Origin of the sequence: Winogradskyella sp. Asnod2-B02-A, from assembly GCF_045063645.1 — a bacterium.
In the GTDB taxonomy this organism is placed as follows: domain Bacteria; phylum Bacteroidota; class Bacteroidia; order Flavobacteriales; family Flavobacteriaceae; genus Winogradskyella.
In genome coordinates this window covers 1-922,746 of record NZ_JBEFOG010000026.1, presented here as the reverse complement: position 1 = coordinate 922,746, position 922,746 = coordinate 1, and the positions used below count along the sequence as shown (strand labels likewise).

Here is a 922,746-nt window from a genome sequence, read left to right as displayed (position 1 = left end):
TTTTTTCAAATAACACAACCGTTTCAATATGTGCTGTGTGTGGAAATTGGTCTACCAAACTTAATTTTTTAATACTATAACCAGCTTCCATTAATTGCTCTGTATCTCTTGCTTGAGTTGCAGGATTACAAGATACATAAACCAAACGTTCTGCATTTAGGTTTATTATTTTTTTAAGAGTTTTTGGTGCAATACCAGCTCTTGCAGGATCTAAGATAATGGTTCTTATTTTATTGGTGTATTCTGGGTGTTCAGTTAAGAATTTACCAACATCAGCAGCATAAAATTTTAGACCTTCTATATTATTACGCTTTGCATTTTCTTTTGCATCTTCAATAGCAGCAGCAACGATATCTACTCCAACAATTTTAGTGTTTTCAGCTTTGTTTGCTATAATTTGTCCAATAGTACCTGTTCCACAGAATAAATCAAGAACCACAGTATTATCAACAGCTTCTTTGTTTTCAAGTGCATAATCAACTACTTTAGTGTATAGTTTTTCTGCACATTTTGGGTTGGTTTGAAAAAAGCTCTTCATGCTAATTTCAAAATTTAAACCTAATAATTCTTCTACTATTTTATCGTCACCATAAACAAGAGAGATACTTCCGGTTGTAGCAATGGTTCTATCTCCAATTTCATCATTTATTGTGTGCAATAATCCAGCAACGCGATCTCCAAATAATTCTACTAAATAATTTGCGAATTTATCTAAATCAAATTTTGGTAAATCTGGTGATGTTGTTACCAAATTAAACAATAGTTGATTTGTTTTATAAGATTTTCTTACCACAAAATATCTAAAGAATCCTTCTCTTTTTGGTGCGTGCCAAGGATCTAATCCAGTTTTAATACAATAGGCTCTAATGTCTTTAAGCTGATTTTCAAATTCAGCATCAAATAAACCAGAATCGTTATTTAAGTTATCTCCGCACCACCAAGTGCCACGTTTTTTAAATCCTAAAGTAAATTCATCTACATCAGTTTTTAATTCGTGATTATAACCAATGGCAGAAAAACCATATTCCATTTTATTTCTATAATGAAACGTATTTGGTGAGGTTACAAATTCATCAAATTTATCTTCAATATCAGTGACTTTACCGATACGTTTAAATAATTGAAGTGTACTTTCTTTTTTATATTGGTGTTGTTTTTCAATAGGTAGATTAATATAAGGTGCACCAGGAATACTTTGGTAAGGCATGTCAACTTCATTTTCCGATGATTTTAAAACTTCAAAAAGTTTACCTTCAGCATATTTTTTGCTGCACTTTTTAATCTGAGTTTTTACCAATTGACCAGGTAACGTATTAGGAACGAAAACAACAAATTCGCCATGTTCATTTCTTATGCGACCAATACCTTTACCACCAAAAGCATAATCTTCGATTAAAATTTCAATGATTTCACCGCGTTTTACAAATTTATTCCGTTCTCTTTTTGGCATTTCTTATAATAATTAAGCTGCAAAGATAGGTGCAATTTTGCGAATAGTAAAGTTGAAAAGGTTGCTATTATTTCTGAGTTTATCACAAATATAAAACGGCCTAGATTTCTCTAAGCCGCTTTATTTAATTAAGGGTAACTAAGTTTAGTTCTTGTTAAACTTTTCTAAGATTTTTCCCATTTGTTTTCCGGCAGCTTCACGTCCACCTAAACCAAATGATAATACAACTGTAAGGGCAACTGTACCTAGTGTAATACCGAAAGCAAGATTTACAATTTCATCTGCAATTCCCATAGAGCGTAAACCTATTGCTAAGAAAATAGCGATGATGCTAATTTTTACAATAGAGACAACAAAAGGATTGTTTTTACTATTTAAGGCTTTTGTAAATAGGTTAGAAATAATTAAGCCAATACCTATTATTACAATTCCGAATAAGATTTTACCAGCATAAGCTAAAACCGTGTCAATAATTTCGGTCAGTTGTGTGAATTCTAATTTCTCGAAAGCTGTAAGCATTCCAAATACTACGATAAGCGCATAAGCAATGTTAGATATTAGTTTGGCAACACTTTTAGTTCCAACATATTCAGTCATGTTCATTTTGGCCACTAAACCGTCTACATTAAGGCTTTGTAATAAGTCTTTCAAAAGTTGCGCTACAAAGCGTCCCACAAATACAAATATGATGATGATAATTGTTGCAACTAATATTCTTGGGATTGCTTCAAAAAATGAGCTCAACATTGATGTTGCAGGTTCTGATATCGCTTTCATGTCTAAAATATGAAACGCAGAAATCAATAAGGGAATAAATACGAATATGAAAACTATCTTTTTAAGAATTTTTACTACGTCAAGGTTTTCAGGAAGTTTAAGTTTAGGCGTAAATTTCTTAATGGTGTCACCAGATAATTCTACCAATTCTGATACAATTGTCGCTAGCATGTAGCCAATGTAAGCCACTAAACCTGCACCAATAATATTAGGAATGTAATTTGTAAATCCGTTAAGTAAGTTTTTAATAGGATCTAATACATCTGTTAAGCCTAGTTTTCCTAAAGCTAACATAAAAACAAATATCATCACTAAAAAGTAAAGTAGTTTACCAATGAAAGAAGATAGCTTGAGTTTTGAATTTTTTAGCTTGTCATCTATGCCTGTTTTTTTTATCAGTTTTGTGGTCATTCGTTTCACAAAGCCAGCAATAAACCAGCCAATAATTAGTATTAAAACGGCTGCAATTACACCAGATAAGCTCTCTCCAAATGATGCTGTTAAATTGTTAAATAATTCTGTTAAATAGTCCATGGTTAATTAAAGTTGAATAGTTAATGTTATACAATTGAGACACTTAATGTTTTTAAAAGACACAATAAAGAGAGAAAAGTCTTTAGAATTTTAGAATTAAAAATTGAGCTAACAAGTGCGTTTATAGCTGCTCATAAGGAATTTATTTTTTTTGAAAAAAAAATATAAATCTTGTGATTTGATGTTAAAAAATGAAAACTAATTTATAAATGAAGATTAATATTTAGTAATTTGCAGTTTCTTAGGGATGATTTCTTTCCCACGCTGAATTTTCGGATACTTCGAAAGGATAAAGGTAGATAAGGAATGGATATTTTATTCATTTATTAAATTATTTTTAAAATGGCTGTTTTAGACCAATTAACGTCGCAAGAAGCGATAGATTTAGAAAACAAGTATGGTGCACACAATTACCATCCACTACCTGTAGTATTGAGTAGAGGAGAAGGTGTTTTTGTTTGGGATGTAGAAGGTAAGAAGTATTACGATTTTCTTTCAGCATATTCTGCAGTAAACCAAGGACATTGTCATCCAAAAATTGTTGGAGCAATGACTGAGCAAGCAAAAACCTTAACGTTAACATCTAGAGCATTTTATAATGACATGTTAGGTAAGTTTGAAAAATATGCTACTGAGACCTTTCATTTCGATAAACTGCTACCAATGAATACAGGAGCAGAAGCTGTAGAAACGGCTTTGAAACTTTGTAGAAAATGGGCTTATGAGGTTAAAGGCATTGATGAAAATGAAGCTGAAATTGTAGTTTGTGAAAATAACTTTCACGGAAGAACAACAACTATAATTTCTTTTAGTAACGATCCTGTGGCTCGTAAAAACTTTGGGCCATATACTAATGGTTTCATAAAAATAGAATACGATAATTTAGAAGCTTTAGAGACTACTTTAAAAGTTAATCCTAATGTTGCAGGTTTCTTAGTAGAACCAATTCAAGGTGAAGCCGGAGTTTATGTGCCAAGCGAAGGTTATTTAGCCAAAGCAAAAGCTTTATGCAAAAAATATAATGTATTATTTATTGCAGACGAAGTACAAACTGGTATTGCAAGAACAGGTCGTTTATTGGCAACTTGCGGTAACTGTAGTTGTGCAGATAAGCATTGTTCTGGTACACCAGAAGTTAAAGCCGATATTTTAATTTTAGGTAAAGCCTTATCTGGAGGAGCCTATCCTGTGTCTGCGGTTTTAGCAAATAATGACATAATGGATGTTATAAAACCAGGAAACCACGGAAGTACATTTGGTGGAAATCCTGTTGCTGCTGCAATTGGTATGGCTGCATTAGAAGTTATAAAAGATGAAAAATTAGCAAATAATGCACAAGAATTAGGCGAATTATTTAGAGCAGAATTATCTAAATTCATTGAAACGAGTTCTATCGTTAATGGTGTAAGAGGTAAAGGCTTGTTAAATGCCATTTTAATTAACGATACAGAAGAAAGTGAAACCGCTTGGAATATTTGTATGAAGCTAAGAGATAATGGTTTATTAGCAAAACCAACGCATGGTAACATTATCCGTTTTGCACCACCTCTAGTAATGACTAAAGAACAGTTGTTAGATTGTGTGGGTATTATTACAAAAACTTTAAAAGAGTTTGAGAAGTAATATTTATTTCAATTTATATTATAAAAAAAAGCGATTTTCAATTAAGAAAATCGCTTTTTTATTGGTTTAGAAACACTACTGATTTTGTTGCATTTCTTCAATCATTTCCATGTATTGTGACATCATTTCTTCATACTGACCAGTAGAAAGTAGGTAAATATAAATACCTAAAATGATTACACTCAATACCAATGAAATTATCGCAATAATTTTGGCTGTTTTAACTTGGCTGAAATTGCTGTACAATTCAGGGTTTTCAGCATACGTTTTTTCGTCTTTGTTGGTTAAGAATAATGCAATACCAGATAGTATAACTCCTCCAATTCCACTAGTGCAACAGCAACCAATTAATGAGAGAATAGCGAGTACTAAACTAATAGTAGCATTAGGTAATTTTTGATTTTCCATAAAGTGTTATTTAAAATAAAGTTTAAGTAAAAAGCTGCCAATAATAATGGCAACGTTGGCTACTGCCAATATAGTAATAATTTTAGTGCCAGATTTATAGTTTTTAAAACTATTGATAATAATAAATCCAAAAAGTGCGATAATAGAATAGATGGCAGGATACATAATAAAGGCATCTACAAACTGACCTTTAAGGATTAACGCCACAGAACGCTGAAGCCCACAGCCCATACACTCAAAACCTAAATATTTTTTATTTAGGCAAGGCAGCATATAATCTTCTATTCCTTTTATAAGTATTAACATTACGCTAAATTAATAATTTGATAAATATTAAAGCAATTACAACAAATAATTTTTCTAAACCTTATTTTTGTATTTCGCATTAATTACTGAATTATGAATATTTCTAGAACTATAAATTTTATTTGCATCTTAGTAGGTGGCTTAATAGCCTTTTATGCTAATGCTGAACAAGAAAAAAACACCTATTTATTAATCGGAGGTATTTTATTATTGGTGTTTGGAGTGTATAGAACATCTAGAAATATACCAAGTAAGTTTGATAAAGAAGAAGAATCGTTTATTAAAACAGAAAAAGAAGATGAAGTTTAAGATAGGAGATGCTGTTGAAACCATAGACGATGATATTTCGGGAATTATTACAAAAATTTCAGAAAATACAATTACAGTAGAAGATAGTGATGGCTTCGATTTACAGTTTGACGCCAAAGAACTCATGATTTGTGCATCTGGTAATAGTTTTGCAAATGCAGTTTATGATACAGATATAGAAGCCGTAAAACGAGAAAAGGAAACTAAGAAAAGAAAAAACGTTACAACGGTTAAACCAAAAGAACGACATGCACCAAAGTTTGAAGTTGATCTACATATTCATCATTTAACAAAATCGTCTAGAGGGATGTCTAATTTTGATATGCTGAATTTGCAATTAGATACAGCGAGAGGACAATTAGAATTTGCGATGCGAAAACGTATTCCTAAAATTGTATTTATACATGGAGTAGGAGAAGGAGTGCTTAGACAAGAATTAGAAACTCTTTTTGGTCGTTATAATAATGTACAGTTTTATGATGCAGATTACAAAACTTATGGATTAGGTGCCACAGAGGTTAGGATTCTTCAAAATGTAGAACCTTAGTTGTATTAATCTGCAACAACTTGTGGGTCTAAGTCTTCTATCGTTGTTGTTAAGGTTCCAAAATTAATTTCAGTAGCTCTAAAGATGGTTAAATCAGTATCTTTAACTACAAAAGTCGTTTCTACGGTTCTTGTATACACTTTCTCAAAAGCATTGTAATCTTCAAAAGTATAGGCTGTATTTTCTGCATTATTTAGATAAAGCAGCACAAGAACTCCGTTGACAGCTACGCGATCATCGCCAGGACCATTTGCACCATTGGCATCTTCTAATCTGGTAGGAATGAAGTCACCATCGTCATCAGCATCTAAGTAATCTGGTATATCATCTCCGTTTGTTAAATCCGCATCTGTATTCATTGGGTTAGTTGTTGGGTCATCATCACCATCACTATTATCAATTTCATTTTCGGTTAATACATTGTCACCATCATCATCTATATCTAAATAATTTGGTATACCATCTCCATCAGTGTCTAAAGAGTCTCTATAAATACCATCTTCATCAGGTAGTCCGGCAACACCTTCAAATGCTGTAGGTACTCCATCATTATCATCATCTACATAGGTAGAGGTTACTTCAACAGTTCCAGAACCAGCTTCATAGTCTTCTTGTATGGTTAAATTAGAAGGAGCAACTACAGCACAAATATCGTCGGCACTTAATTCTCTATTGTAAGTTCTGTATATAAAACGAATAGTACTTTCGTCAATGGTTAATTCTTCAGGTGTGCCTACTGTTGTTGCGGATGTAAATAAAGCATCATTAGCAGTAGATTTTGGAAATATTAAAATAAGAGCTTCACTAGGATCTTCACGTGTGTCGTAAATAAGATGGTCATCTTCAAAATTATCACATCGCTCTAATTCTTCATCAAATACTAAGTCAACAGTTAAAATATCACCATCATCACAAGCGACTAAAAAGACCAAACAAAAAAGGATATAAAAACGACGTACCATAGATTCAATTTTAAGCAAAAATAAAGGATTTGTAAAATTATAACGCTCCATTAACTAAATAATTTTATTTACAATATTTTTGCGATATGAAATGGGAGTGTTTAACGTTTATCATTTAAAATAATGATGGAATGGCAGACCGTTTATGACGATTGAAAAACAATACATATAACACATGAAACAAGTTTATTTAGATAACGCAGCAACCACAGCAATACGGCCAGAAGTTATAGAGCGTATGACGCAAGTGTTGAGAGATAGCTACGGAAATGCATCTTCTACACACAGTTTTGGGCGTTCGTCTAAAGCGCTTTTAGAGCAATGTAGAAAAAACATAGCGTCTTATTTTAATGTGTCTGCTTCCGAAATTGTGTTTACGTCAGGAGGTACTGAGGCTGATAATCTAGCACTACGAAGTGCCGTTAGAGATTTAGGCGTTACGGTGATTATTACATCAAAAATAGAACATCATGCCGTTTTACATACTGCAGAACAGTTACAAAAAGAGTATAATATTGAAGTAAAGTATGTTGATTTAGATGATTGTGGTTTAATTGATTATTCGCATTTACAACACTTATTACAATCTAGTCATAAAGCTATAGCGAGTTTAATGCATATTAATAATGAGGTTGGTAATATTTTAGATATTGAGCGTGTTGCAACCCTCTGTAAATCTAATAATGCATTATTTCATACAGATACTGTGCAATCCATTGGTCATTATAAAATTGATTTAAAAACGACTCCAATAGACTTTTTAGCAGCAAGTGCTCATAAATTTCATGGACCTAAAGGAGTTGGTTTTTGCTTTATAAGAAAAGAATCAGGATTGAAACCCTTAATTTTTGGAGGAGAGCAAGAACGAGGTTACAGAGCAGGTACAGAATCCATACATAATATTGTTGGCTTAGACGAAGCTTTAAGAATAGCCTATGCTAATTTGGAAGATGATAAAAAATATGTATCAGAATTAAAAGATTACTTTATTCAACAAATAGAAGCTCATTTACCAAAGACAAGCTTTAATGGTGGTTGTTTAGATAGTATAAATAGCACGTACACATTGGTTAATGTCTGTTTACCAATAGCACCAGAAAAAGCTGGAATGTTGCAATTTCAACTCGATTTAAAAGGTATAGCTTGTTCTAAAGGTAGTGCTTGCCAAAGTGGTAGTAACCAACAATCGCATGTGCTGACAGAAATTTTAAATGATGAGAAATTGAAACAACCATCAGTCCGTTTCTCCTTCAGTATCTATAATACTAAAGAAGAATTGGATTATGTGGTTAATGTTTTAAAGGCATTTGTTAGTGCTTAACAAGTATCTTTTGAGACTTTAAATTGGTGCTAGATTTCGTTGCTACTTTTACAATGTAAGCACCATCACTTATAGATACCGTAGAAAGATTGTAATGATCTAGAACATTATCAATAGGTAAACTTAAGACACGTCTTCCAGAAACATCGTATAATTCTATGGTCTTAACATCTAAATTTGTTGGGTTAAGAACAGTAAGCTCTTGGTTGTTATTGTCTTGACGAATACTTAATGATGTTACATCAAATTCATTTATATCTAAAGTACCTTCAGGTGTGAATACAATTTCAAAACGGTTAGAATAATTTCCTGGCTCAATATTTAGTTCGTAGTCTAAATTTCTTAAATTAACATAAGTGTCATTCTCTAAATCGTGAATGTAGATACCTTGAGATTCATCAAAATTCTGAATATCAAAAATTCTAAAACGTAAAGGTTGTTGTTCCTCAATGTCTATTGAAATTGGAATAATTAATTCTTCAGCGAAAGGAAAAGCTTGACCATTATATATTTTTTCATCCAATGAGAAATAAGCATCTGATGGAGTAGGTTCAGAATGAATTAATTCTAACCCATAATCAAAACCAGCAGTTGCAGACTCATGAAAATTTAAAACCAATTGTCTTGTGTATTGTGCTTCATTAGCGGTAAAATCAACATTTATTCTAAAACGTTTAAAATCATCAGGTACAATGGAAAGACCATTGTCTTGGTATTGAACCCCTACGGTTTCAGTAGTGTTATCACCATTATCAGTACTGTTTCTAAAGAAATAACTGTTACCATCAGATTCTTTAGCAAATACACGATGTGCGTTTTTAGCATATACCGTTGCAGGAGTTGCAGGAGTACCAGTAACACCTTCAACCATAAAGCCTTGTCCAATTGGGATATATCTACCAGCTGATTTAGAACCATTAGTTGGTATAGCTAAAGGAAAGGTGTTGTCATCTTCGTCGTAGGTCATAAATTGTGCAGGAGTATCCGTAATTACAGTTCCTGCTGAATTAATGGTAAACGAATAATAACCTCCTCTATAATCTTGTAAAGTATGAGAGGGTACATTACCTTCTTGTTCCCAGAAAAGAAGTGTGCCTGTAATTGAAGCTTGGTTTTGTGGATCGTGAATAAACAACGCAGAATCCATAGCACTTGGGTAAGGATTACCAACTAAAGTATTTAAGCCGTTAGCCACATCATTAGTAATGGTGCCATTATTAGGTTTCCCTCTAAAATCATAGACTTGGCTACCTGTTAAACCAGTTCCGTTTCCTTTCATTGTAAAGCCAAGTCCTGGGCTAATATTTCCAGTAGCACCTACATAAACCCAATCAATATATTGATCAGCAGTTTGATACGTCCATAACCAACGATCAGAAATTGTTAAAGGTGATGCACTACCATCAAAGCCTGTGGTAAATGCAGCATCTGTACTAGATATTAATCCTGTAGCATCATCAATTAAATTTACACGTGCATTTTCATTTCCAGAAGCTGCTGAATTATTACCAATAGGTGAACACCAATAGTTATAAGACCATTGATTTACAGTACCTGTTTGATAAACGCTTAATTGGCCTGTGCCAGAATTTGTGCTTGTAGTAGTTGTAAAATCTTGAATTAACTGCGCTTCGTTTCTTAAATATATTTTACTGTCAGCGTCAGTTAAGTTAACTTCATTTGTAACATAAAGTGGTGCAACATCGGGAGCAGCAGTAAACCCATCTCCATCGACAAAAATATACGAGTTATTAGTGACGGTTAATTGAGCAAAAGCCATACTAGAGCATAGCAAAAGGCATGCTAAGAAAGAAAATTTCATGTTCTTAAATTTTAATGCTGAAGTTTAGTAGGGTAATCTAAAGCGAATTAGATAGTTACAAATCTAATGAATTATTATGTTATTAATGTACCGTACATCGAAAATTTAGGTTGTTACACTAAAAAAACTTGTAGAATTACTAAACTTTTGAATGATTTTATAATCTAGCAGATAATCTCACATTAAAAACGCGAGGTGTTAAATAGTTAGGAATTGCATATTGTCCTTTAGAGTAAACATCTCTCACCCAAGTATTAGTAATAGAGTTTTGATTGCCAAACATGTTATAGATTTCAAAACCTAAAGAGAGTTCTCTAAATGGTTTTTTCCATTTTGAAGTGTATTGTTTTTCAGGGTTTACTAATTGGTAAGAAATTCCTAAATCTGCACGTCTATAATCTCTTAAACGTAATTGATAAAGGTATTTATCTGCATAACTAGGCGAACCTCCAGGAACTCCTGTATTATAAACTAAATTTAAATACATTTTTAAGTCTGGCATATTTGGTACATAATCCTGAAACAAAGCACCAAACTTTAAACGTTGATCGGTTGGTCTTGCTATGTAGCCACGATCATCTATGTTTTCTTCGGTTTTTAAATACCCAAAACTAAACCAAGATTCTGTTCCTGGTACAAACTCTCCATTAAGTCTTAAATCTAAACCATAGGCATAGGCTTTTGCATTATTGTCTGCACTGTAGCGAATTCTAACATTCTCTAATGTGTATGGATTTACGTCAGTCATTCCCTTATAGTAGGCTTCTGTGACTAATTTAAATGGTCTATCCCAAATTTCGAAACTATACTCGTTACCCAAAACAATATGAAACGATTTTTGTGCCTTTACATTAGGTTGTACTGTACCTGAAGAATCTCTGAGTTCTCTATAAAACGGTGGTTGATAGTATAGACCAGCTGCAACTCTAAAAAGCATATCTTTTTCCCAATTTGGTTTAATGGCAAATTGCGCTCTCGGACTAATAACGGTTTGTGTTTTGCTATCTGAGATGCCATCTCCGCTAACAGCCCAACTATGAGTTCTCACACCTGCATTATAAAATACTTCATGTCCATCCCAATCAGTACGTTTACTATATTGTGCAAAAGCTTGAAATCTATTGATTTTTACAAAATTTAGTGCCTTTATGTTTTCAAAAGCCGTTAAAGGGCCAGTAAACTGATCGTAAGGTTGTGTGTTAGGTTCGCTAAAACGAGGAGGTCTAATTGAAAAACCTGCAGAATCAATAATTTCGTATTCTTCTAATCGGTCTCTAATATCTTCATGTGTATATTTTACAGACCACTCAATTGTGCTTTCATCATCAATTTTATAATCACCTCTATGTTCTGCATTTACAATAAACGCATCCAAATCGTTACGAGCATGTGTTAATTGCGACCCAATACCTTCACTAAATTCTACTTCACCTAAATTTTCATCTCCGATATTTGTATTCACTTCACCTAAACGGTATTGCGCTAATATGTCGAAGTATTCTTGCTCTGTAGTATGATAAGCAGAAGCAATTAATTTTAATGTTAAATCATCACTCGCAAAATAATTGGCTTTAAAAGCACCAAAATACGTTTGGTATTGGTCTTTTTCTTGCCCTTCATAAAAGACTAAAAGGGCTACAGGATCTTGAAGTGTACCAAAGTTAGTCTGTCTATTATTTGGTTGAAAGTTGTATTTGTTTGAGGAAATGTTTCCTAGGAAATTCAGATGAAATTTACTCGAAAAACGATAGGTTAGATACGTTTGTGCATCTGCAAATACAGGTTCTACATTACCTTCAGTCTCTAAACTATTTAATAATAAACTATTATCTCTGTATCTTACACCTGCAATACCAGAAAATTTTCCGTCTTTAGAAACGGTTTCGGCAGCAATACTACCTCCTAATAAACTAATATCTGCTCTAATACCAAAATCTACCGGATTTCTATAGGTAATATCTAAAACAGAAGATAACTTATCACCATATTTAGCTTGAAAACCTCCAGCAGAAAAATCTACATTTTGCACCATGTCTGTATTCACAAAACTCAAGCCTTCTTGATTTCCTGAACGCACAAGAAAAGGTCTATATACTTCAATTTCGTTGACGTACACTAGGTTTTCATCAAAATTTCCTCCTCTAACGGAATATTGTGTACTTAATTCGTTAGAAATATTTACTCCAGGTAATGTTTTTAAAATATTCTCAACTCCAGGTTGTGCGCCTTTTATGGTTCGTATCATTTGTGGAGAAATGGAGGTGACGCCTTCAACAGATTGTCTGGTGTTAGTATTGATGACAACAGTTGCAATTTGTTCTACATCAATCAGCATTACCGGATTATACTCTATTTCTTGTCCATTTTTAAGATTAAATTTCTGTTCTACGCGTTTGTGAGAAATGTGTGTAAATATGATGGTTACTTCTACACCAAAAGGAATTTTAAGCTCATAAAAACCATTGCTATTAGTTGCGGTTCCTTCTCCAGTGCTGGCTTTTATATTAATGCCTTCGATTGGAGTATTGCCTTCGTCTAAAATAACACCTCTTATTATAGCAGATTGTGAAAAGGATAATACACTAAAAAGTAAACTGAGTATGAGTATAAAATGTAAGCGCTTCAAATGATTTGTTTTTCTTAGTTGGTATATAATAAGATTGTGGCGTTCAATCGTATTTTACTATATGCTTATGTTAAAGACGTAATGTTTCTTTTTAGCTAGACGCGTTTATTAGCTTTATTCTAGAGTTAGAAGAAGTTTTAAGTCTGTAAATTCTATTTTCTAAAAAATGTTGCTTCAAATGTAGAACTATTTCCAACATTATCCGTTACAATTATTTTTAATTCGTTCTTAGTATCATTAACGATATTATCATTAAAATCGTGTGTTAAGGTATTTGTTTTATAATCATATTCCATTAGAATCCATTTGCCGTTAACAGTAGCTCTATATTTACTAATACCAGATAAATCATCTGTAATCTTAACTTTTAGATAGCGGTATTTACTGATCCATTTTTTATTTTGAAAATTGATTGGTGTAATTTTTGGAGGAACCGTATCTGTTGCTAAAGCATAAGTCCCTAAAGATTTACTTCGCGCACTTAAAATATTGCCTTTTCTAGTGGACGAAACATAGTAAGGTTTTTTGTAATTACCGTAAAATCTTGCAATAAAAAGTTGATCTTGATGGTCTTCTTTATAATGACTTAGGTCATAATTGATGTAAAAATTCTTTTGCATTGCAATTCTATCCTCACCTAAAAAAAGAGTGTCTGAGCTTACCTTAAAATCTATATATTCGTCATCATATAAGGTGTTTTTATAGAAATTCACTGTGATAAATCCTGAGGTTAATTTGGTTGCTTTATCACTGTAAACCAATGATTTGTTTGAAATGTCAAGATTATCTCGCACAATTGTTTCTAATTTACCCTCTACTGGTATCGTAACCCAAGATTCATTATCATGGTAATCACGTATTCTCATCTTATAAACCGAAGATGTGCTGTCTTCGACAATAACATAACCATTATCGTAAGTGTCTTTAAAAAGTGTTAAAGGATTGTTTTTTTCAATGAATAATTTCTGAATTTTAGATTTTTTACTTTTATAATAATCATAATCAACATAACGATTAATATGTTTAGCTTCCTCAAAACTAAAACGTTTAAAATCTACTTCAATACTTTTATTACCATTGAAAAAGGTTTGAATATTACTTACTCCATTATTATTAGGTGCTAAATCTAATTTATCATTAGATACAACTCCAAAACCGATAGTGCCATGAGCTTTAATCTTTTCAACTTCATAATCACCGTTTTTATTAGGAATTAGTCGTAACGGTACACGTTTATTTTTGCCATTTATTGTAGATTGATCGTCTTTTGGATAAGCAAATACAGCCGAAACATAAGGTGGTTTGGAATCTTTTACTTGCATACCAAAAAGCAATGGATTCATAGGACGTTCTTGGTTGTCTCTAATTTCGAAATGCAAATGTGGTCCGCCAGAACTGCCTGTATTTCCAGAATAAGCAATAACTTCGTTAGGTTCAACTAAAAGTTCTTCAACACCAGGAAACATCTCTACCTCAAAACTTTCTTTTTCATATTGGCACAGTTTAATATAATCTTCTAAACGTTTTGAGAATTTTTTAAGATGTCCATAAACTGTGGTGTAGCCATTAGGGTGTGTTATATAAACGGCTTTTCCATATCCAAAATGTGATACTTTAATTCTACTCACATAACCTTTAGAAGCAGAATATACTTTTAATCCTTGTTTTTGCTGCGTTTTAATATCTAGACCAGCATGGAAATGAGTAGATCGTAATTCACCAAAAGTACCAGCTAGCACTAAAGGTATATCTAGCGGATGCCTAAAATAATCTTGCGGATATTCAGATTGTGCATAAGTAGAGCAGGTAAGTAAAAGAAGGAGCAAAAATGGTTTCATACAATGGACTATTAAGCTAAAATATTAATTTGATTACGATTTTCAAATGTTAAAACCGTATTATTTTTCTTAATGGTATAGTTTATATCGATTTTGTAAAGATAATATTGCGGTAAACAGCAACTATTTTAAGGAAAGCTATTTATTCTGTTTATTTTTTTTATTCAACTTTTGGTATTAAAAGATAATAGAGAAGTTGCTTTTTTTTAGGCGAATAAGAAAAAATCTACAAGGTGGTTACAAAAATAATTGTAAAAGAATTGTGTTTTATCAATAGGTATGTTAACTTTGTTTTAATAGTATTGAATTGCTTTAATGAGTAAAATAGAAGACATTGTTGATGCGTTAGAGAATAAAATCAGTAAGATTTTACATAAGCAACAGGTTTTAAAACAAGCCAACGCTAAGCTCTCAGACCAATTAGAACAGCAGCAACAAAAGCTTTTGGAACAGCAAGAAGCAATTGCTGTTTGGGTAGAAAAATATGATACTCTTAAAATGGCAAATTCAATGCTTGGTAGTGACGAAAATAAACGAGAAACAAAGCTCAAAATAAATGCACTTATTAGAGATATTGACCATTGTATTGGGCAGCTCTCAGAATAAAGTTGTAAATTAGACATATATGTCAGAACAATTAAAAATTAAACTTTCTATTGCAAATAGAGTTTATCCGTTAACGATAAATCCGAGTCAGGAAGAAGGTTTACGAAAGGCCACAAAAAAAATTGAGGCTATGATTGGGCAATTTGAGCAGAATTACTCTGTAAGAGATAAGCAAGATGTTTTGGCCATGTGTGCCTTGCAATTTGCCGCTCAAGTAGAGCAAAAGTCAATAGAAAAAGAGTATGTAAATGAAGAGGTTCAAGAAAAGTTAGTCGCTTTAAATGAACTTTTAAATCAACATATCTAACTCGTACGTTCTTTAAAATATAAGGTTACTGCCTACATTAGTTACATTTTTTGATAAACTCAACGATCAATTCTTTAAAAAGGGTGAGTTTAAGTTGTAAAATCGTGCTGCCAGTGCTGAACTCGTTTCAGTATCTCGGGCAGATTTTTGATCAGCTTGTTAGCCCTAAACTTGTTTTAAGGAGTTTATACAAAACCGCTAGCTGATGTAGGCTTTTTTTTATACAATTTTTAGTGTTTATAGCATTAAGATTGCAATTTTCCGGTGTTAGGTTGGAAGTTTTAAATAATACCTAACGTAAATAAACTAAATAATAAACATGGACACTAACACAATTATATATATAGTTGGAGCCGTAGTATTAGGAGTAATACTAGGATATATTATAGCAAAATCTTTAGAAAAAGGTAAAGCTTCAAAAATAATTGCTGATGCAGAAAGCGAATCGCATTCTATTTTAAAACAGGCTAAATCAGATGGAGAATCTATTAAGAAAGATAAAATACTTCAAGCTAAAGAAAAATTTATTGAGTTAAAAGCAGAGCACGAAAAAGTGATTCTTTCTCGCGACAAAAAAATGGCTGAATCTGAAAAGCGTATTAGAGATAAAGAATCTCAAATCTCTAATGAGCTTAACAAGACTAAGAAATCTAATCAATCTTTAGAGGCTAAAATAAAGGATTACGATTTTAGAATGGAATTCTTAGATAAGAAGCAAGATGAAATAGAAAAAGCGCATAAAAGCCAAATAAAGCAATTGGAAGTTATCTCTGCATTATCTGCAGAAGAAGCTAAAGAGCAATTAGTAGAATCTCTTAAAGAAGAAGCTAAAACGGATGCTATGGCTTATATTCAAGATACTGTTGAGGAAGCTAAATTAACTGCACAGCAAGAAGCTAAGAAAATCATTATTAATACGATACAGCGAATAGGTACGGAAGAGGCTGTAGATAACTGTGTATCTGTATTTAATATAGAGTCAGACGATGTTAAAGGTAGAATTATTGGTAGAGAAGGTAGAAACATTAGAGCCATTGAAGCTGCTACAGGTGTTGAGATCATTGTAGATGATACACCAGAAGCTATTATTTTATCTTGTTTTGATTCAGTAAGACGTGAAATAGCACGTTTGTCTTTACATAAATTAGTTACGGATGGAAGAATTCATCCAGCGCGTATTGAAGAAATAGTAAAAAAGACAGAAAAACAGATTGAACAAGAAATTATAGAAGTAGGTAAGCGTACGGTTATCGATTTAGGAATTCATGGTTTACATCCTGAATTAATTAAAATGGTAGGTCGTATGAAATACCGTTCGTCTTACGGACAGAATTTACTGCAACACTCGCGTGAAGTAGCAAAACTTTGTGGTGTAATGGCAGCGGAATTAGGTTTAAATCCTAAGCTAGCGAAACGTGCAGGTTTATTGCATGATATTGGTAAAGTACCATCATCTGAGACAGATGTTGAAACTCCACACGCTATTTTGGGTATGCAATGGGCAGAAAAGCATGGTGAGAAACCAGAAGTTTGTAATGCCATTGGAGCACACCACGACGAGATTGAAATGACAACGTTGTTAGCGCCAATTATTCAGGTTTGTGATGCTATATCTGGAGCAAGACCAGGAGCAAGACGTCAAGTTTTAGATTCTTATATACAACGTTTAAAAGATTTAGAAGATGTAGCTTTTGGATTTACAGGTGTAAAGAAAGCTTATGCGATACAAGCAGGTAGAGAACTACGTGTTATTGTAGAAAGTGAAAAAGTAACAGACGACAGAGCAGCAAGTTTATCGTTTGAAATTTCTCAAAAAATTCAAACTGATATGACGTATCCTGGACAAGTTAAAGTAACAGTAATTAGAGAAACAAGAGCTGTTAATATTGCAAAATAAATTAGACTAACTCAATATATTAGAAAAAGGTTCTCAAGAAATTGAGAGCTTTTTTTTTGTTTCATACCTACATTGAATTCTTGAAGTGCATAATTGATTATAATTTAGTTTAAGCTGTTTTTTAGTTAAAACAAAAAAATGTTATTAATGAGTAATTTCAGGGCTTAATTCAGTTTTTTAAGATATTCACAGTCATTTTATGCATGTTGTCTTATCAATACAAGGGATTGTTGTAAATGCTTTATCTTCGCTATATAAATTATTAGGCCTAACCTTATAATTATGATGAGCATCATATTATTGATAATTTATTAATGAATCTATTTATCTATTTGGAATACAAAAAGAGTAAGTATTTCAAATAATAACAACGTAGAATTTAATACAATTATGAATAATATTGCAATAATAGGAGCAGGAACTACCGGAACTGCTGTCGCTCAACAATTATCACTAAACACAAATAATAATGTCTCTTTGTTTGTGCAAACCAAAACACAGAGTAATCATATAAATAAGGAAAATAGAAATAAAGAATATTTCCAAAATTTTAGATTAAATAAAGAAATTAATTCTGAACATAATTTTGAGTTATTAAAGAACTATGAAATTATAATCTTAACTATTCCAATCCGTCAATTTGACGATTATAAAAAAGTGTTTTCAGACATAATTGATAAAAATGCACTTATTATAAATATGTCTCGAGGCTTATTAAAGGACGGAATGACAATTCACGATTACTTTACATTTGAATTAAAATTCGAGAACTTTGTAAGTTTAAAAGGACCTTCAATTAATGTAGAAGTTATTAGAAATGCACCTACATTATTAACCTTAAGTTATAAGAATAGAAGTGATATAATTAAGGTAAAAGAAGTGTTTAAAGAGACTGTTTTTTATTTCGACTTTACAACAGATAATAATGGAGTAGAATATCTCTGTGCTTTAAATAATATCTATGCTGTTTATATGGGTAATATTGATGGTAAATTTAATTCGAGTAACACCACTTATTTTATTCTTACGCAGTGCTTTAAAGAAATTAAAATTTTATTAAAGTATCTTAAATGCGATACAAAAACGGCCAATTTAGGTTGTGGTATTGGTAATCTTTGCTTAAACTCATTATCTGATTTAAGTAGAAATAGAACATTAGGATTAATTGTAGAAAAAGGGTTTTATAATGCAGAAGATACTACAAACAATGTAGTATTAGAAGACATCAAAACGTTAAACCTTTTAAATAAAATAATAGAACCTAAGCTTAGAAAAAACTTGCCCATTTTAGATACTTTATTTGAGTTCTTTATTTTTAAAACCTCTAAAAAACTAAATGTAGATTTTTCATTATTGCTAAAAAATAAATTTAAAACAGTTTTAACCTATGGTACTTTTGACCTTTTACATTACGGTCATTTAGAAATTTTAAAGAGAGCAAAAGATTATGGTGATAAACTCATCGTTGGTCTTTCTACAGATGAGTTTAATGAAGTAAAAGGAAAAACATGTAAGTTTAATTTCAACAAAAGAAAACGATATTTAGAGTCTTTAGATTTTGTAGACTTAGTAATACCAGAAGATAATTGGGACCAAAAAGCGGAAGACGTTATTGAGCATAATATAGATTATTTTGTGATGGGTGATGATTGGAAAGACAAATTTAATTCTTTAGAGGAGCATTGTGAGGTGATATACTTGCCAAGAACTAAAGGAGTATCTACATCACAATTAAAACAATTATTGCATGGCTAATATTGAAGTTTTACATAATAAATTGTTGACGCTGTTAATAGAGATAGATACCATTTGCTCAAAGCATCATATAAAATATAGTTTATTTGCAGGCACTGTAATTGGTGCTATTCGTCATAAAGGATTTATACCATGGGATGATGATGCTGATATTGTTTTTGAAAGAAGTGAATACGATAAATTTCTAAAGGTTATACCAGCAAATTTTACAATTTCAAGTAATAATTTATGGGTAACACGGTTTGTGTCTAAGGATGATGAAAACATCTGTATAGATATTTTTGTTTTTGATAATATATCTAATTCTAAAGTATTGCAAAAGGCACAAGTGTTTGGTCTAAAGGCTATTCAAGGAACATTAAAAGGACAGGTAACAAAAGATAAAGGAATTTTTGGATTTGTTTTTACTAGCATTTTATACGTTATAGGACAATTATTTAGTAAAAATTTTAAATTGAAGATGTATTATAAATTAGCAACCTTATTTAAGAATAAGGATACGGATTATATGTTTTCTTCATTAGATAAATTTGTGTACATCGGAAAAATATTGCCTAAAACTATTCTAAACACTTATTCTAAAGTGAATTTTGAAGGCACTCCATTAATGATTTTGGATGGGTATGATTTTTACCTCAAAGAATTTTATGGTGATTATATGAAATTGCCACCAGTTGAAGACCAAAAACCTGAGCATGGTAATTTAAAATACGTTAGTGAATAGTATTCAATAATATTAGATTTTAGATTAGAGGCCAACATTTTAAATAGCTCAATCTTAATACAGAATCTGTGCACTGTGGATAACAGAACACAATATTTAGAGGTCTAAGATTAAAATCTAATCAACTCTGTTTTGTTTCTTAAAAGTCAGTGAAAATGCAGTACCTTCATTTAATTTGCTTTCCATAAGAATAACTCCTTGCAGTGCTTCTACTTGAGTTTTTGTAATATAGAGTCCAACTCCTCTAGAATCTTTTCTATCTGTACCGTGAAAGGTTTGATACATTTCAAAAATTTGATCTTTAAATTTATCCATGTCAATACCAATACCATTGTCTGATATTAGAATCTTCACAGTATCTTTTGTATGTATGGATTGAATAATTATTTGAGAATTCTTATTAGGGTCAGAGTATTTTATACTATTAGAAATTAAATTATAAAATATACTTTCTAAGTAAGAAGTATTAGTTAGTAATACTTCATCTTTTCTTAATGCATTATGGATTACAACACCTTTTTTCGAACTTTCTAATTTTAAGCTTTCTATCACTTTGTGACTGCAATCATATAGATTTACACGTTCGTTAAGTTGATGGTTATTAATTTTAGATTTAATACTAACAATATCATCTAAATCTACTATTGTAGAGCTTAACGATTTTGAAATAGATTTTAAGTGATTAATAAGTTCTTCTTTCTCATTCTCAGATTGTGCTTCATCATAAAACTCTAGGATATTTTTAAGATTTCCTATATGAGTTTTTAAATTGTGAGAAACAATATGCGTAAAACTGTATAGCCTTTTATTCTGATTTGTAATAATTTGAAGGTTTTTATTAAGCTGTCCTTCGTTCTTTTTTAAACTAGAGATGTCGGTGTGTGTACCAATAATGCGAGATGGTTTACCTTTGGCATCTTTTTCAATAATTTTTCCTTTATCTAATATCCATTTGTAACTACCATTTTTACATTTAATGCGATATTCGTTTTCATAAGTATCTATCTCGCCTTTTAGATGTGAATTAAAATTACTGTAGTATGTTTCCTTATCATCGGGATGCACTTTACTATCCCAAAATTCTGAGCTCGTTTTTAACTCGTCTTCTGCATAACCAATAATTTGCTTAGACTCTTTTGAGTAAAAAACTTTGTTTGTAGTAATATCCCAATCCCATAGACCAACATTAGAAATCTCTAATGCAATTTTGTGCTTTTGATCTTCAAAAGTTGGATTAGAAAGTCCATTTTTTTTGTAAGATTTTGACTTGTAGTTAATTAGGTTTAAGATAGGGAGTTTCATTAAATTGCAATTTGTTATAAGACACAAAAATAACGAGTTTGTCACATCTCGTATTATAATTATTCATCTATTTTCTTGGGTGAAATTTATTTAAAACATCACTTAAATGAGACCTATCTACATGCATATAAATTTCGGTAGTTGTTATGCTTTCATGGCCAAGCATCATTTGTATTGCTCTAAGGTCCGCTCCGTTTTCTAAAAGATGTGTGGCAAACGAATGTCTAAAGGTGTGCGGAGATACTGTTTTTTTTAATCCTGTTTTTTTTACCAGTTGTTTTATTATCGTAAATACCATCGCTCTGGTCAGCTTTTTTCCTTTAAAATTTAAAAAAAGCACATCTTTTGAGCTCGGTTGTATATCTATATGATTTCTAATACCAATCCAAATATTTATGTATTTCTGTGTAGAAGATCCAATGGGCACAAAACGTTGTTTGTCTCCTTTTCCTGTAACTTTAATAAAACCCTCTTCAAAAAATAAATCAGATACTTTTAATTCTATGAGTTCACTTACACGTAAACCGCAACTATAAAGAGTCTCTATAATAGCTCTATTGCGTTCACCAAGATTTACACCGTTATATTGGTAACTTAAATCTATAGCATTAATTAAGTTGTCTATATCTGTAATAGATAATGTATCTGGTAGTTTTCTGCCAATTTTGGGTGATTCAATTAAGTCTAAAGGATTTGTGGTTCTATAATTTTCAAAAATTAGATAATCAAAAAAATTGCGTAGCCCAGAAATTAAGCGTGCTTGAGATCTTGGATTTATAGATTTTGAAACCGAATATATAAAGTCTTTAACAATAGTATTATTTATAGAAATGGGAGATTCTATAATGCTATGTTCTTCAAGATATTGAATTAATTTTTTAATGTCATAACTATAATTTTCAATGGAGTTTTTAGACAAACCACGTTCTATTAAAAGGTAGTGATTATAATCCGTTATTGCTTGTTCCCATTTCATGGCTAAAAATAGCAATTAATTAAGTGATATAACACCACAAACAGGATGTAATTCACTGAGTGTTTTTATGGTATTGTTAATAACTATTAAGGTTAATGGTCTGTATAATATGTATTTGAACAAAAAAATATAAAAATTGTTAATAACTATTATTGAGGATTTTTCCTTTTGAAAATAAATTCTTAGATTGTGTCAATTAATCTTATAAACATAATCAATTATGAAAAAATTATTATTATTTGTTACAGTTGTAACTTGTGGATTTTCAAGTTTTTATGCTCAAGACATAAAGTTTGGAGTGAAAGCAGGTGTTAATGTTGCTACTCTTACTGGAGATGTAGATGATCTAACAACTAGATTTTCGCTTCATATAGGAGGTGTAGCCGAAATTCCTATAACAGACAAGCTTTCTTTTCAACCAGAATTATTGTACTCTTCTCAAGGAGCGGAGGTTGATGAAGGACTTGGTTTTGGAGGTGTAAGTTTTAACTCTAAATATAAATTAGATTATATTAATTTACCATTAATGGGAAAATATTATGTTATAGAAAATTTAGGTGTTGAGTTTGGTCCAATGATTGGTTTTTTAGTTTCTGCAAAATATGATTTAGATGGAGATTCTGGATTTGATGGTGAGTCTGATTCGGAAGATATAAAAGATCAATTTAAATCTATTGATTTTGGTTTAGCTGCTGGAGCGAGTTACAAGTTAGATTTTGGTTTAAACTTTGGAATACGTTATAACTTAGGACTTGCAGATATTAATGATATTGATGGTTCTGATAGTAAGTTGCATAATGGAGTACTACAAGTTTCTGTAGGGTATATGTTCTAGTAAAAATTTTATAATTTATATAAAACAGAGAAAGAGGCTATTAGCCTCTTTTTTGTGTTTAAAAACTAAAATCATCGATAAAACGCATTTAATTTTAACATTTTTTAGATTTATAGTACAACGCTAAAGTTTACATTTGCCGACCAATTTAAATAAAATATAAACTTAAAATTTAATCATTAATCAAGTAAAATTTAAAATTATGAAAAAATTATTATTTACAGCTGCAATTGCAGTATTAGGATTTGCAAATGTTAATGCACAAGAAGAAGCTACAACTAATGGACCAACTTCGAAGGGGAAAATTTTAATTGAAGCTAATACTGGTAATGCTGTTTTAGGTACTACTGGAATTTATTTTTCTTCAACTGATGGTGAGTCTACGTATAACATCGGATTAGATGGTGGTTATTTTATCATGGATGATTTAGCTTTAAAAGCTGGATTTGGTTATGGTGATGGTACTAGCGATTTCGATTCAAGTGTTATTTCTTACCGTATTGGTGCTAAGTATTATGTTAAAAGTATGATTCCTGTAACCGTAGATTTAACTGGTTCTTCTTACGAAGATGCAGATGAGAATCCATTATGGTTAGGTTTAGGTGCTGGTTATGCATGGTTTGTTACTGACAGTGTTTCTATCGAGCCAGGTTTAAGATATAACTTATCTTTAAACGAAGATTATACTGATGAAGGTGTATTACAATTTAACGTTGGTTTTGCATTACATTTCTAGTAGAATAAAATAATATTTATTAAAAACCGAAGCAGACGCTTCGGTTTTTTTTTGCTCCAGTTTTTTTAGAATTTTAAAAGATAATTCAAAATGATCCTAGTCATTAATCCAATAGTTTAATAGATATAGTTTTGTCTTAACGAATTTGGTATAAAGCCAAAACTTAAATATTAAAAATTATATATCATGAAAAAATTAATGTTAATGGCTGCACTTGCAGTTTTCGGATTCACAAATGTAAATGCTCAAGATGATGCTACTTCAGACGGACAAACATCTCAGGGCAAATGGTTAATTGAGGCAAACACGGGTAATGCTATGTTAGGAACTACTGGTCTTTATTTCTCATCGAGTGATGGTAGTTCTGAATACAATATCGGTTTAGATGGTGGTTATTTTATTATAGATGATCTCGCTATTAAGGCTGGTTTAGGATATGGTGGTTTTAGTCCAGATGAAGGTGATTCTACAAGTTCATTTTCTTACCGTTTAGGTGCAAAGTACTATTTTAATAGTATGATTCCTGTAACAGTAGATTTAACAGGTGCTTCTGGTGATGGAGCTGAGAATTATGCAGGTGAAACACCTTTATGGTTAGGCTTTGGTGCTGGTTATGCATGGTTTATTAGCGACAACGTTTCTATTGAACCAGGTTTAAGATATAATTTATCTTTAAACGAAGATTATACTGATGAAGGTGTATTACAATTTAACGTTGGTTTTGCATTACATTTTTAGTAAAATAAAATAAAATAATATTTATTAAAAACCGAAGCCAACGCTTCGGTTTTTTTAAGCATTAAATTGAAGACTTAACCTGATTTTTATCATAAATTATAAACTAGTTTAAGAATATTTTTAACATATATTTAGGTTAAAACTAAAGACTTAAAATATTTATTAACTCTAAAACTAAACATTATGAAAAAATTATTATTAATGACTGCTGTAGCAGTATTTGGATTTTTAAACGTAAATGCACAAGAAGTGAAATTTGGTGCAAAAGCAGGTGTTAACTTTGCCACGCTTGGCGGTGATGTTGAAGATGCTGATGGCATAACAACTTTTCATGTTGGTGCTGTAGCGGAGATTTCTATTTCGGAAAAATTTTCAATACAACCAGAATTATTGTATTCTGCTCAAGGTGCTGATAATGAGGATTCTTACTCTGAATTTGGTTACTCTGTAAGTGAAAAAACTAAATTCAAGTTAGACTACCTTAATATTCCTATTATGGCAAAGTATTACGTGGCTGAAGGTTTTAGTGTTGAAGCAGGACCTCAAATTGGGATTCTGTTATCTGCAAATGGTGAATATGAATATAAGGAATCTTATGAAGGAGAAACATTCTCAGATTCTGATGATGAGGATATCAAAGATAATTTTAAATCAATAGACTTTGGCTTTAACGTTGGTGTTGGTTATAAGATGGATAGTGGTTTAAACTTTTCTGCACGTTATAATTTAGGGATTGCAAATATTAATGATACTGATAATTCTGATGATTGGACTATAAATAATAGCGTTTTACAATTATCTGTAGGATATATGTTCTAAAATAATAACATTTTTAAATATTAAAACCGAAGCCAACGCTTCGGTTTTTTTATGCGTATTATTTAATATATTTACTATATGAAAAAACTTATCATTATAAATGGTCCAAATCTAAATTTGTTAGGCAAGCGCGAGCCTGAAGTTTATGGTCACCAAACTTTTACAGAATATTTAGACTTATTAAGAGCAAAGTTTCCAAAAGCAACTATAGAATATTATCAATCTAATATAGAAGGTGAGCTCATTGATAAAATTCAAGAAGTTGGTTTTTCTTTTGATGGTATAATTCTAAACGCAGCTGCTTACACACATACTTCTGTAGGTATTGGTGATGCCATAAAAGCGATACAAACACCAGTAGTAGAGGTTCATATTTCTAATACATTTTCAAGAGAAGAGTTTAGGCATCAATCTTATATTTCACCAAATGCAAAAGGTGTTATCCTTGGTTTTGGCTTGCAGAGTTATGATTTAGCGATTGAGAGCTTTTTATAGCACCTTAGGTTTACTTTACTTTATTGTAAAACCGTTTTTCAATGTGTTTATATGTAAATGAAGAGTAAGCACAAACTAAAATAATTAACAGTATTTCAGAGAGTAGAATATAGTTGTCATTGATACCAAATCCTTTTATTAATATCATATTGTATAATATGATCATAAGAGTGTGATTAAGGTAAATAGAATAAGACCATTGTCCTAGTTTTTGAAAAAGGTGCCGTTTTAGTAGCTCTGAAATTATTCCTTTCTCCAATGAGAACACTAAAATTAGCAATCCAAAAGCCATGTGAATAATAAAGAAATAGTTTTTAAAATAGCCTACATGGCATATGATATATATAACTATAATTAATATGAGTACTTCAAATAAATGACCTAAAATTTTAGAAGCTTTATTTAGTACATTGAGCAAAAGATGTCTTATTAAATAGATTATTATTCCGAAGTAGAAACCAATAAAACCTCTTATAAAACTATATTTATAATCTATGGTGATATTATAAGTATGGTCTTTTAGACTGAAAAACAGATAGCCTAAACATACAATAGACAAAGAAATAAGTAGAGTTAATCTTTTCTTTCTAAAACAAAGAAGGGACGTCAAAATAAATAAAAAGTATGTTATCATTTCAGCACTAATGGACCAACTTGGACCATTCCAATTAAAGCCATAAAACAAAGGTGTTGAATTAAGTAAAAAAAATTGTGGCCAAAATGAAGCCATGGTATTAGCTTCAAAAGGTACAGTAGAATAATTAATTTGATTAGATGTTACATATTTAATAATTTCTAAGATAAGTAATACTAATAAGGTATAAACATGAAGCGGAACTAGCCGTTTTATCCGTTTTAATATAAAAGGCTTGCTACTACTAAAGGTGCTTAATTTATCCTTGTAATTATGATAAATTACAAAACCGCTTAAAACAAAGAATAAGTCTACAAAAAAGCCAGAACCTCTTATAAATGCACTATTGGTTAATACAGACAATTGTGGAGTATGAAAAAGAAATACTAAAAGAGCAGCTAGTCCTCTAAAAGCATCTAAAGCATAAAATCTTTTTATTGTATTCAAAAAAAATGAAATGTGATGGGTTAATAGATGCGCCTAATTTAGTTAAAAGTAGATACAAAAAAGACGATTCAATGAGAATCGTCTTTTTTAAAATTTATATTTCTAAGCTTAATTATAAGTGAATCACTTCATCATAAGCAGCAGCAACAGCTTCCATCACGGCTTCACTCATTGTTGGGTGAGGATGCACTGTTTTTAATACTTCATGTCCTGTAGTTTCTAATTTACGTCCTAGAACAGCTTCGGCAATCATATCTGTAACACCTGCACCAATCATATGGCAGCCTAACCATTCACCATATTTGGCATCAAAAATTACTTTAACGAAACCTTCTTTGTTTCCACCAGCACTTGCTTTACCAGATGCAGAGAACGGAAATTTACCAATCTTAACGTCTAAGCCTTTTGCTTTTGCTTGCTCTTCTGTTAAACCAACAGAGGCAATTTCTGGTGTACAATACGTACAACCAGGTATATTTCCATAGTCTAAAGCTTCAACATGTTGTCCTGCAATTTTTTCTACACAAAGAATAGCTTCAGCAGAAGCAACGTGTGCTAAGGCTTGCCCAGGAGTAACATCTCCAATAGCATAATAACCTGGTATGTTTGTTTGGTAGAAATCATTTACTAAGATCTTATCTCTATCAACAGCAATACCAACATCTTCTAAACCTATATTTTCAATATTAGATTTAATACCTACAGCAGATAATAATATATCAGCTTCTAAAGTTTCTTCACCTTTTTTTGTTTTTACAGTCGCTTTAACTCCAGCTCCCGAAGTATCAACAGATGTCACTTCAGCAGAGGTCATTATTTTGATACCATTTTTCTTAAAGCTACGTTCTAATTGCTTAGAAACTTCATTGTCTTCAACAGGGACAATTTTATCTAAATATTCTACAATAGTCACTTCAGTTCCCATTGAGTTATAGAAATAAGCAAATTCAACACCAATAGCACCAGAACCAACCACAATCATTTTCTTAGGTTGTTTGTCTAAATTCATAGCTTGTCTGTAGCCAATTACTTTTTTACCATCTTGTGGTAAGTTTGGTAATTCACGTGAGCGTGCACCAGTAGCGATTATAATATGGTCAGCAGAATATTCTTTACCATCCACATCAATTTTCTTTCCGGTTTTTAATGTTCCAAAACCTTCAATAACATCTATTTTATTCTTTTTCATTAAGAATTTAACACCATTACTCATACCGTCTGCAACACCACGACTACGTTTTACAACAGCGTTAAAATCTTTGTCGTAATCAGTTACTTTTAACCCGTAATCGTCAGCATGTTTAAGGTATTCAAAAACCTGAGCAGATTTTAAAAGTGCTTTTGTAGGAATACAACCCCAATTTAGGCAAATGCCACCAAGACTTTCTTTTTCAATAACGGCTGTTTTAAAACCTAATTGTGAAGCGCGAATCGCAGCAACATAACCACCAGGACCACTTCCTAAAACTATAATATCGTATTTACTCATGAGTAAGTTTTTAAATTGAATTTTTGATTTTACAAAAATAACAAATTCCAAAAACAAAATACCAAAAACCAAAACGTTTAAATTGTATTGGGTATTTTCTTTGTTGATTTCTGTAAATTGAAATTGTTAGTTTTTAATTTAAAACTATAATTTGTCCGTAAAATGGGTTCTGCTTTTATCAGTTTCAAATTTAACTTTATTGAATGCTATAGATTGCCCTTTTGCAATAGATAAGGTCTCCCAATTTTTACCTTTAATTAGTTTACCCATTAACACCATCTGACCAACATGATAGGCGTAATGCATCATCTGCCTATTGATAGCTTCTGTTACTGTATGACCTTGATTTCTAATATAAATAATACTTTCTAATTCATTATTTTTTAAAGGTGTAATGGCAGCGAATAAACAATCCCAGCCTTTAGTCCATTGGGTTATTAATTCATCTTTAGAGTTGAAATTATCTATGAATTCTTCATCCCGTTTTCGCCATTTTTTTTCGCCATCTTCGGTTAAAAAATTGGTCCAGCGACTGAGCATATTACCAACAAGATGTTTCACAATTATAGCAACTGAATTAGAATCTTGAGCAAACTCTTTTTTTAATTCGTTAAAAGAAAGCTGGGCTATGGTTTTATCTCCAAGAGATTTGTAGTATTCAAATTGTTTAATAGAACTTATTAAATATGATGTATCCATAGGGCTTAATTTAGTCCTATAAAATTAGCGATACAATATCTTTTAAACTAAGATTTAGAATAATTAGATGTTATATCGCTATTAAGTATTTAGATTATTTTGAAAATTTAGTCTTCAGAAGCTACAAATATTAAGGCATCACCATTAATACAATGGCGTTTTCCAGTGGTTTCATTTGGGCCATCGTTAAAAACATGTCCTAAGTGACCTCCACAAGTTGCGCAATGCTCTTCGTCTCTGGTGTATCCAATTTTAGTATCTGTACCAAAAGCAACATTGCCTTTGATTTCTCTATCAAAACTAGGCCATCCAGATTTAGAATCATACTTGTGTTCACTTTTAAATAACGGAGTATTACATGCTGCACAATGATAAATGCCTTTTTTATAGTTTTTATTTAAAGGACTAGAAAATGGTCTTTCCGTGCCAGCTTCTCTTAATACATAGTATTGTTTCTCGTTAAGTTGCTCTTTCCACTCAGTTTCTGTTTTAGTAACAGTGAATGTTTCTTTTTCTTTGGCTTCTGATTTTTGAGCAGAACTATTACAGCTCAAAAACAAACCAATAATTGTAAGTAATGTTATCTTTTTCATATTTTAAAATTACAAAATTTCGTTTGTTTTATAGGTCGCATTAACGTTTCATTAATTACGTAATAGATGTAATATTTTTTTTAAGTTAACAATTCACATTTTATAGTTGGCTTTGTATATTTATTGTTAAATTTAACAGCATCAACAATTAAATAGTGTATGTCAATGAAAATTATGCATGTCAGTGCTGAATGTTATCCAATTGCCAAAGTAGGTGGTTTGGCTGATGTTGTAGGTGCTTTACCAAAGTATCAAAACGAAATAGGTGCTAACAGTTCTGTTATAATGCCTTTTTATAACAATAAGTTTACGCAAGCTCATGAGTTTACGTCTATTTATCAGGCCAATTTAAATTTGGGAAATGAAGAGTTCAGATTTAATATTTTAAAAGTTGATGATTCCTCCTTAGAATTCGACATTTACTTTGTACATGTTGGTGATTTGCTTTATACAGATTACGTCTATTCTAATAATGATACCAATCGATTTTTAGCATTTCAAATAGCTGCTTTAGATTGGATATTAACTTTAGAAGAAAAGCCTGATTATATTCATTGTCATGACCATCATACGGGTTTGATTCCTTTTATGACTCAAGAAAGTTATAAGTATGAGTCGTTAAATAAAATTCCTGTAATTACTACCATTCATAATGCCCAATATCAAGGTTGGATGAGTTACGATAACTTGTATAAGATACCTCGATTTAATATTGAAAAAGTAGGATTGATAATGTGGGATGGCATGATTAATCCATTAGCTGCAGCTATAAAGTGTGCTTGGAGAGTAACAACTGTATCACCAAGTTACATGGAAGAATTAAAATTTAGTGCCAACGGACTTGAGTCTTTACTATCTCATGAAAGTGCTAAAGCAATAGGAATCTTAAACGGTATAGATTCTGATGTTTGGAATCCGGATACAGATAAATACATTATAAAGAATTATAAAAAAGCTTCAGTAGAATCTGGAAAAAAAGCAAATAAGGAATGGTTGTGTTCTGAATTTAATTTGGATGAAACAAAGCCTCTGTTTGCATTTATAGGTCGCTTAGTTGGAGAAAAAGGAGCCGAACTTTTGCCTTATGCTATTGATTATGCTGTGCGCTCTAAAGACATATCTGTAATAGTTTTAGGGTCTGGTTCTAAGGAAACAGAGCGACAATTATTTGATTTAATTCCAAGGCACAGTGGTAATTATAATGCTTTTATTGGTTATGATGAAAAACTCTCTCATATCATTTATGCAGGAGCGGATTTTTTACTAATGCCATCTCGTGTTGAGCCTTGTGGTTTAAACCAAATGTATTCTTTAAGGTACGGAACTGTACCTGTTGTAAGACGTATTGGAGGATTAAAAGATACCGTTGTAGATATCGGTGATAATGGATTTGGCATTTGCCATAATGAAGTGTCAGTGCAAGATATTGTGGTTGCCATCAGTAGAGGCAAAGATTTTTATAATCATCAAAAGGAATTTAAAGCTAACAGAAAACATATAATGAGCATTGACCATTCTTGGAAGGTTTCTGCTAATGCATATATTGATTTATATAAATCAATCAACTAAACAAACTAAATAAATTACGCTAATCTAAACTAAATTTAAGCTATGATAAACGATAAAGTACTGTCAATTATTCTAGGAGGAGGCCAAGGGTCTCGGCTGTATCCCTTAACAGAAAAACGCTCTAAACCAGCAGTTCCTATTGCTGGTAAATACAGACTAGTGGATATACCAATCTCTAACTGTATAAATTCTGATATTAAACGTATGTATGTGTTAACTCAGTTTAATTCTGCATCCTTAAACAGACATATAAAAAACACCTATCATTTTAGTTTTTTCAGTTCGGCATTTGTAGATGTATTAGCAGCAGAACAAACGCCAGAGAGTAAATCTTGGTTTCAAGGAACTGCTGATGCTGTAAGACAAAGTATGCACCATATTAAAGCTCACGATTTTGAGTATGCTTTAATTTTATCTGGTGATCAATTATACCAAATGGATTTCAATGAAATGATTGAAGCACATAAAAATGCCAATGCAGAGATTTCTATTGCTACAATACCAGTAAATGAAAAAGATGCTACTTCTTTTGGTATTCTTAAGACAGATAAAGATAATGTGGTTACCTCATTTATTGAAAAGCCTAGTTCTGATTTATTGCCAGAATGGACTTCTGAAACAAGTGACGATATGAAAGCTCAAGGACGTAATCATTTGGCGTCTATGGGTATTTATATTTTTAATAGACAACTATTAATTGATTTAATGAACAATCCTGAAACCAATGATTTTGGTAAAGAGATTATTCCTCAATCTATAGATAAACATAAAACGTTAAGTTACCAATATGAAGGTTATTGGACAGATATTGGTAATATAGACTCATTTTTTGAAGCTAATCTTGGTTTTACAGATGATTTACCACATTTTAATTTATACGATTCTAAACAACGTACTTATACGAATGCTAGGATTTTACCAACTTCAAAAATCACAGGTACAGCTTTAGATAGAGCTGTAATTGCAGAAGGTTGTTTAATAAATGCGGCTAAAATTGAAAAATCTGTAATTGGTATTCGTTCTAGAATAGGAAAGGATTCTACAATAATTAATACCTACATGATGGGTAATGATGATTACGAAAGTTTAGACGATATTAATAGAAAACACACTGAAATACTTTTAGGTATTGGTGAAAGGTGCTACATTAAGAATACTATTATAGATAAAAATGTACGTATTGGAGATGATGTAAGAATCAATGGAGGTAGTCATTTAGCAGACACAGAAACAAATGAATATGTAATTAAAGACGGAATAGTGGTTATAAGGAAAGACGCTATAATTCCTAAGGGATTTGTACTATAATATATGGCAGAAGTAATAACACACAGTCGTTTTACAGATTTTGATATTAACCTTTTTAAATCTGGAAAACACTATCGTTTATACGAGAAATTTGGTTCACACATAACAACATTAGACGGAGTAGAAGGTGTATACTTTGCTGTTTGGGCACCTAGTGCAAAAATGGTATCTGTAATCGGAGACTTTAATTTTTGGAATGATGGTGAGCATAAATTAAATGTACGTTGGGATTCTAGCGGAATTTGGGAAGGATTCATTCCAGGTGCTGGTAAAGGAAGCAAGTATAAGTACAAGATTCTTAGTAGTAATAACGATATAGTCACCGAAAAAGCGGATCCTTATGCTAGGCGTGCAGAGCACAATCCTAACACAGCATCTATTGTTTGGGATGATAACTATAAGTGGAAGGATTCTAAATGGATGAAAAAGCGTAAAAAAAATAACGCTTTAGATGCCCCTTTTTCTGTTTATGAAGTTCACTTAGGATCTTGGAAAAAACAAATTGAAGAGAATCGTTTTTTGTCTTATGTAGAATTAGCTGACGATTTAGTTAACTACGTAAAAGACATGAACTTTACGCACGTGGAGTTAATGCCTGTAATGGAGTATCCTTATGATCCTTCTTGGGGTTATCAGATTACGGGTTATTTTGCTCCAACTTCCCGATTTGGTTATCCTGAAGAATTTAAATTATTGGTAGATAAACTACACCAAAATGATATAGGTATTATTCTAGATTGGGTGCCATCGCATTTTCCAGAAGATGCACATGGACTTGGTTTTTTTGATGGTTCTGCGCTTTATGAACATCCAGATAGAAGAAAAGGATATCACCAAGATTGGAAAAGTTTAATTTTTAATTATGGACGTAACGAAGTTAAATCTTTTCTTATTAGTAATGCGCTGTTTTGGTTAGACCAATATCACGCTGATGGTTTTAGAGTAGATGCAGTAGCGTCAATGCTATTTCTAGATTACAGTAGAGAAGATGGAGAATGGGAGCCAAACATGTTTGGTGGTCGAGAAAACTTAGAGGCCATGTCATTTTTAAGAGAAATGAATGAAGCTGTTTATTCAGCATTTCCAGATGTGCAAACTATAGCAGAAGAATCCACAGCGTTTCCTATGGTTTCTAAACCTGTATTTATGGGAGGTTTAGGGTTTGGTATGAAATGGATGATGGGTTGGATGCATGATACACTTCAGTATTTTAGTAAAGAAACAGTGTATAGAAAATTTCACCAAAATGATTTAACCTTTTCAATGACCTACGCGTTTACGGAGAATTTTATGTTGCCGTTAAGTCATGATGAGGTTGTTTATGGTAAAGGTTCTATGTTGAATAAAATGCCAGGTGACGAGTGGCAGCGTTTTGCCAATTTAAGATTACTATATAGTTATATGTTTACACATCCTGGAACTAATTTATTGTTTCAAGGAGCCGAATTTGGGCAAAGTAGTGAGTGGAATTTTAAAACCAGTCTCGATTGGCATTTATTACAATACGATCCTCATAAAGGTGTACAAGAATTAGTGAAAGACTTGAATACGCTTTATAAAAATGAGCCTGCTTTACATCAAAAACAGTTTGAAGCAGATGGTTTTGAATGGATTGATTATGGTGATTCTGAAAACTCTGTATTTACCTACATTAGAAAAGGTAAACATGAAAAAGACGACGTTATCATTGCATGTAATATGACACCTGTTCCTAAAGAAAATTACAGATTAGGTATGCCAAGAAAAGGGAAACTTAAAGAAATTTTTAATAGTGATTTAAAGAAATACTATGGAACTGGAGATTATGTCAATAAGCTAAAGACAACAAAATCTGAAGCTTGGCATTATAGAGACCAATCAATAGATGTTAATATTCCGCCTTTAGGCATGGTTGCTTTTAAATATGAAAAGCAAATTAAACCTAAGGCAAAACCTAAAAGTGTAACTAAGTCAAAAGTTAAAACAGTACAAAAAAGCAAGACTACTAAAAAGGATAAGTGAAAGACTAAATCTTAAAAGTAGAGTAGCTTAATATAAAATGGCCTCAAGTTTTTTTTAAATCCTTGAGGTCTTTTTGAAACTAACAGAGCTAGAGTCCTGATGCTTTTCGGATTCTAGAATTGTTAATTCTCGGTATTAAAAATCATAGTAACGTATGCCAACAACTTCGAAAGAACTTTTCTTAAAATATGGTATTCCTAGCCTTGCAATTCTAGTCATTGCGATACAGTTCTTTTTTATTAAAACACAACAGCTTAATCAATGGAAAGGTGGAGGTTATGGTATGTATACCAAAATTCATTTTTACTACAATCAAATTTATATTCCAGATATATCAGTGGATTCTTTAGCGGATAATAACAACGGTATTAAAAACGCATTCAGAATGCTTAAAATAATGCCTAATGACGCAAATTTTTATAAAGCAGCACAATTGGTATTAAAAGCAACAGATAAAGATAGTGTTCATTTACAATTATGGGAGCCTAGCGTAAATTCTAGTAATGGTACATATTCAAGAGTTTTGATTAATGAAATTCACTTAAAAAATCAAGATTTGTGAAATATTGGTCAGACATACAAAATACATTAAAAGATAATATTGCACTAGCCATTCATCTATTGCTTTTTTTTCTTAGCGTTTATATTTTTATAACAGCAGAAAAGTATGGTTTATGGAAAAGCCCAATTCTAGTATTGGTAATATTCTGTTGGTTCTTTTTACGTAATAAAACTAAGCATCCAATTATTTGGATAGCAGTATTTACACTGCTGGTTTTTGATCTTTACCCATTTTATTTTAGAGTAGCAAATCATCATTTTGTGCTCACTTTTATGGTGCTTTCAGTAATCCTTTACCTTTATCATAAACGAAGTCATATCCTTTTAAAAAACATTCAAATGCTATTGGTGGTTGTAGTAGCTGCATCAGCGATACAAAAACTAATATCTAATCAGTTTATGAGTGGTGAATTCTATTACTATATGTTGAATAGAGGTTTTGTTTTTAATGTTTTTCATCCACTGTTTTCTGAAAGTTTAGAGGTAGCAAAGAGCAATTCGGAACAGATTTTAGAGTTACAAGCTACGGATCCAAATACTAAAGGAAGTGTTGTGTTAACAAATATTTTTCCCAACCTAGGTCTTTTTAGTCTTGTTTTTGCATGGATTACTGTTGCTGTGGAATTTATAGTGGCAATAGCAATTTTATGGAAACCTAAAAGTAAATGGGTACATTTGCTTTTTATTATGATGATTTTGAGTATTCTATGTACCAGATTAGAAACCGGATTTATGGCATTATTAGCTATCTGCGGCTTATTTCTGTGTCGTAATGTTAAATTGAAATTAGTGTATACATTGATTGTTATAGTTTGTATGTCACTAATAATAACCAAAATAGGATTCCATTAATCCTAGTTATACGGTTCTGTTTTTACTTGATTTAATTATGAATATTGCTGAATTTTTGAAGAAAATTGGCAAAATCATAAAAATTCAATCCGAAAACGTTTTAGTTAGTAAGAATTCTTAATAACCATGACGAACCCTTTCAAATGTTCAATTTTTTCCGTTTTTTTGCTAGTAATTTTGCCAAAAAATTAACCTATGATTGTAAATACAGAATTAGAAAATAAAGGAAATTTATTTCCTTCAAATATAATAGACTTTAAAAAAGATGTTGATAAGCTTTACTTTACAGCAGCAAACGATGTTATTTTAGAGTTAACGGTTGTTAGAGATAGCTTACTACGTTTTAGATATACTACGGTTGGAAATTTTGATAATGATTTTTCTTATGCTATAACTAAATACGCAAGTATTGGTTATAATAAACTAGAGATTGAAGAGAAAAAAGAATATTTCGAAATAACAACTTCAAAATTACGTTGCGAAATTTCTAAAGATGATATGAGAGTATCTATCTACGACGCTAAAGACGGCACATTAATTAACCAAGATGAAGGCGGTTTTCATTGGGAAGAGAGTTATGAGCATGGTGGAAATATCGTAAAGATGAGCAAAGCCTCTAATGATGGAGAAAGTTACTATGGTCTTGGTGACAAACCAAATCATCTAAATTTAAAAGGGAAACGCTATAGTAACTGGGCAACAGACTCTTACGCTTATGGTAAAGATACGGATCCTTTATATAAAGCTATTCCGTTTTATACAGGTTTACATCATGGTAAAGCTTATGGTATTTTCTTTGATAATACGTTTATGTCATCATTCGATTTTGCTCAAGAACGTAGAAATGTAACAAGCTTTTGGGCACAAGGAGGTGAGATGAATTATTATTTCTTCTACGGTCCAAAAATGAATGATGTTGTAGAAAGTTATACAGATTTAACAGGAAAACCACACCATTTGCCACCACTTTGGGCATTAGGTTTTCACCAATGTAAATGGAGTTACTATCCAGAAAGTAAAGTAAAAGAGATAACATCAACTTTTAGAAAACTTCAAATTCCATGTGATGCTATTTATTTAGATATCGATTATATGGAAGGTTTCCGTTGTTTCACTTGGAACAAAGAATACTTTCCAGATCCAAAACGAATGGTTAAGGAATTATTGGATGATGGTTTTAAAACCGTTGCCATTATTGATCCAGGAATTAAAATAGATAAAGAGTATTCTGTTTTTAAAGAAGCCTTAGAGAAAGATTACTTCTGTAAACGTGCAGATGGTGATTATATGAAAGGAAAAGTATGGCCTGGAGAATGTTATTTTCCAGATTATACAAATCCTGAAGTTAGAGATTGGTGGTCTGGTTTGTTTCAAGAATTAATTGAAGATATTGGAGTAAAAGGTGTTTGGAATGACATGAATGAGCCTGCTGTTATGGAAGTGCCAAATAAAACATTCCCAGATGATGTACGTCATGATTATGACGGAAACCCTTGTAGTCATAGAAAAGCACATAATATTTATGGTATGCAGATGGCTAGAGCAACCTACCAAGGTTTAAAGAAATACTCATATCCAAAACGTCCATTTGTAATTACACGTTCAGCATATTCTGGTACGCAACGTTATACATCTACTTGGACAGGAGATAATGTAGCAACTTGGGAGCATTTATGGATTGCAAATATGCAAGCACAGCGTATGGCAATGTCTGGTTTCTCTTTTGCAGGTAGTGATATTGGAGGATTTGCAGAGCAACCACAAGGCGAATTATTTACACGTTGGATTCAGCTTGGTATTTTTCATCCGTTTTTTAGAGTACACTCTTCTGGTGATCATGGTGATCAAGAGCCTTGGGCTTTCGATGAAGATGTAACTGATATTGTGAGAAAATTTATCGAAATCCGTTACCAAATTTTACCATATTTATATACAGCCTTCTGGAATTACGTAGATCATGGAACACCATTATTAAAATCTTTGGTATTGTATGATCAAGATGATGTACAAACGCATTATAGGACTGACGAATTTATTTTTGGAGAACAAATTTTAGCTTGTCCAATCTTAGAACCAAATGCTAAAGGAAGACGTATGTATGTTCCAAAAGGTAAATGGTATAATTTCTGGACAAATGAAATTGTAAAAGGAGGTAAAGAAATGTGGGTTGATGCAGATATTGATAGTATGCCAATTTTTGTAAAAGAAGGAGCCATTATTCCTAAATATCCTATTCAACAATATGTTGGAGAAAAAGATATTACAGAAATCACTTTAGATGTCTATTACAAAGAAGGGAAAGAGGAAAGTGAGTTATTTAGTGATGCTAATGATGGTTTCGATTATACTAAAGGACGTTATAGTTTAAGAAATTTTTCACTTAGAGGAAAAGCAAACGAATTGATAATTAATCAATATAAAGAAGGAAAGTATATTACAACTTACGAAACTTTTAATATTCAATTTCATGGTTTGCCATTTGATATTGTTGAGGTGCAATTAGACAATGAGAAAATTGAACATAAAAGTTTAAAAGTAAACGATATAACATCTATAGTTGTAGATAAGAACTTCTCTGAATTGCATATTATTGGAGTAAAGTCATAATATTAGATAGATTAAATGTTTGAAGGTTATTAATTTTTGGTGACCAAATGACTAATTTTGTGTCAAATAGTTACCGAATGATTTTTTTGTATTTTAGTAATTAGAATAAAACAATTAGCTATGAAATTAAATAAAATAATATTAAGTCTTGTTATTGCTGCAGTGATGTTTTCATGTGCAACAAATCCTTTTACAGGTAAAAAGACTATGGCATTTGTAGGTAACGACCAGTTATTTCCATCTGCGTTTGCTCAGTATAACCAAGTATTATCTGAAAATAATGTGGTAACAGGAACATCAGATGCTGAAATGATTACGCGTGTTGGGCAACGTATTGCTGTTGCAGCAGAACGTTGGTTAACAGCAAATGGTCATCAAAGTTATTTAGAGGATTATAAGTGGGAATATAAATTAATAGAATCAGAACAAGTAAATGCTTGGTGTATGCCTGGTGGTAAAATTGCTTTTTATACAGGTATTTTACCAATTGCAGCTAACGAAACAGGTGTCGCTGCAATTATGGGACATGAAGTTGCACATGCTTTAGCAAATCACGGACAACAACGTATGAGTGCATCTTATATACAACAAGGATTAGCTGTTGCAGGTAATGTAGCATTAGCAAGTGATGAGCAAGCTTTAGGTATTTTTAATCAGTCTTATGGAGTGGTTTCAAATGTTGCAGGTATGCTTCCATTTAGTAGAAGCCATGAAACAGAGGCTGATAAAATAGGTATCTATTTAATGGCAATTGCAGGTTATAATCCAGATGAAGCATCTGTACTTTGGGAGCGAATGAAAGCCAACAGTGGAGGTGAATCTCCACCAGAATTTATGAGTACTCACCCTAGTAATGATTCTAGAATTGAAAATTTAAAAGCTTTAGCACCAAAAGCAAAAGCAGAAGCTAAGAAATTTGGTGTCACAAGCTTTAGATCTATAAATTAATATTGAATTAATAAATATTTGATTACTTTAGAAGCTGCTCAATTTGAGCAGCTTTTTTTGTGGTATTCAAAACCATAAGACCCTTTAATCAATGACTATTTATGAATCAACTAAAAAAAGGAAGTAAAAAACTTCTTAACGCCTGGGCATTTTACGATTGGGCAAATTCAGTGTATACTTTAACCATTGCATCGTCTATATTTCCTATATTTTATTCGGCATTATTTGTATCTCAAGTAGAAAAAACGGTTCCTGCTTTTGGAATGGTTTTTAAGAGTACAGCATTAATAACTTATGTTACTGCATTCACGTTTTTGGTAGTTGCTTTTACATCACCTATTCTTTCTGGTATCGCGGATTATGTTGGGAACAAAAAGAATTTTATGAAATTCTTTTGTTACGTTGGCAGTGCTGGTTGTATTGGGTTGTATTGGTTTAGTTTAGAAAGTATTCATTTAAGTCTTCTATTTTACTTTATGGGATTAATAGGGTATTGGGGAAGTTTAGTATTTTACAATTCTTACTTACCAGATATTGCTTATCCTGAGCAACAAGATAGTATTAGTGCTAAAGGTTTTAGTATGGGTTATTTTGGAAGTGTAATACTCCTAATAGTAAACCTAGCCATGGTAATGAAGCCCGAATTATTTGGTTTTGATATTAGTATTTCAAAAACACTAGCAGAAACGGGAACTGAAAGTGAAATTGCAACAGCTTTACAGGATGCAAAAAATAGTGCTTCGTTTGAGGCTATGAGAATTTCGTTTATTACTGTAGGTTTATGGTGGGCTTTGTTTAGTCAATATACTTTTTATATACTGCCTGCAGGTGTTTCTAAAGGGCACAAAGTAACTAAGGATGTTGTTTTTAATGGCTTAAGAGAATTAAAACAGGTGTGGATTCAACTAAAGGAAAACTTACGCTTAAAACGTTACTTAGTTGCCTTTTTTGTTTTTAGTATGGCAGTGCAAACCATTATGTTGGTCGCAGTTTATTTTGGTGAAGAAGAAATTGCTTGGGGAGATGCTGAAGCTAAAACTTTTGGACTTATTGTGAGTATATTAATTATACAATTGGTGGCTATTTTAGGTGCTTATTTAACATCTCTTGCGTCTTCAAAATACGGAAATATTAAAACACTTATTGTTATTAATTTCTTTTGGATGGCACTTTGTTTTTACGCTTACTTTATGAAAACGCCAGAGCAATTTTATCTTGCAGCAAGTTTTGTCGGTTTAGTAATGGGTGGAGTTCAATCTTTGGCAAGATCTACATATTCTAAATTTTTACCAGAAACAGAAGACACCACTTCGTATTTTAGTTTTTATGATGTTGCTGAAAAAATAGGTATTGTTATAGGAATGGTGATTTTTGCAACAATAGATCAATTAACAGGTAGTATGCGAAATGCTATTTTATTTTTAGTTGTCTTTTTTATTGCAGGAATTGTGCTTCTGTTTAGAGTGCCAAAAACTGAATTAAAGAAACTTGATTAATTCTTTTATTGTATTTACTCTCACTCTTTGCTCTAATATTTTAACTTTGCCAACAAGTAGATCGCCTTATCGATTCTAAATTTATTTAGGGTAGGAAAGTCCGAACACCATAGTGCAATCATAGTGGTTAACAGCCACCAGTCGTAAGGCTAGGAAAAGTGCAACAGAAAGTATGTACAGGTAATGCTGTAGTGAAACCAGGTAAACTCTATGTGGTGCAATGTCATGTATACTAACGTTAGAGCGTACACGCGCGATTGTTAGAGGGTAGGCAGCTAAAGTTTGCTGGTAACAGTAAACGTAGATAAATGATAAGGGCTCTTTTATTAGAGTACAGAATTCGGCTTATAGATTTGCTTAAACATAAAAAAACCATCTAGAAATAGATGGTTTTTGTGTTTATAAAAATTTGAATTTCAATATTTTATTCAGTTCTCTATTCGAAGAAACTAAACATATTACCACCATAACTTTTAGAATGTAAGTAATGTTCTAATTGACTTAAATCGGTGTGTTTAGAATGTTCTACAATGAGTATTCCTTCTTCCTCAAGTAATTCATTCTTAAAAACTAATTCTGGAATTTTAGAAAAAGCATCTAATTCAAAATTGTAAGGAGGATCTGCAAAAATAATACTATGCTTTTGTTTTGATTTTTCAAGAAACTTAAAAACATCACTTTTAATGGTACTGATATTCATTTCAAAGGCATCAGCTGTTTCATTAATAAATTTAATACAGCCAAAATTTTCATCTACAGCCGTAATATGTTCCGTCCCTCTTGAGGCAAACTCGTAACTAATATTACCTGTACCAGAAAATAAATCTAAAACAGAAATATCATCAAAATAATATTGATTATTTATGATGTTAAAAAGCGCTTCCTTCGCCATATCTGTAGTTGGTCTTACAGGAAGTTTTTTAGGAGCTGTAATTCGTCGGCCTTTATACAGTCCAGATATAATACGCATATTAAAAAGAATTTAATATTAAAAAATGTTGGTGAGAATAACGTCTATCTGTTTCTGCTGCTATTTTAAAATCGTAGGCTTTTTCTACAAACCTTACATGCCTGATATAAAGATAAAGCATAACAAATAGCTCATCGCCAATAACTATATTTCCACTTAGTTGTACAAAAGTAGTTTCTACATCGAGTTTTAGTTGTTCAAAAACAAATAATACGTAATAGATAAAATCTTCTTTGCTGTAAAACTCAAACACATTAAATAATTGTAACTTATTGTCTTTTGTAACTAATATTTCTAAAGTGTTTTTATTAACGTTTATATAAACAATGGGATTTTCTGAAGATTCAGGGTTATTTAAAATAGACTCAATAAGGATACTTGATGAGTGTTTGTACACAAATTCACCAAAGGTTTCAAAAATATAATTGTTAATATTTACGTACGGTACATAGACATTCACAGTTTTATTCACAGAGATTTTATCTTCTGTTATAAAATCGTTCTTAAGTATTTTTGAATTAAATTTTAAGTAATCAACCTTATGATTTGCATCGTAAAGTTGTTCAGGTACTAGTGTTGCTAATTCATTTTGATGAATTACTAAAACTTCACTAAAGTCTTCAGAAAATACTGTATTACTACTTAATTCTGCCTTTATATGATTGAGAATTTCTTCAGGATTCAACTTTTGCTCAAAAGCATTAGTCTTTAAAAACTCAATGGTTTTAGTAGTCCTGTTTAAAATACAAAAAGAAAGTCCATTCAAATTAATTTGAATGGACAATTCTTTAATATCGGTTTTATTCAAAATTATTCTTTTGTTGAAAGATCTTTACCCCAATTTCCACTGGTATTAACTTCTTCCATAGAACCTATTTTTACAGTTTCTCCTTTAACACCTGCTACAGAAAATGCTTGCTTTTCTTTCTCAATTAAATATTGTTCTTGGCCATCTAAAACAATAGCTTTATCTACACTAGCTTCAAACACAGCGAACTCATCTAACTTACCTGCTTTAAGTGTAAATTTAGCATCTGGTTTCCCAATACCAACATTCATCATTGTTTTGTAACGATCGCTACCTTTAAAAAGTGAATCTTTTACAGAGTAATAACTTAACGTATCTATTAAAGTAATAGTTTTCATTGTTTCTACTCCACCAAAAGCTTTTGTTTTTACCTCATCTAAAATTAAAGTATCACGTCTTTGTGTAATTGGCACTTTTCCTGTTTCAACAAATTTTATTAATTTATAAAAATTATCAGCATAATCTCCGTTTACATCTTTGTAAGCTAACTGAGAATCTCTTATGTCAATAAGGCGATCGATAACTACACGATAGCGTTTATCTTTAATTTGATTGAATTGTATCTCTTTGTAAACTGACATAAAAGTCATATAACCTAAGAAAATAATTAATCCCCAAAGTAAGATGTTGATTACTGGTTTTATTTTCTTTGGAACAAATTTATCGATAGCCCAAACAATTCCAATGGTTAATGCTATAATAACTACAATTGCTATAATTACTTTCATGTGTTTATTTATTAATTAAGGTCTATCGCAAATCTACAATTTTTTTTTGTTGGTTAAAACTATCTAAATTAAAAATATTAAAAATATCTAAGTTAATAATTTATACACCCTAAAAATAGAGAATATTGCTATCTTGCTAGATATTTATTTTATATATGATTTCTAATGCATCTGCATTCTATTCGCTCTTAAAATCTAAATTTCCATTTGCACCAACTTCTAAGCAGGATATGGTGTTAATGCAGTTATCTCAATTTATTTTTGATAACAATAAAAATTCAATTTACTTATTAAAAGGATATGCCGGAACGGGTAAAACGAGTATAATTGGTACAATTGTTTCAAATTTATGGCAAGCAAAAAAAAGTGCAATTTTATTAGCTCCTACAGGAAGGGCAGCGAAGGTTATTTCAAATTATTCTAAGAAAGAAGCATTTACTATTCATAAAAAAATATATTTCCCTAAAAAGGATAAAGGAGGAGGTGTAAATTTTGTAATGCAACCTAACAAACATCGCAACACTATTTTTATTGTAGATGAAGCATCTATGATACCAGATACACCTTCAGATACAAAGTCTTTTGATAGTAGTTCGCTTCTAGATGATTTAATGACTTATGTCTATTCTGGCCATGAGTGTAAGTTATTATTAATTGGAGATAAGGCGCAGTTACCACCTGTAAAATCTGATTTGAGTCCTGCTTTAGACGAAAACAAACTTAGTTTAAACTATAATAAAGATGTTATTGGTATTGAGTTAGATGAAGTTGTTAGGCAAGGGCAAGATTCTGGGATTCTTAGTAATGCGACAGAATTAAGGGCTGTTTTAGAATCTAATTTTTATGAAAGTTTTAAATTCGATTTAAATGGTTTTACAGATAGTGTTAGGTTAATTGATGGCTACGAAATTATGGATGCTATTAACGACGCTTATAGTGCAGATGGTTATGAGGAAACGGCTATTATAGTTAGAAGTAATAAACGCGCAAATGCATACAATCAGCAAATAAGACAACGTATTCTATTTAATGAAAGTGAATTGTCTGCTGGAGACTATTTAATGGTTGTTAAGAATAATTATTTTTGGTTAAAACCTAATACCGAAGCAGGTTTTATTGCTAATGGTGATATTATTGAAGTGTTAGAGATTTTTAGTATTAAAGAACTCTACGGTTTTAGATTTGCGGAGGTTAAGTTAAGAATGGTAGATTACCCTAATATGAAACCCTTTGAAACGGTATTACTTTTAGATACTATTGATGTAGAGAGTGCTTCATTGAGCTACGAAGAATCTAATCGCTTATATCAAGAAGTCTCTAAGGATTATGAAAATGAAACAAAATACAAACGTTTTTTAGGAGTAAAAAATAACAAGTTCTTTAATGCCTTACAAGTAAAGTTTTCTTACGCCATTACTTGCCATAAATCTCAAGGTGGACAATGGAATACCATATTTGTAGAGCAGCCTTATTTACCTAATGGTATGGATAGAGATTACATACGTTGGCTATATACAGCAATTACAAGAGCTAAGGAAAAGCTATATCTAATTGGTTTTAAAGATGAAATGTTTGTAGAGAAAGATTAAAACAATACTATAATGACAGAAACAATACTAAGTATTTTTTTAGGTGTAGGCCTTTCAGCATCTGTGGGTTTTAGAGTTTTTTTACCTTTATTTGCGCTAAGCTTAGCAGCATATTTTAATGTTTGGGAGCTTAATGAATCTTGGCTATGGATTGGTAGTACAACGGCGGTAATTACCCTTGGTATTGCAACAGTTGTAGAAATTGTGGCTTATTACATTCCGGTTATTGATAATGCATTAGATGCAATTGCTATTCCGCTAGCAACTATTGCAGGTACAGCAGTTATGGTGTCAACAGTTGCAGATTTAAGTCCTGTAATCACTTGGGCTCTAGCAATTATTGCAGGTGGAGGAACTGCAGCAGCAGTAAAAAGTTCTGCTAGTGCAACCAGATTAGGCTCAACGGTTTCAACAGCAGGTTTTGGTAATCCTATAGTTTCAACAATAGAAACAGGGACGTCTATAGTAATGTCTGTAATCTCTATATTTTTACCAATATTAGCTATTGTAGCCGTCTGTTTTATTTTTTACATAATCTATAAGCTTTATAAAAAATTACGACCGAATAAGTCAAAATCATCAAATACCAATTTGAAGACATAATGTCGTTTATAAATCTTATTTTTGAAACTACACAAGTACAAGTTACATAGATGAAAATTATTTCAATGATTCCGGCACGTTATAGTGCATCACGTTTTCCTGGTAAATTAATGCAAAATTTAGCCGGGAAATCTGTAATTCTAAGAACTTACGAAGCTACCGTTGCTACTAAATTATTTAGTGAAGTCTATGTGGTTACGGATAGTGATATCATTTTTAACGAAATTGTTAATAATGGTGGAAAAGCTATTATGAGCATAAAGGAACACGAGTCTGGTAGTGATAGAATTGCAGAAGCAGTTGCAAATGTAGATTGCGATATTGTAATAAATGTGCAAGGAGACGAGCCGTTTACAGAACGCGAAAGTTTAGCAAAAGTAATCGATGTTTTTAAAGATGATAAAGACAAAGAAATAGACTTAGCTTCTTTAATGGTGCAAATTGAAGATTGGGAAGAAATCAATAATCCCAATACTGTAAAGGTGATAGTAGATCAGCAGAATTTCGCTTTATATTTTTCTCGAAGTCCAATTCCGTTTCCAAGAGATAAAGAAGTCGGAGCACGTTATTTTAAACACAAAGGCATTTATGCTTTTAGAAAACAAGCCTTACTAGATTTTACCGTTTTACCAATGCAGTTTTTAGAGGCATCAGAAAAAATTGAATGTATTAGATATTTAGAATACGGTAAACGTATTAAAATGGTAGAAACTACAATACAAGGTGTAGAAATTGATACACCAGAAGATTTAGAAAGAGCGAAGAAATTGTGGAAATAGATTATACTAAAATAAAAGTAATTGGCTTCGATGCCGATGATACGCTTTGGGTAAATGAAACCTATTTTAGGGAAGCCGAAGAAGCAGCAGGTAGACTATTGTCTCTTTATGAAACTCCTAATAAAATTGATCAGGAGCTTTTTAAGATGGAGATTAAAAATTTACCGACATACGGTTATGGAGTAAAAGGTTTCATATTATCTATGATAGAGCTTGCTATAGAATTATCTAACGGAACAGTTGCTAATGATGTCATTGCTCAAATGTTAAAAATAGGTAAAGATATGATTAATAAGCCTATTGAGCTTTTAGATGGAGTAGAAGAGGTACTTAAAGAGTTGTCTAAAGATTATAGATTAATTGTGGCTACAAAAGGCGATTTGTTAGATCAAGAACGCAAATTAGAAAAATCGGGTTTGTTAAAATATTTTCATCATATCGAAGTATTAAGTGAAAAAGAAGCGTCTAATTATTCTAAATTATTAAAGCATTTGGATATTGAGCCTGAAGCTTTTTTAATGGTTGGTAATTCCTTAAAATCTGATATTTTACCTTTGGTGAAAATTGGAGCACAAGCTATACATGTACCTTTTCATACCACTTGGCAACATGAAAAAGTGACTAAAAAGGAAACGAATGGATCTCATTATAAGACCGTAAAAAGTTTAATGGAAATTACAGATTTAATTAGTTAAGATTTGAAAGTACTCAATAAAAACACATGGAATAGAAAGGCTCATTTTGAGTTTTTTGATACCTTTAAAGATCCTTATTTTGGTGTCACTTTTAAAGTAGATGTTACTAAAGCTTATGAGTTTTCAAGTACCAATAAAGTGTCTTTTTTTGTTAGTTATTTGCATGCAACAATGCAAGCTATAAACGAAATAGAAAATTTAAAATATAGAATAAACGAATCTAATGAAGTTGTTGAGTTTGATACTATTCATGCATCGCCAACAATCCTCAGACCTAATAAAACTTTTGGTTTTTCTTTTGTGAATTACAATGAAGATATATTTAAATTTCAGGCTAATTTTTTAAAAGAGAAAGAAAGAGTATTAAATACCAATGAATTGTTTCCTCCTGTAAATTCAATGGATTGTGTGCATTGTTCATCTTTGCCTTGGGTTAATTTTACAGGACATAAAGAACCGTTTAAAGGCGACAAAGATTCAGTACCTAAATTAGCTTTTAGTAAAATGGAAGATTTAGGATCAAAAAAAGAAATGCAAGTTGCTATTAGTGTCAATCATGCACTAGTAGACGGCTATCATATTGGTCTATTTAAAGAAAAATTACAATTTCATTTAAATAGTCAATAAATATAAACTAAGTTGTTATTTTTGTTAAAGATATAAAGTAAATGATATACAAAAATTATCCAATGGTGTCCAGAGTTGTTTTTGGACGTGGAAGTTTTAATCAACTTGATGAAATTCTCGCATCAAAACGCAAAGGGCGTAATGCACCATTTATATTTTATGTTGATGATGTCTTTAAAGGGAATCATTGGTTAACCTCTAGAATAGCTCTATCTTATAAGGATAAAATTATTTATGTACCAACAAAAGAGGAACCGAGAACAGATCAAATAGATCAGTTAGTCGAAGATATTATTTTAGAGTACAGTGAGCTTCCTTCTGGTATTATTGGTATTGGTGGAGGTATTGTAATGGATATTGCAAAAGCCGTTTCATTAATGCTTACTAATAAAGGAGAATCTAAGGATTATCAAGGTTGGGACTTAATAAAACATCCTGCAATTTATCACGTTGGCATACCAACAATTTCTGGTACTGGTGCAGAAGTTTCTAGAACCACAATTTTAACTGGTCCAATTCGAAAACTTGGTATTAATAGTGATTTCACTCCCTTTGACCAAGTGATATTAGATCCGGAATTGACTAAAGACGTTCCAAAGAAGCAATGGTTTTATACCGGAATGGATTGTTTTGTACATTGTGTAGAATCCTTAAATGGTACCTTTTTAAATGCATTTAGTCAAAGTTATGGGGAAAAAGCCTTTGAACTTTGCAAAGAAATATTTTTGGAAGATACATTGAGCAAAGAAGAAGCTCAAGACAAATTAATGATGGCATCGTGGCATGGTGGTATGAGTATTGCTTACTCGCAAGTTGGTGTAGCACATGCTATGAGTTATGGTTTAGGCTATCTTTTAGGTATTAAACATGGTGTTGGTAATTGTATTGTTTTTGATCATTTAGAAGAGTTTTATCCAGAAGGTGTAGCCATTTTTAAAGAGATGAAAGCCAAGCATAATATAGAATTACCTCAAGGTATTTGTGCAGATTTAGAACAAGATCAATTTGATAAAATGATTGATGTTGCTTTAAGCCTAGAACCATTATGGGAAAATGCAATTGGTAAGAATTGGAATACAATTATAACAAGACAAAAGCTTCTTGAACTTTACAAAAAGATGTAAGATGCGATGGTTAGCTAAATTTATTTATTTTAAGTTGTTGGGGTGGAAAGTAGTTGGTAATACTAACTTCTCTCAAGATACCGTAAAGAAGGCTGTAATTATCGCCTTTCCTCATACGAGTTGGCATGACTTTTATATTGGTGTTTTACTCAGAAAAGTTACTGGTGTTAAAACTAATTTTGTAGGTAAAAAAGAACTCTTTATTTGGCCGTTTGGCTATTATTTTAGAGCAATTGGAGGTAGATCTCTAGATAGAACTTCTGGGCAGAATAAGGTAGAAGCTATTTCAAAATTGTTTAATGAGTCAGAAGAATTTAGACTAACATTAGCGCCAGAAGGTACTCGGAAAAAAGTAGAAAAATGGAAAACAGGCTTCTACTATATTGCAAAAACAGCTAATGTTCCCATTATAATGTTTACTCTAGATTTTAAAAATAAACAGAATAAAATTTCAGAGCCGTTTTATCCTACAGATGATATGGAAGCTGATTTTAAATTCATGAAATCGTTTTATAAAGGTGTAGAAGGTAAAGTAAAGGAATACAGCTAGTTTTGGTTAGTTGTTTAATTTTTGGCACAAGAATTGAAGTATTTATAATGCAATGAAACATAAAGTAAACTCCAAGTCACTAAAAAGAAACATTGTCTCAAAAAGCCGTTTAATTAGTTAAACGGCTTTTTTTCTTTTATATAATTATCTAAAAGGTAATTCGTCTGACTTTGAAGCTTGTTTTTAAAGAATTTCATGCCACCAAAAAAAAGGCCTTTGATTCCCATGGCTTGTTTTGCCCATTGGTGTAAGTCAAATTCATCCGTGTGTTTTATAATTAAACCATCTTTAAATTCAAATTTTGCATCAATTTTATTGTGGACTTTTCTTCCGGTTTTACTAAAAGTATAATTAGCTTCCCAATGCGCGGATCCATTAGCTTCATTTGATTCAATATTCGAAAATTCTACGTTAAATCCTTTTCCTTTTTGAGAAGCACATAGCATTAACCACATAGCTTTTGCACGTTCGGCTTTTAAAATTCCAAAGGCAGGATCTTCAAAAACTACATCTTTATGATAGCATGAAGCCATGGTTGGTCCATCGCAATTCTTCAATGCTGTGTAAAATGTTTCTATTACTTCTTTCATATAATTTTAATTTTTAAAACCGCACTCGCTATAAATTCGTAAGTATAGTGTTATTAATCTTTATTTGGTTTAATATATCGAATTAGGAATTAATTGCGATGAAAGGGAAAAAGACCATCTTTAATTAGGTGGTTTTTTTATTTCCATTCCCATTCTATTTCATTTTTATATTCCAAATTTAGGTCAGAAAAATGGTTTTTAAATGCCTCTATATCTTTTATTGCGCGCTTCGGTATTATTAAGGATAACTCAGATTTTAATCTTAAGAAAAAATGTTCTTTTAATTCAATCAGCTTCTCAAATTCAGAATCTTTTATTTTAGTTTGAGTTCCAGAATCAGAGGATTCTATAACATGAGATGATTTATCAAAAATGAGTGTTACTTCTTTACCAATTCTATTTTTAAAATTTTCGTTTATATGGTTTTCAAAATGCTTCTTATATCTGCGTTTAGCATAGAACGGATAAAAAATATACCAGAGTATTGCGAAAGCAAAGAACAGTATATAGATTTCATTTTTCTTTGTAAACATTAGAAATAATCCTAACACCATATAAATGATAGGTACAACCCATCTTGTTTTGTTTCTATTTTTTTTATGCAATTTAGACTTTGCTGAAAAGTAAAGCTGATGTTCTAAAAAATCTGAAAAGTTTAATTGATATTCTAAAGTCATTTTTTATTTAAAGTCTTCCAATTAATAATAAGTAAATCAAAGCATATTAATGTGTGTAGCGTTTAATTTTATCTACAAGCCGTTGTATTTTAGAATACACAAAAGCATTAGTCTTCGCATAATGAAAAGAAATAAAGCAAACGACTGATAGAAAGATGATCGCTCCGATTATGGCTTGCCAAGGCACAAGCGTTTTGCCAATAAGTTGTGTTAAACCAAGACCTGTAAAACTACCGTAAATGATAATAAAATGAATCACATAAATGGAAAGCGTCTTTTGTCCTATTTTAAGTATTAATGGTTGTTTTAAGTAGTTTTCTGCTAAATAGAATAATGAGAATAAAACTAAGACATCTCCTAGCCTTGAAAATAAATAATTATAATAGGCAACTTCTTTAAAAATCGAAATATCTAACCAACTATATAGTTGCATTAATAACCAAGATGATTTAAAAATAAGTGTAATTCCGAATAGAAAAAAACAAGAAACAATAGCCATTTTGAATTTTGGACGTTCTACATAACGATAGAATAAGGTTGACATAAAAGCACCAAAGGCTACATAACCAAACCATGGTATAATATTAAAAATAGAACCATTCGCTTTACTAAAATAATTAGAAAACAGTATAGGTATGTTTGGTAATTCTAAATAGCGATATAGAGGTTCGGTTATAAAAACAATTACTCCAAGAGCTAAAGTAGTAATTGAAAAGAGTAAAGTTTTTTTGAAAGTAAGTTTATAAATTAATACAATAATAATAAGAGATAAGCCAATACACTGTAAAACATCTACAACTAAGAAATAAGAGTTAAATTCACCCATTAGCCATTGAAAAACAGGTGCTCTTAACAAGTAACCAATACCTATAAGCATTAAGCCTCGCCTAAATCCTTTTCGTATTCTTTGTTTTATGTCTCCATTTCGTTTAGCTCGTATGAGCAGGTATGAAAATATGAGTCCAGAAATAGTAAAAAATGTCGGAGCGGTAATACCTCTAAAATATTCCCAAATTTGAAATACAGTATTGTTTGCGTCTCTGTAAGATACTTCTAAAAGTGTGTCTATAAAATGGCCTTGCAACATCATTAAGATCGCAAATGCTCTCACAGCATCAATAAAATATAGACGATTAGGATTCAAGTTGAATTGGTTAATTGCTTTAAATTTTAGTCTAGAATTAAGGTTAAATATTGATTTTACAGCGCTGAGACTGTTTAATCATTTTTAGCGAAATACCCGTCATTTGAAACGGCAGAGTCACTTACGTTTATACTTGCGGTTTTAAACCAAACTTCAGCATAGTTACCATCTTCGTATTGTTTTTGAATATCTCCTCCATGTGTTTCTGCACCAGAGCACCAATTTTTATTTACTTCAGGCGATTTTCCATTCGTTTGATTGTAAGCACCAAGTTTAAAGAAAAGACCTTCGCCTGTATATGCATTTTCGCGCTCTATGCCATCTTGACCAATTGGTACAAATAAACGTTGCGTTTGCTCAGGTATGTCTGCAGTTGTAGTGTATTCTGATTGGATTAAGTTTTTTGTAAAGGTTTTAGTCTCGTGACCTTTGCTAGTAAATTTTAAATTCATAATACCATCCTTAACTTCAATTTCATAGCTAAACTCTTCACCTAATGCAATACCATCTTTTGGTTCTTCAGGATATGTGTTTTCTTCAGTGCCAACAACAGAAAAATCATTGCCCCAAACCGCAGAAGAATAATCCCATCTTCCAGAATTATCTTCACCTGCAGTGTTTATTTCATAATGCCAAAAAACAGAACCTTTGGTGTGGCCAGGGAATTTTTTGTAAAATATTTTTAGTGGTTCATTTTCATGGCCATCCGCACTATGAATCTGTCCTACAACCACGGCATAAGATGCTGCAACTCTAGCATCTCCAGTAGAAGATACATTCATCACTTTTAATGTGGCAGTCAATTTATCGTCAGCCGTTTTAGGATACCATTTTTTTGCTTGAGCCAATTCCGTTCTTGTGTTGTTAGACGTTCCATGTGTGTCTCCTGCGTTAGGCGCTTTATAAACAACCCAATCATTGTCTCCATCATTGGCTGTGTAAAAGAAATCTTTATTTTCAAAATTATTTGCAAAACCTGCATTTGAGCCATCTCCTAATATTAATTTCCAATGATCAAAAAATGGTGTTACGTCGCTAGCGTAAACAGTTTTTGTTGTTTCTACTTGTTTTGGTTCTTTAGCTTCATTTTTACAGCTATATAATGTTGTAAAAGTAAAAAGTATGAGAAACGTTAATAACGATAAGCTTTTTCTGTTGTTCATTTTTAGAGAGTTTTGTTGTCAAAATTAGTTTTGCTAATAGTTTTATTTAGTGATTTTTAAAAGAAGTTAAATGTCTATAATATGGGTTTTATTTTTCCAAATTTTTAAACATTGAGTGTGTATGCATGCTGATTAACGAAGTTAACTATTTTAAACTCATAATCAATAATTTAATATTTCAGTTATAAATTAATTGTAAACATTGCGCTATAAACTTAATCCATTTATTACATTTATAAACTATGGAATTTTTAAATCAACTACTCAGTGACTTTTCATCATTAGCTTGGGGTTTACCTTTGCTTATTTTATTAATTGGTGGAGGTATATATTTATTAATACGCTCGCATTTTTTACCATTTAGGTATTTAGGTCATGCCTTAAATGTGCTTAGAGGAAAGTATGACGATCCTAATGATCCTGGTGAAATTTCGCATTTTCAAGCGTTAACTACTGCATTGTCAGCTACGGTTGGCATGGGGAATATTGCAGGTGTTGCCGTTGCTATTTCTGTTGGAGGACCTGGTGCTGTTTTTTGGATGTGGGTAAGTGCTGTAGTTGGTATGTCTACAAAATTCTTTACTTCTACATTAGCAATTATGTATAGAGGTAAGGATAGTGCAGGCGAAATTCAAGGAGGTCCAATGTATTTTATTATGGAAGGTTTAGGGAAATCTTGGAAACCTTTAGCGGTCTTTTTTAGTTTGTGTGGACTTATTGGTGCGTTGCCTGTTTTCAATGTCAATCAGCTCACACAGGCATTAAATGATATTTTATTAATACCCAATGGTGTTGAAGTTGGGTTAAAATCTAATTTAATTATAGGTTTTATTTTAATCACTATTACAGCTTTAGTCATTTTAGGAGGTATTAAACGAATTGGCTCAGTGGCATCGCGATTAGTGCCAAGTATGGTGGCTTTGTATTTTGTTTTAGTTGTTATTATTCTTATCGCACATAATGATGTGCTGTTCTATTACTTAAAGCTCATTTTTACAGATGCCTTTGCTGCTAATTATTATCCTAAAGACGACACTTTTTTAGGAGGTGTTTTAGGTGCTCTTATTCTTCATGGTATTAAACGTGGAGCATTTTCTAATGAAGCAGGAATTGGCACTGCACCTATGGCTCATGGAGCGGCAAAAACTGATGAACCTATTAGAGAAGGTTTAGTGGCTATGTTGGGTCCTGCAATAGATACACTTATTGTTTGTACGCTTACAGCTTTAGCTATTTTAGTTACTGGTGTTTGGGAAACTACTTCAGATAATGGTGTTAGTCTTACGGCTTCTGCATTTGCAGATGTAATGCCTAATTATGGTAAGTATTTATTACTCATTTGTATTGCTGTTTTTAGTATGAGTTCTTTGTTTTCATATTCTTATTACGGAACAAAGTGTATGTCGTTTCTTTTTGGAGCTGATAAGAAGCATTACTATAATTACTTCTATATTTTAAGTATTCTTATTGGTGCAACGACTAGCTTAAGTATGATGATTAATCTTATTGATGGCGTGTTTGCTTTGATGGCAATTCCAACAATGGTGGCTACAATAATTCTTGCACCAAAAGTGATAAAAGAATTGAAGCGTTATATAGAACGCTTAAAACAAGAATAATTATAGATCTGAAGTATTGAGTTGTTTGCTAACAGAAGCTTTAAACTGTTGAGGAGTCATCATTTCCATCTTTTTAAATTGTCTATTGAAGTAACTTGTATTATTGAATCCAGATTGAAATGCAATTTCTGACATTCTCAGATTATGAGATGTTTTAATCAATTTTTTAGAAAACTTTATTTTTTCAGAATTAATATAATCAATAGGCGAGATACCTAATGTGTTTTTAAATTGCTTATGAAAGTGAGAAGAGCTCATGTAAGCTTTCTTAGCTAATTGATCTACTGTTATATCCTTATTTGTTAAATTCTCTTTAATAAACTTAATAACCGTACCAATTCTAGTATCAGTAAAAATATGGGTGTCATTTGTAATTAGAGATTTTGCTTTAGTTTGAAGTAATCTAACAATTAATTCTTGAATCATCAGATCTAGTAACATATCTTTAGATTTATTACTATTGGTGAAGGTGTACGTTAAGCGTTCTAATAAATGATTTACATCAACATTATTTATAAGATGTGATGTGGTTTTATCTAAATCCCAATTATTGTTTTCATTTTCTATGGCAACATGATGGTTAAATTTTTCAACAACTTCTAGGATTTTAAAAGCGTCAATTCCTAATGCTAAACACTGCGTTGGTTTATTTTTTGTAGCTATAGGGAAATCAATAATCATTTCCTTATTAGTTGGCATTACCACAGATTCTCCAGGAAAGAAATCAAAAGCATCAAAACCATCTAGGTGCATTATTTTCTTTCCGGTGAGCATACTCGCAATAATAGGAAAATCGAAAGTTAAAGATACTTTCTCAGCAATGGCGTGGGTTTCGTAAATATTAAGCTCAGCATATTCCGCATTGTAAGTGGTCCTATTCTCTACTAATGTAGTTAGTTTTCTATGGCTTTTATGTTGCGTTAATAAGTTGCTCATTCTCAATATTACAAAAAAATAGTCTTAAAATTTGTTAATAATAGATATGTTCAAAAATATAATCAATATGTTCAAGTTATTAAGGTTTTGATAAAATAACTTTATCAAAACTAAAGTATAAATAATATTTATGCTAAAAAAATGTATAATTAACAATAAAAGACATTAAGGTATGAGCTATTCTAAACCAGAATTTAAAGAGAGGTATTCCAACTTTATAAATGGAAAATTTGTGCCACCAGTAGGTGGAGATTATTTTGAAAACACATCTCCAATAGATGGAACTCTAATTGCAAAATATCCAAGATCGCAAAAAGAAGATGTAGAAAATGCGGTTGAAGCAGCAAATGCAGCAAAAGAAGCTTGGGGAAATACATCTGCAACTGAGCGCGCAACACTTTTAAATAAAGTAGCCGATGTTATAGAAGCAAATTTAGAAGAGTTTGCCATTGTAGAAACGTGTGATAATGGAAAACCAATTCGAGAAACGCTGAATGCAGATATTCCTTTAGCTGTAGATCATTGGCGCTATTTCGCAGCATGTATTAGAGCAGAAGAAGGTAGTGCAACTGAGTTAGATCAAAATACCTTATCCATGAATATTAAGGAGCCATTGGGTGTTATTGGTCAGATTATTCCATGGAACTTTCCGTTATTAATGTTGTCTTGGAAATTACCTCCAGCATTAGCAACGGGTAACTGTGTAGTGCTAAAGCCAGCAGAACAAACTCCATCGTCTGCAACTTTATTAATGGAGAAAATTGCAGATATTTTTCCTCCAGGTGTATTAAATATTGTTCATGGTTTTGGACCAGAAGCAGGAAAACCTTTAGCGTCTAGTCCTAAAGTGGACAAAGTAGCCTTTACAGGTGAAACAACCACAGGACAGTTAATTATGCAATATGCATCTAAAAATCTAAATCCGGTAACTATGGAATTAGGAGGGAAGTCTCCAAACATATTCTTTAATAGTGTAATGGATGAAGACGATGCGTTTTTAGATAAAGCCATTGAAGGAGCTGTTTTATTTGCATTTAATAAAGGGGAAGTGTGTACATGTCCTTCAAGAATCTTAGTTCAAGAAGATATTTATGATGCGTTTATGAAGCGCGTTATAGCAAGAACAAATGCTATTGTTCAAGATAATCCTTATGATGTAAATACAATGCTTGGTGCACAGGCTTCTAACGATCAATATGAAAAAATTCAATCTTATTTTAAAATAGGAAAAGAAGAAGGGGCAAAAGTATTAACAGGTGGAGAAGCTAATAAGTTAGATGGCGATTTGGCAAATGGATTCTACATTAAGCCTACCATTTTAGAAGGGCATAATAAAATGAGAGTTTTTCAAGAAGAAATTTTTGGTCCAGTAGTTTGTGTCACTAAATTTAAAGATGAAGCCGAAGCACTAGAAATCGCTAATGATACTATGTATGGTCTTGGTGCTGGTGTTTGGACGAGAGATGCACATCAATTATATCAAATACCAAGAGCTATAAAAGCAGGTCGTGTTTGGGTAAATTGTTACCATGCCTATCCTGCACATGCGCCATTTGGAGGTTATAAAAAATCTGGATTCGGTAGAGAAAATCATTTAATGATGATGGGACATTATAGACAAACTAAAAACATGTTAATTTCGTACGATAAGAACAAATTGGGCTTCTTTTAGAAGTTATTAATAGCAAGTAAAAGGTTGGATTAGTAAGTTTAATTCAACCTTTTTTAATATAATTATAATATGAAGCGAGTAGAAATTACAGAAGAGGCAGCAAAAATTGTTAAGCAACTAAAATTGAAACATGGTGAATTAATTTTTCATCAAAGTGGAGGTTGTTGTGATGGTTCTGCACCTATGATTTTTGAAAAAGGAGATATGTATCTAGATGAAAGTGATATTCTTTTAGGAGAAGTAGAAGGTGTGAATTTTTATATGAATCAAGATCAGTTTGAATATTGGAAGCATACACACTTAACTGTTGATGTCACTAAAGGTCGAGGAGCTAGTTTTTCTTTAGAAATACCATTGGGATTACGTTTTTTAATTCATTCCAGATTACTAACTGCTGAAGAGGCTGCTTTTTTTAATACTTAACATTCTAAGTGTATAACTGCACTTTTTGTGTTTTAATAATATTATCTCAAAAAACCATTTAAATTATTGGTTTTTGGGCTTTTTTTATATTAATATCTTATTTTTTTAACATTTGGGTTGTAATATAATTGCTAAATTGATATATTTATGCTAAATTAATATATATGAAAATTGATTTGTGTCCAAATTGTGGTTCAGACCATTATATTAAAAGTGGAATCGTTAACGATAGACAACGTTATAAGTGCAAGAAATGCAATTATTTTTTTTCTGTAAATAAAATAGGTAAGCGGATTGATGATTATTATGTTAACAAATCACTTCAGTTGTATTTAGAGGGTTTAACCTATCGTGAGATTGAACGTATATTGGGAGTTTCACATGTTAGTATTATGAATTGGGTAAAGAAATACAATATAAAGCGACCATACAATGCTAATTATCATCCAACTTATAAAATTTTAAATGCTTTAGAGTTGGGTAATTATTTCAGTAATGCAGATAATATTAAGGGTGCTGGAGTTGTAGTTACAGAGTTGGGTGATAAGTTTATGCTTATAAAATGGGAACGTTTTAAAGATTAGTATATCTATTTAACGGAAAGATATATTAGGTTTCTCTTAACAGATTGTTTTTAAGAATTTAGTAGTGCACATAAAACCAATTTATAACTAACTAATCTTTTAAACAATGAGAAAACAAACCCTTTTATTGTTAGGACTTTTTCTAATGTCCTATCAATTTATGAAAGCTCAAGGCTCTCCTGACTACACAGGAGGACTTAAGTTTAAATTCAACGAAGATGGCTCTAAATATCTTCGACTTATTTCTTGGGCGCAAGTTCAAGCTAATTACAATACAGATGAAACCTTTGACGGAAACGGGAATGAAAACAGTAAGTTAAATTTTAATTTGCGTCGAGCTCGTGTATTAATGTTTGCACAAATCAATAAAGATTTTTTAATTCTTACACATTTTGGATTAAACAGTTTAACAAGTACTACATTGAGTCCCACAGGTAAAGGTGATGGTTCCCAACTCTTCTTTCATGATGTTTGGGCCCAATACAATTTAGGTGAAAATCATACAGTAGGAGGTGGTTTACATTATTTTAATGGAATATCTAGGTTAAACAATCAGAGTACTTTGAATATGATGACATTAGATAATCATCGTCAATCATGGGCTACTATTGGTCTATCAGACCAATTTGCTCGTCACTTAGGTGTTTTTGCGAAAGGTAAATTTGGTAAACTACAATATCGTGTAGCTATTAATGATGCCTCTGCATCTTCTTTAGATTCTCGAACTGCTGTCGCTGGAGAAAGTGCTGTTTATAACGGTAGATCTACGTTGGGTTCAAAGGATTCAGGTAAAGCTTTTGCAGGTTATTTCGATTATCACTTTTTTGACCAAGAGTCTAACTTTTTACCTTATAAAGTAGGAACATATTTAGGCGAAAAAAAAATATTTAATGTTGGAGCAGGTTTCTTTTTGCATCCAAAAGGATCAGTAATAGATACTGGTACTGCTTTATCACCAAATCTTGAAGGAGAAGATGTTTCCATATTTGCTGTAGATGCTTTTTATGATGCTCCAATTGGTGATGATGGAGTAGGAGGTGCAATTACTGCTTACGCAGTTTTTCAATCAAATGATTACGGAAAGAACTACTTGTTTAGCGCCTATGGAACTGGAAGCATGGTTTATGGGCATGTTGGTTATGTATTTGCTAGAGATAAATCTAAAACAAGGTACCAGCCTTATGCAAGTTATGGTACGCATAGTTATGATGCTGTAGACGACAATAGAAATACGTTAGGTATTGGTGTTAATGCTTATATGAGTGGACACAATTCAAAACTAACTTTAGAATATAACAATCAAAATTTTGGTGATGTAGATATTAATACTATTTCGCTTCAGGCTATGATTTATCTATAAAAACTAACAACTATGAGTGAAAAACAAAAAAACGCAACAGCGTACTGGAAAGAAAATATAAAGTATTTGGCAATACTCTTATTTGTGTGGTTTGCCGTCTCTTTTGGATGTGGCATATTATTTAGAGAAGAATTAAACGAATTTAGACTTGGTGGTTTTAAACTAGGATTCTGGTTTGCCCAACAAGGCTCAATATATGTATTCGTAATTCTCATTTTCGTTTACGTAAGATTAATGAACAAACTAGATAAAAAATACGGTTACGACGAGTAATCCTTAACTAAATAAAACAAAAAATTATGAGTGTACAATTTTGGACATGGTTATTAGTAGGGATTACATTTGCCCTATATTTTGGAATAGCAATTTGGGCGCGAGCAGGCTCAACAAAAGAATTTTATGTTGCTGGAGGAGGCGTTTCTCCTTTGGCAAATGGTATGGCAACTGCAGCGGATTGGATGAGTGCAGCTTCTTTTATTAGTATGGCAGGTATTATTTCCTTTTCAGGATATGATGGCTCTGTTTATCTCATGGGTTGGACAGGAGGATACGTGCTTCTGGCATTACTTTTAGCTCCTTATTTACGTAAGTTTGGTAAGTTTACAGTACCAGATTTTATTGGAGATAGATATTATTCTAACACAGCAAGAACAGTAGCAGTAATTTGCGCATTAATTGTTTCTTTTACTTACGTTGCTGGTCAAATGCGTGGTGTAGGAATTGTTTTTTCTCAGTTTTTACAAGTACCAATATATTGGGGAGTTATTATCGGAATGGCAGTAGTGTTAACTTTTGCTCTTTTAGGAGGAATGAAGGGAATTACATATACGCAAGTAGCGCAATATTGTGTTTTGATCTTTGCTTTTATGGTGCCAGCATTTTTCATTTCTATGCAAATGACAGGTAACATTATTCCGCAATTAGGCATGGGAGGCTCCGTTGAAGGTGGAGAATTTTTACTCGATAAATTAGATAAATTACATACTCAACTTGGTTTTCATGAATATACAAGTGGAACCAAATCCACATGGGATGTTTTTGCAATTACTTTAGCGTTAATGACAGGAACCGCTGGATTACCTCACGTAATTGTACGTTTCTTTACAGTGCCTAAAGTAAAAGATGCACGTAAATCTGCAGGATACGCCTTATTGTTAATTGCAATTTTATATACAACAGCACCTGCAATAGCTGTGTTCTCTAGAACAAATTTAATTGAAACAGTAAGTAATAAAGAATATTCTGAAATTCCAGTGTGGTTTAAAAATTGGGAAAATACAGGCTTAATTGCTTGGTCTGATAAAAACGGTGATGGTAAAATTCAATATGTTGCAGGTAGTGCTTTAGATGGTAAAAAACCAATTTATACTGAGGCTAGAGGTTTAAACGGAGAACGTATGGTTTCTAATGCGAGTGCAGCACAGAACGAATTATATGTTGATAGAGATATTATGGTTTTAGCCAATCCAGAAATTGCAAATCTTCCAAATTGGGTGATTGCTTTAGTAGCAGCAGGTGGTTTAGCAGCAGCTTTATCTACAGCGGCAGGATTGCTTTTAGTAATATCAACATCAGTATCTCATGATTTGGTTAAAAAACAATTAAAACCAAATATTTCAGATAAGGATGAATTAAAAGTGGCTAGAATTTCAATTTTTGTAGCAATTTTAATTGCTGGTTATTTTGGTATTAATCCACCAGGATTTGTCGCCGCAGTCGTCGCCTTGGCCTTCGGTCTCGCAGCCGCCTCGTTCTTTCCTGCTATTATTTTAGGAATTTTCGATAAAAGGATGAACAGTCAAGGTGCAATTTCAGGAATGGTAGTTGGTATTGTATTAATGCTATTCTATATGATGAAATTTAAGTTAGACATGTTTGGTGGAGGTACAAGTGAAGATTGGTGGTTTGAAACATCACCAGAAGGCTTTGGTACTATTGCAATGTGTGTGAATATTGTTATTTCCTTAGTTGTTTCAAGGATGACACCAGCTCCACCACAAGACGTTCAAGATATGGTAGAAAGTATAAGAATACCTTCTGGAGCAGGTGAAGCTTCTAATCATTAGATGGTTGTTTTTATTTAAATAATTCGAACATCTTTTAATTTTATTAGTAAGTAAATCAGCATTGCGAATTTGTAGTGCTGATTTCTTATATTAGTAGATATTTTGTTGCAGTCTCCTTAGCGGAAATAAAAAAAATCAAATGAAAAAACGTCATGAACAAAAATTAGTAGTGCTGTCTCTGTCTTTGTTTTTAATTTTTAACATACCATTCATTCTTATTTTTAATTTTGAAGGTGCCATTTTTGGTATTCCGACGTTATATTTTTCAATATTCTCTATTTGGCTTTTATCAATCATTATTTCATATATCGTATTAAAACGCCATTATGAATAATTACGCATTAATCTTTATAATAATTATCTACTTAGCAGTGTTATTTTACATTGCTTTTCTTGCTGAAAAAAAACGTCAGAGTAAATGGGTTAATAATCCTTATGTCTATACTTTGTCTCTGGCTGTGTACTGTTCGGCTTGGACGTATTATGGTAGTGTTGGTATTGCAGCAAATTCAGGAATCAATTTTTTGCCAATTTATCTTGGACCAGCAATTGCCGCGCCATTATGGATTGTTGTGCTTAGGAAAATCATCAGGATTTCTAAGCAGCATAAAATTTCAACAATTGCAGATTTTATATCTCTGCGATACGGTAACAATAGACTTCTTGGAGCTTTAGTGACTATTGTATGTCTTTTTGGTACACTTCCTTATATTTCATTACAGTTAAAAGCAGTTTCAGAAACTTTTGAAATAATGTCTGACGACACCAGTTATATTTCCACAACAGTTATTGACGATTCTACATTTTACGTCGCTTTGTTACTGGCTATTTTTGCGACTTTTTTTGGTACACAAAATTCGGATGCTTCAGAGAAGCATAAAGGTATTATTGCTTCTGTCGCCTTTGAGTCTGTTTTAAAATTGGTGTTTTTCCTTATTATAGGAGGCTATGTTACGTTTTATTTATTTGATGGTACTACAGATATTTATAGTAAAATATCTATAACAGAAAACTACAACGAACTTACAGCTCTTGGCGGATTAGAAAATGGGTTTAATTGGTTTTTTATGATAGGTTTATCATTTATGGCTATTTTTTTATTGCCGAGGCAATTTCAGGTTTCTGTTTTAGAAAATAATAGGGAAAAACATTTAAAAAAGGCAATTTGGCTTTTTCCTCTGTATCTGCTATTATTTAATGTATTTGTTATTTTTATTGCTTGGGCAGGTAAGCTCACTTTTGGCAGCACACAAAATGCAGAGTATTATACGCTACTTCTGCCATTAGAGAATGGAAATTCGTTTTTAGCAACGCTTGTTTTTTTGGGTGGGTTTTCAGCTGTTATTTCTATGGTAATTGTGTCTACCTTAGCTTTGTCTACTATGGTGAGTAATAACTTAATTATTCCTTATGGTTTTCTAGATAAATTTATTAAAAATCAACCAGAGCGAAATTCTAAATACATTAAGAATATTCGTCGTATTTCTATATTTACAATTATAATTACAGCCTATTTCTTTTATGTATCTTTTTCAAAAGAACTATCGCTATATTCAATTGGGTTGATTTCTTTTGTTATTATATCACAGTTAGGACCTTCGTTTTTTATAGGTTTGTATTGGAACCGTGGTTCATCTAAAGCTGCAATTATAGGAATTATAGTTGGTTTCCTTATAGCAGTTTATACTTTGATATTGCCCTTTACTTTGCAGGCTTTTACAGGTACTGATGATTTTACACAATACGGGCTTTTTGGAATTTCAGCACTAAAACCTTACGCTTTATTTGGTATCGATTTTTTAAGTCCTCCGTCGCATGCATTTTTCTGGAGTATGACTTTTAATGTGTTTAGTTATTTAACATTTTCTTTGACGTCTAAAGGGAATTATAGGGAGCGGAATTACGCGGAAATGTTTGTAGATAGTCGCAATTTTACCACACTACAAGATAGTGCTTTAGTCTGGAAGGGTGAAGCATACGTTACAGATATCAAAAATGTATTGGTTAGGTTTCTTGGTGAAAAACGAGCTACTCGTGCTTTAAACATATTTTTTACTAAATATAAATTACCACAAGACACGCAATTGGCAGATGCGCGATTAATTAATTTTTCAGAAAAATTATTAACTGGTACAATTGGTTCCGCTTCAGCAAAAATATTGATAGCAAGTGTGGTGAAAGAGGAGCAAATTAGTTTAGTTGAAGTATTGAAGATTTTAGAGGAGTCTAAAGAGAATATAGTAAGTAATAAGGTATTGTTAGAGAAGTCGAATGAGTTAACCCAATTGTCATCAAAACTTAAAGACGCAAACAATGAGTTAATTTCTAAGGACAAGCAAAAAGATGAATTTTTAGATACAGTAGCGCATGAGTTAAAAACACCAATAACAGGGATAAGAGCAGCAACAGAACTGTTAATGGATGAAGATGATGATATGCCTAAGGAAATAAAGTCTCAATTTTTGAAAAATATCCTTCAAGATTCAGAGCGATTAGGACGATTGATTCATAATATTTTAGATTTTGAAAAATTAGAAACTGGTCGTTTACATTTAGATTTTCAATATCAAGATATTCAAAAAACAATAACCAAAGCTATTAGTAGTATTTCGCAAATTGCAGCAAAAAAAGAGATTCAGATTGTAAATAAAAATGTTCATGCATTTAAAACTAATTATGATGAAGATCGCATCCTTCAAGTATTAACTAATTTATTGTCTAATGCAATAAAGTTTTGTCCAGCTAAAACAGGCAAAATAGAAATAGATTATAAATTAGGTAACGAGTTGGTTGAAATCTCTGTAGCCGATAATGGTAAAGGGATTCCGGAAGAGGATCATAATTTTATTTTTGATAAATTCTATCAGTCAAAGGACCAAAATACAAGAAAGCCTCAAGGTAGTGGTTTAGGCTTGGCAATAACCAAACAAATTGTAGAAAAGCATAATGGGAAAATTTGGGCAAAAAAAGGTTTAAAAAATGGAGCAATACTTGTTTTTACGATACCTTTTAAGTAAATTGTAGTCGTAAAGTATGAGGAAGAAAATTTTAATTGTTGACGATGAGCCAAATATTGTAATGTCGTTAGAATACACTTTCAAAAAACAAGATTTTGAAGTGTTTATTGCAAGAGATGGGAGTGAAGCTTTAGAGATATTAAAACATCATATTCCTAATGTAATTTTATTAGATGTGATGATGCCTAACGTAGATGGTTATCAAACATTAGAATATATAAAAGAAACAGACAGTTTAAAAGATACCAAAGTGGTTTTTTTAACTGCAAAAAATAAAGCTTCAGATATTGAAAAGGGTTTAAAACTTGGAGCAGATAAATATTTAACCAAACCTTTTTCAGTAAAAAAAATAGTTGCAGAAATACTGGAGCTATTAAAATAAGAGTCTTCTTTAAGTCTTTTATTAAATTGGTTTTGTGTGCAAACAAACTAAGTTTAATTAAAGTTTAAAGACATGAAATTACGCATCAATCCATTAGCGTCAGATATTATAATTAGTATCTATGTTGTATCTACGCTGTTCTTGAGGTTTAAGTATGAGAATATTACCAACGTAAGTCCTATGCTATCTATAGTTATGGGTATTTGTTTTGTGGTAATAATTTGGGTGCTTATTAAGCTCAATATACTTAACCCTAATTGGTTTGGCTTACTTAATTCTAATAAAAAGTAAGTTATGAAATATCAAAAATTTTATCAGAAAAGCATTCAATATCCAGAAGAATTTTGGGGAGATCAAACGCGTCAATTAGATTGGTTTAAAATTCCAAAAACAATTCTCTCTAAAGATAAATATGATTATAATCAATGGTTTGAAGATGGAGAACTCAACCTAAGTTATTTGTGTATTGATAAACATATTAAAGATGGTTTTGGTGAGCAAAATGCAATTATTTACGATTCTCCAGTAACCAATACAAAAGAGCATATTAACTTTAATCAATTGCATCATGAAGTATCAAAATTGGCTGGAGGATTACAAAGTTTAGGACTAAAAAAAGGTGACACTTGTATCATTTACATGCCAATGATTCCTCAAGCATTATATGCTATGTTGGCTTGTGCTAGAATAGGTGTTATACATTCGGTTGTATTTGGTGGTTTTGCTCCACATGAGTTGGCTATCCGTATTGATGACTGTAAGCCCAAAGCTATTATTACGGCATCTAATGGAGTTGAAATAGAACGTATTATTCCGTATAAGCCATTTGTAGATGAAGCCATTATTAAAGCGAAAAATAAACCTGAACACGTTATTGTTTTTGATAGAAAATTAGGTGTAGAAATTCCAACGAAAAACTACGATGTGGATTATGAAACTTTGGTAGAGAAATCACCGTCTATTGAAGCTTTATCAATAGCGTCAACTCATCCTTCTTATATTTTATACACATCTGGTACTACAGGAACACCGAAAGGAATAATTAGAGATACAGGTGGCTATGCAACAGCATTAAAATTCTCAATGAAATATATTTATGGTGTAGATGAAGGAGATGTATTTTGGGCTGCAAGTGATGTCGGTTGGGTTGTAGGACATAGTTATATTGCCTACGGTCCTTTATTAAATAGAAATACCACTATTCTTTTTGAAGGCAAGCCAATAAGAACACCAGATGCTTCTACTTTTTGGCGCGTAATAAGTGAGCACAATGTAAAAGTGATGTTTACGGCACCAACTGCAATTAGAGCCATTAAAAAAGAGGATCCTACGGGTCATATGCTTAAGCGTTTTGATTTATCTTGTTTAAAATATCAATTTTTAGCAGGTGAACGTTGTGATGTGGCAACATTGACGTGGACAGAAGAAAAACTAAATGTTCCGGTTATAGATCATTGGTGGCAAACGGAGAGTGGTTGGCCAATGTTAGCAAATATGGTTGGTGTTGGTTTACAAGAAGTGAGACCAGGCTCTGCAGGTTTTCCTGTTTGTGGTTATGATATACAAATTTTAAACGAAGAAGGTGAGGAAGTAGAGGCAGGTGTAGAAGGTTATGTTACAGTAAAGTTGCCGCTGCCACCAGGAACTTTAAGTAATCTTTGGGGTGATCCTGATCGCTTTGAATTTGGGTATTTAAATCGTTTTCCAGGTTACTATTTCTCAGGAGATGGAGGCTATAAAGATGAAGATGGTTATGTGTTTATAACAGGTCGTGTAGATGATATTATAAACGTAGCAGGTCATAGACTTTCAACTGCAGAAATGGAAGAGATTGTTGCTTCTCATAAAGCTGTTGCTGAATGCGCTGTCTTTGGTGTTCACTGTGAAATAAAAGGACAAAAGCCTTTAGGTTTAGTTGTTTTAAAGTCTGGAGAATCTTTGGATAATCAATTAATTCAAAAGGAAATTATTCAAGATGTCCGTAAAGAAATCGGTGCAGTTGCGTCATTTAGGGATGTGCTTGTTGTAGATAGATTACCAAAAACGCGAAGTGGAAAAATTCTTCGTAAATTACTTCGAAATATAGCAGACGAACAACAATATAATATTCCTTCAACTATTGACGATTTAAAAATAATAGACGAAATAAAATCAGTTTATCAAGCCAATTTTATTGGAATTCATAAATAAAACTAAGTATTAATTAGATTAACGACATGTTAATAGTTTAGCATGTTTAAAATAATAAACAAAACATTATGAGTAATTATCACATAAAACATTTAGAAGAATACTATCAAGTTTACCGTAAATCCGTCAGAAATCCAGAGAATTTTTGGGAAGAAATTGCTGAAGAGCATTTTATGTGGCGTAAAAAGTGGGATAATGTATTGAGTTGGGATTTTAAAAAGCCAGAAATAAAATGGTTTGAAGGAGCAAAACTCAATATTACTGAAAATTGTATAGATAGGCATTTATATACAAGAGGTGATAAAACGGCTATTATTTTTGAACCCAATAGTCCAGATGAGCAAGCGCAACACATAACCTATAGAGAATTACATGAACGTGTATGCAAATTTGCGAATGTTTTAAAAGATAAGGGTGTAAATAAAGGTGATCGCGTTTGTATTTATTTACCAATGATTCCTGAATTGGCAATATCTCTATTGGCTTGCGCAAGAATTGGAGCCATACATTCTGTTGTTTTTGCAGGCTTTTCATCTACAGCTTTAGCCACAAGAATTAACGATAGTGATTGTAAAATGGTAATTACCTCTGATGGTTCTTATCGTGGTGCAAAAACTATAGATTTAAAAGGTATTGTAGATGAAGCTTTAGAAGAGTGTGAAGGTGTAGAAAATGTATTAGTGGTTAACCGAATCGATTCTGAAATTAATATGAAACAAGGTCGTGATCACTGGTTACAACCTTTATTAGATGAGGCTTATCACGATTGTGAACCAGAAATTATGGATGCGGAAGATCCTTTATTTATATTATATACTTCGGGTTCTACAGGGAAACCAAAAGGTATGGTGCATACAACAGGTGGTTATATGGTGTATTCTGCTTATACGTTTAAAAATGTTTTTCAATATACAGAAAAAGATGTGTATTGGTGTACGGCAGATATAGGTTGGATTACAGGTCATAGTTATATCGTTTACGGCCCATTATGTAATGGAGCAACTACTGTTATGTTTGAAGGTGTACCAAGCTATCCAGATTTTGGACGTTTTTGGGAAATTGTAGAAAAACATAAAGTCAATCAATTCTATACTGCGCCAACTGCTATTAGAGCATTAGCAAAAGAAGGTGTAGAGCATTTAGAAAAGCACGATTTATCATCTTTAAAAGTATTAGGAACCGTTGGTGAGCCTATAAATGAAGAAGCTTGGCACTGGTACGATGATAACGTAGGTAAAAGAAAATCACCAATTGTAGATACGTGGTGGCAAACAGAGACAGGAGGCATTATGATAACTCCAATTGCATTTGCTACTCCAACTAAGCCAACGTATGCAACACTTCCTTTTATAGGAATTCAACCAGCTTTAATGGATGAGCATGGCGCAGAAATTAAAGGCAATCAAGTTGATGGTCGCTTGTGTATAAAGTTTCCTTGGCCAAGTATGGCAAGAACCATTTGGGGAAATCATCAACGTTATAAGGATACTTATTTTTCGGCTTACGACGATAAGTATTTTACAGGAGATGGAGCATTAAGAGATGAGGTTGGTTATTACAGAATTACAGGTAGAGTAGATGATGTTATAATAGTATCTGGTCATAATCTCGGTACAGCACCAATTGAGGATGCAATTAATGAGCATCCTGCAGTTTCTGAAAGTGCAATCGTTGGTTTCCCTCACGATGTTAAAGGAAATGCATTATATGGTTATGTAACTTTAAAAGAAACAGGTGAATATAGAAATCATGATAATTTACGTAAAGAAATTAATCAAATAATTACAGAGCAGATTGGGCCAATCGCTAAGCTAGATAAAATTCAGTTTACAGACGCTTTACCTAAAACACGAAGTGGTAAAATTATGCGTCGTATTCTTAGAAAAATCGCATGTAATGAAACGGATCAATTGGGAGATACAAGTACGTTGTTAAATCCTGAAGTGGTTCAAAGTATTATTGATAATGTGAAGTAAAATTCAGGTTTCACTATTATTAAATCACGAAGAAATTCAATAAATAGTCTTTTGTTCAGTTTTGTATGGGCTTATTTTAAGCATGTGCGTTATAAATTAAAGATTACTGTTTGCTTTTCTCTTCGTGATTTTTTATGCTAATTAGCAAGATTTATCTCAGGTCTGTATAGTGGTAATCCGGTATTAAAGTTAAAAAAAGTAGTAACCTAGTAAAATTGACTAACCGTTTTCTGAAGTGTCTTTTTTAGCTTTAGCTAGTTCAACAATGGCTTTAAGGCGCGCTTTTCGTTCCTCAGATTTAGATTTTTGTTTATTCTTCTTCTGAGCAATTAATTTGCTGTGTTTTGCTTTGTTTGCTGTATTTTTTTCTTGTCCTTTTTTTGCCATTTTAAAATTAGTTATAAAGATGAGGTAAAACTAAGCATAATTTAATATAAACTTAATGGCATTGTTAGTTCTTCTGTTCTGCAATGCCATTTACTTTTTTATCTTCGCAATAAATTAAATTATTTATGCTAAGAGCAGTTTTATTTGATATGGATGGTGTCATTGTAGATACAGAACCATTACACAGAAAAGCCTATCATCAAATGTTTAAAGATGTGTCTATTAGCGTTGATGAAGAATTATATGAATCCTTTACAGGTCAATCCACTATAAATATTGCCAAACGTTTAGTTGATCATTTTACTTTAAATGAAACGCCTGAGTACTTAGTGAGCTTAAAGCGTAAGCATTATAAAATTTTCTTCGAAAATGGTGATTTGCAATTAATAGATGGCGTATTAGACAGAATTAAGGATTACCATGCTAACAATGTTACTTTGGTAGTAGCTTCTTCAGCATCAATGCCAGGAATTCATCAAATTTTTGAACGTTTTGATCTTAATCAATATTTCAGTGGTAAATTCAGTGGTGCAGATTTAGAGAAATCCAAACCGCATCCAGAAATCTTTTTAAAAGCCGCAGAATTTACTGGTTTTAAAAAATCAGAGTGTATGGTAATTGAAGATTCTACCAATGGTATAAAAGCAGCGCATTCAGCCGGAATTTTTTGCACAGGTTTTAAGAGTAAACATTCTTCTGGTCAAGATTATTCTTTAGCAAATAAGGTGGTTTCTAGTTTTGAAGAGATTAGTTATTCTAAAATAGTAAATATTATCTCGTAGTTATTTACTGTATTTTTCCTGAATTTTATTCACCACATCTGCAATTTTTGCGTCTTTTTGAGCGGAAATAATGCTAGTAGGTTGCGCTTGTCTAACATCACAGTCGCTAATTGCACAACGCTCACATGTAACACCAACTTGTGTTTTAGGAATGGATTCGCTCTCAGCAAATGCAATTTTACGTTTAAGTTGACTATTAATTTGGATTCCAATATTTACACTTCTATAGCTGTTAGCAACAAAAGGGTCTGCTGTTGCAGAAGAAAATACTAAGTAGTTTTTGCCTTCATTAGGATAATTAGAGACTTGTATATCAAATTCATGCGGTTTATTGCTTTTGCTTATTTCCTCGAGTACTTTTAAAGACACCCAGCGTCTGCAATAATGCTGATTCGTTTCATTGGCATGTGGAGATTGTTGTTTAGATAAGTGTAATTCTTTGTTTAGTTTAAAGTTGTTAGAATCTTTTTTATGAGAAAATCTTAAAAAGAATAAACTTTTAAGATTAAAATCCTTGGTTAGGATATTTGTTAATCTTTGATATATTGATTCTGGCGAAGCATTGTAATTACTAATAATGCGTTCAAAATCTTTAGGTTTAAATGACTTTTTAGAAAATAAAGCTTTCAAATCAGCAACTAAACTTGCTCTTGGTATAATTAAAGCACCTGCAAAATAAGACGCGTAAAAATTATTTAAGACTTGGTCAAAATTTTCGAATTTAATCCAAGAGAAGGTGTAAAGTCGCTCACTTATTTCTAAATAATTATAGGCAATTTCTTTAGCGTATATAAATGTTTTTTGGGCATCATCTATATGTCTGGCTAATAACAGTGTTTTCGTTTTAGGTACAAATACAGAACGTAAATTATCTAATTCTGTGTGCGAAGTAAGTTCTGTGGTGTTAATAGTATAACCGAATTCTTCAATCAAAATTTCTTCTAGCTCAACAGATTTTAATGGTTTAGATAAGTCTACATGGTAGGTTTTTGCAAATTTTAAAACCGCTTGTTCTAAATCATCAAAATAATTGTTATTCGCTTCTTGGTAAGACCTCACAGAAGCCAAGTAAAAACTCTCTTTACTAAAGTTGTAGTTTTTTGCAATTTCAATAATTGTACTAATAAATGCGGTCACTTTTGCTGGTGCATTAGAGATAATATCAATCATGGTACTTTCTTGAATCCCAAATAGCTCTAACGGAATCTCTTTAAGTAACTTAGATTGTAGTATTTCACCAATGGGAGCAAGATTTTTATCTAGCTTTAAAGACACCATTTCATCATATGGAATGTCTAAATGTTCAGAAAGTGCAGCAATTTTATCTGGCTTAGGATATTTTTTTCCTTTTTCAATTTCGTTTAAATATGATTTTGAAAGTCCAGATAATTTAGATAATCCAAAAAGCGAAAGCCCTTTGTCTGTGCGGATTTGCTTCAGTTTTAATCCAAATATTAGTTTAATATAATCTTGTTCCATAATAGCAAATATACTATAATTTGCGAACTTACATGAATAGCGAAAATAAATATTTAGCGAACGTTCGCTTGTTTTTTTGAAAAATTGGTTGTAACATTGCTTCATCAAATAAAACTATAGCATGGAAATCTCAGTAACAACACAACAAAAATTGAAATTTGCACCAGAGGTGACTAATTTCTATCCAAAACTTTTAACTGAAGACGCTCTAGAGTTTCTTACAGTATTGCAAGAAAAATTTAATGCTTCGCGTTTATCTTTATTAGAACGAAGAGAACAACAGCAACTTAATTTTGATAAAGGTGGCTTTCCATCTTTTCCTATTGAAACAAAATCTATAAGAGAATCTGATTGGACAGCAGCTGCAATTCCAGATGATTTACAAGACCGTCGTGTGGAGATTACTGGTCCTGTAGACCGTAAAATGGTAATCAATGCCTTAAATTCTGGAGCCAAAACATTTATGGCAGATTTTGAAGATAGCAATGCACCTAGTTGGAAAAACACTTTAGAAGGGCAACAAAACTTAATTGATGCTAATTTAAAAACCATAGAGTTAGTTGACGAAGCCAGAGGAAAGCATTATAAACTCAATGATGAAATCGCTGTCCTTATTGTAAGACCAAGAGGTTTGCACTTAAATGAGCGTCATATATTAGTAAATGGCGAAGAGATGTCTGGTAGTTTGTTTGATTTTGGTCTTTATGTATTTCATAATAGTGTTGCACTAATGGAAAGTGGTTCTGCACCGTATTTCTATCTGCCTAAATTAGAGCATTACCTTGAAGCACGCTGGTGGAATGACGTCTTTGAATTTGCTCAAAATTATTTACAAATTCCAAACGGGACTTTTAAAGCGACCTTATTAATAGAAACTATTACAGCAAGTTTTCAATTAGACGAATATATCTATGAGCTTAAAGACCATATTGTAGGTTTAAACTGTGGACGTTGGGATTACATTTTTTCATACATCAAAAAGTTTAGAAATCATAAAGGCTTCGTAGTACCAAACAGAGACCAAGTGACTATGGCAACACCGTTTATGGCAGCTTATTCTAATTTGGTAATTCAGCGTTGTCATAAAAGAGGTATTCATGCCATGGGAGGAATGGCTGCACAAATTCCTATTAAAAATAATCCTGAAGCCAATAAAGCTGCGCTCGAAAAAGTACGAGTAGATAAAGAACGTGAAGCCAAAAATGGACACGATGGTACTTGGGTGGCGCATCCTGCACTAGTTGAAGTAGCAATGAAAGAGTTTGATAAATATATGCCAACACCAAATCAAATTTTTAATAAGCGTGAAGATGTTGTTGTTACTGAAGCTGATTTGGTAGAAACTCCTCAAGGAACGATTACTGAAGCCGGAATAAGAAAAAATATCAATGTTGGTATTCTATATCTCGAAGCTTGGTTAAGAGGACATGGAGCAGTAGCACTTTACAATCTTATGGAAGATGCAGCTACAGCAGAAATTTCGCGAACACAAGTTTGGCAATGGTTAAAAAACGAAGTGATTTTAGAAGATGGTAGAGTTTTTAATAAAGCTTTATTTGATGAATTGTTTGATGATGAAGTCGAAAAAATAATAAGAGAAATAGGAGAAGGAAAAATAAAAGACACCAAATTTTCTGAAGCGATTGCACTTTTTAAGCGATTGGTAACTCAAGAAGAATTTGAAGAGTTTTTAACACTTTCTGCATATCAATTAATATAAAAAAAATGTCTCGTAACTACTGGAATAGATTACGAGACGCAATTATCAAAATTTGGAATAACCTTAATAATCAAAAACAAAATTATGAAAAATTTAGGACAAAGTAACTATCGTTCTGCATTAGAAACCGTAAGAAATCTTAAAGCAAAGTACGGACAAACATGGAATGCCATTAATCCTGAAAGTGCTGCCAGAATGGTGGCTCAAAACCAATTTAGAACTGGTTTAGACATTGCAAAATATACAGCTGCAATTATGAGAGAAGATATGGCTGCGTACGATGCCGATTCTTCAAATTACACACAGTCTTTAGGTTGCTGGCATGGTTTTGTGGCACAGCAAAAAATGATTGCAGTGAAGAAACACCACAAAACAACGAGTAAACGTTATTTATATCTTTCTGGTTGGATGGTAGCTGCTTTACGTTCAGAATTTGGACCATTGCCAGACCAGTCTATGCATGAGAAAACGGCTGTTTCTGGGCTAATTGAAGAAATTTATGATTTCTTACGTCAGGCAGATGCTATAGAACTAAATGATTTGTTTAGACGCTTAGAGAATGGAGAAGATGTACAAAATGAAATAGATAATTTTGAAACACATATCGTTCCAATCATTGCAGATATTGATGCTGGATTCGGAAATGAAGAAGCAACGTATTTATTGGCTAAAAAGATGATTCAGGCTGGCGCTTGTGCTATTCAAATTGAAAACCAAGTGTCTGATGCGAAGCAATGTGGACATCAAGATGGAAAAGTAACCGTTCCTCATGAAGATTTTGTAGCGAAGTTAAATGCTGTACGTTATGCATTTTTAGAATTAGGTGTAGAAGACGGAATTATTGTGGCAAGAACAGATTCTGAAGGTGCTGGTTTAACACAAAAGTTGCCTGTGAGTCAAGAACCTGGAGATTTAGCCTCTCAGTATTTAGCTTTTGTTGATGCTGAAGAAGTTGCTATTGAAGATGCCAAGCAAGATGAGGTATTGTTAAAGCGCGATGGTAAATTGGTACGTCCTATTAGATTAGCAAACGGTTTATATAAATTTAAAGAAGGCTCTAACATTGATAGGGTAGTTTTAGATTGTGTTACAAGCTTACAAAACGGAGCGGATTTATTGTGGATTGAAACGCCAACACCAAACGTGAAGCAAATTGCGCACATGGTAAATAGAATTAGAGAAGTGGTACCAAATGCTAAATTGGTGTATAATAATTCGCCATCATTTAACTGGACGTTGAATTTTCGTAATCAAGTATTCGATGAAATGCTTGCCGAAGGAGAAAACATGACGGCTTACGATAGAAATAATTTAATGGATGCGCAATATGACCATTCAGAATTATGCCATAGAGCTGACGAAAAAATAAGAACATTCCAAGTTGATGGTGCGAGAGATGCTGGTATTTTTCATCACTTAATTACATTACCAACATACCATACAACAGCATTACATATGAATGATTTAACCGAAGGTTATTTTGGGGAAGAAGGCATGTTAGCTTACGTAAAAGGTGTGCAAAGACAAGAAATTAGAAAAAGTGTGTCTTGTGTAAAACATCAAAGAATGGCTGGTTCTGATTTAGGTGATGACCACAAAACATTCTTTGCAGGCGAAAAAGCTTTAAAAGCTGGAGGCGAAAATAATACGTCTAATCAATTTGGCTCAGATTCAAAGACAACAAAAACGAATAAAAAATTAAGCGTCGCTTAAACGGTAAAATAAATCTGAATTATTTATTTTAAATTAGTTAGGTCAAGGCACATTCTTTATGGAGTGTGTCTTTTTTATAACAAACCAATTCTCTTATGAGAACGCAATAAACTTTTTAAGGTTAAATCATCATTTTTATTTAAAATGACAAGCAGTTTTAAAAATAGTATGGCTGTAATATAAGCATCACCAGAAGCTGTGTGTCTATCGTGAAGCGGAATATTAAATCGTTTAGATAATTCATCTAAACTAAAATGTTCTTTGACTGTATCTAATTTTGTTTTTTGAAATAGATGTCCTGTATCTAATACTTTATTTTTGAGCTTTGGAAGTTGTATTCGTTTTAAAGCATTATTAATCATAGCAATATCAAAAGCCGCATGATGTGCTACTAAAACTGCATCTTTTATATAATCTAAAAATTGAATGATGGCTTCCTCTTCTTCAAGTTTTGATAATTGTCCTGCTTTTAATAAACCATGAATTTTTACGGTTTCAGCATTAAAATGCTCTTGTATCACATAAGATTCTAATTGGTCAGCAATTTTGATTTTAAAATTTTCTATTCCAACGCAACCTATAGATAAAATGCGGTCTTCTTTGGTATGGAGTCCTGTGGTTTCAGTATCAAAAACGATAAACCGAATATCTTTTAATTCATGTTGCTGTGGTGTCTTAAAATGAGCGCTATAATTCTGCCAAAATTCAGGATACGTTTTTCGTTTAAACCAGCCCATATTACATTAATTGAGAAAGTTTAAATCGGGTTTGAATAAGCTCTTGCACTGATTTTACGGCTTTAAAACTTCGTTTTAATTTCAACCTATCTACTTTATTTAACAATTGCACATCAATGAATCTTCCGGAATCAGAATTGTGTAAACCTTGTTCTGTCCTAAACCACAAAAGGTCTTTGTAGGCTTCAATACAAAATAGGTAGATGTCTTTGTTTTGTGGTTCTAATTCTACTAGTTTTTTAAAGCGTTCTACAGTGTTATTTATTGACTTGATGTTATGCGATAAAATAAGTAATCGAGCAGCATCAACTAAAGGCATCATGGAACGTGCTTTAATATCAAATTGATTTTTATGCTCACCATTGTCTTCAACTAAAAACTGTCTAAAAAAGCTTAAAGGTGGTGGGTTTTGCAATGCGTTTCTTCCCAAGTAGGTTAAAAAGATATCATGGTTTTCTATACTTTTAAAAATGTTTTGAGATAGTTTTTCAATTAGTGTTTTATTACCATATACATGTTCAAAATCGAAGAAAATGGTACAAAGCATTAAATTATCTTGGTCTGGTAATGTTATCCATCGATTAAATTGAAGATTCCATTCTGAAACAGATAAACACCATTTAGGATTGCTTCCCATCATATTTGCAGGACATAATTCAAAACCTACAGTTTCTAAATCGTTATTAATCTGCTTTGCTAAGTTTAGAAAATAAGTTTTGGTCGTTTCTTGTTTATCTTCAGAAACATCTTCGTAGACTAAAGCATTATCTTGGTCTGTCATTAACAATTGCTCTTGTCTACCTTGACTTCCAATAGCTAACCAAGTAAATTCTGTTGGAGGTTTTGTGTCTTGTTGCTTAATCGCTGAGTCTATTATTTTTTGAGTAATAACATCGTTAATTGTTGAGATTAATTTGGCGGCAAACTCTATAGGTAAATCTTGTTCTAAATACCGTTTTAATAATTTTTCGGCTTTAGCTCTAATATGTTTTAATTGCTCTGCTGTTGCACTTCGTTTTATTTCTTTGACTAAAGATGAAGCGCTGTTTTCCCTTAAAACAATAATATCATGTTCAGATAAAATGCCTGTTAATTTAGAATTAGCTGTGCCATCTTCCGTAATACATAAATGGGTTATTTGATGTTTAAGCATGGCAATTTGCGCTTCTGCAACCGTTGTGTTTTCTGGATAGGTGATAACAGGCGATGACATTATTTTAGAAACAGATTCTGAAATTGAAAAGCGACCTGTCGCAATTTTTATACGTAAATCCTTATCTGTTATAATTCCGATAGGTTTAGCATCTTTTTCAATAACAATAGAACCAATACGTTTGTCTGTCATCGTTTGTGCTGCAGATTGAATGGTAGTCTCAATAGTGCAAGTAATTGGGTTTTTAGAATAATCTACAGATTGAAGGCTTGTAAACTCAGTTGATACTATAGTTGAAGCATCCGATTCTAATTGTTTCGTATTTGAAATAAAACTGGTCATTAAAAACCGACTAGCTTCAGAATTACTGGTAATGTATTCTTCTAACAACTCAGAAGAAATTGAATAGACAATACTTTCTTCAATAGCAATAGCATCTAAAATATAATTGTCTTTTCTAAGTAAAGCTCTAAGTCCAAAAATGTCACCTTCATCACATTGGTCAACAATAATTCCTTTATCAGTATATAATCCAATGGCGCCATTTTTAACAACATAGAAGTGATTCTCTATTGGTTGGTCAATTTTAAATAAAGCTTGGTCTTTTTCAAAATACCCAACTTCTACAGCTTCAGAAATAGAGAATAGCTGATTTCTGTCTAACATATTAAAAGGAGGAAAGTCTTTTAAAAAATCATATATCCTTTCTGCAATGGTGTTCATTCTAGCAAGTTAGTTAAAAAATGAATTATTAAATATCAATTTGATATTATATGTGCTAAAATGATATAGCTTCAAATTCAAACTCTTTAATTATTGTTTTTAGTACTTTACGTTAGTTAAAACAGGAAGAAAGCCTTAATTTGTAACAGATGATTATAAATAGCGTCCTACTTAAGTAACTAATTACAAAACACTATGAAATTTAAATCGGTAATATTCGCAATTCTAGCTTTTATTCAATTTGGTTTTGCTCAAGAGGCAGTGATTCCTGAGGAAATAAAAGAACATTTAAAAGCGAGAGTAGATGAAGGTTTTAATCCAAGTATTGCATTGGCTTATATTGAAGGGGAACAAGTTTCTTATTTCAATTATGGTAAAACCGAAGTTAAAACCGGAAAGGCTGTTAATGAATATACGGTTTATGAAATAGGTTCCATTTCTAAAGTGTTTACGACCATTTTATTGGCAGATGAGGTTTTAAAAGGTAACATGAAGTTAGATGACCCAATTTCAAACTATTTGCCTAAAGCGGTAACTGTACCTGAGTACAATGGAAAACAAATAACATTAAAGGATTTAGCAACGCATACATCTGGTTTACCAAGAATGCCAGATAATTTTAAACCAGCCGATTACAACAATCCTTTTGCTGATTACACAGTAGACTTACTTTACGATTTTTTAACTTCTTATAAATTGCTAAGAGGAATAGGAACGCAATATGAATATTCTAATTTAGGAATGGGCTTATTAGGGCATATTTTAGAATTACATACAGGTAAAACTTATGAAGATTTAATTAAAAATAGAATAACAGAACCATTAGGAATGACAATGACTGGTATAACTATTACCGATACAATGAATGCAAATTTAGCATTAGGACATAATGAGCAGTTAGAGGTCGTTAGTAATTGGGATATTAATACTCTAGCAGGAGCAGGTGCTATACGTTCTACAACTAATGATATGGTAAAGTTTATAAAAGCCAATATTACGACCAATGACACTTCGTTAAATAAAGCGATGAAGTTAAGTCATGAAATTGCTTTTACTGACGATAGTAAAAATTTTAATATAGGATTGGCTTGGCATTTTGGAAATAACAATACCATTACTTGGCATAATGGAGGAACAGGAGGTTATAGAGCTTTTACAGGATTCTTAAACGGTACAAATAGAGGTGTGGTAGTTTTAACTAATTCTGTATCGAGCGTAGATGGTGTTGGTATGAAATTATTAGATGCACCAGTCACTTTAGAGTTACCAAAGAAAGCTGAATTTCCTGATGTTATAGAAATTTCTAATGAGGCTTTAGATATCTATATAGGAAAATATCAATTGGCACCAGAGTTTATAATTACAATTACCAGAAAAGATAATCAACTTTTATTACAAGCGACTGGGCAACCACAATTTGAAATTTTTCCTTCTGCTGAAAATAAATTCTTTTTAAAAGTTGTTGAAGCCAGTATTACATTTAATAATGATGAAACAGGAAAGGTAGATAGTTTAACCTTGCATCAAGGTGGCCAGAACATGCCTGCTCTAAAAATTGAGTAATCTTTAGGTAGTGATTTTAACATTTATTTTGAGAATAATTTATCAATTATTCTATATCTTGTTGAAATTCAAACTAATCAAAATAAATCATGGGAATCGAAAACCGTAAAGTCATTAGGCTATTGTCTATTGCAATAGTAACGTGTGCTTTTATAGCTCCTCAAAATTTAGAGGCTCAACGTAAAAAGAAAAAGAAAAAAGACAACACTGAAGTGGCTGCGCCTAAGCCAAAATCGAAAGAGAAATCAATTAAAGATCTCACTAAATCTAGTAAAAAAATAGATGGACTATTTACAATGTACCGAGATACTATAAAAGGTACATTACAGATGGTAGTTAGTGAAGAGCAGATAGGTAAGGAGTATATTCATTTTAATCAAGTTTCAAACGGAGTTGTAGAAGCAGGTCGATTTAGAGGTGCTTATGGAGGCTCTCAGGTTTTTAAAGTGAAAAAATACTATGATAAAATTGAATTTGTCTCTCAGAATACATCTTTCTATTTTGATCCTAATAATGCCATTTCTAAATCTAAAGATGCTAATTTGAGTGAAGGTATTATGGCAACTGTGAAAATAGAAGCACACGATAAAAAGGAAGGTTTATATTTAATTAAAGCAGATGGTTTATTTTTGAAAGAAACATTTTCTCAAGTGAAGCCTCCACGTTTTCCTGGTGCTAGTCCAATGGCTTTTTCTCTAGGTAATTTAGATAAAACAAAAACTAAGATTAATAATATTAAAAACTATGAGGATAATACAAATCTAGAGGTAGAATATGTATACTCAAAACCGTCTGTATTAAATGGAGGTTCTCAAGCTGTAACAGATGCTAGAAATGTGAGTATTAAAGTATTTCATAGTTTAATTGCGATGCCAGAGAATGATTACGAGATTCTTTTGGATGATCCAAGAGTTGGTTATTTTACTACTCAGGTTAATGACCAAACGGCTACAAATTCGGCACCATATAAAGATTTAGTGCATCGTTGGAATTTAGTAAAGAAAGATCCTAATGCAGCAATTTCAGAACCTGTAAAGCCAATTACGTGGTGGATGGAAAATTCTACACCAGTAGAATGGAGAGAAACAATTACACGAGGGGTTTTAGAATGGAATAAAGCTTTTGAAAAAGCCGGATTTAAAAATGCTATGGTTGTGAAATTACAACCAGATGATGCTGATTGGGATGCAGGAGATATAAATTATAATGTGTTGCGTTGGACGTCTTCACCAAATCCACCATTTGGAGGTTATGGACCTAGTTTTGTGAACCCTAAAACAGGAGAAATTATTGGTGCAGATATTATGTTAGAGTACGTACATTTTACAAATAGAGTATTCTACGATCAATTATTTGATTTAGCAAAAGCTGATGTAGAATTTGATGCCACAGATTATTTACAAAAGAATAAGGTGTTATGTTCATTTGGCCATGTAATGCACGAGAATACTATGTTTGGCCAAGCTGTTGTTGAAGCAGCAAGCGGTTCTGAATTAGAAATGGCTCGTATGAAAAAAGAAGCTATGTTAGCTTTAATTATGCATGAGGTAGGACATACGCTTGGTCTTAATCATAACATGAAGGCGAGTCAGTTGTTTTCACCAGAACAATTAGCAGATAAAGATTTTATTGAAGGTAAATGTTTAACAGGTTCTGTAATGGATTATGCTGGGATTAATTTAACTAATAATAGAGCAGACCAAGGTCAGTATTATGACACTTCTGTTGGTCCTTATGATGTTTGGGCCATACAATTTGGTTATACACCATTTACATCAGAAGGAGAAAAAGTAGCTTTGCTTAATAGGAGTACAGAACCAGAATTAATATTTGGTAATGATGCAGATGACATGCGTTCTCCTGGAAAAGCTATTGACCCAAGAGTCATGGTAGGTGATTTATCTAACGACCAAATAGGTTATTCTATTGATAGAATTAAGTTAGTCGATAGTATGATGAATGAAGTGAAGTCTAAATTTTCTAAATCAGGACAATCTTATCAAGAGTTAAGACGAGCTTATTACTTATTAAGTGGTCAACGCGCTACTGCTGTTGGTGTTATTTCTAGATTTATTGGCGGTGTCTATGTAGATAGAGCTATGATAGGGCAAGACGGAGGTACGCAGCCTTATACTCCTGTGAGTTTAGAAGATCAAAAACGAGCTATGAATGCATTAAAAACATACGCATTTTCACCAGATGCTTTTAGTGCACCAAATGATCTTTATAATGATTTAGCAATGCAACGACGTGGTTATAATTTCTTTAGAGGTCCTGAAGATCCAAAAATACACCAGCAAGTTTTAACGTATCAGCAAAATGTACTAAGACATATATTACATCCTAATACTTTACAGAGAATTACAGATAGTGAGTTATATGGAAATAAATATACCTTGTCTACATATATGACTGATTTAAATGCAGCTATTTTTAAAGCGGACATTTATAGTAATGTAAATTCGTTTAGACAAAACTTACAAATTTCATATACTAATATGCTTATTGATATGCTTACAGGTAAGCAAAATGGTCGTTACACTAATAATGCAAAATCAATGGCATTATATAATTTGAAGCAAATTAGAAATATGGCAGCGGTAACAGGTAATGTGTCTAGCAAAGCTCATAAGCAACACTTGCGCACATTAATAGATAATGCACTTAAGGAAGTAAAATAAAACTGAGATTTAATGTTATAAAAAAAGCACAAATGGCAAAAATAAATGCGATTTGTGCTTTTTTGTATTAACTCAATTTTTTAACCTTCAAAATCCATATCATCTCCACCAGATCGATTATTGGATTTTTCACGTTTATTTAGTTGTTGGTTAAACCTGTAAGTGAATGAAACATTAACTTGTCGTTGTCTCCATTGAAATTCATTATAACGGCTATAGGTATCTGTTGTTGTAGTCGCTTTATATTTTCTAGAATTTAATAGGTCTCTAACATTTAAAGCTAATGTTGCTTTTTTGTTTAAAATCTCCTTACTAAAAGCTAAATCTATAGAGAAAATACCTTCTGCGTCTGTCTGAGCATCTTGTCTTGCTCCTCTATAAAATGCACTAGTTTGCCAATCTATAGCTAGAGGTAATGTCACTTTAGAGCTAAAGTTTGCAAACCAACTGGTATTTTTTGCTCCATAATCTTCATCATTAAATTCTCCTTCGGTCTCAAATTGAAAGAAATTAAAACTAGAATTTAATCTTAACCATTTTTCAGGACTGTACATTACACCAAGTTCTGCTCCAGTACGTTTGTTGGTAGAGAGGTTGATAGGTATGGTTCTAATAATTTCTATTCCATCTGTTGTGGATTGCCCTGTACTTTCTTGAATACGCTCAAATGAATCAGTTTCATGTTGATAATAAATAGAGGTAGTTAAGGTGAATTTATCCCAACGTTTTAAATAACCCAAATCAAATGTGCTAGAAAAAGCAGGATCTAAATTAGGATTACCTTGCCACACATTCGTTCTACTATTACGAGAAGGGAATGGATTAAGGTAACGACCTCTAGGACGATTAATTCTTCTATTAAATCCTAGTGTTATACTTTCTTCATTTCCTGTTTCTGAAGTGTTTAGATTGTAAATTAAGTTAACGGTAGGGAATAGGCCTAAATAATTTTTATCAAAATCGGTGTCTATAGGGAAATCGTAAATATCATTCAATTCTGCTTCAGTTAATTGAGAGTCTATAGTTCCTTTTAACTGAGTATGCTCTAACCTTAATCCTAGTAAAAATGAAAACTTTCCGAGTTTAGTTCCATATTGTGTATAAACTGCATTAACATTTTCGTCATAATCAAATATGTTAGATACATCTTCATTAACTAGTAATACTCCTGTATTTTCATCTTCTTGCTTTAAAAGGTAATCTGTTATATTATTTTCAAAACTACCACGATAACCAGCTTCAAAACGAGAATCCTCACCTAAAGGTAGTACATAATCTGCTTGAAATAAAAACTCTTTTTGTTTTTCGTTTGTAAATTCTTGTTCTATTTGAAAAGCTTCTGGGTCTTCGTTAGTTGTAAATAAATAGTCTTCATTTAAATAAGTGTAGGCATCTTCCTTGTCATTTTCAAATTGAAAGTCTACAGTTAACTTATGGTCACTATCGTCTCCAAATTGTTTGGCATAATTCAATGCAATTTGGTAGCTATTACTTTTTTCAGTTTCTTTTTCTCTTCTAAGGGTTTCTTCTTCAATAATATTAAAATTAAAACGCTCACTATTATTTAATGATACGTCTGCGTCAGTTCCGAAATTAAAAAAGACACTACCAGTAATAGAAGAAGATTCATTTAGAAAGTACTCCATTCCAAGATTCGTATTATAATTTCTTCTAATTCGATCTACATTTTGGTTTTCTATAATTCTTCTATATGTGGGTTCAATTATTTCGCCATTTTCAGCCGTAGTATCAAAATAATCTACATCTATGTATGTATTACGAGGTGCTTCAAAATAACGCCAGCCAAAATTAGAGAAAAGGTTATATTTTTCTTTACGATAATTCAAAGCCGCTGATACACCTAAATTATCAGGGTTTCCTGCTGTGAGTGATACAGAACCGTTAAAGCCTAATGTTTCTTTTTGTCTTAAAATAATGTTTAGAATTCCTGCAGTACCTTCAGCATCATATCTAGCGGAAGGTGATGTGATAACTTCTACGCGCTCAATAGCTTCTGCTGGTAATTGGCTCAACACGTTACTATCTCCAAAACCAGCCATGGCAGATGGTTTCCCGTTAATTAAGATACGTACATTTTCATTTCCTCTAAGACTTATGGCTCCTTCTACATCTACAGTTACGGAAGGAACATTGTTAAGAGCATCGCTTACAGTTCCTCCAGCTGTGGTTAAATCTTTACCAATGTTATAGACTTTTTTGTCTAGTTTTATTTCTACGGTAGTTCGTTCTGCAACCACCATAACTTCATTTAAAGTTGAAACATCTAAAGCGAGACTAATTGTCCCTAAATTAATGTTTTCTGAAATGGTCTGTTCTGGAAAGTTTTTGGTTTTGTATGAAATATATTCTACAGATACTATATAAGTTCCGGCAGGAACTTCTAGCTTAAATTTTCCTTTGGAATCTGTAATACCACCAGAAATTATTTTGTTGTCAGCTTTTGTTTTAACAACTACTGTAGCGTATTCTAAAGGAATACTAGTATCTTCTTCTATAACAGTTCCTTCAATTTTAACGTCTTTTTGAGCAAAGCCAAAGGTGAAAGTGAAAATTAATAAAAGTGTACTTAAGTAATGTAATTTCATGTCAAATGATTAAATGGTTGATGCTATTTAGACTCGCAAAAATACCTTTAGTTCATTTGAAATTGGTTAATCTTTTGTTAAAGACATCTGTTAAAAATTGTATAAAACTTAATCCATAGAGATTAATCTTTGTCTTTTTTCTTTTTTTTGTTTTTCCGCTTTTTCTTCTTCTTTTTCGCAACTTCTTTTTCGTCAAATTTACCTTTAATCATTTCTTTGATTTTGGTCATATCTGCTTCTGAAATAAGTTCTTCAAGGTCTTTAAAATGCGTATTTTCTAAATCTTCAATAGCTTTAACACGATCAAGATAATGTTCGAATTTAGTATTTAAAATAGCAATTTTAGCTTCGAAAAAGCTGTTTATATTTTGCTTAATAATGTGTTTTTGAAATTCATCTGCCTCAAGAGTAGTTAAGAAGTTGTCAATATATTCTTCCTTACGCTCTTCCATCTCACGTTCGCGCTTTGCAATTTCTTGTTCTGTAGGCTCTCTATTTGTTTGCGGAATACCATTCATGTTACCACGTTGCCTTTGTGCATGTAAATTGAAACCAAAGAGTATGGCGAAAACTATTATAACTAACTTTTTCATATGTATTAAGTCTATATAATTTCTAAGATTTTTTCTGTAGGCCTCCCAATTACGGCTTTATCTCCATTAATTACAATTGGTCGTTCTATAAGTTTAGGATGTTTTACCATAGCTTCGATTAGCTCTTGATCTGTAAGTGTTTTATTCTTGTAATCAGATTTCCAAATGGCTTCGTTTTTACGAACTAAATCTATAGGTTTTATACCTAATTTTGAAATAATGGATGTAAGGGTTTTTGAAGATAATTTATCCTCAAGGTATTTTATAATTTCAAATTCTTTTCCCGATTCTTCCAAGAGTGCTAATCCTAATCTCGATTTAGAACACCTTGGATTGTGGTATATTTTAATCATATCTTTTAATTTATTACAATTATAATGCCGAATCTTCTTTTTGTCCCATCATCATTAAATAGGCTTTTAAAAAGGGTTCTAGGTCTCCATCTAAAACGGCATCTACATTTCCTGTTTCATGAGCAGAACGTACATCTTTAATCAATTTATAAGGGTGTAATACGTAATTTCGAATCTGGCTTCCCCATTCAATTTTCATTTTTCCTGCTTCAATATCGTCTCGTTGTGCCATTTGTTTTTGTAACTCAATCTCGTATAATTGAGACTTTAGCATTTGCATGGCTCTTGTTCGGTTATCATGCTGAGATCGTGTTTCTGAGCACTGAATTTGTATACCAGATGGCTTATGTAATAACTGAACTTTGGTTTCAACTTTGTTTACATTCTGTCCTCCTGCACCACTAGATCTTGCGGTTGTAATTTCAATATCTGCCGGATTAATATCTATTTCAATAGTATCATCTACTAAAGGATAGACATAAACCGAAGCAAAACTGGTATGTCGTTTTGCATTACTATCAAAAGGAGAAATACGTACTAAGCGATGTACTCCGTTTTCACCTTTAAGCCAACCAAAAGCAAAATCTCCTTCAATTTCTAGTGTTACTGTTTTTATGCCTGCAACATCTCCCTCTTGCATGTTAAGCTCTCTAACTTTATAACCGCTTTTTTCAGCATACATTAGATACATACGCATAAGCATATTTGCCCAATCACAAGATTCTGTTCCGCCTGCACCAGCTGTAATTTGAAGTACAGCACTAAGGCTATCTCCTTCTTCAGAAAGCATATTTTTGAATTCTAATTTTTCAATCGCATTAACTGCGGTTTCAAAACGTGCTTCAACGTTTTCCATTGGAGCTTCGTCTTCTTTATAGAATTCATAAATAACTTCTAAATCTTCAAAAAGGGATTTGGCATTGTTATAATCGTTAACCCAACTTTTTTTCTCACGAATAGATTTCATTACTAACTCGGCAGCTTTGGAGTCATTCCAGAAATTAGGGTCAAAAGTTTGCTCTTCTTCGTTAGCGATTTCTATGAGCTTAGCATCTAAGTCAAAGATATTGTCTAAGTACGTCTAGACGGGAATTAAGATCTTTTATTTGATCTGATGTTATCATAAATTGTAGAATTTTGCACAAATATAAGGTGCGTTGTTAAAGTGCCATAATTTTGAATCGGTTTTTTAGAAATTCCGTAGTTTTATCTTCTTAAATACGCCACAGAAATGATTATAGATTTACGAAGCGATACAGTTACTAAGCCGTCAAAAGAAATGTTAGAAGCCATGATGTCTGCTGAGGTTGGAGACGATGTTTTTAGAGAAGACCCAACGGTTAATGCATTAGAAGAACGCTTAGCTAAAATGTTTGGTAAGGAAAAGGCATTGTTTTTTCCTTCTGGTAGTATGGCAAATCAAATCGCTATAAAATTGCATACCCATCCTGGTGAACAAGTAATCTGTGATAAATATGCACATATCTATAACTATGAAGTTGGTGGAGTCGCTTTTCATAGTGGTGCATCTTGTAAATTAATAGATGGAGATAGAGGGATGTTTACGGCAGCACAAGTTGAAGAAGCCATTAATCCTTCTGAATATTATTATAGCCAGTCTAGCTTAGTTGAAGTTGAAAATACAACCAATAAAGGAGGTGGAGCATGTTGGGATTTTAAAGAAATTGAAAATATAAAACAAGTCTGTAAAAGCAATAACTTAGGTTTTCACTTAGATGGAGCACGTCTTTGGAATGCTATGGTTGCTAAAAATGAATCTACATTACAATACGGAAATACGTTCGATACTATTTCGGTGTGTTTAAGTAAAGGTTTAGGGTGTCCTGTAGGTTCTGTTTTAATAGGTGATGAAGCTATTATGAAACAATCATTAAGTTTAAGAAAACTCTTTGGTGGTAATATGAGACAAGTTGGTTATTTGACTGCAGCTGGTTTGTTTGCTTTAGATCATAATATAGATCGTCTTGCTGACGACCATAAAAAAGCTAAAGAAATAGGCGAGGTGCTTTCAACGTTATCTAAAATTAAAAAAGTAGAACCTATTGAGACCAATATTGTCATTTTTGAATTGAATGATAACGTGGATGAAGCGGAATTTCTAAATAAATTAAAAGAAAAGAATATCCATATTATAGGAATGGGAAGCCATAAATTACGCATGGTCACGCATTTAGATTATACAAACCAAATGCATGACAAGCTTTTATCTGAATTGAAATCTATTTAAACATGTCCATGCCAGGAATACTTGGCATACCTTCTTTAGCAACAGCAGCAACTTCTGTTTCGTGCACGTTAGTTGCTTTTTCTATGGCTTTGTTTAATGTTAAAATAAGATAATCTTCTAACATGTCTTTGTCTTGAAGTAAATCGTCTGCTATGTCAATAGATTTAATAGTTCTATTCGCCGTAATGGTTACTTTTAGTTTATTATCATTACTAGTTTCATCAATTAAAACGGTGTGTAAACGTTCTTTTGTTGCTTCAACTTTCTTTTGAGCTTCTTTTATTTTGCCCATCATTCCCATCATATCTCCAAACATAATTGTGTCTTTTAAAATTATAAGGTGCAAAATTACTAAATTGCGACACTTTTTCGACTAAAATTTCCTTAAACAAATGCAAAAGAATTCAGAAATAAATCCACCAATTGCCAAAAAGATACCACATCAATTAGAAAAGCATGGAGACGTGCGTGTTGATAATTATTTTTGGATGAAAGACAGAGAGCATCCAGAGGTAATTGATTACCTCAATGCAGAAAATGATTATTGTGATGCTGAAATGGCACATACAAAAGACTTTCAGAAAGATTTATTTGAAGAAATGAAAGCCAGAATTAAGGAAGACGATTCATCAGTACCTTATAAATATAATGGCTATTGGTATATTACTAAATTCGAAAAAGGCAAAGATTATCCTATTTATACACGTAAAAAAGATAGTCTAGATAATCTTGAAGAATTGTTATTTGACTGTAATAAAATGGCTGAAGGTTACAGTTATTTTAAGTTGGCTGGTATTAGTATTAGTCCAGATAATAAATTGGTTTCTTATGGCATTGACACTACTGGTAGACGAAATTATAATATTCATGTAAAAGAAATAGAAACAGATAAAGTTACTGCTGACAGAATTGAAAGTACTACAGGTTCTTCGAGTTGGGCAAATGATAACAAAACGTTGTTCTATACTAAAAAGGATGAAGTTACCCTTAGAGCTTTTCAAATATATAAACATCGTTTAGGTGACCAATCTGAAGATGAACTTGTGTTTCAAGAAGGTGACGATACGTTTGGAGTTGCTGTTTATAAATCAAAATCTAGAAAATACTTAATCATTGCATGTTATAGCACATTAACAAATGAATATCATATTCTAGATGCAGATAATCCTGAAGGAAAATTTAAAGTGTTTCAGCCAAGAATTAGAGGTTTAGAATATAGTATTTCGCATTATGAGAATCACTTTTATATTTTAACAAATAAAGATAAGGCAACCAATTTTAAATTGATGAAGACTTTAGAAACAGATACTAAGGTTGAGAATTGGAAGGAAGTTATAGCACACAGAAAAGATGTGCTCATTGAAGGCATTGATATTTTTAAAGAATACTTAGTTATAAGTGAACGTAAAAATGGTTTAAATGAAATAAGAATTAAACGTTGGGATGGTAGCGAAGATTACTATTTGCCGTTTGATAATGAAACTTATACCGCATATACAGGAACCAATGTAGAATTTGATACTGAAATATTACGTTATGGATATAATTCAATGACAACGCCTTCATCTGTAATTGAATTTAATATGCGCACTAAAACCAAGACTGTATTGAAAGAGCAGGAAGTTTTAGATGAGAATTTTAATAAGGATAATTACATATCTGAGCGAATTTGGGCAACAGCAGATGATGGTGCAAAAATCCCAATGTCTGTTATCTATAAAAAAGGCATAAAAAAAGACGGAACAAATCCATTATTACAATATGCTTACGGAAGTTACGGGTCTACAGTAGATCCTTATTTCTCTACAATAAGGTTAAGTTTATTAGATCGTGGATTTATATATGTTATTACGCATATTCGTGGAGGGGAATATTTGGGACGTAATTGGTATGAACATGGAAAGTTGTTAAATAAGAAAAATACATTTTCAGATTTTATTGCTTGTTCAATTCATCTTATAAAAGAAAGATATACGTCTTCTAAGCATTTGTATGCTATGGGAGGAAGTGCTGGAGGTTTATTAATGGGAGCCATAGTGAATAAAGCACCTGAACTTTATAATGGTATTATTGCAGCTGTACCTTTTGTAGACGTCATTACAACAATGTTAGATGATTCTATTCCTTTAACTACTGGTGAATATGATGAATGGGGAAATCCTAATGATCTTTTGTATTATAATTATATAAAAACATATTCACCTTACGATAATGTTGAAGCCAAAGCTTATCCTAATATGTTAATCACCACTGGACTTCACGATTCTCAAGTACAATATTGGGAGCCTGCCAAATGGGTAGCTAAACTTAGAGACCTAAAAACAGATACTAATAAATTGTATTTAAAAACAAATATGGATGCAGGTCATGGTGGAGCTTCTGGACGTTTTGAAAGCTTAAAAGAAGATGCCGAAGAGTTTGCATTTTTGCTTGATTTAGAAGGAATATCTAACTAATAAAAAAAAATGTTACTTTTGTAAGGTTTTAGGTGTCTAATAATTTTAATAGGTTACTGAAAATTTTCATTTATGAAAGAAAATAAAAATGTATTTGATAATGTACTTCAACTTATAGGAAATACTCCACTTATCAAATTAAATAGAATGACAGCTCGCTTTGATGGTGATTTTTATGCTAAAGTAGAAGCGTTTAATCCAGGTCATTCTTCTAAAGACAGAATTGCATTACATATAATTGAAGAAGCTGAACGTCAAGGCATATTGACGCCTGGTGATACCATAATAGAAACTACTTCTGGTAACACAGGATTTAGTCTCGCTTTAGTAAGTATCATTAAAGGTTATGATTGTATTTTAGCTGTAAGTTCTAAATCTTCTGCTGATAAAATAGACATGTTAAAGTCAATGGGTGCAAAGGTTTATGTTTGTCCTGCACACGTTAAGGCAGACGATCCACGTTCTTATTATGAAGTTGCAAAACGTTTACACGAAGAAAATAAAGGATCTATTTACATCAATCAATATTTTAATCAGTTAAATATTGATGCACATTACAACTCTACTGGTCCAGAAATTTGGGATCAGACAGAAGGTGAAATTACACACTTAATTGCTTGTAGTGGTACAGGTGGAACTATTTCTGGAATCTCTAAATATTTAAAAGAGCAAAACCCAAACGTAAAAGTTATTGGTGTTGATGCTTATGGTTCTGTATTAAAGAAATATCATGAAACTCGTGAGTTTGATGATAAAGAAATTTATCCATACAGAATTGAAGGTTTAGGTAAAAACTTAATTCCTACTGCTACGGATTTTGATTTAATAGATAAGTTTGTAAAGGTTACAGATGAAGAAAGTGCACATACTGCAAGAGAAATTTCCAATACAGAAGGTCTTTTTGTGGGTTACACAAGTGGAGCAGCAATGCAAGCGATTAAGCAATTACAAGAAGAAGGTGAATTTAAACCAACTGATAAAATTGTAGTTATTTTTCCGGATCATGGATCGCGTTATATGAGCAAAGTTTATAACGATAAATGGATGGAAGATCAAGGATTTTTTGATAGTAAAAGCGAAGTGCAAGCTACAATAGAATATATAAAGTAAACTAAATTATTAATAATTAAAAATCTATCATGGGAAACTGTGATAGTTTTTTTATGCTTAGCTTTTTGTTTGCCGCTTTTTTTATAATAAAAAATAGGTAAGATGATATGAAAAACAAATATCAAAACTAAATATGTCTATAAAACATAAGTTAAGGATAAGAGGCAATAAATACATTACATAAATTTTTTTTTAATGTATTTTTATTTAATTCCATTTTGAAAAATATTTTCTAATTGTATCAATAAATTTTATGTAAGCAATTAATGTTTAAAACTTAGTTGATACTTAAATTAAATAAATTATGCATTCATAATATTATTAATTAATTTTGCGAGCACTAACAAGATTAAATTAACTAAATAATTATTGATTGATTACATGTTTTTTTTTACGTAATACAATTGATTAACAGCAAACTTAGCGCATGAAGGATTTATTTGAAAAGATTTATAGAGACAAAGGACCGCTTGGTAAATGGGCAGCGCAAGCAGAAGGGTATTTTGTATTCCCTAAACTTGAAGGTGAGATTTCTAATAGAATGAAGTTTCAAGGAAAAGATGTTATTACTTGGAGTATCAATGATTACTTGGGTTTAGCAAATCATCCAGAAGTAAGAAAAGTAGATGGTGAGGCAGGTGTAAAATATGGTTCAGCATATCCAATGGGTGCACGTATGATGTCTGGTCATACAGATTTACACGAACAATTACAAAATGAATTAGCCGCTTTTGTTAATAAAGAAGCAGCTTACCTTTTAAACTTTGGATATCAAGGTATGGTTTCTACCATTGATGCTTTGGTAGCAAAAGACGATATTATTGTATATGATGTAGACTCTCACGCTTGTATTATTGATGGTGTGCGTTTGCATATGGGTAAACGTTTTACTTATAAGCACAATGATATGGATAGCCTTGAAAAAAACCTTGAGCGTGCTACTAAAATGGCAGAGCAAACTGGTGGAGGAATCTTAGTGATTTCTGAAGGTGTCTTTGGAATGCGAGGAGAACAAGGTCGTTTAAAAGAAATTGTTGCACTTAAGAAAAAATTTAATTTTAGATTTTTTGTAGACGATGCACACGGATTTGGTACGCTAGGAGCAACTGGTGCAGGAACAGGTGAGGAGCAAGGTGTACAAGATGAAATAGATGTTTATTTTGCAACCTTTGCTAAATCTATGGCAAGTACAGGTGCATTTATTGCAGCCGATCAAGAAATTATTGACTACTTAAAATATAATTTACGTTCTCAGATGTTCGCTAAGTCCTTACAAATGCAACTTGTTGTTGGTGCATTAAAACGTTTGGATATGTTACGTACTATGCCAGAGCTTAAGAAAAATCTTTGGACAATAGTTGATGCTTTACAATCTGGTTTAAAAGATCGTGGTTTTGATATTGGTACAACTCAAAGTTGCGTGACTCCAGTGTATTTAAAAGGAAGTATTCCTGAGGCCATGGCTTTAGTAAGAGATTTACGTGAAAATTACGGAATCTTCTGTTCTATAGTTGTTTATCCTGTAATACCTAAAGGTTTAATATTGCTTAGAATGATTCCAACAGCAACACATACTTTAGATGATGTAAAAGAGACATTAGATGCTTTTGATGCTATTAGATCGCGTTTAGAAAACGGAACTTATAAAAGAATGTCTGCAGCTTTAATTGCCGCTATGGGTGAGTAATTATTGTCTTGTAATAAAATAAAAAACGGTCATCTTTAGTTGAGATGACCGTTTTTTTTGTCTTACTTTTTGATATATAAAATTTATAGATCTTTCACAAACGTTTTGCGTCTAGCGTAAATAATAGGATCAAAATGCTTCCATATTTTTTTAATGGCAAAATTATCTTCTAATTCTGGCGTTCGGTAGCACGTTTCGATACCTTTTTCTTTAAAGGTTTCATAATATTCGTTAAAGATCACGGCATGTACACCTTTGTTCTGATATTCAGGATGTATGCCAATTAAATAGAAAATAACTTCTTTACTATTTCGTTTAGCCTTTAAAATATGGGTGAATCCAAACGGAAATAACTTTCCATTTGCTTTTTGTAAAGCTTCAGCAAATCTTGGCATAACTATAGCAAAGCCAATAAGTCTATCATTGTTGTCAACTACAAATTTGATATATTCTGGATTGATAAAACCAATAAATTTCTTTTTAAAATATTCTTTTTGGATATCAGTAATTTCTACAAAAGAAGATAATGAGGCATAACTTTCATTAAACAAATCAAACATACGATCCACGTATGGCATTACCTCTTCGGTTTTAGAAAATTTTAAAGCTTTAAGATTATAACGTTTTTTTATAAGTTCTTGAGCTTTTTTAAAGAATATAGGTTTTACGTTTTCAAAAGGAAAGCTGCTTTCTGCATATTCTTTTTCAATTTTGTAGCCACGTTTTTTATAATGGTCAACATAATAAGAGTGATTATACCAAGTTATCATTGTAGCTAAATGATCGTATCCTTCTGTCATCACACCAACTTTATCTAAGTTAGAAAATCCAACAGGACCTTCTGCATAACTTAAGTTATGTGATCTTCCAATGTCTTCAATGGTATCAAAAAGGGCAGTACTGACAGCAATGTCATCAATAAAATCAAACCAACCAAAACGCATTTTTTTAATGCCTTTTTTGTCTACTTCTAACCAATTAACAATAGCTGCAATTCTTCCAACAATTTCTCCTTCTTTATAAGCTAAGAAAAACCGTGCTTCAGCATCCTTAAAAATAGGATTTTTATCCTTGTTAAATGTTTCTAATTCTTGTTTAATAATAGGTGGTACCCAATACTTGGAATCTTTGTATAATTTAAAAGGAAACTGAACAAATGCTTTTAAATCTTTTTTTGATGTGGCTTCTTTAATTGTAATCATATAGTTAAGCGAGCTCTAAATTAAAAGTCAAAATCATCTGCTTTTTTATCCTTGTTTTCATTCTTTTTCCTTTTGTCTTTTTTTGCTTGTTTTTTGCTTTTGCCTCCTGTGTCATTAGAAGTGCCATTATCAATCTTTTTGTCTTTGTGAAAATCTAATCTGTAAGATGCACCAAATGCAATATTGAAAACAGTTGGTGTATCTTTTGTGTTAAATGCAATATTAGCATCTAATTGAAAATCTTTAGTCCAAAGATAAGCACCTCCAAATCTAAAAATGTTATCAGCATAAAAATCACTATTAATACCTTGTGCTTCTCCAAATACTACCCATTGTGGAGTAAAGGAATGTGTTAAGGTCAGTATGTATGAGAAATCTGATTGGACAGTGCCAATTCTGTCTTTAATTAAATTCATTACAAATACCCAACCACCATTAAAATTGTTTTGTGTAGCGATCATTACCTTAGGACTAAAACCTGAAACATCAGTTGCTAAGTAAGGATTGTCTTTAGTATCGAAATTAGCGCCAACATATACCGCAACAGCTGGTATTAATGATTTCCAACTAAATCTTCTATTCGCATGGTAACTGTAAATATTGGGTTTTTCTTCTTCTGCATTTTTATAAGGGTCATAAACCAAATATTTAGCTCCTAATGTGAAATTTTTAAAATTAGAGCGTTTGCTTTCGTCAGCTATTAAACCGTTATAATCTGTTTTAGTATCATTCTGATAAATACCATCAAGAGATAATTCTAATTGCTCAAATAGCAAACCATATCTTAAGGCAAAATCAAGTCCAAATCCTGAAACTTCATAATTTCTTAGTGCGTGCTCTTCTTTAACGGTAAAAGCACCTGCTTCAAATTGTGCGACACCAGTACCAACGGAAAAGGCACTTTTTGAAACACCAGGACGATTAGAATTAATAACTTCTGTATATTGAGCGTAGGCAGAACTGAAGCTTAATGAAATGAGTAAAGCAAGCGTTGATTTGAGTATTCGCATTTTATATAGGTTTAATAAGGATTTAAAACCATCCAAGCTAATGAAGATTTGAGCCAAAGATAAATATTTTATACCATTTCTTATTTGAAATTTCAAAAGTGAAGCGATATTATGATTTTTTTAAGGAATTATAACGCATTATAATTGACTATAATTGTATTTTTGAATATTATAATCTTTATTATTTAAGAAGCTTAGTCCATGGGATTACTCAGAACTATTTTAATTATATTGCTTGTTTACTTCGGTTTTAAGATTTTATCACGTCTTTTTGCCCCTTTATTAGTGCGTTTTGTAGCGAAGAAGGCTGAGGAAAAATTTGGCCAACAATTTGGTGGCTTTCAAAACCCTAACCAACAAAGACAAGAACAAAAGCAAAAGGAAGGCGAAACAGTTATTGATAAAATGCCTAACGAAAATAAATCTTCTAACACCAAGGTAGGAGAATATATCGATTATGAAGAAATAGAATAGCTTTATTCCTTAATAATTTAAGCTGAATATGTTTCAGTAACAAGGAAACTCTTAGCGATGTTTCAAAAAAAATAACTACTTTTCAGCATCATTCAACTTAAAGCATTCTCATGTCATTTTCTATAAAACGTTTATTGCCACATGTCCTAATTTTAATTGGATTTGTAGTTGTTTCCTTAGCTTATTTTAGTCCTGTTTTACAAGGTGAAAAAATCAATCAAAGTGATATTATGCACTACATTGGTATGGCTCAGCAACAAAAAGAGTTTGCCAAAGCCACAGGTGAAGAAACTTATTGGACTAACAGTGCGTTTGGAGGAATGCCAACTTATCAGTTAGGTGCAAAATATCCTCACAATTACATTAAAAAACTAGATTTAGCTTTACGCTTTCTACCTAGACCTGCAGATTACTTATTCCTTTATTTTATAGGGTTTTATATTTTACTTCTCTCCTTAAAAGTAGATTTTAAGCTGGCTGCATTAGGTGCATTAGCCTTTGGTTTTTCTACGTATCTCATTATTATTTTAGGTGTTGGTCATAATTCTAAAGCACATGCTATTGCTTATATGCCTTTGGTGTTGGCAGGTATTGTGCTGACATTTAGAAAGAAATATATCCTTGGGTTTTTACTAACTACGATTGCGTTAGGATTGCAGATAGTAGCAAATCACCCACAGATGACGTATTATCTTCTTTTGTTAATATTGGTTTTAGGATTAGCTTATTTGATTGATGCATACAGAAAAAAAGTTTTGCCACATTTCTTTAAATCGGTTGGTTTATTAACCGTTGCAGCAATATTAGCTGTTGGTCTTAATGCAACAGGGATTATGGCAACGCAAGAGTATGTTAAAGAAAGTGCTCGTGGACAAAGTGATTTAACCATAAATCCAGATGGTTCACCAAAAGAGGTGACAAGTGGTTTAGATAGAGATTATATTACGGAATATAGTTATGGCATTTTAGAAACTTTTAATTTATATATCCCAAAGTTTATGGGAGGTGGTAACTACGAAGATGTTGGTAAAGATTCTGAAACTTATAAGGCTTATATTAACTTAGGCGCTTCACCAATTGAAGCGTTAGATGCAGCAAGAAATGCACCGATGTATTGGGGAGATCAACCTATTGTAGAAGCACCAGCTTATGTCGGAGCTGTTGTTATTTTTCTTTTTGTATTAGGTCTATTTTTGGTGAAAGGACGCTTAAAATGGTGGCTTGTTGGTGGTACTATTTTATCACTTTTATTGTCTTATGGAAAGAATTTTGGGTTTCTAACCGATTTTTTTATCGATTATGTCCCTTTTTATAACAAATTTAGAGCAGTCAGTTCAATACAAGTTATACTAGAATTGTGTATTCCGGTTTTAGGGATTTTTGCATTATCTCGTTTGTTTAATGATTTTCAAAAAGATGAAGAAAAACTAAAAGCATTGTTGTATTCTGTTGGCATTACGGCAGGTTTAGCTTTAATCTTTTTACTATTTAAATCAACATTATTTGATTTTGAAGGTTTAAGAGATGATCAATATATTAGTGCTTATGGGCAACCATTTATGGATGCTGTAATCGAAGATCGAAAATCTTTAATGACCACAGACACTTTAAGAACCTTAATATTAGTTTTACTTTCCGCAGGCACGATCTACTTATTTTTAAAGAAGAAATTATCAGAAAATTTAGTCGTTGTCGTTTTTGCAGTGTTAATCCTATTTGATTTGGTGACTGTAGATAAACAATACGTTAATAACGATAATTTTATTTCAGCTATTAAGGTTGATAAACCATACCAACCCAACCAAGCTGATAAAGAAATATTAAAGGATAAAGGGCATTTTAGAGTTATGGATATGTCTACAGATGGACAAAGAATGCCTGCAAAAGCTGCTTATTATCATAATTCTTTAATGGGTTATAGTGCAGCAAAACTAGGACGTGTTAATGAGTTATTAGAATTTCATGTGTATAAAAATAACATGAATGTCCTTAATATGCTTAACACCAAATACATTATTGCAGAAGAGCAAGGGCAAATTTTTCCATACACAAATACTGAGGCTAATGGCAATGCTTGGTTTGTTTCTAAACTAAAGGTTGTTGCCAATGCAAATGAAGAAATTATAGATTTAGATAGTTTGAATACTAAAACGACTGCTGTTTTAGAAAAATTGGTTCAGACTGAAAATAATTTAAAAACAACATATAAAGTCGATTCTATAGCTTCCATTGAGCTAAAGGAATTCAAGCCAAATTATTTAAAATACGAATCGAATAACACAAATGTAGGTTTAGCTGTATTCTCAGAAATCTATTACGCTCAAGGTTGGAATGCTTATATCGATGGTGTATTAACTCCACACTTTAGAGTAAACTATGTGCTCAGAGCATTAGAATTACCTAAAGGAAAGCACACTATAGAATTTAAATTTGAACCACAAGTTGTAAAAACAGGAAGTAATGTGGCTTTAGCAAGTTCGGCTATTTTTGGACTTTTGCTTTTGTTGGGCGTTTTCTATGAATTTAAGCGACGAAAAGCGAAAGCTTAGTTATGAGTTGTAAAACACTAATTATAACCTATTATTGGCCACCAGCTGGAGGTCCAGGCGTGCAACGTTGGTTAAAATTTGTGAAGTACTTACCTGAATTTGGTATTGAACCTATTGTTTATTGTCCTGATAACCCAAACTATCCCATTATTGACCAAAGTTTGGTCAATGAAATCCCTGATAATATCACCATTTTAAAGCAGCCCATTAATGAACCTTATGGTTTAGCGAGTTGGTTTTCTAAAGGGAGCTCTAAAAAAATTAGTTCTGGAGTTATACCTAAAGCTAAAAAACAGTCGCTAATTGAAAAAGCGATGCTTTACGTTAGAGGCAATTATTTTATTCCTGATGCACGTAAAAATTGGGTGCAGCCTTCAGTTTCTTTTTTATCAGATTATATTGAAAAACATAAAATTAAAACCATAATTACTACAGGTCCACCACATAGTTTACATCTTATAGGTTTGCAGTTAAAAGCAAAATTAGGTGTAAGATGGTTAGCAGATTTTAGAGATCCTTGGACAACGATTGGATATCATAAAGATTTAAAACTAACCGATTCTTCAAAAGCAAAACACATCGATTTAGAACAAAAGGTTTTAAATACTGCCGATGAAATTATAGTGACTAGTAATCATACGAAGAATGAATTTCAAACCAAAACCAAACAACCGATTATTGTAATTACAAATGGTTACGATGCACATTCAGTCAGAGTAGAAGGGAAGGATGAAAAATTCACCCTATCTCATATTGGTTCGTTGTTGTCTGAACGTAATCCTGTGGTTTTATGGGAAACGTTATCAGAATTAATTCAGGATGATAAAGCTTTCTCAGAAGCATTCAAATTACAACTTATAGGTGTGGTTAGTGATGATGTGATTGAGTCTATTCATCAAAACGGGTTAAATAATCACGTTGATGTAGTTGGTTATGTAAGTCATAATGAGGCTTTGAAATTTCAAATGCAATCGCAATTATTATTGTTAATTGAAATCGATTCCGAAGACACCAAGGCTATTATTCCGGGAAAAGTGTTTGAATATATTGTTTCTGAAACACCAATTTTGGCCATTGGACCTAAGGATGCTGATGTGGAGCAAATTATTAAATCCACTAATACAGGAACGTATTTTGATTATCAACAAAAGGCCGAATTAAAATTACAAATCTTAAACTATTTTGAAGCTTTTAAAAATAAGACTTTAACCGTAAATGCTATTGGTTTGCAACAATACAGCAGAAAAGTATTGACACAAAAATTAAGTGAAATTATCAAGCAGAGATAATTTTAAAGTTCGTTTTAGAATTTAATAGTTGTATTTTGTTCCACTATGGGAATCGTATTAAAACAGTCATTCAAAAACACATTAACCACGTACTTGGGTTTTGGTATAGGTGCTATTAATACATTGTTTCTTTACACTAATTTCTTAACAGATCAATATTATGGTTTAGTTGCTTTTTTACTTTCTGCAGCTAATATTATGATGCCTTTTATGGCATTTGGAGTACATAATGCAATTGTAAAATATTACTCTACTTTTAAGTCTAAAAATGGCATCAATAGTTTTTTAACGCTAATGTTATTTTTACCATTAGTGTTTATAATTCCTATCTCAATTATTGGTTATTTTGCTTACGATGCTATTGTAGGTTGGCTGTCAAACGAAAATCAAATTGCAGGAAATTACGTTTGGCACATTTTTATTTTGGCAATTTCTATGGCTTATTTCGAAATCTTTTTTGCATGGACAAAAGTGCAAATGCAAACTGTATTTGGAAATATAATGAAAGAGGTGTTTCAAAGAGTCTGTATTATGTTTTTGCTTTTAGCCGTTTATTTAGATTGGCTAACAGTAGACCAATTTATTGTAGCGCTTGTTGGAGTTTATGTTTTAAGAATGGTTATTATGAAATTGTATGCCTTTTCAGTAAGATTTCCTAAGTTAAATTTTCAGAAAACAGAAAATCAATTTTCAATATTACAATATTCTGGTTTAATGATAATTGCAGGTTCGGTTTCAATGTTGATTCTCGATATCGATAAATTTATGATTGGCTTAATTTTACCAGATATTGAACAAGTAGCTTATTATAGTGTTGCTATTTTTATAGCTACAGTAATTGCTGTTCCGCAACGCGCAATGCATCAAATTATGTTGCCACTAACGGCTAAATATCTTAATGATAAGGATACAGCTTCTTTAGAGAACTTATATAAACGCAGTTCATTGACACTTTTGGTGGTAAGTGGGTTTATATTTTTGCTTATTATATTAAATATCAATCAACTTTATGTTGTTCTTCCAGAGAAATTTACAGGAGGATTATTTGTAGTTTTAATTGTAAGTCTAGCGAAGCTTTATGATAATAGTTTAGGAAATAATAATGCCATTTTATTTAATAGTGATTATTATAAAATGGTCTTGTTTTTTGGAGTGTTTCTCGCTATAATGGCAATAGTACTGAATTATATTTTTATTCCTGTTTATGGTATTGAAGGGTCTGCATTTGCCACGTTTTTGGCTGTTTTTATTTATAATACTATCAAAATTATATTTGTAAAACGAAAGTTTAATATGTTACCTTTTACAGAAGGTACCGTAAAGATTGCTTTAACTTTATTAGTATTGTCTTTAGCTTTTTATTTTTGGGAATTCCCTTTTTATCCGATTATTAATATTGCATTAAAATCTGGATTAATTGGGATAGTTTATTTTGTTCTTATTTTTAAGCTGAATATTTCTGAAGATATCTCTGAACAAATAAAAAAGTATCTAAAAATTTAAATACTTAATAAAAAAGAAATTCCCGTAAGGTGCCTTAAGGCATACTTCATACGGGAACTCCTAACCAACCAAAAAAACTTTTTATCCTCTTGTTCGTCTTGATGAGCTAGATCTTGTAGAACTTTGGTTGCTTGTTCTACTTGTATTAGATCTCGCCTTTACAGACGATGATTTACTTTTACTTTTTATTGTACTTCCCTGTCTCGTATTTTGAGATCTTGTTGTATTGCTTGAGCGATTTGTTGTCGTTCTTGGCTTACTAATAGAAGTAGTTCTGTTATTTGACACAGTTTTGTTTGTTCTGGTCACATTATTATTTCTTGTTGTTCTAGTAGGAGTCGTAACTCTTGTGTTAGAACGTGTAGTCACAGCACTTTCGTTTCTTGTTGTTCTCGTTGGAACTGAAGCTCTTGTGTTAGAGCGCGTTGGTGTTGCTTCACTAGTAGATCCACTTCTTGAATTAGATCTCGTTGTGTTTGCACTACGTGTTGTTCTTGTAGAGTTACTTTCACTTAAACGTGTTGATCTTGTTGTTGCAATTCTTGTATTGTTACGTTGCACACGTGTTCTTATACTACGTTCTGTATTGTTTCTTGGTGTTTGAGCATAACTTCTATTTCTAGTAGAAGTACTTCTTCTTATAGCATAACCATTATCACGTCTTCCAATATTATAATGTCTTACATTATTAGTGTATGGTCTGTAATAAATATGTCTTACAGGTACATAATGTTGTCTATATGGATTAACATGAACTACACAAAAGTTAATATGTGGTGCTGCGTAAAACCTGTGCCATGGTCTGTAAACATAAGCTCTGTTGTAATTATTGATGAACCCATCATATCTCCAGAAAGCATTATTTCTGTAATAAACATTTAATCCACCAACTCTATTTATTCTTCCAAAACTATTATAGTTAATGAAGATATTTCCAATTTGGTTTACACGTCCGTAATAGTCGTAATAAATTGGTGTATTTTCAATTTGAATAATAGCACCAAAGCTATCATATTGTACATAAGGGTTGTAATCGTAACCAGAGTTAAAACTTAAACTGAATCCTGGTTTATCAATATTTACACTTACATCTGGACCATAATTTGGTAAGTAAAAGTCAAACTGACCATCTGCAAATACAGAAAACTCAATCCCTTCTTCGGTAAAGATGAAAGAATTACCATAACCTCTCACGTAGTTATTAATTGAAGCGTCTGCTTCTGATGTCGTTGTGTTGGTTGCGAATGCAGTGGTGCTTATAGCGACTAAAGCTGCAAATAAATATAGTATTCTTTTCATAATAATTGGGTTTTAAATTAAACTCACATAGTATAAATCAAACAGCGTGCCAAAAAATGTAAGTGATTGATTTTTAGTTGTGTTGATTGGTTTGTGGTTGTTGCGAATTGTAGTTAATAATAAAAACCCTGAAATGTTTGGGGAAACATTCAGGGATTTTAAAATCCATTAAAAGGTAATTAATGGATTGAAAACATTATTTATATTATTACTTAATTTTCTTTTGCTTTAAGGTTTTTCCATTTCTTCTATAATAATAGTAATCTTCATTATGGTCATCACCTTCCCAATCATTATAGTTATTTGTATCATCAAAATGATCTACAGAACATCCAGATATACCACAAATACCACAACTTTGATTATTATAGTTAACGAAACCCCTTGTGCCAATGACATCTCCATGTCTATTAGTTAGAATTCGTAAACCGCCAACTTGTACAAGCTGTCCATTTCTATAGCTCATATAAACTGATCCAACACGCTTTAATCGTCCTTGTCTATCGTAATTCATAAAGACATTACCAATTCGTCTTACACGTCCTTCACTATCATGTGTTACTAAAACACCTCTGTCTTTAGTATTATTTGTGTTTGGTGCACCGTAAGTTCTATTGGTGTTTCGTCTTGTTCTAGAGTTTGAACGTCTGTAATAATAATTATCAGTATCAGAAACTGTAGAATTTAATTCGGTATTAAAATCGAAACTACCATCGGCAAAGATTAAAAATTCTATACCGCGTTCTACAAACAAAATAGGTTGTGCATAATGATTTCGTGATTTGTTTAAATCTTCCCCATTTAAAACAGCATCTCCTGCTATTGTTGCTTTGGCAGATGTTAATCCTATTAACACCATTGCCATAAAAAGTACTTGTCTTTTCATAATTTATAGGTTTTTAGATTCGCCTTGTCACTAACTCGTTTAGGACTTTTAGGCTTACACTATTGGTTTAATAGTTTTCAATTAATGTGCCAAAAACTTAAAATGCTGATATAGTTAGTTTTATGTGTTGTTTTATTGCTTGGTTGTAATCATTTATTAATTACATTCATATTATTTTTAAGACATATGGTATAATTTTTATTACTTTTAAACCAGACTAACCATCAATAATGAAAGCCAACCAAACTAAATGTAAAAATTGTGAGCATCCTTATAACGAAGTGTTTCAATTTTGTCCGCATTGTGGACAAAAGGCAAACGATGAGTTAACCATAGGTGTTTTATTTTATAATACAATTAGTAATTACTTTTCGTTTGATGCACGTTTCTTTAAAAGCTTTATTCCATTACTATTTAGACCAGGTTATTTAGCTAAAGAGTTTATAAAAGGAAAACGTTTATTGTATCTACATCCTGCTCAAATGTATTTGTTTATCTCAGTGGTGTTCTTCTTTATTTTTTCGTTTAGTGTTAGAGAGCAAGTTGATGATCTAAATAATAACTTTCAAGAGATTTTTGATAAAGACAGTACTATTGTTTTAGACTCTATTCAAACCATAAAAAGAGACTCTATAAGACACATCAAAGATTCTATAGCTAGAAAAGAAATTGAAAGTGCACTTAGGAATAATAAATTTATTACTGGTATGAGTGATAAAGAAATTGATTCTATTGTTAAATTAGATAAGTTGCCTAAAAAGAATGTTATTTCTTTTGATTTTGATGAGTCAGAAGTTGATTCTTTACTTAGTATTAATGCTACCGATAAAGAAATTTACAAATCAATGGGATTAGAGGAAGATGATGGTTGGTTAATGCGAAAACTATATGCTCAGATGCTTAAATTTTACAAAGCTAAAGATGCAGGTAACATTATCAGTACGTTTTATGATACCGTGCCTATAGCCTTGTTTTTTGTACTGCCAATTTTCGCTTTAATTCTTAAACTATTCTATTACAAAAAAGGGCCATATGCATATCATTTGGTATTTAGTTTTTACTATTTTTCATTTGTTTTTACGGTTTTGACTATAATATTTGGAGTTAACTTAATTTATGAAATTTCAAATTGGATAGATTTCTTAATCGCATTATCCTGTTTCATATATCTATTTATAGCCATAAAACGCTTTTATAATCAAGGATGGTTTTTGAGTTTTATTAAAACTACTTTAACTACAATGGTATTCTTTCCTTTTGTATTTATTGCTGTTGTAAGTATCCTCGTATTTTCTTTTATGAATTACTAGGCATTTACTGAACCAGCATGCCAAATAGGTATATTTAAAAAGTTACTCAATATTTCGGCATCACTAATAATAGATTTTAAGTTGCCGTGATCTACCACATTTTTTCGGGATCCATCTTTAAGCACTAGGTTGAGTTCAAAACTTTTATAAGAACCTTTATCATTTTTTATATGTTCTCCGATGAGTTGAATTGCAATAATAGATTTTAAGGGGATTTGAGATTTTGATGCGCTCTTATTACTATCGTGTATTTTAAATTTATAAGCTTTATAATAATAGCCTATTTGTTTATCAAAAACACGTGGCATGTAAAACATATAATACATAAAACCACCTGCAGTTGCAAAAATTAACCCGAATATGAGTAAAAACCATTCCACTTCTGCAAAATTGAAATTATTCTTAAATAACGGATAAATACTAAAAAAGAGCACTCCTAATCCAATAGCTAAAAATATGAAACCAAAAATAGCAGCACCAATTGAAGGCTTATAAATTAATTTTGAACGCGATGCTTCAATAAGTACATTAGTTTTAAAACTGGCACCTCCACTACTTAAAGGAGACGTATCAACTTTATATTTTAAATTATCGAGGTTATAATTAAGCTTATTTTCTTTAGCCTCAATAACTTCGTTATGAAAACCATGAGGTAAGTCCATACTATAATTTTTCTTGAAGATATTTTCCTGTAACCGAATTTTTATTCTTTACAATAGCTTCAGGTGTACCAGAAGCCACTAGTTTTCCTCCGTGTTTTCCGCCTTCTGGACCTAAATCAATAATATAATCAGCACATTTTATTAAATCAATATTATGCTCAATAACGATGATAGAATGACCCTTGGCGATTAATGCCTGAAACGATTTTAATAGTTTCTTAATATCATGAAAATGAAGACCTGTTGTAGGTTCATCAAAAATGAAAAGTGCATTATCACTTTTACTTCCTTTTCCTAAAAATGTCGCCAACTTTATACGCTGTGCTTCACCACCAGAAAGGGTAGAAGAGGATTGGCCTAAAGTAACATAACCTAATCCAACATCTTGCAACGGTTGTAACTTGCCTTGTATTTTTGTTGCTTTATGTGTTGTAAAGAAATCGATAGCATCATCTATGGTTAGATTTAAAATATCATCGATAGATTTACCTTCAAACTTAACTTCTAGAACTTCTTTTTTGAAACGTTTTCCTCCACAAGTTTCACAGGTTAAATGCACATCTGCCATAAATTGCATTTCAATGGTAACTTCACCTTCTCCTTTACAAGTTTCACAACGTCCACCATCTACATTAAAACTAAAATGTTTAGCAGCATAATTTCTGATTTTACTTAACTTTTGAGATGCAAATAAGGCTCGTATATCATCGTAAGCTTTAATATAAGTTACAGGATTAGAACGTGATGAACGACCAATAGGATTCTGATCTACAAATTCTACATGCTGAATATTACTGTGGTTACCTTTAATTTCAGAAACCTGACCAATTTTATCACTGAAACCAGTTAATTTCTTTTGTATCGCAGGAAAAAGAATCTTTTTAACTAATGTACTTTTTCCACTCCCTGAAACTCCAGTGATAACAGTAAGCATTTCTAGCGGAAACGTCACATCTATATTTTGCAGGTTATTTTCTCTAGCACCAATAACTTCAACACTATACTTTGAAGTTCTTCGCTTTTTAGGGACTTCAATTTCTAGTTGTCCATTGAGGTATTTTGCAGTTAAACTATCAGATTTTAAAATGGCATTGAAATCACCAACGGCAACTACTTCACCTCCAAAAGTTCCTGCTTCTGGACCTATATCTATAATAGAATCAGCCGCTTTCATTATGTCTTCATCGTGTTCAACTACAATAACTGTGTTTCCTAAGTCACGTAGCGATTTTAAAACCTCAATTAAACGTTCGGTATCTTTGGGATGTAAGCCAATACTAGGTTCATCTAAAATATACATAGAACCAACAAGGCTACTACCTAAAGATGTTGCTAAATTAATACGTTGACTTTCACCTCCAGAAAGCGTGTTAGATTTTCGGTTAAGCGTTAAATAATTTAAACCAACATTAGATAAAAAACCTAGTCGTGTGTTGATTTCTGTTAAAAGACGTTTAGCGATTTTAGCATTACTCTCGCTTAACTTTAATTTTTCAAAAAACACGGTTAATTCATCTATTGGTAAATCAACTAAATCTGTAATGGTTGCCTTATTAATTTTTACATAACTGGCTTCTACACGCAAGCGTTTGCCATTACAAACGTTACATTTTGTTTTACCACGATACCGCGATAACATTACACGATTTTGAATTTTATATGCTTTAGATTCTAGCTCAGCAAAGAAATCATTTAAGCCTTCAAAGTATTTATTACCCTTCCAAATAATTGCTTTTTGAGCTTCACTTAATTGAAAATAAGGTTTGTGTATAGGAAAATCGAAATGATGTGAGTTATTTACTAATTGGTCTTTGTACCAACTCATGGTGTCTCCTTTCCAAGGAAAAATAGCGTTTTCATAAACTGATAATGCGGTATTAGGAATCACTAAATCATTATCAATACCTATGACATCACCATAACCTTCACATTTTGGGCATGCTCCATAAGGATTATTAAAGCTGAATAAATGGGCATTTGGTTCTAAAAAAGACATGCCATCTAATTCAAATTTATTGTTGAAAAGTGTTTGTTTTTGATCTGTAAGTGATTCTATAATACACGTGCCAACACCTTCGTAAAACGCAGTTCCAACGGCATCTGCTAATCGATTTAAAAAATCTTCATCATTTTTAAATACAATTCTATCAACAACTAAGAATAGATTTTTATCAGATTTAATATTTTGTTTTAAGGCGTCATCAATTCTAACAACGTCCTCTTTTATTTTGATACGAGCATAGCCTTGTTGTTGTAATGTTTGAAGCTTATTTTCAATAGTTCGTCCTTCTTCTAATATAATTGGAGCTAATAGTAATAATTTGGTGCCTTCTTCAAATTTTGAAATAAAATTAATCACATCAGTAACGGTGTGTTTTTTTACTTCTTCTCCAGAAATAGGCGAATAGGTTTGTCCAATTCTAGCAAATAATAATTTTAAATAATCGTAAATTTCTGTTGTAGTACCAACTGTAGAACGTGGATTTGTAGAATTTACTTTTTGCTCAATAGCAATAGCAGGTGCAATTCCTTTAATGTAATCTACTTTCGGTTTGTTTAAACGACCTAAAAATTGACGTGCGTAACTACTTAAGCTTTCTACATAACGTCTTTGACCTTCAGCGTATAAGGTATCGAAAGCTAAACTAGATTTACCAGAACCTGATAAACCAGTGATAACCACTAATTTATTTCTAGGAATAACCACATCGATATTTTTTAAATTGTGCAATTTGGCACCTTTTATAATGATGTTTTCCTTTGGGCTAACGTCTAAAACAGTAGTATTCATAGGTTTTTTCGATATATAGTTTGCAAAGATAGTGTATCTATTTCATCTATTAAAGCAACATTTTATCCGACAAAATGTTAAATTTTAGTATTATTTTTTGTTTATTCGGAATGATTGTTGTTATATTTGAAACATATTCATCTAAAAAAATAACTGCGTATAGCATAATATTACTTTAAAAAACAGCTTTTAACCCCAAACTTTAGTAGGTGACTACTAGGCTTTAAAGTAATTATTATGAAAAAAGAACTTATCCAAGACGCAGAGTTGGTCCGTAACTATATTAATGGAAACGAACAAGCCCTTTCGATATTAATAGAAAGGCATAAGCAAAAAATTTACAGTTTTATTTATTCTAAAGTATATGATAGAGATGTTACTGAAGACGTTTTTCAGGACACTTTTATTAAAGTGATTAAAACACTTAAACGAGGAAAATACAATGAAGAGGGTAAATTTTTACCTTGGGTAATGCGTATAGCTCATAATTTGGTAATAGATCATTTTAGAAAAAATAAGCGTATGCCTAAATTTCATAATACAGGTGAGTTTAGCATTTTTTCTGTGCTAAGTGATTCTACTTTAAATGCTGAAAAATTAATAATAAAAGACCAGGTTGAAAATGATGTTAGACGCATTATTGAGGAACTACCAGAAGATCAGAAACAAGTACTTTTGATGCGTATGTATCAAGATATGAGTTTTAAGGAAATCTCTGAGCGTACTGGCGTGAGTATTAATACTGCTTTAGGAAGAATGCGTTATGCACTTATAAATATGCGCAAGGTAATTGAACAAAATAATATTATTTTGACTAATTGATATAATAAAGTAAATTATATTACGTTTTTGCTATATATAAACTCTTAAATAATTAAAATGGCAAAAATTTACTCTAACGCTTCCCCAAGCAAAATGCAAAACCTAAACCCAAAAGATGAAACAATTAGTTTCCTTTTGAATTATTCAAAGGCTTTAAGTGTTATAAATTATAATAAATTGAAGTTTGAAGCACTTCTAAATTAATTTTAAGATTAATCCTGATGTGAAAGCATCAGGATTTTTTTTGAAATTATAAGGAATGGCTATTTAAATATTCATTTTGAAGAAGGTTTAAATAATCTAACACATTTTTTCGCTCTGTATATTTTGATTTTAAACAATTATTATTGTTTTCATCATAAACTGTTATTGCTAAAAACCAATGACCTACGCGTTTAACGTAACCTTGATCAAAAACAGGATCCAACTCATTTACGGCTAATGTTGCATCTACAGCAATACCTAGAAGGTTTAGTTTTTTGTCTGGTATTTCCGCTTCATAATAGGTTATAAAATAGGTTTTATTATCAATTGTTATTGGTACATTAAAACCAACATCTGTATCATTTAATTGAAACTTAGAATTTATATACTTATAAAATTGATTAGCATCTTTTGGGTCTTCAAAAATATAAGCTAATTCTTTAGGAAATTGCCGCTTAAATTTTTTTGCGACTTCAATTCTATATGTAAAATTTGTTGGAGCTTTTCTTAGCGAAATACATGATGTTATTATTAATAAGAATAATAAAACGAACAGCTTTTTCATTGGTTGGTGATTTTCTATAGTTCATCAATTATTATACCAACTAAGCTTTATTTTTTCTTTTTAAAATAATCATCTAAAACTGATTTTCTACCAATCGTTTTAGTAATTATATCTTTCTCTAAATCCCATCCACGCGCAGGTGAATATTGTCTACCGTACCAAATAATTTGAAGGTGAAGGTCATTCCAGAGTTCTTCAGGAAACAGGCGTTTAGCATCTTTTTCTGTTTGTACTACGTTTTTTCCATTGGTTAAATTCCAACGATACATTAAACGATGTATATGTGTATCTACAGGAAATGCAGGAATACCGAATGCTTGCGATAATACTACGGCTGCTGTTTTATGACCAACGGCTGGTAGTTCTTCTAAATCTTCATAGGTTTTTGGGACTTCTCCATTATGTTTATCAATTAATATTTGAGATAATCCATGGATGCCTTTGCTTTTCATAGGCGATAAGCCAACTGGTTTTATGATTTCTCTAATTTCTTCTACGCTCAACTTAATCATGTCATAAGGATTATCTGCACGTTCAAATAACAAAGGAGTGATTTGATTAACACGTACATCTGTACTTTGTGCAGACATTAAAACGGCAATTAATAAGGTATAAGGATCCTTATGGTCTAATGGAATTGGAATTTCAGGATATAATTTATATAATGTATTTATAACGAAATTAACTTTTTCTTGTTTTGTCATTTTGTATTTTTACGATTAGACATAATATACAAATTTACATAATATGACACACTTAAAAGTAGGAGATAAGGCGCCAGATTTTTCGGCATTAGATGAACAGGGTAATACAATTTCTTTGTCGGATTATAAAGGCAAGAAATTAGTTGTTTTCTTTTATCCAAAAGCAAGTACGCCAGGTTGTACTGCAGAGGCATGTAACCTAAATGATAATTATGATCGTTTTAAGGCACAAGGTTATGAGATTTTGGGTGTAAGTGCAGATAGTGCTAAAAGACAATCTAATTTTAAAACTAAATACGGGTTTCAGTATCCTTTATTAGCAGACGAAGATCATTCTGTTATTAAAGCTTTTGGAGTTTGGGGACCAAAGAAATTTATGGGAAAAGAATACGATGGTATACATAGAACCACTTTTGTTATTGATGAAAATGGCGTTTTAGAAGATGTAATTACAAAGGTGAAAACCAAAGCACATACAGATCAGATATTAACTGAATAAGTAATTAAGAGCATAAAAAAAAGCGACCAATTGGTCGCTTTTTTTTTATGCTCTATAATTTAATTTTTATGTATTACTTCTTCAGTTTCACACCCAAATAAACTTTTTTCCTTAATTAATTTAGCAACACCTTCTGGTAACATTGCTTCCCAACCATTTTCATTATTTACTATCATTTTAAGAACAGTTCTTGAGAATACCGTTAGATTAGAGGTGTCAAAATCTGTAATGTCAACAACCTTACCATTATATTTAAAGAATTTATAAAGCTCTTTCATGCGTGGATGAACCTTAAGATTTTCGCTAGTGGTTAAGCTGCCATCATCATTTTGCATTGGGTATAAATAAACACGTAAGTCTTTGTAAAATAATTTTCCAAAGGCTTCTAAAATGCCACCACTTAAATGGCGATAATATTTCTCGTCAAAAATATCTACGAGATTGTTAACTCCCATGGCTAATCCCATTCTTGCTTTAGAATATTGAGAAAAATACTCTACTAATTTATAATACTCTTGGAAGTTAGAAATCAATACCGTTTGCCCTAAAGAACATAAAAGTTTTGCACGATCCATAAAATCTTGCTCGTCAATTTTTCCTTCAGCTCTTAAATTAGATAGTGTGATTTCAAAAACAACCTGTGTTTTTTCTTTATCAACTTTATTTTCTTTAACAAACATTTCAAGAGATTTCTCTAGCATGTCCATATTTACCTTAGTAACAGGTCTAAAACTTCCTCTAAGAGTTAAGATATTCTTTTTGTATAACACTCTTGCAGGTAAAACATTATTACCGTCTGGTGCAAACATTACAGCGTCTGTCATTCCGTTTTTAACAAGCTGTAAGCTCATTAATCGGTTATCTACATCTTTAAAAACAGGACCAGAAAAGTTAATGGTATCAATTTCTAATTGGTCTTTATCTAAGTGATCATATAAATAACGTAATAATTTACGTGGCTGATTGTATTTGTAAAATGCACCATAAATTAAGTTAGTTCCTAATTTACCTAATGTTTCTTGTTGTAAACGTGCATCAGTTTCTTTAAAACGAATATGAAGTACAATATCATTATAATCCTCTCCAGGTCCTACTTGATATTTAATACCAACCCAACCATGGCCTTTGTACTTTTTTGCAAAATCTATGGTAGCAACAGTATTGGCATAAGAGAAAAAGATCTTATTAGGATGTTTATCTCTAGTTATGCGTTCTTCCATTAAATTGACTTCGTGGTTTAGCATTTTACGGAGCCTAGCTTCAGTAACATAACGTTTGTCGTCTTCAATACCATAAATAGCATCACTAAAGTCTTTATCGTAAGCAGACATAGCTTTAGCAATTGTGCCAGAAGCACCACCAGCTCTGAAGAATTGACGCACAGTTTCTTGTCCAGCACCAATTTCTGAAAAGGTACCGTAGATGTCGGCATTCAGATTAATACGCAAGGCTTTGTCTTTTAGAGACGGAATATTTTCAAAATCTGAATCGCCTGTGTACGTTATGTCCTTCATGGAATTTGGGTTTACATCGTTTTCGCAAAGGTACAGTTTTAGTGTTGCAAACAAAAAAATAAGTTTATTTTTGTTTTAAACAACGGTAGAATTGAAAATTACATTTTTAGGTACTGGCACATCACAAGGCATTCCAATTATAGGAAGTGATCACCCTGTTTGCTTAAGCGAAAACTCTAAAGACAAACGTTTAAGGGTTTCGGTTTTGGTAGAGTGGAACGATTATACATTTGTAGTGGATTGTGGTCCAGATTTTAGACAACAAATGCTGAGGGCTAATGTTTCAAAAATAGATGGTATTATTTTTACGCACGAGCATGCAGACCATACGATGGGATTAGACGATATTCGTCCTTTTTTCTTTAGACAAGGTGATATTCCATTGTTTGCACATCAACGTGTTTTTAAGTCACTAGAGAAACGTTTCGATTACATTTTTACAACAGGAAAGAAGTATCCAGGTGTTCCGAGTGTGACTAAAATTGAAGTAAAAAACGAACCTTTTTTAGTGGGTGATCTTAATGTTATTCCTATTGAAGGTTTACATTATAAACTTCAGGTTTTTGGATATCGTTTTCATAATTTTGCATACTTAACTGACATGAAAACGGTAGCTGATGAAGAGGTTGAAAAACTTCAAAATTTAGAAGTTTTGGTGGTTAATGCTTTACGTATTCAGCCGCATTTATCACATTTTAATTTAGAAGAAGCATTAGAGTTTATTAAAAAAGTAAATCCCAAACGTGCTTATTTAACTCATGTCAGTCATTTATTAGGTTTTCATGATGACATACAACAAATACTGCCAGAAAACGTTTTTTTAGCTTACGATAACTTACAAATTACTATTTAGATATGAAGAATAAAATTTTAATGTACTTATTCATTTTTTCTGTTTTACTGCTCATTTTTCAATATGTAAATTCAAAAAACATTCTTGATAAATATGAAGAAGACATTGTTAAAGTGAAATCTAAACTTTCTGAAAGTGAGAAGACCGTTAAGACGTTAGAAGAACAAAATTTTGAATTAAGTTATTTTAATATTGAAGGTAACGAAGATGCATTAACTTATTTTGAAGCGCAAGGTTATGATACGGAGCAATTGATACCTGCTATCGTAGAAGGGCTTTATAATATGAACGATTACGAAGGTGAAGATCATCCTATGGTACCTTATGTTTCTATGACGGATTCTAAATTGTTAATCAATAAAGTACGCGTGCTAAATCACAAATGGATTATTGCCAACTTTACAGATGGTGAATTTTGGGGTGAAATTTTTGTAACGTATTCTATTGATAAAAATAACGATCTTAAATATAAATTGGTAGAGTATTTAATGTATCCAAAAGTCAATTAAATATATTTATCTAACCAAGTCTTTAAATCATAAAAGTTCTGAGGCGCAACACCATGACCAACTGGATATTCAGAATACACATGATTAATATGTAAGGCTTCTAAAAATACAGGTGCTTTTCTAGCCCAATCGATAGGGATTACTTGGTCTACAGAACCATGAGAACAAAAGAGGTTTAAATGTGAAACAGCACTTTCGTCTATGGTCTCTGGTAAAATATCTTCGTTAATATAACCACTTAAAGCGATGATGTTTTTTACTTTTTCAGGATATGTTAAAGCCACAGCATAACTTAAAATAGTACCTTGACTAAAACCTAAAAGCGTTACATTTTTAGAATCTACAGCATACGTATTACAAGCATAATCAATAAATTCAGCAATTTTTTCTACCGATGCTTTAGCTTGTTCATTATCACTCCATTTACCTTTATCAGCATCAAAATTAATGGCATACCAAGCATTACCGTATGGTTGCATTGCGTAAGGTGCTCTTAATGAAATAATCATTAATTCTTCTGGTAATTCTGATGCAAAAGAAAATAAATCATTTTCGTCACTTCCGTAACCATGGCACATAATTAATAGTGGTGCATTTTCTTTTAGAGACGAAGGTCTTGTGATATAGTGTAGTTTTGACATATTTATTGACCAATTGATTTAAAAAGTTTTTGAAAAAAGTCACCAATTAAAGGGATTTTGTTCATTTTTCCTGTAATAGCTCCAAAAAGTCCATAAAAGAATAAAATTGAAAAGAAAATCCAAAAAGACATACTTGCCATCATACTATCTAAGCTACTTACTACATAAGCAATAATCATGTAGAGTATTCCTAAACCCAATCCTTGTCTTACATGAAAAGATGTAAAAGGATTACGTTTATCTTTATTGATGAAAAATGCTATTAAAGTACCAAATAAGGTTAAGTAAGCAACTAAGCTTAACGTTTTACCTTCTTCTATTGTGTTTTGATCCATTATTTTAAAACAATTTTATTGTTGGCAATGATCCCGTAAGTTTCACCTTTAAGTTGTGTGCCTAAAAACATGCTATTTTTAGAACGTGATGAAATATGAGTTGTGTTAAATTTGTAAGTTGTATCAGGATTAAATAGCGCTAAATCTGCTAATTCACCTTCTTTTATTGATGATTCATAAATTCCGAATCTAGATTTTCCTTGAGTTAAAAGACTTATTGTTTTCTTTGTGGTAAAGATATTTTGCAAAGCACCAAAAGCAGATTCTAAACCTATAGTGCCATATTTAGCAAAATCGAATTCTATCTTTTTGTCTTCAATATCAATAGGATTATGGTCTGTAGTCACCATATCAATAGTGCCATCTTTTAAGCCTTCTATTAAGGCATCACAATCTGTTTGTGTTCTTAATGGAGGAAGCACTTTATAATTGGTGTCAAATTCTTGTAAAACAGCATCCGTAAATACCAAATTATGAATAGCAACGCTACAAGTTATATTCAATTTCTTCGCTTTGGCAGCTCTAATTAATTCTACAGATTTTGCTGTTGAAATTGTCGGAATATGAAGTTTGCCTTCAGTGTATTCTAATAAAAATAAATCTCTAGCCACTTGTAATTCTTCTGCTAAAGCCGGATTTCCCTTCAGTCCTAATTTAGTACTATTAATATGTTCATTAACCACACCAAGACCAGAAATTTTAGATTCCTGAGGAAAAGAACAAACTAAACCATCAAAATTACTTGCGTATTGCAAAGCAATTTTCATTAAATTAGGATTGCAAATTGGTTTCTGATAATCGTAAAAAGCAACTGCGCCAGCATTAGTCATATCAAACAATTCCGCTAAATCTTCACTTTTACTTCCTTGTGTTAATGCACCAATAGGATAGAGACTCACTGCATTGCCACTAGCTTTAGATTTTACAAAGGTAATATCTGCATAGCTATCAATTACAGGATTAGAATTGGCATTAAGTACTACAGCAGTAAAACCAGAATTTGCAGCTGTTTTTAATCCATTACTAATAATTTCTCTTTCTTCATAACCTGGTTCACCAAAAGACACACTACTATCAAACCAACCTTGAGATACATGCAAGTTATCTCGTTTAATTTCTTTGTAATTATTAGAATTGGTAATCTGTTTAGAAATCTTGGAAATACGACCTTTTTCAATTAAAATATCAACCGTTTCATTGTGAAAATCACTTTTAGAATCAACGATGGTTGCAGATTTTATGAGTGCGTTCATTTAAGATATTTTAGAAGTAACATTTCTACTATTAAAAATGCTAATGCAAAAATAACAAACCATTTCCATAGCGCATTAACATTTGTGTTACTTTTTATGTTATTGATTGTTGTTGCTAAACTCGATTCAATATCCGTGTTTGTTAATGTGTTTAAATCGTAATAACTAAGATTGCTTTCTGTTCTATTGTAATTAAAACTTAGATTTTCGATTATAGTTTCTTTGTTTTTAACGTTCAATATTCCTGCTAAATTTGGGAAATCTTCGGTTTCTAAAACTACAGATTTACTATAGGTTTTTTGCAATGGTATTACAGAAGTGTCGTCAGAATCTAAAGTTAAAATATTATCCTGTCCAATAGAAGTTTGTATCGCAATAGCGTTAGGTTGACCAATGGTGTAATATAATTTGGACAATTTTAAGCTTTGTAATCCTAGATTATATAATACAGGAATTATTAATTGTGAGTTTTTAAAGTTTGAATTATCCGAGTTTAATGCCGAAGAAAAAGCATAAGTATTTGTGTTACCTACCAAGAATGGTGAGCCATCTTCATAAGATAAAACGTTGTTTGAATTTGAAGAAAAACGATACGATTTGTCAACCTTAGGATATTGAAAATTAGTGACTTTAGAGTAAAATGCATTCGCTAAGAGTGGATGATTGTAGTTAATACTTGTAATGCGTTTTTCGTTTGTATTTTGTTTTGTGAAAACACTAATATTTAAGTCTTTAAGTGTTTGATTATAAGAATTTAAGTCAATTTTATCTGAAGGAATGATTAGTAGCTTTCCACCATCATTTTTAAAAGCAATTAAAGCTGTTTTTAAGGCATTAGAAATGTTATCTAACTCATTAAGAATAATAAGATTTTGTTGAGGAATTAAATTAAAATTTAGTGCATTTAGTTTGAAGCTTTTAAAGTTAAATTCATCATCTGTGTAAATTCGGTTTAAGAAGGAATCATCGGCAGTTTCATTAATAGCTAAGACGTTAATTTTTGGTTTATTATTAATATTAAAATAGAACACATTATCATATTGCAAGCCTGCATCATCAATCATTAATTTTCCATTAATCACTTTATTGTTAGGAATGGTAAATATCGCTTCTGCTTCTTTGTTAATATCAACAGCACTTTTAGTAAGCAATACATCATCATTAAATAATGAAATGGTGACGTTGTCAATAGGTTTGGCCTCGTTAGATAATTTTACATTCAATTCTAAAGTTTCTGAGGTGGAATTAGAAACATAAATACTATCGATACTAATATTAGAAACTAAAGTAGATTTTGGTTGCACCAATTGAAGCTGAATAGTAGAATCAGCCTCAAAATTTAAAAGGTTTCCTTTTTGCTGAAAATCGGATACCAAAACCAAATTACGTGTGGCTGCACCTTGATTAGAAAATAACTGTTTCCCTTTGAGATATGTAGCATCATAATTAAGCTGCGTTGGTGAATGCGATAATTGTATTAAATCGTTTTTTAATGATTTAACTGTTGTGTTTCTAAAGGTTTTATCGTTAGTGAAAAGACTTATAGTTTCATCTTCAGGCAACGTATTTATAATATCTTGTATTGCTTCATTTAACAATGTGCCATTAGCGCCTTTGGCCTGCATGCTAAAGGAATTGTCTAAATAAATAACGGTTTCCTGCGATTCGTTAAAGTCTTCCGTGTTAGGAATAAAAGGTTGTGCAAATGCTATAATTATGCATGCTAACAATAGCATTCTTGTAAGTAACGTAATCCACTTTTTTAGCTGAGAACTTTTACGTGTTTGCAGTTTAACGGACTTTAAAAACTTAACGTTGGTAAACTGAACTTTCTGAAAACGACGTAGCTGAAATAAATGTATAAGAATAGGAATAACCAGCAAAAATAGTGCGTAAAGTAATTCTGGATTTTTAAACTGCATTCTTTATTTTTTACAGACCTGTTAGATTTTTAAAACCTGACAAGTCTTTATGCTTCAAATATAGAAAATGCAAAACGATAAAGAGATTTTGATTTTGAGAAATTTAACAGAAAAAGAAATAATCTATCATAGTCTGCATGTTTTGAGTTTCAAAATATCGTGTAATTTCTTCTTGGGCTTTTGTATTAGCAACAGTTACGATACTCTGAGGGTTTTTAAGTTCCGCTAAATAATCGAAATTAAATAGTTCTTGGTTGTAAATATGCTTTCCTATTTTCTTTGGGTTATCACAAATCCAATAAAACGGAATGTTCTGTTTTAAAAGTATTTTAGCTAGTGTTTTGCCTTTATGTCCTGCTCCCCAAATTGCTAATGGTCGCGATACATCATAATTCAATTCTAAAAAGTATTTCACTTTAAGATCTAAAAATGAATTTTCAGCATAATGCTCGTGTGTTCTAGAGGTTCTGGTGCTGTAATCTCGCCAATGAAGTAACACGTTATCGCATGGAATACAAGTGTATTCTGCTTTGTAAAATCGGAAAGCTAATTCGTAATCTTCAGGATAAATTTCAGAATTAAAACCGTTGCAAGCTTCAAAATCGTCTCTATGAAGCATCCAGCATGGCGAAGGGATCACACATTCTTTATAGATTTCCGAATAATTTTTTCCTTCAACAGTTAAAGAGTTTAACCAACTTTCATAACGTGCAAAGCCATCACTGAGTCCATCAGCTCTAAAATATTTTACTTGCCCTACGGCTAAATGTTTTTTGCCATATTTTTCAAGACTGTTAACCATGGTTTCAATACGGAGAGGTGTCATTAAATCATCACTATCCATTCGTGTTATATAGTCTCCTAAAGCATACTGATAGGCTGTTTTTAAAGCTTCTATAATGCCTGAGTGATTATTTTTGTAAACTTTAATTCTAGCATCAGTTTTAGCATGTTTTTCAACAATAGTGTTAGAATTGTCATCGGAATTATCATCAATAAAAATGGCTTCCCAATTAGAATAAGTTTGGTCTAAAATAGAATTAAGACACTCAGCAATAAATGCTTCGGTGTTTTTAAATGGGACTAAAATACTAACTAGAGGTTGCGACATATTGCGAATTTAACAAAACCTTTAGGTTTTTAATAGTAACACATTGTAGATTTGTGCGTCTTATTAAAAAATTAAAAAATTAAAAATTTAAACATGAAGAATTATTTAGCCATTCTTGGCTTAGGTATCGTTTTAGTAGGTTGTGGATCTGCAAAACAGAGCGTCGATGATTTAGCCGTTAGCAATCCTATTGTTACAGCTTTAGATTTAACAGCGGTTAATAATGATAGAGTTCCAGTTACCATTAATCCTGGTAGATTTACTACTGAAACTGCAACTTATAGATTGCCTAGAGTTGTTCAAGGAACCTATTCTGTTAGTGATTTCGGAAAGTATGTTGATGATTTTAAAGCCTTAGATTATGATGGTAACGAATTAACTTCAACTAAAGTAGATGTTAATACTTGGACTATTAAGGATGCTACCAAATTAGATAAAATTCAATATTACGTTAATGATACTTTTGATACCGAAACGAGTGGTGCAATAGGAGGAGAAGAGCCATTTTCGCCAGCAGGTACAAATATTGAAGCTGATAATTTTGTATTAAATCTTCATGGATTTATTGGTTATTTTGATTCTTTAAAGAATAGTCAATATGCAGTAGATGTTACTGCACCAGCTAATTTTGTTAGAACTTCTGCTTTAGAGGATAAAGGTGTAAAGTCTAGTGAAAATGGTACAGTATTAACGAGCAGTTATTTTGCGCAACGTTATTTTGATATTACGGATAACCCAATGATGTACGGGAAATTGGATGTTGAAGAATTTATGGTTGGTGATATTAAAATTGTTTTAAGTCTTTATTCTCCTACAGGTAAGCATACTGCAGCAAGTTTAAAGGAGACGGTTTATAAAATGATGGAAGCTCAAAAAAAATATTTAGGTGATGTAAATAGTACACCACGTTATGATATTTATGTGTATTTGTCTAGAGGTGATGAGGAGTCCCCAAAAGGTTTTGGTGCCTTAGAGCATCACACGTCTACAGTGGCTGTTTTTGGTGAAAATGAAAGCTTAGAAGATCTTAAAGCTTCAATGATAGATGTTGTTTCGCATGAGTTTTTTCATATTGTAACTCCATTATCTGTGCATTCTGAAGATATTCATTATTTTGATTACAACAAGCCAACATTCTCCAAGCATTTATGGATGTATGAAGGTGTAACGGAATATTTTGCTCAACATTTTCAGGTTCATGAAGGTTTAGTAGACGAAGCTACTTTTTATAATACTATGAAGTCTAAAATAGATATCTCAACGCGACGTCTAGACGATGCTATGAGTTTTACTATTATGAGTGAAAACGTTTTGAACGAACCATATGCTTCTCAATATTACAATGTATACATGAAAGGTGCATTGATGGGCATGTGTATTGATATTTTAATGCGAAAAGAAAGTGATGGGAATAGAAGTATGCTATCATTAATGAAAGAGTTATCTGCAAAATATGGAAAAGAAAAGCCTTTTGAAGATGATAAGTTGATTGCTGAAATTACGGCAATGACGTATCCAAGTGTTGGTGAGTTCTTAAAAACGCATGTAGAAGGTGATGTACCAATTAACTATAATGAGTTTTTTGCAATGGTTGGTTTAAAAATGGGAGAAACTCAAGTTGAAACTAATTACATATTTGCAGGTGGACAAAATGTTATTTTCGATGGTGACCAAGAGAAAGGAATTATTTTCTTTTCTCCAATGGCTGAAAAGAATTCTTTTTGGAAATCTCAAGGAGTTAAAGCTGGTGATGTAATAAAGAAAGTAAACGGAACAGATTTAACATTAGCTAATGCACAAGGTGTTATTGGTGGTATGTTTGCATGGGAAGAAGGACAAGAAATCACAATGGATTTAGAACGTGATGGAAAGCCAGTACTAATTAAAGCAACATTGACAAAAGCGTATGCAGCTGATGAAAGAATTGTTGAAGACGAAAATGCTACTGAAGCGCAGAAAGCACTGAGAGCAGCTTGGTTGAAAGGATAATTTATAGAGTATTATTAATAAAAAAGGCTTCCAATTTGGAAGCCTTTTTTATTTGCTAAAAAGTTTAAAACCCTTCAAAAACGCCTAAGCCAAATAAGGCAAAATCATATTTTACGGGATCTTTAGGGTCTAATTGGCGCAATGCTTTGTCTAATTCAGCTAAAGCTTTCCCGTCATTTTGTTTTCGTTTTAGTAAGCCGAGTTTTCTGGCTACGTTGCCAGAGTGTACATCTAAAGGACAACTAAGTTGAGCCGGAGAAATAGAGTTCCAAATGCCAAAATCAACACCATTATTATCATTTCTCACCATCCAACGTAAATACATATTAATGCGTTTAGCTGCCGAATTTTTTAGCGGATCACTTACATGTTTTTCTGTGCGTTCTAAATGTGGAAGTTCAAAAAAGACTTTCTTGAAGTTATGAATACTATGTTGAAGTGAATCGCTTTGAGCATATTTTGAAAATACAGACTCTAAGCCATTATGATTGGTATAAATGTTTTTTAAACTTTTAATGAATTGTATAAAATCGTTACCATTAAATGTACGATGCACAAAATGGCTCAATTTTTCTAAATCAGATTCTTGATGTTGCGAAATAAACTCAAATGGAGAGTGGTCTAATAATTCTACCATTTGGTTAGCATTTTTTATAATGCTTTTTCTATTTCCCCAGGCGATTGTAGCCGCTAAAAACGCTGCGATTTCAATATCTTCTTTTTTTGAGAATTGATGTGGAATCTGAATAGGGTCGCTATCAATAAATTTAGGATTATTGTAGAGAACTACCTTTTCATCGAGGAATTCTTTAAGTTCTGATTTTTTGAGCTTCAAGGAGGTGAGTAATTTTAAAATTAAAAATAAAGTAATTAATTTTATATACGTAAAACTACGTATTGTTTTTTTATGTTTGCTTAATTACTTTTGATGACATGTTAAGACTTCATGTTTTTTATTTTTTTTAGTCTTAAAGGTAATTATATGATTCTCTTATTACTATGTTAAATAAAAAATCGAAGTCTCGAATAGAGTGGGTAGACACAGCCAAAGCCATTGGAATGTTTTTAGTTTTTTACGGACATTTTGTGAAAAACCTATATTCTGAAACTAATGATATTGCTTTTCTGCAGCATAAGTATATTTATGCATTTCATATGCCTTTGTTTTTCTTTATCTCGGGATTTTATTTTAAACCGGTTACGAGTTTTAGTTTAAAATTTAAACAACTTTTTCTTAGACGTCTATTGCCCGTTTTTGCTTTTGCATTATTGTCATTGCCATTGTGGTTAATTTATAATTTTATTAGTTATGATAGTCTAAAGTTAGGAACTGTTGCAAAGCAACTATTGAGTTATGGTAGAGGTAATCCGCAATTAAATATTATTACTTGGTTTTTAGTGTGTTTGTTTGTGGCAGAGGTTATAATTGCTGCAATTACAACGATATTTAAAAAGCCATTTGCATTGTTTATTATCGGGTTTGTGTTTCTTGTGAGTGGCGTTATAATTAGTAATAGAGTAGAACAATTTGCGGCTTTAACAGGTATTGATAAAAATGTGTGGTTTATCCATACTGCAATTATTGCAATTGGTTTTTATCTTTTAGGCTATGTAATATATCCCTATATAAATAAGCTTGTGACTGCTGCTAAATGGGCATTTATACCATTAGTTTTCGTGGGTTTTGTAGGGCTGTTTTTTACTTATAATATTAATAATCCTTTTGAAGGATTTAATGTTAATATGATTTATGCTCAGTATGGTAGTTTATTATGGTTTATAATATCATCCTTTTTAGGAATACTTGGTATTATTAGTTTATCCATAATATTGAAATCTAATAAAGTATTTGACTTTATTGGAAAAAACACTCTTATATTAATTGGGCTAAATGGTATCTTCTATGCATTTATTAATAAATATTTAGGTAGTTTGTATCCAGATAATGGCATATGGTGGCAAATTACAGGTTATGCATTAGTGATTTCAATACTATCTTTATTGGTGTGCTATCCAATAATAAATGCGTTAAATAAGTATGTTCCACAATTATTTGGAAGACCAAGGCAAGATGGACCATTACTGCCAAATTTAGAAGCTATAAATTGGAGAGCATTTTTTAGAAAAAAGCTAAGGCAATAAATATCTAAATAGAAGCAATCTATTAACGGAGATTAAATATTACTTAATAGCAATCATACTAATCTCAACATTTACAAATTTTGGTAAATTAGCTACTTCAACAGTTTCTCTAGCAGGTGCAGTGGCTTCATCAAAATAATTACCGTAAACTTCGTTTATTTGTTTGAAGTTATTCATGTCACTAATAAATATGGATGATTTAATAACATTTTCAAACGTCATGTCAGCAGCTTCTAAAACGGCTTTCATGTTTTCCATAACTTGTTTCGTTTCAGTTTTAATATCTTCTAATACCAATTCCATTGTTTCAGGATGCAATGCTATTTGTCCAGAAGTGTAAAGTGTGTTTCCCACTAAAACAGCTTGATTGTATGGTCCTATTGGTGCTGGCGCTTTTGTTGTGTTTATGATTTTTTTCATCTTTTAGTTCCCATTAAAATAGGAATCATTTTTTAAGTTAAACGTCACACAAATTTAGTAATACAATTTCATTTCAACAAGTGCAATAATATGCTGTTGTTAACAATTGAAAAGGCTTGTTTGTATATATAAAAAAGGAAAAGCTATGGAGTTATTATACCTCGGGAATATTGTGTTTTTAGGCGAAAATTAGACACTTTAAGGTCATTTTAATTTCCAACTTGTTGATCTGGTCTTTTTTGTTTGTCGTATTTTAAATCCTTAAGAAGACTAGATTTAATACCAATAAAGAAATTCCAAGAGCTACGCTCACTAAAGGGAATCCATGAAAAGTTCATTTTCCAGCTTAATAAATCACGTTCAAATCGTAATTGTGTATACGTAAAACCTTGGTTTAAAAAGTCGTAACCAGAAGATGCACCAACGCTCCATCGTGGAGATAAATCTACATCTCCAGAAAACATTAATGAATGTGATGATATGGTGTTGTCCCTCCTTGTGTTTGTGTAATTAGCGGAATAAGCCAATCTTAAACTCCAAGGTATTTTGTAATTGTAGAACTCGTTATTTTCGTTTTTGCCATCCTTGTTTTTATCATTATCAGAAAGCCGTTGATCTGCGAAATCTTGAGATTTACCAAACAAATCATCTGTTCGGCCTCCAGAACGCCCAGATTCTTTTGAAGAAGCTTTATCAGAATCAGATTCGCTATCCTTACCAGAAAAGCTATCATTAGATAACGTGTAGCTCATATTTATATTAGCAGATGTTAATCTAAACAAGCTACCTCCATTATTAATGTTAAATGTGTTGATAACGCTATTATTGCTATCTAGAGCATAAGGATTTAGTGTCATCCCAAAATTAATACTCATTTTTTTATTTAAAATTTGAGTACCTCCACTAACACGAACAGGACTCCACTTTAATGAATCTGCAGCTATATCGTAGGCTGTTGAAAAATTTAGGTTGTTTAATATAAATATTTTTTCGGGTTCTGTTTTAGTAGAGTCTTTTGCTCTAATTTTTGCTTCAATATTATTACCTAAAGTAAAACCAACACTACTAGAAAAATTATTGCCAGGACTGCCGTAAAGTGAGTTTTGAAAGCGTGAATATTCTACTTGGTCACTGGTGGTTCCATCTGCATCAATAACATCATAAGTTTCGTAGTACTGATCAAAAGAAGGACTAATAGAGTAGCTAATAGAAGGTCGCATTACATGACGAATCGCTTTTATTTTTTTATCCTCACCTTTTTCTTCAAAATTATACATACCATAAACAGTAGTTCCAATACTTGCTCCTACATTATAAGTTAAATAACGATCAAAACCGTTTTGATCTAAAGTTACAGCTTCTTCTAATGTTTGGTCGTAATATTTCTTAATGGTTTTAAGTGTCCAAGTTTCTTCTAAATTAGCATTGGCACTTACACTAAAATGATCGAAAACCTTAAAATTAGTAGTAATAGGAATACTATGTTTCATGCCTGTTTGGGCATCATCAAACATTTCGCTTTTACCAAATATAGAATCTGTAGTACTAATAGAATATTCACCTCTGGTGGTTAGTTGGAAGTTAATATTCTCAATAATACCTTTTTTTGTACCTGTTTTAGGAGCAAATGGATAAACTCTACCCATTGACATTTGTAATGTAGGTAAGGTTAAATCAATATCTCCAGTGTTTGTGTTTTGTCTATGCGTTGCTGTTAAGCTTAAATTTACTTGTGGTTCTCCTGCAAATGTTTTGGAATAAGAGACAGAAGATGCTAAGGTGTTATTTAAAAAATTAGACTGATTCAGTTGGTTAATAGATTCCTGAAAATATGTGCTACTACCTAAGTTTACAGATGCTGAAAAACGCGAGTTTGGATTAGATTTGGTGTCTTGACTGTGCGACCATCTTATGTTATAAATTGTACTTTGGCTAAAATCAGGGAAGCCTCGTTCTTCATTTAGCAAGTTTTCATATCTAAAACTTACATTTCCTCTATATTTATAACGCATAGCATAGTTACTTTCTAAGCGTAAACCATAACTTCCATTAGTATAATAATCTCCTAATACAGCTAAGTCTAAATAATCACTAATTGCAAAATAATAACCACCATTTTGCAAATTGTAACCTTTGTTATTGTCTTCTCCAAAGGAAGGGAAAATAATACCTGAGGTTTGCTTTTTAGTCATAGGGAAAAACGCAAAAGGCAATGCAATTGGAGTTGGTACTCCATAAATCTCCATATAAGTTGGTCCAACAATAACTTTTTTGTCTGGCACCAATTTCATCTTGGTAGTTACAAACTGATATTCTGGATCTTCTTCACTTTCAGCGGTTGTAAATTTTCCGTTTTTCATAAAATAAACAGAATCATTCTCTTTTTTTGTAATTGGAGAATACACTTTAAATCCTTGTTGTTCTGTCCTAGAATTAAATACTAAAGCTTTTTTAGTTTCGGTATTAAATACAATAGAGTCTGGTTCAATGACATTTTCTCCTTGTGTAAAAACGGGTCGCTGAGAATATCCGGTAGAATCTTTTATTCGACCTGCGTAAACTAAGTTTTTGCTATAATCAATAACAATTATACCAGCCTTAATCTCCATGTCTTTATATAATACTTCGGCTTCATTATATAGATAAATCTTTTTCTTTTTTTGACTAAGGGATACATAATCTGAAGCTTTGTATTTTACAACATCAGTTAAAAAGCCTTCTTTTTTTGTGGAATCTTTTTTGGTAGAGTCAATGGCCTTAATGTTAACCAAGGGTTTAGCAATAGAATCCATTATAATCGTAGTAGAATCCTTTACCTGTTCAGCAGGTATGGAGCCGTTCTTTTTTGGTAATTCTTGTGCGAAGCTAAAAGTGTTGATAAACACTGTAAAACTCAAAGCAAAAAGTATGTGTAAGCTATTTGTACGCAATGCTTTTAAATGTATTTTTGTAAAAGTATGGCTCGGTTTTTGAATCGCCAAAAGTACAGCTATTTTTTTGTGATTAATTTATATATAATCATAAAGTTGAAAATATTAACTGTAACTATTGAAAATGAGTAATAAACCGAGTTTATAAACCGTTAATTTGAATATGCAAACGAACCAAAAACATATAATAGTATTATTAGTCCTTTTATTTATAACATCTTTAACATCTTACGCGACTTTGCATGCACAAGAAGAAAAGTTTGTTGTGGTTTTAGATGCTGGACATGGAGGACATGACTCTGGTAATGTAGGTAATGGGCACAGTGAAAAAAATATTGCGCTTAAAGTAACATTAGAAGTTGGTAAAGCTTTAGAGAAGAATGCTGATATTAAAGTTATTTATACCAGGAAAACCGATGTCTTTGTAGAATTACACGAACGTGCCAATATTGCCAATAAAGCAGATGCAGATTTATTTGTTTCTATTCACTGTAACGCACATAGTTCTCAGGCTAGTGGAACTGAAACTTTTGTTTTGGGAGAAAAAAATACAGCCCGTAATTTTGAAGTTGCAAAGCGTGAAAATGAAGTTATATTTAAAGAGGAAAACTATGAGGAGAATTATGCAGGCTTTGATCCTAGTTCGCCAGAATCTTCAATTGCTATAGGTATAGAGCAAGAAGTCTATGTTGAGCAGAGTATTGTTTTAGCTCGCAAGATAGAAGATAACTTTATCAGTAATGCTAAACGAAAGAGTAGAGGGTTAAAACAAGCAAGTTTATTGGTTATTCGTAATACTTACATGCCAAGTGTTTTAGTAGAAGTTGGCTTTTTAACCAACAAAAGTGAAGGCAGTTATCTTAATACAAAGGCAGGACAGTCAAAAATGGCAAGCGCTATTAAAACTGCTATTTTAGATTATAAAAAAGAACTCGATCTAAATGTAGGAAGTCATATTATGCTTGCTGAAACAAAAGAGGTAGTAGATGAAGAAGAAAGTGAACCAAGAATTATAGATGGTGTTACTTTTAAAGTTCAAATTGCGGCAAGTTCTAGAGAGTTAGAGGCTAAATCTTATAACTTTAAGGGACTTTCTGATATTTCACGCGAACATACAGGTAAGATTTATAAATATTATAGTGGAAATACTTCAGATTATAATAAGGTGATCCGACTTCAAGATCAAGCGAAGCAAAATGGTTATTCTGGAGCATTTATTGTCGCATTTAAAGGAGGTAAAAGAATTAGTATGACAGAGGCTTTGAAATCTGCTAAAGATTAAAATTATTATTAATATATTTATTCCTAATTTTGTTTTAAACCAAAGAAAAGCCCATTGAAAATCTCAAGAGAAATTAAAACAGCCATATTAGTCTTATCTGGTATCGCCCTTTTTATATTTTTATTTACTTATCTAAAAGGAGAAGATTTATTTACGAGTTCTAATAACTACTATACAAAGTTTGATTATAATGGTCTTACGATGTCGTCTCCTGTAACGATAAAAGGTAATAAAATAGGCAAAATAGAAGCTATTGATTATGATTTTGATTCAGGTAAAACAATAGTCGAATTTTCAGTAACTCCAAAATTAAAATTCTCTAAAAACAGTATGGTAAGATTATACCAAACTGGGTTAATGGGAGGTAGTGCCTTAGCTATAATTGATGCTGCAGATGGGAATACTGCGCAACCAGGTGATTTTATTTTATCTGAAGTAAAAGATGGTGTCATCAGTTCTTTAGGTGATGATTTTTCTGGTATAAGCAATGATTTAGGTACAACACTTAAATCGGCAGATACTTTAGTTAATAGTTTAAACAATTTGGTAATAGACGATTCTGATGAAGGATTGAAAAAAACCATAGCAGAATTAAATTCAACTTTAAAATCTTTCAAAAATGTAGCATTTTCAGCTAATGATCTCATTAGAAAGAATGATGAGAAAATTGCTTCTATGTTAGAGAACTTTGATAAAACAAGTTCAGAATTAGCTGTTTTAATTAAAAGTTTAAATGAAGCTAATTTGGCCAATACGGTTAAGAATTTAGATGAAATGATCTTAAAATTCAATCAATTAGCATCTGGTTTAGAATCTGGTGAAGGAACGATGGGGAAATTATTAAAAGACGATGCACTTTACGATAACTTAGAAAATGCAACTAAAGAATTAGAGTTATTACTTTTAGATATTAAATTACATCCTGCTAGATACAGACGTATTTTATCTAAAAAAGAGATTCCTTATGAGGAACCTACAGCAGCAGAATTAAATAATAATTAGACCCTTCCAAAATATGGAATATTTACCAAATATCATTTTTGCAGTTATTTTAATCGCAGGTATTGGCTATTTTGCTAGTAATGTAAAAAAGCTTATCCGTAACATTAAATTGGGTCACAAAGTTGATGCTAGTGACCATACTTCTGAGCGTTGGAAAAACGTAGTCAACATAGCTTTAGGGCAAAGTAAAATGGTAAAACGACCAGTTTCTGGTTTTCTACATGTTATTGTCTATGTTGGTTTTGTTATCATAAATATTGAAGTTGTAGAGATTATTATCGATGGCCTTTTTGGAACACACAGAATAGGTGCATCAATCTTACCAGAATCCGTTTATGGTTTTTTAATTGGATCATTTGAGATTTTAGCACTTTTAGTTTTAGTGTCTGTAATTATATTTTGGATGAGAAGAAACGTAATTAAAGTAAAACGTTTTTTAAGTTCTGAAATGAAAGGATGGCCAAAGAGTGATGGTAATATTATTCTTTATTTTGAAGTCGTATTAATGTGTTTGTTCTTGGTGATGAATGCAACAGATACAACATTTCAGATCATGGATTCAGGGAATATAATTTCTCAATTTATTGCACCATGGTTCGATGGTTTTTCAGCAGGAACATTACATACTATTGAAAGAGCTGCTTGGTGGATTCATATTGTAGGTATTCTTGTATTCTTAAATTATTTATACTTCTCAAAACATTTACATATTCTTTTAGCATTTCCAAATGTGTATTACGGCAGTGTAGAGCCAAAAGGAAAATTCAATAATCTAGAAGCAGTAACAGCAGAAGTAAGGTTAATGATGGATCCAGATGCAGATCCTTATGCTGCACCAGCTGAGACAGCAGAAGATGAAGTACCAGCAAAATTTGGAGCAAGTGATGTTATGGACTTAACACAAGTGCAACTTCTCAATGCATATACATGTACAGAATGTGGTCGTTGTACGTCTGCATGTCCTGCAAATCTTACTGGCAAAAAATTATCGCCTCGTAAGATTATGATGGATACGAGAGATCGTTTAGAAGAAGTAGGGAAAAATATAGATATTAATAAAGGCAAGTTTGTAGATGATGGCAAACAACTTTTAGGCGATTATATCACAAACGAAGAATTGTGGGCTTGTACCACTTGTAATGCTTGTGTAGAGGAATGTCCTGTGAGTATTAATCCTTTATCTATTATTATGGACATGCGTCGTTATTTAGTAATGGAGCAAAGTGCAGCACCAATGGAATTAAATAACATGATGACCAATATTGAAAACAATGGTGCTCCATGGCCTTATAACCAAATGGATCGTTTAAATTGGAAAGATGAATAGATATGAGTTATCTTTTAAAATTAAAACCACAATATAGACTTCAACTAGGAATCTTAATTTTGATTTTGTCACTGATTTCATTTTTTGTTATTTGGAATTATGAAACAGGATTTTTTGGTGGATTTATAGCTGGCGGATTGCTAGGTATTGGTTTAGGATTAATTGTAACTTATAAGAAACAATAATTAAAGAACATGAGCGAGCAACTAAAAGTGCCAACTATGGCAGAAATGATGGCAGAAGGCAAGCAACCAGAAATTTTATTTTGGGTAGGTTCTGCTGGTAGTTATGATGATAGAGCAAAGAAAATCACTAGGGCTTTTGTAAAGATTTTAAACAAAGCAAACGTAAATTTTGCAGTATTAGGAACTGAAGAAAGTAATACAGGTGATGTGGCTAAACGTGCAGGAAATGAATTCTTATTTCAAATGCAAGCTGTTATGAATATTGAAGTGCTCAATGCTTATGAAGTAAAGCGCATCGTAACTTGTGATCCTCATTCTTTTAACTGTCTAAAAAATGAATATCCTGGTCTTGGTGGTAATTACGATGTTATTCATCACACACAATTTATAGAAGAGTTAATAAGTTCTGGTCGTTTAACTTTAGATGGCAATACGTATAAAGGCAAGCGCATTACATTTCATGACCCATGTTATTTAGGTAGAGCAAATAGTGTTTATGAAGCACCTAGAGATGTGCTTAAAAAAACCAATGCAACTTTAATTGAAATGAAAAGACATAAAGGAACCGCTTTATGTTGTGGAGCAGGAGGTGCACAAATGTTTAAAGATGCCGAGCCAGGTGATAAGGAAATTAATGTCCTTAGAACCGAAGATGCTTTAGAAACACAACCTGAAATCATTGCAACAGGTTGTCCATACTGTAATACCATGATGACAGATGGTGTAAAATTTAAAGAAAAAGAAGCAGATATTAAAGTGATGGATATTGCGGAGTTAATTGCTGATGCATAATAGTATAAAGTAATGGGAAACAATATTGAAAAATTACCATTAAAAAAGAGGGTAATTGGTGGTATATTTAGTGGTTTGTTTTTTGCATCTTCTTTAGCTGTTTTTGATTATTTTGACAATCATTCTTTTTCACTTTTAAAATATTTATTTGGTGGTTTGTTTTTCGGATTCTTTATGAGTTTATCATTTAGACATAAAATCACAAAAAAGAAAGATTAATATAATTTACACTACAATGAACTTCACAAATCTTCAAATTGATATAGAAACCTTACCAAAAGTTGAAGATCTTGTTTTAAAACCCATTTCAAAATCATATTTTAAAATCATTATGCTAAATAAACTTGCTATCTATGCAGGTTTAATTGGGTTAGTATTTGGTTTAAAATACATCATAGAAAAAAAGGAAGAGGTTGAGCTTAATTTGTGGTACATGCTATCTGCTGTAGCTGTATTTTGTGTTTTTAATTTCATAGTAAGTTTATTGGCCTTTAAAAAACGAAAATATGCTATGCGTGAGCACGATGTGGTTTATGCTAAAGGTTTAATTGTACATTCTGTAACTACAGTTCCGATTTCTAGAATTCAACATGTTGAAGAATCTCGAAGTTGGTTAGCAAGATATTTCGGATTATCTACACTTAAAATTTTCACAGCAGGCGAAGCAGGAAGCGATTTAAGCATCAAAGGTTTACCACATCTTGAAGCCAAGCAGATTAAGGAAATAATTAGCAATAAGGTTAATGGAAACAACTGATTTCTCTCAACCTATAAGGCAGTCTGCTAAAGGGATAATTGTTATTTTTGCATTTAATACTTTTAATTTTTTTAAAAAGTTTTTTGTGCTTTTTATTGCTTTTGGAGTTTCAATAATGCGACGAAAAACGTTTGGTGGTATTACACCAACAATGATGTTGTTGGGCTTAGTCGCAGTTCTTATCATAATATTAATTATTGCGATTCTAAAATATCTCAACTTTAAGTTTTATCTCAATAAAGACGATTTTCATTTAGCCACAGGCATTATAAATAAGGATAATACCATTATTCCGAAGTCTAAAATTCAGAATGTATATATCAAACAAAATTTTCTGCAACAGTTAATCAATGTAGTATCTGTAAAGATAGAAACTGCTGGAGATAAAAAATCTGAAATTGAAATTAGTGCTTTAGATAAGCCAACCGCTTTATTATTAAAGAAGAAATTATTCACTAAAGCATTAATTGAAAACGAACAAGAAGCATATGTTGATGATACAGAAGTGTTTTTTAAAGTCACTCCAAAACGTTTATTATTAGAAGGTTTGTCTCAAAATCATTTTAAGAGTTTTTTGCTGATATTTAGTTTTGCCTTTGGACTTTATAATGAATTCAAAGATTTTTTAGAAGCATTAGAATTAGATAAGCATATTGATGATTTTGTAAAATTGGATGAACACACTGTGTTAAACTTAATAATTACCAATGTTATTATTGTTGTTATCGTTATTTTAATTTCCTTTTTGTTTTCTGTTGTAAAAACGTTTATTATCAATTTTAATTTAGAAGTTGTAGAACATCAAAAGACTATTGAAATCAATAAAGGACTAATTAATAAGGTATCCTTGAGTTTAACGCCAAGCCGTATTCAGAATTTGGTAATTACAACCAACCGTGTAAAACAATATTTTAACCTGCATAGTTTATCTGTTATGCAAGCGATGGTTAATGTAAAGCAACAAAAGAATTTTAAAATTGTTGCTTTAGAAAAAGAACAGCTTAATTATCTTATAAATAAACTTTTAATAACATATAAAGGTGAAGGTGAATCTGGAAAACCACGACCTTATTTTATGCGAATTTCTGCCTTAGAAATGCTTGTTTTTGGTATTGCTATTAACGGTTTGTCTGTGTTCTTTTTTGGTGTTGAGATGTTATGGATTAATACCGTTTTTATTCCTTTTGCAGTACTGTATGTTTATTTTGCTTTTAAAAAGGCGTATTATATAATTTCAGACGATTTTGTGACCATTGGGAGCGGAGTGATTGATACTACAACTAATATTTTAGAGATTAATAAAATTCAGGCGGTAAAAATAAAACAGACCATTTTTCAAAACCGAAGACGAATTGCATCTGTTATAATTTCTACAGCATCTAAATCTGTTACCATTCCTTATGTTTCAAAATCGGAAGCTTTAGCTATTTATAATTTCTTATTATTTAAGGTAGAATCTCAAGATAAAGATTGGATGTAAAATTGTACTTTTGTTCTTATAAAAAAGAGATAGTTATGTTAGTTGATTTTAACACTTTGCCAGAAGAATCTAGAGTCTGGATTTACCAATCTAATCGTTCGTTTTCAGACGAAGAACTAGAGCAATTAAAAACACAATTAGATACATTTATTGAGGCTTGGACTGCTCACGGAAAAGATTTAAAAGCGGGTTATAAGTTAGTGTATAAACGATTTATTGTGATAGCTATGGATCAAAGCTTAAATAACGCAACAGGTTGTTCTATAGATTCTTCAGTTAACTTTATACAACAATTAGAGCAGCAATATAATGTAGATCTAATGGATAAAATGAATGTATCTTATAAACAAGGTGAATTTATTGCTTATAAACCATTGGTTGATTTTAAAAAAATGGCACAGCAAAAAGCGGTTTCTAAAAACACCATTGTATTTAATAATCTAGTTACTAATATTGCCGAATTTAATGAAAATTGGGAAGTGCCAGCAAGCGAAAGTTGGCATAATAGATTTATTAAGTAACACTTTGTCTAAAAAACTTTCATATTTCATTTAGAATAGTCAGTTTTACAATTACAAACAATAAATTTCAAAACTGTGGCTACAGACATTTTCTTATTAAATATCTCAGGACAAGATAAACCTGGATTAACCTCAAGTTTAACAGGAGTATTAGCAGAATACGATGCTAAAGTTCTAGATATTGGTCAAGCTAATATTCATGATACCTTGTCTCTAGGTATTATGTTTGAAATTAAATCGGGTAAGAAATCAGCAGCAGTTCTCAAAGATTTATTGTTTAAAGCTTATGAACTTGGTATTACGGCTAAATTCTCAACAATTTCACTTCAAGATTATGAAGATTGGGTGAATTTGCAAGGAAAGAATCGTTATATCGTGACTATTTTAGGAGAAAAATTGACTGCAGAACAAATCTCGGAAGTCACTAAAATAATCTCGGCAAGAAACTTAAATATCGATTCTATAAAGCGATTAACTGGTAGAACATCATTAGTTAAAAAAGTAGAATATCCAAGAGCTTCAATTCAATTATCAATAAGAGGAGAAATAAAAGATAAGTCTGATTTTACTCAAAAAATATTGGATATATCTAAAGAATTAGATGTTGATATTGCTTTTCAAGAAGATAATATCTTTAGAAGAAATAGACGTTTAGTTTGTTTTGATATGGATTCAACATTAATTCAAACAGAAGTTATTGATGAGTTAGCAGAATTAGCAGGTGTTGGTGAGAAAGTAAAAGCGATTACAGAATCTGCAATGCAAGGTGAAATTGATTTTCAGGAGAGTTTTAAACAACGTATGAAACTTTTAGAAGGCTTAAGTGAATCTGTGTTACAAGAAGTTGCAGAACGATTGCCAATTACTAAAGGAGCAAAACGCTTAATCGATACGTTACATTATTACGGTTTTAAAACGGCTATTTTGTCTGGTGGTTTTACTTATTTTGGACATTATCTTCAGAAAAAATTAGATATTGATTTTGTTTATGCCAATCAATTAGAAATTAAAGATGGTGCTTTAACTGGTGGTTATCTTGGTGATATTGTAGATGGTAGTAAAAAAGCAGAATATTTGCAGTTACTAGCAGATAATATGGGGATTGATATTAGTCAAACCATTGCTGTTGGTGATGGAGCAAATGATTTACAGATGCTTAACTTAGCTGGTTTAGGTATTGCCTTTCACGCAAAGCCTAAAGTAAAAGACAATGCACAAAGTTCTATTTCTAGTATAGGATTAGATGGTGTATTGTATTTGTTGGGTTACCATGATCGCCAGATTGATTTGTTACAATAAACTGAAATAATAATTTGTTATTTGAGTTATAATTGTAATTGATTACAAGTTCATACGACTTTAAATAGTAAAATTTATGAAAATCAAATTCTTTATAATAGCATTTTTATTAGTTGCTTTACAAGCTTATTCGCAAAATTGGCAAACAGATTTTGAGACTTCTAAACAATTAGCCTCTGATGAAAATAAAATTATTGTTCTCGTTTTTCAGGGCTCAGATTGGTGTGCACCTTGCATTAAATTAGATAGAGAAATTTGGAGTACGCAAGAATTTAAAGATTTAGCAGAGGATAAATTTATAATGCTTCAAGCAGATTTTCCTAGGAGGAAAAACAATAAATTATCTACAGAGCAACAAGAACACAATAATCAATTAGCCGAAAAATATAATAAAAATGGTTATTTCCCATTTGTTGTAGTTTTAAATGCTGAAGGTAATCAACTAGGGAGTTTAGGCTACGAAAAAACAACACCTACTAAGTATTTTGAAAAAATAGTGTCTTTTGAAAATTAAACTTTTCATACTAAGTGTTTTTATCTGTGCCTTTGGTTTTAGCCAAGATGTGTACACAAAGACACTAAAACTAATGGGCAGTCGTTTTGAAATTTCTGTCGTTGCAAATGATTCGGTAGAAGGACAAAAATATATAGTGTCTGCAATAGGTGAGATTAAAAGAATAGAAAATCTCATTTCTTCGTGGGATTCTAATTCACAAACATCCGAAATAAATAGATCAGCAGGAGTTTCTGCGGTAAAAGTAGATTTAGAATTGTTTCAATTAATTGAGCGTGCATTAAAAATTTCAAAGTTAACCGATGGTGCTTTTGATATTAGTTATGCGTCAATGGATAAAATTTGGAAATTTGATGGTTCAATGACCACTATGCCTTCAAAAGAAGCAATTAAAAAATCTGTAGAGAAAGTAGGTTATGAAAACATTATTTTAGATGCAACAAACCAAACGGTCTTTTTAAAGTTAAAAGGCATGAAAATTGGCTTTGGTGCTATTGGTAAAGGTTATGCTGCAGATAAGGCGAAAGCATTACTTATTAATAATGGTGTTTCTGCTGGGATTATTAATGCGTCTGGGGATTTAAATACTTGGGGAACTCAGCCTAACGGAAAGGATTGGATGGTTGCTATTGTAAATCCACTTAACAAAGAAAAGGTGTTCTCTTGGATGCCAGTAAAGAATAGTGCTGTTGTAACTTCTGGTAATTATGAAAAATATATTAGATTTAATGATGTCTTATATACACATATTATTGATCCAAGAACAGGATATCCTGCCACAGGAATTTTAAGTGTTACTATTTTTACACAAAATGCAGAATTAGCAGATGCTTTAGCGACTTCAGTCTTTGTGATGGGAGAAGAAGCCGGTTTAAATTTTATAAATCAATTAAAGGGAGTGGAGTGCATTATCGTAAATAAAGACAATAAAATTGTATCTTCATCTCAAATAGAATTGCAAAACTAAGAGTAAATATGAAAAAAGTATTAATTATTGCATTGCTCACAGCATCACTTACCTCTTGTGTGGCTGTTAAGGAATACGAAAAAGTAAATTTAAGTGATCCAGATATGACTTTAGCTCAGAAAAAATTAGATCGCTTTGAAACAAGTTATCAGGTTTATCGTGAAGCAGCATCGGGAGCAAATGGTGGAAAGTCTGGTGGAGGATGTGGTTGTAATTAATGATTGAAGATTAATGAAAAATAGCATTGTTTTAATGTTTTTAGCTGTATTTGGTTTTTCAAATGCTCAGCAAGATTCTACAAAAGTTTATAAAAAAAGAGTATTAGAAACTACAGAAGTTGACTTTTTGAGTACATATTATGCTCAAGACGGAAAGAATGCATCTGTAACAGGAGGTATAGGTACAGAGGAATTAACAGATTTAACTGGTACAATTGTAGTAAGTATGCCTTTAAATGCAGATGATGTACTTACCATAGATGCTGGCTTTTCAGCCTATACTTCTGCGTCTTCTAGTAATGGAAATCCTTTTGATATTTCGGGTGCTTCTGGAGACGATGATGATGATGACGACGACGACGATGATAGAGATTCAGTGACAGATAAAATAGGAAGTCCTTGGGTAACATCCTCAGGAGCTTCGGCTTCAGATACTTGGGTTAATTTAGGAGTAGATTACTCACATAGTTCAGACGATAGAAATACAATTTGGAATGTAGATGCTTCATTTTCTAGAGAATACGATTATAGTTCTATTGGTTTTGGTGGTGGATTAACGAAATTGTTTAACGAAAAAAACACCACTTTAGGTGTGAGTGGAAAAGTCTATTTAGATACTTGGAATCCAATTTATCCAACAGAATTAAAGGCATATAGTGATGTTAACGGAGATTTAAGTGAAGGTTTTTTTGACGGAGTTTCAATAATAAATCAAGAAGGCAATGAGTCTACAGAATGGAGTCCAATTAATGGATTTCAATCTATAACCGATAAAGCAAGAAATTCGTATTCAGTATCCTTAAGCTTTTCGCAAATATTGAGTAAGAATGCGCAATTCTCTGTTTTTTTAGATCTTGTTAAGCAAGATGGTTGGTTAGGCAATCCATTACAACGTGTATACTTTGCTGATGTAGATAATTATTATATTGGTAATGCCAATAGTATTTCAAATTATACATCTTCAAGTAATAAGGATGTATTTCATTTAGCAGATGATATTGAACGACTGCCTTCTAGTAGATTTAAAGTGCCATTTGGTTTCAGATTAAATTATTATTTAAATGAGACTTTTGTGCTTAGAACGTATTATAGATTTTACTCAGATGATTGGGGAATTCAGTCGCACACATTTAATTTAGAAGTGCCTATAAAGATTTCTTCAAAATTTACATTGTATCCTTCGTATAGGTATTATAACCAAACAGAATCAGATTACTTTGCACCTTATGATTCGCATTTATCAACAGATGAATATTATACGTCAGACTATGATTTGTCTAAATTTAATGCAAGCCAATATGGTTTTGGTATTAGTTATACCGATATTTTTGCTAAAACTCATATTTGGAAATTTGGCTTAAAGACCATTGATTTTAAGTATAATAATTATCAACGTAATACAGGCTTAAGTGCTAATTACGTCGGTATTGGATTTAAATTTGTACAAGATTAACGGTTAAAACTTCTTTATAATTCTATCTTAAAGTCTTTTTACTTCCTTTGAAATATGCTAATTTGGCACAATATTCGTTATCATATAATGAACTTTAAAAGAAGGGATAATAATTTAGAATTATTTTTTCTTTTCAGGATATATAAAATATTGACATTTCTATAGTTACGGTTCTGTTTTATACTTAAATAATAAAGATAGAAAACAGGTTTTGTCAATGGCTTTAAAGTTCGTTAAATGAAATAACCATAAACGATAAAAGATTGCTAATGCGTTACCTTGCCCTTATTCTTATTTTTAGCTGTTTGCAGTTTAGTTTTGCTCAAGATTATGCTAAAAACCCACTTCAAACCCAAGATTCTATCCAACAGAAAAAATGGGTAGATGATCTATTTAATTCGCTTTCAATTGAAGAGCGAATTGGTCAACTTTTTATGGTTCAGGTATTTTCCGATAAAGGTAGAGTTCATGAAGCTGAAATAGCTAAACTTATTACAGAACAACATATTGGTGGTTTAATCTATTCTAATGGAGGACCAGTACGTCAAGCAAAATTAAATAACAGCTTGCAATCGGCTTCAAAGATTCCTTTATTAGTTGGGATGGATGCAGAATGGGGTTTAAGTATGCGATTAGATTCTACGTATGCTTTTCCTTGGAATATGACACTTGGTGCAATTTCAGATAACAATTTAGTAGAACAAACAGGAAGACAAATTGGTGAGCATTGTAAGCGATTAGGCGTACATTTTAATTTTGCTCCTGCTGTAGATATAAATACCAATCCTAAAAACCCAATAATTGGTAATCGTTCTTTTGGCGAAGACAGAGATAATGTTACGGATAAAGGATTAGCGTTTATGAAAGGCATGCAAAGTGCTGGTACTTTAGCAAATGCCAAGCATTTTCCAGGTCATGGTGATACAGAGGAAGATTCGCATTTAAAACTGCCAACTATAAATTTTAGTGCAAAACGTATAGATTCTATAGAGTTATATCCTTATAAAAAATTGATTAAAGAAGGTTTAGCAAGTGTAATGGTTGCACACTTAAACGTGCCGAGTTTAGAGAAGAGGAGAGGGTTTCCATCGTCATTGTCTAAGCATATTGTTACTGATATTTTAAAAAATCAATTAGGTTTTAATGGCTTAATATTCACAGATGCTTTAACCATGAAAGGTGCTGCGGATTATGTAGAAAAAGGAGTAGATGGTACAAGAACTAAAAGTATTGTGCAAGGTGGTGAAATTGATTTAATGGCTTTTTTAGCAGGAAATGATGTGATGTTAATGTCTGAAGATCCAGAAAAAGGTATTGCTAAATTTGTTGAAGCTTATAATAATGGCATCATCACTGAAGAAAGATTAGCACATTCGGTTAAGAAAATATTGATGGCCAAATATAAAGTGGGATTAAATAATTATTCGCCTATTGGAATCTATGACTTAGAAAAGGATTTAAATAGGCTTAAAGATGATTTACTTTACGAAGAGCTCATGGAAAATGCAATTACAGTGGTTAAAAACAGTAATTCATTATTGCCATTGCGCGATTTGCAGACTAAGAAAATTGCCTATGTTTCACTAGGAGATGATGAAGGTTCTGCTTTTTTACAAGAATTAAAAAAGTATGCAAAAGTTCATGAAATAAAGGCAGATAAGCTTGACGAAATAATAGAGAAGCTTCAAAATTATAATACGGTTGTAATTGGTTTTCATAAATCTAATGCAAATCCATGGAAAAGCTTCAAATTCTCTCAGAAGGAAATGGCTTGGTTGTATGAAATAGCAAGAACAAATACAGTTATATTAGATGTGTTTGCAAGGCCTTACGCATTAAATGATTTGCTTTCTATTGATAATATTGAAGGCATTGTAATGAGTTATCAGAATAGTGAAATCTCACAAGAAAAATCTGCACAACTTCTTTTTGGAGCAATTCCGGCAAAAGGAAAATTACCAGTGAGTACAGGCGAATACTTTCCGGTAGGTACAGGTGAAACTTATAATGCATTACTAAATTTAAGTTATGGCTTACCAGAACGTGTTGGTATGGATTCTAAATTATTGAGCAGAATAGATTCTATAGCAAACATTGCTGTAGATGGAAAAATGACACCTGGAATACAATTATTAGTGGCCAGAAAAGGTAAAGTGATTTACAATAAAAACTTTGGTTATCATACTTATGAAAAGAAAAACAAAGTAGATTTTAATGATGTTTACGATGTGGCTTCATTAACAAAAATCTTAGCAACACTACCTGTTTTAATGGAATTGGAAGAAAAAGGAGCAGTGTCACTCGATGATAAATTGAGTAAGTTAATGCCAGAGTATAAAAACACCAATAAGAAGAATGTCACCTTAAAGAAAATGTTGTCTCATTACGCACGTTTAAAACCTTGGGTTCCTTTTTATTATGCAACTTTAGATACAGTAACAAAAAAACCAGATCCTAAATATTATAGAGCTACTAGAACAAAAGGTTTTGATGTAGAAGTGACAAACACGCTGTTTATGCGAAATGATTATAAAGATTCAATTCAGAAAATCATTAGAGACAGTGAGTTGTTGTCTACTTTACGTTATCGCTATAGTGATTTGCCTTATTATATTCTTAAAAATTATCTCGAAGGGTTTTATGATAAACCTTTAAGTGAAATTACTGAAGATCGTTTTTATAAGCCTCTAGGAGCTAATTATACCACTTATAATCCACGTAATAAATTCAGTTTAAAAGATATTGTACCTACTGAGATAGACGATTATTACCGTTATAAAAAAGTACATGGTTATGTACATGATATGGGAGCAGCAATGCAAGGAGGAGTAGGAGGCCATGCAGGTGTTTTTAGTAACGCTAATGATGTGGCTAAAATTATGCAGATGTATTTGCAAAAAGGTTTTTATGGAGGAAAACGCTATCTAAAAAGTGAAACTATAGATAAATTTAATTACTGTTATTATTGCGAAAATGATAATAGAAGAGGTATAGGCTTTGATAAACCTCAATTAGGTGAAGCTGGTCCAACTTGTGGATGTCTTTCAATGACTAGTTTTGGACACTCAGGTTTTACAGGTACTTATGCTTGGGCAGATCCAGAAGAAGAAATTGTTTATGTCTTTTTAGCCAACAGAACCTATCCGCAAGCTGGTAAAAACTTATTACTACGAGAAAATATCAGAACTGAGATTCAGCGTTTAATTTATGAGGCTATTATAGACTAAGTGTTTATCATTTAAAGTTAAAAAGTCTTAAAGTTAAAGTCAAACTTATTCTAAAAAACTAACTTTAGAAATTGAAATAAGCAAGACTATTATTTAATAGCTAAGAAAGGAATTCTTGTACATTTCGACTATAGATTTATATTGAATTTTTATCACTTATTAGATTTTTAAATATTTAAAGCATTTACATGAAAATAGGAATAGTATGTTACCCAACATTTGGAGGTAGTGGTGTTGTTGCCACAGAATTAGGTTTAGAGCTTTCAAAACGTGGACACGAGATTCATTTTATAACCTATAGCCAGCCTGTACGTTTAGAATTGTTGAGTAGTAATGTGCATTTCCATGAGGTTCATGTTCCTGAATATCCTTTATTTCATTACCAACCTTATGAGCTAGCTTTATCAAGTAAACTTGTTGATATGGTGAAGTTATATGGAATAGAATTGTTGCATGTACATTACGCCATTCCTCACGCTTATGCAGCTTATATGGCGCAGCAAATGCTTAAAGATGAAGGTATTTCTATACCTATTGTAACTACCTTACATGGCACTGATATTACTTTAGTAGGAAGTCATCCGTTTTATAAACCAGCAGTAACCTTTAGTATTAATAAATCTGATGCTGTTACTTCTGTTTCTGAAAGTTTAAAAAAGGATACTTTGCGTTTGTTCGATATTAAAAAAGAGATTCATGTCGTTCCTAATTTTATAGATTTAGAGAAGCAAGAACATCACTTTACGGATTGTCAACGTGGAATGATGGCAGATGAGAATGAACGAATCATAACTCATATTAGTAATTTTAGGGAAGTGAAACGAATTCCAGATGTGATTAAAATTTTCTATAACATCCAAAAAGAATTACCAGCAAAATTAATGCTTGTAGGTGAAGGTCCCGAAAAAGAAGGTGCTGAACTATTAGTTGAAGAATTAGGAATTTCTGATCGTGTGGTGTTTTTAGGAAATAGTAATGAAATTGATAGAATATTATGTTTTAGTGATTTGTTTTTGTTACCGTCTAAAACTGAAAGTTTTGGTTTAGCTGCGCTAGAAGCTATGGCAAGTGGTGTTCCTGTTATTTCTACAAATACAGGAGGATTGGCCGAAGTAAATGAAGATGGTTTTTCTGGTTACTTAAGTGATGTTGGTGATATAAACGGCATGTCTGATAATGCTATAAAAATATTATCTAATCCAGATACTTTAAATCGTTTTAAGGCGAATGCTAAAACACAGTCTAAGAAATTCGACCTGCATAACATTGTACCTATGTACGAAAACATTTATGAGGAGACATTGAAGACGTTTTTGGTGCATTAGTTTAAAACATAAATTTTCTAACGTTTACCAATTACCAACCCATTTACCACATTTCACTAACTTCCTGTTTAATAAATGCCAATGCTGCATTACTAGGAGCTGGTTTTTCCATTAATTCTGTTAAAACAACTTCTCTAAGTTTATTGGCAGTGTCTGTACTCTCTTGCATTGTTGCTTTTCTAATCAATTGAATAGTTGCATTTTTCGCAGCTTGTGTTATAGACCAACATTGGTCGCTAACATAAATTTGTTGCGATAAGTTATGCTCAAACTCTTGCTCAATAGTTGCAATAAGTAAACCTTCATAATCTTCCTTATTTGAAGATGTAGGATTCACTCTCGTTAGTAATTTTGATGGAGCAATCCTTTCTAAAAAAAGTGCCATGCGTTCATAGGCTTGTAAGCGCAATGGAAATGTTTCTTTTTGTAAATCTTTCTGCAATAAAAAACGTCTTCTGCTATTTTCATTTTGTATGTGTTGCTGAAAGAAATAGTATGCAATTGCTCCAACGATAGCTGCAGGTGCAATGCTAAAAAGAAGTTCTATAATTTTATCAATATCCATTAAAAGCTGTTTTTTTGAGTTAAGATTATTTTGTTATTCGTTAAGAGGTTTAGATCTGTTAAAGTAAATTCAATCACCAATCTGTAAAGTTAATTTATTTTAAAGATTTTGAAAAATTTAAATATGAAATCAAAATATAAAAAAACAACAATTGTAATTGTTACAATAATATTTGTTATACTATTTCTAAGTCTTTTAGTAAACTTTTTTATAGAACGTAAAATTGGCACTTTTATTAATACGAAATTAGATTCTACCAAAATAGAATATACATCTATTGATGTTAACGTATGGACAGGAAATTTGGTCTTTACTTCTCCAACAGTATTTCTAGTAGGACAAACTACCAACAAAACGATTCTTAACGCTAAATTAAAGTCTATTGAAATCAATGATATTGGTTATTGGGATTTGCTATTTAATGATCAAATTACGGTAGAATCTGTTGTAGTAAATCAACTTGTAGCAAAATATGTGCACAATACAATAGTTAAGAAAGACCACTATAAAAGTGGTTTTTTAGATAAGATAGAACAAGTAATTAAAATCAAAGCATTAAAAATTAATAACGCAGATGTTTTAATAACAGATTACGTTACGGATTCTATTGTGTTAAGTATTCCAAAATTTAATTTTGATTTAAAAGATTTTCAAATCAATCCGAAAGCTTCAATAACTAATAAGAAATTCAAGTACTCAGATTTTAACTTAATTGCCCAAAACCTAAAGTGGTCAATTAATGAGTTCGAAGATTTGCTTGCAGAATCAATTGATATTACCAATAATAGCGCAACTTTTAAAGACTTCAAGCTAAAAACTAAATATAGTAAAGATCAATATTCAAAAATTTTAAAAACAGAGCGTGATCATTTTAAGCTAGACATAAAAGAAGTGAAAATCTCTGATATGGATTTTGGGTTTAACAGTGAAGGTAAATTCTATTTTAAGTCAAATCATGTCCGTTTTAATTTACCTAAAGCACAGATTTATAGAGATAAATTAGTCGCTGATGATTTGTCCTACAAACCATTGTATGGAGCAATGCTTAGAGATTTAAAATTTGAATTAAATTTAAAATTAATTGAAATATCACAAGGTAAAATATCCTATTTAGAAAAAGTGAAATTAGATAAGCCAGCTGGAAGGTTAGATTTTATAGATATTGATGCTACAATTACTAATTTAGGAAACACAAATGCTAATACAGATACATCTATTAAAGTAAATTCTACTTTTATGGAGAATTCGCCGTTAGAGGTAAACTGGAATTTTAAGGTAGCAGACACCACAGACCAATTTGTATTTAAAGGAGATTTAGGATGGTTTAAGGCAGCCCAAATGGATCAATTTACGCAACCCAATCTTAATGTGGATTTAAATGGCGAGTTAAAGCAGACCTATTTTACAATAAGTGGAAATCCTAGAATATCTCGTATAGACTTAAAAATAAAGTATGATGATTTTGAAATTTCAATTCTGAAAAAAGGGGAGATAGAAAAGAATAAATTGTTGTCAACCATAGTTAATCTTTTTGTTTCAGAAGATAGTGAAGAAGAAAAAAGGAATTTTAGATATGGGCAAGCAGACACCATTGAACGAGATACTACGAAATCTGTTTTTAATTTTATTTGGCTAAACCTAAAAGGTGGTTTACGCTCTTCTTTAATAGGAGATGGTAAGAAAGTAAATTGATTGAAATCAAACAATTGAAACATTGTTTAAAATTTATCGGCTTTCAGTTCGGAAAACCATAAGACTATCCGTAATTTTACAGCTTCAAAAAAAACTAGCTTGGAAAAGTATCTCAGTCAACTTAACGACGCTCAATTAGAACCCACTGTTCAGATTAACGGACCGATGATCATCATTGCTGGTGCAGGTTCTGGTAAGACGCGTGTACTTACGTATCGTATTGCTTATTTAATGAGTAAGGGTATTGATTCGTTTAATATTTTGGCTTTGACCTTTACAAATAAAGCTGCCAAAGAGATGAAAGGCAGAATCGCTGATATTGTTGGCGATGAAGCAAAAAATCTGTGGATGGGTACATTTCACTCGGTTTTTGCTAAAATTCTTCGTTTTGAAGGGCACCATCTTGGCTATCCAAGTAATTTTACAATTTACGATACTCAAGATTCTCAAAAATTAATGGGTTCCATTATTAGAGAAATGGGACTCGATAAAGATATCTATAAAACGAAACAGGTTTATAGCCGTATTTCATCATATAAAAATAGTCTTGTTACAGTAAAAGCGTATTTTAAAAATCCAGAACTTATGGAAGCTGATGCTATGGCTAGGCGACCAAAAATGGGAGAGATTTACAAAGAGTATGTAGATCGCTGTTTTAAAGCAGGAGCAATGGATTTTGATGATTTGTTGTTGAGAACGAATGAGTTATTAACTCGTTTTCCTAATGTATTAGCACAATATCAAGATAAATTTCGTTATATTTTGGTCGATGAGTATCAGGATACTAACCACTCGCAATATTTAATTGTACGTGCTTTAGCAGATCGTTTTCAGAATATATGTGTTGTAGGTGATGATGCGCAAAGTATTTATGCTTTCCGTGGTGCCAATATTAATAATATTCTGAATTTTCAAAAAGATTACGATGGTGTTAAAATGTTTCGATTAGAACAAAATTACCGTTCTACTAAAAATATTGTTGGTGCTGCAAACTCAGTTATTGAGCATAATAAAACTAAGATTGATAAAATAGTTTGGACTGCTAATGTTGAAGGAGAAAAAGTAATTGTGCATCGCGCAATGACTGATGCAGAAGAAGGACGTTATGTGGCAAGTACCATTTGGGAAACCAAAATGAATAATCAACTTCCACATAGTGAATTTGCTGTGTTGTATCGTACCAATGCGCAATCGAGAGCAATTGAAGATGCGTTGCGAAAACGAGATATTCCATACCGAATTTATGGTGGATTATCATTTTACCAACGAAAAGAGATAAAAGATGTTACAGCTTATTTACGTATCATTCTTAATTCTGCAGATGAAGAAGCACTAAAACGTGTAATTAATTATCCTGCTAGAGGTATTGGACAAACAACCATTGATAGATTGATGGTCGCAGCCAATGCAACCGGTAAAACAATTTATGATCTCATTAAAAATATTGATTCCATTTCTATAAATATTAATAGTGGAACAAAAAATAAATTAAGAGATTTTGTAACACTTATTGAAAGTTACAAAGTGATGAATCAGACAGCAAACGCATTTGATCTATCAGAACATGTCACCAAAACCAGTGGCTTAATTAGAGAATTAAGTAAGGATGGTACACCTGAAGGCATTACTAAGATTGATAATGTTCAGGAATTATTAAACGGTATAAAAGATTTTGTTGAAGGTCAGATGGAATTGGCAGATGCAGGAGATTCATTAGCCGAATTTTTGGAAGATGTGGCTTTGGCAACTGATTTAGATGGTGATAAAGGCGATCCTGATCATGTTGCTTTAATGAGTATTCACATGGCAAAAGGCTTAGAATTTGGACATGTGTTTATAGTTGGTATGGAAGAAGATTTATTTCCGAGTGCCATGAGTATGAATACGCGAAGCGAATTAGAAGAAGAACGACGTTTGTTTTATGTGGCTATCACTAGAGCAGAAAAACAAGCTTATTTAACTTACACATTATCCCGTTACCGTTGGGGAAAATTGATAGATGCTGAACCTAGTAGATTTATTGAAGAAATCGACGACGAGTTTGTAAATATAGTAACACCTTTAAAAGAACAACGCTTTAATCCAATGTTAGATAAATCTATATTTGGAGATATTGAACCAAATCGCATACGATTTGCAAAACCCAAAACTGCAAAAATGGCAAAGAAGAAAACAAAGACCAAACCTGAAAACTTTGAAATCAGCGCACCAAAAAAGATGGTACCTTTAAGTGAGGCTGAAAGTGACATTGATTCTTTTGATAAGAAATTAGAAGTTGGAAGTAAGGTAAACCACCAACGTTTTGGTAGGGGAGAGGTCCTTAAAATTGAAGGAGTTGGTGCAGACGCTAAAGCTGAAATTAAGTTTCAGAAAGGAGATGTAAAAAAGTTGTTATTACGCTTTGCTAAGCTTCAGATAATGAGGGAGTAGGTTTTATAAGTAGGTTTCAATAAACAACTGTAACTTTATAGTTGTATCTAATAAATTTAAACCACTCCAACCATGTCCTTCATAAGGATATAAAGTAAATTCATGTATTACATTTAATTCTTCAAGCTTATCTCGCAGTGCTGTGCCTTGTGTTGTAGGAATTAAAGGATCTAGAGCTCCATAAAATAAAATAGTTGGAGGAGCAGAAGCAGTTACGTTATAGTAAGGACTCACTTCTTCTAAATATGCTGTTGTTGGATCTATACCAAATGTATTTATAATCTCTTGAAAAAAAACATTATTTAAGTTATCTAAATATGCAGGATCTGTAAAATTAGTTGGTCCAACAACGCTACAAACCATTTTTGTTTGGTTATCTATGTCAAAAGCATAGCTCCATAACAGCGATAAGTGAGCACCAGCACTTACGCCAACAAACCCTATATCATCAGAGATTGTATAATTAATTTTATTGTCTTTTAAGAAATTAACAACGCTGGTAATATCATTAATTTGCATTGGGTAGGCTTGATTGTTTTCATTAGCTAAACGATAGTTAATATTAACCACAGCATAACTTGGCATTTGGTCTTTTAGAAACGTCTTGTATGGATTCATATCTGTTTTATCTCCAGATGTCCATCCGCCTCCATGAACTAAAATAATTGTTTTAGTTGCTGCGGTTCGGTTTGCAGGTAAGTACAAATCGAAAACCTGATCACTATTATCACCATAAGAAATGTTTAATGCTTCGTATGCTTCAAGCGGATTTAGAACTTCAGCTTCATTAGTATTAGAACTATCAGAAGAACATGAAATCAGTATTGAAACTGAAAATAACGAGATGAAGATTAATTTTAAATGTTTCATTTGATTGAAAATAGTATTTTTAAGAAGGAGCATTTTTTATAATTAATCATTGATTTAAATGATAAAATTTTAAACAGGCTCGTTTCATATTAAAAATTATAGTTACTTTGTATAACGTACTAGAAAGAGACTTATTATGGCCGAGTTTATTAAGATATATCCTGAAAACCCTAACCCTAAAGCCATTCAGAAAGTGGTTAAGGTACTAAAAAATGGTGGATTAATAATTTATCCAACCGATACTGTTTATGGTTTAGGCTGCGATATTACCAATATTAAAGCATTAGAACGCATTGCTCAAATTAAAGGTGTGAAACTAGAGAAATCTAATTTTTCATTTGTTTGTGAGGACTTAAGTAATTTAAGCGATTATGTAAAACAAATAGATACTACAACTTTCAAAATCTTAAAACGTGCCTTACCTGGACCTTATACTTTTATTTTACCAGGTTCTAAAAACCTGCCAAATCCGTTCAAAAAACGAAAAACAGTGGGTATAAGAGTCCCAGATAATTCTATTGCTTTAGCTTTAGTTGCTGCGCTAGGTAATCCTATCGTTTCTACTTCTATTAGAGACGAAGATGACGTTTTAGAATATACTACAGACCCTGAATTAATTCTTGAAAAATGGGATAATTTAGTGGATTTGGTTATCGATGGAGGCTATGGAGATAATGAAGCCTCTACGATTATTGATCTGTCTGAAGATGAACCAATAGTTGTTAGACAAGGAAAAGGAAGCTTGGAGATTTTTTAATCTTTCAATCTAACAGGTTTCTTTACACTATAGAATAAAACCAATCCAATAATTCCTGTGACTAAAAACCCTATAAAAAGAGGCAATACAGATGTTTTTATAAAACTACCAATATAATTTGCAATAGGTACTGCCATTATGGTAGAAATAAAGCCATTAAGTGCAGATCCGATACCTGCAATATGTCCCATAGGTTGCATGGCTAATGCTCTATAATTTCCAAATAAGAAAGCAACACTAGCAAATTGAAGCATTAAAAAGAGAATTAATATTTCTATTGGAGGATTTACACCAGACCAGAAAAGAATCACATAAGTTAAAGAAATAACCACAAAGGCCAATAAGGCAATATTTACTAAATTCCACATGCCAAACCGCATTACAATGGCACTATTTAAAAAAGTAGCCAAGCCAATTGTAACGGCTAAACTGGCAAAAATGTAGGGAAAATATGCTCCCAAATCATATTGAACTTGAAAAATTTGTTGAGATGTACTTAAATACACCATGAAGGAACCTGTCACCAATCCTGAAAGTAGTGTGTAAATGATTGCTGATTTTATTCTAAAGAAAGTTCTAGTACCAGTTTTAAAGATGGATAAATGAAACGTTTTTTGATAGCTTTCGTGTAGCGTTTCTGGTTGTCGTCTCCAAAACCAAAGTATTACTGCTGATCCAAACACTAAGTTGACCGTAAAAATAGATTGCCATCCAAAATGAATTAATAAAAACTGCCCTAACATTGGTGCAATAACTGGTACTAATATAAAGGTCATAGTCACTATGGATAATATCTTTGCCATATGATCTCCATTATATGAATCTCTTACAATTGCGATACTCATGGTTCTTGGTGATGATAACCCTACGCCTTGTAATACACGACCCAAAAGCATAACTTCAAAACTCCGTGTTGTGATGCAAATTATGGATGCAATTACAAAAACACCAAATCCGAAATAAACCATTGGTTTGCGACCAAAACTATCCGATAATGGTCCAAAAATTAATTGTCCAAATCCGAGTCCTAAAAATATAGCTGTAATAAGTTTTTGATTATCAGTTTCATTTACACTACCTAAGTAATCTCCAATTTTAGGTAATGCAGGTAACACCGCGTCGATAGAAAGCGCAACAATAGACATTAATGCTGCCATTAATATTACAAATTCTAATTGCGACCGTGTTTGGTTTTTCATGGCGCAAAAGTAAGAATTATTGTCTATTTTTGATGAGAAACAATAGCAATATAAGTTTAAAATATTATATAAATCCTTGGTATGCTTACAGAGACATTAATTAAATTATTTAGCAGAGATCTTAACAGTATTATAGATGAAATTAATTTATATAAAGATGAATCTTGTCTATGGAAAACAGAAGGATTAGTCACAAATTCAGCAGGAAATATAAGTCTACATATTATCTCTAATTTAAATCATTTTATTGGTGCTATTTTAGGAGAATCGGGTTATGTTAGAAACCGTGAATTGGAATTTTCGTTAAAAGATATTCCTAAGGCTGAATTAATTAAAGAGTTGAAAGAGACCATTGTAATTGTTGGAAATACCTTAACCAACTTGTCTGCTGAAGATTTACGAGCAAACTATAAACTTCAAGTTTTTAATGCACCAATGACCACTGAATACTTTTTAGTGCATTTGGCGTCGCATTTGGCCTATCACTTAGGTCAAATTAACTATCATAGACGATTTCTAGATTAAAATTAAATTTGAATTTATCCTATATCAGTTTAAGAAAATTGTAAGCGTATCTTTGCATAAACTTTTACTCTAAAATGCAACATCTAAAAGATACACCTAAACGCTCTAAAACAGATAAACCAAAAGTTACAATGAAATCGGCTTTTAAGACCATTATTTGGCCTAGACGAAAATTGGTATTTATTGGCTTAATTCTTATTGTTATACGCAGTTTGTCTGGCCTTATTTTACCATGGCAAAGTAAAGTACTCTTAGATGATGTGGTACCAAATAAAGATTTTGATGGACTTTATTCACTAATTGGTATTGTAATCGTTGCAATTTTAGTACAATCCATAACATCATTTTTATTAACCAGAATCTTAAGCGTACAAGCACAATATTTAATATCAGAATTACGAGCACAAGTACAAAAGAAAGTACTTTCATTACCAATTAGCTTTTTTGATAATACAAAATCAGGAGCATTAGTTTCTCGTATTATGAGTGATGTTGAAGGAGTAAGAAATTTAATAGGTACTGGTTTAGTTCAACTCGTTGGTGGTTCTTTTACAGCTATAGTCTCATTAGTTATTTTAATAAAATTAAATGCTTGGATGACCTTATTTGTCTTTGTGCCATTATCATTATTTGGAATTGTAGCATTAAAAGCATTCAAATATATACGACCAGTATTTAGAAATCGAGGAAAAATTAATGCAGAAGTTACAGGTAGATTAACAGAAACATTAGCAGGAGTGCGTGTTATTAAAGCATTTAATGCTGAAGATCAAGAAAACAAGACTTTTGAAATAGGAGTAGAGCGTCTATTTCAAAATGTAAAAAAGAGTTTAACTGCAACAGCTTTAATGACGAGTTCTTCAACCTTTTTAATTGGTGTAGCTACTACAGGAATAATGGGTATTGGTGGTTATTACATGATTGAAGGTAGCATGACAACTGGTGAGTTTTTATTCTTTACTTTAATTCTAGGGTTTATGATAGCGCCAATAGTTCAAATGAGTAACATTGGTAGTCAATTAACTGAGGCTTTAGCAGGCTTAGATCGTACTGAAGAGTTAATGAATCTTGCAACCGAAGATGAACAAGAAGATCGCACCATTACATTGGAAACCATTAAAGGAGATATTAAATTTGATAATGTCTCGTTCGCTTATGAAGAAGGAAAGCCAGTTTTACATAACATAGATTTTTATGCACCTTCTGGTTCTGTTACGGCATTGGTTGGGAGTTCAGGTTCTGGTAAATCTACTATTGCAGGATTATCAGCTACATTTTTAAATCCAGAATCGGGAGTAATAACTATAGATGGTGAAGATTTATCTAAGGTTGTATTGAGTAGTTTTAGGCAGAATTTAGGTGTGGTTTTACAAGATGAATTTTTATTTGAAGGTACAATTAGAGAGAATATATTGTTTCCAAGACCTAACGCAACTGAAGCACAATTGCTACACGCAGTAAATGCAGCTTACGTGAATGAATTTACAGATCGTTTTGATGATGGTTTAGAAACCTTAATAGGCGAGCGTGGAGTGAAATTGTCTGGTGGTCAACGTCAGCGAATCGCAATTGCAAGAGCTATTTTAGCAGATCCTAAGATTATCATCTTAGATGAAGCAACATCAAACTTAGATACCGAAAGCGAAGGCTTAATTCAGAAAAGTTTATCAGAATTAACCAATGATAGAACTACTATTGTCATTGCTCACCGTTTAAGTACTATTAAAAAAGCAGATCAGATTTTAGTGATAGAAAATGGTCGAATTGCAGAACGCGGAACACACAATGAGTTATTGGCAAAACAAGGACGTTATTACGACCTATATACGTTTCAAGCTAAAATTTAAATAGGAAGTACTTTTGATGATATTTTTTGAAATTTTGTCGGTTTTAAAAATCAATAGATTAGAATGTTTTTTATAAATATGACATATTTACAAAAACAGGATCAAATTTTAACACAGCTCTTGTTTCTCCAAGGTAAAAAACGCTTTTCGTTGAGGGTTTGTTTTGTGCATTCTAATTATATGTTGTGATTCTGTATTTTTCCATATACCTATAAAAGCTAGATTTTTTTTATTTTATATTTGAGGCTTATTAAAAGCTCATATAATGTCATGAAAATTATCAAGATTAGCTTAACATTTTTGTCCATATTGTTTTTCGTTTTTACATTACATGCAGTGGCCATTGAAAACAATCAAAGCCAAGAAAAAGTTTGGTATGTAGAGGTGGAAGGAAATGACGAGAGTAGTGTAGAGGTTAGATTAAATGATATACCTGTGTGCAGATTGTCTTTAGATCCCGAAGATGGTTCTGGCAGTTCTGTAACACGCGTTAAATATTATACGCAGCCAGGAACTAATACCTTATCAATTTATCCATTATCAAAAAAAGGTAAATCAACCATTCGTTTAGTAGTTTATACAAAAAATGAAGACACTCAAGAGTCAGTTAAAGATGTGCTTGCAGAGGTTGTAATAGACAATGATGATAGTGTCGTCCATAAACAAATAGAGTTGTCTTCTGATATAAAAGAATGGCCATGGCTTTCTACTGATACTATTACAGACGAAAATAGTAAAAAGGGAGCTATTAATTTTGTGAATGATTTCTATGAAATAATGGTGCAGAATAACGTAAAAGAAATGATTGTTGCTGCAGATCCTATACTAACCTATGATCTTATGTCAGACCCAAACATGAACAAACAAGAGTTAGTACAAGAATGGACAGAAAACATGGAAATGATGTTTAATGATGAAAATATCTATGATAACATTGAGACTATTTCAATTCAATTAATACCTATTGCCAACAACAAATTATTTGAAGTAAAACGAAAAGACGGTAGTCCGGTTTTTAGAACATCTTACGGAAGTGAATTTACTGTAGGTTTTAAGAATATTATTGGTCGTAAAAATGGTATTTGGAATTTTTACCATTAATATAATGTGTTTAATTACAGGTTTTTAAGTTGTGTTTGTTGATTGCGTTTTTTAGAATTCTGTTGTTTACAATTGTTACAGTGGAATATTTCCATGCTTACGACTAGGCTTTACAACATCCTTGTTCTCTAACATGCTAAATGCTTTTATTAATTTACGTCTTGTGTTTTGTGGTAATATAACTTCATCTACAAAACCGCGTTCTGCAGCACTATAAGGATTGGCGAATAAATTAGCGTATTCTGCTTCTTTCTCTTTCCACTTCGCTTCTTTGTCGTCAGCTTTAGAAATTTCACGTTTAAAAATGATTTCAGCAGCACCTTTGGCACCCATAACAGCAATTTCTGCATTTGGCCAAGCAAAATTCATGTCTGCACCGATGTGTTTAGAGTTCATAACATCGTATGCTCCACCATAAGCTTTTCTGGTAATAACCGTAATTCTAGGCACTGTAGCTTCACTAAAAGCGTAGAGCAGTTTAGCTCCGTTTACAATGATACCATTCCATTCTTGATCAGTTCCTGGTAAAAAACCAGGGACATCTTCTAATACTAAAAGCGGAATATTAAAGCAATCACAGAAACGCACAAAGCGTGCTGCTTTTTTAGAACTATTCACATCTAAAACTCCTGCTAAAAACATAGGCTGATTAGCAACAATACCAATACTTTTTCCACCTAATCTAGCAAAACCTACAATGATGTTTTCCGCATAGTCTTTATGGATTTCATAGAAGGAATCCTCATCAATAATACCTGTAATAATCTTATGCATATCATAAGGTTTATTAGGATTTTCAGGAACAATAGCTTCTAAAGATTCTCTAACTTCTTCTTTAAGCTCAAACGGAAAATCTACAGGTTTTTCCTTATTGCTTTGTGGTAAGTAGCTCAATAATTTTTTAATATCTTCTAAACACGCTACATCGTTAGTTGATGTTATATGAGCAACACCAGATTTTGAAGAATGTACGCTTGCACCACCTAATTCTTCACTCGTTACTTCTTCATTGGTCACAGTTTTTACCACGTTTGGTCCAGTAACAAACATATAACTCGTGTCTTGCACCATAAAAGTAAAGTCTGTCATTGCTGGAGAATACACAGCACCACCAGCACAAGGTCCCATAATGGCAGATATTTGGGGAATAACACCAGAAGACTGAACATTTTTGTAAAATATATCAGCATAACCACCTAAAGAACGCACGCCTTCTTGAATACGAGCTCCACCAGAATCGTTAAGACCAATTAATGGTGCTCCAACATTAACAGCCATATCCATGATTTTACAGATTTTTTCAGCATGAGTTTCAGAGAGTGAACCACCAAAAACGGTAAAATCTTGTGCAAAAACATAAATTAATCTACCATTTACAGTGCCATAACCTGTTACTACACCATCGCCATAAAACTGTTGGTCAGCCATACCAAAATCTTTAGTTCTATGAGTTACTAAAGCACCAATTTCTTCAAACGAACCTTCATCTAAAAGATACATTACACGTTCGCGAGCTGTTAATTTTTTCTTTTGATGTTGTTTATCTATTCGTGCTTGTCCACCTCCTAGTTTGGCTAGAGCTAGTTTGTCGTTTAAAATTTCTATCTTGTTGTTCATGCTTATTTTTTTTGATACAAAACTACTAAGGATGAGTTTCTTATGTGATTTTGGTAATGTTTTAATTCAAATAATTAGATTAGGTCTTATTCATTGTTTACTAGAGGTTAACAACGACTAATTAGGTACTCGTAAAATTTTCTGTTCTTTTAAAAAGTGCTTTAATGCAATTTTTGCTGCGATTTCCGACTCTAATAGATGTTGTTCTTTTAATAAACTAAATGAATAGTAGTTTTTTACAAAATGGGTATCAAAAACACCACTTCTAAAAGCATCATTTTCACAAACAAAACGACCAAAAGGTAATGTGCTTTGTACGCCTTCTATTTGGTAATTATTAATTGCGGTTATCATTAATGCAATGGCTTCTTCTCTGGTTTTTCCATAAGTAATCAGTTTAGATAGCATTGGATCGTAATAAATAGGAATATCCATGCCTTCTTCATAACCATTATCTACTCTTATATTTTCTCCTTCAGGAAGTTTATAAACTTCTAGGTTACCAACACTTGGTAAAAAGTCATTCATAGTATCTTCTGCATAAACACGAAGTTCTAGGGCATGACCCTTAATTTTTAAATCTTCTTGTTTAATATTTAATTTTTCACCTCTCGCCACTTTAATTTGAAGTTCTACTAAATCTACTCCAGAAATCCACTCGGTAACCGGATGCTCTACTTGAAGTCTAGTATTCATTTCTAAGAAATAGAAATTTAAGTTTTCATCTAAAAGGAATTCTACAGTTCCGGCACCAACATAATCACAAGAGCGTGCTACATTTATGGCAGCTTGTCCCATTTTTTCTCTTAATTCTGGTGTTAATACAGCAGAAGGTGCTTCTTCAATTATTTTTTGATGACGACGTTGTATGGAGCATTCGCGCTCAAAAAGATGAATGATATGACCATGGGTATCTGCCATGACTTGAATTTCTATATGTCTTGGTGAAGCCACATATTTTTCTATAAACACAGAGCCATCACCAAATGAAGACTTTGCTTCACTGATAGCTCTATTCATTTGCGATTCAAATTCCGCTTCGTTTTCTACAATACGCATCCCTTTTCCACCACCTCCAGCTGAGGCTTTAATAAGGATAGGGAATCCTATCGTTTTTGCGATTTTTTTTGCTTCAGGAATATCTGTAATAGCCTCATCTGTTCCAGGCACCATTGGGATATCATAATCCTTTATGGTTTCTTTAGCGGCTAATTTATTACCCATCAGTTTAATCGCTTTAGAACGTGGTCCGATAAAAATGATATCATTGTCTTCGCACAATTCTGCAAAATCGGCATTTTCACTTAGAAAACCATAACCAGGATGAATGGCATCAACATGAAGTAATTTTGAAACTTCTATAATTTTATCTCCTTTTAAATACGATTCGTTTGAAGGCGCTGGACCAATACAAACGGCTTGATCTGCATATTTTACGTGTGGAGCATTACGGTCTGCTTCAGAAAAAACAGCAACTGTTTTAATACCCATTTTCTTAGCCGTTTTCATGACTCTTATGGCAATTTCTCCTCTATTTGCTACTAATAATTTTTTCATCTTAAATGCCTGCGGAAGCAGGTATCTTTTTAATTTATACTTATTTATCTAAAGGTTCTCGATACTTTGTAATTAAATAGTGAGAACACTCGAACTGACGATTGGTTTATTCAAATTCAATTAAAAGTGAATTTTTATCGACTGTTTCTCTTTCATTCACCTGAATAGACTTAATAACACCATCTCGCGGAGAATGAATTACATTTTCCATTTTCATGGCCTCAAGAATTAATAATGTATCATCCTCTTTAACTTCATCTCCAACTTTTACAGTTATCTCTAAAATTAAACCTGGCATAGGTGCTTTTATATCATTGACTTGTCTTAAAGCACCAATTTCAAAACCTAAAGCTTCAATTTGTTGATCTAAAATGTCATTAATAGAAACGTCGTATGTATTGTTATTCACTTTAATAGAATACGTTTTCTTATTAAAGTCGGTTTGTAATATTTCAGCTTTTACTGAAGTATTGTCTTGAAGAATATGGTAGTGATTCGTTGATGTTTCAGCAACATCTAAGGTTTCCATGCTGTCTTTAGTCACTTCGAAAGTATGGGTAGCATTGACTTTTATTTTATACATAAAATTGAGTTTATTACATGATTAGCAGAGAAAAGCTAATTTAACTGCAAAATATGAAATAATTAGCTTTTATTTTCTGAATTCTCTAAAGATTTAAAGTTTGAGTTGTTTTGATGTATTTTGATGGCTTTTCTAGACAAGAATATACCAATGATTAATGAGATAAATGCTCCAATTGATATCCCAGGAATAAAGTTAATAAATAAAAAGAAATCATACGCTCCATGAAATATAGTTGCTAGCAATAAACCTGTTAGGTTAAGCACTAATCTATTATTCGAGAATTTTGCTTTTCCCATAAAATAACCCATTAAAACGCCAAACGTAGCATGCGCAGGAACAGCTGTAAAAGCTCTTATAAGCGCAGTTTCATAACCTCCATCTAAAACATACATAATGTTTTCAGTACAAGCAAATCCCATAGAAACCATAACGGCATAAATAATACCATCATAAGGTTCGTTAAATGCTTTTTTGGGTTGCGCATAGTATTTTACAATCACGTATTTGCTGAATTCTTCTGATAATGCGACAACGATAAACGCTTGTATAAATTGTTGACCAACGCTAAATTTATCTGTAATTGGAATTAATCTTCCTGTAAAAAAATATAAAACAAAGACTATAATTATACTAACAATAGCACCAAAAAAGAAACTTGCAATTAATAAACGATGTGGCTCTTTTTCGTGTTTGTCTTGCACATAAATATATAACAGAATGGCAAAGACAGGAGCGATGGCAAGTAGGAGTAAGTTCATAAATCAAAAATAATTAAAAAAGAGATAAGAGTTGTTTTCTGCTCTTAGTGTCTAAAAAAACATATACGATATTTGTTATAAAGTGACTTATTAAAACGGCAATAGCAGCACCAGTTACTTGCCAGATAGGGATGAGCAGGTAACATAAAATGACGTTAGCAATACAACCGATAATGAATCGGTATACATTTTTTTGCAACTCGTTTGTATTGATTAGGTGTTTTTCGTAAATCATTCCTATAAACACAAAAAGCGGAGCCCAACAGAAAATTAATAAAGGGGTTTTGGCTTCAGCAAAACTTTCTGTAAAATAGGTGTTTAAAATGGCATTTCCGAAGAGTGTGTATAATACACCAATGAGTATGGCTAAAGCGCACATAATTTTTAACAGTCTTCTTATTTTTTGTATATAAAGTGGCCTGTTATTTTGAAATGATTCTGCAAGAGAAGGGTAGAGTGCGTTGATGATAGAAAATCCGATATTCCAACTTAGCGCTATTACTAAAAACTGGACTGTAGCAAAGATTCCGTTTGCATGATCTCCTAGAAAATATTTTAAAAACAGCTCATCAATTGTGATATAAAACATAATTAAGCCGTTAGAGATTATTAAAGGAAACGACATTTTTAATAATGATTTTCCTAAAGGCCATGAAAAGGTCCATTGTTGAAATGAAAACTGCTTTTTGTACTTTAAAATGAGTGTGTAAATTAGGCCTTGAATAAAAAAATCGAGAACTATAAGTTTGGCAAAATAATAGACATCAAATTGATGTTTAACACCATAATATTGCAAAGACACAATAATAATTAAGCTTGTTATTTTACTTAAGAATATAATTTTTGTCCATTTTTTTGCTAGTAAATAATACTCAAAAACATCGGTAAGCTTAAAAAGATAACTGATGGTTATGATGTAATACAATACCTTTAAAGGACTACGTTCTGAAATATTAAAATAGATAACTATTCCTATTAAAATAATAAACCAGCTTATAAGACGAAGGTAAAAAGCAGTAGCCAATATTTGTTGGCTTCGTTTGGGATGAAATACAATTTCTCTAATACAGATGCTAGATAAACCTAAAAAAAATAAAGGAGTCAGCATGCCTAAAACAGATTCCACAAATTTGAGTTTTCCTATATCTACAGTGCCTAACAGACTAAAAATTTGTGGAACAATTAAGACACCTGTAATAAGTTGTATCAGTTTTTCTAAAGTAAACCATTTGGTTGCAATAAAATCTTTCTTACTAAAAACCGATATCATGTAGTATATTTAGGTGTTCAAAGATATAAAAACCAATTCCTTTTAGTCATTTCAAAGTTTATTATTACATTCGTTTTTCAATCCATTAGATGACTCCAGAGTTTCTTCGTCGCTATTATATTTTACGCATTATTTCAAACCCTAAAGTTTATGGTATTGAAAAAAATGGGTTTGTTCCTTTGGAAGATTTACAAAAGTCTTTAGATCAGTTACGTGCTGATAATATGGACGATCCACTTTACGATAAACTGAATCTGCATAGTCAAAAAACAATTAAGCGTGATTTAGATAAAATTAAATCCTATTACCAATCTATTATTTTACATAAGCGCAATTACGGGTATTATGTTGATAGTTATGAAATAAGTGAAGCGTTAAAAGAAATTTACGAAAAAACAGAACTTTATCTTTTGCATCACCATGCACATGTATGGAAAACTTATGTGACCACAGCACGCAGTTCGTTGAGTTCTCAAGTAGATCTGGTACCTCTAATCCATGCTATAGAGCAACATTTATTAATTAAAATAATCTATCATGGTTGGTACGATGATAGCTTTAATACTATTTCTGGTTTTTTTCAGCCTCTGCATATTAAGGAAATTAATAAAGCGTGGTATTTAATAGCTTATAATGAAGAATATGGATTCTATGCGTTTTGTTTAGATAATAGAATTAAGAGTATTTCTATTAGCAAACAGCAAGTTAAGGAACCTGTAAATTTTAGTCCAAAAGATTATTTTAAAAATGTTATAGGCATTTTAAAATCAGACATAAAAGCAGAATGGATTCAAATAAAAGTTGCCAATCATCATTTTAAGTATTTAGAAAATAACCCATTACATCACTCTCAACAAATTGTAACACGGCCTAAAGAATTAGACACGTATAAATTAGACTATAAAAATCCCAATATTTGGGGTGAAATCAAAGTGTATGTTGAACCTAATTATGAGTTTTTAATGGAAATCTTAAAGTACAACCTTTGGGTTAAAGTGGTTAGTCCATTGCATGTTAAAGCTTATGTAAAGCATCATCTGGAGTTCATTCTTGATTATTATGAATAGATTTCTTTTGTTACATTCTTCTTCTTCTTCTTCTTCTTCTTCTATTTTGAATCTGTATGATTTTTGATAACTTTTTTAGACTGTCTGAATAAGTTGATCTTGGAAATATTTTGAAACGGACACGTTTTGTCTACTTCAAAAATAGATTTGAGAATTATAAGAGTATTACTTCAAATTAACCAATGCATAGCAACTTATAGATGCAGTATTTGTGGTATTTATAAAACTTACACTTTTGGTTATTAATTAAATACGAGTACTGCTTATAAGTTTTATAAAATAATATTGAAGTTGTGCTTCATCATTGGGTGAAAATTTCTGTATAGAATTAGGATTTTAATTGATATGCATCACAAATAAATATCAAGGTCAAAACATGCCGAACAAGACCAAAAAGGAAGTAGGTAAAATTTTAAACTAATCAAATGAAAAAAGTATTATTAATTATGCTCACTGCTATTGCATTTACTTCTTGTAAATCAAGTAGCTTACATAGTGGAGGTTATCATCAATTAAATCAAACACAAATAGTCTTATCAAATAATAATTTTGAGGTGCTTGGTAGTTTTACAGGAACGGCAACTGAAAAAATATTAACAGGAAACATTACCAATAAAGAAGGTATAGTGTCTCAAGCTAAATCAAAAATGTTAGCAAATGCTAAAGATGCAGGTATTGTGTTACTAGGAAGTAGAGCTCTCGTTAATGTCTCAGTTGATATCACAGAAACTAAAAAGAGAATAACAGCAACTGTTACTGCTGAAATTATTGAATTTAAATAATAGAATAAAAGTACTGTGTTTTTAAGCTATTATGTTTTAAATAGGAAATGACTAAGTTGCTTAGTCCTATAACTAAAGATTAATTACCAATATTAATTTAGACATAAAGTATAAAGTAGAAGAAATTTTATCATGTAGATAAAACTATAAATTTTAAAACGAAAAAATCCCTTTAAAGTATATCAACAATTGTTTATTATAAATACGAAACAGACACATTTTGACTATTTCAGTTTTACTTTTGAACAAGCTAATAGTTAGGGGGATTTTCTATATGAAAATTTTAAGGCTAGGATTTATTTAATATTTACGTTTTGAAACCACAAAATAGGATATAGGGATCGCTATTTATTAATCAAACACTGATTGATGGTTTCAATCGTAACTTGCTGAAAAAAGCCCCAACCGGATAGGTTGGGGCTTTTATGTTATTGGATTTTTAATTATTACAGCTTCTGTAATTCTTTCTTTATGGCCTTATGTACTTTAAGATAATAATCATAATTACTGGCCACAAAATGCATATTAGTTTTACTGTTTTTTAATAGAGATTCAAAGTCATCAAGCGTTACTAATTTTAGTGCTTCAACTTCTGATTCTTGTTTCACTAATGTGTTTGAAGGCACTGTTAATTCTGCGATATAAACCTGATGAAATTCATTATCTTGAATCTTACCATCTGCATAACTCGTTTCATGAAGAAAAGTTCCGATTTGTTGAAGATTGTTAGGTGTTAATTTTAAACCAATTTCTTCTTTAGTTTCACGTAAAACGGCTTCAATAAACGTTTCACCAGCATCAATGTGTCCTGCAACGGAAACATCCCAAAGTAAGGGATAAATAATTTTTTTGTGAGAGCGTTGTTGTAAAAGAATTTCACCTTTAGATGTATACAACCATAAATGAATGGTGTTATGGTATAAACCTTTAGCATGTGCTTCAGATTTTAAAGCTGTTTTTCCAGTTGGTTTTCCTTGTTTTGTAACAATATCTAGTAATTCGTCCATAGTTGTAAGAAGACCTCAAAGATTTTGGAAATCTTTGAGGTCTTTAAAATTATTATTTTGCTAAATCTAGCTTAGCTAGTTATTTAAAATAACTAAACGTTTCTCCGTCTTCTATTTTAAGTAATGTTTCATAAATTAACTTAATCACATTTTCAACATCATCTCTATGTACCATTTCCACTGTGGTATGCATATAACGAAGAGGTAAAGAAATTAAGGCAGAAGCGACACCACCATTACTGTAAGCAAAAGCATCAGTATCAGTTCCTGTAGCTCTAGATAATGCAGCACGTTGAAAAGGTATTTTCTTTGCTTCAGCAGTTTCTGTAATTAAATCTCTTAATTTTTGTTGTACAGCTGGCGCATAAGCGATAACTGGACCTTTTCCGATTTCAGCATAACCTTGTGTTTTTTGCTCAATCATTGGCGTCGTTGTATCGTGGGTTACATCCGTAACAATAGCAACGTTTGGCTTAATGGTTTGTGTAATCATTTCAGCACCACGTAACCCTATTTCTTCTTGTACAGAATTGGTAATATAAAGTCCGAATGGTAATGTTTTCTTGTTTTCTTTCAATAAACGGGCTACTTCAGCAATCATAAAACCACCCATTCTGTTGTCTAAAGCACGACACACAAATTTGTCTTTATTTAGAATGTGAAATTCATCTGGATACGTAATAACACAACCCACATGAACTCCCATTTTTCCTACTTCCTCTTTATCTTTTGCTCCAATATCGATGCAAATATTATCTGGTTTTGGTGCTTGTTCTTTAGCTTTGCTTCTGGTATGAATTGCTGGCCAACCAAATACACCTTTAACAATGCCGTTTTTAGTATGGATATTCACAATTTTACTTGGAGCGATTTGGTGATCACTTCCACCATTTCTAACCACATATATTAAACCGTTATCCGAAATGTAGTTTACATACCAAGAAATTTCATCTGCATGGCCTTCAATAACAACTCTATAATTTGCTTTTGGGTTAATAACGGCAACTGCAGAACCATAAGTGTCTGTTATAAATTCATCTACGTAGGGTTTAAGGTAATCCATCCAGATTTTCTGACCTTCCCATTCATAACCAGTAGGAGAGGCATTATTTAAATATTTTTCGAGGAAATCTATTGATTTTTTATTGAGTATGCTTTTTGAAGCCATAATAAATGTTTTGAGTTTCTGTAAAAATAAAAGGATTTACTAAGCTTTTAATGCCTTTTGAATATTTTTTGTAACAAATTCATCTATTTTTACACTTATACATAAATAAACTTAGACTTCTAATTCAATACAATGAAACATCTATTCAAAAAATTTGATATGCAATCAAATAATTAATTAGGATGTTCCATGTAACCATAAAAAACAAATAAATATAAACTCATGAAACTAGTTATATCTAACCTTACCAAAACATATAAAAATGGTGTAAAAGCTATTGATAATCTTAACCTAGAAATCGGAACCGGAATGTTTGGGCTCCTAGGACCTAATGGTGCAGGTAAATCCTCTTTAATGCGAACTATTGCAACATTACAAAGTCCGGATTCTGGGTCTATAATGTTTGGTGATATTAATGTTTTGGAAGATAAAATGGCTTTAAGAAAAGTGTTGGGTTATTTACCACAGTCGTTTGGTGTGTATCCAAAAATGTCTGCAGAAGATTTGCTAGATTATTTTGCAACCTTAAAAGGCATTAGTTCTAAAACAGACCGACAGGCGATTGTAAAAGAGGTTTTAGATATTACCAACTTATACGATATGCGTAAGAAACATGTTGCTGGTTATTCTGGTGGTATGAAACAACGTTTTGGTATTGCACAGTTATTATTGAATAATCCAAAATTAATCATCGTAGATGAACCAACAGCAGGATTAGATCCGGCAGAACGTCATCGTTTTCTAAATGTTTTACGTGAAGTTGGTACCAATTGTACCGTAATATTTTCGACACATATTGTTGAAGATGTTAAGGAGCTTTGTAACGATATGGCGATTTTAAATGGTGGTCGTATTTTAAAACAAGCGACACCATCGCAAGCTAGAATAGAATTACAAGGCCGTATTTGGACTAAAATTATTGATAGAGACGATTTAGAAGCGCATGAAGCACAATACAATTTATTGTCTTCTAATTATAATGAAGATAACTCATTAAATATTAGAGTATTTAGTGATACACAACCAAGTGACGATTTCAAATCTGTTGAGCCACAGCTAGACGATGTGTACTTTATAGCACTAAAGCAAGACGAACCAGTAAGTGCGATTTAATTTTAAAGCTTAAAAAAAAGTACATCTATGTTTTCTACAATATTTTTTTACGAATTAAAGTACTGGTTAAAACGACCTGCGACTTATATTTATATGGCTATTTTCTTTATGTTGGCGTTATTTATGGCTGCAACAACAGCAGGAATATTTGATAGCATTACAGCCACAACAGGTTCTTCTCGTATTGTAAATTCTCCAATGGGAGTAAAGGGCTTATTTAATGGATTGGCTATTTTAATTTTCTTTTTATTTCCTTCTATTATTGGTGCATCCATAAATAGGGATTTTAAAAGTGAAATGCATTCTATTTTATATTCTTATCCGTTTACAAAAGCCAATTATTTATTTGCTAAGTTTTTTAGTGCCATTGTCGTTGTAACATTAATTGTAATGACTATTGGAGTCGGTATGTTTATCGGTTTTAGATTACCTGGCACCAATTCTGATTTGGTTGTTGCCTTTGATATTAAATCGTATTTTAATGCGTACTGGCTTTTTATTCTGCCTAATATTTTACTTTTTGGTGCCATTGTTTTTGCGGTAGTCACTTTTACACGAAATATTGCAGCAGGCTTTATAACGGTTATTTTATTATTGTTTGTTCAAGGCGTTACTGAGAGTTTGTTATCTGATCCAGATAGTCGCTATTTGGCAGGATTATTAGATCCTTTTGGCGAGTCTGCTTCTGCTTATTACACACGTTATTGGACGGTCTTTGAGCAAAACGAAATGCATATTCCTATTAAAGAATTAATTCTTTATAATCGTTTATTATGGTTAGGCGTTGCTAGTTTAGTATTTGGTTTAGTCTATAAGTTCTTTACATTCAGCCAAAATGCAATGTCCTTTTCTTTCTTCAAAAAAGCAAAAGGTGAACGCGCTATAAAACGGAATTTTGGTGGTATAACAAAAATTAATCTACCTAAGGTTACAAATGATTATTCTTTTATTCAGAACTTAAAAGCGACCTGGAAAATATCTAATGTAGAGTTTAAATACATTGTTAAAAGTTGGCCATTTATAAGTATTGTTTTAGTTGGACTTATTATTGTTTTAGTAGCTTTAGCAGATGTAGGAAACCCAACAGGTACTTCATCTTATCCTCGAACTTGGTTGATGCTACGTGGAGGAGGTGCGTTTGTGTTTGCTATTAATATCTGTACCTTTTTATATGCAGGTATGTTAGTCAATCGTAGTAAAATAGCAAATATCAATGGGCTAGAAGATGTAACTCCAATACCTAATTGGTCGTTGTTTTTATCAAAGTTTATTGCCATAGTTAAAATGCAATTACTATTGCTTACCGTAATAATGGTTGCAGGTATTTTGTTTCAATTGTATAAAGGCTATTTTGATATTGAAATAGGGCTTTATATCAAAGAGTTATTTGGATTAAAGTTGATTAATTATGTTATTTGGGCATTCTTGGCTTTAATGGTTCAAACACTCATCAGAAATCCATATTTAGGTTTATTTGTGCTCTTAGTAATTTCTATAGCTATTCCATTTTTAAGCTTTGCAGGAGTAGAAGAACCTATCTTTAAATATAATGAAGGACCAGGATTTGGATATAATGATATGAACGGTTATGGAGATTCGTTAGCGAGATATTTAACTTATAAATTCTATTGGGTACTTGGAGGTTTAGTATTAATGCTAATCGCTGCGTTATTTTGGGTTCGTGGTTTACCACATTCATTTAAAGAACGTTTAAAGATTGCCAAAGCGCGTTTTAAAACACCAATTGCCATTGTATTTGTTGTGCTTTTAGCTGGTTTTTTAACTATGGGTTACAGTATCTACCATGCTAAAAACATTAATAATGATCGTTATTCTTCAAAAGAGCGTGAAGAAATGAGCGTTAGTTGGGAGAAAAAGTATAAGAAGTATGAAGATTATGCGCAACCACGCATTGTTGCTGTAAAAGTAAATATGGATCTGTTTATTGACGATCGTAATTTTGAATCTGCTGGAGAATATACAATGATTAACAAAACAGAAACGGCTATAGATAGCGTGTTTTTAAATCATAATGACTATCCAAGTACATTCAAATTTAATCGCGAAAACACGCTGGTTTCAGAAGATACATTATACAATTTTGACATTTATAGGTTAAAAGAACCTATGATGCCAGGAGATACTATGACTTTAAAGTTCACAGTAAAAAATAAACCGAACACAATGTTAGTGTCTAATTCACCTGTGATTAAAAATGGAACGTTTATTAATAACTTTCAAATATTTCCTAATTTAGGATATAATGGAGGTGAGCTTACTGATGATAAAACACGAGAGAAATATGATTTACCACCAAACAAGTTAAAGCCTTATCCATCAGATTCAACAGCCTTAGGAAACACTTATATTGCTAAGGATAGTGATTGGATAGATTTTGAAGCTACAGTAAGTACTAGCGAAGATCAAATTGCTATTGCGCCAGGTTATCTTCAAAAAGAATGGGTAGAAGATGGAAGACGTTATTTTCATTATAAAATGGATAGTAAAATCTTGAATTTTTATGCCTTCAATTCAGCAAAGTACAAAGTAAAAAAGGATAAGTGGAAAGATGTTAACCTTGAGATTTATTATCATGAAGGTCATGAGTACAATTTAGAAAGTATGATGGATGGTATGAAAGCTTCTTTAGAGTATAACAGTGAAAACTTTAGTCCGTACCAACACAAACAATTACGAATTGTAGAATTTCCAAGTGGTGGATTTGCACAATCATTTCCTAACACCATACCGTTTTCTGGTGATGCCGGTTTTATTGCAGATGTAGAAGATAGCGAAGACGGAGAAGATGCAGGTTTAAATTACACTTATGCTATTACAGTGCATGAGGTTGCGCACCAATGGTGGGCACACCAAGTAATTGGAGCAGATGTGTTAGGCGCAACAATGTTGTCTGAAAGTTTATCGGAATACGTGGCTTTAAAGGTGCTTGAAAAAGAATTAGGCAAACCGCAAATGCGTAAATTTTTGAGAAAAGCTTTAGACGATTATTTATTGAGAAGAACGTTTGAACGTAAGCGCGAAAAACCATTAATGTATAACGATGGACAAGGCTATATTCGCTATCAAAAAGGATCTTTAGTGTTCTACGCACTTAGCGATTATATTGGCGAAGATGTGTTAAACGGAGCATTAAAGACTTATGTTGAAAAAGTACAATTTCAAGAACCTCCTTATACCACGTCTATTGATATGGTAAATCATATTAAAGCTGTGACACCAGATAGTTTACAATACGTGATTAAAGATATGTTTGAAACCATAACCTTATATGACAATAAAACTACAAATGTTACGTCTACGGAATTAGAGAATGGTACATACAAAGTAGATATTGAATTTGAAGTCAGTAAATACAGAAATAACGAAAAAGGAAAACAGATTTTTTCTGAACAAGGAAGAGACTCAATTTCTTATCTCCGAGAAGGAAAAAAGAAGCCTATTTTATCATTGCCACTTCAAGATTATATAGATATAGGAATTTTTACAGAACATGAGGTTGATGGAAAGATGAAAGAAAAGCAGCTTTACCTTAAGAAACATAAAATCACAGAGATTCATAATACAATTTCAATCATTGTAGATGAAAAACCGACAGAAGTTGGTGTAGATCCCTACAATAAATTAATTGATAGAATATCTGGAGACAATCGTCAAGAGATTGGTAACTTAAAAATTAGCATAGAGAATTAAGACTCATTTCAATGATTTTCGCTAATCCTAAAATTCATTGAAGATATGCAACGTTAAATGCTGATAACTTCAGCTTAGCTTAAAATAAAGACCTTTCAGATACGCTATATTTGAAAGGTCTTTTTATTTGGTGATTTTTTGAATAAGTTTCATAATATTAATAAGAATTTAGGGTTATAGACTTTAAATATTATTAATTTTGAAATTGCTAAGACGTAACATTTGGAACGGTTTTAGCATTAAAATAATACATGAAGTATATTACCTACATAGCGTTGTTTTTTTCAGTTGTGCTAAGTGCGCAAGAAGATCCTGTAAAACAAGATTCTACAGTAGTGCATTACATGTATATTGAAGGAGATTCTATACCTGTAACTTCTGTAGAATTAAATGAAGTTTTAGTATTACCCAATTTAAAGTTTGAAGACAGAGCAGCACGTATTCGGTATATTATTTTAAGACGAAAAACCTTAAAAGTGTATCCTTATGCTAAGTTAGCTGCAGAGCGTTTAGAAGCTTTACAAGAGCGATTAGACGAGTTAGAACGTAAGCGAGATAAAAAGCGTTACGCTAAAATTATTCAGAATTATATTGAAGAAGAGTTTTCTGCAGAACTTAAGAAACTCACAAAAACCGAAGGTCAGATTTTAGTGAAATTGATTCATAGACAAACCGGTAAAACCACCTTTGATCTTATTAAAGAATTGCGAAGTGGTTGGCGTGCCTTTTGGTTTAATAGTACAGCGAGTTTATTTGATATTTCGTTAAAGAAAGAGTTTAACCCTATTGATGAAGAAGAAGATTATTTAATTGAAGATATTCTGCAACGTGCTTTTCAGAATGAGCAATTAAAACGACAAGAACCTGCGTTTGATATTGATTTTTACGCTTGTGCTAATAAGTGGTCTAAACCCAAAACACCTTCAAAAACCAAAAATTAAAGATGCGCGTTCAAACCAAACTCGAAGAACAACTAAATGCTTGGACGCATGGCTTTGGTGCACTAATGGGAATCGCAGCTTTAGTTTTGCTTATTGTAAAAGTAGATAGCTTAACACCTTGGAGTTTATTTAGTGTTATTGTTTACGGACTTTCTATTATCATTCTTTTTTTAGCTTCAACATTTTACCATGCGGTAGAAGGGGAGAAGCGTAAACACTATTTCAGAATCGTAGATCATGTTAGTATCTACCTACTAATAGCAGGTACTTACACGCCTGTGTTATTAATACTTCTTGCGGATAGTTTGGGATGGACTTTGTTTTGGACTGTTTGGGGAATTGCCGCTTTTGGTGTTGTTTTAAAACTATTTTTTACAGGACGCTTCGAGATTTTTTCAACCCTTTTGTATTTGGTAATGGGTTGGCTCATTGTATTTGATTTTTCTAATGTCTCTGATGCTCTTGGACCCAACGGTATACTTTGGTTATTTGCAGGTGGCTTGTTTTATACGGTTGGTATTATTTTTTATGCCATTCAAAAAATACCATACAATCATGTCATTTGGCATTTGTTTGTTTTAGGTGGTGCTATATGTCACTTTTTTATGATATATCTTTATGTGCTATAGGAAAACGAATCCTTAATTTAAGGATTCAATTACAACGTCAATTTCGTTATGAACTCTGTTCAATTCCGTATTATAATTGTCTGTTTCATGAATAATTAAGTTTTTGAATAATGTAAAAGCCTCTAATCTTAGCTCTGAATATTTAAGTAGTTTTTTATTCTGATTTACAAGTTCTAATGGTAATCCTTCAATACTATTAGTTCTTTTAATAATCTCGATGTTCTCTTTCCATTTTGGGATGGCGATGTTATCAATCTCATTTAAAAGGGTTTCATTCTCTTCTGTATTTATGTGATCGTAAAACGCTAATGACGCCTCTTCGTTTTTTGTGAATTGCTCCATTTCGGCATCATAAGTATCATATACTTCGTCTGGAATTAAAAATATAGTAGCAAAAATGATTGCTACTAAAATAATTAATGAGATAACACCAATACCTGCAGCTCTCCAGCCAGAATAAAAAGGGTAATTATTTAGATCGTGGTTGTTTAGTATAGTACCATGAATTTTGTCGACTATCAAATAAATAATTCCAGTATATATGGCAGGAATAATCATATTTGGAATTTTACTCATGATGGATTCAGGAATCATATATAACGATCCAAAAACGATTAACGTTGCTATTATCGAAATAATTAATGCTGTTCTTCCTTTTTCGCCTTGATTTAAAGCTTTGTAATTTTCTTTAATTAAATATCCGGCTGCCAAAGGACCACCAATAAAAGTAGCTAGTCCTATTGATTTTTGTGAATAGAATTTTAAGTCTTTAGTCGTGTTATTTTGTTCAATCATTTCTGAGGTTTAAAGCTTTAAAAGTAACTTTTTTAAAATAATATTTTTTTCAAGATTATACTACAGTCTTGAATTGTACCCTGTATATAATACTAATCATTCCCATAAACAAGGTTTATAAAATCTGATTTGTCTAAAGTGCCAAAATAATCCTCAACAGACACATCTTTGAGCTTGTTACTAATTTCATTTTTATCATAAGGCACGCCAACAAGAAGATTCTCTAAATCAGCAACAGGTTGTCTTCCAAAGAAGTCTCCAAAGATTTTAAAGTCTGATATATGTCCTTTCTCAACAAAAATACGAAGGTCAATTTCCCCAATAGGAAAACGTTTATTACGTTGAATATTAAATTTAGGTGAGCGTCCATAATTCCAATCCCATTGGTCATATTTTTCGGCTTTTAATTGGTGTACAGCTTTCCATTCTGCTTCCGATAATGTATGCGTTTCAAATGGTTCGCTAGCTTCATACAGACCGGTGAGTAATTCCTTTTTAAAGTCTGCCATTGGGATAGCTGTCTTTAAAAAATCACTAATATTTGCCACACGACTTCTAACAGATTTATGACCTTTAGACTGTATTTTACTCATTTTAACCTGAAGTGCTTTTGCGACTTCACTCATGTCTGTATCAAACAATAACGTACCATGACTTATCATGCGTTTTCCTGTTGAAAATTGCGCTGTACCAGAGATTTTTTTCTCGTTTACTAAAATATCATTACGTCCTTTTAGTTCAGCAGAAACACCCATATCATTTAAGACTTTAATCACTGGTGCCGTAAATTTTTTAAAGTTGCTGATGCTTTTACCATCGTGATTGGTGATAAAACTAAAGTTTAAGTTCCCTAGGTCGTGATATACAGCTCCACCACCAGAAACTCGCCTTACTACGTGTATGTTATTATCGTCTATATATTCTTGGTTAATTTCTTCTAACGTGTTTTGATTGCGTCCAATAATAATAGAGGGCTCATTAATGTAAAACAACAAATAATCGGTAGAAGCATCAAAATGTCTTAAAGCATACTCTTCTAATGCTAAGTTTAATTTAGGATTGGTATTACCTTCATTATCTATAAAAATCATAAGCTCTGTTTCGTTTAAGAGCTAGCAAAGATAAAGAAATTGTGAATGAAGATTAAGCAAAATAGAATGCAACCTAAAACATAAATAGTAGATTATATATTATTGATTCTGTTCTAAAAAATCTAATATTTTTTTATTCACAGTTTCTGACTGGTCAATGGTTAAAAAATGTCCTGCATTTTGAATCACTTCTCCTTTGCCATTTGGTAACGTATTGGCAATTTCAACGGTTCGTTTTTCATTAATCATATCGTCATCACCAATTAAAACCAAAACAGGCATTTGTAAAGATTTTAATTCGGTTGTGGTAAAAGGTTTCATGCTAGACATAAATTTGTTTACAGAATCTTTTTCTGTTGCTATTTTATATTGCTCTAAATAAATATCACTAATATTAGCAGGATTGCTAGACAAGGTCTCTAAACTTTGCTTCATTTGTTTTTCTTTTGAAGACAGTAACGCTAATATATTTTTAAGTAAATCTGTGCTAGGTGTAATCCATGTAAACGTTTGAGCAGGACTTAATAAGACTAAGCTTTTTGTTTTTTTAGGATTTTTTAAGGCTAGGTGAACAGCCAACCAACCACCTCTAGAAGCACCAATTATATGATAGCTCTCTAATTTTAAAACAAATAAAACTTCGTTATACCATGCCGTAATTTTGTCAACACTTTCAATATCATTGTACAAATATGATTTTCCTGGTTCTAAAACAAAATCAATAGCAAACACACGATGCTTTTTAGTAAGTGCTTCAATATTTGGATACCACATGGTAGAACTGGCATTCATTCCGTGAAGCAAAATTAAAGGCTCTGCATTTTTAGGGCCACTTACAACAACATGGGCAATACCATTGGTGGTTGGAATATATAATTCTTCAAATGGAACATTCCATAACTTTAACGTTTCATCGTATGCTTTAAAATACGCCTTATTTGTGCCAACTGCATTTAGAATATATTCAGGTGTTTCTTTATACTTTTCATAGTCAGAAGAGCAACCAAAAAGTAAAACTGAAAATGTAAGCCATAAAAATAGTCTCATATATCGCGATAAAAATTTATGTAAATGTAACTATAAAGGCCATATATCTATATATGCATGGAAAGGATGTTTTTTGTATGAACTACTAAAGAGGTATAACTAGTATATAATTGTAAACTGAGTTGCCTTTATTATTTCAGTATAATTTAGTTGATATAATTAAATTTTTTACTTCCATCCTGAACTCCGATTTTTACACTATTACCTATAGGTATTTCTCTAGTTAGTCTTTGAATAAATCTTGAGCGTCCACCTTTTAGAGTCTCGTTTTCTAAAACAACTGTATTAAAATATAGAATATATTTTTTCGGTTACTGTGAGTAACTCGCATTTCTATTGAAGGTGAATTGGATAAAAATATTTTGTTACCACCCTTATCTAGAACAATTAGATTAGTTTGTCAATATTATTTGAAGAATATTTTATATTTCCTAAAAACAAAGGATTGTTTATTTCTACATCCTTTATATTGTAGTTAGCAAGTTTGTGATTGAGTTAGTTAGGTGGTTTGGTGACTTCTTTAGTAAATAAAAGACAGGTGTACTATTCCGCAGGAATATTCGCAAGTAGGCTCAATGAATCAATTAATTATACACGGTGTTGTATGTAGTGTTTTTATTCTACATAAGCTACATTTTCTCCAATTTTATACCTTAACCATTTCTTTTCCGAGTTAGGTTTTTGAGTTATTGTTCCTCCATTGAGATGAACTTTATAACCTCCAATTACATATATTTCTTGAGTTTTTTTATTCAGTACGATTTTGTCCGCATTCTCAAATTCAAACACACTGGTTTTCAGATTCGCATTTCCAATAAGAGTAATTGTTTCCTTCTCGAGATTTTGTTTTACCATTTCGTCACAAGAGTAAGTAAATTCATTTTCAGTCTTAACTTCATTTTGAGAATAGCAATTCATTCCAAATGCTAAAATCAGACTTGCAGTAATAAATAATTTCTTCATAAATTTTTTATTTTATTGTTCAAATTGTTTTTTTGAGTTCGTTGCTCACATTACATACAACGGTTTTGTATATGGTTTGTTGCGTGATTGAGGAACTAAGTTAGCAAATAAAAACCGAATAGAAAATCCGCGAGGGTTTTCGTAAGTAGGCTAGAACTAGCAATAAATTATATACGATGTTAGCTACAGTTTTTTCATTTCGTTATTTATTCCGTCAATAAATTTAGTCACATCATCGTTTTGAGACAGAATTAATCTTTCTTTATCTATTCCACGAGCCTTTAGTTCTCCAAATATTATTTTTTTTGCTTCAGCCTTGACTCTGACTCTTACTATCATATTTTTCCAAAAATCTTTTTTGTTCAAAGGTATATCTATGTCCGAGTTGCTTGACGCAAAAAGTCGACCGTGTTGTCTAAACAATCTAAATTGATAAGTTCTTTGGTCAATATCATCGATATAAGTTGGTACATTACAAACAAAAGATGAATCTAATTCATATGGATTGAAATTAGGGTAAAGTGATTTTTCGTAATCAGACGTTTCATTGAGGATAAAGTCGTGAGGTACAAGCAAACCCCAAAACTGACCATCTGAATTTTCGTGCTTATCCGAAGGCTCTGATAGAAAATAAGCAGAACTTAAGCTCGAAGTGGATAAATCAATTAAATTGGTTTTAACTCCTGCGTGTTGAGCTTGAAATAGTAAGTCCCAATCTTTTCCATAAGGTTCTTTACTATGTTTAAATAATTGATTTTCCCCATATTTTTCAGTTACCTTTTTCTTAAAAATTTCAGCTCCATTTTTTTCAATTTCACGAGCCTTACTTAAATCAATTTCTTTTGAGAATGGTGGTCTAAATATTCCAGGGAATATATCCCAGCCATAATTTTGTTCTCCTCTGTAATGTGGCATTACCGGAAAACCCTTTGCAATTAATTCCACATTTATTTTTATTAATTCATCGTGGAAGGTTTGAAAGTCAGCTAAATTATTTAATTCAGAACTTTCTAATGGTTTGAGATATTTCTTGTTTATATATTCCGAAATTTGATAATAGTTCATTGGTTGTGTATTATACTGATATAGGTTGACCTTTTTTTGTTAATATTATCACGTTCAAAAGATTTTTTTTAGCCGTTTAGAAGGCAAAAAAATAGTTTGAACTAGGTCTGTTCTTAAATCGTAAGCTCAGGTANGGATTAACAAACAAAGATTGAGTACTTAAAAGGCTCAAAAAAATGCCGAAAAATTGTTTTGGGACATCAAGAAACGTTTGTAGAGATGTCAACGACCTTTGTGCGTTTAGTTCTCCAAGAAAAAGATTTTCGAGCTAAAAGTTAACAGATTATAAACTAAAATTTGAGATTGCCTTTCAAATTGCAAAAATTGACCAAAAGTCGCTTGGCACGTATTGTTGCTAACGTGTTTGTGTATGATTAGTGGCGTGTTTCAGCTATTAATTTAGCAAATACAAACCGAATAGAAAATCCGCGAGGATTTTCGTAAGTAGGCGAGAACCAGCCATTAATTATAAACGTTGTTGTATGCTGTTGTTTCTATCCAAGAATTTGAATTATTTCTGCCAGTAATTTATCTAACTCAACCTTGAAATCAATTTGGGCTTTATTTGGGTGAACCTCTTTATTACGAATTATTTGGTGTATGTGATGGTCTGCAATGCTACGTAATATATCATTTAACTTATTGAAGATTGTTTTTATGCTTTTCCCACCATGTTGAGCTGCAACTTGATTAAACTTTTCATGTCCAAATATTGGTGGTACATGGTCAATTATAGCTCTTCCTAAAAGTGCTACGCTATAGTAGTTTTGAGCGCTATAATTTGAATTAATTTCCTCACATAATTTGATTAATTTGGATAAATCAAACTTATCGGATTTAATTGATTTCAGCTCTGTTATTCTTGAAATATCAATAAATTCATCTCCATTATTCAAAGGTGAATTGTCTTTTTTAACAATATCATTTGATTCAAGTTGCTCATCATCTTCATCAAGTTCTAATTCATCAACATAAGATTGCAACATTTTTTTCCATACTATTTTGACCTCCTCGACATTATAGCCACTGAACATATATTTTGGTCTTGACATAACTGATTTCAGTTGATGAATTCGAGTATTTGAATCAGAAAATATTTTATTCAGGAAATTATTTGCTTTAGCGAGCCAATCATGTGCATCAAAGTGACCTTCATCAATGTCGCTTATTAGCGTATTAATGATATTAATTTTCTTGTCTTTATTCATATGTGGTTTTTAATTGCATACAACGTGATTGTGTATGATTAGTTGCGTGATTTAAGGAACTAAGTTAGCAAATAAATCACAGATAGAATATTCCGCAGGAATGTTCGTAAGTAGGCTTAAAACAAGCAATTAATTATACACGGTGTTGGCAACAGTTTTTATTCTTTCCGTGTTAATTCTTTATTAATCATTCTCTTTTCGGCAAAACGTTCGCCTTTCCAAAAGAAACGTTTTCCAATTTTTCTCAAATGCTTTCTCCATTCAGAGTCCGTTGTTAATTGACCTTTTCTTTTATTAGACATTTTAATTCTCCTTTTTTATCTCGTTTGGGTCAAATCCGTACATAAATTTATTTAAATGTCCATTCGAACTTTCCAATTCCACAATATCCATTAATTCCTCAATATATGTGCAAACTCTTTCTCGGTCTTCAGTATCTAATTCTAGATAAATTTTCGCAAACCTAGAAAGTCCAATTTCGATTTTTTCTTGATATTTTTTATCAGTTGGTTTTTCCGATTCCGCAACAGTTTTAAAATCATTTCCGATTTGATTTATTTTTTTCGTAAAAACTGGTCGCATTTTTTCGTCCGCAATTCCAGGATAAAAATTTTCTTCTACGAATTTTGTCTTTGCGAGAAACTCTATAAACTTTTCATTCGCATTTTCAGGTGTTTTCATTTCGGTTACATTTTGTCCGCAAGCAGATAAAGTTAAAAACAGAACTAATATTTTGATGTATTTCGTCATTTCTCAAATTGTTGCCAACTGGTTATATCAAAACAAAAATAGTCGATAATCCCCTGAAATTTCGGGATAACAACAGTTTTTTGTTGCTATTAACTTTATTCTGAGACGGGAAACCCACGATCCTTCATTAAAGCTTCAATCTTAGCATCGCGTCCTCTAAATTTTCTGTATGCCTCAGCAGGATCCATTGCATTACGTGGCGCAAATAAATATTTCACTAATTTATCGGCAACTTCTTTGTCATAAAAACCGCCTTGGGCTTCTCTAAAGGCTTCAGATGCATCACTTGTTAATACATCTGCCCACATATAACCATAATAAGCTGTTGCATAACCTTCTCCAGAAAATACATGTCCAAATTGAGGCGTTCTGTGACGCATTGGTAATTCTTTTGGCATGCCTAATTCGTCAAGCGTTTCACGCTCAAATTTATCAATATCAATATCTGTTGGGTCTGCTAAGTGCAATTTCATGTCTATTAAAGCAGAGGCCAAATATTCTGTGGTTCCAAAACCTTGATTAAATGTAGAGGCCTTCTTTATTTTTTCAACTAAACTAGCTGGAATAGGCTCGCCCGTTTTATAATGTACTAAAAATTGGTTAATCACTTTATCTGTAGATAACCAACGTTCTAATAGTTGCGATTGAAATTCTGTATAATCTCTAACCCCTCCATTTAAAGTTGGATATTTTACATCTGCTGAAAAGAAGTGAAGTGCATGGCCAAACTCATGAAAAAACGTAGTGGCATCATCCCAAGAAATCAAAACAGCTTCTCCTGGAGCTGGTTTTACAAAGTTAGAGTTGTTAGAGGCTAAAACATTAGTTTTACCTTCAAAGGAATCTGAACTTCTATAAGTGGTTGCCCAAGCACCAGAACGCTTGCCTTGACGTGCATAAGGATCTAAATACCATAAACCAATATTTTTACCAGAATTTTTATCTGTGACTTCCCAAACTTTTACATCCTCATGAAATACTGGCACTGAGCCTTCTGCAACTGGTGTGAATTTATAATTAAACAATTCGCCAGCTGTAAAAAACATCGCTTCCGTTAGTTTATCTAATTGTAAATATTGTTTAACTTCATCACTATCTAAATCGTATTTTTTCTTACGAACTTTCTCAGCATAATATCTATAATCCCAAGGTTCAATGGTTATTTTGTCTCCAAGATCATTAGCAACCGTTTGCATATCGGCAACTTCTTCTTTTACTCTTGCAGTTGCAGCTGGCCAAACTGCCATCATTAAATCCATGGCATTTTCTGGTGTTTTTGCCATACGATCTTGCAATCTCCATTCGGCAAAATTCTTATAACCCATTAAACCAACACGTTCTTTACGTAACCTTAAAATTTCGGCTATAATTTCGTTGTTATCAAAGTTGTCCCCATTGTCTCCTCTAGAGTAGTAATTGGTCCAAACTTGTTTTCGTAATTCACGTTCGGTAGAGTAGGTAAGAAACGGATCTATTGATGAGCGTGTGTTGGTAATGGCATATTTTCCGTCTTCACCTTTATCTGTTGCTATTTTTGCTGCCGATTTTATAAAACCATCTGCCAAACCACCCAATTGGTCTTCGTTTAAATAGGTAATATAGTTTTCTTCATCGTGCAAAACATTATTTGCAAAATCGGTGTATAAGGTAGAAAGTTCTTTATTGATTTCGGCATAACGTTTTTTCTTTTCGGCATCTAGATTGGCACCATTCATTTCAAATTGCTTGTAGGTTAAATCTACCACACGTTGCGCTTGAGGTTCTAATGATGTCTTTTGAGAGGCATCGTAAACCGTTTTAATACGCTGAAATAATTTCTCATTTTGAGAAATTTGAGATCTAAAATCTGAAAGTTTTGGTGCTAACTCAGATTGTATGGCTCTAAACTCTGGAGTTGAGACATTGCTTCCCATTATGCCATAATAAGCAAATACACGCTTTAATGGTTTACCTGCACTTTCCATGGCAACAATGGTGTTTTCAAAAGTCGCTACTTCAGGATTATTTGCTATAGCTTCAATCTCTTCAAGGTTGAGCTTCATCGCTTCTTCTAAGGCAGATTTTATGTCATCTACAGACATTTTATCAAAAGCAGGTACACCTTCGTAAGGTCCTGTCCATTTTTGGATTAATACGTTATCACTCATTGCTGTTTGGGGTGTTTGTTTGGCTTCTTCTTTGCAGCTTGTTAGTAAAATAAGGCTACATATAAAAGTGGCTTTAATAGATTTAGATATCATGGATGTGAGTTTTTCGTATTTAAAATTGTTTGAATTGTATAAAGGAAACAAGATACTTAAAATAGACCTCAAGTTTCTTAAATAATTTATAATTCTTCAACATTGGTTGTTATGGATAGCATAATAAGGTAAATAGTTTTGATACTAATTTTATAGTCTGAAAATGCAGTAATAATTATGTGTTTTTATTTTAGATTTATAATCAATCTATTAACTCTACCTTTCTTATATACACATTTTGCAAAGGCCAATCTCCATCATCCGTTTTTACAGAATTAATTTTATCTACCACATCCATTCCTAATGTTACTTCACCGAAAACGGTATAATCTCCATCTAAATATTGTGCACCACCTTCTCGTTGAATAATAAAAAATTGAAAAGGAGAAGCTAGCTTATAAGCACTTTCAATTTCGCTACTTGGCATAGAAACAGCTCCACGTTTGTGGGTGTAACCTCTTTTGGTATCTGGTGGTAATAAGTACTTACCAATTTTTTGTCGCTTTTTAGCTAAGTTATAATCATCACTACTGCCTCCTTGAATCACAAAATCTTTTACAACTCTGTAAAACTGTGTGCCTTCAAAATAATTGCGCTTAGTAAGGTAAACAAAATTAGCTCTATGGAATTTTGTTTTATCATACAACTGAATTTCTATAATGCCAAAATCCGTTGTAATCCTTGCTTTATTTTCCTTGTTTTCTTTTTCGTACTCTAAAAAGAATTCCATAGCATTGTTATCCGTAAGTCTTGGATATTCTGGTTTTAAAGTTTTTTTAGGCTTGTTTTCAGGTTTAGAAATAGTAGAATCTTTTACTATAGTAGTATCAGTTTTTTTTGAAGTTTTCTTATCTTCACAATTCAGAAGTAGTAATCCTATTCCTATAACTATTGGAAACAATAATTGAAATCTCATAAATGCTATTTAGTACGTTTTTAGAATCAGTAGTAAAAATAAAACATCTTGAGCTTTCAGGCGAACACTCTCATGCTAAAATGTCTCCTCCATATCGGTTAGACTTGGCTGAAAAGATGAAAGCAAAGTCTAAATCTGCGAGACAAGCTGGTGTTATGGCTTTGTTTTATCCAAATACTAAACATGAAACCACTTTGGTTCTTATTCTTCGTAATACATATAAAGGAGTACATTCTGCTCAAGTTGGCTTTCCTGGAGGGAAATATGAAGATGATGACAATAACGACATAATGCAAACGGCTATAAGGGAAACCGAAGAAGAAATAGGTATTTTAAAAGAAGATTTTGAAGTTTTGAAAAGAATGTCGCCTATTTATATACCGCCAAGTAATTTTATGGTGCATCCTTTTGTAGGTATTTCACAAAAAAGTTTAATTTTTTCAAAACAAGATGAAGAAGTAGACGCTATCATAGAAGTAAAGTTAAATGATTTTTTATGCGACACCAATGTGTTAACTGCAAGAGTGCCAACCTCTTTTAATGTTGAAGTAGATGTACCAGCTTTTAAATTAAACGGTCATATTGTTTGGGGAGCAACAGCTATGATGCTTGGCGAAATAAAAGACTTGTTAAAACAGGTTTTATAATTTAACATATTGGTTACATTTGTAATTGATAAAAATTGAAAATTTACTATGGGATTATTTAAACGAAATCCTTTTGGACATATACTTTGGGTTAAAAAATGGCTCATTAGAATACTTGGTGTTGCTACACATAGACGCTTTAGAGGTTTTAATGATTTACAGATTGAAGGTTCAGATATTATAAAAAACCTACCAGATACCAACGTATTGTTTATCTCTAATCATCAAACTTATTTTGCAGATGTTATTGCCATGTTTCACGTATTTAATGCGAGTTTAAGTGGACGATTAGATAATATAAAAAATGTGGGTTATTTATGGAATCCTAAATTAAACATGTATTATGTTGCAGCAAAGGAAACCATGAAATCTGGTTTATTGCCAAAAATATTTGCTTATACAGGTTCAATTAGTATTGAACGTACTTGGCGTTCTGAAGGAAAAGATATTAATCGCCAAGTTAAGATGAGTGATATCACAATGATAAAAACAGCTTTAGATGATGGTTGGGTAGTAACATTTCCGCAAGGGACCACCACACCTTTTAAGCCCATTAGAAAAGGAACGGCTCATATTATAAAAAAGTACCAACCAATAGTAGTACCAATTGTTATTGATGGTTTTAGACGTTCGTTTGATAAAAAAGGACTTCGTATTAAAAAGAAAAATATTTTTCAATCTTTTGAAATTAAAGAACCTTTAGATATTGATTACGAGAATGAGTCTATTGCAGATATTGTTGAAAAGATAGAGTATGCTATTGAGCAACACCCTTCATTCTTAAAAGTGATTCCGCAAGATGTACTTGAAGAAAATGAACGTTTAAATAGAGAATTACGTGATATGTAATTTTCAATATTAGTTTTAAGTAATAAGCCAGCAATTATATTGCTGGCTTATTGTTTTGTATTATACTTCTAATTTCTTTAGTTCATTATAATTAGCGTTAAGACGTTTAATTAATATGCCATAAATTAATTTATAGAATAACCAGATTAAGGTTAAAAAAACGGCTGTGACTAAGGTTGTAATTAAAAGAATCATCGCTAATTGTGTTGATGAGGCAGTACTTAATTTTTCTGAAATTTCAGGATGCTCATTAATACTAAAGTAAAGCGAAATAGGAATGCTAATTAATGCAATTAATAAATTGTAAAGCACATAATATTTAATGATTTTTCTTGTTTTTAGAATACTTTCCATTAATTTTTTTGCATTATCCGTAACTGAAATGGATTTGTGCGCATTCCATAGTAGATAAATAAATAAAACAATAACTGCATAGCTTAGAATATTAAATCCTATATATATCCAACTATGACTCATTTCTTCTAAATGTGCTTTCATTTTGTCTGAAAGTACAAACGGTAGAAAATTGATACATATCCAAAAGACCAACTCTGCCAAACTAATGTAAAATAGTGTTTTAACAATAGTTGACGATTTTTTATGGCTCATCTTATAAATATCGCTATCCGAAAATGATTTATATTGGTCATTGGACTTATTCCAATCTTTCTTTAATAATTCTAATTCATCCATAATTTTACGGATTTAGTATGGTTTTTAATTTCTTTTTAACACGGTTCATTTTAACACGTGCATTAACTTCAGTGATGCCTAAAGTTTTACTAATTTCTCTGTAATCTTTGTCTTCTAAATACAAGAAAACTAACGCTTTTTCAATATCATTTAATTGATGTACGGCTTGGTATAAAAGCTTTAGCTGTTGCTCTTCCGTATCGTCATATTCTTCCGATTTAATTTTAAACTCAACCGAGTCAAATGCCTGCGTATCTATGCGTCTTTTCGATTTTCTGTATAACGTAATTGCAGTATTCAAACCTACCCTGTACATCCAAGTGCTAAATTTAGCATCACCTCTAAATTTCGGAAAAGCTTTCCATAATTGTATGGTGATTTCTTGAAACAGATCGTTATGTGCATCAACATTATTAGTGTATAAGCGACATACCTTATGCACAATATTTTGATGCTTTTGCAACTGTTCTACAAAACTATGTTCTAGTTCTTTGTTCAACTGATAAAATTGGTTAGTTACTTAATTAGTAGTAAGAGTTTCACTTTTGTTACAAATTTATTCAACTATTGTTTTAATGCATCGTTTTTACTGCTATAATTCGTATTTTTACACCTATATTTTCAAGTAGTATTTTATGAATATCCCACAATCTAACTTACCAAGAGTTGTCATTATAGGTGGTGGCTTTGCAGGTGTTAATATGGTCAAAGCTTTCGCTAATAGAAATGTTCAGGTGGTCTTAATTGACAAACGTAATTACCACACGTTTCAGCCTTTACTATATCAAGTATCTAGTGCTGGATTAGAACCAGATTCTATTGCTTACCCATTAAGAAAGATTATAAAAAAGCACAAGACGTCTTTTTTTCGTTTAGCACAAGTAGAGCAAATCCTACCAGAAAATAAGGAGATCATTACCTCAATTGGGCATTTATCTTACGATTATTTAATTATTGCTACCGGAACAAAAACAAACTACTTTGGTAATAAGGCTATTCAATCTAATAGTATGCCAATGAAAACAGTGCCACAAGCACTAGATATAAGAAGTCTTATTTTACAGAATTTTGAAAAGGCAGCCATTGCAGATACAGAAGAAGAGCGAGAAGCTTATCTTAATTTTGTTATCGTTGGAGCGGGACCAACAGGTGTGGAATTATCAGGTGCCATTGCAGAATTAAAAAACAATATTTTACCAAGAGATTATCGCGATTTAAATCCAAATGATATGCATATTCACTTATTAGAAGGTGCAGATCGAGTACTGCCACCTATGAGTGAGCATGCCTCAAAAAAAGCAGCGAACTTTTTAGAGAAATTAGGTGTAAAAGTGCATTGTAACACTTTTGTTAAGCATTATGATGGTACAACGGTAACCACTAATTCTGAATTAAAATTAGAATCTGAAACCCTAATTTGGGCAGCAGGTGTTACAGGTGCTCCAATTCAAGGTTTAAAAGCAGAAGCCTTAATACAAGGAGCCAACCGTTATAAGGTCAATGAGTTTAATCAAATAGAAGGACATACTAATATTTTTGCGGTTGGAGACATTGCGCTAATGGCATCAGAAGACTATCCAAAAGGACATCCACAAGTCGCTCAGCCTGCTATACAGCAAGGTAAATTATTAGGGAAGAATTTGTTAAGATTAATAGATAATAAACCCATGAAACCTTTTACATATAGAGATAAAGGGTCTATGGCAACAATAGGGAGAAATAAAGCCGTTGTAGATTTAAAACATTATAAGTTTGGTGGCTTTTTTGCATGGTTTATTTGGATGTTTGTGCACTTAATGTCTTTAGTTGGCTTTAGGAATCGTGTGATTGTGTTGTTCAATTGGACATACAATTATATTAATTTTGATAAAGCAGCACGTCTTATTATTAGACCTTTTAAGAAGTAACTGCGACATTTTCTGTTACCGGAATAATGATTGGTTCATTTATATAGGTGTTTTTATATTCAAAAAAATCAATTCGTCATTAAAATTAAACAGTTCAGGTAAATTGAATTTTTGTTGGCTTAAAAATGTTAGAAGTTTGTCTCATCAAAAAACGAACTTTTATTCATCAACCAAACCATGAAAAATCTCATTACAATTGTTATTATTTTAATTACTACCATTTCCTATACACAAAACAACGTTTCAGGTAAAGTAGTAGACCACAAAAATCAACCTATATTTGGTGCCAATGTATATTTAGATGGCACTTATGATGGTGCAACCACTAACGACGAAGGTAAATTCAATTTCACTACTGAAGAAAAAGGGACACAAACATTAGTTATTTCTTTTCTATCCTTTGAAACAAAAACCATCATTGACGATGTTTCAAAAATGAACAACCTTCTTATTAAATTAAGAGAAAATGTAGAATCATTAGATGCTGTAGTTATCAGTGCCGGAACTTTTGAAGCTAGTGATAATAGTAAAGTATCTGTTTTAAAACCCTTAGACGTTGTTACTACAGCGAGTGCTTTAGGCGATTTTGTTGGTGCACTACAAACCTTACCAGGAACTTCTAATGTTGCAGAAGATGGTCGTTTATTTGTTAGAGGAGGAAGCGCAGATGAAACCCAAATATTTATTGATGGTATAAGAGTGTTTACGCCATACACACCAACAGCTAACAATATGCCAACTCGTGGACGTTATTCTCCATTTTTATTTGATGGTATAACGTTTTCAACAGGAGGTTATTCTTCAGAATTTGGTCAAGCCTTATCGAGTGTATTACTTTTAAATACTATAGATGAACCAGATCAAGAAAAAACGGATATCGGTATAATGACGGTAGGTGCTGCGCTTGGAAATACTCAGAAATGGGAGAAATCTTCATTAAGTTTTAATGTATCATATATTAATTTGACTCCTTATTTAGAAGTTTTTGAAGATAGAAACGACTGGGAGAAACCATACCAAGGAGCACAAGGCGAAACTGTTTTTAGACAAAAACTAAATAATGGTATGTTGAAATTCTACGCTGCATTTGATACTTCTAAATTTGAATTAACTCAAGAAGATATCAACCTAGAAGATGGCTTAGATTATAAATTAAATAACAATAACTTTTATTTAAACACATCTTATAAAGGTAGTTTAGGTAATGGATGGAGTACACAAACAGGATTGAGTTATACGTTTGCAGATACGGATTTAGGCATACAAACTAGTGCTATTAATGATATTGAAAATTCAGCACATGTGAAGTTAAAATTAAGAAAACGTTTTAATAGCAGGTTTAAACTGAGTTTTGGAGCAGAACAATTTATCACTGATTTTAAAGAAAATTATAAAGATGAAACCATTGACGAAACCTATGGCTACACAAATAATATTACGGCAGCATTTGCTGAAGCAGATTTAATTTTTTCTAAAAAACTAGCTTTAAAAGTAGGAGTAAGAGCAGACTACAGTTCTATTTTTAGTACAACAGATATTGCTCCAAGAGCAGCAATAGCATACAAGAGTTCTAAGAATGGGCAATTTTCATTGGCTTATGGTAACTTTTTTCAAAATCCTAATAGCTCAGTTTTAAAGTTTAATCAAGATGTAAAAGCAGAACAAACTTCTCACTATATATTAAATTATCAGCATGTAAATAATGGTAAAATTTTTAGAGCAGAGGTCTATAGAAAGGATTACGATAACTTGGTGAAATTTGATTCACAGTTTGAAAGTTTTGATAGCGATTTTAATTCTTCAGGTGATGGTTATGCACAAGGTTTCGATATGTTTTGGAGAGATAATACAAGTATTAAAAATGTAGATTATTGGTTAAGCTATTCGTATTTGGATACGGAACGTGATTACAGAAATTTTGAAGCATCAGCACAACCAAGTTATGCAACTAACCATAATATATCTATAGTTGGTAAATATTGGATAGATCGTTGGAAAAGTCAATTAGGCGTATCGTATGGTTTTTCATCAGGCCGTCCATATACAGATCCAAATACAGATAAGTTTTTAAGTGAGCGTACTAAATCTTTTAACAGTTTAAGTGTTAATTGGGCTTATTTACTTAGTCCACAAAAAATACTTTATTTTTCTGTGAATAATGTTTTGGGGCTTAAAAACGTAAATGGTTATCAATATGCAGATACTCCAGATTTTAATGGTCAATTTAATAGACGTGCATTAACACCAGCAGCAGATCAGTTCTTTTTTGTAGGTTTCTTTTGGACAATTAGTGAAGATGGTAATGATAATCAGTTAGATAACTTATAGGTGTTAAAATATTGTCTATTAGGCAAACATGATTAATATCATAATTTTTTAGTGTGATGTTGAGTAACTTTATACTATAAAATTAAACGTCATGGAACTCAAAAAAAACCCAAAAGCCAATGTAGGTCGAAACAGCAGTTTATATTTTGCTGTTGGCTTAAACGTAATGTTACTCCTTACATATTTAGGATTAGAACATAAGACTTACGAAACAGAAGCGACAAAGATTGATATCTTAATGATAGATGATCTTATGGATGAAGACATACCAATCACAACAATAGATGTGATGCCACCTCCACCACCTCCACAAAAGCAAGTGGTAACTGAAGTGATTACAATTGTTGAAGATGTAGAAGATGTTGAAGAAAGTGTAATAGAAAGTACAGAGATTGGACAAGATGATATTATTGACGATCGTGAAGTTGGTGTAGAAGATGTAGAGGTTGTTGAGGTAGAAGAAGATATAGAAGTTCCTTTTGCAGTGATTGAAAAAGTACCTCGGTTTCCTGGATGTTCTGGTGATAATAATGAGTTAAAAGCATGTTTTGAAAGAAAAATTCAAGAGCATTTACAAAAAAACTTTAGATATCCAGATGCAGCAGCAGATTTAAGTATACAAGGAAGAGTATTTGTGTTTTTTCTAATCGATAAATATGGAAATGTATCTAAAGTAAAAAGTAGAGGTCCAGATCAACTTTTAGAAACCGAAGCAGAACGAATTATAAACCTGTTACCTAAAATGGAACCAGGTAGACAACGAGACAGAAATGTAGGTGTTCCTTATAGTATTCCAATTAACTTTAAGTTACAAACACAATAAGCCTAATTACTTTTAATCTTAATAACTATCTTACTGAAGATAACAGAATCCCTGAAAAGGGATTTTGTTGTTTTTACAGATAAGGATTTTTTAAATTATACCAATTACATAACTCTCCTTCAAATGTAAAATGGCCTAAATGTTGCATACCAATTTTTTTCAAAATAGTGTTAGATGCAATATGGTTAACATCTGCAGCCGCACCAATTTCATTTAGCTTTAAATCTTTAAAACCATAATTTAATGATGCTAAAGCGGCTTCCGTAGCATACCCTTTTCCCCAGAAATTTTCTTTTAGTCTGTAACCAACATCATAATATTTAAATTCTTTTCTAAGGTTTTCTTCATATTTAAGGCCAGCCCAGCCAATAAATGCTTGAGTTGATTTCTCAATAATAGCTAAACGTCCTAGACCATTAGTCTCATATTGTTCTAAAATATTTGCAACCATAGCTTCAGATTCTTCTATGGTTTTTATAGGCTTATTACCAAGATAAATATGAACATTAGGATTAGAATCTAATTCAAAGAAATCTTTTGTGTCAGCTACAGTAATTGGCCTTAGGATTAAACGTTTGGTTTCAATATTTTTAAAAGTCATAAAGATGTGTATTAGTGTTTTTGTAATTTTTTTAGACAAAAAATACAATAAATTTATTTAAGTAAATTTAAGTCTGTATCTTTTATCGCAGTATTATTTTTGAATTAAATATTAATGTAAGCTAAATAGATATTTAAATGAAACATCCACTTCTAAATTTTGATACACATCAGAATAATAACATGGATGTAACATGTGATCTTTTATAAACAATAAATAAAAATACATGAAACAGATTATAACATTCGGAGAGGTTTTGTTGCGTATTTCGCCAAGAGGCAATAAAACTTTTATGCAATCTAATAATGTTGAATTCTATTTTGGAGGCACAGAATTGAATGTTAGTATTTCAATTGCCAACTTTGGTGGGAGTGTAAAACATATTAGTGCCGTTTCTGAGGATTTTATTGGAGATACAGCCATTTCATATATCAGAAAATTTGGTGTTAGTACCAGTTCCATTGTACGTTCTAAAAGACCTTTAGGAGTGTATTTTTTAGAGGTAGGAGCTGTTATGAGACCAAGTAAAATTTCATATAACAGATCGCATTCTTCTTTTTCGCAAATTATACCTTCTATGGTAGATTGGGATAAGGCTTTAAGAAAAGGAAATTGGATGCATTGGACAGGTATAACACCTGCATTATCACAAGGAGCTTATGATACTTTAAAAGAGGGTTTAAAACTAGCTAGAGAAAAGGGAATAACTGTTTCTGCGGATCCAACATATAGAAGTGGTTTATGGACATATGGACAAGATGCAAAACCAGCTTTAATTGAATTATTACATTATTCTACCGTGTTTATTGGTGGTATTAATGAAATAAATGAAGTTCTAGGTACCAATTATAATTATTCTAATGAAGATTTTATAAAGGCGAGTCAACAACTTATGGAGACATTTCCAACAATTGAAAAAGTATTTGATAAAATAAGAACAGCTTTAAATGCCTCTTGGCATAAGATTAGAGCTAGAATGTGGAATGGTAGTGAATTTAGAGAAACTGAAGATTTAGATATTACACATATTGTAGATAGAATAGGAACTGGAGATGCGTTTGCAGCAGGCTTAATTCACGGTCTACAACATTATGGTGATTATAAAGCTATGCTATTTGCAAGTGCAGCGTGTGCTTTAAAACATACTTATGAAGGTGATGTTAATCACAGTAATGTTGATGATGTTGTTAAAATTATAGAAGGTAATATTTCTGGTCGTTTTATAAGATAAGGTTAAGAATTAGAGAATCATTTTTAAAAGAAAAGAACGCACTGTACTTTAATTTTTCTTCCATTTAATGCCGCAACCCATACTTGGTTTTTGGTTTGGATTTACAGTTTCTTTATGAATTAAAGCATCCATAGCAGCTCTTAAACCTTTTCCTGTAACAGGTTGATTGTTTCCTGGTCTTGAATCATCTAACTGCCCAGTGTAAACCAATTTTAATTGGTCATTAAACAAGAAAAAATCTGGTGTACAAGCCGCATCATAAGCTTTGGCTACATTTTGAGTTTGATCGTATAAATAAGGGAAAATATAATCATTATCAATAGCGTTTTGTTTCATTAAATCGGGTCCGTCTTGTGGATAATTTTCGATGTCATTACTAGAAATAGCAATACAATTAATACCTTTTGAAATGTAATCTTTTGCCAACTGAGATAGTTGTGCATTTACATGAATTACAAACGGACAATGATTGCAAATAAACATTACTAAAGTTGCTGTTGTGCCTTTAAGTTCTTGAAGTGATTTTTTTGTGTTATCAACAGTATCGATGAGGTTAAAATCTGGTGCTTTTGTGCCAAGTGCTAACATATTTGATTCTGTACGAGCCATTTTATTATAGTTTTTTATTAATTTTATTGAATGGATAAGATAATAACTTATGAAGACTTTACAAAGGTAGATTTACGTATTGGAACAATTATAGACGTAAAAGATTTTCCTAACGCACATCGTCCTGCATATCAACTTACTATAGACTTTGGTGATTTAGGGATTAAAAAATCTTCAGCCCAAATTACTACGCAATATCAAAAGGAAGATTTACTAAAGCGTCAAATTGTAGCTGTAGTTAATTTTCCTAAAAAACAAATTGCCAATTTTATGAGTGAGTGTTTAGTCGTTGGAGCAGTTAAAGCAGATGATGTTTACTTGTTACATCCAGAGACAAAGACAAAGAATGGAGTAGTGGTTTCTTAATGTAATTCTTGTAAATTATCCAAGCAATCAAATTCTGACCTCAATATTTACGTATTGCATTTAAACACTTTAAAAAAGAAAAGTCGTCTAAAAAATAATTTTCAGACGACTTATTAGTTATAGTTTATTTGAAGAAAATTCTAGATATCATCGAAACTGATATCAGTAAAACTTTCTGTAGTTGTTGTATCTTCTGGAGTTTTTGCTTCTTTCGCTACAAAATCATCTTCACGCTTAAAGTCTCTTTGGTGACGTTCGCTAATAACTTCTTGACCTTTTTCATTAATGATATAATCAGTCATTTCAGCTAATATCTCTTTAAATTCAGTAAAATCTTCTTTGTAAAGGTAGATTTTGTGCTTTTTATAATGGAATGAACCATCGTCATTAGTGAATTTTTTACTTTCCGTAACCGTTAAATAATAATCACCAGCTTTTGTAGCTCTAACATCAAAAAAATAAGTTCTTCTTCCAGCACGTAATACTTTAGAATATATTTCTTCTTTGTCCATCGTTTCATAATCACTCATAACTCAGTCTTTTTTTAATTTCAATCCAAAAATCTAAAAAAAAAGTAACCTAACCAACAAATTATTACATTTCTTTTTCTGAGAGTTGTTTGGTATATAATTCTCTGTAATAACCATCGGAATTGATAAGACTTTCATGATTACCGGTTTCTATAATTTTTCCGTCTTCTAAGACTATTATTTTATCTGCATTCTTAGCTGAAGATACTCGATGACTCACAATGATTGTTGTTTTATCTTTAGTGAGTTTTATAAGGTTTTTAAGAATCTTTTCTTCTGTTTCAGTATCTACAGCAGATAAACAATCATCAAATAATAAAATATTTGGTTTTTTAATAATAGCTCTGGCTATAGATACACGTTGCTTTTGTCCTCCAGATAGTGTAATGCCTCGTTCTCCCAAAATAGTGTCATAGCCTTTATTAAAACCAATAATGTTTTTATGCACAAGTGCATTCTTTGCAGCTTCTATAACTTCTTCATCTGTAGCATCTTCTTTACCAAATTTAATGTTATTCTTTATAGAATCGGAAAACAAAAAGGCATCTTGTGGTACATAACCAATACTTTCTCTAAGACTAAAAAGATTAAGGTCTGAAATTTCAGTATTATCAATTAAAATTGAACCTTTATCAATATCATACAGTCGGCCAATGAGATCTAAGATGGTAGATTTCCCTGAACCTGTTTTTCCTAAAATAGCTAAGGTTTGTCCAGATTTTAAAGTAAAACTAACATTATTTAAGGCTTCAATATTAGTGTCAGGATATACAAAAGAGACATTTTTAAATTCAATATCACCTTTAATTGGAGTCAATTCTTTTGCTGTATTTTTAATTTCTGGCTCAGTATTTAAAAATTCGTTGATGCGTTCTTGTGATGCTTCAGCTTGTTGTACCAATGAAGTGACCCAACCAACCGTTGCCACTGGCCAAGTAAGCATAGTTACATAGATTAAGAATTCTGCAATGGTGCCTATTTCTTCAATTTCGCCATTTATATAAAGATTTCCACCAATATAAGTTACTATAATTGTGCTAAGTCCAATTAATAAAATCATCATCGGAAAAAATAAGGCTTGCACCTTGGTGAGGTTTATTTGTTTCTGACGGTTTTCTGCAGATAGTTTTTCGAATTCTACATTTGTTCTTGGCTCAATACCATAAGATTTAATAACAGAAATACCACTAAAGGTTTCTTGAGAATAAGTAGAAAGTGTAGAGAGTGATTGTTGCACAATAGTACTCCGCTTATTTATTAATCGGCTTAATTTATAAATGGCAACCGATAAAATAGGCAATGGTAGTAATGTGTATAATGTTAATGTTGGCGATCTATCAATCATATAAATTAAAGCAACCGCAAATAATGTAATGGTATTTATGGTATACATTATTGCCGGACCAACATACATTCTTACCTTACCGACATCTTCACTTATGCGGTTCATTAAATCACCAGTTCTATTAGATTTATAAAAGTTTAAGGACAGTACTTGGTAATGTTTATAAATTTCATTTTTAAGATCAAATTCAACATGACGTGAGACATTGATAATGGTTTGTCGCATTAAAAACGTAAATATGCCAGCAATAACAGCTGCACCTATAAGGTATAAGATGTTAATAGTTAAGTCGCTTCTAAAAATAGCTTCAGAAATTTTACCATCTAAACGATTTGAGACAATATTAATTGAAGCTCCAACTAATCTAGGAGTAAATAATGCAAATATCTTAGCTATAATGGTAATAACAATACCAATTAGTAACCGATATCTATATTTGTAAAAGTATTTATTGAGGTGTTTTAGTGCTTTCATTTTGTATTTGGTAGGACAAAAGTATTACGATAATCGTATTTTATAGTTAATATTTTGCTAATGCTCTAATTATAATTTATTTTTGCATGCTGATTTTAAAATATCCTAAAGCACCCTAAAATTTAACTTACATGACTTCAGAAATTATAACATCAAAAGAGCTAAAAAAAATGGATCCAGTTTTTGGTCAACATTCTTTTGATGATCATGAGCAAATTGTTTTTTGCAATGACAAAGATACTGGTTTAAAAGCTATAATTGGTATTCATAACACAGTTTTAGGACCAGCTTTAGGTGGTACTAGAATGTGGAACTACGTTAACGAATGGGAAGCACTTAATGACGTATTACGTTTGTCTCGTGGAATGACTTTTAAATCTGCCATTACAGGGTTAAACCTTGGTGGTGGTAAAGCCGTTATCATTGGTGATGCTAAAACTCAAAAAACTCCAGAGTTAATGAGACGTTTTGGTGAGTTTGTACATTCTTTAAGTGGTCGTTATATCACGGCTGAAGATGTTGGAATGACTACAGAAGATATGGACACAGTAAGAGAAGTAACTCCATATGTTACTGGTATTTCTGAAAGTAAAGGTGGTGCAGGTAATCCTTCTCCAATTACGGCTTATGGTGTTTTTATGGGAATGAAAGCAGCAGCAAAGTTTCAATATGGTTCGGAAATATTAGAAGACAAAAATGTATTTGTTCAAGGTATAGGAAATGTTGGTGAAGCTTTAGTAGAACATTTAGTTAACGAAGGTGCTAATGTTACTATTGCAGATATTAGCCAAGATCGTTTAGAAGAAGTACGTTCTAAATATGGTGCAACTATTTATGGTGGTAACGATATTTATAGTGAAGCTATGGACATCTATGCTCCTTGTGCTTTGGGTGCAACAATTAACGATGATACAATCTATAAAATTAAAGCTAAGATTATTGCAGGTGCTGCAAACAATCAATTAGCAGAAGAGAGTAAACACGGTAAGATATTACAAGAACGTGGTATCGTTTATGCGCCAGATTTTTTAATTAATGCTGGTGGAATTATCAATGTTTATGCCGAATTAGAGAATTATGATAGACAAGAAATAATGCGTAAAACGGAGAACATTTACAATACAACACTCGAGATTTTAGACAATGCTAAAGTAAATAATCTTACAACTCATAATGCGGCATTAAATGTTGCTAGAGAACGTATTGAAACTAGAAAACGAGAAAATTTAAAATAGACTGAATTTAATTCTGAAATAAAAATTAAATAATAGTACTTTTGCAAGGTGAATCATAATAAGGTTCACCTTTTTTAATAACTAAAATTAAAGTGAGTTCTTACACATGCTAAACCGAAGACACATCAGAATAAAAGTTATGCAATCTATGTATGCTTTTAAAGGTACCGAAAGTGATGATTTAATAAAAGAACAAAAGTTTTTGCTTCACAGTTTAGATAGCATGTATGATTTATACTTAGCGCTGTTAGCTTTACTTACTGAAATACATAAGAAAAGTAAGGATCATAACCATAAACTTCAAAATAAATTGGTGAAATCTGAAGCTGATAAAAATTTAAGTTTAAAGTTTCAAGAAAATCAATTACTTCATATTATTAGTAGCAATACTATGTTGCAAGAGGCTATATCTAATAGAAAACTAAATTATTGGGATTTAGATTTTGAATATGTAGATATTATGTTTAAAGCTATTTTGAAAAGCGATTTATACACAGATTACACCAACGAGGTTGAAACTAACTTTAAAAAAGATAAGCAATTTATTATCGCAATTTTTACAGAAATCATTGCACCAAATAATAAGCTGTACGATTATTTTGAAGATAAAAAACTAACTTGGGTAGATGATATACCTGTAGTAAATACTGCCATCTTAAAAGTGTTACGTAAGTTAAAATTAACATCGCCAGAAACGGCTTTATTGCCAGACTTGTATAAAGATGAAGATGATAAGGAATTTGCTATAGAATTATTCAAAAAAACGTTTTTAAATAGTTCTAAGTTTGGAGAAGAGATAGGGAAGAAAACTACCAATTGGGACTCAGAACGTTTAGCTAGTTTAGATGGTGTATTGCTTAAAATGGCATTATGCGAATTTCAAAAGTTTCCGTCAATACCTTATAAGGTAACTATAAATGAATATCTAGAAGTAGCCAAAGAGTATTCTACACCAAAAAGTAGTCTTTTTATAAATGGTATTTTAGATAAAATAGTTAAAGAATATCAGGCAGAAAGTATTCATCTTAAAGCCGGAAGAGGATTAATGTAATAGGTTGGGGTTTTAATCACCTCTAATAATCTGTTAAACTATAAATTTTCTGAATTTTAATTAAATAGCTTTAAAAGTGATTATCAAGAAAGTTGTTTCTTACAAATAATTGTTAACAAAGGGCTAAAAATTTTAATTCGTAGAAATAATCATTAACTTCGGCAACTTAAACAAACTTTAACAAAAAAATAATAGTAATGAAAAAAGTAATTTTAGGACTTAGTGCATTATGTATGGTAGCTTTTACATCTTGTAAAGAAGATGCTGCTAGCAAAATTAAATCAGAAAATATCGCAGTTGCAGCAGAAAGAGATGCAAATGCAGGTGATTTTCCAATGGTAGCTTTTGATAAAACTGAGCACGATTTTGGAACTATTGAAAATGGAACTCCAGTAGAAACAGTTTTCAAATACACAAATACAGGTAACTCTATGTTGGTTGTAAGTAACATTAAGAGTACTTGTGGTTGTACAGTTCCTTCTAACTGGACAAAAGAAGTTGCTCCAGGTGAAACAGGAGAGTTTGCAGTTAAGTTTAACGGAAAAGGAAACGGTAACAAAGTAACTAAATCAGTTACAATGACTACTAACACTGAGAAAGGAACAGAAGTTGTTAAAATTTCTGCTTTTGTAGAGAAAGATCCAAATGCTCCAGTTAAAGCTGCTGCGCCAACTCAAAAAGCAGGTGCTGCGGCAGTTAATCCTTTATCTACTAATAATGGTGCTGCAAGAAAGTCTTCTACACAACCAGGACATGAAGGTCATAACCACGATTAATAATTTACTTATAACTACTAAATGAATTTAGAAACTGTTTTACCGTTTATTGGAATTTTTGCAGTGATGTATTTTTTTATACTTGCACCACAAATAAAACGTTCTAAACAAGAAAAGAAGTTTGCTGCTGAATTAAAGCGTGGAGATCGTGTTATTACCAAAAGTGGTATGCATGGTAAAGTTGTAGACCTTAACGATAAAGATCACAGTTGTGTGATTGAAACGTTAGCCGGAAAAATTAAATTTGACCGTTCTGCAATTTCTATGGAAATGAGCACAAAACTAAATGCACCAGCGACAAAAAAGTAAGCTAGTTGTATTTTATATAAAAAAAGACCATTCATTTATTTGAATGGTCTTTTTTTTTGATCTTATTTTTCTTCTAAAAAGTAAGCCCTGAAAAGGGCTCTCATAAATATAACTCAAAACGAGAACAGTATTTCTATCAAAATTAAAGATACTTATAAGAAGGATAGACAACTCTTCTTATAGGAATAAAACTCATTCCTAACTAACAGAAGCTAGGGTTTTATTGAAGCTGCTTCGTTTTGAGATTATAATTTATTTATAGATTAACGCGTTTTCCTTTAGGAAATTTCACAACATAAGAATGTTTAACATTTTCTGTGGCGTTTGGTTTTAGGTTTAATTTCCATGTCATTATGCCTTTATCTTCATTATAGATAGAATTGCCTGTATCTACATCGTCAATTTTAATGGTTTTATTCTGACTCTTCGGAATTCGGTCTAAAACGGTCAATTGAATATCTGCTTGTTTGTTGTTCTTAATTTCAATTTCAAAAGCCTTATGTATCACTTTGTTATTTCCTATAAAAGTAGTCTTTTTAAAATCGTTAAGTTGTGTGCGTTTAACAACAATATTCGGATCTACACCAAGTGAAACGGTTAAGCTATCTGTTGTTGCACTTGGGTTAATATTTGTTTTGCCAGAATAGCTACCTTCAAAATACACATTGGCTTCCGCAGGCAATAAATTGTATTGTTCCCAATTTCCAATTTTAGCTGTTATGAATACATTTTCATTTAAAACTGGAGCTGCAAAATAGTTGTAGGTTGCAGGCACACTAAATTTATCAATTTCTATAACCGTAATATCTCCATCTGAAGGAATACTGTATTTTTTAGTAAGTTTAAAGCTAGTGTTGGTGATGCCTTCTTCAATAATATTACCATTAGCAGTATAATTTTCTGGTTTAATATAAGGCTCATCGTCAAAATCTTCATCTATCATGTTTTGGATACTTTCGGCTTTTATGGAGCTTGTACTTGTTTTTTTTGTGCCATACCCAACAATAATAACTTCGTCTAATTGGTTATCGCTTTCCAATACCACATTCATAATACTAGAATGAATGGGTAAAACTTCAGATCTCATACCAACATAAGAATAATTAAGCATGTTACCCGTTGTCGTTTTTAAAGTATATCTACCATCAAAATCAGTCCGAACTCCATTGGTTGTCCCTTGTTCAATAACGCTAACTCCTGGTAAAGGCAAACCATCATCAGAACTTGTAATAACACCTGTTACAGTTTTTACTAATGGATTGTATTTGTAATTATAACTCTTAGTCGCGCGTTGCGATTGGTAATTACTATAAGGACTTATAAAGTTTAAATATTTTGGGTTTACTGTTGGTTTTTCGTTATTGGTGTTAGGGTCGCTTGTAGAAAGTACCAAATTAACATCTGTCCAATCACAACCAGAATTTTGAAACACATGTGCTTTATATTCTAAATTTATTGGACTATTTATTTTATCTGCTTTTAAATCATAAATAGGAAACCATCCTGCATTTTTAATATTGTACTTAATTTTTAATTGTAAAGATGTTATGTTATCACTGTTTAGTTTGAGTTTAATTTCTCCAGTTTTTATTTTTTCTTCAATATTAAATTCTGCTAATTGTTGCTTTATGTTAGCTTGTGTGATTTGGTGTTTTTCAATTTCAGAATTCGATTTATTAATTGCTACTTTTAAATCTGTTATTCTAGTTCTGTAATAAGTAGCAAAGGTTTTTAGTTTTTCTAAACTGACAACAGTAGTTTCATTACCTAAGTGTTTATTACTCTGTATGAGGCTTACTTCTTCGTTGTAGCCAGTAATTAAATCGTATTGATATTGAATTTTAGTATTGAGATGTTTAAGTTCATTTTGTAAAGCTAAAATGGAATCACTTTGCTTTTTCACAGACAAATAATTTATACCATAATTAATAGATAGAATGGAGGCGTCTTTTAATCCAGAAATTTGAATGCTACTTTCGTCAATCTGAGGTGATAAATCTTTAAATGTAATTTCCGATTTCCCTGAATTTAGCTTCACTAAAGATTCGCGGTTAATTTCTGCTCCATCTAAATATACAGTAACTGCTGTTATTTTACTAGGTTGTTGATAAGCATGTATTATTTGAGTTCCTGCTAATACGAGGAGTACTAAAATAACTTTAAAGGAATTTAGTTGGGTTTTCATAATGTCTATATTTGGTTATTACCCAAAAATATTATGGAGTAGCTATTCTATAAAGTACAAATGAGTAAAGTGAAACATTTGCTTAGTGAAGTGGGTATTTTGTTTAGTGTACTAGATGTTACAAAAGTGTAGTTAATGGATATAATTGACATATTTTACATAGTTATCAATTATATAAAGGCTTATAACGAGTTTTTTTTTAAATACAGGAAGACTATAATACCTTTATAGTAACAAAATTGTGCTATGATACAATTCTTTATATTCCCTCATTATAAATGAATTGAAATTACAATTTTTGTTTTTATATTAATATAAGTTTTAATAAGTTGTTAATTAATAAGGCCCTTTTCATTGGTTGTGAAAGGGCCTTTTTTTTTTTGATTATATCTTAACGTATTTTAATCAATAAATTTTGCTTTTAACTCAGGAGTAGGAATCATGCAAGATTCTTTTTTACCATACCATTTATATCTGTTTTTTGCGATATAATTATATACCCAATTTCTAATAACTTTAGGCACAATAAGAAATAGAGTTAAGATATTTGTAGGGAACCCCAATTGTTTAGCGATTAGTAATGCAGCTGTAGACTTATAAGTTAGGCTATCGTTTAGAGGATTATAAAGTAATATAGAGTCTGTTTCTTTTGTGTCTATATTGAATTTTTGAATTATTTTTTTTCCAATATCACTTTCTAATGGAGCAAATAAAAATTTTTCGTTTTTATCTCTTTTTATAACATACAATACACTGCTATTACAGAGATTGCAGACGCCATCGAATAGGATAAGTTGTTTGTTTTTTGGTACTTCAGATATCACAATACAAAGATAAGTCTTATACTTATAGCGTATTTAAAAATTGCGTTAAATCCTCTTTTTTGTTACTGTATTGTAGAAGATTGATTTTTTTAAAAGGAATTTAAATGCATTCCTTATCATAAATATAACCAGCAGTAACTTTAATTTAAACCATTTAGGGCTAATTATTTTTTCTTAACCTCAACCAATTCTAATTGATCTAAACTTACATTAGTTGTAAACATACCATAGTTAACTATTGCTTTATTTTTTTCAATAGTATCAATGCTTCCAATAGCTCTACCATCTTGCATTCTAACTCTGTCACCAATTTTTAATATTGGTTTAGGTTTTTCTACTGGTATGGCTTTCTTTTTAGCTTCTTTTTTCTTTTTGCGGATAATTTCAACTTTCTTTTCCGCCTCTTTTTTTACCTGAGTTTCTTTATGCTTTTCTGCACGTTTTTGTTTCGCAGAGACTTTTTTACGTTTAGAATTTTCTATTTGTACTAGTCGAAACAGCTCAGCCATTAACTCACGTTTCTTCTTATCTTCAAAATATTTTTCTGAAATATCATTGACTTTTTGACCTAAGTAAATTAAACGTTGATTGCTGTCGTATAATTCTTGAAAACTCTCCAGTTTTTTCTGAACCTTCGCATTAACTTCTTCAAGTTTATCTGCTTCCGATAATTTTTTCTTTTCGTTTTCTTTAAGCGATCGTTCTGTGCGCTCTAATTTACTTCGTTCTTTTTGAAGTTTAGCAATGGTAGCGTCAAAACGAACTTTGCCACGTTCAATCTTCTTTTTTGATTTGTTGATTAAACTATACGGAATGCCATTTTTTTGAGCCACTTCAAAGGTAAATGAGCTACCTGCTTGCCCAACGACCAATTTATACATTGGTTCTAAGGTACGCTCATTAAAAAGCATATTAGCATTTTCCATGTATGGTAATTCATTAGCTAATAGTTTTAAATTAGAATAATGCGTTGTAATTATCCCAAACGCTTCACGCTCATAAAAAACTTCTAAAAAGGTTTCCGCTAATGCACCTCCTAACTCTGGATCACTTCCAGTACCAAATTCATCTATTAAAAATAGTGTTTTGTTATTACACTTTCTTAAAAAATAATTCATCTGTTTTAGGCGATAACTATAAGTACTCAAGTGATTTTCAATGGATTGGTTATCACCAATATCACTCAAAATTCTATCGAATAAACATACGTAACTTCGCTCATGCACAGGGATCAGCATACCACTCTGTATCATTACCTGAAGTAGCCCTACCGTTTTTAACGTAATACTCTTTCCACCAGCATTTGGCCCAGAAATAACAATAATTCGGCTGTCTTTTTCTAAACCTATAGTCTGCGGAAATGTATGTTCACCTTTTTCTTTATTATTCAAAAATAACAACGGATGATAAGCATCTCGTAAATGCATACTCCGATCTTTTGAGAATTCTGGCAAAATGGCATTCATGCTTTGTGCATATTTTGCTTTAGCAGAAATGACATCTATATTGGTTAAAAATTCTTGATAATCTTTGAGCAGTGGCAAGAATTCGCGAACATAATTTGTAAGTTCTTTAAGGATTTTTATAACCTCTTCCTTTTCTTCGTATTCTAAATTATTGAGTTCTCTAGTGTGTTGAAGTGTGGTTTCTGGTTCAATATAAACAATACTTCCTGTTTTACTACCTCCCATAATCGCACCTCTTACTTTTCTGCGATACATCGCTTTTACAGCAAGCACACGCTTATTGTCTACCACAGATTCTCTAATATCATCTAGATAATCTAAATTGTAATAGGTATTTAATGCTGAAGAAAAACTACTATTAATTTTTCCTTTGAGTTGATTTATCGTTTTTCGTAAACTAGAAAGTAGAGGTGAGGCATTGTCTTTTATATCTCCAAAACGATCTACTACTGCATCTACTTGCTCAATAATAGATGTAGATACTGGTATGTGTTGACTAAATTGTTGAAGCTTTGGGTAATATTCTTTAAATTTTTCTAAGAATTTTAAAATAGCATTTACAGTCAATGAGATACTTACTAATTTCTGTAAGCTAGAAACTTCTAGATAGGTGTTTTCTATTTTAAGTAGTTTTAATTCTTTAGCAATCGTTTCAAAACCATGATTTGGTATTCGGTTATCATTTTCAAAAGAGGATAAATACTCATTAACGTAAAGAAGTTCGCGCATTAATTGTTCTTCCTCTTTAAAAGGGAGAATAGCCGAAACTGCTTCTTTACCTAAAGCAGTGAGTGCATGTTCGCGAATTTGATCTAAAACCGTAGAAAACTCAAGATCTTTTAAGGTTTTTTCATGAATATTTATCATGGAATACTGTGCATTTTTAGAATTGCAAATTTAGGACATTATGTAATATTATAAGTATGAAGTTACGGCTAATACGATTAAGGTAACAATAATTAATACTACAAACAGTGGCATTATAAATTTTAACCATTTACTAAAGTTAATTTTAGCAACAGCAAGTGAAGCTAAAATTAATCCTGTAGGGTTTACAAGATAGAAAAGGCCTAATCCGTATTGATATGTATTTACAACAACTTCTCTGCCTACACCAACCGTATCTGCCAAAGGAGCCATGATTGGCATGGTTAAAACAGCCATTCCTGAAGAACTTGGGATAAAGAATGATAATCCAGAATAAATGATGGTCATAACACCTGCAAAAACCCCTTTATTCATTCCTGTAGTAATATCGCTAGCATAATACAATAACGTATCGCTTATTAAACCGTCGGTCATTATAACTGTGACACCTCTTGCGATTCCGATAATGAGCGCAACACCTAATAGATCACCAGCTCCTTTTACAAAGGTGTCTATAAAATCTGTCTCACTGATTTGAATAATAAATCCGATAAGAATGGCGCTAATTAAGAAGACAGTTGTCATTTCTACAAACCACCAATCTAACATTGAAACACCTATAATCATGAGAATAAAACTACATGTAAAAACAAGCAAAGCCAGTTTTAATCTCCAATTAAAATTAATATGAGACGCATCTTTTAAAGTAAACAATTGAGCAATTTGTTCTCTTTGATTATAGATAAGAGATTTACTTGGGTCGTTTTTTACACGTTTAGCGTAGCGTAATATGTAGATTATGGTAATAGTTAAACACAATAAAAGCATAAAAATACGTCCGTATAAACCTGTTGTCCAGTTTATACCAGCGGCATCGCTAGCTATGATTGTAGAAAAAGGATTTATCGTAGAACACATGGTTCCGATTGCAGAACCAAGAAATATGCAAGCGACACCAACAAGAGCATCATATTTGGCAGCTAAAAATACAGGTATTAAAATAGGGAAGAAGGCAATGGTTTCTTCTGCAAAACCAAATGTTGTTCCTCCTAAAGCGACCAAAGTTGTAACAAATATAATGAGCAAAGATTCTCTCCCATTTAAAACAATAGCTAATTGAGCAATAGCAGCATCAAAAGCACCTGATTTATTTAACACACCTATTAAGCCACCAATAATTAATACAAGGAAAATAATATCTGAAGCTTCAATAATACCTTTGATTGGTGATTTTACAAAATCAAAAAAACTTTGTGGTTTAGCGTCTAGTTTATTGTATGTTCCAGGAATATTAATGGGTTTGTAAATATCGCCATTAGTAAATTTTTCTACAGGAATTTTAATATTTAAATTATCTAGAGAAGTTTGAGTTGCTGCTAAGCTTATTTCTTCATCTAGACTTAAACGTGTAAATTTGTCTGTTGCCGAGTTATAACTTAAAGTATCATATTTTCCTGCAGGAACAAACCACGTTAAAAGTGTGACTAAACCTGCAATTATAAATAATATGGTTTGTGCAGAAGGGAATTTTAAATTTTTCATTCTGAGTTATTTATTCGTGAATTTAAGTCTTAACAAGATATAATTTGTTTTAAAGTATGAATGTAAATATAAATCAAAGCTGGAAAACTTATCTTAATTCAGAATTTGAAAAGCCTTATTTTAAAGAATTAATGACTTTTGTAGAAGGTGAGTATAAGAATTTTCAATGTTTTCCTAAACAATCAGAAATCTTTAATGCTTTTAATCATTGCGCTTTTAATGATGTTAAGGTTGTAATTATAGGACAAGATCCTTATCATGATGTTGGCCAAGCAAATGGTTTGTGTTTTTCGGTTAATGATGGTATTAAACATCCTCCATCTTTAGTCAATATTTTTAAAGAAATAGAACAAGATTTAGGCATTCCGTATCCTACAAGCGGCAATTTAACGCCATGGGCAGACCAAGGCATTCTATTATTAAATGCAACTTTAACGGTTAGAGCGCATAACGCAGGTAGTCATCAAAAGCAAGGTTGGGAGCAATTTACAGATGCAGTAATTAAAACTTTAAGTACAGAAAAAAACAATATTGTTTTTTTACTTTGGGGAGGATTTGCTAAAAAGAAAAAAAAATTAATTGATACCACTAAACATATTGTTTTAGAAAGTGGACATCCTTCTCCATTAAGTGCTAATAGAGGTTATTGGTTTGGTAATAAGTGTTTTAGTAAAACTAACTTCCTGTTGGAGCAAGTTGGCGAGACTTCAATTGATTGGAGACTAGTTTAGGCGTTTTTTCTTTAGCGACTACTTCCGTTTTGTATTCAGGAGGCAATCTATTATCAAGTTTTTTAGAGGTTTTGTTGCAACTAAAAAATAATAACAAAAAATTTAAAGCAACTAAGAAAGATAAAATAAGAGTAATGGTTAAAATCATATTAGTCTCTTGTTAATTGTAGTATTATTGTTAACCAAATGTAATTAAATTTTTGAAATTCTGAAAGTTATCAAGATAATCAGTTTCATTCTAAATAATTAGGGCACAAAACAATTGTGTTTTTTCGATATATAATACTATTTACAGTGGATTTAGGAATGCGACTATAATTTATGAATTAATTTTGAGTATTCTACTTTTTTTGGAATAATATTTAAATCGTAAAGTTGGTCTTGTACCTTATTAATTGTTGTTTCGTCCATAACGCTTTGCGACCATTCTGTTAGTGATAACCATTCTTCGACATCTGTTAATTCTTGTTCGTAACGGTTGGCTATCGTTTTATCTATACTTGGTATGGATTTGAATTCGGCAGTGGTTTGATTAATAATCTCAAGAATTGTTTTCAGCGCTTCTTCATCATTAGCAATGAAATCCTCGCGTACGGCAATTACAAAACAAGGCCAAGGAGAAGGGCAATTATCAATACGTCTAAAAATGCCATCATCTACAATAGGTTTGGTAGTGAATTTTTCCCACATAAAATAGTCAGCTTTACCTTCTGTTAAGCCTCTAATTGCTCCATCTAAATTTTTTATAACTTCAAAATTGAGATCATTTTCAAGATCCCAATGGTGATTTTTTGCATTTATATAAGCCATAAGGTGAGAACCAGATCCATATCTACTGATAGCTGCTCTAGTACCTTTAATATCATCAACGGAATTAAATTTTGAATCTGCAGCCACATGAATTCCCCAAATTAATGGAGTTTCAACAAAAGTTTGTACAATTTTAGATGGATTACCATCAATTATGTCTTTAATAACACCTTCAGTTAATATCACAGCCATATCAATTTCTCCAGAGCGCAATGCTTTGTTCATTGCGCCTGTTCCTCCATGGTAATCGTGCCACCTTAGATTAATGTCTTCGGCTTTATATTCTCCATTTTTTAATGTTAAATACCATGCTAAATTAAAGTGTTCTGGTACGCCTCCTATATTTACTTTTTTCATAATATGACTAGATGTTTCAGAATCTATTATTCCTGAAAGCACAATTTTTTAAATATTCACAATACGCTCTAATGCATATTTAATTAGTTTTTCTACTGTTTTTTTAGGGTCTTTACTAAAATCTCCATTTGCTCTATTGGCAATAATAGCGTTTAATGAAAGAGCTTCATGACCTAATAATTTTGAAAGTCCATAAATTACAGAGGTTTCCATTTCAAAATTTGTAATTCTAAAGTCTTTATAATCAAAGTTATCTAACTTTGCATTTAAGTCAGGATCTTGCAATGGTAATCGTAATACTCTACCTTGTGGTCCATAAAATCCGCCAGCAGTACCTGTCATTCCTTTAAAGATTTTATCTCCTTCAAAATACTTTTCTAGAAATTTACTGTTTTCTATAATAATTGGTCTAGCCTTATTTTTGTCCCAATTGGTATGTTTAATAAATTCATCTTCAATTTCAGGATTACAAATACCATCAATTTGATAAAAATGTAACATACCATTGATGTCTAAGCCATGTGTGCTAATTAAAAAGGCATCAACAGGAATATCATTTTGTAAAGAACCAGAAGTCCCAATTCTAATAATATTTAAACTAGATAATTCTGATTTTGGTTTTCTAGTTTTTAAATCGATATTAACCAGAGCGTCTAATTCGTTTAAAACAATATCAATATTATCAGGACCAATTCCTGTAGATATAACGGTTAATCTTTTATCTTGATAATAACCAGTTTGTGTTTTAAATTCACGTTTTTGAGTACTAAATTCTATACTGTCAAAATGCTTGGTGATTTTCTCAACGCGATCTTGATCACCAACAAAAATGATGGTGTCAGATATGTTTTCGGGCTTTAAATTCAAATGATAAACACTACCATCAGGATTTAATATGAGTTCTGAATCTTTAATTGCCATGTGTAACGGTTTTAATAAGTTTGTTTTGTTCCTCGTTAAATTGATAATCTAAACGATTTACGCCTCCGTAAGTCATATTGTTATTGACTTCTTTAGCAAAATTATGTTGCTTTAATAAGGCTTCGTGTCCTTTTCTATTAAGCTCAATACCTTCTTCTGTTTTGTTGAAAAAGAAATCTAATTCTTTTATCTTACGTTTAAGTTGCATGTCTCCATAGCCATAATAACCTTGATAATTTAAACAATAACCTAACAGATGACCTTCAGATTTTACATCGTTTTGTTTTACAAGATTTAATATATGGGCTTCTAGTGTTCCTAAACCACTTAAGTTATGCGGAAAACGCTTTAAATGCGCTTTTAAACAACTGCTTAAATATTTAAAACTAGAATTTTGAACAATATAAGGTTTCAAAATATTGTGATCTTTTCCGCAATAAGTTCTCCATATGGCTATTACCATATCTAAATCTTCTTTAGTAAGAAGGATTTTATTATTGTAATGAGATTTTAGTTGTTCTGAACTCAGTTCACTTAATGCTTTAAGATTTTTTTCGCCTTTTATACGTCCACTACATATAAGATACAATGGTTTATTAATTTCCTTCTGATGGAGTAAATTTATAACTCCTATTAAATTAATATGACAAAACAAGTCATACTCAAACCACAAGTTGATTTCTGTATAATTGTCCGTATTATCAAGAATAGATAACTCTTTTTGAAGCTCTTTATGATCTACATCAATATCATAAGTTGTATTGAGAAAATCAGCTCTTAGCTTAAAAAATTCGTCAGAGTCTATTTTCGGAATTGTTGGTCCTTCACAAAGCATTTCTTGCCAAGTAAGTATGTCTTCAGTAAAATCTAACTCTCTTAAATAATCCGTAAGAGCATTACCATTAGTAATATGTAAACAATTTTTAGTCATAATATTTAACCTCCAACGCGTTTTACATTAAATCCTTTATCTTTTAGCATAGACATAATTTTATCGCGATAATCTCCTTGAATAATAATTTTATCATCCTTAAAGCTTCCACCAACACTAAGTTTAGTTTTTAATTCTTTAGCTAATTTTTTAAAATCTTCGGTTGCACCAGTATAACCTTCTAATATTGTTATTGGTTTTCCTTTTCGTTTTTCGTATTTACAAAGTATAGGGTCGTCTTGTAACCAAAGATTCTGCTTAGAATCTTTAGTGTTCTCTTCTGGATCTGGTGTATGGTCTGGGAATAGATTTTTTAATTGATCTTGTAAATCCATATGTTCATTTTACAGTCTCAGTTATAAGTCGCAGTCAAACATTTACGTTAAGTAACTGCGATTGTACACTGATTACTATTTCTTTATAAGTCCAAGTTCAATTAAACGTTCGTTTAAAAATTCACCAGCAGTAATATCCTCAAATTGTTTTGGGTTATCTTTATCAATACAGCTTTCTAAAACATCTAATTTCATTTCACTCACAGGATGCATAAAAAATGGCATAGAGTAGCGCGATGTTCCCCAAAGTTCTCTAGGCGGATTTATAACACGGTGAATTGTAGATTTTAGTTTGTTGTTAGAATGTCTTGATAACATATCTCCAACATTTATCATTAATTCGTCTGGTTCTGCAATAGCATCAATCCATTCTCCATCATTACGCTGTACTTGTAGTCCACGACCTTGCGCACCCATTAAAAGCGTAATTAAGTTAATATCTCCATGAGCAGCTGCTCTTACAGCATTTTTAGGTTCTTGGGTAATTGGAGGATAGTGAATTGGTCTTAAAATAGAGTTACCATTATGAATGTAATTATCAAAATATGTTTCTTCTAAGTCTAGGTAAAGTGCTAAAGCTCGTAAAACATATTTAGCTGTTTTTTCTAGCATTTGATAGGTTTGTTTTCCTACCTCATTAAACTGTGCTAATTCGTTTACAGTTACGTTTTCTGGGTATTCTTTACGTCTTTCTTCATCATCTTCAACGTATTGTCCAAAATGCCAAAATTCTTTTAAATCACCTTCTTTTTTTCCTTTAGCACTTTCTTTACCAAAAGACACATAACCACGTTGGCCACCAATACCAGGAACCTCATAGCTTTCCTTTACTTCTAAAGGTAGATTAAAAAAGTTCTTGACTTCACCATATAAATTATCGACTAGAGTATCATCTAAAAAATGGCCTTTTAATGCTACAAAACCTATGTCTTCATAAGCTTTTCCTATTTCGTCTATAAATTTTTGTTTACGTTTTGGATCTTCAGAAATGAAATCCTTTAAATCTACGCTAGGTATTCTATCCATTGGATTGTTGTTTAAATTTTTGTGAATATACAAAGTTAACAATAATAGTGTTAAAAATTAGGTCGAATTTATTGACAATTTGAAGTCTATAATGGTTTATTGTAGCAATTTTAATTACTTTTGATTCATTACAGAAACCACAATTTATGCCAACAATCACAAAAAGTAACATAGCCTACGACAAAAGAAATTTAAGTGATAAAGAGTTATTGAAGCTTTATTACAACATGTTAAAGCCAAGGTTGATAGAAGAGAAAATGCTTATTCTATTACGTCAGGGTAAAGTGTCTAAATGGTTTTCTGGAATAGGGCAAGAAGCTATTTCTGTAGGTGTTACTATGGCTTTAAAATCTAGTGAATACATACTGCCAATGCATAGAAATTTGGGAGTATTTACAACACGCGAGATTCCGTTACATCGTTTGTTTTGCCAATGGCAAGGTAAAATGAGTGGATTTACTAAAGGTAGAGATCGCTCATTTCACTTTGGAACGCAGGAGTATAATATTGTTGGTATGATATCTCATTTGGGACCACAACTTGGAGTAGCAGATGGTATAGCGCTTGCAAATTTATTAAAGAAGAATGGAAATGTTACTGCTGTTTTTTCTGGTGAAGGAGGAACCAGTGAAGGTGATTTTCATGAGGCTTTGAACGTGGCTTCGGTTTGGCAACTACCTGTGATTTTCTGTATTGAAAATAATGGTTACGGACTTTCTACACCAACAAGTGAGCAGTATCATTGTAAGCATATAGCAGATAGAGGAAAAGGTTATGGTATTGAGTCATTTATTTTAGATGGAAATAACATTATTGAAACCTATACCAAAGTTCAGAAACTAGCAGAAAGTATTAGAAAAAGACCACGTCCTATTTTAATAGAGTTTAAAACTTTTAGACGAAGAGGACACGAAGAAGCAAGTGGAACAAAATATGTACCTCAAGAATTAATGGACGAGTGGGAAGCTAAAGATCCTATTGAAAATTTTAAAAGTTATTTATTTAGTAAAAAAATTCTGAATGCATCAATAGATGAGGCTTATGTGGAAGAAATAAAGACAGAAATTGATGCTGCTTTAGATTCTGCTTATGGTGAACCAGAAATAGTACCAAGTAAAACAACCGAATTAAAAGACGTATACAAATCGTATAATTATGAGGAGTTTACGCATAGTAATAACACAAAAGAATTACGTTTCATAGATGCCATTTCTGAAGGGCTAAAGCAGTCCATGCAAAAGCATAAAGATTTAGTAATTATGGGACAGGATATTGCTGAATATGGTGGTGTTTTTAAAATTACAGATGGTTTTTTAGAAGTTTTTGGTAAAGATCGCGTTAGAAATACACCCATTTGTGAATCGGCAATTGTAGAAGCTGCCATGGGATTATCTATTTCTGGTATTAAATCAGTGGTAGAAATGCAGTTTGCAGATTTTGTTACCTCTGGTTTTAATCCTGTAGTCAACTATTTAGCAAAATCGCATTATAGATGGCAACAAGAAGCGGATGTTGTGGTTAGAATGCCTTGTGGAGGAGGTGTTGCGGCAGGTCCTTTTCATTCTCAAACTAATGAAGCTTGGTTTACAAAAACACCAGGTTTAAAAGTGGTGTATCCAGCATTTCCATATGATGCTAAAGGCTTGTTAGCTACAGCAATTAATGATCCAAATCCAGTACTATTTTTTGAGCATAAAGCTTTGTATAGAAGTATAAGGCAAGATGTACCAACTGATTATTATACTATTCCATTTGGTAAAGCCGCCTTTTTAAAAGAAGGGAATGCTGTGACTATAATTACTTATGGTGCAGGAGTGCATTGGGCTTTAGAAACCTTAGATAATAACACTGATATTTCAGCAGATTTAATAGATTTAAGAACGTTACAACCTTTAGATAAAGACGCTATTTTAGATTCAGTTAAAAAAACAGGACGAGCCATTATTCTTCAAGAAGATTCTCTCTTCGGTGGTATTGCTAGTGATCTTTCAGCGATGCTTATGGAAGAATGCTTTGAGTATTTAGACGCACCTGTAAAACGTGTGGCAAGTATGGAAACACCTATACCTTTTATTGGTCAGCTAGAAGAGCAATATATGGCTAAAGGAGCGTTTGAGGATGCTTTGAAGCAGGTATTAGCTTATTAAAGTTTGGTAGATGAAATCCTCTAATTTGTAGACACATTATTCTATTAAGTCTAATATATTTTTAATATTTCTTTTTCATTTGTTTATTTGATTAAGGCTTAGATACTAAAGCTCTGAAATTGTTTAAATTTTTAATTCACACTTTAATTAATTAATTGAGATTAGCGATTAGTTAAATATGTAGAAAATACTATTTAAATTAGTAATTTTAGCAACCCTTAAAAAATAACACATGAAATTGAAATTACTTTTTACGCTCTTATTTGCGTTTTCATTATCCTTTGCACAACAAATTCCTGAAGACATTAAACCTCCAAGTTGGAATCAAGATGATTTGACTGATTTGGTGCCGTTTAAACTACCATCTTTCGATTTAGAAAAATTAAAAGATGAGGATGAAATTAACGATCAAGATAAATCCATTCCATGGAGATTTGGACACGATATCTATGTTGATCATAACTTTAATGAAGTAGGTGAGTGGACGACCTTAGAAAATGGAGATCGTATTTGGAGAATGGCATATGCTTCTAAAGGTGCTTATTCCATAAACTTTTTATTCGATGTGTTTAAAATTCCCGTTGGTGCTAAACTTTATGTATATAATGCAGAAAAAACAGATTTATTAAGACCTTTTACACATTACAATAATAATATAGAAGAAGTTTTAGGAACATGGTTGGTAGAAGGTAATACGGCTTATATTGAATATTATCAGCCAGCAAATGTTGTTGGAGAGGCTAAAATTACTGTAGGCTCAGTTGTTCATGGTTATCGTACTACAAAATCTTATGAAAAAACTTTAGGAGAATCTGGGAATTGTAACCAAGATGTAGATTGTGATATTACGCCAGCTACAGATCCTTACGGTTTAGATGCTGTAAAAGATAATGTAAAAGGTTCTGCAGCGTTAGTTTTAAATGGTGGTACTGATTGGTGTTCAGGTACCTTAGTAAATAATACAAATAATGATGGTAAAGCTTATTTTATGACCGCTAATCATTGCGGTGGAGGTGAAGTCAATTGGGCATTTAGGTTTAATTGGAGAAGCCCTAACCCATCTTGTTCTACTACAGCAGCTAGTACAGATGGTTCATATAATCAAACCGTGAGTGGATCTGTTTTAAGAGCTAGTAGTGCGGAATCTGATATGGAATTAGTAGAAATTACAGATACTAGTTTTTTTACTAATAATTCTGATTTAGTTTGGGCTGGTTGGAACAAATCTACTACGCAAGTGCCTGTTGTAAATTTTGGAATTCACCATCCAAGTGGAGATATTCAAAAAGTATGTAGAGAAGACGATGGAGCTTACAGAGCAAATGTAAATTTTAATGGTAACGCTGATACAAAAATGTGGTACATTGATGAATGGGAACTTGGAGTTACTGAGCCAGGATCTTCTGGTTCTGGATTATTTAATGAAACAGGTCATTTAATTGGAATATTGTCTGGAGGACAAGCAGCATGTAATGGAACATCAAACAATGGATTGCAAGATTATTATGGTCGTTTTGATGTGGCATGGGATTTTGGAAGTTCTACTTCATCTCGATTGAAAGAATGGTTAGATCCTTCGGATTCTGGGGTTGATATTTTAGATCAGTATCCACCATTACAAACTTATGATAATGATGCAAGAGCAAGTGCAGGTACAGGTAATAGTGCTGAGATTTGTGGTGAAGATTTTATGCCTCAAGTAACTCTTATTAATTCAGGAGAATTACCTTTAACGTCAGCCGATATTTCATATTATATAGATGGTGAGTCTAGTACTTCTACTAATTGGATTGGTAATTTAGCGAACGGAGAAAGTGTGGTTGTGGCTACACCAACATATTCTAATTTAAGTTCTGGTAGTCATTCTTTTACTATTAATGTTGCTAACCCTAATGGTGTTACAGATGAGAATGTAGCAAACGATATTTTTGTTTTTAATTTTGAAGTGTCACCGTCTTACACCACTTCTACAATAACATTAAATCTTTTAACGGATAACTATCCTGAAGAAATTGGGTGGGAATTATTAAATAGTTCTGATATAATAGTAGATAGTGCAGCAGCAGGAACATATACTCAAGCTGCTACTGAATATGAGGCTATCATTACATTACCAAATATTAATGATTGTTATACATTTACAATCACTGACACTTATGGAGATGGTATATGTTGTAGTAATTTTACAGGTAATGGCTCTTATAGTTTAGAAGATGAAAATGGTAGTGTAATTAAAACTGGTGGTGAATATGATACTGAAGATACCGTTTTGTTTAGTGTAGAGCAGCCTTTAAGTGTTGTAGATTTTGGGTTAGAAAGTTTAATTAGTATATATCCAAATCCTACTAAGGATAATTTGACTATTGCATTAAATAATGTAAATGAAAATGTGGATTATGAGATTTTTAACACGTTAGGTCAAATAATGTCAAAAGGCAATTTAGCCGCTAATAGCACACATACTTTGCAAATGTCTTCATACCAAAGTGGTATCTATTTTGTAAAATTATCTACAAGTACACATACAATGACTGAGAAGCTTATTAAAAAATAAGTCAGAAGATTTTAAACTAAAAAAAGTCAGTTTCTTTATAGGAAACTGACTTTTTTTTAGACTATTTACTGAAGGTGAATAACTTCAATGTTGCACTCTAATTGTTTTTAAGTCATCATCTAAGCTATTAGATGTATTGACAATTTTAGATAAAACTCTCATAATTTTTTTTGATTGATTTGATTGATGATTTTTTTTTAGTAACGTTATGATCTATAGCGTCTTTTACTGTTCCAACTATAACTTTTAGTTTCTGTTGATGTACTAGTTAACTGATTGTTGTTTAAAGTTCTCATAATTGTGTTTTTTAAATGGTTATACCAATAAGACGATGAAACTTTTATTTTGTTACAGTACTATGTATAACATATTACTTATTTAACATATTTTAACAATTATTCATACCTTTATATTTATGATAACTAAACGATATTTAATTTTGTTTACTGTGTTAAGTCTGTATAATTGCAATACTAGAGTAGAACAAGATTGTGAGCCTAAGACTTTAAAAGTCATTGCTACGGCATATAATTCGTTAGCATATCAAACCAATTCTAACCCAAATATTACAGCTTTTGGAGATAGTTTATATTCGGGATTGAGATACGTAGCGGTTTCTCGCGATTTATTAGATTCTGGATTAGTACATAACACTAAAATAAAAATACATGGTTTTGATAGTTTATTTACAGTGAAAGATAAAATGCATAGTCGTTGGAGAAAGCGTATCGATATTTATATGGGTGACGATGTTAAAAAAGCAAAAAAATGGGGCAAAAAGAAAGTTAAGATTGAATACTGCCTTCAACCAAAAGATTCTTTATCTAATTAGTCCGTTTTACCATTATCTCTGAAACAATAAATGGAAACGCCTTTTTTACTTCATTTAATTCTTCTTTTGTTAAGGCTTGAGGTGTTTTATTAAATACTTGTTTCGCATAACGCATTCTTAAATTATAATAGGCTTGCGTAATTTCATCTTGTACAGAAATGAAGAAATCATATTTTGTCATGGCATCATGACTTAGAGAAATTACAGCTTTTTTTGGATGATCTGATAATTCTGAAGATTGTGCACCTTCACAATATGTACAAACATTATTGCCGTTATTGTCTATAAATGCCTCAACCAAAGTTTGTACTTCTGTGAGTTTAACAATGTCATTTTCAATCATAATTTGTTGTTGTGCATTCATTGAAATGCGTAATAAATTTCGTTCGGTAATATCTGCAATACAATCTTCTGTATCACAAATAGCAGGTAATTGTCTTAAAATTCCTTTGTCTGCAGAGATTGTGGTTGTTACTAAAAAGAAAATAAGTAACAAAAAAGCAATGTCTGCCATAGATCCTGCATTGACCGATGCAGCGTGTCTTCTAAATGATTTCATAATAATATATATTTAAATGTTAATGTTTTAACATTCACAATAACAATACCAATGTTTTTAAATCTTGTTAACAATTCATTCCATAAACCTTTACAATGTGCTATTTTTGCGAAATTAAACAAGCTCTAAATTTCAATTATGTCATCAGAATCTGAAACTATACAACAAAATGCAACCGAGAAAAGTCTCTATGATTACCAAATCAAAGACCTTAATCGCATTTTTGATGTGATGCGAGATGAGGCTGATGATTTTAACCTCTTATACCAATTACCAACAGGAGGAGGTAAAACAGTTATTTTTTCTGAAATAGTAAGACGCTATGTTGAGCAACACCGTAAAAAGGTAGTCATTCTTACACACAGAATTGAGCTTTGTAAACAAACATCTAATGTGTTATCTGGCTTTAACGTTAAGAATAAAGTGATTAATAGTAAAGTGAAAACACTTCCAGATCAAGATGATTTTCAGTGTTTTGTTGCTATGGTCGAAACGTTAAATAATCGATTATCTGATAATGATTTTGAGCTTAAAAATATTGGTTTAGTAATTATTGATGAAGCTCATTATAATTCTTTTAGAAAGTTATTTAAGTTTTTTGAAAACTGTTTTATTTTAGGAGTCACAGCAACACCATTGAGTAGTAATATTAAACTGCCAATGAAAGATAATTACAATAAGCTTATAGTTGGTGATGATATTTCTACTCTAATTAAAAATGGATTTCTTGCTCAGGCAGAAGTTTCAAATTATGATGTGGGCTTAACCTCTTTAAAAATTGGTATTAATGGAGATTATACTGTAAAATCTTCAGAAGCTTTATACACCAACTCTCTTATGCAATCTAAGTTGTTAATTGCATATGAGGAAATGTCAAAAGGCAAAAAAACACTTATTTTTAATAACGGAATTTACACCTCTAAAGAAGTCTATTATACCTTTAAAAAAGCAGGTTATAATGTTCAACATTTAGATAATACAGCAAGTAAGCAAGACCGAAAAGACATTTTAAAATGGTTTAAACACACACCAGATGCGGTGCTGTCTTCAGTAAGTATTTTAACTACAGGATTTGATGAGCCTTCTGTAGAATCTATCATTTTAAATAGAGCCACACGTTCTCTAACTTTATATTTTCAAATGATTGGTCGTGGTAGTCGAATTTATAAAGATCGAAAGTCATTTCAGGTTATAGATTTAGGTAATAATGAAGCAAGATTTGGACCTTGGGATCAACCCGTAGATTGGCAACATATTTTTAAGCATCCAGACTATTATTTGGAGAATATTGTAGATGATGAGCTGTTAGAACGAGATTTTACGTATACCATGCCAGATTCATTGAAAGGGAAATTCAAAAAATCTTTCAAATTAAATTTTGATGTAAAAGCAGAATATAAAGAGGTGATTAATGCTGGTAAAAAATCTTTTACAGTTATTGAACGTTCCATTGAACAACACTCTCAAATTTGTGTAGAGAATAGCGAAGATGTTTATGAAGCTAGAGAGTTAATTAAAGATCTTCAAGATGAAATAGCCTACAGAGTAAAACAATATTGTTATTGTATTATGAATAGTACTCAAAATTATAAAGATTGGCTTTTTGAAGAATATAACCGACGGTTAAGAATTAGCTTTAATGGTAAGTTTTAACTTTTTTTTGTAATGATTTCTATTTTTATACGTTTAATTTGAATTAGGAATAGTTTTTGTAACTTGAGTATTATCTAACTTATAATTAATTAAAGTGAAAACCATTAAATACATAGCTTTTATATTTTGCATTATTAGCAGCACTATGGTTTTTGCCCAAGTTAAGGATAAGGAGAATAAATCTATTCGTATTCCTGCGGTAGAATCTAAGAAAGAAAAAGATTCTATATTAATTAAAGCAAAAGTGGCTCCCATTTTAAAAAAGGAAGAAGAAAAGACAGGTGGTAAATCTAAAGAAGAGGAAAAATTTGTAATTAGAGAAACCGAAAAACCTTTTTCTATGACAGAAAATGACGGTTTAAAAAGTCCAGGTGAAATTTTTGAAAAACGTTGGAAGAAAGAAGCTGTAAAAGGTGGTTATTTAAGAACCATGTCTGATCAGTTTTTAGGCGAACATAATGTAGATACTAAATTTGTAAATATTGTTTGTAGAGATCACCAATATCCAGATGGTGATCGTGTTCAAATTTTACTGAATGGAGTTATAGTAAGAAATAGCTTAACACTGACTAATAGTTATAGAAGGGTAGAAGTGAACTTAATAGATGGTAGAAACACAATAGATATTTTAGCCTTAAATCAAGGAGAATCTGGTCCAAATACCGCAGAATTTGTGGTTTATGATGATAAAGGCAATGTCATTTCTTCTAAAGAGTGGAATCTTCTAACAGGTGTAAAAGCGATTATTGTTTTTAATAATGAAAAGACAGTAATAAAAGAAAAATCTATCGAAGAAGCTAAAGCAGAAACAGCTTCTAATAACTAATTTTTATATGTTTTAGCAATTTTTATACTTGTCGTGTAATGCCTTACCGTTTATTATTTGCGGTACAATTTTATCTAATCGTCTTAATTTTGTGTCTTCTCGTTTAGCATCTCCAATATAATCATTGTACTCGCGTTGTTTTGATATAGAAAGTGTCTTAAACATTTTTTTTAATTCGGCATTTTCATTTAGTGCCGCTTTCAACTCTGTTTCAATAATTAATGGTTTTGTTTTTCGTTGTGGCATTAAAACTCTTCCTAATCGTTGATTTTCTATGGCTTCTTTTACATAAGTTAAAACTGCTACTTCATTTATAGCATTTTTCGATTCAAAACGCATTTGTCGCATGGCTTTGGTTTTTTCTTCTTGAGCATTATAAAGTAAATGATGTTCATCTTTTAAAAAGACACCTTGATGAAACCAAATGCAAAAATGATGTTTAAAAGCTCCAATGCCTAAAACATTTTTTCCATTTAAACAATACGTTGGCATGCTCCATTTTATGGTTTCTTCTAGCGCTGTACTATTTATAATATTTCGTAGTAAACTAATTTCACTAGAGAAGTGTGAATTGATTTCTATGTATTCTTCAACTGAAGTGATTTTTTGCATTTAGAGAAGCATTTGGTTTAAGACTAAGTTAATAAAGGAAAATGAATAAGCAGAAAATATTTAAAACTAAAAGAGAATGTGTATAAAGTATTTGGTATAAACATACCAAGTATTAGCTAGGAATAAGCCTTACTTAAATAAAGCATTTTTAAAGGGTTTTGCTTTAAACCTTATATTATAACAACTATTTCAAAAATTATAAAGTTGTTAAAAATTACTTTCTTCTGCCATTTTTACAACACCAACAGTTAAGATTAAATTAGCGAATCTACGTTGTTCACCTGTTTGAATAATTAAAGTGGTAGAAGGTTCTCTAATTTTATCGTAGAATGCCCAACGTTCCATTTCTTCCCATGTTACTTCCCCTAACAAGTTTTTATATGCATCATGAATTTCTGCATTTGCTTCGGCAGGCTTTTCCATAACAATGGCTCCTTGAAAAGGGCAAACTTCTAAAAGACCTTCGAGCACAGTTAACGCATCTAAAAGTCCTGGACGAAAATTGAGGTGTACTGTTGTAGAGTTAGGACCTGTCATGGCACCAACAGGTAAATTACCATCTGCAATAACAACTTGTGCAAAATGACCAGAACGCGCAAGCGCTTCCATAATTGTTGGATGTATTACTGAAGTCTTTAGCATAAATTTGTGTTTTAAATAAAACACCAGACACTAAAAAGTGTCTAGTGCTTTAGGTTTAATAATTATTAGCATATCTATTGTATTCAATTTTATGCTAATTAAATAGAAACTACATATTATAAACACCACCATTGATGTCTAATGTGGCACCAGTAATAAAGCCATCGTATTCTGATGCTAAATATAATACTGCTCTTGCTACATCATCGGCATTACCTGCGCGTTGTATAGGAATGCCAGCCGTTGTTGCAGCTGCTGATTCTTTTGTAGTGTGTGTATTGTGAAAAGAAGTCCCAAGAATAAGACCAGGCGCCACAGCATTAACTCGTGTACCTTGAGGACCTAATTCTGAGGATAGAGCTCTAGTAAATGTTAAAATAGCTCCTTTACTTGTAGAATATGCTAAAGATCCTGGATGTCCACCTTTACGTCCTGCTAACGATGCCAAATTTACAATACTACTGCTATCATTTTTGCTTAAATAAGGAGCTGCTGCTCGCGTTAAAAACATCATAGATGTAAGATTGATGTCCATTACCTTATGCCAAAATTCAGCTTCCATTTCGCTCAACATTCTGCGTGCAACAAGAGAACCTGCATTATTTATTAAGATATCTAGACTACCAAATGCTTCTATAGTTTTTTCAACTAAGGCATTTGCATCTGCTTCTTTGGTTAAATCACCACTAATAGCAACTGCTTTTTGTCCTTTACTAATGGCATAGGCTGTTAATTCGTTTGCTGTATCAGCACTAGAAAAATAATGTATAGCAACATTGGCACCGCTATCAATAAAATGTTTGGTTATAGATTCTCCGATTCCTTGAGCTCCAGCAGTTATAAGAATGTTTTTTCCAGTTAATTTAGTGTTGTTTTTCATGTTGTTCTTTTATTAATAGAGTAGATAAAGTATCATCACTACACGTGGTTAGAGACAGAATAGTTTTGTTTTAACAAATATAATATAATAAGGCGCGTAATTAAATATTGTAGTCAATGTCTTAAGAAAAAAATAATGAACCTAAAACAAGTTATATCTTAAGTGTAGTCAACAATTATTTTATGGTGTTCGGAGTATCTTTTCCATTTTTCGGCCTTTAGATAATTCATCTACTAATTTATCTAAATATCGTACTTCCCGTGTTAATTTTGTGTCTATGTTTTCAATCCTATAGCCGCAAATGACTCCGGAAATAAAATGCGCATTTGGGTTTAATTTTGCTTTTTCAAAGAAAGTTTTAAAGGTGACTTTATCTTCAATAAGTTCTAGCAACTTGCTTTCATCAAAACCAGTTAACCATGTAATAACTTGGTGTAATTCTGATTTTGTTCTGCCTTTTTTTTCAATTTTTGAAATGTAATGAGGATATACTCCAGCAAATGTTAGTTTTGCTACACGCTCGTCGTGTTCTGGTGTTGTTGTACTCATAGCTTTTATTTTTACAATTGAGAATTAATGCTTTATAAATTTAAGCATAAAAAAATAAGCAATAAACTAAATCATTTTTAGCTTATTGCTTATTAAGATTGTAAACTGAGATAGGGTTTATTTCTTTAAAGCGGTTAATTCAGCAATTTTACAAATGACTTCTACTGCTTTTTGCATACTTTCTACAGGTACATATTCGTAACGACCATGAAAATTATGACCTCCAGCAAAAATATTAGGACACGGTAAACCCATATAAGAAAGTTGAGAACCATCTGTTCCTCCTCTAATAGCCTTAATTAATGGAGTTACACCAACAGCTTTCATGGCTTCTTCTGCAATATCTACAATATGCATTACAGGTTCTACCTTTTCTTTCATGTTGAAATATTGATCCTTTAACTCAAGCTTAAAAACTTCACTTTCGTATTTTGTGTTTAAATCCTCAACAATTTTTTGCATCAGCGCTTTTCGAGCTTCAAACTTGTCTTTGTCATGGTCTCTAATTATATATTGAAGTACAGTTTCATCTACTACACCTTCTATATTATGTAAATGGAAAAAACCTTCGTAGCCTTCAGTATGTTCTGGAGTTTCTAATCTTGGTAAAACATTAATAAACTCTGAAGCGTAATACATAGAATTTATCATTTTTCCTTTAGCATAACCAGGATGTACAATTTTTCCTTTTACGGTAATTTTTGCTCCTGCAGCATTAAAGTTTTCATATTCTAATTCTCCAACTTGGCTGCCATCCATAGTATAAGCCCAGTCTGCACCAAATTTTTCAACATCAAATTTATGTGCACCTCTACCAATTTCTTCATCAGGCGTAAAACCAATTCTTATTGTTCCATGTTTAATTTCAGGATGGTTAATAAGATATTCCATAGCAGTTACAATTTCTGTAATACCAGCTTTGTCGTCTGCGCCTAAAAGGGTAGTACCATCTGTTGTAATTAAAGTTTGCCCTTTGTACATTAATAAATCTTCAAAATAATCTGGAGATAAAATAATATTTTCACTTGCATTAAGTACAATGTCTTTGCCATCATAATCTTCTACAATTTGTGGTTTAACATTAGCACCTGTAAAATCTGGAGACGTATCAAAGTGAGAAACAAAACCAATAGTTGGCACTTTATGATCTACGTTACTTGGTAAAGTTGCCATAATGTAGGCATTCTCATCAATGGTAACATCACTTAAGCCAATTGCCTTTAATTCGTCAACTAATTTATTCGCTAAATCCCATTGCTTTTTTGTGCTGGGAGTGGTTTCAGAATTTGGGTCAGATTCCGTATCAATCGTTACATAGCCAATAAAGCGCTCAATAATATTTTGCATGAAATTGTGTTTAGTAAATTATTATAGTTTAAAGGTAATAACAGGCAATTTACTATGGTTAACAATATCTTCAGAAAGACTTCCGCCAAAGAAATGACTTAATCCTTTTCTTCCATGTGTAATCATAGCGACAGCGTTAGCTTTTTGCTTTATAGCATAACTTAAAACACCATCTTCTACACTGTGGTCTGCAATACGAGCAATGTTAATTTCAGTTTGTTTTAAACGTGATAATTCTAAAAACGTTTCAATTTTTTCATCAATCTCATCGGTACTTAAAAAGCCTAAGTTTGGAAGGTTGATATGCAATAAAGTCACTTTTTTACTTAATTTTTGTAAAGTTTCTAATGCATTTCTTACAGCAGGAATACTCTCTTCTGTAAAATCGGTGGCTAAAACTACATTTTCAAAGTCTACAGTATCTGGTTTAGATTTTACAACTAAAACAGGAGTTTCACTATATCTCACAACTTTTTCTGTGTTAGATCCTGTAAAAATACCATCATGTTCGCTATGGCCACGAGAACCAATAACAATAAGGTCTGCATCTACTTCTTTTGCCGCTTTAGATACTTCTTTTAATACTTTATGATGTTTAATTACTGGAGTTACATCAATACCTTCTAAATAAGGTTGATCTAAAAAGCTTTCAAACTTTTTATTAGCTACCATTAGCATAAATGCAGTTTCTTCACTTTTTTGAGAGCTAGATGTTGTATATATAGATTCAGACAACTCTAACATGTGCATTACAATTAATTCAGCATTGTGTAACTTAGCTAAATCTGCTGCAGTTTCTAGTGCATACTCAGAGTGTTGTGAAAAATCGACAGGAATTATAATTTTTTTCATAATAATTTGTTTTTGGTTAAGACTTCAAAGTTAATCAAATTACAAAGCATTAAAAATGATAATGGACAGTTTCTGATAAAATTAATACTTCCTTAATAGAGAAGAGATGTGTATTTTTGCATTGCTAAATCAGTACCATGTATAAAGCTATCATTAGACCAATTTTATTTCTCTTCGATCCAGAAAAAGTGCATTACTTCACCTTTTCTTTAATTCGGAATTTATCAGTTATACCAGGAGTTAAGAGTCTCTTTAAATCTCTTTATGTTATAAATGATAAAAGATTAGAACGAGAGTTGTTTGGATTAAAATTTAAAAACCCAGTTGGATTGGCTGCTGGATTCGATAAAAATGCGGTGTTATATAATGACTTAGCAAATTTTGGTTTTGGTTTTATTGAAATAGGAACAGTAACTCCTAAAGCACAAGAAGGTAACCCAAAACAACGTTTATTTAGGTTAAAATCAGATAAAGGCATCATAAACCGAATGGGTTTTAATAATGAAGGTTTAGAAGCTGCCATTGCACAACTTAAAAAGAATAAAGGCCAATTAATTATTGGTGGAAACATAGGTAAAAACACACAAACACTACCAGAAGATTATACAAAGGATTACCTAGAATGTTTTAATGCATTGCATCCTTACGTAGATTATTTTGTGCTGAATGTAAGTTGCCCAAATGTTGGTAGCCATGCTAAATTAAACGATAAGGATTATTTGTTAGAGCTGATATCTAGTGTACAAAAAGCGAATACAACATTTGAGAAACAAAAACCAATTCTACTAAAAATTGCACCAGACTTAAACGATGTGCAATTAGATGAAATTATAGAACTTATTGCTGAGACTAATCTCGATGGCGTTATTGCAAGTAACACATCTATTGATAGATCTGGTTTAAAAGCTAGCGAAGAACAACTTACTGAAATTGGTAATGGAGGTTTAAGCGGACAACCAATTAAGGAGAAATCGACCAAAGTGATTCAGTATTTAGCGGATAAGAGCAACAAAGCATTTCCAATCATTGGAGTGGGAGGTATTCATTCTGCAGAAGATGCTTTAGAGAAAATTGAAGCTGGCGCAGATTTAGTGCAAGTCTATACTGGTTTTATATATGAAGGACCTTCTCTTATAAAACAAATTAATAAAGCATTGTTGAAGTAAAATAACCTGCTTTTACGTAATTTGAAAACTCATATAAATTAATTTGAATTACGACCTTCTCATATCATTTGCATTAGCAACATCAGTTTTGGCCATTTCGCCAGGACCAGATAATATTTATGTTTTAGTACAAAGTATTAGCAATGGTAAATCTTATGGCTTAGCAACCGTTTGTGGATTAATTACGGGTTGCATTGTGCATACCACATTGCTAGCTTTTGGTGTTTCGGCAATTATAAGTGCTAATGAAAATTTATTCTTTGGTATTAAACTTTTAGGAGCTTTTTATCTTCTCTTTCTTGCATATAAAGTATATAAATCTGATGCTACTATTAGTTTAAATTCAGATGTTCTTCCTAAGAAAAGTTTGAAGCAATTATTTATTCAAGGTTTTTTTATGAATGTGCTCAACCCAAAAGTGATGATTTTCTTTTTGGCATTTTTTCCAGGATTTCTATTTAGTGACACCATGAGTACAATAAAACAGTTTTATATTTTAGGAGGTGTTTTTATGTTAGTGTCTTTTATTATTTTTTCTAGTATAGCATTACTTGCAGGAAATATTAAAACTTATACCTTAAATCATAAAAACTCTGGATTGGTTTTAAAATGGCTTCAGATTGTTGTTTTTATTGGGATTGCAATTTTCATATTACTTTAATGTTTTAAATCGAAAGACTAAACCGTATATTTGAACCAATGAACAAAGCCGTTAAAATAATAGAATGTCCAAGAGATGCTATGCAAGGCATTAAGGAATTTATACCTACAGAAAAGAAGGTACAATACATTCAATCTTTGCTTCGTGTTGGTTTTGATACTATTGATTTTGGTAGTTTTGTATCACCAAAAGCGATTCCGCAAATGGTAGACACTGCTGAAGTTTTAGCACAACTAGATTTAAGTAAAACAGAAAGTAAACTATTAGCTATTATTGCTAATACTAGAGGAGCCACTGATGCTTCTAAACATTCTGAAATTGATTATTTAGGTTTTCCGTTTTCAATTTCCGAAAACTTTCAAATGCGTAATACGCATAAAACCATAGCACAGTCTGTAATTACATTATCTGAAATATTAGAAATTGCAGATAAGAATAATAAAAAAGTAGTAGTCTATATTTCTATGGGATTTGGAAATCCTTATGGAGATCCATGGAATGTTGATATTGTTGGTGAGTGGACAGAGCGTTTGTCTAATATGGGAGTTGGCATTTTATCATTGAGTGATACTATTGGAAGTTCTGATCCGGAAAATATTGATTACTTATTTTCTAATTTAATTCCAGCATATTCAAATATCGAATTTGGAGCACATTTACATACCACACCAACTACATGGTTTGAGAAAATAGACGCTGCTTACTCTGCTGGTTGCCGACGTTTTGATGGAGCTATACAAGGTTTTGGTGGTTGCCCTATGGCGAAAGATGAGTTAACAGGTAATATGCCAACCGAAAAAATGTTATCTTATTTTACACAGAAAAAAGCACATAATCTTAATGCCATGTGTTTTGAGAGTTCTTATAATGAAGCGACTAAGATTTTTACTAAGTATCATTAGTAGTAGATTCAAAGTTGTAATTGTTTCTTTCCGAATTCAATATCAATAACTAAACATATTTAATAAGTAAAGCGTTCAAATCCTATTATTGAAGTTATCATTAACTGTTCGTGGTTTATTTAAAATTAATCTAAATAAACTTTGTGTAATTACTATTCTGTTTTAAATTTGCAGCTTAAAATGAAAAATAATTCATATCAAGTCTAAATAAGAATACTAATGAAGAAAATTACCCTTAGTCTTATCCTTTTAATTGCATCATTTACATACGCGCAAACTGTTCCAGATTCGTTGTCTACTAATCCACAAACGCAACAAAATGCCGCACAGCGTATTTTATCAGGAAATATAAATACAGGTGTTACAGTTGGTGGTTATGGAGAGATAACATATAATCAACCAGAAGCTGATAATGGTGAATTAGATGTACAACGTTTAGTATTACTTTTTGGTTATAAGTTTAACGACCGTGTGCAGTTTGTTACAGAAATTGAATTAGAGCATGTAGAAGAAATTTTTGTAGAGCAAGCTTTTGTGCAATATAGTTTAACTGATAATGTAAACCTTAGAGGTGGTTTAATGTTAGTGCCTATGGGAATTACTAATGAATACCACGAGCCAACAACTTTTAACGGAGTTGAAAGACCAAGCATAGACAAAAGTATAGTGCCAACCACTTGGAGAGAAATTGGTTTTGGTGTTGCAGGTCGTTTAGATGATGTATCATTGCGTTATCAAGCTTATGTTTTTAACGGCTTTAAATCTGTAAATGGTACTAAGGTTTTAGGAGGAGCAAATGGTTTGAGAAATGGAAGACAAAAAGGAATTCAATCTACAGTAGACTCACCAAATTTCGCAGGTAAATTAGATTATTATGGTTTACCAGGTTTACGATTGGGATTGTCTGGATATTTTGGAAGAACACAAGCCGAAGATGAAATTGAAGATATTGATGGTACTAGTGTTGGTATTTCTATGATTGGCTTAGATGCACGTTATGCTTACAAACGTTTTACGGCAAGAGGTCAATATATACATGCTAGTATTTCAGATACCGAAGATTATAATACACTTAATAGTGCTGATTTAGGTAGTGCATTACAAGGTTGGTATGTTGAAGGTGCATATAATTTATTACCACAAAGTAAATCACAACAATTATTTGCATTTGCACGTTATTCAGATTACGATACACATGCTTCTGTTGAAGGTGCGTTAGTAAAAAATGATGCTTACGACAGAGATGAATGGACATTTGGTTTAAGCTATAAAATTGCACCAGGAGCTGTTGTAAAAGCAGATTATCAATTTTTTAGTGATGCAACTGGTGATGATAGTCCTAACCAATTAAATATTGGCTTAGGAGTTTGGTTCTAATAAAAACAATTTAATACTATTGCAATATGAAATTAAGTAGCATTATCATTTTAGTAATATCTATTCTTGCTTTTGGGTTACCTAAAAACATTCAAAAGAAAGTAGATTCTGAAATAAAGAAAACGTATTCAGTAGAATCATATTCTTTCGATGCTAAAATAATAGAATCAAATGTTGCAAAAGAATTACCTTCAAAGTTTGGTGCTGATAATTTTTTCGAAATTAAAAAAGATACTAAATTTTTAGGTTATGCATACGTGTCTAAAGCACCAAGTAAAACAGATCAGTTTGATTATTTGGTGCTATTAGATCCTAATTTAATCATTGTTAAAACCAAAGTTTTAATTTATCGCGAAGATTACGGTGGAGAAATAGGAAGCAAACGTTGGTTAAAACAGTTTATTGGTAAAACTAAGGATGATGCGTTTAGATATGGTGATAATATCGATGCCATTTCTGGAGCAACTATTTCAGTAAGATCTATGACAAATGCTATGGATGACTTAATGCAATCCTTAAAAATATTAAGTGATAAAGATCTCATATAATGATAGTAAATGGCCTCATTGAAACATTTCCGAAGGAATTAAAGCTGCTTATTGCAGCTTTTGTCATTGTATTAAGTGTTGGTTTTTACACCGGACTTTTGTTTGTAGGTGAAACATCTTCAGCAAATCCTAATGGAATAGAAGAACAATACTTAGGAAACGAAGATGATGAAGAAGCTGATGTAATGAGGTTTAAAAAAAGTGAACAAGAAATGCTCACTTTAGTCCATGGACATATTTTATCTATGTCAATTATTTTCTTTCTAATGGGTTTAATTTTGGTGACAACAAGACTTAATTCTAAGTTAAAAACCTTCTTATTAGTAGAACCTTTTATTTCTGTAATTTTAACCTTTGGCGGACTTTTTCTTTTGTGGAAAGGCATGCTTTGGGTAAAGTATGTAGTTATGTTTTCTGGTTTATTAATGACATTGTCTTATACACTTGCTGTTTTTATAATTCTGAAACAATTAGTAAAATCACCAGCACATTATAAACAATTATAGAATTAATTATCAGGGTAATCATTTAGATTTTTACATGATAATATAAAAAAGCCTTCATTGAAAAATGAAGGCTTTTTTTATCTATTTTAAAAGTTTACTGTAATAAACTATATACAAATTCAGGATGACCACGTTCTCCTTCCGCATTTGTTAAGGCTAAGAATTTCAATTTGTAAAGATTACCATCTGTATCATTAATTATATAAAAGACGTTATCTTTAAGAGAAGGTAATGAACCTGGTCCACCACCATTTCTCCAACTGCTTCCTACACTTCTTTGATCATTAGAAAAATTAGACACAGCAACATTATTTATCGTGAAATTGTCATAAGATAGTTCCGTGTTTTCTTCAGTATCTATCATATAAACATCTACGTTAGCTAAGTTATTTGAAGCTACAAAATCTCCATAGAAATACGCACCGTAACTATCAGGTCCGGCGAAAACTTCATCGGTAAAGGTTGTAAAGTTTAAATCCCAACTTGAAGATGCTGGCTCAACGTTAACAATGCTCTCTGTATTAAAGCTAAAGAATGTAAAGTTATAATTGCTTTCTTTAGAGATTGTGATTTCTTCGTGTGTAGTGGCGTCCAAGTCGGCATATTGAATGGTGTAATCATTACCGTTTCTTAATACTCGGATTTTTTTCCAACCTCTTTCTTCACCTTTTAAATCAACAGAACCAGTTGCAGGTGTTTCGGTTCCTACTTCGCTACCAAGATTAATTAAATATACTTTATTCTCAGAATCAGTAATTGATATTTCACTAATGGCAGTACCACTAATGTTACCATCAAAAGCATCAACAAAAGCTAAATTTGCAGTATTAAAAATACCAACTTTAGCGATAGGTTGTAAGTCAATTACTTCTTGGGTTGTTGAATTTACAGCATCAATATCCGTTACTGATAATTCTGCAGCTGCCATTTCTATGGAACCGTTGATGGCTACTCTAAAGTCTGAACCAGAGTAAAACCCTAAGTCCCACGAATCGCGCTGAACACCTGTAGTTGTATTTGTACTTAAATCAATATATACTTGATTTTGTTGATTTGGACCTCCAACTTCAGGCGCAATAGCAGCACCTTCAATTATTATTGTAATAGGACCAGATACATCATCGTCGCTACTACAGTTTGAAAACGCTACTGCGAATAAACATAAGGCTAATTTTAAAAATTTATTTGTCATAATATTTAGTGTTTAAAAATTTAGGTTATATAATAATTTTAAATAAAAAGATCTTCCGTATCCAAGTAAGAGGGAACTGTTATCTACAGAATGTGTGCCACCATTATTCCCATTACTTACATTAACATTAGTGATGTCTAACAGGTTTCTTCCACCAAGTGTTACGTCTATTTTTTTGTCTAAAAACGACTTTCTAATAGAAGCATCTAACCAACTATAAGCATCAGTTTTTGATTTTGAAAATGTATAATTACCGTTGGTGTCTGACCCAGAGATGGTATAGTCTTCTAAAGCTCCATTATATTTTAATAAAAGCGTTACAGATGTTTTTAATGGTGCTACATAATACGAAGCACTTGTGTTTACTTGAAAGTTGTAAAGAAAATCATCATTACCATTAACTTCATTACTGTTAATTCTAGATATACCCTGTAGAGTTGCTCCTAAATTAAAGGATAAATTATCAGTCTTAAATGTGTTTTCTAAAGATAAACTCCATAGTTTAAACTTATCGATATTTATAAATTGATACTGTAATGGAGAAGTATTAATGATAGCGAGATCTATTCTATCAGAGACATCGACATAGGTTAATTTTAAATTATTAACCATTGAAAGTCCATTAAATGAATTTCTCTTTTTTAGATTAACAAAGGCTGAAAACCCATTTTCTGGTTTAAGGTTTTCATTACCTTGAACATCGTGGTTAGAATCTACAAAATAGTAATATAATTCTTCAAAATTTGGAACTCGGTAAGACGTGCCAATATTTGCTCTTAGTTCAAAACCATTATTCATTAAATAACGAGAACTTAATGAAGCCATTGCTTTTGATTTAAAAAGAGAATTGTATTCGTATCTAATTCCAGGTCTTAGAGAGAATTTATTAGTAAAATTAAATTCAGAGGAACCAAAAAAAGCCACGTTGGTTTGTGTATTTGTTTTGTCTTGTTGGGTAATATTTCCTGTAGCTTGTGTATCGAAACCTTCTATATTACGTGCTTCGTAACCTAATTGAAAGTTATAGAAATCATTTTGTACTAAATTACCAATAGTACCTTTAGAGAATAAGGCTTTACTAGATTGATATGTTTCGTCTGTTTCATTGCTACGGTCTTGGCTTAAAATAAAATAATTAAACTCATTTAAATCGCGCTCTTGTTGCTGATAAGAAAGCGCAAAGTTATAGTTAGCACCAGACTTTAAATTTCCATCAATATTCAAATTATTTACAAAACGATTTGTTGTGAAAATTCTATCCGTTGCAGAAGGATTACTCGTTTGATTTTCAGTGTCTATATTCGGTCTAACTGAAGCATCATAATAATTTAGTACTTCATTAAAATATTCAAACTTATAGAGTAGTCTAAAATTATTCCCTTTATAATTGACTAATGCATTAGTGTTTAGTTGTTGTTTAGGAAGCCATTCATAACCTCTTAAACCATCATTTTGATAATAATCTTCACCTTGACGATTATTAAAAAATCCGGCAAAATCATTTCTGTTAAATCCAATTCTTCCCATCCATTTCTCATTGATGTTATGAGCTACACTTATGGATTGTATGTGTCTTCCTTCATCAAACCAGGCATATTCATCGCTCACTGTTTCTTCTTGTAAATAGGCTTGTATGCGCCATTGGTTATCAATAGATTTTTTAGTGATAATGTTTATTACTCCCGAAACTGCGTTGGCACCATATTCAACTCCCATAGCGCCTTCAACGATTTCAATACGTTCTATATCATCGAGGTTTATTTGAGTTAAATCTATGTTGTTACCCAAACCATTATCACTCACTAAAGGGATATTATCTGTTAAAATATTGAAGTATTGTGAGTCTAATCCAAAGAAAGATATTGTAGAGCGTCCTGTTTGCGCATTTGGAATAATATTTAAGTTTAGGTTAAAATTTAATAAATCTGCAAGGTTATTAGCTGCTACTTGTTCTATCTGTTTTCTATTAATTACTATGACGTTATGAACAGATTTTTTAATGGATCTTGGATTGTATTGGCCAGTTATAACAACTTCATCTAAGGATTCAGTCTTAGTACTATCAACTGCTGTTTCGCTTTTTTGAGCAAAGGACCATGATAAGAAAAAAAGAAAAAAATAAATGACTTTTTTATTTTTATTTAGACTCATTCTATATAAATTTGTCGCAAATATATAATCTTATTTTAATTCATTCTAAATAAGAATAAGGTTTTTTAATTTTTTTTTCTAATCAAATAGCAAACATTTAAAAATGAAAAGAGTAGTGCCAATTTTAGTCATTGTATTAGCCTTTACTTTACACAGTAATGCACAAAATAAGAAGTCAAAAGACCAAGAAGCTATTAAAAAGATGTGTGGTTGCTTTGAAGTAACGTTCAATTTTAGTGAGACGTTTAACTATAGCAATGATTCACTTTATAGACCTTCAGAAACTAAAGTCGATAAAGGTTTAGAATACGCGGTTGCCATTGTAGATGAAGATGATAAAATTTCAATTCAACATTTATTGCAGGTAGGGAGACCAGATCAACCGATGATTGTGAAGCATTGGAGACAAGATTGGTTATTTGAAAATACTGATTTTTACATGTATAATGGAGATAACGAATGGCTTTTTGAAAACAAATCTAAAGAAGATGTAGAAGGACAATGGACACAAAAAGTATATCAAGTAGATGATAGTCCACGTTATGAAGGATCTGGAACTTGGATACACGTAGATGGAAAAAACTATTGGGAGAATACAACAACAGCACCATTACCACGACGAGAATATACAAAGCGTAGCGATTACAATGTAACGCTTAGAGGTAACCGTCAAGAGATTACAAAATATGGTTGGTTACACGACCAAGACAACGCTAAGATTATTAGAGAAGCAGGAAAAGAAGATGTGGTGTTAGCCAAAGAAAAAGGTTACAATACGTATGTAAAAGTAGAAGATAGCAGATGCCAAGCAACTATTGATTGGTGGAAAGCAAACCAAGATAAATGGGCTTTAGTAAGAAATAAATGGGATAAGGTTTACGGTAGAGATAAAGATTTATTGTTAGAAACTAAAGTAGATAATAAGCCGCTTTATAAATTTTTATTTGATGATGCCGTTGTAAAGCAAAAAGAGATTAATACTACCATTGAATCATTTGTAAAAAAGTAATATGCAAAATTTAAAATCATTTTTAGTTATTATTAGTGTTGCGTTGTCTTTACAAGGATTTGCGCAGCACAATGTATTCTTAAACCGTGAGTTTTGGAATACTAAACCAACGGTAAAAATTGTAGAAACTAAAATAAAAGAAGGCAATAATCCTGCAGAAGCCAATGGCAATAATTTTGATGGAGTAGTGTATGCAATATTGCAAGAAATTCCAATAGAAACCATAATCTATCTTATTTCTCAAAAAGGAAACGATGTCAATAAATTAACGCATGATGGCAGAACTTACGCGTTTTGGGCAGCTTATAAGGGTAATGATGAATTGGTGCAATACCTTTTAGAGAATGGTGCTAAAACAAATATAACAGATGATAAAGGGAATTCTATAATTAATTTTGCTGCAGGTTCTGGTCAGCAAAACACCAAAGTATATGATCTTGTTATTAAATACGGATTAGACTTACAGAAAGACCTAAATCCAGATGGCGCCAACGCTCTATTGTTAGCTGCTCCAAATGATCCAGATTTTAAACTGGTCACATACTTTCAGTCTAAAGGATTAGATATTAATAGTGTAGATAATCAGGGTAACGGAATCTTTAATTATGTGGCTAAAAAAGGACAAATAGAATCTTTAAATGCTTTACTAAAAAGAGGAATTAAAGGAACAGATGAGGTGTTTATATTTGCAGCAAATGGTGCAAGAGGTACAACAAATGGTATTGAAGTCTATAACTATTTAGAAAGTGTGGGTTTAAATCCTAATGTAACTAATGAAGAAGGAGTTTCACCACTTCATATTTTAGCAGCTAAAAGCAAAGATTTAGATGTAATTAAATTCTTACTAGATAAAGGTTTAAAAGTGAGTGCCAAAGATCTTAAAGGAAATAATGCGTTAATGTATGCGGCTTCAAACAATAGTATAGAAACTGTTAAGCTTTTGGCTGATAATTTAAAAAATTATGAGGAAACTAACAATAATGGCCAGTCAGCATTGACGCTCGCAGTGGGCGGAAATTCGTCAGATGTTGTAGAATTCTTCATCGATAAAGGTTCTAAAACTGATATAATAGATAATGAAGGGAACAATTTAGTTTATTATTTAATTGATTCTTATTCAACGAGACGTAAAGAAGCCTTTTCTCAAAAGATGGAATTACTTAAAACTAATAAAGTAGATCTCACTAAGCTTCAAAAAAATGGAAATACATGGTTTCATTTAGCGGTAGAAAAAAATAGTATTGATTTATTAAAATTAGCATTAGAGATGCATCAAGATATTAATACAAAAAACAGCGAAGGAAATACAGCATTGCATTTAGCAGCCTTAAAAGCGACAGACGATGCTATTCTTAAGTTTCTTATAGAACATGGAGCAAAGAAAGAATTGGTTACTGATTTTGAAGAATCTGCTTATGATTTAGCACAAGAAAATGAGTTGCTAAAAAAGAATAATATTTCAATTGAATTTTTAAAATAATATAATTTTGAATATGAAGAACATACGTACAATAGCATTATTATGTGTTGCAATTTTTAGTTTAGTATCATTTACTAATCCTGTGGAATCTACAAAGTACAAATGCATGATTCAAATGACTAATTATACAGGTGAAGGAGCCTATATTGTTGTTTCATTATTGAATCCAGAAGGCGACTACGTAGAAACCTTAAACGTTATTGGTGACGATGATGAATGGTACAATACAATAGAGTCTTGGTGGGATTTTTACGGCAAAAGACGTAACGATATTGATGCCATTACAGGAGCCACAGTGAGTGGAGGAGCGCGCACAATTAATGTCATTGAAATTGATAACAACATATTAGATAAAGGTTATAAGTTAAGATTTGAAACTGCTGTTGAAGATCAAGATTATTTTGAAAGTGATGTGGAATTTGAATTGACTTCAGAAACCATAAAATCTAAGGTTGAAGGCATAGGTTTTATCCGTTACATCCGTATGATGCCTCAATAAAACAGACACTATGACCATTTCCATATGGAGATACAGTCATTTAGTCTTGGCTGTTATGTCTTCTTTGTTCATTTTAATAGCATCTGTAACAGGTGCTATTTTGGCGATTGAACCTATTACAAATCAGTTGCAACCGTATGCTGTTTCTGGAGCAAACGCCACTTCTCTTGCCAAAACCTTAAGTGTTTTACAACAAGAGTATGATGAGGTCTTTACATTAGAACTTGATACTAATGATTTTGTAATTGCGTCAGTCATTACCAAAGAAGGAAAGAGTGAAACCATTTATATCAATCCCATTACAGGTGAAAAATTAGGTGATATTATTAAGAAAGCACCAATTTATGAATTTGCAACTAACCTTCATCGTTCGCTTTTCTTAAAAACAACAGGTCGTGTTTTAACTGGTGTGGTATCCTTTTTATTATTTCTGATTTCAATAACAGGAATTAAATTAATACTGAAGCGTCAAGGTGGTATCAAACGTTTCTTTTCTAAAGTGGTTAGGGAAAATTTTGATCAGTATTACCATGTCGATATTGGGCGATATATGTTGATTCCTATTGTAATTATTACACTTTCAGGTGTGTTTCTATCGCTTGAAAAATTTGATGCACTTCCAGATTCTAAAATCTCACACAACTATCCTGAGCAAGCTGAGGTTGAAAACAAATTAAACATTATAGATTTTCAAACATTCCAAAATATACCACTTGCAGATGTAAAGTATGTGGAATTTCCATTTTCTGATGATATTGAAGATTATTTCACCATTAAATTAATTGATAAAGAAATTCTAGTCAATCAATATACAGGAGATATTGTCAGTGATCAAAACACATCACTTGTAGCATTAGCTTCTAATTGGAGCTTAATTCTGCATACAGGTCAAGGGACTATTATATGGTCGGTAGTATTGTTGCTAGCGAGTTTAGCTATTTTATTTTTTATGTATTCTGGTTTTTCTATGACTTTAAAACGAAGAAAAGAAACAACAAAAATTAAGAACAAATTTAAAAAAGACAATGCTGAATATATCATATTAGTTGGTTCAGAAACAGGAAACACTTTCAATTCTGCCAAGCAATTTTATGAGGCTTTAGTGGTTTCAGGACATTCTGTTTTTATTGCGGCTTTAAATGAGTATTCAACATATAAAAAAGCCAAGTATTTAACAATATTTACATCTACTTATGGAGAAGGTGAAGCGCCAACAAGTGCTTCAAATTTTGAAAAGTTACTTCAAAAAGTGACGCAAAATCAAAACATTCAGTATTCTGTTATTGGTTTTGGGTCATTAATGTATGCGGATTATTGTAAATATGCCATAGAAGTAGATGAGTTATTGAAAAAGCAAGACCATTTTGTAGAACATCTTCCGCTTTTCAAAATTAATAACCAATCGTTTGAGGCTTATAAAACTTGGATTAAGCTATGGAATGATCTTACTAATCACGATTTAAAAATTAAATTTCAAAAACCTCAAATCAATTTAAAAAAAATAAATGAATTTAAAGTCATTAATAAAACGGAACCTAATTCGGATGATTCGTTTTTAGTCCAATTGCGATCACATAAAAAGATCAAATTTAAATCTGGTGATTTATTGTCGTTATACCCAGAAGCCGATTTTATTGAGCGCCAATATTCCATTGGTAAAATTGATAACGATATCATATTGAGCATTAAAAAGCACAAATTTGGCGTCTGCTCTAATTATTTTAACAACTTAAAAATCAACGAGATTGTAAAGGCAAAAATCACACGAAATTTAGATTTTCATTTTCCAACAGATGCAAAAGAAGTGGTGATGATAGCTAACGGAACAGGTATTGCACCGTTTTTGGGAATGATTAATGAGAACCATAATATAATTAAAACCCACTTATTTTGGGGAGGACGTACGCAAGATTCCTTAGGTATTTACGAGAATATTATAGATTCTGCATTTAGTAAGAAGACCTTGTCTTGTTTTCATGTTGCGTATTCACAAGAGCAGAAAACTAAAATTTACGTTCAAGATTTAATTACAGAACATCAAGAGTTGATAACTCGTGTTTTAAATTCTAATGGAGTCGTGATGATTTGTGGTTCTGTGGCCATGCAAAATCGCGTTTTGGAAATCTTAAATAAAATTACCACAGAACAACTTAACAAACCATTAAGTACGTTTAAAAATAACGAACAAATAAGAATGGATTGTTATTAATAAACAGAACATATGTGTCATAATATAAAAGTTTTATCAAAAGTTAGTCATGGTGAATTATCATTATGTAAAGAATGTCATATTTATCATTTGGAGTTTAACAATATTTATTTCGAATTTACGAAGCACCAATACCATCGCTTTAAAAATTATTTAATGGAGATAGAAGAAGATTATTGGGAGGAATTCTATGCAGATGCTAGAGTGAAACGAAAAATTCCTATTCCTTCTATTCAAGAGAATTTGGTTTTAATGTTTAATAAACAAGAAATTTTAGAACTTAAAGCGCTTTTTTGTAATAGAGGTTGTGTTTTTGAAAATTATATTTCATTAGAAGATTTAGACTATACTCTAATTCTTAACTAATAATATTTCAATTTTTGATATAATTTTGGAGCTAACTATACGAATATTTGTATTTAACAATAAATTAATCTTCAAAACCTCATATAAGACTTCTTGGTTGATATTAAATCCTTACCTTTGTGCGCAATTATATCTTAATTGCCATGACAGCACACGAAAATAAAATTGTTGGAGAAGGTCTTACTTACGATGACGTACTCTTAGTTCCAGCATTCTCTGAAGTTCTTCCTCGCGAAGTTAATATTCAAACAAAATTTACAAGAAACATTACCATTAACATTCCTGTGATTTCCGCAGCAATGGATACGGTTACCGAAAGTAAAATGGCGATTGCTATGGCCCAAGAAGGTGGCATTGGCGTGTTGCATAAAAACATGACGATTGAGCAGCAAGCAGATAAAGTGCGACGTGTAAAGCGTGCTGAAAGCGGTATGATTATCGATCCTGTGACGTTACCATTAACAGCTACTGTTTTTGATGCGAAGTCAAATATGGCAGAACACAGTATTGGTGGTATTCCAATTGTTGATGATAATGGAATTTTAAAAGGCATCGTTACCAATAGAGATTTACGTTTTGAGCACGAAAGCAAAAAGCCAATTATTGAGGTAATGACTAAAGAAAATTTAGTCACTGCAGCTGTTGGGACGTCTTTAAAAGATGCTGAAAAAATTCTTCAACAAAATAAAATTGAAAAATTATTAATCGTTGATGATAGTTATAAACTAAAAGGTCTTATTACGTTTAGAGATATCACTAAGGTGACACAAAAGCCAAATGCCAATAAAGATTCTTTCGGTCGTTTACGTGTAGCAGCGGCTATTGGAGTCACAGGAGATGCTGTAGAACGCGCTTCGGCTTTAGTAAAAGCTGGTGTTGATGCGGTGATTATAGATACTGCTCATGGTCATACTAAAGGTGTGGTTTTAGTTTTAAAAGAGATTAAAAAGAAATTTCCAAAATTAGAGGTCATTGTTGGTAACATCGCTACTGGTGAAGCCGCAAAATATTTAGTAGAAGCTGGAGCAGATGCGGTTAAAGTAGGTATTGGTCCAGGTTCAATTTGTACAACTAGAGTAGTAGCAGGAGTTGGTTTTCCTCAATTTTCTGCAGTATTAGAAGTTGCTGCGGCTATTAAAGGTACTGGAGTTCCGGTAATTGCAGATGGAGGTATTCGTTATACAGGTGATATTCCAAAAGCAATTGCAGCTGGAGCAGACACTGTAATGTTAGGATCTCTTTTAGCAGGTACAAAAGAAAGTCCTGGAGAAACCATAATCTATGAAGGAAGAAAATTTAAATCTTACCGTGGAATGGGTTCTGTAGAAGCTATGAAACAAGGTAGTAAAGATCGCTATTTTCAAGATGTTGAAGATGATATTAAAAAATTAGTGCCAGAAGGAATTGTAGGTCGTGTACCTTATAAAGGAGAATTAGAAGAAAGTATTCACCAATTTATTGGTGGTCTAAGAGCAGGTATGGGTTATTGTGGTGCTAAGAATATCGAGACTTTAAAAGAAACAGGACGTTTTGTGAAAATTACGAGTTCTGGTATTAACGAAAGTCACCCACATGATGTTACTATTACTAAGGAAGCACCAAATTATTCGAGATAAATTATTACTACTTAGGTAGAATATATATTACAAACAGCATCATTACGATGCTGTTTCTTTTTTTAATAAGAGTTATTCTAAAATAGTTTAAAACTTTATAATAGTTAGTTTTTAGAGTACAAAATGATATTTAAGTCAAAAGATAATAATTATTCGACTCTTTTTTAAAGGATAATAATGCACAGGTACCATTTTCCTAACTTCTTTTGTTTTTAAAAAATAACACTTATTGACGGTTAGTATCTACCATTTTATAAATCAGTTAGCGCGCTATTATGAAGCAGCATCCATCTCAGCTTTCACTCTATTTATAATAACCATAGCTTTATCTAATTCATCATTATGCACATAAAGTTCTTGAAATCCTTGATTCATTGATGCATAACCAGCTAAACGTTGCGATTCTCCTTCATCTTTAATAATAGGAATAATTCCAACATGTTCCAATTCTTCTTTAACTCGTGTAACTAATATAAAGTTACCGTAATAAACTTTTGTATATTCTGTAGTGCTCATAACTATATGTATTAATTGTCTTAGAAAAGTTACGAAATATTAACGATAAATCCTATTTATAAACAAAACAAAACAATATACTTAACCTATGCTTTTTTAATTACTCATAGTTTTTGGCTATTAAAACATAAGTTAAAAAGATTAAATCGTCTCACTGACAGCTCAATATTTAATAAATTTATAAAAAATAAAATCCTAAAAATATATAATAATGGAACACAGCAAAAACCCACACGGATCTGATGGAGCCGCTTTATCAGATGTTAATGATTCAAATATTGGTAAATGTCCATTTATGCATGGAGCTAATACAGCTTCAGATAAATCAGTTATGGACTGGTGGCCAAATGCATTAAATCTTGATATTTTACACCAACAGGATGTTAAAACAAACCCACTAGGTGAGCGTTTTGATTATAAAGAGGAATTAAAAAAGTTAGATGTAGCCGCTTTAAAAGCCGATTTGAATAAGTTAATGACCGATAGTCAAGAATGGTGGCCTGCGGATTGGGGGCATTATGGAGGTTTAATGATCCGTATGGCTTGGCATGCTGCTGGTTCTTATAGAATTGCTGATGGTAGAGGTGGAGGTGGTACCGGAAACCAACGTTTTGCACCATTAAATTCATGGCCAGATAACGTAAGCTTAGATAAAGCGAGACGTTTACTATGGCCTGTAAAGAAAAAATATGGTAGCAAAGTGAGTTGGGCAGATTTAATCATTTTAGCTGGTACTATTGCTTATGAAAGTATGGGCTTAAAAACTTTTGGTTTTGCTTTTGGACGTGAAGATATTTGGGGACCAGAAAAGGATACATATTGGGGAGCAGAAAAAGAATGGCTAGCACCAAGTGACGAACGTTATGATGATGTTGCCAATCCTGCAACCATGGAAAATCCATTGGCTGCCGTACAAATGGGATTAATTTACGTGAATCCAGAAGGAGTAAACGGTAAGCAAGATCCAATGAAAACAGCTGCTCAAGTACGCGAAACGTTTAAGCGTATGGCTATGAATGATGAAGAAACTGTGGCTTTAACTGCAGGTGGACATACTGTTGGGAAAACACACGGAAACGGAAATGCTGAAATCTTAGGTCCAGAACCAGAAGCTGCACCTGTAGAAGAACAAGGTTTAGGTTGGAGTAATCCTACCAAATCAGGCAAAGGACGTTATACAGTAACAAGTGGTTTAGAAGGTGCTTGGACAACACACCCTACAAAATGGGATAATGGTTTCTTTGAAATGTTATTTAATCATGAGTGGGAACCACGTCAAAGTCCGGCTGGAGCTTGGCAATGGGAACCTGTAAGTATTAAGGAAGAAGATATGCCAGTTGATGTTGAGGATTTAACAACAAAGCATAATCCTATGATGACTGATGCAGATATGGCGATGAAAGTTGATCCAATCTACAAAGAAATTTCATTAAAATTTATGAACGATTTTGATGGTTTCTCTGATGCTTTTGCAAGAGCTTGGTTTAAGTTAACACACCGTGACATGGGACCTAAAGACCGTTATTATGGACCAGATGCACCACAAGAAGAATTGATTTGGCAAGATCCAGTGCCACAAGGTACTAAAGATTATGATGTTGCTAGTGTAAAAGACAAGATAGCAAATTCAGGATTAAGCATCTCAGAACTAGTTGCTACAGCTTGGGATAGTGCCAGAACCTTTAGAGGATCTGATTATAGAGGAGGAGCCAACGGAGCACGTATTCGTTTAGCACCACAAAAAGATTGGCAAGGTAATGAGCCAGAACGTTTATCTAAAGTATTGTCTGTTTTAGAACCTATTGCTAAAGAATTTGGTGTAAGTATTGCAGATACCATTGTATTAGCTGGTAATGTAGGTATTGAAAAAGCCATTGAAAATGCAGGTTTAGATATTGAAGTACCATTTGCACCAGGACGTGGAGATGCTACTTTAGAGATGACAGATGTAGAATCGTTTGAGTACCTAGAACCTTTAGCAGATGGTTACCGTAACTGGTTGAAAAAAGATTATATCGTTAGTCCAGAAGAAATAATGCTAGATCGTACGCAATTAATGGGCTTAACAGCACCAGAAATGACGGCTTTAGTTGGTGGTATGCGTGTTATTGGTACTAACTATGCAGATACAGCACATGGTGTATTTACAGACCGAGTAGGAGCTTTAACAAATGACTTTTTTGTAAACTTAACGGATATGGCAAATACATGGAAACCATCTAATGGTATTTACAACATTTGCGATCGTAAAACAGGAGCTGTAAAATGGACAGCAACAAGAATAGATTTAGTATTTGGTTCTAACTCTATACTTAGAGCATATGCTGAGTTTTATGCACAAGATGATAATAAAGAAAAATTTGTTAGAGACTTTGTTGCTGCTTGGACTAAAGTAATGCAGTTAGATCGTTTTGATTTAAAATAATTAAATGAATTAAGAAGAAACATAAGGAGGAGTGGGATTAAAAACTCATTCCTCTTTCTTTTAAAAAAATAAAGAAGATGAAAGATATCGATGTGTTTTTCGAGGCCATTCGTTCTGGTGATAAAGACAGACTAGAAGCCTTAATAAATATAAATCCTAAATTAATAAGCGAAAAAGATGCTCGTGGATTTACTCCACTCATTTTAGCAACCTATTTTGATAATGAAGTGGCAACGCAATTACTTATAGATCATAATGCAGATATCAATGCCAAAGATGCTTCAGGTAATACGGCTTTAATTGGTGTAAGCTATAAAGGCAGTGTGGCCATTGCAACAACGTTATTAGAAAAAGGCGCAGATCTTAATGCCGTAAATAATAGTGGCATAACGGCATTAACGTTTGCTACGCAATACAATAAAATTGATATTGTAAAATTGCTTTTAGACTATAAAGCAGATACAAGCATTAAAGATAATAACGGTAAAACGGCTTTAGACTATGCAAAAGACAAGCAGTTTACTGAGCTTATTGCACTTTTAAGCTAGTAGAACACAATACTAAAATTAAGAACTGAGTTTAAAATTAGCTTGTTAAGGCTTTTTTTACACTCAGTTTTTTTAGGTTCAATTGGTTGTGTTTATTTCATTAATTCTATTTGAAATTTTGAGGCGTCAAATACCATTGTATCATAACTAATTAATTGCTTATTATCGCGAAAACCTTGACTTTCCGATTATTTCAAAATGGATACTTTTTGTTTAAAAATGATGATTATTTAATTCTTTAAGTGAATTGACTTAAAGCAGTTGTTTTTGAAAAACAAGAGATTGCATAAATATTTTAGATTTAAGTAAAAACTTAATGTGTAGTTTTAGTTACAATCTTATTTTACTATAAGGTCAATTATACTTTTATGAAAATTTATAATGGATTCTGCACTTTCAGTATGCTGTTCATATTTTAATGAGAATACAGTGTCAATGGTATAGTTGTCTTTGTTTTGCTTACCAACCGTTTTAATTTGAAAAGCGGTGTTTTCAATAAGGTTGTTTAATTTGAATCTACGCATTAAAATATCAATGTTTTGCTTCAATTTATGATCTGAAGCTGTAACCTTCCAATTACGTTTCTTAAACAGTACAAGTTTAGTAAAGTGGTCAATTGTATCTATTTTAAATTCAGGGCTATTGTCCTTACTTATGGATTGCATTTGGAATTTAGCTGTATCTGAATTTCCAAAATCATATATTATTGAAATGATGAAATTTTTATACACCATTTGCAACTTATATTTAGAAATGTGTACAAATGAACCTGCTTCTCCGGCAACCTTGAAATCCTTACTCTCAAAATCACCATTGTTTTTATTACAAATTCGTTTCAGCTCAATTTCGGGATCCATAGTAATACTTTAAATATTGTGTAATAGATACTATTTATTCTAAACAAATTATGCCGTCTTGTGCTATTTGTTGTCCATCATTTGTTGTCATCGTAGCTTTATAAGACATACATTTTCCTTCAATTTTGGTTTTTGATATCACAATACCATTATTTTCATTAATCCATTTAATATTTTCGTCTAATTCACCTTTAGAAGCGTCGTGGGTTAATCTGTAAGTACAATCATCAATCCATTCAATAATTGCATAAGTAGGCTCTCCATTACCAATTCCATTCTTCCATTCTATTTGATTATTGTTTTCTCTAATTACAACATATCGATTAATATTAAGATCTCTTTCTGTAGTTATTACACTTACACTGTCTTTTGACGTCATGGTATATTTCTGCATTTCGTCACTTGCTGGGATGTAAAACGTACCAATTTTAAAATCCTTACAAGTCAATTCCTGGGCACTCGTAGTAAGTCCGATTAATAATAAAGTAAAAAGTAAGAATGTCGTTTGTTTTATATGGTTCACAATGGTCTTGTTTTTTTTGTTGAGAGGTTAAACTCCTAATTTAGTAAATAAAAACCTATTTATTTAATGAAAGCGATGTTCTCAAAATTGTTTTCGCTATGTTGAAATTTTAGAGCTTTAAGTTTTACATCATATAAAAAACTGTGTGTCTTTTCATTGGTGCTAAATCTTTTGCCTATCCAAATGGGTTTGAGATTTAATTCGGATTCTACTTTTATATTATGTTCACAAAATGCGAAATAGATTTCTTGTAAACTAAAACTTATTAAACATTCCTCGATTCCAAAGTTTAACTTTCTGTAATCAGAGATATCACTTTCCGTATATATCCATTGTTCATTGGTATATAGATCACCAGTTTTATTATGCACCGCAATATTCCAATTGCCAGAGTTTTCTGCAATGACATTAGTTAATTCAGGATTGGTTGCGTTTTTTGTTATTTCTAAATGGTCTTGGCGGTTTGTTTTAGGAATTGAAGAACCAAATGTCTTTGCGTAATTCAATACTATAGGATGCGATTTAGAGATGGCATCAATACTATCCAATTTACAAAAAGGTAGTTTCCATTCGTTAAAAATGAACCGATGTAAGTCTTCTAAATTCTTTATCACCATGTTTCTTTAAATTATGTGTAATTGTTGGTCGCGTTTTACTGTATCATTCTAAACGCGTTTAAAACGCTATTTAGAGTTGCTCTCTTTCATATTGCCAATATTCAGCTTCGGTGTTAAATCCTAAGATATCTAAATCACATTCTAATTCCATATTGCAATCCTTTGCCATGGCGTTGTAATAGTTAACATCATCCGAAGTGGCTTTCCACATGAGCTTAAACTGACCTTCTTTTATTTCAAACCTAATGTCATTATTGTAAAGTTCACGAGGCCTCCAAATGCCGTAATGTGCTGCAGAATCTTTTTCTATGTTAATCTCGTAGCCTTTTTCAATAGTAATAATAGTGTTATTTAATTCTTCTAATGCCTTTAAATCGGTGTAGAAAAGCCTAAGTTCTAGCCAACATTCATCTACTTCAGGATGTAATGTTTCATTTAATGATTTCTCTAGTGCCTTATATTCACTTTCAGTGCGCTCTTCAGAATCAGCTGAGAGATAAATGTTTAATACAATATTGCCATGCTCATTTTTAAAATAGGTGAGCTTTTTTTTCTCAAACTTATCAAAATATACTAATCCGTCTTGTGTTCTAATTTTTAAGTAGTCGTTCATTTCTCATGTGTTGCAAAGTGCTTGGTTAAACACCTAATTTAGCAAATAAAAACCGAATTCATCCAAGCATAACCAACTAGCAATTCAAAAGCGTGCTATCTGCTATTTCCGTATGCCTACAGAACCCTTAGGCGATGGGTGAAGGGCATAGGTGAAATCTGGATGGATATTAGGCTCATCACGATGCGAAACAAACAAAATACTGGTCTCACTTTCTTTTGCGATTTTATTGATTAATGCAGAAATAAGCGCTGTACCTTCATCATTGACATTAATTAAGGGTTCATCTAAGATTAATAAAGGTGGATGCTTAATCATCGCTCTTGCTATTAATATTAAGCGTTGAGCAGCTGGTGATAATTTAAGAAAAGCGGTGTTTTTTTCTTGACTTAGATTTAAGACGTCCATCCACTGTGCTGCCGTATGTTTTTGTGCCGTAGATGGTGTTTGGTAAAGTCCAATACTATCAAAAAAGCCTGAAATAATCATTTGCTCTACGGTATAGTTTCGTTTAAATAATTCTAACATTGCAGGACTAATAAACCCAATCTTTTGTTTGATATCCCAAACACTCTCACCACTGCCTTTTTTATTACCAAAGAGATATATTTCTTGGCCATAACCCTTGCTATTGTTTCCATAAATCATAGAAAGCAATGTGGTTTTACCAGAGCCATTAGGACCTATTAAATGCCAGAATTCCTTTTTTTTGATGGTCCAGTTGATACCTTTTAGAATGGAACGGTCCTCATAGCTTACCTGTATATTCTTAAGTTCTACAAGCACTTCTGGAATATTAGAGTAGGTTGTGATTGCAGGCGGAATGTCTTTATTAAAAACAAACTCCCTTTTTTTAAAATGATAGTCTGCAATGGGTACCACAGCTTTAAGCTCCGCTTTTTCAAATGTAATGGCATGCGTCATTACAGGTAATACATCATCTTGTCTGTTAAAAATAAACACGATAGGCATGTCATTAGACAACGCTATTAATTGTTGTTTTAATGCAGACACAGACGATTTGTCTAAGGTTTCATAAGGATTATTTAAGACTATAAAATCTGGTTTTTGTTGCAGTAAATAAGCCAGTAATGCTTTCTTCTGCTCACCAGTAGATAATGTTCTAAGGCTTCTGTTTTTTCCTGATGTTAACTCAAAATTATCGTGTTTTTCTTCCTCTTGAATGTATTTTTCTAAAGTGGTATTTGAAAACAAAACCCCTTTTTTGCCTTCTAATCCTGGTAATTTATAGGAACCATTAAGTAAGTGCGATAACCAATGCTCTTGTGGTGAACGCGTTGTGTCTTCAATGGCATAATGCTGATGTGATGGTTTCATTGTTCTAGTTAGAAGTGTTTCAATATTTGAGTTGTTCCCAATCCTAATTTACGTGAATAGCTACTGTTCTTTAACGCTGTCTCAAAGGCACCAACGGTTGCGAGCAAATTATTGATGGTTTTCTCGATTTCATTTATGGCGTGTTGTTGTTTATTCAATGATTTTATTTTTTTGATCGTTAATGGTCACTAAAATTCTAGTATTCTACCTTTGACTTATTCTTTAATTTATTTTCTATGATAGGGTATAGGTTGTACGTTGGATAAATTTCTGTTGTAAAAGCCTTCCATGCCGTTCTCTCAATCGCCAAATTTACAGCAGATAATTTTGAAGCAGGAAGTTCTAACACCACCACTTGACCAAGTCCCATAACCACAAACCAATTGACTACAGAAGTCCCTTCTGGAGGGAGATTTTCATAAAAGCCTTGATCTGTTCTTATTTTTTCAATCTCATTTAAAGTCATACTTTGATCATGTTTAAGAACGACGGTTAATAACAACTTGTCATCCTCTTTTTCAGAACTGGGTTTTGCATCTAGCGTCACTTTTGACTTATTTTTCAATTTGTGTTCTATGATAGGATACAAATTGTAAGTTGCATACATTTCTGTTGTAAAAGCCTTCCATGCGGTTCTCTCAATGGCTAAATTTACAGCAGATAATTTTGAAGCAGGAAGTTCTAACACCACCACTTGACCAAGTCCCATAACCACAAACCAATTCACTACAGACACACTTTCTGGAGGGAGGTTTTCGTAAAAACCTTGATCCGTTCTTATCTTTTCAATCTCATTCAAAGTCATACTTTGATCATGTTTAAGAAAGATGGTTAGTAACAACTTGTCATTAGCATTTTCAGAACTCGATTTTTCATCAAGCGATTGTGAATAACCAGTGAATTGTAATAAGAATAATCCGAGTAATACTGCGTATTTCATATGTTATAACTTTTAGATGTATTGTGTTTTTTATTTTATTGTCAAATTTTAGATTTGATTCTGCTTAATGTTTCATGTGATATATTGATATAAGAGGCTACAATTATGTGATTTCAATGTATCTAGTTTTGTAAGTATTATTTTGGTTTTTATTATTCCACAGGCAAAACTAATGTTGTCTAAAATAAGATTATTTGACATAAGTCAATAAATCTATTTTTTAATACTATAAGTTTTATGCTTTGGTCTAATTTGAACTATGATGTATTGCAGGCTTGTTCACTGAACTTCGGTGATGCTTGTTTTAAGTATTAAATTTAGCAAATAAAAACCGAATAGAACATCTGTGTGGACATGCCTAAGTAGGCTAGAACTAGCAATAAATTATATACCGTGTTACACACTAGCTTTTTCTATTATTTCACTCATTACTTGTTTCGGTAGGTGCCAATTCAACTGTTTAAAAGGTGTCAAATTCAATTTCTCTGTTAATTCTCTAATCACAGAAGCATTAAAAACATCATAGTCATATTTAAGGTAGTCTATCTTTGAAATATTATAATTGATGATTCCTGTCATTTTTTTATCGTTATCAGTTGAGTAGAATTTCAACTCTCCAACATTATCAACAAGAAATTCTGCATCAGTCTTAATTTTTTCAAAATCTAATTGTGCGTAAAAATTTTCAAGGAACAATAAATGAATTTTATCTAGTTCAGTCGTTGAAAACCTTGGAATTATAACAGAATAGAAACTTTTAGAATTAACAAAAATCAAACATTTTTTTCTTGCAATATATAATACAGAAGCATTCCATTTGCCAAAAATATTTTCAACATTCAGAGTTCTATTTTCAATTCTTTTTTTTATTAAATTTTCTAGTTTTTTTGTTGTAAATATTTCTGTCATCAGCTTGTATGTAACATTGTTGTATGTGGTTTGCTTTGTCTGTTCGCTGCGCTTGGTTGTTGCGTGGTAAAGCACTTAATTTATTAAATAAATCAAAGATAGAATATTTCGCAGGAATGCTTGAAAGTAGGCGAGGACTAGCCATTAATTTTATACGGTGTTGACTACTACGGATTTTGGCTAACAACTATTTTCGATGGCAAGATATTTAGATTGCAGGAATAAAACGCATATTAAAAATCAAAAAAATAGTATTAATGAATCTGTAAAAACTTGCAAGACATATTTATATTTAAGATTTTGTCAATTCCATTATTTTTAGAAATGTTAGAACTAATCCTATAATTCCACTAATGTATGCAATAGCTTTGGTTGTGCCATAATCTTCTAATTTATTGTTAACTAGTTCTAAATCAGCTTTTAGTTTCCTCAATTCTAAATCCTCTTTGTAAATGGCTTTTTTTTCGACTTTTTTCAAATCATTATCTATCTTTGAAAATCCACCTTGCTCTAAAAATACTTTAGTAAATTCATTAGCAAATAAAATAGGTTCATTTTTTCCACGCCATCTGAAATTACAGACATTTGGGTTCGCCAATTCCATTTCACGAATTAAAGAAATAATTTCTATCGTAGTCAAATCTTTGAACAAATCTCTTTTAAATTTATTTTGTGTAAAAGTCTTATTAGTACCATGACTAGGCAACATATGCTTGAGTATTAAATCATATTTTTCTGCCTCCATAATTTTATGTGTTGCTTTAAGTAATTGAACTCGGAATAATGTTTACCAACGTATTTATCTATAGTTAGTTATGTGCTTTAAGCACTAAAGTTAGCAAATAAATCACAGATAGAAAGTCTGCGAGGACTTTCGTAAGTAGGCTATAACTAGCAATGAATTATACACATTGTTGTACAACATTATTTTTTTATTCCGATTTCAATATAATACCAAAAATGGTCTTTTTTAAATTCGAAAACTTCGAGTTCGTGTCCAGAGAAAACTGCTCTTAAAGCCTTTTCAGTTCCACCAGAACGAACCCTGTTTTCCGCTGAAATTTTATTTCCATTTTTATCAGTCAGCCAAATTGTTTGGTCGTCTTTTTGATAATATTCTTCAATTTGACTTTTATCGATAGTTTGAATTAGAAAATCATTTTTTCCTATTTTATTTTCAGAGAAAAAGCGAAGTTCCCAACTTGATTTTGGATTATATTTTTTGTTCAGTTTTTCAATCCATTCAGTTTTATAATTCTGTTGAGTTTCTTGAACTGCTTTTTTATCAGCGTACATTTTGACAAATAAGTCAATCGAGTTTTTTGTCAATCCAACAATTTTATTTTCTATGAATAGATTTTCTGTGTTGTTCAGGTGATAACTTATAGTAGAATCTAATTTAGTTCCAACAAGTCCATTTCCTCCAGCAGAACCTTTTGCATATAAATTAAGTTGCTTTGTATTCGGTTTGTTCCAAATTTTTACTTCATCTCCAATATTAATTTCAAATTCAGATTCTTTTCTTTCAAAACTAACAGTCTTTTTGAAAGGTGATTTTTTGTTATTTCCGAAAATGCTTGAGAGTATTCCCATAATGTTGTACAACGGTTAGTATATGAAAAGTAGCCGATTACGAAGCACGAAACTTTCAGTTAAGCACAAAGTCTGATAAGAGCCAAAGCCATTGAATTTATTGCTGTTTCGCCTATTTTTTATATACATTGTTAGGCATAGTTTTTACATTGAGAACAATTCGCCAAGTTCATTATCATCATCTATTTTAACCATATTTCGTAATTGATTTAATAAAGAATTACGATTTGAATTACGAAAGTTCAATTCGATGAATTCATTTACAACTATTTCTAAATTCTCATTTGAATATCTTAAATTGAAATCATCAATTACAGGTATCAAAAAAGTTTTAAGAAAAATTTGTGTATCCAATTCGTAAAGGAAATTTAACAAACTAGAACTTAGTTGAATTTGTTTACCCATTAATATCTTTTCATAAAATGCTACTTTTGTATTCAGAGAAAGTCTTGAAATAAAAAGTGATGCTAAATATTCTAGTAGTAATATATGTGGAAATGAGTAATAATCTACATTATGTATTAAAATATTAACCGTAATGGTTAAGTCATAAATAAGTTTTTCATTTTCAAATTCTATTCCTTGATTTCGTTTGATTAATTCTAATTCCGAAATTAAATTATCTTTGGTAAACATATATTTGGATGTTATCAGAGCTCTAAATGCCAAGATAATTGAAACATATTCTAACTCATCTTTATTTAGGCCAGAGAGCTTGTTTCTAACATAACCAAGTTTGCTTACTGAATCATGTTTCGAAAATAAAGTGTCAATTATATTTCTAAAAAATATAGACTTACTTTTTGGAATATTTAATTCGTTTTGGCCAATTATATAATTTATATAAATCGATAAAAATAAGGGCGTTGTTAGATATTGTTGGAAATTTGAATCTTCCCTAATCGAATCGTAAAACATGTCTTTTTTATGATTAGATAACTCTAATCTTTCGATATAAAGCGAAATATCATTTACATTTAATGGAGCTATTTCAACAATATGGAATTGTGAAAGACTTTCTATATTAGTTCCTGGTCGAGAAGTTATTACAAATTTATTTTTGTTGTATTTGTTAATAAACTTTTGAATTTGCTCAATGACATCCCTTCCTTGACTAAAATTAATTTCGTCAAAGCCATCAAATAAGAATATGAAATTACCGCTCTCGAAAAGCTCTTTAACTTCTTGATTGTAATTAAGACTTAGAGCATCACAAACAAAATCCTCAAAACTGTGTTTTTCAGATATGAAGTTTCTTAATTCTAAGTAGATAGGAATGCTGTTGCTATGCTCAATAGATTTTAAAAGAATGAATTTTAATAAGGTTGTTTTGCCGCTTCCAGCACTTCCTAATATAACAGTTTTACTATAATTTTCTATTAGCTCTAAGGGATTATTAATTCTTAGAAAATTATTTTCACTTTTTAATGTTAGAGGTAAATAATTAGAATAAAAATCAATAGGTTCGTTTCTAAACAGCAAGTTCTTTGTTAGACGGAATCGTTCATATAAATTTGCAAGATGTGACCCAATATCATTAGCTAATTTCTTTTTCTTGGAGGCATCCATAATACCAGAAAATGCTGATTCGATTAATTTATTTAATGTATAATCTATCATTGTTCTGAATTTTGAGAGTTATTATCATTACAGTCTAAGAATTCATCAGGAATATTTCTTGGAGCAAGAAAACTATCATCAGTTTTCTCAATTAATTCTCTCCAGTTTTTAATATTGTTTATATCGCATCTTTCAAATTTAGAACCTTTTATATTGGACGAATGAACATCAGCTCTCAGAAGAATACACTCAATAAATTTTGTTCTTGATAAATTGGAGACTCGAAAATTAACATCTTCAAACTGGCATTTAGAAAATTCTGAATCTATTATTTCAGCTAGTTCAAGATTAGAATTCATGAAATCTGAATTATTTATTTTAGTTTTATTTAATATAGCAGAATACAAATTTGAACTGTGTAGTTTAGCGTTATTTAATTCTGTATTTTCAAGATTTATCTGTAATGCTTTTGTACTGCTCAAATTGGTGTCATTCATTTTGCAGTTACTAAAATTGGCATTACTTAAATCTGCATTTTCTAAGTTTACTCCGTTTAAATTTGAACCACTCAAATTTAGATTAGATAAATTAGCGTTGTTCAAATCAGCATTAATAAGAGTACCGTCTTGAAGCCACCCTTTTTCTCGCAATTCCTTAACAGCTCTTGAACTTAATCCTTTTTCCTCACTCCCCAACTCTCTAATCAAACGAAGTTTTAAGCTTTTCTCTTCCTTAGATTCATATAGATAATTTATTAATAGTATGGTTATCGATATACTAATGAATTCTGCACTAAAATTCGCGTAAAAGTTTTTTATCAAAAATGAAAATGGCCAAGTGTCCGGATATTTATGAAAAAAAACAAGGGCTAACCCTAAGAACAAAAAGAGGTAACCTATTTTTTTTATTATGTCTGTTTTTTTTAACATTTATTAATTTGTTTGATGTTAATCTTAGTTTCTTTAAAATATGCCTAACGGTTTTGTATATGATACGTTGCGTGTATAAGCAACTAATTTAGCAAATAAAAACTGAATAGAATATTCCGCAGGAATATTCGTAAGTAGGCTAGAACTAGCAATGGATTATACGGTGTTGTAAGCAGTATTTTATTTCGCTAATGTAAATTTGTCTAACATATCAAAACCTACAGTCTGACAAAAATGTGCTAATTCAAAAAACTCTTGAAAACTTATTACTATTCTTTCTCTGTCATTAAAAAATTTTGTTTTTTTAATAGAAGTCATTTGTAAATTGTCTTCAACAAGGTCAATTATATCAAGTCGTTCAAGTTCTTTGGTTTCATTTTCATTTTTTATTTCAACGTTATAATACCACCAATTTAATTCGATTCCGTTTTCCACATTAAAATCATTTGGATGCACGATTCCATTTCTATGCACTAAACAATTCCGAGTTTTATTCAACGATAACATTTCCGATTTATATTTGAGAGGACTTTTTAAAGATTTCTCAATTTTGGTTATTAAGTCAGGAAAACTAAGTTTCGTTAATTTTTTGTCTCTTTCTAATATTAATTTTTTAAATTCCTCTATTGTCTGTTTTGGATTTTTTTTAATCTTTTCATTCAGATTTATGATATAACTGAAACTAAACATTAATTCGTTGAGTGCAGAAATTAAATCTTCAAAACCTTTCTTTAAAATCCAAATTTTAAAATTTTCTTGACTTTTTTCAAAGTCCATTTTCATAAGTGGCTGATGAGTGAAAATTGAATTTTCATCATCTCTCAATGATTCTGGTAATTCATCTGTTTTATCGAGAGAATTTATGCCAAAAAAAACAGCGTTTGTACATTCGCTTAATTTCTGATTTAGAGTAATTAAAGAGTCATTTCTGTTCAACTTTAATGTTGCTGTTAAATTCTCGTTCATCGGTTTGTGGATATTGCTTACAACTCGTTATATAATAACTTTTATCATTCATATCCCTAAATATAGCACGTTAATCCTAACATTTATAAATTAAAGAGATTTAGCAAAAATAATTGTTATTTGTAAGTAAATCAATACGTAGAACTACGTATGTTTTTCTAATACAACAGCGAAGCTACAACCTTCTAATTTAGATCCATTACGGTAAACCGTAGCCATAAACTATAAACATCAAAACCCTATAAAACGCAAAAACCACCTTGCTTTCGCCAAGTGGTTTTATATTCATATCATAACTATGAATTAAATCTACTGCGCTTTCCAGTCCGTTTTTAAGTAGGTCAGTGTCTCTTCTAAAGCTTGTTTTGATGGTTTAGGATTAAAGTTGAGTTCTTTTTTAGATTTACTAATATCATAATCTTGTTTAAGTCCATAAAACATATCTAAATAATGGCGTTGCAATAAGGGTTCTTTTCCTGTGAGTTTACTACTCAATTCCATGAGGCCTGCAACAGCATACAATAGGTATTTGGGGACTTTTTTAGGTGTTTTTAGTTTTAATTCTGGGTATAGCTTTGCCGCTATGTTTACACTGTCTTGTAAGGTGGTGTGTATTGGATTAGAGAGGATATAGCGTTCTTGGTCTTTGCCTTTTAGCATGGCTTGGTAAGCGCCAAAAGCCACGTCTTTTACATCGACCCAGTTTAAGGTGACGTTGGTGTCTACAGGGATTTCGCCTTTTAAAATTTGATAGACTAAGTTGTTGGAATAACTGAGTTTGTGAGCCTGGCAGCCAATCATTGCCGATGGTAAAATGAGAACGGTTCTGATGTTGTATGTTTCACCTAAGGTTAAAGCCAGTTTATCAGAATCGTTTTTAGAATTGTAATACCAGTTTCTTCGGTCTGTGTTATACCCATTATCTACGTTGGCCGGTAAGGTGTTAAAGTCTAAAGCGGCTACAGAACTGACATAGACGATGTTTGTAATGCCACATGCTTTGGCGCTATCGAACAGATTTTGCGTGCCTTTTAGGTTGTTGTCGTAAATCTCCTTTTTTGGATCTTTTGCCCACATGCTAAAGTTGGCGGCCACGGCATAGATGTGCGTAACGTCTTTACATGCTTTTCTTAGGGCTGCTTTGTCTAGAAGATCTGCTTGTACCACCTCACAATTTAAACCTTTAAACGGTGCGGTGTTATTTAAATCTCTAACGGTTGTTCTTACGTTTTGGTTTTTGGATAGCAACAAACGGATTAGATTGTTTGCTAAATGGCCATTGCCACCGGTTACTAAGGCTAAGTCTTTACTCATCACTATTGTTTTTTTGTTTGTGTAAAGGTCTGCCGTAATGCCGCGTTGCAAAATAACAAATGTTAGATAGTGATCTGTTTTCTAATTCGGCTTAAGGATTGCGGTTCCATACCTAAGAAGGAGGCGATATTGTCTACAGAGACGTTTAGGGCTAGGTTAGGCTGTTGTGTTATAAACTTTAGATAGCGTTCTTTTGCTGTTAATACTTGGAAATCTTTGACGCGTTCTATTTTGCAATTGAGGTGCTCGTTGGTGACTGTTTTTATAAAGTCGCTCCAAAAGGTGGATTGCGCTTGGATGAGCTCGAAATCTGGTTTAGAGATTTTAAGTAGTTTACAGTCGGTAATGGTTTCGTAATAGTCCGAAGCAGGAGTTTCACTCATAAAACTTTCTAGGGAGGTGAAGAAATCGTGCTCGGCGACTAAATGTTGCACTACAATTTTACCATCTACATTTTGATAGCCCTTTACAATGCCTTCACTTAGAAAATACACATAGCGTTCTGTTTTTCCGGCTTCTAAGAGTAGGGTGTTGGCTGGTACATTTTGGGAGGTGAAATAGGTTTCCACTAGACTGCTATCGGTTTGGGATATGTTACATCGTGATTGGATATAGTGGTGTAAGTTTTTCATGGGTGTGTTTTAAATAGGTATGATGCTGTTGCAGCTGTCATAGGGTAAGAATTCATATATCTGTTATACGAAGATAGTTGAAAATTTTACCATGTGAAACCTCGTTTAAAGCAAAAACCACCTTGCTTTCGCAACGTGGTTTTAAACTGTACTCATTTTTCTTTTTCTCTTATTTATCAATAGATCCTAAAACGCGTTTCATAAATCCGTTAACGGCTTCTTTTTTAGGTGTACCTTCTTTAATCATTTTATTCACTTCAATAGCACCATACATGTTAGAGATTAATTCTCCAATAACGTCTAGTTCTTCATCTTTAAGCGAAGGGACTTCTGTTAAGGCTTCTAAAGTTTCAATCGTTTCAATGATGTAATCTTCATCATTGTCTTCAATGAATTGCGTTAGGTGTTTTATTACAGGTAATTTCATTGCTAATGGTGTTTTGTGTTGTTAAAGGCAATTGGGTATTGTTTGAGGTTTCGACTTACGTTGTAAGCTATCTTCGCTCAACATATATTTTGTTCTCGTTAATGCTCAACCGGACACTCTATGGTTTGATTGTGCTATACTTAACAATGGTGTGTTATACGGCGTCGTCCACCAATTCTTTTAACACATCGAACTTATTCGTTTGTACCTGGCTTTTAAATTCACCGTTTTTGAAGGTTGCAAAGGTTGGTAAATTATCTACGGTTGCTAATTTTCTACTTTCAGGAAATTTTTCAGCATCAGCGATCACAAAGGTTGCCCCTTCATTTTCAGTTGATAATTTCTTGAATTTAGGTTTCATTATACGACAGTTTCCACACCATGTTGCTGAATACTGTACAATAACAGTACCGTTACCATTAATGATTTCTTGCAGATTATCTTGTTCTAATTCTTGTATCATAATTCTTGAATTTTATAAGTCATTGCGAGCATTATGAAGCCTTCTGCTTGTTATAATGAGATTGCCGCAATTTGCTCGCAATGACGTAAGGTTTTAGTGAGATGCTAAGTATTCAGCAGTCCCTTTAGCATTGGCTTGCATTGCTTCTTTTCCTTCTTCCCAGTTTGCAGGACAAACTTCACCTTTTTCTTGTACGTGCGTTAAGGCATCGATAATTCTCAAGTATTCGTTAACGTTTCTACCTAAAGGCATGTTGTTAACACTTTCGTGTTGGATGGTTCCTTCTTCGTCAATGATGTATGTTGCTCTGTAAGTTACATTATCACCTTCAACGGTTACTAAACCAGTTTCTTCATCAAATTGCTCATTAAAGGTATCTAAGATCCCTAAAGCTGAAGCTAAGTTACGGTTAGAATCTGCTAAAATTGGGTAAGTTACACCTTCAATGCCACCATTATCTTTAGATGTGCTTAACCAAGCAAAGTGTACTTCTGCAGTATCACAAGACGCACCAATTACAATAGTGTTTCTTTTTTTGAATTCACCTAAAGCCGCTTGAAACGCATGTAATTCTGTTGGACATACAAAAGTGAAATCTTTTGGGTACCAGAATAATACTACTTTTTTGTTATTGTTTTTCGCTTCTTCTAGAACGTTCACTTTAAAAGTGTCGCCCATATCGTTCATTGCGTTTACGTTTAAATCTGGAAATTGTCTTCCTACTAATGCCATGTGTATTATAGTTTTAAAATTGATTATTAATTTTCGACCACAAAGATACTTAGCATTACTTAATTTTTACGTTAAGCAAATTTTAATTTTTTATAAAGCGATAGATTTTTGCTATGATGAATTTTGTTTTTAATAAATAAAAACTATTTAGCTTTTAGCATCTTAATTTTAAGATTTAAAGCAGCAAATAATAAGGTAGTAAAAGGACTCAGCCAGTTAAAAATGGCATACCCAATGTATTCACCCACGCCAACTCCTAAAACACCACTTTGGTAAGCACCACAAGTGTTCCAAGGAATTAGTACAGAGGTTACCGTACCAGAATCTTCGAGTGTACGACTTAAGTTTTCTGGTGCTAAGCCTTTATCTTCATAGGCTTGTTTAAACATTTTTCCTGGGATAACAATCGCCAAATATTGATCTGAAGCCACCACATTAAGCCCTATACAACTTAACACTGTACTTGCAAACAATCCGAAAATAGATGTAGCTATAGATAATAAGGCTTTTGTAATTCGCGCTAGTGCTCCGATGCCATCCATGATGCCTCCAAAAATCATGGCACACATAATTAAGTAGATGGTCCAAAGCATGCCTTCCATACCACCTGCTGAAAAGAGATCATTTAATTTTTCGTTGTCAGTAACAATAGCCGTTTCTGTGAAAATTGAATTTATAATGGCCGTAAATTTAGAATCGGCTAACCCTTCTAAAATAGGAGCTTGAAAAACGAAAGCGAAAATAATCGCTAAAACAATCCCAGACGCTAAGGCTACTAAAGGTTTTGTTTTTAATAGTATTAATGCCACTACAGCAACAGGTACTAAAAACAACCATGGAGAGATATTAAAGGTGTTATCTATAGAAGTGAGAAGGTTACTCACATCAGCATTTCCTGTTGTATCTATATTAAAACTTATTATTCCGAATACAATTAAAGTAATGATAATTGTAGGCACCGTTGTAATGCTCATATATTTAATATGCGTAAATAAATCTGTACCAGCCATAGCAGGCGCTAAGTTGGTGGTATCACTTAATGGCGACATTTTATCACCAAAATAGGCTCCAGAAATAACGGCTCCGGCAATCATACCAGGATTAATGCCTAAGGCTGTACCAATACCCACTAAAGCAATACCAACGGTTGCAGAGGTGGTCCATGAACTCCCTGTGGCAATAGAAATTACAGCCGCAATGACTACGGAAGCTGGTAAGAATATTTCGGGACTTAAGACTTGTAAACCGTAATAGACCATGGCAGGAATCACTCCACTCACTAACCAAGAACCAGCTAAGGCACCTACTAAGAATAGAATCATAATAGGCACAAAAACACTTCTGAGGTTTTCCCAAATCTCTTTGAGCATGCTATTGACTTTTACTTTATTAAACAAGCCAACAACGGCAGCAATAGCACCACCTAATAGTAAAATAATTTGATTGGTGTAGCCTCCAAACCATTCTTGATCTTCAACAAAAAAAATGTTATAAGCTAACATTGCCATTAGAATAACAACAGGAATAAGTGCTTCAAAAAAACTAAGTTCTTTATTGTCTATAATTACTTGATCTTCTATTTTAATCTCACTTAGGTCGTCGTTTTCTTGCATTTTAGTCAGTTTAGTTCTGTAATGTTACGATTTTGTTAAGCCATTTGCAAATTGAATACGAATCATAGAATATGACACAAAAAAAACGGTTAAACCCTTATAGTAACATAAGCATCTAACCGTTAAATATTTAAGAGATTTTTTGCTTAAAGAATATCTAATTCTTTCATGCAAGATTTCATCATGTCATAAGTACGTTCAATATCTGCATCTAAACCAATAGAAAAACGAATTAAACCATCGCTTAAGCCCATCGCTTCTTGTTCGTCTTCAGGAATTTCAGAAGATGTAGAACTTCCTGGAGCACTAAATAAGGTTTTGTAAAAGCCTAAACTTACTGCTAAATACCCTAAGTTACGCTCTTGCATTAATTCCATTAAGGCATTGGCTTTATCTAACGAACCCACGTCTACTGTCATCATACCTCCATAGCCGTATTTCTCATTCATCATAGATTTAAAAAGGTCGTGAGATGGGTGAGAGGCTAGACCTGGATATACCGTTTTTAGACCGTCGTTTTCAATTTTTTCTGCTAAATAAGTGGCATTATAACTGTGTTGCATCATTCTAATGTGCAAGGTTCTCAGATTTTTTAATACAGAAGCCGAACGCATGCTGTCCATTGTAGAACCTAATAACATGGCAGCTCCACTGTTTACGTTTCTTAAGTCGTCTATTAATTCTTGTGTCCCACAAACCACACCACCAACAGTATCTGAAGATCCATTGATAAATTTGGTTAAACTATGTACCACAACATCTGCACCTAATTTTATTGGTGAAATAGATAATGGAGAAAAGGTGTTATCTACCACTAATTTAATGTTGTGCTTCTTTGCTAATTGTGCTAAACTTTTAATGTCAGCAACTTCTAATAAAGGGTTACTTACTGTTTCACAAAACAATACTTTTGTTTTTGGTGTAATGGCAGCTTCTACTGTATCTAGTTTAGTGATGTCTACAAACGTGGTGTTAATACCTAAACGTGGAGTAAAGTTTTTTAAGAAGGCATACGTTCCTCCATAAATAGTTCTGCTACTTACTACATGTTCGCCAGCATCACAAAGTTGTAATAATACAGGTGTAATGGCTCCCATACCAGAAGCTGTAACCGTAGCGGTTTCTGTACCTTCCATAGCCGCTAACGCTTCACCTAAATATAAGTTAGACGGAGAGGAGTGACGTGAGTATAAATAACAACCGTCTGCATTACCTTCAAAGGTATCGAACATGGTTTTTGCAGATAAGAAGGTATAGGTTGAAGAATCAGAGATGGATGGATTAACACCACCGAATTCACCAAAGTATTGTAAGTCTTGTATATTGTTTGCAGGTTTAAAAGCCATAATAGAATTGATTATTTTTTTGATTAGTTAATTCAAATTTCGATAATTTTAGATGATTAATCAATAGTTGTGTTTATATATAGAGTAATATTCTATGATTATTAATTTTAGTAGTTTTATTATCGTTACATTTGAATATTGTGCAATTATTTCAGAAAAAATAACCATTATGATTTTTGACGCCATAGACCGTAAATTACTTCACTTATTACAAACGGATAGTAAGCAAACTAACAAAGCCTTATCTCTTCAATTAAACTTATCGGTGACAGCGGTTTATGAACGTATTAGAAAACTAGAAAAAACGGGTATCGTAAAACAATATGTTGCACTAGTAGACAAGGAGAAGGTGCAAAAGGATTTTGTGGCGTTTTGCCATATCAAACTGGTACAGCATACGCAAGAGTATGTGGTAAAGTTTGAGCGTGAGGTAAAACAACTCAATGAGGTTTTAGAATGTTACCATCTTAGTGGTGACTATGATTATTTAGTTAAAGTTTTAGTAAAAGACATGAAGGCTTTTCGTGAATTTATGGTTGAAAAACTAACTAAAATAGACCATATTGGTAGTACACACAGTATGTTTATGATTAATGAAGTGAAGCATACTACGGTTATCTCGTTTAAATAATTTTTTTTTGTTTAGAATAAATTTTTAATTTTATAATATGAAGTATACTGAAATTAAAGATTTATATAAATTTATATTTCAATCTTACGACAAGCCGTTTTTAAGAGAACACATAGAGAAATTTATGGAGTTAGATGAATATCTACCTTATAGCTCAACATTTTTCTGTGTGACCAATACTCAAGATTTAACGTTTGAATTTGTAAGTAAAAATTATACCACCTGTTTAGGGCTTGATCCTAATGAGTTAAAGGTGCATGGTATGCGGTATTTTTGGCGCAGAATTCATCCAGATGATATTGATGCTTGGTTAGGAGCACTTAATAATTTAATGGAGTTTACCTTGAATGAAATTCCAAAGGATAAACGAAAAGATGCTAATTACACATGGAATTTTAGAATAAAAAATGGGGATGGTGTTTATGTGAATATTATTCAGAATACCACTCCGTTGGTTTTTGATTCGGAAAACAAACCTATAATTGGTTTAGCACATTACACGGTTTTAGATCCCAATATTAAAATGGATATTACAGCCTCTGCAAAACTGCTTAATTCTAAAAACGAATACGAAACCATCTATTTTAATAACTTTTCTCAAAAATTATTACATGATGGTATTAGCAATAGAGAGCGCGATGTCATCAGGTTACTTTTGTTAAACCGAACTAGTAAAGAAATTTCAGAAAAACTAGAAATAAGCCCTCATACCGTAGATACGCATAGACGAAATATATTAAAAAAGTTTAAGATTTCTTCAACGGGAGAACTTGTTGGGATGTTAAAATTGAATCAACATTGGCTGTAAAAATTAATGGCATACTCAAATTGAGTATTGTCGACTAACAAATTAATATGCATTTTTGAAGTGCTATCAGCATCTTAGGGTAAAATATGTCCATTCTTATAGATTATTTAAATAATTTAAAAGTTTGGACTATTTTTTTTTGTTTTAAGTAATTGTTAAAATTATCTTCAAAAAAAATATTAAGGCAACCATTCTTAATGTTTTTGCGTCTATACTATATATAGAGTATAAATTAATTACTAATCCGTTTTTAGAACTTTAAAAATTAAGCTAATATGAATCATAAACTACTATCCCTATTTTGTCTCTTACTTTTAATAACATCTTGTGCTAGTGTAGAAAAACATAATGAACAAATTTCAAAACGGCATGCTGTAGCAGATTTGCATGAAGATATAGATAAGGTTTATGAGCAATTACAGCGTCATCATCCTCATTTGTATCAGTTTACATCAAAGGACGTGTTAGATTTTAAGTTTGATAGTTTAAAAACAGCCATTAATGCGCCTATGGATAGTCGTACATTTTACAAGCAATTGGCAGCAGTTACCAAGTATGTTGGTCAAGGTCACATGTCTGTGTCTCCGCCAAGTATACGTTTTAATAGAAAAGAAAGAAAAGCTTTAAGAGGAGCAAAATTCGATATTAATAATTTAGATTTTGAATATTTAGAAGGGAAGCTATTTATAGCAAATGCAAGAGGAAAAGATTCTGTTTTAATTCATGCTGAAGTCTTAAAAGTAGAAGATGAAGACACCCAAGATTTATTTGAAAAATACAAAGGCTTGATAGCTTCAGACGGTTATAATACTACATTTCATCAAAGAATAGCAGGTAACCGTTTTATGAGTTATTATGCTGCTGATAAAGGCCGTTTTGATAGTATAAGTTTAACTTTTAGAAATACAGATTCTACATTTGTAAAACAATACAAGCGCATTTTAAAAAAGGATTTACCGAGTTTAAAACAAGATTCTTTAAAGTCTGACTCACTTAAACTAAAGGATAAGAAACACATAAAACTCACAAAAGCAGAACGCAAGGCTAAAAAGTTAGAGCGTAAGGCCAAAACTAAACACAATGAAAAATATGGTTTTATAGCTGATAGAGAAGAGTACACTCGGAATCTTAATTTCGTAGGAAAAGACAGTTCAGTCGCTTTATTAAAAATTAGAGGGTTTTCTAGATATGATTATGAAGATTTTTATGATGACAGTTTTAAGATTATTGATTCACTTCAATCTGAAGCATTGATTATAGATTTACGAAATAATTTTGGTGGACGATTAAACGAAATTGCCTATTTGTACGGTTACCTAACAGATAAAAATTTCAATATGATAAATCCTAGTGAGGTGAATACGAGGTTTCCAATGATAAAAAGTTTTATGAGCAACACAACACCAACTGGAGTTAAGATTCTTGGTAGTTTGGTTGTACCTGTATTTGCAACTTTAGATGTTTTAAAATCAAGTAAAGAAGACGGTCAATTATACTATAAATTTAAATCGTCTAAAGCGCAAGAACCTAAGCCTCTAAATTTTAAAGGTAAAATTTATGTGTTAATTAATGGAAACTCATTTTCGGCATCGTCTGTATTATCAACACAATTAAAAGGGAACCAACGAGCTACTTTTGTTGGTGAAGAAACAGGAGGAGCTTATAACGGTACCGTTGCAGGCTATTATAAAATATACGAATTGCCAAACACAAAAGTACGTGCGAGAATAGGACTTGCACATCTCGATGCTCCATTTAAAGTAAGTCCAGATGGTTTTGGTGTAAAACCAGATATAGAAATTATACCAACTTATAAGGATAGATTGCATAATATTGATCCAGAATTGAATTGGGTTTTAGAAGATATAGAAGGAAAACACTAAATAGTAAGTTCATTAATAAGAGGTTTTAAAATTGGCAAATCAGTAATCTAAATTGTACTTTTGTTTGTATTAAATCTAATTAGATAAAAAATATCTTTATGAAATCATACGATGTAGCAGTAATAGGTTCTGGACCTGGTGGATATGTAGCAGCAATACGTTGCGCACAATTAGGCATGAAAACTGCAATTATTGAAAAATATTCTACTCTAGGAGGAACGTGTTTAAACGTTGGTTGTATTCCAAGTAAAGCATTATTAAGTTCTTCTCACCATTACGAAGAAGCCACAAAACATTTTGAAGAGCATGGTATTGAGATTCCGGGTGAGATCAAAGTGAATTTAGAAAAGATGATTGGTCGTAAGCAAGCTGTTGTAGATCAAACTACAGGTGGAATTGATTTCTTAATGAAGAAAAATAAGATTGATGTTTTTGAAGGCTTAGGGTCTTTTAAAGATGCCACTCATATTACAATTGAAGGTAAAGATGCACAAGAGATTGAAGCAAAAAAGATCATTATCGCCACAGGATCTAAACCTTCAACATTACCATTTATTACTTTAGATAAAGAACGCGTCATAACATCAACCGAAGCTTTAAAATTAAAAGAAATTCCAAAACACTTAATTATCATTGGTGGTGGAGTTATAGGTTTAGAACTTGGGCAAGTATACCGTCGTTTAGGTGCAGAGGTGACTGTTATTGAATATATGGACAGAATCTTACCAACTATGGATGCTGGTTTGTCTAAAGAATTAAATAAAGTATTTAAGAAATCCAAATGCAAAATGATGTTATCTCACAAAGTGCAGTCTGTAGAGCGCAAAGGAGATGAAGTTATTGTAAAAGCTGAAAACAAAAAAGGCGAAGTTGTAGAGTTTAAAGGTGATTATTGTTTAGTGTCTGTTGGTCGTAAACCTTATACTGCTGGCTTAAATGCAGAAGCTGCAGGTGTAAAGTTAAACGATAGAGGACAGGTAGAAGTGAATGAGCATTTACAAACAAATGTGCCTAATATTTATGCGATTGGTGATGTCATTAAAGGAGCGATGTTAGCGCATAAAGCTGAAGAAGAAGGTGTTTTTGTTGCCGAAACTATGGCAGGACAAAAACCACATATCGATTATAACCTAATTCCAGGTGTGGTTTACACATGGCCAGAAGTTGCTGCTGTTGGTAAAACAGAAGACCAATTAAAGGCTGATAATGTAGAATATAAAGTGGGTCAGTTTCCTTTTAGAGCATTAGGTAGAGCTAGAGCCAGTGGTGATATTGATGGTTTTGTAAAAATCTTAGCTGATAAAACAACAGACGAAGTATTAGGTGTTCATATGATTGGTGCACGTTGTGCAGATTTAATTGCAGAAGCCGTAACCGCTATGGAATTTAGAGCCTCTGCAGAAGATATTTCTCGTATGTCTCATGCACACCCAACCTTTGCAGAAGCAGTAAAAGAAGCCGCTTTAGCAGCAACAGACGATAGAGCATTACACGTTTAGACCATTACAATATGATAATAGAACCAAAAACTAGAGGATTTATATGTTTAACATCACACCCAATTGGTTGTGAGCAGAATGTATTAAATCAGATTGAATATATTAAATCTAAACCAACCAAAAATGGTCCTAAAAATGTACTTGTTATTGGTGCATCTACAGGTTTTGGTTTAGCATCAAGAATTACAAGTGCTTACGGATCTAAGGCATCTACTATTGGAGTGTTTTTTGAAAAACCACCAACAGAAGGTCGTCCAGCGTCACCAGGTTGGTATAATAGTGCTGCTTTTGAAACGCAAGCTCACAAAGATGGTTTATATGCTAAGAGTATTAATGGTGATGCCTTTTCTCATGAAATTAAAGCACAAACTTTAAAATTAATAAAAGAAGATCTAGGTAAAATTGACATGTTAATTTACAGCTTAGCTTCACCAGTAAGAACGCATCCAGATACAGGCGAACGTTTTAAATCTGTACTTAAACCCATTGGTGATACGTTTACAAATAACACTGTAGATTTTCATACAGGTGTTGTTAAAGAGATTTCAATAGAACCAAGTTCTGGAGATGATATTGATAATACCATAGCTGTAATGGGAGGTGAAGATTGGCAAATGTGGATTGATCTTTTAAAGTCAGAAAACGTGCTATCAGAAGATTTTAAAACCGTTGCCTATTCTTATATTGGCCCTTCATTAACTGAAGCGGTTTATAGAAAAGGCACTATTGGTCGTGCAAAAGACCATTTAGAAGCTACTGCTTTTAAGATTACAGATAGTTTAAAAGATATTAACGGAAAAGGTTATGTTTCTGTAAATAAAGCCTTGGTTACACAAGCAAGTTCTGCAATTCCGGTAATTCCTTTATACATTTCATTATTATATAAAGTAATGAAGGAAGAAGGTATTCATGAAGGTTGTATTGAGCAAATAGAACGTTTATTTAATGAGCGTTTATACGCAGAAGATTTACAATTAGATGCGCAAGGACGTATTAGAGTTGACGATTGGGAAATGCGTGATGATATTCAAGCTAAAGTTTTAGAACTTTGGAAAGAAGCCACCACTGAAACGTTACCAAACATTGGTGATTTAGAAGGTTACAAAAAAGATTTCTTTAACCTTTTTGGTTTCGATGTAGAAGGAGTTGATTACAACAAAGATGTTAATGAAATGGTTGCTATTCCTGGATTACAGGAGTAATTAACTGTTTGTAAATAAGTTATTTTATAAAGCGAAAATCTAATTAGGTTTTCGCTTTGTCTTTTATAACTGCTAATTTATAGTTCCTTGATTAAATCTTCAATTCGCATGCGTTTACTATAATCATGTTCATTAACATCCTTAACAAAGCAATATGCACTTATTTCGCCAGATTTAACTTTTTCGGCTAATTCTTCAACTTTAAACGGACCATATTCTTTAGATTGTTCAATGTAATAGAATTTGTGATCGTAAATAATGTTGCTGACTTTCTTTTTATACTTTTCCTTTAAAAATGTATTAATATCCTCTATAGAGTTTAATTCGTCTTCGTAATTTGTGGTGTTTATATAGAGCGCAAATTCTTCTTTCTCTTTGTTGTTAAGTACCAAGATATCATCATCCTTAAAATAAGCTTCTACGGTAATTAATCCGTCTTCAGTTTCAATAGAAAAGTTATTCTGAATATTAATATTCCACGAGGTTTCAATAACATTGTCTTTTCTAGATATTTCGAGGATATTATCTTTTTTAAAAATGTAAATAGATTTTTTCTTAGAAATACCATTTACCAAAACCCATCGCTGATTTATTAAATGCGAATCGTGATGATGCTCGTAACTAAAAGGTTTTAAATTTGGAATAGTTCTGTGTAGATAATCATTCATTTAGCAGGTTTTCAATAGAATAGCATTTGCTATACAACGTTAAGATTTGGGTGTTTATTTTCTTAAACCTGAGTTTGATATAATATTTGTTTCAGTTTGATTGAATTTTTATTCAATTCGCAGATATATTTTTGAAGGACTAACTTGTTAATTTAAAAAAATCATATCAAGAATAGGGAACAATTCATCAAATCCTGTGGAAAACCTAAAAAAATGCAATCTATTCGTATAAAATTATTGAAATATCTCGATATTACTTTAAATTTTATACTTCAAATCTCACCGTTTTTTAGGGTTCTGGAAATTAACTCTTATATCGAACTCAGGTTTAAAGTTAAAAATTTTCTAGACGTTTCAAAACTTCTTTCTTATAACTTCGACTAATGGAAAGCGCTTTTCGATTAACTGTAAGATGTTCGTTAGTAAACGATTGAATTTTAGCAATACAAATAATATAAGATCTATGAATTCTTAAAAATTGCGTTTTAGGTAATTTTGCTTCTATAGAGGTTATGGTTTCTCTTGTAATTATCGTGTCATCTTGTAAATGGATTTTTATATAATCACTATAACTTTCAACATATAAGATAGCATCAAAGTCTACCTTTATCATGCGTCTGTCTGAGCGAATGAATATAAAGTCGTTAGATTCTGTAATGGTTAACGCATTATCAATGGATGCGGACGCGACTTCAAAAAAACGATTTACGGCTTGTAATAAACGGTCAAAAGCAATTGGTTTTAAAAGATAATCTACGGCTTGCAAATCAAAACCCTCAACCGCATAATCTCTATAAGCTGTGGTGAAAATGATTTTAATGTCTTTGTTTATAGATTTTGCGAAAGCTATTCCTGAAATCTCAGGCATATTAATATCTAAAAATATTAAGTCTACCTTATTATTACTGATAAAATTAAAAGCTTCAATAGCATTTTTGCATTGTGCAATAACTTCTATGTTTTCAATTTTAGACAAATGAGAAGCAATAATCTCTCTTGCTATAATTTCGTCATCAACAATTATGGACGTAATAGATTTAGGCATCATCTCGTTTTAATTTTGGGTTTAATGTCAATGACACAACAAAATCATTTTCATGTAGATTAATATTTAGTTGGTGCTGATTTGGGTATAATAATTCTAAACGTTTTTTAATGTTCTCTAAACCAATACCATCGCCAGAGCTTGACGCTTTAGTGTAACTATTTTTAATGATGAATGTCATGTTATCAGTATTCGCTTCTATACTAATAGCAATATTTAAACTACCATTCTTAATTTTGCCATGTTTAAAGCTGTTTTCAACAAAGGGAATTAACAGCATTGGTGCAATTTCAATAGTTTCTGAACGTATATTCTTTGAGAATTGCACATTTAAAGTATCATTAAATCGCATTTGCTCTAGACTAATATAATCTTCTATATGATTTATTTCATCATTTAAACTTACCAAAGGTTTATCTACTTGATATAAAAGGTAGTCTAATAAATTAGATAGTTTTAATATCATTTCTGGTGTTTCATCTGCTTTTTTTAAAGCAAAGCCGTACATGGTATTTAGTGTGTTGAATAAAAAATGCGGATGGATTTGCATTTTTAAATATTTGAGTTCTTGTTCTTTTAATTTGAGTTGTGTTTCAAGAATTTTAGTTTCAAGGTTTTTGGTTTTTTTAGATGCTTCTATGTTTAGCTTCATAAGCTTAAAAGCACTTACAATAAAGGTTACAAGATAAATGCCTGTCATTACAAATAGAATATTTCTAGTCAATGGATTCATCTCATTGTAGTCGAAATTAGAAATATAAATCAAACTAAAAAAGATAGAAACCATCACCAAATAGGCCGAAATAATTAGTGTATAGAGACTATAAAGAACAAATAGCCAATACCGTTTTGTAATGAGATAATCTGGTATTAATTTATAAATAGAAACATAAGTTGTGGCTATAGTAATAGGCATTAAAAACAATGAGAATATAAGCGTATCGTTAAAGTTATTGCTGCCAACACCAAAAAAATAGGTGTAAAATAGGAGTACAGCACACCAAAATAAAACATGGAGTAATCCTTGACCAATTTTTTTTAATATGAATTCCTTTTTAAGCATTTGCAATAATCTTAATACAATAATACTGCATTTTTGTACTGTATAAAGCGTTTATAGACGAATGACGGATTTAGTTATGGATTTAGCCATAGGTTTAATAGCGCGTTAAAACGGTTATTCGTCGCAATTGTAATTATTGAGTGCTTTTATAATTTAAGTTTGACCTATGTTTAATTTAATATCATCAATCATGAACGAACTGTTAGTTTCAAATTATTTAATATTATCGAATCCATTTGTAGATCGATTTAACGAAGGAGGCCCTTTCTTTATGTCTCTAATTTTAATCTGTCTTTTGTTGTCTGTTTTTCTTTTGATAAAAGGTTTTATTAATTTAAAAAAGCACAAAGAACAATCCGAAAAAATGCTGAAATTAACTGTAGACTCAAGTTTGTTAGGTTTAGTCTTGGGATTTTTAGGTTCCGTTATTGGTTTAATAACCGCTTTTGATTCTGTTGAGGCTATGGGAAATCCTGATCCAGCAATTTTTGCAGGAGGATTAAAAGTATCTTTATTAACAGCAACATTTGGTTTGTTTTCTTTTGTTATTGCTAGAATTGGTATTTTAATATTACGATGGAATTTAAAAGACAAAGTGAAAGACTAATCTTCTACTCATAATTATTTGTAAAAAGCGAACTTAATAAAGTTCGCTTTTTTTATTTGTAGTGTTTTTATTCTGTAATTTTGTAAAAATTGATTTATGGAAGAATTAACGCTAACAACACCAGCACTTTTATTCTCAGCAATTTCGTTAATAATGCTAGCTTACACTAACCGATTTTTAGCTTATGCAGCTATAATTAGGAATCTAAGTGAAAAATATATACAACATCAGGACGCGTCCATTTTAAGGCAAATCAATAACCTTAAATTGAGAGTAAAGTTAACAAGATACATGCAAATTGCGGGTATTAGTAGTTTGCTGTTTTGCGTGTTAACTATGTTTTTAATTTATATAAAATTAAATATAATTGCTGTTTGGGCTTTTGGATTTGGGCTTATTTTACTGATTGTTTCATTGTTATTCTTAATATGGGAAATACAAATATCAGCAAAAGCATTACAGCATCATTTAGGTGATATTGAAGATCATTTAAAAAAGTAGGAATTTTATTTAAAAATAATGTGACCTCTTAAAAAAAGGAGTGTCTTAAGACCAATAACCAATTAATAATAGATTAAAAAATTACCTTGACTAAGGACGCTATTCATAACCTAACCGATGAAGCGCTTGTAGAAGCTATCGTAAAAACCAACGACACTATGTTGTTCGAGGTGCTGTACGACAGATATGCGAGTATGGTCTATAACAAATGTTATGGGTTTGCCAATGGTGTGGATGAAGCTAAAGATTTAACTCAAGATGTTTTTTTAAGAGTATTTGTTAAATTGGCTAGTTTTAAAGGGAAATCAAAATTTTCTACATGGTTATATGCATTTACTTATAATCATTGTGTAAATTATGTCACTAGAAATACAGCGAAGAAACTTGAGAAAAAATCTGTAAGTTCTGAAAATTTTGACATTGAGAATATAGGTGAAGATATTGATTCTACTGTTGAGTTTGAAAGCATGAGAGTAGAGCAGTTGAAGAAAGTGATGGAGTTGATTTCACCAGACGAAAAAATGATTTTATTATTAAAATATCAAGATAATTTATCAATTAAAGAATTAGCTGAAGCTTTAGATATAGGAGAAAGCGCAGTTAAAATGCGATTAAAAAGAGCAAAAGAAAAACTTGTACAGAAGTACACTAATTATACGAAAGATGGAAAATCCATTTAAACAAATAGACCAGCCTTTAAAGGAAGTTCCAGCGGAACTGAAGAGCAGAGTTATGCATGATATTGCTATGGCTAAGTTATTTATGGAGTTAGCTGAGCTGTTTTCGTATAATCTAAGTTATATAATTGAAAGTGTAAGTAGTAAAAGAAAAAAGTAAACCAATATTTATAAAACCCTAAAATAAACCTTATTATAAATGGAAGATTCTAAAGAATTTATAACAGATATTATGTCATCATCTTGGCCAGTTTTATTAAAAATTGTGTTTGGTTTTATTGGTATAATAGTAGCGTTATATCTTATCAAAGTGATCGTTAAAATAATTATAAAGCTTTTAAATTTAGCTAAAATTTATAAGTTAGACGCTAAGCTAAACGACATAGAAATAATAGAAGGTAAAAAATTGAAAATCGATTCAATTAAAATTATTTCAACCTTTATTAAATACATTTTATATGTTCTTTTAATAATGATAGCTTCTGAGACATTAGGCTTAGAGATCATATCAAATCAAATTAGTGATTTAATTTCTTATGCACCAAAGTTAATTTCTGCTGTATTAGTATTTGTTTTTGGTTTGCTTTTTGCAAATTTTGTAAAAAATGGTTTAAAGTCATTATTTGAATCCATGGATATGTCTGGTGGTAAAGCCATCAGCCAAGTCGTGTTTTTCTTATTGCTAACATTTATTTCTGTTACAGCTTTAAATCAAGCAGGCATAGATACAGAGATCATTACTAATAATATTAATATGATTATTGCTGCTTTTTTACTTGCATTCGCTATCGCGTTTGGGTTAGGAGCAAGGGAAGTAGTAGGTAAATTATTGAATACATTCTATGCACGTAAGATTTATGAAGTAGGACAAAAGATTGTTTTTAATGATGAAACATATACAGTAGAAGCTGTACAAAGTATTTCAGTAATACTAAAAAATTCAAAAGGAAAACTTATTGTTCCTATTAAAGATATAGTAGAAAATCAAGTACAAATGCAGGATTAACTATAAGGTTAGGGTTATAGATTTTATGTTATCATAAGGTGTAATCCTGCAAGTACTTGACTACAGAGCCCTTTTCATTGATTTGAAAAGGGTTTTTTTATTATTAATTGTGATATTATCTTGATTGAATTTTTTTAAAGATAGAAAAATAAATCATAAACTAGCATTTAAGTTAATGATGTATCTTTTTTAAAATGAGTGATTTACTCGTCTCTTTTTGTTCATTTCAATTATTAAATAGCAATTAAGCAATTCTTTTTATTTTTTATTGCGACGATTATAATTCTTATCTCCTCGTGTTTTTGGCTTTTTATATTTTGCAGCAATCTTAAATTTATAAGATCCACCTAAATTTTCTTTAGAGTTCTTTTCAGATTTTTCATGAAAAGCTGGTCCAGGCGCATCTTGATCACGCTTTTTTATTGGGTTGTTACGTTCTCTTATTTGCGGACGTTCTTCTTCTATTAATTCTGTAGAAATCTTAACGCTTTCAGGAATAGTTAGTGTCTCAATTTTCATTTGCATTAATTCCTCAATGCGTTCTAGCCCTTCTTTTTCTTTTTCAGTAGACATTAAAATAGAATGACCTTCTTGTTCCGCACGGCCAGTTCTACCAATTCTGTGCATATAATTCTCGGGATAATCTGGTGTGTCAAAATTAATAACATGCGATACACCTTCAATATCTAAACCTCTTGCCATTACATCCGTGGCAATCAATAAACGGTTTTCACCTTCTCTAAACTGTTCAATACTGCGTAGTCTGTAATTTTGAGTTTTATTAGAGTGTATAACGCAAGATTCATTTGGGAATATCTCTTCCAATTGATCAAAAAGTCGATCAGCCATCCGCTTATAAGCTACGAAAATTAGGACTTTTGAAAATTCATCTGTATTTCTAAGTAAATGTTCTAATAAATTTACTTTAGTGTAAAAATTAGGAACATCGTAACGTTCTTGCTTAATATTTTCTAATGGAGTACCAGAAACTGCAATAGATATTTTTGCAGGACTTGTAAAGAAATCAGTAATTAATTCATCGACATCTAAAGTCATGGTCGCAGAAAACATTATGTTTTGGCGACGTGGTGGTAAAATATCAAAAATATTCATCAATTGATGTCTAAAACCTAAATCTAACATCACATCAACTTCATCAATCACTAATTTCTGAATAGATTTTAATTGTAAAACTCTACTTACGGCTAAATCATACAAACGACCTGGTGTCGCTACAATAATATCTTGGCCTTGTGCAACAGCTTGTTTTTGCGTGTTAATATTGGTACCACCATAAACACCTAATACACGGTTGTTGATGTATTTAGAGAATTTTTCAATTTCACTAACCACTTGTACTACCAATTCTCTAGTTGGTACTAATACGAGTACTCTAGGATTATCTTGTTGCGAATATTTAAGGTTTCTTAATATAGGCAGCATGTAGGCTAGAGTTTTACCTGTACCTGTTTGTGCAATACCAACCACATCTTTACCAGAAGCAACCACATTAAATGATTCTTCTTGGATAGGCGTAGGTGTTGTAAAACCTAAATCGTCTAGGGCGTTATATAAAGGTGTATTTAAATTAAGATCTTGAAAAGTCACGTTGCAAAGTTTTGGTGCAAAGCTACTATTTTATTGCTCAACTTACACTAAATGGCTTTGTTCTATTTCAATACTATAAGAAGCATTAAAAATAGCACCTGCTTTAAGGCTTAAAATTCCTTCTTTATTTTCAATGTTCTGGTCTGTAGTTTCATTGTCAGCAATACCAAGCCAAGGTTCAATACAAACGTAAGGTGCATTTGGTTTTGCCCAAATGCCTAGCTCTTTAAAATCTTTAAAGTTTAATGTTAAGACTTTGCCTTTGGTTTTATGCGTTAAACTTACTACTCTCGATTTTAAATCTTTAAATATTAAAGCGTCTTCGTTAAACAAATCTGGTCGAAGGTTAATTTTATTACCATCGGAAAAAACAGGTTTTGTTTCGCTAGTTAACAAGCCATTGTCCATATTTAACAAATAGCTTTGGCTGTTTTCGTCTTTTTCAAAATCTAAATAATAATCGGTATAATCTTCATCTTTTGAAAGTGGACAGTTAAAAGCAGGATGTCCACCTAAAGAGAAATAAAGTGTTTTTTCATCTGAATTTGTAACCGTATGATTAATAGTTAATATGTTTTTTGAAAGGGTATAGGTAATTTCTAATTCAAACAAAAAAGGATATAATTTATAGAGTGCTTCATTTGAAGTTAAACTAAACGTTATGCTAGAATCCGATTGTTTTTTAATAACAAAATTATCATTATGCCTTGCAAAACCATGTTTTGGCATATGATACGTTTTAGTGTTGTAAATGTAACTGTCGTCTTTCATACAACCAATAATAGGAAACAAATTTGGTGCATGGCTTCCCCAAAATTTTGGGTCTGCTTGCCACATAAATTCTGTTTTGTTTTTTACCGAAAGAATATTACACAATTCTGCACCTTTAGGCTTTATATTGATTTTTAATAGGTCGTTATGTAAAGTATACATGCTTAATTATTTTTTTTTGAAATATACAATTCTTGACATTTCTTCGCTAGTAAAATTAATATTTATCCTGCAAGGATTTAAAAACCTTGTAGGTATCTTACCTAAAGTTTGGTAAATTGCAGCAATTATTTTTCTATTGAGAACAACACAAAATCATCAGCCTAAAATCATTGAGAACTTTAAGCAAAACCTATTGCTTTGGTCTCAGCAATTTGATGATGTTATATGGTTGGATTCTAACAATCATAAAGACCAATACAGTAATTACGATGCCGTTTTAGCTGTGGATGCCTTCACAACCATACGTACAGATTTTTTTGATGCTTTTGAACGTTTAAAAGAATATCAAAACGCTACAAAAGACTGGATTTTTGGCTATTTAACTTACGATTTAAAAAATACTACAGAACGCTTAAAATCTGAAAATTTTGATGGTTTAGAGTTCCCTGATTTATATTTCTTTCAACCTAAAAAGCTTTTTTTGTTTAAAGACAATCAAGTTGAAATTCAGTATTTAAAAATGGTTGATGATGAGATTGAGGATGATTTAGAATCTATAAGCCATGTTATTCCGAGCACAGTCGATAAGTCTCATGATGAAAATCCTATTAAAATAAAACTAAGAATCCACAAGGACGACTACTTTGAAAAAGTCACCAAAATGTTAACTCATATCCACAGAGGTGATATTTACGAGGCTAATTTTTGTCAAGAATTCTATGCTGAAAACAGTGAAATAAACCCGATTGAAACGTTTAAAAAACTCAATAAAATTTCGAAACCACCTTTTGCCAGTTTCTTAAAGTTTGAAGACAAGTACATGATGTCTGCGTCACCAGAACGTTACATTAAAAAAAATGGAACCACTGTAATTTCTCAGCCTATAAAAGGCACAGCCAAGCGTTCTAAAAATAAAACGGAAGATTTAAAACTCATTGAAGATTTATTAAAAGACCCAAAAGAACGTAGCGAAAACATAATGATTGTGGATTTGGTCCGTAATGATTTGTCACACACAGCCACAAAAGGAAGTGTAGAGGTGAAGGAATTGTGTAAAGTGTATTCGTTTTTACAAGTCCACCAAATGATTTCAACGGTTCAATCTCAGGTGGAAGCAGAAACAAATCCTGTGGATATTATAAAATCAACATTTCCTATGGGAAGCATGACAGGTGTTCCAAAAATATCTGCTATGAATATTATTGAAAATCTTGAAGAAACAAAACGAGGCTTGTATTCTGGTTCCGTTGGTTATTTTACACCAAATGGCGATTTTGATTTTAATGTAATCATTAGAAGTATTCTCTACAACGCAACCAAAAAGTATATTTCTTATTCTGTAGGTGGAGCCATCACAGCAAAAAGTGAGCCTCTTAAGGAATATGAGGAATGCTTAGTTAAGGCGAAAGCCATGCGTGAAGCATTAGAAAATTAAAAAGTCAATCTAATTTATCTAAAAGGGAAATATATATACATACCATTACTTAGTTTTTCTCTTTGCGATAAAACTGTTACGCAATATGTCGTCTAAAAGTACGCTTCACTTTATCAAAAATAGCTTCAACACGTTTCTGTTCAATCTTTTTAATCTTAGCGATAGATTCAAAATCTAGTTTCCCAAAAATGTATAAATCCATTATGTTAGATACATTAAATGGTAACCAATTATATAGTTTTTCGAATGCTTTTGGTGATTGTTTTGTTGATAAATCTTCAACTTCAAAAGCACTTAAAATCGATGTTTCCTTGTCGGCATATAATTGTAAACTTTCATTATCATGTTGGTGATAAGAAATATCGTTAAGCTCTGTGTTTAAGATGAAATCAAAGTCACCATCAACAGTATAGTCTTCACTAAGCTTAGATAATTCTTTTTTAAGCATAGCGTCTGTGCTAATGGTTTCTTTGTGGTATGCTTCGTTTTTAAATAGCAAATTCATGTAATTATCTACTATTTTAAACAACTCGAGTTTTATAGCTAATGGCTCTGCTTCAACGTCAAAATCTTTATCATAAAGTAAAATAATACTCTCGTCAATAATTCCGTTAGATGAAAACATATTTTTTGGTAAAATACCAGTAGATTCAGCGATATAGATTCTATGTTTTACGTAAGGATGTAAATGTGGTATGGCAGAAAGCACCTTTTTTTCAAAGGCATTTCGTGTCGTTTCTGATGTTAATTTTTCTGATACACTCATGACCTAATAATTTTAAATTCTTTTTAAAGTTAATTAAAAAGAAAACACATCAATATGATAAATATCACTTTAACATCAGAGAAAATAGTCTAGAAACCCTAAAACTTTGATTATATGAGCTTCTAAAGGAATAAATAAATTCTATACCTTTGAGATGTGCAAAAAGACTTTAATATTCACATAGATAAAAACCTTTCTATTTTAAAAGAGAGTAAGCTACTCATTGCTATTTCAGGTGGAATAGATAGTGTGGCTTTGGCACATTTATGTCAAAAATCGAATCTTAATTTTTCGCTAGCGCATTGTAATTTTAACTTAAGAGCAGAAGAAAGTAATAAGGACGAAGCATTTGTTGAAGAATTGGCTGAAGATTTAGATGTTGAAGTGTTTATTCAGAATTTTGATACAGAAGCCTATGCGAAAGCGCATAAAAGGTCTATACAAATGGCTGCGCGCGAATTACGATACGATTGGTTTAAAGAACTGGCAGAACAGTTAAAATATGACTATATCTTAACAGCACATCACGCTGATGATAATTTAGAAACCTTTCTTATCAACTTCACAAGAGGCACAGGATTGAACGGTTTAACCGGAATTCCTATGGTTAATGATAATATCGTTAGGCCATTATTGCCGTTTTCTAGAGCTCAGATTGAAGCGTATGTAAAAGAGCATCAGATTTCTTGGAGAGAAGATGCCAGTAATGCCTCTCGAAAGTATTTAAGAAATAAATTACGACATGAAGTGGTGCCTATTTTAAAGGAAATCAATCCACAATTATTAGACAGTTTTCAAAATACAATCCACAACCTTAACGATACCGCCTTTATTGTAGAGAATAGTTTAAAAGCTTTTGCTGAACGTGCTATTGTTTCTAAAGATAGTTTTGGAATAACTTATAAAGTATCGGAATTTAAAAACACAGCCAACCCTAAAGCCTATTTATTCGAAATTTTTAAGCATTACGGATTTACAGAATGGAATGATATTGTCGATTTATTAGACGCACAATCTGGTAAGTTGGTAAAATCGAATACGCATCGTTTAATAAAGCATCGCGAGTATTTAATTTTAACAGATTTAGGTGATTTAGAGCAAAGCGAAAAAACGCTTGTTATAAATGAAGATGTTAACGAAATAGAAACACCAATTGGAAAGCTAACTTTTACAAATGTCGAAGGTATTTCCGATACATCAAAACATACCATTTTTGTTGATAAGGATGTGTTAGAATTTCCATTAGAAATGAGAATATGGAAGGAAGGTGATACATTTCAACCTATAGGAATGACAGGCAAAAAGAAACTGAGTAAGTACCTTAAAGATGAAAAATTGTCTTTAGTTGAAAAAGAAAATACTTGGATTCTAACTTCGGAAGATAAAATTATTTGGGTCCTAGGAAAAAGAGCTGATGAACGCTTTAAGATTACAAAAAACACAAAACAGATTTTAATAATTGAATTAATATGAATAAACAAAAAACACTAATCGTACTAATCATTATATCTTTTATATATGGTGTTGGCTGGTCGCAAATTATAGACATACCAGATGTCAATTTTAAAAATGCACTACTGAATACAAATTGTGCAGATTTTAATGGTGATGGAAACTTTACAAGTCAAGTCGACCTTAATAATGATGATGAAATACAACTTTCAGAAATTTTAGGTATTCAAGGATTGAGTGTCGTAAATCAAAACATTACTTCTCTTGAGGGTATTGAGAATTTTGTGGATTTAACCTATTTGAATGTTCAGTTTAATGATCTTCAAACTATGGATATTTCGGCACTTACAAACCTCAGGTCATTACTATGTGATTCGAATGAATTAATAGAACTAAATGTGAGTAGTAATGTAAACTTAGAGCAGTTGTATTGTACTGAAAATCTATTGACAGCATTGGACGTAACACTCAATACAAACCTCATAAATCTTGAATTTTTTCTCAACCAATTATCTGATATTGATATTTCTTTAAACACCAATTTAGAGACTTTAAATAGTTCTGTAAACCCACTGTCAACACTAGATGTTTCAAATAATATACAATTAAAATCCTTAACAACGTCTCATACAAATTTTTCGGTTTTAGACCTATCAAATAATGTGCTATTAGAATTTTTGAGTGCAGATCATAACAATTTAACAGCAATTGATTTAAGCGAAAATCTTAATTTAATAGTTATATCACTATCTAATAATTTGCTATCTGAAATAGATGTGAGTAACAATCCCAATGTATTTGAATTAAATGTGCAAAACAACGATTTAATATACGCTAACATTAAAAATGGCATTCCATTTACGGATTATTCTGGTTTTTTTGGAAACCCTAATTTAGAATTTATTTGTGCAAATGATTTTGAAGTTTCTGCAGTTCAAGCAGAATTGGATGCTTTGGGTTATACTGAAACCATAGTTAGTGACGATTGTAGTTTGAGTATCAATGATTACGCTATAGTGTCTAAAACTAAAGTGTTTCCAATACCATTAAAAGATGAATTAAATTTACAATCAGAACATCAGATTAATCATCTTACAATTTTTAATAGTAATGGTCAAATAGTATTTGAAGAAGAGCCTTTAGATTTCCATGCTATTGCAAGAACGAACCAGTTGTCAAGCGGATTTTATATTATAAAAATTGAAACATCAAAAGGTATTGAAATTAAAAACATAATAAAACAATAGAAATGGTTTTAAGTGGTCAAATAGTCGATATTTCTAATCGCAGAATTTTCAAAGGTGAAATTACCATAGAAAACGGTAAAATAAAATCCATTGAAGAAAAGGATTGTGATGATAATCATTTCATCTTACCTGGTTTTGTTGATGCACATATTCATATAGAAAGTTCCATGTTAGTTCCAAGTGAATTTGCTAAAATTGCTGTAAATCACGGAACTGTTTCTACAGTTTCTGATCCACACGAAATTGCCAATGTACTTGGAGTAAAAGGTGTGGAATTTATGATTGAAAACGGAAAGAAAACACCTTTTAAATTCAATTTCGGAGCACCTTCTTGTGTGCCAGCAACTAGTTTTGAGTCGGCAGGAGCAGTGATTGATTCTGAGGATATAAAAAGGTTGATGGAAAATCCAGATATTAAGTATTTGGCTGAAATGATGAATTATCCAGGAGTCATCTATGATGATGCCGAAGTGTTAAAGAAAATTGAATGGGCAAAACATTACAATAAACCAGTTGATGGACATGCGCCAGGATTACGAGGTGACGATTTAACCAAATACATTTCTGCTGGTATTTCTACAGACCATGAGTGTTTTTCTTATGATGAAGGTTTAGAGAAGCTTCAAAAAGGTATGAAAGTCATCATTAGAGAGGGTAGTGCAGCCAAAAATTTTGAAGCTTTAATAGGTTTGTTAGATGAACATTACGAAAATATGATGTTTTGTAGTGATGATAAGCATCCTGATGATTTGTTGTTAGGTCATATTAATCAAGTATGTGCAAGAGCTGTAGCAAAAGGAATCGACGTTTTTAAAGTGTTGCAGTCGGCTTGTGTGAATCCTGTAAAACACTATAATTTAGATGTTGGATTGCTAAATGTCGGAGACGATGCAGATTGTATCATTGTAGAAGATTTAAAAGATTTTAAAACGCTTCAAACCTATATCAATGGCGAATTAGTTTCAGATAAAGGCATTTCTAAAATACAACATGTAGAGTTTGAAAATCTAAACAATTTCAACACCGATGAAAAGCAAGTTTCAGATTTTAGATTTGAATCAAATTCAAAACAAATTAGAGTTATAGAATGTTTGGATGGTGAATTGGTAACTAATGAAATTATTGAAGATTCTACAATTGAGGATGGAAATCTAGTATCTAATACGGAAACCGATATTTTAAAAATGGTGGTTGTTAATCGTTATCAAAATGACCAACCAGCTATTGCCTTTATTAAAAACTATGGACTAAAAGAAGGTGCAATTGCGAGTTCTGTTGGTCACGATTCACACAATATAATTGCTTTGGGAGTTTCCGACGAAGCCATCTGTAAAGCTGTGAACTTGTTAATAGAAAATGAAGGAGGAATTTGTGCAGTTTCAGATTCAGAAGAAAAAGTAGTAGCACTTCCTGTTGCAGGTATTATGAGCGATAAAAGCGCTGATGTTATAGGGAAACAGTATTCTGAATTGGACAAAATGGCAAAAGAATTAGGAAGCAAGCTTCATGCTCCATATATGAGTTTATCGTTTATGGCTTTATTAGTGATTCCTGCTTTAAAATTAAGTGATAAAGGACTTTTTAATGGTGGAAAGTTTGAATTTACGTCAGTTGAAGTCGCTTAAAATCTAATGCTATCTTGCAAGGTTTCTAAAACCTGATAAGTTTGATATTTAAAATTAACAACCATTGAACCATAAAAATTCAACCCATATGATATTCCAAAGAATTACGCTATTTCTATTCCTTTTTATAACACTTTTAGGCTGTAAGCCCACTGAAACACCTGCTGTTGCAGAGGTAATTCAAGTTGAAGTAGAGTCAATTTACAGTCCACAAGAACATTACACAAAAAAAGAGGTGATGGTAGAGATGCGTGACGGAATTAAACTTCACACCACAATTTATTCGCCAAAGGATACATCTAAAACGTACCCAATGTTAATGATGCGCACGCCATACAGTTGCAGGCCTTATGGAGAAAATCAATTCAGGTCTAAAATAGGACCAAACAAATATCTTATGGAAGAAGGTAACATTATGGTGTATCAAGATGTGCGTGGACGTTGGAATAGTGAAGGAGTTTATGATAATATGCGTCCTTATATTCCAAATAAAACTGGGACACAAATCGATGAAGCTAGTGATACTTACGATACTATTGAATGGTTAGTTAATAATGTTGAAAACAATAATGGCAAGGTTGGAACTTACGGCATTTCATATCCAGGATTTTACGCCACGTATTCTTTATTGGATTCTCATCCTGCACTAAAAGCAGTGTCGCCACAAGCTTGTATAGGAGATTTCTTTTTTGATGATTTTATTCATAATGGTGCGTTTTTATTGAGTTATTGGAGAGCGACTTCGGTTTTTGGTTATATGAAAGATCAACCAACAACAGAATCTTGGTACACATTTCCTGATATTGGCACTGAAGATCAGCATCAATTTTTCTTAGATCACATGCCATTAAGTAAACTGAATAAATTCTACGATAGCACCAATGTGTTTATGGAGCAACTAAAAACACATGTTACTTACGATGAGTTTTGGCAGAGTAGAGGTATTATTCAGCATTTAAAAGACATTAAGCCAGCCACTATGATTGTTGGTGGTTTATTTGATGCCGAAGATTTATATGGTCCTTTTAATACCTATAAAAGTATAGAAAACAATAGTGATAATTACAATACCGTGGTTTTTGGACCTTGGAGTCATGGTGATTGGGCTAGGAATAAAGCTAGACAAGTGGTTGGGAATATCTATTTTGGCGATAGTATTTCGGATGATTTTCAGAAAAATGTAGAAACTAAATTTTTTAATCATTTCTTAAAAGGAGAAGGCAATGGTCAGACAGCCTTACCGGAAGCACACATGTTTAATACTGGCACTAAGTCTTGGGAGTCGTTTGAAGCTTGGCCACCTAAAAATACAACTACAGAAAGTTATTACATGCAGCCATATGAGCACTTAACGCAACAGCCTAATAAAATGTATGGCGCATCAGAATTTATAAGCGATCCTAAAAAACCTGTGCCATACACGGAAGATATTAAAGTCGGTTTTACACCTCGTAAATTTATGACAGACGATCAGCGTTTTGCATCAAGACGACCAGATGTATTAACATTTGAAACAGAAATCTTAGAAGATGACGTTACTTTGGCTGGTGATATTCTAACAAAGCTATATGTATCAACGACAGGTACAGCAGCAGATTGGATTGTAAAAGTTATTGATGTGTTTCCTGCAGATACAAAAAATACAGAGGATGTTCAAGATCATTTAAAACTGAGTAACTATCACATGATGGTGCGAAGTGAAGTCTTAAGAGGGCGTTTTAGAAATGGCATGTCTAAGCCAGAACCTTTTGTGCCGAATGAGAAAACAAAAGTGAATTTAAAGTTGCAAGACGTGTTTCATACCTTTAAAAAGGGACATAAGATTCAAGTACAAGTACAGAGTACATTTTTTCCTTATATTGATGCGAATCCACAGACGTATGTCGATAATATTTTTGAAGCTAAGGAAAGTGATTTTCAAAAGCAAACCCATAAGGTATACAATGATTCATCTATTGAGTTTACTGTAATTAAATAATACATAATTTATTACATTCGTCATTTCGAGTGATTTTTGAGGAACGAAAAAATTGTATCGAGAAGCTTTTGTTTAGAAATATTCTCGATACAAAATTGTGAATAGCAATGGCACTCGAACTGACGGAGAGATAGGTTAATTGAATACATTTAAATACTGATAACAACGAAGAATGCCAGTAATAGAATCCACCTACAAACCACCATTTTGGGCTAAAAAAAGCTTTGTGTCCACTGTTTTTTCTGGACTAGCACGAAAAGTTGATGGAGTAGATCAAACCAGAGAACGCATTACATTACCAGATACCGATTTCCTAGATTTAGATTGGAGCTACGCTGAAGAAAAATCGAATAAGATCATTATTCTCTTACATGGATTAGAAGGTAGTGCGCAACGTCCCTATATAACGGGTTCTGCAAAGTTGTTTAACAACAATGGCATTGATGCCGTTGGTGTTAATTTTAGAGGCTGTAGTGGAGAACCTAATCTTTTATTTCGTAGTTATCATTCTGGTGCAACTGAAGATTTAGATGCTGTGGTGCAGCATGTATTATCAAAAGGAATTTATGATGAGATCTATATTAAAGGCATAAGTTTAGGTGCTAATATGGTTTTGAAATATGTGGGTGAAGTAAGGGAGCTTCCAGTGGAATTAAAGTCTGTTATTGCCGTGTCTACACCTTGTGATTTAAAAGGGTCTTGTGGAGAATTGCTAAGTTTAAAAAACAAACATTATGCTATTCGATTTTTAGCGCATTTAAAAGATAAGTTGAAGCCTAAGTTAAGTCAATTTACTGATAGAATATCTATTACGGATTTTGATTCAATTAAAACTTTAATAGATTTTGATGATGTGTATACTTCAAAAGCGCATGGTTTTAAGGATGCTTTTGATTATTATGAGCAAGCCAGTTGTCTACAATTTCTTCCAAATATTAAAGTACCATCCTTAATAATTAATGCGCTTAATGATTCCTTTTTGTCTGCTGAATGTTATCCTGTAAAAGAAGCGAAGCATAATCCTAATCTGTTTTTAGAAATGCCTAAATATGGAGGGCATGTTGGGTTTATTGGTAAAGGGAATGTGTATTATAATGAAAGGCGTGCTTTGGAGTTTGTTAATAATGTTAATAAATGTTAATTTGCTGATTATTAATCTATATATATATATGAAACAGTTTTACGTTACGCTTATTTTGGTCTTTTGTTTGCAATTTTGTTTTGGGCAGATTGGGTTTGAAGAGAATTTTATCGTAGATGAAGGGTATTATACACCTCTTGCTTCTGACGCTTTTTCAGCTGATATAGATAATGATGGAGATTTAGATTTAATTTCGGCCTCTAAGTCTAATAACCAAATAGCTTGGCATGAAAACATAGATGGGGCAGGCACATTTGCTAGTCATTTAAATATTATTTCTTCAAATGCTCAATATGCTACTGCTGTTTATGCCGCTGATATAGATGGTGATGGCGATATAGATGTTTTATCCGCTTCATCACAAGACAATAAAATAGCTTGGTATGAAAATATTAATGGAATCGGTCTTTTTTCTGACGAAAAAATTATTACTATAAACGCATCTCAGGCTTTGAGTGTTGTTGCATCTGACATTGATGGTGATGGAGATATGGATGTAGTATCTGCTTCATCACAAGACAATAAAATAGCTTGGTATGAAAACTTGAATGGTGATGGAGATTTTAGTTCGGAACAAGTTATTTCTAATATTGCATTCGGTGCTAACACTGTCTATACAACAGATATTGATGGAGATGGAGATATTGATATCCTCTCATCATCTAACAAATATAATTTTACTGATAAATTAGCATGGTATGAGAATCTAGACGGACAAGGCACATTTAGCGGAGAACACTTAATTTCAACTCAACCAGGAACAAACAGTGTTTATTCTATAGATATTGATAATGATAACGATATGGATGTTATTGCTGCTCATAGTGATTATAATAGTGGGTTTAGTGGAATAACATGGTATGAAAACACAAACGGTTTAGGTGAATTTAATTCTGGAAGCGTAATTATAGGGACTTTAGATACTGCTAAATCAGTATTTGCAGCGGATATAGATAACGATGGACTTCAGGATGTTTTATCCGCTTCAAGAAATGACAATACGATTGCTTGGTATAAAAACCTTGATGGGTTTGGTAATTTTTCTTCTAAGCAAATTATTACGACAAATGCCGTAAACGCCTCAAGTGTTCATGTTTCAGATATTGATGGTGACGGAGACAATGACGTTATATCAACTTCAGAAGATCATAAAGTATCTTGGTATGAAAATCTTGACGGACAAGGTGATTTTGGGCCTCAACAAATAGCGTCTCAACGCCAATTAGATTTAAGAAGAATTATAGCATCTGATATAAACCAAGATGGTTTTTCTGATTTGATTATTGCGTCTTCTACAGATGATCGAATAGCTTGGTATAAAAATTTAAATGGAACTGGTACATTTGATGACCCAATTAATGTTGCTTCACAAATTAAGTTTACTGAATCAATTGTATCGGCAGACATTGATGGTGATGGTGATATGGATATTTTAACTGCTTTACTTGAGGATAACAAAGTGTCTTGGTTTGAAAATAATAATAACACTTTACAGAATTGGCTAGAGCATGTAGTGTCGGATAATCCTGAAGAGTATGCGTTTACAGAAGTGGGTGATTTGGATGGTGATGGTGACTTAGATATAATATCTTCTTCTTTTAGTACGAACTCTATATATTGGTATGAGAATTTAGATGGTTTAGGGAATTATGGTAATAGTCAGATTATAGATGATAGTTTTGGCAACGCATTCGGATTTGTCGTTGAAGACATAGACTCTGACGGGGACGCTGATGTTGTTGCAATATCTCAACTCGCAAATGAAGTAGTTTGGTACAAAAACACGAATGGTTTAGGAGAATTTTCTGAAGTTTTGATTATTTCTGATAATTTAATTTCTCCTTCAGATATTAAAATTTACGATATAGACAATGACTCTGATTTAGATATCGTTTGTGCCGGTAATTTGAGTGATAATGTTATCTGGTTTGAAAATACAGATGGGCAAGGAAACTTTGATTCACATCATGTTGTGACAGATAATTATCAATCGCCATTTTCCCTTAACATAGGTGACTTAGATAATGATGGTGATGGAGATATTATACTAACATCAATTCAGGAAGGAAGTATTTGGTTTGAAAATTTGGATGGACAAGGGAATTTTGGTTCCAACCTTTTTATCAATGATATTCATTGCGTAGATTCTTTTGTTATTGATTTAAATAATGATATGAATCTTGATTTGGTTTCAATATCAAACGATAATAGCGAAAGTATTATTTTTTGGAATAAAAACCTCGGTATTACAAATAATGAGATAAATGGTACTATTACGTTTGATTTAGACCTGTACGGATGTGATGTTAATGATCCAAATTCATCACATATTCTAGTTACAAGCCAAGATTCATCAAATAACGAGTATTCAACGTTTACCAACCTTAATGGTTTTTTTCAGTTAATTGTTGGGGAAGGAAATCATACAACTCAAATTCAATCAAATATTCCTAACTATTATTATTCAAACCCCGAAAGTCATTTGTCTAGTTTTATTGACGTAGGGAATACAGATAATGTGAATTTTTGTATAGAAGCAATAGGGGCAGTAAACGATTTAAATATTGCCGTTCACCCTACGATAGATGACCCAAGACCAGGCTTCAATACCACCTATCAAATAGTGTATAACAACATCGGCACAACCCAACTAAGCGGTTCAGTTTCTTTTGAGTTCAACGAGTCAAAACTAAATTTCTTAAACGCAAGTGAAACGGTAACATCTCAAACAGCGAACATCTTAATCTTTGATTTCACAGAATTAAACCCATTTGAAACAAGAACAATAGATATAGAGTTCAACGTATTTGCACCACCAACTACAAATATTGATGATATTTTAATTTCTACTGCAACCATAAACCCAGTTTCTGGTGATGAAACAGAAGAAGATAATATATTCACTTTAGAGCAAACGGTAATTGGTTCTTACGATCCCAACGACATCACAGTTTTAGAAGGAGAAGAAATCTCTATAGAAGAAGCAGACAAATATTTACACTATTTAATCCGTTTTCAAAATACAGGAACCGCAAGTGCAATTAATGTAAGAGTAGAACATATATTGGATAGTAAATTAGATTGGACCACCATGCAATTAGAAAGTCTAAGTCATACAGGTAGAGTAGAAATTACAAACGAAACTGATGTGAGTTTTGTATTCAATAATATCAACTTAGCAAACAGCACCTATGATGAGCCTAATTCTCATGGGTATATAGCCTATAAAATAAAACCAAAAAGTGATGTGGTAGTAGGAGACATTATAAGCGGAACAGCAGATATATTCTTCGATTTTAATCCACCAATTACAACCAACACAGTTAATACAGAAATTGTTGCACCTTTAAGTGTTGGGGAGTTTAATGCACAATCAATTCAGGTGTATCCTAATCCTGTGAAAAATAAATTAGAAATTACATCAAGTCAAGTTGTCGATAAACTAACGGTCATTGATATTAATGGTAGATTATTAAAAGCTATTAAGCTATCTAATTTAGAATACAGTTTAGATGTTTCAAGTTTAACTAAAGGCGTGTATTTCTTAGAAATAAAATCTGGAGAATCAAAATCTACTAAGAAGTTTATAAAGAATTGATTTTTTTAATTCAGATCAAAGCGAAGAATCATATATTTTAAACTAAAACCTTTCAAAATTAAATTTTGAAAGGTTTTTTTTGTATTACTTTTCTCTAGAGCAGGTACACAACATTCAAAATCTCTATTTAGAAATGCCGAAATATGGAGGGCATGTTGGGTTTATTGGTAAAGGGAATGTGTATTATAATGAAAGGCGTGCTTTGGAGTTTACTAAATCAGTTTAGATAATTTTAATATCTTTGATTTAGCCTTGATTTTATTGAAATAATAATGAACTTTAATGACAACATATGAAAAGAATATTACTCACGTTTATTACTTTAATCATTTCTTTATCTGTTTATGCCCAATTTGGTTTTCAAAGTCATGTGGTGACTAATGAGAAGAAAACAACTGATGGTCCCGTTTCAGTTTTTTCTGTTGACTTAGATAATGATGGAGATTTAGATATCCTTTCGGCCTTGTATGATGATGACAATATTGTGTGGTATAGAAATGAAGATGGCCTGGGTAATTTTGGCTTTCAACAACTTCTGATCAATACAGTTCCTTTTGAAAAACCTAGCTATGCTTTTCCTAGTGATATAGATGGTGATGGTGATATGGATGTCGTTGCAGTGAATGACCAGATTTCAAATAGTGATATAGATAGTGTAGTTTGGTTCGAAAATTTAGATGGGAATGGCACCTTTGGGCCAAAGCAAATCATCTCAATAAATGTTTCTAGTCCTAGATCAGTTTTTGCAGATGATATCGATGGTGATGGAGATACAGATGTCATTTCTGCATCACTTGTAGATGGTAAAGTGGCTTGGTATAGAAACTTAGACGGTAATGGTAATTTTTCAGACCAGATTGTTGTTGTTTCTGTGGCATCAGCCAAGCATGTGATTTTGGCAGATTTAGATGGTGATAATGATAAAGATATAGTCTTCACTAAAGATTCAAATTTTGGTAAAGTTTCTTGGTTAGAAAACCTTGACGGGCTGGGTAATTTTGGTACAGAAATAATTATATCAAGTTATAATTTTGATGGCTATACGTCGGTCTTCCCTATTGATATAGATGGTGATTTAGATTTCGATCTCGTATTTTCTTATAGCAGCAGAATTGCTTGGGCAGAAAATACAGATGGTCTAGGTACATTTGGTGATACGCAAGAAATCACAGATCAAGCATCACAAGCTTCTTCAGTTTATGCGGCTGATTTTGACAACGATGGTGATATGGATGTTGTATCGGCTTCAGAAAACGATAATAAAATAGCTTGGTACGAAAATTTAGATGGTTTAGGAGTATTTGGAAGTCAAAATATAATTACTAATAAATCTATTGAAACGCTTACCGTTTTTGCTTCAGATATCGACTCAGATAATGACATAGATATAATTTCTGCGTCTTTTGGAGATTCTAAAATAGAATGGCACAAAAATACAAATGGACTTGGTGAATTTAGTTTACCAATAGCCGTTTCAAAAAGTACGCGACGAGCTACTTCTGTTTTCTCTGGAGATTTGAATGGTGATGGTTTAGTAGATCTTATTAGTACATCTAATTCCGATAGCAAATTGGCTTGGTACCCTAGTAATTTAGAAAATGAAGATTATACTACACAATATATTATTAGTGATATTTCAGGACCACAATGGGGTTTTGCATCAGATTTAGACAATGATGGTGATTTAGATATTGCCATAAAATCGAGTTTATCTTTTTTGTGGTTAGAAAATAGTGATGGAGCTGGTGATTTTCTTCTGAGGGAAACTCTCTCAGGTAATTCTAATTTTGCACTACCTATTGATATTGATGCAGATTTAGATACTGATATTATTGTTTGCGACGATAACAGCATTGGCTTGCTAGAGCATGTCAACGGTGGAATTTTTACTTATTTTGAACTTTTTGATGATTCATCTTTCGAATTTAGAAACCTAGCATTAGAGGATATGGATGCAGATGGAGATGTGGATATAATGGCTACTTCAGAATTAGGCCGTATTGTATGGTTCGAGAATATTAATAATTTTAGTTCTACGAACCTCAATTATATAGCGATTTTAAGTGGAGCAAACCTTTTGCGTCTTGAAGATATTGATAATGATGGTGACAATGATATTGTTTGTACTTCTAATGGATCTAGCTCTGCAGATATTGTGATATATGAAAATAATGGAGGAGTGGCAAATTATGGAGATGCGATTGTAATAGGTGACAATGTGCAGTCCTTAGAGGATCTCGTAGTCGTGGATCTTGATAGTGATAGTTTGAAAGACTTGGTTTATAATAGTAGTGGGTTTGAATCTCTAATCTGGAGAAAAAACCTTGGTGGATTTGGTAATTTTGGACCTGAAACTGTAATTGCGGATTATAATGATTCTGGTCCTATAGTAGATATTAATTTTGCCGATTTAGATGGTGATACTGATATGGATTTAATGTCAGCAGGTTTATGGAGTGACAAAGTAACCTGGTACGAAAATATTCTTGAACAAGAAGGAAACCTTATTCAAGGAACTGTAATCGTAAATACAGATAATACCACTTGTCTAGCTAATACTAATAGTGTTTATGGAAGCAATTTATTGATTAGTGTTTCATCCACTGGTGAATCACTATCAACTTTTACAGATCAAATAGGTCATTATATTTTACCAGTAGGTGAAGGGGATTATAGTACTAAAGCGGAGCGTTTGCCAGTTCACTTTGCTTCAAGTCCAATCGAAAATTTATCTAGCTTTAATTCTCTTGGAAACATAGATATAGCTGATTTTTGTCTTGAAGCAACTAGTGTTGTTAATGATATTGAAACATCTATTTATCCATTATTTGATCCAAGACCAGGTTTCGAAACATCTTACAGAATCGTTTACACTAATAAAGGGACATTGCCAGAACTGAGTGGAACTGTATCTTTTGAATACGATGATATGGTATTAGATTTTGTAAGTGCTTCGGAAACTGTGGTTAGTGTAGGGACAAATATTTTATACTTTAATTTTGAAGATTTAGATGTACTCGAGGCACAATTTATTGACTTGGTGTTTTATGTATTACCACCACCTTCAGTTAATACTGGTGACCTCTTAGACTTTTTCGCAATTGTCGATTCCGGAAATCTAGACATCACACCTTTTAATAATAGTCATGGTATTAAACAAACTATAGTTAATTCATTTGATCCCAATGACATAAGTGTTGTGGAAGGTCCTGAGATTTTTATTGAAGATGCAGATAAGAATTTACATTATATTATTCGTTTTCAGAATACAGGTTCTGCAAGTGCTATAAATATTAATGTAGAACATCAATTAGATGAAAAGTTAGATTGGCAATCGATGCAATTAGAAGGTCTTAGTCATCCAGGTCGCGTAGAAATTATTGATGGATCTATGGTTAATTTTGTCTTCAATAATATTCAATTACCGGATAGTACCTCTAATGAACCTGAATCTCATGGTTATATTGCTTACAAAATAAAACCAAAAAGTGACGTAGAAGTTGGAGATATCATAAGCGGAACAGCAGATATATTTTTCGATTTTAATCCACCAATTACAACGAACACAGTGAATACAGAAATCGTTGCACCATTAAGTGTTGGAGAGTTTAAGTCACAATCAATTCAACTGTTTCCAAATCCTGCAAAAGATAAATTAGAAATTACGTCTAGCCAAGTCATTGATTATCTTACAATCGTAGATATTAATGGTAGAGTTTTGAAAGAAATTAAACTCACTAATTTGGAATACAGTTTAGATGTTTCAAGTTTAACTAAAGGCGTTTATTTCTTAGAAATTAAATCTGGAGAGTTAAAAACGACTAAAAAGTTTATAAAGAAATAATATGTCATTCAGAGCAAAGCGAAGAATCTAATAATCAATAAGGAAGCCTTTCAAGATTATATTTTGAAAGGTTTTTTTTGTAAGCTTTAAAAACGTGTATTCTAGATGTCTTGTTAATCACATCAGAATCTATAGAATATGTAGGATTTCTCGATAAACGGATTATTTAATCTAATGAAATACAACTATTAAATTTGCTCAGGAACAATAAACCCATAGTTTTGTAATACCTTAGAATTCAAAATAATATTCATTCATTATGAGAAAGAACTACCTGTTTCTTTGCTGCTGTTTATCTTTAATAAGTATTGCAAATGCTCAATTCGATTTCACACAAAATATAGTTATAGATGAGACCTATGGAAGACCCAGTCCTCGTAAGGTTTTGGTTGCAGATTTAGATGGTGACGGTTTTAAGGATGTTATCTCTTTAGCCAATGATGTGGTTTGGTATAAAAATTTAGATGGCTTAGGTAATTTTGGAAAAGTTAATCTTGTAGATGAGTTTAATACTACAGGCAATTGGTTTGATAATATTGATGTTGGTGATATGGATGGTGATGGAGATGATGATCTCGTCTATTTTAGAGGTACAAATAATTCGCCATTAGTTTGGGCAGAGAATTTAGATGGTATGGGTAATTTTAGCTCCGCTCAAACTATTAAAGCAATTACAACTACAGCAAGTACTTTTGTTCTGAATGTTAAGCTTGTCGATATGGATGGAGATAATGATATGGATATATCATATTCTGATATTGATGGTATTTCTTGGTTTGAGAATACTGATGGCCAGGGGAATTTTGAGGATCATTTAATATTAAGTTTAAATTATAATCCGTCTTTTCCTTATAGAGATTATCAAATTACAGATATAGATGGTGATGGTCTTAAAGATATGATTGTAGATTTCGACTCTGAAATTAAGTATTATAAACAGAATGAAAGTGGCGCTTACATATATACTCAAACCTTAGATACTAATGCTTTGGGAATATACATATTTTCAGGTGATATAGATAATGATGGCGATGACGATGTGATAAGTGTTTTGATAGATGGAGCCAATAGTAAAATAGAATGGTTTCAAAATAATAGAGAAGAAGGAAGCTTTGATGCTAAGGTAACTTTAGCTGATTTACCAAATATGGCAACAGCGAACAATAATAATAAGAACGACATTTCTCTCGTAGATTTAGATCAAGACGGGCTTCTCGATATTTTATTTTCTCATATTCGTACAGATACAGTGTCTTGGTTTAAGAATTTGGGTATGGCAGTCTTTGGTTCGGAGCAAATCATAACTTCAACTGCTCAAGTTGTAAATTCAATTTATGCGGCTGATATTAATAATGATAATACAATAGATGTCGCAGTTTCAGCATTAAACGATTCTCAAGTAAGTTGGTATAGTAATACCGATGGCTTTGGAGATTTTGGAGAAGAAAAACTAGTGTCTTCATATGCACATGGCTTGTCTAGTTTTGCTAAAGGAGACTTAGATCATGATGGAGATTTAGATTTGGTATCAGTTTCAAAGTTAGACGGTAAAATTGCATGGTATAAAAATACGGATGGTTTAGGAGATTTTTCTGAGAAACAAATCATTATTAAAAATTCACTTGAGATACCAGACGATGTCTATATAACTGATATTGAAAATGATGGAGATTTAGATATTATTGTCAAGGGGTTTATGGATATTTATGCTACAGAAAGTAGGATTTACCAATATATAAATGATGGAAGTACAAATTTTACAGAACAGCTAATGATGACTCATTTTGGCGAGTTGGGATCTAGTGTTGTAGGTGATATAGATGCCGATTACGATGCTGATATTATAGGTGTTAAGGATGCTGTAAACCTTTACAGAATAAAAAATAATGGAGACGGTACTTTTGAAGATGACGAAATTATTGTGAGTAATTTAACTTCAAGTATTATAGACTTAAAATTTGAGGATATTGATAATGATGGTGACAATGATTTAATTGTAAGTCATATTAATGGTGACTTTTCATGGTATTCAAATTCAGATGGACTTGGTAACTTTGTTTTGGGTCAGATTATTGAAGGTGCGGCTGCTAGCCCAGAATCAATTTACATCCAGGATATTAATAAAGATGGATACAAGGATATTCTGTTTATAGATAATGATTCTAGTGAAATAGCATATATGCTTAGTTTAGATGGTTTAGGTGCTTTTAGTGCTAAAGTGGTTGCAGTCTCTTCTGGTAGTGCGCTATCTTCAATTTATATGCTGGATATGGATAACGATCGTGATTTAGATATTGTGTCCTCTAAGTCTATAAATACTGATAGTAACCAAATTGTTTGGTTCGAGAATTTTGGAGACCTTAATTTTGGACCAGCAATTGAAATTGCCAATGGAGTAGGAGGTTTAAATCATGTTGATGCCGCAGATATAGATGATAATGGTTCTTTAGATCTAATAACAGCATCAGGCGATAATCAGTTAATGTGGCTTAGGAATCTTGGTTTACCAAGAAATGAAATCCAAGGTAGTGTTACTCTAGACTATAACAACGACGGTTGCGATAATGAGGATTCTCCATTTGCTAACGCAATGATTGTTGCTGAAAGTGGAACAAATCAATATGGAACATTTACTGGGTTTAATGGTTTGTATCAGATGCTTATTGAAGAACCAGGTGATTATACAACCTCATTTTCGACTAATCTACCCGAATATTTTAATATGAATCCGGAATCTTATAGTTCTGATTTAAATGATTTAGGCATTTCAGAATCCTTAGATTTTTGTATTTCACAATTAGGAGAATTTCATGATTTGGAAATATCAATTTTTCCTATTACCCAAGATCCAAGACCAGGCTTTCAAAGTCAATATAGAGTTGTTTATACTAATAGAGGTGCTGTAAGAGAAAGTGGAACGATTATTTTTGAATATTACGGATCCATGATGACATACGATAATGCCACAGAAACGGTTCAAAGTTTAACAGTAGAAGAAGTAGTTTTTAATTTCCAAGATTTAGATCCATTAGAATCTCGATTTATTGACATCACATTCACAATTTCACCTCCACCAACTGTAAATGGAGGAGATCTTTTAGAATTCTTCGCAACAGTTGATGGAGGAAATGATGATCTAACACCTGTTAATAATACGCATGGCATTAAACAGTTTGTTGTTAATTCTTATGATCCTAATGATATACGAGTTATGGAAGGTGAGGAAATTTTTATTGAGGATGCAGATGATTATTTACATTATATTATTCGTTTCCAAAATACAGGTTCTGCGAGTGCTATAAATATTAATGTAGAACATGAGCTCGACGAGAAGTTAGATTGGGAAACTATGCGATTAGAAGATTTAAGTCATCCTGGACGTGTAGAGATTATAAATGGTTCAATGGTTAATTTTATTTTCGATGATATTCATTTACCAGACAGTAATTCAAATGAGTCAGCTTCTCATGGACATATTGCTTATAAAATAAAACCAAAATCAGATGTTGAAATAGGAGATGTGTTTAGTGCAGTAGCAGAAATTTATTTCGATTTTAATCCGCCAATAATAACGAATACGGCAACTACAGAAATTGTTGAACCTCTAGGTGTTAATGAGTTTAATGCGCAATCCATTCAGCTGTTTCCAAATCCTGCAAAAGATAAATTAGAGATTGTATCTAACCAAATTATTGATAGGTTAACTGTTATTGATATTAATGGTAGAAAGTTAAAAGCCATTAGTGTATCTAAGTTAAATTATAATATGGATGTTTCAAGTTTGGCTAAAGGGGTTTATTTTATGGAAATCTACTCAGGGAACTCTAGCTCCACAAAAAAGTTTATAAAAAACTAACTACAATAAATTTTAAAATTTCTATGCCTTTTGCCTTATCGCAAAAGGCTTTTTTTATTTAATACCAATCTTAGTAATGCAATAAAACTTTCAAACCATGAAATCTTTTCTTAATTTTAAGAATCCTTAAAGTCCTAGCTAATAGCGAATAGATTTTAAAATAAAACAAATATGAAGAAAGTCAACGCTATTAATAACATCGCATTACATTATGCGAGATTACCTCAATATCCATATGGTACCTCAGGTAAACCTTATGATTTTTATATTGAAGATGCCTTTTTCAAACAGTTAGAAACAGCATTAAAAGACGTTTTTAAACAGTGTCCATTGGGTAAACCTGATATTATAACAAGTGCTGGCACGTTGGTTGGAAAAGCTGGAGAACATGCTACAGGAAAAGCTTTTGATCTTGATGCGATATTCTGGAAAGACCATCAACTTATTACCAATAATTATATTCATCAAAAGGAATTGTATTTGGGAATTGAATCTTTTTTGCGAAAGCACTTTGGTTTAGTTCTTAATTACTATTATCCTAATCATGCAGATCATTGGCATGTAGATTCTAGTGTTTCTGTAGATTACAATGAATCTTCAAAGTCCGAAACCTTTTACCTGCAAATGGTGTTAAAAGATATTTATCAAAAACCTGTGATTGTTGATGGTATATCAGGACCACAAACAAGAGGGTTTACAAAAGAAGTCTTTAGTCGTTTAAAAATTGATACACCAATTACAACAAAGAAAAATTATCTTAAATTTCTAGATGTTACAGGTAAAATAGCATTTAAATTAAGCGAAGAACAACAAAACCCATTACAGTTGCTAGAAAATCTAGAAACCGTTATTAATCAACTACCTGTTAATGATAAACATCAAGTTAATGAGGCTTTGAATGCGTTTCTAGGTCACAATTCAACAGCTTCTTGGATCAATGGTATTCAGCCGCATCAAAATTTAGAAACTATAATAGATACAGTTATTTCTTAAACCTAATACTATGATAAAACGCTTCAAATCATTTCAAATTTTAAAGATTAAAAGAACCTCATTGATGAGGTCCTCTTTATACATTGCAGTATTAACTTTATTTTTAGTGTCTTGCCAAAGTTTAAAAACAGCTGTTTTTGATCAGTATGCTTATCAAGAGGCGATTTCAATTAAAGTGGAAAGCCTGAATTTAATGGACGATGCCGTTGACGTGTACGAAGATCACGAAACAGAAGTGCAAACATTGTTGTTAGATCTTCAGAAAATGGTTGAGTATGAAAAGAACAAGCCAGACAACGAAGTTAGCTTCGCCATGTGGCAAGTTGTTACAGATAAAGAGCGTAATCTTTTATCAGGATTTTTAGAACGATGGAAAGAAAAGAATCAATTATCTGAAGTTTTTATAAATGAAGCAAAAGGTCAAGTAAGTGAGGCTTTAGATTTGATTATCAAATATGAAGCAAATAAAAATAAAACCAATGAAACAAATATTCTTAACTTTTTAAGCACTAATTAACTATGGATATTGAAGAACTAATAAAACTATTAAAAGAAGAACTACTCGTAGTTTTAGGAGAGAGTTATGGTGAGTATAAAAAGGAAACCAAGGCAGATGTTGAAGCGTTTTTAACTTTATCTAAAGTGAAATTAGAGAGATGGACTAACTTATTACAGTCCGGAGAATTAACTGTTGAAGATTACGAATGGCTTTTGGTGAGTCAAAAAGATTTATTAATTCTTAATGCCTTGCATCAAGCAGGCGTTTCAAAATTACGATTAGGTCATTTAAAGAATAAAATTATTAAATCTATTGTGAATACGGTGATTACGGTGGTGATTTAAGAGGTAAATGAATTTAAATCAGCATTTCAATTTTTTTTTGTTTTAATTTTGTTGAAAATAAAATTAAACGATGAAATATTTTTACTTATTATTTTTTGGAAGTTGCTTATTTGCTCAAACACCAGGAGAATTAGACGCTTCATTTAGTAGTGATGGATTTGTTACAGCTTCTTTTAATGAATTCGATAATTTTTTAACTTCTATGGTAATCCAAAACGATAATAAAATAGTCGGTGTTGGATCTGTATATGAAGGCCCTGGCAATGGATTCGATTTTGGATTATGTAGAATAAATACGGATGGAACTTTAGATTCAACTTTTGCTATTGATGGATTGCAATCATATACAAATATAGTAGATGGTAAATCAACTAATGCAATACTACAAAGTGATGGTAAAGTTGTAGCTGTTGGTTATTCTGGACAATATGGTTTAGGTGTTGTAAAATTTGCTATTGCTAGATATGATACTAATGGTAATCTTGATACATCTTTTAATGAGACAGGGAAATTATTTGTTAATATAAATAATGGTGCTGTGGTAGCTAAATCAGTAAAATTACAGACTGATGGTAAGATAGTAGTAATGGGATATACATTAACTAGTTTTGGAAATCCTAAAGTTATTTTATTAAGAATTAACCTTAATGGAAGTCTAGATTCAACTTTTGATAATGATGGAATATTGGAGTTAGACGTTTCAAGTTCATTTACGGAATTTGCTAAGGTTCTTTTAATTCAGTCAAATGGTAAGTTTCTTATTGGTGGGCAAACTGATGATCCTGATGAGACTTATAATGATAGCGATATTTTTGTTGTTAGAATGAATGCAGATGGTTCTCTAGATAGTACTTTTGGTTCTAATGGATTGCTTATTATGGATATTGATAATGAAGATGATTTAAGTGATATGGCACTTTTACCAGATGGTTCTATTGTGATATCTGGAAGTTCAAAGTTAGAATATTCTTCTGGGTCAACCGCTCGTGTCACAGTATTAAAGTTAGATCCTAGTGGAGAAGTTGATACTGCCTTTGGAAACAACGGTGTTTTTTTAGATTCAATAATAAATGAATCAGATGCTTTAGATGAATTCACTAGTAGTATATTATTAGCTCCTGATAATAGTTTATATATTGGAGGGCAATATGGAACAACTTATAGTTATGAATCACGAAAAGGCTATGTAGCAAGATTTAATCCTGATGGTAACTTAGATACAGCTTTTGCTGATAATGGAATTGCATATTTGTATTCTTACATAAATATTGTTAATTCAATTGCATTTGATAATGACCAGAAACTAGTTGTAGGTGGCACTGACACATCTGGAGGCGATAGTTTTAGATTTGCAAGAATGTTTGTAAGCGAAAACTTGTCTATTGATGAATTTTCTGAAGATAATTCTTTTTTAATTTACCCAAATCCAGTAAAAGATCAAATAACATTTAAAAGTGATAAAAATATTGCTTTTGTGAGTGTTAATGATGTTAATGGAAGGCTTTTAGAACTCGAAAAACCAACAAAATTAAATTCGGAATACAAACTAGATGTAAGTCACTTGAGAGATGGTATTTATATTTTAAATATTAATTATGAAAATAGTAAACAGACCTTAAAATTTATAAAAAAATAATTCATTTGTCAATTATCATAAAGTAAGCCTTTTAAGATTATATTTTGAAAGGTTTTTTTATTGCATTGGTTTTCTTACTTTTAAGAAAACTAATCATTCATGCTTAAAAAGGTTTTTGCTAGTGCCGTTTTTGAAGTCTAATAAAAAATAACTTTATTTTTACTAAATAGAACAAACTAATTGGAATAAATCTTAAATAGTAAGTAAGCTTGGTAAAAAAAGAAAAAAACCAACTTATTCATAAAATAAAAAGATATCATACTAATAATGAAGCTCAAATCTCTTGCCGTTTATTTATTACAACTTAATTTTATTATTTGTTATTGTCAATCAACCAAAAATATTAATTTAAATGTGGAAGGTGTTTTATCTTGTGAAGCTAATTTTGTTTCATCGTTAATTAATGCAGATCAAAATGAAATTGTTACTTTTTCTGAGACTTGTACTAATGCAAATAATTTTAATTGGAATTTCTTGCCAAACGCATCTTCAGCAACTAGTTCAGAAGAAAACCCTCAAGTTTCTTTTAATCAAAATGGAGCTACAACAGTAAATCTGTCAACTTTTTCGAATGATGGATGTACTGATGAGGTTATGCTTTCAGGACCAAATATCGTTAGTTCAACCCAAAACATAGAAGATTGTTGGACGCTAATTAATAAAGGAATCGATATATATAATGGTCAGTATACTTACGCGCAGTTTCCTGGATATCATGATCCAGAAATAATGGACTTAACTGAAGTCCAAGATGGATTTATCACATGTGGGCATTATAACGAGCAAATTTTCGATTCTAAATATGGTGTTAATTATAGTGGTTTACAGAATAAAAATGGAAGCTACTTAACCAAACATAATAAAGATGGATTATTAAAATGGATCGTTTATACTGAAAAAAATAGTACTTCAGATAGAGATGTAATGTATTCTACTGTTGAAGATACAAATGGTGATATTTATGTTAGTGGTCATTCTAGAGGTGTTTTTTATGATAATTTTGGGGATTCAATCAATTTAAGTGATATCGGAACAGGAGGTTTTATTATTAAATTGAATTCAAGCGGTAAAATTATTTGGCATTTAAAGAGCAATCATATTTTTGCGAAGCGATTGCATTTGGATGATAATAATAACTTATTAATTTCTGGTGATATTTCTGGGGTTAGTGCGGGAAAGGTTTTGTTTTTAAATGATGTACAAACTGACGTTTTAACTAATTTTAATGTCATTGATGTAAATCGTTTCTTTTTAAAAATAGACTCATCAGGTGATTTACAATGGTATACAGGTGTTAAAACTACTGGTCCAAATAGTGAATTTTTAGAAGATATAGGGCACGACGGTAATAATAACTTATATCTAACTGGGTATTGTAGTTTTTCGGTAGATATTTATTCTGCAAATAGTACTGCGCCAATTGTTATTCCTTTTACTGGAAACAGCCCAAAATTGTTTCTAATTAAATTTGAGGAAAATGGACAAATAGTTTGGAAAACAAAAAGTTATGTTGATAATCCTGATTATGGAGAAGGAGCAATTCCACGTTCTATAATCACTGATGGTGCTGGTAATAGTTATATTACAGGATCTAATAGCAACTACAATAGTAGTTTTAATCAGGTTTTTGAAAATACTGATGGCACTCTCACTAGTGAAGGTGTTTCAGGTTTTTTTATTGCTAAGATAAATACAAATGGGATTTGTGAATGGATTAGAGGAGCTGCAAATGTGTTGTATGGTGGCGGTTCTAAAATAATTAAATCAGAAGATGAGATTATAGCTATTGGTTCTGTAAGTAATAATAATAGTAGTAATCCTTTAACATCTGTAGAATTTTTAAGCACTAATGGGAGCAATTTACAAATGTCATTTTATCCCGGTGACTTTTTTTTAACGGTTTATGATGCGGAAGGAAATTTAAAACGTGTAATCACCAATGGAATTAACACACCTAGGTCATTTTCTAGAGGGCGTATTAGTGGTTTTTTTAAGGATGATGATAACAACTATTTTTTAAGTCGAAATATTAACTTTTTACTTTTCGGACCTCAAACGTATGAAAACTTTAGTCATACCATAGAGGCGTCAAACTTTGATGGTATTGATGGTACTATCACTAAGTTTACTGAAGAATGTGGTATAGTCACATATAACGCAATTAATCAAAATATACAAGATTTAATAGTTTGCGACGATACTAGTGTGGGTTCTAACTCTGATGGTCTAGTATCGTTTAATTTACTTCTGCATGAAGAAAATATTATTAATTCGCAATCAGCATCAGATTATCTAATTACATATTATACAGATGCTGGGTTAATCAATCAAATAAGTAATCCGGAAAATTATGAAAATTCGAGTTCTGTAGAAAACATTTATATAAATGTAGAATTTTTAGCAACTCAAAATAATTCATTACAAACGTCTTACACCATAGAAGTTATTGAATTGCCAACTGTTACTCCTTTAGTAGAAATTAACCAATGCGATGATGATTCAGATGGATTTAGTTCATTTAATTTAACAGAAGTGAATGCTGAAATATCTACAAATTTTTTAAATGAAACAATTACATTTTACGAATCTCAATTAGAAGCTGAAACAAATACCAATCCAATAACGGAACCTGATATATATGCTAATGAAACGATTAATACAGATGCGATTTGGGCAAGAGTAGAGAATGCAAATGGTTGTTTTGCAACTTCTCAAATCAATTTAAATATTTCTTCGTCACAAATTCCAAATACATTTTTTAGAGATTTTTATGAATGTGATGCTGTTATGGATCAACAAGATGGTATTTCAGTTTTCGATTTTAGTAGTGTAAATGGGGAAGTGCAGGCATTATTTCCTGCAGGACAAATGTTAGAAATTTCTTATTATGAAAGCTTAACAGATGCATTGGCGGAAACAAATACAATATTAGATATATCAAATTACTCCAACACAACGCCAAACACACAAGATATTTATATAAGAGTCGAAAATTCATTGAACAATGAATGCGTTGGTTTAGGTCATTATATCACTCTGCATATTCTAGAAGTTCCTTTAGTTACAGGACCTATAATTATAGAACAATGTGATGAGGATAATGATGGCACTGAAGCTTTTTCAACATCTTCTATTGAACAAATACTGTCTGAAGGACAACCCTTTGATGTCAGTTTTCTTTACTATGACGAAGAAGGAAACGCATTGCCTAGTCCATTACCAGACCCATATATTACGTCTCAACCAATAACTAATATAAACGTTACTCTTATTGGTGAAGAGGAAAATAATCCCATAGGTGGATGTGAAGTAACAACAAATATCGCATTAGTAATTAATTCAGGTTTTAATATAGGCGAGATTCCACAGTACTTTGCCTGTTTAGACACTCTTGAATCTTTGAGTCATACGTTTGATACGAGTGACTTAGAAGATGCAATTGTAAACGGACAAAGTGATATTAATGTGTCATTTTTTGACGAGGGCGGAAATCTTTTAGAAAGCCCATTTCCTGATGAATATACATTGACAGAAAGTGCCATTATTACGGCTGTTATTTCTAACGTTATTGATCCTATGTGCTCAACAGAATTGGATATAAATTTTATCGTAACTCCAAAACCTCTTTTCTGGGCAGTAGAGGATGTTTTTTTATGCTTTGAAGAAGGTGAAGCTCAAGTTTTTGATTTAAGTGCTTATTTAGATAATGCTTTAGCAGATAGTATGTTAGAAGATGCACAAATTAGTGCTTTTAATAATGACGTGCTTTTAGATGATATCATTAATGCTGATTTTGAATCTGGATCAGCTATCATAAGTTACAGAATTGAGAATTTGGATTTTCCTGATTGTTATACAGAAAGTGAGTTTAGTATATATACGTCAGTTGTTCCAACAGTAGGTAATATAAATGATATGGTCATTTGTGATGATGAGAGTAACGATGGTTTTGAAGCTTTTAATTTAGAAATCAAAAATGTTGAGGTTTTAAACGGATTGTCTTCAAGTGCTTATGTGGTTTCCTACCATTTATCTTACGATGATGCTGTTGAAAATAGTAACGCACTATCTAATCCTTATACAAATATTGTTAATTCTCAGACTATATACGCAAGGTTGTCTTTTGGAAATTATTTAGACTGTTATGATATTGGAGAATTCAATTTAGTAGTAAAATCCGTACCTAATTTTAATGATATCAAGGATGAATATTATTTATGTAAAGGTGATGATCATTTAGTAGTTTCTGCTGGTGATGGTTTAGATTATTATTTTTGGTCTACAGGCGCAACAACAAGCAGTATTACTATTTCCGAACCTGGGCAATATACCATAACAGCAATAAGAGAATACACTGATTTGTCTTGCGAGATTTCTAAGTCATTTAATGTTTATGAATCTAGTTTAGCAAATCAAATAGAAGTTGTTGTAACTGATGGTTCATTAACAACCAATAATATAGAAATTCTACCGGAAGGCACAGGTGATTATGAGTATTCTATTGATGGAGTTAATTATCAAGATTCCAATATGTTTTACGATTTAAATGAAAGTAATTATACAATTTATATTAGAGACAAGAATGGCTGTGGTGTTGCCACGCAAGAATTATTTTTATTACGATATCCGAGATTTTTCACACCTAATCAAGATACTAAAAATGATTATTGGCAATTATATAATTCTAGTCAAGAGCCTGCGAATATTCTTTTAGTTTTTGATAGATATGGAAAACTCTTAGTGCAGTTAGATCCTATGAGTAGAGGTTGGGATGGTACTTTTAATGGAGCTAAAATGCCAAGTGATGATTATTGGTTTTTATTACAACGCCAAAATGGTGAAACGCATGCAGGTCACTTTGCTTTAGTACGTTAATTTTTCTCTTTTCTCATGAGATATAAAATCATAAAATACTTTAGAAAAATATAATGTTGACATTTTTCCTAATTCTTACAAGAAAAGTTTAAATTTAGTTAAATATAATTCCATGCTCAAAAAAGTTTTCGCAAGTGCCGTTTTTGGTGTTGAGGCTTCAACTATTACCGTTGAAGTTAATGTAGACAAAGGCGTTGGTTATCATTTAGTTGGTCTTCCAGATAATGCTATTAAAGAAAGTAATTACCGTATTGCTGCTGCACTTCAAAATAATGGTTACCGAATTCCGGGTAAAAAAATCACCATAAATATGGCTCCGGCTGATTTACGAAAGGAAGGTTCGGCTTACGATTTAACTTTAGCAATTGGCATTTTAGCAGCATCTAATCAAATTAAAGCAGAAAACTTAGAGGATTATCTCATTATGGGAGAATTATCCTTAGATGGAAGCTTACAGCCATTTAAAGGTGCATTACCTATTGCTGTAAAAGCTAGAGAGGAAGGTTTTAAAGGTTTTATATTGCCTATTCAAAATGCAAAAGAAGCAGCTATCGTAGATGACTTAAAAGTGTTTGGAGTTGAAAATATTATGCAAGTCATTAATCATTTTGATAAAGGGGAACCTTTAGAGCAAACGATTATAAATACAAGAGAGGAGTTTTATAAAAATCTCGATTTCCCAGAATTTGATTTTGCAGATGTTAAAGGTCAAGAATCCATAAAACGTTGTATGGAAATTGCAGCAGCAGGAGGACATAACATTATATTAATTGGTCCACCAGGTTCTGGAAAAACGATGTTGGCAAAGCGACTACCAAGTATTTTGCCGCCAATGACCTTGCATGAAGCTCTAGAAACCACAAAAATACATTCGGTTGTTGGACGCGTAAAAGCACACGCAGGTCTTATGGCACAACGTCCTTTTAGAAGTCCACATCATACAATAAGCAATGTTGCGCTTGTCGGAGGCGGAAGTTATCCGCAACCAGGCGAAATATCTTTATCACATAATGGTGTTTTATTTTTAGACGAATTGCCAGAGTTTAAACGTGAAGTTTTAGAAGTAATGCGCCAGCCTTTAGAAGATAGGGAAGTGACCATTTCTAGAGCGAAATTTACGGTAACTTATCCTTCGTCATTTATGTTAGTGGCAAGTATGAATCCAAGTCCGAGTGGTTATTTTAACGATCCGGACTCACCAATAACATCATCACCAGCAGAAATGCAACGTTATATGGGGAAAATATCAGGACCTTTATTAGATCGCATCGATATTCATATTGAAGTCACTCCTGTGCCTTTTGAAAAATTAGCAGATGAGCGTAACGGAGAATCTTCAGTCGATATAAGAAAACGCGTCACTAAAGCTAGAGAGAACCAAACCGAACGTTTTAAGGATTTAGAGAATATTCATTACAATGCACAGATGAATACTAAGCAAATTCGTAAGTATTGTAAATTGGATGAGGCGTCAATGTTGCTTTTAAAGTCCGCTATGGAACGTTTAAATTTATCTGCTAGAGCTTATGATCGCATTCTAAAAGTTTCAAGAACAATAGCTGATTTAGAAGGGGCTACTGATGTTTTGGGAGCTCATATAAGCGAAGCTATTCAGTATCGTAGTTTAGACAGAGAAGGTTGGTTAGGGTAATTTTTTTAGAAAACACTGCAACCTTTTGCATTTTTTTCATCTTATTAATAAACAATAATCATGAAAAGCAAAATTTTACCCTTAGTACTAGTTGCAATAATGTGTTTGCAACTCACAAATTGTAATACTGATGACGTTAGTAATGAACTCCTCGATCCTGTTGCAGTTACGGTTCCTGTAATAAAGTCTAAATCTGCAATTAGAAATTCAATTCAAGTTAAGGCCGCTCAGCCAACGAATTCGGATGGTAAAATATATGTTTATAACGATTTGCTGTTTTATATAGCTCAAAATTCAGGAATACATATATTCAATAATCAAAATCCAGAAAACCCTCAAAATATAATATTCATACAATTAGAAGGTGTACATGATATTTCTGTAAAAAATGATATTCTGTATGCTGATAATTTTATGGATTTAGTGGTATTTGATATTAGTAATGTTTTAGATATTCAATTAGTTAATGTAGAAGAGGATATGTTATTGTATTATGCAACATTCCCAGAGGATTCTTTGTATTATCAGTCTAATATTTATACTTCAAATGAAGATGAATTTGTTGCAGAATACACCACAATTTATATGGAAAGAACCGAAGTGGAGAACAATCCAGAGATGTTTTGGAATTCTTTTTCAATCTTTGAAAGTGATATTTTAGCATTTGATGCTGGCATTAATATAGGTACTGGTGGATCTTATGCTAAGTTTCAGATTTATAACAATGCATTATACACTATAGATGATTATAAGTTAAACACATTTAATATTACAGATTATAATTCCATTTCTAAAGTGTCGGAGACATGGCTTGGTGGTTGGTTTGGTGGTGAACTTGAAACTACTTTTATTCTTAAAGATTATATGTTCATTGGTGCAACTAATGGTATGCATATTGTTGGTTTGCAAGATGAGTTTAATCCTATTTATACATCGTCATTTACACATTCTACAGGTTGTGATCCCGTTGTAGTAGAAGGAAATACTGCATATATAACTGTAAGAGGTGGTAATTCTTGTGGAGCCATTGAGGACCAAGTCAATGTAATTGATATAACAGATATTAACACTCCGATAGAACATTCTACTTACTTTTTATCTAATCCATACGGTTTAGGAATTAAAAACCACATATTATATGTCTGTAATGATAATGGCATAAATGTCTTTGATGCTCAAAACCCTAATGAAATCATGTTGCAAAACACTATTGAGACGACTTCAAAAGATGTTATTCCGTTATCTTCTCATTTAATTGCTGTTGGAGACAATGTAATTCACCAATATAATTATACAGATAATTTTGGATTGGAACTTATAAGCACGCTTCAATTTTAAACAGCTAGAAACACAAGGTTTAAACCGTATCCTTTGTGAGTTTAAATGTTAGCGATTGGTTTTAAGTGCGAGTAATAATAAATTCAATGATTAACAGAAACCTATAGATTAGTCTTAATTTGGATAAAGAACTACGAATACTCATACAAAAATGTGTAGAGAATGATAGGAAAGGGCAGCGTGAATTATACACGCTGCTTTCTCCTGTATTGTATGGTATTTGTTTAAAGTATATGAAGCATAAAACTGAGGCAGATGATGTGTTTCAAGATGCTTTTATAATTCTGTTTCAAAAGATTGGTCAATATAAATTCGAAGGCAGTTTTGAAGGTTGGGCAAAGCGCATTTTTGTAAATGAAGCCTTAGAGGTTTTACGAAAAAAACAACGTCGCTTAAACGTGGCAATGGAAAGTTCTAATCTAAACAGTCGTATTGAAGATGAAAACAATGAGCCTGATCCTGTTGTCTCTCATAGTAAGTTATTAAAGCATATACAGCAACTACCTGATAACTATAGAATGGTTTTTAATCTTTATGTTTTTGAAGGTTACAGTCATAAAGCTATAGCAGATAGGTTGAAAATAGCAGCCGGAACGTCAAAATCATTATTAAGCAGAGCTAAAAGTGTATTGAGGACAAAAATTAATGAAGAATTAAACGAAAAAGTGTCATGAAGAAGGATGATATTGAAAATAGATATAGCGAATTAGAAGCCTTTTCTAAAGCACCACCTGAAGAATTATGGGACAATATAGAGGCTAGGCTTCATCCTAAAAAAAAGAAAAGAAGAGTGTTTTTTATTTGGGGTTCTGCTGCTGCGATATTGGTAATGTTTATTGGTTACGTATTTACAAATTCGTTAGAGCATAATGGTAAGCCTGCAATTGAAGTTTCGGATATAGAACAGCCTAAAAACGATAGTGTTATTGAGAGATTAGATGAAAGCGCTAACAAGGTGGTTAATGGAGTAAAAGCCGTCAATGAAGACGCGTTTATGGAAGAAGGAAAAGTTGTAAAAGAATCGTTGAATCATTTATCTAATCAAGAGGAGTCTAAAGATAGAAGTAAAAGTTTAAATACTAATGAATACCAAAATGATGTCGTAAATAATAACACAAAATTAGAGCAAAAAGAAGAGCGAAAAAATGGTCTTTACGATAAAAATGGAAACCACGAAAGTGAAGCTTCTAATGCAGATAACTATGTTCAAACTGTTTTAAAAGAAAGTATTACTGATAAACAAGAAGGCAACGCGAATATGAAAGAGGTTTCTGATTTTATTAGAAAAAATAAAAGTGTAACTAATTCTAGTAAGGAAAAGTTAGTTGTAAGTGTTGATTCTATTGCTAAGGTTAGTGATGATGTACTATTAGATTTGTCTGAAGAACTTGTAGCTGAAAATGAAAATGATAGTATAATTACAACTAAAGTAGCTGGTTTAAAATGGTCAGTAGAAGTTTTGGGAGGATTGGCGAATACGGCATCCGAGTCATCAATTCAAAATACAGCTGTAAATACAACGTCTCAAAACGATTTTGTGTATACTTTAAAAGTTGGTTATGCAATATCAGATAGATTTGTTGTAAAATCAGGTATTGGCAAAAATGTATTAGGTCAAGAAATCAACAATATCAAATATACAGGTGTAGATACGTCGCTTTCTGCTGGTGATTCTCAAAATATTGTAAGCCATCCAGATATACTGTTTTTAGTATCAGAGGAATCTATTAATGATGTGTCTTCGTTTGATGAGTATACTAATGAGGGTGTTTTGCAGCAACAGTTCGATTATATTCAGGTGCCATTAGAGTTTTCATATAATGTTTTAAGAGCTCAAAAATTTGATTTATCACTAGGTATAGGAGGGAATGTAAACTTTTTAACCAATAATAGAGCTTTTCTTGATAATGAGGATATAGGAGAGAATTTGGGTGCTAATACTACAGTTTTTGGAGCGACAATGAATTCTAGTATTTCATATAATTTAGCAAAAAAGACGATTCTGTTTTTAGAACCAAGTTATAATTATTTTGAAAAACCAATAGATAATAACAATCAGACGTTTGAAAACACCCAATTAAGAGTGTTGTTTGGGTTGCGATATAAGTTTTAAAATTTTATTTCATCGCTTTGTGTGAGTTAATGTTAGCGGTTATAAATTAGTTGGAATTGTATGGTGATGTATTAAAAAGTTCTGTTGAAGTGTAATTAAATTGTATTTTTACTAGATACGTAAACATACTTTTATGACTAAATACTATTTTATTTTTATTTTATTCGTTGTCTTATTGGGTTGTAATAATTCTGAAAAGATAAAAAATTCAACTAATGACAATATAAAGGTTGAAATTGTAGAAAAGCCAACTCTAAACCTAGTGCAAGCCAACAGACTAGCACAATTGCCTTTGCATTGTATGGATACAGAGTATCCAAACAAGCTCAATCAAACTATTGGTAGTGCTTCAGATTTAAAAACACCAAAAGAATTGCATCCAGCGTTTTATGGTTGTTTCGATTGGCATTCTGCGGTTCATGGCCATTGGAGTTTGGTGTCGCTTTTAAAGCAATTTCCAGATATAGAAAATAAAGCTGAAATAGAACAAAAATTACTTCAGAATATTTCAAAAGAAAACATAGAAAAAGAACTCATGTATTTTGACGGTTCGTATAATAAGTCTTTTGAGCGTACTTATGGTTGGGCTTGGTTGTTGAAACTTGCTGAAGAATTGCATACTTGGGATGATAAAGTTGCCAGAGAGTTAGAAGCTAACCTTCAGCCTCTAACGGATTTAATCATTAATAAATATTTAGAATTTCTTCCTAAGTTAAATTACCCAATTAGAGTAGGTGAGCATCCAAATACAGCTTTTGGGTTGAGCTTTGCGTACGATTATGCAATTGCGGTTGAGCATTCAGAATTGGCAACCTTAATAGAGAATAGAGCAAAAGATTTTTATAATGACGATAAAGATTGTCTATTAGAATGGGAGCCAAGTGGTTTCGATTTTTTGTCACCTTGTCTTGAGGAAGCGGCTTTGATGAAGCGTGTTTTGCCAATTGAAGATTTTAAGATATGGATTAATGATTTTTTGCCAGAATTAAATGATGAGGCCTTTGAGATTTCAGTTGGTGAGGTTTCAGACAGAACGGATGGAAAATTAGTACATCTCGATGGTGTTAATTTTTCAAGAGCTTGGAGTCTCAATTTCATTGCAAAAGACATAGTAGAATATAATCATTTAAAAAATATAGCAAATAAACATATCAATTATTCATTGCCAAGTATTGTTGGTGATAGTTACGAAGGAGGTCATTGGTTAGGTAGTTTTGCTATTTATGCTTTGAATTCTATTCAAGAATGATAAAAAAGCTATTTAAAAATATTGGGCCAGGACCCTTAATTGCAGCAGCATTTATTGGACCAGGAACAGTAACCGTGTGTACTATTGCTGGTGTTAATTTTGGTTATGCTTTGTTGTGGGCAATGGTATTGTCTATTGTGGCAACGGTTGTGCTACAAGAAATGGCAGCTAGGCTTGGTGTGATTTCGCAAAAAGGATTGTCTGAAATTATTAGACAAGAAATTAAGAATCCCATCTTAAGAGGATTTATAATTGTTCTTATTTTAAGCGCTATTGTCATCGGAAATGCAGCTTATGAAGCAGGAAACATAAGTGGTGGAGCTCTAGGTGTGCAAACGTTATTTGGGAATCAGGTTTTTGCAGTTGCAAGTCTTAAGCTCAATTTAACCGCTATAGTTATTGGCTTAGTGGCTTTTATTTTGCTTTACATAGGAAATTATAAAGTGCTTGAAAAAGCATTAGTATTTCTGGTGATTTTAATGAGTTTGGCTTTTTTGTTTACTGCAATTATTACCAAACCTAATTTGATGGCTGTTTTTAAAGGTATGTTTGTTCCTAGGTTTCCTGAGAAAAGTATTTTAACCATTATTGGTCTTATTGGAACCACAGTTGTTCCTTATAATTTGTTTTTGCATGTGTCTTTAGCTAAAACCAAATGGAAAGGGCAAAGCGATTTAGGCTATGCAAGAAAAGATACTATTATTGCTGTTGTGGTTGGTGGTCTTGTTTCTATGTGTATTATAATTTCGGCATCTGCAATTCCTGCACAAGATGTTTTAAATGCTTCAGATTTAGCCAAAGGCCTAGAGCCGCTTTTTGGGAGCTTCGCAAAATACTTTTTAGCTATTGGCTTATTTGCTGCAGGAATTACAAGTGCTATTACAGCTCCATTAGCGGCAGCTTTTGTAGCTAGTGGTTGTTTAGGGTGGACGAGCGATTTAAAATCAATTAAATTTAGAATGGTTTGGATGATTATTTTGGGCTTGGGTGTTTTGTTTTCTTCAATTGGTTTTAAATCTATTGAAATAATAAAATTTGCTCAAGTTGCAAATGGTTTATTGCTACCTGTTATTGCTGGTTTGTTGCTTTGGGTAATGAATAAAGCGAGCATTTTAGGAGGTTATAGAAATTCTAAACTTCAGAATATTTTAGGGTTTGGTATTCTAATTGTCACTATCTTTTTGGGAGTTAAAGGAATTTTAAGTGTTTTTAAAGTGATATAAATGGATAAAATCTATCACATTGATATAAATGCAGACGTTGGAGAAGGTATAGGAAACGAAGAGAAATTGATGTCATTTCTGTCTTCCTGTAATATTGCTTGTGGTGGACATGCAGGTGACGCTGAGACTATGGCTAAAGTTATAAATTTAGCAATGAAAAATGATGTGAAAATTGGTGCGCATCCTTCATTTCCTGATAAAGTAAACTTTGGACGACTAGATATGAAAATATCAGCAGAAGACTTGTATAGTAGTCTTAAATATCAAATCAGCGCGTTGCAAAATGTACTTCGTTTAGAAGGTGCACAATTACATCATATTAAGCCACATGGAGCTTTGTATAATTTAGCGGCTAAAGATCGTAAAACAGCAAAAGTTATTATAGCTGTTATTAAAAGTATTGCAATGCCAATAAAACTATATGCACCTTATAAGTCTGTGATTGCAGAATTAGCAATTGATGAAAATATACAAGTCGCTTTTGAGGCTTTTGCGGATAGAAATTATAATGAGAATCTATCCTTAGTATCACGGAAAAATGACGATGCAATGTTGCTTAAAAAAGACAGCGTTTTGCAGCATGTTTTACACATTATAAAGCATGGAAAAGTGAAAACAATTAGTGGAGTAGAAGTGTCTATAAAAGCATCAACTTTTTGCGTGCATGGTGACTCTAAAAATGCTTTAGAGATCTTAAAATATTTGAACCAAGAATTGCCTAAAAACCATATATTAATTCAGAAGTAAATTAGTGGCATATCAACTTAAATATTCACAATATTCAGAGCGTTCTATTTTAGTGGAATGGCCATCTGTAATTGATGAAAATATATTAAAGGATATACTCAGGTTTAAAAATTTAATTCAAAATAAATATATTAAACAAGAGGTTGAGTTAGTGTCTGCATATAGCTCAATATTAATTGTTTATAATTATACTATTGATTTTGTAAATGATGCTTTTTTAGACTTAAAAGCATTGTATGAAATTGAGGATAGTACTTACCTCATTGAATCTAAAACATTTCAAATACCTGTGTGTTATGATGTGGGTTTTGGTATAGATTTAGATGCGTTTTCAATAGAAAAAAACTTGTCAAAACCTGAGATTATTCGTCTTCATTCTCAAGCTATTTATACAGTATATTTTATTGGTTTTTTACCCGGTTTTTTATATTTAGGAGGATTAGATTCTAGGCTACATTTAAACCGAAAAACAACTCCGAATCTCAATGTAAAAAAAGGTTCAATTGCTATAGGAGGAGAACAAACCGGAATCTATCCACAAGACAGTCCTGGAGGTTGGCATATTATTGGTAACTCACCAATTGAGTTGTTCAATCCTAAACACCATCCACCATGTTTTATTAAAGCAGGTGATAAGGTGAAATTTCAATCCATTTCAAAATCAGAATATGTAAAGCTTCAAATTGATATTAAAAATTCAAATTTCGATTTAAATGCCCTTTTAATAAATGATTAAAGTATTAAAGCCAGGTTTTTATAGCACTATTCAAGATCAAGGTCGTTTTGGACAGCGGAGTTATGGTGTTCCTGCTTCTGGTGCTATGGATTTATATTCTTATGAATTCGCTAATGCATTGCTAGGAAACCATAAGCATGATGCAGTTTTGGAAATGACGATGACAGGTGCAGAATTGCAATTTTTAAAACCAACAATAATTTCAATTACAGGAGCTGAAATGCATCCAAAATTAAATAATCAGCCAATTGCAATGTTTAAAGCTGTATTAGTAAAAACAAATGATGTCCTATCTTTTGGAAGTTTATTAATTGGTTTTAGAACATATCTCGCTGTAAAAGGTGGTTTATTAACAGAAACTGTTTTAGGGAGTAGAAGTATGCAAAAAGGTATTACTAAGGCTGAACGAATTGAAAGAGGTGATACTATTGCAATTACTGATTATTCAGGTTTAGAAAATTCAAAAAACGCTAAGTTAAACTTTAAGCTTAAAATTTTATCAGAGACTAATTTAGAAGTAATGAAAGGTCCAGAGTTTCATAAACTATCAAAAACGCAGCAAAATGTCTTGTTTCTCCAAGAGTTTAAAGTTTCAAAGTTCAATAATCGCATGGCTTATCAGCTTTTGCCCTTATTTCAGAATAATTTAGAGTCTTTTTTAACAGCTCCTGTATTGCCAGGAACCGTTCAACTTACACCATCTGGACAACTGATTGTTTTAATGAGAGATTGCCAAGCTACAGGTGGATATCCTAGAATTCTTCAATTAACGGAAAATTCGATTAATATTCTAAGTCAAAAAACTACAGGTAATAGCTTAAAAATCAGTCTAAAAGATTAAAGTTGTAAGAAAACGTTTGATTAAACTTCTCATATGTTAAATAAAATCGATACTTTACAACAGCTATTAACTAAATTCGATTAATCATGAAAAATTTTGGATCACTCATCCTAGGTATCCTTCTAGGTGCACTTGCAATGTATTTTTATTGTTCTAAAGATGCAGATAAGACAGAAGGACCAGTAGCTGTTGCTGCACCTTACGGTATTATTTCACCTGCTAAAATAGATTCACTAACACAGGCATATAACCAAAGGCATAAAATTATAAGTGATTCTTTATTTAAAAAGTCTAAAACAAAAGATAATAGATCGTCTTGGTATAAATTAGAAGTCATTGAAGATTATATAAAATATGCAAAACATCAAGCAAGCGAAAATAAATATACAATGGATGGTTTGCGTTTGTACTTAGGTGCTTATCCAGATGTTAGTGCAGAAGAACCTGGATTAACCACATTATTATTTGTACCAACGGGTTACAAGAATACGTCTGAAGGTAGTTTCTTTTCTATGCAAGGTAGAAGCAATGACCTAGATGATTCCGATGGTTTAAATTTAGGTAAGGAAGGCATGCCACCAGGAGCAAATTATCCTCAATAGTTTTTTTATGGATGATTTTCTTAAAGAAAATTATGGTTTAATTACAACTTTAGTTGAGTTATTTGCAGCAGTTGTTGGTGTAATTACTTTAAAAGCATATAAATTTACACCAGTTAAGTATATCATTTACTTTTTATTATACGCATTTTTTGTAGATACAATAGGAGGTTATCCAAGTTACTTAAGGAATTTAGGTTATTTCTATTTAATTGAAGGTACTTTAATTGAAAAGAATTATTGGTGGTATACTTTATTTTGGTGGATTGGCTTAGCGTTCATAATGTTTTTTGTGAATTACAATGTTGTTAAAACTGCTCGGTTAAAACAAATTTTGAAATATGGATTTTATGTATACCTATTACAAGTTATATTGTATATTATTTTTAAGTTCGATAATATATTTTATTACGATCAATTTATAAGTATTGCTAGCTTATGGATGGTGTTTCTATCTATCGCTATTTACTTTTTTGAGACCATAGCATCAGAAACGATAGTTTTATTCTATAAGTCCGTTTATTTTTATTTTAATGCGACTTTTTTTATTTGGATTCTATTAATTATCCCGTTAGAATTTTTTGAATTATATTTTATAGAAGACGATTGGGATTATGTACTTTTAAAATGGAAAATTCACTTATCATTAAACATTTTTCTTTATATGACGTTATCAGCTGCATTACTATTTTGCAGACCGAAGGGTCATTAATTAGTACTAAGGCTGAACGGAATTTGATTATATATATGATTACTGTATTAATCATTATATGCTCATTAGTCATTCTCTTTTTTGTCTTTTACCAAAAGCGTAAAAATGAGCTTTTATTAAAAAATGTAGAGCAACAACGAAGATTTGATGAAGAATTGATTAAAACCCAGCAAGAGATACAAGAAGAAACCTTAAAACATATTGGTAGAGAATTACATGATAATATTGGTCAAATGCTTGTAATGTCTACGATGCAAATGAATGCAGCTTCAAAAGTTGTTACTGATGATGTAAAAATTAAAGTTAATAATGCAGCAGAAACTTTAAAAAGTACATTAGATGAAGTGAGATCCTTGTCAAAATCTTTAAATAGCGATGTTATTTTTAATATAGGTTTTGTTGCCACTCTAGAAAATGAAATATCACATTTAAATAAATCTGGTCTTATTGAAGCTAGTTTATCAATAATAGGAGAGAAGGTAGATTTTGAAAACAAAAAAGACGAAATTATTTTATTTAGAATTCTTCAAGAGTTTTTTTCAAATACGTTAAAATACGCTGAAGCTGAACACATAAATGTTACTTTAAGTTATAAAGAACAATTTTTAAATATTAAAGTAGAAGATGATGGTGTTGGTTTTAACCTTGAAACCGCAGACAGAAGTTCGGGCTTAATAAATATGGAAAAAAGAGCAGAGTTATTGAATGCAATGTTTCAATTAAAATCCCAGCCAGAAAATGGTACAATTCTTACTTTAGAATATCCGTTTAGAACAGTTTAAACATTACATGCTTTCCAGAGTGAATCATTTGGTAATGGAGCCGTAATTATTACTTCTTCTTTCTTTACAGGATGGATAAAACGTAATGTTCTTGCATGCAGACTAATACTTGCATCTTTATTACTTCTATCAAATCCATACTTTAAATCGCCTTTAATAGGGCAACCAATAGATGCTAATTGCACTCTAATTTGATGATGTCTACCAGTTTCTAAATCAATTTCTAAAAGATAAAAATTATCTAAAGTTTGTTTTAATTGATAATGAAGAATGGCCTTTTTACTGCCATCAACTTCTTTTGCATAAGCTGTAGATTTATTGTTTTTAGAATTCTTTTTTAACCAATGTACAAGTTTGTCTTCTGTTTTTGGTGGCTGATTTTTAACTAAAGCCCAATACGTTTTCTTTGCTGTTTTTTCTGCAAATAATTTATTTAGTCTTGGTAACGCTTTACTTGTTTTAGCAAACATTACAATGCCTGTGGTTGGTCTATCTAAGCGATGTACAACACCTAAATATACATTCCCTTCCTTATTGTATTTATCTTTTAAATAAGATTTAACCACTTCGCTCAGAGGCTTGTCGCCAGTTTTATCTCCTTGTACAATGTCTCCAGCGCGTTTATTGACTATGATGATGTGATTATCTTCATGTAAAACTTGAAGATTATTTTTGTTAGAAAGAATTTTTTCAGATCTATTAGCCACGAATTAAGTAATTATTTTCTTATTAATACTGCTCATCGGCATTTGGGAAATCTTCAGACTTCACGTCGTCTACATAATGAGAAATTGCTTTTGTCATATCTTCATAAAGATTCATATAACGACGTAAAAAACGAGGATTAAACTCATACGTCATGCCCAACATATCATGCAGAACTAATACTTGTCCGTCAACACCGTTTCCTGCACCAATTCCAATAACAGGAATAGAAACACTTTTTGCTACTTCTTTGGCTAAAGCAGCTGGTATTTTTTCTACAACAATTGCAAAACAACCTGCTTTTTCAAGCATTAAAGCATCAGACTTTAATTGTTCGGCTTCTTGTTCTTCTTTTGCCCTAACGGTATAAGTTCCAAATTTGTATATAGATTGCGGAGTTAATCCTAAATGTCCCATTACTGGGATTCCAGCATGTAAAATACGTTTTATAGATTCTTTTACTTCTTTTCCGCCTTCCATTTTTACAGCATGGCCTCCAGATTCTTTCATTATTCTAATAGCAGAACGTAAAGCTTCTTTAGGGTCACTTTGATAACTTCCAAAGGGTAAGTCTACTACAACTAAAGATCGATCTATAGCTCTAACCACAGAAGACGCATGATAAATCATTTGGTCTAAGGTAATTGGTAACGTAGTTTCGTGGCCGGCCATAACATTACTGGCAGAATCACCAACTAAAATAACATCGATACCTGCTCCGTCTACAATTTTTGCCATGGTATAATCATAGGCTGTTAACATCGATATTTTTTCACCTTTAGACTTCATGTCCACTAAAGTCTTAACTGTGATTCTTTTATATTCTTTTTTTGCTGTTGACATCTTGTTTTTATTAGTTGTTTGTAAAAGTAAAGAGATTTGTTAAATTATTGATTAATCCAAGAAGGAATTATAAGATAATAGCACTCATTTTTTGGTATAACTAAAAATTAAAACAATTTAGTTTAATAATGATTAGAGCTATGTTTTATTTATGGGTTACGAGATTAGCAATCTGTTAAGTTTACACCAACTGCCAGACCACCTTCAGAGGTTTCTTTGTATTTAGAACTCATGTCTTTTGCGGTTTCCCACATGGTTTTAACTACTTTGTCTAAAGGAACTTTTACATTTTTTGGATCGGTTTCTAAAGCTAATTCTGCAGCGTTAATGGCTTTAATTGCTCCCATAGAATTACGTTCTATACAAGGAATTTGAACTAATCCACCAATAGGGTCACAAGTTAAACCTAAGTGATGCTCCATGGCTATTTCTGCAGCAACTAAAACTTGTTCTGGTGTACCACCTAATAATTCGGTTAACGCAGCAGCTGCCATTGCAGAGGACACTCCAATTTCGGCCTGACAGCCTCCCATTGCAGCACTAATGGTCGCATTCTTTTTAAAAATACTACCAATTTCACTAGCGACTAAAAGGAATTTTTTAATGTGTTCAAAATCCGCATTATGATTTTCAATCACCAAATAGTACATCAATACTGATGGAATAACACCTGCACTTCCATTTGTTGGTGCCGTAACTACACGACCTAAAGAGGCATTAACTTCGTTAACTGCCAAAGCAAAACAACTTACCCATTTTAAAATCTGACGGAATTTAACCTCTGTTTTTCTAATGGTTTCAAGCCATTCTTGAGGATTTTCATAAGTTTTATCACCAATAATATTTTTGTGCATATCAAAAGCACGACGTCTCACATTGAGTCCTCCAGGTAAATTACCTTCAGTATGGCAACCTGTGTACATGCATTCTAGCATGGTATTCCAAATACGTTTTAATTCAAAATCTATAGAATCTTCGTCTCGTATAGATTTTTCATTCTCCAATACCACACCAGATATTGGTAATTGCAACTGGTCGCAAAACTTAAGCAGTTCTTCGCCATATGCAATAGGATAAGGGAATGTGCAATAGAAAATAATCTTATTGGCTTTAGAGACTTTTCGTTCTTCTTGCACCACAAATCCGCCACCAATAGAGTAGTAGGTGTATTTGTAATTACGACCATTGATTAGCGCGGTAAAAATCATTCCGTTAGAATGAAAAGGAAGTGCTTTTCTGTTAAAAACAATGTTGGATTTGAAATCGAAAGGAATCGCACGTTCATTATTAAACATTAAAACATTAGTCGTTTTAACATCATCAATAATTGAGTTGATGTCTTCAATAGGCATGCGCTCTGGATCTGCACCTGTTAGGCCCAAAATTACAGCAAAGTCTGTGGCATGGCCTTTTCCTGTTAAAGAGAGAGAACCATAAAGATCTACGGTTATTTTTTCAACCTTATCAAAACGTTTTTTATCTTTTAATTCTTTTATCCAACGTTCAGCAGCTCGCCAAGGTCCTAAAGTGTGAGAACTCGAAGGTCCTACACCAATTTTAAGCATATCAAATACTGAGATACATTCCATTTAACTAAACAATTTTAAGAGGTACAAATATACAGTTTGTTTGAATGAAGCACTTAAAAAAAAAACAGCCTTGATTAAAAATCAAAGCTGTCAGTAGTTTTGTTATATAATTAAAATTATCGTTGCTGAAACTCTTCAATTCCATAGGTGCTCATAACTGCTTCTATATCTGAGTAATCTACTCGATTATAATTTGTTGTAGGGATAACAATAATTCTGAATATTTGATTTTGAGTCCAAACAGAATCTAAAATTTCTAAATTAGATCCGTCTAAAAATAATTGAACATCAAATTGTGTAAAATCAAAATTGTAAACCAAATCATTACCATCTTCAAAAATTACGGTTTGAGGCATTTGTCTCCAAATTTTTGTACCATCATCTAACGTATCCCACAAAATGTAAACTAAGACAACTTCGTCAGGGTAGACGTCGAAACCGAAAACAACATTGGCATCATAATTTGGAGCATTGAAACTTCTTGTAACTTCAAAAGCTGGCGCAGTTTCTCCATCATTTCCATCAAAACCTCGAGGTCCTTGATCTCCTTCACAACTGGTTAATAATATGGTAAGTGCGAATAAAAAATAGGTTATTTTTTTCATAGTATTTTATTTTTTATGAAAAATACTAAAATATAATTACTCAGTATCATTAGGAATGTTTTTTAACTAAAAATGGATTTAATTAATAAAAAAACACCTTCATTTTGAAGGTGTTTAGTTTTAAAATATAGTTCTGAGCTTCTTATTTAATTAAAAGCTTAAAGCTTTCTCCATTTTTTGTTTTCAAGATATAAGTACCAGCAGTTAAACTTGGTAATTGAAAATTCATTATGTTTTCTTTAGATACTATTTCACGACCTTGAAGATCAAATAATGATACTGAAACCATTTGGTTAAAATATACGGTTTGATTAGATTTTGAAGGATTAGGATACATTTTTAAGCCTTTAGATTGTAAATTGAATTCTTCTGTGCTTAAGGTTGTAGCATTAAGCGCATAGAAACTTAATGTAGAACTTACTTCGTTTGCCATAATCACTAAACCTGTGTCATTTGGACTGTTTTCTGGTGTAACATAGATTATGCCTTCTGGCCCTAAATCACCACCTTCATCGTCACCTAAATCTCTATTGTTAATGTATTTTTCAAAAACAGCATTGTTTGGATCAGTAATGTTATATGTCATAAACCCACCAACACGTTCTAAAGTGATAAACGCATATACTTGACCATCAATTTCTGTAACAGTAACACCTTCTGGTTCTGGACCTTTATTGTCACTTCTGTTTTTAAAATTGTTATTGCTGTTACTTGCATTAAATAAACCGCTATAAGTGGATTCGTTTGCTGTAATATGCTCAAAATCATCTCCACTGTCAAAAACTAATGCTCCTGTTGTGGCATTCCAAATACTAAAAGAACGTGATCCTAAAACGTGTATTTCATCAAAATCACCATCATTGTCAATATCTCCTGTTGCATTAGTTACTGTTAAGCGACCTAGGTTGCTATCTAGTTTTAAAAATTCTGCGTTAGGAAAAACCGTTGGATCTAGGTTTAAATCGCTTACACGCTCTTCTTCTTCAAATGTATCATATTCTCTAGCATCACCTTCATTGGCAGTGACTAAATACGTAACTCCGCCAACTTCGTAAGACGCCATAGCATCTGGCATATACATTCCTTTTATTGGCCAATTCGCTAAGAAAATAAAGTCGGTATCATCAGAAGCATCCAATGTGTTTCCAGCTAAAGCATGATCTTTTAAACCTAAAGGTAAAATAGAGGTAATTGTATTTGTTGTTAAATCAATAACACCAATAGCATTGTTTTCTTGAAGTGTTACGTATGCTGTTTGAGAATCACTTGAAAATGAAATGTATTCTGGTTCTAAGTCTTGAGACACGGAAGCATTTGGGCCAAAAACTCTAACACCTGTAGCTTGTAATGACGCTAATTGACTATCAAAACTATTAAAGTTAATACTTGTAACATTCGTTTGAGAAATATTACCTAATCCACCAGTAATATCGATGACTGAAATACTACCTTCAGGATCTACAGAATAATCATCATTTGGTTGTCCTTCGTTAGCGACCAAAAGTTTTGTACCATCAGGTGTGAAGCCTACCATATCAGGAAGGTTTCCAGCAGTTACTGTAGATAAAATAGTGCCATCAATATCGCAAAAGACAACAACGCCATCTTCAAGTGGTCCTTTAGAAATGCCAAGAGCCACTATATTATTCATATAAGCCACACTCGTTGGATCACCATAAGTAGATAAATCGATTGCACTAATTGTAGAAATGGCATTGATATCAGAAAAATCTATTATCTCTAATTTTTGGCCAGTTGAATTTAAAACAAATAAACGTTCTGAAACAGGATCATGAGCTACAATTTCTGCAGAACCAGCTCCATCAACTAAATAACTAGATAGATAGGTTATGTCTAAAACATCAGTTGCCAAAGGTGTTGCTATATCATTATCTATAATATAAACGCCTGTAGTTTCATAAGTACCTAAAGTTCCGTTGACAGGATTTGAAAGACTTAATATGAAAAGTTCATCCATTTCTACAACAGCATCATCTACAATAGGAATCGTAATTGTAATAGCTTCTGTAGAATTAGTAGGAAAGTCTATAGTTTGGTTTGTAAAAATGAAATCATCAGTTTCTGTGGCTGTTAATAATTCTGTAACTAAAATTACATCAATTGAAACGATGTTAGTTGTTGCTGCAGATAATTCTATAGAAATTTCTATGTTAGTTCCGTCTTCGCTTATAACAAAAGTACATTCAGAAAAGCTAATTTGTGGTGTAACGTTAGTTATAGGTGAATAACTTCCTGGAGAAGCAAAAACATTTTCGCCAATAGATGGACCTACCAAGTTTGTTGCAGGTGTCCAATTGGTTCCTTCGTTAAAATCTCCATCAGGATTTAATAATTCTAAAGAAGGACCATCACCATCAGCAGTTGTTGGCCAAGGTGCATCATCACTATATTCAACTTGTGAAATAACAATACCTTCAGAATTTTTAATTTCTAATAACTCACCACCATTACCTAAAGCGTTAGAAATAGCTTGAGGCATATCTAAAAATGACACTCCATAAAAGGCATCGGCAGAAGCTTTGTCAGTAGCTAACAAAACAATGACTTCTGAAGCTAATGTCATTTCAGGAAATATAAAACTAAAGTTTCCTTCATCATTAACGGTTATACCTCCTAAATTAATTGAATTTGCACTTTTATTATAGATTTCTAGAAATTCTAAAGCATCAGAATCATCTGAAGGTGCATTATACATTATTTCAGTAATGATTAATCCTGTGGTTAAAGCATTGTAAAATAGATTGTCACTCACGTAAGCAACAGTTTGGATATTATTAGAAGAATCTTCTAGATTATTAACAGTAAGTGTATAAGCTGTTCCTTCTATAAAACCCGAATGTGTAATGGTAGCTGTTAAAGTGTTATTATCATAAATAACAGAACTCACTGTTAAAGCCGAACTAAAAACATAATTGCTTAAAGTTTCTGCACTTGCTTGAGTTATGGTTTCAGTAAAAGTAACTTCTACTGAGTTTTGATTTGTTGCAATTGTATTAGCAACACTTGGTGGATTTGTATCTGTTGTAGAAATAGAAAAAGCTGTAGTGTCAAATGGAACATCAGGCGCTATAGTATCGATACTTTGATCTCCACTTTCATCTTGAATGTCATAATTAGTCATGTCATTTAAAGCAACTAAATAGCCATTAGGAGTAAAACCAGTTCTTACTCCTTTATAGGCAGCAATATCAGTTCCACTTGGATAAGTAATCGCAGTAGTACCTTCAGTAAGTCCTGTACCAGTTAATCCCGTTCCTGCACCATCGTCATAAGCAGAAGATGCATTTGCTACGGCAGCAATAAATGTAGTTGGTGTATCAATATCAGTTCCATGGTAAGCGAATATAGCTTCCGCTGAAGCAGAAAGTCCACCCGGAGAACCAACTATAGCGCCATGAGAGATGCTTGGAGTTGCACTAATGGTATAGAATGTAATAATGCTTCCAGCCGAAATTACAGTTGCTCCAGACTGCCATTGGTAATTAGCTTCTCCAGAATTAAATTCAGTTCCTGTCCATTCCTTGTCAGAAAAATAAATAGTTGTGTTTGCAGGAATGTCTACAAAAGTTACCATGGCAAAGTCATCATCTCCATCTGCATTAAAAGCGATGAAGGCCATATCTCCAGTATTCAGCTGAGCACTGCAAATACAAGTAAAAAGCATAAAGAATAATTGTAAAAAATGTTTCATAATTTTTGGTTGTTTTAGTTCTTGTGAAATTATCAACCAAAGGTTTCTTAATAGTGTACTCAATATTATAAAAGGATGAAGAAACTTTTAAGAATGTTAAGTGTGGGTTTACCTAATGTTGTGAAGTGTACAAATCTCATAACAATTTATTAAAGTGACATCATGTCATATTTTTTGTCATGGCATAATCATTGACTATTACTAATCGAGTTTAAAAAATAAATAATAACACGATACTTTCCGTGGAAGCGGAAAACAAATAACAAATATAATTATGAGTAAGATTATTGGAATTGATTTAGGAACAACAAACTCTTGCGTTTCTGTAATGGAAGGTAATGAGCCAGTTGTAATCCCAAACGCTGAAGGTAAGAGAACAACACCTTCAGTTATCGCTTTCGTAGAAGGTGGTGAAATTAAAGTTGGAGATCCAGCAAAAAGACAAGCAGTTACTAACCCAACAAAAACGGTTTATTCTATTAAGCGTTTTATGGGTAACAAGTATTCTGAGTCTAAGAAAGAAGCTGAGCGTGTACCATATAAAGTGGTAAAAGGTGACAACGATACGCCAAGAGTAGATATCGATGGTCGTTTATATACACCTCAAGAATTATCAGCAATGATTCTTCAAAAAATGAAGAAAACTGCTGAAGATTATTTAGGACAAGATGTGTCTGAAGCTGTAATTACAGTACCAGCATATTTTAATGATGCACAAAGACAAGCTACCAAAGAAGCTGGTGAGATTGCAGGTTTAAAAGTTCGTAGAATTATCAACGAACCAACAGCAGCAGCATTAGCTTACGGTATGGATAAAAAAGGTACTGATCAAAAAATCGTAGTATTTGATTTTGGTGGTGGAACGCATGATGTGTCTATCCTTGAATTAGGTGATGGTGTTTTTGAAGTATTATCTACAGATGGTGATACGCACTTAGGTGGTGATGATGTTGATCAACGTATTATTGATTGGTTAGCTGAAGAGTTTAAGGCAGATGAAAATATGGACTTACGTCAAGATCCAATGGCTTTACAGCGTTTAAAAGAAGCAGCTGAAAAAGCAAAGATTGAATTATCATCTTCTGCACAAACAGAAATTAACTTACCATACGTTACAGCTACAGCTAGTGGACCAAAACACTTGGTACGTACATTAACACGTTCTAAATTTGAGCAGTTAATAGACGATTTAATTAAACGTACAATTGAGCCATGTCAAACAGCTTTAAAAGCAGCAGGTTTATCTAAGAGTGATATTGACGAAGTAATTTTAGTAGGTGGTTCTACAAGAATCCCAGCAGTACAAGAAGCAGTAGAGAAATTTTTCGGAAAAGCACCAAGTAAAGGTGTAAATCCTGATGAAGTTGTTTCTTTAGGAGCAGGTATCCAAGGTGGTGTATTAACAGGTGATGTAAAAGACGTTCTTTTATTAGACGTTACTCCATTATCTCTTGGTATTGAAACTATGGGTAATGTTAAAACTAATTTAATTGAAGCAAATACAACGATTCCTACTAAGAAATCTCAAGTATTTTCTACAGCAGCAGATAATCAGCCATCGGTAGAGATTCACGTATTACAAGGTGAACGTCCAATGGCAGCAGATAACAAAACGATTGGTCGTTTCCACTTAGACGGAATTCCACCAGCAAGACGAGGAACACCTCAGATTGAAGTAACGTTTGATATTGATGCCAATGGTATCATTAAAGTATCTGCAGAAGATAAAGCTTCAGGTAAGAAACAAGATATTAGAATTGAAGCATCATCTGGATTAACAGAAGAGGAAATCAAAAAGATGAAAGCTGAAGCTGAAGCAAATGCAGAATCAGATGCTAAAGCAAAAGAAACGGCTGATAAATTGAATGAGGCAGATGCTATGATTTTCCAAACTGAAAGTCAACTGAAAGAATTTGGTGAAAAATTATCTGATGATAAGAAAGCACCAATTGAGTCAGCACTTGAAGAATTGAAAGCAGCATTCGAATCAAAAGATATCGCAGTTATTACGCCAGCTTTAGAGAAAATCAATGAAGCTTGGAAAGTAGCGAGTGAAGAAATGTACAAAGCACAAGCAGAAGGTGGTGCTGCAGGTCCTGAAGCAGGAGCAGAGCAACCAGCTGATGAGTCTAGCGATGTTGAAGATGTAGATTTTGAGGAGGTTAAATAACATAACCTTTAAGTTGGAAGTTTGAAAAAACTGAAGACTAACTAATAAGTAAAAACGCAATCATTAATTTGGTTGCGTTTTTTTTATTTGCATTTTTTATTTTTTTTCATTCTCATCCAACCCTTTTTGTTTTAAAAGCGTTTTTATTAATAGAAGCGAAAACTTAAGTGTGCTTTAAACAAAATTAATAATCATTTAAACACCACGTATTATGAAAAAAGTAAACTACATTATTATTTTAGTCTTAATTTTCAGTGTCAATTTAGTTATTGCTCAAGACGAGAATGCGAATACCTCAAAATTTACTTTCGGATTTGCTTTAAGTGAACAATTGGTAGGTAAAGATTCTGGAGAAAACTTTGAAGTGTCTTTGGGTTATGCTATCAGTAATGACATGAGCATATATTTGTCAGCTGCAAATGCAACTATGAGAAGTAAAGCATTGGATAAAAACTATAAATTAGATAAATATGGAATTCAGGTTACTTATGATTTTATGAAGTCTGAGAGTACTAAACTAGAATCCATATTTGGATTTTCATATATTAATTTTGATAAAAAAATTCTTGAAGACGATAACAACGGACTAGGTATGGATTTAGGAGTTCAAACTACTTTCAACTTAAAAAGTAGATTTAATTATGGATTAAGACTTGTTTCTACTTTCAGTAGTTTTTCGCCAGGAGGTATACTAAATGCAGGTATAATATTTAGATATAGAATTTAAAACTAAAGATAATTAAAGTGTTAGCTATAGGCAAATCGGTTTGCTACATTAAGAATTAGAAGAAACAAGTCATTATATAAAGAACCAGCAACAAACAATGTCAAAACTAGTATCTATAAATCAAAATGTTAGTGAGCTGGTCGGATTAGCGCAAAAATCCAACCAAAAAGCACAGTTAGCACTTTATGATACGTTTTCTGGGAAGATGCTTGGAGTTTGTAGACAATACATTAAAGATTTGCAATTTGCAGAAGATGTAATGATTACGTCATTTCATAAAGCATTTCAAAATATTAATAAATATGAGCCTTATGGTAGTTTTGAAGGTTGGTTAAGACGTATTATGGTACGTGAATGTATTTCGTATTTACGCATTCAGAAGAATAAATTTAATGTAGTTGAAATTGGAGATTACTATTTCACACAACCAGCTTCAACAACGGATAATTCTACTTCAGATATCATACAGAATGCAGTAGACCAACTTCCTATTGGTTGTAAAACCATCTTTAATCTTTATGTGATTGAAGGTTATAAACATAGAGAAATATCAGAACTATTAAATGTAAGTATAGGTACTTCAAAATCGCAATTAGCGCATGCTAAAAAGCTTTTAAAAAGTAGTCTTGCTAATTTAAATAATAAAGAGAATGGAACCCGATAATATAGAAAAGTTAATTCAAGATAACTTTAAAGATAGAAGTATAGAACCATCTTCACAAGCTAGAGAACGCTTAATTGTGGCTCTAAACACTGAACCAAAAAAGAAGAAAAAACTTTGGATAAATTATGCCGTAGCTGCATCGTTAGTTTTAGGATTATTATTTGTTGGTAGTAAATTATTATTTAAAGACGGAGTAGTAGAACAACCTGTTGAAATCAGTTTTGAGAAAGAATTACCAAAAGACACTCAAAATGAAATTACACCAAACCTTATAAAGCAAAATAACGCATTAGCATTAGAAGGTCAGCAAGATTCTAATCAAGAAACTGAAATTAAAAAACGGTCTAAAATGGTTTCTAATTCAAAAGAGCTAAAGTCTAAAAATAAAGTAGCAGAACAAAACCTTCAAACTAATGAAGAAGATGAATTACCATTAGAAAATCCTACAGTTATTATTGAAAAAGAGCTTGTAAAAGTAAAAGAAACTGAAGGTATTGCAGAAGTACAGTCGCTAAATCAATTTCAATACATTACAGCAGAGCAACTTTTGGAGTCAGCAGGAAAGGATAGCAGTTTAATTTTAATTCAGAATAAAAAACAGTTATCAGATTCTTATTTAGATTCAGATCAACTTTTACTTGAAATGGAAAAGGAATTATTCGACGAAAAAAACAAAAGCATTTTTAAGAAAGCAGGTAAGCAGCTTAAGCAACTAAATGAAGCTGTTGCCAACAGAAATTACGAACACAACAATTAATCACTTTAAACTATTTTATTATGAAGCAGACAATTTTATTACTTGCCATGTTATGTTGTACGTCATATTTAATGGCGCAGACTAATACTTTTGAAAAGAAAGCAGCAATTATTGCCTCGAGAATTGATTCTATCACTACCTCAGAAAAAAGTACATTAAAAAAAGAGCTAAAGAAGATTGATAAGAAGGTAGAAAAAAATGAGATAACTTCAGAAGCAGCTGAAATAGAAAAAAGGAAACTAGCAAGTTACCATGCAAAACGCATTAATGATGCTGTTTTTATTGAAGAACAACAGCTACAAGCTTTAATTAAAAATAAAGTTAGTGGTAAATTAGAGATTTATGATGAAGAAAACGAACGAAATAGACCATTGATAACCGTTTTTGAAGAGGAAAATTTTTATAAAGATTCCATTAGCGGTTTAGAAGTAGAAAAACGTTTTACTACCCAATTTGTGTTTGCTTTAGGGATGAACACCATTTTAAATGGTGGTGATTATTATGGAGACGGTTTTAAAGTGAACCCTCTAGGTTATGGAGAATTAGGGTTTACTTTTAAATACAGACTTAAAGAACATACCAATCTTTGGAATCTGAAATTTGGATTATCAATGATGACAGATGACATAAGACCAAAAGAAGATAATGATATTTTGGTGACTAATGGTAACCAAACCACGCTTGAAGATATTGGTTTTGACTTGAAAAAATCGAGGCTTAATAATTTATCATTTGCGATTCCTATACATTTAGAATTAGACTTTTCAAAACCACAATACCATAAAAAAACAGAGCAAACGTATTTGCGTTCTCAACGTGGCTTTAGATTAGGTCTCGGTGGTTTTTTCTCAGTAAGAACTCATACATCTCAATTTATTAAATATAAAGCGGATGGTAAAGATATAAAGCAGACAGAAATTTACCATTTTAACATGAACAATTTTAATTTTGGACCAAGTGTTTATTTTGGTTACAGAGACGTGAGTATTTATGCTAAATATGATGTAAATCCTGTGTTTAAGAATAATCCAGAAGACATAAATACACTCTCAATTGGTTTAAGACTAGATATAAACTAGAATACAAGTCCAATAATTTGGTTTGTGAAATCAACGTAATTACTCGGTAATTAATTAAGTGATTGCGTTTTTTTAATTTTAATTTCAGATAAAAATATGTCTTTTTGTGTTGAGGTTCATTGCAATTATCTTAAGTGATAAGTTTAACTGATAGTGTCAATTTTCAATATTATTTATAGAAGTTTCGTACTTTCGAGGTCTAATATATAAGCATGTCTTTTTCATATCATAAGCCTACAATTTATACACCAAAACGATTAGCTGTAAAGCTCAACGCAAAAGGCGAACAATTTGTTGTAAAAGGACATCCTTGGGTGTTTTCTAACAGCATTGTAAAAATAAATGACAATGCCAATACAGGTGATTTGGCTATTGTTTTTAGTAAGAATAAGAATAAAGTGGTTGGATTAGGACTTTATGATGCAGAGTCTCCAATTCGAATTAAGATCATTCATAATGCGGAAACAAAAGTTGAGATTAATGCAGCATTCTTTCATCATAAAATAGAAGTTGCTCTAGAAAAGCGGTTAGAATTACTTCAAACCAATACCAACAGTTATCGTTTATTATTTGGAGAGAATGATGGTTTCCCAGGATTAATAGCAGATGTTTATGATAATGTATTGGTCGTAAAATTATATTCGGAAATTTGGTTACCATATTTAGAACCTATTTTAGAGAGTTTACAGCAAATTTCGGAAGCTAAAACGGTTGTAATGCGTCTAAGCCGGAATTTACAAAATAGTAAAAATCATAATTTTAAAGATGGTGAAGTTATCTTTGGGACTCTTGAAAATCAAGTTGTTGAGTTTGTAGAGCATGATGTGAAATTTTCTGCAAATGTGATTAAAGGTCATAAAACTGGTTATTTTTTGGATCATAGAGCTAATAGAAGACGCGTTGGTATATTAAGTAAGGGTAAATCTGTATTAGATGTGTTTTCTTATGCTGGAGGATTTTCTGTACACGCATTGGCTAATGGTGCAACCGAAGTTACTAGTTTAGATATTAGCAAGCAAGCCTTAGATATGGCTCGCGAAAATGGGAAGCTTAATGCATATTCTGGAAAGCACAAAACCATCTCTGGTGATGCTTTTGAAGAAATGAAAGGCCTCATAAAGAAAGGAAAAACCTACGATGTTGTGGTTATTGATCCGCCAAGTTTTGCAAAGCAACAATCTGAAATTGATTTAGCGAAAAAGAAATATGCACAATTAGCTGAGCTAGGTGAGAAGCTTACTTCAAAAAATGGACTTTTAGTTTTAGCATCTTGCTCATCGAGAGTATTAGCAGAAGATTTCTTTGATTTAAATGAACGTGTTTTAAACGCACAATCTCGACTTTTTGAAACTGAGCTTAAAACCAAACACGATAGTGATCATCCTATTGCATTTGCAGAAGGTGCTTACCTAAAATGTGGCTATTATCGTTTTTTAGAATAACATTTTAAAAGTGAACTATTATAAGTAATTGTAAACAAAAAAAGAATTGGTATTGAAACGTATTACGATGTAATAATTTCTCTATACCAATTCACTTTATTTAATATTGGAATTTACTATTCCTAACGTATTAACTCGTTTTCTGTAGCGTCTTATTCTTTTCTTTAAGAATTGCTAATTGCTTTTCTATAAATGTAATGGCTTGTTCTGTTTTGTAGCTAGATTTAGAAGTGAAATCTTCCATATCCTTTTTAAATTTTTCCTTACCAGAAGCGACGGCTTTAGATAAATCATCTTTTACTTCTGTTAAGTCGCTAGATAATTGATCTTTGATATCTCTACCTTCTTTTTTAAGTTTATCTCTAGTATCACTTCCTTTTTCTGGTGCTAACAAAACACCTGCTGCTGCTCCTAACAATACTCCTAATACTACGGCTCCTTTATTTATCATAACTTTTTTTCTTTTAATTAAACGTGTTTATTTATATGTCGTGAAACATACTGTTTTGTTACAAACAAATTTAATGCCAAGTGTTTAGAGTGATAATAAAGACCTAAAACTTTAGTCTTTTTTGTAGATTATTTGACTTCAGTATTAAATTCACCAAAATGCCAAAGTATGCCAGAAGGGTCATGTAGGAAGAATTCATTTCCCCAATCATTATAAACAATTTCAGAACATCTTACATTTTTGTATTGTTCAACCAAACCACTTTGTTTTAATTTGTCTAAATGATTTTTGACATTATCTACCTCAAGAAATACCATAGTGTTATCTATCCAATCTTTAGTATAATAGTCTTGTAAATAAAAGGCGAATTCTCCTGTTTTAAATACCGACATATTATGAGAAATAACAAATTCTTCAAAGCCTAAATCTTGATAGAATTGTCTTGAAAGATTGTAATCTTTAGCTCCTATAAATGGTCTTATCGATTTTGGCTTTAGTTTCATATATCTTAATTGTGATTAATAGGTAGTAGTTAAAATTTATGTGTCTTAACAACAGGAATTCTATAAACAGCTCTTGGATAATCAGACATTCTAATACCTTCTTTTTGTAATTCAGCTAAAGCATTTTTTGCAATCCATTGGGCTGATTTACTTTCAAATTTTAAAATGTCGTTGGCAACTTCTATGGCTTTACTATTGAGGTCAATGTTGCGTTTGCCAATGTTTCTTAAAGCCCAATTTACGGCTTTTTTTACGTACAATCTGTCATCATTTGCCTCACGTTTTATGATGGTAAAAAATTGCTCAAACCATTCGTTATCCGAAGTCTTGTCTGCCATACAATATGATGCTGAAGTGGCAAATGCGGCTCTTTTTTCAAATTCTGGTGCTCTTTCTGACCATTCTAATATTTTGGCTAGTGCAAAGTTGCTTTTTGAAAACAAACCCATACAAAAGCTGTCGCAAATTTCCCAATTTTCAAAAGTCTTTACCCATTTTTCCATGAGAGTTTCTGTAACGTCTTTGGGTTTAAATAATTTGCTACACAATAAACGTGCTTCGTAAATACCACTATCAAAAAGCTGTAAAGCGAGTTCATTATCTGTACCGATTTCCTTGGCTATTACTTTTAAATCTTTATGGTAAATGCCTAAAGCGTTATTTGAGATAATCCCAAATTTCTTCTCTTTAAATGCCACTTTATCTTTGTCTTGTAAGTCATATAAGCATTCTATAATGTCATTATAGGTCATTTAATCAATTTTATTTTTTTATTAATTGGTACAACTTAACCAAATCGATTTTTTCTTCAATAAATACGCCTTCTCTAAAGTATTAGTTACCGTATTTAATGCCAAATCAATTTGTAACAAAGCTTCTTCAAAATTATAAGTTTCTGCATAATAATCTGCTTTTGCTGCGTATAATAAATAAGCGCGTTGCTCTAAATCTTCTGGTTTTAATTGCTTCAAATACGCATTTGCTATTTTGTAATCTTTAGTTTGCATGGAAATTACAGCCATAGTTAACAAGTGCGATGCCATTGGTTGTAACCTATATAATGCTTGGTACCATTGTAAAATTTTGTTCCAATTGGTGTCTTCAAAAGTTTTAGCTTTTAAATGTTCGGCAGCAATGGCAGCTTCGTAATGGTAACAAGAAAATTCGTCTGTTTCAATAGCTTTATACATCATAGAATTGCCAAGTTGAATTAACGGCACATGCCATAAGGCTCTATCTTGTTGTTTTAAATCTAGTACTTCATTATTGACGTTTGTTTTGGCTTCTAATCTTGCCGAATGAAAACATAGTAACGAAAAAAGCGCATAACACTCTGGCAGTTGAGTTTCTTTATGGTTGAGCAATAATTGACATAAACGTAGGGCTTCTCCACATAAATCTTCTCTAATTAATTGGTTTTTGCTGTTAGAGTGAAAACCTTCATTAAAAATAAGATACAACACTTCTAATGCACTATTTAGCCGTTCTTGTAAGTCTTTGCCTTGTGGAATATTGAATTGTAAATTGGCTGATTTAATCGCTTTGCGAGCACGTAATAAACGTTTTTTAATGGTTTCTTCTTTAGTGAGTAATGCAGAAGCAATTTCTTTAATACTAAATCCGGAAACGGTTTTTAATGCAAATGAAATGCGATCGCGAGGATCTAGTTGAGGATGGCAAGCTGTAAATATCATTCTGAGTTGTGCATCTTCTATTTCAGAATCTAAAAACAATTCATTAATAGCAATGGCATCAGTGCCTTGAGTAATATGAAGACTATTATTCTTTTGAGCTTTTAAAGTTCTAAAAATGTCTAGAACTCTATTTTTAGCGGCTTTAGTTAACCATGCTTCTGGGAATTCTGGTAGCTCTTTTCTCCATGATAAGCTCGCTTTTATAAAGGTGTCTTGTACGGCATCTTCTATAATATCGAGATGTTGCAGTCCAAATATTCGTGTTAAAACAGAGACCATCTTTCCACTATGATGGCGAAAAAGATGGTCTATGAGTTTTGGTTCCATTACTAATTATTGGTCAAACACCATAATTTCACGAATTTCTACTGTATTTCCTAAATCATAATCCGGAAAATCTTTAGCAATTTCTTGTACAGCATCAAAGTCCTTGGCTTTTATTAAATAAAATCCACCAACAATTTCTTTAACTTCCGCAGAGGTTAAATCGGTAACGGTTCTGTCTTTACCTGTAACACGCCTAATTTGAGGTGTTAATGCTTCGCCTCCTTTTAAAATGCCTGCTTTTTCCATTTTTGCTCCCCAAGCAAACCATTTTTCCATTCGTCCTTGCAACGCTTCTGGTGACATGCCTAAATCAACATACTCTTTACCAACAAAAATCATCATAAAATCTTTCATAATTTTTAAAATTTAATAGTTATATCCTTATGACGTTTACCAAAAGACAAAAGAGGACAATTATTGAAAAAAATTTCGAAATAAATATAGAGACTTTTTTTTAAAGTAGAATATGATTAATCAAAAGGTAGAGAAGTAGGTGTGTAATAATATTGAAATTCTATAACTTCACCTGTATCTAATGTATCTTGAGCTATAAGATAATAGCTTTCGCCAACATGATTACTGAAATACGATTTAGCGGCATAAAACGTAATAACATCACCTGGTTGGTATTGTTTTACAGATTTTACATCCTCAGTATTATGGTAAGAATCATCGTTAAGCTCTAAACTATAATGACTAAAACGTAAGTTGTCTTTATGCCAACGTAATGTACTAACTGTTTTTAATTTCTGTGGTTTATTTAAAAACGATATATAAGGTTCTTCTTTAGAAATATCTTTTTTAGACTCATATAAAATAAAAAGCAATATTGTACCAATAAATAGAAAGCCTAAGATTACGATAGTAAGTATTATGTATTTAATGGCTTTTGAAGTTACAGCCATTAATTAACCAATTTATCTACAATACTTTTTATAGGTAGAATTTCTTTAGTATGCTCTATACTTGGACCAGCAACCCAAACCGTTTTGTAAGTGGCTTTTTTAGCAGCATTTTCGGTGGCTCTCATACCGATTGAAAATCGAATCATTTTAACCCATTTTTTCAAGCTTTTATTCTTATTCAATAGATTTTCAATCCATGTCGCCTTTGTGCCTATTTTTTGAACATAAGGTGTATTGATGACAGTACAAGGAGTACCTGAAATGCGCTCAGTCATTATGATATCTTTTTCACCATAATCTACACACGCTTGTTTATATTCGTCTGTAACACCTGCTTCAATTGACGCAATAAAAGGACTTCCAACAGAAACACCTTCCGCTCCGTAGCTCAACATTTTATCGATATCTGCTTTGCAGCCAACACCTCCTGCAGATATTACAGGTATGGTTAGTGCTTCGCTTAATTGGTTGGTTAAAGCTTCAGGAGATAAATTTCCTCTATGTCCACCAGCTTCGTTGTTTACAGCAATTGCAGCATCTGCACCTAATTGCTCAACCTTTTTCGCAAATCTTAAATCCGTTACATCACAAAAAACCTTGATACCAACAGCATGTGCTTGAAAAATTGTTTCTTCTGGACTTCCTAAAGAGGTGATAATAAAATCACAGCCTTCTTGGCAAATCACTTCTAATTGTGCTTTATATTTAACGTTAGATTTATTCACAATTAAATTGAATCCAAAAGAACCTCCTTCTACTTTATTAGCTTTTAGTTCTTTTATGGCAGCTCTTAATTCGTCTAATGTTCTATAGTTTAATGCAGGAATACAACCCGCAATTCCCGCCTTCATCGCTTCTGTAACCATCGCAACATTAGATACTAAAAACATTGGAGCCTGTATTATTGGATATTTAATGTGAAGTAATTCGGTGAGTTTGGTAGTCATAGTATTTTTGGTTTTCAACTACAAATATAATGAATTTTGTTATGCATGCATAATAGTTTTATCAAACTAAACTATTAATAAAGTCTACGTTAACTACATGTTTTCCATTAAAAGATGTAATAGAAATTTTATCTCCGAACAAATCCTTAGCTCTTTGGGACTCTAATTGCATTCTGTTTTCGTCTAAATACTCATCTTCTGTACCATAAATCAATGTTACTTTGACGTCTTTAGATAAATACTCAAAATCTTTGGTTGTTAATTCTTTTGGTATACCACCAGAATGAATTACAATTTCATTGCATTGCAATTGTCGTTTGGCTAAATAACGCAAAGCGACACTAACTCCTTGTGAATATCCAAAAACGATAAGATTGATTTCTTTAGGAATATATTCAGCTTCTAAAACCGCATCAATATAATTGATAATATTTTCTGTTCCAGCTGCAGTATTGTCTCTAGTTAACCAATTGGCACCTACATGCATTCTGGGTTGTATGTAATATTTACTTGGTGCTTGTGGTGCAATAATGTAATTCTCTTTGGTATTTAATTGTTTAAAATATCTCAAAAAATAACGACTCATATAACCCATTCCGTGGCAAACCAACCAAACCGTTTTTGTTTGGTTAGTAAGTGTGTTTAAAGTAGAGTAGGAGTTGCTGGTTTTATAAGTAATTTCTTTCTCTTGTGAATTCATTATTCTTTGTGGTTTCTTTATCTTTGTTTTCAAGATTAAAAATACAGTATTCTATGCAATTATCTAAAGAAGACATGTTAGCAAAAGCTAATTCGGCAAGTAAAAATACATTAATGGAAACGTTAAGTATAGAAATTGTGGATTTTGGTGATGATTTTTTAGTGGCAAGAATGCCAGTAACTCCAAAAGTACATCAGCCAGATGGTGTTTTGCATGGTGGAGCAACAGCTGCTTTAGCAGAAAGTGTAGGTAGTTTTGCATCTCATATTTTTATAGATACCGAAAAATTCTTTATTCGTGGTTTAGAGATCACAGCAAATCATGTAAAAAGTATAAGTGAAGGTTTTGTTTATGCAAAAGCAACATTTTTACACAAAGGTCGTACCACGCAATTGTTAGATATTAAAGTGACAGATGAAGCTGATAACCTGATTTCAATTTGTAGATTATCTACTATTTCACTTCCAAAAAAGAAATAAAAATGAATTCTAGTTCTTTTTTTGAAGCTATAGAGCATCAATATGCACTAAATCTACCTTTTGTAGTGTATAGCAGACCAATTAATTCTGTGATTAAATGTTGGTTACAACAAGATGATGAACTTCATAAAACAGAAACGTTTACAGAAAGTGGTTTTGTATTCGCTCCTTTTAATCTCGAAGAAAAAAGTATACTGTTGCCTAAAGAATTTTGTTCTTATTCAGAAATAAATAGAGAAGCATTAGATATTGAGATTATAGAATCTACTGAAAATATACCTAATGAAAATGATAAACTTCAGCATATAGAATTAGTTTCAAAAGGAATAGACAAGATTAAAACTAAAGATTTAAAAAAAGTAGTTTTATCGCGATGTGTAACGAAATCCCTTCAAAATAGTAATCCAATAACGATTTTTAAAAGACTTTTTAACGCCTACAAAAACGCGATGGTTTACTGTTGGTTTCACCCAAAAGTTGGTTTATGGATTGGTGCCACACCAGAACTGTTATTTAAAGTAGAAGGAAAGCGACTAACTACAATTTCATTAGCAGGAACGCAAGCTTTTAAGGAAAATGAAACTGTAAATTGGACAACAAAAGAAGTTGAAGAGCAACAGATTGTCACCGATTATATTACAAAAGAAATTACTCCTTTTACAAAAATGATAAACGTTTCTGATGTTGATACCGTAAGAGCAGGAAACCTATTACATCTTAAAACCAGAATTATTAGTGTGATAAAAGATGATGCCAAATTGAAATCTATAATTGAAGCTTTGCATCCAACACCTGCAGTTTGTGGTTTTCCAAAAGTTGATGCTAAGGATTTTATCCTTCAGCAAGAAAATTATAATCGCGAATTTTATACTGGCTTTTTAGGTGAATTAAATTTAAAACAAAACACTACAAGAAATACAAACAGGCGTAATGTAGAGAACAATGCGTACTCAGTTGTAAAAACACAATCTAATTTCTATGTGAATTTACGATGCATGCAACTAAAAGCATCTACAGCACATATTTATGTAGGCGGAGGCATCACAAAAGACTCTAACCCAGAAAAAGAATGGGAAGAAACCGTTAATAAAGCTGAAACGATGTTAAAAGTAATTTAATTGAAATTGTAAGAGTCCAATTCATAAATAACAAAACCGCTGTCAGTTTTAATTTGTCCTACTTCGTGATTCCACATTAGTATCGTTTCGTTAATAACACTCGTTGACGTTTTCTTGTAAACATCGCAAACAAATGTTCCTGCAGGTACAGTAATTACGGCATCAATTTCTATGACTTCAGTAGTGGAAACCGTTCCATCATTTTTTGTGTAAGTGAAAACATCACCTAATTCTGCATTTATTTTATAAACTCTATTGTAACCATCGTTATCAGCAGCATCATTTGCATCTGTCCATAAATAACCGTCTTCTTGTTTCCAGTTGTTTGAAATATTTCCATTTGGTGTTGTTATCAGTACTTCCATACCAGAATTTCCACAACCTATAAGTTCATTTTCTACTTGACCAGCATCAAAACCGAATTGGATAGCATTCATGGTCCATTTGTTGCCTTCTACCATAAAAGGAATATCAAAATCACAAGCATTTTGAGATCCGTTAGAATCATCATCTGATGAACAAGAGAAAAATAAGACTATTGCTAAAAGTGGAAATAAGATTTTTTTCATGAGAAAAGTATTACGGTTTATGAGATGCAAATAAAGGTATAATTTTTTAATTACATTAATATAACTCTTATTTTTGCTTTATGAACTACTCAAAAATACCCTTGTCGCAAACTGTAACGACCTTATGTAAGACGCATAATATAAAGCATATTGTTATTTCTCCAGGTAGTAGAAATGCACCCTTAACTATTGGTTTTACACACGATGATTTTTTTAATTGTTACAGTGTTGTAGACGAACGTTGCGCAGCATTCTTTGCTTTAGGTATTGCACAGCAAATACAAGAACCCGTAGCTGTAGTTTGCACATCTGGTAGTGCGCTGTTAAATTATTATCCTGCCATTGCAGAGGCTTATTACAGTCACGTACCTTTGGTAGTTTTATCTGCAGATAGACCAAAACATTTAATTGATGTGGGAGATGGACAAACCATAAAACAGCAGAATATTTATGGTGAGCATATTTTGTACAGTGCGAACTTAAAACTCGATTTAAGGAAAACAGAGAATCAAAAACCTGAAGAAGAATTACCTATTATTAAAAGTATAGAAAATAAGCTTGAACGTTTTTTAGGACTTCAAAAAGATATACAGACTTATAATGAATCTGAAATTCATGATGCATTAACGATTTCAAAATTGAAATTTGGACCTGTGCATATTAATATTCCATTTGATGAGCCTTTATATGAAACGGTAAATGAATTAGTCATAAACCCAAAGCCTTTCAAAATTGAAACACGTCAAGAAAAAGTTGACGATTTTGAAATTAAGAGTTTAGTTGATGTTTGGCAAAATGCAAAACGAAAAATGATTTTGGTTGGTGTTTTACAACCTAATTCAATAGAGGCAAAGTGGCTGCAAGAAATTGCTGATGATGATAGCATTATTGTGTTTACAGAAACGACGTCTAACTTACATCATCAAGATTTTTTTCCAGGTATAGATAAAATGATAGCACCTCTTAATGAAGTGGATTTTAAAGCTCTTCAACCAGATATATTGTTGACTTTTGGAGGTTTGATTGTTTCAAAAAAAATAAAAGGATTTTTAAGAACTTATAAACCAGAACATCATTGGCATGTTGGTTTGTTTAAAGCCAATGATACTTTTTTCTGTTTAGATAAACATATAAAACTACGTCCTAATACGTTTTTGGCTGCTTTTTTACCTCAGGTAACACATCATACAAAGAGTAGCTATAAATTAAATTGGCTTGCTGTACGCAAAAAAAGAGGCAAAATGCACGACCTGTATTTAGATGCGCTTCCGTTTTCGGATTTTACAGTTTTTAATTCAATTTTAAAACGTATACCAAAACAAAGTGTATTGCAGGTTGGTAACAGTTCTGCTATTCGTTACACACAATTATTTCATGTTCCTAAAAGTGTTTCTGTCTTTTGTAATAGAGGTACAAGTGGTATTGATGGCAGTACTAGTACAGCAATAGGAGCTGCACTTGCAACTGAGCAAAGAACAACTTTTATTACAGGCGATTTAAGCTTCTTTTACGATAGTAATGCACTTTGGAATAATTATATTCCAAAAACGTTTAGAATTATAGTTATTAATAATGAAGGTGGTGGTATTTTTAGAATCTTACCAGGACATAAGGATACGAATAACTTTGATACTTTTTTTGAAACCAAGCATCATTTATCTGCAAAGCAGCTCTGTGAAATGTATGGCTTTGAATATAAAGTAGCAAATGACCAGAGTGAAACTACAATACAATTAAATGAATTCTATAAGATTTCTAAACAACCCGTTTTGTTAGAAATTTTTACTCCTTCAAAAATTAATGATAAGATACTTTTAGAATATTTCAAGTTTATAAAATAAATGATGTGAAAATCATGGTAATATGTGACTTTTTCGCTTTTTGTGTTTCTAAAAAATAGTTACCTTTATGAAAACTAATTTATTAACTTAAAACATATATTAACATGAGTAAAAGAGATGATTTAATTGTAAAGTACGCGGCAGATCTAAAAGATAAGTGTGGTGTTACTGCAGACATGGATTTATTAACTAAAGTAACTATTGGTTTAGGTCCTTCAATTTATAATGCAGATTCTTCTACAGTATCTGGTTCTGACGCAAAAGAATTGGCTACAGTTAAGAATAACTTTTTAATTAAGAAATTAGGATTAACAGATAGTCCTGATTTAGATAAAGCAATTGATGCTGTTATTGAAAAATACGGTAGATCTAACAGAACTAAGTATAGAGTAGTTGTTTATTATTTATTAGCAAAACACTTCAAAAAAGAAGGTATTTACTCATAAATAAGTTTAAATATTATAAAAAAACGCTGTAATTTTAAAATTACAGCGTTTTTTTTATGTGTTTAATTTAAGGATTAAAATCTTAAGCCAATTCTAAAGCAACCTCAATCATGCTTTTAAAAGTGGTTTCACGATCTTTACTTGTAGTACTTTCTCCTGTAACTAAAGAGTCTGAAATTGTAAGTATCGCCAAAGCGTTTACATTGTGTTTGGCAGCAATGGTATATAAACCTGCAGCTTCCATTTCTACACATAGCACACCAAATTTAGACCACTTTTTATAGGCTTCTTTATTATCCTCATAAAATTCATCTGAAGATAAAACGTTACCAGCTTTAATAGGAATATTTTTCTGTTTAGCGGCTTCTACAGCTTTCATAAATAACTCAAAATTTGCAGTAGGAGCATAATCTGCACCACCAAATCTTAATTCGTTAACACCAGAAGTCGAAGATGCTGCCATAGCTAAAACTACATCTCTTAATTTTACATTTTCTTGATAAGAGCCAGCACTACCAACTCTAATAAGGTTTTTTACACCATATTCTGAAATAAGTTCATTAGCATAAATAGAGATACTAGGCACTCCCATGCCAGTTCCCATTGTAGAAATGCGCTTGCCTTTGTAAGTACCAGTATAACCAAACATGCCTCTTACTTTATTGAAGCATACTGGGTTTTCAAAAAATGTTTCGGCTATCCATTTTGCTCTTAATGGATCACCTGGTAGTAAAATAGTTTCTGCAATTTCGCCTTTTTTGGCTTCAATATGTACACTCATATTGCAAAGTTAAACAAAGAAGTGATTCAAACTTTTTATTGTGCTGCAAATTTTACTTTAAATCTTGATTTTTAGTTTTTGCTTTACATCAAGATGAAAAATTTAATATCAAATAAATTAAAAAAGCTTCTTTAAGATAAAAAACTGATTAATTTAAAGGAACAAAACAAGGTGTTAAATCACTTCTATGTAATTCTATTAATACTCAGAATTAGATAATTGATTATTCATCATGGCAACACCAGCTGAAGCACCAATTCTATTTGCACCAACTTCTATGTATTTAAGAGCTGTTTCTACATCTCTAATACCACCAGAAGCTTTTACTTTTAGTTGATTTCTTACTGTTTTTTTCATGATTTTGATAGCAGTTAATGTAGCTCCACTTTTAGAGAATCCTGTAGAGGTTTTTACAAAATCCGCTTTGGCATCAATGCAGATTTCGCATGCTTTTACAATTTCGTTTTTAGAAAGTTCACTTATCTCTAGAATGACTTTTAATGTGGTAAGGCCAATTGCACGTTTCACAGCGCTAATATCTTTTAATACAGCAAGGTGGTTTTTACTTTTTAGACGGCCAATATTCATTACCATATCTATTTCTGTAGCACCTTGATCAATGGCATTTTTAGCTTCAAATACTTTGGCTTCTGTAGACATGGCTCCTAAAGGAAAGCCAACTACGGCACAGACTTTTGTGTTAGATCTTCCTAAAGCTTGTTTAGCAAGGTAAACATTACTACTGTTAACACAAACAGAGTAAAAATTATATTTAATAGCTTCTTCGCAAAGTTTCAGAATGTCGGCTTCGGTTGCCGAGGGACTTAATAGGGTATGGTCTATGTAGCGGTTTAGTTCCATTTTTTTTTGTTAGGGGTTTTTAGGCAATATTATATTATTGTAATTCTCTACAAGTAGAGGGATTACTCACAAGTTAAAACGTGTCCTTAAGTTTTTGTTGGAATTAAATAGCTCGACAAAATTAATGATTTATCCGTTAAAAAGTATATAAAATTGAAAATTTTATGATGCATTTCATCGAATAATTGTTTTTGAGGATGCAAATAATTGTAATTCAGAAAATTATTTTTCTGTTTTTTACGATTTAATATTAGGTTTTAATCTATGACTTTTGTCAGTATTTAACTTTTTTATGAATTATAGATTTGTCGAAATTTAAAAACAAATCTCATGAAAAATTTATTATTATTTATTTTATTAATTGGTTTTACTTTCAGTAGTAGTGCGCAAGATGACACGTCTTCAGCAGATTATAGCAAATGGCAAGCTCGTTTTAGAATCATTTCTGTAATACCATCGCCAGGTGATGATATTAGTGGAGCTGATGTAGATATTAGTACGGCTTTTGTTCCAGAATTGGACTTTACGTATTTCTTTACTAAGAATATTGCAGCAGAGCTAATATTAGCAACTACAAAACATGATGTTGAAATAGAAAATGGAGTAGATTTAGGACACGTGTGGTTATTGCCTCCAACTTTAAATTTACAATATCATTTTTATGCAGGCGATTTTAAACCTTATGTTGGTGCAGGTGTAAATTATACTTTCTTTTATGGAGAAGATGAAGGTGATGTTGCTGGTATGGATTATGAAAATACTTTTGGATTTTCTTTACAAGCTGGTATTGATTATAACTTAACTGATAAGTGGTTCTTAAACTTTGATATTAAAAAATTGTTCTTATCAACAGATGTTGATGTAGATACAGGTGAAGGCGTATTGCCAGTAGAAGTAGACATTGATCCTTTAGTGATTGGGTTAGGTGTAGGTATGAAGTTTTAATAACACAACACAATACTTGAATCAAAAAAAATGAGCTCAATATCTGAGCTCATTTTTTTTGTTTTAAATATTAAAACTCTAAATTATTCCACTACAGCATTAACCTTATAGCCAGCTTCTCTAAGTAAGTTAATTACTCCAAATTCTCCAGCTAAATGACCTGCGCCAACACCAAAAAAAGTTGGTTGTACTTTTGCGTACTCACCAATTCTTGGTATCCAATTTTTGTTTCTATTTATTAATAATTTGTCTTGATGCTTATTTACAGAAGAAGCCTCGTCATCATTCATCATTGCAATCAAAGCTTCAATATTTTCTTCTTTATAAATGCTTAACATTTCTGTAAACGTTTCTCTATCTTTCTTTAAATTATCTTTTGCTGTTTTTAATAAGTCAGCCACTTGGTCTTCATAAGGAATATCATCAAAAACTTTCATCTGGTCTTCAATAGTTTCTAAGCCATTAATCTCTTCTTGTTGCTCAGTAGCCACAGTCATAAGTTCTTGCTCAAAAGATTGCATAGGGCAATCTAGCATTTTTGGATAGAGCATGGCAATTAAGAAAAAAGGCTTAATGTTTTCTACCATTTTTAGAGGCATGCCAACTTCATTAGTGATTAATGAATCTATAATAGCATAATCTTCTTTAGAGACTAAATCGCTAATTTTTTTACCATCTTTCATATACATGCCTCCCATCATCTTGGTTTGCATTGATGGATCGTCCATATCTATTTCTAAAACCACTTGAGATGTTTCATCTAATGCTTTCTTTACATCGTCTTCTAAGGTGGCATCACAAGTAATATGAATAGTTCCAAAAATGTAAGATGGTTTTTCTAAGCCATTGCCTTCAACTTTCCAAAGTGTTGAATTCTCTAGCTTTTGCGCATTTATAGATATAATACTGAATATTGAAAGTAGTACTGTAGTAATTAAATTTTTCATTCTTATGTTTTATTGATTACAATGCATTAGACATAAAATTTTAAAATTAGTTACAGTTTCGTTAGAATAAAATACATATTTCTAATTCTCTTTCTATATTTAGGCTTCAAACAGAACTAGAATGACTAAAAAGATAGAAACAAACATAGAATACGACCTCATTTGTGTTGGAGGCGGAATAATGAGTGCCACTTTAGCATTAATCTCTAAAATTTTACAACCAGAATTAAAAGTTCTTATTGTTGAACGATTAGATAAGGTTGCGCAAGAGAGTTCTGCAGCATGGAATAATGCAGGCACAGGACATTCAGCCTTGTGTGAGTTAAATTATTGTCCACAAGAAGAAGATGGTTCAGTTTCAATAAAAAAAGCCATTGAAATATGTAAACAGTTTGAAATTTCAAAACAGTTCTGGTCCTTTTTAGTTGAAGAAGGACTCATTGATAATCCTGAAGATTTTATTAAAAACGTACCACATCACAGTTGGGTGACAGGTAAGGAGAATTCAGATTATTTAGAAGCTCGTTTTAAAGCGTTTAAAGAACACTATTTGTTTGATTCTATTGAGTTCACTAGAGATATTGATAAAATGAAAACGTGGTTTCCTTTAATAGCGGAAGAAAGGTCTAAGGACGAAGAAATGGCAGCATCTCGCATTGAAAGAGGAGCAGAAGTCAATTATGGCAATCTTACAAAACAACTGTTTTATATTCTCGAAACCAAATTTAATACACCAGTTCATTGCAACATGGAAGTGCAAGATGTCGATCCAAGTCCGGATATTGATTGGACGGTTGAATTAATAGATTTAAAAACTGAAGAGGAACATCATATAGAGTCTAAACATGTTTTTATTGGCGCAGGAGGAGCGAGTTTATTATTGCTTCAAAAAGTTGAAATAGAGGAGAAGGAAGGTTATGGCGGATTTCCGGTAAGTGGAGAATGGTTAGTATGTAGAAATGAAACGATTATTAAACAGCATAACGCAAAAGTTTATAGCAAAGCAGGACCAAACGATCCACCAATGTCTACACCACATTTAGATACCAGATATATTGATGGTAAGCGTGAGTTGTTATTTGGGCCTTTTGCAGGTTTTAGTCCTAAGTTTTTAAAAGAGGGTTCTAATTTTGATTTATTAAAGTCTATTCAATTCGATAATCTATCACCTATGTTAGGTGCTTTTTGGCATAATTTACCATTAACCAAATATTTGGTAGAGCAGGTGAGCATGAGTCATGAAGACCGCATGGATGAACTGAGAAAGTTTTACAAAAATGCTAAAAGTGAAGATTGGGAATTGTTAGTGGCTGGTCAGCGTGTTCAAATTATAAAAAAGGATGAATATGAAGGAGGAAAACTTCAATTTGGTACAGAAGTAGTGAGTAGTAAAAATGGCAGTATTACTTGTCTTTTAGGAGCTTCACCTGGTGCTTCTACAGCAACGCATGTAATGATGCGTGTTTTAGAAAAAGCATTTCCTGAGATTCTTAATTCTGAATCAGGAAAGCAATTATTGCATAAAATGTTACCCATTTATAATACTGAATTAACCAAACAATTATTTGAAGTTCAGCTTGAAAAATCCAAGAAAGCATTAAAATTATAACTTTGAAATTATAAAAAGGAAGAGCAACACTCCTTCCAAGCGCTTGAAATTTGTGTTGCTCTTAACCAACCAATCATTATATAGACTGTTTGTATCCTAAAATGTTACAGTCTTTTTTACAATTCTTCTGCTACTAAATCACCTTGATTTCTAAAGACTAATTCTCCATCAAATTCATCAAGTAAAATGATACTATCTGTAGTTACTTTTCCTGCTAGTATTTCTTTACTTAGCTGGTTTAACACATCTTTTTGTATCACTCGTTTTACAGGTCTTGCACCATATTCTGGATTATAACCTTTGTCTGCCAAATAGCTTACTGCTTCTGGTGTCGCATCAAACGTAATACCTTGTTTCGCTATCATTTTAGTGATGCTCTTAAGTTGTAAACCTACAATATCAACAATGTTCTGTTTAGATAATGGAGTAAACATTATAGTGTCATCAATTCGGTTTAAAAACTCTGGTCTTACCGTTTGTTTTAATAAAGCTAAAACATCTATTCTTGCAGCTTCAATCGCTGACGGAATATCTTTAGTCGCTTCAAAACGGTCTTGTATAATATCACTTCCCATGTTTGAAGTCATGATAATAATGGTATTTTTAAAGTCAGCAACTCTACCTTTATTATCCGTTAAACGTCCTTCATCTAATACTTGTAATAAAATATTAAAAGTATCTGGATGCGCTTTTTCAATTTCATCTAACAAGACAACAGAATAAGGTTTACGTCGCACAGCCTCTGTTAATTGTCCGCCTTCATCATATCCAACGTATCCTGGAGGCGCACCAACTAAACGACTTACAGCATGACGCTCTTGATATTCACTCATATCTATACGAGTCAATGCATTTTCGTCATCAAACAGATATTCTGCTAAAGCTTTAGCCAATTCCGTTTTACCAACACCAGTTGTTCCTAAAAATAAGAAGGTACCAATTGGTTTTTGTGGGTTTTGTAATCCAGCTCTAGAACGACGTACAGCATCACTAACGGCTTCAATAGCTTCTTCTTGTCCGACAACACGTTTGTGTAATTCGTCTTCTAATTTTAGTAATTTTTCACGATCACTTTGAAGCATTTTAGTTACAGGAATTCCGGTCCATTTTGCAACAACATCTGCAATGTCTTCATAAGTGACTTCTTCTTTTATTAAAGATGTGTCTTGTTGCTCTGCTAATTCTTTTTGGAATTTTTCAAGTTTCTCATTCGCCTCTTTAATTTTTCCGTATCTAATTTCGGCTACTTTACCATAATCGCCATCACGTTCTGCACGTTCTGCTTCAATTTTAAAGTTTTCAATTTCTTCTTTTATATTTTGAACGTTGTCTACCACTTCTTTTTCAGACATCCATTTGGCATTTAGCTCATTTCGTTCTTCTTTAAGATTCGCTAAATCAGCTTTTAAGCTTTTTAATTTAGTTTCGTCTTTTTCACGTTTAATGGCTTCATGTTCAATTTCAAGCTGCATTATTTTACGGTCTAAAACATCTAATTCCTCTGGTTTAGAGTTGATTTCCATTCGTAATTTAGAAGCAGCCTCATCCATTAAATCAATCGCTTTATCTGGTAAAAAACGATTGGTAATGTAACGTTGAGATAATTCTACAGCACCAATAATAGCTTCATCTTTAATCTGAACTTTGTGATGCGCTTCATACTTTTCTTTAATACCACGAAGGATAGAAATTGCACTTTCGGTATCAGGCTCATCAACTTTTACCATTTGAAAACGACGCTCTAAGGCTTTGTCTTGCTCAAAATATTTTTGATACTCATCTAAAGTAGTTGCACCAATAGCTCTCAATTCGCCACGAGCCAAAGCAGGTTTTAAAATGTTTGCCGCATCCATGGCACCTTGTCCACCACCAGCACCAACCAGTGTATGAATTTCATCGATAAATAAAACGATGTCTCCATCACTTTCTGTCACTTCTTTGATAACAGCTTTTAGTCGCTCTTCAAATTCACCTTTATATTTTGCACCAGCAATTAAAGAACCCATATCTAAAGCAAAAATTTGCTTGTCTTTTAGGTTTTCTGGAATGTCTCCATCTATAATTCTGTGTGCTAAACCTTCTGCAATGGCTGTTTTACCTGTTCCTGGTTCACCAACTAAAATGGGATTGTTCTTAGTTCTACGCGATAAAATTTGAAGAATTCTTCTAATTTCTTCATCTCTACCAATTACCGGATCTAATTTGCCATCTCGTGCTAATTGATTTAAATTTTTAGCATATTTACTAAGTGAATTATAAGTTTCTTCTTGACTTTGAGACGTTACTCTGTCGCCTTTTCTTAATTCTTCAATAGCCGCATTTAAACCTTTTTCCGTAACACCTTGATCTTTTAAAATCTGAGCAATTTTACTTTTAGATTTAAAAATAGCTAGAACTAAATGTTCAATAGAAACGTAATCATCATTCATTTTTTTAGCAATGATTGATGCTTCGTTTAACGTTTTACTAGCATCACGAGAGAGCATAATATCGCCTCCAGATACTTTAGGAAAACTTTCTAGTTCTTTGTCTAATATTTGTTGCAGCATTGGCACGTTAACATTCAACTTTTTAAGTAGAAATGGTAATACGTTTTCATCAACATTAAAGAGCGCTTTAAAAATGTGCTCGTTTTCTATTTGCTGATGCCCAAAACCTTGTGCAAGCTGCTGCGCTTGCTGTATCGCTTCTTGCGATTTAATGGTATAATTATTAAAATTCATCTTTTATTGTTTTTATAATTAATTTGAAACTTTAATTGTTATCAAATCAACCTTGTGTTATTGTTGTGTTTGACTATCTTTAGGCAATTATCTTACCAATTTAAAAACGTAAGAATTAAACGACAAAATGTCTGATTTAGTGTTTTTATAAATGACGTTTTGTCTTATGTAAGATTACGAATTTGTTTCGACTTAAGTAATGACGTAGGTCAGTTAAGGTTTTTGTTACAAGCCATTTGGACAGCTATAACTGACTATAGACGATTTAAAAAATTAATATGTTTAAAAAATTATTCGGTTCCTCAGAACCAAAAGTAGAAAAGGTATTGCCTTGGCAACCGTTAAGCGATGTGTCTCAATTAAGTACAATTGCCGAAAGATCTAAAACCAAAACGCAACTTATATTTAAGCATTCTACGCGTTGTGGTATTAGTAGTATGGTAATGAAACAGTTTGTGTCTGCATATGATTTAGAAAGTAAAGCCGATTTATATTACTTAGATTTATTGAATTATAGAGATGTGTCTAATGAAGTAGGCTATAAATTTCAAGTAATGCATCAGTCACCTCAGCTTTTAGTGATTAAGAATGGAGTAGTGGTAGCACATGCCAGCCACGGAGGTATTAATGAGATGAATTTAGAGCGGTTTGAATAGGTTTTATTCCTTACATATGCCTAATTTGTAATGAAGTACAGAATTACAAAAGAAGATCTTAATAAACGCATTTATGGTAAAACATTAGATGGTTTTGCAGATCGTTTTCTGGTTTTTATAGCCCAAAAGCAAAAGGATAATAATTATTTATTGAGCGATGCTCATATTCTGCAATTAGAGCGTAAAACAAAAAAAAGAATTTATATAAATAGTGTGGTCTTATCCATTTTAGGTTTGTTTTGTTTAGTGCTTGGTCTATTTCAATTTATGTACACTAAGCCTTTAATTGGTGTTAATTTATATACTCAATTTCCATTAATTTCAAATGGTTCTATTGAAATAGTTGGGAGTATGGCTTTATTTGTAGGTTGTTTATACAGCTATATAAAACGGCAAGCGATTTTAGAACGTTTAGTGAAATCTCAATTGATAGATGATCTTAAAAAATTACAACAGTTAGAGGGTCTTAAACCTAAGCCGTTAAGTAAAAAGAGAAAACGTTTTAAGCAGTCTTATAAAGTTGGAAATAAAAAATAGCATCTACTGTTATTTTTATTGAAATATACATAGTTCTAAATTTCAATTTGTTAAATTTAACACATAAGTAAATCAGGACTTAAATAGCTTTTATCCCGAAAAATACATTGTGTAAAGCCTATTTTTGTTTTGATATAACACGTTATCTGTAATTGAATCCAATGAATGAAGAATTAGAAAACATATTTAAAAAAGTCATTTACAAGGATAAAAGTTCTTTAATTACTCGATTCGAAAGTAGAAGAAAAAAAGTTCAAGAGATATTAAACAGAAACCCAAGACCATCTCACTTGGAAGGATTAAGTGAAGATTCTGCATTTTTAAGAGTTAGTAGTTATTCTGACCTTTCAAATATAATGGACATAGGTTATTACAATGGAATTAAGACGAATAATCCAATTGAATACAATAATGCCCTTTACACTTTTGCTCGTCTAAATACCGAAAGAATGAAACTAATTGGTTCAGGAAACGACCATTGTATTCTATTTCCGTATGTTCTCGATCATCTGGCTTGTGGAGAAATTAGTCTCGCTCGGAATTTGTTCAAAATGAATCTAGGAAAGTCGAAAAAAGGTCATAGATTTTTAGTTTGTGCAACAAACCTGCTACAATCGATTTTTAATGATAATGACTTGTTATCAGCATCTTCAATTAAAGATGCTGATGTTTTTTTGAAGAAGAAGAATCCAAAATTTGAAAACTACACCGTTGAGTTTTTAAGATCAATTATTAATAAGAATGAAGAAGTCTTAAATGAATCTCTTTTTCAAATAGTGAAGGGTTACAGAAATAACAAATGGTTACACGAATTCAAAGATCCTATCTTAAAATTAATTGGCAATTATCCTATAGGATTATATAAACTGGGAAAACATTATTTGAAAAATGAAGACGTTAATTTGATTCTTCCTGAGCACCCTGTTATTTGGAAAGAGTTCGCAGAATTAAAGCAAAAAGCAGAACCTTATATTCTATTTAAGGAAAGTTTAGTGGGCTTGAATGATTATTTAAAAAATACAGATAACACCGTGTATAATTAATTGCTTGGTTCTAGATTACTTACGAAAATTCCGCTGGAATTTTCTATCTGTGATTTGTTTGTTAACTTAGTTGCTAAACCACGCAACTAACCATACACAAACACGTTGTAAGCAATTTGAGAAATGAGCATATTATCGAAAATATTTAAGAAAAAATCTAACACGAACAAAGCAAGTTTGATTTTGGACGAAAAAGGAATTAACTCAATTGGTGGAAAAGCAAGTTCTGAAATTGATATTCCCGAATTGAAAACAAGTCCAATAGTCTATTTTGGATGCATTTCCAAAAACGAAACTCATTTTCCGAAAATTGATTTCGACTTACATTTAGTTTGTCCAATATTCATTGACCTTCAATCACCTGTGTTTTTTGACTACTCAAACCCCAAAAAGCCAAAACTTATCAGAGATAACGTTACTTCGAACTTCAACCAATTATTTGAAGACATTCCTTCTGATGCTTACATTGAATATAAACGGCTGAATTTCAAAATTGAAAATGCACCAACAGTAAAAATTAAGACTGGTGTTCACGAATTTGATATGGTTCCAGGCGAAATAGGACATACTATACTACCAAACTGGATTCACGATAAGGAATGGCTTATTTGTCCGATTACTGGAAATAAAATGGAATTTCTATTTCAGTTAGAAGATATTGATGATAGTGAAACTGTGAAAGGACAAGAAATTTTAGATAAAGAATATATCGACCCTTATTTACACTTTGGACACGGATATTTATATGTATTTTATGAACCTGAATCCAAAGTTATTGGATATTTAAATCAACTATAAAAACTGCTTACAACACCGTATATAATTTATTGCTTGGTTCTAGCCTACTTACGAAAATCCTTGCGGATTTTCTATTCGGTTTTTATTTGCTAACTTAAGTACTTAAATCACGCAACTAATCTTATACAAACACGTTGTAACACATTAAACGAAACCAAGAAACTTATATGAAAAGAACGATATTTTTATTACTAATACTATTAGCAACAAATGTCTATAGTCAAGAACTCGAAACTCAAGATTGGATAACCGATATTGAGTTTTTAAAAACCGAATTAGAAAAAAAACATAAGAATTTATACTTCAAAATCTCAAAAGAACAGTTTGAAAAAGAGCTAAACTCAATAATAAAAGAATTAGATGCTGACTCGGATTTACAAACCGCAATTAAACTTAAACAGTTGATTTCAAAAATTGGCGATTCACACACAGGAATTAATATATTTAGGTTTACAAAAAGAAAAAAAGGACTACCTATTAAAATGAGTTGGTTTAAAGATGGGTATTATATTATAAAAACCACAAAAAATAATTATGACTTATTAGACAAAAAAATTATCTCAATTAATAATTATCCAATTCAAAAGGTTGTAGATAGCTTAAAGACTTTAATTACAGCAGACAATAATGCAATTATAAAAGCTAGAATTCCCAACGTTTTAAACATGAGTTCAATATTAAGCTATTTTGATTTTTCAAAAGCAAGTGATTCTATTTACCAATTTGAAGTTGAAGATTATAATGGCTACAAATCAAAACACTCAATATCATTAGCAATAAACAATCGACGAGATAATATAGAAACAAAAATTGATGGAGTAAGACCCTATTATATTGACGGTAAAGGAAAAATATTCAAAGAAAAATATTATGCGAAAGAACAGATATATTACGTTCAATACAATAAATGTATGAGTAAAGAATCTGTTTTAAAATATGGTAACAAAAATGAAGCATACAGATGGCCTTCGTTTCAAGAATTTGAAAACAAAGTTTTGGAAACATTAGAAAAAGAGCCAGTTCAAAAATTGATTTTTGACATGAGATTTAATAAAGGTGGTAGTTCTTATTTAGCACAAAACCTCATTAAAAAAATAGCTGAAAACAAAAACATAAATACAAAAGAGAGATTATTTGTTGTAATTGGTAACAGCACTTATTCTTCGGCAATTTGGAATACTATTGATTTCAAAAAATGGACTAATGCAACAATAATTGGAGAAGAAACAAGTGGGAAACCTAACCATTATGGTTACGTGAAATATTTTTATCTTCCTTATTCAAATATGAAAATTACTTTTTCGACGGAATATTATGAACTTTGGGATAAAGATGACAACAGCATCAAACCTGACATCGAAGTTACAAGAACATTTGAGGATTATAAAAACGGAATTGACCCTATTTTGGAATATGTAAAAAATAATAAATAACGTGTTACAACAACGTGTATAATTCATTGCTTTGGTCGTTGCCTATTTGGAAAATTCCTTCGGAATTTTCTCGCGTTCGTTTTTGTTTACTAAATTAGTTGCTTAACCACGCAACTAACCATACATAAAACCGCTGTATCAAATTTTGACGCAACCATTTCAACATTTTTGCATCTAATAGAAAACAAACTATATTTTATGAAAAATAATGTACTTATTATTTTGCTATTTGCACTCACTTTGAGTTGTAATTCAGACGACGACACTTCTGAAATGACAAATGTTGAATTTACCTTAATTGCTAGAGAAAATCTTTTTGGAAATGGTAATGAAGGAATCATTCAACAAAATATGGTTATTACAAACCAAAGCGATTGGAATAGTTTAATAGCCCAAATAAATTCTGAAAATAACGTTTCTGATAACTTTACTGAGATTGATATAGACTTTTCTGAATTTCAAATTATAGCTGTTTTTGATGAAATAAAAGGAAATGGAGGTCATATTCTTGAATTTAGCATTATGTCTAATTCTGAAAACATAATAGTTAATGTAATTGATTTAGTTCCAGATGGCGATGTTACAGGTGTGGTTACTCAACCTTTTTGTATAGTTAAAATTCTAAAATCTGATTTAGCTATAGTATTTGAATAAAAAACTTGCTACAACAATGTGTATAATTCATTGCGAGTTATGGCCTACTTACGAAAGTCCTCGCGGACTTTCTATCTGTGATTTATTTGCTAACTTTAGTGCTTAAACACGTAACGAAATCATACGTTAAACCATTGTAAGTAATTTAAAACCAGCTAAGTGAACGACGGTTTAAGAATAGGATTAAGTGTTTTATTTGCGTTATTGATTATCGCTTTTAAATATTCGATGAGTATTGATATTCTTGCAACTATTATTTTTTTGACGATTTTAATTTTTGATATTTCAAAGTATAGCCGAAATGAAAACACCAAATCCGTTCTAATCTATTACTTATCTTGGATTTTGATTTCTGGGTGTGTGATTTACATAAGAAATGTTGGACTGAATTTCTGGTCGCCTATAATTCTGATTTTAACGATTAAAACTATTGTTCTTTTATTATCCTATTTGAAATTTAAAAGATTTTATGTTACGAAAACTATCTTAGGATATTTATGGCTAACAAGTTTGTTTCTCTATCTATCGGAACTTATCCTGAATTCAACACACGGATTCGGAAAACTATGCTTGAATCTAGCAGTCATTTCATCGATTGAAAGTATTTTAATAATTATATTTCAGAAAAAACAAGTTATTTACGAACCGAGTATTATAAACATTAGTTGGAATAAAATAAAAAACTACTTACAACACCGTGAATAATTAATTGCTTTATTTCTGCCTACTTGCGAATATTCCTGCGGAATATTCACGGGTTCGTAAAAGTTTGCTAAATTAGTTGCTGAACCACGCAACTAATCTTATACTAAACCGTTGCGCGTAATTACCACTCAAACCAAAAAGTATCCAACATTTGAAAATCCGTATAAGGAATTAAGACTACTACTACCCGAACTTTGTATTATAATTTTAATCTTAAAAAAATAGACAAAATGAATACAAATCAATTTGGTAAAAAAGGTTGGACACCAGACAGGATTGAAAAATTATATGGTAAAACATACGTCATAACAGGAACTACAAGCGGAACAGGATTTGAAGCAGCGAAAATATTGCTATCAAAAGGTGCGAGAGTGGTAATGCTTAATAGAAACCCCAAAAAAGCAGAAAACACCATTGCAACATTAAAACAAGAATTGGGTAACAAAATCGATGCAACAAACATTCAAATGGACTTATCCAAACAAGCATCTGTAAAAAAAGCAGCCGAAGAAGTATTAAAAACAGTTCCTAAAATTGATGCACTTATTTGCAATGCAGCCATTGCACAAGTACCTAAACAAAAGCTAACTGAAGATGGTTGGGAAAGCCAAATGGGAACGAATTACTATGGAAATTGGACATTGCAAGCATTGCTATTCCCTCTCATTGAAAAATCCAAAGGTCGAATTGTAACAGTTGGAAGTATGGGTTATGATATGGGAATTAAAACCATAAAATTCGATGATTTGAATTGGGACAAAGACTATACACCTAACGATGCTTACAGTCAAAGTAAACTTGCACAGATTATGTCAATGTACGAATTACAAGATAGATTAAAAGAAGCAGGAGAAACAGATGTTAAAGCCTATGCGTGTCATCCAGGTTCTTCAAGAACCAACTTGATAAATACAAGCGGTAGTTTTATGATGAAATTAATCTTTAATCTGATGAAATTATCCCCATTAACACAGTCCGCTGAAAAAGGTGCTTATCCGCAATTAATGTGTGCAACAGAACCAAATTTAGACCAAAGCGGTTTTTACGGACCAACAGGAAGAAGCAATTGGGTAGGTCCAGTTGGAGCACACAAAATAGAACCACACGCTAAAGATAAAGCAGTAGCTAAACGACTATGGGAGCTTTCAGAAAAAGAGACAGGTATAAAATGGAATATCTAAATTTGTATTATGCAACATTTTAAAACATTATCATCGTATTTAGACTATTTAGGACTACCAAGACCAGAGCATCCAATGTTGAGCGTGTTCAACTCGAAAGAAGATGGTTATTTACCCTGTCCAAGAGAAAGTTCCCCACCAATTACTAATGATTGCTATTCCATTAGTTTTAAAAAATATGTAGAAGGGAATTTAAACTACGGAAGAACAAAATATGATTTCACAAATGGCGCTTTAATTTTCATTGCACCAAGACAAGTCTTGCAATGGGATAGTAGCGTAGTTTTTGAACAAAAAGGCTTTTCAATAAACTTTCACGAAGATTTTTTGAAAGGAACAGAATTGGCGCAACAAATTAAAAAATACGGTTTCTTCTCATATTCCGTAAATGAAGCTTTACACCTTTCGCCTAAAGAAGAAAAACAGATAGAATCTATTGTTGAAAATATTGAAATTGAGTATCAAAATAACCAAGATGCTTTTAGCAAAGAAATAATCATTTCGCAATTGTGCACTTTACTAAAATATGCTAATCGTTTCTATGAAAGGCAATTTTTAAATAGAAAAGAAATATCCAATAATTTGTTAGAGCAATTCAATAAGCGTTTAACGGAATATTTTGAATCTGGACAATTACAAGAAAAAGGTATTCCTAGTATAGAACAAATCGCAGATAAAATGTCGATTTCACAACGTTACTTAAGTGACACTTTAAAAAAAGAAACAGGTAAAACTACAACCGAACATTTACACTTACACTTAATAGATGAGGCGAAAAATATACTATTACAACCAAATAAAAGTATTTCAGAAGTGGCTTACGAATTAGGATTTGAATATCCACCCTATTTTTCGAGACTATTCAAAAAGAAAGAAGGAATAAGTCCAACTGAATACAGAGAAAAATATAAACTAAATTAAACGATGGAACTATTAAAATTAGCGACAGAATGGGCAAAAGCCGAAGTATTTTCAACACGTTTTTTTATCTTATTTGCGATAGGATTTTTAATCGCAAGTGTTGGATTTTGGCAATTAGGAAAAACAGATTTAGCTAAGGCTTATATCATTCCAACGCTTGTGGCTGGTGTATTACTTTTAATAATTGGTAGTGGTCTTAACTACACAAACATTCAAAGAGTTAAACAATTTGAAAAGGATTTTAATACTGATACATCTGCTTTTTACCAATCCGAGATTGAACGTTCAGAAAGCACTTTAAAGGAGTATACAGTTGTATTTAAAGTAATTCCAATATTAATTATCATAGCATCATTATTAATTCTGTTTGTTAACACACCAACTTGGAGAGCAATAAGCATTACAACAATTGCTATGCTAATAGTCATTTTATTAGTTGACGGAACTGCTCACTCAAGAATAGAAAGCTACCATAAAGAATTGAAATTAGTGGATATTGAAAATGAAATTATAAAATAACTACACCCAACAAAGTATATAATTTATTGCTAGTTCTGGCTTGCTTACGAAAATTCTCGCGAATTTTCTTTGGTTCGGTTTACTTTTGCTAATTTAGTTGCTTAACCACAGAACTAGCCATACCTAAAACCGTTTCCAATAATTAGAGCTAACATCACAAATGAAAGATATTTACGAACCTAAATTTGTCGAAAAACTGTTTGATAAAATGTCGAGTTCTTATTCAAAAGTGAATTACATAACTTCATTTGGGTTTAGCGAAAGATGGAGAAGACAATGCGTTGAGGAAATTGGAATTGAAAAAGGAAAAATAGTTGTTGATTTAATGACTGGAATGGGAGAATGTTGGAAACATATTCTAAAAAAATCAGATAAAAACTCAAAACTTATCGGACTTGACTTCTCAACAGAAATGATAAATCGTGCAGAGAAAAATAAAAGAAAGTTCAAAAAATCAACAATTGAAGTTCTGAAAGAAAACGTTTTTCAAAATTCAATAGAAAACCAAACAGCAGATTATGTTATTTCTGGTTTTGGATTAAAGACATTTAATGATGAACAACTTGGAGAACTCTCGAATGAAATCAACAGAATTTTAAAGCCAAACGGAAAATTCTCGCTAATTGACGTTTCAGTTCCAAAAAATAAAATATTAAAACCATTTTATATGTTTTACTTAAAAAATGTTATTCCTATTTTAGGAAAAGTATTTCTTGGTAGTCCAGAAACTTATAAAATGTTAGGCGTTTATACTGAGGAATTTGGAAACTCAAAAAACACACATCGAATTTTTAACAGACCTGAATTCGATGTTGAATATGTGGAATATTTTTTCGGTTGTGCAAGCGGAATTAAAGGACGGAAAATAAAATAACTATCGGCAACACAGTGTATAATTAATTGTTTTATTAAGACCTACAATATGAAAAACATGCTACTTCTTTTATTTTTAATTCCAATTTTGGGTTTTAGTCAAAATTTTGAGGGAACGCTTGTGTATGAAAATGACATTGAGATTGCTGAAAAATTCTCAAAACAGTTTGGAATGACAAAAGAGAAGATGATGGAAAGCGGGCAATTTTTTGAGGAAACTCTGACTACCTATAAAAATGGAAACTATTTGAGCAAACCAAATAAAGGAAAAATTAAAGTTATTTATTTATCATATAGAAATGAAATTTTAACATTAGACAAAAAATTGGATTTAGTTCCTGCAATTAAAGCTGAAATAGATTTAGAAACCGAATTAAAAGAAAAAAGCCCAAAAATAGCAGTAGAACAAACAGATGAAATAATCCTGAACATAAAATGCTCTAAAGTAATTGTGGAATGGGAAACTGGCACTTATGAGTATTTTTTCAATTCAGATTATTTAAAAATGAACTATACACTATACAGCAATCACAAATACGATATGTGGTCGGAATATTTAAAATTATCTAATTCTTTACCCTTTAAAATTGTGAAAAGAATGGATGGAATGACAACAATCACTATGACATTAAAAGAAATAAAAGAGCATTCAGTGAATGATAAAATATTCAAACTTCCTAAATTAGAATTGAGCAAAGAATTTGTCTTTACAAAAGGGAATCAGGTCTATTATGAAAAAAAATAAAAACTGCTGCTAACAATTTGTATCACTAATTGCTGTATTATTCTCTATTTGGGTATATTCCACAGGAATATTCACGGGTTCGTTAAAGTTTACTAATTTAGTTGCTAAACCACGCAACTAGCCATAAACAAATCGTTGTTGGTAATTTTTCAAAACAATAGGATTAACTAATCAAATAAATAAAAATAAAAAAAACAGTACTATTTGCCTTTTGCTTTTTATCGATTATAAAATTGTATTCTCAAGTTTATGTTAATCTTAAAAAAGATCAATTTGACTTGGTTAAAAACTCTCAAACTTATTTCATTGTGCCCATTGAACTTAATTTGGACGAAGTAAAAACTAATGTTCAAGACATATGGACATTAAATAAAATTACATTTGTTTCACAAGATAATTATGAAAAAGATAAAGAGTTTTATACAAAGGAGGGTAACTCAATTATAAAATTAATAAAAAGCGATAAGTTAACTGGTGGAAGAATTAGCTATGACTCAAATTTCTCAAAATTAAGAATCGATTTTAAATTTCTTATGCTATATCATCAAAAAAAGAAAAAAGAAAATATAAAAATAAGACCGTTGCTTGTTGCAGAAATCTACTTCACTCCGAGTATAAGCTATAGGCAGTATACATTAAGTAACATGACTGAATACAACTATGAGTGGCGTGACAAAAATCCCGATAAAGAAATTCCTGATTATAACCCAATAAATGAACCAGCCAGTTACAATCTTAATGTAGGCTACATTAAAAATTATTTTCAAACTCTAAATCATAAATTAGTGAAAGGTGAGAATTTCAAAAGAAGTGATGGTGTGAAAAATAAATTAAAATTAAAAGATCTGAATAATCAAACCCTTTATGCACCAGATTGGATTTTAAAACAATATAGCTTTACCTCTTTTCGTTTAAAAAAAAATGTACCCTCCGAAGAACTTTTTGAGAAGTATAAACATGAATACAAAGTCATTTCTAACAATGAATTAAATTCAAAAATTTTAGACGGAGAAGACTTCTATTACTTTATGTATACTCAATTAAATTATCATAAAATATTTTCTGTAATCCATAGTATTACAGGTGAAATAATTTATTTAAAAGAAGAAAAAAATTATAACGTTAAAGATTCTGATTTAAAAAACATCAGCAAACTAATTAATTAAAACGAGCTACAACATCGTATAAAAATAATTGGAGTTTAGTGCTTAAACAAAGGCAATTATATGTTGGTCTGCTAGGACTTTCCGCAGGAAAATTAGATACTGATAAATCCGCAACTAACCGTTTAATAGGACGTTGTGGGTAATTAGAGTAATGAAAATCTCATTAAAATTAAAGACTAAAATGAAAAGTAAATACAAGGTAGGAGATTTAATTTATGATGCGAATGTTTACGACGGAATGAATACTGACTTAACTGATTTAGAATTTTACCAAAATTGGTTACCAAAACAAAAAAGTGCTCGTATACTAGAACTTTGTTGCGGAACAGGTAGACTTACAATTCCCATAGCAAAGAATGGATATAATATTAGTGGAGTTGATATCACTTCTACAATGCTCGAACAAGCAAAAATTAAAGCTACAGAGGCTGGTTTAGATATTGATTTTATTCAATCAGATATTAGAACTTTAGATTTACGTGAGAAATATGATTTAATCTTTATTCCATTTAATTCTATTCATCATTTATATAAAAACGAAGATTTATTTAAAGCACTTACTGTTGTAAAAAACCATCTAAAAGAAAAGGGATTATTGTTGTTAGATTGCTTTAATCCAAATATTCAATACATTGTAGAGAGTGAAAAAGAGGAAAAAGAAATTACTCAATACACAACCAAAGATGGAAGACATGTTTTAATAAAGCAGACAATGCGTTATGAAAATCAAAGTCAAATTAATCGGATAGAATGGAATTACTATATAAATGATGAATTTCATTCAACTCAAAATTTAGATATGAGATTGTATTTTCCTCAAGAACTAGACGCATACTTAGAATGGAATGGTTTTACAATTATTCATAAGTTCGGAAATTTTAAAGAAGAGGAATTTAACGATAGTTCTGAAAAACAAATATTTGTCTGTAGCAAATAAAATAACGTTGGTTAATACCGCTAATAATTAATTGCTTGATCAATATCGACTTACATAAGTTCTTAAGGAATATTCTTTCTGTGATTTATTTACTAAATTAGTTGCTTAACCACTGAACTAAACATACGCCAACACGCTAGCTATAATGTTGAATAAACATCACTAATGAAAAGGATACTTAACATTTTAATCATTTTGATAAATATATTAAATCTATTTGGTTGTAAAGCCCAAAACGAAAACGACCCTTATTGGGAATATAATGAAACCGAGCATTTCCGACCTGAATTAAATAAAGGAGAATTCTTTAAATTAAGCGGTTATGATTTTGGCTGGTTTGTACTTGAACCAATATCAAAATTTGTAAAAGACAAAGAACACGAAATTGAACGTGGGAAATCTTTGTCGTATGGTCAAAAAGCACTTTATTATTGGTGGTATTTAGATGCTCAAGTTACAAACGGTGGATTTGTACAATTCTACTACAATGGTTACGGTCCTTATGCGCCAACAATAATTAAAGGTTTGGAACATATTGGAGATTCTGAAATGGCAAATTTGGTTAAGAAAGCTCATAAAATCTATCAAAAAAACAAAAAGCTAATGGACAAAGCTCAAGAAAGTGATTTGTTTGATAGCGACCTTTACGATAGACTTGACGAAATGTCTTTACTTGATGAAGACTACTATGAAATAAATGAAAAGACCATGTTCTTAATTGAATCTTACATTCGTAAAAATCCTAACGAAATTTGTCTAGATGAAGATGGTAAAGAGTTTGACATGAACTTTACAGGTCTTTGTAAGACCTTTTATGACAACAAAACAATCAAAGATGAGTTTCAGCTTGAACAAGGTGTTATAAATGGAGAATTCAAGTCTTTTTATGAAAATGGGAAACAAAAAGAAATTATACATTATCTAAGTGGTAAACAAACAGGTGAGCAGAAAGAATTTTATGATAATGGAAACCTCAAATATCAAGTATCTAAAGAACCATTAAAAAGCATCCTAATTCATAAATGGTATTATGATAATGGAAATCCTAAAAAACTCGAATCAAAACTTATAGATAATAACGAGAGAATTGGAAAATATAAAGAATGGTATAAAAACGGGCAACTAGCAGAAATAGGAACATACAGATCAGATTATGAACGTGAGGGAGAATGGTTAGAATATTATGAAAATGGAAACAAAAAAGTTGATGCAGAATTTATAGATGGTGATTATAGACTAAAAAATCATTGGAATGAAATAGGAGAACAAACTTTAATAGATGGAACCGGATATAGTGAGTTTTATTCCAAACCATTTTTTAAAGATAATATACCTGAATTCCATTATCGTGAATACAAGAATTATGTAGCTCACGGAGTTTGGAAAGAACTTAAAAACGATACACTACAAAGACTTGTAAATTATAAAAATGGAAAACGTCATGGCAAAATGGAAATCTATTACAATAATGGAAATCTAAAAGAAGAAACTATTTATGACAATGGAAATTCTGTTTCAACTAAAAAGTTTCGGAAATTTAAAAATCCTAAAGTCAAAACATTTGTTGTTTCAAGAATTTGTAAAGGATGTTATGAAGATTATGAGGAGTATCAATTACCCGAAAATGAGCCAAAACCTTTAAATGATTTAGAATTGACAAAGAATTTCCAAGCCGAACCATCAATATTCGAACCTTATGGAGATGACCATATTATGTTTTATGGCTATTATGTATTTGTTAATGAAAAAGGACTCATAGATGAAATCAAATTTGCAGTAGCTGACAATATGTGGTTAGATGAACAAGTAAAATCAAATATGTCAGAATTAAGATTTGAACCTGCTTTGAAAGATGGAAAACCGATTAAGAGTATACATTACGTGAGATATAAATTAAAATTGATTGACTAAAACACTTTGACTAGCTCCAATTATTACTAATTTACATGCTTTGAGCCATATACAAAACTATTGTGTGCAAGACCAAAAACAATGAATTTGATTATTATGCAAAATAGAGTTTTAATATTTATAGGGCTATTTCTTTTGACTTTTTCCTGTGAAAGTCAAATTAAAAATGATGATAATTTTACATTATCAATTTCACCATCAATCCAACAGTTAAACACAGAAAACCAAAAAATCATTCAAATCTTATCTAACTTTCTTGAGACAAAAAACAATTCATTGACTTATAACGAGAATTGGCTTATATCTGATTTTGAAACATACATTTATCCTTACAGAGATATTTTTAAAATTGAGAGTAACAAAAATGATGAAAACTATTTCAAGCCAACTTTGATGGAAATCATCAAAATTTCGGAAAATAAAAAAATATTAAAAATTGGATTTGTTGGAACAAATACGGCAACAAAAGCAACAACGATAAGAGCAATATATAATATTATTGCTAAAAGAGTAGAAACGGATTGGAAGTTGAAACGCGCAATTGAATACCAAACAAAAGAATGGACACAAATAAAAAAAGAGGGTATAACATATTACTTGCCGAAAAGAAAAATACCAAATGAAATTGAAATGAAAATGCAAATAAAAGATATTGAATTTATTTGTGATTTTTTCAACACAAATGCAATTGATATAACTTACTATTCTTGTGACACACCAAAACAAGTTTTTGAGATTAAGGGGTTTGACTATTTACCAAATATGTATTTTAGTGAAACTGGCGGAATGGTAGATTATGGAAACATTATTTACTCTGGTAATAATTCGGAATATTACACTCACGAAATTGTTCATATTTACACCACAAAATTGTTTCCTTCTATTCAGCCTATTCTTAATGAAGGAATAGCCACTTACTTAGGTGGTAGTGGAAAAAATAGCTATGAGTGGCATAGAGAAAAATTTAAAGTTTATTTAAATGAATCTTCGGTTAACATAGCTAATCACTTACAACCTTATGAAAGATTTTATATAGATAATGAAACCCCAATTCCATATATAATTGGAGCTCTAATATGCGAAAGAACTTTAAGGAAATATGGAAAAGAAGGCTTAATGAATCTGTTGGGTTCAGATAAGGAATTATGGGATAGTTTAAATGAATATGGGTTGACTAAAGAAAACTTAACAAATGAATTAAAAACTACTGTAAACACTGTTTATAATTAATTGCTTAGCCACGCAACAAACTTTTGTAGCCAATTTAAAAATTACACACATATGAAAAAAATAGTTAAATATTTTATGATTGTTTTGAGTCTCATCATTGTAATTATTTCCATATTAATTTTTAGACCTGTTCCGATTGTTTCTGAACATAATGCAATTACTGAAAAAGGAATCGTATCTGAAATTTATAGCAACCAAGGAAATGACATTATTTTTATAATAGAAAATAAACCACGTAGATTTTACATCAACAGAGGGCTTGAAAATGGATTAGAATTAAATAATCTGAAAGCAAAATTAATTGGAAATCCTATTGTTGTAAAATACCCTAAATATTGGACACCATTAGATTGGAACAATAGCATTAGACATGTATCTAAAGTTGAGTTTAATGATGAAATATTATTTAACGAACTCAAATAATAAAAGAAAATAGGTAGAACACCGTGAATAAATAATTGCTTTATCATGTAACTAATTTATATATAAATACTTTAGCAATATTTAAAGCCATCATTACGTTTAAGATAGAGCTGATTTTTTTTATGTAAATGAAAATCATATTGTTATTTTTAAAAATGATTTGAAATATAAATTAAATCTTTTAAGTTGATAATAGTCCAAAACACATCAAATTACATATAATGAAATACACTTGGATCTGTACATTTCTATTGTTTATTTCTTGTTCATCTATTCAAGAAGAGCAGGAACCTGAACCTAATGTTATTGACATTCCTATTTCAACAATTGACTATAGTACTATGTCTAATTGGTATTTTCATCCCAATCAGCCTTTTAATTTTTTACAGACTTACGATTTAGATATTGCTGTCGTTGATGAAAATTTAAACATCACTTCTAATATTGAGATTAATAATAATGCCACTACAAATACTGGTATTGATGTATTTTGGGTGCATCCAACACATCTTGAAAATCCGCCTTCATTTCCAAGTACAGTATCAATTGAGACTCAAGATACCAATTATATAGGTCTAACGATTTTAGCTCAAGGAGCATTGTTAGCAAAATATGGTCGATTTTTTGCTCCAAAATATAGACAAGCTACTCCTGCATCTTTCTTAAGTGCTTATCATACGGAAGAAGAAAGGGCAATAGCTCTATTAGAAACTTACTCAGATATAAAAGCATCTTTTCAAAATTACTTGGACAACCATAATAATGGTAACAAAATCATTCTTGCAGGACATTCCCAAGGTTCATTTCTTTTAGCTATGTTGGTGAGAGACTTATTTGATACCAATCCAGAATTGCGAGAAAAATTGGTGACAGCTGCATTAGGAGGTATGGGATATGTGTATGCATTAAATAATTCAACTTTAGGAGGTTGGTGGAAAAACATTGGGCTTTGTACTACAACAAGTGAGTGTGGATGTGTGCATTACTGGAGAAGTTATGAAAATGATAAGAATATTCCAGAACCGATTGTAACATTCCCATCGTATAGCGAGACTTTAGTAAATAGTGGATTGGTATATCGCAAAACCAATATAAATAATGATACGTTCTTTCAAGACAATTTAATTTTTGATATTCAAGGTAGCCCATTGCGTTATATAACTCCAGGAATTCAGTATAGTTTTAGTAATGGTGCTAATTTTGTAGCTTTTGACGATATGTATACTGCTCGTTTTAAAAGAGAATCTAATGTAAAAGTAGGTTTGGCAGTAGATTTTATTGCAAACCCTACAGACCAACGCCTTAACGAATTAGAAAATTTTGAAAGCCCTATTATCTTTACAGACGGAGATTTTCATATTAAAGACTACCACATTTATATTTGGGCTCTAATGCAACAAATAGATGAAAAAATTAGTGTTTGCTGGTAACATTATATATGGCCTAATTTAAAAAATATCCCTAATTATAGGCAATGAAAAATATTTATTAAATTAGATATTAGAATAAAATAACCTTATAAAGCTATTGTATTAAATGAACCTAGAGTTATTCAAAAAAAAGTATAAAATTCAAAAGAAATTAATTGATCAAGAATCAGTAAAATTGACGACTTCAAATAATGATTTAAATCAATTATTTAGTGAGTTCGGTGGTTTTTCTTTTGAAAAAGGAATTATTAGAATTCATAATTTTGAAACTTCCATAAAGTGGACTGAAATAGTCTGTGAAACATTTCCTAAATATTCAGACCGGATAATTGTATTTGGATTTGATTGGGTTGGAAGACAATATGCTAAAGATTTAAATCAAAATTTCACATATCTTTTTGATATTGCAACTGGAGAAGATTTTATGCTAGATCAGCCATTATCTGAATTTTTTAATGTTGACCTAATTGAGTATGCAAATGAAACATTAGACATTATTGGTTTTAAAAAATGGAATACTGATAATATTGATTTAAAATTTAATGAAGTTGTAGCTTATAAAATTCCTCTTATGCTTGGTGGTGAAGATGATCCTAGTAATTATGAAATTGCAGATGCTGAAGTGAATTGGGAATTAAATAGGCAACTGATGAACGCCTAACATGTATAGTTAGCATTTGCTAAATAAGTAATTTGAAATAGGAGAGGAGTAATTATTTTAATTTGTTTTATTCCGCTAAAAATCAAAAAAGCTGATTGAATGTATTTTCAATCAGCTTTTTTTATGCTTTAGTATTTTATAATAATTTTTTTATTAAAAGTACCTGTTTCAGTTTCAGCTTTTATAATATATGCGCCTTCCGAAATATTTTTAATAGGTATTTTTATAATGTTAGACATTTGTAAATTAGTTGCATTCCATGATGCAATAGACTGACCAGCGACATTAATTAAGTACAGTTGCTTAATCTGAACTGAACTTGGTGTCTTTATATAAATCTCATCTGTATCTAAAAGGAATTTTACGTTTACATTTTCAAACTCATTGTTAATTGTAGACAATGTTTCATCTTCTTGAAAAACCAAATAGAATCTATTGCTATGGTTGCCAGGTTCTAAATGTATTTGAAAATTTTGATTATTAATACTGATGTAGTTTTGCTCTAAGGCATCATAAATATAGACAGCACGATTGTCGTTGAAATTTTCAAGCGAATTAAGAACAATCTCTATGTTTCCACCATTAGCTACATCAATATCTAATGGATAAGATTTTGTTTCATCAAAAGGTCCAACTCCTTGTATGATAAATTTTTCGCCATCAATGTTAAAAGACATATCATTAGGAAATGAATCTGTATTTAAACCATCATAACCATAATCAACACCATCTGTAGCGTTGGTGTTATCCATAAAACCAATAACTAATTGTCTTGTTGCGTTATCTGGAGTTATAAAATCTAATCTAATAAATTGATTATTATCCTCATTTTGAGGATTGTTTGACGCTTCAGAAGACGTATTACTACTTCTTAAGAAAAATGAATTTAAGTCAGATTCTTTAGCAAACACACGTTGGCTATTGTTAAAAGTAACCATTCCGCCAGTTCCATTTCCTGTTACAAAGAATCCTTGGGCAACAGGTACATAGCGACCAGGTATTTTGTTAGAATCTCCTTGTCCGTTAATTTCGGGTGAAGATACCGCAGGCACTCCATGTGTTAAATTTCGTGCAGCATAGCCACCTTCGTAAGCCGATAAATTATGTGAGTTGTTTGATGCTGCGTGCTCCCAGAAATAGAGTGTACCATCTAATAAAACACTGCTATTATCATTTATAAATGCTACAGCATCTATAGCAGAAGGGTATGGGTTTCCAACCAATGCTTGAAAATTACCAGAAACAGGTGATGTTATGGTACCATTATTTGGCTGACCTACAAAAGTGTAATTCTGGTTAGCATTAGAGCTACCACTACCTTTCATAGAGTAACCAAGACCAATTGGGATGTTATAATTCTCATTAATTGCATTCCAATCAGCATAAGAATTGTCTAAATAATTTTCATATAGATATAACCATCTTCTACTAATTGTTATTGGTGATGTTAATGGATTTGCATTATTATTAGATGTCCAATTTAATGGTTGTGGATTTGTAGCTGTTGTACCATCAAACATAACATTAGCAATAGAAAAAGTATTACCATTATCACCTACAGGTGAAGACCAATAATTATAATTAAAAAGATTTGCAGTACCTTGCTGATCGCGTTCTAAATAACCTGAACCCGAATAATCTACATTACTTTCTTCTGGTTGTAAAAGTTGAGATTCTCCCACTAAGTCTAAAACACCATCTATTTTAAGATATTTATTTACTATAATTTGTTGGTCGTTGAGAATACTTAACTTATTACTATCAACTAATAAGCCTAATACCGTTGTTTTATTTAAAATATTAGCTGGTCTTGTAGCAGAAATGTTGGTCTTTGTTCTTACAATATTCCAAGTTTGTTCAAAGCCGTTGTGACTGTTCACTCTTGAATTAGGGATTTGCTGTACGGATCCAACAGACCAAGTAGCTCCATTATCCCAAACACTGTTTGAGTCAGATATATAAGGAATCGGTGCAGTTTCTGTTTGATCCGTTGTCATGTTGTTTAACTTTCCTTGGGTAGGTGACATTGTTGAAATATCTTCAAGATATCCATTAGAAACTATAGTTTGAGAACCAACACGCATTTGGTAATAACCAATTAGGTTGTTCCATTGTAAGTTTTCGGTAATATTTAATGGAACTTCTAGACCTCTAACATTCAGTCCATTGCTTTCTATTTCTTGATTCATCATTTCACGAATCTGGTTTGTCGATAATTCTGTATCCCAAATACGAACTTCATCAATATCACCATCAAAATAATTTGTAGGATTACCATTTGTAGTATCCATTGCTCCAATAAAACTACTGTTGGTATTAGTTAATGGGGAAGTACCACTTACATTTGGTTGAACAAGGAAACCGTCAACATATATATTGTAGGCATCGCTACCATTAAATGTAACTGCAATATGATACCATTTAGTAGTATTTAAAGGTTGATTTACAATAATATTTTGGTTATTCCATCTAAAATGGATTTTATTGCCAATTAGAGATAGGTCATATCCAGAATTTAAATTGCTACTATTTCGTTTAGAAATAATAGTTTTTGTCCCTGTAAGATTATCTACTTTTATCCAAGCTTCAATGCTGAAAGGTGTATTTACTAGACCATAATTATTTCCAAAATTGATATAATCTTCAGCTCCATCAAAGACAAGGTTTGTTCCGCAATCTGCAAAAATTATGTTTACAGTGTCTGTGGTGTTATTGCATGGTGCCAAATTGGTAGCTTCCCACTGTAAGGTGTAAGTTTCTCCACTTTCGCCTGTAAATGTAGTATTGTAGGCACTTGAGTTTGAAAAATGATATGTGTTAGCTGGTTGGCTAGAAATAACTGTCCATTGTCCTGTTACGTTGTTGGCAGCTAAAGTAACTGTAGTATTAGAACAATTAGCAGCCGAATTATCAATATCCGCTCCTGCATTTGCAACTATACTTTCCGTAATTTCAATATTAATAGAATCGACAGCAGCAATACAAGAAGATGTAGGCGCATTTGACGTAAAAGTTAAAGTTGTCGTGCCAACCTCATTTAATCCAAAATTATATGTTGCAGATGTGTCAGTTGGTGAAGGACTGAAAGTACCGTTACCAGAAGTACTCCATGTGCCTGAAGATGCACTGCCCGAAATGGTTGCGCTGACAGCAATATTACCTACTGCTGAACAAATTGGTGAAGCAACCGGTTGAATAGATATTAATGGCGCTTCATCAACTGTTATACTTCCATATTCTGATTTGTTACCACAGTTAGAAGTTGTAGTTATCGTATAATTAAAGGTGCCAAATTGAGTAGGCGTTCCGCTAATTGTTAACTTTAGGCCATCAAAACTAGTCGTCAATCCAGCTGGTAAAGGGGCAACTGTTGGTACTGTTAATCCACCACCAACATCATAAGTAATATCTAGGATTGGTGTATTTTGACAAATGGTTTGGTCGTCTGTATCAATTGCAGAAGTTAAAGTAATAAATGTAGATAGGGTAGCAAAAGAGACATCATCAATACCAAAATTGTTTCCTTGTGTGGCTGGATTGATATTAATGATTTCAATAATTGCTGTAGTTGTAATTCCAGAATTCCAAGTGCCATAGATACGTTCCCAATTATTTCCTTTTACCAAGTCGAGTGTAGGACCAACAGGAATACCATTAATTCTAAATTGTAAATCACATGGGTTGAGAGAAGGATTAGATAAGTCTGAAAGATCAATTCCCCAAGCTGAAAAATAATATAATTCATTAGGTTCTACATCTATTTCTTGTCTCCAAGCGGCTAAAGATGTATTACCACTATTAACAGCAAGAAACTGTGCTTCTGTATCATCAGTATGGTCGTTAACACTTCTAAAATTAGTATTTAATGGACCAGAATCTGTGGTAAGCGTCATCATATTTTGGTTTAATACTGGATTAACTACATATTGATATCCATTTGTAAAAGGCGAAGAATAATCTTCATCATAATCAAAACCGAGAGCATTTAAATTATCATTTACATCTGGACCAAAATCCCCATTTACATTTGGAGCCAGGTCAGAGAAGTCTCCATTAAAAATTCGTTCTTGTGCAACTCTTATCGTACCAGATTCCGTACAACCATTAGGTGAGGTACCAATAACTTGATAAAAATCGGCAGTATCCACATAGATAGTATCACCTGTTTGAACAGGTGTGGTTTGCCATTCCCAAGAACTTACAGGTGTTGTAGAGCTAGCCACCAATTGAACCATATTGCTTTCGTCGATATTAGTTGTTAATGGATCATCATCGGGACAATATTCTGCGGCAATACTGATAATTGGTGAAGGATTAACAGTAATTGTCACGTCTTCAGATTCTGTACATCCATTGGAATTGTGAGCAGTAATTGTATAGACTGTAGTTTCTTGTGGATTTACAGTTATCGAACTGTTAGTACTCGATGGTACTTCTGATCCTACAGGTAAGCCTGCATTAGAACCTGTATTTCCAGCCCAAGAATAAGTAAAAGAGTCGGGAGCACTAGAAGCTCTTATTTGCACATTATCAATAATTATATCAGGATTGAGACTAGTATCATTTCCTTCGTATCCATCAGTTGTAGCTATAATAATCTGTAATACATTAGTATTATTTGCTAAAGCTGGTATAGATAATACAACCTCTTGCCATTGCAGACCTGCAGCAGTGTTATTAAGTAACACTCTATCAACTTGTCTAAATGATATTGCACTTCCTGAGGTAACATTTCCTACAACATTATAAAAGACATAAACATATTTGTCATCTCCAGTAGTAGTTGCCCTTCTTGTTTGAAAATATAATGAAAAGTCTTGGTAGGTCGTAATATTTGGTCCATTAACCGTGAAGATCCAGAACCCTTCATCATTTCGTCCGGAATTATCGCGTTGTCTCATTGCGTTACCTCCGAAACTTTCTGCATCGTATGCTGATCCTTGAGTAGCTGTACCTGGACTTTGTCTGAAATACAGGTTTCTATGGCTTACTTCACTTACAATACCTGGTACATTTTGTCCATCTAAATCTCCATAATTGGTGCCAGTATTAAAATTATAATTAACTATTACTTTATTATTAGTGCCTGCACCTTGAACACTTGCAGTTAAAATACTTGAAACACCACTACAAACTTGATCGTTTGAAGCCGATACTGTTGTTATAATTGGTTTTACTAAAATTTCCACTTGGTTTGTAGTAGAAGTACAACCGTTGTTATTAGTAAATGTAAATGTTACGAAACCAGCTGCAACACCTGTAATTATACCTGAACTTGTAACTGTAGCTATATTAACATTATTACTTACCCATGTACCTCCAGAATTAGAAGATAAATTGGATGATTCACTTACACATATGCTTGATGGAGCTGAAACGGTTGTAGCATTATTAATAGTTATTGATAAACCTGAACTACAGCCATTGCTATCTGTATAAGTAAATGTTGCTATACCTGCAGAAGTAGCTGTCACTACACCTGAATTATTTACAGAGGCAAAACTAGTGTTACTAACCCATCCAGTGGTTGCGGGAGATAAGTTGGTAGTATTGCCATTACACAGTGAGGTAGGTCCTGAAATAACTGGTAATGGATTAACATTAATTATAATAGAATTACTTTGTTTTGGTGAAATACAAGTCGATAAATCTGAATGCATTTGAACGTAAACTTCATCATTATCACTTAAAGTGGTAGATGAAGTAAAAGTAGGACTACCTGTTGTTCCTTGAGATATGCCGTTAACAAACCAGTCATAAATTGGAGAAGTACCTCCATCTACTGGAGTAGCAGTAAATGTTACATCTTTACCAGCACAAATAGTATTATTATCTACAGTAATACTTACTGATGCATTATCTGCAAGATCGACTACTGTAACAACTGCTGTACATGTTGTTATATTATTTGAGGCATCAGTAGCAGTCAGAGTTACATTATTTGCACCAATATGACTACAATCAAAATTTGTTCGCGAAGCTGAAAGTGAAATCGTAGAACAATTATCGCTAGAACTATTATTAATATCTGAAGCGGTAATACTAGCGTTACCAGATGCATTTAAGGTTACAGAAAAATTTCGACATATTGCCGATGGAGGCGTTATATCTTTAATAGTAATTGTTTGAGTAACATTAATTGAGTTATTACAACCATCTGTTACCGAATATGTTCTAGTAATTATTTCAGGGTTGAACATGCCGTTTGAGACATCTGATATGAAAGTAACCGTTGGTGTAGCACAATTATCAGCTTCATCAGTAACAACATTAACGTTTGGAAGGGGTACAGTAGTTATGCATTCAACATTTATAGGTAATGGATTAGATGCTGTAGGTGGAATTATATCTTGAACCGTAATAATTTGAGTTCTAGTGACAGCGCTATTTCCATTAGCATCTGTAATATTCCAAGTTCTAGTAATTGTGCCACAAGTTCCATTAGGCAAAGAAGTATCAGAACCCGTAACTGTTCCTCCTGCATCACAATTATCTGTCCAATCAAGGTTGATCATTGCAGGTACACCTGTAGTACATTGCACAGTTATATTTGGAGGTGCAGGATCAATAATAGGAATTATAGTATCATCAACAGTAATAATTTGAGTTCTTGTAATAGCGTTGTTACCACAATTATCAGCAATATTCCAAGTTCTTGTAATTATTCCTGCTGAAGCGGTATCTACACCTGTTATTGTTCCACTTGCATCACAGTTATCTGTCCAAGCTAAATTCGTCATTGAAGGAACATCTGAGATACAATTTACAGTGATATTGGCAGGAGCTGTCTCAATAACAGGAGCAATAGTGTCATCAATTGTAATTATTTGAGTCCTTGTATTTGCACTGTTACCATGGCTATCTGTAATATTCCATGATCTAGTAATCGTTCCAGCACAAGTACCACCAACTAAAGCAGAATCTACACCAGTTATTGTTCCACCAGCATCACAATTATCTGTCCAGGTTAAATTGATCATTGCAGGTACATCTGTTGTACATTCAACAGTGATATTTTCAGGAGCAACAGCAATAACCGGGTTTATACTGTCTGCAACTGTAACCACAGTGATACAAGTACTATTTTGTCCAAGAGAATCTTCAGCTGTCAAGGTAACTGTTACTGGTGTTCCAATGTCTGAGCAATCAAATGTATTAATATCAATGCTTAAAGTAGGTGTGTCAAAATCATCGAAAGATCCGTTGTCAATATCAGATGCTGTTATGGTTGCATTACCCGTTGCATCAAGTTCTACAGTTAAGGTTCCAAAGCAGTTAGCGCTTGGAGGTGTGTCTGCAGTAAAAGTAGTTGTAAAGTTTGTTCCATTATTATTTACATAATGAGGATTAAGAGCTGCAACACTATTTATTGTGTAATCCGCAGAAGTATAGACTTCTAATGTGTGATTTCCAGAAGCTAATCCGTTTAATAAATTAATGTTTTCAGTATCAGTTATCCATTCTTCATCTTGTGAGCTTACACCACATATAGTTCCTGGAGAATAAGAAATATTAGTTCCTAAATTGATAGATGAAAATGATGGAATAGCCGGTCTATTTCCTGTAGGGTATACTGTATAATATAGCCAACCCGAAGTAATATAATCTGTTGAAGCACATTTCCAAACAGTATTTTGACCTCCGTTTAAAAGTAAAGTTCCAGCAGTAGTTCCTATAGTTCCTAAAGTAGCGTTTGTAAAATCCGTGATTAACAGATCATCATTAGCTTCACTTGGATAATGTAAATCCAATGAGGTATTTCCAGAACCATTATCTAGTATTACATAACTATGAATAAAACCTGAATTCTGTCCATAAAAACTATTAGACAATATTAAGGTTAATGCGCTAATTACTAATTTAGTAAAAGTGTTTTTCATTTAAAATATAGGTATTATAATGAATTCCTTATGTGAAGGAAAAAATATTTTGAAAAAATATATATGAGAGGGATTACAAAATTAGAGATATAGTAAGCATTTGTTAAATATAGTCGATGAAATGCATATAAAAACTTTTATCTAAATAGTTGATGATTATCTATTTATATGTCGTTTGATAGCTTTTCCAATTACGATGCATTGCATTGGCTTATTTTATTAATTAAGATCTAAAAACTATTAATTTTTAATGAAATATTTATTGAATATGTCAATTCTGTGAGAATATTAAAATAAGATTTCATATACTGTTTCTTTGAATTCATAAAATGATTTTTTGGCTCTGTTTTATAGTTGATTAACAATTTTGTTTAATATAGTTTAAAAACAAAAAAATCTCTTTGAGTAGAACTCAAAGAGATTTGATATAAGCCGTAAAGTTGTTTTTATTCTTTAAGAATTTTGATGATTTTTTCGCCTTTATTACTCTTAATATTAACAAAATACACTCCACTTGAAAATGTACTTAAATCTATTTCAGTAGATAGGCTATCAACTGATTTTGATAATAATTGTTTTCCAAGAATAGAGTGAATTTCAACAGATGTAATTACAGAAGAGTTATTAATTTGAAGAACATCTTTAACAGGATTTGGATACACCGTTAAATTGCTAAAATCAGATTCGTTAATTCCTAAAGTTTGAACAAATGTTGTTGTCCATGTGTTTGTAATAATAGCAGGATTAAAATCGAAATAAATCTCTGCTGTATTTGGTATAACGTCTCCAATGGCATAATCGGGAAACGGCTTAACTTTAAAAGTTATAAAGCCATGGCCAACTTGTGAATCTTCAACATCTTCAGAAGGAGGTAAATCAATGGCAAAGAAATTCCATTCTAAATTTTTGCCAACACGTTCTAGAGAATAGGTATGACTTGCATCTACCATTTTCAGTGTAGATTCATCTAATTTTTCGTCTAAAATATCTTCAACTCTAATGTTTATGGCATTTGCAGTTCCTGTGTTTTCAAAACGAATGGTATACGTTAAATAATCGTCTGTTGAGAATGACGAGAAGAGAATCTCTTCGCCATGCTTTTCTGTAACATCATTAGGATCGTAAGAACCAACAATAGTTTGAGTTAAACTAGAGGTGTTGTTTAAAGGGACAATATCTCCAGCGAGTAATTCAATATCTACAGTATTTGTAACTAATTGTCCTAAACTAACTGTAGTCAAGGTTGGTACGTACATTTTTACCCAAAGACGTTTGGTTTGATATGGTTGTAAATTGTTAAATGTATAACTAAAACCAGTAGCAGTAGTTGTCACTGAGGCTGGATTATAAGTGTACCAATATTGAGATACATCATGAACACTCAGTAAGCTTAGTGCACTATCCATTGTAAAATCTATAGTGCCAGATGTTACGGTTTCATTAGAATTGTTGGTATAACTGATATAATTCCAATATTGAAAACCTGGCATTGGTGGTCTCCAAGACGCTGAAATTTCAGTAGCTAAATCGTCATAAGCAGTTACTGTAATAGGGAAATCGTAAGTGGTGATGCCAGAACCTAAAGGAACTGTAATGCCAGAATAACTTACTGCTGTTGTATTATTGGCTGCATAATCAGGATCTACAGTATATGAAAGTTCATAAGTTGTTGTTGGATTAGATTCATATAAATAATGAGGTGATACATATAAATTGTTGATGATTCCATCGTTATTTATTTCATAATCAAACTGACCTAGTGGAAAATTAATTTCGCCAGTTTCTTGTGTTCCGTTGCCATTAGTATCAACAAAAGCATTTAGTTCTATCCCATCGGATTGTTGTAAATCTATAATTTGACTTGGGTCATACAGATAAGCTCTAACTTCATAACCATAATAAGTACCATAAAATGTTGATCCTTCTAGGTCACCACCATAATAACCATAATTAATATTATTCTGAGTTATAATATGTAATGCTGTAAAAGTTGTATTATCTGTTTGTCCTGCACCTAAACTAGTTAATGGACCACCAACAATATTTATACCTTGATAATCTCCATCAATATCTGTAATTGAATCAGTTCCGTTGTTGGTTACTGTAAATTCATATTCAATAGTATCACCAACACTTACAAAACCATCACCATTAAAATCAACATATTGAGTTGTGTGCGTAACCTCTAAAGGCGATTCTACTCTTATTGTAATATATGCAGTATCACAATTACTCGGATTTGTCGATTCACAGATTTGGTAATTCATCGAGTAATAACCCATTGGTACACTAGAAGGAATCGTTAAAACACCAGCAGAACTTAAGGTAATACCTACTAAATTTGTATCAAGTAATGTGACATTTAAATCTCCAGGAATAACAGGTAAACCTTCAAAAGTATCATTGTCTAAAACTTGAAATGTAGCACCAACTTCGAGCACTGAAGTGATGTCATCGCGTTGTGCATTTAGATGGTAGTTATCTAAAATAAAACCTTCTAAAGTATAATTGGTATTATAAGTGTTTCCTGAAGTTACAAGTGCATTAACAAAAATGTTTTCATCGTCTTCGTTTAGTTGGTCTAAAGTAGTTGGATAACTGTATTCTTCATAATAATTAGAGTACTGACCAGCAGGAATTGTAACAAGTATGGTTGAAGTTGTATAATCGGAATTATCTGCGGTTCCATTAGTTGTTGTAATTTCAATTTCGGTATCAATAGGGCTAGGATGTGTTAATCTTGGTCTAAATTTAAGGTTGAAACCTTCTTCAGCAACTAAACTATCTCCAAATTGTTCGTTAGGGTTATTATCGTCATACACAGCTTGTAAACTAAAATCTGGTAAGCCATCATTATCTATAATATTAAATGTGCCAGTTTCAGTAGTATTTGTTGTATTACCAGAAGTTACTGTTGCAGTATAATTCACGGATTCTTCTGGTTCATCTAAGGTGTCATCAGTTGTATAAATTCTAAAATTAGTTGAGGTATATCCAGCTTCTATAGTTTTGGATTGGGAAAGACTTGTGTAATCTGAATTGTCCGCTGTTCCGTTTGATGTGTTTAATTGAATAATAACGGCTGAGTTATAAGCTCTGTCTAATCTAGCGTAAACATAAGCCGAACCACCTTCATTGGCCTGATAAGAACTTATAGTTAAAGTAGGAGTTGTGTCGTTATCTCTTATGGTTACTGTAATATTTAAGTTGCTATTTGTAGTGTTACCCGAAGTAATAGTTGCAGTAATCGTATAAGTTTCATCGGTTTCGGTGAGGTTGTCATCTTGTGTATAAATAGGAAATGATGCATTGGTTTGACCTTCTGGAATTGTAATACTAGTAGTGGTTGCAATATAATCTGAAGCATCAGCTGTGCCAGCAGAAGTAGTAATGTCTATTGTTACATCTGAACTGTAATAATTACTTAAATAAACCCAATACGTATTATATCCCTGACCTTCAACTAAACTAGGAGAAGTATTTACGCTTACAGTTGGTGTAGTATCATTATCCCATAACGTTATGCTTCTAGATATATCTGTATTTGAAGTATTACCTGAGGTTACCGTAGCTTCAATAGTAAAATATTCATTAAGTTCTATAGTTGAATCATTACTTGTTGTAATGGTAAGTTGATTACTACTAAGCTGTCCAGCAGGAATTGTAACCGTTGTAGATAAAGGTGTATAGTCACTTGCATCTGCTGAACTTGCAATTGTGGCTACATCTACAACAACATCTGTTGTAGATGCACTGTACATACTAACTGTAAATGTGTAGGTATTGCCCTCAATTACAGTATAACCATTTCCACCATTGCTGGTAACATAAACTGTTGGATCTTGAGAAAAACAATACATTGAATAGAATGCGAGTAGAATAAGAAGTGTAATTTTTTTCATAACTGATTGGTTTTGTATTCTTAAGATGTAAAATAGTACAAAGGGTTGCGTTAAATTAATAGTTTATTTTCAATAAAGTATTTGTATCTATTGTATTAATAAGACAGTCACAAACAAAAAACTCCTACCTAAGGTAAGAGTTTTCTTTTTATATGTAGTATATAGAATTAGCTCCTTCTAATGTGATAAGATCCAATAATATCTTTTAGTTTCAACTTTAGGTCTTCTCCTGTATCATATACCATTTGCTCATCACTAGGAAAACGCACATGTCTTTGGTTTAAAAGATTAATATCATCTCTTACTAAGGCCCTTTTATCTCCTTTATAAGTTCCAAAAACATTTTCAAAAACAAATCCACTATCAATAGAAAATACATCAATCACTTGGTTTTGTTTTAAATCTGTATAAACAACATCAGCAACAACTATAGCAGATTTCGTTTGTAAAACTTCTGTAAATCTAGCTTTAACAGTTATAATTTTGTCAATTTTAATGTCGTTACCTAAACTGTCTTTTCTTACGTTTCCGTTTCTATCTAATTGGTATTTCCAACCATCAACAATTTGCTTTTGTCTTAATATCTGAGTTTCATTAATACGTTCTGGCGAGATGTTTATTTGTTTTAATTGCAATTCCATTGCAAAATCATAATCTATAGAGTTATTTACGTTAGCGTGGTAAGTTGTCCAAAACTCATTCAATCCATAAGTATTAAAATCAATTAAATCAGCTTCCAATTGTTGCGGAATTATTTGATGCGTTTGGTTTTGTATAGATACATGCACATAATCCATTCCTGCTTCACGTGCCTCTGCTATTAAGCTTCTGTTTTCTTCAAAATTTGGATTTATTTGTTCAATATAACTGAATATTCCATAAGCAGTTCTAGCATTAAATTTATCTCCAGAATCCAAAAGTGTAATACCTTGACCAATTAAATAATCAGACGTTTTATATCTGTAATCTACAATTTCAGAATTATAATCATTAAACTCTAGATGTAATTCTTTTCCATTTATTTTTAAAGGCAACACACGTTTAATTGCATTTTGTCTTTCCTCTAAATCTACATATATATTATAGATGGTTTTATATTGCTCAGGATTGCCATCTTTTTTAAGATGCTCAACATTATTTAAATCTTCTTCCAAAACTTTATAGTAAGCATCTTCAAGCATTACAATGTAATCTTGCTTACGGTTTTTATCTTTGTTGTTTTCAAGTTTTCTTAAGGCTTCAGAAATAGCTTCGTCGTAATTTCCTTGGCTAATAGCGGTTTCAATTTGTTTTTTAGCACTACAAGATATTAGTACTGAAACAAGGACTGTTAAAAGTAAAAATCTTTTCATAATGTTAGGTTTTTATTGGTTATATAATAGTAAATCCAATTATGATGCCAAAGTTGTTTTTTGTTGTTTTAAGAATTTAAAAGTTGAATTGTTTAAAGGTTATTTCGTTTCTTTGTAAACCAATTAAAAGTCTCATGTTTCATACAGAAAACGGTTGTTTTCATTCTTTAGAATTGCATTCGGAAATACTTCCAGAGCAATTTACATTTCCGTTTTATTACCAAACACATCCACTTTGTATTAGGGCTGCAGATGAGGTAAAAGCGTATTTAAATACACAAACAGATTTTGAACATAATTTTGGTTTGGATAAAAGTAAAACGTCCTTAAAAATCGGAAAGATGTTTGGTGTAATGATTGTTAAAACGTTGGAAGGGCAATTAGGTTACATTACCGCATTTTCAGGAAAATTAGCAGAGAGCAACCATATAAAAGGTTTTGTACCTCCAATTTATGATACGTTGAATAAAGATGGTTTTTACAAACAAAATGAAGCACATTTAAATAATTTAACGACTAAAATTGAAGCTTTAGAAATTAATCCGGAATTAGAAAAAGCAGAAATAAATTTAAAAGAAATAAGGCTAAACAGTATTCAAAAACTTGAAGATTTTAAAATCAATGCTAAAGCCGAAAAACAAAAACGAAAACAACGTAGAGTAGAAGCAGAGCAAAATCTTAGTGACTCAGAAAAACAGCTATTTTTTGAAAGTTTAAAGCAGCAAAGTATTCAAAGTAATATTGATTTAAAATATTTAAAGTTGAATATTGAAGCTGCAGTTGAGTTAGCCGAAAATAATTTAGCAGCATTATTAAAACCTATTGAGGCTTTAAAATTAGAAAGAAAAACACTTTCGGCACGTTTACAAAAGCAAATTCACGAGCAATATCGGTTTTTGAATGCTAAAGGAGAGACTAAAGACCTAATTGATATTTTTAAAAGTACAGATTTAGGAAAGCCACCTGCAGCTGCAGGCGAATGTGCAGCTCCTAAATTATTTCAATTTGCTTACCAAAAGAAACTAAAGCCTATTGCAATGGCAGAGTTTTATTGGGGAATTTCGCCAACAGCAGAAGTGAGAAAGCATGGACAATTCTATCCATCTTGTCGCAGTAGATGTGAACCTATTTTAGGCCACATGATGCAAGGTTTGAATGTAGAACCCAATCCTATAGAATTAGCTGGTGTTTTTAAAGGTGAATTAGAAATTATATACGAAGATGAATTTTTGTTAGTACTTAACAAACCACATGAGTTTCTCTCTGTTCCCGGAAAAACGATTAAAGATTCCGTATTAACCAGAATGCAAACGTATTTACCAAATGCTACAGGTCCTTTATTATTGCATCGTTTAGATATGTCAACGTCTGGCTTATTATTGGTTGCAAAAAATGAAATAACACACAAAAAGCTTCAAAAACAATTTATAGAACGTAAAGTAAAAAAACATTATGTCGCTTTATTGGAAGGAATTATTGAAAAAGAAGAAGGTACAATTGATTTACCATTGCGAGTAGATTTAAACAATAGACCTAGACAATTAGTTTGTTATGAACACGGTAAAAAAGCCACTACAAAATATGAAGTTGTTGAGGTTAAGGATAAAATAACAAGAATTTATTTCTATCCTATTTCAGGAAGAACACACCAATTGCGAGTGCATGCTGCCCATAAAAAAGGTTTAAATGTACCAATCGTTGGTGATGATTTATACGGAACTGTTTCAAATAGATTACATCTGCATGCTGAAACTTTGAGTTTTGAGCATCCTGCAAAAAAAGAGTGGGTAAGTTTTAGTTGCAAACCTCCGTTTTAAGACTTTATGCCACAAGCCTAAAGCTTCGTTTTTAGATAAGAAGTTGGGATGTAATATTTGTTATTTTAAGTTTTTCAAACTGAAGTAAAAAAAAAGAAGACTAAAGTAATTAAACTTCAATCTTCTTTTATTTTTTCCTTCAGCTAACAGCTAACAGCTAACAGCTAACAGCTAACAGCTAACAGCTTATTTCTTTTTCTTCTTAGAATCAAATACAGGTAATAATTGAGTTCTAACCTGTCCGAAACCAATTCTAATATCATCATTTTGGCAATAACCTCTCATAATAACAGCATCATTATCATTGATAAATTTACGCTCAGTACCATCTTTCAATTTTAAAGGTTTTGTACCTTTCCAACTCAATTCTAACATTGAGCCATAAGAATCTGGTGTTGGTCCAGAAATGGTGCCACTTCCCATTACATCTCCAGAATTTACAGGACATCCATTAACCGTATGATGAGCTAATTGTTGTGCCATATTCCAATACATATACTTAAAGTTAGATTTAGAAACCGTTGTTTCTTTTCCGCCTTTTGGTTGAATACCAACTTCTAAATTAATATCAAAACTCTTTTTACCTTTGGTTTGTAAGTAATCTAGAGGCTTAGGATTTTGCTTAGGGCTTTCTGTTCTAAATGGTTCTAAAGCATCTAGAGTTACTATCCAAGGAGACATGGAAGATGCAAAGTTTTTACCTAAAAATGGTCCTAATGGCACGTATTCCCATTTCTGAATATCTCGAGCAGACCAATCATTAAATAAAACTAAACCAAAGATGTATTCTTCAGTTTCTTCAATAGGAATAGGTTCTCCTAAATCGTTAGCGTCTGTTGTAATAAAAGCCATTTCTAATTCGAAATCTACCAATTTTGAAGGTCCAAAAACAGGTTTATCTGCTCCTTCTGGTAATGTTTGTCCTTGTGGACGATGAATCGGAATTCCTGATGGTATTATAGAAGAACTACGTCCATGATAACCCACTGGCATATGCACCCAATTTGGCATTAATGCATTATCTGGATCTCTAAACATGGTACCAACATTTGTAGCATGTTCTTTACTAGCATAGAAATCTGTATAATCGCCAACTTGAATAGGCAATTGCATTTCAATTTCATCTAAACGAAACAAAATGGTTTCTTTATGAGGATTGTTATTTTTTAAAGTTTCATTTTCTACATCAAAAATCTCAGCGATTCTATTTCTAACTAAACGCCACGTTTTTCTTCCATCTGCGATGAAGTCATTTAAGGTATCTTGTAAAAATATATCGTCTGTTAACGGAATACCGTCAAAATAACCTAATTGGTGTAAAGCACCTAGATCAATAGCTGTATCACCAATACGCGTTCCTATAGTAATAATGTCGTCTCTAGTTAAGAAAACACCGAAAGGAATATTTTGAATAGGGAAGTCTGAAGTTTTACCGACATGTAGCCATGAGGTACGATCTGTATTATTTGCTGATAATGGCATATTGTAATTGTTGATTAAATGTTCATTAATTATACTCAAACCTACACATTTTTTAATATTTAAACTAATGTATTCACTATTTTTGTATCGATTTAACAAACACTTTATTTATGCAACGCGACGAACAAATTTTTGAACTTATACAAGCAGAAAGAGAACGCCAGACAGATGGTATAGAATTAATTGCCTCAGAGAATTTTGTTAGCGACCAAGTTATGGAAGCTGCAGGCTCGGTATTAACCAACAAATACGCAGAAGGCTATCCTGGAAAGCGTTATTATGGTGGTTGTGAGGTAGTTGATGAGGTGGAGAACATTGCTATAGAAAGAGCTAAAACATTATTTGGTGCTGCTTATGCAAACGTGCAACCGCACTCAGGTAGTCAGGCAAATACGGCCGTGTTTCATGCCTGTTTAAAACCTGGTGACACCATTTTAGGTTTTGATTTATCTCATGGTGGACATTTAACTCATGGTTCTCCTGTTAATTTTTCGGGTAAATTATATCGTCCTACATTTTATGGAGTAAAAAAAGAAACAGGTCGTATTGATTACGATATGTTAGCTGACCAAGCTAAAAAAGAACAACCAAAATTAATAATAGCAGGTGCTTCAGCATATTCAAGAGATATTGATTTTGCGAAATTTAGAGAAGTTGCAGATAGTGTAGGTGCTGTGTTATTAGCAGATATTTCTCATCCTGCAGGTTTAATAGCTAAAGGTATTCTAAACGATCCAATGCCACATTGCCACGTGGTTACTACAACAACTCATAAAACATTGAGAGGTCCTAGAGGTGGAATGATTATGATGGGTGAAAATATTGATAATCCATTTGGTATTACGTTAAAGAATGGTAAGCTTCGTAAAATGTCTGGTCTTTTAGATTCTGGTGTTTTTCCAGGAAATCAAGGTGGTCCATTAGAACATATCATAGCAGCGAAAGCAATTGCTTTTGGTGAAGCATTAACGGATGAGTTTTTACATTATATGTTACAAGTAAAACAGAATGCAGATGCTATGGCTCAGGCTTTTGTTGCTAAAGATTATAATTTAATTTCTGGAGGAACAGATAACCACATGATGCTTATTGACCTAAGAAATAAAAACATTACTGGTAAAGATGCTGAAAACGCATTAGTAAAAGCAGATATTACAGTGAATAAAAATATGGTGCCTTTTGATACAGAATCTCCTTTTGTAACATCTGGTATTAGAGTTGGAACTCCTGCAATTACAACAAGAGGTCTAAAGGAAACTGATATGGCTTATGTTGTAGATTTAATTGATGAAGTATTAACAAACCACGATAACGAAACTGTTTTGGCTGGTGTTGCCGAAAAAGTAAATGCTTTAATGGGTGGACGTGCTTTATTTAATTAGTAAACAATACCTTAAATTTTTTTAAAAGTCTTTCATTAATTTGAAGGACTTTTTTTTTGTGTTTACTTATAATTAAAATGTTAACATTAAAAAGTTATTTAATGACATAAATCATATTATGGAATAGGTCTTTTTTTCTAAGTTTACAGGTATAAAAAACACTAAAATGGAAAATAATTATAATACATGGTATCATCCATATAAACCAGCAACCAAATACAAAAAGAAGGTTGCATATTTTAGCATGGAGTATGGTATAGATCAGTCTTTCAATATATATTCTGGAGGTCTTGGTTTTTTAGCAGGCTCACATATGAGATCTGCTTTTGAGTTAAAACAGAATATGATTGGTATTGGTATGCTATGGAAATATGGTTATTACGATCAAGCAAGAAATGATGACCAAACCTTAAGAACAGAATTCAATGAAAAACATTTCGATTTTCTTGAAGATACAGGAATAGAAGTAGAAGTGAAGCTGCATGATAATCCACATGTAAAAGTTAGGGCATATGTTTTAAAACCTGAAATTTTTGGAACTGTACCAATGTATTTTTTGAGTACAGATGTTGAAGGCAATGATCATTTATCTAGAACCATTACCAATCATTTATATGATAATAATCCTGTAACACGAATTTCACAAAGTATTATTTTAGGTATCGGTGGAGCTAAAGTTGTAGAAGCATTAGGAGGTGCAGATACGTATCACTTAAACGAAGGTCATGCATTGCCAGCTTTTTACTATTTAAGAGATTTAGGCGTTAAGAAAAGTCAGATGGTGTTTACCACACATACTCCAGAAAAAGCAGGTAATGAAGAGCGCGATGCTAGACACTTAAACAGATGTGGCTTTTTTGGACGATCACTTTCTGAACAAGAACTTCAGAAGGAAATGGTTAATGATGGTATGATAAACTATACAATTTCGGCATTACGAATGGCTAAAAAAGCAAATGGTGTTTCAAAATTGCATGCTAAGGTAGCCACTGATATGTGGAAAGACTATAAAGGTGTTAGTGAAATTATTCCAATTACAAATGCACAGAATCAGAAGTTTTGGCAAGATGCAAGTATTAAAAAGGCATGGTCTAAAAAGCAGGTAAAAGCTTATAAAACTAGAAAAACAGCTTTAAAGAAAGACTTATTTGAAGAGGTTTATAAACAAACAGGTAAAACGTTTGATCCTAAAGTATTAACTTTTGTATGGGCAAGACGATTTGCAGGTTATAAAAGAGCAGATTTACTTTTACATGATTTAGAACGCTTTAAAAGATTAATTTCTAACGAAAAATATCCCGTTCAAATCATTTGGGCAGGAAAACCGTACCCTTTTGATTATTATGCCATTGATGTGTTTAATCATTTAGTTAACCATTCTAAAAGCGAAAACAATTTAGCGGTATTAATTGGCTATGAAATTGATTTATCTAAAAGATTAAAATGTGGATCTGATGTTTGGTTAAATACTCCACGAATTACTAGAGAAGCTTCAGGAACTAGTGGAATGACAGCTGCCATGAATGGCTCTGTAAATGTATCTACTAATGATGGTTGGATTCCTGAGTTTGCTAAAGACGGTAAAAATAGTTTTGTTTTACCAGCATTAGATCATACGCTACCAGTTTGGGATCAGGATAATATAGATGCCAATAATCTGTATGAAATTTTAGAAGATAAAGTGATTCCTACTTATTACGATGAGCCTAAAAAATGGCAAGAGATTGTATTTAATGGTATCGATGATGTGATTCCTGAATTTACAAGCAAGAGAATGGCAGATGAGTACTATCAGAAGTTGTTTTAGTTAATCTTAAATTCATAAAAATAAAAAAGCCCTTCAAACTAAATTGAAGGGCTTTTTTATTTAGTTAAACTTATAATTTAATCTTCAAAGATTATAAAATTATAGGCACCAGCATCAATAGAGCTAGATCTCAAAAAACCAAGAATATCTCTTGGTGCTTCTGCGACTCCAAAAGTATTTCCTATGCCTTTAGCTCCAGAATCGTCGCCAATTCTCATTAAGTTTTCAAAAGGACTTTTAAATTTTGGATCTTCGTTAAATACATTATTACTATAAAATAACGTATCATCAAAATCATAATTACCAGTACCAGAAAGACTACTATTATTAAATCTTAATAAACAATTACTGAATTTAAAATTAAAAATGTCACCTTCATTTTCTAATAAAAATTCAGGATTATCATTTCCATAAATAATACAGTTGTTAAAGTTGGCTTCGGTTAAACCATTAGTGAAAATTGTATTGTTTTCGTCAACAATGAAATCATTTAGGAGTAGGGCAGGATATTCTCTAAAACTACTGTCCCAGTAATTGGCAATTGTACAATGTGTAAAGTTGTATTTACCACCATAAGTGCCAGCAAAAGATGATTGTCCACAATTATTTATTACAAGGTTTTTCGCTGTAATTGAAGTTGCAGTACCTCTAATTCCGAAACTACTAAAATTAAATATTTTTGAATTTGTAATCGTTAATTTATCGTTTGGAGCATCTTGGTTACCGTCTGCCACAATACCTATTGTTCCATTTTTTATGGTAGCGTAGTTAATGGTGTTATTTTCACTTCCGTTAAATAACCAAATTGTTCCCCATTGTCCAGGAATATCTGAGTAAAAAGGTTCTAAACGATCCCCTTCTATAATAACTTCGTTTGCAAGTGTTTCTTGGTCTGGACTAAGAGTACCATTAATATTAAGAGATCCACCATCGGTAACTATAATACCAGAATCTGCATGAAAATGAACACGTGCACCAGCTTCCATAGTTAGTGTTTTACCTTCTCCAACTCCTGCATAGCCATAGATGACATAGGGTTTTTCGTTAGTGAAAGTGAGCTCGCTATCTAGTAAAAACCGACCTTGTAATGTCGTTTCATCTGGTGTGCCATCACCATCTACATCAAATGTTAGGGTTTCAATGATATAATCATCATCATCATCAATAGGTGTTCTATTAGGATAAATAAAAACAGCATCTTTTACTAAGGTTATCACATCGATATCTTGTTGCTTAGAACCAGAATCGAATAGAATGCGATCTGTATATAAAAATTGATTTTCTAATGCTCCTAAATCTGGATTAGCAATATCAATAGTTGTTTCAATAAAAATAAATAAACTATCATTTGCTAACAATTCTACATCTTCAAAGAATTTACCAATTTGGTCATCATTATCTAAACCGGTAGAACCATCAACATTCATTCTGTAAAGTGAACTTTCACCATTTTCAAATTGAATAGTAGGAATTACAATATCTTCATCACTACGATTATAAACTTTTAAATTATAAGTGCTAGAACCTATCGTAGAAAACACGGTATCTAAATAAATGGTGTCTCTAGCAAATTCTAGTTGTCCTTTACTTGGTGTAAATTCAAAATCATTACGACAAGAACTCCAAAATAGTAAGATTCCGAAACAGAGTAAAAATGATAGCAATCGCTTCATAAGTGATAAATATAATTAAGGCTTAAAAATATAACTTTTGAAGTTAGGATTTATTATAGTTGGGTATAAATTACTAGAAGTTTGCTATTCCTTTGATAATGGTTTTTCTCCATATTGTTCTAAAAGAATTAAAAATAGCTGACTGTTTAAAACCAATTCTTCAAGTAACTGTATTTTGTTTTCGTCTTTAAGTAATTCTGTACTGATTTGTTTTGCTTCGCAAAAATCATAAAACAGATATTTTTTATCACTAGGAATTTTTAGATTTTCTGTCATTAATTGCTCATTAAAAAATGGGCTTTTATCAAACAAAGAATCCATTTGAGTGTAAGAAATCGGATAGTAATTCGGTTTTTTAGGTTTGTCTTTAGAGAAGAGTTTTACAACTGCACCAATAAGGTATACAAAATCTACTCCACTAGTTGCTCCTGCAGGTTTGTATAAGTGAGGATTGTTTTTTATGTCTTCGTTTAGTATATTTTGTAGTTCAATATTATAAGTTTCTTCTTTAAAAACGGGTTGCTCAGGTTCTGTTTTAACTTCAACTTCATCAAGTTCTGTTAGTATTTCTTTAAGCTCAAAAACAGCAACACCATTAAAATGAAAATCTTTTAGAACTACCGTTTTATTATGGTAGAATAAGGACTCAAAAGCAATACTATCATTTACTTTAGCTTGTATACTAAAGTTACCATCTTCATTGGTTACGGTAACTCGGTTTTGGGTTTTGTTAAAGACATTTATATTTTTTACTGGTGCATTAGCATCGTAGACTTTTCCATTTAAGGTTTGAGCATATTGAACAAGTGGAAAACACAAGAGAAAGACTAAAAGAGTAATTTTAAGCATGTTGTAGTTGATTGATGCGATAAAGAAAAGTGTTTCATTTTATAATCGCCTCAACATTAAAAAAACTTTAACCTAATAAAATGTTAATTAAATAACGTTGCTATTTCAGATGTTATACGTGTTGGTCTCTGAGTTTTATTATCTATTAAGCACCATTTTGCTTTCGATTTTACAATCAACTGGTTGGTTTCAGCATTTATAATTTCTACATGTCTTGTGGTAGAAACACCTTCAACTTTAGGAACATACGTTTTTATAAGTAATTTGTCACCAAGTAGCGCTTGGTTTTTATACTCTATAAAATGATTAACTAAAAACCAAGAGTAGGTATCTAAAATAGATTTGGTTGCATAAGTTAACCAATGTTCTTTTGCAATATCTTGAACCCACTGTACATAACAAACGTTATTTACATGGTTAAGATCGTCAATATCTTCTTTAGAAACGGTTATCGTTTTTTCAAATATATTCATGTCAGTCTTTTGATGCTTAAAGATATTATTTCTTCATAAAGATCCTTTTAATTCCGTAAAAGAATTTACCAAAAGAGGTTCTTTCTTGTTCTCCTTTTTCTATAGCTTCTCTTTTTGCTAAACGTTTAGCTTTTCGCTTTTTTCTTTTACAGTCGTTATTACTTTGGTAATTGTAAGAAACAAATCCTACTGCAGCATAATCATTAAAGCAACTATCGTTTTCTAAAACTACCTTTAATTCGTATTTTGTGTTTAATGGAATGTTTTGAGTTTCCATACCTACGTAACTTAACTCTAGAATTTCTCCTATTTTTCCTTTTATGGTGAAATTACCATCAAAATCTGTTTGTGCACTGCGAGATGTTCCTTTTACAATTATAGAAGCTCCTGGTAAAGGTAAACCATCAATTGCGGTAGTTACTGTACCGAAATATATATGTTCATTTAAAATAGAAGTAGCTACTTTACCTTTTACCATGGGTCTTATTATGGTCTCTGTTTTTATGGGTTCACCTTGAGCATATGTATGTTGGTTTCCGAGTGCCAGAAAAGCAAATAGGCCAGAGGCAGCCAAAGACAAATAGTTGTTTTTGGCTTTTCTGCTCATAACAATTTCTCTATCTAGTTGTTGTGTTTTAAAGCGTCCGCAGAGATTTTCATTAGCTTCTAATGATTTAATAATTTGCTCATCAGTTTGTGTTGTGAAGTCAACAACGGTTTTACTACAAGCTGCACAATGACGACCTTCATTTTTTGGTGTCATTTTACGCCAATCCTCATGGCAAGGTTCAGCAATATTTATGGTAACAGATTTTCTCATGGTTAGTTTGATTTATAAATCAAAGAACCAAAAGTTATAGGTTTAATAAAATGTAAAATGAGTGACTTATGCTTTTCGGTGAGTAAAGCTTATTGTTTCTTTATTTTAACTTCAAAAAGTTTGTCCCAATTTTTCCCTGTTACAAAAATAGTTTCACGTTCTGGGTGGTACGCAATACCATTTAATACATCTAATTCAGGATGTTGCTTTACTAATTTTTTTAAAGGTCTAAAATCAATAACACCTTCAACACCACCAGTTTCAGGATTAATAATAAGTACACCATTACGTTGGTACCTATTGGCATAAATTTTACCATTTATCCACTCCAATTCATTAATGTTTGGTATTTTACCTTTTTCTGTATAAACTTGAATGTGGCCTTGTTCTGCTAAGCTTTCAGGATTTAAAAAGTAAATTTTATCTGTACCATCAGACTTAAATAATGTTTTTCCATCATTACATATTCCCCAACCTTCTTTACTCGTTCCGTAATTGAAAGTGCTTAATTTCTCAAAAGTATTAACGTCGTAAATAAAACCGCGTTTAGCTTGCCAAGTTAATTGATAGATTTTATCATTTAAAATGGTTAAACCTTCACCAAAATATTGATCTTCTAGGTTTATGTTTTTTAAAACTTCACCAGTTTCAAAATTTACTTTTCTAAGTTTAGATTCTTTTTTTTGACCAGTGCTTTCGTATAACTCACCATTATAGAATTCTAAACCTTGTGTGTAAGAGGTGATATCATGAGGAAATGTATTAACTATTTCATATGTATATATCGAAGGAATAATATTATTAAAGACCTGAATGGTTTTAGAAATAGTTTCTGTCTTTTCTCCTACGGTTACTTTTGCTATTATGTTTTTTTCTCCTAAAGATGTATTATTAAGAATGACTGTATTTTCAACAGGCTTACTATCAATTTCATAGCTCACATTAGTTATATCTAATTTTTCAGGATTATTAATAGATAATTTTAATGTATCACCTAGCATTAAAGATTTTGTCGTCGTATTTATAGAAAGGCTCGATTGTTTAGAAGAATTTTCATCTCCACAATTTATTAAAAATAGACTTAAAGTTAAGAGAATGAAATATTTAGAAAGTTGCATAAGTTATGTTTGAATTTTTAGCAAGTTATTAAATAAAATTCAGTTTAAAAATCATTGCGAAAGTAATTAAAGATTGTATCTTTGCAGCTGGCAAGTCCTACACAACCAGCTCCTGTTGAATCCTCCAGGGCGGGAACGCAGCAAAGGTAAATGGTCGTAGCGGTGTGATGTAGGTAGCTTGCCTTTTTTTGTGCCCAAAAGTCTCCTAAAAATTTGTATTTTGTTACTTATAATTTTTCAACATTATGTCTAAAGTTGTATTAATAACAGGTGGATCTTCAGGAATAGGAAAATCTGTTGGTGAGTTTCTTCAAACCAAAGGATTTAAAGTCTACGGAACTAGTAGAAATCCTGATAATTATCCTAATAGTAAGTTTCCTATTGTAGCTTTAGATGTTACAAAACCTGAAACTATTTCTAAATGTATTTTCGATGTTTTAACACTTGAATCTAGAATAGATGTTCTTCTTAATAATGCTGGTGCCGGAATAACTGGTCCTATTGAAGAAATTCCTGATGCAGAAATAAAACGCAATTTTGAAACCAATTTTTTCGGTCCAATTAATGTAATTAAAGCAGTTTTGCCAACTATGAGAAAGCAAAATTTTGGTTTAATAATTAACGTTACTTCTATTGCTGGTTATATGGGTTTACCATATAGAGGTGTTTATAGCGCAAGCAAAGGTGCACTTGAATTAATCACCGAAGCTTTTAGAATGGAACTAAAAGGGTTTAATATTAATATGACTAATGTGGCACCTGGTGATTTTGCTACCAATATTGCAGCAGGTCGTTATCATGCACCAGTTTTAGAAAATTCACCTTATAAATCTACTTACGGAAATACGTTGAGTATGATGGATGAACATGTTGATAGTGGAAGTGATCCAAAACAAATGGCTGAAGCTATTTATAAAATTATAGAAACAAAGAAACCTAAAGTGCATTATAAAGTAGGTGCATTTATGCAGAAATTCTCTATTGTTTTAAAACGCATACTTCCAGATACGGTTTATGAGAAGTTGTTAATGAATCATTATAAGTTGTAGAACTTAGTTTGTAAGAGCTATTGTTAATATATTCTGAAAAATCATTCCTATAAATGAGGCTTAAAGTTGTAAATTCGCAGCAACTAAAAAATATGACTCCCTTTTGCAAGGGAGATAAAAAACAATTTTTTCTATGAAATTTTTTATCGATACAGCAAACCTAGAGCAGATTAAAGAAGCTCAAGATATGGGTATTTTAGATGGTGTTACTACAAATCCATCGTTAATGGCTAAAGAAGGCATTACTGGTACAAATAATATTTTAAAACATTATGTAGACATCTGCAATATTGTAGATGGAGATGTATCTGCAGAAGTTATTTCTACTGATTTTGAAGGCATGGTAAGAGAAGGTGAAGCGTTAGCTGAACTGCACGAACAAATTGTGATTAAATTACCAATGATTAAAGATGGTATAAAGGCGTGTAAATATTTTTCGGATAGAGGAATTAAAACTAACGTTACTTTAGTGTTTTCTCCAGGACAAGCGTTATTGGCTGCAAAAGCTGGTGCAACTTACGTATCTCCTTTTATTGGTCGTTTAGATGATATCTCTACGGATGGTTTAAATCTTATCGCAGAGATTCGTCATATTTATGATAATTATGGATTTGAAACTCAGATATTAGCAGCTTCTGTACGTCATACAATGCACGTAATTGATTGCGCTAAACTAGGATCGGATGTTATGACAGGTCCTTTAAGTTCTATTACAGGCTTATTAAAACACCCATTAACTGATATTGGATTAGAAAAATTCTTAGCAGATTATAAAAAAGGAAATTAATATACTTTTTATATAAGTTTTAAAGAGCATCTTGTTTAACGATAAGATGCTTTTTTTGTAGCAGTTCTTCAAGCGTTTCGTTAAACCCAGCATTAAAAATGTTAGCATTTGGATGTAAAATAATACCATGCTCATCTACAATAATTGCCTTGTTTAAATAGTTTACGGCTAATGTTTTACGAGCTTGTTTAGAATTTTTAAATCTAAACTCATTTATAGTTGGGAAATTGTAATTGTTAACAATACTTTTCCAAAACTCATCATGGTTATCATTTACATTAATAGAGATGAAATCCATCTGTGGGAATTTGGATTTCAATTTATCTACCATATAATGGCTGTTTCTATACTGAGATTTAGAGTTTGAAGACCAAAAATAAATAATAGTAGGTTTGGTAATTATGGAGGTGATTGAATGCTCGGTATCATTATAATTAACAATCGCAAGATTTGGTAAAGGATTACCTTGACGTAATACTTTTAGATTAGATACTAAATCCGTCATGTAAGCTTTATCCACATCATTAGTACTTTTGGTTAAGTAATACTCTAAATACTGGTTAGCTTCTAATTCAGTATGGTTATGACTTATAAAATCTATCGCTTTATGCTTTAATAGATTATTCTTAATCGTTGTATCTGTAATAATACTATCAATTAAATCTAATTTAGACATATTATAATCTATAGCATGTCTATTAAATTTGCTATGAAAATCATTTTTTTTGTAATAAGAATGTGTCGCTAAGTTCTCTATATGAGAAGATAGAAACCTATTATAAGCAAAGAAACGACTTAGGTAGTTAGCGTTGTAATCTATATTTTTTCTATGATGAAAAAAGTCTTCAGGTAAATCTTTAATATGAATCAATTTATTATTTCCAAAGTAAGCAAACGGATAAATTTCCTTGTCTGCATATGCGTTGTAATTAATATTAGCTTCAATTATGGATTTAAAGAACTCAGATTCTTCATTTTGAGTTAAAAATTCATGAAACTTATTTAATTGAGCATTTCGTCTTTTTTCAATAAACACATTAAAAGCTTCAGGCTCCATTTTAGAATATTTAACTAACTGTTTTGCTTCTTTTTCGTTAGATAAATATGTTTTAATAAGGTAATTGTTCTTTTTGGCACCATTTCCTGTGAATACTAATGACTCATCAAAATCGTATGTATTTAGTCTAAACATAATACTATCATTAGCTTCTAATAATAGCATTTGGTATTCACCACCATGAGTTATAGAATATAAACCTGGTTTTAAATTATCTATTTTATGAACAAATCTATTATCATTATCTAAAGTAATAGTGTCTATAACCTTACCATTGGTATTATAAATTATAACACGGTTATTTTTAGGGTTAATAATTTCACCACCTATATAAGCATGTTCACTATTGTTACCTCCTTTAAAATGGCATCCTAATAGAGTAGATAACAAAGTAATAGTAAGTACTATACGTGGGTTTAAAATAGACATATTATAAAAATTATTTAAACAAAAATATAGGTTGATAAGCGCAACTCTTGTTAATACCTCGTTAAATCTTATTTTAGAACTTATAAATTTCGCCTAAGGGCTATAATTTTAGGTTCTTAAGCCTGTTTAAAGGCACTTAGCGAGCATGAATTTATTGATTTTATAAGTATAACCCTTAAAAACAGTTTAAATATAATTTTATTTAAATTTTAAGATTCAAAACGCAGTTGTATAGCAGATTTTACGTTTAATTTTCTACTTTTGCACTCTCAAAAAAATGCCTTAATTATGGTTTAAGGCTAAATAATAAAGTTATAAGTTATGTTATCAGTTTCTAATCTTTCAGTTCAATTCGGAAAACGCGTACTTTTTGATGAAGTAAGTACTACGTTTAATAATGGTAATTGCTACGGGATAATTGGTGCCAATGGTGCCGGAAAATCTACATTTTTAAAAATTATTGCAGGCAAAATGGATCCAACATCTGGAAGTGTTCATTTAGAGCCAGGCAAACGCATGTCTGTTTTGGAGCAAAATCACAATTTACATGATGAAGACACTGTTTTAGAAACCATACTAAAAGGAAACAAGCCCTTATATAAATTAAAGACAGAAATTGATGCTTTATATGCAGATTATACAGATGCTAATGCAGAAAAGATAGGAGAGCTTCAAGTACAGTTCGAAGAAATGAATGGATGGAATGCAGATAGTGATGCAGCTGCCATGTTATCTAACCTAGGAATTAAGGAAGATTATCATTATAGTTTAATGAAAGACTTAGATGGTAAACAAAAAGTACGTGTCTTATTAGCACAAGCTTTATTTGGGAATCCAGATTTATTAATTATGGATGAGCCTACCAATGATTTAGATTACGAAACGATTTCGTGGCTAGAGAATTTCTTAGCAAATTATGAGAACTGTGTGATTGTGGTATCTCACGATAGACACTTTTTAGATTCAGTTTGTACACATATTTCAGATATTGATTTCGGGAAAATCAACCATTTCTCTGGTAACTATACGTTTTGGTATGAATCTTCTCAATTAGCAGCAAGACAACATGCACAACAGAATAAAAAGGCTGAAGAGAAGAAGAAAGAATTAGAAGATTTTATTCGTCGTTTCTCTGCTAACGTTGCAAAATCTAAGCAAGCAACGAGTAGAAAAAAGATGATTGAAAAGTTGAATATTTCAGATATCAAACGCTCAAGTCGTCGCTATCCTGCTATTATTTTTGAACGCGATCGCGAAGCTGGAGATCAGATTTTAAATGTTGAAGGATTATCTGCAAGTATAGAAAATGAGGTTTTATTTAAAGATATTGACATCAATTTAAATAAAGGAGATAAGGTAGTTGTGTATTCTAAAGATTCTAGAGCAACTTCTGCATTTTATCAAATATTAAATGGAAACGCAGAAGCTGATTCAGGAAAATTTGATTGGGGAGTTACAACAACACAATCTTATTTGCCGTTAGATAATAGCGAATTTTTTAACAACAAATTATCTCTAGTAGATTGGTTACGTCAATGGGCACAAACAGAAGAGGAGCGAGAAGAAGTGAATATTAGAGGTTTCCTTGGAAAAATGATCTTTAGTGGAGAAGAAGCTTTAAAAACATCAGATGTTTTATCTGGAGGAGAGAAAGTAAGATGTATGTTAAGCCGAATGATGATGACAAGAGCTAACGTTTTAATGTTAGATGAACCTACAAATCACTTAGATTTAGAGAGTATTACAGCGTTTAATAATTCGTTAAAAAACTTTAAAGGAACAATAATGTTAACAACTCATGATCATGAGTTTGCACAAACTGTTGGTAACCGAATTATAGAATTAACACCAAATGGAGTTATAGATCGTTACATGACTTTTGATGAATATATGAGCGATAAGAAAATAAAGGATCAACGCGATAAAATGTATGAAGTTGCCACATAAAACTCATTTTGTTTTTATGTAATTTAAAGTTTTTGAATAGGGTAGGACTTCGCGATACTTATATTTTATAAGAAAGCAATTTTATCAAAAAAAGAAGGTGACGATTATTTGTGTTTTAACTAATTAATTTGACCAAACAGCATATCCTTCACGTCTTAACTCTAATGTAATTTGCTCTTCGGCTTTTAATGCTTCAACTCTTGTAAAAAAAGGGTCAATGTGATTGAATAAACTTGGACGTAAATAAGTGCCATATTTCTCTACAATATTTGAAGAGATTTTGTAGCCCTTTTTATTTCTATGTCCTGTTTTATGCTGAAGGAATCTTTCTTTAGGTGTTTTACTCGTCATCCCAACATACAAACACTCTAAAACTCCATTAAACTGTGGATTTGCTTTTCTAAACTTCGCATTTTCTGTAAACACACGTTTAGAAAGTTCAATGACGTAAATGGTGTAAAGTGTTTTTGGCATGATTATATTCTAATTTTCAAAAAAGATTGAACTAATTTTTAAAATTGTACAATCCAAAAATTAAAGAATTTCTATTCAATATTACTAAATTTCTATTTTTTCTAATTTAGTAAGTTCTTCTTCTTTTTTAGAATAAGATTTTATCATTGAAACGGTAACTATAGCTAAAGGTATACCTATTAGAGATAAAACAATATCACCTATAGTGGCGTTAATAAAGTTTTCAACTGTCTCTTCTTTAAAGGCACTTTTAAAAAGAAAGCTTCCAATATAGTTTGATACAATCCATAGTGTCCACCATATACCAATTGTAGAAGTTTTAACAGCGTTTTGCTCAGAGGTTTTTGAATTAATTAGATGTGTTGATTTAGTCTCCATTTCTTTCATGATTTGATATGGACGATACAATGAGATTATAGGAACAAACCAACTACCAGCTGCCCATCCTTCTGAGTTGTCGCAGTTGGTTCTTATATTTAAATTATAATAAGCTCTTCTAAACCATTGTATAAACGTGACTGCGGATACAATAAAAACAACAAGATATAAATAAGCGACTAATATTTCTCTTAAGTCATTTGATTCGAGCATTTCATCTGTTACAAATTCATTATTTTGAAAGTCTATTAGTAAATTGTATTGTAAATAAGATGAAAAAATAGCAAGTATATCTATTGCCATTACGGCCCAAACAAATATTTCAGCAAGCTTTGCTCTTTTTAAGTTGGGTTTAATAGCATTAATTTTATTTTCTATTCCTGAAACAACAGAATTATCATGTTGAAAATCTCGACAGCGACCTTCAAAGTCTAAACTTTTTCCTTTAATGTTACAAATATCTTCATTGTCAATGTTACCTCTTTTTCTATTGAGGCATTTTTCGCAATCTTCAAGTTGTTCTTCTGTCATGGTTTACGTTTTTAAATATTACTTCAACAAAAACGCCTTCAAATCATCATAAGAACTTACTTTAATAGATACTTTCTCTTTATCCATTACAGCTTCAATTTGTGAAGGTAAAGGCAAAGTTTTCTCAATAACGTCTTCAACCACATCTAAAAACTTTGTAGGATGTGCTGTTTCTAAAAATACAACATGTGCATCATTGTTTTCTAAATATTTTTTAGCACCTAAGTAACCAACAGCACCATGCGGATCAGCGACATAATTGAATTCTTTATATAATTCTAATAATGCAGTTTTTGTGGCTTCATTGGTAAAACTATAAGATGATAAATTTGCTTTTAGTGCTTCAAAATCATTGTTGTGTAATTCTTGAATACGTATAAAGTTACTTGGGTTACCAACATCCATAGCATTACTAATAGTTTGTACAGATGGTTTTGGGTTGTAAGATTGTGTTGTCATATAATTTACAACTGTATCATTAGCATTGTTTGAAGCTATAAAATGTTTTACAGGTAATCCTAATTTTTGAGCCACCATACCAGCACAAATGTTTCCAAAGTTTCCACTTGGCACAGAGAAAGCAATGTCTTTATGCTTAGATTTTAATTGCTTGTATGTAAATAAAAAGTAGAAAAGTTGTGGTAACCAACGCGCAATATTAATTGAGTTTGCTGAAGTTAATTGCATTTTACTAGTTAACTCTTCGTCCATAAAGGCACGTTTTACCATATCTTGGCAGTCATCAAAAACACCATCAACTTCTAAAGCAGTAATATTTTGCCCAAGCGTTGTCAGTTGTTTTTCTTGAATATCGCTCACTTTTCCACTTGGGTAAAGGATAACAACATTAACACCTTTTACACCTAAAAAACCATTAGCAACAGCACCTCCTGTATCTCCAGAAGTTGCGACTAAAACGGTTACATCGTTGGTGTTAGTTTTATTAAAATAGCCTAAACATCTTGCCATAAAGCGTGCGCCAACATCTTTAAAAGCCATTGTTGGTCCATGAAATAACTCTAGTGTAGAAATATTCTCATTGATTTCTACTACAGGAAAATCGAAATTTAAGGTTTCTTCAACGATTGTTTTTAAGACGTCTTCGGGAATTTCAGGAACTATGAATTGTTTAATTGCTTCAAACGCAATTTCTGTGTTTGATTTATCTTCAATGGTTTCAAAAAATGAAGCATCTAAAGGTGTAATCGTTTCAGGAAAATATAAACCTTTATCTGGCGCAAGTCCTCGGACTACAGCATCAGCAAAGGTTGTGTTTGGTGCTTGTTTATTTAGAGAGTAATAGTTCATTATAATGTTTTTATACCTTGGGTATTAATTTTAGAAACATACGTTTCAAATTCTATATTTGTTTTTGAATAGACATTGCGTATAGCTTCTTCTACTTTCTTCGCTGTAGCTTCACTCTTGCTCAACATAAATATTGATGGTCCTGAACCAGAAATGGCACAACCTAAAGCACCAGCTTCTAAAGCTGCAGTTTTTACAGTATCAAAATGAGGAATAAGTTGTTTTCTATAAGGTTCTATAACCACATCGTTTAAGGATTCTTTTATTAAATCGTAGTCAGATGTGTGTAAACCATGCACTAAACTACCAACATTTGCCCATTGCGTAATGGCATTAGTTAATGGAATTTCTTTGGGTAGTATAGCTCTAGATTCAGAGGTTTTAATTTCAATTTGTGGATGAATTAAAGTTGCAAATAAATCTGAAGGTGTTGGTAATTCTAACACTTTTAAAGGACAAGCACTTTTTACCAATGTAAAGCCACCAAAGATAGCAGGTGCTAAATTATCTGCATGTTCGCATTTACTAGCTAATGCTTCTCCTTTCATGGCAAAGTTAGTCAGTTCGGTTTTGTTTAATGAGTTGCCTAATAGAGCGTTCATTCCAAAAACACTTCCTGCTGCACTAGCAGAACTACTTCCTATACCACTTCCTGGTTTTATTTTTTTATAAATTTCAATTTCAAATCCACAGTCTGGTTGCAAAGCATTGTACATCGCTAATGCAGAAACACCTGCTACGTTTTTTTCTGCTTCAAACGGTAAATCGTAACCTTCAATTTTTGTGATTCTTATTCCTTTTTCTTCTGTCTTTCTAATGACCATTTCATCTCCAATGGTATCTAAACAAAAGCCAAGAACATCAAATCCACAAGCCACGTTTGCCACTGTTGCAGGCGAAAATATTTTGATTTCGTTTTTCATGTTTACTTCCCGCGAAAGCGGTAATCATTAATTATTAGCGATTCTTATAATATCTGCAAATAAACCAGAAGCGGTAACATCTGCACCTGCACCTGCACCTTTAATAATCATAGGTTGTTCAGGGTAACGTTGCGTGTAAAACATTACAATATTATCTTTTCCTTTTAGATTATAAAATGGATGACCTTCAGGAATTTCTTTTAGTCCTACTTTAGCCTTGCCGTCATTAAACTCTGCAACAAACTTTAGCTGGCAATTATTTTCTTCTGCAGATTTAAATAAGCTTTGATAATAGTCTTCATCTGTTTTTAAAGTTTCAAAGAAATCATCTACAGAATCTGCGTTCATTGCTGCATCTGTTAAGAAATTATCGCTTTCTAAATCTGCTAATTCAATAGCATGACCACTTTCTCTTGCTAAAATTAAAACTTTACGAGCAACATCAATTCCGCTTAAATCAATACGAGGGTCTGGTTCTGTATAACCTTCTTCTTGAGCTTGTTTAACGACATCGTAAAATGTGGTTTCTGCATTAAAATTGTTAAATATGAAATTTAAGCTTCCAGATAAAACGGCTTGTATAGTATTTACTTTGTCGCCAGAAGTTATTAAATGGCTCAACGTATCAATTACAGGTAAGCCAGCACCAACGTTAGTTTCAAATAAGAACGAAGCGTTATATTGTCTAGATAGTTGTTTTAATTCATTGTAATATTCAATATTTCCAGAACATGCAATTTTATTACATGCAACCACAGAAATACTTTGTTTAAGATATTTTGAATAAATATTAGAAACAGCTTCGTTAGCTGTAATATCTACAAATACTGAATTTCTAAGATTTAAGTTTTTAGCATGTTCAAAAAAGCCATCTAAACTCGATTTTTCACCATTAGCCAGTAGGTCTTTCCAATCTTTTAAATCTAAACCTTCATCATTAACAATCATGGTTTTAGAATTTGATAAACCAGCAACTCTTAAATTAATTTTAAAGTTTTTCTTAACATAAGCTTTCTGTTGTTTAATTTGCTCAATTAATCGCTCTCCAACATTACCAACACCTGTAATAAACAAGTTGATTTGTTTGGTTTTAATTTCAAAAAACTGCTCGTGTAAACTATTAAGTGCTTTTTTCACATCATTCTTATGTATTATAGCAGAAATATTACGCTCAGAAGCTCCTTGAGCAATAGCTCTAATATTCACGTTGTTTTTACCAAGTGTACTAAACATTTTACCGCTAATACCTTGATGACTTTTCATTTTATCACCAATAACAGCAATAATAGATAAGTCAGTTTCTACGACAATTGGGTCAATTTTATGAAGTGCAATTTCGTATTCAAAAACAGTATCAATAACTTCTTTAGCACGCTGTGCATCGTTGTTTGAAATTCCGAAACAAATTGAATGTTCAGATGATGATTGTGTAATTAAAATAATGTTGATTTTTTCTTGAGCAAGTGTTTCAAATAAACGTTTACTAAAACCAGGAACACCAACCATACCATTTCCTTGTAAGGTTAGTAAGGCAATGTTTTCAATATTACTAATACCTTTTACAGGCGAATTGTCTTTGTTAGAAGTGTTTTTGGTTATTGTTGTACCAATAGCTTCAGGTTCCATTGTGTTTTTAATTACAATAGGAATTTGCTTTTTAAGCACAGGCATTACCGTTGGTGGATATAAAACTTTCGCACCAAAATGCGATAATTCTACCGCTTCTTGATATGATAACTCCACAATAGGTGAGGCTTGTTTTACTAATTTTGGGTTGGTTGTAAACATACCACTGACGTCTGTCCAAATTTGTAATTCATCAGCATCCATAGCAGCAGCAATTATTGCCGCAGTATAATCAGAACCACCACGACCTAAGGTTGTAATCTCTCCATGAATAGATTTTGAAACAAAACCAGGAAATAAAACAATAGCATTAGAATTTGAACTAAAAAACTCTTGAATATTAGCATCTGTAACTTCAAAATTTACAATGGCATTATTGAAATTAGAATCTGTAATAATAACTTCTTGAGAATTCTTTAAAGCGGCATCTATTTGTCTCGCTTTTAAAGTATGGTAAATTATGGTTGAGGATAATGCTTCACCAAAACTTAGTAATTTATCTCTGGTTTGTGGCGATAATTCGTTAATAAGATAAATACCGTTTAAAAGACTTTTTAGATCATTTAATTTATCGGTAATTAAATCTTGAAGGTCTTCTTGTTGCTTTTGTAATAATTTATCTTCTTCAGGATTTAAAAATAATCCATCTATAACTGAGTTATGGATGGACCAAATGATATCGTATTTCTGGAGGTATTCTAAATCTTTATTGCAAGCTAAATTTGCTGCCTCTAATAACTTATCAGTGATTCCGCCAACGGCAGAGACCACTACAGCAATAGAATTGCTTTTAGATTGTTGGTCTAAAATTGAAATAACTTTATTTATATTTTCGGCTGTACCTACTGATGTACCACCAAACTTGAGAACTTTCATATTTTTATGTAATTTAAGAGAATAAAATGTCTAAATAGACAAATAGGGACGGAGAGCATATTATAAATTACCCCAAAGGGTAATAATCGTTGAAATGAAAAACATAGAAATACACATGCTGTTAGCATTAACTATTATATGTGATGATATTTTGAAATTTGTCTTCATTACATACCAAAAGTATTATTTTTATAACAATAAAAAAACTAATCGTTTCTTTTTAGGGAATTAGTAAAAAAGGGCTAATCTTTATAAAAAAAATGAAAGATAATTAACAAAAAGGACTAGTTAATCAATTATTCATATATACCATTTTTATATTATGTTAAATATTAAGTAAACGTAATTATGTGAATATGAGATCTAGGGATTATTAAATAATTAGAATAGGAATTAAATTGTGAAATTCTAAATTTTATCGTTTTAATAAATGATCAAATACGAATGACATTTAACCTATAAAAGAAATAAATAAAACAAATGAAATTATTTTCAAAAGAACAAATTTACGAAGGTGATAAATTAACTACAGAGCTACAAAATATATCATCTACAGACTTAATGGAGCGTGCTGGTATTCAGATTTTTAATTGGATACATATGCGTATGCAAGGAGCTCAAGTGCCAATTCATGTGTTTTGTGGTATTGGTAATAATGGTGGTGATGGTTTGGTATTGGCCAGACATTTAATAACCCATGGCTATAATGTAGTGACTTATATTGTTAATTGCAGCGATAAGCGTAGTAAGGATTTTTTAATTAATTACGATCGCATTAAAAATGTCACCAAAGATTGGCCTAAAATGCTAAGTTGTAAAAACGATTTTGAAGAAATAACAATTGGAGCTGATGATATTATTGTGGATGCCGTTTTTGGTATAGGTTTAAATCGTTCTCCAAATGATTGGGTAAAGCAGTTGTTTCAAAAATTTAGTGCTTCAAAAGCATTTACATTGTCTATTGACATTCCGTCTGGATTGTATACGGACAAGGTTGTAGAAGATGAAAAAGCTGTAGTACATGCTAATTATACTTTGAGTTTTCAATCTCCAAAATTAGTTTTCTTTTTACCAGAAACTGCTAAATATACCATTCAATGGGAAGCGTTAGATATTAATATAGATCGCGATTATTTAATAAAAACAGAAACTGAGGTAGAATTAATCTCTAAACATGAAGTTTTACCAATTTATAAACCTCGAGAAAAATTCTCACACAAAGGGAGCTTTGGCCACGTGTTAATTATTGGAGGAAGTTATGGTAAAATAGGTGCTGTTAATTTAGCAAGTAGAGCAGCATTGAGTTCTGGAGCAGGTTTAGTTACTGCTTATAGTCCTAAATGTGGTTATCATAGTTTACAGACTGGGATTCCTGAAGTTATGGTGATTACAGATGATGATGAAACCAATATTACTAATATTAATTATGATATTGAGCCAACTGTTATTGGCATTGGAGTAGGGTTAGGGGTTTCTGCAAGAACGGCAAAAACTTTTGAAGCATTTTTAAAGCGCAATACATCTCCTTTAGTTATTGATGCAGATGGACTAAACTTATTATCTAAAAAGAAGACGTTATTAAAGTTGCTACCAGAGAAAACCATTTTAACTCCACACCCTAAAGAATTAGAGCGCTTAATTGGTAAATGGTCTAATGATTTTGAAAAACTAAAGAAAGTAAAAGCTTTTTCTAAAAAGTACAATGTTATTGTACTTATTAAAGGGGCAAATTCTATTACAGTTTATAATGAAAAATTATATGTAAATACCACAGGTAATCCTGGTATGGCCACAGCTGGAAGTGGTGATGTATTAACAGGCGTTATTTCTGGTTTACTAGCCCAAAGCTATGAACCATTAGCAGCTACAATATTTGGTGTCTATCTTCATGGAAAGTCTGCAGACATTTCTATAGAAGATCATGGTTATCAAAGTTTAATTGCAAGCCATATTATTGAAACAATGGGAGATGCTTATATAGATTTATTTAAACGACCAGAACAACCTAAAGAAGAAGACTCAGAAGCACAACAGCAAAAAAAGTCCTAACAAAGTGTAATTAAAAAAGCCTGTTTCAATTATTGAAACAGGCTTTTTTATATTTTAAAAGGAAGATATTATATTCCTAACTCTTTAAACAATTCAACTAATGCAGGATTAGATGGTCTAGGTGCATCTGCACTTACAATATTTCCATCAGGATCTACTAATATAAATCTTGGAATTCCATTGATTTTATAATTTCTAACAAATTCGGAATTAAATCCATTATCAGCCATTAATTGTATACCTCCTAATTCTTTATCTGCCACCATTTTTTTCCAACCTTCATAAGCTGCAGCTTTGTCTCCTTTATAACCTCTTCCTTCATCAACAGAAATACTAACAAACTCAATGTTCTTTCCTTTAAATTGCTCTTCTACTTTTTTAAGTGAAGGTATTTCTCTAATACAAGGACCACACCAAGTTGCCCAAATATCAAAATAGACATACTTTCCTTTAAAATCTGATAGCGACATATCTCCACCTGCAAAATTTTCATAATCTACAAAATTAGGAGATGGTGATCCTTTAGGAAAAGCATCTTGTGTAGCAAATTTAGAACTCATAAATTGATTCAACTGCTGAACCGTTTTTTCTATGTTTTTATCCATTATTGAAACACGAGTAGAATCTACATCAGAATATTTATTTTTAACATCTTCGTAAGCAGCTTTATAACCCTTAATAGCATTGTCTACATCTTCTTTAGTTCCTGTTGCAATTAGGTTTTCTGTAAAATGATCTTTAGATATAAGGAATGATTTTACTGAAAAATTGTTAATATCAGAATCGTCACCTAAAAATGTCATAGAATCTATAAACGAATTATAATCGGTCTCAAAAGAAGACGTATTATCATTCTTTAAATAAATCTGGCCATATTCCTTACCATGTTGAAAGGTGTAATCGCCTTCTACAACTTTTAATGTGTCTTTAAAGGTCCCATCATCATTAATGGTAATAATTTTTTCGTAATTCTTGCCTTGAAAGATTTTAAGTGTTTTACTTGCATCTGGATTTTCAATTTTTCCAGAAAGTGTAACATAATCTTTTGGTTCTCCCTTACAAGCAAATAGAGTGGCTGAAATGCAAAGTATAAGTAATCTTTTCATAATAAGTCTGTTTTTACGAATGCAAAAATAAACATAATAAGCCAATTACAAAGACGGAATGAATTATTAACAAAACCTTGTAAACTGCAAAATTATTCTCAATTTTGAAGACTAAATAATATAACTAATGGATAGCTATCATATCATCTCTTCAGACGCTTTAGATATTGTAACGATTTACAATATTTTTTATGAAAATAAAAAGTTAAAGCTATCTGAAGACTCTATAAAAAACATTAAAAAATGTAAAGCATATTTAGATAATAAACTGGCCAATAATAAAAAACCAATGTATGGTATAAATACAGGTTTTGGCTCTTTATATAACGTTAAGATTTCTGATACAGACTTAAGTCAATTACAAGAAAATTTAGTAATGTCTCATGCTTGTGGAACAGGTGAACGCGTACCAGAATCTATAGTGAAAGTGATGCTACTTCTTAAGATTCAATCCTTAAGTTATGGTCATAGTGGAGTGCAGTTAGCAACTGTAGAAAGGCTAATAGAATTTTTTAATAACGATATTTTTCCTTTTGTATTTACTCAAGGTTCTCTAGGTGCTTCAGGTGATTTAGCTCCTTTGGCGCACTTAGCTTTGCCTTTATTAGGAAAAGGAAAAGTAGTACATAACAATAAAGAATATGATGCCTCAACGCTTTTAAAAGAATTTAATTGGCAACCCATTACACTTGAAGCTAAAGAAGGCTTAGCCTTATTAAATGGTACACAGTTTATGAGTGCTTATGGTGTTTATTTGTTATTAATGTCTCACAAAACATCTTATTTAGCAGATATTATAGCAAGTATATCTCTAGATGCATTTGATGGTCGTTTAGATCCTTTTCACGATTTAGTGCATGCAGTAAGACCACATCCCGGACAGCGAAAAGTAGCTAGACGTTTTAATGAATTTTTAAAAGGCAGTGAATTAATTACTAGACAGAAAGAACATGTGCAAGATCCATATTCTTTTCGCTGTATACCTCAGGTGCATGGAGCAACCAAGGATACTTTAGATTTTGTTGAAAAAGTAATTTTAACAGAGATTAATTCGGTAACCGATAATCCTAATATTTTTCCGGATGAAGATTTAATTATTTCAGGAGGAAATTTTCATGGTCAACCATTGGCATTAGCATTAGATTATTTGAAGATCGCTATGGCAGAAATTGGTAATATTTCTGAACGACGCGTTTTTCAACTGGTATCGGGATTAAGAGGATTACCTGCATTTTTGGTAGATAATCCTGGTCTCAATTCTGGTTTTATGATTCCTCAATATACTGCAGCAAGTATTGTGAGTGCAAACAAACAGATGGCAACTCCTGCTAGTGTAGACAGTATTGTATCTAGCAACGGACAAGAAGATCACGTTAGTATGGGAGCCAATGCAGCAACACAAGCCTATACGTTAGTTAAAAATGTAGAACGTGTTATTGCTATAGAATTAATGAATGCTTCTCAGGCTATAGAATTTAGACGACCTTTAAAAACATCTCCATTATTAGAATCGTTTTTAGAACAATACCGAAAAGTAGTTCCTTTTATGAAGGTAGATGAAGTTTTACATGATTCTATTGAGGCTTCAATTCAATTTTTAAAAGATGTAGATATTGAAATTGATGAATTATTTTTGAATAGTTACGATTTAAAATAGATTCACATTAACTTTTGCTAACGAGTTGATCTGCCCAATTAAAAGCATCATCTAAATTAGTGAAAATTTCAAAAGGCTTTTTAAGAAATAGCTTTTCGATTTGAGCATTTTTTTTGGCTTTGTAATCGTAAGAAACTACAGCAAAACCTACCAAATTTTTGGTTTTAACGGTTCGTGTATAAATGTTGGGATTAACAGAGTAAGAATTTATTCTATAAGAAATGTACACAAAAGGTTGATCTGTATAATAATCTTCTGCAATTTTGATTAGGGCTTCGTTAAAAGATTTATCGACATGAACACCTTCTTTTATGATAGTGACCATATAATTTTTGTAAAATTTTAATGTACAGAAGTCTATGTCAATAATTTTTGTCATAAAATAAAAGCCTTAGGGTGTCTTCTAAAATACAAAAAACTCCTTTAATTATAAAGGAGTTTTTTAATATATTTTAATTAGGTATTTAAGATTCTGTTGTTTTACTAGACGATTTAATCTTAATACTTAAAGCATCATTCTTTTCATCCAAGTCCATGGTAATGATGTCACCTTCCTGAATTTTAGCGTTAATGATTTCTTCAGCAAGGGCATCTTCAACATACTTTTGTATAGCTCTATTTAATGGTCTTGCTCCATATTGTTTATCAAATCCTTTATCAGCAATATAGTCTTTAGCTTTATCTGTAAGTTTTAGTGTGTAACCTAAGTCTTTTATTCTGTCGATTAACTTCACCATCTCAATATCAATAATTTTATTAATATCCTCTTTTTCTAAAGCATTAAACACAATGACATCGTCAATTCTGTTTAAGAATTCAGGAGCAAAAGCTTTTTTAAGTGCATTCTCTATAACTCCTTTTGCATGGTCAGCTTCTTGAGCGACTGCAGCAGATGTTCCAAAACCAACACCAGATCCAAAATCTTTAAGTTTTCTTGCTCCAATATTAGATGTCATAATAATGATTGTATTTCTAAAATCAATTTTACGACCTAAACTGTCTGTTAAATAGCCATCATCTAAAACTTGCAATAACATATTAAAGACATCTGGATGTGCTTTTTCTATTTCATCTAATAGTACAACAGCATAAGGCTTACGTCTTATTTTTTCAGTTAATTGTCCACCTTCTTCATAACCAACGTATCCTGGAGGTGCTCCAACTAAACGAGAAATGGCGAATTTTTCCATGTATTCACTCATGTCAATACGTACTAAGGCATCATCGCTATCAAATAATTCACGCGCTAATACTTTAGCCAATTGCGTTTTACCAACGCCTGTTTGACCTAAGAATATAAATGAACCAATTGGCTTGTTAGGATCTTTAAGTCCAGCTCTATTTCTCTGAATAGCTTTTACGACCTTTGCAACTGCTTGGTCTTGCCCAATCACTTTACCTTTAATTAATTCTGGTAATTTAGATAATTTGTTGATTTCCGTTTGTGCTATTTTATTCACAGGAATACCTGTCATCATAGATACCACATCAGCTACATTATCTTCAGTAACAACTTCTTTATGTTGCTTAGTTTCTTCTTCCCATTTTTCTTGGGCAGTTGCTAATTCTTTTTCTAATCGTTTTTCATCATCTCTAAGCTTTGCAGCTTCTTCATATTTCTGTTTTTTAACAACACTATTCTTAGTTTCTTTAACTTCTTCGAGTTTCTTTTCTAATTCAAGAATCTTTTTTGGAACATCAATATTTGTAATATGTACACGAGAACCAGCTTCATCTAAAGCATCAATAGCTTTGTCTGGAAGAAAACGTTCCGTCATATAGCGATTAGTTAATTTTACACAAGCTTGAATAGCTTCATCTGTATAATCAACATTATGGTGTTCCTCGTATTTACTTTTAATATTATTTAAGATTTCAATAGTTTCTTCTACAGAAGTTGGTTCAACAATGACTTTTTGGAAACGACGTTCTAAAGCACCATCTTTTTCTATGTATTGTCTATATTCATCTAATGTAGTTGCACCAACACATTGTATTTCACCTCTTGCTAAAGCTGGTTTAAACATATTTGAAGCATCTAAGCTTCCTGTTGCACCACCAGCACCAACAATAGTATGAATTTCATCTATAAAAAGAATAATATCATCATTCTTTTCCAGTTCATTCATAACAGCTTTCATACGCTCTTCAAACTGACCTCTATATTTAGTTCCTGCAACTAAGCTTGCCAGGTCTAAAGTGACGACACGCTTATTAAATAAGGTACGAGACACTTTACGTTTTACTATACGTAAAGCTAGTCCTTCTGCAATAGCAGATTTACCAACTCCAGGCTCACCAATTAATAGCGGGTTGTTTTTCTTTCTTCTACTTAAAATTTGAGATACACGTTGTATTTCTTTCTCACGTCCTACAACAGGATCTAATTTACCTTCTTCTGCAAGTACAGTTAGGTCTCTTCCAAAATTATCTAAAACTGGTGTTTTAGACTTTTTATTCGATTTACTAGTTTGTCCTCCAAATGGATTCTGCTTTGCATCTTCTTGTTCATTCATATCATCATCTTCAGAGAACGACTCTGCTTTTGGGGTTTCTAAATAATCATCTTCACTAGTTGCCATAGATTTAAATTCTTCTTTTACGTTATCATAATCTACTTTAAGCTTGTTTAAAAGCTTTGTGGTAGGATCATTTTCATTTCTTAAGATGCACAATAATAAATGTGCTGTATTAATTGACGAGCTTTGAAACAATTTTGCTTCTAAAAATGTAGTTTTTAATGCACGCTCTGCTTGCCTAGTTAAGTGTAAGTTCTTTTTTTCGTTAGACGTTGTTATAATATTTGGGTTAGCAGGACTTAATATCTCTACTTTACGCCTTAAGTGATTTAGATCTACGTCTAAGGCACTTAAAATATCTATTGCTTTGCCATTGCCATCTCTTAAAAGACCAAGCATTAAATGCTCAGTACCAATAAAGTCATGACCTAAACGCAAAGCTTCTTCTTTGCTATAAGCAATAACATCTTTAACTCTTGGGGAAAAATTATCATCCATACTATATTCCTTTCTGCTTTAAAAATAATAAAAACATATTGACTATAAGGCAAAAACTGTACCTAAACCAATTGAATTTTAAAATGAGTTATAAATAATTTGAATTATATGATTCTTTTATAAAATAAGAGATTCAAGTATAGCCTAGGCTAAGGTTTTGATTTCTATTAAAATACAAGTCTAATAAAAACGAATTAAGTGATTAATTTTAACGTTTTTTAGTATTCAAAATATGTTACAAACGAAGAGACTAAAAAAGCATTTTAAATCAAAGAAAATATAGAGATACTTATTAACTAAAAAGATATCAAATATTGTTAATAAAAAATACTAAAAACGATGATGATTTAGTCTATAAACATTAGTATTTTGGTTATATTAGCACGTTATGAAAATTCACAAAAAAACTAATTAATTTTATATATGGCAGAAGGAGAAAAACTCATTCCAATTAACATTGAAGATGAAATGAAATCGGCTTACATTGATTATTCAATGTCGGTCATTGTGTCACGTGCGTTACCAGATGTAAGAGATGGTTTAAAACCAGTTCATAGACGCGTACTTTATGGCATGCATGAACTTGGTATTAGAGCAAATAGTGCACATAAAAAGTCAGCAAGAATTGTAGGTGAAGTTTTAGGAAAGTATCACCCACATGGTGATACATCAGTTTATGACGCCATGGTGCGTATGGCTCAAGAATGGAGTTTACGTTACATGTTAGTCGATGGACAAGGTAACTTTGGATCTGTAGATGGTGATAGTCCTGCAGCAATGCGTTATACAGAAGCAAGAATGCGTAAGATATCTGAAGACATGTTGGCAGATATCGATAAAGAAACAGTAGATCATAAATTAAATTTTGATGATACTCTTGAAGAGCCAACGGTTCTTCCAACACGTATTCCTGGTCTTTTAGTGAATGGTGCATCTGGTATTGCTGTTGGTATGGCAACCAATATGCCTCCTCATAATTTAACTGAAGTTGTTAACGGTACAATTGCTTATATTGACAATAATGATATAGAAATTGATGAATTAATACAACATATAAAGGCTCCAGATTTTCCAACTGGTGGTACAATTTATGGTTATGATGGTGTTAAAGAAGCTTTTCATACAGGTCGTGGACGTATTGTTATGCGTGGAAAAGCGATTATCGAGGAAGTACAAGGTAGAGAATGTATCATTGTAACTGAGATTCCTTACCAAGTTAACAAAGCAGATATGATTAAGAAGACTGCTGATTTAGTTAACGAAAAGAAAATGGATGGTATTGCTTCTATTCGTGATGAATCTGATAGAAACGGTATGCGTATTGTTTACGTTTTAAAGCGTGATGCAATTCCTAATATTGTCCTTAATAAGTTATATAAGTATTCTTCATTGCAGACTTCTTTTAGTGTTAATAACATTGCACTAGTAAATGGACGTCCACAATTATTAAATTTAAAAGAATTAATTCATTATTTCGTAGAACATAGACATGATGTTGTTGTTAGACGTACAACTTATGAATTACGAAAAGCAGAAGAAAGAGCACATATTTTAGAAGGTTTAATTATAGCATCAGATAATATTGATGAAGTAATTAAAATTATTCGTGCATCATCTAATGCAGACGAAGCGCGTAATAATTTAATTGAACGTTTTAAACTGTCAGAAATTCAGGCGAAAGCAATTGTTGAGATGCGTTTACGTCAGTTAACAGGTCTAGAACAAGACAAATTGCGTGCTGAGTACGAAGAAATAATGAAAACCATTATAGACCTTAAAGATATCTTAGACAAGAAAGAACGTCGTATGGATATTATTAAAGGAGAACTTGAAGTTGTTAGAGATAAATATGGTGATGATCGTCGTTCTGTAATTGAATATGCAGGTGGAGATTTGAGTATTGAAGATATGATACCAGATGCACAAGTGGTGATTACAATTTCTCATGCTGGTTACATTAAACGTACATCACTTACAGAATACAAAACTCAAAATAGAGGAGGAGTTGGGCAAAAAGCTTCAACAACTCGTAATGAAGATTTCTTAGAACATTTATTTGTTGGTACTAATCATCAATATATGTTATTCTTTACTCAAAAAGGAAAATGTTTCTGGATGCGTGTTTATGAAATTCCAGAAGGTTCTAAAACTTCAAAGGGTAGAGCAATTCAGAATTTAATTAATATTGAGCAAGATGATAAAGTGATGGCTTTCATTTGTACTCAAGATTTAAAAGATGAAGATTATATTAATAGTCATTATGTAATTATGGCTACTAAACAAGGTCAGGTGAAGAAGACATCTTTAGAACAATATTCTCGACCAAGATCTAATGGTATTAATGCTATTACTATTAAAGAAGACGATGTTTTATTGGAAGCGAAATTAACAACAGGTGAAAGCCAAGTGATGTTAGCATTAAAATCTGGTAAAGCTATTCGTTTTGAAGAAGCTAAGACAAGACCAATGGGTAGAAATGCTTCTGGTGTCCGTGGAATTAGACTTCAAGATGAAAAAACAGACGAAGTTATAGGAATGATTGCCGTAGATGATATGGAAAGTAACATTCTTGTTGTTTCTGAAAATGGATACGGAAAGCGTTCTAGCTTAGAAGATTACAGGATTACTAACAGAGGTGGAAAAGGTGTGAAAACCATTTCTATTACTGAAAAAACAGGTAATTTAGTGTCTATAAAGAATGTAACTGATGAAGATGATTTAATGATTATCAATAAATCTGGTATTGCTATTCGTATGGCAGTAGCTGATTTACGTGTAATGGGAAGAGCAACTCAAGGTGTAAAATTAATAAACCTTAAAGGAAATGATTCTATTGCAGCGGTTGCAAAAGTGATGAAGGATGATGAAGAAAATATAGAAGATATTGAAGGAGAAGTGGTTGAAGGTGATGTAATTGAAGGTGATTCTACTGACAATCAAGACTCTAATGAAGATGGCACGGCTATTGATAATACTGAAACTGAAAACTAAAAATTAATAACAAACTATTTATTACAAGATGAAAAAATTAATGACATTAGTGCTACTCTTGGCTATTACAACAATGTCTTTTGCTCAAAAGAATGAGATAAAAGCGATTGAGAAAGCACTTAAAAATTCGAATTTTGCGGATGCTAAATCAGCAGTATCTTCAGCGGAAGCTTTAATTGGAAGTATGGACGATAAGTCTAAAGCTAAATTTTATTTATTAAAAGCACAGGCACTATATGCTAATGGAGCAGGTACAGATGCTAATATTGATGAAGCTATTTCAAGCTTAGACAATTTAAAAGAATTAGAATCTAAAATGGGTAAACTAAAATATACCGAAGAGGCTAATGTAATGACAACAGGAATGATTAATACTTTCTTAACCAAAGCTAATGATGCCTTTACCAAAAAGAATTATAAAGTTGCGGCTAAAGGTTTTGAAAAAGTATATAAGATGTCTCCGAAAGATACATTGTACTTGTATTATGCAGCTTCTGCAGCTGTAACTTCTCAAGATTACGATACTGCTTTAGATTATTATATTCAACTTAAAAATTTAGGTTACAATGGTTCTCAAATGAATTATTACGCAACTAATGTTGATTCGCAGGTTGAAGAAAATTTTGGTGATAAAAAATCTAGAGATTTATCTGTAAAAGCTAAAATGCACTCAAATCCTAGAGATGAAAAAAGCGATCCAAAAACAGCTGAAATTGTTAAGAATATTGCTTTAATCTATGTGTCTCAAGGAGATAATGAAAAAGCTTTAGGAGCAATGGCAGATGCTAGAGCAGAAAACCCAGAAGATATAGGTTTATTATTGTCTGAAGCAAACGTATACTTAAAAATGGGTAATAGAGTTAGATTTAAAGAGTTGATGGAAGAAGCAACACAAAAAGATCCTAACAATGCAGAGTTACAGTACAACTTAGGTGTATTAGCTGCAGAAGGTGGTAACCCAGAAGCTGCTATTAAATATTATGAAAAAGCGATAGCAATTAATCCTACTTATGTAGATGCTTATAATAATATTGCTGTTGTGATGTTAGAAGGTGAAGCAAAAATTGTTGAAGAGATGAATAGTTTAGGTACTAGTTCTGCTGATAATAGAAAGTATGATGAATTAAAAGAAAAACGTTCACAGTTATATTATGATGCTATTCCTTTTCTAGAGAAAGCTTTAGATTTGAAAAAGACTAATGTTAACGCGGCTAAAACGTTAATGAATATTTATAGTGCCTTAGGTGAAACAGATAAGTTTAAAACCATGAGAGCTAAAGTTGAAGAATTAGAAGCTTCAGCTGCAGGAGGTAACTAAGTTATACTGTAAATAATGCATATAAAAAAAAGCGACTGAAAAGTCGCTTTTTTTTATATGATTTTTTTTATAACTCTTAATTTGTGCGTATGGATATTTTTATCAATATTATATATACCACTATGATCTAAACGATCTATTCTTACTTTTCCATGTGCATGAATAATATAATTATCTTCCATTATAATACCTACATGAGTAATGTTCCCTTCTGCATTATCAAAAAACGCTAAATCACCAGGTTCACTTTCTTCTATAAAACTTAATGCTTCACCTTGCTTAGCTTGTTCAGATGCATCTCTAAATATTTTATACCCATTAAGTTTATAAACCATTTGAGTAAAACCAGAGCAATCAATTCCAAAAGGTGTTTTTCCTCCCCATAGATAAGGAGCATTTAAAAATAAAAACGATGATTTAACAATGTTTTCTTTAGCACTTTTTTCAGTTAAGGCAATGCCATCAAAATGGTGTTTAAGTAAGTTTAATCCATTTAAATCTGAACCAACAGGAATTGGGTAGAGTTGATTAGAGGTATCTGCTACAAATTCTATTAAATCATTAGATAAATTAATACCACATTTATCTAATTCGTTATAGTTAGAGTCTTCAATTTCTAAATATTGTTTATTATCAATCCAACCTTCGTAATTATCGAAAGCAAATCTTATACGACTCCATTTTTTACGCTGTTCTAGCACTTTAAAAAAATCACCATACAAGGCTTGCGTTACCATTTCACTGGTATCGCTAGGTTCTAAACGTATAGGTACAATTCCAAGATTGCAAATGCCGTATTGCATAGGTTTTTGTTAAGCAAGTTCTAATACCATTGCAGAAGCACCACCACCACCATTACAAATCGCAGCGGCTCCAAATTTAGCGTTGTTTTGCTTTAACACGTTAAGTAATGTGACTAAAATTCTCACTCCAGAACATCCAAGTGGATGACCTAAAGATACAGCACCTCCATTAACATTAACGTTTGTGTCATTTAATCCTAGAATTTTCATATTTGCGAGACCAACTATAGAAAATGCTTCATTAAATTCAAAAAACTCAATATCTTTTAAATTCATATTTGCTTTTGATAATGCTTTTGGTAATGCTTTAGCAGGAGCCGTTGTAAACCAGTTAGGCTCGTGTGCAGCATCAGCATATCCTTTTATAATTGCAATTGGTTTAAGACCTAATTCATTTGCTTTTTCTCTGCTCATTAAAACCATGGCAGCTGCTCCATCATTAATTGTAGAGGCGTTAGCTGCAGTTACAGTTCCGTCTTTAGTAAATGCAGGACGTAATGATGGTATTTTATCCATTCTTACATTAGTATACTCTTCATCTTTATCAACAATAACTGGTTCTCCTCGACGTTGTGGAACTTCAACAGAAATTACTTCGTCATTAAATTTACCAGCATCCCAAGCTGCTTTAGAGCGTTCGTAAGATTGAATAGCAAAAGCATCTTGATCTTCTCTTGAAAATTCATATTCAGTAGCACATGCATCTGCACAAACTCCCATAGCATTTTGGTCATATGCATCAACTAATCCGTCTTTTTGCATGCCATCTTCCAAGGTTGCAGGACCAAATTTTGTAGCCGTTCTAGCATGGTAATAATGCGGAATTAAACTCATGTTTTCCATACCACCAGCAACAACAATGTCAGCATCTCCTAGCTGTATGGCTTGGGCAGCTTGCATTACAGCTTTCATTCCAGAAGCACAAACTTTGTTTACCGTAGAGCAAGGCACTGTATTTGGTAACCCAGCATATATAGCTGCTTGCCTTGCAGGAGCTTGACCTGTACCAGCTTGTACAACATTTCCCATTATAACTTCATCTACTAGTTCAGGTTTTAAACTAATTTTATCTAATGCTCCTTTAATTGCAGCAGCTCCTAATCTAGGTGCTGGCACTGTAGATAAGCTTCCTAAAAAACTTCCTATTGGTGTTCTAACTGCAGAAACGATAACGACGTCCTTATTCATTGTGATTATGTTTGATGTTATATACTGCGAAATTAAACATTTTTTAAGAGATTTTAGAATGTATTATTGATATTAGCATTCTAAAATTTTAATATTTATTACATTTGATTGTATATGAATGTATTCCTCAACAAATGGTATAAGAATCATGCGCTTGTCTATAAGATATTATTATTCTTATTGACGACACTTTTCATTGTTTATCTTTTTCCTAAAACAGGTAAGTTTAAATATTCTTTTGAAAAGGGTAAACCATGGCAATCCGAAAATTTATACGCTCCGTTTAATTTTGCGATTAAGAAATCGCAAGATGAGATAGCTAAAGAAAGACGTGAAATAGAAGATCAAAGTCCTTTATATTTTGAAGTCACACAAGGAATTGAAGCTATTGTTTTGTTCGATTATTCTACGAGATTTCATCAAGTGTTTAAAGATTCTAGTTCTATTAGAATTGAAAATTCTATTTTATACAAACAAGGGGTATCACTATTAAAGAAGCTTTACAGCTCCGGAATCTTAGATTTAGATTATAGTTATAATAAAGATAGACCCATAATATTAACGACCTCTAATACTATAAAAAAAGAGATTGAATATGGTGATTTATATGAGTTAAGTGAATGGAGGCAACTTGTTGAGAAAGATTTAGGAAACACATTATCGGTAGATTTTAAAAAGCGTATGCTATCTATCTTTTTCGACGTCATAAAACCTAATGTTCAACTTAATAAAAGTTTAAGTGAAAAAGCACTTGAAGAAGAACTATCTCGTATTTCATTAACGAGAGGACGTATTGAAAAAGAACAACTTATAGTTTCTAAAGGTCAAGTTGTAGAAGATAATCAGTACGATATTTTAAGCTCCTTAAAATCCGAATATGAATCACAAGTTTGGAATTCTGCCAATTACAATTGGGTACTTATAGCATACACCTTGCTTGTAGCATTGACTCTTTTGATGTTACTTTTATTTTTAAGAAAGTATAGAATCGAAGTGTTCTTAAATAATACTAAGGTCACTTTTATATTTTTCAATATTGCATTAATGGTATTTTTGAGCACCTTGGTCATCAACTTTAATTCTCAATATATTTATGTAGTTCCTTTATGTATATTGCCACTAGTGTTAAAAGCTTTTTTCGATGCTAGACTTGGTTTGTTTACTCATGTACTTACCGTTTTACTTTTAGGTTTTATTGTGCCTAATAGTTATGAATATATGTTTCTTCAGATTATTGCAGGAATGGTGACAATTTTAACCGTTTCAGAATTATACAAAAGAGCAAATCTTTTTATTTCGGTTGGACAAATAACATTTATTTATATCATATCTTACTTTGCCTTTTTTGTAATACATGAAGGGCAGTTAACAGGACTAAAATGGGAAACCTTTGGGCTATTTGTACTCTGTGGTTTAGCTACACTGTTTGTTCAGCCTTTAATATACATTTACGAGAAAATTTTTGGATTGGTTTCTGATGTATCCTTACTAGAGCTTTCAGATACAAATACAAAATTATTAAAAGAATTATCAAATAGAGCTCCAGGTACATTTCATCATTCTTTAAATGTAGCTAATTTAGCAGAGGCTTCGGCAAATGAAATAGGAGCTAATGCAATGTTGATTAGAGTAGGGGCTTTATATCATGATATTGGTAAGATGGACAACCCAACTTATTTTACCGAAAATCAGAGCACAGGTATAAATCCGCATGATGAGCTATCATCAAAAGAATCTGCTAAGATTATAATTAATCACACTATTAGAGGTATAGAGATTGCTAAAAAACACAATTTACCAGATAGGGTTATAGATTTTATAAGAACCCATCATGGAACGAGCTTGGTGTATTACTTTTACATGAAGGAAAAATCGGAGAATGAAAATGTCGATGCAAGCGATTTTACATATCCTGGTCCTAAGCCTTTCAGTAAAGAGACTGCTATATTAATGATGTGCGATAGTGTAGAGGCAGCATCAAAAAGTTTAAAAGAACCTACCAGTACAAAAATCAATGATTTTGTTGAAAACATAATAAATAAGCAAATGGAAAGTGGTCAGTTCTTAAATGCTGATATCACATTTAAAGAAATTCAATCTATAAAGAAAGTTCTTAAATATAAATTAGCAAATATTTATCATTTAAGAATCGAATATCCGGAGTAAAAGATTATTCTATTCAAACTTTGAAATATATCGATGTGATACTCTATTTGTAAATATTAATAAGTTGTGAAATAATAAGCTAAAACGAATCTTTTAAATGGTATCATTTTTTGGAAAGCATATTAATTATAAAATGCATTAAGAAATTCCTGATTTTGTTAAAACAGTTATAAATTATGTTTTAATAATTGAAGATTATTTTACGAATAGTCTAATATGTATTATTCTGTTGAACTGTATGTAAAAATACCCACATCATTTAAAAAAGTTAATTCAGTTGTGTTAAGTACAACAATATTGAATACATCATCATCATCATCATCATCATTATCAAAAGTTAAATCATAATCTATTGTTATTATATCTCCATCTCTAAGCCAAGTGCCAGACTGTACTAAAAAATACTCACAATTATTATTTCTGTCATAATAGTAGCGTTCATATATATTGGGTTCTGAAAACTCAATATAAAAACGATTTCCATTAATGCAAGGAGTGTGTTGAATTGTAGGTCCAGGAGGACGAATTGAAACCAAATACCATTTTCTTAACAAAAGTGAGTTTTCTTCTGTTTGGGAATTATTTTCATCTTCAGAAGAGCAAGAATATAGAACAAAAAAAGTAAGGCTAAAAATAAACAATAAGTTTTTCATTATAAGTAATTTAGCAATTCAATTACAAAAATAGAAAATAATACATTCTAAGATTTCTCATTTCTCATTTGTTATTAATTGTTAAGAAATATCTATATACAAGTAAATTTGTTCAAATTGTTGTGAAAAATACATTTTTTCAAGAGAAATAGAAAAAGTATATTGGGTGTAATATTATTGTACTGGTTCCGAAATTTGTGATAAGAGCCTTGGTAAATTTCGTTTAAATAAGAATACTTAAATCTATTTATTTTATTCAGAATATAACATATAAGTAGAGTGAATCTTAATTCTAAAACACAAAAAAGCCTCAACATAAATGTTAAGGCTTTTTGTGATCGCACTAGGATTCGAACCTAGGACCGCCTGCTTAGAAGGCAGGTGCTCTATCCAGCTGAGCTATGCGACCATTTAGAGTAAAACTCTAAAATTTCAATAAAAGTCGGGGTGGCAGGATTCGAACCTGCGGCCTCCACGTCCCAAACGTGGCGCGATAACCGGGCTACGCTACACCCCGAATTGATTATCTTATATTACTTACAGAATCGCATATGCTGCAGTAAAAACTTGCGGAGAGACAGGGATTCGAACCCTGGGTCAGTGTTTCCACCGACGACGATTTAGCAAACCGCTCCTTTCGGCCACTCAGGCACCTCTCCAATATTTATAAGAACATTCTCTTAATTGCGGATGCAAATGTAACGCAACAATTTAAAGAACGCAACATTTTTTTTGAGTTTTTTTTAAAAAAATGTTGAATATTTTTGGTCATATATTTAAGTGTATATTTATCAGGTAAATAAAGACTAAATATTCATTTTATAAGTTAAAATATAATTTAACGAACAAATTCTTATTTAAAATATGGCGAACTATAAAAATGATAGAAGTTTTACTGATTTTGTTCATAAAAGATTAGCGCTGCCCTTAATCTATAAGCAATTAGGATGGCAAGAAGTTCAGCTAAGAGAAGATTATGCTAAATATATAGATATGATGGATGGCATAGACTATGTGTTTAGGAATGATAATAAAATTATGAGTGTACAGGAGCGGTTTAGAGAAGAACAATATAAAGGATATTCAGATTTTACAATTAGATATCGTAGGGACGATAATAAGTTTAAGTCTAGACATGAGTCTGAATATTATAAAATGAAAGCTCATTATTTTACTTATGGTATTATTGACAGTACTAAAAAGGAAGTAAAAAATGCTAAAGGATTTATTAAATATGCCATCATAGATTTAAGAAAAGTATATGAAAAGATCGATTCTAAAGCTATTTTTATCTCAGATAACAAAAAGAATACGTGCGAGATTGTAGAAGGTAATAGAATTCAATGTCCAGTGAAATACAATACAGATGGGTCATCTTCATTTTTTCCTATTGATATTTCTTATTTAGTGAAGCTTTGGGGTAATGAAATGCTTGTGGATCAATACGGCTTTTTATAATTAATTCAATTTTGAACAAATTAAAATTATTTTTTCCTCATTAACACTTGTTGTAAAAAACAAATAGATATTTCCACCATCTCTAATTTTAAGTTTTTTTCTGATATCATTTACAGATAATGGAAAATTTCTTGTTGTAACATTAGCCTTGGTTATTTTTTCTTTCGAAAAAGCCTTTCTATTATAAGGTAGAATCTTTTCAATTTTAAATTGTCTTCCAGGGAAATCTACAATTATTTCAGATGTATATAAATGAGAATGCTTGTGTAATTTGTTGATATTTAGAATGTCGCTAATAGAATTAAATCCACCAGATTTTAAAACTGCAGAATTCGGTTCGTATAAATAGGTGAGAGGCTTGCTATAATTTGCTACAGCTTCAGGTTCTTCGTTAAATTTAAATCTAAAATGTTGTGAGTTATTCTTTTTTAAATTCACAGAATTCACTTCTACTTCGCCTTCAAAATCACGCTCTAAAATCCATAATAATTCCTTTACTTCATTATTAACGGCTACAATATGAATTTGTTTCACGTTTTTTAAATCAGAAAGTGTTGCCGTTAAATCTAATAAAGGCGACGTTTTAATCATCACATTTTTTGCGTATTTAAGCAATACATCTTGATGTGTTTTAATATTGGGCTCACAGTCTGCGAGTAAAAACACTTTTTGTTTTAAATCATCACGACGTGAAGGATCTATATAAATCCAATCGAAAGGTTGGTCTAAACGTTTTAAAACGTCTATTCCATTTTCGTTTACATTAGTAACGTTTGTTACTTGTAGTGCTTCAAAATTATGAATAACTAATTCTGAAAGTTCAGCGTTAATCTCACAATGTATAACACTTTTAATTTGTTTTGAGAAGTAAAACGTATCAACTCCTAATCCTCCCGTAAGATCAATTATGTTATTACCGGAAATTAAATTAGATTTATATTTTGCGGTAATTTCAGAAGACGTTTGTTCTATATTTAACTTATTAGGAAAGTATATATTTTTTGTGCTATACCAAGTTGGTAATTTCTTTTGAGAGCGTTTTTTAGCTTCAATTTGTTCGATAATTAGTTTTGAATCAACGTGTTTAAAAGGGATTCCTTTTAATAATAATTCAGCAGTATTTGAATCTAAATTATTAGTTATAAACTCTTGTATTTCAATATGTAGTAAGTCCTTGTTCAAAATTAATACTATAATCCTTTCGTTAATTTTTGAACCATATTGTAATCCGACAAAAATTCTTTCAAAATAACTTTTATAGCTGTATAAGTAGGAATAGCCACTATCATCCCAACTACGCCAAATAAAATACCTGCAATGATAATAACTAAGAAAATTTCTAAAGGATGTGATTTAACACTTTTTGAAAATATATAAGGCTGACTAAAGAAATTGTCTACCAGTTGCGCAACTATAAAACCAATCATTACATAGGTTGTTCTTGGCAAAATAACTTCGCTAAAACTTTCACCTAAATTACTAGACATACTTAATAAAAGTATTAAAAAGCCACTAACTAATGGTCCAACATATGGCACCAAATTAAGAAGTGCACATAAAAATGCAATGACAATAGCGTTATCAATGCCAAAAATTAATAACACAATTGTATAAATAATAAATAGAATTAAAATTTGAAATATGAGTCCTACAAAATAACGCGACAACAAGTCTTTTATGGTTGTAATAGAGCGCTTAGAACGTTCTTCGTTACCTTTTGGAATAAACGTCATTAATCCTTCTTCAAATAATTTACTATCCTTTAAAAAGAAAAACGAAATAAATAAAACTGAAAATAAACCCACACTAAAACTACCTAGACCACTTATAAAACTATTAAAAAAATCGGGTATTATTGCAAAATCTAGTTTTGATAGTAGATGAGAATCTTCTATAGATTGTTCAATATCGATGTTGTTAAATTGAAAATAGGTGATAATTTGATCGTATAGATTTTCAATATTGATTTGTAGTTGATCAATATTTAATAATGCTAAATTTTGACCTTGTTCAATAATTAATGGAATGAAAAGACCAATAAGACCAATTAAAAGGCCTAGAAGAAGAATCATAGTGGCAACCACGGCCAGTGTGTTATTAAATTTTAATCGTTTTCTTAAAAACAATATAATTGGTCTTCCAATTAATGAAATAACAGCAGCAATAGCAATATAAACAATTACTGATTGAATTTTAAAAAGAAAAAACAAAACAATCACCACAGCAATAATAATACCTAGTGCTCTTAAAATACCATTAGCAATCGTTTTTGAATTCATACGATAAATATAGTTAAAGATGTTGAAATTAAATATACTAATTTAAACGGCATTAAGCTGTTTTGTGATTTCATAAAGTGCAATTCCGGTAGCTTGTACTACATTCATACTGCTATTGTTTCCATACATGTTAATATGAATAATTGCATCTGTTTGGTTTAAAATAGCATCAGATATTCCAAAGTTTTCATCTCCTAAGATCAATGCCATCGGTTTATTTGTTTGCAATTTAAATTCAGACAAAGGTTGGCTGTTTTCTGTAATTTCTAAAGCTATTAAGAAAAATCCATTTGCTTTTAAATTTTTTATTTGTTCTTCAATATCTTCTTCTACACTATGATTAACATATTTTTCTGTAGAACGCGATGTTTTTGTCATTCGTTTACCTAATGGAATATCTGAACCACAAAATATAAGTTGTTCAATGCCAAAAGCATCTGCTATTCTAAATAAACTTCCAATATTTGGAGCATTTGTAACATTATCACAAATTACTGTAATGCAATGGTTTTGTTTTTTGAAGCTAGAATTGTAGTGGGTGAGTTGCATAATGCAGTAAGAGAAAAATTAATAACAATATTCGGTATTGCAATGAACAGCAAAATGAGTTGGCACTGATCCACCGAAGCAAGAATGAAAATAATGATAACTATTAACGCCAACTTTGTAAGTATGATTGTTTATAGTTTCCATAGATTGAAGCGTAAAAGCTAAAACCAATATTAGTGAAACAATTTTATATTTAAGTGAGAACTTTTTCATGTTGTATTAGGCTTTAATTTTCAAAAGCATACTTAACAATATTGGCTCCCATTTTCAATGCCTTTTCCCTAACATCTTCAGGGTCGTTATGTACTTCTTGGTCTTCCCAGCCATCACCTAAATCACTTTCAAATGTAAAAAGTAATACCAATCTGCTTTCATTAAAAATACCAAAAGCTTGAGGTGCTTTACCATCGTGCTCATGTATTTTGGGCAAACCGTTAGGAAATTCAAAAGCTGAACTAAATATTTTATGATTCTTAGGAATTTCAACTAAATTACTATTAGGAAATACTTTCTTTAATTCTTTTGTAATGTAAGGTTCCATTCCATAATTATCATCAATATGTAGAAATCCGCCAGACATAAGATAACTCCTTAGGTTTTCTGCGTCATCATCGCTGAAGAATACGTTGCCATGTCCCGTCATGTGTAAAAATGGAAACTGAAAAATATCAGTGCTGCCAGCTTCAACAGTTTGAATACTTTCATTGATGTTAGTATCTATATTATCATTACAATATTTTACTAAATTTGGTAAAGCCGTTGGATTGCTATACCAGTCACCACCACCTTTATATTTTAGAATGGCTACGTCTTGCGAAAACAAGAACAAAGAAAATAAAGAAAAGAAAATAGAGCTATATACTTTCATTAAATTTCATTTAAAAATGCTACAGAATGGCAAGCTGCAATGGCAGCTGTTTCAGTTCTTAAGCGCGTCTCACCCAAAGTTACAGGAATAAAATGGTGTTGCAAGGCCATTTCGATTTCTTTAACGCTAAAGTCTCCTTCTGGCCCAATTAAAATGGTACAATCCATTTTTTGTTCTAGTTGCGATTTTAAAGATTTTTTATCTGTTTCTTCACAATGTGCAATAAAAATTTGATCCGTAAAATGTTGATTTATAAAATCTTTAAAAGCGACTGGCGGGTTTAGTTTTGGCAAATAGTATTGTAATGATTGTTTCATAGCAGATTGAATTATTTTTTCAAAACGCTCGGTCTTAACTACTTTTCTTTCGCTATGGTCACAGATTATAGGTGTAATGGTTTCTACACCAATCTCGGTTGCTTTTTCTAAAAACCATTCAAATCTATCATTCATTTTAGTTGGTGCAACAGCTAAATGTAGATTGAATTTTCGTTTAGGATGTAAACTTTTAGAAATTATAGAAACGACACAATTCTTTTGTGCAGCTATTGTAATTTCAGCTGTAAATAACCAACCTTTTCCATTGGTTATATGCAAAATATCTCCTGGCTTTTTCCGTAAAACTTTAGCAATGTGCCTACTTTCATCTTTATCAAAAGAAAAGTTTACGTCATTTTTAGAAATATTTTCGTTGTAGAATAATTGCATTATTCAATATTTTCAGAAAATTTTAAAACAACAATTTCTTCAATTGGCGTTTTATTTTCTGTTTTTATAACTAAGTAATATTTTTCATTTTCTACATCATCAATAGAAAATATATCATCTATAGCATGGTTTTCGTTAAAAGCAACGTCATCGAAAGCAGCAGACATTTCTCCGGCTTTTATCCAACCTGTATCACCACCTTTTTTTGCAGTATTACCAGTTGAATAATGTTTGGCTAAGTCTTTAAATCTATAACCTTCATGGTATTGCGCTAACACTTTGTTGCGTTTTTCAATAGCCTCTTCAACCGTTGTTTTTGAAGCATCAATAACAATAATGTTGAATTTTATATAATCTACTTCAGCCTTATCTATAACTTTGTAGTAGGTTTTTTTAAAATCCGTTCTAATGACTTTTTTTCCACCTTTAGACAAGTTGAATAGATCATTAGCCAATCTTGTTTTATGTTTTTCTTTATTAAACGTAAATAGTTTGCCTTGTTTAGGTTTATTTTCTTTTAAAAACGATGTAGCTTCATCAGAAGTAGAAATTGAATCTAACTGCTGTTCTAAGGCCATTTGAGAAAAACTAAATAAAGGAATAAAAAGTAGTAGTGTAAATAATTGTTTCATAATTGAATTAAATTTGGTTCGATTTTAGGGTTATACAAAACAACTAAATTTTAAGACACCATAGAGTAAAGGTTAAAAAGGATGTTAACAGATGTTTTAACAATTTAGTTAATTCTTTAGTATTGAAATTAAATCTTTAATCGTGCCGTAGCCATCACATCAAAATCTGAGAAATCTTTTTCCAAATACTTCAAATAACCAACAATAGCAATCATAGCGGCATTGTCTGTTGTGTATTCAAATTTAGGGATATAGCTTGTCCAGCCAAATTTCTGTTCTGCATCTTTTAAAGCATTTCTAATACCTGAATTCGCTGAAACTCCGCCACCAATCGCAATATGATTTATGCCAGTTTGCTTTACGGCTAGTTTTAATTTAGCCATCAAAATACCAATAATGGTATACTGAATAGAAGCACAAATATCATTGAGGTTCTCTTCAATAAAATTAGGATTCGCTTTTACTTCGCGTTGCACAAAATAGAGAATGTTAGTTTTTAATCCTGAAAAGCTAAAATTTAATCCATCTACTTTTGGTTTTGTAAATTGATAGGCTTTAGGGTTACCAAGTTGCGCTCTTCTATCAATTTCAGGACCTGCAGGATAACCAAGACCTAATACTTTTCCGCTTTTATCATAAGCTTCACCAACAGCATCATCTATAGTTTCGCCAATAACTTCCATATTAAAATAGCTATTTACTTTTACAATCTGAGTATGTCCACCAGAAATGGTCATAGCTAAAAAGGGGAAAGGAGGTTTTTTATGGTCTTTTTCATCAATAAAATGCGCCAAAATATGCGCTTGCATATGGTTAACATCAATCAATGGAATATCTAATCCATAGGCTAAAGATTTTGCAAAAGAGGTTCCTACCAATAAAGAACCCATAAGTCCTGGTCCTCTAGTAAAAGCAACAGCATTTAATTGTTCTTTTGTAATACCAGCTTTTTCAATAGCTTGATGCACAACAGGAACAATATTTTGTTGGTGTGCTCTTGATGCTAGTTCTGGAACAACGCCTCCGTATTCAGAATGAATTTTTTGGTCTGCAACAACATTACTTAAAATACGGTCGTTACAAAGTATGGCGGCAGAGGTATCATCGCAAGACGACTCAATTCCTAGGATATAAATATTTTCTTTTTCCATAGTCGATATTAGGCACAATAATTGTTAATTTTACCAATTATAGCAAAACACAATGCTTAACAAGGTATTGTAGGCACAAAGATAATAAGAAATCATACATTTAAATCTATAAATTCTATCAAACGGATACTTAAAATATTAGGTAAAATAGTGGCAATTATATTGCTGCTTTTTTTCATTTTGTTTTTAGTCTTATCAATTCCTGCCGTACAAACAAAATTGGGGAAATATGTGACCGATACTATCAATGAAGATTTTAAAACAAACATAAATGTTGGTAGGGTTGGTTTACAACTTAATGGTGATGTAGAATTAAAGGAAATCTTAATTAGAGATTACAAAAAAGATACGCTTATTAGTGTAGGTGAATTAAATAGTTCAATTATTAGTTTTAAAAATCTAATAAATAGCAAGTTGAATTTTGGAGATATAGATCTTCAAAATGTAATGTTTAACCTAAAAACATACAAAGGCGAGAAGGATTCAAATTTAGATATTTTTGTTGCTAAGTTTGATAGTGACAACCCAAGAGTTGGACCAAGTGAATTTTTGTTTTCCTCTAGTGATGTTTCTATTGAAAATGGCATTTTCAGGCTAATTGACGAAAATTTGGAGACACCTGAAGTTTTTGAATTTACAGAGCTCAATGCTAATACCACGGACTTCTTAATTAATGGACCAGAGGTTAGGTGTAGAATTAATAAATTAGGTTTTAGAGATAGTAGAGGCATTGCGGTTAAAAATTTAATGGCAAATTTTGAGTACACATTAGATCACATGAATTTTGGTGACTTAAACATTAAAACTGAACTATCTGAATTAAAAGGAGAATTAAGGTTTAATTATAAACGTGAAGATTTTGCACATTTTACAGATAAAGTAAATGTTGAAGCAAGTTTTAATGATTCTGATATTTCCTTAACAGAGCTGAACGTGTTCTTTGATGAATTTGGAACAGACCAACATGCCCAACTAAATGCGGACTTATCAGGTACTTTAAATAATCTTGTGGCTACAAATCTTAATGTCAGTACCACTAGAAATACAAGAATTGTTGGAGATATAACATTTAAAAATTTATTTAGTAGAGAAGATGATAGTTTTGCACTGCAAGGTAAGTTTCAAAATCTAGCTTCAAATTATAGTGATTTAACGGCTTTAATGCCAAGATTGTTAGGTAATTCTATACCAAGTGTAATTTCTAAAGTTGGTAATTTTAAAATAAAAGGAACTTCATATATTACCGCAAAAATAGTAGAGGCCAAAATAGATATTGATACTGATTTAGGTTTCATTAAGTCAGATCTAAAGCTTACAAATATTGATAATATCGATAATGCCAATTATGTAGGAAACATTGTTTTAGATGAGTTTAATATGGGCACCTTACTTAATGATGCATTAATTAAGAAGACCTCTTTAAATCTCGATGTAAATGGTAAAGGGTTTACAATAGATAACTTAAAAACAGAAGTAAAAGGTGATGTTTTTGTTTTAGATTATAATGGATATACATACAGAGATATTACACTTTCTGGTGATCTTGGTAATAAGATATTTAATGGTATTGTTAAAGCAGAGGATTTAAATCTACAACTCGATTTTAATGGGTTAGTAGATTTTTCTAAAGATATAAATACTTTCGATTTTAAAGCACAGGTAGGTTATGCTAATCTTAATAAATTAAATTTTGTAACTAGAGATAGTATATCTGAATTTAGAGGCTCGGTAACAATGACGGCTAAAGGATCTACTTTAGATAATGCTTTTGGAGCCATTAATATCCAAAACACAACTTATAAAAATCAAGATGGTAGTTATAGTTTTCAAGATTTTGATATTGTATCCTCCTTTGACAAAACAGAACGTACTATATCTATAAATTCTCCAGACATTATAGATGGAAAAATTACTGGTCAGTTTAAAACTAAAGATATTCTTGGTTTAGTAGAAAACTCTGTTGGTAGTATTTATACCAATTATGTACCCAATAAAGTAGAAGCAAATCAATATATCAATTTTAGATTCAACATTTATTCTAAAATTGCTGCAGTATTTTTTAAGGATTTAACCATAGGAAAGAACACCTTTATAGAAGGCAGGATTGAAACTGACGAAAAAGGATTTGAGCTTACATTTAATTCTCCCGAAATTAAATTTCAAGATTATTTTGCTAATAACATTAATGTAAGTATCGATAACAGCAATCCACTATATAATACATATATAGAAATTGATAGTTTAAGTGCAGGTATATACAATGCTTCACAATTCAGTCTTATTAATGTAACAAAACGAGATACATTATTAATTAAATCTGAATTTAAAGGAGGAACAAATAATACAGATGATTTTAATCTAAATCTTTTTTACACCATTGATGAAACCAATCAATCTATTGTTGGTTTTAGAAAATCTGATGTAAAGTTTAAAGGCTATGAATGGTTATTGAATGCACAAAAAGACACTTTAAATAAAATTAGATTCGATAGAGGATTTAACACCTTCGATATTTTTCCTATTAAAATAACACAAGGAGATGAAGAAATTTTAGTTTCGGGTAGTGTAAAAGACTCTATTAATAAAGACTTTAATGTAGATTTTAAAGATGTACAACTCGTTAAAATTACACCGCGTATAGACAGTTTAGCTCTAAAAGGTATTGTGAACGGAAAACTAGATGTGGTGCAAAACAATGGTATATACCTACCTAAATCTAATGTAGAAATAAGCGGACTTTTTGTAAATGATTATGATTTGGGTAATCTTAAAGCTAAGGTTGAAGGGAATAATTCTTTAACAAATTATAATGTAGATGTTACTTTAGTTAATGACAACCTAAAATCTTTAGATGCTAAAGGAACTATAGATGTTGGGCAGAATGACCCCAAAATTGATTTAGACGTTGTATTTGAAGAATTTTTATTAGATCCTTTAAATCCGTTAGGAGAAGGTGTTATTAATAATATTAGGGGTTTAGTCTCAGGTTATGCTAATGTCACCGGAAGCTTGAAAAAGCCGGCAATTTATGGCGAGTTATTACTAGATAGAGCTGGTTTGGCCATACCTTACCTAAATGTAGATTATGGCTTTGACTTTGATTCTAAGGTATCATTAAGAGGACAACAATTTATATTTAATGATGTCTCAATGACAGATTCTAAATATTTTTCTAAAGGAAATCTAAATGGTTTTATTGCTCACAATAATTTTTCGGATTGGAAACTAGGTTTAGTTTTAACCACAGACCGACTTTTAGTTTTAGATACTGAAGAGTCAGAAGATGAACTTTATTATGGTACAGGGTTTATTTCGGGAACAGCTGAAATTAAAGGACCAACAGATCAGTTAGTCATTGAAGTAAATAACGGAAGAACAGAATCTGGAACTGAGTTTTTTATTCCACTAAATGATTCTGAAAGTTTTGGTGATAACTCATTTATTCAATTTTTAAGCCCAGAAGAAAAACTAGCACGTATAAACGGTATAATTACAGAACAAATTGAAGTAAAAGGTTTAGTCTTAGACTTTGATTTAGATGTTAATGAAAATGCAGTTATAGAAATTGTAATAGATAAAGAAGCAGGCAGTACTATAAAAGGTAGAGGTAGAGGTGGTTTAAATTTCTTAATTAATACCAACGGAGCTTTTAATATGTGGGGAGATTTTGTAGTATATGAAGGAACTTACAATTTTAAATATGAAGGTTTAGTTGAAAAGAAGTTTAAAGTAGAACGTGGAGGAAGTATTGTATGGGAAGGTGACCCTTTGACGGCTGAATTAAACCTAAAAGCCGTTTATGAAGGTAGTGCTAATCCTTCTGTTTTATTAGATAATCCCATTAGTCAGAGTATAGATGTAGAAGTAGAAATACATTTAACAGGTCAGTTAGAACAGCCAGATCCACAATTCGATTTTAGGTTTCCAGGAGTAAGTTCTACTGTGAAATCTGAGTTAGATTATCGATTGTCATCTAAAGAAGAACGAGACAATCAGGCTTTAATTTTTTTAGCCACAGGTGGATTTTCTAATGGTGTAAGAGGTGCTAATTTTACGGGTACAATTTCAGAACGTCTTACAGGTATTGTAAATAACCTCTTTGGTTCAAGTAATGGTAATTTAGATGTTGGTTTAAATTTTGAATTAGGACAAGACACACCAGAGTTACAAACTAATAATAAAGTAGGTGTTACACTTCAAACTAAAATAAGTGATAAAATCTTAGTGAACGGAAAGGTTGGTGTGCCATTTGGTAGTGCTAGTCAAACAGTTATTAGTGGTGATGTACAAATAGATTTATTGCTAAATGAAGATGGTACACTAAGAGCTAAAGTTTTTAATAGAGAAAATAGTATTAGAAATTTTGGTGAAGAAATTGGCTTCACACAAGGAGTAGGTTTATCTTATAATGTAGAATTTGATTCTTTTAAGGAGTTGATTCAAATTATCTTTTCAGGAAAGAATAGAAAAGACAATAAAATTGACAAAACAAAAGAAAAGAAGGATAATAAAGACAATGACTTAATGCCAGATTACATGACTGTGAAGGAAAAAAAGACCAAAACAAGGTCTTAAAATATTAAATCCTTCATATTTATTATAAATACTTATTAACGAAAACGTTTGAATTGATTTATTAAGGATTATTTATGACATTAGTCACTTTTTTGTATGTATTGTTTCTTAATTTTACTGTAAAATAAATAAAAAGAATGCTACATACAATTAAAAAAATAGGCGTTTTAACATCTGGAGGAGATGCTCCAGGAATGAATGCCGCAATAAGATCTGTAGTTAGAACTTGTGCTTTTCATGATATTAAATGCTACGGCATTTATAGAGGTTATGAAGGGATGATTGACGGAGATTTTGTTGAAATGGATGCGAGAAGCGTAAAAGGTATCATTAATAAAGGTGGTACAATGTTAAAATCGGCTCGTTCAAATGCTTTTAGAACTAAAGAAGGTAGAGCAAAAGCTTATGATCAGTTAATAAAAGCTGGTATTGATGCTTTTGTAGTAATTGGTGGAGATGGTAGTTTTACAGGAGCTATGATTTTTAATAAAGAATTCAATTTTCCAGTAATGGGAATTCCTGGTACTATTGATAACGATATTTTTGGTACAACACATACACTTGGTTACGATACAGCTCTAAATACAGTTGTAGAAGTTATAGATAAAATTAGAGATACAGCAAGTTCACATAACCGATTATTCTTTATAGAAGTTATGGGACGCGATGTAGGACATATAGCTTTAAACGTTGGTGTAGGTGCTGGTGCTGAAGAAATTTTAATACCTGAAGAAGATTTAGGATTAGATCGTTTAGTAGAATCTCTAAGACGAAGTAAAGCTTCAGGGAAATCTTCTAGTATCGTTATTGTTGCAGAAGGTGATAAAATAGGTAAAAGTGTTTTTGAACTTAAAGATTATGTTGATGAAAATATGGCAGAATATGAAGTACGTGTTTCTGTTTTAGGACATATGCAACGTGGTGGTTCGCCATCTTGCTTCGATAGAGTTTTGGCAAGTAGAATGGGAGTGAAAGCTGTAGAAAGTTTAATCACAGGTAAAAGTAATTACATGGTAGGTATTAAAAATGATGTTATGGATTTAACACCATTTGACCAAGCCGTTAAAGGAAAATCAAAAATAAACAAGGAACTTTTGAGAGTTTCTGATATAATGTCAATTTAATATATTAAACTAAAATAAATAAAAGTAATGGCAAATTTAAAATTAGGAATCAACGGATTCGGTAGAATAGGTAGAATAGTATTTAGAGCAACAGTAAAACGTAATGACGTAGATGTTGTAGCTATCAATGATTTATTAGATGTAGATCATCTAGCTTATTTATTAAAGTATGATTCAGTTCACGGTAGATTTGATGGAACTGTTGAAGTAAAAGATGGCCACTTAGTAGTAGATGGTAAAACAATCCGTGTTACAGCTGAAAGAGATCCTAAAAACTTAAAGTGGGACGAAGCAGGAGCAACTGTTGTTGCAGAATGTACAGGTATTTTTACAAGTTTAGAAACAGCTCAATATCATATTGATGGTGGTGCTAAGAAAGTAGTAATTTCTGCTCCAAGTAAAGATGCACCAATGTTTGTAATGGGTGTAAATGATAGTAAATTAACAGCTAGTGATACTATCGTATCTAATGCATCTTGTACAACAAACTGTTTAGCACCTATTGCTAAGGTTATAGAAGATAACTTCGGAATTGAAGAAGCGTTAATGACAACAATTCACGCAGCGACTTCTACTCAGTTTACAGTAGATGCACCTTCTCGTAAAAATTACCGTTTAGGTCGTTCTGCTCTTAACAATATTATTCCTTCTTCTACAGGTGCAGCTAAAGCAGTAGGAAAAGTAATTCCTGAGTTAGACGGATTATTAACAGGTATGGCGTTTAGAGTACCAACTGTAGATGTTTCTGTAGTAGATTTAACAGTAAAAACTAAAAAAGATACCACTTTAGCAGATATCAAAGCAGCAATGAAAAATGCAGCTGATGGTTCTATGAAAGGTGTTTTAGGTTATACAGAAGATGCAGTAGTATCTCAAGATTTTGTAAGTGAAGAAAGAACTAGTGTTTTTGATGCAGATGCTTCAATTGAACTTAACTCTAAATTCTTCAAATTAATTTCTTGGTACGATAACGAATTTGGTTATTCTAACAAATTAGTTGATTTAGCTCAAAAGGTAAATAATCTTTAAGACATATTATTAATTCTGAAAATTCCGTAGGATTATGAATTGTCATAGGCTACGGAATTTTTATTTATTCACATTATCATGATTTTAATTACAGATGGTGGTTCTACAAAATGCGATTGGATTGCAATAGATGAAAACGGAAAACAAACCGTTGACAAAATAAGAACCAAAGGTTTAAATCCTGCTATTGTAGCAGAAAAAAAATTGAATAAAACGATTCGTAAGAGTAAAGAGTTAATGTCAATTGCCAACGAGGTAACGCATATTTATTTTTATGGTGCTGGTTGTGGTACTGATAAACCTACATTATTACTAAAGTCAATTTTAGAATTTTATTTTAAAAATGCAATAGTAGAAGTTAGAGAAGATACTTATGCAGCGGTAAGAGCATGTATAAATACTAATGATGAAGCAGCAGTGGTTTGTATTTTAGGTACAGGATCTAACTGTAGTTATTATGATGGAAGAGATTTACACCAACGCGTATCTAGTTTAGGCTATATTTTAATGGATGATGCAAGCGGAAATTATTTTGGTAAGCAATTAATTAGAGATTATTACTTTAATAAAATGCCAGATACAATTAGCGTAGCATTTGCACATAAACATAACTTAGAAGCTGACTATATTAAATACAACTTATATAAGCAAACTAATCCAAGTGCCTATTTGGCTGATCATGCAGAGTTTATGTTTATTAATAAAGATTCAGAATATATTAGCAATCTTATAACTAACGGAATTCGCTTGTTTACAGAAAATATGATACTTCAGTATAAAGAAGAATTAAAAGAAGGAATTCCAGTTCACTTTGCAGGTTCTATAGCTTATTTTGGTCAAGATGAAATTAAGCAAGTTGCTGCAGAATATGGATTTAATGTTGGTAATTTTGTAAGACGCCCAATAGAAGGCTTAGTAAATTATCACGTTAAAAATCTATAATATGGAAATAGCCATAATAGCTCACGATGGAAAAAAAGCAGAAATGGTTCAGTTTTTAAATGAACACAGCGACATTTTACATCATAAAAATATCAATTTAGTTTCTACAGGTACAACTGGAGAAAAAGTATCTAAAGCAGGTTTTAAAGTGCATGCTTTGTTATCAGGCCCTTTGGGAGGTGATGCTCAAATAGCTGCTAGAGTAGCTGAAGGACAATGCAATATGGTCTTGTTTTTTAGAGATCCATTAGATCGCCATCCGCATGAGCCAGATATTTTGATGCTAATGAGATTATGTGATGTACACAATGTACCCTTGGCTACAAATCCTGCTACTGCAGATTTATTAGTGAAGTCTTTGTAAATTTTTAATAACCTGTTAATAAAACTAGGCTAGCCTGTTGTAAAACTTATATTTTGGTTATATCTTTGTACCAACAAACGTAAATGACACAAGAATTATGTTCGAATTTGATCAATATTTAGGATTTTTAGCATTTTTAACCATATTAACTATAGGATTTTGGTTAATGATTTTCCTTTTAACCTTTGTAGTACCTTATTGGATTTTTGGTTCATCATTTGAACGTTTAAAAGAAATTAAGGAAGAAAAGAAAGCAAAGCGTCAAGGTTTAACGCTAGATTAGTATTATTTAATATAAAATAATAAAGAGCGCAATTTGCGCTCTTTTTTTATATGCTAATTTTGTTGAGTTAAAAACACTATTAGGTTTAATTATTGATTATATATATGTCTGTTCTACCATCCTTTAAACTCTTTTTGTGCCTTTTGTGTTGTGCTTCAAAAGATAATTTTGTTGTTCCTTTGCAAATACCGTAGGAGTAATGGTATTGTAGTAATTGTTTATCAAATTCAGACATTTGCTTATTTTCGGAATAGCAATTTGAAAAATAACTATTACATCCCAATTCGTGACTTCTTTTAAACCAGCCTAATGACCCAAAAAACAAGTCTTTTATTTTTTCTTGAGCTAATTTATTTGAAAACATGCGTTTTCTAATAATTCGCATGTAACCTTTATAAATTTGACTTTTTTTATTCCAATAAATACTATAATCCGATTTCCTATATTTTTCTAATTTTTGGCTAAATTGAAAATCGTCATCGTAATAAATAAAATAATTTGCTTCATTTATATTTTTCACTCTAGAGATATTTAATGAATCAACAGCTCCTTCTATCTCTTTGGTAAAAGACATTATATTTTTTATGACTTTTTTGTCCATGCCTTCCGAAAAATAAATCTTTATAGGCGTTTTCCAATACTTCATTGTTTTTGTATCAGCTGAATCTTTGTGATACAGCTGAAAAGCAACCTTCTTGTACTCTTCTAAAAATGTAGAGTCTTTATACTCATAACGAACAGGAATGCCTTTTAAGTCTGGGTGGCTTAGGACCTCTATTAAAGTATCCTTTCCAATAATAATGTTACCCAAAGAGTCACTAGCTTCAAATTTTCTTTTAAAATTTTCTTTTGAAACATAAATTTTTTTATTTTTAAATTTAGGATTTTGGGAAAAACCAAAAACGAATAAAAAACTAAATAATAGAAATAAAACTTTAAAGCGTTTATTCATTTTTACAAATTGATTTAGATGTTTGAACGAGTTCATCTATTTTAAATGCAGAAACAAGTTGATCATATATTTTAAAATAATGCATTTTTATTAACTCGAAGTCTTCAATAGATATAGTTTCGCTGTTTATGTATTGTGAGCTTACTAAACTTGTTTCTGAGAATGATTTATTGATAATGAATGATCCTAAACTCAAAAAAAATACCTGTTTAAGTTTTGGAAGTAGCAATGATTTATCATCTAGGTTATCTAAATCAATTTGCATAGTACCTGCATAAAATTTTCTTGTTTTATCTGTTAACATAGAATAACTTATTTTACTTAGAGGATGAGTTTCATCGTATTTGTTATCTCTAATCGTTAAATTAGGAATTATTGTATTTGATACTTTAATTACATAGTTTGAGTCTTCTATGTTTTTAACAAAATCTATTTTTAAGTTATTAATAGCACTTAATGGTTTATAAAATTTTATGAACTTCGTTCTCACATCCCTAGGTATAGAAGGGGCAAAATAAATTTTAATATCACTATTCCACTGATTAGCTTTTTGAAGCTTGTCATCATTCCATTCATAATAAAACACCGCTTTTTTATATTTTTTTACAAGTGAATCATTAGTATAGCAGCTGCAAAACAATTTTAATTCAGCTTCTGTAAGTTCATTTTTTAGATTTACTAGAGTATCATTATCTGTTATAAAATAGTCTTTAATAATTTCTCTTTCATTTTTATCAAGTTTCTTAATAGAAATGAAGTCTTTTTTTTTGTTGAGACCTAAATCTACACCAGTTTGAGCTATAGTATTAATTGTAAAAGATAAAACTATAAGCAAAATCAAAAATTTGAACATAATAAAATTATTAGATTATCTGTTGATTTAAACCTGTAAAACACCCATATTAAAAGGTTTCTCAATAGGAGCGTGGTTAGCAGCTTCAATTCCCATAGAAATCCATGTTCTTGTATCTAAAGGATCAATAACTCCATCTGTCCATATACGAGAAGCAGCATAATAAGGTGACACTTGGTCGTCGTATCTGTTTTTTATTTTATTAAATAATTCCTCTTCTTTTTCCTTAGTGATTTTCTCTCCTCTTTTCTTAAGTGAAGCCGTTTCAATTTGTAATAAAACTTTTGCAGCAGAATTACCACTCATTACAGCCAGTTCTGCACTTGGCCAAGCAGCAATCAATCTTGGGTCATACGCTTTTCCGCACATGGCGTAATTTCCAGCTCCGTAACTATTACCTAGTATAATCGTGAATTTTGGAACTACAGAATTACTAACGGCATTTACCATTTTGGCACCATCTTTAATGATTCCTGAGTGTTCTGATTTACTCCCGACCATAAAGCCAGTAACGTCTTGAAGAAAAACTAATGGAATTTTCTTCTGATTACAGTTGGCAATAAAACGCGTTGCCTTATCAGCTGAGTCGTTATAAATAACACCACCAAATTGCATTTCACCTTTTGCGTTTTTTACTAATTTTCTTTGGTTAGCAACAATACCAACAGCCCAACCTTCAATTCTAGCATAAGCCGTTATAATTGTTTTGCCATAATCTTCTTTATATTCATCAAATTCCGAATCGTCAACTAAACGCTTTATGATGTCTTTCATATCATATTGGTCAGCGCGACTTTTTGGAAGAATTCCGTAGATGTCATCCGGATTCTCTTTTGGTTTTTTAGATTCAGCTCTATTGTAGCCAGCTTTGTCAAAATCACCTATTTTATCAATTATAGACTTTATTTTATCTAAAGCCTCCTTATCATCTTTTGCTTTATAATCTGTAACTCCAGAAATTTCACAATGTGTTGTTGCTCCTCCTAAGGTTTCATTATCTATAGTTTCGCCTATGGCAGCTTTTACCAAGTAGCTTCCTGCTAAGAAGATACTCGCTGTTTTATCAACGATTAAAGCTTCGTCACTCATAATAGGTAAGTATGCACCTCCAGCTACACAACTTCCCATAACCGCAGCAATTTGGGTAATACCCATACTACTCATTACAGCGTTGTTTCTAAAAATGCGACCAAAGTGTTCTTTGTCTGGGAAAATTTCATCTTGCATTGGTAGAAAAACACCTGCGCTATCCACCAAATAAATGATTGGTAAACGATTTTCTATGGCTATTTCTTGGGCACGCAAATTCTTTTTACCTGTAATAGGAAACCAAGCTCCTGCTTTAACCGTAGCATCATTGGCAACGACTATACATTGCTTTCCTTTAATGTAACCCATTTTTACAACTACACCTCCAGACGGACAGCCTCCATATTGCTCATACATGCCTTCACCAGCAAAGGCACCAATCTCTATTGATTTAGCTTTGGGATCTAACAAATAGTTTACACGCTCACGTGCAGTCATTTTACCTTTAGCTTTATGTTTTTCAATACTTTTTTCTCCTCCGCCGAGTTTAACTTTAACTAAACGCTTTTTTAAATCGGAAAGAAGAAGCTTGTTGTGGTCTTCGTTTTTGTTGAATTTAATATCCATATATGTTGCCCAAAATAGTGGGTGTTCTATTTGTTAAAACTTAGTTTTTGTTCTGCACGAATTTACAAAACGAAAAGATGTTTGGAAAGTGAATGGTTTGCAAAATAATGTTACATGGAATTATTTTCCTTGGAAAGTAAATGGTTTTGTTGTAGTTTTGTATCATTAAAACAAATAAAAAATGAAAAAGAATAAAATTATCTATTACGCAGCTACAAGCTTATTAACATTGATAATGTTGTTTTCAGTAAGTATGTACTTTTTTAAGCATGATGATATTGTAATCGCATTCACAAATTTTGGATATCCTGCCTATATTATTTATCCTTATGCAGTAGCTAAATTACTAGGATTGGTTGTGCTTTGGTCACCAGGTTTAAAAACCATGAAGGAATGGGCGTATTCAGGTTTCTTTTTTGCTTTCATTTTAGCCTTTTTTGCACATTATATGATTGGTGACGGAGGACATATGACAGCAGTAGTGGCACTTATTTTACTAATAGTGTCTTATATCTTTTATAAAAAAATCAATTAAATTAAAATTTTAAAAAATGAAAAATATCATAGTATTTGCAGGAAGTAATAGTAGTACCTCTATTAATAAACAATTAGCAACATATGCGTCTCAATTATTAAACGGTGTCACTGTAACCATTTTAGATTTAAATGATTTTGAAATGCCAATTTATAGCTCAGATAGAGAAACAGCCTCAGGGTTTCCTAAGCAAGCTGTAGATTTTGTAAATAATTTAAAACGTGCGGATGGTTTTATCATTTCTTTGGCTGAGCATAATGGAGCTTATTCAGCCGCATTTAAGAATATCTTTGATTGGGCCTCTAGAGTAGAACAGAAAACGTTTTTAAATAAACCCTTAGTGTTAATGGCAACGTCGCCTGGTGCTAGAGGTGGAGCATCTGTTTTAGAAATGGCTTCTGATCGCTTTCCAAGACATGATGCCAATATTGTAGCACAATTTTCTTTGCCTTCATTTTACGATAATTTCTCTGAAGGTAAAATTACAAATGACACCTTAAATACCGAATTATTGAATAAAGTGAAACTCTTTAAAGACAGTCTATAGTTATGGAATTAAAACACGATACATCAAATAAAAACAATAGATTTTATTTGTTAGATAGTGAAAAAGAGATTGGTGAAATCGCGTATAGTTATATTAATGAAGATCTCATTGATATTTATCATACTGAGGTTAATCCTAATTACAGGGGTCAAAATCTTGGTCAGAAATTAATTGAAGCTGTTGTAGGTTATGCAAGAGATAACAAATTAAAAGCAAAAGCTAGTTGCCCTTATGTAGCAAAAGTGTTTGGTAGCACTGATCAATATAATGACATCAAAGCGTAAATAGAATTTTAAGACTATTCAACATGGGAGACTTATCTAAAGACATAAATTCAAAATTCGATAACTTTAAAGTAAAGGCACTTCTAAATATTATTTATACAGCCAATTGGATTACAAGCAGTCAGAGTGAATCTTTTAAAGACTATGGGATTTCACAACAGCAGTACAATATTTTAAGAATTTTAAGAGGTGCTAAAGAACCTTTGAAAGTTCAGACTATTAAGGATAGAATGTTAGAGCGTTCACCTAATGCGACACGCTTAATGGATAAACTTTGTGCTAAAGATTTAATTAAACGTTTGCCATCAGAACACGATAGGCGTGTGGTTAAAATTGAAATCACTAAACAAGGATTGGATTTGTTAAACACAATTCCGAGTGATATGAATAAAGAATTAGTTAAAAATTTAAGTGAAGCCGAAGCAGAACAGTTAAGTAATTTATTAGATAAAATGCGCTAGTAGGTATAAATTAAGGCAAATAATAATGAAGAAAGTAATACATAAAGCAGTCAGTAGAGGATTTGCAAATCATGGGTGGTTACAAGCAAATCATTCCTTTAGTTTCGCAAGCTGGAACGATCCTGAACGTGTACATTTTGGAGCATTAAGAGTCTTAAATGATGATATTATAGCACCAAAAATGGGATTTGGTACACATCCTCACGATAATATGGAAATTATTACCATTCCTTTAAAAGGTGTTTTAAAACATCGTGATAATATGACCGACGATTGGCAGGCTGTACAACCTAGTGAAGTACAAGTAATGTCAGCAGGAACAGGCGTTAAGCATTCTGAAATTAATGGATCTGTTGATGAGTATTTGAGTCTATTCCAAATATGGATAATTCCGCAAAAACGAAATGTTCAGCCACGTTACGATCAAAAAATATTTAAGTCTGAAGACAGAAAAGGGCAGCTTCAAACATTAGTAACTTCGTTTGAAGATAATAGTGTAGAGAGCCTTAAAATTCATCAAGACGTAAAGCTTTCAAGAATTGATTTATCAGAAGATGAAGCCTTCATATATCAACTAAAAGGTAAGAATCATGGTGCTTATGTTATGCTCATTTCTGGAAAAGTTGAAATTGAAGGAGATGTTTTAGAATCTAGAGACGCTATTGGAATTTCGGAAGTAGATAGTTTCAAAATAGTGTCTAAAAAAGATAGTGAATTATTATTTATAGAAGTTCCAATGATTAATTTATAGTTTTCTAAACAATTTTATCTTAGAAGCATCACAAATAGTGATGCTTTTTTTATTAAAAATGCGATATTTGTAGTTAACTAATTATTAAACTAAGATTGAATATGGCAATGAATAAAAATACAGTATTAGCTTGGGCTACATGGATTATGGTATTTGTCGGATGTGGATTAATTGCACTAGGCGCATTTAGATATGATGATGTTGCAGGTTGGGGCTTTGCTGCTGTTGGTGGTGGATTTTTCTGTATTGCATGGGTTTTTAATGCATTAAAAGGTAGAGTATAAGTCGGTGATTAGTCTTTAATTTAAGGCTACAACGAATTAAAATTAAAATTGTAAATAAAAAATCGTAAATAATAATGTCTGACGATAAAAAAGTAATTTTCGCAATGTCTGGTCTTACTAAGACCTTTCCTGGAGCAAATACTCCGGTTTTAAAAAATATATATTTAAGTTTCTTTTACGGAGCTAAAATTGGTATTCTTGGTCTTAATGGTTCTGGTAAATCTACTTTATTGAAGATTATAGCAGGTGTTGATAATAATTATCAGGGAGATGTGGTTTTTCAACCAGGTTATTCTGTTGGTTATTTAGAACAAGAGCCAAAATTAGATGATGACAAAACCGTTATGGAAATTGTTAGAGAAGGTGCTGCTGAAACTGTAGCCATTCTTGATGAATATAATAGTATTAATGATCAATTTGGTTTAGAGGAAGTCTACAGCAATCCTGATAAGATGGAAAAGCTAATGAACCGTCAGGCAGAATTGCAAGATCAAATTGATGCAGCTGGTGCTTGGGAATTAGATACTAAGCTAGAAATCGCCATGGATGCTTTGCGTACACCAGATGGTGATAAAAAAATAGGTGTACTTTCTGGTGGTGAACGTCGTCGTGTAGCATTGTGTCGTTTACTATTACAAGAACCTGATGTTTTATTATTAGATGAGCCAACTAACCACTTAGATGCAGAATCTGTACATTGGTTAGAGCATCATTTAGCACAATATAAAGGCACTGTAATCGCTGTAACTCACGATAGATATTTCTTAGATAATGTTGCAGGTTGGATTTTAGAATTGGATAGAGGTGAAGGTATTCCTTGGAAAGGGAATTACTCATCTTGGTTAGATCAGAAATCTAAACGTATGGCTCAAGAAAGTAAAACAGCCTCTAAACGTCAAAAAACATTAGAACGCGAATTAGATTGGGTTCGTCAAGGAGCTAAAGGTCGTCAAACAAAGCAAAAGGCACGTTTGAAGAACTATGATAAGTTAATGAGTCAAGATCAAAAACAACTCGATGAGAAATTAGAGATTTATATTCCAAATGGTCCAAGATTAGGAACCAATGTAATTGAAGCCGTTGGTGTTGCAAAAGGGTATGATGATAAATTATTGTATGATGATTTAAATTTTAATTTGCCACAAGCTGGTATTGTTGGAGTTATCGGACCAAATGGTGCTGGTAAAACAACCATATTCAGAATGATAATGGGTGAGGAAACTCCAGATAAAGGGGAATTCAAAGTAGGCGAAACAGCAAAGATCGCTTATGTAGATCAGAAGCATTCTAATATTGACCCAGAGAAAACAATTTGGCAGAACTTTAGTGATGAGCAAGAGTTGGTACTGATGGGAGGAAAGGAAGTGAATTCTAGAGCTTATTTAAGTCGATTTAATTTCTCAGGCGGTGAGCAAAATAAAAAGGTGAAACTACTCTCTGGTGGTGAACGTAACCGTTTACACTTAGCTATGACGCTAAAAGAAGAAGGTAATGTATTACTTTTAGATGAGCCTACTAACGATTTAGATGTTAATACATTGCGAGCTTTAGAAGAAGGTTTAGAAAACTTTGCAGGCTGTGCGGTTGTTATTAGTCACGATAGATGGTTCTTAGATAGAATTTGTACTCATATTTTAGCTTTTGAAGGTGATTCTCAAGTTTATTTCTTTGAAGGAGGTTTTAGTGAATACGAAGAAAATAAGAAGAAACGTTTGGGTGGTGATTTAATGCCAAAACGAATTAAATATAGAAAGCTAGTCAGATAAATTTTTAGACTATTTAAATAAAAAAAGCCAGCTAAATGCTGGCTTTTTTTATTCGTTATTATAAATATGTTTGTCGCTTATATAATAATTGCTTTCTATTTCTAACTTTTCTAATGCTTTGAAATTAGTATTAAAATTCTCTATTTCTTTATTAATAGATGCATCATGTTCATGTGCGTATAAATCAGGTTTACTATAAATAATATATATACCAAAAATAATGAAGAAGGGAATTAGTAATAAATAGGTCATATCAACTAATTTAATTATCTCCATAAAGATGTCCACTAGGAATATCTTTACTAGATTCCTCATAATCGCTATATGCATTTGTCTGCATTAATTTCTTATTCTCAGCTTTCAATTTATACATCTTTACAATAGCTATAAGGATGAAAACTAAAAATACAGACGCTACGGCGATTAAAATCATTGTGAGTTGTGTCGTCGTTACAATTAAACCTATGGAAAGCAGGGTTTTAAGCATAATAAATGGCTTTAGAATTGGGTTCTAGAACGCTAATATAGATAAAATCTTAATGTTAAATGCTTAATTTTAAATTATTTACCATTTTTAATTAACAATTTCTTCGATTAACAGTTTGTTTAATCGGATGAAGCACAGTGTTTTTAAGGTAAATAGAGTATTTATGAAGTTATCAACAATTGATTTTTTTTTAGATGTTTCTATTAATACCATTCCAAAAAGACAACCTCAATATTCTTATCACCTTCATTAACTAACTTCTTAAAGTTTTCAATATCGCTTAGACCTTCGGTGCCTCTATAATGATATGGGAAAACAGTTTTTGGTTTAAAATCTAAAACAGCACTAGCAGCACTTTCAACAGGCATGGTGTAAGGTAAATTCATACAAACAAATGCTTTATCAATATTTTTAAGATTTCGCATTTCTGGAATATCTTCTGTATCACCTGAGATATAAATACGTTCGTCATTTATAGTAAGCACGTAACCATTACCTCTTCCTTTTGAGTGATATTTTAAAGCTTCTTCTCTTAAATTATACATAGGAATAGCTTCGATATTAATACCATTAAATTCAAAATTATCATCATTTTTTAAGGTGACAATATTATACTGAGTTATGTTTACTGGTAATTTTTCTACTACAGCTAAAGGTGCAATTAGAGTTGTGTTAGTAAGATCAAGGGCTTCTAATGTCTCTAAACTTAAATGATCTCCATGAATATCAGTTATTAAAATTAACGTTGGCTTTTTCTGATCTTTAAAAGCTTCTAAACCACCTGTAGGATCTACATATATCGTTTCATTTTCTGTTTCCAAAACCATTGTTGCATGAGATATAGATATTATATTTAATAGGGATTCATCTGGTTTATCAATAGTTTCAGTATTAATTACAGCAGTGTTATCATTTTTAGTTTCATTTTTGCAACTCCATGTTGTTGTCATAATAACTAGTAATAAGATGTTTATCAGTGATTTCATGTTCATTTATTTTTTTTATAAAAGTATCGAATATGTATTTAATTTTATGAGGCTGTAACATTTTTATAACATTAACTACATATAATTAGCAACTAAAGTTTTTATAGTCTTAAAAAATTACCGAAATTGTTAACCTTAAACTGTTCAACTTAATAATACGATACAATATGTCTGATGATTTTGATTTATTAGAAACAAATTCCAACGAAAAAACAGCGAAAGTCGATGTAAATTGGGGAAAAGCCATAGACCAAATGAAGTCTAAATTGGCACAAGAGGATGATCCTGAAAGTCGTCAGAAAATATTAAATGCAACATTAGATAATGTTGTGGATATGGCAGAGAAAGATAGAACCACATTATTGGATGCTATTAAAGATTTAACAGATTACCAAGATGAAGTTGGTATTATGTTTGAAGGTTTCTCAGCCTTAAACGCTTCAGAACAAAAAATAATAGACGATTCAATAAAACGCTTAGAGCGTGCAAAAGTTGAATTAGAAGACGCAAATGCAAAGCCAGATACATTTTGGAACAACCTATTCGGTAGAAAAGGAAAAATAAAAACGGCAGAAGAGGAACTTAAAGAAGCTCAAAAAGTACGTGATGCTGCAGATAATAAAGCAAAAGCGATGTTTCAGCAACGTATTGAAACTGCAGATGTACAAACCTTATTAAATGAATTATCATTTAAAAGTCAGGCAGCAGTTAAGCGTTTAAAAGACAGAGAGATTGAAATTAAAGAAGTAGAGGAAAGTCTAAAAACGGCAATTGTAGAAGCATCTAACAATCATACAAAAGCCCTTCAGAAGAAAAAAGAAGTAGAAGATAAGCTAGAAACGGAATATGCTTTATTAAAACAAGCACGTACAGCATTAGAAGAAGTTGCAGACAAGCAATCTACAGATTATTCAGATGCATTGAGCAAAGTAACTACGTTAGAGCAAAAAGTTGAAGAATTAGAAGGACTTAAAAATGCTTATACAACGTTAGCAGCTTCAAAAGATAGTTTCGTTCATAAACATAACCTTACCATTAAAGTATTAACGTCATTACGCAGTAACTTACAAACGCATAGAGCGAAATTAAAGAGTGATACAGATGAACGTCTTAAATATTATGATGGATACGTAGTTGCTTTAAAAGCACGTACAGATCAAGAATTTGCTGCCATCTTAGAACATTTAGGTGTTAAAACAGATGAGCATATTGGTGAAACTTTAGCGTCTATGCATACAGCGAGTGCTAAAGCAAGACAAGAAATGATGGATAACATTCCTGTTCACGAAAAAGTAATGCAAGGTGTCTACGGCAGTTATGCAGAAGCTTTACAAGAAATTAGAGAGAAGGATAAATCTATACAATCAAATTTTGCTGACCGTTACGGAATTGATATGAAAGAAATTTTTGAAGATTACTACGCAGCAGATGCAAATGCACCATCTGGTGATGGAGGAGGAGAGCCAGCAGGCGAACCAAAACCAGAAGCTAGTACTGATGATGATTTGTTAGGATAAAATAGTTGTTAGTTGTTGGTTGATAGTTTTCTAAATACTATCAACCAACAACAATCAACCAACAACTATAAAGAATGATTGTTACACCCTTAGATTCCGCAATATTAGATTCCAAAGACCAATATGTGTTTTATCACAAAATGATAGATTTCACATTAAAGGAACTTATTTATTCTGTTCAAGAAAAACAAATTTTAAACCAACAAGAAGTCTTGTTGTTTAAGCAATACAGTGATTTGCTACTATATTCAATCGAAGCCATGCGTGTAAAATACATGTATGACGATGAGGAAAATATGAAAGTCGATTTAACCGATTCTGGTTTTCCAAATTATTTAGAATTTAGATATTTATTTAACGATTTAGAACTACGCGAAGAGTATTTAGGTAAACTGACTAATACAGAAGAATTAAAAGAAGAGTTTTTAGATACTTTAATGCGCAAAAAAGAGCCAATAGCAAAACGTAAACTCTTTCAAGCGGCTTCAATTGTTTATTATACATCAGCTAAAAAAGAATATATTTTTAACCGTTTTGTTCAAGGTAAAATAATATCAGCACCAGAAGGTTCAGAAGAGGAGTATTTGGTAAGTTGGAGCTTTTATGATGTGTCTCATAACAGACCATACATTTGCTATATGTATTTTAATTACGATGGTAAAAATGTACAAGACTATAAGGACGAAATCTATTCCGTTCTTAAAAATGCCGCCGATCGCGACATGAATTTAGATACCATGGCTTACGCAATAGACAAGCGTTTACCAAAAGTGTTTCCAAAGCGAATAAGACGTGTAGATTTAGGGCCATTACATAATGTGTTTGCAAAAGATGAAAATAAAATCACACATGCTATTCTTCAAGGTATCGCTAATAAAGAAATACCATTAGAGTCTTATGCTATTTCTTTTAAAATAGATGAATTAAAGTCTGTTGATGAATTTAAAGAAGGTAGTTTTTTTAATAAACAAATCTTTCAACGTTGGGATGCTATTTTTAGACAACGCTATGTTTTTGCGCCACACAGAATAATACAATTGTTATATAGTAAGACACCAGAAATTATGAATAAGTTAGCAAAAAGCCCAATTCAAGTTTCGGAATTAAAAATTAATAAGTAAAAGTAGTATATATCCTTAAAACAAATAGTTGCCTGTGAAAATTGTAAGAAAACCAAGCCCTTTGATTAATGTAAATAAAAAGTTCATTCTCTTTACTAATGCAAAATGTGGTGGTACAACTTTAAAAAGTTGGTTTGTAGATTCCTTAAATTTAGAAAGTACATTTTCTAATACAAATCAAATGCTAAAAAATTATGGAGTTGTTTTTGGTTTTAAATGGTATAAATATCGCTTTTTAAATCATGATATAAAAAGTATAAAATCATCTAATTCTTTATTAAGAAAGTTTATTAAAATTTATAGATTAAGAACAGAAGATAAAATTATAAAACATATTAATGACACGTCCTTTTATAAAATAGCGGTTGTAAGAAATCCGTACGAGCGTTTAGTTAGTGGCTATGTAGATAAATTCTGTGGAGAAGACATACATAGGTCATGGGTTCAACATGTTTTAGAGGAAATAGGACTAAAAGACTCAGAAGGGAACTACCAAATAACGTTTTCTCTTTTTGTAGATTATCTCTTAAGACATGATTTGATTGATGTGAATGCTCATTGGCGTCATCAAACTTATAATTTAAAAGGTGTAGAACTTAACGAGGTTATATACTTAAAAGATATGTCATCTAGGTTACCAGAGCTTAGTAAAAAATTAGGATTTGAAACTAAGATTAATGTGGCTAAATCTAGGCAATCTAACAGCTATGCAAAGCACGAAAGTACTGCAGAGTTAAAGGATGTTTACGATATAACTAACACGGAATTAATGGCGTTTAAAAAAGCTAACGGTAATTTTCCAAAAAAAGAATCATTTTATAATGATGAATTAAAACTAAAAGTAAGAACAATTTATAAAGATGATTTTGAAGCATTTAGTTTTAATTAATTGCTAAAAACTTTAAATAGAATTCAAACGTTTTTTTGAATTACAAATAACACTATGGAACACAACTCAACTTTCCCTATAAAACAAAATGAATTAGATATGCTTCGTGATGAAGCAACTACATACCTAAAATCTATTCAATGGGAACAAAGTCAGCGTGCAAAAAATAAAGATGCTGACGCTAAAGACGAATCAATCCTTTTGTATTTGTCTAGAGCAAACAATGGAAGTAACGTAAATGTCACTTCGGTATCTAAAACCATTTTGGCTTTAAAGAAACGTTTGTTACCAGAATCTGTTGCACTACCTATTTTCTTAAATCAGACGTTATATGCGGTTCAAGAAGGGTTAACGCTAGGTATCTGGATTAAAGATTCATATTACGATGCTTCAGGTTTATCTACGTTAAGTGAAAATAAATCGGCATTAGATAGTTCTGGAAGAAGAGAATACGAAAGTAAAATGCATACATCAACAGCATTTATGTTGTTTTCTGCAGCTTATAAAATTTTACACGATTTAAAACCACATGCTTCAGATGATTTATCTGTAATGAAGCAGAAGTTTGCAGGTATTCCGGAAGTGTCTTTATTAACACCTTTAAAAGGAATTTCTTGTCAACTGTTTTATTACGATAAGTATTTAGGACATCCAGATATTATAAAATCAGATAAAGATGTTATTGATTTTACAGTAGTTTATTTTGAAGCTTTAATTGATGAAATTCAACTTAGAAAAAGCAACTTAGAATACACTGAATCTATTGTAGATAGGACGTACAAATTAGAAAACTCAGAATTTGCAGTTTCAGGTTGGGAAAATTCTTTTTCTGGTACAGCAAAGAGTATTGAGTTTAATAAAATTCAATTTGAGCAAATTGTAGGTAACAAGGATGCTAAGCATTTTGGACGTCGTTTAACAGAACGTTTGCTGAGTTATGATATTGAAGCTAAGAAAAACCCATTCCAAGAATTAGGTGGATTTATGCCTGTTTTTATGGGTTACGGAATTCCTGGAACTGGAAAAAGTATGTTAATTGCTGCTATTGCAACTCGTTTAAAAGAACACTCAGACAATCTTGATATTCCATTTTTATTTCACCCAATGCCAGATACCTTGATATCTACATTTCAAGGTGGTTCTGCAGAAAAAATGGTAGAATGGATGAAGCCTTTGCAAGATCCTACAAAATTGATTTTTGCACCAATTGATGATGCCGAAAATAATTTACAAGAACGAACATCGCAAGGTGTTTCTGCAGGTGTAAAAGAAGTGATTGGTGTGTTTTTAAGATATACAGAAGGTGCTTATGCTGTAAATTATGGAAACAGTTCTATTGGTTTATTTACCAACTTACCAGAAATGTTAGATAAGGCTGTAATTTCTAGAGTACAAGGTAGATTTAAAATTGATGGTGCACGTACTGAGCACGATTTTGTAGATCAAGATTACATTTGGTGGAAAAAACTACAAGATACAATGCCAGATTTTGTAAACATGAATGATCCTGAAGTTTATAAATATTTATCAGATCAAGGTTTAGCCAATAGTATGGGAGAAATTCTTAATGCTATAGAAAATCCTTCGGAAGCAAGAGTACATGATACGTTTGATAAAATTGAAAAATTACATCAAAATAACGATCACATGTTTTATGCTGCACTATATAAAGAGATTCAGAAAATATTTCCATTTTTCTCTTCAAGAGATGTTAGAAACATTCAGTCTGCCATTTCATTAAGACTTACGGATTTTGATTTAGAACAAGATTGGTTTGAAAATCCTGAAACGTATTTCAAAAAGGATTACGAAACTAAATTCAACATGCTTCAAGAATTAATGAAATCTAATATGAAAGGTTTAAACTTTTCAGATATTAGAAGACAAGAAGTAATTAGATATTTAGATAACGTGGCAACGATTGCAGATACAGATTTTAAACGTAAAGTAGATGCTAGAGTAAATCAAATGAATATTGATAGTAAGGCTCGCGAGATGTTTGGTAATAGAGAATAAAAAGAGAATTTTTCATTCCTAAATAGCGAGGAAGGAGTGACTAGTAATTTCATAATTAAGAAGATTTAAAACTTAATTCAATTATATAATAATAAAGATTACTGCTTAGTGGCAATAAAATGAACAATCTAAAAAACATTAAAAAAACAACCCTCTCTAAAGAATGGGCAACATTAGATAGAATTGATTATGAATATCAATTTAAGAATGGTGATTGGAAATCTGTTTCTAGAGAATGTTATAATAGAGGCAATGGTGCAGTAATATTGTTGTACAATACAATAAAAGGCACTGTAATATTAACAAAACAATTCAGAATGCCAATTTATGAGAATACTAAAAGTGAGGCAATGTCCATTGAGGCTTGTGCTGGTGCTATTGATAATAATGATAACCCTTTAGAAACTATTATTAGAGAAACGGAAGAGGAAGTTGGTTATAAAATAAGTAATGCCAAACAAGTACTTACGGCTTACACATCACCAGGAGCATTGACAGAAAAAATGTATTTGTTTGTTGCAGAATATAGTGATGCCATGCAAATTAATGAAGGAGGAGGATTAGAAAGTGAAAACGAAGAAATTGAAGTTTTAGAATTGCCTTTTTCTAAAGCTATAGAAATGATAAAAACAGAAGAGATTATTGATGCCAAAACAATTATGTTGTTGCAATATGCTCAGATTAATAAATTGATATAATTACTTTTCAAAATATAAGTTGAAAATGGACTTAAAAGAAAAAACTACGAAACAGTTAAATAATGAATTAAAAGGCGTCAAAATGACTACTGGAGCATTAATTGGTATTTTGAGTGTACTATTTATTCTTTGTGTTTTTGGCTTATTCACAAAAGAAGATAATAGTGTTTTTAGAACTTTAATAATTGTTCCATTGGCTTTGAGTGCTATTATTCCGATGAATTTTTCTAATATGAAAAGGATTAAAAAGGAAATTCAATTGAGAGATAAATAGAAGAATAGTAATATAGATTACCGCTTTTGCGGCAACAAGATGAACAAACTAAAAGTAGCAAACCTTTACAGAAGTGAACTTATTCCTATTAGTGGGAAACTAGTAGAACGTTACAACAAATGCTTAAAAACACTTGGTTTTACTGAGACTAAACTCAAGTCATTTTATATAGATGGTATTGGGTGGAGTCCAGAAGTTGCCGAAGAGAAGAATAATACGCAATATTTAAATCATGGTGATGCTAATCCAAACGGCATTATCATATCACCTTTGCAAAAAGGAAAACCTGTGTATTTACCTTTTCATTCTTTTGATAAAGAAATGATGCAACATGTTTTTAGAACACATGGACAGAAAATTAATGATATAACTAGAGATTCTGCTATTTGTATAGATTTTGATCAAGATATAGACGTATTTTATGAGCCTTTAGACGTCTTAAAGTATGATAATATTAATATTACATTTAAGCTAATTGATAATCTAGAACAAATTCAAAAAGATCAATTAAAACTTGTAGATAAATTTAATACAGATAATAATTTTATAGATGAAGGGATTCATCAGCAATTACTAGATTCTGCTAAAACCTATGGTGATTTGCGCGATAGAGATTTAAGTTTACATCCCTTACATTTTTCTACAGCTTCGTTTTACACTAGAGCTTTTGGAGGTGTGTATTTATTAAGAGATTTTATAAAACCTATTATTGTTTTTGAAGATTTAGAGGCTTACAAAGAAGCAATTAAAGATACCATACACGATATCTTAATTTACCATATCGCTCAGCCAGAATTGGTTGATAAGTTAAAAGACCACATTATCATTGAGTGCGATTTAGAGCAAGTTGTAAAAACATCAAACTACGAGCGTATAAAAAAATATGAATTAGCACAATTTTTAAAAGAGACAACACATCCTATAAAAGATATTCTTAATGATAATGTTTTATTTAAAAGTTATTTGAATAAAATAGATATCAAAGCCAGAAAACAAGTAATGGGTGTTGAGTTATATCTAGAAAAGTTAGAACGCAGCAATGCATACAAAATAGAAGATATAGTAGATCAGTCGTTTTATTTTGCTTTACATCAGCCACATTCGTCATTGTCTTCTCTGCATCGCGATTTAATTCATAAATTGCTCATTAATATATCACCAATGGATGTTTTATTCTTGTATTGGTACGATAAAGAGCAGTTTTATAAAAGTTATGAAACTTGGGATGACTCATTTAAAGATTGGGTAATTGAAAGAATCCGTAACAATATTTAATATAATTAGACTAATTTTATAAGAAACCAAAACATAGATTATGATGTCACTCGAAATAATAGTTTTTATTGCTTCAATACTTTTTGGAATTGTACTGTATTGGCGAGAATCTAAAAGCAATAAAGTATACCGTTTTTTCAATAAAATATTCTACTCAAAAGAACTACAGATGTCTGATAGCAGTACAAAAGGGTTTTTATATCAACAATCTTTTTTAATGCGTTTGGTTTATATTGGTGTGCTTTTTTTAGTTGGCATTGTTGTCGTTAGATTTATAATTCCTATAGATTTAGCAACCTTGTCTTTGTTTGCTTCTAGTATTTTTGGTACCTTATTAGGAACGTATTTAGCAAATTTTGTATTTAAATCATCAGAAGTTATTGATGAAAAAAGTGATTCACTTATTGATGCTGTTAAAGACACCGTTGAAAAAGGAAAGGATTTTATTCAAGATTTAGAATCAAAAGACACTAAGATTGAAACTGAAGTAAAACAAGATATTAAATCTAAGCCTGAAGTTGAAAAAACAAGTGCACGTGACCGATTGAAAGATAAGGGTCTAATGTAAGACGAAGTCTTATCTAGAATTCGTTTCAAGATCTTTCTAATTGAAATTATAAGTAAAAGAAATAGATTGCTATAGCTAACAAATAAAGTCAGCTTCGCAATGACAAAATATTAAAAATGATTAAAAATTATTGGAACAAAGGAGGAAAGCAAAAAGGAATCACAATTTTTGTGATATTGCTGTTATTAGTGTTATTGTTCTTTTTTAGAGACGATTATCAACCTGTTTTATTGTTTATAAGAAAGTACATTTTCATCATTTTAGTGAGTGTTATATTATTGTTTTTTGGATTACGAAAATTCAGAAAATCAGCAAATGTTGGCAGTCGCTTAGGAATTTTAGCCTTGCTCATTGTCTTTTTTGGATTGTTATATCTTGTAGGTTGGCATTATAAAATGTATGATTACATGAAAACTTATAATGTTTTTAACAGTTTAAATAAAGTTGAAATTAATGAACTACCATTAACCCAAAACGAACGTATTCAGCCTTTACGTAACGTTTTTTCAATGGCAAATGAGAGTGTAGGAGAAACCAAAGATGTATCCTTACCGCATTTAGTAAGAGTAGATGGCCAGAATAAATGGACCATGGCCATTCAACCAAGTGAAAAGTATGTAATGCAACAGATAAACGATAATACAGAAGAAGTATTCGCGGTAAGTAGTACAACACCTTTTCCTCGATTTTCTAATGAAAACCGTATTTCAGTAACCTTTTCTATAGGTGAATCTTTAAAATTTAGTAGAAACACATACAATGCCGTGGTACAACGTTTTAACCCTTGGATGTTATTTAATTATGAACCAAGTGATACATTCTACATGAAAAATGATGCTGGTAAATGGGTAGAAGTGGTAAGTTTAATTAAATGGAAAGGTTTCTTTTTTCCTTATCCATCTTTTGGAGGTGTTATGATTATTGATAGTGGAGAACACGATATGAATGATTATATAGAACGTATTACCATTGGTAAAGGCACTTTTGTGAGTCCAGATGAAATTAAAAATTATCCGTTTTTAATGAAGCAAAATACCTTATCCGAAAAAGTATCTCAACTTGAAGCGGAATCATTAAAATTTTTAGGTGGATTTAGTGATCCATTACCTTGGAACATGGAAACAGCTGTTAAAATACCAATGATGCCTAAAGACCAAAATCAACAACCTTATGTTACCGATTTTGATTTTTCAGGTTCAAATTCTAATGCCTATAGTGGTTTGTACCATTGGTTTGGTTTAGAACCAGTAGGTAATGAGCGTACAAGTTTAAGTTATAGTGTCTTTGTACCAGCTGATGGAACGGATAAATTGTATTACTACGATCATGCTACAAAAAAGCAAGGTTATGCAGGTGTTTCTGCTATGCCTTTAAAAGTAAAAGAATCTCGAAAAGAATACGATTGGAATGCGAGCACTCCTGTTGAATTTAGACCGTATATAAAAAATATTGCTGGTAGAAAACGTATGTTCTTCTTGGGCACAATATCGTCTATTAGTTCTACGGATGCACAACAATTTGATGGCTCTGCAACACCAGATCTAGTATTAATTGATAGCGAGTATAGAGACGTGATTTGGATAGATGTAAAGCATCCAAGTTCTTGGGATGAAGAAGTGTATAATCAATTAAACGAAGCTTGGAGATCTAGTGAAGGTATTGGTTATTACTTCAAAGAGCAACCAAAAGACGAAGATATTTTAGAACGTGAAATGGATTCTTTAATGACGATTCCTAAAGTAGAAGATAATACAGAGGTAATTGACAAATTGCAACGTCAAATTGATTCTTTGAAGGCTGTTAATGGTCTATAATTATTTGACTTTTTTATAATTTTATATGACCTGTTAGTTTTTTAACCTAGCAGGTTTTTGTTATCATAACAATCCGGATATTTATAAACCTTATTGAAACAAAAAATAAAACATAATAGATTTAGTTTTTACGAGAAACAACGCTTAACGGAAGAAAAGTTAAAGTTGAATTTTGAATCTGTTCATTGTGAAGACATTGGATTATATATTATTGGTAAATATCCAAGATTACAGTTTGGTAATTTTAATTTTTCTGAAGGCTTGGATTGGAGAAATAATGCTGAAGCGACTATAAGATTAACTATTCTAAATTTAATTAACAACGGTGTTATTGAAGTGGTTAAGGTTTTAGATTCTAAGACTTATTTTTTTAAATTATTTAAAAGTTATCATACTAATTATTACTTCAAAATTATTGATTTACAAGTTGATAAGGATTGGTTTTCTGTTATGGTTAATAAAACTATAAATGAAGTAAATCAAACTGATTATCCTGATTTGTACAACTATATTAATGAAATAATCGGAAAAATATTAAATTATCAAAGCCACTTTAATAATCCTTCAAGAACATTTCTGATTGAAATTTTAAGGACTTATACTAAGAAGTTTAAATGGATTGAATTAATTAAAACTAAGAAGTTATTGGGATTAATTGATGATTTTAATTTAAAAGTTGAAGACATTTATATTCCGAGAATAAGTATGCAACATCAATCTCTAACAGATATTGACAATAATTTATTTCGATTAAATAAGGATTATAAAGATTTTTATAAAGCCTTAAATAATGAAATTTCTTATTGTTTTAGAAAAAGAAAGAATGATGATTAATTATAGCTCTAATAACATCTTAATATCAGAACGTAAATAAGGTGAATCTTTTTCTAGTTCTAATTCTACAAATCCATATTTACGATATAAGTAAATGGCATTTTCTAATTTTCTGCTAGAGTAGAGTAGTAGTCCATTAAGTTCTTTAGATTTACCAAAATCAATACAGTATTGTAATAATTGTTGTCCAATTTTTTGACCGCGTTCTTCAGGTAACACAGCCATTTTAGTTAATTCTAAAATTCCAGGTTTCTTAGTAGGCATTAATGCAGCAGTACCAACAACTTTATCATTTTTTAATACAAAGAAAATAAAACCGCCTTTACTAATAATGTATTTATCTGGCTGGCTTAAAACCTCTTCATCATAGCTCTCAACATAAAAAAAAGTATTTAACCATTCAATATTAAGCTTATAGAAGTCTTGAGCGTATTTTTCGTTAAAATCAATAATTTTAATTGTCATTTGCTCTAATAAAATCAGTAATCAAATACGTGATTAATTTGCCAACTTTAGTCACCGTTTTTTTAGTTGGTGCAGCTTCGCAAATATGCAAATAAGAAGCATTTTCATGAGACCCAAAATAATTAACAAACTGTCTCGCCTTTTTTACACTAAATCCGCTAGGAGTCATAGCGCTACTTGGTATGTTTTTAATAGCATCACAATCTATTTCAATTCCAAATTTTTTAGAAGCAACATGATCTAGTGCAATTTTTATTTCAGATTTAAAATCGAGTTCATTTCTAACTTCAATAGCTTCGTAGGTATTGTACTTAAGATTTTTAACCTTTTTAAGTGTATTAAATAGTTTATTAGAAGTATAATTTTCATGTAAACCAAAAATGAAATAATTTTTCAGAAAACCTTCGGCAAAAGCATAACTGAATCCGTTGCCACTATGTCTGCCTTCTTCGGCTCTAAAATCAGAATGTGCATCAAAATTAACGACATTTACTCTTTCGTTATTAGCTAAAGCACAACCTTTTATGTTTCCGTAAGCATTATTGTGTCCTCCACCAATTATAATAGGTGTTTTACCTGCTTTTACAATAGAGGAAACTATGTTGGTAACATCTTTATCAATAGTTTCTACAAATTTTCTAACTTTAGAAAGCTCTTTTTTCTTAGAAGTATCTAATGCCAATAAGGTTTCGCGTTGTTCAGTATACTCTAAATGGCCAAGTATTAAAACACGTTTAGCGCTTGTAAAATTGTTACTTTGTATATTTAATAAAACTTTTAAGGTCGCTTCCCAAGCTTTATAAGTGCCTGGTTGTCCCAGATTTGCGATGACTCCAATATCTTCTTTTATCCCAAAAACTACATAGTCAACATCTAAATTAACAATATCATCGTATATGTTATTGAGGTTAGGTATTAACTGAATATGTTCTCCAAATTTTGTTTCACCTTTGCGTTTCGTTAATAGATGTTGTTTGTCTTTTTCTGTAAATAAAATAAGATGTTGCATGTGGAAAAAAATAATTATAATAATTAGAATAAAAGTACAGTTTTATTTAATTACTTTGATCTCAAATTAACAATTAAAAAACAATAGTTAAAATCAAATAATTTATGGAAAGTTCACAAAAATCGAATACAGGATTTAAAGTAGGCTTAGTTATATTAGCCGTTTTATTTTTAGGTACAGCATTTTACACATCAAAACTTTATAGTGAAAAGCAAGAGAATGAAAAATTATTAGTTAGTGAGAAGCAACAAGTAATGAATGATCTTAGCAATATGGCGAAAGATTATGATGAAGCTATTGCAGAAAGTGAAGTAAAAAATCTTGAAATAATTGCAGCAAGAGAACGTATTCAAGGCTTAATGGATTCTTTAAAAGTATCTCAAAACAGTGTAGGTAGTTTATGGAGATACAAAAAGAAGTATTTAGCTTTACAAGAAGAAATGGATGTTTTATTAACTGAAAATGATCGTTTAAAAGTTGAAAATCAATATTTAGCAACGTCTTTAGATAGTACAAATGTACAATTAGCAGAGCGTACCATGTTTACAGATTCTCTTTTAGTACAAAACTCAGAATTAGCTGGTGTTGTAAGAGATGCAGCAGCATTACAAACTGTTGGTTTGGTAGGAATGGGTGTTATTGAAAGAAGAAGTGGAAAACAAATTCCAACAGAACGTGCAACTAGAAGCGATAAGCTTAAAATTTGTTTTACAGTAGCTAAAAACGCACTTACTGAAGCTGGAGATAAAGAATTATATGTACAAGTAATTGATCCAAAAAACAATGTGTTAGGTTCTAACGACCAAGTAGAATTTGAAGGAGAAGTTTTAAACTACAGTTTAATAAGTCGTTTCAACTACGAAAATAGAAATTTAAATATTTGCGAATACATCAATGAATTGGAAGATTCTAAGTTTGAAAAAGGACGTTATAAAGTCAATGTATTTAATGACAAATCATTGATTTCTTCTTCAGAATTTACAATGAAATAGTATTTACTGAAATCATTAATATAAAAAAATCTAGAAGTTTACTTCTGGATTTTTTTATGCTATAAATTTATATGATTTCTAATTTTAATCTGAAGTACTAGTCTAAAATTTGACCATTAATAATTACTTGTTCTACCGGATTGTGAGCAAAAGCATATGGTATTTCACTATAATGATTCATAGGTTTTGTAATAATAAGATTTGCTTTTTTTCCTCTGGTTATACTTCCATACATGTTACTTATTCCCATGGCATAGGCACCATTAACAGTGGCTGCATTTATGGCTTCTTCAGGCGTCATTTTTAGTTTTACACAAGCAGCACTTACTACAAAATTCATATTTCCACTAGGAGAAGAACCAGGATTGTAATCCGTTGCTATAGCTAACGGTAAACCAGCGTCTATAAGTTTTCTGGCTGGAGTATAAGGAATGCTTAAAAAATAAGAGCAACCAGGTAATGCCACAGGTATGGTGTCCGTTCCTTTTAAAGCTTCTACATCTGCATCATTTAATTCTTCTATATGATCTACAGATAGTGCATTATATTTTACACCTAGTCCAATACCACCTATAATATTAAATTGGTTAACATGAATTTTTGGTCGTAAATTATACGCTTGTCCAGCTTTTAAAATGGCTTCGGTATCTTTTATATCAAAGTAGCCTTCTTCACAAAAAACATCCACGTAATTGGTAATATGTAATTCGGCTGCTTTAGGAATTAATTCTTCTGTGATATATTTAATATAATCTTGTTTTTTTGATTTGAATTCTGTAGGAATAGCATGAGCAGCTAACAATGTCGGAATTATTTTAGCTAAACTTTCTTGTTTCATGCGCTTTATAACTTGAAGCATTTTTAATTCGGCTTCAACCGTTAAACCATAGCCTGTTTTAATTTCTATAGCTCCTGTACCCATTTTAATGAGTTCGTTTAATCGCTTTATGGATTGCTCAAATAACTCATCTTCTGAAGTTTCTTGAAGCTTCTTAGCAGAATTTAAAATACCACCACCTTTATTGGCTATGTCTTCATAAGATAAGCCGTTAATTCTATCTACAAACTCAGAAGTTCTATCACCTGCATAAACCACATGCGTATGAGAATCACACCACGAAGGCAGTACAATTTTACCTTCGGCATTAATTATAGTTTCTGCATTAAAACCTTCGCAATCTTTCATATCACCATATTCTATTATGGTATCATTTTCTATATACAAATAGGCGTTTTCTATAATAGGTAATTCTTTCATGTCACTACCTTTTAAAATAGTAGTGTTAGATTCATGTACTTGTAGAAGTTGTTTGATATTAGTTATTAGTAGAGACATATTAGTTAGAGTTTTTGTAAAGATTGTAATTTTTATGAACAAAAAAAAACGCTAGTAGAAAAATTACTAGCGTTTAAGATATTTTTAGTGTCTGTCTATTTCCGACTAAACACAATTTAGTATTTTCTTTTTATTCTTTTACGAATTTTGAAGATATGTTGTTATTAATTCTAATGGTATAAATGCCGTTACTTAATTGTGAAACGTTTAGTGTTTCACCTACATTAATTGTTTGTTCTAAGACTTGCTTCCCTATAATATCAAATACTGATACTTCGATATTTTCATTGATATTTTCAAAGTGTAAAACATCTTTTGTTGGGTTTGGATAAATTGTAATAGTTGGCAGGTCTGAATCATTAATACTCAATACGTTTAGTCTATTTTCAATCCAATCTACAGTATCTGATTGGTTACCAACAACAGCAATATCGATATCAGAATCACCATCAAAATCTGCCACAGCAACATCTAGCATTTGATTATTGTTATCAATTATTAATTGATTTGTTGTGCTTGGTGAAGCATTCGCAGCTCCTTTAAACCATATAATAGCATCATCTGCATTGCCATAATCTGTTACTATAACATCATTTAATCCATCTTCGTCTATATCGGCTATAATCATAGCAGAAGGATTAGATATGATAGTTGAGTTAGAGATAATTGTTCCTGTAGATGTTCCGTTTACTGCTTTATTAAACCATTCAACATCACCGTAATAATCCAATTTTACGGCATCCATATTTCCGTCGTTATTAACGTCTGCAAATGCTACGGCAAATAAATAAGCATTGCCAGTATCAACAGATTCTGTGTCTTTAATCCAAGAAACTGTAGAACTAGGATCAGGATCTGTTCCGTCATATTGATTATAATAAATTTCTATATTACCAGCAAAAAAACCTACTAAAACATCTAAATCACCATCAGCATCAAAGTCAGCAATGTCTACATAGTAAGGGAAATCTGTAGAACCATTTTCCACATCAGATTCTGCTGTAAAATTACCAGAACCATCACCAGAATACCATTGTGTTCTATTGTTATTATAAGAAGGAGCAACTAGGTCTATATGTCCATCATTATTTATGTCTCCAGCAACTACTTGTCCTGGACCACCAATGGCACTATCTACAGAAACTTCAGTATAACTATAAGCGCCATCCATACTGGTGGCACTGAGATAATAAACTAATTTATTTTGGTTAACCGAAGTGGCTATTATATCTATTGCGCCATCTTCATTAATGTCGGCTAAAGTTAATCCATCTACCCATTGAATGGTTGATGAAACAGTAATTTCAGTTGGGAAATTACCGCTTCCGTCATTTAAATAACATTTAATATAATCTTGGTTTGGAGTACCTCCATTGTAATCATAGGTAGCCATTACAATATCCATATATCCATCACCATTAATATCGCCAGTTTCAATCTCGTATGGCTCATCTCCAGTGTCAGGATCAACATTAGTTAAAACCCAGTCTTGAGCGTAATTTAAATTGCAACTAACAGCAAAAATTAAAAATAATAGTAGTTTTTGTTTCATAATCGTTATAGTTTAGAGATGCTAATATACTAAAAAATCGATGAAATATGCATTTCATCGATTTTTCTACTCGTTTTGACGTTATTTAAGAGTTCCGACCATATTTTCAGGTTTTACCCATTCGTCATAATCTTCAGCAGAAACATAGCCTAAATTAACAGCTTCTTCTTTTAAAGTAGTGCCGTTTTTATGTGCTGTATTTGCAATTTCAGCCGCTTTATAATAACCTATTTTAGTGTTTAAAGCTGTTACTAACATTAACGAGTTGTTTAATAACTCCTTAATGACTTGGTGGTTTGGTTCAATACCACTTACACAGTGTTCTTCAAAGCTGACACAAGCATCACCAATTAATTGAGCCGATTGTAAAATGTTTGCAGCCATCATTGGTTTAAAAACGTTAAGCTCATAATGGCCTTGTGTTCCTCCAACAGAAATAGCAACATCGTTACCCATTACTTGCGCACAAACCATGGTTAATGCTTCACATTGTGTTGGGTTTACTTTTCCTGGCATAATTGAACTTCCTGGCTCATTTGCTGGTATGATGATTTCTCCAATACCTGAACGAGGACCAGATGCCATCATTCTAATATCATTTGCAATTTTATTTAAAGAAACAGCTAATTGTTTTAATGCACCATGCGTTTCTACAATAGCATCATGTGCTGCTAAAGCTTCAAATTTGTTTTCAGCCGTAATAAATGGTAAATCTGTAAAATCGGCAATGTATTTAGCAACTAAAACATCATAACCTTCTGGTGTGTTCATTCCTGTCCCAACAGCTGTTCCTCCTAAAGCCAATTCACTTAAATGATGAAGTGTATGCTGTAAAGCTTTTAATCCGTGATCTAATTGAGAAACATATCCAGAAAATTCTTGACCTAATGTTAAAGGTGTAGCATCCATTAAATGCGTTCTACCAATTTTTACAACCGTTTTAAATTCTATTGATTTTTTGTGTAATGTGTTACGCAATTGAATAATTCCAGGTATAGTTGTTTCTGCTACTTTTTTGTACGCAGCAATATGCATACCAGTTGGAAACGTATCATTAGAAGATTGTGATTTGTTTACATCATCATTAGGTTGAATGGTTTTTTCACCTTCACCAATGACTTTACCAGCAATTTGATGCGCTCTATTGGCAACAACTTCATTAATATTCATGTTACTTTGTGTACCAGAACCCGTTTGCCAAATCACTAATGGAAATTGATCGTTATGTTGTCCTTCTAAAATTTCATCACAAACTTTTGCTATTAAATCGCGTTTTTCTTTAGATAACACCTCTAAGTCACAATTGGCATAAGCAGCTGCTTTCTTAAGATATGCAAATCCATATACAATTTCTAATGGCATTGAAGCCGTTGGACCAATTTTAAAATTATTTCGAGAGCGTTCTGTTTGCGCTCCCCAAAGTTTTTCGGCAGGTACTTTTACCTCACCCATTGTGTCTTTTTCTATTCTGTAATTCATGAGTACTGTATTTAATGTTATACAAATTTAACGGTTTTGTAAGGTTTTATTGATATTATATCTGGTTTTATTTGAACAGCTAATATTTAAAATAGTTGATAAGTTTTTAGTCGTTATTTTCAAAATTATTTTAAAATATAGTTTTATGGATTTAGCAATTTTCAACAGTGTTTAATGACTAATTAATAAAAAAGTATAAAAACAATTATGGCAGATGAATTATATTCATTTTAAATTACGATATTTAAAAAGTACTTAGGTTGTTTATTTGATTAATGCTTTAGTTTTCAACGATTAGGCATTTAATTATTAGTACAAATAGTGTATTTTTGGCGACTTAAAATTTTAATTAACTAACTAAAAATTAAACCTTTGAAATAAGCTATGCGAAAAGTTATTATAGTTAGACAATAATAACTAAAGCCTTTTCATTGACTTTTTAAATAACAGATAAAACACATGAAAGAAGAACACTTTAAATGGTATTCACCAACTTTAAGTAAAGATATAGAGATGCTGGTTTTTGGGCACACTGGTTATCCTGTAGTTCTGTTTCCTACAACAATGGGAAAACATAATGAATGTAGAGATATGAAACTTGTAGAATCTGTAAGATGGTTTGTTGAGCAAGGTTTGGTTCAAATATATTGCCCAGATAGTATTAACGAATTAAGTTGGTATAATAAAAATATTCATCCTGCAGATCGTGCCAAAAATCATGCTTGGTACGACGAGTTTATTATGAATGAAGTGGTCAATAAAATATGTGATGAAAAAAGCATGCAAAAGGTCGCTGTTGCTGGTCCAAGTTTTGGTGGTTATCATGCCGCTAATTTTGCGTTTAAACATCCAGAACGTGTAAGTCATATGTTCAGTATGAGTGGAGCATTTGATATCAAATCTTTTGTAGACGGTCATTATGATGATAATGTGTTTTTTAACAATCCTGTAGACTTTTTGCCAGGAGCTAATCACCCTGATCTATGGAATATGAAAATAGTTCTTGGAGTAGGCGAGTGGGATATTTGTTTAGATGCCAACAAAAAATTAGCTGGTATATTAACTGAAAAAAACATACCTTTCTGGTACGATGAACATAAATGGGCAGAGCACGATTGGCCATTATGGAATAGAATGTTTCCACATTATTTATCAAAGCTATAAACTAACTATACTAATTAATCCATTTTAAACATGAGAAAAATAGGCATTTTATTCGGTCAAGAAAATACGTTCCCTTGGGCATTTATTGATCGCGTTAACGAAAAAATAAAAGAACAAGGTATTAAAGATATGGTTGCAGAAGCGGTATCAATAGATACTGTTGAGCAAGCAAAATCTGATGAGTATGCTGTAATTATAGACAGAATCTCTCAAGACGTTCCATTTTATAGAGCATATTTAAAAAATGCAGCTATTACTGGTACAGCTGTAATAAATAACCCATTTTGGTGGAGTGCAGACGAAAAGTTTTTTAACAATGCGTTAGCAGAATCAATTGGTGTACCAGTACCTAAAACCTTTATTTTGCCATCTTCTCATCGTCCAGCAGATACTGACGAAAACTCATTTAGAAACATGAAATTTCCTTTTGATTGGGAAAAAATGTTTGATACAATTGGTTTTCCTGCTTATATGAAACCACATGACGGTGGAGGTTGGAAAAGTGTTTATCGCGTAGAAAGTCCAGAAGATTTATGGGCAAAACATGGTGAGACAGAGAATCTTGTGATGATGTTACAAGAAGAGATTAACTTCACTGAATACTTTAGATGTTACGCTTTAGGGACTGATAAAATTCATATTATGCAATATGAACCTAGAAATCCTCATCATTTACGTTATGTTATTGATGGACCTCCAGTGGATAAGAAATTATTAGATTTAGTTGAAGAATACTGTATTAAGTTAAACAAAGCTTTGGGTTACGATTTTAATACTGTTGAATTTGCAGTGAGAGATGGTATTCCTTATGCTATTGATTTTTGTAATCCTGCTCCAGATGCTGATATTAATTCTGTAGGACAAGAAAATTTTGATTGGATTGTTGAGAATGCAGCAGATATGGCAATTGCCAAAGCAAAGAAATACAAAAAAGGACAAATGAACCTTACTTGGGGAAGTTTTGTAAGAGACCAAATAGAAACTCCAAAAGTTCCTGCAAAGAAAGCAACTAAAAAGAAAGTAGCTGTAAAAAAAGCTCCAGTTAAAGAAACCAAAGTTATTGCTTCTGCTAAAAAAGTACCAGTAAAAAAGACTGTAGCAAAGAAAAAGGCAGTAAAAAAACCAGTCGTTAAAAAGGCTTCTAAAAAGAAAGTGGAAGTTAAAGCAGACGATTTAAAGAAAGTTGAAGGTATTGGACCAAAAATTGAAGCTACTTTAGTAAAAGCAGGTATTGCAACTTTTACAAAATTATCTAAAACTAAATCAGAAGATATTGCTAAAATAATAGCGGAAGTTCGTGGAAATCATGTGACTGATACTTGGCCAAAGCAAGCTAAATTGGCAGCTTCAGGTAAGTGGGATGAGCTAAAAAAGTGGCAAGATGAATTAAATGGAGGTAAAGCCTAATTGTTTAATTATTCAGATTAAAATAAAACTACTTTAGTTCATGTTTATTTTATGAACTAAAGTAGTATATAGTCGAATTCTAACTATTTCGACTTGGTTCAGAATATCATATTTTATATTTTTTCGTTAAAAAGTTTTAAACTAACCATAACTCATATGTTAATATGAAATTTACGCTAGGTATTGAAGAAGAGTATCAAATTATAGATCCTGTTACTCGAGAATTAATTTCTCACGATCAACAAATTGTTTCAGAAGCTGCTAAAGTTTTAAACGATCAAGTTAAAGCAGAGATGCATCAGGCTGTAGTAGAAGTTGGTACAAACATTTGTGAAGATATTACAGATGCAAGAGCACAAATTTCACATTTAAGAAAATCAATATCTGATATTTCTAATGGTCTTGGGTTTAAGATAGGAGCAGCTGGTACGCATCCATTTTCAAAATGGGAACATCAGCTCATTACACCAAACCCACGTTACGATGAGATTATAACAGAGTTACAAGATACAGCACGATCTAATTTAATTTTTGGATTGCACGTACACGTTGGTATGGAAGATAAAGAAATGGCAATTCATTTGGTAAATGCTATGCGTTATTTTTTACCACATTTGTATGCTTTATCTACAAATTCACCGTTTTGGGAAGGGAGAAATACAGGTTTTAAATCGTTTAGATCTAAAGTTTTTGATAAATTTCCTAGAACAGGAATTCCTGGTGTTTTTGAAAACTATGCGCATTACGAGCACTACGTTAAGCTTTTAGTAAAAACCAATTGTATTGACAATCCTAAGAAAATTTGGTGGGATATTAGAGTGCATCCATTTTTTCCAACTTTAGAAGTTAGAATTTGCGATGTACCGTTAACGGTTAATGAAACTATTTGTATTACAGCAATTATACAAGCCTTAGTCGCTAAATTGTATGATTTAAGAACGCATAATCTTAATTTTATGAATTATCATCGTGCATTAATAAATGAAAACAAATGGAGAGCAAGCCGTTATGGTTTAGAAGGAAAAATGATAGATTTTGGTAAAGAAACCGAAGTTGATACAAAACTTTTAATGCTAGAGTTGTTAGATTTTATAGATGATGTTGTGGATGATTTAGGCTCGAGAAAAGAAATTGAGTACATCCATGAGATGATTAATAATGGAACAGGAGCAGACCGTCAGTTAGAAATATTTAAACAAACAAATGACCTTACTAAGGTCGTTGACTATATTACAGAACAAACTATTTTAGGATTATAAAAACACCTACTTATTAAAATGAAAACGAGTAAATTAAAATTAGCAATTTTAGATATGAATAATGACGAACCCAACCAAGGGTTGCGTTGCATTAAAGAAATTGTTAGTACGTTTAATGATGATATTGATTTCCAAATCTTCAATGTTAGAGCTAAACTAGAAATTCCAGATACATCCTTTGATATTTACATTTCAAGTGGTGGGCCAGGAAGTCCATTAGATGATGGAGCATGGAGAGCACCTTATTTACAATTAATGCAATCGCTTTGGGATTTTAATAAAGCATCTCAACACCAAAAAAAATCAGTATTCTTTATTTGTTATTCTTTTCAAGTGATTTGCGATTATTTTCAATTGGGAGAATTAAAACCAAGACGCAGTACGTCTTTTGGTATTTTAAAGGTTCATAAAACTAAAAAAGGTCATAACGATCTCATTTTTGAAGGTTTAAATGATCCTTTTTATGCTGTAGATTCAAGAGATTGGCAACTTATTCAACCTAAATTAACTGTGTTTAAAAAGCAAGGAGCTGCAATTTTAAGTTTAGAAAAAATTAGAACTCATGTGGAGTTAGAACGTGCTATAATGGCTGTGCGTTTTTCTGATGAGTTTGTAGGTACGCAATTTCATCCCGAAGCAGAACCAGTAAGCATGGAAGCCTATTTTGGTTTAGAAGAAAATAAAAAGAAAGTTGTTGATAGTTTTGGAATAGAAAAATATAATCAAATGATGGATCGCATTGATGATCCAGAAAAGATTGAGCTTACTTACAATACCATTTTGCCCAAGTTTATAAAAAATGCAATTGTAAAAAATAAAGAACCTTTAATGTCATAAATTACAATGATAAAGACCATAAGAGACGCCTATAATAGCAATTTTTCTGAAGAGAAGTATAATATCTTTTTGAAAGATATTGATTCGTCTTTTAATTATAAGGTGAAATTTAAAATTGCAGAAACACCTGTGTTTTTGCCGAAAGCGTTAAAAAATAAACTCATTGAAGCTTGCAATGATATAATGTCGGTTATCAATAAGCCCAATTTTAAACAATTAACAGATGGCGCTTTTTTTGATAAAAATACAATTGTGCCAAATGAAGACGACCATTCAAAATTTATTCAACTAGATTTTGGGATTTGTAAAGATGAAAACGGCAGTTTAACACCCAAGCTAATTGAACTTCAAGGGTTTCCTTCGTTATATTATTTTCAAGAATTGTTAGGACGAAAATATCGCGAACATTTTGGAATTGTTATTCCAGATGGTTTTTCTCAGCATTTAAATGGAATGACTTCAGATGATTATTTAAATGCTTTGCAACAAGAAATAGTAGGAAATACTAATCCTAAAAATGTTATATTATTAGAGATTGAACCAGAATTACAAGCCACAGCTATAGATTTTTATGCAACAGTAGCAAAACTGGGTATAAAAGTACTTTGTATTACTGATTTAAAGAAAAGAGGCAAAACACTCTATTATTTAGATGAAAACCAAAATGAAATTGAAGTTCTAAAAATATACAACCGTATTATTTTTGATGAATTACATCAGCGTACAGATTTGAAGACAGAATTTAGTTTTCAAGATGAAATTGATGCCGAATGGATTGGTCACCCAAACTGGTTCTACAGAATTAGTAAATACACTATGCCTTTGTTAAAAGGGGATTATGTTCCTAAATCTTATTATTTAGATCAACTAGAAAGTATTCCTGAGGATTTAGAGAACTACGTTCTTAAACCTTTGTATTCATTTGCAGGAGCAGGAGTTGAGATTCATGTCACTAAAGACATGATTGATAAGATTATAAACAAAGCCAACTATTTATTGCAAGAAAAAGTAGCTTATGCACCAGTTATTGAAACGATGGATGAGCCAGCGAAATGTGAAATTAGAATGATGCTACTTCATAATTCTAAAACCAACAAAACCGAAATTGTAAGTAATTTGATGCGATTAAGTAAAGGTGAAATGGTAGGAGTGAAGTACAACAAGGATAAAACGTGGGTAGGAGGTAGCACTGGTTTTTTTGAGGAATAGTATTTCTCGTTACCATTGTTAATATTTTATAGCAACACGTTATTGTTTTATTGAAATGCTAATGATTAAGAATATTATCAGTGGTAAAGTTCCAATTCCAATAAGAATTAACTATTCTTTAGAAAGGTTTATTAATTGCCATTCATCATTTGGTTGCTTGGTTAAGTAAGCGCCAACACTGACATCATTATCTTTTCCTAGAACTTTAATTTCTAATTGAGCCTCTCCATAACCATTTCTAATATTTATACTGCCAGTTGGCATCATGCCGTAACCTGTTATGCCTCCTGTTTCATCTAAAATCTTTTTATTTTGTTCTATGTTTTCAACAGCTATTTTGTAAGCATCTGAATTTTTCATTGCAGAACCTGTGAACAGAACCATAAAAATTATAAAAACGATACCAATACCAATTAAAGCAATAACTCGAGGTGTCTTACTTGGTTTGTTAGGATTTTTCACTACAATTGTCTTAACGACTTTATCTCCAAGTCGTTTTTTCTCATTACTTGCTGCTAGTACAATAAACTCAATAGGCCAAATGATAAGAAACAAATTCCGAAATAACAGTTTTCCAAATGAAGGTACATGTTCAGGATTGGCCTCATCTCTAACCATTATTCCCATAATCCATTTACCAATACTGATGCCTTTTATTGCATCTTTCCCAAAATAGACTAAAAAACCAGGAAGCAAAACAACGAGCATAGTTGCTGTGATAGTAGCAAAATCTGGTTCATTTAAAAAATCTGATCCAAGCGCCAAAAATGCAATTGAAATGATTAGAAAACTCATCGCAAAATGATCGATCATAAACGCTGCGATTCTTCTTTTTCTACTTGCTAATGGAAATTGGTTTTTCGTTTCTGTGTTCATTCTATAGTTACCTATTATTTCTGCCTAATTAAAAACGGTTGATATAAAAATTACTCAGACTTATCAGGCGCAGGCAAACTCGCATGAAACTCTTTACCAATAAGTTCTGTATACTGATCTAACAATTCTAAAACGCGTTCACTAGAATCGGAAACTACAATTAATCCAATGTGCCAAGCTTTATGCATTTTCCAAACGATTTCTTCATCAGTGAAGCTAGACGTATCAGGATGCTCAAAGCGGCTTAAAGACACCACAATGCCTGCATATTTATTATTGATTTTTGGTAGTTTATATTTCTCTTTTCTAAGATTTGATCCTTCAATTCTAGCCCATTCTCCCCAAAGGTTAACGCCAGATGCTGCTTCTACCATTTCGGCCAAATTAGCTCCACCAACACGAGAGGAAGTTTCTAAAAAGAATAATTCTCCAGTAGCTTTAGATTGTATAAACTCTGTGTGAGACGCTCCAAACTGCATTCCGAAAGCCTTCATGACGTCAGCATTCATTTTTTGTAACCCTTTTTCAATTTTAGAACCAATCTTAGAACTTGCAGATCTAAATATGCCTCCTCCATGAGCCACTTCAAAGGGTGTATCTAAATATTTACTTACTCTAGCAAAAACAACTTTTCCATCTACATTTAAACCATCTACATGATAAACATCTCCTGGAGCAAATTTCTCAACGAGGTAATTATCACGTTCATCACCAAGTTCATTAACAACATGCCATAACTCATCTTTAGAATGAATTTTTTTAATGCCAGTAGCAGAGGCTTCCATTCTTGGTTTTATTAACCATGGTGGACTTACGCGATCTGCATAGTCGTTAATTGTATCGTTATTAAATAAATCGGTAAATTCTGGTACGTTAACACCTTCTTCTAGAGCTTTCATTCGCATAGCGAGTTTATCTCTAAAGTAATGAGCAGTGGTTCTTCCCATACCTGGCATTCTAAAATGCTCTCGGAGTAGTGCTACTTTTTCAACATCAAAATCATCTAAGGCTACAAAACGATCAAATTTAATAGTTCTAAACTTGTAGGCAATACCTTTAGCAACGTCGCTTTGATTCCATTCTTCAATATAAAAAACATCATCGATTGATTCCCATGGCCAAGGCTCTTTGTCTAATTTCTTTTTAGTTAATAAATAGACATTGTTTCCTTCAGCTTTTACACTTTTTAGAAAATCTTCACCTTTAAAATAAGTAGATACACAAAGGAAATTTAACGGTTGTTTGGACATGTTTTCTTAGTTAGAATCAATGTAGCTTCATTTGTTTTAATAAAGCCACAGTTTGATTGGTTGATAATTTTAATGAACAAACAATTTACAAAACTGAGAATTATTTTGAAGCTTTTTTCTTAATAAATTCAGTAATTAATTGAATCCCATAACCTGAGGCACTTTTCATCTTTGCATAAGGAGAAGCTCCAAAAGAGACTCCTGCAATATCTAAATGCATCCAGTTTTTGTGATCTTCGGTAAAAAATTCTAAAAATTGAGCAGCATTAGAAGCACCAGTTAAAGGTGTGCCACTAAAGTTTCTTATATCTGCTATATCGCTATGTAAAACACTTTTGTATTCTTCAAACATTGGTAATTGCCAAACGCGTTCGTGCACTTTATAACCAATATCAGACATTGTGCTAGCCATTTCTGTGTTGTGTGTAAACATTCCTGCAGCTTCATAGCCTAAAGTTCTAACAACACTTCCTGTTAAGGTGGCTAAATCTATAAGATATTCTGGTTTTATGTTTTTAACAGCATAACTCAATCCGTCTGCTAATACTAGTCTGCCTTCTGCATCTGTATCAATAATTTCAATGGTTTTACCAGAGTAGGAGTTAATAACATCTCCTGGTCGGTAACTTTCTGCATCAACGGCATTTTCTGCGGAACATACTATACCAACAATGTTTATGTTAAGTTTTAATTTAGCAACCAATTCTACAACACCTAATACCACAGCAGCTCCTCCCATATCACTTTTCATGTAGTGCAAATTAGTTGAAGGTTTGATTGATAATCCACCAGAATCGAAGGTAATACCTTTGCCAACTAAAGCGATATCTACGTTTTTATTTGTTTTTGGTGTGTACTCTGTAATAATAACTACAGGTTTATTTACGCTACCTTTTCCAACAGATAATACGGCATCGAAACCTTGTTTTTTAAGCTCTTTATGTTTTAAAACAGTACACTTATAATCGTTGTTTTTAGCCGATTTTGAAGCCCATTTCCCTAAAAATTGAGGTGTTTTAATATTTGGTGGCGCATCAACTAAAGCTTTTATTTTATTGATGGTTTCTCCTGTAGATTGTCCTTCTTCTAAACTGTTTTTAATAGCTTTAGAGGATGATACAGATATTGTAATTTTGTTTGGCTTCTCTTTTTTAGATTTAAATTCTCCAATTTCATACTGTGCCATTTCTAATCCAATGACCGCTTTTTTAGTTTCATCTTCAGTTAAATCTTCAGCATACACTTGAATGGATTTATCCCAATGCTTCTGAGTTTCAAAGGCCAATTTGTGAAATGTACTTTCAAGTTGAGCACTGTTTTTATCTTCACCTAAACCAATGAGGTATATTCTATTACCTGCTTTACCATAAAGTAATTGATAAGTAGAAAAACTACCATCAAAATCTGGTTTCTCTATTGGTGAAAATTCTTTGATAGTATCTAATTGATCTTTTCTACAAGGTAGAATAAAGTCTTTTGAGGTGTCTAATGTTTTTACGTGTTTGTAAGTCATAACTATGAATTAAAATAGAGCCATTTTACGGCTTTTGGAAATTCTTCTCGCCAATGCGCTTCAGAATGATTGCCATGTTCATTAATAGAAAAATTGAAATCAATATTATAACCATTGATCATTTTTTCTTGAATAATGTTTCCTAATCTATGTGCATTTGGTAAATGCTCTGCACTTTCTTGTCCACCAGAGTATAAATAGATCTTTGATTTTTCTAATGGTTGAAATGTTTTGGTACTTTTAAAAATCTTATTTGAAATCCATAAGCTTGGTGAAAAAATCATCATTTTTCCAAATACACCAGGATTTTTTAAACCAGCATGAAGACTAATTAATCCTCCCATTGAACTACCACCAATTCCTGTATTTTCAAAATCAGTTAGTGTTCTGTAATGACTGTTGATATATGGAATCAGTTTTTCAATCATAAACTGAATGTAAAAATTACCTTTTCCTTCTCCAAATCTTGGATGAAAATAGGGCAGGTATTCGCTGATGCGTTCTTCATTTCCATGATCTACAGCAATAATTATAACGTCTCCAAAACCTTCTTGTGTTAGTTGTGCCATTGATTTATCAATAGCCCAATCTCCAAAAGGTGCTGCAGGATTAAATAGATTTTGACCATCTTGTAAATAAAGTACAGGGTAGCGTTTATCAGTTACATAGTAATTGTGTGGTAATAATGCAGAGATTTTACGCGTAGCATTAAGATGTGGTATTTCGTAGGCTTCTTCTAGAACTTCTATAATAGGTTCGAACTCCGTCACTGTCATAAATTTTAATTTAGGTATAGAACTTTACTCAATATATTTTATCTCTTTTTGGGTTAAAATCAAAAACTCAAGAAAAGTTCAAAAGCGAATGTACTATTTTATGATATTATTTGCCCTAAAAATTGAAACAGATGTTAACAATGTTTTAAGTCTAGATTAAATTAAGAGCTCATTACAAAGTAATAATTAGCTATATTTTTAAAGTAAAGCGATTATTGTCCCATAATTTTCCCATCTACCATTGTTAGTTTTCTATCAGCCATATTTGCTAATTCTTGGTTATGAGTAACTAGGACGAATGTTTGGTTAAACTCGTCTCTTAATTTAAAAAATAAGTTATGTAATTGATCTGCTGATTCGCTATCTAAATTTCCAGAAGGCTCATCTGCAAAAATGATATTAGGATTGTTTATTAAAGCTCTAGCGACAGCAACACGTTGTTGTTCTCCACCAGACATACTATTGGGTTTGTGATGTATGCGATCTTTTAAACCTAAATAATCTAGTAATTCAATAGCGCGCTTTTCTGCGTCTGCTTTTGGTGTGTTATTTATAAATGCAGGAATGCAAACATTTTCTAATGCTGTAAACTCTGGTAACAACTGATGAAATTGAAAAATAAAACCAATATTTTTATTTCTGAATTTAGCTAAAGCTTTATCATTTAAAGATTTTATGGATTGGTCGTTTATAATTAATTCAGTGTCCGAATTATAATCAGGCTTATCCAATGTACCAAGTATTTGAAGCAATGTCGTTTTACCAGCACCAGAAGCACCAACAATTGAAATCACTTCGCCTTCTAAAATGGTTAAATCAACACCTTTTAAGACTTCAAGATCTTTATAGGCTTTCTTAATTTGCTTAGCGGAAATAACAGTTTTATTCATACAATGTGAAAGTAATACTTAATCCCTAATTCTACAAAACTAAGAATCAGATTTATTAGGATTGAAAACAGATTTAATGCCATTAAAGTCAATAAAATATTGAAGCCTAACAGATAAAGTATGCTGCATAGGTTGATCAAATAAACTATCAACACTTTGAGAATAATTATATTCCGCAAGAGTATCTAAATTAAATAGTTGGTTTCTGTATAAAGCCGTTAAAAAACTACCTGGTGCAAATTGCCAAGAGTAGCTTAAATCTATATTCCAAGTACTAAAATTAATATCCGGATCGTTATCCATAGTCTCTAAAGTATATCCAGAATCTGTAGTTAACCTCCCAGAATCTAATAGGGTAAATAATTCATTATCGTATTTTACAGTATCCCAATAATGTCTAAAACTAAGAGCTAAAGAGTTATAAGGGTTGAAAGCATAATTAGCAGAAATACTGTTGGTTACAATCTGTCTGTTACGTTCTCCAAAAATGGATTGATCATCTGCTTTTGTTGCAAAACCACGTCCACCATTTGTAAAATCATAGTAGAATTGGTATATCAATAATAATTTGTCGTTGATTCTTACTCGTGGTTCAACTTCAATATCGTAATTAAATAAATCTCTTCCATTCTCGAATAATGCACCAATATTAGCTCTAAAGTCTAAAGCAAATTTGCGGTTGTAATTAGATGAAATCCAGCCTCCTGTGCTCACATAATTTTCATAAATAAATGGTCTGCCATCTCGAGATTCAAAATAGTCATTTTGCTTGCCAGGCTCAACATTTAATCTAAAACCAAAACCATCTAATTTCTTTGTGGTAGCTTGGTATGTGGCACCAAAATTAGATTGAGAATAGACATTAGGTTTTACTAATCTGTTATAATTAAAGAAGGCATTAATACGGTAATTATTTAAATTTCCACTAGGCTCAAAAGTTTGATATGATATGTCAGAACTAAAAGAATTGTAATTATTTCTCAATAACAATCCTAAATCATTAATGTTAAATTTAGTGTCAGCAAAACTGTGCTCTAAACTGTAGCGCAAATTACCATGAATTTTAGCTAGTTTTAAATAACTACTAAAACCAGTTTCACTATTTGTGTTCTGGTAATTCACATTACTCATTCTTAAATCCGTGGCAACATTATAAGTATTACGTTTATTAATTATGTTTGCCACTAGTGCTGTGGCATTGGCATCTCTAAAATGCCCTTCCCTTAGTACATTGGTATTAATTACACTTACGGAAGAATTGCCGTTAAATTGTTGGTCTACGACTAAGATATTGTAGTTGGCAAATGGTTCTACAACATCGTTACGTTTTTCGCTAGTCAGTGTGTTTTTTATGGTCGCTGTTGTTTTTTCTGTAATTGCATTAAAAAATCCAATACCTAATCCGTTTTTTGTTCTGCCAGAAACTTTTACTGCATTTAAAACTTTAACCTCATTAGGTATATTTGCTTCTTCATTTTCATTAAGACTAAGTCTTCCACTTGGATTGTTGCCAATGCGTCTAGAAAAGAATAAATCACCTTTAGAGAATAAATCGACTCCCTCTGTAAAAAATTGACGTTGTTCTGAAAAGGTTTGTTCAAAAGGACCAAGGTTTAAAACGACATTGTCAAATCCTGCTTGACTAAAATCTGGAACTAGAGTAGCATCTAAAGTGAAATTATCTGTAAGTCCATATTTAACATCCATTCCAAAGTTTAAATCGGTATCTGTATCTCCGTCAAAATTATTAATTATACCAGTAGTAAAAGGGTAGAGGTTTAATCTGTTAGGCGGTTTTACATCTTTGAGTCCTTTTATTTCGGCATGATATAATCCGGAATAACCTTGAGTTGGGTCAATTGGATTCCAAGTAAATCGTGATCTAGATCTTCTAAATTCTCTATGAAACTGAGCTCCCCAAGTAGGTTCGTCTTGGTCTGCAAAACGCAATGTTCGGTATGGTATTTTCATTTCTACGATCCAACCATCGTCCATAATTTTTACTGCACTATCCCAAACGGCATTCCAACCAAAATCTTCTCCAATAGTTGGGTTTTCAATAGCATCAGCTTGCTGACCAGAGCTAAAAACATAAAAGGAAGTATCGTTTTGTGCATCATTATTAGGATTAAGCACTAAAATGAAATAATCTGTCTGACCAAAGTTATCTCTATTGGTCAGTTGTTTCATTATTTTAGAAGGATCGTCATATAGATAAGCTGCAACATAAATAGCCTTATCATCGTATGTCATTTTTACTTCAGTACGTTCTTCATTTGAAGCTATTTTACCAATTTCTGGTCTGTTGGATACAAAACCAGTGGCAATTTCTGAATTTTGCCAAATGGCATCATCTAATACACCGTCTATTTTAGGAGCCTGAGTTGTACGTTGAATATTTAACGATTTTTTATTCTGAGCAATACTAGTCCAAGTAAAGCACAATAAGGAAAGCAAAAGAATTAAAGAACGAGTGTTCATAAATGGCTTTGGTCGTTTAAATAGGAGATTGATGTAATTATTTAGCGATTGTTACATCTGTATTTTACAAAATTAAGTGCTCACGTTAGGCTAAACTCTTAATTAAACGTTAAAAAAAGAATGTATTGATTTCCTTAAGTACAAACATGATAGGGTTATTTTATTTGGAATAATTATTGCTCTAAATAAGTTAGTAATTAATACAATATATGAATAAATACAAAAAATTAGGAATAGGTATTCTGTTTGACGCCTTAGGTTTGGTCTCATTTATAATTCCCGGAATCGGTGAATTTTCAGATATCGTTTGGGCACCAGTTTCAGGTTGGTTAATGACCAAGTTATATGCAGGGAAGGCAGGTAGAGTAGCAGGAGTAATTACTCTTGTAGAAGAGGCATTACCTGGCTTTGATGTGATTCCTACATTTACTTTAATGTGGCTTTACACTTATGTGTTTAAAAAGGAAACAGATAAAAATAAGACATAAAAAAAGCACTCAAATTGAGTGCTTTTTTTAACTGTATTACAAACAATAATTTACTGTACTTCGATACTAAAACTTACTTCAACATCTGTACTACCACCAGCACCAATAGAAGTACCATCGTTAGGTTTAGTAGGTTCGTGTTTTAATATAATTGTTAAAGTGCCTGTACCAGCATTTCCTGTTTCTAGAGTAGTTTCAATACCTATTGGATTTCCGTCTTCATCAGTATCAGTTTTGCTAACTACAATATCACTTATTGATGATGTTATGAAAAATTCGTGATCGTCACCTTCTTCTTCAACTTCTAATGTGATATCCTCAGCAGGACTTTCTGTTTCGTTTAATAATTCTATAATACCAGAGTAAGTTGTATTAGCAGCTAGTGGTCCAGAAACTGTATATGTAGGAGCTGCACTTCCATCTCCATCAATATCCTGAAATTTTAGAGTTACAACATCTGTTCCGTTAGTAAGTTCATAAGTTACTGTTGTAATAAGTTCCTCTTCGTGATCATGATCATGATCTCCGTCGTCATCACTAGAACAGCTTACTATCGCTAAACTCGAAACAAATAATAATGCTAATAATTTGATTGTTTTAATTGATTTCATATTTTTATTAATTCTGTTAATAATTGATTTTAATTTTTAAGTTAAAGTTTCTACCTAACTCATCTGCGAAATAGCGAAGTCTGTTTAAATGTTCTCTATACGACGTGTTAAATAGGTTTTCTATGTTAAATTCTAATTTTAAATTCCCTTTTTTAAAAGCTTTAAATTGCATTGAGCTATTAAAGCTAAATAAGGAATAAGTAGATGGAGTAGAGCTAATATCTACATAAACATCTTCTTGTAAAGTGGCATTATAGGTGTAAAAATTGTAATCTGGATATCTTTTTTGTTGTAATACAGTTTTTTGATTTAAGCCAATAGTTAATTGGTTTAAATCGTCATTTTTATAAGATATACTATTCGAAAAATTAGTAGCAGGCATATGAATTAAAGGGATATCATCAGTTTTATTATCTCCTTTTAGAAGACTGATATTACCATTATAACTAAAGCTTTTACTAATTTTTTTATTGACATCGATATCTACACCAAATATTTGCGCATTTACCTGGTTATATTCCCAAACAGGAAAAGCACCACGAACCGTAGTGTTTATACCAGTGGGAATAAGTTGTATATAATCATTAATATAATTATAATATGGACTTATTGAAAATCCAAAATTCTCGTTATTTCGTTCTAATGAAACTATAAATTTATTTGCAATTTCTTTATTAAGCGTTAAGGCACCAATTTCTATCCTTGCAGCTCCATGGTGTAAACCATCACTAAATAATTCAGAAGGGTTTGGTACTCTAGTTGCTAAACCATAATTAAAGACTAATGATACGTCATTATCAAAGTCATTAGAAAATCCAAAATTCGCAGATACGTTATGAAATGTAAATTCTGGTAAGGTTAAAATTCTAGAATCCTCTATGGTATTAGTTTCAAATTGAGGAAAAAGTTCATCATAATTATAAACATCTTGCCAATCTGTTAAATAATACTCTTTTCTAGCTTTAATTCTAGTAAAGTCGTAACGCACGCCAGCACTCAATTTTGAAGTACTTGTTATATTGTAACTTCCTATTGCATAGATACCAACATCATACTTATCAAAATCTGGAATTAACGGATTAACGCCTGTTCCAGAAATTGCGTCGTTTTGTTGATATCTCAATAAAATACCAGTATCTATCTTAACATTATTAAGGTAATCTATCCTTAAGTTAGATTGCAATGTATTGGTAAATAAACGCAAATCTATAACAGGAGTATCAGAAAATTCACCACGCCTTAGGTCAAACTCTTTACGTCTGTTAATCTGTAAATCGTATTGAAGGGTCAATTTTCCAAAACCTTTAAAACGTTTATAAGCTTCAACCTTTCCTAAATGATGTAAAATTTCTTGATTCGGATAATCTATCTCATAAGAAAAATCATCAATAACTCTTGGTTCTTTGCTATTAATAGCAGCGACTAAATCATTTACATTTCCAATATGTGATGATTCTAAAATGGCCAATTTGTTATTAACCACACTATAATAAGCATCAAAGCCTTTTTCAAAACTGTTATATCCAAAATTTAAAGACGCATTAAGATTCTTTATACCAGAATTGGTTAAATAGTAATCCGCAGCTTTAAAATCGCCAAACTGCTTGTAGCTCGCTTGAAATTTACCATAATAACCAGATTCGAATGTTTTAACCAATTCAGTGTTTACATTTCCACCACGACCATTTGAATTTAAGGATAAGATTGAGCTACCAAATAAACTATCATTAGCTATATACTTTTTTGGTCTAATAAGAATTAAACCTCCAATAGCATCACTACCATATTTTAAGGTATTGGCACCTTTTACAACTTCAATTCTGTTACCAGAATTAATATCAATATTAGGAGCGTGTTCATCTCCCCATTCTTGGTCAAATAAGCGAACATTATTGTTAATAATCAATAATCTGCTACTATGTAAACCGTGAATCATTGGTTTAGCAATTGTATTTCCTGTGTTTAAAGAAGATACACCACTAATAGTGTTTAAAGCATCTCCTAATGATTTATCAGAAAAATTTTCAATTATAGTTTTGTTAATAGAGTGTTCAATACTTGTGCCCTCAGTTTTTAAATTAGAACTTATCAAAACTTCACTGAGTTCTTCTAAATGATGTTCTAGGAAAATGGTCTTAAAAACATCATTATCTATTTGATATGAAACTGTTTTAGTTTCACATCCAATATGAGAAATCGTTAATGTTAAGGTACCTGAACACAAGTTTTCAATTTTGAATTTACCATCTAAGTCTGAAACTATATATTTATCACTTTCTTTTATGTAAATAGTAGCAGATTCTATTGGTGTGCCATCATGAAAATCTTTGAGTTCGCCTAAAAATGTATAATTGCAGTTTTGACTATAGTTAAAGCTAGAAATAGCTAAAACTAAGCCAATAATTATTTGTTTCATTCGAATAGATTTATGAGCGTATTAGAAAATATTTTATTCTAACTAACCTGAGGCGGACCTCTCACAAACCGTGTTGAATGTTGATAATTCTTTAAAGAAATATAATATGAAGATAACTGCTTAGTTGCAGTTTTTTGTGGTAGTATTTCATAGTTATTAAAAACTAGAAATAAATTGTTTGTAAGTTTAAATTTATAAAAATCACAATCTAAATCAGACTTATGAAAATGGGTTTTGAGCTCATTGTCTGAATCGCAAACTTCATGTTTATGATGATTAAAAGCGTGAGTTAATTTTACAGCAGAAGGTAACAACACAGAAAGCACTAGCATAATTGCTAATGTTTTAAATAGTGATGATATTACTGTTTTTGTGCTCAATCTAAAAACCGTTTAAGTCCAAATCTTCTTAGCATTTTCTTTTCAAATTCCCAGAAAAATTTGAATTGCCCAAAAAGCCATCCAAAGGTTACTAAAAGAATCTGATAGAAAACGAGACCAATGATAATATATAAAAACCAATAAAGGATAGGATTTAAGTTTTCTTTAGTAATTCCGATGAATTTTATTATCGGTCTGCCAACAATTAAAGAAGATGAACCTGTTATTGCAAAGACCATGAATACGCGGATCATTTCCCATTTATAGTCGAGAATCCATTTTTTTTCTAACTTTTTAAATATTAGTAATGTTAATTTTAGCAAAAGGAAAAAAATAATAAGTGCAGCAACTATGGTTAATGTTAATCCATAATTCTCTAAGAAAGCATTAGAAATTTTAAAAGCAGAATAACCTAATATAAGTAAACCAAAAAAGGGAAATAACAACTGCCAATTATGTTGTATTTCCCAATGTTTTTTAAATTTGTCCATAGCATTAATTTCGTTCTGCAAAATTAATGAAATTAGATTTATTTACAGCTTAAATCCTAGGTGCAAAAGAAGACAATCGTTGTTTGTGTTTTATTTGAAAATAGATAAAGTAATTATATAATTTGTAATTTACTTCATAACCATAATCTGTTCTAGTATCATAATCTATACGAACCTCATAAAGGTTAGGGTCGTAGGTTAGTGGTTGTAAGTTGCGTTGATTCCAAGTTTGCACCATAAGTGCATTTCTAGATTCTAACCATTGTTGTGAATAATAACCTTCTGGTCTAGCTGTACTTGCTAGCCATGCATTAAAACCTGGTTCTATAATAATGATTTCATAATCGTTTTCGTCACTATCAATTATAACAGTATCATTTTCTACTAGGCTGTTGCTATTATCATTATCAGTAGTTGGTGTATTATTGTAAGATTTACAACTTGCAATAAGTATAAGTGCAATAACAAAAGGGATAATTTTTTTCATAAGTATTAAAGGTATTAAAAAAAATGTGTGAGTGATTAAAATTTTACTTCGATTTAACATTACAAAGCAACGTGATTAATGACTGAGATACAATTATAAATATGTAAACGCTTTATTTCAATGCGTGAAACTACCTTTTATTAAAGTGAAAGAATAGGGCATAAAAAAAGCAGCTCCTTAGAACTGCTTTTGATATATTATATGTTAGAAATATTATTTTCCAAATATGCCTCCTAAAAGACCTCCAATTCCTCCTGAGCTTTTACTTCCACCTAAGACCATACCAGCTACATCATCAATAACACTTCCGTCACCATCTGCATCTAATATTTTTTCTAAAAAGCTTTGTTCGTTTGCCGTATCGTTACCTCCAAGTAAACCTCCTAAAAGACCAGTGATACCACTCTGAGAATTTACATTATTTTGGCTAGCTTGTTTACCTAAAACACCCATTAAAATTGGCGCAGCAACTTGTAAGATATTAGCAACAGAACTAGAGTCTAAACCCGCTTTTTGTCCAATAACTTGCTCAACACCTTGTTGTTTGTTACCTAAAACGTGACTAAGAATTTTTGAGCCATCATTTTTAACTTCATCGTCAACTCCACCACCAAATAGACCACCTAAGTTATCTAAAATACTTCCATTATGTTTACCGCTTAAAGCTCCCATAAGGCCTTGTGCACCTTCTGGAGTAGAAGCGTTACGTTCCATAGCTTTCATAAGTACAGGCAATGCCATTGTTAATACGCTACTAGTTTTACTTTGATCTGTTCCTGTTGATCCAGAAACACCACTAATAATAGTTTTTCCTAAGTCACTGTTTAATAAGTCTAAAATTCCTGCCATCTTGTAATGTGTTAATTGTTGTTATAAAATAATTTGTTTGATAAGGTACAAAAAAAGTCCCACGTTAGTAGGACTCATATTATTTGATTTGGTCACATTTTAATATTATCCGAGAATAGAAATGATTTGTTCAGCTAATTCTGTACCAATTCTATCTTGTGCTTCATTAGTAGCAGCTCCGGTATGTGGAGTTAATGATAACGCAGGATTCATTAATAATTGAATTTCTGGTTGTGGTTCTTTTTCAAACACATCTAATGCTGCTCTAGACACTTTACCACTTTCAATAGCTTTTACAAGTGCAACTTCGTTAACAACTCCACCACGTGCAGCATTTGCGATAATAACACCATCTTTCATTTGGTTAAATTCAGCTTCATCAATCACATAATCTTTTTGTGCTGGTACATGTAACGTTAAAAAGTCTGATTGCTTTAATACTTCTTCTTTAGAAATAGTTTTAATTTCAAAATTCACTTTCTGACCATCAAAGAAATCGAGTTGTAAATCTGCTTTTTCTAAAAAAGGATCAAATGCAACAACTTTCATTCCTGCACCTAAAGCAACTTTAGCTGTGGCTTGGCCAATACGTCCAAATCCAAGAACACCAAGTGTTTTTCCTTTAAGTTCAGTTCCTTTAGCGTAAGCTTTCTTTAAGTTTTTAAATTTTGAATCACCTTCTAATGGCATATCGCGATTAGAGTTATGCAAGTAACGTGCTAATCCATAAAAATGTCCAAACACTAATTCTGCAACAGAATGCGATGATGCAGCTGGAGTGTTAATAACACTTAAACCTTTACTGCGTGCATAATCTACATCTATATTATCCATACCAACTCCACCACGTCCAATAATTTTTAGACTAGGGCAGTTGTCTATTAAATCTTTTCTTACAGTTGTAGCGCTTCTTACTAAAAGAACATCAATGTTTTTATCGTTTATGTAATTTTGTAATTGTTCTTGGGCTACTGTGGTTGTTAATACTTCGTAACCAGCAGCTTCTAATGCATTAATTCCACTTTGAGAAACTCCGTCGTTTGCTAATACTTTCATTTAAAAACTTGTTTTTTATTTCCTTAATGAGGAAATATCTTAATTTATTTATTTTTTATACTTTATTGAGTAACAGAATGAGTTGACAACAAATTATGTTATGCTTTACTCTCTAATTCACTCATCACTTCTACCAATGCTTTTACGCTATCTAAAGACAATGCGTTATACATAGAAGCTCTATAACCACCAACACTTCTATGTCCATTAATACCACTGATACCAGCTTCTAAACACATAGCATCGAAGGTTTCTTTAAGATTTTCATTTTCTAAAGTGAAGGTTGCATTCATCATTGAACGGTCTTCTTTTACGGCGTAACCTTTAAATAATGGATTGAGATCTATTTCAGAATAAATTAAACGTGATTTTTTATCGTTTGCTTCTTCAATTGCTTTTACACCACCAATACTTTTTAACCACTCTAAAGTTAACATTGAAGTATATACTGCAAAAACAGGAGGAGTATTAAACATACTACCTTTACTGATGTGTGTTTTATAATCCATCATTGAAGGGATTTTACGAGATACTTTTCCTAAAATGTCTTCTTTTATAACCACTAGAGTTGTACCAGCTGGTCCCATATTTTTTTGAGCTCCAGCATAAATTAAATCAAATTGAGAGTAATCTATCTGACGAGAAAAAATATCACTACTCATGTCGCATACCATAGGAATTGGCGACTTAGGGAAATTTTTTATCTGTGTTCCAAAAATAGTATTGTTAGAAGTACAATGAAAATAATCGTAATCCTCAGGGATGTCATAACCTTTAGGGATGTAATTGTAGTTAGCACTTTTAGAAGATGCTACTTCATAAATATCATCGTAAATTTTAGCTTCCTTGATGGCTTTATCTGCCCAAGTACCAGAGTTTAAATAACCTGCTCTTTTTTCTAATAAGTTAAGAGCCACCATTAAAAACTGTGTACTTGCACCACCTTGAAGAAATAGCGCTTTATAGCCTTTTCCTTCTAAACCTAATAATTCTAATGCTAAAGAACGTGCATTCTCCATAACATCAACAAATGATTTGCTACGATGCGATATTTCTAAAATTGACAATCCGTTATCAAAATTTAAAACGGCTTCTGAAGCTTTTTCCATTACCGATTTTGGTAATACACTTGGGCCTGCACTGAAATTATGTTTTATCATTAAAATTGTATTTAATTTTCCTTTTATCTATTGGTTTGTGATATTAGAAAAGTTTATTATTATTTTTATTTTAAACAGCTACAAAGGTGCTAATTTCTGATGTATTATTAATTGTGAATTTCATAAAATTTGTCCTATATTTTTAATAAGAATTCAATAGTGTCTAAATTGTCAGCATAATCAGACAATTGTGGGTTTTGTGTTTCTCCAAACGCTATGTAATTGCCTGTAAACTTATTAGAGACAATACATTGTATTTTGTCTTTATCTGCAATTAATTTATCTTTTAGATCATTAGCATCACTATAATATTCATAAAATAAGGTAGCAATAGGAGAGGCATAACTTTCGTCCTCTTTAATCATTAGGAAACCATTCTCTAACATTTCAAATTCACTCATTAAGTAAACAGCTTTGTTATAATCGTAGTTGTTGGCATATTTTGATTCGTTTATAATAGGATGCCATTTATAAACAGCGTTAAAAAAAGCATCGAAATTATAATTTTTAGGAATGAAAATTTTAGATACATTTCTACAACCTAAACCATAATACCTAAAAATATCATCAGATAAGGCTTCTAGTTCCTCAGAAGTTTCGTTTCCTGTTAAAACAGCAACAGAATTTCTGTTTTTTCTAATTATTGAAGGTTTGTTTTTAAAATAATACTCAAAATAGCGCGCTGTATTATCGCTTCCTGTAGCGATAACAGCATCAAAATTTTCTAGTTTTTCTTCTGTAAATGTAATTCGACCCTTAAAATTAGGTTCAATAACCTCTAAATATTTCGCTAAAAAGGGAAGTAAGTGTTTATCGTTAGAAGATTGTTTCACTAAAACATTATGTCCAGAAATAAGTACAGATAAAAAATCATGAAAACCAACTAAAGGTATATTTCCGGCCATTATGATAGCGACTGTCTTTGGGTTTTTAATATTAAAGTTGTACTTGCTAGTCCAATCGTTAATTTTGCTATCAGTCAGCTCATTAGACCAAGCATTTAAAGTGTAAACAATGTTGCTTTCAGTAAACCAACCGTTATGCTCTTTAGCAAGTTTTATTTGATGTTTAAAGCCATCAAAAAACAAATCGTTTTGTAAAACGTGTTCTTGTTTAGCAAATGGAATTGTTGCAAATTGGTTAATAAACTTACCTAATTCTACAAAAGCATTGCTTATGTAATTTTTGTTACTCATTATTATTTGTATAACAGCCTTTTTGGCTTTATTTTTGCAATTGCAAAATTACGGAAAGTAAAAAGAAAAGATAGAACACTATGGCAATTATAATAACAGACGAATGTATAAATTGTGGAGCTTGTGAGCCAGAATGTCCAAATACAGCTATATATGAAGGTGCTGACGATTGGCGCTATTCTGATGGTACAAGCTTATCTGGTAAAATAGTGCTAACCGATGGTAAAGAAGTTGATGCAGATGAAACGCAAGAGCCAATAAGTGATGAAGTTTATTATATTTCTCCAGACAAATGTACAGAGTGTATGGGCTTTCATGAAGAGCCACAATGTGCAGCTGTTTGCCCTGTGGATTGTTGCGTACCAGATGAAGACCATGTAGAAACTGAAGAGGAATTATTAGCTAAACAACGTTTTATGCATCCAGATGGACATTAAATAGGTGTTTACAAAATATAATACAAATCCTGAGTTTTTGACTTAGGATTTTTTTTATGCCTAATTTTAAATTTCTTGGGTTACTTTTTACAATCATCTAAGCCCCATTTATCCAAACGTCATAAAATGGCTTCTAGAGATTTTCCTCTGGCACTTAATTTGTATTCAACTTTAGGTGGTACTACAGGGAAAACCGTCCTAGTAATCAGTCCGTCTTTTTCCAATTCCCTAACTGTTTGTGTAAACATTTTGTTAGAAATGCCTAAAATTTTCTTTTGCAAAACTCCAGAGCGTAAACCTCTTTCTAATAAGTGAAATAAAACTAAGGGTTTCCATTTTGTTCCTATTAAACTCATGGTGTAATTTAAAAGACATGTAATTTCTTTTTTCAAAATATTATATTTATTGTTTTGATAATCATTATTTTACTCTTTTTGGTAACTATACTGAGTGCTTATGCGAAATAATAAAAACAATTTATGGTATTGAGTCCTGAGTCTTAAGCTCAAGTTTTTTTGATAAATTTATATGATACTTTGAGTAAATATGATGCATAGAACAACTAACTTTGCACTTTACTTGGTGTAACGATTAAAGCCTAGTAATTTAATTAGACATACTATGGAACAATCAGAATTTTTAGAAAAAAATATATTTATCGATTTAAAAAATGAGAATGATGGATTTGACGACGAATCTATCCACTATTTTTCAGAATCGGATTTTGCTACCGTTCTAAAAAGAGCAGAACATTTTGGACTTAGTATCTATAAAATTGAACCTTCGTTAGACGGTAAAGCCTTCGAGGTTGCCAATCATGATGCTTTTAAAAAGAAAGCCACAGATCCGAAATGGTACACTAAAGCGTTTTCAGATTTTAAGAAACGCCAAGAAGGATTAGTGTATGCTGCGACTTATAAAGTGTCTAAAAAGCTTTTAGATCGCGAATAAAATTTGTTGCTAATTCATTATAAAATTTATGACATACCAAGATGTTTTTGTAGAATTCTGGAAACAAGTAAAAGGAAGTATAGAAAACCAAACTTTCGCTAAACTTACTATGGCTAAAACCATTGGAAAACCTGAGCTAAAAAATATTTTCCTAAGACCTATCTATGATAAAGATGACTTTAAGGTGATGCTAAAATACAGTTTTAGACCCAGAGAAGTAGAGGATATTGAAGAAGAGCTTACTCTAGAAGAATCATTAACGATTGTAAAATCACATTTAAAAACCCATTTTTTATCAGTTATATTATTTTCTACGGTAAAAGATGTCACCTTTAAAGTGAATAATAAAGGGATGGGTAGTATTTCTGAGAGTCATCCAACGTTTAAAAATGTAATACAGGCTTAGATTGGTGTAAAGTTTATTCAATAGAAACTATTGAAATGGACTTATCATATAAAATAGATATGCAATGAAATTCGTTTCATAATCATTTCTAAAAATATAATTCAACTATATATACTAATTAACTACATTTGCACTCGCAAAAAAGAGATTTCCGTTTTAACGGAAACGACTAAATAAATTTACTCGATGAAAGCCGGAATTGTAGGATTACCAAACGTAGGAAAATCAACCTTATTTAACTGTTTATCTAATGCTAAAGCGCAAAGTGCTAACTTTCCGTTTTGTACTATAGAACCTAATATTGGTGTGGTAAATGTGCCAGATCCAAGATTAGAGAAATTAGAAGAATTGGTGAATCCAGAACGTGTATTGCCAGCGACTGTAGAAATTGTTGATATTGCAGGTTTAGTAAAAGGTGCTTCTAAAGGTGAAGGTTTGGGGAATCAGTTCTTAGCCAACATTAGAGAAACCGATGCTATTTTACATGTTTTACGTTGTTTTGACGATCCAAATATTATTCATGTAGATGGTTCTGTTGATCCTATTAGAGATAAGGAAACTATTGACATGGAATTACAGTTAAAAGATTTAGATACTGTAGATAAAAAATTAGATAAAGTAAAGCGTGCAGCAAAAACGGGTAACAAAGAAGCACAGAAAGAAGAAGCTATACTTTTAAAAATAAAAGAAAACTTAGAAGCAGGTATTTCTGTAAGAGCTCTAGAATTTTCAGAAGAAGATTATGAAGATTACGTGGTGCCTTCTCAATTTATTACAGACAAACCAGTAATGTATGTTTGTAATGTAGATGAAGCTGCTGCCAACACAGGTAACGCTTATGTAGATAAAGTAAAAGAAGCTGTTAAAGACGAAAATGCTGAAGTTTTAGTATTGGCTGTTGGAACAGAAGCAGATATTAATGAGTTAGACGATTACGAAGAACGCCAAATGTTCTTAGCTGATATTGGTTTAGATGAGCCTGGATCTGCAAAATTAATTCGTTCTGCATACAAACTTTTAAAACAACAAACCTATTTTACAGCTGGTGTAAAAGAAGTGAGAGCTTGGACTGTAAATGTTGGCGCAACAGGACCACAAGCGGCTGGTGTAATTCATACTGATTTCGAAAAAGGATTTATTAGAGCAGAAGTTATTGCTTATAATGATTTTGTAGAATACGGAAGTGAAGCTAAAGTAAAAGAAGCAGGTAAAATGCGAGTAGAAGGAAAGAACTACATTGTTAAAGATGGTGATGTAATGCACTTCTTGTTTAATGTGTAACTTGCATAAATGATTAACGATATAAAAAGAATAAGCTTTAAACAGATTTTATTTCTTTTGGTGTGTGTCTTGGTAGTTGAATTTTTACTACTAAAACACACACCTTTTTTTTGGGATGCAGTTAGTAAATCTGGTCGTGCTAGTTGGATTTATGCTCATGGACTTTCAGAATTTATTGTACCCACAGAACATAATTCTGGTCATCCACCTCTTTGGATTGGTTTATTAGCTGTTTTTTGGACCATATTTAATAAAGCACTTTGGTCTTCAAGATTATTATTACTGCTAGTTAACATAGGTGTTGTATGGCAAATTGTTACGCTATGTAAAAATAATTTTTTAAAAACGGTTTCTGCTTTCGCTGTTTTTTTAGTGTGTTTAGAGCCTACATTTATAGCTCAATCAACAAATTTAAACAACGATATGCTTTTGTTGTTTTTTACCTTAATGGCTTTAAATACTCTTATTAGTTCAAAATCAGTATTATTTACATTAGCATTAACAGGTTTATTATTCACCAATCTTAGAGGTATTTATATTGTAATTGCTATTGCTATAATTCACGTTATATATACGAGGTTAAAATTAATTGAATTTAAGAAACCTATGTATTTAGGTTATGTGCTTGCTATTTTAACTTTTGCTGTATTTTGCTATTTTCAATATGAAAAATTAGGTTGGTTTATCATTAGCCAAAATGAAAACTATAATGAGCACAGACAATCTGTTGGTTTAAAACAAATTCTAACAAACATAATTGTTTATGTCAAAATTTTTCTTGAATACGGACGATTTATAATCGCTATATTCCTAATACCATTGTTGTTTAAATATTTAAAAGATAAAACCCAAAAGAACGTTAGAATAGATAGAATAATCGTTGCCTTTTTTGTGTTTGTGTTGGTTTATTTTTTTGGGATGGTGCCTTTTTCTAATCCATTTGGAGATCGGTATTTTATGGTGTGTTATTTACTAGCCATTATGCTGCTTGTTAATTTAATAGCATTTTATAATGTTGGTAAAAAAAACTTAATATACACGCTGGTTGTCCTTATGTTAGTTTTTGGGCATTTTTGGATTTATCCTCCAACATTATCACAATCTTGGGACAGCTCATTAGCTTATTTAAATATTTATAAGGTAGAAGAGCAAATGGAACACTATATAAATTCTAATGGTATTAACCCTTCTGATATTGGAACAAGAATTAAACTTAATCAGCGTGATTATTCAGAGTTTAAGAGGTTAGAAGAAACGGATCGTTATGCTAGTTTTAATATTCAATCTAATAAATATATATTACTATCAAATATTGAAAATCACACAAAAGACGACGAATTAAATTACATAATGACCCATTGGAAGTTGGTTAAAAACTATACTCAGTTAGGTGTATTTATGTCTTTATATAAAAAAGAGTAGCCTCTAGTTTGGTTTATTCAATGATTAGAACTCTTTCTATTTTATAGGTAACATAAATTATAGATGTTATGGTTTTTTGAAGTTAAACTTATTCTCATCAAAAAAACAGGATAAATTAGCGTTGAAAATGCTAAATTATTAAGTTTAAAGTTTGAAAGTGGAAAACATCAATGTTCTCAACATTGTAATATATTATTGTTAATTACTTTACGCCAACCTTATTTCATGTTTTATGGTATAGTCTTATATTAGCATTTCATCTTAATTTTACCAACTTTTATGTCAGAACAGTCTAGTTATACTGAAGATAATATACGCTCACTCGATTGGAAAGAACACATCCGTATGCGACCAGGTATGTATATCGGGAAATTAGGAGATGGTTCTTCACCAGATGATGGTATTTATATTCTTCTTAAAGAAGTTTTAGACAACTCAATAGATGAGTATGTAATGGGAGCAGGTAAAACCATTGAGATTTCTGTACAAGGCGAACGCGTTATTGTTAGAGATTATGGTCGAGGAATTCCATTAGGGAAAGTGGTAGACGTTGTTTCTAAGATGAATACAGGTGGAAAGTACGACTCTAAAGCTTTTAAAAAATCAGTTGGTTTAAATGGTGTAGGTACTAAAGCGGTTAATGCATTGTCTTCTTATTTTAGAGTAGAATCTACTAGAGATGGAAGATCTGCTTCTGCCGAATTTGAACAAGGAAATCTTACCAATCAAGATTTATTAGATGATACATCACGAAGAAAAGGAACTAAAGTTTCGTTTATTCCAGATGAAATTATTTTTAAAAAATACAAGTACAGAAACGAGTACATCGTTAAAATGCTTAAAAATTATGTGTATTTAAATCCAGGATTAACCATAGTTTTTAATGGCGAAAAATATTTTAGTGAGAATGGCTTAAAGGATTTATTATCTGAAAACATAAATGAGTCAGATATGCTATATCCTATTATTCATCTTAAAGGGGATGATATAGAAATAGCGATTACGCATAGTAAAACCCAGTATAGTGAAGAATACCATTCATTTGTCAATGGACAAAACACCACACAAGGAGGAACTCATTTAGCAGCTTTTAGAGAATCTTTGGTTAAAACCATAAGAGAATTTTATGGTAAAAGTTACGAAGCTTCGGATATTAGAAAATCGGTAGTTGCTGCGATTGCGATTAAAGTAATGGAGCCTGTTTTTGAGAGTCAGACCAAGACCAAATTAGGTTCTACAGATATGGGAGGCGAATTGCCAACGGTTAGAACTTATATTAACGATTTTGTAAAGAAATATTTAGATAATTTTTTACATAAGAATCCTGATTCTGCTGAAAAAATTCAACGTAAAATTCTTCAAGCAGAGCGTGAGCGTAAAGAATTGTCTGGTATTAGAAAATTAGCAAAGGACAGAGCTAAGAAAGCAAGTCTTCATAATAAAAAGCTGCGTGATTGTCGTGTGCATTTTGGAGATATAAAAAATGAACGCTATTTAGATACTACTTTGTTTATTACAGAGGGAGATTCGGCTTCAGGTAGTATTACAAAGTCTCGTGATGTTAACACCCAAGCGGTTTTTAGTTTAAAGGGGAAGCCTTTAAATTGTTATGGACTAAGTAAGAAAATTGTTTATGAAAATGAAGAATTCAATTTACTACAAGCCGCTTTAAATATAGAAGAATCACTAGAAGATTTGCGCTATAATAATGTTGTAATTGCAACAGATGCTGATGTCGATGGTATGCATATTCGCCTATTATTAATAACATTCTTCCTGCAATTTTTTCCGGAAGTGATAAAAGATGGTCATTTGTATATTTTACAAACACCTTTGTTTAGAGTTAGAAATAAGAAGGAAACTATTTATTGCTATTCTGAAGAAGAGCGAAGAAATGCAATGGAGAAATTAAAACCAAAACCAGAAATCACTCGATTTAAAGGTTTAGGTGAGATTTCACCAGATGAATTTGTACATTTCATAGGTGAAGATATTCGTTTAGATCCAGTAATGTTAGATAAAGATATGTCTATTGAAGAATTATTATCTTTTTATATGGGTAAAAATACACCTACGCGTCAAGAATTTATAATTGACAATCTAAAAGTTGAATTAGATGTTGTTGAAGATACATTATGAGAACAGATAACCGAAAAGTAAAAAATACTATAATTTCAATCTATTTTTTATTAGTAGTTGCTGCAGGTTTGCTAGCTACCGTTTTTAATTCTATAGACTTATTTGAAGGAAGTTCAATATTTGTTTTACTAGGCTTAGTGTTAGCGGTAGTCGTTGTTCACTTCATAGCAAGATTTTTTGAGTACGATAGTGATGGCGCTAAAATTGTGATTACTAATAGCGGATTAATCTTAACGGATTTTATTAATTACAGAGAAAACAAAGTAGAAATATCTAAGCACAAATTAATAGGTTTTAAAATTCACAATTATTTGTTTTATAGAGTTTTAGTGATTGCGATAGAAAATAGTGATGGTTCATTTACTAAAGAGCGATTTAATATTACACTTTTAAAACAAAAGAAATTGAAGTACGTAAAACAATCATTACGCAAAATTTTAAAAGAAAATATAAAGCATAAAGAAGGATAGATGTCAGAAGAACATGAAGAGTTGTTAAATGAAGATAATGGTAGCCAAGAAACGATTACAAAGGTTACCGGAATGTACAAAGAATGGTTTTTAGATTATGCATCTTATGTAATCTTAGAACGTGCGGTACCAGCTATTGAAGACGGTTTTAAGCCTGTGCAACGTCGTATAATGCATTCTATGAAAGATTTAGACGATGGACGCTACAATAAAGTCGCTAATATTGTTGGTCATACTATGCAGTACCATCCGCATGGAGATGCCAGTATTGCAGATGCTATGGTACAAATTGGTCAGAAAGATTTGCTAATAGACACTCAAGGAAACTGGGGAAATATATTAACAGGTGATAGAGCGGCAGCTTCGCGTTACATTGAAGCGCGTTTATCTAAATTTGCCATAGACGTTGTTTATAATCCTAAAATTACAGAATGGCAAGCGTCTTATGATGGTAGACGTAAAGAACCAATAAATTTACCCGTAATGTTTCCTTTGCTTCTTGCGCAAGGAGGAGAAGGTATTGCAGTAGGTTTATCTACAAAAATTTTGCCTCACAATTTTATAGAGCTTATTGATGCCTCTGTAAAACATCTTAAAGGTAAACGATTTACTATTTTGCCAGACTTCCCAACGGCAGGAATTGCAGATTTCACCAATTATAATGATGGCTTAAGAGGAGGAAAAGTTAGGGTGAGAGCACAAATTTCTCAACGAGATAAGAATACTCTTGTCATAACAGAGATTCCTTTTGGCACAACAACGTCTTCTCTTATCGATTCTATTCTTAAAGCGAATGATAAAGGGAAAATTAAGATTAAGAAAATTGAAGATAATACAGCTGCAGAAGTAGAAATCTTAATTCATTTACCTTCTGGCTTATCTCCAGATAAAACCATAGATGCACTTTATGCTTTTACAAGTTGTGAAACTTCAATTTCACCTTTAGGATGTGTTATTGAAGATAACAAACCGTATTTTGTTGGAGTAACTGAAATGTTACGTCGCTCAACAGATAATACAGTTCAGCTTCTTAAGAGTGAATTAGAAATAAGACTTGGTGAGTTTCAAGAGCAATGGCATTTTGCTTCGTTAGAACGTATTTTTATTGAAAAAAGAATCTATCGAGATATTGAAGAAGAAGAAACTTGGGATGGAGTAATTAAAGCCATCGACAAAGGACTTCAGCCGCACATAAAACATTTAAAACGTGCTATTACTGTTGAAGATATTACACGTTTAACAGAAATTAGAATTAAGCGTATTTCTAAATTTGATATTGATAAAGCACAGCAAAAAATTGATGCTTTAGAAGATCAAATAGCTGAAGTAAAACATCACTTAGCCAATTTAATCGATTATTCTATAGCATATTTCGAAAGATTAAAAAAAGAATATGGGGAAGGAAAAGAGCGTAAAACGGAAATAAGAATTTTTGAAGATGTAGATGCTACAAAGGTTGTTATTAGAAACACAAAGCTCTATGTTAATAGGGAAGAGGGCTTTATTGGTACTGCATTAAAACGAGACGAGTATGTCTGCGATTGTAGTGATATTGATGATATTATTGTGTTTACCAACGATGGTGTTATGATGGTAACCAAAGTGGATTCTAAAACTTTTATTGGTAAGAATATTATCCATGTAGCTGTCTTTAAGAAAAAGGATAAACGTACCGTTTATAATATGATTTATCGCGATGGTAAAGGTGGACCGTCTTATGTAAAACGATTTGCGGTAACTAGTATGACTAGAGATAGAGAATATGATCTAACCAACGGAAGCAAAGGTTCTGCGCTTTGGTATTTTTCTGCTAATCCAAATGGAGAAGCTGAAGTAGTTACTATTTTGTTACGTCAAGTAGGTGGTATAAAAAAATTGAAATGGGATTTAGATTTTGCAGATGTTCTAATAAAAGGAAGAACCTCTAAAGGTAATCGAGTAACTAAGCACGCTATTAAACGTGTTGAGTTAAAAGAAAGAGGTGTATCTACACTTAAACCTCGTAAAATTTGGTTTGATGATACGGTTCAGCGATTAAATGTTGACGAAAGAGGCGAGCTGATTGGTGAATTTAGAGGAGAAGATAGGTTGCTTATAATAAATCAATCTGGAATAGTTAAATGTATCATCCCAGAATTGTCCACCCATTTTGATAGTGATATGATTGTTTTAGAAAAATGGAATCCTAAAAAACCAATTTCGGCTATTTATTATGATGGTGAAAAAGAGCGTTATTATGTTAAGCGTTTTTTAATTGAGCAAGAAGGAAAAGAGGAATTATTTATTTCTGATCATGCAGATTCACAATTAGAGATTGTTTCTACAGATTGGAGGCCAGTTGCAGATGTAGAATTTACCAAAGAACGTGGTAAAGAGCGTAAACCTAATATGGAAGTTAATCTTGAAGAGTTTATTTCGGTAAAGGGTATCAATGCTTTAGGTAATCAACTAACTAAAGATAAGATAAATCAAATTAGCCTATTGGATTCTTTGCCTTATGAGGCACCTGAAGAAGTGCATGCAGATGAATTAGAAGTTGTGGATGAGGAAACTGTAAAGACTTCAGAAACTAGTGTTGAAAGTACTAAAAATGAATCTAAACCAAAGACTTCGATTAAGAATGAAGATGGAGATGATGATGATCTAGAAATTGATGATAAAGGGCAGGTGACGCTATTTTAAGAATATAATTTTTGATGGTTTCATATTTGTTAAGATTTCTTTTTAACAGTTTTGAAATTAATAAATTCAACAAAAATTGAAAATGCAATTGCAAAATACAAGTAACCTTTAGGAATCGCTCCAACGGTTTTTCCAAATATTTCTGTTTCGGATAAGTGAGCAGCTTCTGTGATAAGCATAAAACCTATTAAAATTAAAAAGGCTAGTCCTAAGATTTGAATACTTGGATGGGTGTCAATAAATTTTCTTATTGGGTTTGCAAAGCCTATCATTATGCCAATTGAAATTATTACAGCTATAATCATTAGTATAAGTGTGCAGTTATGATTAGGATGTAAGCCATTAGTCATACCTACAGCTGTAAGAATTGAGTCTATTGAAAAAATAAAATCAATCACCATTATCTGAACAACAGCATTACTCAGTGATTTTATTGGTTTAGACTTTACTTGATCTTCATCATGAGAAGGATTTTCTACTTTTTCTCTAATTTCAGATGTGCTTTTATAAATTAAGAACATACCTCCTGCAAATAATATTATTGCCTGCCAACTAATCCCTATTGATAACCAGCTCGTTTTAATAGAATAGAAAGGCTCGCTTAGCCCAACTAAAAAAGACACAAAGAATAATAAAATAATACGTTGTATCATAGCAAGAAGCAACCCAACGTTAGTAGCTTTACCTCTTTGATGTTCTGGTAATTTATTTGCAGCAATAGAAATAAATACAATATTATCTATGCCAAGTATAATTTCTAGAAAAGTCAAAGTTAATAATGCCATTATAGCATCAGAAGTTAGAAGAAAATCAAGCATAAGGCTAATCTATTTTAATTGCCACTCCTTTTTCAACATTCAAAGGTTTATTTGGTCTTTTTGCAGCAAGTTTATATTCAAATGTATATGAGTTTTCAGTAGTAGACAAAATTTTCATGTGAATGGCATCTTTTTCTGAATTGCTTGTAGGATGTAGCTTTTTAAGGATGAATTCACAATCGTTTATCCAGCGTAAAGAAGAAGAATCTGCGACACCATTATGATAGTCTATATTGTAATTTTCTGTTCTTTTGAATCTACTTGTTTGCTCAACGCCATCAATAATATAGGAAAACTCAAAAGTACCTGTTTTAAAATCCGAACATTCTCTTTCAATAGAATAGCAGCTCGTTAATAACATCAATAATAATAGTGCAGATAAGACTTTCATTTTAATCTTTTTACAAAGATAACAAATAGCCTAATAGAAATTACGGATGGTAACTCTTAAAAGTGCCGTCTTTATAAAAAATGACAATTTTTTCGATATCAGAATCAGAATTAGGAATGGCATCTATTTTTGAGATTGCCGTTACTGGTTTAGAAATTGACTTAGGTGAACTAGAAACAGGTGCTTCTGATGTTTTAGTTGTATTAGGAAAATTTCCTTTGCCATTCATTAGCCAATACAACTCAACTTCAGGATAGGAGTTAAGCACTTTCATTACAAAGTCTAAACTTGGCTTATTTCTACCAGATAAAATATGTGAAATACTAGAACGTTGTACACCAATTTTTTCAGCAAAACTAGATGCTGTTTCGCTGTAAAATTCAATCACTTTTTGTAGTCGTTCTGTAAATTTGGGTGAGTTTATCATTGTAAACTATCAGTTTAAATATATAACGTTACAAATGTAACAAATAGTATTAATATACGCGCAACTTAGTTGGTATATGATTATTTTTTATTAAATTTTTAGTTTGATAAATGTGATTAATATGCTGATTTTAAATATTTTAAATATTATAAAATATTTCGATTGTTCTTTTGGTTTTCTTAAGTCTCAATTGCTCAAGTGAGAAGTTTGTTTTTGTTTAATATTGTAACACATTTGAGAAATCTAACTGTTTACAATTGTAAAAAATCAAATGATTACATTTGTAACATCAAAATTACAATATGAATTTAGAGCTTTTGAATGGAGTATTTTCTGAGATGAAAGTACCCGAATTATTTGGTCGATACATTACCAATTCTCACATTGAAAAATGTTTCAATAAATTTCCTAAATCGATAATTTCCACGATTGGTTATTCGGTTGAAGAACGACCAATTTACAGTTTCAAATTTGGTAAAGGTCCAATCAAAATTTTACTTTGGTCTCAAATGCATGGTAACGAATCTACATCGACTAAAGCTCTTTTTGATTGTTTTAATGTATTTGAAAACAAGAGTGAGATCACAGAACATATTCTTGATAAATGTACTTTAATTGTTATTCCTATATTAAACCCTGATGGAGCAGAAAAGTATACACGTATAAATGCCAACCTGGTAGATTTAAATAGAGATGCACAAGATTTATCGCAGCCAGAAAGTAACGTTTTAAGAGATGTGTATAATAATTTTAAACCTAATTATTGTTTTAATCTTCATGGACAGCGTACTATTTTTAGTGTAGGAGAAACCAATAACGTTGCTACACTTTCGTTTTTATCACCAGCACAAGACTTAGAACGCACATTAACTTCTAATAGAAAAGTAGCTATGGCGATCATTACAGAAGTAAATGCAGCATTGCAAACTGAGATTCCTAACGGTATAGGTCGTTATGATGATGGGTTTAATTTGAATTGCGTTGGAGACACCTTTCAGAATTTTGGAGTACCCACGTTATTATATGAAGCTGGTCATTTTGCGAATGATTATGATAGGGAAGAGGTAAGGCGTCTAATGTTTATTGCTATTTTAAAAGGTATTAATTCTATTACTAACGGCACAAATAACATTGATTATAAAGCTTATTTTGATATTCCTGAAAATGGAAAATGTTTTTACGATATCATTATTAGGAATGCAAAGCTAAAAGATACAGATTCTGATTGTGTTGATATTGCAATTCAATATAAAGAGGTTTTAAAAAATGACAAAGTACATTTTAGTCCAAAAATTGCAGATATTTCTTTATTAAACAATAAATATGGACACAAAGAAATTGACGCAAATAGCGCCACTGTTGAAATGACAGAAAATTCTATGTTAATTATAGGTAGCGAAATCGATTTCGTAATATTGAATAATGAAAGAATATCACTAAAACCCTAAAATAATTCATTTAAAATACATAATCGTTAAATTAAATGTCTTATTTTTGCGTTTACCTTAAAGATTATATAATTATGGCAAAATTTAAATTAGACGAAGTAGATCATCAAATACTTGATATGCTTATTGATAATACACGTATACCTTTCACTGATATAGCAAAGAAATTATTGATTTCTGCAGGTACAGTTCATGTACGTGTTAAGAAAATGGAAGAAGCTGGCATTATTAAGGGCTCTTCTTTAACTTTAGACTATCAAAAACTTGATTATTCATTCATCGCTTATGTGGGTGTTTATCTTCAAAATACATCTCAAACAAAATTTGTTTTAGAACGTATCTATAATATTCCTTATGTAACAGTTGCTCATATTACTACGGGTAAATTTAATATCTTTTGTAAGATTAGAGCTAAAGACACTATGCATGCTAAGGATATTATCTTTTTGTTAGATGATATTGAAGGTGTTTACAGAACAGAAACTATGATTTCTTTAGAAGAAAGCTTAAATGACAAAAAACGATTAATGCATACCATTTTTAATGAGTTGTAATTAATTCATTATACGATACACAAAAGCCCTTACTATATTTAATAAGGGCTTTTTAAATTTATAAACTATGATTTCTAATGGTCTAAATTCTAATGAATTTAATCCTTACTATAAGCTATATATAGATAATGCGACTGATGTAAATATTATTGAAGGTTTAAATCAAAATTTGAAGTCAGTAGTGTCCTTTTATAACAGTATTCCTGAATCAAAGCATGATTATTCTTATGCAGAAGGTAAATGGACTGTAAAAGATGTATTACTTCATATTATTGATACTGAGCGTATATTCACTTATAGAGCTTTACGTATAGCAAGGCAAGATACAACACCTTTACCAGGTTATGAGCAAGATGATTTTGCTGTAACGGCTAAAGCCTCTAAACGTTCTTTAGAGAGTATCTTAGATGAATACAAAGCGGTAAGACAAGCATCTATTGCATTGTTTAATAGTTTTGATGTTGAGGCTTTAGCGCAAATAGGTGAGGCGAGTGGTTCTCCAATTTCTGTAAGAGCCATAGCTTATATTTTAACAGGTCATGAAAATCATCACAACCAAGTGATCACTGAGCGTTACTTTTAACTTGCGTAATAATCAAAAGCTTCTTCAATAAGTGTGTTGCTAACAATGCAATCTGTTTTTGGCTCTCCTATTGCCTCAAGTAGCACAAATTTTACGATGCCATGACTATTTTTTTTGTCGTATTGTAGCAAATCAATGATGTGTTTTTGATCATTTTTATTTATTTCTACTTTAGAGAATGTTTTTAAAATACCTTCTGTAATTAGTTCTAATTCTTGATTGCTTAAACCACAAATCTTAGTAGATAAATACGTTTCTAACAACATGCCAATAGCAACAGCTTCTCCATGTAATAAAGGTGTTTTGTCAGCATTTTCTAAAAAATAACTTTCTATGGCATGCCCTAGTGTGTGTCCAAAATTTAATATTTTTCTTAAGCCTAATTCTTTTGGATCGGATGTAACGACTTTGTTTTTTATAACAATAGAATCGTAAATTAGTTGGTCTAAATCTGAAAGATCTAATTTTTCTAAATTAGTTAAGGTATTCCAATAGGCTTTATCGTAAATTAAACCATGTTTTAGCATTTCCGCAAAGCCTGAAACCATTTCGTTTTGAGGAAGTGTATCTAAAAAAGAGGTGTCTACACCAACTATTTCACCTTCATTGATTACACCAATTTGGTTTTTTAAGGATCCTAAATCGACTCCTGTTTTTCCACCAACAGAAGCATCTACCATAGCTAATAATGATGTTGGTATATTGATATAAGTAATACCTCTCATATATGTACTTGCAACAAAACCCCCTAAATCCGTAACAACTCCGCCTCCTAAATTTATTAAGATGCTTTTACGATCCGCATTATATTCTGATAAAGCTTCCCAAACACCTGTACAGATATCAATAGTTTTATGTTCTTCTCCATTAGGCATCTCCATTACTTCAATGTTAATTTGGCCAGACTCTAGGCGTTCTAAAAATTTAGGCAAACAATAATCATGTGTATTGGTATCTACAAGTATAAATATCTTGGAAGGTTTATTTGTTTTTATATAGTTGTTTAGCTCTGAATATACTTCAGAATTAAAAAATACAGTAGCATTATTTGTTGAAATTGACTTCATGATAGATCTTATCTAGATTTTGATGTGAAAATACTTCCTTTTTTTAAAAAAAAGTAAAGCTAATAATAAATATATTTGCAGATATATTATTTAGCTAATGATTAATCACTCTCTTTTTGAAAACACAGCTACGGCTTTTACATTAAAGTCAGATTCTGAACTAGAACGTGCCTATTTTTTGTTTAAAATGATTTCTTCTGAACCTTTAGTTCGTATTGGAACTGCAGCAACTAATTTTGCGTTAAAAGCTCATTTGCCTGTTGAAAAGCTTATACGTGCTACTGTTTTTGATCATTTTTGTGGAGGAGTAAATGAAGACGATTGTTTGTCTGTTATAGATAAATTATATACAGAACGGGTTTCTTCTGTTTTAGATTATTCTGTAGAGGGTAAATCTGTAGAAAATCAATTTGATAATGCTTTAGAGAAAATATTAAAGATCATTAATTTCTGTGATGAAAGAGAAGCGATGCCAATAGTGGTGTTTAAGCCAACAGGTTTTGGTCGTTTTTTATTATATCAGAAAAAAACTGAAGGTATTGAGCTAACTTTAGAAGAAGAAGCTGAGTGGAATAGAATAGTAGTTCGTTTTGACACAGTTTGTAAACTTGCAAAAGAAAAGGATGTAGAAGTTTTAATTGATGGTGAAGAGAGTTGGATGCAAACTGCAGCCGATGATTTGGTAGAAGAGATGATGCGCCGTTATAATAAAGATGTAACAGTAGTTTATAATACTCTGCAATTATACAGATGGGATCGTTTAGATTATTTAAAACAATTACATCAGCGTGCAAAGACTGAAGGTTTTAAAATTGGCATGAAGATAGTTAGGGGAGCATATATGGAAAAAGAGCGAGAAAGAGCTTTAGATAAAGGGTACGATTCTCCAATTTGTGAAAATAAAAAGGCTACTGATGACAATTTTAATGAGACTTTAAGTTATAGTCTTAATAATTTAAAAGAGATTTCCGTATTTATTGGTACACATAATGAAGCTAGTTGCTATTTAGCTTTAGAAATGATGGAGGCTCTTAACATCTCAAAAGAAGATAATAATGTGTGGTTTGGGCAATTATATGGTATGAGTGACCATATTAGTTTTAACTTGGCTGCAGAAGGTTACAATGTGGCTAAATACATTCCTTTTGGTCCTGTTAAAGATGTGATGCCATATTTAATAAGAAGAGCAGAAGAAAACACTTCTGTTGCTGGACAAACTAGTAGAGAGTTGTCACTTTTAAAAGCGGAAAGAAAAAGGCGTAAGCTTTGATTTAAGATTTACAAAGTTTTAGAATAAAAAAAGCCACTACTTATGTAGTGGCTTTTTTTATTCTATTATTAATTAAATTAATTAAGATTTACCAAATTGATACCATTTTTTCTTTTTTAAAGGATTGTTCCCATAACCGTATCCATAGCCATAACCTCCATATCCTTTTCTACCAATTTTAACTCCGTTGAGTAGCATGGTCATTTTAGGTAATCTTTCTTCTCTATATAATGGTTCTGCAACATGTTTTAGTAATCGTTTATCTATTTTATCTACACTAACGACATACACAAACATGTCAGCTAAATGCGAAATAAGCAATGTATCACTAACAATACCAACAGCAGAAGTGTCTGCTATAATGTAATCGTATTTGGTGTCGAAATGATTAAATAACTCTTCAACTCTATCATTCATTAATAACTCTGAAGGATTAGGTGGAATTGTACCAGATGAAATTATATCTAAGAATTTATTGTCTTTGTGTTTAATAACAACATCTTCTGGTTTTAAAGATGTATCTGCTATATAATCCGAAAGTCCTTGTTGTTGATTTTCAAGTCCCAAATAATCTAAAATTTTAGGGACTCTTATATCTGTTTCAATTAAAAGAACGGATTTACCAGCATAGGCAATTGACGATGCTAGATTAGTACTCGTGTGAGATTTCCCTTCTTGAGGTATCGTAGATGTTATAAATATTTTTTTAGAACGTCCTTTAATGTTTCTAAGCATAAAATCTATATTAGATTTTACAATCCTAAAGGCCTCTGCTTTAGGTGAATAATCAACTTTTTTAACTAATTGTTGCTTTTTAGAACTTTTTGGAATATCTCCTAAATAAGGAATATTTAATATAGCCATTAAATCCTCTTTTCTATAAAGTTTAGTATTTAGAAGATCTGCAATATAAATAAAGGCAATAGGTACTCCCATACCAAATATTAAAGAGGCGATATACACAATCATAGTATTTGGAGCTATAGGGCTGTGGGAAGAATATGCTCTATCTACAATTTTAGCGGTAGGAGCATACATTCCTAATCTAATAGCAGATTCTTCTTTTTTCTCCAATAGATATAGGAAAAGAGATTCCTTAATATCTTGCTGTCTTTTTATATCTTTAAATTGACGCTCTTTTGTAGGTGCAGAATAGAGTCTTCCTTGTATTCTTGAATTTTCTCTATTTAAATTACTTAAAGTTAATTGAGATGTTGCTTTAATATTTTTTAAAGAATTTTGAAGATTTGTTTTTAAGGAAGCAATCTGATTATTTAATTGAATAACAGTAGGGTTTTTATCTGTAGAGTTTTTTAGAAGTCTATCTCGTTCCGCTACTAATTCATTATTCTTTTTTATAACCTGAGATGTGTTTGAATCACCAATACCAACTTCGGGTAATAAATCACTAGGTTTATCACTTGAAATTTCTTCTTCCAAATAAGAAATCATTTGAATACTGTTAGCAGTAGTTGCAATTTGCGATTGTATATGCTGGCCTGTTTGGAGGTTGAGATCTGCCTGAGAGCTTAATGCGGTGAGATTGTTTTTTTGTTGTAATTCCTCAGCGGTAAAGTCAACCTTTTCCAATTCAGATGATACTTGTAATAGTCTATTGTTTATAAAATCTGATGTAGACTTCACAACAGCTTCCTTGTCTAATAATACATCTTTATTATATTCTTCAATAAGTTGGTTTAAAATATCTGCGGCTTTGTATGAATTACTATCTTTTAAATCTAATTTAATGACACTCGACCCTGTCTCTGTAGATACTTTTATTTTCTGTTGATAACTATTTACAATATTGCGAACTGAAGAAATTGATATTTTTAAATTACTTCCTACTATTGGCGCGTGTTTACCAACATTTGGAATTAATACAATATCACCAAATCCTGTTTTAATTCTAGACCCAAATTCATAAGACTTGCCTTTTTGTTCATCTCTATCTATAAGAGATTTACCTTCGTTTTTAAAGGCTAAAAATTGAGTAGGTGATTTTACTTTAATATAAAGTGTTGTATCCACATTATATATAACAGAATCATTGGCAAAAAAACTTAGCTTTACGGGTGGGTTAGAATAAATTTCACGTTCTTTTATACTTCCTTCTGCGAAGCATCTAATATTAAGTTTTAATTCTTTAACAACATTTTCGATTAAAGTTCTTGATTGGATAGTTTCAATTTCATCTTTAATTTTATTAGTGCCATCAGAGAATAGACCTTTACCTGAGGATTCGCCATTAGTTTCTAATTTTTGAGATTGTTTTTCGTCCCTTATTTTAATTGTGGCACTAGCGCTGTATTGGTATGTTGTGTAGCGTAAATACGTATAGCCAAGAAAAAGAGCCACAACACAGCAGAAAAGCAATAATTTCCAATGAGAAAGAAATAAGTCTACACTTTGTCTAATTTCATTAGGGCTTGAAACAGGTTTAGATTCCATAAAAGATTTTAATTGATACTATTTTATTAAGAATACCGCTAATATTGTAGTTAGTGTACCTATTGCAGAGATTAATACTCCATTATTTTGGTTATATGTAGAAGACCTGATTTTTGCCTTGTTTGGTTCTACGTAAATTATGTCATTCTGTTGTAAATAATAGAGATGAGAATTTACTGTATTTATCGACGTTAAATCAATATTAGCAAATTTCTTTTTTCCATCTACTTCTCTTATTAATTTAACATTCTTACGTTTACCAAATATAGTTAAATCATTGGCATAACCAAGAGCTTCGATAAGCGTAACTCTTTCATCTTGCATAGTAAAAGTTCCAGGGTTACTAACTTCACCAATTACTGTAATAGTAAAATTCACCAATCTAACATTTACAATAGGATCATTTGCCATTTCTTTAATACGCTCTACTAGTAATGCTGTTAAATCTGTACGTGATAAACCTTCAACTCTTATGGTTCCTAAAACCGGAAATTCAATATTACCATTATAATCTACTAAGTAGGTTTGTTGCTGCAAAGAACCTTGAGCACTTCTTAGATCTGCTGAATTATTGGATACTGTAGGTAGGTTAAAAGGTCTTACTGTATCTGGATCTAAAGCAGAAACGTTTATAGTTAAAATATCATCTGGTTTATAAATTAATTGTGTTGGTTCAGATGTTAATTGTCCTTCTTCTAAAGGTTCGTCTTGAAAATAGACTAAGTCTTTCCTCGATGCACACGAGGTAGCGCTAATAATTGCTAAGATCGATATTATAAGAATACGTGTTTTCATTTGAGTCAATTTATAGGTTTCCAAAAAATGGTTATTTCTTTCTATCCAATACTTCATAAGTAGAATTATTAGAAATATATTCTGGTATTAAAAATTTAATCGAAGATACTATTTCTAATGGCTGTGTTAAAGAATTTATATTAGTAAGTTTATTAATTTGATTTTCTACACTAATAATATCAACATGTCTAGATTTTGCAATCATTATTTTTTCATGATAGGTTTTCTTCGTGTTTTCACCGTCGGCCAATAATTCTTCATAAATTTTTTCACCAGGTCTTAAACCAGTAATTTTAATATCAATGTCTTCAGGATAACGCAAACCGGAAAGAATAATCATATTGGTTGCTAAGTTAAATATCTTAATAGGTTCTCCCATATCAAAGACAAAAATCTCACCACCATTACCCATTGCTGCCGCTTCTAAAACGAGCTGACAAGCTTCTGGTATTGTCATAAAATAACGTGTAATATCCTTGTGTGTAACTGTTAGTGGACCTCCTTTTTCAATTTGCTTTTTAAATAAAGGTATTACTGAACCATTAGAACCTAAAACATTTCCGAACCTTGTTGTAATGAACTTTGTATGACCTTTTCCCTTAAGACATGTAGCATAAAGTTCAGCAATTCTTTTTGTAGCACCCATCACGTTTGTTGGGTTTACAGCTTTATCAGTAGAAATTAAAACAAATTTATCTACACTGTGTTTTACGGCAATATCGGCTACATTTTTAGTACCTCCAATATTAACACTTACTGCCTCATACGGATTGTTTTCCATTAAAGGGACGTGCTTATATGCCGCAGCATGAAAAACAATTTTAGGTTTGTATAAATTGAATATTTGATCTATTCGTGTTCTGTTGCGCACATCTGCAACTATAGCTTCAATGTTTTCTAATCCTTGTTGTCTAAATTCTTGCTGAATATCATAAAGTGCAGATTCTGCATTATCCACTAAAATTAACTTTTTATAATTATAGAGGCTAACTTTTCTACAAATTTCACTACCAATAGAACCAGCTGCACCAGTAATAAGTATAACTTTATTGTCGTATTGCTCTTCTAAATCCGGATTTTTGATACTAATTGGATCTCTTCCTAAAAGGTCTTCAATCTTAACTTCTTTTATTTGCCCAACACTTAAATCTCCATCAATCCAACTTTGAACAGGGGGAACAATCTTAACTTTTAGACCAAGTGAAAACAGATTACCTGTAATTTGTAATAAACGAGAAGGGTCAATGTTTTGAATCGAAATTATAACATCTTCAACATTATTCTTTGTAATGAATTTTTTGTCGATGTCATCAATGCTATAAACTTTTAAAAGATTTATTTTTTTACCTATTTTTCTTTCATCGTCATCAATAAAACCAACCACGTCAACTCCGTTTTTAGTGTCATTTTGAATGGCATCATAAGTAAGCATGCCAGAATTACCTGCACCAAAAATTAAGACATTTGAAATTGATTGGAAATCTTGAGTAATATGAATATATAGAGACTTTATAAATAATTTTGCTCCAATTAAAAATAAAATATTTAGTAAAAGATGGATGTAAATAATTGAACCTGAGATATCAAAAATATTACCTTCAGCAAAAAACTCTCTACTTATAAAAGTACAGCAGATAAGTATTGTGGCTAAAATATTTGCACCTATAATGAGATTAACAATATCTTTAAAACCTGTAAATCTAACAACTCCTTTGTAAGATCCAACAGATATAAGGCTAATTGCTGCTATTAAAGCAACATAAGGTATTTGCTTTAAGACAGTTAAAAAGTCAAACTCAATTGTAAAATTATACCTAATTAAATAGGCCATAAAAAATGTCGCAACAATTATGGCAATATCAAATAGGAGTACAAGCCATTTTGACGCATATTTTTCCGATATTTTATTTAGAAATTGAACTAACATGTTACAAAATACGTATTTATTGCAGAAACTACTCTATCTAATTCAGCATCAGTTAAATTTGATCCACTAGGTAAGCATAAGCCTTTTTCAAACAACTCGTCTGATACGCCATTAAGATAACTTGGAGAATCTTTAAAAACGGGTTGTTGATGCATTGGTTTCCATAATGGTCTTGACTCAATATTTTCCTTTTCTAAAGCTAGTCTTAAGCCTTCTCTTGTGCTTTGAGAATCTAAAAGAATACAGCTTAACCATCTATTAGAAAAGTAACCTTCAGGCTCTTTCAGAAATGTAATTTTAGCATTATCTTTAAAACTATTTAGATAAAATTCATGGTTAGAACGACGTTTGGCTACATGACTATCTAATATGGTCATTTGTCCACGACCTATGCCAGCAACAATGTTAGACATTCTGTAATTATAACCAATTTGAGAATGTAAATAGTGAGGTGCATTATCACGTGCTTGTGTTGCCAGGAATACAGCTTTTTCCTTATTTTCTAAAGTTTTTGAAACTAAAGCTCCACCACCTGATGTAGTTATTATTTTATTACCATTAAATGATAATATTGAAAACTCACCAAATGTACCGCAGTTTTTTCCTTTGTACGTGCTACCTAATGACTCTGCACTATCTTCAATAACGGGAATATTGTATTTTGAAGCAATATCATTAATTTCAGTAACCTTGTAAGGCATACCATATAAATGAACAGCTATAATAGCTTTAGGTTTATTTCCTTTTTCTATTCTATCTTTAATAGCGATCTCTAATTGAATAGGGCACATGTTCCATGTGTCTCTTTCACTATCTACAAAAACAGGAGTAGCACCTTGATATACTATCGGATTTGCAGATGCAGAAAACGTTTTACTTTGGCAGATTACTTCATCACCATAACTAACCCCTAATAATATTAGGCTCAGGTGTAGTGCAGAAGTACCAGAAGCTAATGCAGCCACATGGCAGTCTTCTTTTAAATAAGATTTTAAATCGTTTTCAAAATTGTTAACGTTTGGCCCTAGTGGAGCTACCCAATTAGTGTCAAATGCTTCTTTTACGTAAGATTGTTCATTACCACTCATGTGTGGTGATGAAAGCCATATTTTTTCGTTCATAGGTTAATGCTTTAAGTTAGTACCTAAAGGTTATAATTTAAAGGTGTTTGGGACCCGTTAATTAATTGCATTACAGATGGCTAATATAAGTCCTAATAATTTAAACCATGAAACAAAAATAATAATTTACGACCAACTGTAAAAATTACACGATATATAAGAGTTCCACTATTCTTAAGTGTATATAAATCAGATAAAAAGCATCAACAATAACTTATATTTATTAGGTGATTGGCATAATATTAGGTAAAAAATGAGTTTAACGACTAATTTTAAGTTTTCAATAAGAACTAAAACTTTTACATGTCTTAATTAAATCCATTCAAGATACGTCTTAAATGTAATTGAAATTCTAAGCTTTTCATTAAGTTAAAAAAACAAATTGTACAATAATAAAATTTCTAGGATCTATATTTAGGAAAGAATCCTGTTTCATCTTTAGATTGAGATAGAGTATCGTAAACATTCTGATTAACAATGTATTTCCAAACTTTAAAAGTTCTGAAATCTTTTGAAAAAGAAGCTTTGAATTCAAATAAAGAATCGTGCTCGCTACCTAAACCACCTCCTAAATTAAAAACTTTATAACCTTGTTCAGTAGCTCTCAGTCTCATTTCATCTAAGAATAATTTTGAAGGTTTTAGTCTTAAGTGTTCTGTACGTGTGCCAGATAAGTGATATTGAACTATGTTTTTTGTTTTAACAAACATTGAACCAGCGACAAACTCGTTAGATTCTAAATGTCTTACTAATAGGATATCTGTATCAAAATCACTGATCTCCATAAAATTAAGAAAGTACTCTTTGCTAAAGAAGTAACTTTCCTTAGCATCAAGACGTTTCATGTTTTCGTAATATATATCTACAAACTCTAGAATTTCTTCTTTAGTTTCAACTTTAATTACTTCACATTGTTTTCTTAATTTATTAATCTGGTTTTTATTCGATTTTCCATAGGCCATACGAGATTGCTCAATAGGCAAAGACACATCAATATTAACAACATCACCTAAGCTAATAGTGTCACCTAAGTTCTCTAATATTTTATCTTGTTGGATGTAAGGATGTAATCTACTAAATACAGACACTATACTCTTTGCTTCTAGATAAGTGTTAAAAGCTGCTTTAAAATCATCAAAATTATACGTTTCTGTGTCAAAATTACTGAGAGGGCCAGCATATCCGTAAACTGATGTAAGATCAAAATATTCTGTATTAGGAATTGATCGCAATAACATAGGTAATGCTATGATTTCATCAGCTTTTGTATATGTTAATAAAATAGGCGTTTCATCTTCGTTTTTAGAAATATTATGATAGTCGTATGTGTGGTAAAAATCATAGTTCTCTATTTGTTCTAAAATAGCATTCCATTCTTTTTTGTCTGTAATTTCTTTCATCATTTAATTATTACTATATGATTAAAGTTGTTAGGTTAGTCTTTTGCGGTTTTTGTTCCAGTAAACATGGGCATGTCTAGCGTCTCTGAATTATTAATATCACTTCTTTTAATAACCTTATAAAAAGTAAGCCATAGAATTTTCAAATCTAACAAAAACGATTGATTATCAACGTAATAAACGTCTAATTTAAATTTTTCTTCCCAAGAGATGGTATTTCTTCCATTAATTTGTGCCCATCCAGTTATGCCTGGCATTACCTCATGTCTTCTGTTTTGTTCTTTGTTATAATGTTCTAAATATTCTGGAAGAAGTGGGCGAGGGCCAATTAGGCTCATATCTCCTTTTAAAATATTTAATAATTGAGGAATTTCATCTAATGAGTATTTTCTACAAATATCTCCAGTTTTTGTTACACGTTCTAATGCTGGTAATAACTCACCATTAGCGTCAGTTTTATCTGTCATGGTTTTTAACTTAATAATTGTAAAAAGTTTACCATGTTTACCTGTTCTTCGTTGATAAAAGAACGGTTTACCATTATTAGAAATACTTAATATAATAATGAGCACCAAAAATATTGGAGAAATTAGAATTAAACCTATTAATGCGGCTAAAAAATCAAATGAGCGTTTAATAATTATAGTATATATGTTTTTCATATTCTGACTGTTAGAATTCTTAAAAGCACTGCAAATAAACTATTTTTATTGAAAAATAGTGCATTCAAGAGATAATTTAATTTTAAACGTATCATAAATAGGTTGTACTGATTAATAAGCTTAAATCAAAGTTCTAATGGTTAAAAACTTCAATACTCTTAATTTTAGAGACTAACTTCTAATCTTAGCGATAAAGATAATATACAAATGCTTTTATCCAATACATTAAATTTATAAAAGCCATCATAATCTACTTTAAATTTAAAAGCGCTTAAATTAGAATTCTAAAAATGAATATTAGTATTAAATCAAAAAACTAAAAGAATAAAAGTCGTCTTTTTAATTATTCATCATGCAGGTTTTTTAAAAAGAACTGTTATGGTATTTTTTTTTCTTTTCATCTAATTTTATTGCGCATATAAATATTAACCAATAAATTAACCCATCAATTATTATGCTAGATTTTTAGATAACACATGGAACCTGAAAAGCGAAGAAAATATAGGTTCTGATGGCTTTTTTTTAATAGTTTGAAGCTATTATTTGATAATAATATAAATTACTATGAATTTTAACGCGTTATTACCGTTTTACCAAGAAAAATCACCAACAGATTATAAATATAAGTTTACGGTATTTACTCCCGTTTTTAACTGTGAAAAATCTATTGAAAGAGTACACAATTCATTATTGAATCAAACTTTTAAGGACTTTGAATGGCTTATCATTAATGATGCCTCAACAGACACGTCACATGACGTTATAACCAAAATTATAGAAGCATCTCCGCTGAACATTAATTATGTAAACAATTTAGAGAATAAGCACAAGATGAGCTGTTTTATTCAATCTATTGCAATGGCAGAAGGCGAATTCTTACTCCCATTTGATGGAGATGATGAATGTTACCCAAATACCCTCGAAATTTTTAATAGTGAATATGAAGAAATACCAGAGGAATTAAAATCTAAAGTTGCCGCTATAACCGTTCTATGTAATGATCAATACGGAAATCAGGTTGGAGATTCGTTTCCGGAGGATTCTTTTTACTGCAATACGTTTGAAGCGAAGTTAGATAAACAGATTGTTGGCGAAAAATGGGGTTTTACGAAAACTGATGTCTTAAGGAGTATAATTGTAAATCCTGATATGCTTAACTTTGGTTTTATACCAGAAAACGTTATTTGGAATACAGTAGCAAAAAGTGGTTTTTTAACAAAATGCGTCAACGAGGTTCTTAGAATTTATCATGTTGGAGTAGAGGGTTCAATTATGAATACTCCCATGACATCAAGAAGTGCTTTTGGCATAGTGCTTAATGGTATAGCTGAATATAATTGGTTTTTTAACACCTATTTTTTTAAATCACCTGTTTTCTTTTTAAAATCCTTGTATATAACCCTTCGTTCATCTACTTATCTTGAATACCCATTAAAAGTGTATGTGATGTCTTTTAATTCTTATATAATTAAATCTTTAATATTTATTCTTTGGCCATTTAGGAAGTTTATGAAATAAAGTTAATTCACTAGAATAAATTATGTAAATTCTTTAAGAATTTGTGCTTCTTAAAGGAGCTATAAGTTTTATTGTTTGATTTTGAACCTCATATAAATAGGTTCATGATCAGATAGTTTTAAACTAAAATTATTTTGACTCAGTACTTCTAATTGATCATTATATAGAAAATAATCAAGTCGTAATGGATAGTTATGAAAGGAGTATGTTTTGCCAAACCCAGATCCTTTACTCAAATAAGAATCCTTTAAACCTTTTTTTAGTACTTTATACGTTTGACTGTATGGTGTGGCATTAAAATCTCCACAAATAATAGTATTCTCTCCAAATGTTTCAGCATGTTTCTTTATAAGATTGGCTTGTTCTACTTGTATTGAAATTGTGTTATTTAGACTATTCCAATTGTGATTGAACTTATTAGTAAGTGTATTTGGAGAAATCACATAAGATTGAAGATGACAATTATAAATTCTTAAGGTATCTTGTTTCACTTTTAAGTCGGCATAAATTGCGTTGTTCTTTGTGCCTTTAAAGTCTATATAACCTTTATTAATTATTGGATATTTAGAGTATATGGTAAGAAGTGATTTATTAACGTTTTCTCTATAACCTAAAAACACATAAGGGTATTGTTCAATTTTTTTACCTTCTTTATAAGATGACTCCTGCAATAGCAAGATATCTGCATCAACAGAATCTATGAATTTTATGATTTTAGTATAATCATATTGATTAGAGTTAATGGAATTATGATTTTTAAAACCCCTAACATTGTAAGTTACAATACTGATAGAATCTTTAATTTCTAATTCTTTGTTACTAGAAAATTGGAAAAATAAATTGTAATTTAAAAAAAATAGTACAATACCAATAAAATAGAAATAGTTCTTTTTTAAAGCACCATATATAGCTAAAACAATATTAACTATAAATACTATTGGCATTATAACACTAAAAAATACAGATATAATACCAAAATCGAAAAACGAGCTTAAAACTCCAATAACTACAATTATTATGACAATAATAGAAAGTCTGTCTATTTTACCATATTTAATTTTCATTCTTAGAATTGGTCAATGATATTTAAAGTTCCCTTTTAATTAAGTTTATTAAATCATTATTAATAATATCAACATCAAAACGTTCTTCTGCGTATTTTCTGCTATTTATCCCCATTTCCTTGATTTTATCAGGATTGGTAATGAAAAACTCCATGGGCTTCACTAAAGCATCGAGATTTTGCGGTTCTATTAAAAAGCCATTAACACCTTCTTTTACAGACTCTCTACAACCTACAGAATCAGTTGTAATAATAGGATTACCACTTGCACATGCCTCTAGCGTAGTTCTAGGTAAACCTTCTCTATAATAACTCGGTAAAACAAATACGTCTCTTGCTTTTAAATGTTCAGGAATATTAAATTGGGGACCATGAAATACAATAATACCTTTTTCATGCAAATCCTTAATTTCATCTAAACTAATTGCAGATGGTGACGTTTCTACCATACCAATTAAGTGGAATTCTGCTTTTGGATATTTAGCCTTCAAAATTTTAGCCGCATCCATATAAAGTGCAATACCTTTCTCTTTTATTAATCTAGCAACTAACAAAAAACTTACGCTATCTGTTGCATTTTTTTCTTTAAATGAGAATTGATTAAGATTTACACCAGAGCCACTTACAAAATCAACTTTCTGATTTTTAGAAATTACTTTTCTATCTAAAAATAGTTGATGATCGTCTTTATTTTGAAATACGATTACCTTATTCTTTCTTATTGATAGTTTATATAGTGTTTCATTAAAACGCTGTAACAATCGTGCTTTTGCAGTTAAGCCAGTAAAGGCATAACCTAAACCTGTAATTAATGAAACAACAGGGATCTTACACATGTTGGCAGCCATGGAACCGTATATTACGGGTTTTACTGTATATGGAAAAACCAAATCTATTTTATTTTCTTTCATTAAAGATTTTAACTCTAAGATAGAGTTAAAATCTTTAAATGGATTTAGACCTGTACGTTGCAATTTAAACTCTAATGGTGTTGCTCCTAAGTCTATAATATTCTGACGAAATTCATCAGCATAATCTGGTGCTGCAGTAAATACTTCAAATCCATCATCAACAAGGCTTTTAATAAAATCACCTCTAAATCTAATAAGAGAACCATCAAAGGATGCTATAAGTAAAACTCTTTTTTTCTCCATTTTGATTTAGTTTTGTTTAAGGAAATTAAATTTGTACCATTTTTGGAAACAGTAATAAGACCAAACTCTAAATGTACTATCCTTTTTACTGTCTAAATGATCTTGAACTAATTTAGTAATTACCTCAATATTAAAAATACCTTGAGATTTCAACAATTCAGGCTCTATATAGCTTTCTATTTCTTTTCTCAGGCTTTGTCTTAACCAATCTCCAGTTGGTGAACCAAATCCACTTTTACTTTTTTCTAAGAATTCAGCAGGAAACTGATCTCTAAAGGCTTCTTTAAGAATGTGTTTTTTGTTCCATCCTTTCATTAAATAATCTTCTGGCAAGGTGTTGGCAAACTCCCAAAGCTCTTTATTTAAAAAAGGAGCTCTACATTCTAAAGACGTCATCATACTAGTTCTGTCTACTTTTGCTAACATTCCTCCTTCTAAGCTTAAAATTTTATCTACTAATCTAAAATCTGTAAGCGATGTAATTTTTTGTTTACCCAAAACATCTTTATACTCTTGAAAAATATTTGAATCATAAAAGTCCGGAGACATAATCTCTTCAAGTTGAGAACTGGTGTTTGCTAAAGAAATAATATCCCAGTAAAAGTCACCTTCATAATCAATTGCATTTAATAATTTATTAATCTGGAATTTTTTACCTCTTGTATCGTCTTTATTAATGAGGTATTTATTGCTTAAACCAGCAATAGTTTTATGTATGCCTTTAGGTACAACTCCAGTATATCTGTTGTTCATTTTACCTATGTAGTACTTATTGTAGCCTCCAAAAACTTCATCACCACCATCACCAGTTAATGCAACTGTAACATGTTCTCTAGTTTTTTCTGAAAGCAAATGTGTTGGAAGTGCAGCTGTGTCTGAAAAAGGTTCATCAAAATTGACGAGAATTTCGTGAATGTTGTTTTTAAGATCATCTTCATCAATAATAAATTCGTGATGATTACTATTTACCATATCCGCAACAACTCTAGATTTGTCTGTTTCGTCATAAGACGCTTTTTTAAATCCAATAGAGAATGTATCTATTTTCTTATCTGTAGATTGCGCCAAACAAAGGGAAATAATAGAAGAATCAACACCTCCAGATAAAAATGTCCCTAAACCTACATCTGCAATAGACCTACTATCTACACTTTTATACACTAAATCTTTAGTTTTAGCTTTCGCGTCTTCAAAAGAAATATCGATTGCTTTCGGTTTTGGCTCCGCATTAATTTTATGAATTGTTGTGTTGTGAGATGCTAAATCATATTCTATATAATGATTGGCTTGTAACTTATAAATATTATCGTAAATAGTGTGTGGTGCAGGAATGTAGGTTAATCTGAAATAAAGATTCAATCCTTTTTTTGAAATATTTGGAGTAAAATCAATAGTTTTAATAATTGATTTTAATTCTGAAGCCCAAATAAATTCTTTGTCTGTATGTGTGTAATACAATGGTTTTTCGCCAAAGAAATCACGAGCAATAAATAGCTTATTTATATTTTTATCATAAATACTAAATCCATACATACCATCTAACCACTGAAAAGACTCAACGCCATATTTTTCATAGGCTTTTAAAATCACTTCCGTATCACTAGAAGTATTGAACGTAACGCCTTCAGCTAATAATTTTGCTTTTAATACCTTGTAATTATAGATTTCTCCATTGAAAACAATAACAATTTGTTTATCATCTGAAAATATAGGTTGCTTACCTGAAGATAAATCAATAATAGATAATCTTCGCATGCCCATACCAACAGTAAATTGGTCATTTTCTTCTACAAATAAACCGTCTTCATCCGGTCCTCTATGAATAATTAGATTATTCATTGTATTAAGGATAGAAGATATGTCGTCTTTATTTCGATTGGTTTTGGCTATGATGCCGTTTATTCCACACATACTTTAATTAATTACATCTAATAAGCTTATTTTGTGTTGCTTATGAGAGTTAAATATTCTTTTAAAATTTTATCTTTTTCAAAGTCTTCAATTCGCCTTTTACCATTTGCTTTACAATCTTCTGTGAAAGCTTTGTTATTTACAAAGTAGCGAATACCTTTTGCCATTAGTTCTGTATTTTTAATAGGTACCAAAATCCCATAATCGGTGACCATTATATCATCTTTTACAGTCTCTAATTTCATTATTTCACTAGGACCAGATTGGCAATTGGTACTTAATATTGGTAATCCGCAAGCCATAGCTTCTAACAATACATTAGGGAAACCTTCATGATTTGAGCCAAATATAAACAAGTTTGCCGATTTTAAATATTTATAAGGATTTGGATCGAAGCCCATTAAAAAAACCTGTGCGTTTATATCCAGTTTTTCGATGAGTTGCTCTAGTTCTTCTTGCATAGGGCCAATACCAAATATATATAATCTCAATAATGGATTTTGCAATTTATGAATGGCATTTATAAGCATTATATGATTTTTACCTTTGTCTAAGCGACCTAGAGTAATCATATTGAATTTTTTATCATCAAAGAATGAATCTATAGGCTCTATATTATAAATTTTTTCTAAATCTATAGGGTTATGAACAACTTCCATTCTTTCAGAAGGCACTTTAAAATTAGTGATTAGGTCTATGGCATTTCCTTCAGAATTACCAATTACCATATCCGATTTTTTATATAATGATTTAATTAGTGTTTTGTTGAAGTTAGATTGAAACCCCTTATAGCTATATTGTAATGTAGGAAATGCTAATTCGTTTGTTATCACTTTAAATTTATAACTCGTTAATTTACTAGCAATAACATTAATAAAATTAGGTCGCGTTAAAAGGCTTACACTATGGGTAATCTTTAATTTTTTTAGTAATCTTGAATATTTATAGGCTATTATTGGAATTTTTAATGCTTTTAAAACACCACTTTCAGACGCATCAGATTTTTCGATATAATGTATTTGTAAACCTTCGGGTAGTTCATATTTAATAGTTGTATTCATTAATATTAAATGAACGTCAATATTGTTTTTAGAACAATAATCCAATATATAAGACGCTTGTCTTTCAGCACCTCCTCCCGATAATGAGTATATTAATATTCCTAACATCATTTTATTTGAATCTTTTTTGGTAAACATCTATAAATAAATCTTCATATTTAGGGAGAATTATTTCACTACTATACCTTTTGCTTACGGATTCGCTAACATCCACTGGGTTAAAATTATAGTCAGAATTAATTCTTTCAAGTGCTTCTGAAAATTCGTTCACATTAGAAACTATATTACCATTAATATCTGGATATATAATTTCGTTTATTCCGCCTGGAGCATCAATGGCAAGTACTGGTGTGCCAACCATGCAACTTTCAATTATAGCATTAGGAAACCCTTCTGTATATGAACCTTGTAAGTATAGGTCACTTTCATCTAAATATTTACCAACCTCTTTAGTGAATGGTATATGAGATATTTTATCGCTTAAATTATACTTTTCAATTTGCGAGAATATGTCTTCTTTTAGCGATCCATTACCAATTAAAGTATAGTGAAAATCGAAACTTATCTGCGATAGTGCTTCAATAATTCTATGATGACCTTTCTGGACATCTAATCGCGCAACTGTAATAAAACGTATGGGATTGTTTTTAGTTCGACTGTATTTAACTTTAAAGTTATTTGTAATTGGGTTGTTAATAACTATGAGCTTCTCTTTTTTAATATCAAAATTTTTATGAAAATCATCTAACATATCTTGAGACTGACAAATTACTTTATTAAAAAAATTGAATCGCTTATTACCCAAACGGGTCATTAAAGAAGGTTTGCCTGGATTGTCGTGCATAGCCAATACGCTTAACACATTTACTTCTCTCGCAATAAATATGGTCTTTGGAAAGAACATTGATAAAACTGCAGTAACTGCATTTAGATGTTCAATTGCACTTACAAGGATATCGGGTTTGCTTTTTCGAATGTAGCCGAATAAAGAAAGTACACCTTGTGACACTCTTGTTTTTTCTAAATAGACTACGTTTATATTTTTTATATCATAAGATGCATCTTTTTCATGACCAATAATAAGTAATGTTGCGTTAAACTTAGTAGGGTCTATGTTTTCTGCAACGTAAGACATCACGCGTTCTGCTCCACCTGCTAGTAGATTAGGAAGTGCAAATGTGATGTTAATTTTATCTGATTTCATAAATCTTATTATTTTATTTGGGTCCAAGTATTTTAATTAATCAATGAGTTAAGTAAAAATCTAAAACATTTACAGTTGAGGGCTTTTTATTTCTGAAATGTTATGCAATCTTTCTTTTAGATAACTTGCAACTTGTTCAGCTGCTTTTTCGTGACCGTAACAGGTCCAGTGATGATCATAATCAAAAGTCCAAGTATTATCATTACTAGAATCTAATAGAATAGTGCCAAAACCAGCATTTTTACAAATTTCAATAATTGAAGGATTTACATTAGGATGAAACACTAACGTCTTATCATTAATGGTATATTTTTGTTTTATAAAATCTATGAGTTGTTTTACTTCTGTTGAGTATTCTAAAACGTCATTATCCATTTCTGTATGCGTAATTTTAGGTTCTGTATTTTTATTAATTAGATTTTCTAAAGGAAATCTATTATAGAAATAATACATTAACTTCCAATTATAAAGTATTTTTTTTAGTCCTGGTGCTTTCATCTCACCATATACAATTGTATTGGTCTTTATATTTAATTGCGTGATATCACTCATTGGCTTAACTTCAGTTATGCTTTCGTAAAAATCTGTATCATTAACATATATTAAAGTATTCACGGGCAGTAATGAATCCATTTGTTTACTTATTTCCATAGCTTCAATTAATGAAACACCGGCTCTAGCAGCTTCCATGAAATTATAATCCTTCATGTTTGTCTTTAAAAAAGCAGATTGATGACATTCATTTGGGTTCATAAAATTTTCGATAAACGAATCTCCTATAACCATTATAAGATTGTCATAACTTTGCGGTAATTCTCCAGGCCAACCTAGTTTGTTTATCACCCATTGATGGTCTCCTCCTTTCCAATAACCATTTTGATTTGGAAAATATTTTTGAATACCATGTTCATCAATAGTTCTTTGAGGAATATCTGACATTGTGTGTGTTAATCGTACAACGACTTCACCAACAACGATAGCTATTAGAAAGAACAGGATTATATTTATTAATAATTTTTTCATGTGTTTATAGGTATTGTTTTTTTTATGTTCACAAGCCGTTCGTTGTTAATCATGTCTTTGGTTGATATAATTATTGAACATGTGTGCTTCATAATTAAAACTGAAAATATATAAATTGTTGCTCTTCGCCTGTAAAACTGAACATTAATACAATTAGCAATAAATAAAATGCCCAACGCACAGGTTTTTTCATAAAGTCTACTTTTTCAATTGCATATTCACCACTTCGTCCTAACCATTCTGTGATAATAAAAAATAAGACTAACAACAATATGGTTATTGGGAATACCTCAATCTTAGAAAACAATGTAGTTGTAAACATATTCTGTAAATAAGAAAAGGCATGTGCTACAGAATCTGCTCTAAAAAACACCCAAGCTATTAGCGTTAGAAAAAAGGTGAATGCCATTTGCCCAAATTCTTTTAGGCTAGGGAAGTATTTACCTTCTGCTACTAAATCTGTATTGACTCTATTTTTCTTGGCTAATAATAAGGGTAAAAAGTATAATGCGTTTAAGGCTCCCCATATTACAAATGTCCAATTGGCTCCGTGCCAAAACCCACTGACAATAAATATTATGAAAGTGTTTCTAATTTTCATTTTAAGACCACCTCTGCTTCCTCCTAACGGAATATACAAGTAATCTCTAAACCAAGTAGAAAGAGATATGTGCCAACGCCTCCAGAACTCTGCTATATCTCTAGAGAAATATGGAAAGGCAAAATTTCGTTTTAAGTTAAAGCCAAACAATCTTGAAATACCAATAGCAATATCTGAATACCCAGAAAAATCACCATAAATCTGAAATGCAAAGAAAAATGCACCGAGTAGGAGTGTGCTTCCATTGTATTCGGTATGGTTATTAAATATAATATTTGCATACTTTGCACAGTTGTCTGCAATAACAATTTTTTTGAATAATCCCCAAAGGACTTGACGTAAACCATCAACTGCATTTCTGTAATCAAATTTTCGTTCGATAGAAAACTGAGGTAGTAAATTTGTTGCTCTTTCAATTGGTCCAGCAACTAACTGAGGGAAAAAGCTAACAAATGCCATAAAACCTACAAAATCTTTAGTTGGCTCTAATTTTTTATTATATACATCAATAGTGTAACTCAACGTTTGAAACGTGTAGAAGCTAATACCTACGGGAAGCACTATATTTAAAGTATTAATATTTAATTCTTGACCGAAAAATGTAAATGAGTCTATTAAACTATCAACAAAGAAATTGTAATATTTGAAAAAGCCTAAAAAACCAAGATTAACACAAATGCTAATCCATAGTAAAATTTTTCTAGTTTTTGGTGTTTCATTTTTACCAAGCGCAATGCCAATAGAATAATCTACTAAAGAACTAAATAATATTAGAGAAAGAAACCTCCAATCCCACCAGCCGTAAAACACATAACTGGCAAGAGCCACCAATAAGTTTTGCGCCTTCATTCGTTTACCACCAATAAGCCAGTAAAGTCCGAAAACTACCGGGAGAAATATAAAAAATTCTAAGGAATTAAATAGCATGTTATAGCTGTATTGGTTGGTTAATTATTTTTACTTTCAATGTCTTTAAAGATGTCAATAAATTGCATACTTGCTTTTTTTGCTCCTTTGTAATTTGGGTGATGATAGTCTGCAAAGTCTTGATCTATATATCTGTATTTGTCACTTTTAAAGGTACTTAAATCGTAAAAAGGAATATTCTCCTTAGCCATGTAAGATTTAAAATAGACACCTTCATCATCTGTTTCGTAAAGGGTAAACCGCGATGGTGGATATGGTGCTCTCAAGCCTATTAATTTTGCATTGTTTGCATTTACGAGTTCTTTTATCTTATTAAAATATTTAGTAAATCTAGCTTTGCTAAATGTTGTATTTTCAAAATTAGAAATAGGTTCAAAATCAGATATTTCAGCATCGGTTACTGTAAGACCTTCGTGTAAATAACCTTTAGTCCAAACGTCTGATTTTCTTTTCTGTTTGTTGCCAGAAAATAAACGCGCAATATCCTGCTTTATATATGCCTTAAATTTAACAATAGGAATGCTATAGTTCAAAATACCTGTTGTACCGTACCCTTCGGTTATAAGATTAAATTTTCTTTTTGTTGAATTAAAAAAGGATGAATTAGAAAAAGTCTGAAAATAATCATGAGAATCATCCGCAGTTTGAAAAAATAAATCTAAAACGACATACTTTGGTTTCTGATATTCAAAAATTTCTTCTAAAGCAAAATAGGTCTCAGCAATATCTTGAGCTGATGTAGACATATTATAAGAATTTGTTTGTAATGCAGAGTCTATAATCTTTGGATTAAAGGATGTATAACTTCTGCTTGTACCAATAAATATGAGATCGAATGTATTTTGATTTTGATGAATCGCTTCCCATTTAAGATAATTTCTATTCGTTTCGTTTTGTACAGATTTATAGGTAGGATATTCATACATAACTGCTATTATAGCATTTACAATTATAAATGCTAATAAACCTAAGGCGAACTGTTTTAAGAATTTTTTCATATTTTAATTTAAAACTGAAAATAAATAAATGCCTGTTCTTCTCCTGCAAAAAGAAACATTAGCATAATTAGCACAATATATAAAGACCATCGTATTGGTTTGTTTATTTTATCTATGCGCTCTAACGCATATTCACCATGTCTTCCGAGCCACTCAATCGCAATAAAAATTACGACTAAGCCTAAGACAGTATATGGTAAAATTAATGGTTTTGAAAATAGCGAGATATCAAACATATTTTGTAAATAACTCAATGCATGAGATACAGAATCTGCTCTAAAAAACACCCAAGCGACTAATGTTATAAAAAAGGTTAATAACATCTGTAAGATTTCCTTAAAACTCGGTAGCATTTTGTTTTGTGCTACAACATCTGTATTTACTCTATTTTTATTAGTTAGTAATAAAGGTAAAAAATACAGAGCGTTTAATCCTCCCCATATAATAAAAGTCCAATTGGCTCCGTGCCAAAACCCACTTACTAAAAATATAATAAAGACATTTCTAATTTTCTTATTTAAACTTCCTCGACTGCCACCTAAAGGAATATAGATATAATCTCTAAACCAGGTTGATAAAGACATGTGCCAACGTCTCCAGAATTCTGCAATATCTCTAGAGAAGTAAGGGAATGCAAAGTTTTGTTTTAGGCTAAAACCAAAGAATCGAGAGATACCGATGGCAATATCTGAATAACCAGAAAAATCACCATAAATTTGAAATGCAAATAAAAATGCACCTAAAAGTAATGTACTACCAGAATAATCTTCTGAGTTGTTAAATATAATATTGGCATATTTAGCACAGTTGTCTGCAATAACTACTTTTTTGAATAAACCCCAAATTACTTGTCGCATTCCATCGACAGCATTTGCATAACGGAATTCTCTTTTCTTATAAAATTGTGGTAATAGGTTAGTGGCTCTTTCTATAGGACCGGCAACTAATTGCGGAAAGAAACTAACGAAAGCGAAAAAGGCAACGATATCTTTAGTTGGTTCTAGCTTTCTATTATAAACGTCTATCGTGTAACTTAAAGTTTGAAAGGTGTAAAAACTAATACCAACTGGAAGGATAATATTTAATGTACTCGCACTAAGTTCTGATCCGAAAAACGAAAAAGAAGCTACAAAGCTTTCTATAAAGAAATTGTAATATTTAAAAAAGCCCAAAAAACCAATGTTTACACAAATACTCGTCCAAAGTAGTATTTTACGTTTTTGTTGTCTTGCTTCTTTACTGAGTAGTACTCCAATGCCATAATCTACAAATGAACTAAAAATAATTAGAGACAAAAACCTCCAATCCCACCAGCCATAAAATACGTAGCTAGCAAATACTATGAGCAGGTTTTGTTGCTTCAATTTTTTGCCTAAGACAAACCAATAGAGTATAAAGACTATCGGTAGAAATATGAAAAATTCTAGCGAATTAAAAAGCATAATTGGTTAAATTTGGGTCGCTTTTATGATAGGTCATAATTGCGAGCGGTAAATATGTAACATCTTAGCGATAAAATCAAAAATTTTCTTTCAATTACATTTAAATACTTCTATCGGCATTATTTAATGACGAAAAAAATAATAAGTACATTCTATATAATTACTTATCAATCCTTTAGTGTGCGTTTTTTGGCCTTTAAACAAGTAAGCAATATAGTTTTTTTTATTTGATAAAACCTAGATTAACATCATGTATATGAACTAGAAGTGAACATATAAAAGGGTATTGTTCATCAATATTAAAAATGATGGCTTAAATTACTTCTCTCTCTTTATCATCGATAAGGTAGCCTAAATAAACAAAAAGCGCCATTAAGTAAGGTTGATTTATTACACTATGCAGACTAAGCATAAAAATACACATGGTAAGTAGTATTGGTATAATAAAAAAGGTAATATCTTTAGGACGAGAGAAGGCTCGTTTAAAGTAAAGTCCAAGCATTAATAAAAAGAAGAGTAGTGTGAAAATTCCTGCATCAGCCCAAATGCCTATAATCGTATTATGAGCTTTATGCATCGCTCCAAAGTCAACACCGTTACCTAATAACGGATTTTCGTATATAAAATGTAATACTTCCGCGACTAACTCACCTCTTCCAGAATCATCAACCTTGTCAAAATTAAGTGATAAAACATTAACAAGATTATTTATTTTGTCTCTTTGCTGTCCTACTAAATTCATGTTTGCTGTAATCGTATTCAGGTTCAATAATATTATATATAAAACAGGCAATAGAATTATTCCAAATAACATTCGTACTCCATTAAAAAACTTATGATTTAGCATAATTAATGAAATGAAAAATACCGAAAGTCCAGTTGTCGAAAAAGTTATGAAAAGGCTATAAAAAACAATCGCAAGTAGGACTATTTTAAAAATTTTAAAAACGGCTTTCTTTGGTTTGTAGGCTTTAAATACAAAAATGAAAGTAAGAATGGTAACTAAGGACATGTTGTTAGCATCACCGTATACTCCTTGAGCTCTATCCACAGCGTATTTGGCAATTCCACCTTTATCTAAATCGAAATTTATATTGTTAAAATAGATACAAATAAGGCATGATACAACAAAGGATATAAGCGCTATTTTTTCAAATAATGCCCTATTTTCTGCTAGACTCAGATAATAATAAAAGCCTATTACATAAAACAGTGGGATTGTACTTGCTATGATGTTTGACTCATTGTAATTAATGGCACCAGCCAATATTGCACATGCAAAATAGAGTAAATAAAAAATTATCCAGAGCTTTGCAGTTCTAGAAAGTTCACCTCTGTCTTTAATTATGAGACTTATTCCTAATAAAATAAGACCTAAATTTAAATATGCAATAACCTGAGCAAGCGTCGTTGAGACAAATAACGTCATTATCACTTGTAAATTTAATACAGTAAATACAAAAGGAATAAGAAAACAAAGATGTAAAAGTGTTTTATTTTTCATCTAATTATAGTACTTCAATAATCTCTAAATAGTTGGTGTAAATTCTTTCGATTTGATAACGGTCTAATGATTTAATACCTTGATTTGCATATTCAATCCTTTTCTCTGGTTTATTAATTAATTCATTTAATTCTTTACACATCAACTCAGAATTCTGATTCTCTACTAAAATGCCATTTATATTGTGGTTAATAATTTCAGCAGGACCAGACACACAGTCATAAGATATGCAAACTGTTCCCTGAGACATTGCTTCGAGTAATACTAGTGGTAAGCCTTCAAATCGAGAGGTCATAATATATATATCAGAATCTCTCATAATTTCCGAAACTTTGGTGGAAAAGCCTTCAAAAATTATATTGTCATTTAAGTTTTCTTGTTCAGCTAAATTTTTTAAAAATTTTGTACCGTCTTCTCCGCCTCCCACTAATCTTAATTTCCAACCAGGATTATTTGCTAAAACAGGTCCAATCATTTTAATTAAATTATCAAAACCTTTATGGTGGTATCTGTCTAAAGCACCTACAGCTAAAATAGTTTTGCTTCGATTTCTTTCAGTTTCTTTGTAAATATCAAATGTACATGGGTTTGGCATCACAAAAACATTGACATTACGGTCTTCGTAAAATGCCTTATCAAAATTAGTAAGTACAGTTAAAGCATTACTAAATTTGTAAACATATTTCCTAGTAATTCTTCCGATAAAATCTGTTTTTTCAAGATGGTTATTGTGCTCTGAAGCGATAAGTTTAATACCATAAAACCTGCTAACGATTGTAGCTATTAAGTTGGTTTGAATCATAAAACTTATAAGTACATCAGGGCGGTTTTTTTTAGGATAGTAATAGTGCGTTAAATTTTTAAAGCTTCTAATCATGTGGTTTTTTATCTTACCGTGATGAAGTCTAATACGCTTTATATTTTCGTTTGGTTTCCATATGTCTGGTTCGTTAAAGGTAATGATTGAAACATCGTGTCCCTTTTTTTTAAAATAATTAGCTAATAAAACCAACACACGTTCTGCACCTCCAGATACTAGTGAATTAACAAGGAAATCTATTTTCATTAGGCCAGTTTTTTATATTGATTGTGAGTGTATCCAAAATAAAAGCAACTACTTATTATAAATACTAAAGATGTGCTCATTGCTAATCCAAAAACACCATAATGCTTAATTAATACAATATTTAATATAACATTAATTGCTAAATTGACTAAGGATGTCCATGCCATAAATTTATTTTTATTAATACTTGTTAAGAATTTAACCATAATTAAAGTGCAAAGATAAAAAGGAATGTTAAGGAGTAAAATTTGTTGAATGGCAGATACTTTTAGGGTGTTCTCATGAGTAAATTTATCTCTTTCTAGCCATAACTCAACAATCCAATCAGACATAAATACACCAATTAATGTCGCAATTAATACCATTCCAAATACCCATTTTAATATTCTGAATAAATATTGATACGCCTTTTTAAGGTCGTCGTTAACTAACCTAGAAAAATGAGGGAGTAATACATTACCCAAAGACATAATAACAATGGAAACACCAAATGCAGGTAATCTATTTGCATAATCTAAGGCAGCTAAAGATCCAATAACAAGTTGTCCAGCAAAAAATCTATCGACAATGATATTCATCTCAGAAAGAAAACCGGAAGATATTTTTGGCGGTAATTGCTGAATCATTAGTCTAGAGTTATCGTTTAAAATGGGTTTAGCTATAGAAAGATGTTTGTATTTAAGTGAGAAAAATAATAAAAATGTAAAACCAACAATGGTGCCTGTTAAAGTTCCATAAGCCAAAACCATAGAACCCAGTGTATCTTTTAAATACCAAAGAAACATAATCATTGTTAATAAAGGAAAAAGCCCAACTATGGTCGAAATTAAAAATTTATTTTCAACCTCTAGTAAACCTGATAGTACGGATCCAATTCCCCAGAAAAAAACACATGGTAAAATAATATAAAATTGATCTTTAACTAATTGATGATTGGCTTCTGATTTATTTTGATAAATAAGATCTATAAAAATATCGATAGAAAAGAAAGTTATTAAAATAGAAACTAACGATATTGTAATAACTATTAAAAAAACAACACTTTGAAAACTAGACTTATCGCCTCCGCTTTTAAGTTCTTTTATATAATTTGGAATAAACAAATTTGTAAGCGAGCTAATAAATACACTATTTATTAATGTAGGTAATATGGAAGCCATAATAAAAGCATCGATCACTTCATTTAACCCAAAAGCACCAGCTACGATTGTTTCCTTATAAAATGCTATACCTTTAATCAGAAAAGTAATAGCAGCTACAATTGCCATACTTCTAATTACAGGATTCTGTACAGCATTTTTTGCTTTTTCTAATAATTTTCTATACTGAGCGATTAACATTTTTAGATAACAATAGTGTTTGTTTATTACAGTTAAAATAAACTCAATCTAATAAAAGATAATACAATATCGCTTTTCTTTGAAGAGTTCAATTGGATAAATATTGTAGGTTTTAGTTTTAATTTGGGTGTAATAAATCGTAAGCTACAAATATGTGAAAAATAATTGAAACTCAGATTATTATTTTACGAAGTCATTAGTTCACCGTTTAAATACTGGTTTTTAGAGAAACTGTATAAATATATCGATGAAGGTTATACCAATATATTTGATTGCTATGTTTAAGATACTAGTGATAAGTGGTTTAATTTATAACCTAAATTCTCTTTTTATAAATACAAAACAATATTCTAGATTTTTATGGACCGCTATATTAGAGTGAAAATTATTTATTGATAATACATATTGATTTTAATAGTATAAAAAAAATAGGATTAATTATCCCTATTATTTAGATAGTTGTTTTAACATTTTACTATTAATAATTTTAACTTATTTATATTTTCAATAGGTCAATTTTCAGAGTGTTAATAACTCTGTATAACTAACAATAGTATTTTTTAATACTGTGCAAAGCAACGTTATTTTTGTAAAAAAATCCGTTAAAGTGTTAAACGTTGTCTTTTCAAACATCTAAGAGCGTCTTTTTAACCGTATATCTAAACATTGTTTGAATTGGATATTTAATGTACACTTAAACCTACAATATCTTACGTTTAAACGAATAAAATAACATTAAGTAGTATTTGGTCGAATAATACTGCTTTTAAACAGAAAAATTAATTTTAATATTATATATTGCAATGCCTATAACTATAAAAATGCCCCAAAACCTATGAAATTTTTAAAAATTACGCAACGCCTATTTGGCTATATACCGTTAATAATTCTCCTTTTATCATTTTGTAATATAAGTGCTCAACAATTAGCATTTCCTACGGCTAAAGGTGCTGGTGCTTATGCAACAGGTGGTCGCGGAGGTCAGGTCATTCATGTTACAACTTTAGACTGGGAAGGACCTGGAAGCCTAAAAGAGGCTATACAAACAGAAGGACCAAGAACTATTGTTTTTGATGTTAGTGGTGAAATAGATGCCAGTACACAAGGTAATTATGAGTATGTTATTGACGGCAGAACAGGTAACTATGATAACCTAACCATTGCAGGGCAAACAGCTCCTGAAGGTGGTATTACAGTAAAGACATCTTGGTTTGGATTTGGAAATGTCAATAATTTTATTATCCGTCATATAAGATTTAGGCGTACAACTAGCACGCTTCCATTTGTAGCTTCCGCAGCTTGGTTTAGAGGTTGCTCTAATTTTATAGTAGACCACGCTACTTTTAGCCATGGTCTAAGTCAAAAAGCACTTGATTTATCAGCTAGTGATGGTACTAGCGGAAGTATTACTATTCAAAGCAGTTTTTTTCAAGATAGTTCAAACGGCATGATAATGGGAACAGACACTAGAGAAGAAAATCCACCTTTAGAAGACTTAGGTAATTTTACTTTAGTAGATAATGTATTTAGTGGAATATCTCACAGATTCCCAAATTGTCAAGGTAATGGTCAATATGATATTATCAACAATGTGATTTATAATTGGAAAAATAGACTGGCTAGATTTACACAAGATGGTACATACAATGTTATAAATAATTATTACAAAGCTTCTGTAAATGGACTACGAAAAAGTGGATGGTTTGGCACAACTCCTATTACCAACCTAAATAAGGTACAAGTTATAAACCCATCTGACACTCCTTTAATATATGCTTCTGGTAGTATCATAACGGGACAAAGAGATTTACCACAAGATGATGATAGAGACATGTTTCAATATTTTGATGGTTCAGATCCTCAATATCCTCTTAACACACAAGTGGGTGATCAATTCTTTACCACTACACAATTCCCTTTAAATGGTCAAACATTCGATATAAAAACAGGACAACAAGCTTATTTAGAGGTGTTAGCAGACGTTGGTGCTAACAAGACATTAAATGCTAATGGTTCAGCTAGTTTTTACCAAGACAATAAAGATGCATCTGATATTTTAATGATACAGAATGATACCTATAGTGGTAGCTTTTATGACTCAGTTCAAAGCATACCGCATCCTGTGGTTCCTGAAAATACTAGACCTCAAGATTTTTATGTTTCTAGCCTTCACATTCCAGAATCATGGTTTTTAGCAAATGTTCCAAATGGTGAAGATTATAATGATGTTGCACCAAGTGGCTACACATGGATAGAAGAATATCATAACCAAGTAGATGGTGAAATTATTCCAGTTAACAGACCTGTAATTACCAGAACTGATACTAACCCAACAACCATAGAAGTAGGTGGTACATATATTCCACCAACTGGTACATACACAGATGTTGAAGATGGAAATGGTAATGCTACATTAACAGGAGATGTCGATGTTAATACAATAGGTTCCTATATAATTACGCTAGAACATACGGATAGTGATAATAACAGAGGATTTTTAAATATTGTTATAAATATTATAGCTTTACAAGTAGATGGTGTTGATGCTACAGTAACACCAGAAACAGCGCAGGTACAAGAAAACAATACAGTTCAACTTACAGCAACAGTGAATGGAACTAGTGGAAATGCGACAGATCAAACAGGTACATGGTCTAGTAGTAATGGAAATGTAACAGTAGATGCTAACGGATTAGTTACAGGCGTAAATGTTGGAAGCGCAATAGTCACATTTACAAGTACAGATGGTGGATATACCGATACTTCGAGCATTACTATAAATGCAAATCAGTCTCCAACAGCAATTAGTTTCATAGATGGGGAAGTTGCAAATCCAAACTATTTTTTAGTAAATGAAAATATAGTAAATCCCTCTGCAACTTTGACAACAACAAGTAATGAAGTAGGTGCTACGTTTACATACAGTATTCCAGAATTTAATTTAGATGATTATGAAAGATTTAGCATAATTGGTGACCAATTAATACTAGATTTAACACCGGATTATGAAAACCCTTTAGATACGGCTAGTAATAATATTTATGCTTTAAATGTAGTAACAACAAGCAATACAGGTGGTTCATTTACACAATTTATGCTGTTTTGGGTTCAAGATGTTGTAGATGAATCAGCAATAGTAGTAGAAAGTGTTGAAGTCACACCAAATATAACAGAACTTCAAATAATAGATACCCTACAATTAACGACAACTTTTACACCTTTAGATGCGACTAATCAAAATGGTGTTTGGGCTTCAAGCGATGATTCAATTGCTACAGTAGATACAAGTGGTATTGTTACGCCAAATGCATTAGGTGTGGTTACTATAACATTTACAACTGCAGATGGTGGATTTACCGACACTTCAGAAATAACGGTTTTGCCAGAAGCGCTCCAAGCGAGTGCAGGTACTGACCAACAGATTTGTGAAGGTGAAATAACTTCTCTTACGGCAAGTGGAGGTACAAATTACGTTTGGAGTACAGGTGAAACTACAGAAACCATTGAAGTAAATCCGGCTATTACGACGACTTATACGGTAACCGTTTCAGATGATAATGGCCAGTCAGAAGATGTGACTGTCACAGTAACGGTTAATACTGTTCCATTAGCAAATGCAGGTGAAGATCAGAATATTTGCGAAGGCGAATCAATTAGTCTTATCGCGTCTGGAGGAGATACTTATCTATGGAACACAGGAGAAACAACAGCTTCAATTGAAGTTAATCCTATTATAGAAACTACATATAGTGTAGAAGTGATTACTAATAATTGTTCTAGCACAGATGAAGTCACCATTTTTGTTGACGAGTTACCTAGTATTAGTATCACAGAAGATATTGTAATTGTAGAAGGTGAGTCAACAACACTTACAGCCTTAGGAAGTGATAATTATGAATGGAGTACGAGTGAAATCACAGAATCGATCACTGTAACACCAACTGTTACTACGACATACACAGTAAGTACAGTAAATGCAAATGGCTGTTCAAATATAGCAAGTGTTATAGTGACAGTAATACCAGAAATAATTGCTAATGCTGGAGAAGATGTAACTATTTGCAGTGGAGAAGCAATTACCTTAACTGCGCAAGGAGGATCTTCATATACTTGGAATACAGGAGATTCAGAATCTGAGCTAAATGTGAGTCCAACAGTAACAACAACCTATACTGTTACTGCAGTAGATGATTACGGCTACACTGATACCGATGAGGTTACCATTTTTGTAAATGAATTACCAAATATTACTGTAAGTGATGACGTTTTTATCATGATAGGAACTGAAGCTACACTTACAGCTGATGGTGGAATTTCATATCTATGGAGTACAGGAGAAACGGCTAATGAAATTTTAGTAAGTCCTGATGTAACAACATCATATAGCGTTGTTGGAATAGGTGAGAATGGTTGTGAGAGTACAAAAGAAGTTCTTGTAACCGTTATAGCAGTATTGAGTGCCAATGCTGGTGAAGATGTTTCAATCTGTTTAGGAGAAAGCGTAACATTAAATGCGTCAGGTGGTGTAACATATACATGGAACACAGGAGACACTGGAACATCACCAACTTTTAATCCATCAGAAACTACAACTTATACGGTTACTGTTACAGATGGGTTTGGAAATTCTGATTCAGATGATGTAACGATTATTGTAAATCCGGTACCAATAGCGAATGCTGGTGACGACCAAACGACTTGTCAAAATGAGCCTGTGGTTTTAACAGCAGAAGGTGGAGATTCATACTTATGGAGTACAGGTGAGACAACTGCATCTATTACCGTAAATCCTCTTGAGGATACAACTTATAATGTTGAAGTTTTTACCAATGCATGTTCAGATAGTGATGCTGTTAACGTGTTTGTATTACCAACACCAGATATTACAGTTAGTGATGATATTGTAATTATGTTAGGGGATTCTGCAACACTTTTAGTTTCTGGTGGAGATTCATATTTATGGAGTAATGGAGAAATGGAAAATTCTATACTAGTTAATCCTGCAGAAACCACAACGTATACTGTAACTGGTTTTATAGAAAATGGTTGTGAAAACACAGCACAAGTGACAGTTACAGTTGTTCCGGAAGTCATTGCTAGTGCAGGTAACGATGTTTCAATTTGTTTTGGAGAGAATGTAACCTTGAATGCTTCAGGACAAGGAGATTTTTCATGGAATACTGGTGATGTAGGTACATCACCAACATTTAGTCCAACAGAAACAACTACATATACCGTTACTGCAACTGATAATTTCGGAAACTCAGATTCAGATAGTGTTACAGTTACAGTAAATGAATTGCCAAATCTAACCGTAAGTGATAACATCACCATATTTGAAGGAGAAAGTACTCACTTAATTGCAGATGGTGCAGAAACCTACTTTTGGAATACAGGTGAAACTTCAAATTCTATTATTGTAAGTCCAATAGGTACCACAAGTTATAGTGTTACTGGTTTTTCAGCAAGTGATTGCGAAGTTACAAAAGACGTTATAGTTACGGTTATCCCTGAAGTTATTGCAAATGCAGGTAATGACATTGATATCTGTGCTGGTGAAAGTGTAACATTAAATGCATCTGGTGGTGCTAATTACTCATGGAACACTGGTGGAACTAGTGCTTCAATTACATTAAGTCCAACAGTAACAACAACATATACAGTTACTGTAAGTGATGATTTCGGAAACTCAGATTCAGATAGCGTTACAGTTACAGTAAATGAATTGCCAAATTTAACGGTAAGTGATAACATCACCATATTTGAAGGAGAAAGTACTAATCTAATTGCAGATGGTGCAGTAACTTACCTTTGGAATACAGGTGAAACTTCAGGCTCAATTGATGTAAGTCCTGCAGAAACCACAAACTACAGTGTTACTGGTTTTTCAACAAATGGTTGTCAAAATACAAATGTAGTTACAGTTACTGTGATCCCCTTAGTCGTTGCAAATGCAGGTAATGACGTTTCAATTTGTATTGGAGAGAGTGTGACATTAAACGCATCTGGTAGTACTAATTACTCATGGAGCACAGGAGAAACTAGTGCGTCAATTACATTGACTCCAACAGTAACATCAACATATACAGTTGTAGTAAGTGATGATTTTGGTAACTCAGATTTAGATAGTGTCACGGTAACCGTAAACGAATTGCCAAATCTAACAGTAAGTGAAAACGTTACTATCTATGAAGGAGAAAGTACCAACCTAAGTGCAGATGGTGCAGTAACGTACCTTTGGAATACAGGTGATACTTTAGGATCTATTAATGTAAGTCCAACTGAGACTACAAATTATAGTGTTACTGGCTTTTCTGCAAATGGTTGTCAAAATACAGATGAAGTTACAGTTACAGTAATACCAGAAGTTGTTGCGAATGCAGGGAATGATGTTGCAATTTGTGTTGGTGAAAGTGTAACATTAAATGCTTCTGGAGGTGTAAATTATATTTGGAATACAGGCGGAACAGGAGCTTCACCAACATTTACACCTACAACCACTACAACCTATACGGTTACAGTATCTGATAATTATGGAAATTCTGATACAGATAGTGTTACCGTTACGGTTAATGAATTACCAATTATAACCGTAAGTGAAAATATTACTATAATTGAAGGAGAAAGTATCAGTTTAGTAGTAAATGGTGCAACATCATACCTTTGGAACACAGGAGAAACTTCAAATTCAATAGTGGTAAGTCCTACACAAACTACAATATATTCTGTTGAGGGTTTTACAAACTCTTGTAGTAGTGCTGAAGCAGAAGTAATTGTTACAGTAATACCTTTATTTGTTGCTTCGGCAGGGACAGATGAATATGTGTGTGATAATCAAACTTATGAGGTTGTCTTAACTGCAAGTCAAGGAGATAACTATTTGTGGAGTACTGGAGAAACAACACAGAATATTACAGTAAGTCCATTATCTACTACATCTTATACAGTAACTGTAACTAGTGATGGGCAAGAAGATGCAGATGATGTTACAGTTTATGTAAATCCTAGTCCAGTTGTAACTGTTGCGAATGGGGAGAGCGTTGAAATTTTAAATGGTGATTTTATTACACTATCTGCTTCTGGTGCAAATACCTACGAATGGAATAATGGAGCAACACAGCCAAATATTGCCGTGAGTCCATCAGTAACTACTACTTATGAAGTAAAGGGTTATATTGGTGATTGCTATGATGAAAAACAAGTTGTTGTAAATGTATTACCGCCAGTTATGGCAGATGCAGGAGAAAATGTATCTATTTGTTTAAATGAAGTTACTACTTTAACTGCTACAGGAGGTGATGAATATGTTTGGAGTACCGGCGAAACTACATCCTCTATCGAAGTTTCACCTTCACAAACAACAGAATACACAGTGACAGTGTTTAATGCATTAGATTTTGGAGAGGCTTCCGTACAAGTCGAGGTAGATCTAAATTGTACAGATCAAGTAAGTAACCCTACAGGGATACCAAAAGATTTTGATTTTAATGTTTATCCAAATCCGGCTACAGATATTGTTAATGTAAAGTTTTCTGGAGTATTAGTTGTTTCAGATGTTCATATTTATGATGTAACAGGTAAGTTAATTCAACGTACTCAAATATCTAATGAAAACATCAGTACTAGCGCAACCATACAGGTAGATATTAGTTTACTTCAATCTGGTGTTTATTTTGTGAAATTCATAGGAGAAGAAACAGATATTATTAAAAAAATTATAGTTCAATAAATTTAATATTTAATTAAAAAAAAAGCACCAAAATTTATATTTTGGTGCTTTTTAATTTTGTTCTATTATAAAATAATATCAATTTACTTATTTATCTAAAACCAAATTCATCGTACCATTTACTTAAAACATATAATTTCCAGACATGTGCTGTATGATCTTCTTTATGTTCCATATGTTCGTTTAGTAGTCTTTTAAACTTAGGTACGTTTAAATTAGGAACGCTATTTAGGAAATCATCATTCAAAGCTTTTAAAAATTCGGCTTTAAGATCTGTACGCATCCAATCTCCAATAGGCACAGCAAACCCTCTTTTGGGTTGGTTAAATACATCTTCAGGTATATATTCTTTTAAAATATCTCGTAATATCTTTTTCTGTCTTCCTTTATCATATCTAAAATGCATAGGTAGCGATCTCGCGTATTCTACGACTCTGTAATCTAAAAATGGACTTCTCACTTCAACGGAATAAGCCATACTCGCTCTATCCACTTTTACGTTACTATCGTTTTCTAGCCATAGTTTGATATTTAAATCAGCTGCTTTTTGTAAAAAGATATTAGACCATTTTTTATAGCCTTGATAGTGCTTCATATAGTCTTGTCTCTTTTCCTTTAGAAGAAATCCTTTTCTAGAAAAAATGTTTTCGATAAAATCGTTTCTACCTTTTGTATTCAGTGCATTTTTAATGCGGTGAGAATTCATTCCAACAAGCTTTAAAACACCAGATTTAGCTATAAGTTTTCGGAAAACATAAGGTATATCCATTATTTTCTTATTTCGTACAAGGGAATCAAAATGTTCATAACCAATAAAACTTTCATCTCCACCATCACCAGAAAGCGCAACAGTTACGTACTGTTTAGTAACTTTATTTAATAAAAGTGAAGGCAAGGCAGAACTATCTGCAAAAGGCTCATCATAGACATCTGTAAGCTTTGGAATAAGATTTAATATCTCAGTAGGATTACAAATGGTAGTTTTATGCGTGGTATTAAGAATTTCTGCATATTGTTCCGCTATTTTACTTTCGTCATATTCCGGATCATCAAACCCTATCGAAAATGTACTTATCTTAGAGTCTGAGACTTTTGCTGCCATACTAGATACTAATGCAGAATCTATACCTCCAGATAAAAATGAACCGATTGGTACATCAGACTGTAATCTTATTTTTACGGCATCCAATAAAAGTTCGTGCAGTTCTTTTTTTGCATCTTCATAAGAAATATCTTTTATTTTAACAGGTGTTAAATTCCAATACTCTTCTATATTTAGTGTGTTAGAATTCAAATCAATCTCCATAAAATTACCAGGAGGCAGTTTAAAAACAGTTTTAACTATGGTGTAAGGACTCGGAATAAACATACAGTCCAGAAACATTGAAATGGCATCTTCGCTAACCTTTTTATCTGCGAGCATAGGCTTAATTTGACTACATATTTCAAATTTGCCATCTTCCCAATAGTAATAAAATGGTTTTACACCAAGCCTGTCTCTAGCAGAAAATATCTTATTTGTGGTTGCGTCGTAAATTGAAAACGCGAACATTCCATTAATCTTGTTAAGTACCTCTGTTCCCCAATGTTTATAACCAACTAATAGAACTTCTGTATCACTCTCTGTTTTAAAGCTATAACCTAAATCTTGAAGCTCTTTTCTAATGGTCTTGTAATTATATATTTCTCCATTAAAAACAATCGTTAAATTCTCAATATCCATCGGTTGGTTTGACCGTGGATCTAAATCTAGAATGGAAAGACGCAAGTGCCCAAATGTAATATCATTCAGCCGTTCAATTCCGGTGTAGTCTGGACCTCTGAATGAAATTGACTCGAGCTTGGAATTAATGTCTTCATCTGTATAAAGAATATTAGTTAAATATATGCCGCACATAGTATTAAGTTTTTGTAAAAAACGGATATTTTTTTGTGATAATCACTCGCATTGCAAAAAAAAAGATAAAAATTATAAAAACATAGATGATACGTTGATTTTTAGTATTTACAACATCGAAAAATGACTTTTAAACTATGACTCATTTATTTTAGAGTTAGTTCTCACGAGTTATATTTGATTAAATTCTGTGATAAGAAACTAATAAGTTTTCTTAAAATAGATTTAAAAATTTAATAATGATATTTGTTTTAAAACTATTAAGAACCAATAAGAGCTCTACCAATTTTTAGTTTCATTAATAGACTTCCTAAAAAGAGAGAAATTACCATGGATAAAACAAAAGCTGATATTATCGCTATTGTAATCGGCATTTTTTGGACAAATAGAAAAGTAAAATACACCTTAAGTAACGGCTCGTGGATTAAGTAAAGATAATAACTGTTGTAATTTACAAAAGATACTACGGGCTTAATCTTTGCAATGAAGTTAGAATATTTAACTATGACAATATTTAGAAATCCATAAATAAAACACAATGCCAAAATACTTAACACTAGTCGAAATTGAATAATTGCAAACAAAACATATTTATTTTCAAATGACTTTAAAGCGTAAAAAAATAAGCTAAATAAGATGAGGTGTGATAAAAATATAAAAAGGACTTTTCCTTTAAGGTAATTTAAGATTGTATCAGAATGTTTATTGAAAAGATTACCTATTTGAAAGAAAACAAAATACTTACAAACTAAACCCAAAGGCTGAAGATTAATGTAATTTACAGGTAATAACATGAAATATAAAAAAACACCTAGTAAAATGCTAAAAATATAATGCTTACATAGAAACGTTTCAAATTTATAGTATAACATAAACATGATGAACATCATTAAGAGAAACCACAAATGACCAGCACCAGTCCATAAAGGCATTAAAAATGAGAGCAACGAGTTATAGTCTATTAAAAAATAAACATATATCGGTGCTAAAACTAAATAAGGAACAATTAACCGTCGTGATTTCTTCTTAAAAAGCGTTTTAAAATTTGGATATTTATTATAATTACTTCGAAGATAATAATAGATATATCCAGAAATAAATACAAAAAGCGGCATAGAAATGGTAGAAATATACCTTCCAAGACAATCTGCTATAATGTTGTACTCATAATATTTACTGACATCCCAACTACTTCTAAAAGGTGAAAATGAATGTCTAATAACGACCAAAGTAATACCAATTGCTCGTAGCAAGTTCATGTGACTTAAATCTTTCTTTAACATGCTGGTATTGTTCTTTATGAAGATTAAAAGGCAATTAAACTATGAAGTTAAAGTCTCAAAATATAATTCATGAAAAGAAAATAACTTCAAAGTTTAATTATTATAAACTATTATCGCTTTATGTCAATATAAAATACTAATCTACAAAGTCTTAATAAAATAGTTTTTGTGTTTTATTACTTTCCTATTGAAGAATATTCAAAACCGATTTTTTCCATTTCAGTTTTGTCTAATATATTTCTACCATCAAAAATAAAAGCAGGCTTTTTCATGTGATTGTAGATCTTCTTCCAATCGTAAGTTTTAAATTCATCCCATTCTGTCATAATCGCAACAGCATGAGCATCTTTTGTAACCTCATAGGGATCATTGTAAGACTGAACTAAATCCTTATTTTCTTCTTCAGTTCTAGTATTTAAATAATTAAGGTCAGCTTGCACTTTTTTATCATTTACTTTTGGATCATAAACCGCAATATTTGCTTGTTCGTTTAATAAATGATCTGCAACATATATAGCTGCTGATTCTCTTGTGTCGTTAGTGTCTTTCTTAAAAGCCCAACCCAACATCGCAATTTTCTTGCCTGAAACTGTGTTGTATAATGTACTAATTAAGTGATCTGAAAAACGTCGTTTTTGGTGATCGTTTAAAATGATTACTTGTTCCCAATAATCGGCTACTGCTTGAAGATTATAACTTCTTGCAATGTAAACAAGGTTTAATATGTCTTTCTGAAAACAAGAACCTCCAAAACCAATAGATGCATTTAAGAATTTTGGTCCAATTCTAGAATCCATTCCAATAGCTTTAGCTACTTCGTTTACGTTTGCTTCTGTGTGCTCGCACAATTCAGAAATAGCATTAATTGAAGAAATTCGTTGTGCTAAAAACGCATTAGCAGTTAATTTAGATAATTCAGATGACCAAACATTAGTTCTTAAAATTCTATCTTGAGAAACCCAACTACCATATACATTTGCTAAACTTTCTATGGCTTCTTCAGATTCCCCTCCAATTAATACGCGATCTGGATTTAATAAATCTTGAACAGCAGTTCCTTCAGCTAAAAATTCTGGATTAGATAGAATATCGAACTTTACATCGCTTCCTGTGTTGTGTAAAATACTTTTAATAGCTTGTGCAGTTCTTACAGGTAGAGTAGACTTCTCAACAACAATTTTATCTGTAGTGGCAACTTCAGCAATATTTCTGGCACATAATTCAACATATTTTAAATCAGCAGCCATTCCCTTACCTTTTCCGTACGTTTTGGTTGGTGTATTAACCGAAATAAAAATCATCTCAGATTCTTTAATAGTCTTATCAATTTCTGTAGAAAAGAATAGATTTCGCCCTCTAGTTTCTTCAACAATTTCTGCTAAACCAGGTTCGTAAATTGGTAATTTAGATAAGTCTTTATCATTCCACGCAGCAATACGTTCGGCATTTATGTCTACAATTGTAACTTTTATGTGTGGGTTCTTTTTTGCAATTACAGCCATTGTAGGTCCACCTACATAACCAGCTCCAATGCAACAGATCTTTGTTATTTTCATTGTTTAAATTTATTTAGATTTGAGTCAAATATTATAAATGATGACAAGTTTAATAGAATTATTTTTAATTAGATAATAAATTATACTAATGACGCTTTTTTACGATAAGCATCAATTTATTTACAAAAATAGGAACTTTCGTTCAAATTCTATTTATTTATAATACTTTTTAAACCAATCGATAAAAGACTTAACTCCATCTTTTATTGAGGTATTTGGTCTATAGTCATAGTCCTTAATTAACTCATCAACATCTGCCCAAGTTCGTTCTACGTCTCCTGGCTGCATTTCCATCATGTTTTTAGTAGCAACCTTATCTAGGTTAACTTCTATTTCTTTTATGAAATCTAATAGTTTTACAGAATTATTATTACCAATATTGTAAACTTTATATAGCTTTTTAGATTCAATTCTTTCTGTTGCTGGTTTTTCAATAATTCTAACAACACCTTCTACAATATCATCGATATAAGTAAAATCACGCTCCATATTACCATGATTAAATACTTTTATTGGTCTGTCGTTTACAATAGCGTCTGTAAATAGAAACATTGCCATATCTGGTCTTCCCCAAGGTCCATAAACAGTAAAAAATCTTAATCCTGTAGTAGGTATATTAAACAAATGGCTGTAAGTATGCGCCATAAGTTCATTGCTTTTTTTAGTTGCAGCATATAAACTAATAGGATGATCTACATTATCATCTGTAGAGAACGGTATTTTTTTATTCATACCGTAAACGCTAGAGCTACTAGCATAAACTAAATGCTTTATATCGTTGTTTCTGCAACATTCTAATATATTTAAAAAACCTACTAAATTAGAATCTACATAAGTTTCAGGGTTTTCCAAGCTATATCTAACACCTGCTTGCGCAGCAAGATTACATACAATATCAAATTTTTCTGTCTTAAATAATTGAGGAAGTGCCTCTCGGTCTTCAAGATTCATTCTTACAAAAGAAAAATCTCCTGTTTTACTATTACAAAGACTATTGAATTTAGAAGCTTCAGTTTTATCTATTCCTAATTCGTTAAGTCTATCAAATTTTAAATTAACATCATAGTAATCATTAATGTTATCTAGTCCTACCACTACATGACCCTTAGATAATAATACTTTTGATACATAAAATCCAATAAATCCTGCTGCTCCAGTTACTAATACTTTCATAATAATTTATTTTTATTTTTTTGAAGTGGCTTCAAATATTAAAATTTAGATTGAGAATTCTTAATTCTACGCTAAACAATTTCAATATATTAGTTGTTTGTATATTTAATATCGAGGAGTGTCGCTAAAGATTCGCAATTTTTAATCTTTAATTCCAAATCTCGTTCTTTATAGCTGTTTTCTATATAATAAATTCTACATGAATCTTTGTGTGTTTCACTTTTAGAAAAATCAACACTTCCATATTTCACCAAATTAATTACGGTCGTAGAGTCTAATGTATGTTCTGAAAGAAATAATGATGCTGTATTAGAGTATTGAATAGGTTTAGAACTGATGTTTTTAGTAGTTCTAGCATTTGGGCCATAATCACAGGAAGCATCTTTTCCATTTAAAAAAAACATAAGCAGTATTAAACCAATACCAAAACCACCTAAATAGTAGCCTAAACGTTGTGTAAATTTCATATTTTTTTCTGCAAAAGCAGAATTCTATTTTGAGTTAAACTTTATTAAATACATTAAGTACAAAAACATGCTGTGTACTAGAAAATCAACAAATTGGCATCACTATATTCAAAACCAAACCATTCAGCAACGGATTTGTTAGTTAAAATGCCGTGGTAAAAGTACAACCCATTTTTTAAACCTCTATCAAAACGAAGGGCATTTTCTATTCCTCCGTATTCGCCAATTTCTAATAAATAAGGGGTAAAGATGTTACTAATGGAAACAGACGCTGTTCTTGAGTAACGTGCCGGAATATTAGGTACGCAATAATGAATAACTCCGTTATATTCAAAAGTGGGCTTATCGTGTGTTGTAACTTCACTTGTTTCAAAACAACCTCCCATGTCTATACTGACATCAATGACTACAGAACCTGATTTCATGTTACTTAGCATACTTTCGGTAACTACAATTGGCGCGCGATAAGTACCTCGTACAGCACCAATAGCAACATCACAACGTTTAAGTGCTTTTAATAGATTTTTGGGTTGCATGGTAGACGTATATAAGGTTCTACCCAAGTTATTTTGAAGCCTTCTTAATTTGGTTATAGAACTATCAAAAACTTTAACATTAGCACCTAAGCCAATTGCAGAACGTGCCGCAAATTCTCCTACAGTTCCTGCACCTAATATAACAACTTCTGTTGGTGGCACACCGTTGATATTCCCCATCATTAGTCCATTTCCTCCGTTAACGTTAGATAATAATTCTGAGGCTATTAATATGGACGCTGTACCTGCAATTTCACTAAGTGAACTTACAGCAGGATATGCACCATCATCATCTTTGATATACTCAAAGGCTAATGCTGTGATACGTTTTTTTGCTAAAGCTTCAAAATAAGATTTACTTTGTGTTTTTATTTGAAGTGCTGAAATAAGAAGAGTTTGCGGATTAATTAGTTTAATCTCATCTATTGAAGGTGGTTCTACTTTAAGTATAATAGGGCAGGAGTACACTTTTGCAGTATCCTTTGTGACTTCTGCACCAGCTTCACTATAATCTTTATCTTTAAAATTGGCTCCATTTCCTGCACCAGATTCAAATAATACACGATGTCCGTTGGCTGTTAATGCTGATACAGCATCTGGAGTTAAACACACACGTCGTTCTTGAAAATGAGTCTCTTTTGGAATGCCAATAAAGAGTTCTCCTTTCTGCTTTAAAATTTCTAAGGTTTCTTCTTGAGGTAATAATTGGGCTTTGGTAAATGGAGATAGAGATAGACTCATTGAAGTTGTTGACTTTAGTTTACCCTTGCAATATAACGATTATGGCTATATTAATATAACTTCAATTTATTATAAGTATAAAATATTTTACTGTAATCCTAAAAATACTGTTTAATTCTACTCCAAACACCTTTAGGTTTAATCATAAACTCTGCTTCAAGTTCTTCTAAGGTTTTATCTGATTTGTTGATCTTATTAAACATTTTGGCTCTGATTAAATAAATTGAAGGAACAATAACAACTAAAATAGGAAGTAATACTACAAATGTGCCTTCATCAATATTTCCAGCTTCTGCATTCCAAGTTATAACAGCTTGAAACGCAAACATTATAATAGGTACTAAAATTGCGTGATACCACCAATGACGGCATGTAAAAAACCAAATAGTTAATAATAATAAAGGAATAAATTTACTAGTATATACCCACATAGCAAACTGTGCTTCTTCCCAAGCGCCACTTTCATAGGTAAACAAAAAAGTGTTCCACACTTTAACAGTTGGAACACTTTCATGTAAAGAATATAAAAGAGGAGTAGATACTATTATAGTGGCAATTATTGAGCCAACTATAGCACTTCTACTTAATCTTTTATTAGCCGTTTGGAATGAGCTTTCTTTTCTTAACTTCAATTTTGTTTGTAGTTTGTCCATCTAAGTCAATAATGTTAGTAGCCTGTACAGTAAATAACATTCCTCCGAAGATAGCAATTGCAAGTACTAAATTTTTTTTGTTTTTCATAATTTAAGGGATTTAATTAATTAATTACTTCAAAAGTAAGTACACTATTAAATGCTTACAAATGTGAAGTAGTTAAAATCCAATAAATATAGAAGCTTCAATTACGGTTTTTCCGCAATACTATCGCAATCCTGTAGGAATATTAGTAAAGTTTTCTTAAAACTTTACGGGTTCATGGCTAAATTTTTGGTTAAATGTTTTACGTTTATAGTTAATTTGAGGGATCTTTTATTATCTTCTAGGTCAGTAATGGTAATGGCTTGATGGTTTTCAGGAACCAAATCTTTTATACGTTCTGGCCATTCCATAAATAACCAATGATTACTATTTAAGTAATCTTCTATTCCAAAGTTGTAAGCCTCTTCAATAGATTCAATTCTATAAAAATCGAAATGATATACCTTGTCATTTGGTAAATTATACTCATTTACAATAGAAAACGTTGGGCTTGTTGCTACATCATTACTATGCATTGCTTTTAATAGTGCATTAATGAATGTTGTTTTACCTGCTCCCATATTTCCATTAAACAGAATGGTTTTAGAATCTAAATTTTCTAATACTCTAACTGCTGTAGCTTCAATATCTTTTAAATGGTATGTAAACTCTATGGTTTTCACTCTGATTTTAGTAAATTAATTTTACAATAGTATAAAATATATTTAAGATATCCTAGCAAAAAGTGTATTTCATCGATTATTTATGCACTTTAAAGGATTATTTGATTTGTTCTTAATTGATTTTTAGACTATAATATTAAAAACTATTTAGGATCCATTACTACAAATGGAATAATCATCTCCTCTAAGGACACACCACCATGTTGATATGTATTTCTATAATAACTCACATAATGATTAAAGTTGTTAGGGTAAGCTAAAAATAGATCTCCTTTAGCAAAAATAAATGAACTACTCATGGTCAGCGACGGTAAATGAATAGATTTAGGATTTTTAACGGCCAATACATCTTTGTCTTGATACGTTAAGCTTCTACCTGTTTTATAACGTAAATTTAAACTAGTATCTCTATCGCCAATTACTTTAGATGGAGCTTTTACATTTATAGTACCATGATCCGTAGTTAAAATTAATTTAAAGCCCAGCTGTTGAGATAATTGAATCATTTCTAACAAAGGAGAATTTTTAAACCAACTAACAGTTAGTGAACGGTAAGCTTTATCATTAGAAGCTAATTCTTTAACGACTTCCATTTCTGTTTTAGAATGCGAGAGCATATCTACAAAGTTATAGACGATTACATTGAGGTCGTTGTCTTTTAATGACCTAAAGTTTTCAACGAGCTTTTTACCAGCTTTTAAATTCGTGATTTTATGATACTCATGTTTTAAATGCCTTAAACCTAAACGTTTTAATTGTTCTCTTAAAAAATCATCTTCATGCATGTTTTTTCCTCCTTCATCTGTATCATTTTTCCAATATTGAGGAAATAAACTTTCCATGTCTGAAGGCATTAATCCAGAGAAAATAGCATTTCTAGCGTATTGTGTAGCAGTAGGTAAAATGCTGTAAAATGCTAATTCTGATGCTTTTTTGTAATAATTATTTACAATAGGCTCAAAAGCTTTCCATTGATCATAACGCAAATTATCTATTACTATTAACACCGTAGGTTGTTTATCACTTAATTCTGGTACAACCTTATCTTTAAATAAAGTATGTGACATCACTGGCGCATCTGTATTGGGCTGAAACCAATCTTCGTAATTTTTCTCTATAAACTTACCAAATTGCATATTGGCTTCGGTTTTTTGAGACTCTAAAATATCTGTCATCCCTACATCTTCTATACCTTCAAGTTGTAATTCCCAATAAATCAATTTCTGATATAGTTCTACCCATTCTTCATAAGAATTTACCATAGACAAATCCATAGCTATTTTTCTGAATTCTTGTTGGTAATTAGAAGTTGTTTTTTCTGATACTAAGCGAGAATGATCCAAATTCTTTTTTAAACTCAATAAAATTTGATTAGGATTTACGGGTTTAATCAAATAATCAGCAATTTTATTGCCAATGGCTTCTTCCATTATATATTCCTCCTCACTTTTGGTAATCATTACTACTGGTAAATTAGCACGTCGTTCTTTAATTTCATTTAAAGTTTCTAGACCTGTTAATCCTGGCATATTCTCATCTAAAAAGACAATGTCGAAATTAGTATCCGTAATAATTTCTAAAGCTTCAGTACCACTTTGACATTTGGTAACCGTGTATCCTTTTTGCTCTAAAAAGATAATATGTGGCTTTAATAAATCGATTTCATCGTCAACCCAAAGAATATTTATCATGTTATGGTATATTTGTTTATTAATTTTTGAAATTTTACATTTTGCCTACAAACAATAAGCTTAAAATCTTTAACGACCCAATTTACGGATTTATTACGATTCCGAATTCTTTAATTTTTGATATTATTCAGCATAAATACTTTCAAAGATTACGTCGTATTAGTCAAATGGGATTATCATATTTGGTTTATCCAGGTGCGCATCATACACGTTTTCATCATGCGTTAGGCTGTATGCATTTAATGCAAAAAGCTATTAATGTACTTCGTTTTAAGGGAGTTACAATTTCTGATGATGAAGAAAACGGATTATTAGTAGCCATCCTTTTGCATGATATTGGTCATGGTCCATTTTCTCATGCTATGGAGCATAGCATTGTAAATGACGTTTCTCACGAAGAGATTTCGTTGCATTTTATGGAAGAACTCAATATAGAGTTTAACGGAAGTTTAACGTTAGCCATCTCTATTTTTAAAGGCGAGTATCCTAGACAATTTATGTGCGAGCTTATTTCTAGTCAATTAGATATGGATAGAGCAGATTATCTTAAACGCGATAGTTTTTATACAGGAGTTGCAGAAGGTAATGTTAATAGTGAGCGATTAATTACAATGCTTAATGTTGTAGATGACCAATTAGTAGTAGAAGAAAAAGGCATTTTAAGCGTTGAGAAATTTTTAATTGCTAGGCGTTTTATGTATTGGCAAGTTTATATGCATAAAACAGGTGTAGTTGCTGAGCAATTATTAATGGGAACTTTAAGACGTGCAAAAGAATTAGTTCAACAAGGAGTAAAGCTTAATTGTAGTGATGCCTTATTTTATTTTCTTTTTTCAGAAATAAATGCTAAAAATTTTAGTGTAGAAACTCTAACGGTTTTTTCAAAACTAGATGATTATGATATTGTCGCTGCCTTAAAAGATTGGCAAAATCATGATGATTTTGTGTTGAGTAATCTTTGTCAAATGATTTTAGATAGAAACTTATTAAAGATAAAGTTGAAGAATAAACCTATTAAATCTTCAGACTTAAAAATGCATTCAGAAGCATTAATTAAAAAACATAATATTACAAAGCATGAGGCAGATTACTTTGTGTTTAAAGGTGAACTAATTAATCAAGCATACCAGAATAAGACACAGAAGATCAATGTGTTATTTAAGTCAGGTAAAATCAAAGATATTATCAAAGCATCAGATCAATTAAATCTAAAAGCACTCATTAAACCTATCACTAAATATTATATGTGCTATCCTAAAAAGAAAATGTAATCCTTTTTTTATATTTTTGCGGAAAGCAACATGACTTTAAAATAAAATTATTGAAATTTACAGCAGAACAAATAGCAGGTATTTTAGACGGAACAGTTGTTGGTGATCCTAACGTTGAAGTTTTTAAGCTCTCTAAAATTGAAGAGGGAACTCACGGTTCATTAACTTTTTTATCTAATCTAAAGTATACACCTTATATATATACCACAGAAGCGTCCATTACAATTGTTAATGATAATTTTCAACCAGAAAAACCAATTTTAACTACACTTATTAAGGTAGAAGATGCTTATGAAGGTTTCTCTAAATTATTAGAATATTACGATCGTATAAAATCAAATAAATCTGGAATTGAACAACCTTCTTATATTGCAGAAACCACTAAATTACCAGAGAACATATATGTTGGTGCCTTTGCTTACATTGGTAATAATGTAGAAATTGGTGATAATGTAAAGGTTTATCCAAGCGCTTACATCGGTGATAATGTACAAATAGGAGACAATACCACTATTTTTCCTGGAGGAAAGATATACTCAGATTGCATAATTGGTAAAAACTGTGTTATAAATTCAGGTGTTATTATTGGTGCAGATGGATTTGGTTTCGCACCTACTAAAGATGGAGGTTATTCTAAAATCCCTCAAATAGGAAATGTTATTTTAGAGGATTATGTAGATATTGGTGCAGGCACAACCATTGATCGTGCAACAATGGGTTCTACCATTATAAGATCTGGTGTAAAACTAGATAATCAAATACAAATTGCACACAATGTAGAAATCGGTAAAAACACAGTAATTGCTGCACAAACAGGAGTAGCTGGTTCTACAAAAATAGGTGAACATTGCCAAATTGGAGGACAAGTTGGTATTGCTGGTCATTTAATCATTGGAAATAATGTAAAAGTACAAGCCCAATCCGGAATTGGACGAAATGTAAAAGATAATGAAGTCTTACAAGGCTCACCATCTTTTGGATATTCTGATTGGAATAAATCTTATGTTTATTTTAAAAATTTACCTAAGCTTGCAAAAACTATTAACGAATTAGAAAAAAAAGTAGATGGCAATAATTAAAACAGAAATCAAACAAAAAACCATTGAAAAGGAAGTAACACTTACAGGAGTAGGGCTTCATACAGGTGCAGATGTTAAATTAGTTTTTAAACCAGGAGTAGAGAATTCTGGATTTGTTTTTCAACGAACAGATCTAGAAGGCAATCCTAAAATTGAAGCTGATGCAAATTACGTTACTAGTACACAACGTGGTACTTGTATGGAGAAGAATGGAGTTACTATTCAAACTTGCGAGCATGTTTTAGCAGCATTGGTTGGTTTAGATCTTGATAATGCAATAATTGAATTAGATGCATCAGAACCTCCAATTATGGATGGGTCATCTAAATTCTTTGTAGAAGCTATTGAAAAAGCAGGCATTATAGAACAAGATGCTTTTAGGGAAGAATATGAAGTAACCCAAGTGGTATCTTATGCAGATGAAGAAACAGGAAGTGAAATCATTTTAATGCCATCAAGTTCATACCAAATAACCACAATGGTAGATTTTGGCACTAAAGTTTTAGGGACACAAAATGCGACGCTAAATTCTATATCAGATTTTAAAACTGATATATCAGGAGCTAGAACCTTTAGCTTTCTTCATGAAATTGAAATGTTACTTGAGCACGGCTTAATTAAAGGTGGAGACTTAAATAATGCCATTGTCTATGTAGATAAAGAATTGTCTCCTAAAACAATGGAGAAATTAAGAATTGCATTCAATAAAGACAATATAGCCGTAAAACCTAATGGCATTTTAGATAACCTTACATTACACTATCCTAATGAAGCAGCAAGACATAAATTATTAGATGTTGTTGGTGATTTAGCCTTAATAGGTACTCGTATTAGAGGTAAAGTTATTGCTAATAAACCTGGTCATTTTGTGAATACACAATTCGCAAAAAAAATGTCTAAATTAATTAAGAATGAAAGACGCAATAATGTGCCTCAAATCGATTTGAATTCAGAACCATTAATGGATGTGAATCAAATAATGGACATGTTGCCACACAGACAACCTTTCTTATTAATAGATAAGGTTTATGAATTAACAGACAACCATGTTATTGGTATGAAGAATGTGACCATGAATGAAGAGTTCTTTAAAGGTCATTTTCCAGGCGCACCAGTAATGCCAGGTGTTTTAATAGTTGAAGCTATGGCACAAACAGGTGGTATTTTAGTACTCAGTACTGTACCAGATCCTGAAAATTACTTAACCTTTTTCATGAAAATGGATAAGGTGAAATTCAAGCAAAAAGTAGTTCCTGGAGATACATTAATATTCAAATGTTCATTAATTACACCAATAAGAAGAGGTATTTGCCATATGCAAGGTTACGCCTATACCAATGGTAAATTATGTGCAGAAGCTGAATTAATGGCACAAATATCAAAAGTTAAGTAATATATTTGAATTGAACTTCAAGCTATCTATATAATAGAGAAGCATTCATTTTATACTTTATCAAAATAAAAACTAGAATAATGAACCAACCGTTAGCATACGTACATCCTGGTGCAAAGATTGCAAAGAATGTAGTAATAGAACCTTTTACAACTATTCATAATAATGTAAAGATTGGAGAAGGTACTTGGATTGGAAGTAATGTTACCATTATGGAAGGTGCACGTATAGGAAAAAACTGTAATATTTTTCCAGGAGCTGTGATCTCAGCTGTACCACAAGATTTAAAATATAATGATGAAGACACTACTGTAGAAATTGGTGATAATGTCACTATTCGAGAGTGTGTTACCATAAATAGAGGTACAACTGACAGAATGAAAACTGTTGTTGGTAATAATTGTCTTATAATGGCTTACTGCCATATAGCGCATGACTGTATTGTGGGAAACAATTGTATTTTTTCTAACAATAGTACCCTTGCAGGCCATATTACTGTAGGTGATTACGTGATTTTAGCAGGTATGACAGCTGTTCATCAATTCTGTTCAATTGGAAATCATGCCTTTGTAACTGGAGGATCTCTAGTACGTAAAGATGTACCTCCTTTTGTTAAAGCGGGTAGAGAGCCATTATCGTATGTAGGAATTAATTCAGTAGGATTAAGACGAAGAGGATACAGCACGGAAAAAATCAGAGAGATTCAGAACATCTACAGAATGTTATATCAAAAGAATTATAATAATACTCAAGCTTCAGATTTAATTGAAGCTGAAATGGAAGCCACTCCTGAGCGTGATGAGATTCTTCAATTTATTAAGAATTCGCATCGTGGAATTATGAAAGGTTATTTCAAATCGAATTAATTCATAGATATAAAAATATGCTGAAGGATAAAATCTCAGCAACCAATAACTAAATAACAAAACAACAATATAACTTATGGCAAGTACTTCAGATATTAGAAACGGATTATGTATAAGGTACAACAACGACATTTATAAAATCGTAGAATTTCTTCATGTAAAACCAGGCAAAGGACCTGCTTTTGTAAGAACCAAAATGAAAAGTGTAACCACAGGTAAAGTATTAGACAATACATTTTCTGCTGGTCATAAAATTGAAGATGTACGTGTAGAAACGCACAAATTTCAATATTTGTATAATGATGGTGAATTTTATCATTTTATGAATGAAGCAGATTACACTCAAATAAGATTATTAGAATCTGCTATTGATAGAACCGATTTAATGAAAGAAGGAGAAGTGGTAACTATTCAAATTAACACTGAAGACAACATGCCACTTTCAGTAGATTTACCAGCATCTGTTATATTAGAAGTTACAGCAACAGAACCAGGAGTAAAAGGGAATACAGCAACTAATGCTACTAAGCCAGCTACTGTTGAGTCTGGAGCAGAAGTTAATGTGCCTTTATTTATAAATGAAGGTGATAAAATTAAAGTTGAAACTGATAAAGGAACTTACAAAGAACGAGTTAAAGAATAAATAAGCTCTAGTTAAATTTAGCATTGCTCGCTCTAGACTAAAGATCATCAACTGAAAACAACAACATGAAATTTCCTAAACCATATACTTTAAAGCAAGTTGCAACATTAATTGATTGTGAATTTAAAGGATCAGAAGATTTTGAAATTCTAGGTATTAATGAAATTCATGTGGTAGAACCAGGTGATATTGTTTTTGTAGATCATCCTAAATATTACGACAAAGCTCTAGAATCAGCTGCAACTATTGTGCTTATTAATAAAGATGTAGAATGCCCTGAAGGTAAAGCGCTTTTAATATCAGATGATCCATTTAGAGATTTTAATAAACTTACTTCACATTTTAAACCTTTTAAGTCTGCTAGCTCTGCTATTGCAAGTGATGCCATAATTGGTGAAGGCACAATTATACAACCAAATTGTTTTATTGGTAATAATGTTACTATAGGTAAAAACTGTATCATTCATGCCAATGTTAGTATTTATGATGATGCTATAATCGGAGATCATGTAACTATTCATTCTGGTAGTGTTTTAGGCGCAAGTGCGTTTTACTACAAAAACAGACCAGAAGGATACGATCAATTAAAATCTGGTGGTCGTGTAATCATTGAAGACCATGTTGATATAGGCGCATTATGCACCATTGATAGAGGCGTAACAGGTGATACAACCATTGGTGAAGGTTCTAAACTAGATAATCATATTCAAATTGGTCATGATACTGTTTTGGGTAAAAAATGTTTAATTGCATCACATACTGCAATTGCTGGTTGCGTTGTAGTTGAAGACAATGTTACACTTTGGGGACAGGTTGGAGTTAAAAGTGGAATCACAATAGCTAAAGGAACAGTAATATATGCACAATCTGGATTAGGGCAAACTACAGAGGAAGGAAAAACATACTTTGGTTCTCCTGCTATTGAAGCAAGAGCTTTTTTCAAAGAAAGAGCATATGCTAAAAAAATTCCCGAAATACTTCAAAAATTAAAAAACTTATAATATCTGCTAAGGAATTTGTTAAAGCATTTTATGAGTGCGATTTAGCAAATAATATTAAGGTAGTTTATCAGTATTTTCATAAAGATTGTGAATTGTATTAGACAACTAGTCTAGAATTTGTAATGCTGAATAATAAAGAGATCAAAGATATTTTTAAAGGTACAGGTCAATCATACAATTACCTTCATTTTAAATTTACACATTTAAGAGGTAATTAAAGAAGATAAATAATATCGTGGTTTTTAAATCAGCCTACCAGCAGATGAAACAATTTTGAAAGTATGGCATATTACGCTGAAAGAAAAATATAAAAGAGGTCGGTTTTGCATAATAAATCTCTTATTTTTGTGCAACAAAATTATAAAACTTAAAAACAACAATATCAAATGAGCGTTTTAGTTAATAAGAATTCTAATATTATAGTTCAAGGTTTTACAGGTAGTGAAGGGACTTTTCACGCTGGTCAAATGATTGAATATGGTACAAACGTCGTAGGAGGTGTAACTCCTGGGAAAGGTGGTCAAACTCATCTAGATAAACCCGTATTTAATACAGTTTCTGAAGCTGTTGAAAAAGTAGGCGCTGATACTACCATTATTTTTGTACCACCTGCTTTTGCTGCAGACGCTATTATGGAAGCTGCAGATGCTGGTATCAAAGTAATTATTACAATTACTGAAGGTATTCCAGTTGCAGATATGATTAAAGCTTCAAATTATATAAAAAATAAAGACTGTCGTTTAATTGGTCCTAACTGTCCTGGTGTTATTACTCCGGGTGAAGCTAAAGTTGGTATTATGCCAGGTTTTGTATTCAAAAAAGGTACTGTTGGTATCGTTTCTAAATCAGGTACATTAACATACGAAGCTGCTGACCAAGTTGTAAAACAAGGTTTAGGTATTACAACTGCAATTGGTATTGGTGGTGATCCAATTATTGGAACTACAACAAAAGAAGCTGTAGAATTATTAATTAATGACCCAGAAACAGAAGCTGTGGTTATGATTGGTGAAATAGGTGGTCAATTAGAAGCAGATGCTGCACATTGGTACAAAGAAAGTGGAAGTAAAAAACCAGTTATTGGTTTTATCGCTGGTGAAACAGCTCCTGCAGGTCGTACAATGGGACATGCTGGTGCAATTGTAGGTGGTAGTGATGATACTGCTCAAGCCAAAAAGAAAATTATGAGAGCTTGTGGAATTCACGTTGTAGATTCTCCTGCTGAAATAGGAAAGAAAGTCAAAGAGGTTTTAGGCTAAATTTCTGTTAAAATATATTCAAATAACTTACGTTATTAATCCATTAGCTATATTTAGCTAATGGATTTTTTTATGCATTAAACTTATCAATTAAATCAACTAAATCAAAAAATGAAAATCATCAAAACACTATTACTGCTCTCTATGATTGCAGTGGTTTTTGGTTGTAAGACTGAAAACAATGACAAAAAAATGGCTTATGCCATTGAAACAAATCAAGATGCTAATGGTTTTAATTATGAAACTGTTGCCAACGACCCAACAGGTTTGCGCCTTTACACTTTAGATAATGGTCTTAAAGTCTATTTAGGTAAAAATGATGAAGAGCCAAAAATACAAACACTTATAGCTGTTAGAGCAGGTTCTACTTATGATCCTGCAGATAACACAGGTTTGGCTCATTATCTAGAGCATATGGTTTTTAAAGGAACCGATAAAATTGGTACTACAGATTATGAAGAAGAGTCTAAACTCATCAAACAGATTTCAGATTTATATGAAGAACATAAAAAAGAACAAGACCCAGAAAAGAAAAAGGCTATTTATAAAAAAATAGATGAGATTTCTTTAGAAGCTTCAAAATTATCAATAGCGAATGAGTATGATAAAATGCTAAGTTCACTGGGAGCTGAAGGCACAAATGCTTTTACATCTAATGAACAAACCGTTTATGTCAATAAAATTCCATCTAACGAAGTAGACAAATGGTTAAAAATAGAAAGCGAACGTTTTAGCAAATTAGTATTACGTTTATTTCATACAGAATTAGAAGCTGTTTATGAAGAATTTAATAGAGGACAAGACAGTGATGGTCGTAAGCAATATTTTGCGACACTCGAAGGATTATTTCCAACACATCCTTACGGAACACAATCTACAATTGGTATATCTGAGCATTTAAAAAATCCATCTATGGAAGCCATTAATTCGTATTTTGATAAGTACTATGTGCCAAATAATATGGCTGTAATAATGGTTGGTGATTTAGATTTTGATGCTACTATTAAAAAAGTAAATGACGCTTTTGGTAGTTATGAGAAAAAAGAGGTGAATCATCCTACTTTTCCAGAATTAGAACCAATTACAACACCAGTTAAAAAAGAAGTTTTAGGACCAACTTCAGAATCTGTTTATGTTGCTTTTAGAGGTAAAGGAAAAGGGTCTGACCAAGAAGTGATATTAAATTTAGTAGATTATATGCTTGCAAATTCTCAGGCTGGATTAATAGATTTAAACCTTAACCAAAAACAATTGGTTCAAAATGCATCATCGTTTACAAATTTTGACAATGATTATGGGTTTCATTTACTATACGGTTCTCCAAAAGCGAATCAATCTTTAGATGAAGTTAGAGACCTTTTATTAGTGCAAATAGACAAAATTAAAAAAGGAGAATTTGAAGATTGGCTATTAGATGCTGTTATTAATGATATGCGTTTATCTCAAATTAGACAGTACGAAAATGGATCTGCAACAGCTTACGCTTATTTAGATGCCTTTATTGGTGAACAAGACTGGAACAATCGTTTAAAAATGCTTGATGAAATGAAAAAAATCACTAAGCAAGAAGTTGTTGACTTTGCTAATTCTTTTTATGGTAACAATTATGTAGAAGTGCATAAGCTTAAAGGAGAAGACAAATCAATTGTAAAAGTTGAGAATCCAGGAATCACACCAATTGAATTAAATAGAGGTAAAGAATCTGAGTTTTTAAAGTCTTTAAACGAAATGACTTCACCAGATTTAAAACCACAATTTGTTGATTATAAAACAGCAATTAAGGAAGCTAGTACAGATAATGGACTAAAAGTATCGTATGTAGAAAACCCTAACAATGATATTTTTAATTTGAATATCATTTTTGATATGGGACAAGATAACGACAGAATGGTATCTCTTGCTGCTGGTTATTTAGATTATTTAGGTACAGAAAAATACACACCAGAACAATTAAAACAAGAATTTTATAAAATAGGAATTAGCTACAATGTATCATCATCAAATGACAAAACATACATTGGTATTTCTGGATTAAAAGAAAACCTTGATGCTGGTTTAATACTTTTAGAACATTTATGGAATAATGCTGAGCCAAATCAAGAAACTTATGATAAATATGTTGAGAGTATTTTAAAAGAAAGAGAAGATGGTAAAACTCAAAAAGGGAATATTTTCTGGAATGGATTAATGAATTACGGTCAATATGGCGAAAATTCTAGATTGAGAAATATTTATTCTGAGGTACAATTAAAAGCTATTAGCCCAACGGAATTAGTAAACAAAATTAAAGAGATGCGTGCATACAAACAACGTGTTTTCTATTACGGAAATGCTGTTGACGAAGCAAAAGTAGCACTTAATAAACATCATAACATACCTGAAACTTTATTAGATTATCCTGAAAAAGTAGAATACACTAACTTAGAAACTGGTGGTAACGTTTACTTTGTAGATTATGATATGGTACAAAGCGAAATCTTATTACTAGCAAAAGGAGAAGAGTTCAGTCCAGAAAAAATGGCAGCTTCGCAATTGTTTAATACTTATTTTGGAAGTGGATTATCTTCAATAGTTTTTCAAGAAATTAGAGAATCTAAATCTTTAGCTTATTCTGCATTTTCAAGTTATAATAATGCAAGAGAAGCAGGCCAGCCAAATTATACTATGGCTTATGTTGGTACACAAGCTAATAAATTAGAGCAAGCCGTTGGTGCTATGATGGAATTAATGACTAATATGCCAGAAGCAGAAGATCAATTTAATCAAGCTAAAGAAGCAACTTTAAAGAAAATTGCTTCAGAGCGTATCACAAAATCTAATATTTTTTGGACTTACGAAGGATTGAAAAAACGTGGTATTGACAATGACAACCGTAAAGAAATATACGATGCCATAAATAACATGACCATGGAAGACCTAAAGTCATTCTTTAACTCTAACATTAAAGGAGAAAAGTACAATGTTATGGTAATTGGAAATAAAAAAGATATGGATTTTGAAGCTTTAAGCAAATTAGGAGCCATTAAAGAATTAGATATAGATTATCTTTTTAATTATAATCAACCTGAAGAGTTAAAGCAATAGTACTTTAATTAGTTAAGAGATGAAACCTCATATTTATGTTAAAATATGAGGTTTTTTTTTATTCATACTCGTAGTAATTGGTATATTTGAAACTGTTCAGACCGTCTTAAATTTTAGTTATCTAATTTCTAACTTATTTATAGTTGAAACTAGAATCGTAATCATCATTTAAGAAAACTACAACTTGAACACTAACTTGTAAATAAACTAACCAAACATATTAAATTATGAAACTTTTAGAAGGAAAAACAGCCATAATCACAGGCGCAAGTAGAGGTATAGGAAAGGGGATTGCAGAAGTATTTGCAGACCATGGAGCAAATGTTGCTTTTACTTATAGCTCATCGGTTGAGGCGGCTAATGAACTAGAAAAAGAATTAAATTCTAAAGGAATAAAAGCTAAAGGCTACCAAAGTAATGCTGCTGATTTTAATGAATCTCAAAAATTGGCTGAAGATGTCCTTGCTGATTTTGGAGCCATAGATATTTTAGTAAACAATGCTGGTATTACAAAAGATAATCTCTTAATGAGAATGGGAGAAGAGGATTTTGATAAAGTCATTGAAGTGAATCTTAAATCTGTTTTTAACATGACTAAAGCCGTACAGCGAACCATGCTAAAACAACGTAAAGGCTCAATTATTAATATGAGCTCTGTAGTTGGTGTAAAAGGAAATGCAGGACAAACAAATTACGCAGCATCTAAAGCAGGAATTATAGGTTTCTCTAAATCAGTAGCATTAGAATTAGGCTCTCGTAATATTAGAAGTAATGTCATCGCACCTGGTTTTATTGAAACAGAAATGACAGCAAAGTTAGACGAAGAAACTGTAAAAGGCTGGAGAAGTGCTATTCCTCTAAAAAGAGGAGGTACACCAGAAGATATTGCTAATGCTTGTGTATTTTTAGCAAGTGATTTAAGTGCTTATATTACAGGGCAAACACTAAATGTTGATGGTGGAATGTTAACCTAAATTGATTATGACTGCAACGTCAATAGTCTTTTATTTATATTAAAATTTAATGAGTTCTGAAACTCTATTATATATTATTTTAGCTGGAATAGCAGCGCTTTCATTAGCGCTGTTTCAGTATTTATATAAATCGAAATTAAAAAGTAATCTAAAATACGTGCTCGCAGCATTGCGAGCAATTGCTGTTTTTGGCATATTACTTTTGCTTATTAATCCAAAATTTGAATCCTTTACATATTTTGATGAAAAGCCAACATTAGTTGTAGCTGTAGACAATTCTGAATCTATTTTGTATTTAAAACAAGATGAGAAGGCTAGGGAAGTGCTAAATGCTTTAAAACGCAATTCAGAAATCAATGAACGTTTTGATATTAAAGCTTATAGCTTTGGCAAATCGGTTGGTACATTAGATAGTTTAAATTTTAATGAGCGTCAATCTAATTTAACATTGGCATTAAAGCAATTTGGTGAGATATATGCCAACCAAACAGCACCAATTGTTGTTTTAACGGATGGAAATCAAACATACGGATCGGATTATAGTTATATAGCAAAAAGCATCAAACAACCTATTTATCCATTAGTTCTTGGGGACTCAATAATACATTCGGATATAAGTATTAAACAATTAAATGTAAATCGCTATGTGTATCTAAAAAATAAGTTTCCTGTAGAAGTTATTGCCAATTATAGTGGTAAAGCGACTATAAATACTGAACTTAAAATATGGTCTGGCAACAGTGTGGTATTTAAAAAAACACTCCAATTTAGCGCTTCTAAGACTTCACAAATTATTTCAACAGCTTTAATGGCTAATAGTGTAGGCGTAAAAACCTATCGTGTTGAATTGGTTCCATTAGAAAACGAAAAGAACACTGTTAACAACGTCAAGAATTTTGGAGTAGAAGTTATAGATCAAAAAACAAATATAGCTTTGGTTTACGATCGTATGCATCCAGACTTAGGTGCATTAAAAAAGTCTATTGAAAGCAATGAACAACGAAGCGTTTCAATTTTAAAACCCAAAGAACTATTAAATAAAATTAATGATTTTCAATTGGTTATATTATATCAGCCAAACAGTAGCTTTAATTCAATATTAAAAGAAATAAAAGATCAAAAATTAAATACTTTTATTATTACTGGTACAACAACAGATTATGAGTTGTTATATAATACCAATCTAAATATACTCTGGTCAATAACCAATCAAACAGAAAACTTTCAACCCCAATTAAATAAAAATTACAATACTTTTATAATTGATAATATAGATTTCAGCAATTATCCACCATTGCAATCAGAATTTGGAGGTTTTAAATCTTCAGCTCCATCTGATATTATCTTATATAAAACAGTGAATGGTATTAATACTAGTGATGCTATGTTAGCCACATACGAGTTTGATAACATGAAGCATGCACTTTTGTTAGGTGAAGGCATATGGAGATGGAGAGCACAAAGTTATTTGGATACTGAAAGCTTTATGGATTTCGATAATTTTATGGGCAAACTAGTTCAATATCTTAGTTCTAACAAAAAACGAAACCGTATTAATGTAGATTACAAATCTTTCTATAATGGCAATGATGATGTAATTATTACAGCACAGTATTTCAATAAAAATTTTGAATTTGATAATACGGCCTCATTAAGTATTGTAGTAAAAAACAAAGAAAAACAAACGATAAAAGAAGTGCCGCTGTTACTTAATAATGGCAATTACACAGTAGATTTAAGTGGTATTGAAGCTGGTTTATATGATTTTACTGTGAAGCATAATTCTGAATCTGTTGCTATTTCTGGTAGCTTTCAAGTTTTAGAATATAATGTGGAACAGCAATTCTTAAATGCTGATATTTCTAAACTTAAAACATTAGCAAATAACAGTAACGGAGAAGTTTATTTTACTTCAGAGTCTGATATATTAATTAACAAGCTGCTCAATGATAACCGTTATAAAACCATACAAAGAAGCACTAAAAATATCGTACCTTTGATAGATTGGAAATACCTACTTGGTTTAATAGTTTTAAGTCTATTTGTAGAGTGGTTTATTAGAAAATATAACGGATTAATTTAAAAATAAAGAAATGGAGAAATTACCTAAGATTGGATTACCGATATTAATCGGAATTGTACTTTTAATTATAATTTTAGCAAAATCTGCAGTCACCTTAGATTCAGGTCATGCAGGTGTTTTATACGAAACACTTAGTGGAGGTGTAGACCCAGATAAAGCACCATTGGGTCCTGGTTTTCATGTTATAGCACCATGGAATAGGGTGATTGATTATGAAACACGTCAGCAAGAAGTGGCAGAAAAAATGGCCGTTTTATCATCTAATGGTTTGGATATTAAACTTGATGCTTCTATTCTGTATCAACCAGATGTTAAAAGTTTAGGAAAATTACATAACCAAAAAGGTGAAGATTATTTAAGTCGTGTACTTCAGCCAGCTATTAGAAGTGCAGCAAGAAGTGTTGTTGGTAGATATACACCAGAACAATTATACTCAAGTAAAAGAGATGCTATACAAGAAGAGATTTTTGAAGAGACTAAAAAAATTGTTGAACCTCAATATATTCAATTAAATGATATTTTAATTAGAGATGTTACTTTACCGCCTACAATTAAAGAAGCAATTGAGCGTAAATTAAAACAAGAGCAAGAATCATTAGAATATGAATTTAGACTTGAAAGCGCAAGAAAAGAAGCTGAGAAAGTAATTATTGAAGCAAAAGGTAAAGCAGAATCAAATAGAATTCTGAGTGCATCTTTAACAGACAAGATTTTACAAGATAAAGGTATAGAGGCAACAGTTAAATTGTCTGAATCACCAAATAGTAAAACGATTATAATCGGTTCTGGAGATAGCGGATTGCCTATTATTTTAGGAAATCAGTAATTAGATTTATAAATAGTATTTATAGCTTAAATAAAAGGTCTTTTGAGAAATCAAAAGACCTTTTTAGTTTCATCATTTTTGCGTTATTAAAATGATTATAGTCTTTTATTAAACAGTTTTGAAACTATAATAATAGATAATATAGAGTATTTATAAAGATTGAATAACATAATGCTTGGTGTTAATCGGTAAAAGATGTATTTTGACCGACTTAATGCCTCAAAACCGACCTTATGACATCCATAAAACATATGCTTTTATTGTTTTTAGCCTTTATATGCTTTGCAATAACTAATGCTCAAAACCAATGTGGTTTTGATAATGAAAGACAGAAACAATTAGAAGACTCTAATTTTATTGAATTAGAAAGACTTGCAGAGGAAAAAATTAAGAATGCAAAATTGAACTCCAATTTTTCCGCTAGGTCTACAGCAGGTACTATTTTAACAATACCAGTTGTGGTTCACGTTTTGCATTTAGGGGAATCGGTTGGGACAGGAACAAATATTTCTGATGCGCAAATTCAAAGTAGCATAGATAATCTTAATGATTATTATAGAGGTCAAATACCAACGAGTCCTGTAGATTTTGAAATAGAGTTTACGCTTGCTAAAAGAGATCCTAGTTGTAATGCAACAAATGGTATAAACAGAATGGATGCTTCAACACTTGCAGGTTATTCCAATTATGGTGTGAATGTTAATAATACCAATGGAGCAAGTTATGAAGATATTGTAGCATTAAGTAGTTGGCCAAAAAATGATTATTTCAACATTTGGATTGTAACTGAACTAGATGGAAATAATGGAGGCTATGGCTTTCAAGGCTATGCTTATTTTTATAATGACAATGCAACTAATCACGGTTCTGTAATGATGTCTACTGTTTTTGGTTATGATCCAGGTAATACTAATGGTTGGGGATTAAATTCTAATGGTGATAATAGTACAGTAGTCCATGAAGTAGGTCATTTTTTTAATTTATATCATACCTTTCAAGGTGATGGCACAGGTAGCACTTGTCCGTTAGATGAAACAGTTGGGACTGATAGTGATGGCTGTGCAGATACAGTGCCACATAGAAGAGAAACAAGTACATGTCCCGCAATTAATAGTTGTACTGGAAATCCGTGGGTAGATAATAATACTGTTAATAATATTATGAGTTATTATTATTGTTCAGACAGATTAACTAATGATCAGAAAACTAGAGCTAGAGTGTCTATGGAAGGTACAACTATAGTTAATTCTATAGGTTCAGTGCCAATTGACACAAGTTTTGTAGCACCAATGGCAGTATGTAGCACTAATACTGCTGATGCTAATAATTATGCAGGTATAATGAGTGTTGAATTAAATGGCATTACAAATGTTTCTTCTACCAATGGTATTGATGGTGGTAATGTTGATGGCATTGTAGGTTGCTCAAACAACTATGAAATTGATACATCTATATCTAATACTTTAAATGTTGAAGTAGGGCCTAATTTTAATCAACTAGGAGTTTGGATTGATTGGAATAATGATGGTGATTTTGATGATGATTCTGAATTACAGTATTTACAAGATGAAATTGCTTCAAATAGTACAGTCGCAATACCCATTAATTATCCTACAATTATTCCTTACGATACTTATGTTAGAATTAGACTAATAGAAGATTTAGACGACCAATATGGTGTGGCATTAATAAACTCACCTTGTACTATGAATTTATCTTATGGTCAGTCTGAAGACTACGTTATTTATGTAAAACCTGGTGGAGCAACTACATATACTTATAATAACGGTTGGTCACCAAGTAGCCCAGTTGGCACTTCAACTTCTGCCGATACCATTATAATTGATGCTGGAACTGCAAATATTTCAGCTAATATAGATTGTGATACTATAACCGTAAATCCTGGTGCGTCTTTAACAATAGATTCTGGTGTTACAATAACTGTAGCAACTGTTGATTTAAATTCAACTTCACAACTTTTTTCAAGTTTAATATCTGATGGAACAATCACCGGAATTGTAAACTATAACAGATATACATCGCAAATTGGAACAAATGATTTAATATCAGCACCAGTAGTTGGTCAGACATTTAATTCCTTTGATACTGCTAATACTAATTTACCAGCTTCTGGTACTTTAAGATCTTTTGCAACTTATGAAACAACTGTTGGAGCGTATCAAAATTTTGACGTTACCACAAATGCATCAACTTTAATGGATGCAGGTATTGGCTATAGAGCAGCAACAACTGATGGAAGTACATTAACTTTTACAGGTACTGTTAGAACAAATGATATATTAGATGTTCCAATTTCTGATGCATCTGCAGGTTTTGCATGGAATTTAATTGGAAATCCTTACCCATCATATATAGATTTTGATACCTTTTTCACTACCAATGCCAGTGAATTTGATTCTGGCAGTGCATACCAAGCCATTTATGGTTATGATGGTAACGCATCTAATGGTTGGACCGTTTGGAATTTAGCAACTATTGCAGACGGAACTGTTACGGAATTAATAGCACCTGGTCAGGCCTTTTTTGTAAAATCAAAAACTGGAGGTGGTTTAGTAGATTTTACAACAGGTATGAGAACTACAGGTACTTCTGATGATTTTATTGCAGGAAGAAATAGCACAACTAATGTAGCTTCATGTAAATTGAATTTAATCAGTGCAACTAATAACGCTTCAACACAAATATATTTTATTGAAGGAACAACAAGAGGTTTGGACATCGGTTACGATGCTGGTTCTTATTTAGGTAGTGCTGCGGATTATTCAATATATTCAAATATTGTGGAAAATAATTTAGGTTTAGATATGGCTATACAATCTTTACCTTATGATGATCTTAGTTCTATAATTATTCCTTTAGGTGTAAAAGCACAACCTAATGAAGCAATAACCATTTCTATAGATGATTTGTCTTCTTTACCGTCTAATACTTATGTGTATTTAAATGATACCGTAGAAAACACACTGACTTTACTTAGTACAAATGACTACACATTTATGCCAGTATCTGAATTGAATGGAATAGGCCGTTTTTATTTGCGTTTTTCATCTGATGTATTATCTACAAAAAAGAATGATTTGAATGGTTTACATATTTATACCAATTCAATACCAAAAGAAGTCGTTATTGAAGGTTTGTTAAAAAACAAAACTGAAGCTAGTATTTACGATATTCAAGGAAGATTAGTGATGCGCCAAGAGTTAGATTTAACAAAAATGTCAAATCATTTAAATGTTTCAAATTTATCTACTGGCATTTATATCGTAAAAGTTTCAAATTTTAATAGTGTAGAGACAAAAAAGTTAATTATTAACTAGTTACCAAGATTTTAATACAATATATGGCAGCCTTATACTTAATTTAAGGCTGTTTTTTTTATTCTGTTTAACGTTAAAGGTATAAACGCAACCAAATCAGGCATATAGCGAAGAAATAAAAGAAACACTTTGTCGAGTAAATATTACCTTTGTCGGAAAAAAAGCAATTTAATCGAAAATATTATTTTTTTAAACGATTAAATTAGCGTTTGAGCGGATAATTTTTCTCTTTTCATAAGTTTGTTGTAAAGAATTACTAACCAAACTATAACCCCAATCTTATGAAAAACTTTACACCTATTTTATCCTCTTTATGTATGTTGTGTTTTGTCAATATATCAGAAGCGCAACAACAACCAGGATTAGATATCCAAAATCAATTACAAAATCAAATTAGTTTTACCCAAGACAAACCTTTTAGCAATAATGACATTGCAAATGCTTTTAATTTGCCTGAAATTGATTCAAATTCAGCCATAAGTGCAGACGACTCTGCTAATTCTGGAAGAAGTGAATTAACATCTATTACCTTTACCTATAATGACGGTTGGTTTCCAAGTGACCCTTTAATTTTTGCTACTTCAATTGACGATATTATTATTGAATCTGGTATTGCCAACATTTCATCAAACGCAATTTGTAATATTTTAACAATAAAACCTGGTGCTTCTTTAACTATAGATCTCGGTGTTACACTAACCACAGCAGAAATTAACTTAGAATCTACTTCACAGCAGTACTCTAGTTTAATTTCTGATGGTACCATAATTGGAGCTGTAACCTATAGTAGATATACAGCACAGATAGGTACAAATGATCTAATTTCAGCACCAATTTCTGGTCAATTATTTGATCCATTTGCAACCTTAAACTCTACTAACTTAGCAGCAAGTGGATTTATAAGAGCTTTTGCACCCTATAATGCAATTATTGGAGCTTATGAAAATTACGATATTGTAACAAATGCAACAACTACAATTGAAGCAGGACAAGGTTTTAGAGCAGCAACAATAGATGGAAGCGCATTAATTTTTGCTGGTATTGTTAGAACAGATGATGTTTTAGACATACCAATATCTAATGATGGTTTAGATAAATCTTGGAATTTAATTGGAAATCCGTATCCATCTTATTTAGATTTTGATGCTTTCTTTTCTTTGAATAAATCACAATTAGATGTGGGTTCCAACCAAGCGATTTATGGTTATGACGGAGATATGTCAAACGGATGGACTATATGGAATCAAGCCATTATAGATTCACCAGCAGAAACGGAATTAATCGCTCCAGGACAAGCCTTCTTTGTAAAAGCAAAATCTGGTGGTGGACTTATCGATTTTACAACAAGAATGCGTACTACAGGATCTTCTGACGATTTTATTTTAGGTAGAGAATCATCTTCTCCACATTATGGTTATTTATCATTAAATATAAATTCTACAGATTCTAATTTTAGTACAGGTTTTTATTTTAATAGTAATGCAACTCAAGGCTTTGATCCTGGTTATGATGCCGCTATATTTAATGAAAACGCCCCAAGCTTTTCAATCTATTCTAATTTAGTTGAAAATAATACAGGTATGCCACTTGCTGTTCAAGCTTTCAGTCCTGATGCTATGAATTCTGTTATTGTTCCTTTAGGAGTAAATGCAGCTCAAGGTCAAGAATTAACTTTTCATATTCTTGAAACTGATTTATCATCTGACATCAGTGTCTATTTAGAAGATACGTTTAATAATTCTTTTACATTATTAAATACAACAGATTATATATTAACCGCAGATACTGATCTTTCAGGTATTGGACGTTTTTATCTTAGGTTTGAAGGTGAAGCTCTAAGCACACTTAAATCAACCTTATCTGATATTAATATTTTCGCAAATAATACTGCTAAAACAATTGTGATAGAAGGACAACTGCAAAATGAAAATACAGCACAATTACATGATGTTAATGGTCGTTTAATATTAACTCATGCTTTAAATAACTCAACAAATAACCAAACTATAGACGTGAGTCATTTAAGTCCTGGAATTTACATATTAGAGTTAAATGGTACTAACAACGAAAAACGAATAGAAAAATTGATTATTAGATAAAATTTGAAAAAAATTATATGTATTAAAGCTGCCATAGTCAATGATTATGGCAGCTTTGTTCTTTTAATACTATTTAGAAAGTGTGTTTACATCACAGAATTAAACATTAGAAATTTCCATATAATAATAAGTGATTAACATCCTCATACTATTTTTAAATTTCGAATTATAAAAGTAAGCATTGCTTTTGGAATCTTCTAGAAATTAGCGTTCTTGCCATTATGTTTGATAAACGTTATTATTATCTCATTAAAATACAATATTTAGGCTATCGTTTTCATGGTTGGCAAAAGCAACCTGATGTTAAAACGGTGCATCTAATGATAGATCGTACATTAAAGTATATACTTCAAAACACACGATTTAAGACTTTAGGAGCCGGACGAACTGATGCCATGGTTTCTGCTAATGAAGCCGCTTTAGAGTTGTTTATCTATAACGACCCAATTCAAGATTTTGATGCATTTTTAGATTTATTTAATCATAATTTACCGCAAGATATTAGAGCTTTGTCTATAGAAGAAGTAGATAAAACTTTTAATATTATTCAAGATTCTAAGTTAAAAGAGTATCATTATGTGTTTTCTGAAGGTCGAAAAAATCATCCATTTTGCGCTCCTATTTTAACTACAATTCTCGAACCGTTAGATGTTGATTTAATGAAACAAGGAGCCAAATTATTTGAAGGCTCTCATAATTTTAAAACGTATTGTTATCGCGCTACTGACAGAGGTGAATATTTAAGAACAATAGAATTTTCAGAAATAGTAGACAACGATATTTATACCGCTAATTTTTTTCCTGAGAAATCGTATGTATTTAAAGTTATTGGTAAAGGTTTTATGCGAAACCAAATCCGGTTGATGTTTGGTTGTCTCATAAAATTGGGTAGAGGAGAGGTAACTTTAGATTATATTAAAGAAACCTTAGAAAATGAAAGTACTGAAGTAATGGATTATATTGCTCCAGCTTCTGGTCTTATATTACATTCTGTAAATTTTGAATGAAAGCTCTTAAATTATGAAGCATTAAAAAAGGCATTAGATTAAAATCTAATGCCTTTTTTAAATTTGGTTGGTTATTATACTAATTAGTTATTCTTCTTTCTCTTTAATAATAAGTTAAATCAACTTATGTTATATAAAAATTTAATAAGATTTCAATCATTTTTGAATGAAAAACATATTGTATTTAGTTTTAGAAGAAATCAGTAAAATTTAAACTTAATCTGCTACGTGTAATTTAGGCTCTTTGTCCACAAATTTTCCGTTAACAGATTCACCTAATATCATCACTTCTTTAGAGCGTTCATACATTTTTATAGCTCGATGCATCTGTAATTTAGTTCCGCTATAAAGTTTTACACCTGATCTTGAGCCTTTATTTCTTATTTCAATATAAAAACCGTCCTTAAGTGCTGTTGGTCTTGTTGCTGGTCTACCCATAAATATAATGTCTATTTTAAATATAGTGCATGATAGGAAAAAAACTTAAATCTCACAAGTTTATTTCATAACATTTATTAATGAAGTTATTCACGTTTCTAAATCTTATTAACTCTCAGTCTTTTATTAAATAAAAATGTGTTTTCATGATGCATAATGCCATTGATTTCACACAATTAATATGCTTTTTACGAGTTAATATTCATTAAAATTTCCGCTATTCAGTTAGAAAAACGTCAATTCTTTGAAATTGAATTGAAATTTTTAAGCATTGTATTAGAGTCAAGACTTATAGTATAAGAGCAAAACATATGATTTAATCCTTTCGATATTTGTAGAAGACAAGTTTCAAGTATAAAATTCTAATACTTCAAATGTCTTCAAACCTTAATTATAAATATATCATGAAAGAACAATTCAATACAGCTCTAGGAAATTTATTTGACAAATTAATAGGATGGTTTAATGCTATTATAGAAAACATTCCAAATATGGTTTTAGCCATTTTGGTTATGGTAGCATCCTACTTTGCCGCCAAATATGTGAGTAAATTAGTCAACAAATTAGTAAATAAACGTGTAGAGCAAGAGTCTATAAAACAAGCCATTTCTAGAGTTAGTGCAGTTGTTATTGTAGCATTAGGGCTTTTTATGGCGCTTGGTGTTCTTAATTTAGGCAAAGCCTTAACGTCATTACTTGCAGGTGCAGGTGTTGTTGGTTTGGCTATTGGTCTAGCGCTACAAGGTACATTGGCTAACACTTTTGCCGGATTAATTCTTTCTTTTAGAAAAAAAATACAAATAGGGCACTGGGTTGAAACCTCAGGTTATTCAGGAGAAGTGATGGATATTAATCTTAAGGACTTTACATTAAAAGAAGCCGATAATAATGTAGTAATAATTCCGAATAAAACCATTTTAGATAATCCATTAAAAAACTATTCACTAACTACAAAAATGAGAGTTTTTATAGAATGTGGAGTAGGTTATGAGTCTGATTTAGAAAAGGTAGAGCAGTTAACAAAAGACGTTATAGCGCGTACTTTTGATCAAGTAAAATCTGCTGAAGATGTAGAATTTTATTATACAGAATTTGGAGATAGTTCCATAAACTATTTATGTCGTTTTTGGATTGATGCAGAAAGTATGCTAGAAAAATTAAGAGCTAAAACCACTGCTATTATCGAAATTAAAAAAGCATATGATAAAGAAGGTGTTAATATTCCTTTCCCTATTAGAACTTTACAATTTGATAATAAATTAAATATAAAAGCGCCAAACATGAATGAAGCTTTTACAAACAATTAATAAATTTTAAAAAATCAAAAACTATTCTTTTTATAAGTTAAAAATTAAAGAATTAGAGCTAACATAAAATTAAGATGATAGCGATATTTACATTATATACTAATCACTAAAATCATATAAAGATGAAAAAATTAAGTTATTTATTTATAGCCTTATTTAGTTTAAGTTTAATGACAACTAGTTGTAGAGAGCAGAAAACAACTGAAGATAAAGTTGAGGATGCCATAGACGACGTTGGTGATGCTATTGATGATGCAGCAGATGATGTTGAAGACGCAGTAGACTAAATAATCTACAATTTTTTAAATAGTACATGTAAAAAGCTATCGTTAAGATGGCTTTTTATATTTTTATAAAATAAATGAAATTATTATAACCAATAGCACTAATCCCTAATGAGTCTTTCCATACCAAAAGAAGTATTTACCTTTTTTAATAAGCTAGAAAAAAATAATGATAGAGACTGGTTCAATGATCATAAACCAGAATTTAAAGCTATTGAAGCGAAAATGAAAAAGGTTTATAATCATTTAGGCGAATTGATGAGTACTTACGACCAAATTGAAAAGATTAAGATCTTTAGAATTTACAGAGATGTTAGATTTTCTAAAAACAAATTGCCTTACAAAACACATTTTGGTGGTTCGTTTGCAAGAAAAAAACCCGAATTAAGAGGAGGTTATTATGTACATATACAGCCAAATAATGAGTCTTTTATTGCTACAGGGTTTTGGGATCCCAATAAAGAAGATCTTTTACGCATAAGAAAAGAGTTTGAAATGGATGATAGTGAAATTCGCGCTATTTTAAACGACAAAACCTTTAAATCTACTTGGGGAAATTTTACAGGTGATGAACTTAAAACAGCACCAAAGGGCTTTGATAAAGCGCATTCTGCCATTGATTTAATTAGAAGAAAGCAATTTATTTTCGTTAAAAAATATACAGATAAAGAAGTGCTTTCAGACCATTTTATAAATGATGTTAATGATGCCTTTAAAAATATTAAACCCTTTTTTAATTATATGAGTGATGTGTTAACCACCAATTTAAATGGTGAGTCCATTTTATAAAACTTCTTCAACCAAATAACTCTTATCGTTAAACTTAAACTGGTCTCCTTTTTTACGATGTTTTAATAGTTGGCCTAATGGAGAAGCCAATGAAATAATGTAATATTCAGCAGTTTCAAGTTCAACTTTCCCAATACTTAAGGCGATAAAAAACGTTATGCTATCCGTTTTTACCAAACTTCCTAAAACGGCTACCTCAGAAACTAAATTTGGTCGTACCAATTTTAATTGCTCACGCATTTTGTTGGCATCATTTAGATAAGTCATGTTTTTTTCTAAATCATCTAATAATTTAGAATTACCAGAATCATCTTCCTCATTACTAACTTTATCATTGTTTTCAATAGACTCTTTAATTAATTCTATCTCATTTTTATAACCCAAAACGCGTTTATCAGCATAGCGTTGGCAAAGTTCTATAAGTTGTGTTTTTATTTTCATTAAGACCAGACTATTAAGCCTGTAGTGTTTTAGGTTGAACAAAAAGTTGAATACTGTGAATTAAACGTTCTTTTACAATGGCCATCATACGTTTGTTTAAAGCCGAAGAATTTTTAATATACAGTTCATATTCTTCAACCGTAAATTGCCCAATAATCATTCCTTTTAAAGAATTTCTAAATTTTATGTCTTTTTGAATTGCATTAGTAATGTATTTAATCTGTTCTTCTAAAGACAAATCGAGAAAAATATTTTTATGTTTAGCTATATAATTCTTAAAAACAGCAATAAGCAAATCGTGCTGTAGTTTAATTATAGGCCTTAAAGTTTTATTCTGAAATGCTTCTTCAGCACCTATACCATCGTAAACTCTGGCAGATAAAATTTGGGGTCTAATAGATAATAAGTCATTAAATCGAGAAGCCATAATTACGTGTTTAAGGTTTAATTCTGAATTAAAATTAAGCAAATAGTTAATGCTTCAATTTGCTAAAAAAATATCTTGTTAACGCTCTTATTAACATTGTACATTTTAATATTCATAAATCTAATGCATTTGTAGCCTTTAAATTTGTAGGAAGTTCTATCTTTATATTAAGATAATAACACAATATAAAACGTAAAAAAATATGAGATTTCATACTAGAAAATGGGTAAAACCTGAAGACTTAAATCCAAATGGTACATTATTTGGAGGACGACTTTTAGCTTGGATAGATGAAGAAGCCGCACTTTATGCAACCATTCAATTAGAAAACTCTAAAGTAGTCACTAAATATATGTCTGAAATTAACTTTATGTCATCTGCAAATCAAGGTGATATTGTAGAAATAGGCATTGGAGTTAAAAAATTTGGAAAATCATCTTTAACAATTCATAGTGAAGTAAGAAACAAAATGACAAGGGAAACCATAATAACCGTAGATAATATAGTCATGGTTAATTTAGGTGAAGATGGAAAACCTGCTCCTCATGGAAAAACTAAAATAGAATTTGTAAAAGACAGATTGAATAATGCTTAGTGATACTAACATTATTAATAAATTACTAAATTAGCTTTAGGTGAGTTTATTAAGACTTACCTAAAGCTAATTCGTAAATTTCTAAATCAAAATATTTTACGGCAGCTAATACGTGGTCAAAAATATCTCCTATAATGAACTCATAGTTTTCCCATTTCTGATCTTTACTAAATGCATAAATTTCCATTGGAATACCTTGAGAAGTAGGTTCTAATTGACGCACCATTAAGGTCATATCTTTATTTATTGCCGAATGATTCTCAATATAAGTCTGTAGATATTTTCTAAAAACACCAAAATTGGTAAGATTTACACCATTAATAAGAACTGATTTATCAGCACCATGAGCTTCATTATACTTTTTTATCTCCTTTGATTTATGTTCAATATATTTAGAAACCAATTGAATTTTTTTCAACTTTTCAATGTCTTCAGCTTCTAAAAATTTAATAGTAGACACTTTTATAATAACGGAACGCTTAATTCGTCTACCACCAGAAGATTGCATACCTCTCCAGTTTTTAAACGAATCTGAAATTAAAGCATAAGTAGGAATGGTGGTTATGGTCTTATCCCAATTTTGAACTTTAACGGTTGCTAAATTTATTTCTATAACATCACCATCAGCACCATATTTTTCAAACGTAATCCAATCTCCAATACGCACCATGTCATTAATAGAAACCTGAATACTAGCTACAAAACCAAGAATTGTATCTTTAAAAATTAAAATAATAATTGCAGAAGCAGCACCTAAAGTCGTTGCAAATTTAAAGAATGATATACCTGTTAATATAGCTATTGCCGAAAATATACCTATTAACCAAGCAAAAATCATAAACACCTGTATGTAGCTGTCTATAGGTTTATCTTTATAATGCGTAATTGTTTTAAGATAATCTTTTATCGATTTTAAAATACTACGTATAATACTAATGGTTAGTACTATGCCAATAACCTTTAGCGTTTTTGCGGTAATGGATTCTACAAATTCAAAATCGGTGAAAATTTGTGGTACAAACTCAATTAATATAATAAGCGGAACAATATGTGCCACATTTCTAGGCAGCCTGTTATCTATTAAAATATTATCGAAATTGGTTTTGGTGCGTTTTGCGACTGCAGAAGAGAACCTCCATAAAAATCGTTTAGTCACATAATCTATAGCAAACACCACAATAATAACACCTAACAATAGGCCTATCATGTTTAAAAAACTAGCAGTTTCTTCTGATAATCCTTTTTCTATAAAAAAATCGAATAAAATGTGTTTAATGTTAAGCACGACTGTGATTATTTAAGTATTTTTTATCAATGTAAAATGTACCAAAAGGAAGAATAGAGGCAATAAGTACAATCCAAAGTGTACGTGTAGACCATTTCATATAAGCACTTATTAATACGGCAATAACAACATAAGCCATAAATAAAAGACCATGTGGCATTCCTAATAATTTTACATATTGAGGATCTTCATAAAAGTATTTAATTGGTGTTGCAATAAATAATAATAAGATATAAGAAACACCTTCTAACAACGCTATAATCCTAAAAACAGGCACTAATTTTGACATGCTAAATATTTTCTGCGAAAGTACTATAGAATTGAAGAATAAAAGCAGATTTTAACAGCTTTTAAGATTCTTTAAATGGTATAAACTTAAACATTTAAGAGAACTTATTTTATTAAGAATAGAAAACGATTCTGGTAAAGTAATTAAACAAGGAAGAAAAAGAATTTTGTCTGAATTTAATTCAAGATTGAATGTTTCAGTTTTTAGATGTAAATTGCGATACATATAATTTTGACCTTACGGTTTCAAATCATATATTAAAAATTATATACCATTGATAAGATGGTTTAGTACAATTATTCTTAGATATAAAATATTATGAAAAAATTAGTTTTAATAGCTTTACTTTTTAGTCTGTCTGCAACTACTATTGTAGCTGCACAATCCAAGCAAGCACAGAAGGAAGTCTTTGCATCTACGTATCATAATACCAAAACATTAGTGAACACACAACAGTTTTTATACGTTGGTGAAATGGTTTATAATAATGAAACTAGGGAAGTGCTGAATGGTGAAATAAAGACATTAACAATTGACAAGTCTGAAGTTTCTGGGAAAGTTATTTCTGTACGTTCAGATAAAAAGACAATTAATGTTACTGGTAAAATTGAAGATTACATGGCTTCATTTGATGACCAAAAACAAGAAGTTAATATTTCTTTTAACGTAAAAACAGAAAGTGCAACAGTAACTATAAATATAGAAATTAAGCCTAATGGAAATGCTTTTTTAACAGTTTCTTCTGCAGGTAATGAAAAAATTTCTTGGACTGGAAAACTAAAAAGCATGTCATAAAAACATCTTAATTTAGGTTTGTAACGTACATAAAATGTTCATTGTTATTTTATTAGCAATAACAAACCAAATCTAACCTAAATTATATTTTTATGAACCTACTTAAATCTGCGCTACTTGCAGCTATTGTGAGTATTTCACATTTTTCTTATTCTCAAAACACATCAAATCAAGATGCTAAATTCGCTGTCGGATTTTCAACAGGCCTAAATAGAGGATTGGCATTCAATGTTAATTTTACAGCTTTACATCCCGTTGAAACCTTACCGTTACACTTCAGATTTGGAATAGGATATACAAATTTAGACCCAGGAAATTCTGCTGACGCAAGACGTATATTTATTAATAATGCAACAAATGGAGTACCAGAAGAAAAAGGAAAAGCATTTGACTATCGCTTAGATTTTATGTGGAAAACCGATTTATTAAATCTAGAAGAGTCCTATCTTGTATTTGGACCGCGTTATTCTAGTTTTACTGCTAATTTTAATTACATCGGTGGAAATGAAGACTTTGATGTCACCTCAAAGCAATTTGGGCTAGGTATTGGAGCAGAAGCACAATTTAAAATTTCAGAACAATTTAATTTAGTTGCTGCAGTAGGCTTAGATTACTTTTTTAATAATACTTTAAAAGGTCACGATACTTCTTATAGTCCTGATAATGACAATGTAAATCCTAGAAATAATAACGAAAATAATGATACTCAATTTACATTTAGCGATGCAAATAAGGCTATAAAACAGCCAAGTCTTATGCCTAGAGTACTTTTAGGTGTTGTTTATAAGCTATAAAATTTATTATATGGTATAGAAATTGTATCTTTGTCACTAGTTTATTGAAGATATACTACACAAATAACATTATCCTTAAAGTTATTGTAATAGATTTTAATACTATTCATTGTTAAGTTGATTAACTTGTTTGCATTATAAATATTTTCAAAAGCACTCACACATATTAATTTTTAAAACTACGAATGGCTAAATCACAACAAACTTTTAGTAAAAGTGAAAAAGAAAAAAAACGATTAAAAAAACGAGAAGACAAGCGCAAGAAAATGGAAGCGCGTAAACTCAATAAAGATGAAAATGGCTCAGAAGGAATTCCTATTGCTTATGTAGATCATAATGGCAATTTAACAGATACTCCTCCAGATCCAACAATGAAGGTGAAGGTAAAAGCAGAGAACATTGTTCTAGGTGTACCTACAAAAGAAGAATCAGATGAAGATCCTTTTGATCCAATTAGAAATGGAAAAGTATCATTCTACGATAGCTCTAAAGGTTTCGGTTTTATTATAGATACTGAAACTAATGAGAAACATTTTACACACGTCAGTGGTATTATTGACGAAATTACAGAAAACGATAAAGTTACTTTCGAATTAGAGAAAGGACAACGTGGAATGAATGCTGTTAGAGTGAAACTCGTTAAATAGTATTTACTCATAAATTTTTATAAACCATCATAATTAATAATTATGGTGGTTTTTTTTGTCTTAAAGTCTCATTATTATATAAATTTTTAAGTTTTAAAAACCGACCTATCAAAATCTTCGTAGGTAGAGAAACAATTAATTTAAAACTTAAAAGATGAAAACGAAAACATTTATTTCAACATTATTATTAACTGTAGCATTATTGTTCGTAACCACAACTATTGCACAGTCCAAAATGAAAAAAGATACTAAAATAGTTGGAGGAGCTGAGATGTATCCGTCCAAAGACATTGTTAGTAATGCTGTAAACTCTAAAGACCATACAACTTTAGTTGCTGCAGTAAAAGCAGCAGAGTTAGTAGAAACTTTACAAGGTGATGGTCCTTTTACAGTATTTGCTCCAAATAACGCAGCCTTTGATAAGCTGCCAAATGGTACTGTTGCTACATTATTAAAGCAAGAAAATAAAGAAAAACTTCAGGCGGTCTTAACCTATCATGTGCTTGCAGGTAAGTATAGTGGCAAAGATATTATGAAAGCCATAAAAAAAGGAGGAGGAAAAGCATCGTTTAAAACAGTAAACGGATCAATGATTACGGCTATGATGGATGGTAAAGCTTTGGTATTAATAGATAATGCAGGTAATAAATCAACAGTGACAATTGCAGATGTAAATCAGTCAAATGGTGTTATTCATGTTGTAGATACTGTAGTGTTACCAACTATGTAAAAATATATTTGTTAGGGTAAAGAATTAGTTTATAAATTTTGGTTGGTGTTAATACTAATTCTTTGGAGCACAAGTTTAAACACTTGTGCTTTTTTTATATATTTAACTCTCATTTATATCACTTTCATGACTCCTAAAATAAAAGAATATCCTATACTAAAAGTAATAGGCTTATCCACTCATATAAAACTAAATGAACAACATAAAATTCCGATGCTTTGGAAACTCTTTATGCCAAGAAAGCAAGAATTAAAACATTTGGTTTCTAATGAGTTAATAGCAATGCAAATTTTTAGTCTATCACAAAATGGTAAGCCTAAAGAAGAATTTGAAATTTGGGCCTGTGCAGAAGTTAATGATTTCACTGACATACCTTTAGACATGAAAAGTTTCACTATTCCTAGTGGTAAATATGCAGTTTTTGTCCACAAAGGCATGGATGCTTCTAAAACCTATCAACAAATTATGACCGAATGGTTACCAACTTCTGGTTATGAAATTGACGATAGACCACATTTTCAGATAATGGGAGCGACCTATAAAAATGGCAGTTCAGATTCTGAAGAAGATTTTTATGTGCCGATAGTAACAATAAAAGAATAAAAACATGGTTTCTTTTTATATCGGTAACAATATGAAAACGTAAAAAAAATGAAAATTGTAAGAACTATTTTAATGATAAGTTTGTGTTTTCTTTTAATGTTACAATCATGTAAAAAGGCGGAAAACAATTTAATAGAACCAGCTTTAAAAATAAAAGGATTAGCTATCCTAGAAGGAAGTTCTTCATCTATTCAATACTCACCTAAAGGAAATTTTATTCATGTTAAACTCCCTGATTCAGGGTTATGGCAGTATATAGTGCTTAAAAAAGCTAATCAGTTTATTGACTTTAAGTTGTTTTTTTCAGATGAAGACGAAAAAAGAAGTCTTCTTTATGATAATTTATCTTTTGGTGAATATCAAATAGAATATATTTCTCAATTGAGAGATACTATAGTAGATAAGCTAGAATTTAATAAGAGTATTGAATTAGACTTTCCACAAAAATTAAATGAATTTTACAACAATATAAGTCTTAAGGAGTTAAAAAATATAAGCCTTAAAAAAAATGATACATTGCAATTATTATATCGACATAATGGGTGTTTTGGTGCTTCCGAAACTTTAGTGGAGTTTTTATTTAAGGATATTGATGAGATTAGTTTAAGAAAAAAAAATGTTTTAGGATCTACTTTAATGACTAATAAAGATTGGGTTTATATTGAAAATACCAGCATTAAAGAGAGTCTTAATCAATTTATATTAAAGTCAAAAACTTTAGTTTATTCGAATTTAGATTTATGTACTTCCGATATTAATTATACATTCAGGAAAAAGCATACAAATACTATAGCTGTGATAAATGATAAATCTTGTGAATTAATAGAAGAAATTGAGCGCGTCTTAAACCCAAGAAAACCAAATTAAAGACGCTTAAAACGCAACCCTAAAATCACATCCACTCTTATAATTACTGCAACCAAAAGCAGCTTTTCCTTTTAGTATTTTACCTGTTTTGCATTTAGGGCAAGCGTCACCAGCTTTAATAGCTTCTTTTTTAACAGTTTGTTTTGGTTCAAATTTCAATTTATAAGCATCATCAAAGCGTAATAAACCTTCTTGGGATATTCCTTCAATTTTAAAACCTTTTAAATTTACGGTTGAGCCTTTACTTAGTAATCTAATGAATTGCTTTTCTGAAATTTTCTTTTCTCCAAAACTAAAAGGCAAGGTAAAATCACAAGATTTACCATAAAGGTTACAGCCATAAGCCGATTTCCCCTTTAAAAGTGAACCAGATTTACATTTAGGACAAGAACTTCCAATAAGATTTTCCGCTTTTGATTTTGTCTTTGTTTTAGATTTTGGTTTTCCGGCAGGTTTATTATTCACTGCAGAAATTCGGTTTTCTACTTTTTCACTTCGTACCTCGTAAACTAAAGCATCAACCATGCGCTTCATACCTCTAATAAAAGCGCTTGCAGTATAGTCTCCTTTTTCAATATCCTTTAATTGTTTTTCCCAAGAGCCTGTAAGTTCTGCAGATTTTAAAAGTTCATTTTGGATGGTGTCAATAAGTTGAATGCCTGTAATCGTTGGTAGAATCTGCTTTTTATTTCGCTTTATGTATTTACGTCTAAATAATGTTTCAATAATATTGGCACGTGTAGACGGACGTCCAATACCATTCTCTTTCATTAAATCTCTTAACTCATCGTCTTCAACTTGCTTACCTGCAGTTTCCATAGCACGTAAAAGCGTGGCTTCTGTAAACTGATTTGGAGGCTTAGTTTGTTTTTCTAAAAACGAAGGTTCATGTGGTCCTTTTTCTCCTTTTACGAAAGTAGGTAGTAAGGCATCTTCTTTTTTATTCGATTTTTCCGATTCAAAAACAACACGCCAACCTTTAGATAAAATTTCTTTCCCAGTCGTTTTAAAATTTACATCTGCAGCTTTTCCTATTACTGTGGTGTTAGACACTTTACAATCGTCATAAAAAACAGCAATAAAACGTTTTACAATAATATCGTAAACTTGCTGCTCATTGTATTGTAAATGCGTTTGCATTCCGGTTGGAATAATGGCATGGTGATCTGTTACTTTTTTATCATTAAAAACACGAGTAGACTTCTTTATCTTTTTGTTTAAAATTGTAGCTGTAAGACTCGAATAATCAGTTAGTTTAGATAAAATACCTTTTACTTTAGGATACACATCATTTGGTAAAAATGTGGTATCAACTCTTGGGTAAGTAACCGCCTTTTTCTCGTATAATTTCTGAGCAATTTTAAGTGTATCATCTGCTGAAAAACCAAACTTAGTGTTACAATATACTTGTAATCCTGTTAGGTCAAATAACTTTGGTGCGTATTCTGTTCCTTTCTTTTTAGTTGTAGATACAATTTCAAACTCATGCTCTTTTACTTTATTAGCGAGTATTTCTCCATCTTCCATTTTAAGAAAACGGCCTTCTTCATAACTAAAAAGAGTATCTCTATAAAGTGTTTGTAATTCCCAATAAGGTTGTGGTACAAAATTTTCAATTTCCTTAAAACGATTCACAAGCATTGCAAGGGTAGGAGTTTGAACGCGTCCAACAGATAATACCTGTTTATATCCACCATGCTTTACGGTATAAAGTCGTGTTGCATTTATACCCAAAAGCCAATCACCAATGGAACGCGAAAAACCAGCATAATAAAGGTTATCGTAATTTTTTGAAGGTTTTAGGTTTTTAAATCCTTCTTTTATAGCTTCAGTGGTTAAAGATGATATCCATAATCGTTGCACTTCACCTTTATAGTTGGCTTTGTTTATAACCCAACGTTGAATTAATTCTCCCTCTTGGCCAGCATCACCACAGTTAATCACTACATCTGCTTTATCAAATAAACTTTTTACAATGTTAAACTGCTTTCTAATCCCATCATTATTAGACACCTTAACCTCAAACTTTTCAGGTAACATGGGCAAGTTGTTTAAATCCCAACTTTTCCAATAAGGTTTATAATCAACAGGTTCAAATAAGGTACAAAGATGTCCAAAAGTATACGTAACGGCATAACCATTGCCTTCGTAGTAACCATCTCGTTTGGTGGTAGCACCTAATACAGACGCAATTTCTCTAGCAACACTTGGTTTTTCGGCAATACAGACTTTCAAATTAGATTCATTTATTTAGAAGGTGCAAAGTACTGAATTTTATAAATTCTAACTTCGTTTTAAAGTTCTAAAACTAACTTTTGACCAATTTTTAAAGGAGAGTTTTGTTTAATCGCATTGGTATTACATAATGCAGCTACAGACATATTATTACGTCTAGAAATACCATAAAGCGTATCTCCTTTTTTTACCACGTAAAATCTAGGTTGCCTGGTTAAACTTAATAAAGCAGCTTCATCAGCAGATTTTATGACTTGTACTTTACTCGCTAACTTAGAATTATGAAACCTAGCATGCGTCCATTTTTGGGTCACCCAAACTCGTTTTTCTCTAATCTCATTTTTAGGAGAAAAATCAAACAAGTATTCAGGATGTATAGGTTCACCTTTATAAGTCAATTCTAAATGTAAATGACTTCCTCTTGAATTTCCTGTATTTCCACCTTTTCCTAAATATTCTCCCTTTTTAATGCTATCATTAGCTTTAACGCCAATATGAGATAAATGAGCATACGTAGATTCTAAACCATTGTAATGTCTTACTACAACTACATTTCCAAAACCATTAGTGTATTTTGCGTAGCGCACAACACCTTCTAAAACAGAAGCGACAGAATCACCAGTTACTAAATCGATATCTATCCCTTTGTGAGGTCGTCCTCTTCTCCAACCATAGCGAGACGTTACCACTTTTATATGTGGCACAGGAGATGCATAAGTGCTATCTGTAAACGATAATTCTAAAGGAAATTGTTGAAACGTATTACGGTATGGATTATAAACAGTAGTATCCCAATGATCTGCTTTTATATCAACTACAGGAACAATTGTAGAGATAGATACTAAAGGAATTTCAATAGCTTCAACTAAAATACCTTTATTAAATTTTGCCGTTGGCAAGTCAATTTTTATAGAACTAGTAAGGGAATCTTCTTGTGCGAAGGTTAATATGGTACTGCAAACAATAGCAATACATAAAAAAAAGTTTTTCATAGAGGGAAAAAATAATCTAATAAGCTTTTGAAACGTAAATATATAATAATTATTGTTTAATCATAAAATGGGAATTTAAGATTGACAAAAGGTATTAAACTATCTCATTTCTGTATGAGTTATAATTACTTATATATGAGCTAAAAGACTTATGTAAGTTCAATTATTTTTGTGCTATAACAATTTAAAATAGTATGAAAAAGAAAAAAGGTAAGCATTAAGTTTATCGTTTTGGTTAGGTTGAAAAAGCATCAATTCAATTGATGCTTTTTTTGTGGGCCAAAGTGTTGTAAATTTGCAACTTCAAAATTTAATCCGAAACAAAATTTATGTCTCAAACAAATCAAGCTCTTAAAGAAAAAAAAACCGATAAAGAATTATATGACTACCAACAAGGAGCAATAAGCCAGATTTTTGAAAAGTTCGATTCTGAACGCGAAGATTATCACTTATTATATCAGTTACCAACTGGTGGTGGAAAAACGGTAATTTTCTCTGAAATGGTGCGCCAATACCTTAAAAATCACAAAAAGAAGGTGTTAATAATGACGCACAGAGTGGAACTTTGTAACCAAACATCTAAAATGTTAGATGGTTTTGGTGTGACAAATAAAGTGGTAAATAGTAAGGCTAATTTAGACGATCAAGCAGACTATTCTTGCTTTGTAGCCATGGTAGAAACCTTAAATAATAGACTAAATGACGACATGTTAGATATCTCTGATGTTGGTTTAGTAATTATTGATGAGGCGCATTACAACTCATTTACCAAACTCTTTAAGTTTTTTGAAAAATCTTTTATTCTAGGAGTAACAGCAACCCCTTTAAGTTCTAATAAAGAGTTGCCAATGAAGGATAATTACGATGAACTTATTACTGGAGAAACTATTGAGAATCTTATAGAAAATGAGTTTTTGGCAAGAGCAGAAACTTATGCTTACGATATGGGATTAACGTCTTTAGAAGTTGGTTCTAATGGAGACTATACGGTGAAATCATCAGAAGATTTATACTCTAGTCCTGCGATGCTTCAAAAATTAGTTGATGCCTATAAAAAACATTCGCTAGGGAAGAAGGCCTTAATATTTAACAATGGTATTAATACCTCAATAAGCGTATATTATGCTTTTAAGGAAGCAGATCTTCCTATTATGCACTTGGATAATACCGCAACGAAGAAGCAACGTAAGCAAATTTTACAGTGGTTTCATGAAACTCCAGATGCTATATTAACATCGGTAAGTATCTTAACTACTGGTTTTGATGAACCAACCATTGATACTATTATATTAAACAGAGCAACTAAATCGTTAACCTTATATTACCAAATGATTGGTCGTGGTTCTCGTATATTGAATAATAAATCGAAATTTACAACCATAGATTTAGGTAACAACCTTTATAGATTTGGACCTTGGGGAGCAGATTTAGATTGGCAATTAATATTTAAATCTCCAAATTGGTATGCAGATCGTATTAAGGATGATGAAGTTATTGAATCTACCTTTAAGCATGATTTATCTGATGAAATTAAAGAAGAATTCTCTAAATCTGAAGAAACCTATTTTGATATCAAACAAACCTACAAAGATGCTGTAGATAGTGGTGAATCTTCAAAAGTAGTCTTAGAACGCTCTATTGAACAGCATGCTAAAATTTGTATTGAAAACAGTGAGGATGTTTATGATGCACTTGCATTGGCTAAACTGTTAAAAGACGATATTAATCAACGTATTGAAACCTATGCAAAATGCATTAGCCGAAGTACTTATAACTTTCTAAAATGGTTAAAAGATGATTATCAGAAAAAACTAAACTCATACTTAAGAACTAACTTTGATGAAAAATTTGAGGAAATTCATGGGTTTCCGCCAGAAGATTAAGGTTTTAACTAACAGAATTATTATAATAAAATAATTACACCTTCATCTTATAAAATAGCGTAATTTCGCGCCTCAAAATAAAACACTAGTAATGAAACGCATCAACCAGTACAAAAAGTTATTTTCTATAGAAGATTCAATAGATTTAAAGACTTTAAAAAAGACTTATAGAAACTTAGTAAAAGAATGGCATCCAGACAAATTTCAAGATGGAGATGCTGGACAAGAAGAGGCGGAATTAAAAAGTGTTGAAATCATTGATGGTTACCATTTTTTAGTGAGTATTGCACCAGAAACAAAGGCTGCAAACTTAGAAGAATATACAGCAACCATAACTAATTCTACAATTTTAGATTTTCAACATAAAGGATTGCTTTTAGAAATTACATTTCAAGATGGTGCTACTTATGAGTATTTCGGAGTTCCTAAAGGTGTCTTTATCAAATTTTTAAATTCAGATAAACAAATGCGATTTGCAAGACGTAGCATCTTTAATTCGTATACCTACAGAAAGTCTAAGAAAGAACTTCAAGAAGCATAAAATAACTTAGAAAGTAGTCCTAAATTATAGTTATGAGTAACGATAAACCAGATAATATAGAAGAAATCTCAATCAATGAGATTGAAAAGTGTATTTCTATTTTAGAACGATTAGTTACTGATACAGATCAAATTTTCGAAATTCCAAAAGCACAACGAACAGCTTTAATTAAAGTCTCAGGACAATTATCGCGTCCTAGTAGAGAAGAATTTTCTAGAAGAAAAAAAGATGCTAAAAAAGCTGCGAAGCGAAAGCAAGCCGCTAGAGATAAAAATGCTCGTAAAGAAACAGGTATTAGAAGTGCAAGAGAAGCACATATTTTTGTTGCACCAAAATTGTTACCTGAAGCCGATTTAAAAGCTAAAGAACAATTAGAGCTAGAATCTCCTCGAAACTGCTACGTTTGTAAAACATTATTCACCAAATTGCATCATTTTTATGATACCATGTGCGAAGAATGTGGCGATTTTAACTATGCCAAACGTTTTCAAACCGCAGATGTTAAAGGTCAGGTGGCTGTGATTACAGGTTCGCGATTAAAAATTGGTTATCATATTACTTTAATGTTATTACGTGGAGGAGCAACGGTTGTTGCTACGACGCGTTTTCCTGTAGATTCTGCATTACGTTTTTCACAAGAAGAAGACTTTACAGAATGGGGACATCGCTTAAAAATTCATGGACTTGATTTAAGACACATTCCTAGTGTAGAAATCTTCTGTAATTTTATAGAACAACGTTACGAAAAGCTAGATATTCTTATCAATAATGCTGCGCAGACTGTAAGACGACCAGCTGGTTTTTACAGTCATTTAATGCCAAATGAAGAACGACCAATAGAAGAGTTGCCTAAATTTGCACGCGATTTATTAAACGATCATACCGAATGTTTAATGGAGTTAAAAGAATTAACTTCGGGAGCATCACCAAGTAAAAACATGCCAGTAACATGGCATGGTCCAGAGCCTGGTATTGGTTTAAGAGCATCGGCTAAATTATCTCAGATTCCTTATAGTTTTGATAATACTTTAGTGTCTCAAGAGGTTTTTCCAGAAGGAGAATTAGATGCCGATTTACAACAAGTTGATTTACGTAAAACCAACAGTTGGAGATTAAAATTAGGTGAGATTGAAACCACAGAAATGATTGAAGTGCAACTTGTAAATTCTGTAGCACCATTTGTATTGTGTAATCGCTTATCTGAAGTAATGAAGAAGGAAAACACAGGTAAGAAGCACATTATCAATGTTTCAGCAATGGAAGGGAAGTTTCATTCATTCTTTAAAGAAGATCGTCATCCACATACCAACATGGCAAAAGCCGCTTTAAATATGTTAACGCATACTGCAGCTGGTAGTTTAGCCAAAGAAGGTATTTATATGAATGCCGTTGATACAGGTTGGGTAACTGACGAAGATCCTGCTGAATTAGCAAAACGAAAACAAGACTTACACGATTTTCAACCACCTTTAGATATAGTTGATGGTGCTGCAAGAGTTATGGATCCATTGTTTGATGGTATTAACACAGGTAAACATTGGTCTGGAAAATTCTTGAAGGATTATCGTCCTATTAGTTGGTAGATAAACATTCTCATTCCGATTTATAACCTCAGTTCGATTGATTTTGACGCATGAAAAATCGTATTGAGAACACATCTTATTAAAAATTCTTATTCTCGATACAAATTTTACCCATTTTCAAATATAAAATTTACTTGAATTGACGAATTTCATTGAAAGAACAAATTACCTTTGCACCACAATTAAATATTATGACAACATTTTCACAATTAGGAATACATAAGAATTACATAAAAGGTTTAAAAGAACTTAATATTGTAAATCCTACAGAAATACAAGAAACTGTAATTCCTATTTTATTAAAATCTAAAACAGATTTAATAGGCTTAGCACAAACAGGAACAGGAAAAACTGCAGCTTTTGGCTTGCCTGTTTTACACGCAATTGACACTAATAATTCTGATGTTCAAGCCTTAATTATTGCACCAACACGCGAATTAGTGCAACAAATACAAAAACAACTCTTTAGATTCACGAAGTATATAGATCAAAAGATTTTCTCAGAAGGTGTGTATGGTGGTGAAAAAATAGACAGACAAATTAAAAACTTAACCAGAACAACACATATTGTTGTGGCAACACCAGGCCGTTTACTAGATTTGGTAGAGCGTGGTGCGGTAGATATTTCTAATGTAAAAATCTTAGTTTTAGATGAAGCAGATGAAATGTTAAGCATGGGTTTTAAAGAAGACTTAACTAAAATTTTAGCATATAACACTAAGAAACGTAATACTTGGTTATTTTCTGCAACAATGCCAGAGGGAATTAAAAACATCGTTAAAACGTATATGGCTAAAGATGCTGTTAGAGTTGAAGTAAATAAAAATGCTTTGGTGAACGAAAACATTTCGCATCATTTTGTTCACACAAGTATCAAAGATAAGTTGAATATAATTATCCGCATCTTAGAAAAACGCCAAGATGAAAGAGGTATTATTTTCTGTAAAACTAAAGCAGGTACGCAAGCTTTAACACACCAATTACAACAAGAAGGTTTTGCGGTTGGTGCCTTAGAAGGAGACATGCAACAAAGAGATCGCGATAAAGTAATGCGTGCTTTTAAAAATGAAAGCTTACAGGTATTGATTTCTACAGATGTTTCGGCAAGAGGTATTGATGTTAATAATTTGGCTTTTATATTACATCACCAATTACCAGAACACTTAGAATATTACACGCACCGAAGTGGAAGAACGGCTAGAGCTGGCAAAACCGGACAATCTATTGCTTTAATTATTCCAGGTGAAATGCAAAAAATCCTAGATACACAGAAAGCTTTAGGGATTACATTTAAAGAAATTTCGATTTAATAAAAGTATGAATCGTCATCATTTTTATATAGTAGATTCCTGCCTTCGCAGGAATGATAATCTCTAGTTTGTAACGACTAACGTACTTATTGACGTCACTTCGAGTGAAATTTCTTTTTCTGGAATTTTGTATCGAGAAGCGTAGGTATACGAGAAGTTCTCGATACGATTTTTCATGCTTCAAAATCACTCGAACTGACGTTTTGGATTATATATAACTATCGATACCTATTATGTTCTGTCAAGAGATGAGAAATCATTCGCATTGATAGAATTCTTCAAACTACGACATTCGTCATTTTCATTTATTAGTATTATCTTGTGTGTCTATTAATAAACATACAATTATATATCAATGATATCATTCACTATAGAAGACATTAACGCCTTTGTAAATGGCGAAGTTGTAGGTACAACTACACATAAAATTACAGGATTAGAACAAATTCAAAAAGCAACCGAAAATCAGGCGACCTTTATTGGAAACAGAAAGTTTGCAGCACTTTGGAAAGATTCTAAAGCAAGTTTAGCTATTGTAAATGATAATTTAGACCTAGAACCAGGTGAAAATCGTGTATTGATTAAAGTAAAGAATGCCGATTTAACAATGGCCAAATTACTAGAGTCTTTTACACCTGCAACACCTCATTTTGAAACCGAAATTCATCCTTCTGCCATAGTTGATGCGTCTGCTAAAGTTGGCGCTGGAACTAGAGTAGGAGCTGGTTCTTACATTGGTAAAGATGTGGTTTTGGGCGAAAATGTAACCATTTATCCTAATGTTACTATTTTAGACGAAACTACTATTGGAGATTCTACCACAGTTTGGTCTGGTACTGTAATTAGAGAGCGTTCTGTTATTGGAAGCCATTGCATTTTTCATAATAATGTGAGTATTGGAGCAGATGGTTTTGGGTATCGTCCAAGTGATGATGGCAGAGGCTTAGTTAAGATTCCACATATAGGAAACGTTGTTATTGGTAACGGAGTAGAAATAGGAGCCAATTCTTGTGTAGATCGTGGTAAATTTAGTTCTACCATATTAGGAGACGGTTGTAAGATTGATAATTTAGTTCAGATTGCTCATAATTGTGTGCTTGGAAGATCTTGTATAATGGCTGGAAGTTCTGGGCTTGCTGGTTCGGTAACTTTAGGTGATGGAGTAATTATTGGCGGTTCTGCGTCTATAAAAGATCATACCACTATTCATTCTGGTGCGACTGTAGGAGCAGGTTCTGGTGTTATGAATGATGTTGCAGCTGGAAAAACAGTTTTAGGTTATCCTGCTGTTGATTCTAGAGAAATGTTAAAACAATGGGTAGCGTTGAGAAAACTAGCGCGTTAACCTAAATCACATTTATAAACAAACATTTTTTCGTCACTTCGAGTGAAATTCGCTTTTTAGAATTTTGTATCGAGAAGCTTTTGAATACTAGAGGTTCTCGATACATTTCAACAAAAAAGTTGAAATACTCGAACTGACGTTACTATATAAATTGTTATTTAAGGCGAAAAATTAAGCCGATTTCTGTTCTACATTTTGCTTTAAATGTAATAAGCCAGCGACCATACCATCTAATTCGTGTTCTAAGAAGTTGGCATTTCTTTTACTAAATCCTTTAATGGTGTTGGCATAGAGTTCAATTCCAGCATGTTTAATGCAAACGCTGTAGGTGTCGTTTTCTGCATCTAATTTTACTGAAGTTCTGTAATCACTAGAAATTAATAACCAGTAGCATAAACTATTAATCTGGTTAAACAAAGAGAATTTTGTTTCCATAATATTTAGATTTAATAGACTGAGGGAAATCCTCGGCTAAGGTATTGGCAATTCGGTTTTGTTTCAAATATTAGTGATGTAGTTACTGCTTTTATCGACGACTTGTTTGTAATTCACTTAAAATCCGACAATTAACATGTCTTTTAACTTTGGCATCATATTTGAATACTACTAAGTAATTATTAAAAATTAAATATAATATTATTATGAGTACAGGAACAGTAAAATTCTTCAACGATGCAAAAGGCTTCGGATTTATTACAGAAGAAGGTTCAAACAAAGAACATTTTGTTCACATTTCTGGATTGGTTGACGAAATTCGTGAAGGCGATACCGTTGAATTCGATCTTACAGAAGGAAAAAAAGGATTAAACGCAGTAAACGTAAAAGTTATCTAATATATCGCTTAACCTCAGTTATGAAAGCCCATCACCATGTGATGGGCTTTTTTGGTTATAATTCTTTCTGTTTAATCTTTCATAATTCTTTGCTTATGCTTTCGCATTAATAGTTTTTGCATACGAGATAATAGGTATAATAATGAAAATCTACCTTAGAGCTTTGTGACATTAGATGAAAAGATATTAATAATTAAAACGAAAAAGACATGATAAAACCAAGACAGAAAACACCAGATTTATCTATTAATTTAGTAAATGGTACCGAATGGACCTTAAGCAAACAGCATCCAGAAGCCTTTACATTACTTATTGTTTATAGAGGTCTTCATTGTCCGGTGTGTAAAAAGTACTTAGAAGAATTACAGACCAAATTACCAAAGTTTAATGATTTGGGTGTTAATGTGATTGCTATAAGCAGTGATACTGAAGCTAAAGCTAAGCAAACGTATTCAGATTGGGCTATTGCAGATATTCCTTTAGGTTATGAGTTTCCCATAGAAGCAGCACGAGAATGGGGTTTATTTATTTCTAAAGGTATAAAGCAAGAACCAGATATGTTTATAGAGCCAGGATTATTTGTGATTAGACCTAATCAAGAATTGTATTGTGCTTCTATACAAACAATTCCATTTGCAAGACCAGGATTAGAGGATGTAATTAATGCCATCAAATTTATATTACATAAAGATTATCCTGCTAGAGGAGAGGCGTAATCGTCATTTATAGTAACCTTATTTTTTAAACTAATTCTAAATATGAGTAGTTCCCATAACTTTAAAATTCAACATTTACCACGATTATTAGTAGCTGCTGCTAAATCGTGGTTTAATGGAGAACCCTTTCAACGTAGTGCAATTGTGGCTTATTATGCCGTTTTATCGCTACCTGCTTTAGTGATTATTATACTAAAGCTGGTGGGCAGTTTTTGGGGAGAAGACATTGTGCAAGGGGAAATTCTCAATGAAATATCTAAGGCCATAGGACCAGATGCTGCTGATGCTATTAGAACTATGATAGAAAACCGTAGTGATGAGCAAACCTCTGTATTTGCTACCGTTATTGGTATTGGAACGTTGTTATATGGTTCTACAGGTGTGTTTTTTCAGTTACAATCTGCTTTAGATACCATTTGGCAACAAGAACCTTCTTATCAAAATAACGTTGTTGCTACTTTGATGAGTCGTGTAAAGAGTTTTGGATTTATACTTATTTTAGGTTTTATATTACTAACTAGTTTTATATTAACGTCTTTATTGAGTACGTTTAGCAAGCAATTGAACCGCTTTTTACCAGATAATCTCTTTGATTATTTGTTTGTGATTGATTTTATAGTCTCTGTAGGCTTCATTTACTTATTGTTTGCTGCCATGTTTAAATATTTACCATCTGCCAAAATTACTTGGAAATCTGTACGTACAGGTGCTGCATTAACTACCGTTATGTTTTTAATTGGTAAATATGTCCTCGCCTTGTATTTTAACACCATGGAACCAGGTTCTACCTATGGTGCAGCAGGTTCAATTATATTAATTATGCTTTGGGTGTCTTATTCTAGTTTAATACTATTGTATGGTGCACACTTTACAAAACAATATGCTGATAAGTATGTAGAAGGAGATTACATTTCTTAAGGCATAGATTATATTTCAATTATTGCATTAAAAAAAGCCTGTAAACATTACGTTTACAGGCTTTCTCGCTACTAACCAACCAAAGCGTTGATATTATTAAAATGTTTTACAATTAAGGTTTAGAAATCTCACTCGTATCTGCATCTATAAATTCTAATACCTTAGATGGATTTGTTATGAGTTTAGCTTTATCCTTAGTAAAAACAATCGCTCCTTTTAAAGCCGAAGGGTTTTCTCTTAATATAGTAATGCAATCCGAATCACTGAAGCTACTAATGTCTCCAGCAATTTCTTTTGAGTTAATAAGGTGGCACAAATTAGTCTCTAAGCGTTCTGCTAATTCTGCCCATTGTGTTCCGGTAATCTGTTCCGTTGAAATATCTAGAGGTAGCACACTTTTTTCTGAAGCCGTTATATAAGCTAGTGTCTGTTTACCAGTAGTAGCTTTACTGTTGTAAACGCAGGTAATTTGTCTGTTGTCGTCGCTAAATACTCCCATAATTAATGCGTTTTCATCATTTCTTTACGTCTTTTTAATTGAGACGTCAAATCTCTAACCGTTTCTGAAACAGCATCTTGAAAATTATAACTCGATGATTCTGCAAAGAGGCGAGGACCAGGAGCGCTTAAACGGATACCACAGATTTTACCTGTTTTATCTGATGCGGTGTTTTCCGTTTTAAAGAAAACATCTGCACGAATTACAAAATCGAATTTTGTGAATATTGCATTTAGTTTTTCTTTAGTATAAGTTTCTAAAACGTCACTTGCAGAAACGTCGTGGTACTCGAAAATAATATTTGTGTTTTCCATGTTCAATTTGTTTTAAAAGTTTAATTATTTCGAAGTTAGACAGAATACCAGATAATCATTAACTCGTATGCTATTGATCTTAACTATATTCTTTTAATGCCTAACGGGTTAGCTTAATAAGTTCTAAAAAGTTTGTATTTTAACGTCATGAAGCTGTTTAATAAACTTAGATTTAATATGGTAGAAGGGAAGCGCTTAAAGAATTACCTGCTTTATGCCATAGGTGAAATTATATTAGTTGTGTTTGGTATTCTTATTGCGTTATACCTTAATAATTGGAGCAATCAAAACCAGATTAAAGCAACAAATGTGGCTTTACAGCAAAAGGTACTAGCGCAACTAGATAAGGATATTAGAGATATTGAAGCCTTTAGAAAGGAACTCGATACAGTAAATCAGGTGTATTTAAAAACACTTGGACGCGATTATGATCGTAGTAAAGTTAATGATGTTGGACTTTTATCTACCATATTATTTGAGGTAAAGGATTTAGGGCTTGATAAGCAAAACATAAATTGGATTGATAATGCAATATTAGATAATTCTGAAGCCTCAGAACATTTAGTGAATCTCAGTGGGACTTATAAATTGTATTTTAAAAATATTGATGATATTGAAAACATTATCTATAAAAAATTCGCTTCAAATCTTGAATATCTTGAAGCTACACAACCATGGTACACAAAATTATTGACAGATTTTAGATGTGAGAATGATTGTATTAATTATTTATTACATGATGAAGGCCATAAAGCTCGAATTTCTTCATTACGATTTTTATACGCAAATGGTTATGGTGATTTAGTTAAAGGCTTTTATTATGATTTGAGTAGAATGCGAAAGCAGTTAGTGGCATCTATGGAAGCTTCTAGATAGTTATTTGAAAAGGTAATGAAGTCTGTCTCTATAAATTCTATTTTACATAATATAAATTATAGGACACTCACTAACAATTAGCGTAATAGCGCTTTTCAGCGATATTTGACATAATCATACCACTGGATGCTTTTATTTCTATAGTATGTCAAATGTCCGCTGTCAACCGCATATTGCGTTGATAAAATCAAATTACTATTGTAATTTATTTTATATGCAATTTCCAGCCGCTTGCCAGCCGCACAATAAAAGCTATCTTTTTAGTTCTATTAAAAATCGCGTAAACGACAAAATGTACGTGATAAAAAATTTTAGACGATTCTCGTGGATTGCATTGAAATTCTATTTTACATAATATTAAATAAACTAAATTTTAAGTTCATCAACCATCTTTACCAAATCATTCGATTCTTCTTCGATCCATTGCTTTTTTGATATTAGCTGTTTTATGAGTTGAATTGTACTTTCAGAATAAATAGTATTATCTAAACCTGAAAAGCTTTGATCATAATGCCAATCACTATTATGATTTTTTGAATAAACGCTCTTTGCTTTTCCAATTGCTGAAGGATAGAGTAATTTTATTTTAGGTATTTTCTCTTGAATACGCTGATAAATAACTAATCCATGATAGTCCCAATCACACGAATAAAAGATAGGATAATCAATAGATGGTAAATGATCTAATTTTTTAATATTGTTTCCTCCAACATACCACAACCAGATATTATGCTCTCTCGCTACCTCAGGATATAAAAGAAAATCTAAATTTTCACATAGTACAATCAGCTTTGGGGTTTCACAATCCAATACAGTCCTATATTGCAAATCTTTCGGGTCAACTCCAACAAATTGTTTTAAATCGAGGATATTGAGTATTGCTTTCTCCAATGATGACTCAGGAATTAAATATTTAGCATCTTCTTCAAAAAAATGATTTGAAAACTTCTTTCTGCTATACTGCTGTTCTAAAATCTGTTCTTTTTGATTAGCAATAAGCATCAATACTCGAATGTCTCTTTCTTTATAATTGGATTGAGGCTTTAAGAATGTGTATTGATTAAAAAAGTCGAGATATTCCTGAAAGTGGCTTTCGAAGCGTTCTTTGTAAAATGAATCAAAATTTGTCGCAGGAACTAACACCCTTGTATTGGCAGGTTTATGATCTATTAACCCTTTTACTTCAAAAAGAAACTTGATATAGGGATGCTTTTGAATTTTGGCTCTGGTAAATCTTTTATGATATAAATCATTTAAAGCTTTTAGTTCTCTCCATGATAGATTTTCATTCAACATCTTTTCGAGATTTATTATAAATAAATGATTCTATATCCTCCTCTACCCTTTCATCACTAAAGATACCCAAAGGCGGCACGTAAGTGGTGTCGTCTGCTAAATTATTCTCACTCATCAGGTAAATGTATTGCTCCCCTTCTTCAATCTCTCCAGCTGTTTCAATAGACATGGAAATAATCTGGTACTTCTCTTTTTTTGCCAAATCGTGTAGCATGTTATAATTGTTGCCCAAACCTTCCGCTTCATCAATAGGCATAACTTGAATTCCTCTTCTATTTTTGGTTTCAATCAACGACAACCTCGCTAAACCGAGCAAGGCGTTAGCAGTATAAGTTTGTCCTTGACTTCCTGCATTACTTTCACCACTCTCCAGTTTAATATCAAAATCCAAATCGAAATAAGACTTAGGGTTTAGAATATCTTCTATTGTCGCTTTTGTACTACCTCCTTCATTTTGAAAGGCCGAAAGCATCATTTTATTAATGTCTATTTCTTTTTTCAAATCTTCAAAAAACCCAACATTTGTTCTAACTTCTGCTAATTTTTCATCCAGTTGTTTACGAAATGGATTCATCCATTTGGAAGGATAATCCATTGACGATTTATACTTCAGTGATGCTTTGTTATTTCCCGTAATGGCGTGGTTTTGCTTTTTTAGATAGTTATCTATTAACTGAATTTTTTCTAGATATTGATTATATGTATTATACACTTCTGTCAACACTCTTTTTAAAATCTCGACTTTTCTGGAACCTATCTCCTGAACGGATTTCATTAAAGCACTTAATCGTTCGGCTATTTTATCGTCAACTTTACTGATCTCAATTTTAGAATTTGGAAAAACGGTTGGTAACAGCTTATGAGCTAGCATTCCCACCGAATAGTCTATTAATTGAGATTGATCTTCGATTGTTTCTTTTATAGTGTCATATCTTTCTTGAAACTTTGTTTCAAGTTTCTGATACTGTTCCTTCAGGCAATTTTGTCCATCATCGGGATTATAATCTACATGTTTAGGTTCTTCAGTAAAATCAAAATCTTCATGAAAAACAGATAGGTAATCATTTTTAGCTTCTTGTAATTTATATTTTGTCTCCGCTTTTAATCTTTTCGAATTAATCTTTTCATTCTCCTTTTCATACAGTTCGATTTTTATATCAGCTTTTAGTACTATAATCCTGTTCAAGGTTGGTTCGGAAGGAAACAGATCTTTATATGAACCTTCCATTACTGATTCCTGTGTATAATCTTTGATTTCTGAGTTAAGTATTTCTAATTGTATCTTTCTTTTATTAATTAGTTGATTAGTTTCCTCATTGCTAAGCCTCCTTTTATCAAAATGTGTTAAAATAGGTTGTAATTGCAAATTGATATGTTCTTTCTTTTTTTCTATTGACTGACCTTTCGATCTAATAGAAATATAGGTAGATTCAGCACCCTTATAATTTAGAACTACACTATCTTTTATTTGATACATTGCAAGATATTTGTCAAATTCTTCCTGACTAATTCTAAATTCAGGGTCAAGTTGAAAAGTCTCTATTTCCTCTTTATTGGAGAATAATTGAACCGCTTTTTCTAATCCTGCGTATTCAAACAATGCTTTTTTTAATGCTTCAACTTCTAGTTTCTCCTTTTCCAGTTCCGATAGTTCTTGCCTAACATTGCTGTTTATCTTGGAAAGTTGGTTGAGTATCTTTTTAGCGTCTGTGCCGTTCAAATACTGTTTAGGCATATATCTGATATATTCATAAACTCCATCTAAATTGACCCAAAAGCCATCCTTGGATTTATCCTTAATATCTAATCCATTAAATAATTCTTCTGGAAACGGCAAATACCTTTTACCTGCCTTCAGTTCTGTTTTTTCTCTCGGTAAAGATTGAAAATGTACCAATACACTCTCAACTTCAGATGTAAGTGGTAATTCCAAATTATCTTTCGCCCATATAGCTAAAGAATCTTCGTTTTTCTCATCAGAAAAGACAGCTAGAGCTTTTAGCTCTTCTATTTTTGCTATTAGTATTGCTATTTCATACTCAAAGTTTAATGAAGTCTGATTAAAGTCCTTTAACCATTCTGATTTTTCAAAAGCTTCAAATTGCTTATTAATCTTCAAGTGTTGAATAAAACTTTGTAGTATTTCCTTTTCGATTATTTTATCTTGTTGTTCTTTATAAACTTGTTTTAGCTTCTCAACTTTATTGTAACGCCCTAACCATTCATCCATCTTATCAATTTTCTTCTTTTGATCAGAAGCTAGTTCAAACTGTTGCTTTGGATGAATAATTCCCTCCTTGTAAGATTCCTTTGAAGATTGTATTTTCGTCAAATTAGAAAGTAATGATTTAAGTTTTTGAAGCTCTACTATTTCTAATTCTATCTCTTTTTTGTTTATTAAAAGCCATTTGGTATAACTCTTACGATAGTTTTTTTTTGCTTTTTTATAAATTGATTTACTTTCATTGAACTTACATTCCCAAAACCAATTTTTAGCAGTGTAGTACTCTAGCTGTTTATCTGTGAAAAAATTGTAAACTTTTATGATATTTTTAACCTGCTCTTGTTTCTTATCAATTCTTTGTATTTCTTTCGTATAGCGTTCTTGTTCATGAAATTCATTCTGGATTCCTGTTACTTCCTCTTTATATTTCTGCATGATTCTATCTTGTTCAGTATCACCAAACAGAAATTTCTTCAAAGAATGAGTATCTTTTTTAAAGCCTTTGCCTCTTGAAAAAGAGCGTAGTATACTTGCGTAACTATCTAAGGTTTTATCATAATTGAAATCTAAAGCAATCAAGCCATTATTAAATAATAATTGGTGATAATCCTTCAAATTAAAACGTTTTAATCTTACTTCTGTAAGTTGCTCTTGCAAAACTTCCACTCGTTGTATTGCATTATCAAGTAATAAATCCTTATTGTATATAGGGCTTGAAAGAGCTGTTAAATCACTTTCCCAGTCGTAGCTCCCTTGGATAATGAAAGGGTCAGCCTTATTATTAGAACTTTCTATAAATACTCCAATAACAAGATATTTCTCATGCGCAACTTCTATATTCAAAAAAGTATATGCCAAACCGTGTTGTTTACCTTTAGGCTTTATAACCATTCCTTTAACATCGCGCACCTTGTTACTTTCAGTGGAGGACTTAAAAAGTTTAGAGCCAACTAAAATGAGTTGAAACATATCGGCAACCATGCTCTTTCCACTTCCACTTTCTCCACTAAAATCTGTTCGCAAAGGGTGAAAAATATAATCACAATTGAAGTGTTGCTTAATACCAATGGTTGATAGGCTATGGACTCTTGGGAAATTATTTTGCATTTTCGTTTTGGGCTAGTAATTGGTCGATATTATTAATTTGGCTTTGATAAAGAATTCTCAATCGCTCAAATGAAGGAAGTGGCTTAAAGCGATTTTTTATCTGATTATCCTCCCATTCAATCCATCCTAAATGATTAAAGGTATCAAATGCTTTTTTTATTAGTGCTATGACTTTTTCATCATTAAAATCAGTGCTTTTGCCGCTTCTTGAATTACTAATTAATTTGAACAGAGCTTCTTTTTCATCATCATACTCTGATATCAGAGTAGAAATAAAATCATCGACAGTATCTAATTCTATGTTGCCATCTATTTGATATAGCTTAAAGAATAGCATGCCAATAATAATTACTTCTGTGTCCAAATAATCTCTCGAAGATGTTGGTATTGCTCCACGATTACCTTCTTCAAAATCAATAAAATAATAGTGTTTAAAATCGTTGCCTTGTTTGCTTAAAATTATCTGAAATAACTCATAGTAATACAATTTTAAACTATCAAAATTTCGTTCTAGAAAGCGGAAAAGCTCACCAGGTTTGGGATAGTCTCTCTGTATATGAATACCACTTCTCAAGGCATAATCTAATTTGGCAAATACTTGTTCAACCTTATTATCATGCAAAAAATCATTGCGACTTACTTCTTCTGTATTCTCATCTCCCATAAGCTAAGGTTTTTAATTTCTTCATCTGATTGCTTTTCTTTATCTATTGTAACGGAATAGTCTTTCTCGTAAAAGCTCTTTTCTAGTACTTGTTGAGCCGTTTTTACTCCAATGCTTAGTCTTTTCTCTTCTTCTTTCAGAATTTTGAAGAAAAAAGGAGAAAAAGTTAATTCCCCTTTTTGCTCTATCTTTTGCACTGCTATTCTGGTCCAATACTTAACACGGTCTTTCTCATATTTCCATTTTAGAGCTTTATTCAACATTTTCTTTTGCCCCTCTTGGTTGACCTTCCTTTCAGATAGAATCTGTGCTGTTTTAGGGCTAATATCTTTTTCAGGAATAATTGTAAATTTTCGTTCTAAATCCTGTTTGCGAATTATCTTTCTTGGTATACCTTTTGGAAGGCTAATATTCCTTTGAGAGGATTTGGAATATGTCAATAAATATGTCAAAAATCGATCTGTTTTGCGATCGAAATCTCGTTGATTAAAATCGTAAATAAATTCTCGTATTCTTGGTTTAATCTTGTCGATTCTCTGACTTACTTGTTCTAATTGAGAACGAACATGATTATTAAACTCTCTTACCCTTCGATTGTCAATTAAATGCTCACTTTGCTCCTCTTCTTGAAGCATATTAGTTAGAATTTCATCAATATCATATGTACCTCTAAATGCTTTGGAAAGCTCTATTGCTTGCTCCTTGATTACCTCTAGTTTATTTTCTATTGATCGAATGAAAGCGATAATGTCATTCTTATTCTCTTCACTTTTAATAAGTTTTTTGAACTCTTCTACGGACTCATTAACTTGTTGATCTAAAATTTCAATCTGCTCACCCAATTGGATATGGCGTTCATTAAAATGATCTTCTATCCACAATTTGAAATCGCCCTGATCAACAGATTCTTTTAAACGATTATATAAATCGTCAAACCAACGTTTAATTTTAGCAGGACTATATCCTTCTATTAGTCTTTTTTGCGTGCGTTTGCAGAATTCTAAGCCATAGGGCTTTAAGCGATAGGTTTTGTTGGTTTTATCCCGCCAAATAAAATAATCCTGAAGTCTTAATATAATTGAGTTGTTTCTTTCGTATTCTTTTCTTGAACTTTGCTTGCCTAAATCTTTTAGAGTTTGATTTATAGTTCTAAGAAAATCATTTTCATTAAAATTATCTTCTCTAAACTTTTCGTAAAGCGACAGCAAAATCAAACCATCCGTTTTTTTCGGAATAATTTGATCATAATAATCTTTTGCTTCTTTATATAGATTAAAACTATCCATCCATTAATTGATTTTAGGACTACCAATAGTTGAAACCTTATTATCACCAAACCAATTCCTTATAACTTTCATAGCTGAGATTTCCATTTTCGATAATGCCAAGACGATGAGCTTTTCTTTTGCTCTTGAACATGAAACATAGAATAAGTTCTTAGTTCTTAATTTTCTATCTTGGTTATCTTCAGAATTATCAAAAAAATTCTGAAAGTTATACTTTTGCTTCCATGATGTATCATCTATTATTACAAGAACATTCCGATATTCTTCTCCTTTTGTTCCATGTTTAGTTGAAAACACATTCTCATTTTGTGAATGCTTAAATAACTTAATGACTTCATCATATTGAAGAAGCATTAACGAATTGAAAAAATCTACATCCTTTTTTATTTTCTTTTTTTCATCTTCATCTACTATGTCATCCAAATTCATCTTAGATTTTTCAATTAATTTTTGAGTTCCATTATTAAAGACTACAAGTGCATTAGTTTCAACAAAATCTATAACATCCTTAATAGTTTTAGATTCTCTAATTTTAATTAACTCACCTATTTTATCTGTTATTTCTTTCTTATTTGAGTGTTTATTTAATTTTGTGGATATCCCACTATTTTTGTTCAAAAAAGAAATCAAATTAGCATAATCTTTATCTTGATAAAATTTAACTAAATGTTCAATTCCAATTTCTCTTTCAGTGGAAGTCTTTTTATCAATAGTACCAACAAATAAAGTAGTTAATGGATGATCTCTTTTTAATAATCTATCGTTTGCCAATTGTCCATATCTCTTAGAATAGGTTTTATATAAATTTCCAAAGCCACCTCTTTGAGAAACCCTACTATTAGCAATAATCAATATTTTATCCTTACTATTCTTACCAAAGTCCCAACCGTTGCTTTCAAGTTCTTTTTTTACCGATTCATAATTGCTGTTTTTAATTGGAATTAAAGAATTTTCATAATCCCTAACACCCTGCTTAGCAACTTTTTCTGGATAATTATTACAATTAATAAACTCAACATCTCCAGAAACAATATCTACACCTTCTGGTATCTCTTGTTTAATATTATCCCTTATATTGTTTAGTAATCTAATTATTTCTGTAGAACTTCTATAGTTTTCTGGTTTAGTAACTAAAGTTATTTTTTTGATATCTATATAATGCTGTAATGAGCCAACACCAGTGTCATATATTTTTTGATAAGAATCACCATAGAATCCAATTATTAACTTGTCCTTATTCCGTTCCAACAAATAATCTATAAAAGCGATTACAGTATCTTCAGCAGTATCTTGATATTCATCAATAAATATATATGGGTATTTTTCAGCAATTATAGTTGTAAGTAATTCATTAGCTTCAAACATTTTTTTTGATAATAGTATTAAATCATCATGTCCGACTTTTCCTTGTTCGAAATCACTAAAAACCCAATCTTCATATTCTACTTTGTCAATTTTATCAATTAAGTTTAATAATTCTATTTTATCAGGTTTTTGATTGTGCAGATCTGTATTAACATTATCAAATTCTTTTATGAGTTGTTTGTTAAATGATTTTATACAATCCCAAAGAAACTCGTGAATTGTTAAAACTATAACTAAAGGGTTATTTTGAATTCTTTCTATAATTTGATTTTTTGCAACATTAGTATAAGTAATACAAACAATTTTTTGATTTTTATATTTCAAATTATCAGATTCGTTCTGAAGTAAAAAGTTTAATGTTTGGATTAATGTATATGTTTTTCCAGAACCTGCTCCAGCTTCTAAAACAAAACTCTTTTTTTCAAAAATCAGCTGCTTAATTTCTTCAAATGCATTCATATTATTCTCAGTCTTCATTATAATCTATTTCTTCATTTTCGATTTTTGACTCTAATGGTTTTACCAACCATTTTAATCCTTCCGATATGTATTTTGGAACATTCCAGTCCCCATATTTGTCTTCTGGAAAAGACATTAAATCGAAAGTGAAATTAGTTTTTGCACCTGAAGTTACTGGTGCCAAGTTATAAGGTGAATCTGTATCCAATTTGGCCAAACCCTTCCTAATGAAAAGCGAGAATTCTTTTGCTGGCTTAAAATTTGCATCCTCTGGTTGTGGTATTTCTGTTTTTAAAAAATCAAGATTAGCAATTATAAATGCTTCTTCTAAACTTCTACCTATTTTTCCATTTTCTTCGGTTTGATAAGCTATTTTTATAAGATTCGATTCTACCTTATCTGTATCTTTAACCTCTATCAATTCTTTTATGGTTGCTTTTTTTGGCAACCAATTTTTTAACGTTTGATTTGAGGTTAATTCTCCGTTATTACCATTATTTACTGGGCATTTCTCCCCATTTTTAGAATCAACTGAATCAATATCTGTGATAATCAAAGTTTTTAGATTAAGAAATTCAAGTATTTCTTTGAATTTATGGGTATAAGCACCGCCAACCTCCAATATACTCACATACTCTGTTACTAAATCAGGAGCTACTTTTCTAATCATTTGTGGAAGTAGCATTCTCTCAGTAGTTCCCTCTACTATAATAACTTTATCAGAAAAAAACAAATCGGATTTATGCAATGTTAAGTACTGACGTAGAAACCGAGCAGTTTTTTGTTCGTTAACGATTCTAAGTTTATTAAAATCTTTGATTTGAATTTTGTTTTCAACCCTATTAAAATACCTAATTCTTCTAAACCCTTTTTCTTTATCAATGCCTGCTTCTGACAGTATGTGAGATGAATGTGAAGAAATAATTAATTGAACAAAGACTCCATCTTTTTCAGCATCTTCAACTATCCCTTTAATTTGACTTATGAAAACTTGTTGCATCTGAGGATGCATATGAGCTTCAGGTTCCTCAATTAAAACAGTTAAGAATTCTGCAACTTTCTCCTCCTTCGAATTTCTAAAATGCTCAATAAAACTTGCCAATTCGAGTACCATATAAATTAGGTTGCTATACCCTAATCCATTATAACTTTCTGGCAAATCTATTTCTTCTTGTCTGTAATAGTATTTTATATTATTTTTTATTACTGATTCAGAATCAAATTCAGAAGCAATAGAGATCTCTGGGATAACTATAGGTGTTTTTGCACCAAACTTCTTTAAGTCACCAAGTATACTATCTAAAACTGCATCATATTTCTCTTTTAGAACAACCGAAATTTCTTTTAGAGAGTTTTCTACTTCTTTAACATTATCATCTGTTCTATCTCTTTCATTATAGTATTTTGAAAACCCTGTAGCCAATGTTTTATTACTATCAGACTTCTTATCATCAAGGATTCTCATTGCCTTTATTTCTTGAAATACAACGACTTTTCTAACCTTTTCCCTGAAGCCTAAATCTATTTCTCTTGTGTATTGAGTTAAAATATCTTTTGCAAAACATTTTATTTTAAAACTTGATTTTATATTATCCTTTAAATATTGAAGGATTTCAGTTGATCTTTCCTCTCTATTATGGAAGGCTTTCAATACCCCAATTGCATTATATGATTCATAGGACAATAAAACACAAGCATCATTTCTATTTTCATCTAAATCTGTTATGAATTCACTCAAGTTTATTAGTGAATCCTTTATTTTATCATACTCAAACTCAATTTGTAATTGAATTTTTGGAAACTCCTTTTGAATTGTTTGCTCTAGCTCTTTTGTATCTTCTTCAGATATATCTGGGTCTAAAGTATTTACATATTTAGAATAAAGTTCTTTGAATTTACTGTAAGAAGATTGAGAGAAATCTTCAAATGATAACTTATCTTCAGAGGAAAGAAAAACTTTAATGACTTCTAGTAGTGACGTCTTTCCAGTATTATTCCTCCCAACAATTAAGGTAATATCATCTTCTAAATCTAAAGATGCTTTTGATAGCAGTCTAAAATTGTGGATTTTTATATTTTTGATTCTCATCTTTCAGATAATTAAATATTTTTATAGATTTCTTAATTTTGTTAAAAAATCCTCGAGTGATATTATAGTTTCATGCTTTGGTGGAATTTCATAATAAGTTTCTTCCCTCCCTCTTATTTTTGGTTTTACCAAATTAAAAGATTTCTTAGTGATTAAATGATCAAAAAACAAATTATCTAATACAATTACTCTAATAGTAATTTCGTCATTTTTCTCATTTAAAACATGTATAATCACATGTAGTTTACCTTTACCATCTCGTAGTTTTCTATAAGCATTTCTTAATTTATCTGGTCTAATCCAAAGTGGTCTATCAAAGTCCATTTTAATATTTGGTCCCGTGACCTCTATAAAGCAATCTTTATCTTTTACGTATAAATCCGCATCCCCTTTTTCTAACTCATTATCCTTAGCATTACCTTCAATAAATTCAGAACTACCAGCTCCTAAACCAATTTCTAGAACCTCTAACCCAGTTTGTTTTTCAATTATTTCTTTTACATACTTTTCTTTTGATGCTGAAGCTTCCCAAGAGTCCTTGTATGCATTTTTCCAATAATGTTTATCCATATCTTAATATATTAATTAAAATTATATCGAATGAATACGGCATACGGTATAACCTATCTCTAAAAACTCAATTACGGTTTGAGAGATTATTACATTGCATACTTCTTCATCGACAGATGAAATTTAATAAGAATTGCTATTAATTAAGGGAGTGCTTAAATATAGTAAAATTTGTAAGAATTAGATTTGAGGAAAACCGTAAATATTTAAAAATTAGTTAATTTAAACTCATTCCACACACGTTTTCTGCCACTACTCCACCCTCGAGGAAAAAGAGTGTTTATTCACTAGGTTAATATTGTTTTAGAGGTGTTCATGCATCTCGTACCTCGATGTCATTAACTGAGTAAATAAACTTATAGATTAAATTTTTCTAGAATAAGCTGACTAACATGCGCTTTTAACTTAAATCGAGCTTGCGAGATTCATGAACTCAATAGTTTAAAATTGAAACCTTGTGAATAAAGCCCATGTTGTACATAACGCAAGTACATTATAGGACACTCACTAACAATTAGCGTAATAGCGCTTTTCAGCGATATTTGACATAATCATAGTTCTAGTGACACGCAGTGTCCTATAACGTCAATGATTATGTACAAGCTAATTGTGGGTTTGAAACTATAACATTTTTATAAACGTTGTATTTAACTTCTATGCGTATTAAAAACTAATCATCCACTGGATAATTTTGATTACTATTGAAAAATCGAGTAAACGACAAAAACATCCTCCGGATCGTCTCATTTAAAAAGTATGTAAAATATTTCAGTATGTGTTGTTATTCAGAATAAACACAAGACCATTTAAAAATAATCTTACTAAATTTAAAAAATATAAGGATTAAATGATGAAACTTATTTGTGTTTTCTTTTTAACATTGACTAGTATCGTTTCTTTAGCGCAACAATTACCAATAGCATCAATTAGTAATGAAATAGAAATAGAAGGTTCTGCATTGATTCATACCGTTATATACAGTAAGCACATTAATTAACATTCCAAAAAAACTAAGATTTGGAATTTCTCAGTATTTCTTCAATGCACTGAAGGCATAAAATCACAGCTATAAATCTAATTCTAAAATAAAATTAAAGCCTATCTTGCCATAGCAAAATTAATATAGCAATAGCATGACCTCTAATTTTAAAAGTATTATAGAAAACGCTTACCAGCACACAAAACCTCTCAAAGACCAAGGGAAACTAGCCACTTACATTCCAGAATTGGCCAATGTTAATCCCGATAAGCTTGGTGTGCACATGACTAAAATAGATGGTACAAGTTTCGGTGTTGGTGATCATTTAGAAAAGTTTTCTATACAGAGTATTGCTAAAGTACTTTCACTTGCATTGGCAGTTAAATTTCTTGGTGAGAAAATATGGACACGTGTTGATGTGGAACCTTCTGGAACTAAATTTGATTCCCTTTTATTACTTGAGACTTATAAAGGCATACCTCGTAATCCATTTGTAAATTCTGGTGCTATTGTTATCTGTGATATTTTAATCTCTCATTTAGAAAATGCGCGCGAAGAATTTCTTGAATTTGTAAGAGACCTAAGTGATATCCCAAACCTTACCTACTCTGATAATATAGCGGATTCTGAAAAAGCTACTGGATATAGAAATGTCGCTTTATGTAACTTTATAAAATCTTTGGGTAATATTAAAAACGATCCTGCCGAAGTATTAGATTTTTATTTCGATATGTGTTCTTTAGAAATGAATTGCGAGCAATTATCGCGTACCTTTTCGTTTTTAGCTAATGGAGGCAAAAAACTAAACGATGGTAAAAAGATTTTAACAAGCAGCCAAACTAAACGTCTTAATGCTTTAATGCTTACCTGTGGATTCTATGATGAATCTGGTGAATTTGCCTTTAAAGTGGGCTTACCAGGCAAAAGTGGTGTTGGTGGTGGCATTGTGGCATTATATCCAAATAAGTATACTATGGCTGTTTGGAGTCCAAGATTAAATGCCAATGGCAACTCGTTTAAAGGCATGAAATTATTAGAGGATATTACCACACATTCTGAAATGAGTATTTTCTAAGGACATAAATTACGATTTTAAAAACCTACTCTACTTTATTTAGATAATTCCCAAAAATAGAGCGAAGCGAATTCTTCTATACTTTTTTTGGGTAAAATACCTTATTTTGCATAAACGTTAGATGTTTTTCAATCTATCAAGTTACTCAAAACTTATACGCACGCTATGGCATTAAAAATTGTAATCTCTCATAAAACAACTTATAAATACGATCGTAAAGTGTCGTTATCTCCGCATGTTTTTAGATTAAGACCTGCTCCGCATTCTAGAACTCCAATAGAATCTTATTCGATAAAGATAACACCAGAGAATCAGTTTTTTAATTGGCAACAAGATCCTTTTGGAAATTACGTGGCGCGTTTGGTGTTTCCTGATAAAACAGATGAATTGTCTGTGGACGTTGAGATTATTGCAGATTTACAAACCATTAATCCTTTCGATTTTTTTATTGAAGAATATGCCGAAGAATTTCCGTTTAAATATACCGAAACGGTTAAAAAAGAATTACAACCATATTTAGAAATCACAGATAAAGGAGACTTGTTATTAGATTTTCTAGAAACCTTAGATTATACTCCTAGAAAAACCATCTATTTTCTAATTCATGTCAATCAAATGATTTATGAATATCTAAGTTATAATATCAGAATGGATCCTGGTGTTCAAACTTGTGAAGACACTTTAGAAACTAAAAAAGGATCGTGTAGAGATTACGCGTGGTTGTTTGTGCAAACCTTACGTCACTTAGGTTTTGGAGCACGTTTTGTTTCGGGTTATTTGGTGCAATTAAAATCTGATGAAAAATCATTAGATGGCCCTTCTGGTCCTGAAGAAGATTTCACCGATTTACACGCTTGGGCAGAAGTGTATTTGCCTGGAGCTGGATGGATTGGTTTTGATGCCACTTCTGGCCTATTAGCTGGCGAAGGTCATATTCCTTTAGCTTGTACTCCATCGTTTGAAAGTGCGGCTCCGGTTTCGGGAATGACCGATAAATGTGAAACGGAATTCTTTTTTGAAAATAAAGTCACACGAATTTTTGAATCACCACGAGTTACAAAACCATATACGGAAGACCAATGGAAAGCCATTGATAAATTAGGACATAAAGTAGAGCGTCAATTACAAAAAAATGATGTGCGCTTAACTATGGGAGGCGAACCGACCTTTATTTCTATTGAGGATTTAGAGTCTCCAGAATGGAATACAGATGCAGATGGACCACATAAACGTCAACTTGCCAAAGAATTATCTAAACGATTACATCACGAATTTGGTAAAGGTGGTGTGTTACATCATGCTCAAGGCAAATGGTATCCTGGCGAACCGCTACCAAGATGGCAAATAGAAATTTGTTGGCGAAAAGATCAAAGACCTATATGGTACAACAAAAAATACCTCGGAACATATGTAGATAATTATACAGTGCCTCCAAACACCGATAAATTATTTCTAGAAACCTTAACGACTTATTTAGGCGTTTCTACACAGCATATAATACCTGGTTTTGAAGATGCATTTTACTTTTTATGGGAACACGGTAATCTCCCAATAGATGTTGATCCTACCAAAAATAGAGACAATACCTTAGTCAAAAATAAACTGAAAGATATTTTAGAAAATGGCACCTCCACTCCTGTGGGCTATTTGCTGCCTTTAAATAGTACGAAAGGAAAATGGTTTACAAGTGAATGGGCATTTCGAAGACAACACTTATTTCTAACTCCAGGAAATTCTCCAATGGGACTTAGATTACCTTTAAGTTCTTTATTAGAAAAACCAGAAAATGAAGTGTTTCCTGTATATGAACCCGATTTGTTCTCTCAAAAGAAACGCTTGCCAAGCTTTAGGGACGCAGTAAAAAAACGCCATAAAGATTTTATAGCGAATGGATACGATAGCAATCAACCTAATTATTTTGTGAGAACGGCTATTTGTTCAGAAATACGAGATGGTAAATTGTATTTGTTTTTACCTCCTTTAGATTCAGCCGAAAGCTTTTTAGACCTTATTGCTGCAATTGAATTTACAGCGAAAGCATTAAAAGTACCTGTAATTATGGAAGGTTACGATCCTCCAAAAGATAATAGGTTAGAATCTTTAAAAATCACTCCAGATCCTGGTGTGATTGAAGTTAACGTGCATCCTGTAACCAATTGGACAGACTTATGTCATAACACAATGACGTTTTATGAGCAAGCCAAACTATCGCGTTTAGGAACTGAAAAGTTTATGTTAGATGGTAAACATACAGGCACAGGTGGTGGTAATCATGTCACTTTAGGAGGCACAAGTCCTGCGGATAGTCCGTTATTACGAAAGCCTAGTTTACTCAGAAGTTTGTTAACGTTTTGGCAGCATCATCCAGGATTAAGTTACTTATTTTCTGGGTCTTTTGTTGGGCCCACAAGTCAGGCTCCACGGATTGATGAAGCAAGACAAGATAATTTATATGAACTCGAAATTGCCTTTAGCCAAATACCAAAAGGTGGTGAAGTCCCATTTTGGTTAACCGATCGTTTATTTAGACACTTACTCACCGATTTAACAGGAAACACGCACAGAGCAGAGTTCTGTATCGATAAATTATACTCTCCAGATTCGTCAACCGGACGTTTAGGGATTTTAGAATTGCGTGGGTTTGATATGCCTCCACATCCAAAAATGAGTTTAGTACAAATGCTACTCGTTAGAACCTTAGTCTCTTGGTTCTGGAAAAAACCATACGAGCACAATTTAGTGCGTTGGGGAACCGAGTTGCATGATAAGTTCTTAATTGAACATTATGTTAGAGAAGACATTAAAGATATTGTTGCCCAATTAAACAAAGCAGGTTATCAATTTGAAGAAGATTGGTTCAATCCGTTTTTCGAGTTTAGATTTCCACTGCATGGCATGCTAGAAATTAACAATATTCATCTCGAATTGCGAGCAGGCATTGAGCCTTGGAATGTTTTAGGTGAGGAAATGACAGGTGGTGGAACCGCCAGATATGTCGATTCGTCTTTAGAACGTTTACAAGTAAAAGTATCCAATTTTGTGGATGAACGTTTTGTATTAACCTGTAACGGAGTCAAAGTACAATTGAAAAGTACTGGCGTAAAAGGGGAATTTGTTGCTGGTATTCGCTATAAAGCTTGGAATCCATATTCGGCATTACACCCAACCATTGAAGCAGATACTCCTTTGGTTTTTGATATTGTAGATACCTGGAACAAACGCTCTATTGGAGGTTGTACCTATTTTGTAGCGCATCCAGGAGGACGTTCTTACGACGTGCATCCTGTAAACAGTTTTGAAGCCGAATCTAGACGTATCAACCGTTTTTGGGAATTTGGACACACACAAGGTGAAATTAGTCCATTTGAAAACATGACTTTTGATACTGAACCAACAATGAGGACTGTTGAAGAAAAAAGTAGCTCAAAACGTTTTTCTTATAAAGAATTACCTATTAATTTTGAATTTCCTTATACCCTAGATTTACGTAAAAAATAAAAAGCGTTGTTGTTCATTATATGAAGACCCTAACAAAGACATTATTTGAAAATTATTTTTCAGCATCACCTAGTTATGATGAGTTGCTGACATCTAAAATGAGTATTAAAGACAATTGGAAAGTATTGTCTAAAAACTTATTGAAAATTGGGCCAAAACATCTCGCGTTAAAACAAACAGAGATCAACTGGCTTTTAGCAGAAAATGGCGTTACGTATAATGTATATAACGACCCAAAAGGCTTAAATAGACCATGGGATTTAAATGTGGTTCCGTTTATTATTCATCAAAAGGAATGGCTTACCATTGAAAAAGGGATTCAGCAGCGTGCAGAAATTTTAAATCTTGTTTTAAAAGATATCTATGGAAAAAGAGAACTGCTTAAAAATGGCATTATTCCCCCAGAAGTAATCTATGCGCATAGTGGTTTTTTACGTGCTTGCGATCAAATACAATATAAAAATTCAAAACAACTTTCAGTTTATGCAGCAGATTTAGCACGAGGACCAGATGGACGAATGTGGGTGGTAAACGACCGTACACAAGCACCTTCTGGTATGGGTTACGCTCTAGAAAATAGATTTTCTACAAGTAAAATAAGTCCTGAGTTATTTACAAATATCAACGTCTCACAACCGTCTAATTTCTTTAATGATTTTAATGCGTTGTTATTAAATTCGGCAGCAACTAAAGTAGAAAGCCCAATGGTTGTTATTTTAACACCAGGTCCTCATAATGAAACGTATTTTGAACATGCTTATCTATCTTCCTTTTTAGGCTATCCGTTAGTAAAAGGAAACGATTTGGTGGTAAGACATGGCAAAGTTTGGTTAAAATCCTTAAAAGGACTTAAACAAGTTGATGTTATTTTAAGACGTATTGATGATACGTTTATGGATCCTTTAGAATTAAGAGAAGATTCCTATTTAGGCGTTGCTGGTTTATTAGAAGCCGTGCGTTTACAGAATGTAACGGTTATAAATCCTATTGGAAGTGGTGTTTTAGAAAATCCTGCTTTGATTCCGTTTATGGAAAATATATGTAAGTATTTTTTAAACGAAGACTTAATCCTGCCGCAAATAGCATCTTGGTGGTGTGGCCAAGAAAAAGAAAGAAAACATGTGTTAGCAGATTTAAGTGCTTATGTGGTAAAACGCATTGACAGATCAGAAAGGGAACATATTTATTTTTGCGAATTCTTAGATAAAAAAGCATTAAAAGCACTGAAAAAAGAGATTTTAGAATACCCCTTTAAATTTGTAGCACAAGAAAAGATATCCTTTTCTACAGCACCAAATTTCACGAAAAACAAATTAGAACCACGTAAAATTTCTTGCAGAACGTTCGCTATTGCTAAAGAAAACAGCTATAGCGTTATGCCTGGTGGTTTGGTTAGAGTGGCACCAGACAGTAAAGAGTTATTTGTTTCTAACCAACGTGGTGGCACCAGTAAAGATTTTTGGGTGGTTAATGATGCTCCACAACCGCATTTACAAAATTATTCTTGGAACAAAACCAATTCTAGCACATCTAGAGACATTAATGATGTACCGAGTAATACAGCAGAAAATTTATTTTGGTCAGGCAGATATATTGGCAGAACCTTAGTAACAGCTAGATATTTAAGAATGGTATTAAGCCAAATGACACATGCGGAATACAACGATAGGAAATCGGAATCCGAGAGCTTAAAAATATTGTTTCAGTCCATTACCAAAATTACCTCTACATTTCCTGGGTTTATGGCTGAGGATGAAGATGTATTATTACATCCACTTAAAGAAATTAAATCCATTATTTTAGATGAAACTAAAATAGGAAGTTTTGCTCAGTCCATGCAAAGCTTCAACACCTCTTATTATTCCTTAAGAAATTTATGGTCTAGAGACATGTGGCGTGTGTTTGATGGCATTCAAAAACATATAAAAAAGCTACAGCAAGAAGACAGCTATTCGGTATTTACGCTGACTAATTTCTTCGATAAAATTATTACCAGACTTATTGCTTTTATGGCACTTACGGAAGAGAGTATTCTAGTAAGACAAGGGCTACTACTCTACTTTATTGGCTTGCAGTTAGAAATAAGCGCCATGAATATTGAAAAATTCAGAGCGTTATTGATTGTAAATTATGATGAAGAATTAGAATACGAAATTTTAGAATCCTTATTAAATAGCCATGAGAGTTTAAACATATACAGATACAGTTACAATTCGTATTTAAGTATAGAAAACGTGGTGAATTTAATCATTTTAGATAAAGAATATTCGAGGTCACTAACGTATCAAATACAACGATTAAAGAAGGATATTGATAAATTACCGACTAAAAATGAGAACACAGAACTCACCGTTTGCCAAGAAAACATCAATGTGGCGTTGTCTAAAATTGAAAGTTTTGATGTCGAAGAATTATTAGAAGTAAATCCAAAATCTAATATGCGCGAAAACATGGATACTGTACTATCAGATTTAAGCGATTTATTACACACCACATCATTGTCTATATCAGATACTTATTTTAATCATTCGCAACCACAAAAACAGTTGGTTAACCGAAACATCACCACGTAATATGATTTTTGATCTTTGGCACAAAACAAAATACACTTACGAACATGGAGCTTCGTTTTGTCATAATTTAACCACATTAAAGCCTAAAAGTTTTCCAGGACAAACGCTTTTGGAATATCGTCTAGAGATTTCGCCAACACCAACGGATATTTCTGAGCGCTTAGATTATTTTGGAAACGCTGTAACCCGCTTTTCAATACAGCAACATCATAAAGAATTAGTGGTTATTGCTCGTAGTAAAGTGGCTAGAGATTATGATGAACAGTATAATGAAAGTCTGTTTTCTGAAGCGAAAAAAGTCACCATAGAAGACACAAGAGCACATTTAAAGGCAACAGATGCGGAGACTATTGATGCCAGACAATTTGTAATGCCATCGCCTTTAATTTCTAATAACAGTGAAGAAATTGAAGCTTACGCAGTGCTATCCTTTAAGCCCGAACGTTCATTTTATGAAGCGACTTACGAGCTGATGCAACGCATTTATACCGATTTTGATTTTGTCCCTGGTTTTACTAACATAGCAACACCTCTAAAGGACGTAATGTCCGCCAAAAAAGGGGTTTGTCAAGATTTTGCACAAATAGCCATCGCCTGTGTGCGTTCAATGGGTTTACCTGCAAAATATGTGAGTGGGTATATTGAAACTTTACCACCTGAAGGCAAAGAGAAACTCATAGGAACCGATGCTTCCCACGCATGGTTTTCCGTTTACATTCCAACATACGGTTGGGTAGATTTTGATCCTACAAACAACCAAATTCCCAAAAACCAACATATTGTTGTAGCTCATGGTAGAGATTATTATGATGTACCGCCTTTAAAAGGCGTGATCTATAGTATGGGTAAAAATACTATGGAAGTTTCTGTAGATTTAAGACCAGCTGTTTCAGACCTTAATCAAATGCAGAGTCAATCGCAACAACAATAATCCTTTTTAGTATTGATTTAAATTAGTTGCGCTTAAACAGCAGTAACCGATGAATAAATTTCAATTTTTCAATAATGGGTGGCGAAATGACAAAGGGATAAACATCTGGAATACCCATGGCTCTATTAATACTATTAACAGCTAAGGATAAAGGCACACACTTTCTCAAAATAACATCAAAATTAGCTTTCGAATAAGGATCAAAAGAGACTTTTGTTTTTAAGGCTTTAGATTTAAATTTCGGTCTTACATTTAAACGAAAAAAATAAGCCGTTTCTACCATATCCATAATATGTAAATAATGCGCCCAAGTTTCTGCCCAATCTTCCCAAGAATGTGAGGTCGCATACGCACTAATAAATGATTTTTGCCAATCTTTTGGCGCACCTTCTTTATAATAGCGTTGCAGCGCTTTAGAATAATCCTGACTTTCATCACCAAAAATAGCTCTGTATTCAGCTAAAACTTTCGCATCATCTCGTACTAATACATTCCAAAAATAATGCCCTACTTCATGTCTTAAGTGTCCTACCAATGTTCTATAAGGTTCTATCATCTCCTTTCGAGCTTGTTCTCTCAAAACAGAATTACCTTCTCTAATTAGTATCGTGATGACTCCATCAGCATGACCAGTCATTAATTTTGGATTGTTTAATTTTTCTACAAAATCAAAACACAAGCCATGGTCATGTTTAAGTTTACTCGCTAAAGGCAAACCTATTTTCTGTAATTGATACACTAAGCGATGCTTGGCGACTTCAAGATGTTGCCAATTCTCAAAATTATCAGAATCGGTTATAGAAAGATTAGGTATGGTTCTATTGAGTTGGCATGCACTACAATAATCTTCAGGATCATCCTTTTCTAACACCCAATTACAAACCTTATACGTATTATTCTTGCAGTATTTATATTCATCATGTTCTCTATCTGAAATAAGCGCAGCGATATCTGGTGAAAACGTAAGCATTTTATGATCTAATGCTCTGTAACCTGTTAAATGGCCACAGTTATCACAGCTGTAGTTTTCAAAAAATACAGAAGCATTACAATGACCGCATTGAAATATTTTCATGAGTTGTATCAATTATAAGATACTGCAAAGAACGGCATTTTTATGACTCAATTTCAAAATTTTATGAACTGTATCACTTCTATAATGGCAATCCTTGGTTATAATGTTTCAATGGATAAATGGGTTATTAATTGGGAAGACGCACTGCCTCTAATACCTCCTGATACTGGCATCGTTTGCACAGAATATGCACTAGAGGCTAAGGGAAAATGGGTGTTTCCTGATAAAATACCATGACTTGGGTCTAAACCTACCCAACCAGATCCTGGTAAGAAGACTTCTACCCAAGCGTGCAATTCGTATTCAGGTGGTGTCATTTCAAAATAATAGTAACCACTGACAAAGCGTGCTGCAATACCTTGTTGTCGTAACAAATGAATTTGCATCCAAGACAAATCGCGACAAGACCCTCTTTTTAAATGAAACGTTTCATCTGGTGCTAAAGGCGAACCAACCGCTCTGTATTCTACCTTAAAATCCTCGTGGAGTTGCTTAGTCAGCAAAGTTAAATAAGGAATGGTATTAAAATTAGACATCTTAAGAATGGCATTGCCATAATCCAATAAGTCTTGTGAAATAAATTGTCCTTCTAAAGTTGAAAACAATAGTTTTTTATGAAGGTCTTCATAATGAAACGGCAGTTGATTAAATTTTTGTGGATATACCAAAAACTCAAAGGGATTAAAGGCTTTGGTTTCTAGTAGCGTTGTAGATGTGATTTTCAGTTCATCCGTCATGCCTTCAAACCAACAGAAGTCTATAATATTTTGCTCTTCATCTTGAATCACCTTATGTCCTTTTGGTTGTGGTGACACAGTAATTGAAACTTCTTTAACATTAAGATAAGCCGATTGCTGTGGTCGAAATCGCAAATAATGAGGTTCTAGAAAAACGTCTGAATCAAAATTATAATGGGTTTGATGTATTATTTTGAATGTCATTTTGAGCTTTTATAAACAATAATTAAAATACAGTCACACTAAAAAAAAGTTAAAGTGTTTATTAAGATAATTCTATTAATATATTAATTACCAACTACTCAGCCTAAAAAAAAATTATTGGATTTGACTCTGTGACTGATTCTGAACATAAGGTTCTATAGAAAAGAACGAATTATAAATAGCCGAAGAAATGTCATTCAACTTACCTTGTATATCATCTAAATACTCATGCATACCTTCAGCAATAATATCATTAATATCTACATATTCTAATTGTGATTTTAGAACTCCCAATTTCTTTTGAGCCATATTACTAAAACCAACAGAACTACCAGATAAGGTCACCAAACAACGTTCTGCACTCAATAAACATGCTAATATAGATCGTGGAAATTCAGTATCTAGAATCAAGAATTCAGCAATACCTGAAGCGGTGAGTTTTCCGTATTTTTTACGGTACATATCATAAGCACTCACCGATTTTAAAAGCGCTGCCCATTGAATTAAATCTAATGAAGACCCTACTAATTTTGGTGATTTTAATAACAAATGGTATTTAGCATCTAATACACGCGATGTTTTATCTGCACGTTCTATCAATTGCCCTAATTTACCAAAGTGCCAGCCATCATTACGAGATATGGTGGCATAATACATACCATACACCAACTGACAGCCATTTTTTATCTCTGTAAAAAAGCGTCTTAATTCTTTATCGGTTTGATTCTTTTTTGCTGCTGCATTTTTAACTAAATAATAAAGGGCATTGATTTGCTCCCAAACTTCTTTAGTGATTTCAGCTCTTACAGCGCGTGCATTTTCTCTAGAATTTAAAATACAATTGAAAATAGAATTCGGGTTCTCTTTATCAAAGGTTAAGAAATAGATCACCTTGCTTTTTTCAACTTTAGGATATAGCGATTCATACAATTTCCAATCACCTGTAATAAGCACCAACGGTTGCCACTGCTCTACTTCATTAGGTGGTAATTCTAATGATAAGTTATAATTTACATCCATAAAACGTGCATAATTCTCAGCACGTTCAAGATATCTGTTCATCCAATATATAGTATTTGCGACTCTGCCTAACATAATTTTCTTTTTAACTGTTTAAAACCCAAGTATCTTTACTGCCTCCTCCTTGTGATGAGTTCACCACAATAGAGCCTTTTTCTAAAGCCACACGTGTTAATGCGCCTGGAATAATTTTAATGCCTTCATCTCCATACAAAGCATAGGGTCTTAAATCTACATGGCGACCTTCTATAGTATTATCGGCAATGGTGGGTACGCGAGACAAATTAATCATAGGCTGTGCAATGTAGTTTCTTGGCTTCGCTTTAATCTTTGCAATAAATTCTTCTTGCTCTTTTTTAGTGGATTTAGGACCAATGAGCATTCCATAACCTCCTGAAGCATCGGTTTGCTTCACCACCAAATTATGAATATTTTCAATCACATATTTGCGATCACTTTCTTCATCACAGATATAAGTTTGTACATTGGGTAAAATCATATCCTCACCCAAATAGTATTTTATAATGCGCGGAATGTATGCATATACAGCTTTATCATCTACAACACCAGTGCCTGGTGCATTCACTAAAACCACATTGCCTTTAAGGTAAGCTCTAAACAATCCTGGAGTGCCCAGTAAAGACTTTTTATTAAAAACTTCTGGATCTATAAAATCATCATCAACTCTACGGTAAATGACATCAATACGTTTTAAACCGTTCGTGGTAATCATGTAAACGATATCATCTTTCACCACTAAATCACGACCTTCTACCAACTCGGCTCCCATTTGTTGTGCCAAATATGAGTGTTCAAAATAAGCCGAATTATACATACCAGGCGTCATCACCACAACCGTTGGTTTGTCTATATCTACTAAAGATTCTAAGGTATCTCTTAAGGTATGCGTGTAATTATACACGGGTTTTACATCGAGTTGTTCAAATAACTCAGGAAATGTACGTTTTAAAATCTCTCTATTTTCTAGCATATATGATACACCAGAAGGGCATCTTAAATTATCCTCAAGCACATAATACTGACCATCACCACCTTTTATTAAATCGGAACCCGTAATATGACACCAAATATCCTTTGGTGGCTTAAAACCTTCTAACTCCTTTAAGTACGATGCACTAGAAAAAATCATTTCTTTCGGAATAATTTTATCCTTCAATACCTTTTGGTCGTTATAAATGTCTTGAATAAATAAGTTCAGCGCTTTAATACGTTGTTGTAAGCCTTTTTCGAGTTCTGTCCATTCGTTACTACCAATAATTCTGGGTATAATATCTAAATGAAGAATCCGCTCTACTCCTTGGTTGTCATTATAAACATTAAAGGTCATACCTAAAGAAAGCTGCGCTCTATCTGTGGCATGTTGCAGTGTGTTTAACTTCTTCTGACTTAATTTTTGAAGGCGTTCTGCAAATAATTTGTAATTAGGTCTTACGTTGTTGTTTTCATCATACATTTCGTCGTAAAAACCTTTAGTGTCATAAGCGGATAAATCTAGTTTTGGCATAAGCGGTTCAAGTATCAGTTAGTTTTTTAAATCGGCTTTGTTCGCTTAAAGACGACTTTTGTTCATAAAATATAGCGGTAACGAATGATTAGGCATTGTATCCTAACAAAGTACAACAAATATGAATTAGAAACTAATATCAATATTCAATTTACGATTCCGTTAATTAAGAAGTAGGAAAAATAGTAAAACGGAAATTTAGGCTGCCAATAATTGAGATGTTAAAAATAGTTTGGAAATATGGCAACCTACAAATGGTATAGAGGGCTTGGATGAGTGTTAGCTGCAGGTGGTTTAGTTAGTAGTGGTGCTTTATAAGACACTGCGTTTAATAATACAATCTAAAATCCAATAATTTACAGGCGTTATAATGTCTTTGGTGCAACTCTTCTACAACCGCTAACATATCATCATCTTCTTTAAATAAATTAAAGAAGGCTTCATCTAGTTTTGTGCTCGCTATGCCATTATAGGCATGGCCATAGCCAGAAATCGCTTTGGCTCCCGTAATATCTAAAAAGTATTGTGCCTCTTCTTCGTCTAAATCTAGAAGTTTGGCATTTGAAAAATGTAAAATCTTTCCGTCTAATCGGCCTTCAAAAAGTTCTGCAATTTCTTGTAAACTATAGTAGTAGTCATTTAAACATATATTATTGGCTTCTCCCCTAATCACCAAATAGATGATTTCATAATCCTTAAAATAATGATCATCTAATACCAGTACGTTTAAGCTATCTTCTAATCCTTCAATGGTGTCGCACGTTTTATAGATACTTGCTATGCCATAGTTTAGAGCCAATTGCGCTAAGTTGTGTTGTGCTTCAGTTACCGTGTTGGCATCTACATCATCAACCCCTTCTAAGCAATAAATAAAGTAATCTGTGTCCGTAATCTGTTCTTGGGGTACTTGTGGTCTTTTTTCTAGCAAGCTTCTAAATTTAGGCGATGTTTGTAAAGTGCGAAATTAATAGAATGCTTTTAATAGTTTTAGTGGTTTGGGGTGAAATTACTAGAACCTTAAAACATGGACACTGCACTCAACTATCGTTTTAGCCAAAATTTTATGAGGCCAGGATAAACATTTGAACTTCGTATTATATGTTAAAGCCCACTTTTTAATTTTTGCAAGGCAATAACTCTTTTATCATCACTATTTAGTTGAGGCCATATAGACAAACTCATTTCTAATTCAAAGTATTTTTTACCTCTTTGATTGAAAGAATATTTATTAGTGTCAGTTACATCAATATTTTTTATTTTTATTAAATATTTATTATAAAAAAATTTCTTGGATTCTTTATAATCTAAATCAGGCAAATTTATTTCTTTACTGAGAATTTCTACCAAGATTTTTAACAAAGCTTGGTATCCAAGTGTTGTATGAAGAATATTTGACGGAATATTATTTTCTTCAAATTCCCATAAAGAATAATCATCAGTACTAAATGTTTCTTTTACCTCATGAAAAAAGTAAAATAATATATCCGATATTATTGCGTCATCATCCTTAGCATAATATTTTCTAAAAGGTAATGGTTTTTGTGAACCTACACTACGTGTTAGTAATTCTTTCCGTTTTTTGTATCTATCATTTTCTGATTCACGTAAATTTTCTGATATTAAGCTAACAATTGATTTAACCATTGCTGCCTGAGATAAAGGGGGAGTATAATTTTTATCATAAGAACCACCATATAATTTAATCCTTTTATAAAAAGGTGAGTTATTATGTCCATTTAACCTTAAAACTATTTCTAATGCTGTCTTTTGCGGAGTATCATCAGTATCTAGTCCGAAAAGACTATATACTAAACTCTGAGAAACACGTTTTTGAGTTCTATTTATAGTTGAAAAAATCATTGCTTGATATTCCAATGTTTTATCAATAAAAAAGGTAACAACTAATTCGATTTTAAGTAAATCACTTAATCTTCCCTTGTAATACTCTAGCTTTTCTCTAAGGGTTTTATCTCCACCTTTCTGAAGTGTTTTTAATAAGGAATCAATGTCTAATTTCAACCTTTCAATAGCCACTTCGATACCTCTTATTCTGTGTTGTCCATCAATGATTGAAATAAACACATCACCATTAACTTTTTCAATTTCATCTTGAACCTTACTATCTAAAAACACTTTTACTCTATCATTATCAACAACATATTCTTTTATAACTTCCGCAGGTATATGCAAAACAATATTAGTTGGAAAAGTAGCATCAGGATCGTTAATTAAAAAATCAGCGATTTTTTGAACTCGTGAATTTTCAATATTTCTTTGAATTTGCTTATTATAAATAGGCTCTTCCTGTTCATCATAACCCACTATTAGCCTTTTAGTATATTTTGTGAATTTAAAAATATTATCAATTGAATAAACACCAATTAAAAAATCTTGTTTATTCTGCCTTACTGGAATAGCATCTATATATTTTAATTTACCAGCCATCTCCGTGTGTTTCATTACTTTCTGTTCTGATTATTTCACTAAATGTTGGATTATCTTTATTGTTGTTCCACCATAATCGCAAACCAATAAATGCGCCTATAAGAGACAATATTAAAGGGATTGTAAAGTGTGATTTAATTTTAAGCCATATTGTGGTAACGATTAACAATATTGAAAGTAAAATTAATATAACAATAGTAAAAAGTTTGGATTTTAGTTCATACTTATTGTCTAGAAAGTCAATATTTTTAAAAATAGAATCTACACAACCTGCAAAATAAATTGAAATATAGAAAGTGGTAAGATTAATAGGGATTTCTTGAATTTTCACTTCCTCGCCTAGTCCAAGAGATAATATTATTGGTAACCATATACCTGCAGTACCAATAAGAATAACTGCTACCCAAAAATAATTGGTTTTAAGTGATTTAAAATTAAATAATTGCTGCATTTATACTATTTTTTATCGGTAGTCATTAAGGTTAAACCAAACGTAATTTTATTTATTAAAAAATCAAAACCATCTATACTTACGTTGTCTTTTATTTCATTGTTTATTAATTCTAATCCATTATCAATATGCATTTTAATTAATTTAGGAATATCCTTATCAGTCTTATATAACCCATAATTAATACATAATAAACCTATGTATATATCAAAATTATCGCCGAATAACACTGATTTAGAATACTCTTTGCCACCGAAATCTTCTATTGTTGTTAAGTCTAACTTTCTATTTTTAGATAAAGAGTAGGTATATGCTATACGCGCTATTGTATTTTCTTTGCCTAAATTTAATCTTCTGGTAAGCTGTGATACTACTTCCCTATTTGCTGTACTTGTTCTAATTTGAGTAAACATTTTCTTTTGCTTTATTAAATACTTCCATTAAATCTTTTCGTTTAATTGTAGAACGGTCTTTATGACTTTCAATCATAAAAGTTTTATTTATATTAGATTTAAGCATCATATATTCTTCTTCAGTTAATTCTTTTTCTAACAAAGGCAATAATACTACTTGATTAGAAATATCTGGATAAAATTCTTGTATCATATTTTGCGAATGGTTTTTATCAAATTTCTGTAATGGGCTATCAATAAAAACAGGAAATTGAATCCCTGATTCATCAACCAAGGCTTTTAATAATGCTGTAGCATATAATTGCTGTTCACCTTTGGATAAAGAGTCTTTGTTTATTAAATTGTTTTTAGTATCTAGTAGGTCAATATCCATAATGTCTCCATCAATATTAACTTTTACATTATTAACGAAATCATTCTTATGCATTAACTTATTCAAACCTAATTTAAGTGCCTTTTGCAACGCGAACTTCTTTTCTTCTTTAATTCTAGATATTAGAGTACTTATTTTTAAAAGTAAGTTCTCTGTTACATCATATTTTTTCCTGTCAGTTTCAATAAGTTTGAACCTCTTTTCATATTCTGAAGATTCTTTTCTTGTAATCTTTAATTTATTTTTTAATTCACCAATTTCTTCTAATAGTGAGTTTTTTTCTTCAGCAAGAATAGATATTCTATTGTTAATCAATATCTTTTCCTCTCTATATTTTTTTACTATTTCATTACCCTTTCTAGCTTCTGCCTGTTTTATTTTTTGGTTAGTTTTTGATAAAACTACCCTGTTGTTTTTTTCCTCTTGAACAATAGCATTTAATTGATTTACATAATTTCCTTTAATATTTGCATAAACGGCCTCAAAAGCTAAATACTGGTTTTTGTTAAAGTCTAGTAGAACATCAACGGATTTGACTATCTTGTTTTCATTAGTATTACTATCCTTTATAGTATTATTTAGTATCTTTTCTATACTAGCAATATCTGATGTTGATAGTTGATTCTCTTTTAGTTTTTTAAGCACTTTTCTAGAAAAGGTTTCAATTTCTTTTTTAATAATTTTTGAATCAATAATAGTCTCTATTTGTGTTTGTTCATTTAATAATTGATTTCTTAAATCTGATAATTTTTTACCTGCAATAATTAATGGTGCAAACTCCATTAAATTACTAAATCTAGATTTTATTTCAGAAGATTCTTTGATTAATTCATCTCGTTTACTTTTTAAAACATTTAACTCATCTACAGTAATAGAATTACCTTCGCGTATTAGCTTTTCTTGTAGTTCGTCACTTATTTTACGCTTTGCTATTATTTCTCGGTCAGATTCAATTTGTTTTTCAAGATTTAATTCTATTAAACCTTCATATTCTTTTTCCTGCATTAACAAAGTATCTAGCTTAGACTTATCCATACCAGATACTCCTGCCCTTCTTAGTTTAGTTAAAAGTGTTTCGAGATTCTTTTTTAAGTCTTCATATTTTTTAATACCTAAAACCTCTGAATAAGCTTTACTTAAGCTTCTTAATTCATCTTTAGATTTAGCTTCTGCAAGTGATACTATTTTCTCTGCATCGAAGAAGAAAAATTTAGCAATTTCACGTGGCAATATGAAATCATTTATAAAGACCTCATAACCTACCTCTTTAGTTAATTCATTTTCTGTTCCGTCAATAAAAATAGTTAAATCTTCTTTATTGCTGGCTAGATTAAATGAACGTTTTATGCGTACTTCTTTACATGGTATTGAAGGAATCAATAAATCTGTAAGCGTAACTTCTATTGAAAAACTAGCATCTTTAATTGATCCAGAATCAAATTCTCTTTGAAGATCTCTATTTAATAGAGAATGCAAAAAATTATCATAGCCTCCATAACTCTTTATATCTCTTCTATATTTATCTTCTACTTGCGCCATAAGTTTTCCGTAGAAAACCCATATCAATGATGTTAGAAATGTAGTTTTTCCATAACCATTTTTTCCGGCAATTATATTTATATTTTTTTCTGTAAAAGGAGAAAAAGAAACGATATTCTCTCCTTTATAAATTCTAAAGTTGGTTAGATTTATTTGAGATATCTTCATTAGCTTTTTGGGTTTACAAAAGATTCAATACGCTTCTCTAAGTCGTTGTGCAAGCCATATTTAGACAACATTAAAGACTTAGTTTCTTGTAATGTAATTAAATTATCTATTAAATGATAATAATTAGTTTCATCACCACAAACCTCTTTAAGTATTCTTCGTTCAGTGTCATCTAAAGATTTGAGGTTATTTGTACTTAGTTCTTTACCGTAAACTTCTCTATAAATATCTCCAACTCTTCTATCAAAAAGATCTTCTCTATTCCATGTCACTTGGATGGCAATCAATTCTTGATTATTTATTAAATTAATATGAGGTCGTTGTTGTTGCACTTGCTTTTGCAGTTCAAGCAATTCTTTTAATAATTTATATTTATAAGAAGCTAAATAAGTTCCCTTTGGATTCCCTTCATCATCTACAGCTAACATTCCATTTCTTCTTCTATCAGAACGATTCTCAGGAAGATTTCGGTCCTCTACAAGTTTAGCTCTAAAATCTAATAAAGGTTTTAACCATTCTTGCCCATTATTTACTAATGAAGACATTGATTTATCGTTTTTAACAACAGTACAAGTCCAACACCCAAATCTACTTTTTCCACATGAACTGTGTTCTTTATCTGTTACAATTGTTGGACATTCATAATCATCTGCGCTGGCATCGGCATAAATCTTAAAAAGAATAGAATTATCAAAATGCCATGGAGATTTGAAAGCATTTATTATATACCATACTTCCTCTAGCTTTAAATCCTTAATTGGTGCGTAAACCCAAGTATTGATATCAGTAGCATGTTTTGCTAGCCTTTTCCCTTCTGTTTCGTGCTTTTTTATAGATTTTTCTCTTCTTTTACTTTCTTCGTACCGCGTTCCTAAAAGAACTATAGCTTCACCTTTTTCATCAATTTGTTCGTGTAAAAAATTAGAAGTAGGTCTAATTTTTAATCTATCTGTACACCATCTAAATGAATTATTTGGTACGGGATATCCTTTTCCTATTACGTTAATCCAAAAAGTCTCTTCAAGTTTAGGAGTCGTTTTCTTTACAAAGATTGGTAAATCCTGATCTCTAGCTGCAATTTCAATTTTACCTAAAACTTCATCAACATACTCAGCAATAATTGGATTTTCAACCATGGTATCATTACACACCACATAAACAGGGCGACTTAATTGAAAAGGATTTGGCATAGTCCTAATTTTCTCAAGGGCTTTCCAAACTAAAGTTAATAAAACGGTTGAATCTTTACCGCCACTAAAACCAATAATCCAAGGTCTTTTAGAAGTATCCGCAAATGCATACTGATCTATTATTTCATCAATTACATTATCTATTTTTTTACTCATATAATCAAAAATGCAAAGAATAACATTAACTCGCAATAATACGACAGCTAAAATCGTAACACTTATTTATTAATAATAGGGAGAAGTCAAATATAGGAATTTTTAAAAGAATTTATTTGAGGAAAAACCGTAAATATTTTGACTATTAGTTTATTAAAAAATATTCTATACAAATTACTCTTGTATATTTTATTCCTAGATAAGATTAAGGCAATAAGACCTATGCTCACCTACTCTTCCCGCTTACCCATCACTTCAACTCAAAAATCAAAGCCAAACGATACGCATTAGCTCTAAAACCTGCAAATCAACAAAAACCATTATTAACGCCTATAGAAACGGCATCAAAATGGAACATAAGGTTCAATAGGTGCTCCTTCGGTGTTCCTTCGGCTCTCCTCCGGCTCTCCTTCGGGTATGCGTCGGGTCAGCTATAGTAAATTCCTACAAAGACTAAAAGATGAGAATTAAACTATACCACCAAGTTAGAAAAGACTACTCAAAGAAACAACTACTAAGCAAACAAGCACCACCACATTCCGATACAATCGGAAGCAACGATTTTCAGAAATAATGAGCTAAAAATAAAGTTAATTTACACAATCAAGTATTAGCACTATGACTACAATAAAAACCCTAAATTACTAATGTATTAGCGAGTGGTGCTTGCAATTTCCTTATAAATCGTTTTGATTTTTTGGTTCGTTTATTCGTGGGTGTTTATTCTATTGTACTCATGATGTGCTTCGCAGTTTGTATCAAGGCAAATGCGGTAGCATTCATAAACACCTATTTAATAAAATAGAAAATAGTGCACTAAAATGAATAAAGAAACAAACAAAACAACTACGCCTCAAGCCTAGCCAACCGCTCCAACTCAAAAATCAAAGCCAAACGATACGCATTATCTCTAAAACCTGCAAATCTGCCAGAACCATCTGAGTGCCCATTAGAAAAGTTTGTTTTTAATGGTTTATAAGGATTTCGATACATCCCAACGAAAAAGTCGAGACACTCAAACTGACGTAGATGAATAACAAGTTGGTATATCTAAATAATCAGAGTAAATTTGCACGCTTAGTCGAGAGGTTTATCATAAAATCTTTCCTGAAAATTAAGTAATTAGTATGTAATGTTTGTAGGTATTTAGAAAACGACTACCTTCACTATTCCCCTATTCTTTATACCATGACCAATCCTATTACCTCCATAAACGCTGTAGATTTAGATGGTGTTTCTGTAGATTTAATGCAAGTCTATAAACACAAGATTCTGTTGCTAATTATTTATAATAATGATTGTTTAGGTTGCACAGGTCGCGCTATTCCGTTGGCTTATGAGCTTCAACAGACCTTTCCTATCATACAAGTTGTAGGCATCCATGCGGATTTTCCGGGTAGAACAGGTACAAAGGCTAATATAAAAAGCATTTTTACGAGTGGTGATATTCCGTTTCCTATTTATATAGATAAGAATCATCAAGTATTTGATCAATTTCAATCTGAAGGGACACCACAATGGGTTTTAATTTCTGAGGATGGAGTGCTGTTTCGTTCTATTTTTGGTTCTCAAGCCAATGCTAAAAACCGTTTGTTTTATGCTTTAGAAAGTCTTGTAAAAAAATGATACTGAATTTAAGTTTTGATTGTTAACTATTTAGAAGCTTATACATGCTTGTATTTATTTGCAAAAAACACGCAATAATTATATTAAACTTAACAGCCTAAAACACTTAAAATCAGTATCTTTATATAGATTATTATGTTACTACCAAATCTTTATTTTTCTCATAAATAGATATAATTATGAAACAATTTCTTATAGTACTTGCTTCCGTTTTGCTAAGTACAACATCTTATGCACAATTTGAACTTTCTACAAGTGGTGGTTATGCCATTGGGAGTGCTGGAATGAAAACGGGTGAAAAACAAACAACTAGCGGCACAGAAAACTACTATGGTAGTTATGGAGAAGGTTTTAATGCGCAATTACGCGGCACTTATTATTATAATGATCGCTTTGGATTTGATTTAAGTCTTGGTTATCTCCATGGCTCAGATCAAACGGTTTCTAAAGTGCGATTACCTGGTTATGAGGTTGATGCTATTGCTAGAGCACGAGCCTTTGGAGCCTCAGCTTCTTTAGTGTATCGATTTAATAAAAATGTTTATACTCGTATTGGTGCTCTTGTTAAATTAGGAGGAAAAACAGAAGCTGTTGTACATCAAAAAGCTAATTTCTCGCAAGCCGAAGCGGATGCTTTTGGCATACCATTGGGCTCATATTCTGAAACCGATTATATAGAAGATTATCACGGACAATTTCCCTTAGGCTTTGTTGCTGCTATAGGTTATAGACATCAATTAAATGCCACGTTCAGTGTTTTTGTAGAAGCTGAGTATTACGGCATTAGTTTAAAACGAAAAGATTCTGAGATTACAGCGTTTAACACCAACGTTGTTTTACCTGATGGTACGGTTGCTGTCAGTGGCCTTTATTCTTTAGATAACTTACCAGAAGGCACTAATAAAACCACACATTATGTTGACGATTTGCCTAGTGATAATACAGATTCATCAAAAGAATTGGCAGTAAAAGTGCCCTATTCTTCATTCGGAATAAATTTTGGATTGATTTACAAATTTAAAGGTAAAAGCAAAGATTCTCAATAGGTCTTTAGGAACTTCTATGCTGTTTTGAGCGTTTTTTTAGTCCATTTTACCTTAACTCTTCCATGATTTCTGCGAATAATTCATAAGATCGAATTCTGTCGTTGATATCATATAAATGCGTTACCGCAATAAGTTCATCTGCATTGGTTTGATCTAAAAACTCTTTTACTTGAGCTTTTACAGTCGCTTTACTACCGATGAAACTATACTTAAGCATTTGGTGGACTTGTGGGTTTCTCATAATATCCTTTAAGTCCTCAGTCATGTCTGTTGGTGGTTGCACGTTAGCACGTCTGCCAGTAAATATGCCTACAATCATTCGGATTAAAGAGGTTGATAAGCGTTGTGCTTCTTCATCAGTTTCCGCGATAATGATATTGACACCAGCCATAACATACGGTGCTTTTACACCTTCTGAGGGTTGAAATTCCTGACGGTAAATTTTTATAGCTTCGAATAAATGTGTTGTTGCAAAATGACTCGCAAAGGCATAAGGCAGTCCTTTCTTTGCCGCTAAATGTGCACTATCTGTACTAGATCCTAAAATATAAATGGGTACGTCTGTACCTTCTGCTACAGTAGCACGCACCATAGCATCCGCATTGTCTATAGAAAAGTACGTTTGTATTTTTTCTAGTTCTTTAGGAAACTGTTGCGCTGCTTGCATAAAATCAGTCCGAATAGCTTGTGCTGTTTCTCTATCAGTACCAGGAGCGCGACCTAGACCTAAATCAATACGATGAGGATATAAAGCCGCTAGAGTTCCAAACTGTTCTGCAATGATTAATGGCGAGTGGTTGGGTAACATAATACCACCAGCACCCACACGAATTGTTTTAGTGCCTTGTGCTGCATACCCAATAAGTATAGACGTGGCACTACTCCCTATATTAGAGGCGTTGTGGTGCTCTGCTAACCAGTAACGCGTATAACCAAATTTTTCAGCTTGCTGTCCTAATTGCAACACATTTGCAAAGGTTTGTTGCAATGTTTGACCTTGCGACACTAACGCTAGATCTAAAATGGAGTATTTAGTCTGTTTTGCTTTCATAACTGTAAGTGATTCTTTTGTCGTTACCGTTACTAAAAAATTACCTAAGTTTAATTTTTAGTCTAATAAATCTGAAACTATTTGTATATTCTCTTTAGACGCTAAATTAGTACCACCTGTCATGGTAGTTGCTACACCACAAACCACTCCCCATTTTAAAATATCTTGAGAAGACATACCTTGCGCAATGGCATACACTAATCCTGCGACCATACTGTCACCAGCTCCAATAGTACTCTTTACTTTTACAGATGGTGTATTTTGATAAAAGATACCACTTGCTGATGCTAAAAACGCACCACGTGCGCCTAATGATACCACGACATATTCTGCATGTTTATTGTTGATTAATTCCATAGCAAAGGCTTCTTGCTCTGTTTTGGTCAGAAAATCTTTACCAGCTAGTTGTGCCAATTCACCTTGATTTGGTTTCATTAAAAACACTGGTTTTTTAAGGCTTGCTTTTAAAGCTTCACCAGAAGTATCTACAATAAGTTTTACATTTTTAGCATTTAGACTGTCTATTAATTCAATGTAAAAATCTGAAGACATTGATTCAGGAATACTACCACTCATTATAAACATTGAATTATCCGTAACCAGCTTATTTATAGATGATTTAAGACTTTTAATTTCAGTATCGCTTAAACCTTGTCCTGGCATTCCGAATCGGTATTGTAAATCGGTTTTAGTATCTACAACAGCTAAATTTTCGCGCGTCCAAGCTTCAACAGTAATTGGTGTAATCTCTAATTTTTCATCTTCTAATAACCCCTTTAAAGTTTTGCCTGTATCACCTCCACAGGTAAACAAGCAATTGTTTTTTACACCTAAGGTATGAAGTACTCGTGAGATATTCACTCCTCCACCACCAGCCTGAAATTCGATAGCTTTGCATTTTAGTTTTTGCTCTGGTACTAGGTGATCAATTTTTGCGCTTTTATCTAAGGCAGGATTTATGGTTAGGGTTACAATATTCATAATCTTTATCGGTTTGTAGTTCTCTATTTAAACGCTATAAAGTTATGGATAATTCTAAGGGATATACATTAATATTTTCCTAAATTATGATATCATTTTCACCTATTAAACCTTTGTTAACAGCATGATTTACTTGACGACAGTAACTGATCAAAAAAGTCCCTTTATTATAAGTCGTTTATAGCATCAAGGAAATAGCATCGTTCCCATTGCTGTATGGCTATTTTTTTACTAAGTTCTAGTATTTTGGTAATACATTCTGGCTGGTAAACGTACCTTCGTTATCCTAAAGTAGATCTATTGAGCACCTAAATAAATTCTTCTGGAATTAATCTGTTTTTAGTTTACTACGTTATTATGGTTAGACACTTGTTATGTCTTCATCTTTTGATAGTGTGAAAAAGAACGTAGTCCCAACACCTTCCTCGCTTTCTACCCAAATAGCACCATTATAATAAGTGATGATTTTTTTAACGATAGACAAACCGACACCTGATGACGATCCTGTACTTTCTAATTTGGTAAATATTTTGAATATTTTATCGAAATAATTAGGATTGATACCCACACCATTGTCCTTTACAAAAAACTCGTAATGGTCTGGTTTTTCAGTATAGCCAACATCAATAATACTTTGGTCCTTATCACTATACTTGATGGCGTTTTGAATAAGATTTTGAAACACTTGCTTAAACCTCCAAGCATTTCCAGAAATACTTGGTAATTGATCTTGAATGGTAATTTTTACATGGCTAGGAATTAACTGCGTTTGCAGCACCTCATCTAATATGGTATTAAAATTAATTAAAGTGGCTTCGGATTCTAATTTATCTATCGTAGAATAATCTAAAATACCTTTAATTAAATAATCCATTTTCTCAACGTTAAACAGCACTTGATGCAATGGTTTCATCGCTTGGTCATCTAAGGTATCCTTATGATCATCCATAAACCAGCCAACTAAGGTATGAATGTTAATGAGTGGAGCTTTTAAATCGTGAGAAACCACATGTGCATACTCATTTAATTCTTGATTTTGTTTGGATAAGTTTTGAAGCAATTCTTCTTTTTTAGCTTCTTGTGCTTTTATACGTTCTTCGTTTTCTTTTCGTTGAATGACATTTACCAACATGTTAGCGTACACAAATAGAATGTCTTGCTCATTATCGTTGTAGCTGTTTATTTTTTTAACTGAGTCGAAACCTACAAATCCTATTAATTCGTTATTCTTAATTTTTGGAATAGCAATTAAACTTTTAATGCCTTGCGGTTCTAAAACGGCACGCAAACCTTGTTCTCCATCATATGGTAACAAACTCACGTCTTCTACGTAAAAGGCTTCACCATTTCGATGTGCTTTTAACCATTGCGGTATATAATCTATAGGAATATTTTGCAAGTTTTCAATTTCGGGCTCTACGCCTTCTGCACACCACTCATAGGTGTTTGAGGTGGTATTGTTTACAAAATCATAAGAAAAAATATAACTTCTATCTGCCTCTACAAATTCTCCAATTTGCTTTAATGAAGTTTTAATGAGCTGATCTACATCTGATAAATCGGCATTAATATACGTGGTAGAAATACTAATCAGTAGGTCTTGAAAACGCAGTTGCTTTTGAATAATATTATCTTTTCCTATCTGATTGACATCACTTTCCATATCGTATTTCCTAGTTTTTGAGTTGCGGTTAACAAGCTATTTTTCAACTTTCTAAATATAGTGCTTACATTTTTACTACAAAAATAAACACAGTAAAAAGCATCATAAAAAGGTGAAACAAAAAAAAGAGGGCAGTTATTTTACTAACCATCCTCTTTTCAACTAATCAACCAAACTAATCTATCTTTATATCTTTTTTTATTCCATATCAATAATACCTATCACTTCATAAGCTCTTGTACCATCTACTTGTACTTTCTCATAAAGCACGTTGGCGTATTCGTAATAGGTTTGTCCGTCTATGGTCACTTTTTCATAATCTTCTGGAAGTTCATACACTACAGTTCCTATTTCTGGATCAACCACTTCATATTCGTTATTAATTTGAATATAAAATGTACCATTTACATTGTAATAGTTATGCGTATTAAATCGTATTCTCTTATAATTTGGAGGTAATACTTTTATTCTAAAGCCAACTTTTGGTGCAATGACGATATAACGTCCTCTAGATTGTGTATAAAACTTGTTATTCGCATAGTAATAATTTTGACCTTTATGGTTTATCACTGTTCTTTTAGGCAAAGATCTTACAGATACTACCTTCCTTGTTGGTTTTTTGTAGGTAACCTTTGTACTAGAGACTCTTCTCGTATTACCATTGTTTGCCACTGTTCTTTTAGTAGTCGTTGTTTTTACGGTTTTTTCTTTTGAATTTCTTCTTGTCACTTGTGCTGAAACCTGTGTTGAAAGTGCTGCCAAAAACATTGCAGGTATGACGTATATTTTAATAAATGTTTTCATAATTTCTAAAATTTAATACTGTTGAACTTAAGATTTTGTTGTCTATAAATAAGACTCTATTTTGTTCTTATAGTTTAAAGGTATACGCAATTTAAGACTGAAAAAAGTGAAATCGACGACGGGAATGATTTTACCTATAGACGCGTTGATTTTATAGATTTGTTTTCTTGTGTATTGTATATTAGAACTTTTTAGACCTAAAAAAAGGCATACTATTTAAAGTATACCTTCTTTTGCTATTAATCAATCTAGGGGTCTTATTTTAGCAGCGCTAATAAACCTGTTAATTCATTTAGATTAAGACTTGAATTATTATCTGTATCTAAAACATTAAAGTTATCTGCCACTGAACCAATTGCTTCAGTTGAACTTATAGCTTCATCTTTATTAGTATCTAATAAAGAAAACAAACTCGTTATTTGCTGCACTGTAGAATTAGAACTTAATGAACCTAATAATGTTGCTGCATCTGCAACCGTTGATGTATTCACGTTTTTAACGCTATTGCAACTAAACATGCTAACCACTACAATTAATGATAGTACGATTTTTTTCATAATTTAAGAATATCTGTATTTATTTGGTACAAATGTAGTTTTTATTACTTCTACTGTAAACGAAAATAGACCAATACACCTTTTTTACCTTTAAAAAAGGAGAATCTATAGACGAAATACAATTGACTTAATTATTTAAAGAATTATTATTGATAAACTCTAAGAATTTAGGCTTATAATGTTCTGAAACTGTAATCCTTTGCTTGTTGATTATAATTTGACTGCGCTCAATAACATCGATATTATTTAAGGCCACAATAAACGAACGATGCACACGCATAAAATGAGTTTTAGGAAGTTCTGCTTCCAAAGATTTTAAACTCATTAATGTTAAGACAGGTTTTGGATTGTCTTTTAACCAAATTTTGATGTAATCTTTTAAGCCTTCAAAATAGAGTACATCAGCCAACTTAATGCGCAGCTGTTTATATTCTGATTTTACAAACAAGAATTCCTTTTCTTCAGATACGCTGTGTTGTTGCTGTCCTTTTACCAACTCAAAATAGGTATTTGCTTTATTGGCTGCTGCCAAAAACTCTGCATAATCAAAAGGTTTTAACAAATAGTCTAAAGCTTCTACCTTAAAACCTTCTAAAGCATACTGATCGAACGCAGTAGTGAAAATAACACGTGTTTCTTTAGGTAACATTTTAGAAAATTCTATACCTGTTAAATCGGGCATTTGGATGTCTAGAAATAATAAATCTACAGGATTTGATTTTATAAACTCCATAGCTTCAAGCGCACTACTACATTTTTTTTTAAGATCTAAAAAAGGAGTTTTTTCTGCATAACTTTCTACTAAATTGAGTGCCATTGGCTCATCATCTACAATAACGCAAGTAATTTTAAGATTGCTCATAATTTAGTTGTTTCTAGTTCAAAGTAATTAAAAAATGTTTATTCTACAGTATATCTAACAATAACTTCATTATCTAAAATAACGTTAGAGGACCATATAAATTTAGCATCTACTATACTATTATCAAACACATCTGTAAAGTTAGTGTATGCTGGTTTATTATCTACACCAATCGTCTTATTTGTATACTCTGTAGCATTAGGCCATTCCTTATCATTAAAGTCTACAGATTGCCAATTAACAGGTGTTTCCCAATGTAATGCATAAGAATCTTTGCCTTCATTAAAAGCTTCAGTGCTGCAATTGTTGCTTAATCTTAAACTTCCTTTTTCTGAAGCACAAGATAAATCTTTTAAAGGTGCTGTGTAAAAAGTCTGAGCTTTCCAATCGGAATTTGTTGCAGCAATTATATCTCCTTTAGCATCTTTAAAAACGGCGACCATACCTCCATCTCCAGGATGAAAGGCTTGGCCTCTATTAGCCTCAGAACCTATACCACTATTTTCTTCCCAATCGACTAATTTCATGGCAATTGTAAACGGTATATTCGCTTTAAAGCGTACAATATTAGAATTGAACTGAGTAAAAGGCACATTATCTTTTCCAACAGGAATGCCATTAATGTACATTTCAAAATAATTATCGGCAAAGACATAAGCTGTAATAACTTCTCCACCTGCATCAACTTCTATAATATCTGTTCCGTCTAAAGCCGCTAATGCCTCTTTTGCAGATGCATATTCCACATTAGTACATGGATTAAACAAATCTGAAGCCATAGGAAAGCTATCATTGGAAAAATTCACCTCAGCAGGAACTGTCCATTTAGTACTATCTGTAGCTATAGATGTGCCTATTGGAGCTTTTCTACCTCTATCGCATTCAAAAATATTTTCAGTGATTACTTTTGCAGGTCCTTGAGATACCGAAGCTGTACCGTTATAAACCTGTGTTTTGGCGACCTCTGTTTCGGTTTTTACTGTTTTAGAACTGTTTTTACAAGCTAACATAGTTATCCCTAAAAAAGGAAGCATTAACCCTATTTTTTTTATTTGAATCATAGTCTTATTTATTTGGTGTCTATAAATGTTAAAGTCGTTCTATCTATAATATTCACGGTATCCAATGCATTCATAAACACGTTATAATCTACATTTAAACTGTGCTTTTTAGGCAATGTAGTAGGTGTTTCAGCTAAAGCATAAAGCGCTATAGTGTATTCATGTTTGCCTTTTCCACGAGAACAAGGTGATGTATAAGAGATTGCTGTTCCGTCTTTATTTGCTCCCATAAACCAATGGCCTTTAGACGCCATTTTGTATGGTATTTCTGTTGTTTTAGGATCTATATCCCATAATAGCAGATATGAATTGATTTCTGTTTTATCATCCTTTTTTGGATAATGATACATTACAATCGCTAGCGATTTAGTTCCGTCAGGTACATTTTGCCACGACAGCGGTATGGAGTTTTCAACATCATTCACCTTTTCTTCACATTTGTAAGTATCTAATAAAACACCATTCTCTATAGCCATACTCTTTAGATTAAAATTGGAATGTATGGTTTTAAAATCATCATGATTCACGTTTGTAATGTCTTTGCTGCTATTTTTACAAGACATAAAGCATAAAACCAGGAGAAGAACCAAAAATTTTGAATGTTTCATTTTTCTCTAGGTTTATAAGTTTCAACTGTTGATGTACCATCTGGATTTATAAATTGATAGGTATAATTATCTTCACCATCCCAACTATAATTTATAATGTATTCTTTTGAATCTAAATTGTATGTTAATCTATATGAATTTTCCCCTAAAGATTTAAAATCAATAATTTCAGCACCTCGAAGTGGTCTTAATGCAGGTCGTAATTCTTGTGTTCTAGGTTGCGAATACACTTGATTTTCTGGTGCTTTTGTTTTTGGATCTAATTTTACTTCACCTCTCATACCTGCAATAAAATAAGGGTATTCTTTAATGGTATGATATTGATAAGAGCCATCCGCATTCATTTTACCAAGGTATTCGTCTAAAGCATCTGTTGTTTCTCCGTACACCGGAAACCCATCTACAGCATATGCTACTGGATTACCTGCACCTACTTGGTCTTGTAAATGCAATGGTGGTAAATGGTAATGGTAATCGTCTGCACGTCCGCAATGTCCTCCCCAATGATCTAGCTCACCAATAGCATTTGCATCTTCACCTCTATTGTTTAAAGGGTTAAAAATAGGAATACCATTAACCGCTACAGCAATGGCGCCTTTAAGTAAATTAGTTTTTGTAGATAGCGGATGCTCTGCCATTTTTGGATTTGTAGGAATAGCCCAACTATTGTCATCTGTGTAATTCTGTTTAATAGGCACTTGTTGTTGCCAGTTGGTTATGCCTACCATCATATCATGATCTGGTAACCCATTTGATGAAATATAAAGATAATTGTCATCTGTATGTGTAGTAACACCGTCAAATTTTTCAAAAAGCGTTCGCATCACCGAAACGTTATTTTGTGGAACTTGTGCAATACTCGTTTTAGTTGTATTGGTATTTTTACAAGACACAATTAAAATAACACCTAAGCCAAATACTCCGTGTGTGAAATACATTGCCTTTTTTCGTTTTATTAATTTATAAACTGAAAAGCACAAAAGGAAAACACCTAAACCAACCAATATAACATTAAAATTTAATACTGACTGAGAATTGGCTTCAACAACTGTACTACTATTTAAAGCATGTATTAATTTACCTTTGGTTTTAATATATTTTTGATCTGCTTCTGTAAAGTCTGAAATTTGAAAAGTTTTAATAGCATGGTTGTTATCCATAAGCCAAACTTTATCATTTTCATATTTAATAAAATTAGCCTTTATTATTTCATTTGCTGTCTTTAACTCCCATTGTTTTAAAGGAATTCCATGTCCACCTTCATGTGCATAAAGATTGCCATTCAATATCAAAAAACAGATAATTATAAGTGTATTTTTCATAAGTATAATTTTCTATTTGTTGCATTAATCATTTTAGTTGGTTTCAATTTCTAATTCTGCTATAAAACGATCGTTTTTAATTTGAGTGGTAAAACTACTCTTATTAGGATATAATAATTCCAAACGTTTTTCAATGTTGTGTAGCCCAATGCCTGAACCGCTTTTATCATCTGTCTTTTTTGGAAGATTATCATTTTTAATAGTAAATACAACTGTATTTTCATTTACAATCATATCAATCTGAATAGAACTTTCTTTACTTGCTGAGACTCCGTGTTTAAAAGCGTTTTCAATTAATGAAATAAAGAGTAATGGTGCGATTTTAATACCTGTTTCTTCAGAGGGGAAGCTATAATTAACTACTGTTTTATCAGAAACACGTAATTTCATTAAATCAATATACTTTTTCATGAAATCTATTTCTTTGGACAGAAGTACTAATTCCTCATTAGTATCATACAACATATAACGCATCAATTTACTTAAACTATGAATAGATGTTTTAGCTTGATCTGGTGAAATATCTACTAAAGCATAAATATTATTGAGCGAGTTAAAAAAGAAATGTGGTTGTAGCTGGTAATGCAAATGTTGTAATTCGGACTTTAGTTTAATATGAGCGGCTTCCTTACGTTCGTTTTCTGTTTGTATCCAACGTTTAGTCGTTTTTATAGCTATAGAAAATAATAAAGGCACCATAAAAAATAACATTTGTACGTAAACAAACATTTTAAAAGGTGGAGCATCACCATTCTTTTTATCAGGTTTTTCAATATATGCTTCAAAAAAGGTAAGTTCAATCTGCTCTCTTAGAAAAATGAATAAAGCAATAATGACAACATTTATTAAAATGTATTGTGTTGTCTTTTTTGAGAATAAAAAACGGTCTATAAAAACAAAATAATTGCTGTAAAATATACAAGCATAAAATATAATTGGAATCCAGAAATGAGCAATAATTCTATAAATATTCTGTTCCTGTCCGAACGATAAAAGATATGGCATACTAAACAGAACGAGCCACACAAGAATATGAGTAAGGATATTTATTTTAATCTTTTTATGCATGTTATATTATTTATAATTAATCCCACTTATTTGAAGTAGATACCGCATAGTTTCCGGAACCCGTAAAAAAGAATACTAGGCCTCCAAATGCGTAAAGCAAAAGTAACTCATTTTCTAGACCTCCTTTTTCTGAAATAGCAAAAATAGCATCGGAATGCGCTAAAAAAAGAGCAGTAATCATTCCTAAGAAAAAAACCAACGATGCTATTCGTGTTCTAAACCCAATAATAATTAGTATTGGAGCAACCAATTCGGTAATATATACACCGTAAGCCATAAAAGTTGGTAAACCAGCTTCAGTAAGCATGTTTTCTATACCAGCTAAACTATTCAATTTTGCAATGCCATGAAATAGCATTAATCCAGCTATTATAATTCTTAACAACAATAACCCGAAATTTATATCTTTTTTCATTTTTTATATTTTTTTCAATGCCTTTCAAAGATAAATATACATAAGAGGTACTTATACCATAATAGACGGCTTCGGATATTTAATATACCGAAACCGTCATTCTATCGATGGGATTTTATAGTATTAAACAAAAAACACCTTAAATTTAATTAAGGTGTTTTGTTTATTTAGTTTTTCCAACCTTCTCTACATCTATTTGTGCTGAACTTACTTCTACTATGGCACTACTAATTACTGCTTTTGCACTGAATAAATCTTGCGAATATTGTTGTGCTTTAAGCCTAAAAAGTAATTATCCTTTTTCTATATATTATACTTTTAATAGTGTTTACTAATATTTATTTATCATTTCTTACAAGACGCACATAGTTGTAATACCGTTCTCCGCCTTCACTTGCAGGTCCATTTTCATGTTTTGTATCAAACCTTACAGCTCCTGCTCCATGAAAATCTAAACCTTCGTTATTTACTGCACGTCCAAAAGCCACATACCATGCATAATAAAAAGGTTTTCCTTTTTGAAAGTGTGCAGAAGTACTTGACCAGAAATACGGATAATCTAAATCGTTATTTTCATTGGTGATTTCTGAAGTATTAAAAATAGGATCTATAGCAGGCCCTTCTTTTGAAGTGTCTTTTGCTCCTGGTGCAAAATCATAATCAACGATACCTTGTAATTCTTTTACGTTAGGCAAACGCCAATCTGAATATCCAGCCAAAGTTGCATGTTCTGCATAGTAAAGGGCATTTTTCCAATCTAAACCTTTTTTACTATCATTTTTAGACCACATTAAACCTGATGCTTTATCCGTAATAGTTTCATCACTATTATCTTGAAAATCATTCACTCCATAAACCTGACCACGAACTGCACGCACATGTTTTAACATCGGGTTGCCCTTAGGTCTCTCGCCTTCACTTGGTGGTGGTGGTCGTTGTCCTTCGTCGTCACCTTCTGGTCTTTCTTGTCCTTGTGGATTTTGATTTCCTGGAGGAGGTCCTTTACGATCACCTCTATCTTCTGGCTCTTCACCTGGATAAGCTTTAATATGACCTGTGGCATGATTAACACCAAAGACAGCAGCATATTGACCTTCTTCTGTATGACCAACGTATTGATTACTTGTCCAATATTGTTCACTTTTATCGACATGGGTATTATTCACTAAAGAAAAATAAGTAGTATCTAGATAAGGCCATCCTTCGCTAAAATCACTAATAGAATACAATTCTTTTGCAGTAGGTAGTCTCCAATCATCATAACCGCCAAGTTCTAAATTTTCGGCATAATCTTTAGCACCTTGCCAATCGAAACCTTCGGATGTTGGAACTTCTTCCCACATCAATCCAGAATTTTCGTCGGTAATTATACCATCATCATTTTTGGTGTATGCCATTGTTTTACCTTTTAAATAATTGGCATCTTGGCCATACAGTGCATCTTGAGGTGTTAAACCTTCTAGGATTTCTCCATCTTCACCATAAGTCAACACTTGTCCTGTTGCAATCTGCACGTAACTTTTGGCTTTTAATTCCTTTTGACTAGTACTTTTCTCTTCTGTATACTGTCTTTTATCGCTTTTGCAAGACATTGCGAGCAGTATGATAATAAAAAGTCCTATTATTTTTATGTTAACAGCAATTAATTTCATTTGATACTATGTTTAAGTTTAAAAAATATCTAATTGGCGTCTCTAACTAATCTTACATAATTAGTAATCCGTTCTTCATTTCTAGGCTCTGGACCGTCTTTTACCTTGGTATCAAATCGAACAGCACCAGCACCATGAATATCTTCACCACTATGATCTACAGCATAACCAAAAGCTACATAATCAGCAAAATACATTCCGCTTACTTTTTCACTACCTGCAGATGTACTTGTCCAGAAATATGGATAATCTGAATTACCTGCTTCGTTTGTAATCTTAGAAATATCAAAATAAGTGGTGTCTATTGCGGGAAAAACACCAGAATATTCAACAATACTTTGTAATTCTTTAACGTTTGGTAAACGCCAATCCGAATAGCCTGCATATTCAGAATTTTCAGCGTAAGCAAGAGCGTCTTCCCAATTCATTCCTTTTTTACTATCAGTTTTAGACCACATTAATTCTGTTGCTTCATCAGTGATTGTGTTATTACCATTATCTACAAAATCATTAATACCATACAAACCACCACGTACTGCTCTAACATAACGTCTCCCGTCTAACGCTTTAATATGACCCGTCCAATCATTAACAATAAAAGCCACTCTCTTTTTCGATTCTGGAGTATTTACTAAATAATAATTGCTAGACCATGTGTGCTGATCGCGTTGTTCTGCACCATCCTCACTGACTAAATGAAAATAGTCCGTATCAACATAAGGCCAACCTGTAGATTGATTTCTAATTGACCAAAGTTCTTTTATAGTTGGTAAACGCCAATCTGAATAGCCTCCAAGTGTTAAGTTTTCGCAATATTCAGAAGCTTCTACCCAACCTTTACTATCATCAGACTGATCTTGTGCCCACATTAATCTGGTTACATTATCTGTTACCGTCCCATTTCCATGATCTGTATAAGACATTTTTTGCCCTTTTTGATAGTTACCATCTTGTCCATAAAAAGGATCACCAGGCTTAAGATTGTTTAGTGTTTTTCCTCTATCATCATAGGTTTTAACTTGTCCTGTAACTGGAAGTATATAATTATTTTCAGAAATGGTTAACTGATCATTCTGCTTATCTTTCATTGTAGACAATACTTCTTCTATTGAAGGTAGTTGCTTATCGTTTCTTGGTGGTCTTCCTTGAGATTGATCTCCCGATGGTTGCGGAGCATTTTTTAATTCATCTTCCTCAATAAAACCATCATTATTGCTATCAATTTTAGAAAAATCACTTTGTAAAGGTCCTTTAACTTCAGTTTTAGATAATTTACCATCTTCATTACTATCCATTTCAGCAAACAGATCTGCTATGGATGGTCTTCCTTCTTTTTCGTTTCGTTGTTTTTGCTCACCTTGCTCTGTATGATCTTGGTTTTGCTTTTCTTGTTCTTTTTTTTCTTTAGAACCACATGCTGAAAATAGAATAAGCCCGATGACTAGTATCCCTATTTTTGTTACTTTTTTATAATTCATCATTTTTAAAATATAAGATTTAACTTCAGTTCTTATTTTACATTTCTTACTAGACGTACATAATTTTTAATTCGTATTGAATCTGCTGCATTAATAGATTCCATTAAGTAATCTTCAACATTACCTGATTTAGGGTCTGAGCGTTGCGCACCTGCACCATGCCAATCGTAGTAGTCTTTTGCATCACTATTGTCTTTACTATATGCTTTTCCAAAAGCGATATAACAAGCTGTATATTTAAAATCTCCTTGCGTAGTGCTTGTCCAAAACCAACTATCGTTATTAGTGCATTTAAAAAACGCTTCATTTATTGCAGGAATGGTTTTCTTATCATAATCTACAATACTTTGCAGTTCTTTTGTATTAGGTAAACGCCAATCATTATAACCCGCTAGTTTGCTATTCTTTGCATTTTTTAATGCATCTTTCCAATTGTAGGTATCTCCATCGTCTACTTGCTGCCACATTAAACCTGTAGCGTTGTCAGTAACTGTACCATCGTCATTATTTATAAAAACGTTTATGCCATATACATTTTCTTTTCCACGCACTGCTCTTACAAAGCAACCAGGATCTCTAACTCCAGTATCTCCATTATAATACAAACCTGTTTCGTAGGCTTTAATATGGCCATCAGCAAAATTGAACCCAAAGGCACCTTCCATTTTTATATTTTGAAGTGGTCCTTTCACATATTTAGTACTCGACCAATATTGACCTGCGAATGGCATCCGTTTGTCGTACTCAAAATCAAAATAATCAGTATTTAAATAAGGTTTTGACGCATTTAAATCTTGAGGGAATAATTCTCCGTTAGAATTGAGTAGTGAATACAATTCTTTAATCGTTGGCATTCTCCAATCTGTATAGCCACCTATCTCAAGGTCATCCACATAATCGAAAGCTTCATAAAAATTATGACGGTTAAAATCTGGTGTTTTCTGCCACATTAAACCGGTGTTTAAATCCGTAACTGTTCCGTTTTTATTATCCTTATAAGCAGAAGCAATACTTGTAAACTGAGCATCTTGACCGTAATAATCATCCGTTTTAATAGGCTTATTAATTTCGTTACCCTCATTATCATAATACTTATCTTGACCAGTATCGGATAACACAAAATGAATATCATTATTAGGTACAATTACTTTATTTGTGTCTGAATTTTTACAACCTACAATCAACATAGTGACACATATTGACTTTATTATTAAACTATTAAATTTCATTTTGAAAACTTTTTATGGTTATTATTCGTAACGTAAAGCAGTTATAGGATCTAAAGCTGATGCTTTTCTTGCAGGATACCACCCAAAAAAGATACCTGTAACAGCACACACAGCAAAAGATATAATAATAGAATACAAGGCGACACTTGTTGGCCAGTTTAAAAAATTCTCAATAAAAACTGTTGCACCAAGCCCTAAAACAACACCTAAAACACCACCCGTGATGCTGATTAAAATCGCTTCAATTAAGAACTGCATTAATATATCTGCTCCTTTGGCTCCTACTGCCATACGCAATCCAATTTCTTTGGTACGTTCTTTTACAGACACATACATAATGTTCATAATTCCGATACCTCCAATCAATAAGGAAATACTTGCAACTGCCACTAATAGAACGGTTAACATTTCGCTTGTTGAACTAAAAGTTGAAATTAATTCTTCCATAGAACGTACTGTAAAATCATCGTCTTCACTGTCCATAAGTTTATGCTGTGAACGTAAAATTTCTGTAACTTGCTCAACAGCTTTTGGTGCATCATCCTCACTTACTGCAGAGGCCATAACTTGATTTAAATAATCAATAGCAAGTATTCGTTTTTGAACAGTTGTAAATGGAGCAATCACCACATCATCTTGATCTTGTCCGAAAGTATTTTCTCCTTTTTCTTCTAAAACTCCTATGACTTTAAACGGAATGTTATCAAAACGAATCATTTGTCCTACGGGATCTTGACCATCAGGAAAGACATTATCTACCACGGTTTGGCCAATTAATGCCACTTTAGAAGCTGATTGTACTTCAGCATCTGTAAACATACTTCCGCTTTGTAAATCGACTACTTTTATATTTAAATAATCTGGATTTACACCATAAATGGTACTTGGCCAGTTATTAGAGCCGTTAATTACTTGACCTCCAACATTTACTACTGGAGTGATATAACTTAATAATGTGGCATCTTCTTTAATTTTTTCGTAATCTTTTAGCGTCAAGGTTTGCACATCACCTCCACTTCCTCTAGCAGGACCTCTATCGTCTGCACCTGGTCTAATAGTAATCATATTAGATCCCATAGCAGAGATAGTTGTTCTTATGCTCTCTTTAGATCCTTCTCCGATGGCCAACATAGCAATTACCGATGCTACACCAATGATAATACCTAACATGGTGAGCAAGGTTCTTGTTTTATTAAGAACGATTGCTTTAGTCGCGATTTTAAATAAATTTAATAGTCTCATAATTAATCGTCTTGTTTAGGTAATTTAGCCAATTCTACTGCCGCAGATTGTACTTTATGGTTTTTATAATCTTGCATGATACTTCCATCTTTGAGTACAATAGTTCTGCTGCTAAAGGTGGCAATATCTGGTTCATGTGTTACGAACGTAATGGTAATTCCTTTTTTGTTTAACTCCTGAAACAAAGACATAATTTCATAAGATGTTCTAGTATCCAAGTTTCCTGTAGCTTCATCTGCCAAAATCATCACCGGATTATTTACTAAAGATCTTGCAATAGCCACACGTTGCTGTTGTCCTCCCGAAAGCTGCGAAGGTGTATGATGCAATCTGTCGCTTAAACCAACCATCTCTAATGCTTGGATTGCTCGTTTCCTTCGCTCTTCGGAAGTTACTTTACTGTTATATAATAAGGGTAATTCTACGTTTTCGATTGCTGAGGTTCTCGCTAATAAATTATAGGATTGAAAAATGAATCCTATTTTTTCGTTTCTGATAGTTGCCAACTCATTTCTACTCAAATCTTTTACACTTACTCCATCAATTTCATAAGTACCTAAAGTGGGCTGATCTAAACAGCCTAAAATATTTAATAATGTACTTTTACCAGATCCACTAGATCCCATGATGGTTACAAATTCGCCTTCTTTAATATCAAACGAAATACCTCTTAGCGCATGCACCGTTTCGGTACCCATGGTAAACTCTCGTTTTAAATCTTCAATTTTTATAATTGCTTTACTCATGGTTGTTATTTTTTCTTGTTACCGCCTGGACGTTGTGGCATAAATGGACTTTCGTTTGCTCCAGCAGATTGCGCTTCAGATTTTGTAACACCTTTTAAACTATAAACTAGTTTTTCACCTTCGTTAACTCCACTTAATATTTGAATATTTACACCATCACTAGCTCCAAGTGTTACTGTTTTTGGGATTATGGCTCCATTATTACTTAGCACCCAAAGCGTGTTATCACTATTATTAATAGTACCTGCACTTTCAGTTAAATTATGTTGCTTATTATATGTTGCTAATAGTTCCGCTTGCGGTTTAAAGTTGATGGCTTTGGCTTCTGCTGTTAATACGTCATTCAGTTCTAGGGTGTAAATAGAAATGGTTGCTGTTAAACCTGGTTTTAATTTTAAATCTTCATTTTCTGCTTTAATTACAACCGTGTAGGTTACTACATTAGAGGTTACTGTAGGATCTAACCTCACTTGTGTTACTACACCATTAAATGTTTCTCCTATATAGGCATCTACTGTAAATTCTACACGTTGCCCTTCTTTTACATGTCCTATGTCAGCTTCATCCACATCTGCCTCTACTTGCATTTCCTTTAAATCTTGTGCAATTGTAAATAAAGTTGGTGTGCTATAGCTTGCAGCTACGGTTTGCCCTTCGTCTATATCTCTAGACAAAACAACTCCATCAATAGGTGAATAAATATTAGCATAACCTAAATTGGTTCTGGCGGATTGTAAATCTGACAAACGTTGTGTTACGGTGCCTTTTGCTGTTTGAAGATTGTAAAGCGCATCATCGTAATCTGATCTACTGATTACCTGATTTTCAAAAAGTGTTTTCTGTCTATCAAAAATAGTTTGCAAATAGCCTCTTTGACTCACTGCATTGTCATAAGCTGCTTGTGCTTGTGTTAGCGAAGCTTTTAAGTTTGTTTTATCTAGTTCAGCAATAAGTTGCCCTTCTTTGACCTCACTATTATAATCTACGTATATTTTTTCTACAACTCCAGATACTTGTGTACCCACTTCCACTTGCGTAATTGGTTCAATTGTTCCTGTAGCAGTGACCATTGTGGTAACATCAGATTTTTTTGCAGTAATTGTTTTAGCTTCTATTATTATGGCATCGTCGTTTTTTATAAAACTGTAAGCTACAGCTGCTAGTACTATTATTATGATGCTGACGATTATGATTGTTTTCTTATTTTTCATGACTTTGTTGATTATAGTTTAATATCATTTCCTTGATAAAATTGTAGTAATTGATGATACAGAATACTCAAGTATTTTGCTTGTAAATAATTTTGTTGTGTATTGGTATAGGTATTTTGACTAATCACTAAATCCGTTGTGCTTAAGGCACCTAATTCGTATTTTTTCTGTGCTAGATTATAGGATTGTTCTGCCGCTACTTTTGACGCTTCTGCTGCAATGAGTTGTTCTTGCGCAGACACTGCATTTTGGTATGCTGTTTCTACTTTTTTGTATACTTCTTTTTCAACTAATTGCTGACTTATCTGTGCTTTTTCTATATTAATCTGTGCCGATTGTACTGCTGCTTTTGTTGCATTTCTATTAAAGATGGGAATGTTTAAAGACAGTCCAACACGTTGATTAAAATTAACATCAAACTGGTCTGAAAAATTATTATCATTTACACTGGTATATCCAGATCCCAAACTACTCACAAGAGATAAGGTTGGTAAATATCCACCTTTAGCAATATCTAAATCCTTTTCACTCACCTCTACTCCTATTTTACTCGCATTAACTTCAGGTAGAATACCTAATGCTTTATTGTATATCTCTATTTTATCGAGTTCTAGGGTAATATAGTCGACATCGTCACTTAAGGTTTCAATTTCTATATCTTGAGTTGGGTTTAATTCTAGTAATTGTTTTAACGCAATAATGTATTGCTGATAAGTATTCTTAGCGGTAATGATTGCGTATTTATTAGTTGCTGCCTGACTCTGTGCTTCTGTGTAATCGCTTAACGCAATAGTACCTGCATCTAATCTTGCTTTAGCGCGCTCTACTTCTTTTTCTGACGCTAATAAGTTGTTTTCTGCAATAGTAATACCTTCTTTGGCGTATAGAATTTGCAAATAGTTTTCTAGAATACTTACTATGATATTATTTTTAGTTTCTTCTTCTAAAAAGACACTTTGATTCAGTAACAACTCATTTTGTGCAATTTGATTATTAATCTGGTTGCCTTGAAACAAGGTTACAGAACTATTAAGACTCACATTAGTACTGTAAATTTGGTCCGTAACATAATCGCTTGTAATTGGGTCAATTGAATTTCCGTTAGAAAACGTTTCGGAAGCAGAACCATAAAGATTAGGTAATCTAGACGATTTCGCTTCACTATAATCTACAGCTGCTTGGTTGTAATTTAAAGTCGCATCTTTTATAGTAATATTGTTTTCTAACGCATATTGAAGACAATCTTCTAAAGTCCATAATTTTGATGTTTCAGAATCGTTTTCTTGCGATAAAACAATCTGAGTTATTAGTAGCGTTATGATAATAAAAAATCGTTTCATTTTTGAGTGTATTTATTTTACACTACAAAGATGAAACGATATCCTATATTAATAAAAAGCGATAGACGTTTGCGATAATTCGCTATATGAATTATAGTATTCTATCGATTAGAAATTACACTTATTGATACTTTCGTTTTTGAAACCATAAGTCTGACAATGAAATATTAAGACTAATAGTATTTACATACTCTTCAATTAAAATGCTATCTGTCGTTCCTTTTTTACTTAACGAATACGACACATTTAATTTTGAACGCCTGCCTACTGGTAAACCCAATCCTAAAGTTGCAGCATAAGTATCTATGTTTGTATCATCTACTTTTAGATAACCTGAATTATAATTTAAACCCATTCTATAGTCTACACGCTTCCAATATTTTTTACTCGAAGGATCAACAGTATAAGAAGCTCCAAAACCATAAATATCTTGATCTGTATAACTTCCTATAGCGTCCGATTGGTTTGTAGTAGACCAGAAACTTTTATTATAATCTGCTGATAAGAGTAAGTTTTTAATCTTTGTACTATAGCCAAATCCTATTTTTAAGGGTAAGTAAAAACTATCTATACTTTCATCTTCAGTTTCCTCTAATATAGAATACGTTGCATTTGAGTATTTGCCAATTACAACATCTTGTGTTCCTTTTAAAACTGTAGGAAAATCTACTGTAAACCCAAAATTATGCTTCTCTAATAATTTATATTGTAATCCCAACCCAAGTTGTGCACCACCATAATAATTTTCTTCTGTAACATCTAAATAACTATTTGTGGTGATTATAGATTCACTCTCTTCAATGGTTCCGAATAAATATGAAGCTTTTATTCCAACATTTAAATTATCGCTTATTTTTCTACCATAGTCTAGTCTCACCTCATTTAATCCACCAGTACCCTGAATATTAGTAATAAATTGCTCGTTACTTCCTTCAATATTACTTTGTAACCCAACTAATTCATAACCAACATTAGTAGCAGGTTTAATTGTTAACACAATGCCGTATTTCCCTTTACTATTAAATCCAAAAGACACATTTGTAAAATTATAAACTGATTTATTTTCACTTAAATCTCCATTAGACAAGCTAGATATTTCAGCCGTTCCACCGAAGTCTAAAATAAACTCATCTGGATTTAATGTTGCAAATGACGCTGGGTTATAAAGGTTAATTCCATAATTACCGTCTAAAGCTATCCCAGTCTTACCGAGCCCACCATTTCTACCAGTTCCAGAATTGCTTTCTACACCTAAGCCAAAAAGTGAATATGGAGAACCCGTTAAATTATTAGATTGTGAATGGCCAAATAGCCCTAATAATATTGCCGTAATAATAATGTATTTCGATTTATTCATATATAGCATAAGTTATTATTAGTTTGGTTTTATAATTAGAGCGCTCACTATCGTTAAATATTATTTTATTTATTGTTGAATTAAAATCACTTGAAATTAAAATAAGAGCATCTTCTGTAGTGGTTGTCTCATTTAATTTCTGATCTATAAAATCAATTACAGGAATCGTGTATATTTTATCATTAAATTCGGCATCATCACTCGTTAATACCCCTGTAGCATCATCTGTTGTACTTGAAATTTGACTAGCCAAATCGTTATTTTGATCTATAGTGTAGAGCAATAATTCTTCGCTTAAAGGCTGAACATCTGAATGTGAAGCAATATTAGGTTCTATATAAAGTATGGCATCTAAAATGGTGCCTTCAGTACTAATATCATAGATATTTCTTAGTGTAGGAAATTCAATTTTAGTTACATATCCTGTACCTGCTTGATTATAACTAATACCGTCACTTTCTGTAGAATATAAGTTGTATTCTTGATCTGTAATGGCTTCTAAAGGCAAACCTGTTACATCAGATTTTATATTATTATAATAGCTACTTATAGATATATCGTAAGTGTATTCTTCACTTTCTAATTCATCTGGAATGGTATAAAAAAATCGAAGATATGTGTCTTCACTAGATGTAGAGAAACCTATAATAGACCCATTATCATCAGTTCCTGGCTGTATAGTTAATCCTTTTAATTTTTGATATAATGACTCCTCATCTGTAATATTATTATCTCTAATATCATTAAATAAATCTTCTCCAAACGTGTAAGGTAATTTTACAAAAAGAGAATCTTTATTAGGTGTAGGCACATAAGAATGAGTCATCAACGGTGTTGTTTCATAAGCTGTTTCAGTTGTATTATAGAAATACGTATCATCTGTACTCATTTTGTTAGTTAACTTATGTATGTTAAGCGTTGCAACTTGTGTAGTATCATTATAATAGTAAGTATCATAACCAAGAACTAAACCTACACTATCCAAAACAGCCTCGTTATCTAAATCATAATAATATGTACTTAGTTGCATATAAGCTGAAGAATTCACAATTCCCATATCATTGTCTTCATACTTTCCTATTAACAACCTACTGCTGTCTGATGTGGTTATAGAATCAAACTTCATAGTAGAAAATTGAACTGAAAATGTATCTATAGATAAGACTCTAATATTAGTGCTGGTAAAGTCTTCACCTGCTATGAGACTGTCTTCTGTTGTGTCCGTAGAACAGGAAATGGTAACCATTAAAATAACAATTACCGAAAATAATTTGAGATAGGATTTAAACATTTGTTTTATAGAATTTCCACAAATCAACTACCCATTTAACCTAATAAAAAGTAAAATATACCTAGACCATTTATTTATCTACAAATAGGTCAATTTATACTATAAGAATAGTATGTTGTTTTTATAGATTAAAACGCCGTGTTGGTCTACAAAAAAAGTATGTAGGTCTATTTCATAATTATAGTAAAAGTTTGAGGTAGTATGTTCGTACTCGATGAGTAAAAAAGCAATACAATATTTAGCCTTTAGCCTAGCCTCTTTTGTGTCTTATGGACAAAAGATGTTTTACACAACAGATGTAAAAGATTTGGTGGCACTAGAATATGAGATATATCCTGGTATAAGTGATATTCAATTTAATAATAAATCTGTAAACATAGATTTCACCTCTTTATTAGAGCATTCTGCTATTGGTTTTGGTGTAAATTATACGAATAGAAGTTTGGATTTTGAAGACTATGAGACTAATCATAATTTCAATGAATTTGAAGAATTACATAATATAGAAGTTTTTGCAAATTATAAAAAAGCATTATTAAACAATTGGAACTTAAACTTAACCTTTGCTCCTTATTTGTCTTCCTCTTTAAACGAGAAAATCACAAGTGAAGATTTTGTATTAAGCTATTCAGTAAATTTCATAAAAAGCTGGGATAATGAAGGTCTTAAATCGCATTTAAAATTAGGTGCAGGTTACGGTTCATTATTTGGGAAGCCTAACTTTTATCCTTTGATTTCGTACTCTAATAACGTCAATGAAAAATTGAGATATGAAATAGGTTTTCCGCTTTCAGGAGCATTCTATAAAATTAATACACAAAGCACTATCGATTTTACAGCGCAACCAGAATCTATTTATGCTAATAATGCATCTGGTCTTAATCTTTATAATGACAGCGTATTATATGATTCAAAATTAGAATTTAAAGCTCTAAAAGTATCATTGGGTTATAAGCTTCAATTTGATAGCAATTGGTCGTCCTATTTTAATGTAGGGTATCTAACGGCAAGCGAATTGAGTCTAGAAAATAACGACCATACCATTTATGATTTTGATTCTAGTGGATCACTATCATTAAACATCGGAATTAGTTTAAACATAAATAATAAGTAAAATGAAAAAAATGAATAAAAAATCAACCTTAAAATTGCTGCTTTTTAGTGCCATACTTTTGGTATTTTATAATTGTAATAACGACGATGACGACGATGATACTCTAGGAAACTGGGTAAAGAAATCTAGTTTTAATGAAGAAGCGCGTAGTGGATCCTCTGCGTTTACTATTGGTAACATTGGGTATATGGGAACAGGTTATGATGGTGACGATTATTACAAAGATTTTTGGAGCTACAATATGGATACCAACTCTTGGCAACAATTGTCCGACTTACCTGGAGTAGCAAGAAGTTCTGCCGTGACTTTTGTAATAAATAACGAAGGTTATATGGGTACAGGTTATAATGGAGATACCAATGATGAATTGTCTGATTTTTACAAGTACAATGCTTCAACCAATAGTTGGACACAAATTGCAGATTTTGGTGGTTCAGCCAGATACGGAACTGTTGGTTTTGGCTCTAATACCGCTGGTTATGTAGGTACTGGTTATGATGGTAGTGATAAAAAAGATTTCTGGAAATACGATGCAACTTCTGATTCTTGGAGTGAAATTTATGGCTTTGGAGGAGATAAAAGAAAAGATGGCGTCACTTTTACTATTGGTTCTGATGTTTATTTAGGTACAGGTATTAGTAATGGTGTTTATGAAGAAGATTTTTGGGTATTTAATTTAGACACTGAAACTTGGACAGAACTTGAAGATATTGATACAGATGATGATGACTACGTTAAACGATCTAATGCAGTAGCATTTACAATAAATGGTAAAGGTTACATAGCCTGTGGCGATTACGGAGGAAGTACAAATACAGTATATGAATACACACCTTTAAGTGAAGAATGGGTAGAACGTACAGAATTTGAACTTTACGCAAGAAGAGATGCCATTTCATTTGGTAATGGAGAGCGTGGTTTTGTAGCCTTAGGAAGAAATGGAACATTGTACTTAGATGACAATATGGAATTTTTCCCTACACAAGCTCAAGATGACGACGACAATTAAAATATAAAGATTTGTTTAGATTGATTGATTATTGATTGATGGGTTATTAATTTGAATAGACACCTAGTTAATAACCAACCCTAGAGTCGGGATATTATAAATATCCTTTATAATTCCTGACTCTTTTTTTAAAACATAAACATGATGAAAAGAATATATAGTTACTTCTTAGTATTTTTTATGATTTCTATACTCACCATTCTATTTTTTTATGTTCAAAACATAAATACAGAAAAGGTAGAAATAGTTAAATCTGAATATGCCTTGCAGATTAAACAAAAAGATAGTTTTTGGATTTACGAAATCTATACTAATGACAATTTATTTATTCGTCAAGAATATATTCCTGCAGTAAAAGGAAAACAGGTTTTTAAAACTGAAGAAGACGCTAAAAAAATAGGAAAACTTGTGGTTAGCAAGCTTTCACAAAACTTATTCCCTGTAATTAGCCAAAAGGATCTTAATAGTCATAATATATATTTTGAAAAAATCTAAATTGCGACATAAATAATTAAAATTTGATAAAGCAAATCTCCTATAAAGAACTCACAGTACATATCTTAGTCTGGATATGCATTAGTATATTTCCGTTACTAACTGCTTACATTGATTTAGGAGAGATTCCAACAGACTTATACTTTAGGCAGGCCATGCGTCCCTTTCTATTTTATGCCAATTACCTTGTTTTTGTTCCGTATTTTTTACTGAGACGAAAATTATTTTTATACATCATAATATCCATTGCTTTTTTAGTGCTCTATAATTATGTAAGTGAAGAGTTAATCACAAACACATTAGCTAATGAATTTAGAAAAATGCATAGACCTACAGATATGCCTGCAGGTCCTTTTGGTATAAGGCATGCAATCCCAATTGTATTTTCGTTAACAGTGTTCTTACTTGGTGGTATTTTTAGTTTAGTCGTAGACTTTTACAAAAGAGATCGAGAGTCTAAAATAATGGAAAATGAACAAAAAGAGATTAAACTACAATTTTTACGAAATCAACTTAATCCACACTTTTTATTCAATTCCTTAAATAGTATTTACTCATTGGTGAGAAGTAAATCTAATGATGCTCCAGAGGCTGTAATTACATTATCTGAATTAATGAGATACATGCTTTATGAAGCTGGCACAGAACAAGTACAATTAGAAAAGGAAATAAATTACATAAAAAACTATATCACTTTACAACGTTTAAGACTAAAAAATTCTGAGGCTGTTAAACTTAACATAAAAGGAGAAACAAGAAACTTAAAAATCTATCCTTTATTACTAATTTCATTTATTGAAAATGCATTTAAATACGGAACAGATTATCAAGGAAATACTCACATAGATATAAAAATTGTAGTTCAAAACAATAAATTGATGCTTTACGTAGAAAATATTATTGGTATATACAGGCGAGACGAAAAAAACTCTGGTGTAGGTTTATCTAATATAAAAAGCCAATTAAACCATTTATATTATAAAAATCACGAGTTAACTATAGAAGAAGATAAATCTAATTACAGAGTTAATTTAACCATAAATTTAAAGGATAATGAAGTGTATAATAATTGATGATGAGCCTTTAGCAATTGATATTATAGAATCTTATTGCCAGGCATTAAGCCAGGTTGAGGTAGTAAAAACCTTTACAAACGCTATTGAAGCTTTAGATTTTATAAATAACAACTCAATAGATTTGGTGTTTTCAGATATTGAAATGCCAAATATTTCAGGAATTGAACTTATAAAATCATTAGAAGGAAAACTGCCTTATTTCATTTTTACAACGGCTTACCCAGAATATGCTTTAGAAGGCTTCGATTTAAATGCCGTAGATTATTTGGTAAAGCCTATTCCGTTTCCTCGATTTTTAAAAGCGGTTAACCGTGTAAAAGAAATGATAAGGTTAAGTAGTATGAATACCTCCTTTAATGTGTCATCTGCTGCAGGTGAAACTTCTACTCACGAAGATGATTTTATCTTTGTAAAATCTGAATATGAAAATTTAAAAATAGACATTAAAAAAATTAAACATATTCAAGGATTAAAAGATTATTTAAAAATTCATTCAGAAGATTCAAAACCCATTTTAACTTTAATGAGTTTCAAGGAAATACAAGCTAAATTACCAGAAAGTATATTTGTAAGAGTGCATCGTTCGTTCCTAGTTAATGTCAATAAAATTTCTTCCATTCAAAAAAATAGAATTATTATTAAAGACGAAAGAATACCCATTGGAGAAAGCTACAAATCAATGGTTTATAACCGGTTAAATATTTAGCTTTACTTTTATTAATATTTTTTTTAACAAATTATTCATTTTTTTATGAAGCTATTTTACATTTTCACTACCCACAAATAGCTCTAAATCTTCATTCGTTTTTCACCTAATAGATTGTATTTCACTTCTCCATTTAAATCATAATATTAGCTATAAAAACAACCCTTTCTTTGTGTTTATTTTTTCATTATGAGTATCTTTGTTAGACAAGATATTTCTATATAAATCATAGCTTTTCCATCTTATAAAATGAAAAACTACAAACCCAAAAATAGACTAACTCAAAAAGCTTACATCGATGGTATATTAGATGGTGATAGAATGATTCTATCTAGAGCTATTACTATTATTGAAAGCAATTTAGAGAGTGATAAAATACTAGCTAAAGAAATCGTTCAAGAAATTTTACCCAATTCAGGTAAATCAATTCGTATTGGTATTACAGGAGTTCCTGGAGTTGGTAAAAGTACATTTATTGAAGTCTTTGGATTGCATTTAGTAAAACAAGGACATAAAGTCGCTATTTTATCTATAGATCCAACAAGTCAGCGCTCAAGAGGAAGTATTTTGGGTGATAAAACAAGAATGGAAGAATTAGCTATTTTAGAAGAAGCCTACATTAGACCATCTGCCTCTGGTGATACTTTGGGAGGTGTTTCTAATAAAACTGGTGAAACCATGTTGCTTTGTGAAGCTGCAGGTTACGATGTTATTTTAATTGAAACCGTTGGTGTTGGACAATCTGAAACTGCTGTTCATGGCATGACGGATTTCTTTTTATTATTAATGCTTGCTGGTGCTGGTGATGAATTACAAGGCATAAAAAAAGGCATCATGGAAATGGCAGATATGGTAGTTATCAATAAAGCAGATGGTGATAATATTACCATGAGTAAATTAGCCAAAAGGCAATACCAAAATGCTTTGCATATATTTCCTAAATCTGAGTCTGGTTGGAGTCCTGTGGTAAGTACAGCTTCAGCTATAAAGAATATTGGTATAGCTAAAGTTTGGGATGAAATTTTAAAATTTAAAACATTAGTAGATGACAATGGTTATTTCATTAAAAACAGAAAACACCAACAAATAAAATGGATGTATAATAATATTAATGAAGAATTAAAACAACTGTTTTATAATTCAAAAGATATTAAAAAAGAACTTTCTATTTTAGAAAAAGATGTTATCGCCTCTGAAATATCTCCCGTTAAAGCTGCACAACAAATTATAGAGAAATTTAAAAAATCCTTTTAAAATAAAAATTGTTCAAAATGAAATTTGATAATTATTTTGACCAGCAATTTGAATTAAGATATTTTGAAATGAATAAATTAGGTCTAGCTACACCTACAATTATGCTAGGCTTATTAGAAGAAACAGCCGCTGACCATTGCTATGCTATTAATCATAGTTTATTTGACCTTTTTAATATGAATGTTGGTTGGGTTTTAGTTTCTGGCGTTTTGCAAATGGACCGTTATCCAAGTTATAAAGAGAAAATTACCATTAGAACTTGGCTATCAAACTACTCCTCTATTAAAGGTTACAGAGAAAATATTATTTTTGATGAAAACGAAAATATAATAGGCAGAGCTAAAGGCTTATGGGTTTTCTTTGATATCGAAAAACGAAGACCAATTCCTATATTTAATGCCATTAAAGAACAATGGTCATTCTTCAATACCGTTTCTATCAACCATGATATCAAGAAAAAAATTAGTGCAGTAGATTCTGCAGATTACACCAAACAATTCAGAGTTAACCGATTTGATACAGACATGAATAAACATGTCAATAATATTAGATATTTACAATGGGTTATAGAATCTATACCAGAAGAAATTGTAGATAATTATTATTTACATACTATAGACGGTCGTTTTATTGCTGAAGCTCAATATGGTGATACTGTACTATCTTTAACTAAAGGGCTTGAAACAGAAAATGCTTTTCATCATACTATAAAAGTTGAAGGCAGCAATAAAGTTTGTGCCACGGCTAATACCGTATGGAAGAAATATTGATGATTAAATTTAATCTTGTTAATCAAGGAAATATTAGTCTCTCGTTGCTATCCATACTTTTTCACGAATTACGTAGATATTCGCAGATTTTTTTTAACTACCATAACCCATAAACTCACAAATAAAAAAAGCCCAAGCAATAAACTGCTTAGGCTTTTTCGTCGCTATTAATCAAAGCTTATTCTTGCTCTAAATATTTTTCCATTATAGTAATGGCTGCTTCTGAAATTACAGTTCCAGGACCAAAAATGGCAACAACTTTTCTTTCTAATAAATAATCATAATCTTGTGCCGGAATAACTCCTCCTGCAAAAACCATAATATCTTTTCGGCCTAATTTCTCTAATTCGCCAATTAATTGCGGAATTAACGTTTTATGACCTGCAGCTAAACTTGATGCACCTACAAAATGAACATCATTTTCTATGGCTTGTTTGGCTACTTCTTCTGGTGTTTGGAATAAACCTCCCATATCAACATCAAAACCTAAATCAGCAAAACTAGAAGCAACTACTTTTGCTCCTCTATCATGCCCATCCTGACCCATTTTTGCCACCATAACTCTTGGACGACGACCTTCAATTTCTGCAAATTTATCAGTCATTTTTAACGCTTTTGCAAACGTACTATCATCATTTACTTCTTTTCCGTACACTCCACTTATTAATTTAGTATCCGCTTTATGTCTTCCAAAATGAACTTCTAAAGCATCCGATATTTCACCTAAAGTAGCAAAATTTTCAGCCGCTTCAACAGCTAATTCCAATAAATTACCTTTACCTCCACCAGCACAATCTTCTAGAGCTTTTAAATTAGCTGCAACAAGTTCTGAGTTACGCTCAGATTTCATTTTATTTAAACGAGCTATTTGAGAATCTCTTACAACGGTATTATCAACTTCTAAAATTTCAATATTCGATTTTTCAGTGGTTTTAAATTTATTTACTCCAACTAAAATATCTTGACCAGAATCTAAACGTGCTTGTTTACGTGCAGAAGCTTCTTCAATACGTAATTTTGGAACACCGGTTTCAATAGCTTTTGCCATACCACCTAATTCTTCAACTTCTTCAATCAGTTTCCACGCTTTCTTAGCTATTTCTTGTGTTAAATATTCAACATAATAAGAACCAGCCCAAGGATCAACAGACTTAGTCATCTGCGTTTCATCTTGAATAAAGATTTGCGTATTACGTGCAATCCTTGCCGAGAAATCTGTTGGTAAAGCAATAGCTTCATCCAATGCATTGGTGTGTAAAGATTGTGTACCTCCTAAAGTGGCTGCCATAGCTTCAATACAAGTTCTGGCAACATTATTAAAAGGATCTTGCTCACTTAAACTCCAACCAGACGTTTGACTATGCGTACGCAATGCCATAGATTTTGGATTAGTTGGATTAAATGATTTTATGATTTTTGCCCAAAGCATACGTGCTGCACGCATTTTAGCAATTTCCATAAAGTGATTCATACCTACTGCCCAAAAGAATGATAATCGTGGCGCGAATTCATCAATTTTTAAACCAGATTTTAATCCGGTTCTAATGTATTCCATACCATCGGCTAACGTATAGGCTAATTCAATATCTGCAGTTGCACCAGCTTCTTGCATGTGGTAACCACTAATAGAAATAGAGTTAAACTTCGGCATGTTTTTAGTGGTGTAATCAAAAATATCACCAATAATTTTCATAGAAGGTAATGGTGGATAAATGTATGTATTACGCACCATAAATTCCTTTAAAATATCATTCTGAATTGTTCCAGAAAGTTGATCTAAAGCAACTCCTTGTTTTTTAGCAGCAGCAATGTAAAAGGCCATAATTGGTAATACAGCGCCATTCATGGTCATAGATACCGACATTTTATCTAACGGAATTTGATCGAACAAAATTTCCATATCTAAAATAGAATCTATGGCAACACCTGCTTTACCAACATCACCTGTAACACGTGGATGATCGGAATCATAACCTCTATGCGTCGCTAAATCAAAAGCGACTGAAAGCCCTTTTTGTCCTGCAGCTAAGTTTCTTCTGTAAAACGCATTAGACTCTTCTGCTGTTGAAAATCCAGCATATTGTCTAATGGTCCAAGGTCGCATAGCATACATGGCACTATAAGGTCCTCTTAAAAATGGTGGTACACCAGCGGAAAAACTTAAGTGTTCTGCAGTAGCAATATCGTCTTTTGTAAAATGTTTTTTAACAGGAATTCCTTCTGGAGTAGTCCAAACATCTTTATTCTCTTTAATTGCAGCGGTATGTTTTACAGCTGAATTTATTTTTATATCTGAAAAATCTGGTTGCATAGTTCTTAAGATTTTAAGTTGTTTTGGACTTTTTTCTGAATAGCCGAAAGTGTTACAAGAACATCTGATCTCATATTTACTACACCATCTAAACCAGCTTCAGTTAATTCGTCCATATTTTTTGGAGCACCTGCTAACAATAATATTTTGTCAGTATTTAAAGCTCTAAATGTTTTTATAAAGTCAACAGCTGTTTCATCGTAATCTTGATCTGAACTACAAATGACAACCACATGAGAATCTGATTTTGCACTTTGTTTAGCTGCTAATTCTGCACTTTCAAAACTTTCTTCTTGGTGAACGTCAAAACCACTAACACCAATAAAGTCATAAGCAAAAGCAGCTCTAGCTTTACGCATCGTTAAATTTCCGTAACTCACTAATTGTACTATTGGTCGCACATTAGTATCAGCAACTAATTCTTCAGTAAAACGTCGCATGGCTTCAATTTCTAAAGATGCTCTTCTTGGTGTTAATACTTTTGAATTGGAAGTACCTCCTTGAGATAAAAGATTTGCATCAACAGTTTCCATTAAGTTAGGATACTTATTAATACCTACCATTGGAGTTCTACGCTGACTCATTAATTTTAGTTTTTGTAAACGAATTTCAGCAATTTGTTGTTGAATGGTTTCGTTTTCAAACGCTTTATAGAATCCGCCTTCAGCTTCAATGGCTTTGAATAATTCTAATGCTTTTTCTGCAATCTTAGAACTTACTTCTTCAATATAATAAGAACCATCAACCGGATTAGACACTTTACCAAAATAAGATTCTTCTCTTAAAATGGTGGTGATGTTACCTGCTATACGGCTTGAAAAATCAGAAGCACTTTTAAATTCTTTATCATAAGGATCAATTAAAACACCATCTACATTACCTAAAATGGCAGACATTGCTTCCGTTGTACAACGTAACAAATTAGTCTCTGCATCTGTTATTGATTTGCTCCAAATAGAAGTTTTTGCAGTTATAGTGTTAGTATATTCAGTAACACCATATTTTGCAGCAACTTCAGCTAATAAATTATTAAATGCTCTAAATTTTCCTATTTCAACAAAATACTCGAGGCCAATAGCTAGAAGAAAATTTAAATTGTTAAAAACATCTTGAACAGCAACACCTTTTCCTGTTAATTTTTCAACTAAGAAAACTAATGAATTTAAGGTATAGGCAATTTCTTGCACTTGGTTAGCACCTGAATCTAAATACTCAGTTCCAGAAATGGTAAGAGCTTTAAAATTTGGGAAATCGCTTGTTAATTTAACTAATTCTGCAACCACTTCAATTTGATTGTCATCAAAAGAACCTGTTGTAACATAATTAGAAATAAGACCTGTATTAAGATAGCCTTTAAGGTCTTTTCCTTTTACATAAGCTACCAAATCTTTAGTGAAACTTGCAGCATTATTATAGATATCAAAAGAAACTGTAATTTGGTTTAAATCAATATCTTTTAAAAGCTCTGCAACAGCAACTGAATCTATCAATTGAAAAATGATACCATTAATACCTTCTTCAATTGCTTTTTTTGCAAGATCGTTTCCTGTTTCTCCACAGCATACAGGAACCGTACGGTAATTCACTAAAGCTTGTGAATTTTCACCAGTATTTTTAAGCTGTATAATTTCGCTTTCATTATTGTAACAAGGTTGTATATTGATACCAGTTAGATTTTTCCAAACTAGTTTTTTATCAAAATCAGCACCTTTTAAATCGGCTGTAACTCTTTCCATCCACTGCTTTGTTGAAACTGGTGGAAATTCTGAAAAAAGTGGTTTGTTTTTATTATTCATAATAATTACTATTATTCAAATTTATTTTATCATTAAGCTACTTCCAAATCTTTCAAAAATAGCTTTATCTAATTCTTCTCTACTGTCAGGATGTGCAATATCTCGTAATGACACAGCACGTTCTTTTAAGCTTTTACCAAACAATTCTGCAATGCCATATTCTGTTGCTACATATCTGGCATGTGCTCTTGTGGTTACTACACCAGCTCCTGGTTTTAGCGAAGGTACAATTTTAGACACTCCTTTCAAAGTTGTAGATGTAATGGCAATGATAGGCTTACCTCCTTTTGATAAGGCTGCACCACGCATAAAATCCATCTGACCACCAACACCAGAAAACATTCTTGTACCAATAGAATCTGCACATACCTGACCAGTAAAATCAATTTCTATAGCAGAATTGATAGCAGTTACTTTTGGGTTCTGACGAATAATAGACGTGTCATTAACGTATGCAATATCATTCATTTCAATTTCTGGATTATCATCCATAAAATCATATAAACGACGTGTTCCCATAGCAAAACCAGAAATAATTTTATAAGGATTTACTTTTTTCTGAGAACCATTTACAATACCTTTTTCTACTAAATCTACAATACCTTCAGAAAACATCTCTGTATGCACTCCTAAATTTTTATGATTTGTTAGGTAAGTTAAAACCGCATTTGGAATACCACCAATACCCATTTGAAGGGTTGCTCCATCTTCTATAATACCAGCAATGTTTTTACCAATGGCTTGTTCTTGTTCTGTAGGTGCTACAAATTTCATTTCATGAATCTCTTCATCTACTAATACACAAGCATCAAATTTATTTAAATGTACCAAAGCATCACCAAAAGTACGAGGCATTTTAGGATTGATCTGAGCAATGATTTTTTTTCCTCTTTCAATACCAGAAATTACAATGTCTACAGAAACACCTAATGAACAGAACCCATGCTTATCTGGTGGTGATACATTAACTAAAACCACATCTAAATCCATATACCCTTCACGAAATAAACTTGGAATATCACTTAAGAAAATAGGAATATAATCTACCGTGTTACCTACCATTTTTCTAACATTTCCTCCTATAAAGAAGGCTTTGGTATGAAAGCTTTCTCTTAAATCTGGATTTATGTAACCACTTGCACCTTCGGTATGTAAATGAACTATTTCAACATTTCTTAATTCTGGTGCTCTTGCTACCATAGCTTTCACCAATGTTTGTGGTGTAGCAGAACCACCTTGAATTAATACTCGATCTCCTGATTCTATTAGTTTAACAGCATCATTGGCTGTCATTATATTTGGTATTTTCATAATTTTAAATTTAGTGTTTTATGTATTTCAACTAATGGTTAAAGCGTTATCCTAAGAAACTTAATATAATACCTGCAGCAATTGCAGAGCCAATTACACCAGAAACATTTGGTGCCATAGCGTGCATTAATAAAAAGTTAGATGGATCTGATTTTAAACCTTCGTGGTGTACTACTCTTGCACTATCTGGAACCGCTGAAACTCCTGCTGCACCAATTAATGGATTTATTTTATTATCTCCTTTTAAGAATAGATTCATAAATTTAGCAAATAATAAACCACCACAAGTTGCGATGACAAATGATATAGCTCCAAGGCCAAATATTAACATTGAATCTTTAGTGATAAAAATATCGGCTTGAGTTGACGCTCCTACAGTAACACCTAATAATATAGTAACAATGTCAATTAACTTTGTTCTTGCTGTATCTGCTAAACGTTCTGTTCTTCCAGATTCTTTTAATAGGTTTCCAAAGAATAACATCCCTAATAATGGTAACGCACTAGGTGAGATAAACAAGGTTAAGATTAAAGCAACTACTGGGAAAATCATTTTTTCTTTTTGAGTTACCGCTCTTGGTGGTTTCATTTTAATCTTTCTGTCTTTCTTAGAAATCAACAAACGCATTAATGGTGGTTGAATAACAGGTACTAATGCCATATAAGAATAAGCTGCAATTGCTATTGGACCAATTAAGTTTTTAACTGTTGTACCATCTTCGAGTATATTGATACCGTTTGCTAATTTAGACGATAAAAATATAGCTGTTGGTCCATCTGCTCCACCTATTATACCAATGGCACCAGCTTCTGGCAAGTTAAATCCTAAATATAAAGCTCCCAAAAACGTAGCGAACACTCCAATTTGTGCTGCACCTCCTAAAAGCATTAGTTTTGGATTTGCTATTAATGATGAAAAATCGGTCATAGCTCCAATACCTAAGAAAATAAGCGGAGGATAAACCCCTTTGACGACTCCAAAATAGAGATAGTTTAATACCGAGCCTGTTTCATAAATACCCGTTTGATTACCAGCTACAAATGGAATATTTCCTAATATAACACCTGTACCAATTGGGATTAGTAATAAGGGTTCGTAATCGTATTTAATACCTAGATATATAAAAACAATACCTATGATAATCATAATAACGTTACCAGAAGATGAATTTGCAAATCCTGTATAACTGTAAAACGTTTTTATGCCATCTAAGGCTTTATCGATAATACTGTCTTCTTCTGCAGCATCAACTTGTACGGTTGATGTAGAAGAATCAGTAGTGGCTATATTTGCACTTAATCCAAGTACTGGTCTAATAAAAACAAGCAATGAGATAGCACTAAATATTATAATTAGTTTCTTCATTTTTTAATTTTAAATAATGATTAGTTTTCTTTAATGAATTACCTGAAATTTATTATTCTAATTCTATTAAGATAGCATCTTGTAGTACTTGCTGTCCTACTTCAACTTTTATAGATGCAACAACTCCAGATTTTTCTGCGATAATATTATTTTCCATTTTCATGGCCTCTAATACTAATAATAAATCGTTCTCTTTAATAGTATCTCCAACCTTTACGTTAAGAGATAATATAACGCCAGGTATTGGTGCTACAATTTTAGTTTTTGTAGATTTTGGTGTGACTTGTAAAGGTGCAGCAGGCTGTTTTGATGCCGAACGAACTAATGTAGGTGTTTTAATTTTTTTAATTTCAGTGCTCATTACCACATCGTAAGATGTACCATTGACTTCTAAATTAATCACATTATCTTCGTGTGATTTTATATTAACCGTATAGCCGTTTGCGTTGACTTTAAATTTATAACTTTTCATGTGTTTTAATTTATTGTGTTTTTATGGTCACATGCTGTTCGCTATTTATCATTTACTAAAATAATGAATGACATTTTGAACAGGCTAGATACATATTTTATAATCTATTTTGAATTCCATATATTTTAGAACTCCAAGGTGAATATGCTTTCTTTACTTGTTTTATAGTTAAGATGCCACTTTCAATATCATGTTGTTCACTTAAGTACATATGAACCGAAGCACCAATTACAGCAGAAAGTTCTCCTGTAAAATCACTATCTCCTTTTACCTTTATTTCACTTATTTTTTTGTCTTTTCCTTTTGTAATAATTTTATAGACATAAAGCATAATAGGTAATCCATAATTAAAGAAAAGCGCAAGTATTACCAAGGCACTAAAAACAATTAATAAACCGGTAATAAGAATTACGTATCCTTCGCTAATTGGATCTGTATATAATAGTATCTGTGTCATTATAGTGGAATATTTGAGTGTTTTTTTGGTGGATTTATATCCTTTTTGTTTTGAAGCAATTCTAAAGCTCTAATAATTCTGAAACGTGTATTTCTAGGTTCAATTACATCATCAATGAAACCATATTTTGCTGCTTGGTATGGGTTAGCAAATCGCTCTGTATATTCATCTTCTTTTTTATCGATGTACTCTTGTTTTTCATCAGCATCTTCAATTTTTCTAATATTAGATCCTTCTAAAACTTCAACAGCTCCTTTAGCTCCCATTACCGCAATTTCTGCAGTTGGCCATGCATAATTCACATCACCTCTTAATTGTTTACAACTCATTACATCGTGAGCTCCACCATACGATTTACGTAACGTAATAGTTACTTTAGGCACGGTAGCTTCTCCATAAGCAAACAACAATTTAGCACCATGTAAAATAATACCTCCATATTCTTGTCCTGTACCAGGTAAGAAACCAGGAACATCAACAAGCGTTACAATAGGAATATTAAATGCATCACAAAAACGAACAAACCTTGCTGCTTTTCTTGAAGCATCTATATCTAATACACCTGCATAATATTTAGGCTGGTTAGCTACAATACCTACAGGTCTTCCGTTAAATCTTGCAAAACCTACACAAATATTTCTAGCATAGTTTCTATGTACTTCTGTAAACTCACCTTTATCTGCAAGAATTGAAATAACATCAACAATATCATAAGGTTGGTTAGGGTTTTCTGGAATAATTTCATTTAATGCATCCTCTAACCTATCGATTGGGTCATTACATGGAAGTATTGGTGCTTCTTCTAAATTATTAGAAGGCATGTAACTTAATATCTTACGAATTAATAATAAGTTTTCTTCATCGTTTTCAGCTAAAAAGTGAGATACACCAGAACGTGTTGAATGTATTTTAGCACCTCCTAATTGTTCTGCTGTTACGACTTCTCCTGTTACAGATTTTACAACTTTAGGACCAGTTACAAACATGTAACTTGTTTCTTCTGTCATTATCGTAAAATCCGTTAATGCTGGTGAATATACCGCACCACCTGCACAAGGTCCTAAAATAGAAGAGATTTGTGGAATAACCCCTGAGGCCATAATGTTACGTTGAAAAATCTCTGCATAACCTGCTAAAGATCTTACACCTTCTTGAATACGTGCTCCTCCAGAATCATTTAATCCTATTACCGGAACACCAATCTTCATGGCCATATCCATAACCTTACAAATTTTTAAGGCGTATGTCTCGGATAATGAACCACCAAACACCGTAAAATCTTGTGCAAACAAATAGACGACTCTACCATCAATTGTGCCGTGACCTGTAACTACACCATCTGATAGGTATATTTGTTTATCTAATCCAAAAGATTTTGTTCTATGCGTTACAAACATGTCAAATTCTTCAAAACTATCGTCGTCTAAAAGAATATCTATACGCTCACGAGCTGTTAATTTACCTTTAGCATGTTGAGAATCTATACGTTTTTCTCCTCCTCCCAACTTCGCTTTTGCTCTTTTTTCTATGAGCTCATTAATTTTATCTTGATTTGCCATAATTTTCTTTACTTATCTATTATATTCTATCAAATTATTTTGGTTTTGAACAAAGTTCTGTAAGCACACCTAAAGTAGATTTTGGATGTAAAAAGCCAATTTCTAAGCCTTCAGCTCCTTTTCTTGAAGTTTTATCAATTAAAGTAACACCTCGTTCTTCTACTGTTTTTAAAGCTTCTGTAGTATCATCTACAGCAAATGCAATGTGATGTATGCCTTGCCCTTTTTTTGCAATAAATTTTCCGATTGGTCCATCTGGAGAAGTACTCTCTAACAATTCAATTTTTGTATTACCTACCAAAAAAAAGGCTGTCTTCACTTTTTGATCGACAACCTCCTCTATGGAATAGCATTTCATTCCTAATACCTGTTCATAGTATTTTATGGCTTCATCTAAATTTTCTACTGCAATTCCTAAATGTTCTATGTGTGAAATATTCATAATTAAGTTGATTAATTTTCTACAAATTTAGTTGAGGACTGTTTTTTATTTTATGATAGAAATCATATTCTGAGAGACTATATTTATTCATTTTCTTTCTATGACTAGCTGTAAACCTTGCTGTGTACCGAAATCAGTAGCTTACGAGAGATTCAAGATTTAATAAGTGGAGGAACAAGCAAAAGACGATTTACGAACTATATAATTTTATAATATATTAATTATGAATATCACAAAATTCACGCTTATATTCTAACAATTATAAAATCAAAAGCGCTTCACTTTATGATTATCATCTTATTTTTATCCCAGAAAGTGAGTTGTAAGGAAAACACACTATGATATAACTGGCGTAGTTATGAATTTTGCAGTAAGACAAAGCTTATAAATCCAAAGTATATTAAAGAAAGTGTTATTTGAAGTGCTTATTATTTTGGCCTGAATCAAAAAAAGTACTAAAAAAGAAAAGCCTTATGCATAAATCATAAGGCCAATCTAAAATTGCTATTAATTAAGGTTAGGGTTTAACAATCAATAGTTTTAGTCATTAATGCTTCTATGTCGTTTTGGTTAAGTTTAGGATTAGCTCCTTCATTACTTGCTACAATAGCTCCAACAGCACAAGCCAAATCTATTGCGGTTTGTGGTGACTTATTTTTAAGTAGTTGGTCCGTTAAAGTGGCTAAAAAAGAATCACCAGCGCCTACAGTATCTACAACCTCTACTTTATATCCATTATTATAGTAAAAGGTATCATCATAAAAAAGTACAGCACCTTTAGAACCCATGGTGACACAAATAGATTGTGTATGCGTCTGTTTAGCTATAAATTTTATGCTGTCTTCAATAGACTCAGTTTTAAAATTCATTGCCTTAGCAATATCAATAATTTCATCATCATTAAATTTAATAAAATCGGCAGATAACATTAAATGATATAAAATGTCCTTTGTGTAATATGGAGCTCTTAGATTAACATCAAAAATCTTATAAGGAGCGATCTCTAATAGATCATATAACGTTTGTTTAGAATTATAATCTCTAGCACTTAGACTTCCAAAAATAAAAGCATCTGATGCCAAAGTAACATCCTTAGCGCTTTTTGTTAATTGAATACGATCCCAAGCTCTAGGGTAGTTTATTATATAGGAAGCTGATCCTTCTTCATTTAATGAAACGGCTACTTCTCCAGTTTTTAATTCTGAATCAATTTGAATATTATCTACAGCAACTCCATTTTCTTTTATAAATTGAAATATACCATCTCCTTCTGAGTCCTCACCTATTCTTGTGATAATAGATACATTATTACCAAATGACTGTAATCTCAAGGCAACATTTAATGGAGCACCACCAATCTTTTTATGGGTAGGAAACACATCCCACAACACCTCGCCAAAACAAACTATGTTTTTCATTTAAATAGTATTTATATTTAGAACACTCTTTTTAATACCAAATTTTACTAAGTTTTGATATGCTTTTGTATATGCATCAACAAATCGCTTAGAAGCTATGAGTTGTCCAAAAATAGATTCAATTTCTAAAAAGGCTTTTGGGTTTTCGCTTGATGCTAATAGTGCTCTATCATGTAAAGTGGCTTTCATAGCATCCTTTATAATTAAATCATCTCCATTTTCATCCTTTCCTAAGCTATAAATTGCCCAAGCTGCTATTAAAAATGCCGCAAAGTCAACCGATCCATTAGTTTCTAAATTAGTTGTTACTGTTGGTAACACAAAAATTGGAACTTTAGCAGAACTTTCTGAACAAATTCTATCTATTTGATCCTTAATATTTACATTTCCAAAGCGTTGTAACAATGATGCTTTGTAGGCTTCTAAATCAACACCTTCTAAATCGGCTAAAGTTGGAGTAACTTCAGTATCCATATAATGCTTCAAAAAAGTACTTATTTGAACATCATGTACTGCTTCATCTATTGTAGAATAGCCAGATAATGCCCCTAAAACACCAAGAACTGTATGTCCTGCATTTAGTAAGCTTAATTTCATTTTTTCGTATGGCACAACATCTTCAACAAACTGCGCACCTACAGCTTCCCAAAGAGGTCTACCGTTTACAAAATCATCTTCAATAACCCATTGTTTAAATGGTTCACACACCACAGGCCAAGCATCATCAATACCAACTTCTTTTTTTAATCTTTCAATATCATTTGGTGATGTTGCTGGTGTAATGCGATCTACCATGCTATTTGGAAAAGATACATTCTGCTCTATCCACGATACCAAACTTGGCTCTGCCATTTGCACATAACTTAAAAGCATTTTTTTTGCCATATGACCATTGCCTTGAATGTTGTCGCAAGATTGAATGGTAATGCCTTTGCTACCATTCTCTTTTCTAAGTTTTAAAGCTTGAGTTAGGTAACCAAAAACTGTTTTGGGAGCTAAAGGATTTGCTATATCATAAACAATTGCAGGATTCTCTTTATCGAATGATTTCGTAGCTTCATTGTAATTATAACCACCTTCTGTAATAGTTAAAGTGATTATTTTAACCTCTGAACTCGCCATTTTTTCAATAACGTGTGTTGGGTTTTCTGGGGCAAAAAGGATTTCGGTAATTGAGCCAATAACACGTTTAGAAAGCGAACCATCAAACTCTTTAACCGTTAAAGTATAAAGACCATCTTGTGCTTTTAAAGTGCTATATATTTTGGTGTCAGAGGGCAATAAAGCTACGCCACAAATTCCCCATTCGGTTATAGAGGTATCGTGTAATAATTGATCGGTATAATAGGCTTCATGGGCTCTGTGAAAACCACCAATGCCAATATGTACAATGCCCGTTTTTAGGTTACCTCTATCATACGTTGGACAAGAAATTCTTTTAGAAATTTCAGTTAAATTCTTTTGACTAAGTTTGATGTTATTTACCATAATATTTAGGTGTTTTTAATTTTTCCTCGCTTCAGAGCCCAATAGGCTGTAACAAAATATATTAATGTACAAATAAATGCATATGTATAAAATACTTCTCGATTTTGTGTGTACATCTCTTCATCTGAACTTCCAAATAAAACATTACAAGCTAAGACTACAGTAATAAGTAAAACAAGTAAAGAAATGCCTCTTAATAGTTTAGTAAAAAAGCTGGTATCTTTAATAATTATCTGCTCTCCTTCTGCTTTTTGCTCTTGAAATTTTGAGATGTTTATATTGCGTAATCTTTCTTTTTCTTCAGCTTCTGGATACTTACTTTTTGCACCATAGCGACCAGCTAAAAGTGTATAAACTACTATAGTGAATATCCAAGTTGGTATAAATAAATAAAAGAAAGACATCACATTTAAAGCGTTTAGTCCAAAACCAAATACAAGACCAAGGGCCCAAGAAGCAATTGCAGGAGTACTAACAGTTAACTCGCGATAGTGTAACCAATAGCGTGTGTAACCAATACGAGGAAATATTTGATGCTCTGCAAACACAATAGCTCCAACTGGTACAACCAATAAACCAGCATAAGTAAGTAACGGTAGAATTTGAGAAAATACAAAAGGAAAACAAGCAACAACCATAGTTACTAAACCAACTGCTATGGTGGTTTTTTTACGCGAATGATTTTTAAATATCGCCTGTGCTGCCAAACCAGCTCTATAGAGATTAGCAACTGCTGTGGTCCAGCCTGCTACAATTACAATAACAAATCCTGACCATCCTAATGCATAATAAGCGACATCACCTGGATCTAGTTCTACTATAGATTTCCCAATGATAACAGCTGCTCCAGCTCCCATAATTCCCGCAGAAATCCAAGCCACATAATGCCCAAACATCATTCCTGTACTTGTTGTTAATCCGTATGATTTCTTTTTAGAAAAACGGAATAAGGCCATATCTATAAGCCCAAAATGCGTGATAGTGTTGGCAGCCCAAGCAAAACCAATCACTTCTGTTAAACCAATACCTGGTTGTCCATCACTGTTTACTCCTGTCCAAATAGATTGGTCACCTAAGCTTACAAAATCGCTCCATCCGCTTGGTATTGGTTTACCTAATACTTCTAAAGATAAAGCAGGTAAAAGCACAAAGGCACCACAAGTAAACATTACAAATAACCAAGGAGCACAAATACCAGCAAATTCTGAAACCGCTTTAAAACCGTAAATAGCAATAGATACAACAACTATCCCTACAATTAACACAATGAGCACAAACCAAGAATTAGTTGGATACCAATTAAGTTGTGGTGGAATGTTAAACGCAAACCTAACAGCTGTTGCAGATACCGTAATCATAGCAGCAGATATTACCGTAAAAATAATGACATTAGCCCAATTATAAAGTTTGGTCATTGAGTCTCCTGCAATTTTATTGAGATATGTATATAAGCTTAATCGCGTATCTACAGCAATAGGAGATGTAATGAATGTCCAACTCAAAACAGCTAAAATGTTACCAATTAACAAACCTAATAGAATGTCTTTTGTGGTAGCTCCGAGAGCAACAAAAGTAGCACCAATTACAAATTCAGTTGCTGCAACATGCTCTGCGGCATAAATACCAGCAAAATGCGTCCAATTGTGCAATTTGTGTTTCGCAATTGGTAATTGTTCTTCTTCTAAGTTTTCGAATTGCTGAAAGTCATTGGTTGCGTCCATGATTTATAAATTGAAATTAGCCTTTTTTAAATATTTTATTCTAACGTACATATCAATGTGTTTGCCGTTAGTTTAAGTTCTGAATTAAGATCTATGGTTTTAACAATTTCACCAATGCTTTATTTACAAACGTCATATTTACGTTTATTTTTCAAATGTATAAAATAATATTTGAATAACTCCAAACAAAACACATAAAAATATAATAAATTACCTTAATAATATACTATATTGATAATATAGAGCTTTATTTAGAAGGACGTCAACAAACATAAATTTAATGTATAATTGACGTTTATTCATTATAATTATTTACATTTATCACATAATTTGATGTTATGACACCTAATAAAATTCTTAATATATCTGTAGATTGTGTTGTTTTTGGCTATGATACCAATACAAAATCATTAAATGTGCTACTGATTAAAAGGTATTTAGAAGCTAACACTACCAAAGAAATCTTGGTTGATGATTATGTACTAACTGGATATCACGTTTATGAAGATGAAACTTTAGATGAATCAGCGACGCGTGTATTGAAGGAGTTGACAGGTTTAACAAATCAGTATAAACAGCAATTTAAGGCCTTTGGGAATCCAGATCGTTTATCAAACAAAAAGGATCTTATTTGGATTAAAAATCAAGAATTTAACCTTAGAACGATAACAATAGCTTATTATTTTTTGCTAAAAACGGAAGATGTTGATGTTATAAATAATAAATACAACGCCAAATGGTTTCCTGTTAGAGAATTACCAGAATTAGGATTCGATCACCAACAAATCATAGAAGAAGCATATGAGGATTTAAAAACGAAGTCTTTGGTAGAACCTATTATATTCGAATTACTTCCAGATAAATTCACCATCAACGAAGTGCAAGACCTTTACGAATCTATCTTAGGTATAGAGATTGATAATCGTAACTTCAGACGAAAACTGATTAACAAAAAGTACATCATTCCTTTAGATGAAAAACAAGTTGGTGTCTCTAAAAAACCAGCACAATTGTACATGTTTAGTAAAGACATTTATAAAAAGATGTATCATAAGAATTATTTAATCAATATATAATAGTCTTTATCTATAACGCTATTATAAGTGTAATGCACTTATTTCTTAAAGCTCAACTTAGGTCTTAATGCTTATAATAACCCCTATTTTAACGAAACTTAAACCTTTGTTAAAAAAAAGAATGAACGTTCATTTTTAATGTATATTTGTTCCATAATTAAATACAATGGCAAAGCTTCAAAAAAGTATAGATAAACGTAACGCACTGGTTAAAGCAACAATAGAGCTCGTAAATAACAATGGATTTCATGCGACTCCTATGAGTAAGATTGCTAAAATGGCTAATGTATCTCCTGCTACTATTTACTTATATTTTGAAAACAAGCAAGACTTAGTTAACCAAACGTATATTGAAGTTAAAGCAGAATACACTAAATATGCTTTTGCTAATTACGAGGCTAATATGCCTATTGAGGAGGGATTTGAATTAATTTGGAAACGCATCGCAGATTTTAAACTCAATGAATGCGAGCATGCTATGTTTTTAGCACAGTGCGATAATACTCCAATGATAGACGAAGAAAGTAGACAAGAAGGTATTAAACACCTACAACCACTACTCGATCTTTGGGAACGTGGTAAAAAAGAAGGTGTTATAAAACCACTTTCGGATTACATATTGTATGCTTATGCTATTAACCCATTGTCATTTTTAATGATGACTCAAAAACGAGGTGCATTTACTTTAGATAAAACACATTTAGAAGAAGCTTACCAATCTGCTTGGAGCAGCATAAAAATGTGTCAATAACATGAAAAAAACAGCAATCATATTAGGGGCTTCTGGTTTAACTGGAGGTTTAGTGCTTCAAAAATTAATTAAAGACGAACGTTACGATACCATTAAATTGTTTTCACGTTCAAAGATTGAAGGTTTACCAAATAAAGTCAAACAGTTTGTTGGAAATCTTTTAGAACTCAATAAATTTAAGGATGACTTTACTGCAGACGAAGTGTATTGCTGCATTGGTACAACAGCCAAAAAGACACCAAACAAAACGCTTTATAAAAAAATAGATTGTGGCATTCCGGTTGCTGCTGCAAAGCTTTCAAAAGCCAACAACATTCCAATCTTTTTAGTCATCTCTGCAATGGGAGCAAATAAAAATAGTAACGTTTTTTACAATAAGACAAAAGGAGAAATGGAACACAAGGTCTTACAGCAACAGCTTAAAAAGACATTTGTATTGAGACCGTCCTTAATTGGAGGTGATAGACAAGAATCTAGACTATTAGAAAAAATAGGATTGGTGATTTTCAAAGTGATTCAACCATTATTCATAGGCAAATTAAAGAAGTATAAAATAGTAAATGCTGAAACCATAGCTGAAGCCATGATACATTTAGCAAATACAAATGAGTATTCTGATGTGATTATATCTTCAGAAGACATTAATAAATTAGGAAACAACGCTTAAAAAAATTATAGATATGGAATTATTAGATAAATTAAAATGGAGATATGCTGCAAAAGCCATGAATGGAAACGTAGTACCAGAAGAAAAAATAGAACGTATTTTAGAAGCCGCACGCTTAGCGCCAACATCAAGTGGTTTACAACCTTTTGAAATATTTGTAATTAAAAATCAAGAGATTAAAGAAAAGATAAAACCAGTAGCTTGGAACCAATCGGTAATTACAGATTGCTCTCACCTACTCGTTTTCGCGGCTTGGGACACCTACACAGCAGATCGCATTAACTATATGTTTGATTTAACCAATGAGGTTCGTGGTTTTAAAAATGAAGGCTGGGAAAATTACCGTCAGATGTTATTAAACTTATATCCTCAAAAAGATCCTGAAGAAAACTTCAATCACGCAGCAAGACAAGCCTATATCGCTTTTACAGAAGCCTTAACTGCTGCTGCTTTTGAAGAAGTTGATGCAACACCTTTAGAAGGCTTTGAGCCAGATGCTGTAGACCAAATCTTGGGACTTCGTGAAAAAGGGTTACGCAGTGCTGTTATGTTGCCAATAGGCTACAGAAAAGAAGATGAAGATTGGTTAGTAAATCTTGTTAAGGTGAGAAAACCTATGGAAGATTTAGTAACTGTAATAGACTAATAAAAAATTAAGAATCATGACAAAGACAATTCTATTGAAAAATAGACCTGAAGGAAAACCTTCAATGTCAGATTTCGAATTTATAACTGAGGAATCTGAAAACACAATTAGTAAAGGTGAAATACTATTGGAAACCAAATACGTTTCTGTAGATCCTTATTTAAGAGGCAGAATGAGTGATGCCAAATCGTATGTGCCACCATTTCAACTCAACAAACCCATTCAATCTGGCGTCATTGCTAAAGTAATCGAGTCTAAAAATGATACGTTTACAGAAGGAGATTATGTTTCTGGAATGCTCAACTGGCAAACAAAACAAATCTCTAACGGTGAAGGATTGACTAAAGTTAATCCGGATAAAGCTCCTTTATCAGCCTATCTTGGTATTTTAGGTATGACGGGTTTAACCGCTTACACAGGCTTAACAGAAATAGGAAAACCAAAAGCTGGTGAAACCTTAGTAGTTTCTGGTGCTGCTGGTGCTGTTGGTTCTGTCGTAGGACAAATTGGAAAAATCCTAGGATTGAAAGTGATTGGTATCGCTGGAACAGATGAAAAAATAGAGCTTTTAAAAAGCAAATTCGGTTTCGATGCTGGTATTAATTACAAGACCACCAAAGATATGAAATCAGCGATTGCAGAAGCAGCACCAAATGGTGTAGATATCTATTTCGATAATGTTGGAGGCCCAATTTCAGATGCTGTATTAGTGAATATTAATAGACTAGCACGAATCATCGTATGCGGAGCCATTTCGGTTTACAACAATACAGAAGCACCTAAAAGTTTAAGCGTACAACCCTTCTTATTAAAAAACAGTGCGTTAATGCAAGGATTTATTGTTTCTAATTATGCTGAGAAATTTCCCGAAGCTATAAAGCAATTAGCAACTTGGTTATCCGAAGGTAAACTCACGTACTCAGAAACCATCGTTAAAGGTTTTGACAATATCCCAAAAGCTTTTATCGATCTTTTCGAAGGTAAAAACAAAGGGAAAATGATCGTTGAATTATAAATAATAAAAAAGAAAAAGACAATGAACAATTTTGAATTTAAAAATCCGACCAAAATAATTTTTGGAAAGAACACTATAGAAAAACTAGCAAACGAAATTCCAAAAGATGCTAAAGTATTATTGCTTTACGGTGGAGGAAGTATTAAGAAAAACGGTATTTACGATCAGGTAAAAACAGCATTATCTAATGTTGATGTTGTTGAGTTTGGAGGCATTCCTGCAAACCCAGAATATGCTAAATTGATGGAGGCTTTAAAAGTGATTAAAGATGAAAACATCACGTATTTATTAGCCGTTGGTGGTGGATCAGTGATCGATGGCACTAAATTTTTATCAGCTGCAGCACTTTATGATGGTGATACACCATGGGATATTTTAACTCAAAACATTAGAACAGAAAAAGGCATGCCTTTTGGAACCGTTTTAACGTTGCCAGCTACAGGATCTGAAATGAATTCTGGTGCGGTAATTACAAGAGCAGAAACTAAAGAGAAACGCACTATGGGTGGACCTGGATTATTTCCTGAGTTCTCCATATTAGATCCTCAAGTCATTGCATCCATTCCACAACGTCAATTAGCAAATGGATTAATGGATTCATTTACGCACGTGTTAGAGCAATACATGACGTATCCGATTGGTGCTTTGTTACAAGATCGTTTTGCGGAAAGCATCTTACAAACCATTATTGAAATCGCACCAAAAGTGCTGAAAGATCCAACGGATTATAAAGCAGCCTCTAACTTTATGTGGAGTTGTACTATGGCTTTAAACGGATTAATACAAAAAGGAGTACCAAACGATTGGGCAGTTCATGCGATGGGTCACGAGTTAACAGCGTTATTTGGTATCGATCATGCACGTACGCTAGCTATTATTGCTCCAAGCCATTACAAGTTTAATTTTGAAGCAAAGAAAGAAAAACTAGCACAGTATGCAGAACGTGTTTGGAATATTACCGAAGGTAGCACAGACGATAAAGCGTATGTAGCTATCGAAAAAACAACTGAATTTTTCCATGAATTAGGTATTAAGACGAAATTATCGGAGTATACAGAAGATTATGAAGGTACAGCTGAAGAAATAGCGAAACGTTTTATCGATCGTGGTTGGAAAACCTTAGGTGAGCACCAAACCTTATCACCAGATAAAGTAGAGAAAATCGTAAAGATGGCGTATTAATTTTAAACGAAGTGTCAGTTCGAGTGTCCCGACTTTTCCGTCGGGATGTATCGAGAACAGTTTTTTCAATAGTAAAACTGGTAATAGAAATTATAAAAATGAAGACACTACAAACCATAGTAGTAATTCTATCATTAATTACAGCGTTAAGTTGTAAAGAACATAACGTTTCTGAAACGGTTTCAGAAGGACAAAAAGAATTAAAAAAAGAAAAGAAAATGAACGTATTATTTGTATTAACATCTCACGATAAATTAGGAGACACAGGAAAAAAAACAGGCTTTTGGGTTGAAGAATTCGCAAGTCCATATTACACCTTATTAGATAAAGGAGCAACCATTACATTGGCAACACCAAAAGGAGGTGCTGCTCCAATAGATCCAGCTAGTGATGCGCCAGATGCAGCTACTGCAGCCACTGAGCGTTTTAATAAGGATACAGAAGCAAAAGATAAAATAGCAAATACTAAGAAATTATCGGATATCAACGCTGATGATTTTGATGCCGTATTTTATCCAGGAGGTCATGGACCATTATGGGATTTAGCCAATGACAGTACTTCTATTGCTTTAATCGAAAAGTTTAATGATCAGAAAAAACCAATCGCTTTTGTATGTCATGCTCCTGCAGCTTTAAAAGATGTCAAAAATGCTGATGGCACAAGACTTGTAAAAGGTAAAAAAGTCACTGGTTTTTCTAATTTAGAAGAAACACAAGTGGGTTTAACTGAGGTAGTACCAATCTTAGTAGAAGATATGCTTATTGAAAACGGTGCGTTTTATTCTAACGCAGACGCTTGGGCAGCTTATGCTATTCAAGATGGAAATTTAATTACGGGTCAAAACCCAGCATCTTCAGAATTAGTAGCAGAAAAGTTATTAGAAGCATTAAAATAGTCAATTCCCTAAGTTGATTAATAGCGAAAAGCCTGTATAACATTATGTTTGCAGGCTTTTTTATTGGTCTATTAAAGACCTTAGAATTCCATTTATAAGTTCTCTATTTACAGAACGCACCATTTTAACCATATTAATCACGTACACGACTAAACATTTGTATTTTTGCGCCGCATTTGATGAGAAGGCTTAATATTAAGACACCACAACATGATTATATCTAAACTACATTATATATCTCAAGGAAACACTCCTGAAGCACATTTAGAAAACATTCAAAAAGCGTGTACATCTGGTGTCGAATTAGTACAATTACACCTTACAGGTATTTCGGAGGCTAAATATTTAGAGATTGCTAAAGCTGCTAGAGATATCACGTTTCATTTTCAAACACGATTGATCATCAATGGGAACTATAACATAGCAAAAGAAGTTAAAGCTGAAGGTGTACATTTAGAAAAAACAGACGTCTGCTCAACGGTTGCAAGACCACATTTATACAGCTGGCAAATTATTGGTGGCACAGCAAACAGCTTAGAAGATTGTGAAGCTTTACTTGCTAAAGACATCGATTATATTAAGTTAGAACCTTTTAGAACAGCAACCGAAGATAGTTCAAGTATAGCTTTAGGTCTTAAAGGTTATACATCTATTAGTAATGCTTTAATAACAGAAAAACCAATTATTGGTTTTGGTGATATCACTACAAATGATGTCACAGATATATTAGAAACAGGTATTTCTGGAATTGCCGTATCTGATGCAATCACTGAAAATTTTGACAACATAAAAACATTCAATCAGTTGTTAAAAGCATCTGCAACGGGTGAAATTCGTCATACGTTTAAGTAGATAAATCTTAATGCTTCACAACAATTCATCACTAAAATTTATAGCCCAATATGTGGATGTATTTAGGCTTACTAGCCGCACTCTTTTTAGGATTACACAACTTATGTAAAAAACATGCCGTACAAGGAAACGAAGTATTCCCTGTGCTTTTAGGAACGGTATCTAGTGGTTTTTTATTTGTCGCTACGTTTTATGGTCTGTCTATCTTTTATCCAGATTACGCGCTTGAGCATGGTTATAACTTTCAAAAGATTTCGTGGCAAACTCATGGTTTTATTTTTATAAAATCAGCCATCATGGCGAGTTCATGGATTTTAGCGTATCAAGCTTTAAAACATCTGCCTATTACGATTGTGACTCCCATTCGTTCTGCAGGACCATTTTTCACCTTTATTGGTGCCATTTTAATTTATCAAGAAAAACCAAACACCTTACAATGGATTGGCTTTTTCCTCATCATTTTTTCAGTAATGCTTTATTCTAGAATAGGAAAAAAAGAAGGCATTAATTTCAAACGCAATAAATGGATTTTCGCCATTATCGGAGCCACATTTTTAGGAGCCTCAAGTGGTTTGTACGACAAATTTTTAATCCAAAACCTGAGCCTTAACCCACAAACCTTACAATTCTGGTTTTGCCTATACACCATATTAATTTTACTAGTCATCTTAACCATCACATGGTTTCCGCATGCTGAAAAACGAAAAGCCTTTAAATTCCGTTGGTCCATCATTGCAGTCGGTATTTTACTGCAAGCCGCAGATTACTTCTACTTTAAAGCCTTACAAGATCCGGATGCTTTAATTATGCTCTTATCAGCCATAAAACGAAGTCAAATTTTAATAGCTGTAGTCGTTGGAGGTTTAGTTTTTAAAGAACAAAACAAACGTAAAAAATTAGTGCCTTTAGCAGGCATTATGATTGGAGTTTTTCTTATTCTGTATTCTAATTGATTTTTAAAGTAACAAAGTTGCACAGCTGTTAACTACAGCAAAACCATTAAGATTTTGTTCTTCTCAGTTAACACCTAGGGTTTATAATTTTTAATTTTGAGTACATCTTAAAAATAAAAATTTATGAAAACCGAAGACAAAAAAGTACCGTACAATTCAGATATTACAAAAGAAGACGAAAAGATTTTAGGAGACAAACCTGGAAACTTAAGACAAGATAATGGTGATGACGAACTCTTAAAAAATCGAAAAACAGAACCCGATTTTGCAGCTAAAGATTTGGATATTCCTGGTAGTAAAAATTCAAAATTGATTACTAACCAAAACAAAGCAGACGAAGAAAACCAACATTACAGTTTAGGAAGTGATCATAATGAAAATCTTGAGCTAGATATTGAAAATAGCAAATAGTTTAAAAGCTTAACCAAAATATCAACAAGACTAACCATTATATAAGCAAAAACAATCAAAATCCATTACGATAGTAGACATCATAAAAGCTATTCAGGGTTTTGATTTTTTAGTATTATAGTTATGCTAAACATAAAGAATAAAAGAAAAGTTGCTAGTAAATAAGCAACTCCCAAATTCCGATACCAACGTAATCAACGATTTTCAGAAATAAGAAGTATAAATGTAAAATTATTGAAAATCAGATTTATTAAAAACGCCATAATTCACCAAAACATTAAATAAATATTAAATAAACCGCCTCTTCTTGGCATTTCAATCCATTATCAAGAACTTTACTAAAAAAATAATCCAATGACAATATTTGTAGACATGGACGATGTGTTAGCTGATACATATGGTAAGCACATAGAATTGTATAATAAAGAACACAACCAAGACTTACATATCAATCAAATTGCTTCTGGTGAAATGTGGCAAAATGTCCCAGAAATTCATCACGATAGCATTAGGCAACATGCCTTAAAAAAAGGTTTTTTTCGAGATTTAAAACCAATTAAAGATGCTATACAAGTTATGGAAGCGCTGTATAACAAACATGAGGTATATATTGCCACGGCAGCAACACAATTTCCTAATTCATTATTAGAAAAAAGTGAATGGTTAGACGAGCACATGCCGTTTATTACATGGCAACATCGTATAATGTGTGGTGATAAGTTTATTTTAAACGGAGATTTATTAATAGACGACAGAACCTACAATTTAGAAAATTTTGAAGGAGATACGTTGCTATATAATTCACCTCATAACGTCAATGACATAGGCTACACAAGAGTTTCAAACTGGTTAGAAATCGCAGAACGCTTACTATAAAAGCAAATAATAGATCTAAAAGCGCTTATTCGGGTCTCAACCAGAGCTCCTTCGGCTTTCCTTCGGCTCTCCTTCGGGTATGCTTCGGGTGAGCTATGGTAAATTCCTACAAATAGTAAAAGGATGTTAAAAAGAGTACCCTAAACCGAGCCTTTTTTAGAACTTCAATTTAAGCCCCTAAAAGTTTCCATTAGCGTGTGCCGGCCTTACAACAACATAGAAAAAACGGAACAAAACAAAGGAAACTAAAACCAAGGCAAATAAGCAACACCCAAATTCCGACACCGTCGGAACCAACGATTTTCAGAAATAATGAGCTAAGAATAAAGTTAATTTACCATATCAAGTATTGAAAATACAGATTTAATAAAAACCTCTATTTATTAATGCAGTAGCGGATGGTGCTTGCAATTTCCTAACAAATCTTTTTGATTTTTTGGTTCGTTTTGTATCAAGACAAAATGAACAATAATATAAATGCTTCCAATTTGTATGTCCTTATAATCCCATTGCCTTATACCAAAACCACGATTTAAACAAAATACAACATAACCATACCCAAATTTCAATATCTCACTAAAAGTCAGTAACTTGTTGTACACAATAACCTAGCACCAAGCACACAACAAGATGAGTAAGACTCCAAACAAATATTCGAGAAGAGATTTTGCTAAACTTTCAGCAATGGGTTTCGCTGCATTACCGTTACTATCATTTCAAAATCCATTAGCGCCAATCACAGCATCAGCCGAAGACCAGCTTCAGGTACATTTATTCTCAAAGCACTTACAGTTTCTCAATTATAACAACATGTCAGACGTTGCTGCCGAAATAGGTTTTGACGGACTAGACCTTACCGTACGTAGAAAAGGACATGTACTTCCAGAAAACGTTGAGCAAGACTTACCTATTGCTGTAGAGGCTATGAAAAGTCATGGACTGCAGCCAAAACTAATGTCTACCAACGTATGGGATGTTAATGATGTAAATAATGTTACCGTTTTAAAAACCGCAAGCCAATTAGGGTTTACGCACTACCGTACCGATTGGCTTAAATATCCCGAAACCCAATCGATAGAAGAAAGTCAGAAACAGTATGCCAAACAAGCCGAGCAACTAGAATTATTAAACAAGAATTTAAGGCTTATAGGTGGTTATCAAAACCATTCTGGCAAACATGTTGGTGCACCTATATGGGATTTAATACCCATTCTAGAAGCTACCAAAGGTCAATTTATGGGATGCCAATATGATATTAGACATGCTGTTGTAGAAGGTAGTGGCAGTTGGGAATTAGGTTTACAACGCATAAAACCATTTATAAATTCTATTGTAATCAAAGATTTTAAATGGGGAATTAAAGACGGTAAATGGCAACCAATTAATGTTCCACTTGGTGAAGGTATGGTAGATTTTAAGCGCTATTTTTCGTTACTTAAAACCTATAAAATTAATGTGCCAGTGTCATTGCATCTCGAATACGAATTAGGTGGTGCCGAAAAAGGACAATCAAAAATAGCAATGGACAAAAAAGAGGTTTTTAATTACATGAAAAAGGACCTGTTATTCTTAAAAGACGCCTGGAAAAACGCCTAATAAGAATAGATCCTTAATCACCATAAAAAAATCCCACAAGATGTGGGATTTTCTTTTTTATATAATGAGAACAATTTAAAACTTTAAATCATTCAAAAACGCATTAACGCTTTCTTTTGTTTCGCCTGTGCGTTTTTGAATTCTTCCTAAGATTTCATCTTCTTTACCTTCACGGTAATCCAAATCATCATCAGTAAGCTCTCCCCATTTTTGTTTCAACTTTCCTTTTGCAATATTCCAATTGCCTTTTGCTTTATCTTGCCATGGTTTAGACATAATTTCTATAATTTTAAGTTATTGAAGTAAACCACTATGATTTACTATCATAAATTTACTTGAAATCTTAATGACTATTTAACGCTATTCATTTAGATATTGATGCAAATACAAAACAAGCCTAATTAGAATACTGTATTGGTAAAAATATTAGAGAAGCCATGAAGAATATGTATCTTTACATTTCAATAATTACATGCAAAACTTGTGGATCAAATTAAAGCTTACATAGAGCAAATTGCGACATTATCTGATGCGGACTGGAAATACTTTATGTCTAAATTAGAACGACGTGTTATTCCTAAAAAAACCATCTTTTTAAAGTGTAATGATATTGAAAATCACATCTCTTTTATTGAGTCTGGTGTCGTCCGTTTGTTTATACCTAAAGAAAATCCTGAAAAAGAAATTACGTTTGGCTTTAGCTTTAAAGATCAATTTATCAGTGCATACGATTCGTTTTTAACCCAAAAACCATCGGCATATCAATTACAAGCATTAACAGAAACTACGATATTAAGTATTAATTACAACGATTTACAAGACGTCTATAATACCACACAAATTGGAAACCTTATTGGCAGACTAACAGCAGAACGTCTGTTTTTAATAAAGTCTAAGCGCGAACAAAATCTACTAAACCTCACAGCAGAAGAACGTTACATTAAGCTATTTAAAGAACGACCTGAAGTCTTAAAGGTCATTCCCTTAAAATATGTTAGTTCTTATATTGGTGTAACACCTCAAGCTTTAAGCCGTATTCGTAAACGCGTTGTATAGTGTTTTATTGATTTAGGTTCATTGTTTTGTGGTTCATATCAATTTATCTTTGTAAAAAAACAGTATGACAATAGTTATTTTTGTAGTGGTGCTTTGGTATGGAGGCTTATTCTTTCAATCATTCTTTTTACATCGCTATGCAGCTCACCAAGTGTTTACAATGTCTAAAGTTATGGAACGTATTACCTTTGTTTTAACATGGGTTTTTCAAGGTTCTAGTTACTTAAGCGCTTATGGTTATGGTGTTATGCATCGCATGCATCATGCCTATACAGATACCGAAAAAGATCCACATTCTCCATCTTATGATGACAACCTTTTTGCTATGATGTGGAAAACAAAAACCATCTATCAAGATATAAACAAACAACGTATTGCAGTAGACGAACGCTTTACCAAAAATGTACCTCAATGGAAAAGCTTCGACAATTTCGCAAGTTCTCGTATGTCTAGACTTTTATGGATTTCAGGCTATGTATTGTTCTTTGCTCTTTTTGTAACCGCTTGGTGGCAATGGCTATTATTACCAATTACCTTTTTAATGGCACCAATCCATGGTGTGATAATTAATTGGTTTGGACATATTTATGGGTATGTTAATTTTAAGATGAAAAACACAAGTAAAAATTTATTTCGTTTCGATTTCTTAATGATGGGAGAAGGCTATCATAACAACCACCATAAATTTGCAAGCAGAGCGAATTTTGGTGTAAAATGGTATGAAATTGATATGACTTACGTAATAATAAAACTACTTAATGCTATTGGTGTTATTCGTTTAAAACCAATAAAGATAAAAGCATAGTTGGTTATATCTTGATTTCAAATTTCCGACAAAAGTCAGTATCTTGCAGGTTCTATAAAAGTTTTCGCATACGTATTGTAAATTGTGAGGATTAAAAGTACAAGTACCAAGTATGATGTATACTATTATTGATGTTGAAACCACAGGGCAAAGCAATCGTATGACCGAGATTTCGGTGTTTAAATACGATGGTGAAACCGTAATTGATGAGTTTACAACATTGGTAAATCCTGAAACCTACATTCCACAGCACATTACAGCTCTTACAGGTATTGATGACCATATGGTAGCTGATGCTCCACGTTTTGCAGAAGTAGCGCAAGACATTCTTGATATTACAGAAGGCACCATATTTGTAGCACACAACGTAAACTTTGATTACAAAGTGATTAGTGGTGAGTTTGAACGTATTGGTATTGCGTTTACCAGAAAGAAACTATGTACAGTACGTTTATCTAGAAAGTTATTGCCAGGACATCGTTCCTATAGTTTAGGGAAACTGTGTAATGCTCTTAATATAAATCTTCAAAATAGACACAGAGCTAGAGGTGATGTGCAAGCCACAGTAATTCTATTTGAATTACTATTACAACAACCAGAAGCGGCGGAAGTATTTAAGGAATTTTTAAACAAGAATTCGAAAGAAGCAACCTTACCTCCTAACCTACCTAAAGAAAGTTTTGAGGCATTACCAAACACGGCTGGCATCTATTATTTTAAGGATAAAAAAGGAACGGTAATTTATGTAGGTAAAGCCATAAACATCAAAAAAAGAGTCCTCAGCCATTTTTATAGTAAAACAAAAAAGGCACAAGATATGGTAAGAGAAACACGCGATATCGATTTTGAAAGCTCTGGTAGTGAATTAATTGCCTTATTAATGGAAGATGCTGCCATTAAGCACCACTTTCCTATATATAATAAAGTGGCCAAACGCACCATTCAATCCTTTGCCATTTTTTCTTATGAAGACCGAAATGGTATTTTGCATTTAGCCAGCAATAAAGCAAGATTAACACCAAATCCTATCCTTACCTTTTTTAATGTGAGAGATGTGCGCACGTACATGGAAAAACTTTGTGCCCAATACAATTTGTGTCCAAAATATTGTCATTTACAAGAATCTGTTTCTGAATGTTCACACTATAGTATTACAAACTGCAAAGGTGTTTGTAGAGACGAAGAATCTGTAGAAACCTATAATAATAGAGTCTTGGAAGCCATACACGCTATGTCTAACCAAAAAGAGGATGTTATTATGAGAGAAAAAGGCAGACACAGCAATGAGGAAGCCTTTGTAATGGTTAAAGGTGGTGAATATTTAGGTTATGGGTTTATTGATAAAGAAGTACAAATAAACCATATTGATGATTTGAATGCTTTCCTCATTCCGCAGAAGAACAGTATTGATATTCAGAAAATTTTACGATCACGTTTATTAGAGATTTAATGTTTGTAATCTTTATAAATCTAAATGCTAAAGTATAAAACTATTTAGAAGCAGGTTCATTAGGCTTTATATAAACATCTAATTGTGGAAACGCAATAACGATATTATTTTCATCAAACTTCTTTACTATAATTCGTCTTATATCGCTTTTTACAGTCCCTATGCCAAAAGTATTCTTACTAAAAAACAATAATTGAAAATCTAAAGAAGAACTTCCGAAACCCATAAGTCTTCCTTGCGTCAATTCTCGGTCATACACTTCAGGATGCTCAAAGGCACTTTCTTCTAAGATTCGGATTACATCATCTACATTACTACCATAAGCAACACCAACATCAATCCTAAAACGTGTTTTATCGTTTTGGTGACTCCAGTTAATAACCTTACTTGTTGTAATTAAAGAATTGGGAATAATGATAGAAATATCATCAGTATTTAGACCTTTTGAAGTTCTTATACCAATGGTTTGGATTTTCACCACATTACCATCAATTTCTAAAACATCATTGATTTTAATAGAGCGCTCCGTGAGCAAAATAATGCCAGAAATAATATCATTAAAGGTCTGTTGTAAACCCAAACCAATGCCTACTAATAAGGCTGCAGAACCTGCGAGTAAAAGTGTCAGTTTTATGCCAACGATTTCTAATACAAGCCCAAAAGTGACTATCCATATAATATAGCGTATAATTTGATAAATGGCTTGAATATTACCTCTTTCATGCTCGTCAACTTCGGTGCGTCTAAAAAGCATTCTTTTAATAATCCACAGAAGCAATCTAGTAACGATGATAATTAATAAGATCTTCACAATCATACTTACCTTCAAAGAATAGTCTCCCATATTGAAAATAACGTAATCCAAGATGTTTTTTAATGATTGCATAACCAAAATGATAAGGGTAGTTTATACAGTAAATATAATACTAATTTAAACGCGTATTGAGTATAATAATTAACACCACTATGTTTTTTATCTAGATAACAGTTACCCTAACCTTCTTCTTCTTTAAACGTACATTATTCAATTTCTCAACCATACTATCAGCAATAAATAGAGGAACAGCAACAAAAGCACAATCTGGCTTTAATTCTATGACTCCCAACTGATCTTTTGAAATACCACCTTGTTTAAAAAACAAACCTGCAATATCTCCTTTAGAAATTTTATCTTTTCTACCACCAGAAATAAATAAAGTCGTCCAGAATGGTGGTTTTATTTCTTTAGCCGCATTAACACGAATGGTTTGTGACTTCCCAACGAAATCTGGAAACACTTCCCGATCACCTTTAATTAAATATGCTGTGCCTTTAGAATTCACTCTTGCTGTTCTTCCATTTCTATGTGTATACTCTTGAATCGCTTCAGGAATTTCATAGTGAATAATATAACTCATCTCCGGAATATCGATACCACGAGCTGCCAAATCACTTGCTATAAGTACGGTTACAGAACCATTTCTTAATTTTATTAAAGCGCGTTCGCGATCACGTTGTTCCATGCCTCCATGAAAACAAGTATGTGAAATGTTCTTTTTATCTAAGAAACGACTTAAATCTTCAAGTCGTTCTTTTTTATTACAAAAAACAATACCAGGCTCATTACCTACATGGTGTAATAAATCAACTAAGGTATTGTGCTTATTCGCAGATGGAGAAACTACGGTCTTTACCTCTAGTTTAGCGTTTGGTTTTTCGGTTAAGAAATTTAAGGTTTTGGCTCCTTCCATATTTAAATACTTAGGAATAGAAGCGCCTTGTGTCGCAGACGTTAGAATGCGTTTATTTACATTAGCTAAATAGCTCATTATAAATTTCATCTCACCACCTGCTCCAACTTCAATCGAAATATCAAACTCATCAATCACTAAGGTTTTTATAAATTTAGTTGTAAAACGAGCTTGCTCAAAATGATCAGCTAATCGCCCTGGAGTTCCAATTAATATAGTCGGTGTATGTTTTAATTCTATTTTGTCTTTAGCAATAGAACGACCTCCATAAATGGCGTTGGCCTTATAACCAGAACCCATATTTCTTATTACCGTTTCTATTTGTATCGCTAATTCTCTCGAAGGCACAACGATTAAAGCTTGTACCTCCTCGATTTCTGGATCTAAAGCCTCTAATAATGGTAATAAAAAAGCTAAAGTTTTTCCTGTACCTGTAGGTGATAATAATATGGTTTTATCGTTTTTCTCAATTGACTCAATAGCAGATACTTGCATTGAATTGAGCGCGTAGATACTTAGTTTTTCTAGAATCTCTTGTTGCGCTTTAATGTTATTAGCCATTGCTATTTCTTGTTTATTTTAGAATTCTCTTATGTAGAATTTTCTTTTTGAATTATTTCAAATTTTCGAGCAAAGGTAATGATACTCTATTTAGAATATAATTAGCCTTCTCTACGCAAAACTTCTAATGGAGAACTTCTCAATACTGTTTGAATATTACTTAATCCAATCCCTAAAACTAACAGTGTAATTCCTGGTAAAAACACCACAAATGGAATTATAGATGGTGCAAAAGGCTCTTTAAATACAAATAAAGCGAGACAAAGACTACTCACTAAGGCTAATAAAATACCCACTAAACTGCCTAATAGACCTAGAAATAGATATTCTAAAGCAGATATTTTTAATATCTGAGTATTCTTTGCGCCAAGTGTTCTTAATAAAACACTTTCTTTAATTCTTTGATACTTACTCGTTCTTACAGATCCAATGAGTACAATGATGCCTGTTAGAATACTAAAGAAAGCCATAAAATTAATAATCCATGTTACTTTGTCTAAAATATCTTCAACGATAGAAAACACTTGTCTTAAATCAATAATAGACACATTTGGAAACTTAGCTACCAAATCTCGTTGTAAATCTGCCGAACGTTTTTCATCTTCAACATTTGTTGCCATAACATTAAACTGAGGTGCTTCCTCTAAAACACCTTTAGGAAATACAATAGCAAAGTTTGGTTTTAATTGTCTCCAATCTACCTTACGAATACTACCAATAGTGGTTTCCATAAGCACACCTTGTATATTAAATACAATAGTATCTCCAACCCCAACTTTAATATCTAAAGCCAGATTATCTGATAGAGAAATCACCACAGGATCACCAGCCTTTAATTCTGGTGTCCACTCTCCTTCTATTAATTCTTCTGAACTGGTTATAGAATCACGATAGGTTGATCTAAATTCATGGTTTAAAACCCAACGTTTAATTTGTTTGGTAGTATCTTGTCGTAATTCATTTACCAATTGCCCTTTTATACTGTGCATGCGCATGGTTACCAAAGGTATATTATCTAACACAGGTAAACCTTGAGCCTTTATCATTTCTTCTAATGCATCTCGTTGTCCTGTTTGAACATCTAGAATAATCATATTCGCATTTTCAGTAGTATCAATTTCTGATTTTGTTAATAGAATATCCTTTGTAAAATATAACGTACTAATTAAAAACGTACCCAAACCTATCGCAACAACCAATACAACCGTTTGATTATTAGGTCTAAATAAGTTTAATAAACTTTGGCGTGCAGTAAAACTCCAACTTTTCGGGAAAAATCGTCTTATACTTCTAATTGATAATAATGCAACACCAGCCAACACTGCAAAAGTAATAAGTGCAGCAAGTACAAATACTAGTGCATATATTGCGCTATTAAGTAACCAAAATGAGAATAAAAATAGAAAGATTAAAATAGTAGAAAATACTATTAACCTAACTTTTATTGGTTCTTTTGCTGCCTGTTCATCTACTCTCAATACTTCTAATGGAGAAACATACCATGTTCTAAGCAAAGGCAGTAATGCAAATAATACAGACATAAATAGCCCAAGAAAAACTCCAATAATTATAGGTTGTGCTGAAATGTTTACGGTCACTGTAAAAGGAAGAAACTCTTTTAAGAGATAAGGAAATAATCCTTGAAGTCCAATTCCTATAAGCGCTCCTATTAAACCACCAACAATACCAATTCCTGCAATTTGAATAAGAAAAATCATAAAACTCTGACGTCTAGATGCACCCATGCATTTTAACACCGCAATAGCTCTTAATTTCTCTTTTATATAAATATGAACAGAACTCGCAATACCAATACAGCCTAGCAATAAGGCTATAAAAGCAGCTAAATTTAAAAACTTCCCAACATTATCGTAGCGTTGTCCTAATCGTCTACTTGTACTAGTATGCGTATCTAAATCTGCATTCTCAGCTTCAAGCATTGGCTGTAACTTTTTTTCAAGTGTATCTAAATTAAAAGTGTCAGACGCTTTATAAAAAAATTGATATTCCTTACGGCTTCCAAATTGAAGTAGTTCCGTATTTTTAATAAAACGATACGGAATTATAATTGGAGGTGCCACAGAAGATGAAACTGCAGTACTGCCAGGAATGGCATTTAATGTGCCTGCAATAGGAAGAATTAATTCACCTATTTTTATAGAATCTCCTGGTTTTATATTAAATTGAAGCAACAAAGTGGCATCAACTAATGCTCCACCTGACTTTTGGTAAGTATCTGCAGCAGAAGCTGGTTCTGTATCTATAGTTCCATAAAAAGGAAAATCTCCATCTAGACCTCTAACCTTAACTAATTTGGTACCTCCATTTTTTGGAAAAGCAATCATAGATACAAAATTCACTTCAGAAGCATCTGGTTTTAGAGAATCTATAATCACCTTAGCACGCTCAGTTGGCACTTGCCTTGTGTCAATAATATAATCCGCTCCCATCAATGCTTTTGATTGGATGTAAATATTTTCCTTAAGGTTTGTACTAAATAATTGTATAGAAACTACAGCTGCAATACCTAAAATGATAGAAGCCATAAACAAAAGCAATCTAACTCTACTTGCCTTCGCATCTCTCCATGCCATTTTAAATAGCCATTTTGTTTTTTGATTCATAATAAGGATAAAAATGAAATTACAGCACTTGCGTACGTTCGTTGGTTAAAATTTTCCCGCCTTTAAGTCGTAATATTTGTTGTGTTCGGTTGGCTAAATCTAAATCGTGAGAAATAATCACCAATGTGGTTCCGGCTTCTTTATTCAAATCAAACAATAACTTTATCACCTTTTCACCAGTTTCTTCATCTAAATTACCAGTAGGTTCATCTGCAAAAAGTATAGATGGTGCATTAGCAAAGGCTCTTGCTAAAGCGACGCGCTGTTGTTCGCCTCCAGAAAGCTGAGAAGGATAGTGATGAACGCGATCTGCTAAGCCTACTTTTTCTAATAAAACCTTGCTCTTTTTTACCGCTTCTTTATCTCCTTGCAATTCTAAAGGGACACTTACATTTTCTAATGCAGTAAGTGTTGGTAATAATTGAAAATTTTGAAATATAAAACCAACTTCCTTATTTCGTAATTGTGCACGTTGATCTTCGTTTAAAGTATTTAAATCTTGTCCGCATAACTCAACACTTCCAGCATTTGGTTGGTCTAAACCTGCACACAAACCTAATAATGTTGTTTTTCCGCTTCCGGAAGGACCAACGATTGAAAAAGTTTGTCCCTTTTCCACATCAAAAAAAATGTTATGTAAAACCGTTAATTGTTTGTTACCACTAGAATATGTCTTTTCTAGCCCAGTAATCTTTAATATCTTTGGCATATTAATTTTTAATTTAAATGACAACTTATGTCGAAGGCTCAAAATAATCATTTGCATTTAATTTCACCAATCTCAACCACACCTAAACTCTTAAAGTTTTGTTATTTTATTTTTGCTCTTTTTTTATTGGGTTGCGGTAATGATAAAGCAGAAAAAACTACGGAAGCTAAGCAGATAAAAGAAACAACTGATAAACCTGAACAAAACGAAGAGTCTACGAGCGATACAAAAACAATTTTATGTTTTGGTGATAGTATTACTGCTGGCATGGGATTGGAAGATAGTAATGATGCATTTCCTGCCGTTTTACAGAAAAAAATAGATGCCTTAGACTTAAATTATACAGTTATTAACTCAGGATTAAGCGGTGAAACAACATCTGGAGGAAAAAATCGTATTAATTGGATTTTAAACCAAAAAATTGATGTTTTCTTATTAGAACTTGGTGCTAATGATGGTTTACGAGGTGTGCCTTTAACCGAAACACGTGCAAATTTACAGACCATTATTGATGTGGTTCAAAAGAAAAGTCCAAATACAACTATTATACTGGCTGGTATGGAATTGCCACCTAACATGGGACAAGATTATACTAGTGAGTTCAGACAAATTTTTACAGACTTAGCAGAAAAAAACAAATTGGCCTTTATTCCTTTTATCTTAAAAGATGTTGGAGGTATTGCAGAGTTAAATCAAAATGATGGTATTCATCCTACTGTAGAAGGTCACCAAATAGTAGCAAACACTGTTTGGGATGTTCTAAAACCTATAATTACTGCAAAAAACTAGACAATTAATGTTTCTTTTTCTTCTTTTTAGAATCTTCTGAAGTTGCCTTACCTAAAGATGTTTCAGCGACTTGATGTGCTAATATCTTTTCTATTAATTCTTCTTTTGTTAAATGATGAAAAATAGTACGTACATCTCTTCTTAGTGTTTCAGAAATCGTTCGGTTTGGTTTTGTTTTAAAAATTTTTTTCGCCCATAATAACGTGTTATTCTCTTCTATACTTTGGGCATCTGCTTTTTTAATTTCGCGGAAAGTGATTCCTAATTCATTTTCAAAATCTGCAATATCTACAACTTCTTCTTCTTGTAATACAGTTAACGATAAGCCTTTTGCTCCTGCTCTTGCAGTTCGTCCACTTCTATGCACATAAGCATCATACGTGTCTGGTAAGTGATAGTTAACTACAAATGCCACATCTTTTACATCAATACCACGAGCGGCTAAATCTGTTGCAATTAAAATTGAGATATGTCCTTCTCTAAATTGTCCCATTATACGATCTCTAATCCCTTGAGACAAACTACCATGAAGCGCACCAGAAGAAAATTTATTGATTGCTAAATTCTTAGCTAGTTTATTTACGGCTGCTTTAGTTTTACAGAAAATAATACCTCGTTGTCCTTCTTTACTATTTAAAAAATGAAGTAAAACGTCTAATTTTTCTATAGGTTCTACTACCACATATTGATGATCTATACCTTGATGACCAACAGTAGCCATGTCTGCTTCTACCTGAACCACATGTTTAGACATGTAATTCTGAACCAATTGTTTAATGGCGCCAGATAAGGTTGCAGTAAACAAAAATGTACGTCTCGCTTTTGGGATACCTTTAATAATAAGGTCTAAATCTGTTTTTAAGGCGCTTACCATTTCGTCTGCCTCATCTAAAACCAAAAATTTTAACTGCTTTAGACTTACAGCACCTCGATTTATCAAATCCACCAAACGTCCTGGTGTTGCAACTATAATATGTGTCGTTTGTGTTAAATGCTCTATTTGTGGTTTTATAGGAATACCACCAAACGTTGCTGCAATAGAAATTGAAGGACTATGCTTGGCATACGTTATTAAGTTATTGTGAATTTGTTGTCCTAATTCTCGGGTTGGTGCTAAGATTACCGCTTGTACGTTAGTGTCTTCAAGATCTATTAACTGTAATAAAGGCAATCCGAAAGCTGCAGTTTTCCCTGTTCCTGTTTTAGCTATTGCAACAACATCTTCTTTTTGTTTAAGAATTATTGGAATAGCCTTTTCTTGAATATCTGTAGGTACAGTAATTTTTAATTCAGCTAAACTTTGTTGAATAGATTCGTTAATTCCTAAATCGGAAAAATGCTTGGACATAAAAAATATTTTTTGCAAAGGTAAGAATACTGTTGCTGGGAAAAGGTAAAATAGTTATCATTCCCACAAAGCCAAACATCTCATCATAAAAAAACCATCTGTTAAGATGGTTAAGTGAATTGTATTTCTATTTTTTTATGGCTTGCACATTTGTAGCAATTGGACCTTTATCGCTTTTCTCAACGTTAAATGTCACTTTATTTTTTTCTTTAATTTTACCTATAACATTTGTGGTATGCACAAAGATCTCTTCGTTAGTATCATTTATAATTATAAATCCAAATCCTTTTTTTGCATTAAAAAATTTAACGGTACCTTCTTTTGTTGCACTTACTTTATCAGAGTTGAATAATTTTTTTATAAAGTCTAAAATCATTAGTATTGTTTTAATAGTTTGTGACAAAATTAACGTTTTGTTTTTACCCAAACAAACGTAGGCGCTTTCTATTGCTTATATATGTGTTAAATAGATTTTTTTTACTTCGTTTATGAATAAAAGTAACTCTACATCTTGCGGTTTTTAAAGTCTAGTTCTACTTGCTCAATTACCCAATTGGTTATTTTACCTGCAATAATACCTCTAAAAGCAGCTATAATTGGTTTTAACCACCAACTTTTAACGCGTCCTTTTAGTTCTGCCTTTAAAATGGCGTTAACCCTTTTCTTTATAGGCTTTTTTAATTCTAGGAAAGCTTTACCATCAAACTTAGGAAAGTCCTCAACCTCATATTTAGTTGGATTAGAATCTCCTTCAATTTTACTGACATCAGGTATAATTGGCATATAAACCTTCTCGCTACCATCTTTTTGTTTCACGTTACGTTTAAATTCAGCAATGGCAGCATCACTAACACCGTAAAACAAATTATTAGGATTGTCTTTATCACATTCTAAAAATAAAATTCCTCGTAAAAAATTACGTGCGTTATCTCTTCCAAGAAAAAAATCATGTTGTCTAAATTTAATATCAAGAAAACCTCCAAAACCTTCTAAAGCTCCTGTTGCTAAAGGTGGATGCTCTCTAATTTCCATTTTTCCAGATTTCAACTTTCTTGGAAAAGACATTAATTTAAATAAACCAACACCATAACTATCTGTTTGCTTGTAACGTGCTTGACTAAGAATGGTTGGTACAATAGCTCCAAGAATCCCAACAATACTAGAAACTTTATAATTTACATTATCCGTTACTTTCGCATCAAAGAAATTAGGGAATGGATCTATATGAACGGTTCCAAATTTTGGATTTTCTAAGTTTGGATCTCCATGTTTTTTAACGAGATGTCTCAATACTTCATCAAAAGGCTCATTATTTATAGTACCTCCATCAATAGCTGTAAATTGAAAATTTGAAGTTTGTTCTGCATCTATTAGAATATCTAAATCTTTAATCAATGATTTACGAACCTTTAAACTATTATTTAAGTAGCTTGTTGTAAATTCTTTATCAAAATATCGAGATTTTAATCCAATAGGAAAAGCTCCTGTAGCTTTTGTAACTTTAATGAGAAATTGACGTGATTCTAAATTATGTGGAAGAAACGGCAAATATTGATTTTTATCTTTTGCATCGTCGAAGTTTAATTTAAAATGCGCTAATACATCATGACTACTAACACGGTGTGATGGTGTCTCATCTAAAAATTTAGATTTAATTCTGCTCATTTTTACCTTATAATCTAACGGTCTAAGGCTTGTTAGAGTAATAAGCAATCTTAAATCTTTAGATATATATTGCGGAAAATTATCTAAACCAGCTTCTTTAGGAAGCTCATTAAAAACGCGTTCTGCAATAGCATCAATTGGTGTAGAATTTAAAAGAGAAGGCGCACCAACTTCTGGATTGATATCTGAAATATCTAACATTTTTTCAAACGTACCTTTTCCACTAGCCTTTTCTGAATATAGATTTTCATCATCGTCTAAGAACACCCAACTATCGTAAAGGATATTGCCTGTTTTTACATTTGATACTTTCTTAATAGGCTTCCAATTGCCAGCATAAAGTGCGAGAGTTGCAATCATACCAACCATTCCACCTGCAGAAGCTCCGCCAATGGCATCTATAATGACTTTATGGTTAGGAATATTACTGTCCGTATTATTTAACTGTTGCTGTTTTGCTTTTTCCCATTCAGATAGTGCTTCTAATAAATAATCCATAAAACCAGCTGTATAAGCACCTGCAGAAACAGCTCCTGCCATAGATAGTCCTAAATGAAATGTCTGTTTACTCATTATAATCTGGTATTTTGAAGTCAAGAATTTATTAGAACGATGAAATTACATTATTCTTTTTTCAAAATAAATAAAATAAGATTACAATATTAATGTACTATGGAATTTTAAATCGCTAAAAAAAGTATTTTAAAAGGAATAAAAGCATAAAAAAACGCCCTAAAAAGTGATTTAGGACGTTGAGTATTTTAAGTAATTTGAATTATGATTTGGCTATATCAACATCATTTTTTAATGTAATATTTCGCTCTGCTACAAAAATACCATCTTCAGTTTTTAATTTAAGTATTCTTGTTGGATCTCCTTTTTTAGCCATACGCTTACGACATGTTTTTGTAAGTAAAGGATCTTCATCAAATAAAAATGTCTCAAGAACATATGCCTCTTTAGAAGCTTCTTTTATTATAGGATAAACTTGTTGTAATTGATTAAAGCGTCTATCACCTCCTGGCACAAAAGTAAATAGTGTATAACGTCCGTTGGCATCCGTTTTTACCCAACCTCTATGGTGAACATAACGCTTATCATTAGTTTCTCTTAAATCGAAATCACCATTTTCATCGGGTTGTTCAACATAAAGAATCACATCTTTTGCAGGTGTAACTCCATCACTTTCATAGATCGTTCCTGTAATTTTAAGTTTATTGGTTTTAGTCTCGTAATCTGGAATAGTATCTGAACTCATTAAATTAAGTTCTGCAGAATCGTAAATTGGAAGTTGATTATTTGAATCTTGAGCAGATACCAAACAGCTTGATCCTAAAAAACAAATAAAACAAAATAAATAAATTGAATTTTTCATGAGAATATCGATTAACAACACCTCTAAATTGATACTTATTTATAACAACTCCATAAAAATCTTATTAATGCTATTTTTTCACGATAAACCGAAAAAAACAACTAAAAATTCCGACGTAATACGCTCATTATTATTAACACATCAATTTAAACACATTATTTACATCTCATATATTTAAGGAATAACTCCTTAATAAAAAGCATAAAAGAGCACCTGATGATATAAAATAAATGCTTTAAAAAAACGTAAAAATTGATGTTGAATTTTAATGAAAGAAACGATCCTTTTTTTTAAAGAGTTAACACTAGAGTACTCCTTAAATTAAGAGTGTTTTTCTTAAAATTAGTCTTTATTAAGTGAATATGTGGAACAAAAACGAGCAATGTATTTCATCGGTAAAATCTGTATTTTATCAAGCAAACACGCAGTTTAACGTGAAAATACGCATTTAATATATAAAAAAGTTTTAGTAAAAATGTAAAAATATAGTTGTTTTATTTAATAAAATGTATAGATTTGTTGCACTAAGATTAATTAAAAAGTGTAAATATGAATACCAAATCTACCTTATTTTGTGCCCTTTTTTTCCTAATGATAAGCATGGGTTTTGCTCAAAAAAAGAAAGAATCTCCAAGTATAATAAGTGGCAAAGTAAACATCTCAAAATATCATAGTCGAGAGGATTTAAAAAAAATGCCAAAAGGTGAATTATTAGTTTTATATATAGAACGAATAGAAGTCATTGTAAATATTCTACCAAATATTGCATTTGCCACAAAACCTGGAGTTACTATGGAATCTTTAGGTATTCCAGAATCAAAAGATAATATTAAGGCTTTAGAAGATAATATTGATGCTTCTACATCCTATTTTGATAGTACAATAGAGTTTCAAAAATCAATTCTGCCTTATTCTGATACCAAAGATTTAATAGCAGCTATTTTATTTTATGAATCCACTCTAAAAGCGCTGCATACATACGACGACTTTAAAAAAGATTAGTTAGTTTTTTAATTATTATGTGTTTGTAAAAACCTTGACATTGAAAATATGTGAAGGTTTTTTTATACAGTACATTGAAATCAATGATAAATGTTAAAAATTAAATTTATATACACATTTTACTGTTTATCTAACCCTTTTTGTAGGTAAATGCACCTAATTCAATCTAATATATGTATTTCATCGATATTATTTGTGTTTCATGGATTTTAATCATATGTTTGACGTAAATAATTAATAGCCCTTAATCTAATTATAGAATTTACCTAGTATGAAAAATATTAATCTAACCGCACTGCTCTTTTTTTTAGTGATTAGCAACATAAATGCCCAACAAGAAAAAGGCATTACTGGCTACAATAATTGGCTAGACTCATGGACAGACTTTCAGCCTAACAAACAAAACTACGAAGAGCCAACACAAATCTTAACAGGTAACATATCACAAAACACAACTTTAACCAAAAGGAACACTTATCTTCTCTTAGGAGATGTATATGTAACTGATAGTACAACTCTAACTATAGAGGCAGGAACAGTAATTCTAGGAGACTATAAAACTAAGGGATCATTAACTATTAGTAATGGCTCTAAAATAATTGCTGAAGGAAAATCTACTGACCCAATTATTTTTACTTCAAGTAAATCGGATAAAAAACCTGGAGATTGGGGAGGCCTTTTTATTTTAGGTGATGCACCAATTAATACATTTGGTAAAGTCGCTTCACTTAATTACGGTTTAAACCCATCATCAACAGAAAATATTAGTTATGGTGGTGATAACTCTAACGACAATTCTGGTACTTTAAAATATGTAAGAATTGAATATGCTGGTAAAACCACTAAAGATTTCGGAAACATCAGTGGACTTACGCTTGCTGGTATTGGTCTTCAGACAAATGTGAATAACGTAATGGTGAGTTATTGCCAAGGAAACTCATTTAATGTTTTAGGTGGTGATGTTGAATTAATTCAAACTGTATCTTATAGATCTAACGAAAATGATTATGAATTTAATTATGGCGCTCAATGTCATATTATTAATTCATTAGCAATTAGATCACCTTATATCTCTAGTCCAGATGGATCTCGTTGTATGTCAATTAAATCTTATGATATAAAAGAAAAAGCAGATACTTCTAAAAAGGAAACATATGTTAATGCAGAGAACCTTACGCTTGTTAATGTTAGTAAAGATTTAAAATCAGATATTAACGTTGGTTTGGTACAAGAAGCAATTTACATTGGACAAGATGTAAAATTCACGATTAATAAAAGTGTAATTTCTGGATTTAAACCTGCTGTAATCTTTGATGAAAATATAGAAATAAACAGTAAAAATTTACAAAAGATAAAATTTACAAGATTATACTTTAATAACTGCAAAGGCAATATTTATAGAAAAGACTATTCTAATAACGATGACTTAGAAAGTTGGTATGGTAGTAGAGCTTTTGACAATGTGTATTCTAAAGGTCCAGACTCAGAAACTTTTATTGACTCTAATAATAGTAGATTTCCAGATTTTAGATTAAGAATTAACAAAATAATTGCTTCTAATGATTTATATGACGATGATGATGATTAAACTTTAAGTTTAAAAATATTACCGTCAACCTTAAACCCAAACCCCAAAAAGCTTATAGAATAAAAATTACAATCCCCGAACCTAATGCTTAAACCTACTTACCTATCTCAAATAATATTTGCAGTATGCCTTGTTTCCATTTCTATTTTGGAACGTGCCAATGCGCAAATAGTTATTGGCACACCAAATTTAGGTTTTAGTCAAGCTTGTGCAAGTGCATCATTTAATACTTATAGTACTACATTTATTTTCTCACCAGAATCTGCTTTAGACTCTTCTAATCAGTTTAGCATTGAAATGTCTGATGCGGATGGTGATTTTACTAATGCTACTACTATTTATACATCAGCAGCAGGCTCAATTACTGTTTCACCAGCAACATTAGAATTCTCAATACCAAACACAACAGCTGGAGAAAATTATAAAATTAGAATTAAAACTAGTGCTCCTGCAGCAACAAGTTCTAAATCAGCAGCATTTGCTGCATATTATAAAATTCAAGATTCACCATTTACTATAAATAATTTAGTTTCTACTGGTGCTTTTTGTACAGGTGGTAGTTATTTATTAACTATAGATAATCCAGGAAACGGAACTAATGATTCCCCTTTACAATATCCTAATCTTACATTTAAGTGGTATAAAGAAACAAGTCCTACGACCTCAGCATTTGTAGCAGATGGTCCAACCTTATCTGTTAATACAAATGGTACTTATTTTGTAAAAACTAATTACGGAAGTTGTACTTCAGATTCATTTTCTAATCGCGTAACTATCAGTGAAGCCATTTCTGGAGAAGCTAATGCAACTATTGCTTCAAGCTTAGGCAATCCATTTTGTCCTGAACAGGGTTATACAACTTTAAGTACAATTGGTGGTAACACCTACCAATGGTTTAAAAACGGAAACATTATTCCAGATGCTACAAGTCAAATGTATCAAACTAATGAATCAGCAACTTTTTCAGTACAAGTAGATTTAGGAGATTGCTCAGCTTCTGGAAGTATAGAATTAGTAAGCGAATTATTTGAAAGTTCAATTGATGTACCAGAATATAATGAGATTTTGTCTGATGAATCATTATTTGTTAATGTCACCTCAACAGCCCTAAATCCTAATTATTATTGGTATTTAAATGATACCATAATTTCAGGTGCAATTGAATCTTCTTTTGAAGCTACAGAATTTGGTGATTATAAAGTTATCATCTCAGAAACTACGGGTTGTGAAGCTTCAATAGAATATTTGTTTACTGTAGAAGAAGCACTAGACCTTTTTCCTGATGTTGAAAAAATACCGAATGCTATTAGCCCTAATGGAGATTTAATTAATGATACATGGATTATTCCACAAACTTATGTAAGTGGCACAAATACCGAAGTGATTATAATGACTAATCGCGGTGAAGTAGTATTAAAAACTAATGATTATCAAAACAATTGGCCAGAAACCAATCTTAATTTAACAAGCATAAATCAGGTGTATTATTACATCATAACCACTGAAGATAATAAAATTAAAAAAGGTTCAATAACCGTAGTAAAATAATATGAAAGCACGTTTTTTACTTTTTATATTATGTATCTGTTTTACACAGACTTTCTACTCTCAAGAAGATGACGGAGTGGTTTCGCTTGCAATTCCAACACGTAATTCTTTAACCTTTAATAGATATACTGTAAACCCAACATTTAGTTTTGTAAGAGAGCAAACAAAATATATAAGTATCTATAACAAAAGAGAATGGGTACAATTTGATAACGCACCACTCACCTATTTAGCAAGTTACTCCGGTCGTTTTGGAGAAAATATTGGAGCAGGATTAGGCTTGTTTCAACAAAATTATGGAGTACTTACCACCTTTGGTGGTATTTTGAATTTTGCATATAATGCAAGATTAGGTCAAGATAGTAACCTTACATTTGGTATTAATATCGGCGCTTATAAAAGTGGTTTAAATACAGGTAGTGTTGTTACAAATTTTGAAGATCCAGCCTTACAAAATGTTCCAGAAAATTTCTTACTATCTATAAATCCTGGTATTAATTATGGAACAGAATTTTTAGATTTTGGATTGTCATTTAAAAATCTAGCATTATACAATTTCGAATCTTCTCTTTTAGTCGAAGATAATCCACAACAAAGTATTCAAGCTCATTTTATGTACACAGGCTACATGAATAGCAGAGGATTTTTTGACAATAGTAAATTCACAGCTTTATTACGATCAGATTTTCAGAAAGACGAAACCATAATTTCTGGAGTTGCTATGGTTACAGTGCCTAAAGGTATTTGGGCACAAGCAGGTTACAATACACTTTATGGAGCTTCTGCTGGTGTAGGTATTAACATCACTAAGCAAATTGCTCTTGAGTATAATTATGAAAAAGCCTTTGGAGACTTAACCAATTTTGGATCCTCACACGAGATCACCCTAGCTTACAGATTTACTAATAATAATTATTATGACTATAGTCGAGAAGACGAAGTAAGTAGTATTCTTTCTCGTGGAAACAAAAGACGTCGTGTTTCAAAAACGTCTAAATCTAGAGTTGCAAATAATAAAACCACTACTACATCTAAACGTAAAACTAATACAAAAGCTAACTCATTAACTGAGCAAAATGCCAAATTACAAACAGAAACTGAATCACAAGCTAAAGCATTAGCTGAGCAGAAAAAGACTCAACAAGATAACGAAGCTAAAACAAAGTTAATTGAAGAACAACAAGCCAAAGAATTAGCTGAAGTACAAGCTGAACTTGATAAAATTGAGGCAGATAAAAAAGCCGTTGAAAGAGCAGAAACAAGGGCAAAACTATTAGCAGATCAAAACGCTAAAGCAGAAGCTGATGCACAAGAAAAACTGTTAGCAGAACAAAAAGCTAAAGCAGAAGCTGACGCACAAGAAAAACTATTAGCAGAACAAAAAGCTAAAGCAGAAGCTGACGCACAAGAAAAACTGTTAGCAGAACAAAAAGCTAAAGCAGAAGCTGATGCACAAGAAAAACTGTTAGCACAACAAAAAGCTAAAGCAGAAGCGGACGCACAAGAAAAACTGTTAGCAGAACAAAAAGCTAAAGCAGAAGCTGATGCACAAGAAAAACTGTTAGCACAACAAAAAGCTAAAGCAGAAGCGGACGCACAAGAAAAACTGTTAGCACAACAAAAAGCTAAAGCAGAAGCGGACGCACAAGAAAAACTTTTAGCAGAACAAAAAGCTAAAGCAGAAGCTGATGCACAAGAAAAACTTTTAGCAGAACAAAAAGCTAAAGCAGAAGCTGATGCACAAGAAAAACTCTTAGCAGAACAAAAAGCTAAAGCAGAAGCTGATGCACAAGAAAAACTTTTAGCAGAACAAAAAGCTAAAGCAGAAGCTGATGCACAAGAAAAACTTTTAGCAGAACAAAATAATAACAATGAAATCATTTCAAACCCAACAGATGCTCTTGCTAAGTCTATGCAAACTATAGCGAATTCAACTGAAGATTCTAAAACATTACAGAATGACCTATTAAAGCAATTCGATGATATTGTTGCCATTAAAGATCAAGACTTAAAAGATTTAAAAGAAGAAAATGACTTAAGCGATAAAGGTATTACAGTACAACCAAAACCTTTTAAAAGTATTACTGCAGAAAATAATGCTCTTAACGCAATTAAAACAGATTTAGAAAATGTAATTAAATCACGAAGTGAAAAAATTGATGAATTAAATAAACTTTATGAAGATCGTATTTCAAATAGCACTTATGGATTAGATGAAGTTACCTTATTTTATAAAAAGGAAATTGAAAGATTAAAGGCAGAACAATTAAAAGCTAACGAAGTTAATGCACAATTAAACACAAAACTTGATGCCATTAGAATAGCAACAGAGGTTGAAAAAAGAAGACGAATTAAACGTGCCGCCTTTAATAACGAAGAAGATAGATATAGCCAAGATAGAGCCATGCTTAATAATATAAAGCAAACTACAGTATTAAGTGATGAACCTTTAACAGAAGCAGATTTTGACTTTGGTGAATCTTTAGGAAATAATATTAAAATTTTAAAAAATATAGATAATGTAGAAAGTGGTTATTACCTAATCATTGCAGTGCATAGCGATACAAAAAGAAGAAATGAATTTTTAACTAATGTTGTTGCTTCTGGCAGAACAGATGTTGATTTCTTCCACGATGTTGCAACTAGTAAATATTACATATTCTATGATAAATTCGAAGATATCGGAAATGCTAATAAAGCCTTAGAATCTAAAGGAAATAGACCATATAATGGAAAAATGTCAATAGTTAAAATTGAAAATTAAATAAGAGTTAAGCCTCTCTTTACTTTCTACTCTGCCCCGAGGAAAAAAGTGAAGACATAAATTAAAATATCATGAAAAAACCTACTTTTTCTAGAATAGCCCAAATTGTCCTATTCCTAATAATCGGACAGCAAATGTTTGCTCAAAACCTTGTGCCATTTTCGCCAAGATATGATCAGGCCATTAAAGGAGACATCCTTTTAATTGGAAACAGTAATGTGGGATTACATGTTTCTAATCCTTATAATGGAAACGCTACAAATGATGGTGTAAATGCCGCAGTCTATGTTGATATAGATGGTGATTCTACTACATTTAACTCTAGTAGTGCTGACTTAGATGTACCAAGTGACGACAGTTGTTATGTTATTGTGTATGCTGGTTTATATTGGAGTGCCGTAGTTGATGGAGACGAGCCAATTTCTGATATAAAATTTAAAGTACCTGGAGGTGCATATGAAGATATAACAGGAACCGAGATTTACTATCAAAATGCAACAAATAATAATCAATCTAATACATATGCTTATTATCATGATGTAACAGATAAGTTAACCGCTTTAGCAGATCCTGAAGGCACCTACTCTGTGGCTAATATTTCAACTTTAGTAGGTCCAAAACCAAATTCAGAAGGTCTATCAGCAGGTTGGTCTTTATTTGTTGTTTATGAAGATCCTCTTTTACCAAGCAAGTACATTACGTCATTTGATGGGTTTACAAAAATTACAAGTTCTATTAATGAAACGTTTCCTGTAAGTGGCTTTAACACCATACCAACAGGTCCTGTACGTGCAAAATTTGCATTTAGTACAATTGAAGGAGATAGAGGTTATACTGGTGATTATTTAAGACTTAACGGAAGTACTATCAGTGTAACAAACAGTATTGGTAATACAATCCGTCCAGGTAATAACTTTTTTAATAGTTCTGTTTCAGATATTAATCCTGCAACAAACACCTCAGAGTTATTTACAAATAGAACACCAAACAGTTCAAACACTTTAGGTTTTGATGCTGGTATCATTAATATTCCTAATCCAGGGAATTCACTTATTGCCAATAATGCAACCTCAGCTAACATTAGTCTAGGTAGTAATTTAGATATCTACTATTACTATTTTAGTGCTTTTGCTATTGAGATTATTGCTCCAAATATTGTACTAACAAAAATTGTTGAAGATGATTTAGGAAATGATATAGGAGGTGAGCTAGTAGGCTTAGGATCGTCTCTTAATTATGTAATTGGTTTTCAAAATACAGGAAATGACGATGCCACAAACTTTACGATTAGAGATGTCCTTCCTATAAATATTATATACAATCATCCAACAGACTTAGTCTTACCTTCTGGTGTTTCAGTGGTTAGTTATAATGCTACTACACGAGAGCTCGTTTTAAGTATTGATGATTCCCTTGTTGAAGAAAATGATCCTGTTTACGAAATACGTATTGAAGTACAAGTCGTTGATGATTGTGGTCAATTAGAGGATGCGTGTTCTAATATTATTAATAATCAAGCTTTTGCTACATATCAAGGAACTATAAATCCAGATTTTACTATTACTGATGATCCTAGTTTAAGTGCAAATACAGGTTGTTTAATTTCACCTCAAGCGACTAACTTTTTAGCAGACCTAGATTGTTCTTTTGAATATAGTGAAATTCTTTGTGGTGAAAGTCTCGTTTTAACGGCTGCTGATGGTTATGATTCTTATTCGTGGTCTACTAGTCCAACAGGAACTCCAGTTATTGGAAACACACAATCAATTACCGTTACTGAATCTGGCACTTATTATTCTTACAATACAGCAATTGCTCCTTGTCAATCTATTGTACAACAATTTAATGTACAGCTTTTTGGTGCCAATACTACAAATCCAGTAATTCCATACGCAGATGAAGTAGTTGTATGTCCTAATGATGGTAAATTATTACCAAATATATTTTTGTGTGGTGCAGACGATACTAGAATAATACAAACAAATATATCAGACTCTACTTCTATAATATGGGAAGTACTCGATGAAACGAGTTGTGATGCCGTTTCAGATTCGGATTGTGCTAATGAAAATACAGATTGTATTTGGAATGCCATTCCAAGTGAATCTGGATTTTTAGTAGATACAGCCGGACAATATCGTATCACAATAAATTATCCAGGTGGCTGTTTCGTTCAGTTTTATTTTAATGTATATGAAAATGTATTAAACCCAACCGTTGTAGCAACTGATATTATTTGTAACACAAATGGGAGTATTACTGTAAATAATGTGCCTTCTGGTTATGAATATAGTATTGATGGAACAAACTTTCAATCTAGTAATGTGTTTTCTGTGGATACAGCTGGTACTTATACCATATATGTAAGACAAGTAGGAATTTCTACAAATCCTTGTGTTTTTACAGTGCCAAGTGTTCAAGTTAGAGATCGTGAATTTACTGGCTCTGCTACTGTAACGCAACCTCTTTGTCATGATGATAAAGGAAGTATTCATTTATCAGCTAATGATGCAGATCCTCAATATTTATTTTCCATATCTCAAGGAGCAACTGTAGTCAATAGTGTTGGTCCAATTATAGATAATAATTATACGTTTCAAAATTTAAATCCTGGAACATATACTGCGACAATTGAATCTGAAAATGGTTGTACGTTTACTGAAGACATTACAATAATTGAACCACCATTATTAACAGCAACGGTTGCTTTAACAAGTCCTCTAAACTGTACGGATGGTGAACTTACAGTGTATCCTGTTGGAGGAACACCACCTTATTATTACTTTGTAAATGGCGCAACTGACTTTCAATCTGTACCTCAAATTGTAGTAACCTCAGCAGGACTTTATACTATATTAGTTACAGATTCTAATAATTGTAGTACAGAAGTTTCGATAAATGTTGATGCCATTTCTGAACCTGATTTTACTGTAGACGTAACAGATATTGCTTGTGCTGACGCTGATAATTCTGGAGCATTAACAATTAATGTAACTAATGCCAATGGAAATAGTATAGCTTATAGTATTGATGGTGGAGCTACTTTTGTTAATTCCAATGTATTTACAGGATTAGCTGTAGGAAATTATGATGTGGTATTAGAATACACGTCTGGTACAGATGTTTGTGAAACGATTCCACAGAGTATTGCAATTAACTCTGCAGCTGCTATTGTTGGTACTGCTACTTTATCTGCACCATATACTTGTATATCAGATGGTACTATTACTGTAACCGGAGTAACAGGAGGTAGTTCACCTTATACTTATAGCATTGACGGTGTCACTTTTCAAAACAGTAACAGTTTTAATGACTTATCAGCAGGAAATTACACTGTAATTGTAAAAGATGCTAGCGGATGTTCTTCTGCAATGAACCAAATAACAGTTGAGGTTTTAAACCCACCAACAGATTTAATGTTTGATAATTCACCTGTAACTTGTCCATCAAATGCAGCGACAGTTTCAATTATAGGAACAACAGGTGGCATAGGAACATTAGAGTATCAAATTACAGCACCTGCTTCGGCAGCAACAGCTTATCAAACATCTACTGACTTTTCAGGTTTAGAACCTGGAACATATACATTTCAAGTAAAAGATGAAAATGATTGTGTGTATAGTGAATCTTATACTATTGATCCTATTCCTACTCCAACTTTAGCTGTTGTTTTAACTGAAGACTTAGATTGTACTGCTTCACCAGATGCCGTAATTACAGGAACAATTACTGGTCCTGCGCCATATACACATGCTGTATCTATTAACGGAGGAGCTTTTACATCTTTAGGTGCAACCGGAACACCATTTACTTATAGTACAGGCACAGCAGGAACATACCAATTGCAAATAACTGATGCAAATGGTTGTACTGCGGAATCTTCAATTATTACTGTAAATCCATTATCATTACCTGCTTTGAGTTTAGTTGTTCAAACCCAACCTATTTTATGTAATGGAGATACTAATGGAGCCATTGAGGTGACTATTGATACTACTGTAGGCACACCTCCTTTTGAAATTAATGTAACTAACGACACTACCGGAACAGATTTTGGAACACAAACATCTAGTCTTCCTGCAGGTACATATAGCGTAACTGTTACTGATTCAAAATCTTGTACAGCCACTGAAACTGTAATTATTGATCAACCAGATGCTATCATTGTAGATTATGACGCAATAGATATTACATGTGATCTGAGTGGTGTTTCACAAGGTTCTGTTATTATTAACTCTGTGGTTGGCGGTGTTTCACCTTATAACTATTTTGTTACAGGAACAAATGGCTATTCAAATTCGGAACTTAATAACGTAGGCTCAACATCTGTAAGCTTTGATGTTGTTGATTTTGGATTATACCAAATTAATGTCGTTGATGCAAATGGTTGTTCTGTCTTAGTTCAAGATGTATTAGTTGCTTCACCTCCAACAGATTTAGATATTAATATTACTGCCACAGTTGATTGTTCTACAGGTGGCGAAGCTGAAGTAAGTATTGGCTCAACGCTAACTAGTGCAGGACCATTCTTCTTTAGTATTTACGAAGGCCCAAGTACAGTATATCCTGTAGGAAACTGGTTAGCAGAAGATTCAATAGGAAGTGAGTCTGCTACATTTACAGGTTTAATACCTGGAGTACTTTATACATTTATTGTATATGATCAATCTACAAACTGTAGTTATTATGAGCCTGCAACGGTCCCAATTCCTACAAGCTCTACATTAACAGCAACAGCTGTTAGTGCTAATAATATTACTTGTACAGGCAGTGCAGATGGTAATGTGTCATTTACAGTTAACAGTATTTATGGAACTGGTGTAGATGTTGATTATGAAATCTTTGATTCTTTAAGTTTAACTTCAACTGGCATATCGAGTTCTAGTACTGTACCAGCTAACGGATCAATAACCATAACAGATTTAGGTCCATTACCTTTTGGAAACTATTTTGTATCAATTAGCGAAACTTCTGGCGCAAATGCTGGTTGTGGTATTGTAACAATTCCTTTTAATATTACTGAATCTGCATTTCTTTTAGAATTAGCTGTTTCAATAGATGAAAATGCAAATTGTGAAGCCAATTCTGGTGTTATAAGTGCTATTGGTTCAAATGGAACACCTCCTTATCAATATCAAATTACAACCTCTGCTTCTACTCCACTTGCAAATGATACTGCTTGGGACACTTCAAGTACTTTTAATTTGGATGCTGGAAGTTATTATGTTCATGTTATCGATGCTTACAATTGTATTGTTACAAGTGCTGTTCAAATTTTAGACATGGATGCAACTCCTGCTATTTCTGCAACCATAACTAATCAATGTACTGTTGCAGAAGGTGAATTTGAAATTGATGTAACTTTAGATACTGCCGGAATACCTCCTTACAGTGTAAGTATTAATGGTGGAGCATTTCAAACTCAAACATTCCCTTTTTCAATTTCAAATTTATATTCTGGCACACATACTATTGCTATTCAAGATGTTAATGGTTGTGGAAACACAGTATCTTTAGATATTGTAGCTCCTATTGCATTAACTCCTGAAATAACAACATTGCCTTCTTGTAATAATGACGATGGCGAAATTACCATCACTGGTTCTGGCGGATCTGGCTCTTATACTTATAGTATTCTTCCAAATCCAGCATCTATTAGTATTGCAGGAAATATTGTTTCTGGTGTACCATCTGGAACGTATACAATTACAATAACAGATACAGTAACATCTTGTACTGAAGACGTTTCAATTTCTGTCGCTGAAGCTGTGCTTCCAACATTCACTTTAACACCAAGTGCCATTACTTGCTTTGGAGACAACTCTGGATCATTCGATATCAATATTATAAATTATACAGGAGCTTATACCTATCAAGTTTTTGATAGTGCAGGAATACCAGTAACAGGAATTGTAAATGCAAACACATCTACTAATCCTGAAACGGTAACAGGCATGGAAGCTGGAACATTTACTGTAGAAATCACAGAAACTGACATACCATTCTGTTCTGCAATTTCAAATGTGATAATTGTATCTCCTTTAGAAGCTTTAGCACTTAATGTTTCAGAAACGTCTAACGTCACTTGTAATGACGATGCAGGCACAATTACATCTGTTGCAACTGGTGGTTGGGGAGATTACCAATACGAATTAACGGGTGATGCCACTGTAGCATATTCTTCTAACGGTTCATTTACAGGACTTTCAGCTGGTAATTATACCATAAATGCTATGGATGCAGGAGGTTGTATTGTTTCAGAAAACATCACTTTAGAAACTCCAACACCAATAAATGCTACATTTATCCCAAGTACAACGGTCTTATCTTGTTTTGGAGATCAAGACGCTAGTATTACTATTACTAATGTAACTGGTGGACAAGGTACAAACTACTCATACACCCTAAATACTGTTTTACCAACACCAAGTGTTTCTGGTCCACAAACTTCTAATGTATTTGAAAATTTAGGACCTGGAACTTACTTTGTAAGAATAACAGATGGTTTTGATTGTGAGTTTTCTTCGGTTAATATTGTAATTACCGAGCCAGAACCAATTCAATCGAGTTTAGTAAGAACAACAACACAAACCTGTTTAACAGAATCTACATTAACTTTAAGTGCTACTGGTGGTACTGGTATCTATTCATACAGTGAAAATGCCTCTTTCTCACCAATTCTAGGAACGTTTTCAACCTCAACAACATTCAATGTTTCGGATGGTATTTATTCTTATTTTGTACGAGATGCTAACGGTTGTGTTACCAATGTATCTAACGAAATTTCTGTAGATCCATTGCCAACTTTAGAAGTTACGTTACAATCCTCTAACCCAACTATTAATTGTGCTGGAGACAATAACGGATCTATTTTAGCAACTGCTATTGGTGGATTAGGAAATTACACTTACACTTTACAAGATAATTTAGGTAACGCTGTAACAGCGACACAAACTACTCCTGGATATTTCACAGAACTCTTTGCAGGAGACTATATAGTATACGTAGAAAGTGGAGATTGTGAAGCTACATCGGCACCAATTAGTATTACAGAACCAGATGCGCCTATTGATGCAACTATTATTGTGAATAATGTTAGTTGTGCAGGCAACAATAACGGAATGGTTGAAATCACAGCAACTGGAGGTACCGGAACTATTAGATATGCTATTTCTCCACAACTTAATCAATTTTTTGAAACCAATACGTTTGAAAATTTATCTCCAGGAAATTACGAAATCATAGTTCAAGATGAATTAGGTTGTTATTTAACATTCAACTTCGAAATCACTGAGCCAAATCCTGTGATATTAAGTATCGTAGCAGATTCGTTTTTCCCAGAAGTTTGTACTGGAAATGCTGACGGAGAATTTAGTATTGCTATTTCTGGAGGAACATTACCATACAGTGTAAGTTTAGATGATTACGAAGGTGTTTATACTACAGGAAATGCTGTACAAACTGAATTTGATTTTACCGATTTAGTTGGAGGAGATCATACTGTGTTTGTTAGAGATGCCGAAGGTTGTGAATCTGAATGGAACATCACATTTCCTGAATCAGTTAGTATTTTACCTGAAATTTTAATAGAAAACATATGTGAAAACAACTTGCAAGGAAACACAGTAACAGTTACTGTTGATGATTCTATTGAAGACCTTTCTCAACTAGATTACTCATTAAATGGTGGTACTTATCAAGAAAGTAACATCTTTTATAACGTACCTGTAGGAACAGATCATATTATAGAAGTTAGACATACTAATGGTTGTATACAATCTACAGAATTCTTCGATATTGAAGTAACTGATCCTATTACATTAACCTTAGCAGAAGGAGAACAACTTAACGAATTTATTGCAACAGCTTCAGGCGGTGAAGGTGGATACCAATTTACAATGAACGACGAAGATTATGGTGATGTAAATTCTTATATCATTTATGAATCTGGAATATACACTGTTACAGTCACAGACAGCGCAGGTTGTTATGCAACCGCGCAAATTGAGTTAGAATTCGAAGATATTTGTATTCCAAACTGGTTCACACCAAACGGAGATAACTCTTACGATACTTGGACACCAGGTTGTACTGAAAATTATCCAAACTTAACCTTTGATATTTTTGATCGCTATGGACGTAAAGTAGCACAATATCATGTTGGTGAAGTTTGGGACGGAAAATATAATGGCAAAGATTTGCCAATGGGAGATTATTGGTTTGTAGTTAAAACCAATGATCCTACTCACGATAAAGAATTTGTTGGACATTTTACACTTTACAGATAATAGCCAAGAACACAAAAAAGATAACATTATGAAAAAAATCACACTATATATTCTTTTTTTGGTCCTTGCACAAAGTTATGGCCAAGAATTAAACTTACCTGTATTTACGCAGTATTTAGCAGATAATGATTTTGTTATTTCACCTACTTATGCAGGAATTGGAGATAATCTAAAAATTAGAGCTAATGGATTAACACAATGGGTTGGTATAAAAAATGCACCAGATAATCAATCAGTGTATGCAGATTTAAGAATAGGAAATCGTTCTGGAGTAGGTATTTCTGCATATAATGATAGAAATGGTAACACAATACAGAAAGGAGTTAAATTTTCTTTTGCGCATCACTTAACTTTAGATTATAAATCTAAACAATACCTATCATTTGGACTATCGTATAACATTAATAACTTTAGAGTTGCTATTGAAGATTTTAATACCACTTATGACATTCCAATTTTAGATCCAGCAATTACAAATGACAGAGGTCTTTCAAATAATAACTTTGATGCTGGTATTTTATACCGTTGGAAAGCATTTTATTTAAGTTTTAATGCTAATAATATCATGAAAAAAGATATTGATAATTATGAAGGAGTAGAACCTATTCAATTATTAAATTATCAATTGTACACTGGATTAGTTATAAAAAGCAAGCAAAATAAAGATGTGGAATTTGAGCCATCTTTGTTTTTTCAAATGTTTGATAGTGATAAACGTTCTAGTACAGACATCAACTTTAAATACCGAAAATTTAACCGTAAAGGAGATTATTATTTTGTTGGAGCATCTTACCGTTTTCTTAATGACCAGTTTTTTAAACCACTAAATATTGGTCCAATGGCTGGAATAACATTTAACAAATGGTTTTTTGCATACTCTTATCAACTCACTTTAAATGATTTATCTGGTTATAATTCTGGTACGCATATGGTAACTATTGGAATAGACTTTTTACAAGGTGTTAGTAATTGTGCATGTACAAGAGGAACGAGTCAGAGTTATTATAGATAATATTAGCCTATTTCTAACTTATACCCAACTCCGTGTACATTAGTAATTTTAATAGAACTATCCGACTTTAGTTTCTTTCGTAGTTTAGAGATATAGGTATCTAAACTTCTACCTACAAAAACGCCATTATCTTCCCAAACACGTTTGGTAAGTTCATCTCTTGTTATAATCTTGTTTGGGTTTGCCGCAAAAAGGGATAACAATTCGCATTCTTTTTTAGACAAAGCGATCTCTTTTGCTTCCTTAATGAGTTTATTTTGTTCTGGATAAAAATAAAAACTGCCTATTTTTTCGCTGACTCCATTTTCTAATTTCAGCCTTTCATCTTTCATTCTCTTAAATATTAAATATCCAATACCTAAAAGCACTAGAAGAATAATAGTAATAAAAATCAATTGATGGCTTGCAAAACCTACAGGTCTATTTGTAAATTGTAATTCTATCAAATAACAAGCATTTGGCAAATGTCTACCTGAACAAGGAATAATTGTTCTTTCTTTATTATCACTTACCTGATAACTATATGCAACTTCCAAATTACTACATTGTACGACCTCTACCCTATACTGCGTTGGTAATTGAGAAGATTTAAAACTTTTTTGAATTAAAGCTACTAAAGTACTTGGCTCAAAAGCTAAAGGATTACTAAATGATACTTGAAACGTATTTGAGTCTAATTTTAAAATGGGCAATATTAGGGATGTAGAATCTTGGTTAGATAACAATAATTGATTACCAACATCTCGTAATGCTATTTTAGAACGTTTAGAAAAATCGTCTTGCTCTACTGATGAACAAGATGATAATAAAACAATAACTAGGCAAATAAATATTTTTCCTATTGAGTAAAAGAGAGTACGCTTCATTAATGTAAATAACATACAATTCTTTGACAATTTGGAAGAGTTGACACTTATTTTACATTTTTTTGACACTATTGAGAGTTAGAAATCTATGAGATTATTTAATTCAAAACTAAAAAGTACACTAAATTAAACTTAGAAATAACAATTGTTAAAACACAGTAAATCAACACCCTATATTCCTTAAGAAAATTATCATGTATTGTAAAGATAAACGAAGTACGTTTTATGTCCTAAAAAAACATTGCACTCATACTTTAAATAACCTATTGTACTAAATTTTTAAAGTTAGATGTTCACAAAAACGATTCGTTAAACGTCTAAAAATGTATTTCATCAAAAATTTAACGCATAACTGTGACTTAATAAGAGTATTTGACTCTAAAAAAGTAACCAACTAAGCATACAATTTACAACATAATTCAAGTTGTAATTTCAATGTTTTAAAGGGTTTAAGAAGTCATTAATTGTTAAAATCACCAATTCAAAGGATTTATATCCAATTAGTCGATTATAAAATTATTTTGGTCTTGAAATGGCTAATTTTAGCCTAATTATATGAATAAACTAAAATTAATATCACTCATTAAAATATGTGCTTTTACCGTTTTTATCGGTAGAGCATATCAGTTGTATTTTTTTGGTGGTCCATATAGATCTATTCTATGGGACGAGAGTTTATTAACTCCCATTGTAGAAGGTCTTTTTAATTATTCTTGGTATGACTACGCTACAAGCACAACAGTAGATAGTTGGATAGAAGGATTTACAAAACTTAATAGTTTTGTTTTCTTATTAGCCGCATTTTGCAGTTTGTTTTGGGATAAAATACCATGGATAAAATCAAAACGTTTTATAATGGGACTTGGTTTGATTTTATTATTTCTACTTGGAATTTGTATGGTGAAGGATCGTAATTATGATTTCCTTCAACTTTTTGAAATGAGCATTCAATTATCGGCACCATTTCTGTTGTGGAAAAATATTACAATAGATTCAAATAATAAAAAATTAATCAATGGTTTAAAGATTGCCATAGGCCTCACCTTTATTCCTCATGGTTTATTAGCTATGGGATTTCCGTATCGCCCTGGTCATTTTATAGATATGACAATTATAATTCTTGGTGTTAATGAAACTCAAGCCACTCAATTTCTGTTTGTTGTTGGCTTTTTAGATGTTTTATGTGCGCTTTTATTATTTGTTCCAAAATTATCGAAATATGCATTATGGTATATGATAATTTGGGGCTTTGCCACAGCATTTGCCAGATTGGTATCTGGTTTTAATATAGATTTTATATCAAGTTCAATTCATGGTTCTGCCTATCTAACAGTTTACAGATTGGCACATGGAATTATCCCCTTAATAGTTCTATTACTTGAATCGAACAAAATAACCCCTAAAATACGAGTAACATGACATATAAATTACGATTAACCTACTTAATACTCTTAATGAGTATTTCTATAGGTTTTGCTAATAATGATAAGTATCGTATCATGATAATGGATGATCCTTCCACTACAATTACTATTGGCTGGAATCAGACATCAGGTACTTCACCAATTGTTTATTATGATACTATAGATCATGGTACAGACCATACATTATATACTAATACTAAATCCGTTGATAGAACAGAATCTTTTAAAGGTATGGATAATCGGTTTGTAAGACTTTCTGGCTTAACACCAAACACCAATTATTATTTTGTAATTAATGATAGTGATGGCACAAGTCAACGTTTTTGGTTTAGAACTGCACCTAATGATTTAAGTCGTTTATCTTTTATTGCAGGTGGTGACTCTAGAAATAACAGTACACCAAGACAAGCAGCCAATCTCTTAGTTTCTAAATTAAAACCACACGGCATATTCTTTGCTGGAGACATGACGGATACTAACGGCTCTACTGAATGGCAAGAATGGTTTGACGATTGGCAATTAACTATAGCAAGTGATGGCAGAATGTTTCCAATTATACCTGCTAGAGGAAATCACGAAACAGATTCTGAAACTATTTATAAATTATTTGACACACCAAATGCAGATTCTTATTATTCTGTAACCTTTGGTAATGATTTAATAAAAGCTTACACCTTAAATTCGGAAATTTCAGTTTTAGGTGATCAAAAAACATGGTTAGAAAATGACCTATCTACAGCTTCTCCTAACTTGAAATGGAAGATGGCTCAGTATCACAAACCAATGCGTCCGCACGTATCATGGAAAGCTGAAAACAATAATCAATATGATGCTTGGGCTCAACTTTTCTATGATGAAGGTGTTCGTTTAGTAGTTGATTGCGATTCTCATACTGCTAAAACAACTTGGCCTGTAAAACCTTCAGCTTATGCTGGAAATGACGAAGGTTTTGTTATAGAACAAACTAATGGTACAGTCTACACTGGCGAAGGATGTTGGGGAGCACCATTAAGAGCAGCAAATGACGTAAAAACATGGACAAGAAACTCAGGATCATTTAATCAGTTTAAGCTCGTATTTGTAGATGCTCTTAAAATAGAATTAAGAACAATTGACGTTAGTAATGCCAGTTCGGTTGGATCAGTTTCTAACACAGATCCATTTACACTGCCAGCTAACTTAAATGTTTTTTCACCTTCAACAGGTGCTGTTGTAACAATATCTAATGCACCAGATGTTAATTGCCCACCTAGAGGTGTTGCCTGTGATGACAATAATGCCACTACAATTAATGATGAAGAAGATGGTAATTGTAATTGTATTGGAGTTGATGAATTAACTACAACAAACGAAACCTACTCTATTATTGCCTCAGGAGATGACGCAGAAGAATTTATTTCAACTGGAGTTGTAAGTTATACTAGTAGTGATTTAGAATTTGTTACTGATACCGATAACGCAACTAATTATGACCAAATTATTGGTCTTAGGTTTAATAATATAAGTATTCCTAAAGGAGCAACAATTCATCGTGCATATGTACAATTTCAAGCTGATGAGGCAACTTCGAATACGACGAATTTAGTTTTCCATGGAGAATTATCAGATGATAGTAATGGTTTTTCCTCAAGTAGTTATAATATTTCATCAAGGTCTTTAACCTCAAGTTCAGAATCATGGAGTAACGTTGAAGCTTGGGATTATAGTGGGCAAAATGGTTATAAACAACGCTCACCTTATCTTCAATCTATTATTACTGAAATTATAACCCAACCAGGCTGGGAAGTAGGAAATGCAGTAACTTTTATTGTTTCTGGTTCAGGTAGACGTGTTGCAGAATCTAGGAATGGATCTGTAAACAACTCTCCTAAATTGGTTGTCTTTTATAATGCAAATTGTCCGATTACAAATGTAACTGTTGGCACTCAAGCTATATGTAATGATATTGATGATACGTATTCTCAAGACTTAATTATAGAATATGTTTCTCCACCTGCATCAGGTTCATTAGAGGTTAATGGACAATCATTTGCCATTGGAACAAGCCCACAAACTGTTACCCTTACTGGTTTAACAGCAGATGGATTAGATGTTGATATATCTGCTCATTTTACGGCAGAAGCATGTGATTATACCGTAGAGAGAGCTTTTGAAGCACCTAGCCAATGTAGTTTAGAAGGCCTTCCTGATAATAGTCCTGATGATAATTCAAATCTAGCACTACTATCAGAAGCTGTAATATATGGCTCTGCATCTAATGGTAGAGGTGTACCAGGTGATATATTATACGACCCTGTAATTGATGATTATAGAACAGTTACTTCATACAATGAATATGGAGTTAGTTTTAATGAGAATTTAGGAAAGCCAACTGCAGATGAAGGTTTTAAATGGCAAGTAAATTGGCCAAATGTAAAATACATGAATTACGTAACATTTGGAGGTTCTTATTCTAACCAAGATCAAGCAGATTCTATGTGGATTATAAGTTATAGGAAAGACGGAGTTTGGACAACACTTGCACAAGGTCAAGGAGGCTGGATAGATGACGGAATTTTTGAATGGGGAGGACCAACTTTTGACCCTATAGAAGCAGATGCATTAAGAGTGCAAGTTTATAGTGATGGTACTAACGATTTAGTAAGTATTCATTTAAGAGGGCGTGGAGGAGTATCTACTTCTATTAATGACAGTGCAACAACAACTAAAGCCACATTAATTCAATATTTATCGCCTGGCAATAGTTGTGGTGTAACCATACCTGCTAACTCGATATTATATTGTAACGGCTCTTGGATTAATACTGATAACCCAAATAACACAACTGGTACTAAAAATACGATTATCGCTGATGGTACTTACACCATAACTGCAGATCAAGATGTTGAGGTTAATGATTTAGAAATTTTAAGTGGTGCATCTGTTATAGTTGAAGAAGGAGCAAGCTTAACTGTTAATGGTAATTTAGTAAATAATGGTGATCTATTGTTAGAGTCTATTTCTACTAAATATTCTAGTTTAATTGTTGAAGGCACTAGTACCGGAAATGTTTCTTATAAACGCCATATAAATGCTTATAGTAATGGCGCTACTGGTAATGACTTGGTGTCATCACCATTCTCAGGTCAAAATTTCGGAGATTTTGCATCTGCAAATCCTAATATTTATGAGAACCCAAACAATGCAACTCAGAAACTATTTGGACCATTCAGTGAGCCAACAGGATCTTATCAAATCTATTCTACAACAACCAATGCGGCTACGACTTTAGACAAAGGTGTTGGTTATAGAGCTGCAAGAGATGCTGCTGAAGATGGTGTTAGCGGAACAACCATTACATTTACTGGTAATGTAGAAACAGGTAGTTTTACATTGCCAATTACAGATTCTTCTGGGTCTTATAGCGGTTGGAATTTAATTGGAAACCCATATCCTTCTTATATGGATTTCACAACCTTCTTTAATCTGAATAAAACACAATTAGATTTAGGTGTTTATCAAGCTATATATGGATTTGATGGAGACGCGACTAATGGATGGACTATATTAAATAATCTGAGTACAGGACAACTAATTGCTCCAGGACAAGGGTTTTTAGTTAAAGTAAAATCAGGAGGAGGCGTAATATCTTTTACACCAGCCATGCGCGTAAAAGGGACAACTGATGATTTTATATTAGGTAGAAGTTCTAATAATGGCTCTAATGAAGGCTACATTAACCTTCAAATTAATAATACCACCTTAGATGCTTATAACACATCTATTTATTTAAACGATAATGCATCTTTAGGTTTAGACCCAGGTTACGATGCCGCTATGTTTCAAGGCAGTGCTCCAGAATTCTCAATCTACTCTAGTTTAGTAGATGGTAGTTCAGGTTCATTTATGGCGATTCAAGCCCTAGGAAGTCAAAATATCAATAACACCATAATTCCACTTGGCATAAATGCTTTACAAGGTGAAGAAGTCACTGTTTCTATTTCAGAATCAACACTTCCTATTGCTACCAAAGTATATTTAGAAGATAGATTAACTAACACATTCACGTTATTATCTAGTGAAAACTATACATTTATCACTCCAAGTGTTATAGCAGGAATTGGTCGTTTTTACTTGAGATTTGAATTAGATACACTCGGTATAGTTAACCAAGATTTAGTAGGTCTAAATATTTACAAAAAAGCCAATGAAAAATCAATAATTATTGAAGGTCAATTACAAACAGATACTAGCTATGAATTGTACGATCTTAATGGAAGAGTACTAATAAGCAATACTTTAGATACTAGAACAACTGTAAATTCTATAAACGTATCACAATTAACATCAGGAATTTATATCATTAAATTAATATCTGGTACCAATGAAAAGCGTACTCAAAAATTAATAATTAATTAAAATATCAAATAAAGCATAATCATTAATAAATGGCTTTATTCATTATATAGTATAATAAAAAACCACGAGTTAATATCTCGTGGTTTTTTTAGTAAATCTAATAATGTTTAGCCTATAATACTTCTAAAAAGAAATCCATTAGCTCTTCTTTTAAGTCATAATGTAGTCTTATATAGGTGCGCATGTCTTCCTTAAGCGTATGTTGTTCATTCTGCAGTCGTCCATCTATATTTTCATTAAAATCAGTATTATTTATATTAGCTATTTTATTTCTACATCTATGCATTAATTTTGAAATGGCATCTTTTTCTATCATTATTCGATTCTGAAATACCTCTAATTTTTTCTTAGATATTTCACCTTCAACACGAGGTACAATTTCCTCTAATTTCTCTTGAAACGTATCCATTTCGTTAAAATGAAACCTTAATTCGCGTTTCCAAGTGTCTATATTAAATTTTAAATCGCTTAAATACATTACTTTACTTTGCATAACGGTGGTTTTTATGTGGTTACTAATTCTTGTTCTTTTACTAATTGCTTTTGTATATGACTTGGTACAGCACTATAACTATCAAAACTTGAAGAATAGGTTGCTCTACCTTGAGTTAATGACCGTAATTGACTTGAAAAATCTGTAAGTTCTACAGAAGGAATTGCACATTTTAGTATTTGATAATGTGCTTCATTTTCAATCCCTTGAATAATAGCTCGCCTGCTCTGTAATTCCGTCATTACATTACCAATCATTTCATCAGGTACTCGTAATTGCATTTGCTCAATAGGCTCTAATAATTTAGGGTTAGCATTCATAAAGGCTTCTTTAAAGGCATAGGATCCTGCTATTTTAAATGAAATATCATTAGAATCTACAGCATGCATTTTTCCGTCATAAACCATAACTCTTATATCTCTAATATAAGAGTCGGTTAACGGACCAGATTCCATAACATCTAAAATCCCTTTCATTATAGAAGGTAAATAACGTTGATCTATAACACCACCAACAATACAATTATAGAACACTAATTTTCCATCCCATGGTAAATCTACAACCTCTTTACCTCTTAATGAAAACCCTTCTGGTTCTGGCATACCTTCATAATAGGGTTCTATTTTTAAATGCACCTGACCAAACTGTCCAGAGCCTCCACTCTGCTTTTTATGTCTGTAATTTGCCGTGGCACTGCGCTGAATAGTTTCTCGATATGAAATTTTTGGTGCTTCAAAACGTGGTTTAACATCATAAATATGCTCAAGTATCCATTCTATAGTTGCCAAATGTAATTCACCTTGTGTACCTATTAGTGTTTGGTGTGTTTCACTATTATAACTTAGATTAATAGTTAAGTCTTGGCTACTCATACGTTTTAATGCATCACTTAACTTCTCTTCTTCCGTGTTACTTTCTGCAAAAACAGCTTTTACTAATCTAGGTTGAGGAAATTTAATAGGTTTTATAGTTCCTGATTCTGCGTTAGAGGCTAAAGTGTCATTTGTTTCTGTAAACTTTAGTTTAGTTGTAGCACCTATATCACCAACTGTTAATTTTTGAACAGCATGCTTTTTCTTCCCATCCATTATATAAAGTTGGTTTAGTGTTTCAAGCTCTCCTGTTCTTGTATTGTATAGCTTATCGTTAAACTTAACTTCACCAGACATAACTTTAAAAAAAGTAATTTGTCCCAAATTAGGTTGATGAACATTCTTAAATACAAAAAGTGAAGTCTCAGCATCTACTTCTGGTTTTATTAGTTTCCCTTCAATAGTTTGTTCCGGATTTAAATCTGCAGCTGCTGGCGCAACATTATCTATAAAGCCCATTAAACGGCCTGTTCCCATATCCTTTAAAGCTGAAACACAAAATACAGGAAACATATCATGGTTTAACATCCCTAATTTTATCCCTTGTCTTAGTTCATCTTCATTTAGTGTTCCTTTTTCAAAATAAAGCTCCATAAGTGCTTCATCGTTTTCAGCTGCTTTTTCTACAAGCTCATTATGTAGTTTTTTAGCATAGTCTTGCTGATCTTTAGGGATAGCTAATTTCTCTGGCTTCCCTCCTTCTGGTCCAAATTTGTAACATTTCATTTTAAGTACATCAATAATACATTGTGCACCATCTATTTTTATAGGATATTGAATTAATACCGCATTATTTCCAACCAATTCCTTGAGACTATTAAAACTCATTTCAAAATTGGCTTTATCGCTATCAATTTTATTAATTACAAAAAGTGTTGGTTTGTGATATTTATCTACATAATTCCAGATAATTTCTGTACCAATATCTGCTCCATGTTTAGCATTAATTACTGTAACTATAGTATCTGCAACACGAATAGAAGACATTATTTCACCTATAAAATCATCTAAACCTGGAGTATCTAAAATATTAATTTTATAATTACGCCATTCAGTATGCAAAGGAGTTGAAAAAACAGAAGCACCGCGTTGGTGCTCAAATTCATGGTAATCCGATATTGTATTTTGCTGCTCTACTGTGCCTCTCCTATTTATTAGACCTGCTTCAAACAGCATGGTTTCGGCCAAAGTGGTCTTGCCAGCACGATGCGTACCAACAAATGCCACATTCTTAATGTGTTTATTATCAAATACTTTCATAAGCTATGTGATTTAGAATGATTAGGTTTCCTTAAATTTTATACCTTTAAAGATACTTTTACTTCAAAAGAAAAAATATGACATAAGTTAGGTTTTCAATATTTTTAAAGGGTACTTAGCAAAGAATTACAATCGTTTGGACAAAACAATAGATTTTCAGTATTTATTTGAAGGTTTTCAGAGCACTCCACACCTCTGGGAAGATTCTACTGTATATCACTTTAAACAGTATTGTCCTGAACTTACATTGAACCAATTTCCTATAGAAACTGAACCAAAGAAATTACGTTTAGGTAAATGGGTTGAAAATTTTGTAGCTTATCAATTAAAGCATCAAAGTAGTATTAAAATTCTCGAAGAGAACTTACAAATCAAAGACCATAAGATTACAATAGGTGAATTAGACCTTTTGTTTTTAAAGCATGATAAACCTATTCACTTAGAAATTGTTTATAAATTTTACTTGTATGACTCTAAACAAAATGATGTTAACTCACTTAATAATTGGGTGGGTCCTAATCGAAGTGATGCATTAGTTTTCAAACTTAAAAAACTTAAAGAAAAACAGTTACCACTACTCTATCATCCTAAAACTAAAGATGTTTTAAAACATTATCCATTTCATATTGATACAATAAATCAATACGTTTGTTTTAAAGCACAACTATTTTTGCCTTACAAAAATCAAAATATTAATGTAGCACCTTTAAATTCTAATTGTATTGTGGGTTGGTATTTAAACGTAGAAAATATTGATGAACTCGTAGACTTTCAGTTTTACATTCCCAAAAAATTAGAATGGCTTTCTTTACCAAAAACATTTGTTGATTGGTTAGAATTTGAAGATGCTAAAAATGAAATTAAGGCATATATAAAAGATCAGCGCTCACCCTTATGCTGGATAAAAAGGAACAACGAACTTCAAAAATGTTTTATAACTTGGTGGTAATGAAACATAGCTATTATAAAATATATAAACCTTACGGTTACTTAAGTCAGTTTGTAAATCATCAGAATAAAAGACGTAATAAAAAACTTTTAAATGAGCTTTATAATTTTACAGATAATGTTATGGCCGTAGGCAGATTAGATGAAAAATCTGAGGGCTTATTACTATTAACAACCGATGGAAAGTTTAGTAATTATATTACGAGTTCTAAAATCGAAAAAGAATATCACGTTATGGTAGATGGCATCATTACTAATGAAGCTATTAGAGCACTACAAAATGGCATTGAAATATCTGTAGATGGAAAACCCTACAAATCGAAACCTTGTAAAGCCGAAATATTAATAGACACGTCTCATATAATAGATCGTTTTGTTAGAGATGAAAAACATGGCCCTACATCATGGCTTTCTATTACGTTAACAGAGGGAAAATTTAGACAAGTTCGTAAAATGACCGCAAAAGCTGGCTTCCCAACTTTGAGATTAGTGAGAATACGGATTGGTGATTATAAATTAGAAGCTATGATACCTGCTTCTGTTTTAGAGATACAATCCTAACTAAATTACACCCTTAGACAGACTGCTATATTATGCTATCTTAAACAAACGATTAAGACATTTTAGCATGTTTTGCTCTGTAATATCAAAATCATCATCTACAAAGAATAACGCTTTAATATCTTCCATAAGCAAGTCAACATCTTCTTTAGTGTATAGATGTTGCTCTAGGCTAATCATAATTTTTTTAAGACCTTGATAATCATTATCAGCATCAAATTCTTCATGAATTTCCTGAAATGTTTGCTTATCTACTTTAGAAATGATTAACTCACGTTCTTTTGCTGATTCTTTAAAATCTGCATTTGCTGCGAAAAGTAAAATGTAAGCGACAAGTTCGTCTTTTGTCCAATCTATTGTTTTCATGAGTGGTAATATATAGTTTTGTTTTATTGTTACAAGCTACTTACAATTAATTGTTCTTATAGTGAATTAATGCATTAAACTTGCTCGTTTTATTATTCATTCAGTTAAGCTTCCATATTCTGTCCATGAGCCATCATAGACTATTAATTTCTCATAATTACACAGTGTGGCAGCTAAAGCTAAAATACAAGCCGTAATACCAGAACCACAACTAAAAACTAAAGTTCTATTTCCTACTTCCAATTTACTAAACATTATTGAAAGCTCTGCTATTGGTTTAAAAATATTTCCTTTAAACAAATCTGTATAAGGTAAGTTTTCTGAATTAGGAATAGTACCGCGTCTTAAACCTTCTCTAGGTTCATCTACTAAACATTTAAATCTCGCCTCTGAGCGTGCGTCTAATATTAAAGCATTTCGGTTTGCAGAAAGTAAATTCACACCTTCAAAATTCGTCATTAATTTTGAATTATAATGAACCTCAATGTTACCTTTAGTATAAGTTTCGTTTTTATATTTTTCAATAGGAAAGCTATGTCGTTTCCATTCTGGCAATCCACCATCTAAAACGGCTACATTTTTAAATCCAAACACTCTAAATAACCACCAAACTCTAGCGCTTGAATAAACTCCCTTATCATCATAAACCACAATACAAGAATCATTGTTTATTCCTAGGATTTGAGCTTCAATCTCAAATTGTTCTTTTGAAGGTAATGTGCTTGGAAAAGGTGCAGAAACATCACTAAACTTTTTCTTAATATCGAAAAATATAGCGTTTAATATGTTTTCAGATGTTGAATCTATTACTTTATTAATTGTAGCATCTAAAACTATTAAATTTGATGCCTCACGATTTGCAATTAACCAATCTACTGAAACTAACGGTTTGATGTTTGTAATGGTCATAATATTATAATTATGAATCTAGATCAAATGTTTCTGTCGGGTTTTCATGGTCTTGATACTCTAACATATTTTCACCATCTGCAATAATGGAACATACTGTAGCATCACCTGTAACATTCACAACAGTTCTAAACATATCTAAAATTCTATCTACTGGAAATATAATAGCAATCCAAGCCGGATTTAACCCTACAGAACTCAAAACAATAATTAACATTACTAAACCTGCGCTTGGTACAGCTGCCGAACCAATAGAAGCTAACGTTGCTGTTAATACTACCGTTATTTGCTGACCTAAAGTTAAATCTATCATATGCATTTGAGCCAAAAATATAACCGCTATTGCTTGATACATACTTGTACCATCCATATTAACTGTTGCGCCAATTGGAAGTACAAAACTGCTGATTTTTTTATCTACGCCTAAGTTTTCTTCTACACATTCCATAGTAACAGGTAATGTTGCTGCACTACTCGATGTTGAAAATGCCAAGGTCTGCGCAGGACTCATCGCTTTAAAAAAGCCTTTGTAAGGTATTTGCTTTACAAATAGTTTTAAAATCATTGGGTAAATTACAAATATCATTAACAATAAACCTAACAGAACGGTAAGCGAGTACCAACTTAAACCTTTAAAGATTTCTACTACTTTACCAATATCATCACCTGCCATTTTACTCACCACACCAGCCAATAACGCAAATACAAAGAATGGTGCACCTTGCATTACAATATCTACCATTTTAAGAAATACTTCGTTAATACCATTCACTAAATTTAAAACAGGTTGCGCTGAATTTGAAGGCACAAATAACAAACACACACCAAAGAAAATAGCAAAAAATATAATTTGAAGCATTAAACCATTATTGGAAAGCGAATGGAAAAAGTTACTAGGTACAATATCTACTAAAGGCTGCAATGGTGTTGTTTCTTTTCGGTTTTTTACCGTTTCCATTTTATCTGCAACAGCAGCTTGCTTTAGCTCACTTTTAGATAATTCTGAAATTTCCTGAGCACGTTCAAAAAACTCTGGGTCCTGAAGGTAATTAATGCCATCCTTTATTTTATGTCCTTCACTATCTGCCCAAATTTCATAACTGATACGATTATCTATACGGCTTTGTTCATCTATAAGTTCTCCTGGCTTAATAATATTAACTAACAGTAAGCCTAAGGAAATTGCCATAATTGTAGTAAGCAGATAAATCCCTAAGGTTTTACCTCCCATTCTTCCCAGGCTTTTGGGATCACCAATATTTGCAACACCACTAATTATAGAAAATAGAACTAGCGGAACAGCAATGAGCTTTAATAAATTTATAAAAATGGTACCAAACGGATCAATCCAGTCAATTGTAAATTGACTCCAACCCATAGAACTTGATACTAAAGCCCAAATGATACCGAGAACCATTCCTATTATAATCTTCCAGTGTAATGCTAGTTTTTTCATTTATGCTGAATTTATTTCAGTAATCTTTTCCCCTGAAAACGGGAATTTTTTATTTATTAAACTTAATTTTTATAACTTAAAAGTATCTAAAATATACTGAAAATCTATATTTTCATTATTTATGACTATAATTCCGAATGATTTCAAATTATGACTTACAAGGTAATTTGTCAAATATGTTTTAGTACTTTCATCTTGATGATATGTTTGAGAAAATTTCACCTTCACTACTTCAGCTAATCCGTAGTTTAAAAATTTACCTTCAAGTCTTTTATACTCTATACCTTTTAATTCAGCGTCAGCAAATATATTACCATCAACCATTTCTATGTAGAGTTCTAATGCTTCTTTTGACATTTTTATGTAATCTGCCCGGTGAAAAATTATAACATTAGTTATATCATCATTATCAACAAAAATTTCAGCATTAGATCCAAATTTTCTAAATCGATCCATACTCTTCAACTCGTATTCAGTAAATTCATTACTATAGATTGAATTTTCTAATATATCACTGAAATAGTTAGAACTTATTTTATCATAATTATTAGGAATTTTTATTTTAAGATTAAGCAAATCAATACGTTGCAATTTTGCATTTAAACTTTCAGTGGACTCAGAATTCTTCTTAGAGTTACAATTCAAAAAACCAACAAATACAAAAAACAAAAATATCCTTCTCAAATTAATTACTATTTATTAGTCTCCTGTCTCCTTAACAACATATAGTCAGCAATTACCAAAGCAGCCATAGCCTCAACAATTGGCACAGCTCTTGGCACCACACAAGGATCGTGTCTACCTTTTCCTTGCATTTCTACAATTTCACCAGCACTATTTAACGCATCTTGTTTCTGAATCACTGTGGCTACTGGCTTAAATGCTACTCTAAAATAAATATCCATTCCGTTAGAAATACCTCCTTGTATGCCGCCAGATAAATTAGATTTTGTGCTACCATCCGTATTAAACAAATCGTTGTGCTCACTGCCTTTCATTTTTGCTCCGCAAAACCCACTACCATATTCAAAACCTTTTACAGCATTTATCGATAACATGGCTTTACCTAATTCGGCATGCAATTTATCAAACACAGGTTCTCCTAGTCCAACAGGTACATTTTTTATCACACAAGTTATGGTACCACCAATAGTATCACCTTGCTTTTTTATTTCTTCAACTTTGGCAATCATTTTTTGGGCTGTAGCTTCATCAGGACAGCGAATAATATTAGATTCTGTTTTACTAAAATCTAAATCTTGATAAGGTTTATCTATAAAAATATCACCTACTGAAGATGTAAAAGCATTAATTTCAATTGAAGCGAGCATTTGTTTTGCAATAGCACCTGCAACAACTCTAGATGCTGTTTCACGAGCAGAGCTACGTCCTCCTCCTCTATAATCTCTTACACCATACTTTTTCTCATAAGTGTAATCTGCATGACTAGGACGATAAACATCTTTAATATGTGAGTAGTCTTTTGATTTCTGATTGGTATTATGAATTACAAAACCAATTGGTGTGCCTGTAGTTACACCTTCAAAAATACCAGAATAAAATTCTACAGAATCTGGTTCTTTCCTTTGAGTGACGATTTTTGATTGACCAGGTTTTCTACGATCTAATTCTTTTTGAATAGCGTCAAAATCAAGTTCTAATCCAGAAGGACAGCCATCTATAATTCCGCCAATGGCGACACCGTGTGATTCTCCGTAAGTAGTAAGTTTGAATAATTTTCCAAAAGAATTTCCTGCCATTACAATTTATTTTACGCTAATGTAATTGTTATATTATAAAAACCGAAATGACATGCATAATTTCCTAAATTCTAAAATTCATTAAATCCTTTCATTTCATAACATTTAGTTCATCTTTTAATAACAATTTACTCATAGTTAGTTAATTATATGATAACCCAATTTCTAAATAATTGAAAGTTCTTTGTAATACTAATTTTAATATCGTGAAAATAAAACGAAAGGTTGAAATTGCTGTTATATCTGATGTGCATCTTGGTACATATGGTTGCCATGCAAAACAACTATTAACGTATTTGAATAGTATTGAGCCTAAAAAACTAATTTTAAATGGTGACATTGTAGATATTTGGCAATTTAAAAAACGATACTTTCCTAAGTCCCATCTTTCTGTGATAAAAAAGATAATGGACTTTGCTGCCAATGGCACTGAAGTTATTTACATCACTGGTAACCATGATGAAATGCTACGTAAATTTACAGATACTGAAATTGGTAATATTTCTATAGTTAATAAATTAGTTTTAGAGTTAGACGGAAAACGTGCATGGTTTTTCCATGGTGATGTTTTTGATATTTCTATACAAAATGCAAAATGGCTCGCTAAACTTGGCGGTTATGGCTATGATTTTCTTATTCTTATCAATCAAGTGATGAATTGGTGTTCTGATAAATTAGGGAAAGAACGCTATTCCTTATCTCAAAAGATAAAAAATAGCGTAAAAGGTGCCGTAAAATATATCAACGATTTCGAAAAAGTAGCGACAGATTTAGCCATAGAAAACGGATATGATTATGTGATTTGTGGCCATATTCATCAACCAAAAATGATACAAGTAGGCAATAAACGCGGCAAAACAACGTATTTAAACTCTGGTGATTGGGTGGAAAACTTCACTGCGTTAGAATACCAATTTAAACGTTGGAAAATCTACAACTACAACAAAGATAAATTATCTGCTTTTTATGCTGATGAAGATATAAAAGACATGAATATGAAAGATTTAATTGCTGCAATCACCATAGTTGAGCAACCTAAATCTAAAAAGAAGAAAAAAGCTAAACTAAAGTAAAGCTTCTTTTAAAATTGAAATAGGATGTTTTGCCACTCTCCCTGTTCCATCTTTTATCTGGTGTCTACAACTTGTTCCATTTGCAGAAATACAAGTCTCTTCTGAAGCTTTTCTTACCGCAGGAAATAATGTTTGTTCTCCTATTTGCATACTAACCTCGTAATGTTCTTTTTCATAACCAAAACTTCCTGCCATTCCGCAGCAACCACTTGGTATGATAGTAACTTTATAATTTTCAGGTAAGTTCAATACATCAAAACTCGACTTTTGATTTGCTAATGCCTTTTGGTGACAATGACCATGAAATTTAATGGTCTTTTCTTCTTTGGTGAATTGTTCTGATGTTATGTTTCCTAATGCAATTTCTTGTTGAATAAAGTCCTCAATTAAAAAGGTGTTTTTTGCAATAGATTTTGCTGATTCTTTATCATCAGCAAGCTTAATATATTCGTCTTTAAAAGTTAAAATTGCTGAAGGTTCAATACCAATTAATGGTGTGGTTTCTGATATTATATTTTTGAATTTAGAAACGTTTTTATTCGTCATTTTTTTAGCCTCAGCAACTAGTCCTTTTGAAAGCATTGCTCTACCGGATTCTGCATGAGAAATGATAGACACTTTGTAATTTAACTTTGTTAAAAGTAGTATAACATCAATACCAATTTCTGTATCTAAATGATTTGTGAATTCGTCATTAAACAAAAATACTCTCTTAATAATATTTTCTTCAACTTTATATATTTGAGCATTTTGAAAGCACTTATCTAAACTTCTACTAGATATTAACGGAATGCTACGTTCTTTAGCAATGCCTCCAATAGATTTTATAATTGAGCTTGTAAATCCATTAGAAAACATAAAATTTGTAAGCCTTGGCACTCTACTCGCAAAGCCATTAATTTTATTGTTATAAGCAAATAATTTTGTTCTAAAAGGCACACCATTTGCCTTCTGATATTGATATTGAAATTCGGCTTTTAAAGCTGCCACATTTACACTACTTGGACATTCGCTTGCACATGCTTTACAACTTAAACATAAATCGAAAACTTGTTTTAATTCTTCATGGTTAAACTTGTTTGCTTTTTCAGAATGCGTTAAAAATTCTCGCAACGCATTTGCTCTTGCTCTAGTGGTATCTTTTTCATTTCTCGTGGCTCTAAAACTCGGGCACATTGTGCCTCCAAACTCAGGTAATTTTCTACAATCACCAGAACCATTGCATTTTTCTGCTTCACGTAAAATGCCTTCCGAACTTGAGAAATCTAATAATGTTTCAATTTTAGGTTCTTTTCTATCTGCTTCATATCTAAGATTCTTATCCATAGGGTAAGCATCAACTATTTTATGAGGATTAAAGATATTTTCAGAATCAAAAGCCGATTTAATTCGTTTTAAAATTTGATAATTTGCCTCTCCAATCATTAACGGAATAAACTCTGCCCTTACAATTCCATCACCATGCTCACCAGACATAGAACCTTTATACTTCTTTACTAATTTTGCAACATCAGTCGTTATCTTTCTAAATAAAACAACATCTTCAGCTTGCTTTAAGTCTAAGATTGGCCGTAAATGCAACTCACCTGCTCCAGCATGCGCGTAATACACTGCATTTTGATGGTATGAAGCCATCAACGCTGTGAATTCCGATATATAACTCTCTAAATCTTCAATCGCTACTGCTGTATCTTCAATACAAGCCACAGCTTTTTTGTCTCCAATAATATTTCCTAATAATCCTAAACCAGCCTTACGTAATTCTACAGCTTTATTGATATCATCACCTTTTAAAACCGGATTAGCATAACTGAGATTCAAGCTTTTTACCGTTTCTAATAAGGAATCAATTTGTGTTTGAAGTTCCGTGTCTGAAGCAGCTTTAAGCTCACACATTAAAATTGCAGCCGGATTCCCTTCTATAAACACTCTATTTTCTTGTTGCGTTTTATTGTGTTTTGTTAAATTTAGAATGGTATCATCCATCATTTCACACGTATGCAAATTGTGCTGCATCACTTGAGAAACGGATTTCAAACAAGTTTCTATACTTTCAAAATGAAGCGCAACCATAGCACTTTCACTTGGTGGCAAATCATCTAATTGTAATGTAATTTCGGTTGTAAACGCAAGCGTACCTTCACTTCCTGATAACAATTGACACATGTTAAAATCTGAATCTGAATTAGAAAATACAGATGATTTTATTAACTCATCAATGGCATAACCCGTATTTCTTCTATGGATACTTGGCTTTGGGAAATTATCAATTATATGTTGCTGAACATTTTCTGGCTCTAATTCTTTAAATATGGTTTTATAAATATCACCTTCAAGCGTCGTTAATTTTGTTTTTTGTTGAAATTCTTCTGGAGTTAAATTTGAAAATTCCACTTCACTGCCATCGCTTAAAATAGTTTTAAGATTTAAAACCTTTTCACGAGTAACTCCATATTGAATTGATGTGGTTCCAGAAGAATTATTACCAACCATACCACCAATCATACAACGAGTAGACGTTGATGTATTTGGTCCAAAAAATAAGCCGAACGGTTTTAGGTAATTATTCAATTCATCTCTCACCACTCCTGGTTGAACGGTGACTGTTTTTTCCGCTTCATTAATATCTAAAATCCGTGTAAAATGTTTTGAGACATCAACTACAATACCTTCACCTACACATTGTCCTGCCAAAGACGTTCCTGCCGTTCTTGGTATTAAAGACGTTTTATTTGCTTTAGCAAAAGCTATCAAAAGCTTAATATCAGCTTTGTTTTTAGGCAAAGCAACAGCCAATGGTAATTTTCTGTAAACAGATGCATCTGTAGCGTATAATTTGCGCATTAAATCATCAAAATGCAACTCTCCTTCTAATTTAGATTTTAGCTCTTCAAGTGTCTTAAGATTTACGTTTTGCATAAGCGTTAATAATCGATTGAATCGAGTTATAATTATATCTTAAAATTATGGCTAATCATTCAATTTACTCATAATTTTGACGTTAAAAGAAAAAGCAATTTTAAGATTGCTAAAACTAAGAATTTAAACTCAAAATTAATATGAAGAAATTATTTTTATTAGGTATATCACTATTTGCATTTACAACCGTCACTATGGCTCAAGACATTTCTAAAAATGCCATTGGCTTAAGACTTGGAGACAGCGATGGATTTGGCACAGAGATTTCTTACCAACGCGCTTTAGGTGATAATAATCGATTGGAAGCTGATCTCGGTTGGCGAAGTGGAAACAACTATAATGGCTTTAAATTAGTAGGTCTGTACCAATGGGTTTGGCAATTAGAAGGTGATTTTAATTGGTATGCAGGTGCAGGTGGTGGATTTGGCTCATATGGTCATGACTATTACAATGATGAAAAAAATTACAATGAAACATTTGTATTAATAGCAGGAGACGTTGGTATAGAATATAGTTTCGATTTCCCTTTATTATTATCTTTAGACTTTAGACCTGAACTAGGATTTGGAAATATTAATAATGATCTTGATTTAGATATTGCTCTAGGTGTGAGATATCAATTCTAAATTTTTTAACATTATATATCTAAAACCACTTTTAACGAGGTGGTTTTTTTATTAATTTTAATATATATGAAACAACTTGCAATCATAGGCATGGGACCAAGAGGTCTATACGCTTTAGAGAACCTTCTTATTGAGCTTAGTAAAGCTAATAAACACATTGGCATACATGTTTTTGATGCTACAAATGGTCCTGGTAGTGGAAATGTTTGGAATAAATCTCAACCTGAGTCTAATTGGATTAATATTACGGAGCGTGCATTAATTGACATTGAAACACGACCTAAAATCAATTATAGCAATCAGACTATTGATGCGTTTCCGTCGTACCACGATTGGTGCCAATTTTCTCAAAACAGTAATGAACCTGATACTTTTCCGGAACGAAATAAACTTGGAAATTATCTTAATGCACGTTACAATTCATTAGAAATTATCTTAGAGCAATTAGAGACTTTCAAGTATATTAAAGCGGAAGTAAAACATATTGATTTAGTTAATGAAAAACTAGAGGTCTCAACCAATAATAATTCTTGGTTATACGATGACTTACTCCTAACTATAGGACATCAATCCACAAAACCGTCTGACCAACTAGAGCAATGGAGAACACATGTTAAGCATCATAAATCATTGGCACTTTTTGAAGATGCGTATCCAATTACACAACTTAAGACTATAAAAAACAGAACTAATATAAATATAGGCTTAAGAGGTTTTGGTTTGGCTATGATTGACGTAATGCGTTACCTCACCATTAATGATTTTGGAAATTTTAAAGTGATAAATAAAGACACTTTTGAAACCATATATTATAAAAGTAAAGTACAAGACTTAAAACTAATTCCGTTCTCATTAGACGGCTTACCATTAGTTCCAAAACCTTTGAATGAAAGTATCGATAAATGGTACCAACCGACTGAAAAAGAATTAGATCTTTTTAAATCTGAAATTGAAGCCGTTTCTCAGCATAGAACTGAAACAGACTCCATTGATTTTTTAACACATCCTATAGCAAAAATTACATCACGTGTGTTTTTAGACTTAAAAGAGAAAAGCCTAGCACATACCTTAAGTTCATCAGAATTAGAGGTCATAGTTCTAAATTGGTTAAATGATGACAATTATAGCCATCCATTAATTCAAGATAGTAGTATTTCAACATATAAATTAATTCAGAATTATATTGAGATGGCTTTAGGCACTATTCCTATTTCTCTCGATTATTGTATCGGTCAAGTTTGGCGTCATTGTCAGCCAACTTTATACAAAACTTTTTCTCATACTAAGGTGAACAATGATATTATAGAAAAAGTAATTGCCTTAGATGAGCGAAGTAAACGCTATTCTTATGGACCACCAATTGAAAGTATGCAGCAAGTTTTAGCGTTAGTTGATGCTAATATTTTAACCCTAGGTTTTGTCAATGATCCTAATATAAATTTAATAGCTGAAGGCTGGATTTTAACGAATTCTAAAAATAAATCCGTTAGCTGTTCTGTGATGATTAATAGTGTTTTAGATGCCCCAAAATTACTTGAAGTCAATACACCTTTAATTAAAAATTTACTTCAAAATGATTTGATACAACCTATCCATTCAAAATTAGGCATTGAAACAACTGCTGATGGTTATGTTATTACACCAAAAAATAAAGGAGATGTACCTATTGCTGTTTTAGGTCGTTTGGCCAAAGGCAGTGTGATTGGTGTAGATGCTATATTAGAATGTTTTGGGCCACGTATTGAAGATTGGGCAAAAGCTTACGTTAAGCAACTAAAGTCTAATTAGGCTGCTTCTCACTTAAATATTTCCAATAGCGTTTTGGAATATGCCTAATATGTAATTTCATGTTTTTTCTTGATTCAATATTGGTCGCTTTAAAGTAATCTTGCCATAGTTTTTGAAATTCGAATTCTTGAGTGGCAAAAAAGGCATCGTCAGTTTTAGTAAAGTTAAAATTCTCAGGAAAATCCATATTTATAAGTTCTACTTTTTCTAAATCATAGAATAATCCATAGCCACGCTTTATATCATAAATCACCCATTTTTGGTCAGCGTAGCGTCTTTTAAAGTGTTTTTCAATTAAAGGCAAAACATTAAAATCGGGTTCTATATTTGAGAAATAAATATCATCTTTAGTTAAGCGAAAGCGCACAAAAGCTTCCATACGATGCTTTTCTCTACCTACAGATTTTGCAATTTGCGCAATTTTTAAAATAGAAGGATGTGAATAATCTTTATCCACTTTCTTATGTTGTGAAAACGCATACTGTATATAATCTAAAAGCAAGTCCTCTACTCCTACCTCTTCACTTAAAAAAGCATAATAGAGTTGGTAACTCCCATTTGATGATAATTTCGATTTAATACCATTCCATACACGATTGGCTTTAACTTCTTCTGTAGAAATTGATTCATTCTCTGAAAACAAACCTTGTTGTACGGTAAATTCATTTTGAATGGTTACCGTTTTTAATTTAAATTCAAACACATAAAAAACGGCTGATAAAAAGCCGTCAAACGTTCCGTCGTATATAAGATTTTTTGCTTGCATCTATCCAAATAAACTCAATTGATTGCTCAACATTTTTTGATATTTACTGGTTGAATTCTGAAGAATTAAGCCTTTAATTTTTTCTGAAGTTAAATCTCGTTTTTCAAACTGATTGCTATCACATACCATAAAATATTGTGCTCTATTTAAAGCAACTCCTATTTTTTTAAGATGTTCCCAATTCAATTTTCTGAAGCGTCTGGCATTTATAATTTTAAACACTGATTTCATTCCTAAACCTGGAATTCGGGCTAGCATACGCTGGTCAGCGGTATTCACATCAACAGGAAATTCATGAAGATTTCGTAATGCCCAACTCAATTTTGGGTCCACATCTAAATCTAAATTTTGATGTTGTTCGTTTAAAATTTCACTCACATCAAAGCCATAAAAACGCATTAGCCAATCGGTTTGGTACAATCTATTTTCACGCAACATTGGCACAGCACTGCCTATTTGTGGCAAACGGTTATCATAACTTATAGGCACGTAACCCGAATAATACACACGCTTTAAATTATAGTTTTTATAAAAATGATTTGAGGTCTGCATAATCTGAAAATCATTCTCACCACTAGCACCAATAATCATTTGTGTGCTTTGACCAGCTGGTGCAAACTTTGGTGTGCTTTTTATGAGTTTCTTTTCGGCATTATATTGAATGATTTCATTTTTCACCTTAACCATCGGTTTTATAAAATCTTCACGCTTTTTATCTGGTGCTAATTTTTTGAGTCCTGCTTCGGTAGGAATTTCAATATTTACGCTCAATCGGTCTGCGTATAATCCGGCTTCTCGCATTAATTCATCTGAAGCTCCAGGAATAGATTTTAAATGAATATAACCGTTGAAATTTTCTTCTTGTCGCAATTTCTTTGCCACAGCCACCAAACGTTCCATGGTATAATCTGCACTTTTAAAAATGCCAGAACTTAGAAATAAACCTTCAATATAATTTCTGCGGTAAAAATTAATGGTTAAATCTACCACTTCTTGAACCTTAAATGCAGCACGTTTTACATCATTACTTTTTCGGGTGACGCAATACGCACAATCGAAAATACAATGGTTTGTTAATAGAATTTTTAATAAAGATACACAGCGACCATCTTCGGTATAAGAATGACAAATTCCCATGCCTGTGGCATCTCCTAAACCTTTATTGGTATTGGCGCGTTTACTTCCACTAGACGAGCATGACACATCATACTTAGCAGCATCTGCGAGTATTTTTAATTTTTCTTGGGTACGTTGAAAAGACAATTATTTTTCCTCCTCTTTCTTTAAATTATTTTGAAATACAAAATTACTACATTTAACAGCGTATAGTTGCTACATATTGTAGTATTTTAAAAATAATTGAATTAAACTATCCATCCATTCAAATGAGTTAAGATTTACAGCATAACCTTTAAGCTAAAATTATAGTAAAACTTACATTGAATTATTATGAAAAAATTCATGATTTTAATAGTAATACTAAGTACACAATATATGAGTGCACAGCACAAAATACCTGAAGACATAAGAACCAATGTAGAAACGGCTTTAGCCTATTATCCGCAATTAGAAGAAATTAATATAGAATTTAGATTTAAAAAGAATATTAAAAAATCGACGATGCAAGCGCGACCCACATTTGGAAGCTTTTTTAAGTCTAAAAAGAATAGAAATTACGTTATTCTTATTAGTGAGAAATTTAAAATTGCAGATAAGGAATTCTTAACGAGACACATACCTGATGATATTTTTATTGGTTGGATTGGTCACGAATTAGGTCATATAATGGATTACCAAGATAGAACAAAAGGGAATCTTATTTGGTTTGGACTAAAGTATTTGTTTTCTGAAAATTCTATTATTGAGGCAGAACGCTGTGCAGATAGTTTTGCTGTAGCGCAAGGTATGGAAGACTATATATTAAAAACGAAAGACTTTATATTAAACCACGCTGATATTACACCATCTTATAAAGAGAGAATTGTAAAATATTACTTATCGCCTGAAGAAATTATGGAATTAGTAGCACATAGAGATGCAGCACAAACATTGATTAAAGATTGATAACTCCTAACATTTTAAAGTTGTAAAAACAAAAAAGCTATTATTTTCATAATAACTTTTTTAATGTTTTATTCAGTTGAAACCTATTAAGATTCATTAATAAACGTTTCCCAATCAGCGAACTTCTCTTCTCCCATAACCCGTTCCATTTTTACTTGTCCACCTTTTTTCTTGTTTCGTTCATTCCAATCGTAAAAACGTTCTGGCGAAATTACATTTACTTTAACACCATGCAATGCTTTACTTCTTGCTACTTTATAATTTTTGTTCGCATTTTTTAAACTCTCATCTAAAGCGTTGGCAATTTCAGAGTTAGCAACACCTTCTAAATCAGAACCTAAATACCAATAATGATAAAACTCGCCATTATCACCTCGTTTGGCGCAAATGGTATATTCTGAAATGGTAGTATCAAATTTTTCTTCTAATTCGCGCATTGCGGCATCCATTTTATTCACTGATAATTGCGAACCAACCGTGTTTAAAAAGAATTTAGTTCTTCCAGTAATTTTAATTTCGGCACGTTTCACATCTGTAAATTCTATAGTATCGCCAATTAAATAACGCCAAGCTCCACTCACTGTACTTATGATAAGCACATAATCTTGATTCGATTCAACCTCTTGCAAGGTTAAAGCTGGTGCTTCATTTTTTAGCGAACCATCTTCATTTATATATTCTGGCTTAAACGGCACAAATTCAAAATAAATACCATTATCTGTATTCAGTTGCATGGCATCAGTTTCTGGTCGTACTTGCGTGGCAATGTAACCTTCAGAAGCCAAATAAGTATCAATAACGGTTACTGGTTTTCCTAATAAGGCCTTAAAACTTTTTTCATATGGTGCAAAAGCCACACCTCCAGATGTATATACTTGTAAGTTGGGCCAAATCTCGTGAATGTGGTTTAAATTATGATAGTCTATCACTTTTTGAAGCATTAATTCTATCCAAGACGGAATGCCACTTAAGGCACCAATATCCCAATCTTTTGCACGTTCTGCAATACGTTGCACACGGTCGTCCCAATCATCTATCTGTGAAATTTCTTCGCCAGGTTTATAGTATTCTCTAAACCACGACGGAATATTACTCGCACTAATACCGCTAATTTCGCCCTCTTTATGGTCGTCTTTTTCAATTAAATCTGTAGAACTACCGAGCATCATAATTTCCTTTTCAAAGAAATCTGCAGGAAGGTTAAAATTATTTAAGGCAAACACTTGTTTAATTCCTGAGCTTCTTATGGCTTCAATCATAGCATCTGTAACCGGAATGCGTTTACTCGTTTTCCCAGTTGTACCAGAACTCAATGCAAAATACGATGGATTGCCTGGCCACGTCACATCAGTTTCGCCATCGTGAAGTTTGTGCCACCATTTGTCGTTAATTTTATTATAATCGTAATAAGGCACATGCTTAGCGAAACTTTGTTGCAAATTGGAAGCTTCAAGTATGCTTTCAAAATCGTAAAATTTTCCAAATTGCGTGCTTTTAGCCGTTTCTAGCAAATCTTTAAGCACTTTTTCTTGGGCTTCTTCGTGAATAATTTCGGACGTAAATGTATCCTTCAATTCAATAACTCCTTTTATAATATTTCCTAGTATGGTCATTTTTTATTTCAATTTGTGATTCTTCTACTAATATCCAATATCGTTTTAAAAGCGGCTGCTACAATCACAAAAAGAATTAACGCATTTGGTAAAAATGCAATTAAAGTAATTTAAATATGAAATGAGTTAAAACATCAAGGTAATTCATAGCATATTGGGTCTATAAATTCTAAAATTATAAGAACATGGATGATTGGTTTAAATTTTCTGCAGACGGACTTTTTGCAATATTACTTTCTGCAATAGGTATTTACATTGCTTTAGTGATTTTAACACGCATTAGTGGGAAGCGTAGTTTTTCTAAAATGTCTAGTTTCGATTTTGCTATGACGGTTTCTATTGGTTCTATATTAGCCACTGTTATTGTTTCAAAATCCGTATCGCTTCAATATGGTATTATTGGTTTAGTTATTATTTATAGTTTACAAATGGCAGTTGCAGCTGCAAGACACTGGAAACCCATTAGAAATTTAGTAGATAATAAACCGACCTTATTAATGCAAAATGGTCAACTTATTGCCGCTAATTTGAAGAAATGCAAAGTGACCGAATCTGATGTAAAAGCTAAATTACGTGAAGCCAATGTCATTCAACTTTCAGAAGTAAAGGCTGTAGTTTTTGAATCTACAGGAGATATTTCGGTTTTACACGGCTCTGATGATAAAGCTATTGACGATTGGATTATGGATTTTTAGAATATCCAATATAATTTCAGACTTAAAACTTGAGACTGATTTCTTTGAAAAATCCTCAATTTCCTTAGCATTAAATTATGAAATTCTTCGTAAAATTTATGTAGTTTTGCACATCTAAAATTAAAACAATTCACAATGAAAGATACTGCTTTATCCTCTACTCACGAAGCACTTGGTGCTAAAATGGTTCCTTTTGCTGGCTATAACATGCCTGTACAATATGAAGGTGTAAATATAGAACACGAAACAGTTAGAAAAGCTGTTGGTGTGTTTGATGTCTCTCATATGGGTGAGTTTTTAATTGAAGGTCCACATGCATTAGAATTGATTCAAAAAGTATCGAGTAATGATGCTTCTAAATTAGAGATAGGAAAAGCACAATATAGCTGTTTACCAAATGATGATGGTGGTGTTGTAGATGATTTAATCATTTATAAATTAAAAGAAGAAACGTATTTATTAGTTGTTAATGCTAGTAATATTGAAAAAGATTGGAATTGGATATCCTCTAAAAATGATGTTGGTGCTGAGATGCGCGATTTAAGTGAAGATTATTCGTTGTTAGCTATTCAAGGTCCTAAAGCTGTTGAAGCTATGCAGTCTATAACGAGTCATGATTTATCTGCCATAAAATTCTATAATTTTGTTGTTGGTGATTTTGCAGGTGTTGAAAATGTGATTATTTCGGCTACAGGTTATACTGGTAGTGGTGGCTTTGAGATTTACTGTAAAAACACAGAAGTAAAACAAGTTTGGGATAAAGTTTTTGAAGCTGGTGCAGATTTTGGCATTAAACCTATAGGTTTAGCAGCAAGAGACACTTTGCGTTTAGAAATGGGTTACTGTTTATATGGCAATGATATTGACGATACAACGTCGCCAATTGAAGCCGGGTTAGGCTGGGTTTGTAAATTCAACAAAGATTTTACTAATAGCGACGCTTTAAAAGCCGAAAAAGAACATACTCCAGAACGTAAATTAGTGGCTTTTAAACTCGATGAACGTGGTATTCCTCGTCATGGTTACGATATTGTAGACAGCAGCGGAAAAACTATTGGTAATGTTACCTCTGGTACAATGAGCCCAAGTTTAGGCATTGGTATTGGTATGGGTTATGTACCAACTGTATTTTCTAAAGTAGATAGTAAAATATTTATTCAGGTGCGTAAAAAAGCCATTCCTGCAACGGTTGTTAAGGCACCTTTTTATAAAGGATAAACTTCTAAGCTTGTAGATTGATTAATGACGAAGAAACATTTAGATCCTCAAAAACACCGTGTATTAATACTTGGAGCAAGTGGTTATATTGGCAATGCCATTTATAAGGAATTAGGCCCTTATTTTAGAACTTATGGAACGTATCGCAATCCAAAAAAGGTGCATGAAACTAATCATCAATTCTTTCATTATAATGTTGAAGAAGATGATGTCTATGAGATTTTAGAAGCAACTAAACCCTCTATAATTATTTCGGCACTGCGTGGTGATTTTAACGCACAAGTAATTGCTCATCAGCATATTGCCGAATACGTAGTGGCTTCTGGTTGTAAATTTATCTTTCTGTCTTCTGCCAATGTTTTTGATGCTTATAGTAAATTTCCTAGTTACGAATTAGACAAAACATTGAGTCATAGTGTTTATGGTCATTTCAAAATAAAGATTGAAAACATGTTATTACGCTTGCCTAAAAAGCAAGTTGTGATTATTAGATTACCTATGGTATTTGGTGCAAATTCACCTAGAATACAAGAAATGAAAATGTTTATATCAGAAAATGAATCGGTCGAAGTTTTTCCGAATTTAATCATGAATGTGATGCTCGATAAAAAACTCACACAACAAATTCATTATATCATTAACCGAAATAAGCATGGAATTTTTCATTTAGGCAGCTCAGATTTAGTGCATCATGATGAATTTATTTCTAATGTTTTAGCCATCATTACAGAAAAAAAAGTAGTTTTAAAAAATGTATTTACAACCAATGATGATAGGTATTTAGCTGTGCTTGGTAAGTATAGTAAATTACCTAAACATCTTCATATTACAAGTGAGGAAGTGTTGGAAGAACTCTCTAAATAAGTTAGTATAACATAATCCATTTTAAAACTGAAATACTTCAAATTTTATTAATTTTAAACCTATCAAAAATATATTATGAAATTAGACGATATCACCATAGAAAAAAAATTATCTCAGCTTCCGGAATGGGAGTATTATGATAATGCCATTCATACCGAATATGAATTTGAGAATTTTAAAGATTGCTTTAGTGCTATGAGCCGAATTGCTTTTGAGTGTGAGGCCTTAAATCATCATCCTAATTGGAGTAATATTTACAATGTTCTTAAAATATCGCTTTCTACACATGATGCTGATGGAGTTACTAATAAAGATTTTCAGCTAGCACAAGCAATAGAGACAATTGTAGAAGAGGAAGACTAGTTTTTTTTACCAATATTATATTGATAATAAAGTTTAATCTTTTTTCGGCATTTTTAATATTTTCTTAAATTTGCTTGTACCTAATTTTAGGCATTTAAAATACATAATAATTTATAACTTTTTTTACTATGGGAAGAGCTTTCGAATTTAGAAAAGCAAGAAAAATGAAACGTTGGTCTGCCATGAGCAAAGCCTTTACACGTATTGGTAAAGACATTGTAATGGCTGTAAAAGAAGGTGGTCCAGATCCTGATAGTAACTCACGTCTTAGAGCAGTAATACAGAATGCAAAAGCTGTAAATATGCCAAAGGATAATGTGGAACGCGCTATTAAAAAAGCGAGTGAAAAAGATCAAGGCGATTATAAAGAAGTGCTTTTTGAAGGTTATGCGCAACATGGTATTGCAGTGCTTATTGAAACAGCAACGGATAATAATACGCGTACAGTAGCTAATGTAAGATCTTATTTTAATAAAACAGACGGAAGTTTAGGTACTTCTGGTTCTGTAGTTTTTATGTTTGACCATACATGTAACTTTAAAATTGAAGATAAAGATTTTGACCTAGAAGAATTAGAATTAGAACTGATTGATTTTGGTGTTGATGAAATTTTTGAAGATATCGATGAGGATGAAGAAGGTAATGAGAAAAAAAGCATTATGATCTATGCTCCTTTTGAAAGTTTTGGTAGTATTCAATCTTATCTAGAAGCCAATGATATTGAAATTATTTCTTCTGGTTTTGAACGTATTCCGCAAGTGACAAAGAAAATTACTGCAGCACAAGCTGAGGATGTTGAGAAGCTTTTAGAAAAGTTAGAAGAAGATGATGATGTACAGAATGTATATCACACTATGGAAGAGCTTTCTGAGTAAACAATCTGAGTTTTGATATTTTTAGCTACAGATTGTAGTATCTTTTTAAATTACATTATTTTGTTATGGTTTTAATGTAATTTACAGATTAATAATCTGTTAACGTATGTCAAACACAAAAACCATTACCTTATCTAAATTTAGTCATGGCGACAAAGATCAAGTCGCCATTAAATTTATATTCGCATTAGCCACAAAGAAGATTGTAAAAGCTATTGATGGCATAAAATGGTCTTCTACACATAACACATACTATGTGCTTTTTTCTAAAGATAGGGTTAATATCCTATATAAGTATTTTAAAAACCATGGCTATTACGTAGATTACACTGCGCTTTCCAAACCCATCGAAAAAACTTATAAACCTGTAACAAAACTGAAACCTAGTGCCAGTATGACAGAAATGTTTGCTGCTCTACCCCTAAATTACAAGGAACTTTTAAAGGCATATACTGGATTTTTGAGAGGCAAGCGCTTAAGTCAAAGTACAGTGCGTTCTTATGGCTATTTTATATTACGATTCATGCATTTTTACAAACCACAAGCCATTTCTGCCATAGGAAAAAAGGACATTGATCTTTTTTTTGAAGTTGTACTGGCTAAAGAAAACTTTAGTATTAGCAGCCATAGACAAAGTGTAAGCGCTTTGAAATATTTTATTGACTATTGCCAGTTACCAGAATTAAATGCAGACGACTTAAAACGACCAAAAAAGAATAAGAAACTACCCGTTGTATTATCTCGAGAAGAAATTATAGATCTTATTAGAGTGACTAAAAATTTAAAACACAGAGCAATTCTAGGTCTTTTATATTCTTGTGGGTTAAGGATAGGTGAACTTTTAGAGCTACAAATTAGTGCGCTTGATTTTGACAGAAACTCTCTGAGAGTACACCAAGGCAAAGGCCGAAAGGATCGTAGTGTTGTAATGAGCAAAGTATTGACGCCATTACTATTAAACTATTTAAATACTTACCGTCCTCAAAATTTTGTAATAGAAGGACGTGATGGAGGTCCATATTCTGCCTCTAGTATTCGGCATTTTTTAAAGAAGAGCTGTGAGTTAGCAGGCATAAAAAAGCAAGTGACACCACATGTTTTAAGACACAGTTATGCTACACATTTAATGGAAAACGGAGTAGATCTTCGCCATATACAATTGTTATTAGGTCATGCAAAACCAGAGACAACAATGATTTATACGCACGTGGCACACAAAGATCTTATGCAGATTAGCAGTCCATTAGATACAACCGTAGAAGCGATAACAAAATCCCGTAAAAGTACAAAGGAAGTGTTGTTATCCCGAAATTATAATGTATAAACAGTTATATTTGTTTTGATATAACAAGTTAGCGGTAATTTGACCAACTAAATGAGACAAGAAATTTCAGTTAATAAGGCAATAAATAGAGGACATATCATTGTGAATATTCCTGTCTTTATATGCATTATTGGAATTCCTGCATTGTCATTTTATTTATCGAATCAAAATTTAATTCCAAAATGGGGAATTGGAATTGGGTTTGTTTTAGGTTTTGTAGTTGCTTGGTTAGTTTGGAGTTTTATGATTACTAAATGGCGAATTTGGGCATTTGAAAATGTCAGAAACGTTCACGAATTAAAAAAAAGAGCAATTCAAGAAAAACTAATTTGGAATGACGGAAATATATATGAAAAAACTGAAATTAGGGCTCTTGAAGACAAAAAAGAATTAAAAAAACTCGCAAAAAAATTCGACAAAGAAGATGTTTATAGAGAAGATTATTCTCTTCCACCAAAAACTATAATTAAGTATTCTAAATCGTTAGGATTGTTTGAACTAATTATTTCAATTTTTATAATTGGTCTTGGAATATATTTTATTACAAAAGGAACGAATAAAAGTTACATATTGGGAGGAATAATGGGTTTAATTGGAATTTATAGTTCTATAAAAGAATTGCGAAAATTCTTTAACAATAAGCCTCAAATAATTATCGATAATAAAGGAATAGAAACAATAACAACTGAATTTAAAAATTGGTCGAATATCGAAGATGAACAAGTTATTCAGGAAGGATATGGAAAATCCGCAAAATCCTATCTGACTTATTTGTATGACGAAGAAATATTTGAAAAAGTCGAAATTGACCAATTAAATATCACACAACAACAATTAGAAAATATAATCCGAACATATAGAATACGTAACAATAAAAACTACCGCTAACACCGCGTATATTTAATTGCTTCTTTCTTGCCTACTCGCGAATATTCCTTCGGAATATTCACGGGTTCGTAAAAGTTTGCTAAATTAGTTGCTGAACCACGCAACTAACCATACACAAACACGTTAGCACACATATGAAAAAACGAACTTTAGTCATTTTACTATTTATCTTCTTCTCGACTTTGGGTTGGTCGCAGAATTATAAAAAAGTAGATTCTATAGTTTTGACATATCCTACGAACCTGAGCTTACGATTTAAGAACAGACCTAGTTCAAACTATTTTTTTGCCTTCTAAACGGCTAAAAAAAATCTTTTGAACGTGATAATATTAACAAAAAAAGGTCAACCTATATCAGTATAATACAAAAACCATTTTCATATTGAACATAATTTTTAGCACATTAATTTTTGCTCAAAATCCTGAATCGTCAACTTTATTTAAAAAAGAGTATTACGATTTAATGAATTACGTTCCAAAAAACTTGGAATTCGACTCAATTCACAAACCTGAAAGTCGACTATTACAAACTGAATTGAATACAATAAACAGTATTAAAAATTACAGCGGATTTAGAGAAGATTTTAAACTGACCGAAAGTGACAAACAATGGTTAGACAATAGAATTAATCAAATTGCGACCGAATTATATCTTGATGGAAAAAGAATTTTAGTAAGTGCAGTTGGAGGTTATTCTGGTTGTCCAGATAAAATGATTGACACTCTTCAATTAAATAACATTGAAATTGTTAATCTAAAATTCTGCCATACTTGTACCGATTCTTATCGAGATAAGAAATTTATTGAAATATTTAATAACAAAATGTATTCTTTGATGGAAATTGAGCCACCAAATAGAAAAACAAAATTATTCTATGGCGAATTTAAGAGCAGAAGTAAAGAACGATTTGAAATTAAATTAATTTTAAAAGAAGACAGAACGTTTAAATATTGGGTAAATAAAGGACACGGTTCCGATTTTACAGAGGGTTTGTGGAAAAATATTAATGACACTCTGATTTTAAAATCTCGGAATCTGAATAAAGATGATAAAATAAGTTTTGCATTATCGAGTGCAAAATGGATTGAATTTAATGACTTAGAGTTTCGTTTAAAAAAAGAAAAACTGACTGAATTGAATGGCGGAAATCGGAAATTAAAACAAACAGTCGAATAAAAAAAACGTTGGGTAACACCGTGTATAATTAATTGCTTGGTTCTAGCCTACTTACGAAAATTCCGCTGGAATTTTCTATCTGTGATTAGTTTGCTAACTTAGTTGCTTAACCACGCAACTAACCATACACAACAACGTTGCCATTCATTGCGGAACGCACTCAAAATCTGAAAACTCATTAATGAGATATTTAAAAATAACCTTTGTTAGAATTGTATTAAGTTTTTTTTGCTTCTAATATTGCAACTGAACTGATAATTGCCAATACAAATCGTGAATCCGTTTCAATAATCTTTACTATTATTTTTATGGGACTTTTCTATTACGGACTAACTCTTTATGTAAATAATAGAAGATAACATTGAAAATTATTAATCAAACTGAATTTTAGCAAGTTTGCGGAATCTGAATCTGAATTTAAAACAACGAAAAGGCAAAAGCTATATTGAACAAATATGAAACAAGCAATTATTATAATTTTTCTATTATCATCAATCACGTCTTTTAGTCAAAAAAAAGAACTGCAAGATATTGTTGGAAATTGGATATGCACTAAAGCGGAATTCAATGCGGAATCATCAGACTCTCGGATTGAGAAATATCTAACACTATTCAAGGATTCTGAATTTAGTTTTGATAACAATGAAATATTTACGCTCAAAAAAACTAATGCTGATAATGTGTCACAAATTATAATTGATAGTTATTGGAAATTAAACAAGGAAAATCAGATAATTATTGATTATAAAAATCCATCTTCGATTTTAAAAATTGTAATTGAAACTAGAGAGGAAGAAATTTATTTTTTATTATTTGACCAAACTATGTCGTTAAAGATGGAAAGAGTAAATTAACTGACCACAACGATATTTTGAAAAAAAACAACGAAATGGCAACAACGTGTATAATTAATTGCTTGGTCACTGCCGACTTACGAACATTCCTGCGGAATATTCTATCTGTGATTTATTTGCTAAATTAGTTGCTTAAACACGCAACTAACCATACACAACAACGTTAGGCATAATTAGAGAACAACACAATGGAAGACAATTCAAAAGATTCTGAAGAGGAAATAAAAGAAGAGCAAACAACGAAAGAAGAAACTACCGAAGAAACAAATATATTCCCTGAAAAAGAGTCAATTGAAAGTCTCAAATTAGAAATAACTAATGATATTTTAAAGTCAATAAATAAGAAAGAAAAAAATGACTTATTGACCATTGTTTGGAAACTGACACCACTCATAACTTTATTATTTTTAATTGGTTCCTACTTCTACTCTGTAAAACCAATTTTTGATAAATCAGAGGAATTGAAGTCAAAAACGGAACAAGTTGAATTGTTAATAAAGCAAATTAACTCTAAAGAAACTGACCTAAAAGATTTTACGAAGCAATATTCTGAACTGAATGAAAAAAAGAAATTATTAGAAGAACAAATTGAAAATCAAAGATTAGTTTTAGCTGAATACCAAAATCGCTTGAGCAAATCTGAAATTCTATTATCTCAAAAAGAAAAACAATTAAAAACTGCTGAAAGTTCAGCTATATTGGTTCATTTAAAAAAGTTTACTAGTGATATTTTCCCAGCTCAATACAAAGGAGAAAAGGATGAGAATTTTGACATACGCGCTTATACTTTAGAATATATAAGTCTGAAAAAAGATGAGTTGTCTGATGATATTTATGGAATGAAAGCTCTTGATGTTCTTAAGGAATTTGCAGGTTATAAAAGTAGTTATGACATCGAAAGGTCTATTTACTTTTTGAATCTATTTTTCGAGTATAGCTATGGAAAGAAAAAATAACTATGCCTAACACCGTGTATAATTAATTGCTAGGTTCTTCCCTACTTGCGAATATTCCTGCGGAATATTCACGGGTTCGTAAATGTTTGCTAACTTAGTCGCTAAACCACGCAACTAACCATACACAATCACGTTACCTGCAAGCTTGAGTCGTCCTGAATAAAGGCTACATAATTTTAAACATTATGTACAAAAATGACAAAGTAATTAGACGGTATTCAGAACCTTTTAAATTAAAAATTTTAGCCGAACTTACAACCGGTAAACATACAAAGAGCGAACTTTGTAAACTCTATTCCATTGCACCTACAACGGTTAATGAATGGATTAAAAAGTATAATCGTAAAGACTTAATGAACACAAGAGTAAAAGTGGAAACAAAAGACGAAATATCTAGAATTAAAACACTTCAAAAAGAAATTGAACAGCTTAAAAAACTACTGCTTAAAAAGGATCTGGATGCTATGGTATTGGATTCCTACCTAGAAGTAGCTGCTGAAGATCTAGGCTATAAATCAGTTAATGAGCTAAAAAAAAAGTTAAGTATAAAGCCTTAACTAAAGCCATTGAGAAATCTAAGGGATTTGCGTCTTTAAAGACTATAACCCATTGTTTTGGACTTAAACGCGATGCTTATTACAAGTATAAGCTCAGAGCTGATAAGCGTTTAAAATTAGAGCATCAAATTATAGAAATTGTACGTAAAAGACGTAAATCCCTTCCTAGAGAAGGCGTGCGTAAACTTATTAAATCCTTAGATAAAGAGTTTACCAAAGCCAACCTTAAAGTTGGTAGAGATACTTTATTCAATATCCTTAGAAAACATCAAATGCTTACACTTAGAAAGAAAACCAGTGCTAGAACTACTAACTCATATCATCGTTTTTATAAGTATAGTAACATTATAAAAGACTTAGAAATTACAAGACCTAACCAAGTTTGGGTATCTGATATAACCTACATCAGAACTGTAAAAGGCTTTTGTTACTTAGCTTTAATTACAGACATGCATTCTAGGATAATTGTTGGGTATGACCTTAGTGATAGCTTGGAACTTAAAGGTTGTGTAAGAGCACTTAACAAAGCTATTTATCAAGCTAAGGATAATTAAACAGCTTATTCATCATTCCGATAGAGGAATACAATATTGTAGTAATGTATACACACAGATACTCAAAAGAAAAAAGATAGGTATTAATATGACACAAGAAAATCATTGTTACGAAAATGCCATCGCTGAGCGTGTAAACGGCATATTAAAAGATGAGTTTTATCTAGACCAGACCTTTGATAACATGGAACACGCTAAAAGAGCTGCAAAAAATGTAATTAATCTATACAACGAAATAAGATTACATTTATCTTTAGACTATAAAACACCAAATATGGTATATAAATTATCAGCGTAAATCAATTTTAACCTGTAGCCATATTTCAGGATTAGACATGCCGAGCGAACGCAAAATCCATCCAACCAAGCGAATAAACAAATGAAGAAGACATTAATAATTCTCTGCTTGATAACTCTAACAAGTTGTAATAAGAAAGATTTCGAATTAAACTTTGAAAATGAAAAAGAGTATGTTTATTCTATGAGACAAACAACTCATATCTTAAATAAAAATCGAGAAAAAAATGACACGTTCGAATCAAATATTTCTGGAAAAGGAACACTCATAATAAAAAGTAAAGCAAATAATTTAGCAGACCTATGTTTTGAGAACTTTACTGTAAAAATCAAAAATGATAATACAAAAGACACTTTATTTAAAACTCAAGAGAACAGCATAATAAAAAATTTCAAATCAGATGGTACATTTCTTTCTAAGAATAAACAATATAATTTTGGTAGCTTAAAAATTCTTCCATTACCAACAAAAGAATTAAGAATTGGAGAAAGTAATGAAATTCCACACAGTTTACCTTTAAGAATAGGTGACACAATTGTTAATTCAACAGGTAAATTAAAACTATTATTCTCTGGATATGAAAACCTTAATGGAAGTGAATATGCCATTTTAAAAGGAGAAATTGACATATCGGAGTTATCATTACCTGAAAATATCAATGGAAAATACAAACTATCTGAATTTGGCAATGGCAAATATTACTTCGATTTAAAAGAAAAATGCTTTGTCAAAGCTATTGTTGAATATAACACAGAGACGTTAATTGATAACAAAGAAACTTATGAAAACACATTAATTTCAAATACATTCGAGATTAACTTGATAGATATCAAAGATGTTTCTAAAGAAAAAATAGATCAACTAAACGCAGGAGTTTTAACTATCCCAGAGAATACACCAAAAGACATAGCATTGTCTGTAATTAAATTCCTAAGAAAAAAGGACACTTTAGAGTATTTGAATATTGCCATTCCTTTAGAAAAACAAAAAAAACTATTCATTGATAACATAAAATTCAATCCACAAGAAAATGATACTGTGGCCATTTTAAATAAACTGGAAGAAAAGTATGATGATAGAACCAATAATTTCTTAGTCAGAGCTAGATATATTTTGGACATAATGAAAACGGACAAAGAATTTGAAATTAATAAAGCAGTCTTGGACACTATTTATTATAAGCTCCAAAAAATAAAGTCATATGGTAGTTTTGGTAAGACTATAATTGGAGATTGGGCTGAAATAACGGTTGAAATGACTTATAATGACAACAAATACTACCTTGAGATTCCTCAAATTATTAACGTAGAGGACAAATGGTATTTATATTATCCAGCATACTATTTAAGAGACCAAAAAGAAAAAGATTTTGTTGAAAGGAGAGTTATAGAATTAAAAGCAAGAGCAGAGGAATTTTGGAAATAAGCACTACCTACAACACCATGTATAATTAATTGCTTGGTTCTTCCCTACTTGCTAAAATTCCTGCGGAATATTCACGGGTTCGTAAATGTTTACTAACTTAGTTGCCAAGACCTACAAATAAACATAGATTAAAACTGTTGCGTGAAATCAAAAAAAAGTAAATGAAACAAAATTTAGCATTAATAGTCATTGCAAGTCTTACCCTAATGATTTTCGGATGTTCTCAATCTGAAACTACAGCGATTGCGCAAACTGAGACAGCAGCAACAAAAATTGAATTAAAAGACAATTGGTACTACCTTAATGGAGAAAGGTTTTTTATTAAAGCCATCGGTTACGAAATAGGTGCACGTCCAGGACAACATCCTTATGAGGATGAAAAGAAAGATCATTTGGAGTTAATGAAGTTTGATCTCGATAACATTAAAAAAGGCGGTTATAACACCATAAGAACTTGGAGTCAGTTTTCTGAAGCACAATTAAAATTGGTGCAAGAATCGGGTTTAAAACTTATAATGGGTTTAGAAGTGAATCCAGAAGAAGATTATAGTGATCCTAAATTTATAAATCACTGCAAAACACAGCTTGAAAACATCTTAAAATATGCACCAAAGTATGATTGTATAATTACCTATTTGGTTATTAACGAACCTCAAACAGATCATATTCATAAAGTTTCTGCATCAGCATTTAAAGACCTCATGAAAATGACGATAGATATGATTCATGAAGGTCATCCAACTATACCCGTAACACTTTCTGCAAATGCAATGATTAGTGACTGGATGGATGAAAGTATGTATGATGTATACGCTTATAATTGTTATGGTTATAATGAAGGCCAAACAGCAACAATGGGATTTAGAGATTATATTAAAGGTTTAAATGAATTAAACGGATTAGATAAACCATTTATAATTACTGAGTTTGGACATTCCGTTTCACCAAAAGGAGGTTTTGGTAGTTTTGGCTCAAGAACCTTAAAAGAACAAAGTGAAGGGTTGGTTTCTAATTACAGAGATCTAATAGATGCTGGATCAGTAGGAATGTGCCCATTTTATTATGCTGATGGTTGGTGGAAAGGTGGCGAAAAAAGCATACACAATAAAGAGCAACCCGAAGAATGGTTTGGTTTTTGGGGTTATAAAGATGTCAACGACAAATATGGTTCACCAAGACCAGTTTGGTTTGCCATGCAAGATTATATGAAAGGACTTATTATAAATCCTAAAAATAAAACAATACACACCAACACAACTATACCTATAGAACTTTATAATGATGCGAGTATTAAAAAAGTGGTTGTAAAAAATCGTGATAAAGTTATCTATTCTAAGAACATAGTAAGTGAAGGCTATTTTGCAGACCAATTAACAATTAATCCAGTGGGATTAGAAGCTCTGGAACTTGCTTTCGAGTTTTATGATAGTGAAGATAAAGTTATCAAAAACGAATCTATTATAATTCTAGCTTCAAAAACAGCTATTGAATTACCGAAGTTAACTATAGAAGTTACACCTGAAAAAGATTTAAACGATGTAAAAATTGGAAGCATTAAAACAACAATTGAAACCAATGAGAATTTCAAATTAATTGGTGATTTAATCGTTAGCTACAATACACACCTTGGATGGGACGTTGGTCCACAAGAATCTGTTTCTATTAAAGACCAAATAGATAAAAAAATAATTACTACTGAAAATTTCTTTAATATTCCTGATAATAGTTGGGTTGTAAATGCATCTGCAGGAATATCTGTTAGGTATGGTAAATTCACCTTTAAAATTCACGACCAAAAAATAATTTATAGAGGTGATTGGGCAAAGTCCATTAGTCGTTAGTAAAACAAAAGCTTGCTCTATCAATTTATCTATTATTAATAAGGGCAAGCGTCCTAGCTCTTCTTACAGCTAATTTTCTATGGTAATGTACTCGCAATTCGTTGTCATGCCATAATAAAAATACCATAGCACATATTAGTAATAAATAAAAAACATACCACCTGTACTTTTTTTTATATATTTGCTATATGCAGCAAGAATTAAAATCAGAAATAACCAAACAGCATATTGTGCATGAAGCATTTAAACTATTTTATGAAAATGGGTTTAAGTCTACTAGTATAAATGATGTAATGAAGGCTGCAAAAATGACTAAAGGAGCATTCTATCATCATTACAAAAACAAACACCAACTTGGTTTAGAAGTTATTAAATTGAAAATCCAAAAACGTGTATACGATGGTATGATTTTACCTTTGAATGAACCTGGAAATGCAATGGAAATTTTAGAAAGCACTTTTCTAAATAGAATTAAATCCTTTCCTATTTATGATAAGAAGCATGGATGCCCAATGAATAACTTTATCAATGAAATTGGCAATTATGAAAACAGCTATCAATTAGCTCTAAAAAATATTGTTGATAAATGGAAAAAAGCACTTGTCATTATTATTGAAAAGGGCAAGAATGAAAATGTTATAAAAAAAGAAATTTCTAGTGAAGCCGTAGCCATATATTTAATTAGTGCTTTTGAAGGCATTAGAGGCATTAGAAAATTATATGATAATGATATTATTCTTGATCAATATATTGCTGGTCTATCATTATACTTAAATCAATTAAAATTATAGTTTTTTTTAACCAAAAACATACCAACAAGAATGTTTTTAAAATAATTACACAAACAATGAATAATAACAGAAGAAATTTCATTAAAAACACAGCTTTACTCGGAATTGCAGGTACAACAATACCTCAATTTGCATTTGCAGAAACCCATGTAAACGATTTAGAGATAACATCACTAACCACAAGGCCAAAAGTATTATTTTTTGATGTTAATGAAACTTTATTAGACCTAACAGCAATGAAAACAAGCGTTGGAAACATACTTGGCGGCAGAAGTGAATTATTGCCTCTATGGTTTACTACAATGCTACAATACTCCTTGGTTACTACCGTAGGAAGACAATACAATGATTTTGGAATAATTGGAGCTGCTGCCTTACAAATGGTAGCTGCAAACCATAGCATTGACATTACAGAAAAAGAAGCTAGAGATGCCATTTTAGGTCCTATTCGCTCTCTTCCGGCACATCCAGAAGTGAAAGCTTCTTTGCAACAATTAAAAGATGCTGGATACAAGCTAGTATCATTTACCAACTCATCAAATAAAGGTGTTAAGACTCAGTTTGAAAACGCTGGTTTATTAGACTATTTTGATGAAAGATTAAGTATTGAAGATATGGGTAAATTTAAACCACATTCAGATGCTTACGATTGGGCTGCAAGAAAAATGGGAATAAAACCTTCTGAAAGTCTATTGGTTGCTGCTCATGGTTGGGATATTGCAGGTGCAATTTGGGCTGGTTGGAGAGGTGCTTTTATTAGTAGACCTGGTGCACAATTATATCCACTAGCACCGAAACCCGAAATTAATGAAAGCAATTTAAAACTAATTGCTGATAAGTTAATATCTTTAAAATAATAAGTCGGATTCTAAAAATTTACTGTCTTGTGGCAATTAACTAATTTATCTATTCATAAAAACATCTATCTAAAAAACAAAACATTATGACTGTTAAAAATAAAGTGATTATAGTAACGGGAGCTTCAAGAGGAATAGGAAAAGAAGTTGCTATTCTATTGGCTGAAAATGGTGCAAAAGTAATTGTTAATTATTCTAATAGCGAAATTGAAGCTAATCAAACTGTAGAAAGTATTTCTAAAAACGGTGGTACTGCTTTAGCTATTAAAGCAGATGTTAGCAAAAAAGAGGACGTTACTCATCTATTTGATAAAACCATCGAAACTTATGGTAAAGTAGATGTTTTAATAAATAATGCAGGTATTATGTATAACAAATTGTTAAAGGATAATACACAAGAAGAATTTACTAAACTCTTTGATGTAAACGTTAGAGGTATTTTTAATACACTTCAAGAAGCTGACAGTAAACTAGTAGATAACGGAATTATTATTAACTTTTCTTCTAGCACAGCAAAATTAATGTTCCCAAAATATGCCTTGTATTCTGCAACTAAAGCAGCAGTTGAGCAAATAACAAAAGTTTTTTCTAAAGAAATAGGAAGAGGTATTTCTGTTAATGCAATTGCGCCTGGAGCTACAGCTACAGAATTATTCTTAAATGGAAAATCACAAGAAACTATTGATAAATTAAGCGCTATGAATGCCTTTAATAGATTAGCGCAACCTATTGATATTGCTAGGGTTGTTTTATTCTTAGCTAGTGATGATTCTAAATGGATTTCAGGGCAAGTTATTGGTGCAAATGGTGCTTTAGTTTAGTTAAAATCAAATAGCTTTATGTCAACACTATAATAAAACCCATTATTTAGTGTAAAGTACTTGCAATAATTTTTAACAATTTTATATTCTGTTGCTATTTTATAAATTAGATGCAAAAACAAAGTAATATTTCTTAAACGGCTACTATATAAGTGGTCATAAAGAACCATAAAAATATCCTTACCTATAAGTTCAATTTGGTAGAGCTTGCCTTAAATAATTCAATTCAACAAACATTAAAAAAAAATTAAATAAAATAATGAAAACCTTAAAAGAACAAACTGATGCTAAAATAGAAAAAGGCAGAAAAGCAAAACCCGATTTCATGCAAGGTGTTGATGATATTATGACCAAAGCAAAAGCGTTCCTACAGGGAAGTGATGCCCTTAAAGTTGGACAAAAAGCTCCAAGTTTTGAGCTACCTAATCCTGAAGGGAAATCAATATCATTAGAATCCTTATTAGAAAAGGGTCCTGTTGTAGTGACGTTCTATCGTGGTGATTGGTGTCCATATTGTAATCTACAATTAAGAGCGCTGCAATTGAAACTAGACGATATTCATGCATCAGGCGCTACATTAGTTGCAATCAGTCCGCAAGTACCTGACGGATCAATGACAAAAAACGAGATTAGTGAAATGAAATTTATTGTCTTGTCTGATCAAGATGCAAAAGTTGCGTCTCAATTTGGAGTCTCTTGGGAAGTACCTGAGTTTTTAATAGAACATATGCAAGTAGATAGACAACTTGATTTAGAAAAAATTAACAATGGAAATGGTAATATTTTACCTATTCCTGCCACATTTATATTGAATTCTAACGGAATTGTTACATGGAACTATGTTAATGTTGATTATAGAACACGTGCAGAACCTGACGAAATTATTAAGGCTTTAAAAAATATTTCTTAAAGACTTCTTTACTGCTTATTTATACAGTACAACAATTCAATTTAATAGATTATTGGATTCATTCATATGCTATAAAATAATAATTTTTGGTTTGATGTTTATGGGAAAGTGCACTGCTTTAAAACAAACTTTACTATGGATTACTTATTTTTACTAAACCATGAAACAAGATATTAAAGACGAAGCGATTGAACAATTAGATAAAGACATCTTATTTGGGTTTTACGATGCTAATGGCTTATTTGAATCCATTAGCGATATGTTTTATGATGAAAATGATTTTGACGAAACTTGGCTTAAAAACGAAATACATTTAAGATTAAAAAAACATCAAATTGAAAGCTTAAATTGGAAGAAACCAACCGGTTTTGATCGACTAGTAGTGAGTTTTGACACGCTTATAAAAGATAAAATTGTTGCACTTCATAAAGCAGGATACACAAGACAAGATGGTGAAGGAGATTGTGCTGAAATTATTGAAGAGCTCAGCAACAATGGGATAAAAGTATTAGGATATTGCTATTATCACACCCAAGATTTAGAAAGAGCAATTGGAGATGAGCAAAACCTTTTTATTGGTTATGATAGTTATAACCATAATGATGAACTCGCTATGGATGTTGCAAATAAAATAGTTAAGACTTTAGAAAGTAATGGTTTTAACGTTAATTGGAATGGCTCATTAGAAACTAGAATTCAAATTACAGACATAAACTGGCAAAAAACGGTTGACAATGTAGATTATAATTATTCTAGGGTTTTAGACATTATGCAAGCCAATACACCAATTAAAGAGAACGCAACGCAGAATAAAAAGCCAAAACCTTTCTGGAAATTTTGGTAAACAGTTATGTACATAATCTATTTAAAATCATCATTGCTTAAAAACAATTCTAGGAGTTATACAACTAACCTAAAACCTTAACCAATAACTCTTTAAGTAAGTCACCTTGAGGCACTGCATTAGATCCAACTCCTTTACTTTTTACATCAAATTCACGTAAAACTCCAATAACATAACTCACTTTTTTCATTGGATAATTTCTAGCAGCATCTAAATACTCATTTACAAAATAAGGATTTACTTTAAGAGCAGAAGCCACACTTCTTGGGTTTTTATCAGACATACCATGAAGATGCAATAATTGAGAAAAGAAACCAAATAGCAGAGAAACGGTAACCACCATAGGGTTGTCCTTAGGGTTATCTGCAAAATACTTAGCTATTTGATGTGCTTTTACCACATTACGTTGTCCTACAGCTTTTCGTAACTCAAAATTGTTATAATCTTTACTTATGCCTATATTTTCTTCAATATGTTCTGGTGTAATTTGTGTGCCTTCTGGTAAAACTATTTTAAGCTTACTGAGTTCATTATCAATCTTACCTAAATCGGTTCCCAAAAATTCCACTAACATTTGTGCTGCCTTTGGTGATATATTATAATTCTGTCCTGCTAAAACCCGTCTAATCCAATCAGACACTTGGTTTTCGTACATTTTCTTACTTTCATAAACAACACCAACTTTATTAATGGCCTTATATAAAGCTTTTCGTTTATCTAGTTTTTTGTACTTATAATTAACAACTAAGACTGTAGAAGGCTGAGGGTTAGCAGCATATTGCGCCAATTTCTCAATGGTTCTACTTAAATCTTGGGCTTCTTTTACAATAACAACCTGCCGTTCTGCCATCATTGGGTAACGTTTGGCATTACTAACAATATCATCGATTGTTACATCTCTACCATACAACACCATTTGGTTAAACCCCTTCTCTGCCTCGTCGAGCACATTATCTTCAATATAATCTGAAACCTTATCAATGTAATAAGCCTCCTCACCCATTAAAAAATAGATGGGTTTAAGGTCTCCCTTTTTTATTGCAGCTACTAATTGTTTTACTTCGTCCAAAAAATATATAAATTCTAAGTTAATACCGAAATTTCATAACCAAATTTTAAAAGTCAATTCAAATATTTGGAATTTGAAATTTGTTCTTTGGATATTGGGTCTATGTCCTTAAATTTGAATAAAATTAGCAATTTAAGTGTTCCAAGAACTCAACTTTCCAAAGTTTGAATACCGTTTCAAAAGTACAGAAAATAAAGTTTCTATTTTTGATGTCATTCGGAAAAAATTCATCATTCTTCAACCTGAAGAATGGGTTAGACAACATTGTGTTCATTATTTAATTAATGATAAAAAATACCCTAAATCGCTTATAAATGTTGAAAAAGAACTGACAATAAACGGATTAAAGAAGCGATACGATATTGTAATTTTTAATTCGGATGGCAGTATTTTTTTAATTGTAGAATGTAAATCGCATAATATTAAAATTGACCAAACTACTTTTGACCAAATTGCACGTTATAATTTAGTATTAAATGCCACTTATTTAATGGTTACTAATGGTTTAAATCATTATTATTGTGAAATGGATATGCAAAATGAACGCTATTCTTTTTTAAAAACAATTCCAGATTATAAATCTAATTAAATGCTTCAAAATAAAGATCTTGCCGTTGTTATTTTAAACTGGAATGGAAAAGCATTACTTGAGCAATTTCTTCCATCTGTTATAAAATATTCTGATGATGCAGTCATTTATGTGGCTGATAATAATTCTACTGATGACTCTGTTGCTTTTGTTACAAAGCAATTTCCTGCAGTAAAAATAATTCAGAATTCAGAAAATGGCGGCTATGCTAAAGGTTATAATGATGCGCTTAAACAGATCACCGAGCCTCTACTTTGCTTACTTAATAGTGATATAGAGGTGACGGAAAATTGGCTTCAACCTATTATTTCAGAATTTAACAAAGATGCTAAAACAGCCATTATTCAACCTAAAATATTAGATTATAAAAACAAATCTTATTTTGAATATGCTGGTGCTGCAGGTGGCTATATAGATAAACTTGGATATCCTTATTGTCGTGGACGCATTTTTGATACAATTGAAGAGGATAAAAATCAATATAACGATACTACAACTATATTTTGGGCATCTGGTGCTTGTTTATTTATTAGAAATTCTGTTTTTAAAGAATTAGATGGATTTGATGAGTCTTATTTTGCGCATGTAGAAGAGATTGATTTGTGTTGGCGTGCATTTAATAAAAGTTATAAAACAAAATATGTTGGTGCTTCAACTATTTATCATGTAGGTGGTGCAACTTTGAGTAATACTAATCCAAAAAAAACCTATCTCAATTTTAGAAATAGCCTATTCACATTAGTAAAGAATACAGATTCTAACTTGGTTTTAAAAATTTTATCTAGAATGTTACTAGATGGTGTTGCTGCTATTCGATTTTTGTTTCAGCTAAAACCTTTATTCTTGGTAGCGATCTTAAAGGCACATATCTCTTTCTACTTCAATTTGCCTCATCTTTTAAAGCAGCGTAAACAACTCAGTCAGCGCTCAAATTATTACGAATGTAACTCAATTGTTTGGTCTTATTTTATAAAAAAAAGAACTCAGTTTTAATTCTTTATAAAACTGTTAAAATTTATGTTAATCCATGTTCAACGCGCTTTAGTTTTCCATAATTTTGTTACGTTATAATTAACAATTAAAACTAAAATTCAATTATGAAAAAATTAATGTTATTAAGTGTATTTTCATTGGTGTTTTTGGCATCTTGCGTGTCTAAGAAAGAGCATGTTGCACTACAAGAAAAATATCAAGAAACTCAAGATTTACTAAATACTGCGACCGTTAAATTAAATAGTTGTCTGTCTGACAAAGCAGCATCTATGGCTCGTGTAGAAACTATGAAAGATCAATTAGCTGATTTACGTAAGTCAAATCAAGATTTAATTGATACTAAAGGAGATTTAACTATTTTAACTAAAAAAGGATCTGAAAACCTTGAAAAGTCTTTAGAAAGCTTAAAAGAACGTGATTTAAAAATTACGAGATTACAAGATGCTTTAACTAAAAAAGATAGTGTAACGCTTGCAATTGTTACAAGTCTTAAGAAAGCTGTTGGTATTAACGATCCAGATATTGAAATTAACGTTGAAAAAGGTGTGGTATTTATTTCTATTGCAGATAAATTATTATTTCAAAGTGGAAGCTACAACGTAACTACTAGAGCAAATGAAATTTTAGCTAAAGTAGCCAAAGTTATTAATAGCAAACCAGATTTTGAAGCTATGGTAGAATCTCATACAGATAACGTACCTTATAACAAACCTCCATTATTAGATAACTGGGATTTAAGTGTTAAACGTGCAACATCAGTGGTGAGAGTTTTAGAAAGCTTAAATGTTAATCCTCAACAATTAATTGCTGCTGGTCGTAGCTCTTACGTGCCATTAGTAGAAAATGATACTGCAGAAAACAAAGCGAAAAACAGACGTACTCGTATTGTTGTAATGCCAAAAATTGACCAATTCTACGAAATGGTTGAAAATGAAATGAAAAACTTATCTGAGGGTAAATAATCCTATTTGATTTTAGTATAAAAAAACCCAATGCTTTTGCATTGGGTTTTTTGCTTTTATATAGTTCTCTACTTTAAGTTTTCATAAGATTTAACTAATCTAATAAACTCTGCTCTATAACCATCTTTATCTTCTCCTCTACCGCTTTCGGCTAATTCAATCACCTTGGTAGTTGTTGCGTTGTTAAAGTATTTAGATTGTCTTAATTGCATACCAAATAATGCTACAGCAGCAGCAAAATTACTATCAATTGTGGCTTGCGTAATTGTATCATTCTGAACATGAACCATTTCAATACTAGTATCTTCTTTTGGTTCTTTATATCTGAATTTCACAGTAAACAGTTCATCTTCATAATTTTCTTTCGTGTTTAATTTAGTGTATTTTAAATCTGGTTGGTTTTTTAGATAGCCACTTTTAATACCAACCGGAATAATTTCATACAAAGCAGTTACTGTATGTCCACTACCCAATTCACCTGCATCTTTGGTGTCATCAACAAAATCTTCGTCCGCTAGCAATCTGTTTTCATAACCAATAAGGCGATAAGCTTGTACTTTTTTAGGATTAAACTCTACTTGAATTTTTACATCCTTAGCAATTGTAAAAAGTGTTCCACCAAATTCTTTTCCAAATACTTTCTGCGCTTCTTGCATGTTATCAATATAAGCATGATTTCCATTGCCTTTATCTGCTAAGGTTTCTAATTTTGAATCTTTATAATTACCATAACCAAAGCCCAAAACGGATAAAAACACGCCAGATTTACGCTTCTCTTCTATTAAAGATTGCATATCATCATCACTAGAAGCTCCTACATTAAAATCACCATCCGTTGCTAAAATCACACGATTGTTTCCATTGTTTTTAAAATGCTTTTCTGCTAGTTTATAAGCCAATTTAATTCCTGCACCTCCTGCTGTTGAACCGCCTGACCTCAAATGATCTAAAGCTGCCAATATTTTTTCTTTTTGATCACCAGAAGTTGGTTCTAAAACAACACCTGCAGCACCAGCATAGACTATTATAGAGACTTTATCCTTTTCGCGCAATTGATTTACCAATAGTTTAAATGCACTTTTTAATAGTGGTAATTTATTGCGAGAACCCATGGAGCCAGATACATCTATTAAAAATGTTAAATTGGAAGCAGGAAGGATAGCATTAGCATATGTTTTTCCCTGAAGACCTATTCTAACCAATTGTGTTTCTTTATGCCAAGGTGTTTCTACAACTTCGGTATTTATAGAAAACGGATGCTCATTTGTAGGTTGTGGATAATTATAGTTAAAATAATTTACCATCTCTTCAAGTTTCACCGCATTTGGAGGAACAGTTTCTCCATTATTTATCATGCGCCTTACGTTAGAATAACTTGCTTTGTCTACGTCTATTGAAAACGTAGATAATGGGGTTTGACTTGAATACTTAAAAGGATTTTCTTGAATTTTAGCGTAGTGTTCTGTGTTTATAGGTTTATAATTTCCATTTTTCGTTGTAATTAGTATTACACCTGCAGCTCCTCTGTTGCCGTAAATGGAAGTCGCACCAGCATCTTTTAAAACAGACACTTTAGCAATATCACTTTTTTTTAAACTTCGGAAATTTGCTTCATCAACTGGCACGCCATCAATAATGAATAATGGCTCTATGTTTGAGTGAAGCGAACTTACGCCTCGAAGATTGACCGTTGAATTTGATCCTGGCTGACCAGAACCAGTAGCTACATTTACACCTGCTACCTGTCCTGATAAAATTTGTGAAAAGTTAGCGGATTTAGTCGGTACTTTTTTCTCAGAACTAACAACTGAAACAGCACCTGTTGAAACGGTTCTCTTTTGAGTACCATAACCAACTACTACCACTTCATCTAAAGTAGAATTATCAATTTGCATTGCCACATCAATGACTAAAGCGTCATTAACTTTTTTAGATATTTTTACATATCCTATATAGCTAAATAGTAAAACATCATCTGCACTTGCATTTATAGAATATTTACCTTCTAGATTGGTCTGAGTGCCTTGAGAAGTTCCTTTAATAATTACATTAACTCCTTGCAACGGAACACCATCAAAATCTGCGGTTACAGTTCCTTTTATTGTTTTTTCTTGAGCTTCTGCATGCAAAAATGATAATGCAAAGCATAAAATGAGTATTAGATTTTTCATAATAGTTGATTTATAAGTTTGTGTAAACCTATAAACAAACACTATGAGATAAAATCTATAATGAGTAAACTGCGTATTTGAATGAGTTAACTACTTAAAACAGCTTTAATCGTTTTTTTACGTTGAATTTTACCATTTACAGTTTCAGAAAATTTATCTATTGTATAGATTTTCTTCGGAATTTCGAACTTACTTAATGTCTTTAACCCCTGAATCTCTTTAAGAATATCTGCCGTAGAATCTGTTGGGTTTTCAATTATAAGAATCAATTTTTCTCCGAGTGTAGCATCATCTTCACCTCCAATAATAAAACGTTGTTTAATAACTGGTTGTAACTTATCTTCAATTTGTTCTGGAAATAATTTTACACCTCCCGAATTTACAACATTATCAAAACGACCTAAAAGTTTAAAGCTTGTTGGTGACTGTAATTCTACAATATCATTAGTAATTAGTGTCTCTTTAACTAATTTTGGAGCCTTAATCACTAAACATTTTCTATCATCTTGTGCAAAAGTAACATGCTCTAATGCATTAAAATAGGGTTCTCTTTCACCAGACTTAGATTCTAGAGATCTAACAGCAACATGTGTTACAGTCTCTGTCATTCCGTATGTTTCGTAAAATCTAGCATCACAACCTTTAATTTTTTCTAATAAAGGTTTTGTTACTTTAGAGCCACCAACTATAATGGTTTTTATATTGTGTATATAACTAATAGTATACTTTAATTGTAAAGGAATCATTGCACAGAAATCGTATACTTTTTCATAATCGAAAATAGGTTGAGCAGCAGGCTCCACAAAATCGATTTCTAAACCTAAAACTAAAGCACGTACAAACATCATTTTACCAGCAATAAAATGACTTGGTAAACAATGTAAAGCCGTATCTCCTGGCTCCAAACCAAAAAAGTTACCTGTAGCTATGGCAGAATTAACCATGGCTTGTTTCTTTAATTTTACTTGCTTTGGTTGCCCTGTAGACCCAGAAGTTGTTACATACAAATGATCTTCTTTATTTAACCAATCGATTAAAAAATCGCCAGTTACTTTTTCGTAGGCTTTGCCTTCTTTTATTAAACTATAGGCTACTTCCTTTAATTCATCATGATTAAAATGAAGTCCGTTAAACTTAAAACGATTATGTACTTTGTCGTATGTTGGTGTCATAATTACTACTCTATTATTTTATAATCTTCTTTTGGTGGTTCTGTTACTTTTCCAAATAATTTATCTTTCCAATTGGTCCATCCATACTTTTTAGAAAGGATAAATAACATTAAAGGATAAACGATAAGTACTGGTAATATAATTTGTATGGCTCCTAATTCGGGCTCAGAAGTATCTTTAAAAATGGCATCGGTTTGCAAAGCTGTCCAATCTGCTGTCACCAATAAAGAAGCCAAAAGATTATTACCTAAATGAAAACCTAAAGCTAATTCTAATCCTTCATCCATTAATGTCATTATTCCTAATAACAAACCTGTACCAATATAGAAAATCATCATCTGCCAAAAACCTATTGCTGCTACCTCTGGATTAGCACTATGTGCAATACCAAATAAAACCGAAGTTAAAATTAATGGAAACCATTTATTCTTTACTAAAACTCCTACTTGTTGCATTAAATAACCTCTAAATAAATATTCTTCTAATGCTATTTGAAACGGAAATAACAAAATACTAATTATAAAAAGCACTGCAAATTTCACAGGATTAAACTGATATATAATATTTGAAGAATCTATTGAATACATTACAAAAAAGGAACCTATTGTATAAAACGAAATCATTAAAAATGAAAACAAGACACGTTTAAAATCTACTTTAGACCTAGTTGTTGTTAAGGACAATATACTTCTTTGGTGTATATATTTCACTAATATAAACAATAGACCTAATAAAAACGCAAAAGGTAAAAGATTCATTATTAAAGAAATATTTGCAGGAATCTTCTTCATTAATTCGTAAGCCATATCCAAATCTGCAGGATCTGCTATTAAATAATAAATAAAGTTGCCTATAAATATACCTGCAATTAAAAAAGTAGTAAGTATAAACATCCAAAGTTCACGTTGACCTTTGTAAGCTTGTTGTATATAATTCATTCTTATAAATTAAATTTCCAATTCTCTAATAAATCGTAGTGCAAAGTACCATTTTTTACTTTTAGTGGCGAAAAAAAATTGTTGGTAAATAAACTTCCAGTGCCTAAACCTTGTGGCATTTTGTTTTTAAGAGTAAAAGTCCATTGTGCTATAGCGTTTAAGCCAATATTACTTTCTAACGCACTTGTAATCCACCATTTAATATTTAAGTTTTCTGCGCAATTAATCCATTCTTCACTGCCTTTGAATCCTCCAACCAAACTTGGTTTTAAAATAATATACTTTGGATTTATAGTTTGAAGTAATTTTTCCTTATTCATTTTTGAAAAAACACCTATTAACTCTTCATCTAAAGCAATTGGTAATGGTGTAACTTCGCATAGTCTTGCCATTACGTCAAATTGTTTTGGCTTTATAGGCTGTTCTATAGAATGTATTTGATATTCTGAAAGTTGTTTTAATTTTTCTAAAGCATCTTCAGGTGAAAAAGCGCCATTGGCATCAACACGTAGTTCTATATCAGAAATAGAAAACTCTTTACGTATAGATTTTAAAATACCGAGTTCTGTTTGAAAGTCTATAGCACCAATTTTCAATTTTATACAATCAAAGCCTGCTGTAATCTTTTCTTTGATTTGAGTTCGCATAAAATCTTCACTACCCATCCAAACCAAGCCATTAATGGGAATAGCATCTTTTCCTTTGGTAAAATCGGAAGGAAATAATTGAAACCGATCTTCACTTTCTAAAGATTTAAAAGCAGTTTCTAACCCAAATTGAATGCTTGGAAACTCAATGAGTTTGCTGAGTAATACTTCTAATCCTAGATGTATATTATTACAGGTCCATTCTAACTTCGCTTCATAATCTGGCCTATCGTCAATAGATAAACCTCTTAAAATACCACACTCACCTACTCCTTTTTTACTATCTTTTTCTAATATAATAAACCATGTTTCCTTTGTGGTCATTACACCTCTAGATGTGCCACTTGGTTGTTTAAAATTAAGAATATATTTATGGTAAATTGCTTTCATACAAGGTTCCAAAAATAGGTGATAATTGGGATTTAAATGATGAATTTATATTCAGTTAGTTTTCGATAATATTAGCGACGTTTCTTTTTAGATCTATGCTTCTTTTTTCTACTAGAACCATTAGAGAAATTTGTTGAAGTTGCAGGAACCGCATCATCAAACGTATTTTTCACCTTTTTTAGGTTGACACTTTTCCAGCCTTTATTATCTTTTTTATCTTCTGGTAGTAAGCGCTCTACTAAATCTGTTCTACCTACTTTATTCAAGGTTTTTTTAATCCAATCTTTATTTTCCTTTTTATACCAAAAGAAAAAACGATGTTGCTCGTCTTTTTCCTTTTTAGACTTAGGTGTTTTAGTCGGTTTTAAGGTATATGGATGATAACCACTATAATAAATTACTGTAGCTACCGTCATTGGTGTTGGTGTAAATCCTTGTACTTGCTCTAGCTGAAAGCCCATATCTTTAGTTTCAGCTGCAAGATTTGCCATATCTTCTACTTCGCAAGCAGGATGATTTGAAATAAAGTAAGGAATCAATTGAAGATTTAGATTCTTTTTAATATTTATTTTATCGAAACGTTCTTTAAACTTATGAAAATACTGAAACGATGGTTTACGCATTAATTTTAAAACAGGATCAGAAGTATGTTCTGGTGCTACTTTTAAACGTCCAGAAATATGCTTAGTCATTACTTCTTCAGTGTAATCATCTAATTCCTTTGGATCTGCATTTTTATTGAATTCTGGCACTAACATATCATGTCTAATTCCACTTCCAATAAATGATTTTTTAATTTTAGGATGCTTATCTACAGCCTGATATAGTTCCGTTAAAGGTTTGTGGGACGTATCTAGATTACTACAAATCACTGGTGAAATACAAGAAGGTGCAACACATTTATCACAAATGGATTGTACTTTTCCCTTCATCTTATACATGTTAGCAGATGGTCCTCCAATATCAGATAAATAACCTTTAAAATCTGGCATATTTGCAACCTTATCTACTTCTCTTAAGACTGATTCCTGACTTCTACTAGCAATAAATTTTCCTTGATGCGCAGAAATGGTACAAAAGCTACAACCTCCAAAACATCCACGATGTATGTTAATTGAAAACTTAATCATTTCAAACGCAGGAATTGGTCCACGCTTATTATATTTTGGATGCGGTAATCTTGTATAAGGCAAATCGAAAGACGCATCAATTTCTTCTTCTAGCATCGTTGGAAACGGTGGATTAATTACCAATTTCCTATTATTTATACTTTGCAGAATTCTGTTCGCATTTAACTTATTAGATTCTTGCTCAATTACCTTAAAGTTAGATGCAAATTTCTTTTTATCACTCAAACAAACTTCATGAGATTGAATCTCTACATCATTCCAATTTTTATTTTTTGGCAGCGCTTCATCTTTATCTAATAAAAAGGCTGTTTGTTTAATTGTTTTTAAACTTGAAAATGGCACTCCTTTTTGCAATAGCTCTACAACTTCTCTCAATGGTTGTTCACCCATGCCATAAACCAACATATCTGCTTTAGATGTTTCTAAAATAGAAGGCATTAGTTTATCACTCCAATAGTCATAATGCGTAACACGACGCAAAGAAGCTTCAATTCCTCCGATTAATACAGGAACGTTAGGGAATTTTTCTTTTAAGATAGTTGAATAAACAGAAGTCGCGTAATCTGGTCTAAATCCTTTATCACCATTTGGTGTATAGGCATCTTTATCCCTACGTTTTTTACTTGCTGTATAATTGCTCACCATGGGATCCATACAACCACCTGTAACTCCAAAAAATAATTTTGGAGTTCCTAGCTTCGTAAAATCTTGCAGATTATCGTTTACACTAGGCTGTGGCACTATGGCCACTTTTAATCCATAACTTTCTAAAATACGACCAATAACTGCTGGTCCAAAAGATGGATGATCTACATAAGCATCACCACTAAACAGTATAACATCTAGCTCTTCCCAACCGCGAAGTTTCACTTCTTTGTTAGTAGTAGGTAACCAATCTGTAAGTTTATTAATTTTCATAGTGCTGCAAAGATACGCTTAAATTCGTTTTACAAATTTATAGTGAGATAAGTGAACGATATTTTAAAAGGTAAATTACTTATTTGGTATCATTAACATTTAATGTCCAAATTAAAGCTTTCTCTTTTGTAGCTCTAAAAATGGTATTATGTTGTTCTTTTGGTTCATCAGAATAGTTCCAAATTAAGTTGCCAGATGCACTTTTTTCTAATGTTTTAGCAAGGTTATTTGTATGAGTAGAAATATCCTTAGCATCAGAACCCGCAAACCAAAGTCTAGTTGGTTTAGTAGGTTCGTTTTCTAAAAAGTTTTTTGCGTTACGTTCTAAATAATGGTTATTCCACCATAAGGAAGGGTCCATAGCGATATAAAAATCAAAAATATTAGGATCAACAAAAAAGGTTTCAATAACAAAAAGACCTGCTAAAGATTCGCCAATTATACCTTTCTCATCAGTTGTTTTATATCTTTTATTTATTTCTGGCATTAACTCGTCTACAATAAAAGCTCTGAAATCTTTTGCTCCATCTGTTAATGGACAATATTCTTCATCTTCTTTAACTTCAGAAACTCCAGATAAGTCTTTTCTTCTATCTATGTTTTCAATACCAACGAGAATCATAGGTGCAATTTCTTTACTCTCCACTAATTTAGCTATTGTATTTGCTATATGCGGAAAATCTTCTTGCACAACTCCTCCATCTGGCATATACATAACAGGCAAAGCCTCATTACTTGTTTTGTAATTAGGAGGTGTCCAAACATTGATGACTCTTGTTTCTTCTAAAAGTTTAGATTCTATCTTAAAATCATCATGAGGTGGAATAGGATCATTATATTGTGGCGCATTGTTGCAACTTAATATCAGAACTAACAAAAGAAATAAGGTTACTAATTTTTTCATTTTTTAGATTTTAAATTCATCAAGCTTTATTAAATCTCCACACTCTCACCAATCTCCAATAACATCAAATCCTTATCCTTATCAAAGAATTTGCGTTTAGCTTCTTCATGATTAATTTCAATATAACCGAAAGTATCAAAATGACAGCCTAAGATTTTATTACACTCAATAAAATCACTGGCAAGGATGGCATCATCTATTCCCATAGTAAAATTATCTCCTATTGGTAAAATTGCTAAATCGAGTTTGGTTTGCATAGGAATTAGCTTCATATCCATTGTTAAACCCGTATCTCCTGCTATATAGATGGTTTTATGTTCTCCTTCAATAATAAATCCACCAGGTTGACCACCATAACTACCATCTAGAAATGACGAAGTATGAATAGCATTAACGTATTTAAGATTCCCGAATTCAAAATCCCAAGCACCTCCATGATTCATAGGATGACCTTCTAAATCTTTATTTTGGAAATAAGTTACGATTTCAAAATTAGATACAATTACAGCTCCTGTGCGCTTAGCAATAGCTTCAACATCTAAAATATGATCTTGGTGCGCATGGGTTACCAAAATATAATCGGCCTTCAGTGTGTTGATATCAATACCAGAAGCTTTTTCGTTTCCCGTTATAAAAGGATCGACTAAAATATAAATATCTTTAATTTGAATACCTAAACTGGCATGACCGTAGAATGTAATTTTCATGTTTTAAAAATTTTAAAAATAATAACAACGTTTAAAATTAATACAAAATATAACCAACTCCTAAAAGAAGTGCAAACAGAAAAGTTGAGAGTGCTAAAACCTTTAACTGACTATCAAAATCATTAGGTTCTACAGCTGTTTTTATCTTTTTAATATGAATTATTAAAGGTATAAAAGCTATGATATACATCAAATTGTATGGCTCTACATAATATAATATTGAGAATATTACGGCTAATACCATTGCAGTAATAATAAGCGCAAAATGATATTTTTTAGCACGTACCATACCTAATTTAACTGCTAATGTTATTTTCCCTGCATTAGTATCAGATTGGATATCACGCATATTGTTTAAATTTAAAACACCGACACTAAGAAGGCCTAGTGCTATTGCAGGAAGAATAATAAGATGATCTATAGTGTGCATGTAGAGAAAGTAACTTCCCATAGTACTTACTAGTCCAAAAAACACAAATACAAACAGATCTCCTAGCGCTCTATAACCATAAGGAGAATCTCCCATGGTATAATTTAATGCCGCGAATATTGATAAACCTCCAAGCACAACAAAAAGCAGTATGTATAAAAAATTACCAGTTCCAAAAGCTGTCCATAATAATGCCAATGTTAAAAAAATAACAATTAAAATATTAAGCTTTATGGCTTCATACATTTCTTGTGGTGTAATTTCACCACTTTGTATTGCTCGCTGTGGACCAACACGCTCATCATTGTCTGTTCCCTTTACTCCGTCACCATAATCATTGGCTAAATTAGATAATACCTGCAGGCTTATTGTAGTTAAAATAGCCAAGACTGAAACCAATACATTAAAATGACCATTGTAAAAAGCGAAACAACTTCCTAGAATTATTCCGGATACAGAAAGTGGTAATGTTCTTAAGCGCATGGCAGAAAGCCAAGGTTTAATTTTCTTCATTTAAACTAAATTAAAGTACTATTGATACTTTTTATATTTGCTAAAAAATATAAAAGTGTTTTAGATTATGGAATCCACTTTTTTGGAAAATTAGGCTTTCTTTTTTCTAAAAAAGCATCTCTTCCTTCTTTTGCTTCGTCAGTCATATAAGCCAATCGTGTAGCTTCACCTGCAAATACTTGCTGACCAACCATACCATCATCTGTAAGATTCATGGCAAATTTTAGCATCTTAATAGATGTTGGTGATTTTGCTAATATTTCTTGAGCCCATTCGTAAGCTGTTGCTTCTAATTCTTCATGAGGTATAACAGCATTGACCATTCCCATATCAAAAGCTTCTTGTGCAGAATAATTTCTTCCTAAGAAAAATATTTCTCTAGCTTTTTTCTGACCTACCATTTTAGCTAAATAGGCGGATCCATAACCACCATCAAAACTGGTAACATCTGCATCAGTTTGTTTAAAAATAGCATGCTCTTTACTCGCTAAAGTTAAATCACAAACCACGTGTAAACTATGTCCTCCACCAACTGCCCAACCTGGTACTACTGCAATTACGGCTTTTGGCATAAAACGAATAAGACGTTGAACTTCTAAAATATTTAAACGATGGTAACCATCTTCACCTACATATCCTTGATGCCCTCTTGCCTTTTGGTCTCCACCAGAACAAAAACTCCAAATACCATCTTTAGTAGAAGGACCTTCTGCACTTAAAAGCACGACTCCAATATTTACATCTTCGCCTGCATCATAAAATGCGTCGTATAATTCTGATGTTGTTTTGGGCCTAAATGCATTTCGTATATCTGGTCTATTAAATGCTATCCTTGCAACACCATTAGACTTCATATATGTGATGTCTTCATAGGTTTTGGCCGTTATCCATTTTGGTTCGTTCATTCTCGTAAATTTAGCTAACAAAAATACAGATTTTTAAATTACTTTTTATAAATAAAACATCTAAACATTAATACTGAAACGTATAACTATCTCATTATCATTTTTTTGTGACTAACTCAAAAATGATGTGTCAAATAATAGGTCTATATGTTTTAAGACCAATAATTTAGTTAATTTAAATCTTATTAGAAATGAGTATTATTAATACAGACTTATCAACTCAAATTATCAAACAGACAAAGTCTGAGGTTGGTACAGTGCACTACTTTAACCATCTTGCAGTAATAGAGTTTAATGAAGGTACACATATTGATATTACAGCTGTTAGAAAAACGCTTAAGGATTTATTAGATTATTTTGGTAAGACAAAACCATTTGGTTTAATTGCAAACAGAATTAATTCTTATTCTATCTCATTATTAGATTTAAAAGATGCAAGACTAGCCTTACCTAATTTAGCGGCTTACGGCATTGTAAGTTATACAAATGCAACAAGAATGAATGCTGAAATTGAAAGTAGCTTTTGCGAATGGAATGACATCTGTTTTAATAACTTACATCAAAGTATTAACGCTATCTACAAAAAAGTGATTGATCAATCTAAAAATACTTTAAACTAACCTAATTCCATCTGAATCAATTGTAATCTGGCGTTCTTTATACAACGTGCCAATTGCTTTTTTAAAGCTCTTTTTGCTCATTTGAAGCTGTTTTTTAATGTCTTCTGGACTAGATTTATCATGAAGCGGTAAAAAGCCACTATTATCTTGAAGTTCAAATAAAATATGCTCTGCATTAGGTTCAATATTTCTGTAACCTATTTGATTTAAAGAAATATCTAATTTATTATCTGGTCGTACTTTTTTAATAATACCTTTTAATCGATCGCCTACACTAATATCTTTATAAATATCATCATTAAAAACTAAACCAAGATGTGTTTTATTAACAATTACATTCATTCCTAATTCCGATGGATGTGAAACTATTAAATCTACTTCATCAAATTGAGCAACGGTTAACTCTTTATTATCTAAAAAATGATTTGTTTTACTTGATGCTACTAAACGTTCAGTTTCTTCATCTAGATAACAATGTACTAAATACCAACCACCAGCTTTCATTTTAAAAGCTTGTTCTCTAAAAGGGCAAAACAATTCCTTAACTAAACCCCAATCTAAAAATGCACCATATTCAGTAACTTGGTTACATCGTAGTAAAGCAAAATCACCTTTTATAATATAAGGATGATCTGTAGTTGCTACAGGTCTTTCTTCATTGTCTAAATAAACAAATACTTCAATTTTATCACCTATCTCAAAAACTTTAGGCACATACCGATTTGGTAAAAGAACTTCACCTTCATTTCCATCACCTAAAAACAATCCAGGTTCTGTATCTCTTAAAATTTCTAAAGTATTGTATTCGCCTAAGTTTATCATGCCACAAAGGTATTAATATTTTTTATTACTTGCTTAACTTAATTAGCCATCTATACATTAAAATATGTCTATTAAATAAGCTTTAATTTAAGTCATTTTCATTTTAACCTTACGAGCTATAATAATCACAAAATTCAGTCAATATGTTCTATTCTTATTATATTTACTACATTAGCTCATAATCGTTAAACACGCACTTTTTTTCTTACAACCATGAAAAAACTCATATTTATATTACTGATATCAATAGTCGCATTTCCTTCATGTAAAGAAAGTGCAAAAAAGAATGACGAAGTTATTACAACTTATTATTTAATTAGACATGCTGAAAAAGACCGTTCAGACGCTTCTAATAAAAACCCAGAGTTAACAGAACAAGGTTTGAAACGCGCTGAAAATTGGGCCAAATATTTTGAAGATGTGCAATTTGATGCTATTTATTCTACGGATTACAATAGAACAAAACAAACAGCAACACCAACGGCAAAGGCTAATAAACTTGAACTTCAATATTATAATCCTTTTACATTAGTAATTGAAGAATTTATTGAGAAAACAAAAGGAGAAACCGTTCTTATAGTTGGTCATAGTAATACAACTCCACAATTTGTAAATAAAATATTGCAGAACACTAAATATGAAGATATTGCAGATGATAACAATGCTAATTTATATAAGGTGACAATCTCAAAAAATGGCACAACTTCCGCATTATCAAAGGTTGATATCAACTAATTTAACTTCTACATTCTCCAGTTCTATTTTAGACAAGAGTTTAAGTTGATTCTCTTCAAAAGCTTTACCAAGATTTTCAAGTGCAATAGATGTGTCTTCAGACTTATAATTATTGTAATCTACAAAACGTAAACTATTAATGTAGCGTTCATTATAGGCTTCTCTAAATCGCATTCCTACTCCATCAGTTTCATTATAAGAATATGCTAAATAATCAACTTTAAATGTTTTTATATTAACCCAATAGATAAAAACATCTTCAAAATCTTCTCCTCCACCTGCGGCATTAAACGTTACTTTAATTTTATAGTAATCTTTACCCTTAATCTTTTCATTTTCTAAAAGCGTTTTGTGTACTGCTTGGTCATTTAAACCATAGGGTAAAACTGAAAAATAATGCACGGAATTTACGGAAGCTTCGTATTTCTTTGCTATTGAATCTTCAAGTTTTACAAATGCTTCATTGTTATATCGCTCAAAACCAACATTGCTCAGCATATCGAAAATAGAATCATTACCATCTATATTCAATCGCACTAATAGAAACTCATTATATTTACGTAAAGCTTGGTAGTATGTATCTCTAAATTCGAATTTAAGACTAGATCTTTTAAAATTTTCACCTCCAGAAACTTCAATTGATTTATTAATAATATCAGTTGCTGTTAATGCTTTTTCTGTAGCTGACACATCATTTTTTATCTCATTAGATGTTTCGTTTTTACAGCTAAAAACTAGAACAAGCGCTAAGAAAAAGATATAATTCTTCATAATAAACATGTATTTATTTTCTAAAGTCGCAAAACTAAACCTAAGATTACAGAAAGGTCTTAAATTGGTCTTAAAGTACTTTTATTATATACAATTTCACCTTTCGCATTTGCATCCAAAAAATAATTAGGATTACAAAAAAACTTCAATCTTACTTTCCTATCTTTGCCAACCATGCAAAAAACGGTTAACATATTAAACAAGAAGGCAAAATTTCAGTACGAGATATTAGATAAATATACGGCTGGAATTGTATTGACCGGAACTGAGATTAAATCTATCAGAACTGGCAAAGCTTCTATTGCTGAAAGTTTCTGTGAATTTAATGATCGAAACGAACTTTTTGTGATTAATATGACGGTTGAAGAATACGCTTATGGTAATTATTATAACCACAGACCAAAAGCAGAACGTAAATTACTTCTCAACAAAAAAGAGCTTAAAAAGCTAAAAAAGGAAATGGATGTAAAAGGTATTGCAATTATTCCTTTACGACTGTATACCAATGAAAAAGGTCTTGCTAAATTAGTTATTGCTATCGGAAAAGGTAAAAAACTCTACGACAAGCGCGAAACAATTAAGGATCGCGATAATAAACGTAATTTAGATAGAATTAAGAAAGATTTCCGATAGTACTTATTAGAAATGAACAAGTTTATAATTTTATTTGTTTTAGCATTAAACTTCAGCTTCGCTCAAGACAGCAACCATTTAGAAATTAACCAAGAGTTTAAAATAGACCAGATTGTATATTTATTTGGCGATAATGTAAAATTAAGAAACTCACCTTCTGTTGACTCTGAAGTGGTTAAATTATTGACTATTGGAGAACCTCTAAAAATTATAGAAAAGAGTTCTGAAACTTTTATGTATAATGGCATAAACTCGCCATGGTATAAAGTAGAATACAATAACCAACAAGGTTATGTTGTAGGTGGATTAATTTCAATAGTAGAAAAGAAAGATGATAATGTTAGATTTCTATTTGCTACAGAAATGGTTGATGAGAAATTGTATATTATTACAAGGGCACTTATTAATTCTAAGACTGAATATTTTGAAAACAAATCAGAATTTCTTGGAAGCAATTATGGTTTTAAGATAAACCTCTATAATAATCGAGGCGTTAAAAGCATTGATAATATTCTATTTATTAATTACCTTCCAGAATCTTGTGGAGCAAATTCTGGCGGATACTACCTCTTTCTAGACAGTAACAACCTATACAAAGTCATTGACGTTTTTTCTAGCGCAGATATTGGTTTTTGGGAATCAGAGAATTTAATTTTTCCTAATGATCCGAAAGGAGAAAAAGACAAAATAATTTATTTTCAGGAACATGGACAATATTCAGAAATGGATAATCTTGAAAATGAACCTACTTGGGAGAAGACAAACACTACTAAAGTGAATTTAAAATGGGTTAACAATAAGCTTCACCCCAATCCCAAGACCATTACCGAAAATCTCAACAAAGAATAGCACTCAACGACGCTTTTAGTCTATATTATATCGGTTTTTTATGATTTTATTTAACAAAAACGATAATTTTAAGATTCCTATAACTTTTACTGCTCTATTTTTAGTCTAAGTTTGATGCAACCTTTTGCAATTTATTTACGTCTATTATAATACGTAACACAAGAATTTTTCAACTTTAGGCACAAAATTTGTGAATAGAGGTAAAATTTAAATCAAACTTTATTTTCATCAATCACTCTCTATGACTAAAAAACTACTCAGCGCCTTCCTAATTTGTATAAGTACATTAGTGTCCGCACAAATCACTGGTAATATTACAGACCATAATAACGAACCACTTCCATTTGTAAATATCTTAATCGAGAATACTTATAAAGGCACAACAAGCAATGATGATGGTTATTATGAACTTAACATTTCAACACCAAAAACCTATACTATTGTTTACAGTTATTTAGGTTATAAAACGGTAAAGAAGACTATTACTATAGATAAATTCCCTTATCAATTAGATGTTATTTTAGCTGAAGAGTCTGTTTCTCTTAATGAGGTTATTATAGATTCTGAAATCGATCCTGCAATAGCCATAATGCGCCAAGCCATTGCACAACGAAAAGCTAATCTTGAAAAAATAAATTCTTATAAAGCCGATTTCTATTCTAGAGGTTTAATAAAAATTAAAGATGCTCCTGAGAAATTATTAGGTCAAGAAGTTGGCGATTTAGGAGGTGCTTTAGATTCTACAAGAAGTGGTATTATCTATTTATCAGAAACAATTTCTAAAATCCAGTTTTTATCACCAAATAAGCTAAAAGAGAAAATTACAGCTTCAAAAGTAAGTGGCAACGATAATGGCTTTAGCTTTAATGCAGCACAAGATGTTGATTTTAATTTTTACAACAATACCATAGAATTTGGAAACGAAATCATTACTCCTATAGCAAACAATGCTTTTGGTTATTACCGTTTCAAGCTCGATGGTGTGTTTTATGATGAAAGAGGAAACCTAATCAATAAAATTAAAGTGACACCAAAGCGTAAAAACGATCCTGTATTTTCTGGATACATTTATATTGTAGAAGACCAATGGGATATTTATGCTTTAGAACTAGACATTACAGGAACTCAAGCACGAATTCCCATTGTAGACGTCATCTCAATACAACAAAACTTTTCATATTCTGAAACTAATGACATTTGGGCCAAAATCTCTCAAAGTATGGATTTTAGATTCGGTATGTTTGGCATCAAGGGAGATGGACGCTACACAGCAGTTTATAGTAATTACGAATTTAATACTGGCCTCACCAGAAAAGATTTTAGTAGAGAAATTGTTGCTTTTGAAAAAGAAGCCAACAAAAAAGATTCTATTTTCTGGCAAACTATTAGACCTGTGCCACTAACTTTAGAAGAGCGCACAGATTACATAAAAAAGGATAGTCTACAAACGCTACGGGAATCTAAACCTTATTTAGATTCTTTAGATCGCGCTAACAATAAATTCAAATTAGGAAATCTATTAGGTTACACCTATCAAAATTCACATAAAGATTATCGCTTAGGTTTTGACATTCCGTTATTAGGAGGTGTTCAATTTAACACGGTTCAAGGATATGCAGCAAATGCTAATGTGTTTTATGTTAAAAATTATGATGATTATAAACGCTTTTTTAGAGCTAGTAGTAATATTCAATATGGTTTTTCAGATGAACGATTACGTGCTACAGGTTCACTTTCTTATAAATTTAACAGCATAACTAATGCCTATTTAAGTTTAACTGGTGGAGTTTCTGCAGAGCAGTTTAATTCTTCTAAACCTATTTCTCCTTTAATAAACTCAGTAAGTACGTTGTTTTTTGAAGATAATTACATGAAATTATACGATAGAAGTTTTATCGCTCTTAATTATTCTGAAGAACTATTTAATGGCATTAGTCTGTTCGCTGGATTAAGTTACGAAAGACGAAAAGCACTCTTCAATACAACGGATCAAACGTTTAGAAATGAAGAAAATGACGTTTACACCAGTAATAATCCACTAGACGAAACCGCTTTTGGCATTGCTCCTTTTAAAACACATAATATTATTAAAGGAAGTGTTACCGCACGTATCAATTTTGCTCAAGAATATTTAAACTATCCAGATGCTAAATATAATGTTAGTAATGATGATTACCCAACATTGTATTTGGGTTATGAAAAGGGTTTTGGAGCCACAAATAACAATTATAATTTTGATCAAATAAAAGCGCGAATACAGCAGTCGTTTAATATAAAAGATAAAGGAAAATTTATGTACAACTTAAAAGCTGGGAAATTTTTTAACGCAGATGATATTGCTTTTATGGACTACCAACATTTTAATGGTAACCAAACACATGTTAGTACAGAAGGTAATTATACCAATGTATTTAATAATTTAGATTATTATTCAGCAAGCACAAATGATGCTTATTTTGAAGGCCATGTAGAACACGATTTTAATGGCTTTTTACTCGGAAAAGTGCCATTGCTTAACAAGTTGAATTTTAATTTGGTAGTGGGAGCGCACATGCTAGCAACACCAGATAATAAACCCTATCAAGAATATTCCGTAGGACTCGATAATATTGGTTGGGGAAAATGGAGATTATTAAGAATCGATTATTTACGTTCTTACCAAAGCGGATTTCAAAGTGATGCTATTGTATTTGGTTTAAAATTCTTTTAAGTTTATAGCATGAAAAAAATGGCATTTATCTTATTCGTTTTATCCTTAAACATATCTGCACAAACAGAAAAAAAGGATTACTCAAAAAACGTCAACTCTATAGACAGCACAGTTGCTAGCTTATATTCAGTAATCTCAGGAGACAAAGGAGTAAAACGCGATTGGGATTTATTTAAGCACCTTTTTAAAAAAGATGCCAAGCTTATTGCTACCGGAAAAAACAAAAAAGGAGAAACTAACATTCTTTATATGTCTCCAGATGATTACATTAAAACCTCTGGGAAATGGCTGGTAGATAATGGTTTTCATGAAGTAGAAATAAAACGAAAATCCCAAATCTTTGGAAACATTGCTCATGTTTTTAGCACCTATGAAGCTTTTAAGAGTAAAGACGAAGAACAACCTTTTATGCGTGGCATAAACAGTATTCAATTGTTTAATGATGGCAAACGTTGGTGGATTGTTAATGTTTATTGGATGCAAGAATCTGAAGAAAATTCTATTCCTGAAGCTTATTTACCAAAGAATAAATAGTTTTCATTTCCTCCGTTAGAGTGAAATTAGCACTTTGAAACTATTTTGTATCGAAAACCAAATTAAAGATCATACAAAAGCTATTGACGTGTCAAAATCACTAAAATTGACATCGTTCTTGCATAATTAGCTATAACCTATTTGAGTTCTAATATATTCGGCTTATTTTTAAGAACATAATACAAAACCATATCAAAAATGAGCATTTCGCCAAAATCAATTTCAACATTAATAATAGCATTAACAATTTCATTTTTTAGTATCGCACAAGACACTAAAAAAAAGACAGTACCTATTTTTAAAGATGGAGAAGCTCAAATTGTAGAAGCGTTTAGTGATGCGAGTGATTGGATTAGACATGATTTGTGGGTAGAAACAGAATTTGATACTGATGGTGATGGCAAACCAGATCGTATGCACGTTGCTGTAACTCGACCAGAACAAACAGAAACGGAAGGTTTAAAACTGCCAATAATTTACGTCTCTAGTCCTTACTTTGCTGGTGTTGCAGGTGATGCTCCCGGAATTATGTGGGACGTTAATATAGAATTAGGTGAGACAGCAAAAGAACGTGTGCACCCAGAAGTTACGCGTCGTGGAAAACGTCCAATTATTTCAAACTCTCATATTAGAAAATGGGTACCTAGAGGTTATATCGTTGTCCATTCTTCTTCTCCAGGAACAGGATTATCTGACGGAGCACCAACGATTGGTGGGAAAAATGAATCTTTAGCTCCAAAAACAGTTATCGACTGGTTATGTGGACGAGCAAAAGGTTATACTGAACGAGAAGGTAACGAGGAAATAAAAGCCTATTGGTCTTCAGGAAAAGTTGGTATGACAGGTACATCTTATAACGGAACGCTACCTCTAGCAGCTGCAACCACAGGAGTTGAAGGTTTGGAAGCTATCATTCCTATTGCTCCAAACACCTCTTATTATCATTATTACCGTTCTAACGGTTTAGTGCGTTCACCTGGAGGTTATTTAGGTGAAGATATTGATGTATTATATGATTTTGTGCATAGCGGAAAGGAAGAAAACCGTGCTTATAACAACAGAACGATAAGAGATACCGAAATGAAAAATGGTATGGATAGAGAGACTGGTGACTATAATGAGTTTTGGGCAGAAAGAGATTATCTTAATCAAATGGACCATATGAAAGCTGCTTTACTAATGTCACATGGTTTTAATGATTGGAACGTGATGCCAGAACATAGCTACCGTATTTATAAGGCTGCTAAAGAGAAAGGGCTACCAACTCAAATTTACTATCATCAATTAGGTCATGGTGGTCCACCTCCAATGACTATGATGAACCGTTGGTTTACAAAGTATCTTCATGGCATAGATAATGGTGTTGAAAAAGAAGAAAACAAAGCTTATATCGTAAGAGAGAATGATGATAACCAACAACCTACGGCTTATAAAGATTATCCAAATCCTGAAGCTTCTAATGTAACATTTAATCTAACTGCAGGAGGAGTAATGTCTGGTGGTTTAACACTTAAATCTGGTTCTAAAAAAGTTGAAACTTTATCTGACGATGCAACAATATCTGGTAGTGAACTTGCTAAAATAGCTTACTCTAAAAACAGACTATTATATGTAACTCCTAAGTTAAAAAATGATATTCATATTTCGGGTGTACCAAAAGTTAGTATCACATTATCTAGCAATAAATCTGCTGCAAATCTTTCGGTTTGGTTAGTGTCTTTACCTTGGCAAGAAGGAGAAAAAATTACTAGTAATATTATTACACGTGGTTGGGCAGATCCTAAAAACTACAAATCATTAACAGAGGAAGAAGATTTAAAACCTGGTGAGTTTTATACCGTAAATTTCGATTTACAACCAGATGATCAAATCATAAAAGCCGGACAACAAATTGGTTTTATGATCTTTTCTAGTGATAAAGAATTTACCTTACACCCAAAAGCAGGCACTAAATTGACTATTAAATTAGATAAAACATTATTGACTTTACCCGTTGTTGGAGGAAAAGAAGCTTTTACTAAGGCAACGAATTAGTATTGTTTAAATTTTTACAAGAGTATTGATATTTATTAATTGTGCATCATTACTCAAAATCACGAAAAATGGAAATAAAATATAATGAAATAGAAAAATCATTAGAAATTAAAGATGATTTAAAAAATCATTATTTCTTGATAAAAATTATAATGATTTTAAATTTGATAAGTGCGACTTTTCAATTATCTGATATAAATGAAACGGAAATCGGATTTATAGAAATTACATTCCTTTTAGTTGGAATTAGCTCATTAATTATTTTGTGCATTTTTGTTTTTAAAAAATCTACTTCTGAGAAAATACCGATTGAAAAAATTGAGCGATTAAATGAAAAAACAATATTTGGAAAAAAAAGATTCTCATTAAAACTAAGTAACGGAAAAAATCGTGACTTAACGGAATTGAAAACTCAAGCGGAATTTGCTGAATTGAAAAAACTATTTTCTGAAATAGGAATTACAAACTGAAAGAAAAAACGTTGTACAACAGCGTATATAATTTATGGTTAGTTCTTACCTACTTACGAAAGGAAATAAAGTCTTAATTCTAACAGCAAAGTGATCTAAATTCTTAAAATAAAAAACTAATTCTTATCCTCTAACATAGGTACAAATCTAAAATCGCCAAATTCATGTTTTTCAAATTCCTTTGGTCCTTTTCTAATAAATAAGGTCATTACTTGTACATCATCACCAACAGGAATTACCAAGCGTCCACCAATAGCCAATTGACTCAATAATGGATTAGGTACAAAAGGTGCACCTGCTGTTACAATTATACTTTTAAACGGAGCCTCAACTGGTAAACCTTTATAACCATCACCAAATATTAGGCTTTTTGCTCTGTAACCCAATTTAGGCAAAAATTTAGACGTTTTTTTAAAAAGCTCTTGCTGACGCTCTATACTAAAAACTTTAGCGCCAAGTTCTAAAAGCACTGCGGTTTGGTAACCACTTCCTGTTCCAATTTCTAAAACTTTATCGCCAGGTTGCACTTGTAATAATTCAGATTGAAATGCCACAGTATAAGGTTGAGAAATGGTTTGATCTGCAGCAATAGGAAATGCTTTATCTTGATAGGCATGATCTATAAAACCAGAATCCATAAACAAATGTCTAGGGATTTTGCCAATGGCTTTTAATACTCCTTTATCTTTTATTCCTTTTTTTATCAGCGTATCAACAAGTTGCTGTCGCATTCCTTGATGCTTAAATGTATCTTTCAAAGCGTAGTTTAGTTTACGCTAAATTAATTTAAAGATGCAGAAATTCAAAGAAAGAATTTAATCTTTATTTTATTATCATTTTCGCAGTATTTTATATTTTCTTTTTTCAATTTCTGAGCGAAAACGCCTATTTTTGTTAAAAACAGAAAAACATGCTAAAAGCTGGTGTTCTTGGTGCTGGTCACCTAGGTAAAATACATTTAAGGTTACTCAACCAATCTCATAAATATGATCTTGTCGGTTTTTACGATGCAGATCCTGAAAACGCTAAACGTGTCGTTGAAGAATTTGGTTATACATATTTCGATTCTATTGACGATTTAATAGAAGCTGTAGATGTCGTTGATATTGTAACTCCTACCCTTTCTCATTATGATTGCGCTAAAAAAGCCATAAAAAAAGGGAAACATATCTTTATAGAAAAACCTATTACTAATACTGTTGAAGAAGCGGAAACCATTAGAACTTTAGTGGCAGAACATGGTGTAAAAGGACAAGTTGGTCATGTAGAGCGTTTTAATCCTGCATTTATAGGTGTTAAAGAGCAAATAGTAAACCCTATGTTTATAGAATGTCACAGACTAGCTGAATTTAATCCTCGTGGTACTGATGTACCTGTGGTTTTAGATTTAATGATTCATGATATTGATATTATTCTTAGTGTTGTAAAGTCTCCTGTAAAACATATTTCTGCAAGTGGAGTTTCTGTAGTTAGTGAAACACCAGATATTGCCAATGCTCGTATTGAATTTAAAAATGGTTGTGTTGCTAATTTAACAGCAAGTAGAATTTCATTAAAAAATATGCGTAAAACACGCTTCTTTCAAAAAGATGCTTACATCTCAGTAGATTTTCTTGAAAAGAAATGTGAAGTGGTTAAAATGAAAGATGCTCCAGAACAACCTGGTGACTTTGATATGATACTTCAAAATGCAGAAGGCATAAAAAAACAAATTTATTTTGACAATCCCGAAATAGCAAACAACAATGCCATTTTAGACGAATTAGAAACGTTTGCAGATGCCATAAATAACAATACTAAGCCAATTGTTACACTACATGATGGTACGGAAGCATTACGTGTTGCCAATATGATTATCAATCAGTTTTAATTCACCTTTAATGATTAACAGATTCCTATTTTCACAGGAATAAAAATTAAAATTTCAATGAAAAACATAGCAGTTATAGGTGCAGGAACTATGGGAAATGGTATTGCCCATACTTTTGCACAATCAGGATTTAAGGTACAACTTATAGATATTAGTGAAGCGTCTCTAAAACGAGGCATGGATACTATTTCTAGAAATTTAGATCGTATGGTTGCTAAAGAAAAAATTAGCGAATCAGATAAATCTGAAACTTTAGGAAATATTAAAACATTTACGAGTACAGAAGAAGGTGTTAAAAATGCTGATTTAGTGGTTGAAGCTGCAACTGAAAATATCGATTTAAAGTTAAAAATATTTAAACAGTTGGATGAAGTTTGTAGCGAAAACACAATTCTATCTACAAATACCTCTTCTATTTCTATTACTCAAATTGCTGCAGTAACGTCGAGACCTGAAAAAGTGATAGGCATGCATTTTATGAATCCTGTGCCAATTATGAAATTGGTAGAAATTATTAGAGGCTACAGTACTAGTGATGAAGTGACTTCTACAATCATGGAATTATCTAAAACGTTGGGTAAAGTACCAACAGAAGTTAATGATTATCCTGGTTTTGTAGCGAACCGTATTTTAATGCCAATGATAAACGAATCTATAGAAACACTCTATAATGGTGTTGCTGGAGTTGAAGAAATTGATACGGTAATGAAATTAGGCATGGCACATCCAATGGGACCATTACAATTGGCAGATTTTATTGGTTTAGATGTTTGTTTATCTATTCTTAATGTAATGTATGATGGTTTTAAAAACCCTAAATATGCACCTTGCCCTTTATTAGTTAACATGGTAATGGCTGGTAAATTAGGTGTAAAATCTGGTGAAGGTTTTTATGATTATTCTGAAAGTAGAAAGGCAGAGAAGGTTGCTGGGGAGTTTTTGAAGTAAATCGTTTTAGATCATAGATCAACTAAAAGCAATAAACAGACACAATAGGGTGTATAAATCTAAATGACTTTATTAAAAAACAGACACAAAAGTGGTTAAAATAATTCCGTTTAAAGCCGTAAAACCAACCAGAGCTATTGTTGGTCTTGTCGCTTCTCGTCCTTATCAAAGTTATACTTTAGATGAGCGTGAGTCTAGAATGGCCTATAACCCTTATAGTTTTCTTCATATCGTAAATCCTGGTTACAAATATGCTCAAGAAGTTACCGGAGAGGAACGTTACAAATTAGTAAAAAATCGGTATTTAGAATTTAAAGAAGAAGGTATTTTTGTTCAAGATAAAAAGCCTTCATTTTATGTGTATAAAATTGTGAATCGGCATGGCCAAGAATTTAGCGGAATTATTGCTGCAACAAGTGCTGAAGATTATGAGAATAACATTATAAAAAAGCACGAAGATACCATTGCCAAACGTGAAGAAACTTTTAAAACTTATATTCAGACTGTAGGTTTTAATGCTGAGCCTGTTTTATTAACCTATCCAGATAATGCTATTATTGCAAACATTATTAAGGAAACACAAAAGGGTTATGCAGAATTTGAGTTCACCATGACCTATAAAGACACACATTATCTATGGAAAATTGATACCGAGGACACTATAAGCACTATTCAAGAAGAGTTTAAAAAAATGAAAACCGTTTACATTGCTGACGGTCACCATAGATCGGCTTCATCTTACCTTTTATACAAAGATGAAAAGGCAAAAAACCCAAATCATAATGGTAGTGAGTCTTACAACTTTTTTATGTCGTTTTTAATTCCTGAATCTAATTTGGTAATTCATGAATTTAATAGACTAATTAAAGACCTAAATGGTTTAAGCAAAGAAGAATTTTTGATTAAACTTGATGGTTCTTATAGAATTGAAAACAGAGGTGTAATACCTTATAGCCCATCTAATCCTCATCATTTTAGTATGTATTTAGATGGTGAATTTTATTCACTTTATTTAAGAAAAACGGCTTACGAATTTAAAACGGCATTAGATCAACTAGATGCTCAATTATTGTATAAAACAATACTTCAACCTATTTTAAACATTAACGATTTAAGACACGATAACCGCATTTCTTACGTTAATGGACAACACGAAATGGTTACTATAAAAAGTAGCGTAGATAGTGGCGAATTTAAAGTTGGTTTTGGTATGTGCGCATCTAATGTAGAACAGATGAAACAAATTTCAGATGAAGGTTTAACAATGCCTCCAAAAAGCACTTATATTTTACCGAAATTAAGGAGTGCAATAACAATATATGAGTATTAGAACCTAAATTAATAATAATAATAATAAGGACATAGTATTTTCAAAATATAGAAACGAATCAATGAGTATTAAAATAAATTTAGAAAACATTAAATCAACAATACCAGAACACGTAACATTAGTCGCAGTTTCTAAAACCAAACCTGTTAGTGATTTAATGGAAGCCTATAATGCTGGACAACGCATTTTTGGTGAAAACAAAATCCAAGAAATGGCAGACAAATATGCAGAAATGCCAAAAGATATTCAATGGCATATGATTGGTCACGTTCAGCGAAATAAAGTAAAATATATGGCTGAATTTGTGAGTTTAATTCATGGTGTGGATAGCTTTAAATTATTAAAAGAAATTAATAAACAAGCCAAAAATCACGATAGAATTATAGACTGTTTACTTCAAATTAAAATAGCTGATGAAGATAGTAAATTTGGGATGTCTGTTAGTGATGCCACTACCCTTTTACAATCAGATGAATTTTCAGAATTAAAAAATATAAAAGTTGTGGGTCTCATGGGAATGGCAACTTTTACAGATAATATGACACAAGTTAAAAAAGAATTCAAATTCCTAAATAACACGTTTTCAACACTTAAAAACACTAATTCTGACCTAAAAATTAAAAGTATGGGAATGAGTGGTGATTATCAATTAGCAATTGAATGTGGAAGTACAATGATTCGCGTAGGAAGTAGTATCTTTGGTACTAGAAATTATAATAATTAGTTAACTGATATGTCTCAGTTTTCTTACTTTGACAAACAAATAACAATAAATAACGTAACGTTATATACGCAATACTAGACATAGAAACCACAGGTGGCAAGTACAATGAAGAAGGAATTACAGAAATTGCTATCTATCAATTTGATGGTCATAAAGTAACCGATCAGTTTATTTCATTGGTAAATCCTGAGCGTGAGATTCAACCTTTTGTTGTTAATCTTACAGGTATAAATTCTAACATGCTTAAAAATGCACCTAAATTTTATGAGGTAGCTAAACGCATTGTAGAAATTACCGAAGACTGTATAATTGTAGCACATAACTCTTCTTTTGACTACAGGATTTTAAAAACAGAATTTAAACGTTTAGGCTTTCCTTTTAAAAGAAAAACACTTTGTACCGTAGAGCTTTCAAAACAACTTATTCCAGATATGGCATCCTATAGTTTAGGTAAGCTTACTCGTGCATTAGGCATACCTATGAGCGATAGACACCGAGCGAATGGAGATGCTATGGCAACGGTAAAATTATTTAAGATGCTACTCGCTAAGGATTTAGACAAAGTTATTGTTAAAGATGCTATTAAAGTAGAACAGAAGTCTAAAATGGCTTCTAATCTTAATTCTATTATTGAAGAAATGCCTTCAGATACTGGCGTCTATTATATTCATAATAGCGATGGAGACATTATTTATATTGGTAAAAGTAACAATATAAGAAAGCGGATTATTCAACACTTTACAGGTACAAATTCTAAATCTAAAAAAATACAGCGGTTAGTAAGTACTGTAACTTACGAAAAAACAGGAAGCGAATTAGCCGCGTTACTCAAAGAAAGCGCTGAAATAAAAAAGAACAAACCTATTTTTAATAGAGCATTAAGGAGAACTATATTTACTCATGCACTCTACAGTTCAATTGATGATAATGGCTATATAAATCTTACCATTGACAAATCTAATAGAGAAGAAACTCCCATTACTACATTTAGCACAAGAGCAAGTGGAAAGCATTTTATGTTTAAAGTTGTTGACCAATATCATTTGTGCCAAAAACTCACAGGTTTATATAATACCAAAACGAGTTGCTTTAAATATGATGTAAAAGAATGTGAAGGAGCTTGTATTAATGAAGAACCTGTAGAAATTTACAATAAAAAAGTAACTCGTCTTATTGAAAAATACAGTTATGATAGTAAGGATATTCTTATTATAGATAAAGGTAGAACTATTGAAGAAAAATGTGCGTTTTTAATAGAAAATGGGATTTTTAAAGGCATGGGATTTTTTGATTTAAATCATCAGATAAATAATAAAAAAATACGCTCCTCCTTAATTACACCTATGGATAATGATAGAGACACTCAACATATCATTCAGAGTTATATGCGGAGAAATAAAAGACTTAAAATTATAGATTTAAATAATAATTAATGAAGATAAAGTTTTTAATAATTGCTATTTCTTTGTCATGTTTTAGCTTCTCTCAAGATTACAATGCCGCGATGTCAGTTCATAAAAATGAATTAAAACTGACCGGATATTCCAAAGATTCAACTGCAAGTGCATTAGTTATTTACGATTATGGTAACAGCTATGTCGACAAAAACACATTTTGGTTAAGAACAGAAATTAAGCAAAAAATAAAAATTCTAAGAACTAACGGTATTGAAAGAGGTGAATTTGAAATAAAACTTTACAAAGGAAAATCTTCAGAAGAAAAAATTAAATCCATAAAAGGCACTACTTACAATATAGATGGTGATAAGATTGTAAAAACAGAATTAACAGAAGATGCTATTTTTGAAGAAGAAAATGACGACTACAAATTGGTGAAATTTGTGTTACCAAATGTAAAAATAGGCAGCATAATAACGGTAAGTTATGAAACTCAATCTCGTTTTATGACTAAATTTCAACCATGGTATTTTCAAGGGCAAGATCCAGTACTTTATAGTGAATACAATACTAGTATTCCAGGTAATTACGAATACCACATTAAGCTCGTGGGTACATTACCACTTGAGACCCATGACAAAAGGTTAGAAAAAAGGTGTATCGAAGGGAGGGCAAATTCTTTTGCAGATTGCGCAGTTTCGAAGTATGTAATGAAAAATATACCTGCATACAAACCTGAAGCATTTACAACTACATCCTTAAATTACACTTCTAGAATTGAATATGAACTTAGTGTAATAAAAGGTTTTGATGGTAGTATTAATAAATACACTAAAAATTGGGACGTTGTAGACCGAGAACTAAAAACGGACAAGGATTTTGGAAAACAAATCAGTAAAAAAAGCCTTGTAAAAGATATCTTACCAAATTCAATTTCTTTATTAGAAGATAACTTAGCTAAAGCAAATGCCATCTACCAATTTGTGTTAAATAATTATAAATGGAATGGTAAATCTGAACGTTACGATGTCTCAGTTAAAAATTTAATTAAAGAAAAAGTTGGTAGTGTTTTCGAAATTAATTTATTATTAGAAAACCTATTAACGAGTGAAGGTTTTCAAACATTCCCTGTCTTAATGTCAACACGAGGAAATGGCTTTGTTACTAAAATATATCCCGTTCTTTCAGATTTTAATTATGTTATTGTAAAAACAACTATAGATGGCAAGGACTATTTTTTAGATGCTACAGACCCTTATCATTCATTTGGTGAACTACCATTTAGGTGTTTAAACCAATACGGACGATTGATTGATTTTGAAAATGAAAGTCATTGGGAACCGATAAATGTAGATGGGTATTCAACTAGAACACATCGTGCGGAAGTTGCCTTATCTAATGACGATTTAATTTCAGGAAACATAAAAAGTAATTTCACTTCTTATCATTCCAATAAATATAAGCAACAATATAATGAACACCCTAGTGATTATATTGAAAACAAAGCAAACTACTATAACAACATAGTTATTGCCGACCACAAAGTCTTAGATTTTGATAAAACACAACCTAAGTTTACTGAAAGTATCGATTTTTCTATTGAACCAGAATTTGTTGGTAATAAAATTTATTTAAACCCTTTTCTTATAAAGTTTTTTGATGAAAATCCTTTTAAGCTTCAAGAACGCACATATCCCATAGATTTTGGATACAAAGACATATATACTTATAGCTTAAAGATAGATATAAATGATAAATTTAAAATTTTAGAAACACCTTCTGTCCAGCAATATGCATTACCTGAAAACGCAGGAAGTTTAATCTTTAATACAGAGTCAAAAAACAACCAAATCGTTGTATATTTTAAAGTTAAATTTAATAATACTTTATATTCAAGAGAATTTTACCCTTATCTAAAAACCTTTATGGATAAGGTAGTAGAAATTCAAAATAATACAGTTATCGTTTTAGAAAAACAATAATTTTACTTTTCGTATTTTTAAGACATGGAATCAAATCAAAAACATAATTGGAAAACTATACTTCATGAAATAATTTATGAAGCAGATACACCAGCTGGAAAAAGGTTTGATGTAATTTTACTAATATTTATTTTACTCAGTATTTTACTTGTAATGCTAGAGAGTGTTGCTAGTATTGATAAAGAATATCATCAACTATTATATATTGGAGAATGGATTGTTACCATTTTATTTTCAATTGAATATATTTTAAGAATTGTAAGTGTAAAAAAACCAGTAAAATATATCTTTAGTTTTTTTGGTATAATAGACTTCTTATCAACCATACCAATGTACGTTGCATTTTTATTTGGAGGAGCACAAGCATTAGTTACTTTAAGAGCGTTACGTTTACTTAGGGTTTTTAGAATATTAAAACTTGCTCGTTATTTAGGTGCGTCTAATCAATTAAAAGATTCCATAATTGCGAGTAGAGTTAAGATTTTGGTTTTTTTATTTGCAGTAATGGTTTCTTCAATAATCTTTGGAACTATTATGTACTTAGTAGAAGGCGAAGTTAATGGTTTTGACAATATTCCAAAAAGCGTCTATTGGTGTATTGTTACTTTAACAACTGTAGGTTTTGGAGATATTGCTCCACAAACACCTTTAGGGCAATTTATAACTACATTTATTATGATTTTAGGTTATGGTATCATTGCTGTACCAACCGGAATTGTATCTGCAGAATACACTAAAAGTAGCCTTAAAGCTGATGAAGCAAATGCTAAAAAACAAGAAGGTCAAGACATTGAAGATCTACACATGAATTCGCAATGCTGTATTAATTGTTTAGATACTAAGCACCAAGATGGTGCAGAATACTGTCACAAATGTGGACATAAAATGCATCATGACTTATAACAATACGCTTATTTCAATAGTTGGCCCAACAGCCATTGGTAAAACAGCTTTAAGTATTAAACTTGCTCAGCATTTTAATACTGAAATCATCTCAGCTGATTCTAGACAATTTTTTAAAGAAATGTCCATTGGCACAGCCGTACCATCTTTAGAAGAGTTGGCAGGAGCTCCTCATCATTTTATTCAACATCAATCCATAAATGATAATTTTAATGTTGGAGATTTTGAACGCGCAGCGATTTTAAAAATAAAAGAATTACACCAAACGAATCCTACCCTTGTAATGGTTGGTGGTTCTGGGTTGTATGTAAAAGCTGTAACGAAAGGCTTAGATTATTTTCCAGAAGTAGATTCTAGTATAAGAACAAATCTTAATTTACAATTTGAAAAAGATGGTTTACTTAATTTGCAAGAGCAGTTAAAAGATTTAGATCCGCAAGCTTATAAAACAATTGCTATAGATAACCCACAACGTGTTATTAGAGCTTTAGAAATTTGTATTGGTACAGGTAATCCATATTCCTCTTATTTAACTAATCCTGAAAAAAAGCGTAATTTTAAAACAATCTCTATTGGATTAAATGCAGAACGTTCAATAATATACGATAGAATTAACCAACGTGTTGATCTAATGGTTGAAAATGGCTTATTAGAGGAAGCAAAATCCCTTTTTTCATATAAACATCTTAATGCCTTAAATACGGTTGGCTACAAGGAATTATTTAACTATTTTGAAGGTAACTTCACACTAGATTTTGCCATTTCTGAAATTAAGAAAAATACAAGACGTTTTGCTAAACGACAACTAACCTGGTTTAGAAAAGATAATACTATAAAATGGTTTAATTTTGAAACTGACGCTAAAGAAATTATAAAATATATTGAGAACAATAGCATCTAATGATTAGCTAGTCCTAACCCAATATTACAATAGTATCCATAAAAAAATCCAGTTCAAAGAACTGGATTTTAAAACTATATAGAATTCACTAATTATTTATCGGTATTTATGACTAATCTAAATCCTTCACCATGAATGTTTAAAATTTCAACATTCGGATCTGGTTTTAAGTATTTACGCAATTTTGCAATATACACATCCATACTTCGAGACGTAAAGTAGTTATCATCTCTCCATATTTTAGTTAATGCTAATTCTCTTGGCATTAAATCATTTTCATGTAAAGCCAATAAACGTAATAACTCATTTTCTTTTGGTGATAATTTAGTAGGATCACCTCCATCAAACTTTAAAAAACGTAATTTAGAGTTAAGATCAAAACGACCAATCTTAAATTCAAATTGTTTACTATCTGCTACAGAATCAGTTGCCTTACGCTGTATAATAGCTTTAATTTTCATTAATAATACTTCGCTATCAAACGGTTTGTTAAGATAATCATCTGCTCCAACTTTATAACCTTTAAGTACATCTTCTTTCATGGCTTTAGCCGTTAAAAAGATAATTGGCACGTCTGCATTCTTTTCTCTTATTTCTTTAGCTAAAGTAAATCCATCCTTATATGGCATCATTACATCTAAAATACATAGATCGTAATCATCTTTTTTGAACTTTTCAAAGCCTTCCATACCATTTTTAGCATGTACAACGTCGTAATCGTTCATCATTAAATAATCTTTTAAAACAGTTCCAAAATTTGGATCGTCTTCTACCAAAAGTATTTTTTTATTTTGCTCTTCCATAATTCGTTTTTTATGATATTAACGGCATCTTTATAACAAAAGTACTGCCTTTTCCTTTTTCACTTTCTACTGATATATGACCTTGATGGTCTTCTACTATTCTTTTTACATAGGCCAACCCTAGACCATGTCCTTTTACATTATGTACATTTCCTGTATGTTCTCTATAAAACTTTTCAAACACACGTTTGGCAACAGCTTTGGTCATTCCATTACCTTGATCAGATATTTTTAAAATAATATTATTACCAACATTTTCGGTATACACATCTATTTTTGGTGCATCATCCGAGTATTTAATAGCATTGTCTAATATATTTACAATAACATTGGTAAAATGCGTTTCATTTGCTAATACTGATGACTTATCAGCGTTTAAATGTGTTTTTACATAACCTTGTCTATCTTCAACTATTAACTCTACATGTGTAATAGCATCTTCTATTAAGTCGTGCAACTCATAACGTTCCTTACTAATGTTCAGTTCATTTTTATCTAATTTAGAAATACGCAATACATTTTCTACCTGTGCATGCATGCGTTTATTCTCTTCCTTTATCATTCCCAAATAACGCAGTACCTTTTCCTGATCGTTGAGTATCTTAGGGTTTTTAATAGAATCTAAAGCCAAATTAATAGTTGCTATTGGTGTTTTAAACTCATGCGTCATATTATTAATAAAGTCCGTCTTAATTTGTGAAATTTGACGTTGTCTAATTAATTGATAAATAGCACTTCCATAAGCAATAATTATAATACTTGTAAATACTATTGAAAGCACAATCATCTTTATAATAGATGATAACAGGTATTTCTTTCTTTCAGGAAACTCTACCCATAAATTATATGTACTTTCATTATTATTATCTAAAAAAACTTTTACACCTCTAAAATCATTTTCCTTATTGAAATTTTCAGTCTGTACTTTTGTCGCTAAATCATTGTCATAAATTCCAAATTCAAAGTCTAAATCTATACCTTCATTCTTTAGCTCTCTATCTAATATATTTGCAACTTGTTGTGTTGAAATTCTCAAATAGACTGGTTTATCCTTAAGTAAAGTTTTAAATGTATCTTCATACATTTGCTTATCTAAAGCCGTTAAAGAAGAGTATTCTTTTAATCTTGTTTCAGGATCTATTCGTCTATTTCCATCAATTTTTACATTATTATAAGTGTCTGTTACACGTGCGCTAAAAAGCTTACTCACGCTAAAACTATCTGCATCAATCTCATCAAACATTGATGGCACCTTATAGAGCTCTTCAAAAACAGTATTAAAATGAACTATTTTTTTATCATTAATATCATCTTCAGTGGCAATAAATAATTCTTTTATAATAGAAGAATTAGCTTTATTCTCATTGTTTAAATATGGTCGAAGCTTCTGAAGATAATCTCTATATTCACTTTCTGCTATAGAATTAGAGGTTAAACTTAAAGCTCTAGTTACACTTAGAGTAAAATTCTTCTTTTCATTTTCTATACTATTATTTATAAAAAATGATTGTACAAAAATTATACCTATAAGAGATAAACTCATTAAGACTATTAATAATATAAATAGCTTTTTGCTCATCAGCCAAATTTAACATTTTAACATTTAGTATAAATTAGGTTTAACCTAACGTTAACAAAAGAAAATAATAAATTATCAATTTATTTTTTTGAGGATGGATTTATGGATTTTAAAGGCCTGTTGTTTAGCATCTTCTAAATCATTGTTTAGGATAACAAAGTCAGACTTCTTAATTTTCTCAGTATCAGACAACTGATTTTCTATAATCGATTTTACCTTTTTTTCTGAAGAATTATCGCGTTTCATTACGCGTTGTATTCTCAATGCTTCGTCTGCAACAACAGTTATAATGTAATTGTACTGGTTTTCTAGATTATTTTCAAATATTATTGCAGCCTCCTTTATCACATAATCAGCGTTTTGTTTTTTAAGCCATCGCTTAAAATGTGCTGCTACTTTTGGATGGACAATAGCATTCATTTTTGAAAGTAACGATCTATCATTAAAAATTTTTGAAGCTAAATATGGTTTATTCAATTCACCATCTATATAGGCATCACTACCAAACAAATCTATCAGTTTTCGTTTAATAACTTTAGAACGTTTCATTAAAGCCTTAGCCTCATCATCTGCAATATAAACAGGCACACCAAAAGATTGAAAACATTTTAAAATTGTTGTTTTTCCACTTCCTATTCCACCTGTTAATCCGACTACTACCATTTATAACTTAATAAAATCTATTCGTTTTTGTTTAATATTTATATGTTTTACAAAATTGGGTTTCTTAACCACTTTAGGCACCAAATAAGTTTGATTTTCTTCCAATTCAGCATAATTACACTCTACTTTAAAGTCTGAAGTGTTTACGGCATTATAATTTTCTAAATCTACGTAATAAGAAATACTTACGGTTTTTGGAAAATAATTAATGGTTACATCATTAGGTTGGTTGGTTATGGTTAAAGGTACGTCTACAGTACCTTCTGTAAAACGAGCAACTTCAGCAGATACCTTAATTGATTTTGGAAATATTTCGATATTCTGATAATCTGAAATATCTAATTTTACACTTTCATTAATTTTACTTTTAATATCTTTTAAAACCAGATCTTCTGTGGTAATGGTATTAATTTTATCTACTTCAGAAGCTGCACCAACAATTTTCACACTATCTATATCAAATTTAAAGTCTCCTTTTAAATCATAACCCACAACATAATTAATAGTTTGTTTTAAAGTTATTGGAACCTTTTTTGAAGCACGCTTCGAAAATGCAATTAGAAGCGTGTCTGGTAATACAGAAACCAAATCATAGGAACTCCCTAATTGACTCTCAATAAGAAATTTATGTTTTTGTACGTCGAATATAAAATGATTTGATTTTACTGTAACCTCCTTTTTAGCTTTTACTTGAAGTACTTTAGAATTCTTGAACATTAGAGGCACTAAAGCGAATCCTTTAGCTTCAACATACGCAATAATGTAATTGGCTGAGTCATTTTTTAATACAATTTCATCTTCAAAACCAACTAAATTTACTTTTAGTTTTATGGTTTGTTTGTAATCATTTGAAAGCTTTGATATAATTAAAAACACAAATGAAATAGCAAAGAACAGACTAAAACGTTTTACGCTTTTCTTTTTTAACTGGTCTAATATGTTCATTTTTTTCTTTGAATTCATTTATAATTTAAAAAATAAATGAGGAAATGATTCTTCAGGATTTTTACCCAATACAAGTAATGTAAATGTTGATTTTAAAAATCCATAACCATAGCCAAAAAACTGAATAATTATAGCTAGCAACGCTTGAAATGCAACACTTAAACTTCGATTAGAAATTAATGCCAAAACAAATGCTAAAATAAAATAAAAGCCATATAAATATAACGGCAGATTAATATGAAATAGTGCCATTATTATTGAAACAATAAACCCTAAACTAAACAAAGTAGGAAACCAATACACTATACTTTTTGATTTTGGATGCCATTGATTAAGAATTGGCCTTACCATACCAAATTTATTCACTTGCTTGTAAAATTTAGACCAAGAGACACGACGCTTATGATATACAAAAGCACTCTGAATTAATGTAGTTTTAAAACCTAACTTATGTAAGCGCAATGATAAATCCGGATCTTCTCCTGGATGAATTTTACCAAACCCACCAGAAGCCAAAAAGGCTTTTTTAGATAAACCCATATTAAAACTTCGAGGCTGAAAATCTTCAACCTTTTGTTTTCCACCTCGTATACCACCTGTTGTAATAAAAGAGGTCATAGCAAAGTTTATGGCTTTTTGAAGATTTGTAAAAGAGCTGTGTGCCGCATCTGGTCCACCAAAACAATCATAATACGTTGTCTCCAAAAATTTATCAACCTCTATTAAATAATTTGAAGGCAACAAAACATCTGAATCTAAAATTATAAAATAGTTACCTTTTGCTTTTTGCATACCAAAATTCCTTGAATCACCAGGACCAGAATTAGGCTTGAAGTAATAAGAAATATTTAGTTGATCCTTAAATTGTTCTACGATCTGTTCTGAAGTTTCTGTAGAACCATCTTCAATAATTACAATTTCATAGTTGTATTGCCCTTCAAAATTTAAAAAACTTTCTAAGAGTTCTTTAATTTCATCTGGTCTGTTATATACAGGAATAATAAAAGAAAAAGTAATCGTCTTCATATACGCAAAGGTAAATAAACCAAGTACAACTTTTAATAGATATTATAGCTTAAATTGAATTCGGTTCTAATCCGAAAGAATAAAAATTGAAGGATATAAAAACGTAAAGTATTAAGCAAAAAAAAGCCGCTAAAAATAGCGGCTTTTAAAAATTATAATGAGATTAGCTTATTGCTTAATCACTCTAATAGTTTCAGTTACATTACCAATAGTTACTTTAACAAAGTAAGCACCAGTTTGTAAGCTAGACATGTTAATATCGCTATCAACAGTATTAGGTGTTACTCTTAATACTTCTTGACCTAGCATATTATACATTGCCACTTGCTCTATTGTGTTTTGAGCATTTAATGTTAATGTATTTTTAACTGGGTTAGGATAGTATGTAAAAGCTACTTCGTTCTCAACATTTCCAACACTTAAAGAAGCGCTATATGCTGAAATTGAGAAAGGCTCAACTTCATCACCCAAATATTCCCAAACTCTTACGTAAATTGTTTCTCCACCTGTTAAACCTGTTAATTCAAGTTGAGAATAATTATCTCCAAAACCTGGTACATCGTCATCATCACATTCTAAAGAAGTTAATGCACCACATGTACCTGTAAACGCCTCAATTACTGAATCAAAACCTGTACCTCCTGATGAATCATCACCAACTTGAATAGTAACATCTCCACTTGCCGGTACTACAATAGAATACCATACTCCAGCTCCATCTGAACCACAAGAAGCAGCTTCTGCATCTGCTGTTGCTCCTGCAACTGTTCCATCAACAGGGTTATCAGCGAAAACTGCTCCTGGTGTTAAAACTGTAGCGTTAAGACATTCATCATTAGTTGGAGGACAGCTATATGAAGCTGATCCTATAGTCTCACATGATGCATCTTGATCATTTAATATTGAATAGTTAATAGTTGTTCCACTTGCATATGGTCCAAAGCTAACAATACCTGTAGTCGAAACTTGCTGATCTGCGCTGCCTTGATCATCAGATACAGTAACTGAAGTCGCAGTACCTAAGCTTGTTACATCTACATCTACAGAAAACTGAGTATTTGCACAATCCTCTACAACTGTATATGTAGCTTCTGCATTAACACATGTGTTTTCAGTAATATCTAGTGTGTAAGTTGTACTTTGAGGCGTAGCCCAAGTAGAAATCACAATATAATATGTTGTTCCATTTGTAACGGACACTTCTAAACTGTAATCATCCGTAATACCTCCATTACCATAACCCGCAACACATTCAGTTCCTATATTTGCACAGTCTGTATACACAAAAAGTCCAGAATAAGTACTTCCAATTGCTGACATTGCAATATTAATTGTAGCATCTGCAGTTGCTGTATAAGCATACACAACATCGTCACCATTTAAATAACTACTAGTTGTACCACATCCAGTAGCACCAGGAGAAGCTGAATAATCATCACCATAGCTCGCTGTATCGTCAGTTGTTGTATAAGGTAAAGCAGCTACATCAATAGCCGTTTCACAAGTTGCACCTATAGGCGCTGATTCTGTTGTAAAACTCCATATTGCACAGCCAGTTGCAATAGAAACACCATTTAAAGGCCTAACTTGCCAGTAAATCGTAGTATCAAAACCTGCAACGTTTAAATCTGCTGTTAAGTCTGTATAGTTGCCTTCCAAAGTTAAATCAGAACCATCAGATTCAGTACCTGAATATAGATTATAACTTGTAGGTACTGGACCAGTCGTAGGCGCTTCCCAAGTTAAAGTTACAGCTCCTACTGCGATATCAACTTCACCAGATACTGGTAAAGGATTAGCAACACAGTCTGGTGCAGTTGGCACTATATATTCTTCAAAACAAACATCTATCACACCTGCTGCCGTGTCTAACCAGAAATATGCTAAATATTCAGTTGATGGTGTCAAATCAACAACTACTGTTGATGCTGCAAGTGTATTGTTATTACATAATATTTCTGTTCCACCACAAGCGTCATATATTGCAACACCTAAAGCAGTTGATCCATTAACATTAATAGTAACTGCACCTGTAGCAGTTGGTGTGAATGCCACCCAATATCCTACATTACCAAAAGCATCACAACTTGTTAAAGTCTCAGAGCCACCATTATCAAAATCTAGGCTAATTGGAGTGGCTGTAGAACAATCTGTTTCTACAGTAGCACTAATAGCAGTAGAACACTCTTCACCTAATAATGGCTGAGACCACTGAACAGTTACATATGAGCTATCTCCACTAGCTCCACAGTTAGCTTGCACATAAATATCGTAAGTCTCTCCTGGAGTCAAACTAGATAAACTTAACAAAGGAGTTGTCATTACAGTACCTGTTGTACCACCATCTCCTTGAACGTAAGGAGACACTCCATACTCATATGTCCAATCTGTTTCCATGTTACCTGCCGACCAAGTTATATCTGCCGTATCAATTCCTGTAGGCGATGCAGCCAAAGCTATCGGATCTGGACAAGAAGGAGGTGTAGCCGATGTAATCGTTGGTGATGATAAACAAAATCCCCATTGATATCCATCTAAATCGTCATAAGAAAAACGATATTGAAAACCAGACAACTGCGTTGCAGTGTAACCAGCAATGTTAACTACTGAAGAAGTGTAAGCTACAGTACCTGCACATGATTGGTAATCTGTATTAGTAGAATTTCCCTCAAAAGTTTCAGCTACAGACCAAGTCATTGCATCAGCATCATAAGTTTCTAATATCAATATTTCACCTAACGATCTAAATACTATTTCTCCGCTTATAGTAATCCATGTTTCACCAGCTGTACTTGCTGCTGTAAGATCAATAATTGGCGACGTTGCTTGAACATCATCAAGCGAGCCAAAGCCTGCTGCGTCATCATCAAAGCCAAAAGTAGCATCCACGGTTGGGTCACTTAATAAGCCTGCAGCTGTATAAGTACCAGATATGGTCCAATCAGCACTAGGCCAACCTGCAGCTTCATTTAATGTTTGTGCCATACCGCTGTATGAAAACAACAGCGCTATTGCCATTAAAAATTTTAATGTAATTTTCTTCATAAAATTCATTTTTAAGTTAGTAATTCTTTAAAAATATGTTAATTATCTGCAACTATATTAGCTTTAACTTTCAAATCGTTTAAAAGTAAAAAATACCGATAAGAAACGTTAATGCCATTCTTAATAATTACGAATTATATCTTTCAATCATAATTATTAAAATTGCGCAAATTCTAAAGAAAAAAAGCCGTTACATAATTATGTAACGGCTATATATTTAATACTTGTTCAAGTTTTTATTGATTCTCTACAAAGGTGTCCATAATGGCATCACTGACACCCATATTACTAAACCCACCATCATTATATAAGTTTTGGAGCGTTACTCGTTTCGTTAAATCACTAAATAGTGTTACAGTATAATTTGCACAATCCATTGCTGTTGCATTACCTAAAGGCGACATTTTATCTGCATAAGCTATAAATCCATCAAATCCTTTTACACCTGAACCTGCTGTTGTTGGTGTTGGTGATTGCGAAATGGTATTAACTCGTACTTTTTTATCTCTACCGAAAAAATATCCAAAACTACGCGCAACACTTTCTAAATACGCTTTATTATCAGCCATATCATTATAATCTGGAAAGACACGTTGAGAAGCCATATATGTTAAAGCTACAATACTTCCCCATTCATTCATAGCATCTGCTTTATAAAGTGTTTGCATAACTTTATGAAAAGACATTGCAGAAACGTCGGTTCCTTTTTGTGTCCAAGCATAATTTTGATTTGTATAATGATTCCCTTTTCTAACATTAATAGACATACCTATAGAATGTAAAACAAAATCAATTTTACCTCCTAATATCTCCATGGATTTTGCTACCAAGTTTTGAAGATCTTCTTCAGAAGTAGCATCTGCAGGAATAATCTGTGAGCCTGTTATCTTCGCTAATTCATCAATCTGTCCCATTCGCATTGCAACTGGCGCATTGGTTAAAACAAAAGTTCCACCTTCTTCATGAACGCGTACAGCAGTTTTCCAAGCAATAGAGTTTTCGTCTAAAGCTCCAAATATGATTCCTTTTTTTCCTTTTAATAAATTGTAAGACATGTGTTTGTGGTTAATCGGTTTTTGTGTAAGTTGTATTTTTTAAGACTCTCAAAGTTAACAAAACTTTGGATTTTAAAAATTGAGTTATTAATTCAGTAACTGCTTAGCATGCGCCATCGCTGAATCTGTAATTGTTAAGCCACCTAACATTTGAGCAATCTCAACAATGCGCTCATCTTCGTTTAGCTTCTTAAGTTGTGTATGCGTGACTTCTTTAATATCTGTTTTAAATACTTTAAAATGCGAATTTCCTTTGGCTGCAATCTGAGGCAAGTGTGTAATGGTAAAAACCTGCATTTTATTACTCATGTGTTTCATAATTTCTCCCATTTTGTTTGAAATTTCACCAGAAACACCCGTATCAATTTCATCAAACATAATAGACGGTAACTGAATATATTCTGCCAAAATAGATTTTATCGCTAACATTATACGAGATAATTCTCCACCTGAGGCTGATTTTTTAAGCTCATTAAAACTAGATCCCTTATTTGCCATAAATAAAAACTGTAAATTGTCTTTTCCATTTTTTACAAAATGATCAGCAACCTCTAACTCCACTTTAAACTTGGCATTTGGCATGCCTAAATCTGAAAGAATAGCTTCTAATTTTGAAACGAAAACCGGAATGATTTTCTTCCTTTTATTATGAATTTTTAAAGCTATCTGGTTAAGCTTCTCTTCTAGTTTTATAATCTCTTTTTCTTTAAGACGTATGGTATCGTCTAAACTTTCTGTATTATCAATTTTTAATTTTAAACCATTCCTAATTCCAATTAAATCGTCAACTTCTGAAACAGCATGTTTTTGAAACAAATTATTTACAATTTGAAGTTTACTGCCAATGCGCTCTAATTCTTGCGGATCTGAAGATAGATTATCTTCTAAATTATCTAACTCTATTAATATATCATCAAGTTCAATTCCCACACTAATAATGCGTTCCTTTAAAGCGTCATAAGATTTACCGAAACTCGCTATTTTAGTTAACTCTTGTTTTGCCGTATTTAATTGGTCTATTGCTCCAACTTCTTCTGTATTGAGTATGGATTTTACGCTGCTTAGCTTTTCTCCTATAATCTCAACATTATTAAGTTCTTCGTATTGTGATTCTAAATCTTCAAGATTAATTTTCTCTAAATTTATTTCATTCAACTCCTTGGATAAAAACAAATTGTAATCGTATTCTTTTATCAATTCAGCCTTAGAGAGTTTTAATACTTCTAAAGATTTTTGAAGTGACTTATACTCCACTAATCCATTAGAAAAATCTTCTAAATTCTCCTTATTTTCAGCCAAACCATCAATAACTTTAAATTGATAATCGTCTTGAGTTAATTGTTGCGTTTGATGTTGCGAATGAATATCTATAAGATAACTACTCAAAGCCACCAAACTTTCTAAAGTTACAGGCGTATCGTTAATGAAAGCTCTTGATTTGCCTGAAGGTAAAATTTCTCGTCGTATGATGGTTTGTACATCATAATCTAAATCTAAGGATGTGAATAATGCTTTTAAATCGTAGTTAGCAATATCAAAAGTGGCTTCTATAATACACTTGTCTCCTGTATTTTTCACCTGGCTTAAATCTGCTCGTTTACCTAAAACTAAGGATAAACCTCCTAATAAAATGGATTTTCCTGCACCTGTTTCTCCGGTAATAATAGTTAAACCATTATTAAACGCTACACTTAACTCATCTATAAGTGCGTAATTTTTTATGTGAAGTGATGTTAACAAGGATCTAAAATTTGAAATACAAAATTAAGTGAATTTGTCTTTTAAAAATGAAAACGAGAAAGAATAAATATAATATTTACTATTACTAAAGTATACTCGTTAAATCTAACAATTACATTAAGAAGAAGCATCTTAAAACCAAACTAGAAATACAATATGTAGAGCCTAGTATCTAATATTTCTCCATTTTTGAGAATACATTGGAGCTATTCTATTTAAAATTTCGGTGGCTTCAGCAATATTAACACTTGGTCCGCCTGAAAGAATATCCATAATCTCATCGGCTTTTGCATCAAAAAAAACACGCATTAAAAAGGAATTAGGTCTTACTCTATGTACTTTTTGCAATTCATCTAGTACTGTAATAATTTTATTTTTCCCGTCTTTAGTGTTTTCATTCATAATGTCTAATCCTCCAATATGATAGTTATACATGGCAGACCTCATATCCTTGTATGATGGTGACATTAAGTTATCAATTAATGCAAAACGAGATTGTAAACCATCTTCTAATTTCCATCCTTGACCATTAAGTTGTTGAGAATAACTAGCAATTGTTTGCGCTTGTTTAAAATATTTATCTCCTCCTTTAAGTTCAAAAGTATCTGCATCAATACCTAAAATCATATAAACGTGAAATGCCAATACAGAAACCAAATTAGATTCAAATTGACTTTCATTAAATATTAAATTCTGAAACTCTAAATATTGAAAATTAAAATCCTTATCGTTATAATTATAAACTGGAGAATTATAAGATGAATTAAAAACAGGTCTAGATGAAGATACTTGTAATGTTGCAGAAAACAAATCGTTACTGTAATCCTTTACGTTAATAACCATACTACAATTAATACGCTCTTTTGAACCAAACTCTTGATTAGTCCATTTTGTATTATTTACAAACTCTGTAAGTTGCTTCTCTAATGTTTTAAAAACCACATTGTTTTCGTTTCCTGTTTGTTGTGCAATAACATTTACAGAACAATTTAACTCTTGTGCAATCACTAAAGTTGAACATAAAAAAGCAAATAAAAGAAATAGGTTACGCATGGTTTTGTTTTAATATCAGTTGCATTAAATCTTTAGCTACTTCTGACTTAGATTTTAATTCGTTTTCAATAATAGTGTTAGAAGATGTTATAAATGTAACTTTATTTGTGGACACTCCAAAACCAGCTCCTTTATCTTGCAATGAGTTGAGTACAATAAGGTCTAAATTCTTAGATACTAGTTTTCCTTTAGCATGCTCTAATTCATTATTAGTCTCTAGAGCAAAACCAACTAAATATTGATGGGTTTTAATCTCTCCTAAGGATTTTAAAATATCTTTTGTTTTTTCTAACTCTATAGTAAACGTAGAATCTTTCTTTTTTATTTTCTGATTGGCAACATTCATCGGTCTATAATCTGCAACAGCGGCAGAAAGAATAGCAATATCTGAGGCCTTAAAATGCAAATGAACCTCATTATACATCTCTTCTGCACTAACCACAGGTTTAACCGTTACAAAATTATGTGTTATTTTTTCATGGGTAGGACCTGTAACTAAAACAACCTCAGCGCCTAGATTAGAAGCCGCTTTGGCAATCTCAAAGCCCATTTTTCCACTTGAATGATTTCCTATAAAACGAACAGGATCTAATGCTTCATAGGTTGGACCAGCAGTAATTAAAACACGTTGTCCTCTTAATGGTAATTGATCTAAAATATCTTTCTCTATAAAGCTAACAATATCTTCTGGTTCTGCCATTCTACCTTCACCAACTAAGCCACTAGCAAGTTCACCAGTACCAGCAGGTATTAACTTATTGCCAAAAGAAGTAAGTTTGCGGAATGATTCTTTAGTTGATTGGTGCTTATACATATCCAAATCCATTGCAGGCGCAAAATAAACAGGACATTTTGAAGATAAATATGTTGCTAACAAAATATTATCACAAACCCCATTTGCCATTTTGGCCATAGTATTGGCTGTGGCTGGAGCAATAACAAAGTAATCTCCCCAAAGCCCTAAATCTACATGATTATTCCAAACGTGGCTATCATCATCGTCATCCACAAAGGATGAATAAACAGGATTTTTAGAGAGTGTAGAAAGTGTAAGTGGTGTTACAAAATCCTTAGAAGCAGGCGTCATAACGACTTTAACGTTAGCGCCTGCTTTAATAAATAATCTTACTAAATTAGCAGATTTGTATGCGGCAATACCAGCAGTAATGCCCAATAAAATATTTTTATTCTTTAGAATAGACATCCTAAGGCTTATGGCTGAGGATCATCAGTATTTCTGTGATAAATCTTATCATCTAACCACTCTTGCACAGCTAAAGCGTGTGGCTTAGGTAATTTTTCGTAAAACTTAGATACTTCAATCTGTTCTTTGTTTTCAAAAATTTCCTCAAGACTATCGTTATAAGTGGCAAACTCTTCAAGTTTATCAATTAACTCACGTCTAATATCTGTATTAATTTGTTCTGCACGTCTAGAAATTACTGAAATAGCTTCATAGATATTATCTGTTGAAGCATCAATTTCATTTCTGTTATAAGTAATTGTACTTACTGGTGCGTCTGTCTTTTTTAAATCCATCGTTATAATGTTTAACTTTTAGTAGTAAACGTATTTAATTCTTGTTGTAATTCTTCTTTCATTATGTTAGCCTCTTCCAAATACACTGAATTTGGATAAGACTTATTAAGCGCTTGGTAATAACCTAACGCTTCTTTTAATCGATCTTCTTTTTTATAATCTACACTTAAAATTGCTAATTTATATGCAGAATCAAATCTGTAATAAAAAGCATCTCCTCTTAAAGTAGCTCCAGGAAACTCTAATAAGAAATTATTAAATGACTTTATTGACGCCACATAATCTCCCGTATATCCACCAATTAAATTATATTGTTTAGCAATTTCAAATGCTTTTTTCTCTAATTTAAAATCTAATTCTTTAACCAATGTATTAGCCTCAGCTAAATATTGCGAATTAGGATACTCATTTACAAATATCTGCAATTTCTCAATCGCTTCTATTGTTTCTTTCTGTTCCTTAGAATAGACAGGTGAATTAAAATAATAACCTTTTGCAGCATAAAATGCAGCATCCTCTGCTTTTTCACTCTTAGGATATATATCCGTAAATTTATCTAAATGATAACTCGCAATGTAGTAATCACCTAAATGATATGAACACATCGCATGCATATAAGTCAATTTTTCAGCTTGTGGCTTACCTCTATATTTCTGTAGGATTTGCTCCGACAGTCTAAAAGATTTCCTCCACTTTCCAGCGTCGAATAATTCAGATGCCATTTCAAATTTTGCTGCAGTATCTTCAGATTTTAGTGTTTTCTGAAAATCACTACACGAAATAAATAGTATACTGATCAGTAGTATGTAAAGTCCTCTCTTCATAAATTTTAAACAGAATGCAAAAGTAAACATTATTAACGGATTTAAAAAACAATTATTATGTGCTAAATTAAGTGTTGTTTTTAGCCTAAAAACCAATTTATATAAAGTTTAACTTTTACCTAAAGATTTTAGTTCAACTTTAATAGCTTCCTTTAACTGATCGGTTGCTTCTACAAGTGGTAATCGCACATGTGGTTTTGATATATTTAATGCAGACAAAACCGCTTTTATTCCTGCAGGATTGTTTTCAGAAAAAATCATTCCTGTAATAGGCATTAATTTAAAATGAATATCGTAAGCTTCTTTTGCCTTGCGCGCAATACCTAATCTTATCATTTCAGAAAACTCTTTAGGTAAAGCTTGCCCAATTACAGAAATAACACCAGAGCCTCCTGCTAAAGCAACTCCCAAAGCTAAATCATCATCTCCAGATAATACTAAAAAGCCTTTAGGTTTGGTTCTTAACAATTCTAAATACTGGTGCACATTGTTTCCTGCTTCTTTTACCGCTACAATATTATCAAAATCTTTAGCCAATCTAAATGTAGTCGTTGGCAACATATTAGACGATGTTCTACCAGGAACGTTATATAAGATAATTGGTAAAGGAGAAACTTCTGCTATGGCTTTAAAATGTTGATAAATCCCTTCTTGTGTAGGCTTGCTGTAATAAGGAGAAACAGACAAAATACCATCTATGGCAGTAAAATCAGTAGTTTGTATTTCTTCAACAACCTTTTTTGTATTATTACCACCAATACCTAAAACTAATGGCAATCTTCCATTATTTATCTTAGCTATAAACGATACTAATTCCTTTTTCTCCTCAGGTGTAACCGTAACACTTTCTCCAGTTGTACCACTGATAACTAAATAATCAGTACCATTTTCAATATTATATTCTACTAATCGCTCTAAAGCGTCAAAATCGATGCTTAAATCTGCTGTAAATGGTGTGATCAATGCAACACCTGTTCCTATAAATTTGGTCATTATAATTTTTTTAGAATGTTTAAGTATTTTTTTAATTCCTGTTTAAAAATGTTGATATCTTTTAAATCAACATCTATTATTAAATCATATAAGCGTTCGTCATTTGTAGAAATTCCTACTTTGAAATTCGCATGCGATGCTGCGGTGATTTGATCTAATTGTAACACAGTGTTTTTGTAGAAACAAATCAACATATCAAATGGTTCTGCTACAAAAGCTTCCAAATCTGGATTTTTCATTTTGCCTTTCCAACCAAAATCCTTTGGACTAAAATGCGCATTCCATTGGTTATATTCTAACTTATCATCCATAGTAAAAGCTACTATTTTATGCTTTGGTGAAATTAATCCCAATGTCTTAAAATAGACCCTAAACACTTCAAACTCATGAAATTCACTTGCATTAAGCAAAACTGCTACCGTTTTAATTTTATTATTGTTTACAGTAGATTTACGTTCTGCCAACAATTTGTTGACATATTTTCGATTAGATTTTTCTTTAAATGCTTTTAAAATCATTTATCTTTCGCCTTTGTGCAAATTTAGTAAAAGCGCTCACATTTTATTATAAACTCTTTATAAGTTATTCAATGACTATTAAACAAACTTTAAAACTCTGCTTTTTGTTGCTCATTTTTTCATGTGCATCATCAAAAATTTCAAAGATTGAAGGGGAACGTATCGCTATAGATGAAAATCTTAAACCTAAAGCGGAGATAGAAAATTACATTAAACCATTTAGGGAACACGTTAATAAAGACATGGACAATATTATATCCTATGCACCAGAGACGTATTCTAAAACCGATGGAGAATTAAATACGGCTATTGGAAACTTAATGGCTGATGCCGTTTATGATGAAGGTAATCCTGTTTTTTATAAAAAGACTGGTAAATATATTGATTTTGTATTATTGAATCATGGAGGCATTCGCTCTATAATTTCTAAAGGTAACGTTACTACACGAACGGCTTACGAAGTAATGCCTTTTGAAAATTCTGTGGTGGTAGCAGCTATTAAAGGTGATAAAGTTAATGAGATGATGACATATTTAGCTAATGCAAAACGAGCACATCCTGTGTCTCGCCAGCTTCAACTTACGTTAACAGCAGATAGCGAGGTTAAATTAGCAACAATTAATAAAGAACCTATAGATATTTCAAAAACTTATTATGTTGCTACTAATGATTACCTGTATAATGGTGGTGATGGCATGACCTTTTTTAAACCTAATGAAGGCTTAACTGTTTTAGATTATAAAATAAGAAATGTATTAATTGATAACTTTAAGAAAACAGACACTTTACATCCAATACGCGACAACCGTTTTATAAAATTAAATTTTTAAGACATGAAGAGAAGACAATTTATACAAAAATCAACAGCAGCAACAGTTTTAGCAGGAATTGGAGGCTTAGGACTACAATCGTTTGGTTCTAGCAAAACAAAAAAAATAACCATTCTACATACCAATGACGTGCATAGCCATATTGATCCCTTTGGATCAGATGATGGTAGAAATGCAAATAAGGGAGGTGTAGCAAGACGTGCTACTTTAGTAGATGCCATAAGAAAAGAAAACCCAAACACCTTATTATTAGATGCTGGAGATATTTTTCAAGGCACACCATACTTCAATTATTATGGTGGTGAATTGGAATTTAAACTCATGAGTATGCTAAAATATGATGTAGCTACTATTGGTAATCATGATTTTGATAATGGTATTGATGGATTGTATGCCCAAATACCACATGCTAAATTCGATTTTGTATCTGCTAATTACGATTTTTCAAACACCGTAATGGACACACATGTTAAGCCTTATAAAATTATTATCAAAGATGGTATAAAAATTGGCATATTTGGTTTAGGTATTAAACTAGATGGTTTAGTAGATAAAAATATGTACAAAGAAACCGTTTATCTCGATCCTATTGAAAAAGCACAAGACATGTCTCGCTTATTAAAAGAAGAAGAAAAATGTGATTTAGTTATTTGCTTATCTCATATTGGATATGATTACAAAAAAAACTCAGATAAGGTAAGTGACCTAAAACTAGCTAGAGCTACAAAAGACATTGATCTTATTATTGGTGGACACACGCACACATTTTTACCTAAACCAACTATAGAAAAAAATAGTATTGGTAAAAATGTATTAGTTAACCAAGTAGGTTGCTACGGTTTATATTTAGGAAAAGTAGATTTCTATTTTAATTCTGGAAAAAACATTAAATCAGACGGAGCTGCAATTGTTGTTTAAATCTGTTTTGTGCTTTTTAATAAAAAGGATGTAAATTAAGAATGATAATATCATATAAAAAGAAGCATTTAACCATTAATTTAGCTTTAGGAATTATATGGTTAATTAATGGCATTGTTCAAGTAGCATTTAATGATGGTATTAAATGGTACGACTTCATTTGGTTTGCATTGGCTCTAGCTTACTTTATACTTTATTTCTTTCAAAAAAACCAAAAATATATCACCATTAATAATGGCATAATTAAAGAGAATTCTTCTTTTGGTAAAAAATTAAAAATCAATGACATAAGGCAAATAAAACATTTTGCAGGAGACTACATACTAAAAACCAAAAACCAACAAATAATTATTAAGACACAACTGATTGATAACAATTGTGTTATTGAGCTAAAATCTGAATTAAAAAAAATAAATGCAACTTGGATTTAGACTCACTATAAATTTTCAACCTCAATAGGTTCATCGACATAAGCAGGTATAGGCTGAGTCACTCTATGTTGTGATTGTAGATACAGAAAGAAGAAAGCAACTACTAAAAAGAACGAATATACAAACCCTAAACTGTCATCACTAAGAATATAAAAATAGGCAAGCTGAATGATTTCTGAAAACGCAATAAAAATAGTTCCTAATAAAAAAAGCATAGATTTAGAATTATTTCTATACATATAATCTATAAGCGCAAATGATAATAATGCCATAACAAATGCATTATATGCGTACTCTAACACATATTGAGAATAAGAAAAAGAGCCTTCTGTTGTTCCTGATATTAGAGTAACACAAAAAACATCTAAAACAACCAACACTACAATAGGTATCGTTAACTCTGAAAAAATTGTTTTTAAATTTAATTGCTTTATAGTTTTAATAATAAGCAAAGCATAAGCAACAATATAAAGTATATTTATTAGATAGTAGAAATAATCTATTTTATCTAAAGGAACTTCGGGTGTGTACCAAGAAATAGCATTTAATATTTGTGCAATTGTAAAAGTCACTAAAAACGAAAGGAAAAATCTAGATTTATGCTTAGTCCAACTTACATAAAGCCAGGTGAGAAGCATCAGTATAATTGCACTCAGAATAGCTCCCTCTACTTCTTTGGCTAAACCTTGAAGTAAAATGTAGACAGCTCCCAAGAGTAACAATACTACCTTTATGATTTTTTTTACTAACATTAATTATTCCCTTATTAACGGTAGCAAATATAAACATTTTTTTTACACTTTAACGTTAAAATTATGCATTTCATCGAATAAACAGCTATTTTTACGTAGGAATTTACTTCAATACGTCTAAAAAGTCCATTTCTGTCAGTATCGGAATATTCAAATTTTCTGCTTTTGTACGTTTACTTGGTCCCATTTTATCACCTGCAACCACATAAGTTGTTTTAGATGAAATAGATGAAGACACTTTACCTCCATTATCTTCAATTAGTTTTTTAAGCTCATTCCTAGAAATAGTTTCAAAAACACCAGAAACTACAAAAGTCTGTCCTTTAAGCTTATCGGTTTGGTTTGCTAGTTTCTCAGCGGAAATTTCTAGTTGTACTCCAAACGACCTTAATCGTTCTATAATTTGTTTGTTTTCTTCCAAAGAGAAAAAGGCAACAACACTTTCTGCAATGCGCTCTCCTATTTCATCTACTGTAACTAAATCTAATAAAGAAGCAAACATTAAGGCATCAATAGATTTATAGTGCTTGGCTAGTTTCTTAGCTACCGTTTCACCTACATAACGTATTCCTAAAGCGAATAGTACACGTTCAAATGGAATTTGTTTTGAAGCTTCAATACCATTAACAAGATTTACGGCACTTTTTTCTGCCATACGCTCTAACGGAATTACTTGCTCTACAGTCAATTCATATAAATCGGAATAATTATGAATTAAACCTTCCTTAACCAACAAGGCAACCGTCTCACCTCCTAGTCCATCAATATCCATGGCTTTTCTTGAGATGTAATGTTGAATTCTCCCAACTACTTGTGGCGGACAAGCTGTATAATTAGGACAGTAATGTTTTGCCTCGCCTTCTAATCGCACTAATTCAGTACCACATTCCGGACAATTAGTAATATAGGTTGTTGGCACAGAATCCGCAGGACGTTTGGTTAAATCAACTGCGATTATCTTTGGTATAATTTCACCTCCTTTTTCCACAAACACCTCATCTCCTACTCTTATATCTAATTTTTCAATCTGGTCTGCATTATGAAGCGATGCGCGTTTTACCGTTGTACCAGCCAATTGTACAGGTTCTAAATTGGCTACTGGTGTAATGGCTCCTGTTCTACCAACCTGATATGTTATTTCATTTAAACGTGTAGAAACTTGTTCAGCTTTAAACTTATAAGCCATGGCCCAACGTGGTGCTTTTGCTGTAAAACCTAATTCGTCTTGCTGATAGAGATTATTCACTTTAACAACAACACCATCAATTTCGTAAGGTAAATTGTGTCTATTATTATCCCAATAGTCCACATAGTCTAAAACTTCATCAATAGAATTTACCAATTTAGCTTCTTGCGGCACTTTAAAACCCCAAGCTCTGGCTTTATCTAAACCTTCAAATTGCGACGTGATATTTAGATTGTTTCCTACAATACTATATAACAGACATTCTAAAGGCCGTTTTGCCACTTCTGAACTATCTTGAAGCTTTAAGCTTCCTGAAGCTGTATTTCTTGGATTTTTATAAGGTTCTTCCTCGTTTTCAATACGTTCTTCATTCATTTTTAAGAAACCTTCAATAGGTAGAACAATTTCTCCCCTAATATCAAAACGTTCAGGAAAATCACCCTTTAACTGCAATGGCACTGTATTTATGGTTTTAATATTTGCAGTGACCTCATCACCTTGCACGCCATCACCACGAGTTACAGCTCTTAATAATTTACCGTTTTCGTAGGTTAAACTAATCGATGCTCCATCATACTTTAACTCGCAAGTATAATTCACTTCACCATCCACCATTTTTTTGATGCGTGTTTCCCAATCCAACAAATCTTCTTTAGAATAGGAATTATCTAAAGAATACATTCTAGAATCATGAACCGTAGTTTTAAAATTCTTAGTGATTTCTCCTCCTACACGTTGTGTTGGTGAATTAGCATCAAAAAACTCAGGATGCGCTTCTTCTAAAGCTTGAAGTTCTTTTAATTTTATATCAAATTCGTAATCACTTATAGTAGCATCATCTAAAATGTAGTAATTGTAGTTGTGTTGACGCAGTTCTTCTCTTAGTGATTCTATTTTTTGTTTTGTGTTCATATATAAATGTATGTAAACAATTCTTCCTTTTAAATTTTAATGCCTTTCAACATTCTATCATTACCATTCAAATCCTTTAGCAACTCAACTTTTTGAAAATTAGTATCCGTTAATAAGGCTTTAGTCTCTTCTCCAAGATATTGATTAATCTCAAAATACAATGTGCCTTTTGGTTTCAGATTTTTAAGCGCAAAATTGGTAATAGCTTTATAAAACAGTAATGGATTATCATCCTCAACAAACAAAGCCAAATGTGGTTCGTTGTCTAAAACGTTGGGTTGAATTTCTTGTTTTTCTAAATTTCTAACGTATGGTGGATTGGATACAATAACATCAAAATTAGAATCAGCATCTAGTGCGGAATGACAAGTATTATCTAAAATACTAGCCTCTATAAAATTGATATCAACCTTATTTAGTTCAGCATTCTGTTTTGCCACTTTCAGAGCTTCTTTTGAAATATCCAAAGCATAAACTTCAACGTTCGGTAAGTTTTTAGCTAAAGAAATAGCTATACAACCAGAACCTGTGCCGATGTCTAGGATTTTTATAGACTTCTCGACTGCACTCGAAGTGAAAGTACGAATTATTAAATCTACAAGTTCTTCAGTCTCTGGTCTCGGAATCAGCACATGCTCATTCACTTTAAATGGCAATCCGTAAAATTCCGTTTCACCTAGTATATACTGTATGGGCTTTTGCTGTTTTAAATCTTCTAAGACCTTAAAAAAAGTATCTGTTTCCGGTTTTGTAATGGCTAATCCTGGGTCTAAAGTCAATTGTATTCTTGGTACATTCAAATAATGCTCTGTACATAAATAGAAAAAACTATCTACTTCATGTTTACCATAAATAGCATCTAATTCTATATGAAATATATTTTGAAGTTCTTTTAATACCATTAATTACAAATCTTTAAGCATCCAAACAGTGCATGAGTAATGACCAGTGTTTCCCATTGGCTTATCAATAGATTTAAAACCTACTTTTCTGTAGAGTTTCCGTGCATCATCCATATATGGTAAGGTTTCTAAATAACATTGACCAAAACCTACTTGTTTAGCAAAATCTAAACATTTATGCATCATTTCGCTTCCTAAACCTTTACCTCTGGCTTCTTGCATAAAATACATTTTCTGTAATTCGCACACATTACCTTCATAATTATCTAAAGGCGAAATGCCTGCGCCTCCAATAATATCATCACCACTTTCAACTACAAAATACGCTTTCTTTGGCGCATTGTAGGTTTCCGTCATACAATCTAGAGCAGAATCTTCATAAGCCGTACCAACTTTAGGCACTCCCATTTCTATTAAAACATTCCTAATCGCTTTTGCAATTTTAGGATTGTCCTTGGCTTCAATTTCTCGGATAACAATAGTATCTTTGCGCACTTAATAATTAATTTTTAGTCAGAATCAAAAATACATATAAAAACAATTTTATGTTTAAAAGACTCTTAATGTTTTCCCTAACTTTTACATTACTTTTCAACTGTTCTGTAACCGAAAAACCAGAATTTGTAAAACTAGATAATATTAAAGTCACAGATTCTAATTCTAAAAGAATTACCCTTAGTGCAGATGCTTTTTTTCTAAATAAAAACGATGTTGGTGGCACCTTAAAAACCGATGACTTTAAGGTTTATATTAATGATGCAGAAGTTGCAACGATTATATCTGATGAATTTAATGTACCACGAAAAAAAGAATTCACAATTCCTCTTACTGTCACTGTAGAAACCGAACGTCTTATAGATAAGAACAGTCTTGGTGGTTTGTTAGGTAGTTTAATCACCCAAAGTTTAAAAGTGCATTATAAAGGCGATATTAAATATAAAATTATGGGTTACTCTTCTACATATACCGTTGATGAAATCCAAGATGTAAAAATTAAATTATAGTTGACAACACACGACACTTATATAAAACGTTGTTTGCAAATTGCCAAAAACGGATTGGGAAGTACAAGACCAAACCCTATGGTTGGTGCTGTAATTGTACATAATAATTTGATAATTGCTGAAGGTTTCACAAGTGCTTATGGTGGCAATCATGCTGAAGTAAATGCTATAAACGCGGTAAAAGACAAATCTATTTTAACTGAATGCACGCTTTATGTAACACTAGAACCTTGCAGCCATTTCGGAAAAACACCTCCTTGCAGCGATTTAATTGTAAGACATAAAATTCCGAATGTAGTGATTGGTTGTATTGACGACAATCCGGAAGTTGCAGGTAAAGGCATCGCCAAACTTAGAGCTTCTGGCTGTAATGTTACTGTTGGTATTTTGGAAGCCGAATGCAAAGCACATCACAAACGGTTTTTTACATTTCACAATAAAAAGCGTCCTTATATTATACTCAAATGGGCAGAAACTGCAGATGGTTTTATTGCACCTTTAAAAAAGGATGAGAAAAAACCAGTTTGGATAACCAATAAATATTCTCGTCAATTAGTACATAAATGGCGTGCTGAAGAACAAGCTATTTTGGTTGGAACAAATACAGTAATTGAAGACAATCCGAGTTTAACGGTTAGAGATTGGTCTGGCGAGAATCCCATTAGAGTGGTATTAGATAAAACTTCAAAATTAAACGCTAACTACGCTGTTTTTAATAATGAAGCGAAAACCATACGAGTTACAAATGAAGATATTGATTTTGAAAAACCGATAGGAATTCAAATTGCGGATTTATTATTCAAACAAAATATCAACTCTATAATTATAGAAGGTGGTGCTCAAACACTTCAAACATTTATAAATGAAAATCTTTGGGATGAAGCACGCGTTTTTACAGGTAACACAAGCTTTAAAACCGGTATAAAGTCACCGAAATTAGAAGGAACTTTAATTTCTGAGTCTCAAATAAAAACTGATTTATTAAGAATTTATGCAAAAGATTAAAACATTAATTTTCGATTTTGGTGATGTATTTATCAACCTAGATAAGCCAGGTGCTATGCAGTATGCATTAGATTTATTCAATCTAAAGACGTTTGATGCTGACATGATTGAAACGAATATATTATATGAAGTTGGTAAAATTTCTACTTCAGAATTTATTCAGTTTTATAAATCGAAATTTCCTGAAATAAGTGAAACCAAACTTATTTATGCCTGGAATTGCATTATTAAAGATTTTCCTGAGCATAGATTAGATTTTATTAAAGAATTAGCACTTCAAAAAAAATATAAACTCATATTATTGAGCAATACCAATGATATGCATATTGATTATGTAAAGGAAACTGTTCCGTTTTTTGAAGAATTTAAGCAGTGTTTTGATGTCTTTTATTTATCACAGCAAATTCATTTTAGAAAACCGAATACAGATATTTTTGAATTCGTTTTAACTGCAAATAATCTTATTGCTAATGAATGTTTGTTTATTGATGACACAAAGGACAATACTGATACAGCAGATAAAATGGGCTACCATACTTGGAACATCGACGAAACCAAAGAAGATATCGTGACACTTTTTAAAACTAAAAAAGAGCTCTTTTGATTTATTTACTATTAAGCGTATTGTCTTCTACGGCAATTTTTGTGTTGTTTAAACTTTTTAGTAAGTATAAGATAGACACGCTTCAAGCTATTGTAGTCAATTACGCAACGGCTTTCGGTTTTGGATTGATATTCAACGATGCAAAAATTAACGTTTCAGAAATTATACAAACCCATTGGTTTATTGCTGCTATTGGATTAGGCTTTCTGTTTATTGCCATATTTAATGTTATGGCACTTACAGCTCAAAAGAATGGACTTTCAGTAGCTTCTGTTGCTAGTAAAATGAGTTTAATAATTCCGGTAATATTCGGGATTTATGTAAATAACGAAAGTACAGAAGCTCAAAAATTAATAGGAATCGCATTGGCTTTAGTCGCTGTTTACCTAACATCAATAAAACAGAAAGATAATTCTGTTGTTACAAAATCTATCTACTTGCCTATTATTCTTTTCATTGGTTCTGGTATTATAGATACTTCTGTAAATCATTTTGCACCAAAAGGTAATATTCCCTTATTCCTATCCTCTATTTTTGGTATAGCTGCAATTATCGGCTTCTTTTTATTTGCTTATAAATCCATTGCTACTAAAAAAAGCTTTCAACTTAAGAGTATACCGTTCGGAATTCTCTTAGGTATTGTAAATTATGGTTCTATGTATTTTCTACTTTTAGCATTACGAGTAGAAAACACAGAAAGCTCAACGATATTTACTATTAATAATATTGCCATTTTAGCACTTTCAACATTAGTAGGCTTAGTCTTATTTAAGGAAAACATTTCTAAGAAAAACTGGATTGGTATTACCTTAGCTTTTATAGCCATATTATTAGTTACACTAGCATAACTCTAGATATTAAATACTTATTCTATAAATTAAGCATCGTACTCTTTTCTATGTTTTTGAAATTTTAAAAAACTCAGAGCGGTCATTATTTAAAAGTTTAATGATATATAATCCATTAGGTAGATTTTCTAAATTGATATTTTCAGAATTTGTTTGACTTAGTATCTTTTTTCCAGATAAATCATAAACCTCAATGAAATCGACATGAACATCAAAATTTAAAACGTCTTTTGTTGGATTAGGATAAACATTTAAACTAGAGAAATAAGAATCATCAATAGATAAAAGACTAATACATTCTTGAGAGTTAGAATTGACATCTTCAATAATTCCGGTATTATTAAATGTTTGATCGTCAAATCCATTATAGTTTTCCGGATACCTATGAGCTCTAAAAGATCCATTATCAGTAGCTTCACTAAATTGATTGAAAACAACATTGTCACCAATAGGAATAACATAAACCCAAACCACATTTCCTAAGGTATCAATTTCAGTGATTCTCCCTATACTCGTTTCGTTAATTAAGGCATTACCGTTAGACATTATTTGCACTCCACTTCTAGAGGATTCCAAAAGGACTTTACCTAAAATAGTTCCATCATAGGACCAAAAATAATCAGTTGGTAAAAATTTACCTGAATCAAGAGCATATACTCCGTTATTATCATTTTGATCAATTATATGAATTGAAGAAGCCGTTAAATCTGATCCATAACCGTCATTACTAAAAACAGATATTTTTCCCTGATGAGGACCGTCTGTAATCCATTTTACATCATGTTGTCTTCCCAGTTTTCTATCTGCAGCAGTACCTTGATCATAAACCTCAGGATTTCCCCATCTCCAAAGAAAATCACCACCTTTACCATAAATCCCACCAGAATTTGATGCAGCCTCCTCTGTTGTAGTGCTATGATCTATAATAAATACCTCACTTAAATGTCTTGAAGATATTACTATTTGATCTAGATCTTCATTATAATTAATAGCATTGGTATGTATTGGGTTAGCTCCATTACCATTATCGAAATTTATATCCAATAATTGAGGATTATCTGCAATAATCCCAAAATTAGGTTTAGAGGTATCAAAATCTTGTACTATATGATCAAATAGTTTCCATTCCCAAACAATATTAGCCGAATCTGTACCTACAGGCTCAATTTCTACGATTCTCTCTAACAATAAAGTATCTTCAGAATAAGCTGTGTCCATACCTTCCGCAAACATTTCGATATTAGTATAAGAATCCCTAATTAACACTAAAAAATTACCATTGGGAAGAGGCTCTAAATCATGGTGCGTTTGAAAGCCAAATTCCTCTAAATAATCCAAACTCCAAAGTACATTATTTTCCCAATCCCTTATATCTGCCTTAGCTCCATTACCTTGTAATAAATTCCCATTTTCCAACAGATATGCTTGCCTACTGACTCCTCCAGAAAAATCCCATTGATTCACCGCTTCTCCACAATTATTTATTAAATACAACTTGTCATTAACTAAAGTATTAAATAATGTGTACCCATTTGATTTAGCTACATTAACATTATTATAAACCAATCCAACAGTCTCTTGAGAAAACGATAATTTAAAAAATAACATTAGAACGAAGAATGTAATTTTTCTCATAAATCTTCTTTTAATTTCAAATTTAATTAACTTAAATTAAAACTTAACACATCAAGAGGATGTATCTGCTTGCATATTAAATTCAATACTAAAATTAACGACAAATTAAATTGATACAACAACTTTTTCATTGCCGAATAATTAATCCTTTAGTGTAATAAATCTATTTTTTATCACGAAAATCTTACTGTTAAATAGCATTATTAATATTATAATGTATTTTTAAAATATAAACAGAATTGGTTTTCTCCTCTTCAATCTATCAATTATATTAGTTTTAATAACATAATGGAAGAATTAGACGTATATAAAACAATTACAAAACCAGCACAAGGCGAATTATTTAAAGATAAGAATAGCAAATTCTATGGTTTTGCTTTTCCTGTAACTAATGAAGAACAAATAAAGCAACATTTAGAAGCTGTAAAAAAAGAACACTATTCAGCGAGACATTGGTGTTACGCATACCAAATAGGCACAGAGACAATTCAATACAGAGCAAACGATGATGGAGAGCCTAACAACTCTGCCGGAATGCCAATCTATGGCCAAATACAATCTTTTGAAGTCACTAACATCTTAATTATAGTAGTGAGATATTATGGAGGTGTAAAATTAGGAGTCGGAGGCTTAATAAATGCATATCGAGCAGGCGCACAATTAGCATTAGAAGCCTCAAAAATTGTTGAAAGAACCATAAATAAAAAGTTTCAGCTCAACTTTGAATATAAAAACATGAGCAAAGTGATGCGAATTTTAAAAGAAAATGATGTTGAGATCACAAATCAGACCTTAGAATTAAATTGTTTATTAGAAATATCTGTCAGAAAAAACCACAGTTCGAAACTTTTTGATCTATTTACTCAATTTTTCGGAGTCGAAATAAAAGAATTATAACGAATAATTTTGCAGTTGGTCTAAAAGATATTTTGGGCATCTTGTAGGCCTATTCTTCTTTACATCAATAAACGCTAAAATTGTGCTTCCTGTAGCTAGTAAAACATCAGATTGATTTCGTAATTCGTACTCAAATTCTATAGATGCAGTAGGCATCTTTTTAAGTGTTGTTTTTACTTTAAGCTCATCATCATAACGTGCTGAATTTTTGTAGTTTATAGACAATGAAACTACAGGAAGCATTATGCCATCTGCTTCCATTCCGCTATAGCTAAGCCCAAACTCGCGTAACCACTCGGTTCTACCCACTTCAAAGTATACCGCGTAGTTGGCGTGATACACAACACCCATCTGGTCTGTCTCGCCATAGCGCACTCTTATTTTTGTTTCATTATAATTCATAATTATACTTTTGTTTAGGAATAATTTTGTAATTTTCAAATGTTTTAAACATGGGAAAAAATTTCTAAAGATTCTATGAAATTTGATTTTTTTTTTAAGAATTTTGTTCACATATTTGTCCTGTTCAAAACTACTAGAGAATCCAAATTCTCTTTTTTTTTGCTAATATCACTAACAACAAAAAATTTAACTTAACGAATGGAGATCACAGCGCAATCTGTATGGAGTAATTGTCTCGCTTTTATAAAAGATAATATACAACCACAAGCCTACAAAACTTGGTTTGAACCTATAGATGCAGTGAAGCTTTCTGGTAATGCTTTGAGCATTCAAGTTCCGAGTAAATTTTTCTATGAGTGGTTAGAAGAACATTATGTTAAAATCTTAAAGGTTTCGCTTACAAAAGAGTTAGGTGAAGATGCCAAGTTGGTTTACGTTATTAAAATGGAAAACACTTACGGCAATAAACAACCTTTTACTGAAAAGATTCCTAGTTCAAATAGATCTGCTGTAAAATCGCAAGATGTTGATGTGCCTTTTAATAATAAAAGCCCTGAACTTAGAAATCCATTCATTATTCCTGGCATTAGAAACGTAAAGATTGAATCGCAATTAAATCCAAGTTATAGTTTTGAAAACTTCCTTGAAGGAGACTCAAATCGTTTGGCTAGAAACGCAGGTATTGCAGTTGCTAACAAACCAGGTGGAACATCTTTCAACCCATTATTGATTTTTGGAGGTGTTGGCTTAGGAAAAACACACTTAGCACATGCTATTGGTGTTGATATTAAAGATAAATACCCTGAAAAAACAGTTTTATATATTTCTGCTGAAAAATTCACGCAACAATACATAGATTCTGTTAAGAAGAATAATAGAAATGACTTTATTCACTTCTATCAAATCATAGATGTTTTAATTATAGATGACGTACAATTCTTGTCTGGTAAAACAGGAACACAAGATGTATTCTTCCATATATTTAATCACTTACACCAAAACGGAAAGCAAGTTATTTTAACAAGTGACAAAGCTCCTGTAGATATGCAAGATATTGAGCAACGCTTATTATCTCGTTTTAAATGGGGACTTTCTGCAGAATTACAAACTCCAGATTTTGAAACTAGAGTTTCTATCTTAAAAAACAAGCTTTACAGAGATGGTGTTGAAATGCCAGACGATATTGTAGAGTATGTTGCAAAACATATTAAAACTAACGTTAGAGAGCTTGAAGGTGCAATTATATCACTAATAGCACAGTCTTCTTTTAACAAAAAGGAAATCACTATCAATCTTGCAAAAGATATCGTAGAGAAGTTTGTTAAGAACACCAAACGTGAAGTATCTATTGATTACATTCAGAAAGTCGTTTCAGATTATTTTCAAATGGATGTGAATACGCTTCAATCTAAAACTAGAAAACGTCATATTGTACAAGCACGCCAATTAGCCATGTTTTTCGCTAAAAAATACACTAAAGCCTCTTTAGCAAGTATTGGTTCTCAAATAGGACAACGCGACCATGCTACTGTTCTGCATGCTTGTAAAACGGTTGACAATTTATCTTCTACAGATAAACAATTTAGAAAATACGTAGAAGACTTATCTAAAAAGTTAGCGCTTTAATTACGCCTTATTATGACTCGTATATTAATGGTTTGTCTAGGGAACATTTGTCGCTCACCTCTAGCTCATGGTATTATGGAGTCTAAACTTTCTGAAAATCATTTTTATGTAGATTCAGCTGGTACTGCTGCTTACCATGTTGGTAATGCGCCAGACAAACGATCTATTGCAGTTGCAAAAAAACACGGATTAGATATAAGCACACAAAATGCAAGACAATTTAAAGTCTCTGATTTTGATACTTTTGATTATATATACGCCATGGATCAGTCTAATTATAAGAATATCGTTAGTCTAGCTCGCCATCCAAATGATATTGAAAAAGTAAAATTGTTTTTAGAAGCTAATACAGCGATTCAGAATAAAAACATGCCAGATCCATATTACGGTGATGAAAGTGATTTTGAATACGTTTATAAACTTGCTAATAAAACATGTGCTATTATTGCCGAGGGTTTAAAGCACTAAAACAAAGATTAAATCTCATTACAAAACTCTTTTTTGTAATTTAGTACCAAACCTTTAACGCGTTTAAGATGAAATATACTATACTATTATGCCTAATAGCATTCTCAATTCATCCTTTTTGTAAGGCTCAAAATATAGATTTAGAACTTTTTGCTTCCAATTTAAACCGACCAGTCAGCATGAAACATGCAGGCGACGACAAACTTTATGTTGTTGAACAAGATGGATTAATTAAAGTTATAAATTCGGACGGCTCTATTGAAAACACACCATTTTTAAATATAAATAGTATTGTTATAGACACCGGAAACGAAAGAGGTCTTTTAGGTTTAGCTTTTCATCCTGATTATGCAACAAATGGCTACTTTTTTGTTAACTATATTAATAATTCTGGAAACACTGTTATTTCTAGATTCTCTAGAGATGCCAGTAATCCTTTACTTGCAGACCCTAATTCAGAATTTTCTATACTTAGTTTTATTCAACCATACACTAATCACAATGGAGGTGACTTAGCGTTTGGAGATGATGGTTTTTTATATATTTCAACAGGTGATGGAGGTTCTTCTAACGATCCTGATAACAACTCACAGAATAGATTGAATTTATTAGGTAATATTTTAAGAATAGATATTAACTCCACAACAGCTACTCAAAACTATAGTATTCCATCTAGTAACCCTTTTATTGGTGATCCAAATTCTAGAGCCGAAATTTTTGCATATGGCTTAAGAAACCCATGGAAATTCTCTTTTGACCGTCTAAATAATGACTTATGGATTGCTGATGTTGGTCAAGGCGATTATGAAGAAATCAATATGGTTACATCAGCAGATGCAGCATTAGGTTTAAACTACGGTTGGAGATGCTATGAAGGTAATGATTCATTTAACCCTAATGATTGCTCAGACGCTAGCGCATACACTTTTCCTATTAGTGGTTATACTCATTTTGGTGATGGAGAATTTAAATGCTCTATTACTGGAGGCTACAGATACAGAGGCACTAACTACCCTAACTTTAATGGTTTGTATTTCTTTGCTGATATATGTAGTCAAGAAATTGGATATTTAACTTATGATGAAACTAATGCGAATTGGATTAGAACATTTCAATCTTTTACTGGTCAATGGTCTGCTTTTGGTGAAGATTTAAATGGAGAATTATACATTTCAGATTTATCCACTGGAAATATTTATAAAATTATTGATACCACATTAAGTTTAGAAGATAATTTATTTTCTAATATTTCCGTTTATCCTAATCCTACAAAAAAGGATATAAATATTAATTTTGGATCAAACAATAACGTAGACATATTAACTCAAATAGCGATTTATGATTTACACGGAAAAAAGGTAAAATCAATTAACCGCACTACAGAAACTATTCAAAAAATAAATACCTCTCAACTCTCTAATGGTATTTATGTTTTACAAATAAACAATTCAAACGGAGAACAAAGCACACATAAACTGGTTATACATTAATGAGCAATACCAAAGGAACATTATATCTTATACCTACAAGACTAGGTGATAATCCACCACTAGAAGTTTTACCAATATCTATAAAAAAAGTAATTGAGGATCTCGATTACTATATTGTTGAAAATGAAAAAACAGCACGTCGTTTTATTAAGCGTATTTCGCCAAGTAAATCTCAACCTGCATTAAAACTTCAAGTGTTAAATAAATATACTACAGAAGCCGAACGCAATACTTATTTAAACAGTTGCTTAGAAGGTATTTCAATTGGGTTGCTATCTGAGGCAGGCTGTCCTGCTATTGCAGATCCTGGTGCTGATATTGTTAAGCTAGCCCATCAAATGGACATTAAAGTGGTACCACTAGTTGGCCCATCTTCAATTTTACTTGCCTTAATGGGTTCTGGTATGAACGGCCAAAGTTTTACTTTTAATGGCTACCTACCAATTGATAAAAGTGAACGAAAAGCAAAATTAAAGACACTAGAGCGATTGTCCTCAGAACATAATCAGGCTCAGATTTTTATTGAAACACCATATAGAAACATGAAAATGCTTGAAGATTTAGCAAATACGCTTCATCCAAACACAAATATTTGTGTTGCTTGTGATTTAACCTTACCAACAGAATTTATTAAAACACAATCTGCAAGCGACTGGAAACACAATAAAGAAGATTTACACAAAAGACCTTCAATATTTATTATACAAAAAGATTAAACGATGTATAACGCGTTATTTTAATATCAATTTTAACGCGTGTTACACGACTAAAACTGCTTAAAACAAATTAAAAAGACTAGCTTATAACGTAACTCTTGCTTTCTTGTCTGGAGTAATCATTGAAGTATCATAACCAGAAAACTTTTTAATGTAAGATCTTACTGTAGAACCATACTCGTCAGACGAATTATTACCTCCAAAACTACGTAAAAACTTCTTTACACTTCCTGGACCTGCGAGATGTGCTGCGGCTAAAATACCAGATTCCGTAACCTCAACTCCTGCAATTTGCCTACCTTCAAAACGCTTAATATCATTTCTAAGCACCCATTTATTACGTTCTGCATTCGCTATAAACGCTTTTTCTTGTAATTCTGGATTATACAAAAATTGGTTTGGTGTATAAATACCAAGTAATTCTAAAGTTTCTGCACCAAATTGATATTTACCTAAATATCCTAAAGAATTAACTGTAAAATAATTTCCTCTAGACTCCTTAAAAGCTAATGCTTCTTTAAATCCCTCAAAAGATTTACCTAAATGCGGAGTAAACATATTGGACTTTGCAGAATGGTCTTTTGTTGCCATTGCTAAATCTTCAGAAATATTATAATTAAGTTCTAATCCTTTAGTAGAATAATGATCTGGATTAAGAGTTGAATCTGGATATAATGCTAAAGCAATAAAAAAACAAATTACAAATGGCACTACATAATTCTTAACGCTATTTTTAGTCATAACAGCTAATTTTTAGTGTAAAACGTTTTCCCCAAAACAGTCCTACAAAATTCGCGTGCAAATATACGATTTTTTTATAAATGTTGAAAATCAATCGCTTAAGTGTTAAAATTTTAACTTAAAAGTATATTAAACGCCCTTTTAGTCGACCATTGCTATCCAATTCTAAAGTAGGAAAAGGCACTTTAATTACGTTAATTACGTCGAAAATAGATTTAAGAACGTTAGAATTTGTTTTAATTCGAGTTAAATCAACATCTAAACTTAGATAATATTGACGCTTTCTATTTTGGTTTAAGAACAAAGGATCGTATGCTTCGCCAGTTAACATACCTTCTGCTCCGTAACCAAAAGCAACATTTAACCAATTTGGAACAAACTCTGTTTTTAAAAATGAATTGATATTAGCACTTAGCCAATAAGTTTGTCCATTATAATCTTTTAAAAATTCTTCTGAGAAACCGTTACCTAACTTATTTGGTCGCTGCTTAGCAAATTGTGTACTATGAAATGAATATTTTAAAACGATGCGTTGTTCATTCCAAAGAAGTTCTTGTCCTACATGTAAACCAGTTCCTGCAGCATTGGCTGCCATATCTGTCCAAGAAAATCCCCATTCCTCAGAAAAGCCGTCCATGACTTCAACAACAGTTAAAAAACCAAACCCCAAAGTTGAACCATAAAGTAATTGATCTTTTTTACTAACACCAGCCCAATTTAAAGTGTTAGCTCCTAGCCTTCCCAATTGATAAGATGAAAACACATGTCCCATTTTATCCATTTGCAACCACTCTCCACTATCATTTAATGTTTTAAAACTTGAACGTGGATAATCTGCATACCATAATTGATTAAGTGCTATTAATGTTGCAGAAGCGACAGCTGCTTCAGAAATAGCAACCGTATTACGTCTTGAAGTATCTAAAGAATCACTAGGTTTTAAAAATGTATTAAGCTTAGATTGCGAAAAAAGCAAGCCACATGACAGCAATAAAAACGCAAAACAGCTAATTAATATCTTCAAACCTTATTTATTAATACCTTGAGAAGACAAATAGTGATGATATTCTCTTGCATTATTATTGTGTTGACCTAAGGATTTAGCAAATTTATGATAACCTAAACGTTTTGCATCTGCAGCAAAATATAAGTAACTATGCTTTTCTGGACTTAGCACAGCCTTAATGGCAGATAAATCTGGCATAGCAATTAATCCTGGAGGTAAGCCTGCATATTTATAAGTATTATAAGGAGAATCTATTTCTTTATGTACATTTAAAACACGTCTAATTATAGTGTTCTTATATTTTGGCAGTTGATAAGCAGCAAATTTTAAAGTTGGATCGGCTTGCAAAGGCATACCAATACGCAATCTATTTAGATAGACACCTGCCACTCTTGGTTGTTCGTCTGCTTGTTTAGATTCTTCGTGTACAATAGATGCTAAAGTGATGACTTCATTTGGGGTTAAATTCAGTTTTTCTGCTTGTGCTTTTCTAGTGTCTGTCCAAAAACGATTGTACTCTGTTAACATTCTATCTCTAAAGGTTTCCGCAGAAGTATTCCAAAAGAATTCATAACTGTTAGGTAAGTACATTCCCAAAGCTGTTGCGTTATTAAATCCATTTTCATTTAAAAATGTTTTATCTGTCATTGCCTCTAATAAAGACAAGCTATCTGCTTCAATTTGCGTACTTATTCTTCCTGCCAAATCAGCTAATTGGTGCTGATTATTAAAAGCTATTTTAATCGGAAGGTTTTTACTTCGTATAGAATTAATAATATCATTATTATTCATGCCTTTAGTAATCGCAAAACGACCAGCTTTGATGTTTGTAGTATATTTTTTCTGTTTTGCTAAAGCATCAAAGGCATTAATATCATCTAAAAGCGGTTCTAATTGTGAGCGCACATCTGAGTAAGTTGCATTGGTTGGCACATAAACAAATTCGGTTTCGTTTTCAAATTTTGTATTAGGTGAAAACATGGCTCCATAAATATAATAGGCAAAAGCGCCACATATAACCAAACCAAGAAGAGCAATTGCCCAAAGAATTTTTTTAATGTACATAGTTAATCTTTAATACGTTGTAAAATATATTCGTTGGCATAATTTACACCATCGAAACTCCAATCTTTTTTTAATCCTATTTTTTTAAAACCATTAGTTTCAAAAAGTTTTAAACTTGCTATATTATTTTCAGAAATATTAGCATAAACTTGATGCAAATGTAAGGTCTGAAAACAATAATTCACCAATAATTCTAAAGCTTCTCTGCCATAACCATGATTTCGGTTGACTTCATTTTCAATGAGAATCCCAATACCAGCACGCTTATTTTTAATATCAAAATCAAATACATCAATTAAACCTATAGTTAAGTTTTCATTGGTATTAATAGCTAATCTTAGTTGTTTGGCCTCAAAAATGTCTTGCTGTGCGTTCTCAAGATACTGCTTAATTAAGAATCTTGAATAAGGTGTTTGAGTATCACTCAACTCCCAAAGAGATGTATCATTTTCAATTCTATAAACAAACTCTAAATCTTCAGGTTCTAAAGCTCTTAAATAGATATGTTCACCACAAAGATTTACCATATTATTTCCCCTTTAAAAACTTGTTCCGCTGGTCCTACTAACCAAATATTATGGTAACCATTAGCATTAAAGTCAAAAGATACTTTTAGCTTACCTCCTTCAGTGTTTAAACTAATTATATCACTTTTAGTTTTGCCAGATTTATGCATCGCAATTGCAACAGCTGTAACACCTGTGCCACAAGATAACGTTTCATCTTCTACTCCACGTTCGTACGTTCTTACTGCAAAATTATCTGATGATAGTTGGTTTACAAAATTCACATTGCTCCCAACTTCATTATAAGGAGCACCATATCTAATTTTTGATCCATTTTGTTTGACTTCAAAATCTTTAAGATCTGAAACCATTTCTACATGATGAGGAGAACCTGTATTTAAAAACAAATGGTCTTGAAAAGTCTCAATTTCTGAAACATCTTGCATTTGAAGATGTACGATTTCATTTTCAATTTTTGCTTTATGGAGTCCATCAATAGCTATAAACTCTGTTTCATTTTCTATGATACCTAAGAATTTTGCAAAGGCAACAATACATCTTCCGCCATTACCACACATACTACTTTCATTACCATCTGCATTATAATACACCATTTTAAAGTCTGTATGCTCATCATTCTCTAGCAAAATAAATCCATCAGCACCAATACCAAATCGTCTATCACATAATTCTGCAATGCGTTTAGTATCCTTTTTATCTATAATCTTCAATCGATTATCTAGAATTACAAAATCGTTTCCTGTGCCTTGATATTTATAAAATGTCATTTTCATTTGGCTAATCTCTTTTTTAAGGTCATCTGCTTATTGCTATTAATCTTTAGATTAAATGATCCCCTTTTTAACTCACTCATTACATATTTGAAAGGCAAATATAAGCATATTACACTTTAAAAACAGTTGTTAAACACGCGTTAAAATTGACGTTAAAAAGTCGTTAAAGTGAAAATTGAATTCAATATTTATCTAAATTTAATCGTTAGTTAAAATGAATAGTAAAACTTAAATATTAAAAAACATGAAGAAGATTCTAACATTAGTCTTTGTTTCTGCATTAGGTGGTTTATTAACCTTAGGAGGTTACAAACTTTTTATTGAAAAGGAATCGCCACAATTAGCTTTGGAACAATCAAATGATTTTCCAGTTTTTGTACCTACTAATAATGCTGTAAATGCCATAAATAATAATGCTACAATCGCTCCTAATTTTGTAGATGCAGCAGAAAAATCTTTAGATGCTGTAGTACACGTAAAAAACACAGCTATCGTAAACGGACCTACTTCAATGCGCGATTTATTTTATGGTCGCAGCTCGCAACGTGCGCAGGTTGGTACTGGTAGTGGTGTAATTATTTCGCCAACAGGTTACATTGTAACAAATAACCATGTTATTAAAAACGCCAACGAAATTAGTATTACACTAAATGATAATAAGGCATACATTGCTGAATTAATTGGTACGGACGAAACTACAGATATTGCATTATTAAAAATTGAAACAGATGACGATTTACCATTTATGGCTTTCGGTGATTCTGATAATGCTAAAATTGGAGAATGGGTTTTAGCAGTGGGTAATCCTTTTAACTTAAACTCTACTGTGACAGCTGGAATTATTAGTGCAAAATCTAGAGATTTATCTGGTCAGCATTTACAATCATTTATACAAACTGATGCTGCTGTAAATCCAGGAAACTCTGGCGGTGCATTAGTAAATGTGAATGGAGATTTAATAGGTATTAACACAGCTATTTCATCGCAAACGGGTTCTTATATAGGGTATTCATTTGCTGTACCAAGTAATATTGCTCGAAAAATAGTGAATGACATTATGGAATACGGTAATGTACAAAATGGTATTCTAGGTGTCTCCGGAGGTGCTCTTAATAGTGAAGCAGCAGAAGAATTAGGCACTACAACTACCGAAGGATTTTATGTTAACGAAGTACAAGAAGATACAGGAGCTGAAAAAGCAGGAATAAAGCCTGGTGATATCATTAATAAGATTGATAACGTAAAAATTAATAAATTTTCAGATTTAACAGGCTATTTAAAAACAAAAAGTCCTGAAGATGTCGTTAATGTAACGTTATTAAGAGACGGGCATGAGGAAGTGTTACCTGTAACCTTATTAAAACCAACAATTACAATAATTAGTACTATCGGTTATGTGAAAAATGCTTCTAAGAAAGAATTAAAAACTTTCAATGCAGACTATGGTGTTATAATTTCAAAATTTGCAGATGACAATTATAAAGCAGGTTGGAGTCGCGTTGGTGTTGAAGAAGGCAGTGTCGTCACTAAAATTAATGGTAATAAATTATATACGGTTGAAGATGTTCAAAACGCAATGAAAACAAGAAATCTAAGAGAGCCGCTTCAAATAGAAATTATAAATAATCAAGGCGAAAAAGTCGTGCATAGTTTTAGATAAAACTCAAGATTAATCAGATAAAATTAACCCTTCAAAGTAATATTCTTTGAAGGGTTTTTATTTTCGACAAAAAGTATTACGAAAACGTTTGAAATATAGTATTTTTGCGCAAAATCTAAACCACTAAACCAAAGAAAACATGGGTTTTAATGACACATACGAAAAAGAATTAGCGTTTCAAGCCGATCGTCGTAGAGCAACAGTAGAATTTATTAAAATTATCAGCGACCTATGGTACGATAAGTCTATTGAACTCGTAATATTTAGAAATCAACTTATCGACAGAAATGTTAGCGAAATTTTAAATTTGCATGAATATGCAGGTGAATTTGTTCAAAAACCAATTTCAATTTTTGATTCTGTTGAAATTGCACAAGCCATTAGTGCACTCAACTTACCTCCTGCTAAATTAGATATTGGTAAATTGACTTACGAATATCATCTAGAAGACCAAAAATATAGCAACGCAACAGCGTTTGTAGCTTCAAAATTGGGTAATGCAAAAAACAATAAAGCTATTGAAGCCAAAGATGTTGTACTTTATGGATTTGGTAGAATTGGACGTTTAGTCGCAAGAGAGTTAATGACTAGAACTGGAAAAGGTACTCAATTACGATTAAGAGCCATTGTTACCAGAGGAGATATTAATGAAACTGTTTTAGAAAAACGTGCTTCTTTATTAAGAAACGATTCTGTGCATGGAGATTTTTCTGGCATGGTTAGTACAGATGTAAAAAATTCTGCATTAATTATTAATGGAACCACAGTAAAAATTATTTCGGCTAATAAGCCAGAAGACATAGACTACACAGAATATGGTATTAATAATGCTTTAATTATTGATAATACTGGCGCCTTTAGAGACAAAGAAGCATTAAGCAAACATTTAAAAGCTAAAGGAGTAGATAAAGTTTTATTAACTGCACCAGGTAAAGGAATTCCTAATATTGTACATGGTGTAAATCATAAAGAATATGATCCTGATAACGTTAAAATATTCTCTGCTGCATCTTGTACAACAAATGCTATAACACCTGTTTTAAAAGCAGTTGAAGATTCTTTTGGAATTAAAACCGGACATTTAGAAACGATTCATGCATATACCAATGACCAAAATTTAGTTGATAATTTCCATAGTAAATACAGACGTGGACGTGCGGCTGCTTTAAATATGGTAATTACAGAAACTGGTGCAGGACAAGCGGTTAGTAAAGCATTACCATCTCTTGATGGAAAGCTAACATCTAACGCTATCAGAGTACCAGTTCCAAACGGATCACTTGCTATTTTAAACTTAGAATTAAAGAATAAAACGTCTGTTGATAGCATGAACGCTACCATGAAAAAGTACGCTCTTGAAGGTGACTTGGTTGAACAAATAAAATACGAAATGAGTGACGAATTGGTATCTAGCGATATCGTTGGCAGTTCTGCACCTTCTATTTACGATAGTAAAGCCACTATTGTAAGAAAAGATGGTAAAAACGCCATTCTATATATATGGTACGATAATGAATATGGCTATAGCCATCAAGTGATTCGTTTAGCAAAATATATTTCTAAAGTAAGGCGCTATGCTTATTATTAGAATTATTGAAAAAGAAAATAGAAAAATCTTGTCTTATGGCAAGATTTTTTTTTGATTTAAATCTACTGAATTACAGTTTTTTACACATTTCACATCCTTAAAAATATATGTTTCATTTTAAAACTTAACATCTAAAACACAATTTATTGCGTATATAAATTGCCTTACTAAATTGTGAGGCTTTTTGTTTGATAATTATTTATGATATCCTCATAAAATTATTATCTTGGCAATCAATTAATCTAACCAAAACAAAATTACGTCTAAGATGAAATTCTTAACCAAAGTTTCTGTAATTATATTAGTTACACTTAGTTTTCAAACTATACAAGCACAAACCAATAGTGATCCAGATGATAAATTATCTCTTAATAGTGGCACTATTGATAATCAATTCGAATTTGTAATTAGGCGTTCTAATAGCTGGCAAGATTACAAAACTGTAAAAAAAACTTGGCTATATGCTTTAAAAGCACATACGTTAGACTCTCTTAAGGCAGTACACAAAGATTTGGCGGATACACAAGTTATTGTAAAAACACAAGCTGGGGAAATTGAAAGTTTAAAATCTAGTCTTTCTAATACACAATCTACGTTAAATGCTACCAATGATGAAAAAGACAATATTTCATTATTTGGAATACAAACGAGTAAAGCGAGTTACAAAATATTAATGTGGAGTATCATTGGTGGTCTTTTTGCCTTGTTACTATTATTTATTTATAAATTTAAAGGTAGCAACTCTGCCACACGCGATGCTAAACGTAAATTAGATGAAGTTGAAACTGAATTTGAAGAACACAGACGTAACGCACTAGAGCGCGAACAAAAAGTAAGACGTCAACTACAAGACGAATTAAATAAACAAAAATCTTAAGAAACTCTATTCTACACTTAACGTAGAATCACTATAAAATCCGCAACTTAAATTGCGGATTTTTTTATGAAAAAAATTAAAGAACTTATCCGTCATATATTTTAATGCTTAAGTAATTATGAGAGGTACATTTTAAAAAATTGCTTCAATTAATATTATCTTTACAACCTATTTTGAAAACACTATGCGCATAGATATCATTACAGTATTACCAGAACTTTTAAAAAGCCCTTTTGAAGCTTCAATTTTAAAGCGAGCAATAGAAGCCAATTTGGTTGAAGTCCACTTTCATAATTTAAGAGATTTTGCCACAGGTGGCTATAAATCCGTTGACGATACTCAATTTGGAGGAGGCGCAGGCATGGTAATGAGTATAGAACCAATTGATAAGTGCATTTCTAAGTTACAGAAAGAGCGCAATTACGATGAGATTATCTATATGACACCAGATGGAGAGCAACTTAATCAAAGTATTGCAAACCAAACCTCTTTAAAAGAAAACATCATTATTCTTTGCGGACATTACAAAGGTGTTGACCAACGTGTACGCGATCGGTTTATTACACGCGAAATATCTATTGGAGATTATGTATTATCTGGAGGTGAATTAGGTGCTGCTGTTTTATGTGATGCTGTCATTCGTTTAATTCCTGGAGTATTAGGAAACGAAACTTCTGCCCTAACCGATTCGTTTCAAGATAATTTATTAGCACCACCAATTTATACGAAACCTAGAGAATATGATGGTATGAAAGTTCCGGAAGTATTATTTAGTGGTAATTTTCCTAAGATTGAAAAATGGAGGGAAGAGCAAGCTTATAAGAGAACTAAAGAAAGGCGACCAGATTTACTTGAAGATTAGATCTCTTTAAAGAGATTCAAAATATAAAATAACTCTAATTACTGGGAACAATTAAAAGGACAAGGGCTAATAAAATAAGCAATAAAAGCGTATTGCACATTTTTTTACCTTTAGTATTGTGTATTTTCAAAAAAGCACTACTTTTGCAAACCAATTTAGACCAACCTCTGGCGAGAATCGTGAATGTTGCTTTGAATTAATTATTATAAAAAAAATAAAATGGATTTAGTAAAATTTGTACAAGACGAATTTGTAACTCGTAAAGACTTCCCAGAATTTAGTGCTGGTGATACAATTACAGTTTATTACGAAATTAGAGAAGGTGAAAAAGTACGTACACAGTTTTTTAGAGGTGTTGTATTACAACGTAAAGGAAGTGGATCTTCTGAAACATTTACCATCCGTAAAATGTCAGGAACAATTGGTGTAGAGCGTATCTTCCCAGTAAACTTACCTGCTTTACAAAAAGTTGAAGTTAACAAACGTGGTAAAGTACGTAGAGCTAGAATTTTCTACTTTAGAGGTCTTACTGGTAAGAAAGCAAGAATCAAAGAAGTTAGAAGATAATTCAAACTTATATATTACAATTAAAAGCCTTCTGCAAAGAAGGCTTTTTTTGTTTGTAAACAATTGTTAATAACTCTAGTTCATAAACTGTTGATATCTATAATGTTAAATAATTAGATAATATCGAAACATTTTAGTAATTTAGTAAAACAATTAACAACAAAAATAGTTTGGTTTTGAAATCTATTTCAAATTAGTGTTAAATTGTTACTAGAGACTCGTTCTTTATGTATTGAGGTTGTTTTTTGAGATTGTTTAGCAACTTGCATTAGTAAGTGTATGTGAGACAATCATGAAACTTTAGTTATATATTATACTTTGTAGGGTATATTGGTAAAGTGGAAAGCTCTGAAAAAGTAGTGGAATCGAAAGTGCACACAAAAAAGATGAGCAATGTTTAATACCTATTTTTTGTTCATGTGAATATTATAGGTAAACATCAAGAAAAGCAAACCTAAGAAACAATGTCATATCAGGTCAATACATTTTGAAAGATATGGAATGTTTCGAATTTGAAACAGAAATCCTAGATTTCGAACGCTGTAAAATTTTAGTTTTTCAGTTTAGTTAGAAGCTAAATAAATCTAGTGAGTATTGTTTCTAAGAAAGCCATGTCAGCACAGATTTTTCTGAGTGATATGGCTTTTTATTTTTGAAATAATTTTAAGATTACTCTGTGAAATTGTTTTACATACTTTTAAAACTATTACAGTTACAATTATCAAATCTTTAATTGCAATACTAATTTTATCAACGCTTTTAGTAATACGCTTAAAATTTATTAGGGTGTTATAATTCTATCTCATATTTAAAATAATAAAAAGGAAAATGACTCAACTAAATAAGCGAATGTCTTTACTTTTTAAAATTAAAATTTTATCATTGAGAAAAAAAGAACTTATTCTAAGTAGATCATAGCAATGCAATTACCACTATCAGAAGATATAAATTTTAAAAACAAAGATTATACTGTATCTCACCTACCAAAAACAGAATATTTAGAATGTACATTTAACAATTGTAACTTTGAAAATTCAGATCTTTCAAATATAAATTTCACTGAATGCGATTTTGTAGATTGTAATTTTAGCAATGCTAATGTAATGCATACCACATTTAACGCTGTTACATTTAAAGATTGTAAAATCCTAGGTGTTTTGTTTCAGAATTGCAATTCCTTTTTGTTGTCTTTTAAGTTTACAAATTGCGCTCTTAATTTGAGTAGTTTTTATCAATTAAAAATCAATTATACTCAATTTATAAATTGTACAATGCACCAAGTAGATTTCACAGAAACAGAAGCTAAACATGTCGTTTTTAAAGATTGTGATTTACATCAGTCTATCTTTGACAAAACAAATATAGAACAAGCAGACTTTACTTCGGCTTTTAACTTTAATATTAATCCTTCATTAAATTATATTAAGCACGCTTCATTTACTAAAGAAAACATTTCTGGCCTAATAGAAAGCTTCAATATTAAGATTAAATAATAATTTCAAGAAATAGAGCTGCAATTTATTAATTATTTAAAGATTGCTGCTGTTTACTACACATCTTATACGTGCTAAAATCAAACGTTTTCGTATATTTGTTCAGCTTAATTTTAAGCATAATATCATTCTAAATATTTTCAAGACTTATGACAAAAACAGCAAAGATTGTTTATACAAAAACGGATGAAGCTCCAGCTTTAGCAACCCGTTCATTTTTACCTATTGTTCAAGCATTTACGAAGTCTTCTGGCATAAAAATAGAAACTAAAGATATATCGTTGGCTGCTAGAATATTAGCGGTTTTTCCAGATTTTTTAAGTGACGACCAAAAAGTTACAGATGCCTTAGCCGAATTAGGTGATTTAGTAAAAAAACCAGAAGCTAACATTATAAAATTACCAAATATTAGTGCTTCTGTACCACAACTTACAGCAGCTATTGAAGAGTTACAATCAAAAGGCTTCAAAATCCCTAGTTACCCAGAAGAACCTAAGAGCGAAGAAGAAAAAGAAATTAAATCTCGTTACGATAAAATAAAAGGGAGTGCTGTAAACCCAGTACTTAGAGAAGGTAACTCAGATAGACGTGCACCAAAAGCGGTTAAGAATTATGCTAAGAAAAACCCTCATAGTATGGGAGCTTGGTCTTCAAAATCTAAAACCCATGTAGCAACTATGTCTAAGGGAGATTTTGCTCATAATGAAAAATCGATTACGCTAGCTGATGCAACAACCATTAATATTGTACATACAGATGGTAAAGGCAATAAAACAAACTTAAAAAGCGGTTTAGATTTATTAAAAGGGGAAATTATTGATGCAACAATAATGAGCAAAAAGGCTTTACTCGAATTTTTAGAGGAGCAAGTTGAAGATGCGCTAGATAAAAGCGTATTGTTTTCATTACACATGAAAGCAACGATGATGAAAGTTTCTGATCCAATTATATTTGGTCACGCTGTTCGTGTATTCTTTGCAGACTTGTTTGAAAAACATGGCAAAACGTTCGAAAAAATTGGTGTTGATGTTAATAATGGTTTTGGTAATTTACTAGAAAAATTACATGATTTACCAGAAGATAAACGTGACCAAATTAGAGATGATATCAGGTATGCATTACAACATGGCGCAGATTTAGCAATGGTGAATTCCGATAGAGGTATTACCAACCTTCATGTTCCAAGTGATGTTATTATTGATGCCTCTATGCCTGCAATGATTAGAACATCTGGTCAAATGTGGAATGCAGAAGGAAAACAACAAGATACCAAAGCTGTAATTCCAGATAGTAGTTATGCTGGTGTTTATAGTGCAACTATAGATTTCTGTAAAAAACATGGAGCGTTCGATCCTACTACAATGGGAACGGTACCTAATGTAGGACTTATGGCTCAAAAAGCTGAAGAATACGGTTCACATGATAAGACTTTTGAAATAGCCTCTAAAGGAAAAGTTGAAGTCATTGATGCTAATGGAAATGTACTACTTAGTCATAAAGTTGAAGCCGGAGATATTTGGAGAATGTGCCAGGTTAAAGATGCACCAATTCAAGATTGGGTAAAACTTGCAGTAGCAAGAGCAAGAGCTTCAAAAACACCTGCTATTTTCTGGTTAGATAAGAAAAGAGCTCATGATGCAGAATTAATTAAAAAGGTAAACACTTACCTTAAAGATCATGACACAGAAGGTTTAGATATTAGAATACTATCATTAGTTGATGCTACTAACTTTACGTTAGAACGTCTTAAAGCCGGTAAAGACACTATCTCAGTTACAGGAAATGTATTAAGAGATTACTTAACCGATTTATTTCCTATTTTAGAAGTAGGCACAAGTGCAAAAATGCTATCTATAGTTCCATTAATGAATGGTGGTGGTTTATTTGAAACTGGAGCTGGTGGATCTGCACCTAAGCACGTTCAACAGTTTTTAGAAGAAAATCACTTACGTTGGGATTCTTTAGGTGAATTTTTAGCATTAGCTGTTTCCTTAGAGCATTTCTCTGTGGTTAACGACAATAAAAAAGCAAGCATTTTAGGTGAAACTTTAGATGACGCCTCTGATAAATTACTTGAAAACAGAAAAGGTCCTTCAAGAAAAGTAAATGAATTAGACAATAGAGGAAGTCATTTTTACTTGGCTTTATATTGGGCTGAAGCATTAGCAAATCAAGATAAGGATTCAGACCTAAAAACTGAGTTTTCAAAAATTTATGAAGCCTTGAGTACTAACGAAGAAACGATAGTAAAGGAGTTAATAGATTGCCAGGGAGAGCCTGTAAACATTGAAGGTTATTATCTTCCTAACGAAGATTTAGTAACTAACGCTATGCGACCAAGCAAAGCCCTTAACTCTATTTTGAATTCATAATAATGACATTCATATTATAAAAAAAAGCTTCTTTCGAGAAGCTTTTTTTATGGATTTAAATGATGGAAAAATTAACTTACTTTATAAGGATTAATTCTTACAAAGTTCATTAAAAAACAAAAGCCCAATTTCTTTTCAGAAATTGAGCTTTGCTTTAAGCGGAGAGTAAGGGATTCGAACCCCTGGAGGTGTGACCCTCAACAGTTTTCAAGACTGCCGCATTCGACCACTCTGCCAACTCTCCTTTAGCGGCTGCAAATATAAACGCCTTTTTCTTTTAGCCAAAAGTTTTTGGGTAGTTTTTTTGAAAAAAATTAATATTATTTTTTATCTCTCTGAAATACTATGATTTAAAGACTAAATAATATTTTCGGCATAATAAATGTTGACCTAATAATTAGATTAAAATCAATACGCTCTAAATTTTGTATTTAAACAAGATAAATTTAAGTGTATAAAGTCTTATTTTTAATGCTTATTAAAATGACAAACACATGAAAAAAATATTTAGTATACTGGGTTTCGTTAGTGCAATAGTAGCGACCATTCTAGCGGTTTCTAAATTTTCAAATTTAGCTGTTACTCCAATAATTGTTGCCTTCGCTAGCGGTTTATTAGTGCTATTTTATTCAAAGAAAGAGCAAACCAAAACTAAAACAATACAGTATATATTTCTTTTGGTTATAATTTCATTAAGTCTTACCATATATAAAGCTGTTACTCATACTACTAATATAGAGGATAGTTTAATAAATGATGATATTGAACAAACAGAACTGAAAGAGGAAGATAACTTAGAGGACTCTGAAAGTAAGCTTAAAATTAAATAGAGTAATAACAAATTTTAAGACTTCAGAGTAATTGTAAGAAAAGTTTCAATCTATTTGTCTTATTTTTGCTAAAATCAATGAGTTAAATGAAAGTTCTAATAGCCTCTGCACTTATATTAGTTGGTTCTTGTTCCAATCTAAGACATAGTGAAAAAATTGAAAACCTAAAAAATAGCATTACTTATAAAGACGAAGCTCTTGTAAAAAACTATTTAAATACCATAAAACTTGAAGAATTAAAATCTATTGTTGAAGAAGTGTCTTCCGATAAGTATAATGGCAGAATGACTGGAGAAGAAGGTCACAATCAAGTTTGTGATTATATCAGACAAACTTATAAAACCCTCAATCTTCAAGCACCAGAATCACATCCTAATTTCTATCAAAAAGTACCAAAAGAAGTTCTGCCCAACAACCTAAACGATTCACAAAATATAATCGCCTATATTAAAGGCTCAGAGTTTCCAGATGAGTATGTATATATCTCAGCACATTCTGATCATGAGGGTGTCATTGATGGAGAAATCTATAACGGAGCAGATGATAATGGCTCCGGAACTGCTGCCGTTTTAGAAATGGCTGAAGCCTTTAGCCAAGCTGTAAAAGATGGCCATCCACCAAAACGAAGTATTGTTTTTTTACATGTAACTGCTGAAGAAGTTGGTTTACATGGTTCTAAATATTATACCGAAAACCCTATTTTCCCATTAGATAATGCTGTCGCTAATTTAAATATAGACATGATTGGACGTGTTGATAATAGGCATTTAAAAAATGAAAATTACATTTACGTTATAGGTGCTGATAAGATGAGTACAGAATTAGATTTTATAGCCCAAAAAGCGAATTCAACTTTTACTAATCTTAACTTAGATTATTATTATAATGATGACAGAGATCCAAACCGTTATTATTACAGATCAGATCATTATAATTTTGCATTGAAAGAAGTCCCTGTAATTTTCTTTTTTAACGGTGAACACGAAGATTATACAAAACCTACGGATACTGCAGATAAAATTAATTATTCTTTATTAGAAAAACGTGCAAAACTAATTTTTGCAACTGCTTGGTACTTGGCTAACTCTAAAACACGTTTAAAAGAAGAAATTATCTAATTTAGCTTTTTTCTAAAATCCATTTAATCTATTTATTTAATGAAAAACTTACTGTTTATCTATTGTCTATCACTAATATTTGTTAGTTGCGGAAGCTCTTCTAGCAGCAAATCGAATGAAAAAATCACTAAAGCTGAAAAAGCTAATCCAATAGAATATGCGTCTACAATTACATCTGGTGAATTAAAAACCATGTTGTATAAATATGCTTCAGATGAGTTTGAAGGTAGAGATACAGGTGAAAGAGGACAAAAATTAGCTATAGAATATTTAAAGGAAAAATATAAAACTTTAAATATCCCTACTCCATTGGGTAACGATGATTATTTTCAGGAAGTGCCTTTAGAAAAACAAAAAGTTGCTGAAGGAAAATTAACGGTCAATGGCAAAACCTTCAATAGTTTTGATGATCTTGTTATACTTGCTGTTTCGAATAGTATCAATATTTCAGTAGACGAGATTGTATATGTAGGCTTTGGTATTGATGACGATAACTATAGTGACTATAAAGGTATTGATGTTAAAGACAAAATAGTATTGGCAAAAGCTGGAGAACCAAAAGATGCTGATGGTAATTTTATAACTACCGGAGATACTGAAGACACCAAATGGACTAATGGTCGTCAATCATTATCAAGTAAAAGAGAAGCTGCAACAGCAAATGGAGCTAAAGGTCTTGTATATATGGATAGCGACATGCTTTCTAAATATGCTATATATTATAAAAAACAACATGCATCTGGAGCTGTTGGTCGTTTATCTTTAAAAAGTAATGAGCGAGATATGATAATGTTAATGGTTAGTGAAGAATTAGGTAAAGCCATATATGAATCTATTTCTGAAGATACTACAGCAAAAAATATTAAATCAACTATTAACATTGAAATTGAAAATAAATCTGAATCTATCACTTCTGAAAATGTTGTCGCTTATATAAAAGGTTCTGAAAAACCAGACGAAATTGTTGTGATCTCGGCACATTTAGACCATGAAGGTATAAAGGATGGTGAAATCTATAACGGAGCAGATGATGACGGTTCTGGTACTGTAGCTATTATAGAAATTGCAGAAGCTTTTAAATTGGCTGAAATAGCTGGCAATGGACCAAAACGTTCTATACTATTTTTACATGTTACTGGTGAAGAAAAAGGACTTTTAGGATCTAAATATTATACGGATAACGATCCTATATTTCCTTTAGAAAATACAGTGGCCAACTTAAACATTGACATGATTGGTAGAACTGACCCAGAGCGAACAATTGGCACTAAAAACTACATCTATTTAATAGGTAGTGATAAATTAAGTACTGATTTACATAATATCTCTGAAGAAGCCAATACAAATTATACCAAAATGGAGTTAGATTATAAGTTTAACGATGATAACGATCCAAATCGTTTTTATTATAGATCTGATCATTACAATTTCGCCAAGAACAATATTCCGGTAATCTTTTATTTTAATGGCACACACGAGGATTACCACAAACCAACAGACACACCGGACAAAATTGAATACGATTTACTAGAAACAAGAGCACGTCTAGTATTTTATACTGCTTGGGAAGTGGCTAATAGAAACCAACGAATTGTAGTTGATAAAGCTTCAAAATAAACTTTTAACGACTAAAGTAATAGCATAAAAAAAGCCTTTCAATATTGAAAGGCTTTTTTTATATATAACATCTAATTTATATTTTCATACCAAAACCAAATTGTAATACGTGATTTTTAGCTTCTAGTTTTTTTAAATCTTGATCGATAACATTTGTAATACCGTAAGAAACCCTTGCGTCTATAAAAAACTCGTCTGTAATCATATATTCTAATCCACCTACTAAAGAAAACGAAGCCGTTGAAAATAAATCTCTATCTTTCCACGTCTTTAGACCTACCTTTGGTCCTACTGCTAAAATTAGACGATCTGTCATTGAAATTTTAAATAGAATTGGTAAATGAATGTAATCAGCTCTCAGTTCCTCACTTTTACCACCTTCGGCAGACCATTGTAACTCAGTAGACAACGCTAGTTTATCTGACAACTCAAAATCTACAAACCCAGCAAATGCAAATCCATTTCTGTGTTTGTTTTCAAATTCCGCATCTGGTGTAAAATCTAAGTTAGATACATTTAATGCTCCTCTAACACCATATCTGGTATCTTGTGACATTGCTACTGTGGTAACACTAACTAAAATAAAGGCAAGCAAATATTTTTTCATAATCTTCAATTTGAGAGGTCTAATATATAAAAAATCTAAAATCCTTATCTGTTTTTAAAAATAAATCGGATAAATGAACCCTTTTTTACTAGAAGGTTAAACAATTACACTAGAAACGGTCTCATAAAACATACTTTTTATAATCCCATCTGAAAGTCCAATTTTTGGCACATATATATCTTTTGCACCACTCCATTTCATGGCTGATAAATAAATTCTTGTCGCCGGAATTATTACATCTGCTCTATCTTGATTTAAATTTAACTTCGTAATACGCTCCTCGTAAGAATAATTTTGAAGCATTTTATAATAGCTAGTTAAGTAAAAATACGTTAGCGGTTTACCAACATCTTTTCCAGATATTTTAAAAATCTTATTAATGTTTCCACCAGAACCAATAAGCTCTATTTTATCATATTGTTTAGTATTGGCTTTAATCCATTGTTCTAATTCTTGCCAAGTTTCATTTTTAACGATATCATTTAATAATCTAACCGTTCCTATTTTAAAAGACCTAGATTGCTTTTTCTCGCCATTATGGATTATAGAAAACTCAGTACTACCTCCACCAACATCTACGTACAAATAGGATTTATTGGGATTTATGAAAGTATTTAAATCTGTTGCTGCAATAATGGCTGCTTCTTCTTCACCATCAATAATATCAATATTAATACCACTGGTTTCAAATATTTTTTCTGATAAAGGAGCACTATTACTAGCTTCTCTCATTGCCGAAGTTGCACAGGCTTTATATCTCTTAACACCATGAGACTTTATAATTAGACTAAAAGCTTTCATTGTATCAAGCATGCGTTCTTGGTTATATTCTGATATTTCACCTTTAAGAAACACATCTGCACCTAATCTAATTGGTACACGAACTAATGAATTTTTTTTAAATATAGGTGGTTCGTCATCTTGCTCAATAATATTAGATATTAATAATCTTACGGCATTAGACCCAATATCTATAGCTGCATATTTTTGTATCTTCAGCATATTTATCCTTCTAATTTATTTAAATAATAGTTATAAGTATCGAATTGCGCTCTCACCTTTGGATTATCATTTCTACGATACTTATTATCTTGGCTTTCGTTTATTACTCGCGCTTTTACGTTGTCATTCCAACAAATGTCATACAAATGTTGTAGTTCTTGTTTTATGTCTTCATCATAGATAGGACAGCTTACTTCTACTCTATTATCAATATTTCTAGTCATCCAATCAGCAGAAGATATATAAATTTTAGGGTTATTTTGATTAGAAAAGATATACAATCTTGTATGCTCTAAGAATTTATCAATTATACTTATAATTTCAATATTCTCACTCATCCCCTTTACACCAGGTACTAAACAGCAAAGACCTCTAACAATCATTTGTATTTTTACTCCTGCTCTGCTGGCTTCATATAATTTATCTATCATTTTATAGCTACTAATGCTATTCATTTTTAGTTTTATATAAGCTGGTTTTCCACTTTTGGCAGTATCTATTTCTTTATCTATTAAAGCAAAAATCTTACTTTTTGTATAGTGTGGTGATGTAATAATATGTTTATATCTATTTACTTTATAATTTACTTCAAAGAAATCAAATACTTTATTTACATCTTTTAAAATTTTTGAATCTGCAGTCATTAATGTAAAATCCGTATAGATTTTGGCTGTAGATTCATTAAAGTTTCCTGTACTAATAAAACCATATCTTACGAGCTTATGATTTTCTTCGCGTTCTATAACACACATTTTACAATGTACTTTTAAACCTGATACTCCAAAGAACATTTTTATACCTACATCTTGCATCTGTTCGGCATAATTAATATTTGCAGCTTCATCAAATCGCGCTCTAAGCTCAATAGAGACCGTTACTTTTTTTCCGTTTTTAGCCGCATTAATTAAAGAACTAGCCACATGAGATATTTGCGCTAATCTATATATAGTAATTTTTATAGTTTTTACTGTTGGGTCTAGTGCAGCTTCCCTTAAAAATTTTACGATATATGAAAACGTATGATATGGTGTGTAGATTAAATAGTCTTTTTTAGCTATAGTTTTAAAAATACTATCTTCTAAATTCAACCCTTTTACAGGTAAAGGTTTTATTTTATCGTATAGTAAATCGGTTCTACCTAAACTTGGAAAACTCATGTAATCCCTTCTATTATGGTAACGACCACCAGGAATCATGCTTTCTTTCTCATCAATAGACATACGCTCTAAAAGAATGTTTAGCGTATCTTCCTCTATATTTTTATCATAAACAAATCGCACCGGAGCACCACTTTGCCTATCTTTTACACTTTCTGAAAGTTTATCTATAAAGCTTTTACTTAAATCACTATCGAAATCTAATTCTCCATCTCGTGTAATTTTAATCATGTGTGCACTGATACTATCGTAAGTAAAGATGCTAAATATATCGTCTAAACAATATCTTAAAATATCATCTACCATTATAATATAATTACTTTCTCCTTTACTAGGTAATACCACAAAACGATCCATGGTTGACGATATCTCAATTAAAGCAACCTGATCTTTACCATTAGAATTTGACATTTTTACGGTTAAATATGCCGAAATATCCATTAACTCTGGCAATGCAATATCTTCATTAAGCATTATAACTACTAAAGCTGGACTAATTTCTTGGTAAAAATAATTCATGATAAAATCATGATGATCCTCGGTAATCTCTGTTTCATTTATTAAATAAATATTCTCTTTTTCTAGTTCTTTTTCAATTTCATCTAGAATTTCTAAACTATAACTTTGTTGTTTTATAACGATTTGCGTTATTTCTTCTAATAGATCACCAGCCTTAATACCTCCTAATTCACTTTTACCACCTTTGCCTGCTTCATATATTCGTTTTACTGTAGCATACCTTACTTTAAAGAATTCATCTAAATTGTTAGAAAATATTCCTAAAAAACGCAGACGTTCTATTAAAGGAACATCTTTATCGGCTGCTTCTTGTAAAACACGCTCATTAAATTTTAACCAGCTTAATTCTCTATTAATATATATGTTTTTTTCTTTTATCATTACTTTAATTCCTTTGGAATAATTATAAATTCAGTTGTGCCTTGTTTTAAATCTTTCCAATCATCGATTTCAAAATTGATTTTTACTAAACCACTCGTTGGAAGATTATCTATAAAAACGTCTCCAAATATATTAGAAATTGATGTTAATGCGTTATTATGACCAAATATCATAACATCTTTTGTTTCATTTGATAATTTTTTTACAAAATTAACCACATTTTGCCCTTCAAAATCATACAACTCCTCAACAACTTTAATTTTATTTTCCGGAATATTTAATGCTTTTAGGAATATTTTACACGTACTAAGTGCTCTATTTGCTGGGCTAGAAAAAATATTTTTAGGTAAATTTTTCGTTTTAACATACTGATTAACAACTAGTTTAATGTCGTTAACACCTCTAGCTTTTAATGGTCTTTCTCTGTCGGTTACGTCATGTTCCCAAGACGATTTGCCATGTCTAATAAATGTAATACTTTTCATACAATATCGTTTAAGTGCAAATTTTTACGATAAAAGGTTGCGTAATTCCGTTTTAACGATTAAATTGCCGCCTTAACTCTAATGTTTGTTTATGATATTAGTTATAAGTTCTTTTGTTAGGTAAATTTAATGTAAATGATTTCAAATCAAAAAATATATTAATCCATTATATATTTAATTTGCATTAAAGTACTTCCCTCTATTTATTTAACAAAGAACAAATAATTATGTTGTTTTCAACGAAGTAGTTTATACTGTGGCTTTTAAGCTATGGTTTTAGGCCTATTTAGTTTTAACAGCATCATTTGCATGATAAGTTATATCTATAAAATATGAAAAATAGCTTTACTTCATCTTTTTTCAAGTTATTAACAATTTGTGTTGTTTCATTATTATTTATAAATAATGGGTTTGCACAAGAACGATTTGAAAAAGAATCTGATTATTGGCCTAAAACAGGTAAATTATCAGAGAAAGAATTGAAAGATTACATGGAGGTACTAAAAAAACGTGCCAACACATATAATGAGAATAAATCATTTTCAAGTTATAGTCAAAGGTCTTCTGAAACTAATCCCGTGGGAACTTGTAATGTTATTACTTGTGGTTCTTTTAATGCTGTTGATATATCACCTAATAATAACGGGTTACCTCAAGACTTTCAGACGGCTGTAGATGGAAGTGCTTATTCTGCTGATATTGTATATGATTGCTGGAATGATCAAGGTACTGTAGATTATTCTGAAGGGCAATATATTTCATATTCAAATATAGACGCTAATATTGATACACCAGCTATTATATCGCCTTCGCCAGATGGAGGTGGATTTTCTATTTTTTCATATAAATTTGAAGGTATTGAGCAAGATTTAACAGTGCTCCCAAATGCAACTTACCGTGTGTGTTTTGAAATTGCTGTTATTCCTCGTTATAGTAATAGTGATGGTAGTTTTGTAGAGTTTAGTCCAGACCTAAATTTTGGTATAGGTTCTGGTGGTGTCCAAATTTCTGACCCCTTAACTTATAATGAAGATGATTTAACTGTTCACCCTTTATCAGATTTTCCAAATAGCTTATCAACTGCAACAACGGGACCTTTTCAAAACCCAGGTGGTTGGACAGATATTGATCCATATTGGGAAACAATTTGTATTACTTTTCAGTCTGATAATTCAGGTACAGTAAATGTATTTTATCAAACTCAAAGCCTTGGAAAGTCTGTGGTATTAGTTGATGGTTTAAGGTTAAGTCTTGAAGGATATGCTGTACCACCTACCATGGCAGAAGAACACATAGATACAGATAACAACGGTTTGGATGTTTTTTGCGATGCATTCTCAGTGGACTTAAATGATTATATAACATCAACGGGACCAGCAGGTTCTTCATTAACTTGGAGTACAGATCCAGATCCTTTAAATACAGCATCACATATAGCTAATACAGTTGTAAATACACCTGGCACCTATTACGTGTTTTATTACAACCCAGATGACCTTTGTTCATCACCAGCAGGTTCCATAAGTTTAATGATTACTGATCTAGATGCTTCAGTAGCATCAAAATCAAATGCTGATTGTGTTGACGATTCAAATGGTTCAGTAAGCATTTCTGCCACAAATGGAAATCCACCTTATAGTTATGCTTTAGATGGTGGCTCATCTCAAACTTCAAATACTTTTAATAATTTAAGCATTGGAAATTATGTTGTTGAAGTAACAGATTCAAATAATTGTTCAGAAAACGTTTATTTCGAAATTATTGCGAATGATACCGAAGCTCCTACAGCTTCTAACCTAGATCCTATAAGTGTTCAATGCATAGATGATGTTCCTGAATTCGATATTGAAGATGTTGATGATGAAATGGATAATGTGACTGCACAACCTACAGTTGCTTTTATTTCGGATGTTTCTAATAATTTATCATGTCCAGAAACAATTACAAGAACTTATAGTGTTACCGATGATTGTGGTAATTCAATTAATGTTACCCAGCAAATTACTATTAATGATACAATCCCTCCTACAATTGATACGTCTGCGTCTCAAATAATGATTGAATGTGGCGTAACACCTGATGGAACACTACAAACTTGGTTAGATAATAATGGTGGTGCTATAGCCTCAGATAATTGTGGTAATGTAACATGGTCTAATAATTATAGTGATGGTGTTTCAGATTGTTCTTCATCAACAACAGTTATATTTACTGCTACCGATGATTGTGGTAATACTTCTACAACAAGTGCTACATATGCTATTCAAGATACAACACCTCCAGTAATAACAAATTCTGCCTCTGATCAATCAATTGAATGTAATATTAGTTCAACTCAAAATGTTCAAACATGGCTAGATACAAATGGTGGTGCTACTGCTACAGATGATTGTTCTGCTATTATTTGGTCTAATAATTTCACATCACTTTCGGGAGGTTGTGGAGAAACAGGCTCTGCTACAGTGATTTTTACTGCAACAGATGGTTGTGGTAACTCAACGTCTACAACAGCTACATTTAATAGTAGTGATACAACTAACCCTATCGCTCCTAGTGCTCCAAACGATTTAAATTTACAATGTATTGATGAAGTACCTTCTACTAGTCAATTAACTGCAACTGATAATTGCATGAATACTATTACAGCTACGGGAGTTGATAATATTGATAATTCTAATCCTTGTAACATAACTATTATAAGAACGTGGACGTTTACAGATGATTGTGGAAACTCATCTTCAATATCGCAAAATATTGTAGTAGCTGACACTATTGCTCCATTTTTTACTGTGCCTGCGGATATAAATATTCAATGTGGTGTTGATGCTAATGATCTTACCATCACTGGTGATGTTACAAACGAAAAGGACAACTGCTCTTCTGGTCTAGAGGCAACATATACGGATAGTGTAACAAATGGTAGCTGTGCTAACACAGAAACTATTACACGTACCTGGTCTCTAACTGATGATTGTGATAATACTAGAAGACATGTGCAGATTATTAATATTGTAGATACAACAGCACCTACTTTAATTACACCTAGTGATGTTACTATAGAATGTACAAATCCTACTGATCCTTCTGTTACTGGTACTGCTACAGCAAGTGACTCTTGTGGTAACGTAACAATCTCTTATAACGATACATCGGATGCTAATTGTGGTAATACAGAAACAATTACTAGAACTTGGAATGCTACTGATGACTGTGGTAATACTGCATCATTAGATCAAATAATAACTGTACAAGATACAACACCGCCTACAATAGATACACCTGCTTCTCAAATAATGATTGAATGTGGTGTAACGCCAGATGGAACTTTAGAAGCTTGGTTAGATAATAATGGTGGTGCTGCAGCCTCAGATACCTGTGGAAATGTAACATGGTCAAATAATTATAACGCTGGTATTTCAGATTGTTCTTCATCAATAACTGTAATGTTTACAGCTACAGATGATTGTGGTAACACTTCTACAACAAACGCTTCATATACTATTCAAGATACAACACCTCCAGTGATAACAGTTGCTGCTTCTGATCAAATAATTGAATGTAATATTGATAGTAATGCAACTCAAAGTATTGAAAATTGGTTAGGTACAAACGGTGGTGCTACTGCTACAGATGATTGTTCTGAAATAATTTGGACTAATAATTTCACCTCCCTATCTGGTGGATGTGGCGAAACAGGATCTGCCACAGTGATTTTTACAGCCACTGATGGTTGTGGTAACTCAACAACTACAACGGCTACATTTAATAATAGTGATACAACTAACCCTGTCGCTCCCAATGCTCCTGCTGATTCATATTACAATTGTATTGAAGATGTGCCTGCACCTGGTCAATTAACTGCTAGTGATAATTGCATGAGTAATATAACTGTTACAGGAGTTGATAATGTTGATAATTCTAATCCTTGTAACATAACTATTACAAGAACATGGACATTTATTGATGACTGTGGAAATTCAACTTCAGTATCGCAAAACATTACCGTAGCTGATACTGTAGCTCCTACATTTACTGAACCTGCAGATATAACTATTCAATGTGGTGAAGATATATCTAGTGCTAATACTGGTGATGTAACAAATGAAAACGACAATTGTTCATCTGGTCTACAAGCAACATATACGGATAGTGTGGTTAATGGTAGCTGCAACAACACAGAAACAATTACACGTACTTGGTCGTTGACTGATGATTGTAATAATACAAGAACACGTGTCCAAATCATTAATGTTGTCGATACTACATCACCAACTTTAACTATACCTGGTGATGTTACTATAGAATGCACAAACCCTACTGCTCCTTCTGCTACTGGTACTGCTACCGGAAGTGACTCTTGTGGTAACGTAACAATCTCTTACAGCGATGCATCAGATGCTAATTGTGGTAATACAGAAACAATTACTAGAACATGGACTGCTACTGATGATTGTGGTAATACTAAATCATTAGATCAAACGATAACTATAGAAGATACAACACCTCCTACAATAGATGCATCTGCTTCTAATATAATGATTGAATGTGGTGTAACTCCTATTGGAACTTTACAAGCTTGGTTAGATAATAATGGTAATGCTACAGCTTCAGACACGTGCGGAAATATAACATGGTCAAATAATTATAGTGATGGTGTTTCTGATTGTTCTTCATCAACAACAGTAATATTTACTGCTACTGATGATTGTGGAAATGCTTCTACAACAAGTGCAACTTACACTATTCAAGATACAACACCACCTGTTATAGCAAATCCTGCTTCTGATAGAACAATTGAATGTAATATTGATAGTAATTCAAGTCAAAGTATTCAATCTTGGCTAGATACAAATGGTGGTGCCTCTGCTACGGATGATTGTTCTGCTGTTATCTGGTCTAATAATTTCACTTCTCTTTCTGGTGGTTGTGGTGAAACAGGTTCTGCAACAGTGACTTTTACAGCCACTGATGGTTGTGGTAACTCAACATCTACAACGGCTACATTTAATAATAGTGATACAACTAACCCTGTCGCTCCTACTGCTCCAGGTGATTTAACTTTTCAATGTATTGATGAAGTACCTTCTCCTGGTCAATTAACTGCTAGTGATAATTGCATGAGTAATATAACTGCTACAGGAGTTGATAGTGTTGATAATTCTAATCCATGTAGCATAACTATTTTAAGAACATGGACGTTTATTGATGATTGTGGAAATTCATCTTCAGTGTCGCAAAATATTATAGTAACTGATACTACAGCTCCTACATTCACTGTACCTGAAGAGATAACAATCGAATGTGATGTCGATGCTAGTGATCTTACAATTACTGGTGATGTTTTAGATGAAAATGACAACTGCTCCTCAAATTTAGAAGCAAGATATACAGATAGTATAGCTAATGCGAGCTGTGCTAACGCAGAAACTATTACACGTACTTGGACTTTAACTGATGATTGTAATAATACAACAACACATGTGCAGACCATTAACGTTGTAGATACAACTGCGCCTACATTTACAGTGCCTTCGGATATCACTATTGATTGTGATGACGATGCCACTGACGTTGCTATAACTGGTGATGTTACGGATGAAGCGGATAACTGCTCTAACGGTTTAGAAGCAACGTTTACAGATACAATTACTAATGGTAGTTGTGCTAACGAATCTGTGATCACCCGTACTTGGTCTTTGACAGATGGATGTGATAATACAACTACCTCAGTACAATCAATTACAGTTCAAGATAAAACAGCACCAATAATTGATGTAACTAATATTCAAAATATCGAAATACAGTGTGGTGTAACTCCAGAAGGAACATTAGAAGATTGGCTAGATAATAATGCTGGCGCTACGGCTTCAGACAACTGCGGTAGTGTAACGTGGACTAATGACTACGCTATGAATACAGACGTAGATTGTGCCAATGGAGCAATAACTGTAATCTTTACAGCTACTGACGATTGCGGTAATATAGCAACAACAAGGGCAACATATGCTATTCAAGATACTACTCCACCTGCAATAACTATTGCTGCTTCTGATCAAACTATCGAATGTAATATTGATGGTGGCGTAACTGAAGATTTTATAACTTGGTTGGCTACAAATGGTGGTGCTGCTGCTACCGATAATTGTTCTACAGTTAGTTGGTCTCATAATTTTACTACACTTTCTGATGGCTGTGGTGAAACAGGTAATGCTACAGTGACTTTTACAGCTACAGATGGATGTGGTAACTCAACATCTACAACCGCTACATTTAATAGTGTCGATACAACTAATCCTGTTGCGCCTAATGCGCCAGGTGATTTAACTTTTCAATGTATTGATGAAGTACCTTCTCCTGGTGAATTAACTGCTAGTGATAATTGTATGGATAGTATAACTGTTTCAGGAGTTGATGCTATAGATAATTCCAATCCTTGTAATATCACTATAGTTAGAACATGGACGTTTGTTGATGATTGTGGAAATTCATCATCAGTGTCTCAAAACATTGTGGTAGCCGATACTACTGCTCCAACTATTACTGTGCCTGCTGATGTAACTATTCAGTGTGGCTCAGATGAGTCTAGTATAAATACAGGTGAAGCTACTGGCAGTGATAATTGTAGTAATTTAACTATTACCTACTCTGATGCAGAAACTTCTGCTTGTGGTAATACTAAAACTATAACAAGAACTTGGACTGCAACAGATAACTGTAATAACAGTGTATCAGATACCCAATTAATAAATGTTATAGATACTACAAATCCAAGCTTTAACGAAAGCTTACCTACAAATATCTCTGTAGATTCAAATAGCATTCCAACACCTTCAATTTTAACAGCGTCAGATAATTGTGATGATACTATTGATGTTATATTTTCAGAAACATTAATTGGTAATAATTGCGATGCATCTTATACTATAGAAAGAAATTGGTTAGCTGAAGATGATTGCGGAAATGATATTGAGCATACACAAATTATAAATGTTAATCATACAGTTCTTTTAATTAGCGTAAGTTCTAAAATCGATGTGAATTGCTTTGGACAAAACACAGGTGCTATTGATATAAATGTAACTGGTGGTTTACCGCCTTATTCTTATTCTTGGAGTAATGGAGAAACCAGTCAAGATTTAACAGATATTGGTGTTGGCAATTATACAATAACAGTTGAAGATAATAACGGTTGTACCATCTCTGAAACAATTTATATTGAAGAACCTGCTACCCCATTAAGTCTTACTATAGATAAAGTAAATGCTACATCTATAAGAGGTTGTATCGATGGAACTGCTACTGCTAATGTATCGGGAGGTACATCACCTTATTTTTATGAGTGGTCGTCTTCTGCTAGTAACCAAACTACTGCAACCGCTACTAATTTACCTGTAGGTATCCATTCTGTTGTTATTACAGACAACAATGGGTGTAAAACTGTAGAGAGTATAGAAATTACTTGTACCGATGATTGTGATACCGCTTTAACCATAGGAACCACAACTAACGTACTTTGTTTTGGTGATGCTACTGGTGCGACTTCTGTATCTGCAAGTTCTGTGATTAATCCTACTGCTACTTTTACTTTTACATGGTCTAACGGTCAAACGGATACTGGTGTAACTTCTAGTGCTATTACCAATGTTGCTGCTGGTAATTATACTGTGAGTGTTGCTATGGATGGATCGGTTTGTGAGCCTGTGGTACAAACTATTACTATTGCTCAACCTACCGAAGCTTTAACTCTTACGATTAATAAAGTTAACGCTACTTCGATACAAGGATGTACTGATGGAACGGCAACACCTGTAGTTTCTGGTGGGACACCTCCTTATACTTATTTATGGTCGGCATCGGCTAATAACCAAACTTCAGCTGAGGCTAGTGACTTACCTGTAGGTGATCATACGCTTGTGGTAACGGATGCGAATGGCTGTACAACGTCTCAAATTATTTCTATTACTTGTACCGATGATTGTGATACCGCTTTAACCATAGGAACCACAACTAACGTACTTTGTTTTGGTGATGCTACTGGTGCGACTTCTATATCTGCAAGTTCTGTGATTAATCCTACTGCTACTTTTACTTTTACATGGTCTAACGGTCAAACGGATACTGGTGTAACTTCTAGTGCTATTACCAATGTTGCTGCTGGTAATTATACTGTGAGTGTTGCTATGGATGGATCGGTTTGTGAGCCTGTGGTACAAACTATTACTATTGCTCAACCTACCGAAGCTTTAACTCTTACGATTAATAAAGTTAACGCTACTTCGATACAAGGATGTACTGATGGAACGGCAACACCTGTAGTTTCTGGTGGGACACCTCCTTATACTTATTTATGGTCGGCATCGGCTAATAACCAAACTTCAGCTGAGGCTAGTGACTTACCTGTAGGTGATCATACGCTTGTGGTAACGGATGCGAATGACTGTACAACGTCTCAAATTATTTCTATTACTTGTACGAATGATTGTGATATCACTTTGACAACTGGAACCACAACTAACGTACTTTGTTTTGATGATGCTACTGGTGCGACTTCAGTCTCTGCAAGTTCTGTGATTAATCCTACTGCTACTTTTACTTTTACATGGTCTAATGGTCAAACGGATACTGGTGTAACTTCTAGTGCTATTACAAATGTTGCTGCTGGTAATTATACTGTCAGCGTTACTATGGATGGATCGGTTTGTGAGCCTGTGGTACAAACCATTACTATTGCTCAACCTACCGATGAGCTTTCTGGATCTATAACACAAATATCAAATTCTGAGTGTGATACAGAAAATACTGGTAGTTTAACAGCCCAGGCCATTGGAGGAACTCCTCCATACACCTACTCCATTGACAATGGAGCTACATTAGAACCTGATGGTCTGTTTGAAAATTTAGGTCCAGGAACATATGCTGTCTTAATTACAGATGCTAATGGATGTACTTTTATTATTACAACGAACAATACCATTCTAATTAATGATAATGAAAGTCCTACAATTTCAGTTCCTGATACATTAACCATTTCAGGATGTGATATTGATGTTATAAATTCCGCTAATGCTGTATTCCCGTTTAATGAAACAGAATATATAGACGTAACTGGAATATTTAATTCAAATCCAGATTACAATGCTTCTGATGATTTTAATATTGCAAGCATAACCTATATAGACACAATTATTTCAACTGACAATTGTCCTATAATAATATCGAGAATATTCACTGTAACAGATAATTGTAATAATTCAACAACCTTTACTCAAACAATTAATGTTCAAGACATAACACCTCCTACTATTGATAATTCTGCCATTGGAAATATAACAATAGAATGTGGAATTACTTTAGAAAGTACTCTTCAAGATTGGTTAGCTAATAATGCAGGAGCAACAGCTACTGATAATTGTAGTGCTGTAACATGGACTAATAATTATGATTCTAATACAACTATAGATTGCGACAACGGATCAATTGAAGTTATATTTAGCGCAACTGATGAATGTGGTAATATCTCCACAACATCTGCTACATATTCTCTAGTAGATACACTAGCACCAATATTAACAGTTCCATTAAATGTAACTATTGAATGTGATGAAGATTCAGATCCTGAAAATACTGGACTAGGAAAAGCGATTGACGAATGTGATATAGCCGTTGAAGTTACTTATGAAGATATTGTAGAGACCGCTTGTGGTAATACAAAAACGATAAGAAGAGTATGGACTGCAACGGATTCTTGCGGAAATTCAGCAACAGGCGAACAAGTAATAACAGTTGAAGATTCTACTGCGCCAACATTCACTGTTCCTGCAGATATAACTGTAGAATGTGATGTAGATATTACAAATTTAACGTTAACAGGTGATGTTACTGACGAAGCCGATAACTGCTCAACTAGCATAGAGGCTCAATATATGGACAGCACTACTGATGGTAGTTGTCCTAACTATTTTGTCATTACACGTACTTGGACTTTAACTGATGAATGTGATAATGTCACAACACATGAACAACTTATAACTGTACAAGATACAACTGCACCTTCATTTAATGAAACATTACCTTCTGATATTACAGTAGAGTGTGATGCGGTTCCAGAAGCTGAAACATTAACAGCTACTGATAACTGTGGTACAGCAGAAGTTACTTTTGAAGAAGTGATTACAACTGGAGATTGTGTTGGTTATTATTTTATTGAGCGCATATGGACAAGCATTGACAGCTGTGACAATGTAACTGAACACACGCAATTTATTTCAGTTGAAGACACAAATGCACCAAATGCCACAACTCCTTTCGACCAAAATATAACAGTCGCTTGTGATGATGTACCTGCAGTACCAAGTTTAGAATTTGAAGATTCTTGTTCAAACAATATTGAAGTTGATTTCTATGAAGAATCAACTCAAGCTAATAATTATGAAGATTATAATATCATTAGAACTTGGATTGTTAGTGATGATTGTGGAAATACTGAAGAATTAACGCAAAATATAACTGTAGAAGTTAGCAACGTGATTAGTGCGTATGACACTACTCGTTGTATCCTTGATACAGAATTCGATTTATTCGACTTATTAACTGGCGATTTTAATATGGATGGTACATGGAGTGTCAGTGCTGGTGATGCTATTATTAACGGCAGTCTATTTGACCCTTCATCTGCTGAAGTTGGAGTCTATACTTTCTTATACTCTATTACAGATGGACCTTGTCCTACAGAAAAAGAAGTCAATGTAACCCTTGATGATGATTGTGTAGTATTAGCTTGTGGTGAAGATGATTTTGTGATTTCTAAAACGGTCACAGCAAATGGAGATCTATATAATGAATTCTTTACTATTTCTGGTATCGAAGATTGTGGATTTGTGATAGAACTACAAATATTCAATCGTTGGGGAGCAGAGATTTATAAATCTAATAATTATAAAAATGATTGGAATGGAGATGCACACAGCTCTTCTGTAGGAAGTTCAGGAAAAGTCCCAACTGGAACATATTTCTACATCATTAATATAAGAGAAAGTGGTATAGCACCAATTACGGGTCCTATATACGTAGCAACAAATTAAAACTTAACCGACCAATGAAGTTATCAAAATTTATAAGTATTGCGATACTCTTTCTGAGTGTATCTGCCGCTTTTGCACAGCAATTGCCCCAGTTTACGCAATACATGTTTAATACCATTTCTATTAATCCGGCTTATGCTGGTAGTAGAGAAACGTTAAGTATTGTAGGTTTACACAGAAGCCAATGGGTTGGCTTAGAAGGTGGGCCAGAAACGCAAACCTTATCTATACATGCTCCTCTTCGTAATGAACGTATGGGCTTAGGAGTATCATTTATTAATGATAAATTAGGATATGAAAACTTTTCCTATTTGTATGCAGATTATTCTTATACTATTAAACCAAGTGAAAACACAAAGCTAGCTTTTGGGTTAAAAGCAGGTATGACCCATTACTCATTAGACGATGAGTTACTAAATGACCCTTCTGTAAGTGGTTTAGATCCTTTTTTTAATGATATATCTAACCGTTGGAGTCCTAATGTTGGTGCTGGTTTATATTTACACTCTCAACTTTGGTATGCAGGTATATCTGCTCCAAGAATACTAAATACAGATTACAATAAAGGAAGTGATGCCATTAAAGAGTTTGTAGCTTTTGAGCGTGTGAGTTACTATATTACTGGTGGATATGTTTTTACGCTTAGTGAGAGCACTAAATTAAAACCTTCAGTATTATTAAAAGCAACTAATGGAGCTCCTCTATCTTTTGATGTTTCCGCGAATTTTTTATTCTATGAAAAGTTTTGGGCAGGATTAGCCTATAGAGCTAATGAACATGCAGCTGCTATTGGAGGTATTGCAGATTTTCAGGTATCAAAACAATTGAGAGTTGGTTATGCTTATGAATATCCTATATCAGATATTGCACCTTACACAAGTGGTACTCACGAAATTTTACTAATGTTTGAAGTCTTTAAAAGCAAACGAATTAAATCGCCAAGATATTTCTAAAAAGAACTGTATTATGAAAATCAAATTATTAGCGCTTGTTCTAGTTTTATGCAGTTCGTTGTCTTTTGCACAAACGAAATTGGCAGATAAATTTTTTGATAATTATGGCTATGTAAAAGCTATAGAATTATACGAAAAAGTTGTTGAAAAAGGAAAAGCAGATGCTCATGTTTTAACACGGCTTGGTGATGCTTACTACAACAATTCTAATTCAGAAAAAGCAGCATATTGGTATGAAAAAGCATTAAATGAATACAAAGATATTGAAGCTGAATATATCTATAAATACATACAATCATTAAGAAGTCTTGGGAATTACAAGGAAGCAGATGTGTGGTTTAAAAAATTGAGCGAAGCTCAAAAAGGTGATAGTAGACTTAAGGGTTATAACCCAGATGACGTAGATATTTTTGACAAATTAACGTCAAAAAATGAGGACCTTATGGTCATAATAAAGAATTTAGAATTTAATTCAGAATTAGCAGATTTTGGCTCATTTGTAAAAGATAGTACGCTCTACTTTGCTTCCTCTAGAGGTGAGGATAAGAAAACCTATAATTGGAATAAAGAACCATTCTTAGATATATTTCAAATAAGCCTTACTCATAACGAAAATGAGGATGGTGAAAAAATGGAAGTTTATCGTTCACCTTCTAAAATAAAAGGTGACGACATAAATACTATATATCATGAAGCATCCATTGCAATTACCAACGATGGTAAAACTATGTATTTTACTAGAGATAATGTAAATCATAAAAAGCGATTAAAATACGATAAAGAAGGTACAACACACCTTAAAATATATAAAGCAACTTTAGAAGGAAAAGAATGGAGTAATCCTGAAGAATTACCTTTTAATGACGATGTATATTCTACAGGTCACCCCTCATTAAGTGTAGATAATAAAACATTATATTTTGTATCTGATCGCGATGGAGGCATCGGACAAACAGACATCTATTCTATTGAAATTAAAGGAGATGGCAGTTACGGAGACCCTGTTAATTTAGGCGAAAAAATAAATACCGAAGGACGTGAAATGTTTCCTTTTGTGGCACAAGATAGCACGTTCTACTTTTCTTCTGATGGCCATTTAAACTTAGGTTTATTAGATGTTTTTAAATCTAACATTCTAAAAAACGATTCAATTTCAGCTTCAGAACCTGAAAATTTGGGTGCGCCTTATAATAGTGGTTACGATGATTTTGCTTTTTTTGTTGACAGTAATACCCGTAGAGGCTACTTTTCTTCAAATAGACCAGAAGGAAAAGGAAGTGATGATATTTACAGTTTTAAAATTAGTAAGTGTAACCAACTAATTACTGGTATTGCTACAGAGCATAGAACAGAAATTATTATGGCTGATGTTACAGTGCAACTCATTGATGAAACGGGTAAAATAATTGCAGAAGTTGTAACAGATGAAAATGGAACTTACAATTTTGAAATAGAATGTGATAAAACATATACGCTTCTTGGCACTAAACCCGATTATAAAGAAGATCAGCAAACTATTACATCATCTAAAGAAAATGAAAAATCTAATACTATAAATCTCGTATTAAAACCATTAATATTAGAAAGTCAGATTATTATAAATCCTATATTCTTCGATTATGATAAATCTAACATCAGAACTGATGCACAATACGAATTAGAAAACATTGTAGACGTACTACGTAAACACCCTGAAATGGTTATTAAAATTGAATCACACACTGATAGTAGAGGACGTGATAAGTATAATTTAAAATTATCAGACAAACGCGCAAAATCTACAGCAGAGTATATTATATCTAGAGGTATTGATGCCAGTAGAATAGAGAGTGCTAGAGGTTTTGGTGAAACACGTCTCTTAAATGAATGTGGTAACAATTCTAATTGTACAGAAGAAGAACACCAAGTAAACCGACGTTCTTATTTCTACATAGTAGATGGTGATAAAGAAAAAGAATAAGTTCCCAAACTAAATTTATACTAAGTAAAGAGCAAGCTTGTAATGAGCTTGCTTTTTTTTGCTTAATAGCATAAGAATTAAATTCAAGTTAAATAAAGTAACTTTATAAAATAAAAAGAATAAATAATAAAGCATGAAACGTTTTTCAATATTAGCCTTATTACTTAATACTCTTTTATTACCTTCTCAAACCTTAAAAGGTATTGTTTTAGATAGTATTAGCCATGAAACATTACCATATGCAAGTTTAGTTATTAAAAACAAAAATAATGGCGTTTATAGTAATGAAGATGGTACTTATAATTTTAACATACCTAAAGCTTCTGCAAAAGACACTTTAATAATTTCTCTAATTGGATATTATAACAAGAAAATTGCTGTAACACATATTTTAGACAGAACCCAAGAAGACTTAAACATTCAAATGTTACCTAAAGTTGAATCCTTAGATGAAGTTTTAATTAATAATACACAAAGAACATTTCGTAATAATAAGATAAAGCTATCTACAGGAAACCGAAAACAAGTATTTCCGTCTTCTGTTCCCTTTGGCTACGAAACGGCCACTTTAATGGAAAATCCAAAACATAAAAAAGGTAAGCTAGTAAAGTTGCATTTAAAACTCAAAGACTCTAGTATAGACATTTATGAAACATACCAAACCTATTACAGAATTGCTTTTTACAATATAGATTCCTTAGGCTTTCCTGGTGATCTTTTACATTTTGAAAATATCATTGTAAAGCCAGAAATACATGAAAAGAATTATGCAATTGATTTAGAGGATAAAGGTATTCCTTTTACAAAAAAAGGCATTTTTATTGGTATTGAGACTGTAAAACCAAACTATATAACACTAAAAAGTTCAATGTATGTTACTACACCAAATATTCTGCATACACATACCAAACACAGACTTAAATACTCTCGTTTTCGTTCGAATGATTGGGTTAAACATTCTAAAAAATCTGTACATAAAGAGAAGTTATATGCAGTGCCATTTATAAAAATTGAAATGGTTTATGAAAAAGAGAAAACTAAATAATAAACAACTATTATTTCTATTAGGAGTTAAAGAGAAAACTATCGCTTAATAAAAATGTTAGTGAAATACCATTTTCCATTTACATCTTGCTCAGCGGAAACATCAAAATCTGTAAAATCACCATCGATATTAACCTTGTGACTAGGACTGTTTAACCATGCATTAACAACAGCTTCTGCAGAATTAAAACCGTATCCAACATTTTCTGATACCACATTAGCATTGGCATTAGCTTCTAAACTTTGCTTTCTTAAAAAGAAATTATGATGAGACACGTTATTTACTTCCACCATATAATCTGTGTGAGTATACGCTACAGCTTTAACTGTATCATGATTTTGCAAAGGACTTAAACCCTCACCTATTCTGTATGAATTAAGAAGCTCCATAATTTCTATTTCTATTTGCTTGGCTTGAGGTGCAACAGGTACTTCAATTGCAGTATAAGCATCATCATCAATCTCTTCTGAAGAACAAGATGTTAAACTAAATAAAACAATAATAGCCAAAAACGGAAATAATTTAGAAGCTTTCATAAGTAGATAATTTAGGTTTGGGATTACTAAATTAACAGCACTCTTTTTTGAAAATGTTAAATAAATGTTAAAATCGATTAACAACAAGTATTTTGTCGATTTTAATTGCAAAACATCGACGAAATACACTTTTTTAACAAAAACCTACACACTTAAACGCCTTAAAAATGTATTTCAGCGATAATTTAATTATTTGGAAAATAATCTATTGCCACACACTAAAAGAAATCTTATGTTTTAATATTATTAAAATAAAGAACTATGACTGTGATAAATACACCTCAAATTACGGCATAAAAGACAACTTAAAAGAAATCTATATTTACAATACTAGAAAGAATGAAACAAAATTACTTATGGTGCTAGACGCTCTATTTTCCAATTATAATCTTCTTGTAACTGATAACGAACTCTATCGTGAAGTCTATTGGGTCTGCCTTGCCAGAATTCTATTGCTGAAGGCTTTACAATATAGCCTCCCCAATTTTTAGGCCTTTCAATGTCTTTACCTTCAAATTTAGCACCTAAATCTTTTAATTTATTTTCAAGTTCTGCCCTATCTTTTACAACTTCACTTTGGTTAGATACAACAGCACCTAATTGACTTCCTCTTGGTCTAGATTCAAAATAGCCATCACTTAGATTTTCTGAAATTTTTTCAGCTTTCCCTTTAATAATAATTTGTCGTTCTGCAGCATGCCAAAAAAAGGATAAACAAACGTTAGGATTTTTTGCAATAGCCTTACCCTTTTCGCTGTCGTAATTGGTATAGAATATAAAACCTTCGAACGTATATTTTTTAAGAAGCACTACTCTATTCTTTGGGAAGCCATCTAGGCCAATAGTAGAAATAGTCATTGCATTAGTTTCATCTACATCAAAATGTGTATCGACCTCTATGAACCAATCTCTAAATAATTCTAGAGGATTTTCTGGGACGTTTTCTATTAATAATTCACCTTTTTCGTAAGATTTTCTATAATTACCTAAGTCTGTTTGCATTACCTTTTAATTTGATTTTTAATTCTATTTTTCCTTTTTCAATTGGCTTATTCCCTATAAATTTAAGGATTAAAAGACACAAATGAAATTTGAAGACAGTAAATATTCTAAGCGTTTTACATATAAAAAAGAAGTTTTTCCGTTTGGAACATTGTATCTGACTAAATATTTTGTTGTATCAGAATTAAATGAGGGTATCCATGTAGATTACACAATAGCCAGCGAAATAATTACAAGATGTAGTAAATATATTAAAAAGGGTGATAAGCTCAGTTATATCGCTAATCGTTATAATTCTTATTCTTTTAATCCTCAAATTTGGGTAGACTTTAATAAAGAATATGATTTTATAGTTGCAAGTGCCATTGTATCGTATTCAAATTTTAGCCATTTAAATGCTTCATTAGAAAAACAATTTTTCAGTAAAAGTTTAAAACGATGCAAAAGCTTAAATGAAGCCATCAACTGGGTTATCAATCTTGACGAATTTAAAAAAGAAATTAGTCAAAATTAAAAACTTTCCCATCTTTAGCTAAAACAGTATGTTCAAATACAGTTTGTGCTTCATTTTTAAACGCTTCATAGCCATTGTAACGCGTAGAATAATGACCTAGGATCAAAGTTTCTACATTAGCTTTTTTTGCAATTGTAGCTGCCTGCTTTGCTGTACTGTGTTTGGTAGGTATACACAGATCTTCGTTTTTATCTAAGAAAGTAGATTCATGATACAAAACGTTACAATCCTTTATTATTGGAATGATGTCTTCATTATAAACTGTATCACTACAAAAAGCATAACTTTTTGCTGGTAAAGGATCTTTAGTCACTTTTTCATTTGCAATTAAGATACCATCTTCATTTTTTACATCGAATCCTTGTTTTAATTTTCTAAAATATGCTTTATCTATATTAGCTTCATTTACTAAATTAATATCTAATTTACGTTCATTTTCTTTCTCCTTAAACAAAAAACCATTAGTATAAATGCGATGTTTTAGAGGTATAGTGTGAACTTCAACTTTATCATCTTCATATATTAATTGGGATTCTTTAGAGGTTAGCTCATGAAAAATAAGTGGATAATTTGTCCAGCTCGAAGATAATTTCATTTGAAGTGTTATCACTTCTTTTAAGCCTTTTGGTGCATAAATATGAAGTTCTGTTTCTCTTGTTAAAAGACTAAATGTATTCACCAAACCAACCAGTCCAAAATAATGGTCTCCATGAAGATGCGAAATAAAAATATGCTTAATTCTAGAAAACTTAATCTTATTACGTCTCAATTCTACTTGAGTACCTTCTCCACAATCAATTAAAAACATATTATTTTTAATCTCTAAAACCTGTGAAGTTGGATTGGTATTAGTACGTGGTGTTGCACTATGGCAACCGAGAATGGTTAATTTCATTAATTAATTTATAGGCTTAGGATTAAAAAAATTACAAGTAAAACTTATAAAACAGTTTTTAAAAACCTAAATCGCGTTCCATTTCTTCCATTTCAATGATATCGTAAGCTTCTGTAATGGTTGGTACTACGACAATTTCATCTGGCATTTGATCTAAATCTACTTGATCTGACACCACTACAAAGCTTTTTTTATCTGCTCTGTGATTATTACTTAATCGTAAAAATTCAATAATATCTTCTAGAGAAATTTTATCTAAACTAGATAATCTAACAATAAGGTGATAGTCTTTATACTTATCGTAAGCCTGCTCTATATTATTTACTAAAGTTTTTACTGATGCCTTTTCTTGAGCGATTATGGTAATATTACCGTCTCTATCTATAATCATAATCTATTGTTTTATTTTAGACGCTAACAAATAAATAACAGCCATTCTAACAGCTACACCATTTTCTACTTGATTAAGAATTATGGCTTGTTTAGAATCGGCTACATCACTTGTAATCTCTACACCTCTGTTTATTGGTCCAGGATGCATAATTACAATCTCTTTATTTAAGCTATCTAATAGTTCTTTATTAACTCCAAATTGCTGAGTATATTCTCTAGTTGAAGGAAAATAACTAATATCCATACGTTCATTTTGTACTCTTAGCATATTAGCAACATCACACCATTCAAGAGCTTTTTTAAGATTGGTTTCTACTTTAACTCCTAAATCTTTAATATATTTTGGCAACAATGTTTTTGGTCCACAAACCATAACATTAGCACCTTGTAATTGCAAAGCATAAATATTTGAAAGCGCAACTCTACTGTGTAAAATATCTCCAACAATAACAACATTCTTTCCTTTAACGCTTCCTAATTTTTCTCTAATTGAATAAGAATCTAATAAGGCTTGTGTAGGATGCTCATGTGCACCATCACCAGCATTAATGATACTAGCATTAACATGTTTTGAAAGAAATACACCAGCTCCAGGATTTGGGTGACGCATCACTACCATATCTACTTTCATTGAAAGTATATTGTTAACGGTATCTATAAGGGTTTCTCCTTTTTTTACTGAAGATTGCGATGCTGAAAAATTAATAACGTCTGCAGACAACCTTTTCTCTGCTAATTCAAAAGACAATTTTGTTCTGGTTGAATTTTCAAAAAACAAATTAGCAATAGTAATATCTCTTAATGATGGTACTTTTTTAATGGGTCTATTAATAACCTCTTTAAACTGATCTGCAGTTTCAAAAATAAGGTCGATATCTTGTTTGGTAAGATATTTAATTCCTAATAAGTGATTGACACTTAATTCGCTCATTTTTTTAGGCTTTTAGCTATTAGCTTTTGGCTTTTAGCGATTTGAGTTTTATTTTAAACTATATTTTTTCTAATCTAAAGTCTATTTATCTACCAAATAAACAGCATCTTCACCTTCATTCTCTACCCATTTTACTTTTACCTTTTGGTTGTCAATAGCATCTACTTGTCGACCTCTATAATTAGGCTGAATAGGTAAGTGACGACTAAAACGTCTATCTATTAAGGTTAACAACTCAATATCTTTAGGTCTTCCAAAAGATTGTATAGCTGTAAGCGCAGACCTAATACTTCTGCCTGTATACAACACATCGTCAATAAAGACCACATTTTTATCTTCAACTATAAAATCAATTTTGGTTTTGTTGGCTTCTAAAGGTTTATCTCCTCTTCTAAAATCGTCTCTGAAAAAGGTAATATCTAAATGCCCTAGTTTAATATTTTTAATCTTGTAATCGTCGGTTAGAATTTGTGCTAACCTATCTGCTAAAAATTTGCCTCGTGGTTGTATACCAATTAGAACAGTTTCAGAAAAATCATCGTGATTTTCAATAAGTTGACAAGCCAATCTGTGAAGGGTAATATTGACTTCTTTAGAATTAAGTAATACTTTATGACTCATATAGTTTCCAAGCATTGTTGGTTTACAAAGTTAGGATAAAAAAAATTGTTTGCAATGTAAATTGCATGTAAAGGCAATTAGTTCCAAAGCTCAATATTTAGTATAGTATTACTGATTCTAATATATTACACAATGACGAAATACTAGAATATAAAAAAGCCTCCCGAAAATCGAGAGGCTTTAGTTTATAGATTAATGAGATTCCTTTTTTCAAAGGAATTGGGATTATTTCTTCCCGTCCATTTTATCTTTAAGCGCTTGTAAAGCATCATTTGCATCACCTAAAGTTGGTTTAGCTTCTGCCGCTTGAGCTTCTTGCTTTCTTACAGCTTGCTTAACGATTTTAGCTTCTTCAGCTCTAAATACTGCTGTATGAGATGCAACAACACGTTTGAATTCTTTATTAAATTCAATGATCTTGAATTCTGCTTCCTCACCTTTACCAAGTTTAGAACCATCTTCTTTCTCTAAATGACGTGCTGGTACAAAGGCAACGATATCTTCGTTAAAGTCAATTGTTGCTCCTTTATCTACCATTTCTGTAATAGCTGCTTTATGAACTGTATCTAAAGCGAATTCAGTTTCATATTTATCCCAAGGGTTTTCCTCAGTTTGTTTGTGACCTAAAGATAATTTACGTCCTTCAACATCTAATTCTAATACAACTACGTCTAAAGTATCACCTACGTTACAGAACTCAGATGGATGCTTAATTTTCTTAGTCCAAGATAAATCTGAGATATAAATTAATCCGTCGATACCTTCTTCTAATTCAACAAAAACACCAAAGTTTGTAAAGTTACGCACAATACCTGAGTGCTTAGAACCTACAGGATACTTAGTTGTAATATCAGTCCATGGATCTGGTGTTAATTGCTTAATACCAAGAGACATTTTTCTATCTTCTCTATCTAAAGTTAAGATAACAGCATCGATTTCATCACCTACAGTTACGAAATCTTGAGCAGAACGTAAATGTGTTGACCAAGACATTTCACTTACGTGAACTAATCCTTCTACACCTTCTTCTACTTCAACAAAAGCACCGTAATCAGCGATTACTACTACTTTACCTTTTACTTTATCTCCAACTTTTACAGTTTCACCTAAAGCTTCCCAAGGATGCTTAGATAATTGCTTAAGACCTAATTGGATTCTTGATTTGTTTTCATCAAAATCAAGGATTACAACATTTAATTTCTGATCTAACTCAACAATCTCATTTGGATGGTTGATACGAGACCAAGATAAATCTGTAATGTGAACTAAACCATCTACACCACCTAAATCGATAAACACACCATAAGAAGTAATATTTTTTACAATACCTTCTAATACTTGTCCTTTTTCTAGTTGACCAATGATTTCTTTCTTTTGTTCTTCAATATCTGCTTCAATTAAAGCTTTATGAGAAACTACTATGTTTTTGAATTCGTGGTTGATTTTCACAACTTTAAACTCCATAGTTTTATTTACATACTGATCGTAATCTCTAATTGGCTTCACATCGATTTGAGAACCTGGTAAGAAAGCTTCTATACCAAATACATCTACGATCATACCACCTTTAGTTCTACATTTTACAAAACCGTTAACGATTTCTCCAGTATCATGTGCATTATTTACACGATCCCATGCTTTGATTACTCTCGCTTTTCTGTGAGATAATACTAATTGACCAGTTGCATCTTCACGCACATCAATTAATACTTCAACTTTGTCACCTACAGCTAAGTTTGGGTTGTAACGGAACTCATTAAGAGAAATTACACCTTCAGATTTAGCGTTAATGTCAATAATTGCATCACGATCTGTGATTGTAATTACAGTACCTTCTACTACTTCGTCATCTAAAGTGTCAACGAAATTTTCTGATACTAATTTTTCGAACTCTTCTAATTTAGTGTCTTCAACTTGCTCAATTCCTTCTTCGAATTTGTGCCAATCGAACTCTTTTAAGAATTTTTCTGGATTTGCTTGTGCCTCAGAGATTACTGGAGCTTTTACTGCTTCAGTTGCTTCAACCTCAGCTTGATTTGTTTCTTTTTCAGACATGTGCTGAATAATAATTTGTATTCTATAGTTTTTTGAAAGATTAGCGAAAAAATCTACAGAAGATATTAATTAAATTGTTTTTATTCCCTTTTACTTTCTTTAATCCGCTAAAAAGGTCTGCAAAACTACAACATTTATAACGTTTTACAAAACATATTTATTTAAATATAATACCCTAAAAATACGTGAGTTAAAAGGGAATATTACATTGCCTTTACAAAAGGATAACATAACCATTATGAACAAATACTTCTTTCAGTTTAATTTTATCCCAAAAGATTAAAATTATGAGAAAATTGATTTTTTATTTTACGCTATCATTAGTATGCTTCTTCAGTTGTAATGACGATAGTGATGACACTAACCCTTTACAAGAATCTGGAATCATAGGCGAATGGTTAATAAACAGTAAAGGCATCAACAATTTAACTTCAACGGAATCTATATGTTGTGAATTCATCATTTTTACTGATGACGATATTAATAACAATTTAACTGGAAGCTACAACTATAATGATGAAACCTATGGTACATTTAGTTTAGACTTAAATAATAACATTATAACGCATATTTCTGAAAACGGGAATTCTTATACTCAAGAGTATTTAATTACTGAAAATTCATTAGAACTATGGTATTACGAAGGTGTTGATCGCTATTGGGTAAAATATTCTATATATACCGATGAGTGATATTTATTTATATAATTAAAAATAAAGTGACCTAAGTCTATATTTTGTTTCACATAAACAAGAATATCAAAATGATGCTTTATTGCATAAAACTTGGCACATATTTTGGTATATTTACAATACTATTAACAATTAAAATATTAGAACAATGGTTAAAGCAAAATACCAAGGAGTATTAGACTTAGGAGAAAAATTAAACATTCAGAATGGTGATGTTAGTGAAAAAGAAGGTGTACTTCAAGTAAAAGGTACAGCTGCTACACAATACGATAAAAACTTAATTTGGGATAAAATCAAAGAAGTTGGTGGAGATAATCCTGCTGATATTATGGCAGATATTAAAGTAGCTGACGAATCAGTTTACGCAAGACATACTGTAGTTTCTGGTGAAACTTTAGGTAAAATTGCTAAACAATATTATGGTGAGCCAGGTAAATATCAAAAAATATTTCAAGCTAATACTGACATTTTAAAGAACCCAGATGTTATTCATCCTGGTCAGGAATTAATTATTCCTAATCTTTAATAAGAAAACAAACATTTTAAAAAGCGACTTTAGGGTCGCTTTTTTTATTTAGAAATAATTTGATTTGCTTTTGCAATCAAAGTCACCAACTGTTCTTCTATTGTTAAATCAGAATTATCAATTTCTATAGCGTCAGCGTCTTTTACAAGTGGAGAATCTTCTCTTGTAGAATCAATATGATCTCTAGTAGTTACATTTTCTAAAACATCCTCATAGCTTAACTTATGCCCACGATCTATTAATTCTTTATAACGACGTTTGGCACGTGTTTCTGCAGAGGCTGTCATAAAGATTTTTAATTCGGCATTAGGAAAAACAACCGTTCCAATATCCCTTCCATCCATTACAATACCTTTATCTTTTCCCATGAGCTGTTGTTGCTCCACTAATTTGCGTCTTACCTCAGATAAAGTTGCTACAGGACTCACATATTTTGAAACTCTAAGTGTTCTAATTTCTGCCTCTATATTTTTTCCATTTAAATATACTTCTGCAAAACCAGCAGCTAGATTAAATTTAAAAGTGATACTAATATCTCCTAGCCTATCAATTAAGGCTGCTTCATTAAAAAAGCCCTCTCCTATAAATTTATTTTCAAGCGCAAAATAAGTAACTGCTCTATACATTGCACCAGTATCTACATAAATATAGTTAAGTTCTTTAGCTAATTGTTTAGCAACTGTACTCTTTCCTGTGGAAGAAAAACCGTCTATTGCAATGATAATTTTATTCATTATAATTTGTTTAATTTATCTTCGTCTACCATCTAAATCTATCTGTAGTCCGAAAAAACTGGTATTTGAAGCACTTGTATATCTTGCATGCGTATAACTAAATCGCATATTATTTATTTTAATCCCTACACCTACTGAGAGTCCAGAAAAATTTCTTTGATCTACAATTCTTAGCTCTTCTGCACGTCTAAAGTTATAACCTAATCGAATATTAAATCCTCCTTCTGGAAATAATTCTGCTCCTAAAATAAGATGACGTAAGCCTTTACTAAAAAAGCTCACTTTTTCTTCCGTTTGATTCCCATCTAAATCTGTTGTTGCTCTTGCCGGATTTGAAACTCCTATAGGCCATTTTTGTAAATTCTCTAATGTTAAATGCCAACGTAGAGGGACATTCTCAAGAGTTTGGGACATTCCAAAATTAATTTCAAATGGCAATGGCTCGTGTTGTCCTGCATATGTAGAAAATTGCGTTCCCACGTTTCTTACTGTTAAGGCTGCATGGAAATCTAACTTTTCATTAATATACATGGCTCCAAAATCGAAAGCGCCACCTACAGAGTTGTATTGTTCTAAAAGCGACGTTATAATTTTTAAATTAGCACCAATGTAAAAATCGGTGTAAGGAATATTGTAATTGTAACCAAAGGATATTGCTGTTTCGTTTCCGTTAAAGGATCCTGTAGAATTACCACTTACATCATAACCATCAAAAGAGCCATAATTGATATAAGTGACTCCAAAATGAAAGGTTTGTACATGTCTATCCCAAGTATATGCATAAGCTGCCGTTCCGTAACTAATTCCTCCTAAATAGCTAGAGTAATTAACAGCTAACTGATTGTTCATCTGCCAATTAATAGAAGCCGGATTGTAAAGGGCTTCAGTAACATCATGATCAAAATTTGTTATAATTTTGCCACCTAAAGCAGCCTGTCTTGGCGAGGATACTAAATTAAGAAATTGATAGGTAGATTCGCCACCTAATTGCGCGAACGCAGGCAATGCCAAAAGCATAATAAATAAGGTAGAAATCCTTTTAATCATAGATTTTGCAAAATAACTAAATCTATCTTAAAACGACGATATGATTTTTTTATTTTTTCAGTCGGAAATTTTTCTATCGTAACTGTAATTTCTGACCTACTGTTATAAGGTTACTTGATAATCCGTTTAACCGTTTAATTTCGTTAACAGACGTTCCGTTTTTTAAAGCAATACGATATAAGTTATCTCCATTCTTAACGACATAAACTTGTTGTTCACTGTCTTCAGTTGAAGTTTTAAAATTTTTAACTCTTAGTTTTTGACCTACCTTAATAACATTGGTATCCAAACCATTTATTTGTTTTAAGTCTTTTACGCTTAAATCATATTCTTTAGAGATACTAAATAACGTATTCCCTTTTTGTACAATGTGATAATTAGCAGTTGTATTTTCTAAAACATTATCAGTTGATGTCATTGTTTCTGATTTTACATCAAAATTTCTAACACGTAGCCTCTGCCCTTCATTAATTAATGTAGTTTCTAAATTATTAGCTCGTTTTAATTGCATTAAAGAGACATTGTATCTCCTTGCAACATCTAATAAAGTCTCGTTATCCTTAACAACATATATATCAGAAGCATCATCAACTCCTCCAACATTGTTAGAATCAATAATGCCATCTGTGTCAGATGGCATTGTTGATTTTGTACGCACTGAATCTATATTAGATACAACAACGTTATCTTCTATTTTAACTAATACAATTTCACCAGTCGCAATATTTAATTTTGCAGGCTTACCATCTAGAAACACATCTTTAAATTTAACTTGAGTCTGAGCAATAGCAGCCAATCCAAAAGCATGACAAATTAAAAATGTAACTATTAGTTTAAAGCTCTTTTGCATTTTTTACTTTTTGTTTAGTAAGTGCTAGTTTTAAAACATCACTCATATCTGTAACGTAATGAAACGTTAAACCTTTTAAATATTCTGGTTTAATTTCATCAATATCTCTTCTATTATCTTCACAAAGTAAAATCTCTTTAATACGCGCGCGTTTGGCTGCCAAGATTTTTTCTTTGATACCTCCAACTGGTAATACTTTACCTCTTAAAGTGATCTCACCTGTCATTGCCAAACTCTTTTTCACTTTACGTTGTGTAAACAAAGATACTAAAGAAGTTAACATAGTAACACCAGCACTTGGACCATCTTTTGGAGTTGCTCCTTCAGGTACGTGAATATGAACATTATATTTTTCAAATACTTCAGGATTAATGCCAAATTCTTCTGCATTTGCCTTTATATATTCCATAGCAATAGTAGCTGACTCCTTCATCACTTTACCTAAATTACCAGTAATACTTAAAGTCCCTTTTCCTTTAGATAAAATAGATTCTATAAACAGAATATCTCCTCCAACGCTTGTCCACGCTAAACCTGTTACAACACCTGCAACATCATTGTTCTCGTATTTATCGCGTTCCATTCTAGGGCTTCCTAAAATTTCAATGATATCTTCGTTTGAGATTTTAATGTTATACTCCTCTTCCATTGCAATATTTTTGGCCGCATAACGTACCATTTTTGCAATTTGTTTTTCTAACCCTCTTACACCAGATTCACGCGTATAACCTTCAACAATTTTTTCGAGTTGTGGTTTTGCTATTTTCAAAGCTTTATCATCTAAGCCATGCTCTTTTAATTGCTTAGGCAATAAATGACGTTTAGCAATTTCTACTTTTTCTTCAATGGTATAACCGGTAACATTAATAATCTCCATACGATCTCTTAATGCTGGCTGAATGGTATTCATGCTATTAGACGTTGCAATAAACATCACTTTAGATAAATCGTATCCCATTTCAAGGAAATTATCATAAAACTCATTGTTTTGCTCTGGATCTAATACCTCTAACATTGCAGAAGAAGGATCACCTTGATGACCTGCAGATAATTTATCTATTTCATCTAAAACAAAGACAGGGTTTGAAGTACCTGCTTTCTTTAAACTCTGGATAATTCGTCCTGGCATGGCACCAATGTAAGTTTTTCTGTGGCCTCTAATTTCAGCCTCATCTCTTAATCCACCTAATGAAATTCGCACATATTCTCTACCTAAAGCTTCTGCAATAGATTTACCTAACGATGTTTTACCAACACCAGGAGGTCCATATAAACAAAGAATTGGAGACTTCATATCATTTCGCAGTTTTAAGACTGCTAAATATTCTATGATTCTTTTCTTAACATCTTCTAATCCAAAATGATCACGATCTAAGATTTTTATGGCTCTCTTTAAGTCGAATTTATCTTTACTAAACTCGTTCCATGGTAAATCTAAAAATAAGTCTAAATAATTACGTTGAATAGAATACTCAGCCACCTGAGGATTCATACGTTGCATTTTTGCTAATTCTTTTTCAAAATGTTCCTTTACTTTATCGTCCCATTTTTTATCCTTAGCACGTAATTTCATGTCTTCAATCTCTTCACCAGAAGACACTCCTCCACCCAATTCTTCTTGAATGGTTTTCATTTGCTGATGCAAGAAATATTCACGTTGCTGTTGGTTCATATCACTCTGAACCTTATTCTGAATATCATTTTTAAGCTCTAGCTTTTGATATTCAAGATTCATGAATTTTAAAGTTTGAAGCGCACGCTCTTTAAGATCATTAATCTTTAATAGTTCTTGCTTCTCCTCTACTCTAAGATTCATGTTAGAGGATACAAAATTCACTAAAAAGGAATCGCTTTCAATATTTTTTATAGCAAAACTCGCTTCAGAAGGAATGTTTGGACTTTCCTTTATAATATCTAAAGATAATTCTTTTATAGAATCAATTATAGCTCTAAATTCTTCATTCTCTTTTGCTGGCTTAGCTTCAGGAATATCAGATATAGTTGCTGTTAAATATGGCTTTTCAGAAACCACTTCATTAATTGAAAAACGCTTTTTCCCCTGAATAATTACTGTAGTATTACCATCTGGCATTTTCAGTACTTTTAGGATTCTAGCAACGGTTCCTGTTTTATAAATATCTTTTGCCGTAGGGTTTTCAACAGCCTCATCTTTTTGAGACACTACTCCAATGACTTTTCCGCCTTTATTAGCATCATTAATTAACTTAATTGACGCATCTCTACCTGCAGTAATAGGAATTACAACACCAGGAAACAAAACTGTATTTCTTAATGGTAAAATTGGTAAAGAATCTGGTAAAGATTCACTATTAATTAATTCTTCATCTTCAGGTGTCATTAATGGAATTAATTCTGAATTCTCATCGAAATCCTGAAATGACAGATTGTCTAAATTTAAAAATTTTGATTTTTTCATATATATATTATAGCCATTCTGTCATAAACTCTTACAGATTAGCGTTGTTTTAAATGTATTAATAATTAACTTATCACTGAATACCAGTACATTATAAGATATTCAAAGTTATTCACATTTATGTAGTTTCAATTGTTATGCCATTACCTTTGATTGACATGAAACCTTTTCTAATTTTAAATAAAATTAGTGACTTCAAGTGAATTTATACCATGATAATCAGGTTAATTAGTATCAATACACAAATAAAAAAATAATCTCGATACATTGTACTTGTTCCTCAACAAATACTTAAACGGACAAAAAGAGTCTAAAAAATTATTTTTTTTTATAAAAACTGTAACACTTTAAAAAAGATACCATCTATTAATAAAAGCAAATGTTTTTTTGACATCAACCAATCAAAATATCGAACAGTTATTACTGCTTTGTCAGTCTGGAAACCAACGTGCACAGTTGGAAATTTATAACAGATACCACAAAGCAATGTATAACACAGCCATAAGAATTGTAAAAGATTCCTTTAAGGCTGAAGACATCATGCAAGAGTCTTTTTTAACGGCTTTTACAAAATTAAATACGCTAGACGACACTCAATTATTTGGTGCATGGTTAAAACGGATTGTAATTAATAATAGTATTGGTTACTACCATAAAATCATTAAACGAAATGAAGTGCCTTTAGAATCTGTAATTTATAAAGTGGAAGATGAAGACGGTATCGTTGAGCCAGATCAGAATAATGAGAAAGTGAAACAAATTTTAAATGTTATGAAAACTTTAAAACCCAATTACAATTTGAGTTTAACATTGCATTTAATAGAAGGTTACGATTACGAAGAAATCTGCGAGATTATGAACATCTCTTATGCCAATTGCAGAACTTTAATATCGAGAGCAAAAGAGAGTTTAAGAAAAAAATTAGTGCTAAAAGCATCTTAGATTAACAGTATGGAAAAAGATAACTTAGATAGTTTATTTGATAATTTGAAGGATCAATTTGATATTGAAACACCACAAAACCATCATGAACAACGATTTTTAGACAAGTTGAAAGCCAACACTATAGCTTCAACTGAAGTTAAAAAGACATCTCGTTTTAACTGGAAGCCTTTTTTAGCTGTTGCAGCGTCTATAATCATTTGTTTAGGTCTGTTTACCACGTTACAAAATGAGCCTGAAGATTTGGATTTAGCTAGCGTATCGCCAGAAATGTCTGAAACACAAGACTTTTTTACAGTTACTATTGAAAACGAACTAAAGAAACTAAACAAAGAACGTTCCCCTTTAACAGAACAGATAATCAATGATGCCTTAGCCCGAATTCAACTTTTAGAAACAGATTACAAAAAATTAAAAACAGATTTAACCGAAAGTGGAAAAAACCAACGTGTTATCTATGCGATGATTTCCAACTTTCAAACTAGAATAGACATTCTAAACTCCGTTTTAGAGCAAATTGAAATAGTTAAACAGTACAAATCCAATTCAAATGAAAATATTTTATAAAATATGCCTTTTCTTATTAATGATGCCTACTATTATCTTGGCATCAAATGAGAAACCTGCAATAGCAAAACACGAAAAAAAGAAAACAATTAAAAAATCCTTCAATGTAAATGCTGATGCAACATTTAACATCACCAATCGCTATGGAAATATTGATATTATTACATGGAATGAAAACCGTATTGATATAGAAGTCACTATAAAAGTAGAAGGTAGTAATGAGAATAAGGTAGACGAAAAACTAAATAAATTAGACGTCGCTTTTCAATCTGCACCTCATAAAGTATCAGCAGTTACAGCTATTGAAGGCTCTAGTTGGGATACCTCTTGGTGGAATAAAAAAACAGGTAACAACGTAAAAATGGAAGTTAATTATGTTGTTAAAATACCTATAACAAATAATGTAAAGTTATTTAACGATTACGGTTATATAAATTTAGATAAGCTTGAAGGCAACGTTTATATAAAATGTGACTATGGCAAAGTGACTACCAAAGAATTAATGGGGAAATCTAATACCATACGACTAGATTACACAAGAAATAGTTATTTTGAATATATAAACAATGCTACAATTCAAGCAGATTATAGTGAATTTACGGTCGCTAAAGTGAAAGATTTAAACTTAGAAGCAGACTACACAACATCTAAAATAGAAATCGCTGAAAATGTTGTTTATGAATGCGATTACGGATCGCTTAAAATTGACAACATTAATAATTTAGACGGAAAAGGTGATTATCTATCTTTACGACTAGGCACTATTTTTAAGACAGCAACTATTAGAGCAGATTATGGCTCTATAAAAATTGATCGTTTAGCATCTAAAACCAAGAATATAAATATTGACTCAGAATTTGTTGGTATTACTATAGGAACTGATAGTGATTACAACTTCGATTTCAATATAGATATCGATTTTGGCTCTTTAAGAGAATCTGATGGTTTTCATTTTACAGAAAAAAACATAGATAACTTTGGTAAGAAATATATGGGTTATCATGGTAAGCCAAATTCTGACAATCTCATATTTATAAAGTCTGAATACGGCAGCATCACTTTTAAAAACAATTAAAAATTCATTAATCAATTAAAAAATCAAACAATCATGAAACTATTACAATCGCTTACAGTATTAGCTTTTCTTCTATTTACAACACTATCTTGTGCGCAATGGGGAAATGGAAAAAAAATTAAAGGAGATGGCAACATTACTACCCAAACCATAACAACAGCTTCTTACGACGGCATAAAAGCTGCAGGACCAATGGACTTTAAATTGATTAAAGGCTCAGAAGGCGAAATTTCAATTAAAGGTGATGCTAATCTTATGGATTATATAATAGTAGAAGTTAAAAACAATTTAATTTACGCTAAAGTAAAAGATGGCTATAATTTAAAACCTACCCAAACCATTGTTATTACAATTCCTTATAAATCTATTAGCTCTGTTTCACTAGCTGGTTCTGGTGATATTGAAAACTCAGACACCATAGAGGCTGATGATTTTAGTGTTGCCTTAGCAGGCTCTGGTGATATAGATTTAAATATTAACGCAAAATCAATAGAAAGTAGTATAGCTGGCTCTGGTGATATTGAATTAGAAGGTACTGCTAAAGACTTAACTATAAAAATTGCCGGTTCTGGTGATTTTGATGGTAAAGCATTGCAGAGTACTAATGTAACGATAAAAATTACAGGTTCAGGATCTGCCAATGTGGTTTGTAACGGAGACTTATTAGCTAGAATAACAGGTTCTGGAGACATCAATTATTCAGGGAAACCAACACATAAAGATACTAAGATTACAGGTTCTGGTAGTATAAATAATTAAGTATAACTACTAATAAAAAAACGTAGATACCAAGTTATATGTGATCTTTTCAATTTTGACAGTCTTTTATAAAAGTAAACACTGTTAATAACTCAAATAAACTTAGCTCAATTTAAACCCTAAATTGAGCTTCTTTTTTTAAATTTGTATTTCAGATTATAAAAATAATTCAACACAAGCAAATTCAGTATAGAATTGGAACATTTTGTAGTATCAGCTCGTAAATACAGACCACAAACCTTTAAGGATGTTGTGGGTCAGCAGGCTATTACAAATACCTTACTAAATGCTATTGAAAATAATCACCTAGCCCAAGCTTTATTATTTACAGGACCTCGTGGAGTTGGTAAAACAACTTGTGCACGTATTCTTTCAAAAATGATTAATAGTGATGGCAATACAAGTGAAGATGAAGATTTTGCCTTTAATATTTTTGAACTCGATGCCGCTTCAAATAACTCTGTTGATGATATTAGAAGTTTAACCGACCAGGTTAGAATTCCACCACAAGTAGGAAAGTACAAAGTTTATATCATTGATGAGGTACACATGTTATCTCAAGCAGCTTTTAATGCATTTTTAAAAACATTAGAAGAGCCTCCAAAACATTGTATATTTATTTTAGCAACTACCGAAAAGCATAAAATTATTCCGACGATATTATCGCGTTGTCAGATATTTGATTTTAAGCGTATCACGGTTTCAGACGCAAAAGAATATTTAAAATATATTGCTACAGAACAAAGTATAAATGCAGAAGATGATGCACTTCATATTATCGCTCAAAAAGCAGATGGTGCCATGCGAGATGCATTATCTATTTTTGATCGTGTAGTTAGTTTTTCTGGTAAAAACTTAACGAGACAAGCCGTAACTGAAAACTTAAACGTTTTAGATTACGAAACCTATTTTACAAGTACAGATTTTATCTTAGAAAATAAGATTCCGGATTTACTGATACAATTCAACACCATTCTATCAAAAGGATTCGATGGCCATCATTATATCGCTGGTTTAGCGTCTCATTTTAGAGATTTAATGGTTTGTAAGAATCCTGCAACCATTCCATTATTAGAAGTTGGTGAAGATACCAGCCAAAAATACATGGAACAATCACAGAAAACCACTCATACCTTTTTAATGGAAGGCATTCGGATGGCAAATGACTGTGATTTAAAATATAAAACGAGTAAAAATCAACGCTTATTAGTTGAATTAACGCTTATGCAATTAGCCTCTATCACTTTTGATGGAGAAAAAAAAAATCTTAGGCACTTCATAATTCCGCCTTCGTATTTTAAAGCAAAAGGTATTACTCCTATTCCGGTTACAAAACCAAAAATTGAAGCAAAAACACCTGTAAGTACAAGTATTACTAAACAAAACACAAAGCCAACTACTGCTGCAGTAGCTGAACCTGTTATTAATATCCCTAAGATATCCATAAATCAACCTAAAAAATCTACTTCTGGATTATCACTAAAAAGTATTAGAGAAAAGAAAGCGCATCAATTACGCCAAATGGATGTGGTAATAGATGAAGATGATTTACCAAAAGAGCCTGTAACGCAAGAAGCTTTAGATGAGGCATGGAAAATCTACACAGCTCAAATGGATAAGAAAGGTGAAAAAATTATGGCTTCTATTTTACAAATGGATCAACCAAAATTAAAAGGCACCACCATTTATTTAACCTATTCTAATAATACCAATAAAATAGAATTAGAACGTGCTGAGTTTCCGTTAATGGCGTTTTTAAAGAAAAAACTGCTTAACTACGACTTAAAACTAGATATTACTGTTAACGAAGAGATTGCGAAAAAATACGCTTTTACACCTTTAGAGAAATACGAAAAACTAAAAGAAAAGAATCCAAATATTGAAGTTTTACGTCAGACATTTGGGTTAGATATCTAAACAATGGCTATTATAAAGATTATTCTTAAATATATAATTACATTGATATGAAACATTTATTAGTATTATTATTGATTATAACCATTGGCTTCACAAGCTGCGAAGGCAAAAAAACGAAGCACCAAGCATTGTCTGAAAGTATTGAAGCATTCAAAAAAACGGTCAACTTTGAAACTAACGTTTATATACCTGAAACCTATTTAGAGCAAGAAGTAGATACTGTAATGAGTAATGGTTTTCGTGTAAAGATAAAGACCTATTCTGATATGTCTAATGCTGTTCGTTTTTCAAAAATTAAAGACACCATAAATTACCAAACCCATTATAGAAATTTTAAATTTGATGTTAGTGTTATCAAAGACAATGAAGAAATATATAATGAGACTTTTAATAAAGAAAAAGTGAATGAAGCATTCAATTACCATAAGAATTTAGTGTCTGGTTCTGATTTATATAATTTTGATACGTTAGCGGTTTTAAAATCTATCCATGTTAATGATGAACCAACATATACAAATATGGTTTTAATTAACATTACATATGCGATACCAGAATCTGGGAGATCATCTTCTCATACATTATTTATAGATGATAAAGGAAAATCAAATATTGTTCAAATTCAAGTAAAATAGTTATGTTAGGACTAAAATTACCAACCGATCCAAGATGGGTGAACATTGTAGAAAAAAATATTGAAGATATTTTAACCGATCATGCCTACTGTGAACAAAAAGCAGCAAGCACAGCTATTTCGTTAATTGTAGGTTTCCCTGAGTACACAGATCTTGTTCAAGAAATGATAGCTTTGGTAGAAGAAGAAATGAGCCATTTTAAAATGGTACATGATAGAATATTAGAAAACGGATGGACGCTTGGAAGAGACCGTAAAGATGATTATGTATTAGCTCTCATAAAGTTCTTCCCTAAAGGAGGAAGCCGAACCACACAATTAGTACACAGACTTTTGTACGCTGCACTAATAGAAGCACGCAGTTGCGAGCGTTTTAGATTATTATCCGAAGAATTAGAAGACAAGAAACTAGCAAAATTTTATCGTAAACTAATGATTAGCGAAGCAGGTCATTACACTATGTTTTTAAATTTTGCGAGACAATACGGAGACCGAACTGAGGTTGATGAAAAATGGGAAGCTCTACTCGATTATGAAGCTGAGATTATGAAAAACTTAGGGAATAAGGAAACTATTCATGGGTAAGTTAAATTTATTGATACCCAAGGCAAGTAACTAAAACAAAAAAACGACCATCAATTTTGATAGTCGTTTTTTTATATTTAAAATATATTCAGAATTCTTAAAACAAACTCTCTATAATCTTTTCATCAGTAATGCCTTCGGCTTCTGCCTTATAATTTTTAATAATTCTATGTCTTAGAATCCCTGTAGCAACAGCTTGTATATCTTCTATATCTGGTGAAAATTTCCCTTTAGTAGCTGCATGTGTTTTGGCTGCTAAAATTAAATTTTGAGAAGCCCTTGGTCCTGCTCCCCAATCTACAAACTCTTTTACAATATCTGCAGCTGTATCTTCTTTAGGTCTTGTTTTACCTACTAAAGATACTGCGTATTCAATAATATTATCTGCAACAGGTATACGACGAATTACATTCTGAAAATCTATAATTTCTTGAGCAGAAAATAAAGCATTAACAGAAGGTTTTGCATCTGTAGTTGTTGCTTTAACAACATCTACTTCTTCTTGAAATGAAGGATATTGCAAGTTAATAGAAAACATAAAACGGTCTAATTGTGCTTCTGGTAAAGGATACGTTCCTTCTTGCTCAATTGGGTTTTGTGTTGCCAATACAAAATAAGGTAAATTTAATTTATATTGATGACCAGCCACTGTAACCGAACGTTCTTGCATTGCTTCTAATAAAGCTGCTTGCGTTTTTGGTGGAGTTCTGTTAATCTCATCGGCTAGAATGATATTAGAGAAAATTGGCCCTTTTATAAACTTGAATTGTCGATTTTCATCTAAAATTTCGCTACCAAGAATATCACTTGGCATTAAATCTGGTGTAAATTGAATACGCTTAAAATTCAATCCTAAAGCTTGCGCAATAGTATTAACCATTAAGGTTTTTGCTAATCCAGGCACACCTACTAAAAGTGAATGCCCTCCAGAAAAAATAGAAATCAATACTTCATCGACCACTTTATCCTGACCTATGATTACTTTAGCAACCTCTTGCTTTAGTGCAGCATATTTTTTAACAAAATTTTCAATTATAGCAACATCAGACATACTCTATTATTTTTTTAACCAGTTACTTTGAAAGTCACAATCTCTATACTCACCATTAATTTTAATGTAAGTATCAACAATAGTTTCTTTTTGCCACTTTTCTACAGCTCTAATCTGTTTATCTTGTAAGGCCAGATTTTTAATCTTTAAATAATCCTTAGCAAAGTCTGCTTCATGATCATCTATACGATCTGTAACGGTTAAAATCTTAAATTTTATTCTATTTATACGATCTTCATCTTGCAAGACTTCACTGATTTCGCCATCTTTTAAATCTTGTATTTGAGAATACAATTCTGGATCCATTCTGGTTAATTCAAAATTAAAATCTTGTGTTGTAGGGTTTGTCATTTGTCCACCTTCAAATTTAGTTTCCTTTTGATCACTAAACTCTCTTGCCGCTTCTGCAAATGTTAATGTACCATCAATAATTTTTGCTCTAACTTCATCTATTTGGTCCTTAGCTTTTTTAATGGCATCTTGAGTTAATTCTGGACGTAATAATATGTGTCTCACATCATATTCTTGTCCTCTAATTTTTTCTAAGTAAATAATATGGTATCCAAAATCGGTTTCAAAAGGTTCAGAAATCTCACCTTCTTGCATTGAGAAAGCCACATCTCTAAACTCTTTCACCATTCTTGGTTGCTTTCTGTTTAATGTATATTTTCCTCCATCTGCTTTAGATGCCGCATCTTCTGTATAAAACAATACTTTAGTTGTAAAACTAGAACCGTTTTCCTCTATATCAACTTTAAATCCTTTTAGTTTATCAATTACAGCTTGCTTTGCCGCTTCAGTAACCTCAGGAATAATAACAATTTCTGCAAGTTTTAATTCTGTACCAAAGGTTGGACGTTCATCTTTAGGAATGTCGTTAAAAAAGGTACGTACTTCCTCTGGTGTAACTTCTATATCACCTGTAACTTTTCCTTGCATTTCTTGAGCGAGATAAGCATTTTTATTAATCTCATACATTTCATCCCTTAATGCTTGCTCTGAATCTTTTTTGTAAAATTTAAGTAATTTAGACATGTCTCCATTCAATTGACCTAAAATACCTTGAATTTGCTGATCTACACGCGACTTTATGTACAACTCATTTACAATAACACTATCTTGAATTGCCTGATGTGCGTATAATTTACTTTCTAATAAACTTCCAAAAAGCTCACACCTCGTTAAATCTTTTAAATCGGCTCCTTGCGCTTTTAATTGTGCAATTTCTCTGTCTAAATCAGATTCTAAAATAATAAAATCACCAACTACAGCAGCAACGCCATCAGCCTTGATACGAGAAGAATTTACAACTGAGTCTTTTGCTTTTTCAACCTGAGGTACTTCGTCCTCAATGATTTCTTGAGCATTGCTAAAGTTGAATGAAATAAAGCCAACTAAAAGAGCCGCTTTAATTATAAATTTGGAATGTATTGTTTTTAATTGCATCTTTTGTAATATCATTTTCGAGTTGCTTGATGAGCTCTAATTTTCTCTTGTTTATAACAATTTTATTAATTGACGTTTTTACATAATCCATTGGAGCATAGTCGTTTTGAAGTCGCACGTCATTAACTTGCATCAAATATAGGTTTAATGAATCTTTGAGTTGTAAGAAATTAGTTTTTTTTAACAGTTGATTTTTATTTGAACTGTTTATAATTGGAATTTTTTCTGCGACCCTATTTAATTTTACCCAAATTGAATCATTCAAGGAATACGATTTAAATTGAACTGAAATAGAATCTAAATACCTTTTGTCTTTAGCTTTAAAGCGCTTAAACCGTGTTTTTATAGTATCTAAATTCACAGGGTTTAATGGTAAACTCACATACCTAAACTGAATTAAATCATCATTGAGCTTAAACGATTCTTTATTGGCTTCATAAAATAATTCTGCCTCTTCCGTTTTTACTAAACTATCAATATTTTTCTTAACCAAACCTTCTAAATAGGCTTTAGCATATAAATCGTTTTTGTACTGCTCAACTAACTTAGAAAATTCATTTTGCTTTTTTTCTGATAAATTCACCAAAGCTCCATCCATTAAAAGCAATTGCCTTGCCCAACGATTAATGTATGCGTTTACCACTAAAGTACTGTCTTCTTTAGATGCGCCTTTAGGCACAACATCTACGATATCCTCTTTATAAAGATAAGTTTCGTTAACTCTAGCCACTGGATCAATACCCTCTGATTTTTTAAAGAAATCACAGCTAACTGCAAGTAGACCAATTAGATATATATAAAATGCTTGTTTCAAAAAAAATAAATTAGTGTCCTATTTTTGTCTTAATGGTGTTTAACACCTCTTCGTTAACCTCTATCTTAAAACGGTTATACAAATCATTAATCCAATTGGTTTCTATTTGTGTTTGGTAATCATTAATAACATTTCCTTTAGCTTCATCAAACGTTTTTTGGCCCGCAGGTAATACCGCTTTAACATCAATCACATGAAAAGCATCATGATGTGTATAAATATCAGAAATTCCTTTTTTAACTTTAAAATTTTCAGGTAAAATAGAATCATCTATCTTGTAAGTGCCTTTTGTAAAAATAACATTCTGCTTATCTGTAGTGTTTAACGCTTTATTTATGGCTTCTTCAGATTTTCCTTTTTTCATCATTTTAAGGACTTTCTTCATACTAGATTTTTCTGCTGAAGATGCAATAACCACATCTACACGATCGCTCCATTGGTATTTAGATTTATTTTTATTGTAGTAAGTCTCTAAACCAACAGTATCCTTTGATGCTTTGTTCCAAACTTCCTTTTCCATTAAATCGAATAATAAAAGTCCGTCTCTATATTCTTTTAATATATTAGCAAATTCTTCGTTTTCTACTTCTAAGTTATCTTCTCTAAATTGAAAAATAGATTTTTCAAAAAAGCTTTCAAACTCCTTATCTAATATAGATGTAAAAGGTGTGTTTTTTCCAGTATAGATTCGTTGTGCTGCATTTAAATGATTACCAAAATCCTCGTAGGTGAATATCTTATTGTTGATAGAGAAAACAGTTTCTTTCTTAATAAAATTATCTGGCAATTCCCAAGTACGGTTATAAAAATCTTTAGTTAGAATTGATGTAAAATAAGCCTTTGCTTTAGCATTATAATTTATTTTATAATTCTTTTTAAGCTTGGCAACCATAGCTTCATTAATCAATTTAGATCTAGAGTCTCTTTTTACTTTAGTTTCAAAAGATGCTTTTAAATCCTCAAATGAATCAATTGGCTTAAGATGATTTCGTTTTACAATATGCCAACCATAAGCTGTTTTAAAGGGCTTACTAACATCTCCATCATTTTTTAAAGCAAACGCTTGGTCTTCAAATTTAATTGAACTTAATTGACCGCTTTTAAATGGTGTAATTTCACCACCTTTTGATGCTGAACTTTTATCTTCAGAGAATTGCTTCGCTAATGATTCAAACTTCTCACCTTGATTCAGTTTCTTATAAATTTCATTAATTCTTTGTTCAGGGTCTCTTAATGAATCTTTAGATGTTAAGTTTACCATAATGTGCGCAGCAGAAATGGTACCTCTAGATGCTCTTTTATCATTCACTTTTACAACATGATAGCCAAATTGCGTTCTAAAAGGCATTGAGATTTCTCCTACTGGAGTATTATATGCTGCAGATTCAAAATCATAGACCATTTTAAATGCTGAGAAATAACCTAAATCTTCAAGAAAAATAGTATTTCCGTTGTGCTTTTCTGCTTTTACCTTATCAAAGCCTTCTTTTAAAACACGATTTCTTAAAGCTAATACTTCGTTGTAAGCATTTATTGTATCTGTTGCAGTAGCATCTAAACGCACTAAAATATGAGCGGCATTAATATCTAAATTACTACGATCGTAAGCTTCTCTTACTAAAGCATCTGTAACCTTATTTTCAGAAATATAATTATTAATAAGTTGCTTTTTATATCGTGCAAACTCACGTTGATAGTTTTTGTCTTCGTTAAGTTTTAAACGTTTTGCTTCTTTTAGTTTTAATTGATATTCAGTAAACAGTTTTAAATAGCCGTCTATATCTTTTTGGCTTTCATCTTTTACTAAATCAAGATTCTTATTATAAACTCTTAAAAACTCTGAAGCCATTATTGGTTGTCCATCAACCTTAAGAAGTACAGCATCTTTATCTTGTGAAAAAGAAAAATTAAGTGCAAAAAACACTAAAAACAAACATTTTAATTTAAGACTCATAATTAACTTCTTTTGTATTGCATTTCTAGTTATAAATAATTCGCTTTTCAAACTCAGCAAAAATAACATAAATAGCGTATTTAGCAAGTAGTTTACAAAGCATTATTTGCTAGATACGTAGTAAAAATCATACTAGAATAACATCTTAGAATAATTAACGATGATTTTAACAATAATATCTGTTTAACGTCGATTAGATGAAACTATTGCCAACACTTTTTATACATTTATAAAAATTCCCTCAGCATGCAGTACGTTACTGAAATATTAATTAATAAGCCCATTTCGGAGGTTATTAAAAATTTAAGTTCTATTGACAACTTAAAACATTGGCAAGCAGGCTTAACTAGTACATCTCACATTTCTGGAACACCAAACGAACTTGGAGCCAAACTAAAGCTTAATTATAATTTTGGAAATCGGAAAATGGAAATCATTGAAACCATAACGAAACAAGATTTCCCTAATGAATTTCATTTAACTTACAGTGGAAAAGGAGTGCGCAACATTCAAGAAAACTACTTTAAAATTACAGAGAATAATAGCACCAAATGGGTTTCAATAAATGATTACCAGCCCACAAAACTAAAAATGAGCGTAATGCTATTTTTGATGCCAAGAATCTTTAAAAAACAAACAAAAACTTACATGAAAAACTTTAAGAATTTTGTTGAAAATGGTACTTCAATTCAAAATTATAATTAATAGCTATTAAAGTCATGCGAAAATTAAAGTTGATTTGGGATTTTAAAGGACCTGCAGGAGAAAAAACAGCAGAACATCATCTAATCCATTTAAAGGAATATATCTCCATTAACAAACTAGACGTTACTATTACTGGCACTGAAGTTATAAGTGATATGCATAGTTTAGCCTATCTGGTTGTAGACGAATCTGAAATGAAACCAATAAGAGACGCGCTAAAACCTCATAGAGGACAGGTTTTTACAGACATTTAAACAGCTATCTTTTCTTTAGAGTAAACGCTTAAAAAAGGCTTGGATAAATCGTTTTGGAGGAACTGATAGAATTATTTTTATATCTTCTAAAAGCGTTGATTCTTCATCTAAAAACCTGAAAATTGTTTTCGTTTTTGCTTTTTTAAACATAGAAGAAAATAATACAGCTCCTTCTTCATTATGATTAGCTAAAACATCTAAAAATATTAAATCGTAAAACCAATATTTTGTCCATTTATGAAACTTGGATAAATCGTTCTCTTGCTTTAAAAATGCAACAACTTCTTTCGTTTTTACTGAAGTGTTTTTAAAAGTGTACCCTGTACTTGCTTTGGTCCAACCGCCTGCTGTTCCTATATTTAAGATATGTTTTGAGTTTAAGCCGCTAAACTTAAAAGAGGTCATAGGTATGTTGCCTTTTTCCTTTTCAATAATTTTGTAATTTGTTATCTTATTTTTCTTTAAGTAATTTTCAATAGCGTCTTCATATTCAGACCGTTCTAACAATTCTTTTGAGAACAAGGTATATTCAAACAAAGCTGTTTTTTTATCTATTGGCATCACATACATAAAACGTGTATTTCCATTTTGTGGCACTGTAAAGTCCATAAATGTCGCAGTGTCATCATCAAATGCATCCACTTCTGTTTTTACAAACCAACCTATAAAATGCTGATGAATTAATGGAAACTTATCTTGTGATTTATAAACTTCAGAATTTGCTAAACTATTGAATACTTTAGAACCAAAAAAACGACTCTTTTCTGTTACAACCTCAACACCTGTGTCTAATTCAGTAAAATCACTGACACAATCTTCTATAAAACTAAAATTAGATTTTGTTTTTAATTGTCTCCAAAGCGATTTGTAAAAAGCTTCACTTCTAATCATTTTATATTGATAAGGCGAAATAGTATAAATTTTTGAAAACATATCACTGCCAAAGAAAATCTGCGACCATGTTTTGGTTAATATTTTATCCCATTCTCCTACTCCATCTTCCCAATAACACCAGGTTCTATCGTTACCTTTATCTTTTATTTTATCAATAATTAAAATCGACTTATCATCAAAAAAAGCATCTTTAGACATTCGATATGCCAAAAGTAACCCTGAAGCTCCAGCTCCTAAAATGATATAATCGTAATTAACCAAGATAATGTATTCTAAAAATTGAATTGTAAAGCTAAATCATTTTCTTTTGATTGAATAGCAATCACCAAGACTTTATTAAAGTTGTTTAAGACAAATTTAGCTTAAGAACAAATGAAATCATCCTAATGAGAATGTGATATAAAAAACTACTGAATTGATACAGAAACTTTTCCGTTTAACGTATCTCCATTTCTTAAAATGGTATTGCAAAAAATTAAGGTTAAAGTTTCACCATCATTTTCAATAAATAATTCGGTTTCGGGCGTAGACCTACTACCTATAAGGACTTGATTGGTAGATTTTACAAGTTCTCTATTAAGATAAGTGATATCAAACTCATAATCTACACCGAAGTATTGACCTGTTTTTGGATATCCATTATTTTGCTCATTAAAATTAATTTCATAGATGTTAGGCCAGTTTCCAAATCTAACTCCAACGTTACCTTCATCACAACATAGCGGATCTGTAATTGTAGTATAAGCACTTTGCCAAGTACCTGAAATACTTACATAATTATTTTGTGCATGAGTACAAGAAATATCTGAAGTAGTAAATGACTCCCAATCGTACTCTTCACTAGACCCATTTTTTGTAGTGGCAGTATAATAATAGGTTGTATTTGGCTCTAACAAATCAATATCATAATGAAAATTATAAATGCCATTATAATATGGCACTTCTCCTTCAAGCTCAATGACTTGATCATTACTAGCATCATTTTCATCACCAGTTCTAAATATAAAGCCTACATTATATGCGTCTTCCTCTTGAAAAACTATATTAGAAAAATCAATAAAACCATTAAGTGTTACAGAGTTCTGAGAAATATAAGACACATAAGAGCTTACATTTGGAGCTTCATAAATTTGTGAAGAATCACCACCAGAAGAATCACTACAAGAACTTACAAGACATATAACAAACAGGGAAATAAATAGTTTTTTCAATTGGAATTGTTTTTAAACATTAAGTGATAAATATACCTAATTAGTGCCAACTAAAAAGATAAGAACTCATATCACCATTTCTTTAGGTTATAGGACAGATTAAGAATTAAACCAAAAAACCTACTAATCATGTCTTCGTTCTGCGTAGTCATAACCTTCTTGCCACCATTTCTCCATTAGTCGTTTGCTAAAAATCAATGAGTTTTCCGTAAGACTGGTTGGTGTATAATATAAGTTCAATTTTACATTTCTATGTTTTGCAGCTAGTTTTCCGATAATGATATCATTTTTCTCTACTTGATCTAATAAGTGACCAAATAAGCTAATCATTAAAGAGAATGGATTTTTTCCCAAAACCTTTTGTTTCCCTAACGTCTCTGCTTCTAAAACAATAGCATCTACTTCTGTTGCTCCACGCTGAATTGCTTCCCTAATAGGAATAACACTACCTAAACCACCATCTGCATACTCGTAGCCATCTACTTTTGCTAAAGACATAAATGGAATATAGTTACATGAAATCCATATCCAATTACAAAATTCCTCATACGAACACTCTTGAATAGATTTGTACTCAACACGATTCATAGAAAGGTTTGAAACCGTAACTACTACATCATGCTTTTCTTTTCTAATCTTAAGATATTCCTCGTAACTAAAATGTTTTCTAATGTGTCTTCTTAACGCTTTACTTTCACCAAAAGTTCGTCTACGTCTAATAAACTGCCAAAGGGAATTTACAAAATCAATAGACACATATTCCCTATCTCCTTTTTTTCGCTGCACAAAAGGACTAACACTAAAAATATCATGCTGCTGCACGTTGGTAAAAATATCGTAGAGTTTTCCTATTTCATTTACCGCTAAATGCGATACCAAAAGACTTCCTGTAGAGGTTCCCAAAAACATATCGTAATTATGTTTTTCGCGTTCCATTAAATATTGTGCAACTCCACCTGCAAACGCACCTTTACTTCCTCCACCAGATATTACTAAAGCTCGCATTAATTTTTATTTTGTTCTAATTTTTCAGATAATTCTTTTGCAAACTTAACCAATCTCCAGTTATGATGTGTTTTTGCCGTTTCTAAATTCTTTTTACAGTCTTCATTACAAGATTTTATTAAGTCTAAATATTTAAAAGCATTAATTCTTACATCTGCATTAAAAGATGCATCTGTGTAATTAACCAACTCATTAAACAACTCATATTTACTATCTGCCTCATAATAAGGAGTGTTTAAATTTAAAACAATCCACAGCATTCGTACATTCTTGTCACTTAACCCAACAATTTCTCGTGTTTTAGCAAGATATTTAGCTCGTTCTAAAGGGAAATTAACCCAAAGGTTATAAAGCGCTTTCTCAATAGTGATATAAGATTTATCGTTGAGCAATGATTCGTAATCCTCCTTTAAAGATTCAGGTATGATAGTTACATGTTCTGAAATGGCTTGCCTAACTTTAAAGCTGTTTTTAAATGTATCTGCTGTCACCAATTCTGGCACCTGAGATATCACCTTTATTTTAGCTTCATCTGATACATAATATTTAAGATACTCTGCACATTTAGAAGATTTGGCTTCACAGTCTACCATAGCATATTCATTTATAAACACAGATTGCCTTTTTAATATTGTAAATGCTTCATCGTAAGGAAAGGCTTTATTTTTAATCCAATAATTAACAAAACTCGTTAAGGATTTTCCATATAAATTTTCAACTTCCTTAATAAAATCTGAGGTTTCTACATTTGTAAATTGATACTTATTCAAGTAATTTTTAACAGCTTTCTTAAAAACGACATCGCCAACTTTATCCCTCAACACATGCAACACCAAAGCTCCACGCTGATAAAACGTTAAACTACTAGATTTAGGATCTAAAAGCGATGTGCCGTTACCCGAGAGATCTTGCCTACTTAAATCTAGTACAGACTCAAGTAATTTAAAATAGAAATAATTATCACCAAAAACATCACGTTCTGCCAAAAGCGCGTAATAAGTTGCAAATCCTTCTTGCAACCAATGATGCTCTCCAGATTTAGCTGTCACCAAATCACCAAACCATTGATGTGCCAACTCATGTGCATTAACATTAACATAATTTTTATCGTTAAAGGCTATAGCGTCAACAACAAAAGCATCTGAAAAAATTGTTAGACTTGTATTTTCCATACCTGCATATAAAAAATCGTGTACTGGTACTTGTTTATAGTTTTGCCATGGATAAGCAACACCTATCTCTTCTTCTAAAAAATCGAACATTTTTTTAGAGTAACGATAAGTTGGCTCAACTTTTAAGGAATCTTCCGGATAATAATAGTATTCTAACGGAACACCACTTTTAGAGGTTTCTGTTTTTTTATAGTATTTACCAATTACTAATGCAGCTAAGTAGCTAGACATTGGCTGTTTCATATCATATTTCCAAGTTGTTAAGGAATCTCCAATATTCTTATCTATTAGCTTTCCATTAGCCAAAACCTCATAATCATTTTGGTATGTAATTGAAAAATCATATTCAATTTTATCATTTACATCATCTAAACTTGGCAACCAGTTACTGGTATATTTGCCTTGTCCTTGCGTCCAAATCTGATTGTCATTATCCCTATTAACAAAATAAAGTGCCTTTTTAGGATTGGCTTCAAATTTTAAACTTAAAACATTGTCTTTAGATGGCTTAAACTTATGAATCAACCATAATTTATCGTTCTCAACATAGTAATTAATACTATCATTATTATTAAGAGATACAATGTAACCATTAATGTTTTTTGAATCTAAAAATATAGAATCAACCGGCTTTAGTACATCAAACATATAATCTACCTTACCAGTTACCTTTTTTAAATTTTCATCAAAAGAATCTAATGAAACTTCGGCTTTCTTAAAATCTACATATTCTGTTTGCTGAGCATAAAGAACACTCGATACAAATACATAAAATACAATAACAACTTTCTTCATAAATTAAAAATAAGCAAGAATAAGACCAAAATACAATATATAAGTCATTACAAAGAAGACTCACTCAAATTATGTGATTTTCCGTTTAAGGCAGCATTCAAATAAAAACTCAAGATTAACACCTCCTCTTAAATTTAGCAAACACACAATAACAAATATCAAATGACAAATTCTCTTTAACCAACACAAAGCAAAAACCAAAAAAGGATGAATTTATTGTGTGTTTAACTTATAAAAAAAACTTATCAACTAAATGATAAATATCATTATACAATTAGGTTTTAATCTCTACATTTATGTAACAATTAGTTCTAAATAACTAATATCTTATTTAAACCAACATAATGAATACAAACCCATTTGAAATTGGCTATTATTATGACGACGAATTAAAATCATTGGGTTTTAAATCTATTGGTTCTAATGTTAAAATTGCAAAGAATTGTTTAATTGTGGGCATCCCAAACATTTCAATTGGCAACAATGTTATTATTGACTCTTTTTGCTCTATTATAGCTTCTGGAAAAGGTAATTTAACCATTGGTTCTCATGTGCATATTGCAGCGTTTTGTCATTTATTAGCCTCTGAAGGTATTGAACTAAAGGATTTCAGTGGAATATCTCAAGGTGTAAAAATATATAGTAAAACGGATGATTATTCTGGAAACTCACTAACGAACCCAACAATTCCGAATACCTATAAATCTATAAAAAAAGGAAAAGTTATAATTAATGAACATAGCATTATTGGCGCAGGTTGTGTTATTCTCCCTAACGTTACTATTGGAGAAGGCACATCAGTTGGAGCTTTATCTCTTATTGGGTCTAATTTAGACTCGTGGACCATATATGTTGGTAATCCTCTAAAAAAACTCACTAAGAGATCTAAACATTTATTAGAAAAAAAACAAGATTTTCTTACTGATCTAGAAAAGAATAAAAACTAAATATTACACATGCATTTCAGCGTTAAAATGCATTAATTAATCAAATTTAATATGTAAAAACTAATGTAACTACCACGTTTACGTATCTTTAATATGCCTATTTTTTTTAAACTCCAAACTAAACGAACAACACAATGATGAATGTAGACACAGACCTAAAATCAAAGATAAAAAATTACATTATTGAATCTACTCTAGACGATGTAGAAAAAATAAATGACGATACGCTTATTTTCGAAGAAGGTATTCTTGACTCCATGGGATTACTCTTTTTAATTGAATTCTTAAAAGATGAATTCAACATTGAAACTAACGATGAAGAACTCGTTGTTGAAAATTTTCAATCCATTAACAGTATTTTGAATTTTGTAGAACAAAAAATTTAATTTCTAATTTTATAAATCTCGTATTATGTGTGGGATTTCTGGCTTTTATAACTGTAATTTAAGTCCAGACAACAAAGCTGATATATTAAGGCGAATGCTTACAAGAATTAAGCATAGAGGACCTGATGAAAGTGGAATTTACCTAGCTAAAAAAGTTGGACTAGGCAGTGTTCGCTTAAGTATAGTAGACTTAGCAACTGGCACAATGCCATTATCCAATGCTGATAAGTCGTTATGGATTGTCTTTAATGGTGAAATCTTTAACCACATAGAATTAAGAGAAGAACTATTAGCAAAAAACCACAGCTTTAAAACACAAAGCGACACGGAAGTTATTGTGCATTTATACCAAGAATACGGCCCAGAGTTTCTTAATAAACTAAATGGCCAGTTCGCTATTGCTATTTGGGATAAAAATAAGCAAGAATTATTTTTAGCTAGAGACAGAGTTGGTATTAGACCTTTGTATTACACCACAATTGGAGAAACTTTTGCATTTGCCTCAGAGATTAAATCCTTTTTAGAATTTCCAGAGTTTAATCCAAAGATTTCCGCAAAAACATTATCTGAATATTTCACGTTTTGGACATCATTATCCTCAGACACAATTTTTGAAGGCGTCTCAGAACTTCCACCAGGAAGCTACATGACAATTAATACGCATTCAAATTCCATTAAAACTTATTGGACGCTACCCATTACAAAACCCAACGAATATCAATTTAACACTACAAAAGAAGCTGCAGAAGCGTTTGAAACCATTTTTACAGATGCCGTAAAATTAAGATTAAGAGCAGATGTGCCAGTTGCAGCCTATTTAAGCGGAGGCTTAGACTCTAGCATAACCACAGCTTTTATAAAGAAAATATCGCCAAATAATCTTCGTACATTTTCAATTGGTTTTACCGAAAAAGATTTTGACGAGACGTCGTATCAAAATATTGCTCGAGATTATTTTCACACACAACATTCTAGCGTTACATGCAGCCCTAAAGATATTTCAGAAAATTTTAAAGATGTGGTTTGGCATGCAGAATCACCGTTATTACGAACCGCTCCTACTCCGATGAGTTTATTAGCTAAAAGTGTAAGAGAACAAAATATCAAAGTGGTGATTACAGGAGAAGGTGCAGATGAACTTTTTGGAGGTTACAATATATTTAAAGAAACCAAGATTAAACACTTCTGGGCAAAAGATCCGCAATCCAAATATCGTCCATTATTACTAAAAAAACTTTATCCATATATTCCTCAAATCAGCAAAGCAAATAACAACATATTAAAACTCTTTTTTGGATATAAACTGAGTGAGACCTCGTCACCTATTTATTCTCATTTATTGCGTTGGAACAACACTTCTCGCATCAATAATTATTTATCTAAAGCCTACAAAGAAGCCATTTCTAATTACAATCCAATTTCTAAAATTGAAGAACAATTAAAAGACCAACTAAACGGTTACGATTACCTCACAAAAGCGCAGTGGATTGAGATGACATTTTTTATGTCTAAATATTTATTGTCTTCACAAGGAGATCGCATGGGAATGGCAAACTCTATAGAAGGTCGTTATCCTTTTTTAGACCATAGAGTGATTGAATTTTGCATGACATTAAATCCAGATCTAAAACTAAAAGGATTAAATGAGAAATACCTTTTAAAATATATGATGAAGGATAGAATTCCAGAATCCGTATTAAACAGATCAAAGCAAGCCTACAGAGCACCAATAAGAAGTACTTTCTTTTCTGAAGATATGCCTCCATATTTAACGAGCATGCTATCTGAGGAAAACATTATCAAATTTGGAATTTTTAATCCAGGCTTTGTCAATCAGCTCATAAAAAAAATGACACAAAACAAACACGTATCTGAAATCGATAATATGGCGATTACAGCCGTTTTATCAACTCAAATATTATATGATCTATTTATTAATAAATCAATTCCAAAATTGCAAGAACATGAGCTTGTGGTACTGAACAAAACAATAATAGATTCATCAACTATAAAACTGAATTAATCATGAAAACACAAAAAAAAGCCTTTTCTAAAGACATATTGCACATTGAAAACATTGAAACTGTCTGCAATGGTATCATAAAAAAACTAAAAACCGATGTTGCCAAAACATTACAGCGTAGAGGTGCTGTGATTGGCATTAGTGGCGGCATTGACTCATCTGTTTGCTTAGCATTATCAGCCAAAGCTTTCGGACCAAATAAAGTTACCGCAATTATGCTACCAGAACAAGACTCTAGTGATGATAGCAGAATTCTTGCCGAAAAATTAGCTTCTAAATTTGGTGTTACCGACACCATAGTAGAAGACATTACACATGCTTTAATCGGCTTTGGGTGCTACAAAAGAAGAGATGAAGCTATCGCCAGAGTAATTACTGATTTTAACCCAACTACTGATAAAGCAAAAATTGAAATAAAACAAGATGCAGCGTCAAATTTACCACCAGCCTTTTCCGTGACAGTTATAAAACCAAGTGGAAAAGTGATAAGTAAATTATTACCTGTTAGAGAATACCTTCAAATTGTAGCGTCCACAAACTTCAAGCAGCGCAGCAGAATGAGCATGCTTTATTATCATGCAGAACGATTGCATTATGCTGTTATAGGAACACCAAATAAACATGAAGTTGAGCAAGGTTTTTTTGTTAAACATGGAGATGGAGCAGCAGACGTAATGCCAATTGGTCATTTATACAAGACTCAAGTTTATCAAATAGCTAAACACTTGGGAGTGCCTCAAGAAATTATAGATAGAACACCAACCACAGACACCTATACTGCAGAGCAAACACAAGAAGATTTCTTTTACCAGATGCCATTTGAGCAAATGGATCTCATATGGTACGGCTGGGAGAATAACTATTCGCCAGAGGAAGTTAGTGTAGTGATGAACAAAACAATAGAAGAGATTGAAAGCATCTATAAAAACTTTGAGCGCAAAAAAAAGACGACCCAATACTTAAGAATGCGACCAATATTTTAAAAACCTATTCTTATGAATGTTTTTGATTACTTATTTGACACCTCTAAAAATCTTAATAAGGATTTCTTATTAGGCTCAAAAGAAACAGCGACATTTAAAAAATTATATCAAGACAGTTTAAGCCTTGCATCGTATTTAAGAGATTCCGTTGGTGAAGGTCAAAATATCATATTAATAAGTTCTAATTCTGCTTTTTTTATAACCGCGTATTTAGGGATTTTAAAATCTGGAAATACATGCATTCCAATTGATTTTTCTATTGAACAAAGCAATTTAGATTACATAATAGACACCACAGAAAGTAAAATTATTTTTTTAGATAAAATTGCGCAACGTAAACTAAAATTCACTTCTACAATCCAACTAATAAACGAAAACAAAACACTAGAAATAACTAAAAACAAGATAGATAAACAATTCACCTCAACTAATAATTTAAATACTATTGCTGAGATAATTTTCACTTCCGGCTCCACTGGAAAACCAAAAGGAGTCATGATTAGTCATCAAAATATCATATCAAATACCAATTCTATTATTGAGTATCTTAAACTTAGCTCAAAGGATATTATGGCAGTCGTTTTGCCGTTTTATTATTGCTACGGCCTATCATTATTACACACACATTTAAAAGTTGGAGGTTCAATTGTATTAAATAATAATTTTATGTTTTTAGGAACAGTTATCAATGATTTAAAAAACTATAACTGTACTGGTTTTGCTGGAGTTCCTAGTCATTTTCAAATTCTATTAAAAAAATCACAATCTTTTAAAACTGAAGCATTTCCTAATTTGAGATATGTAACTCAAGCTGGCGGAAAACTACACGCTATTTTTATTGACGAATTCACAACAGCATTCCCTACCAAAGAACTCTTTATAATGTATGGCCAAACTGAAGCCACAGCACGCTTAACTTATTTACCTCCAGAATTTATAAAAACAAAAATCAGTTCTATAGGAAAAGCCATACCAAATGTTGAATTAAAAATTGTTGATGAGAAGGGTGAAATCACAAAAACCAACGAAGAAGGCGAATTATTAGCGCGTGGCAAAAACATTATGCTAGGTTATTACAAAGACCAAATAGCAACCAACATAGCTATTAAAAACGGCTGGCTCCACACTGGCGATTTGGCCAGAATAGACGATGAAGGTTTTATATACATTGTAGCACGTAAAAAAGAAATAATAAAAGCAGGTGGAAAAAGAATAAGTCCAAAAGAAATTGAAGAAGTAATTCTATCTATACCTGAAGTCATAGATTGTACAATATCTAGTTACGAAGACGACCTTCTAGGTGAAGCCATACAAGCTACAATTACACTTAACACTTCAAATAACGAAAAAGAAATAAAAGAAAGCATACTAAAATATTGCGCTAAACATCTAGCCTTTTACAAAATACCTCAAAGGATTGTTTTTGAAAAATCGATACAAATGAGTGCTACTGGCAAGAAAAGAATTAATTAAATTCTACAAGCATAACTTTCAATCGTAAAATTAAGTCGTTGTTAATTTAATAAATAAGACTTCTACATTTTGCAAGCACAACAAAACCAACTAGCTTACAAACCTATTCTTTAAGGTGTTATTTTATAATCAATTTCTTAGTTTTTACCTCATTTTTACTATATACTTTTACAATATATACACCTTGAGTTACAGTAGAAACATCCAAAGTATTAAACGAGCTAGATTCATCTAAAGACTTGCTTATAATGAGTCGTCCTTGCAAATCATACAAACCAACACTAGTAGCACTGCTTAAATTTCCGCTTATAATTACTTCTCTAGGACTTGAAGATGCATATACAGCTAAATCATCCCAATTATTAGTTGCTACAGTTAATACAGCAGACGAAAACCTAAGAAAAAAACGACCCACACCACTTAAATCATCCATTGGAGTAAAAACATAATCCGAATCGTTTAATAAAAACTGAGTATTGGTTGTGATATCATCTAAATATACATTTATATTTTCTGGCAATGTAGATACGTCAGCAATACTAATACTTAGTTGAACGCCTTGAGCCGCATTAATTCCCAGCGGAATCACAACATCACTTAAATCCACAAAAGGTAAGGTTTGAATCGCTAAATCTAAGCTACTATTTTCTTCTACTAAATTTGAATAAATTGAGAATTCCGCCTCATTCCCATAATATAAACCTGCATCGTAGCCATTGTCCAAACCTCTTGAGGTGCCTTCAATAAAGAAAACATCTGTTGAAGACAACTTATCGTTTGTATTAGCAAGGTTTAGCTTACACAGCACAGCGTTATTAGATGAAGATCTATTTAAAATAAAATCATCTGAAGATCCCGACACTCGCATTGCTGTTGTAAAGTCAACTGATCCTCCTCCAGATTTTGCTTTTACAAAGAAACCTTGACCAGGTGCAATTAATTCAACTAAACTTCCTTCATCTATCGTTGCCTGGTTCCATACTGTCCAACCATCAGAAGCATCTCCATCATAACCATATATAGCTTGAAAAGGACCTGAAGAATTAAATTCATCTTTGTTTTCCTGAAAGAAAGCATCAAAATCAATATAAGATGGATACGGATTTCCTATAAGATTCCAAGCAGAACCAGCTGCAGCATCCGAAATAGAAACATCTAAAACATCAGTGGAACCTATACTACCAGTAAAATTTAAATTACTACCCGTATTTGTTGCCGCTCTAAAACCCACTCCACTTGCTATCAATGTAGCATCATTAACACTTGTATCATAATTTTCATAATTACCACTTGCAGTATTATATGGTGCAAAAGCACGTATTGTTCCTGATGCCGCCAAATCAGCATTCGCAGTATTAAAATCACCAAAATTCTGACCACTAAGTGGTGCTGAAATCAAATCATTAGAACCAGCAGGAAACACTTGAGCAGTATATCTGCTATAACTCACCGTACCGTATATTGTACCATTAGAAATTACACTCGAAAAAGTTTGTGACGTAGAGTTAAGAGCTACTGTGTTTGTTGTTAAAACAACACCAGAACTTACAGTAATTGAAGCACCTGAGTTTACAGTAAGACTATTACAATTTAAATCATTGTCCAAAACTAAATCCCCTGAATCTACGATAACATCATCTATCATTGTAGATACTTCCGTAGGACTACTAGGCGACCAGACACCTGAATAAGTGTATGTTACAGCCAACGGTGTTATTGTATGTGTACCAAGATCTGAACATGAATCCTGAGAAGAATTAGACCATTGAGTTGAAATATAGGTTGTACTTGACTCTAAAATATCTGGATCCCTTATTAATGTAGTATTCACAGCAAAATTGCCGCTTCCGCCACCTAAAGTACCAATAATATCAATTAAAACATCATTATTAAATAATCCTACAGGATCGTTTCCATTAAATTGAAACACTGAGGAATTTGTTAAATCATCAACCGCACTTGTAACACATGTACTTGTATTTATAAAATTGTTTGCAACCACATATACATCGCCATCAGTAATTTGCGTACCATTAGGAAAGGAATACACCGTTGTATCCCAACTCACATCTCCATTTATACTTTTTTTGATTGTATAGGCTGATAAATCAACTGTTGCTCCTGTAAAGTTAGCAATCTCTAAAACTTTATTATTACCACTTCCTTCTACATATTCCGAAATAAACAATTCCGTTGCTCCACTCGACCCTTCAAGTGTTGCCGTACAATCTTGATTGCTCACTGTAGATATATTTCCGGATGCATCTTTAGCAAAGAGTGTAAAACAATAGCTAGTTTCAGTATTGAGTCCTGTAACCGTATAGAATGTTGCCGCTGAATTTGTATTCACATAAAAAGAACCATCTATAAAAATATCGTAAGAGGTTACAGCTATGTTGTCTGTAGATGCTGTCCAAGTTAAATCTATAGTACTAGACGAAGGATTAGATGCCACTAAACTTGTTGGACTAGTTGGATCTTCAGTATCCGCAATTGGATTCCAAATTAAGTTAGCATATTCTGGATGACTAATAAAAGGGTTTGCATTTCCTTGAAAATTATATGCTGCATTATTTCTATCAATATCTCTTTGATCTACTGGGTCAACATTATAATGCCAATCTAATAACATATCAATTGCCCAACTGTCAAAAACATGATCTTCAGTACCATCAAACATATCAAACGGATAGCTATCTACAGTGGTTTCATATCTCGTTGCAAAATATAATAATGCTCTTGCTACATCACCTTTAAATTCATCTAAAGGTTCAAAAACAGTTCCCGAATATCCAGAAACAGAACTATTTCCTAGCTTGGAGCCATTTGAAGAGGTCGTCGAAGCTGACGCTACGGTTCCAAAAGGATAATTACTTCTTAATCCATTAACTTTTCCATCAGTTGGATAAACTTGATGGACATCATTTCTCATTGGTGATGCCTCATTAAACACTGATTGCGGTACAATATGCTCTCTATTGTAACAATCTCCTTCTATTGAATATGTTCCACATTGATCAGAACCTTGCGTAAAATTATAATCATCAGCACCAATTGGGTTTTCAGAATAGATATCTAAAATAGTATTATCATTTTCATAATATAAATCTCTATCTGTGGTTTGGTAGGCTATCCAAAGACCACCATAACCTTGATCGCTATGCCCAGAAGTAATAATACTATTGAGTTGCGTTTTTAAGGCGTACCCACTTAAACCACTTGCAGAATCATAATAATTTGAAGGCACTTGAGAATATACACTTGTAGTTAAAACTAAAGTGAATAAAAAATAAAATTGTTTCATTAAATTTGGAGCTTAATAATTTTGGTTAATTTATTGATTTTACAGTCCAAACACAAAGTTTACCGACAACAAACTAAGACAATTAACGTTTAGAAGTATTTTCTTTCCAAAATCACCAAATAAAATCTGTTAAAATAAATTCAAATTTTCGTAAACTAGATAGATTTTAATAACCGTTTACTCATTTGCCAAAATAAACTCACCTAACCTACAACAAATCAAATTCTTCTTTTGAAAGGAATTTGGTAAATTCGCATTTATGAGTGTAAACCTTCAAACTCCCATTGATTATCTCAAAGGCGTTGGCCCAAACCGAGCAGATTTATTGCGCTCAGAGTTAGGTATTCAAACCTATCAAGACCTCATAAACCTATTTCCTAATCGCTATATAGATCGCACTAGGTATTATAAAATAAATGAACTACAACGTAACAATGCTGAAGTTCAAATCGTTGGTGTTATAACCGGATTTAAAGAGGTCGCTCAAAAACGAGGCAAACGTCTAGTGGCCAATTTTAAAGACGACAGTGGAATGATGGAGCTCGTGTGGTTTAGAGGTCAAAAATGGATACGAGAAAACCTCAAAACAGGTCAACCTTATGTGATTTTTGGAAAAACCAATTGGTTTAATGGCAAATACAGTATGCCACATCCTGAAATTGAATTGCAATCTGAGCACGAAAGTAATTTGCGCTCTGCCATGCAAGCCATTTATCCTTCAACCGAAAAATTATCAAATAAAGGCGTTACCAATAAAGTTGTGACCAATGTAATGCAACAATTATTCTTGGAAACAAATGGTCGGTTTGTTGAAACATTACCAAATTCAGTGATGGCTGAATTAAAATTAATTTCAAAATCAGACGCCCTTTTTAACATTCATTTTCCGAAGACTCCAGAGCTATTAGCAAGAGCTCAATTTCGATTAAAATTTGAAGAATTATTTTACATTCAGCTGCAATTAATCATTAAAAATCTCATCCATAAATCAAAAATAAAAGGCTTCTCTTTCGATAAAGTGGGCAACTATTTTAACACCTTTTACAAAGACCATTTACCCTTTGAATTAACCAATGCACAGAAGCGTGTTTTAAAAGAAATAAGACTCGACTTGGGTAGTAATGCACAGATGAATCGGCTTTTGCAAGGAGATGTAGGATCTGGCAAAACCATTGTGGCCTTTATGTCAATGCTCATGGGACTTGACAACCACTTCCAATGCTGCCTAATGGCTCCGACTGCTATTTTGTCAGCCCAGCATTACCAAGGAATAAGTGAACTATGTAAACTGCTTAAAATCAGTGTTTCACTATTGACTGGCTCAACTAAAACTTCAGAACGAAAAATAATTCATGAAAATCTAGAAAACGGCAATTTACAGATTTTAATTGGCACACATGCACTGCTTGAAGATAAGGTAAAATTCAAAAATTTAGGCCTCGCCATAATAGATGAACAGCATCGATTTGGAGTCGCACAACGAAGTAAATTATGGCACAAAAATGAGTTGCCTCCAAACGTCTTAGTGATGACTGCTACTCCAATTCCTAGAACATTAGCGATGTCTGTTTATGGCGACTTGGATATCTCAGTTATTGATGAATTACCTGCTGGCAGAAAACCTATAAAAACAGTTCATCGATATGACAATAATCGATTGAAAGTTTTCAAATTTATGAAAGATGAAATCGCTTTAGGAAGACAAATTTATATTGTCTACCCCTTAATTCAAGAAAGCGAAAAAATGGATTATAAAGATTTAATGGATGGCTACGAAAGTGTCTCTAGAGAATTCCCAATGCCAGATTATCAGATTTCGATTGTACATGGCAAAATGAAACCAGCCGACAAGGAATACGAAATGCAACGTTTTGTAAAAGGTGAAACCCAAATTATGGTAGCTACAACCGTTATTGAAGTTGGAGTTAACGTCCCAAATGCTTCGGTAATGATTATTGAAAGTGCAGAACGCTTTGGTTTATCGCAATTACACCAATTACGCGGACGTGTTGGTCGTGGCGCAGAACAGAGTTACTGTATTTTAATGACAAGCCACAAACTTAGTCAGGATAGTAAAACCAGACTCGAAACCATGGTACGTAGCAGTGATGGCTTTGAAATCGCTGAGGTAGATTTAAAATTACGTGGACCTGGTGATATTATGGGCACCCAACAAAGTGGTATTTTGAATTTACGAATTGCAGATATAGTAAAGGACAAGGATATTTTAGAACAATCACGCTATTATGCTAAAAGTATTCTAAAACAAGACCCTAGCTTAGCTGCACCAGAGCACAAAGTTATTTTACATACTTACAGACAGATGAGCAAGTATCATAATATATGGAATTACATATCCTAGTCACAGCGCATCAAAATTATAGACCAACCTAATCAAGTACAAACAAAACAAAAAAGAGACGCATAACGCGCCTCTTTCTTCTACTTAACCTAACCTAACCTAACCTAACCTAACCTAACCAAATATTATGCGGTTTGAGCTTCGTGCTTACCTTCATAAACTTCTTCAACTAATTTTGAATTGAAGACTGGTAAATCCTTAGGAGATCTACTAGTAACTAAACCAGAATCTACCACTACTTCTTCATCTACCCAATTAGCTCCTGCATTAATCATATCCGTTTTAATTGAACCATATGAGGTGATTTTTCTACCCTCCAAAACTCCAGCTTCCGCTAACAACCATGGTGCATGACAGATTGCTGCAACTGGTTTATGGTTTTCGAAAAACGACTTTACAAAATCTACAGCATTTTTATCTTTTCTTAACAAATCTGGATTGATTTGACCACCTGGCAACATTAAAGCATTATAGTCTTTTTGATTTGCCTCATTTAAAGTTTTATCAACCTTATAAGAATTGCTCCAATTTCCATCAGCCCAACCTTTTATTTCTCCAGACTCTAAAGATACAATATGCACTTCTGCTCCTGCTTCTTCTAATGCCTTTTTAGGTTCTCTTAGTTCACTTTCTTCAAATCCGTTTGTTGCTAGTATTGCTACTGTTTTTTTATTTAAATTTTCCATTTTCTTTTAATTTTAAAATTATTATACTCTACATTTATTGTGATATTTGTGTTACTGTATATAGGCAGAACCTAACTAACACTCATGTTCATTTCACTCATGGCTTCACCTATTAAAGTGTCACCTTCAAGTATTTCAAAAGTTGTATTATTAGGAGCATCATCATGCAAAGCCCTCACTAATGTTTGTGCCACATCTGCTCTACTAATTTCACCTTGTTTGTTCAATTTTTCATTTAATTGAATTTTTCCTTTTCCTTCGGTGTCATTTAAAGTTCCTGGTCTAACAATGATATAATCTAACCCACTTTCCCTTAAGTGGTGATCTGCATTTTGTTTTGCTTTCATATAGTCTTCCATGCCTTCTACTTCTTCAGGAGTGTCAGCTCCCATAGAACTCAACATTACAAACTTTTTAACCTTCGCCATTTTAGAAACTGCCATTAAACGTTTTGCACCTTCCTGATCTACCTCTACAACATTTTTTCCGCCTGATCCAGCAGCGAAAACCACTTTATCAACACCTACTATTGCTTGTGTTAGATCTTTGGTTAAATCGGCTAAAACGGTATCCACATCTTGAGACTTAAACTGATCCAATTGCTCCTTTTTTCTCACCATCGCAATAGGATTAAAATATTGTGATGATTTTAAAAGATTTATTATTTTTTTTCCAGTAGTACCGTTAGCACCAGCTACTAATATATTTTCCATAGTTCTATTTATTTATTGTTAATACAAAATGCATATAAGACTGATTTTATATCTTTTAATATGATTCCCTACAAAATTATATACAATAGCGACTAACCATTAGCTCGTATGCTATTAATCTTAGCGCATATTATTAACTCAATAGCCTATAAGCCATAATTAGTTAAACAGAAAAATATTAAAGACGCGCTAACCAATAACATTACAAATACATTTAAAACTAGCTAACAAACAGTGCAGACCTTAGAAAAGCATATTAAAAACAATTTCGAGTTTAAAAATTATTATTTTTAACATTACACAGAATGAAATTACAGATATAAAAATGAGCGTATTAAATAAGTTTGAACTCAAAGGTAAAATTGCTTTAGTAACAGGATGTAAGAAAGGAATTGGTAAAGCAATAGCCATTGCTCTAGCTGAAGCAGGTGCTGATATTATTGGAGTTAGCGCATCGCTAGAAAAACAAAATAGTGATATAGAAAAAGAAATACATGAATTAGGTAGAACATTTTCAGCATACCAATGTGATTTTAGCAACCGAGACGCATTACGTAGTTTTATAAAAAATGTAAAAACTGATTTTCCAATTATTGACATTCTAGTAAATAATGCAGGCACTATAAAGCGAGCTCCTGCTAAAGAACATGAAGATGACATTTGGGACAATCTAATTGAAGTTAATCAAACAGCTCCGTTTATATTAACCAGAGAAATAGGTAAAGAGATGCTAAAAAGAGAAAATGGAAAAATAGTATTCATTGCATCTTTATTAACTTTTCAAGGCGGTATAAATGTACCAAGCTATGCTGCTAGCAAAGGAGCAATTGGGCAATTAACCAAGGCTTTTGCTAACGAATGGGCTTCAAAAGGCGTCAATGTAAACGCAATTGCACCTGGTTATATTAACACCAATAACACTGCAGATTTAAGAAAAGACCCAGAACGATCAGAAGCTATTTTAGCTAGAATTCCTGCAGGACGCTGGGGAAATCCAGAAGATTTTGCTGGTCCAATTGTTTTTCTTTGTTCATCCGCTTCAAATTATATACACGGCAGCACCATTCTTGTAGATGGTGGTTGGATGGGACGATAATATAAAAACAGTCTCTAAGCCTTTCAAAATATCAAATGATACACCAGCGATTAGACTATTTATCTTAAACACATTATCAAACGAGCATGTATAAAATTTTATCAGCAAAGGATAAGAATCAATAGCGAACTGTATGTGATCATAGAGAAACAATAAATAAAAACACATGAAAAACATCTTACTCCTCACCTTCTCTGCTATAATACTTTTTTCCTGTAGAGAAAAATCAACATCGAAGACAGTTCTTGCCAAAACTATGAATGAATTAAACACAGCCATAAAAGAAGCAACTCCAGGCACAGAAATTGTACTTTCTAACGGAATATGGAAAGATGCTGAGATTAAATTCTATGGAAAAGGCACAGAAGAGAACCCAATAACACTTCGTGCAGAAAATGATGGCAAAGTATTTATTGAAGGACAATCGTATTTACATTTAGGAGGAAATAATTTAGTAGTTAGTGGATTACACTTTAGAAACGGCTACTCGCCTACTTCTGGTATTATTCGCTACAAAATAGGAAACGACACAATTGCAAATCACACTAAAGTATTAGATTGTGTTGTCGAAGATTTTAATCTACCTAACAGGTGGCAAAACGACAGATGGATTGAATTTTATGGCAAACACAATACACTAGAACATTGCTACATTGCAGGAAAAGCGAATGATGGCGAAACCATTAGAGTATTCTTTACAGGAAACGAAAATATTAATAACCACCATCAAATAGTAAATAATTATTTTGGACCTCGCCCTAGAAAAGGTGGACCAAGAGCAGAAACCATAAGAGTTGGTGATAGCAAAACACGGTTTACACCAGGTTATGTAAATGTTTCTAACAATTATTTTGATGCTTGTAATGGTGAAGTCGAAATTATTTCGGACAAAACTAATTTCAATTCGTTTACCAATAATATTTTCGACAAGTGCGAAGGCTCTTTAGTACTACGTCATAGTAATTATGCCACTGTAGATTCTAACATATTTATAGGAGGTGATGATTCTGATTTTTACGGTGGTATTAGAATTGTAAATTCTGGCCACTTAATCACTAATAACTATTTCTACAAAATACGAGGTGAAGAATTTAGAAGTCCACTAGCCATTATGAATGGCATCCCTATGACTCCTTTAAACAGATATTTGCAAGTTGCAGATATAGTTGTTGCTTACAATACTTGGATAGATTGCAAATCTCCTTGGCAAATTGGTGTCGGACAAAATATAGCTAGTGCTGATGTGCTTCCTAAAAGTGAAATTAGATCTGCTCCACCAATAAGATCAATTGTTGCCAACAACTTAATTTACAATACAAAAACGGATAAAACACCATTTATTAATCACGATGACATGAGTGGCATTTTGTTTAAGAATAATACTATTGACAATAATGGCATTACCTATTCTGAATTTAATATTCTAAACAATGAAGCCATTAAAATGATTCAAATTAACGACTGGTTGTTTGCGCCAGATGAATCTCAAAACACTAGTTTAGATAATACGTTTAACGGTTATGAATTCAATAAAATAAAACAAGATTTATTTAAGTCTTCACGGTCTAAAACCAATAGAATTGGTGCTATTAATAATCTAGCTACTGCTAAAAAATTTAAAATCAACAAGAAAAATTACGGACCAAAATGGTACAAAATTGAAAAGCCCGAATTAGAATCTAACATTCTTCAAGTTTCATCTAAAGAAGGAGAACTTTCTAAAAGTATTATTAATGCTAAATCTGGAGATATAATTGTGTTAACCGACAAAATTTACACCATTTCTAAAACTCTTAAGATCGATAAGAAAATTACAATCCGCTCTAAAAAAGATAGCAAAGCTCAACTCACGTTTACAGGAAGAGAAAACACTTCTGTTTTTGAAATGAACCCAAAAGGCCATCTTAAATTAGAAAACATAAGTATTAAAGGGCAAAATAACCAAAACACATTTGCTCCACTTAAAGAAAATATGTCTTCTGCCTATAACTTAGAGATTACAAACTGTATTATAGATGGTTTTAATTATGTATTAAAAGCATCAAAAGGATCTTTTGCTGATCGTATTAATTTTACAAACACAAGCATTAACAACTGTGAAAACGGTTTTGTTCTTGCTGCAGATGAAAAAGGCGATTACAACGCAGAAATGATTAGTTTTAATAAATGTGAATTTAACAAAATACAACAAAATGTAATTCATTTTTACAGAGGAGGTTACGACGAATCTACCATTGGCGGAAACCTAACACTAAGCAACAATACCTTTACAGCATGCGGTAAAAAAGAAAAAAGTAGCATACTCATTAAAACACCTGGTATTATTAATGTAAACATTTTAGGCAATACATTTAAAAACAACCCAGTGAAATTAGTTGCTTTACTTTGGGGAGAAAAGAACAATCACCATAGTAACAATACGGTTATTAATTCTGGAGAAATAAAAGTAGAACAACAGCAAAAACTAGAAATACTCTATTGACAACACATCAATTAGCACTTTTAAAGTTGGGTCTTATACCTTTACCAAAAAGTCTGAAGTTTTATTCGCTATAAAAATGGTGCACTAACCATTGATACTATAGTTAAAGAATTACTCATCCAACAAAGTTTCCACAAATGCTTCAAATTCTGCTTTAAACTCAGTATAATTTTCACCAGTAGCTGGTCCGTTAAACCCAGTATGAATCTTTCTTACCTTTCCTTTTCTATCAATAAAGATAGATGTAGGATAAGACAACACATGATTAAGCATTGGCAATTTTTCTTGTGCTTTAGCTTTATCCGACGTTCCGTATTGCGCTAAAAGAACAGGATAGTCTATACCAACTTTGGCCTGCATACGATCTATACGACTAAAAGCTATTTCCTTAGACTTAGCATATTCAAAGGCAAGCGCAACAAATTCTATATCCTTGTCTTTATTATTTTTATAATATTCAGCATAATATTTACTTTCGTCTAAACAATTAGGGCACCAAGTTCCCATAATTTGCACAACCACCACTTTGTTTTTAAAGCGATCGTCTTTAATAGACATTAATTCATTGGAAGTATTAGGAAATGTAAAATCGAGACTATCATATCCTTCTTTTAAAAACGTTAAATCATTAGCGCTTGGCAATTCGTAAGTATCATTACGTCTAGCTACAAAAGGCTCTTTCCAATGGTTGCCAGAATAAAATATACCTTCCATTGTAGAATCTGATACTTTTGCAGTAAAAAGGAAAGCATGTGCTCCATCGAATGTAGAAAGTCTCATCGTATCACCATCCATTACACCTTCTAAATAGCGATAATCTCCAGTTGTGGTTCTAAAAGTTCCTGTAATCTTATCACCATCTTGTTTAAAAATACCTTTGGCAATATATTCGTCATCAATAATTCCTTTACTAAAAACAGTTTCCCAAATACCAGTTACATTGTGTTCTGATTTAGAATTTACATTAAAACGCTTCTTATTATCATATTCAGCAGAAAATGGCACCACTCTATCTAAGCTTTCTTTTATAAAACTGCCATAGAGTTTGTTATCTTTAAATGTAGCAGCTATATAACCTTCAAAAACAGGCAACTTAATGAATATGGAATCATTTTTATAAGTGATTTCGTCTACATCTATAACTTCTTCAGCATTAAAAATTTTTAATTGAGTAGTAGATTCAACTTCAAAATTAAAAGGTAATACTTCGTTGTCTTGCACTTCTAAAATAGCTCTATAGAAACCAACTTTCAATTGATTAACATTCGTTTTTTCTTTCACTTTTTCTTTACAAGAGCATAAAACTAAAACAACAAGGGAAAATAATAAATAACGCATAATTAAAAGGCTTTTAAAAGAGTTCGAAATAACAATAAATACCTTACATAAAAAAGCCAATTCTATATTTCATCTACTTAATGGTTTTACTATCTTTGTGGCTTGACTAAATTTACAAAATGAAGATTTCATACAACTGGCTAAAACAGTTTATAAAAACAGATTGGGACGCAGAAAAAACTGGCGAATTACTTACTGATCTTGGTTTAGAAATAGAAGGTATTGATAATTACGAATCTATAAAAGGCGGATTAAAAGGCATCGTAATTGGTGAAATTTTAACTTGTGAGCAACACCCAAACGCTGACCGACTAAAAGTAACAACTGTAAATATAGGCGCAGAGGCTCCCATACAAATTGTTTGCGGAGCACCTAATGTTGCTGCCGGACAAAAAGTTCCTGTTGCAACCATTGGCACAACTTTATATACAGAAGAAGGTGAAGCTTGGGTCATAAAAAAAGGAAAGATTAGAGGGGAAGAAAGCCACGGAATGATTTGTGCTGAAGATGAATTAGGTATTAGTAAATCTCACGATGGCATCATGGTTTTAGATGCAGACATAGAAGTAGGTACTCAAGCTGCAGACTTATTTGATGTAGAAAACGATCAAGTTTTTGAAATTGGACTAACACCAAATAGAGCTGATGCCATGAGTCATTATGGTGTAGCGCGCGATTTAAAAGCAGGTTTATTGCAAAAGGAAGTATCATTAGAGCTCATTACACCATCTGTAAGTTCTTACCATGTAGATGCCAGAGCACTTAAAATTGATGTAGACGTTAAAGACAAAGACAAGGCTCCTCGTTATTGTGGTGTAACTATCTCTGGCTTAAAGGTTGAAGCATCTCCTGCATGGCTACAAAATAGACTAAAATCTATTGGCCTATCACCTATTAATAATCTTGTAGATATCACCAATTATGTATTGCATGAGCTAGGTCAACCTTTACATGCTTTTGATGCTGATAAAATTGCTGATCATAAAATTGAAGTTAAGACCTGTGAAGCCGGTACAAAGTTTACTACGTTAGACGGAGTTGAACGCGAATTACATGAAGATGATTTAATGATTTGTGATTCTGAAAAACCGATGTGTATTGCTGGTGTTTTTGGAGGTATTGAATCTGGTGTCTCAGAATCAACTACACGTATTTTCTTAGAAAGCGCGTATTTTAACCCTGTTAGTGTTCGTAAAACAGCCAAACGTCACGGATTAAATACTGATTCTTCTTTTAGATTTGAAAGAGGAATTGACCCCAACCTTACTGAATATGCTTTAAAACGTGCTGCTTTATTAATTTTAGATATTGCTGGTGGAGAAATTACAAGCGACATTGTTGATGCTTATCCTAAAAAAATAAAAGATTTTGAAGTAAGATTAAGCTTCGATAATGCTAAAAAATTAATTGGAGAAGAAATCCCAAAGGAAACCATTAAAAGTATTTTAGCGTCTTTAGAAATTAAGGTAAATAACGTAACTGAAACTGGTTTAGGATTAACAGTGCCTGCATACAGAAATGATGTGCAACGCGAAGCTGACATTATAGAAGAAATCTTAAGAGTCTATGGCTACAATAATATAGCAACAACGACTAAGTTGAATGCTTCTATATCAAACTCATCTAAATTTGAAGATTATAAACTCCAGAATATCATTGGTAATCAATTAGTTTCTCAAGGATTTTTTGAAATTATGGCGAATTCTTTAACATCACCAAAATATGTGGCGTTAAGTGAAGATCTTAATGAAGAGCATAATGTAAAAATGTTAAATCCGCTTAGTAATGACTTGGAAGTAATGCGACAGTCGTTATTGTTTTCTGGATTAGAAGCCGTAGCGCATAACATTAATAGAAAACGTGACGATTTAAAATTATTTGAATTCGGGAAAACATATCACCAATATACAGAAGCGCGAGAAGAACATAAGCACTTATCACTTTTTGTAACAGGAAACAAAACTGAAGAACGTTGGAATGCTGCCTCTAGTCCAAGTGATTTCTTTTACTTAAAAGGAACGATTGAAGTTGTTTTAGAACGTTTGGGACTTAGAAAACTAAAATCAGCTCCAATTAAATCTGATGTTTTCAGTGAAGGCATGAGCTTTTCTATTGGAAAGAAAAAAATGGTTGATTTTGGTTTGGTTAAAAAATCAGTGTTGAAACATTTTGGAATATCTCAAAATGTACTATTTGCAGATTTTAATTGGGATAACGTGTTAGACATGGCGCAACATAATAAAATTAAGTTCAATGCCATCTCTAAATATCCAGAAGTAAAACGTGATTTCGCTTTACTATTAGATAATAAAGTGACTTTTGAAGAAATTGACACCATTGCTAAACAGACAGAAAAGCAATTACTTAAAAGTGTAAATTTATTTGATGTTTACGAAGGTAAAAAACTACCAGCTGGTAAAAAGAGTTACGCTGTAAGTTTCATTTTACAAGATGAAAATAAAACACTTAACGATAAGCAAATTGACAAAATAATGTCTAAGCTGCAATCTAATTTTGAAAGTAAGCTTGGTGCTGAGTTACGCTAACAAAGATTATTATTATTCACAAAAAAAATCCCTGAAATTTAATTTCAGGGATTTTTTTTGATTTTTTCAGATCGTTAATTAACCATCTATTAGATCCTTTTCCTTTACCTTTTTAGGCTTAAATCTAAGCCTAAGTTTTTTAAATGTCATCTCAATATAATATACCAAAGCATAAAAGAAAATAGCGGCTCCAGACATTTCTAAAAATTCTTCAAAATTATACATTAATGCATAAGTTAAGGTCTCTTCTCCATGTATTTCAGCATGCATTCCTCCAATCATTTCCATTCCCACTGCACCCGAGACAAAAACAACTCCAGCTAAAATAAAGAGTTTTAAAATATGCTTTGGCAAACGCATCATAAATTTAAAATAGGCAATACCCAAAATAGCCACCATAGCAACATAAGGAATAAACCATGCAAAATAAAGCAAACCAGATGTATTAAATAAAGCTTCCATTGGTGCTCTAAGTTGCTCATGTATTTGTATCATTTCATCTAAAGAGATAAAAACAAACACTCCAGACAAACCAATCCAATGCCAAAAATATTCACCTTTCTTTTTATTACCAAAAGCAATAAAAGCTAACAAAATAGCATCACCCAAAAGCACTAACGCAGAAAAAAACGTCGGTAAATTAGCCTCTAAGTTTACATTGAACAGTTTCACTAAAAGTCTTGTCACCTTATCTTCCATACCTGCCGTATTGAATAATAAATACACAGAAAACAAACTACAAATAATTAATAGTCCTATGGCAATAAATAGATTGCGAAGAATCTTAGATTTTCTTACTTTAAATTTCATGAAAAAAGTGTTTAAATACAGACAAACAAAGCGATTGCCTTGATAAATAATTTGGTTTAACTAAAAAAATTTCAAGGCTCGAAGGTAAAACTTTGTAATCAATTGCAGACAATATATTATTCAAACAACCTATAACTTCGTTAAAATGTTCCTAAATACCATAAAAACGGAAACATATAACCTTGAATACTAACAACTTAATAAAAATAAAACTAAAGAAAATACTTTAAATATTCTTTTTCAAAAATTATACTTTATTTAATATTATTACGCTTAAAAGTCATTATTTTTAACACATAAAATTTATAAAAAATGGCAAATATTACATTAGGAGGAAATCCTATAGAAACTACAGGAAACTTACCAGCAATTGGCAGTACAGCTCCAGACTTTAAACTTACAGCAACTGATTTATCAGATAAATCATTAGCAGATTATAAAGGTAGTCGCTTAATTTTAAATATATTCCCAAGTGTTGACACAGGTACATGTGCGCAATCTGTAAGAACTTTTAATGAAAAAGCAAGTAAATTAACCAACACTAAAGTTTTATGCATCTCTAAAGATTTACCATTTGCATTAGCACGCTTTTGTGGAGCTGAAGGTTTAGATAATGTTGAAAGTCTTTCGGATTTTAAAACTGGAAATTTCGGCAAAGATTACGGTTTAACATTTAAAACAGGACCTTTAGAAACATTACTATCTAGATGTATTGTTGTAATTGATTCAGAGGGTAAAATAAGTTACACAGAACAAGTTACAGAAATTAAAGACGAACCAAATTACGAAGCTGCCTTAAAGGCTTTAAATTAAAATTTAAACAATTCTGAATTTGCTTTAACTGATTTAGAATAGCGCCTTTGCATGCAAAAAAAAGAATCCTTTATAGTAAATAGGCTTAAAAGTGTAGGTTTTGCTTTTAAGGGCATGCTAATACTCATTAAAACTGAAGCTAGCATAAAAGTTCAACTATTTATTACAATAGTTATTACTTGTGCTGGCTTCTATTTTGAAATCTCAAAAACCGAATGGATGGTTCAATTAACAATGATTGCATTGGTAATGAGCCTAGAAGGAATGAATACAGCTGTAGAACATATCGCTGATTTTATTCACCCTGAATACCACAAAAAAATAGGATTAATAAAAGATGTTGCAGCTGGTGCGGTATTTATAGCTGCTATTATTGCTACGATTATTGCTGGGATTATTTACATCCCTAGGATTTTTTAAACCTACAACGCTTTCTATTTTATTTTTTATACTCCAATACAAATTTAATCTACGTTTCCATACCAAACGCTTAACAATAACGTTTCATATTTGTATTTTTGTGCCTTTCAATTTCAACAAAACTTTTAGTAATTATAATGAAATCATTTTTTGCTGCATTTTCAATGGTGTTAATTGTGCTGAGTTGCAACATGAGAGAGAAAAAAACAAATTCTACAGAAGTGATTGCCATTAAAAAAGACACTGTAATTGCAATTGAAAAACCCAAACCACACATCACAAAAACATTAGTTCTAGGTAAGTTTGATTATAGAATAGACAGTACATTTATTAAAGTTAATACAGCATATTCTACCAAAACCTTATATCTTAACAAAGAAGTTTATGATGCGTTTTTAAAAATGCATAAAGCGGCTAAAATAGATGGTATAGATTTGATTATATTATCTGGCACACGAAATTTTAATGAACAAAAAGCGATTTGGGAACGTAAATGGAACAAGTATAATAACCTTAAACCATTGGATCGTTCTTATAAAATTTTAGAATACAGTTCCATGCCCTCAACGTCTAGACATCATTGGGGAACAGATTTAGACCTAAATAGTTTAAGTAATTCGTATTTTAGCAGCGGAAAAGGAAAAGTGATATATGATTGGCTGAATGCAAATGCTAATAATTTTGGATTTTATCAAGTTTACACTAACAAAGACAACGGAAGAACAGGATACAATCTTGAGAAGTGGCATTGGTCTTATTTACCGTTGGCAAGTCCGTATTTAGAATTTTATAATCGTAATATCACAAATAAAGATATAGACGGCTTTGAAGGTTCTAACTTAGCAAAAGACCTAGATATAATTGAAAGCTATGTTAATGGCATATCTAGAGAAGCAAAAGATTACAAATAAATAATATATTTTTCCATAAAATGGAATTAGATACCGAAATGAATTCGGCATAAAATGGCAAAAAAAACAACAAAAAAGAAAACAACCACTAAAGCAAAGCCAAAAGCTAAAGCGCAGGTAAAGTTTAAGAAACCTTCTTTTAAACTGTCTAACCAACAAAAGCTAATTTTTGGTAGTTTCCTGATTATATTAGGTTTACTTCTGTTTATTTCATTCTTATCTTTCATCTTTACAGGGAAAGAAGACCAAAGTGTACTTAATGGTTTTCCTGAGCGATCTACAGAATATAAAAATTGGGCTAGTCAACTTGGAGCTTGGGTTAGCGAATTTTTTATCACTAAAGGTTTTGGTTTACCATCCTTTATTTTTGCTGGTCTCTTATTTCTTTCTGGTGTTTATGTAACCTTAAATTTAAATAAAATAAAGCTCAGAAAACATTGGATTTGGGGCACGTTAATTGTAATATGGTTATCAGTTCTATTTGGCTTTTTTACTCATAAATACGATCTGCTTGGTGGAACCATTGGTTTTGAAATGAATCAATTTTTTCAAGATTATATAGGTAAAATAGGAATTATACTATTACTAGCATTTGGGCTTATTGCATATTTAGCCATTAGATTTAAAGTGACAGGAGAAAGTATAGCTGCGAGTTTTAATCGTGCCAAAAGTTCTATTAAAGAAGACTTAAAATCTGAAGAAAACAAAAAAGAACCAACCGTAATCTTCGATAATAACTTAACAGAGGAAGCTGAAGCCATAAAATCTGCCTTTGAAATCCCTTTAGAAAATAACGAACCAACCATTAGCAATCATTCTAAACCTGAAGCAAAAACTGAAGTTAAAGTTGAGAAGCTAAAAATGGAAGTTATAGAAGAACCTAAAGAAGAAACAATAGATTCTCCGGAAATAACAATGGAGGTAGAAACGGTTGAAGAAGAAAAATCAGAATCTGATAATTTAGCCGATAAATTAGTTGAAGATTTTGGACAATTTGATCCGACTCTAGAATTAGGAAAATATCAGTTTCCAGGTCTAGAACTATTAAAAAAATACGATAACGAAGGCATATCAATAGACCAAAAAGAGCTAGAAGAAAATAAAAATAGAATTGTTGATACCTTAAACAATTATAAAATTGGTATTGCGAGTATAAAAGCAACCATAGGTCCAACAGTGACACTTTATGAAATTGTACCAGAAGCAGGAATTAGAATTTCAAAAATAAAGAATTTAGAAGACGATATCGCCTTATCACTTTCAGCTTTAGGTATTAGAATCATTGCTCCAATACCAGGAAAAGGAACTATTGGTATTGAGGTGCCAAATAAAAACTCGACCATAGTATCAATGCGTTCGGTTATTGCTTCGCAGAAATTCCAGAAATCAGAAATGCATTTACCTATTGCTTTTGGAAAAACCATTAGCAACGAAACCTTTGTTGTAGATTTAGCAAAAATGCCACACTTACTTATGGCTGGTGCAACAGGCCAAGGTAAATCGGTAGGTTTAAATGCTGTACTGACATCCTTATTATATAAAAAACATCCTGCAGAAGTAAAATTTGTTCTTGTAGATCCTAAAAAAGTAGAATTAACACTTTTCAATAAAATTGAGCGTCATTATTTAGCAAAACTTCCTGATAGTGAAGAAGCTATTATTACAGACAATACTAAGGTGATAAACACATTAAATTCACTTTGTATTGAAATGGATAACAGATATGAAATGCTAAAAAATGCATTTTGTAGAAATATTGCAGAATACAATGCCAAATTTAAAGCTAGAAAACTAAATCCAAATGATGGCCATGCGTTTTTACCTTACATCGTTTTGGTCGTAGATGAGTTTGCCGATTTAATAATGACGGCTGGTAAAGAAGTAGAAACACCAATTGCCAGACTTGCACAATTAGCACGTGCTATTGGTATACATCTAATTGTAGCAACACAGCGACCTTCGGTAAACGTTATTACAGGTATTATAAAAGCCAATTTCCCAGCACGTATCGCTTTTAGAGTAACTAGTAAAATAGATTCACGTACTATTTTAGATGGTTCTGGAGCAGATCAATTAATTGGTCGTGGAGATATGTTATATACGCAAGGTAACGAACTTATTAGAATTCAATGTGCGTTTGTAGACACTCCAGAAGTTGAAAAAATCACAGAATTTATTGGTTCGCAAAAAGCATATCCAGATGCACATTTATTACCAGAATATGTTGGTGAAGAAGGTGGCACAAATCTTGATATAGATATTTCGGATAGAGATAAATTGTTTAGAGATGCTGCAGAACTAATTGTTACAGCTCAGCAAGGTTCAGCCTCTTTATTACAAAGAAAATTAAAATTAGGCTACAATAGAGCTGGTAGAATTATAGATCAGCTAGAGGCTGCTGGTATTGTAGGTAACTTTGAAGGTAGTAAAGCCCGTCAAGTATTAGTGCCAGATTTAACATCTTTAGATCAGTTATTAGAAAACGAACAATAGAATAAAGTAAAAGAATAAACTAAATAAGATTCAAAATAAATTAATAGATGAAAAATTTAATTATAATAGCGTTTATAACCTTAGGATTTACATCATTTGCACAAAATGATACCAAAGCAGAAACTTTATTAAAAGAAGTAAGTACTAAAATAAAAAGTTACAAAAATATTAGTCTAGACTTTAAATACGAATTAAATAATTTAAGCGAAAATATTAAGCAAGAAACACGTGGAGATGTAGTTATTGAAAGTGAAAAGTACAAACTTAATATTTTAGGTGTCACTCGTATCTACGACGGAAAAACACTATATACAATTAGTCCAGAAGATGAAGAAGTAACTATTTCTTCAGATAACACGGAAGACGAAAGTACTATAACTCCTAGTAAAATGTTATCATTCTATGAAGATGGTTATGCATACAAGATGGATATTGTTCAAACTATAAAAGGAAGAAAAATTCAGTACGTAAAATTAAATCCTATTGACACTAATGCTGAAATAAAACACATTTTATTGGGTATTGATGCAACTACAAAACACATTTACAATTTAATTGAAGTTGGAAAAAACGGAACAAAAACAACATTAACTGTTAATTCTTTTAAAACCGACCAACCTATTTCAAAAACCTTATTTACATTTGACAAAAGTAAATACAGTGACTATTTTATCAATAGAATAGATTAACACTAACAAAACTAATGATGTTACATATAAATAGTTTATTTATGTCGCATTGTGCATTCAAATTTGATTAAGGCTAAAACATAATTGTGTGAAAATATTAGATAGGTACATACTTATCACATTCTTAAGGACGTTTTTTAGCGTCTTTATTATATTCATGTTCATCTTTATTTTACAAGGAGTTTGGCTTTACATTGCTGAACTTGCTGGTAAAGATTTAGATGTCGCAGTGACCGCAAAATTCATTTTGTATTATATGCCAAGGCTAATACCATTGGTTGTACCTCTTACCATATTATTGTCTTCAATTATGGTTTTTGGTAATTTTGCAGAAAACTACGAGTTTGCTGCCATGAAATCTACAGGTATATCGCTGCAACGCGCTATGCGTAGTTTAAGTGTATTTATAGTTGCACTTGGTATTGCGTCTTTCTTTTTTGCTAATAATGTTATTCCTTGGGGAGAATATAACTTTCATAATTTACGTAGAAATATAGCAAAAGTTAAACCTGCTTTAGCTATTGCCGAAGGTCAGTTTAATGAAATAGGAAACATTAATATTAAAGTTGAAGAAAAAACTGGAGATAGAGGTCAGTTTCTTAAAGGAGTGGTTATTCACAAAAAAAGTGACACACGTAGAGGAAATTACACTGTTATTATTGCAGAAGAAGGAGAACTAAAGAGCAGTGAAGATTCTAATATTTTACAACTTGAGTTGTTAAATGGAAATTATTATGAAGAAATAATTAACAGAGACGCCAGAAAAAACATCAACAAACCTCATGTAAGAAGCTATTTCAAAAACTACACATTTAATGTAGATTTAGAGTTATTAAATTCTGAAGATTTAGACGAAAAACAACTCGACGATAAATATACCATGCTCAATGTTAGTCAGCTTCAAAGAAGAATTGACACTCTTGAAACCCAAAAGAAAGCAGATTATATAGCATTATCAAACACTTTATATAACCGAAGTACCTACGAGGCTTTAGGTACTAATATTGACACTTCAAAAATAAAAACAACCTATATTGCTAAAAGTATATTAGATCTTTACCCAACCAAACAAAAGATTCAGATTATAAACTTAGCTTTAAACTCATCTAATAGCACCAGGCAGATTATAGAATCTAATGAAAAATCGTTTGAAAAGGATTCTTTCTTATTGAATGATCACATTATAGCCTTACACGAAAAATTTGTTTTAGCATTTGCATGTATCATACTATTCTTTGTTGGCGCACCATTGGGAGCCTTGATTCGCAAAGGTGGACTAGGTTTACCTATGGTTATTGCCATAGTCTTATTTTTAACGTATCATTTCTTTAATATTTTTGCTAAAAACAGTGCAGAAAAAGGAAGTTTTGATCCTATTATTGGTGCTTGGTTATCTACAGTCGTTATGCTACCGTTAAGTGTATATTTAACAACTAGAGCAACAAATGACAAAGGCGTGTTTCAATTTGATGCTATTACTGTGCCTTTAAAGCGCTTATTTACATCAAAAAATAAGCTTCAACTTTCAGAAAGTGACACAAAGACTTATAATTATTACAAAAAATACTCAATTGAAGAACTGATTAGTATTATCAAAAGCCAAGGTGAATTCGATATAGATAAAAAACCTAAGGAGATTGCACTACATAGTTTATTAGAGCGAAAAATTCCTTTAGAAGGTTTAAAGTCTGAAGGTTTAGAAATTTCAGATAATCTAATTAAGGCAAGAGTTTTACTAAAGGATTATAAAGACTACTCCAAAACAAGTTTAATTAGTTATGCTCTTGGTGTTGCCTTATTATTACTTCATTTAGTTTTTAAAAATAATAAATTACCAGAGATCGCTGAAGCCTCTTTGAGCTTAAGTATTATTGCTTTTATCTTTTTTGCTATTTATGTAGTTGTTGATGCTTTTATATATTCAAAATTCTACAAGACCATCAACCAAGAAGGCAAGCGTATTAACCCATTGATTTTAATATTATCGCTTCCACTCTATCCTTTAAAATACATCATTTTAAGAAATAAGATTTCGCAAGACTTCTATTTGAGCTGTCTTCAAAATATAAAATAAATGTATCTTTACATTCTCTAAAAAAGTACTATGATAACTAAAACCACAGATAAAAAAATGAGTCTAAATACTATTGAAGAAGCCATTGAAGACATCAGACAAGGTAAAGTTATTATTGTTGTAGATGATGAGAATAGAGAAAATGAAGGAGACTTTTTAGCTGCAGCAGAAAAGGTGACTCCAGAGATGATAAATTTTATGGCTACGCATGGTCGTGGTTTAATTTGTGCACCTCTTACAGAAAACCGTTGTGAAGATTTAGAACTAAGCATGATGGTAAGAAATAACACAGATCCTATGGAAACGGCTTTTACAATTTCTGTAGATTTAAGAGGAAATGGTGTTAGTACAGGAATTTCTGCAAGCGATAGAGCAAAAACTGTTAAAGCCTTAGTGCAGGCCGATTTAAAACCCTTTGAATTAGCGCGTCCAGGACATATTTTCCCTCTCGTTGCCAAAGAAGGCGGTGTTTTAAGACGAACCGGACATACAGAAGCAGCTATAGATTTTGCACGCTTAGCCGGTTTTGAACCTGCAGGTGTTATTGTAGAAATCATGAACGAAGATGGTACTATGGCACGTTTGCCACAATTAATGAATGTGGCAAAAAAATTCGATCTAAAAATTGTATCTATTGAAGATTTAGTGGCTTACCGTATGGAGCACGATTCTTTAATTGATAAAAAAGAAGATTTTAATATTGAAACACGTTTTGGTAAGTTTAGATTAAGAGCCTACCAACAAACGACAAACGATCAAGTACATATTGCTTTAACAAAAGGATCTTGGAAAGCTGATGAACCTATTTTAACACGTGTTAATAACACATTAGTAAATAGTGATATTCTTGGTACATTGACCAATAATGCCGATCAGAAATTAGATGACATGTTTAATGTTATTAATACAGCAGGTAAAGGAGCTATAATATTTATAAACCAACAACCTGAGTCTATAAATTTATTGACACGTCTCGCTATATTAAAAGAGAACCAAATTGAAGGACGTTTAACCAAAGCTCCTAGTCTAGGAATGGACACTAAAGATTTTGGTATTGGAGCACAAATATTACATGATCTAAAAATTAGTAAATTAAAATTAATCTCTAACAGCTTGCAGACCAAACGTGTTGGAATGATTGGTTATGGTTTAGAGATTGTTGAGTATGTAGGATATTAAATAAGAAAGCCGCTCCCTACAGCGACTTTCTATACGTTCTCACAACTATGAGAACTTCTCAAATATTGAGTTATTTATCTTAACTTTTACTGTTATTCATTAATTCTTTTCAGACTTAATCTCTTCTTGTTGGTTTAAACTATGGTCTTCTTCTATATAAGAACTACTTTCTTGTGAGACCACAGCACTATGGTTTCCTCCTTCGTTTTTTTCTTCTGGTCCATGAATAGCTTCTTTATTTACTACAAATTTTCTCCCAAAAGGCTTAAAGCGCATTTCGGAATATTTTGATACTCTTCCACCCTGCTCTTCATCAGCTCTGTTTGCGATAATTTGATAACTAAACTTAGTATTAGAAACACCATGATTTAGCTCAACCACCTCAAACCCATTAGCTGTCTTGTTGGTAACATAGACACCATTACAATCCCCTTCTAACTGAACAAACACTTTCATAGGATGATCTTCATCTACTGCTATATTTTTTGTTAAAATAGGATCGAGCTTAATAAGCGCTCTACCGTTACTTAATTGACCTATGCCATAATCTTGAAATAATGCTTCTGGAGCCTCTGGCGCTACCATGATGCGCTCTTCTCCATCCGTGTCTCTAACCAAAGTTGAAACAATACCAAGTCCAACAATTTTATAAACCGTATTATCTATAACGGCTCCTACTGCAGCAGCAGCTGGAATAACACTCCCAACACTTGACGAAACATTAAAGAACCCACCCATTTTATCAGTGGTAGCTAAATTAGAATTGTTAGCTCTACCGTGTACTCCTACAACTTCAGCACCTGCATTTATTCCCGTAACACCAGTATCAATTGTTTCGCCTCCTCCTGTCACCATACCTACATTGGCATAATAACCATCAGAAACCGCAGTTATACCATGAGCATACTGGTTATCAGATCTACCTATAACAGCTAAGCCAGCAGCAGAAGCGGAAGAATTATAATTATTTATATATAATCCATAACTAGATCCATTATTATATATATAGGCAGCATTAGTATCTCCTGTTGATTTTGTTACTCTTAATGCTGTTTCATTATCACCAGTATTAATTTCTAGTTTTGCAGCAGGAACATTGTCTCCAATACCAATTCTATCCGTTCCTCCATTTACAAAAAACATATCAGCATCGTTATTAGACTCAATTTTAAAATCTTGATCGATACCTGTTTCATTGAAGACAGTAATTCCATCACCATCAAGTATATGTTGTGTAAAACCATTTCTGTATAGTGTAAAAACACCATCGTTTCCTGTGCCACCACCATCTGTTAAACTTGCTAAGGCTGTGCCAGATGTACTTTCATCTCTCCAATGCGTATATCCACCAAAATGCGTTTCACCACTATCTTCAACAGAAAAATGTTTCACACCAAGATCATGAATTTCAAAATCACCCGCTGCATTTAAATCAAATCGGATATCCGCATTATTTACATCAATGATAGTCGCGGTTCCTAAAAGCGAACCTCCTAATTGCACATTATTCCCAGTGAGTGTTAATCCATTATTAGCTGTAACTGCTAAAGTTGATAATGGTGTCCAAGCTGTTCCGCTCCAATAATAATAACCTGCTCCACTACCTCCTATTACTGACGCATTTGTGTTCCAAACTAATAAACTTATTGCAGGTGCTGCAATTGGTGTTGTATTATTGTTAACATTAACTATACTAACACGAGGTATTAACAATCCACTATCTGAAGATGTAATATCTAATGCAGAAGACGCATCTGGACTTGTAGTACCAACACCAACTTGAGCATATGAGATGATGGTGATTAAACAAAAACTGAAAATGATAGCTAATTTTTTCATGGTGATTGATTTATTAATTTATGACTTTTATAGAATTTTATTCTTTGCTAAAATGCGTGCTTTTAATAATTTTATTTTTATGCACAATGTTTAAATCATAGATGCCTTTTTCTAAATGGTTAACATTTATGAATATTTTATTTGAAGGTAATTTTTCAATAGCACCTACAAGCTTTTCTATCTTCATAGAGTTATTAAATAAGGGTTAAAATTTTAGTTAGTATAAAAGGGAGTTTAATACAACTGTAAAACTAAATAAGACTTAACAACTTAATTATAAGACATGTAACAAAAACTATAAGATATGTAACATCCTAGTAATAACAAGTGTTACAAACCTTTAATAAGCGATAAAATAGTAGAGATAATAAAAATGTTATTGTTTAGAAATGAATTCTGTTGGTGAGCAACCATACATTTCTTTAAAGCATTTGGTGAAGTAAGAGTGATCATTAAAACCAACTGTATAACCAATCTCAGAAACATTGGCATCACTCTTTTTAAGTAAATCTGCGGCTAATTTTAACCGTTGAGAACGTACAAACTCAGTTGTAGATAAGCCAGTAAGCGCTTTTAATTTTCTATGCAATTGCATTCGACTCATACCTACTGTTTTGGAAAACTCCGTGACATTAAAAGAAGGATCAACAAGACTTTTATCTAAAGTGATTTGAACTTTCTCAAGAAATTTTTCATCTAAATTAGATATGGCAATATCTTTTGGTAATAACACCAATTCTTGACTATAACGTAATTGTAATTGTTTTCTAGATTCAATTAGTTTTTCAACTTTAAGTATAAGTAATTTTTTATCGAAAGGTTTGGTAATATAATCGTCGGCACCTATATCTATACCTGTAAACTGGCTTTCGACTTCTGCTTTTGCGGTTAACAGAATAATTGGAATATGTGCAGAACGTTCATCACTCTTTAATTCTTTTGTTAATGCAATACCATCTTTTTCTGGCATCATAATATCTGAAATTATTAAATCTGGAATGTGCTCTAAAGCCAATTCTACACCTATTGTTCCGTTAGGTGCTGTGATTACATTATAATTATCTTCGAAAGATTGTTTTAGAAGGTTTCGTAAGTCATCATTGTCTTCAACAATTAATAGTATTGGTAATTCACTATCCTTAAATTCCTCGTCACTTTCAGTAATAATGTTAGTTAACAGTGGTATTCCTTTTTCAATTTTATTATTCGATTTAATTACAATTGTATCGTTCTTAAAACTGTTTTTGTCAATTGATATGTTTAGGTTAAATGAAATTTCTTTATTTTGAATACTCTGCACTTCAATATCTCCATAATGCAAGCTAACCAATTCTTTAACTAAAGACAGACCTATTCCTGAACCTTGGTTATGCTCATTGGTTTGGTAAAAACGTTCAAAAATGTTATTTAATTCATAAGGTGTTAAACCCTTTCCTGAGTTCGTTACTTTTAAAAATAATTTGTTATTTTCTATATATGCCTTGCAAGTAACAGTTCCATTTTCTGGTGTATATTTTAATGCGTTAGAAAGGAGATTAATTGTAATTTTCTCGACAGCGTCTTTATCGAACCAAAAGGCTTCAGAACTTTGAGCAATATCAATGTTATAAGTTATATTTTTCTGTTTTGCATAATAGGAAAAAGACTCACTTAATGCTGAAATAAGTTGCAGTACATTACCTTGTTGAATATGCAATTTCAAATGGCCTTCATCTATTTTCGATAAATCCAATAATTGATTAACTAGCTCTAAAAGACGCTCTGAATTTTGCTTAGCAACAGTAAATTGTTGTCTTTTTTTATCTGAAAGCGTTTCGTCCAATAACATATCTTCAATAGGCATAGAAATTAATGTTAATGGTGTGCGAAACTCATGCGAAATATTAGTGAAGAAGTTGGATTTTAGTGCATCTATTTCTTTTAATTTTGTATTGGTTTTTTTACGATTACGGTAAAGAACATAAAGAAATATACTTGCAATGGTAACAATACCAATACCACTTAAAAGTAAGGTTTTCTGATTCTGTTTTTGTTGTTCAATTGTTTCGTTTTGCGATTTTAGCAAAGTTATTTGTTGCTCTTTCTTTTCGGTTTGATATTTAGTATCTATTTCTCTAATAGAAGCCAAATTGTGAATATTACTTAATGAGTCTTTAAGTTTATAAGTCTGTTCTAAAGTCTCGTAGGCTTTGGTATAATTGTTATTTAAGGCGTAAGCTTCAGAAAGACTTTTTGAGGTTTCTTGTTGTAACAACGTATTTTCGTCATCATTGTAATTTGACAATACTTGGTTTAAATAATATATAGCCTTTTGAGGCTCATTTTTTCTAATGTACAGTTTTCCAAGTTCTAAAGCCGTAAGCGCAGTTTCATAGCTAAATAGTTTATCTTTATTTAACCTAAAACCTTCGGTTAGATACTGTTCGGCTTGGTTTAAGTCATTTTTATTTAAACGAATTAATCCCAAATAAGTGCTAATCCTTGCCAAAGAACCTTCTTCTTTTATCTCTTTAAAATAGGCATAAGTTTTTTGTAATAAACTATCTGCTAATTCAAAGTTCCCTTTATGATAATAAGCCGAACCTAAATGTAAATCTGTAGTATTTAGATAAAAAGTAACATCGGCAGGAATCTTTTTAAATTCATCATTTGCCTTTTTAAAATACGCAATGGCTGTATCGTAATCTTTAAGTTCTTCATATATAGTACCTAAACTTTGGTATGTAGCCGCAATAATATCTGGTCGTTGTGGTGTTTTACTGTGTATAGAGTCCGCTTTTAAATAATAATGAATAGCCATTTTCATATTATTCTGTCTGCTATAGATATTTCCAAAGGCTGTATAAGTATCTGTAATGATGGGCAAATCGTCCATTTCTAAGGCTACTTCCAAACATTCTGAACATGCATCAATTGCATTCTCCGATTGTCCTAAAAAATAATAAATACGGCAAAGACCATTTTGCGACAGTGTAATACCACGCTGATATTTATATTTTCTGGCCAACTTAGAAGCCGTATCAAAATACAAAACAGCGGAATCTAACTTTTGAATTCTTTTAAAATAAAAAGCTTTAAAATAAGGTGCTTCAACAATTCCTATTGAATAATTTCTATCTAAACTAAACTGCTTAATCTTTGAAACATATATCAACGCACTATCAGGTGCTGGATTAATATACTTGGCAAACTGTTGTTTTAAGTTTTGGTAAACAATAGAATCTTGTTCTGGTAAATCGTTAACCATCACATTTTTTTGTCCGAAAGAATAATAACTAAAAAGAAACAAAAAACAGATGTTTAGATACTTCATAAAAAACAAAAAGGTTGGTGAATTAAATATAAGCAATTATATGAAAAACAAACAATTAACCTTAAAATTATTGTAACATTAAGTGTTACATATCTTATAAATGAGTGGTAATCTTTATAAAGTTATTATTCTAGCTTGAAGACTTAGAAAATAAGAAGCTAAAATAACTGCCTAAGATTTATTTATTATCCTCATCGAATAAGCAAAAAAAGTTCAGGCCTTAAATATGCTCCATAATAACTTTCACCATTTTCTCAGCTCTCAACTTAACCTCTTCCTCCGTCCAAGACAGTTTAATTAAACATGATATATTTCGTGCAATGAAATGATCCGATTGTTCAAAGGTTTTTGTTTTTAGATACTGTAAACCTTCTTTTACTTCTTTAGAAATGGGAAACAATGATTTCAACTCTTTTAGATGATCCCATTTTCTAATATAGTGCCAATTGTTGTGGTAATAATTCCAACAGACATCAATACCATTTGTTTTAAATGCTTCTGCCACTTTTAATCCTGACTCTGCATCTGGTAAAAAGAAATTTAAAAACGCATAACTTTCTTCACCTCCTTCTGGAACTCTTCTAAAAGTCACTTCGGATATTTGAGATAAAGCATCTCTTATTATAGAATAGTTTTTTTTCTGAATAGCAATAAACTCTGGTAATCGTCTCACTTGCGCCAAACCAACTGCTGCGTGCAGTTCTGAAATTCTAAAATTATAGCCTAAAAATGGATGCGTTTCTGCACCTCTATCGTTTCCGATGTGGTCGTGACCATGATCACTGTAATGATTGGAATTAATATAATAGTCTTTATTATTAGTCACTACTGCTCCACCTTCTCCACAAGTAATTGTTTTTACAAAGTCGAAAGAAAAACAACCTAAATCTGCAATGCTTCCTAAAGGTTGCCCTTTGTAAGAACCACCAATAGCTTGGCAAGCATCTTCTACAAATATTAAATTATGTTTATCACAAACACTTTTCAAAGCATCCATATCTCCCATACTACCACACATTTGCACAACCATAACTCCTTTTGTTTTTGGAGTAATTGCTGCTTCAACAGCTTTTGGGTCTAATGTTAAAGTATCATCAATATCAACTAAAACAGGAATTGCACCAAGCATCATTATAGCTTCAAAACTCGCCACAAATGTAAACGTTGGCATAATAATCTCATCTCCTGCACCAATACCTACAGAAGCTAATGCCACTGAAACAGCAGCCGTTCCACTAGACACTAATTGTACGTGTTTAGATTGAAATGTTTTTGATAATTCAGATTCTAATGCTTTGGCTTTCCAATGGCCATTTCTCATACCATCAAAACCATAGCGCATTAATACACCATTGTCTAACACATCATGAACTTCTTTTCGTTCTAAATCACTAAATAACTCGAATCCTGGCATAAGCTTTAATAAAAATAATTGTTGAAATTATACTAACAAATATAATGTTTTGAAGGTTTTCGTTTGAGTAAAAACATTACAATTCTATAATAGTTTTAGATAATTGTTTTCTTACCTTCTTAAAGCCAGCAAACATATCGTCATCAGCTCTATATCCTACCGGAAGCATTAAAACAGAATTTAATCCATGTACTTCTAATTGTAGTATTTTATCAACTTCTTTTGGAATAAAACCTTCCATTGGACAACTATCAATCTCTTCTATAGCACAGACAGTCATTAAATTTCCTAAAGCAATATAAGCTTGTTTAGTTGCCCAATCAATTTTCTTGGCAGTTGTCATGTTAGAAATTGTAGACTTCATTTGTTCTTTAAATGGTTCTAAAATTGAATCTGGAGTATCTCTTATCACCTTTATTGAATTAAAATGCTCATTAACATCATTTTCATCAATTTCATTCTGAATACAAAGTACCAATAAGTGTGAAGAATCAACAACTTGGCGTTGATTAAAGCATTGTGGCAAGAGGTTTTCTCTTATATCTTTATCTTCAATAATAACCATTTTTAAAGTTTGTAATCCATAAGATAGTGCCGTTAAGTTAAAGGCTTCTTTTAAGATTTTCAATTTCTCTTCAGAAAGCTTTTTTGCAACATCGAACTTTTTTGTTGCATAACGCCATTCTAATTTTTCTATAATGGACAATGTCATCTTTTTTTTTGCAAAAATAAGGAATATACAATTGAATCAATTAAATTGAATGAAGACTTAAACATTTTCAATTATTACCTTACAAATCCGCCATAATTATTTCTTATCTTTAAGGCATGAATTATACAAAAACAACAGAACAAGATTCCAACTATAATAATCTTGAAGAAATGTCAATTCACGAGATTATAACTTATATAAATAACGAAGACAAAACAGTACCATTAGCTGTTGAGAAAGCATTACCCCAAATTGAAGCACTTATTAAACAAGTTGTTGCTAAATTAAAAAATGGAGGACGTTTATTCTATTTGGGAGCTGGTACAAGCGGAAGATTAGGCATTCTTGATGCATCTGAATGTCCCCCTACTTTTGGTGTATCTCATGAGCTAGTTATAGGTATAATTGCTGGTGGTGACAATGCAATCAGGAAAGCAGTTGAAAATGCTGAAGATTCAATCACTCAGGGTTGGATAGATTTAAAAGCACGCGACATTACGAGTAACGATGTTGTAATAGGCATTGCAGCATCAGGTACAACACCTTATGTAATTAGTGCTTTAGAGAAATGTAATGAAAATAATATCATATCAGGTTGCATAACATGTAACAAACAAAGTCCATTAGCCCTAACTGCAAAATTTCCGATTGAAGTAACTGTTGGGCCAGAGTTTTTAACAGGCAGTTCTAGAATGAAAGCTGGTACAGCTCAAAAACTTGTACTAAATATGATTACTACTTCAACAATGATTCAATTAGGAAAAGTAAAAGGCAATAAAATGATAGATATGCAACTAAGTAATAATAAATTAGTTAATAGAGCTGTAAATATGATTATGAGTGAGTTAAATATATCAAAATCAGAAGCATCTGTTTTATTAAATAAATATAACAACGTAAGAGACAGTATATCTCATGGACGAAAATAACCGAACAGACAAGGACATTTTAGTAAAAGGAATTAAACGCCTTGGAGTCTGTTTAGGCTTAATGTTTACTGGTCCAACATTATTACATTTAGCTTTGGATAATAATGATAAGCCTTTATATATTCCACTTTTAATTATCGCATTTATACTTTGTATTGCAGCTGTAGTATTCTTATTCCTAGGAATCAATACTATTTTAGATAGTATGTTTAAGAAGAAAAAGTAACAAACATTCTTTTTTATAAGTGATTTGATAGGTCTACTATAAAATTCTCAAATCAACAAACCGTATTATCTTTTAAGGCAGTAAAATAATAAATAGATTTTTTTTGTTGCTTTGTTAAGTTCCTAGAAGCACAATTCAGTAAAAATAACCTTACAATTTAATTAATTTTATAGTATCAAGGAAAAAGTGATGTGAGTGCTTTTTATCTGAATTAATCAAAAAGCCTATAAAAACTAAACATTTTGAATAGTTTTTATAGGCATTAAGTTTTGCAGTAGTTTTGGTTCAACCCAAAAACAAAAAACCCTTACTAGATAACTAGTAAGGGTTTTACAAATA

784 protein-coding genes, 4 tRNA genes, 3 other RNA genes and 2 pseudogenes (1 of these 793 only partly in view) are annotated in these 922,746 nt (G+C 31.8%); 417 read left to right on the top strand and 376 right to left on the bottom strand.

What is annotated here, in order from left to right; translation table 11 throughout:
• Both rlmD and ACJJVO_RS07520 read right to left on the bottom strand, forming a co-directional pair.
• Nucleotides 1–1,450, bottom strand: partial view of a 23S rRNA (uracil(1939)-C(5))-methyltransferase RlmD gene (gene rlmD / locus ACJJVO_RS07525; RefSeq protein ID WP_405572389.1) — the 5' portion only. Its footprint begins 5 nt before the window's first position; 1,450 of the gene's 1,455 nt are visible here — the first part of the coding sequence; its start codon is at nucleotides 1,448–1,450; the stop codon falls past the left edge of the window.
• A gap of 144 nt (nucleotides 1,451–1,594) precedes the next feature.
• Nucleotides 1,595–2,761 carry a mechanosensitive ion channel gene (locus ACJJVO_RS07520; RefSeq protein ID WP_405572386.1) on the bottom strand — a complete coding sequence of 389 codons (1,167 nt, stop codon included), beginning with the start codon at nucleotides 2,759–2,761 and terminating at the stop codon, nucleotides 1,595–1,597.
• Nucleotides 2,762–3,103: 342 nt separating this feature from the next.
• On the opposite strand from ACJJVO_RS07520, the gene rocD reads away from it, so the two are divergent.
• Nucleotides 3,104–4,384, top strand: coding sequence for an ornithine--oxo-acid transaminase (gene rocD, locus ACJJVO_RS07515; RefSeq protein ID WP_405572384.1), 1,281 nt, complete (start codon nucleotides 3,104–3,106; stop codon nucleotides 4,382–4,384).
• A 75-nt stretch (nucleotides 4,385–4,459) separates the two neighbouring features.
• Here rocD and ACJJVO_RS07510 read toward each other — a convergent pair whose 3' ends face one another.
• Both ACJJVO_RS07510 and ACJJVO_RS07505 read right to left on the bottom strand, forming a co-directional pair.
• Nucleotides 4,460–4,792, bottom strand: coding sequence for a CCC motif membrane protein (locus ACJJVO_RS07510; RefSeq protein WP_405572382.1), 333 nt, complete (start codon nucleotides 4,790–4,792; stop codon nucleotides 4,460–4,462).
• Between the two features lie 6 nt (nucleotides 4,793–4,798).
• Nucleotides 4,799–5,098: a DUF2752 domain-containing protein gene (locus tag ACJJVO_RS07505; protein ID WP_405572380.1), complete on the bottom strand. Its 300-nt coding sequence runs from the start codon at nucleotides 5,096–5,098 to the stop codon at nucleotides 4,799–4,801.
• A 93-nt stretch (nucleotides 5,099–5,191) separates the two neighbouring features.
• Here ACJJVO_RS07505 and ACJJVO_RS07500 point away from each other — a divergent pair, with 93 nt between their 5' ends.
• On the top strand, nucleotides 5,192–5,407 hold the full coding sequence (locus ACJJVO_RS07500; RefSeq protein WP_405572377.1) for a hypothetical protein: 216 nt from the start codon (nucleotides 5,192–5,194) through the stop codon (nucleotides 5,405–5,407).
• Nucleotides 5,397–5,954 carry a Smr/MutS family protein gene (locus ACJJVO_RS07495; RefSeq protein ID WP_405572374.1) on the top strand — a complete coding sequence of 186 codons (558 nt, stop codon included), beginning with the start codon at nucleotides 5,397–5,399 and terminating at the stop codon, nucleotides 5,952–5,954. Before ACJJVO_RS07500 ends, ACJJVO_RS07495 begins: the two co-directional genes overlap by 11 nt.
• A gap of 5 nt (nucleotides 5,955–5,959) precedes the next feature.
• On the opposite strand, the gene ACJJVO_RS07490 is transcribed toward ACJJVO_RS07495, so the two are convergent.
• Complete coding sequence (locus ACJJVO_RS07490) at nucleotides 5,960–6,967, bottom strand: hypothetical protein (RefSeq protein WP_405572371.1); 1,008 nt, start codon at nucleotides 6,965–6,967, stop codon at nucleotides 5,960–5,962.
• A 124-nt stretch (nucleotides 6,968–7,091) separates the two neighbouring features.
• On the opposite strand from ACJJVO_RS07490, the gene ACJJVO_RS07485 reads away from it, so the two are divergent.
• Complete coding sequence (locus ACJJVO_RS07485) at nucleotides 7,092–8,237, top strand: cysteine desulfurase family protein (protein WP_405572369.1); 1,146 nt, start codon at nucleotides 7,092–7,094, stop codon at nucleotides 8,235–8,237.
• On the opposite strand, the gene ACJJVO_RS07480 is transcribed toward ACJJVO_RS07485, so the two are convergent.
• From ACJJVO_RS07480 to ACJJVO_RS07470, 3 genes are all read right to left on the bottom strand, one after another.
• A complete protein-coding gene (locus tag ACJJVO_RS07480) occupies nucleotides 8,227–10,059 on the bottom strand; it encodes a T9SS type A sorting domain-containing protein (RefSeq protein WP_405572367.1) in 1,833 nt (610 codons plus the stop codon). The two genes, ACJJVO_RS07485 and ACJJVO_RS07480, sit on opposite strands and share 11 nt — an antisense overlap.
• A 157-nt stretch (nucleotides 10,060–10,216) precedes the next feature.
• Nucleotides 10,217–12,685 carry a TonB-dependent receptor gene (locus tag ACJJVO_RS07475; protein WP_405572364.1) on the bottom strand — a complete coding sequence of 823 codons (2,469 nt, stop codon included), beginning with the start codon at nucleotides 12,683–12,685 and terminating at the stop codon, nucleotides 10,217–10,219.
• A gap of 152 nt (nucleotides 12,686–12,837) precedes the next feature.
• On the bottom strand, nucleotides 12,838–14,523 hold the full coding sequence (locus tag ACJJVO_RS07470) for a M23 family metallopeptidase (protein ID WP_405572361.1): 1,686 nt from the start codon (nucleotides 14,521–14,523) through the stop codon (nucleotides 12,838–12,840).
• 315 nt (nucleotides 14,524–14,838) lie between these two features.
• Between ACJJVO_RS07470 and ACJJVO_RS07465 the strand changes: the two genes are divergently transcribed.
• From ACJJVO_RS07465 to ACJJVO_RS07440, 6 genes are all read left to right on the top strand, one after another.
• A complete protein-coding gene (locus ACJJVO_RS07465) occupies nucleotides 14,839–15,129 on the top strand; it encodes a hypothetical protein (RefSeq protein WP_405572358.1) in 291 nt (96 codons plus the stop codon).
• A gap of 19 nt (nucleotides 15,130–15,148) precedes the next feature.
• Nucleotides 15,149–15,436: a cell division protein ZapA gene (locus ACJJVO_RS07460; RefSeq protein ID WP_115817654.1), complete on the top strand. Its 288-nt coding sequence runs from the start codon at nucleotides 15,149–15,151 to the stop codon at nucleotides 15,434–15,436.
• Between the two features lie 57 nt (nucleotides 15,437–15,493).
• A non-coding RNA gene (gene ssrS / locus ACJJVO_RS07455) (6S RNA) lies at nucleotides 15,494–15,623 on the top strand.
• A gap of 132 nt (nucleotides 15,624–15,755) precedes the next feature.
• Nucleotides 15,756–17,333: a ribonuclease Y gene (gene rny, locus ACJJVO_RS07450; RefSeq protein ID WP_405572355.1), complete on the top strand. Its 1,578-nt coding sequence runs from the start codon at nucleotides 15,756–15,758 to the stop codon at nucleotides 17,331–17,333.
• A 390-nt stretch (nucleotides 17,334–17,723) separates the two neighbouring features.
• On the top strand, nucleotides 17,724–19,088 hold the full coding sequence (tagD, locus tag ACJJVO_RS07445; RefSeq protein ID WP_405572352.1) for a glycerol-3-phosphate cytidylyltransferase: 1,365 nt from the start codon (nucleotides 17,724–17,726) through the stop codon (nucleotides 19,086–19,088).
• Nucleotides 19,081–19,812: a phosphorylcholine transferase LicD gene (locus ACJJVO_RS07440; protein WP_405572349.1), complete on the top strand. Its 732-nt coding sequence runs from the start codon at nucleotides 19,081–19,083 to the stop codon at nucleotides 19,810–19,812. Before tagD ends, ACJJVO_RS07440 begins: the two co-directional genes overlap by 8 nt.
• Before the next feature lie 117 nt (nucleotides 19,813–19,929).
• Here the strand turns inward: ACJJVO_RS07440 and ACJJVO_RS07435 are convergent, their stop codons facing one another.
• Nucleotides 19,930–21,114 (bottom strand): PAS domain-containing protein, encoded by a 1,185-nt coding sequence (locus ACJJVO_RS07435; RefSeq protein WP_405572346.1) that lies wholly within the window; start codon nucleotides 21,112–21,114, stop codon nucleotides 19,930–19,932.
• A 67-nt stretch (nucleotides 21,115–21,181) separates the two neighbouring features.
• Nucleotides 21,182–22,090 carry a site-specific tyrosine recombinase/integron integrase gene (gene xerA, locus ACJJVO_RS07430; RefSeq protein ID WP_405572343.1) on the bottom strand — a complete coding sequence of 303 codons (909 nt, stop codon included), beginning with the start codon at nucleotides 22,088–22,090 and terminating at the stop codon, nucleotides 21,182–21,184.
• 220 nt (nucleotides 22,091–22,310) lie between these two features.
• On the opposite strand from xerA, the gene ACJJVO_RS07425 reads away from it, so the two are divergent.
• The 5 genes from ACJJVO_RS07425 (at nucleotide 22,311) to aroQ (ending at nucleotide 25,713) form a co-directional block, all read left to right on the top strand.
• Nucleotides 22,311–22,925 (top strand): porin family protein, encoded by a 615-nt coding sequence (locus tag ACJJVO_RS07425; RefSeq protein ID WP_405572340.1) that lies wholly within the window; start codon nucleotides 22,311–22,313, stop codon nucleotides 22,923–22,925.
• Nucleotides 22,926–23,127: 202 nt separating this feature from the next.
• Entirely contained in the window at nucleotides 23,128–23,661 is a 534-nt protein-coding gene (locus tag ACJJVO_RS07420; protein WP_405572338.1) for a hypothetical protein, read from the top strand.
• A gap of 186 nt (nucleotides 23,662–23,847) precedes the next feature.
• A complete protein-coding gene (locus tag ACJJVO_RS07415) occupies nucleotides 23,848–24,399 on the top strand; it encodes a hypothetical protein (RefSeq protein ID WP_405572336.1) in 552 nt (183 codons plus the stop codon).
• Between the two features lie 183 nt (nucleotides 24,400–24,582).
• Nucleotides 24,583–25,218, top strand: a complete 636-nt coding sequence (locus ACJJVO_RS07410; protein WP_405572334.1) for a porin family protein — start codon at nucleotides 24,583–24,585, stop codon at nucleotides 25,216–25,218.
• 78 nt (nucleotides 25,219–25,296) lie between these two features.
• A complete protein-coding gene (aroQ, locus tag ACJJVO_RS07405; protein ID WP_405572331.1) occupies nucleotides 25,297–25,713 on the top strand; it encodes a type II 3-dehydroquinate dehydratase in 417 nt (138 codons plus the stop codon).
• Between the two features lie 10 nt (nucleotides 25,714–25,723).
• On the opposite strand, the gene ACJJVO_RS07400 is transcribed toward aroQ, so the two are convergent.
• The 4 genes from ACJJVO_RS07400 to msrB form a co-directional block, all read right to left on the bottom strand.
• Entirely contained in the window at nucleotides 25,724–26,794 is a 1,071-nt protein-coding gene (locus tag ACJJVO_RS07400) for an acyltransferase family protein (RefSeq protein ID WP_405572328.1), read from the bottom strand.
• Nucleotides 26,795–26,906: 112 nt separating this feature from the next.
• Nucleotides 26,907–28,283: a dihydrolipoyl dehydrogenase gene (gene lpdA / locus ACJJVO_RS07395; protein WP_405572326.1), complete on the bottom strand. Its 1,377-nt coding sequence runs from the start codon at nucleotides 28,281–28,283 to the stop codon at nucleotides 26,907–26,909.
• A 144-nt stretch (nucleotides 28,284–28,427) separates the two neighbouring features.
• Complete coding sequence (locus ACJJVO_RS07390) at nucleotides 28,428–28,982, bottom strand: DinB family protein (RefSeq protein ID WP_405572323.1); 555 nt, start codon at nucleotides 28,980–28,982, stop codon at nucleotides 28,428–28,430.
• Nucleotides 28,983–29,089: 107 nt separating this feature from the next.
• A complete protein-coding gene (gene msrB, locus ACJJVO_RS07385) occupies nucleotides 29,090–29,575 on the bottom strand; it encodes a peptide-methionine (R)-S-oxide reductase MsrB (RefSeq protein ID WP_405572321.1) in 486 nt (161 codons plus the stop codon).
• A 159-nt stretch (nucleotides 29,576–29,734) separates the two neighbouring features.
• Between msrB and ACJJVO_RS07380 the strand changes: the two genes are divergently transcribed.
• The 9 genes from ACJJVO_RS07380 to rnpB all read left to right on the top strand — a co-directional run bounded on the left by ACJJVO_RS07380 (nucleotide 29,735) and on the right by rnpB (nucleotide 41,281).
• Nucleotides 29,735–31,144 (top strand): glycogen synthase, encoded by a 1,410-nt coding sequence (locus ACJJVO_RS07380; protein WP_405572319.1) that lies wholly within the window; start codon nucleotides 29,735–29,737, stop codon nucleotides 31,142–31,144.
• 42 nt (nucleotides 31,145–31,186) lie between these two features.
• Nucleotides 31,187–32,452 carry a glucose-1-phosphate adenylyltransferase gene (locus tag ACJJVO_RS07375; RefSeq protein WP_405572316.1) on the top strand — a complete coding sequence of 422 codons (1,266 nt, stop codon included), beginning with the start codon at nucleotides 31,187–31,189 and terminating at the stop codon, nucleotides 32,450–32,452.
• 3 nt (nucleotides 32,453–32,455) lie between these two features.
• On the top strand, nucleotides 32,456–34,453 hold the full coding sequence (gene glgB / locus ACJJVO_RS07370; protein WP_405572314.1) for a 1,4-alpha-glucan branching protein GlgB: 1,998 nt from the start codon (nucleotides 32,456–32,458) through the stop codon (nucleotides 34,451–34,453).
• A gap of 154 nt (nucleotides 34,454–34,607) precedes the next feature.
• Nucleotides 34,608–35,015 (top strand): hypothetical protein, encoded by a 408-nt coding sequence (locus ACJJVO_RS07365; RefSeq protein ID WP_405572311.1) that lies wholly within the window; start codon nucleotides 34,608–34,610, stop codon nucleotides 35,013–35,015.
• Complete coding sequence (locus ACJJVO_RS07360; RefSeq protein ID WP_405572309.1) at nucleotides 35,012–35,866, top strand: hypothetical protein; 855 nt, start codon at nucleotides 35,012–35,014, stop codon at nucleotides 35,864–35,866. The genes ACJJVO_RS07365 and ACJJVO_RS07360 overlap by 4 nt, the downstream gene beginning before the upstream one ends.
• A 195-nt stretch (nucleotides 35,867–36,061) precedes the next feature.
• Nucleotides 36,062–38,473 (top strand): glycoside hydrolase family 31 protein, encoded by a 2,412-nt coding sequence (locus ACJJVO_RS07355; RefSeq protein WP_405572306.1) that lies wholly within the window; start codon nucleotides 36,062–36,064, stop codon nucleotides 38,471–38,473.
• A 120-nt stretch (nucleotides 38,474–38,593) separates the two neighbouring features.
• Nucleotides 38,594–39,421 carry a M48 family metallopeptidase gene (locus ACJJVO_RS07350; protein WP_405572304.1) on the top strand — a complete coding sequence of 276 codons (828 nt, stop codon included), beginning with the start codon at nucleotides 38,594–38,596 and terminating at the stop codon, nucleotides 39,419–39,421.
• 101 nt (nucleotides 39,422–39,522) lie between these two features.
• Nucleotides 39,523–40,917, top strand: coding sequence for an MFS transporter (locus tag ACJJVO_RS07345; RefSeq protein ID WP_405572303.1), 1,395 nt, complete (start codon nucleotides 39,523–39,525; stop codon nucleotides 40,915–40,917).
• Nucleotides 40,918–40,970: 53 nt separating this feature from the next.
• Nucleotides 40,971–41,281: RNase P RNA component class A (gene rnpB, locus ACJJVO_RS07340), an RNA gene on the top strand.
• Nucleotides 41,282–41,353: 72 nt separating this feature from the next.
• Here rnpB and rsmD read toward each other — a convergent pair.
• From rsmD to ACJJVO_RS07325, 3 genes are read right to left on the bottom strand one after another with little or no spacing between them, the layout of a single operon-like run.
• Nucleotides 41,354–41,887 (bottom strand): 16S rRNA (guanine(966)-N(2))-methyltransferase RsmD, encoded by a 534-nt coding sequence (rsmD, locus tag ACJJVO_RS07335; RefSeq protein ID WP_405572300.1) that lies wholly within the window; start codon nucleotides 41,885–41,887, stop codon nucleotides 41,354–41,356.
• A 1-nt stretch (nucleotide 41,888) separates the two neighbouring features.
• Complete coding sequence (locus ACJJVO_RS07330) at nucleotides 41,889–42,695, bottom strand: DUF3822 family protein (protein WP_405572297.1); 807 nt, start codon at nucleotides 42,693–42,695, stop codon at nucleotides 41,889–41,891.
• 2 nt (nucleotides 42,696–42,697) lie between these two features.
• Nucleotides 42,698–43,423, bottom strand: coding sequence for a hypothetical protein (locus ACJJVO_RS07325; protein ID WP_405572294.1), 726 nt, complete (start codon nucleotides 43,421–43,423; stop codon nucleotides 42,698–42,700).
• 155 nt (nucleotides 43,424–43,578) lie between these two features.
• Here ACJJVO_RS07325 and ACJJVO_RS07320 point away from each other — a divergent pair, with 155 nt between their 5' ends.
• From ACJJVO_RS07320 to ACJJVO_RS07290, 7 genes are all read left to right on the top strand, one after another.
• A complete protein-coding gene (locus ACJJVO_RS07320) occupies nucleotides 43,579–45,012 on the top strand; it encodes an ATP-dependent RecD-like DNA helicase (RefSeq protein ID WP_405572291.1) in 1,434 nt (477 codons plus the stop codon).
• 9 nt (nucleotides 45,013–45,021) lie between these two features.
• A complete protein-coding gene (locus ACJJVO_RS07315) occupies nucleotides 45,022–45,615 on the top strand; it encodes a DUF4126 domain-containing protein (RefSeq protein WP_405572697.1) in 594 nt (197 codons plus the stop codon).
• 65 nt (nucleotides 45,616–45,680) lie between these two features.
• On the top strand, nucleotides 45,681–46,394 hold the full coding sequence (kdsB, locus tag ACJJVO_RS07310; protein ID WP_282032014.1) for a 3-deoxy-manno-octulosonate cytidylyltransferase: 714 nt from the start codon (nucleotides 45,681–45,683) through the stop codon (nucleotides 46,392–46,394).
• Nucleotides 46,385–47,089 (top strand): HAD family hydrolase, encoded by a 705-nt coding sequence (locus ACJJVO_RS07305; protein WP_405572288.1) that lies wholly within the window; start codon nucleotides 46,385–46,387, stop codon nucleotides 47,087–47,089. The genes kdsB and ACJJVO_RS07305 overlap by 10 nt, the downstream gene beginning before the upstream one ends.
• 3 nt (nucleotides 47,090–47,092) lie before the next feature.
• Complete coding sequence (locus ACJJVO_RS07300; protein WP_405572285.1) at nucleotides 47,093–47,716, top strand: CatA-like O-acetyltransferase; 624 nt, start codon at nucleotides 47,093–47,095, stop codon at nucleotides 47,714–47,716.
• 41 nt (nucleotides 47,717–47,757) lie between these two features.
• Nucleotides 47,758–48,840 (top strand): iron-containing alcohol dehydrogenase family protein, encoded by a 1,083-nt coding sequence (locus tag ACJJVO_RS07295; protein WP_405572282.1) that lies wholly within the window; start codon nucleotides 47,758–47,760, stop codon nucleotides 48,838–48,840.
• A gap of 1 nt (nucleotide 48,841) precedes the next feature.
• Nucleotides 48,842–49,390, top strand: a complete 549-nt coding sequence (locus ACJJVO_RS07290; protein ID WP_405572279.1) for a 1-acyl-sn-glycerol-3-phosphate acyltransferase — start codon at nucleotides 48,842–48,844, stop codon at nucleotides 49,388–49,390.
• Between the two features lie 113 nt (nucleotides 49,391–49,503).
• Here the strand turns inward: ACJJVO_RS07290 and ACJJVO_RS07285 are convergent, their stop codons facing one another.
• From ACJJVO_RS07285 to ACJJVO_RS07270, 4 genes are all read right to left on the bottom strand, one after another.
• Nucleotides 49,504–49,980 carry a nuclear transport factor 2 family protein gene (locus ACJJVO_RS07285; RefSeq protein WP_405572276.1) on the bottom strand — a complete coding sequence of 159 codons (477 nt, stop codon included), beginning with the start codon at nucleotides 49,978–49,980 and terminating at the stop codon, nucleotides 49,504–49,506.
• A gap of 137 nt (nucleotides 49,981–50,117) precedes the next feature.
• Complete coding sequence (locus ACJJVO_RS07280; RefSeq protein WP_405572273.1) at nucleotides 50,118–50,657, bottom strand: YcxB family protein; 540 nt, start codon at nucleotides 50,655–50,657, stop codon at nucleotides 50,118–50,120.
• A 46-nt stretch (nucleotides 50,658–50,703) separates the two neighbouring features.
• Nucleotides 50,704–51,801, bottom strand: coding sequence for a heparan-alpha-glucosaminide N-acetyltransferase domain-containing protein (locus ACJJVO_RS07275; RefSeq protein ID WP_405572271.1), 1,098 nt, complete (start codon nucleotides 51,799–51,801; stop codon nucleotides 50,704–50,706).
• Between the two features lie 74 nt (nucleotides 51,802–51,875).
• Nucleotides 51,876–52,964, bottom strand: coding sequence for a polysaccharide lyase family 7 protein (locus ACJJVO_RS07270; protein ID WP_405572268.1), 1,089 nt, complete (start codon nucleotides 52,962–52,964; stop codon nucleotides 51,876–51,878).
• A 242-nt stretch (nucleotides 52,965–53,206) separates the two neighbouring features.
• Here ACJJVO_RS07270 and ACJJVO_RS07265 point away from each other — a divergent pair, with 242 nt between their 5' ends.
• The gene (locus ACJJVO_RS07265; RefSeq protein ID WP_405572266.1) at nucleotides 53,207–54,583 is read left to right on the top strand and encodes an alanine/glycine:cation symporter family protein; all 1,377 of its coding nucleotides are present in this window, start codon (nucleotides 53,207–53,209) and stop codon (nucleotides 54,581–54,583) included.
• Here ACJJVO_RS07265 and ACJJVO_RS07260 read toward each other — a convergent pair whose 3' ends face one another.
• Nucleotides 54,584–55,519, bottom strand: a complete 936-nt coding sequence (locus ACJJVO_RS07260) for an AraC family transcriptional regulator N-terminal domain-containing protein (RefSeq protein ID WP_405572263.1) — start codon at nucleotides 55,517–55,519, stop codon at nucleotides 54,584–54,586.
• Between the two features lie 172 nt (nucleotides 55,520–55,691).
• On the opposite strand from ACJJVO_RS07260, the gene ACJJVO_RS07255 reads away from it, so the two are divergent.
• The 11 genes from ACJJVO_RS07255 (at nucleotide 55,692) to acs (ending at nucleotide 69,189) form a co-directional block, all read left to right on the top strand.
• Entirely contained in the window at nucleotides 55,692–57,191 is a 1,500-nt protein-coding gene (locus tag ACJJVO_RS07255) for an aldehyde dehydrogenase family protein (protein WP_405572260.1), read from the top strand.
• A 69-nt stretch (nucleotides 57,192–57,260) separates the two neighbouring features.
• Nucleotides 57,261–57,614 carry a DUF779 domain-containing protein gene (locus tag ACJJVO_RS07250; protein WP_405572258.1) on the top strand — a complete coding sequence of 118 codons (354 nt, stop codon included), beginning with the start codon at nucleotides 57,261–57,263 and terminating at the stop codon, nucleotides 57,612–57,614.
• A gap of 164 nt (nucleotides 57,615–57,778) precedes the next feature.
• Entirely contained in the window at nucleotides 57,779–58,198 is a 420-nt protein-coding gene (locus tag ACJJVO_RS07245) for a terminase gpP N-terminus-related DNA-binding protein (RefSeq protein WP_405572255.1), read from the top strand.
• Between the two features lie 106 nt (nucleotides 58,199–58,304).
• Entirely contained in the window at nucleotides 58,305–59,558 is a 1,254-nt protein-coding gene (locus tag ACJJVO_RS07240) for a hypothetical protein (protein ID WP_405572254.1), read from the top strand.
• Nucleotides 59,559–59,570: 12 nt separating this feature from the next.
• The gene (locus ACJJVO_RS07235; RefSeq protein ID WP_405572251.1) at nucleotides 59,571–59,831 is read left to right on the top strand and encodes a DUF4212 domain-containing protein; all 261 of its coding nucleotides are present in this window, start codon (nucleotides 59,571–59,573) and stop codon (nucleotides 59,829–59,831) included.
• A 26-nt stretch (nucleotides 59,832–59,857) separates the two neighbouring features.
• Nucleotides 59,858–61,624, top strand: coding sequence for a sodium:solute symporter family protein (locus tag ACJJVO_RS07230; RefSeq protein ID WP_405572248.1), 1,767 nt, complete (start codon nucleotides 59,858–59,860; stop codon nucleotides 61,622–61,624).
• 326 nt (nucleotides 61,625–61,950) lie between these two features.
• On the top strand, nucleotides 61,951–64,641 hold the full coding sequence (locus tag ACJJVO_RS07225; RefSeq protein ID WP_405572246.1) for a sodium:solute symporter family transporter: 2,691 nt from the start codon (nucleotides 61,951–61,953) through the stop codon (nucleotides 64,639–64,641).
• Between the two features lie 16 nt (nucleotides 64,642–64,657).
• Complete coding sequence (locus ACJJVO_RS07220) at nucleotides 64,658–65,023, top strand: response regulator transcription factor (RefSeq protein ID WP_405572244.1); 366 nt, start codon at nucleotides 64,658–64,660, stop codon at nucleotides 65,021–65,023.
• A 72-nt stretch (nucleotides 65,024–65,095) separates the two neighbouring features.
• Nucleotides 65,096–65,314: a hypothetical protein gene (locus ACJJVO_RS07215; RefSeq protein ID WP_405572242.1), complete on the top strand. Its 219-nt coding sequence runs from the start codon at nucleotides 65,096–65,098 to the stop codon at nucleotides 65,312–65,314.
• Between the two features lie 3 nt (nucleotides 65,315–65,317).
• Entirely contained in the window at nucleotides 65,318–67,213 is a 1,896-nt protein-coding gene (locus ACJJVO_RS07210) for an acetate--CoA ligase (protein ID WP_405572240.1), read from the top strand.
• A 68-nt stretch (nucleotides 67,214–67,281) separates the two neighbouring features.
• Nucleotides 67,282–69,189, top strand: a complete 1,908-nt coding sequence (gene acs / locus ACJJVO_RS07205; RefSeq protein ID WP_405572237.1) for an acetate--CoA ligase — start codon at nucleotides 67,282–67,284, stop codon at nucleotides 69,187–69,189.
• A 219-nt stretch (nucleotides 69,190–69,408) separates the two neighbouring features.
• Here acs and ACJJVO_RS07200 read toward each other — a convergent pair whose 3' ends face one another.
• Nucleotides 69,409–69,576, bottom strand: a complete 168-nt coding sequence (locus ACJJVO_RS07200) for a hypothetical protein (RefSeq protein ID WP_405572235.1) — start codon at nucleotides 69,574–69,576, stop codon at nucleotides 69,409–69,411.
• A gap of 125 nt (nucleotides 69,577–69,701) precedes the next feature.
• On the opposite strand from ACJJVO_RS07200, the gene ACJJVO_RS07195 reads away from it, so the two are divergent.
• Entirely contained in the window at nucleotides 69,702–70,358 is a 657-nt protein-coding gene (locus ACJJVO_RS07195) for an HAD family hydrolase (protein ID WP_405572234.1), read from the top strand.
• Here the strand turns inward: ACJJVO_RS07195 and ACJJVO_RS07190 are convergent, their stop codons facing one another.
• On the bottom strand, nucleotides 70,359–71,837 hold the full coding sequence (locus ACJJVO_RS07190; RefSeq protein WP_405572232.1) for a helix-turn-helix domain-containing protein: 1,479 nt from the start codon (nucleotides 71,835–71,837) through the stop codon (nucleotides 70,359–70,361).
• Between the two features lie 121 nt (nucleotides 71,838–71,958).
• Here ACJJVO_RS07190 and aceB point away from each other — a divergent pair, with 121 nt between their 5' ends.
• Together aceB and ACJJVO_RS07180 are read left to right on the top strand one after the other, a co-directional pair.
• Nucleotides 71,959–73,557 (top strand): malate synthase A, encoded by a 1,599-nt coding sequence (aceB, locus tag ACJJVO_RS07185; RefSeq protein WP_405572230.1) that lies wholly within the window; start codon nucleotides 71,959–71,961, stop codon nucleotides 73,555–73,557.
• A gap of 84 nt (nucleotides 73,558–73,641) precedes the next feature.
• A complete protein-coding gene (locus ACJJVO_RS07180; protein ID WP_405572228.1) occupies nucleotides 73,642–75,270 on the top strand; it encodes an isocitrate lyase in 1,629 nt (542 codons plus the stop codon).
• Nucleotides 75,271–75,344: 74 nt separating this feature from the next.
• On the opposite strand, the gene ACJJVO_RS07175 is transcribed toward ACJJVO_RS07180, so the two are convergent.
• A complete protein-coding gene (locus ACJJVO_RS07175; protein WP_405572227.1) occupies nucleotides 75,345–76,007 on the bottom strand; it encodes a PolC-type DNA polymerase III in 663 nt (220 codons plus the stop codon).
• A gap of 1 nt (nucleotide 76,008) precedes the next feature.
• Nucleotides 76,009–77,883, bottom strand: a complete 1,875-nt coding sequence (locus ACJJVO_RS07170; protein ID WP_405572224.1) for a DUF294 nucleotidyltransferase-like domain-containing protein — start codon at nucleotides 77,881–77,883, stop codon at nucleotides 76,009–76,011.
• Nucleotides 77,884–78,078: 195 nt separating this feature from the next.
• Here ACJJVO_RS07170 and ACJJVO_RS07165 point away from each other — a divergent pair, with 195 nt between their 5' ends.
• Entirely contained in the window at nucleotides 78,079–79,446 is a 1,368-nt protein-coding gene (locus ACJJVO_RS07165) for a serine hydrolase (RefSeq protein ID WP_405572222.1), read from the top strand.
• An 89-nt stretch (nucleotides 79,447–79,535) separates the two neighbouring features.
• A complete protein-coding gene (locus ACJJVO_RS07160) occupies nucleotides 79,536–82,127 on the top strand; it encodes a zinc-dependent metalloprotease (RefSeq protein WP_405572220.1) in 2,592 nt (863 codons plus the stop codon).
• 80 nt (nucleotides 82,128–82,207) lie between these two features.
• On the opposite strand, the gene ACJJVO_RS07155 is transcribed toward ACJJVO_RS07160, so the two are convergent.
• From ACJJVO_RS07155 to prfB, 4 genes are all read right to left on the bottom strand, one after another.
• A complete protein-coding gene (locus ACJJVO_RS07155) occupies nucleotides 82,208–84,733 on the bottom strand; it encodes a TonB-dependent receptor domain-containing protein (RefSeq protein WP_405572218.1) in 2,526 nt (841 codons plus the stop codon).
• Between the two features lie 122 nt (nucleotides 84,734–84,855).
• A complete protein-coding gene (locus ACJJVO_RS07150; RefSeq protein WP_405572216.1) occupies nucleotides 84,856–85,326 on the bottom strand; it encodes a hypothetical protein in 471 nt (156 codons plus the stop codon).
• Between the two features lie 11 nt (nucleotides 85,327–85,337).
• The gene (arsC, locus tag ACJJVO_RS07145) at nucleotides 85,338–85,679 is read right to left on the bottom strand and encodes an arsenate reductase (glutaredoxin) (RefSeq protein ID WP_405572214.1); all 342 of its coding nucleotides are present in this window, start codon (nucleotides 85,677–85,679) and stop codon (nucleotides 85,338–85,340) included.
• Between the two features lie 19 nt (nucleotides 85,680–85,698).
• Nucleotides 85,699–86,803 (bottom strand): peptide chain release factor 2 gene (gene prfB / locus ACJJVO_RS07140; protein ID WP_405572212.1). Its coding sequence is split into 2 segments (ribosomal slippage): nucleotides 85,699–86,739 and nucleotides 86,741–86,803, totalling 1,104 coding nucleotides; the frame shifts between segments, so codons are not numbered across the junction.
• Between the two features lie 107 nt (nucleotides 86,804–86,910).
• Between prfB and ACJJVO_RS07135 the strand changes: the two genes are divergently transcribed.
• A complete protein-coding gene (locus tag ACJJVO_RS07135) occupies nucleotides 86,911–87,927 on the top strand; it encodes a threonine aldolase family protein (protein ID WP_405572210.1) in 1,017 nt (338 codons plus the stop codon).
• Here the strand turns inward: ACJJVO_RS07135 and ACJJVO_RS07130 are convergent.
• Nucleotides 87,920–88,243, bottom strand: a complete 324-nt coding sequence (locus ACJJVO_RS07130; RefSeq protein ID WP_405572209.1) for a YbaB/EbfC family nucleoid-associated protein — start codon at nucleotides 88,241–88,243, stop codon at nucleotides 87,920–87,922. The two genes, ACJJVO_RS07135 and ACJJVO_RS07130, sit on opposite strands and share 8 nt — an antisense overlap.
• A gap of 76 nt (nucleotides 88,244–88,319) precedes the next feature.
• On the opposite strand from ACJJVO_RS07130, the gene ACJJVO_RS07125 reads away from it, so the two are divergent.
• The 3 genes from ACJJVO_RS07125 (at nucleotide 88,320) to ACJJVO_RS07115 (ending at nucleotide 93,180) form a co-directional block, all read left to right on the top strand.
• Nucleotides 88,320–90,383, top strand: coding sequence for a S9 family peptidase (locus ACJJVO_RS07125; RefSeq protein WP_405572206.1), 2,064 nt, complete (start codon nucleotides 88,320–88,322; stop codon nucleotides 90,381–90,383).
• A gap of 72 nt (nucleotides 90,384–90,455) precedes the next feature.
• Nucleotides 90,456–91,493, top strand: a complete 1,038-nt coding sequence (locus tag ACJJVO_RS07120; RefSeq protein WP_405572204.1) for a PLP-dependent cysteine synthase family protein — start codon at nucleotides 90,456–90,458, stop codon at nucleotides 91,491–91,493.
• Between the two features lie 427 nt (nucleotides 91,494–91,920).
• The gene (locus ACJJVO_RS07115) at nucleotides 91,921–93,180 is read left to right on the top strand and encodes an aminotransferase class I/II-fold pyridoxal phosphate-dependent enzyme (RefSeq protein ID WP_405572202.1); all 1,260 of its coding nucleotides are present in this window, start codon (nucleotides 91,921–91,923) and stop codon (nucleotides 93,178–93,180) included.
• 83 nt (nucleotides 93,181–93,263) lie between these two features.
• Here ACJJVO_RS07115 and ACJJVO_RS07110 read toward each other — a convergent pair whose 3' ends face one another.
• Together ACJJVO_RS07110 and ACJJVO_RS07105 are read right to left on the bottom strand one after the other, a co-directional pair.
• Nucleotides 93,264–94,382 carry a GTP cyclohydrolase gene (locus ACJJVO_RS07110; RefSeq protein WP_405572201.1) on the bottom strand — a complete coding sequence of 373 codons (1,119 nt, stop codon included), beginning with the start codon at nucleotides 94,380–94,382 and terminating at the stop codon, nucleotides 93,264–93,266.
• Nucleotides 94,383–94,402: 20 nt separating this feature from the next.
• Nucleotides 94,403–95,392, bottom strand: coding sequence for a transporter (locus ACJJVO_RS07105; protein WP_405572200.1), 990 nt, complete (start codon nucleotides 95,390–95,392; stop codon nucleotides 94,403–94,405).
• Between the two features lie 201 nt (nucleotides 95,393–95,593).
• Between ACJJVO_RS07105 and ACJJVO_RS07100 the strand changes: the two genes are divergently transcribed.
• The 4 genes from ACJJVO_RS07100 to ACJJVO_RS07085 all read left to right on the top strand — a co-directional run bounded on the left by ACJJVO_RS07100 (nucleotide 95,594) and on the right by ACJJVO_RS07085 (nucleotide 101,207).
• Complete coding sequence (locus ACJJVO_RS07100) at nucleotides 95,594–95,866, top strand: DUF4834 family protein (RefSeq protein ID WP_115817582.1); 273 nt, start codon at nucleotides 95,594–95,596, stop codon at nucleotides 95,864–95,866.
• 110 nt (nucleotides 95,867–95,976) lie between these two features.
• Nucleotides 95,977–98,415, top strand: a complete 2,439-nt coding sequence (locus tag ACJJVO_RS07095) for a YfhO family protein (RefSeq protein WP_405572198.1) — start codon at nucleotides 95,977–95,979, stop codon at nucleotides 98,413–98,415.
• Nucleotides 98,416–98,417: 2 nt separating this feature from the next.
• Nucleotides 98,418–99,704 (top strand): glycosyltransferase family 4 protein, encoded by a 1,287-nt coding sequence (locus tag ACJJVO_RS07090; protein WP_405572195.1) that lies wholly within the window; start codon nucleotides 98,418–98,420, stop codon nucleotides 99,702–99,704.
• A 45-nt stretch (nucleotides 99,705–99,749) separates the two neighbouring features.
• Nucleotides 99,750–101,207, top strand: coding sequence for a polysaccharide biosynthesis C-terminal domain-containing protein (locus ACJJVO_RS07085; protein ID WP_405572193.1), 1,458 nt, complete (start codon nucleotides 99,750–99,752; stop codon nucleotides 101,205–101,207).
• Between the two features lie 81 nt (nucleotides 101,208–101,288).
• Here the strand turns inward: ACJJVO_RS07085 and ACJJVO_RS07080 are convergent, their stop codons facing one another.
• Together ACJJVO_RS07080 and ACJJVO_RS07075 are read right to left on the bottom strand one after the other, a co-directional pair.
• Complete coding sequence (locus ACJJVO_RS07080) at nucleotides 101,289–102,506, bottom strand: hypothetical protein (RefSeq protein WP_405572191.1); 1,218 nt, start codon at nucleotides 102,504–102,506, stop codon at nucleotides 101,289–101,291.
• Between the two features lie 208 nt (nucleotides 102,507–102,714).
• Nucleotides 102,715–103,392, bottom strand: a complete 678-nt coding sequence (locus ACJJVO_RS07075; protein ID WP_405572188.1) for a hypothetical protein — start codon at nucleotides 103,390–103,392, stop codon at nucleotides 102,715–102,717.
• Nucleotides 103,393–103,622: 230 nt separating this feature from the next.
• Between ACJJVO_RS07075 and ACJJVO_RS07070 the strand changes: the two genes are divergently transcribed.
• A complete protein-coding gene (locus tag ACJJVO_RS07070) occupies nucleotides 103,623–104,702 on the top strand; it encodes a DUF3667 domain-containing protein (RefSeq protein WP_405572186.1) in 1,080 nt (359 codons plus the stop codon).
• Here ACJJVO_RS07070 and ACJJVO_RS07065 read toward each other — a convergent pair.
• Both ACJJVO_RS07065 and uvrA read right to left on the bottom strand, forming a co-directional pair.
• On the bottom strand, nucleotides 104,699–105,364 hold the full coding sequence (locus ACJJVO_RS07065) for a hypothetical protein (protein ID WP_405572184.1): 666 nt from the start codon (nucleotides 105,362–105,364) through the stop codon (nucleotides 104,699–104,701). The genes ACJJVO_RS07070 and ACJJVO_RS07065 overlap by 4 nt on opposite strands.
• Nucleotide 105,365: 1 nt before the next feature.
• Nucleotides 105,366–108,155 carry an excinuclease ABC subunit UvrA gene (uvrA, locus tag ACJJVO_RS07060; RefSeq protein ID WP_405572182.1) on the bottom strand — a complete coding sequence of 930 codons (2,790 nt, stop codon included), beginning with the start codon at nucleotides 108,153–108,155 and terminating at the stop codon, nucleotides 105,366–105,368.
• 237 nt (nucleotides 108,156–108,392) lie between these two features.
• Here uvrA and ACJJVO_RS07055 point away from each other — a divergent pair, with 237 nt between their 5' ends.
• The gene (locus ACJJVO_RS07055; protein WP_405572179.1) at nucleotides 108,393–108,977 is read left to right on the top strand and encodes an RNA polymerase sigma factor; all 585 of its coding nucleotides are present in this window, start codon (nucleotides 108,393–108,395) and stop codon (nucleotides 108,975–108,977) included.
• Nucleotides 108,978–109,227: 250 nt separating this feature from the next.
• Here the strand turns inward: ACJJVO_RS07055 and ACJJVO_RS07050 are convergent, their stop codons facing one another.
• On the bottom strand, nucleotides 109,228–109,746 hold the full coding sequence (locus tag ACJJVO_RS07050; RefSeq protein WP_405572177.1) for a hypothetical protein: 519 nt from the start codon (nucleotides 109,744–109,746) through the stop codon (nucleotides 109,228–109,230).
• Nucleotides 109,747–109,793: 47 nt separating this feature from the next.
• The gene (nth, locus tag ACJJVO_RS07045; protein ID WP_405572175.1) at nucleotides 109,794–110,450 is read right to left on the bottom strand and encodes an endonuclease III domain-containing protein; all 657 of its coding nucleotides are present in this window, start codon (nucleotides 110,448–110,450) and stop codon (nucleotides 109,794–109,796) included.
• Between the two features lie 43 nt (nucleotides 110,451–110,493).
• On the opposite strand from nth, the gene bcp reads away from it, so the two are divergent.
• Entirely contained in the window at nucleotides 110,494–110,949 is a 456-nt protein-coding gene (gene bcp, locus ACJJVO_RS07040; protein WP_405572173.1) for a thioredoxin-dependent thiol peroxidase, read from the top strand.
• A 59-nt stretch (nucleotides 110,950–111,008) separates the two neighbouring features.
• On the opposite strand, the gene ACJJVO_RS07035 is transcribed toward bcp, so the two are convergent.
• Nucleotides 111,009–112,463, bottom strand: coding sequence for a TonB-dependent receptor (locus ACJJVO_RS07035; RefSeq protein ID WP_405572170.1), 1,455 nt, complete (start codon nucleotides 112,461–112,463; stop codon nucleotides 111,009–111,011).
• Between the two features lie 91 nt (nucleotides 112,464–112,554).
• Here ACJJVO_RS07035 and ACJJVO_RS07030 point away from each other — a divergent pair, with 91 nt between their 5' ends.
• On the top strand, nucleotides 112,555–113,316 hold the full coding sequence (locus ACJJVO_RS07030; RefSeq protein ID WP_405572168.1) for an MBL fold metallo-hydrolase: 762 nt from the start codon (nucleotides 112,555–112,557) through the stop codon (nucleotides 113,314–113,316).
• 2 nt (nucleotides 113,317–113,318) lie between these two features.
• On the top strand, nucleotides 113,319–113,825 hold the full coding sequence (locus ACJJVO_RS07025; protein ID WP_405572165.1) for a hydrolase: 507 nt from the start codon (nucleotides 113,319–113,321) through the stop codon (nucleotides 113,823–113,825).
• Here ACJJVO_RS07025 and ACJJVO_RS07020 read toward each other — a convergent pair.
• The 5 genes from ACJJVO_RS07020 to ACJJVO_RS07000 form a co-directional block, all read right to left on the bottom strand.
• Nucleotides 113,822–114,466 (bottom strand): alpha/beta hydrolase, encoded by a 645-nt coding sequence (locus ACJJVO_RS07020; protein WP_405572162.1) that lies wholly within the window; start codon nucleotides 114,464–114,466, stop codon nucleotides 113,822–113,824. The genes ACJJVO_RS07025 and ACJJVO_RS07020 overlap by 4 nt on opposite strands.
• A 2-nt stretch (nucleotides 114,467–114,468) precedes the next feature.
• Nucleotides 114,469–114,801, bottom strand: coding sequence for a hypothetical protein (locus ACJJVO_RS07015; RefSeq protein ID WP_405572160.1), 333 nt, complete (start codon nucleotides 114,799–114,801; stop codon nucleotides 114,469–114,471).
• Nucleotides 114,801–116,054: a dihydroorotase gene (locus tag ACJJVO_RS07010; protein ID WP_405572158.1), complete on the bottom strand. Its 1,254-nt coding sequence runs from the start codon at nucleotides 116,052–116,054 to the stop codon at nucleotides 114,801–114,803. The genes ACJJVO_RS07015 and ACJJVO_RS07010 overlap by 1 nt, the downstream gene beginning before the upstream one ends.
• Complete coding sequence (locus tag ACJJVO_RS07005) at nucleotides 116,051–117,976, bottom strand: BatA domain-containing protein (RefSeq protein WP_405572155.1); 1,926 nt, start codon at nucleotides 117,974–117,976, stop codon at nucleotides 116,051–116,053. Before ACJJVO_RS07005 ends, ACJJVO_RS07010 begins: the two co-directional genes overlap by 4 nt.
• 103 nt (nucleotides 117,977–118,079) lie before the next feature.
• Nucleotides 118,080–119,087, bottom strand: a complete 1,008-nt coding sequence (locus ACJJVO_RS07000) for a glycosyltransferase family 2 protein (protein WP_405572152.1) — start codon at nucleotides 119,085–119,087, stop codon at nucleotides 118,080–118,082.
• Between the two features lie 93 nt (nucleotides 119,088–119,180).
• Between ACJJVO_RS07000 and ACJJVO_RS06995 the strand changes: the two genes are divergently transcribed.
• Nucleotides 119,181–121,076 carry a peptidase M61 gene (locus tag ACJJVO_RS06995; protein ID WP_405572150.1) on the top strand — a complete coding sequence of 632 codons (1,896 nt, stop codon included), beginning with the start codon at nucleotides 119,181–119,183 and terminating at the stop codon, nucleotides 121,074–121,076.
• 64 nt (nucleotides 121,077–121,140) lie between these two features.
• Here the strand turns inward: ACJJVO_RS06995 and ACJJVO_RS06990 are convergent, their stop codons facing one another.
• Entirely contained in the window at nucleotides 121,141–121,911 is a 771-nt protein-coding gene (locus tag ACJJVO_RS06990) for a TIGR02757 family protein (RefSeq protein WP_405572147.1), read from the bottom strand.
• 164 nt (nucleotides 121,912–122,075) lie between these two features.
• On the opposite strand from ACJJVO_RS06990, the gene ACJJVO_RS06985 reads away from it, so the two are divergent.
• On the top strand, nucleotides 122,076–123,218 hold the full coding sequence (locus tag ACJJVO_RS06985; protein WP_405572145.1) for an acyltransferase family protein: 1,143 nt from the start codon (nucleotides 122,076–122,078) through the stop codon (nucleotides 123,216–123,218).
• 39 nt (nucleotides 123,219–123,257) lie between these two features.
• Here the strand turns inward: ACJJVO_RS06985 and ACJJVO_RS06980 are convergent, their stop codons facing one another.
• Nucleotides 123,258–123,638 (bottom strand): RidA family protein, encoded by a 381-nt coding sequence (locus ACJJVO_RS06980; protein ID WP_405572143.1) that lies wholly within the window; start codon nucleotides 123,636–123,638, stop codon nucleotides 123,258–123,260.
• Between the two features lie 209 nt (nucleotides 123,639–123,847).
• The gene (locus ACJJVO_RS06975; RefSeq protein ID WP_405572140.1) at nucleotides 123,848–126,619 is read right to left on the bottom strand and encodes a putative LPS assembly protein LptD; all 2,772 of its coding nucleotides are present in this window, start codon (nucleotides 126,617–126,619) and stop codon (nucleotides 123,848–123,850) included.
• A gap of 112 nt (nucleotides 126,620–126,731) precedes the next feature.
• Between ACJJVO_RS06975 and ACJJVO_RS06970 the strand changes: the two genes are divergently transcribed.
• From ACJJVO_RS06970 to bshA, 16 genes are all read left to right on the top strand, one after another.
• Nucleotides 126,732–127,850 carry an N-acetylmuramoyl-L-alanine amidase gene (locus tag ACJJVO_RS06970; protein ID WP_405572137.1) on the top strand — a complete coding sequence of 373 codons (1,119 nt, stop codon included), beginning with the start codon at nucleotides 126,732–126,734 and terminating at the stop codon, nucleotides 127,848–127,850.
• A 54-nt stretch (nucleotides 127,851–127,904) separates the two neighbouring features.
• A complete protein-coding gene (locus ACJJVO_RS06965) occupies nucleotides 127,905–128,852 on the top strand; it encodes an MlaD family protein (protein ID WP_405572135.1) in 948 nt (315 codons plus the stop codon).
• A 13-nt stretch (nucleotides 128,853–128,865) separates the two neighbouring features.
• The gene (locus ACJJVO_RS06960) at nucleotides 128,866–130,179 is read left to right on the top strand and encodes a 4Fe-4S dicluster domain-containing protein (RefSeq protein WP_405572132.1); all 1,314 of its coding nucleotides are present in this window, start codon (nucleotides 128,866–128,868) and stop codon (nucleotides 130,177–130,179) included.
• Nucleotides 130,180–130,181: 2 nt separating this feature from the next.
• Complete coding sequence (locus ACJJVO_RS06955; RefSeq protein WP_405572130.1) at nucleotides 130,182–130,364, top strand: hypothetical protein; 183 nt, start codon at nucleotides 130,182–130,184, stop codon at nucleotides 130,362–130,364.
• A 9-nt stretch (nucleotides 130,365–130,373) separates the two neighbouring features.
• Nucleotides 130,374–131,156, top strand: coding sequence for a (Fe-S)-binding protein (locus tag ACJJVO_RS06950; RefSeq protein ID WP_405572127.1), 783 nt, complete (start codon nucleotides 130,374–130,376; stop codon nucleotides 131,154–131,156).
• A 12-nt stretch (nucleotides 131,157–131,168) separates the two neighbouring features.
• Nucleotides 131,169–131,375, top strand: a complete 207-nt coding sequence (locus ACJJVO_RS06945; protein WP_405572125.1) for a hypothetical protein — start codon at nucleotides 131,169–131,171, stop codon at nucleotides 131,373–131,375.
• 16 nt (nucleotides 131,376–131,391) lie between these two features.
• Nucleotides 131,392–131,913, top strand: coding sequence for a PH domain-containing protein (locus ACJJVO_RS06940; RefSeq protein ID WP_405572122.1), 522 nt, complete (start codon nucleotides 131,392–131,394; stop codon nucleotides 131,911–131,913).
• Complete coding sequence (locus ACJJVO_RS06935) at nucleotides 131,900–133,393, top strand: PH domain-containing protein (RefSeq protein ID WP_405572121.1); 1,494 nt, start codon at nucleotides 131,900–131,902, stop codon at nucleotides 133,391–133,393. The genes ACJJVO_RS06940 and ACJJVO_RS06935 overlap by 14 nt, the downstream gene beginning before the upstream one ends.
• Before the next feature lie 35 nt (nucleotides 133,394–133,428).
• Complete coding sequence (locus ACJJVO_RS06930; RefSeq protein ID WP_405572118.1) at nucleotides 133,429–133,914, top strand: ABC transporter ATPase; 486 nt, start codon at nucleotides 133,429–133,431, stop codon at nucleotides 133,912–133,914.
• 75 nt (nucleotides 133,915–133,989) lie between these two features.
• Nucleotides 133,990–135,213 carry a phosphoserine phosphatase SerB gene (gene serB, locus ACJJVO_RS06925; RefSeq protein ID WP_405572116.1) on the top strand — a complete coding sequence of 408 codons (1,224 nt, stop codon included), beginning with the start codon at nucleotides 133,990–133,992 and terminating at the stop codon, nucleotides 135,211–135,213.
• 76 nt (nucleotides 135,214–135,289) lie between these two features.
• Nucleotides 135,290–135,727, top strand: a complete 438-nt coding sequence (locus tag ACJJVO_RS06920; RefSeq protein ID WP_405572113.1) for a thioredoxin family protein — start codon at nucleotides 135,290–135,292, stop codon at nucleotides 135,725–135,727.
• A complete protein-coding gene (locus ACJJVO_RS06915) occupies nucleotides 135,717–136,694 on the top strand; it encodes an FAD:protein FMN transferase (RefSeq protein ID WP_405572111.1) in 978 nt (325 codons plus the stop codon). The genes ACJJVO_RS06920 and ACJJVO_RS06915 overlap by 11 nt, the downstream gene beginning before the upstream one ends.
• A gap of 8 nt (nucleotides 136,695–136,702) precedes the next feature.
• Nucleotides 136,703–136,912 (top strand): DUF4266 domain-containing protein, encoded by a 210-nt coding sequence (locus ACJJVO_RS06910; RefSeq protein ID WP_115817546.1) that lies wholly within the window; start codon nucleotides 136,703–136,705, stop codon nucleotides 136,910–136,912.
• A 13-nt stretch (nucleotides 136,913–136,925) separates the two neighbouring features.
• Nucleotides 136,926–138,365, top strand: coding sequence for a DUF3570 domain-containing protein (locus ACJJVO_RS06905; protein WP_405572109.1), 1,440 nt, complete (start codon nucleotides 136,926–136,928; stop codon nucleotides 138,363–138,365).
• Between the two features lie 269 nt (nucleotides 138,366–138,634).
• Nucleotides 138,635–141,592, top strand: coding sequence for a glycoside hydrolase family 3 N-terminal domain-containing protein (locus ACJJVO_RS06900; protein ID WP_405572107.1), 2,958 nt, complete (start codon nucleotides 138,635–138,637; stop codon nucleotides 141,590–141,592).
• Between the two features lie 188 nt (nucleotides 141,593–141,780).
• Nucleotides 141,781–142,917, top strand: a complete 1,137-nt coding sequence (gene bshA / locus ACJJVO_RS06895; protein WP_405572106.1) for an N-acetyl-alpha-D-glucosaminyl L-malate synthase BshA — start codon at nucleotides 141,781–141,783, stop codon at nucleotides 142,915–142,917.
• A 43-nt stretch (nucleotides 142,918–142,960) separates the two neighbouring features.
• Here the strand turns inward: bshA and ACJJVO_RS06890 are convergent, their stop codons facing one another.
• The gene (locus ACJJVO_RS06890) at nucleotides 142,961–143,482 is read right to left on the bottom strand and encodes a hypothetical protein (RefSeq protein WP_405572104.1); all 522 of its coding nucleotides are present in this window, start codon (nucleotides 143,480–143,482) and stop codon (nucleotides 142,961–142,963) included.
• Nucleotides 143,483–143,605: 123 nt separating this feature from the next.
• On the opposite strand from ACJJVO_RS06890, the gene ACJJVO_RS06885 reads away from it, so the two are divergent.
• Both ACJJVO_RS06885 and ACJJVO_RS06880 read left to right on the top strand, forming a co-directional pair.
• Nucleotides 143,606–145,174: a hypothetical protein gene (locus ACJJVO_RS06885; RefSeq protein WP_405572102.1), complete on the top strand. Its 1,569-nt coding sequence runs from the start codon at nucleotides 143,606–143,608 to the stop codon at nucleotides 145,172–145,174.
• A 99-nt stretch (nucleotides 145,175–145,273) separates the two neighbouring features.
• Nucleotides 145,274–147,604 carry an ATP-dependent helicase gene (locus ACJJVO_RS06880; RefSeq protein WP_405572100.1) on the top strand — a complete coding sequence of 777 codons (2,331 nt, stop codon included), beginning with the start codon at nucleotides 145,274–145,276 and terminating at the stop codon, nucleotides 147,602–147,604.
• 3 nt (nucleotides 147,605–147,607) lie between these two features.
• Here the strand turns inward: ACJJVO_RS06880 and ACJJVO_RS06875 are convergent, their stop codons facing one another.
• The gene (locus ACJJVO_RS06875; protein ID WP_405572098.1) at nucleotides 147,608–148,474 is read right to left on the bottom strand and encodes an alpha/beta hydrolase fold domain-containing protein; all 867 of its coding nucleotides are present in this window, start codon (nucleotides 148,472–148,474) and stop codon (nucleotides 147,608–147,610) included.
• A 136-nt stretch (nucleotides 148,475–148,610) separates the two neighbouring features.
• On the opposite strand from ACJJVO_RS06875, the gene ACJJVO_RS06870 reads away from it, so the two are divergent.
• On the top strand, nucleotides 148,611–149,231 hold the full coding sequence (locus ACJJVO_RS06870; RefSeq protein ID WP_405572097.1) for an L-threonylcarbamoyladenylate synthase: 621 nt from the start codon (nucleotides 148,611–148,613) through the stop codon (nucleotides 149,229–149,231).
• Here the strand turns inward: ACJJVO_RS06870 and ACJJVO_RS06865 are convergent.
• A complete protein-coding gene (locus ACJJVO_RS06865) occupies nucleotides 149,228–150,430 on the bottom strand; it encodes a multidrug effflux MFS transporter (protein ID WP_405572094.1) in 1,203 nt (400 codons plus the stop codon). The genes ACJJVO_RS06870 and ACJJVO_RS06865 overlap by 4 nt on opposite strands.
• 81 nt (nucleotides 150,431–150,511) lie before the next feature.
• On the opposite strand from ACJJVO_RS06865, the gene ACJJVO_RS06860 reads away from it, so the two are divergent.
• From ACJJVO_RS06860 to ACJJVO_RS06850, 3 genes are all read left to right on the top strand, one after another.
• Nucleotides 150,512–150,955 (top strand): DinB family protein, encoded by a 444-nt coding sequence (locus tag ACJJVO_RS06860; RefSeq protein WP_405572092.1) that lies wholly within the window; start codon nucleotides 150,512–150,514, stop codon nucleotides 150,953–150,955.
• 74 nt (nucleotides 150,956–151,029) lie between these two features.
• Complete coding sequence (locus ACJJVO_RS06855) at nucleotides 151,030–152,802, top strand: ABC transporter ATP-binding protein (RefSeq protein ID WP_405572089.1); 1,773 nt, start codon at nucleotides 151,030–151,032, stop codon at nucleotides 152,800–152,802.
• A 270-nt stretch (nucleotides 152,803–153,072) separates the two neighbouring features.
• Nucleotides 153,073–153,903 carry a hypothetical protein gene (locus ACJJVO_RS06850; protein WP_405572086.1) on the top strand — a complete coding sequence of 277 codons (831 nt, stop codon included), beginning with the start codon at nucleotides 153,073–153,075 and terminating at the stop codon, nucleotides 153,901–153,903.
• A 75-nt stretch (nucleotides 153,904–153,978) separates the two neighbouring features.
• Here the strand turns inward: ACJJVO_RS06850 and ACJJVO_RS06845 are convergent, their stop codons facing one another.
• The 5 genes from ACJJVO_RS06845 to ACJJVO_RS06825 form a co-directional block, all read right to left on the bottom strand.
• Nucleotides 153,979–155,520, bottom strand: a complete 1,542-nt coding sequence (locus ACJJVO_RS06845) for an acyl-CoA carboxylase subunit beta (RefSeq protein ID WP_405572084.1) — start codon at nucleotides 155,518–155,520, stop codon at nucleotides 153,979–153,981.
• 117 nt (nucleotides 155,521–155,637) lie between these two features.
• Nucleotides 155,638–157,077 carry an acetyl-CoA carboxylase biotin carboxylase subunit gene (accC, locus tag ACJJVO_RS06840; RefSeq protein ID WP_405572082.1) on the bottom strand — a complete coding sequence of 480 codons (1,440 nt, stop codon included), beginning with the start codon at nucleotides 157,075–157,077 and terminating at the stop codon, nucleotides 155,638–155,640.
• Nucleotides 157,078–157,183: 106 nt separating this feature from the next.
• A complete protein-coding gene (locus ACJJVO_RS06835; RefSeq protein ID WP_405572080.1) occupies nucleotides 157,184–157,660 on the bottom strand; it encodes an acetyl-CoA carboxylase biotin carboxyl carrier protein subunit in 477 nt (158 codons plus the stop codon).
• 62 nt (nucleotides 157,661–157,722) lie between these two features.
• Entirely contained in the window at nucleotides 157,723–158,421 is a 699-nt protein-coding gene (locus ACJJVO_RS06830; RefSeq protein WP_405572079.1) for a PrsW family intramembrane metalloprotease, read from the bottom strand.
• A 13-nt stretch (nucleotides 158,422–158,434) separates the two neighbouring features.
• Nucleotides 158,435–159,691: a flippase gene (locus tag ACJJVO_RS06825; RefSeq protein WP_405572077.1), complete on the bottom strand. Its 1,257-nt coding sequence runs from the start codon at nucleotides 159,689–159,691 to the stop codon at nucleotides 158,435–158,437.
• Between the two features lie 89 nt (nucleotides 159,692–159,780).
• On the opposite strand from ACJJVO_RS06825, the gene ACJJVO_RS06820 reads away from it, so the two are divergent.
• Both ACJJVO_RS06820 and ACJJVO_RS06815 read left to right on the top strand, forming a co-directional pair.
• On the top strand, nucleotides 159,781–160,758 hold the full coding sequence (locus tag ACJJVO_RS06820; protein WP_405572074.1) for a helix-turn-helix transcriptional regulator: 978 nt from the start codon (nucleotides 159,781–159,783) through the stop codon (nucleotides 160,756–160,758).
• A 425-nt stretch (nucleotides 160,759–161,183) separates the two neighbouring features.
• Nucleotides 161,184–161,540, top strand: coding sequence for a DUF6567 family protein (locus ACJJVO_RS06815; RefSeq protein ID WP_405572072.1), 357 nt, complete (start codon nucleotides 161,184–161,186; stop codon nucleotides 161,538–161,540).
• A 446-nt stretch (nucleotides 161,541–161,986) separates the two neighbouring features.
• Here the strand turns inward: ACJJVO_RS06815 and ACJJVO_RS06810 are convergent, their stop codons facing one another.
• Both ACJJVO_RS06810 and ACJJVO_RS06805 read right to left on the bottom strand, forming a co-directional pair.
• On the bottom strand, nucleotides 161,987–162,547 hold the full coding sequence (locus ACJJVO_RS06810; protein WP_405572070.1) for an NUDIX domain-containing protein: 561 nt from the start codon (nucleotides 162,545–162,547) through the stop codon (nucleotides 161,987–161,989).
• Nucleotides 162,548–162,626: 79 nt separating this feature from the next.
• On the bottom strand, nucleotides 162,627–163,715 hold the full coding sequence (locus tag ACJJVO_RS06805) for a M42 family metallopeptidase (protein ID WP_405572068.1): 1,089 nt from the start codon (nucleotides 163,713–163,715) through the stop codon (nucleotides 162,627–162,629).
• A gap of 222 nt (nucleotides 163,716–163,937) precedes the next feature.
• Between ACJJVO_RS06805 and ACJJVO_RS06800 the strand changes: the two genes are divergently transcribed.
• From ACJJVO_RS06800 to ACJJVO_RS06785, 4 genes are all read left to right on the top strand, one after another.
• On the top strand, nucleotides 163,938–164,828 hold the full coding sequence (locus tag ACJJVO_RS06800; RefSeq protein WP_405572065.1) for an ABC transporter ATP-binding protein: 891 nt from the start codon (nucleotides 163,938–163,940) through the stop codon (nucleotides 164,826–164,828).
• 27 nt (nucleotides 164,829–164,855) lie between these two features.
• Nucleotides 164,856–168,539 carry a M1 family aminopeptidase gene (locus ACJJVO_RS06795; protein ID WP_405572062.1) on the top strand — a complete coding sequence of 1,228 codons (3,684 nt, stop codon included), beginning with the start codon at nucleotides 164,856–164,858 and terminating at the stop codon, nucleotides 168,537–168,539.
• A gap of 251 nt (nucleotides 168,540–168,790) precedes the next feature.
• Complete coding sequence (locus tag ACJJVO_RS06790; protein WP_405572060.1) at nucleotides 168,791–169,480, top strand: DUF4294 domain-containing protein; 690 nt, start codon at nucleotides 168,791–168,793, stop codon at nucleotides 169,478–169,480.
• A 2-nt stretch (nucleotides 169,481–169,482) separates the two neighbouring features.
• A complete protein-coding gene (locus tag ACJJVO_RS06785) occupies nucleotides 169,483–170,109 on the top strand; it encodes a hemolysin III family protein (protein WP_405572057.1) in 627 nt (208 codons plus the stop codon).
• Nucleotides 170,110–170,121: 12 nt separating this feature from the next.
• Here ACJJVO_RS06785 and ACJJVO_RS06780 read toward each other — a convergent pair whose 3' ends face one another.
• From ACJJVO_RS06780 to ACJJVO_RS06735, 10 genes are all read right to left on the bottom strand, one after another.
• A complete protein-coding gene (locus ACJJVO_RS06780; RefSeq protein ID WP_405572055.1) occupies nucleotides 170,122–170,904 on the bottom strand; it encodes a hypothetical protein in 783 nt (260 codons plus the stop codon).
• 92 nt (nucleotides 170,905–170,996) lie between these two features.
• The gene (locus tag ACJJVO_RS06775) at nucleotides 170,997–171,995 is read right to left on the bottom strand and encodes a lipoate--protein ligase (protein WP_405572052.1); all 999 of its coding nucleotides are present in this window, start codon (nucleotides 171,993–171,995) and stop codon (nucleotides 170,997–170,999) included.
• Between the two features lie 99 nt (nucleotides 171,996–172,094).
• The gene (locus tag ACJJVO_RS06770) at nucleotides 172,095–173,042 is read right to left on the bottom strand and encodes an alpha/beta fold hydrolase (protein ID WP_405572050.1); all 948 of its coding nucleotides are present in this window, start codon (nucleotides 173,040–173,042) and stop codon (nucleotides 172,095–172,097) included.
• A 615-nt stretch (nucleotides 173,043–173,657) separates the two neighbouring features.
• Entirely contained in the window at nucleotides 173,658–174,005 is a 348-nt protein-coding gene (locus ACJJVO_RS06765) for a hypothetical protein (protein ID WP_405572047.1), read from the bottom strand.
• Nucleotides 174,006–174,188: 183 nt separating this feature from the next.
• A complete protein-coding gene (locus ACJJVO_RS06760) occupies nucleotides 174,189–175,070 on the bottom strand; it encodes an FRG domain-containing protein (protein WP_405572045.1) in 882 nt (293 codons plus the stop codon).
• A gap of 494 nt (nucleotides 175,071–175,564) precedes the next feature.
• Nucleotides 175,565–176,278, bottom strand: coding sequence for a hypothetical protein (locus ACJJVO_RS06755; RefSeq protein ID WP_405572042.1), 714 nt, complete (start codon nucleotides 176,276–176,278; stop codon nucleotides 175,565–175,567).
• A 158-nt stretch (nucleotides 176,279–176,436) separates the two neighbouring features.
• The gene (locus ACJJVO_RS06750; RefSeq protein ID WP_405572040.1) at nucleotides 176,437–176,580 is read right to left on the bottom strand and encodes a hypothetical protein; all 144 of its coding nucleotides are present in this window, start codon (nucleotides 176,578–176,580) and stop codon (nucleotides 176,437–176,439) included.
• Nucleotide 176,581: 1 nt separating this feature from the next.
• A complete protein-coding gene (locus tag ACJJVO_RS06745; protein ID WP_405572038.1) occupies nucleotides 176,582–176,959 on the bottom strand; it encodes a DUF4844 domain-containing protein in 378 nt (125 codons plus the stop codon).
• A gap of 164 nt (nucleotides 176,960–177,123) precedes the next feature.
• On the bottom strand, nucleotides 177,124–179,268 hold the full coding sequence (locus ACJJVO_RS06740) for a M3 family metallopeptidase (RefSeq protein WP_405572035.1): 2,145 nt from the start codon (nucleotides 179,266–179,268) through the stop codon (nucleotides 177,124–177,126).
• A gap of 202 nt (nucleotides 179,269–179,470) precedes the next feature.
• Entirely contained in the window at nucleotides 179,471–180,184 is a 714-nt protein-coding gene (locus ACJJVO_RS06735; protein WP_405572033.1) for a peptidylprolyl isomerase, read from the bottom strand.
• A gap of 2 nt (nucleotides 180,185–180,186) precedes the next feature.
• On the opposite strand from ACJJVO_RS06735, the gene ACJJVO_RS06730 reads away from it, so the two are divergent.
• A complete protein-coding gene (locus ACJJVO_RS06730) occupies nucleotides 180,187–180,831 on the top strand; it encodes an NUDIX hydrolase (protein ID WP_405572030.1) in 645 nt (214 codons plus the stop codon).
• Nucleotides 180,832–180,879: 48 nt separating this feature from the next.
• Nucleotides 180,880–181,680 (top strand): lysophospholipid acyltransferase family protein, encoded by an 801-nt coding sequence (locus ACJJVO_RS06725; RefSeq protein WP_405572028.1) that lies wholly within the window; start codon nucleotides 180,880–180,882, stop codon nucleotides 181,678–181,680.
• Between the two features lie 60 nt (nucleotides 181,681–181,740).
• On the opposite strand, the gene ACJJVO_RS06720 is transcribed toward ACJJVO_RS06725, so the two are convergent.
• Both ACJJVO_RS06720 and ACJJVO_RS06715 read right to left on the bottom strand, forming a co-directional pair.
• Complete coding sequence (locus ACJJVO_RS06720; protein ID WP_405572026.1) at nucleotides 181,741–182,373, bottom strand: hypothetical protein; 633 nt, start codon at nucleotides 182,371–182,373, stop codon at nucleotides 181,741–181,743.
• Between the two features lie 4 nt (nucleotides 182,374–182,377).
• Nucleotides 182,378–182,872, bottom strand: a complete 495-nt coding sequence (locus ACJJVO_RS06715) for an RNA polymerase sigma factor (RefSeq protein ID WP_405572023.1) — start codon at nucleotides 182,870–182,872, stop codon at nucleotides 182,378–182,380.
• 136 nt (nucleotides 182,873–183,008) lie between these two features.
• On the opposite strand from ACJJVO_RS06715, the gene ACJJVO_RS06710 reads away from it, so the two are divergent.
• The 3 genes from ACJJVO_RS06710 (at nucleotide 183,009) to ACJJVO_RS06700 (ending at nucleotide 187,431) form a co-directional block, all read left to right on the top strand.
• Complete coding sequence (locus tag ACJJVO_RS06710; protein WP_405572022.1) at nucleotides 183,009–184,280, top strand: NAD(P)/FAD-dependent oxidoreductase; 1,272 nt, start codon at nucleotides 183,009–183,011, stop codon at nucleotides 184,278–184,280.
• Nucleotides 184,281–184,457: 177 nt separating this feature from the next.
• Nucleotides 184,458–186,608 carry a TonB-dependent receptor gene (locus ACJJVO_RS06705; RefSeq protein WP_405572020.1) on the top strand — a complete coding sequence of 717 codons (2,151 nt, stop codon included), beginning with the start codon at nucleotides 184,458–184,460 and terminating at the stop codon, nucleotides 186,606–186,608.
• A 91-nt stretch (nucleotides 186,609–186,699) separates the two neighbouring features.
• On the top strand, nucleotides 186,700–187,431 hold the full coding sequence (locus tag ACJJVO_RS06700; RefSeq protein ID WP_405572018.1) for an energy transducer TonB: 732 nt from the start codon (nucleotides 186,700–186,702) through the stop codon (nucleotides 187,429–187,431).
• A 73-nt stretch (nucleotides 187,432–187,504) separates the two neighbouring features.
• On the opposite strand, the gene ACJJVO_RS06695 is transcribed toward ACJJVO_RS06700, so the two are convergent.
• Entirely contained in the window at nucleotides 187,505–188,032 is a 528-nt protein-coding gene (locus tag ACJJVO_RS06695; protein ID WP_405572016.1) for a GNAT family N-acetyltransferase, read from the bottom strand.
• A gap of 226 nt (nucleotides 188,033–188,258) precedes the next feature.
• On the opposite strand from ACJJVO_RS06695, the gene ACJJVO_RS06690 reads away from it, so the two are divergent.
• The gene (locus ACJJVO_RS06690) at nucleotides 188,259–189,263 is read left to right on the top strand and encodes a sugar kinase (protein WP_405572015.1); all 1,005 of its coding nucleotides are present in this window, start codon (nucleotides 188,259–188,261) and stop codon (nucleotides 189,261–189,263) included.
• Between the two features lie 48 nt (nucleotides 189,264–189,311).
• Here the strand turns inward: ACJJVO_RS06690 and ACJJVO_RS06685 are convergent, their stop codons facing one another.
• Complete coding sequence (locus tag ACJJVO_RS06685; RefSeq protein WP_405572013.1) at nucleotides 189,312–189,872, bottom strand: thioredoxin family protein; 561 nt, start codon at nucleotides 189,870–189,872, stop codon at nucleotides 189,312–189,314.
• 30 nt (nucleotides 189,873–189,902) lie between these two features.
• On the opposite strand from ACJJVO_RS06685, the gene ACJJVO_RS06680 reads away from it, so the two are divergent.
• Entirely contained in the window at nucleotides 189,903–190,238 is a 336-nt protein-coding gene (locus ACJJVO_RS06680) for a tRNA-binding protein (RefSeq protein ID WP_405572012.1), read from the top strand.
• 140 nt (nucleotides 190,239–190,378) lie between these two features.
• Here the strand turns inward: ACJJVO_RS06680 and ACJJVO_RS06675 are convergent, their stop codons facing one another.
• Entirely contained in the window at nucleotides 190,379–190,768 is a 390-nt protein-coding gene (locus ACJJVO_RS06675) for a PUR family DNA/RNA-binding protein (RefSeq protein WP_405572009.1), read from the bottom strand.
• Between the two features lie 64 nt (nucleotides 190,769–190,832).
• Nucleotides 190,833–192,587, bottom strand: a complete 1,755-nt coding sequence (locus ACJJVO_RS06670) for an ABC transporter ATP-binding protein (protein ID WP_405572004.1) — start codon at nucleotides 192,585–192,587, stop codon at nucleotides 190,833–190,835.
• Between the two features lie 131 nt (nucleotides 192,588–192,718).
• Between ACJJVO_RS06670 and ACJJVO_RS06665 the strand changes: the two genes are divergently transcribed.
• The 4 genes from ACJJVO_RS06665 to yajC all read left to right on the top strand — a co-directional run bounded on the left by ACJJVO_RS06665 (nucleotide 192,719) and on the right by yajC (nucleotide 195,958).
• Nucleotides 192,719–193,822 carry a Glu/Leu/Phe/Val dehydrogenase gene (locus ACJJVO_RS06665; RefSeq protein WP_405572002.1) on the top strand — a complete coding sequence of 368 codons (1,104 nt, stop codon included), beginning with the start codon at nucleotides 192,719–192,721 and terminating at the stop codon, nucleotides 193,820–193,822.
• 139 nt (nucleotides 193,823–193,961) lie between these two features.
• A complete protein-coding gene (gene nusB, locus ACJJVO_RS06660) occupies nucleotides 193,962–194,873 on the top strand; it encodes a transcription antitermination factor NusB (RefSeq protein WP_405571999.1) in 912 nt (303 codons plus the stop codon).
• 197 nt (nucleotides 194,874–195,070) lie between these two features.
• Entirely contained in the window at nucleotides 195,071–195,649 is a 579-nt protein-coding gene (locus ACJJVO_RS06655) for a DUF1573 domain-containing protein (protein WP_405571997.1), read from the top strand.
• Nucleotides 195,650–195,670: 21 nt separating this feature from the next.
• Nucleotides 195,671–195,958, top strand: coding sequence for a preprotein translocase subunit YajC (yajC, locus tag ACJJVO_RS06650; RefSeq protein WP_405571994.1), 288 nt, complete (start codon nucleotides 195,671–195,673; stop codon nucleotides 195,956–195,958).
• 256 nt (nucleotides 195,959–196,214) lie between these two features.
• Here yajC and ACJJVO_RS06645 read toward each other — a convergent pair whose 3' ends face one another.
• The 4 genes from ACJJVO_RS06645 to ACJJVO_RS06630 form a co-directional block, all read right to left on the bottom strand.
• Entirely contained in the window at nucleotides 196,215–198,143 is a 1,929-nt protein-coding gene (locus tag ACJJVO_RS06645; RefSeq protein ID WP_405571992.1) for a mucoidy inhibitor MuiA family protein, read from the bottom strand.
• 401 nt (nucleotides 198,144–198,544) lie between these two features.
• On the bottom strand, nucleotides 198,545–198,967 hold the full coding sequence (locus ACJJVO_RS06640) for a thiol-disulfide oxidoreductase DCC family protein (protein ID WP_405571989.1): 423 nt from the start codon (nucleotides 198,965–198,967) through the stop codon (nucleotides 198,545–198,547).
• Between the two features lie 164 nt (nucleotides 198,968–199,131).
• Nucleotides 199,132–201,300 (bottom strand): endonuclease MutS2, encoded by a 2,169-nt coding sequence (locus ACJJVO_RS06635; protein WP_405571987.1) that lies wholly within the window; start codon nucleotides 201,298–201,300, stop codon nucleotides 199,132–199,134.
• Nucleotides 201,301–201,348: 48 nt separating this feature from the next.
• Nucleotides 201,349–202,842, bottom strand: coding sequence for a YfcC family protein (locus ACJJVO_RS06630; protein ID WP_405571985.1), 1,494 nt, complete (start codon nucleotides 202,840–202,842; stop codon nucleotides 201,349–201,351).
• A 56-nt stretch (nucleotides 202,843–202,898) separates the two neighbouring features.
• Between ACJJVO_RS06630 and ACJJVO_RS06625 the strand changes: the two genes are divergently transcribed.
• On the top strand, nucleotides 202,899–203,573 hold the full coding sequence (locus ACJJVO_RS06625) for a uracil-DNA glycosylase (RefSeq protein WP_405571983.1): 675 nt from the start codon (nucleotides 202,899–202,901) through the stop codon (nucleotides 203,571–203,573).
• Between the two features lie 312 nt (nucleotides 203,574–203,885).
• Here the strand turns inward: ACJJVO_RS06625 and ACJJVO_RS06620 are convergent, their stop codons facing one another.
• The 5 genes from ACJJVO_RS06620 to ACJJVO_RS06600 form a co-directional block, all read right to left on the bottom strand.
• On the bottom strand, nucleotides 203,886–204,740 hold the full coding sequence (locus ACJJVO_RS06620) for a substrate-binding domain-containing protein (protein WP_405571981.1): 855 nt from the start codon (nucleotides 204,738–204,740) through the stop codon (nucleotides 203,886–203,888).
• Between the two features lie 48 nt (nucleotides 204,741–204,788).
• Nucleotides 204,789–205,661, bottom strand: a complete 873-nt coding sequence (locus ACJJVO_RS06615; protein ID WP_405571978.1) for a nucleoside phosphorylase — start codon at nucleotides 205,659–205,661, stop codon at nucleotides 204,789–204,791.
• Nucleotides 205,651–206,592 carry a DUF1835 domain-containing protein gene (locus ACJJVO_RS06610; RefSeq protein ID WP_405571975.1) on the bottom strand — a complete coding sequence of 314 codons (942 nt, stop codon included), beginning with the start codon at nucleotides 206,590–206,592 and terminating at the stop codon, nucleotides 205,651–205,653. The genes ACJJVO_RS06615 and ACJJVO_RS06610 overlap by 11 nt, the downstream gene beginning before the upstream one ends.
• A gap of 5 nt (nucleotides 206,593–206,597) precedes the next feature.
• Nucleotides 206,598–206,927, bottom strand: a complete 330-nt coding sequence (locus ACJJVO_RS06605; protein WP_405571973.1) for a translation initiation factor — start codon at nucleotides 206,925–206,927, stop codon at nucleotides 206,598–206,600.
• A 75-nt stretch (nucleotides 206,928–207,002) separates the two neighbouring features.
• Complete coding sequence (locus tag ACJJVO_RS06600; RefSeq protein WP_405571970.1) at nucleotides 207,003–207,953, bottom strand: isopenicillin N synthase family dioxygenase; 951 nt, start codon at nucleotides 207,951–207,953, stop codon at nucleotides 207,003–207,005.
• 146 nt (nucleotides 207,954–208,099) lie between these two features.
• On the opposite strand from ACJJVO_RS06600, the gene ACJJVO_RS06595 reads away from it, so the two are divergent.
• The 3 genes from ACJJVO_RS06595 to ACJJVO_RS06585 all read left to right on the top strand — a co-directional run bounded on the left by ACJJVO_RS06595 (nucleotide 208,100) and on the right by ACJJVO_RS06585 (nucleotide 213,486).
• A complete protein-coding gene (locus ACJJVO_RS06595) occupies nucleotides 208,100–210,100 on the top strand; it encodes a thiamine pyrophosphate-dependent enzyme (RefSeq protein WP_405571967.1) in 2,001 nt (666 codons plus the stop codon).
• Between the two features lie 232 nt (nucleotides 210,101–210,332).
• Nucleotides 210,333–212,654 carry a T9SS type A sorting domain-containing protein gene (locus ACJJVO_RS06590; RefSeq protein WP_405571965.1) on the top strand — a complete coding sequence of 774 codons (2,322 nt, stop codon included), beginning with the start codon at nucleotides 210,333–210,335 and terminating at the stop codon, nucleotides 212,652–212,654.
• Nucleotides 212,655–213,069: 415 nt separating this feature from the next.
• Nucleotides 213,070–213,486, top strand: coding sequence for a 3D domain-containing protein (locus tag ACJJVO_RS06585; protein WP_405571962.1), 417 nt, complete (start codon nucleotides 213,070–213,072; stop codon nucleotides 213,484–213,486).
• Here ACJJVO_RS06585 and ACJJVO_RS06580 read toward each other — a convergent pair.
• Nucleotides 213,479–214,045 carry an ExbD/TolR family protein gene (locus ACJJVO_RS06580; RefSeq protein WP_405571961.1) on the bottom strand — a complete coding sequence of 189 codons (567 nt, stop codon included), beginning with the start codon at nucleotides 214,043–214,045 and terminating at the stop codon, nucleotides 213,479–213,481. The two genes, ACJJVO_RS06585 and ACJJVO_RS06580, sit on opposite strands and share 8 nt — an antisense overlap.
• A gap of 138 nt (nucleotides 214,046–214,183) precedes the next feature.
• Here ACJJVO_RS06580 and ACJJVO_RS06575 point away from each other — a divergent pair, with 138 nt between their 5' ends.
• Together ACJJVO_RS06575 and ACJJVO_RS06570 are read left to right on the top strand one after the other, a co-directional pair.
• Complete coding sequence (locus ACJJVO_RS06575) at nucleotides 214,184–215,698, top strand: DEAD/DEAH box helicase (protein WP_405571958.1); 1,515 nt, start codon at nucleotides 214,184–214,186, stop codon at nucleotides 215,696–215,698.
• A gap of 94 nt (nucleotides 215,699–215,792) precedes the next feature.
• On the top strand, nucleotides 215,793–216,524 hold the full coding sequence (locus tag ACJJVO_RS06570; RefSeq protein ID WP_405571955.1) for a hypothetical protein: 732 nt from the start codon (nucleotides 215,793–215,795) through the stop codon (nucleotides 216,522–216,524).
• A 12-nt stretch (nucleotides 216,525–216,536) separates the two neighbouring features.
• Here ACJJVO_RS06570 and ACJJVO_RS06565 read toward each other — a convergent pair whose 3' ends face one another.
• From ACJJVO_RS06565 to ACJJVO_RS06540, 6 genes are all read right to left on the bottom strand, one after another.
• Nucleotides 216,537–217,136, bottom strand: a complete 600-nt coding sequence (locus ACJJVO_RS06565) for a YdeI family protein (protein WP_405571954.1) — start codon at nucleotides 217,134–217,136, stop codon at nucleotides 216,537–216,539.
• Nucleotides 217,137–217,343: 207 nt separating this feature from the next.
• Entirely contained in the window at nucleotides 217,344–217,778 is a 435-nt protein-coding gene (locus ACJJVO_RS06560) for an RbsD/FucU domain-containing protein (RefSeq protein WP_405571952.1), read from the bottom strand.
• 109 nt (nucleotides 217,779–217,887) lie between these two features.
• Complete coding sequence (locus tag ACJJVO_RS06555; RefSeq protein WP_405571949.1) at nucleotides 217,888–218,658, bottom strand: SDR family NAD(P)-dependent oxidoreductase; 771 nt, start codon at nucleotides 218,656–218,658, stop codon at nucleotides 217,888–217,890.
• A 180-nt stretch (nucleotides 218,659–218,838) separates the two neighbouring features.
• A complete protein-coding gene (locus tag ACJJVO_RS06550) occupies nucleotides 218,839–219,207 on the bottom strand; it encodes a DUF2200 domain-containing protein (protein WP_405571946.1) in 369 nt (122 codons plus the stop codon).
• 117 nt (nucleotides 219,208–219,324) lie between these two features.
• Nucleotides 219,325–220,554 carry a peptidase T gene (gene pepT, locus ACJJVO_RS06545; RefSeq protein ID WP_405571944.1) on the bottom strand — a complete coding sequence of 410 codons (1,230 nt, stop codon included), beginning with the start codon at nucleotides 220,552–220,554 and terminating at the stop codon, nucleotides 219,325–219,327.
• 21 nt (nucleotides 220,555–220,575) lie between these two features.
• On the bottom strand, nucleotides 220,576–221,406 hold the full coding sequence (locus tag ACJJVO_RS06540) for a universal stress protein (RefSeq protein ID WP_405571942.1): 831 nt from the start codon (nucleotides 221,404–221,406) through the stop codon (nucleotides 220,576–220,578).
• Nucleotides 221,407–221,543: 137 nt separating this feature from the next.
• Here ACJJVO_RS06540 and ACJJVO_RS06535 point away from each other — a divergent pair, with 137 nt between their 5' ends.
• The 6 genes from ACJJVO_RS06535 to ACJJVO_RS06510 all read left to right on the top strand — a co-directional run bounded on the left by ACJJVO_RS06535 (nucleotide 221,544) and on the right by ACJJVO_RS06510 (nucleotide 226,566).
• Nucleotides 221,544–222,572: a quinone-dependent dihydroorotate dehydrogenase gene (locus tag ACJJVO_RS06535; protein WP_405571940.1), complete on the top strand. Its 1,029-nt coding sequence runs from the start codon at nucleotides 221,544–221,546 to the stop codon at nucleotides 222,570–222,572.
• Between the two features lie 43 nt (nucleotides 222,573–222,615).
• Nucleotides 222,616–223,233 (top strand): LysE family translocator, encoded by a 618-nt coding sequence (locus ACJJVO_RS06530; protein WP_405571938.1) that lies wholly within the window; start codon nucleotides 222,616–222,618, stop codon nucleotides 223,231–223,233.
• 38 nt (nucleotides 223,234–223,271) lie between these two features.
• The gene (locus ACJJVO_RS06525) at nucleotides 223,272–224,135 is read left to right on the top strand and encodes a hydroxymethylglutaryl-CoA lyase (protein ID WP_405571935.1); all 864 of its coding nucleotides are present in this window, start codon (nucleotides 223,272–223,274) and stop codon (nucleotides 224,133–224,135) included.
• A gap of 219 nt (nucleotides 224,136–224,354) precedes the next feature.
• Nucleotides 224,355–225,512: a porin gene (locus ACJJVO_RS06520; RefSeq protein WP_405571933.1), complete on the top strand. Its 1,158-nt coding sequence runs from the start codon at nucleotides 224,355–224,357 to the stop codon at nucleotides 225,510–225,512.
• 26 nt (nucleotides 225,513–225,538) lie between these two features.
• A complete protein-coding gene (locus ACJJVO_RS06515) occupies nucleotides 225,539–226,060 on the top strand; it encodes an FMN-binding protein (protein WP_405571931.1) in 522 nt (173 codons plus the stop codon).
• Nucleotides 226,060–226,566 carry a hypothetical protein gene (locus tag ACJJVO_RS06510; protein ID WP_405571928.1) on the top strand — a complete coding sequence of 169 codons (507 nt, stop codon included), beginning with the start codon at nucleotides 226,060–226,062 and terminating at the stop codon, nucleotides 226,564–226,566. Before ACJJVO_RS06515 ends, ACJJVO_RS06510 begins: the two co-directional genes overlap by 1 nt.
• Before the next feature lie 94 nt (nucleotides 226,567–226,660).
• Here the strand turns inward: ACJJVO_RS06510 and ACJJVO_RS06505 are convergent, their stop codons facing one another.
• Both ACJJVO_RS06505 and ACJJVO_RS06500 read right to left on the bottom strand, forming a co-directional pair.
• Nucleotides 226,661–227,758, bottom strand: coding sequence for an HmuY family protein (locus ACJJVO_RS06505; RefSeq protein ID WP_405571926.1), 1,098 nt, complete (start codon nucleotides 227,756–227,758; stop codon nucleotides 226,661–226,663).
• Between the two features lie 12 nt (nucleotides 227,759–227,770).
• On the bottom strand, nucleotides 227,771–229,909 hold the full coding sequence (locus ACJJVO_RS06500; RefSeq protein ID WP_405571923.1) for a TonB-dependent receptor plug domain-containing protein: 2,139 nt from the start codon (nucleotides 229,907–229,909) through the stop codon (nucleotides 227,771–227,773).
• A 103-nt stretch (nucleotides 229,910–230,012) separates the two neighbouring features.
• On the opposite strand from ACJJVO_RS06500, the gene ACJJVO_RS06495 reads away from it, so the two are divergent.
• The 6 genes from ACJJVO_RS06495 to guaB all read left to right on the top strand — a co-directional run bounded on the left by ACJJVO_RS06495 (nucleotide 230,013) and on the right by guaB (nucleotide 237,088).
• Complete coding sequence (locus ACJJVO_RS06495; RefSeq protein WP_405571921.1) at nucleotides 230,013–230,918, top strand: DUF6607 family protein; 906 nt, start codon at nucleotides 230,013–230,015, stop codon at nucleotides 230,916–230,918.
• A 1-nt stretch (nucleotide 230,919) separates the two neighbouring features.
• Complete coding sequence (locus ACJJVO_RS06490; RefSeq protein WP_405571920.1) at nucleotides 230,920–232,398, top strand: ankyrin repeat domain-containing protein; 1,479 nt, start codon at nucleotides 230,920–230,922, stop codon at nucleotides 232,396–232,398.
• Nucleotides 232,399–232,411: 13 nt separating this feature from the next.
• Nucleotides 232,412–232,897 (top strand): DUF2271 domain-containing protein, encoded by a 486-nt coding sequence (locus ACJJVO_RS06485; RefSeq protein WP_405571918.1) that lies wholly within the window; start codon nucleotides 232,412–232,414, stop codon nucleotides 232,895–232,897.
• Nucleotides 232,898–232,907: 10 nt separating this feature from the next.
• Entirely contained in the window at nucleotides 232,908–235,106 is a 2,199-nt protein-coding gene (locus tag ACJJVO_RS06480; protein WP_405571916.1) for a PepSY domain-containing protein, read from the top strand.
• A 12-nt stretch (nucleotides 235,107–235,118) separates the two neighbouring features.
• The gene (locus tag ACJJVO_RS06475) at nucleotides 235,119–235,472 is read left to right on the top strand and encodes a DUF6686 family protein (RefSeq protein WP_405571914.1); all 354 of its coding nucleotides are present in this window, start codon (nucleotides 235,119–235,121) and stop codon (nucleotides 235,470–235,472) included.
• A 143-nt stretch (nucleotides 235,473–235,615) separates the two neighbouring features.
• The gene (gene guaB, locus ACJJVO_RS06470) at nucleotides 235,616–237,088 is read left to right on the top strand and encodes an IMP dehydrogenase (protein WP_405572694.1); all 1,473 of its coding nucleotides are present in this window, start codon (nucleotides 235,616–235,618) and stop codon (nucleotides 237,086–237,088) included.
• Between the two features lie 273 nt (nucleotides 237,089–237,361).
• Here the strand turns inward: guaB and ACJJVO_RS06465 are convergent, their stop codons facing one another.
• Nucleotides 237,362–237,604 carry a putative signal transducing protein gene (locus tag ACJJVO_RS06465; RefSeq protein ID WP_405571913.1) on the bottom strand — a complete coding sequence of 81 codons (243 nt, stop codon included), beginning with the start codon at nucleotides 237,602–237,604 and terminating at the stop codon, nucleotides 237,362–237,364.
• A 211-nt stretch (nucleotides 237,605–237,815) separates the two neighbouring features.
• Between ACJJVO_RS06465 and katG the strand changes: the two genes are divergently transcribed.
• Both katG and ACJJVO_RS06455 read left to right on the top strand, forming a co-directional pair.
• Entirely contained in the window at nucleotides 237,816–240,029 is a 2,214-nt protein-coding gene (gene katG / locus ACJJVO_RS06460) for a catalase/peroxidase HPI (RefSeq protein WP_405571910.1), read from the top strand.
• A 77-nt stretch (nucleotides 240,030–240,106) separates the two neighbouring features.
• On the top strand, nucleotides 240,107–240,577 hold the full coding sequence (locus ACJJVO_RS06455; RefSeq protein WP_405571908.1) for an ankyrin repeat domain-containing protein: 471 nt from the start codon (nucleotides 240,107–240,109) through the stop codon (nucleotides 240,575–240,577).
• A gap of 338 nt (nucleotides 240,578–240,915) precedes the next feature.
• On the opposite strand, the gene ACJJVO_RS06450 is transcribed toward ACJJVO_RS06455, so the two are convergent.
• From ACJJVO_RS06450 to ACJJVO_RS06360, 19 genes are all read right to left on the bottom strand, one after another.
• Nucleotides 240,916–241,434 carry a hypothetical protein gene (locus ACJJVO_RS06450; RefSeq protein WP_405571906.1) on the bottom strand — a complete coding sequence of 173 codons (519 nt, stop codon included), beginning with the start codon at nucleotides 241,432–241,434 and terminating at the stop codon, nucleotides 240,916–240,918.
• A 34-nt stretch (nucleotides 241,435–241,468) separates the two neighbouring features.
• On the bottom strand, nucleotides 241,469–241,957 hold the full coding sequence (locus tag ACJJVO_RS06445; protein ID WP_405571903.1) for a hypothetical protein: 489 nt from the start codon (nucleotides 241,955–241,957) through the stop codon (nucleotides 241,469–241,471).
• A gap of 59 nt (nucleotides 241,958–242,016) precedes the next feature.
• Nucleotides 242,017–242,574 (bottom strand): hypothetical protein, encoded by a 558-nt coding sequence (locus tag ACJJVO_RS06440; RefSeq protein ID WP_405571901.1) that lies wholly within the window; start codon nucleotides 242,572–242,574, stop codon nucleotides 242,017–242,019.
• 70 nt (nucleotides 242,575–242,644) lie between these two features.
• Nucleotides 242,645–243,187, bottom strand: coding sequence for a hypothetical protein (locus ACJJVO_RS06435; RefSeq protein WP_405571898.1), 543 nt, complete (start codon nucleotides 243,185–243,187; stop codon nucleotides 242,645–242,647).
• Nucleotides 243,188–243,289: 102 nt separating this feature from the next.
• Complete coding sequence (locus tag ACJJVO_RS06430) at nucleotides 243,290–244,525, bottom strand: ATP-binding cassette domain-containing protein (RefSeq protein ID WP_405571895.1); 1,236 nt, start codon at nucleotides 244,523–244,525, stop codon at nucleotides 243,290–243,292.
• Nucleotides 244,526–244,721: 196 nt separating this feature from the next.
• Nucleotides 244,722–245,465: a hypothetical protein gene (locus ACJJVO_RS06425; protein ID WP_405571893.1), complete on the bottom strand. Its 744-nt coding sequence runs from the start codon at nucleotides 245,463–245,465 to the stop codon at nucleotides 244,722–244,724.
• A 396-nt stretch (nucleotides 245,466–245,861) separates the two neighbouring features.
• Nucleotides 245,862–246,374: a DUF6933 domain-containing protein gene (locus ACJJVO_RS06420; protein ID WP_405571891.1), complete on the bottom strand. Its 513-nt coding sequence runs from the start codon at nucleotides 246,372–246,374 to the stop codon at nucleotides 245,862–245,864.
• A 292-nt stretch (nucleotides 246,375–246,666) separates the two neighbouring features.
• Nucleotides 246,667–247,119, bottom strand: a complete 453-nt coding sequence (locus tag ACJJVO_RS06415; protein ID WP_405571889.1) for a hypothetical protein — start codon at nucleotides 247,117–247,119, stop codon at nucleotides 246,667–246,669.
• Between the two features lie 179 nt (nucleotides 247,120–247,298).
• Nucleotides 247,299–247,967 carry a hypothetical protein gene (locus ACJJVO_RS06410; protein WP_405571886.1) on the bottom strand — a complete coding sequence of 223 codons (669 nt, stop codon included), beginning with the start codon at nucleotides 247,965–247,967 and terminating at the stop codon, nucleotides 247,299–247,301.
• Between the two features lie 144 nt (nucleotides 247,968–248,111).
• Entirely contained in the window at nucleotides 248,112–249,587 is a 1,476-nt protein-coding gene (locus tag ACJJVO_RS06405; protein WP_405571883.1) for an NACHT domain-containing protein, read from the bottom strand.
• Nucleotides 249,584–250,456, bottom strand: coding sequence for a pentapeptide repeat-containing protein (locus tag ACJJVO_RS06400; protein WP_405571881.1), 873 nt, complete (start codon nucleotides 250,454–250,456; stop codon nucleotides 249,584–249,586). Before ACJJVO_RS06400 ends, ACJJVO_RS06405 begins: the two co-directional genes overlap by 4 nt.
• Before the next feature lie 180 nt (nucleotides 250,457–250,636).
• Nucleotides 250,637–251,422, bottom strand: a complete 786-nt coding sequence (locus tag ACJJVO_RS06395) for a hypothetical protein (protein WP_405571878.1) — start codon at nucleotides 251,420–251,422, stop codon at nucleotides 250,637–250,639.
• Between the two features lie 309 nt (nucleotides 251,423–251,731).
• Nucleotides 251,732–252,736 carry an NAD-dependent epimerase/dehydratase family protein gene (locus ACJJVO_RS06390; protein ID WP_405571875.1) on the bottom strand — a complete coding sequence of 335 codons (1,005 nt, stop codon included), beginning with the start codon at nucleotides 252,734–252,736 and terminating at the stop codon, nucleotides 251,732–251,734.
• A gap of 62 nt (nucleotides 252,737–252,798) precedes the next feature.
• The gene (locus tag ACJJVO_RS06385) at nucleotides 252,799–253,368 is read right to left on the bottom strand and encodes a Crp/Fnr family transcriptional regulator (RefSeq protein ID WP_405571872.1); all 570 of its coding nucleotides are present in this window, start codon (nucleotides 253,366–253,368) and stop codon (nucleotides 252,799–252,801) included.
• 169 nt (nucleotides 253,369–253,537) lie between these two features.
• Nucleotides 253,538–253,795 (bottom strand): DUF6952 family protein, encoded by a 258-nt coding sequence (locus tag ACJJVO_RS06380; protein WP_092443256.1) that lies wholly within the window; start codon nucleotides 253,793–253,795, stop codon nucleotides 253,538–253,540.
• Between the two features lie 154 nt (nucleotides 253,796–253,949).
• Nucleotides 253,950–254,258: a thioredoxin family protein gene (locus ACJJVO_RS06375; RefSeq protein WP_405571869.1), complete on the bottom strand. Its 309-nt coding sequence runs from the start codon at nucleotides 254,256–254,258 to the stop codon at nucleotides 253,950–253,952.
• A gap of 93 nt (nucleotides 254,259–254,351) precedes the next feature.
• Entirely contained in the window at nucleotides 254,352–254,990 is a 639-nt protein-coding gene (locus tag ACJJVO_RS06370) for a peroxiredoxin (protein WP_405571866.1), read from the bottom strand.
• Between the two features lie 143 nt (nucleotides 254,991–255,133).
• Complete coding sequence (gene nhaC / locus ACJJVO_RS06365; RefSeq protein WP_405571864.1) at nucleotides 255,134–256,603, bottom strand: Na+/H+ antiporter NhaC; 1,470 nt, start codon at nucleotides 256,601–256,603, stop codon at nucleotides 255,134–255,136.
• Between the two features lie 146 nt (nucleotides 256,604–256,749).
• A complete protein-coding gene (locus tag ACJJVO_RS06360) occupies nucleotides 256,750–257,949 on the bottom strand; it encodes an aminotransferase class I/II-fold pyridoxal phosphate-dependent enzyme (protein ID WP_405571863.1) in 1,200 nt (399 codons plus the stop codon).
• A gap of 169 nt (nucleotides 257,950–258,118) precedes the next feature.
• On the opposite strand from ACJJVO_RS06360, the gene ACJJVO_RS06355 reads away from it, so the two are divergent.
• The 5 genes from ACJJVO_RS06355 (at nucleotide 258,119) to fabV (ending at nucleotide 263,972) form a co-directional block, all read left to right on the top strand.
• The gene (locus tag ACJJVO_RS06355; RefSeq protein ID WP_405572691.1) at nucleotides 258,119–258,580 is read left to right on the top strand and encodes an Lrp/AsnC family transcriptional regulator; all 462 of its coding nucleotides are present in this window, start codon (nucleotides 258,119–258,121) and stop codon (nucleotides 258,578–258,580) included.
• A 37-nt stretch (nucleotides 258,581–258,617) separates the two neighbouring features.
• On the top strand, nucleotides 258,618–259,388 hold the full coding sequence (locus ACJJVO_RS06350) for a LuxR C-terminal-related transcriptional regulator (RefSeq protein ID WP_405571860.1): 771 nt from the start codon (nucleotides 258,618–258,620) through the stop codon (nucleotides 259,386–259,388).
• A 275-nt stretch (nucleotides 259,389–259,663) separates the two neighbouring features.
• Nucleotides 259,664–261,271 carry a S41 family peptidase gene (locus tag ACJJVO_RS06345; RefSeq protein ID WP_405571859.1) on the top strand — a complete coding sequence of 536 codons (1,608 nt, stop codon included), beginning with the start codon at nucleotides 259,664–259,666 and terminating at the stop codon, nucleotides 261,269–261,271.
• 98 nt (nucleotides 261,272–261,369) lie between these two features.
• On the top strand, nucleotides 261,370–262,770 hold the full coding sequence (gene lpdA, locus ACJJVO_RS06340; RefSeq protein ID WP_405571856.1) for a dihydrolipoyl dehydrogenase: 1,401 nt from the start codon (nucleotides 261,370–261,372) through the stop codon (nucleotides 262,768–262,770).
• Between the two features lie 11 nt (nucleotides 262,771–262,781).
• Nucleotides 262,782–263,972, top strand: coding sequence for an enoyl-ACP reductase FabV (gene fabV, locus ACJJVO_RS06335; protein ID WP_405571855.1), 1,191 nt, complete (start codon nucleotides 262,782–262,784; stop codon nucleotides 263,970–263,972).
• 77 nt (nucleotides 263,973–264,049) lie between these two features.
• On the opposite strand, the gene ACJJVO_RS06330 is transcribed toward fabV, so the two are convergent.
• The 3 genes from ACJJVO_RS06330 to ACJJVO_RS06320 all read right to left on the bottom strand — a co-directional run bounded on the left by ACJJVO_RS06330 (nucleotide 264,050) and on the right by ACJJVO_RS06320 (nucleotide 266,748).
• Complete coding sequence (locus ACJJVO_RS06330) at nucleotides 264,050–264,640, bottom strand: hypothetical protein (RefSeq protein ID WP_405571852.1); 591 nt, start codon at nucleotides 264,638–264,640, stop codon at nucleotides 264,050–264,052.
• 334 nt (nucleotides 264,641–264,974) lie between these two features.
• Complete coding sequence (locus tag ACJJVO_RS06325) at nucleotides 264,975–265,685, bottom strand: LytR/AlgR family response regulator transcription factor (protein ID WP_405572689.1); 711 nt, start codon at nucleotides 265,683–265,685, stop codon at nucleotides 264,975–264,977.
• Complete coding sequence (locus tag ACJJVO_RS06320) at nucleotides 265,678–266,748, bottom strand: sensor histidine kinase (protein ID WP_405571849.1); 1,071 nt, start codon at nucleotides 266,746–266,748, stop codon at nucleotides 265,678–265,680. Before ACJJVO_RS06320 ends, ACJJVO_RS06325 begins: the two co-directional genes overlap by 8 nt.
• A gap of 190 nt (nucleotides 266,749–266,938) precedes the next feature.
• Here ACJJVO_RS06320 and ACJJVO_RS06315 point away from each other — a divergent pair, with 190 nt between their 5' ends.
• The 4 genes from ACJJVO_RS06315 to ACJJVO_RS06300 all read left to right on the top strand — a co-directional run bounded on the left by ACJJVO_RS06315 (nucleotide 266,939) and on the right by ACJJVO_RS06300 (nucleotide 269,539).
• Nucleotides 266,939–267,355, top strand: a complete 417-nt coding sequence (locus ACJJVO_RS06315) for a MotA/TolQ/ExbB proton channel family protein (RefSeq protein ID WP_405571847.1) — start codon at nucleotides 266,939–266,941, stop codon at nucleotides 267,353–267,355.
• 96 nt (nucleotides 267,356–267,451) lie between these two features.
• Nucleotides 267,452–267,856, top strand: a complete 405-nt coding sequence (locus ACJJVO_RS06310; protein WP_405571845.1) for a DUF2721 domain-containing protein — start codon at nucleotides 267,452–267,454, stop codon at nucleotides 267,854–267,856.
• A gap of 86 nt (nucleotides 267,857–267,942) precedes the next feature.
• Nucleotides 267,943–268,536 (top strand): RNA polymerase sigma factor, encoded by a 594-nt coding sequence (locus tag ACJJVO_RS06305; RefSeq protein WP_405571842.1) that lies wholly within the window; start codon nucleotides 267,943–267,945, stop codon nucleotides 268,534–268,536.
• Nucleotides 268,537–268,732: 196 nt separating this feature from the next.
• The gene (locus tag ACJJVO_RS06300) at nucleotides 268,733–269,539 is read left to right on the top strand and encodes a mechanosensitive ion channel family protein (RefSeq protein ID WP_405571841.1); all 807 of its coding nucleotides are present in this window, start codon (nucleotides 268,733–268,735) and stop codon (nucleotides 269,537–269,539) included.
• Nucleotides 269,540–269,797: 258 nt separating this feature from the next.
• Here ACJJVO_RS06300 and ACJJVO_RS06295 read toward each other — a convergent pair whose 3' ends face one another.
• The gene (locus ACJJVO_RS06295) at nucleotides 269,798–271,147 is read right to left on the bottom strand and encodes a DEAD/DEAH box helicase (protein ID WP_405571838.1); all 1,350 of its coding nucleotides are present in this window, start codon (nucleotides 271,145–271,147) and stop codon (nucleotides 269,798–269,800) included.
• Between the two features lie 42 nt (nucleotides 271,148–271,189).
• On the bottom strand, nucleotides 271,190–272,080 hold the full coding sequence (locus ACJJVO_RS06290; protein WP_405571835.1) for an aldose 1-epimerase family protein: 891 nt from the start codon (nucleotides 272,078–272,080) through the stop codon (nucleotides 271,190–271,192).
• A 136-nt stretch (nucleotides 272,081–272,216) separates the two neighbouring features.
• Here ACJJVO_RS06290 and ACJJVO_RS06285 point away from each other — a divergent pair, with 136 nt between their 5' ends.
• Nucleotides 272,217–273,515: an anthranilate synthase component I family protein gene (locus ACJJVO_RS06285; RefSeq protein ID WP_405571832.1), complete on the top strand. Its 1,299-nt coding sequence runs from the start codon at nucleotides 272,217–272,219 to the stop codon at nucleotides 273,513–273,515.
• A gap of 76 nt (nucleotides 273,516–273,591) precedes the next feature.
• Here the strand turns inward: ACJJVO_RS06285 and ACJJVO_RS06280 are convergent, their stop codons facing one another.
• On the bottom strand, nucleotides 273,592–274,281 hold the full coding sequence (locus ACJJVO_RS06280; protein ID WP_405571829.1) for a hypothetical protein: 690 nt from the start codon (nucleotides 274,279–274,281) through the stop codon (nucleotides 273,592–273,594).
• Between the two features lie 156 nt (nucleotides 274,282–274,437).
• On the opposite strand from ACJJVO_RS06280, the gene tilS reads away from it, so the two are divergent.
• The 26 genes and pseudogenes from tilS to ACJJVO_RS06150 all read left to right on the top strand — a co-directional run bounded on the left by tilS (nucleotide 274,438) and on the right by ACJJVO_RS06150 (nucleotide 313,360).
• Nucleotides 274,438–275,754, top strand: coding sequence for a tRNA lysidine(34) synthetase TilS (gene tilS / locus ACJJVO_RS06275; protein ID WP_405571826.1), 1,317 nt, complete (start codon nucleotides 274,438–274,440; stop codon nucleotides 275,752–275,754).
• Nucleotides 275,751–276,980: a T9SS type A sorting domain-containing protein gene (locus tag ACJJVO_RS06270; RefSeq protein WP_405571823.1), complete on the top strand. Its 1,230-nt coding sequence runs from the start codon at nucleotides 275,751–275,753 to the stop codon at nucleotides 276,978–276,980. Before tilS ends, ACJJVO_RS06270 begins: the two co-directional genes overlap by 4 nt.
• 2 nt (nucleotides 276,981–276,982) lie before the next feature.
• On the top strand, nucleotides 276,983–278,605 hold the full coding sequence (gene ade / locus ACJJVO_RS06265; protein ID WP_405571820.1) for an adenine deaminase: 1,623 nt from the start codon (nucleotides 276,983–276,985) through the stop codon (nucleotides 278,603–278,605).
• 88 nt (nucleotides 278,606–278,693) lie between these two features.
• The gene (locus tag ACJJVO_RS06260) at nucleotides 278,694–280,583 is read left to right on the top strand and encodes a CocE/NonD family hydrolase (protein WP_405571818.1); all 1,890 of its coding nucleotides are present in this window, start codon (nucleotides 278,694–278,696) and stop codon (nucleotides 280,581–280,583) included.
• A gap of 172 nt (nucleotides 280,584–280,755) precedes the next feature.
• The gene (locus ACJJVO_RS06255) at nucleotides 280,756–281,724 is read left to right on the top strand and encodes a YheT family hydrolase (RefSeq protein WP_405571815.1); all 969 of its coding nucleotides are present in this window, start codon (nucleotides 280,756–280,758) and stop codon (nucleotides 281,722–281,724) included.
• Nucleotides 281,725–281,752: 28 nt separating this feature from the next.
• Complete coding sequence (locus ACJJVO_RS06250; RefSeq protein ID WP_405571812.1) at nucleotides 281,753–285,322, top strand: T9SS type A sorting domain-containing protein; 3,570 nt, start codon at nucleotides 281,753–281,755, stop codon at nucleotides 285,320–285,322.
• A 115-nt stretch (nucleotides 285,323–285,437) separates the two neighbouring features.
• Nucleotides 285,438–285,548, top strand: a pseudogene (locus ACJJVO_RS06245) (alpha/beta hydrolase); the annotation flags it as partial.
• Nucleotides 285,549–285,614: 66 nt separating this feature from the next.
• On the top strand, nucleotides 285,615–289,166 hold the full coding sequence (locus tag ACJJVO_RS06240) for a T9SS type A sorting domain-containing protein (RefSeq protein WP_405571809.1): 3,552 nt from the start codon (nucleotides 285,615–285,617) through the stop codon (nucleotides 289,164–289,166).
• Nucleotides 289,167–289,425: 259 nt separating this feature from the next.
• Nucleotides 289,426–293,022 (top strand): T9SS type A sorting domain-containing protein, encoded by a 3,597-nt coding sequence (locus tag ACJJVO_RS06235; RefSeq protein ID WP_405571806.1) that lies wholly within the window; start codon nucleotides 289,426–289,428, stop codon nucleotides 293,020–293,022.
• A 171-nt stretch (nucleotides 293,023–293,193) separates the two neighbouring features.
• A complete protein-coding gene (locus ACJJVO_RS06230) occupies nucleotides 293,194–294,015 on the top strand; it encodes a hypothetical protein (RefSeq protein ID WP_405571804.1) in 822 nt (273 codons plus the stop codon).
• A gap of 10 nt (nucleotides 294,016–294,025) precedes the next feature.
• The gene (locus tag ACJJVO_RS06225; protein WP_405571801.1) at nucleotides 294,026–294,532 is read left to right on the top strand and encodes a hypothetical protein; all 507 of its coding nucleotides are present in this window, start codon (nucleotides 294,026–294,028) and stop codon (nucleotides 294,530–294,532) included.
• Between the two features lie 2 nt (nucleotides 294,533–294,534).
• A complete protein-coding gene (locus ACJJVO_RS06220; RefSeq protein WP_405571798.1) occupies nucleotides 294,535–294,858 on the top strand; it encodes a hypothetical protein in 324 nt (107 codons plus the stop codon).
• A gap of 70 nt (nucleotides 294,859–294,928) precedes the next feature.
• On the top strand, nucleotides 294,929–296,494 hold the full coding sequence (locus ACJJVO_RS06215) for a T9SS type A sorting domain-containing protein (RefSeq protein WP_405571795.1): 1,566 nt from the start codon (nucleotides 294,929–294,931) through the stop codon (nucleotides 296,492–296,494).
• A 267-nt stretch (nucleotides 296,495–296,761) separates the two neighbouring features.
• Complete coding sequence (locus tag ACJJVO_RS06210; protein WP_405571793.1) at nucleotides 296,762–301,369, top strand: T9SS type B sorting domain-containing protein; 4,608 nt, start codon at nucleotides 296,762–296,764, stop codon at nucleotides 301,367–301,369.
• Between the two features lie 112 nt (nucleotides 301,370–301,481).
• On the top strand, nucleotides 301,482–303,020 hold the full coding sequence (locus ACJJVO_RS06205; RefSeq protein ID WP_405571791.1) for a YifB family Mg chelatase-like AAA ATPase: 1,539 nt from the start codon (nucleotides 301,482–301,484) through the stop codon (nucleotides 303,018–303,020).
• A 60-nt stretch (nucleotides 303,021–303,080) separates the two neighbouring features.
• A complete protein-coding gene (locus tag ACJJVO_RS06200; RefSeq protein ID WP_405571788.1) occupies nucleotides 303,081–304,358 on the top strand; it encodes a hypothetical protein in 1,278 nt (425 codons plus the stop codon).
• A gap of 119 nt (nucleotides 304,359–304,477) precedes the next feature.
• Nucleotides 304,478–305,032: an RNA polymerase sigma factor gene (locus tag ACJJVO_RS06195; protein ID WP_405571786.1), complete on the top strand. Its 555-nt coding sequence runs from the start codon at nucleotides 304,478–304,480 to the stop codon at nucleotides 305,030–305,032.
• Nucleotides 305,029–306,471 (top strand): hypothetical protein, encoded by a 1,443-nt coding sequence (locus tag ACJJVO_RS06190; RefSeq protein WP_405571784.1) that lies wholly within the window; start codon nucleotides 305,029–305,031, stop codon nucleotides 306,469–306,471. Before ACJJVO_RS06195 ends, ACJJVO_RS06190 begins: the two co-directional genes overlap by 4 nt.
• 133 nt (nucleotides 306,472–306,604) lie before the next feature.
• Nucleotides 306,605–307,720 (top strand): DUF2891 domain-containing protein, encoded by a 1,116-nt coding sequence (locus ACJJVO_RS06185; protein ID WP_405571782.1) that lies wholly within the window; start codon nucleotides 306,605–306,607, stop codon nucleotides 307,718–307,720.
• A complete protein-coding gene (locus tag ACJJVO_RS06180) occupies nucleotides 307,717–308,943 on the top strand; it encodes an Nramp family divalent metal transporter (RefSeq protein ID WP_405571760.1) in 1,227 nt (408 codons plus the stop codon). Before ACJJVO_RS06185 ends, ACJJVO_RS06180 begins: the two co-directional genes overlap by 4 nt.
• Nucleotides 308,944–309,690: a 5-oxoprolinase subunit PxpA gene (gene pxpA, locus ACJJVO_RS06175; protein WP_405571729.1), complete on the top strand. Its 747-nt coding sequence runs from the start codon at nucleotides 308,944–308,946 to the stop codon at nucleotides 309,688–309,690.
• A gap of 4 nt (nucleotides 309,691–309,694) precedes the next feature.
• Nucleotides 309,695–310,426 (top strand): 5-oxoprolinase subunit PxpB, encoded by a 732-nt coding sequence (gene pxpB / locus ACJJVO_RS06170; protein WP_405571727.1) that lies wholly within the window; start codon nucleotides 309,695–309,697, stop codon nucleotides 310,424–310,426.
• Nucleotides 310,419–311,267, top strand: a complete 849-nt coding sequence (locus tag ACJJVO_RS06165; protein WP_405571724.1) for a biotin-dependent carboxyltransferase family protein — start codon at nucleotides 310,419–310,421, stop codon at nucleotides 311,265–311,267. The genes pxpB and ACJJVO_RS06165 overlap by 8 nt, the downstream gene beginning before the upstream one ends.
• 86 nt (nucleotides 311,268–311,353) lie before the next feature.
• The gene (locus tag ACJJVO_RS06160; RefSeq protein WP_405571722.1) at nucleotides 311,354–311,869 is read left to right on the top strand and encodes a hypothetical protein; all 516 of its coding nucleotides are present in this window, start codon (nucleotides 311,354–311,356) and stop codon (nucleotides 311,867–311,869) included.
• 7 nt (nucleotides 311,870–311,876) lie between these two features.
• Nucleotides 311,877–312,578, top strand: a complete 702-nt coding sequence (locus tag ACJJVO_RS06155) for a hypothetical protein (RefSeq protein ID WP_405571720.1) — start codon at nucleotides 311,877–311,879, stop codon at nucleotides 312,576–312,578.
• A gap of 35 nt (nucleotides 312,579–312,613) precedes the next feature.
• The gene (locus ACJJVO_RS06150; RefSeq protein WP_405571718.1) at nucleotides 312,614–313,360 is read left to right on the top strand and encodes a sensor histidine kinase; all 747 of its coding nucleotides are present in this window, start codon (nucleotides 312,614–312,616) and stop codon (nucleotides 313,358–313,360) included.
• Here the strand turns inward: ACJJVO_RS06150 and ACJJVO_RS06145 are convergent.
• The 5 genes from ACJJVO_RS06145 to ACJJVO_RS06125 form a co-directional block, all read right to left on the bottom strand.
• A complete protein-coding gene (locus ACJJVO_RS06145; RefSeq protein ID WP_405571715.1) occupies nucleotides 313,357–314,067 on the bottom strand; it encodes an RluA family pseudouridine synthase in 711 nt (236 codons plus the stop codon). The genes ACJJVO_RS06150 and ACJJVO_RS06145 overlap by 4 nt on opposite strands.
• A 22-nt stretch (nucleotides 314,068–314,089) precedes the next feature.
• Entirely contained in the window at nucleotides 314,090–314,908 is an 819-nt protein-coding gene (panB, locus tag ACJJVO_RS06140) for a 3-methyl-2-oxobutanoate hydroxymethyltransferase (RefSeq protein ID WP_405571712.1), read from the bottom strand.
• 164 nt (nucleotides 314,909–315,072) lie between these two features.
• Nucleotides 315,073–316,497, bottom strand: a complete 1,425-nt coding sequence (locus ACJJVO_RS06135; protein WP_405571710.1) for an L-serine ammonia-lyase — start codon at nucleotides 316,495–316,497, stop codon at nucleotides 315,073–315,075.
• A gap of 116 nt (nucleotides 316,498–316,613) precedes the next feature.
• The gene (locus ACJJVO_RS06130) at nucleotides 316,614–317,102 is read right to left on the bottom strand and encodes a hypothetical protein (protein ID WP_405571707.1); all 489 of its coding nucleotides are present in this window, start codon (nucleotides 317,100–317,102) and stop codon (nucleotides 316,614–316,616) included.
• A gap of 142 nt (nucleotides 317,103–317,244) precedes the next feature.
• Nucleotides 317,245–320,814 (bottom strand): choice-of-anchor I family protein, encoded by a 3,570-nt coding sequence (locus tag ACJJVO_RS06125; RefSeq protein ID WP_405571706.1) that lies wholly within the window; start codon nucleotides 320,812–320,814, stop codon nucleotides 317,245–317,247.
• A gap of 274 nt (nucleotides 320,815–321,088) precedes the next feature.
• Between ACJJVO_RS06125 and dnaK the strand changes: the two genes are divergently transcribed.
• The 6 genes from dnaK (at nucleotide 321,089) to ACJJVO_RS06095 (ending at nucleotide 327,653) form a co-directional block, all read left to right on the top strand.
• Entirely contained in the window at nucleotides 321,089–322,984 is a 1,896-nt protein-coding gene (gene dnaK, locus ACJJVO_RS06120; protein WP_405571703.1) for a molecular chaperone DnaK, read from the top strand.
• A 211-nt stretch (nucleotides 322,985–323,195) separates the two neighbouring features.
• On the top strand, nucleotides 323,196–323,711 hold the full coding sequence (locus tag ACJJVO_RS06115) for an outer membrane beta-barrel protein (RefSeq protein WP_405571700.1): 516 nt from the start codon (nucleotides 323,196–323,198) through the stop codon (nucleotides 323,709–323,711).
• Between the two features lie 97 nt (nucleotides 323,712–323,808).
• Nucleotides 323,809–324,375, top strand: a complete 567-nt coding sequence (locus tag ACJJVO_RS06110; protein ID WP_405571697.1) for an RNA polymerase sigma factor — start codon at nucleotides 323,809–323,811, stop codon at nucleotides 324,373–324,375.
• Entirely contained in the window at nucleotides 324,362–325,132 is a 771-nt protein-coding gene (locus tag ACJJVO_RS06105; protein ID WP_405571695.1) for a hypothetical protein, read from the top strand. Before ACJJVO_RS06110 ends, ACJJVO_RS06105 begins: the two co-directional genes overlap by 14 nt.
• A 20-nt stretch (nucleotides 325,133–325,152) precedes the next feature.
• Nucleotides 325,153–326,211: a hypothetical protein gene (locus ACJJVO_RS06100; protein WP_405571693.1), complete on the top strand. Its 1,059-nt coding sequence runs from the start codon at nucleotides 325,153–325,155 to the stop codon at nucleotides 326,209–326,211.
• Nucleotides 326,212–326,423: 212 nt separating this feature from the next.
• Complete coding sequence (locus ACJJVO_RS06095) at nucleotides 326,424–327,653, top strand: class I SAM-dependent rRNA methyltransferase (protein ID WP_405571691.1); 1,230 nt, start codon at nucleotides 326,424–326,426, stop codon at nucleotides 327,651–327,653.
• A gap of 130 nt (nucleotides 327,654–327,783) precedes the next feature.
• Here the strand turns inward: ACJJVO_RS06095 and ACJJVO_RS06090 are convergent, their stop codons facing one another.
• The 8 genes from ACJJVO_RS06090 to ACJJVO_RS06055 form a co-directional block, all read right to left on the bottom strand.
• On the bottom strand, nucleotides 327,784–328,104 hold the full coding sequence (locus ACJJVO_RS06090) for a YtxH domain-containing protein (RefSeq protein WP_405571689.1): 321 nt from the start codon (nucleotides 328,102–328,104) through the stop codon (nucleotides 327,784–327,786).
• Between the two features lie 128 nt (nucleotides 328,105–328,232).
• Nucleotides 328,233–328,607 (bottom strand): glyoxalase, encoded by a 375-nt coding sequence (locus ACJJVO_RS06085; RefSeq protein ID WP_405571687.1) that lies wholly within the window; start codon nucleotides 328,605–328,607, stop codon nucleotides 328,233–328,235.
• Nucleotides 328,608–328,636: 29 nt separating this feature from the next.
• A complete protein-coding gene (locus ACJJVO_RS06080) occupies nucleotides 328,637–329,359 on the bottom strand; it encodes a DNA alkylation repair protein (protein ID WP_405571684.1) in 723 nt (240 codons plus the stop codon).
• 21 nt (nucleotides 329,360–329,380) lie between these two features.
• A complete protein-coding gene (locus ACJJVO_RS06075) occupies nucleotides 329,381–330,628 on the bottom strand; it encodes an RNA polymerase sigma factor (protein ID WP_405571682.1) in 1,248 nt (415 codons plus the stop codon).
• A gap of 6 nt (nucleotides 330,629–330,634) precedes the next feature.
• The gene (locus ACJJVO_RS06070) at nucleotides 330,635–330,982 is read right to left on the bottom strand and encodes a YciI family protein (RefSeq protein WP_405571680.1); all 348 of its coding nucleotides are present in this window, start codon (nucleotides 330,980–330,982) and stop codon (nucleotides 330,635–330,637) included.
• 116 nt (nucleotides 330,983–331,098) lie between these two features.
• Nucleotides 331,099–331,533, bottom strand: coding sequence for a hypothetical protein (locus ACJJVO_RS06065; protein ID WP_405571678.1), 435 nt, complete (start codon nucleotides 331,531–331,533; stop codon nucleotides 331,099–331,101).
• Nucleotides 331,533–332,480 (bottom strand): NAD(P)H-dependent flavin oxidoreductase, encoded by a 948-nt coding sequence (locus tag ACJJVO_RS06060; protein ID WP_405571675.1) that lies wholly within the window; start codon nucleotides 332,478–332,480, stop codon nucleotides 331,533–331,535. The genes ACJJVO_RS06065 and ACJJVO_RS06060 overlap by 1 nt, the downstream gene beginning before the upstream one ends.
• A 61-nt stretch (nucleotides 332,481–332,541) precedes the next feature.
• Complete coding sequence (locus tag ACJJVO_RS06055; protein WP_405571672.1) at nucleotides 332,542–333,180, bottom strand: alpha/beta hydrolase; 639 nt, start codon at nucleotides 333,178–333,180, stop codon at nucleotides 332,542–332,544.
• Between the two features lie 53 nt (nucleotides 333,181–333,233).
• Here ACJJVO_RS06055 and ACJJVO_RS06050 point away from each other — a divergent pair, with 53 nt between their 5' ends.
• Both ACJJVO_RS06050 and ACJJVO_RS06045 read left to right on the top strand, forming a co-directional pair.
• The gene (locus ACJJVO_RS06050; protein ID WP_405571669.1) at nucleotides 333,234–333,659 is read left to right on the top strand and encodes a PaaI family thioesterase; all 426 of its coding nucleotides are present in this window, start codon (nucleotides 333,234–333,236) and stop codon (nucleotides 333,657–333,659) included.
• Between the two features lie 2 nt (nucleotides 333,660–333,661).
• Nucleotides 333,662–334,777 (top strand): chorismate-binding protein, encoded by a 1,116-nt coding sequence (locus ACJJVO_RS06045; protein ID WP_405571667.1) that lies wholly within the window; start codon nucleotides 333,662–333,664, stop codon nucleotides 334,775–334,777.
• On the opposite strand, the gene ACJJVO_RS06040 is transcribed toward ACJJVO_RS06045, so the two are convergent.
• The gene (locus ACJJVO_RS06040) at nucleotides 334,774–335,346 is read right to left on the bottom strand and encodes a hypothetical protein (protein ID WP_405571666.1); all 573 of its coding nucleotides are present in this window, start codon (nucleotides 335,344–335,346) and stop codon (nucleotides 334,774–334,776) included. The two genes, ACJJVO_RS06045 and ACJJVO_RS06040, sit on opposite strands and share 4 nt — an antisense overlap.
• 80 nt (nucleotides 335,347–335,426) lie before the next feature.
• Here ACJJVO_RS06040 and menD point away from each other — a divergent pair, with 80 nt between their 5' ends.
• Both menD and ACJJVO_RS06030 read left to right on the top strand, forming a co-directional pair.
• Nucleotides 335,427–337,187, top strand: a complete 1,761-nt coding sequence (gene menD, locus ACJJVO_RS06035) for a 2-succinyl-5-enolpyruvyl-6-hydroxy-3-cyclohexene-1-carboxylic-acid synthase (RefSeq protein WP_405571664.1) — start codon at nucleotides 335,427–335,429, stop codon at nucleotides 337,185–337,187.
• A 104-nt stretch (nucleotides 337,188–337,291) separates the two neighbouring features.
• Complete coding sequence (locus ACJJVO_RS06030) at nucleotides 337,292–337,633, top strand: DUF2853 family protein (protein ID WP_115816776.1); 342 nt, start codon at nucleotides 337,292–337,294, stop codon at nucleotides 337,631–337,633.
• A gap of 82 nt (nucleotides 337,634–337,715) precedes the next feature.
• Here ACJJVO_RS06030 and deoD read toward each other — a convergent pair whose 3' ends face one another.
• Both deoD and deoC read right to left on the bottom strand, forming a co-directional pair.
• Nucleotides 337,716–338,414, bottom strand: a complete 699-nt coding sequence (gene deoD / locus ACJJVO_RS06025; protein WP_405571661.1) for a purine-nucleoside phosphorylase — start codon at nucleotides 338,412–338,414, stop codon at nucleotides 337,716–337,718.
• Nucleotides 338,415–338,612: 198 nt separating this feature from the next.
• The gene (deoC, locus tag ACJJVO_RS06020; RefSeq protein ID WP_405571658.1) at nucleotides 338,613–339,275 is read right to left on the bottom strand and encodes a deoxyribose-phosphate aldolase; all 663 of its coding nucleotides are present in this window, start codon (nucleotides 339,273–339,275) and stop codon (nucleotides 338,613–338,615) included.
• A 330-nt stretch (nucleotides 339,276–339,605) separates the two neighbouring features.
• Between deoC and ACJJVO_RS06015 the strand changes: the two genes are divergently transcribed.
• Nucleotides 339,606–340,220, top strand: coding sequence for an OmpW/AlkL family protein (locus ACJJVO_RS06015; protein ID WP_405571657.1), 615 nt, complete (start codon nucleotides 339,606–339,608; stop codon nucleotides 340,218–340,220).
• 83 nt (nucleotides 340,221–340,303) lie between these two features.
• Here ACJJVO_RS06015 and ACJJVO_RS06010 read toward each other — a convergent pair whose 3' ends face one another.
• Entirely contained in the window at nucleotides 340,304–341,167 is an 864-nt protein-coding gene (locus tag ACJJVO_RS06010) for a TraB/GumN family protein (RefSeq protein WP_405571655.1), read from the bottom strand.
• A 121-nt stretch (nucleotides 341,168–341,288) separates the two neighbouring features.
• On the opposite strand from ACJJVO_RS06010, the gene mqo reads away from it, so the two are divergent.
• The gene (gene mqo, locus ACJJVO_RS06005; protein ID WP_405571653.1) at nucleotides 341,289–342,776 is read left to right on the top strand and encodes a malate dehydrogenase (quinone); all 1,488 of its coding nucleotides are present in this window, start codon (nucleotides 341,289–341,291) and stop codon (nucleotides 342,774–342,776) included.
• Nucleotides 342,777–342,892: 116 nt separating this feature from the next.
• On the opposite strand, the gene clpB is transcribed toward mqo, so the two are convergent.
• The gene (gene clpB, locus ACJJVO_RS06000) at nucleotides 342,893–345,499 is read right to left on the bottom strand and encodes an ATP-dependent chaperone ClpB (RefSeq protein WP_405571650.1); all 2,607 of its coding nucleotides are present in this window, start codon (nucleotides 345,497–345,499) and stop codon (nucleotides 342,893–342,895) included.
• A 278-nt stretch (nucleotides 345,500–345,777) separates the two neighbouring features.
• Between clpB and ytxJ the strand changes: the two genes are divergently transcribed.
• From ytxJ to ACJJVO_RS05910, 18 genes are all read left to right on the top strand, one after another.
• A complete protein-coding gene (gene ytxJ / locus ACJJVO_RS05995) occupies nucleotides 345,778–346,155 on the top strand; it encodes a bacillithiol system redox-active protein YtxJ (protein ID WP_405571648.1) in 378 nt (125 codons plus the stop codon).
• A 30-nt stretch (nucleotides 346,156–346,185) separates the two neighbouring features.
• The gene (locus ACJJVO_RS05990; RefSeq protein ID WP_405571646.1) at nucleotides 346,186–346,692 is read left to right on the top strand and encodes a hypothetical protein; all 507 of its coding nucleotides are present in this window, start codon (nucleotides 346,186–346,188) and stop codon (nucleotides 346,690–346,692) included.
• A gap of 161 nt (nucleotides 346,693–346,853) precedes the next feature.
• Nucleotides 346,854–347,735 (top strand): hypothetical protein, encoded by an 882-nt coding sequence (locus tag ACJJVO_RS05985; RefSeq protein ID WP_405571641.1) that lies wholly within the window; start codon nucleotides 346,854–346,856, stop codon nucleotides 347,733–347,735.
• A 123-nt stretch (nucleotides 347,736–347,858) separates the two neighbouring features.
• On the top strand, nucleotides 347,859–348,533 hold the full coding sequence (locus tag ACJJVO_RS05980) for a hypothetical protein (protein ID WP_405571639.1): 675 nt from the start codon (nucleotides 347,859–347,861) through the stop codon (nucleotides 348,531–348,533).
• 167 nt (nucleotides 348,534–348,700) lie between these two features.
• Complete coding sequence (locus ACJJVO_RS05975) at nucleotides 348,701–349,966, top strand: hypothetical protein (RefSeq protein WP_405571637.1); 1,266 nt, start codon at nucleotides 348,701–348,703, stop codon at nucleotides 349,964–349,966.
• A gap of 198 nt (nucleotides 349,967–350,164) precedes the next feature.
• Complete coding sequence (locus tag ACJJVO_RS05970; RefSeq protein WP_405571634.1) at nucleotides 350,165–350,620, top strand: hypothetical protein; 456 nt, start codon at nucleotides 350,165–350,167, stop codon at nucleotides 350,618–350,620.
• 935 nt (nucleotides 350,621–351,555) lie between these two features.
• Nucleotides 351,556–352,506, top strand: coding sequence for an SDR family oxidoreductase (locus tag ACJJVO_RS05965; RefSeq protein WP_405571631.1), 951 nt, complete (start codon nucleotides 351,556–351,558; stop codon nucleotides 352,504–352,506).
• A 9-nt stretch (nucleotides 352,507–352,515) separates the two neighbouring features.
• A complete protein-coding gene (locus ACJJVO_RS05960) occupies nucleotides 352,516–353,427 on the top strand; it encodes a helix-turn-helix domain-containing protein (protein WP_405571628.1) in 912 nt (303 codons plus the stop codon).
• 3 nt (nucleotides 353,428–353,430) lie between these two features.
• Nucleotides 353,431–353,946, top strand: coding sequence for a hypothetical protein (locus tag ACJJVO_RS05955; RefSeq protein WP_405571625.1), 516 nt, complete (start codon nucleotides 353,431–353,433; stop codon nucleotides 353,944–353,946).
• 160 nt (nucleotides 353,947–354,106) lie between these two features.
• A complete protein-coding gene (locus ACJJVO_RS05950) occupies nucleotides 354,107–354,820 on the top strand; it encodes a class I SAM-dependent methyltransferase (RefSeq protein ID WP_405571623.1) in 714 nt (237 codons plus the stop codon).
• Between the two features lie 48 nt (nucleotides 354,821–354,868).
• Nucleotides 354,869–355,564 (top strand): hypothetical protein, encoded by a 696-nt coding sequence (locus ACJJVO_RS05945; protein WP_405571620.1) that lies wholly within the window; start codon nucleotides 354,869–354,871, stop codon nucleotides 355,562–355,564.
• A 233-nt stretch (nucleotides 355,565–355,797) separates the two neighbouring features.
• Nucleotides 355,798–356,730, top strand: coding sequence for a hypothetical protein (locus tag ACJJVO_RS05940; protein WP_405571618.1), 933 nt, complete (start codon nucleotides 355,798–355,800; stop codon nucleotides 356,728–356,730).
• A 181-nt stretch (nucleotides 356,731–356,911) separates the two neighbouring features.
• A complete protein-coding gene (locus ACJJVO_RS05935) occupies nucleotides 356,912–357,667 on the top strand; it encodes a class I SAM-dependent methyltransferase (RefSeq protein ID WP_405571616.1) in 756 nt (251 codons plus the stop codon).
• A gap of 165 nt (nucleotides 357,668–357,832) precedes the next feature.
• A complete protein-coding gene (locus ACJJVO_RS05930) occupies nucleotides 357,833–359,578 on the top strand; it encodes a DUF4375 domain-containing protein (RefSeq protein WP_405571613.1) in 1,746 nt (581 codons plus the stop codon).
• 81 nt (nucleotides 359,579–359,659) lie between these two features.
• Nucleotides 359,660–360,808 carry a hypothetical protein gene (locus ACJJVO_RS05925; RefSeq protein WP_405571611.1) on the top strand — a complete coding sequence of 383 codons (1,149 nt, stop codon included), beginning with the start codon at nucleotides 359,660–359,662 and terminating at the stop codon, nucleotides 360,806–360,808.
• 51 nt (nucleotides 360,809–360,859) lie between these two features.
• Nucleotides 360,860–361,231: a hypothetical protein gene (locus tag ACJJVO_RS05920; RefSeq protein ID WP_405571609.1), complete on the top strand. Its 372-nt coding sequence runs from the start codon at nucleotides 360,860–360,862 to the stop codon at nucleotides 361,229–361,231.
• 221 nt (nucleotides 361,232–361,452) lie between these two features.
• A complete protein-coding gene (locus ACJJVO_RS05915; protein WP_405571607.1) occupies nucleotides 361,453–362,661 on the top strand; it encodes a DUF3089 domain-containing protein in 1,209 nt (402 codons plus the stop codon).
• Nucleotides 362,662–362,767: 106 nt separating this feature from the next.
• Nucleotides 362,768–363,322: a T6SS immunity protein Tdi1 domain-containing protein gene (locus tag ACJJVO_RS05910; RefSeq protein WP_405571606.1), complete on the top strand. Its 555-nt coding sequence runs from the start codon at nucleotides 362,768–362,770 to the stop codon at nucleotides 363,320–363,322.
• Nucleotides 363,323–363,450: 128 nt separating this feature from the next.
• On the opposite strand, the gene ACJJVO_RS05905 is transcribed toward ACJJVO_RS05910, so the two are convergent.
• From ACJJVO_RS05905 to ACJJVO_RS05895, 3 genes are all read right to left on the bottom strand, one after another.
• Nucleotides 363,451–371,202 carry a LamG-like jellyroll fold domain-containing protein gene (locus ACJJVO_RS05905; protein ID WP_405571604.1) on the bottom strand — a complete coding sequence of 2,584 codons (7,752 nt, stop codon included), beginning with the start codon at nucleotides 371,200–371,202 and terminating at the stop codon, nucleotides 363,451–363,453.
• Between the two features lie 446 nt (nucleotides 371,203–371,648).
• Nucleotides 371,649–375,104, bottom strand: a complete 3,456-nt coding sequence (locus ACJJVO_RS05900; protein ID WP_405571602.1) for a T9SS type A sorting domain-containing protein — start codon at nucleotides 375,102–375,104, stop codon at nucleotides 371,649–371,651.
• Between the two features lie 167 nt (nucleotides 375,105–375,271).
• Complete coding sequence (locus ACJJVO_RS05895) at nucleotides 375,272–376,456, bottom strand: hypothetical protein (RefSeq protein WP_405571600.1); 1,185 nt, start codon at nucleotides 376,454–376,456, stop codon at nucleotides 375,272–375,274.
• 134 nt (nucleotides 376,457–376,590) lie between these two features.
• Here ACJJVO_RS05895 and ACJJVO_RS05890 point away from each other — a divergent pair, with 134 nt between their 5' ends.
• Nucleotides 376,591–378,273: a pseudouridine synthase gene (locus ACJJVO_RS05890; RefSeq protein WP_405571597.1), complete on the top strand. Its 1,683-nt coding sequence runs from the start codon at nucleotides 376,591–376,593 to the stop codon at nucleotides 378,271–378,273.
• Nucleotides 378,274–378,459: 186 nt separating this feature from the next.
• On the opposite strand, the gene fahA is transcribed toward ACJJVO_RS05890, so the two are convergent.
• On the bottom strand, nucleotides 378,460–379,755 hold the full coding sequence (gene fahA, locus ACJJVO_RS05885; RefSeq protein WP_405571594.1) for a fumarylacetoacetase: 1,296 nt from the start codon (nucleotides 379,753–379,755) through the stop codon (nucleotides 378,460–378,462).
• Between the two features lie 110 nt (nucleotides 379,756–379,865).
• Between fahA and glyA the strand changes: the two genes are divergently transcribed.
• Nucleotides 379,866–381,137 carry a serine hydroxymethyltransferase gene (glyA, locus tag ACJJVO_RS05880; RefSeq protein WP_405571592.1) on the top strand — a complete coding sequence of 424 codons (1,272 nt, stop codon included), beginning with the start codon at nucleotides 379,866–379,868 and terminating at the stop codon, nucleotides 381,135–381,137.
• A 166-nt stretch (nucleotides 381,138–381,303) separates the two neighbouring features.
• Nucleotides 381,304–382,944 (top strand): alpha-glucan family phosphorylase, encoded by a 1,641-nt coding sequence (gene glgP, locus ACJJVO_RS05875; protein ID WP_405571590.1) that lies wholly within the window; start codon nucleotides 381,304–381,306, stop codon nucleotides 382,942–382,944.
• Nucleotides 382,945–383,021: 77 nt separating this feature from the next.
• On the opposite strand, the gene ACJJVO_RS05870 is transcribed toward glgP, so the two are convergent.
• From ACJJVO_RS05870 to ACJJVO_RS05850, 5 genes are all read right to left on the bottom strand, one after another.
• Entirely contained in the window at nucleotides 383,022–384,617 is a 1,596-nt protein-coding gene (locus tag ACJJVO_RS05870) for a right-handed parallel beta-helix repeat-containing protein (RefSeq protein ID WP_405571588.1), read from the bottom strand.
• Nucleotides 384,618–384,701: 84 nt separating this feature from the next.
• Nucleotides 384,702–385,466 (bottom strand): carboxypeptidase-like regulatory domain-containing protein, encoded by a 765-nt coding sequence (locus ACJJVO_RS05865; protein WP_405571586.1) that lies wholly within the window; start codon nucleotides 385,464–385,466, stop codon nucleotides 384,702–384,704.
• Nucleotides 385,467–385,549: 83 nt separating this feature from the next.
• Entirely contained in the window at nucleotides 385,550–385,939 is a 390-nt protein-coding gene (locus tag ACJJVO_RS05860) for an acyl-CoA thioesterase (RefSeq protein WP_405571585.1), read from the bottom strand.
• Nucleotides 385,940–385,964: 25 nt separating this feature from the next.
• Nucleotides 385,965–386,759 carry a carboxypeptidase-like regulatory domain-containing protein gene (locus ACJJVO_RS05855; protein WP_405571583.1) on the bottom strand — a complete coding sequence of 265 codons (795 nt, stop codon included), beginning with the start codon at nucleotides 386,757–386,759 and terminating at the stop codon, nucleotides 385,965–385,967.
• Nucleotides 386,760–386,848: 89 nt separating this feature from the next.
• A complete protein-coding gene (locus tag ACJJVO_RS05850; RefSeq protein WP_405571581.1) occupies nucleotides 386,849–387,877 on the bottom strand; it encodes a glutaminyl-peptide cyclotransferase in 1,029 nt (342 codons plus the stop codon).
• A gap of 88 nt (nucleotides 387,878–387,965) precedes the next feature.
• On the opposite strand from ACJJVO_RS05850, the gene ffs reads away from it, so the two are divergent.
• The 3 genes from ffs to fsa all read left to right on the top strand — a co-directional run bounded on the left by ffs (nucleotide 387,966) and on the right by fsa (nucleotide 389,713).
• Nucleotides 387,966–388,064, top strand: an RNA gene (gene ffs / locus ACJJVO_RS05845) — signal recognition particle sRNA small type.
• A gap of 58 nt (nucleotides 388,065–388,122) precedes the next feature.
• Nucleotides 388,123–388,926: an SDR family oxidoreductase gene (locus ACJJVO_RS05840; protein WP_405571578.1), complete on the top strand. Its 804-nt coding sequence runs from the start codon at nucleotides 388,123–388,125 to the stop codon at nucleotides 388,924–388,926.
• A 133-nt stretch (nucleotides 388,927–389,059) separates the two neighbouring features.
• Nucleotides 389,060–389,713: a fructose-6-phosphate aldolase gene (gene fsa, locus ACJJVO_RS05835; RefSeq protein WP_405571575.1), complete on the top strand. Its 654-nt coding sequence runs from the start codon at nucleotides 389,060–389,062 to the stop codon at nucleotides 389,711–389,713.
• Nucleotides 389,714–389,732: 19 nt separating this feature from the next.
• Here the strand turns inward: fsa and ACJJVO_RS05830 are convergent, their stop codons facing one another.
• The gene (locus ACJJVO_RS05830; RefSeq protein ID WP_405571574.1) at nucleotides 389,733–391,199 is read right to left on the bottom strand and encodes a TlpA family protein disulfide reductase; all 1,467 of its coding nucleotides are present in this window, start codon (nucleotides 391,197–391,199) and stop codon (nucleotides 389,733–389,735) included.
• 321 nt (nucleotides 391,200–391,520) lie between these two features.
• Here ACJJVO_RS05830 and ACJJVO_RS05825 point away from each other — a divergent pair, with 321 nt between their 5' ends.
• A complete protein-coding gene (locus ACJJVO_RS05825) occupies nucleotides 391,521–393,146 on the top strand; it encodes an ABC-F family ATP-binding cassette domain-containing protein (protein ID WP_405571572.1) in 1,626 nt (541 codons plus the stop codon).
• 123 nt (nucleotides 393,147–393,269) lie between these two features.
• Here ACJJVO_RS05825 and ACJJVO_RS05820 read toward each other — a convergent pair whose 3' ends face one another.
• From ACJJVO_RS05820 to thrA, 5 genes are all read right to left on the bottom strand, one after another.
• Complete coding sequence (locus ACJJVO_RS05820) at nucleotides 393,270–393,620, bottom strand: ribose-5-phosphate isomerase (protein WP_405571571.1); 351 nt, start codon at nucleotides 393,618–393,620, stop codon at nucleotides 393,270–393,272.
• Between the two features lie 84 nt (nucleotides 393,621–393,704).
• The gene (locus ACJJVO_RS05815; protein WP_405571569.1) at nucleotides 393,705–394,529 is read right to left on the bottom strand and encodes a DUF4328 domain-containing protein; all 825 of its coding nucleotides are present in this window, start codon (nucleotides 394,527–394,529) and stop codon (nucleotides 393,705–393,707) included.
• Between the two features lie 18 nt (nucleotides 394,530–394,547).
• A complete protein-coding gene (gene thrC, locus ACJJVO_RS05810; RefSeq protein ID WP_405571566.1) occupies nucleotides 394,548–395,837 on the bottom strand; it encodes a threonine synthase in 1,290 nt (429 codons plus the stop codon).
• Nucleotides 395,837–396,760, bottom strand: coding sequence for a homoserine kinase (locus ACJJVO_RS05805; protein ID WP_405571564.1), 924 nt, complete (start codon nucleotides 396,758–396,760; stop codon nucleotides 395,837–395,839). The genes thrC and ACJJVO_RS05805 overlap by 1 nt, the downstream gene beginning before the upstream one ends.
• A gap of 27 nt (nucleotides 396,761–396,787) precedes the next feature.
• Nucleotides 396,788–399,262: a bifunctional aspartate kinase/homoserine dehydrogenase I gene (thrA, locus tag ACJJVO_RS05800; RefSeq protein WP_405571561.1), complete on the bottom strand. Its 2,475-nt coding sequence runs from the start codon at nucleotides 399,260–399,262 to the stop codon at nucleotides 396,788–396,790.
• Nucleotides 399,263–399,742: 480 nt separating this feature from the next.
• Between thrA and ACJJVO_RS05795 the strand changes: the two genes are divergently transcribed.
• Nucleotides 399,743–401,311, top strand: a complete 1,569-nt coding sequence (locus tag ACJJVO_RS05795) for an NAD(P)H-hydrate dehydratase (protein ID WP_405571558.1) — start codon at nucleotides 399,743–399,745, stop codon at nucleotides 401,309–401,311.
• 68 nt (nucleotides 401,312–401,379) lie between these two features.
• Here ACJJVO_RS05795 and ACJJVO_RS05790 read toward each other — a convergent pair whose 3' ends face one another.
• Nucleotides 401,380–402,417, bottom strand: a complete 1,038-nt coding sequence (locus ACJJVO_RS05790) for a TlpA family protein disulfide reductase (protein WP_405571555.1) — start codon at nucleotides 402,415–402,417, stop codon at nucleotides 401,380–401,382.
• Between the two features lie 127 nt (nucleotides 402,418–402,544).
• Here ACJJVO_RS05790 and hutH point away from each other — a divergent pair, with 127 nt between their 5' ends.
• On the top strand, nucleotides 402,545–404,074 hold the full coding sequence (hutH, locus tag ACJJVO_RS05785; protein WP_405571552.1) for a histidine ammonia-lyase: 1,530 nt from the start codon (nucleotides 402,545–402,547) through the stop codon (nucleotides 404,072–404,074).
• A gap of 7 nt (nucleotides 404,075–404,081) precedes the next feature.
• Here hutH and ACJJVO_RS05780 read toward each other — a convergent pair whose 3' ends face one another.
• Both ACJJVO_RS05780 and ACJJVO_RS05775 read right to left on the bottom strand, forming a co-directional pair.
• Nucleotides 404,082–404,453, bottom strand: a complete 372-nt coding sequence (locus tag ACJJVO_RS05780) for a hypothetical protein (protein WP_405571550.1) — start codon at nucleotides 404,451–404,453, stop codon at nucleotides 404,082–404,084.
• Nucleotides 404,454–404,538: 85 nt separating this feature from the next.
• Nucleotides 404,539–407,091 carry an ATP-dependent Clp protease ATP-binding subunit gene (locus ACJJVO_RS05775; RefSeq protein WP_405571547.1) on the bottom strand — a complete coding sequence of 851 codons (2,553 nt, stop codon included), beginning with the start codon at nucleotides 407,089–407,091 and terminating at the stop codon, nucleotides 404,539–404,541.
• A 423-nt stretch (nucleotides 407,092–407,514) separates the two neighbouring features.
• Here ACJJVO_RS05775 and gyrA point away from each other — a divergent pair, with 423 nt between their 5' ends.
• Both gyrA and ACJJVO_RS05765 read left to right on the top strand, forming a co-directional pair.
• Entirely contained in the window at nucleotides 407,515–410,082 is a 2,568-nt protein-coding gene (gene gyrA / locus ACJJVO_RS05770) for a DNA gyrase subunit A (RefSeq protein ID WP_405571545.1), read from the top strand.
• Nucleotides 410,083–410,110: 28 nt separating this feature from the next.
• Nucleotides 410,111–411,400: a tetratricopeptide repeat protein gene (locus ACJJVO_RS05765; protein WP_405571542.1), complete on the top strand. Its 1,290-nt coding sequence runs from the start codon at nucleotides 410,111–410,113 to the stop codon at nucleotides 411,398–411,400.
• 53 nt (nucleotides 411,401–411,453) lie between these two features.
• Here ACJJVO_RS05765 and ACJJVO_RS05760 read toward each other — a convergent pair whose 3' ends face one another.
• Both ACJJVO_RS05760 and ACJJVO_RS05755 read right to left on the bottom strand, forming a co-directional pair.
• Nucleotides 411,454–412,203, bottom strand: a complete 750-nt coding sequence (locus ACJJVO_RS05760; RefSeq protein ID WP_405571539.1) for an NlpC/P60 family protein — start codon at nucleotides 412,201–412,203, stop codon at nucleotides 411,454–411,456.
• Nucleotides 412,204–412,212: 9 nt separating this feature from the next.
• Nucleotides 412,213–413,391: an acetyl-CoA C-acyltransferase gene (locus tag ACJJVO_RS05755; protein WP_405571536.1), complete on the bottom strand. Its 1,179-nt coding sequence runs from the start codon at nucleotides 413,389–413,391 to the stop codon at nucleotides 412,213–412,215.
• A 114-nt stretch (nucleotides 413,392–413,505) separates the two neighbouring features.
• On the opposite strand from ACJJVO_RS05755, the gene ACJJVO_RS05750 reads away from it, so the two are divergent.
• Nucleotides 413,506–415,557, top strand: a complete 2,052-nt coding sequence (locus tag ACJJVO_RS05750; RefSeq protein ID WP_405571533.1) for an HD family phosphohydrolase — start codon at nucleotides 413,506–413,508, stop codon at nucleotides 415,555–415,557.
• A 221-nt stretch (nucleotides 415,558–415,778) separates the two neighbouring features.
• Here ACJJVO_RS05750 and ACJJVO_RS05745 read toward each other — a convergent pair whose 3' ends face one another.
• The 4 genes from ACJJVO_RS05745 to ACJJVO_RS05730 all read right to left on the bottom strand — a co-directional run bounded on the left by ACJJVO_RS05745 (nucleotide 415,779) and on the right by ACJJVO_RS05730 (nucleotide 416,869).
• The gene (locus ACJJVO_RS05745) at nucleotides 415,779–416,210 is read right to left on the bottom strand and encodes a lipocalin family protein (RefSeq protein ID WP_405571530.1); all 432 of its coding nucleotides are present in this window, start codon (nucleotides 416,208–416,210) and stop codon (nucleotides 415,779–415,781) included.
• Between the two features lie 335 nt (nucleotides 416,211–416,545).
• A tRNA-Arg gene (locus ACJJVO_RS05740) sits at nucleotides 416,546–416,619 on the bottom strand.
• Between the two features lie 33 nt (nucleotides 416,620–416,652).
• Nucleotides 416,653–416,727, bottom strand: a tRNA-Pro gene (locus ACJJVO_RS05735).
• A gap of 53 nt (nucleotides 416,728–416,780) precedes the next feature.
• Nucleotides 416,781–416,869 (bottom strand) — tRNA-Ser (locus tag ACJJVO_RS05730).
• Between the two features lie 205 nt (nucleotides 416,870–417,074).
• Between ACJJVO_RS05730 and ACJJVO_RS05725 the strand changes: the two genes are divergently transcribed.
• The gene (locus tag ACJJVO_RS05725) at nucleotides 417,075–417,668 is read left to right on the top strand and encodes a hypothetical protein (RefSeq protein WP_405571527.1); all 594 of its coding nucleotides are present in this window, start codon (nucleotides 417,075–417,077) and stop codon (nucleotides 417,666–417,668) included.
• Here ACJJVO_RS05725 and ACJJVO_RS05720 read toward each other — a convergent pair whose 3' ends face one another.
• The 7 genes from ACJJVO_RS05720 to tsaD all read right to left on the bottom strand — a co-directional run bounded on the left by ACJJVO_RS05720 (nucleotide 417,669) and on the right by tsaD (nucleotide 423,854).
• A complete protein-coding gene (locus tag ACJJVO_RS05720; RefSeq protein ID WP_405571524.1) occupies nucleotides 417,669–418,850 on the bottom strand; it encodes a THUMP-like domain-containing protein in 1,182 nt (393 codons plus the stop codon).
• Between the two features lie 8 nt (nucleotides 418,851–418,858).
• Nucleotides 418,859–419,947: an AI-2E family transporter gene (locus ACJJVO_RS05715; protein WP_405571521.1), complete on the bottom strand. Its 1,089-nt coding sequence runs from the start codon at nucleotides 419,945–419,947 to the stop codon at nucleotides 418,859–418,861.
• 42 nt (nucleotides 419,948–419,989) lie between these two features.
• Nucleotides 419,990–420,496, bottom strand: coding sequence for a TrmH family RNA methyltransferase (locus ACJJVO_RS05710; protein ID WP_405571518.1), 507 nt, complete (start codon nucleotides 420,494–420,496; stop codon nucleotides 419,990–419,992).
• Nucleotides 420,497–420,722: 226 nt separating this feature from the next.
• Nucleotides 420,723–421,364 carry a DUF4159 domain-containing protein gene (locus ACJJVO_RS05705; protein WP_405571515.1) on the bottom strand — a complete coding sequence of 214 codons (642 nt, stop codon included), beginning with the start codon at nucleotides 421,362–421,364 and terminating at the stop codon, nucleotides 420,723–420,725.
• Nucleotides 421,364–422,071, bottom strand: a complete 708-nt coding sequence (locus ACJJVO_RS05700; protein WP_405571512.1) for a 16S rRNA (uracil(1498)-N(3))-methyltransferase — start codon at nucleotides 422,069–422,071, stop codon at nucleotides 421,364–421,366. Before ACJJVO_RS05700 ends, ACJJVO_RS05705 begins: the two co-directional genes overlap by 1 nt.
• On the bottom strand, nucleotides 422,071–422,703 hold the full coding sequence (locus tag ACJJVO_RS05695; RefSeq protein WP_405571509.1) for a peptidylprolyl isomerase: 633 nt from the start codon (nucleotides 422,701–422,703) through the stop codon (nucleotides 422,071–422,073). The genes ACJJVO_RS05700 and ACJJVO_RS05695 overlap by 1 nt, the downstream gene beginning before the upstream one ends.
• 128 nt (nucleotides 422,704–422,831) lie before the next feature.
• A complete protein-coding gene (gene tsaD, locus ACJJVO_RS05690; RefSeq protein WP_405571506.1) occupies nucleotides 422,832–423,854 on the bottom strand; it encodes a tRNA (adenosine(37)-N6)-threonylcarbamoyltransferase complex transferase subunit TsaD in 1,023 nt (340 codons plus the stop codon).
• A 231-nt stretch (nucleotides 423,855–424,085) separates the two neighbouring features.
• Here tsaD and ACJJVO_RS05685 point away from each other — a divergent pair, with 231 nt between their 5' ends.
• The 6 genes from ACJJVO_RS05685 to ACJJVO_RS05660 all read left to right on the top strand — a co-directional run bounded on the left by ACJJVO_RS05685 (nucleotide 424,086) and on the right by ACJJVO_RS05660 (nucleotide 432,171).
• A complete protein-coding gene (locus ACJJVO_RS05685; RefSeq protein WP_405571503.1) occupies nucleotides 424,086–428,429 on the top strand; it encodes a translocation/assembly module TamB domain-containing protein in 4,344 nt (1,447 codons plus the stop codon).
• A 137-nt stretch (nucleotides 428,430–428,566) separates the two neighbouring features.
• Nucleotides 428,567–429,553 carry a 6-phosphofructokinase gene (gene pfkA, locus ACJJVO_RS05680; protein ID WP_405571500.1) on the top strand — a complete coding sequence of 329 codons (987 nt, stop codon included), beginning with the start codon at nucleotides 428,567–428,569 and terminating at the stop codon, nucleotides 429,551–429,553.
• Nucleotides 429,554–429,580: 27 nt separating this feature from the next.
• Complete coding sequence (gene gap, locus ACJJVO_RS05675; protein ID WP_405571497.1) at nucleotides 429,581–430,582, top strand: type I glyceraldehyde-3-phosphate dehydrogenase; 1,002 nt, start codon at nucleotides 429,581–429,583, stop codon at nucleotides 430,580–430,582.
• Between the two features lie 78 nt (nucleotides 430,583–430,660).
• Nucleotides 430,661–431,524 carry an N-acetylglucosamine kinase gene (locus ACJJVO_RS05670; protein ID WP_405571495.1) on the top strand — a complete coding sequence of 288 codons (864 nt, stop codon included), beginning with the start codon at nucleotides 430,661–430,663 and terminating at the stop codon, nucleotides 431,522–431,524.
• Between the two features lies 1 nt (nucleotide 431,525).
• Nucleotides 431,526–431,888 carry a methylglyoxal synthase gene (locus ACJJVO_RS05665; RefSeq protein ID WP_405571492.1) on the top strand — a complete coding sequence of 121 codons (363 nt, stop codon included), beginning with the start codon at nucleotides 431,526–431,528 and terminating at the stop codon, nucleotides 431,886–431,888.
• A gap of 97 nt (nucleotides 431,889–431,985) precedes the next feature.
• Nucleotides 431,986–432,171 (top strand): hypothetical protein, encoded by a 186-nt coding sequence (locus tag ACJJVO_RS05660; protein ID WP_405571489.1) that lies wholly within the window; start codon nucleotides 431,986–431,988, stop codon nucleotides 432,169–432,171.
• Between the two features lie 85 nt (nucleotides 432,172–432,256).
• Here ACJJVO_RS05660 and ACJJVO_RS05655 read toward each other — a convergent pair whose 3' ends face one another.
• Genes ACJJVO_RS05655 through ACJJVO_RS05645 form a run of 3 tightly spaced genes read right to left on the bottom strand, consistent with a single transcriptional unit; the run spans nucleotide 432,257 to nucleotide 435,632 of the window.
• Nucleotides 432,257–433,123, bottom strand: coding sequence for a hypothetical protein (locus ACJJVO_RS05655; RefSeq protein ID WP_405571486.1), 867 nt, complete (start codon nucleotides 433,121–433,123; stop codon nucleotides 432,257–432,259).
• Nucleotides 433,116–433,958, bottom strand: coding sequence for a hypothetical protein (locus tag ACJJVO_RS05650; protein WP_405571484.1), 843 nt, complete (start codon nucleotides 433,956–433,958; stop codon nucleotides 433,116–433,118). The genes ACJJVO_RS05655 and ACJJVO_RS05650 overlap by 8 nt, the downstream gene beginning before the upstream one ends.
• Before the next feature lie 45 nt (nucleotides 433,959–434,003).
• Nucleotides 434,004–435,632: an acyl-CoA carboxylase subunit beta gene (locus ACJJVO_RS05645; protein WP_405571481.1), complete on the bottom strand. Its 1,629-nt coding sequence runs from the start codon at nucleotides 435,630–435,632 to the stop codon at nucleotides 434,004–434,006.
• 181 nt (nucleotides 435,633–435,813) lie between these two features.
• Here ACJJVO_RS05645 and ACJJVO_RS05640 point away from each other — a divergent pair, with 181 nt between their 5' ends.
• From ACJJVO_RS05640 to ettA, 7 genes are all read left to right on the top strand, one after another.
• Complete coding sequence (locus ACJJVO_RS05640; protein WP_405571479.1) at nucleotides 435,814–436,167, top strand: DoxX family protein; 354 nt, start codon at nucleotides 435,814–435,816, stop codon at nucleotides 436,165–436,167.
• Nucleotides 436,168–436,183: 16 nt separating this feature from the next.
• Nucleotides 436,184–436,714, top strand: a complete 531-nt coding sequence (locus ACJJVO_RS05635; RefSeq protein WP_405571477.1) for an NADPH-dependent FMN reductase — start codon at nucleotides 436,184–436,186, stop codon at nucleotides 436,712–436,714.
• A 2-nt stretch (nucleotides 436,715–436,716) separates the two neighbouring features.
• Entirely contained in the window at nucleotides 436,717–436,998 is a 282-nt protein-coding gene (locus tag ACJJVO_RS05630; RefSeq protein WP_405571474.1) for a GNAT family N-acetyltransferase, read from the top strand.
• A 23-nt stretch (nucleotides 436,999–437,021) separates the two neighbouring features.
• Nucleotides 437,022–437,459 (top strand): MarR family winged helix-turn-helix transcriptional regulator, encoded by a 438-nt coding sequence (locus ACJJVO_RS05625; RefSeq protein ID WP_405571471.1) that lies wholly within the window; start codon nucleotides 437,022–437,024, stop codon nucleotides 437,457–437,459.
• A 25-nt stretch (nucleotides 437,460–437,484) separates the two neighbouring features.
• Nucleotides 437,485–438,210, top strand: a complete 726-nt coding sequence (locus tag ACJJVO_RS05620) for a pirin family protein (protein WP_405571468.1) — start codon at nucleotides 437,485–437,487, stop codon at nucleotides 438,208–438,210.
• Nucleotides 438,211–438,311: 101 nt separating this feature from the next.
• Entirely contained in the window at nucleotides 438,312–438,494 is a 183-nt protein-coding gene (locus ACJJVO_RS05615) for a CAL67264 family membrane protein (protein ID WP_115816717.1), read from the top strand.
• A gap of 74 nt (nucleotides 438,495–438,568) precedes the next feature.
• Nucleotides 438,569–440,260, top strand: a complete 1,692-nt coding sequence (ettA, locus tag ACJJVO_RS05610) for an energy-dependent translational throttle protein EttA (protein ID WP_405571465.1) — start codon at nucleotides 438,569–438,571, stop codon at nucleotides 440,258–440,260.
• Nucleotides 440,261–440,308: 48 nt separating this feature from the next.
• Here the strand turns inward: ettA and ACJJVO_RS05605 are convergent, their stop codons facing one another.
• The 3 genes from ACJJVO_RS05605 to ACJJVO_RS05595 all read right to left on the bottom strand — a co-directional run bounded on the left by ACJJVO_RS05605 (nucleotide 440,309) and on the right by ACJJVO_RS05595 (nucleotide 441,733).
• Nucleotides 440,309–440,512 carry a hypothetical protein gene (locus ACJJVO_RS05605; protein WP_405571463.1) on the bottom strand — a complete coding sequence of 68 codons (204 nt, stop codon included), beginning with the start codon at nucleotides 440,510–440,512 and terminating at the stop codon, nucleotides 440,309–440,311.
• A 10-nt stretch (nucleotides 440,513–440,522) separates the two neighbouring features.
• Nucleotides 440,523–440,747, bottom strand: a complete 225-nt coding sequence (locus ACJJVO_RS05600; protein ID WP_405571460.1) for a hypothetical protein — start codon at nucleotides 440,745–440,747, stop codon at nucleotides 440,523–440,525.
• Nucleotides 440,748–440,950: 203 nt separating this feature from the next.
• On the bottom strand, nucleotides 440,951–441,733 hold the full coding sequence (locus ACJJVO_RS05595; RefSeq protein WP_405571457.1) for an MBL fold metallo-hydrolase: 783 nt from the start codon (nucleotides 441,731–441,733) through the stop codon (nucleotides 440,951–440,953).
• A 167-nt stretch (nucleotides 441,734–441,900) separates the two neighbouring features.
• On the opposite strand from ACJJVO_RS05595, the gene ACJJVO_RS05590 reads away from it, so the two are divergent.
• The 10 genes from ACJJVO_RS05590 to ACJJVO_RS05545 all read left to right on the top strand — a co-directional run bounded on the left by ACJJVO_RS05590 (nucleotide 441,901) and on the right by ACJJVO_RS05545 (nucleotide 452,739).
• Nucleotides 441,901–443,250 carry a microtubule-binding protein gene (locus ACJJVO_RS05590; protein WP_405571454.1) on the top strand — a complete coding sequence of 450 codons (1,350 nt, stop codon included), beginning with the start codon at nucleotides 441,901–441,903 and terminating at the stop codon, nucleotides 443,248–443,250.
• Nucleotides 443,251–443,324: 74 nt separating this feature from the next.
• A complete protein-coding gene (locus ACJJVO_RS05585) occupies nucleotides 443,325–444,371 on the top strand; it encodes a hypothetical protein (RefSeq protein ID WP_405571452.1) in 1,047 nt (348 codons plus the stop codon).
• Between the two features lie 34 nt (nucleotides 444,372–444,405).
• A complete protein-coding gene (locus ACJJVO_RS05580) occupies nucleotides 444,406–445,260 on the top strand; it encodes a sulfotransferase family 2 domain-containing protein (RefSeq protein WP_405571451.1) in 855 nt (284 codons plus the stop codon).
• Nucleotides 445,261–445,314: 54 nt separating this feature from the next.
• A complete protein-coding gene (locus tag ACJJVO_RS05575; protein WP_405571449.1) occupies nucleotides 445,315–447,276 on the top strand; it encodes an AAA family ATPase in 1,962 nt (653 codons plus the stop codon).
• Nucleotides 447,277–447,395: 119 nt separating this feature from the next.
• A complete protein-coding gene (locus tag ACJJVO_RS05570; protein ID WP_405571446.1) occupies nucleotides 447,396–447,974 on the top strand; it encodes an NUDIX domain-containing protein in 579 nt (192 codons plus the stop codon).
• 25 nt (nucleotides 447,975–447,999) lie between these two features.
• Nucleotides 448,000–448,248 (top strand): hypothetical protein, encoded by a 249-nt coding sequence (locus ACJJVO_RS05565; protein WP_405571444.1) that lies wholly within the window; start codon nucleotides 448,000–448,002, stop codon nucleotides 448,246–448,248.
• A 39-nt stretch (nucleotides 448,249–448,287) separates the two neighbouring features.
• Nucleotides 448,288–449,523 carry a DUF6638 family protein gene (locus tag ACJJVO_RS05560; protein WP_405571440.1) on the top strand — a complete coding sequence of 412 codons (1,236 nt, stop codon included), beginning with the start codon at nucleotides 448,288–448,290 and terminating at the stop codon, nucleotides 449,521–449,523.
• A gap of 40 nt (nucleotides 449,524–449,563) precedes the next feature.
• Nucleotides 449,564–450,091: a hypothetical protein gene (locus ACJJVO_RS05555; RefSeq protein WP_405571434.1), complete on the top strand. Its 528-nt coding sequence runs from the start codon at nucleotides 449,564–449,566 to the stop codon at nucleotides 450,089–450,091.
• Nucleotides 450,092–450,207: 116 nt separating this feature from the next.
• A complete protein-coding gene (locus ACJJVO_RS05550; RefSeq protein WP_405571432.1) occupies nucleotides 450,208–451,905 on the top strand; it encodes a hypothetical protein in 1,698 nt (565 codons plus the stop codon).
• 93 nt (nucleotides 451,906–451,998) lie between these two features.
• Entirely contained in the window at nucleotides 451,999–452,739 is a 741-nt protein-coding gene (locus ACJJVO_RS05545) for a hypothetical protein (protein WP_405571430.1), read from the top strand.
• Here ACJJVO_RS05545 and ACJJVO_RS05540 read toward each other — a convergent pair whose 3' ends face one another.
• Nucleotides 452,740–453,204, bottom strand: a complete 465-nt coding sequence (locus tag ACJJVO_RS05540; RefSeq protein WP_405571428.1) for a GNAT family N-acetyltransferase — start codon at nucleotides 453,202–453,204, stop codon at nucleotides 452,740–452,742.
• Complete coding sequence (locus tag ACJJVO_RS05535; protein WP_405571425.1) at nucleotides 453,194–454,213, bottom strand: formimidoylglutamase; 1,020 nt, start codon at nucleotides 454,211–454,213, stop codon at nucleotides 453,194–453,196. Before ACJJVO_RS05535 ends, ACJJVO_RS05540 begins: the two co-directional genes overlap by 11 nt.
• 104 nt (nucleotides 454,214–454,317) lie before the next feature.
• Here ACJJVO_RS05535 and ACJJVO_RS05530 point away from each other — a divergent pair, with 104 nt between their 5' ends.
• Nucleotides 454,318–455,205, top strand: coding sequence for a chromosome partitioning protein ParA (locus ACJJVO_RS05530; protein ID WP_405571423.1), 888 nt, complete (start codon nucleotides 454,318–454,320; stop codon nucleotides 455,203–455,205).
• A gap of 97 nt (nucleotides 455,206–455,302) precedes the next feature.
• On the opposite strand, the gene hutI is transcribed toward ACJJVO_RS05530, so the two are convergent.
• The 3 genes from hutI to fumC all read right to left on the bottom strand — a co-directional run bounded on the left by hutI (nucleotide 455,303) and on the right by fumC (nucleotide 459,572).
• Complete coding sequence (gene hutI, locus ACJJVO_RS05525) at nucleotides 455,303–456,541, bottom strand: imidazolonepropionase (protein ID WP_405571421.1); 1,239 nt, start codon at nucleotides 456,539–456,541, stop codon at nucleotides 455,303–455,305.
• A gap of 130 nt (nucleotides 456,542–456,671) precedes the next feature.
• On the bottom strand, nucleotides 456,672–458,093 hold the full coding sequence (locus tag ACJJVO_RS05520) for a T9SS type A sorting domain-containing protein (RefSeq protein ID WP_405571418.1): 1,422 nt from the start codon (nucleotides 458,091–458,093) through the stop codon (nucleotides 456,672–456,674).
• 81 nt (nucleotides 458,094–458,174) lie between these two features.
• Nucleotides 458,175–459,572 (bottom strand): class II fumarate hydratase, encoded by a 1,398-nt coding sequence (gene fumC, locus ACJJVO_RS05515; RefSeq protein WP_405571417.1) that lies wholly within the window; start codon nucleotides 459,570–459,572, stop codon nucleotides 458,175–458,177.
• 459 nt (nucleotides 459,573–460,031) lie between these two features.
• Here fumC and ACJJVO_RS05510 point away from each other — a divergent pair, with 459 nt between their 5' ends.
• The 5 genes and pseudogenes from ACJJVO_RS05510 to ACJJVO_RS05490 all read left to right on the top strand — a co-directional run bounded on the left by ACJJVO_RS05510 (nucleotide 460,032) and on the right by ACJJVO_RS05490 (nucleotide 465,448).
• Complete coding sequence (locus ACJJVO_RS05510; protein WP_405571414.1) at nucleotides 460,032–460,736, top strand: esterase family protein; 705 nt, start codon at nucleotides 460,032–460,034, stop codon at nucleotides 460,734–460,736.
• A gap of 30 nt (nucleotides 460,737–460,766) precedes the next feature.
• Nucleotides 460,767–461,717, top strand: a pseudogene (locus tag ACJJVO_RS05505) (RimK family alpha-L-glutamate ligase); the annotation flags it as partial.
• A gap of 590 nt (nucleotides 461,718–462,307) precedes the next feature.
• Nucleotides 462,308–463,402 (top strand): carboxylate-amine ligase, encoded by a 1,095-nt coding sequence (locus ACJJVO_RS05500; RefSeq protein WP_405571411.1) that lies wholly within the window; start codon nucleotides 462,308–462,310, stop codon nucleotides 463,400–463,402.
• Between the two features lie 18 nt (nucleotides 463,403–463,420).
• Nucleotides 463,421–464,239 (top strand): type 1 glutamine amidotransferase, encoded by an 819-nt coding sequence (locus ACJJVO_RS05495; protein WP_405571408.1) that lies wholly within the window; start codon nucleotides 463,421–463,423, stop codon nucleotides 464,237–464,239.
• A gap of 6 nt (nucleotides 464,240–464,245) precedes the next feature.
• Complete coding sequence (locus ACJJVO_RS05490) at nucleotides 464,246–465,448, top strand: hypothetical protein (RefSeq protein WP_405571406.1); 1,203 nt, start codon at nucleotides 464,246–464,248, stop codon at nucleotides 465,446–465,448.
• 111 nt (nucleotides 465,449–465,559) lie between these two features.
• Here the strand turns inward: ACJJVO_RS05490 and ACJJVO_RS05485 are convergent, their stop codons facing one another.
• The 6 genes from ACJJVO_RS05485 to ACJJVO_RS05460 all read right to left on the bottom strand — a co-directional run bounded on the left by ACJJVO_RS05485 (nucleotide 465,560) and on the right by ACJJVO_RS05460 (nucleotide 473,234).
• Nucleotides 465,560–466,324, bottom strand: a complete 765-nt coding sequence (locus tag ACJJVO_RS05485; RefSeq protein WP_405571403.1) for an RDD family protein — start codon at nucleotides 466,322–466,324, stop codon at nucleotides 465,560–465,562.
• A 50-nt stretch (nucleotides 466,325–466,374) separates the two neighbouring features.
• Entirely contained in the window at nucleotides 466,375–467,574 is a 1,200-nt protein-coding gene (locus tag ACJJVO_RS05480; protein ID WP_405571401.1) for an acetyl-CoA carboxylase biotin carboxylase subunit family protein, read from the bottom strand.
• Between the two features lie 100 nt (nucleotides 467,575–467,674).
• The gene (locus tag ACJJVO_RS05475; RefSeq protein WP_405571399.1) at nucleotides 467,675–469,087 is read right to left on the bottom strand and encodes a leucyl aminopeptidase family protein; all 1,413 of its coding nucleotides are present in this window, start codon (nucleotides 469,085–469,087) and stop codon (nucleotides 467,675–467,677) included.
• A gap of 2 nt (nucleotides 469,088–469,089) precedes the next feature.
• The gene (locus tag ACJJVO_RS05470) at nucleotides 469,090–469,863 is read right to left on the bottom strand and encodes an alpha/beta hydrolase (RefSeq protein WP_405571397.1); all 774 of its coding nucleotides are present in this window, start codon (nucleotides 469,861–469,863) and stop codon (nucleotides 469,090–469,092) included.
• Nucleotides 469,864–470,075: 212 nt separating this feature from the next.
• Complete coding sequence (locus tag ACJJVO_RS05465) at nucleotides 470,076–470,753, bottom strand: ABC transporter ATP-binding protein (RefSeq protein WP_405571394.1); 678 nt, start codon at nucleotides 470,751–470,753, stop codon at nucleotides 470,076–470,078.
• A 39-nt stretch (nucleotides 470,754–470,792) separates the two neighbouring features.
• Nucleotides 470,793–473,234 carry a DUF5916 domain-containing protein gene (locus ACJJVO_RS05460; protein WP_405571391.1) on the bottom strand — a complete coding sequence of 814 codons (2,442 nt, stop codon included), beginning with the start codon at nucleotides 473,232–473,234 and terminating at the stop codon, nucleotides 470,793–470,795.
• Between the two features lie 209 nt (nucleotides 473,235–473,443).
• Between ACJJVO_RS05460 and ACJJVO_RS05455 the strand changes: the two genes are divergently transcribed.
• Nucleotides 473,444–473,722: a hypothetical protein gene (locus tag ACJJVO_RS05455; protein ID WP_405571388.1), complete on the top strand. Its 279-nt coding sequence runs from the start codon at nucleotides 473,444–473,446 to the stop codon at nucleotides 473,720–473,722.
• 50 nt (nucleotides 473,723–473,772) lie between these two features.
• Here ACJJVO_RS05455 and ACJJVO_RS05450 read toward each other — a convergent pair whose 3' ends face one another.
• From ACJJVO_RS05450 to ACJJVO_RS05410, 9 genes are all read right to left on the bottom strand, one after another.
• Nucleotides 473,773–474,333 (bottom strand): type 1 periplasmic binding fold superfamily protein, encoded by a 561-nt coding sequence (locus ACJJVO_RS05450; protein WP_405571387.1) that lies wholly within the window; start codon nucleotides 474,331–474,333, stop codon nucleotides 473,773–473,775.
• Between the two features lie 16 nt (nucleotides 474,334–474,349).
• Complete coding sequence (locus tag ACJJVO_RS05445; protein WP_405571385.1) at nucleotides 474,350–476,749, bottom strand: TonB-dependent receptor; 2,400 nt, start codon at nucleotides 476,747–476,749, stop codon at nucleotides 474,350–474,352.
• A gap of 38 nt (nucleotides 476,750–476,787) precedes the next feature.
• Nucleotides 476,788–477,129, bottom strand: a complete 342-nt coding sequence (locus ACJJVO_RS05440) for a hypothetical protein (RefSeq protein ID WP_405571382.1) — start codon at nucleotides 477,127–477,129, stop codon at nucleotides 476,788–476,790.
• Nucleotides 477,126–477,620: a DUF6787 family protein gene (locus tag ACJJVO_RS05435; RefSeq protein WP_405571380.1), complete on the bottom strand. Its 495-nt coding sequence runs from the start codon at nucleotides 477,618–477,620 to the stop codon at nucleotides 477,126–477,128. Before ACJJVO_RS05435 ends, ACJJVO_RS05440 begins: the two co-directional genes overlap by 4 nt.
• Nucleotides 477,621–477,669: 49 nt before the next feature.
• On the bottom strand, nucleotides 477,670–478,107 hold the full coding sequence (locus tag ACJJVO_RS05430; RefSeq protein WP_405571378.1) for a DUF6146 family protein: 438 nt from the start codon (nucleotides 478,105–478,107) through the stop codon (nucleotides 477,670–477,672).
• Between the two features lie 213 nt (nucleotides 478,108–478,320).
• Nucleotides 478,321–478,956 (bottom strand): DUF937 domain-containing protein, encoded by a 636-nt coding sequence (locus ACJJVO_RS05425; protein ID WP_405571375.1) that lies wholly within the window; start codon nucleotides 478,954–478,956, stop codon nucleotides 478,321–478,323.
• Nucleotides 478,957–479,061: 105 nt separating this feature from the next.
• The gene (locus ACJJVO_RS05420; protein WP_405571373.1) at nucleotides 479,062–480,012 is read right to left on the bottom strand and encodes a D-2-hydroxyacid dehydrogenase; all 951 of its coding nucleotides are present in this window, start codon (nucleotides 480,010–480,012) and stop codon (nucleotides 479,062–479,064) included.
• A 98-nt stretch (nucleotides 480,013–480,110) separates the two neighbouring features.
• Nucleotides 480,111–481,172 carry a 3-phosphoserine/phosphohydroxythreonine transaminase gene (gene serC / locus ACJJVO_RS05415; protein WP_405571370.1) on the bottom strand — a complete coding sequence of 354 codons (1,062 nt, stop codon included), beginning with the start codon at nucleotides 481,170–481,172 and terminating at the stop codon, nucleotides 480,111–480,113.
• Nucleotides 481,173–481,306: 134 nt separating this feature from the next.
• Nucleotides 481,307–482,368 carry an acyl-CoA reductase gene (locus tag ACJJVO_RS05410; RefSeq protein WP_405571368.1) on the bottom strand — a complete coding sequence of 354 codons (1,062 nt, stop codon included), beginning with the start codon at nucleotides 482,366–482,368 and terminating at the stop codon, nucleotides 481,307–481,309.
• A gap of 80 nt (nucleotides 482,369–482,448) precedes the next feature.
• On the opposite strand from ACJJVO_RS05410, the gene ACJJVO_RS05405 reads away from it, so the two are divergent.
• Entirely contained in the window at nucleotides 482,449–482,805 is a 357-nt protein-coding gene (locus ACJJVO_RS05405) for a 4Fe-4S dicluster domain-containing protein (RefSeq protein WP_405571365.1), read from the top strand.
• Between the two features lie 119 nt (nucleotides 482,806–482,924).
• Here ACJJVO_RS05405 and ACJJVO_RS05400 read toward each other — a convergent pair whose 3' ends face one another.
• On the bottom strand, nucleotides 482,925–483,161 hold the full coding sequence (locus ACJJVO_RS05400) for a winged helix-turn-helix transcriptional regulator (RefSeq protein WP_405572687.1): 237 nt from the start codon (nucleotides 483,159–483,161) through the stop codon (nucleotides 482,925–482,927).
• 265 nt (nucleotides 483,162–483,426) lie between these two features.
• Here ACJJVO_RS05400 and ACJJVO_RS05395 point away from each other — a divergent pair, with 265 nt between their 5' ends.
• The 7 genes from ACJJVO_RS05395 to ACJJVO_RS05365 all read left to right on the top strand — a co-directional run bounded on the left by ACJJVO_RS05395 (nucleotide 483,427) and on the right by ACJJVO_RS05365 (nucleotide 492,156).
• Complete coding sequence (locus ACJJVO_RS05395; RefSeq protein WP_405571363.1) at nucleotides 483,427–483,756, top strand: hypothetical protein; 330 nt, start codon at nucleotides 483,427–483,429, stop codon at nucleotides 483,754–483,756.
• A gap of 28 nt (nucleotides 483,757–483,784) precedes the next feature.
• Nucleotides 483,785–484,162, top strand: coding sequence for a hypothetical protein (locus ACJJVO_RS05390; protein ID WP_405571360.1), 378 nt, complete (start codon nucleotides 483,785–483,787; stop codon nucleotides 484,160–484,162).
• Between the two features lie 186 nt (nucleotides 484,163–484,348).
• Nucleotides 484,349–485,443, top strand: coding sequence for a redox-regulated ATPase YchF (ychF, locus tag ACJJVO_RS05385; protein ID WP_405571357.1), 1,095 nt, complete (start codon nucleotides 484,349–484,351; stop codon nucleotides 485,441–485,443).
• Between the two features lie 9 nt (nucleotides 485,444–485,452).
• Nucleotides 485,453–486,865 carry a hypothetical protein gene (locus ACJJVO_RS05380; protein WP_405571354.1) on the top strand — a complete coding sequence of 471 codons (1,413 nt, stop codon included), beginning with the start codon at nucleotides 485,453–485,455 and terminating at the stop codon, nucleotides 486,863–486,865.
• A 279-nt stretch (nucleotides 486,866–487,144) separates the two neighbouring features.
• On the top strand, nucleotides 487,145–489,004 hold the full coding sequence (locus ACJJVO_RS05375; RefSeq protein WP_405571351.1) for a DNA topoisomerase IV subunit B: 1,860 nt from the start codon (nucleotides 487,145–487,147) through the stop codon (nucleotides 489,002–489,004).
• Nucleotides 489,001–489,474 carry a hypothetical protein gene (locus tag ACJJVO_RS05370; protein ID WP_405571348.1) on the top strand — a complete coding sequence of 158 codons (474 nt, stop codon included), beginning with the start codon at nucleotides 489,001–489,003 and terminating at the stop codon, nucleotides 489,472–489,474. The genes ACJJVO_RS05375 and ACJJVO_RS05370 overlap by 4 nt, the downstream gene beginning before the upstream one ends.
• On the top strand, nucleotides 489,475–492,156 hold the full coding sequence (locus tag ACJJVO_RS05365) for a DNA gyrase/topoisomerase IV subunit A (RefSeq protein WP_405571345.1): 2,682 nt from the start codon (nucleotides 489,475–489,477) through the stop codon (nucleotides 492,154–492,156).
• 29 nt (nucleotides 492,157–492,185) lie between these two features.
• On the opposite strand, the gene ACJJVO_RS05360 is transcribed toward ACJJVO_RS05365, so the two are convergent.
• The 3 genes from ACJJVO_RS05360 to ACJJVO_RS05350 are packed head-to-tail and all read right to left on the bottom strand — an operon-like array spanning nucleotide 492,186 to nucleotide 493,792.
• Complete coding sequence (locus tag ACJJVO_RS05360; RefSeq protein WP_405571342.1) at nucleotides 492,186–492,974, bottom strand: TerC family protein; 789 nt, start codon at nucleotides 492,972–492,974, stop codon at nucleotides 492,186–492,188.
• 4 nt (nucleotides 492,975–492,978) lie between these two features.
• On the bottom strand, nucleotides 492,979–493,365 hold the full coding sequence (locus ACJJVO_RS05355) for a hypothetical protein (RefSeq protein ID WP_405571339.1): 387 nt from the start codon (nucleotides 493,363–493,365) through the stop codon (nucleotides 492,979–492,981).
• A gap of 40 nt (nucleotides 493,366–493,405) precedes the next feature.
• Nucleotides 493,406–493,792 (bottom strand): helix-turn-helix transcriptional regulator, encoded by a 387-nt coding sequence (locus ACJJVO_RS05350; RefSeq protein WP_405571336.1) that lies wholly within the window; start codon nucleotides 493,790–493,792, stop codon nucleotides 493,406–493,408.
• Nucleotides 493,793–494,094: 302 nt separating this feature from the next.
• On the opposite strand from ACJJVO_RS05350, the gene ACJJVO_RS05345 reads away from it, so the two are divergent.
• From ACJJVO_RS05345 to ACJJVO_RS05335, 3 genes are all read left to right on the top strand, one after another.
• Complete coding sequence (locus ACJJVO_RS05345; RefSeq protein WP_405571333.1) at nucleotides 494,095–495,240, top strand: M14 family zinc carboxypeptidase; 1,146 nt, start codon at nucleotides 494,095–494,097, stop codon at nucleotides 495,238–495,240.
• 74 nt (nucleotides 495,241–495,314) lie between these two features.
• On the top strand, nucleotides 495,315–495,794 hold the full coding sequence (locus tag ACJJVO_RS05340) for an Lrp/AsnC family transcriptional regulator (RefSeq protein ID WP_405571331.1): 480 nt from the start codon (nucleotides 495,315–495,317) through the stop codon (nucleotides 495,792–495,794).
• Nucleotides 495,795–495,861: 67 nt separating this feature from the next.
• Nucleotides 495,862–496,377, top strand: coding sequence for a DinB family protein (locus tag ACJJVO_RS05335; protein ID WP_405571328.1), 516 nt, complete (start codon nucleotides 495,862–495,864; stop codon nucleotides 496,375–496,377).
• Here ACJJVO_RS05335 and aroB read toward each other — a convergent pair.
• The gene (aroB, locus tag ACJJVO_RS05330) at nucleotides 496,374–497,444 is read right to left on the bottom strand and encodes a 3-dehydroquinate synthase (RefSeq protein WP_405571326.1); all 1,071 of its coding nucleotides are present in this window, start codon (nucleotides 497,442–497,444) and stop codon (nucleotides 496,374–496,376) included. The genes ACJJVO_RS05335 and aroB overlap by 4 nt on opposite strands.
• Nucleotides 497,445–497,541: 97 nt before the next feature.
• Here aroB and ACJJVO_RS05325 point away from each other — a divergent pair, with 97 nt between their 5' ends.
• Entirely contained in the window at nucleotides 497,542–498,714 is a 1,173-nt protein-coding gene (locus tag ACJJVO_RS05325; protein ID WP_405571323.1) for a proline dehydrogenase family protein, read from the top strand.
• Nucleotides 498,715–498,795: 81 nt separating this feature from the next.
• On the opposite strand, the gene ACJJVO_RS05320 is transcribed toward ACJJVO_RS05325, so the two are convergent.
• The 6 genes from ACJJVO_RS05320 to ACJJVO_RS05295 all read right to left on the bottom strand — a co-directional run bounded on the left by ACJJVO_RS05320 (nucleotide 498,796) and on the right by ACJJVO_RS05295 (nucleotide 507,061).
• Nucleotides 498,796–501,165, bottom strand: a complete 2,370-nt coding sequence (locus ACJJVO_RS05320) for a GumC family protein (protein ID WP_405571321.1) — start codon at nucleotides 501,163–501,165, stop codon at nucleotides 498,796–498,798.
• A gap of 18 nt (nucleotides 501,166–501,183) precedes the next feature.
• Nucleotides 501,184–501,960, bottom strand: a complete 777-nt coding sequence (locus ACJJVO_RS05315) for a polysaccharide biosynthesis/export family protein (RefSeq protein WP_405571319.1) — start codon at nucleotides 501,958–501,960, stop codon at nucleotides 501,184–501,186.
• 31 nt (nucleotides 501,961–501,991) lie between these two features.
• The gene (locus ACJJVO_RS05310) at nucleotides 501,992–503,887 is read right to left on the bottom strand and encodes a polysaccharide biosynthesis protein (protein ID WP_405571317.1); all 1,896 of its coding nucleotides are present in this window, start codon (nucleotides 503,885–503,887) and stop codon (nucleotides 501,992–501,994) included.
• Nucleotides 503,881–505,008 (bottom strand): DegT/DnrJ/EryC1/StrS family aminotransferase, encoded by a 1,128-nt coding sequence (locus ACJJVO_RS05305; protein ID WP_405571316.1) that lies wholly within the window; start codon nucleotides 505,006–505,008, stop codon nucleotides 503,881–503,883. The genes ACJJVO_RS05310 and ACJJVO_RS05305 overlap by 7 nt, the downstream gene beginning before the upstream one ends.
• A 401-nt stretch (nucleotides 505,009–505,409) precedes the next feature.
• Complete coding sequence (locus ACJJVO_RS05300) at nucleotides 505,410–506,411, bottom strand: peptidoglycan bridge formation glycyltransferase FemA/FemB family protein (RefSeq protein WP_405571314.1); 1,002 nt, start codon at nucleotides 506,409–506,411, stop codon at nucleotides 505,410–505,412.
• Between the two features lie 32 nt (nucleotides 506,412–506,443).
• Complete coding sequence (locus ACJJVO_RS05295; protein WP_405572684.1) at nucleotides 506,444–507,061, bottom strand: sugar transferase; 618 nt, start codon at nucleotides 507,059–507,061, stop codon at nucleotides 506,444–506,446.
• A 573-nt stretch (nucleotides 507,062–507,634) separates the two neighbouring features.
• Here ACJJVO_RS05295 and ACJJVO_RS05290 point away from each other — a divergent pair.
• Entirely contained in the window at nucleotides 507,635–508,588 is a 954-nt protein-coding gene (locus ACJJVO_RS05290; RefSeq protein ID WP_405571312.1) for a glycosyltransferase family 2 protein, read from the top strand.
• Nucleotides 508,589–508,656: 68 nt separating this feature from the next.
• Here the strand turns inward: ACJJVO_RS05290 and ACJJVO_RS05285 are convergent, their stop codons facing one another.
• From ACJJVO_RS05285 to murJ, 12 genes are all read right to left on the bottom strand, one after another.
• The gene (locus ACJJVO_RS05285; protein ID WP_405571310.1) at nucleotides 508,657–509,652 is read right to left on the bottom strand and encodes an endonuclease/exonuclease/phosphatase family protein; all 996 of its coding nucleotides are present in this window, start codon (nucleotides 509,650–509,652) and stop codon (nucleotides 508,657–508,659) included.
• Between the two features lie 22 nt (nucleotides 509,653–509,674).
• The gene (locus ACJJVO_RS05280) at nucleotides 509,675–510,805 is read right to left on the bottom strand and encodes a glycosyltransferase family 4 protein (RefSeq protein WP_405571307.1); all 1,131 of its coding nucleotides are present in this window, start codon (nucleotides 510,803–510,805) and stop codon (nucleotides 509,675–509,677) included.
• A gap of 6 nt (nucleotides 510,806–510,811) precedes the next feature.
• Nucleotides 510,812–512,716: an asparagine synthase (glutamine-hydrolyzing) gene (gene asnB, locus ACJJVO_RS05275; RefSeq protein WP_405571305.1), complete on the bottom strand. Its 1,905-nt coding sequence runs from the start codon at nucleotides 512,714–512,716 to the stop codon at nucleotides 510,812–510,814.
• 26 nt (nucleotides 512,717–512,742) lie between these two features.
• Nucleotides 512,743–513,888: a glycosyltransferase gene (locus ACJJVO_RS05270; protein WP_405571302.1), complete on the bottom strand. Its 1,146-nt coding sequence runs from the start codon at nucleotides 513,886–513,888 to the stop codon at nucleotides 512,743–512,745.
• A 1-nt stretch (nucleotide 513,889) separates the two neighbouring features.
• A complete protein-coding gene (locus ACJJVO_RS05265; RefSeq protein WP_405571299.1) occupies nucleotides 513,890–514,981 on the bottom strand; it encodes a glycosyltransferase in 1,092 nt (363 codons plus the stop codon).
• 69 nt (nucleotides 514,982–515,050) lie between these two features.
• Nucleotides 515,051–516,004, bottom strand: a complete 954-nt coding sequence (locus ACJJVO_RS05260; protein ID WP_405571298.1) for a hypothetical protein — start codon at nucleotides 516,002–516,004, stop codon at nucleotides 515,051–515,053.
• Between the two features lie 94 nt (nucleotides 516,005–516,098).
• Entirely contained in the window at nucleotides 516,099–517,532 is a 1,434-nt protein-coding gene (locus ACJJVO_RS05255; RefSeq protein ID WP_405571296.1) for an MBOAT family O-acyltransferase, read from the bottom strand.
• A gap of 20 nt (nucleotides 517,533–517,552) precedes the next feature.
• The gene (locus ACJJVO_RS05250) at nucleotides 517,553–518,530 is read right to left on the bottom strand and encodes a hypothetical protein (RefSeq protein ID WP_405571294.1); all 978 of its coding nucleotides are present in this window, start codon (nucleotides 518,528–518,530) and stop codon (nucleotides 517,553–517,555) included.
• Between the two features lie 8 nt (nucleotides 518,531–518,538).
• Nucleotides 518,539–519,972 (bottom strand): MBOAT family O-acyltransferase, encoded by a 1,434-nt coding sequence (locus tag ACJJVO_RS05245; protein ID WP_405571293.1) that lies wholly within the window; start codon nucleotides 519,970–519,972, stop codon nucleotides 518,539–518,541.
• 313 nt (nucleotides 519,973–520,285) lie between these two features.
• Nucleotides 520,286–521,476, bottom strand: coding sequence for an O-antigen ligase family protein (locus ACJJVO_RS05240; protein WP_405571292.1), 1,191 nt, complete (start codon nucleotides 521,474–521,476; stop codon nucleotides 520,286–520,288).
• A 4-nt stretch (nucleotides 521,477–521,480) separates the two neighbouring features.
• The gene (locus ACJJVO_RS05235) at nucleotides 521,481–522,542 is read right to left on the bottom strand and encodes a glycosyltransferase family 4 protein (protein WP_405571291.1); all 1,062 of its coding nucleotides are present in this window, start codon (nucleotides 522,540–522,542) and stop codon (nucleotides 521,481–521,483) included.
• Complete coding sequence (gene murJ / locus ACJJVO_RS05230) at nucleotides 522,542–523,882, bottom strand: murein biosynthesis integral membrane protein MurJ (protein WP_405571289.1); 1,341 nt, start codon at nucleotides 523,880–523,882, stop codon at nucleotides 522,542–522,544. Before murJ ends, ACJJVO_RS05235 begins: the two co-directional genes overlap by 1 nt.
• 835 nt (nucleotides 523,883–524,717) lie before the next feature.
• Between murJ and ACJJVO_RS05225 the strand changes: the two genes are divergently transcribed.
• Complete coding sequence (locus ACJJVO_RS05225; protein ID WP_405571287.1) at nucleotides 524,718–531,611, top strand: Ig-like domain-containing protein; 6,894 nt, start codon at nucleotides 524,718–524,720, stop codon at nucleotides 531,609–531,611.
• 91 nt (nucleotides 531,612–531,702) lie between these two features.
• Here the strand turns inward: ACJJVO_RS05225 and asnB (ACJJVO_RS05220) are convergent, their stop codons facing one another.
• The 9 genes from asnB (ACJJVO_RS05220) to ACJJVO_RS05180 form a co-directional block, all read right to left on the bottom strand.
• Nucleotides 531,703–533,508, bottom strand: coding sequence for an asparagine synthase (glutamine-hydrolyzing) (asnB, locus tag ACJJVO_RS05220; protein ID WP_405571285.1), 1,806 nt, complete (start codon nucleotides 533,506–533,508; stop codon nucleotides 531,703–531,705).
• Nucleotides 533,509–533,768: 260 nt separating this feature from the next.
• Nucleotides 533,769–534,767, bottom strand: a complete 999-nt coding sequence (locus ACJJVO_RS05215) for an acyltransferase family protein (RefSeq protein ID WP_405571284.1) — start codon at nucleotides 534,765–534,767, stop codon at nucleotides 533,769–533,771.
• A gap of 200 nt (nucleotides 534,768–534,967) precedes the next feature.
• Complete coding sequence (locus ACJJVO_RS05210; protein WP_405571282.1) at nucleotides 534,968–536,347, bottom strand: nucleotide sugar dehydrogenase; 1,380 nt, start codon at nucleotides 536,345–536,347, stop codon at nucleotides 534,968–534,970.
• A 153-nt stretch (nucleotides 536,348–536,500) separates the two neighbouring features.
• Nucleotides 536,501–537,520 (bottom strand): NAD-dependent epimerase, encoded by a 1,020-nt coding sequence (locus ACJJVO_RS05205; RefSeq protein WP_405571281.1) that lies wholly within the window; start codon nucleotides 537,518–537,520, stop codon nucleotides 536,501–536,503.
• Nucleotides 537,521–537,609: 89 nt separating this feature from the next.
• The gene (locus ACJJVO_RS05200; protein ID WP_405571279.1) at nucleotides 537,610–537,987 is read right to left on the bottom strand and encodes a hypothetical protein; all 378 of its coding nucleotides are present in this window, start codon (nucleotides 537,985–537,987) and stop codon (nucleotides 537,610–537,612) included.
• Nucleotides 537,988–538,064: 77 nt separating this feature from the next.
• Complete coding sequence (locus ACJJVO_RS05195; RefSeq protein WP_405571277.1) at nucleotides 538,065–539,264, bottom strand: alanine dehydrogenase; 1,200 nt, start codon at nucleotides 539,262–539,264, stop codon at nucleotides 538,065–538,067.
• A gap of 98 nt (nucleotides 539,265–539,362) precedes the next feature.
• Nucleotides 539,363–539,917 carry a hypothetical protein gene (locus ACJJVO_RS05190; protein WP_405571276.1) on the bottom strand — a complete coding sequence of 185 codons (555 nt, stop codon included), beginning with the start codon at nucleotides 539,915–539,917 and terminating at the stop codon, nucleotides 539,363–539,365.
• A gap of 252 nt (nucleotides 539,918–540,169) precedes the next feature.
• Complete coding sequence (tsaE, locus tag ACJJVO_RS05185; protein WP_405571274.1) at nucleotides 540,170–540,625, bottom strand: tRNA (adenosine(37)-N6)-threonylcarbamoyltransferase complex ATPase subunit type 1 TsaE; 456 nt, start codon at nucleotides 540,623–540,625, stop codon at nucleotides 540,170–540,172.
• Nucleotides 540,626–540,768: 143 nt separating this feature from the next.
• Nucleotides 540,769–542,316, bottom strand: a complete 1,548-nt coding sequence (locus tag ACJJVO_RS05180) for a PglZ domain-containing protein (protein WP_405571272.1) — start codon at nucleotides 542,314–542,316, stop codon at nucleotides 540,769–540,771.
• Nucleotides 542,317–542,357: 41 nt separating this feature from the next.
• Here ACJJVO_RS05180 and ACJJVO_RS05175 point away from each other — a divergent pair, with 41 nt between their 5' ends.
• From ACJJVO_RS05175 to truA, 14 genes are all read left to right on the top strand, one after another.
• Nucleotides 542,358–543,587 carry an HD domain-containing protein gene (locus ACJJVO_RS05175; protein ID WP_405572681.1) on the top strand — a complete coding sequence of 410 codons (1,230 nt, stop codon included), beginning with the start codon at nucleotides 542,358–542,360 and terminating at the stop codon, nucleotides 543,585–543,587.
• Between the two features lie 50 nt (nucleotides 543,588–543,637).
• The gene (gene lpxD / locus ACJJVO_RS05170; protein ID WP_405571270.1) at nucleotides 543,638–544,666 is read left to right on the top strand and encodes a UDP-3-O-(3-hydroxymyristoyl)glucosamine N-acyltransferase; all 1,029 of its coding nucleotides are present in this window, start codon (nucleotides 543,638–543,640) and stop codon (nucleotides 544,664–544,666) included.
• Nucleotides 544,653–546,059, top strand: coding sequence for a bifunctional UDP-3-O-[3-hydroxymyristoyl] N-acetylglucosamine deacetylase/3-hydroxyacyl-ACP dehydratase (locus ACJJVO_RS05165; RefSeq protein WP_405571268.1), 1,407 nt, complete (start codon nucleotides 544,653–544,655; stop codon nucleotides 546,057–546,059). The genes lpxD (ACJJVO_RS05170) and ACJJVO_RS05165 overlap by 14 nt, the downstream gene beginning before the upstream one ends.
• Before the next feature lie 80 nt (nucleotides 546,060–546,139).
• Complete coding sequence (gene lpxA, locus ACJJVO_RS05160) at nucleotides 546,140–546,925, top strand: acyl-ACP--UDP-N-acetylglucosamine O-acyltransferase (RefSeq protein WP_405571267.1); 786 nt, start codon at nucleotides 546,140–546,142, stop codon at nucleotides 546,923–546,925.
• Nucleotides 546,926–547,001: 76 nt separating this feature from the next.
• Nucleotides 547,002–547,568, top strand: a complete 567-nt coding sequence (gene efp / locus ACJJVO_RS05155; protein WP_405571265.1) for an elongation factor P — start codon at nucleotides 547,002–547,004, stop codon at nucleotides 547,566–547,568.
• Between the two features lie 65 nt (nucleotides 547,569–547,633).
• Nucleotides 547,634–548,569 carry a UDP-3-O-(3-hydroxymyristoyl)glucosamine N-acyltransferase gene (locus ACJJVO_RS05150; RefSeq protein ID WP_405571263.1) on the top strand — a complete coding sequence of 312 codons (936 nt, stop codon included), beginning with the start codon at nucleotides 547,634–547,636 and terminating at the stop codon, nucleotides 548,567–548,569.
• A gap of 386 nt (nucleotides 548,570–548,955) precedes the next feature.
• Nucleotides 548,956–549,828: a succinate--CoA ligase subunit alpha gene (sucD, locus tag ACJJVO_RS05145; RefSeq protein ID WP_405571261.1), complete on the top strand. Its 873-nt coding sequence runs from the start codon at nucleotides 548,956–548,958 to the stop codon at nucleotides 549,826–549,828.
• Between the two features lie 111 nt (nucleotides 549,829–549,939).
• On the top strand, nucleotides 549,940–552,912 hold the full coding sequence (locus ACJJVO_RS05140) for a M16 family metallopeptidase (protein ID WP_405571260.1): 2,973 nt from the start codon (nucleotides 549,940–549,942) through the stop codon (nucleotides 552,910–552,912).
• Nucleotides 552,913–553,139: 227 nt separating this feature from the next.
• Nucleotides 553,140–553,886: a 3-oxoacyl-[acyl-carrier-protein] reductase gene (gene fabG / locus ACJJVO_RS05135; protein WP_405571258.1), complete on the top strand. Its 747-nt coding sequence runs from the start codon at nucleotides 553,140–553,142 to the stop codon at nucleotides 553,884–553,886.
• A 49-nt stretch (nucleotides 553,887–553,935) separates the two neighbouring features.
• Complete coding sequence (locus ACJJVO_RS05130) at nucleotides 553,936–555,969, top strand: VWA domain-containing protein (protein ID WP_405571256.1); 2,034 nt, start codon at nucleotides 553,936–553,938, stop codon at nucleotides 555,967–555,969.
• Between the two features lie 10 nt (nucleotides 555,970–555,979).
• Nucleotides 555,980–556,795 (top strand): prohibitin family protein, encoded by an 816-nt coding sequence (locus ACJJVO_RS05125; protein WP_405571254.1) that lies wholly within the window; start codon nucleotides 555,980–555,982, stop codon nucleotides 556,793–556,795.
• A gap of 233 nt (nucleotides 556,796–557,028) precedes the next feature.
• Complete coding sequence (locus tag ACJJVO_RS05120; RefSeq protein ID WP_405571252.1) at nucleotides 557,029–560,133, top strand: GEVED domain-containing protein; 3,105 nt, start codon at nucleotides 557,029–557,031, stop codon at nucleotides 560,131–560,133.
• A 281-nt stretch (nucleotides 560,134–560,414) separates the two neighbouring features.
• Nucleotides 560,415–562,232: a T9SS type A sorting domain-containing protein gene (locus ACJJVO_RS05115; protein WP_405571250.1), complete on the top strand. Its 1,818-nt coding sequence runs from the start codon at nucleotides 560,415–560,417 to the stop codon at nucleotides 562,230–562,232.
• Between the two features lie 221 nt (nucleotides 562,233–562,453).
• Nucleotides 562,454–563,239 carry a tRNA pseudouridine(38-40) synthase TruA gene (gene truA, locus ACJJVO_RS05110; protein WP_405571248.1) on the top strand — a complete coding sequence of 262 codons (786 nt, stop codon included), beginning with the start codon at nucleotides 562,454–562,456 and terminating at the stop codon, nucleotides 563,237–563,239.
• 216 nt (nucleotides 563,240–563,455) lie between these two features.
• Here the strand turns inward: truA and ACJJVO_RS05105 are convergent, their stop codons facing one another.
• Complete coding sequence (locus ACJJVO_RS05105; RefSeq protein ID WP_115816621.1) at nucleotides 563,456–563,677, bottom strand: hypothetical protein; 222 nt, start codon at nucleotides 563,675–563,677, stop codon at nucleotides 563,456–563,458.
• A gap of 404 nt (nucleotides 563,678–564,081) precedes the next feature.
• On the opposite strand from ACJJVO_RS05105, the gene ACJJVO_RS05100 reads away from it, so the two are divergent.
• From ACJJVO_RS05100 to ACJJVO_RS05090, 3 genes are all read left to right on the top strand, one after another.
• Nucleotides 564,082–564,984, top strand: coding sequence for a mechanosensitive ion channel family protein (locus tag ACJJVO_RS05100; RefSeq protein ID WP_405571245.1), 903 nt, complete (start codon nucleotides 564,082–564,084; stop codon nucleotides 564,982–564,984).
• A gap of 122 nt (nucleotides 564,985–565,106) precedes the next feature.
• Nucleotides 565,107–565,271 carry a hypothetical protein gene (locus tag ACJJVO_RS05095; RefSeq protein ID WP_405571244.1) on the top strand — a complete coding sequence of 55 codons (165 nt, stop codon included), beginning with the start codon at nucleotides 565,107–565,109 and terminating at the stop codon, nucleotides 565,269–565,271.
• A gap of 108 nt (nucleotides 565,272–565,379) precedes the next feature.
• The gene (locus ACJJVO_RS05090; protein WP_405571241.1) at nucleotides 565,380–566,057 is read left to right on the top strand and encodes a DUF2461 domain-containing protein; all 678 of its coding nucleotides are present in this window, start codon (nucleotides 565,380–565,382) and stop codon (nucleotides 566,055–566,057) included.
• Here the strand turns inward: ACJJVO_RS05090 and ACJJVO_RS05085 are convergent.
• Together ACJJVO_RS05085 and ACJJVO_RS05080 are read right to left on the bottom strand one after the other, a co-directional pair.
• A complete protein-coding gene (locus ACJJVO_RS05085) occupies nucleotides 566,052–566,498 on the bottom strand; it encodes a hypothetical protein (protein ID WP_405571239.1) in 447 nt (148 codons plus the stop codon). The genes ACJJVO_RS05090 and ACJJVO_RS05085 overlap by 6 nt on opposite strands.
• A gap of 13 nt (nucleotides 566,499–566,511) precedes the next feature.
• Complete coding sequence (locus ACJJVO_RS05080) at nucleotides 566,512–566,925, bottom strand: glyoxalase (RefSeq protein ID WP_405571237.1); 414 nt, start codon at nucleotides 566,923–566,925, stop codon at nucleotides 566,512–566,514.
• A gap of 202 nt (nucleotides 566,926–567,127) precedes the next feature.
• Between ACJJVO_RS05080 and ACJJVO_RS05075 the strand changes: the two genes are divergently transcribed.
• Nucleotides 567,128–567,520: an acyl-CoA thioesterase gene (locus tag ACJJVO_RS05075; protein ID WP_405571234.1), complete on the top strand. Its 393-nt coding sequence runs from the start codon at nucleotides 567,128–567,130 to the stop codon at nucleotides 567,518–567,520.
• A gap of 49 nt (nucleotides 567,521–567,569) precedes the next feature.
• On the opposite strand, the gene ACJJVO_RS05070 is transcribed toward ACJJVO_RS05075, so the two are convergent.
• On the bottom strand, nucleotides 567,570–568,805 hold the full coding sequence (locus ACJJVO_RS05070; RefSeq protein WP_405571232.1) for a mechanosensitive ion channel family protein: 1,236 nt from the start codon (nucleotides 568,803–568,805) through the stop codon (nucleotides 567,570–567,572).
• Nucleotides 568,798–569,094, bottom strand: coding sequence for a DUF3817 domain-containing protein (locus tag ACJJVO_RS05065; RefSeq protein WP_405571231.1), 297 nt, complete (start codon nucleotides 569,092–569,094; stop codon nucleotides 568,798–568,800). The genes ACJJVO_RS05070 and ACJJVO_RS05065 overlap by 8 nt, the downstream gene beginning before the upstream one ends.
• Before the next feature lie 318 nt (nucleotides 569,095–569,412).
• Here ACJJVO_RS05065 and ACJJVO_RS05060 point away from each other — a divergent pair, with 318 nt between their 5' ends.
• The 6 genes from ACJJVO_RS05060 to ACJJVO_RS05035 all read left to right on the top strand — a co-directional run bounded on the left by ACJJVO_RS05060 (nucleotide 569,413) and on the right by ACJJVO_RS05035 (nucleotide 573,530).
• Nucleotides 569,413–569,889, top strand: coding sequence for a DUF4251 domain-containing protein (locus ACJJVO_RS05060; protein WP_405571229.1), 477 nt, complete (start codon nucleotides 569,413–569,415; stop codon nucleotides 569,887–569,889).
• 92 nt (nucleotides 569,890–569,981) lie between these two features.
• Nucleotides 569,982–570,683: a hypothetical protein gene (locus ACJJVO_RS05055; protein WP_405571227.1), complete on the top strand. Its 702-nt coding sequence runs from the start codon at nucleotides 569,982–569,984 to the stop codon at nucleotides 570,681–570,683.
• Between the two features lie 185 nt (nucleotides 570,684–570,868).
• Nucleotides 570,869–571,330, top strand: coding sequence for a cold-shock protein (locus ACJJVO_RS05050; RefSeq protein ID WP_405571225.1), 462 nt, complete (start codon nucleotides 570,869–570,871; stop codon nucleotides 571,328–571,330).
• Between the two features lie 154 nt (nucleotides 571,331–571,484).
• The gene (locus ACJJVO_RS05045) at nucleotides 571,485–572,060 is read left to right on the top strand and encodes a fasciclin domain-containing protein (protein ID WP_405571222.1); all 576 of its coding nucleotides are present in this window, start codon (nucleotides 571,485–571,487) and stop codon (nucleotides 572,058–572,060) included.
• Nucleotides 572,061–572,186: 126 nt separating this feature from the next.
• Nucleotides 572,187–572,663 carry a GyrI-like domain-containing protein gene (locus ACJJVO_RS05040; RefSeq protein ID WP_405571219.1) on the top strand — a complete coding sequence of 159 codons (477 nt, stop codon included), beginning with the start codon at nucleotides 572,187–572,189 and terminating at the stop codon, nucleotides 572,661–572,663.
• A 48-nt stretch (nucleotides 572,664–572,711) separates the two neighbouring features.
• Nucleotides 572,712–573,530: a hypothetical protein gene (locus ACJJVO_RS05035; RefSeq protein ID WP_405571217.1), complete on the top strand. Its 819-nt coding sequence runs from the start codon at nucleotides 572,712–572,714 to the stop codon at nucleotides 573,528–573,530.
• Between the two features lie 6 nt (nucleotides 573,531–573,536).
• Here ACJJVO_RS05035 and ACJJVO_RS05030 read toward each other — a convergent pair whose 3' ends face one another.
• Together ACJJVO_RS05030 and ACJJVO_RS05025 are read right to left on the bottom strand one after the other, a co-directional pair.
• Entirely contained in the window at nucleotides 573,537–575,765 is a 2,229-nt protein-coding gene (locus ACJJVO_RS05030; RefSeq protein ID WP_405571216.1) for a DNA topoisomerase 3, read from the bottom strand.
• Nucleotides 575,766–575,824: 59 nt separating this feature from the next.
• Nucleotides 575,825–576,757 (bottom strand): peptidoglycan DD-metalloendopeptidase family protein, encoded by a 933-nt coding sequence (locus ACJJVO_RS05025; protein WP_405571213.1) that lies wholly within the window; start codon nucleotides 576,755–576,757, stop codon nucleotides 575,825–575,827.
• A 329-nt stretch (nucleotides 576,758–577,086) separates the two neighbouring features.
• On the opposite strand from ACJJVO_RS05025, the gene ACJJVO_RS05020 reads away from it, so the two are divergent.
• The 5 genes from ACJJVO_RS05020 to lpxD (ACJJVO_RS05000) all read left to right on the top strand — a co-directional run bounded on the left by ACJJVO_RS05020 (nucleotide 577,087) and on the right by lpxD (ACJJVO_RS05000) (nucleotide 583,419).
• Nucleotides 577,087–578,640 carry a DEAD/DEAH box helicase gene (locus ACJJVO_RS05020; protein ID WP_405571210.1) on the top strand — a complete coding sequence of 518 codons (1,554 nt, stop codon included), beginning with the start codon at nucleotides 577,087–577,089 and terminating at the stop codon, nucleotides 578,638–578,640.
• A gap of 91 nt (nucleotides 578,641–578,731) precedes the next feature.
• A complete protein-coding gene (locus tag ACJJVO_RS05015) occupies nucleotides 578,732–579,181 on the top strand; it encodes a KTSC domain-containing protein (protein WP_405571208.1) in 450 nt (149 codons plus the stop codon).
• 32 nt (nucleotides 579,182–579,213) lie between these two features.
• Nucleotides 579,214–580,764, top strand: a complete 1,551-nt coding sequence (locus ACJJVO_RS05010) for an SDR family NAD(P)-dependent oxidoreductase (protein ID WP_405571206.1) — start codon at nucleotides 579,214–579,216, stop codon at nucleotides 580,762–580,764.
• Between the two features lie 191 nt (nucleotides 580,765–580,955).
• The gene (locus tag ACJJVO_RS05005) at nucleotides 580,956–582,074 is read left to right on the top strand and encodes a DEAD/DEAH box helicase (protein ID WP_405571203.1); all 1,119 of its coding nucleotides are present in this window, start codon (nucleotides 580,956–580,958) and stop codon (nucleotides 582,072–582,074) included.
• 355 nt (nucleotides 582,075–582,429) lie between these two features.
• Complete coding sequence (lpxD, locus tag ACJJVO_RS05000; protein WP_405571200.1) at nucleotides 582,430–583,419, top strand: UDP-3-O-(3-hydroxymyristoyl)glucosamine N-acyltransferase; 990 nt, start codon at nucleotides 582,430–582,432, stop codon at nucleotides 583,417–583,419.
• Nucleotides 583,420–583,590: 171 nt separating this feature from the next.
• Here the strand turns inward: lpxD (ACJJVO_RS05000) and ACJJVO_RS04995 are convergent, their stop codons facing one another.
• Nucleotides 583,591–583,854 (bottom strand): hypothetical protein, encoded by a 264-nt coding sequence (locus tag ACJJVO_RS04995; protein WP_115816601.1) that lies wholly within the window; start codon nucleotides 583,852–583,854, stop codon nucleotides 583,591–583,593.
• A 206-nt stretch (nucleotides 583,855–584,060) separates the two neighbouring features.
• Between ACJJVO_RS04995 and ACJJVO_RS04990 the strand changes: the two genes are divergently transcribed.
• The 3 genes from ACJJVO_RS04990 (at nucleotide 584,061) to ACJJVO_RS04980 (ending at nucleotide 585,886) form a co-directional block, all read left to right on the top strand.
• Complete coding sequence (locus ACJJVO_RS04990) at nucleotides 584,061–584,252, top strand: cold-shock protein (protein ID WP_115816600.1); 192 nt, start codon at nucleotides 584,061–584,063, stop codon at nucleotides 584,250–584,252.
• A gap of 209 nt (nucleotides 584,253–584,461) precedes the next feature.
• Nucleotides 584,462–584,968, top strand: coding sequence for a peroxiredoxin-like family protein (locus ACJJVO_RS04985; protein ID WP_405571197.1), 507 nt, complete (start codon nucleotides 584,462–584,464; stop codon nucleotides 584,966–584,968).
• A 42-nt stretch (nucleotides 584,969–585,010) separates the two neighbouring features.
• Nucleotides 585,011–585,886, top strand: coding sequence for a YihY/virulence factor BrkB family protein (locus tag ACJJVO_RS04980; protein WP_405571196.1), 876 nt, complete (start codon nucleotides 585,011–585,013; stop codon nucleotides 585,884–585,886).
• 112 nt (nucleotides 585,887–585,998) lie between these two features.
• On the opposite strand, the gene ACJJVO_RS04975 is transcribed toward ACJJVO_RS04980, so the two are convergent.
• Nucleotides 585,999–586,385, bottom strand: a complete 387-nt coding sequence (locus ACJJVO_RS04975) for a hypothetical protein (RefSeq protein ID WP_405571194.1) — start codon at nucleotides 586,383–586,385, stop codon at nucleotides 585,999–586,001.
• A 2-nt stretch (nucleotides 586,386–586,387) separates the two neighbouring features.
• Nucleotides 586,388–586,699, bottom strand: a complete 312-nt coding sequence (locus ACJJVO_RS04970; RefSeq protein WP_405571192.1) for an HPF/RaiA family ribosome-associated protein — start codon at nucleotides 586,697–586,699, stop codon at nucleotides 586,388–586,390.
• A 147-nt stretch (nucleotides 586,700–586,846) separates the two neighbouring features.
• On the opposite strand from ACJJVO_RS04970, the gene ACJJVO_RS04965 reads away from it, so the two are divergent.
• Nucleotides 586,847–587,575, top strand: coding sequence for a hypothetical protein (locus tag ACJJVO_RS04965; RefSeq protein WP_405571189.1), 729 nt, complete (start codon nucleotides 586,847–586,849; stop codon nucleotides 587,573–587,575).
• Nucleotides 587,576–587,941: 366 nt separating this feature from the next.
• Here ACJJVO_RS04965 and ACJJVO_RS04960 read toward each other — a convergent pair whose 3' ends face one another.
• From ACJJVO_RS04960 to ACJJVO_RS04930, 7 genes are read right to left on the bottom strand one after another with little or no spacing between them, the layout of a single operon-like run.
• Nucleotides 587,942–588,871 carry a hypothetical protein gene (locus ACJJVO_RS04960; RefSeq protein WP_405571187.1) on the bottom strand — a complete coding sequence of 310 codons (930 nt, stop codon included), beginning with the start codon at nucleotides 588,869–588,871 and terminating at the stop codon, nucleotides 587,942–587,944.
• Nucleotides 588,861–592,202 carry a hypothetical protein gene (locus ACJJVO_RS04955; RefSeq protein WP_405571184.1) on the bottom strand — a complete coding sequence of 1,114 codons (3,342 nt, stop codon included), beginning with the start codon at nucleotides 592,200–592,202 and terminating at the stop codon, nucleotides 588,861–588,863. The genes ACJJVO_RS04960 and ACJJVO_RS04955 overlap by 11 nt, the downstream gene beginning before the upstream one ends.
• Nucleotides 592,192–592,866 carry a condensin complex protein MksE gene (locus ACJJVO_RS04950; RefSeq protein ID WP_405571181.1) on the bottom strand — a complete coding sequence of 225 codons (675 nt, stop codon included), beginning with the start codon at nucleotides 592,864–592,866 and terminating at the stop codon, nucleotides 592,192–592,194. Before ACJJVO_RS04950 ends, ACJJVO_RS04955 begins: the two co-directional genes overlap by 11 nt.
• Nucleotides 592,839–594,152, bottom strand: a complete 1,314-nt coding sequence (locus ACJJVO_RS04945; RefSeq protein ID WP_405571179.1) for a hypothetical protein — start codon at nucleotides 594,150–594,152, stop codon at nucleotides 592,839–592,841. Before ACJJVO_RS04945 ends, ACJJVO_RS04950 begins: the two co-directional genes overlap by 28 nt.
• Before the next feature lie 3 nt (nucleotides 594,153–594,155).
• The gene (locus ACJJVO_RS04940; protein WP_405571177.1) at nucleotides 594,156–595,994 is read right to left on the bottom strand and encodes a UvrD-helicase domain-containing protein; all 1,839 of its coding nucleotides are present in this window, start codon (nucleotides 595,992–595,994) and stop codon (nucleotides 594,156–594,158) included.
• Nucleotides 595,984–598,065, bottom strand: a complete 2,082-nt coding sequence (locus tag ACJJVO_RS04935) for an ATP-dependent nuclease (RefSeq protein WP_405571174.1) — start codon at nucleotides 598,063–598,065, stop codon at nucleotides 595,984–595,986. The genes ACJJVO_RS04940 and ACJJVO_RS04935 overlap by 11 nt, the downstream gene beginning before the upstream one ends.
• A 21-nt stretch (nucleotides 598,066–598,086) precedes the next feature.
• Entirely contained in the window at nucleotides 598,087–598,635 is a 549-nt protein-coding gene (locus ACJJVO_RS04930; protein WP_405571171.1) for a hypothetical protein, read from the bottom strand.
• An 847-nt stretch (nucleotides 598,636–599,482) separates the two neighbouring features.
• Between ACJJVO_RS04930 and ACJJVO_RS04925 the strand changes: the two genes are divergently transcribed.
• The 5 genes from ACJJVO_RS04925 (at nucleotide 599,483) to ACJJVO_RS04905 (ending at nucleotide 607,691) form a co-directional block, all read left to right on the top strand.
• A complete protein-coding gene (locus ACJJVO_RS04925; RefSeq protein ID WP_405571169.1) occupies nucleotides 599,483–599,632 on the top strand; it encodes a hypothetical protein in 150 nt (49 codons plus the stop codon).
• Nucleotides 599,633–599,768: 136 nt separating this feature from the next.
• Nucleotides 599,769–600,689: a glutaminase gene (locus ACJJVO_RS04920; RefSeq protein WP_405571167.1), complete on the top strand. Its 921-nt coding sequence runs from the start codon at nucleotides 599,769–599,771 to the stop codon at nucleotides 600,687–600,689.
• Nucleotides 600,690–600,854: 165 nt separating this feature from the next.
• Nucleotides 600,855–604,187, top strand: a complete 3,333-nt coding sequence (locus tag ACJJVO_RS04915; RefSeq protein WP_405571164.1) for a DUF2126 domain-containing protein — start codon at nucleotides 600,855–600,857, stop codon at nucleotides 604,185–604,187.
• A 20-nt stretch (nucleotides 604,188–604,207) separates the two neighbouring features.
• Nucleotides 604,208–606,760, top strand: coding sequence for a circularly permuted type 2 ATP-grasp protein (locus tag ACJJVO_RS04910; RefSeq protein ID WP_405571161.1), 2,553 nt, complete (start codon nucleotides 604,208–604,210; stop codon nucleotides 606,758–606,760).
• Between the two features lies 1 nt (nucleotide 606,761).
• A complete protein-coding gene (locus tag ACJJVO_RS04905) occupies nucleotides 606,762–607,691 on the top strand; it encodes a transglutaminase N-terminal domain-containing protein (protein WP_405571159.1) in 930 nt (309 codons plus the stop codon).
• 22 nt (nucleotides 607,692–607,713) lie between these two features.
• On the opposite strand, the gene ACJJVO_RS04900 is transcribed toward ACJJVO_RS04905, so the two are convergent.
• The 10 genes from ACJJVO_RS04900 to dndC all read right to left on the bottom strand — a co-directional run bounded on the left by ACJJVO_RS04900 (nucleotide 607,714) and on the right by dndC (nucleotide 618,987).
• The gene (locus ACJJVO_RS04900) at nucleotides 607,714–608,766 is read right to left on the bottom strand and encodes a putative zinc-binding metallopeptidase (protein WP_405571157.1); all 1,053 of its coding nucleotides are present in this window, start codon (nucleotides 608,764–608,766) and stop codon (nucleotides 607,714–607,716) included.
• A gap of 98 nt (nucleotides 608,767–608,864) precedes the next feature.
• Nucleotides 608,865–609,707 carry a transglutaminase N-terminal domain-containing protein gene (locus ACJJVO_RS04895; protein WP_405571155.1) on the bottom strand — a complete coding sequence of 281 codons (843 nt, stop codon included), beginning with the start codon at nucleotides 609,705–609,707 and terminating at the stop codon, nucleotides 608,865–608,867.
• A 114-nt stretch (nucleotides 609,708–609,821) separates the two neighbouring features.
• A complete protein-coding gene (locus ACJJVO_RS04890) occupies nucleotides 609,822–610,802 on the bottom strand; it encodes an alpha-E domain-containing protein (protein ID WP_405571153.1) in 981 nt (326 codons plus the stop codon).
• 10 nt (nucleotides 610,803–610,812) lie between these two features.
• A complete protein-coding gene (locus ACJJVO_RS04885; RefSeq protein ID WP_405571150.1) occupies nucleotides 610,813–612,252 on the bottom strand; it encodes a circularly permuted type 2 ATP-grasp protein in 1,440 nt (479 codons plus the stop codon).
• Between the two features lie 328 nt (nucleotides 612,253–612,580).
• Nucleotides 612,581–613,180, bottom strand: coding sequence for a DUF6642 family protein (locus tag ACJJVO_RS04880; protein ID WP_405571148.1), 600 nt, complete (start codon nucleotides 613,178–613,180; stop codon nucleotides 612,581–612,583).
• Nucleotides 613,181–613,353: 173 nt separating this feature from the next.
• The gene (locus ACJJVO_RS04875; RefSeq protein ID WP_405571145.1) at nucleotides 613,354–614,697 is read right to left on the bottom strand and encodes a DGQHR domain-containing protein; all 1,344 of its coding nucleotides are present in this window, start codon (nucleotides 614,695–614,697) and stop codon (nucleotides 613,354–613,356) included.
• Nucleotides 614,687–615,148 (bottom strand): hypothetical protein, encoded by a 462-nt coding sequence (locus tag ACJJVO_RS04870; protein WP_405571143.1) that lies wholly within the window; start codon nucleotides 615,146–615,148, stop codon nucleotides 614,687–614,689. Before ACJJVO_RS04870 ends, ACJJVO_RS04875 begins: the two co-directional genes overlap by 11 nt.
• A gap of 5 nt (nucleotides 615,149–615,153) precedes the next feature.
• Entirely contained in the window at nucleotides 615,154–615,561 is a 408-nt protein-coding gene (locus ACJJVO_RS04865) for a DndE family protein (RefSeq protein WP_405571140.1), read from the bottom strand.
• On the bottom strand, nucleotides 615,545–617,641 hold the full coding sequence (gene dndD, locus ACJJVO_RS04860; RefSeq protein ID WP_405571138.1) for a DNA sulfur modification protein DndD: 2,097 nt from the start codon (nucleotides 617,639–617,641) through the stop codon (nucleotides 615,545–615,547). The genes ACJJVO_RS04865 and dndD overlap by 17 nt, the downstream gene beginning before the upstream one ends.
• Nucleotides 617,641–618,987 carry a DNA phosphorothioation system sulfurtransferase DndC gene (gene dndC / locus ACJJVO_RS04855; RefSeq protein WP_405571135.1) on the bottom strand — a complete coding sequence of 449 codons (1,347 nt, stop codon included), beginning with the start codon at nucleotides 618,985–618,987 and terminating at the stop codon, nucleotides 617,641–617,643. The genes dndD and dndC overlap by 1 nt, the downstream gene beginning before the upstream one ends.
• Before the next feature lie 1,188 nt (nucleotides 618,988–620,175).
• Here dndC and ACJJVO_RS04850 point away from each other — a divergent pair.
• A complete protein-coding gene (locus ACJJVO_RS04850) occupies nucleotides 620,176–620,613 on the top strand; it encodes a TlpA family protein disulfide reductase (RefSeq protein ID WP_405571133.1) in 438 nt (145 codons plus the stop codon).
• 179 nt (nucleotides 620,614–620,792) lie between these two features.
• A complete protein-coding gene (locus ACJJVO_RS04845) occupies nucleotides 620,793–621,659 on the top strand; it encodes an outer membrane beta-barrel protein (RefSeq protein WP_405571131.1) in 867 nt (288 codons plus the stop codon).
• Nucleotides 621,660–621,705: 46 nt separating this feature from the next.
• Here ACJJVO_RS04845 and ACJJVO_RS04840 read toward each other — a convergent pair whose 3' ends face one another.
• From ACJJVO_RS04840 to ACJJVO_RS04745, 20 genes are all read right to left on the bottom strand, one after another.
• On the bottom strand, nucleotides 621,706–622,710 hold the full coding sequence (locus ACJJVO_RS04840) for an LLM class flavin-dependent oxidoreductase (RefSeq protein WP_405571128.1): 1,005 nt from the start codon (nucleotides 622,708–622,710) through the stop codon (nucleotides 621,706–621,708).
• 57 nt (nucleotides 622,711–622,767) lie between these two features.
• Nucleotides 622,768–623,691, bottom strand: coding sequence for a 1-phosphofructokinase family hexose kinase (locus ACJJVO_RS04835; RefSeq protein WP_405571126.1), 924 nt, complete (start codon nucleotides 623,689–623,691; stop codon nucleotides 622,768–622,770).
• A 361-nt stretch (nucleotides 623,692–624,052) separates the two neighbouring features.
• Complete coding sequence (locus tag ACJJVO_RS04830; protein ID WP_405571124.1) at nucleotides 624,053–625,354, bottom strand: ATP-binding protein; 1,302 nt, start codon at nucleotides 625,352–625,354, stop codon at nucleotides 624,053–624,055.
• A gap of 198 nt (nucleotides 625,355–625,552) precedes the next feature.
• Nucleotides 625,553–626,158 (bottom strand): DUF6515 family protein, encoded by a 606-nt coding sequence (locus ACJJVO_RS04825; protein WP_405571122.1) that lies wholly within the window; start codon nucleotides 626,156–626,158, stop codon nucleotides 625,553–625,555.
• A gap of 257 nt (nucleotides 626,159–626,415) precedes the next feature.
• A complete protein-coding gene (locus ACJJVO_RS04820) occupies nucleotides 626,416–626,715 on the bottom strand; it encodes a hypothetical protein (RefSeq protein WP_405571120.1) in 300 nt (99 codons plus the stop codon).
• Between the two features lie 127 nt (nucleotides 626,716–626,842).
• Entirely contained in the window at nucleotides 626,843–627,577 is a 735-nt protein-coding gene (locus ACJJVO_RS04815; RefSeq protein WP_405571117.1) for a LytR/AlgR family response regulator transcription factor, read from the bottom strand.
• A 38-nt stretch (nucleotides 627,578–627,615) separates the two neighbouring features.
• Nucleotides 627,616–628,638, bottom strand: a complete 1,023-nt coding sequence (locus tag ACJJVO_RS04810; RefSeq protein WP_405571115.1) for a hypothetical protein — start codon at nucleotides 628,636–628,638, stop codon at nucleotides 627,616–627,618.
• Between the two features lie 8 nt (nucleotides 628,639–628,646).
• Nucleotides 628,647–629,246, bottom strand: a complete 600-nt coding sequence (locus ACJJVO_RS04805; protein ID WP_405571112.1) for a YbhB/YbcL family Raf kinase inhibitor-like protein — start codon at nucleotides 629,244–629,246, stop codon at nucleotides 628,647–628,649.
• Complete coding sequence (locus tag ACJJVO_RS04800) at nucleotides 629,243–630,568, bottom strand: YHYH protein (RefSeq protein ID WP_405571109.1); 1,326 nt, start codon at nucleotides 630,566–630,568, stop codon at nucleotides 629,243–629,245. The genes ACJJVO_RS04805 and ACJJVO_RS04800 overlap by 4 nt, the downstream gene beginning before the upstream one ends.
• 33 nt (nucleotides 630,569–630,601) lie before the next feature.
• Entirely contained in the window at nucleotides 630,602–631,636 is a 1,035-nt protein-coding gene (locus ACJJVO_RS04795) for a sensor histidine kinase (RefSeq protein ID WP_405571108.1), read from the bottom strand.
• Between the two features lie 16 nt (nucleotides 631,637–631,652).
• The gene (locus ACJJVO_RS04790; protein WP_405571106.1) at nucleotides 631,653–632,051 is read right to left on the bottom strand and encodes a DoxX family protein; all 399 of its coding nucleotides are present in this window, start codon (nucleotides 632,049–632,051) and stop codon (nucleotides 631,653–631,655) included.
• Between the two features lie 338 nt (nucleotides 632,052–632,389).
• The gene (locus ACJJVO_RS04785) at nucleotides 632,390–633,703 is read right to left on the bottom strand and encodes a DUF1566 domain-containing protein (RefSeq protein ID WP_405571104.1); all 1,314 of its coding nucleotides are present in this window, start codon (nucleotides 633,701–633,703) and stop codon (nucleotides 632,390–632,392) included.
• Between the two features lie 29 nt (nucleotides 633,704–633,732).
• Nucleotides 633,733–635,184, bottom strand: coding sequence for a DUF1566 domain-containing protein (locus ACJJVO_RS04780; RefSeq protein ID WP_405571102.1), 1,452 nt, complete (start codon nucleotides 635,182–635,184; stop codon nucleotides 633,733–633,735).
• 29 nt (nucleotides 635,185–635,213) lie between these two features.
• Nucleotides 635,214–636,410 (bottom strand): DUF1566 domain-containing protein, encoded by a 1,197-nt coding sequence (locus ACJJVO_RS04775; protein WP_405571099.1) that lies wholly within the window; start codon nucleotides 636,408–636,410, stop codon nucleotides 635,214–635,216.
• A gap of 21 nt (nucleotides 636,411–636,431) precedes the next feature.
• Entirely contained in the window at nucleotides 636,432–637,652 is a 1,221-nt protein-coding gene (locus tag ACJJVO_RS04770) for an ABC transporter permease (protein WP_405571097.1), read from the bottom strand.
• Between the two features lie 2 nt (nucleotides 637,653–637,654).
• On the bottom strand, nucleotides 637,655–638,398 hold the full coding sequence (locus ACJJVO_RS04765; RefSeq protein ID WP_405571095.1) for an ABC transporter ATP-binding protein: 744 nt from the start codon (nucleotides 638,396–638,398) through the stop codon (nucleotides 637,655–637,657).
• 5 nt (nucleotides 638,399–638,403) lie between these two features.
• Nucleotides 638,404–639,609, bottom strand: a complete 1,206-nt coding sequence (locus ACJJVO_RS04760; RefSeq protein ID WP_405571092.1) for an efflux RND transporter periplasmic adaptor subunit — start codon at nucleotides 639,607–639,609, stop codon at nucleotides 638,404–638,406.
• A gap of 11 nt (nucleotides 639,610–639,620) precedes the next feature.
• Nucleotides 639,621–640,949, bottom strand: a complete 1,329-nt coding sequence (locus ACJJVO_RS04755; RefSeq protein WP_405571089.1) for a TolC family protein — start codon at nucleotides 640,947–640,949, stop codon at nucleotides 639,621–639,623.
• Nucleotides 640,950–641,070: 121 nt separating this feature from the next.
• Nucleotides 641,071–642,306 (bottom strand): hypothetical protein, encoded by a 1,236-nt coding sequence (locus tag ACJJVO_RS04750; RefSeq protein WP_405571087.1) that lies wholly within the window; start codon nucleotides 642,304–642,306, stop codon nucleotides 641,071–641,073.
• Nucleotides 642,299–643,597 carry a DUF4270 family protein gene (locus tag ACJJVO_RS04745; protein ID WP_405571085.1) on the bottom strand — a complete coding sequence of 433 codons (1,299 nt, stop codon included), beginning with the start codon at nucleotides 643,595–643,597 and terminating at the stop codon, nucleotides 642,299–642,301. Before ACJJVO_RS04745 ends, ACJJVO_RS04750 begins: the two co-directional genes overlap by 8 nt.
• Before the next feature lie 214 nt (nucleotides 643,598–643,811).
• Between ACJJVO_RS04745 and ACJJVO_RS04740 the strand changes: the two genes are divergently transcribed.
• The 7 genes from ACJJVO_RS04740 to ACJJVO_RS04710 all read left to right on the top strand — a co-directional run bounded on the left by ACJJVO_RS04740 (nucleotide 643,812) and on the right by ACJJVO_RS04710 (nucleotide 650,021).
• Nucleotides 643,812–644,711: a hypothetical protein gene (locus ACJJVO_RS04740; protein ID WP_405571083.1), complete on the top strand. Its 900-nt coding sequence runs from the start codon at nucleotides 643,812–643,814 to the stop codon at nucleotides 644,709–644,711.
• 10 nt (nucleotides 644,712–644,721) lie between these two features.
• A complete protein-coding gene (locus ACJJVO_RS04735) occupies nucleotides 644,722–645,720 on the top strand; it encodes a Kelch repeat-containing protein (RefSeq protein WP_405571082.1) in 999 nt (332 codons plus the stop codon).
• Nucleotides 645,721–645,864: 144 nt separating this feature from the next.
• A complete protein-coding gene (locus ACJJVO_RS04730; protein ID WP_405571080.1) occupies nucleotides 645,865–646,215 on the top strand; it encodes a DUF4907 domain-containing protein in 351 nt (116 codons plus the stop codon).
• 23 nt (nucleotides 646,216–646,238) lie between these two features.
• A complete protein-coding gene (locus ACJJVO_RS04725) occupies nucleotides 646,239–647,288 on the top strand; it encodes a sensor histidine kinase (protein ID WP_405571077.1) in 1,050 nt (349 codons plus the stop codon).
• Entirely contained in the window at nucleotides 647,269–647,997 is a 729-nt protein-coding gene (locus ACJJVO_RS04720) for a LytR/AlgR family response regulator transcription factor (RefSeq protein ID WP_405571076.1), read from the top strand. The genes ACJJVO_RS04725 and ACJJVO_RS04720 overlap by 20 nt, the downstream gene beginning before the upstream one ends.
• A 249-nt stretch (nucleotides 647,998–648,246) precedes the next feature.
• On the top strand, nucleotides 648,247–649,251 hold the full coding sequence (gene meaB / locus ACJJVO_RS04715; RefSeq protein ID WP_405571073.1) for a methylmalonyl Co-A mutase-associated GTPase MeaB: 1,005 nt from the start codon (nucleotides 648,247–648,249) through the stop codon (nucleotides 649,249–649,251).
• Between the two features lie 17 nt (nucleotides 649,252–649,268).
• Nucleotides 649,269–650,021 carry an acyl-[acyl-carrier-protein] thioesterase gene (locus ACJJVO_RS04710; protein ID WP_405571070.1) on the top strand — a complete coding sequence of 251 codons (753 nt, stop codon included), beginning with the start codon at nucleotides 649,269–649,271 and terminating at the stop codon, nucleotides 650,019–650,021.
• A 178-nt stretch (nucleotides 650,022–650,199) separates the two neighbouring features.
• Here the strand turns inward: ACJJVO_RS04710 and scpA are convergent, their stop codons facing one another.
• From scpA to ACJJVO_RS04655, 11 genes are all read right to left on the bottom strand, one after another.
• Nucleotides 650,200–652,332, bottom strand: coding sequence for a methylmalonyl-CoA mutase (gene scpA / locus ACJJVO_RS04705; protein WP_405571067.1), 2,133 nt, complete (start codon nucleotides 652,330–652,332; stop codon nucleotides 650,200–650,202).
• A gap of 5 nt (nucleotides 652,333–652,337) precedes the next feature.
• Nucleotides 652,338–654,128, bottom strand: a complete 1,791-nt coding sequence (locus ACJJVO_RS04700) for a methylmalonyl-CoA mutase family protein (protein ID WP_405571065.1) — start codon at nucleotides 654,126–654,128, stop codon at nucleotides 652,338–652,340.
• Nucleotides 654,129–654,149: 21 nt separating this feature from the next.
• The gene (locus ACJJVO_RS04695; RefSeq protein ID WP_405571062.1) at nucleotides 654,150–655,439 is read right to left on the bottom strand and encodes an acetyl-CoA hydrolase/transferase family protein; all 1,290 of its coding nucleotides are present in this window, start codon (nucleotides 655,437–655,439) and stop codon (nucleotides 654,150–654,152) included.
• Nucleotides 655,440–655,485: 46 nt separating this feature from the next.
• Nucleotides 655,486–656,805, bottom strand: a complete 1,320-nt coding sequence (locus tag ACJJVO_RS04690; RefSeq protein WP_405571061.1) for a sodium ion-translocating decarboxylase subunit beta — start codon at nucleotides 656,803–656,805, stop codon at nucleotides 655,486–655,488.
• 52 nt (nucleotides 656,806–656,857) lie between these two features.
• A complete protein-coding gene (locus ACJJVO_RS04685) occupies nucleotides 656,858–657,277 on the bottom strand; it encodes an acetyl-CoA carboxylase biotin carboxyl carrier protein subunit (RefSeq protein WP_405571058.1) in 420 nt (139 codons plus the stop codon).
• Between the two features lie 97 nt (nucleotides 657,278–657,374).
• Nucleotides 657,375–657,734 (bottom strand): OadG family protein, encoded by a 360-nt coding sequence (locus tag ACJJVO_RS04680; RefSeq protein WP_405571056.1) that lies wholly within the window; start codon nucleotides 657,732–657,734, stop codon nucleotides 657,375–657,377.
• Complete coding sequence (locus ACJJVO_RS04675) at nucleotides 657,734–659,293, bottom strand: acyl-CoA carboxylase subunit beta (RefSeq protein ID WP_405571053.1); 1,560 nt, start codon at nucleotides 659,291–659,293, stop codon at nucleotides 657,734–657,736. The genes ACJJVO_RS04680 and ACJJVO_RS04675 overlap by 1 nt, the downstream gene beginning before the upstream one ends.
• 34 nt (nucleotides 659,294–659,327) lie before the next feature.
• Entirely contained in the window at nucleotides 659,328–659,735 is a 408-nt protein-coding gene (mce, locus tag ACJJVO_RS04670; protein WP_405571050.1) for a methylmalonyl-CoA epimerase, read from the bottom strand.
• 524 nt (nucleotides 659,736–660,259) lie between these two features.
• Nucleotides 660,260–661,153 carry a carbohydrate kinase family protein gene (locus ACJJVO_RS04665; protein ID WP_405571047.1) on the bottom strand — a complete coding sequence of 298 codons (894 nt, stop codon included), beginning with the start codon at nucleotides 661,151–661,153 and terminating at the stop codon, nucleotides 660,260–660,262.
• Nucleotides 661,154–662,641 (bottom strand): mannitol dehydrogenase family protein, encoded by a 1,488-nt coding sequence (locus ACJJVO_RS04660; RefSeq protein WP_405571044.1) that lies wholly within the window; start codon nucleotides 662,639–662,641, stop codon nucleotides 661,154–661,156.
• 5 nt (nucleotides 662,642–662,646) lie between these two features.
• The gene (locus ACJJVO_RS04655) at nucleotides 662,647–664,362 is read right to left on the bottom strand and encodes a purine-cytosine permease family protein (RefSeq protein WP_405571041.1); all 1,716 of its coding nucleotides are present in this window, start codon (nucleotides 664,360–664,362) and stop codon (nucleotides 662,647–662,649) included.
• A 338-nt stretch (nucleotides 664,363–664,700) separates the two neighbouring features.
• On the opposite strand from ACJJVO_RS04655, the gene ACJJVO_RS04650 reads away from it, so the two are divergent.
• The 12 genes from ACJJVO_RS04650 to ACJJVO_RS04595 all read left to right on the top strand — a co-directional run bounded on the left by ACJJVO_RS04650 (nucleotide 664,701) and on the right by ACJJVO_RS04595 (nucleotide 675,283).
• Nucleotides 664,701–665,438, top strand: a complete 738-nt coding sequence (locus ACJJVO_RS04650) for an NrtR DNA-binding winged helix domain-containing protein (RefSeq protein WP_405571040.1) — start codon at nucleotides 664,701–664,703, stop codon at nucleotides 665,436–665,438.
• A 166-nt stretch (nucleotides 665,439–665,604) separates the two neighbouring features.
• On the top strand, nucleotides 665,605–666,189 hold the full coding sequence (locus ACJJVO_RS04645) for a TetR/AcrR family transcriptional regulator (RefSeq protein WP_405571038.1): 585 nt from the start codon (nucleotides 665,605–665,607) through the stop codon (nucleotides 666,187–666,189).
• A 1-nt stretch (nucleotide 666,190) separates the two neighbouring features.
• Nucleotides 666,191–666,856, top strand: a complete 666-nt coding sequence (locus ACJJVO_RS04640; protein ID WP_405571036.1) for a nucleoside-diphosphate sugar epimerase — start codon at nucleotides 666,191–666,193, stop codon at nucleotides 666,854–666,856.
• A gap of 13 nt (nucleotides 666,857–666,869) precedes the next feature.
• Nucleotides 666,870–667,502 carry an NAD(P)H-dependent oxidoreductase gene (locus ACJJVO_RS04635; RefSeq protein ID WP_405571034.1) on the top strand — a complete coding sequence of 211 codons (633 nt, stop codon included), beginning with the start codon at nucleotides 666,870–666,872 and terminating at the stop codon, nucleotides 667,500–667,502.
• A 16-nt stretch (nucleotides 667,503–667,518) separates the two neighbouring features.
• The gene (locus ACJJVO_RS04630; protein ID WP_405571032.1) at nucleotides 667,519–668,517 is read left to right on the top strand and encodes an NADP-dependent oxidoreductase; all 999 of its coding nucleotides are present in this window, start codon (nucleotides 667,519–667,521) and stop codon (nucleotides 668,515–668,517) included.
• Between the two features lie 21 nt (nucleotides 668,518–668,538).
• Nucleotides 668,539–669,699 (top strand): iron-containing alcohol dehydrogenase, encoded by a 1,161-nt coding sequence (locus tag ACJJVO_RS04625; protein ID WP_405571030.1) that lies wholly within the window; start codon nucleotides 668,539–668,541, stop codon nucleotides 669,697–669,699.
• Between the two features lie 98 nt (nucleotides 669,700–669,797).
• Nucleotides 669,798–670,595 (top strand): type 1 glutamine amidotransferase domain-containing protein, encoded by a 798-nt coding sequence (locus ACJJVO_RS04620; RefSeq protein ID WP_405571028.1) that lies wholly within the window; start codon nucleotides 669,798–669,800, stop codon nucleotides 670,593–670,595.
• Nucleotides 670,596–670,805: 210 nt separating this feature from the next.
• Nucleotides 670,806–671,447 (top strand): thiamine phosphate synthase, encoded by a 642-nt coding sequence (locus tag ACJJVO_RS04615; RefSeq protein ID WP_405571025.1) that lies wholly within the window; start codon nucleotides 670,806–670,808, stop codon nucleotides 671,445–671,447.
• A gap of 50 nt (nucleotides 671,448–671,497) precedes the next feature.
• The gene (locus ACJJVO_RS04610) at nucleotides 671,498–672,400 is read left to right on the top strand and encodes an EamA family transporter (RefSeq protein WP_405571022.1); all 903 of its coding nucleotides are present in this window, start codon (nucleotides 671,498–671,500) and stop codon (nucleotides 672,398–672,400) included.
• A gap of 123 nt (nucleotides 672,401–672,523) precedes the next feature.
• The gene (locus ACJJVO_RS04605) at nucleotides 672,524–672,811 is read left to right on the top strand and encodes a hypothetical protein (RefSeq protein WP_405571019.1); all 288 of its coding nucleotides are present in this window, start codon (nucleotides 672,524–672,526) and stop codon (nucleotides 672,809–672,811) included.
• A 354-nt stretch (nucleotides 672,812–673,165) separates the two neighbouring features.
• Complete coding sequence (locus ACJJVO_RS04600) at nucleotides 673,166–673,687, top strand: 5' nucleotidase, NT5C type (RefSeq protein WP_405571016.1); 522 nt, start codon at nucleotides 673,166–673,168, stop codon at nucleotides 673,685–673,687.
• A gap of 630 nt (nucleotides 673,688–674,317) precedes the next feature.
• Nucleotides 674,318–675,283: a sugar phosphate isomerase/epimerase family protein gene (locus ACJJVO_RS04595; protein WP_405571013.1), complete on the top strand. Its 966-nt coding sequence runs from the start codon at nucleotides 674,318–674,320 to the stop codon at nucleotides 675,281–675,283.
• Nucleotides 675,284–675,358: 75 nt separating this feature from the next.
• On the opposite strand, the gene ACJJVO_RS04590 is transcribed toward ACJJVO_RS04595, so the two are convergent.
• Entirely contained in the window at nucleotides 675,359–675,559 is a 201-nt protein-coding gene (locus ACJJVO_RS04590) for a CsbD family protein (RefSeq protein WP_405571010.1), read from the bottom strand.
• A 207-nt stretch (nucleotides 675,560–675,766) separates the two neighbouring features.
• Between ACJJVO_RS04590 and ACJJVO_RS04585 the strand changes: the two genes are divergently transcribed.
• From ACJJVO_RS04585 to ACJJVO_RS04575, 3 genes are all read left to right on the top strand, one after another.
• Nucleotides 675,767–676,339, top strand: coding sequence for a Crp/Fnr family transcriptional regulator (locus ACJJVO_RS04585; RefSeq protein WP_405571008.1), 573 nt, complete (start codon nucleotides 675,767–675,769; stop codon nucleotides 676,337–676,339).
• Between the two features lie 64 nt (nucleotides 676,340–676,403).
• Entirely contained in the window at nucleotides 676,404–677,144 is a 741-nt protein-coding gene (locus ACJJVO_RS04580; protein WP_405571005.1) for an acyl-CoA desaturase, read from the top strand.
• Nucleotides 677,145–677,256: 112 nt separating this feature from the next.
• The gene (locus tag ACJJVO_RS04575) at nucleotides 677,257–678,594 is read left to right on the top strand and encodes an exonuclease domain-containing protein (RefSeq protein ID WP_405571003.1); all 1,338 of its coding nucleotides are present in this window, start codon (nucleotides 677,257–677,259) and stop codon (nucleotides 678,592–678,594) included.
• 40 nt (nucleotides 678,595–678,634) lie between these two features.
• On the opposite strand, the gene ACJJVO_RS04570 is transcribed toward ACJJVO_RS04575, so the two are convergent.
• The 4 genes from ACJJVO_RS04570 to ACJJVO_RS04555 form a co-directional block, all read right to left on the bottom strand.
• Nucleotides 678,635–679,480, bottom strand: coding sequence for a mechanosensitive ion channel family protein (locus ACJJVO_RS04570; RefSeq protein ID WP_405571001.1), 846 nt, complete (start codon nucleotides 679,478–679,480; stop codon nucleotides 678,635–678,637).
• A gap of 91 nt (nucleotides 679,481–679,571) precedes the next feature.
• On the bottom strand, nucleotides 679,572–680,885 hold the full coding sequence (locus tag ACJJVO_RS04565) for a DEAD/DEAH box helicase (protein ID WP_405570998.1): 1,314 nt from the start codon (nucleotides 680,883–680,885) through the stop codon (nucleotides 679,572–679,574).
• A gap of 101 nt (nucleotides 680,886–680,986) precedes the next feature.
• Nucleotides 680,987–683,479 (bottom strand): ABC transporter permease, encoded by a 2,493-nt coding sequence (locus ACJJVO_RS04560; protein WP_405572678.1) that lies wholly within the window; start codon nucleotides 683,477–683,479, stop codon nucleotides 680,987–680,989.
• A gap of 49 nt (nucleotides 683,480–683,528) precedes the next feature.
• Nucleotides 683,529–684,218: an ABC transporter ATP-binding protein gene (locus tag ACJJVO_RS04555; protein ID WP_405570995.1), complete on the bottom strand. Its 690-nt coding sequence runs from the start codon at nucleotides 684,216–684,218 to the stop codon at nucleotides 683,529–683,531.
• Nucleotides 684,219–684,245: 27 nt separating this feature from the next.
• Between ACJJVO_RS04555 and ACJJVO_RS04550 the strand changes: the two genes are divergently transcribed.
• Complete coding sequence (locus tag ACJJVO_RS04550; RefSeq protein ID WP_405570993.1) at nucleotides 684,246–685,007, top strand: arylesterase; 762 nt, start codon at nucleotides 684,246–684,248, stop codon at nucleotides 685,005–685,007.
• A gap of 4 nt (nucleotides 685,008–685,011) precedes the next feature.
• On the opposite strand, the gene ACJJVO_RS04545 is transcribed toward ACJJVO_RS04550, so the two are convergent.
• The 4 genes from ACJJVO_RS04545 to ACJJVO_RS04530 all read right to left on the bottom strand — a co-directional run bounded on the left by ACJJVO_RS04545 (nucleotide 685,012) and on the right by ACJJVO_RS04530 (nucleotide 689,395).
• Complete coding sequence (locus ACJJVO_RS04545) at nucleotides 685,012–686,355, bottom strand: DEAD/DEAH box helicase (protein ID WP_405570990.1); 1,344 nt, start codon at nucleotides 686,353–686,355, stop codon at nucleotides 685,012–685,014.
• A 127-nt stretch (nucleotides 686,356–686,482) separates the two neighbouring features.
• Nucleotides 686,483–686,731, bottom strand: coding sequence for a cold-shock protein (locus tag ACJJVO_RS04540; protein WP_405570988.1), 249 nt, complete (start codon nucleotides 686,729–686,731; stop codon nucleotides 686,483–686,485).
• Between the two features lie 128 nt (nucleotides 686,732–686,859).
• On the bottom strand, nucleotides 686,860–688,593 hold the full coding sequence (locus ACJJVO_RS04535) for a patatin-like phospholipase family protein (RefSeq protein WP_405570987.1): 1,734 nt from the start codon (nucleotides 688,591–688,593) through the stop codon (nucleotides 686,860–686,862).
• A gap of 202 nt (nucleotides 688,594–688,795) precedes the next feature.
• On the bottom strand, nucleotides 688,796–689,395 hold the full coding sequence (locus ACJJVO_RS04530) for a hypothetical protein (RefSeq protein ID WP_405570985.1): 600 nt from the start codon (nucleotides 689,393–689,395) through the stop codon (nucleotides 688,796–688,798).
• A 549-nt stretch (nucleotides 689,396–689,944) separates the two neighbouring features.
• On the opposite strand from ACJJVO_RS04530, the gene ACJJVO_RS04525 reads away from it, so the two are divergent.
• The 6 genes from ACJJVO_RS04525 to ACJJVO_RS04500 all read left to right on the top strand — a co-directional run bounded on the left by ACJJVO_RS04525 (nucleotide 689,945) and on the right by ACJJVO_RS04500 (nucleotide 705,597).
• A complete protein-coding gene (locus tag ACJJVO_RS04525; RefSeq protein WP_405570983.1) occupies nucleotides 689,945–690,397 on the top strand; it encodes a hypothetical protein in 453 nt (150 codons plus the stop codon).
• Nucleotides 690,398–690,668: 271 nt separating this feature from the next.
• A complete protein-coding gene (locus ACJJVO_RS04520) occupies nucleotides 690,669–691,985 on the top strand; it encodes a hypothetical protein (protein WP_405570981.1) in 1,317 nt (438 codons plus the stop codon).
• A gap of 84 nt (nucleotides 691,986–692,069) precedes the next feature.
• The gene (locus ACJJVO_RS04515) at nucleotides 692,070–693,533 is read left to right on the top strand and encodes a gliding motility-associated C-terminal domain-containing protein (RefSeq protein WP_405570980.1); all 1,464 of its coding nucleotides are present in this window, start codon (nucleotides 692,070–692,072) and stop codon (nucleotides 693,531–693,533) included.
• A 1-nt stretch (nucleotide 693,534) separates the two neighbouring features.
• Complete coding sequence (locus tag ACJJVO_RS04510) at nucleotides 693,535–696,297, top strand: PorP/SprF family type IX secretion system membrane protein (RefSeq protein WP_405570977.1); 2,763 nt, start codon at nucleotides 693,535–693,537, stop codon at nucleotides 696,295–696,297.
• Between the two features lie 71 nt (nucleotides 696,298–696,368).
• The gene (locus ACJJVO_RS04505) at nucleotides 696,369–704,585 is read left to right on the top strand and encodes a T9SS type B sorting domain-containing protein (protein WP_405570974.1); all 8,217 of its coding nucleotides are present in this window, start codon (nucleotides 696,369–696,371) and stop codon (nucleotides 704,583–704,585) included.
• Nucleotides 704,586–704,613: 28 nt separating this feature from the next.
• Complete coding sequence (locus ACJJVO_RS04500; protein WP_405570971.1) at nucleotides 704,614–705,597, top strand: type IX secretion system membrane protein PorP/SprF; 984 nt, start codon at nucleotides 704,614–704,616, stop codon at nucleotides 705,595–705,597.
• A 2-nt stretch (nucleotides 705,598–705,599) separates the two neighbouring features.
• Here ACJJVO_RS04500 and ACJJVO_RS04495 read toward each other — a convergent pair whose 3' ends face one another.
• The gene (locus ACJJVO_RS04495; protein WP_405570969.1) at nucleotides 705,600–706,463 is read right to left on the bottom strand and encodes a winged helix-turn-helix domain-containing protein; all 864 of its coding nucleotides are present in this window, start codon (nucleotides 706,461–706,463) and stop codon (nucleotides 705,600–705,602) included.
• A 555-nt stretch (nucleotides 706,464–707,018) separates the two neighbouring features.
• Here ACJJVO_RS04495 and ACJJVO_RS04490 point away from each other — a divergent pair.
• Together ACJJVO_RS04490 and ACJJVO_RS04485 are read left to right on the top strand one after the other, a co-directional pair.
• Nucleotides 707,019–707,882 carry a hypothetical protein gene (locus tag ACJJVO_RS04490; RefSeq protein ID WP_405570966.1) on the top strand — a complete coding sequence of 288 codons (864 nt, stop codon included), beginning with the start codon at nucleotides 707,019–707,021 and terminating at the stop codon, nucleotides 707,880–707,882.
• Complete coding sequence (locus ACJJVO_RS04485; RefSeq protein ID WP_405570963.1) at nucleotides 707,879–712,285, top strand: fibronectin type III domain-containing protein; 4,407 nt, start codon at nucleotides 707,879–707,881, stop codon at nucleotides 712,283–712,285. The genes ACJJVO_RS04490 and ACJJVO_RS04485 overlap by 4 nt, the downstream gene beginning before the upstream one ends.
• A gap of 112 nt (nucleotides 712,286–712,397) precedes the next feature.
• On the opposite strand, the gene ACJJVO_RS04480 is transcribed toward ACJJVO_RS04485, so the two are convergent.
• Nucleotides 712,398–712,778, bottom strand: coding sequence for a hypothetical protein (locus tag ACJJVO_RS04480; RefSeq protein WP_405570961.1), 381 nt, complete (start codon nucleotides 712,776–712,778; stop codon nucleotides 712,398–712,400).
• 11 nt (nucleotides 712,779–712,789) lie between these two features.
• Nucleotides 712,790–714,910 carry an elongation factor G gene (locus ACJJVO_RS04475; protein ID WP_405570959.1) on the bottom strand — a complete coding sequence of 707 codons (2,121 nt, stop codon included), beginning with the start codon at nucleotides 714,908–714,910 and terminating at the stop codon, nucleotides 712,790–712,792.
• A 136-nt stretch (nucleotides 714,911–715,046) separates the two neighbouring features.
• Between ACJJVO_RS04475 and ACJJVO_RS04470 the strand changes: the two genes are divergently transcribed.
• Together ACJJVO_RS04470 and ACJJVO_RS04465 are read left to right on the top strand one after the other, a co-directional pair.
• Entirely contained in the window at nucleotides 715,047–715,859 is an 813-nt protein-coding gene (locus ACJJVO_RS04470; RefSeq protein ID WP_405570957.1) for a DUF1853 family protein, read from the top strand.
• A complete protein-coding gene (locus ACJJVO_RS04465) occupies nucleotides 715,859–716,419 on the top strand; it encodes a pseudouridine synthase (protein WP_405570956.1) in 561 nt (186 codons plus the stop codon). Before ACJJVO_RS04470 ends, ACJJVO_RS04465 begins: the two co-directional genes overlap by 1 nt.
• 30 nt (nucleotides 716,420–716,449) lie before the next feature.
• Here the strand turns inward: ACJJVO_RS04465 and ACJJVO_RS04460 are convergent, their stop codons facing one another.
• The 5 genes from ACJJVO_RS04460 to aroC form a co-directional block, all read right to left on the bottom strand.
• A complete protein-coding gene (locus tag ACJJVO_RS04460; RefSeq protein ID WP_405570954.1) occupies nucleotides 716,450–716,785 on the bottom strand; it encodes a hypothetical protein in 336 nt (111 codons plus the stop codon).
• A gap of 96 nt (nucleotides 716,786–716,881) precedes the next feature.
• On the bottom strand, nucleotides 716,882–717,694 hold the full coding sequence (locus ACJJVO_RS04455; RefSeq protein ID WP_405570952.1) for a sulfurtransferase: 813 nt from the start codon (nucleotides 717,692–717,694) through the stop codon (nucleotides 716,882–716,884).
• Nucleotides 717,695–717,704: 10 nt separating this feature from the next.
• The gene (locus tag ACJJVO_RS04450; RefSeq protein ID WP_405570950.1) at nucleotides 717,705–719,150 is read right to left on the bottom strand and encodes a dicarboxylate/amino acid:cation symporter; all 1,446 of its coding nucleotides are present in this window, start codon (nucleotides 719,148–719,150) and stop codon (nucleotides 717,705–717,707) included.
• 69 nt (nucleotides 719,151–719,219) lie between these two features.
• Nucleotides 719,220–719,834 carry a hypothetical protein gene (locus tag ACJJVO_RS04445; RefSeq protein ID WP_405570948.1) on the bottom strand — a complete coding sequence of 205 codons (615 nt, stop codon included), beginning with the start codon at nucleotides 719,832–719,834 and terminating at the stop codon, nucleotides 719,220–719,222.
• Nucleotides 719,835–719,842: 8 nt separating this feature from the next.
• Nucleotides 719,843–720,910: a chorismate synthase gene (gene aroC, locus ACJJVO_RS04440; protein WP_405570945.1), complete on the bottom strand. Its 1,068-nt coding sequence runs from the start codon at nucleotides 720,908–720,910 to the stop codon at nucleotides 719,843–719,845.
• A gap of 206 nt (nucleotides 720,911–721,116) precedes the next feature.
• Between aroC and ACJJVO_RS04435 the strand changes: the two genes are divergently transcribed.
• Nucleotides 721,117–721,983, top strand: a complete 867-nt coding sequence (locus ACJJVO_RS04435) for a UDP-2,3-diacylglucosamine diphosphatase (protein WP_405570942.1) — start codon at nucleotides 721,117–721,119, stop codon at nucleotides 721,981–721,983.
• Here ACJJVO_RS04435 and ACJJVO_RS04430 read toward each other — a convergent pair.
• Nucleotides 721,975–724,902, bottom strand: a complete 2,928-nt coding sequence (locus tag ACJJVO_RS04430) for an FAD-binding and (Fe-S)-binding domain-containing protein (protein WP_405570940.1) — start codon at nucleotides 724,900–724,902, stop codon at nucleotides 721,975–721,977. The two genes, ACJJVO_RS04435 and ACJJVO_RS04430, sit on opposite strands and share 9 nt — an antisense overlap.
• Nucleotides 724,903–725,042: 140 nt before the next feature.
• On the opposite strand from ACJJVO_RS04430, the gene ACJJVO_RS04425 reads away from it, so the two are divergent.
• The gene (locus ACJJVO_RS04425; RefSeq protein ID WP_405570938.1) at nucleotides 725,043–725,528 is read left to right on the top strand and encodes a hypothetical protein; all 486 of its coding nucleotides are present in this window, start codon (nucleotides 725,043–725,045) and stop codon (nucleotides 725,526–725,528) included.
• Between the two features lie 66 nt (nucleotides 725,529–725,594).
• On the top strand, nucleotides 725,595–727,316 hold the full coding sequence (locus ACJJVO_RS04420) for an FAD/NAD(P)-binding protein (RefSeq protein ID WP_405570936.1): 1,722 nt from the start codon (nucleotides 725,595–725,597) through the stop codon (nucleotides 727,314–727,316).
• Here ACJJVO_RS04420 and ACJJVO_RS04415 read toward each other — a convergent pair.
• Nucleotides 727,309–728,082: a TIGR03915 family putative DNA repair protein gene (locus tag ACJJVO_RS04415; protein WP_405570935.1), complete on the bottom strand. Its 774-nt coding sequence runs from the start codon at nucleotides 728,080–728,082 to the stop codon at nucleotides 727,309–727,311. The genes ACJJVO_RS04420 and ACJJVO_RS04415 overlap by 8 nt on opposite strands.
• Nucleotides 728,083–729,345: a putative DNA modification/repair radical SAM protein gene (locus ACJJVO_RS04410; RefSeq protein ID WP_405570933.1), complete on the bottom strand. Its 1,263-nt coding sequence runs from the start codon at nucleotides 729,343–729,345 to the stop codon at nucleotides 728,083–728,085. It lies immediately after the preceding gene.
• A 186-nt stretch (nucleotides 729,346–729,531) separates the two neighbouring features.
• Here ACJJVO_RS04410 and ACJJVO_RS04405 point away from each other — a divergent pair, with 186 nt between their 5' ends.
• A complete protein-coding gene (locus ACJJVO_RS04405; RefSeq protein WP_405570930.1) occupies nucleotides 729,532–730,146 on the top strand; it encodes a hypothetical protein in 615 nt (204 codons plus the stop codon).
• 86 nt (nucleotides 730,147–730,232) lie between these two features.
• Here the strand turns inward: ACJJVO_RS04405 and ACJJVO_RS04400 are convergent, their stop codons facing one another.
• The gene (locus ACJJVO_RS04400; RefSeq protein WP_405570928.1) at nucleotides 730,233–731,759 is read right to left on the bottom strand and encodes a GH3 auxin-responsive promoter family protein; all 1,527 of its coding nucleotides are present in this window, start codon (nucleotides 731,757–731,759) and stop codon (nucleotides 730,233–730,235) included.
• Between the two features lie 185 nt (nucleotides 731,760–731,944).
• On the opposite strand from ACJJVO_RS04400, the gene ACJJVO_RS04395 reads away from it, so the two are divergent.
• The 20 genes from ACJJVO_RS04395 (at nucleotide 731,945) to ACJJVO_RS04300 (ending at nucleotide 749,870) form a co-directional block, all read left to right on the top strand.
• Nucleotides 731,945–732,454: a DUF421 domain-containing protein gene (locus tag ACJJVO_RS04395; RefSeq protein ID WP_405570926.1), complete on the top strand. Its 510-nt coding sequence runs from the start codon at nucleotides 731,945–731,947 to the stop codon at nucleotides 732,452–732,454.
• Between the two features lie 135 nt (nucleotides 732,455–732,589).
• Nucleotides 732,590–733,672, top strand: a complete 1,083-nt coding sequence (gene gcvT, locus ACJJVO_RS04390) for a glycine cleavage system aminomethyltransferase GcvT (RefSeq protein ID WP_405570923.1) — start codon at nucleotides 732,590–732,592, stop codon at nucleotides 733,670–733,672.
• Nucleotides 733,673–733,696: 24 nt separating this feature from the next.
• Complete coding sequence (locus ACJJVO_RS04385) at nucleotides 733,697–734,536, top strand: sugar nucleotide-binding protein (protein ID WP_405570920.1); 840 nt, start codon at nucleotides 733,697–733,699, stop codon at nucleotides 734,534–734,536.
• 75 nt (nucleotides 734,537–734,611) lie between these two features.
• Nucleotides 734,612–734,899: a 4a-hydroxytetrahydrobiopterin dehydratase gene (locus ACJJVO_RS04380; RefSeq protein WP_405570917.1), complete on the top strand. Its 288-nt coding sequence runs from the start codon at nucleotides 734,612–734,614 to the stop codon at nucleotides 734,897–734,899.
• Nucleotides 734,900–735,027: 128 nt separating this feature from the next.
• Nucleotides 735,028–735,774: a YebC/PmpR family DNA-binding transcriptional regulator gene (locus tag ACJJVO_RS04375; RefSeq protein WP_405570914.1), complete on the top strand. Its 747-nt coding sequence runs from the start codon at nucleotides 735,028–735,030 to the stop codon at nucleotides 735,772–735,774.
• Between the two features lie 106 nt (nucleotides 735,775–735,880).
• Nucleotides 735,881–737,098 carry a tyrosine-type recombinase/integrase gene (locus tag ACJJVO_RS04370; protein ID WP_405570912.1) on the top strand — a complete coding sequence of 406 codons (1,218 nt, stop codon included), beginning with the start codon at nucleotides 735,881–735,883 and terminating at the stop codon, nucleotides 737,096–737,098.
• Between the two features lie 51 nt (nucleotides 737,099–737,149).
• Complete coding sequence (locus ACJJVO_RS04365; protein WP_405570909.1) at nucleotides 737,150–737,986, top strand: hypothetical protein; 837 nt, start codon at nucleotides 737,150–737,152, stop codon at nucleotides 737,984–737,986.
• Nucleotides 737,987–738,367: 381 nt separating this feature from the next.
• Complete coding sequence (locus ACJJVO_RS04360) at nucleotides 738,368–739,162, top strand: hypothetical protein (RefSeq protein WP_405570907.1); 795 nt, start codon at nucleotides 738,368–738,370, stop codon at nucleotides 739,160–739,162.
• Nucleotides 739,163–739,617: 455 nt separating this feature from the next.
• Nucleotides 739,618–740,016, top strand: coding sequence for a hypothetical protein (locus ACJJVO_RS04355; RefSeq protein WP_405567082.1), 399 nt, complete (start codon nucleotides 739,618–739,620; stop codon nucleotides 740,014–740,016).
• Nucleotides 740,017–740,204: 188 nt separating this feature from the next.
• Complete coding sequence (locus tag ACJJVO_RS04350) at nucleotides 740,205–740,972, top strand: hypothetical protein (protein ID WP_405570905.1); 768 nt, start codon at nucleotides 740,205–740,207, stop codon at nucleotides 740,970–740,972.
• Between the two features lie 185 nt (nucleotides 740,973–741,157).
• Nucleotides 741,158–741,529, top strand: a complete 372-nt coding sequence (locus ACJJVO_RS04345) for a transposase (RefSeq protein ID WP_405570902.1) — start codon at nucleotides 741,158–741,160, stop codon at nucleotides 741,527–741,529.
• Between the two features lie 176 nt (nucleotides 741,530–741,705).
• Nucleotides 741,706–742,083, top strand: a complete 378-nt coding sequence (locus tag ACJJVO_RS04340; protein ID WP_405570899.1) for a transposase — start codon at nucleotides 741,706–741,708, stop codon at nucleotides 742,081–742,083.
• Entirely contained in the window at nucleotides 742,064–742,381 is a 318-nt protein-coding gene (locus tag ACJJVO_RS04335; RefSeq protein ID WP_405572675.1) for a transposase, read from the top strand. Before ACJJVO_RS04340 ends, ACJJVO_RS04335 begins: the two co-directional genes overlap by 20 nt.
• Nucleotides 742,382–742,462: 81 nt before the next feature.
• Complete coding sequence (locus tag ACJJVO_RS04330) at nucleotides 742,463–743,806, top strand: hypothetical protein (RefSeq protein ID WP_405570897.1); 1,344 nt, start codon at nucleotides 742,463–742,465, stop codon at nucleotides 743,804–743,806.
• 161 nt (nucleotides 743,807–743,967) lie between these two features.
• Nucleotides 743,968–745,647 carry a glycoside hydrolase family 2 TIM barrel-domain containing protein gene (locus tag ACJJVO_RS04325; RefSeq protein WP_405570894.1) on the top strand — a complete coding sequence of 560 codons (1,680 nt, stop codon included), beginning with the start codon at nucleotides 743,968–743,970 and terminating at the stop codon, nucleotides 745,645–745,647.
• Nucleotides 745,648–745,835: 188 nt separating this feature from the next.
• Nucleotides 745,836–746,438: a TetR/AcrR family transcriptional regulator gene (locus ACJJVO_RS04320; RefSeq protein WP_405570891.1), complete on the top strand. Its 603-nt coding sequence runs from the start codon at nucleotides 745,836–745,838 to the stop codon at nucleotides 746,436–746,438.
• 56 nt (nucleotides 746,439–746,494) lie between these two features.
• A complete protein-coding gene (locus ACJJVO_RS04315; protein ID WP_405570890.1) occupies nucleotides 746,495–747,295 on the top strand; it encodes a haloacid dehalogenase type II in 801 nt (266 codons plus the stop codon).
• 86 nt (nucleotides 747,296–747,381) lie between these two features.
• Entirely contained in the window at nucleotides 747,382–748,116 is a 735-nt protein-coding gene (locus ACJJVO_RS04310) for an SDR family oxidoreductase (protein ID WP_405570888.1), read from the top strand.
• Between the two features lie 259 nt (nucleotides 748,117–748,375).
• A complete protein-coding gene (locus ACJJVO_RS04305) occupies nucleotides 748,376–749,026 on the top strand; it encodes a peroxiredoxin-like family protein (protein WP_405570885.1) in 651 nt (216 codons plus the stop codon).
• A gap of 160 nt (nucleotides 749,027–749,186) precedes the next feature.
• Complete coding sequence (locus ACJJVO_RS04300; protein ID WP_405570884.1) at nucleotides 749,187–749,870, top strand: DUF6891 domain-containing protein; 684 nt, start codon at nucleotides 749,187–749,189, stop codon at nucleotides 749,868–749,870.
• 64 nt (nucleotides 749,871–749,934) lie between these two features.
• Here ACJJVO_RS04300 and holA read toward each other — a convergent pair whose 3' ends face one another.
• Nucleotides 749,935–750,939, bottom strand: a complete 1,005-nt coding sequence (gene holA / locus ACJJVO_RS04295) for a DNA polymerase III subunit delta (RefSeq protein WP_405570882.1) — start codon at nucleotides 750,937–750,939, stop codon at nucleotides 749,935–749,937.
• A gap of 136 nt (nucleotides 750,940–751,075) precedes the next feature.
• On the opposite strand from holA, the gene ACJJVO_RS04290 reads away from it, so the two are divergent.
• The 3 genes from ACJJVO_RS04290 (at nucleotide 751,076) to ACJJVO_RS04280 (ending at nucleotide 753,483) form a co-directional block, all read left to right on the top strand.
• Nucleotides 751,076–751,528 (top strand): type I restriction enzyme HsdR N-terminal domain-containing protein, encoded by a 453-nt coding sequence (locus tag ACJJVO_RS04290; RefSeq protein ID WP_405570880.1) that lies wholly within the window; start codon nucleotides 751,076–751,078, stop codon nucleotides 751,526–751,528.
• Nucleotides 751,529–752,521 carry a glycosyltransferase family 2 protein gene (locus ACJJVO_RS04285; protein WP_405570877.1) on the top strand — a complete coding sequence of 331 codons (993 nt, stop codon included), beginning with the start codon at nucleotides 751,529–751,531 and terminating at the stop codon, nucleotides 752,519–752,521. It begins immediately after the preceding gene.
• A 104-nt stretch (nucleotides 752,522–752,625) separates the two neighbouring features.
• The gene (locus ACJJVO_RS04280; protein ID WP_115818654.1) at nucleotides 752,626–753,483 is read left to right on the top strand and encodes an OmpA family protein; all 858 of its coding nucleotides are present in this window, start codon (nucleotides 752,626–752,628) and stop codon (nucleotides 753,481–753,483) included.
• Nucleotides 753,484–753,551: 68 nt separating this feature from the next.
• On the opposite strand, the gene ACJJVO_RS04275 is transcribed toward ACJJVO_RS04280, so the two are convergent.
• From ACJJVO_RS04275 to ACJJVO_RS04235, 9 genes are all read right to left on the bottom strand, one after another.
• Nucleotides 753,552–755,654, bottom strand: coding sequence for a von Willebrand factor type A domain-containing protein (locus tag ACJJVO_RS04275; protein WP_405570874.1), 2,103 nt, complete (start codon nucleotides 755,652–755,654; stop codon nucleotides 753,552–753,554).
• A gap of 86 nt (nucleotides 755,655–755,740) precedes the next feature.
• Entirely contained in the window at nucleotides 755,741–756,826 is a 1,086-nt protein-coding gene (locus tag ACJJVO_RS04270) for an AMP-binding protein (protein WP_405570871.1), read from the bottom strand.
• A gap of 5 nt (nucleotides 756,827–756,831) precedes the next feature.
• Complete coding sequence (locus ACJJVO_RS04265) at nucleotides 756,832–757,764, bottom strand: CPBP family intramembrane glutamic endopeptidase (RefSeq protein WP_405570869.1); 933 nt, start codon at nucleotides 757,762–757,764, stop codon at nucleotides 756,832–756,834.
• A gap of 2 nt (nucleotides 757,765–757,766) precedes the next feature.
• Nucleotides 757,767–758,801: an o-succinylbenzoate synthase gene (locus ACJJVO_RS04260; RefSeq protein ID WP_405570867.1), complete on the bottom strand. Its 1,035-nt coding sequence runs from the start codon at nucleotides 758,799–758,801 to the stop codon at nucleotides 757,767–757,769.
• Nucleotides 758,802–758,872: 71 nt separating this feature from the next.
• Entirely contained in the window at nucleotides 758,873–760,849 is a 1,977-nt protein-coding gene (locus ACJJVO_RS04255) for a YgiQ family radical SAM protein (RefSeq protein WP_405570864.1), read from the bottom strand.
• 79 nt (nucleotides 760,850–760,928) lie between these two features.
• Nucleotides 760,929–761,753 carry an alpha/beta hydrolase gene (locus tag ACJJVO_RS04250; protein WP_405570862.1) on the bottom strand — a complete coding sequence of 275 codons (825 nt, stop codon included), beginning with the start codon at nucleotides 761,751–761,753 and terminating at the stop codon, nucleotides 760,929–760,931.
• A gap of 29 nt (nucleotides 761,754–761,782) precedes the next feature.
• The gene (locus tag ACJJVO_RS04245; protein WP_405570861.1) at nucleotides 761,783–762,460 is read right to left on the bottom strand and encodes a metal-dependent hydrolase; all 678 of its coding nucleotides are present in this window, start codon (nucleotides 762,458–762,460) and stop codon (nucleotides 761,783–761,785) included.
• Nucleotides 762,461–762,497: 37 nt separating this feature from the next.
• Nucleotides 762,498–763,403, bottom strand: a complete 906-nt coding sequence (gene menA, locus ACJJVO_RS04240; RefSeq protein ID WP_405570859.1) for a 1,4-dihydroxy-2-naphthoate octaprenyltransferase — start codon at nucleotides 763,401–763,403, stop codon at nucleotides 762,498–762,500.
• A gap of 65 nt (nucleotides 763,404–763,468) precedes the next feature.
• The gene (locus ACJJVO_RS04235; RefSeq protein WP_405570857.1) at nucleotides 763,469–764,308 is read right to left on the bottom strand and encodes a 1,4-dihydroxy-2-naphthoyl-CoA synthase; all 840 of its coding nucleotides are present in this window, start codon (nucleotides 764,306–764,308) and stop codon (nucleotides 763,469–763,471) included.
• 191 nt (nucleotides 764,309–764,499) lie between these two features.
• On the opposite strand from ACJJVO_RS04235, the gene ACJJVO_RS04230 reads away from it, so the two are divergent.
• A complete protein-coding gene (locus tag ACJJVO_RS04230) occupies nucleotides 764,500–764,928 on the top strand; it encodes a hypothetical protein (protein WP_405570856.1) in 429 nt (142 codons plus the stop codon).
• Here the strand turns inward: ACJJVO_RS04230 and ACJJVO_RS04225 are convergent.
• Nucleotides 764,920–765,750: a S1 RNA-binding domain-containing protein gene (locus ACJJVO_RS04225; RefSeq protein ID WP_405570853.1), complete on the bottom strand. Its 831-nt coding sequence runs from the start codon at nucleotides 765,748–765,750 to the stop codon at nucleotides 764,920–764,922. The two genes, ACJJVO_RS04230 and ACJJVO_RS04225, sit on opposite strands and share 9 nt — an antisense overlap.
• A gap of 213 nt (nucleotides 765,751–765,963) precedes the next feature.
• Here ACJJVO_RS04225 and ACJJVO_RS04220 point away from each other — a divergent pair, with 213 nt between their 5' ends.
• Nucleotides 765,964–766,485: a SixA phosphatase family protein gene (locus tag ACJJVO_RS04220; RefSeq protein WP_405570852.1), complete on the top strand. Its 522-nt coding sequence runs from the start codon at nucleotides 765,964–765,966 to the stop codon at nucleotides 766,483–766,485.
• On the opposite strand, the gene ACJJVO_RS04215 is transcribed toward ACJJVO_RS04220, so the two are convergent.
• Nucleotides 766,465–767,256 carry a DUF6503 family protein gene (locus tag ACJJVO_RS04215; RefSeq protein ID WP_405570849.1) on the bottom strand — a complete coding sequence of 264 codons (792 nt, stop codon included), beginning with the start codon at nucleotides 767,254–767,256 and terminating at the stop codon, nucleotides 766,465–766,467. The two genes, ACJJVO_RS04220 and ACJJVO_RS04215, sit on opposite strands and share 21 nt — an antisense overlap.
• Nucleotides 767,257–767,430: 174 nt before the next feature.
• On the opposite strand from ACJJVO_RS04215, the gene smpB reads away from it, so the two are divergent.
• The 6 genes from smpB to ACJJVO_RS04185 all read left to right on the top strand — a co-directional run bounded on the left by smpB (nucleotide 767,431) and on the right by ACJJVO_RS04185 (nucleotide 774,486).
• A complete protein-coding gene (smpB, locus tag ACJJVO_RS04210; protein ID WP_405570847.1) occupies nucleotides 767,431–767,889 on the top strand; it encodes an SsrA-binding protein SmpB in 459 nt (152 codons plus the stop codon).
• Nucleotides 767,890–767,901: 12 nt separating this feature from the next.
• Nucleotides 767,902–768,738 (top strand): SH3 domain-containing protein, encoded by an 837-nt coding sequence (locus ACJJVO_RS04205; protein WP_405570845.1) that lies wholly within the window; start codon nucleotides 767,902–767,904, stop codon nucleotides 768,736–768,738.
• Nucleotides 768,739–768,979: 241 nt separating this feature from the next.
• Complete coding sequence (locus tag ACJJVO_RS04200) at nucleotides 768,980–771,448, top strand: DUF5686 and carboxypeptidase regulatory-like domain-containing protein (RefSeq protein ID WP_405570842.1); 2,469 nt, start codon at nucleotides 768,980–768,982, stop codon at nucleotides 771,446–771,448.
• A gap of 18 nt (nucleotides 771,449–771,466) precedes the next feature.
• Nucleotides 771,467–771,982, top strand: coding sequence for a hypothetical protein (locus ACJJVO_RS04195; protein ID WP_405570841.1), 516 nt, complete (start codon nucleotides 771,467–771,469; stop codon nucleotides 771,980–771,982).
• Nucleotides 771,983–772,180: 198 nt separating this feature from the next.
• A complete protein-coding gene (locus tag ACJJVO_RS04190) occupies nucleotides 772,181–774,016 on the top strand; it encodes a Xaa-Pro dipeptidyl-peptidase (RefSeq protein WP_405570838.1) in 1,836 nt (611 codons plus the stop codon).
• A 68-nt stretch (nucleotides 774,017–774,084) separates the two neighbouring features.
• The gene (locus ACJJVO_RS04185) at nucleotides 774,085–774,486 is read left to right on the top strand and encodes a hypothetical protein (protein ID WP_405570835.1); all 402 of its coding nucleotides are present in this window, start codon (nucleotides 774,085–774,087) and stop codon (nucleotides 774,484–774,486) included.
• Nucleotides 774,487–774,602: 116 nt separating this feature from the next.
• On the opposite strand, the gene ACJJVO_RS04180 is transcribed toward ACJJVO_RS04185, so the two are convergent.
• Entirely contained in the window at nucleotides 774,603–775,244 is a 642-nt protein-coding gene (locus ACJJVO_RS04180) for a protein-L-isoaspartate(D-aspartate) O-methyltransferase (protein ID WP_405570834.1), read from the bottom strand.
• A gap of 152 nt (nucleotides 775,245–775,396) precedes the next feature.
• Between ACJJVO_RS04180 and ACJJVO_RS04175 the strand changes: the two genes are divergently transcribed.
• The 8 genes from ACJJVO_RS04175 (at nucleotide 775,397) to miaA (ending at nucleotide 784,541) form a co-directional block, all read left to right on the top strand.
• Entirely contained in the window at nucleotides 775,397–776,356 is a 960-nt protein-coding gene (locus ACJJVO_RS04175; protein ID WP_405570831.1) for a Gfo/Idh/MocA family protein, read from the top strand.
• A gap of 57 nt (nucleotides 776,357–776,413) precedes the next feature.
• Nucleotides 776,414–777,304, top strand: a complete 891-nt coding sequence (locus tag ACJJVO_RS04170; RefSeq protein WP_405570829.1) for a 3-hydroxyacyl-CoA dehydrogenase family protein — start codon at nucleotides 776,414–776,416, stop codon at nucleotides 777,302–777,304.
• Nucleotides 777,305–777,395: 91 nt separating this feature from the next.
• Entirely contained in the window at nucleotides 777,396–778,634 is a 1,239-nt protein-coding gene (locus tag ACJJVO_RS04165) for a DUF1015 domain-containing protein (RefSeq protein ID WP_405570826.1), read from the top strand.
• A gap of 61 nt (nucleotides 778,635–778,695) precedes the next feature.
• On the top strand, nucleotides 778,696–779,358 hold the full coding sequence (locus ACJJVO_RS04160; RefSeq protein ID WP_405570823.1) for a YggS family pyridoxal phosphate-dependent enzyme: 663 nt from the start codon (nucleotides 778,696–778,698) through the stop codon (nucleotides 779,356–779,358).
• Nucleotides 779,359–779,420: 62 nt separating this feature from the next.
• Nucleotides 779,421–780,791 (top strand): exonuclease domain-containing protein, encoded by a 1,371-nt coding sequence (locus tag ACJJVO_RS04155; RefSeq protein ID WP_405572674.1) that lies wholly within the window; start codon nucleotides 779,421–779,423, stop codon nucleotides 780,789–780,791.
• Nucleotides 780,791–782,737, top strand: coding sequence for a DUF3857 domain-containing protein (locus ACJJVO_RS04150; RefSeq protein ID WP_405570821.1), 1,947 nt, complete (start codon nucleotides 780,791–780,793; stop codon nucleotides 782,735–782,737). The genes ACJJVO_RS04155 and ACJJVO_RS04150 overlap by 1 nt, the downstream gene beginning before the upstream one ends.
• A 24-nt stretch (nucleotides 782,738–782,761) precedes the next feature.
• On the top strand, nucleotides 782,762–783,640 hold the full coding sequence (locus ACJJVO_RS04145) for an ion transporter (RefSeq protein ID WP_405570818.1): 879 nt from the start codon (nucleotides 782,762–782,764) through the stop codon (nucleotides 783,638–783,640).
• Complete coding sequence (miaA, locus tag ACJJVO_RS04140) at nucleotides 783,630–784,541, top strand: tRNA (adenosine(37)-N6)-dimethylallyltransferase MiaA (protein WP_405570816.1); 912 nt, start codon at nucleotides 783,630–783,632, stop codon at nucleotides 784,539–784,541. The genes ACJJVO_RS04145 and miaA overlap by 11 nt, the downstream gene beginning before the upstream one ends.
• A 92-nt stretch (nucleotides 784,542–784,633) precedes the next feature.
• Here the strand turns inward: miaA and ACJJVO_RS04135 are convergent, their stop codons facing one another.
• From ACJJVO_RS04135 to ACJJVO_RS04070, 14 genes are all read right to left on the bottom strand, one after another.
• Nucleotides 784,634–785,344, bottom strand: coding sequence for a response regulator transcription factor (locus tag ACJJVO_RS04135; protein ID WP_405570813.1), 711 nt, complete (start codon nucleotides 785,342–785,344; stop codon nucleotides 784,634–784,636).
• 10 nt (nucleotides 785,345–785,354) lie between these two features.
• A complete protein-coding gene (locus ACJJVO_RS04130; RefSeq protein ID WP_405570811.1) occupies nucleotides 785,355–786,923 on the bottom strand; it encodes a sensor histidine kinase in 1,569 nt (522 codons plus the stop codon).
• A gap of 75 nt (nucleotides 786,924–786,998) precedes the next feature.
• A complete protein-coding gene (coaE, locus tag ACJJVO_RS04125; RefSeq protein ID WP_405570809.1) occupies nucleotides 786,999–787,586 on the bottom strand; it encodes a dephospho-CoA kinase in 588 nt (195 codons plus the stop codon).
• Nucleotides 787,587–788,531: a hypothetical protein gene (locus ACJJVO_RS04120; RefSeq protein WP_405570806.1), complete on the bottom strand. Its 945-nt coding sequence runs from the start codon at nucleotides 788,529–788,531 to the stop codon at nucleotides 787,587–787,589. It lies immediately after the preceding gene.
• 18 nt (nucleotides 788,532–788,549) lie between these two features.
• Nucleotides 788,550–789,557, bottom strand: a complete 1,008-nt coding sequence (locus tag ACJJVO_RS04115; protein ID WP_405570803.1) for a glycosyltransferase — start codon at nucleotides 789,555–789,557, stop codon at nucleotides 788,550–788,552.
• Nucleotides 789,558–789,725: 168 nt separating this feature from the next.
• A complete protein-coding gene (locus ACJJVO_RS04110) occupies nucleotides 789,726–792,602 on the bottom strand; it encodes a T9SS type A sorting domain-containing protein (protein ID WP_405570802.1) in 2,877 nt (958 codons plus the stop codon).
• A 236-nt stretch (nucleotides 792,603–792,838) separates the two neighbouring features.
• Nucleotides 792,839–793,657 carry an enoyl-ACP reductase gene (locus ACJJVO_RS04105; RefSeq protein ID WP_405570799.1) on the bottom strand — a complete coding sequence of 273 codons (819 nt, stop codon included), beginning with the start codon at nucleotides 793,655–793,657 and terminating at the stop codon, nucleotides 792,839–792,841.
• 87 nt (nucleotides 793,658–793,744) lie between these two features.
• Entirely contained in the window at nucleotides 793,745–795,397 is a 1,653-nt protein-coding gene (gene recN / locus ACJJVO_RS04100) for a DNA repair protein RecN (RefSeq protein ID WP_405570796.1), read from the bottom strand.
• 165 nt (nucleotides 795,398–795,562) lie between these two features.
• Nucleotides 795,563–796,450: a DUF4835 family protein gene (locus ACJJVO_RS04095; RefSeq protein ID WP_405570794.1), complete on the bottom strand. Its 888-nt coding sequence runs from the start codon at nucleotides 796,448–796,450 to the stop codon at nucleotides 795,563–795,565.
• The gene (coaBC, locus tag ACJJVO_RS04090; RefSeq protein WP_405570792.1) at nucleotides 796,443–797,654 is read right to left on the bottom strand and encodes a bifunctional phosphopantothenoylcysteine decarboxylase/phosphopantothenate--cysteine ligase CoaBC; all 1,212 of its coding nucleotides are present in this window, start codon (nucleotides 797,652–797,654) and stop codon (nucleotides 796,443–796,445) included. The genes ACJJVO_RS04095 and coaBC overlap by 8 nt, the downstream gene beginning before the upstream one ends.
• Before the next feature lie 8 nt (nucleotides 797,655–797,662).
• Nucleotides 797,663–797,989 (bottom strand): DNA-directed RNA polymerase subunit omega, encoded by a 327-nt coding sequence (locus ACJJVO_RS04085; RefSeq protein ID WP_115818693.1) that lies wholly within the window; start codon nucleotides 797,987–797,989, stop codon nucleotides 797,663–797,665.
• Nucleotides 797,990–798,000: 11 nt separating this feature from the next.
• Nucleotides 798,001–798,813 (bottom strand): outer membrane protein assembly factor BamD, encoded by an 813-nt coding sequence (locus ACJJVO_RS04080; protein ID WP_405570788.1) that lies wholly within the window; start codon nucleotides 798,811–798,813, stop codon nucleotides 798,001–798,003.
• 108 nt (nucleotides 798,814–798,921) lie between these two features.
• Complete coding sequence (dapA, locus tag ACJJVO_RS04075) at nucleotides 798,922–799,806, bottom strand: 4-hydroxy-tetrahydrodipicolinate synthase (protein ID WP_405570786.1); 885 nt, start codon at nucleotides 799,804–799,806, stop codon at nucleotides 798,922–798,924.
• Entirely contained in the window at nucleotides 799,806–800,324 is a 519-nt protein-coding gene (locus tag ACJJVO_RS04070) for a DUF6913 domain-containing protein (protein ID WP_405570779.1), read from the bottom strand. The genes dapA and ACJJVO_RS04070 overlap by 1 nt, the downstream gene beginning before the upstream one ends.
• Before the next feature lie 71 nt (nucleotides 800,325–800,395).
• On the opposite strand from ACJJVO_RS04070, the gene ACJJVO_RS04065 reads away from it, so the two are divergent.
• Genes ACJJVO_RS04065 through ACJJVO_RS04055 form a run of 3 tightly spaced genes read left to right on the top strand, consistent with a single transcriptional unit; the run spans nucleotide 800,396 to nucleotide 802,503 of the window.
• Nucleotides 800,396–801,154: a 5'-nucleotidase C-terminal domain-containing protein gene (locus ACJJVO_RS04065; RefSeq protein ID WP_405570777.1), complete on the top strand. Its 759-nt coding sequence runs from the start codon at nucleotides 800,396–800,398 to the stop codon at nucleotides 801,152–801,154.
• A 3-nt stretch (nucleotides 801,155–801,157) separates the two neighbouring features.
• The gene (locus tag ACJJVO_RS04060) at nucleotides 801,158–802,072 is read left to right on the top strand and encodes a bifunctional metallophosphatase/5'-nucleotidase (protein WP_405570775.1); all 915 of its coding nucleotides are present in this window, start codon (nucleotides 801,158–801,160) and stop codon (nucleotides 802,070–802,072) included.
• Nucleotides 802,073–802,113: 41 nt separating this feature from the next.
• Nucleotides 802,114–802,503 (top strand): hypothetical protein, encoded by a 390-nt coding sequence (locus tag ACJJVO_RS04055; protein WP_405570773.1) that lies wholly within the window; start codon nucleotides 802,114–802,116, stop codon nucleotides 802,501–802,503.
• Between the two features lie 5 nt (nucleotides 802,504–802,508).
• On the opposite strand, the gene ACJJVO_RS04050 is transcribed toward ACJJVO_RS04055, so the two are convergent.
• The 4 genes from ACJJVO_RS04050 to ACJJVO_RS04035 form a co-directional block, all read right to left on the bottom strand.
• Entirely contained in the window at nucleotides 802,509–803,255 is a 747-nt protein-coding gene (locus ACJJVO_RS04050; protein ID WP_405570772.1) for a hypothetical protein, read from the bottom strand.
• A gap of 103 nt (nucleotides 803,256–803,358) precedes the next feature.
• Nucleotides 803,359–805,353: an NAD-dependent DNA ligase LigA gene (gene ligA, locus ACJJVO_RS04045; RefSeq protein WP_405570769.1), complete on the bottom strand. Its 1,995-nt coding sequence runs from the start codon at nucleotides 805,351–805,353 to the stop codon at nucleotides 803,359–803,361.
• 29 nt (nucleotides 805,354–805,382) lie between these two features.
• Nucleotides 805,383–806,255 carry a peptide chain release factor N(5)-glutamine methyltransferase gene (gene prmC, locus ACJJVO_RS04040; RefSeq protein WP_405570766.1) on the bottom strand — a complete coding sequence of 291 codons (873 nt, stop codon included), beginning with the start codon at nucleotides 806,253–806,255 and terminating at the stop codon, nucleotides 805,383–805,385.
• Between the two features lie 3 nt (nucleotides 806,256–806,258).
• The gene (locus tag ACJJVO_RS04035; protein ID WP_405570763.1) at nucleotides 806,259–806,750 is read right to left on the bottom strand and encodes a GNAT family N-acetyltransferase; all 492 of its coding nucleotides are present in this window, start codon (nucleotides 806,748–806,750) and stop codon (nucleotides 806,259–806,261) included.
• A 68-nt stretch (nucleotides 806,751–806,818) separates the two neighbouring features.
• Between ACJJVO_RS04035 and ACJJVO_RS04030 the strand changes: the two genes are divergently transcribed.
• From ACJJVO_RS04030 to ACJJVO_RS04015, 4 genes are read left to right on the top strand one after another with little or no spacing between them, the layout of a single operon-like run.
• Nucleotides 806,819–807,259, top strand: coding sequence for an LEA type 2 family protein (locus ACJJVO_RS04030; protein ID WP_405570760.1), 441 nt, complete (start codon nucleotides 806,819–806,821; stop codon nucleotides 807,257–807,259).
• Nucleotides 807,260–808,264, top strand: coding sequence for a bifunctional diaminohydroxyphosphoribosylaminopyrimidine deaminase/5-amino-6-(5-phosphoribosylamino)uracil reductase RibD (ribD, locus tag ACJJVO_RS04025; RefSeq protein ID WP_405570758.1), 1,005 nt, complete (start codon nucleotides 807,260–807,262; stop codon nucleotides 808,262–808,264). It begins immediately after the preceding gene.
• The gene (locus ACJJVO_RS04020) at nucleotides 808,251–808,868 is read left to right on the top strand and encodes an HAD family hydrolase (RefSeq protein ID WP_405570755.1); all 618 of its coding nucleotides are present in this window, start codon (nucleotides 808,251–808,253) and stop codon (nucleotides 808,866–808,868) included. The genes ribD and ACJJVO_RS04020 overlap by 14 nt, the downstream gene beginning before the upstream one ends.
• Nucleotides 808,865–809,716 (top strand): EamA family transporter, encoded by an 852-nt coding sequence (locus ACJJVO_RS04015; protein WP_405570753.1) that lies wholly within the window; start codon nucleotides 808,865–808,867, stop codon nucleotides 809,714–809,716. Before ACJJVO_RS04020 ends, ACJJVO_RS04015 begins: the two co-directional genes overlap by 4 nt.
• Before the next feature lie 48 nt (nucleotides 809,717–809,764).
• On the opposite strand, the gene ACJJVO_RS04010 is transcribed toward ACJJVO_RS04015, so the two are convergent.
• Nucleotides 809,765–811,351: an aryl-sulfate sulfotransferase gene (locus ACJJVO_RS04010; RefSeq protein ID WP_405570750.1), complete on the bottom strand. Its 1,587-nt coding sequence runs from the start codon at nucleotides 811,349–811,351 to the stop codon at nucleotides 809,765–809,767.
• 288 nt (nucleotides 811,352–811,639) lie between these two features.
• Between ACJJVO_RS04010 and ACJJVO_RS04005 the strand changes: the two genes are divergently transcribed.
• Entirely contained in the window at nucleotides 811,640–812,248 is a 609-nt protein-coding gene (locus ACJJVO_RS04005) for an IMPACT family protein (protein WP_405570747.1), read from the top strand.
• Here ACJJVO_RS04005 and ACJJVO_RS04000 read toward each other — a convergent pair.
• Nucleotides 812,243–812,650: an acyl-CoA thioesterase gene (locus tag ACJJVO_RS04000; RefSeq protein ID WP_405570744.1), complete on the bottom strand. Its 408-nt coding sequence runs from the start codon at nucleotides 812,648–812,650 to the stop codon at nucleotides 812,243–812,245. The two genes, ACJJVO_RS04005 and ACJJVO_RS04000, sit on opposite strands and share 6 nt — an antisense overlap.
• 198 nt (nucleotides 812,651–812,848) lie before the next feature.
• On the opposite strand from ACJJVO_RS04000, the gene dnaA reads away from it, so the two are divergent.
• The 4 genes from dnaA (at nucleotide 812,849) to ACJJVO_RS03980 (ending at nucleotide 816,950) form a co-directional block, all read left to right on the top strand.
• A complete protein-coding gene (dnaA, locus tag ACJJVO_RS03995) occupies nucleotides 812,849–814,276 on the top strand; it encodes a chromosomal replication initiator protein DnaA (RefSeq protein WP_405570743.1) in 1,428 nt (475 codons plus the stop codon).
• Nucleotides 814,277–814,288: 12 nt separating this feature from the next.
• Nucleotides 814,289–814,744 (top strand): low molecular weight protein-tyrosine-phosphatase, encoded by a 456-nt coding sequence (locus ACJJVO_RS03990; protein ID WP_405570742.1) that lies wholly within the window; start codon nucleotides 814,289–814,291, stop codon nucleotides 814,742–814,744.
• Between the two features lie 68 nt (nucleotides 814,745–814,812).
• A complete protein-coding gene (locus ACJJVO_RS03985; protein ID WP_405570740.1) occupies nucleotides 814,813–816,234 on the top strand; it encodes a PQQ-dependent sugar dehydrogenase in 1,422 nt (473 codons plus the stop codon).
• Nucleotides 816,234–816,950, top strand: coding sequence for an SAM-dependent methyltransferase (locus ACJJVO_RS03980; RefSeq protein WP_405570738.1), 717 nt, complete (start codon nucleotides 816,234–816,236; stop codon nucleotides 816,948–816,950). The genes ACJJVO_RS03985 and ACJJVO_RS03980 overlap by 1 nt, the downstream gene beginning before the upstream one ends.
• 84 nt (nucleotides 816,951–817,034) lie before the next feature.
• Here ACJJVO_RS03980 and ACJJVO_RS03975 read toward each other — a convergent pair whose 3' ends face one another.
• The 5 genes from ACJJVO_RS03975 to dapF form a co-directional block, all read right to left on the bottom strand.
• Nucleotides 817,035–817,691: a peptidoglycan-binding protein LysM gene (locus ACJJVO_RS03975; protein ID WP_405570736.1), complete on the bottom strand. Its 657-nt coding sequence runs from the start codon at nucleotides 817,689–817,691 to the stop codon at nucleotides 817,035–817,037.
• A gap of 118 nt (nucleotides 817,692–817,809) precedes the next feature.
• Nucleotides 817,810–818,715, bottom strand: a complete 906-nt coding sequence (locus ACJJVO_RS03970) for a DUF2279 domain-containing protein (protein ID WP_405570733.1) — start codon at nucleotides 818,713–818,715, stop codon at nucleotides 817,810–817,812.
• 3 nt (nucleotides 818,716–818,718) lie between these two features.
• A complete protein-coding gene (gene mltG / locus ACJJVO_RS03965) occupies nucleotides 818,719–819,762 on the bottom strand; it encodes an endolytic transglycosylase MltG (protein WP_405570731.1) in 1,044 nt (347 codons plus the stop codon).
• Nucleotides 819,763–819,764: 2 nt separating this feature from the next.
• Nucleotides 819,765–820,289, bottom strand: a complete 525-nt coding sequence (locus ACJJVO_RS03960; RefSeq protein ID WP_405570728.1) for a GNAT family N-acetyltransferase — start codon at nucleotides 820,287–820,289, stop codon at nucleotides 819,765–819,767.
• Nucleotides 820,283–821,062: a diaminopimelate epimerase gene (gene dapF, locus ACJJVO_RS03955; protein WP_405570725.1), complete on the bottom strand. Its 780-nt coding sequence runs from the start codon at nucleotides 821,060–821,062 to the stop codon at nucleotides 820,283–820,285. The genes ACJJVO_RS03960 and dapF overlap by 7 nt, the downstream gene beginning before the upstream one ends.
• Before the next feature lie 244 nt (nucleotides 821,063–821,306).
• On the opposite strand from dapF, the gene ACJJVO_RS03950 reads away from it, so the two are divergent.
• From ACJJVO_RS03950 to ACJJVO_RS03920, 7 genes are all read left to right on the top strand, one after another.
• Complete coding sequence (locus tag ACJJVO_RS03950) at nucleotides 821,307–822,722, top strand: trypsin-like peptidase domain-containing protein (RefSeq protein ID WP_405570722.1); 1,416 nt, start codon at nucleotides 821,307–821,309, stop codon at nucleotides 822,720–822,722.
• A 139-nt stretch (nucleotides 822,723–822,861) separates the two neighbouring features.
• The gene (locus ACJJVO_RS03945; protein WP_405570719.1) at nucleotides 822,862–824,310 is read left to right on the top strand and encodes a glyceraldehyde-3-phosphate dehydrogenase; all 1,449 of its coding nucleotides are present in this window, start codon (nucleotides 822,862–822,864) and stop codon (nucleotides 824,308–824,310) included.
• Nucleotides 824,311–824,578: 268 nt separating this feature from the next.
• A complete protein-coding gene (locus ACJJVO_RS03940) occupies nucleotides 824,579–825,187 on the top strand; it encodes a tRNA (guanine-N1)-methyltransferase (RefSeq protein WP_405570717.1) in 609 nt (202 codons plus the stop codon).
• A 184-nt stretch (nucleotides 825,188–825,371) separates the two neighbouring features.
• The gene (trmD, locus tag ACJJVO_RS03935; RefSeq protein WP_405570714.1) at nucleotides 825,372–826,049 is read left to right on the top strand and encodes a tRNA (guanosine(37)-N1)-methyltransferase TrmD; all 678 of its coding nucleotides are present in this window, start codon (nucleotides 825,372–825,374) and stop codon (nucleotides 826,047–826,049) included.
• Between the two features lie 219 nt (nucleotides 826,050–826,268).
• Nucleotides 826,269–826,616: a 50S ribosomal protein L19 gene (gene rplS, locus ACJJVO_RS03930; protein WP_178985762.1), complete on the top strand. Its 348-nt coding sequence runs from the start codon at nucleotides 826,269–826,271 to the stop codon at nucleotides 826,614–826,616.
• Between the two features lie 920 nt (nucleotides 826,617–827,536).
• On the top strand, nucleotides 827,537–828,109 hold the full coding sequence (locus tag ACJJVO_RS03925) for a pentapeptide repeat-containing protein (protein ID WP_405570712.1): 573 nt from the start codon (nucleotides 827,537–827,539) through the stop codon (nucleotides 828,107–828,109).
• A 149-nt stretch (nucleotides 828,110–828,258) separates the two neighbouring features.
• Complete coding sequence (locus tag ACJJVO_RS03920) at nucleotides 828,259–830,481, top strand: NADP-dependent isocitrate dehydrogenase (RefSeq protein ID WP_405570709.1); 2,223 nt, start codon at nucleotides 828,259–828,261, stop codon at nucleotides 830,479–830,481.
• Nucleotides 830,482–830,640: 159 nt separating this feature from the next.
• On the opposite strand, the gene ACJJVO_RS03915 is transcribed toward ACJJVO_RS03920, so the two are convergent.
• Nucleotides 830,641–830,725: transfer RNA gene (locus ACJJVO_RS03915), tRNA-Ser, on the bottom strand.
• A gap of 250 nt (nucleotides 830,726–830,975) precedes the next feature.
• On the opposite strand from ACJJVO_RS03915, the gene ACJJVO_RS03910 reads away from it, so the two are divergent.
• The 3 genes from ACJJVO_RS03910 (at nucleotide 830,976) to ACJJVO_RS03900 (ending at nucleotide 834,046) form a co-directional block, all read left to right on the top strand.
• Nucleotides 830,976–831,311 carry a hypothetical protein gene (locus tag ACJJVO_RS03910; protein ID WP_405570706.1) on the top strand — a complete coding sequence of 112 codons (336 nt, stop codon included), beginning with the start codon at nucleotides 830,976–830,978 and terminating at the stop codon, nucleotides 831,309–831,311.
• An 86-nt stretch (nucleotides 831,312–831,397) separates the two neighbouring features.
• The gene (locus ACJJVO_RS03905) at nucleotides 831,398–832,429 is read left to right on the top strand and encodes a M28 family metallopeptidase (protein WP_405570704.1); all 1,032 of its coding nucleotides are present in this window, start codon (nucleotides 831,398–831,400) and stop codon (nucleotides 832,427–832,429) included.
• 39 nt (nucleotides 832,430–832,468) lie between these two features.
• A complete protein-coding gene (locus tag ACJJVO_RS03900; protein WP_405570702.1) occupies nucleotides 832,469–834,046 on the top strand; it encodes a M28 family peptidase in 1,578 nt (525 codons plus the stop codon).
• 76 nt (nucleotides 834,047–834,122) lie between these two features.
• On the opposite strand, the gene ACJJVO_RS03895 is transcribed toward ACJJVO_RS03900, so the two are convergent.
• The 4 genes from ACJJVO_RS03895 to ACJJVO_RS03880 all read right to left on the bottom strand — a co-directional run bounded on the left by ACJJVO_RS03895 (nucleotide 834,123) and on the right by ACJJVO_RS03880 (nucleotide 838,197).
• Nucleotides 834,123–834,653: a porin family protein gene (locus ACJJVO_RS03895; protein WP_405570700.1), complete on the bottom strand. Its 531-nt coding sequence runs from the start codon at nucleotides 834,651–834,653 to the stop codon at nucleotides 834,123–834,125.
• A 96-nt stretch (nucleotides 834,654–834,749) separates the two neighbouring features.
• The gene (locus ACJJVO_RS03890) at nucleotides 834,750–835,655 is read right to left on the bottom strand and encodes a Ppx/GppA phosphatase family protein (protein ID WP_405570697.1); all 906 of its coding nucleotides are present in this window, start codon (nucleotides 835,653–835,655) and stop codon (nucleotides 834,750–834,752) included.
• A gap of 2 nt (nucleotides 835,656–835,657) precedes the next feature.
• The gene (gene ppk1, locus ACJJVO_RS03885; RefSeq protein WP_405570694.1) at nucleotides 835,658–837,712 is read right to left on the bottom strand and encodes a polyphosphate kinase 1; all 2,055 of its coding nucleotides are present in this window, start codon (nucleotides 837,710–837,712) and stop codon (nucleotides 835,658–835,660) included.
• On the bottom strand, nucleotides 837,712–838,197 hold the full coding sequence (locus tag ACJJVO_RS03880) for a SixA phosphatase family protein (protein WP_405570692.1): 486 nt from the start codon (nucleotides 838,195–838,197) through the stop codon (nucleotides 837,712–837,714). Before ACJJVO_RS03880 ends, ppk1 begins: the two co-directional genes overlap by 1 nt.
• Before the next feature lie 332 nt (nucleotides 838,198–838,529).
• Between ACJJVO_RS03880 and ACJJVO_RS03875 the strand changes: the two genes are divergently transcribed.
• From ACJJVO_RS03875 to ACJJVO_RS03860, 4 genes are all read left to right on the top strand, one after another.
• A complete protein-coding gene (locus ACJJVO_RS03875) occupies nucleotides 838,530–849,278 on the top strand; it encodes a gliding motility-associated C-terminal domain-containing protein (RefSeq protein WP_405570690.1) in 10,749 nt (3,582 codons plus the stop codon).
• 14 nt (nucleotides 849,279–849,292) lie between these two features.
• Nucleotides 849,293–850,231 carry a type IX secretion system membrane protein PorP/SprF gene (locus tag ACJJVO_RS03870; RefSeq protein WP_405570687.1) on the top strand — a complete coding sequence of 313 codons (939 nt, stop codon included), beginning with the start codon at nucleotides 849,293–849,295 and terminating at the stop codon, nucleotides 850,229–850,231.
• A gap of 13 nt (nucleotides 850,232–850,244) precedes the next feature.
• Nucleotides 850,245–852,191: an OmpA family protein gene (locus ACJJVO_RS03865; RefSeq protein ID WP_405570684.1), complete on the top strand. Its 1,947-nt coding sequence runs from the start codon at nucleotides 850,245–850,247 to the stop codon at nucleotides 852,189–852,191.
• 133 nt (nucleotides 852,192–852,324) lie between these two features.
• Entirely contained in the window at nucleotides 852,325–853,236 is a 912-nt protein-coding gene (locus ACJJVO_RS03860) for a carboxypeptidase-like regulatory domain-containing protein (protein ID WP_405570682.1), read from the top strand.
• A gap of 38 nt (nucleotides 853,237–853,274) precedes the next feature.
• Here ACJJVO_RS03860 and ACJJVO_RS03855 read toward each other — a convergent pair whose 3' ends face one another.
• Nucleotides 853,275–853,772: a CAP domain-containing protein gene (locus ACJJVO_RS03855; RefSeq protein WP_405570680.1), complete on the bottom strand. Its 498-nt coding sequence runs from the start codon at nucleotides 853,770–853,772 to the stop codon at nucleotides 853,275–853,277.
• A 354-nt stretch (nucleotides 853,773–854,126) separates the two neighbouring features.
• Nucleotides 854,127–854,774 (bottom strand): pyridoxamine 5'-phosphate oxidase, encoded by a 648-nt coding sequence (gene pdxH, locus ACJJVO_RS03850; protein WP_405570677.1) that lies wholly within the window; start codon nucleotides 854,772–854,774, stop codon nucleotides 854,127–854,129.
• Nucleotides 854,775–854,856: 82 nt separating this feature from the next.
• Here pdxH and ACJJVO_RS03845 point away from each other — a divergent pair, with 82 nt between their 5' ends.
• On the top strand, nucleotides 854,857–855,288 hold the full coding sequence (locus tag ACJJVO_RS03845) for a hypothetical protein (RefSeq protein ID WP_405570675.1): 432 nt from the start codon (nucleotides 854,857–854,859) through the stop codon (nucleotides 855,286–855,288).
• On the opposite strand, the gene ACJJVO_RS03840 is transcribed toward ACJJVO_RS03845, so the two are convergent.
• The 5 genes from ACJJVO_RS03840 to rpsA form a co-directional block, all read right to left on the bottom strand.
• The gene (locus ACJJVO_RS03840) at nucleotides 855,275–856,183 is read right to left on the bottom strand and encodes a ribonuclease Z (RefSeq protein WP_405570672.1); all 909 of its coding nucleotides are present in this window, start codon (nucleotides 856,181–856,183) and stop codon (nucleotides 855,275–855,277) included. The genes ACJJVO_RS03845 and ACJJVO_RS03840 overlap by 14 nt on opposite strands.
• A gap of 58 nt (nucleotides 856,184–856,241) precedes the next feature.
• Nucleotides 856,242–856,574 carry a ribonuclease Z gene (locus ACJJVO_RS03835; RefSeq protein WP_405570669.1) on the bottom strand — a complete coding sequence of 111 codons (333 nt, stop codon included), beginning with the start codon at nucleotides 856,572–856,574 and terminating at the stop codon, nucleotides 856,242–856,244.
• Nucleotides 856,575–856,577: 3 nt separating this feature from the next.
• Nucleotides 856,578–857,507 (bottom strand): aspartate carbamoyltransferase catalytic subunit, encoded by a 930-nt coding sequence (locus ACJJVO_RS03830; protein ID WP_178985014.1) that lies wholly within the window; start codon nucleotides 857,505–857,507, stop codon nucleotides 856,578–856,580.
• Nucleotides 857,508–857,588: 81 nt separating this feature from the next.
• Nucleotides 857,589–858,128, bottom strand: a complete 540-nt coding sequence (gene pyrR / locus ACJJVO_RS03825) for a bifunctional pyr operon transcriptional regulator/uracil phosphoribosyltransferase PyrR (RefSeq protein WP_405570666.1) — start codon at nucleotides 858,126–858,128, stop codon at nucleotides 857,589–857,591.
• A gap of 225 nt (nucleotides 858,129–858,353) precedes the next feature.
• Nucleotides 858,354–860,183, bottom strand: a complete 1,830-nt coding sequence (gene rpsA, locus ACJJVO_RS03820) for a 30S ribosomal protein S1 (protein WP_405570663.1) — start codon at nucleotides 860,181–860,183, stop codon at nucleotides 858,354–858,356.
• 287 nt (nucleotides 860,184–860,470) lie between these two features.
• On the opposite strand from rpsA, the gene ACJJVO_RS03815 reads away from it, so the two are divergent.
• Entirely contained in the window at nucleotides 860,471–860,875 is a 405-nt protein-coding gene (locus ACJJVO_RS03815; protein WP_405570660.1) for a hypothetical protein, read from the top strand.
• A gap of 148 nt (nucleotides 860,876–861,023) precedes the next feature.
• Nucleotides 861,024–861,401 carry a LysM peptidoglycan-binding domain-containing protein gene (locus tag ACJJVO_RS03810; RefSeq protein WP_115818738.1) on the top strand — a complete coding sequence of 126 codons (378 nt, stop codon included), beginning with the start codon at nucleotides 861,024–861,026 and terminating at the stop codon, nucleotides 861,399–861,401.
• 44 nt (nucleotides 861,402–861,445) lie between these two features.
• Here ACJJVO_RS03810 and cmk read toward each other — a convergent pair whose 3' ends face one another.
• The 4 genes from cmk to lon form a co-directional block, all read right to left on the bottom strand.
• On the bottom strand, nucleotides 861,446–862,135 hold the full coding sequence (gene cmk / locus ACJJVO_RS03805) for a (d)CMP kinase (protein ID WP_405570657.1): 690 nt from the start codon (nucleotides 862,133–862,135) through the stop codon (nucleotides 861,446–861,448).
• A 15-nt stretch (nucleotides 862,136–862,150) separates the two neighbouring features.
• A complete protein-coding gene (porQ, locus tag ACJJVO_RS03800; protein ID WP_405570655.1) occupies nucleotides 862,151–863,182 on the bottom strand; it encodes a type IX secretion system protein PorQ in 1,032 nt (343 codons plus the stop codon).
• 73 nt (nucleotides 863,183–863,255) lie between these two features.
• Nucleotides 863,256–864,032 carry a LysM peptidoglycan-binding domain-containing protein gene (locus tag ACJJVO_RS03795; RefSeq protein ID WP_405570652.1) on the bottom strand — a complete coding sequence of 259 codons (777 nt, stop codon included), beginning with the start codon at nucleotides 864,030–864,032 and terminating at the stop codon, nucleotides 863,256–863,258.
• On the bottom strand, nucleotides 864,016–866,469 hold the full coding sequence (lon, locus tag ACJJVO_RS03790; protein WP_405570649.1) for an endopeptidase La: 2,454 nt from the start codon (nucleotides 866,467–866,469) through the stop codon (nucleotides 864,016–864,018). Before lon ends, ACJJVO_RS03795 begins: the two co-directional genes overlap by 17 nt.
• 387 nt (nucleotides 866,470–866,856) lie before the next feature.
• On the opposite strand from lon, the gene ACJJVO_RS03785 reads away from it, so the two are divergent.
• The 7 genes from ACJJVO_RS03785 to ACJJVO_RS03755 all read left to right on the top strand — a co-directional run bounded on the left by ACJJVO_RS03785 (nucleotide 866,857) and on the right by ACJJVO_RS03755 (nucleotide 872,945).
• Nucleotides 866,857–867,411, top strand: coding sequence for an RNA polymerase sigma factor (locus tag ACJJVO_RS03785; RefSeq protein WP_405570646.1), 555 nt, complete (start codon nucleotides 866,857–866,859; stop codon nucleotides 867,409–867,411).
• Nucleotides 867,412–867,420: 9 nt separating this feature from the next.
• A complete protein-coding gene (locus ACJJVO_RS03780) occupies nucleotides 867,421–867,978 on the top strand; it encodes a hypothetical protein (RefSeq protein ID WP_405570644.1) in 558 nt (185 codons plus the stop codon).
• The gene (locus ACJJVO_RS03775; RefSeq protein ID WP_405570642.1) at nucleotides 867,962–869,053 is read left to right on the top strand and encodes a hypothetical protein; all 1,092 of its coding nucleotides are present in this window, start codon (nucleotides 867,962–867,964) and stop codon (nucleotides 869,051–869,053) included. Before ACJJVO_RS03780 ends, ACJJVO_RS03775 begins: the two co-directional genes overlap by 17 nt.
• 33 nt (nucleotides 869,054–869,086) lie before the next feature.
• The gene (locus ACJJVO_RS03770; protein ID WP_405570640.1) at nucleotides 869,087–869,812 is read left to right on the top strand and encodes a head GIN domain-containing protein; all 726 of its coding nucleotides are present in this window, start codon (nucleotides 869,087–869,089) and stop codon (nucleotides 869,810–869,812) included.
• Nucleotides 869,813–870,007: 195 nt separating this feature from the next.
• On the top strand, nucleotides 870,008–871,729 hold the full coding sequence (gene dnaX / locus ACJJVO_RS03765; RefSeq protein WP_405570637.1) for a DNA polymerase III subunit gamma/tau: 1,722 nt from the start codon (nucleotides 870,008–870,010) through the stop codon (nucleotides 871,727–871,729).
• 47 nt (nucleotides 871,730–871,776) lie between these two features.
• On the top strand, nucleotides 871,777–872,361 hold the full coding sequence (locus ACJJVO_RS03760; protein WP_405570634.1) for a hypothetical protein: 585 nt from the start codon (nucleotides 871,777–871,779) through the stop codon (nucleotides 872,359–872,361).
• A 2-nt stretch (nucleotides 872,362–872,363) separates the two neighbouring features.
• A complete protein-coding gene (locus tag ACJJVO_RS03755; protein ID WP_115818748.1) occupies nucleotides 872,364–872,945 on the top strand; it encodes a tRNA-(ms[2]io[6]A)-hydroxylase in 582 nt (193 codons plus the stop codon).
• Nucleotides 872,946–873,042: 97 nt separating this feature from the next.
• On the opposite strand, the gene ACJJVO_RS03750 is transcribed toward ACJJVO_RS03755, so the two are convergent.
• From ACJJVO_RS03750 to ACJJVO_RS03735, 4 genes are read right to left on the bottom strand one after another with little or no spacing between them, the layout of a single operon-like run.
• A complete protein-coding gene (locus ACJJVO_RS03750; RefSeq protein WP_405570631.1) occupies nucleotides 873,043–873,996 on the bottom strand; it encodes an AAA family ATPase in 954 nt (317 codons plus the stop codon).
• Nucleotides 873,997–874,002: 6 nt separating this feature from the next.
• On the bottom strand, nucleotides 874,003–875,457 hold the full coding sequence (locus ACJJVO_RS03745) for a peptidylprolyl isomerase (RefSeq protein WP_405570628.1): 1,455 nt from the start codon (nucleotides 875,455–875,457) through the stop codon (nucleotides 874,003–874,005).
• Entirely contained in the window at nucleotides 875,405–876,256 is an 852-nt protein-coding gene (locus tag ACJJVO_RS03740; protein WP_405570626.1) for a peptidyl-prolyl cis-trans isomerase, read from the bottom strand. The genes ACJJVO_RS03745 and ACJJVO_RS03740 overlap by 53 nt, the downstream gene beginning before the upstream one ends.
• A gap of 10 nt (nucleotides 876,257–876,266) precedes the next feature.
• Complete coding sequence (locus tag ACJJVO_RS03735) at nucleotides 876,267–878,210, bottom strand: peptidylprolyl isomerase (RefSeq protein ID WP_405570623.1); 1,944 nt, start codon at nucleotides 878,208–878,210, stop codon at nucleotides 876,267–876,269.
• 246 nt (nucleotides 878,211–878,456) lie between these two features.
• Between ACJJVO_RS03735 and ACJJVO_RS03730 the strand changes: the two genes are divergently transcribed.
• Together ACJJVO_RS03730 and ACJJVO_RS03725 are read left to right on the top strand one after the other, a co-directional pair.
• Nucleotides 878,457–878,915, top strand: coding sequence for an SRPBCC family protein (locus ACJJVO_RS03730; protein WP_405570620.1), 459 nt, complete (start codon nucleotides 878,457–878,459; stop codon nucleotides 878,913–878,915).
• Nucleotides 878,916–878,929: 14 nt separating this feature from the next.
• The gene (locus ACJJVO_RS03725) at nucleotides 878,930–879,169 is read left to right on the top strand and encodes a hypothetical protein (RefSeq protein ID WP_405570618.1); all 240 of its coding nucleotides are present in this window, start codon (nucleotides 878,930–878,932) and stop codon (nucleotides 879,167–879,169) included.
• Between the two features lie 15 nt (nucleotides 879,170–879,184).
• Here ACJJVO_RS03725 and ACJJVO_RS03720 read toward each other — a convergent pair whose 3' ends face one another.
• The 4 genes from ACJJVO_RS03720 to ACJJVO_RS03705 all read right to left on the bottom strand — a co-directional run bounded on the left by ACJJVO_RS03720 (nucleotide 879,185) and on the right by ACJJVO_RS03705 (nucleotide 884,246).
• Nucleotides 879,185–880,324, bottom strand: coding sequence for a lycopene cyclase family protein (locus ACJJVO_RS03720; RefSeq protein WP_405570615.1), 1,140 nt, complete (start codon nucleotides 880,322–880,324; stop codon nucleotides 879,185–879,187).
• A gap of 146 nt (nucleotides 880,325–880,470) precedes the next feature.
• The gene (locus ACJJVO_RS03715; RefSeq protein ID WP_405570613.1) at nucleotides 880,471–881,274 is read right to left on the bottom strand and encodes a hypothetical protein; all 804 of its coding nucleotides are present in this window, start codon (nucleotides 881,272–881,274) and stop codon (nucleotides 880,471–880,473) included.
• 123 nt (nucleotides 881,275–881,397) lie between these two features.
• Entirely contained in the window at nucleotides 881,398–882,279 is an 882-nt protein-coding gene (locus ACJJVO_RS03710) for a patatin family protein (RefSeq protein WP_405570611.1), read from the bottom strand.
• A complete protein-coding gene (locus tag ACJJVO_RS03705; protein ID WP_405570608.1) occupies nucleotides 882,279–884,246 on the bottom strand; it encodes a M1 family metallopeptidase in 1,968 nt (655 codons plus the stop codon). Before ACJJVO_RS03705 ends, ACJJVO_RS03710 begins: the two co-directional genes overlap by 1 nt.
• A gap of 344 nt (nucleotides 884,247–884,590) precedes the next feature.
• On the opposite strand from ACJJVO_RS03705, the gene ACJJVO_RS03700 reads away from it, so the two are divergent.
• From ACJJVO_RS03700 to ACJJVO_RS03680, 5 genes are all read left to right on the top strand, one after another.
• The gene (locus ACJJVO_RS03700) at nucleotides 884,591–885,193 is read left to right on the top strand and encodes an acyltransferase (protein WP_405570605.1); all 603 of its coding nucleotides are present in this window, start codon (nucleotides 884,591–884,593) and stop codon (nucleotides 885,191–885,193) included.
• Between the two features lie 134 nt (nucleotides 885,194–885,327).
• The gene (locus ACJJVO_RS03695; RefSeq protein ID WP_405570602.1) at nucleotides 885,328–885,579 is read left to right on the top strand and encodes an acyl carrier protein; all 252 of its coding nucleotides are present in this window, start codon (nucleotides 885,328–885,330) and stop codon (nucleotides 885,577–885,579) included.
• Nucleotides 885,580–885,604: 25 nt separating this feature from the next.
• Entirely contained in the window at nucleotides 885,605–887,602 is a 1,998-nt protein-coding gene (gene asnB, locus ACJJVO_RS03690; protein WP_405570599.1) for an asparagine synthase (glutamine-hydrolyzing), read from the top strand.
• 2 nt (nucleotides 887,603–887,604) lie between these two features.
• Entirely contained in the window at nucleotides 887,605–888,585 is a 981-nt protein-coding gene (gene nadE / locus ACJJVO_RS03685) for an NAD(+) synthase (RefSeq protein WP_405570596.1), read from the top strand.
• Between the two features lie 12 nt (nucleotides 888,586–888,597).
• Nucleotides 888,598–890,058, top strand: a complete 1,461-nt coding sequence (locus ACJJVO_RS03680; RefSeq protein WP_405570594.1) for an AMP-binding protein — start codon at nucleotides 888,598–888,600, stop codon at nucleotides 890,056–890,058.
• A gap of 118 nt (nucleotides 890,059–890,176) precedes the next feature.
• On the opposite strand, the gene ACJJVO_RS03675 is transcribed toward ACJJVO_RS03680, so the two are convergent.
• Nucleotides 890,177–893,362: an endonuclease gene (locus tag ACJJVO_RS03675; protein ID WP_405570591.1), complete on the bottom strand. Its 3,186-nt coding sequence runs from the start codon at nucleotides 893,360–893,362 to the stop codon at nucleotides 890,177–890,179.
• Between the two features lie 259 nt (nucleotides 893,363–893,621).
• Here ACJJVO_RS03675 and recG point away from each other — a divergent pair, with 259 nt between their 5' ends.
• Nucleotides 893,622–895,724: an ATP-dependent DNA helicase RecG gene (gene recG / locus ACJJVO_RS03670; protein WP_405570588.1), complete on the top strand. Its 2,103-nt coding sequence runs from the start codon at nucleotides 893,622–893,624 to the stop codon at nucleotides 895,722–895,724.
• A 125-nt stretch (nucleotides 895,725–895,849) separates the two neighbouring features.
• Here recG and ACJJVO_RS03665 read toward each other — a convergent pair whose 3' ends face one another.
• On the bottom strand, nucleotides 895,850–896,410 hold the full coding sequence (locus ACJJVO_RS03665; RefSeq protein WP_405570586.1) for a type 1 glutamine amidotransferase domain-containing protein: 561 nt from the start codon (nucleotides 896,408–896,410) through the stop codon (nucleotides 895,850–895,852).
• 71 nt (nucleotides 896,411–896,481) lie between these two features.
• Complete coding sequence (locus ACJJVO_RS03660) at nucleotides 896,482–897,123, bottom strand: SDR family oxidoreductase (protein ID WP_405570583.1); 642 nt, start codon at nucleotides 897,121–897,123, stop codon at nucleotides 896,482–896,484.
• A gap of 325 nt (nucleotides 897,124–897,448) precedes the next feature.
• Between ACJJVO_RS03660 and ACJJVO_RS03655 the strand changes: the two genes are divergently transcribed.
• Both ACJJVO_RS03655 and ACJJVO_RS03650 read left to right on the top strand, forming a co-directional pair.
• A complete protein-coding gene (locus tag ACJJVO_RS03655; RefSeq protein WP_405570581.1) occupies nucleotides 897,449–898,219 on the top strand; it encodes an SDR family NAD(P)-dependent oxidoreductase in 771 nt (256 codons plus the stop codon).
• 256 nt (nucleotides 898,220–898,475) lie between these two features.
• Complete coding sequence (locus ACJJVO_RS03650; RefSeq protein ID WP_405570578.1) at nucleotides 898,476–900,701, top strand: chondroitinase-B domain-containing protein; 2,226 nt, start codon at nucleotides 898,476–898,478, stop codon at nucleotides 900,699–900,701.
• A 111-nt stretch (nucleotides 900,702–900,812) separates the two neighbouring features.
• Here ACJJVO_RS03650 and ACJJVO_RS03645 read toward each other — a convergent pair whose 3' ends face one another.
• On the bottom strand, nucleotides 900,813–902,039 hold the full coding sequence (locus tag ACJJVO_RS03645; RefSeq protein ID WP_405570575.1) for a peroxiredoxin family protein: 1,227 nt from the start codon (nucleotides 902,037–902,039) through the stop codon (nucleotides 900,813–900,815).
• A 119-nt stretch (nucleotides 902,040–902,158) separates the two neighbouring features.
• Between ACJJVO_RS03645 and pheT the strand changes: the two genes are divergently transcribed.
• Complete coding sequence (gene pheT, locus ACJJVO_RS03640; RefSeq protein ID WP_405570572.1) at nucleotides 902,159–904,585, top strand: phenylalanine--tRNA ligase subunit beta; 2,427 nt, start codon at nucleotides 902,159–902,161, stop codon at nucleotides 904,583–904,585.
• Nucleotides 904,586–904,663: 78 nt separating this feature from the next.
• Here the strand turns inward: pheT and ACJJVO_RS03635 are convergent, their stop codons facing one another.
• Nucleotides 904,664–905,395, bottom strand: a complete 732-nt coding sequence (locus tag ACJJVO_RS03635) for a hypothetical protein (protein WP_405570569.1) — start codon at nucleotides 905,393–905,395, stop codon at nucleotides 904,664–904,666.
• A gap of 312 nt (nucleotides 905,396–905,707) precedes the next feature.
• On the opposite strand from ACJJVO_RS03635, the gene tpx reads away from it, so the two are divergent.
• From tpx to ribB, 7 genes are all read left to right on the top strand, one after another.
• Nucleotides 905,708–906,208 carry a thiol peroxidase gene (gene tpx / locus ACJJVO_RS03630; RefSeq protein ID WP_405570566.1) on the top strand — a complete coding sequence of 167 codons (501 nt, stop codon included), beginning with the start codon at nucleotides 905,708–905,710 and terminating at the stop codon, nucleotides 906,206–906,208.
• Between the two features lie 51 nt (nucleotides 906,209–906,259).
• Nucleotides 906,260–906,628: a diacylglycerol kinase family protein gene (locus tag ACJJVO_RS03625; protein ID WP_405570564.1), complete on the top strand. Its 369-nt coding sequence runs from the start codon at nucleotides 906,260–906,262 to the stop codon at nucleotides 906,626–906,628.
• 137 nt (nucleotides 906,629–906,765) lie between these two features.
• The gene (locus ACJJVO_RS03620; protein WP_405570561.1) at nucleotides 906,766–907,539 is read left to right on the top strand and encodes a M15 family metallopeptidase; all 774 of its coding nucleotides are present in this window, start codon (nucleotides 906,766–906,768) and stop codon (nucleotides 907,537–907,539) included.
• Nucleotides 907,540–907,593: 54 nt separating this feature from the next.
• Nucleotides 907,594–910,032, top strand: a complete 2,439-nt coding sequence (locus tag ACJJVO_RS03615; protein ID WP_405570559.1) for a DNA translocase FtsK 4TM domain-containing protein — start codon at nucleotides 907,594–907,596, stop codon at nucleotides 910,030–910,032.
• 47 nt (nucleotides 910,033–910,079) lie between these two features.
• Nucleotides 910,080–910,721 carry a LolA family protein gene (locus ACJJVO_RS03610; RefSeq protein ID WP_405570557.1) on the top strand — a complete coding sequence of 214 codons (642 nt, stop codon included), beginning with the start codon at nucleotides 910,080–910,082 and terminating at the stop codon, nucleotides 910,719–910,721.
• An 88-nt stretch (nucleotides 910,722–910,809) separates the two neighbouring features.
• Nucleotides 910,810–912,795 (top strand): LptF/LptG family permease, encoded by a 1,986-nt coding sequence (locus tag ACJJVO_RS03605; protein WP_405570554.1) that lies wholly within the window; start codon nucleotides 910,810–910,812, stop codon nucleotides 912,793–912,795.
• Nucleotides 912,796–912,825: 30 nt separating this feature from the next.
• Complete coding sequence (gene ribB / locus ACJJVO_RS03600) at nucleotides 912,826–913,974, top strand: 3,4-dihydroxy-2-butanone-4-phosphate synthase (protein ID WP_405570552.1); 1,149 nt, start codon at nucleotides 912,826–912,828, stop codon at nucleotides 913,972–913,974.
• Between the two features lie 99 nt (nucleotides 913,975–914,073).
• On the opposite strand, the gene ACJJVO_RS03595 is transcribed toward ribB, so the two are convergent.
• The 5 genes from ACJJVO_RS03595 to ACJJVO_RS03575 form a co-directional block, all read right to left on the bottom strand.
• The gene (locus ACJJVO_RS03595; protein WP_405570549.1) at nucleotides 914,074–915,813 is read right to left on the bottom strand and encodes a hypothetical protein; all 1,740 of its coding nucleotides are present in this window, start codon (nucleotides 915,811–915,813) and stop codon (nucleotides 914,074–914,076) included.
• A 37-nt stretch (nucleotides 915,814–915,850) separates the two neighbouring features.
• Entirely contained in the window at nucleotides 915,851–916,000 is a 150-nt protein-coding gene (locus ACJJVO_RS03590; protein ID WP_405570546.1) for a hypothetical protein, read from the bottom strand.
• A gap of 189 nt (nucleotides 916,001–916,189) precedes the next feature.
• The gene (locus tag ACJJVO_RS03585) at nucleotides 916,190–919,126 is read right to left on the bottom strand and encodes a response regulator (protein WP_405570543.1); all 2,937 of its coding nucleotides are present in this window, start codon (nucleotides 919,124–919,126) and stop codon (nucleotides 916,190–916,192) included.
• Between the two features lie 220 nt (nucleotides 919,127–919,346).
• Nucleotides 919,347–920,540, bottom strand: a complete 1,194-nt coding sequence (locus ACJJVO_RS03580; protein WP_405570542.1) for a DegT/DnrJ/EryC1/StrS family aminotransferase — start codon at nucleotides 920,538–920,540, stop codon at nucleotides 919,347–919,349.
• 76 nt (nucleotides 920,541–920,616) lie between these two features.
• Complete coding sequence (locus ACJJVO_RS03575; RefSeq protein WP_405570539.1) at nucleotides 920,617–921,252, bottom strand: NAD(P)H-dependent oxidoreductase; 636 nt, start codon at nucleotides 921,250–921,252, stop codon at nucleotides 920,617–920,619.
• Between the two features lie 116 nt (nucleotides 921,253–921,368).
• On the opposite strand from ACJJVO_RS03575, the gene murQ reads away from it, so the two are divergent.
• Both murQ and ACJJVO_RS03565 read left to right on the top strand, forming a co-directional pair.
• Nucleotides 921,369–922,181, top strand: coding sequence for an N-acetylmuramic acid 6-phosphate etherase (gene murQ / locus ACJJVO_RS03570; RefSeq protein WP_405570536.1), 813 nt, complete (start codon nucleotides 921,369–921,371; stop codon nucleotides 922,179–922,181).
• Nucleotides 922,168–922,407, top strand: coding sequence for a DUF6095 family protein (locus ACJJVO_RS03565; protein ID WP_405570533.1), 240 nt, complete (start codon nucleotides 922,168–922,170; stop codon nucleotides 922,405–922,407). Before murQ ends, ACJJVO_RS03565 begins: the two co-directional genes overlap by 14 nt.
• The last annotated feature ends 339 nt before the right edge of the window (nucleotides 922,408–922,746 follow it).

Excerpts from the sequence above, each read along its gene's own strand:
- ACJJVO_RS07520 (WP_405572386.1), bottom strand. The coding sequence starts at position 2,761 with ATGGACTATTTAACAGAATTATTTAACAATTTAACAGCATCATTTGGA.
- rocD (WP_405572384.1), top strand. The coding sequence starts at position 3,104 with ATGGCTGTTTTAGACCAATTAACGTCGCAAGAAGCGATAGATTTAGAA.
- ACJJVO_RS07510 (WP_405572382.1), bottom strand. The coding sequence starts at position 4,792 with ATGGAAAATCAAAAATTACCTAATGCTACTATTAGTTTAGTACTCGCT.
- ACJJVO_RS07505 (WP_405572380.1), bottom strand. The coding sequence starts at position 5,098 with ATGTTAATACTTATAAAAGGAATAGAAGATTATATGCTGCCTTGCCTA.
- ACJJVO_RS07500 (WP_405572377.1), top strand. The coding sequence starts at position 5,192 with ATGAATATTTCTAGAACTATAAATTTTATTTGCATCTTAGTAGGTGGC.
- ACJJVO_RS07495 (WP_405572374.1), top strand. The coding sequence starts at position 5,397 with ATGAAGTTTAAGATAGGAGATGCTGTTGAAACCATAGACGATGATATT.
- ACJJVO_RS07490 (WP_405572371.1), bottom strand. The coding sequence starts at position 6,967 with ATGGAGCGTTATAATTTTACAAATCCTTTATTTTTGCTTAAAATTGAA.
- ACJJVO_RS07485 (WP_405572369.1), top strand. The coding sequence starts at position 7,092 with ATGAAACAAGTTTATTTAGATAACGCAGCAACCACAGCAATACGGCCA.
- ACJJVO_RS07480 (WP_405572367.1), bottom strand. The coding sequence starts at position 10,059 with ATGAAATTTTCTTTCTTAGCATGCCTTTTGCTATGCTCTAGTATGGCT.
- ACJJVO_RS07470 (WP_405572361.1), bottom strand. The coding sequence starts at position 14,523 with ATGAAACCATTTTTGCTCCTTCTTTTACTTACCTGCTCTACTTATGCA.
- ACJJVO_RS07465 (WP_405572358.1), top strand. The coding sequence starts at position 14,839 with ATGAGTAAAATAGAAGACATTGTTGATGCGTTAGAGAATAAAATCAGT.
- ACJJVO_RS07460 (WP_115817654.1), top strand. The coding sequence starts at position 15,149 with ATGTCAGAACAATTAAAAATTAAACTTTCTATTGCAAATAGAGTTTAT.
- rny (WP_405572355.1), top strand. The coding sequence starts at position 15,756 with ATGGACACTAACACAATTATATATATAGTTGGAGCCGTAGTATTAGGA.
- tagD (WP_405572352.1), top strand. The coding sequence starts at position 17,724 with ATGAATAATATTGCAATAATAGGAGCAGGAACTACCGGAACTGCTGTC.
- ACJJVO_RS07440 (WP_405572349.1), top strand. The coding sequence starts at position 19,081 with ATGGCTAATATTGAAGTTTTACATAATAAATTGTTGACGCTGTTAATA.
- ACJJVO_RS07435 (WP_405572346.1), bottom strand. The coding sequence starts at position 21,114 with ATGAAACTCCCTATCTTAAACCTAATTAACTACAAGTCAAAATCTTAC.
- xerA (WP_405572343.1), bottom strand. The coding sequence starts at position 22,090 with ATGAAATGGGAACAAGCAATAACGGATTATAATCACTACCTTTTAATA.
- ACJJVO_RS07425 (WP_405572340.1), top strand. The coding sequence starts at position 22,311 with ATGAAAAAATTATTATTATTTGTTACAGTTGTAACTTGTGGATTTTCA.
- ACJJVO_RS07420 (WP_405572338.1), top strand. The coding sequence starts at position 23,128 with ATGAAAAAATTATTATTTACAGCTGCAATTGCAGTATTAGGATTTGCA.
- ACJJVO_RS07415 (WP_405572336.1), top strand. The coding sequence starts at position 23,848 with ATGAAAAAATTAATGTTAATGGCTGCACTTGCAGTTTTCGGATTCACA.
- ACJJVO_RS07410 (WP_405572334.1), top strand. The coding sequence starts at position 24,583 with ATGAAAAAATTATTATTAATGACTGCTGTAGCAGTATTTGGATTTTTA.
- aroQ (WP_405572331.1), top strand. The coding sequence starts at position 25,297 with ATGAAAAAACTTATCATTATAAATGGTCCAAATCTAAATTTGTTAGGC.
- lpdA (WP_405572326.1), bottom strand. The coding sequence starts at position 28,283 with ATGAGTAAATACGATATTATAGTTTTAGGAAGTGGTCCTGGTGGTTAT.
- ACJJVO_RS07390 (WP_405572323.1), bottom strand. The coding sequence starts at position 28,982 with ATGGATACATCATATTTAATAAGTTCTATTAAACAATTTGAATACTAC.
- msrB (WP_405572321.1), bottom strand. The coding sequence starts at position 29,575 with ATGAAAAAGATAACATTACTTACAATTATTGGTTTGTTTTTGAGCTGT.
- ACJJVO_RS07380 (WP_405572319.1), top strand. The coding sequence starts at position 29,735 with ATGTCAATGAAAATTATGCATGTCAGTGCTGAATGTTATCCAATTGCC.
- ACJJVO_RS07375 (WP_405572316.1), top strand. The coding sequence starts at position 31,187 with ATGATAAACGATAAAGTACTGTCAATTATTCTAGGAGGAGGCCAAGGG.
- glgB (WP_405572314.1), top strand. The coding sequence starts at position 32,456 with ATGGCAGAAGTAATAACACACAGTCGTTTTACAGATTTTGATATTAAC.
- ACJJVO_RS07365 (WP_405572311.1), top strand. The coding sequence starts at position 34,608 with ATGCCAACAACTTCGAAAGAACTTTTCTTAAAATATGGTATTCCTAGC.
- ACJJVO_RS07355 (WP_405572306.1), top strand. The coding sequence starts at position 36,062 with ATGATTGTAAATACAGAATTAGAAAATAAAGGAAATTTATTTCCTTCA.
- ACJJVO_RS07350 (WP_405572304.1), top strand. The coding sequence starts at position 38,594 with ATGAAATTAAATAAAATAATATTAAGTCTTGTTATTGCTGCAGTGATG.
- ACJJVO_RS07345 (WP_405572303.1), top strand. The coding sequence starts at position 39,523 with ATGAATCAACTAAAAAAAGGAAGTAAAAAACTTCTTAACGCCTGGGCA.
- rsmD (WP_405572300.1), bottom strand. The coding sequence starts at position 41,887 with ATGCGTATTATATCTGGACTGTATAAAGGCCGACGAATTACAGCTCCT.
- ACJJVO_RS07325 (WP_405572294.1), bottom strand. The coding sequence starts at position 43,423 with ATGAAAGTAATTATAGCAATTGTAGTTATTATAGCATTAACCATTGGA.
- ACJJVO_RS07320 (WP_405572291.1), top strand. The coding sequence starts at position 43,579 with ATGATTTCTAATGCATCTGCATTCTATTCGCTCTTAAAATCTAAATTT.
- kdsB (WP_282032014.1), top strand. The coding sequence starts at position 45,681 with ATGATTCCGGCACGTTATAGTGCATCACGTTTTCCTGGTAAATTAATG.
- ACJJVO_RS07295 (WP_405572282.1), top strand. The coding sequence starts at position 47,758 with ATGATATACAAAAATTATCCAATGGTGTCCAGAGTTGTTTTTGGACGT.
- ACJJVO_RS07290 (WP_405572279.1), top strand. The coding sequence starts at position 48,842 with ATGCGATGGTTAGCTAAATTTATTTATTTTAAGTTGTTGGGGTGGAAA.
- ACJJVO_RS07285 (WP_405572276.1), bottom strand. The coding sequence starts at position 49,980 with ATGAAAGAAGTAATAGAAACATTTTACACAGCATTGAAGAATTGCGAT.
- ACJJVO_RS07280 (WP_405572273.1), bottom strand. The coding sequence starts at position 50,657 with ATGACTTTAGAATATCAATTAAACTTTTCAGATTTTTTAGAACATCAG.
- ACJJVO_RS07270 (WP_405572268.1), bottom strand. The coding sequence starts at position 52,964 with ATGAACAACAGAAAAAGCTTATCGTTATTAACGTTTCTCATACTTTTT.
- ACJJVO_RS07265 (WP_405572266.1), top strand. The coding sequence starts at position 53,207 with ATGGAATTTTTAAATCAACTACTCAGTGACTTTTCATCATTAGCTTGG.
- ACJJVO_RS07260 (WP_405572263.1), bottom strand. The coding sequence starts at position 55,519 with ATGAGCAACTTATTAACGCAACATAAAAGCCATAGAAAACTAACTACA.
- ACJJVO_RS07255 (WP_405572260.1), top strand. The coding sequence starts at position 55,692 with ATGAGCTATTCTAAACCAGAATTTAAAGAGAGGTATTCCAACTTTATA.
- ACJJVO_RS07250 (WP_405572258.1), top strand. The coding sequence starts at position 57,261 with ATGAAGCGAGTAGAAATTACAGAAGAGGCAGCAAAAATTGTTAAGCAA.
- ACJJVO_RS07245 (WP_405572255.1), top strand. The coding sequence starts at position 57,779 with ATGAAAATTGATTTGTGTCCAAATTGTGGTTCAGACCATTATATTAAA.
- ACJJVO_RS07240 (WP_405572254.1), top strand. The coding sequence starts at position 58,305 with ATGAGAAAACAAACCCTTTTATTGTTAGGACTTTTTCTAATGTCCTAT.
- ACJJVO_RS07235 (WP_405572251.1), top strand. The coding sequence starts at position 59,571 with ATGAGTGAAAAACAAAAAAACGCAACAGCGTACTGGAAAGAAAATATA.
- ACJJVO_RS07230 (WP_405572248.1), top strand. The coding sequence starts at position 59,858 with ATGAGTGTACAATTTTGGACATGGTTATTAGTAGGGATTACATTTGCC.
- ACJJVO_RS07225 (WP_405572246.1), top strand. The coding sequence starts at position 61,951 with ATGAATAATTACGCATTAATCTTTATAATAATTATCTACTTAGCAGTG.
- ACJJVO_RS07220 (WP_405572244.1), top strand. The coding sequence starts at position 64,658 with ATGAGGAAGAAAATTTTAATTGTTGACGATGAGCCAAATATTGTAATG.
- ACJJVO_RS07215 (WP_405572242.1), top strand. The coding sequence starts at position 65,096 with ATGAAATTACGCATCAATCCATTAGCGTCAGATATTATAATTAGTATC.
- ACJJVO_RS07210 (WP_405572240.1), top strand. The coding sequence starts at position 65,318 with ATGAAATATCAAAAATTTTATCAGAAAAGCATTCAATATCCAGAAGAA.
- acs (WP_405572237.1), top strand. The coding sequence starts at position 67,282 with ATGAGTAATTATCACATAAAACATTTAGAAGAATACTATCAAGTTTAC.
- ACJJVO_RS07200 (WP_405572235.1), bottom strand. The coding sequence starts at position 69,576 with ATGGCAAAAAAAGGACAAGAAAAAAATACAGCAAACAAAGCAAAACAC.
- ACJJVO_RS07195 (WP_405572234.1), top strand. The coding sequence starts at position 69,702 with ATGCTAAGAGCAGTTTTATTTGATATGGATGGTGTCATTGTAGATACA.
- ACJJVO_RS07190 (WP_405572232.1), bottom strand. The coding sequence starts at position 71,837 with ATGGAACAAGATTATATTAAACTAATATTTGGATTAAAACTGAAGCAA.
- aceB (WP_405572230.1), top strand. The coding sequence starts at position 71,959 with ATGGAAATCTCAGTAACAACACAACAAAAATTGAAATTTGCACCAGAG.
- ACJJVO_RS07180 (WP_405572228.1), top strand. The coding sequence starts at position 73,642 with ATGAAAAATTTAGGACAAAGTAACTATCGTTCTGCATTAGAAACCGTA.
- ACJJVO_RS07175 (WP_405572227.1), bottom strand. The coding sequence starts at position 76,007 with ATGGGCTGGTTTAAACGAAAAACGTATCCTGAATTTTGGCAGAATTAT.
- ACJJVO_RS07170 (WP_405572224.1), bottom strand. The coding sequence starts at position 77,883 with ATGAACACCATTGCAGAAAGGATATATGATTTTTTAAAAGACTTTCCT.
- ACJJVO_RS07165 (WP_405572222.1), top strand. The coding sequence starts at position 78,079 with ATGAAATTTAAATCGGTAATATTCGCAATTCTAGCTTTTATTCAATTT.
- ACJJVO_RS07160 (WP_405572220.1), top strand. The coding sequence starts at position 79,536 with ATGGGAATCGAAAACCGTAAAGTCATTAGGCTATTGTCTATTGCAATA.
- ACJJVO_RS07155 (WP_405572218.1), bottom strand. The coding sequence starts at position 84,733 with ATGAAATTACATTACTTAAGTACACTTTTATTAATTTTCACTTTCACC.
- ACJJVO_RS07150 (WP_405572216.1), bottom strand. The coding sequence starts at position 85,326 with ATGAAAAAGTTAGTTATAATAGTTTTCGCCATACTCTTTGGTTTCAAT.
- arsC (WP_405572214.1), bottom strand. The coding sequence starts at position 85,679 with ATGATTAAAATATACCACAATCCAAGGTGTTCTAAATCGAGATTAGGA.
- ACJJVO_RS07135 (WP_405572210.1), top strand. The coding sequence starts at position 86,911 with ATGATTATAGATTTACGAAGCGATACAGTTACTAAGCCGTCAAAAGAA.
- ACJJVO_RS07130 (WP_405572209.1), bottom strand. The coding sequence starts at position 88,243 with ATGTTTGGAGATATGATGGGAATGATGGGCAAAATAAAAGAAGCTCAA.
- ACJJVO_RS07125 (WP_405572206.1), top strand. The coding sequence starts at position 88,320 with ATGCAAAAGAATTCAGAAATAAATCCACCAATTGCCAAAAAGATACCA.
- ACJJVO_RS07120 (WP_405572204.1), top strand. The coding sequence starts at position 90,456 with ATGAAAGAAAATAAAAATGTATTTGATAATGTACTTCAACTTATAGGA.
- ACJJVO_RS07115 (WP_405572202.1), top strand. The coding sequence starts at position 91,921 with ATGAAGGATTTATTTGAAAAGATTTATAGAGACAAAGGACCGCTTGGT.
- ACJJVO_RS07110 (WP_405572201.1), bottom strand. The coding sequence starts at position 94,382 with ATGATTACAATTAAAGAAGCCACATCAAAAAAAGATTTAAAAGCATTT.
- ACJJVO_RS07105 (WP_405572200.1), bottom strand. The coding sequence starts at position 95,392 with ATGCGAATACTCAAATCAACGCTTGCTTTACTCATTTCATTAAGCTTC.
- ACJJVO_RS07100 (WP_115817582.1), top strand. The coding sequence starts at position 95,594 with ATGGGATTACTCAGAACTATTTTAATTATATTGCTTGTTTACTTCGGT.
- ACJJVO_RS07095 (WP_405572198.1), top strand. The coding sequence starts at position 95,977 with ATGTCATTTTCTATAAAACGTTTATTGCCACATGTCCTAATTTTAATT.
- ACJJVO_RS07090 (WP_405572195.1), top strand. The coding sequence starts at position 98,418 with ATGAGTTGTAAAACACTAATTATAACCTATTATTGGCCACCAGCTGGA.
- ACJJVO_RS07085 (WP_405572193.1), top strand. The coding sequence starts at position 99,750 with ATGGGAATCGTATTAAAACAGTCATTCAAAAACACATTAACCACGTAC.
- ACJJVO_RS07080 (WP_405572191.1), bottom strand. The coding sequence starts at position 102,506 with ATGAAAAGAATACTATATTTATTTGCAGCTTTAGTCGCTATAAGCACC.
- ACJJVO_RS07075 (WP_405572188.1), bottom strand. The coding sequence starts at position 103,392 with ATGAAAAGACAAGTACTTTTTATGGCAATGGTGTTAATAGGATTAACA.
- ACJJVO_RS07070 (WP_405572186.1), top strand. The coding sequence starts at position 103,623 with ATGAAAGCCAACCAAACTAAATGTAAAAATTGTGAGCATCCTTATAAC.
- ACJJVO_RS07065 (WP_405572184.1), bottom strand. The coding sequence starts at position 105,364 with ATGGACTTACCTCATGGTTTTCATAACGAAGTTATTGAGGCTAAAGAA.
- uvrA (WP_405572182.1), bottom strand. The coding sequence starts at position 108,155 with ATGAATACTACTGTTTTAGACGTTAGCCCAAAGGAAAACATCATTATA.
- ACJJVO_RS07055 (WP_405572179.1), top strand. The coding sequence starts at position 108,393 with ATGAAAAAAGAACTTATCCAAGACGCAGAGTTGGTCCGTAACTATATT.
- ACJJVO_RS07050 (WP_405572177.1), bottom strand. The coding sequence starts at position 109,746 with ATGAAAAAGCTGTTCGTTTTATTATTCTTATTAATAATAACATCATGT.
- nth (WP_405572175.1), bottom strand. The coding sequence starts at position 110,450 with ATGACAAAACAAGAAAAAGTTAATTTCGTTATAAATACATTATATAAA.
- bcp (WP_405572173.1), top strand. The coding sequence starts at position 110,494 with ATGACACACTTAAAAGTAGGAGATAAGGCGCCAGATTTTTCGGCATTA.
- ACJJVO_RS07035 (WP_405572170.1), bottom strand. The coding sequence starts at position 112,463 with ATGAAGGACATAACGTACACAGGCGATTCAGATTTTGAAAATATTCCG.
- ACJJVO_RS07025 (WP_405572165.1), top strand. The coding sequence starts at position 113,319 with ATGAAGAATAAAATTTTAATGTACTTATTCATTTTTTCTGTTTTACTG.
- ACJJVO_RS07020 (WP_405572162.1), bottom strand. The coding sequence starts at position 114,466 with ATGTCAAAACTACACTATATCACAAGACCTTCGTCTCTAAAAGAAAAT.
- ACJJVO_RS07015 (WP_405572160.1), bottom strand. The coding sequence starts at position 114,801 with ATGGATCAAAACACAATAGAAGAAGGTAAAACGTTAAGCTTAGTTGCT.
- ACJJVO_RS07010 (WP_405572158.1), bottom strand. The coding sequence starts at position 116,054 with ATGAACGCACTCATAAAATCTGCAACCATCGTTGATTCTAAAAGTGAT.
- ACJJVO_RS07005 (WP_405572155.1), bottom strand. The coding sequence starts at position 117,976 with ATGCAGTTTAAAAATCCAGAATTACTTTACGCACTATTTTTGCTGGTT.
- ACJJVO_RS07000 (WP_405572152.1), bottom strand. The coding sequence starts at position 119,087 with ATGTCGCAACCTCTAGTTAGTATTTTAGTCCCATTTAAAAACACCGAA.
- ACJJVO_RS06995 (WP_405572150.1), top strand. The coding sequence starts at position 119,181 with ATGAAGAATTATTTAGCCATTCTTGGCTTAGGTATCGTTTTAGTAGGT.
- ACJJVO_RS06985 (WP_405572145.1), top strand. The coding sequence starts at position 122,076 with ATGTTAAATAAAAAATCGAAGTCTCGAATAGAGTGGGTAGACACAGCC.
- ACJJVO_RS06980 (WP_405572143.1), bottom strand. The coding sequence starts at position 123,638 with ATGAAAAAAATCATAAACACAACAAAAGCGCCAGCACCAATAGGACCA.
- ACJJVO_RS06970 (WP_405572137.1), top strand. The coding sequence starts at position 126,732 with ATGCAAACGAACCAAAAACATATAATAGTATTATTAGTCCTTTTATTT.
- ACJJVO_RS06960 (WP_405572132.1), top strand. The coding sequence starts at position 128,866 with ATGGAATATTTACCAAATATCATTTTTGCAGTTATTTTAATCGCAGGT.
- ACJJVO_RS06955 (WP_405572130.1), top strand. The coding sequence starts at position 130,182 with ATGAGTTATCTTTTAAAATTAAAACCACAATATAGACTTCAACTAGGA.
- ACJJVO_RS06950 (WP_405572127.1), top strand. The coding sequence starts at position 130,374 with ATGAGCGAGCAACTAAAAGTGCCAACTATGGCAGAAATGATGGCAGAA.
- ACJJVO_RS06945 (WP_405572125.1), top strand. The coding sequence starts at position 131,169 with ATGGGAAACAATATTGAAAAATTACCATTAAAAAAGAGGGTAATTGGT.
- ACJJVO_RS06940 (WP_405572122.1), top strand. The coding sequence starts at position 131,392 with ATGAACTTCACAAATCTTCAAATTGATATAGAAACCTTACCAAAAGTT.
- ACJJVO_RS06935 (WP_405572121.1), top strand. The coding sequence starts at position 131,900 with ATGGAAACAACTGATTTCTCTCAACCTATAAGGCAGTCTGCTAAAGGG.
- ACJJVO_RS06930 (WP_405572118.1), top strand. The coding sequence starts at position 133,429 with ATGTTAGTTGATTTTAACACTTTGCCAGAAGAATCTAGAGTCTGGATT.
- ACJJVO_RS06920 (WP_405572113.1), top strand. The coding sequence starts at position 135,290 with ATGAAAATCAAATTCTTTATAATAGCATTTTTATTAGTTGCTTTACAA.
- ACJJVO_RS06910 (WP_115817546.1), top strand. The coding sequence starts at position 136,703 with ATGAAAAAAGTATTAATTATTGCATTGCTCACAGCATCACTTACCTCT.
- ACJJVO_RS06905 (WP_405572109.1), top strand. The coding sequence starts at position 136,926 with ATGAAAAATAGCATTGTTTTAATGTTTTTAGCTGTATTTGGTTTTTCA.
- ACJJVO_RS06900 (WP_405572107.1), top strand. The coding sequence starts at position 138,635 with ATGCGTTACCTTGCCCTTATTCTTATTTTTAGCTGTTTGCAGTTTAGT.
- bshA (WP_405572106.1), top strand. The coding sequence starts at position 141,781 with ATGAAAATAGGAATAGTATGTTACCCAACATTTGGAGGTAGTGGTGTT.
- ACJJVO_RS06890 (WP_405572104.1), bottom strand. The coding sequence starts at position 143,482 with ATGGATATTGATAAAATTATAGAACTTCTTTTTAGCATTGCACCTGCA.
- ACJJVO_RS06885 (WP_405572102.1), top strand. The coding sequence starts at position 143,606 with ATGAAATCAAAATATAAAAAAACAACAATTGTAATTGTTACAATAATA.
- ACJJVO_RS06875 (WP_405572098.1), bottom strand. The coding sequence starts at position 148,474 with ATGAAACATTTAAAATTAATCTTCATCTCGTTATTTTCAGTTTCAATA.
- ACJJVO_RS06870 (WP_405572097.1), top strand. The coding sequence starts at position 148,611 with ATGGCCGAGTTTATTAAGATATATCCTGAAAACCCTAACCCTAAAGCC.
- ACJJVO_RS06865 (WP_405572094.1), bottom strand. The coding sequence starts at position 150,430 with ATGAAAAACCAAACACGGTCGCAATTAGAATTTGTAATATTAATGGCA.
- ACJJVO_RS06860 (WP_405572092.1), top strand. The coding sequence starts at position 150,512 with ATGCTTACAGAGACATTAATTAAATTATTTAGCAGAGATCTTAACAGT.
- ACJJVO_RS06855 (WP_405572089.1), top strand. The coding sequence starts at position 151,030 with ATGCAACATCTAAAAGATACACCTAAACGCTCTAAAACAGATAAACCA.
- ACJJVO_RS06850 (WP_405572086.1), top strand. The coding sequence starts at position 153,073 with ATGAAAATTATCAAGATTAGCTTAACATTTTTGTCCATATTGTTTTTC.
- ACJJVO_RS06845 (WP_405572084.1), bottom strand. The coding sequence starts at position 155,520 with ATGAACAACAAGATAGAAATTTTAAACGACAAACTAGCTCTAGCCAAA.
- accC (WP_405572082.1), bottom strand. The coding sequence starts at position 157,077 with ATGAAAAAATTATTAGTAGCAAATAGAGGAGAAATTGCCATAAGAGTC.
- ACJJVO_RS06835 (WP_405572080.1), bottom strand. The coding sequence starts at position 157,660 with ATGTATAAAATAAAAGTCAATGCTACCCATACTTTCGAAGTGACTAAA.
- ACJJVO_RS06830 (WP_405572079.1), bottom strand. The coding sequence starts at position 158,421 with ATGAACTTACTCCTACTTGCCATCGCTCCTGTCTTTGCCATTCTGTTA.
- ACJJVO_RS06825 (WP_405572077.1), bottom strand. The coding sequence starts at position 159,691 with ATGATATCGGTTTTTAGTAAGAAAGATTTTATTGCAACCAAATGGTTT.
- ACJJVO_RS06820 (WP_405572074.1), top strand. The coding sequence starts at position 159,781 with ATGACTCCAGAGTTTCTTCGTCGCTATTATATTTTACGCATTATTTCA.
- ACJJVO_RS06815 (WP_405572072.1), top strand. The coding sequence starts at position 161,184 with ATGAAAAAAGTATTATTAATTATGCTCACTGCTATTGCATTTACTTCT.
- ACJJVO_RS06810 (WP_405572070.1), bottom strand. The coding sequence starts at position 162,547 with ATGGACGAATTACTAGATATTGTTACAAAACAAGGAAAACCAACTGGA.
- ACJJVO_RS06805 (WP_405572068.1), bottom strand. The coding sequence starts at position 163,715 with ATGGCTTCAAAAAGCATACTCAATAAAAAATCAATAGATTTCCTCGAA.
- ACJJVO_RS06800 (WP_405572065.1), top strand. The coding sequence starts at position 163,938 with ATGAAACTAGTTATATCTAACCTTACCAAAACATATAAAAATGGTGTA.
- ACJJVO_RS06795 (WP_405572062.1), top strand. The coding sequence starts at position 164,856 with ATGTTTTCTACAATATTTTTTTACGAATTAAAGTACTGGTTAAAACGA.
- ACJJVO_RS06790 (WP_405572060.1), top strand. The coding sequence starts at position 168,791 with ATGAAGTATATTACCTACATAGCGTTGTTTTTTTCAGTTGTGCTAAGT.
- ACJJVO_RS06785 (WP_405572057.1), top strand. The coding sequence starts at position 169,483 with ATGCGCGTTCAAACCAAACTCGAAGAACAACTAAATGCTTGGACGCAT.
- ACJJVO_RS06780 (WP_405572055.1), bottom strand. The coding sequence starts at position 170,904 with ATGATTGAACAAAATAACACGACTAAAGACTTAAAATTCTATTCACAA.
- ACJJVO_RS06775 (WP_405572052.1), bottom strand. The coding sequence starts at position 171,995 with ATGATTTTTATAGATAATGAAGGTAATACCAATCCTAAATTAAACTTA.
- ACJJVO_RS06770 (WP_405572050.1), bottom strand. The coding sequence starts at position 173,042 with ATGAGACTATTTTTATGGCTTACATTTTCAGTTTTACTTTTTGGTTGC.
- ACJJVO_RS06765 (WP_405572047.1), bottom strand. The coding sequence starts at position 174,005 with ATGAAGAAATTATTTATTACTGCAAGTCTGATTTTAGCATTTGGAATG.
- ACJJVO_RS06760 (WP_405572045.1), bottom strand. The coding sequence starts at position 175,070 with ATGAACTATTATCAAATTTCGGAATATATAAACAAGAAATATCTCAAA.
- ACJJVO_RS06755 (WP_405572042.1), bottom strand. The coding sequence starts at position 176,278 with ATGAATAAAGACAAGAAAATTAATATCATTAATACGCTAATAAGCGAC.
- ACJJVO_RS06750 (WP_405572040.1), bottom strand. The coding sequence starts at position 176,580 with ATGTCTAATAAAAGAAAAGGTCAATTAACAACGGACTCTGAATGGAGA.
- ACJJVO_RS06745 (WP_405572038.1), bottom strand. The coding sequence starts at position 176,959 with ATGAAAACACCTGAAAATGCGAATGAAAAGTTTATAGAGTTTCTCGCA.
- ACJJVO_RS06740 (WP_405572035.1), bottom strand. The coding sequence starts at position 179,268 with ATGATATCTAAATCTATTAAAGCCACTTTTATATGTAGCCTTATTTTA.
- ACJJVO_RS06735 (WP_405572033.1), bottom strand. The coding sequence starts at position 180,184 with ATGAGATTTCAATTATTGTTTCCAATAGTTATAGGAATAGGATTACTA.
- ACJJVO_RS06730 (WP_405572030.1), top strand. The coding sequence starts at position 180,187 with ATGCTATTTAGTACGTTTTTAGAATCAGTAGTAAAAATAAAACATCTT.
- ACJJVO_RS06725 (WP_405572028.1), top strand. The coding sequence starts at position 180,880 with ATGGGATTATTTAAACGAAATCCTTTTGGACATATACTTTGGGTTAAA.
- ACJJVO_RS06720 (WP_405572026.1), bottom strand. The coding sequence starts at position 182,373 with ATGGATGAATTAGAATTATTAAAGAAAGATTGGAATAAGTCCAATGAC.
- ACJJVO_RS06710 (WP_405572022.1), top strand. The coding sequence starts at position 183,009 with ATGAATATCCCACAATCTAACTTACCAAGAGTTGTCATTATAGGTGGT.
- ACJJVO_RS06705 (WP_405572020.1), top strand. The coding sequence starts at position 184,458 with ATGAAAAATCTCATTACAATTGTTATTATTTTAATTACTACCATTTCC.
- ACJJVO_RS06700 (WP_405572018.1), top strand. The coding sequence starts at position 186,700 with ATGGAACTCAAAAAAAACCCAAAAGCCAATGTAGGTCGAAACAGCAGT.
- ACJJVO_RS06695 (WP_405572016.1), bottom strand. The coding sequence starts at position 188,032 with ATGACTTTTAAAAATATTGAAACCAAACGTTTAATCCTAAGGCCAATT.
- ACJJVO_RS06690 (WP_405572015.1), top strand. The coding sequence starts at position 188,259 with ATGAAACAGATTATAACATTCGGAGAGGTTTTGTTGCGTATTTCGCCA.
- ACJJVO_RS06685 (WP_405572013.1), bottom strand. The coding sequence starts at position 189,872 with ATGGCTCGTACAGAATCAAATATGTTAGCACTTGGCACAAAAGCACCA.
- ACJJVO_RS06680 (WP_405572012.1), top strand. The coding sequence starts at position 189,903 with ATGGATAAGATAATAACTTATGAAGACTTTACAAAGGTAGATTTACGT.
- ACJJVO_RS06675 (WP_405572009.1), bottom strand. The coding sequence starts at position 190,768 with ATGAGTGATTATGAAACGATGGACAAAGAAGAAATATATTCTAAAGTA.
- ACJJVO_RS06670 (WP_405572004.1), bottom strand. The coding sequence starts at position 192,587 with ATGAAAGCACTAAAACACCTCAATAAATACTTTTACAAATATAGATAT.
- ACJJVO_RS06665 (WP_405572002.1), top strand. The coding sequence starts at position 192,719 with ATGACTTCAGAAATTATAACATCAAAAGAGCTAAAAAAAATGGATCCA.
- nusB (WP_405571999.1), top strand. The coding sequence starts at position 193,962 with ATGCAATCTATGTATGCTTTTAAAGGTACCGAAAGTGATGATTTAATA.
- ACJJVO_RS06655 (WP_405571997.1), top strand. The coding sequence starts at position 195,071 with ATGAAAAAAGTAATTTTAGGACTTAGTGCATTATGTATGGTAGCTTTT.
- yajC (WP_405571994.1), top strand. The coding sequence starts at position 195,671 with ATGAATTTAGAAACTGTTTTACCGTTTATTGGAATTTTTGCAGTGATG.
- ACJJVO_RS06645 (WP_405571992.1), bottom strand. The coding sequence starts at position 198,143 with ATGAAAACCCAACTAAATTCCTTTAAAGTTATTTTAGTACTCCTCGTA.
- ACJJVO_RS06635 (WP_405571987.1), bottom strand. The coding sequence starts at position 201,300 with ATGATAAATATTCATGAAAAAACCTTAAAAGATCTTGAGTTTTCTACG.
- ACJJVO_RS06630 (WP_405571985.1), bottom strand. The coding sequence starts at position 202,842 with ATGAAAAATTTAAAATTCCCTTCTGCACAAACCATATTATTTATAATT.
- ACJJVO_RS06625 (WP_405571983.1), top strand. The coding sequence starts at position 202,899 with ATGAATGTAAATATAAATCAAAGCTGGAAAACTTATCTTAATTCAGAA.
- ACJJVO_RS06620 (WP_405571981.1), bottom strand. The coding sequence starts at position 204,740 with ATGAAAAAAGTAAATATAGGAGGCGTACCAGAACACTTTAATTTAGCA.
- ACJJVO_RS06615 (WP_405571978.1), bottom strand. The coding sequence starts at position 205,661 with ATGGCAATTAAAGATTCAGAACTCATATTAAATCCTGATGGTAGTGTT.
- ACJJVO_RS06610 (WP_405571975.1), bottom strand. The coding sequence starts at position 206,592 with ATGACTAAAAATTGTTTACATATTACTAATGGTAATGCTCTTACGGAT.
- ACJJVO_RS06605 (WP_405571973.1), bottom strand. The coding sequence starts at position 206,927 with ATGGATTTACAAGATCAATTAAAAAATCTATTCCCAGACCATACACCA.
- ACJJVO_RS06600 (WP_405571970.1), bottom strand. The coding sequence starts at position 207,953 with ATGGATAGAATACCTAGCGTAGATTTAAAGGATTTCATTTCTGAAGAT.
- ACJJVO_RS06595 (WP_405571967.1), top strand. The coding sequence starts at position 208,100 with ATGCCAACAATCACAAAAAGTAACATAGCCTACGACAAAAGAAATTTA.
- ACJJVO_RS06590 (WP_405571965.1), top strand. The coding sequence starts at position 210,333 with ATGAAATTGAAATTACTTTTTACGCTCTTATTTGCGTTTTCATTATCC.
- ACJJVO_RS06585 (WP_405571962.1), top strand. The coding sequence starts at position 213,070 with ATGATAACTAAACGATATTTAATTTTGTTTACTGTGTTAAGTCTGTAT.
- ACJJVO_RS06580 (WP_405571961.1), bottom strand. The coding sequence starts at position 214,045 with ATGAAATCATTTAGAAGACACGCTGCATCGGTCAATGCAGGATCTATG.
- ACJJVO_RS06575 (WP_405571958.1), top strand. The coding sequence starts at position 214,184 with ATGTCATCAGAATCTGAAACTATACAACAAAATGCAACCGAGAAAAGT.
- ACJJVO_RS06565 (WP_405571954.1), bottom strand. The coding sequence starts at position 217,136 with ATGCAAAAAATCACTTCAGTTGAAGAATACATAGAAATCAATTCACAC.
- ACJJVO_RS06560 (WP_405571952.1), bottom strand. The coding sequence starts at position 217,778 with ATGCTAAAGACTTCAGTAATACATCCAACAATTATGGAAGCGCTTGCG.
- ACJJVO_RS06555 (WP_405571949.1), bottom strand. The coding sequence starts at position 218,658 with ATGAAAAACAACACTAAATTAACTGGAAAAAACATTCTTATAACTGCT.
- ACJJVO_RS06550 (WP_405571946.1), bottom strand. The coding sequence starts at position 219,207 with ATGAGTACAACAACACCAGAACACGACGAGCGTGTAGCAAAACTAACA.
- pepT (WP_405571944.1), bottom strand. The coding sequence starts at position 220,554 with ATGCAAAATATTATTGAGCGCTTTATTGGCTATGTAACGATTGATACG.
- ACJJVO_RS06540 (WP_405571942.1), bottom strand. The coding sequence starts at position 221,406 with ATGAAAAAAATTATAATTCCTGTCGATTTTTCACAACACTCTGAGTAT.
- ACJJVO_RS06535 (WP_405571940.1), top strand. The coding sequence starts at position 221,544 with ATGTATAAAGCTATCATTAGACCAATTTTATTTCTCTTCGATCCAGAA.
- ACJJVO_RS06525 (WP_405571935.1), top strand. The coding sequence starts at position 223,272 with ATGAACAAAGCCGTTAAAATAATAGAATGTCCAAGAGATGCTATGCAA.
- ACJJVO_RS06520 (WP_405571933.1), top strand. The coding sequence starts at position 224,355 with ATGAAGAAAATTACCCTTAGTCTTATCCTTTTAATTGCATCATTTACA.
- ACJJVO_RS06515 (WP_405571931.1), top strand. The coding sequence starts at position 225,539 with ATGAAATTAAGTAGCATTATCATTTTAGTAATATCTATTCTTGCTTTT.
- ACJJVO_RS06510 (WP_405571928.1), top strand. The coding sequence starts at position 226,060 with ATGATAGTAAATGGCCTCATTGAAACATTTCCGAAGGAATTAAAGCTG.
- ACJJVO_RS06505 (WP_405571926.1), bottom strand. The coding sequence starts at position 227,758 with ATGACAAATAAATTTTTAAAATTAGCCTTATGTTTATTCGCAGTAGCG.
- ACJJVO_RS06500 (WP_405571923.1), bottom strand. The coding sequence starts at position 229,909 with ATGAGTCTAAATAAAAATAAAAAAGTCATTTATTTTTTTCTTTTTTTC.
- ACJJVO_RS06495 (WP_405571921.1), top strand. The coding sequence starts at position 230,013 with ATGAAAAGAGTAGTGCCAATTTTAGTCATTGTATTAGCCTTTACTTTA.
- ACJJVO_RS06490 (WP_405571920.1), top strand. The coding sequence starts at position 230,920 with ATGCAAAATTTAAAATCATTTTTAGTTATTATTAGTGTTGCGTTGTCT.
- ACJJVO_RS06485 (WP_405571918.1), top strand. The coding sequence starts at position 232,412 with ATGAAGAACATACGTACAATAGCATTATTATGTGTTGCAATTTTTAGT.
- ACJJVO_RS06480 (WP_405571916.1), top strand. The coding sequence starts at position 232,908 with ATGACCATTTCCATATGGAGATACAGTCATTTAGTCTTGGCTGTTATG.
- ACJJVO_RS06475 (WP_405571914.1), top strand. The coding sequence starts at position 235,119 with ATGTGTCATAATATAAAAGTTTTATCAAAAGTTAGTCATGGTGAATTA.
- guaB (WP_405572694.1), top strand. The coding sequence starts at position 235,616 with ATGACAGCACACGAAAATAAAATTGTTGGAGAAGGTCTTACTTACGAT.
- ACJJVO_RS06465 (WP_405571913.1), bottom strand. The coding sequence starts at position 237,604 with ATGAGCACTACAGAATATACAAAAGTTTATTACGGTAACTTTATATTA.
- katG (WP_405571910.1), top strand. The coding sequence starts at position 237,816 with ATGGAACACAGCAAAAACCCACACGGATCTGATGGAGCCGCTTTATCA.
- ACJJVO_RS06455 (WP_405571908.1), top strand. The coding sequence starts at position 240,107 with ATGAAAGATATCGATGTGTTTTTCGAGGCCATTCGTTCTGGTGATAAA.
- ACJJVO_RS06450 (WP_405571906.1), bottom strand. The coding sequence starts at position 241,434 with ATGGATCCCGAAATTGAGCTGAAACGAATTTGTAATAAAAACAATGGT.
- ACJJVO_RS06440 (WP_405571901.1), bottom strand. The coding sequence starts at position 242,574 with ATGGTGATAAAGAATTTAGAAGACTTACATCGGTTCATTTTTAACGAA.
- ACJJVO_RS06435 (WP_405571898.1), bottom strand. The coding sequence starts at position 243,187 with ATGAACGACTACTTAAAAATTAGAACACAAGACGGATTAGTATATTTT.
- ACJJVO_RS06430 (WP_405571895.1), bottom strand. The coding sequence starts at position 244,525 with ATGAAACCATCACATCAGCATTATGCCATTGAAGACACAACGCGTTCA.
- ACJJVO_RS06425 (WP_405571893.1), bottom strand. The coding sequence starts at position 245,465 with ATGAAATACGCAGTATTACTCGGATTATTCTTATTACAATTCACTGGT.
- ACJJVO_RS06420 (WP_405571891.1), bottom strand. The coding sequence starts at position 246,374 with ATGACAGAAATATTTACAACAAAAAAACTAGAAAATTTAATAAAAAAA.
- ACJJVO_RS06415 (WP_405571889.1), bottom strand. The coding sequence starts at position 247,119 with ATGGAGGCAGAAAAATATGATTTAATACTCAAGCATATGTTGCCTAGT.
- ACJJVO_RS06410 (WP_405571886.1), bottom strand. The coding sequence starts at position 247,967 with ATGGGAATACTCTCAAGCATTTTCGGAAATAACAAAAAATCACCTTTC.
- ACJJVO_RS06405 (WP_405571883.1), bottom strand. The coding sequence starts at position 249,587 with ATGATAGATTATACATTAAATAAATTAATCGAATCAGCATTTTCTGGT.
- ACJJVO_RS06400 (WP_405571881.1), bottom strand. The coding sequence starts at position 250,456 with ATGTTAAAAAAAACAGACATAATAAAAAAAATAGGTTACCTCTTTTTG.
- ACJJVO_RS06395 (WP_405571878.1), bottom strand. The coding sequence starts at position 251,422 with ATGAACGAGAATTTAACAGCAACATTAAAGTTGAACAGAAATGACTCT.
- ACJJVO_RS06390 (WP_405571875.1), bottom strand. The coding sequence starts at position 252,736 with ATGAGTAAAGACTTAGCCTTAGTAACCGGTGGCAATGGCCATTTAGCA.
- ACJJVO_RS06385 (WP_405571872.1), bottom strand. The coding sequence starts at position 253,368 with ATGAAAAACTTACACCACTATATCCAATCACGATGTAACATATCCCAA.
- ACJJVO_RS06380 (WP_092443256.1), bottom strand. The coding sequence starts at position 253,795 with ATGAAATTACCTGTAATAAAACACCTAACGCAATTCATTGAAGACAAT.
- ACJJVO_RS06375 (WP_405571869.1), bottom strand. The coding sequence starts at position 254,258 with ATGATACAAGAATTAGAACAAGATAATCTGCAAGAAATCATTAATGGT.
- ACJJVO_RS06370 (WP_405571866.1), bottom strand. The coding sequence starts at position 254,990 with ATGGCATTAGTAGGAAGACAATTTCCAGATTTAAACGTAAACGCAATG.
- nhaC (WP_405571864.1), bottom strand. The coding sequence starts at position 256,603 with ATGCAAGAAAACGACGACCTAAGTGAGATTAAAATAGAAGATCAAGTA.
- ACJJVO_RS06360 (WP_405571863.1), bottom strand. The coding sequence starts at position 257,949 with ATGGCTTTTAAACCTGCAAACAATATACAAGACTTACAATACTTTGGT.
- ACJJVO_RS06355 (WP_405572691.1), top strand. The coding sequence starts at position 258,119 with ATGATTTTTGACGCCATAGACCGTAAATTACTTCACTTATTACAAACG.
- ACJJVO_RS06350 (WP_405571860.1), top strand. The coding sequence starts at position 258,618 with ATGAAGTATACTGAAATTAAAGATTTATATAAATTTATATTTCAATCT.
- ACJJVO_RS06345 (WP_405571859.1), top strand. The coding sequence starts at position 259,664 with ATGAATCATAAACTACTATCCCTATTTTGTCTCTTACTTTTAATAACA.
- lpdA (WP_405571856.1), top strand. The coding sequence starts at position 261,370 with ATGAAATCATACGATGTAGCAGTAATAGGTTCTGGACCTGGTGGATAT.
- fabV (WP_405571855.1), top strand. The coding sequence starts at position 262,782 with ATGATAATAGAACCAAAAACTAGAGGATTTATATGTTTAACATCACAC.
- ACJJVO_RS06330 (WP_405571852.1), bottom strand. The coding sequence starts at position 264,640 with ATGAATGATTATCTACACAGAACTATTCCAAATTTAAAACCTTTTAGT.
- ACJJVO_RS06325 (WP_405572689.1), bottom strand. The coding sequence starts at position 265,685 with ATGCCTAAATCTATTACGTCCATAATTGTTGATGACGAAATTATAGCA.
- ACJJVO_RS06320 (WP_405571849.1), bottom strand. The coding sequence starts at position 266,748 with ATGCTTAAAAAGGAATTCATATTAAAAAAAATTGGTCAAGGATTACTC.
- ACJJVO_RS06315 (WP_405571847.1), top strand. The coding sequence starts at position 266,939 with ATGAACGAACTGTTAGTTTCAAATTATTTAATATTATCGAATCCATTT.
- ACJJVO_RS06310 (WP_405571845.1), top strand. The coding sequence starts at position 267,452 with ATGGAAGAATTAACGCTAACAACACCAGCACTTTTATTCTCAGCAATT.
- ACJJVO_RS06300 (WP_405571841.1), top strand. The coding sequence starts at position 268,733 with ATGGAAGATTCTAAAGAATTTATAACAGATATTATGTCATCATCTTGG.
- ACJJVO_RS06290 (WP_405571835.1), bottom strand. The coding sequence starts at position 272,080 with ATGTATACTTTACATAACGACCTATTAAAAATCAATATAAAGCCTAAA.
- ACJJVO_RS06280 (WP_405571829.1), bottom strand. The coding sequence starts at position 274,281 with ATGAGTGTATCAGAAAAATTAACATCAGAAACGACACGAAATGCCTTT.
- ACJJVO_RS06270 (WP_405571823.1), top strand. The coding sequence starts at position 275,751 with ATGAATAAACAAAAAACACTAATCGTACTAATCATTATATCTTTTATA.
- ade (WP_405571820.1), top strand. The coding sequence starts at position 276,983 with ATGGTTTTAAGTGGTCAAATAGTCGATATTTCTAATCGCAGAATTTTC.
- ACJJVO_RS06260 (WP_405571818.1), top strand. The coding sequence starts at position 278,694 with ATGATATTCCAAAGAATTACGCTATTTCTATTCCTTTTTATAACACTT.
- ACJJVO_RS06255 (WP_405571815.1), top strand. The coding sequence starts at position 280,756 with ATGCCAGTAATAGAATCCACCTACAAACCACCATTTTGGGCTAAAAAA.
- ACJJVO_RS06250 (WP_405571812.1), top strand. The coding sequence starts at position 281,753 with ATGAAACAGTTTTACGTTACGCTTATTTTGGTCTTTTGTTTGCAATTT.
- ACJJVO_RS06240 (WP_405571809.1), top strand. The coding sequence starts at position 285,615 with ATGAAAAGAATATTACTCACGTTTATTACTTTAATCATTTCTTTATCT.
- ACJJVO_RS06235 (WP_405571806.1), top strand. The coding sequence starts at position 289,426 with ATGAGAAAGAACTACCTGTTTCTTTGCTGCTGTTTATCTTTAATAAGT.
- ACJJVO_RS06230 (WP_405571804.1), top strand. The coding sequence starts at position 293,194 with ATGAAGAAAGTCAACGCTATTAATAACATCGCATTACATTATGCGAGA.
- ACJJVO_RS06225 (WP_405571801.1), top strand. The coding sequence starts at position 294,026 with ATGATAAAACGCTTCAAATCATTTCAAATTTTAAAGATTAAAAGAACC.
- ACJJVO_RS06220 (WP_405571798.1), top strand. The coding sequence starts at position 294,535 with ATGGATATTGAAGAACTAATAAAACTATTAAAAGAAGAACTACTCGTA.
- ACJJVO_RS06215 (WP_405571795.1), top strand. The coding sequence starts at position 294,929 with ATGAAATATTTTTACTTATTATTTTTTGGAAGTTGCTTATTTGCTCAA.
- ACJJVO_RS06210 (WP_405571793.1), top strand. The coding sequence starts at position 296,762 with ATGAAGCTCAAATCTCTTGCCGTTTATTTATTACAACTTAATTTTATT.
- ACJJVO_RS06205 (WP_405571791.1), top strand. The coding sequence starts at position 301,482 with ATGCTCAAAAAAGTTTTCGCAAGTGCCGTTTTTGGTGTTGAGGCTTCA.
- ACJJVO_RS06200 (WP_405571788.1), top strand. The coding sequence starts at position 303,081 with ATGAAAAGCAAAATTTTACCCTTAGTACTAGTTGCAATAATGTGTTTG.
- ACJJVO_RS06190 (WP_405571784.1), top strand. The coding sequence starts at position 305,029 with ATGAAGAAGGATGATATTGAAAATAGATATAGCGAATTAGAAGCCTTT.
- ACJJVO_RS06185 (WP_405571782.1), top strand. The coding sequence starts at position 306,605 with ATGACTAAATACTATTTTATTTTTATTTTATTCGTTGTCTTATTGGGT.
- ACJJVO_RS06180 (WP_405571760.1), top strand. The coding sequence starts at position 307,717 with ATGATAAAAAAGCTATTTAAAAATATTGGGCCAGGACCCTTAATTGCA.
- pxpA (WP_405571729.1), top strand. The coding sequence starts at position 308,944 with ATGGATAAAATCTATCACATTGATATAAATGCAGACGTTGGAGAAGGT.
- ACJJVO_RS06165 (WP_405571724.1), top strand. The coding sequence starts at position 310,419 with ATGATTAAAGTATTAAAGCCAGGTTTTTATAGCACTATTCAAGATCAA.
- ACJJVO_RS06160 (WP_405571722.1), top strand. The coding sequence starts at position 311,354 with ATGAAAAATTTTGGATCACTCATCCTAGGTATCCTTCTAGGTGCACTT.
- ACJJVO_RS06155 (WP_405571720.1), top strand. The coding sequence starts at position 311,877 with ATGGATGATTTTCTTAAAGAAAATTATGGTTTAATTACAACTTTAGTT.
- ACJJVO_RS06150 (WP_405571718.1), top strand. The coding sequence starts at position 312,614 with ATGATTACTGTATTAATCATTATATGCTCATTAGTCATTCTCTTTTTT.
- panB (WP_405571712.1), bottom strand. The coding sequence starts at position 314,908 with ATGTCAACAGCAAAAAAAGAATATAAAAGAATCACAGTTAAGACTTTA.
- ACJJVO_RS06135 (WP_405571710.1), bottom strand. The coding sequence starts at position 316,497 with ATGGAATGTATCTCAGTATTTGATATGCTTAAAATTGGTGTAGGACCT.
- ACJJVO_RS06130 (WP_405571707.1), bottom strand. The coding sequence starts at position 317,102 with ATGAAAAAAATAACCTATTTTTTATTCGCACTTACCATATTATTAACC.
- ACJJVO_RS06125 (WP_405571706.1), bottom strand. The coding sequence starts at position 320,814 with ATGAAACATTTTTTACAATTATTCTTTATGCTTTTTACTTGTATTTGC.
- dnaK (WP_405571703.1), top strand. The coding sequence starts at position 321,089 with ATGAGTAAGATTATTGGAATTGATTTAGGAACAACAAACTCTTGCGTT.
- ACJJVO_RS06115 (WP_405571700.1), top strand. The coding sequence starts at position 323,196 with ATGAAAAAAGTAAACTACATTATTATTTTAGTCTTAATTTTCAGTGTC.
- ACJJVO_RS06110 (WP_405571697.1), top strand. The coding sequence starts at position 323,809 with ATGTCAAAACTAGTATCTATAAATCAAAATGTTAGTGAGCTGGTCGGA.
- ACJJVO_RS06105 (WP_405571695.1), top strand. The coding sequence starts at position 324,362 with ATGGAACCCGATAATATAGAAAAGTTAATTCAAGATAACTTTAAAGAT.
- ACJJVO_RS06100 (WP_405571693.1), top strand. The coding sequence starts at position 325,153 with ATGAAGCAGACAATTTTATTACTTGCCATGTTATGTTGTACGTCATAT.
- ACJJVO_RS06095 (WP_405571691.1), top strand. The coding sequence starts at position 326,424 with ATGTCTTTTTCATATCATAAGCCTACAATTTATACACCAAAACGATTA.
- ACJJVO_RS06090 (WP_405571689.1), bottom strand. The coding sequence starts at position 328,104 with ATGATAAATAAAGGAGCCGTAGTATTAGGAGTATTGTTAGGAGCAGCA.
- ACJJVO_RS06085 (WP_405571687.1), bottom strand. The coding sequence starts at position 328,607 with ATGAAACTAAAGCCAAAATCGATAAGACCATTTATAGGAGCTAAAGAT.
- ACJJVO_RS06080 (WP_405571684.1), bottom strand. The coding sequence starts at position 329,359 with ATGACCTATAATGACATTATAGAATGCTTATATGACTTACAAGACAAA.
- ACJJVO_RS06075 (WP_405571682.1), bottom strand. The coding sequence starts at position 330,628 with ATGGAACCAAAACTCATAGACCATCTTTTTCGCCATCATAGTGGAAAG.
- ACJJVO_RS06070 (WP_405571680.1), bottom strand. The coding sequence starts at position 330,982 with ATGAAAGATTTTATGATGATTTTTGTTGGTAAAGAGTATGTTGATTTA.
- ACJJVO_RS06065 (WP_405571678.1), bottom strand. The coding sequence starts at position 331,533 with ATGGCTGTAACTTCAAAAGCCATTAAATACATAATACTTACTATCGTA.
- ACJJVO_RS06060 (WP_405571675.1), bottom strand. The coding sequence starts at position 332,480 with ATGACTACCAAACTCACCGAATTACTTCACATTAAATATCCAATAATA.
- ACJJVO_RS06055 (WP_405571672.1), bottom strand. The coding sequence starts at position 333,180 with ATGAATTCACAAGAGAAAGAAATTACTTATAAAACCAGCAACTCCTAC.
- ACJJVO_RS06050 (WP_405571669.1), top strand. The coding sequence starts at position 333,234 with ATGCAATTATCTAAAGAAGACATGTTAGCAAAAGCTAATTCGGCAAGT.
- ACJJVO_RS06045 (WP_405571667.1), top strand. The coding sequence starts at position 333,662 with ATGAATTCTAGTTCTTTTTTTGAAGCTATAGAGCATCAATATGCACTA.
- ACJJVO_RS06040 (WP_405571666.1), bottom strand. The coding sequence starts at position 335,346 with ATGAAAAAAATCTTATTTCCACTTTTAGCAATAGTCTTATTTTTCTCT.
- menD (WP_405571664.1), top strand. The coding sequence starts at position 335,427 with ATGAACTACTCAAAAATACCCTTGTCGCAAACTGTAACGACCTTATGT.
- ACJJVO_RS06030 (WP_115816776.1), top strand. The coding sequence starts at position 337,292 with ATGAGTAAAAGAGATGATTTAATTGTAAAGTACGCGGCAGATCTAAAA.
- deoD (WP_405571661.1), bottom strand. The coding sequence starts at position 338,414 with ATGAGTGTACATATTGAAGCCAAAAAAGGCGAAATTGCAGAAACTATT.
- deoC (WP_405571658.1), bottom strand. The coding sequence starts at position 339,275 with ATGGAACTAAACCGCTACATAGACCATACCCTATTAAGTCCCTCGGCA.
- ACJJVO_RS06015 (WP_405571657.1), top strand. The coding sequence starts at position 339,606 with ATGAAAAATTTATTATTATTTATTTTATTAATTGGTTTTACTTTCAGT.
- ACJJVO_RS06010 (WP_405571655.1), bottom strand. The coding sequence starts at position 341,167 with ATGAAAAATTTAATTACTACAGTACTACTTTCAATATTCAGTATTATA.
- mqo (WP_405571653.1), top strand. The coding sequence starts at position 341,289 with ATGACTAAAAAGATAGAAACAAACATAGAATACGACCTCATTTGTGTT.
- clpB (WP_405571650.1), bottom strand. The coding sequence starts at position 345,499 with ATGAATTTTAATAATTATACCATTAAATCGCAAGAAGCGATACAGCAA.
- ytxJ (WP_405571648.1), top strand. The coding sequence starts at position 345,778 with ATGTTTAAAAAATTATTCGGTTCCTCAGAACCAAAAGTAGAAAAGGTA.
- ACJJVO_RS05990 (WP_405571646.1), top strand. The coding sequence starts at position 346,186 with ATGAAGTACAGAATTACAAAAGAAGATCTTAATAAACGCATTTATGGT.
- ACJJVO_RS05985 (WP_405571641.1), top strand. The coding sequence starts at position 346,854 with ATGAATGAAGAATTAGAAAACATATTTAAAAAAGTCATTTACAAGGAT.
- ACJJVO_RS05980 (WP_405571639.1), top strand. The coding sequence starts at position 347,859 with ATGAGCATATTATCGAAAATATTTAAGAAAAAATCTAACACGAACAAA.
- ACJJVO_RS05975 (WP_405571637.1), top strand. The coding sequence starts at position 348,701 with ATGAAAAGAACGATATTTTTATTACTAATACTATTAGCAACAAATGTC.
- ACJJVO_RS05970 (WP_405571634.1), top strand. The coding sequence starts at position 350,165 with ATGAAAAATAATGTACTTATTATTTTGCTATTTGCACTCACTTTGAGT.
- ACJJVO_RS05965 (WP_405571631.1), top strand. The coding sequence starts at position 351,556 with ATGAATACAAATCAATTTGGTAAAAAAGGTTGGACACCAGACAGGATT.
- ACJJVO_RS05960 (WP_405571628.1), top strand. The coding sequence starts at position 352,516 with ATGCAACATTTTAAAACATTATCATCGTATTTAGACTATTTAGGACTA.
- ACJJVO_RS05955 (WP_405571625.1), top strand. The coding sequence starts at position 353,431 with ATGGAACTATTAAAATTAGCGACAGAATGGGCAAAAGCCGAAGTATTT.
- ACJJVO_RS05950 (WP_405571623.1), top strand. The coding sequence starts at position 354,107 with ATGAAAGATATTTACGAACCTAAATTTGTCGAAAAACTGTTTGATAAA.
- ACJJVO_RS05945 (WP_405571620.1), top strand. The coding sequence starts at position 354,869 with ATGAAAAACATGCTACTTCTTTTATTTTTAATTCCAATTTTGGGTTTT.
- ACJJVO_RS05935 (WP_405571616.1), top strand. The coding sequence starts at position 356,912 with ATGAAAAGTAAATACAAGGTAGGAGATTTAATTTATGATGCGAATGTT.
- ACJJVO_RS05930 (WP_405571613.1), top strand. The coding sequence starts at position 357,833 with ATGAAAAGGATACTTAACATTTTAATCATTTTGATAAATATATTAAAT.
- ACJJVO_RS05925 (WP_405571611.1), top strand. The coding sequence starts at position 359,660 with ATGAATTTGATTATTATGCAAAATAGAGTTTTAATATTTATAGGGCTA.
- ACJJVO_RS05920 (WP_405571609.1), top strand. The coding sequence starts at position 360,860 with ATGAAAAAAATAGTTAAATATTTTATGATTGTTTTGAGTCTCATCATT.
- ACJJVO_RS05915 (WP_405571607.1), top strand. The coding sequence starts at position 361,453 with ATGAAATACACTTGGATCTGTACATTTCTATTGTTTATTTCTTGTTCA.
- ACJJVO_RS05910 (WP_405571606.1), top strand. The coding sequence starts at position 362,768 with ATGAACCTAGAGTTATTCAAAAAAAAGTATAAAATTCAAAAGAAATTA.
- ACJJVO_RS05905 (WP_405571604.1), bottom strand. The coding sequence starts at position 371,202 with ATGAAAAACACTTTTACTAAATTAGTAATTAGCGCATTAACCTTAATA.
- ACJJVO_RS05900 (WP_405571602.1), bottom strand. The coding sequence starts at position 375,104 with ATGAAAAAAATTACACTTCTTATTCTACTCGCATTCTATTCAATGTAT.
- ACJJVO_RS05895 (WP_405571600.1), bottom strand. The coding sequence starts at position 376,456 with ATGAAAAGATTTTTACTTTTAACAGTCCTTGTTTCAGTACTAATATCT.
- ACJJVO_RS05890 (WP_405571597.1), top strand. The coding sequence starts at position 376,591 with ATGTTTCATACAGAAAACGGTTGTTTTCATTCTTTAGAATTGCATTCG.
- fahA (WP_405571594.1), bottom strand. The coding sequence starts at position 379,755 with ATGCCATTATCAGCAAATAATACAGATCGTACCTCATGGCTACATGTC.
- glyA (WP_405571592.1), top strand. The coding sequence starts at position 379,866 with ATGCAACGCGACGAACAAATTTTTGAACTTATACAAGCAGAAAGAGAA.
- glgP (WP_405571590.1), top strand. The coding sequence starts at position 381,304 with ATGGAAAATAATTATAATACATGGTATCATCCATATAAACCAGCAACC.
- ACJJVO_RS05870 (WP_405571588.1), bottom strand. The coding sequence starts at position 384,617 with ATGAAGCGATTGCTATCATTTTTACTCTGTTTCGGAATCTTACTATTT.
- ACJJVO_RS05865 (WP_405571586.1), bottom strand. The coding sequence starts at position 385,466 with ATGCTTAAAATTACTCTTTTAGTCTTTCTCTTGTGTTTTCCACTTGTT.
- ACJJVO_RS05860 (WP_405571585.1), bottom strand. The coding sequence starts at position 385,939 with ATGAATATATTTGAAAAAACGATAACCGTTTCTAAAGAAGATATTGAC.
- ACJJVO_RS05855 (WP_405571583.1), bottom strand. The coding sequence starts at position 386,759 with ATGAGAAAATCTGTTACCATAAATATTGCTGAACCTTGCCATGAGGAT.
- ACJJVO_RS05850 (WP_405571581.1), bottom strand. The coding sequence starts at position 387,877 with ATGCAACTTTCTAAATATTTCATTCTCTTAACTTTAAGTCTATTTTTA.
- ACJJVO_RS05840 (WP_405571578.1), top strand. The coding sequence starts at position 388,123 with ATGTCTAAAGTTGTATTAATAACAGGTGGATCTTCAGGAATAGGAAAA.
- fsa (WP_405571575.1), top strand. The coding sequence starts at position 389,060 with ATGAAATTTTTTATCGATACAGCAAACCTAGAGCAGATTAAAGAAGCT.
- ACJJVO_RS05830 (WP_405571574.1), bottom strand. The coding sequence starts at position 391,199 with ATGTCTATTTTAAACCCACGTATAGTACTTACTATTACTTTGTTATCT.
- ACJJVO_RS05825 (WP_405571572.1), top strand. The coding sequence starts at position 391,521 with ATGTTATCAGTTTCTAATCTTTCAGTTCAATTCGGAAAACGCGTACTT.
- ACJJVO_RS05820 (WP_405571571.1), bottom strand. The coding sequence starts at position 393,620 with ATGCCAAAAACACTTTACACCATTTACGTCATTGAACTTTCTAAACGT.
- ACJJVO_RS05815 (WP_405571569.1), bottom strand. The coding sequence starts at position 394,529 with ATGACAGAAGAACAACTTGAAGATTGCGAAAAATGCCTCAATAGAAAA.
- thrC (WP_405571566.1), bottom strand. The coding sequence starts at position 395,837 with ATGAACTATTACTCTCTAAATAAACAAGCACCAAACACAACCTTTGCT.
- ACJJVO_RS05805 (WP_405571564.1), bottom strand. The coding sequence starts at position 396,760 with ATGAAAAACGAAATCAAAATATTTTCGCCTGCAACAGTGGCAAACGTG.
- thrA (WP_405571561.1), bottom strand. The coding sequence starts at position 399,262 with ATGAAAGTTCTCAAGTTTGGTGGTACATCAGTAGGTACAGCCGAAAAT.
- ACJJVO_RS05795 (WP_405571558.1), top strand. The coding sequence starts at position 399,743 with ATGAAATTATTTTCAAAAGAACAAATTTACGAAGGTGATAAATTAACT.
- ACJJVO_RS05790 (WP_405571555.1), bottom strand. The coding sequence starts at position 402,417 with ATGAAAAGATTACTTATACTTTGCATTTCAGCCACTCTATTTGCTTGT.
- hutH (WP_405571552.1), top strand. The coding sequence starts at position 402,545 with ATGGATAGCTATCATATCATCTCTTCAGACGCTTTAGATATTGTAACG.
- ACJJVO_RS05780 (WP_405571550.1), bottom strand. The coding sequence starts at position 404,453 with ATGACAAAAATTATTGACATAGACTTCTGTACATTAAAATTTTACAAA.
- ACJJVO_RS05775 (WP_405571547.1), bottom strand. The coding sequence starts at position 407,091 with ATGGATGATAATTTTTCCCCAAGAGTTAAAGATGTTATTGCTTATAGC.
- gyrA (WP_405571545.1), top strand. The coding sequence starts at position 407,515 with ATGGCAGAAGGAGAAAAACTCATTCCAATTAACATTGAAGATGAAATG.
- ACJJVO_RS05765 (WP_405571542.1), top strand. The coding sequence starts at position 410,111 with ATGAAAAAATTAATGACATTAGTGCTACTCTTGGCTATTACAACAATG.
- ACJJVO_RS05760 (WP_405571539.1), bottom strand. The coding sequence starts at position 412,203 with ATGCAATACGGCATTTGCAATCTTGGAATTGTACCTATACGTTTAGAA.
- ACJJVO_RS05755 (WP_405571536.1), bottom strand. The coding sequence starts at position 413,391 with ATGAATAAGGACGTCGTTATCGTTTCTGCAGTTAGAACACCAATAGGA.
- ACJJVO_RS05750 (WP_405571533.1), top strand. The coding sequence starts at position 413,506 with ATGAATGTATTCCTCAACAAATGGTATAAGAATCATGCGCTTGTCTAT.
- ACJJVO_RS05745 (WP_405571530.1), bottom strand. The coding sequence starts at position 416,210 with ATGAAAAACTTATTGTTTATTTTTAGCCTTACTTTTTTTGTTCTATAT.
- ACJJVO_RS05725 (WP_405571527.1), top strand. The coding sequence starts at position 417,075 with ATGGCGAACTATAAAAATGATAGAAGTTTTACTGATTTTGTTCATAAA.
- ACJJVO_RS05715 (WP_405571521.1), bottom strand. The coding sequence starts at position 419,947 with ATGAATTCAAAAACGATTGCTAATGGTATTTTAAGAGCACTAGGTATT.
- ACJJVO_RS05710 (WP_405571518.1), bottom strand. The coding sequence starts at position 420,496 with ATGCAACTCACCCACTACAATTCTAGCTTCAAAAAACAAAACCATTGC.
- ACJJVO_RS05705 (WP_405571515.1), bottom strand. The coding sequence starts at position 421,364 with ATGAAAGTATATAGCTCTATTTTCTTTTCTTTATTTTCTTTGTTCTTG.
- ACJJVO_RS05700 (WP_405571512.1), bottom strand. The coding sequence starts at position 422,071 with ATGCAATTATTCTACAACGAAAATATTTCTAAAAATGACGTAAACTTT.
- ACJJVO_RS05695 (WP_405571509.1), bottom strand. The coding sequence starts at position 422,703 with ATGAAACAATTATTTACACTACTACTTTTTATTCCTTTATTTAGTTTT.
- tsaD (WP_405571506.1), bottom strand. The coding sequence starts at position 423,854 with ATGGAAAAAGAAAATATTTATATCCTAGGAATTGAGTCGTCTTGCGAT.
- pfkA (WP_405571500.1), top strand. The coding sequence starts at position 428,567 with ATGCTACATACAATTAAAAAAATAGGCGTTTTAACATCTGGAGGAGAT.
- gap (WP_405571497.1), top strand. The coding sequence starts at position 429,581 with ATGGCAAATTTAAAATTAGGAATCAACGGATTCGGTAGAATAGGTAGA.
- ACJJVO_RS05670 (WP_405571495.1), top strand. The coding sequence starts at position 430,661 with ATGATTTTAATTACAGATGGTGGTTCTACAAAATGCGATTGGATTGCA.
- ACJJVO_RS05665 (WP_405571492.1), top strand. The coding sequence starts at position 431,526 with ATGGAAATAGCCATAATAGCTCACGATGGAAAAAAAGCAGAAATGGTT.
- ACJJVO_RS05660 (WP_405571489.1), top strand. The coding sequence starts at position 431,986 with ATGTTCGAATTTGATCAATATTTAGGATTTTTAGCATTTTTAACCATA.
- ACJJVO_RS05655 (WP_405571486.1), bottom strand. The coding sequence starts at position 433,123 with ATGAATAAACGCTTTAAAGTTTTATTTCTATTATTTAGTTTTTTATTC.
- ACJJVO_RS05645 (WP_405571481.1), bottom strand. The coding sequence starts at position 435,632 with ATGGATATTAAATTCAACAAAAACGAAGACCACAACAAGCTTCTTCTT.
- ACJJVO_RS05640 (WP_405571479.1), top strand. The coding sequence starts at position 435,814 with ATGAAAAAGAATAAAATTATCTATTACGCAGCTACAAGCTTATTAACA.
- ACJJVO_RS05635 (WP_405571477.1), top strand. The coding sequence starts at position 436,184 with ATGAAAAATATCATAGTATTTGCAGGAAGTAATAGTAGTACCTCTATT.
- ACJJVO_RS05630 (WP_405571474.1), top strand. The coding sequence starts at position 436,717 with ATGGAATTAAAACACGATACATCAAATAAAAACAATAGATTTTATTTG.
- ACJJVO_RS05625 (WP_405571471.1), top strand. The coding sequence starts at position 437,022 with ATGGGAGACTTATCTAAAGACATAAATTCAAAATTCGATAACTTTAAA.
- ACJJVO_RS05620 (WP_405571468.1), top strand. The coding sequence starts at position 437,485 with ATGAAGAAAGTAATACATAAAGCAGTCAGTAGAGGATTTGCAAATCAT.
- ACJJVO_RS05615 (WP_115816717.1), top strand. The coding sequence starts at position 438,312 with ATGGCAATGAATAAAAATACAGTATTAGCTTGGGCTACATGGATTATG.
- ettA (WP_405571465.1), top strand. The coding sequence starts at position 438,569 with ATGTCTGACGATAAAAAAGTAATTTTCGCAATGTCTGGTCTTACTAAG.
- ACJJVO_RS05605 (WP_405571463.1), bottom strand. The coding sequence starts at position 440,512 with ATGACCTATTTATTACTAATTCCCTTCTTCATTATTTTTGGTATATAT.
- ACJJVO_RS05600 (WP_405571460.1), bottom strand. The coding sequence starts at position 440,747 with ATGCTTAAAACCCTGCTTTCCATAGGTTTAATTGTAACGACGACACAA.
- ACJJVO_RS05595 (WP_405571457.1), bottom strand. The coding sequence starts at position 441,733 with ATGAAATCACTGATAAACATCTTATTACTAGTTATTATGACAACAACA.
- ACJJVO_RS05590 (WP_405571454.1), top strand. The coding sequence starts at position 441,901 with ATGTCTGATGATTTTGATTTATTAGAAACAAATTCCAACGAAAAAACA.
- ACJJVO_RS05585 (WP_405571452.1), top strand. The coding sequence starts at position 443,325 with ATGATTGTTACACCCTTAGATTCCGCAATATTAGATTCCAAAGACCAA.
- ACJJVO_RS05575 (WP_405571449.1), top strand. The coding sequence starts at position 445,315 with ATGGAACACAACTCAACTTTCCCTATAAAACAAAATGAATTAGATATG.
- ACJJVO_RS05570 (WP_405571446.1), top strand. The coding sequence starts at position 447,396 with ATGAACAATCTAAAAAACATTAAAAAAACAACCCTCTCTAAAGAATGG.
- ACJJVO_RS05565 (WP_405571444.1), top strand. The coding sequence starts at position 448,000 with ATGGACTTAAAAGAAAAAACTACGAAACAGTTAAATAATGAATTAAAA.
- ACJJVO_RS05560 (WP_405571440.1), top strand. The coding sequence starts at position 448,288 with ATGAACAAACTAAAAGTAGCAAACCTTTACAGAAGTGAACTTATTCCT.
- ACJJVO_RS05555 (WP_405571434.1), top strand. The coding sequence starts at position 449,564 with ATGATGTCACTCGAAATAATAGTTTTTATTGCTTCAATACTTTTTGGA.
- ACJJVO_RS05550 (WP_405571432.1), top strand. The coding sequence starts at position 450,208 with ATGATTAAAAATTATTGGAACAAAGGAGGAAAGCAAAAAGGAATCACA.
- ACJJVO_RS05540 (WP_405571428.1), bottom strand. The coding sequence starts at position 453,204 with ATGACAATTAAAATTATTGATTTTAACGAAAAATACGCTCAAGACTTC.
- ACJJVO_RS05535 (WP_405571425.1), bottom strand. The coding sequence starts at position 454,213 with ATGCAACATCTTATTTTATTTACAGAAAAAGACAAACAACATCTATTA.
- ACJJVO_RS05530 (WP_405571423.1), top strand. The coding sequence starts at position 454,318 with ATGGAAAGTTCACAAAAATCGAATACAGGATTTAAAGTAGGCTTAGTT.
- hutI (WP_405571421.1), bottom strand. The coding sequence starts at position 456,541 with ATGTCTCTACTAATAACTAATATCAAACAACTTCTACAAGTACATGAA.
- ACJJVO_RS05520 (WP_405571418.1), bottom strand. The coding sequence starts at position 458,093 with ATGAAACAAAAACTACTATTATTTTTAATTTTTGCTGTTAGTTGCAAT.
- fumC (WP_405571417.1), bottom strand. The coding sequence starts at position 459,572 with ATGAATTACAGAATAGAAAAAGACACAATGGGTGAGGTAAAAGTACCT.
- ACJJVO_RS05510 (WP_405571414.1), top strand. The coding sequence starts at position 460,032 with ATGAAAGAAGAACACTTTAAATGGTATTCACCAACTTTAAGTAAAGAT.
- ACJJVO_RS05500 (WP_405571411.1), top strand. The coding sequence starts at position 462,308 with ATGAAATTTACGCTAGGTATTGAAGAAGAGTATCAAATTATAGATCCT.
- ACJJVO_RS05495 (WP_405571408.1), top strand. The coding sequence starts at position 463,421 with ATGAAAACGAGTAAATTAAAATTAGCAATTTTAGATATGAATAATGAC.
- ACJJVO_RS05490 (WP_405571406.1), top strand. The coding sequence starts at position 464,246 with ATGATAAAGACCATAAGAGACGCCTATAATAGCAATTTTTCTGAAGAG.
- ACJJVO_RS05485 (WP_405571403.1), bottom strand. The coding sequence starts at position 466,324 with ATGAACACAGAAACGAAAAACCAATTTCCATTAGCAAGTAGAAAAAGA.
- ACJJVO_RS05480 (WP_405571401.1), bottom strand. The coding sequence starts at position 467,574 with ATGTCCAAACAACCGTTAAATTTCCTTTGTGTATCTACTTATTTTAAA.
- ACJJVO_RS05475 (WP_405571399.1), bottom strand. The coding sequence starts at position 469,087 with ATGACTTACAAACACGTAAAAACATTAGACACCTCAAAAGACTTTATT.
- ACJJVO_RS05470 (WP_405571397.1), bottom strand. The coding sequence starts at position 469,863 with ATGACAGTGACGGAGTTCGAACCTATTATAGAAGTTCTAGAAGAAGCC.
- ACJJVO_RS05465 (WP_405571394.1), bottom strand. The coding sequence starts at position 470,753 with ATGAATAAAACTGTTATTTCCGCTAAGCAAATTAAGAAAGCCTATAAA.
- ACJJVO_RS05460 (WP_405571391.1), bottom strand. The coding sequence starts at position 473,234 with ATGAACACTCGTTCTTTAATTCTTTTGCTTTCCTTATTGTGCTTTACT.
- ACJJVO_RS05455 (WP_405571388.1), top strand. The coding sequence starts at position 473,444 with ATGAATAAATACAAAAAATTAGGAATAGGTATTCTGTTTGACGCCTTA.
- ACJJVO_RS05450 (WP_405571387.1), bottom strand. The coding sequence starts at position 474,333 with ATGAAATCAATTAAAACAATCAAATTATTAGCATTATTATTTGTTTCG.
- ACJJVO_RS05445 (WP_405571385.1), bottom strand. The coding sequence starts at position 476,749 with ATGAAACAAATAATTATTGGCTTAGTTTTAGCTATTTCTAGCTTTAAC.
- ACJJVO_RS05435 (WP_405571380.1), bottom strand. The coding sequence starts at position 477,620 with ATGGACAAATTTAAAAAACATTGGGAAATACAACATAATTGGCAGTTG.
- ACJJVO_RS05430 (WP_405571378.1), bottom strand. The coding sequence starts at position 478,107 with ATGAAAAAAATTATCCCTTTTGTTATTGCACTTATACTTATTGCAAGT.
- ACJJVO_RS05425 (WP_405571375.1), bottom strand. The coding sequence starts at position 478,956 with ATGGCAGGAATTTTAGACTTATTAAACAGTGACTTAGGAAAAACTATT.
- ACJJVO_RS05420 (WP_405571373.1), bottom strand. The coding sequence starts at position 480,012 with ATGAAAGTATTAGCAAACGACGGAGTTTCTCAAAGTGGAATTAATGCA.
- serC (WP_405571370.1), bottom strand. The coding sequence starts at position 481,172 with ATGATAAAACATAATTTCAGTGCAGGCCCAAGTGTATTACCAAAATCG.
- ACJJVO_RS05410 (WP_405571368.1), bottom strand. The coding sequence starts at position 482,368 with ATGAGTAACAAAAATTACATAAGCAATGCTTTTGTAGAATTAGGTAAG.
- ACJJVO_RS05405 (WP_405571365.1), top strand. The coding sequence starts at position 482,449 with ATGGCAATTATAATAACAGACGAATGTATAAATTGTGGAGCTTGTGAG.
- ACJJVO_RS05400 (WP_405572687.1), bottom strand. The coding sequence starts at position 483,161 with ATGAGTTTAATAGGAACAAAATGGAAACCCTTAGTTTTATTTCACTTA.
- ACJJVO_RS05395 (WP_405571363.1), top strand. The coding sequence starts at position 483,427 with ATGGAACAATCAGAATTTTTAGAAAAAAATATATTTATCGATTTAAAA.
- ACJJVO_RS05390 (WP_405571360.1), top strand. The coding sequence starts at position 483,785 with ATGACATACCAAGATGTTTTTGTAGAATTCTGGAAACAAGTAAAAGGA.
- ychF (WP_405571357.1), top strand. The coding sequence starts at position 484,349 with ATGAAAGCCGGAATTGTAGGATTACCAAACGTAGGAAAATCAACCTTA.
- ACJJVO_RS05380 (WP_405571354.1), top strand. The coding sequence starts at position 485,453 with ATGATTAACGATATAAAAAGAATAAGCTTTAAACAGATTTTATTTCTT.
- ACJJVO_RS05375 (WP_405571351.1), top strand. The coding sequence starts at position 487,145 with ATGTCAGAACAGTCTAGTTATACTGAAGATAATATACGCTCACTCGAT.
- ACJJVO_RS05370 (WP_405571348.1), top strand. The coding sequence starts at position 489,001 with ATGAGAACAGATAACCGAAAAGTAAAAAATACTATAATTTCAATCTAT.
- ACJJVO_RS05365 (WP_405571345.1), top strand. The coding sequence starts at position 489,475 with ATGTCAGAAGAACATGAAGAGTTGTTAAATGAAGATAATGGTAGCCAA.
- ACJJVO_RS05360 (WP_405571342.1), bottom strand. The coding sequence starts at position 492,974 with ATGCTTGATTTTCTTCTAACTTCTGATGCTATAATGGCATTATTAACT.
- ACJJVO_RS05355 (WP_405571339.1), bottom strand. The coding sequence starts at position 493,365 with ATGAAAGTCTTATCTGCACTATTATTATTGATGTTATTAACGAGCTGC.
- ACJJVO_RS05350 (WP_405571336.1), bottom strand. The coding sequence starts at position 493,792 with ATGATAAACTCACCCAAATTTACAGAACGACTACAAAAAGTGATTGAA.
- ACJJVO_RS05345 (WP_405571333.1), top strand. The coding sequence starts at position 494,095 with ATGAATTTAGAGCTTTTGAATGGAGTATTTTCTGAGATGAAAGTACCC.
- ACJJVO_RS05340 (WP_405571331.1), top strand. The coding sequence starts at position 495,315 with ATGGCAAAATTTAAATTAGACGAAGTAGATCATCAAATACTTGATATG.
- ACJJVO_RS05335 (WP_405571328.1), top strand. The coding sequence starts at position 495,862 with ATGATTTCTAATGGTCTAAATTCTAATGAATTTAATCCTTACTATAAG.
- aroB (WP_405571326.1), bottom strand. The coding sequence starts at position 497,444 with ATGAAGTCAATTTCAACAAATAATGCTACTGTATTTTTTAATTCTGAA.
- ACJJVO_RS05325 (WP_405571323.1), top strand. The coding sequence starts at position 497,542 with ATGATTAATCACTCTCTTTTTGAAAACACAGCTACGGCTTTTACATTA.
- ACJJVO_RS05320 (WP_405571321.1), bottom strand. The coding sequence starts at position 501,165 with ATGGAATCTAAACCTGTTTCAAGCCCTAATGAAATTAGACAAAGTGTA.
- ACJJVO_RS05315 (WP_405571319.1), bottom strand. The coding sequence starts at position 501,960 with ATGAAAACACGTATTCTTATAATATCGATCTTAGCAATTATTAGCGCT.
- ACJJVO_RS05310 (WP_405571317.1), bottom strand. The coding sequence starts at position 503,887 with ATGTTAGTTCAATTTCTAAATAAAATATCGGAAAAATATGCGTCAAAA.
- ACJJVO_RS05305 (WP_405571316.1), bottom strand. The coding sequence starts at position 505,008 with ATGAACGAAAAAATATGGCTTTCATCACCACACATGAGTGGTAATGAA.
- ACJJVO_RS05300 (WP_405571314.1), bottom strand. The coding sequence starts at position 506,411 with ATGATGAAAGAAATTACAGACAAAAAAGAATGGAATGCTATTTTAGAA.
- ACJJVO_RS05290 (WP_405571312.1), top strand. The coding sequence starts at position 507,635 with ATGAATTTTAACGCGTTATTACCGTTTTACCAAGAAAAATCACCAACA.
- ACJJVO_RS05285 (WP_405571310.1), bottom strand. The coding sequence starts at position 509,652 with ATGAAAATTAAATATGGTAAAATAGACAGACTTTCTATTATTGTCATA.
- ACJJVO_RS05280 (WP_405571307.1), bottom strand. The coding sequence starts at position 510,805 with ATGGAGAAAAAAAGAGTTTTACTTATAGCATCCTTTGATGGTTCTCTT.
- asnB (WP_405571305.1), bottom strand. The coding sequence starts at position 512,716 with ATGTGTGGAATAAACGGCATCATAGCCAAAACCAATCGAAATAAAGAC.
- ACJJVO_RS05270 (WP_405571302.1), bottom strand. The coding sequence starts at position 513,888 with ATGATGTTAGGAATATTAATATACTCATTATCGGGAGGAGGTGCTGAA.
- ACJJVO_RS05265 (WP_405571299.1), bottom strand. The coding sequence starts at position 514,981 with ATGAAATCAGATAAAATTAACATCACATTTGCACTTCCTAATCTACTA.
- ACJJVO_RS05260 (WP_405571298.1), bottom strand. The coding sequence starts at position 516,004 with ATGAAAAAATTATTAATAAATATAATCCTGTTCTTTCTAATAGCTATC.
- ACJJVO_RS05255 (WP_405571296.1), bottom strand. The coding sequence starts at position 517,532 with ATGCTATTTAATTCCTTAGAATTTTTTATATTTCTCCCGGTAGTTTTC.
- ACJJVO_RS05250 (WP_405571294.1), bottom strand. The coding sequence starts at position 518,530 with ATGAAAAAATTCTTAAAACAGTTCGCCTTAGGTTTATTAGCATTTATA.
- ACJJVO_RS05245 (WP_405571293.1), bottom strand. The coding sequence starts at position 519,972 with ATGCTTTTTAATTCGCTAGAATTTTTCATATTTCTACCGATAGTCTTT.
- ACJJVO_RS05240 (WP_405571292.1), bottom strand. The coding sequence starts at position 521,476 with ATGAAAAATAAAACACTTTTACATCTTTGTTTTCTTATTCCTTTTGTA.
- ACJJVO_RS05235 (WP_405571291.1), bottom strand. The coding sequence starts at position 522,542 with ATGAAAATAGATTTCCTTGTTAATTCACTAGTATCTGGAGGTGCAGAA.
- murJ (WP_405571289.1), bottom strand. The coding sequence starts at position 523,882 with ATGTTAATCGCTCAGTATAGAAAATTATTAGAAAAAGCAAAAAATGCT.
- ACJJVO_RS05225 (WP_405571287.1), top strand. The coding sequence starts at position 524,718 with ATGAAATTTTTAAAAATTACGCAACGCCTATTTGGCTATATACCGTTA.
- asnB (WP_405571285.1), bottom strand. The coding sequence starts at position 533,508 with ATGTGCGGCATATATTTAACTAATATTCTTTATACAGATGAAGACATT.
- ACJJVO_RS05215 (WP_405571284.1), bottom strand. The coding sequence starts at position 534,767 with ATGAACTTGCTACGAGCAATTGGTATTACTTTGGTCGTTATTAGACAT.
- ACJJVO_RS05210 (WP_405571282.1), bottom strand. The coding sequence starts at position 536,347 with ATGAAAATAACAAAGATCTGTTGCATTGGAGCTGGTTATGTAGGTGGA.
- ACJJVO_RS05205 (WP_405571281.1), bottom strand. The coding sequence starts at position 537,520 with ATGAAAGTATTAGTAACTGGAGCAGCAGGATTTATTGGATTTTATGTA.
- ACJJVO_RS05200 (WP_405571279.1), bottom strand. The coding sequence starts at position 537,987 with ATGAAATTTACACAACGTTTAGGCTACTATTTAGGTGGTTTTGGTATT.
- ACJJVO_RS05195 (WP_405571277.1), bottom strand. The coding sequence starts at position 539,264 with ATGAGTCTATCTCTATCTCCATTTACCAAAGCCCAATTATTACCTCAA.
- ACJJVO_RS05190 (WP_405571276.1), bottom strand. The coding sequence starts at position 539,917 with ATGGACAAACTACAAACAAAATTGAAGTTAAGAAAAGAAAGCTCATTC.
- ACJJVO_RS05180 (WP_405571272.1), bottom strand. The coding sequence starts at position 542,316 with ATGATAAATATTCTTTGGGTTGACGATGAAATCGATTTATTAAAGCCA.
- ACJJVO_RS05165 (WP_405571268.1), top strand. The coding sequence starts at position 544,653 with ATGGCAATAATTAAAACAGAAATCAAACAAAAAACCATTGAAAAGGAA.
- lpxA (WP_405571267.1), top strand. The coding sequence starts at position 546,140 with ATGAACCAACCGTTAGCATACGTACATCCTGGTGCAAAGATTGCAAAG.
- efp (WP_405571265.1), top strand. The coding sequence starts at position 547,002 with ATGGCAAGTACTTCAGATATTAGAAACGGATTATGTATAAGGTACAAC.
- ACJJVO_RS05150 (WP_405571263.1), top strand. The coding sequence starts at position 547,634 with ATGAAATTTCCTAAACCATATACTTTAAAGCAAGTTGCAACATTAATT.
- sucD (WP_405571261.1), top strand. The coding sequence starts at position 548,956 with ATGAGCGTTTTAGTTAATAAGAATTCTAATATTATAGTTCAAGGTTTT.
- ACJJVO_RS05140 (WP_405571260.1), top strand. The coding sequence starts at position 549,940 with ATGAAAATCATCAAAACACTATTACTGCTCTCTATGATTGCAGTGGTT.
- fabG (WP_405571258.1), top strand. The coding sequence starts at position 553,140 with ATGAAACTTTTAGAAGGAAAAACAGCCATAATCACAGGCGCAAGTAGA.
- ACJJVO_RS05130 (WP_405571256.1), top strand. The coding sequence starts at position 553,936 with ATGAGTTCTGAAACTCTATTATATATTATTTTAGCTGGAATAGCAGCG.
- ACJJVO_RS05125 (WP_405571254.1), top strand. The coding sequence starts at position 555,980 with ATGGAGAAATTACCTAAGATTGGATTACCGATATTAATCGGAATTGTA.
- ACJJVO_RS05120 (WP_405571252.1), top strand. The coding sequence starts at position 557,029 with ATGACATCCATAAAACATATGCTTTTATTGTTTTTAGCCTTTATATGC.
- ACJJVO_RS05115 (WP_405571250.1), top strand. The coding sequence starts at position 560,415 with ATGAAAAACTTTACACCTATTTTATCCTCTTTATGTATGTTGTGTTTT.
- truA (WP_405571248.1), top strand. The coding sequence starts at position 562,454 with ATGTTTGATAAACGTTATTATTATCTCATTAAAATACAATATTTAGGC.
- ACJJVO_RS05105 (WP_115816621.1), bottom strand. The coding sequence starts at position 563,677 with ATGGGTAGACCAGCAACAAGACCAACAGCACTTAAGGACGGTTTTTAT.
- ACJJVO_RS05100 (WP_405571245.1), top strand. The coding sequence starts at position 564,082 with ATGAAAGAACAATTCAATACAGCTCTAGGAAATTTATTTGACAAATTA.
- ACJJVO_RS05095 (WP_405571244.1), top strand. The coding sequence starts at position 565,107 with ATGAAAAAATTAAGTTATTTATTTATAGCCTTATTTAGTTTAAGTTTA.
- ACJJVO_RS05090 (WP_405571241.1), top strand. The coding sequence starts at position 565,380 with ATGAGTCTTTCCATACCAAAAGAAGTATTTACCTTTTTTAATAAGCTA.
- ACJJVO_RS05085 (WP_405571239.1), bottom strand. The coding sequence starts at position 566,498 with ATGAAAATAAAAACACAACTTATAGAACTTTGCCAACGCTATGCTGAT.
- ACJJVO_RS05080 (WP_405571237.1), bottom strand. The coding sequence starts at position 566,925 with ATGGCTTCTCGATTTAATGACTTATTATCTATTAGACCCCAAATTTTA.
- ACJJVO_RS05075 (WP_405571234.1), top strand. The coding sequence starts at position 567,128 with ATGAGATTTCATACTAGAAAATGGGTAAAACCTGAAGACTTAAATCCA.
- ACJJVO_RS05065 (WP_405571231.1), bottom strand. The coding sequence starts at position 569,094 with ATGTCAAAATTAGTGCCTGTTTTTAGGATTATAGCGTTGTTAGAAGGT.
- ACJJVO_RS05060 (WP_405571229.1), top strand. The coding sequence starts at position 569,413 with ATGAAAAAATTAGTTTTAATAGCTTTACTTTTTAGTCTGTCTGCAACT.
- ACJJVO_RS05055 (WP_405571227.1), top strand. The coding sequence starts at position 569,982 with ATGAACCTACTTAAATCTGCGCTACTTGCAGCTATTGTGAGTATTTCA.
- ACJJVO_RS05050 (WP_405571225.1), top strand. The coding sequence starts at position 570,869 with ATGGCTAAATCACAACAAACTTTTAGTAAAAGTGAAAAAGAAAAAAAA.
- ACJJVO_RS05045 (WP_405571222.1), top strand. The coding sequence starts at position 571,485 with ATGAAAACGAAAACATTTATTTCAACATTATTATTAACTGTAGCATTA.
- ACJJVO_RS05040 (WP_405571219.1), top strand. The coding sequence starts at position 572,187 with ATGACTCCTAAAATAAAAGAATATCCTATACTAAAAGTAATAGGCTTA.
- ACJJVO_RS05035 (WP_405571217.1), top strand. The coding sequence starts at position 572,712 with ATGAAAATTGTAAGAACTATTTTAATGATAAGTTTGTGTTTTCTTTTA.
- ACJJVO_RS05025 (WP_405571213.1), bottom strand. The coding sequence starts at position 576,757 with ATGAAAAACTTTTTTTTATGTATTGCTATTGTTTGCAGTACCATATTA.
- ACJJVO_RS05020 (WP_405571210.1), top strand. The coding sequence starts at position 577,087 with ATGTCTCAAACAAATCAAGCTCTTAAAGAAAAAAAAACCGATAAAGAA.
- ACJJVO_RS05015 (WP_405571208.1), top strand. The coding sequence starts at position 578,732 with ATGAAACGCATCAACCAGTACAAAAAGTTATTTTCTATAGAAGATTCA.
- ACJJVO_RS05010 (WP_405571206.1), top strand. The coding sequence starts at position 579,214 with ATGAGTAACGATAAACCAGATAATATAGAAGAAATCTCAATCAATGAG.
- ACJJVO_RS05005 (WP_405571203.1), top strand. The coding sequence starts at position 580,956 with ATGACAACATTTTCACAATTAGGAATACATAAGAATTACATAAAAGGT.
- lpxD (WP_405571200.1), top strand. The coding sequence starts at position 582,430 with ATGATATCATTCACTATAGAAGACATTAACGCCTTTGTAAATGGCGAA.
- ACJJVO_RS04995 (WP_115816601.1), bottom strand. The coding sequence starts at position 583,854 with ATGGAAACAAAATTCTCTTTGTTTAACCAGATTAATAGTTTATGCTAC.
- ACJJVO_RS04990 (WP_115816600.1), top strand. The coding sequence starts at position 584,061 with ATGAGTACAGGAACAGTAAAATTCTTCAACGATGCAAAAGGCTTCGGA.
- ACJJVO_RS04985 (WP_405571197.1), top strand. The coding sequence starts at position 584,462 with ATGATAAAACCAAGACAGAAAACACCAGATTTATCTATTAATTTAGTA.
- ACJJVO_RS04980 (WP_405571196.1), top strand. The coding sequence starts at position 585,011 with ATGAGTAGTTCCCATAACTTTAAAATTCAACATTTACCACGATTATTA.
- ACJJVO_RS04975 (WP_405571194.1), bottom strand. The coding sequence starts at position 586,385 with ATGGGAGTATTTAGCGACGACAACAGACAAATTACCTGCGTTTACAAC.
- ACJJVO_RS04970 (WP_405571192.1), bottom strand. The coding sequence starts at position 586,699 with ATGGAAAACACAAATATTATTTTCGAGTACCACGACGTTTCTGCAAGT.
- ACJJVO_RS04965 (WP_405571189.1), top strand. The coding sequence starts at position 586,847 with ATGAAGCTGTTTAATAAACTTAGATTTAATATGGTAGAAGGGAAGCGC.
- ACJJVO_RS04960 (WP_405571187.1), bottom strand. The coding sequence starts at position 588,871 with ATGTTGAATGAAAATCTATCATGGAGAGAACTAAAAGCTTTAAATGAT.
- ACJJVO_RS04955 (WP_405571184.1), bottom strand. The coding sequence starts at position 592,202 with ATGCAAAATAATTTCCCAAGAGTCCATAGCCTATCAACCATTGGTATT.
- ACJJVO_RS04950 (WP_405571181.1), bottom strand. The coding sequence starts at position 592,866 with ATGGGAGATGAGAATACAGAAGAAGTAAGTCGCAATGATTTTTTGCAT.
- ACJJVO_RS04945 (WP_405571179.1), bottom strand. The coding sequence starts at position 594,152 with ATGGATAGTTTTAATCTATATAAAGAAGCAAAAGATTATTATGATCAA.
- ACJJVO_RS04940 (WP_405571177.1), bottom strand. The coding sequence starts at position 595,994 with ATGAAGACTGAGAATAATATGAATGCATTTGAAGAAATTAAGCAGCTG.
- ACJJVO_RS04935 (WP_405571174.1), bottom strand. The coding sequence starts at position 598,065 with ATGAGAATCAAAAATATAAAAATCCACAATTTTAGACTGCTATCAAAA.
- ACJJVO_RS04930 (WP_405571171.1), bottom strand. The coding sequence starts at position 598,635 with ATGGATAAACATTATTGGAAAAATGCATACAAGGACTCTTGGGAAGCT.
- ACJJVO_RS04925 (WP_405571169.1), top strand. The coding sequence starts at position 599,483 with ATGATGAAACTTATTTGTGTTTTCTTTTTAACATTGACTAGTATCGTT.
- ACJJVO_RS04920 (WP_405571167.1), top strand. The coding sequence starts at position 599,769 with ATGACCTCTAATTTTAAAAGTATTATAGAAAACGCTTACCAGCACACA.
- ACJJVO_RS04915 (WP_405571164.1), top strand. The coding sequence starts at position 600,855 with ATGGCATTAAAAATTGTAATCTCTCATAAAACAACTTATAAATACGAT.
- ACJJVO_RS04910 (WP_405571161.1), top strand. The coding sequence starts at position 604,208 with ATGAAGACCCTAACAAAGACATTATTTGAAAATTATTTTTCAGCATCA.
- ACJJVO_RS04905 (WP_405571159.1), top strand. The coding sequence starts at position 606,762 with ATGATTTTTGATCTTTGGCACAAAACAAAATACACTTACGAACATGGA.
- ACJJVO_RS04900 (WP_405571157.1), bottom strand. The coding sequence starts at position 608,766 with ATGAAAATATTTCAATGCGGTCATTGTAATGCTTCTGTATTTTTTGAA.
- ACJJVO_RS04895 (WP_405571155.1), bottom strand. The coding sequence starts at position 609,707 with ATGACATTCAAAATAATACATCAAACCCATTATAATTTTGATTCAGAC.
- ACJJVO_RS04890 (WP_405571153.1), bottom strand. The coding sequence starts at position 610,802 with ATGTTAGGCAGAGTCGCAAATACTATATATTGGATGAACAGATATCTT.
- ACJJVO_RS04885 (WP_405571150.1), bottom strand. The coding sequence starts at position 612,252 with ATGCCAAAACTAGATTTATCCGCTTATGACACTAAAGGTTTTTACGAC.
- ACJJVO_RS04875 (WP_405571145.1), bottom strand. The coding sequence starts at position 614,697 with ATGGCTGGTAAATTAAAATATATAGATGCTATTCCAGTAAGGCAGAAT.
- ACJJVO_RS04870 (WP_405571143.1), bottom strand. The coding sequence starts at position 615,148 with ATGCAGCAATTATTTAATTTTAAATCACTTAAAACCAATTATTTTTGG.
- ACJJVO_RS04865 (WP_405571140.1), bottom strand. The coding sequence starts at position 615,561 with ATGTTTACTCAAATTAGAACAAGTACAGCAAATAGGGAAGTAGTATCA.
- dndD (WP_405571138.1), bottom strand. The coding sequence starts at position 617,641 with ATGAAGATATCTCAAATAAATCTAACCAACTTTAGAATTTATAAAGGA.
- dndC (WP_405571135.1), bottom strand. The coding sequence starts at position 618,987 with ATGAGTAAAAAAATAGATAATGTAATTGATGAAATAATAGATCAGTAT.
- ACJJVO_RS04850 (WP_405571133.1), top strand. The coding sequence starts at position 620,176 with ATGACCAATCCTATTACCTCCATAAACGCTGTAGATTTAGATGGTGTT.
- ACJJVO_RS04845 (WP_405571131.1), top strand. The coding sequence starts at position 620,793 with ATGAAACAATTTCTTATAGTACTTGCTTCCGTTTTGCTAAGTACAACA.
- ACJJVO_RS04840 (WP_405571128.1), bottom strand. The coding sequence starts at position 622,710 with ATGAAAGCAAAACAGACTAAATACTCCATTTTAGATCTAGCGTTAGTG.
- ACJJVO_RS04835 (WP_405571126.1), bottom strand. The coding sequence starts at position 623,691 with ATGAATATTGTAACCCTAACCATAAATCCTGCCTTAGATAAAAGCGCA.
- ACJJVO_RS04830 (WP_405571124.1), bottom strand. The coding sequence starts at position 625,354 with ATGGAAAGTGATGTCAATCAGATAGGAAAAGATAATATTATTCAAAAG.
- ACJJVO_RS04825 (WP_405571122.1), bottom strand. The coding sequence starts at position 626,158 with ATGAAAACATTTATTAAAATATACGTCATACCTGCAATGTTTTTGGCA.
- ACJJVO_RS04820 (WP_405571120.1), bottom strand. The coding sequence starts at position 626,715 with ATGAAAAAAATCGTACTATCATTAATTGTAGTGGTTAGCATGTTTAGT.
- ACJJVO_RS04815 (WP_405571117.1), bottom strand. The coding sequence starts at position 627,577 with ATGAGCAATCTTAAAATTACTTGCGTTATTGTAGATGATGAGCCAATG.
- ACJJVO_RS04810 (WP_405571115.1), bottom strand. The coding sequence starts at position 628,638 with ATGATTCAAATAAAAAAAATAGGGTTAATGCTTCCTTTTTTAGGGATA.
- ACJJVO_RS04805 (WP_405571112.1), bottom strand. The coding sequence starts at position 629,246 with ATGAAACATTCAAAATTTTTGGTTCTTCTCCTGGTTTTATGCTTTATG.
- ACJJVO_RS04800 (WP_405571109.1), bottom strand. The coding sequence starts at position 630,568 with ATGAAAAATACACTTATAATTATCTGTTTTTTGATATTGAATGGCAAT.
- ACJJVO_RS04795 (WP_405571108.1), bottom strand. The coding sequence starts at position 631,636 with ATGCATAAAAAGATTAAAATAAATATCCTTACTCATATTCTTGTGTGG.
- ACJJVO_RS04790 (WP_405571106.1), bottom strand. The coding sequence starts at position 632,051 with ATGAAAAAAGATATAAATTTCGGGTTATTGTTGTTAAGAATTATAATA.
- ACJJVO_RS04785 (WP_405571104.1), bottom strand. The coding sequence starts at position 633,703 with ATGAAATTAATTGCTGTTAACATAAAAATAATAGGACTTTTTATTATC.
- ACJJVO_RS04780 (WP_405571102.1), bottom strand. The coding sequence starts at position 635,184 with ATGATGAATTATAAAAAAGTAACAAAAATAGGGATACTAGTCATCGGG.
- ACJJVO_RS04775 (WP_405571099.1), bottom strand. The coding sequence starts at position 636,410 with ATGAAATTTAATAGTTTAATAATAAAGTCAATATGTGTCACTATGTTG.
- ACJJVO_RS04770 (WP_405571097.1), bottom strand. The coding sequence starts at position 637,652 with ATGAGACTATTAAATTTATTTAAAATCGCGACTAAAGCAATCGTTCTT.
- ACJJVO_RS04765 (WP_405571095.1), bottom strand. The coding sequence starts at position 638,398 with ATGAGTAAAGCAATTATAAAAATTGAAGATTTAAAACGAGAGTTTACC.
- ACJJVO_RS04760 (WP_405571092.1), bottom strand. The coding sequence starts at position 639,609 with ATGAAAAATAAGAAAACAATCATAATCGTCAGCATCATAATAATAGTA.
- ACJJVO_RS04755 (WP_405571089.1), bottom strand. The coding sequence starts at position 640,949 with ATGAAACGATTTTTTATTATCATAACGCTACTAATAACTCAGATTGTT.
- ACJJVO_RS04750 (WP_405571087.1), bottom strand. The coding sequence starts at position 642,306 with ATGAATAAATCGAAATACATTATTATTACGGCAATATTATTAGGGCTA.
- ACJJVO_RS04745 (WP_405571085.1), bottom strand. The coding sequence starts at position 643,597 with ATGTTTAAATCCTATCTCAAATTATTTTCGGTAATTGTTATTTTAATG.
- ACJJVO_RS04740 (WP_405571083.1), top strand. The coding sequence starts at position 643,812 with ATGAGTAAAAAAGCAATACAATATTTAGCCTTTAGCCTAGCCTCTTTT.
- ACJJVO_RS04735 (WP_405571082.1), top strand. The coding sequence starts at position 644,722 with ATGAATAAAAAATCAACCTTAAAATTGCTGCTTTTTAGTGCCATACTT.
- ACJJVO_RS04730 (WP_405571080.1), top strand. The coding sequence starts at position 645,865 with ATGAAAAGAATATATAGTTACTTCTTAGTATTTTTTATGATTTCTATA.
- ACJJVO_RS04720 (WP_405571076.1), top strand. The coding sequence starts at position 647,269 with ATGAAGTGTATAATAATTGATGATGAGCCTTTAGCAATTGATATTATA.
- meaB (WP_405571073.1), top strand. The coding sequence starts at position 648,247 with ATGAAAAACTACAAACCCAAAAATAGACTAACTCAAAAAGCTTACATC.
- ACJJVO_RS04710 (WP_405571070.1), top strand. The coding sequence starts at position 649,269 with ATGAAATTTGATAATTATTTTGACCAGCAATTTGAATTAAGATATTTT.
- scpA (WP_405571067.1), bottom strand. The coding sequence starts at position 652,332 with ATGCAACCAGATTTTTCAGATATAAAAATAAATTCAGCTGTAAAACAT.
- ACJJVO_RS04700 (WP_405571065.1), bottom strand. The coding sequence starts at position 654,128 with ATGAATAATAAAAACAAACCACTTTTTTCAGAATTTCCACCAGTTTCA.
- ACJJVO_RS04695 (WP_405571062.1), bottom strand. The coding sequence starts at position 655,439 with ATGAAAATACCAAATATAATGACAGCCAATGATGCTGTTAAACTAATA.
- ACJJVO_RS04690 (WP_405571061.1), bottom strand. The coding sequence starts at position 656,805 with ATGAAGAAACTAATTATAATATTTAGTGCTATCTCATTGCTTGTTTTT.
- ACJJVO_RS04685 (WP_405571058.1), bottom strand. The coding sequence starts at position 657,277 with ATGAAAAGTTATAAATTTAAAGTCAACGCAAACGGCTATACGGTTAAT.
- ACJJVO_RS04680 (WP_405571056.1), bottom strand. The coding sequence starts at position 657,734 with ATGACACAGATACTATTATATACAGATCCAATTAGCGAAGGATACGTA.
- ACJJVO_RS04675 (WP_405571053.1), bottom strand. The coding sequence starts at position 659,293 with ATGGCAAATCAAGATAAAATTAATGAGCTCATAGAAAAAAGAGCAAAA.
- mce (WP_405571050.1), bottom strand. The coding sequence starts at position 659,735 with ATGAATATTTCACACATAGAACATTTAGGAATTGCAGTAGAAAATTTA.
- ACJJVO_RS04665 (WP_405571047.1), bottom strand. The coding sequence starts at position 661,153 with ATGAAAAACATAGTTTGTTTTGGCGAGGTGTTGTGGGATGTGTTTCCT.
- ACJJVO_RS04660 (WP_405571044.1), bottom strand. The coding sequence starts at position 662,641 with ATGGTAAATAACATCAAACTTAGTCAAAAGAATTTAACTGAAATTTCT.
- ACJJVO_RS04655 (WP_405571041.1), bottom strand. The coding sequence starts at position 664,362 with ATGGACGCAACCAATGACTTTCAGCAATTCGAAAACTTAGAAGAAGAA.
- ACJJVO_RS04650 (WP_405571040.1), top strand. The coding sequence starts at position 664,701 with ATGACACCTAATAAAATTCTTAATATATCTGTAGATTGTGTTGTTTTT.
- ACJJVO_RS04645 (WP_405571038.1), top strand. The coding sequence starts at position 665,605 with ATGGCAAAGCTTCAAAAAAGTATAGATAAACGTAACGCACTGGTTAAA.
- ACJJVO_RS04640 (WP_405571036.1), top strand. The coding sequence starts at position 666,191 with ATGAAAAAAACAGCAATCATATTAGGGGCTTCTGGTTTAACTGGAGGT.
- ACJJVO_RS04635 (WP_405571034.1), top strand. The coding sequence starts at position 666,870 with ATGGAATTATTAGATAAATTAAAATGGAGATATGCTGCAAAAGCCATG.
- ACJJVO_RS04630 (WP_405571032.1), top strand. The coding sequence starts at position 667,519 with ATGACAAAGACAATTCTATTGAAAAATAGACCTGAAGGAAAACCTTCA.
- ACJJVO_RS04625 (WP_405571030.1), top strand. The coding sequence starts at position 668,539 with ATGAACAATTTTGAATTTAAAAATCCGACCAAAATAATTTTTGGAAAG.
- ACJJVO_RS04620 (WP_405571028.1), top strand. The coding sequence starts at position 669,798 with ATGAAGACACTACAAACCATAGTAGTAATTCTATCATTAATTACAGCG.
- ACJJVO_RS04615 (WP_405571025.1), top strand. The coding sequence starts at position 670,806 with ATGATTATATCTAAACTACATTATATATCTCAAGGAAACACTCCTGAA.
- ACJJVO_RS04610 (WP_405571022.1), top strand. The coding sequence starts at position 671,498 with ATGTGGATGTATTTAGGCTTACTAGCCGCACTCTTTTTAGGATTACAC.
- ACJJVO_RS04605 (WP_405571019.1), top strand. The coding sequence starts at position 672,524 with ATGAAAACCGAAGACAAAAAAGTACCGTACAATTCAGATATTACAAAA.
- ACJJVO_RS04600 (WP_405571016.1), top strand. The coding sequence starts at position 673,166 with ATGACAATATTTGTAGACATGGACGATGTGTTAGCTGATACATATGGT.
- ACJJVO_RS04595 (WP_405571013.1), top strand. The coding sequence starts at position 674,318 with ATGAGTAAGACTCCAAACAAATATTCGAGAAGAGATTTTGCTAAACTT.
- ACJJVO_RS04590 (WP_405571010.1), bottom strand. The coding sequence starts at position 675,559 with ATGTCTAAACCATGGCAAGATAAAGCAAAAGGCAATTGGAATATTGCA.
- ACJJVO_RS04580 (WP_405571005.1), top strand. The coding sequence starts at position 676,404 with ATGACAATAGTTATTTTTGTAGTGGTGCTTTGGTATGGAGGCTTATTC.
- ACJJVO_RS04575 (WP_405571003.1), top strand. The coding sequence starts at position 677,257 with ATGATGTATACTATTATTGATGTTGAAACCACAGGGCAAAGCAATCGT.
- ACJJVO_RS04570 (WP_405571001.1), bottom strand. The coding sequence starts at position 679,480 with ATGCAATCATTAAAAAACATCTTGGATTACGTTATTTTCAATATGGGA.
- ACJJVO_RS04565 (WP_405570998.1), bottom strand. The coding sequence starts at position 680,885 with ATGGCTAATAACATTAAAGCGCAACAAGAGATTCTAGAAAAACTAAGT.
- ACJJVO_RS04560 (WP_405572678.1), bottom strand. The coding sequence starts at position 683,479 with ATGGCATGGAGAGATGCGAAGGCAAGTAGAGTTAGATTGCTTTTGTTT.
- ACJJVO_RS04555 (WP_405570995.1), bottom strand. The coding sequence starts at position 684,218 with ATGCCAAAGATATTAAAGATTACTGGGCTAGAAAAGACATATTCTAGT.
- ACJJVO_RS04550 (WP_405570993.1), top strand. The coding sequence starts at position 684,246 with ATGTCGAAGGCTCAAAATAATCATTTGCATTTAATTTCACCAATCTCA.
- ACJJVO_RS04545 (WP_405570990.1), bottom strand. The coding sequence starts at position 686,355 with ATGTCCAAGCATTTTTCCGATTTAGGAATTAACGAATCTATTCAACAA.
- ACJJVO_RS04540 (WP_405570988.1), bottom strand. The coding sequence starts at position 686,731 with ATGATTTTAGACTTTATAAAAAAATTATTCAACTCTGATAAAGTAAGT.
- ACJJVO_RS04535 (WP_405570987.1), bottom strand. The coding sequence starts at position 688,593 with ATGAGTAAACAGACATTTCATTTAGGACTATCTATGGCAGGAGCTGTT.
- ACJJVO_RS04530 (WP_405570985.1), bottom strand. The coding sequence starts at position 689,395 with ATGAAAAATTCAATTTATTTATTTTGTTTTATTTGTTTTTTAGGATCA.
- ACJJVO_RS04525 (WP_405570983.1), top strand. The coding sequence starts at position 689,945 with ATGAATACCAAATCTACCTTATTTTGTGCCCTTTTTTTCCTAATGATA.
- ACJJVO_RS04520 (WP_405570981.1), top strand. The coding sequence starts at position 690,669 with ATGAAAAATATTAATCTAACCGCACTGCTCTTTTTTTTAGTGATTAGC.
- ACJJVO_RS04515 (WP_405570980.1), top strand. The coding sequence starts at position 692,070 with ATGCTTAAACCTACTTACCTATCTCAAATAATATTTGCAGTATGCCTT.
- ACJJVO_RS04510 (WP_405570977.1), top strand. The coding sequence starts at position 693,535 with ATGAAAGCACGTTTTTTACTTTTTATATTATGTATCTGTTTTACACAG.
- ACJJVO_RS04505 (WP_405570974.1), top strand. The coding sequence starts at position 696,369 with ATGAAAAAACCTACTTTTTCTAGAATAGCCCAAATTGTCCTATTCCTA.
- ACJJVO_RS04500 (WP_405570971.1), top strand. The coding sequence starts at position 704,614 with ATGAAAAAAATCACACTATATATTCTTTTTTTGGTCCTTGCACAAAGT.
- ACJJVO_RS04495 (WP_405570969.1), bottom strand. The coding sequence starts at position 706,463 with ATGAAGCGTACTCTCTTTTACTCAATAGGAAAAATATTTATTTGCCTA.
- ACJJVO_RS04490 (WP_405570966.1), top strand. The coding sequence starts at position 707,019 with ATGAATAAACTAAAATTAATATCACTCATTAAAATATGTGCTTTTACC.
- ACJJVO_RS04485 (WP_405570963.1), top strand. The coding sequence starts at position 707,879 with ATGACATATAAATTACGATTAACCTACTTAATACTCTTAATGAGTATT.
- ACJJVO_RS04480 (WP_405570961.1), bottom strand. The coding sequence starts at position 712,778 with ATGCAAAGTAAAGTAATGTATTTAAGCGATTTAAAATTTAATATAGAC.
- ACJJVO_RS04475 (WP_405570959.1), bottom strand. The coding sequence starts at position 714,910 with ATGAAAGTATTTGATAATAAACACATTAAGAATGTGGCATTTGTTGGT.
- ACJJVO_RS04465 (WP_405570956.1), top strand. The coding sequence starts at position 715,859 with ATGAAACATAGCTATTATAAAATATATAAACCTTACGGTTACTTAAGT.
- ACJJVO_RS04460 (WP_405570954.1), bottom strand. The coding sequence starts at position 716,785 with ATGAAAACAATAGATTGGACAAAAGACGAACTTGTCGCTTACATTTTA.
- ACJJVO_RS04455 (WP_405570952.1), bottom strand. The coding sequence starts at position 717,694 with ATGACCATTACAAACATCAAACCGTTAGTTTCAGTAGATTGGTTAATT.
- ACJJVO_RS04450 (WP_405570950.1), bottom strand. The coding sequence starts at position 719,150 with ATGAAAAAACTAGCATTACACTGGAAGATTATAATAGGAATGGTTCTC.
- aroC (WP_405570945.1), bottom strand. The coding sequence starts at position 720,910 with ATGGCAGGAAATTCTTTTGGAAAATTATTCAAACTTACTACTTACGGA.
- ACJJVO_RS04430 (WP_405570940.1), bottom strand. The coding sequence starts at position 724,902 with ATGCAAAACGTAAATCTTAAGACACTTGAAGAGCTAAAATCTAAATTA.
- ACJJVO_RS04425 (WP_405570938.1), top strand. The coding sequence starts at position 725,043 with ATGAAGAAATTATTTTTATTAGGTATATCACTATTTGCATTTACAACC.
- ACJJVO_RS04420 (WP_405570936.1), top strand. The coding sequence starts at position 725,595 with ATGAAACAACTTGCAATCATAGGCATGGGACCAAGAGGTCTATACGCT.
- ACJJVO_RS04415 (WP_405570935.1), bottom strand. The coding sequence starts at position 728,082 with ATGCAAGCAAAAAATCTTATATACGACGGAACGTTTGACGGCTTTTTA.
- ACJJVO_RS04405 (WP_405570930.1), top strand. The coding sequence starts at position 729,532 with ATGAAAAAATTCATGATTTTAATAGTAATACTAAGTACACAATATATG.
- ACJJVO_RS04400 (WP_405570928.1), bottom strand. The coding sequence starts at position 731,759 with ATGACCATACTAGGAAATATTATAAAAGGAGTTATTGAATTGAAGGAT.
- ACJJVO_RS04395 (WP_405570926.1), top strand. The coding sequence starts at position 731,945 with ATGGATGATTGGTTTAAATTTTCTGCAGACGGACTTTTTGCAATATTA.
- gcvT (WP_405570923.1), top strand. The coding sequence starts at position 732,590 with ATGAAAGATACTGCTTTATCCTCTACTCACGAAGCACTTGGTGCTAAA.
- ACJJVO_RS04385 (WP_405570920.1), top strand. The coding sequence starts at position 733,697 with ATGACGAAGAAACATTTAGATCCTCAAAAACACCGTGTATTAATACTT.
- ACJJVO_RS04380 (WP_405570917.1), top strand. The coding sequence starts at position 734,612 with ATGAAATTAGACGATATCACCATAGAAAAAAAATTATCTCAGCTTCCG.
- ACJJVO_RS04375 (WP_405570914.1), top strand. The coding sequence starts at position 735,028 with ATGGGAAGAGCTTTCGAATTTAGAAAAGCAAGAAAAATGAAACGTTGG.
- ACJJVO_RS04370 (WP_405570912.1), top strand. The coding sequence starts at position 735,881 with ATGTCAAACACAAAAACCATTACCTTATCTAAATTTAGTCATGGCGAC.
- ACJJVO_RS04365 (WP_405570909.1), top strand. The coding sequence starts at position 737,150 with ATGAGACAAGAAATTTCAGTTAATAAGGCAATAAATAGAGGACATATC.
- ACJJVO_RS04355 (WP_405567082.1), top strand. The coding sequence starts at position 739,618 with ATGAAACAAGCAATTATTATAATTTTTCTATTATCATCAATCACGTCT.
- ACJJVO_RS04350 (WP_405570905.1), top strand. The coding sequence starts at position 740,205 with ATGGAAGACAATTCAAAAGATTCTGAAGAGGAAATAAAAGAAGAGCAA.
- ACJJVO_RS04345 (WP_405570902.1), top strand. The coding sequence starts at position 741,158 with ATGTACAAAAATGACAAAGTAATTAGACGGTATTCAGAACCTTTTAAA.
- ACJJVO_RS04330 (WP_405570897.1), top strand. The coding sequence starts at position 742,463 with ATGAAGAAGACATTAATAATTCTCTGCTTGATAACTCTAACAAGTTGT.
- ACJJVO_RS04325 (WP_405570894.1), top strand. The coding sequence starts at position 743,968 with ATGAAACAAAATTTAGCATTAATAGTCATTGCAAGTCTTACCCTAATG.
- ACJJVO_RS04320 (WP_405570891.1), top strand. The coding sequence starts at position 745,836 with ATGCAGCAAGAATTAAAATCAGAAATAACCAAACAGCATATTGTGCAT.
- ACJJVO_RS04315 (WP_405570890.1), top strand. The coding sequence starts at position 746,495 with ATGAATAATAACAGAAGAAATTTCATTAAAAACACAGCTTTACTCGGA.
- ACJJVO_RS04310 (WP_405570888.1), top strand. The coding sequence starts at position 747,382 with ATGACTGTTAAAAATAAAGTGATTATAGTAACGGGAGCTTCAAGAGGA.
- ACJJVO_RS04305 (WP_405570885.1), top strand. The coding sequence starts at position 748,376 with ATGAAAACCTTAAAAGAACAAACTGATGCTAAAATAGAAAAAGGCAGA.
- ACJJVO_RS04300 (WP_405570884.1), top strand. The coding sequence starts at position 749,187 with ATGAAACAAGATATTAAAGACGAAGCGATTGAACAATTAGATAAAGAC.
- ACJJVO_RS04285 (WP_405570877.1), top strand. The coding sequence starts at position 751,529 with ATGCTTCAAAATAAAGATCTTGCCGTTGTTATTTTAAACTGGAATGGA.
- ACJJVO_RS04280 (WP_115818654.1), top strand. The coding sequence starts at position 752,626 with ATGAAAAAATTAATGTTATTAAGTGTATTTTCATTGGTGTTTTTGGCA.
- ACJJVO_RS04275 (WP_405570874.1), bottom strand. The coding sequence starts at position 755,654 with ATGAAAAATCTAATACTCATTTTATGCTTTGCATTATCATTTTTGCAT.
- ACJJVO_RS04270 (WP_405570871.1), bottom strand. The coding sequence starts at position 756,826 with ATGACACCAACATACGACAAAGTACATAATCGTTTTAAGTTTAACGGA.
- ACJJVO_RS04265 (WP_405570869.1), bottom strand. The coding sequence starts at position 757,764 with ATGAATTATATACAACAAGCTTACAAAGGTCAACGTGAACTTTGGATG.
- ACJJVO_RS04260 (WP_405570867.1), bottom strand. The coding sequence starts at position 758,801 with ATGAAAGCAATTTACCATAAATATATTCTTAATTTTAAACAACCAAGT.
- ACJJVO_RS04255 (WP_405570864.1), bottom strand. The coding sequence starts at position 760,849 with ATGAAAATTAATAAACTTACAGATTGGTTACCTACTACTAACAAAGAA.
- ACJJVO_RS04250 (WP_405570862.1), bottom strand. The coding sequence starts at position 761,753 with ATGAAAAAATTAGTAACCTTATTTCTTTTGTTAGTTCTGATATTAAGT.
- ACJJVO_RS04245 (WP_405570861.1), bottom strand. The coding sequence starts at position 762,460 with ATGAAAATTACATTCTACGGTCATGCCAGTTTAGGTATTCAAATTAAA.
- menA (WP_405570859.1), bottom strand. The coding sequence starts at position 763,403 with ATGAAGAAAATTAAACCTTGGCTTTCTGCCATGCGCTTAAGAACATTA.
- ACJJVO_RS04235 (WP_405570857.1), bottom strand. The coding sequence starts at position 764,308 with ATGAACGAACCAAAATGGATAACGGCCAAAACCTATGAAGACATCACA.
- ACJJVO_RS04230 (WP_405570856.1), top strand. The coding sequence starts at position 764,500 with ATGAGTATTATTAATACAGACTTATCAACTCAAATTATCAAACAGACA.
- ACJJVO_RS04225 (WP_405570853.1), bottom strand. The coding sequence starts at position 765,750 with ATGATAAACTTAGGCGAATACAATACTTTAGAAATTTTAAGAGATACA.
- ACJJVO_RS04220 (WP_405570852.1), top strand. The coding sequence starts at position 765,964 with ATGAAAAAACTCATATTTATATTACTGATATCAATAGTCGCATTTCCT.
- ACJJVO_RS04215 (WP_405570849.1), bottom strand. The coding sequence starts at position 767,256 with ATGAAGAATTATATCTTTTTCTTAGCGCTTGTTCTAGTTTTTAGCTGT.
- smpB (WP_405570847.1), top strand. The coding sequence starts at position 767,431 with ATGCAAAAAACGGTTAACATATTAAACAAGAAGGCAAAATTTCAGTAC.
- ACJJVO_RS04205 (WP_405570845.1), top strand. The coding sequence starts at position 767,902 with ATGAACAAGTTTATAATTTTATTTGTTTTAGCATTAAACTTCAGCTTC.
- ACJJVO_RS04200 (WP_405570842.1), top strand. The coding sequence starts at position 768,980 with ATGACTAAAAAACTACTCAGCGCCTTCCTAATTTGTATAAGTACATTA.
- ACJJVO_RS04195 (WP_405570841.1), top strand. The coding sequence starts at position 771,467 with ATGGCATTTATCTTATTCGTTTTATCCTTAAACATATCTGCACAAACA.
- ACJJVO_RS04190 (WP_405570838.1), top strand. The coding sequence starts at position 772,181 with ATGAGCATTTCGCCAAAATCAATTTCAACATTAATAATAGCATTAACA.
- ACJJVO_RS04185 (WP_405570835.1), top strand. The coding sequence starts at position 774,085 with ATGGAAATAAAATATAATGAAATAGAAAAATCATTAGAAATTAAAGAT.
- ACJJVO_RS04175 (WP_405570831.1), top strand. The coding sequence starts at position 775,397 with ATGCTAAAAGCTGGTGTTCTTGGTGCTGGTCACCTAGGTAAAATACAT.
- ACJJVO_RS04170 (WP_405570829.1), top strand. The coding sequence starts at position 776,414 with ATGAAAAACATAGCAGTTATAGGTGCAGGAACTATGGGAAATGGTATT.
- ACJJVO_RS04160 (WP_405570823.1), top strand. The coding sequence starts at position 778,696 with ATGAGTATTAAAATAAATTTAGAAAACATTAAATCAACAATACCAGAA.
- ACJJVO_RS04150 (WP_405570821.1), top strand. The coding sequence starts at position 780,791 with ATGAAGATAAAGTTTTTAATAATTGCTATTTCTTTGTCATGTTTTAGC.
- ACJJVO_RS04145 (WP_405570818.1), top strand. The coding sequence starts at position 782,762 with ATGGAATCAAATCAAAAACATAATTGGAAAACTATACTTCATGAAATA.
- miaA (WP_405570816.1), top strand. The coding sequence starts at position 783,630 with ATGACTTATAACAATACGCTTATTTCAATAGTTGGCCCAACAGCCATT.
- ACJJVO_RS04135 (WP_405570813.1), bottom strand. The coding sequence starts at position 785,344 with ATGGAAGAGCAAAATAAAAAAATACTTTTGGTAGAAGACGATCCAAAT.
- ACJJVO_RS04130 (WP_405570811.1), bottom strand. The coding sequence starts at position 786,923 with ATGAGCAAAAAGCTATTTATATTATTAATAGTCTTAATGAGTTTATCT.
- coaE (WP_405570809.1), bottom strand. The coding sequence starts at position 787,586 with ATGGTAGTAGTCGGATTAACAGGTGGAATAGGAAGTGGAAAAACAACA.
- ACJJVO_RS04120 (WP_405570806.1), bottom strand. The coding sequence starts at position 788,531 with ATGAACATATTAGACCAGTTAAAAAAGAAAAGCGTAAAACGTTTTAGT.
- ACJJVO_RS04115 (WP_405570803.1), bottom strand. The coding sequence starts at position 789,557 with ATGAAGACGATTACTTTTTCTTTTATTATTCCTGTATATAACAGACCA.
- ACJJVO_RS04110 (WP_405570802.1), bottom strand. The coding sequence starts at position 792,602 with ATGAAGAAAATTACATTAAAATTTTTAATGGCAATAGCGCTGTTGTTT.
- ACJJVO_RS04105 (WP_405570799.1), bottom strand. The coding sequence starts at position 793,657 with ATGTCTTACAATTTATTAAAAGGAAAAAAAGGAATCATATTTGGAGCT.
- ACJJVO_RS04095 (WP_405570794.1), bottom strand. The coding sequence starts at position 796,450 with ATGCGTAACCTATTTCTTTTATTTGCTTTTTTATGTTCAACTTTAGTG.
- coaBC (WP_405570792.1), bottom strand. The coding sequence starts at position 797,654 with ATGTCTATTCTAAAGAATAAAAATATTTTATTGGGCATTACTGCTGGT.
- ACJJVO_RS04085 (WP_115818693.1), bottom strand. The coding sequence starts at position 797,989 with ATGGATTTAAAAAAGACAGACGCACCAGTAAGTACAATTACTTATAAC.
- ACJJVO_RS04080 (WP_405570788.1), bottom strand. The coding sequence starts at position 798,813 with ATGAAGAGAGGACTTTACATACTACTGATCAGTATACTATTTATTTCG.
- dapA (WP_405570786.1), bottom strand. The coding sequence starts at position 799,806 with ATGACCAAATTTATAGGAACAGGTGTTGCATTGATCACACCATTTACA.
- ACJJVO_RS04070 (WP_405570779.1), bottom strand. The coding sequence starts at position 800,324 with ATGATTTTAAAAGCATTTAAAGAAAAATCTAATCGAAAATATGTCAAC.
- ACJJVO_RS04065 (WP_405570777.1), top strand. The coding sequence starts at position 800,396 with ATGACTATTAAACAAACTTTAAAACTCTGCTTTTTGTTGCTCATTTTT.
- ACJJVO_RS04060 (WP_405570775.1), top strand. The coding sequence starts at position 801,158 with ATGAAGAGAAGACAATTTATACAAAAATCAACAGCAGCAACAGTTTTA.
- ACJJVO_RS04055 (WP_405570773.1), top strand. The coding sequence starts at position 802,114 with ATGATAATATCATATAAAAAGAAGCATTTAACCATTAATTTAGCTTTA.
- ACJJVO_RS04050 (WP_405570772.1), bottom strand. The coding sequence starts at position 803,255 with ATGTTAGTAAAAAAAATCATAAAGGTAGTATTGTTACTCTTGGGAGCT.
- ligA (WP_405570769.1), bottom strand. The coding sequence starts at position 805,353 with ATGAACACAAAACAAAAAATAGAATCACTAAGAGAAGAACTGCGTCAA.
- prmC (WP_405570766.1), bottom strand. The coding sequence starts at position 806,255 with ATGGTATTAAAAGAACTTCAAAATATATTTCATATAGAATTAGATGCT.
- ACJJVO_RS04030 (WP_405570760.1), top strand. The coding sequence starts at position 806,819 with ATGTTTTCCCTAACTTTTACATTACTTTTCAACTGTTCTGTAACCGAA.
- ACJJVO_RS04020 (WP_405570755.1), top strand. The coding sequence starts at position 808,251 with ATGCAAAAGATTAAAACATTAATTTTCGATTTTGGTGATGTATTTATC.
- ACJJVO_RS04010 (WP_405570750.1), bottom strand. The coding sequence starts at position 811,351 with ATGAGAAAAATTACATTCTTCGTTCTAATGTTATTTTTTAAATTATCG.
- ACJJVO_RS04005 (WP_405570747.1), top strand. The coding sequence starts at position 811,640 with ATGGAAGAATTAGACGTATATAAAACAATTACAAAACCAGCACAAGGC.
- ACJJVO_RS04000 (WP_405570744.1), bottom strand. The coding sequence starts at position 812,650 with ATGAATTATAATGAAACAAAAATAAGAGTGCGCTATGGCGAGACAGAC.
- dnaA (WP_405570743.1), top strand. The coding sequence starts at position 812,849 with ATGGAGATCACAGCGCAATCTGTATGGAGTAATTGTCTCGCTTTTATA.
- ACJJVO_RS03990 (WP_405570742.1), top strand. The coding sequence starts at position 814,289 with ATGACTCGTATATTAATGGTTTGTCTAGGGAACATTTGTCGCTCACCT.
- ACJJVO_RS03985 (WP_405570740.1), top strand. The coding sequence starts at position 814,813 with ATGAAATATACTATACTATTATGCCTAATAGCATTCTCAATTCATCCT.
- ACJJVO_RS03980 (WP_405570738.1), top strand. The coding sequence starts at position 816,234 with ATGAGCAATACCAAAGGAACATTATATCTTATACCTACAAGACTAGGT.
- ACJJVO_RS03975 (WP_405570736.1), bottom strand. The coding sequence starts at position 817,691 with ATGACTAAAAATAGCGTTAAGAATTATGTAGTGCCATTTGTAATTTGT.
- mltG (WP_405570731.1), bottom strand. The coding sequence starts at position 819,762 with ATGTACATTAAAAAAATTCTTTGGGCAATTGCTCTTCTTGGTTTGGTT.
- ACJJVO_RS03960 (WP_405570728.1), bottom strand. The coding sequence starts at position 820,289 with ATGGTAAATCTTTGTGGTGAACATATCTATTTAAGAGCTTTAGAACCT.
- dapF (WP_405570725.1), bottom strand. The coding sequence starts at position 821,062 with ATGAAAATGACATTTTATAAATATCAAGGCACAGGAAACGATTTTGTA.
- ACJJVO_RS03950 (WP_405570722.1), top strand. The coding sequence starts at position 821,307 with ATGAAGAAGATTCTAACATTAGTCTTTGTTTCTGCATTAGGTGGTTTA.
- ACJJVO_RS03945 (WP_405570719.1), top strand. The coding sequence starts at position 822,862 with ATGGGTTTTAATGACACATACGAAAAAGAATTAGCGTTTCAAGCCGAT.
- ACJJVO_RS03940 (WP_405570717.1), top strand. The coding sequence starts at position 824,579 with ATGAAATTCTTAACCAAAGTTTCTGTAATTATATTAGTTACACTTAGT.
- trmD (WP_405570714.1), top strand. The coding sequence starts at position 825,372 with ATGCGCATAGATATCATTACAGTATTACCAGAACTTTTAAAAAGCCCT.
- rplS (WP_178985762.1), top strand. The coding sequence starts at position 826,269 with ATGGATTTAGTAAAATTTGTACAAGACGAATTTGTAACTCGTAAAGAC.
- ACJJVO_RS03925 (WP_405570712.1), top strand. The coding sequence starts at position 827,537 with ATGCAATTACCACTATCAGAAGATATAAATTTTAAAAACAAAGATTAT.
- ACJJVO_RS03920 (WP_405570709.1), top strand. The coding sequence starts at position 828,259 with ATGACAAAAACAGCAAAGATTGTTTATACAAAAACGGATGAAGCTCCA.
- ACJJVO_RS03910 (WP_405570706.1), top strand. The coding sequence starts at position 830,976 with ATGAAAAAAATATTTAGTATACTGGGTTTCGTTAGTGCAATAGTAGCG.
- ACJJVO_RS03905 (WP_405570704.1), top strand. The coding sequence starts at position 831,398 with ATGAAAGTTCTAATAGCCTCTGCACTTATATTAGTTGGTTCTTGTTCC.
- ACJJVO_RS03900 (WP_405570702.1), top strand. The coding sequence starts at position 832,469 with ATGAAAAACTTACTGTTTATCTATTGTCTATCACTAATATTTGTTAGT.
- ACJJVO_RS03895 (WP_405570700.1), bottom strand. The coding sequence starts at position 834,653 with ATGAAAAAATATTTGCTTGCCTTTATTTTAGTTAGTGTTACCACAGTA.
- ACJJVO_RS03890 (WP_405570697.1), bottom strand. The coding sequence starts at position 835,655 with ATGCTGAAGATACAAAAATATGCAGCTATAGATATTGGGTCTAATGCC.
- ppk1 (WP_405570694.1), bottom strand. The coding sequence starts at position 837,712 with ATGATAAAAGAAAAAAACATATATATTAATAGAGAATTAAGCTGGTTA.
- ACJJVO_RS03880 (WP_405570692.1), bottom strand. The coding sequence starts at position 838,197 with ATGAAAAGTATTACATTTATTAGACATGGCAAATCGTCTTGGGAACAT.
- ACJJVO_RS03875 (WP_405570690.1), top strand. The coding sequence starts at position 838,530 with ATGAAAAATAGCTTTACTTCATCTTTTTTCAAGTTATTAACAATTTGT.
- ACJJVO_RS03870 (WP_405570687.1), top strand. The coding sequence starts at position 849,293 with ATGAAGTTATCAAAATTTATAAGTATTGCGATACTCTTTCTGAGTGTA.
- ACJJVO_RS03865 (WP_405570684.1), top strand. The coding sequence starts at position 850,245 with ATGAAAATCAAATTATTAGCGCTTGTTCTAGTTTTATGCAGTTCGTTG.
- ACJJVO_RS03860 (WP_405570682.1), top strand. The coding sequence starts at position 852,325 with ATGAAACGTTTTTCAATATTAGCCTTATTACTTAATACTCTTTTATTA.
- ACJJVO_RS03855 (WP_405570680.1), bottom strand. The coding sequence starts at position 853,772 with ATGAAAGCTTCTAAATTATTTCCGTTTTTGGCTATTATTGTTTTATTT.
- pdxH (WP_405570677.1), bottom strand. The coding sequence starts at position 854,774 with ATGCAAACAGACTTAGGTAATTATAGAAAATCTTACGAAAAAGGTGAA.
- ACJJVO_RS03845 (WP_405570675.1), top strand. The coding sequence starts at position 854,857 with ATGAAATTTGAAGACAGTAAATATTCTAAGCGTTTTACATATAAAAAA.
- ACJJVO_RS03840 (WP_405570672.1), bottom strand. The coding sequence starts at position 856,183 with ATGAAATTAACCATTCTCGGTTGCCATAGTGCAACACCACGTACTAAT.
- ACJJVO_RS03835 (WP_405570669.1), bottom strand. The coding sequence starts at position 856,574 with ATGATTATAGATAGAGACGGTAATATTACCATAATCGCTCAAGAAAAG.
- ACJJVO_RS03830 (WP_178985014.1), bottom strand. The coding sequence starts at position 857,507 with ATGAGCGAATTAAGTGTCAATCACTTATTAGGAATTAAATATCTTACC.
- pyrR (WP_405570666.1), bottom strand. The coding sequence starts at position 858,128 with ATGAGTCATAAAGTATTACTTAATTCTAAAGAAGTCAATATTACCCTT.
- rpsA (WP_405570663.1), bottom strand. The coding sequence starts at position 860,183 with ATGTCTGAAAAAGAAACAAATCAAGCTGAGGTTGAAGCAACTGAAGCA.
- ACJJVO_RS03815 (WP_405570660.1), top strand. The coding sequence starts at position 860,471 with ATGAGAAAATTGATTTTTTATTTTACGCTATCATTAGTATGCTTCTTC.
- ACJJVO_RS03810 (WP_115818738.1), top strand. The coding sequence starts at position 861,024 with ATGGTTAAAGCAAAATACCAAGGAGTATTAGACTTAGGAGAAAAATTA.
- cmk (WP_405570657.1), bottom strand. The coding sequence starts at position 862,135 with ATGAATAAAATTATCATTGCAATAGACGGTTTTTCTTCCACAGGAAAG.
- porQ (WP_405570655.1), bottom strand. The coding sequence starts at position 863,182 with ATGATTAAAAGGATTTCTACCTTATTTATTATGCTTTTGGCATTGCCT.
- ACJJVO_RS03795 (WP_405570652.1), bottom strand. The coding sequence starts at position 864,032 with ATGCAAAAGAGCTTTAAACTAATAGTTACATTTTTAATTTGTCATGCT.
- lon (WP_405570649.1), bottom strand. The coding sequence starts at position 866,469 with ATGAAAAAATCAAAATTTTTAAATTTAGACAATCTGTCATTTCAGGAT.
- ACJJVO_RS03780 (WP_405570644.1), top strand. The coding sequence starts at position 867,421 with ATGGAAAAAGATAACTTAGATAGTTTATTTGATAATTTGAAGGATCAA.
- ACJJVO_RS03775 (WP_405570642.1), top strand. The coding sequence starts at position 867,962 with ATGAAAATATTTTATAAAATATGCCTTTTCTTATTAATGATGCCTACT.
- ACJJVO_RS03770 (WP_405570640.1), top strand. The coding sequence starts at position 869,087 with ATGAAACTATTACAATCGCTTACAGTATTAGCTTTTCTTCTATTTACA.
- ACJJVO_RS03760 (WP_405570634.1), top strand. The coding sequence starts at position 871,777 with ATGAAACATTTATTAGTATTATTATTGATTATAACCATTGGCTTCACA.
- ACJJVO_RS03755 (WP_115818748.1), top strand. The coding sequence starts at position 872,364 with ATGTTAGGACTAAAATTACCAACCGATCCAAGATGGGTGAACATTGTA.
- ACJJVO_RS03750 (WP_405570631.1), bottom strand. The coding sequence starts at position 873,996 with ATGTCTGATGTTGCTATAATTGAAAATTTTGTTAAAAAATATGCTGCA.
- ACJJVO_RS03745 (WP_405570628.1), bottom strand. The coding sequence starts at position 875,457 with ATGATATTACAAAAGATGCAATTAAAAACAATACATTCCAAATTTATA.
- ACJJVO_RS03735 (WP_405570623.1), bottom strand. The coding sequence starts at position 878,210 with ATGAGTCTTAAATTAAAATGTTTGTTTTTAGTGTTTTTTGCACTTAAT.
- ACJJVO_RS03730 (WP_405570620.1), top strand. The coding sequence starts at position 878,457 with ATGCAGTACGTTACTGAAATATTAATTAATAAGCCCATTTCGGAGGTT.
- ACJJVO_RS03725 (WP_405570618.1), top strand. The coding sequence starts at position 878,930 with ATGCGAAAATTAAAGTTGATTTGGGATTTTAAAGGACCTGCAGGAGAA.
- ACJJVO_RS03710 (WP_405570611.1), bottom strand. The coding sequence starts at position 882,279 with ATGCGAGCTTTAGTAATATCTGGTGGAGGAAGTAAAGGTGCGTTTGCA.
- ACJJVO_RS03705 (WP_405570608.1), bottom strand. The coding sequence starts at position 884,246 with ATGAAGAAAGTTGTTATTGTATTTTATGTATTTGTATCGAGTGTTCTT.
- ACJJVO_RS03700 (WP_405570605.1), top strand. The coding sequence starts at position 884,591 with ATGAATACAAACCCATTTGAAATTGGCTATTATTATGACGACGAATTA.
- ACJJVO_RS03695 (WP_405570602.1), top strand. The coding sequence starts at position 885,328 with ATGATGAATGTAGACACAGACCTAAAATCAAAGATAAAAAATTACATT.
- asnB (WP_405570599.1), top strand. The coding sequence starts at position 885,605 with ATGTGTGGGATTTCTGGCTTTTATAACTGTAATTTAAGTCCAGACAAC.
- nadE (WP_405570596.1), top strand. The coding sequence starts at position 887,605 with ATGAAAACACAAAAAAAAGCCTTTTCTAAAGACATATTGCACATTGAA.
- ACJJVO_RS03680 (WP_405570594.1), top strand. The coding sequence starts at position 888,598 with ATGAATGTTTTTGATTACTTATTTGACACCTCTAAAAATCTTAATAAG.
- ACJJVO_RS03675 (WP_405570591.1), bottom strand. The coding sequence starts at position 893,362 with ATGAAACAATTTTATTTTTTATTCACTTTAGTTTTAACTACAAGTGTA.
- recG (WP_405570588.1), top strand. The coding sequence starts at position 893,622 with ATGAGTGTAAACCTTCAAACTCCCATTGATTATCTCAAAGGCGTTGGC.
- ACJJVO_RS03665 (WP_405570586.1), bottom strand. The coding sequence starts at position 896,410 with ATGGAAAATTTAAATAAAAAAACAGTAGCAATACTAGCAACAAACGGA.
- ACJJVO_RS03660 (WP_405570583.1), bottom strand. The coding sequence starts at position 897,123 with ATGGAAAATATATTAGTAGCTGGTGCTAACGGTACTACTGGAAAAAAA.
- ACJJVO_RS03655 (WP_405570581.1), top strand. The coding sequence starts at position 897,449 with ATGAGCGTATTAAATAAGTTTGAACTCAAAGGTAAAATTGCTTTAGTA.
- ACJJVO_RS03650 (WP_405570578.1), top strand. The coding sequence starts at position 898,476 with ATGAATGAATTAAACACAGCCATAAAAGAAGCAACTCCAGGCACAGAA.
- ACJJVO_RS03645 (WP_405570575.1), bottom strand. The coding sequence starts at position 902,039 with ATGCGTTATTTATTATTTTCCCTTGTTGTTTTAGTTTTATGCTCTTGT.
- pheT (WP_405570572.1), top strand. The coding sequence starts at position 902,159 with ATGAAGATTTCATACAACTGGCTAAAACAGTTTATAAAAACAGATTGG.
- ACJJVO_RS03635 (WP_405570569.1), bottom strand. The coding sequence starts at position 905,395 with ATGAAATTTAAAGTAAGAAAATCTAAGATTCTTCGCAATCTATTTATT.
- tpx (WP_405570566.1), top strand. The coding sequence starts at position 905,708 with ATGGCAAATATTACATTAGGAGGAAATCCTATAGAAACTACAGGAAAC.
- ACJJVO_RS03625 (WP_405570564.1), top strand. The coding sequence starts at position 906,260 with ATGCAAAAAAAAGAATCCTTTATAGTAAATAGGCTTAAAAGTGTAGGT.
- ACJJVO_RS03620 (WP_405570561.1), top strand. The coding sequence starts at position 906,766 with ATGAAATCATTTTTTGCTGCATTTTCAATGGTGTTAATTGTGCTGAGT.
- ACJJVO_RS03615 (WP_405570559.1), top strand. The coding sequence starts at position 907,594 with ATGGCAAAAAAAACAACAAAAAAGAAAACAACCACTAAAGCAAAGCCA.
- ACJJVO_RS03610 (WP_405570557.1), top strand. The coding sequence starts at position 910,080 with ATGAAAAATTTAATTATAATAGCGTTTATAACCTTAGGATTTACATCA.
- ribB (WP_405570552.1), top strand. The coding sequence starts at position 912,826 with ATGATAACTAAAACCACAGATAAAAAAATGAGTCTAAATACTATTGAA.
- ACJJVO_RS03595 (WP_405570549.1), bottom strand. The coding sequence starts at position 915,813 with ATGAAAAAATTAGCTATCATTTTCAGTTTTTGTTTAATCACCATCATC.
- ACJJVO_RS03590 (WP_405570546.1), bottom strand. The coding sequence starts at position 916,000 with ATGAAGATAGAAAAGCTTGTAGGTGCTATTGAAAAATTACCTTCAAAT.
- ACJJVO_RS03585 (WP_405570543.1), bottom strand. The coding sequence starts at position 919,126 with ATGAAGTATCTAAACATCTGTTTTTTGTTTCTTTTTAGTTATTATTCT.
- ACJJVO_RS03580 (WP_405570542.1), bottom strand. The coding sequence starts at position 920,540 with ATGCCAGGATTCGAGTTATTTAGTGATTTAGAACGAAAAGAAGTTCAT.
- ACJJVO_RS03575 (WP_405570539.1), bottom strand. The coding sequence starts at position 921,252 with ATGACATTGTCCATTATAGAAAAATTAGAATGGCGTTATGCAACAAAA.
- murQ (WP_405570536.1), top strand. The coding sequence starts at position 921,369 with ATGAATTATACAAAAACAACAGAACAAGATTCCAACTATAATAATCTT.
- ACJJVO_RS03565 (WP_405570533.1), top strand. The coding sequence starts at position 922,168 with ATGGACGAAAATAACCGAACAGACAAGGACATTTTAGTAAAAGGAATT.